Genomic DNA, 922,746 nt, shown 5'->3' with positions numbered 1-922,746 from the left:
CGCCTGGCCGCCGCACGTCACCATGTTCACGTTCATCTGCGCGCTGCCGAGGTGCGCGTCGAGATTCACCGGCGGCACGCAGTACGGCCCGATCGCGGCGGGCGTCAGGTCGATCATCTTCACGCCGAGCGCGGTGAGCTTGTCGGAGTTGTCGCGGTGCACGTAGGCCGACGTGGCGTCGAACGCGATGCGGATCTCGTCGTCGGCGACGTGCGGCAGCAGCCCGTCGACGCCGCGGTCGGTGGTCTTCAGCCCGAATTCGCGGGCCCGCGCGAGGCCGTCGGACGCCGGATCGACACCGACCATCCACACGGGTTCGAGCACCGGCGAGCGGCGCAGCTTGACCAGCAGGTCGGTGCCGATGTTGCCCGGCCCGATCAGTGCGCATTTGATTTTATTCATCAGGAGTCCTCGTTTAGATAAAGCGGACGTCGCAACCGCCGATGCCGGCAATGTGCATCGACAGCGCGTCGCCGGCCGTGACCGGAATCAGTTTCGCGAGCGAGCCGGACAGCACGATCTCGCCGGCGAGCAGCGGCACGTCGTATTCGGCGAGCGTGTTCGCGAGCCACGCGACCGCGTCGGCGGGATGGCCGAGCGCCGCATCGCCGCGGCCTTGCGCGACGGGCTCGCCGTTCTTCTCGATCGTCATCTCGCAGGCGGCGAGATCGAGCGTGCGCGGATCGACGCGTGCATCGCCGAGCACGTACACGCCGCACGACGCGTTGTCGGCGACGGTGTCCTCGATGCGGATCGCCCAGTCGCGGATGCGCGAATCGACGATCTCGAAGCAGGGGGCGACGGCGGCCGTCGCGGCGATCACGTCGGTGCGGTCGATGCCGGGGCCGCGCAGGTCGCGCGCCAGGATGAACGCGATCTCGCCTTCGGCGCGCGGCGCGATCAGCGATTCGGTGGCGATCGCCTCGCCGGCCGCGTAGTGCATGCCGGACAGCAGGATGCCGAAATCGGGCTGGCGCACGTTCAGCATGTCCTGCACGGCCTGGCTCGTCACGCCGATCTTCTTGCCGACCACCGATTCGCCGCGCTCGACGCGACGTTCGATGAAGCGTTGCTGGATGCGGTAGGCGTCGTCGAGGGACAGGCGGCGCGGGCGGCTCGACAGCGGTGCGACCGGCGCACGTGCGTGCCACGCGGCGTACAACTCGTCACCGAGCGTCGTATGCAGGCGGGAAGACATGAAAGGGCCCTCGAATCTCGAATGGAAAAGGCCGCCGTCGCGGGCGGCGTCGTGCGCCGGAGCGTGGCTCCGGCGCGTGGGTCGCGGGCGTGCCGCGCCAGTTGCTTAGTTACCCGAACTGCGGATCGCGTCCGGCGAGAAATACGCCTCGTTGAACTGCGGGCTGTTGTCGAGCTTCGGCATCGGGCCTTCGTTCGTCAGGCGGTCGGCCATGTACGCGCCGGAGATCAGGTCGTGGTAGAACACCACGCCCGGGTAGAACACCTTCGCGTCATACGCGTACAGCGTCGTCGCGACGTTGGTGCGCCACAGCTGGCCGCGCGCGTCGTAGTTGTCGGCGAGCAGCGTCATCCACGAATCCTCGTCGATGTACAGCACGCGCTTCGCATACTGGTGACGGTAGTTGCTCTTCAGCGTCGCCTGCAGCACCCACACGCGATGCAGCTCGTAGCGGATGTACGACGGATTCTCGTGGCCCTTGGTCAGCAGGTCCGCATACTTGACCGAGCTGTCCATCGCCTTGTAGTTGTCGTACGGCACGTAGATCTCGCGCTTGCCGACGATCTTCCAGTCGTAGCGGTCGCCGGGGCCGTTGTACAGGCGGTCGTCGTCGACGGTGCGGAAGCCGCCAGGGCCCTGCGGCTGGTCGTAGCCGTACTCGGGCGCCTGGCGCACGCGCCGCGTGCCGGGGTTGTACATCCACGTGCGCGACGAGTTGTCCGCGCCGGCCTTGTCCCAGTTCGTGAAGCCGACGATCAGCGAGCCGCGGTCGGACAGCGGCAGCTCCGTCGCGTTGCGGTAGTACGTGCGGTTGTTCAGGTCGCTCTTCACGTCGAACTTGCCGGCGTTGCGCGGCGAGTAGATGTCGTAGCGCACCTTGCCCCACGCGAGGTTGCCGTCGGAGTACACGACGGCCTGGTCGTAGGTCGCCTGCTCGGCGCCGATCGCCGACGAGAAGCGCTGGTTCCACAGCAGCTCGGCGGCCGTCTTCGGGATCGGGTAGGGCACGGTCGGCGGCGCGTTCGTGAGGCCGTTCGCGTCCGGCGTCATCGTCGAATCGGGCGCATACGCGCGGATGTCCTTGTAGACGGAATCCGCGTAGCGGAAGTCGCGATGGCTCGGATAGACGTTGATCTTGAAGGTGGCCGGGTAGCGCTTGAACATCGCCTTCTGGCCTTCGGTCAGGTGCTCGGCGTACTGCGCCATGTTTTCCGCGGTGATCGTCGCGACCGGTTTTTCGTTCGCGAACGGATCGGGGTAGCGGCTGCCGCGCTTGTACTGCACGTCGGGCGGCGTGCCGAGCCACTTGCCCGACCACTCGGGCACGCCGCTGTCCTTGCTCGCGGCGCGTACCGCGCCCATCGGCGTCAGCGGGCCGTCGAGCGCCTTCAGGTCGTCCGGCGTGACCTTCGCGAACGACGCCGTCGCGACGAGCGCGCACGCGGCCATCACCGACGCGCGCAGGAGGGGGAGACGAGTTCGTTTCATGACAAATCCTCTTCTTGCTGAGTGACGAGCGGGCCGGGCCGCTCAGAAGTGGTAGGTCGCCGTGGCCAGCACGTAGTCGCGATCCGACAGCGGGCGCGTGACCGGGTTGGGCGAACCGAGGAACTTGGCGTAGACGAGCGACAGCTGCAGGTTGCTCAGGCGCGTGAACGTCACGCCGGCCGTCACGCGGTGATCGCCCTGGCCCGTCAGCGAACCGAGCGCGCCGGCGAGCGGCGACGTGCCGGTCAGGTCGTGCGTGTAGGTCAGCGGCACGTCGAGGTCCCATCCGTTGAACACGTTCTTGTAGCTGAGCGTCCACGCGATCTCCATCGCGAGCGCGTTGCGCGAGTTGGTCAGCGTCGTCGAGCCGTCGAGCTCGGAGATGCTGCCCGCATGCACGTACGTGAGTTCGCCGATCAGCGACTGCGAGTTCGCGAGGAAGCTCGGCCCGATCGAGTAGATGCCCGACAGGTTGGTCTGCAGCACGTTCGCGCGCGTCGACTGCGGGCCGGTCGGCGTGTTGACGAGCACGGCCGCGCCCTGGCGGTACGACACTTCGCCGGCGACGTTGACCGGGCCGATCTGCGTCGAGAAGCTCGCGCCGGTCAGCTTGATGTTGCTGAAATACTTTTGCTGGTACTGGAGCGTCGGGAAGTAGGTCGTGACGACGCTCGGGTTCATGTCGTTGTAGTGCAGGTGGTACAGGCCGAGCTCGGTGTCGCCCAGCACGCGAAAGCGCGCGCCGATACCCCACTGGTTACGCGCGCTCGGCTTGTCGTCGGGGCCGCGCGGAATGATCATCCCGCCCGGGCCGATGATGTACTGCGCGCCGGGGCCCGTGACGTCGGAGTAGCTCCAGTAGGTGCCAGGCGCGGTCAGCCGGTTCTGCTGGTACGAGAACTGGTAGTAGCCGAGCAGGCTGAAGTTCGGCGTGATCTGCCATTGCGTCGAGATCTGCGGCACCGGCAGCAGGATGTCCTTCACCTCGGCGCCGGCCATGTACGACTTGGTCGCATCGGCTGGCCCCTGTGAGCCGGCGATGTTCGGGAAGAACAGGCTTTCGCCCCACGCGACGACCTGGTCGCCGACCTTCACGTTCAGGCTCGTCGAGCCGAGATGGAACGTGTTGTACGCATACGCGGCCAGCAGCGTCGTGTGACCGCCCGACCAGTAGCGCGCATCGCTCGTGAAGTTGTTGTACTGGCCCGACTGATTCACGGTGCCCGGCGCATCGTTGTAGTTCGGGCGGTGATAGGCCTGGTCGTAGAACGTGTTCGCGCGGACGAACACGCCCCAGTCGTCGTGCTTCAGGTTCACTTCGCCGAGCAGGCTGACCTGGTTCTCGATCAGCTTGTTCTTCGCGAAGTTGCGGTCGCCGTCGTCGCCGTTGATGTTCGCGGGCGTCAGCAGATTGCCGCTCGGTGCACGCGTGCGCATGCCGAGCCCGTAGCTGAGCGTGAACGTGTAGTCCAGCGTCGTGTCGGCGCCAAGCTCGATCGTGCTGCCGGCGTGCGCGTCGGGAACGGCGCACGACAGCAGCGCGACGGCCAGCGTCGACAGCGTGGCGGCGGCCCGCTTGTCGGTACGGCGCGAAATCCGTTGATGCATGGTGTCTCCTCTGGGGTATCGACGACGGTCGACTGTGGTTGTCGTGAGAGGCAGAGTAGGGAGATCGCGGTAGCAGGGAATCGTCGAAATGAACTAGATGACTTCCCTAGGACTGGAAACGATCGGGCGAGGCCGCTTGCACTGCGGGCGTTATCGCGGGTCGGCCCGTGCCGCCGACAGGAACGCGGGCCGTTCGCCGCCGCCGTCGAGTCGGAGGTTCGCGCCCGACGTGTACGACGCGTCGGGCGACGCGAGGAACAGGCACGCCGACGCGACATCGTCGGGCGTCGCGAGCCGTCCGGCCGGTATCGTCGCGCGGATCGCATCGAGCGCGGCGTCGTCGCCGTAGTGGCCTTCGGTCGCCGATTCGGTCTGCACGAGGCTCGGGCTGATCGCGCACACGCGCACGCGCGGCGCCCACTCGACCGCGAGCGACGTGACCGCATTGACGAGGCCCGCCTTCGCGGCGCCGTAAGCGGCCGTGCCGGGCGACGGCCGCGACGCGCTGACGCTCGCGATGAACAGCATCACGCCGCCGTGCGGCTGCGGTTGCATGATCGCGTTGGCGCGCTGCGCGAGCTGCAGCGGCGCGATCAGGTTCAGCCGCACGATCGATTCGGTGAAGCGCGGCGACGCGTCGGCCGCGAGCACGAACGGCGAACCGCCCGCGTTGTTGACGAGGATGTCGAGGCCGCCGGCCGCATCGCGGACCGTCGCGAGCAGCGCGTCGACCTGCTCGATGTCGCGCAGATCGGCCGTGATGAAACCGGCCGTGCGGCCGCCGGCAGAAGGCAGCGTGTCGGGCACGCTGCGCCCGCAGACGAACACGCGCGCACCCGCCGCGAGAAACCGCTCGGCGATGCGCCGCCCGATGCCCTTGGTGCCGCCTGTCACGAGCACCGTCTTGCCGCTGTAGTCGAATCCGTTCATCGTCTGCCTCCGTTTCGGTGGCCCGATGATAGGAACAAGCGCGCGCGGCTTCGTAGTCTGAAAGGATGATGCCGGCCGGCGCCGGCGGCGCAATCATCGTGGCAGGCATCCATCGACCGACGAAGGAGACAACCCGCGATGACGACCCCCATGACGCCGCCGGCCGGCATCTTCACCGACGTTCCGGGCGGCCTGCGCCTGCATCATTTCGAGGCGGGCGAGGGCCGCCCGGTGGTGTTCATCCACGGCAGCGGCCCGGGCGCCAGCGGTTTCAGCAATTTCAAGCACAACTACCCCGCGTTCGCGGCCGCCGGCCATCGCGCGATCGTCGTCGACCTGCCGGGCTACGGGCAGTCGTCGAAGCCGTCGGACGTCGCGTACACGCTCGATTTCTTCGTCGGCGCGCTGCACGCGCAGCTGTCCGCGCTCGGCCTCGGGCCGGCCGTGCTGCTCGGCAACTCGCTCGGCGGCGCGATCGCGCTGAAATACGCGCTCGATTACCCCGACGAAGTCGACGGGCTGATCATGATGGCGCCGGGCGGCGTCGAGGATCGCGACACCTATTTCCGGATGGAAGGCATCCAGCGGATGGTGAAGCTGTTCACCAATCGCCAGATGAATGACGACACCATGCGCGAGCTGCTGACGCTGCTGGTGCACGATTCGGCGATCGTCACCGACGCGCTTGTCGCCGAGCGGATGAAGGTATGCGTCGAGCAGCCGACCGAAGTGCTGTCGACGATGAGCGTGCCGAACCTGACGGGCGCGCTCGGCGACCTGCGCTGCCCGGTGCTCGGCTTCTGGGGCACGGACGATCGCTTCAATCCGGTCGGCGGCGCGCTGACGTTCCTCGAACGCTGCCGCGATGCGCGCTTCGTGCTGCTGAACCGCTGCGGCCACTGGGTCATGGTGGAACACGCGGCCTATTTCAATCGGGAATGCCTCGATTTCCTCGCCGCGCCGGATGCGCGATAACCCACGATGCCAATGACGGCCGGCCTGTTCGAAGTCGGTCCGCTTGATAACCCGGAGACGCAATGAAACTCATCGAAGACCTGTTCGACCTGCGCGGCAAGGTGGCCGCCATCACCGGCGGCGCGCGCGGCATCGGCGCGGAGACGGCCCGCACGCTGGCCGCGGCCGGCGCGAGCGTCGCGATCCTCGACGTGCTGTCGCAACCGGCGGAGGCGCTCGTCGAGGAGATTCGCGCGCAGGGCGGCCAGGCCGCGTTCTGGTCGCTGGACGTGACGCACGAGGCCGACGTGGCGCGCGTGTTCGACGAGATCGTCGCGCGCTTCGGGCGCCTCGACGTACTCGTGAACAACGCGGGCATCGAAGGGCACAACGTGCCGACGCACGAACTCACGCTCGCGCAGTGGCAGCGCGTGCAGGACGTGAACGTCAACGGCGTGTTCCTGTGCACGCGCGCCGCGATTCCACACATCGAAGCGGCCGGCGGCGGCTCGATCGTGAACCTGTCGTCGATGTACGGGATCGTCGGCGGCCCCGACGTGCCCGCGTATCACGCGTCGAAGGCGGCGGTGCGGATGATGGCGAAGGTCGACGCGATGCTGTACGCGACGAAGAACATCCGCGCGAACTCGGTGCATCCCGGCTATATCCGCACGCCGATGCTCGAGGACGCGTTCCGCCAGATGGGCCAGGATCCGGACCGCGCGTTCGAATACATGCAGACGAATGTGCCGATGGCGAAGATCGGCAGTCCGCGCGACATCGCGGCCGGCATCCTGTATCTCGTGTCGCCGGCCGGGCGCTACGTGACGGGGGCGGAGCTGGTGATCGACGGCGGGTACACCGCGCGCTGACGCGTTGCGGCGGTCGAAACGAAACAGGAGACAGGCAGTTGAAAGCGCTCGTGGCAGTGAAGCGCGTGGTCGACGCGAACGTGAAGGTCGGCGTGAAGTCCGACCGCACCGACGTCGACATCGCGAACGTGAAGATGTCGATGAACCCGTTCGACGAGATTGCAGTGGAAGAGGCCGTGCGGCTGAAGGAGTCCGGCGTGGTGACGGAGGTGGTGGCCGTGTCGGTCGGTGTCGCGCAAGCGCAGGAAACGCTGCGCACGGCGCTCGCGATCGGCGCGGATCGAGCAATCCTGGTCGAGTCGAACGACAGCGTCGAGCCGCTGGCCGTCGCGAAGATCCTGAAGGCGCTGGTCGACAAGGAGCAGCCGCAGCTGGTGATCCTCGGCAAGCAGGCGATCGACGACGATTCGAACCAGACGGGCCAGATGCTGGCCGCGCTGGCGGGTTTGCCGCAGGCGACGTTTGCGTCGAAGGTGACGATCGCCGATGGTCGTGTCACGGTTGCGCGGGAAGTCGACGGCGGCGCGGAAACGCTGTCGCTTCAACTGCCAGCGGTGGTGACGACCGACCTGCGCCTGAACGAGCCGCGCTACGTGACGTTGCCGAACATCATGAAGGCGAAGAAGAAGCCGCTGGAAACCGTCAAGCCCGATGCGCTCGGCGTGGACGTGACGCCGCGCCTGAAGGTGCTCAGGGTGAATGAGCCGCCGAAGCGCGCGGCCGGCGTGAAGGTGCCGGACGTGAAGACGCTGGTCGAGAAGCTGAAGACCGAAGCCAAGGTGCTGTAAGAGGGAGCGGAAAGAAATGACGATTCTGGTGATTGCAGAACACGACGCCCCGAAGGAAGCCCCCTTGGGGGGCAACGCGTCGATCAAGGCCGCGACGCTGAACACGGTGGCGGCGGCGGCCGAGGTTGGCAAATTCGTCGGCGGTGACATTCACGTGCTGGTCGCGGGCCACAACGTGGCAGGCGCAGCCGACGCGGCCGCGAAGATCGCCGGTGTGTCGAAGGTGCTGCTGGCCGACGCGCTGTCGCTCGCGGACGGTCTCGCCGAGAACATCGAAGCGACGGTACTGACCATTGCAGCGAACTACTCGCACATCCTCGCGCCGGCCACGGCCTACGGCAAGAACATCGCGCCGCGCATCGCCGCGAAGCTGGACGTTGCACAGATCTCGGACATCACGGCGGTCGATTCGGCCGACACGTTCGAGCGCCCGATCTACGCAGGCAACGCGATCGCGACGGTGCAGTCGGGCGATCCGGTCAAGGTCATCACTGTGCGTGCGACGGGTTTCGATCCGGTTGCGGCGGAAGGTGGCAGTGCATCGATCGACAGGATCGAAGCGGCGGCAGACGCAGGCGTATCTCGGCTCATCAGCCGCGAAGTGACGAAGCTGGACCGTCCGGAGCTCACCGGTGCGAACATCATCGTATCGGGCGGCCGCGGTCTGGGTAGCGGCGAGAACTACACGAAGGTGCTGGAGCCGCTGGCGGACAAGCTGAACGCGGCACTGGGCGCATCGCGCGCCGCAGTCGACGCCGGCTACGTGCCGAACGACTATCAGGTCGGCCAGACCGGCAAGATCGTCGCACCGCAGCTGTACATCGCGGTGGGCATCTCGGGTGCGATCCAGCATCTGGCCGGCATGAAGGATTCGAAGGTGATCGTCGCGATCAACAAGGATCCCGAAGCACCGATCTTCAGCGTGGCCGATTACGGCCTCGTCGGCGACCTGTTCACGCTCGTGCCCGAAGCGGCCGCGGTGCTCTGAGCGATGCCGCTGTTCGAATTCAACGGCGCGCGCCCGCGCGTGGATCCATCCGCGTACGTTCATCCGAGCGCGGTCGTGATCGGCGACGTGACGATCGGCGCGGGCTGCTACATCGGCCCGCATGCGAGCCTGCGCGGCGATTTCGGCGCGATCGTCGTCGACGACGGCAGCAACGTGCAGGACGGTTGCGTGCTGCACGTCGGCATCGGCGAGACGTGCCGGCTCGGCATGAACAGCCACATCGGCCACGGCGCGATCGTGCACGGCGCGACGCTGGAACCGGACACGATGATCGGGATGAACGCGGTCGTGATGGACGGCGCGATGATCGGCGCGACGACGATCGTCGCCGCGTGCGCGTTCGTGAAGGCCGGCTACGAGGTGCCGCGCGGCGTGCTGCTCGCGGGCGTGCCGGGGCGCGTGGTGCGGCGGCTGAGCGACGCGGAGATCGCGGCGAAGGCGAACGGCACGCGGGTCTATCAGCAGCTCGCGGTGGATTGCCTGAAGACGCTCAGGCAGATCGACGACGCGTAAGCGGCGCGCGTCATCGTTCAGGCGGCGGATGTTTGCCGGCGAGAAAACCGTCGTTCGTCGGCGTGAATACTGCAAACCCGCGTGCGACGAGCGCCGCCCGAAGTTGCGTCGAAAGCGCGACGCCATGCACGTCGAGCGCCGCGTATCCGTGATCGTGCGCATGGCTGCCGTGGTGATCGTCGATCGCGTCGAGTATCCGCTCACACCAGCTGCCCCGGTCGTCGCCATGGCGATCGAACTTCGTGACACGACCTTCGTCGCCGGACGTACGCGCGGTGCGCGATTCGCGCCAGATCTGCTCGACGGCCGCATCGTTCATGTCGCTCGTCACGACCCACGCGTGCCGAACGCCGGCGGCGACCGCACGGATCCGTTCCCCGTATTCGGGATCGACGATCAGCGCGATCGTGTGAGGTTCGGACATGGGTTTTCTCGGGGTTTATGCGGATGGCGATTCGCTGTCGCGCATGCCGCTCATGACGTCCGTGCGGGATCGATTGCCTGATGCGGCGTCGTTGTCTTAAGATCGGCGTCAGATCAGCCTACCGCCTCCGGCGCCGAATGAAAACGACTATACCCCTGCGCGTCGCCGTCATCGCTTCGGCCTTCGCCGTCTATCACGTATTCATGCACGTCCAGTGGGTCGTCAGCGGTTGCATCGAATTCCTCCACGGCCGGCATTGCAGCTTCGAGAACAGCGCGAATTTCGAGGCAATGATGGACTTCGACCTGCTGGTGACCTGCGCGTGGGTTGCGGGCGCGGCGATGGCGTGGTTCTCCATCGCACGTGCGCCGAAGAAATCTGGTTAGCCGCCCCGGCATCGCGCCGCCGCCGCTCAGCGCGTACGCGCCGGCGCCGGCCGGTCGTGCAGGAACGCGAGCGACAGCGCCGCGAGACCGCAGCTCGCGATGAGCATCAGCAACGCACCCTTGCCGGCGTGCACCATCACCCAGCCGCCCACCGACGGAAAGCCGAACGTGCCGATGAAATACGACGCGACGAACCACGTGAGCACGCCGTGCTGTTGTGTTGCAGGGCAATCGTTGAGTGCCTGCGCCTGGATGACCGGATACACGAGGCCGTAGCCGGCGCCGAGCAGCACCGCCGCGACCGACTGGAACGACGCGTGCGCGGATGCGCCGAACATCGCGAGCGCGCCGAGCAACATCGTCACGAGCAACCCCTTGGTCGCGATTTCGGGGCGCGCCATTCGCACCCATTTACCGAGCAGCCAGCGCGCGGTCACCACCGTCACCGTGTAAAGGCTGAAGAATGTGCCTGGGCGCGCTTGCGTGCCTTGCATGAACGACATCTGGAACGTCATCAGGCCCGAGAACACGCAGGTGCCGAGCGCGATCATCGCGATCGGCACGGCCGCGCGCGTGCGCGAGATGGCGCCAAGGTCGCGCACCCAGCGGCCGCCGGACGCGGCGGCGGGCGGGCGCGGACACAGGCGGCCGAACGCCTCCAGCATCAGCGACGCGAGCGCGCACAATGCGCCGACAGCGTAAAGCGTGTCGTCGATCGACCAGTGGAGCAGCCGCATCGCATACGCGGCACATGCCGGGGACGCGCCGATCCCCGTCATCTGGAAGGTCGCCGACCGGAAGAACCATACGTTTCGCGCGGCGCCGCTGGTCCGCTCGGCGAGCGACATCGGCGCGGCCAGGTGAAACGCGCCCCAGCCGAAGCCGACCAGGAAGCCGGACAGCAAGTCGGCGAACGGCGCGCGCCCGACGAGTGCGAAGCCGACGATGCCGGCGCCGATGCACAGCGATGACAACGCGGCGATCCGCGCGGCGCCGATCTGCCGCGAGAACCAGCCGACCACCGACAGGCCGGCGAAGGTGCCGACCGTCGCGGCAGCCAGGGCCGCGCCGGTATCGAGATCGCTGCCGCCGATCATGTGAAAACGCATCGACAGCAGGAACGTGGCGCCGTAGCCGCCTGCGGTAAGCAGGGTGCCGACGAGAAAGAGCAATGCACTATGCGCGCGCATGACAGCCAACCGGGGCGACGACGGTCGGGGAGTGGTCGATTGCGAGACAGTATGGACCAGGACCGATGCGGAATGCCCGCATTCGTTGCGATGCAACAGGGTCGTTGGCTTTTGTCCGACATGGCGCGAATGCGATCGATTGCACGTTGTTATTGCACGTGCCATTGCACGCCGCGCGGACGCTGTTTCAGCGACGATCGACGCGCCCCGTGCGTACTTTGCTTTCCCCCGTGGGGTGCACTAGATTCGAAACGTTACGTATCGCCGACCGCGCGAGGTGAAGCCATGACGCCGTGGGAGATTCAGGGAACCGAGCTGATTAACTGCAATTGCTCATACGGTTGCCCCTGCCAGTTCAATTCGCTGCCGACGCATGGCAATTGCGAAGCGATGGGTGCGATTTCGATCGACAGCGGTCACTACGGCGACGTGGTGCTCGATGGCGTGCGGATCGCGGTCGTGTTCCAGTGGCCGGGAGCGATTCACGAAGGCCACGGCCGCTGTCAGCCGATCGTCGACGCGCGCGCGAGCCCCGCGCAATGCGAGGCCGTGCTGAAGATCATGACCGGTCAGGATACCGATCCATTCGCGACGATGTTCTCCGTGTTCGCGTCGACGCTCGAGCAGGCGTTCGATCCGATCTTCGCGAAGATCGAGTTCGACGTCGATGTCGATGCGCGGCGTGGCCGGATCAGCGTCGAGGGCGTGTTCGACATCGTCGGCGAACCGATCCGCAATCCGGTGACGGGCGCCGAACATCGCGCACGGATCGACCTGCCGCACGGCTTCGAATACGAGCTGGCCGAGATCGGTTCGGGTACCGGCCGGTCGCGCGGCAACATCGAGCTGAATCTCGAGGGCAGCTACGCGCAGTTCGCACGGCTGCATCTGAACAATCACGGGCTGATCCGGCATCGCGTCACCGCATGATCCCCGTCGACGATGTTCTCGGGCGCGAGCGCGTCGTCACGCTGCTCGGCTTGACCGCGCTCGTCGGCGCGTGCTGGGCCTACCTGTGGACGGGAGCCGGCACCGGCATGTCGGCGCTGGACATGACGGCGGTCGCACTGTTCCCGCATCGGCTGGCCGACGACATGGGCGCGATGGACCCGTCGCTGGCGACCGTGATCCTGATGTGGTGGGTGATGATGATCGCGATGATGACGCCCGGCGCGGCACCGCTCGTGCTGCTGTACCGGCGCGTGCTGCGGCATCACGATCCGGCGGGCGCCGGATCGGCATTCACGTCGACGTTCCTGCTGGCCGGCTATCTGGCATCGTGGTTCGCGTTCTCGGTCGTCGCGGCCGTGCTGCAGATGCTGCTGCAGCCTGCCGGCCTGATCTCCGGGATGATGCTGTGGTCGAAGAGCGCCGGGCTCTCCGCGATCGTCCTCGCGCTGGCCGGCATCTACCAGTTTTCGCCGCTGAAGCAGGCTTGCTTGCGGCAATGCCGGTCGCCGGTCCGGTTCCTCACGACGTACTGGCGGCCGGGAATCACAGGCAGCTTCCTGCTTGGCGTGCGCCACGGTGCGTATTGCGTGGGCTGTTGCTGGCTGCTGATGGCGCTGCTGTTCGTCGGCGGCGTGATGAACGTCGTATGGATCGTCGCGTTGTCGCTGTTCGTGCTGGTCGAAAAGGTGCTGCCCGGCGGCGAGCGCATCGGTCGTGTGCTGGGTGTCGTGCTGATTGCGTGGGCGGTCGCGACGTTACTGGTGTAGCGGGGCGCATTCGTCATTCGCCGCAGCCGGGAGAATCCCGATGAAGATTCGATGCATCGCCATCGCCGTTCTTGGCGCGATGGCCGTCGTGGCCACGCCGGCGCGCGCGGCCGGAAGCATGTCAGGCATGAGCATGGGCGACATGAAGGTGGCCGCGCCGGATGCGGCGCTGACCGATGCCGAAGTGAGACGGATCGATGCCGCGCACGGCATGGTGACGCTGAAGCACGGCGCGCTCGAGAACGTCGGAATGGCGCCGATGACGATGGCGTTCAAGGCCGGCGACCCGGCGATGATCGATTCGCTGCACGTGGGCGACAAGGTCAAGGTCCGGATCGAGCGCGTGAACGGCACGCTCACGATCGTGACGCTCGTGAAACGGCCATGACGCACGTCGGGTGCGATCGGCGCCGAGGGCGACTGTGACGGATGGCTCGTCGTCGGCGCCTATACCCACTTTCACACTTCACCCAGGTGTTGGCCACCGGTTCGCTCATGGCCGATTCATCACCGGAATGACCGTCGGGCCCCGTGATATTCGCTTGGACGCCATTGCGGGTGTCGTCGCAGTTTCACGCCGATGCTACGTAACGTGCCCCTCGTGTTACGTGAACGTTCGGTGGCGATGCGAGGCGAATCGAACGGGCGGGTTTCAGCCCGCAAGCCGCACGTCCTGCGTGGGACGGCCTTCAGGAGGGCCCGATGCCCAGCGATCGTGGAATTGCGGCGAGGCCGATCATGGTGGCACGAGAGATGCTTGTCGAACGTATTGATCAGAAAAAACCGACGGGGGCATCCATGTATCGGCATTTCACCAGAACCGGCGTCGCGCTCGCCGCGATCGCCGCGACATGCACGCTGGCCGCGTGCGGCGGCGGCGACATCACCGCACCGACCGTGGCCGCTAATAACATCGGCACGAGTACGAGCGTGACCGGTGGGACTAGCGGGACTAACGGGACTAACGGGACTAACGGGACTAACGGGACTAACGGGACTAACGGGACTAACGGGACTAACGGGACCAGCGGGACCAGCGGGACCAGCGGGACCAGCGGCACTAACGGGACCAGCGGCACTAACGGGACCAGCGGGACTAGCGGAACTAGCGGAACTAGTGGAACTAGCGGAACTAGCGGAACCAGCGGAACCAGCGGAACTAGCGGAACTAGCGGAACCAGCGGAACCAGCGGAACCAGCGGAACCAGCGGAACCAGTGGCACAAGCGGAACCAGCAGCGGCACCAGCGGAACGACGAGCGGCGGTTGGGGCACCAGCGGCGCGCCCGGCACGAACGGCGTTGTCAGCACGGTCGGTCAGGTCGTGATCGACGCCGGCACCACGGTCGGCGACGTGACTCTGCCGGGCGTCGGCAAGAGCCTCACCGCGGGCCCGGGCGCGACGATCACCGGCGTGGGCTCGATCATCCGCGACACGGCGAACGCGGTGAGCGGTGGGATCAGCCAGATCGGCATCACGCCGGACCCGGTCGGCAGGACAGTCACCGGACTCGGCACCGTCGTCAGCTCGACGGGCAATCCCGTCCTGGGCCTGAGCGAGACGGTCAAGGCGCTCGGCGCGGGCCCGCTGTCGCCGCTCGCGCCGATCACGACGCCGGTCGGCGGCCTGCTCGACACGGTTGCCCACGGGCTGCAGTCGGCGGGCGCAACGGTCGGCTCGACCGTGTCGTCGGGGCCGGTTCAGCAGGCGACCCAGACGGCCGGGTCGGCGATCACGCCGCTCGTGACGACGGCCGGCAACCTCACCCAACAGGTCGGCACGGCGACCGGCCTCGGTCAGCCGGTCGCGGGCCTGCTCGGGCAGGTCGGCGGGGCGATCACGTCGGCCGGAACGAAGGTGTCGGCCGCCTCGTCACAGCCGGTCGTCGGCGATGTCGGGCAGCTCGTCCGGGCGGTCGGCAATACGGTGACCAACGCGGGCGGTCTCGTGAATCCGAACGGAGCAAACGGCGTCGCGCCGGTTGCAGGCCTGGTGACGAGTGTGGTCGGCGGGATACCGGCGACCGTGCACAACGGTCCCGGCACCGGTACGAGCGGCGGTGCGGCGTCGGGCGGCACGAGCAATCCGCTCGCGCCGGTCACGTCGCTCGTCGGCGGTTTGCTCGGCGGAGCCGTCGGCAGGTGACGGGGCCGTACTGATCGTCGGCGCACCCAACCGGCGTACTGAGCGCCCTCAACGCCATGGCGGCGCGAACGAATCGTCGGCCCGAACCGCGCGTGCTAATTCGGTCCGTCACCGGAATCGCGGTCGGGCTCGGCGAAGTTCAACTCGACGCCATTGCCTGCCGGGTCGGCGAAAAAGAGCTGGAGCTGGCTCGTGAGCGGCACGTACCTGCGCGAGTATCGAACCTGCGCCTCGGTGAGGCGCCGTTCCATGTCGGCGGCGTTTTCGCATGAAAACGCCATATGGTCGAACGTATTGACGACGTGCGATGGCCGCACCTCGCCAGGCCGCGCTTCCGACAGATGGAGGATTGCCTGTCCCCCTGCATAGAGCCAGTAGCCGGCGCTCTGGAACGCCGGACGATAGCCCGGCTCGAGGCCCACGACATTCACGTAGAAATCGCGCAGCGTATCGAGCGTCGCCCGATCCGCGCGCAGGTTGTAATGATTGAGTCCGATCACTGACATGGCAGGTTGTCCGGTTCGTGCAAGGTGCGCATGGCACAGGATCGCGCGGCGCGGGGCATCGTGTCACCCCCGACTGCCTTTGATCGCGGCAGCCGGACGCGCGAGCCCGCGCGCCGGCAGCGGCGTCGACATCACGATCGACGTGCGCGTTTCGCCGTACAGGTTGATGCGCTCGATCAGTTGCTCGAGGTGCGCCATGCTGACCGCGACGAACCGCATCACGTAGGAATCCGCGCCCGTCACGTGATGGCACTCGACCACTTCGGGAATCGTCTCCAGCAGCTTCAGGAATTTCGCCTTCGCCGGCTGCGGCACCGTGATGCCGATCAGCGCGCTCACCGGGTAGCCGGCCGCCGCGGGATTGACCCGCGCCGTGTAGCCGTCAATCACCCCGGCCGATTCGAGGCGCTTCACGCGCTCCGTCACCGCCGGCACCGACAGATGAACCTGGCGCGCCAGCTCCGTGTAGCTGATGCGGCCGTTGGCCTGCAGCAGCGCGAGTACCTTCCAGTCGAGTTCGTCCATCGCGGCGGAGTTTTTAAGGTGAAGTAGCCATTTTTCCTTAAAAACCGCCTTCAGCGGCGACCGGACTTTCCCTACGATGCGGTTGAAGCCACTGGATATCGCGAGGAGCAGGCCATGCTGTTCATCAAGTCCGTCGTGATGGGATTGTCGATCGCGGTGCCGGTCGGCCCGATAGGGATGCTGTGCATCCAGCGCAGCCTGAGCCGAGGCTTTCACGCGGGGTTCGCCACCGGCATCGGCGCCGCGTGCGCCGATGCGATCTACGGGCTGCTCGGCGCGCTGGGCGTCGCCGGCATCGTCACCGCGTTTCCGATGCTGACCGTCGCGCTGAAAATCGGCGGCGGCGCGTTCCTCGTGTGGCTGGCCTGGTCCATCGCGCGGCAGGCGCCGGCCGCATCCGCGGCGCAGCGCGACTTGCCGCGCACGACCGTGCTGCGCGATTTCCTGACGACGTTCGGCCTGACGCTGTCGAATCCGATGACGATCCTGTCGTTCGTCGGGATTTTCGCGGCGCTCGGCCCGCTGACAGGCGCGCATGACGACGCGCTGGGGCCGACCGTCGCGCTGATGGTCACCGGCGTGTTCGTCGGTTCCGCGACGTGGTGGCTATGCCTGAGCAGCGCGACCGCCGCGTTGCGCACGAAGATGCCACTGACGTTCATGCACGGGCTGTCGCGCGTGTCGGCCGTCGTGATCGCGGTGTTCGGCGCGATCCAGCTGATTGCGGGTGTACATGGCATCGTGTGGTCCTGACGCGAACCGCGGTGCGATCGAACGCGACGGCATTCGGCACCCGCGAACCTGTCCGCACCGGCGCCCGCGACCGCGCACGCCGATGCGCCGATGCACCGATGCGCCGAACGCCGCGATCAGAACGTATAGCTGACCTTGCCGAACGCGGTGCGGCCGAGCGTGTTGTAGCCGTACGCGGTCACGTACTGACGGTCGAACAGGTTCGACAGCGACGCCGACACCGTCAGGTGCGCATTGATCTTGTACGACGCGCGCAGGTTCACGGTCAGGTACGACGGCAGATACGTGGCGTTGGCCGGGTCGTCGAACGTCGTGCCGCCGTAGTTCAACGACGCGCCGGTGCTCAGTGCATGCAGGTGCAGTTCGTCCCACGTGTGGTCGATGTTCACGCTGACCGTCTGGCGCGGCCGGCGGTTGAGCCAGCTGTCGTTGGTTTCGTCCTGCGGATTCAGGATCCCCACCGCGATGCTCACCGGCGTCGTGCGGCCGATCGTGCCCTTGTACGACAGGTCGATGCCGCGGATATGCGCACGGCCGATGTTCATCGGCGAGAACGTCGCCGGGTTGTACGCGATCAGGTTGTTGACGCGCGTGTCGTAGATCGCGGCGCTGAACGTGCCGTACGCGGTGTTCGCGTCGAGCGCGGCTTCGACCGAATCGCTGCGCTCCGGATTCAGGTTCGGATTGCCGTAACCGGGGTAGTACAGGTCGTTGAACGTCGGCAGGCGGAACGCATTGCCATACGACACGCGCGCCGTATAGACCGGCGTGATGGCCCACGACAACGCGGCGTTGCCGGTGTTCACGGCTTTCCCCGCGATGATCTCGTGACGGCCCGCGACGAACATCGTCACGCTGCCGAGCGTCGCCGACTGATGCAGCGAGAACGCGGAATCGTTGCGCGTGGGCACGCCGTCCGGCACGTCGACCGGCAGGAACGCCTGCTCGCGCGTGAAGTCGTACGCGACCTTCGTCTCGCCCGACAGCGGCAGGTCGAACAGGTGGAAGCCGTGCGCCTGATGGGTCAGCGACGTCGACGAACTGATGCGCTGCGAGTCGATCCGGTCGGTCCGGATGGCCGGGTCGCTCGCATACAGGAACTGACGGTCGTTCGCATAACCGAACGACTGGTCGAACTGCGTGTCGGGCGTGATGTCGAGATGGAACGCGATGCCGGTCGTCAGCTGATGATCGAGCTCGCGGTTCGCAAAGCCGGCGTTGTCATAGGACAGGTCGGAGCGGTGATACAGCGCGAACGTCGAGATCGACCAGTTATCGCGCGCGTAGCCGAGGCGCGCATCGAGATCCTGCGCGTGATACGGATTGCGGCCGTCCTCGTGGTACGGCAACACGGGCCGCGTCGCGTCGATGCCGGCGGTATTGTACGAGTGCAGGCCGAGCGAGTAGGTGAGCCCGCCGAGCGCGGCCAGCGGCCCGGTCGACGGCACGGTGCCCGACGTGCGCAGCTGCGTGTCGAAGGTCTTGTTCGAGCCGCCGCCGAACGACACGGTCGTCCGGTTGGGCTGGCCGGCGGCGCGGCGCGTGAACAGCTGCACGACGCCGCCCATCGCGTTCGCGCCGAACGATGCGGCGGCCGGCCCCGAAATCACTTCGACGCGCTCGAACGCTTCGGTCGGCAGGTCGGCCCACGGCGCGATGCCGGTGGTTGGCGAGCCGATCCGGATCCCGTCGATGAACACCGCGACCTGGCTGGCCGACGAGCCGCGGATGCTGACCGACGCGGACGAGCCGGGGCCGCCGGTCTGCGAGACGGTCACGCCCGGCAGCATCGCGAGCGCCTGCGTGATGCTCGGCTCGCTCGGCGACAGCCGGTCGAGATCGGCGCGCGTGAGCACCTGCGTCGTCGCATAGCGCTGGTCGAACGATTCGGGTAGGTGCCGCGTGTCGGTCACGGCGATGGTCGGCAGTTCGGTGCCGTCCGCGGGCTGGCGCGGCTGCATGAGCGCCGTGTCGCCGGCAGCGTGGGCGATCGGGGAGAGCAGCGCAGTGGCGGCGGACGTGGCGAGAAGGTGGCGGAGGTTCATGAGGCGGCGAGCGTGAGCGTGTTGCAGGTACGGCGTGCGCGCGCAAAGACGCCGCGCATGACGGCGGCGCAGCGGCGCGACGCTTCCGGCGTGGAAGCGGATGCGGAAAGGTTGGACATCTGAAGGGTCCTGAGGTCGGGCCGTCCATGCAACGGGGCGACCGCCAAAGGCGGTGCTGGCGCATCGGGACACCCCGCCCGGTGCGGCTGCTTGGACCTCGGGTCGATGGCAGGTCTCCTGGCTCGCGGGTCGTCATTCGCGCCGGCCTTCCCGGTTTCCCAGTGGCGTGTGGTGGCGCGGATTCGCCGCTTACAGTTGCGGGGGCAGCCGCAGATTCGAGGCGTTGCCTCTCCTGCGTTCCCTTTTGATCCCGTTCCCGGGAACCATCAGCGCGCAAGCGTAATGGCGAGCGCTCCGGCGCGTCAATCGCCGGCGGCCGAGGGGATGCGAAAAAACGTCAGTGTTCGCCGAATGCTTTCGAAGTCCTTTCTTTTTTTGCGTATTCGAACCGCATTCACGTCTGATGAAACGAAACGTCGGCGGCGCTGCAATTGCGTCGGAACCGGCTCGGCGCGATGCCCGTCCATCGCACGAACGCCCGCCGGAACGCTTCCTCGCCGCTGAACCCGAGATGCGCGGCGATCCGCGCGACTGGCCAGTCGGACTCGCGCAGGCAGCGCCGCGCGACGTCGGCGAGACACTGCTCGCGCAACGCGTGGTAGCTGCTGCCTTCGGCGGCGAGCCGCCGCCGCAACGTCGCTTCGCTCACGCCGAGCCACGTCGCCAGCGCCGTAAGTGGTGGCAACGCCTGTTCGTGCGCGAGCGCCGCGTCGAGAAAGCCGCGCACCTGCTGCGCCCATGACACGACGGCCGGCGCCGCATCGATCAGACGAAACGGAAAATCCACGAGAAACGCGGCGAGTTCGCCCGGCTGCCGGATCACGCGGGCGTCGAGCCGCGCGGCGTCGAACGCGAAGCCGTAGGTTTTACGGCCGACGTCGACCGGCGCGTTGAACAGCCCGAGCAGCGGCATCGCATCGTCGCGGCGCGGATGGCCGAGCCACACTTCGTCCGGCCGCAGCGGCTGCCCGATCAGCCAGCCGAACAGCTGCAGATAGCAGAACAGCCCGGTCAGGTCGACGAGACACGCGGCCGAGCTGCGCGTGCGACGCAGCGAATCCATCCGGAACGTCGCGCGCGCGTCGCGCACCGCGAGCGACAGTGCGCCGGCGCGCGGCGTCAGCATCTCGCAGAATTCGGCTGCGCAGCGGATCGCGTCGGCGAGCGTCGCGCAACTGAGCAGGCAGCGGCACATCAGGTCGACTTCCTGCTTGCGCATCGGCGGATGGCCGTCGCCGCGCGCGACCTGCGCCTCGAGCCGCTCGATCGCGTCGCGGTACAGCGCGACGAAGCCGCCGGGCGTCGTCGTCAGCGCGGCCGCGGCAGGCGTGGGCCGTTGCGCCGGCGCTGCGCCGCTGCGCGTCAGTTCGTCGAGCAGGCGGGCGCCGAGGCCCGGCAGCACGCGGCTGCGTGCCGGCAATGCGCGCTGTTTCATGTGTCTCCCGATCTGAGCGTTGCGACAGGGGCCAGTGAGCGGGCCGGTAGGGGTTCGCCGCGCGTCGCCACGCAAGAATGCTATCCACGCCGGCCGCTTCCGGCCTCGCCGGAACGGCGTAGGCGGCCGTTGTCGCATTCCGCCACGAACCACCCGAGACGACCCGCGCATGATCCAGATCGTAGACGAAATCACCCTCGCGCCCGAGCGCATTCCCGACGTGCTGGCGCTAGTGCGCGACCGCTATTTGCCGGGCCACGCGGCGCGCGGACTGACGGCCGCCGGCCGCTGGGTGTCGCCGCCCGTCGCGGTGCCGGGGCAGCCGAGCACGCTGTGGCTGACGTGGCAAGTCGCCGATGCGCCGTCGTACTACCGGATGCGCGCGCTGACGGACGGCGACGTGGTCGCGTTCTGGACGGCTGTCGACGCGCTGTGCGACGCGCGCCGCCGCCATGTGATGACGGATGCCGATGCGCCGCTGCCCGTGCTGACGGAGGTCGACCATGCGGCATGACACGGCCCAGGTATGGATTGCGGCGACCGGCGATGCCGGTGCGATCGAACGTGCATTGCGCGACGCCGCGCATGCGCTGCCCGGCGCGACCCGCGTGGCGCTCGCACGCAATCTCGACGGCTGCTGGGGGGCGGGCGACTACACGCTCGACGTGCTGCGCGACGAACGGGCGACCGATCGAGCGATGGATTTGACCGCGCTGGCTCGCGTGCCGGGCGTCGTGCGGATCGACGGCGCCGCGTGCCGCGCGATCGGCGGCGGCCTGCGCGAGCCGGCGCTGCGCGATGGCGTATGGCGCACGCTGATGCTGCGGGTGCGGCCGCAGGCCGACGACGCGCGAGTGCGCGAGCTCGAGCGCGAGCTGCTGCGCATGCCCGCGTTCATGCCCGGCATTCGCAACTGGCGGCTGAGCCGGATCGTGACGCCGGGCGCGTGGACCCACGTCTGGCAACAGGAATTCGCGCAGGTCGGCGACCTGCTCGGCGAATACCTGCTGCATCCGTATCACTGGGGCTGGGTCGACCGCCGGTTCGACGCGGAAAGCCCCGACTGGACGGTCGATGCGATCTCGCACGCGTTCTGTCCGCTCGCGTCGAGCCTGCTGGCCGACACGGCGGCGTGACGCGCGGCGCGCACGCGACCCACCGCAATGCAAACGACAACACGGGAGACACCCCCATGCGAGCCTTGCTGATCGACCGCGTCGGCCATTCCGACGCGCTGCGACTGGCCGACGTTCCCGCACCGAAGCCGGGCCCCGGCGACGTGCTGATCCGCGTTGCGTACGCGGGCGTCAATCCCGCCGACTGGAAATGCCGCGAAGGCTATCTCGGCGCGTTCATGCAGATGACGTTTCCGTTCGTGATCGGTTTCGACGCGGCCGGTGTAGTCGAGTCGGTCGGCGACGGCGTCGAGGGTTTCGCGCCGGGGATGCGCGTGTTCGCGCAGACCGACGTCGGCGCGGGGCGCTGGGGCGCGTATGCGGAATACGTCGCCGTGCGTCACGATTCGGTCGTCCACCTGCCCGATGCGGTCGGCTTTGCGGCGGCGGCCGCCACGCCGACACCCGCGCTGGCTGCATGGGCCGGCCTGTTCGACGACGGCGGATTGCGTGCAGGGCAGAGCGTGCTCGTGCACGGCGGCGCGGGCGCGGTCGGCACCTTCGCGATCCAGTTGGCCGCCCAGGCGGGCGCACGGGTCGCCGCGACGTGCTCGGCGCGCAATCGCGCGAGCGTCGAATCGCTCGGTGCGGCTGTGAGCATCGACTATCGCGCGCAGGACATCGCGGCGGCCGTGCGGGCGTGGGCACCCGGCGGCGTCGATCTCGTGCTCGACGCGGTCGGCGGCGACACGCTGCCCGATGCGCTCGACCTGCTGGCGCCGGGCGGCACGCTCGTGACCATCATGACGCTCGCGGCCGGTGATGCCGAGCGGCTTGCCGTGACGGCGGCCGAAGCCGCGCGGCGCGGTCTGCGCACCGCGATGACATACAGCCGGATGCCGAGCGGCGCCACGCTCGCGTCGATCGCCGAACGGCTCGGCCGGCGCGCGTTGTGCGTGCCGCGCTTCGACAGTTTCCCGCTGGAACAGGCCGCACGCGCGCTCGACCTCGTTCAAACGGGCGACGCGAAAACCAAGTTCGTGCTGCATGTTGCGGATATCGCGGGCTGAACGGCACGCACCCACAATTCCATCGGAGACATCATGACCGACACCCGAACCGCGACGCTCGCGGGTAAATGCGCGCTCGTGACCGGCGCGAGCCGCGGCATCGGCCGCGCGATCGCGCAGCGCCTCGCGTCCGAAGGCGCGACCGTCGTCGTGACGGCGCGCAGCCTCACGCAATCGGCGACGACCGCCGGCACGCTCGCCGAAACGGTCGCGCTGATCGAACAGGCGGGCGGCCGCGCGATCGCACTCGCGGCCGACCTGTCGAACCCGACCGAGCGCGATGCGCTCGTCGGGCGCGCGGCACAGGCGGCCGGCGGCCTCGACATCCTCGTGAACAACGCGGGTGTGGCCGACTACGCGTGCGTCGACGCGATGCCGATGGCGATGTTCGACACGACGATCGAACACTATCTGCGCATCCCGTTCGCCCTGAGCCAGGCCGCGATCCCGCTGATGCGTGCACGCGGCGCCGGCTGGATCGTGAACGTCGGCTCGGTCACCGCGCTCGCGCCGCTGCGGCCGTTCGACGATTTCTCGCGCGCGGGCGGTGCGACCGTCTATGCGGCGGCCAAGGCCGCGCTGTCGCGCTTCACGCAGGGGCTCGCGGCCGAACTCGAAGCCGACGGCATCGCGGTGAACCTGGTCGCGCCGAGCACCGCGATCCGTACGCCGGGCGCGGCACGTTACATCCCGGAAGGCTATCCGACCGAGGACGTCGCCTATCTCGCGGAAACCGCGCTCGCGCTGTGCACGCTGCCGGCGCGCGAGCGCACGGGCCTCGTCACGCACAGCCTGCATTTCCCGCTGTCGCAGGGGCTCGCGGTGCGCTCGCTCGACGGTCGCACGCCGTTGCCGCCGCCCGTGATTCCCGCGTATGCGCATCCCTGCATCGACCCGACCGGACGCTGACATGACACATTCGATTCGCTTCGACGGCGGCACCGCCGTGATCACCGGCGCGGCCAGCGGCATCGGCAGCGGCCTCGCGCGCCACGCGGCCGCGCTCGGCATGCGCGTGGTGCTGGCCGACCTCGACCCGGCGAAGCTCGACGCATTCGCCGCCACGCTCGACACGGACGTGCTGTGCGTGCCGACCGACGTGAGCCGGCCGGAAGCCGTCGACGCGCTGGCCGATGCTGCATGGCAGCGCTTCGGCGGCGTCGACCTGCTGTTCAACAACGCGGGCGTGATGGCGACCGGCTTCAGCTGGGAAATCACGCCGGAACGGTTCGAGCGCAGTTTCGCGATCAACGTGCACGGCGTGATGAACGGGATTCGCAGCTTCGTGCCGCGCATGCTCGAACGCAACGTGCCGGCGCGCGTCGTCAACACCGCGTCGGTCGGCGGGTTCCTGCCGAGCCCGTTGATGTCGCCTTACTCGGCGACGAAATTCGCGGTGATCGCGCTGACCGAATCGCTGTACGGCGAGCTGAAGATGCTCGGCGCGCCGGTCGGCGTGTCGCTGCTCGCGCCTGGCCCGGTGCAGTCGGGCATCTTCAACGACCCGTTCGGCGCCACGCGCGACCGGCCCGAAGTGCAGGGCTTCGTCGATACGATGCGCGCGATGCTGAACGCGCACGGACTCACGCCCGACGCGTTCGCCGCGCGGGTGTTCGATGGCATTCGAGACGGGCGTTACTGGCTGATTCCGCAACCGGAGACGATCGACGGCGCGCTGCAGCGGCGCACCGCGGATATCCTCGCCGCACGCGATCCGTCGCTGCCGTCGTTGTGATGTCGTTGTGGTGTCGTGACAGGGGCCGGCCGTCCGACGCGGCCGGCTCACGTTTACATATGCGAGCCCGAGCGCGTGCGGCCGCTGGGATCGCCGCCGCGATCGGGCGGCGTATTGTTCTGATCGATCTTCGCGAGCACGAAGCCGGCGGGCGGCAGCGCGGCGGGCGAACGGTGGGTGGCCTGCGCGACGGGGCCTTGCGGCGACGTGGCGGGAGGACCGGATGACGTAACGCCCGGTTGAGCGAACGCCGAAAGGGATGCTGCCGCGAGGGCGGCGGCGACGATCGCGTGCATGTTCATGGTGACTCCTTCTTCACGACTGACTGCGGGATACCTGATCAGTCTAGGGCGCGAAACTTAACGCGCCGTGAAGGAGTGGCGGCACGCGGATGACAGGATGTTCATCCAGGTCATCCGCGCGCGCCGACGGTCATGCGGAGGCGGACACCAGCGCGCAGAAGTTCTCGAGATCGACGTTGCCGCCGCTGATCACGATGCCGACGCGCTTGCCCTTCAGTTCATCCTTCATCCGGCGCGCGGCCGCGAACGACAGGCAGCCGGTCGGCTCGACGACAATCTTCATACGGGTTGCGAAGAAGCGCATGCAGTCGACCAGCTCCGCGTCGGTCGCGGTCAGGATGTCGTCGACGTCGCGCCGCAGGATCGGAAACGTCAGGTTGCCGAGGTGCTGCGTCTGCGCGCCGTCGGCGATCGTGCGCGGCGTGTCGATATGGACGATCGAGCCGGACCGGAACGACTGCTGGCCGTCGTTGCCGGCTTCCGGCTCGACGCCGTACAGCTTCGCGTGCGGCGACAGCGCGCGCGTCGCGAGCGCCGTGCCCGACAGCAGGCCGCCGCCGCCGAGCGGCGTGAACACCGCGTCGAGCGGCCCGACCTCGTCGAACAGTTCCTTGGCCGCCGTGCCCTGGCCTGCGATCACGTCCGCATGGTCGTACGGCGGGACCAGCGTGAGCCCGTGTTTGTCCGCCAGCGCGCGGCCGATCTGCTCGCGGTCCTCGGTATAGCGGTCGTAGGTCACGACGTTGCCGCCGTAGCCGCGCGTCGCGGCCATCTTCGCGGCCGGCGCGTCCTGCGGCATCACGATCGTCGCCGGAATGCCGAGGATGCGTGCCGACAGCGCGATCGCCTGCGCATGATTGCCCGACGAGAACGCGACGACGCCGTTGCGGCGCTGCGTCGCGTCGAAGCGCGACAGCGCGTTGAACGCACCGCGGAACTTGAATGCGCCCATGCGCTGCAGGTTCTCGCACTTGAAGAACACCTGCGCGCCGAGCGCTTCGTCGATCGTGCGCGACGTCATCACGGGCGTGCGGTGCGCGTGGCCTTCGAGCCGTGCCGCGGCGGCCGCGACGTCGTCGTAGGTGGGGAGGGTCGGAGTGTTCATGAGTCGCTCGTCGGAAGATCGGTCAATTGGTCAGCAGAGCGCGCGCCGGACGCGCCTGCGCATCACGCATCATTTCGCATCGTTGTAGACGGTGGCGCGCGACACGCCGAGGTGCTGCGACACGATTTCCATCGCGCGGCGCACCTCGAGGAAGCCGTCCGCCTTCAGCGTCTGCATCAGCTCGCGGCGCTGGTCGGTCTTCAGCTCGCGCGGCGTGGTCGCCAGGCGCGTCGCGAACGCATCGATGCGCTGCCGGATCGCGTCCGCGCCGGCCGGGTCGAGCGTGTCGGCGACGGGTTCGCCTTCGGTGCTGCAGAACTGGTTCAGCATGCCCTGGAAGCCGCGGAACAGCGTAACGTCCGCGTTCAGGCACAGCGCGGCCACGTAGCGGCCGCTTGAATCCTTGATGCCGATCGACGTGCTTTTCGCGGTGCGGCCGTCGGCGAAGCGGTTCGCGTAGTTCGCAAGCACCTGCGGGTAGTCGTCGTCCTCGATGCGGGCGAGCCCGAGCTCGGTCGCCGGATCGCCGACCGCGCGGCCCGACAGGTTGTTGTGGATCGCGAGGATCGCGTGTTCCGGCGTGCGCAGGTCGTGCACGACGACCTCGGTGAACGGCGCGAACATCGCGCCGAGCCCTTCGGCGATACGCAGCACCTGCTCGATCAGCGATGCCTGCTCCAGTTGCGGTCGGGGGCGTGGCGTGGTCATGCGTTGGCCTGCAGCGCGGGCGCGTTGGCGGCTTCCGGCCGCGTGATGTCGGCGAGCAGCGGGCTGGCGATCCGCACGTAGTCGGACGCGTCGAGCACGACCGAGCGGTCGAGGCGGCCCGCGTTGAACGCGATTTCGTCGTTGAGTTCGATCAGCGCCGGGTCGACGACGAGCGTCACGTTCGCGTCGAACACGAACGGCGGCACGGCGCCCATCACGCAGCGCGTGACCGTGGCCGCGAGTTCGGGCGGCGCGAGCGTCGCCTTGCGGCGGCCGAGCGCATCGGCGACCTTGCGGAAATCGATCTTCAGGTGACCGGGGATCACCGCGAGGGCGGTGGCGTCGCCGCCGTCCTTGAACGTGCAGAGCATCGCCTTCGCGCCCTGTTCGGGACGCGTGCCGCGAATCGCGGCGATCACGTCGGATTTGCCTTCGGCCGGGTGATCCAGCACGCGGAACCGCGCGCCGGAGGTCGTCAGCAGCTCGCACAGCGCGTCGAAAACGGGGTAGTCGCTCATGTCGTTCCGGGCAGGAGGGGCGCGTTCGGCGCCGTCGATGAATTGTCCAAGTATAGACGTTTTGTCATGCGCGTGGCAAAAGCCCGGAGCATGGATCGCCATATCGGTCATCGCACCAACTGCCGAAAGATCGTTTCATATCGCGGAAAGCCCGTCGAATTTCCGGCGCGTGGCCGTCCCGCCGCTTGAAAACTTGTTTTGCATCGCAAAAACGCGCGCTTATCTCATTGAATAACAAGCGAAATTTATATCTTATGTCTTATATAAGACTTCGTTGAATGCGAACCGGTCGGCGTTACTATTAAGTCCATGCAGTTCGCTTCGTCACACGGAGCGGGCACGCTGAACCCTTTACTCAAATGCGCTTCGTTCCCAGGAGATAGACATGTCCCAATATCAAGACGACATCAAGGCAGTGGCTGGTTTGAAGGAAAAGCAAGGCAGCGCGTGGGATGCCATCAATCCGGAATCGGCTGCCCGCATGCGTGCCCAGAACAAGTTCAAGACGGGCCTGGACATCGCCCGCTACACCGCGAAGATCATGCGCGCCGACATGGCCGCGTACGATGCGGACCCGACCCAGTACACGCAGTCGCTGGGTTGCTGGCACGGCTTCATCGGCCAGCAGAAGATGATCTCCATCAAGAAGCACTTCAACAGCACCGAACGCCGTTACCTGTACCTGTCGGGCTGGATGGTCGCCGCGCTGCGTTCGGAGTTCGGCCCGCTGCCGGACCAGTCGATGCACGAAAAGACCTCGGTCAGCGCGCTGATCCGCGAGCTGTACACGTTCCTGCGCCAGGCCGACGCCCGTGAGCTGGGCGGCCTGTTCCGCGAGCTGGATGCGGCCAAGGACGCGGCTGCCAAGGCCGCGATCCAGGAAAAGATCGACAACCACGTGACGCACGTCGTGCCGATCATCGCCGACATCGACGCGGGTTTCGGCAATGCCGAAGCAACGTACCTGCTGGCCAAGCAGTTCATCGAAGCGGGCGCGTGCTGCATCCAGATCGAGAACCAGGTGTCCGACGAAAAGCAGTGCGGCCACCAGGACGGCAAGGTCACGGTGCCGCACGAGGACTTCCTCGCGAAGATCCGCGCGATCCGCTACGCGTTCCTGGAACTGGGCGTGGACGACGGCATCATCGTCGCCCGTACCGACTCGCTCGGCGCCGGCCTGACCAAGCAGATCGCCGTGACCAACACGCCGGGCGACCTGGGCGACCAGTACAACGCGTTCCTCGACTGCGAAGAGCTGTCGGCCGACCAGCTCGGCAACGGTGACGTCGTGATCAAGCGCGACGGCAAGCTGCTGCGTCCGAAGCGCCTGCCGAGCAACCTGTTCCAGTTCCGCTCGGGCACGGGCGAAGCGCGTTGCGTGCTGGATTGCATCACGTCGCTGCAGAACGGCGCCGACCTGCTGTGGATCGAAACCGAAAAGCCGCACATCGCGCAGATCGGCGGCATGGTCAGCGAAATCCGCAAGGTGATCCCGAATGCGAAGCTGGTGTACAACAACAGCCCGTCGTTCAACTGGACGCTGAACTTCCGTCAGCAGGTGTATGACGCGATGAAGGCAGCGGGCAAGGATGTGTCGGCATACGACCGCGCGCAGCTGATGAGCGTCGAGTACGACCAGACCGAACTGGCCGCGCTCGCCGACGAGAAGATCCGCACGTTCCAGGCCGATGCGTCGCGTGAAGCAGGCATCTTCCACCACCTGATCACGCTGCCGACGTACCACACGGCTGCGCTGTCGACCGACAACCTCGCGAAGGAATACTTCGGCGACCAGGGCATGCTCGGTTACGTGGCCGGCGTGCAGCGCAAGGAAATCCGCCAGGGCATCGCGTGCGTCAAGCACCAGAACATGTCCGGCTCGGATATCGGCGACGACCACAAGGAATACTTCAGCGGCGAAGCAGCGCTGAAGGCAGCGGGCAAGGACAACACGATGAACCAGTTCTCGTAATCGTCATACCCGCGGCACGACGCCAACCCGTTTAGCGCGGGTTGGCGTTTTTTTTATCCGCGTACCGCCTTCACGACGTACTGGCTCGTCGGCACCACGTCGATCTTGTCGAAATCGATGAAGCGTCCGCAGCTGTCCATCATCTGGGCGACGTTGCGCTGGAACTTCTCCTCGTCGCCGACCGCATCGAAGAACGCATACGGATCGGTCATCGCCGCGGCCGGGAAGCATTCCTCGACGATCGCGTCGTAGCCGGGCGCCGCATGCGTGAGCGCGCGCACGACCACGTTCTGCACGTACAGGAAGTTGTCCTGCGTATCGATCGCGACGCGCGTGTGATGGCCGTGCCACACGTCGAGCCACGCTTCGTGCGTGAGGCGCGGCGGGCGCTTCAGGAACGCGAGCTGCGAGAAGCCGCTCGTGCGCTCGCCGGGCCGCGCCGGAAAGCGCGTGTTCGGAATCGGTTGCGACTCGGTGACGAGATACGCGGCCATGTGCGGGACGACCGTGCGCACCGCGTCGTCGAACGGCTGGCGGAACATCGGGTTCGCGCTGTCGACCCATACCGCGACGATCCCGTCGATGCCCGGATGCGTGTTGGTCTGCTTCAAGCCGACGGCCGGCGCGACATCGGCGTCGGCGACGTTCACCTGCACGCCGTGCGCGCTGAGCGACAGCAGCTTGTCGGCGAGTTGCGTGCGCACGCTGCGGCTCCATGGCTCGGGCGCGGCCTGCGCATCGCGCCACAACACGTAAATGACTTTCTCCATTGCTTCGGCTCCAGGGGGGAATGACGGAATCGGCGGCGCTGCCGCCGCGTTTCAGGACGCGCTGACGGCCGCACCGGCCGCATCGTGTGCGCCCGGTGCGAAGCGGTTCGCGGTGAGCGTGAACGACGGCGGGATCGGTGACGTGACGGTTTCGAACAGCCGCTCGTGGCGCGTCGCGTGGATGCGCCACACGCCGTCGCGTTTCACGTACTGGTCGTCGTAGAACGCGGTGCCGTGCAGCAGGTAGTCATCCTCGAGATTGATCGCGTGATCCTCGAGAAACCACACGCCGCACGCGTGATCGGGCGACACCAGCGTGAGCTCGGGGTGATGGCCGTGATGCATCGTCAGGAAGGTCGGCTTGCCGATCAGCTCGCGCAGGCTCGACACGAACGCGTCGCGGCCGTCGTACGCATAGCGGCCACCGTACAGCCGCGCTTCGCAATCCTCGGTCAGGCATTGCGCGAGCAGCGACCAGTCGTGCGTGTCGACCGCGCGGAAATACCGGTACTTCAGCTGGCGGATCTGCTCGTATTCGTAGAGCGTGCGGGTCGTCTCGTCCATCGCCGTATCTCGTGGTGGTGTCGTCCGATGGTAGGAACGAAGCCGCCTGCGTCACATCGTCTGTTCGGACGAACGCCGCACCGGCCGCGTTCGCCGCCGCCGATACGGACTGCTGGTTTCATCCAAACAGGTGATGGCCGGCCTCTCGTGCGCCTGTAACGTGGCGTCGACGCGGCTTCGATCCGCGCACACGAGACCAAGGAGACGGCATGACCCCGATCGAACGAATGGAAGTGCGCGTGCGCAGGCTCGAGGACGCCGACGCGATCCGCCGCCTGAAGGCGCGCTACTTCACGTGCTGCGATCGCAAGGATCCCGAAGGGATGCGCGACTGCTTCGCGCCCGGCACAGTGCAAATCGACTATGGCCGGATCGGCACGTTCGACCATCGCGACGCGCTCGTCGACGTGTTCGAACGGCTCGGCTGCCATCCGCACATCGTCGAGATGCACCACGGCGTGAATCCCGACATCACCGTGCTCGACGACACGCACGCGCGCGGCACGTGGGGCCTGCATTACCAGATGCTCGACACCCACGCGCGCACGCTCACGCAGCTCGGCGCGACCTACGACGACGAATACCGGAAGATCGACGGCGAATGGAAGATCGCGGCCACGCGCTGCGTCGTCACGTCGACGCTGTCCGCCCGCTATGACGGCGAGGCGCCGGGCGTGCTGTTCGCCGGCGCGCAACCGCCGGACGCGTGACGCGTGACGCCGCATATCGCCCACGCCGGTTGAGAACATTCCCCAGGAGACATCGAACATGACACAGAACCACGAGGCGCCGGTCGCCGTCGTGACGGGCGCGTCGCGCGGCGCGGGCAAGGGCATCGCACGCGCACTCGGCGCGGCCGGCATGACCGTCTACGTGACGGGCCGCTCGCAGAACGAAGGCGATGCGCCGCTGCCCGGCACGATCCACGAGACCGCGCGCGAGATCGACGCGCTCGGCGGCCGCGGAATCGCGGTTGCGTGCGACCACGCGGACGACGCCCAGGTGAAGGCGCTGTTCGAGCGCGTCGAACGTGAAAGCGGGCGGCTCGACATCCTCGTCAACAACGCGACCTATCTGCACGATCAACTGATCCTGCCGGGCCCGTTCTGGGAGAAGTCGCTCGACCTCGTGAACATCCTCGACGTGGGGCTGCGCTCCGCGTACGTCGCGAGCTGGCATGCCGCGCCGTTGATGGCGAAGCGGCGCAGCGGGTTGATCGCGTTCACGTCGTCGTTCGGCGCGAGCTGCTACATGCACGGCGCCGCGTACGGCGCGCAGAAATCCGGCGTCGACAAGTTCGCGAAGGACATGGCCGTCGACCTGAAGCCGTTCGACGTCGCGGCCGTGTCGATCTGGATGGGGCCGCTGCGCACCGAGCGCACCACACGCGTATGGGAAGAACATCCGAACCTGTACAAGGAATTTTCGCTCGTCGCCGAAAGCCCGGAATTCACCGGCCGCGTGATTCACGCGATCCACGCCGATCCGGAGCGCATGGCGTTGTCCGGGCAGGTGCTGGTCGGCGCGGAAGCCGCGTTGCAGTACGGTATCGCGGATCTCGACGGCAAGCAGCCGCCGTCGTATCGCGCGTTGCTCGGCGGCCCCGTGCAGGCTCACCCCGCGATCGTCGCTTAAGGAGCACGCATGGGCATCCTCGAAGGCAAGGTCGCGCTCGTGACGGGCGCGGGGCAGGGCGTCGGGCAAGGCGTGGCGCACGCGCTCGCGGCCGAAGGCGCACAGGTGGCCGTGGTCGGCCGCACGCGCGACAAGCTGGTCGCGACCTGCGACGCCATCCGCGCACGCGGCGGTGTCGCAGAGCCGTTCGTGTGCGACGTGATGGACGCCGCGCAGATCGCGCGGTGCGTCGATGCGGTCGTCGAGCGGTTCCGCGGCGTGCAGATCCTGATCAACAACGCGCAGGTCGTGCCGCTCGGCCGCCTGCTCGACGTGACCGACGCGGATTTCCTCGCGGGCCTCGAGTCGGGGCCGATCGCGACGCTGCGGATGATGCGCGCATGCCATCCGCATCTGACGGGTGACGGCGTGATCGTCAATTTCGCGTCGTCGGCCGCGGTGCGCTGGGACACGTCGGGTTACGGCGCCTACGCGGCGACCAAGGAAGCGATTCGCGCGCTTACGCGTGCGGCGGCATGCGAATGGGGTGCCGACGGCATCCGCGTGAACGCGGTCGCGCCGCATGCGTTGTCGCCGGGGCTGAAGGGCTGGGTCGACGCGAATCCGGAAGAAGCCGCCGCGTTCTTCCGCACGATCCCGCTGGGACGCGTCGGCGACTGCGAGCAGGACATCGGGCGCGCGATCGTGTTTCTCGCGAGCCGCGATGCCGCGTACCTGACGGGCGCGACGCTGCCGCTCGACGGCGGGCAGGCGTACTGGGGCTGACTGCGGGCGCGGGTCCCCGCGTCGCTGCATGGCCAATCATGGGCCGGCATGCAGGTGCGCGGGTGCGCGTCGCGGCCAGCAAACCGGACAAATCGGAATTCATCGAAGAGAGAACGACATGGGTCGACTGGAAGGGAAGGTAGCGATCGTCACGGGCGGCGCGCGCGGGATGGGCGCGGCGACATGCAGGCTGTTCGTCGAAGAGGGCGCGCGCGTCGTGATCGGCGACGTGCTGGACGCGGAAGGCGAGGCGCTCGCGCGCGAACTCGGCGACGCCGCGCGCTTCATGCGGCTCGACGTGGCCGACGAAGCGAACTGGGCGCGCATCGCCGACGCGACCGTCGAGCAGTTCGGCCGCATCGACGTGCTCGTCAACAACGCGGCGGTGCTGATGTTCGGCGCGATCACCGAGTTGTCGAAACGCGATTTCGAGCGTGCGGTGTCGATCAATCTGGTCGGCACGTTCGTCGGGATTCGTACGATCGCGCCGCGCATGATCGCGCAGCAGCGCGGCTCGATCGTCAACATTTCGTCGGTGGACGGCCTGCGCGGCGTGAACGCGCTGGCCGCTTACGTGTCGAGCAAATGGGGCGTGCGCGGGCTGACGAAGGTCGCGGCGCTGGAACTCGGCCACCAGGGCGTGCGCGTGAATTCGATCCATCCGGGCGGCGTGAACACGGCGATGTCGAACCCGACCGGCGCACCGCTCGACGAGATCAACAAGCACTACACGCACGTGCCGCTGCAACGCGTCGGTTTGCCTGACGAAATCGCGCGTGCGACGCTGTTCCTCGCGAGCGACGAAGCGTCGTACTGCAACGGCGCCGAGCTGGCCGTCGACGGCGGGATGGCGGCAGGCGCGTATTACCCCGGATTGCCGGGCGCGCCGCTTTGAGCGGTGGCGCACACAACGCGTTCTCGATGGATGTTTGTGTGCGCAACCTAATTCAGGGTTTGCCTGAGTAGCGAAAACGCCAATTCGGCCTCCGCCTGTTCGGGGGCACCGCATGCGAACGCGTCGCGCCGATTTTCCCGCCGTCGCGAAACCCTTGCCGGACGGACGTTTCCAGCCGTTTCGTCCCCAAAGCGCATGGGCCGGCCCAATAAAAGGGACCGGCCGGCAAGCCGCATGCCGGCGTGTCGTCACAATTGTTTCTTGTTGCAACGCAACGCCCGCCCAATAACGGCGATGGTATGCTGGCCGGCATGGAGTTGTACGGCAGGTTGCTTGCATGGCGAAACTCGCGTTCGCACGCTCATACGAGACATCACATTCTCTCGCCCGCATCGCGGCATCGACACGCGCTCCGCTCGCGCGTCCCGCCTTGCGCGTCGCATCCACCTGCGCTCCGATCGCATTCCCCCATCTGGCGGGCTCGCCCCGCATCCCCGATCCCCTTCCAATAGTCTGGAGACATTTCCATGTCGCATAACACCTTGGCCGAAGCGACGCACAGCCCGCTGATCGCTCCCCCGGCCTTCGTCAAGCATCGCAAACTGATCGAATGGGTGTCGCGCATCGCGGCGCTCACGGAGCCCGACCGCGTCGTGTGGTGCGACGGCTCGCAGGAAGAGAACGACGCGCTGTGCCAGGCGATGGTCGACCAGGGCACGCTCACGCGCCTGAACCCGGCGAAGCGCCCGAACTCGTATCTCGCGCAATCCGATCCATCCGACGTCGCGCGCGTCGAGGATCGCACGTTCATCTGCACGCCATCGCCCGACGACGTCGGCCCGACCAACAACTGGATCGCGCCGGAAGAAATGCGCGAGACGCTGAACGGTCTGTTCCGCGGCTCGATGCGCGGCCGCACGCTGTACGTCGTGCCGTTCTCGATGGGCCCGCTCGGCTCGCCGATCGCGCATATCGGCGTCGAGCTGTCCGACAGCCCGTACGTGGTCGTGAACATGCGGATCATGACGCGCATGGGCCGCGAGGTCTATGACGTGCTCGGCGAGGACGGCGATTTCGTGCCGTGCGTGCACAGCGTCGGCCATCCGCTGGACGCGGGTCAGAAGGACGTGCCGTGGCCGTGCAACCCGGTCAAGTACATCGTGCATTTCCCCGAGACGCGCGAGATCTGGAGCTTCGGTTCCGGCTACGGCGGCAACGCCTTGCTCGGCAAGAAATGCTTCGCGCTGCGCATCGCGTCGACGATGGGCCGCGACCAGGGCTGGCTCGCCGAACACATGCTGATCCTCGGCGTGACGTCGCCGGCCGGCAAGAAGTATCACGTCGCGGCGGCGTTCCCGTCCGCGTGCGGCAAGACCAACTTCGCGATGCTGATTCCGCCGCAGGGCTTCGACGGCTGGAAGGTCACGACGATCGGCGACGACATCGCGTGGCTGAAGCCGGGCCGCGACGGCCGCCTGTACGCGATCAACCCGGAAGCCGGCTTCTTTGGCGTGGCGCCCGGCACCGGCGTGAAGACCAATCCGAACGCGATCTCGACGCTGAAGGAAAACGTGATCTTCACGAATGTCGCGCTGACGGAAGACGGAGACGTGTGGTGGGAAGGCCTGACCGACACGCCGCCCGCGAAGCTGACCGACTGGCAAGGCAACCCGTGGACGCCGGAAATCGGCAAGGAAACGGGCCGCAAGGCCGCGCATCCGAACTCGCGCTTCACGGCGCCGGCATCGCAATGCCCGTCGATCGACGCGGACTGGGAGAATCCGGCCGGCGTGCCAATCGACGCGTTCATCTTCGGTGGCCGTCGCTCGACCACCGTGCCGCTCGTGACCGAAGCGCGCGATTGGGTCGAAGGCGTGTACATGGCCGCGACGATGGGCTCGGAGACGACCGCCGCGGCAGTCGGCGAGCAAGGCATCGTGCGCCGCGACCCGTTCGCGATGCTGCCGTTCTGCGGTTACAACGTGAGCGATTATTTCGCGCACTGGCTGAAGATCGGCAAGCAGCTCGAAGGCACGGGCGCGAAGCTGCCGAAGATCTACTGCGTGAACTGGTTCCGCAAGGACGCGAACGGCAAGTTCGTGTGGCCGGGCTTCGGCGAGAACATGCGCGTGCTGAAGTGGATGCTCGATCGCCTCGAAGGCAACGGCGGTGGCGGCGAACATGCGTTCGGCGTGTCGCCGGCCTATGACGACCTGCACTGGGACGGGCTCGACTTCACGCGCGAGCAGTTCGAGGCGGTGACGTCGATGCACGCCGACGAATGGCGCGAGGAGCTGAAGCTGCATGCGGCGCTGTTCGACACGCTGAAGCTGCGCCTGCCGACCGAGCTGACCGACACGATGAAGAAGATCGAACAGCGCATCGGCGGCTGACGCGCCGCATCGACAACGACGTAGCGGCATCGACGTCCCGCCGCCGGCATCCGTCGCCGGCGGCGGGACGTCGTCGTTTGCGCCGCGTTTTCAGCTTGGCGTGTACGTTAAACGTGCGCTTACGCGCCGCACTGCGCGACCACTTCGTCGACCGCGCGCTGCACGTCACCGCGCCGGTAGCGCAGCAGCGCGATATCGGCCGGATCGGGCTCATACGATACGACGTTGCCGCGGCCCGTATAGATCGCGATGTCCGGCAACAGCGGATGCTCCTGGTCGAGCGACGGTACCGTCTGCGGATTGCCGGCCGCGCGGAAGAAGGCCGCGAAGTAGTCGGCGAAGCTCAGGTTCTCGTCGCCGACGAGATACGCCTTGCCGGATTCGCCGCGCTGCAGCGCGCCCCAGATCGCTTCCGACAGCGATTGCGTCGAGATGAAGTTGCTGCCGCCGGCCGGCCCGTACACCGGCAGCCCGGCGAGCTTGCCCTGCGCGTAGCCCGTGTACGCAGCGAACATCTCGTTGCGCAGCCCCGGCACCGCCCCGACGACGAACGGCGCATTGACGCTGCACACCGCGAACGACGGCGACGCGAGCGCGCGCACGCGTTCGTCGGCGAGATGGCGCGAGCGTACGTACGGCACGGTGTCGACGAGCGCCGGCGCGACCTGCGGATAGAAGCTGCCGACCAGCACCGCGCGCTTCACGCCCGCGTCGCGCGCGAGCGCGAAGAAGCGCGGCACCGCGTCGACGTTCGCGCGTTCCCAGTGCGCCGCTTCGTCTGTGCCGGGCGGCAGGTGGCGAATGTCGTTGCCGGCCGCGAACACGATCGCGTCGAACGGCGCGAGATCGTCGCGCGTGAAGTTGCCGGCAACGTAGTCGCGCAGCAGCACGTCGAACTGCGCGAGCGCGGTGCCGTGCGCCGGCGGCTTGCGCGCGGCGAGTGTCACGTCGTTGCCTTGTGCGCGCAGATGCAGCGCGGTGTGGCCGCCGATGAGGCCGGTACCGCCGATGATCAGGACTTTCATGATGTCTCCCGCAGCGGCACGGATGCGCCGCTTGAATTGAACGGATGATTGAACGGATGACGCCGCGCGCGGCGGCGGCCTGCTCAGAAATTGAAGCCGTTGCCGGTGACGACCGGCATGTTGGTCCAGAAGCCGTTCGGGTCGCGATACCAGCCGGCCGCCGCGAGTGCGCCGCCGTCCACGTGCAGCGTCGTGCCGGTGACCCACGCGGCGAGCGGGCTCGCGAGGAACAGCGCGGCGCCCGCGATGTCGCCGGCGGCACCGAATCGTCCGAGCGGAATCCAGCGCGGGATGTGGCTGTGGTGCTCGGCCGCCACCATCGCGCTGACGGGCACCTGCGGCGTCTCGGTGGTTTCCGGCGCGATCTGGTTCACACGGATGCCGGCCGGCCCGAGTTCGAGCGCGAGGCTTTTCGTGAAGCCGGTCAGCGCGGCCTTGAACGATGCATAGACGGTGCAGTTCGGAATCGCGCGAAAACCCTCGATCGACGACACGCCGACGATGCTGCTGCCCGCGCCGCGCTTGCGCAGCAACGGCAGCATCGCGCGCGTGACGATGAACACCTGACGCAGGTTCACGTCGAACAGCCGCGCGATGTCGTCGTCGCCGTAATCGTCGAACGGTTTCGCGATCCCCAGGAAATCGCCGACGTTGTTGACGAGCACGTCGAGGCCGCCGAAGCGCGCGTCGATCGTCCTCGCAAACGTGTCGACCTCGTCGCGGCGCGTGACGTCCACGGTGCCGACCAGCGCGTCGACGCCCGCGGCTTCGAGCGCCTGGCGCACGTCCTGCGCGCGTGCGGAATCGCGCTCGGCCACCGCGACGCGCGCGCCTGCCGCGCCGAACGCCTCCGCGCACGCGCGGCCGATGCCTGCACCGCCGCCGGTGACCAGCACCGTCTTGCCGTTGAATGAAATCATCGGAACACTCCTTGGAAAGGGAAAGCCGCGAGCCGCGTCACAGCGACGAAACGAGTTGCGCGTTGTCGATTCGCAGCTCCGCGCCGTTCACGAAGCGCGATTCGTCGGACGCAAGGAACAGCACGAAATTGGCGACGTCCTGCGGATCGCACATGCGCGCCATCGGATCGTTGCCGATCCCGAGTTCGGCCGGATCGAGGCCGGGCATCAGCGCCTGCGTCATCGGCGTCCAGATGCCGTCCGGATGGATCGAGTTGCAGCGGATCCGGTAGCCGCTGCGCTTGCAGTGCACGGCGACGCTGCGCGCGAGCGCCGTGACCGCGCCTTTCGAGCCGGTGTACGCGCACATCATCGGAAGGCCGCCGAGCGCGGCGACCGACGACATCATCACGATCGAGCCCGGCGTGTCGTTGTGCTTCATCGCGCCGATCGCGTACTTGCAGCCGAGAAAATAGCCGTCCGCATTGACGCGCAGCACGCGTTGCCAGGTGTCGAGGCTCGTGTCCTCGATCGAGCCGACCGGGCAGATCGCCGCGTTGTTGACCAGCACGTCGAGGCGGCCGAAGCGCTCGAGCGTCGACGCGATCGCATGCCGCCAGCCGTCCTCGTCGGCGATGTCCTGATGCACGAACAGCGCCGCGTCGCCGATCTCGCGCGCGAGCGCGCGGCCCGCGTCCTCGTCGATGTCGGTCAGCACGACACGTGCGCCCTCGGCGGCCAGCAGCAACGCATCCGCGCGGCCGACGCCGCTCGCCGCGCCGGTGATCAGCGCGACCTTGTTTGCGACTCGATTCATGATCGGTGGTTTTCCGTTGGGGTTGAAAGAAGGCGGCCGCTCATGCGGCGCCCGGCGCACGGCCGGCCTTGACCGCGTCGAGCGCGGCCGCGCCATAGATTTGCGCGATCGTGTCGTCGACGCGCGGGTTGGTGCGCAGCTCGTGGCCGCCGTCGACCGCGAAGCTCTGGCCGGTGACCCAGCCCGACTCGGGGCCGGCGAGATAGCGCACCGCATGCGCGATCGCTTCCGGTTCGCCAAGCGTGCCGAGCGGAATCTGTTCGAGGAAGCCGTCGACCAGCGCGCGGTTGTCGAACATCGGCGCGGTGGCTTCCGAGCGCGTGAGGCCCGGCCGCACCGCGTTCACGCGGATCTTCGCGCCGGCCAGTTCCTCGGCCGCGCCGCGCACCAGCGCCTCGAGCGCGGCCTTGGCCGTGCAGTACGCGCTCAGCCAGCGGAAGTTGATTTGCGCGGCCGTCGACGAGATGCAGACGATCGCGCCGCCGCCGCTGTCGGCGAGCCGCGGCGCGGCGTGACGGATCGCGGTGAACGCGCTGTGCAGGTTCAGGTCGATTTCCGCGCGGAAGCTGGCGGCGTCATGCATCAGCAGCGGCCGGAACCCGGCGCCGCCGACGGTCGGCACGACGATGTCGAGACGGCCATCGAGCGCCCACGCGGTGTCCAGCGCGGCCTGCAGGTCGCCGTCGTCGCACGCGTCGCCGGCGTGAATCGCGACGCGGCTGTCGGGCACCGCATCGGTCAGGCGCTGCTGCGCGCGTTCGAGCGCGTCGCGGCGGCGGCCCATCAGCACGACGGCCGCGCCATCGGCGGCGAGTGCCTGCGCGCATGCCGCGCCGATGCCGCCGGCGCCGCCGGTGACGAGCGCGGTGCGGCCGGCGAGGGGAAGGGACGTGCGCATCGTTCAGGCCTCCAGCGGCAGGTCTTGCGACCAGTCGACGTGCAGCGTGCGCGCGGCGAAGCGCCACGTGCCGCCGTCGAACACGCAGCGGTCGCGATAGCGCAGCCCCCAGTCGAGCTTGCGCGTCACGCCGTCGCGCACGTACACGTGGCATGCGACGCCGTAGGTCTCGACGTCGGCCTCGCCGCCGTCGAGCGTGACGAGCTGGTTGTGCACGTGATGCTGGGTGGTCTCGTAGCGTTCGATCACGCGCATGCCGGCGACGATCGCATCGCGGTCGTCGAAGCGGAAACCGGGGCCGTCGAGCTGCGCGTCGGCGGTGAAGAGGGTGGCGAGGCGCGGCCAGTCGCGCCGGTCGACGGCTTGCGCGTAACGGCAGGCAAGCTCGTACAGCGCGTGGCGGGGATTCGAATCGGTCATGCGTACTCCCGTGAGTGAACGGAAAGACCCGGCCGCGCCGCAAGCACGGACGCGGCGGCAGTGCGACGTCGACGCGCAGGTTCGCATCGGACCGATCGATCCTCATCGTCCATACGGAGCAGGGTAAGGATCGGGGAAAACACCGGGATCGCCGACGACGCATCGTCCGATGCTGCGATGCATCGGCGCGTGCGCGGCATTCGTCTGACGATGTACCGACCCGTCACGACGGGGGTTTCCGGGGCTGTCCCGCCGACGCGGCCACGCGGCGATGTTGCAACGCGGCACGCCGCGCGACACCGGCTTCGCGTTTGCCCCTAGTCGAAATGGACGATGGCCGCCGGCCCGGCGCTGGCTACCGTGCAGTCATCCGGTGCGGTTGCCTGTTTGCCTGAGGCCAGCGCGCCGGACACGAACCGCGACAGCGGTCAACCGGAGGGGACGACGATCATGAGACTGACGACTCGCAAGCTGTGCGTACTGGCGATGGGCACGTTCGCGGCCATGGCGATGGCGCGATACGGAGCCGAACAGGTGCCGTCGCCGCCGTATGCGGCCGGCATCCTGCAATGCCGCTCGGTCGACCAGAACGGCCTGCCGATCGGTTGCGTGCCGATCGATCCTTCGCACTTCGGTTTCGCCGCGTTGCGCGGCATGTAACGCCGGCGCGGCCGCGCGCCGCGCCAATCGATCCATTGCCCATGTCATCCGAATACTCCCTGACCCGCCCCCTGAACGTTCGCGACGTGCCTCGCTGGGACGCGGAACACGACGTCGTGATCGTCGGCTTCGGCGCGGCCGGCGCGTGCGCGGCGATCGAAGCCGCGAGCGCCGGCGCCGACACGCTGATCGTCGAGCGCGCGTCGAGTTACGGCGGCACGAGCGCGCTGTCCGGCGGCGAGATCTACCTCGGCGGCAGCGGCGGCACCCCCGCCCAGCGGCAGGCCGGCTTCAGCGACGACACCGAGGACCTGTACCGCTACCTGATGCTCGCGGGCGGCCGCGACGCGGACGAAGCGAAGGTGCGCCTCTATGCGAACGAGAGCCTCGCGCACCACGACTGGCTGGTCGCGCAGGGCCTCACGTACAAGAACACGTTCATCGCCGAGCGGATCGTCGAACCGGAAACCGACGACTGCCTGATCTGGTCGGGCAGCGAGGAGGCCTGGCCGTTCAGCGAGGCCGCGACGCCGTGCCCGCGCGGCCACACGCCGCAATGGCCGGGCTGGGGCGGCGGGCAGATGCTGATGCGCGTGCTGGCCGGGCGCGTGCAGGCGCTCGGCGTATCGACGCGCTACGACACGCGCGCGCTCGCCTTGATCGTCGACGATGCAGGCGCCGTGCGCGGCGTCGTGCTGCGCGCATACGGCGAGACGGCATGCGTGCGGGCGCGCCGTGCGGTGATCCTGTGTGCCGGCGGCTTCGCGATGAACCGCGACATGGTGCGTAAGCATGCGCCGCAGTTCCTGCGCTCGGGCGAACCGATCGGCAGCCCCGGCGACGACGGCTCGGGCATCCTGCTCGGCCAGAGCGCGGGCGGCGCCGCGATCCACATGGACCAGGGCTTCGTCAGCCTGCCGTTCTACGCGCCCGAATCGCTGATCTACGGGATCTTCGTCAACGCGCACGGCCAGCGCTTCATCAACGAGGACGGCTATCACGGCCGCACCGGCCATCACGCGTTCCACCAGGCCGACGACCGGATCTACCTGCTGGTCGACCAGGCGAGCTACCAGGCGCCACCCGAGATCGCGCGGATTGGCATCGCGGCCGCCGGCGAGACATGGGACGAAGTCGAGCGCGACCTGCGGATGCCGGCCGGCACGCTGACGGCAACGCTCGACGTCTACAACCGCCACGCGGCCGAAGGCGTCGATCCGCTGTTCCACAAGGCGAAGAAGTGGCTGAGGCCGTTGATCGAGCCGCCGTTCGTCGCGCTCGATTGCCGGATCGACTACGCGTTCTATCCGCATTTCACGCTGGGCGGGCTCGATACGCTGCCGACCGGGCAGGTGCTGGACGCGGCGCGCGCACCGGTGGCGGGCCTCTATGCGGCCGGCCGCACGACCTGCGGGCTGCCGCGCTGGGGTGCCGGGTACAGCTCGGGACTGTCGCTGGCCGACGCGACTTTCTTCGGCCGGCAGGCCGGCCGTCACGCCGCACGTTCGGCGAGCGAGGCGTTGCGCAGCGCCGCCTAGCATGGCGAGTAAAACGACGACGCCCCGGCAACCATGTTGCACCGGGGCGTCGTCGTATCAGGGACGTGAGTGAATCGTCAGCCGAGATCGAGCGCGTTCGTCAGGTCGCCCGGCGGCGTGGCGCCGCGCGACGCGAACGCCTTGTCGCGCGCGGCGACGCCGTCGAGCGGCGCGAGCCCGTGCACGCGGCTGATGAAGCGCAGGATCGAGTTCGTGTCGTACATCGTGTGATCGACGTAGCTCTTCTTCGCGAACGGCGAGATCACGAGCGCCGGAATCCGCGAGCCGGGGCCCCAGCGATCGCCGACCGGCGGCGCGACGTGATCCCACCAGCCGCCGTTCTCGTCGTGCGTCATCACGATCACGGTGTTCGCCCATTGCGGGCCGCGCCGGATATGCTCGATCACGTTCGCGATGTGGCGATCGCCCGATTCGACGTCCGCATAGCCCGCGTGCATGTTCAGGTTGCCCTGCGGCTTGTAGAACGTGACGGCCGGCAGGCGGCCCGCGTCGATGTCGGCGATGAAGCGGTTGGTCGACGGCTCGTCGCCGACGCCCGCGTCGCGTAGGTGCGTGCGGCGCGCGTCGGTGCCCGGCGCGTAGTTCGCGAAGTAGTTGAACGGCTGGTGGTGGTACTGGAAATCGGGAACCATGCCCGTGTCGCGGTGCTCGAGCGCGTACTGCCACGCGCCGCTGTACCACGCCCAGTCGACGTTCTTTTCCGACAGGCGGTCGCCGATCGTCGGATGGCCTTGCGGCGGGATCACGCGATGGTCAGCCGGATCCGCATACGCGGCGTTGCCCGGATCGGCCGGCGGCACGTAGCTCGGCTGATACGGCGGCGCCATCGTGTTGACGCCGTAGCCGTCGGGCGTCAGCGGGCCGTCGACCGCGAACTTCGGCGGGCCGTCGAGCGCGGACGCCGGCGAATCGGCGGCGAGCGTCAGCCGCGTGCCGGTTGGATCCTCGCCGTCGACCTTCGACAGCAGCTTGGCCGCGTGCGGATGCTTGTGCGCGTCCGGATAGATCGGCGGCTGCGCGGAAATCAGGAACATGTGATTCAGCCACGAGCCGCCGAAGGCCGCCATGAAGAAGTTGTCGCACAGCGTGTATTGCCGCGCGAGGTTCCACAGCCGCAGCGTGTCGGCGGAATTGCGGTAGTGGCCCATCACGAGGCCGCCCGAATCGGCCCACGCGGCGAACTGGTCGTTGCGGCCCGCGGCGATCTGCATCTGGTTCTGGTAGAAGCGGTGCCACAAGTCGCGCGTGATCACGCCATTCGGCAGCGGCTTGCCTTGCGCATCGGCGATCCGGAACGGCGCGTTCGGCAGCTTGTCGATGTCGCGCTCGGCGATCGCGTAGCGCTTGCCGTCCACTTCCTGCGCCCGCGGCACGAGCCCGCCCCAGATCTTCGGCAGCACCGGCAGCGGCGTCTTGCCGTCACGATCGAGCTGCCGCGCGTCCTCGGGCCGCACCTCGCTCAGCGGATGGCGCACGCCGGGGAAGTCGCCGTACAGGTTCGAGAAGCTGCGATTCTCCGCATAGATCACGACGATGTGGCGCACCTGCCGGCGCAGCGCGTCGTCGATCCGCAAGTCGGCAGCGGAGCGCGGCGCGCTGCCCGGCGTGGTCTCGCAGCCCCCAAGCGCGACGCCTGCGCCGAGTGCGGCGAGGCCGCCGAGCATGCGGCGGCGGTCGGGATCAACGGGAAGGTCGTCGGGGCGATCGGGGGTGTCGTTCACGTCGTGTGCTCCTCGATGGGTGGTTATCGTTCGATGTGCGGCCGCGTCGCACAGGCTGGCCGCGACGCGGGACGGGACGCAACAGCCGGCGTCGCGCCCGGCGGCGTGATGCGCAGGGCGAGGCCAACTGTCACACAAATGTCACGAACGCGACTATAACGCGGCGGGCGGCGTCGATGAAAGGCGTTTGTCGGACGATGCGAGACGCCTGCGCGCGAACTAGACTGAAATCACGGACGGCGCGTTGCGGCGCGATGTCCGTGCGAACGGCGCCAGGCGGCGCGTTCGCGGTGTCTTTCATGCGACGAAACGAGGCGACGATGGCGCGGATGCGGTCCGTGAGCGCGTGGCTGCCGATACCGCGCGCCGGCGGGGCGCGCGGGTACGCGTAAGCGCGCGCCGCACGGCGCGACCGGCCGGCCCGATGCCATGGACAAGAAATTCGACTATGCAGGATTACTGATCGCGGCGGGCTTCTTCGTGCTGTTCGCCGCGCAGTTGCTGATGCTGCGCCCGGAGGCGACGATGATCGCGTACAGCGATTTCCATCGGCTCGTCGCCGCGCGGCTCGTCGACGATCTCGAGATCGGTGCGACGTCGATCGTGGGCACGCTGAAGATGCCGCAGGCCGGCGCGATGCTGCCGGCATCCGAAGTCGCGGCCGTGAAGACGGGCGGCGCGCCGCCGCGCTTCGCCACCAACCGCGTGACCGATCCGCAGCTGATCGACGCGCTGAGCGCGGCCGGCATCCGCTTTCACGGCGCGTCCGACACGGGCTGGATCACGTCGCTCGCGTCGTGGCTGGTGCCGCTCGTGGCGTTCGTGTTCATCTGGAACCTGATGCTGCGCAAGCGCGGCGGGCTGCAGGACTTCACCGGGATGGGCAAGAGCCGCGCACGCGTGTACGTGCAGCAGGAAACCGGCATCACGTTCGACGACATCGCGGGCATCGACGAAGCGAAGGCCGAGTTGCAGCAGCTCGTCGCGTTCCTGCGCAACCCTGATCGCTACCAGCGGCTCGGCGGCAAGATCCCGAAGGGCGTGCTCGTCGTCGGCGCGCCCGGCACCGGCAAGACGCTGCTCGCGCGCGCGGTGGCCGGCGAGGCGGCCGTGCCGTTCTTCTCGATCAGCGGCTCGGCGTTCGTCGAGATGTTCGTCGGCGTGGGCGCCGCGCGCGTGCGTGACCTGTTCGAGCAGGCGCAGCAGAAGGCGCCGTGCATCGTGTTCGTCGACGAGCTCGATGCGCTCGGCAAGGTGCGCGGCGTCGGCCCGATGTCGGGCAACGACGAGCGCGAGCAGACGCTCAATCAGTTGCTCGTCGAGATGGACGGCTTCCAGGCCGGCTCGGGCGTGATCATCATGGCCGCGACCAACCGGCCGGAGATTCTCGATCCGGCGCTGCTGCGCCCAGGCCGCTTCGACCGTCACATCGCGATCGACCGGCCCGACGTGAACGGGCGTCGCCAGATCCTCGGCGTGCACGTGAAGCGCGTGAAGCTCGCGGCCGAAGTCGACCTCGGCGAACTTGCATCGCGCACGCCGGGTTTCGTCGGCGCCGATCTCGCGAACGTCGTCAACGAGGCCGCGCTGCATGCGGCCGACCTCGGCAAGCCGGCGATCGGGATGGACGACTTCGACGAAGCGATCGATCGCGCGATGACGGGCCTCGAGCGCAAGAGCCGCGTGATGAACGCGCAGGAAAAGCTGACGATCGCGTATCACGAGGCCGGCCATGCGCTCGTCGCGGAAAGTCGCGCGTATTGCGATCCAGTGAAGAAGGTGTCGATCATTCCGCGCGGCGTGGCCGCGCTCGGCTACACGCAGCAGGTGCCGACCGAGGATCGCTACGTTTTGCGGCGCAGCGAGCTGCTCGATCGCATCGATGCGCTGCTCGGCGGCCGCGTCGCGGAAGAACTCGTGTTCGGCGACGTGTCGACGGGCGCGCAGAACGATCTCGAACGCGCGACCGCGATGGCGCGCCACATGGTCATGCAGTACGGGATGAGCGAGAAGATCGGGCTGGTGAGTTTCGACGACGGCGAAACGCGCAGTGGCATACCGGGCGCATGGCATGCGAGCGACGGCCGCTGCAGCGAGCACACCGCGCGGGTGATCGACGACGAGGTGCATACGCTGCTGACCGATGCGCATGCGCGCGTCGCGGCGACGCTCGGCGAACGTCGCGAGGCGCTCGAGCGGATCGCGCAACGGCTGCTCGCGTGCGAGGTGCTGGAACGCGATGCGTTGCAGGCGCTGATCGACGGACGCGAGGTGCCTGCGTCCGAACCTTCCATGACCGATCGCGGGCCGTGCGCGGACGTGAATGCGCCGGAACAGGCGTCGGCGACCGAGCACGATTTCGTCGCATGCGGGCCGCCGCGCGAACCCGAGCGTTGAAGCATGGATCGCTCCCGCAGTTGGCGGGCGGGCGAACGCATTGCAATTTCGGTGGTGGTGCAGAAGGTGAGCGCTGCGGCGCTCGACCGCGACACGATCGATGTGTAAGCGTGTGTCAGGACTCCGTCGCGGCGGCGACTTCCGCGGCTTCGGTGAGCGCGTCGAGAAAGCGCGTGCGCCACCAGTGCACGTCGGTCTTGCGCACGATCGCCATCAGCGCGTCGTGACGCTGGCGACGTTCCTCGATCGGCATCGTGAGCGCGCGCTGGATCGCCTGCGCGGTGCCCTGCGTGTCGTACGGATTCACGAGCAGCGCGGGCTTCAGCTGCTCGGCCGCGCCCGCGAAACGCGACAGCACCAGCACGCCCGGGTCGGCCTCGTCCTGGGCGGCGAGAAACTCTTTCGCGACCAGGTTCATGCCGTCGCGCAGCGGCGTGACGAGTGCGACGCGGCTCGCGCGATAAAGGCCCGGCAGGCGCTTGCGCGCGACCGTGCGGTGGATGTAGCGCATCGGCATCCATTCGAGTTCGCCGTAGTCGCCGTTGATCGCACCGCACAGGCTGTCCATCTCGCGCCGCAGGTCGTCGTACGCGCCAAGATCCTCGCGGCTCGGCGCGGCGATCTGGATCAGCGTCGCGCGATCGCGGTTCTCCGGATACTGTTCGAGCAGCTGACGGAACGCATGCACGCGTTGCGGCAGCCCCTTCGTGTAGTCGAGCCGGTCGACGCCGACGAGCAGCTGGCGGCGCGAATACTCGTCACGCATCCGCTCGAACATGTCGATGCCGTCGCGATTCTCCGCGAGCGCCGCGAATTCGTCGACGTTGATGCCGATCGGGAACGCGCCGGCCGACAGCGTGCGGCCGAACGCGTGCAGGCGGCCGTCCGGCAGCCGTGCGGCACCGGCTTCCGCCTCGACGTAGTGCTCGAAGTGCAGCAGGTCCGATTCGGTCTGGAAACCGACGAGGTCGTACGCGAACAGCGAGCGCATCAGCCACTCGTGCTCCGGAATCGCGGCCATGATCGGCGGCGGCGGCATCGGAATGTGCAGGAAGAAGCCGATCGGATTCCTGCAGCCCATCGCGCGCAGCTCGGCGGCGAGCGGAATCAGCTGGTAGTCGTGGACCCAGATGGTGTCGTCGGGGCGCAGCAGCGTGCTCAGCTTGCGCGCGAACAGCTGGTTCACCCGCCGGTAGCCGTCCGCGAAGCGCCGGTCGAACTGCGCGAGATCGAGCCGGTAGTGGAACACCGGCCACAGCACGTTGTTCGAGTAGCCGAGATAGTACGCGTCGTAATCCTGTGGATCGAGATCGATCGTCGCGAGCTGGATGCCGCCGACGTTCTGGATCTGCACGTCGTCGCCCTGGGCGGTACGTTCGTCTTCACCGCGCAGCCTGCCGCTCCATCCGAACCAGACGCCGCCTGATTCCTGCAGGCTGTCTTTCACGGCCACGGCCAGCCCGCCGGCCGCGGCTTTACGGGGATCTGCGATGCGATTGGATACGACGACGAGTCGGCTCACCAGCTCTCCTGCGAATAGTTTGGGAAGGTTCGTGCGGCCAGGGCGTGAGGCGGACGCCGCCATCGACGCGAGGCGCGATGGGGCCGCGGTACGAACGGACGGGAATCAGGGGCACGCGATTCGCTGTCCGAACGTGGAGTGCTTTTTTAGGATACTCGTCATTCGGCTGATTTAAAAGTGCATGACCGAGATCAAGGGGGCCGCGTATCCGGCGCGATGCGCGTCGTTGCGTGCATTCGGAGGGCGGGACCGGAAATTGCGCAGCGCGGCGGAGGCCGTGTGCGCAACGGGAGGCGGAGGGCAGGGAACGGGGATTGCAGACGCGGGAATCGATGGTGTTCGGTCACGCACGCGGTGTCGATCTGGGTCGCTCGGATCGCTCGCGGCGCGCGATGTCGAAGCTCAACGCGAGGACGCGTGCCGCGAACCCGTGAAACGCATCGCGTATCACGTTACGTGCGCGTAACCCCCGCCGCACACACAGCGCGCGATGCGGAACCGAACCGGTGAAGCGCGCCGCGGGACGCGTCGCGTATCACGTTTGCATGCGTAACGACCGGCGCACACAGCGCGCGATGCGCAACTGCCCCCGTGGATCGCGTGGCCGCGCATCGTATCCTGCATGCGCCTGACGCGTGATCGCGTCAGGCGGTAGCCGCCTGCCACTGCGACGCGCCGCCGCCCGCATGCGTGCGCGCGTGCGTCGACGTCGCAGGTTCGCCGGCAGGCATGCGGAACGTGGACACCGTCTGCGACAGCTCGCGGCCCTGGGTCTCGAGCGATTTCGACGCGGCCGCCGCCTGTTCGACGAGCGCCGCGTTCTGCTGCGTCGTCGCGTCCATCTGCGTGATCGTCAGGTTCACCTGATCGATGCCGCGACTTTGTTCGGCCGATGCCGCCGCGATTTCACCCATGATGTCGGTGACGCGCGCGACGGCCTGCGTCACGTCCGACATCGTCTTGCCGGCTTCGCCCGCGAGCGCGGAACCGTCCTGGATCGTCTGCACCGATGCGCCGATCAGTTCCTTGATTTCCTTCGCGGCGGTCGACGAACGTTGCGCGAGACTGCGCACCTCGCTCGCGACGACCGCGAAGCCGCGTCCCTGTTCGCCCGCGCGCGCGGCTTCGACGGCCGCGTTCAGCGCAAGGATGTTGGTCTGGAATGCGATGCCTTCGATGATCCCGGTGATGTCCGCGATCTTCGACGAGCTGTTGCCGATTTCCGTCATCGTGTCGACCACGCGGCCGACCACCGAGCTGCCGCGCAGCGCGACGTCCGATGCATTCGCGGCGAGCGTGCTCGCCTGCTGCGCATTCTCCGCGTTCAGGCGCACCGTCGACGTGAACTCTTCCATCGTCGCGGCGGTCTCCTGCAGCGAGGCGGCCTGTTCCTCGGTACGCTGGCTCAGGTCGAGGTTGCCCGATGCGATTTCGCCCACCGCGTGCGCGATGCTGTTCGACGAATCGCGCACGCGGCCGACGATGTCGATCAGACGCGTATTCATCGTATGCAGCGCTTCGAGCAGGTCGCGCGTCTCGTCGTTGCCGCTCACGCTTATGCGGCTGCCGAGATCGCCGTTGGCCACCGTGCGCGCGACGTCCACCGCCGCGACGATCGGCACCGTGATCTTGCGCGTCAGCCAAAGGCCGCCGCCCACCGCGATCGCAACCGCGATCAGGCTGATGGCCAGCAGCAGGTTGCGCCCGGTCGTGTAGCGATCCGCGAATGCCTGGGCGATCGCGATTTCGCGCTCGTGCGTATAGCTTGCGTACGCATCGGTTGCGCGAACCAGTTGCGCGAGCAACGGACGGCAGCGATTGTCGATATCGGCGGTCGCCTCTTCCTTCTTGCCGGCCTGCGCGAGCCCGACGATATTCAGCGCGACGGGCCCGTAGCTCGCTTCGATGCGCGCGATCTCGGCGACCAGTTCGCGCGCGCGATCGGTCGTATCGGTCGCGTTCGCCATCAAGCCCTTCAGTTTCGCGAGATCGTCCTGCACGTCCTTGTGCGCCTGTTGCACTTCGGCGAGTTCCTGCTGAATGTCGGACGGCGTGGTCACGAGCACCAGGTTGCGCGCGGCGATCGCGCGCCGGTCGACCGCCGTCCGGATTTGCGCGGTGAGGTTCGCGCGCGCGTTGATGCCGCTCATGTACCGGGAGAACTCGTCGTTCGTGTCGGACAGCGCTTTCAGCGCCATGCCGGACACGATCACGACGACCGCGGCGAGCAATCCGAAGCCGCCAAGTAGTTTTGCCTTGATGGTTATTCTGGCGATTTTCACGATGTGCCTCTGTGCGAGTGGGTGACGAAGGGAATTTATTGTTCGACCGAAAATAGGCTCGTGCCGTCATTAACGGGTATTTCGGATATTTCTTTACCCTTCGAAAACCCTGATTGCGATTCTTTTTTCGCTGGAAACCCTGACGGGCTGGTGTTTTTGATCTGGAGCAAAAAGAGCGAATTCCCGGTGATTCTCGCGTTCATATACGGAATCTGATGCCGGTCATTCAGGGAAGTTAATAAATTAGGGGGCGACTGAGAAAATCGTCTCGTTAATTGTATTTTTGATTTACGGGTGAATTGCGTATTTACGTTTGGACGGCCGGTCACGCGATTCGGCCCCGTAAAACGGGCGCATGGATTGTCGCCCGGTCGAGCGGCCCGCAGCCGGTGCCGCAGGCCGTCCGGCGATCAGAACGTCGTACGCAGGCCAGCCATCACGCTGCGGCCGCCCTGTGGTGCGAAGCCGCGCACGACCGAGGTCGCGTAGCGGATCTCCTGGTTCGTCAGGTTGTCGCCGCGCAGGTACGCGAGCCAGTGCGTCGCAGCGACACGGAACTTGTACGTGAGCATCACGCCGAGCGACGTGTAGCCGTCCGTCGGGAAGTCGTTGTCGGGCACGCGGTGCTGCGACCATGCATGCGTGACCTGCGCGCGTGCGCCGAACGGGCCGTAACCGTAGTCGGCCGCGAGCGTCGCGCGCAATGGCGCGATGCGCGGCAGCGGCTGGCCGGTGTCGACGTTGCGCGCATGCGTGTAGTCGGCGGTCAGTTCCAGGTCGACCGTATGGCCGCGCCGCGAGAACGCGCGCCACTTGCCGTCGAGTTCGACGCCGTAGAACTCGGCGCGCACGCCGCGATAGATCGCTTCGTTGAGCGAGCCATCGGCGCCGGGTGTGACCGGTTCGCCGTCGTCGTCCACGACGCGGCCCGTGTTGTACTCGGTCAGGTAGTTCGAGAAGCGGTTGTAGAACACCCCGACGCTGCCGCGGTTCGGGCCGCTCGCATAGCGCAGCGACAGGTCGGTCGACACGGCCTTTTCCTTCGACGCGTTCGGGTTGCCGATCAGGAACTGGCCGGTCGCGTCGTGCGGGCCGTTCGAGTACAGCTCGTAGAAGGTCGGCGCGCGTTCCGTGTAGGCGACGTTCGCCGCGACCGACCACACCGGCGTCAGCGAGAAGAGGGCGCCGGCCGATACGCTGCCGGCATTGAAGTCGCGCGGCTGCGCGCCCGCGAATTTCTCGACGCCGGCCGGATCGGGATCGACCTTCACGTGCTCGAGGCGCCCGCCGAGGCTCAGCTTCAGCGCGGGGTCGACCTGCCATTCCTCGAGGCCGAACAGCGCGACGCTGTTCGTGCGCGTGGACGGCACCAGCATTTCGTCGCCGAGCGCCGAGAACGTGTTCCGGCCGAACTGCACGCCGATCGCGCCTTCGAACGGGCCGATCCTGCGATGCCGCGCCTCGATGCGCGCTTCGTAGCCGCGGTTGCGGAAGGTGGTCGCCGTCTCGCCGTTGTCGACTTCCTTGTGGCGATAGTCGGTGTACGCGAAGTCGAACTTCAGCTTCGTGAACGGGCCGCTCAGGTTGCGCACCTCGGACGCGAGCGCGAGCCGTTCCTGGCGCATCCGCAGGCGCACGTCGTCCTCGGCGACGGAGCCGTAGTTCGATTCGTAGCCGCTGTACGACAGGCCCGCGAAACCGTCGGCCCACGTGTACGACGCGCCGGCGGCGCCGCCGTGCACGCGGCCGTCGCTGTTCGGTACGCTGCCGTACGGCTGCGGCGTGTCGGGGCCGTCGATCGCGCGTTGCGCGCTGCTGCGCGCATAGCCGGGAATCCGCAGCTTGCTGGCCTCGCGGTCGAATGCGTCCACATGGAACGCGAAGCGGCCGTTGCCGCCTTCGACCTGCGCGGCGCCCGCGCGCACCGAGTTCGCGCCGCCGTAGCGCGCATCCAGCGCGCCTGTCACGCCTTCGATCGCCTCGCGCGGAATCCGGTTGTCGATCGTATTGACGACGCCGCCGACCGCGTTGCCGCCGTACAGCAGCGCGGCCGGTCCACGCACGATCTCGACGCGCTCGATCGACAGCGGGTCCTCCGGCACCGCGTGGTCGTATGACAGCGACGATGCGTCGTAGGCGGCCACGCCGTTCTGCAGCAGCCGGATCCGGTCGCCGTCCATCCCGCGGATGATCGGACGGCCGACCATCGGCCCGTAGGTGGTGGTCGACACGCCGGGCAGGCCGTTGAGCGTCTCGCCGAGCGAATCGGCCTGGCGGCGCGTCAGCGCGTCGCCGGACAGTTGCGCGGTCGGCGCGATCAACTGGGTGTCGCCCAGCGGGTTCGCGGTCACGAAGATCGGCGCGAGCGACGTGGCCTGCGTCGGCGTCGACGAGGCGGGCGTATCGGCGGCCTGGGCTTGTGCGACGGCGGCAAGCAGCATCAGCGAAACGGGCGAGAGCGGGCGAAGCGGTAGACGAGGGAGGTCGCGCATGGTCGGTGAATCGGTTGGGATTGGTTGGTTTGGTCGGTCGGAAAGCGAGCCATGCGGGTCACGACTAGATACGATATATTGTTGCGTCAGCGGCGCGTAGTGGCCCCGCTATGACCCGGCCGGACATGACTCGGCGTCACTCGGCCACCCGGATGGAACGGGTCCAAGTGTTTCAGGTGGACGAGATTGCGAAATGATATGTTATATCATTTCGAATTCCAAGCGAAACGACGGTATGCCGAAGGGTTTCCGACCAACGGCCGAAATGGCTGCCTAGGAAGAAGGGGCGTCGAACCGGCACGGGACCGGCCGTCCGCGCCGCATGTCCCGCGCGAATGCGCCACTATCGCGCGCGTTTCCCGCCCCGTTGATGCGTATCAAGGCGCTCCGGTTTCGAGTCCGGATACTGGCCGGATCATCGACCACACAGGAGCGACACGTGACACAAACAATGAAAGCGGCCGTGGTACACGCGTTCGGCGAACCGTTGCGCATCGAGGAAGTGCCGGTCCCGACGCCGGGCGCGGGCCAGATCCTCGTCAACATCAAGGCATCGGGCGTCTGCCATACCGACCTGCATGCCGCCGACGGCGACTGGCCCGTGAAGCCGACGCTGCCGTTCATTCCCGGACACGAAGGCGTGGGCGTCGTCGCGGCGGTCGGGGCGGGCGTCACGCACGTGCGCGAGGGCGACCGCGTCGGCGTGCCCTGGCTCTACACGGCATGCGGTCACTGCGAGTACTGCCACACCGGCTGGGAAACCCTTTGCCACGGGCAGCAGAACACCGGCTATTCGGTCAACGGCAGCTATGCCGAATACGTGCTCGCCGATCCCGACTACGTCGGCCATCTGCCGGCGCAGGTTGCGTTCGACGAGATCGCGCCGATCCTGTGCGCGGGCGTGACGGTCTACAAGGGCATCCGCGTCACCGACACGCGTCCGGGTCAGTGGCTCGCGATTTCGGGCATTGGCGGGCTCGGCCACGTGGCCGTGCAATACGCGCGCGCGATGGGCCTGCACGTCGCGGCGATCGACGTGTCACCGGCGAAGCTCGAACTCGCGCGCCAGCTTGGCGCACAACTGACGATCGATGCGTCGGCCGAGGATCCGGCGAAGGTCATCCAGAAGGAGATCGGTGGTGCGCACGGCGTGCTGGTCACGGCCGTGTCGCGCAGCGCGTTCGCGCAGGCGCTCGGGATGGTGCGGCGCGGCGGCACGGTGGCACTCAACGGCTTGCCGCCCGGCGATTTTCCGTTGCCGATCTTCTCGACCGTGCTGAACGGCATCACGGTGCGCGGCTCGATCGTCGGCACACGGCGCGACCTGCAGGAATCGCTCGATTTCGCGGCGGATGGCCTGGTGCGCGCGCATATCCATCGCGACCGGCTCGGCAACATCAACGACATATTCGCGCGGCTGCGCGAAGGCAAGATCGACGGTCGCGTCGTGCTGACCGACATGCATTGACGCGCACTCGGGCACGCTGCCGCGACGCGGGGGACGTCGCGGCAGCGCTGCGCTCACGCGCGCATCACGGCGCGAAGAACACGTCGGTGCGGTTCGTCAGGTTGCCCGTGGTCTGGACGAACAGCGGATGGAACGACGACGACGGCAGCACGTCGAGCCCCTGGTAATCGCCGATGAAGAAGCCCTCCGCGTTCGGCGCGAGCCTCATGTCGAACGGGCCGCCGACGCGCCGCTCGTCGGCGAACGTGGTGCCGCCGTCATGCGAGATCTTGCGCCAGAACCCGGTCGGCAGCGTGGTCGTGTTGCCGGCCTGCAGATCGCGGAAGTCGTAGTAGGTCACCATGACGGCGCCCGCATTGTCGACGCGCACCGACGGATTGAACGCGGGGCGCCCGGTCGGCGTGTTCAACTGCATCGGCGCACTCCAGCTCGCGCCACCGTCCTTCGACGTCGACACCGCGATCTCGTCGTACTTGCCGCCGTTGAAGCGGCTGTCCTGCCAGACGACGTAGAGTTGCCCCGATGCAGGATCGATCGCGGGCTCCGGAATGATGTCGCCGGTGCGCACCGGTTCGCCGGTGTTCGGATCGGTCACGCCGACCGTCTGCAGTCCGGCGATCACCTGCGGTTTCGTCCAGGTCGCGCCGTCGTCGGTCGACTTGATGAACGCGACCTTGCCGGCGGCCTTGCTGAACGGCGGCTGGATCAGGTCGAAGAAGTTGTAGAGCGTGCCCGTTTTCGGATCGACGACGATCTGGTTGCCGATCGTCTGCTGACGCGACGGCACGTGGACGATGACCTTCGCTTTGCTCCACGTCTTGCCGCCGTCGACCGTCTTCGAGAACAGCGTCGGCCCGCGGTATGCCGCCGTGTGCAGATTCGCGTACGGGTTGCCGTTCGGCAGCTCGAGGCGGTCCCACACGGCATAGGCGGTGCCGGCCTTCACCGGATTTGCCGTCACCGATTCCTTGTCGTTGAAGAACTGCGTCGTCGGCTCGTCGTTCGCGATCAGCACGGCCGGGCTGCTCCATGTCTGTCCGCCGTCGGTCGACACCGAAGCCCCGACCGCATTGCCGTTGTTCGACTGGTTGAACGAGATCGATACGGAGTATGCGGTGCCGTCCGGGCCGAACGACACCCATGGATCGGACGCGCGCTCGTACTTGAGCCCACCTGGCGCGCATGCGCTGAACGGCTGCGGCGTGCGCGCCCAGGTCGCGCCGCCGTCGAACGTGTAGCCTGCGACGAGCCCGTGGGCGCCGCCGTTCGACCAGCGGTCCTGCTGCCACACGGCGATCATGTTGGTCGGGTTCGCGGGATTGACCGAAAGCCACGGTTCGACCTCGGCGTTCACGTAGTTCGTGCCGGGGCCGCCGATGGTGCAGGCAGCGAATGGACTCGGGCCGGACACGACCACGGGTTCGGCGTGCGCCGCCGCGGCGGCGGCGGCCATCGCCATCACGGCGGACAGGCGGGTGACAAGCGAGTGGGACACGATCGTGCGTCGCATGGACTACTCCTCGTTGACATGCGGCGGCGATGGCCGGGCACGGCACGGCGACGCAACGCGCATCGGTGCGTGGCCAAAGGGTGCCGTGCAACGCGTCGGGTCGGGTCGTTCAGGAAGCCGTTTCGGTCATCGCAATCCGCGTGTGCTGGATGCCGCCAGCACGTCGGTTAAGACTCCTCTTCGTTTTCATTGCTTGTCGGGTAGAGCCTGCAATGCGGACCCGACGGGAAGGCCAGTCGGTGCATACGGCGAATGCAGCGAAGTGGATTGCAATGTAGGCGATCCCCATGCGGCGCGGGAGGCAATTTTTTGTAACAGAGCGTAGCCGGAAAGCGTTGCCGAAGCGGCACGTTGCGGCAACGCAAAATTTGCCGCCGAGCAGGCGCGGAAAACGAATCGAAAATGCGAATCGCAATCGCTTTCGATCGCGACGTTCGAGCCGCGTCGTATCGATGCGGTGCTGCGTGTCGCGACTATCGTGACTGACGTGACGCGTGGTCCGTGCCGTCAGCGCTCCGCCGGAAAACGGTCCTGCAATGCGTGCAGCCAGCGCGCGACGACGTCGAGTTCCGCGTCGGAAAATCCGTCGCACAGCTTGCCGTTCAGCTCGCGCAGCAACACGCGCGCACGCTTGAGCGCCGCGTGACCTTCGTCGGTCAGGAACAGGCGCGTGGCGCGCCCGTCGTCCGAATCGGCGTGACGCGCGAGCAGGCCGGCCTTCGCCATCCGGTCGGCGAGCCCCGTCATCGCGGACGGCGCCAGTTGCAGCGCCGCGCCGACTTCACCGATCAGCGCACCGTCCTGCTTCGCGAGGCAGAACAGCACGCCGGCCTGCGCGGCGCTGGCGCGCGCATCGGTCTCGGCCTGGCGATCGACCCAGCGCTGCACGCGCCGCTGGCCGATGTTCAACAGGAAAAACAGTCGTCGGTCTTCGCTCAAGCTCGGTTCCCGGCAGCAATGGAAAGGGACGGGCGGCCCGCCTCGCGCGGCGCGTCGAGCGCCTGCGCGAGCCAGTCGGCGACCGCGGGCCACAGCACGGCGCCGGGCCGGCTGCGGAAGAAGCCCATGTGCCCGACCGGCCCGCTGCCTGCAGCGTGCGGATCGATCTGGCGGCGTTCGACGGCCGCGCGGGTCAGGTAGCTTACCAGCAGGTCGATCGCGGGCGGGTTCGCCCACGGATCGTCGTCGAAGCCGAGCGCGAGAATCGGCAACTGCTGCTTCGAGAAGCGCTCGGCCGCACCGAGCGTCGGATCGTCGAAGAAGTAGCGCGGCAACGTGGTCCAGCGGCTCCATTCGCGGAACACGCCGGCGGGGAGGTCCTCGCCGAGCCCGAGCCGCTTGCCGGGCACGTAGCCGAGCAGCGCGGACGCGAGCGGGCCGAGCACGCGCAGGATCAACCGCACCTTCAGCCGCTCCGCCGCGCGGGAAATCAGCCGCGTGCTGCCCGCGTGCGCGGCGACGAGCACGGCTGCGCGCAGGTGCGCGGTGCCGGCCGACAACCCGATCGCATGCCCGCCGACGCTATGCCCGACCGCCAGCAGCGGCAGCCCGTCGTACGCGTCGCGCGCCCACGCGATCGCGGCGCCGACGTCGAGCTCGACCCAGTCGCGCATGCGGGCCTGCAGCGCGCTCAGCCGCGCGGGCCGCGACGCGCCAATGCCGCGATAGTTGTAGGTCAGCGCCGCAAAGCCGCGCTCGGTCAGGAAGCGCGCGAAGCCCGCATACAGCCGCTCCGGCACGGCGGTTGCCGGATGGATCAACACCAGCGCGCGCGGCGGAGCGTCCGGCGACCACAGCGTGCCGCGCAGCGGGTAGCCGTCGGCGGCGGAAAATGCGATGGGTTCTGACGTCATGGCCGTCCTCGTGTCGGGCAGTTATTTCGTATGCGAAATATAGTGCGAGAACTATTTCGCGCGCGAAATATCTATCGAGGAATCATTCGAACGACTTCCCGGCGAGCTGAATGCGGGACGAGTCGACACGGGACCTATTTTCGGCAAGATAACCCGTCGGTACGGGCCGGTAATGCCATTCGATGCCGGAACGAACCGGCCGCACGTTCCATAAACAATTTGCATCTTTGCAAAGCAGAATATTGCGTTTGTCTCATGAAGCGCATCGACGTATCTTCACCGGTTCCATCCTGTCCGCCGGCCGTCGGGCCACGCGGGCCAAAGGGCGCCGCCGTCGCGCGGCTGCCCGCCAACCTCCGGGGAGATCACGTTGTTGAGCCGAATCGTCACTGCGCTGCTGCTCGCGCTCGCCGCGCAGCCGGGCGTCGCGAAAGACACCGTCACGCTGCGCGTCGGTGAACAGAACTACTTCAACATTCAGGCGTCGATGGAGGCGTCCGGCGTGTTGAAGGACCTGCCTTACACGATCGAGTGGAAGCACTTCCAGGCGGCCGCGCCCGTCGCCGAGAGCCTGAACGGCAACGCGATCGATATCGGTTTCCTCGGCGATTCCGCGCTGCTCACGCTGGCCGCGCGCGGCGCGCCGGTGAAGGTCGTCGCGGTGTCGCGGCAGAGCCTCGACGGCGTCGCGATCCTCGTGCCGAAGCACTCGCCGGTGCGCACCGTCGCCGACCTGCAGGGCAAGACCATCGCGGTCTGGCGCGGCGCGTGGAGCCAGCAGCTCGTGCTGCGCGCGCTCGAACACGCGGGCCTGCGCGCGGATTCCGTCAAGTACGCGTACCTGATGCCGATCGATGCGACCAACGCGCTCGCGAACGGCTCGGTCGACGCCGTGTCGTTGTGGGAGCCGTTCGTCAGCACGCTCGCGCTGCGGCAGGGCGCACGGCCCGTGACGACCGCGCAGGGGCTGATGCCCGCACTCAGCTTCGTCGCCGCGAACGAGCAGGCCGCAACCGGCAAGCGGGTGGAGATCACCGATTTCCTGAAGCGCGTGGTCGCGGCGCGCCAGTGGGTCGACAGTCATCCGCGCGAGTACGCGGACCTGTGGGCAAAGCGCGCGAAGCTCGAGCCGGACGTCGCGTACCGCTGGCTCGACAACGCGCACCACCGGGTGGGCCCCGTCGACGACACGGCCGCGAAGGATGCGCAGAACACCGCCGATTTCCTGCACAAGGCCGGCGTGATTCCGGCCGCGTACGACACGGCGAAGCTGCTCGACCGCTCGTATGCGGGCGCGTTCGCGGCGCCCGCGCAAAAGACGGCCGCCGCGCAGTGACGGTGCCGCCGAGCCCGCCCATTCCGATTCCCCACCAGAAGGACAGCCCGACATGCCTGTCGACATCCTCGGCATGATCACCGCGACGCCCGGCGCGGAGGTCGACGTACCGGGCGGCGCCGCCGTCCAGCCCGACTATGTGCGGCGCTTCGCGCAGGCGCACGAAGCCGCCGGCTTCGACCAGATCCTGGTCGGCCATTTCAGCAACGCGGCGGACGGCTTCATCGTCGCGTCGTTCGCGGCCGCCGCGACCGAACGGATCCGCATCCTGCTCGCGCACCGGCCGGGTGTGATCGTGCCGTCGGCCGCCGCCCGGCAGATCGCGACGCTCGATGTATTCAGCGGCGGCCGGCTCGCGCTGAACGTCGTGTCGGGCGGCGACGATGCCGACCTGCAGCGCGACGGCGATTTCGTGCCGCACGACGCGCGCTACCGCCGCACCGGCGAATATCTCGACGTGCTGAAACGCATCTGGCTCGCCGACGCGCCGGTCGATCACGATGGCGCGTTCTACCGGCTGCGCGGGGCGTCGCCTCTCGTGAAAAGCGCGCAGCGGCCGCACGTGCCGATCTATTTCGGCGGCTCGTCGCCGGCCGCGCTGGCGGTGGCCGGGCAGCACGCGGACGTCTACATGACGTGGGGCGAACCGCTCGCCGCGGTGCGCGAGCAGATCGCGCGCGTGCGGGCCGCCGCGGCGCCGTTCGGACGCGCGCCGCGCATCAGCGTGTCGTTCCGGCCGATCGTCGCGGACACCGAAGCCGCCGCGTGGGAGAAGGCCGAGGCGATCCGCGCGCGCGTGCGCGCGGCGCGAGTCGCGCACGGCCAGCCGATCGACGGCCACGCGCCGCAGAATGCCGGTTCGCAGCGGCTGATGGCCGCGGCCGCGCAGGGCGACGTGCTCGACGAGCGGTTGTGGATGGGTGTCGCGAACCTGACCGGTGCACGCTGGAATTCGACTGCGCTCGTCGGCACGCCCGAACAGGTCGCGCGTGCGCTCGTTGCGTATTACCGGCTCGGCGTGTCGACGTTCCTGATACGCGGGTTCGATCCGCTCGACGATGCGCTGGCCTATGGGCGCGATCTGATTCCGGCGATTCATGCGCATATCGCGGAACTCGACCGGGAGGATGCGGCGGTGACGGCCTAGGCGACGACGGCCGATTCCTCGTTTCGCCCCGGCATGTCGATCGCGGACCGCCGGGGCGATTTCATTTCATGCACCAGTGCGTCGGTGTGTCGATGCATAGGCCCGTCGAATCAGAACGACGGCAACCCCGGCGGATTCGTCTGCGCCCGTGCGAGCGCCTCGCTCTGCAACCCCCAGCGCGCGAGCGCCTGCCCGTAGCGGCCGTTGTCGATCAATGTGTTCGTCGCGAGCGTCAGGGCCGGCGCGAGCCCGCTGCCGCGACGCGTCGCGATCGCGACATCGGCATTCGCCGGCCAGCCCGCGTTGACGACGCCGACCCGGCGGATCTTGCCGTCGCGCGCGGCCTCGTACGCGAGCGACGCGTTCGGGTTCAGCTCGGCATCCGCGCGGCCCGACAGCAGCGCGATGCGTGCCGCCGCATCGTCGTCGAAATAGAGCAGTTCGGTCGCCTTCGACCCTTGCGCGACATTGCGCCGGCTCCATTCGAGCAGGATGCGCTCCTGGCTCGTCCCGGCGCCCGTGATGATGCGCAAACCCGCGATGTCCTTCGGTTCGGCGATCCGCGCGATCGGGCTCGCGTTGCGCACGTAGAAGCCATGCAGCCCGAGCCGGTAGGTCGTGAAGTCGTACTTCTCCTTGCGTTGCTCGGTCACGCCGACGTTCGAGATCACCGCATCGTACTTGCCGGACGTGAGCCCGAGCGGCCAGTCGGCCCACGCGATCGGCACCAGCCGCAGCGTGCGGCCCAGCGCGTCCGCGACGAGCTGCGCATAGTCGGGATCGGCGCCCACCACGGTGCGCGCGTCGGTCGCATAGGTCGACACCGGCGGAGCGTGCGGCGAGATCGCCACCGTGAAGGCCCCGTCGCGCACCCAGCGGTAGTGGCTGGCCGCGCGAATCGCCGCGTCGTCGCGCGACGCACGGATCCGGCCGCTCTGGCGCGGATCGAGGTCTGCCGTCGCAGTGGCTGCATCGGCCGCATGCCAGCGCAGGCCGGATGCGGCCGCAAGCGCGGCTGTCATGAACTGGCGTCGGTCGATCATCGTCGGTCGCCTCGCAGGTGGGGCGCGGCGTGCATCACAGCACCCGCGACAGGAATGCGCGCGTGCGCGGATGGGCCGGCGCGTCGAGCACGATGGCGGGCGGCCCCGACTCGACGACGCGGCCGCGCTCCATGAACAGCACGTTGTCCGCGACTTCGCGCGCGAAGCCGATCTCGTGCGTGACGATCACGAGCGTGGTGCCTGAGCGCGCAAGTTCCTTGATCACGTCGAGCACTTCGTTGACCAGTTCGGGATCGAGCGCCGACGTCGGCTCGTCGAACAGCAGCACCTTCGGACGCAATGCGAGCGCCCGCGCGATCGCGACGCGCTGCTGCTGGCCGCCGGACAATTGGCGCGGGTAGGCATCGGCTTTGTCCGCGAGGCCGACACGCGCGAGCAGCGTGCGCGCGGTGCGCTCGGCGGCCTCGCGCGTGACGCCCGCGACGGCGACGGGCGCCTCGACCAGGTTCTCGAGCACGGTCAAGTGCGGAAACAGGTTGAAGTTCTGGAACACCATGCCGACCGCCGTGCGCCGCTTCAGCACGTCGCGTTCCTTCAGCTCGTGCAGCACGTCGCCGTCGCGCCGATAGCCGATCAGCTCGCCGTCGATGTCGATGAAGCCGTCGTCGACGCGTTCGAGATGGTTGATCGTGCGCAGCAGCGTCGACTTGCCCGAACCGGACGGCCCGATGATCGCCGTCACGCTGCCGCGCGGCGCGACGAACGACACGTTGTCGAGCACGCGCTGCATGCCGAACTGCTTCGATACGTTGTGCACGGCGACTTCGCCGCCGGCGCTCGGCAGCGGAGCGGTCGCGTCGTCGCCGCTGGCCGTTGCGGTGGCTGTCGCGTGGCGTGCCGCGGCACGCCGCCACAGCGCACTGACGCGCGCCAGCACGAACGTCAGTGCCGACGGCGGCGGGTTGCGCAGCGCGCCGCGCGCGTAGTGGTGCTCGACCTGAACCTGGATTGCCGACAGCACGGTCAGGATGATCAGGTACCAGACGGTCGCGACCATCAGCAGCGGAATCACTTCGAGATTGCGGCGATAGATCACCTGCACCGTATAGAACAGCTCGGGCATCGCGAGCACGTACACCATCGAGGTGCCTTTCGCGAGCGAGATGAGGTCGTTGAACGCAGTCGGCAGGATCGCGCGCATCGCCTGCGGCAGCACGATCCGCGTGGTCTGGCGGCCGCGCGGCAGGCCGAGCGCCGCGGCTGCTTCGAGCTGCCCCTGGTCGACCGCGAGAATGCCGCCGCGGATCACCTCCGCGGAAAACGCCGCGTGGTTCAGCGTGAGGCCGAGCACGGCCGCGAGGAACGGGCTGATCAGGTCGGTGGTCGGCGTGTCGAACCACACGATGTCGGTGAACGGCACGCCGAGCCGCACGTGTTCGTACAGGTAGCCGAGGTTGTTGAGGATCAGCAGCAGCACGATCAGCGGAATCGACCGGAACAGCCACACGAAGGTCCACGCGCTCGCGGCGAGCACGCGCGAACGCGACAGCCGGGCCAGCGCAACGAACGCGCCGAGCGCGAAGCCGAATACCGCGCCGAGCAGCGTCAGCGCCAGCGTGCGCGCGAGCCCGGACAGCACCGGCGGCGACAGAAACCATTCGGCGAATACCGGCCAGCCCCATTGCGGGTTGCCGAGGATCGAATGCAGCGCGAGCGCGATCAGCACGAGCGCGAGCACGGTGCCGGCCGTGCGCGAGCGGTGGCGGGCCGGCACGATGCGCAGGCGCGTGCCGGCGTCGCGGATGCGGGACGAAGGAAGCGGCGGCAGTGCGCCGCCGAGATGGGTCGTGTCGCTCATGTCGGTGAAGGTCCTCGATCGGGTCGGTCGGACGCGCCGCGCGTGGCGGCGCGTCGGCGTTACGCGTGCGCTTCTGCCGCGTCGTCCTGTTTCTGCACCGCGCCGGGCGCCGCATGGCGGCTCGCCTTGCGCGGCAGGCCGAGGTGGTCGCGCAGCGTGCTGCCCGGCAGGTCGCGGCTGTAGCGGCCGCGTGCCTCGAGTACCGGAATCACGAGGTCGACGAAGTCGTCGACGCCCTGCGCCTGCACCGCGAAGCCGAGGATGAAGCCGTCGCCGGCGCCGGCATCGTGCCAGCGGATCAGCTCGTCGGCGACATGCTCGGCCGTGCCGATGAAGTTCGGGCGCGGCGTCGCGACGGCGAGCGCCGTCTCGCGCAGCGTGAGGTGCTTGCGCTTCGCGTCGGCCTTGATCCGGTCGGTGGTCGAGCGGAAGCTGTTGCGGCCGATGTCGCCGAGTTCGGGGAACGGCGCGTCGAGCGCGTACTGCGTGAAATCGTGGTGATCGAAATAGCGGCCGAGATAGGCGAGCGCCTCGTCGATCGTCAGCAGGTCGCGGATCGCCTGGTATTTGTCTTCCGCCTCGGCGGCCGTGCGGCCGACGATCGGGCCGACGCCAGGGAAGATTTTCACGTCGCCGGCTTGCCGTCCGTGCTCGATCGCGCTCTGCTTCACGCGCCGCGTGAACGCGGCCGTTTCGTCGAGCGACGGCGAATGCGTGAACACGGCATCCGCGTATTTGCCCGCGAGCCCGATGCCCGTGTCGGACGAGCCGGCCTGGAAGATCACCGGCTGCCCCTGCGGCGAGCGCTGGATGTTCAGCGGGCCCGCGACCTGGAAGAAGCGGCCGTGATGGTCGAGCGTGTGGAGCTTGTCACGATCGAAGAAGCGCCCGGTCGCACGATCGCGCACGAACGCGTCGTCGTCCCAGCTGTCCCACAGCCCTTGCACGACCTCGAGGTATTCGTCGGCGATCTCGTAGCGCAATGCGTGCTCGGGATGCGCCTTGCCGAAATTCTTCGCGGTGCCTTCGAGCGGCGTCGTCACGACGTTCCAGCCCGCGCGCCCGCCGCTGATCGCGTCGAGCGACGCGAGCTGGCGCGCGACCGTGAACGGCTCGCTGTACGACGTCGAGATCGTGCCCGCGAGCCCGATCTTGCTCGTCGCGACCGCGAGCGCCGACAGCACGGTCAGCGGCTCGAAGCGGTTCAGGAAGTGCGGGATCGACTTCTCATTGATGTAGAGGCCGTCCGCGACGAACGCGAACGCGATGCCGGCGGCTTCCGCCTTGCGCGCGATGCCGATCGCGAAGTCAAGGTTGATGCTCGCGTCCGGCGGGTTGCTCGGGTGTCGCCACGCGTTCATGTGGCTGCCTGCGCCTTGCAGCATCAGGCCGAAGGGAATCGATCGTCGGGTCGTCATGGGGGCGTCACGCGTTCTGGTCGGGGTAAAGGGAACGTTCGGCCGAAAGGGCCGCCCGCACGGGCGTGATCGACTGCGCGCCGCCGAGCCATTCGGCCGACGCGAGCCGCGCCGCGTAATCGGTCACCGGCGAGTCGATCACGAATGCGTCAACGTCGAGCCGCCGGCTCAGCGCGTCGAGCGCGCGATGCACGCGCTCGGGCGTATCGGCCAGCACGGTCGGGCGCAGCTCGTCGATCCGGTAGTCGGACGCGCCGCTTTGCCGCGCGAATTCCGCCGCAGCCTGCGCGCTCGCCAGGTTGAAGCTCTGGCCGCCGGCGAACTTCAGCCGGAAGATCTTCATCGGCCCGATCAGCTGCTCGGCCGCGTCGCGGGTCGGCGCGGCGACCGCGTACAACGCGACGAGCGCGCGCGTGCCGCCCGCGTCGCGATACGCGGTGAGCGAGCGCTCGAGGTTCGCGTCGTCGCCGTTGAAGTGCCCCGCGTAGCAGAAGTGCCAGCCGTGGCGCGCGGCGAGCGCGCCGCTGTCGGGCGAGCCACCGAGCAGGATGCGTTCGGGCGCGTGCGGTGGCACCGGCATCGCGAGCGCGCCGGCGAGCGGATGATCTTCGGCGACGCCCCAGCCGAGGAACGCGTCGAGCGCCGCAAGCTGGCCCGCGAAGTCGGGCTTGTTCGCCTTGTCGTGATACCACTGCAGCGCGCGCGTGGTGAGCGGCAGCCCGCCGGGCGCCTTGCCGATGCCGAGATCGACGCGGCCCGGCCCGAGCGCGGCGAGCAGCCTGAACGACTCGGCGACCTTGAACGGGCTGTAGTGCTGCAGCATCACGCCGCCCGAGCCGACGCGAATGCGCGACGTGTGCGCGAGCAGATGCGCGACCACGATCTCGGGCGCGGAACTCGCGAAGCCCGGCGCGCCGTGATGCTCGGCCACCCAGAAGCGCTCGTAGCCGAGCTGTTCCGCGCGCTGCGCGAGGGTCGTCGTGAAGCGCAGCGCGTCGGCGGCGGTCGTGCCGTCGGCGATCGGGCTCTTGTCCAGCAATGAAAGCGAATAAGACATGGTGTTCGGCGTTCCTGCGCAACGCGTGGAAGGGGGCGCTCAGATCTTCGGCAAGCCCGGCGGATTGGTGCGCGACTGGTCGATCGCTTCCGATGCGAGGTTCCAGCGGTCCAGGATCTGCTGGTAGCGGCCGTTCTTGATCAGCCCGTTCAGCGCGACCGTCAGCGGATCGGCGAGCCCGCTGCCGCGGCGCGTCGCGATCGCGATGTCGGCCGTGCGTGGCCAGCCGCCGCTGATCGCGCCGACGAGCCGCGTCTTGCCTTGCTGCGCGCTCTGGTACGCGAGCACCGAGTTCACGCTGAACATGGCATCCGCGCGGCCCGACTGCACGGCGACGATCCGCATCGCCTGGTCGTCGTAGTACTGGACCTGCACGGGCTTCAGGCCGTGCGCGACGTTCTCGCGGTCCCACGCGAGCAGGATCTTTTCCTGGTTGGTGCCGGCGTCGGTCACGATGCGCAGCCCCGCGACGTCCTTCGGCTCGTGGATCGACTGGATCCTGCTGTCGTTGCGCACGTAGAAGCCGACCTGGTCCTTGCGGTAGGTCGAGAAATCGAACTTCTGCTTGCGCTCCTCGGTGACGGTGACGTTCGAGATCACCGCGTCGACCTTCCCCGATTCGAGCGCGAGCGGCCAGTCGGCCCACGCGAGCGGGACGATCTTCAGCTTGCGGCCGAGGCTGTCGGACACGAGCTGGCCGACGTCCGCGTCGAAGCCGATCACCGTGCGCGCGTCGGTCGCATACGAGCTGATCGGCGGCAGGCTCGGCGCGACGCCGATCGTCAGCGTGCCGGCTTCGGCGAACTTGAACGACGCGGGCACCGCGCGTTCGACGGCCGCATCGGCCGTGCCGCGCGGGCGGCCGCGCTGCTCGGGGCTCAGATCGAAGGTCGCGGCGGCCGCGGCGATCGCGGTCACGCCGATCAGCGCGGCGGCTAGTGCGGCGGCCAGCGTGCGCAGCACGCGCGGCGTGAAGGGTACGGCTCGTGGCATGGATGCGTCCTGTCGTTGTCGTGTCGTTGTGTGTCGTGGGAAACGGAGTCGGATGAAGCGAACGGTTCAGCGCGGCAGCACCGGTTCGGGGAGCGGCGCCCACAGATCGGCGAGCGTCGACGTGCGCGACGGATCGGCGAGATCCTTGCCGAAGCGCAGGTGGAAATACGCTTCGGGGTCGATCGACGAATCGAACAGACGCGTATAGCCGGTGCGGTCGTACAGCGCCCACGCTTCGGGCTGGCGAAAGCCGGTGGTGAGGTACACGCGTCGATAGCCCTGCTGCGCGGCGCGCTGCTCGAGGGCGTCGACGATCACGCGTGCGAGCCCCTGGCGGCGCAGGTCCGCGCGAGTCCAGATCCGCTTGAGTTCTGCCGTCTGCGCGTCGTAGCGCTTGAACGCGCCGCCGCCGATCGTTTCGCCGTCGCGCAGCAGCAGCACGAACGCGCCTTCGGGCGGCGCGAACTGCTCGGCCGGGTAGCGCGCGAGTTCGTCGCGGGCGGATGCGCGGCTGTCGGGGCGGTACGCGTCGTAGCGCGTCGCGTATTCGTCGATCAGCGCGTCGATCAGCGGCTGGGCGCGGACATCGAGCGGCGTCGTGTCGATGATGCGGTCGTTCGTGGCCATGGGCATCGCGAAGGGCGCGCGATGCGGACCTTCCTGGCGGGGGCGGGGCACACGGCCCGTCCGGTCGGTTCCGTTATCGCGACGCGGTTGTCGTGATGACGGCGGCCGCTCGGTATCCTGCGAGACATCCGGCGTGCCGCCGCCGTTTGGAACACGTTAGCGGCGCGGCTGGCAAAGGCGAACGAAGCAATTGCGATAAGGATTTCGCGGGCGGTGTAAGAAGGTGTGCAGGCGGAGTGGGGTGGGGCGAACGGGCGTGGTGCGGAGCCGCGCCCGTTCGATGAGTGTATGACGAGGATGACCGTTGTGGATCGGCGAGGTGTCGTTGTTTCGATGGCCTACCGGTCGCGCCGATTCGGGGTTGTTTCTACAGGGGCACGAGCCTCCGGCCGCGACTCGCCGCCATGGTGGCTACGGTCCTCCTCGAATTGTCGCGTCAGTGCGACGCCCCGCCGTCGCCGGGCGATGGTCCTCGACGACGACGGAGTCAGGCTGCCGCCTGATGAATCGAGTCGTGCTGATCGCCACCCAGGATATCGACAAGATTGGTCAGCATCCGCCCCAATTCCCCCGTCATCAGCGTGACATCCGAATCGAAGCGTTCATCGTCATTTTGCGCAGTGGGATCCGCCGCCTCCTTGATCACGTCGAGCGGCGTGACACGCTTGATCGTCAGCGACGGTGTCAGCACGAATGAGACGCGGTCATCCCAGGTCATCGCGAGGCGCGTGCATTGTTTGCCGGCTTCGATGTGCCGGCGCATGTCGTTCGCTTCCAGCGCGTGGCCGACGTATCGCACCGTGGCGCCACCTTGGTCGCTCGAGCGCAACTCGGCGTCCTGGTCCACGGTGAAGCCGCCCGGCGCGTCGCCGGACAGCAGCCAGTCCGTCATTGCTGCCACCGGCGAACGGGCCACATGAACACCGGCGAGCGGCAGCGAGTCGATCGATTTGACGAGCAGGCTGCGAACGTCGTCGGCAAGTGCCTGTGCAGCCGCATCGATGACGAGCCAGCCGTTCGCCGTATCGATCCACACGCGGGTATCGCGACGAATGCTGAACGCGCGCGGCATCAGTTCGTCGGTAACCTGCTCCTTGAGTTCGCGCAGTTGTTTCCGGCCGACCTTGAAACCCTGCTGCTCCTCGACGTCAAGCGCACGCGCTTTGGTTACTTGATTGACGACCGATGCCGGGAGCAGCTTCTTTTCGGCACGAAACAGCAGCAGCATCTGCCGGTTGATCGAATACACAAGCGCGCCGTCGTCACGCGGCGAAGCCCATCCGACGCTCTGCATTTCGACGCTGCTGCCCGGCTGAAACGCGTAAGGCGCCAGCCATTTTTCCATCTGGTCGGGGGTCACGGCCCAAGGTGCCGGAAGACGGTGAAGCTGAAGGTTCTTGAACCACATAGGGGGGCGGGCAAAGCGCGTCATTCTATATGACGCCGACGGTTCCCGGCCAATTTCAATCGTTCGACAACATCGCGAAGATCGCCGGCAATCTCGCGGATGTGCGCGACTTGCTTTGGCCTACCTCAAGAAAACCGTGAAGTAAGTTTCTCTTTCCGAGAAGGAATCCAGACGTGATAAAGGCTATTTTTTATTACCATGGGCCAGTGGTTTTTGAACATGCTTTACGATGTGTCGAAATAAGACTTGAAGAGAGCATCTTCATCGACAACCCTGTAGAAAATCTGATTTCACCAAGCGCGCTTGGCATGAGTGTGGTTTTCCACGACGATGAAAAAAACGATGGTGGGAAACGGATCGCAACCCTCAGGGACGAGTTCCACATCCAGAAACCGGGGCGTTTTTGCATTAATCGGGCGTACCTCGGCTGCCTGCGATTCAGTGCGTCGTGCCCACAGGCAGTTACGATGGTGCGCCGAATAAGTCAATCGGCGCACCATCGAAACATGGGTCAGGTCACTTCTTGATGAAAGAATCCTGGGGGATCGGAACCGGGCTCCAGATCTCCGCATCCGATGCGTTTGCCGAGTATGTCCAGATGGGCGTGCCCTTCGCGACCGATCTCCATTGGAGGTCGAAGACAAGTTGCGAATTGGTCACGTTTTCGATGTAGCCCGATTGCGGGTCGTCCGATTGCGGGTCGAATTGCCATTGCTGAGAGGCCGACGCGTGGTTTTTCACGTAGGTGTTCAGGACAAGGTATTGCTCGTCGGATACCGTTCCGCAGTCGATGGCGAGCGTGGGGTCGCTGTGCAGCGTGATTCCGCCATCCGCTTGGAAGTCCCACTCGGTATACAGGTGGTCCGTACTGGCGGGAACGAGCACCACCTTGTTGCCTTTGACGCGATCGGTGACGCCGATGACCCAGCTGGTATCGGCCGTGTAAGAAATTTTTGCCATTTTTTCCTCTGAGAGGTAATTGGATGAGTCGATAAACGAATGCTTCCTTCCCGACAGCAGCCTCACACGGAAATCATCCTTGCCACAAGACCCTTGATGTATCTGCATATAATCGACAAAAAATCGTCGGCGCTTTATTGGCAAGGTTTGAGGATGGGCTTCTGCCTGGGATAAACATTAGGCCCGTCACATCGCTGAATCAATTACATGCGATTACACGAAAGGATGGCGTTGCCGCATAAATCGGACGAGCAAGCGGCCGGCTGACGTTTACGCAAAATAGCCGGTCCAGCACCCTTTTTAACAATCCGGGTTTGCCATCCGCGTGGGCGTGCCGAACCGCATGGCGGACCTCGCACGCCCGCAATCCGTTCGCATTGCCTGAAATCAATGACCATCGGCCTCACCTCGTCACTACGCCCGATTAATGCAACAACGCCGAAACCGGAGTGGCACGCAGAGCCGTTGCGCGAATGGCCGCCGTTGGGCGAACGGGCGGGCCGTTCAAGGTCGACATGCGGCATCGGAGCGGCGCCGGGCTGAAATCGACGAGAAAGAGACAATTGATGGTTGTATCGAGATTGGCGACAATGAATGCCATTCCAACCGAGGGCAAAAAAATAATGATGAATTCCGGCGACGGCCTGACCAGTCCAGCGCGGCTCCTGCGACTCGCGTCATGGGTAATTGCGATCATCTTCGCGGTCTTTCTGAACATGCTCGGCAGTCTTGTGATCCGCGACATGGCGTTCGCGCCGAACGGCGGTCCGCCCGTCATCGAGCAATTCGCTGATACTCAGGCAAAGGCGCGGCTGGACGCGGCGCGGCGCCGTCTGCAGGCGCAGCACGACGCGCTTGTCGAGAAGGCCGACACAATGGAAGTGGCGCGCGGCCGCGCCGCGAAGGAGTACGCGGCCGAGAAGGAAAGTTTCCGCAACTGGCTGGCAACCCGCTCGGTGACAGGAGACAGCGCGAGGAACCCGGACATTCTGGCCAGAACGCACAAGCTTGATACGCTCCAGGCCGTGGTGGTCAACTGGCAGCATCAGATCGATGCGATCGGCGACCAGCAACGGGCACTGAGCTCGCAGCAGACTCAAGTGAACACGCAAATCGCCGAAGCGGACGCAGCAGCCGAACGGCGCTTCGACGAGGCAACACGGCACTACGAGATGCAAGTGTTCGGGCTTCGGCTGGCGCTGACGTTACCGATACTGCTGGTTGCGATCTGGCTGTTCATCCGCTACCGCAAGGTGCGCTACTGGCCTTTCGTGTATGGTTTTGGCCTGTTTGCACTGAGCGCGTTTTTCATTGAACTGGTTCCGTACCTGCCGAATTTCGGCGGCTATGTCCGGGTTCTGGTCGGCATTGCACTCACGGTATTCGCGGGCCTTTACATGATGAAGGCATTTCAGCGCTATGCCGAACGCAAACGGCTCGAATTGCAGCAGGATCAGGGCGCACGCGCGCGCACGATCGGATACGAAAAAGCCGTTCGGTCACTCGAAAAAAAGCGCTGCCCGTCATGCGACAAACAATGGAATCTCGGCGGCGACGATTCCACGTTCTGCGTACATTGCGGATTGCGGCTTTTCAATGTATGCGAATGCGGCGGCCGGAATTTCTTCTTCTTCCCGCATTGCCATCAATGCGGTGCCGCGCAGGGAAACGAGTCACCCGGCTGACGGTCCGCATATGCACTGGCGCCGGCGTACGACGGGTGTGACGCGTGGTCGATATCCTTCGCGGGGGCGGGTTGCGCCAGTCGCGATCACGCGATGACACGCGGCGGCGTCGACGCCTCCGCCAGCTGAAACAGGCAATCGCCACGCTGCACCTGCGCCGGCACGCGCTTGCACACCACTTCGCCGTCGCCCTTGAAGCGATGCAGCACCGGCTCGCGCAGCGGCGTGTCGGGGAAGTGCACCCACGCGGCCGGCTGTCCGGCCTTCACCTGATCGCCGAGTTCGACGAGCGGTTCATACAGCCCGCGCTCGTATGCATAGACGAAGTGGCGATCGCCGTCGACGCGCAGGAAGCGCGTGACGGTCGGTGGCGCGTCGGGCACGAGCGCGCCGCGCAGCAGCCCGATATGGCCGAGGTAGTGCAGCAGCCCGTGGCGGCCGAGCCGGATCAGCGACGGATCGGCCATGCCCGCACCGCCGAGTTCGGTGACGATCGAGATCGCGCCCTGCCGGCGCGCGGCCGATGCGGAATGCACCGGGTTCGGCGCGTGCAGCAGCGCGTTCGGCAACCCGAACGCGACGAGCAGCCCGTTGAGCTTCTTAGCCTCGTCGTCGTCGAGCGGGTCGATCGCGAGCATGTTGCCGCCCTGGTACAGCAACGAGCTGCCGCCCGAATGCAGGTCGACCAGATACTGCGCGCGCGACAGCAGCGCATGCTCGATGTAGTGGGCGATCATCTGCGTCGGCGTGCCGGTGGGGTCGCCGGGAAAGCTGCGGTTCAGGTTGCCCTCGTCGAGCGGCGACACGCGCAGGCCCGCGTCGGCCGCGGGGAAATTCGCCATCGGCAGCAGGATCAGCTGTCCGCTGACCATCTCCGGGTCGATCTCGCGCATCAGCTGCGACACGATGATCTGGCCTTCGTATTCGTCGCCGTGATTGCCGGCCATCACGAGCGCGACCGGGCCGTCGCCGTTGCGGATCGACGCGATCGGGATCGGCAGCCAGCCGTACGCGGAGCGATGCACGGAATGCGGCAGGCGCAGGTAGCCCGCATGCTTGCCTTGCGCATCGAGATCGATTTCGCAGTGGATGGGATTTCGGTGTGAGGAAGAGGAGGCGGTCATGGCGACATCGTTCGAAGAACGGGAGTCTGCCATCTTATCGGGAAACGACCGTCGCGCGGCGCGCGCGGTGCAGGCGATGCCGGACACCGTCAATCGGCCCGCGCGCGAAGGCGCGACATGCGCAACCGGAGCGGCCGCGCGCGATGTTGCAGCGCTGAAACGCATGCCGGCGTGCGAGCGGGTGGCCCGCGCACGCCGGGTTGCGCGTCAGCCCCTTGTCGCGACAGGGCCGGCGCGCGTGATCGCGTCAGCGACCCGACGTTTCAGCTTCGATACGGCCTTCTTCCCACAGCGCCCAGAAACGGCTGCCGGCACGATACGGATTCGCGCGCCGCGCCGCGTGATCGGTGATGCCCTGGCGAAATGCGCCATACAGCGTCAGCGGCGGGCTGTCGACGCACGCGGCTTCACGGGCGGCCGGCGGGCGGTGCTCGGAGACGAGCCGCCGGATCAGCGCGGCGCCGTCGATCACGTCCAGTTGATCGATCGTTTCCGTGCGGCTGATGACTTCGACGGTATTCATGTTGGGCTCCCCGACGTCGTGTTTCACAGTCAAGGAGCAATAAGAGTGCCAGCGATGAATTGCCGCGCGCCGCAGCGATCGTGCAGGCTTCTGCGGCGAACGTGGCGCGCGGCGCGGGCCGATGTTACGGAACACGTCACGTGACATGCCCGCGCGTGGCGAAACACATGCGCACCTGCGCCGGCCGATGCAACGCGTTTCGGAAATGAATCGCGGGGGAACGAATGCAGATGCGGGGCGCGCCGCGCGCTCGCTCAGTTCGCGGTCGCGGGCGCCATGCGACGGCTTCCCGCCGAATAGAAACGGTAGATCCCCTTGCCGCCCGACTTTGCGTCGTACAGCGCGCTGTCGGCCTGCCGGATCAGTTCGTCGGGCGAGCCGTGTCCGTCGTCGAGCGCGATGCCGATGCTGATCCCGAGGCTGACGGTCGCGCCGATCGACAGCGTGTACGGCGCGGAAATCTGCCGGATGATGCGCGCGGCGAGGATCGAGCACGCCTGCATCGTCGTGTCGTCAATCGCGACGACGAACTCGTCGCCGCCGATGCGAGCCGCCAGCTCGCCGGGCGGCAGCGTCTTGCCGAGCCGCTCGGCGACCTGCGTAAGCACTTCGTCGCCGGCCTGGTGGCCGAACCGGTCGTTGATCGCCTTGAAGCCGTCGAGATCGAGATACATGACTGCAAGCGCGGGGCTCGGCTGGCGCGGCCGATGCGCGAGCCTGCGCCTGAGTTCCGCATGCAGTTCGTGGCGATTCGGCAAGCCGGTCAGCGCGTCGTGCCGCGCAAGGTGCCGGATGTGCTGCTCGGCGCGGCGGCGCGTGGTGACGTCCTCGACGATGACCACCGCATTGCCGTCCGGTACGCGATGGCGCGTCAGTTCGAGCTGGCGCCCGTCGGCGAGCGCGATGTCGAGCGGCACGGGTTCGTCGCGGCTCAGCCAGACCGCGCACTGCGCGGCGAGGCCCGCATGGCCGGGCTCGGTCACCGCGTTCGCGCCGAGCGCCGCGATGACGTCGGGCAGCGGGGTGTCCAGCATGATTTCGCGCGGTGAGCCGAACAGCTGCGCGGTGCGCCGGTTCGCGACGATCACGCGGCTCTCGCCGTCGATCATGCACAGGCCGTGCGGCATGTAGGTGAGTGCGGCATCGAAGCGCGCGACGAGCTCGGCGTTGCGCTGGCGCGCGGCGATCAGCGCGACCAGCACGCGGTAATGGCGCTCGACGACCGTGCGCATCGCCGCGAGATAGATCACGAGCGGCGGCAGTAGCAGCCATGCGCCGGGCCGGTGGGCCAGCAGGGCGCCGACGCCGATCGGCAGCACGCCGAGCGTGACCTGGGTCATCGCGAGCCGCGGCAGCGCCGAATTGCGCGACGCGATCCCGCCGAACACGCCGCCCGCGACCATCACCGACAGCGTGCCGAGCTCGACGTCGGACGCGTCCACGCAGCCCATCACGCCGAGACCAAGCAAGAAACACGCGGCGAGCGACACGGGGGCATAGTGCCGCGCCCAGTATTCGGCGCGATCGTCGCCGGCGGCACGGCGTACCGCATACGCGCGTGCGATCGCGAGTCGCGCGGCGAGCAGGCCGACGTCGGCGACGAGCCACACGAAACACCAGAGTTGCTGCAGACGGAACAGCGCGATCGCCGCGACGAACGCGCTGGCGACGCCGGACAGCGCCATCGGGCGCAGGTCCTCGAACAGCGTGACGAGCATCGACGGACGCAGTGCGTCCGTCACGCGGTGATTACCGCAGGGGGGAGTGGCGAGAACGGCGTTCAGGAGGCGCGCCTTGACTGCCATGGCTCTTTTGACCTCGACACGGTGCGATTCATCGCCGGCAGCCCCGCGCGGCAGGCGGCGGGATGACCGGCGAGCCGGATGCGCACGACATTACCATGAAATATCGGCCGCGCGTGCCGTGCGGGGGGCGTCGGCGGGTAGTCGTAAACCACGCTTGCGAGCGCCTTGCGGATTCGCCGGTGCGGGGGCAGGATCGTTGCCAACGGGACGATGTCGGGCGGGCGCCGCAGCCCGTCCGAATCCCGTTATAAGAAATTCAATAAGTATTTCATGCGAGAAATACTATAGGCGATATATCCAAAACAATGCCAGAATGCGCGCCGCTCCGAACGCCGCGACACCCGATCGCCGTACGAGCCGCATCAGGAGGTTCCCCCACATGCAAAACCACGGCCTGTCACGGCGGGGTTTTCTGAAAGCCAGCGTGCTGGCGGGCGTCGCGGTCTACGTCGCGCCCATCGGCAGCCGCGCGTTCGCGGCGCTCTTCGAAGAAAAACTCCTCACCCCGGTCAAATGGGATAGCGTCACCGGCATCCCCCAATTCCGCATCGACGGCATCGCGAAGGTCACGGGCTCGAAAGTGTTCGCCCGCGACGTGCGCGCGGCCGACATGCCGCACTGGCCGCAGCAGCAGTCGCACGCGCTGATCCTGCGCGTCACGCAGGCTGATCGCCTCTACGAAGGCTTCGACCTGTCGCTGCTCGGCGACGAACTGAAGCCGGACCGCGTCGTCACGGCCGACGATCTCGCGCGCGACGGCGTCGCGTTCCCGACGTTCTACGGCGACGACATGCTGTTGCCCGCCGGCAAGACGCCCGCGTATCTCGGCCATGCGGTCGCGATCCTCATCTACCACGACTTCGCGCGCTTTCGCTTCGCGAAGAACGCGCTCAAGTTCCGCGACGACGTGATCCGCTACGGTGCGGTCACGGGCCCGCTCGAGCGCGATCCGTGGGGCACGTTCCGCTACGTGCGGGTGGGCGGCAAGACGGCCTACGACGACGATGTCTACTCGAGCCTGAAGGACGCGCCGATCTTCCCGAGCATGATGCGCAAGCACCTGCCGGTCTGGCCGGACGGCAAGGAACACGGCAGGCTCGACGAGCAGGGGATGTTCCTGGCCGGCCAGATCGCCGCCGAACTCGATCGCCCGTCGGCCGACTGGCTGGTGTTCGACCGCGAGTACAACACGCAGTCGGTCGATACCGCCGCGCTCGAACCCGACAACGCGAACTGCTGGTACGACGCCGCGACGCAGTCGATGCACCTCGTCGTGCCGACCCAGTCGCCGCTCGAAGTGGCGGAGAACGCGGCCGCGATGGTCGCGAAATGCCGCTTCCCGGTGAAGAAGCTGTTCGTGCATCCGTGCTACACGGTCGGCTACGGCTCGAAGGATCACTGCAACGTGCCGTTCTACGGCCTCGTCTGCGCGCTGTACGCGGACGGCCGCCCGGTGCGGTTCGCGAACGACCGCTACGAGCAGTTCCAGACGTCGCTGAAGCGTCACGCGTTCAAGATGCATTACCGGATCGCGGTCGATCGCAACACGGGCCTCCTGCAGTCGTTCAAGGGCGACTTCGAGGCGAACGGCGGCGGGCGTTCGAACTTCTCGCCGTCGGTCGCGATGGTCGGTGCGACGGCCGCGCAATCGATCTACTACTTCCCGAAGAGCGACCTCGCGGCGGTCGCGATCGCGTCGCGCGCGATCGACGCCGGCTCGGCCCGCGGCTACGGCACGCTGCAGAGCATGGCCGCGACCGAGATGGCCGTCGACGAAATCGCCGCGCAACTGAACCTCGACCCGATCGATTTCCGCCTGCGCAACGCATTGCGCTCGGGGATGAAGAACACGCAGGGCGCGATTCCCGCCGGCGCGCTGCGCGTCGAGGAAGTGCTGGAGCGCGCGAAGCAGCATCCGCTGTGGACGCGTCGTGCGACGCGCAAGGCCGAATTCGAGGCCGCGAACCCCGGCAAGCGCTACGGCGTGGGCTTCGCGTGTGTGCAGAAGGATTTCGGCACGGGCGCCGAGGCATCGTTCGCGAAGGTCGAATTCGACGAGAACGGCAAGGTGTCGCTGCATCACACGGCCGCCGAGATCGGCACCGGGATGTCGACGTCGCAGGCCGTCGCGGTCGCGAAGTGGCTCGGCCGCCCGGCGACCGACGTGCGCGTCGCGCTGACCGAATGGCCCGACCTGCCGGTCGAGACGAGCGGCGATCCGTACCTGATGTCGCAGGCCGACCAGGATCGCCTGAGCGCGAATCCGCGCTGGTCGCCGAGCTACGCGTCGCCGTCGAGCGCGACGAACTCCGCGTACTACTTCACGCACAGCACGCGCGAAGCCGCGCGCGCGGTGTTCCGCTACGGGCTGTGGCCGGCCGCGATGTCGATCTGGACGCGCGGCCTCGGCGGCGGCCAGGCCGCGCCGTACGCGATCCGCATCGAGGACGCGCGCTGGGTCGACGGCAAGCTGACCGCCGACGGCCTCGAGCCGCTGACGTTCGAGCAGCTCGCGAAGCAGGCGCATGCGCTCGGCTTGCCGACCGGCGCCGTCGTGCACGTGTTCAACCGCTGGCAGTGGACCGACGCCGAGTTCGAAGTGGGCGGCATGGTCGATCGTCTGCCGGTCGATGGACTGTCGTTGCGCGTCGGCGCGCCGAAAACGGGCGACGACGGCCCGCTGCCGGGCACTGCCGCGCCGGCGGGCGCGACCACGATGCGCGGCACGCTGGCGCCGACCGCGAACGGCTACCGCGTGCTGGACCGCAAGCGCGTGTTCATTCCGCCGACGAGCCGCAACAACGCGGCCGTCACGTACTACACGGCGGTCGGCACGCTGGTCGAGCTGGCCGTGCACGAAGCGACTGGCAAGGTCGAGTTGCTCACGCATCACTCGATCATGGAGTGCGGTAACCAGATCTCGCCGCAGCTCGTGTCGGGCCAGCTGCAAGGCGGCCTCGCGATGGGCATCGGCCATGCGCTGCACGAGGCGCTGCCGCTTTACGAAGACGGCCCCGGCAACGGCACGTGGAACTTCAACCGTTACCCGCTGCCGCGCGCGACCGACGTCGCCGTGTGGTCGCAGACGGACGACATCCTGCCGCCGCTGTCCGAGACCGATCCGCCGAAGGGCGTCGCCGAAGTGGTGATGATCCCCGTCGTCGGCGCGATCGTGAACGGCATCGCGCACGCGATCGGCCATCGTTTCACCGATTTGCCGGTGACCCCGCAAAAGATTCAGGAGGTGCTCGCATGACGACCGCCCAAACCGCGGCTTCGGCCGCGAGCGCCAGCGCGGCTGCGACCGCTGCGTCCGCGCCGAACGCGGCTTCGGCCGCCCCGGCATCCGCATCGGCCGCGCCGGCCGCCGTCGAGCGTCCGCTCGTCCGGTTCCAGCAGAAACCGCTGTCGGTGAACATCAACGGCAAGTCCGTCGGCCCGATGCAGGTGCCGGAAGGGCTGATGATGATCGAGTTCCTGCACGAGTACGCGGGCCTCACCGGTTCGCGGCTCGGCTGCGGGCAGGGCGTCTGCCACGCGTGCGTCGTGATCGTCGACAAGCCGGACGGCACGAGCGAGGAGATGCGCACCTGCATCACCGGCGCGCACTTCTTCCACGGCCGTTCGATCCGCACGATCGAGGGCCACGCGAAGCGCAACGACGCGGGCGAGGTAGTCGAGCTGTCGCCGATCCAGCAGAAGTTCCTCGAGCACTTCAGCTTCCAGTGCGGCTACTGCACGCCGGGCTTCGTCAATGCGGCGACGGTGCTGATCGAGCGCCTGAAGCGCGAGCCGATTGCGAAGGCCGACGTCGAGCGCACGATCACCGACGCGTTGAACGCGCATCTCTGCCGCTGCACGGGTTACGTGCGCTACTACGCAGCCGTGAAGGACGTGATTTTGACGACGCCGGGACTTGTGAAGGACGCCGCATGAAACGCACATTCGCCCATCGTGCCGTGCGGGCCGCAGGCTTGCCCGCACTCGCGGCCGTCTGCGCGCTGCTGCTCGCCGCCTGCGGCGGCCATGACGCGCCGGTCTCGAGCGCGGCATCCGGCGCGCCCGGCGCCGACCCGGTCGCGCGCGGCCGCTATCTCGTCAAGGCCGCGGACTGCGCGGCGTGCCACACCGCGAAGGACGGCGCGCCGTTCGCCGGCGGTGCGCCGCTCGAATCGCCGTTCGGCACGTTCTACGGCTCGAACATCACGCCCGACAAGGATCACGGGATCGGCAGCTGGAGCGCGGACGACTTCTACGCCGCGCTGCACGACGGCAAGGCGCCGGGCAAGCGGCTGTATCCGTCGATGCCGTACACGTCGTACCGGCAGCTCACGCGCGCCGATAGCGACGCGATGTACGCGTACCTGAAGACGGTCAGGCCGGTCGCGCAGGAAAACCGCGCGCACGCACTCAAGTTCCCGTACAACCTGCGCTTCGGCATGGTGTTCTGGGACATGGTGTTCCTGAAGGACAGCCTGCCCGACGCGTCGAGCGGCCGGTCCGCCGACTGGCAGCGTGGCCGCTACCTGGCGGGCGCGCTAGGCCACTGCGCGGAATGCCACACGCCGCGCGCGTTCACCGGTCAGCTCGACGACGCGAAGCCGTTCGCGGGCGCCGCGCTCGGCCGTGTGGCCGCGCCGGACATCACGCCGGCCGGCCTCGCCGCGCGCGGCTGGACGGGCGCCGACCTGCAGACGTTCTTCGGCGTCGGCATCGCGCCGCAAGGCTCGGCGTTCGGGGAAATGTATCCGGTCGTGCACCTGAGCACGCAAACCATGACGAAGGACGACCTGCGCGCGCTGTCCGTGTACCTGCTCGGCGATACGCCGCCGGCACCGCAGCCGGTGAAGCCGGTGTCGGCCGACGCCGCGCAGCTCGCGGCCGGCCGCTCGGTGTATCTCGCGGTGTGCGCGGGCTGTCACGGCCTGAACGGCGAAGGCAAGCCGCACGTGGCGGTGCCGATGAATGGCAATTCGACGCTGCGTCAGGGGGACTCGCGCAACCTGCTGGTCGCGATGCTCGACGGCATCGACGAGCAGAAGTTCGCCGGCTTCGAAAACCTGCAGCCGATGCCGGGTTTCGCGCATACGCTGAGCGACGACGAACTCGCGCAGCTCGCGAACTACCTGCGTGCGACGTGGGGCGGCCAGCCCGCGAACGTCACGCCGGCCGACGTGAAGGCCATGCGTCAGTAAGTCGTGCGGCGCAACGGGGCGCAGCGCGCGAGGCGGCCGGTTTCCGGCTGCGCTCGCGCACGGCGCTCCGCCCGTACCTTTCCGGCGGCGCTTCAGTAGCCGCCGCCCCCTCCGCCACCACCCCCCCCTCCGCCGCCTCCGCTGCCGCCCGCGCCGCCATACCGGCTCATGCCGGCTCCTTGCGATACGCCGCCGCCTGACGACGTACATCCCGCCGACAGCACCAGCATCAGCGCCGCGAGCAGTGCCGCGGCCAGTCTTGCCGATTTCATTTCACTCTCCTTGCACCGCGCAGGCCGCGCGGCCGCGTGGTTCGCATGAACCGGCGCCGCGCGAAGACGAAACGTTTCCGGCGCGCGGTTTATTCCATGCTTTTTGCGTATCGGCACGGCTCAGTGTGCGTCGCATGCCGGTGCCGGATCGGCTGCCCGGCACGGCGGCTTGGTACACTCCGGCTCGCCGCCATTCCGATTCCGACGACAAAAACCATGAGCGCCACTCGCGATCATCCGCCGCGCAAATCATCGAGCCCGTCCAATCCGGTCGTGCTCGGCTGTCTGTCATTTACCTTCGGCGCGCCGCTGGTCGCGGCGCTCGTGTGGCCGGCCGTGATGCTGGTTGCATGGTCGGTGATCAACGGCCCGCATTGGGACACGCTGAAACTCTGCGCAAGCATGGTGCTGATGATCCTTGGCGCGTCGTTCTTCCTGGGCTATTTCCTGCCGGCGACGCTCGCGGGCGGCATCATGGGCGCGATCGGCACGCGCATCCGGCGGCGCTGGTTCGTGCTGCTGGGCATGATCGTCGGCACCGGTCTGATGGTCGGCTATGTGCTGCTGCAGTCCCATCTGCTGAATGACGGCGAAATCGGCGGGATCAACGTGATCGCGATACTCGATTCGATCGTGACGTCGGCCGTGATGTCGCGCTGGCTGCATCGACGGCTCGAACGCGCGCATTCGAGTTGAAGCGGTGCGTCAGCGGGCGCTGTGCGATCGACGTGTGACGGCCGGGACGATGGCGCGCATGAACCGGACGAACCGAGGTCGTACGGCAACGCGCAGCCGGGGCGTGCGGTGCGCCCCGGCGACTCGCTGCATGACAGGCTACCGGTGATGCGTGGCCGGGAGGCCGCCGTCGCGGCGGCGTCCGATCAACGATAGACGAGATCGGTGCGGCGATTCTGCGCCCACGAATCTTCGTCGTGGCCGGGCGCGACCGGCTTTTCCTTGCCGAGGCTGACCGCTTCGAGTTGCGTCGCCTGAACGCCCAGCGTTTCGAGCGCGCTCATTACGGCTTGCGATCGGCGCTGGCCGAGCGCGAGGTTGTATTCGGACGTGCCGCGTTCGTCGGTGTTGCCCTGGATCAGCACGCGGCGCGACGGGTGGCTGCGCAGGTAGTCGGCGTGCGACTGCAGCAGCGACTGGAATTCCTGCTTCACCGAGTACTGGTCGAAATCGAAGTAGACGCTGCGCTTGGCAAGCGGGCTGTTCGGATTGTTCAAATCGTCGGTCGTCACCGTGGCGACCGCTTCGCTCGACGGCGCCGGCGCCATGCCGGCATTCTCGGGCGTTTTTGCCTCGTGGTGACAACCCGCCAGCAGGGCGAAAGCTGCCAGGACCGCAAACCGGTTCGTTTTGCTCATTGTGCGTCTCCTGCGGTTGACTGCGAGGAAAGCGTCGTGCCTGCAAACCGGCACGTCACGAATCCGGCCGAGACGACACGAAAGTGCCGGCTTCCGTGCGCAGTGCGATGCGCTTTCGTAAGCCGGCGATGTGTCAAATGAAAGATTGTCTCGGCCGGAACGCCGAATTCACGGCGCCGCTGCAACTAGATTAGGAAAAATGTCACAGCGTGACCAGTTTCTCCGTCTATTTCACGCAACAACGACGCGGGACGCATTCTTGCTTGCGCGGGCGCAACAGGATCCGCTAGCGCGATGCGCGATTTCGGTGCGGGCGCATCGAGCTTGGCCCGATCGTCAGAACTTGTGCCGCAACCCGAGCGCGACCACCAACTGGTTGCTGCTGGCGGACGGCGTCATCGTCCAGACGGTCGCGTTGAACGCGGGATTGCCGTTGCCGCCGCTCACGCTTTGATAGACGGCTTCGAGATACGCGTCCGTGCGGGTCGAGAGCGCATAGCCGGCCTGCGTGACCACGTGGTTCCATTTCGGGCGCGTCTGGCCGGTGCGCGTGTCGAATCGGCCCATCGTGTACGTGTACGCGGCGGACAGGCTGAACGCCGGCGAGACGAAGAAGCGGCCGTCGACCGTGAAATTGTCGAAGACCAGCGATTCACCCTTCAGCGGCGTGATGCCGCCGCCCTGGAGCACGCCGCTCACGCCGTCGGTGGCCGAGTGCGACCACGCGGCGCCGACCGAATGCTGGCCGAACGCATAGCGGCCGGCCATGGCCCAGATCTGCTGGTTGCCGCCCGTGATCGTCGCCGAGCCGTCGACCGTGCTCAGTGCGCCGTCCGGGTTTGGCGCGTTGCGGTCGCGGCTGATCTTCAGGTAACCGGCGCCGAGCTTCAGCGGTCCGTTCGCATAGCCGAGCCCCGCGCTCCACACGGCGTTGTTCGAGAACGCGCCGGCCGTGTTCGAGAACCCGTACAGCGCGCCGAACGTGAGCCCGCGATACGTCGCGCTCGTGTACTTCACCGCGTGATTGATGCGCAGGTTGCGGTTCGAGTCGTCGTTGTCGTACGGGTGCACCGCGAGGTTGCCGCCCCAGCCGGGGCCCGACGCGCCGAGCGGCGTCACGAAATCGAGGATCGGGTCGTACTGGCGGCCGAACGTCAGCGTGCCGGCCGTGCGCGAGCTCACGCCGACCCATGCCTGACGGCCGAACATGTCGATGCCTTTCTGCGACAGCTTGCCGGTCGTGCCCGAGAAGCCGTTTTCGAGCGCGAAGACCGCCGCCGTCCCGCCACCGAGATCCTCGCGGCCGCGCAGCCCCCAGCGCGATGCGTTCAACGCGCCGCTCGTCAGCGCGACGCTGCCGCTGCCCGGCGAACCGGTGCCTTGCGTACGCTGGTGGGTGGCATAGGTGATCGACGTGTCGATCAGGCCGTACAGCGTCACGCTGCTCTGCGCGTGCGCGACGCACGGAATCAAGCCGGCCACGCAGGCGGCAATCGCGGTCGCGGGGAGTGTTCTAGTGCGGTGGCCGCGGCGGACGGCATGCGTCGCGGCGGCGCGCGCGCGGGCACGCTGGCCGATTTTGTAGGAATGCATAGGATTTTTTATCGTTGGTCTCCGGCCCGATCGCCGGTGGGTCGCGTCGGCGCGCGGGCTGACGGATCGAGCGGCCATTATTGGAGATCGGGCGACCGTCGATTAAGGCGCTGCACAGGAAAGGTCCTCTGCGAAATCGCATGGAATCGCGACGTCGCGGCGCAGCCGGGGTGCGGCCAGCGCGCGGGGCACATGCACGGATGTATGTGCGAGTTAGCGGCGGGCAAGCGGTAGTGCGGCGTCGGCGCCGCCGCGCCGATACGCGGCACGAACCGCGATCGCCCGCGCTTCGAGCGCGTCCGCGGAGAGCGCCGGCCGCAACCGGACGGCCACGCGCGGCAGCGACGCAAGCTGGTTGCGCAGGCAAACGATCGCGTCGCGGCATCGCGCGAATCATGGGTTGCCGGTGAAACGCAGTATGTATTTATGACGCACACCGACACAACCGGCAAATTTTTCCGCTGACTAGCAATCATCGGCCAAGCGCCGGCGCGTTCGTAGCAAGAGTCTCCCCGCGCCGCCGCAACCGGGCCGGCGACTACGTAATGCGCGACTTTTTCACCCGCGAGCGTTCGGCACAATGGACCATTGCGCGTGGCTTGCCTGCCGCTGTGCCGGCCCGTCACGCATGCCGCGGGAGAACGGACATGGTGTTGATGGCAGTGGGCGGGGGCGGGTCGGTCAGCGTGCCGCAGCCGCAGAATGACGACGATCCGGCGCCGAAGAACGGGACCGGCGGCACCCCGCCGGCCCAGACGCCGGAACAGCAGGCCCTCGCGGCCGCGCAGGCCGAGACGCAGCGCCTGCTCCAGCTCGCCCAGGCCGAGATGGCGACGCTCAAGCGCCTGCACGACCAGGGCGCGTCGCAAGCCGATCTCGACAACCAGGTGAAGAAGGCCGAAACCGCATGGGGCGCGGTGCAGGCGGCCGTCGAGAACCAGATGCGCGTCGCGGCCGACGGCGGCGGCGACAAGGACAAGGCGATCGCCGGCGTGGCCTCGGATCTGCGCAATGCGTCGCCGAAGGATCCGGTGCTCGGCTCGGTGCTCGACGACGCGCAGAAGGCGGTATCGGCCGAATCGGCGCCCGAGCGGGCGACCAACGTGAAGGCGTTCCAGTTCGCGATGGCGTGGCAGAAGGACCAGGATGCGAACGCCGACGTGCAGCGGTACGACGCGTTGCCGGGCGGCGTCCGGCGCGCGGATCCCGACATAGGCGCGCAACTGCGCGAGGCCGCCAGCACCGCCGACACGAATGCGAACAACGCGTACACCGCACTCACCACCTCGTTGCGCCACGAATACAGCACGTCGGCCGCGACACTGCGACTGAACAACGCGAAGGCCGATTACGCGGCGTGGCAGAAGGAGCCGGGCGGCCTGCGCCGCGCCGACGAGGCCGACATCACGCAGGAGCTGTCGCAGGCGCAGAGCCAGTACGACAAGGTCGTGACGGGCGGTGACGACACCGCGCTGACCTACGTGACGGCCGACGAGCAGAAGCAAGTCGTCGCGTCGGTGAAGCAGAATCACGACGGCATGTGGTACACCGGCCTCGTCGACGCGCTGGGCGAGCAGAGCCAGCTCAAGCGCACGATCGCGACGATCAATCCCGACGATCCGTCGCTGTCGCCGCAGATGAAGCAGCTCGCGCAATCCGATCCGGTCACGTTCGCGCTGCTGCAGGACACCGGTGTGAGCGTCGACCCGAACGACCCGAAGCTGTCGACGCAGGAGAAGGCGCTCGCGCAGCAGAATCCGCTCGCGGAAGCGTTCGTGAAGATGACGGGTATCAAGGTCAACACGGACGGGCTGAGCGATGCGGACGCGAAGGCGCTGAACGCGAAGATCGACCAGGCGGGCGGCGTGTTCGCGTATGCGATGGCGCAGGCTCAGGCGCAGAAGAACAATCCCGGTTATCAGCAGGTCCAGACGTTGCTCGCGGCGGCGCCCGAGGTGCGGCTCCAGTACACGAAGCAGCAGGTCGCGCAACTGATGCAGGGCCCGGACAGCAATCCCGGCGCGGCGCTTCAGGTGCTGAAGACCAACATGAACGCGTCGTTCTCGCTGGACGAGCGCCAGACGCTGTGGACGCAGGCCGGCCAGCCGCATTTCAACGCGAGCTTCATCCATTCGCAGATCGATCCGCTGATGCAGAAGCCCGATTCGCAGGCGACGGATCAGGCCAGCATGCAAGCGCGTGCCGACGGCAGGATGAATGCCGACAAGGCCGGCAAGTGGATGCAGGACATTCTCGCCAATGCGCCGCCCGAATTCGCGGGCGTCGTGCTCGACACGGTCAAAAAGGATTTCGGCAACAAGTGGACGCAGTCGAACACGGGCACGCCGCAGCCGTACGGCGACGGCATCGAGTTCTACAAGGGGCTCAGCACGGCAGTCGGGCTCGCCGACCAGCAGCCGACCGCGAGCGGCGTGCCTGTGCAGCGCGAGGACGACGTCGCAAGCTGGCTGCTCGACGACAAGGGCAACGCGAAGACGCTGATCTACACGCTGCGCGGCAGCGACACCGGCTACGGGTTCGACGGCGTGCGCCAGGCGCTGTCGTCGGGTGTCGATCCGGCGTTGTCGAAGGCGCTGCTGTCGAAGATGCAGAACGACGACCGGTTCCGCTCGGGTTTCGCGAACGACTTCCAGCTGCGTTACGACCAGGGCACCAAGAATGCCCAGAACAAGCAGCAGAAGGAATCCGCCAACGCCAGCTACACGCTGTTCCAGGCCGATCCGGACAAGCAGCTGAAGGCGTATTTCGACGACTTCCAGAAGAATCTCGGCGACAAGTCGTATACGTTCACGACCGGCTCCGACCAGATGACGAACTTCGTCGGCACGGGGCTCGGGCTTCAGCCTGACGACCCCGGCGCCGTGCCGACCGACCGGAACGACGTGCCGTCGATGGCGCAGCTCGAGCAGCTGATCGTGAGCAATGGCCAGCTCCCGAACGGTACGGCCGTCAATAGCCGCTCGCTGTACGCGCAGAACTCGGCCGCGACGCAGATGATCCAGGCCGTCGTCGACCAGATCCGCAAGGTCGGCGGCGACCACGCGGTCGTGTCGCTGGTGCCGATCTACTACGTGTCGAAGGGAACGGGTACCGCGCCGAGCGCATTGTTCAAGGTGCAGGTCGAGGGCCATCCGGACCAGTACAAGCTGATCGACGATCGCGGCTGGAAATACGACACCGTCGACGATTACCAGCACAACAACGCGCTGTCCGACGACGGCAAGCTGTACGTGCCGAAGAGCTTGACGACCGATTCGGCGACCGGCGATTTCTCGCAATACGAGCCGATCGACGCGCACAAGACGGAATGGTATCAGCACGCCGAACACTACCTCGAGATGGGCACCGGCATTCTCGCGGCGGCCGGCGGCGCCGTGCTGGTCGCGAGCGGCATCGGCGCGCCGGTCGGCGGCCTGCTGCTCGGCGCCGCGTGGACGGCGGTCGGTGCGGGCATGGCGGTCGGCGTGCCGGCCGCGATCGGCGACCTGAAGAACCTGAGCGATCACGGCCAGTCGACCGGCTTCGGCAACGCCCAGGCGCGCGGCGACTGGATCAGCCTGATCGGCAGCGGCGCGGGAATCGCGGGCGGCGGGCTCGGCGTGGCGGCGAAGTCGCTCGCGGAGGCCTCGTCGCTGCTGCGTACCACGGGGCAGGTCTCCGACCTGCTCACGGTGGCATCGCGCGGCGACGGCGCCGCCGCCGACATGGCCGGTCTCGGCCGTTTCACGCAGGAAGCCGACGCGTTCCAGTCGCTCGCGCAGACGACGGGCCGCACGTCCGGCGTGCTCAATGTGTCGGGCGGCGTGGTCGGCGGCTACCAGATGCTCGACCAGGGTGCATCGCTGGTGAAGAACTGGGACGCATTGTCCGAATCCGACCGCGCGCAGCAGTTGCTGAACCTCGGCATTGGCGTCGCGCAAATGGGGCTCGGCTCGCACACGCTGATGGAGCGGCCGATCCGCGCGATCACGAAGACGCCCGCGCCGCCGACGATCCAGCGGCCGGTCGCGTTCGACGTCGCGAACGCGATGTTCGCCAACGGGCTGGCGAACCAGCGTCTCGCGGTCGGCGAGATCGGCAACCCGTGGCAGCACGCGGAGGACCAGGCGCACAGTTTCGGCGAACCGGCCGACGACGGCGGCACGGTCGCGCCGGCCGACAAGGGGCTGCGGGCGCGCTTCTCCGATTGGCTGCGCGCGCGCCGCACGCAGGGCACGCCGGACGACGGCGCGATCGCGTTGCGGCTCGCGCCCGACGGTGAACCGATCGACGGCGCGGCGACGCCGGCCGTCGCCGCCGCACTGGCGGGCGAGGGTGCGTCGTCGCAGGCCAAAGCCGGCGTGCCGGCCAACGGCGCGCGCCCCGCGTCGTGGGAGATTCCCGCGCGTATTGCGGCCGATCGGGCGATGCTGAGCGAAGTGGTCGGGCGGATCCTCCAGAGTGGCAATCGGCTCGAGGACGTCGAGTACTACGTGTATGCGCTGGAGGATGCCGAAGGCAACGTGCGCAACCCCGAGGAGGACGGGCTGCCCGCGACCGAAAAGGGCAACCTGCTCGACGACATGAACGCGGCGAAGGCGGACGAGCAGCGCGCGAAGACGGCCGACGATGCGGCGGCGCGCGCGGCCGCTGCGCCGGATGAGGACGGCACGATCGGCGTGACGCGCTACACGACGTACCACGACGCGCTGATGGTCGGCGCCGACGGCGTCGCGGGCGGCCGCTACCGGATCGCGCTGGTCGATCAGCGAGCGCTCGCCGCGGACGGCACGGTGCCGCCCGAAGCGGTCGTCGGCCATGTCGGGCTGACCGACGCCGGCGATGCGTTCATGCTGTCGATGAACGATGCGTACGACCGCACGCTGCGCGTGGTGTACCCGCGCGGCTTCGATCCGCAGAAGCCGCTGATCCGCAGCGAGGACGGGCGACGCGTCGACGTGATCAACGCGCCGTTCGGCATGAGCGAAACGCAGTGGGCCGCCTATCCGCGCCGCGAGGCCGACCTTGCGATCTATTCGAACAACGCGGGCCAGCCGGAGAACCGGCTGCCGCCGGGCGAGCGGCCGTTGATGCCGGTGCCGCCCGGTTACTTCGCCGTGTACGCGCACGCGTGGGCCGACGCATTCGCGAGCGCGACCGGCAAGGCGATGAGCGCGGAAGACATGGCCGAGATGGTGCGCCAGAGCGGCTGGGACGGCAAATCGCCGGTGATCCTCTATGCGTGCGGCGCCGGCTCGCGCGTGAGTCCGCTCGCGCAATTGCTCGCGAACGTGCTGGGCGTCGACGTGTACGGCGCAAGCGGCTTCGTCGCATGGCGTTCGCCGCGCTATCGCACCGACGGCAGTCCCGATTCCGGTTATACGAGCGGCATCCTGATCGAGCCCGGTGCGCCCGATCGGGACGGCGTACCGGACCATTCGGTCAGCAGCGGACCGCGTACCTACCGGTTCTCGCCGGCGCTGGCGGTCATCGACCAGGGCGCGCATCCGGTCAACTGGAGCGGCGTCGCGCCGCGCCCGGTGTCGAATCAGTGGGGTGGCAGCGCGACGGCGGGCGACGTGCGGGTGCCGCTCGGCGTGTACGTGTGGCGCATGTTGACGAAACGCGGGTCGATCATCAATCCGCGCAGCGGCCGTTCCGCCAGCGCGCTCGAGATGACGCACGCGCTGGAGGATCTGGCGTGGAAGGGCTATACGCCAGGCACGCCCGTCGCGCTGGACGGGCCGCGCAGCGGCGCCAATCCCGAGTTGCTGCAGGAGTTCGCGGACCTGATCCAGGCGCCGGTATTCGGCCGGCTGGGCGACGACGATACGGCCGGATGGTGGCGCGCGCTGCCCAATCCGAACCGCCGGCTCGCGCGCTTCCAGATCGAACCCGACGTGAACGGCAAGTTCTCGCCGGGCCGCGCGCAGCCGGTTCGCGTCAATCCGCTGGAACTGCGGCCCGTGCCGGGTTCGAGTGTCGTGAACCTGCTCGGCCACGCGACCGCGCGGCAGTTCCTGAAGGTGTCGGGTTTCGATATCGTCGAATCGCACGGCACGAAGCCGAGCGACGTCAGCTGGGACAGCTCGATCGCCATCATGAATGGCAAGACGATCGCGCCGAAGGAGTTCGCGCGCAGGCTGCTGGAGGATCCGGCCTATACGGAAGGCAACGGCGTGCTGCTGACCGGCTGCTATCTCGCTTCCGGCGGTTATTCGTTTGCGCAGGAGCTCGCGTATGAGCTGCAGGTGCCGGTGATCGCGTCGATCTCGTCCAACTCGGTGCGCGGCACCGGTGCGCTGGAACTCTATCCGCTCGACGACGATATCGGCGTGCCGGCTCACGATCCCGACGTCGCGACGCGGCTCTATCTGCATGTGCCCGAGGCGCCCGATGCCAGCGACCCGCCGATGGTGTTCGCGCAGCGCGGCGGACCGCCGTTGCGCACGCTCGCGCATGACGATGCGCCGGTCGAGCCGGTACATCCGATCGAAGCGCAGATCGATCCGGACGCGGACAGCGGGCGGCGCAGCGCCGGTGCTGCGCCGGGCGATGCCGGCCGGCGGGGCGTGACGCCCGGCGAGCCCGCGCATCCGCGGCTCGCGCCCGAGCCGGACGCGGGCGAACCGCCCGTGTACGAGCCGACCCCGCTCGTGGAGGTCGAGCCGGGGCAGATCTTCACGGCGGACGAATGGGCCGCGCGCACCGAGCAGCTCGCCGAAGCCGAGGCCGACGATGGCCTGTCGGGGAAAACGCAGAAAATCTATCCGCCGACCAGCCGCGTCTATACGGACCGCAAGATCGCCAACGGTGGCGTGGTCACGACGACGGTCCACGGCAAGTCGGTGCTGCAGCCCGGGTTCGACGACGTGACCGGCGTCGACGCGACGCAGCATCCCGAATTCCTGCGTCCGGCCGACACGCTGCTGATGCCGCCCGACGATCCGCTGCATCCGATCGGCGCGCGCGGGCTGATGTCGCCGCCCGGTCATCACGTGGTGTTCGGACACGGGATGTCGGCCGACGCGATGCTGGGCCCGGACGGCCGGCCGCTCACGCCGGACAAGGTGGCCGAGCGCGTCGCGCCGCATCTCGAGCCAGGGCAGGACGTCACGCTGTATTCGTGCTTCGGCGGATCGAATAAGCACGATCCGCTGCGCGTGGCGCCGGGCCAGGTGCGGGCCGCGAGCACGACGTTCGCGGCGGCGCTGGCCCAGCGTCTGTCCGAACTCACCGGACGCCCGACATCGGTCTGGGCCCCGCCGGACATCCTGCTCGTGGAACGCGACGGTTCGGCCACCGTGCGCGGAACGCGACTGACGGGGCAGGTCGACAGGGATCGTCTGCCGATGCAAAGCTTCCGCGGCGACCCGGCGCGCGCGGGCCGCCCGGCGCTTCCCGCAGGGCCGCACGCGGAACCGGCGCCGACGACCACCCGCACCGCGTCGCGCCCGATCGCCGACCCGCCGCCGCGTCCCACGGTGCCGCGCGTGGTCGATCCGACGTTTGCCGATCCCGACTACGACTTCACCGCGATTCCGGACGACACGTTCGAATCGGTCACGCTCGACCATCCGTTCCGTACCGCGCTGGCCGACCGGCCGGGCGTGATCGGCGACGCGGCGCGCGTCACGCAACCCGGCGGCACAGTGAGCCAGCACTGGCCGAGCTATTTCCTCGACGGCGCCGAACCGACCCGCGTGATCGACGACGTGATGCAGGCGTTCGATGCGGCCGGGCTGACCAACCTGCGCGTCGAATTCGTGACGCGCGACGGCAGCATCGAACTCGGCAGCGGCACCGATTTCGGCGCGCTCGATCCCGAGGCGGGCTGGTTCCGGTTCAGCGGGAAGGTGGCCGACGCACCGGCGGCGGCCGCCACGCACGCGCCGGGCCGCGCGGATGCCGATGCCCCGCTCGCGTTGCCGGAAGGCGCGCGGACGGTCGCGCACGACGATCTCGGGCAGGCACTCGACGCCGCGCAAACCGGGCCGCGCAATCACGCATACGTGCCGACCGAAGCGTTGCCGGATGGCACCGCGTTCGCACAGGGCGACCTGACGCCGCAGGAGCGCGTCGCGGCGAGCGCCACCGCGAACCTCGCCGCGGTCGAGGGCGCCGCACCGACCGACGTCGTGCTGCTGTCGGCGCTCGGCCACGATCCGGCGAGCGCGCTGCGCATCACCACGCCCGACGGCGGCGAGCTGTACAAGCCGGCCGGCGTCGACATGTATGTCGTGCGAACCCGCGATCCGGCGACCGGCGACGTGTCGTACCAACTTGCCGGCGTCGATCGTTCCGGTTTGCCGGAAGGCTATACGGCCGTGCATGCCGGCGGAACGCGTGCGGTCGGCGCGGTCGACGGTAGCCCGACCTGGCCGATGATCGGGCCGGCAGGGCCGGGCAGTCGGCTCGCGAGCGCCGCGGGCGACCCGTCCGGCTCGACGCCTGCCGCCGTGCCCGGCCGTTCGGCCGTGCCTGCCACACCGGAAAGTACCGCCGTGGCCGACGCGGAGCAGGCGCGCGCCGCGTCATGGCTCGACACGCTCGGCCGCCGCACGCTCACGCGGGTCGACGGCCGGCATGCGCCGACGCTGGACGGGCTCGCTCGCCAGCTCGGCCCCAACGCGCATGTGCTGATCACGTCGCATGCCACGCCGCCCACCGGGGCCGGCGAACACCCGGCACCGGCATTCGTCGCGGTGCTCGAGACCGACGCGAACGGTGCGCTCGGCCCGGTGCGGATGCTGAACGGCAAGCGCGTACCGCACGCGCTGAACAAGGCGCTGGAGCACGCCGGCAGCGGCGGTCGACGTGCACGCGGTAAGTACGATTTCTACGTATCGCCGGTCGCGCACGACGAACTCGTGCGGTTCGGCGGCCCGTCGAAGATCGAGACGCCGGACGGCAAGACGTCGTGGCAGGTGACGACGTCGGGCCACACGATCGAGCAGACGCTCGCCGCCGACGTGTCGAAGCTGCAGGACGCGCCGGTCTTCAAGCGGCCGCGCCAGGCCGTGCGCGCGGTGTCCGGCGAGCAACGCTGGATTCACGTGGTCGACGACGAGACGGGCAAGGTGCTCGGCCATGCGGAACTCAACACGAACCACGAGTGGAAGTACTTCGAGAAGGCGTCGGTCGGCGATACCGAGATTCCCCAGCAGGATCTGCGCACGGTGTTCCGCCGTCGCCGCCGGGGCGGCATTCCGGTCGGCCGGTCGCCGCGCCGCGGCATCCGCTTCGTCGTCAGCGACGTGACGCCCACGACCGTCGAGCGCATCGGCGGATTCCGGCCGGCGAAGGAGGCACCCGCCGTCGAGAAGAAGCCGTTCCGCTCGGCCGGCGACCTGTTCCAGTCGATCGTGCCGGTGCGCCGGCCGCTTTCGCGCGCGGAAGAGGGTGACGACGCGAACGCCGCGCCGCCGCCGCCGGTCGATCCGCATCTGTTGCCGTCGGACAAGTCCGCGCTCAACGCGGTCGACTTCAGCGGCAACAGCGTGTCGCACCTGCTGAGCGCGATCCGGAACGGCGCGCTCGACGGCGGCCGCCACGTGATCTACGTGTTCAGGACCGACGGCGCGGTGGCCGAGGCGCTCGGCGACCCGCTCGGGCTGATCGCCGAGCGCAACGGCGAGATGCGCTGGTTCGACAAGATCCCGCAGGCCAACAACCCGCACCATCCGGGCGTGCCGCTCGACGAAATGCCGATCGGCAACGATCGCTTCGGGACGGACGTGCATTTCCTGCTCACGCAACTGTCGCCGCGCGATTTCCTGAACAGCGCGCGGCCGACCCGCGTCGCCGCGCTCGAAGCGCGCGCGAAGGCGCTGCACGATCAATGGAAGGATGCGGAAGCGCGCAGCCTGAACTCGGCGCCGTTCCGCGCGCTCGCGGCCCGCACGCGGCATGGCTACAACGAGGTGCTCGGCGACCTGCGGCGCTTGCGGCGCAACGGTGCCGCGCCCGCGCCGCTGTCGATCGAACCGTATCAGCCGGGCCTGTCGGCTGCCACCGTCGTCCAGTTCGGCCTGCGCAACGGCGCAGCGAAGCCCGAGCAGTATTTCGCGACGCACGAGCAGATCGAGGCGTACAACAAGCAGGCGCAGCGGCCGGGCAACGTGAACCTCGTGCTGAAGGGCGAGCCGCAGGCCGTGATGGTCGACGTGGGCATGTGGCGCACGCTGCTCAACAAGCTGTTCGTCGCGCGCGACGTGTCGACGTCGGCGTCGCGATTCCTGCCGGTGCCGGGCAAGCTGCGCGCGCACACGCGCAACCTGGGCGCCGCGACCGTCGCCGACAAGCGGATCCAGCAGATCTTCACGCGCTCGGACGAGGCGTTGCAGGACCGCATGGTGCCGATGGCGCGCTCGTTCTCGCTGAGCGACGATCCGGCGCTGATGGGGGCGCTCGTCGAGCGGTACGGCGGCGTGATGCCGGTCGTCACGCTCGTGATCGATCCGCATTCGCTCGCCGCGGTGCTCGGCAAGGCGCACGATCCCGACTTCCTGCGCGCGGTGCGTGGGCTCGGCGACCAGAAGAACGCGGTGTTCGACGGCGAGAACGGGATGATCCATCCCGCGCCCGACTCCGACGGCGCCGCGCTCGCGCTCGACGATCTCGCGCATCTGCATCGCTGGCTCGACGAGGCTGCGCGGACCGGCTTCGCGATCCGGCTCGAGACCGCGCCGTCGCGCGCGCTCGTGTCCGGCGCCGACTACCGGTTCCAGTCGGGCACCAATGACACGTATCACGACTACGTGCGGGTCATGAGCGCGCTCGAGAGCTGGTCGAACGCGCATCCCGATACGGCGGCGCCGAACGTGATGCTCACGTTCCACGGCTGGGACGCGGTGCCGGAATCGGTGCCGGGCGGCGGCCACGAGAAACTGCTGCGCGCGGTGCTCGAGCGCAAGGGCCTCGAATGGGTGCACATGGGGCTGTCGTACGGCACGCACGGCGCGGACTTCGTCGGCAACCAGGATCTCACCGGCGCGCTCGCGAAGCTGATCGTCGAAAACCGCAACCGGCCCGAGATCATCAATCGCCTGCATGGCGCCGACGCGCTGACGCGCGTGTTCGAGCGCGTCGACCGGCAGACGCTCGCGAACCAGCATCAGCTGCTGTTCGCGGAGGTCGAGCGGCTCGGTGTCGCGGACGGGATGACGCCCGCCGAAGTGGCCGCGCTGCGCCAGAAGATCTATGAAGGCAACACGACCGTGTGGCTGAACCAGGCGCGCAAGGCGACGATCGAGCATGCGACGACGCTGTGGGAGGCCGACGGCAACGCGCCGCGCACCAAGACGGACAAGGGCGCCCGCAAGTTCGGCGGGCGCTGGCTGGACGCGTACGGCGGCAACGTGCCCGACCGCGTGACGACCGGCAAGCGGCCGTCCGCCGTCGACCCGCGCGAACACTGGAACGCGGTCGTGCACGATCCGGTGCTGATCAACGACGGCACCAAGCCGATCGGTGCGAGCCGCCGCGAAGCCGCCCAGCTCGGGAAGATCGACATTCCCGACGAGAAACGCGCGCAGGCCGAACTGCATGCGCTGCGGGTGCACGACGAACCGATCGGCGAGAACACGCCGCCGCCTTCGAAGCGACGGATCACCGGCGACATCGCCGCGGCCACGTTGACCGGCGGCGCCGGCGCGGGCGTGCTCGTCTGGGCCGGGCGAGAGTCGGTGCGCACCGCGACGAATTCGCTGTATGCGGGGCTGCGGGTCGGCCGGGTGTTCCAGGCGCTGCATCATGGCGCGGTGGCCAGCCTGAAGAACGGCGATCCGCGCGTGTTCGACCGCGTCGTCGACCGGCTGGTGCGCGGGCTGCAGGCACAACTGAAGGCGAACGGCTTCGACGTGACCGCGCGCGGCACGCAGCTGGAGCAGATCGCGCACGAAGGCAAGGCGATGGCCGCGCAGCTTCGCGCGCTGAACAACGACGGAATGCTGTCGTTCGACGACACCGTCGCGCATACGAAGGCGATCGCTGCCGACATGCTCGCGCAGATGCAGGGCGTGGTGGGCGGGACGTCGCTGAAGCTGCTGCACCACGGCAGCCCGCGGCATTCGATTGGCCGGATCGGCCGCGTGCTGGCGCTGGGCGGCTACGGTGGCTCGATCATGATGAATGCGAGCCGGGCGATCTGGCACGGCGACTTGCTCGCTGGCGGACAGGCGATCGGCGGCGCGTTCAGCGCCGTCTACACCGGCATCGTCTACAAGGGCAGCGTGCGCGGCGTGAACGCCGAGAACCGCAGTCAACTCGCGCGGATCGCGAGCGCGACCGGCGACTACCTGACGGCGGCGGTCGGCATCGCAACCGGCGTCCATACCGCGCTGACGGGGGATCCGGTGACCGGCTCGCTGATCGCGACGTCCGGCGGGCTGCTCGGCGCCGGGCGGCTGCATTCGCATTTCCCGAATGCGACGCCGTGGATGGAGCGCCTGCCGACCGGCATCGCGCTGGCGCCGGTGGCGATCTTCGGGATCATGCAGGGGATCAGCCTGTACACGGCGGCGACCAAGCCGGACGACCAGCACAAGCCGCCGGGTTCGGCGCCGAACCCGGCGGGTTCGAATGCCGGGACACCGGCGCCAGGCGCATCGTTCGCGCCGTCGCCCGGCGCGACGACCGCGCCTGCGCAGCCGACTGCGTCCGCGGCACCGTCGGCATCGGCATCGGCATCGGCAAGCGCGCAGCCGTCGAGTGCGCCATCGCAACCGGCGCAGGCCCCGACGAGCTCGCCGAGCCCGACGCCAACCCCGCTGACGGTGAACGTGGTGGCCGGCGATTCATTGTGGACGATCGCCGAACGTCACGAAGGATCGCTGCTTGCCGCGGCCCACGTGCCGGCCGACGAACAGCAGCGGATGTCCGACGGTCAGCGGATCAACGTCGCGCTCAACGAGATCCTGCAGCTCAACCGGAACCTGGCGGGCAATCCGGGCGAGATCGCGCCGGGGCAGCAGGTCATTGTCGGGTGAGCACCGGGCGGCGAAGGCCGACCCGCGACATCGGCGGGTCAGCCTTCGCGCTTGCGTTGCGGGAGCACCCAGAGCATGCGTCCAACGGCCTCGGCCTGGTTGCGCGAATGGGTCTTCTCGTAGATCGCGCGCAACTGGGTGCGAATGGTCGTGAGCGCGACGCCGGTATTCGCCGCGCATTCCTCCGGCGTCTTGCCGCAGAGCAGCGCCTCCGCAACGGCCGCTTCGGCGCTCGACAAGCCGAACGCCTGTCGCAACTGTTGCGCGACGACGAGTGGCGCTGCGCTGCGTTGCCTGACCGTGATCAGCATCGTCGCGTCGCCGAAGGTCGCCTGTAGCGCCTGCCCCGACAATGGCGCGATGCCGAGAAAGATTTCATGCGCATCGCTCAGGGTGCTGGACAGTGCAAGGCTCTCGCTCTTGCGCGTCTTTGCGACGCGGGCCAGCGCTGCCTTCAGCGCATCGTTCTGCGGCGCCCCCGCAGCGCTGAGGCACCCGTGTTCGAGCTTGAGGCAGGTGGTCGCGCGCAGCATCGATTCGGCCGCGCGGTTGACGAATACCACGTGCGAATGCCGGTCCAGCGCGAAGACGGACAAGCCCAGCTCCTCCATCAGTTCGGCACCGAGCATGGCGTCGCGATGCAGGATGCGCGCGTCCTGCCACAGGTTGATCGAGCGTTGCAGGTGTCCCGCCATGCTCGCCAGCGTGGCGCGTTCCTCAGACGAATAGGGCGGTCGGCCGTTGGCTCGCAGCAAGCCGAGCAGAATGTCGTCGCCGCCCGGACGCGCAAGGCGCACGCCCATCAGATAGCGAATGCCCGACGGAATCTGATAGTCCTGAAAGAACTCGCTGCGTTCGACGTCGCGCTCGCTCAGATGATCCTGGCAACACACGAATTCGCCGAGCGGCGCATTTTCGACAAAACCGCGGCGCGGGTCGAGCGCGCCATAGTACTGGTCGTAGAGGGCGACGATGCCGTCCAGCTCGGCGCGCGGCGAATAGATCGAGAACTTCGGCGCGTTGCGTGCGGTATCCCAGCTGAACATGTGAAAAACGTTTGCGCCGAGTGATTCGGATACCTGATGGAATATCTCGAGAAAACCGTCTGGATGCAGCGCGGCCTCGTAGAGGTCCCCGATAAGTTGGTCCCGTTGCATGCGTGCCCCCCGGCGAATCGCGATCTTGGTCTTCGTATATGGCGTTTTCGTATGACGATATCTCTTCGAATACCGAATTTTTTTCAGGCTAACACAGCTGAATTGCATTCAGGGTCGCCTTGTTTCGCGATTTTCATTCACTTGAATGATGAACACAAAAAACGCCTTTGCGAGAATCCCCGTCGACCAGCGTGCATGCGCGGTGCGTATCGCACCTGACAACCAGAAGACTCTCGGGGAAAAGCAATGAAACTCAAACCTGTCGTGTCCGGTATTGCAGCGCTCGTGCTGTCAGCTTGCGGAGGCGGAGGCAGTTCGTCCTCGTCGCCTCCCGAACCTGCCGCGCAGACGGTCAGCGGTGTCGCGGCGGCCGGCGCGGCGATGCAGGGCGCGACAGTGAAACTGATCGACGCGACGGGCAAATCGGTGGACTGTCCGGCCGATGCCGCGACCGGTGCGTTTCACTGCACCGTGACTGGCTTGACCGCGCCCTTCGCGTTGTCCGCCTATGGCAACGTCGCCGATTCGCAAGCGACCCTGATCGCGCTCAGTGCGACCGGCGGCACGCAGACGATCAACATCACGCCGATCACGAACGCGATCGCCGCGACGATCGTCGGCGACAACCCGACGAAGTTGCTGGGCGACACCGGGCTGCTGCAAAGCAAGGTCACCGCTCAGGCCGTTGCCGGCACGGTACAGGCCTATTCGGCGGTGCTGGCCGACCTGCTGGCCGCGACCGGCAACACGGGCGTCGACCTGATTTCCGGGCCGTTGACCGCTGGGGCACCGGGACTCGACCGGCTGCTCGACCAGGTGAAGATCAACGTATTGCCGAACGGCGGCGTGCAGATCAGTTCGGTCGCGGGTGCGTCCAGCGATACGCCCGTGCAGCTCGAGCTCGCTCCCGGCGTCGCGCCGCAGGCCAGCGACAAGGCGAGCCTGCCGGCCGCCGCGACGATCGGTGGCGTGACGGTGTCGAATCTGCCGAGTGCCAGCGATCTGGCTGGATTGCGGAGTGCCCTCAACCAGTGCTTCGCCGGCTCGACCGGCGCTGCGCGCGCGGACGGCAAGGTGCCGGCGTGCGGGCAGATCTTCGTCGATGACGTCGCGTCGGGCGCGTTGAACACCGGCGTGCCCGCGGCCTATCTCAACAACGGAATGTCGGTCGACCAGGAGTTCGGCGCACCGGCCGGCGGCGGCGCGCCGGGCATCGTCGCCGACGATGCGATGAACAACGCAAGCTTCAGCCTGCCGGAAGTGATCCGCGTCGTCGCCGGCGATACGATGTGGGTGAAGTTCGCGTGGACGCGCACCGACGGTATTCGCGACGGCATGCAACAGCATGTGCAGCTCGCCGTCCGGGCGGGCAGTCTCGCGAGCGGCGATACGGGCTGGCGCGTCGTCGGCAATCAGCGCGCGGTACTGAGCAAGGTGAACGCGAACGCGCAGAAGTGGGACTGGTTGAATGCGGCGATTCCGATGACGGGCACCAACGCGTTCATCGATTCTATGAACTTGCAGGTCGGAACCGTCGATGCGGCGGGCGCCCCGGTGGACTTCGCGATCGTCAACGGCCCCGGGTTGCGCAATGGCGTGTTCCTGCAGCCGTCGAGCGGCACCTGCGATACGCTGAACATCCGCGCACAGATTGCGAGCGGGCAGACACCGGCTCAGCTTGCCGCGCTGTCCAAGACGCCCCAGTGCCGCAATAATTACCGCCTGGCAGGCGTCGCACAGGATCCGGCCAACCAGGGCCTGTTTTCGTGGCCGGGCGATGCGCCGCGCAACAATACCGCATGGGCGAAGCCGCAATTGAGCGCCGCCGAGCTCGCCGACATCAAGCCGTTCAGCGCGTACACGATCGACGTTTATCAGAACGGCAACACTGCGACGCCGGCCAGGCACTATACGCTCCGGTTGCGCACGCCGTCGCCGTTGCCCGATGCGTTGCGCCAGTACGCATGGCACGACGTGGCGCAGTCGACCCGCGACCGCCTGACTCCGGGCACCGCCAGCACGTTTGCGGGCGGCGCGACGTTCCCGTTGAGCTGGACGTCGAAAGCGGGGCTGCCATTCGTCAAGCGGGGCAACGTGCAGATTCGCGCAACCGCGGCAGGGCAGCCGTCGCCGATGTTCGTGAACGGCTCCGCGCGCGCATTGCCGGCGCAACCGGGCGCCACGGTGACGCTCGACGTGCCGGGTGATCAGGGCGTGGCGTTTCCGTCGGTGGCCGGCTGGACAGGGAGCACCGACTTCTCGTTCGTGAACCTGAGCTGGTCGGATACGGTCGACATGCTCTTCTCCGAAGCGCTCGAATACGACCGGTGACGGGCATCTCGCCGGGTACGGCCGGTGAGTAATCGTCCGGCGGAACGGTTCGCCGTTCCGCCGGGTCGTTGTTGTTACGGTGTGGGCGGGGGCGGGGCGCGCGAATCACGATTTCCTCCGCGCCGATATCGTCGGAAAGCGACGGCAGGGGCAGGACGTCGCGCACCGCATGCGCGATCACTTCGGTCCTGCTCTTGGGACTGCGTCAGGCACTGGAAGATCGCGCTGTGGAAGAGATCCACACGAGCTCGCGCGGCTTGCGATACGACCCGCACCGCGTGCCATCCGCGCCAGCCTAGCGGCGCGCCGTCAGCGCTCCGCTCGGATAGCGCGCTTGCCGCGCGGGGCGTTCTGCCTCGTCGAGCAATTGGCGCTGCCGATACCTTCGTTCCCCTGGTTCTTCGTCCATCTCTCCCGACCGTAGCTGCGCGGATTCTGCCGCCTCCGTCGCGGCGCTCCATACACCGCGCTGCCTTGTTGACGCGTCGCCAGTTCTCGCCCGTTTCGTCGCAGGACGACGAATTCAAGGGAAGGGCGACAACTGCGAAGCGCAGCCCGACGACTCAGCAGATCCCGAATTGTTGAGCGGGTCGCCCGATCGGCGGTTGCGCGCACACGTCACCGTATCCCACCAAATTTATCCAACAACGCCATTCACGCGCGCGGTGCGCTCACGTCCAACTCAGGGCAGGCTCAATTCATCCAGGAGAAATCGATGACGACAATTTCCACCTCGGGCGGCGAATTCGAGTTCGCCGTGTATGCCCCTTACAACTCGAGCCCGGACGAACCTGTGGGCGGGCGCGTCAACGTGGGCGTCGATACGGCACTCTGGTTCCGCGCCGACCGGGACAGCGACAACGTGCGGCTGGTCCAGCTGATCCGGCCGCAGGGACAGTGGATCAACGATCGCGAACGGGAGCGCGCGGCGAACGGCTGGTCGCTCGATTCCAACAGTGTGTCGCCCTGGTACGGCACCAATGATCTCGGCGTGCCCCGGCCAATCCGCGATGTGACGCCGAACATCACGCCGCAGTTGCGTGACTGGATCAAGCAGAGCGGCGTCCAGACCTTGTCAGGCGCGGGCTCGCGACGCGGCAAGGGCTATCAGCGCGCGTGGATCGTCGATACGCCCCGGCACATGGCGGCGCGGGTTGGCGAACTGGTGCAGGTCCGGCTCGTGACGATCGCGGTGGATGTGCAGCACAGCGCTTATCTGTGCGGCGTGGAGTGGGGCTTCAATCTGTCGGAGGCTGGCGTGGTGACGGTGGCGTCCGCGAAGCTCGCGTTCAAGGTGAATCCGGCGGGCGATTATCTGCAGGCGCTCGACAACTGGAACCAGCAGGCTGGCAACACGTTGCTCGTGCTGCCGGCCTGAGCGGGACGCCTCGATTCGAGTGCAAAAGAATCGGGCGCTCGTCGAGCGTTATCGCGGCAAGCGCAACGTGCTGGTCGCGTATTCGCTTGGCACAGGCAGCACGCTGGTCGTGCTCGAATGGCTAGCCTCGCGCGGCTGGCTGCGCGAGATGGATGCGGCACTGATGCCCGGCACGCAGCTGGCGTTGCCGGGCCGGCGCTTGCATGTACTTGATGGACCGTGTTGCATCGCTTCGTTATCCTGACAAGGGCGAAGAGATTGGTCAATGTCAGCGGTATTCGCCCTGACCGGCCTCGGGATCAGACTAGTGAAATTCCGCCGTCAACTCGCAGGTTGACGCCGGTAATGAAGCTGCCTTGGTCTCCTGCGAGGAACAGCGCGGCATTGGCAATTTCTTCTGTGCGCCCAAGCCGGCCAAACGGAATAGCGCCCGCCATGACGGCTTCAAAAGCAGGGCGATCCTTTGCCGTAATGCCAAGCTTCCCGAGGATCGGGGTGTCTGTCGGACCTGGACTGATGACATTCACGCGGATGCGGCGTTCCTTGAACTCCAGAGCCCAGTTACGGGCGAAAGCTTCGAGCGCCGCCTTGCTTCCGGCATAGACGGTATGCCCGTCCAGCACCTTGCTGCTTGCGATGGAGCTTATCAGCATGATTGAACCGTTGTTGCCAAGTAGTGGTGCAATCTTCTGCACGCCAAAAAAGGCTGCCCTGGTATTGGTTGCGAACTGTCTGTCATATTCTTCAACCGAGACTTGATCAGATGGCGTGATCACGTTCATACCGGCATTCGCTACGTAGATATCGGCCTTGCCGAAGCGCTCGGCAACGACTGACGCAACACGTTCGTGTGTCGTGAGGTCGGAGAGGTCACCGGTAACACCAGTGGCATTCTCACCGAGTCGTGCAACCGCTTCGTCCACGGCGCTAGCTCGGCGTCCGACGATAACGACACTCGCCCCCTCTTCGGCAAAACGTGAGGCTATGGCAAATCCGATACCGCTATTTGCGCCGGTGACGACTGCAACCTTTCCTGCAAGCGTGTTCATGATGTCGTTGGTCAGAGTGGGTGGCATGCAATACCTTCGTTCTGGCAATGGGCGCGCCATCACGAAGGTGTTTGGAGGGGGGCAAACAGCAGCGTTGTTCACGTGACGTTTTCGAGCGGTTCCGCTGAAAATTGCGCATCGAACGGCGGGTAATCGACATAGCCCTTCAGGCCGCCACCGTAATACGTTGCTCGATCGGCGGTAGCGAGCGGCAATCCGGTTTTGAGTCGGTGCACGAGATCCGGATTTGCGATGAATGGCTGTCCAAATGCAGCGAGATCGATCAGACCATCATCAAGAAGTGCCTTCGCACGGTTGATCGTCATCCCTCCTGCGAGGATGACCGGCGTCTTGTCTGCCTCGCGCTTGATGCGGGACAGCAGTTCGATCGTGCGATCGTCCGAGGCGGTGTCGTCTTTGGGCGCCACCGAGACGTTCGACTGATCCATGACGTGAATGTACGCTATGCGCCGCAGGCCGAGTTCGAACGCAAGCGAGCCATAGGTATCGAGAATGCCCGGGTAGTGCGGCATATCGAATAGCTGCCCATACGGTGAAATCCGGATGCCTATCTTTCCGGCGCCGATACGTTCGGCAATGCCGTCAACGACTTCCAGCGCGAAGCGCAACTGATTTTCGCGCGTCGTCGCTGAATAGCGGTCAGTGCGATCGTTGACCAGCGGATTCAGAAACTGCTCGAACAGATATCCGTTTGCCGCGTGGATTTCCACGCCGTCGAATCCGGCCTCGATGGCGTTGGCCGCAGCGGAAACGAAGTCCTCGACCACGCGTTCGACCTCCATTGTCGACAATGCGGACGGCGTTGACGTCGGGACGAACCCCGGCTTCCCATTGCCGTCGTAAGCAAACACGATCGAGTCTTTTGCGAGCTGTGATGTGGCGCTGCGTGGCGCACCACCATCAGGCTGGAGGCTCGTGTGCGATACACGACCCACGTGCCACAGTTGAGCGAAAATCTTGCCGCCGACCGCATGAACCGAGTCCGTGGTTAACTTCCACCCGGCTACCTGTTCGTCTGAATAGATGCTCGGATTGAAAAGATAGCCCTGGCCCTCGCGGGAGATGGGGCTTCCTTCGGTCACGATGAGGCCGGCGGTCGCGCGTTGCGCGTAATAGAGGGCGGTGCGTTCATCGGCAATATTGTTTGCAGCGCGGGATCGAGTCATCGGCGCCATGACGATGCGATTCGCCAGCGGAATCTCGTTGAGATCGAACGGCTTGAAAAGTTGAGTCATGTTTGTTTCCTTGTGTGGCAACTTGGCCCCGCAGGTATGGTTCGAGTGCTTCAGCTCTGCCGATGTACCCGCTGTTGATGAACACTTGCGGTGCGGTCATGCTGCCCGATACGGCGCCCGGTACCGGTTGATCGTTGCTGGTGAACATTATCGAGTGCGACTGTTTCATGGTCGATGGAGTCACGGGGCAATACAGTCGTGCGCGAAATGCACCAACGGCCGATTTAACGATGTCAGGTGCTCGTGGCATCGTCTTGTCATCGAAGTATCACGCCATCCCGGAGCTCGAATGCGTCGCGGTGTTTTCTACCTGTCCTGTTCCATCAGGCGGAGTTGCGGTGCGACTTAGAGCGACGCTATCGGGATGAATCTGGTTGTCGTTGTATTCGTCTCGACGTGCACGGTGTGGTGTTTTTAGAGCAGCTCCACATTTCCGTACATTGCGGATTGTTGTCGCCCAAGCAATATGGTGAGAACGTCCGTGGTGCTACTGATGTTTGAAGCTCGAGCCTAGAATCCGCCTCGACGATCGTTACATACATCTTGAGTGTGTCAATCCGGTCGTACGGAACATCACACTGAACCTCTCTGAGGAGTGCGCCATGAGATTGGGTTTCTTTCTGCGATCCAGTATCTGCTCCACGATACTTTTCGCAGTCGTGCCTGCAGTTGCTTTTGCTGATCCGCTTACCGTCAAGGTTGACGGTCTCGACCACGATGGTCGGTTTGCGAATGCGCAGGTCTACAACGGATTTGGGTGTCGTGGCGATAACGTCTCGCCTCAAGTCTCGTGGGCGCACGTTCCGCCTGGAACAAGAAGCATCGTCGTCACCATGTACGATCCTGATGCCCCGACTGGAGGGCTCGGATGGACGCATTGGGAAGTCGTCAATATTCCGCCTTCGGAAACGTCGATTCAGAAGGGGGCATCAGGAGATGTGGGACGAATGCCGGCGGGCGCGCTCGAGACGCTGACGGATTTTGGCGAATCCAAGTACGGCGGGCCATGCCCGCCGCAAGGTGAGTCGCATCGATATGTCGTGACGGTATCTGCGCTGTCTATCCCGAGTGTCGACGTGAAATCGACATCGAGTGCGGCAGTCGTTGCATATCAGATGCATGGAAACATCCTTGGGCAGGCACGATATGTCGCGACCTACTACCGATCGCCGAATTGACTGTGAGGCGCCGGTTGAGAGCGTATCTGATCAACATTTCGAGTGCTAGTTCGCGACAGCTAGCTTTACGGGGCGATAGCCGGGATCTTGCGGTCGCCCGAGAATGATCGTGGATTTATCTGCGCGTACGCACGGTCGAATCAGTAGCAAGACTGAAATCGGCCCTTGACCGCACCCAATCAGGCAGGGCGCTCACGTTTGTTTCCCCAGTCTTTGCAGACCGCCGGCCCGACCGGACTAAAGGCGGGGAACAGGTCAAGCCCGCTGGAGCGCGCAGCGAGAGGATGACGGTATCCGGGTGACGTGAGCGTCTACAACTCCCGTCGAATCAGTTCAAGCCCCTCTCTGTAAGTTGTCACCTCAAACTCGGGAAACCGGCGCTTGGACTCCATGGAATCAAAGAGGTTACCCTGCTCGTAGCGGGGCAGGAGTTCCCTGATCTCGCGCACTTTCCAGTCGATCGACTATCTGACTCGCAACCTGCGTCGATTCATGAAGCCCGAGCGTCGGCACGTCGGAATTTTCTACCGTGCCGGCCGCGCCCATGTGGAACATCAGCCGGTCGGTGTAGTTGGCGTAATGGCGCCGTGGAACTACCCGTTCGTCGGTCGTCTTCATCAGGCGCACGCTGCGGCTGCTCCACGGGCTACATCCGACCATTCTCCATCTCGTACGTCTCGGCGTTAAAGTGTTCGGTTGGTTGCGGCGGGCAGTCGCATCATCGGCACGCAACGATATTTCTGCGCGATATACTGCGCACGCTCGCGCAACGGCGGGCGGAGCTGAAGGTATGTCACTTCCCGTCGGGGCGCCGCGCAAATCGCCTTCATTAGGGCTGCATCAGGGCCGTTCTCGCGTCGCGACCATCATCGCGACACCCACCAATCCTTGAAGCTCGTGACACGATGCCCCGTCGGCCTTCAAAGCAAATACTCTGTGCGTTTCGACAACCGCTGACCTACGCGGCCGTTGGCGCCGTGAATACGGCGATCGGTGTCGCAGTCATTTACGGGCTGATGGGCCTTGGCGTCGCGCCAATCCCGGCCAATGTCGGCGGCTACGTCGTGGGTCTGGTGATAAGTTTCGTTCTCAATAGCCGGATCACGTTTCAAGTTGGTACCTCTCGTAGAAATCTCGTTCGCTTTCTCGTCGTCGCCGCGATCGCATATGTGGGAAACCTGCTCGTCGTCATCGGCGTCCTAAAGCTAACCGACGCGGCGCATGTTGCCCAAGCGATGGGCATCCCGGTATATCTGGCAGTCGGCTACCTAGCGAACAAATATTGGGCACTTCACCAATAGGCGAGAGGATTGACCGTCTGGTAGTGTGGCTCACGTTGGAGACCCGCTTTAATGCGGGTGCAATGGTGCAAGTGTGAGCCTCGTCGGCAGGATGCGGCGCGCCTGCGGCGATGCGCAAAAAAGTGCGGAACCACGATATGGCGTCCGAACGTGCAAATCACCGGGGAACGCAATGGATAAGGCCGAATTCGACCGCTTCGCGGACGAATATCACGCGTTGCACGCGAGGAACATCGCCGCGTCAGGGGAAACTCCCGACTTCTTCGCGGAGTATAAGATCCGCGACATCGCGGCCGAAATTGAGCGACGCAGGTTCTCCTGTGAATCCGTCCTAGATTTCGGTGCCGGTGTTGGCAATTCGATTCCATGGGTGAGAAAGCACCTTCCTTCTGCGCAACTCACCTGCATCGATGTTTCCGAACGCTCGCTTGATTTGGCTAAGCAGCGTTTCGGGCAAGGTGAGTGCTTCGTACACTTCGACGGTCATACCCTTCCGTTTGATACGCCTCGCTTCGATCTCGCGTATGCAATGTGTGTGTTTCATCACATACCGCATGAGGAGCACGTACGACTGCTTGGTGAAATTCGCCGTGTGTTGCGCCCGGGCGGGATTATGGTCGTTTTTGAGCACAATCCGTACAACCCGCTGACGGTCAAGGCCGTGAATAGCTGCGAGTTTGACGTTAATGCCCGGCTCATCCCGGCGACCAAGATGTATCGCGCCAGCCGAGCGGCGGGATTCGACCAAATCAGCTTGCGCTACAGGATATTCTTTCCGCATGCGCTTAAGGCGCTCAGGCCGATGGAGCGGTACCTGACGGCGATACCGCTAGGCGCGCAATATTCCGTGTACGCCTCGCGTACCTAAGAGGCGTAACGTCATAGGCGTTCGGCACCTGCATACGCGTAGAACCGGGCGCGCGTGACGACAAGCCCGTCACCTGCCGCTTGTAGCTCCGCAGACACCCCATGGCACCGAGGTCGTCATGGACTACAGCGCGATGGGTTTGATGTTTGGCCGCTCGCGTTAGCTGTTATCGCTTTCGCGGATTTGAGGCTGCGGCCACCGCGGAGATCAGCTTCCTGACCGTCTCCTTGGCCAGCCGAATGCCGTGGCACTCCCAGAGCTTCTCGCAGACCAGCATCGGTCCGAAATCGGCGTAGCGATCGCGGATGATCGACAGTGCCCGGTCGGCGGCCCTTGGGTCCAGGCGACGGTTGCCGGGCTTCGCTCGGTGTCCCGACACCAAACCCGCCGGGCCACGCTCATGCAGCCGGGCGACCGGCCGGCGAATCTGTCGTTTCGTCAATCCCCAGTCGTTGCGCCGCACGCCATGGCTTGAGCTTGCCGTCCGCCACGTCCTGAATGACCTTGAATCTGCCCAGCTCGCGCATCGTCATCGTGATCCGTTCCGTTGCAGCCATCGAAGCCTCCGGCGCCGGACACCCGGCGGCCCGTCAGCTTACGCGGCACGAAAGTGGACATTCCTAACCAGAGCAGGTCGCTGACTAATAAATAAAGAATTCCCCCGCGGCAAACAAATTCACCGATTTGGCAAACATGCGGGCGAAAGGCGCTTCCCATAATTCCGCAGACCTTACACGGGATTTCCACCCATTACACGGGGTGCCGGTAAGGCAGGGGCTTTGATCGTAGCGATAAAAAATGCGGCGGACGCTGCATATCCGAGGGGCGTTGCGCGAGCTTGTCTCAGGCGCGGCTACGAAGAGAGCAAAAGGAAACTCCCTTTTGTCCACTAGGGAAGTCAGAACGGAAAGCGCAATGAACAAGAGTCAATACAGGGTGGCCTCGAATCGAGGATTAGGTGTGCTAGCAAAGGCAGCCGAGACGCGCGGCGTACACGGCGAGTCGGGGAAAGCGAACATGACGGCGGCTGGTATCCCGCTCAGATTGCGTGTTTCGCTGGCGGCGGTAACGGCGCTGATGCTGCTGCCAGTGGGGCGGGCATACGCAGATAACCTGGCGGTCGGCGGCCAGAACGGTGGTATCAACGAGACGATCGGCGGTGCTGCGGCAGCGCCGCCAGCAACCACGGGGGGAACGTTTCCCGCAGTCGCCGGTGCCGATGGTTCGAGCCAGAACACCGCAGTCGGCGTCTTTGTGTCAGCGCAGGGCGGGGCGGCAACGGCATTGGGCGATACGGTTTCGGCAAATGGCCGGAATGCGACGGCGGTCGGCTCTAATTCGGTCGCAAACGGCGCCAGAGCAGTAGCGTACGGTGGCGGGTCGAGCGCCGCGAATAGCGACTCGACCGCGATTGGTGCGCTGGCACATACCACCGCTACCTTTTCAACGGCGGTCGGCACCAATAGTTCAGCTGCTGGCGGCACAGCCGTGGGTTTTCAGGCGAACGCGAACGCGGCTGACGCGACGGCAATCGGTGTGGATTCTGTCGCGAGCGGGATCGGTAGCGTTTCAATTGCCCGCGCACAGGCAACTGCCCAGAACGCGATTGCGATTGGCGAAAATGCTTCGGCAGCCGATGCAAATTCCGTGGCGTTGGGCTCCGGCGCAGTGACGCGCGCGTTTACCACGGTCAGCAGCGCGACGCTGAATGGCGTCAACTACAGCGGCTTCGCGGGCACACCCGTCGGCGTGGTGAGCGTGGGCAGCGCAGGCGCCGAGCGCCAGATCGTGAACGTCGCCGCCGGTGAAATCAGCGCAACGAGTACGGACGCGGTCAACGGCTCACAGCTTTTCGCTGTGGCAAGTCAAGTTTCCGTTCTCTCGAATAACCTTACGTCTCTCACAGCGAAGGTCGACACAATTTCCACTTCCGGTTCGAATGGCACGGTTGCAGACCAAACCGGCACCGCGGTAGGGAACAATTCGGTCGTGTCGGTCCCCAACGGGACCGCTGTGGGCAACGGCGCAAACGTTTCGGGTCAAGATGGTACGGCAATCGGAACCAACTCGACTGTTACGGCTCCGCGCGCAACTGCCATTGGCTCGGGTTCCAAGGTGACAGGCACGAACGGAACCGCAATCGGTGACGGTTCGAACGTCACGGGCACGAACGGGACTGCAATTGGCGCGAACTCCCGAGTGACCGCGAACAATTCGGTTGCCCTGGGTGCGAATTCAATTGCAGACAGGGACAACACGGTTTCGGTCGGCGCGCCGGGAGCTGAGCGTCAGATTACCAACGTTGCAGACGGTACGGCGCCGACTGATGCCGTGAACGTACGCCAGTTCAACAGCGCAGTGAACAGCGTTCGGGACGACATCCAAAAGTATCGCAGGGATGCGAACGCCGGTTCGGCTTCGGCCGTCGCGCTGTCGATGCTCCCGCAAGCACCCGCGCCCGGCAAGTCGGTCGTCGGCGTGGCGGTCGGCAATTACGCCGGTCAGACGGGTTTCGCTGTCGGCGTGTCGACCTATCTGCCTGGCGGTAGCTGGATTTTCAAAGGCGGTGGCTCGACAAACACGCGCGGTACGGTGGCCGTTGGCGGTAGCGCCGGGTATGTCTGGTAAGGTTCGGCCTACTGACAACTTCTTAGGTTAGGTAGCTAGTCTAGGTCGTCAGTCGCACAGCCCGCTGTGGTGTACTTGCCGCAGCGGGCATCGACGAATGGAGGTGGGCAATTCCGACCGTGATACAGCGAGGCTGGTCTTCGGCAGACGTTGCCGGCGCGGGATCCAGAGCCCAGCGTCTGTCATCAGCTTCCTGATCGTTTTCTTGGCCAGCCGAATGCCGTGACATTCCCATAGCTTCTCGCAGGCCAGCGTCGGCCCGAAATCGGCGTAGCGGTCGCGGATGATCGAGAGCACCCGGTCGGCGGCTCCTGGGTCCAGGCGACGGTTGCCGGGCTTCGATCGGTGTCCCGACACCAAACCTGCCGGACCATGCTCACGCAGCCGGGCGACCAGCCGGCGAACTTGCCGCGTCGTCAATTCCAGCCGTTCTGCCGCACGCCATGGCTTGAGCTTGCCGTCCGCCACGTCCTGAATGACCTTGAATCGGTCCAGCTCGCGCATCGTCATCGTGATCCGCTCCGTTGCAGCCATCGCAGCCTCCGGCGCCGGACACCCGGCGGCCGTTCAGCTTACGCGGCACGAAAGCGGACATTTCTTATATGGTCGCCTCCCATTTGCAAGGTGATTTTTGATCGTGGCGAGGAGGGTGGTTGCGGACTTATATCCGGACTCGATCGCAGGACGTGCCTGCCGGCCCCGATGGATTTCGCCGCAAGGTTCCTAATCTAAATAGCGGACTCGAGGTCCGAGAAATGTCTCAGGCTTGCCCTTGCGCGGTCCAACCTGTCTTGCCATCTTTCAGCATCGCCTGTGCAACCGTGGATCGGTTAAAGGGATTGAAGCTTGACTACTGCGACGGTGCCGCCTCGTACGTTCGGCCATACGCCAGCAGCGCCCAGATTGTTCGCGCCATCTTGTTTGCGAGTGCAACAGCCACGACGTTCGTTGGTCGTCGGGACAGCATCTGACGCAAACGATCCGGCAAGTGCTTTGAGCTCGAGATGACCGATCGCGCGCCGTGGATCAGTAGCGTCCGCAGATAAACGTCACCGCGTTTGCTGATCCCACCGAGCTTGATCTTGCCTCCCGAGCCGTTCTGCCGCGGCACGAGACCGAGATAGGCGGCAAACTCCCGCCCCGAGCGAAACGTTCTTGCCTGTCCAATGACCGAAACCGCGGCAGTTGCCGTGAGCACGCCCACGCCCGGAATCTCCGAGATGCGCAGGCATGCATCGTCATTGCGCCGCCAATTGAGAATGCGTTGCTCGATCCGAGCAATCTGCTCATCGAGTGCACGGAGTCGCGAAAGCTGATCCTGCAGGCTGTCCAGCAGCATAGCCGGCAACTCGTCGGCCAGTGACGCCAGCGCGGCTTTGGCGGCGTCAATCGATGCACGACGGCCTTGAGGCAACACGACGCCGAACTCGTAGAGCAATCCGCGAAGTTGGTTGACCTGCATGACGCGAATCCGGACCAGTTGCTGGCGTATCCGGTGCATCGCCAGCATGGCCTGCTGGTCTTCGGTCTTAACGGCCACGAACCGCATGCCGGGACGCTGGGCAGCTTCCCAGATCGCCGCGGCGTCAGCTGCATCATTCTTGTTCGACTTCACGAACGGCCGCACGAACTGAGCCTGCGATGAGCCGCACGTCGTGGCCGAGCCGCGCCAGGACCCGGGCCCAATGATGAGCGCTGCCACAGGCCTCCATAACGACGCGGCTCGCCGGCCGGTTGGCGAAGAACGGCGCGAGCTGGGCACGTTTGAGTACCTTGCTGCGAATCGCGCCGGTTTCAGGCTCGACATAATGAATCTGGAAAACGCGCTTGGCCAGATCGATGGCAATGGTCGTGGGTTCCATCTGGTTCTCCTTGGCGGCTGGGTTGCCGAACCAGCAATGTCGCATGCTCTGGACGCGAGATTGCGGCGCCGGACGACCCGTTAAGGCGGGAGGCGACCATTCCATCTATGTAGCCAAAAGCGGACATTTCAATCTAGCCATTACAAGATTTTGTCATACCCGGATTCAGATGTCGTAGCGCCAGCTAAATACAGATGTCGCATGTTTCATCGGTCGTTCCGTCCTTCAGCGTTGAAGCGCCGAGCTTGAAGCAGCAGGGCGCTGACGCTCACCCCCGGGCCTTGGCAGACCGCCGATTCGATTCCGCTTGATGTGTCTGTGACGCGACCTGCAAGATGGCTGCTTCGATGTCGGCTTCCGTGAAGGCGCGCTGCTTCTTGGCACCTGGCAACGATCCCTTCGCCCGCACCGGTAGCCCTCGATTGGCGCGCGACGGCGAACCCGAGATCCGCCGGTTGTCACGCTGCGCCTGGATCGCTTCAGCCACCTGCAGCGCGTGACTCAGGCGCTTGTGTTCGATGATCGCGCCTTGATCGACCTCCGCCAGCTTGTCGTAAAGGCGGCATCGCAATATCTCGCCATCGGCCCGGATTTCAATCCGGCCATCCGGGTACTCCCAGACGTCGATATAGCGATGAATCAGCTTCCGATTCTCGAGCGTATCGTCCAGCAGATACAGCACACGGTCGTACAGCACCGTCAGCGACTTCGAGACCCGACGCGTTTCGCGCCAAGTCATCAACCGGTCCAGATTCTCGTCGTCCCGTAGCGGCCGATGCGCATTGAAGTCGCTGCGCGGCGGCTTCGCGAAGCGCGCGTTATACATGGCGATGAAGGAGGGCGCATAAGCGTTGGCGTCGGCCACCGTGTTGATCCCGCGCAATCGCATCTCCTTGACCAATCGATCCTGCAACGTCAGATGCGCACGCTCGACACGCCCCTTGGCCGAGCTGCTGTTTGCGCAGAACGTGTCGATGTTCAGCTCATACATGGCCCGGCCAAACTGCGTCACGCTGCGGCCGGTCTTGCCGGCCTTAGGACTGCGGAACACGCTGTACTTATCGCTGTAAAGCGCCACCGGCTTGCCATGGCGCTCCAGATACGCCCGCGTCGCCTCGAAGTAGCTGAAGGTCGATTCGGTCGCCGTAAAGTGCAGATGCTGCAGCCGGCTCGTCGCGTCGTCGACGTACACCAGCAGCGTGCAGGCCGGCGCCCGTTCCTCGAACCATCGATGATCGCTGCCGTCGATCTGGATCAGTTCGCCCAGGCAGGCACGGCGTGCTCGTGGCTGGTAGATCTTCGGCGGTCGTTGCCGGCGCGGAATCCAGAGCCCAGCGTCTGTCATCAGCCTTCTGACCGTTTCCTTCGACAACTGCAGCCCATGGCATTCCCAAAGCTTCTCGCAGGCCAGCGTCGGCCCAAAATCGGCGTAGCGCTCACGAATCAGGCTCAAGGCACGATGTGCCAAATCCTCGGGCAGTTGATGGTTGCTCGCGTGGCCACGGCGCTGCGAAAGCAACCCGCAGGGGCCAGCAGCCCGATACCGGGCGACCAGCCGTTCGATCTGCCGTCGACTGATCCCGAGCCGCTCCGCGGCTCGCCAAGGCATCAGACGCTGCTCGATCACGGCTTCCACGACCTTCAGACGATCCAGCTCCCGCATGCTCATGGTGATCAGTCCAGGTTGGCCCACGATGCGCTCCGGCAGTTCGACCCGCCGCCAGCATGCGCCGAAACCCTCGGGCTACGACATTTCAACTTTGCCCAGATGCGACATTACAACTTTGCTCTTACACCAGTCATATCGATAATTCACGTTATGTCAAATAGACGTCGCGCCCAGCGGGCGGCCAACGACGGCCTTTTCGTCGTTTCTGTCTGACCCGTATTTCCACCTATTACAACAATCGGCGCAACGCCGTCATCCCATGTATTGGGATCTAAGAACGCACCGCCATGCTCGACCTATTCGGGGAAGTCATCGTCACGTTGGACGACGTGAGGCTATGGGTCGCTGCGCTCGCGCCCGCGTACATGTCTAGTGAACGGGCCTTTGAGCGATACGTCCGTCTTTGGGACGTAGCCGGCAAGGTGCGTGCTGCTAAACTCGCCGGCACGTTCGATTCCATCATCGCGCGCCACATCGAACGCCGCGCGCACCTTTCCCGCCGCTTCGGGCTACACGCATGAAAACAACAATCGCCGCGCTCGCACTTGCCGCCACCTGCCTCACCGCCCATGCCTCGACGGTGGTCGAGTTCACGTCGACCGTGAATTGGCGCGGCTCCGATCACCGCGTTCTTTTCAGCGGGCAATGCACCGCGCATTTCAGCACATACCCGGACGCACACCACACAAGCACATGGCTTGCGTCTTTCACGCTGTCGTGCCCTGGCTATGACGATGCACGGATCACCATCTATCCGAACAGCCTAGCCACCCTTGGCACGCTTCCGGCCCGGGTGCTTCGAAGCCCGCCCAATACGATCAAGCTTGAAACCGGCGAGTCTGAAACGCTGCAATTTTCGGTCGACCGGAGCAAGATGTAAAAAACCCGGCTCAGGCCGGGTTTTCTTCACTGCGCGGGCGTTGCGGCCGCACCTTTGTGCAGCTTCCACCACACGAAGCCGTACATCAGCGCCGCGCCAATGGCGGCCGACTTCCATTCGATTTTCGGCATGTCCTCTCCGTTATCGCTTGATGAATCGGCCCGTGCGCTTGCTGCGCGCCGGGGTCTTATGGTGGCGCTTGTGCGCCGTCTTACGCTTACGAGTTGCCATGTGCGGCTCCCTTGGTCAAGTGGTCGAGCAGAAGCTTTTCGAGCGTCGCGAGACGTTCTTTCATGTTGCGCAGGTCTGCGCGCACCGCGCCGTAGGCGATCAGCGACGCCGCGACCTGCCCGCCGATCTGCACCAGCAGCGCGGCATCCATCACTGGCCCTGCGCCGGTGCGGCCTTGCCTTCCGACAGGAACACGCCGAGGATGCCGAACAGCGATGCGGCGGCCGTGCCGACCGTCGCGACGACATGCGGGTCAGCGCCGAACTGCACTGCGATTTGCGATGCGACGCCCGCGAGGCCGGCCAGCGCGGCATGGGTCGAGGGTTCCGTCAGACGTGCGAAAAATGCGTTCATGGTTGGTCTCTCCAATTGGTTCGTTGTACTACAGTCCGGCCGGGATCACGTCCCATGCCGAGGTTGGAAACGGCATGTTGATGCCCTGTTGCACTTGCGGTAACTGCGCCTGCTGCTGCTGCATGCGATCGTTCGCGAACGATGACATGTCGGTCAGCAGCGACGAGCCCGCGGACGCCGCCGCGCCCGCCGCGTTGTCCCAAATGACCGATGCGACGTTCGACGCAATGCCGGTCGCCCCGCCGGCCTGTGTGTACTTTCTATCGAGGTACACGCCCACGCCGACCAGCGCCAGCACGCCCGTGAGCATGAGTGCGGTTTTCGGACTCATCGCTTACACGTGCCCAAATGCGCCCGTGAACGACTGCTGACCCATGACGGAATCACCGCCCGGCGCGTCGATCGTCCCGAACATGTATGCGGGTTGTCCGCTCACCGGGTCCCACAGACTGTTGGTGAAATTGGTGCCTTCCATCGCTGCGAAGTTCGCTTCCTCGCGCTGAAACGCGGCCTGCGCCGCGCTCCACGCGCTAGGACCGGCCGCCGAGCGGTTATGTCGGTCCCACGCCCACAGCACGACAAACAGCGCGATCAAGTGGTCGGTTTTCATGCGTCAGAACCCATAAGTGTTGGGAGCGAGGATGTTGTACATGCCCGAGAACGGCGATTCCTGCACCTGCCCCGTTCCGCTGTTGTACGTCACCTGCCCCGGATCGACGTAGATGCCGCCCGCGTCGAACGTGCCGTTGCCGAACACCGTGACGCCGCCCGGCAACTGCATGCCGCCGGCCGTCGCGCCCGTTGTCGTGACCGGTGCGCCGCCGATGTTGCTGATCACGTTCGACCAGAACGGCGCAGCGCCGCTGCCGATGGCACTTTGGCCGCCGCTCGTCGGCGCTCCGGCCTTCGTTGACTTGCGCGCGACCGCGTACAGCACGGCCGCCGCGCCGACCACCAGAATCAAACCCGTCTTGTCGAGTTTCATACGCTCGTCCCCGCGTCGGTCTGCACCCCGCCGTATGCGGCGAAGTTGGATTCGTCCTGCGCGAGCGTCAGCGTCGGTTGCCCGTACGGGCTCCCGGCAAGACTCGCCCACTCCTTGTTGCATTTGCCGATGGCCGTCGCGACCGCGCCGTTTTGCACGTCCGCGAGCGCGCCGCGCCGCTTGATCAGCCAGCACGCGGCAAGGTCTTGCGATGCCGGCGAGAAGTCCGGCAAGCCCAGCGCGGCCTGCGCTTCCAGCCACGTCGAATAGAGAATCTGGTACGCGCCGGCCGCCGTCGAGGTGTATCCGTTGCGCGTCACCTTCACGTTCGGATGACGCGACATGTCCGAGAACTGGCCGCCCCCGAACAACGTGGTGTAGCCGTTCGGGCCCGACGTGCCCTCTCCCACGCGCACCATGCGCAAGAACGCCAGCACGTTCGTATTGCTCAGGGCGGACGCCGGGTCCGTGAATGCGTTCTGTACGCTCGAGTTCAAATTGCTCACCATGTCCGTTAAAAATCCGCCGCCGGCATCGGTTGCGCTGCCCCCGTCTGCCGCATTCGGGTCATACGTGACGCTCGCGCCATCGTTCGCCCACACAACGTAGGCCGCCGCCGCGAGCGCGCCCGCCGCGATGATGTACAGCGGCCCCGGCGCGTTCATACGTTCGGCTCCTCGAACCATTCGAACTGGCTGCCGAACTGACTGTTCACGACGTCATTCCATGCGATCAACCCGTAACCCGGCGGCAGAATGATGGGTTCGTTCATCTCATAAATGCCGTTACCGTTTGCTGCGATGTTCAGTGAAACCATGGTCGGCGCGGGATTGCCTGCGCCCTGGGTCGCATCCCATCGAAGATGACACGCCCCACCGGCACCGCCCGCCAGCTTTGAAGCGCCCGCGCCCGCGTCGTTCGCCAGCGCCGCGCTGTTCCATTGATAGGCGACCGCGATCGCCGTCGCACCTGCGAACGCCGACACCTCTTTCACTACGGCCCGAATGCCGCTTCCGACCGGGTTCCAAAGCTGCGCCCGTCCGCAAATGGCCGCCGTGGCGTTCACCACCACGCTTCCCATGAATGCGGCATTCGTCAGCGTGCGCGATTTGCCGCCGTCAACCACCTGCACCACGCCCTGTAGCGTGTTGTCATCGATCCGGCCGTTCCCGATCACCAGCGCTCCGGCAATCTGCGCCGCACCGACTGCATTGGCGATCGTCCAGCCGTTCGGCCCCGCCGTGCCGTCGTCCGGCAACGTGATCGCCTGCCCCGGATACAGCAGGATCTTGGTGCCCGGCTTGCTGCCCGGCGTGACGATCAGCCCTGCATCGTTGCCGCCCGCGTTGCCCGTGACGTATTTCAGGTATCGCCCCGGCGCATTGACCGCCTGCGGCGCGCCGCTCGCCGGCGCCGTGAAATCGTATTTCTGCATGTCAGCCCTTGCCCTTCGAGAACGCCATGACGCCGACAATCGCCACGACAGCCATGCCGGCCGCGATCAGATAGCGGTTGTCGTTCGCCGCGGCGACTTGCGTTTGCGCGAGCTGCGACGCGATGCCGGTAACAGCCTGCGTCGCCTGATTGAAGCCGCCCGTCAGATGGTCAGCGAGCGCCGTGCTCGTTTGCAGCATCGAGAGCCCCACGTCCGCCAGATGGTTCGACGCCGAGAGCGTGCTTTTCGCCACGTCCGCCATGCTCGACGTGGCCGCAGTGGACACCGCGCCGTTCGCGTTGAGCGCGCTCGTCGCGACCTGGCCCGCGACACCGGCACCGGCGAGCGCCGCACCAATGCCGGCCTGCACCGCGCCCTGATCCGTCGTCGTGATCGACGTGAACATCGTGTTGTTGTCGCCGCTGATCGCGGCCCCGCCCTGCACTGCGTTGCGGCGGTCGTTGTAGTTGTTCTGCGTACTGCTGGATGACGCGTTGCTGTCCGAGCGGTTCGCCGGCGTGTCCGGCAACCCCATCGCGAGCAACCGCACCTGTTCGGGTCGCTTGATCATTTCAATTCCTTCCGCAGCACCACCGAGGCGCGCGAGTATCCGCAGTTTTCGAGTTTCCGCACCAGCCCGCCCCGCCGCGTCTGCACGCGCACACTGGCGCAGCCGACCATCTCGCACTGACGCTCGATCAGCGGCAGGACGTGTGCGACCAGATCGAAGTCTGCACGCCCGTGCGCGAGCACAATCTCCGCTTCGCGACGCTCGCCGCGCACGCGCATCCGCAGCACGTAGAACGCGACCGGCACGCCGTTATCGAGCACGCGAAAGAACGTGCCGCCGTCGAGGCAATCCGCCGCATCGACCATGCCATCGCTCGTATCGGTACGCGCCCGGTCGCGCGGCGACACGTCGAACGCGGCCGCGACTTCCGCGCGGTGCGCGTCCGTGATCCGTTCGGCGTGCGCCGCGATTTTTTTCATTTTTTCCGCATCACCACGACGGCAAGGCCGATGACCGCGAGCAGCACCAGCGGATCCGAGAACGCGCCGGTAGTTGCCGCCGTCAGGCCGCCGATGCCGCCGGCCAGCCCTTGCGCCAGCGTCGAAACCGGGTTCGCCGTCGCGTTCGCGCTGCCGCTGCCGAAGTTGACCGACCATCCCGAGTCGTCCGCCGTGAACGGGTTGAACGGCGCATTGGACGACGTCTGCGGGCCGCCGCCACCGAGCAACGACGACAGCGCCTGCCCGGCCGCCATCGCCGCAGCGCTGTACGGGTTCGAGTAGGCAAGGCCCATCGCCGGATTGGTGCCGTTCATCGATCAGCCCTTGTGAATCGCGAGCGCGATCACCGCGAAGATGCCGAGAATCAGGATGGTCCGATTGCTCTGCGCGCCGTTGACTTGAGCGGCGGCGGCGGAACTGGCCGCCTGCCCTTGCGCGACAAGCCCCGCTTGCGTGGCTTCATAGCGGCGGTAATCGAGGTTCTGGCCATTGGTGAAGATGCCCGTGAATGCGCCTAGGCCCTGCGACAGCAGCCCGAACACCTGCGGCGCGTAGCTTGCGCCGTATCCGGCCTGATCCGCGCCCGTGATCGCTTGGCCGGTTGCCGGCACGATGTTCGTGCCGTCCGACTGCGGCCCGACTGACGAGCCATCGAGCGTGAAGCTGTAGGTATTTCCGCCCACGCCAAATTGCGAGGGGTCAAGCACGATGGGGTCTGCGATGGGGTCCATAGCGTTTCCTGTAGGTGTCGAAAAAATGGCGCGCGGGGCAGCGCAATCAAGCGGCCCGCGCGCCCCCGGCCCTTACATGTTGCTCAGGATGTCCAGCACTTCGACCACCGCCGTCACCGTGTCGGCCGCCGAGAACGTCGGGTTGAACTCCAACGCCGTCGCGTCCGCCGTCTTGACGGCGTTCGCGTAGTTGTTGTCCGCGCACGGGTCATAGCTGTAGAGGTTCGTCTGCGCGGTTTTCTGGTATTCACCCTGCCAGAAGCTGTTCACCGCCGTCGCCACGTTGTCCCAGATCACGATCCCGTTTTTCTTCACTTCGAGGTTCGTGAGGTTGCCGCCGTGCGCGAAATGCACGCGCTTGATGATCGCGCCGCGGTTCGTGATATCGATCAGCTTCATCGGGAACTTGCCCGACGCGGCGAACGAGCCCGTGAACGGGATATGCTTCGCCAGCACGCCGAGCGCGGCCGGCGGCCCGAGTTCCGCGTATGAGTCGAGCGTCGGCGCGGTCGCACCCGAGATATCGACTTCGACGGTCAGCGACGAGACGCCCTTGGCCGTGTTGAGGTTGCCGACGTACTGTTCCGTCATCGTCTTGGCACGGGGCTCCGTGAAATCGATGGTCAGGAAGCCGGCCGAGGCCGCGAGGCCGCGATACTGGTTGATCAGATCGAGGCGCGAGCCGATCGCGTTGACGATGATCTTGCCGTTCAGCTTCACGCGGATGCCGGTAATCATCGCCTTGGTGAACGTCGTTCCGCCCAGCGCGAGAATGATCTTGTTGTACGACATACCAACCGGAAGGTTGACGGTTGCCGTGCCGGTCGCGACGACGTTCGTGAAGGGGACGTTTTTGACGAGAAGCATGCCGGCCCCTTAGGAAACGATGGTCGTGAGCAACGGCACGTTCAGCGACGTTGCCACCGGGCGGATGACGATCTTCGTCACGGCGTTCATCGCGAGAAACATCGCGTAGGCCTTGAGCAGGTCTTTCATGGTTTCGACTCTCCGAAGTGAGCCGCCCCATGCGGCCCGTCTGTGAGCCTCAATGCTCAATGCGGGGGGCCGAAAACCACGAATCCGCGACCTATGGGGCGCGACCTATAGGGCGCGTCCGAAGTGCCAGAAATGGCACCAAAAATATTTGCGTGGTGTCGCGCCTAGACCACGGCCGAGCGGGCATAAAAAAAACCGCGCCGGGGCGCGGTCTATAGGTCGCGGTCTAATGGGTCAGCCGCGCTTCGTCTCGCCGGTCGCCATGTCGCGCCGAATCCATGCGAGGTCCGGCAGGTTGGACACGTCATCCTCCGGCACGCGCAGCACGCGCGCCACGGCCTTCACGTCGTTGTCATATGTCAGGCGGCCTGTTCGAACAAAGTTGCAGTTCCCGAGGAAATCTTTGTCGATCGACGCCGGCCGCTGCGACAGGCCATAGATGACTATCCCGCGCTTTCGGCCGCGCCCGGTCAGCATGCCCCACCCTACCGGCGAGCGCGAAGGCGTCGTGACCGACTTGAGCTCATCCACGATGAACGTCAGCCGCTCGGCCGCGAACGCGATCCGGCAGATTGCGTCGAACTGCCGCACGGCTACGGCCGGGTCAGGCGACGGGTGGAACACGACGCGGCACGCGCCGTCCGGGTGCGCCGCCTTGAACCCGGCCAGCACGTCGGATACCTGCGTCGTCACCGTGCCGAACGCGCCCCACTCCATATCCGGATCGAACACGATCAGCCGGCGCGGCTTCGCGCGCTCCATCAGCCGCTTGACGTAGCTCGACTTGCCGCTGCCTGTCGCGCCCAGCACCGCCTCTATGTGCGCCTTCGCCGCGACGCCATAGGCGGGCGCGGGCGCGGGCGTCGCCCGCTTCGCCACTCGAGTCATAGGTCAGGGAACGCCGGCGTGCTGGCGGTTGCTTGCCGCAGCGCGTCGGCCGCGCTCGCCGGCTGTTCGCCGCCGCGCACCGTGTGCGGATCGTCCAGCCCGCGCGCGGCGCGCGCCAGCGCGAGCCGGTCGGTCTGGATCTTCATCGCGACCACCTTGGCAGACTGGTAGAGCGCCGGCCCGCACACGGCCAGCGCCATCAGTTCGCACGGCATCGTGCCTTCGATATCCCAGCCGTACTTTTCCAGCACGGGCGCGATGCTGGCCGCCATCAGCGCGCGTTGCTTCTCCGACCAGCCCGCGCCCGGCGCGTATCCGTCCAGCATGGACGACACCAGATCGACCATGCCGGCCGCGCCGCGCGCGTAATCCGGGCCCGGCGCCGGTTGTCCAGGCGGAACCGCCGCGCCCGGATTCAGCGTCGCCGCGGCCTCCGCATCGATCCCGGCCGCCACGCCATCGAGCGCGGCGAAGCCGCCGCCCACGTCCAACTGTTCGCCGTCGATCATTGCCGCCCCGCCAGCACGTCAAACACCGAGCGCGTCGCGGCCTTCACGGGCCGCTCCTCCACGACCACATCGGGCGCACCGGGCACCGAATCCGCGACCGGTTGCGCGATCGGGCCCGCCTCGAACAGCGTCACTCGCCCCATCAGCCGCTTGTGCGCCTCCGTGCCCTTCTTCGCGTACATCGGCAGATCGCACCAGCCGCACGACATGTCGAGCGTACCCAGCTCGTTTTGCTTGACCGGGATATCGCGGCCGCAGCAGTGGCACGTCGCCGTGCCGATGACTTGTTTTTTCGGTTTCACTCGCATGGTTCCCCCGTGTTAATGCGTTACAGCGCCTCGACCGCCCTCACCAGCGCCGCGACTGCCTCGATCCACTTCTGCCCTGCCATTTTTTCGAACGGTGTCAGCCGTTCGAATGCGTTCCGCATGCCTTCTGCGTAGGTCCGTGCTGCGATCAGCGCGTTCGCGTTCACTTCGACCGTTTTCCCCCACTCAGCAGACGGCAAACCCGCCGTATCGCCCTGATTTTTCATAGTCTGAAATCCACTCCGCTATCCCAGCTTCGTCGGCAGCATCGCCGCGCGTACAGTTATTGACACAAGTCCAAGCGCGGGCGATGCCCGCGTGAACACCCTCGCTCACTCGACGCGAGACGATTTCCCATGCGTGGCGGACGCTTTCCACCAGCACCGTGACCAGCTTGCGTTTATCCCCGACGATGCCGTCGCGGTACGTGATCCAGCCCACGGCGCGCACGCCGCGCACTACCGCGCCGAGCGGCTCGCCATACCGGCCCTCGCGCGAGTCCCACTCTTTCGCGAGTTGTATTGGACGGGCATCACGCGGCGCATGGATACCGCCGTTCGCTTGAATGAACTCAGCCCACGATGCCGGCTTCGCCTCGCCCGATGCACTCTCCATCTTGTTGACGGCGCGGTGCGCGGCCTCCAGTTCCGCCGGAGCGTCCGCAGGAAGTTCGGCAACACGGCGCAGCTCGCGCCATACCGTGACCGGCGGGCCGCCGACCTGCTGAAACTGCCGGATGCGCCACGTCGACGCCCAAGCTTCGACGCGCGCCGACGATTCAAGCGCCGGATTTCCATACAGATCGTCCCCCACGGCATAGCCGTCTATGTTTTTCGATACGTATTTCGCGACGTAGCCCGCCGCGCTGCCCTTGTTCCAGTCGATCGGCTCAAAGTCCGCGCGGTGTTTCTTCGCGCCGCGCTCGTCCGGCGAGTCCTGCAACGCGTAGCGGCGCACGATCGCGCATACGCGCGGCAGCGCCGTACGGCGCATGTCGCCGCGCCAGCCCGGCGCGAAGAACACCAGCACGTGCCAGTGCGGGGTGCCGTCGTGATTCGGCTCGGCAATGCGGAAGCCGTACCACTGCACGCCAGCACGCGCGAGCGCCGCCCGCAGCCGCGCGAACATGCGCGCGAGATACGCCTGCGCCTCGTTCGGCTTCGTGCCGTCGTACAGCGGGTTCGCGCGCGCCTTGTCGCCGGCCTTCCGCCATTTGTGCATGCGCGACGGACAGGTGATCGTGAAGAACAGGCCGACGTGCCCCATGTCTCGCGCGATCTGCTCAAAGCCGGCAATGCGCGTCATCAGTTCGGCGCGGCGGATCGCCTTGTTCGCGACGCCGCGCGCGGCCAGTTCCGCGAGCGTGAATTCGTCGCCCTGCTCGTTGCGCGCGATGGTCTGCTCTAGCATCGCGGCATTGCGCTTGCGCTGCTGCGTCCGCCGCCCCAGCGATTCATCGCTCACGTACATGTCCCGCGCAGCGTTGACGTAGCCGAGCGAGATTGCCGCCGCTTCGACGTGGCGCGCGTGCATGCGGCGCAGCGCGCGACGCCACCAGAGCGCGTCCGTCATGCGCTTCACGGCCGGCACGTCGCGCACGCCCTTGATTTCGCCCGTGCGCGGGTCGATTCGCTCCGGTTCCGGCGCGTCGCACTGGTGCGCCTCAACGATGCGCGTCATCGCCTCGCGCGCCGCGCGCGGTTCGTGATACAGCTCCGCGAGCGCGGCGCATTCAGCCGCCAGCACGCCCGCGCGATCGCAGATCACGCCGTCGTTCGCGCCGAGCGGCAGGCGCACGGCGTCAAGTTGTTCGGTGAGGGAAAGCAGGAACAGGTTTGATTCGCGCCGGTCGCCGCCGGCACGCCGCTCGTCGTACTGGCCGAGGATGCGATCGCGCCAGCGCGGCGGGAGCCCCGCGACGCGCGACGCGCTCCATTCTTCGTCCGACGACAAGCGGCTGTATGGCATCACAGATCGAACGCTAGTTCGTTGTCCGGGACGATCAGGTGCAGCGGCGCATCACCGTTCACGACCTCGACCAGCGCATGGCCGCCCGGTATCGAGCAGTGGCACGCGTTCGCGTCTTTCGGGCCGACCTGCGCCACCTTGCCGCGCCAGCCGTCGCAATACGCGTAGAACTCGCCGCGCGCGTCGATCCGCACGCTATCGCCCGTGCGGAATCGCGAACCGATGAAAGCGCCGCTCATGATCAGTTCACGTTGTGGATGATGACGTCTTCCGGGGTCGCGTTCACGACCTTCACGGGCGAGCCGTCCGGCAGTTCGTCCAGACGGATCGTCAGCACCTTGTCGGTGCCGTCGAGCGGGTTGCGTTCCACGCTGATCACGACGCCCGCGCGGCCCTTGTCCGGGTGATTCGCGTCAGCCTTGATGACGGCCGTATCCCATGCCTTCGACATTTTTAAGACTCCTGAAAGAAAGCGGCACGCGCCGTAACGATGGATGCCGAACGAGCCGGCGCGCGCCGCGGTTGGTTCGTTCGGTGTTTGGAAAGAAGCGCCCGGATCCGGGCCAGTTCAGCGTCGCCGGCCGCCGTCGCGCGAATGTGCGCAACGCGCGGCAACCGGCGCGCGACGAACGAGGCGTGATATTCGCCCTCGTAGCCGATATCGCCGTCCTCGATCATGGTCAGGCCCCGAGCCAGTAAAAGAACCGATCGATCGCCCGCGCGATGCGCGCACGGCGGCGGTAATACGGGCCGTCCAGAGTGAAACCGCCCAGCGCTGACGGATGAATTTGTAACTGATTCTTGCGCATACCCTGCCCCTTTCGACGCCCCACCCGAGGGAAACAACACCGCCCCACGCCTTGCTGGGTGGCCTCCTAGCGCCGGATGGGTGGGTGATGGTCCGGTGGCGGTTCGGGGCGGCTGGTGTGGAGAATAGTCACAATCGGTTGACGCGTCAACTCGTTGTGACGTTGCGCCCGGTTGACGTTTCGCCTACCTTTCGATCTGGGTGATGTTGAAATTGGGGTACGGGTATGAAGACCACTCTGGAATATCTGGACGCAGTCCGGGAAAAACTGGACCTGCCGTCCGACTACGCAGCCGCGAAGCACCTGCATGTGACGCGCGCGGCCGTGAGCCGCTACCGCCAAGGCGACGCGACGTTTGATGACACGACCGCGTTGCGCGTGGCCGCAATCCTCGATATCGATCCGATGGAAGTTATTGCCGCCGTGAACGCAGAACGCGCTCGCGACGATGAAACGCGCAGCCTTTGGGAGACTGCTTGGGGAAAAGTGACAGGGGCCACCGTAGCAACCGCACTAATCGCTGGCGTGAGCCTGTCGGCGGCCCCTTCCGTTGCTAATTCCGCAACAATCCATCCGATAGTTTCCAGTCTTCACGTTATGTAAAATCAATAATCTGCTCGGAGAGGCGCTATCTGTGATGCATCCCGTGCAGTCAGCGACACTCTGGAAAAGGACGAAATTCGCCTCCCCATTCATCTTCATATCCGGCAATCCTGAGTCCGGACGTTGTCGTGCCTTCGAATCTCCGGGTCGCTGGGTCGAAATGCCATAGCGATGGGTCGTTCGGATCAATTGATTCCAACTGCCTTCGCAGTTCGGCTGCATTCCAGTGGTCAGGGAAGAAGCTCTTGTTCGAAGCGACAGTTTCCCAACGATTCCCAACTTCGATTTCGACCTGTCCTTGGTATGCGCCATGCGGACAGGGACCGCCGAGCGCGACCACCCGAACGGGATATAACTTGGGTTCGCCCGGACCGGCACCCCAGTCCCGAATTCGCTTTCGCTGTGGACGATTAAGGTGGAAACCACTCAGTGGCGGGTCGTTATTTCGATCGAGATCCCCGAGGATATGCGCAAGGTCCCACGGGAAATTATTTTTCGGTTGCGCGCCATTGGCTTGAAATCCTAGCGGATCGGTCCACGCTGTTGAGTTTGGCGCGTAACGATACAAATTGACTCCAGCGGCCAAACCCAAAGGATCCTTTGATACGAAGCTCCCGAGAAGCGGATCGTAGTATCGATGTCGGTTGTAATGTAGCCCCGTTTCCGCGTCGCAATACTGTCCTTGAAGACGAATCGGGTTGAGGTCGTTCGTGCTCATTGGAGCCGTCGATTGGCTACTGTTACTCGTCGACCAAACCTCACGTCCGCTGGAATCGATCATTTGCATTGGGCAACCATTCACATCACGTCGGTAGTAGGAGATCCGACGATTGCCCCCGTTTGAGGTCGCGGGGGCAGCATCGCTGACGCAAGCCAGGGGTACGAATGTGTCTGGATAGTAGATCCATTCCTGGTGTTCTCGAACTCGCCATCCAGGCTGTCTCGGGAACTGATCCGTACTGGACATCAAATCAGATGGCAATCGATATGCTGGATGCTCGTCATCATCTTCAGTGAGTTCGGCCGCGGGTGCATCGCCATCCCAAAAAAAGTGGCTAACGCTCCGCCGCGCGGTTGTAGCGAATCGGACCTTTGCTTGAGTTCCTTCATCACGCACTGCGAGAGTCGTCTTCCTGATGCGACGGCGAAACGCATCATAAAGATAGTGCGTTCGAACGTTGGGTATGCCGTCGCCGGATTCCGAGTCCAACGATCGAGGTCGAGTCGTCAACGACTCGATCAGTAACCCTTGTGCATTCCATTGGAGCGCCAAGTCCTGTTGTGACTCTCGTTTCAGGATCAAATTTCCCCGCTGATCGTACACCCAACAGGGATCATTGGATGCTTCATCAAGAATCCGACTACCGGCGTTTCCCCGTACGGCGACAATCTTTCTTTGCAACCCACTGCGGGTGCGAATGCTAACCAAGTTTCCAGCAGAATCGTATGAGAGTTCTTGCAATTTTCCGGCGGGATCGAGGTGTGCGGTCAGCCTTCCTACGGGATCGTATTGGTAACGCTCGGTTCCGAAGCGGGAGTCACCCTTCCCGATCATCTCGCCATTTGCGTTGTACGCATATTCGCTGGCGAACAAAACGCTCGTATCCGCAAGTAGCGTCTGTTTTGCCAGGAGCCCGTCTGACGTGTACGAGATCTCACGCTGCAGCCCTGCTCCAAGATGTTCGAGAATGATTTGCCCGAGTGGATCATGCTCGAATGTAATGGGCATCCCGTCGTCGATCTGGATCGAGTTGACTGTATCGAGGGCGTTGTAGCCATAGCGAACGGTATGTGTGATCACTGTGCCACGCACGTTAAGTTGCGTTTGACGCTCAATTCGGTTGCCGGCGGCATCGTATGCGTGCAGGATCACGAAATCGTTTCCCTGTCGTTCCTCTGTTATTCGGCCGACAGCGTCATAGGCTAGCTCGATTCGACTATCCGGATTTTCTGCGACTATCAGGTTTCCACGGCAATCGTAGGAAAAGGATTCGGTACGAATCCCGTCAGGTTGCCGCGGATCCGGCATCCGTTTCTGCACGAGGCGGTCGAGCGCATCCGTTTCATAGTCAATCGCCTGCCCTAACGGATCAATGCTGCGCGATAATCTACCCGTTGCGCCGTATTCGTATCGCTGCGGTTGGCCCCAGTAGTCAACTTCCTCGACAATCCGGCCCAAGGCGTCACGCTTTATCTGATGCAGTTCGCCGCGCTCATTGACTATGCCAACCAGACGAGCTTCCGTGTCGTAGCGGTATTCAACCGCGCCACCATCCGGAGCAAAACGTTTTCGAATGTGCCCAAGAGGCGAGTATTCCAATTGCGTGACCTCGCCATCCGGATTGCGAAAGCGTGTCAGGTTCCCGTTGGAGTCGTAGCTGTAAGAGGTTTCCCGCTCACCCTGTTCGATCGACCGTATGAGGTTGCCGTTGCGATCATATTCGTAGCGACTCACGTGGCCTAACGCATTGACTGTCTCGATGATATTAGCTCGGGCATCGCACGCATACCAGGTGCGATGCCCGAGCGCGTCAATTACCTCTGCGAGATTTCCATCACGATCGTAGTTGAAGTGCGTCACTGCACCTCGTGGTCCCGTATACTTGACAAGCTGACCAAGCCGATCGTACTCGTAGTGCATGCGTGACTGTGCCGGCGTGGTCTGTGCAAGCAGATTGCCGCGACTATCCCATTCATAGTGCCATTGCCTGTTGCCAGGTGCGGTTATACATATCGGCTTGTGAAATTCGTTATACTGAGCATATAGGGAAGTCAAATCCGGTAGCGTCTGCCTAACCAGATTTCCATATTCGTCATATTTCCATGTCGTAGCGCGTCCGGCTGAATCGGTTTTCCCGGCCGTACGGTTCCGGGCATCATATCGATAATTCGTAACGTTCCCCAGCGGATCGATTCTTGCGATGGGTAAGCCTCGCTCGTTCGCCTGCAGAATCGTCTGGTGCCCCATCGAATCCGTGATCCGCGTTTCTCGATGCGCGACGTCGTAGTCAAAGCGGTAGTCGACGAGACCGCTTTCACCCCACGCGCGATCGACCCTCCACACGCCGTCATCGTGGCGTCGATGGCTGTAGCAGAACGTTATTCCCCGCGCGCTCGTGTGGCTCGTCATTCGGTGATCGTCGTCATATGCGAACCGGTGTGGGTGATTCATCGCATCGAATACGGTAACCAGATTTCCGTTTCGGTCATGCTCGTAGCTAACGAGGGGGTGGGTATGGCCGTTTGCGTCAATTAGCGTCATGGTCGCGAGTAAACTTGCGTGGCCTCCGATCTGGGTGCTGGACCTTGCCTCACACCGGACGACGCGTCCGGTTTTGCCACCACTCCTCCATTCAACGAGGTGCACCAGGGTTGGATCAGCTCCGCGCTCGAATGTCCATGCGTTGCCGTTGAGATCGGCCATCCGTCCGATGGGAAGATTCAATCCGTCACCCTGCGCGACCAAGGCTAGCGCATGTTGCCAGCGTGTCGGCAATACGAATTCATGTTCGATCCCGGCATACGTCCGCAGGACCAGTCGATCATCTTGCCGATACAAGGCATGTCCATGCTGCCAGTCATATACGCAAGCCTGTATCCCAACCGCCTCCGGCACCGTATCGAAAGCCGTCGAGTGATCCGAGAAGTATGCGGCGACACCCACCGTTTCCGAGTTCCGCATCAGTTTCAAATGGACATCTGCAAGTGTCCTCCAGCCGATACCGACTGCTCCACTCCGCGTATCGTGACTTGCATAGTAGCGGCCCCACACCAACGGAAGGCGGCCTGCGATCGTGAAATCGTGTTGCTGTACAACCACTTCCCCGCTGATTGCATCCACCGGCTCCGCATGCAGCACCTTGCACTTGAGAAACCCCGACTTCAAATGCAACTTATCCGCCAGCGACCGCGCCCACTTCGACCCCCGAAACGCCCTGAACAACCCCTTCGCCGCCGCAGCCATGTTCAATACCGGTGGCCCGCCCACCATCACCGGCCTTCCCGCCGGAATCGGCAGCATCACCGAGCTCGGCATCGACGGATACGTGCGCTCCGTATGCGCGCTGTTGTGCCCCGGTGGTTCCATCCCGACCGACCAGCAGCTCAGCGCCGGGAGTGCCATGAACGACATCGGATCGTTGTTGGCGAGCACCGTCCTGCTCCCCATGAACGACTCGGCATCGTCCGACGGAACCGGATCCGGCGCGGGCGGCGGCGCAAACGACTCCCCGAGCGGAAAATGCAGCCCGGGCACGTGAAAGGAATGCGTGCCGACGGTCGCCCGCATCAACCCGTTCACAAAAATCGGCCTGCCTGCGGCACCGCCCATGCCAGCGCCCGCGCCGATCATGTTGCCGATGCTGCTCTGAAGCGCCACCGCTTGCTGCTCGAGTTTCAGCCCCTCCGCGACAATCGCGTTGCTCTGGATATCGGCGAGCTTTCCCGACGCGAACGTGGCCGCATCCTCGAGCGCTTTCTCGACGTCCGGATGATCCTCGAGATACGTGCTGACCTTCTCCTGAACCAGTGCCATCGCAATGCTGCCGACGACACCCTTCGCCGCCTCGACATACTCTCGCAGATCCAGCATGAACCCGACGTGCGGATGCGGCAGAAACACCGGCGTCGGGCTCGGCGCGACCAATACCGAATGAACGTCGATACCGACGACAGGATCAAGATGCTTGACGGCCAGCAGTCCCATGTCGCCCTCCCCGCTCAGTGTCCGCCGCGCAACGCCGCGACCTTCTCGCCGAGCGCAGCATGACGCCGACGGTCCATTGCACCCAGTTGCGAAGCCATCCACTCGACGACGAGCGGCAGGTTGCTATTCGCGCGCATCGGCTCGTCGATCACCCGTCCCGCATCGAGCGCATTGAACCCGGCGTCGAGCGCATGCTCGCGCTCCCCGGCCCGCTCCCAGCACACGGCGCTCATGCGCCATGCCTCGACCGTCATCAGCCCGTCTCGAGCAGCGCTGGTCGATGCCGCCGCCCGCTCGTAGCAATACGCGGCGTGCGCGAAATCCTTGTGCGTCAGATGCACGCTCGCCTCCCCGAACAGCCCGTTCGCGACGAGCTTGTGCCCCGCCGGATGACCTGCTTCGACCGCACGTTTGCCGCTCTCGGCGGCGCACCGGTACGCGTCGATCGCATGCTCGCGGTCACGCCATTTCAGATAAGCGGCCCCGGCAATCAGATGAACGACGACGCATTGATCGAACCACTGCTCACGCTCCGCGACGTTCAGCGCCGCTGCCCGCAATTGCTCGAGTCGGGTCGGATCACCGCAGTCGATCGTCTCGGTCAGCATCACGAAGTGCTGGCGGAATTCGCCGCCCGGCCCGCGCTCACCCGACTCCGCCAGCAATTCGCGCGGCACGCTCGCCATCGAGTATTTGCCGTGCACGACGCGCACCGCGGCACGATGTCGTTGCATCAGCATTGCGAACGGCTCGACCGCCGTGCGCGGCACGACGAAACGCACGCGCTCGCCTCGATTCGGCGCTGCGGCGACGATCGACAATAAGCGATCGATCCATCGCACCCATGCGGCTTCATCGCGCACTTTCCCTGGTTGCAGCACGAACACGAGCGACGGAAACACATCCGGATGGTGCTGGATCAGGCTGTCGGCGACCGTCAGCAGATGCGGCAACGGGTCCTTGCCCTCGTCTCGCGGCGCTCGCCAATCTGCACGCACACCATGCGCAGCAGAACCTTCTCTGCGGCTGTCGTAGAACGCGATCAGTTCGTCGATCAGCGCCTTCGCGTAGCCGGACTCGTCGACGAACGGCGCGCGCATGGTCCGCACCGCGCACGACGTTTCATCCTGAACCTGGAAATACAACCGCACGAGCTCCGCATCCGTCTCGTCGGTTTGCCAGATCATCAATCGCGCGTCCCGCTCCCGCGCGAAACTCATCCAGTCCGCATGCGCATCCATGAACCTGCGCTCCACCGGATTGGTCGGCTGCCAGTTCTGCATCGGGGCGAACCTCCGTCACGGATTCAGTTTCAAAACGGTGCCTTCCACCGTGTGCTCGCCGGTCGCCGACGACGTCACCGTCTTGCCGTTCACGGTGTGGCTTTCCTTGCCGGTCGAGGTCACGTTGATCCCCTGGATCGCGATCGTGCCGTCGCGCTTCATCACGATGCTCGATGCGCCGCACATCAGCACCAGCTGGTCGCCGGCCGTGACCAGCACCTGATGCTGCACGCTGGTCGTGTGGTTCGCGCCGACGTTGACGGTGTGGTCTGCACCCACCGTGAGCGTGTGCGCGTTCGCGATCGTCGACGTGCGTGCGCCGATCTCTTCCGTATGCGTCGACGCAACCTGCGTCTTCATGTCCTGCGACGTCGTGTGATATAGCTGCGTCACGTTCAGTGTCTTGCCTTCGCCGATCGTTTCCGTCTTGCCTTTCGCGACGGTCTCGCTGTGCGTGCCGCCGATGGTCGCATCGCGGTTCGCGGAAATCGTCACGGTTTCGTTCTGTCCGACGGTTCGCGTGCGGCTTCCCGTGACGCTATGCGTCTCGTTTGCGCCGATCTGTGCCGTCCTGTTCTGCCCGATATTCACCGACTCGTTCTGCCCGACACTCCGTTGCCGGTTGTTCTTCACCTGCATCGTCTCGTCGTTCCCGACCGTATGCGTATGGTTGTTCCCGACAGAAAGCGTGTGATCGGCCTCCGTCTCCGCATCGAAATTCCGTTCCGCGTGCATCCACAGCTGCTCGGCGCCCTTCTTGTCCTCGAACCGGAATGCGTTCGCATGGTCGGTCGTCCCACCCGGCGACGACCTCGACAGCAACCCGCTTTGCGTCGCACTGCCCGGCAGCCCCCACGGTGGCATCTTCTCGCCGTTGAAAACCCGCCCCGTTACGATCGGCTCGTCCGGATCGCCGTTGAGAAAATCGACCACGACCTCATCGCCCACACGCGGAATCTGCACCCCGCCGAACCCACCGCCGGCCCAAGGGCTCGACACCCGCACCCAACACGACGAATCCTGGTTGCTCTGCCCATACCGATCCCACCGGAACTGCAGCTTCACGCGCCCATACTGATCGGTCCAGATTTCTTCACCGGGCGGCCCGACGACGGTAGCCGTTTGCGGCCCATTGGTGTGTGGCCGCGGCGTGAGACGCGGCGACCGATACGGCAGACTCGACGGCTGCACGATCATCATCGTTTGATGCACGACAGCCTCCGCGCCCTGATCACTCGCATAAGCGTTCTCCTGAAAGCGGTACTGGCACCGCACGATCAAATGCTCGCGATTCTGGTCAGCACGCGGACAATGCTCGAGCATGAACAGATACCCAGGCGCCGCCCCCCGCACGTCCGTCCCGGCACTCGCGCGCTCGTGCTCGGCCTGCTGTTCCTCGAGCCGCACGCGGCTGTAATGCGCACCCGGCGTGTCGTCGCGATACCCGCCCGGCCATTCGAACGACGCGAAGCTGTCGTGATCGTGGCCGCGCGGAGCGACTTTCTGCGTCGATAGATCGGCCCGCGGCTTCGTGTAGTCGTAGTCGGTGGTCTGATGCTTGCCGATGCTCACTTCCTGCGCGGGCAGCCACACGTCGATGCGCTCCTCATCGGCGATTGCCGTGCGATCCTGCGCGATGTACGGAATCGTTTCGTAACCGGGCAACGCGACGTGCGACGACATCGCATCGCACAGCACGAGCGTGTGATTGTCGGCCGAGTGCCGGAAATGGAAATAGATGCCCTCGAATTCCATCAGCCTCGACACGAAAGCCGTATCGGTCTCGTTGTACTGCACACAGTACTCGCGAGGTACATAGGATTCACTCAGCTTGTTCTCGATCGGAAAGCCATAGGGCGCCAGCACTTCCTGCACGATGTCGGGGACGGTGCGGTTCTGGAAGATCCGGCAGTCCGAGCGGCGCGTCGCGAGCCACAGCCACGGCCGCACGATCAGCTCGTAACCGTAGTGCCGTTCGGCGCGCCGGCCAGCCAGCGTCGCGCGCGCGACGATCCCGTTCAGGTAGCGCGTCGAACGATCCTGCTGCTCGATTCGCACGGTCACGGGCTTGCCGAGCATGTCCTTCAGCGACAGGCTGTGGCTGTCCGCCAGCGCCTCGATCCGGAATTCGAACAGACGGCCGAGTTCGTCGCTGCCGTCGAGCGTATGGAATTTCAGGTCGTCGCCGTGCGGGCTGTCGAGTGTGAATACGCGATTCAAGTCGCCTCCTCCTCGTCGAACCGATATGCGAATTCGCCGCCGGCCGCACTTACCTCGATCGCCCCCAGCACGCGCCCTTCGAGCGTGGCCTCGAGAATCGCGCGACCGATGCGCGGCATCACGGTATGCGTGAGAATCGCGTCGACCATCCGGCCGCCGGATTCGATCGTCCGACAGCGCTCGACGATCAGCGCGGTCGCCGCGTCGGTACAGCGGAGCCGGATCCCGTGATGCAGGTCGATCCGCTTCTCGAAGCGCCGCAACTGCAGTTCGACGATGCGCGCGAGTGTCGCATCGGTCAGCGGGTAGTACGGCACGACGGTCAGCCGGCCGAGCAGCGCGGCCGGGAACACGTCGAGCAGCGGCGCGCGCAGCGCATCGGCAAGCGCCTGCATGTCGGGCAGACGCTCGGGATCGCGACACAGCTGCATCACGCGATCGGCGCCGACGTTCGAGGTCAGCAGGATCACCGTATGCCGGAAGTCGATGTCGCGCCCTTCGCCATCCTCCATCCAGCCCTTGTCGAACACCTGGAAGAAAATCTCGTGCACGTCGCGATGCGCCTTCTCGATCTCGTCGAGCAGCAGGACGCTGTACGGCCGCCGGCGCACGGCCTCGGTGAGCACGCCGCCCTGTCCGTAGCCGACGTACCCGGGCGGCGCGCCCTTCAGCGTCGATACCGTGTGCGCCTCCTGGAACTCGCTCATGTTGATCGTGATCGCGTTGCGCTCACCGCCGTACAGGGTGTCGGCCAGCGCGAGCGCGGTCTCGGTCTTGCCGACACCGGACGGCCCGCACAGCAGGAACACGCCGTGCGGCTTGGTCGGATCGTCGAGCTTCGCGCGCGCGGTCTGAATCCGTTCGGCGATCAGCTCGACCGCATGGCGCTGGCCGACGACGCGTTCGCCTAGCGTCTCGGCAAGCTTCAGCACGGCCTGCGTCTCGTCGCGCACCATCCGGCCGAGCGGGATGCCGGTCCAGTCGGCGACGACAGCGGCGACCGCATGCGTGTCGACGGCGGGCAGTACAAGCGGAGCGTCGCCCTGCATCTCGGCCAGCGCCTGCTGCGCGGCGGCCAGACGCGCCTGAATGTCGGCGCGTGCGGCGGCGGTGATCTCATGCGACGGCTCGTCGTCGAGGAGCGCGGCGCGCGACTCGACAATCGCCGTCAACGCATCGCGCTCGGCTTGCCAGCGCGTGTCGAGCCGGTCGAGTTCTGTCTGCACGGCGGCAAGCTCGGCATCGATCGCGTCACGCCGAGCGGTGTCGCCGCTGCCGAGCGCACACTCGCGCCCGATCCGTTCACGCTCGACGCGCAGGCCGTCGATACGCCGGCGCGCGTCCTCGATCGGCGCGGGCAGCGCGTGCTGGCTGACGGCGACGCGCGCGCAAGCCGTATCGAGCAGGCTGATCGCCTTGTCCGGCAGCTGCCGCGCGGGGATATACCGATGCGACAGCGTCACGGCAGCCTGCAGCGCGTCGTCGAGCACGAGCACGCGATGGTGCGCTTCGAGCTTCGCGCCGAGGCCGCGCAGCATCGTCACGGCGGCCGCTTCTCCGGGCTCGAGCACGTGCACGAGCTGGAAGCGCCGCGTCAGCGCGGGATCCTTTTCGATGTACTGCTTGTACTCGGACCAGGTGGTCGCGCCGATCGTGCGCAGCAGGCCGCGCGCGAGCGCGGGCTTCAACAGGTTCGCGGCGTCGCCAGTGCCGGCCGCCCCGCCCGCGCCGACGAGCGTATGGACTTCGTCGATGAACAGGATCGCCGGCCGCTCTGACGACATCGCTTCGTCAATCACACCGCGCAGCCGGCTCTCGAACTCACCCTTCACGCTCGCGCCGGCCTGCAGCAGCCCGATGTCGAGCAGGTACAGCGCGACGTCGCGCAGCGACGGCGGCACGTCGCCTGCGGCGATCCGCAGCGCGAAGCCTTCCGCGACGGCCGTCTTGCCGACACCCGCTTCACCGACCAGCAGCGGGTTGTTCTGCCGGCGCCGCAGCAGGATGTCGACAATCTGGCGGATCTCCGCCTCGCGCCCGACGACGGGGTCGATTTCGCCGGCCCGCGCGCGGGCGGTCAGGTCGACGGCAAAGCGTGCCAGGGCCGAACCTTCGGCGGCGGGCACACCGTGCATCGTGGCGCAGCCGGAACCCGAGCCAGAACCCGCATCGACACGCGCAGCCGGTTGTGCCTCGGGCGAGCCGTCGACGATCGATGCGAGGTCGGCCGCAAGCACGTCGGGCACGATGCGCTCGAACTCGCGTGTGATCGCATACAGCACGTTGCGCAACTGCGGCGTTTTCAGGATCGCGAGCAGCAGGACCGCGCCACGAATCCGCGTCGCATCGTATTTCAAGGTGGCATAGACCCACGCACGCTCGACCGCGTCGTCGATGTGCACGGACAGGTCCGACACCGATCCCGCGCCCCGCGGCAGCTTGTCGAGGGCACTCACCAACCCGCGCTCGATGGCGGCCTCGTCGATCTCGAACCGACGCAGCACGCGCTGGAGGTCGCCGTCGGGCCGCTGCAGGAGCTGCTTGAGCCAGTGCGCGAGTTCGACGTAAGGATTGCCGCGCAGCCGGCAGAATCCGGTTGCCTGCTCGAGCGTCTCGTAGAGGAGCGGATCGAGTTTTCCGAACAGGTTGACGCGGCCGATATCGGACATGACGGTCCCCGTTTAGGCGGTTTCGCGATGAAGGGCGGCGCCGGTGCGCGGCGGGCCGCCACGGCGCGCGTCGTAACGGACGACGAGATCACGCGCGGGCCCCGCTTCGAGCCGCTGCCCGAGCCACGCCGCACGACCGAGGCCGTGCGGCGCGCCGAGCGCGATCGGCGGCACCGCGTCGGCCGCCAGTTCGAGCTGCACGTCCCAGTCGAACTCGATGCCGACGTATTCGCGCACCCAGTGCGCGAGCTGCCGCGCGTGCGGGCCGCCCGGCAGGAAGCGCCGGTACGCGTCGAGGGACAGCGGCCCGAGCACGATCCGGAAATGCGATTGCGCATCGCGCACCGCGATGCCGAGCGCAACGCCGCCGACGCGCAGGGTTGGCCGCGTCGCGCGGATTACGCAGCGCTGCGAGCGCTCGATGGCGACCCAGCGCGGCACATGCTCGACGATGCGCGCGTCGACACCGAAATGGCGCCGCAGGATCTGCACGAGCCCCTCCGGGTTGCGCGTGTGCCGGACGAGATGACTCGCATGGAAATAGAGCGCATGCGGCGCGAGCGTGTCGGCATCCGTGGGTCCGGCATCGGCCCGCGCCGGTCCGTCGCCATGCGCGGCGCGCCCGACCAGGCTCGCGACATACGCGTCGAATCGCGCCCGCCCCGGGCGATCGAGGCTCACCGTCGGCTGCGCGTCGGCCCATGCCCGGTAGAACAGCAGGATCAGCCGGTGATGGAACAGGTCCGCGAATGCGGTGAAGGTCGGGTCGTCGTGCTGGGCCGCGCGCTCGTGTGCGTATTCGGTCAGGTGGGTCGGCAGCGGTCCGTTGGGCCCGAACAACCCGAAACCGTGGATCGCGATGCGCGGCCGCGCGGTGCCGCCGCCATCACCGCCATCGTCGGGTACGCCTGCCAGCATCGACGCCGCGAACGCGAGCGACGGCTGCTGCCCGAGCCGCACCGGTTCGTCGCGCGGCCGCGCGGCATGGCCGAGCGGTGCGCGGCCGGCGGACAGCGCGTCGAGCCAGCGCAATGCCTGGAACAGGTCGTAGCCATGCGGCGCGGCGCGCAGCCGCGCCCACCACGCATCGCGGCGTGCGGCTTCGGTGGCCGGCCGAGCGCCGGGCGGCGTGCCGTGTTTCATATCGCGGGCCGCCTGCCGATGCGCGCCGGCCAGTGCGCGAGCATGCCGCGCTGCGCGCTGGTCAGCACGCATTCGGCGAACGCGTTGATCGAGACGTGCCGCGCGAAGAACTGTTCGAGCACGGCGCCGAGCAGGAACGGGCTGTCGCCGGAGAACGCATGGTCGTCGACGGTCACGTCGACCTGCACACCGCGCCCGAACATCAGCGGCCCGAGCGCCGGCAGCCGCCGGAACACGGGGGAGAACGCGACGCGCCGCACGCCGTCGATCTGCCGGCGCATCGCGGCGTTGGCCGGGTCCGCGTGCAGGCCGAGCAGCTCACGCAGCGCATGCGCGCCCTCCTCGTCGTCGAGATCGGTCAGTGTCTGCCGGGCCAGCCCGAGATGGCGGATCAGTCGCCAGGCCGTCTGCGAGTCAGCGATCGGCGGGCGCGGCCGCGACGGGCCGCGAATCGCGACGACGCGCTCGACGGGCGCCGAGATGCGCAGCGTGAACGCGTTCGCATCGCCCGGCGGCAGCAGCAGCGCGAGATCGCGGTTCGTGCACAGCGTGTCGACCGACAGGTAGCGCATCGTCTCGTCGTACGGCGCGCACTGGCTGTCGACGAGCGACACGTAGGTTTCGCTGCCGACGTAACCCGTGCGCGTGCCGTTCGCGCGTGCCTGCGCGGATACCAGCCGAGGCTCGCGCCGCACCGTGTAGTACGCGCCGTAGTTGCCGTCGTCGCTCGAGAACGACGCGTGAAACGGCCGGAATTCGCGCGACTGGCCGTCGTCGCGCTGCTCGCTCGCGAGCCGCTGCACCGCATAGATCTCGTGATCGAGCGGCCGGCTGCGGTCGACGACGACATGATGCTCGCGCGCGCCGGGCTGCACCGGGATGCGATCGCCGCGACGCGCGAACAGGTTCACGGCCGGCGTGCAGTTCAGCGCCAGATGCTGCGCATCGACGGCCGCCTCGAGCGCCGCATCGTGCCGGTCGAACAACACGGTCAGCTCGCAATCGTCGCCGGTGGCGCGCGCAAGCGCGGCGCGCAGCCCGCCGATGCTGAAGAACAGGAAGCGCGCCGGAAACGCGAAATACTCGCGTAACAGCCGATAGCCGTGGAAGCTGCGTCCGTCGTCGGGCAAGATTGCCTGCGCCGGATCGAAACCCTCGTGGACGATCGTATCGGCGTCGAGCGCGTGCAGCCAGCGCGGCGGTTGCCCGGGATCGTGGCAGACGACGCCGAGCGCATGCGCGGCGATCAGTTCGAGCAGGTGCAGCGCGTCGCGCTCGGGGCCCGCGAGATGAAAGGTCAGCCGCTCGAGCGGCAGTTGCGAGAGTTTGGCGCCCCCGCGCGCCTTCAGCCGGATGCGCAACGCACCGCGCGCGTCCTGGCGCGCCGGCACGGCGCCGCGCGGCAGCCACGACGGCGCGCCGGTGACGGCCGCATCGGTCAGTTCGAGCGGCCACAGCGTCAGGTCGTGCGCGGTGCGCAATTCGCACGCGGTCTGCTCGGACGCGGCCGGCCGCGCGCGCAGCGCGGTGCCGGCCGGCAGCCGCCAGCCCTGCGCGAGGCTGCCTTCGTTCAGCATCGGCGCGAACCGCACGATCGCCATCGACGGCAACGGCGCGAGGTAACCCGGATACACGGCATCGAGCAGCGCCTGGGTGAAGCGCGGAAACTCGGCGTCCATCTTCAGTTGCACACGCGCGGTAAGGAAGCTGAAGCCTTCGAGCAATCGTTCGACGTACGGATCGGGCGGCCCCGATTCGTGCAGTCGCAACCGCGCGGCGACCTTCGGGAACTGCTGCGCGAATTCGTCGCCGAGTTCGCGCAGGTAAGCGAGTTCGCGGTTGTAGTAGTCGAGCAGGCGCGTATCCATTGTGTCAGTTTCCCGCTGACGACTGCAGCGACATCGCACCCGTCTCGAGATCGAGGTCGGAGCGCAGCACGAATTCGACCGGATGCGGGATCGACCACAGCGTGCCGCGGATCTCGAACAGCAGCACGTTGTGACGCCGTTCGCCGGCGCGTCCGTCCGATGCATCGGCGATGCTGCGGACCTCGACGCTGTCGGGGGCGATGCGCGGCTCGAAGCGGACAATCGCGTCGCGGATCGACGCCTCGACCGACATCCGCTCGACGCCCGACATCGGCTTGCCGACGAACGGCCGCATCCCGTAGTTGAGCACCGATGCCTGCGCGTGCGCGAACGCGGCCCAGTCGACGAAGCCGTCCTCGGCGTTGCGCGTATTGAGCAGCCACGCGAGATCGCGCAGCACGGCCGCGCGCAGGCGCTCGGCACCGATCCATTGCGTGCCGGGCAGATCGGTCGTGCGCTGCGGCGCGTCGTCGGTCAGCCGGTCGAGCAGTGCGGGTTGCAGCCGGTCGCGCATGCCGCCGTGCCGGCCGTCGCGGGCATTCGGGTCGTCCATCGTCATCGCTCCGCGGTCACATCTCGGTGTTTTCCTTGATGTTCCAGCCGACCGACACCTCGGCGCCCTTGCCGCCATTGTCGTTCTGCTGCCAGTACTGCTTCTTCACCTTCGCGGCCTGGAAGCCGTAGTGCATCATCAGCCGGTCAGCCGCGTCGCCGGGGTCGATGCCCGCGACCTGCGCGGACGTGACGAGCACCTCCTGCAGCGTCACGCGCATGAACTCGATCTGCGAGCCGCCGGTCTTGCACGCGGAGATCTCGACCTTCGGCAAGTGCTTGCCGCTCGCGCAGTTCTTGATGATCGCGGGCGCGCCCTTGTCCATGTATGCGGCCACGACGAGATCGTTGAAGCTCGCCTTGCCCGCATTGCCGCCGCTGCCGCTCGCCATCGCGCCCGGCTGGCTCGCGCCCCACGTGAACGATTCGATGTCGGTCCAGCCCTTGTGCTGCGCGTCCGCCGATTCGCCGGTCACGCCGTCCACCTTCATAAACATTGCCACGCCCATTGCCGTCTCCGTTTCGGTGCGAAATCAGGTTGAATGCCGGGTTGAATGCCCGTTGCCGCTCATTCGTTCGCCGCCTTCGCGGTCGGGAGTCGCGAAATCAGCCGCAGCGACACGGTGAGCCCTTCGAGCTGGTAGTGCGGCCTCAGGAAAAACTTCGACGTGTAGTAGCCGGGGTTGTCCTCGACCTCGTCGACGACCACCTGCGCGGCCGCCAGCGGCTTGCGCGCCTTGGTTTCCTGCGATGAATTCACGGGGTCGCCGTCGACGTAGTTCATGATCCAGTCGTTGAGCCAGCGCTCCATGTCGTCGCGTTCGCGGAACGAGCCGATCTTGTCGCGCACGATGCACTTCAGGTAGTGCGCGAACCGGCAGCACGCGAACAGGTAAGGCAGGCGGCCGGACAGCCGCGCGTTCGCGGTCGCGTCGGGGTCGTGATACTCGGCCGGCTGGTACAGCGACTGCGCGCCGATGAACGCCGCGAAATCCGAGTTCTTCCGGTGCACGAACGGCATGAAGCCGTTCTTCGCCAGCTCGGCCTCGCGGCGGTCGCTGATCGCGATCTCGGTCGGGCATTTCTGGTCGACGCCGCCGTCGTCGGTCGGGAACGTATGGCTTGGCAGCCCTTCCACCGCCCCGCCCGACTCGACGCCGCGGATCGACGAGCACCAGCCGAACTGCTTGAACGAACGGTTGATGTTGGCGGCCATCGCGTAAGCCGAATTCGCCCACGTGTAGCGGTCGTGATTCGCGGCGTCGGTGTCTTCCTCGAAGTCGAATTCGTCGACCGGATTGGTGCGCGCGCCATACGGCAGCCGCGCGAGAAAACGCGGCATCGCGAGGCCGACGTAGCGGGAATCCTCCGACTGCCGCAGGCTGCGCCACGCCGCGTATTCGGTGTTCTGGAAGATCTTGGTCAGGTCGCGCGGGTTCGACAGCTCCTGCCACGAATCCATCTGCATCAGCTCCGGCGACGCGCCCGCGATGAACGGCGCGTGCGCGGCCGCCGCGATCTTCGACAGCTCGCCGAGCATCTCGACATCCGGCGGGCTGTGATTGAAGTAGAAGTCGCCGACGAGGCAGCCGAACGGCTCGCCGCCGAACTGCCCGTATTCCTCCTCGTAGATCTTGCGGAACAGCGGGCTCTGGTCCCACGCGACGCCCTTGTAGCGCTTGAGCATCCGCCCGACCTCGTTGCGCGACGCCGGCAAGGCCTTGATCTTCAGCAACTCGTCGGTCTCGGTGTGCGTGACGAGGTAATGCAGGCCGCGCCACGCGCCTTCGAGCGCCTGGAATTCGTCGTGATGCAGGATCTGGTTGATCTGCTCGGACAGCTTCCGGTCGATCTCCGCGATGATCTGCTTCACGCTGCCGTAGGCGTCGGTCGTCATGCCGACCGTATGTTCGAGCGCCTGCTGCGCGAGCGTGCGCACCGCGCGCTCGACCGACTCGCGCGCCTCGGCGGTCTTCGGCTTGAACTCCTTCTGCAGCAGCGCGGCGAACTCGCCGGGCGCGGCGGACGGTTGCGGGGCGTTGCGTGCGTCGCGGGTATCGGCGCGGGACTGGACAGGGTCATTCATCGCGGGCCTCCGGTTGGGTCGCGGCGCCGCGCGGCGCGTCGGCACCCGGGTCGCGCACGAGCGTCTTCAGCAGGTCGGGATCGTTGATCGCACGCTCGATCAGCTGTTCGGCGCCGTGCTTGCCGTCCATGTACGACAGCAGGTTCGACAGCTCGGTGCGCGCATCCAGCAGCCGGCGCAGCGCGTCGACGTTGCGCGCGATCGCCGCCGGCGAGAAATCGTCGATCTGCTCGAACGTCATGTCGACGCTGAGCATCCCTTCGCCGGTCAGCGTGTTCGGCACCTGGAACGCGACGCGCGGTGCGACCGACTTCATCCGCTCGTCGAAATTGTCGACGTCGATCTCCAGGAACTTGCGCTCCGGCAGGTCCGGCAGCGGTTCGGCGCGCTTGCCGGCCAGGTCCGCGATGACGCCCATCACGAACGGCAACTGCACCTTGCGCTCGGCGCCATAGGTCTCGACGTCGTACTCGATCTGCACGCGCGGCGCCCGATTGCGCGCGATGAACTTCTGTCCGCTGCCTGCCGCCTTGGTTCTGTCCGTCATCGCCCACTCCTTCACATCGATCAGGTTGCGTGTACGTTGCCGCCGCGTGGACGGCGGCCTGCTTCATTCGCTCCGCTCGCCGCTCAGCAGGTCCAGCTTCGGCAGACTCTCGGGAGCGAGATCCCGGATGATTTCGTAGAAGTCGAGCGCGAGCAGCCGCTGCGCGCGCCGCAGCAGCAGCGGCGCCGGGTGGCTCGGCTCATGCAATTCGAAATAGCGGCACATCTTGTCGAGGCCGAGCCGCACGTCGTCGCGGCTCGTCACCTCGGCATCGCGCCAGGCCTGTCCGTTGGATAAAACGGCCGGCGCGGATGCGGCTTGCGCGGCGCCGGATGCGGTCGGCGTGGCCGGAATCGAGGCGTCCGGTGCGGACTGCTGTGCCGCTGGCGCCGGCATTGCGTGCGCGATGCGTTGCAACGCCTTCTCCGTATCGCTCGCGTCCGGCGACCATTCGCTGCCGAGCCGGTCCGTCACATGCGCACGGATCGTGTCCAGTGCGCGCAGCGCGGCATGCACCGCATCGATCGGCACGCGGCCGTCGTCGCGTGCGGTCGACAGCGCGGTGATCAGGCCGTCGCGGCTACCTGCCGCCGGGCCGCCCGCTTCGTCGCGACCGTCGAGCACGCGTTCGGCGTCGCGCACGCTCGGACCGCCGTCGAACAGCGGCTGGCGCCGTGCCGTGCGTGCACACTCGTGCGCGCCGACGACATCGGCGAGCGCGTTCATCCGCGGTGTCGGGTCCGGTTCGCCGTCGGCGTCGAGACGCGGATGCAGGTCGTCCCACCAGCGCTGGATCAGGCCCTCCACGACCGCGAGCCCGTCCGCGTAGCCGGGAATGCCGTGCTGCTCGGTCCAGCTGCGCGCGAGATACGCGGCGACGCGCAGGTCCTTCGTCCGCTCGCCCAGCGCCAGTGCAAGGCGTTCGACCGTGCGCCAGTCCGGCGTCTCGGCCGGAATCACCGTGTCGCCGTACTGCTGCTCGGCGCGCGGCGTCGCGCGCTCCTGAAGCTGCAGGAAATCGGCGTCGTATTCGAGGTTCGGGCCGCACGGCGCATCGGGCGCGGCTTCCGCGAGCAGCCGGACGATCAGATCGGCGCGCGGCGTCGCCGCCGGCAGGCCGGGCGACGGCGAGGACAACGCGGCGGCGGCGAGCGCCGCCTGGCTGACGTCATTCGAATGCATAGTCGATGTTGACCGGTTTGCTGCCGAAGTCGATCGCCACGGTGCGGCGCAACGGCGGCAGCGAGCCGTTGCGGATCTCGATCTGATAGACGCCCGGTGTCAGCGACACCGAGCGCAGCGGCGGGCTCGCGCCGCGCCGTGCGCCGTTCACGTACACGTCGCCCCACGGGCGGACGTTGAAGCGCACCTGGACGGTTTCCTGCTTCGGCTGACGCTGCTCGACGGTGGCCGGCGCGCTGACCGCGGCGACGGCCATGTCGGCTTCCGACGGCGACGCCCGCGCCGGAACGGACGCGTGGGCGGACGGCGATGCGGCGGCCTCCGACGGCGGCACGTTGACGACGCGCTCCGATGCGTCGAGGCTGCCGGCCGGCGCGATCGTCAAACCCGAACCGGAGCGCGGCGGCGTGGCGCCGGCGACGTCCGTGGCGGCCGTCGCGACCGGCGGCGCGGGAACCGTGGCCGCGTCGGCGGGTGCGCTGGCCGGCGCGGCGGCCAGCGCCGGCAGCGGCACCTGTGCGGACGAGCCGGCCGGCAGGCTCGACGGCGGCACGACGATCGGCGTAGGACCGCGCTGCGTGACCATCGCATCCGGCGCGCTGGCCGAGGAAGCCGTGTTGGCCAGCGGCGCGCTCGCACCGGCTTCGGCTTCGCCGGCGATCCGCGCCGGGCGCGACAGATACGTTGCGGCAATGCCGACTGCGATCAGCGCGACCAGCGCGGCACCCACGTAGGCCGGCACGCGCCGGTTGCCCGCCGTGATGAACGCCAGGCGACGCGGGGCGCGGGGGGGTGGCGATGCGCGTGACGAGGACGCGGATGTCGCAGCACCAGCAGCACCAGCAGCACCAGCAGCACCAGCAGCACCAGCAGCACCAGCAGCACCAGCAGCACCAGCAGCACCAGCAGCACCAGCAGCACCAGCAATCGGCTCTGCCGTTCCGTTCAGGTTCCCGGTAGCCGTCGCACCGTGCTGCCCGATGTCCGCCGCGGCGCTTGCCGATCGCGTGCCGGCGTCGTCACGCGCTTCAGTCGTCGGCGCCGCGGGGGCGGCCTGCTGGATGTCCTCCGCGCGCTGGCCATCGCCTTCACGCCCTTCGGGGCGCTCCGTTTTCCCGGACGGCGACGATGCTTGCAATCCGGATGGCGAGACCACCGGTGGCGCAACGGCCGCGCCATACGAACGGTCGCCATCCCACAACCCGAGTTCGGCCGCGAACGCCGCGACCGACTCCGGCCGGTCCGGAATCCGCAGCTGCAGCGCATGATCGACCGCCGCGAGGAATGCCGGGCTGTACACCTCGCCGGCCGGCAACTCGCGCGATGCGAGCGGCCGGTACGTGTCCTTGATGCTGCGCACGACGGCCGCTGGCGGCAATTCGCCGGTGATCATCGCGTGCATCACTGCGCCGAGCGCATAGAGATCGGTCCACGGCCCCTGGCTGAACGCGGGATCGTCGGTGTACTGCTCGATCGGCGCGTAGCCGGGCTTGATCATCATCGCGCCGTCGTCGACGAGATCGCCGATCCGTTTGCGCGCCGCGCCGAAGTCGAGCAGGATCGCGCTGCCGTTCGGGCGGATCAGCACGTTGTCGAGCGCGACGTCGCGATGGAAGCACTGCGCGCGATGCAGCGTGTCGAGTGCGCCGAGCAGCGCGCCGACGATGTTGCGCAATTGCGTCTCGCTCATGCGCATGCCGCCGTCGAGCAGCTGCTTGAGCGTGCGCCCTTCGTAGAAGGGCATCACCATGTACGCGGTGCCGTGGCTCTCCCAGAAGTGGAGCACCTTGACGAGCCCAGGGTGGTCGAATTGCGCGAGCAGGCGCGCCTCGTTGAGGAACGCGCCGCGTCCCGCGTCGAACGCCTGGGCGAACCGCTCGGAGCGCAGCGACACCGTGTAGTCGCCGCCGCGCGTCGCGAGCATCGACGGCATGTATTCCTTGATCGCGACTGCGCGCCGCAACGTGCGGTCGAACGCGCGATAGACGATGCCGAAACCGCCGATGCCCAGCACCTCGTCGAGCTGCAGCTCGCCCAGGCGATGACCGAGCGGCAGCGGCCGCACCGTGAATTCGGGCGCGTCGCCGCGGGTTGCCGTGTCGTGCTCGTTGTCTCTCGTCGATGGGTCCTTCATGTCTACCTCGCGATACCGCATCCGTGTTGCCTGCGTTGCCCGCCGCCGGCCGTCGTTCGCTAGCCGCCGAACAGCGTCAGGAACAGCGCGTTGTCGGGTGCGCCCGTATGCGCATGCGTGCGCAGCGGCGAGCCGTCGGCACGATTGGTCCACCAGAAGCTCGTCCCGCCGTGCGGATCGAAATAGCCGGACAGCCCGGGCCATGCCGCGAGGGCCGGCCGGTCCGGCAGCGTCGCCGGGATCCCGTCGACGCCTTCGGCAGGCAGCTCGCCGCCCGGCGCGAGCCGCACGCGGTCGAGCGTCTGCTCGAGATCGTCCGGCGCGCGGGCATGCCGGATCGCGTCGAGCAGTGCATGGCCGATCTGCCAGTAGAACGCGTCGGCCGCGTCCGGCAGCCCGTTCCAGTCATCGGCCGCCGGCATCGGCAGCGTGACGATCACCGGGTAGTAACGCCCGACGCGATCGCAGCTCGGCGCGAGACAGCCTGCCTGCACGCACGACGCGCCGGCGCCCGCCGGCACCAGGAAATTCCAGACCGGCGCGACCGTGTAGTGGCGCGCGAACTCCTCCGGGCCGCGCTGGCGCATCGCGGCCATCCCCTGCTGAAGCCAGCGTTCCCACCACAGCGCGAGCGCATGCGGCAGCCGGCTGTTCACGAAGTCGCCGGCGCCGGGAATCTTTCCGTACCAGGCCGGTGCGTCGCCATCGGCGCGCGTGAGCGGCGGGATGCGACTCATTGCTTCGGAGGGCATGTAAAGGACTCCATCTGGGGCAGCCTGAACGGGTTGCGGACGCTGCCCGCGTTCACTTGCAGCACGAGCGGTTTGCCGTCGACGGTGAAGCGCGCGACCATCTGGTCCGAGCCGCGTCCAGCCGACACGGCCGCGCGGTCGAACAGCCGGTGCAGTGCCCACGGGCCGCCGGTCGTGAAGCCGTCGGTCGCGCCGGCCTGCCCCGACACCTGCAGCCGCACCTGACTGCTGCCGCGCGGGCCCGGCCAGTCCACCGCGCTCTGCACGAGCGGGCCGTGCGCATAGCGGACGATCTGACCGTCGACGTCGAGCACCATCTCCGTGATCGACGGATCCATTTCGAGCGGCTGGACCTGCACCTTCAGTTGCGCGGTGCGCGCGCCGCCGCCGAAATAGACGTCGCGGATCACCGCGGCCTTCTCGAACGACGAAAGCATCGCGGCCGCCGCCGGATCGGCGTCCGCGTTGCGGTTCGCGAAACGCCACGGGTGCGACGTCGTATCGACGATCGACTGCAGGTTCTTCTGGAAGAAATCGTCCATCAGGCCGCCCGGCGCGAACATCTGCGCGAAGTCCGCCGGCGCGACGTCGCGCGACGATCCGCGCGCGAACGGATAGCGGCCCGCGATCGCCTGCCGGCAGAAATCGCCAACGTTCGCGCCGGCCCGGGTCGTGACGCTGCGCTGCTCGACGGTCGCGACGCTGCCGTTCGCGACGTTCGACAGATCGTCGAGCACCTCGCGGAACGGCGTCGGCAGCCGGCCGGCCTGCGCGCGCAGCCGCGCGGGTGCGTCGGACGGCGGCGGCTGCGCGCCGCTCCTCAGCGCATCGTCGGTGGCCGTCAGGTACGTATAAAGCGCGTCGATCGACTTCAGTACCGCATCGAATGCCTGCGCCTGGTCGCCGCTGCCCGGCGCGAACGCACGCAACCCGGCGAAATGACTGTCGACCACCTGCTCTGGGCTCGCGGGCGTCGCCGCGGACGGATTCGCGTCGCTTGCGCCCTGCCCCGCGAAGATCTGCGACAGCGAGCTGCGCGCCTCGTCGACCTTGTCCTGTGCGCGCGACGCGAGATTGCGCGCGCCGCCCGGCGTATCGCCGAGCGCCGTGTCACGCGCCAGCGCGATCATCAGCCGGGTGAGCGGCGAATCCGCCGACGACAGCGCACGCGCGACCTGGATGCTCTGCGCGAGCGTCGCGGTGCGCTGCAGCTTGATGTCGGCGAGATGGTCGTCCCAGATCTTCAGGTAGTCGTTCAGGTACAGCTGGCGGATGTCGCGCGCCCATGCGGCGGCATCGTTCGGTCCGGGAATCTCGGACAGCCCGAGGTTCAGCACCCACACCTCCTCGCGCCCGTACGCGTCGACCTCGCCGGCAACGCGCGGCGAGAACACGTTGCGATAGCCGTTGCGCGTATACAGGCCCGGCACGCCTTCCGACAGCGGCTTGCCGCTCTGGCGGCGGAACACCAGCGATGCGTCGGGCCCGACCGCGCGCGCGACGCTGAAATCGAACGCGGAAGTCGCCGGCCGCAGCGTGCGCGTGAGCTGGCGGTACAGCCGCTGCGAGAACGGCACCTGGCGCAGCCGGTCGCGCACGTCGGCCACGAGCCGCTCGTTCATCGGATACGGCGACACGGCCACCCGGTTGCCGAACAACGCCGCGAGATGCGCGCGCAGCGCCGAGCGTTCGGCCGGCGAGAAATCGGGCGGCAACGCGCGCTCCATTTCCAGGTCGACGACGGCCTGCACGAACGCGGGATCATAGTGCGCGCTGTCGTACAGCATCAGATAGGCCTTCAGCGCCGCATACGCGTAGTCGGTTTCGTCGGGCCGTGCATCGCTCAGCGCGGCCTCCATCCGGCGCGCGGCGATCGGCAGCAGCACGTCGTCGAGTGCGCGACGGTACACGGCGTCGACGGCCTCGTCGATTTTCTCGCCCTGAAAGAGCCCCCAGCGGTACGCGAGCGGCGGATGCGACCGGTCGACGCCGCCGGCATTCGCGAGCCCGCCGAGCGCATCGAGCACCGGCAGCAGCCGCGCGATGTCGGCCGCATCCGAGAACTTCGCCCCGACGATCTGCGCATCGACGGCGGGCACGCGCTGCGCGATCCGATCGAGATACGCGCGATTGTTCGAGTAGCTGCGCAGCCACGCGGCCAGCACGACCACGCTCACGATCGCGAGCAGCGCGTAGCCGGCGATCTGCAGCACGCGGCGCTTCTGATGCCAGCGCAGGTCGCTGCCGGCGAGCGCGGCTTCGCGGAAGATATGCTCCTGCAGCAGCGACTTCAAAAAGAAGCTGCGACCGGTCGAGCCGACCTGGGCAACGGGCGGCACGCCGTCGATCTTCAGGAAGCGCTTGATGCCGCTCATCACGCGGTCGAACGCGGTGCCCTCCTGTGTGCCGCTCGTCAGGTACACGCCGCGCAGCATCGGCATCGGCTCGAAGCTCGACACGGAAAACACCTCGGCGACGAACTGGCCGAGCATGTCCTGCAGGTCGGCGACCTGCTGCGGCAGCAGGTACGCCATCTCTCGCTGACGCGCATCCGTCTGCGTCGCGAGCAGCTCGGGCAGCCCGTCGTTCAGCCGCTGGTGCAGCAGCCGGTATTCGCGGTCGAATGCGGCGCGCAGGTCGAAGCCCGGCGCCTCGCTCTGCGCGAGCGGAAACGTGAAGCCCCACACCTGCGCGCATTCCGCGCGGCCGAAGGTGCCGAAATACTCGGCGAAGCCGGCCAGCAGGTCGGCCTTCGTCACGAGCAGGTAGACGGGAAACCGGATGCCGAGCTGGGCGCGCAGCTCGAGCAACCGCTTGCGCAGCACCATCGCGTGCTGCGTGCGCTCGGCCTCCGACGCACCGACCAGGTCGGCGACGCTGATCGTCAGCATCGCGCCGTTCAGCGGCTGGCGCGTGCGGTACTTCTTCAGCAGCTCGACGAAGCCCTTCCACTCGGCTTCGTCGAGTGCGCGGTTGCCCTCGTGCGTCGTATAGCGGCCGGCCGTATCGATCAGCACGGCGTCGTTCGTGAACCACCAGTCGCAGTGCCGGGTGCCGCCCACGCCGCGAATCGCCGCGCGGCCGAACTGCTCGGCGAGCGGAAAACTGAGCCCGGAATTGACCAGCGCGGTCGTCTTGCCCGAGCCCGGTGCGCCGATGAACACGTACCACGGCAGCTGGTACAGATACTGGCGCGACATCCGGTCGAACCAGCGCGCCAGCCCCTTGCGCGCGGTGTCCGCCTGGCCGAAGCGGACTTTCTTCAGCAGCGTCGCGGCCTCGTCGAAGCGGCTGCGTAGCTCGTCGAGCTGGGCCTTGGCCGGATCGTCGGCGGTGGCCGGCCCGGGCGCGGCTTCGCGCAGCTGGTTCAGCAACTGCGCGTTAAGGCGGCTTGCGTGCCAGCTGCGCCAAGCCACGCGTGCGCCCCACGCGACGAACAGCACCACGATCGTCACCGCGCGCGCCCCGCCACTCTCGAGCGGCCGGACCTCGGCGAACGCGAACAGCGGCCCGGCAAGCCACACGAAGCACGCGAGCACGACCAGACCGGCAAAGGTCCAGATCTCCCGCGACGGCAACGGCCGGACGAAACGCGCGACAGCCTGGTTCATGTCAGTTGGCCCCCTTCGTCGCGCTCGCGCCGACGGCGGCGCTGCCGGGCGCCGGCAGCAGCGTGATCTCGACGCGCCGATTCAGCGCGCGGCTCTCGGGCGTATCGTTCGGCGCGACCGGGTCGAGCGTGCCGCGCCCTTCGGCCGCGAGCCGCTCCGGATGATCGAGGCGCCCGGCGATCATGCTGCGCACGGCCTCGGCACGTTCGCGCGACAGGTCCCAGTTCGACGCGAAACGTGCCGTGTGCACCGGCGTGTCGTCGGTATAGCCGGTCACGCGCACGTTGCCGGGAACCTGGTTCAGCGCATCCGCGACCCGCGCCAGCACCGGCGCGTAACGGTCGATCACCAACGTCGAACCTGACTTGAACAACCCATCGCCGCGTAGCACGATCACGCTGCGATCGGCGTCGTCGCGCACCGACACGAGGCCGGCCGCGATCTCGGGGGCCAGGAACTTCGCGACCCGTGGCACCGGCGCCGGGCGCGGCGGCGCCTGCGCGGGCTGCAGCCTCGGCACGTGCAGCGCGTCGATCGACGCGAACAGCCGGTCCGAATTCCCGGCCAGCGCGAGGCGCAGCCCGACGAACACGCCGAAGCCGACCAGCAGCGCGAGCGCCACGCAGACCCACAGCGGCACGGCGAAGCGGCGCGACACGTCGCGGGTGACGACGTCGCGCCAGTGCGGTGACAGCGCGGGATCGAATTCGCCGCGCACCGAACGGATCGTGTGGGCCAGTTGCCAGCGCAGCGCGTCGAGCTCCGCATGGCCGTTGTCGAGCACGCGATAGCGGCCCTCGAAACCGAGCGCGAGACAGAAATACAGCAGCTCCAGCAGATCGAGGTGCTGACGCGGTTGCTGCGACAGCCGTTCGAGCAGGTGGAAGAACTTCTCGCCACCCCAGGTTTCGTTGTGGAACGACACGAGCAGGCTGTGCGACGACCACACGCTGCCGCCCCACGGCGTCAGCGCGGCCGCTTCGTCGAGCGCCGTGCACAGGCAGTAGCGCGCGCCGATGATCGCCTCCGACGGCACACCGGCTTCCTGCGCGCGCGCCTCGAACTGGCGGATCTCGACGACGAGATGCTCGCGCAGCCACGCCGGATTCGGATGATGGACGGTCGAACGGATCTGCGGCACGAGATTGAGCAGCGGATTCGCGGCCGCGACAAGCGGGTTCGTGCCGCTCGCGGCCCAGCGGCCGGGGCGCGGTTGCGTGGCCGTCGGGCCGGCCGCAGCGGACGCCGCGGCCGGATGCATGCCGCCCGGATTCGGCGGCACGAATCCGCCTGCGCCGGCGGAGATCGAATCGGAGGAAGAATTCATCGCGCTGTTCCGCCCTCACCCGCGTATCGCCCAGAACTCCATCGAGAGCCCGGGGAATTCGCCTGCGAAATGAAATGCCAGACCGCCGGAGCGCGCCAGTTGCTTCCACAGGTCGCTGCCCTTGTCGATCTCGAAGTACGTATGGCCCGCGTGATACGGGATCTGCCGCGGCGCAACCGGCAACTGGCGCATCGTGATGCCCGGCAGCTGCAACTGCACGAGATCGCGGATCCGCTCGACGGGCCCGAGCTTCGCCTGCGCGGGAAACCGCGCGCGCAGGCTGTCGGCCGGTATGTCGGCGCGCACCGCGAGCACGAAACCGGCCGTGTCGCGCAGCGCGGGATCGGCGAGCGTCGCGACCCGGATGCCGTTGCCCGCGTCGCGCAGCTCGATCTGGATCGCGTTCTGCTCCAGCACCGTCGACAACGACCGGCGCAGCTCCGTCATCAGTTCGGCGAAGCTCGTGCGCAGGTCGTCGTGCACGTAGACCGCGAGCGATTGCGGGCGCCGGCCGGCCGCCGTGAAGGTGCTGAGGTCGCACGCAAGCTTCAGCCAGTCGCGGAACAGCGCCTCCGGATGCGTCGCGATGTCCTGCTGCGCGTGCCAGGTCAGCGCCAGATAGCGGTTCACGAGTTGCAGCAGCAGGAAATCCGCGACCTCCGATACGCCGCCGCGCCCCGGTTCCGACAGGCGCTCGGCCAGCGCGTCGCTGCGCTGCGTCAGCAGTCCGTGCAATTCTCGCGTGTACGCGAGCAATGCCGAGTCGCGCTGCGCGACCAGGCGCGGCGGAATGTAGCCGTCGTCGACGAGCAGCCGCGCGTCGGTGCGCCGCTCGACGATCCGCACGACGCCGAGCGCATGCCAGTCGCCGGTCAGCTCGGTATCGAGCATCAGCCGGACGTTCAGGCGCCCCGTTTGCAGCAGCGCGGGGCCGAGCGCGACCGCGTTCGCATCGGCCACTTCGTATTCGCGCACGACGTAGCGGGCGACGTCCGCGTTGCCGCTGCCGCCCGCGTCCACGCCGAACGACACCTCCTCGCCGCCGCCGCGCCACAGCGGCAACGCGAGCACGACGAGCCGGTCCTTCGCATCGGCCGGTACGTCGAGCGGTTCGGGCAGATCGTCCGGATGCGACAGGTCGAACGGCGTACCGTCGCGCATCACGCCCGCCGCCGCACGTAGCGCGACCTTGCCGAGCGCCAGCTGCTCACGGTCGATCTCGAGGGTATCGAAACCCCAGTAGAACCCCTGCAGCGGCAGGCAGCGCAGCGCGACATAGCGTTCCCAGTGCCGTTCGAGTTGCTGGAAATGCTGCGGCCGCAGGAACATCCCTTCGGTCCACACCACCCGCTGGCGCAATGCGGCGACCGGCGTCGCGGACATCGTCGGTTCCGTCATGGGCGCCCCCGCGTCTCATTCAATGCGAGACCGCCGTTCCTGACCGTGATCGACAGCTTCAGCTCGCCGGGCGACGTCTGCCAGAACTTGTATACGTTGAGCTGCCTGGCGCGCGGCAGCGGCACCGTCAGGCGCCAGCGGTTCCTGTCGAGCATGCGGTACTCGGCGATCACGCCGATCGCACCGGCCTCGACATTGCCGCGGTAGTGCAGCGTGCGCGACTCGCCCGGCCGCAGGATCACGCGGTCGGTGCCGAGCAGGTCTGCGCCGAGGATGTTCTCGGGCTTGTCCTGGAGCGAGAAAAAGTCGGCGCCATCGAACGCAGACGCCGCGCGCAGTTGGAACACCTTCAACACGATCGGCGACGGCTTGCGATTGAGATCGGGGTTGACGTCGGGCGCCACGTCGACCGTGATCGCATACGGCACCGCGGCGGCACGCTCGGTGGCGCCGCATCCGGGCAACAGCAATGCACATCCCAATACGATGAACCCGCTGGACCGCCGACGCATATTTCACCCTCGCAGCGCAATAATTCCCCCGCCGATTTACATAAGCGAAATCGGAGCTCCGGATTAAAAAGGGACAATTAATTGACCGGTAACTATGTGGCTTGCATATCCTTCAATTTAAATTTCATGCGGCAATTTATTCTGGCAAGAAGCCGGGTCAAATCGCCAATTACGAGCCTGGATCGAAGTTGGGGAGATGACGATGAATTGAATTGATTTCGGTCATTTCGAGAAGACGTGTTAATCCGACCGGTTCGCCGCGGCGGCCCGGTTCTATTGCATGGACACTTGCTGATGGACGCTGAACCCAAGCCTGCCGGCCGTCGGCGGTGGGCGGTCCCGCCCCGTGGGTTGTGCCAGGCTGTTTGCATTGCCCGAACGGACGGCCCGTTTTTCCGGCCATTGACGGGTGGCGGGCAAACAACTGACGAATCCAAAAAGCATAGCGAACTATAGAATCGATTTTATGGATTAACAAGTCAAAAACCGGGAATGGATTTGAGTGGTAACTCGAACGCAATTTTCCAATTGAAACAAAACGTAACGGCGGTATCGGTCGGCATGATTGGCACTAGAATCCAACAGCGCTTGTGCGACACCTTCCAATTACGCAAGTATTTCATTCCAAAATGAAAGGCCGTTCATCGATCGTGATTTTTCTCGGCGGCGCCTTGTTGCTGGGAATCGGCGCGTGCAGCACGTCCCCCACGCAGTCTGCGGCGCGCGCCGCGGTCGACAGCGCGCGTGTGGCCTATGGTGCGGGCGACTACGGGCGGACGATCGCGATCCTGAGCCGGGCGAAGGAGATCGACGGCGCCGACACCGACACGCAGGTCGCCGCGCACAAGCTGCTCGCGTTCAGCTATTGCGTGACGAACCGCATCGCGCAGTGCCGCGCCGAGTTCTCGAAGAGTCTCGACCTCAACCCGCGCTTCGACTTGTCCCCCGCCGAGAAGGGGCATCCGATCTGGGGGCCCGCGTTCGAATCCGCGCGCCGCAGACATGCGGCGTCATCCTGACCGAACCGGTTTCCCCGCGAGCGCTTCACCACCGAGCGACGTATGACATGCAACTGATCGTGATCGAACATGCCGGCGAGCCGGTCGAAAGCGACTCCTACGACGCTGTCGTGTTCCACCCGCCCGGCGGCACCATTGGCCGGGCCACCGACAATCATCTCGTGCTGCGCGACGACAGCCGGCAGATTTCCCGGCTGCAGGCCCTGCTGCAGGTGGGTGACGACGCGTGCCTGCTGAAGAACCTGAGCAGCGTGTCGACCATCGAGGTGAATCGCGAGCCGGTCGGCTATGCACAGGAGCGGCCGCTCAATAGCGGCGACATCATCCGCATCGGGCCGTACGTGCTGCGCGCCGAACGTGACGACGGACATGACGCGCCGGTCGTCGACATGCGCTCCGCTGCCAACGCGAGCGCCGACCCGCGACGTGCGCCGGAGCCTACTGCGCGTGCAACCGGCGAGACGAAAGGCGCCGGCAACCGCTTATGGAGCCTGCTGCAGGATCGCCTCGCCCCGCGCGGCAAGGCGGCGGACGCCGGCAACCGGTCCGGCACGGCGCGCAGGGACGCTGCGCAGCCGGCAAGCCGCACCGCGCCGGCCGCGCCATCGGTGCCGTCGCAGCGCGACCTGAATCAGCTGTCGATCGATCCGCTCGACCTGTTCGCGCAGTCGTCGCCCGATATCGGTCGGCCGGGTTCGGCATCACCGGCCGAACGCGGCCATGCGGATCGCGGCGCGTCGTTCGAGACGCAGGCCGACCACGCGCCCGAGTGGACGCAGCACGTGCGCGTGCAACCGGCGGCAACGCACACCGAGCCACGGCCGGCGGACGAGCCTGCGACGCGGGCGAACCGCGTGCCGACGTCCGATGAATTGCTGAACGCGTTCTTCGAGGGGGCAGGACTCGATACGGCCGCCGAATCGCATCAGTGGTCGGCCGAACAGCTTTACATCGCGGGACAGTTGCTGGCGCTGTTCGCGCACGGCACGGTCGAGCTGCTGTCGTCGCGCAGCATCCTGAAGCGGGAGGTGAAGGCGCACATGACGATGCTGCTCGATCGCGAGAACAATCCGCTGAAGCTGCTGCCGGACGGCGGCGCCGTGCTGCGCCAGATGTTCGGGCTGCCGCTGCCGGGCTTTATGTCGCCGCAGAGCGCGGTCAGCGACGCGTTCCAGGATCTGCACGCGCACCAGATCGGCATGGTCGCCGGCATGCGCGCCGCGCTGATGGACCTGTTGACGCGTTTTTCGCCGCAACGGCTGCGCGAACGTGACGATGCGATGCGCTGGTACGAGAAGCGCGTGCCGGCGCTGTACAAGGCGAGGATGTGGGATCGCTACGCGGCGACCCATCGCGACACGGTGTTCGCGATCGAAGACGATTTCGCGTCGGTGTTCGGCAAGGCGTTTCTGGCGGCATACGACGCGGAAGTGGAAAGCTATCGCGGCAGCAGCCGGCATTGAGCGGCGGGCGCCGTATGTCCCGTGCTCGACGGGACCGACCGCCATTGCCGGGCAAAACCGACCGCGAACGAAGCAGAAAGGATCAGAAACGACAAGGCCGAGCAAAACGCCCGGCCTCCGGCACCTCAGCATGCGCGCCGCACGACCAGCGGCACGCACGCGCTCGAACGGTCGTCAGACCGCCATCACCGTCACCGACTTCGTGACGAGATACGGCTCCAGCGCTTCCGGTCCGCCTTCCGACCCATAGCCCGAATCCTTCACGCCGCCGAACGGCATTTCCGGCCACGGCGTCGCGGGCTGGTTGATCCACAGCATCCCGACTTCGAGGCGCTGCGTCAGCAGGTGCACGTTCGCGAACGAGCGCGTGAACGCATAGCCGGCCAGCCCGAACGGCAGACGGTTCGCTTCGGCGATCGCGTCCTCGAGCTTGTCGAAGCCGCGGATCGCCGCGACCGGACCGAACGGCTCGTTGTTGAACACGTCCGCTTCGAGCGGCACGTTCGCGATCACCGTCGGTGCGAAGAAGTTGCCTTCCGAGCCGATCCGTTCGCCGCCGGTCTCGATGCTCGCGCCGACCTTGCGCGCGTTCTCGACGACCGACGCCATCGCGGTCAGCCGGCGCGGGTTCGCCAGCGCGCCGAGCGTCGTGCCTTCCTCGAGGCCGTTGCCGATCTTCAGCCCTTCGGCGTGCTGCACCAGCGCGCGCGTGAATTCGTCGCGGATGCTGTTGTGCACGAGAAAACGCGTCGGCGAAATGCACACCTGGCCCGCGTTGCGGAACTTCGCGCCACCGGCGGCCTTCACCGCCAGCGCGACGTCCGCATCCTCGGCGACGATCACCGGCGCGTGGCCGCCCAGCTCCATCGTCGCACGCTTCATGTGCTGGCCTGCGAGCGCGGCGAGCTGCTTGCCGACGGGCGTCGAGCCCGTGAACGTCACCTTGCGGATGACCGGGTGCGCGATCAGGTACGACGAGATTTCCGCCGGATCGCCGTACACGAGGCCGATCACGCCGGCCGGCACGCCCGCGTCGACGAACGCGCGCAGCAGCGCGGCCGGCGATGCCGGGGTTTCTTCCGGCGCCTTCACGAGGAACGAGCAGCCGGTCGCGAGCGCGGCGCTCAGCTTGCGCACGACCTGGTTGACCGGGAAATTCCACGGCGTGAACGCCGCGACCGGGCCAACGGGCTCCTTCACGACCATTTGCTGCGCGCCGAGATTGCGCGGCGGCACGATCCGGCCGTACACGCGGCGGCCTTCGTCCGCGAACCATTCGATGATGTCGGCTGCCGACAGCACTTCGACACGCGCTTCCGTCAGCGGCTTGCCCTGCTCCTGCGTCATCAACTGCGCGATCGCGTCGGCGCGCTCGCGCACCAGCGCCGCGGCCTTGCGCATCGTCGCCGCGCGCTCGTGCGCGGGCACCTTGCGCCATGCTTCGAAACCGCGCTGCGCCGCAGCCAGCGCGCGATCGAGATCGGCGATGCCCGCGTGGGCCACCTTGCCGATCGCCTTGCCCGTCGCCGGGTTCACGACGTCGATCGTCTTGCCGCTCGCGGCGTCGACCCACTCGCCGTCGATCAGCAGTTGCGTATCCGTATAAGTCACGTTAGCCATCCAGACACCCCTACTTTGCGTCGATAAAACGCGCGCTGCCGCGAATGGCCGCGCGCCGGTTGACAGAAAGAGCTGCGTTGCCGGGCGCGATGCACCCGGCAATGTTCGACGACGGGCACGCGGCACGCATGCCCGCCGTCATCCGCCACGGTCGGCCGCGCTCAGCGCGTGGCCGCCGTCGCCTTGCGGAGTTTCGCGACGTCCGCCGGCTGCACGGCCGGCGCGCCGTTGTTCCAGCCGGCGCGCATGAACGTCAGCACGTCGGCGATCTGCCGGTCGTTCAACTGGTTCGAGAACGCCGGCATCGGATACGCGGACGGCACGCCGCCGATCACGAGCGACTCGCTGCCGTTCAGCGTCACGTTGATCAGCGACGATGCATCGGCCTCGAGCACGTTCGGGTTGCCGGCGAGCGGCGCGAGCAGCGGCGCGTAGCCGCGGCCGTCCACACCATGGCAATGCAGGCAGTAAGCGTTATACACCTTTGCGCCTGGATCGTTCGCCGGCCGGCCAAGCGAGACCTGCGTCGCCTTCGGATCATAACGGTAAGGCGGCGCGCCCGTGCCGCCTGCCGCCGGCAGCGACTTCAGGTAACGGGACATCGCCGTCAGATCGTCGTCGGTCAGTTCCTGCGTGCTGTGGTTGATCACGCTGACCATCGAGCCGAACGCGGTCGCATGCTGGTTCGCGCCGGTCTTCAGGAACTGCGCGACTTCTGCATCGCTCCAGCGGCCGAGCCCCGTATTGTGCTCGCCGGTCAGGTTCGACGCGAACCAGTTGTCGATCGGCGCGCCCGACAGGAACGCCGCGCCGCCTTCGTCCAGCGCCTTCTCCTGGAAGCCGACGCCGCGCGGCGTATGGCACGACCCGCAATGCCCGAGCCCCTGCACGAGATACGCGCCGCGGTTCCACGTCGCGTCCTTGGCCGGCTTGTCGGCGTACGGCTTCGTGTCGAGGAACACCGCGTTCCACAGTGCCAGCGGCCAGCGCATGCCGAGCGGCCACGGAATCTCGGACGCACGGTTCGCCTGCTTCACCGGCTCGACGCCGTGCATGAAGTACGCGTACAGCGCCTTCACGTCGTCGTCGCGCAGCTTCGCATACGACGGATAAGGCATCGCCGGATACAGGTGATGGCCGTCCTTCGCGACACCCGAGCGCAGCGCGCCCGCGAACTCGGCTTCGGTATAGCCGCCGATGCCCGTGTCCGGGTCGGGCGTGATGTTGGTCGTGTAGATCGCGCCCATCGGCGTGACCATCTTCAGGCCGCCGGCGAACGGCGCGCCGCGCGGCGCGGTGTGGCACGCCACGCAGTCGCCCGCCTTCGCGAGATACGCGCCGCGTGCGACCAGCGCGCTGTCGGCCGGCGCCGTTTGCGCGGCATGCGCCGCGGTGCCGGCCATCAGCGCGGACAGCGCGATCAACGATGCGCCGAATGTATGAGCGACGCGATTCGAGCGGTTCAGGGTGAGGTTTCGCATGGTTCGTCCCTCCTCTCAAGCCGTCTTCAGCTGGCTGCCGACCGGCAGCTTGCGCAGCCGCTTGCCGGTCGCCGCGAAGATCGCGTTCGACAGGGCCGCCGCGGTGGCAGCGGTGCCCGGTTCGCCGATTCCGCCCGGCGCCTCGCCGCTCTTCACGAGATGAACCTCGATCGGCGGCGTCTCGTTGATGCGCATCATCCGGTAGTCGGTGAAGTTGCTCTGCACGACGCGGCCGTCCTCGATCGTGATCTCGCCATACAGCGCACCCGTGATCCCGAAGATGATGCCGCCCTGTACCTGCGCCTCGATCGTGCTCGGATTCACGGCCATCCCGCAGTCGACCGCGCACACGACGCGCTTGACCTGCACTTCGCCCTCCTCCACCGCGACGTCGATGACGATCGAGAAGAAGCTGCCGAACGCGTGCATCACCGATACGCCGCGCCCTTGCCCCTTCGGCAGCGACGTGCCCCATCCGGCCGCCTTCGTCGCGACGTCGAGCACGTTGCGCGCACGCGGCGTCTTGTCGAGCAGCGCGCGGCGATACTGGACGGGGTCGGTCTTGGTTTGCGCCGCCAGTTCGTCGATGAAGCTCTCGACGACGAACGTGCCGCGCGTCGGGCCGACGCCGCGCCAGAACGCGGTCGGGATGTGGCGCGGCTCCTGCCGCACGTAGTCGACGAGCTGGTTCGGCAGGTCGTACGGCAATTCGGCCGAAACCTCGACCGCGTCGGGGTCGACGCCGTCCTTGAACGCAGGCGGCGCGAAACGCGCGATGATCGACGAGCCGACGATCCGGTGCTGCCATGCGACCGGCTTGCCGTTCGCATCGAGGCCGGCCGAGATCCGGTCGTAGTAGTACGGCCGGTACATGTCGTGCTGGATGTCTTCCTCGCGCGTCCACACGACCTTCACGGGCGCGTTGACCTGTTTGGCGACCTTCACGGCCTGTCCGATCATGTCCGTCTCGAGCCGCCGGCCAAAGCCGCCGCCGAGCAAATGGTTGTGCACGACGATCTTCTCGGGTGCGAGCCCCGTGAGTTGCTGCACCGTATCGCGCGCCCGCGTCGGCACCTGCGTGCCGACCCAGATCTCGCAGCCGTCGGCGCGCACCTGCACCGTGCAGTTCACGGGTTCCATCGTGGCGTGCGCGAGGAACGGTTGCTCATAGACGGCATCGACGCGCGTCTTCGCGTTCGCGAACGCGCGGCCGACGTCGCCTTCCTTGCGCGCGACGGCGCCCTTGCCGTTCGCCGCGGCCTGCGCGAGATCGGCGACGATGTCCTTCATCGACACCTTCGCGTCCGCGCCTTCGTTCCATTTGACGACGAGCGCCGACGCGCCGCGCTTCGCGGCCCACGTGTGATCGCCGACCACCGCGACCGCGTTGTCGACGCGCACCACCTGACGCACGCCGGGAATCTTCCGCGCGGCCGTCTCGTCGACGCTCGCAACCGTGCCGCCGAACACCGGGCTGTTCACGATCACCGCGTACAGCATGCCGGGCAGGCGCACGTCGAGCCCGAACTGCGCGGTGCCGTCGACCTTCTCCGGCGAATCGAGCCGCTTCACCGGCTTGCCGATCAGCTTGAAATCGGCCGGCTGCTTCAACGCGACGTCCTTCGGCACCGGCAGCTTCGACGCGGCATCGGCGAGCTGGCCGTACGATGCGCGCCGGCCGCTCGGCGGGTGCTGCACTTCGCCGTTTTCCGCCCGGCAGCTGGCCGGATCGACGTTCCATTGTTTGGCGGCCGCGGCAACCAGCAGCGTGCGTGCGGTCGCGCCGGCGCGGCGCAGCGGTTCCCACGCGTAGCGCACCGACGTCGAGCCGCCCGTCAGCTGGCCGCCGAGCAGCGGATCGAGGAACAGCTTCTCGTTCGGTGGTGCATGATCGAGCGTGACGTTCGACAGCGGCACCTCGAGTTCCTCGGCGATCAGCATCGGCAGCGCCGTGTAGACGCCCTGGCCCATTTCCACTTTCGGCATCACCAGCGTGACCTTGCCGCCGCGGTCGATCTGCACGAACGCGTTCGGCGCGAATACGCCGGCACGCGCGTTTTCGTCCGCATCGCCGCCGATCACCGAGCGCCGCGCGTCATCGCCGGCCGCCGGCAGGCTGAAGCCGAGCAGCAGGCCGCCGCCCGCCGCCGCGCCGAGCGACATGCCCACCTTGAGAAACGAACGGCGCGACACGCCCGCGCCGGCCCGACCTGCTTCGATCAGTCCTCTCGACATGTCAGCTCCCCTTCGCGGCGTGCTTCACGGCCGCGCGAATCCGGTTGTAGGTGCCGCAGCGACAGATGTTGCCGGCCATCGCCGCGTCGATGTCGGCATCGCTCGGGCTCGGGTTGGCGGCGATCAGCGCCGTGGCCGCCATCACCTGCCCGGACTGGCAGTAGCCGCACTGGACGACGTCGAGCTCGCGCCACGCATCCTGAACCTTCTGGCCGGCCGGCGTCGCGCCGACGGCTTCGATCGTCGTGATCTTGCGGCCCGCGACGGCCGCGACCGGCAGCACGCACGAGCGCGCGGCGACGCCGTCGAGATGCACGGTGCACGCGCCGCATTGCGCGATCCCGCAGCCGAATTTCGTGCCGGTCAGGCCGACGACGTCGCGCAGGACCCATAGCAGGGGCATGTCGTCGGGGGCGTCGACCGTGCGGCTCTCGCCGTTGATATTGAGGGTGACCATTCAGCCTCCGGGGCCGGTGTATTGGGGAAGCGGCGCGGCCGGCGCGCCGGGTTGTTCATCGCCGCCGCGCAGTGCACGGCGGCTGCCGCGCGGCCCGGGTGGGGCGAGCCGCGGCGGTGGTTCGGCGCGGGTTATTCGGCCGCGTCGATGCCCGACAGCACCTTGATGACGGGCGGCGCCGAGAACCATTCGGCCGACTTGATGCGAAACGCGGTGAAGTGCGGGCTCGCGAGGTGGGCGTCGAACGCGGCCTGGTCGTCGTAGATCTCGAACAGGTGCAGCGCCGGCGAGCCGTCCTGTTCGCGGAACAGGTCGTAGCGGCGATTGCCGGGTTCGGCCCGGGTCGCCGTGACCATGCTGCGCAATTCGGCCTCGACGGCCTGCGCGTGTTCGGGTGTCGGAAATACCGATGCCATCACATAAAGCGCCATGTTTTTCACTCCTTGGGAAACGGAATCGAGCATGCCATAAGCCGGCGTCGCGTGACGCCAGCGTGCAGATGGACGCGTCGCCTCAGGCCAGTTCGTCCGGGCCGACGCGCACGACGACCTTGCCGAAGTTCTTGCCGGCGAGCAAGCCGATCAGCGCATTCGGCGCATCGGCGAGATCGGGGATCACGTCCTCGAGCGTCTTCACCTTGCCCTGCGCGACCCACTCGCTCATCTCCTTCAGGAACGGCGCATAGCCCGTCGCATAATGATCGAGAATGATGAAACCCTGCATCCGGATGCGCTTGCGCAGGATGGTCCCCATCAGCGCCGGCACGCGGTCACGGCCGCTCGACACCGCGGTGTCGTCGTACGCCGCGTCGTTGTAATGCGCGATGATTCCGCACACCGGCACGCGCGCGTGATCGTTGAGCAGCGGCCACACCGCGTCGAACACGGCGCCGCCGACGTTCTCGAAATAGACGTCGATGCCGTTCGGGCAGGCTTCCTTCAGCTTGGCCGCGAACTGCGGATCGCGATGATCGATGCAGGCGTCGAAGCCGAGCGTGTCCTTCACGTACGCGACCTTGTCGGCGCCGCCCGCGATGCCGACCACGCGGCAGCCCTTCAGCTTCGCGATCTGGCCGACCACCGACCCGACCGCCCCGCTCGCGGCGGCGACGACCACGGTTTCGCCGGCCTTCGGCTCGCCGATCTTCAGCAATCCGGTGTACGCGGTGAACCCTGGCATGCCGAGCACGCCGAGTGCATGCGACGGATGCGCGAAGTCGCGGCCGAGCGCAATGAGATCGCTGCCGTCGGACAACGCGTAGTCCTGCCAGCCACCGCCCGCGACGACCAGGTCGCCTTCGCGATACGCGGGCAGGTTCGATGCGACGACGCGGCTGACCGTGCCGCCGACCATCACGTCGCCGAGTTCGACCGGCGGCGCATACGACGGCGCGTCGCTCATCCGGCCGCGCATGTACGGATCGAGCGACAGCCAGACCGTGCGCAACAGCACCTGTCCGGCGCCGGGCACCGGCACGTCGGCGGTCTCGGTGCGAAAGTCGTTCGGGGTGGGTGCGCCGACCGGGCGCGCGTTCAGGACGATTCTGCGGTTTGCTGTCTTGTTTTGCGGCATGGGAACCTCCGTCAACAGGATTGGACGTGCCACGGGCACGATCGGATCAACGTTCGACAACCGTGATGCGCGAGGCCGCGGCCGTGCCGGCGCATCAGCCGGCGCAGCCGCAGCCTCGCGGGTAAAGCAATCGGACTTCGGCGCGAGTAGACCAGTCGTCTAGTGCTCAAGTAAAAACAAGGCGCGCCTATGCGCGCCCGGGTTATGACTGCGCTCCGTCTGGCTCGACGGGCGGCAGGTTCAGCATCCGCCGTGTTTCGAGCATCGCGCGCTCGAGCGGCTGGCGGTTGCGGTGAATCTTCTCCAGCAACGTGGCGCCAAGCCATAGCTCGTACAGGATCGCGGCCGCATGGGCGGGATCGTCGACACCGCTCAGCGAACCGTCGGCCAGCCCGGCCTCGATGCCGCCCGCGAGCCGCTCGATGATCTGGGCGGTGCCGCGCCGCAGGACCGCGCGCATCGCCTCCGACAAGTCGGACACCTCCGCGCCCAGCTTCACCGCGAGGCACTTGCCTTCCGGATCGTCCGCGCACTGCGTGTGCAGCCAGTTGCCCCAGTACGTCATCAGGCGCTGCGCGCCCGTGCCGGCCTGATGCTTGAGCAGGTTGTCGAGATGCGCGAGATAGCCTTCGAAATACGACTCGAGCAGCGCCTCGCCGAATGCTTCCTTCGAGCCGAAGTAATGGTAGAAGGAGCCCTTCGGGATGCCCGCCGCGGCGAGTATCTCGTTCAGACCGACCGCCGAGAACCCCTTGTGGAGCATGATCGGCTTCGCGATATTCAGGATGTGGTGGCGGACTTCCGCGCCTGAAGATGCATTCATGATGGCGTATCTTAGCAACGATTAGACCGGTCGTCTAGTAACGTCGAGCCGGCAAGTTCAGCGGCACTTTACCCGAATCGCACCGCGTCGCGGGTGCGTTGTCGCCGCACCGTGGCGCCCGTGTCACGCGGGCTTCGGAATGTGCTTCCGGGCGGCCGGCTTCCCCGCGCGCAGACTGCCGCCGGCGGCGGCGACCCGGCGCACGGCGCATCGGGGGCGCGATCAGGATTTGTCCGTTGATACAGATCAAGCGGGCAGGAGCCCGGCAGGCGATCATGACGCCACGTCCTGCGCAAGCAGCGGCCTCTTCGCTTGCGGCAAGCCGGGTGACCGGCGGCCGCCTTCCCGGGAGAACGTCATGATCCGAACGCCATACCGAAGCGCGCTTGCGACGGCCTGCGTGTTCATCGCACTCGCGTCGCTGCTGGGTGTCGTACACGCGATGCTGGTCGACGAGCGTATCGTCCCGTACGCGATCGTCACGCTGGTTTCGGGCATCGTCGCGTTCGTCGCGCAGCTGAATCCGGCGCCGCAGGCGCGATAGAGACCCCGTCGCGTCAGACGGCGATGCCGGCCGCGCGTGACGCGAAAGCACCCGCCCGCCCGGTTCCTGTCCTGCGCCGCCCGCCAATCAGCCGACTTCGATGATCACCTTCAACGCATGGGTTTGCGCGGCGCGCCCGAACGTGTCGTACGCACGCTCGACGTCGTCCAGCGAAAACCGGTGCGTGATCAGGCGCTTCGGATCGAGCCGCCCCGCACGCACGGTCTTCAGCAGCATCGGCGTGCTGACGGTGTCGACGAGCCGCGTCGTGATCGCGATGTTGCGATCCCACAGCTTCTCGAGGTGCAGGTCCGCCTTGACGCCATGTACGCCGACGTTCGCGACCACGCCGCCCGGCGCCACGAGCGACGTACACATCTCGAACGTCGCCGGAATGCCGACCGCTTCGATCGCGCAATCCACGCCGACGCCGTCGGTCAGCTTCATCACCTCCGCCACCGGGTCGTCGCCGCGGCCATCGAAGCAGTCGGTCGCGCCGAACTGCCGTGCGACCTCCAGCCGGTTGCTGTCCGGATCGATCATGATGATCCGCGCGGGTGAGTAGAACTGCGCGGTCAGCAATGCCGCCAGCCCGATCGGGCCCGCGCCGACGATCGCGACCGAGCAACCCGGCTGCACCTTGCCGTTCAGCACGCCGCATTCGAATCCGGTCGGCAGGATGTCGGACAGCATCACAAGTGCGTCCTCGTCCACACCTGGCGGAATCCGGTACAGGCTGGTCGACGCATGCGGGATGCGCACGTACTCGGCCTGCGTGCCGTCGATCCGGTGGCCGAGAATCCAGCCGCCGGTCGTGCAATGCGAATACAGCCCGCGCCGGCAATACTCGCACCGGCCGCACGACGAGATGCATGAAATCAGCACGTGATCGCCCGGCTTCAGCGAGTCGACCGCGGCGCCGACCTGCTCGACGATGCCGACACCTTCGTGGCCGAGAATGCGGCCCGGTTCGCACGTCGGCACGTCGCCCTTCAGGATGTGCAGGTCGGTGCCGCAGATCGTCGTGCGCGTCACGCGCACGATTGCGTCGGTGGGCGACTGCAGTTCCGGCTTGGGTCGCTGTTCGAGCGCCTTGCGCCCCGGCCCGTGGTAAACGAGTGCTTTCATCGCTGTTCCTCCATCGAAAAGGTGGCCTGTTCGGTCATCTGCACCGGCGCATGCCTATGCTGCGCCAGCAGCGCCGCGAGGGCGCAGGACGCGACCCGGACGGCCACACTGTCGGCGCGGCTCGTCAGCACGATCGGTACGCGCGCGCCCACGACGATGCCCGCGTTCGCGGCACCGCCCAGGTATTCGAGCTGTTTCGCGAGCATGTTGCCCGCTTCGATATCCGGCACGACCAGGATGTCGGCGCGGCCGGCAACCGGCGAATCGATCCCCTTGTCGCGCGCGGCCCGCAGCGATATCGCGTTGTCGAACGCGAGCGGGCCGTCGACGATCGCCCCCGTGATCTGCCCGCGCTCGGCCATCTTCGCCAGCGCTGCCGCGTCGAGCGTCGAACGCATCGCCGGATTGACGGTCTCGACCGCGCACAGCACGGCCACGCGCGGGCAGGCAACGCCCAGCGCATGCGCGACGTCGACGGCGTTCTGCGTGATGGCCGCCTTCTGCGCGAGATCCGGCGCGATGTTCACAGCCGCGTCGGTCAGGATGAACGGCCTCGGATACGCCGGCGTCTCGATCAGGAAACAGTGCGACATGCGCTTGTCGGTGCGCAGCCCCGAACCCGCTGCGACAACCGCGCCCATCAGCTCGTCCGTATGCAGGCTGCCTTTCATCAGCGAGCCGGCGCGGCCGGCCGCCGCGAGTTCCACCGCGCGGGCGGCTGCCGCATGACTGTGCGGCACGTCTTCGATCGTCCATTTCGAAAGATCGACACCCGCGTCGTCCGCGACGCGCAGCACCTTTGCGCGCGGCGCGACGATCAGCGGCTCGATCGATGCGCCCAACGGCGAAGCGGCGAGCGCGGCAAGCGCCGCGAGACTGGTCGCGTCGCAGGGATGCACGACGGCAACGACGAGCGGCGGCACGTTGCATGCACGCGCGATCAACGACGGCAGTGCGCCGTCCTCACGCGGTAACAGGCCGGGCAGGCGCGCGCCGTCCGGTGCATCGGCATCCGGATTCCCGTTCATGTTTCGAGCACGTAGGTGCCGGGCGCCGCGCCGAGCCCGGCGGCCGGCGCGCGGGCCGGCACGTCGCCCGACGAACGCTCGTGCAGCCAGTAGCGCCAGCATGTCCACCACGATCCGTCGATCGCCGTCGTTTCCCGCACGAAGTCGTGCCGGCTGCGGTACGGCGCGCCGGGCTTGCGGGTCGCGCGGCGGTAGTGGCGTCCCGGATGACCGGGTTCCGACACGATGCCCGCGTTGTGGCCGCCCGACGTCAGCACGAAGGTCAGCGCGTGGTGCGTGAGCAGATGGAGCTTGTAGACGGAGCCCCACGGCGACACGTGATCGCGCTCGGTGCCGACCACGAACGTCGGCACATCGATGTCCGACAACGCGACCGGCCGCCCGTCGACGCAGTAGCGGCCGACCGCGAGATCGTTGTCGAGAAAGAGCCGCGTCAGGTATTCCGAATGCATGCGATACGGCATGCGCGTGGTGTCCGCATTCCACGACATCAGGTCGTTCGGCTTCGTGCGCGTGCCGAGCAGGTATTCGCTCATCATCCGCGACCAGATCAGGTCTCGCGCATTCAGCAGTTGGAATGCGGCGGACATCTGCGCGCCGTCCAGGTACCCCTGCCGCCACATCAGCGCATCGAGCGCGGACAATTCGCTCGCGTCGATGAACAGGCCGAGTTCGCCCGGTTCGCTGAAATCGGTCTGCGCCGCCAGCAACGTGATGGACCGCAGTGCTTCGTGCTGCCGCCCGTCGCGCGCAAGCGCCGCCGCAACGATCGCCAGCAGCGTGCCGCCGAGACAATAGCCGACCGCATGAACGGCTTCGCCGCAGACCGACCGGGCGGCATCGAGCGCGGCCATGCACCCATCGCGCAGATAGTCGTCGAGCCCGAAGTCGCGCGCCTCCGCGCCGGGGTTGCGCCATGACACGGCAAACACGGTGTAGCCCGAATCGACCAGGAAACGGATCAGCGAATTGTGCGGCTGCAGATCGAGGATGTAGTACTTCATGATCCACGACGGCACGATCAGGATCGGCTCGTGCGCGACGCGCGCCGTCGTCGGCTCGTACTGCAACAGTTCGCACAACGCGTTGCGCCAGACGACGCGGCCCGGCGTGATGGCCACGTCGCGCCCCGGCAGATACGTCCGCGCGTCATGGGCATGCGTGCCGCCGGCACGCTCGAGCGACGCCTTCGCATCCTCCAGCCAGTTCAGGACGCCTGCCGCGAGATTCGCCCCGCCGCTGCACATCGTCGCGTCGAGCACGACCGGATTGGTCGCCAGGAAATTGCCTGGCGAGCACGCGTCGAGCCACTGTCGCGCAGCGAATCCGACCAGCTCCTCATGGTGCCGCTCGACGCCCGGCACGCCGTGCGTCGCGTCGCGCCACCAGCGCTGGATCGACAGGAAGCTGTCACGGTACACGTGAAACGGCCATCCGGCCCACGCGGGCGCGGCGAAGCGCGGATCGGCGTGGCCCGCGTGCACGGCCAGGCCGGTCGTCCCTGGATCGTCCGCATCGCCTTGCTTCGACGACGGTGCAAGGGCTGACAGCCACGCCTGCGTCGCGAGCTCGAAGCATTTCCCGGGCGCCACCGCCAGATGCGCGCTCCAGTCGAGCATGGCCAGCCCGAGCGACACGGGCGACAGCCCGAAGGTCATCGCGGCCACGTTCGCATGCGCGGCGCGGTTCCACTGTTCGGCAGGCGTCGTACGGACCGGCACGCATTCGTTCGCGCTCGACGCGGGTTCGTCCGTGCCGGATGGTCGCATCGATTCGTGCCCGAACGGCGTGCGGATGACGGACGCTTTCATCGCATGTGCATCCCGCCATTGACGTCGAATTCCGCGCCGGTCGCGAACGCCCCCGCGTCGGAACACAGGAAGGCGACGAGCGCCGCGATTTCGTCGGGATCGCCAAGGCGGCCGATCGGAATCTGCGGCAGGATCTTCGTGTCGAGCACCTCTTTCGGCACCGACTCGAGCATCGCGGTCGCCAGGTAACCAGGTGCGACCGTGTTGACCGTCACGCCGTGGCGCGCGAGCTCGAGCGCCAGCGCCTTCGTGAAGCCATGGATGCCGGCCTTCGCGGCCGCGTAGTTCGCCTGTCCGTATGCGCCGCGCGAACCGTTCACCGAGCCGATATTCACGATGCGCCCGAAACCGGCTTCGATCATGCCCGGCACGAACGGCTTCGTCATGTTGAAGATGCCGTCCAGGTTGGTACGCAGCACCGCATCCCACATGCTCTTGGTCATCTTCACGAAGGTGGCGTCGTGCGTGACGCCGGCGTTGTTGACCAGCACGTCGACGTGCCCGAATTCGGCCAGCACGCGTGCCGCGCAGTGTTGGCACGAATCGTAGTCGGCGATGTCGACCGCGAACGCGTGGAAGGTCCGCCCCGCTTCGCGTTCGTGCGTGAGCCACGTCGCGACGTGGTCGTTGCCTTCCGTGTGCGACACCGCCACCGTCATGCCGGCCTCGTGCAGGCGACGGCTGATCGCAGCACCGAGGCCACCCATGCCGCCCGTGACGAATGCGACCCGCTCAGCGCACATGGTCGTTCTCCCGTGCGCCGGTCATGCCGTTCAGGCGCCGGGGGCCAACCCGCTCCCCGTCACTCGCGCCGGCCGCGTCCTCGATCCCGTGCTCCAATGACGTCATCCAGTCTGCCCACGGCATGCTGGCCTCGTTCACCATCGCCAGTCGTCCCAGATCGGGCAGCCAGTCGGTCTGAAAACGCGACAGCGCACCCGCGCCGTGTTCGCGCAACCAGGTACGCCATACGCCCGCGCTCTCGTATTGCGCTCGCATGCACAGCTCGGTGGCATCCTGCCAGATCGCGACGCTCGCGATCGCATAGTCGCGCATCACCTGCCGGGTTGCCTCGCCGAAGGCCGTCCACTCGTTCGTGCCCGCCAGCGTCTGCTGCAGCTGGTGCACCGCCGAGCGGTCCCGCTCGATGCGCCGCCCTGCCAGCGCATGCCATTCGTGTTGCCAGTCGCTGTTCAGCTCGACCATCCGCAGCGCGAGATCGCAGCCCGCGCGGCAAACGTCGTTCGGTGTCGTCAAAGCGTACGTGCTCATCGGCTCCTCTCTTTCGATCCAATCAATGGGTCGGCATCACGCCGCATGCCGCCTGCCCGGGATCGGCATCGCGACCGCTTCACTGTGCGGCCACGGCGCACGTGTGCCGTTGATCTGAGTCAAGCCCGCGAAAACCCTGCTTCGTAGACTGGATTGCACTGGCGGATCACCCGTCGATGGAGCGATTCCGATGAGCTACAAGAGCATGGTCGTGCACCTCGATACAAGCACCCGCGCGCATTCGCGCCTCGAGTTCGCATTGCGCCTCGCCCGGCGCTTCGGCGCGCATCTGACCGGCCTGTTCGCGGTCTACACGCCGGAACCGCATTCGTTCTACGTGATGGCCGGGTCCGCCGATTACTTCCGCGAACATCGCGAACAGCGCGACGAACGGCGCGCCGCGCTGGAGCGGCTGTTCCATGCCGAGACGGCGCGCGCGAAGGTGCCGGCAGCCTGGGTGCGTGCCGACGAGCGCGCGAACCTGGCCGTGCCGCGCGCCGCACGTCTTGCCGACCTCGTGATTGCCGGCCAGAGCGACCCCAACGACCCCGAGACCTATATCGACGACCAGTTTGCGGAAAACCTCGTGTTGTCGGCGGGGCGTCCGGTGCTGTTCTGGCCGTACACCGGAGAATTCCCGTCGATTGGCGAACGGGTGATCGTCGCGTGGGACGGTGGCCGGGAAGCGACCCGCGCCGTGCACGACGCGATTCCCTTTCTCGAACATGCGAAGCGCACGACTGTCGTCGCCGTGGTCGACGGCGCTTCCGAAGCTGCGACCACGCGTATTCCGGCCGCCGATGCCGCGCTGATGCTGGCGCGTCATGCACGCGACGTGAACGTGCTCGATATCGATAGCGGTGACGGCTCGTCGGTCGGCGACACGTTGCTGTCGCGCGCTTATGAAACGGGTTCCGACCTGCTCGTGATGGGCGCCTACGGCCACTCGCACTGGCGCGAGCTGGTGATGGGCGGCGCCACGCGCACGGTGCTGGCGTCGATGACGCTGCCGGTGCTGATGTCGCACTGAGCCGTCCGATGCGTACGCTCGCGCTGCTCGTCGTCAATGCCGGTTCGTCGAGCGTGAAGTTCGCGGTCTTTGCTTATCCACCGCACGGCGAACCCGCGCGGCAGCCGCTGCACGAGGGTGAAGCGGTCACAACCGGCAACGGCGCGTCGATCCGCTTCGATGCGGAGCCGCACGGTTCGCTGCCGCTCGTCGCGGGCGATCCGTACCGCGCCGTGCTCGCGCGGATCGCGACGTGGATCCGCGTGCAGTTGCCGCACGTCACGCTCGGCGCGATCGCGCATCGCGTCGTGCACGGCGGCGCGCGGTACGTGGATCCGGTGGTCGTCGACGACGACGTGCTGGACGCGCTTCGCACGCTGACGCCGCTCGCGCCCCTGCATCAGCCACACAGCCTGGACGCGATCGACGCGCTGCGCGACGCGTTTCCGGACGTCGCACAAATCGCGGTGTTCGACACGGCGTTTCATTGCACGCTGCCACGTGTCGAGCAACTGCTGCCATTGCCGCATGCGTGGTTCGACCAGGGCGTGCGTCGCTACGGGTTCCATGGACTGTCGTACGAATACCTGGCCGTCGCGCTTGACGAGTCGTTCGGCGCGCGCGCGCACGGTCGCGTGATCGCTGCCCATCTCGGCAGCGGTGCCAGCCTGTGCGCGCTGCGCGACTGCCGCAGCGTCGCGACGACCATGGGCTTCTCAGCGCTCGATGGCTTGATGATGGGCACCCGCTGCGGGACGCTCGATCCGGGTGTCGTCCTCCACCTGCTCGAGGCCGGGAAGCTGTCGGGCGACGACTTGGGGCACCTGCTGTATCACGAGTCGGGGCTCAAGGGCGTGTCGGGCGCCTCGGGCGATCCGCGTGTGCTGCTGGCGTGCGAAGCGGCCGGCGACACGCTGGCCCGCGATGCACTGGCACTCTATGTCCATCGCATCGTGCGTGAAACAGGTGCGCTGACCGCGCTGCTCGGCGGCCTCGACATGCTGGTCTTCACCGCCGGCATCGGCGAACACTCGGCGGTGTTGCGCGAGCGGATCTGCACGTCGCTCGGCTGGCTCGGCGTCGAGCTCGACGCACGCGCGAATGCCGCGCATGCCCATGTCGTGTCGTCTGCGTCGAGCGCGGTCACGGTGGTCGTCGAGCCGACCAACGAAGCATGGATCGCGGCGCGCGCCGCGGTGCGCATACTGCGCGGCAACCGCGACGGTTGATCCAGATCGGCGCGGTCGCCACACGCGCGCCGATGATGATTCCATTGGCATCCGCTCAAGGGAAACGTCATGTACTCGAACATTGTGGTTGCGCTCGACGGCAGCGATACGTCATCCCGCGCACTCGACGCCGCGCTGACTCTCGCGTCGGAGGCGCGTGCCCGGCTGACGCCCGTCTACGTCGTCGATTTCCTGGTGCCGGCGTACGACGCGTCCGGATACGATCCGTCGATCCTGATCGATGCATTCCGCGACGAAGGACTGCGCGTCACGGCGGACGCGGCAACACGCATGAAGACGCGCGACGTGGCCGGCACGCCGCAGATCTGCAATGTCGCGCCGGCGGGCGAAGACGTCGCGCAACGGATCGTCGGCTTCGCCGGCGAGATCGATGCCGACCTGATTGTGCTCGGCACGCACGGCCGGCGCGGCTTTCGCCGCCTCGTGCTGGGCAGCGTGGCCGAACGCGTGCTGCGGCATGCCACGTGCCCGGTCCTGATGATTCCGGCGCGTTGCGCCGCCGGGGCATCCGCCGGGACTGCCGCCGCATCAACCGAAAAGGAGCCGTCATGAGCTACAAGACCCTGCTCGTCCATCTCGACGACAGCGAGCGCTGCAAGGCGCGCGTCGACCTCGCGCTCGAACTCGCGGGACGCTGGAATGCCCACCTGATCGGCCTCTACGCGGTCTGCCAGGATCTCTTCGAGCCGTTGCGGCGGCCTGACGAGCCGCTCAAGCTGGCCGTCTACGAACGCCTGTGCGAGCAGCGGCGCAAGGATGCGGAAGAACGATTCCTGATGGCCGCCGAGCGCGCCGGACGCAGCGTCGAATGGCAGGCGCCGGCCGGCGACGTGACCGCTGCCGCGATCCTGCATGCACGCCACGCCGATCTGCTGGTGCTGGGCCAGGAAGATCCCGCCGACCGCATGACTTACGTGGCGCGCCATTTCGTCGACGACGTCGTGATGGGCAGCGGCCGGCCGGCGATCGTCGTCCCGTACGCGGGCGACGTGCGAACGCTCGGCGAGAACGTGCTGATCGGCTGGGACGGCGGACGTGAGGCCGCCCGCGCGACGGCCGACGCGCTGCCGCTGCTCGCCCGCGCGCGCTTCGTCCACGTCGAGACGGTCACCCGCGGGCATCCCGATCCGGACGAGACGCCGGCGGGCGTCGATGTCGCCGCGTATCTCGAACGGCACGGCATTCGCGCGTCGTTCTCCACCACGCCGCGCGAACGGTCGGTGAGCGTGGGCGCGACGCTGCTGAACCGGGTGACCGACCTGCATGCGGATCTGCTGGTGATGGGCCTGTACAGCCATGCCCGCATGCACGAACGCGTGCTGGGCGGGGCAACGCGCACGATCCTCGAAACGATGACGGTGCCGGTCCTGCTGTCCCACTGAGCGCGTGAAAGCGGGCCGCCGCTTGCGGCTGCCCGCTTCCTGTCACGACCGTCACAACACGCCGGCGCACGCGTCCGGCCCCGCCCGCACGACCAGCACCGGCCGGTCCGCGATGCGCACCAGCGATTCGGCGACGCCGCCGAGCAACGCACGGCGCGCGCCGCGGCGACCATGCGCGCCCATGACGATCAGGTCCGCATCGCATTCGGCAGCGGCGCGCGCCAGCACGTCAGAAATGTCCGCTCCGCCCGCATCGATCGTTCGCGCGATGCCGCGTACGCCGGACAGCCGAAACGCGGCTTCCGCGTCCGATACCGCGATCTCAAGCCCGCACGGTGGTGCCCTTACGCATCGGTCCCGATTGGCGAGCGTTGCTAAAACGCGCACAATTCGGGCGACATCGCAGTTCCGGCCCGCCCCGCTTTTCGTGCCTCGCGTCCGGCCCGCCGCCAGCCAACCGCCGGCGTGAAATCCGTCAGGATGAACGGCAATGACAGTGAATGCGCCCTCCTTTGAGGCCGGGCCGCCTCCCCACCGGTTCCGGCCCGCCCGATACGCAGCCATGGCCGCGCTGCTGACGCTGGCGCTGGGTCTGACTGCATCGTTCGCGGCATCCCGGTTACTGCAGGAGGAGGCCCGACAAGCCGCCCAGGCAAGGTTCCAGCAAACCGCGACACTCGCGACGGCCGACCTCCGGCGCAGCCTCCTTGGCGCCGCTGCCGTATTGCGCGGCGCGCGCGGCTTCGCGTCGACGCTGGCACCGCCGCAATCCGGACCTGCGTGGCGCGGCTATCTCGACAGTCTCAATCTCGACGGATTGCAATCCCCCGTCCGCAGCCTCGGAAGAATCGAACCGAGCGCCGCCGTCGACGATCAGGCGACCCGGCAGGCGCTGCAGCGGGCGGCGGAAACCGGCAAGGTCGCGATGGCCGCGAACGCGATCCAGGACAGCACCGATGCGTCGATCGCCCGGACGGAACTGACACTGTACTTGCCGATTTATGCGGATGCTGAACACGAGGCGCTGTCCGGGCTACGACACGCGAGCGCGACCGGGTACGTTTACGCGTCGCTGAACCCGGATCGTCTCGTCGATTCGTCCGTACTCGACCGGCTGCGCATGGAAATCATGGCCGACAATCCGGCGGCACCCGTCTATTCGGGCGGCTTCGGCGGCGGTGACGCCTCCTCCAGCGTACGCGATACGTTCAGGCGAATTGATTCGCTGACGTTCGGCGGCACGCCGCTGTCGCTACACTACACTGCGTCGCGCCCCGCCATGTCCGGCGCGGCGATGGCCGTCCTGCTGGCGGGCCTCGCGCTGTCGCTGACGCTAGCCGCGCTCGTGCAGCAATTCATCGCGAAGCGGGCGCTCGCCGGTATGCACACCGGCGACAGCCCACCCACCGAGGCTCGAATGATGGCCATCATCCGGTCATCGATGGAGGCCATCATTACCGTCGACGAAAACCAGACGATCGTGATCTTCAACCCGGCAGCCGAACGCGTGTTCGGTGTCTCCGCGATGGACGCGATCGGTGCGCCACTCTCCCGTTTCATCCCTGAGCGCTTCCGCGCCGCACATGCGCGACATGTCGAGCAATTCGGCGTGACCGGCGTGTCGGAGCGACAGATGGGGCGGCAACGCGTGCTGTTCGGCTTGCGCGGCGACGGCACCGAGTTTCCGATCGAGGCGTCGATCTCGCAGATTCGCGACGGCACGAGCAAGCTGTACACGGTCATGTTGCGCGACGTCACCGAGCGGGTGCGAGCGGAAACCGCCCTCAAGCAGTCGCGCGAGGAGCTGCGCGACCTGTCGGCCAACCTGCAGAACGTGCGAGAGGCGGAGAAGACGCGGATTGCGCGCGAACTGCACGATGACCTCGGTCAGCAACTGACCGCGCTCAAGATGGATCTCACTGCCGTCGAACTGGGGCTCGCGGGCGTTGTCGCCCCCAACATCGGCGTGCGCGAACAGTTGGGCGGCATGCATAGCCTGATCGATTCGACCGTTGCGTCGGTTCGGCGCATCGCGGCCGATCTGCGGCCGGTCATGCTCGACGATCTGGGCCTCATCCCGGCGATCGAATGGCTGGCGAACGATTTCACGCGCCGCTACAGGATCACGGTCGACCGGGACATCGCTCCCGTCGATACCGCGTTCACCGGTGTCGGAGCCACGACGCTGTTCCGTATCGTGCAGGAGGCGCTGACCAACGTCGCGCGGCACTCTGACGCGACGAACGTCAAGCTCTCATTGAAACTGGAAGAGGGTTATTGCGTGCTGCGCATCGCGGACAACGGTCACGGCGCACCGGAGAACACCCGCAACGTACAGGATCGTCCGTCGTTTGGCCTGATCGGCATCCGCGAGCGCGCGCACATGTTTGAGGGTACGGTGACGATCGACAACCGGCCTGGAGCGGGATTCACGATCACCGTGGCACTGCCGCTTCACGCCATCCAGCAAGGAGACGTGCTGTCATGATCAGGGTACTCATCGCCGACGACCATGCACTCGTCAGGGACGGCCTGCGGCACATCCTGCAGAACGCAAGCGGTTTCGAGGTCGCGGGCGAAGCGCGCGACAGTGCGTCCACGATCGCGCTCGTGCGCGACACGGACGCGAACGTGCTCGTGCTCGACCTGTCGATGCCCGGCCGAAACGGCGTCGAGCTGATCAAGCAGATCAAGGACGAGAAGCCGGCATTGCATATCCTCGTGCTGACGATGCATGCGGAACAGCAATATGCGGTGCGTGCGTTCCGCGCGGGCGCGTCCGGCTACATGACCAAGGAAAGCGCCAGCGCCGAACTGGTCGCGGCGCTGACCAAGATCGCGGCCGGCGGCGTCTATGTCAGCCTGACCATGGCCGAACAGTTCGCGCAGAGTCTGAACGAGCCGACCGATCTCCTGCCGCACCAGCGCCTGTCCGATCGTGAGTTCGACGTCTTCCGACGCGTTACCACCGGCGAGTCGATTTCCGAAATCGCCCAGGCGCTCTGCGTCAGCGTCAAGACCATCAGCACGTACAAGACGCGGATCCTCGAGAAGATGCAGATGCCGAACGACACGGCGCTCGTACGCTACGCGATGCGTCACAAGCTGTTCGACGATCCGGACGAACTCTGAGCGCGACAAACCGCCACACCGCTGTAGGAATCGTCCTACAAACCTTCCCTATCACCTACCACATCTTCAATTTCCGCTGATTTCAATCAAGCGTCCGGCTGTCCATACTCCACATCAAGAAAAACAAACCCGTGGGCCTCCCGGGGCTGCCCTACGTTGCCGTCCTGCCACGACTGCATCGTCGTCCCGCCGATCCGGGGCGACGCCCGCTTGACGAACGTGGCGACACCCCAGCCCGCCTGTACGGCGACCAGCGCAACCGTGCCAACGCGACGCGCTGCCGCCCCCACCAACCGGAGCAGATCATGCAGAGCCATGCCGAAGTCTCGACGACCGTGCCGTTACGCCCCTTCATTCCGCTGCGCACCGTCGAGCGGACGGACCAGCCGAAGCGCACGTCGTCCCGCTGTTCGTCGTGCACACTGCGCACCGTCTGTCTGCCGCAGGAAATGACACCTGACGATTTCGCGCGGGTCGACGCGATGATCTGTACGACGCGCCACGTCAAACGCGGTGAGACGCTGTTTCGCGCTGGCGATCTGTTCAACAGCATCTACGCGGTGAGGACCGGATCGTTCAAAACCATCGTGATGCATCGCGACGGCGACGAACAGATCACCGGCTTCCAGATCGTCGGCGAATCGCTCGGGCTCGACGGCGTGCACACCGGGCACCACAACGGTGATGCGGTCGCACTCGAGGACAGCACGGTCTGCATCATTCCGTTCGGCCAGCTCGAGCAGATGTGCCGCGAAGTGCGGACGATGCAGCATCATCTGTATCAGATGATGAGCGGCGAAATCGTCCGCGAATCCGCGCAGATGCTGCTGCTCGGCACGATGACCGCCGAGCAACGCGTGGCCGCGTTCCTGCTGAATCTCTCCGCACGCTTCAAAGCACGCGGCTACTCAGCCGCCGAGTTCGTGCTGCGGATGACGCGCGACGAGATCGGCGAGTATCTCGGGATGAAGCTCGAAACGGTCAGCCGCATGCTGTCGAAGTTCCAGCACAAGGGGCTCGTCGCGGCGCAGGGCAAGCAGATCCGGATCGTCGATTCGGAAGGCCTCCGGCAAATCTGAACGCGCCGCGCGAATCCATCGAGTCGATCAACCGCGCATGCCCAGCACGGCGGCGCCCGACACGCGTCCGCAGCGCAAGTCGTCGAGTGCGCGGTTAGCATCCGTCAGCGCATAGCGCACTGCCTCGACCTGCAGCGGCATCGCGTCGGCGATCCGCATGAATTCGACTGCATCCGCACGCGTCAGGTTGGCTACCGACGCGATGCGGCGCTCACCCCACAGCCACGCGTACGGAAAACCCGGGATGTCGCTCATGTGAATGCCGCCGCACACGACGATCCCGCCTTTGTCGACGGCGCGCAGCGCGGCCGGCACCAGTGCGCCCACCGGCGCGAAAATCAGTGCGGCATCGAGTGGCTCCGGCGGTGTTTCATCGCTGCCGCCGGCCCACGTGGCACCCAGTGACAGCGCAAGCTGCTGCGCCACGGTATCGCCGGGCTTCGTCAGCGCAAACACCTTGCGTCCTTCGAAATGCGCGACCTGCGCGACGAGATGGGCCGCGGCGCCGAAGCCGTAGATTCCGATGCGGCGAGCGTCGCCCGCCATGCGCAAGGTTCGATAGCCGATCAGGCCGGCGCACAACAACGGCGCGGCTTCCAGATCGGAATAACGCTGGGGCAGGTGCACGCAATACCGATGGTCGGCGACAGCGCATTCGGCATAGCCGCCGTCAATTGTATAGCCCGTGAATCGCGGGTTGTCGCACAGGTTTTCGCGGCCGGATGTGCAATACGCACAATGTCCGCACGTCGATCCGAGCCAGGGTACGCCCACCCGGTCGCCGACGGAGAAACCCGTCACACCTTCGCCGAGCACGCGCACCGTTCCGACGATTTCGTGCCCCGGAATCAGCGGCAGCTTTGGATGCGCGAGTTCGCCGTCCACGACGTGCAGATCGGTTCGGCAGACGCCGCATGCGTGCACGTCGATCAGTAACTGACCCGCTGCAGGCGACAAGTTCGGCACGCGCGCTTCGCGCAAATGCGGTGTCGTGCCGTCAAAAATCATCGCAAGCATCCTTGCCTCCCCGCGCGGTCGTGTTCGCGCGCTTCGCATTCCAAGGCTACTCGTCGCGCATCGCGTCCGCACGGCCCGGTGACAGGCGCTTGATGTGAGTCAACGGTGACCGGACGGTTGCTGACACGATGAAGTAGCGTTTCGCCGCCAGAGCGGCGACCTGGAGATGATCGAATGATATCCGTTCCCCCGCTTGCCGCCAGCGCCCATCCCGGCCATCACCTGAAGTCACTGCTGGGCTACGCGGTGCTGGCTCCGTCCAGCCATAATTCCCAGCCGTGGCGTTTCCTGGTCAACGGCACCACGATCTCGGTCTGTGCGGACCGCGTTCGCGCATTGCCCGTGGTCGATCCGTTTGATCGCGAACTGATCATCAGTTGCGGGGCGGCGTTGCTCAATCTGCGTGTTGCGCTCAATCATGCCGGGCTCGCCCACACGATCAGCACGTTTCCTTCCGAAGTCGACCCCGATCTGCTTGCGGTCGTGCGCGTCTGCGACGACGGCTATTCCGATGCGTCCCTCGGCGCACTGTTCGATGCGATTCCGGAGCGCGTCACGACACGCGCACCGTTCGAATCGACCGCTGTTCCGGACGAGATCCAGCAAGAGCTGATCGCGGCCGGTGTCGCGGAAGGGGCCGACGTCGCGTGCGTCGATTCGATCGCGCATCGCGCACGCGTCGCGGAGCTGGTCGCGGAAGCCGACCGTCAGCAGTTCGCCGACCCGCGCTTCCGGCGCGAACTGGCGAGCTGGATCGATCCGCGCCGGCACGTCGACGGCATGCCGGCATTTGCGGCCGGCGTGCCCGCTCTGCTGGATTTCGCCGCGCCGGTCGTGACGACGGCGGTACGGACCTTCGATCTCGGCAACGGGTTGGCCGCGCTGCATCACCAGCTCGTCGGCGCATCGCCGCTGATCGTGTGCATCGCGACCGTGCGGGACGATCGCGAAGCGTGGCTCGCCGCGGGCCAGGCGCTCGAGCGGATCCTGCTCGTCGCGACGCGCGCCGGTTATACCGCGTCGTACCTGAACCAACCGATCGAGACGGCCGGGCTGCGCGCCCATCTGTGCCACATGCTCGGGCTGCACAGCGAGCCGCAGTTGCTGCTGCGTGTCGGGCGCGGTCCGCATACGCGGCATTCACCGCGCCGCCCACTCGACGAAGTGATCTCCTTCTCCTGATCTCGACAAGGAAAACGAACATGAGCATCATGCGTTGCGCCGCCGTCTGCGCGATGGCCGCGGCGGCCGGCATGGCGGCCGCGCAGACGGCCGTGCCCGAGCCGACCGAACTCGTCGACGCGCAGCACTGCATGTTCTGCCATACGCCGGACATGACGTTCCTCGGTCCGTCATTCCATGAGATCGCGGACCGGTACCGCGGCGATCCGAAGGCCGGCGCGGCACTGGAACGCAAGCTGCGCGTCGGCGGCCGCGCGCACTGGGGCGACACGCCGATGCCATCTGCGATCGATCGCGGCGGGCCGCTGTCCCCCGACGACGCACATCGGCTCGTGCAATGGGTGTTGAGCCAGTGACCGTTGCGTGGTCATTCCGATCGAGTCGACCATGGCCAAACGCGTTCCCGACGGCATTGCGCAAGACAGCGCGCGCCAGCGTCCTGCATCCGGCGCGACAATCGCGAAGGCACACGGCAAACGTCTAGCCACGCGGTCGGAAGTGATCGTCGCCAACGACGGCATCCGCGCGATTCCTACCGCAGCTTCTGGCGAGGCCAATTGAGTCGCACCGGGTCCCCAACGATACTGAAAGCATCAGGAACGGTTGCACGAGATACCGATCGCAGGCACGAGGAGAGCCGTCATGTCACACGCCGACTACCGCACCGACCCGGACAATGTGTCCGAGGCCGCTGCACTCGACACGCAGGCACGCGTCGCTCTCGCTCGCGATGCCGGCATGCTTGTGATACTCGACGGACAGATCGGGCGCGAGCGGTACGAAAGCGTGACGGGATCGATCGCCACGCTCGCCTGCTTCGCCAAGGCGCTGCAGCTTTCGATGCCCAAGGCCGCATGAAGTTGCGCGTGGCCGCGTCCTGACTCCGCGCCGAAATTCCGTGCGACGGCAACGCCGCCGGCATTTGACGCCATGGTCGCGCTCGTAGCACCGTCTTGTCCGTCTGCCCACACCGACTGCGCCCCTAGGAACGCGCGCCTGCCGGGACGAGCCGCGCGTTCCGCCCGGATCGATCGCGGATGATGCCGCAATGGCCTGCCGGCGCATCTCTCGCAAGACGAGGTAGACGACCGGAGCACGCATCGATGCGGCATTCGCCGCATCGCGCGACCGACCGACTCCATCGTCAGGGCGCCGGGCCCCGCGACGCCCGCCGGTTCAGACCGTGAAGGTTTTCGATTTCTTCATCTCGATCCACGTTATCCCGGCTCGCAGCGCGTCGATCGCGGCTTCGCGCTCGGTTGCGTGAATCCTGCTATGTGCGAACGTCCGCTCGCATACGCCATCCGGCGATTTGAGCGTGACGTGGATCCGACAGCGGAAGCCGCCTGTTTCGGCCGCGACCGTCTCGATCGCGACCGACCAGTCCGCTTCGTGAAGCTCGCCCGACAGTGTCATCTGACTTCTCCTGGATCCGCGCGGACCGCACATCCGCCGGCCGCCCCCCTGATTTACTCGACCACTAGGTCGTCGACGACCGCACGCACGCCTCGTGCGGACCACGCGGCACCGCGCACGGCCTTGCGCTCGGAAAACGAGCCGACCTTGCCGGACAGCCGCACGGTACCGTCGTGCACGTCGATCACGATGTGCTTCGCCTCGCGCTCCGCGTGACGCACCATCGCGCGCTTGATGTTGCCGCTGACATCGTCCGAACCGACCGTACCCTGCACCGCGATGTGGTCGGTCACGCCGGTCACGCTGCGCATCTGCGAGATCGAGCGCACGGCCAGATGGCTCTGGTATGCCCAGTCGACCTTGCCGGACAATGTGATCCAGCCGCGTTCCACCTGCACCTTGACCGCATCGTCAGGCAGACCGACCGTCCAGTGCAGCACCGAACGCACCGCTTTCGCGATGTCCTCGTCGGTGCGCACGTCGTCGTCCGGCAGATGCACCGTCATGTCGACGACGAGCGCCTTGACGCCAGCCACCCGATTCGCCGCGCGCTCGATCGTCAGCTTCTCCGCGTAGCTCGGCGGATGTCCCGAAAGCGTCACGATCCGATCGGTCACCTCGACACCGATCCGTGTCGCATCGATCGACGGGTCGGACTCCAGTTCATCCTGAACGTCCTGCTTCAACTGCTTGTCGGTTTTCATCATCTGCACTCCTGTGAGCCGCGGCGCGCCTGTTCGCCGCACGCAGCCAGATTTGCACACGCGCGGCCCCGGATCGCTGATGCAGGTCAACGGACACGTCGCACCGCGTATCGTGGCCGGCCGATAGGTCGCTTGACGTACCCGCACACCCCGGCACGTGCTTGATACGCGTCAAAGGCGGCGTGCTGTTACGTGCAGAACCGGAAAAAGCCGCTGTGAAGCAGAATCGGCCGCCCGCCAACTTCCTCGAGCAGACGGCGCGCCGCCCGTTCGATGGCGGGACGATGACGCGCAAAGGCGTCGACGAGATCCTGCTCGCGAGGAGATGCCGCGCGGAAGTGATCTTCCAGCGCCTCTGCGGTGATCGCGCATCGCACGCGACGGCCCTCGACAAGCGCGGGAAAGCTCAGCGCAGGATCGAGCCCGCAATAGGCCGGTTGTTCGAAAGGAAACGATATCTGCATGATGGCTGCCTGATCAGATAGAGCATTGACCGGGGACGAATCAGCGCTCGGCACGTCGCCCGTATGGTCCGGTATCCAGCACATTTATTTCAATCGCCAATCCTCGCGCTGTGGCGGTAGCTAGCCGCCACAGCTGCGGGTGTGGGGCCTTCGTCGCGCACGAGAAGAACCGGGCAACTTGATTCGCGCAGGAAGCGTTCGGCGACGCTGCCGAGGAGCATCCGCCGGACACCGCGACGTCCGTGTGTTCCGATCACGGCCAAATCGATCGAACGATCGTCGACATAGCACCGCAGCCGCTCCACGACATCCTGACCGATATCGGTCTCGACAATTTCCGTCTCGCCGTTCACCCCAGCGTGCGAGATCGTCCGGTCAGCGCTTCGCAGAAGCGTCTTGCCATAGTCCCGGATCTCTTCGAGTAGCGCTTCCGGCTCCATGCGTCCGCCGTACGCGAACAGAATGGATTTATCAACGACGAAAACCGCGAATAGTCGTGCGCCGCACGATCTGGCCATTTTCAGACCTTCGTCGAGCGCCTTTTTCGATGAAGGACTGCCATCTACTGCGACCATGATGTTCGTATACATAGCGACCTCACTGGATGACCCGACGCGTTGGCGACGTTCGAATGTGTTTCCATCATTAGCGCTGGCCAGATGCGATCGTTGACTAAGGTCAACGGTTTGAAATCGCAAGAAAGCCAGCATGCGTCGAGATTGGAGTCCGTAGCGGCGTGCGATCGACGTGTTGAGTCGTATGTAGGACTGGGGCGAGCCGTGATGCGAGACGCCGTATATTCAAGGTGTGACCGATGACGAGGGTATATGCGAAGAAGACGGCTGATTCTCGTACGACCGGAAGCCTTTCAATGTCACAAGAATTTTCATCGAGCACGCATAGTATTGCCAACCCGGTCCGCCATCGCTGTCATACATGCCTTTGCACATTGCCTTGAGTCGGATCACCTCTCCGCCGTCGTCCGAAGCTGCGCGATATGCCCACAGATAGACTTCCCCAGTGAGATACGGTTGCGCGGTTTCGATCCGGTCCGCACTGAATCGCGTGATTCGAGTCGACGAATTTGCCTCGATGTAGCGCCGTGCGAGACTCCACGCACGGTCGCATTCGGATGGCGTCGAACACTGCAGCGACGCCGCTTCGCGTGTCACAAGCAATTGCGTTTCGGTAGCCGCTCCCATCGTTCGGGCCCTGTTCGTCGCGGAACATCTCCACGCATCAGGCTCGAATCGAGCGGAGCTGGAGCAAGCCGATGATGGACGAGAATCGGCACGCGGCGATCATGTCGGCACGGAGCGCCGACGAAGCGCAAGACAGCACGAACAGGCTGGCGATCGTTTGATCGGCCTCATCTCGGCGAACGGCGCGCGACAGGTGGCGACTTGGCGCGATATCAACGGGTAGACGGCGGGCGTGACGAGAGTCGGATTCTCAAGGTTCGAAATATTGCAGACGACGTCTGCAATTCCACCTTCCCCGCAGTCTGGGCAGGGAGCCGTCGAGTTGCTGCGGTTATCTACGCAATCCACTCCGATCAGCCGTCAGCAAGTGCATGATTCCAAATGAACATTATATTGGGCCGCAGCGGAACCCGCTACAAGCCGAGGTGCTCATAACCGGAGAAATGCATGAAAATCAAAGACGGGTTCGGGATGCGAAGCGAAGAGTTCGCAGAGCAGATCTGGGTAATCCGACCATGAAATCTGACGTCGCTCGATGGCCCCCTCGAACCGACGCATTAGCTCCGTGACAACTGAACGCGCATCAGCCGTCGCGAGCGTCATTTTTACGACGTGCGCGAATTGCACATCACCGCTCACCGCATCCTTGCCGAATTCAGCCAGCCCCAGTAATTTCCTTCCTGTGTCGATGAGTATTGGGTCAATTGCTGCAGCCCGGTCGCTTCCCCAGATATGCATGGAAAACACACACAATGCTGTGTCAAACCCGCCTGGCTGTGCCGCGATCGCAAGGACCAGATCGCGGAGGCTGACGGCAGGCAACGCCTCGGTGGCCCGACCCATGCTCAACCCAGCATATGAACCGATTGCCGCTATTCCGTCGTCCAAAGCCCGTTTGAGACGGTTCGCTGCACGCACGTCAATCTTAATCGCAGCCTGTAGATCGGGAAAAAACGGACGTACGATAGGATTCTCAAGCGCGGCGTCAAAAAATTCGTCTGCAAGCGGTCGATCACCGTTCCAGAGCCAGGCTAGGTATCCCTCGAGCACGTCAATTCTGCGGTGTTGTGGTGGAATGCTCTCGAGTACGTCAAGAAGCCTTGACCACGTTTGGCGCCGATTGCTGGCACCGGCCGCGAGCCCGCGCCCAAACGCAAAACTCCACTTTCCATTCGTCATGGCTTCGGGAACGATCTCAGCGAACGTCGCCATGTCGTTTGCCACATCCGCGCCCAGCTGCGATGCGACTTCCGTGAAGCGCTCCATCGATGCCCCGGATTGCTCACCGGTCTCGATGTGGGTGTCGAGACCCACCGTGTTTCGGCACAGAACAAAGGCGCGCACTTTGTCGGAAAGAGTTTTCGGACGCAGCGTCAGCTCGAGCTTTGCCAAGCGGGACAGAGATGCCGCGTCCAATCCCGCAGCGCAGAGACGAAGAGTTTGTCGACAAGCCACCCAGCCTTGATGGTCACGTGGCCGTCGGCGCCCAGCGATTGGGCAGCGATTGCGCTATCTTGTCAGCTCGGTGGGTTGGAAATAGGGGTAATACGCCTTTCCGGTAAACATGCAGATCGTAAATCTTCAGTTATACAGATTATTTCACTTGAACTAGTGCCGAAAACTCGCCCACAGTGTGCCCAGGGACACACCTCCGTACCTGGCCGTGAGTTTCAACCCTTGCTCCCGCAGGCGACCAGTCAATGCGTATTTCGGCAAGGGAGATCGATCGGTTCGCCCGCGAACGAGAATCCTCCGGGGGCGGATTCGCCTACCTTGATGGCAACTTCAGACCTACCCGCACGCTTCACTGCATTTTTATGCCGCCAGCGCAGTATTCCAGTCACGAAAAGCAGCGGCAAGGCGAGCCCGGACACAAGCACCGCGATGCGACCGGATAGTCCGAGCGCTTCCCCACTGTGCAGTGGATGCAGCCATGCGAGGAATGTATCGCCAGTTGACTGAGCGGCAACGTCGCGTGCGCCGACTATAGCGCCGGTGTAAGCGTCGACCCATACGGTCGTAGCCGGAAACCGGAAACCGGGCTCGCCTTCGGTGCAGCCGGAAGCGGTAACAGCCGTTCGGACCGTCCGGCGTTTCGAGCCAGCGTGGCGTCGCATCGGGAAAGCGCAGTCGGGCAGCGCTCAGCGCTGCGTCGAGCGAGATCCGTCGAGGACCAGGAACGCTTTTGCACACCGGAGGGGCGAAGAGCGGCGATGCACGCCCGATCATCGGGTTGAACGTCTCCGGCATGTCCAGCAGCACCCCGGTCACGATCAGGATAGCGACGACGGGCAGCAGATAAACACCGCCGATCTTGTGCAGATCGTAGGTCGTACGCTGCCGCTCGCGTTGAATCTCACCGTCAACGCGGCGCGGACATTTCGCCGTCTCGGCCACCAAAGGTACAGCCCGGAGCCGACAGAAATCAGCGCGATAAGCCCGAGACAGCCGACGACTTGCCGCCCTGCGCCATCCATCAACAGCATGTAATGCAGATCGTAGAGCCACGTCATCGGCGTATCGCCCCAGAACGCGCGATGGACGACGTGCACGGAGCGTGGGTCGACCCAGACGAGCAGCGGCGCGAATGCCTTGCCGGCTTTCTCCGCAGGCCGGTAGTAGCGCGCCCGGATCAACTGCGACGCCCCCGAGGGAAGCTCCAGGCGCCAGCCGTGGGTGCGATCCGGCCATGTCCGCTTCAGCAACTGCACGACGGACTCGTAGGTCGGTGCGGGCGGGTCGACGCACGCACAACGAAAGTTCGAGCACCCTTGCGCGACGCCGGATTATCCGCCAACGCTGTCGCCGGCGGTCAGGTGCCCGAAGAACGACCCGACAAACGGCTGATCCTCCTTGCTACACCAACCGATGTCGCTCGTCAGATACTGCGGCTCAACGAGCTTCGCGCAGACACATCGCGCAGACATGCGCCGGCGAGCGGCGGAAGGCGGTACGACGGCAGTTCGCCGCGCAGCGCCGGAGGATGGCGATCCGAGCGGCGGCTCCGAGCCCCGGCGTTGCGTGACTCCTGGCTGAGGCTCGTGTGACGGGCCGCATCAGTCCATCGCGGAATCAGGTTTCCAACGCACGACGCAGATCGGTCTGGCCGCATGCATCTCCGTGCCTATACTGGATTCACCTGACGAAACAGGAGGCAGACCATGACCATCCATGTTGCCGCCAATGAGCCATCCGGCGCGATCCGACTGGTCACCCGGGGCTATGCGAAGCTTCTGCTGGCCGGCTTCGCACTGGTGCCGCTGTATCTGATCGCCTACCTGTACTTCCTCCAGGATCCGTCCCTGAAGTTCGAGAATCACGCCTTTCACGAGCTGGCGATCGCCGTCGCCACGGCCGAGGGGGCGTTCGTCACCTATGTCTGCTGGCGTTGCTATCGCCTGTCGGGCGAACCGCTGCTGCGTTGGCTTACACTCGGCTTTCTGGGGTTTTCGCTGGTCTATGCGTTGCATGGCGCCTTCACCGGTATGGCGCATCACAATATCTGGCTGTTCCTGCTGTACGGGCCGGCTTCCCGCCTGACCATGTCGATCCTCATTTTTGTCGGGCAACTCGCCTACAGCCGCGCGGCCGACAGCGACGCAACCCGCGCCGATCGCCGCGTCTGGACCAGGTGGATCGCGCTGTTCGTGCTGATCGACGTTGCCGTCGCCGCCATTGCCTACTCGCCGGTGGCCGGCGCACCGTGGGTGCGCCTGTCGATGGAGGGGGGCGCGTTGCTGTTCTCCACCGTGAACGTCGTCGCGCTCGTCCTGCGCCGCATCCACTCGCCGCTGATGACGATCTACGGCATTTCGGTGGCGTCATTCGCGCTTTCGTCCCTTGCCTTCATTCTCGGCCGGCCGTGGAATCACATGTGGTGGCTGGCGCACGCGATTTTTGCCGCCGGCTTCGTCCTGCTCAGCTTCGGGGTGGTGCAGGCCTTTCACACGACCCGTTCATTTTCGAAGATCTATAGCCAGGAGGAACTGTTTGCGCGCTTGAGAGACGCCATGGCGAGGACGGAACGAGCCCTGCAGGAACTGCAGCGGACCAACGAGAAGCTCGAGCATATGGCGGCAACGGATCCGCTCACGGGCGCGGCCAACCGGCGGCGATTCATCGAGAGCGTGGAAGCGGAAATTGCCCGGGCGAAGCGCAATGGCGCACCGTTCTCATTGCTGTCGCTCGATCTCGACCACTTCAAGGCGATCAACGACAGCTACGGGCATCAGGCGGGCGACCAGGTGTTGCAGCGCTTCGTCGCGAAATGCCTCGACGCGATCCGGCCATACGACGGCGTCGCGCGGGTCGGTGGCGAAGAATTCATGGTGCTGCTGCCGCAAGTCGCGCTGGATACGGCCCAGTCGATCGCTGAACGCATCCGCGCGGCGATCGCGGGCGCGCCGTTTGAAGCTGGCATTGGTCAGCCGATCGAGGTCACCGTGAGCGTAGGCGCTTCCGAATTCGGCCGGGATGGGAAGACGATCGACGCAATCCTGCGCACGGCGGACGAACGCCTGTACCGCGCGAAGCATCAGGGACGCAACCAGGTGGTTGCCGCGTAGCCGGCCGCCGCGTCCGTGCCGTCCGTCCGCATCCGCGACGGGCGGTCTGCCCCCGTCCCGCGCGGTCGCGGTGATCGCGCCGGGCATGGCGGGTACAACTTTAGTCGAAACCTGGCCACAACTTCAGTTGTGCGAGCGGCAAATTTCGATCAGGGAGTCTCTTGAGGTCAGTGAAGGACAGGCAAATAACAAATAGCTACCCAGCTTGCAATGTGTCAGGCTCGCTCCGCCGCCTTTGGTGTTATGCGTAAGGAATGCAGCTTCATTTCGCGACCTCGCACAAGTCTGGTTACGGTTTCACATTCTGCGGAGGGTTTCGGGGGCTAGCGATCTGTACACGGGCCCCGCCCTCCATCGACAGGCGCAACCACATGGCGCCGGCCACCGCCGAATAGGCGACCGCCGCGACCGCCACGTCGATCAGCCCGAACAGCGCGATCCACGTCAGCCAGACGCGGCCATCGGCGCGGCGGGTTGCGCTGTCGGTCGCCCGGCTGTATGAGAGTTGGCCGACGAACAGCAGGATCGACATGGTCAGGCGCGAGGCCGGTCCGTACAGCAGGAACAGCCAGATATTGTGATGGGCCATGCCAGTGAAGGCCCCGTGCAGTGCATATACGAGGGAAAAGCCGAGAAAGCCGAGCGTGAGCCAGCGTAACAGCGGCTCGCCCGACAGGTGATAGCACCGCCAGCATACGTAGGTGACGAACACACCCTCGAGCTGGCGGCCGCGATCGCCAGCTCGTGAAAAGCGTGACTCTCGAATTTCAGCGACCAGCGTGCCGACCCCGCAGATCGTAGAGCTTCCGTACAACCGCTCACTCGTGACCGCAGTCGATGTGTCTCCGCGCGGCAAGAAGGGCACGTACCGTCTGGCGCCGCTCGATCTCGAGCATCCGGAAGCGCCCTACACCCACCTGCGCGCCCTGCCCGACTGCGTCGCAATCCCGTCACCGGACTTCCCTGCCAACGCAGCTCACGGCCCAAGTCGCATGGATTGACCGCGCGTTCGGCGATCGCACATGGGTTGCGCTCGCGCTAACGCACGCGCGACGAATGACATCAGCAACAGCGGACACGTTGCATGCCTGAAACGTTTTATCGAGACAATTTCGGATCGCCGTGACGCGCCGACTTTGGGGCATTGGTCCCATGCCCACTTGCGACGGCTGGTACGGTTCTAGCTTTACGGAAAAACCATAAGATCCCGGATTTTTGTCCGGCATCGCGTGCTCAAGAAAAGATAGCGAAATAACAGCCCGATTATGACTGGCACATCATCACGCTCGCTTCTCCAACGAGAGCAAATTATTTAGCATGTCAAAGGATAGAAATCATGACTTGTCGTCACGATCGATATTTTCGGAACAGGCGGAGCACCGTCGGATCACTCATCACGTTAGTCTCCGCGCTCGCCTTCGTCGTCACTGTTCTGGACGCGAATGCGCAGGAGAAGGGCAATTCATCTACGGTAAAGATCAAACCCCCTCCGTTACCGAGCGGTTCGACGCACGTCAACGTGAAGCCAGGCATGTCCGATGAGGATTGGGAGAACGCATACAAGGAGACAGGGCGCCCCAAGTTCAGCAGGAAGTCTGTCAAGAATGCCAATGGCAACGTACAACGCGACTAGGGGAAAACGGTCATGAAAAGGATCTTGCTTGTCATCGCCCTGCTTGCCGGACTCGCGCAAATGACGTTGCCAAGCACGGCGTGCGCGCAGGCCACCACGGCACATACGCTCGTGCTGTACGACAACCCGGCCAACGATCCGTATTCGAAGCTTGGCCTGATGTACAGCATCATGTTGAGGAACCTGCTTGGCCACTTCAACGCGACTGTCGATCTGGTTCCGATACAGAACTACACGTCCGGAATGGTCGCGAGCCACGACGCCACGTTCTACATCGGCGACTACTACAACAATCCGATTCCGGCGGCGTTCATGAGCGACGTGATGACCGCGACGAAAACCGTGGTCTGGTTCAAGTACAACTTGTGGCAGCTCGCATGGAACACGGCCTACACGTTCAACCAGACCTACGGGTTCAGCTTCACGGGCCTTGCCGGGATGAACGCGTCGCCTTCGTCGAGCAATCCGAATCCCGGCTTCTACGATACGGTCACGTACAAGAACCTGCCGATGGTCAAGTATTACGCGTATGACGCGTCGACGGGTGCCATCAGTGCGGATCCCGATGTCGGATTGACCCAGGTCCTCGACGCCACCAAGGCGCAAGTGCTCGTCACCATCAAGAACAGCAAGAGCGGCGCCACCACGCCTTACGTCGTTCGCTCGGGCAAGCTCTGGTATTTCGCGGACATGCCGTTCTCGTACATCGGCCCGACGGATCGCTATCTCGTGATCTGCGACATCCTGCACGACATCCTGCAGACCAATGCACCGGTGAACCACCGTGCGCTCGTCCGTCTGGAGGACCTCGACGCGTATACCACGACGAGCTCGATGACAACGCTGACGGATTACCTGTACTCGAAGAAGATTCCGTTCACGATGGCCACGATTCCTCTGTATACGGATCCGAACGGCTATTACAACGGCGGCGTCCCGGAGACAATCCATCTGGCGCAGGCAACGGGCCTGAAGAGTGCGCTGAACTACGCGATCGCGCGCGGCGGCTCGATCGTGATGCACGGCTATACGCACCAGTACGATTCGACGCCGAATCTTCTCACCGCGGTCAGCGGCAGCGACTATGAGTTCTGGTATGCGGTTCAGAACCGTCCCGTCGATGAGGACTCCGTTCAATGGGCGCAAGGCAGAATGACCGATGGCCTCAGCGAGTTCACGACCAACGGCTACAAGGTCGTCGGCTGGGCCGCGCCGCAGTACCAGATGTCGCCGAACGCGTCGGCGGCCACGGCGCAGACGTTCCCGACCACGTTCCAGCGGGCCGTCTACTACACGTCGACCAATCCGCAAATCGGTTCAGGCGGAGCCAACCAGGACTTTTCGGCCGGGCAGTTCTTCCCGTACATCATCAACGCCGATTACTACGGGCAGCGGATCATCCCGGAGAACTTGGGCAGTATCCAGTACAACATCTGCAATACCGACCAGTTCTCGTGTATCTCGTATCCATGGCAGCAGCTCGTCACCAATGCTCAATACGGTTTGGCAGTGCGGGACGGTTTCGCGTCCCTCTTCTTCCATCCGTACTGGCTTGAACCCGACCTCGGATTACCGGCCTACCAGGACTTCCAGAGCCTGATCACCGGTATTACGAATCTCGGCTATACGTGGGTAGACGGCACGACTGCCAAGTGATGCTGAAATGGCGGCAGCTCCGTGCAACCTTCATCGGCGCGCTCGTGGCTTAGAGCTGACTATTGACGTCAGATCTGCCCGAGCGCGCATGCTCGGCGAGCCAAGATCCTCCCGATATCGCGCTTTGGCGTTTTTCAGCCAGAAGAATGAATACACATACAGTGTTCATGAGCGATCGATCGTGACTACCGCTCCGGCAAGACAGGAAAGCCGCCCTCGCGGGGCGGCCCAAGATTGAGTAACCTGCAGCGTGACCGTCTCGGAGACCGGCACGGTGCGCCACAGGGACACGGGTCGCCATCCAGCGCGACTCGTACATTGTCACGTACCTGCCATCGTCGACCGGTAGCGTTCGAGGCTGCCCACGCTTTCGACAGACGAATCAGCCATGCAGCGCACCTCGCGCGCCACGCCCCACGTTTATGCGGCCACGTCCCGCGCCCTCGCCGCCAGTCTCGCGATCAACCTGCTGTTGCTCGCCGCCGAAGCGGTCGCGGCGTGGTCCGCGCATTCGTCCGGCCTGCTCGCGGACGTCGCGCACGCGGCGATCGATCTCGCGGCCGACGCACTGATCCTCGTCGCATGCCGGCTCGACGCGCGGCTGCCGCCCGAGCGGCGCCCGACCTACGAGCCGCTCGCGCTGGCAGCCCTCGGCGCGCTGCTCGTCGCCACGGGCGTGCAGATGATCTGGCACGCAGCAAACCGGTTCGATGCGCCGCCGGTCGTGCAGCCCGGCGCGATGACGCTCGCGCTGGTCGTCTTCACGCTGACCGGCAAGGCCGCGCTGTCGCGCTGGATGCTGCGCAAGGCGCGTGAAACCGGCTCGGCGCTGCTCGAGGCAAGCGGCTGGCATGTGCGCACCGACGCGCTGTCCGCGTTGCTGGCGGCACTGGCGATGTGTGCGGCGTGGGTCGGCCTCGGCCGTCTGGACGATCTCGCCGCACTTGCGATCGGCGCGATCGTGATCCGTACGGGCGCCGGCTTCATCCGGCGCGGTTGCGCACAATGGCCGGCATTCGCGGCGTGGGCGACCCGTTCGACGCGCGGGTCGTGACGATGCCTGGCGCCTCGTCACGGGCGACGAGCTGAAGCATCCGACACCCCCCATCGGCTGCGCACGAAACGAAAGAGGCTCGCAACGCGCGAGCCTCTTGTCCATGATGCCGTGATCGCCATAACGGACACGCCAAACGCAGCCGAGGAATCGGCAGACGAATACGCGCGACATCGATGCGGCGGCGCCCGACGCGCCGCCCCCGATCAACCCAACGGCACCACGCTCCCGAGCAGGATCCGCACGAGCGTCGCCTGGCGCGTCACGCCCGTCTTCGAGAAGATCGCGCGCAGATGCGTGCGTGCCGTGTTCTTGCTGATCCCCGATTCCTCTGCCGCCTCCTCGAGCGTCAGCCCGTTCGTCAGCAGCAGCGCGAGCGATGTCTCGGCTGGCGTCAGGTCGAACAGCTTGCGGATGATTTCCTGCGCGCCCTGCGGCTTGCGGTCGGGGTCGCGCAGGAACAGCGTGACGGCCGGGCGGCGCTTGTTGTCCTCCGACCAGTCGGACAGCAGCACGGTGCGCACCAGCAGCCCGAGGCGCGGCTTGTCGAAGCTGCGCGTGATCGGCATCGCCTCGACCGTCGCCGCGGCCGTGCCGTGGTGCCCCATCACCGCGTGGCGAATGAGCCGCTTGAGCGTGCGGTTCTCCTGCGCATCGGTCGCCTCGATCGTGCCGCGCGCAATCGTCAGACCGTTGTTCTGCTTCAGGATGTCGTCGGCGACGCTGTTCAGGTCGATGATCGTGCCGTTCTCGTCGAGCGTGATCGTGCCGATCTGCATCCGGTTGATCGCGTTCGCGTAGATCGAGCGCTCCACCTCGGCCGTGTCGAGCCGCGAATGCAGTTCGACCGCGCGCTTCAGGTGCGGCAGCAGTAGCGCGCAGACCGCCTTGTCGCGCGCGGAGAACTGCTTCGATGCATGGTTGCGGCACACGCGGAACCGGCACTCGACGCCCGACGGCGCGCGCAGATCGGCGCCGAGGATGTAGCGCACGTCCTGCGGCTTCAGGAACTGCTTGTAGAGTTCGCTCGACAGCCAGCCCGTATCGCCGAACACGTCGTCGACCGTCACCACGCGATCGGCCGGCAGGCCGACGAACGGGTCGAGCGAATAGTAGTAGTTGTTGTACGACGCCTCGCCGTCACCCGGCACGACCGGGCCGAACTCCGATGCGTGCACCGACAGCGGCGCGCGACGGTCGCTCGCCGCCGCGCGCAGGATCAGCGTCACGTAGTTGGCCTGCAGCAACCGGCGCACCAGCTCGAGCGCGCCCGCCCACGGCGGCGTTTCCAGCGGCCCCTGGTAGATACGCGCCATCAGCTCGCTGAAATCCGCGACGCCGATGTCGGCCTCCTCGCTTGTTGACTGGCTCTCTTGAGGAGCCCATCTCGTCTCCATCAGCACGCTCCATCCTCCATGCAACTCGTTGTCGGTGCGATTCATCCGCGCCGCCATGATTAAGACGCGTCTTAATTCCGGCGTCATCGGGACATTCACTGAATGGTGAGCTTTGGCCATCCGGGCGCGCGGACCATCGTCCGATCGGATGATGTGGCGCCCTGCCCGCTGCGCTGGAATGCCCGTCAGGCCGTGCCGGCAAGCGTCCGGCGCGGGCTCAGGGAAAACCGCGACGCGGGTTTACCTGATTCAGACCGCATCCGATTCAGACAGGAGTTCCAATGCCGCTCGACCCTCAGGCGCAGGCGCTGCTCGCCGCGCTCGCCCAAGCGCCCGCGATCGATTTCGATCAGCTGACCGTTCCCGCCTACCGCGCGAGCCTTGCCGGAGGCGGCGCCTTCGCATCCGGCGATGCGATTGCCGCCGAAGACGACTGGCAGATTCCCGCCCCCGGTCGTCAGTTATCCGCACGACTGTATCGGCCCGACGCCGACGGGCCGTTACCGCTGACGGTGTTTTTCCACGGCGGCGGTTTCGTCGCGTGCGGCATCGATTCGCACGCGAACCTGTGCCGCAGCCTCGCTCGACGCGCGCGCACGCTCGTGCTGTCGGTCGACTACCGGCTCGCGCCCGAAGCGCGCTTTCCGGCGGCCGCGCAGGACGCGTGCGATGCCGTGCGCTGGGCCGCCGCCAGTGCGCGCGATCTCGGTGCGCGCGCCGGCGCGATCGCCGTGGCCGGCGACAGCGCGGGCGGCAACCTGGCCGCGGTCGCCGCGCTGCAACTGCGCGGCTCGGGCATCGCGATCGCGCACCAGCTGCTGCTGTATCCGGTCGTCGATTGCGCGACCGAGCATCCGTCCTACGAATCGCTCGGCGAAGGCTATTTCCTGACGGCGGACGCGATGCGCTGGTTCAAGCGCCAGTATTTCGACGACGGCGCCGATCGCGCATCGCCGCTCGCGAGCCCGCTCGCCGTGGCGGACCTGTCGGGTGCGGCGTCGGCCACCATCGTCAGCGCGGAATTCGATCCGCTGCGCGACGAGGCCGAAGCGTATGCACTGCGGCTCGCGCAGGCGGGTACGCCGGTGTCGCTCGTACGCTGGCCGGGCCAGCTGCACGGTTTCGCGAGCATGCTCGGCGCGCTCGACGCGGCCGATCGCGTACTGACGTTCAGCGCCGACGCGCTGCGCCGTGCATTCGACGCGACGGAGGCGCAATGACGCTCGCCAGTACGCTGGAAATCGTCGACGAGCTGCGTGCGGGGCGGATGGTCCTGCTCGTCGACGAAGAGGATCGCGAAAACGAAGGCGATCTCGTGATCGCGGCCGATCACGTGACGCCCGAAGCCATCAACTTCATGGCGCGCTTCGGGCGCGGGCTGATCTGCCTGACGCTGACCGCCGAGCGCTGCGAGCAGCTGAGGCTGTCGCCGATGGCCGATCACAACGGCACGCCGTTCGGTACCGCGTTCACCGTCAGCATCGAGGCGGCCGAAGGCGTGACGACCGGCATTTCCGCGGCCGATCGCGCGCACACGATCCGCACGGCGGTCCGCTCGGGCGCGCGCCCTGACGATCTCGTCCAGCCCGGCCACGTGTTTCCGATCGCCGCGCGCCCGGGCGGCGTGCTGGTGCGCGCGGGACACACCGAGGCCGGCTGCGATCTCGCGGCGCTCGCCGGGCTCACGCCCGCGTCGGTGATCTGCGAGGTGATGAACGACGACGGCACGATGGCGCGGCTGCCCGAGCTGAAGGCGTTTGCCGCTCGGCACGGGCTGAAGATCGGCACGATCGCCGACCTGATCCACTATCGCCGCGAGCACGAATCGCTCGTCGAGCGCGTCGGCGAACGGCCGCTGCATACGCCATGGGGCCGGTTCCGCGCGATCGAGTATCGCGACACGGTGCATGGCGCACCGCATCTCGCGCTGGTGCGCGGCGAGCCCGATCCGTCGATGCCCGTGCTGACGCGCGTGCACGAATGCCATTCACTGCTCGACCTGCTCGACGCGGAGCCGTCCGCGCACTCGTGGCCGCTGCACGCGGCGCTGCAGCGGATCGATGCGGCCGGCTGCGGCGTCGCGGTGCTGCTCGACTGCGACATGCGCGGCGACGCGATGCGCCCGGGAGCCGGCCATGCGCGCCGCGACGGCCGCGTGACGGGGATCGGGTCGCAGATCCTGCGCGAACTCGGCCTGCGACGGCTGAACGTGCTGTCGAGCCCGTTCCGGCTGCCGGCGCTGTCGGGGCACGACCTGGAGATCATGGCGTTCATCCCGCTCGGCGACGACGATCCGGAAAGCGCGCGCGCCGCGCAGGCGAGCCCGCTGCGGGCGGCGTGACGCAGCGCCGGCGGGCGCGCGTCGCCCGTCGTTGCATCGATCCGTGGGTTTCCGCCTGACAGGCTATCGTTTGTTTTTTTGAAATACAGTCTCCGGTTTGTATTTTGACGATACATACCATAGACTGTATTTTTCGATTACAAGCGATCGCCTGTCATTTCGCGGAGAGCCCATGGCATTCCCTGTCCAGACCTTGAGCCAGTTGCGCCCGATCCTCGTCGGCTTCCGGAAGTCGGCGGGGTTCACGCAGGCGCAGCTCGCCGCCCGCCTCGGCGTCACGCAGCAGTCGTACGCGCAGCTCGAAGCCAATCCGTCCGCGGTCAGCATCGAACGGTTTTTCAAGGTGCTGAACGTGCTCGGGGTGCGCCTGACGCTGGATCCGGGCACGCCGGACGACGCAGCGATGCCCGAGGTCGCCGCGCCCGCGCCCAAGCGCGCAACGTCCGCGCGCGGTCGCTCGTCAGGTTCGTCCGGCTCGGCCGCCTTATCCGATACGCCGGTCCGCCCGCCGGCCGCCGCGAAGGCCCCCTCCGCCGACGCGCGGAAACGGCCTGCCGCGGCGACACCCGGCAAGCCCCGGAACCCCAAGCGGGAGGACTGGTGACGATGGCCCGCCGCCCCCGCCACGACCGCCTCGACCTGTGGATGAACGGCATCCCGGTCGGATACTGGGAAGTCCGGCGCGGCGCCGAGCGCCTCGTCTACCTGCCGGCGTGGATCGACGATCCGCAAGGGCGTCCGCTGTCGCTATCCCTGCCGTTCACGCCCGGCAACCAGCCGCACCAGGGCGCGGTCGTCGCCGATTACTTCGACAATCTGCTGCCGGACAGCCAGCCGATCCGCCGCCGCATCGCGCAGCGCTACCGGCTGGGATCGACGGCGCCGTTCGAACTGCTCGCGTCGATCGGCCGCGATTGCGTCGGTGCACTGCAGCTGCTGCCGCCCGATGAGACGCCGGTCGACCTGCAGGCGATCGACGGCACCGCGCTCGACGACGCAGCCGTCGCCGACGTGCTGCGCCACGCGACCGCCGCGCCGCTGCCCGGCCACGCGGAGCCGGACGGCGAATTGCGTCTGTCGATCGCCGGCGCGCAGGAAAAGACCGCGCTGCTGCACCACGGCAACCGCTGGCTGCTGCCGGCGGGCAGCACGCCGACCACGCATATCTTCAAGCTGCCGCTGGGGCGCGTCGGGAACATGCAGGCCGACATGCGCACGTCGGTCGAGAACGAATGGCTGTGCTCGAAGATCGTCGCCGCATACGGCCTGCCGGTGGCCGCGTGCGACATCGGCCGGTTCGACGACCAGAAGGCGCTGATCGTCGAGCGCTTCGACCGCCGCCCGTCCCGCGACGGCACGTGGATCCTGCGGCTGCCGCAGGAGGACATGTGCCAGGCGACCGGCACGCCGTCGGGCGCGAAATACGAATCCGACGGCGGCCCGGGCATCGCGACGATCATGGGCATCCTCGCGAATTCCGCCGAAGCCGCGCAGGACCGGGGTGGTCTTGATTTCCGTGCGCTTTTCCGGTTAGACGCCTTTAGGCCTGGCAAGGCCTTGCCTTGCGGCCCTAAATATTAATTCCGATAAAACAATGGCTTAGTGTCTACCCTCCGCTATTGAAGCAGAGGGTGTCTCCGGACGAGGTGAATCGAAGATGAGAGGTCCCTTCACCGGCGGCGCCAGTTCACCCCGTCGTTAGGCGCTCCGACTGGTTGACGGAATGGGGTTGTCGGCCGCGATGCTCGGCAAGATCCGCTTTGCGTACAGTGACACGGGAAAATTGAAGGTGCCGCGCAAGTTGATGCCTTCGATATGAGTTGGGGCGATTCGCCGGAGTTGCTCGGTCGCGATCGGCTGCCCCCGACTAGCTTCGATGTTCTCCAGGGCTCGTTGCATGTGGGTGGTGTTCCAAGCCATCAAGATGTTCGAGAGCAGGGACAACGCCGATGACACTGCCGCGAGCGATTCTTGGCGCCGAGCTAGCTCCACCGGAATGCGACCGATGTGAATTGCGCGTTGCACGGTATGCACCGCTTCTCCCCGATTCAGGGCATGTTGCAACTCCGACCGGAAAGAGGCATTTGTGAAGTAGTCGATCAAAAAAATACTTCGGAATAAGCGGCCGATGTGAACGCCGCCATCGTACACAGCCTGCCCTCGAGCAGCTGATCCGAATCTGGCAATCGCTTCGACAGCCGTGCATTGGCCAGAGCGAATCGATGCGGCGATCCTCACGAACTCGTCCCACACGTCAACGATGAGACCGAGTCGGACGTCCCGATCCGTGACCCCTGCGAGCCGCGCCGGCACCACCTGACTGCGAGGCACGTGCAGACGTCGGTCACGAAGGTGTGACAGGCGAGGGCATAAATCAAAGCCAAGTGCCCGGGACACGCCCATCGCGAAATCGGTGTAACCGTGCGTATCGACGGCGAGTTGAGCGATGTCCTTGGTTGCGCTTTGCCGGACGACGCCCTCGATTGCTGCGCCTGCTTGTCGCTCATTCAGGATGATGGGCTGGTCGTAGAAAATGCCCCAACGATCCAGCACATGCGTGTACATCCCGATGGATGCAGTCCGGCGACGTGGATCCGCACGCGCTCGCCAAATCGTCCGGGTTGTCTCCAGCGACATCATGTCCGACGACGCTAGATCGGCTCGACCCCAGTGGGCGGCGATCGGGTGTTCGTGCATGAATTCAAGGACGGCGTCGGCCGCTGTACGCAGCATTCGTTCGTCCGCGAGACGCTTCATCATTTGGCGAATCGCCTCAGTTGACACTTCCGGGACCATCCGAGAAATATCAGCTGCCGTCAGCGAGGTGCCGTGAGCCAGTATCGCCGAATACACCATCAGTAACTCGGTGCGTGACCGCGGCTCGCGTCCAAGCAGGATCCAACTGAAGCGTGTCGCACTATCGATCTCGAGGATGATCTCGGGAAATTGGCCTGGCGGATGAGCTTCGAAGATCTGACGGCGAAGTTGATCGGCTTCTGCGTCTGGATCCTGCGCAGCAATCGGGTCGAGGTGGACAGCAGTATCAACCCGGATCGAACCATTGACCACGGCATCATCGAGTAATGCGAGGCGCTGTTCGAGCTGTTCAAGGATTGGTCCGAGAAATTCGTTCGGGTCTTGGGGCAGGCCGAGGTGTCCATAGTGATTGTTACGCTTTGCCTTCCACTGCTCGGCCGAGATCAGCATATGCGACTGACTTCTGAACGAGAAGCTGTGGTTGATGAAAACCGAGCCGTTGCGCAGGGCGACACGGAGCGCAAAGAGGGTGGCCCACTCGAAAGCAACCATGGCCCGCAGCCGATCGTAACCATCGATCGCCTCGCGCCACGCGCGCCCAAGCCTGATATTGACCCCGTCGGGCAGGAGATAAGCGCGACGTCGATATAGCACACGTAGTAACGAGAGAGCATCGACTACAGGATGAGCACCCTCGGCCTCGAACGGCAACTGCACGATCCGATTCAAAAGGTTACGGGCGTAGTACCGCTTTCGGACCAGGCACTGCCGGATCTGGCTCCGACGGCTGGTGGGATGCGGTTGCAAAACATCGTCTGCAAGCAGACAAAGCTTCTCCCCGAGCTGTTCGCGCGAGAGGGTTTCATCATTGGCAAGTGCTTTGACGGCAAGCGCGAACTCGCGGAGTTGATCCGCGGCCTTCATCCGCATCGCATCCACTTCGCGTGACGTGTCGTTGACAACCTTCAGTACCCATCGCCGGAGCATCTCGAGTACCTGATCAGTCGCAATACAGAGGGAATATCGCATGAAGCAGGCGGCTTCGATTCGTCGGCTTTGGGGTTCGATTCGCTTACTGATCGATGGCGGGCGGCTTGCACAACGGCGGGCGTAGTGGCGCACCATGGCATCGTTGCATTCAACCGGCCAACGCGTTGCCACCTCGTGCATCGTGAGCAAGTTGACTTTGTCGAGGATCTCGCTCATCTGATGGGTCGAGTTGCGCAGCGGGACGGCCCACAGCCATCGCTGGAGACTTGAATGTTCTCCATGGGGCTGAGCCAGAACTCGCGCCCAACTCTCGAGTTTTTCCATACCAACAGCCTGCTCGAGCGCGCCGTGCAATTGCCCCTCAATGTCGCGTACAGCCTGGACGACAAACTGCCTGAGCATGCGCTCCGGTGGTATCACGATGCGATGGTCGTAGAACCAACGTTTGAGATCGTTCGTCAACTGGCCGCGTTCCGGGCGACCGGTGAGTTGTTCTTTGAGCCAACGGATGACATACCGACGTTGATGTTCCGCGACGGCGCGAAAATTGATGGCGTCCCGAGCAAAGCGCTGGTGGTCGGATAAGGTCTTGAGGTTGCCATCGTAAAGTGAACGTAACGTGCCTAGGTCTGGCGGCTTTACATTCAGCTGTCGGCCAAGATGTCGCCAGAGAACTGTGGGGATCTGCTTGTACGAGCCGAGCGGCCGGCCGGTCATGCGCAGAAAGCCGATGTGCAACGCCACCGCGAGCCGAAAGAGATCGGTGCGTCTCGAATCAATGGCAACACGCTCGCGCTTGGAGAACGTGAAGAATGTCGCGAGCTCGAATTCGCTCAGCTCGCGCGGCACCTGTCGGATCCCGAGATAAGCCAATCGCCAGTGGTCCATCAGCGACTCCGCATCGATGACGAGAGCGGCCCAGCGTAGCGAGGCAAAAAATGAGGTGCTACGGGGAAAGTCGGGATGGCAGCTGCAGCTGTCGATCGCCTAAGAATGGTGCCGGAACGAAAACGAGCCGAGGCGCTCAAGCTGCGCGAGCTGTCGTCGTTGAGACCAGGTGGCGTGCGTCAACAAGGAGCTTGCTCGATGCAGAATTTTCTTGCGACCCTAAAACGTCGTTAGTTTAGCTTATGTAAAATCGAAGAGGAATGCGAACCATGTGGCTCCATGACGCGCCGTATGGGACTCGAGCATTGACACCGGCAACCAGATCTCGGTGAACCATCTCTCGTGGACAGATCGCACGTCGTTGACGCTGTCGATCGTACCGTCCCACGACCCACCGGCGTGTTCTGGTGCGCGTTTCGCTCGACGACGATGTCCGAGTTTGCGATCTAAAGGTACGGCGCGGTTGCGGCGACCCCGCGCGTGACGAACGGGTGCTCCATGCAATCGCCGTCAAGCGTTTCCCCACGTGACATCAAGCACCGTTAGCGCGGCTTGTGCGGCGCTAGTCTCAGGGCCTTGCGCAGACGATGGCGGTGAGAATGAACGGAATGACCTGATGCGCGACGGCCTTGCTGCCCGCAAGCCGAGAATGCTCCTCGACCGACTCGATCGGCGCCTTGACGACGACGCCGTAAATCGAGCCCGGCAGAGGGTGGCCGCTTCCTTGCCTGAACAGCGCGTCATACTGCTCATAGGCGAAAACGGCATAGACGTTGAAGCCGAACACCGTGAGCGCGGCGTCACTGGTAGGCCGGAATGCATTGATCGAATTCTGTTCGACCCGCATCGGATCGCGATCGATATAGCCGTGATTGAACAGGCGCACGATGAACGCGTGCGCGTTGGTTTTACAGTCGAACTGAGCGTCTAGCGCATACGCGTGGCTCGGCGCGGGGGCAAGCCAGAATCCGGCCGAAAAGAATGCGGCCAGTGCATTGAGGAGGATTTTTCTCATGGCAGTTTGCGCGAACCTGATAGGTCCGCCGTGCTCGTCACCCGTACCACGTGCCCCGGTTGGACAGGCATGCTCCAATCCGCGATCTTTCTGCCGATCTTGTCGCGCAGGTGCATGCCGACCGTCTTGCGATCCGACAACAGCGAGGCTGATGCCGCGGCGACAAGCGCGGCGGATAGAACCCGTGTGATTGCATTCATGGTGGCGCTCCGTTTCGGTGACGACGGCCCGACCGTAAGCGACGTAACGCGTCGCATCCCGAGTCGTCCTGCGCGCTCTGGCCACATGGACCCCGGCGCTTGATCCGAACGTGCGCCCGATCACTCGAAGCCGAACCGCACCGCCAACCTCCGATTTGCGAAACGACTTCCATGACGAATCGCAGTGCACCGGCGCTGGCGCGCGAGTATCTCGCAGGCTCGTCCCCAGCGCTACTGCTTGGTCTGCTGCCGCAAGTATTCGTCATATTTCATCTGCATGTACTGTTGCCGATCCATTTCATGCAGTTGTCGCGGATATCGCTCGCTGGCGTCGAACCAGTCGGTCAGGCGTTGCTCGAGTCGCTTGTCAGGCGGGCTGGACAGCGCGCCGAGATACGCATCGATGGCCAGGTAGTAGCGCATCGTGTTGCGCTCCATAAGGCCGCGCATCCCGCCGATGTATTCCGCCTGAGCCGCGGACGGATCGGCGATGTTGGTGAAGCCAACCTTGCCGCGACCGAAGGCGGCCAGATAGGTTTTCATCGCAAGACGCCCGATCACGCCGTAACTATAGGCATAGGTCAGATGCAGGAACGTGCGGTTGTCGCCAAGCGCCACCGCTTCCAGCGCAATCCGATAATCGCGGGTGTTCAATGGTCCCCGGTCCGCATGGAGCTTGACCTGCAGGTATCCCGGGCCGGTGGTTGCCGCGTCGTATTCGAATTGCACCCGGTAAGTCGTGCTGAGCTCCTCGGCAACTTCCTTCTTGCTGACGTTCACGATCAGCATATTGCCGCCGCCGGCGTCGGTAGTACGGCAATACTTGATATTGGGGTGCAGGATTAATGCGTCGCACCAGTTCAACGGGCCTCGCGAAGGGTCATTGAACGCGCCGTTGACGGTCGCGAACGGGTAGGCCATCACCGCGTAGACCTCACCCTTGAGCGTGGAAGACGATTCCTCCGAGTCGAGATACAACGGGCGCTCGAACTGGTTGTGATCGAGCCGGGGAATCAGTTGCCGGTAAGCCTCTCGCAAGTTGGCCGCGTCGTCCGCACCGTCCGCAGGCGTCCCTCCCAGGCATGGCAGGCTGCACGCCATCAGCATCGACGCCATCAGCGCCACCTTGCGTAGCGCGTGGCTGGTTGGGCTTCCGGCAGATGCACTCATCGATTTGCTCCGGCTCGCGACGGCATGCACGTTAGGCTGATCGAACGCGAGACATTTCTTTCGTCGACGCGGCTGGCGGATGTCGCCGCGCGTCGCGGCGCGCACGGGCATGCCCGGCGCCAATACATTGGGTGAAAAACCTGCGCAGAATCCACGCCTCTACGTTCTGTCCTGCAATCTGCGATACGAGGTAACGCCCGACTGCGGCGATTGTGCGGCGATGGCTGCCGCAGTATCGCGGCATCCATCTGTCGCGGCCGACACAGCGATCAATGCGTCTTCTTCGCTTGCTTCGCCTGCTGCCTGATCGCTTCCTTGGCGTCGCCGTACTTCTTCTGCACTTCTCCGACTGCTTGCTGGGCATCGCCTTTGACTTCCTGCTTCGTGTCGCCAGTGGCTCGGCCAATTTCCTCGTTGACCTTGCCCTTTGCCTTCTCCGCGACGCCCTTGACTTGATCCTTGTTCATTGCGAATGCTCCGGTCACAGCTGCTGGATGGATGACCTGCCGCCCGTCGCGATGAGCGCATCGAGCGATGCACGCGATACGGCAGAATCTGAAAAGCAGCAATCGCTCACCGCATTCCGCAGTCACGCTGGCGCGTGCATGGCGGAATGCCGGCAGAGCCTCCTGCTGACGTGCCGCTACATCGGCGGCGTATTACCCGAATGAAGCGCCCCGCCCCATAGCGAATCCGCCACCGCAGGCCAATGGTCCTTGTCGAATCCGGATGCGCTCTTCATCCGTTCTTCTGTTACGTCGAGCCGGAAGCATTTCTTGCCGGTATCGAGGGTGAACGCGCTCCACGGCACTGCGAAAAGTTTGTCGCCTATCCCGAGGAAACCGCCACACGACAGCACGGCGTACGCGATCCGGCCGCTGCCAACGTCTAGCATGATGTCTACGACCTTCCCGATCTCCTTGCCATCGGATGACAAGACGTTATCCCCAGTCAGCGTGGTAGCCGCCATGACATCAGGACCAGGCCCGCCTGTGGTGGTTGCGCGACCGATGATGCGGGCGCCGCTGCCGTTGCTCGGAAGTGGATTGCTGGGAGAAACAGGTGTCATGATCAGCTCCGGTATTCGTTGCACGAAATGCCGGCGAGCGTCGCCGGCCAGCGTGACGGTGCGAAGCGCGCGCCGATCGGGCTCTGTTCCGAACCGGGACGATGCGCGCTTCGCCTGCAATCGCCCGCCGTCATTCGGGCCGAAACATTCTCGATTCGAGCAGCGTTTCGGGCTGAAATGCGCGCTGGTTTCCGCGCTATGCCCAGCCTGGATCATTGCCGTATCACACTACGCATCGCCTCGAGCAGCACCGGCTTTCGGCCCCGGTATCTATTGCTGTCGACGAGATGACATTGAAAGCGCGACGCATGTACGATGCGCGTCGACGTGCCGTGCCGAGGCTCCCCCTGTGTCGATGTGTGCTCGGTGCGCGTACCGGGCATGCGGCTGGAGAACACATCCGAACTGCCGTGGCATGCGTACCAGTCAACTCAACCTACCCTATGCGCGAGCAGCCCGGGAGTCGGTACGCTGCCGTACCCATGCGGGAACGGCAGTGATGCGGTCGCATCGTGGGAGCGGTCACAGATCGCCTGTTGACACGCTGCCTTGGTCTCAAGCGTCGATTGAAAATGGCATGCCGATTTTCAATCCATGCGGACATCGACAATCGCGTATGCGCCTCCACCCTCCGCATGACGGGGTCACTCAAAACAAGTCGGGAACGGTCAGCAGGTGGCGGGCGATTTAACCGAAGTGATTCGGCGATTCGGGGATGGAAAGCGTGTTGCCGGTCAGTCCCGGTCGCTGCGCATCGTGAGAAATCATGCCGTCCTCCAGGATCGCGCACATTGCGACGAGCAGCATGATCGCGACGGCCACGAGTCCCGCATAGCCGATGATCTTGAGCGTCTTCATTTTGCTTCCTGCGATAAACGATGGCTGTCGCGACCTGGATCGTTTTGATCGCGGTCGTTGACCAGCCATCGCGTGACGAGCACGTAAGCGAGATGCCCTATCTCAATCCCAAATAGCCGAGGACGAACAGAACGATGACCACGGCTCCAACGAGCCAGACAATGTTGTACATGGCAACTCCCCTCAAGTTAGACGCCGACCTGATCTGCTGCGCGGCTTTTGGGCCACGGAGCCACGCGGGCGAAGCTTCCAGCGATACCCGGCGTTCTGCCGCAGCAAAGACTTGCGCGATTGAGCCGGTTATCGGTTCGAAGGCGCGCCTCGCGACGGGGGCCGGGAACTCGATGCGCGAAGGGCATAACTCGACGTTCTCGCATCCAATAGCGGATGTCTGTACGGTAGTAGCCGCAGTGAGGTCGGCACGATGCGTGAAGCACCGTGCGAGAGGGGAATATCCCCCCTCGTGAAGCCTCCGTGTCCAATCACGCCTTTTTGACAGCTTCCTTGGCGTCGCCAAGATTCTTGCGCGCCTGGCCGGCTGCTTGCTGGAGATCGCCTTTGACTTCCTGTTTCGTGTTGTGCGTGGCACGGCCAATGACCTCATTCACCTTGCCTTTGACCTTCTCCGCAGTTCCCTTGACTTGATCCTTGTTCATGGTAGAGCTCCAATACGTAACTGATCTGTGGATGCTGCTGCTATCTGTTGCCGTCAGGTGATGACACCGTCCGATCGGTGAATCGGTATTCGATAAAAATCATCAGATATCCATATTTTTACCGGCTGACGAGGGTGTTTCAATGTGCGGGCGGACGATTCGTGGCGACGTCTCGGGTCGCTGCCCAGTACGGCTGCCGATTGTAGAACTGGTGAAGCGACGAACCCCACTGCTCGTCCGCCATCGATGGCCAATGGTCCTTGTCGAACGCGGGGGCATTTTTCACGTGGTCTGCGGTAACGTCGAGCCGGAAGCATTTTTCGTCCGTGTCCAGGGTCAGCGCACTCCACGGAATGGCGTAAAGTTTGCCGCCGATGCCGAGAAAGCCCCCGCTTGACAGCACGGCATAGGCAACCCGGCCGCTGCGTACGTCCAGCATGATGTCTGAAATCTTCCCGATCTCCAGCCGGTCGGACGTGAAGAGCTTGTTTCCCTTGAGCGTATCGGCTTCCATCACGTTGGGGCCGGGCCCGTCGCCGGCCCCGCTGCCGACAATCGCCGCACCCGTATCGCTGGTCGATGGCCGATGGGTCGGGTCTAGTATCGTCATGATTCCCTCCTGGTTTCATTTCGCGGGACGCCGGAGCGGATCGCCGGCTCGCCGTGATGGACGGCACACACCGGTCACGCGATATGAGCGGTTACGTGCCGGACAGGTGTCGCCTCTGGCCGCCCTACCCGTTGCGCACCTGCCGCTCACGCTGAGCGCCTGGTGCATTGAAGAGGGAGAGCGAGTTGCAACGATGCGCGGTGCCGGGATACGAAGTCGGTACGGCGCCGTACCGGGCCGCGAGAATGAACGATCGGAGCCGGTGCTCAGATGAAAACGAACATCGCGATCACGGCGGCGCCCATCACACCGGTTGAAAGCCATCCCACCCACCGCAGCAGCACGGGTGTGACGAAGGCGCCCATGACCTTTGGGTTCGACGCCATCAGCATCATCAGCACCATGATCGGTACCGACGTGACGCCGTTGATGACCGCGCTCCAGAACAGCGCCTTGATCGGGTCGATCGCCGTGAAATCGAGCGCGAGGCCCACGACGGTCGCGAGCACGATGATCGCGTAGAACCGTTTCGCCAGTTGCGGCTCGAGGGCAAGGCTGTTTTTCCACTTGAACGTGCCAGCCATCGCGTAGGCCGCCGAGCCGGCCAGCACTGGCAGCGCGAGCAGCCCCGTGCCGATGATGCCGAGACTGAAGAGCAGGAACGCAAACTGCCCTGCGATCGGTTTCAATGAGGAGGCGGCCTGCGCCGACGTCTGGATATCGGTGATATGGTGCGCATGCAGCGTGACCGCAGTCGTGAGAATGATGAAAAACGCAACGAGATTGGAAAATGCCATTCCGATCGACGTATCGAGGCGGATGCGGCTCAGGTTTGCCGGCCCTTGCGACGGCATTTTCGTCAGCGCCTGCTGTCCCTCCTTCGCCTGCAGTTCCTCGACCTCCTGTGACGCCTGCCAGAAGAACAGATACGGGCTGATGGTGGTGCCGAACACGGCGACCACCGTCGTGATGTAGCCGGTGCTCCACGAGCCGTGCGGAAGTACCGTGCGCAGCGCCACGGTCGCCCACGGGATCTGGACCGCAAAGATCACGCCGACGTAGGCGAACAGCGCCAGGGTGAGCCACTTTAGGATACGGACATACCTGCGGTACGGCACGAACATCTGTAACACCAGCGAAAACACGCCTAACACGACCGTGTAAGCCCGCGTGGGCCCGCCGACCAGCAGGTTGACGGCTGCGCCCATGGCCGTCAGGTCGGCCGCGATATTGATCGTATTCGCCACCAGCAGGAGGATGACGGTGCCATACAGCAGCCACCGCGGGTAATGACGTCGCAGATTCGTCGCGAGACCATGGCCGCTCACCCGGCCGATCCTCGCGCTCACGACCTGAATGGCAACCATCAGCGGATAGGTCAGCAGGACGGTCCACAGCATGTCGAAGCCGAATTGCGCACCCGCCTGCGAATAGGTGGCGATGCCGCTCGGATCGTCGTCCGCCGCACCGGTGATCAGTCCAGGTCCGAGCTTCGTCAGCCACGAGTCGGCCTGGCTATCGACATCGCTGCTGAGTGTTGCGGACGGAACCTTGTCGTATTCCATAAACGTCCCGAGCGGCGCGCCACCTGTTGATTGCATGAGCGAATCTGCTATTCATGCCGCGCACCAGTCTTGGTTTGGCACCCGCAGTGATTGACCAGGGCGCCACCGCGAACGCGTGCGGCGTGCCGCCGATTGAACTGTGCCGGAACGGCTGTCCATTGCGAAGCCGCAACATCGGACATGATGAAACGGGCCTCAAGGAACCTGACCGGCCGGGTTCACGTGATGACCGCAGCCGACCTACCATCCTTCCCGTTGCCCGGACCCATGCGCCCCCTGGTCATCGGCACGCCCCGAGTGATTCATGTGGTCACGGGAAGGGCCGCGTTGATTCCACCCGCTTTCGTGACCACCACCGTACGAGCCGCCATACCCCCCGCCTCGATCACCACGATAGCCGTCGCCGGGTACCCAGAGGCATCCGGCAAGCATGGTTGCAATGGCGGCAAGACCGACATAGATAGATGAACGCATGTTGCTCTCCTTACCAGTCGCATTCGAGTGTGGCGCTTCGTTTGATCGACCGGAGACGAATGACGGAATCATTCTCCACAGATGTGAACCACGTCGATGTTCGTGAAGAGATCGCGCACGAATGCATGGTCGCGGGAGACATCCTCCTGTAGACGAGGTTGCGTGTCTGTACGATGAAGGACGCTTGCGGTGGCGGACCGGTGGAAGCACGTTGTCGCCATCGCGATTCTCCGCAATGCGGTTTGACATACGTTGCCGGACCGGTTGCGCGACATTGACCGACACGGGCCAACCTTGTTGTCGGCTTGCCAAAAGCGACATGCCGGACGTGACGCGCGCCGACGATCGACATTCCGCCCACACGGCGGGCGTGCTGCAAAGCTGAACGAGACGCGGGCCAAGGCGGATGTTGCGTCTTTGTACGCTGTCGTACCGCGTCCGCGGCCGCCCTGGCGTAGCGTCGAAAACGCCATCAACGACCAGGAGACGATGATGCTGAGACGAACATTCATATTGGGTACGCCGGGATCCATCCTTGCCATTTCCCTTGCGGTTTCGGGTTGCACGACAACCGGCACATCCGACGCCAGCGGCCACCAGGCCGACAAACGCCACTCAATTGATACAGGTGTCGACGCGACCCTTGCACGTCTTTACACCAGCGCGAACGGCTCGCATGAGCTCGTCGGCAAGGCGCGTGGCGTGCTGGTGTTCCCGTCCGTCATCGCGGCCGGCTTCGTCCTCGGCGGCCAGTACGGCGAAGGATCGCTGCGCGTTGCCGGCGGCACGGTTGGGTACTACAGCACCACGACCGGCTCGATCGGGCTGCAGATCGGCGCGCAATCAAAAGCCATCATTTTCCTGTTCATGACCGCGGATGCGCTTGATCGCTTCCGTAACAGCGAAGGCTGGTCGGTGGGCGGCGATGCATCGGTGGCGGTACTGAAAGTCGGCGCGAACGGCAATGTCGACACCAGCACCGCGACCGCGCCGATCGAAGCGTTCGTCCTGACGAACAGCGGGTTGATGGCCGGTGTGACGCTCGAAGGAACGAAGATCACGAAGCTGACGGCGCTGTAGCGCTCACGCTCAAGGCCTGCTGGACGAACGAACCGGCCAACACGTCGATCCGATGGCGCGGCGGCAGATCAGGGTTCAACACACCTGATACGCACATAGGCGTGCTCGTGCGCGGCGCTTGTCCGGCAACGTACCGGACGCACGCGAGTCATCGCGGCATACCGTTCCGCGGTCGACACCGGGTAGGGCTGGCGACCGCGATTTCCCGTCAAACGCTCCGTGAAATATCAGTTCCGTATCGAGCGCGCGAGATTGCGCGCACCTTGATGAGACATGTGTCGGCACTATAATTTTCGAAGGTAGGCTCGTATTCGAACGGCCATCCCGCACTCATCGAGAAAAGGGACACATTGCCGTCTTCCGCCGATTCCCGCAGCGCCCACGTCTGCCGGATGCTCGATCGTCAGCCGGACGCAAGCGCAGGAGCCACACATGCAGGACAACCCGCCCCTTACCGAAAATCACCTGCTTGCCGCGCTGCCCGAAAACGAGCGCGCCCACTTCGCCGAACACCTGACGCTCGTCGAGATGCCGTTGGGAAAAGTGCTGTACGAGTCGGGCGGCCAGCTTCATCACGTCTTTTTTCCGACCACGTCGATCGTTTCGTTGCTGTATGTGATGGAGGACGGCTCGTCCGCTGAAATCGCGATCGTCGGTCATGAAGGCATGATTGGCGTGTCGTTGTTCATGGGCGGCGAAACGACCCCGAGTCGCGCCGTCGTGCAAAGCGCGGGGCAAGCTTACCGCCTCGACGCGCGTATCCTGAAAGAAGAATTCCGGCGCGGTAATTCGATGCAACGCCTGTTGTTGCGCTATACGCAGGCGCTCATCACGCAGATGGCCCAGACCGCGGTGTGCAACCGGCATCACTCGATCGATCAGCAACTGTGCCGCTGGCTGCTGCTCAGCCTCGACCGCCTGCCTTCGAATCAGCTGCGCATGACGCAGGAGCTGATCGCCAACATGCTGGGCGTGCGCCGGTCGGGCGTGACGGAAGCTGCATTGAAGCTGCAGGACGCGGGTCTCATCCGCTACAACTACGGCCATATCGAGGTGCTGGACCGGCCCGGGCTCGAAGAGCGCGTGTGCGAATGCTACGGCGTGGTCAAGCGCGAATTCGATCGCCTGCTGCCCGATCTGAAGCGACTCTAGCCGCCTCTGCACCGCAGCGCGGCGCGAACGACTCCGAATGCTCGATTCCGTGACCATGCGACTGCCGGTGCGACGGAATCCCTACCCGACCTCATCTCATCCGACCACCCAGTACGGCGTCCGGTTGTAGTACTGGTGAAGCGACAATCCCCACTGTGATTGCGTCATCACCGGCCAATGCTCGTCGTCGAAGCCCGGGGTGCCCTTGACGTGGGCGGCGGTCACGTCCAGATGGAAACATTTGTCGTCGGTATCGTATTCCATCGCACTCCACGGAATGGCGCAAAGCATCTCGCCCGTTCCTCCGCTGCAAACAACCGCGTAGGCAATTTTGCCATGGTGCAAGTCGAGCACGATGTCGAAAACATTCCCGATATCCTCGCCGTCCGACGCGATGATCCTGCTGCCCTTCAACGCATCCGCGGTCGTCACCATATGACCGGATTCATCGCCGGTATCGCGTTCGACAAGCTTGGCCCCGTTGCTATCATCCTCAGATCGATTCGGGGTGTGGAGCATCCTCATGATGTCCTCCTTGGACAAGATCCGGGAATATCCATGGCGTGCACAGTCTCGACATTGACACCCAACGCACGAGAAAACGCTGCGCGCACCGGCATCGGAAGTCGGTACGGTTCCGCACCTGGACACGCCAGGAATATCGGCTCGCCGTCGCTCTGACAGATACCCCTGCGTTCGTCGATATCGCTGAATACCGGTGACAACTCGATGGGTCCTGGTCACGCGAGGCGCCGATGAGCGCCGCGCAACCTGCGCTAACTGTGCTTGATGTTCGACGACTTCCGGTAATGCTTTCGATGGGCCGGGGTGGCAATCATCCTGGTGACACCGCCCATCGACGGCGGATCGCTGGCGGGGAACGTCCCCTCGGCGACTTCGTCGACATTGCGTTCGCTCTAGCCGCCGTTCGTATGCTGCTCTCGATACCTGCTGCGCATAACCGCCTCCAGGGAGCTGAGTGCCGGACGAGGCTGGCCCGGATTCGACGGGCTGCGTGCGGGCGACACGCCAGCGTGGAATGCCGTCGGTCACGACGCCAGCATAGGCCCGATTTGAAAACTCCACCGGGCACGCGCGCGGCTCGCGTCGCAGCCGGATCGGCCGTGATCTCGACTCATCTGGACTGCGCCGATAAGCGCGCATGCCGGTCCGCGCAAGCGCAAGGCCATTCCGATTCCACTCGCCAGGTGGACCGGCAAACCGTTCGGCACCGGACAGACTGAGCCCGCGCATCCCGCGTAGAGCTGAGCTATCGGGCCGAATTCGCCGCCGACCGGATGCGTCGCGGTACATCGACTCCTTCCCGATTTTTACCAGAATCCGCCATGACACTCGCTCTTCTCCCCCTCCCCCGACAGATTGCCAGCGCGTTCGCCGTGGCGGCGACAGTCGCCCTCGGCACAGCCGTCTTCCCCGCGCTCTCGATTGCCGCCGGACCCGCACCGGGTCAATCACAGCCCCACGTCATGACCGTCGCGGCCCAAAAGTCGGTCGACGGGCGCATCAACAGCCTGCACCAGCGACTTGGAATCACACCTGGCCAGGAATCCCTGTGGCAGCCGGTCGCGCAGGTCATGCGCGATAACGCGAACGCGATGGAATCGCTCAGGAAGATCCGTAGCGATCACGCGAGCACCATGAGCGCGATGGACGATCTCCATTCCTATGGCGATGTTGCCAACGTGCACGCCGACGGCGTCAAAAAGCTGACCACGGCATTTCAACCGCTATATGACAGCATGTCCGATACGCAAAAGCGGAGCGCGGATGCGATTTTCCGTGGCAATGGTCGTCACCTGATCAAGAAACAATAGTTCCGGACCTTCCGCTGATACTGGCTATCCATGTCAGTCACGGACCAGCGGATCGCTGATCGATCGTACACGGGAGAACATGATGGACGTTTCTATCGGACATGCACGTCGAAACATAATGGCGCCCAGATCGGGCATGCGACTCGTCGGCTTGATCGTCGCGATCAGCTGCCTTTTCGCCGCACCCCAGTTGCATGCGGAGAGAATGAATCACGGTTGGGACCAGAGCAATCACGCGCGCATGAGACATCAGGGTGGTCGCCACTACGACCATTACCGGAACGGCGGCCACGACGGTTATAACGGCGACGAGGAGTATGCGTATGGCGCGCCTCCGATGGTTTACGCGCCGGCACCGGCACCGGGCATCTCGCTGTTCATACCGCTGCGGCTGCGTTGAGACACGAACCGAATCCGGCAGCCTCGGTCGCCCCGCAGCCCGTCGACGTGGCGATCCTCACTGCTTCGCGATCCTGACGACGAAGACCGAGAGGATGTTCCGCGACGTGCCGGGAAGGACGGCTCGCCGCCGGATGGCCCCCCGTGCTCGAACCGGTGCACGCTTTGTACGGTTTCGTACCGCATCGGCGATTCGTCGCGTGTAGCGTTTCAACCATGCCGGCCATCCGAGGAGACGCGATCGGCAGGAATCGCTCCGCACCGACGGATGAACGACTGGATGCCACGGTGTGGCAGGCAGTTCAGCCGGATCACCGACGTGCCGGGCATCGCTCTGGCGAGGACATCATGTTGCGAAGCATTCGAAGGTTGCACGGAGACACGGTTCGAGCGAAGGACGGCGATATCGGGCACATCCACCAGGCCTACTTCGACGATGACAACTGGTGCATCCGTTACCTCGTCGTCGAGACGGGCGACTGGCTGCACGACAGGCAGGTGCTGGTTTCGCCGTATTCCGTCACGCATGCCGACCCTGAAACCCGCACGCTATACGTCAGCCTGACGCAACAGCAGGTGAGAGACAGCCCGAACGTGGACACGCACAAGCCGGTATCCCGCCAGCACGAAATCGAGATCCTGCGTTACTACAACTACCCGACTTACTGGGGCGGCCCGAACCTTTGGGGAATGGGCGCGTACCCGGCTTTCGATCCTGCCGGGCCGTCGCAGGACCCTGACGCGGGCGATCCGCTTTTCTCGCATACCGCGCCGGCCAGCGCAGCGGCAGATACGCATCTGCACAGCACCGGCGAGGTCGACGGATATCGGCTCGACGCCACGGACGGACATATCGGCCACGTGTCGGACTTCATTTACGATGACGAAGCGTGGGTGATCCGCTACCTGGCGATCGACACGTCGAGCTGGTGGTCGACCGGCAAGGAAGTGCTGGTCGCGACCCACTGGCTCGACCAGGTGGACTGGTCAACGGAAACGATATCGACCACGCTCACGCGCGATGCAATCCGCCGGAGCCCTCTATACGACGATTCGCAGCTCGTTCATCGCAGCTACGAAATCGAGTTGCACGACTTCTACGGCAAGCACGGCTATTGGCACGGAGACCGATGACGCAGACCGGTAACGCAGACCCGCGCAACGGGTAGCCAACGCAACCACCATGCCGTACGGGATTTCCCGTGACCGGACGCCAGGGAGCAACTGCATGACCTCAGCCGTTTTCCCGCCAACCGAAGATTCGGCACTCGATACGCTTTGCATCAATACGCTGCGCTTCCTGTCGATCGATGCCGTGCAGAAAGCGGCGAGCGGTCATCCGGGCTTGCCGCTGGGCGCAGCACCGATGGCCTATTCATTATGGATGCGCCATCTCAAGCATCATCCCGCCAATCCGGCGTGGCTTGATCGGGATCGCTTCGTCCTGTCGGCCGGACATGGCTCGATGCTGTTGTACAGTCTGCTTCACCTGACCGGCTACGACCTGCCACTCGACCAGATCGGTCGCTTCCGGCAATCGGGCAGCCTCACGCCCGGCCATCCGGAGCGCGGCCTGACGCCCGGCGTCGAAACGACAACCGGCCCGCTCGGCCAGGGCTTCGCCAACGCCGTCGGTATGGCGATTGCGGAGACACAGCTTGCTGCGTGCTACAACCGCCCCGGCTTCGAGATCGTCGATCACCACACCTACGCGCTCGTCAGCGACGGCGACCTGATGGAAGGCGTCGCAGCGGAAGCCGCATCGCTGGCCGGCCATCTCCGGCTCGGCAAGCTGATCTGCCTGTACGACGACAATCGGGTCACGCTGTCCGCCGGCACCGCGATCACCTTCACCGAAGATCGCGCGCAACGGTTCGACGCCTATGGCTGGCATACCGAAACGGTCGACGACGGCAACGATCTGGCCGCCATCGACGCGGCGTTGGTCAACGCGCGTGCCGAGCAACTGCGTCCGTCGTTGATCCTCGTGCGCACGCATCTCGGCTACGGCTCGCCCAACCGGCAAGATACCTACCAGGCTCACGGATCGCCGCTCGGCGACGCCGAGGTGCGCCTGACCAAGCACAACGTCGGCTGGCCGCCCGACCCCGCGTTTCATATCCCTGCACCAGCGCTCGCGCATTTTCGTCGTGCACTGACGGAGGGGCGAGCCCGGGAAGAGCACTGGAACGCAATGTTCGCAGCCTATGCGCGCGCGTTTCCCGAGCTGTCCGAGGCGCTGCTGAACACGATGCGCGGCACGCTGCCCGACAGGTGGGATCGCGATATCCCGGTCTTTCCGGCCGATCCGAAAGGCATTGCGACGCGGGTTGCATCCGGAAAGGTGCTGAATGCCCTCGCCTCCCGCGTCCCTTCGCTCGTCGGCGGCTCCGCCGATCTGAATCCTTCCACCTTCACCGGGCTGACCGGGTTCGGCGATTTCGAGGCCACCGGCGTGAACGCGCTCGACCGGCAAGGCTCCGATGGCGGCGGCTGGAGCCGCAGCGGCCGCAATCTGCATTTCGGCGTGCGAGAGCACGCGATGGGCGCGATCCTGAACGGCCTGGCAACCCACGGCGGCATCCTGCCGTTCGGCGCGACTTTCCTGATCTTTTCCGACTACATGCGTCCGCCGATCCGGCTCGCCGCGTTGATGCGCCTGCAGGTGATCTATGTGTTCACGCACGACAGCCTCGCCGTCGGCGAGGACGGAGCGACGCATCAGCCGATGGAACAGCTTGCCAGCCTGCGCGCGGTCCCGGGCCTGCTGGTGATTCGACCGGCCGATGCCAACGAGACGGCCGTCGCGTGGCGGGTGGCGCTCGAAGCACGGGAGCGGCCGACCGCGCTGGTCCTGACCCGCCAGGACGTGCCGACGATCGATCGCCTTCGGTTCGCGCCGGCCGAGGGCTTGCGGCGCGGCGGCTACGTGCTGGCCGACGCCCCCGACGGCCACCCCACGCTGATCCTGATCGCGACAGGCTCGGAAGTCGCGCTCGCGCTGGCCGCGCACGCCGCACTGCTCGCGCGCGGCGTCGCGGTTCGGGTTGTGTCGCTACCTTGCTGGAGATTATTCGACGCGCAGCCCAAATCGTATCAGGACGCCGTGCTGCCGAAATCGGTCGGCGCGCGGCTGGCGATCGAAGCGGGGGTATCGCAGGGCTGGCACCGCTATGTGGGCGATCGTGGCGACGTGCTCAGCATTGCGAGCTTCGGCGCGTCGGCGCCGGGCGCCGAGCTGATGCGCGATTTCGGCTTCACGGTCGAGAACGTCTGCGATCGCGCGCTGAAACTGCTGGCGTGATCATTGGGCGGCCATTGCGCGTATCAGGCGTTCGAGCCGCCACCCGCATCGCACGTGCCGGCTTCGAGCACCGCGTCGACCATCGACTGCGCATCGGACACGATGCGCGCCACGTGATCCTCTCCGTTGAAGCTTTCCGCGTAGATCCGGTAGAGATCTTCGGTACCCGACGGCCGCGCAACGAACCAGCCGTGTTTCGTCATCACCTTGATGCCGCCGATCGCGGCCCGATTGCCTGGCGCCCGATCGAGTATCTGGACGATCGCTTCTCCCGCCAGTTCGGTGTGCGTGAACTGGTGCGGCGTCAGCCGCGCCAGCAATGCGCGCTGCTCACGTGTGGCTGCGGCCTGTACCCTCCGTTCGGCGGGCGCGCCGAATTGGTGCGCCAGACCTCGGTAAAGCTCCGCCGGATCGCGGCCGGTTCGGGTCGTCATTTCGGCGGACAGCAACGCGGGAACGATGCCGTCCTTGTCGGTCGTCCAGGGTTGCCCGTCGAGTTGTAGGCACGTGGCCCCCGCACTCTCCTCGCCGGCAAAGCCCAGCGTGCCGTCGAGTATTCCGCCGACGAACCACTTGAAGCCGACGGGCACTTCGTAGACTTCGCGATCGCATGCGCGGGCGACACGATCGATCATCCCGCTGCAGACGACCGACTTGCCGACCGCCGCGCGCGCGGGCCACCTCGACCGATGCGCAAACAGGTAATCGACGAGCACCGCGAGATAGTGATTGGGCGGCAGCAGGCCGTCGCTGCGCGTGACGATCCCGTGCCGGTCGTGGTCTGTATCGCACGCGAACGCGACGTCGAACCGGTCTTTCCGCGCGATCAGGGTCTGCATCGCATACGGCGACGACGGATCCATGCGGATCCGTCCGTCCCAGTCGACGCTCATGAAGCGAAAAGTCGGGTCGACTTCCTCGCTGACGATCGCGAGATTCAGGTGGTAACGCTCGGCAATCGCGCGCCAGTAGTGCACCCCGGCTCCGCCGAGCGGATCGACGCCGAGTCGGATCGGCGCGCCGCGCAGGATGTCCATGTCGATGACGCTAGCCAGGTCATCGACATACGTCGCGAGGAAGTCGTACCGGTGCGTCGTGGCGGCATCCGATGCCTTCGACAACGAGACGCGGCGCACGCCCGCGAGCCCCGCTTCGAGCAGATCGTTCGCCGCTGTTTCGATCCATCGGGTGACAGCCTCTTCGGCCGAGCCGCCGGTAGCCGGGTTGTACTTGATGCCGCCGTTGTCCGGGGGATTGTGCGACGGCGTCACCACGATGCCGTCGGCAAATCCGGCACTGCGTCCGCGGTTGTACTTCAGGATCGCGCGCGACACGGCCGGCGTAGGCGTGTATTCGCCCGGCGACGCCAGCATGACCTCGACGCCATTGGCAGCCAGCACCTCAAGCACGCTCGCCTGCGCCGGTTCGGAAAGTGCGTGCGTATCGATGCCGAGAAACAACGGACCATCGATGCCGTGCGAACGTCGATACCGGCAGACCGCCTGCGCGATCGCAAGGGCATGCCACTCGTTGAAGCTGCGGGTCAACGCCGAGCCCCGGTGTCCAGACGTGCCGAACGTCACACGTTGCGCCGGGACGGACGGGTCGGGCATATCGGTGTAGTACGCGGTCACGAGGCGGGGGACGTCGATCCACAGCGCGTATGGCGCAAGTAGGCCCGCCAGCGGACTGACGGGCATCGCGCCCGGCGCGCCCGGCGGATCGAATGGCGTGGGTTTCAACTTGCCGCCTGTATGGGTCACATTCACATTCTCGTCTGCTCAATGCGCGTTCGGTTTGCCCGCTCGACGCTCGAGCATGAGGATCAGGGCGATGATGCTGACGAAATGCTTGCGTTCCGCGGGCGTCAGGTCACCGAATTCCAGAATCGATTCCAGCCGAATTCGCCAGAGTGCCAATGGCGCAGGCTCACCGAGCGTGACGCGTGCAATGAGCCGTTCAAGTGCCCGCAGGTCTCCCTCGATTGCTGTGTGGGCCATGGCAATGCTCCGGTTGTCGTGATGGTCGGCGAACAGTCTATGACGACGCACGGCGCCGCTCTGCCCGCTACCGTACATCGCGTGCGCGCCGCTTCGGGTGCGCTTTCCCGGCCGCGTTAGCCGTAGGCACGCGCCGCTGCGACCGCAATGGTCGTGCCCGGTCTTTTGTCCGCCATCGCACAGACGCCGGACCGGCTCGCAGCGAACGTGGTACGACCGGCGCGATATTGTGCGACGAATGCGGGGCATCGACGCCCCGTCCCGTGTGCGCCGTCCCGCGCTTGCCGCGTGCCGCCTCCACGACGCCACATGGCGCGGCCCGCGCTCGTAGCGCGGCGAGCGTGACGTTATCCATGCAGGACATTCAAAGTGACCGAAACAATCGGATACCTCATCTTCGGATGAGCAGATCGTCGGAAAGACACAGGCTTCATCCGTTGACGCGAAAGCGCAGTTCAAGAGGCGGCCGTAGGGTGTTCGCGCGAACGGTTCCGTAGCGCCGCGCGATCAGGCAACGTGACGCGGATTCACCGGGTGTTGACAGCGCGTGCATGCAACATCCGGCGATACCCGTTTCCCGACTGACCGTCACGATGCCGCAACGCGTCGGGTGTGATCGCTGTGCGCGGCGGCACGTGGTTTGTGCCGCTTGTCTCCCACGCCGGGAAAGAACGCGTCCCACGCATCTCGGACGCCTTTCGCTGCGGTCGCATCCGCGGTAATCGTCTCCTGGTCGCTAGACCTGCCCGGATCGGAGCACAAGCCTCGCCAGCGCGTAAAGGTGAGCATCGGCTTTTCGGTCCATTCGCCGTCGCCGAACTTCGCAAATGCCGTGTCGCCGCTCACCAGTCGCACTTCATACCATCCGTTGCGAACAGGCGCATATTGGTCCAGCGTAAACCATCGTGTAGATGAGATTTTCATCATTGCCTCATGGATTCATGGATCGTTGTACAGGACAAAACTCCGGTCCCGTCTGATCAACCCGTGCGCGCTAATACGCGCACCGATTCAGCCACAGCCGGCCTGCTGACGTCATATGGATGGAGCCGCCGGTGCGCGACTCGTATGCAAGCCCGTGAGTCAATAGTTCATTGGCTATGGAGCGCGGAATATTGGCTTGGGAATCCGGAATTCGATCAAGCGATTTGAGGGTCTCGACGACCTCGGGTGAAAGTGGGATGCACATGGCAGCCTCCTCGATGTTTATTTCATCGTGAACCGAACGACACGCGTTGATCTGTACGGTATCGACTATTTGCAGCCGGGTTCTTCCGACACCGAAGTTGACTGCAGCATTGCAGCGCAATGATTTATCCGAATCTAAAATATGATTCGGCATCCGATATTTTTCTTGCGAAACCATTGTCAAGCGCGCACACTGAACATACCTGCCGGTTTTTTGTCAAGGCATCGGCGCCCTTGAATCCTTCGGCGCCAACGGTTGCTCTGTCAGGAGCAAATCATGACCATCCCCACTCTCGAATATCGCGGACGTGAACTCCGCGTCTATTCACAAATGCTTTTCCCGCCGTTCGGCGATCCCCACGCCCCCGGCCCGAAGCGTTTTGCTTCAATCGTGCGCATCGACACGATTCCGGCGACCTCGGCAACGGCACCGCGTTACTCGACCATTTTCGAGCACGGCGCTCCGCAAACGGCGGCGCTCGCACTCGAACTGGCGATGCAATTCGGCAAGGACATCGTGGATGGCAAGATCGCCCCCACAGCGATCTGATCCGTCCGCCGCATGCGACTCGACTCGACGCGGCGTCTCGCGACGTGTCGACACGTCACTCAGGAGCGATCCATGAAATATTGCGCAGGCCGCGCAACTGATCGGCGCGATGACGCGACCTGGCAAAAGCAGCGGGGTGATCTGGCCCGTGCCGACGTCGTACGCGCCGAAAGGCGCATCCGTCAGGATGCCGGCATCAATTCCAATGCGAGCAAGCGGCGTTATTCGCGTCCAGACAATCGGGCGAGATGAGCGGCGCTTGCGCCGCGAACCGTTTTCCGGTATCCGCTGAAGTGGCCGCAACCGTTGATCACGCCGCCGGCCCAGAACGGAAGCCACATCATCTGGATCCGCACTTCCTCCCGGTACAGTTCCGCGCCGCGAAGCAGCACAGTCGCGAGGCCACGGGTTCGCGGGCTATGCGGATCCTCCGGGGTCTCGCTCCTCGCGTGATGCTTGCGATGCACCGCGACCCACTGCATGGTCATCATGCCGGTCGTCAACCACAGCCAGAACCGGAAGAAGTGGCTGACGCACGGGCGCAGATCCAGTGCCCGATGCGCCTGACAGCGGTGCAGGTACACGGTCACGCTGATGATGGTGACATGCGTGAGCGCGAACACGACCCACGCAAGCTGCCACCAGGACAGCCTCAGCTCGCCGTTCAGGAGAAATGCCGACATACCGGTCGCACTCCGGGTCGCGCACGTATCCGCGCGCGCTTCGCCGTGATGGCGAGTGCGCGTGCCGATTCCCTACCGTTCGGCCGGCCTATTTCCCGACCTGGTTGCCGACGACGCCACCGACGGCCGCGCCGCCCACCGTGCCCAACGCACTGCCGCCCGTCAGGACCGCGCCGGCGACGCCACCGACACCCGCCCCGATCACGGTATCCGTTCCGCGGCGAGACATACCGCCGCAACCCGCCAGCACGACAATCGTCAACGTGACTATCGCCATCTCGACTGCCACGGAATGTAGCTTTCTCATGATCATCCCCTCGGGTTGCCGCCGCGCCGTCCGATCCGGCTCGAAGCACGGAAGCCCATGCGCTGACATCCCGATGAAATTCGGGACGTCGGTTCATGATGGGCGGCGAATCGCGCGCAGTCCGTCCGCTAACGTACCGGCCCGGATGCCGAACAAGCGCTGACCAAGGATACCGTTCCCGTCAATGTCGACGCCGTGATTTTCTGGTGCGTTCATGACGCGCAGAAAACCGCGCTCGCCATCACCGACTACCGGCAAGCAATCGACCGCGTTGCGCAAACTTCGCTGAGGGAAATGATCGGGGGCATAGATGCTGGCTGCATTGTTGTCGGATCGCAAGGCGGCTGACATGCACCTGCGCGACGAGATCGGCAGAAAGACCGTGGATTGGGGCGTGACCGTCCGCTCGGTCGAGACCCGCGATGTCGCGATCCCAGTCGCGCTGCAGGATTCGATGCCTCGCCAGGCGCAAGCGGAGCGCGAAAAGCAGGCACGGGTGATACGCGGCTCGGCGGAGGCCGAGATCGCGACCGAGGCGCAGGTCTACGAAAATCATCCGGATGCGCTTCAGTTGCGGGCGATGAGCATCATCTACGAAACGACGAAGGAACGCGGCGCGAGGATCCTGATCCCCAGTGCGATGGTGGACAGCCTGAATCCGGTACTCGGCCTCGCGCTTGCGGTTGCCGGGTATGTCGCGGCGGGCCCGGCGCAGGTGCCTGCGCTCAAGACGACGGCGTAATCGCTAGCTGGTATTCACTCCCCCGAGACGCCTTGCGCAGATCGCCCGGACATTGCCAGAACGGGGGTACACCCACGATTTGATGACGAGACTGTTGCAAATACTCCATCATGGGCAGGAGGCGGAAATCGCGTCACCACGTTACAACCCGGGGATGGTCGCGGCGAAGGTCAGTCCGACTCTCATTCCAGATCGGCCGTCGATCCTGATATAGCATCGATTGATGAACCTGCGTGAACGTGTCATTGCAAGAAGATAGTGGCCGCGTTCATATCGCAAAGGCTGATCCTCGAATTGCACCTGGTTCGTCACCGAGACGATGCCGCAGACGCGCCACGCGACCGCGACTGCCGCTACGAAGTTCGGCAGGTTCGCGTGGGCAACCGAGCCGACATGCGCCGCGACGACGGTGCATCACCTTGCGGGCGACCCGCGCGCCCTTTTCCCGGCTTTCATTTCTTATTCACGGTTGGTTTGAAGGTATGTCTCGAGCCCGCCGGCATGGCACCCAGACAACAACCATTTGATTTGAAAACAATATTCAGCGGGGGCGGGTCGCAAACCCACATGCAGTCTAGAGCGCTATAACCAGAAAGTCGAGTAGCGCAAGGGAGTCGCACCCTCACGCCCTCACAGAACCGGACGTGAATCTCTCGATTCATCCGGCTCCTATCGTCCAACCGTGGTCGCCATGGCCCAGTGCGCGAACAAGCGCGGCTGCCGGGACTTAATGTCCTTCAACCATGCTGCGGCGCGCACCTTCCGGCCGCGGAGGTGTTTGTATTTCCGTTGAGCCCAACGGACCAGCGCGGCATCAACCGCAAGGAGTACCTGGCCCAGTGCGGACCGATAAAATCGACCGTAGTACTGAATCCAGCCAAGCAAGGTCGGACGCGTTCGGTCCGCCAACTCAGACAGACTCAGGTCATGACGGTGCAATGCACTGCGGCGACGCAATTGCTGCCGAATCGCCTTCGCAGCCTTGTTGCTGACCGCAGGCAGGAAGCCTACCGTCAACTTACCCCTCCGATTCCTGACACTTCGCGGTCTGAACGTATAGCCCAGGAAGTCGAACTGACAGAGCGGATAGCTGGCTGGCCGGTTGGCCTGCTTGCAGTACACGATTTTGGTCTTTTCCGGATGCAGTTCCAGCTTGCATTCGATCAGCCGCTTCTCCAGTCCCTGCCTGAGCTCGCGCGCCTGCGCTTCGCTCTTGCAATGACAGATGGCGTCATCAGCGTAACGTTCGAATGGCACGCCCGGGTGATGCTTCTGCATCCATCGGTCAAACGCGTAGTGGAGAAACAGGTTGGCCAGCAATGGACTGACGACACCGCCTTGCGGCGTGCCCCTGTCCGGATGCACCACAGACCCGTCGGACATTTGCACGGGCGCCTTGAGCCAGCGCTCGATATAAAGCAGCGCCCACGCGCAATCCGTATGGCGACGCACCGCCCTCATCATCAAGTCCCATTCGATACTGCCGAAGAAGTTCTTGATGTCGAGATCCAGCACCCACTCGTACTCCCAGCATCGCTGCCGGGTCGCGTCGAGCGCCTGATGCGCCGAACGTCCGGGACGATACCCATATGAGTCGCGGTGGAACACAGGCTCCACGAGCGGCTCCAGATATCGCTTAACCACCGTCTGCGCGATGCGATCAGAGATCGTCGGTATCCCCAACGGCCTCGTACCCGCACCTCCCGCTTTGGGTATGTCAACCCGCAGAACCGGCGGCGGCATGTAGCTGCCGGAAGACATGCGATTCCAGATCCGATACAGATTGTTTTTCAGATCCGCCTCGAAATCCGCCATCGACTGCCCGTCCACGCCCGCCGCCCCACGGTTGGCCTTCACCTGCTGATACGCTTCCCACACCTCACGTTTGGAAATACAAAACGGTTTTGCCTTATCCATGTAGGTCCTCGCCTCGCGGGTTGCCCACAGGATAAAGCCAGACGATGACGCCCCTTCGGTCCAGTCCCATTACAGGCCCTTCAACCCTACTACGGACGTCTCCGCCCCTGTGTCCCGCATCGGTACTCTCATCCTTGCGGAGGCCTTCCGCTTGGATTTCTCCCTTCGCATCGGGACGACAGGTTCCCAAGTTCCTCACCGAAGCCTGAGTCAAAGTCACGCCGCCTTTATGCCGGATGCCGAATGGGCCGTCAGCAGGCATCGCCCAAACTTGTCCCGGAGCGTGCAATCCCCCCGGTTTTGACATCGATCATGATTTTTACGACACGTCATCAGCGGTTTACTCACGTTCGTCTCTTTGACTCTCACCTGCCGGGATTGCCCCCGACTTTTCCAACAACGCTCACCACGAGGGTTCTTTACCCACGCAGCTTGTGGCGGTTTGAAGCCTGCTCCTGCAAGCCGACTTCGAGGGGCCGCCCCTCATCTTCGGTAAAGCATCGCAAGCATCGGTCAGTTGATGCCCGCGTTCTTGGCACACATTACACGGAAATCAAGGTTACCCCTATGTGATGGAGGACGGCTCGTCCGCTGAAATCGCGATCGTCGGCCATGAAGGCATGATCGGCGTATCGCTGTTCATGGGTGGCGAAACGACACCGAGTCGCGCCGTCGTGCAAAGCGCGGGGCAAGCTTACCGGCTCGACGCGAGCTTCCTGAAAGAAGAATTCCGGCGCGGCAACGCGATGCAGCGCCTGTTGCTGCGCTATACCCAGGCGCTGATCACGCAGATGGCGCAGACCGCGGTGTGCAACCGGCATCACTCGATCGATCAGCAACTGTGTCGCTGGCTGCTGCTCAGCCTCGACCGCCTGCCTTCGAACCAGCTGCGCATGACGCAGGAGCTAATCGCCAACATGCTGGGCGTGCGCCGGTCGGGCGTGACGGAAACGGCATTGAAGCTGCAGGACGCGGGCCTCATCCGCTACAACTACGGCCATATCGAAGTGCTGGACCGGCCGGGGCTCGAAAAGCGCGTGTGCGAATGCTACAGCGTGGTCAAGCGCGAATTCGATCGCCTGCTGCCCGATCTGAAGCGACTCTAGCCGCCACTGCGCCGCATCGTTGCGCGAACGACTCGAATACGCAATTCCGCGACAATACGATTGTTGGCGCGACGGAATGTCTGTCTGATATCGTCTGATCCGGCGACCCAGTACCGCGTCCGGTTTAGTACCGGTGACGCCACAATCCCACGGTGATTGCGTCATCCCCGGCCAATGCTCGTCCTTGAAGCCCGGGGTGCCTTTGACATGCTGCACCAGTCGCACCTCGCCGAAGATCTCCTCACGAATCGGCCGGGCATCGCTCCATGGCGATGTCTGGCGTCGAGAAACACGAGCGATGTGAATCTTCAAGACACCTCTTTCCAAATATCCGCACAATCCGCGCAGGCTTCACGCTCGCGACACGCGCGCGTCGTCAGGCATGCGGAACCCGGCATCATCCAGATCCGGGAGTCCCGGATCACGGTGGACTTCTCGGTCCAGCGTGCGCGGGCCGTCAAACCACTTCCAATAGCGATTTCGCAACAGGTTCGCCAGCCTCCCGCCGTGCTGTGCGGATCGGTCGGTGGCGTGCAGCGCTCGCCATCCGATCGATGTCAGCGGGGCGTTGGTCCGAAATGCGTCGAGCGGTTCACGCTGCTTGCGACCACGCAAAATCCGAGCGCGGCGTTCGTGACCTGCTCCAAGCATCGCGCGTTTCCGCAGCGGGTGGTGTAGCGCGGGTCAACCGAATTGTTCGTGATCCATAATGCCCCTCTATATCGGGCCAACATACCGACCTAAGCTGCAGGCGGATCAGGCACCGCGTACGATATGTTGCCGTGCAACGTGTGCGCAATGTCGTCCATCTGTGGGCACTCGGGTTGCGGACGATCGGGCCGACAACACGCGTTGGATACGCGCCGGGGGCAAGCGCAATGGTCTCGTGCGTGAAGCCGTGATCGCGCGACTCGCGACCCTGCGCGCCTCCCTCGGTCGCCCCCGCGCTTGAACAAGGACGCATGAATCTCGATCGCTGGGACTACGACAGCTGGGAATACGGCATCGCGGCAGATGACATCCACGCACTCGATGCGTGCGGCCGCGTTGTCCCATGGGCAACGTCGTCGCCCCGGTCGCCGTCGCATCGCGCGATCCCAGTTGGAGTTGATGCCAACGAATGGCGCGGTATCCTCGCGATCGATGCGGAACGAGCGGCCCGCATCTTCATGTGCGGCGTCAGGCGACGGGACCGACGGTGGCGATTTTGTTTCGTCCTGTTGCTTTCGCGTAATACAACGCTTCATCGGCCGCCTTGATGATCGCACCCGCCTCACCATCGTCTTCCGGTGTCCAGCTCGCCAGGCCAATGCTTGCGGTCACGCGTCCAAACTCGCTGCCCGCGTGTTCGAGGCCCAACGCGTTGATGGCGACACGAATCTTCTCGGCAATTTGTGCGGCACCCGTCTCCGTTGTATCGGGCAGCAACACCACGAATTCTTCGCCGCCATACCGGGCGGCCACATCCGTCGGCCGGCGAATGTTCTCGCCGATGCATCGCGCGACCGCGGCGAGCGCATCGTCTCCGGCCTGGTGACCATAGGTGTCGTTATAGGCCTTGAATCGGTCGACATCGACGAACAACAAGGAAACGACCGAGCGGGCTCGGCAGGCCCTGCGCCATTCCTGATCGAGCACCTCCCCAAAGCTGCGGCGGTTGTTCAGCCCAGTCAGACCATCGGTGCGGGCGAGTAGGATCAGTTCGGATTCCGCCCGCATCCGGCGTCGCAGCTGGCTCCCAAGCAGCAGGGAAAGGATGATGAAGGCCACACCGAACGTCACGACCAGAGCGCCGATGGACAAAGCTCGACGACGCCACGCGGCATAAATGTCTTGCTCAGCCTCAGCGACCATAATGACCATCGGCAGGTTCGGTAGTGTTTTGAAGTAGTAGAGGCGCCGCACGCCGTCGATGGTCGAGGTTTCCAGGAAAGACCCTTCCGGGGCAGTCTTGAACCTCCGGAACGTGGCGGCCTGACTGATATTGCGCCCGATGGTGCGCGTGTTGAACGGCTGACGCATGACCATCACGCCATCCGTACCAATCAACGAGATCGATCCATGCGGCCCCAACGCCAGGCCGGCAAACAGCTTATGGAAATACTCCAGGTTGATCGCGATTAGCGCGATCCCGCCGAACGAGCCATCCGGGTTGGAGATCCGACGCGTCAGCGCGATGCTGGGCGTGCCGCCGCGCAGGCGCGATTCGAAGGGATCGCTGATATACAGCCCGACATCACTGCTGTCACGATGGATCGTGAAATACTTTCGATCCGCGAAATTACCTTGCCGCGGCACATCGTTCTGGGAATCCAGAACGATATTGCCGTGCGCATCGAGGACGAGCATGGAGCCGAGAAATTGGGCGGTCATCGCATGATCGAACAGCACGCCGCGTCGTAACGCCGGGGAGGCGGCCATCACGTCTGGCCGTTGAAGCCCCTCGATCACCGCTTCCAACGACAAGTTGTAAAGCTCGAAATTGCGGGCAATGTCGCGTTCAGCGATGAGCGTCAAGTTCCGCGACGTCTCGCGCGCGCGGTCGAGAGCATCGTGCCGACTCTGGAACAACTGCAGTACACAAAGCCCCATCAACGCACAGGCGATCAAAATGCCGATGAGCACGACAATGTGGGGCGCGGACGAGCGCGGTTGCATCCGGTTCCTCGTTGGCAGACTGGCGCAAGGACGCCGATAGTGTGTGTTGGGCTTTCAGCATACTAAAAACCCGCGGGCTGCGGCACAAGCACGGTAGACCCGTAGTCGGGGGGCTTGCCGTTTGATCTATGTCAACCCCGACGGATATTGACGAGCTTGGATGGGACGAGCATCGGCCTGACCCTCATCCCGCCGACGCAGGCGGCCGCCTGGCGCCCCGCGATCACTGACGGGTTGTTTCTCGCGAATGATGCCCGATGCGGTCCCGCCGCCCTCGACCGAGGCTCAGCCCTCGACCGTTTCACGATTGAATCAACCTCGCTGCGTTATCGAGGCAGAACCGTGCCCCATTCGCGTCACCGAGCGAGCGCCGGGCTTGTCGGACTCAGATCGCACGCCGTTCGATTCCGTCCCGGCAGGATCGGGAGGCCGGAACGGCCGCGGCGGGTTGCTCGGGCGCCAGGCGGCGGGCGTCGCGCGGCCTGTGCGACGGCCCGCATGGGAAGTCTGAGTTACGCGCTCGCACGCTCGCTCGGCAACGATCTGCCAGCCGACTGCGTCGGTCGCTGCGCAATATTGGCGCCGCGACCTTCACCGATCGTGGCCCGCGTTGGATCGAAATCTCGATACATTCCTGAAACAAAAGATGCGATTCCCGGCGACAGATCCTGGCGCAGCGGACGGCATGCGACGCGCAACCATCGGTGGAATCACGCATGGCATGCCGCTTGCGATATGGGTTACACCGGCGAGCGGTCGACCAGATGCATCGAAGATGGGGGGCGGTCAACTCGTCAATAAGCAGTCGGGGAAACAGTGATGAAGACCACAAGCAGCAGCTTGATTCGCGCATTCCTTGCGCACCCTTGGGGTAGTCGGACAGGGTGTAGTACGACTCGCGATGCAGTGCCAGCCTCGCGGGTTCGTCGCTGCCCGTTTCCCGGCTTCCGCGCGTTGCACGCGCTGGCGAACCTGTCGTTGCGCATGACGACCGGCCCACAACGGCGCCCCTCTTCATCTTCGTTCCGTTCCCCCGGATGGACCAGGCTGTTCGTGCCGGACAGCTTGACGCCGATTCATCTTCGACCGTGCAGGGCCATCTCGATCGCGCCGGAAAAACACCGGCGCCGGCTGGACTAATTCAAACGACCGTCGGCTGGATTGCCGGGAAGATATTCGATCGGTAGCTCAGGGAGAAACGATGCCACCTGACTGTCATGCAGGCCCGTAATCGCCGCGATGACGCGCACGGTTTCAATGGCACTGCATTTTCGGTGGATAACACTATTCGCGCATTTTCGATTGCTGAAGCGGACGCCGTGTGCCGGCATGCCGCGTGAGCGAGTTTCGAAAGCGACTAATCCGGAACGGTGAATTCCTGTTTTCGGGTGCGTGACGCAATTTTTTTCTGGTAGTTGAAAATCGATAAGCCTTATCGAAAACGTTTATAAAAAAGTTCGGAAAACTAAAAAATACGAACCTAAACTTCGACTGGCCAAAAATTACCGGGTGTCGGATTCGCGAGAATCGATTCTTTGTAATTAGATAGTGATCCTTATTTATGAGGATTGCTCAAGGCAGGGAAGTTGAAGGCGTGCAGCTTTCCTTGCTTGTTCCGTCCACGCCGTTATGGAGTCGACCATGAAGAAGCTTCTGATTGCAGCAGCAGTGATGGTGGTTTCGAGTGCAGCGTTTGCAGCGAGCGGCACGGTTTCGTCCAGCATGTCGTCGAGCGGCGGCCAGACGATGGCCGGTGTTGCCGGGAACGGGTCATTCACGGCCATGGACTCTGGCGCGGCACTCGGCGCAGCCGGTGCAACGGCGGGTGGCGGTGCGAGCAGCTCGATCTCGTACACGAACCACGTCAACACGTCGACGGTGAGCGGTTTCGGCTTTGGCGGCGCACAAGCCGGCGGCTCGAGCGGCGCGACTGCCGGCTCGACCGGCTGGACGATGTATCACTACTAAGCCGCGGCGCATAGCGGTCGTCATGGAGTGGTGGCACGGATGCCGGGTTTCGTCCCGCGAGGGCGGGCCCGGCGCCCTCGCCACCGAACTTCCTCACAGCAAGGAATTGCTATGAAAGCCAACGTCTTTTTAGCGACAGCGCTCACCGTTCTGTCGTCGGCCGTCCTGGCGTCCGGACCGTCGACCTTCAACCAGACGCAATCCGTTGCAACAGGTGTCTCGGGTTCGGTGTTGGTCGGCACCGGCAGCTATACGAGCAACTCGACTTCGGTAGCGGGCGCAAACGCGGGAAGTACCGTGACACCCGCTGGATCCACCGGCACGGCAACCGCCTATCACGACTCGACTTCGACGGCCAGCGGCTTGGGCTCGAACGGGGGCGCGTTCGCGGCAGGCGGCGGTATCGGTGCCGCAGGCTCGTTCGGTGGAACCGGCAATACGAGCGAGAACGCCAATGCGCTGTCGGGAGGGGTGACCGCCACGATCGTACTGGGCGCGAACCACTACACGGCAACCGGGGCGAACGACGGCGGCGTTGCCAACGCGGGTGCCGCAGGGATGACGGGCAGTGGCTGGTCGGGAACGGTTGCGGGCTCGAACCACTACAACACGTCGACTGTATGGGGTACCGGTCCGGCCGGATCGCCGTCCGCATCGGGCGGCAGTCAGGGCAGCTCCGGTGCGACCGCCGGCAGTCCTTGATTCGGGTGCTGGGGGGACCAGTTTCCCAGCGACGCTGGTCTCTTTCATCGCCTTGTTGTCACCGTAAGGAGTTGGCATGAAGCAGAAACTGATTGCCGCCGCTCTGATGCTCGCGTCTCTGACGGCATATGGCGCTGACCGTGCTGCCGACGACGTGCAATCGAATTTGCAGACGTCAAACAACCCTGACCAGGCAACCAAACCGTCACAACAACAAGCGCTTTCGTCGGGCAGTGCCATCGGTGCGCCAGGGGGGCCGCAATGGCCGGGTATGTCGGGCGGCTCGTGGTCCCAGCTGGGTAGCGGCTGGAAGCAGTTCGGGGAAGCAGGCAAATCTGAAGGAATTCAGGGGAAGTAGCACGGTTGCCTGGGTGGGAGGTCAAACCTCGTCCGGAGAATGAAATGAACAGCAACAAGATCAAGGTGGCATGCGCGGCGATGTTCGCGATGGCCACGATGGGTGCCCAAGCGCAGACAGCCGACTCGACTTCAAGTGCGCAGTCGTCCACATCGTCGACGGCAGTCAGCCTCGGGGGCGGGGCGAGCATGAACACCAACACCACGACTGGCGGCAATGCCACGAGCAGCAGCGGGATTCGGGGCAGCGGCAATTCGAGCGTCCAGGTCAACCTGACGATGCCGTCTTCCACGAGTGGCGGCTCGAGCGTGACGCCGCAGAGCACGAGCTCGCTCGCGGCCGGCACGCCCGGCACCAGCCCGTACAACACCCAGGCGGCGGAAAACGTCAACTATTCGGGTACCCAGACGATCAAGACGAATCCGGCCATCCAGGCGCCCGGTCTGACGACCACGCTGTCCGACACCTGCATGGGGTCGGTGAGCATCGGCATGTCGTTCCCGGGGTTCGGCATGACGGGCGGCACGACGCTGGTCGACCAGGCGTGCGTGCGCCGTCTCGATGCGCGCGAATTCCGCGCGATGGGGCTGACCGACGTGGCGCTCGCGCTGCTCTGCCAGAGCGATGCGAACCGGCGCGCGGTGGAAGCGACCGGCCACCTGTGCCCGGGCACGACCGCGCCGCTCGCGCGCTCGAACGTGGCGCCTTCCGTCGAAGCGACCGTGGCCGACGACGTGAAGTATCGCGACCCGATCGTGCGCAACCGCATGGGCCTGCCGCCGCTCGACGCAGCCGCGCCGGCGCCGGCGCAGGCCCACCCGGTGACGACGACTGCGGTGCAGGCTGCGCCCATCTCGGTGCCCGTGCCGGCGATCGCGCCGGTTGCCGCCGCACCGGCAGCTGCTGCACCGGCCGCCGCCGTACCTGCGGTTACCGCTGCACCGGCTGTCGCAGCCCCATCCGCAGCCTCGGTCGTACCGGCCGCCGCGATGGCAGCCGTCATCGCCGCACCGGCTGTCGCCGACAAGGCCCCCGAGGCCGCACCGGTGGTGGCTAACAAGGCACCGGAGCCCGTGCAGCCCGTCGCCGACAAGGCGCCCGAGCCGATGCCGGCCGCGACCGACAACGCAGCGCAGGCGGCTGCCGCGCCGGCGGCCGACCCGACGCCGGCCGCTGCCGTCGTCGCGATGCCCGCGGCCGATGCAAAGGCGGCGGACAGCGCGCAAGCCGCGCCGGCCGCAACCGACGCCGCGCCGCAGGCAGTGGACGCTGCGATGCCCGCGCCGGCAACCGATGCGAAGGCCGTCGAACCGGCTCTGCAGGCCGCCGTCGAAGCACCCGCACCGGAAGCCGCGCAGCCTGCTGCAGCCGACATGCCGGCCGCCGACGTAACGGTGCCGGACGCGGCCGAATCCGCAGCTGCCCCTGCCCCCTCCGCCGACATGCCGGCCTTGTCCGATCCGGCAAAGGATCTGCCGCCGGCCCCGGCGGACCAGCAGGCCGCGCCGGCTTTACCGGTCACACCGGCACCGGTCGCTATCTCGACGAGCACGTCGTCGTGACGGATTGGGTCCGGTTCCCACGCGATTGGTACGCAGATTGCGCGGAGCTACTCGGACCCAACGTGCAACGAACGTTCCATGTTTGACGGGTGTTGGTCCCATCCCCGAGGCCAACACCTCTTTTTGCCTGACGAGGATACAAGGAGGCCTCAATCATGAGGATCTTTTTGGTCGCTTTGCTGCTGGTCAGCGTGCAAGCCGCTGCGCAGTCGGTTTTCCAGAATCCCACGGTCTTTGTCATTCTGAACGAGCAAACTGCCGCGAACGCCGTGAGCGTCCAGCAGGCGCTGACGACCCTCGGTCGCGCCGACAACACGGCCTGCACGCCGATGATGATGGTCAGCGACCCGCAGATGATTTTCATGATGCCCGAGCAAGGCCACGCGCCATCGTGGCAATCGCCGGTGTACGGCCGCGGCGCGCCGTTCGAGGCGCAGAACGGGCCGGCGCCGGCCGGCAAGACGAAAGGCGCAACGCAGCACGCCGAGGACATGCAGACGAAGCCGTGGCGCGACGGCAGCGCGATCACGCAGAAGATCGCCGGCGAGTCGAGCATGTCGGCGGCGGACCGGGTGAACGAGTGGCAACGCAACGGGCTCGACAAGGTCGAGACGGCCCGCGCGACGGACGTGACGGTGAACGGCAAGACCTACCACGCCTATCGCGACGATCTCAACCGGTCAGTGAAGCCGGTCATCGAGCCGCAGATCTACACACAGCGCGTCGTTTTCTGCAGATAACGAAACGTTCCTACGCGGTGAGGTCATCGTGAACTATTGCTGCCCGATCAGACTTTTAGACTCGCAAGATGCCGAACGGGACTCGGGCGCACCGCCGTTCGTGACCGTCCCGCACCACCATGTCGTGCCATCGCGGCCGCTAGTTTACCTGTCGCAGCGGCACGATGCCGCGCTCGCCGACTGTCTCGCGTCGAGGGGCTGGGACGTGCGGTGCGCGAAAACCGTTGCGGACGCACTGAATCTCGTCAAGGCGAATCGCCCGCATGCGGGCATCGTCGATTTCGGCAGCTTCGCGTCGGACGAGGCCGCGTCGCTCGAGGCGCTGCTGCGCGACCCATGCGTCGGCTGGGTTGCGCTCGCCGCCGACGAGCGGCTGCGCGACATTTCCATCGCGCACCTGATCCGCGATTGTTGCTTCGATTACGTGCGCAATGCGACCGCCTACACGACGATCGGCTATCTCGTCGGCCATGCGTACGGGATGCAGAGGCTCGCGGAAGGTGCCTTGGGCGCGGATGCGGCGCTGCCCGGCGGCACGATGATTGGTTCGTGCGACGCAATGCGGCGGCTGTTCGCGACGATCCGCAAGGTCGCGAACACGGATACCACGGTGTTCATCGCCGGCGAATCGGGCACCGGCAAGGAACTGACAGCGGCGGCGCTCCACCAGCAGTCGGCGCGCGCCGATGCGCCGTTCGTCGCGGTGAATTGCGCGGCCCTCCCGTCGACGTTGCTGCAGGCCGAACTGTTCGGTCACGAGCGCGGTGCGTTCACGGGCGCGCACCAACGCAAGATCGGCCGCATCGAGGCCGCGCACGGCGGCACGCTATTTCTCGATGAAATCGGCGACATGCCGTTCGAGAGCCAGGCGAGTCTGTTGCGGTTCCTGCAGGAAGGCAAGATCGAGCGGCTCGGCGGGCACGAGTCGATTCCGGTCGACGTGCGGATCGTGTCGGCGACCCACGTCGATCTCGAGGCCGCGATGCAGGCGGGGCGGTTCCGCGCCGACCTGTACTACCGCCTGTGTGTGCTGCGCATCGACGAGCCGCCGCTGCGCGTGCGCGGCCGCGACATCATGCTGCTCGCCGACCACGTGCTGCGGCGCTATCGCGGCGACAGTTCGCAGCGGATCCGCGGCTTCACGCCGTGCGCGGTCGAGGCGATCCACAACTATGCGTGGCCTGGCAATGTACGCGAGCTGATCAACCGGATCCGGTTCGCGATCGTAATGACGAACGGTCCAATGATCTCGGCCGCCGATCTCGAACTGCACCCATACACGGTGCAACGGCCGTCGACGCTGGTCGAAGCGCGCCGGCAGGCCGAGCGGCGCACCATTGAGGAAGCGCTGCTGCGGCATCGACACCGACATACGGACGCCGCAGCGGAGCTGGGCATTTCGCGTGCGACGCTGTACCGCCTGATGATTGCGCACGGGCTGCACAAATGACACGAGGAGTGGAACTCCCCGCTGGCGCCCGACGGGCCGCACCAACTGTCAACGCAGAGACTTCATGCTTGCGTAGGGCCACCGGTATTTTTACCCCGGGGAAAGTAGCAAGCTCGAAATTCATGCGTTTCTCGTTGCAATGGGTAATCTCGAATGCGGTCGGGCACTGTCAAAAATTTATGATCACAAGGCGAGCTTCGGCGAGCTATAAACGCCGTAATACGGTCCGACCCCGCTGACTGTCGCGCGCACTTTGTAGCCGGTGACAAAGTGTCCCATGATGTATTTGTCGCTGCCTCCGACGGATGCGTCTATCGCAAATGCCGCAAATGCGACAATCGACACGTAGGATTTGCTGGAACTCTGCGTCACCACGGGCAATACTACTGTCGCGCCTACAGGCACCGAACTGTAGAGCGCCGCCTTCGAACCCGAATCGAGGTAGATCTCGTCGCCGACGCTAAGTTGCGTCGGATTGCCCGTCTGCATCAGACCGCTGATCGTCGGCACGTCGTTCGCGTTGGTGAGGAATGATGTCCAGGTGCCAGCCGAGCATGATGATCCATATGTCTGCCCGTTGGTAATGAAGATTTCGTACGGGAGATTCGTCAACGGATTAATAAGCGGCTGGTTAATCGCCGAATTCCAGTACTGGTTATAGATGCACTGGTCCAACGCCACTAGAAACACTCCGCCGGCGCCAATCGACCCAGGCGACGTTAAGACGGCGACCGCGGTAGCGCTGCCGGAAGTGGACGGAATTCCCAAGAGGTTGCCCAGCAACAACGGAATATTTCCGCCGTTCACATTCGTCGTGCGCGAAACGGTGACTTGCACGCCTGGTGCGTCGTAGGTTCCAGGTGCGATTGTCGTCGCCTGCATCCCATACGGGCTGCGTGTTAGGTTCCAGTAACCTGCCGTGACTGTGCCGGTTGATAACCTTGTGCCCGCCGCTGAATTCAGCGCGACCGCGTTATGCGCCGCGGTTGACGCCTGCGACCAATTCAGCGTCGTTGCGCCGGACGACGTCAACGCGGATGCTCCGGCGAGCGCAGCCGCGTCGGCGGCGTTCTGCAATTGATTGCGAACCGTCGCCACCCATGCGACGTCGATCGCGAGCGCGCCGAACATCAGTAGCGGAATCAAGAACAGCAGGAAAAACAATACGATGGAACCACGTTCCCGCTCGCATGTCCCTCGGCTCTTGTCTTGGACAAGTGCACGCCGAGCGAGATCTTCAGTACGTTCCATCAATCGTTGCCCTCATCGTCCATGCTTGCGTTGGCAGAGCAATACCGACTCATCCAGCCTCCGCCGGATGTGGGTTGAAGAAATTCCAATTGTCTAGTGTATAGGTGATATCGCAGTCGGTTTCAATCGGCCCGGCGCAGCATTGAACCGATTCGTTTGGCAACTTGCTGGTTTGGCGAAACGACTTTAAGCGGGAGCTCAACGGCACGCGCAGGCTGTATGCATTCCACGGTCGTGTCGAGAGCGAGGGCCTCAGGCTGGTGAACTTGCCATTATCCCGTCGTAATCCCGGTCCAATCTCCCTGTAGACATCGCAGGTGGCTGCGCCGTTTAGCCGTCCGTTCGCGGCCTTCGAGAGACAAGGTGAAAAGTGGAGCAGCGGGCGGCAGCTGCTCAGCATCGGTAAGAAGCAATCGCCCTATCGCGGACGGCATGACGTAAGCCGTCAATAAGCGACGCCCTACCAATGGTAGGCAGAAGGTCAGATGCTAAGTGTCCGCGTGGACACATGCACTCAGACCGAGATGACAGAGAAACAAGACCTTCGAAGCAGACTGGTGGTTGGCCGCAGACGGGATGGCCGGCGGGAATTTGATAAATGCCGTGCGGGAGCTGGTCGAGTTTTGCTTGAAGCCCGGTATCGATCGCCCGGGCGGCGATGGACCATGACGTCAATCCGAACCAGTTGCGCCGCTGGATCTCGCGCCATCAGCAGCAGACACTGCAAACACCAACGAGACCGGACCCGCTGGTGATAGACGGCGTATCGATCGACATCCCAGGACCAACGCGTCGTGCTCCGGTGAGTGAAGCGCAGGCATTTGTCCCTGTCGTCACCGTGCCATCGACAGTGCCGGCCGTTTCCCCCGTACCGCCGCCGGGCACGTCGTTGATGGCGCTCTCGTTACATGTGTGTTGATGTCCGCGCAGAACTGACCCACTAGAGCTGGAAATTTTCATCGAATTTTGACCCACGTGATTGAATGCCCTGCTCAATCTTTGAGCAGGGGATACAAAGGTGATCACGGTGGGTATATTGGCCAAGATCAGGCGGATGTATTTCCGCGAGAAGGTCCCGTTGCGCGAGATTGCGCGGCGTACGGGCCTGTCCCGAAACACGGTGCGCCGCTGGCTGCGGCAGACTGATGCCGTCGAGCCGAAGTATCCGAAGCGCGTCAGCCCGAGCGTCATCGACGACTGGGCCGCACAGCTGACAGGTTGGCTGCGTGCCGACAGTCATCGCCCGAAGCGTGACCGGCGCACCGCCCGGTTCATGTTCGAGGCGATCCGCGCCGAGGGTTACGCCGGCAGCTACGGCCGGGTGAGCGCGTTCGTGAGGCGTTGGCACGAGGAGCAGGCTGAGGCGCCTCGCAGGCAGGCCTTCGTGCCGCTCACCTTCGAACCCGGCGAAGCCTTCCAGTTTGACTGGAGCTGCGAATACGCTTTTATTGGCGGGCTGCGGCGACGCCTGGAGGTCGCCCACGTCAAACTTAACTCCAGCCGCGCGTTCTGGCTCGTCGCCTATCCCACACAGAGTCACGAGATGCTGTTCGATGCGCACGCCCGCGCGTTCGCCGCGTTCGGCGGCGTGCCGCGGCGCGGCATCTACGACAACATGAAGACCGCCGTGGACAAGGTTGGCCGCGGCAAGGAGCGTGCGGTCAACGCGCGCTTCGAAGCGATGTGCAGTCACTACCTGTTCGAGCCGGAGTTCTGCAACCGGGCTGCAGGCTGGGAGAAAGGCATCGTCGAGAAGAACGTTCAGGACCGGCGACGTCAGATCTGGCACGAAGCAGCGCTACGGCGCTGGGAAACGCTGGAGATCCTGAACGAATGGGTCGCTGGTCAGTGTCGTGAGGCGTGGCACATGCGGCACTCGCAGTGGCCTGAGCTGACGGTCGAGGATGTGCTGCAGGACGAGCGTACCCGGCTGATGCCCAATCCACGGCCGTTTGACGGCTACATCGAGCAGACCCTGCGAGTCTCGTCGACCAGCCTGATTCACTTCCAGCGCAACCGCTACAGCGTGCCCACCGAGTACACGAACCAGCTGGTGAGCGTGCGCTGCTATCCGGCATATCTCAGCGTCGTCGCCAACGCCCAGGAGATCGCACGCCACGAACGCAGCTTCGAGCGGCACATGACCTTCTACGATTGGCGCCACTACGTCACGTTGGTCGAGCGCAAACCCGGCGCACTGCGCAACGGCGCGCCGTTCATCACGATGCCGCAGCCGCTGCAACTGCTGCAGCGGCATCTGCTGAAACACCCGGGCGGCGATCGCGTCATGACGCAGGTGCTCGCTGCGGTGCGCGAACACGGGCTCGATGCGGTGCTGCTCGCCGTACAGGCTGCGCTGGATTCAGGACGCCCCAGCGCAGAGCACGTCCTGAACGTGCTGAGCCGGCTGAAGGCGCCCGTCACGAATGGCAGCCTCGCCACGACGAAACTCCAGCTCAAGGAAGAGCCCGCGGCCGACGTGAGCCGTTACGAGACGCTGCGCGCCAACCCACCGAAGGATCGTCATGTCTAACGATATCGCGGCCCAGCTCAAGGGTCTTAAACTGCACGGCATGGCGAGCACGTGGCCGGAGCTGCTCGCGCAGTCGCGCCACACTGACTTCGAGCCGGAGCGCTTCATGAAGCAGCTGTTGATGGCTGAAACCGCCGAACGGCAGGTGCGCTCGATCGCCTATCAAATGACCGCTGCGCGCTTCCCGGCCCACCGCGACCTGAAGGGCTTCGACTTCGCGCAGGCACACGTCGACGAAGCGCTGGTGCGCGAACTGAGCGAGCTGTCGTTCCTCGAAAGCGCGCACAACGTCGTGTTCATCGGTGGTCCGGGCACTGGCAAGACGCACCTCGCCTCAGCGATCGGAATCGAAGCCGTACAGCGCCACGGCAAGCGTGTGCGCTACTTCTCGACCGTCGAGCTGACCAACGCCCTGGAGCAGGAGAAGTCCATCGGCAAACAAGGCCAGATCGCCCACAAGCTGATGTACGTCGATCTGGTGATTCTCGATGAGCTGGGCTATCTGCCGTTCAGCCAGACCGGCGGTGCATTGCTGTTCCATCTGCTCTCAAAGCTTTACGAGCACACGAGCGTCGCGATCACGACCAATCTCAGCTTCGGCGAGTGGGCGAGCGTGTTCGGGGATGCAAAGATGACGACAGCGCTGCTGGACCGCGTCACCCATCACTGCCACATCGTTGAAACGGGCAATGAATCGTGGCGCTTCAGGACCAGTTCTGCCAAGGCGAAGACGACAAGAAAGAGAGCAGCAAAACCAGCGGGTAACGAAGAGTTATCCACACCGGAATAGATGTACTACGCTGTCTCGGGGTGGGTCAGATTTAGATGAAATCGGTGGGTTAAGACTCGGTGGAAATCAACACTTACGGCGAAGACGTTTCAGAATGTCGTGGCATTTGCTTGCCTGCATATCGATCTCGCGGTGGGGGACAGTGGAAAGTACATACAGGCAGAGATGAGCAACAACCCGGACAAGTGCGAAGGGGTAGGTTCGAGTGGTATTGGGACCGGATATGGGGCGATCACGCCCGCACGCTTGGTCTATTAAACGTAGACACTGGATCGGAGTTCGATGCGCCGGAAAGCAAAAACAGGGCGAGGTACGAAGCGGAGTAGTGGCACTGGTATCGGAAGATCGAAGATTTTCTTCGGGGTCGTGAGCGGCGCATCTCGAAGAAGCGAGTCGCAAGTTTTTATACCGGGTCGCGTCAGATGTTGGTTTTTTCCGGGCGTATTCACGCCGACGGTCCTATTGGGCGTATGCCGACGCCGCAATGTAGCGATCGTGCCCACGTCAATCCGCAGCGGCATACCGCACTTGATTTCGCCCTGATGCTTTCGCTCGATACATTGCCGCGTCGGCAGCAGCGATGAGTTGATTGGGGGAAAGCAAACCGCTTCGCCCGATAGCGGCGCACCCCGCGCTGATCGTGATGTATCCCGGCGGAGTCGGGCTATCGAGGCTCAGTTGCATGACCGCCTCTCGCGCGTGCTCCGCGATTTCGGTGGCGTCGTGCAAATCAGCGTCAGGCAACACCACCGCGAATTCCTCTCCACCGTAGCGCGCAACGAAGTCCGGTGGGCGTCGTGCAACGCCGCCAAGCGCACTCGCGACAGCCGTCAGGCATGCATCGCCCTGGAGATGTCCGAACGCATCGTTGTATTGCTTGAAATGGTCGATATCGATGACGATGAGTGAAAGCGGCGTATGCGTGCGCCTCGCATGATCAATTGCCTTCGGATACTGCTCGTTGAAATACGCCCGGTTGTAGACTCCCGTCAGCCCATCCCGGACCGACGTTTGCAACAAGGATGCGTGGGCATGGAGGAGCCTTTGATAGAGCAAGCTGACCTCCCATACCAGCAAGCACACCAGGACTCCCGCCGCGAACATGCTGAATATTCGGGCGGTATACCAACCCACGCTGAACCGGGATGTGCTCAGAAAATTCAGGGTGGTATCGACGAAGCAAGCCAGCACGGCAATCAGGAGCCATTGATCGAGCACCGTGCGCAGGCGGCCGGTCAGCAGGACGACGACAATTGCGGCAACATTGAGCGACCACGTCACCAAGACCGTCGCGCCGCTCGGGAACAGCCTGGCAGTGTTTGCCGAATTGATGGCTGCAGGCAAGTTGCCATAAATCGCTAGTGCGCACAGCGCAGCGCCGAGCAAGAAGGGGCCGCCAATGAACAACCACACCCAGCGGCCGACATGGGATGTGTTGATCAACGCTCGCCCGAGCTGATAGCGCGTCGATGCCGCCAGTATCACGAAGAACGGAAACCCGGCGTGCCAGAAGATCCACATCCACGCTGCACTATGCGGACCTGCGCCCAATAGGCCCGTTGGCGTGAATACGCCCGGAAAAGTCAATAACTGCAGGGCCACCGCTAGTGCGGTGAATGCGTATGCGCCACCGAGCGCGCCAAGGACCGGCTGCCGAGTGGCGGCGAACTGGGCAGCGAGCAGGAAGGTCGCAATGCCGGCCGTCGTAAACACGGTCAATGCGCACATTGGCATGAACGGGCCGACGGCAGGAAGCGCCAGCGTCGCCTGCGGGCAGCAACGGCGAAGACGAGCACGATGAGCGCCGCGATGACACCGACAAATGTCGTTTGCTTGCGGGTGGGACGTTGCGTCAGGAAACTTTCCATGAAATCCCCCGGCATTGTTTCGATTTTCGGAGTTCGCAGGCATCGACACGGTGGGTGCGCCGCCGCGTTTCGATGCTGCTGCCGCAACAATGACCGGATCGCCGCCGGCACTGGACTATCGCGCCGACGATTCTGCGCCTAGTCGCTTGCTGGATACAAGGGGCCGTTACAGTTTCGGCATGACGGCGGAGCTTCGCCATTGGACCTGGATACCAGGCGCTTTCGTTTCTTCGATGCACCTCATTGTTTGCAAATATAGCGATATTGACGCGTATTGTTCACGATTCAAGCGACCCTAACATTTGTGAGGTTACGGTCATAACGGGTAACCGGCTGAAAGGGACTTCCGGGCCTGCGGATAACGGCGCGGGAGTTGGGATAATTGTACTTTTCGAGCATCGACGGCCCCGACCCCTTTTGCAAAATTCTTGTTCGCGATCTCGAAACGGTCTGCATGCATGTATCCGGCTTGCCTGGTGGGACATTGCCGAAGCATGCCGGCAGCCTCGACGAGGTCCGCGCACCCTGTCCGGGGATCGCAATCGCCGCTCGCTCGCGATGAAGCGTAACGGTCATGGCAACCTCTGCGAATTGGTCTTGCTCGGCGCGGATGCGCAGCATGCAAGGCACATACCGCCTGGCGCTACTCGATTTGGAGCATCCGAAAGCCCCCTGTACGCGCCTGCGCGGCTTGCCCGATTGCATCGGGATCCTGTCGCCTGACTTCCCGGCCGACGAGCAGCGGCTCGAGGCCCAGGTCGAATGGATCGCGCGTGTGTTCGGCGATCGCGCATGGGTCGCGCTCACGCTACACGCACGCGCGATGGATGACATCAGCGACAGCGGGTACGTTGCATGCCTGAAACGTTTTATCGAGACAATTTTGGATTGCCATGACGCGCCAACTTCGGTGCCTTGGTCCGATGCCGATTGGCGACGGTTGGTACGGTTCTCGCTTGAAGGCTAGACCATAAGATCCCGGATTGTTGTCTGGTATCAAGTGCGCAGGAAAAGATAACGACATAACCCCCGAATTGACCGGCACATTATCGTGCTCGTTTCGCTAACGAGTGGAAATTATTTCGCATATCGAAGGATGAAAATCATGCTTTCTTACGGCAAGCGATATTTTCGGAACGGGCTGAGCACCGTCGGATCAGTCATCACATTGATCTCCGCGCTCGCCTTCGCCGTCGCTGTTCAGGTCGCGAATGCGCAGGAGAAGGACAATTCACCTGCCGTAAAGATCAAACCCCCCGCGTTGCCGAACGGTTCCGCGCACGTCAACGTGAAGCCGGGTATGTCCGACGAGGAATGGGAGAAGGCATACAAGGAGACCGGGCGCCCCAAGTTCAACTTGAAATCCGTCAAGAAAGCCAGCGGCAACGTGCAACGCGACTAGGGAGAATCGGCCATGAAAAAGATCTTGCTTGTCATCGCCCTGCTTGCCGGACTCGCGCAAATGACGTTGCCGGGCACAGCGCACGCGCAGGCCACCACGGCGCATACCCTCGTGCTATACGATAACCCGGCCAACGACCCGTATTCGAAGCTTGGCCTGATATACAGCATCATGTTGAGGAACCTGCTTGGCCATTTCAACGCGACAGTCGACCTGGTTCCGATACAGAACTACACGGCCGGCATGGTGGCGAACCACGACGTCACGTTCTACATCGGCGACTACTACAACAACCCGATTCCGACGGCGTTCATGAGTGACGTGATGACCGCCACGAAGGCCGTGGTCTGGTTCAAATACAACTTGTGGCAGCTGGCATGGAACACGGCCTACACCTTCAACCAGACCTTCGGGTTCAGCTTTCAAGGCATTGCCGGGTTGAACGCGACACCATCGTCAAGCAATCCGAATCCCGGCTTCTACGACACGGTCACGTACAAGAATCTGCCGATGGTCAAGTACTACGCCTATGACGCATCATCCGGCGCCATCAATGCGGACCCGGATGTCGGGCTGACCCAGGTCGTCGATACCACCAAGGCGCAGGCACTCGTCACCATCAAGAACAGCAAGAGCGGGGCGACCACGCCATACATCATGCGTTCGGGCAAGCTCTGGTATTTCGCGGATGTGCCATTTTCCTTCATCGGGCCGACGGATCGATACCTGGTGGTGTGCGACATCCTGCACGACATCCTGCAGACCAACGCACCGGTGAACCACCGTGCGCTCGTCCGTCTGGAGGACCTCGATGCGTATACGACGACGAGTTCGATGACAACGCTGACGAATTACCTGTATTCGAAGAAGATTCCGTTCACGATGGCCACCATCCCCGTGTATACGGATCCGAACGGCTATTACACCGGCGGCGTCCCGGAGACCATCCATCTTGCGCAGGCAACGGGTCTCAAGAGTTCGCTGAACTACGCGATAGCGCACGGCGGCTCGATCGTGGTGCACGGCCTTACGCACCAGTACGATTCGACGCCGAATCTTCTCACCGCGGTCAGCGGCAGCGATTATGAGTTCTGGTATGCGGTCCAGAATCGTCCAGTCGATGAGGACTCCGTTCAATGGGCGGAGGGCAGAATGACCGATGGCATCGCCGAGTTCACGAACAACGGCTACAAGGTCGTCGGGTGGGCCGCGCCGCAGTACCAGATGTCGCCGAATGCGGCGGCGGCCACCGCCGTCACGTTCCCGACGACGTTCCAGCGGGCCGTCTACTACACCGCGACCAATCCGAAACTCGGAACGGGGGCAGCCAACCAGGATTTTTCGGCCGGGCAGTTCTTCCCGTACATCATCAACGCCGATTACTACGGGCAGAGGATCGTTCCGGAGAACCTGGGCAGTATTCAGTACAACATCTGCAACATCGACAAATTCTCGTGTATCGCGTACACATGGCAGCAGCTCGTCACCAATGCTCAATACGGTTTGGCAGTGCGGGACGGTTTCGCGTCCTTCTTCTTCCATCCGTACTGGCTTGAACCTGATCTCGGAGTGCCGGCTTACCAGGACTTCCAGAGTCTGGTCACCGGCATTACGAATCTCGGCTATACGTGGGTAGACGGCACGACAGCCAAGTGATGCTGGCATGGCGCCAGTTCCGTCGGAGACCATGCATGGACGCGGTTTGCGAAGCTTTCATTTGCAACGGTTTGAAGGTTAGGGTTGCGACCATGCAGACTCTACGGCCGTCGGCGCTGGCTTTGCCTATCAGGCGGGCCGGCTGATTTGGTTCTTGTGGTACCCGCCATACTGATGGACAGCCCGCCCGGAAACGGGCTGGCTGATTTGACGGCCCCGCGCGCATACGGATCCAGAAAAGCTCGCCGTGAAACGGCGACGCAGCCGCACGTCCCGGCAGGGCGACAAACTGCGCAAAGAAGGCGGCAACGGCTTTGCTCAGTGCAGGTCAGAGGTAAGTAGTCTCATCGCTTCACTGCCCTTGAATCGGCTCGATGAGCATGTGTCCATCGACACCAGTCGTGGTGATCCAAGTTCCTGAGCAATTCAGCACGACGATGCTCACGTCGATAGTGGCTCGCGACAGCCATTGCCGCGAGGGCCAGCACGAACGTCCCGACCACAATTCCAACCCATGATCCGTCAATCGTTACCTCCGTCATTGTGTCCAGTCCTGGCGACGGGCGACTCCTAACGAGCCGGAGAGTTATGGTCGATTATCGCGCTGCGCCGCCTCCTTGAATAGACCGGGCGAGCTCGGCCGAATTGCCCGCTTCGCTTAACGAATGCGCGAGACCGCTTTCAGGACGGCATGGCCTTCGGCCGTCACCTGAATATGCCGATCGTCTGACGCCAACGGATCAAAGGCGATCAGTTGCCGCTCCAGTAATGTGAAAATCTCCTCGCGGTCGGATCCAATCTGATCCGGGGCGTCCCACACCATCATCAACGTGGTGATTTCGTGCGGACTTAGCATCGTGAGCATAGGGTCCTCGCATCGAAACATTCGGGTTTTTGATAACTGCGCCGACACATGGCGACACCACATCGCTGCGGTGCCGACAACAATGCGACGCAGGGCCAATGACCACGGCCAAAACGGCGCCGTCAGCGTGTCCGTCGGAGCGTTCGTGCGGACGGCTTGTGCGCCGCGCAAGACTTTTAGAAGCGCGGAAGGTTGCCGGAATGAAATTCGACTTGCGATCCGACGATCTTCAACCATTCCGCGTGGGTGTTCGAGGCAATGGCGGCAAGTTGACCGCCATACGACAACGCGTTCTTCGTGCTCGACTGCAAGAGCTTCGTATGGTGCGCGATGGCATGCTCCGGAGCCTTGTGCGACAGCGCTTCAGACCAATACGACCGGCTTTCGGAAAGCGCCTGTCGAGCAGCCTGCAGGTTGAGTTGAATCATTTGCTCGCAACCAAGGAACGCCTGGTTCGCGAGCGCAAACGTGGTGGTCGCAGTGGCTTTGCTCGACGCAACAAGTTGATCCGACGTGAAACCCGTCATTTGTACGCTCCCTTGTATGGTTCGACACAGACCGTGCATTTGCCCGCGTGAAAAAGGTGCGCAGGCGGCCAGGGCAAGCCGGGCAACTTCGACTCTTTCCCATCCGAATACAATGTCAATATAGCTTGATGATTTTAGCTTGATCGTATTGAATCAGGTGAACCGCGCCGTAGGTGGATGCCCCAACTCGGAAACGTTACCAATCACACCGATTGAGCAAACATGCGGAAACGAAATGAAGGTCGGGTCGTTCGCAGTCCGTTACCCGACAGTCTGCTCGGCGCCGGTAGGTCACTGCACACAAGGCGCCTCAATCGCGCTGAGAGTCGAATCGAGCTGTGCCCCGATGGTGTTGGAGGCGTGAATATTGGGCGCGATAGACTATGACGCATTCTTCCGACCACAATGCGGCGACCACGTTTCTGGACCGCCCGCCCACGGCACGGATGCACGGGCAGTCGCCTTCCGCGGGCAGTCACCGAACTAAAAGCGACGATGACATTGCAGGTCGATTCGTCGATGGGAGTTCTCTATGCCATACAAACACATTTCAAGTCACTTCGACGCCGAACTGCAGCACCTGTCGTCCAAATTTCTCGAGATGGGGGGAATCGTTGAGTCGCAATTGAATGATGCGATCGCGGCGCTGAACCACTTTGACTTGGACTTGGTCGAGAAGGTCATTGCCACGGAGCATCGTCTCAACGAGATGGAAATCGAGATTGATGCCGAGTGCTGCAACATTATCGCGCGACGCCAACCCGCCGCGTCCGACCTGCGACTACTGGTGGCGATCTCAAAGGCCATCACCAATCTCGAGCGCGCCGGCGACGAAGCGCGTAAGGTCGCGAAGCGGACCCGGCGTATTGCCCAAGAGGGCGCCGACACGAAGATCAACATTGCAGAAATACTGATGTCCGGCCAGTTGGCCGCGGCCATCCTGCGCCATGCCCTCGACGCATTCGCACGACTCGATACCAGTGCCGCCGCGCAAATCTTGCGCGACGACGAGGCGATCGATGCTCAATACCGCGGATTCATGCGCAAGTTGGTCACATACATGGCTGAGGACCCTCGTGTCATCTCCGCCGCGCTTGACTACCTGGCCATCGAATCGGCCATCGAGCGCATTGGTGACCATGCGACAAATCTGGCGGAACTCGTCATCTATATCGTCAAGGGAACGGACGTCCGGCACATGCCCCGCGAGCAAATCGAGCAAGAAGCCCTGCGCAAATGAAGGTTTGACAACCCGGCGCCGAGTTGAACATGCGGTTCGAACGCAGGATCTGTGGAGCTAACGACGAAGCCGAATGCAGTCTCACGAATCCGCACGACCTGAGCGTATCAAAGAGATATGCACGTGTTCCTCCTCGGCGGCCCCCTATTTGGGGAGGATTGGAATCTACTCCAATCAAGTCCATTCCCGTGCGCCCATATCGGTCTCGTTACCGCTTGCGATGACCGAGGGTAACGACGGGCATTGACTGGCATCGCGAGCGTCAACGGCGGAATTGCTCAACGCTCGGACCCGACAGCGAGCGACGCAATCATGATCTCCGTATCGATCTGCAACCCGATAGCCCGCCAAAGAAGGATTTCACGCGCCACAACGGGGGGAGACAGCAACCCTTTGATTTATTGCGATAATATTTTGGGGGCGGAGCGATAAGCCTTGTCGGGTCGAGATCGACCTACCCCTGTGAAATGCAACGAAATCAAGAGTACCCCAGGACCGGAAGAACTTCTTCGTCACGCAGCTCGTGTTCTGGGTACTCGCGGCCATCGACGGCCACGCGAAGAATTTCAGCATCGCGCACCTGCCGGGCAATACGTATCGGAGCACGCCGCTGTACGACGTGCTGTCCGCGCATCCGATCATCGGCACGCGACGCAACCAGCTGCCGCCGCGACGCGCGCGGCTGGCAATGGCCGTGTGCGGGAAGAATCGCCATTACGTGATCGCCGACATCCAGCCGCGTCACTGGATCGCGCAAGGCGCGCGTGTCGGTCTGACCGAACACGAGGTCCGCGCGGCGATGGCGGGCGTGGCCGCCCGCACCGAACCGGCGATCGCCGACGTCGCGTCGCGCATTCCCGCGGACTTCCCGGCAGACGTGTCCGATGCGATCTTCGACGGGATGCGCCGCCAGGCACGCAAGCTCGGCGCGGCCGACTAGCCGGTGCGGGCGCGGCCGCTCTCCGGCGGCGGGTCGTCCACCTGGACGATGCGGCGCCGCGCCGGCTCCGCACAATGGTCGCCATGCCTATTCCCGACGCCTGCCCGACATGGAACCCGCCGCCCTCGATACCGCGTTCAGCCCGCTGCAGATCGGCCCGCTGACGCTGCGCAACCGCCTGATCAAGTCGGCGACCAACGAAGGAATGACGCCGAACGGCGTGCCGTCGCGTGCGCTCGTCGGGTTTCATGAGCGCATCGCCGAAGGCGGCGCCGCGCTGACAACCATCGCGTACTGCGCGATCAGCGACGACGGCCGCACGTTTGTCGACCAGGCGCAGCTCGATGCGCCGACGGTCCGGCAATTCCGTGCGCTGACCGACGCGGTGCATCGCCACGGCGCGGCGGCGTCCGCGCAGATCACGCACGGCGGCTGCTTCACGTTCCTGCCGTCACTGTCGACGAAACGACCGTTGAGCGCATCGGGAGGGTTCAACAAGGTCGGCGTGATGAGCGGCCGCTTCCTGAAGCAGGCGATGACGCGCGACCAGATGACCGTGATCGCCGACCAATTCGCGCGTGCGGCGCGGCATGCGCGCGACGCGGGCTTCGACGCGGTCGAGATCCACATGGGGCACGGTTATCTGCTGAGCCAGTTCCTGTCGCCGCTGTACAACCGTCGCCGCGACGCGTACGGCGGCGATGCGGCACGGCGCGCGGCGTTCCCCGTCGAGGTGCTGCGCCGCGTGCTCGATGCGGTCGGCCGCGATCTCGCCGTGGTCTGCAAGATCGGCGTGACCGAAGGCGTGCGCGGCGGCGGGACGGCCGACGACGCATGCGAGATCGCGCGGCGGCTCGAGGCCGAAGGCGCGCATCTGCTGGTATTGAGCGGCGGGATGAACGTCGAGTCGGTATGGCAGCTGTTCGGCAGCCCGCTGCCCGGCGATGCCCGCGCGAACGCCGACAACGCGATCGTGCGCGCCGCGATGGCGCTGCAAAAGCTCACCGAACCGAAGCTGGGCGCGTTTCGCGAAATGTATTTCCTCGAGCATTCGAAGAAAGTGCGCGCGACCGTCCGGATGCCGCTTGCCTATCTCGGCGGCGTGCGCTCGCGCGAGAACGTCGCGCTGGCGATGCGCGAAAGGTTCGACGCAGTGGCGCTTGCCCGCGCGCTGGTATTCGAGCCGGGCTTCGTGAACGGACTGCGCGACGGCCGAATCGCGCGGTCGGGCTGCACGTCATGCAACCGCTGCGTCGTGTCGATGTACACGCCCGGGGGCACCGCGTGCGTGCTGAAGGAGCCGAACGACCCGGCGCCGAACCGCGTGCCGGCGGTGGGTGCTTGAGGTCGGGCCGCGACTGATGCCGCGCTCGCGGCTACCGATGCGCCCCTCTGCCGTTCAGCCGGCGTCGCGGGCGCGGGCCAGCGCCGCGAGGTTCCCTTCCCCGAATCCGTGGTGCCCTTGCCGCTGCACGATCTCGAAGAAGATCTCGCCGGGCCGGCGCTTGACGAAGGTCTGGAAGAACAGCCGCGGCACGCCATCGCTGCCGATTTCGCCGTCGACCAGCACCGCGCGGCGGCGCAGCGCATCGAGATCGACGCCGTGCCCGGGCAGCCGCGCATCGACGTCGTCGTAATAACGCGCCGGCGGCTCGATGAATTCGACGCCATTCGCGCGCAGCGCATCGATGCTCGCCAGGATGTCGTCGGTCGACAGCGCAACGTGCTGAACGCCTTCGCCGGGATGGTCCGGCAGATACGCGTGCATCAGCTCGGTGCGCCGCGTGCCTTCCTCGTACACAGGAATCCGCACCGCGCCGCACGGCGACACCATCACGCGCGACTCTTCCGATACATGCCAGTGCGCATCGATTTCATGGATTTCGCGGAAGTGCAGCAGGTCATGGTAGAAGTCGAGCCATTCGCGCATGCGCCCCGCGCCGACGGTCTGCGTGAAGTGGTCGACCTGTTGCAGGCCCGTGCCCACGCAATCGTGATCGGTATGGGCGGTCGCGATGTCGATCGGCCGGAAATCGATATCGAAGATCGAGATGTCGCCGACGCCGCCGCGCTGGCCGTCCCGCCCACGCCAGCGGTCGACGAAATAGAGGTGCGAATCGCCAATGCCCTGGATCGCGGGAATCTTCAGCTCGCCGACCCCGATCCGCTCGCCCTCGAACGCCCACGCGCCCAGCTCGATCGCCCGCTCGAACGCGCGGCGCGCGCTCGCCACGCGCAGCCCGATCGCGCAGACGCCCATCCCGTATTCCTCCGCATAGCGCGCCGCGAACGATTCGGGCTCGGCATTGATCAGGAACTGCATCTGCCCTTGCCGGTACAGCGTGACGTTCTTGCTCACATGGCGCGCGATCGCCTTGAACCCGAGCTGCTCGAAGCGTTGCGCGAGGGCGTCCGGCACCGGCGCCGCGAACTCGACGAATTCGAGTCCGGCCATCCCGAGCGGATTGGCGGCCGGATCGGCGACGGGCGGCGTATCGCTGGACAGGGGGTGGGAATTGCCGGGCATTCCAGTCTCCGGGGCATGATGGGGATGACGCCCGGCGCGTGCGGCACACCCGGCCGATGCGACGGCCGGACATCCGCCCGATCCGGGCGAGGTTTTGATGGTCCAGATTTTAACCAGATCGTTCACGGCGGCACACCCTGGCCGAACGGGATATGGGTACCTCGCTTAGTGCAAACCCGAAAATCGTTCGATAATCGCACAGAATAGAACGATAATCGCGCACTTTGACCGATCGGCCAATTGCCGTGACGGCGCGCGCACCCTATTCTCCGCTCACCCTATCGACTTAGTGCAGCATCGGACGCGGCGCCGCCACGATTCCACGATGCGCCGTGCCAGGAGACTTCGCCATGACCCCAACCTTCGACACCCTCGACGCCGCCGCCGGCGCCCGCGCGCGCAGCCAGGCCCGCAAGGCCGCGATCGGCAGCTTTGTCGGCGCCGTCGTCGACTGGTACGACTTCCTGCTGTACGGGATCGTCGCCGCACTCGTATTCAATTCCGAATTCTTCCCGAAGATCAGCCCGACCATGGGCACGCTCGCGGCGTTCGCGACCTTCGGCGTCGGCTTCCTGTTCCGTCCGCTCGGCGGGGTCGTGTTCGGCCATTTCGGCGACCGGCTCGGCCGCAAGCGGATGCTCGTGCTGACCGTGATGCTGATGGGGCTGTCGACCGTCGCGATCGGCCTGCTGCCGGGTTTCGCGACGATCGGCTGGTGGGCGCCCGTGCTGCTGGTGCTGATGCGTGCGATCCAGGGCTTCGCGGTGGGCGGCGAATGGGGCGGCGCGGCGCTGATGGCCGTCGAGAGCGCGCCGAAGCAGAAGAAGGCGTTCTACAGCAGCGGCGTGCAGGTCGGCTACGGCGTCGGGCTCGTGCTGGCGACGGGGATCGTGTCGATCCTGAGCCATACGCTCGGCGAGGCCGCGTTCAAGTCGTGGGGCTGGCGCCTGCCGTTCGTGTTCAGCATCGTGCTGGTGCTGATCGGGCTGTGGGTCCGCAAGAGCATGGACGAGTCGCAGGAGTTCGTCGAGAAGGTCGAGCACGGCAACCGCAAGCTGCGCCTGCCGGTGCTCGAAGCGCTGACGCGCCATCCGAAGGCGTTCCTGCTGATCGTCGCGCTGCGGCTCGCCGAGCTGTTCACGATGTATATCGTCACGGCATTCGCGCTCAGCTATTCGACGTCGAACCTGGGCCTGTCGCGCGACCTGTTCCTGAACATCGGCCTGCTGGTCGGCGCGGTGAGCTGCGTGACGATCCCGTGCTTCGCCTGGCTCGCCGACCGCTTCGGCCTGCGCCGCATCTACCTGATCGGCGCGGTGATCGGCCTCGTGTCGGCGGTGCCGTTCTTCGTCGCGCTGGAGTCGCGTTCGATCGCGTGGATCGTCGTGTTCTCGATCCTGTTGGCCAATGCCGCGCACGACATGGTCGTGAGCGTCCAGCAGCCGCTCTTCACCGAGTTGTTCGGCGCGGAATACCGCTACAGCGGCGCAGGCGTCGGTTATCAGTTCGCGAGTGTGGTCGGCGGCGGGTTCACGCCGTTCATCGCCGTGGCGCTGGTCAGCATGGCCGGCGGTTCGTGGCACTTCGTCGCCGCTTATCTCGCGGTGGGCTGCCTGATCTCGCTGGTGGTCGCCGCACGGATGCGCGCGGCGCAGTGACGCAATGATTGCATGGCCGGCCCGCTGCGCGGCCGGCCATTTCCGCACCGGCTTCCCGCTGCCGGCAGTCGGGCGCAACCCGCGCCCGCCCAACGTCAAACACGGTCAATCCTGCACGCAGAAGCCCCTTTTCCCCGCTGAACATTCCACGCCGCGCGCCGACCAATGGCATCATATGGGCCTACGTCAGTCACCGATACGCCCCCATATCATGTCGAATCTCATCGTCCACGGCGGCACTCCGCTGCGCGGGGACATCAAGCCGTCCGCGAACAAGAACGCCGTCCTGCCGATTCTGTGCGCCACCCTGTTGACCGATCAGCCGCTGCGCCTCGTCGGCGTGCCGGACATCACCGACGTGCGCAAGATCCTCGACATCTTCCGCACGCTCGGCAGCGACGTGTCGGTCGACTTCGCCACGGGCATCCTCGAGCTCCACCATCGCAACACGACGTTCGATCCGGCCGTTCACCGCCTGCCCGAGGCGATGCGCTCGTCGATCATGCTGATTCCGCCGCTGCTCGCGCGCTTCGGCGTCGCGCGCCTCGAGAACGACGTGAAAGGCTGCACGCTCGGCGTGCGCGAGATCGATCCGCACGTCGAGGTGTTCGAGCGCTTCGGCGCGCATATCGAGCGCACGCCCGATTCGCTGATCGTTCGTGCCGATGGCCCGCTGACGGCCAACGATCACTGGTTCGACTACGCCTCGGTCACCACCACCGAAAACTTCGCGCTGTGCGCGACGGCGGCAAGCGGCACGTCCACGCTGATGAATGCGGCGTCCGAGCCGCACGTACAGGAGTTCTGCCAGTTCCTCGCGATGATCGGCGTCGCGATCGAGGGCATCGGCACGTCGCGTCTGTGCGTGACGGGCGGCGGCAAGCTCGGCGGCGGCGAATTCCGCTTCGCCGAGGATTTCCACGAAATCGCGACGTTCCTCGCGCTCGGCGCGATCACGGGCGGCGACATCGCCGTGCGCAACTCGTCGCCGGAGCATTTCCCGCTGATCGACCGCACGTTCGCGAAGTTCGGCGTGACCGTCACGCACCGCGACGGCTGGTCCCGCGCGGAACGCGACGGCCCGCTGCGCGTGCGCCGACCGTTCACGCAGAACATCCTGACCAAGGTCGAAGCCGCGCCGTGGCCGTACGTGCCGGTCGACCTGCTGCCGATCTTCATCGCGCTCGGCGTGCGCGCGGAAGGCAGCGCGATGTTCTGGAACAAGGTCTACGACGGCGCGCTCGGCTGGTCCGGCGAACTGTCGAAGTTCGGCGCGCACGTGCTGCTGTCGGATCCGCACCGGCTCATCACGTTCGGCGGGCTGCAACTGACGCCGGCGCGCGTCGAGAGCCCGTACATCATCCGCGTCGCGATCGCGCTGCTGATGGTGGCCGCGAGCATCGAAGGCCGCTCGGAAATCATGAACGCGCTGCCGATCCGCCGCGCGCACCCGCATTTCGTCGAAAACCTGCGTTCGGTCGGCGCGAACGTCGAGTGGACGAGCAGCGAGTAACACCCTGACGGTACGGCGCGCGTCATGCGAGCGCCGTATCGCACCCCGCATTCGGTCGCAGGCACCGCCGGCCGCCCCTCCCGCGTTACTCGCCTCCCCCGCAGGCGCCGTCGCCGGCGCCCATGTGGTCGAACCCGTAGAGCATCACGGCCGTCGTGCCGCGCGCGGGGTTGCTCGGGCGCTTCGCCAGGCTTTCATCGAGCGGGCTCGACGGATACTGGACGCTCGTGTCCATCAGGTTGTCCGGCTGCGTCCGCAACTCTGCTTCGGTCAGCTTGCGCCCCTCTGCACGCGGCAGCCCGAACGCGTTGCGCACGTCCGCTTCGTTCCACGTCCCCTTCAGCGTGACGGTGACCATTTGCAGGTCGCCATGCTCCCAGTCCAGGTCGACCTTCGTCGCGAGCGGATGCACGCTGGTCGCGAGCCGGTCGGGGAACGCAGGGCCTTCGTAGTACGCCTTCGTGTTCCTGCACGCGTCACCGGTGTTCCGGTACTTCTTCAGCGTGCAATTGAAGCGCCTGTCACGGTAGCCGAACACCGTTTCGACGTAGCAGCCGAATTTCGGCGACGTCATGCGCGGCCATGCACGCACGTCGACGGTTGGCTTCGGGAGCGTCGCGCCGGTCGAGGGATTCGCCGCGGCAAGCAGCGGCACGGCCGCGACGAGCACGGCCAAAGCGGATTCGCGAATTTTCATTGTTCTGTTCCAGTCGGGCTGGCGATTCTAGCGCGGCTTTGCAAGCATGCACGCGCGACCCATACGGCGCAGCGTACGAGATGGCGCGCGAATCGGTTGTTGTCGACGCTCATTTCCCCACGCTCGGGCCGAGCGTCCAGCGTCCAATCATGCAAGCTCGAACCCGTGCGCCCGGCGGCGCGCCCGCAGCCGGTTCGATTTGCGCGATAATCGCCCACTCCCGCGCGATCACCGCGCACTCACACGTCGCTGCCCACGATGAAAAAAACCGACCTCGACCGACGCGACTGGATCGCCGGCCTCGAAAAAGGCCTGGCGATCCTGGAAGCGTTCGACAGCCAGCACGCGCGGATGACACCCACCCAGGCCGCCGCCCGCACCGGCCTCACGCGCACGGCCGCGCGGCGCTACCTGCTGACGCTCGAATCGCTCGGCTACGTGTACACCGACGGCAAGCTGTACGGCCTCACGCCGCGCGTGCTGCGGGTCGGCTGGTCGTACTTCGATTCGGCGCGGCTGCCGCGCACGGTCCAGCCCTATCTGCAGCAACTGAGCGCGTCGCTGAACGAATCGGCGTACGTGAGCGTGCTCGATGGCTGGGAACTCGTATTCATCGCGCGCAACGGCGTGTCGCGCGTGATGACGACCGGCTTCGTGCTCGGTGCACGCGTGCCGGCGCCGCTGACGTCACCCGGTGTCGTGCTGCTCGCGCATCATCCGGATCGGGAGGCCGTCCGCGCGTGGCTCGCCGACGCCGAACTCGCGCCGTTCACGCCGCACACGATCACCAACAAGGCACGACTGCTCGAACAGGTCGACCACGCGCGCGACGCGGGCTTCGCGGTCATCGAGCAGCAACTGCAGGTCGGCGTGCGCGGCATCGCGGTGCCGTTGAAGAACCGTCATGGCGAAGTCGTCGCCGCGCTGAGTACCAACATGCCGATCGGCACGGAATCGACGGACGCGGCCGTGCGGCGCGTGCTGCCGCATCTGCAGGAAGCCGCGCTGGCGATGCTCAACGTGCTGTAGGGATTCGGGGCAAGCGAGCCCGCCGTCCGTCCCCCTGACGGTCACCCGATCCGCCACCAGCGCGGCAGCAGATCGCGCACCTCCCGACGCCGGTAACGATCGTCGATCAGATGCACGACGCCCTCGTCGTGCTCGGTGCGGATCACGCGCCCGGCCGCCTGCACGACCTTCTGCAAGCCCGGGTACAGATACATGTAGTCGTAGCCGTTGCCGAAACGCGCATCCATCGCGCGCCGCATCTGTTCGTTGACGTCGTTGACCTGCGGGAGCCCGAGCGTCGCGATGAACGCGCCGATCAGCCGCTCGCCGACGAGATCGACGCCTTCCGAGAACGCACCGCCCAGCACCGCGAAGCCGACACCGCGCCCGCCCGCGTCGAAGCGCGCGAGAAACGCGTCGCGCTCGCTTTCTGCCATGCCGGGCGCCTGGGCCCACACGGGCACGTCCGGATGGCGCGTCTGCATCAGCGCGACGACGCGACCGAGATAGTCGAAGCTGCTGAGAAAACCGAGGTAGTTGCCGGGCCGCGTCGCATACTGCGCGGCGATCAGGTCCGCGATCGGTTCGAGCGAACGGTCGCGGTCGCGCCAGCGGGTCGACACATGGCTGGCGACGCGCACGGTCAGTTGCTCGGCGCGAAACGGCCCGTCGACGTCGAGCCAGCCCGTGTCGGCCGGCAACCCGAGCGTGTCGCGATAGAAATGAAACGGACTCAGCGTGCCGGAAAACAGCACGGTGGCGCGCGCGGCTTCGTAGCGCGGCGCGAGAAAGGCGGCCGGAATCACGTTGCGCACGCACAGCGTCGACTGGATGCGGCGCCGGCGCCCGGCCGGCGCGACGCCGTCGAGCCCCGACTGGCGCGGCAGCGGCTCGCCGTGCAGCGTCGCGTCGAAGATCGACGCGCTGTCGAACGCATCGGCGAGCACGCCGAACTGGATCGCCTCGAAATGAAAGCGCAGCAGCGCGTCGCCGTTCGCGCGCGGCGCATCGGTCAGGTGTTCGCCGATCGCCGCGACGAGGTTCTGCACCGCCGACACGATGGGGCCCGGAATGTCCGGATAGGCCGCATAGCGCTCGGCCTGTGCGCGATTGACCGTGCCCCATGCGCGCGCGAGCCGGTCGAACGCCTTGCGCAGCGCCGCCGGCGCCGCCTCGCGCGCGGCCTCGAACGCGAACGGGTCGAGCGACGCGCTGTACATCCTGCGGGCGCGATCGAGCAGGTTGTGCGCTTCGTCGACGAGCACGCCGACACGCCACTGGTTCTGCTGCGCGAGCGTGTGCAGCATCGCGCTGCCGTCGTAGTAGTAGTTGTAGTCGCCGATCACCATGTCCGACCAGCGCGCAAGCTCCTGCGCGAGGTAGTACGGACAGACGTCGTGCGCGAGGGCAGCCTCGCGCACGGTGCCGCGATCGAGCAGCCCGGCGCCGATCGCCGCGTCGCGCGCGGCCGGCAGCCGATCGTAGAAGCCTTGCGCGAGCGGACACGATTCGCCGTGACACGCGCGGTCCGGATGCTCGCACGCCTTGTCGCGCGCGACGAGCTCCAGCACGCGCAGCGGCAGCGCCGGCGTACCGGCGCCGAGCGTCGTCGCCGCCTCGAGCGCGAGCGCGCGGCCGGGCGTCTTCGCGGTCAGGAAAAACACGTGATCGAGCTCGCCCTCGCCGCACGCCTTCAGCAGCGGGAATACCGTGCCGAGCGTCTTGCCGATGCCGGTCGGCGCCTGCGCCATCAGGCAGCGTTCGTCGCGCGCCGCCCGATAGACGGACACCGCCAGCTCGCGCTGACCGCTGCGGAATTGCCCATGCGGAAACGCCAGCGCACGCAGCGCCGCATCGCGGGCCGCGCGATGCGCGGTCTCGCGCTCGGCCCAGCCGACGAAGCACGCGCATTGCTCGGCAAAGAACGCGGCGAGCACGCCCGCGCTGAGTGTTTCCGTCAGCACGGTCTCGCGCTCGGACACGATGTCGAAATACACGAGCGCGACGTCGATTTCCGCGAGGCCGCGTGCCTCGCACATCAGGTGCGCATAGACCTTCGCCTGCGCCCAGTGCAGCGCGCGGTGATTGGCCGGCATCGCATCGAGGCTGCCGCGGTAGGTCTTGATCTCCTCGAGCCGGTTCGCGACCGGGTCGTAACCGTCCGCGCGTCCGCGCACGGTCAGCGTGCCCCACGTGCCGGTCAGCGCGATCTCGGTTTCGTAGCGCGCGCCGCGCTTCGACGTGACCGCGCCGTGACCGGCGATGCCTTCGAGCGCGGTCGGCGCGGGCGTGAAGCGCAGGTCGAGATCGCCGCGTCGCGCGGTGAACTCGCACATCGCCCGCACGGCGACGACATAGCTCATGCGGACAGCCCCGCTGCCTCGGCCTGCGCGACGTCGGTGCCCGCCCATTCGACATCGACGACACGCACCGGAATCCCGTGGGCAAGGCAGTACGCGAGCCAGCGCGTCTGGTTGTCCTGCAGACGGTCGCCGGGGCCCTTCACCTCGATCAGCTCATAGCGCCGCTCGCCGGGCCAGAAACGCACGAGGTCGGGCAGCCCCGAACGGTTGCTGCGGATGTCCGCGAGCAGGCGCGTGAACCACAGCCGCAGGTGCTCGGGCGGCAGGCAGGCCAGCGCCTCGTCGAGCAGTTCGTCGGTCAGCACGCCCCAGAACACGAACGGCGATTGCAGCCCCGACTTCGTCGCATGGTGCCGGCGGATCGTGTCGCGGTACGCGCCGGAGTCGAGCTGGGCGAAACAGGCGGCGAACGCGTCCGTGCGGCGCACCGCGAAATCGGGCGCGTGCAGGTCGGCCGGGCCGCGCTGGAACGGGTGAAAGAACGCGCCGGGCACGGCCGCGAACACGGGCTCCCAGCACAGCAGCCCGAACAGTGAATTGATCAGCGTGTTCTCGACGTAATGAACCGGCGTGTGGGGCTGCGCAAGATGGTCGCGCACCGCGAATTCGACGCTGACGAACGCTTCGGGACGCGCCAGCACGAGCGTTTCCCGCGGCACGTCCGGCGCGCTGCCCGCGCGTTCGACCCGCTGCCCGAGACGCCGCTGCAGGCGCGGCAGCATCCGCTCGACGCGCTGGCGTTCTTCGTCGCTTTCGAAACCGCCGCGCGCCTCGAGCGCCAGCGTGAGTGCGTCGTCATCGCGTCCGCAGCGTTCGAGCACGCGAATACGCCGATGCCGGCTGCCCGGCCACGCGCTGCGCGCATACGCGTCGAGCGCGGCGTCCCAGTCGGCGCGCCGCTCGCAGGCTTGTCCGAGCGTGAACAGCAGCTTCGAGCGGCGGGTCGCGAGCCACGGCTGCGCGCAGCCGACCGCGTCGATCGCCCGCAGCAGGTCGTCGAACGGCAGGTCGTCGGGCCAGGCGTCGAGGGCTTCGCGGCAGGTCTGCAGCGCGAGATACGCATCGACGTCGGTGCGCTGCTGGAACGCACGCGAGGACGGCGCGAACGGCACGCTTTCGTACTGGAACACGCCGAGATCGGCGAGCACGAATTCGCTCCAGTCCTGATGGAGATTGCCGAAGAACATCAGCCGCAGCCGGTCGCATAGCGCGCCGACCGTCACGCGCAGCACGCAATCGTCGGCCTGCGCGCACCACGCGTCGAGCGGCTGCGCGACGTCGTGCGCGAGCCGCAGCCGTTCGAGCCAGTCGGGCTTGCGCTCGCCCGCGTGCGCGGCGAGTGACGGGAACGCCTTCAGCAGATCGGCCTTGGTGGACAGCGCGAACAGCTCGTCGAGCGTGAGCGCGGGCGCCGGATCGATCCAGCCGAGTGCGACGAGCGGCGCGGCTGCGTCGAGCGTGCTGCCGATTTCGTCGTACACGAGCTTGCTCGCCCGGAAGTCGGAGCCGCTGCGCATCAGCATCCGCACGAGCAACGCGCGCGACGCTTTCGGCAACTGCGCGAACTGCCGCAGAAACGCGTGTTCGTGCGCGTCGAGCAGGTCGTCGTAACGCTCGCCGAGCCAAGCCAGCGCGCGTTCGAAATTGGTCAGGTAGTAAAACGCCGGAGGCGTCGGCGATGCAGGCGTCACGGGGGATCGATCACTGTACGTTTGTACAGGTAGCAATCATATCAAATGTGACGAAAAATGCCGCACGCCGCAGCGCCCGCCCGCCCGACCCGCCGGCGCCAATCCGGTCAGAACTGGTAATTCACCGACATGTCGAACACGCCGTTCGTCGACTGCTGCGTGATCGGGCTGCGCCTTGCGCGGCCGACGAGCTGCTCGATCGCGCCGTCCACCGTCACGAACCAGTGCTTGTTGACGAACCAGACCATCGTCACGCCGGCGCCGAACGACTTCATCCCGGCTCCCGGCGAATAGGTCGACAGGCCCGAACGCGCGGACGCCCCCTGATTCACGCCGAACCAGCCGTTCATGTAGCGTGAATCGGCAAACGACACGGTCGGGCCGGCGAACCAGAAGAAGTGCTCGTTGCTGCCCGGCATCGGCATGTACGCGGAAAAATCGCCGACCCAGCCATTCGAGCCGCCGATGCTGCGCCGGACATCCGCGCGCAGCACGAGCGGAAACTCCTTCGAGATCACGTAATCGGCCGCGAGCTTCATCACCGGCGCCGCGTTGATGTTGTCGAGCCCGTTCAGGTGGTCGAGATCGTCGGCCGAGCGGCGCCCGAGGTCATAGCCGACCGACAGGCTCACGCGCCAGTTCGGCCCGCGCAGCACGTTCGCGCCGAGCCCGTCGCCCGTCGACAGGAAGAACAGGTCGCGATAGCGCACGTCGAAATTCGGGCCGCCCATCACGCGGTAGCGGTCGGAACCCGCGTAACGCGGCTGCAGCGTCATCGCGGCGCCCACGCTCACCTGCCACGTGGGGACGGTCGGATTGAACAGCTTCTGCAGCGGCACCCCCGCCGAGTATTGCCATTCGCCGAGCGGCGAAGGCGTCTGGGCCGACGCGTCGCGGGCGCCGGCGGCCGCGAGCGCGGCGAAGGCCGACAGGCCGGACACGAACCGGCGGGTGGCGGGTGACAGCAACGGGCGAGCAACGGTCATCAAGGCGGTCTCCGTCGGTTGTGCGAAACGAACCTGCAGGAAAGCGCGTCGCGCTGGTCCAGCTGCAAAGGCAGGCAGCTGACGGCGCGAACGTAGCGTGCGCTGAATTAACGAACATCCTACGCGAGGCGTAGCGAACCCGCAAAGCGCCCGTTGAGCACGGGCACTTTGCCGGTTTCCGGCACGAGCGGGCGGATGGTTGCGGAATCAGAAACGCTCGACGTGGTAGTCGCCGGCGAGCGCGGCCGGGCTGCGCTTGGACATCATGCGCGAGAACCCATCCGCGAGCCGCCCGAGCGCGAGCTGCTTCTGGCTCGCATCCCAGTGCGTGTAGGTGTCGTAGGCGGAATCGTCGAACGACACGGTGACGGCGACCGGGCGGCCGCTGGCGCGAAAACCGATATGCAGCACGCCGCCCGGCAACTCCTCGATGTGATAGCGCAATGAGCGCGACTCGAAATAGCGGCCCAGCACCTGGGCGATCGCGCGCTTGTCCGGTGATTGCACGTGAATGTCCATGATGGTCCTCCTTTCAGTGATCGCGCGGCCGGCCGCGTTACGCTGCGCCCGCCCGGCATCCGCATCGGCGGCGGCTGCGACGGCGGATCGCCATGCGGCGGGCCCAGGGGCACGGGCGGATCCACCGGATCGTCGTGCTCGGGCAGCGTCGGGTGGGGATCGACGTCGGGTGTCGGTTCGGGACGGTGCAGCATGGATGGCGTGTTCATGTCGCTCCTGCGCGGCGGCTCGCGCGTGTCGATTGGCGCGGCGACCGTTCGCAAGCAGCGTGCCTGCGCATCATTGCCGACACGCGGCGCGTCATCCGTCCTAAGCTCCAATCAGCAGCGACACGATGCACCCTTCGGCGGCGCGCTTCACCGCGAGCGCGAACTGAATCGGACGGCGCGCATCGTGCGACCAGCGCCCCGCGTAGACGGTGTGTGGTTCAGCCGGCGGCGGGTGCGAGGTGTCCACCGGTCCGGCCGGCTCAACAGGCTGCGAGCGTCCCGCCGCCTCACCCCGCACGGGCACGGCGCTTGCGCTTTTCGTTACGTGTAAGGAGGTTCGATCATGACCGCTCATGCCCCCGGCCGCCGCGATGCCGTGTCTCCGGCTGCTGGTAGAGTCCTGCGCGCCGCGTCGCGCAAGCCGTCCGATGACAAGACGGAGGAGCGCATCGACGAAGGGCTCGATGAGAGTTTCCCGGCCAGCGATCCGCCCGCCGTTGGCGGTGCGACCCGTATCGACCCCGCGAAGCCGTCCGGCCACCGCGAACGTCGCGCGCCCGACACCCCACCACCGCCCCGCGATCACGGCTGACGGCGGCACCCCGGCCCACCTTGCGCGGCAGCGTAGCGCGGGACCGGCACAACCGGAGTGAAGTGATGAACCGCATCGAACGTGCATGGAACGAAGTCAGCGGCGCCGCGGGCGTCGCGGCACTGGCCGCGATCGAGAGCGCGCTGGTGCTCGCCATCGTTGCGATGACGGGCGTCGGCCACTGATCGTCGCTGGCCGTCGCTTGCGGCCCGGCCACGGCTACCGCCGTGGAAGATGTACAAGCCGACTGGCAAATTTCTCCGTGGCCCGGCCGCGCGGGCCGCACGCGTGTCGATTGAAGGAGGCACGCGTTCTGCTCCCGGTTCGTCTCGCTCACGAAGGAGGCGTTCATGTATCGCGTCAATGAAATCATGTCGCGCGACGTGGTATGCGTCGCGCCGACCGACACGATTCGCCATGCGGCCCAGTTGATGCAGCGCTTCGACATCGGCGTGCTGCCGGTCTGCGACGGCAACGAGCTCGTCGCGATCGTGACGGACCGCGACCTCGCGGTGCGCGCACTGTCGCACGGGCATTCGCCCGACACCCCGGTGAAGGCCGTCGCCTCCGCGCCCGTGCAGTGGTGTGTCGAGGACGACGGCGTCGGCGATGTCCAGCAACGAATGGCCGACTTGCAACTGCACCGGATGCCGGTGCTCGATGCCAAGCACCAGATCGTCGGCATCGTGTCGCTGGGCGACATCGCGACGCGCGCGGGCGGGCCGGCACGCGACGAACTGGCCAATACGCTCGAGGACGTGTCCCTGCCGCGCCGCCGCTGAAGCAGCCGGCCCTTACCTGCGCGGCCGCGAGCCACTGCGCCGCGCCGCTTCGACCAGGAGAAAAGCGATGACAACGGACAGACCGTCGCCCAGGCAGGCGCGCATCGTCGGCGACAGCGGCCGTTCGGCCGGCGGGCCGGGGCCGGACGTGATGGCCGCCGGCACGCTGGAGGGCGATCACGTCCTGACGATCGACGGCGACGACATCGGCAAGGTCACGAACATCATGCTCGACGTCCGCTCCGGCCGGATCGCCTACGCGGTCGTGTCGTCGGGCGGCTTTCTCGGGATCGGCGACAAGCTGCTCGCGGTGCCATGGAACGTGCTGACGCTCGATGCCGAGCGCCACTGCTTCGTGCTGCCCGTGTCGACCGAGCGCGTGCGCGAAGCCCCTGGCTTCGAGAAGGACCGCTGGCCGACGATGGCCGATCCGGCCTGGGCCGAGGCGCTGCACACGTACTACGGTGCGTCGCCGTACTGGCTGATCGAGGAAGGCGAAACGCCGCTCGACGCGCCGCCTTACGAGGCGTCGCCGGGCGGCCCTGAAAGCGACACGCGGCACTGACCGACGCGCGGCGGGACGGCCGTGCGGATCAGTGTGCGGCCGCGATCGAATTCTCGAGCGCGCGCGCGGCGCTCAGATGCGCCTTCAGCGTCGGCAGCGCGCTTGCCGCGAACGCGCGAAGCTGCGGATCGCGCCCGTTGCGCGCTTCGGCTTCGTAGAGCCTGATCGCGGCCTCGTGCGCGTTCGGCCCCACCAGCGCGATATAACTCTTGTCGAATGCGCTGCCGTTCTTGGTTCGCAGCGCCGTCAACTCCGGATCGACGACCATGCGCGCCTGCACGGGCACACCCTTTTGCGCGCCAAGGCGGCGCAATCGCGTGGCCAGGCGGTCGTGATCATCGATCATCCGCCGCGCAAAGGCCTTCACGTGCGGATTCGATGACCGATCGAGCGCGAGCTCGCTCGCCTGCGACTCCGTCTTGCCGATGATGCCGGCCTTGTCGACGAATTCGGCGTCGATGCCGCTCGGCCGCCGCGTCATGTCCGCCTCGTCGGCGGTCTCGCCGGGACGAATGACGCCCGGCGCGACATGAATCGACGATGCTGCCGGCGCCTGCGCATGCGCCGGCAGGAATGCCGGCGCGCCGAGCACCGCGAGCATGGCCGATACCAGCATGCATGCGGTGCCGGCAAGCACGGCAAATTGGTGCGGGTTACTGTCGTTCGCTTTCATCCGGACCTCCGGATCCGTCGACGGATCGATCTGGCCGAACGCTGCGGTCCGTCCGTCATGCGCGACGATGTGCGGACGCGAGGAAATCGGTCCACGCACCTTCGCTCCATGCACCCTCGATGCGCTCAGTGGCGCCGCCCGGCTCCCCCCGCCGCGTCGGCCGGCGATACGTCGACGATCACGCTGGCCAGCGTCGGCACGTCGACGGGCTTGCATAGATACGCATCGAAGCCGGCGGCCATCACGCGGCTCCGGTCCGCCGTGCCCGCATGCGCGGTCACCGCGACGACGGGCAGGCGCCCGCCGCCGTCCGGCAAATGGCGAATGTGGTCGAGCAGCCAGAAACCGTCGCCGTCCGGCATCGCGAGATCGGACAGCACGACGCTCGGGTGCTGCCGCGCCACCACGTCGAGCGCGTCGTGTCCCGATTGCGCGGTCGACACCTGGGCGCCCAGCGTTTCGAGCGCTGCCGCGAGGCTGGCGCGCGACGTCGCGTCGTCGTCGACCACCAGCACGCGCCGGCCGTCGAGCGCGACCGCCGTCGACGCCCCGCTCGGCCGTACCGGGTGGCCGGTCGGATCGTCGGCACCGAGGTCCGCCGGCAGCATGACGGTCACGGTCGTGCCGCGCCCGGCGCCTTCGCTCGCCGCCGAGACCTCGCCGCCGTGCAGCCGCACGATGTTGCGCACGATCGACAGGCCGAGCCCGAGGCCGCGTTTCGGCAACGCGGGCGCGCCTTCCGGCCGGCTGAACGTATCGAACAGGTGCGGCAGCCGTTCCGCGGAAATGCCCTGCCCCGTATCGGCCACCGACAGCCGCACGCGCGCGCCGGCCGGGTTCAACGACACCTTGATGCGGCCGCCCGGCGGCGTGAACTTGATCGCATTCGACAGCAGGTTCGCCAGCAACTGGCGCAGGCGCTCGCCGTCCGCGGCGATCACGCAGCTGGGCATCGCGCACTCCGTCGACAGCTCGAGGCCGTTCGCCTCCGCGGTCTCGCCGAGTTCGCGCACCGCCTCCTGCACGATGCGCACGAGGTCGACCGGCGTGCGTTCGAGCCGCACGCGGCCCGTCGCGAGCGATGATGCGTCGAGCAGGTCGCCGACCATCCGCGACAGCGATCGCGCGCTGCGATCGATCGCGTCGATCGCCTGATGCGCGAAGCCCTGCCCCTCGCCGCTGCGCAGCACCTCGACCCATCCGTAGATCACGTTCAACGGCGTGCGCAGTTCATGCGACACGGTGGCCAGCAGTTCGTCCTTCAGCCGGTTCGACTCGTCGGCCTGCATGCGCGCGTCGCGCGCGCCGCGCAACGAGCGCAGGTCGCGCTGCTCGCAGCGACGACGTTCGCGCGCCTCGCGCAGCGTCATCGACAGGCCGGTGCAATTGCCTTGCGCGTCGACGATCGGCGACGCCGTGAAGGTCGCGCGGAAGCGGCCGCCGTCGCGGCGCAGGCACAGGACGTCGAGCGGGCCGGCTGGCGCGCCCGCATTCGCGAACGACGCGGGAACGGGATGCAATCGCAGCCAGCGCGGCGCGATCAGCATCGTGACGTCGTGCCCGATCGCCGCCGCCGCGTCGATGCCGAAGAGGCGCCGCGCGGCCGGGTTCCAGCTCGTGATCCGCCGTGCGACATCGACGCCGACGATCGCGTCGGGCGATGCATCGACCACGCGGCGCAGCAGGCTGTCGTCGGGGGAGCGCGCGGGGGATACCGGTTCAGGTTCGCGGCGCGGCGTGCGCGCGTCGTCTTCCGCATCCTCGGCACCGCGCAGCCGGTCGTTGGCGAGCAGCGGCTTGACGGCCGTCACGAGCACGCACTCGACGAAGCTGATCGCGACGAAAGCACCCGCTTGGGAGAGCAGGTCGGGCAGCGGCGCATCGCGCCACCACAAGCCGCCAATTACGGCGACACTCACGGCGCACGCGGCCACGCCGCCGGCGAACGACGTCAGCCAGGCTGCAGCCGCGACACCGGCGTAGAAAGGCAGCGGCGCGAACGGTTCGTGCATGCCGACGACGTGTATCGCCCACGCCTGCAGCACGGCCGCCACCCCGACGGCCAGCACGACCCATATGCCCTGCCGAAACAGCTCACGGCTAAAGGTCCTCATCGTTTCCCTGCATCGCCCCGGCAACCGTCGCTCGACGGCATGCCGCCTCGGCGGTCGACATCCGTCACGCGTGCCGGGCGAGCTACGTGGCGCAGCAACACGCGTGCCCAGTTGCGACGTGCCGCGCCATCGCCGCGTCACCGCCTTGATGCGTGGCGGCCCTGTCGCGCGGCCCCAGCCGCGTTGGCTTACACCGAACGCGCGCTTGCAAGTGCCTTTCGATTTTTCATTCGGCGGGTGTAAAAAGGCATCGCTGGCGGGCACGACTGCCACATACCGGCATCGCGATGCGGCGATCGCACATTTCTTCGGGTATCGCACCGGACATTGGAAATTTCTATGTCGCGGCACCTTTTGGGCCGTTCCGCTGTCGATGATAAATATTGCAACGAGGGAAACGCGCGGTGCCGATTTTCAAAACGGCCCGCTCACGCCTATGGCTGAAACCGCAAACCGTCCGAAGCAACGCGCCGACGCACGCCAGTTGTCCGGCCGCTCCACGGCGATGCGCACGCTGCTCGGCCGTATCGAGAAAATCGCGCCGACCCGCGCCAGCGTGATGATTGCCGGTGAAAGCGGGGTCGGCAAGGATATTGTCGCGCGACGACTGCACGACCTGAGCGCGCGCCGCGACGGGCCGTTCGTGCCCGTCAACTGCGGCGCGATTCCGGCCGACATCGCCGAAGCGCAATTGTTCGGCCACGAGAAAGGCAGTTTCACCGGCGCGATCGCGCAGCGCGAGGGGTTCTTCGAAGCCGCGTGCGGCGGCACGCTGCTCCTCGACGAGATCGCGGAAATGCCCGCGGCGCTGCAGGTGAAGCTGCTGCGGGCGCTCGAATCGAACACGATCGTGCGCGTCGGCGGCACCGAGGCGATTCCGCTCGACGTGCGCATCGTGTCGGCGACCCGCCATAATCCGGCCGAAGCCGTGCGAGACGGCCGGCTGCGCGAGGATCTGTTCTACCGGCTCGCCGCGTTCGCGCTGTATGTGCCGCCGCTGCGCCAGCGCAACGGCGACGTCGAGACGATCGCGCAGGAGTTCGTCGAGGCGCTCAACGAGCGGCACCGCTCGCACAAGCGGCTGACCGATGCCGCGATCGCCGCGCTGCGCGCGTATTCATGGCCCGGCAACGTGCGCGAGCTGCACAACACGATCGAGCGCGCGTACATCCTCGCGGACGACGGCATCGACGTCGCGCTGCCGAAGCCGACGATCCTGCCCGACCAAACGTCGGACGACGCAATGGCGCTGCCGCTCGGCGCCACGCTTCACCACACGCAGCAGCGCTTCATCGCGGCGACGCTGGACCACTTCGACGGCAACAAGCCGCAAGCGGCGAAAGCGCTCGGCATCAGCCTGAAGACGCTCTACAACCGGCTCGCGCTGATGCGCGACGGCGGCCCCGCCTGAGCATCGCCGCGCGCGTGGCGCGCGGGCAACTCGACCTGCGTCACCCGGCGCGGGTCATGCGACCTTGAACTGCCCGACCGTCGTCGCGAGCGCGTTCGCCTGCGTCTGCAGCGCGGTCGCGGGGGCGGTCGACTGTTCGACGAGCGCCGCGTTCTGCTGCACCATTTCGTCGAGCTGCGTGACCGCGCGGTTCACTTCCTGGATGCCGCGCGTCTGCTCGTTCGCCGCGTGCGTGATCTCGGAGATGATCGTCGTCACGTTGGTGACGTTCGACACGATCTCGCGCATCGTGTCGCCGGCCTGGCGCACCTGCCCCGACCCGGCCGACACGCTCGCCACCGTCGACTCGACCAGCACCTTCACCTCGCGCGCGGCTTGCGCGCTGCGTTGCGCGAGGCTGCGCACTTCCTGCGCGACGACCGCGAAACCGCGGCCCTGCTCGCCGGCTCGCGCCGCTTCCACGGCCGCGTTCAGCGCGAGGATGTTGGTCTGGAACGCGATGCCGTCGATCACGCCGATGATGTCGCCGATCCGGCCCGACGCTTCCTCGATCTTCCCCATCGTCGCCACCACGTCCGACACGACCACGCCGCCGTGCGACGCGATCCGCGATGCCGCGGCCGCGCGTTCGTCGGCCTGGCCGGCAGCCGCCGCCGACTGACCGACCGTCGCGGTGATCTCCTCCATCGACGCGGCCGTTTCCTCGAGGCTCGCCGCCGCCGATTCGGTGCGCGACGACAGGTCCTGGTTGCCCGCGGCGATTTCGTTCGCGGCCGTGCGCACCGATTCGCTCGCGTCGCGGATCTGCCGCATCACGTCGTTCAGCTTGTCGACGAAGCTGTTGAACGAGCGCGCGATATCGGCCACCTCGTCGCTGCCTTCGGCCGGCAGGCGCTGCGTCAGGTCGCCCGTGCCCGAGCCGATCGACGCCATCGCCTGACGCACCTGCGACAGGCGGCGGAACGCGGTCGTGGTGATCGCGCCGATGATCAGCGACGCGACGCCGACGATCACGACCAGCGTGATCAGCGACGCGGTCAGCAGCGAGCGCATCCCGGCCGTCGCTTCCGACTTGTCGAGCAGCACCAGCGCATACCAGTCGGTGCCCGGCACGGCCTGCGCGCGCACCAGCTTCGCGTCGCCGCCGACGTGCACTTCGACCGGCGCGGTGGCCGCAGCCAGCGACGCGGCGCTCATGCCGCCGAGGTCGGCCGACAGGTCGGCGACCGGCTTCAGCGTGAGCTTCGCGTCGGGATGCGCGACGACGTGGCCGCTGCTGTCGATCAGCATGCCGAAGCTCGCGGGCGTCGGGTGGATCGACTTCACGTTCGCGATCACGCTGTCCATCGCGACGTCGGCTGCGACGACGCCCTTCAGCGCGCCGTCGCGCAGAATCGGCACCGCGAACGTGACGACCAGGTTGCCGGTGCCCGCGTCGACGTAAGGCGGCGTGACGACCGGCTTGCCGGCCTGTGCGGCCTGCTTGTACCACGGGCGGCCGGTCGGATCGTAGTCGGGCGGGATGCCGGTCGGGTCGGAGAAATGAAACACCTTGTCCGCGTAGCCCGCGTACACGTTCGTGAAGCCGCCGGCCGCGGCCATCTGCTTGAACACCGGCAGCGGATCCGGCGACAGCGCGGCGTCCTGCAGCGACGCGATCATCCGGCTCTTGGTCGCGACCCAGTCGCCGATGCCGACCACATGGCCGCTCGCGACGGAGGTCAGGTTGCGGTCGATCGCGTCTTCGTTGTACGAGTGCGCGATGAAATAGTTGATCAGCGTGGTGGCGACGAGCGCGAAGACGACGATGGCGACGCACGCGGCAAGAATGCGGGTCCGGATGGACGAGAACATGGCAACGACTCGGTAAGAGAGCGGGAACGCCCGGTGGACGAATTCACCGGGTAAACGGCATCCGCGCCGCTTACTTGAGGCCGTTGTGGCAATTCAATGAACCATATGAAGAAAGGCGCCGCCGGCGCGCAAGCGTGTTGTGGGCACGCGGGCGGCGGTTTCCGCTGCGGGAGGCGCGTGCGCCGGTCGAAGGCTGGCCGCGGCTCGGGAGCGCCAGTGGCGTGGATTGCGGCCAGCGTCCGTCACAGACGGCGATCGGCACTCGTGTCCGGCTCCTTGTGCTGCGTACCGGGCGAGGTGTCGCGCTCGAGTTCGTCCTGTCTGCGCATCCGTTCGCGCAGGTGACGAATCGCGAACACGTGAATGTAGTCGTGCACGCGGGCATCGGACGACAACGCACGCACTTCGTCGTCGAGCATCGTGCGCAACTGGTCGTCGCCGATCTCGCGCTGTTCGGCGACGGCTTTCAAGGCTTCAAGCATGTTGTCCTGTTGTGACATCGACGGGCTCCTGACGGTCGAGGAACGAAAGGAAAAAAGACACTACCGGAAGATTAAAGACTGGACGGCCGCCCGGCGTACGATGCGCCGAAGCGTGTTTGCGCACGATCAACGGCACGTTGCGTGCCGCCGCGCCGATCCGTGGCTGGATCGGCCCGCGCGCGGGATTCGCGGTGCGCATGGCCCGCGAACGACTGGAAGGGTTGCCACGCCACCCCGAGGCGCGACACCGCCGCTCGCGCAGACATAAACCGTCGCGCGACGCCGATGCACTGAGCAACTTAGACCGGTCGAAATCCTGCGTCAAGCGACGTGTTCCGGCCGCGATTCCTCCGTTTTTATGCACCGCATCGCCGCGCCGCACATGGCGGGCCCGGCCCGCGGATCGCGCCGCGGCGGCCGAACGCCGGTCCGGCTTGTCAGCGGATTCCGATACGCCGCACGTAATGTCTGACAGCGACTTCAGCGCGCGCCGATTGGCAGCGCAGTATCGGTGACGGATACTGATGTCATGAACGATACGTTCATATCCGGTCATCGCTCAGCCGGCCATTGAGCCGGCACGCGGGGCCCGGCGCAGGAGACCAACCATGAGACATCGCAACTTCAAGGCCCGGGACGGACGGCGTCGCACGCTGTCCGCGCCCGCCACGCCGGCCGGTATCCGGCCGCCCGAGGATCTCGACGCGTTGCTCGCGCTCGCGCGCGAAGCGGGCTTGCTCGTGACGCTCGACGGGCAGATCGGCCGCGAGAAATACCAGAGCGTCGCGGGGTCGGTGCTCGCGCTGCAGCGGTTCGCCGCTGCCCTGCACGCGCGGGCCGGCGCCGACGCACCGGTCGTTGCGGAGCCGCGCCGCAAGGCGCGACCCGGCTGGCCGCGGTTGCGCAATCGCGCACCGGGCGGACGAGGACGTCTGCATGGCGTGCGTCGCGGCGGCTGCGTATGCCGCATGAGCAGCCGCGGGCACGACCAGCGAACGCCGCGCTACGTATGAGCGCCTGAACGCAGCAGGCGCGGCACGGGGCCGCGCGCTGGCTGCGGCGCCAGCAACACCCATCCGGCAGCGAGCGCTGCGCCCCGAGCGCGCGCGACAGCGCATCGCATGCCGACATTCACACCGATCCGCCGTCGCGCGATCGCGTGCCACCACGCGCCGTTCCACCCGGCGACATCGACGAAGACAATACCTGCGAGGAAAGTAGTCTGCACGGGGCCAGGAAGCGGACGGGGTGAGTACACCCCGTCCGTCGTTCCAAGGCAACCGTCGGCTGCCTACCCTCGTGCCGGAGAGTTCTGGATCGGCTCACGCGCCACGCGATGCGCGGCACGGCTCCGGAAATCGGTTGATCGCAACGGTCGCGGACATACGTGCGTTCGCGCGGTTCAGCCTCCACGCGTCGAATCGCAACATCACGTACGGACGACAGCCGGTCCGCCACGCCGGACGTCGTGTCACTGTCTCACGCGACGCGCACGACGTTTCTGATGCAGGTCAACGAAAGCCCGCTTCGCCTCCATCGCATCGCGATCGTCACGCGTCGCCACGCACGAGCAGCACCGGCACCTGCGCGAGATGCGCGACCCGGCGCGCGACGCTGCCGATCAGCCAGGCGGCGATGCCGCGCCGGCCGTGCGTGCCGACCACCAGCAATTCCGCACGCCAGTGCACCGCGTCGCGCATCAGCGCATGGGCGACGTCGTCGCTGGTCGGACGGGTTTCGACGACGCCGCGCTTGGTCGGATTCCCCGTGGCGTGGAACAGCGGGCCGATCCGCGCCAGCGCATCCTCGCCTTCCGCGCGATACGCGTCCTCGAGCGCGCGCACCGGCACGAGATCCGTCAGACGAACCGCGCGATCGACGACATAGGCCGCGTACAGCAGCGTCGTCGGCACCGCGAAGCCGAGCCCGACGCGCACCGCGTGCAGCGACGGCTCGCTGCCGTCGACCGCGAACATCAGGCGCTGCAGCGGCCCGTCCGCCGGCCGCGCATAGTCGGCCGGCACGATCAGCAGCGCGCAGCGTGCGCGCGCGGCCAGCGTGTCGGACATCGCGCCTTCGACGAGCCGCAGCAGCCCGTGGTGCGGATTCGCGCCGACCACGAGCACGTCGGCCTGCCATCCCGACGTGTCGTTCGCGAGTGCATCGGCCACCGTACCGCCCATGACCGACGTATCGAGGATCACCTGCTCGATGACCACGCCGCTGCCGGCGAACAGCGCGCCGATCCGTTCGAGCGTCGCCTGCGCTTCGTGCATCATCTCCTCGCGCGCCGATGTCAGCAGCGCGTCGACGCGCGGGATGTCGGGCAGCACGAGACGCGGATTGTCGATCGCGCAGACGATGCGCACCTGCATGCCGGGACGCAGCAGCGTTCGCGTATAGCGCGCGGCGGACAGCGACTCGGGCGTCAGATCGACAGCCAGCGCGATCCGCGCGAGCGGCGGGATGGTCGGGGTGGTTTGCATGGCGAAGGCCTCCTGCGGACGCGTCGTCGCGGACGACGACCGGAGCTTCGCGCGGCAGCGGCACGCGGCGGGCGGACGGCCGGCGCGGTCGCGGGGATCGGCGGATGGCCACGCGAAGCGCGGACAAACGATTCAGACAGCATATGTCGTCCGGCCGGCGCGTGCATGATCGTGATCAATACGCGTGCGGGCCGAGATGCGGTGCGTGCGCGTGTACGGCGCGCGGCGCGGCGGATTTTCGCTGGTTCGCTTACGGGATCAGAGGTTTCGCGCCAGCCGATTTTCGCGCGAACGAGAAGCGCGAAACCGGTGGCGGAATCGGAACGTGCGCGGCATGGCGCGCACGATTCATTTCGACAACGTCGCCCGCACCGTATATTCGCCCTCGAGCGGGGCGCCGTGGGTCGGCCGCACGAAATACCGCGACGCATCGGCATCGGCCGGCATCGGCTCGACCGGATAACCGTGCTTCTCCCATGCATCGAGGCCGCCCTTCAGCGCCCTGATGTTGTGGAGCATCTTCTTGCGCTGCATCTTCGCGATCAGACGCTTCGCGGTCGCCTCGTTCGGGCACACGCAATACACGACGATCGGCCGCTTCAGCAGCTCCGGATCGAGCAGGTCCGGCGAATCGAGATCGACCGGCACCGCACCGGCGATCCGGTACGGCTCCCGCTCGCGAATCGCGCGCGGCCGCGCATCGAAGATCAGCGGCGGTTCGCTCGACGTCATCATCTCGACGAGCTGCGGCGGCGAGATGCGCACCTGCGCGAGGTAGCGGCGGAATTGCACGCGGCGCACCCAGCGGTACAGCAGGAACGTGATGAAGATCGCGAGGAACGCGTCGAGGATCGTGCCGCCGCTCGCGCGCACCCACAGCACGAACTGGACGATCTGGTCATGCACGGCCGCACCGCCGATGAGCCAGAACGCGGCCCACAACGACGCGCCGGCCAGATCCCAGAACAGGAACACGCCGACGCCGATCGCGGTCGTGCCGAGCAGCGGCGCCGACACGAGGCCGAGGCCCGGCAGGAATTTGGAGAGAACGAGCAGCGGCGCGCCGTATCTTTCGAATACATTACGCGCGAAGCGCAGCGTCGTGTCGAGCGACAGCGAGAAGCGCACGAGCCCGTTCAGCAAGCGCCGCCCGCGCGTGCGGCCCATGAAGAACCACAGTGAATCGGCGAGCATCGTCGCGCCGATCGCCGCCACGAACATGCTCGTCCAGGACGCCTGCCCCATCGCCGCCATCGTACCGCCGAGAATCAGCATCGGCACGGCCGGCACCGGCACGCCGAGTTGCGTGATCAATACGCTCGCGAACACGGCCCACGGGCCGAGCGACGAGGGAATTGCAATGGGAAAGTGCCACACGGCGGCGCTCCTGGAAGACATGCGGACCGTGCGACGGAGGCGGCCGTCGATACGGCTGGCAGCGATCGCCGCGGCAGGTCCGCGGCCGATCCTGCACCACGTTGCATTCTAAACGGGTTTGGCCGGGACCGCGCGGAACGGCTGCCGTCGGCGGCAGCCGGCACGCTCATGCGTCAGGGCGCTGCGCGAGCCCCGCGACGTATTCCGCGTATTCGGGAAACGCGGCGGCCAGCGCCGTCGCGTCCGCGAGCTCGAATTCCGCGAACTCGAACCCCGGCGCGACCGTGCAGCCGACGAGCGCCACGTGCTCCGGCGATGCGCAGCGCGCGCCGAACCAGCGTCCGGCCGGCACGACGGCCTGGAACACGGTGCCCGGATGCGTGAGCGGGTTGCCGAGCCGATGGATCGTCAGGCCGTCGTGCTCGTCGAGCACCCACACTTCGAGCGGATCGCCCGCGTAGAAATGCCAGACCTCGTCGGAACGGATCCGGTGCCACGACGAATACGCGCCGTCGCACAACAGGTAGTAGATCGCGGTCGACGCCGCGCGCGGCGCGCCGTCGGCAGGACGCACGACGGTATCGGCCGCGCGGTAGGTTTCCCGGAAATAGCCGCCCTCGGGATGCGGCTGAAGATCGAACTGGTGAATCAGGTCAGCGGCGGAAATCGGCATGGCGGATGACGTCGGTAAGGTAGGAAACCGGGCACGCGACGCACCGCGCGGCCGATCGCACATGCAATCTCCCGCACCGTCGCGTGCCGCTGCGTCGGTCGCCGCGGCCATGCACGCGACGACTGGATCGCGCGCGGAACCCGCGCGACGATGAAGCGGACACCGGTCGATGCTGCCAGAAGTGCCGGTCACGATGCAACCGGGGCGATGCGATCTCGCCCCTGCGTGGCCGCGCATGCACGGCCCGTTGATCGATGTGCCGGACACGCGACCGACCACGACGTCACGCCCTCACGCCGTCATCCGCGCGGCAGCCCCCTGCCCGCCGCCGCTCGCGCGTCAGCACCTCAGCGCCGCACCACCGTCATCGCGCGGTGGCCACCACGGCCGGCTCGTCGTGCCGCACCAGCAGCACCGGCCGGTCGGCCGAGCGCAGCAGCGATTCCGCGACACTCCCGAGCAGCAGCCGGCGCAAGCCGTGCCGCCCGCTCGTCCCCATCACGATCAGATCGGCACCGGTCTCGGCCGCCGTGCGCATCAGCACCGTGGCGATGTCCTCGCCGTACGCGTCGAGCGCGCGCACGGTGCCCGGCACATGCTGCTGCGCGAGCGCCGCTCTCGCGTCGTCGAGCACGGGCGTCGCCGCAGCGGTCGCCGCCGCGTCGCGGTCACGTTCGGCCGCAAAACCCGCATCGACGTCGACGAGCTGCGGCCGATGCTCGACGACATACGCGCACGTCACCTCGCCGCCGGATGCCACCGCGATCCGGATCGCCTCGTTCAGCGCGAGACGCGCACTCGGGCCGCCGTCGAGCCCGACGAAAATCCGCTTGTACATGGTCCGCCCTCCGACCGGGCACGCGCCGCGCATCGCGCAACGACGCGCCCGTCACCGCGAGCCGACCCGATGCCGGCTCGTCTGCCGAACAGTCTGCCCCCACATGCCGACGCGCCCGTTGACGCGCGTCAAACGCCGCCGGAACGCCCGCTGCACCGCCCGGCTATCGCGTTTTTAGCTGACCCTATTACAAAAAACGTATAAAACGCGCACAATTTCAGCTTGAAAACAAACGTCGCACGTGGCCGGTGCGAGTTTTTCCCGCTTTTGCCGCACCGCTCGAGCGCCACGGGCGGCCCCGACACCAGAATGGCCAATCGAATGACCCCCAGTGGCATCCCGTCGCGTGACGCCCGAGGGCCCACGCGCCTTCCGACCATGTTACGCCAGCCGCTCGTGGCTGGCGTCGCTGCGCTGTTCGCCGGTGCGGCGCTGTCGCTCGGCATCGCGCTGCTGGTGCGCGAGCAGTGGCAAGGCGCCGTGCATACGCGTTTCGAACGCCGCACGACGCACGTGACGGCGATGCTGCGCCACGAGCTGCAAGCCGGCGCCGCCGTGCTCGAAAGCGCGCGCGGCGCGTTCCTGCTCGCGCCGCAGATGACACCCGAGCAATGGCGCCGGTATGCCGACACGCTCGATCTCGACAGCGGGCGTTCGCCGGTCCGGCAGCTCGGCTATGCGCCGCTGTCGCCCGCGACACGCAGCGCGCTCGCCGGCGACGCGCCGATGCCGGCCGGCCCGTTCGCGGTCGCGACGCTCAGCGCGCCGCTGTCGAGCGTGGCCGGCGCGCGCTTCGGCGCACCGGATCAGGCGCCGCTGGCACGCGCGCTGCGGACCGGCAATGTCGCACTCGGCATCCATCCGGCCGACGACGATACGTCTCGCGATACCCGCATCCTCATGCTGTTCGTGCCGGCGACGGCTTCATCGCGCACGCCCGTCCCGCCAGCCGGCGCCCATGACACGGGTGCCGGCGGCGTGCTGTTCGCGGAGCTCAGCCCGAATCGCGTGGTCGAGCGCGCGCTCGACGCGGAACGCGGGCTCGACCTGCGGATGAGCGCCGGCGACGATCCGCATCCGATCGCGAGTGCGGAGACGACGACCGACGAGGCCTCCGCGTCGCCCGACCTGATGCGCCGCACCGACCAGCTGAATTTCGGCGGCACCGTGCTGACACTCGCCTATTCCGCAGACGGCCGCCCGAGCGCGACCGGCGCGCAGCGCGCGGCGGGCACGGTACTCGCCGCCGGGCTGATCGCGTCGTTCGCGTTCGCGGCACTGATCCATGCACTGCTGCGCGGCCGCGCCGGTACGGCCGACACCGGCGCCAGCAGCCGCGGCATCCTCAACGAGGCGCGGATGATGGGCATCATCCGGTCGTCGATGGAAGCGATCATCACGATCGACGAGAAGCAGACGGTCGTGATCTTCAACCCGATGGCCGAACAGGTATTCGGCGTGTCGGCGATGGAGGCGATCGGCGCGCCGCTGTCGCGCTTCATCCCCGAGCGGTTTCGCGCCGCGCATGCGAAGCACGTCGACCAGTTCGGCGTGACCGGTGTGTCCGAGCGGCAAATGGGCCGCCAGCGCGTGCTGTTCGGGCTGCGCGGCAACGGCGAGGAATTCCCGATCGAGGCGTCGATCTCGCAGATCCGCGATGCATCGGGCAAGCTCTATACGGTGATGCTGCGCGACATCACCGAGCGGCAGCGCGCCGAGAATGCGCTGAAGCAGTCGCGCGAGGAACTGCGCGAGCTGTCGGCGAACCTGCAGAACGTACGCGAAGAGGAAAAGACCCGCATCGCGCGCGAACTGCACGACGATCTCGGCCAGCAACTGACCGCGCTGAAGATGGACCTGTCGGTGATCGAGCAGCAACTGCGCGCGCCGGGCCGTGCGCAACCCGACGACGACGTGCTGTCGCACCTGCAGGGCATGCGCCGTCTGATCGACGCGACCGTCGCGTCGGTGCGGCGCATCGCAGCCGACCTGCGCCCGGTGATGCTCGACGATCTCGGCCTCGTGCCCGCGATCGAGTGGCTGGCGAACGACTTCACGAACCGCTACGGCATCGACGTCGAACGCCACATCGAAACGGGCGGGCTCACGTTCACCAGCGCGGGAGCGACCACGCTGTTCCGGATCGTCCAGGAAGCGCTGACGAACGTCGCGCGCCACGCGGATGCGACACGCGTCGCGCTGCGGCTCGACATCGAGGAAGGCTTCTGCGTACTGCGTGTCGCGGACAACGGCCGCGGCGCGGCACCGGGCGGCAGCGCCCACGAGGACAAATCGTTCGGGCTGATCGGCATTCGCGAACGCGCACACATGCTGGGCGGCAACGTGACGATCGACACCGCGCTCGCGCGCGGCTTCTCGATCACCGTCGCCTTCCCGCTCGGCACAGTTCAACAGGAAACCACCCTCACATGATCAAGGTGCTCATCGCCGACGACCATACGCTCGTGCGCGACGGTCTGCGGCACATCCTCCAGAACGCCACCGGATTCGAGGTGGCCGGCGAAGCGTGCGACGGCCCGTCGACGATCGCGCTGGTTCGTTCGACGCCCGCGCAGGTGCTGGTGCTCGACCTGTCGATGCCGGGCCGCAACGGCGTCGAGCTGATCAAGCAGATCAAGGACGAGAAGCCCGTGCTGCGCGTGCTCGTGCTGACCATGCACGCGGAACAGCAATACGCGGTGCGCGCGTTCCGTGCCGGGGCATCGGGCTATCTGACCAAGGAAAGCGCGAGCGCCGAACTGGTCGGCGCGGTGACCAAGGTTGCGTCGGGCGGCGTCTACGTGAGCCTAGCGATGGCCGAGCAGTTCGCGCAGAGCCTGAACGAGCCGGCCGAGACGCTGCCGCACCAGCGGTTGTCCGATCGCGAGTTCGACGTGTTCCGCCGCATTGCTGCTGGACAGACGCTGACCGAGATCGCGCAGGCGCTGTGCGTGAGCGCGAAGACGGTCAGCACCTACAAGACCCGGATCCTCGAAAAGATGCAGATGCCGCACGAAGCGGCGCTGGTCCGCTATGCGATGCGGCACAAGCTGCTCGACGAAACGGACGACGTCTAGCGCCTGTTCACGCTAACCACGGGCTTGCGCCGGCCGCGCGATGTGCGGGCCGGCCGGACGCCGCGCGGCTTTTACTTCGCCGGCACCGGGCAAGCGAGATCGCCTTCCTCGCAGGACAGATATCCCTTCAGCGTCTCGTTGCGGATCTTGGTCAGATCGTCGAGGCAGGTCGACACGACCATCGAATACGCGCTGCCGCCTTCGGCGTTCGCGCTGGAGAAGTTGCATTCGGCATCGCGGTAGGCGAGCCACGCGCGCTGCCCATTCACGAGTTTCTCGGCGAGTGGCTTCGCATCGCGCAGGCGCGCGGTGACGGCCTGATAAGTGCGATTCAGCTCCGCGTCGGATTTCTTGTACGCGCGATCGGCACACGCCGTCATCGCCGCCTGATCCGTCACGTCCGCGCAATTCGACTGCGCATGGGCAAGGTTAGCCGTCAGCGCCAGCGCGCACAGCAGACCGGTCAAGACACGCATGGATGCTCCTGTTTGTTTTCGTTGATTGGTGGAACCTCGTGCCGGGCTTGTCGCCGCGCCTCGGCGCGCGGCATCACGGACAAGCCGGCGCCACGCCATCCGCCACGGCTGCCGTGGCGTGGCGATGCCGACCGCGATGCTAGCGCACGCGCGGCGGATTGTCAGCCGGCGCCACGCGTGCCGCGGACGCAAAAAAGCCCGCACTCGACATGAGTGCGGGCTTTTCGATACCGTCTCGCCGGCGGCCCGGAGGCCGCACCGCGAATGGCTTAGTGACCGAAGTACACCGACGAACGGTCGGCGACGGCCGGCACCGTCACGCGCTGGCCCGACTGCGACGTCGCGACCGGGTTCGAGCCGTAGCCCGTTGCGTCAGCCTGCGCACCGGTGTTCTGGGCTGCTGCGATCTTTGCCTGTGCGGCCTGGATGTTTTCCGGATAGTTCATCCAGTCGTTCGGGTTGTAGCCGGCCTTCTCGAGCTGGACCAGCTCGGCACGCACTTGCGCGCGCGTCAGCGGCTGCTGGTTCGATTGGGCGAACGACACGATCGGTGCGGCCACCAGTGCGGCCAGTGCAACTGCCTTGATCAGCGATTTCATGATGCGTTACCTCCAGATTGTTTTGTCAGGCGCTTCGGACTCGGTAGTCGTTGCGCATGAATGAAAGTCTAGGCGGCTCGGCTATCAGGGTAAATACTTAAATCGCAAATTCACTGTTGACCGAATTCCGTACAATTGCCGCGCATTCGGTCTAATCGTCAGAGGATTAACGTCACATCCGCGCCCAATAAACTGCGGCGCGCTGTGGCATGCCCGGCCCGGGCCGGCCGATCCCCCGGGCCATGAACGACGGCGGCCCGAGGTGAAACGGCGAGCGCACGTCAGCGGACCTGATCGGCCTCCGCGCTTTCCACCGACAGGTCGAACAGCAACGCCTTGAGGCGAATCCGGTCGGCCGCGGCGATTTCGCTGAACGCAGCGTGATGAAGCGTCCAGCCCGGCGTCGCGGGATCGACGTGCACCGCGCGCACCGTGCCGTCGAGCGTCAGCAATGCGATACGGTCTCCGTCCATGTACGGCAGCTGCACGTGCAATGGCTCGCCGGCGGCCGCGAGCGGCCGGTCGACCGTGATCGACAATCCGTTCAGGCTCAGATCGTGAACGATGCCGATGCCGTCGGCCTGCGCCGGCCCGCCGGTGCAGCAGGCCGCGATCCGTACCGGCACGCGCGGCTCGGCGCGGGTGCGCAACCGGTCGACGAAGCCCGGCGGCGACAGCACCATGAACGGCGCGCCGCCCGCGGCCTGCACCGCCTCGACCGTCGCACCGAAGCGCGACACCGCCGACCGGCCGATCGCGACCGCCTCGACGTCGTCGCCGCGGACAAAGTCGAACACGGCCGACGGCCGCGGTTCGACGAACAGCACGCCCGATGCGCCGACCCCGATCAACCGGCAGCGTTGCAGCACGCGGGCCGCACCGACCCGCCGGCGGATGCCGATCGCGGCGCCGGCCGACAGTCCCATGTGCGCCGCTGCCGGCACGGTGTCGTGCTCGGACGCACCGGGTCCGGCGTCATCGCGCCGGCGAACTGGCCGGAAGTGATCGAACAGGAAGTCATACTGCGCGGGATTGCGCAGCGTGGCGCCGGCGGGCAACAGCGCGGCGCCGCCCGCATCGTAGAGATCGAAGCGGAGCGGGACGCCGGCGGCGACGTCATCGCGCGCGAGCGCGACGTGATCGGTGATAGACCGCATCGGAAAGGCGCGGCGCAACCGCGCGAGCTGTCGTGACAACGTGATTACGGCAGCATCGCGCGAATTCTGAACGGCTCGTTACTCCGAACCGCTGGCCGCGTCGGGTGAAACCGGCGCCGGGGCCGGGGCCGGTGCCGGTGACGGCGCCGGGACGGCAGAAGGCGCGGTGGCCGGTGCGGAGCCGAGGCCGCCACCACCGGTGTTGCCGGAACTCGCCGCGCTGCCTCCCGTCGCCGGCGGCTGCACGGCCTGCGGTTGCGACGCCCCCGCCGACAACGCAGCGGCCGACGCCGCCACCTCGGACGCCGGAATCCATTCCTCGACGATGCCGCCGGATGCCGCCTCGGGCGCCGACGCGGCGGACGCGGCGGACGCGGCGGACGCGGCGGACGCGGCGGACGCCTCGTCTGCGTCCGCCTCGGGCTGACGCTCGATACGCTGCGTCCTCACGGGCGCCGCCGCCTGCTTCGACTCCGGCCCGAACCACCCGGCGAACAGGTCCGTCACCCGCTCGCGCGCCGACGCGAACCAGCCGGGCGACGGCTCGGTATCGAATTTCAGCTTCGTGTCGACGATCCGGGCGCGTTGCGCGCGCTGGAAGAAGTCGCCGACGATCGGCAGCGCGCTGTGCGCGCCTTGCCCCCAGTAGTCGCTGCGCAGCGTCACGCGGCCGTCGTCGAAGCCGACCCACGCGCCGGCGACCAGCCCCGGCTGCATCAGGATGAACCAGCCGTCCGCGTTGTCCTGCGTGGTGCCGGTCTTGCCGGCCACGTCGCCGCGAATCCCGAAGCGCGTGCGGACGCTGCCGCCGGTGCCGCGCGTCACCACGTCGCGCATCACGTCGAGCAGCGTCTTGTCGGTTTCCGCATCGAGCGCGCGCTCGGGCGGCGCCGGCGCGTATTCGGCGAGCACATCGCCCTGGCGGGTCTCGATGCGCGTGACCATTTGCGGCTCGACGTACAGCCCGCCGTTCGCGATCGTCGCGTACGACGCGACCATCTCCTTCAGCGTCACGGGGCTCGTGCCGAGCGCAAGCGACGGCACGCGCTCGAGCGGGCTCTCGCGCACGCCCATGTCGCGCGCGAGCCGCGCCACGGCCGCCGGGCCGACCTTCTCCATCACCTGCGCGGTGATCCGGTTACGCGACAGCGCGACCGCGTCGCGCAGCGTCATCGGCTTGCCGGACGGCGGCACGTCGTCGTTCGGCCGCCAGATCTCGCCGCCCTTCAGCGGAATCTCGACCGCCTGGTCGACGAACGTGTCGTCCGGCTTCATCCCGTTCGCGAACGCGACGCCATAGACGAACGGCTTGAAGGTCGAACCCGGCTGGCGCCGTGCCTGCGACACGTGATCGAACGGCTCGCTCGTGAAGTCGCGGCTGCCGACCCACGCGCGGATCTGCCCGTCGCGCGGATCGATCGCGACGAAGCCGGCCTGCACGTCGGTCTTCGCCTTGCACAGCGCGCGCATGAAGCCTCGATCGGCGGCGAGTTGCTTCATCGCGGCCGCATCGTCCTTGCCGGCGTCCTGTGCGGCCTTGTACTCGGGCGACTCGCGCATGAAGGTGCGGAACACCTCGTTGTCGGTACCGCAGCCGTCGCGGCCGCTCCACGCGTTGTTCGCGATCCCCTGCAGCTGGTTCGCCTGTTGCGCCAGCGCCTGGGTCGCCATCTGCTGCAGCCGCGCATCGATCGTGGTGCGCACGATCAGCCCGTCCGAGTAGATGTTGTAGTCGTTGCGGTCGGCCCAGCCGATCAGCCATTTGCGCAACTGCTGCGCGAAATGCGGCGCGGGCCCCGGCGGCTCCTTCTGGCGCTCGAAGTCGATGCGCAGCGGCCGGCGCTGCAACTGCGCGAACTGCGCCGGCGACAGCTTGCCGTACTTCACCATCTGGCCGAGCACCGTATTGCGCCGCTGCAGCGCGCGCTCGGGGTTCAGCACCGGGTTGTAGTAGCTGTTGCCCTTCAGCATCCCGACGAGCGTCGCGCTGTCGAGCACATCGAGCTGGTCGGCCGACTTGTCGAAATAGGTACGCGCGGCCATCTCGACGCCGTATGCGTTGTACAGGAACGGCACCGTGTTCAGGTAGGTCTCGAGGATCTGGGGCTTGCTGTAGATGGCCTCGATCTTCAGCGCGGTGATCGCCTCCTTCACCTTGCGCGTGAGCGTCGGCGCGCGGCCGATCTCGTCCGGATACAGGTTGCGCGCGAGCTGCTGGGTGATCGTCGAGCCGCCCTGGCGGTCGCCGGAGAACGTATGGAGCGCGGCCGACGCCGTGCGCTTCCAGTCGAGGCCGTGGTGCTCGTAGAAGCGGTGGTCCTCGGTCGCGATCAGCGCATCGACCATGTGCGGCGAAATCTGCTTGAGCGGCACCCATTCGCGGTTCGACGGCTTGAATTCCGCCAGCAGCTTGCCGTCGGCGGACAGCACCTGCGCGGGCTGGTCGACGCGCGCCTTGCGGATGTCGCCGATGCCGGGCGTGAACGGAATCAGCACCAGCACGTACAGCAGGAACAGCACCGGCACGGCGGCGGCGGCGAGCAGCACGCCGCGGCGCGTCGGATGACGGAGATGGCGCCAGGCGGTGGCCAGGACACGCTTGACGGGCACGGCGGCAGCGGCCGCGACGGGTTGGGCGCGCGCGACCCATTTGACACAGAGGTCACGCACTGACGACACGTTTCGGCGATTCACGCGGGTGGGGGATCGGCTGGAAAGGCAGCATCGTACCAAAACTCGCGCGGCACACCGGCCGGCGGCCGTGCCGGGCCCGTGCGAATGGCATCCGATCGCGCAGTTTCACAATAAAAAAGGCGCGCGCCCGGCAACGGGACTGCGCGCCAACCTGGTACAACCCGATGCCGTGCGCCGGCGTTCAGCGCACGAGGAAACCGTAGGTCAGCGGATCGCGCTCGTCGACGATCCAGTTTGCGAACCCGCAGATATGCGCGCTGCCCTCCACTTCCGGGATCACGGCCGGGATGTCGCCGACCGTCGTCTCGCGCAGCACGCGCCCCTTGAACACCGTGCCGACGATCGACTCGTTGACGAGCGTGTCGCCGGCCGCGAGCAGGCCGCGCTGGTACAGCTGCGCGACACGTCCGCCGGTGCCGGAGCCGGTCGGCGAGCGGTCGACCTCGCGATCCGCGAACACGCAGCAGTTCGCCTGCGTCGAGCCCGGGTGGCGCGGCGCATTCGCGATGATCGTGCCGTAGATATGATTGATTTCCGGAATCTCCGGATGCACGACCGGATACTTCGCGTTCGCGGCGGCCTTCACTTCGGCGCCGAAGCGAATCAGCTTCTCCACCGCCGCTTCGCGCACCGGCAGGTCGAACGGCGCACCGTCGACGTAGAAGTAGAACGCGCCGCCGTACGCGATGTCGCCGGTCACGGTGCCAAACGACGGCGTGTCGACCGACACGTCGCGCTGCCAGATGAACGACGGCACGTTGACGAAGCGCACGGGCCCCGCGTGCTCGCCATCCCATTTCACGAACGCCTCGATGAAGCCGCACGGCGCATCGATGCCGACGCGCGTCTCCGGCACCGTGCGCTGCACCCAGCCGAGCTCGACCGCGGCGGTCGACAGCGCGATCACGCCGTGCCCGCAATGGTCGCTGTAGCCCTCGTTGTGCAGGAAGATCACGCCGAAATCCGCGTTCGGCGACACCGGCTCGGTCAGGTAGCCGCCGTACATGTCGGCGTGGCCGCGCGGTTCGAACATCAGCGCACGGCGGATTTCGTCGGCGTTCTCCTTGAGCCACGCGCGGCGCTGGACGATCGTGTCGCCCGGCAGGCGCGGCAGCCCGCTCGTGACGATGCGGAAGGCTTCGCCGCCGGTATGGACTTCGACGGTGGAAAGGGATCGGGAAATTTTCATGAGGATCGAAAGCGTGAAGACGAAGGACGGCGCCGCGGCGCCGTCCGGTGGCGGTTACTTCGCGTACGGCTCGGGCAGCCCGTTGCGGATCACGTAGACGGTGGTCGGCGCGCCCTTCAGGTCGCCGTGTTCGTCGAACGAATAGGTGCCCGCGACACCCGCGTAGTTCGATTTCGCCAGTTGCGCGATCAGCTTCGCCTTGTCGGTGGTCGTGCCGGCCTTGACCATCGCATCGGCGAGCAGCTTCATGCCGTCGTAGTAGTTGACGCCGTAGACCTGCGTCTCCGTGTGATAGGTGTCGTGGTACTTCTTCAGGAATGCGCGGCCGGCCGAGGTTTTCTCGAGCGCGACGCCGCCCTGCGCGCAGTAGACGATCGACGCGGCCTCGCCCGCGACCTTGCCCATGTCGGCCGAGCAGATGCCGTCGCCGCCGAGCAGCTTCGCGCGCAAGCCGCGCTGCTTCATCTGCTTCGCCATCGGCGCGCCCTGCGCCGCGTAGCCGCCGAAGAAGATCACGTCGGGATTGCTGGCCTTGATCTTGGTGAGAATGCCGAGGAAATCGGTCGCCGACGAGCTCGTGTACTCCTGGTCGACGATCTTGATCCCGTTGGCCTTCGCGACGTTCGCGAACTGCTCGGCGACCCCCTGCCCGTACGCGGTGCGATCGTCGATGACCACGGCGGTCTTCGCGTTCAGCGTCTTCGCGGCGAAAGTCGCCATCGTGCCGCCGAGCTGCTCGTCACTCGCGCCGATCCGGAAGATGTTCTTGAAGCCCTGGCGCGTGAGCGCCGGGTTCGACGCGACCGGCAGCATCGGCACGCCGGCATTCGAGTACACGCGCGACGCGGGAATCGCGACGCCCGAGTTGTATGGGCCGAGCACCGCGACGACGCCCTTGTCGACCAAGCTCTGCGCGACCTGCACGCCCGCCTTCGGGTCGGCCTGGTCGTCGTCGGACACCAGCTTGAACGTGACCGTCTTGCCGGCCACTTTCACGCCTGCCTTGTTGAGCTCCTCGACGGCGAGGCGCGCGCCGTTTTCATTGTCCTTGCCGTTCGCGGCCTGCGGGCCGGTCAGCGGCGCCGAGTGGCCGATCGTCACGACTTCCTGCGCGTGCGCGGAAGACAGCGCGCCGGCGGCAACGGCCACCGACAGCGCGGTAATGAGGTATCGCATGATGTCTCCTGATTGGTTTTGTGTGAAACCAATGTAGGACACGCATGGTCACGACGCAAGCAATTTCAAAATACTATTTACGATTCTGGTCATATTTCAGACCAAAATGACGCGGCGTGCGTTACTTCGGCGTGATGTCGCGCCGCACGCGGAGAATATGCTGCTCCACGTAGAACGCGGCCGCATCGGCGTCGCCGGACACGATCGCCTCGTAGATCAGCCGGTGCTCGGACACGTAGAGCCGGATCCGGCCCGCGTCGTAGATGCCGTCGTCCTTCAGCCGTTTCCACAGCGGCTGGTCCATCGTCTTCGCGACTTCGTCCGCGATCTTCACGATCAGCGCGTCGCCGGTCATCAGCGCGAGCTGCCGGTGGAACAGCCGGTCGCTCTCGTTCCACAGCGCGCGCTGCCGCGGGTCGTCGACATCGGTGATGGTTTCCATCTGCGCGAGATAGCCTTCGGCGACGGGATCGGCACGGCCGTGCGCGGCCGCGAGGCGCGCGATCGCGGGCTCGAGGATGAGCCGCACGTCGAGCGTCGACGTCGGGCTGAAGTCCGCATCCGGCGCGCTTCGCGCGTCGCCGCGCTGCGCGAGCACGTCGAGCGGCGCCGGCACGACGTAGGTGCCCGAATTGCGCTTCGTGAACACCAGCCCTTCGTTCTGCAACGCACCGAGCGCCTCGCGCACCGCCGGCCGGCCGACCTGGAACAGCGCCGCGAGTTCGCGCTCGGACGGCAGCCTCGCATCGGCCGCATAGCGCCCCGCGCGGATCTCGTCACGGATCTTCTCGGCGACCTGCTCGTAGATCTGCAGCGGCCGGAAACCGGCTTCAAGGGACTCGGGACGCGCGGACATCATCTGGGGCTCCTGCCAGGTCGGGGGCGTGGTCGGGAATGGGTGCGCACGAGACCGAAGCGCACCGGGGCCGGTCCGTACGACGGCCCATCTGGACGGATATTAGAACCAAAATCGGTCATCTGCCTGATTTTCCGGCTTGCCGGACGGCCGTCAACTGGTATAGATTTGATCCAGACCGTCTGCCGTGGCTATTTCCGGCAGCTTTCGTGGCGAGCGCGCGATGCGCCCGTCGTCCACGCTCACCGATCCAACCGACCGACACGATGACCGCTCCCTCCCGGATTCCCGCTTTCGATGCCGCCGAAACGGCCGCGCTGCTCGACTACCCGGCGCTGCTCGCCACGCTCACGCACACCGTCGCGGAATACGCGGCGGGCGAGATCGTCAGCCCCGAACGGCTCGTCGTGCCGCTGCAGGCGGGCGGCGTGATGCTGTCGATGCCGTCGAGCGCGCGCGACCTCGCGAGCCACAAGCTCGTGAACGTGTGCCCCGGCAACGCCGCGCGCGGGCTGCCGACGATCCTCGGCCAGGTAAGCGCATACGACGCGACGACGGGCGAGATGCGCTTCGTGCTCGACGGCCCGACCGTCACCGGGCGCCGCACGGCGGCCATCACCGCGCTCGGCATCCAGGCGCTGCACGGCGCCGCGCCGCGCGACATCCTGCTGATCGGCACCGGCAAGCAAGCGGCCAATCACGCGGAAGCGCTGGCGGCGATCTTTCCGGACGCGCGCCTGCATGTGCGCGGCTCGCGCGCCGACAGCGCGGCCGCGTTCTGCGCCGCGCACCGCGCGCAGGCGCCGCAGCTCGCGCCGCTCGACGGCGACGCGATTCCCGATGCGATCGATGTCGTGGTCACGCTGACGACGAGCCGCACGCCCGTCTATCGCGAAGCGGCGCGCGAAGGCCGCCTCGTGGTCGGCGTCGGCGCGTTCACCGCGGACGCCGCCGAGATCGACGCTGACACCGTGCGCCACAGCCGGCTCGTCGTCGACGACCCGGCCGGCGCGCGCCACGAGGCCGGCGACCTGATCGTCGCGCAGGTCGACTGGCAACAGGTCGCGTCGCTCGCCGACGTCCTGCGCGGCGCATTCGAGCGTAGCGGACCGCTGCTGTTCAAGACCGTCGGCTGTGCCGCCTGGGATCTGGCCGCGTGCCGCACGGCTCGCGATGCACTGGACGCGCGCCGGGGCGGCTGATTCGACGGCGGCGGCAACGACGGCAGCGGCCGACAGCCGCCTGCGCGCCGCGCGCCCGGCGGCCCGACACGGGCGTCGCCGCCGCTTTCGCACACGCTTGTAGGAAACGCCCTACAACGCGTCGAAGCGGCCTACACAAACTTCCAATTCGGCCGATTTCATTTTCGGCGGCGCAACACGATACTGCCGGCATGAATGCCAGCCTGTCACCCGCCGTCGCGCTCAGGGTGTTCCTCGTCGATCACGCCGTCGCCGTGCGGCAACGGATCGCGCTGCTCGTCGGCGCGATCGGCGGCGTCGTGGTCGTCGGCGAAGCGGAAGACGGCCAGGACGCGTGGACGCACATCCGCAGCAGCCGCGCGGACGTCGTGATCGTCGACCTGCGGCTCGCGGACGGCAGCGGTCTCGACCTGATCGGGATGCTGTCGAAGGCCGCGCCGCCCGTCGTCACGATCGTGCTGACGAACCACTCGGCGCTTGCATTCAGAGAGGCATGCGCGGCGGCCGGAGCCGATTATTTCTTCGACAAGACCGCCGAATTCGACGCCGCATGCCGCGTCATCGAATCCCTGGTGCACGCTCGCGCGCACCAACCCTGATCGAGCCGGAGTGATTCATGTCTACCGTCACCGCCTTCGCCACAGCCCCACCCGTCGCGGTTCGGCCCCCGATTCCGCTTCACGCGGTCGCACGCGCCGACACCGCCAAACATCCGGCCGCGCGCTGCTCCGTCTGCGCGATGCGCTCGATGTGCCTGCCGCCCGACCTGACCGCGGACGAATACGGCCGCCTCGACGCGATCATCTGCTCGACCCGGCACGTTCGCCAGGGCGACGCGCTGTTCCGCACCGACGACCCGTTCCAGAGCATCTATGCGGTGCGCGCGGGCTCGTTCAAGACGGTGATGATGCATCGCGACGGCCGCGAGCACGTGAACGGCTTCCAGATCGCCGGTGAAACGCTCGGCATGGACGGCATCGGCAACGGCCGGCACTGTTGCGACGCGATCGCGCTCGAAGACAGCGTCGTGTGCATCATCCCGTTCGTCGCGCTCGAAGCGGCGTGCCGCGAAATGAAATCGATGCAGCATTTTCTCTATCAGATGCTGAGCAGCGAGATCGTCCGCGAATCGAGCCAGATGCTGCTGCTTGGCACGATGTCGGCCGAGCAGCGGGTCGCGCATTTCCTGCTGAACCTGTCGTCGCGCTTCGAGGCGCGCGGTTATTCGGCATCGGAATTCAACCTGCGGATGACGCGCGAGGAAATCGGCTGCTATCTCGGCATGAAGCTCGAGACCGTCAGCCGGATGTTCTCGCGGTTCCATCGGGAGTCGCTCGTCGAAACGCGCGGCAAGCGCGTGCGGATCATTGACGCACAGGCGCTCGCCCAGGTCTGACGGACCGCGCGCGCGGCAAGCATCATTGCGCGGCGGCGCCCGTCGCGACCGCACGCGACGCGACCGCTTCAGGTTCGTCCGCCTGCCAGGCGGACAGCGCCTGTTCGGCTTGCGCGAACGCGCGGCGTAGCGTCTCGTTCATGTCGTCGCCGGTGCTGCACGGCAGCGAGGCCGGCGCGCGATCGTGCATGACCAGCTCGAGCCGCACGTCGTAGGTCCGATCGCCTTCGCCGATCGCGCGCGACTCGATCGTCAGCCGGCAATCGTCGAGCCGTGCGCGGAATCGTTCGAGCCGCACCAGCTGCGCCCCTGCTTCGGCTTCGAGCGCGGCGGACCCCGTGAATCCGACGCAGACGATCTGCATGCCCACGCCCATGGCGCGCCTCCTGACGAGATCGGCGCTCGTCGACCGCGTAGCTGTCACTGTGTATCCCTTGTCCCGCACGCGGCGCGATGACTGACGCGGCGATCACTGCCCTTGGCAGCACCACCTGCGCGCATCCATCGGCGCGAGAGGGTTTATACGCTGAATGTCTGCGACGCCTTCATTTCGATCCACGTCATCCCGGCCCGCAGCCCTTCGATCGCCGCCTCGTGCTCGGTGGGATACGCGTGACTGTGCTCGAACGTGTGATGAAAACGCGCCGCCCCCGTGCCATGCTCGACCGACACACGACAGCGGAACTCACCGGATTCGCATGGTCGCGTCTCGATTTCGACCGACCAGTCGCGTTCATGAATCGTACCTTGCAGTGTCATGCGCCCTCCTGCGGGATCAGTCTTCGTCGAGCCGGAAATGACCACTGTGCAGCAACACCGGCCGTCCGCCGATTTCTTCGAGCATCCGTCGTGCCATCGCATCGATCGCCGACCGATGCGCTTCGAACGCAGCCAGCAAATCGCGCTCGAGCAGTGACGGCGCGCCGAAATGGTCTTCCAGCGCTTCGGCCGTGATCGCGCACTGCACGCAGCGGCCATCGACCAGCGCCGAAAACGCGACGACCAGATCGCGTGCGCAATATTCGGGCGGTTCCGGTGGAAAGGCAATCTGCATCTGTCCGCCTGTCATCGTCGTGACGATCCCATGACGTGAGCATAGCCGCCTGCACGGCCGCACGCTTGACCCACGTCAACGGCTTCGCTGCGCCGCACGATGCGGCGCCCCTCGCATGGCCGGACCAGCGTTCAGCCCGCGTCCGCGTCGATTGCCGCACCGCGCTCGGCCAGCAATTCGCGCAGCACGCCGCGATGGCAGCGGCGTTCGTCCTCGCAGTAGCAGCCGATCGAGAACGCGCTCGTTGCCGACAGCGCGGCGAGCAGGTCCAGCACCTTCGGCGCGTCGCCATGCGCCATTTCCGCGCGAAAGCGCCGCGTGAACGCGCGCCATTCGGCGTCGGTTTCGGCAGCCAGCGCCTGCGCGACGAGCTCGGGGCTCGGCGACAGCGTCGGCAACCATACATCATAGTAGTTGCGCGACGCGAATTCCGCCTTGGGTACGCCGCGCGGCGGTCGCCGCACCGTGCCGATCCTCAGGCCCTCGCCGGCCGCGCGCGGCGTGCCGAGCCGTACGATTCGAATTGCCATGCCGCTCCTTCGTCATGCGTTCGAGCTTCCATCGTAGCGCCGCGCCGCTGCCGCGCAACAAAAAACCGGCTGCCTCCACGGAGGAGACAGCCGGTTTCGGCGAAACGATCGGGCGCCCGGAGGCGTGCGGTCAGACGCCGCTCTTCAGCACCTTGCCGATCGCCTCCGCGACGATGCCGACGTTCGAATCGTTCAGGCCCGCGACGCACATGCGGCCCGAACGCAGGATGTACACGCCGTGCACTTCGCGCAGCGCGTCGACCTGCGATTCGGTCAGGCCCGTGTACGTGAACATCCCGCGCTGCTTCACGTAGCGCGTGAGCGCTTCGCCGCTGACGTGGTCGCGCAGGCCGTCGTGGATCGACTGGCGCATCCGCGCGATGCGGCGGCACATCGCGGCGAGCTCTTCTTCCCACTGCTTGCGCAGCGCCGGCGTGTCGAGCACCGTCGCCACGACCTTCGCGCCGTAGGTTTGCGGGTTGCTGTAGTTCGAGCGCACCGCGCCGGCCAGCTGGCCCAGCACGCGCTCGGCCGCGGCCGCATCCTCGCAGACGACGCTCAGGCCGCCGACCCGCTCGCCGTACAGCGAGAAATTCTTCGAGAACGAGTTCGCGACCAGCGCCGGCACGCCGCGGCGGGCCAGTTCGCGCACCGCGAACGCATCCGCGTCGAGGCCCGCGCCGAAGCCCTGGTACGCCATGTCGACGAACGGCAGCAGCCCGCGCGCCTCGATCACGTCGATCAGCTTCTCCCACTGGCCTTCGTCGAGATCGACGCCGGTCGGGTTATGGCAGCACGCGTGCAGCAGCACGATGCTGCGCGCCGGCAGCGCGTCGATCGCCGCGAGCATCGCGTCGAACTTCAGGCCGCCCGTCGCCTCGTCGTAGTACGGGTACGTGTTCACCGTGAAGCCGGCACGCTCGAAGATGAAGCGGTGGTTTTCCCAGCTCGGATCGCTGAGCCACACCTGCGCGTCCGGGAAATAGCGCTTCAGGAAATCGGCGCCCACCTTCAGCGCGCCCGAGCCGCCGAGCGTCTGCACGGTCGCGATGCGGCCGGCCGCGCGCGCCGGGTGATCGGCGCCGAACACGAGCGCCTGCACGGCGTCGCGATACGCGGCGAGGCCGACCATCGGCAAGTAGGGTTTCGGGCCGAGGTCGCGCTGCAACGCGGTTTCGGCTTCGCGCACGGCACCCATCACGGGAATCCGGCCTTCGGCATCGAAATAGATGCCGATGCTCAGGTTGACCTTCTGATCGCGCGGATCTTTCTGGAAGTTCTCGTTGAGCGTCAGGATCGGATCGCCCGGGTACGCGTCGATGTGTTCGAACATGGCTATATCGGTCTCGTCTGGAAGGATGGTCGTGGTGCCCGTGTCAGCGCGCGGACGCGCCGTCGCGCATCGCGTAGCCCGCATTCTTCTGACGGAAGCGATACCCGATCGCGAGCACCGCGAGCCATACGGGGATCAGATACACCGACAGGCGGAGATCCGGCGTCAGGTACATCACGACGAGAATGCCGGCCATGAACACCAGGCACAGGTAATTCGTGAAAGGATAGCCCAGACTGCGGAACGAAGTCTGCTCTCCGGCGATGCGCTTGGCCTGGCGGAACTTCAGGTGGATCAGCGTGATCATCGCCCAGTTGATGATCAGCGCCGACACGACGAGGCCCATCAGCACCTCGAACGCCTTGCCCGGCATGAAGTAGTTGACCAGCACGCATGCGCCCGTCGCGAGCGCCGACGCGCCGAGCGCGGCGAGCGGAATGCCGCGCTTGTTCACCGAGCACAGCACCTTCGGCGCGTTGCCCTGCTTCGCGAGGCCGAACAGCATCCGGCTGTTGCTGTACACGCCGCTGTTGTAGACCGACAGCGCGGCCGTCAGCACGACCACGTTCAGCACGTTCGCGACCAGGTTGCTGCTCAGTGCATGGAAGATCAGCACGAACGGGCTGCCGCCGGTGACGACCTTTTCCCACGGATACAGCGACAGCAGCACCGCCAGCGCGCCGATGTAGAAAATCAGGATGCGGTAGATCACCTGGTTGGTCGCGCGCGGAATGCTGTGCTTCGGATCGTCGGCCTCGGCCGCGGTGATGCCGATCAGCTCCAGCCCGCCGAACGAGAACATGATCGCCGCCATCGACATCACGAGCCCCGACACGCCGTTCGGGAAGAAGCCGCCGTGCTGCCAGAGGTTCGCGATGCTCGCCTCCGGCCCCGCATGGCCGCTCGCGAGCAGCCAGCCGCCGAAGCCGATCATCCCGACGATCGCGGCGACCTTGATGATCGAGAACCAGAATTCCGTCTCGCCGTACGACTTCACGCTCGCCAGGTTCAGCAGGTTGATCGCGACGAAGAACACCAGCGCGGACACCCAGGTCGGCACGCCGGGCCACCAGTACTGCACGTAGATCCCGACGGCCGACAGCTCGGCCATGCTGACGAGGATATACAGCACCCAGTAGTTCCAGCCGGACAGGAAGCCGGTGAAGTGACCGACGTACTTGTCGGCGAAGTAGCTGAACGAGCCGGCCACCGGCTCGTCGACGACCATCTCGCCGAGCTGGCGCATGATGAAGAACGCGACGACGCCGGCCACCGCGTAGCCGAGCAGCACGGACGGGCCGGCCATCTTGATCGTCTGCGCGATGCCGAGGAACAGCCCCGTGCCGAGCGCGCCGCCGAGCGCGATCAGCTGGATGTGCCGGTTCTTCAGCCCCCGCTTCAGGCCGTCCTTCTCGTTTCCAGAAACCATGTCTTCTCCATGTTGCCCGCCGCCGCCGGGAGCGGTGCGGCACGCCTCGGTGTGCCGGGCGTTGTTTTGCTGTGCCGGCGGCCGTTCGTGGAGCCGCCGGGTTGGGGACTGCGATCTTCGCGCGGTGACGCCCGATTCCTGTCGGCAGGCCCGCCAGCCCGGCCGCCGACCGTCGTCCTCGCCCGCGTCGCTGCGGCCGCACACGAAAATCCGGCGTCAGTTTAGCGTCGCGACGGCGAAATCGGGTTGCGTAACCCGCTCATGCAAACCCTACATTATGAGATAAAATTGCACCCCGGAGACAGACGAGGAAACAAAAATGCCTGAACCGGTTCTCGATCGCATCGATCGCCACTTGTTGTCGGTATTGCAGGAGAACGGCCGCGCGTCGAACCTCGATCTGGCGAAGGCCGTCGGCCTGTCGCCCGCGCAGACGCTGCGGCGCCACCGCCGGCTGGAGGAGATCGGCGCGATCCGCCGCTACGAAACCCGTCTGTGCCCCGATACGCTCGGGTTCGGCGTCACCGCGTTCGTGCACGTGACGATGGAGCGCGGGCATATCCGCGACCTGTCGAAGTTCCAGAAACTCGTGTCGGATCTCGCGCAGATCCAGGAATGTTTCTCGGTGACGGGCGATATCGACTACGTGCTGAAGGTCGTCGCGCATGACCTGAAGGGACTGTCCACGTTCCTGCTCGAAACGCTGATGCGCATTCCCGGCGTGAGCGGCGTGCATTCGAGCGTGTGTCTCGATGAAATCAAGTGCACGAGTGCGATGCCGTTGGAAAGTTGATGGACGGCCACGCACTACCGCGGGAAGCGGCTTCGCCAGTCGCGCTCACCGCACCGCCTCGAACGCGCTGATCAGCAGCGCCCCGCAAGCAATCACCAGACACCCGCCCGCGCGACGCGGCGTCAGCCGCTCGCCGAGATACACGCGCGCGATCAGCGCCGCGAACACCACGCTCGTTTCGCGCAGCGCCGACACCGGTCCCATCGGCGCGCGATCCATCGCCCAGATCACGATCCCGTACGCGAGGGCCGCGAACACGCCGCCGCACGCGGCCTTCGCCGTTTCGCCGATATCGTGCGTGAGCCGCAGCGGCCCCGCGCGCAGCCGGTAATACGCGGCCATCAGCAGCCCGGTCAGCACGAACATCCACCCGGTATAGCCGACCGTGCTGCCGCTTTCCCGCACGCCGATCCCGTCGACCACGCTGTACGCGGCGATCGATACGCCGGTCGCGAACGCGGTCAGCAACACGGGCGCCATCCGGTGTGGCGCGCCCCGCCCGCGCTCGAGCCCGATCGCCATGATGCCGGCGCAGATCAGCACGAGTCCGCATTGCGCGCCCGCGTTCAGGCGCTCGCCCGCGAACGCCGCCGCGCCCAGCGTGACGAGCAGCGGCGCGGTGCCGCGCGCGACCGGATACGAGACGCTCAGGTCGCCGTGCTCGTACGCGCGCACCAGCAGCAACGTATAGACGACGTGGATCACCGCCGACGCGACGACGCAGGCCCAGCTCACCGGCGTGATCGGCGCGGCGCCCGGCAGGAACAGCAGCGCGAACAGCCCGATCGCGATCTGCAGCACCGTGGCCGAGCGCAGCCGGTCGCCGCTGCTGCGCACGAGCGCGTTCCATGACGCATGCAGGAAGGCGGCACACAGGACGGCAAGCAGAACGGGGATCGGCACGTTGAATACTCGCTGACGGCTGGCAACGCGAAATCGTCGCCGCGGGCCGATCATCGTATGAATGTGTCACCGGATTGTCAAAAAAGCCCGCTGCCGACCTCGCGGACGGACCGGCCCGCCGCGCGCGGCGGCCCGCCCGGCGCGGCATGCACGGCGACGACCGCGTCCGCGGCCGAATGTGTCGCGCCGGTTGCATCCGCCCGCGCCTTTCCGCTTTCTTTCGCGCCGCGTCGCGCCGTAATGGAATCGATACCGCGGCGCAACCGTCGCGAAACCGATTCGCCCCCATATCTTCATACCGGACTGTTTCAATGCCGGTGCTCCATCACGAGCCCCGCGCCGAACCAAGACGGCGACGGGGCCGCTCGCCACCATCGAACACCTTACCTGGAGTTTCCCGATGTTCCGTCAAGCCTTGCTCGTCACCGCCTGTGCAGCCGCAGCGCTTGCGCTGTTCGCCTGCGGCGGCAGCGACGATCCGACGTCGACGCCCGCGGTGTCGTCGCAGGATGCGCTGCAGACCGCCACGCCGATCAAGCACGTCGTCGTGATCTACGGCGAAAACGTGTCGTTCGACCACTACTTCGGCACCTACCCGAACGCGTCGAACCCGTCCGGCGAACCGGCCTTCACCGCCAAGCCCGGCACGCCGACGATCAACGGGCTGACGGGCACGCTGCTCACCGCGAACCCGAACTTCACGAACACGGCCAACGGCACCGACGCCGCGAACCCGTTCCGCCTCGACCGCACGCAGGCCGCGACCGCCGACCAGAACCACGCGTACACGGCCGAGCAGCAGGCCGAGGACAACGGCCTCGCCGACCTGTTCCCGAAATACACCGGCAAGGGCTCGTCCGGCGGCGCCGGCGCGTTCGGCACGAAGGGCCAGGTGATGGGCTACTTCGACGGCAACACCGTCACCGCGCTGTGGAACTACGCGCAGCGCTTCGCGATGAGCGACAACGCGTATACGACGGTCTACGGCCCGTCGACGCCGGGCGCGCTGAACGTCGTGTCGGGCCAGACCAACGGGATGCAGATCGTCAAGACGTCGAAGCAGCCGTCGACGCTCGCGGCCACCTCGTACTACATCAACGACGGCCAGGGCGGCTTCACGATGATCAACGACGTCGACCCCGGCTTCGACGTGTGCTCGAGCACGACCGATCAGGCGATGATGAGCGGCAAGAACATCGGCGACCTGCTGAACGCCGCGAAGATCACGTGGGGCGGCTTCATGGGCGGCTTCAACCTGTCGACGACCAACGGCAACGGCACGACCGGCTGTAACCGCAGCACGATCGCCACCGCCGTGAACGCCGCGACGACCGACTACATCCCGCACCACAACTGGTTCCAGTACTACGCGTCGACCGCGAACCCGCAGCACACGCGTCCGAGTAGCGTCGCGGCGATCGGTTCGAGCGTCGAAGCCGACGGCAAGACGGCCGAACCGGCGAACCACCAGTACGACAGCGACGACTTCTTCGCGGCCGTGAAGGCCGGCAATTTCCCGTCGGTCAGCTTCCTCAAGGCGCCGGCCGCGCAGGATGCGCACGCGGGCTACTCGGATCCGCTCGACGAGCAGGCGTTCGTGACGAAGGTCGTCAACTTCCTGCAGCAGCAGCCCGACTGGCAGAACACGGCCGTGATCGTCACCTATGACGACTCCGACGGCTGGTACGACCACGCGTACACGGCGCCGACCCGCGCGTCGTCCGATGCGGTCGACCAGGTGAACGGCAACGGCGCCTGCGGCTCGGGCGGCACCACCGGCGTGAACGGCGGTACCGTGAACGGCCGCTGCGGTCCGGGTGTGCGCATTCCGCTGGTCGTGATCTCGCCGTACGCGAAGCAGAACTATGTCGACCACACGATGATCGACCAGGCGTCCGTCGTGCGCTTCATCGAGGACAACTGGCTCGGCGGCCAGCGCATCGGCGGCGGTTCGTTCGATGCGACGGCGGGCGACCTGCGCGGGCTGTTCGACTTCTCGTCGAAGCCGAATACGGCGCCGCTGTATCTCGATCCGACGCAAGGCACCGTGCTGAGCGCGGCGCCGTCGATCTGACCGGTATTGCCTGACCGGTAGCAGCAAGCAGCAGCAGGCCGGCGCATCGTGCGCCGGCCGTTTCCGTTTAACGCGCCGCCTTTACGCCGCGCCCGACTTTCGACCGCCAGCATGACAGCTCGTCCCGCGTTCCCGTCTCCCGACGCATCCGGCGCCGCCGCGCCGCGTTCCCCTGCCCGCGTGCTGCGCCGCGCGGCGTTCGTGCTCGGCGCGGCCGTGCTCGGCTACGGCGCGTTCGTGATCGCATTTCCGGCCCGTACGCCGGCGGCAATCGGCGACGTCGTCGCCGACTGGACGGGCGCAAATCCGCATCCGGTCGTGCTGCAGCGCCCGGCCGCGCAGCCGCTGTCCGCGGTCGCGCAGCTCGGTCGTGCGCTGTTCGCCGATCCGTCGCTGTCGGCATCCGGCAAACAGTCGTGCGCGTCGTGCCACAGCCCCGACCATGCATACGGGCCGCCGAACGGGCTCGACGTGCAGCCGGGCGGCCTCGCGATGACGCAGCAGGGTTATCGTCCGCCGCCGTCGCTGATGTACCTGTACCGCCAGCCGAATTTCAGCATCGGCCCCGATGCGGGCGAAAATGACGCCGCGCCGAGCGTCGCGCAGCAGGCCGCATCCGCGGCCGGCGTCGTCAAGGCGCAGAAGGTGGCCGGCACGTCGGCCGCGCCGCAGCTCGTGCCGCAGGGCGGGATGTTCTGGGATGGCCGCGCCGATACGCTGCAGCAGCAGGCGTTCGGACCGCTGCTGAATCCGGTCGAGATGGCGAATGCGAGCATCGACGATGTCGCGCGCAAGCTCGCGCAGTCGTCGCATCGCGCGCAGTTCGAGCAGTTGTTCGGCGCGCGCGTGTTCTCCAGCCCGCAGCTTCTGGTGTCGGAGGCGATGTTCGCGATCGCGCGCTATCAGGTCGAGGATCCGTCGTTCCATCCGTACAACAGCAAGTACGATCGCTGGCTCGAGGGCCGCGCGCGCCTGACGCAGGCCGAGTTGCGCGGGCTGAGGCTCTTCAACGATCCGGACAAGGCGAATTGCGCGGGCTGCCATCTGTCCAAACCCGGCAAGGACGGCCTGCCGCCGATGTTGACCGACTACCAGTACGAGGCGCTGGGCGCGCCGCGCAACCAGGCGCTCGCGCAGAACCGCAACCCGGCGTTCCACGATCTCGGCGTGTGCGGGCCGTTCCGCGAGGACCTGAAGGACCAGACGCAGTATTGCGGGATGTTCCTCACGCCGACGCTGCGCAACGCGGCGACGCGCCAGGTGTTCTTCCACAACGGCGTGTTCCATACGCTCGACCAGGTCATGGCGTTCTACAACGAGCGCAGCATCTCGCCGCAGAAGTTCTATTCGCGCGGCACGGACGGCAAGATCGACGAGTACGACGATATTCCGCCGAAGTACCGCGCGAACGTCGACGTGACCGATGCGCCGTTCGACCGCAAGCCCGGCGACAAGCCCGCGATGACCGAGCAGGACATCAAGGATATCGTGGCGTTTCTCGGCACGCTGACCGACGAGCCGGCACGCTGAGCAGTCGCCGTTGCACTAACGGAGCAGCGCAACGTTCTCGTCGATCCGGCGCTGAATGTGCGCCAGGGTATCGTCGGTAATGGTCCCCTGATAGTCGCGCCTCGCAATGGCCGGCAACCGGCTGGCCACTGAGCACATGCGGTCGATCATGTCCCCGGCCGCCGCGGGGGCAATCTCCGCCTCCTTTGCCAGCCCGAGCAATGCCGCTCGGTCGATCTGCAGGGCCTCGCCCATGACGTCCATCTGGTGATAACCACCCGGTCCCTCGCAGAATGTCACGTCGTAGGCCGGCGCGAGCTTCCACTCGCCGGATCGCGCCATGATGTACGCGAAGTTCTTGGGATGATCGTCGCGGTTGTTGAATGCGACGTTGAAGACCGCCCGCTCGAACGCCCGCGCCTTCTCCCGGACATCATTGGTGCACATGTGAGTCGCACGCAGGAAATTCACGTAATCCAGCGCACCCGGCGTTTTGTAATCGGCACCGGTAAACGCAGCAACGCTTTGCATGGGCACGCGCAGACCGTCCCGTCGATCGAAACGCCTGGACGCAAATGCCGCCATCCCGCCAGGCAAATCGAAATGCAACGTGTCCGGGGTCTCGATGCCGCACATGCGCAAGCACTCGGCGTAGACCATCTCGATAGCGCACACCTCGGGATGCTCTTGCCGCGCCGGGAACTTGACCAGCCACGCTTCAAAACCCGCCTCGGCGGCCGTGGTAAAGCTGCCGGTGCGCGGATCGCGATAGACCAGCGCCTTCGGCCTGGCGCCTTGCGGAGAACCGCCGACCTGCAGCAACTGATGAAGGAACGCTCCGCCTTCACCATCGAGGACTTCCTGTACCTCGGCCGCGAGCCGATCCAGAGGAATATTCGGCTGCGGCGCCTGGATCTCGGGCGCGACGGGCTCGAACGACATGGCCCCCATCGCATGGTTGCCAATGTAAGCCAGCCGCTCCAGCGGCCCGATGCGTGCCGCATTGAGGCCGCGGCGTTTGAACAACCGATCCATCAGCAACATGCCCCATCCGTCGGGCAGCGCGTCGTAGACCGGCCCGGGCAGCCCTAGCTGATGGGACGGAAAATCCTTCCGCAGCCTGCTCCCATGCACCGGCAATGCATAAGACGACAGCTCGAGCCCCCTCTTGCGGGCGTCATCGCTATATTCGAATACGATCAACGGGCGCCCCGTGATGGCCGTCGTCGAGACCATCGATCCCCACAGCCAGTGCTCCCCCCAGCCGTCGTAGTAGACATCGACCCGCTCAATCATTTCTCGTCGTCCTCTTGACGCGCTGACGTTTGGCGCTCTTTTCATACCGGTGAACATCTTCCAGGCTATCCAGCTTCGGCAGGAACAGCGCCTCGAGTTCCTTGCTTCGTCCAAGAACCATGGCTACACGAATGACCGTTTCGAGGCTCACATTGCGTCCGGCTTCCAGGTTGGACACGGTATTGGCGCCGACGCCGGCACGCGCGGCCACGTCGGCCTGGGTGAGTTGCAACGCCAAACGCTCCGTGCGAAGCCGGTCGCAAAGCAGCGTGACGATTTCTTCGGGCTTGCGAAAGCTTAATTCCAGCATAGTGGGTCTTATGTCGCCATATGTCATATAACTCACAATACTATAGAGCTAACGCGTTAGCACGCTCAAGAACTATAATTCCCTGAAATTGTGGCTTATTGGCCAATACTCCATCACTATCAACAGTAAAACGGAATTAACTCGTGATTGCGTGGGCCCGTCACATCGCGCCGCGTTCTTGATGCCACGGGCGACACGCCGCTTCGCGCCCCGCGTTTTCCCCTACCTCGAACACCTTGACGCCACCTGCCCCCATCGACAACACTTGCCTATCGCAAGTGTGATCACAGATCGCAGATAAAACCCAGGAGAGCCCGGCCTTGGCACCCCGTATCGCCCCGCCCGCACTGAAAGTCATCGAATCGGAAACGATGGCCGACAAGGTCTACCAGCAACTGCGCGAAGCGCTGATGAGTGGCCGTTTCGCGCCCGGTCAGGCGCTGAGCCTGCGCAGCGTCGCCGAGGCGGTCGGCTCGTCGACGATGCCCGTGCGCGCGGCGCTCACGCGGCTGCGCGCCGAACGCGCGCTGGTCGACGGCCCGAACCGCGCGCTCGTCGTGCCGCCGATGACGCTCGACATGCTCGACGAACTGCGCGACGTGCGGATCGCGCTCGAAGGATGCATCGCCGAACGCGCGTGCGCCCGGATGACCGACGCGCAGATTGCCGCCGTGCGCAAGACCTGCGAAACGATGCAGGCGCAGGTCGAGGCCGGCCGTTCGCGCGCCTACCTGCAGAGCAATTTCGCGTTCCACAGCGCGATCTACGCGCACGGCGCGAGCGAAAGCACGCTCGCGATCGTCGAGAACCTGTGGATGCGCGTCGGGCCGTTCCTCAACATGGTCGCGCTCGATATCCCGCACATGCGGCGCTCGATGGATGCGCACCGCGCGATCGTCGACGCGCTCGAACGGCGCGACGGCACCGGCGTACGTGCCGGCATCGCGCTCGACATCGGCGGCGCCGCGCACGATCTCGCCGAAACGCTGCGGGCCGAGCAGACGCCGCGGCGCGCGAATGCGAAGCCGTAGCGGCCACCTTCCGCGGCAAGCAGCCCCGAAGGCGCGCCGCATCCGATAACTTCAACGATGGAGACAACCCGGCATGACAGCTTCCGACCTGCTGAAACCCTATGACGGCCTGCGCGTCCTCGTGACGGGCGGCGCGTCGGGCATCGGTCTCGAGATCGCCGACGCGTTCGCCGAATGCGGCGCGCGCGTCCACGTGTGCGATGCGTCGCAAGCCGCGATCGCGGCGCTGGCGGACCGGCCGTCGCGCGCCGCGATCAGTGCGACGCTGGCCGACGTATCCGATCCGGCCGCGGTCGAGCGCGTGTTCGCGGACATATCGACGACGCTCGGCGGCCTCGACGTGCTCGTCAATAACGCAGGCATCGCCGGCCCCACGGGCGGCATCGACGAAATCGACCCGGTGCAGTGGGAGCAGACGGTCGCGATCAACCTGAACGCGCAATTCCAGTTCGCGCGGCACGCGGTGCCGCTGTTGCGTGACGCGAAGCACGGCGGCGCGATCATCGCGCTGTCGTCGGTCGCGGGGCGGCTCGGCTACGCGTTCCGCACACCCTATGCGGCGACCAAGTGGGCCGTCGTCGGTCTCGTGAAAAGCCTCGCGATCGAGCTCGGGCCGCTCGGCATCCGCGTGAACGCGATCCAGCCCGGCATCGTACGCGGCCCGCGGATGCGCCGCGTGATCGAAGCGCGCGCGCAGCAGCTCGGCATCGGCTACGACGAGATGGAGAAGCGCTATCTCGACAAGATCTCGCTGCGACGCATGACGGATCCGGCCGAAATCGCCGCGACCGCGCTGTTCCTGTGCTCGCCGGGCGGGCACGGCATCACCGGGCAGGCGATTTCCGTCTGCGGCAACGTCGAAGTGCTCTGACGCCTCCTGCATCGCTCATCGTAAGGAATCCATTCGTGGCAAACGCTCGCAAAGTCATCATCACCTGCGCGCCGACCGGCGCGATCCACACGCCGTCGATGTCGCCGTACCTGCCCGTCACGCCGCATCAGATCGAGACGGCCGCCGTCGCGGCCGCGCAGGCCGGCGCCGCGATCCTGCATCTGCACGCGCGCAACCCGTCGGACGGCAAGCCGACGCAGGACCCGGCCGTGTTCGCCGAATTTCTGCCGCGCATCAAGGCGCAGACCGACGCGGTGATCAATCTCACGTCGGGCGGCAGCCCGCACATGACCGTCGACGAACGGCTGCAGCCCGCGCTGCATTTCCAGCCCGAAATCGCGTCGCTGAACATGGGTTCGATGAACTTCGGACTCTATCCGATGCTCGAGCGCTTTCGCGAACTGAAGCATCCGTGGGAACGCGAACATCTCGAGAAGAGCCGCGACCTGGTGTTCAAGAACACGTTCGCCGACATCGAGACGATCCTCACGCGCTGCGGCGCGAACGGCACGCGGTTCGAGTTCGAGTGCTACGACATCTCGCACCTGTACAACCTTGCGCACTTCGTCGACCGCGGGCTCGCGAAGCCGCCGTTCTTCGTGCAGAGCGTGTTCGGCCTGCTCGGCGGCATCGGCGCACACCCGGAAGACCTGATGCACATGCGCCGCACGGCAGACCGCCTGTTCGGCCAGGACTACGTGTGGTCGATTCTCGGCGCAGGCCGCAACCAGATTCCGCTCGCGACGATCGGCGCCGCACAGGGCGCGAACGTGCGGGTCGGGCTCGAGGATTCGCTGTGGATCGCGCCCGGCCAGCTCGCCGAATCGAGCGCCGCGCAGGTACTGAAGATGCGGCAGGTGCTCGAGGGGCTGTCGCTCGAGATCGCGACGCCGGCCGAGGCGCGCGCGATGCTCGATCTCAAGGGTGGCGACGCGGTCCGGTTCTGACCGCCGGGTCGCGCCCGATACCCGCCCAACACCAGGACCCGCAAGCGCAGAGACAAGGCGCCGGCCCGAGCCGGCCGGCGCCAGGACGCCCTTGATCGCCCCGCTCCCGCCCGAGCGCCGCCGGCGCGGCTCCGTCGTCTGCTCCTCCGCTGCGCGCGACGCAGCGGCCTCTGCCGAACGCGGCGCGCCGTGCTTGCCGTGTGCGCCCGTTCGCCTTTACCGGAGTCGTCCGCATGTCCACTCAACACGTCCAGATCCTGCCTTCCGCGACCGGCGACGCAAGCGCGTCGCTGAACCGGCTGCTGTTCCGCAAGCTCATGCCGCTGCTGATCGCCGCCTACGTGATCAGCTTCCTCGACCGCACCAACATCGCCTTCGCGAAGCATTCGATGGGCGTCGATCTCGGCATTTCATCCGCGGCCTACGGGCTCGGCGCCGGCCTGTTCTTCCTGACCTACGCGCTGTTCGAGATCCCGAGCAACCTGATCATGCATCGCGTCGGCGCGCGCTTCTGGATCACGCGGATCATGATCACGTGGGGCGCGTTGTCCGTCGCGATGGCGTTCGTCGGCGGCCCGACGTCGTTCTATGTGATGCGCCTGCTGCTCGGCGCCGCCGAAGCCGGACTGTTTCCGGGTGTGATGCTGTACCTCACGTACTGGTTCGGTCGCGAGGAGCGTGCGCGGGCGACCGGCTATTTCCTGCTCGGCGTGTGCATCGCGAACATCGTCGGCGGGCCGCTGGCCGGCGCGTTGATCGAACTCGACGGCACGCTCGGCTTCCACGGCTGGCAATGGCTGTTCGTCGTCGAAGGGATTCCGGCGATCCTGCTCGCCTTCGTCGTCTGGACGCGCCTGCCGGACCGCCCGAGCAGCGCGCCGTGGCTCGCCCCCGAAACGGGCCGCGCACTCGAACGCGCGCTGGCAGCCGAACAGGATGCCGGGGTCGCCGCCCACGGCGGCCACGGGTTCGGCGCCGCGCTGCGCGATCCGCAGATCTGGCTCGCGATCTTCGTGTACTTCTGCCACCAGCTGACGATCTACACGGTGATCTTCTTCCTGCCGGGCATCATTGGCGCATCGGGGCACTTTTCGCCGTTCGCGGTCGGGTTGCTGACCGCGTTGCCCTGGCTCGCCGCCGCACTCGGCGCCGCAACACTGCCGCGCTTCGCGCGCGAGTCGCATCATTCGCGCCGGATCCTGTGCGTCGGGCTCATCGTGATGGCGGCCGGACTGGTGGGCGCCGCCAACGCGTCGCCGGTGGCCGGCCTCGCCTGCGTATGCATCGCCGCGTCGATGTTCTTCGTCGTGCAGTCGATCGTGTTCACGTTTCCGGCGTCGCGACTCGCCGGCAGCGCACTGGCCGGCGGTCTGGGTCTGGTGAACACGTGCGGCCTGCTCGGCGGCTTCGTCGGCCCGACCGTCGTCGGCGCGATCGAACAGGCGACCGGGAATGCGAAGAACGGACTGACGCTGCTCACCGCGGCGCTCGTCGTCGCCGCGTTCGCGAGTCTCGCGCTGCGCCACGGGCACGAGCGGCCCGCTGCGCGATCGGAAGGCTGAGCGTACGCGCGATTCACGCCGGCGCGACGCGGCGGGCCACCCCCGCCTGCCTCGCGCCGCGTTCGGTCAAAACAGATACATCCCCGCCACGAACACCACGCCCGAGAACAGCAGCGTCGTCACGCAGTACCCCATGATGTCGCGCACGCCGAGCCCGGCGATCGCGAGTGCGGGCAGCGCCCAGAACGGCTGCGCCATGTTGGTCCACGCCTCGCCGTAGGCGATCGCCATCGCGGCCTTGCCGAGATCGGCGCCGAGCGCCTGCGCGGCCGGCATCACGAACGGGCCCTGCACCACCCAGTGGCCGCCGCCCGACGGCACCGCGAAATTGATCACGGCCGAGCTGAGGAACGCGAGCAGCGGGAACGTGTGCACGTTCGCGATATCGACGAACCACTTCGTGATCACGCCCGCGAGCCCCGAGTGATCCATCAGCGCCTGGATGCCCGCGTAAAAGGGAAACTGGATCATGATCCCCGATGCACCGCGCGCCGCGCCGGCCACCGCGCGCGCATAGGCCATCGGCGTACGGTGCAGCAGGATGCCGGCCGCGAGGAACGCGAGGTTCACGGTGTCGATGTCGAGCGCGAAGCCCTTCTGCATGAAACGCAGCACGAGGAACGCCGCGCACAGCGCCGCAACGACGACCGACAGCGCGCGGCTCTCTTCCAGCCGTTCCGCGAACGTCGCGTCGGGCCCGAGCTGGCGCTCGACGCTCGGCGGTTCCGCGAGCAGCGCCGGATCGACGCTGACGACGTCGCCGGGTTTCGGCATCATCATCCGCGCGAGAAACGGCAGCATCACGATCAGCCCGATCGTGATGAACGCGTTGTAGCCGGTGAAGATCGTGTCCGACACAGGAATCAGCCCGATGGTCTTTTCCATCGGATTGCCCTTCGTCGCGGCGACGAGCGGGACCGAACCCGACAGCCCGCCGTGCCAGCTGAGGAAACCCATGTACGCGGACGCGACGAGCAGCCGGTAGTCGCTGCCGGCCACGCGGCGCGCGACTTCGCGCGCAAGCATCGCGCCGAGCACGAGGCCGAAGCCCCAGTTGATCGCGCAGGCGAGCGCGCCGACGAACGCGACGAGCATCACGCCCTGCCCTGGCGTGCGCGCGGTGCTTGCGAGCGCAACGAGCAGGCGGCGCACGGGCGGCGAACTCGCGAGCGCGTGGCCGGTGACGAGGATCATCACCATCTGCATCGAAAACGCGAGCAGGTTCCAGAAGCCTGAACCCCACATCGTCGTGAGTTGCACCGGCGTGGTCGGCGTGAGGCCGAATGCGAGCGCGAACGTGACGATCGTCAGCAGGATCGCGAAGATCAACGGGTCGGGCAGCACGCGGTGGACCACCTGCGTGAAAAAGCGGGAAATGCGTTGGACCAACTTGAGCTCCTCGTTTCCTGATAGGGACATCCGCGCGCGTATGGTTCGTTGTTCGGCGGCGCGGAAACGCGCGGATTCTTGCACAGAACCGAAAGACGCGCTTTGGTGGGCGCGCCATCGTGATCAGGCAGCGATAAGCACGAGAACAGGCGAGGAAACGGGAAGGAAAACGACGTCGGGCAGCCGGGGGGCCGCCCGTGCGGATGACTTCGGTTGACGGATGACGGCGCGGGTCAGCGGGTCAGTGCGTCGCCGTCGCCGTCTCCGGCGTGCTGACCGTCGCGATCGCATTCGCGCGCCGCTCGGCCAGTTGCTGCGCGAAGCGATACGCCACGAGCGACCCGGCCACGGCCAGCAGCATCGGCACGAGACTGTCGTGATTCGCGCGCGTGAATTCGAGCAGCAGCACGACGGCCGTGATCGGCATCTGCATCGACGCGGCAAGAAACGCGGTCGCGCCGATCAGCGCGCACCCGCCGATCGACGCGCCCGGCCACACGAGGCCCCACAGCCCGCCGAGCACGACGCCCAGCAGCGCACCGTTCGCGAGGCCCGGCGTCAGCAGCCCGCCCTCCGCGCCCGCCCGCAGGCTGCCCGCCTCGATCAGTACCTTCAGCACGAGCAGCGTCGCCGCGACGCCGATCGTCAGCGTGCCGTCGAAACCCAGTGAAGCCGGCCCCTTGCCATTGCCGAGCAGTTGCGGAAACCACATCGCGAGCACACCGATCACCGCGAAGTTGACCAGCGCGAGCACGGGCAGCAGCCGGCCCTTCGGCGCATCCGCCCGCGCACGGGTCGTGAGCCGCACGAAGCCGTATGCGGCGAAACCGAACAGCGGCCCGCAGACGATCGACCACGCGACCAGCGGCGTGCTCAGCACGAACGCAGGCACCGTGTACTGATGTTCGTTGCCGAGGCCGATCCATGCGACGGCCGCCGCGATCGCCGAGGTGACGACGGCCACCACCAGCGCGCGCAATTCGAACGTGCCGAGCAGCACTTCGAGCACGAACACGGCGCCGCCGAGCGGAACGTTGTAGACGGCCGCCAGGCCAGCGCCCGCGCCGCACGCGACCATCAGTCGGCAGTCGGCAGACGTGAGCCCCGCACGGTGCGCGAGCTGCCCGGCGAGCAGCGAGCCGATCTCGCGCGGTGCGACTTCGCGACCGAGCGGCGAACCGAGCGCGACGGTGACGATCTGCAGCAGCGCGTGAACCGTCGTGCTGACGAACGGCATCCGCGGATCGGCCGCACGCACCGCCCGGCGGATGCTGACGAGCGGCCGGCCGTACCGGTAGAGCGCCCACCAGCCGCCGCCCGCGACGAGCCCGCAGACGACCAGCACCGCGAGCCGGCGCAACGGGTCGGCCAGGGTCACGCCCGTGAGGAAGCTCTGGGTGCCGACCACGTGCGACAGGCTGTAGCCGTAGGCGACATGCTGGATCGCGTGCAGCAGCAGCGCGAGCAGCATCCCGCCGAAGCCCGCGCCGATGCCGGTCAGGACGGTGACGACAGCCATCCGCGCGAACGGGCTGGCGGACGGCGCAGAAGACGCGGGAGCGGATGGAAGGTCGAGGCGCATGAGGTCGGCGAACGAGGATCGACAAGACGGCGCGCACCATGCACGCCGCCGTCAGGACCGCATCGTAGGCGTCGGCCGATCATGAGACACACGTATTTTTCTGATCAACTCATGCATTTCACGAATGAACGAGTGAAGACGCCCCGTGGCGGCGCGTGCCGCCTCCCACGCGCCCCCGTCACTCGGGATACGTGACGCGCTCCGGTTCCCGCCGCATGATCACCTTCCCGTGGCGAACCGACAGCGTGGCCTTCGCCTGCCTGCGCACCGCTTCGTAGTCGCTGTCCGCATCGAGCACGACCAGGTTTGCCGGCCGCCCGACTGCGATCCCGTAACCGTCGCCGAGATGCATCGTCGTCGCGCTGTGATCGGTCACGAAGTCGAGGCAGCGCTGCAGGTCCTCGTAGCCCATCATGTGGCAGATATGGAGGCCCGCGTCGAGCACGCGCAGGATATTGCCGTTGCCCAGCGGATACCACGGATCCTTGATCGAATCCTGCCCGAAGCACACGTTCAGGCCCGCGCGATCGAGCTCCGCGACGCGGGTGACGCCGCGCCGCTTCGGAAACGTGTCGAAACGCCCCTGCAGGTGGATGCTCTCGGTCGGGCACGACACGAAGTTCAGCCCGGCACGCTTGAGCAGCCGGAACAGCTTCGAGCAGTACGCGTTGTCATACGAGCCCATCGCGGTGGTGTGGCTCGCCGTCACGCGCGCGCCCATCCCGCGCACGCGCGCTTCTTCCGCGAGCACTTCCAGAAAGCGCGAATGCGGATCGTCGGTCTCGTCGCAGTGCACGTCGACGAGGCAGCCGGTGCGCTCGGCCAGCTCCATCAGGAAGCGGATCGAGCTGACGCCCTGCTCGCGCGTGTTCTCGAAATGCGGAATCCCGCCGACGACGTCCGCGCCGAGATCGATCGCCTGCTCCATCAGCGCGCGGCCGCCGTCGAACGACTCGATGCCTTCCTGCGGAAACGCGACGATCTGCAGGTCGATCAGCCCGCGCGCCTCGTCCTTCACTTCGAGCATCGCCTTCAGCGCGGCGAGCGTCGGATCGGTGACGTCGACGTGGGTGCGCACGTGCTGGATGCCGTGATCGCGCAGCATGCCGATCGCCGCATGCGCGCGCGTCTTGGTGTCCTCGTGCGTGATCGTCGCCTTGCGCTCGGACCAGCGCTCGATCCCCTCGAACAGCGTGCCGCTCATGTTCCAGGCCGGCTCGCCGGCCGTGAGCACCGCATCCAGATGGATATGCGGCTCGACGAGCGGCGGTATCGCGACACGGCCGCCGGCGTCGATATCGTCGGCGCCGGCGGGCGCGACGGGCGCGGTTTGCGCGTCGATCCGCGCGATCCTGTCGCCGTCGATGCCGATCGTGAAGAGCCCGTCGCGACCGCGCAGGCGTGCATTGAAGAGATTCATGTGGGTCCTGGCGTCATGCGGCGTCAGCGCGCCGCGTGGTGGGGAAATCCGGCTCGTTCAGCGGGTCCGGCATTCAGCGGAAATCCTCGATCTTCAGGCCGGTGGCCGCGCTCATCTCGTCGTTGGTCACGTCGCGCACGTGCTTGCCGAACGTCCACACGTGGCGGCCGGGGTCACGCGCGCGATACATGCGATCGCCGTAGAACGCATCGGCCGGCGCCTGCAGGATCTCCGCGCCGGCCGCGCGTGCGCGTTCGCAGTGCGCGTCGATGTCCGCGTCGTCGGGCAAATGCACATGGACGTGCTGGGTATTGCGGTCGCCCGTGTCTTCCGGTGACGCGATGAAGTCGGCCCACGTGCCGCCGATCATCACGACACCATCACCGAATTTCATTTCGGCGTGGGCGATGTTGCCATCCGGTGTGGTGACGACGAGCGCGCGTTCAAAACCGAATGCACGTTCGAGCCATGCGAGCGCGGCTTTCGGGTCGCGGTAGCAGAGCGCGGCACTGAAGGACGGACGGTGATGCGTAGTCATCGATGTCTCCTTGTCCCGGCATGGGATGGCTCATTCTCCACGCGCGCGGTGCGGCGAGCAACTCCCACGCCGGTGACGCGCGTGTTGTCAATGCGCGACACGGCACGCGCGGCAATCGCACATCACGCACCGCGCCTTCCTCGAAAACGCCCGGCTCGCCGCGGCCGCGCCGGTTTGTGAACGCCGTATGACGCACTCTTGCGCGGCTCGCAACGGTGCGCTCGCGCGCCGCCCGCCGGAATCGAACGGACGCGCCCCTACACTTGCGCCGAACTTTGATCACCGTCCCACACGCAGGAGCAGTTACTTGACGTCCTCACCCGCCTAAAGGCAGGTGATTCCCACACCTGGCGATGCACGTCCGCATCGGAGAATGTTCAGCGCAGCGTTGGTATCTCGATCATGCTCGACACCACAGTCACTACAGGCCCACTCTCTTATTCGCAGTCCCGCGATACCTTTCGGCCGCGTCGTGCTGTCTTTCGACCCGCACGACGAACAGGACTGGGTAGAACCGCTTTCGTCGACTTCCTCGAACGTGGCCCCGTGCGCCATCGCCTTGTAACGGAGCTTGTTTCGGAAGGACGACCAGGATGCGTCGTAGACGCTCTTCGCCATCCTGGTTCTGGCGAGCTTCGCGGCCGACACGTTGCCGACCGCGAGGTAATCGAAACGCCGCACCAGATCGAGCGCGAGCTTGTGCTGGAAATCGGCACGGGCATTCGCCACTTTGGCGTGCAGCTTCGCGATATGTCGCTTGTGCTTGCGCGCCCGTTGAGCTTTCGCCAGTTTCTCCGCCGCGCGTCGGCCGAATCGGTCATTGGGCAGCTTCTCGCCCGTCGAAAGTGTGGCGAAGTCTTTCAGGCCGAGATCGATGCCAACACCGGAACGGACCGGGCGGGCCTGAACATCGGGCATCTCGATCACGATGTTCAGAAACCAGTTGCCACGTGCATCCTGCGCAAAGGTGGCCCCATCCTTGATCTTGCCTTCGGGAAGCGCCCGGCTGTGGAATACCCGAAACGTGTTGCCGGCGAAACGGAATGCGTCACCCTCGCGCTTCAGGTCACGCCCCTTCAGCGGCACCCAGCCCAGCGATTTCCTGCCGCGATAGCGCCGGTAGGGCCGACGGTGCTGACTGCGCGACTTCGCATATTGCTCGCACGTCGCGTTGATCGTGCCGGAGTGGATGCCGAGCGCCTTGCTGCTCCCCGTCGTCAGCACGTTCAGATCGAATCCCGTCGGCCACTTCTTGCTCCACTTGAGCGCGTGCTTCTGCGTGTCGTTGCAGAAGTTCCAGACGTAGTTCACCGCACGGCTCTGCTTGTTGAGCAGTCCGTTGAGCGACTTCACCCGGTAGCGGTAGACAAGAATCATGCCGGGGATCCTAACCCGTGGAAGAAGCTGCCTGTCAACAGCACTCCTTTCCTTCCCGCCATCCGCCCCGAAGGAAGTCCCCTTGGGGGAAATGGCGGGGTTTCTCGGAGCAAATTCTGATGAACAAAACCCTGATTGCCGCCGCCTCCGCCACCGCACTCTTCGCCCCGCTCGCGCACGCGCAGAGCTCGGTCACGCTGTACGGCCTGATCGACGCCGGCATCGCGTACACCAACAACGTGAACGGCGGGTCCCAGTGGCGGATGACCACCGGCACCATCAACGGCAGCCGTTTCGGCCTGCGCGGCACCGAGGACCTCGGCGGCGGCCTGAAGGCGCTGTTCGTGCTGGAGAACGGCTTCAACGCGAACAATGGCGCGCTCGGCCAGGACGGCAAGCTGTTCGGCCGCCATGCATACGTCGGCCTGAGCCGCAGCGGCTACGGCACGCTGACGCTCGGCCGCCAGTACGACACGATGGTCGATTTCGTCGCGCCGCTGTCCGCGACGGCCGGCGACTTCGGCGATACGGGCTTCGCGCACCCGTTCGACAACGACAACCTGAACCATTCGGTGCGCATCAACAACGCGGTCAAGTACACGAGCGACACGATCGCGGGCTTCAAGGTCAGCGCGCTGTACGGCTTCTCGAACTCGACGAACTTCGCCGGCAACCGCGCGTACAGCGTCGCGGCGAGCTACACGAACGGCCCGCTGAAGCTGGCCGGCGCGTACCTGCAGATGAACGGCACGAAGGGCTCGACGAGCGCGAGCCCCGGCGCGACCGACGTGGCCGAAGCGAAGAGCGTGAGCCAGGGCGGCTGGTCGGTGGGCGCGGACCGCATGCGCACCTATGGCGGCGGCGTCAGCTACGGGTTCGGTCCGGCGACGGTCGGCTTCGTCTATACGCGTTCGCAGTACGACAACTCGGGCTCGTTCGGCTCCACCGGCCAGGTCGCGTTCAACAACTACGACGTGAACGTGCGCTATGCGGTGACGCCGGCCGTCAGCCTCGGCGCGGCCTACGTGTATACGGACGCCAGCGTGTCGAACCCGGACAGCAAGCACGGCACGGATCCGAAGTGGCACCAGGTCGACCTGCAGGCTGTGTACAAGCTGTCGCGCCGCACCGACCTGTACGCGGAAGCGATGTACCAGCACGCATCGGGCCGCGGCTACCAGGCGTTCATCAACACGTCGGGCGGCGCATCGAGCACCGCGAACCAGGTCGTCGGCACGATCGGCATGCGCACGCGCTTCTGACCGCCGATCCGCACGACGGAATGACGCGTCGCCCGCCGGCCACGTCCGTGTCGCCGCGCACGGGCCGGGTCGGCACGGGCGACGTGCGTCAATGTTGTGCCATCTGGAAAGCAGCCTGCCTGGAATCGGGGTTTTTGTGGCCGCATGCGCTGCATAGACTGGCGTCGATGGTTCGGATCGCGCATCGATCGCTGAACCGGCCTCACCCCCGTCTACAGGAGAACATCGTGAAATCGCTCGTCGTTACCGCCGCCGCTGCCGTCCTGCTTGCCGCACCGGCCCTGTCGTTCGCGCAGTCCGCCAAGTCGCCCGTCACGCGCGCACAGGTGCTGCAGGAGCTTTATGACCTCGAATCGGTCGGCTACAACCCGTCGCTCGGCGACGCGGGCAACTATCCGGACGACATCATGGCGGCGCAGGAGCGCCTCGCGGCAAAGCGGCTCGCCGAGCACAAGGCCGCGCAAACCGCATATGGCCCGGCCGGTGCGGGCGCAACCGAATCGGGCGTGGCAGCGAAGCCCGCGCAGTGAATGCATGCGGTAACGCCGCGCCCGCATGACTTGTGACCTGCGGGCGCGGCGGATACCGCGCGAACCGGCCCGTGATGACGCGGCCGGACAGACAGCGGGCCGTCCGGCACGCTGCCATCCTGTTGCTTTCTGTATTCGCCGTCAGGCGGCCTGTGATTCGCGGTCGATCGCGTTCAGCATCTCGACGTCGCGCGCGATCATCCCCGGCACCTGCGCCCGCAGCATCTCGACCCAGGTACGCACCTTCGCGTCGACGAAGCGGCGCGACGGATACAGCGCATACACGTTCATCTTCTGCAGGATGTGCTCGGGCAGCACGCGCACGAGCGTGCCGTCGCGCAGCGCGTCGATCGCCGAATACAGCGGCAGCATGCCGATCCCGATGCCGTCGCGGATCGCGAGCGCGAGCGACTCGGCCGTATTGGTCTGCACCGGCCCGGCGACATGGATCTGCTCGACGCCCCCGGCGCCTTCGAGCACCCATTCGTGGGTCGGGAAGGCCGGCGTGCAGAGCGTCAGGCACGCGTGCGCACCGAGATCCTGCGGGCGTGCCGGCGCGCCGTGGCGCTTCACGTACTCGGGCGACGCGCACAGGATGCTGAAGGTCGAGCCGAGCAGGTGCGACACGAGTTCAGAATCGGGCAGCGACGACGCGGTCACGACAGCCATGTCGCTCGTGCCGTCGAACAGGTCGGGCATGCGCTGCGACAACGAAAGCTCGATCGACACGTCCGGATACTGCGTGTGATAGCGCGTCAGCGCGGGCATCACGTAGTGATGGCCGACGCTCGCGAAGCTGTGCATGCGCAGCACGCCGGCCGGCCGCTCATGCGCGCAGCTTGCCTCTTCCTCGGCGCGATCGACGTCGGCGAGGATCTGCCGGCAGCGCCGCAGATAGCTTTCGCCGGCCGACGTCAGCGCGAGACGGCGCGTCGAGCGATTCATCAGACGGGTGCGCAGGCGCGCCTCGAGCTCCGACACCGCGCGCGACATCGCGCCCGTCGTCGAATTCAGCGATTGCGCGGCCGCGGTGAAACTGCCCGTCTCGACGACGCGCGAAAACACCCGCATGTTTTGTAGGGTATCCATTCGTGTGAGCAAACCTGTAGCGGAGCCGACATTTTCCTCCAGTGGACGCGACAGATTGTTACGCGGCCTGCAACTATCGTTTCCCCGTAGCTGCGTTAATGCCCGCGCGCCGCGCTCCTACAATCGGCGCCTCACCAGTCGAACGGACCCGTCCGGACGCGCCGCGACACCGCACGCCCTTTCCTTTTCATGAAGCCACAACCTGCCGAGCGACCTTCCATCGAACCCGCACGATGGAGCGCCTGGCTCGATCCGCTCGGCGGCGCCGCGCGCGATTGGGCCGTGAGCGACGGGCTGATCTGGCTGCACCTCGCCAAGACCGTGTTCGCCGCGCTGCTCGCGATGGGCATCGCGATGCGGCTCGAGATGTCGCAGCCGCGCACCGCGATGACGACCGTGTTCGTGCTGATGCAGCCGCTGTCGGGGATGGTGTTCGCGAAGAGCTTCTATCGCGTGCTCGGCACGGCGGCCGGCCTCGTCGCCGCGCTCGCGCTCGGCGGGCTGTTCGCGCAGCAGCCGGAGCTGTACATGGCCGGCATCACGCTGTGGATCGGCGCCTGCATCGCGCTCGCGGTGCGCAACCGCCACTTCCGCTGGTACGGGTTCGTGCTTGCCGGTTACACCGCCGCGCTGATCGGCCTGCCGGCGGTAATGACGCCGCAGACGCTGTTCCAGTCGGCGCTCACGCGCGCGGCGGAAGTCGCGCTGGGCATCGCGTGCTCCGGTGCGGTCAGCGCGCTGATCCTGCCGCTCAGTTCCGCGAAGGCGCTGATGCGCTCGCTGACCGCCCGCCACGTGAAGTTCCCGGCCTTCGCGGCCGGCGCGCTGTCGGGCGAGCTCGCGCGCGGCGATTTCGAGCGGCGCTTCGCCGATTTCGTCGACGAGATCGTCGGCTTCGAGGCCAATCGCGCGTTTGCGTCGTTCGAGGATCCGCACATCCGCGCGCGCAGCCGTCGGCTCGCGCGGCTGAACAGCGAGTTCATGAACGCGTGCACGCGCCTGCATGCGCTGCACCAGCTCGTCAAGCGCTTGCGCGCGAACCGCTCGGACGCCGTGCTCGACGCGCTCGCGCCGCATGTCGACGGGCTCGCGCGGCGGATCACCGCGTTGCGCGACGAGCGGCAGCGCGGGATCGCGTCGACGACCGGCGCGCTGCTCGAACTGCGCCGCTTTCACGGCGCGTTGCCGAAGGCTGCCCGCGCATCGCGCCGCGAGATCGAGGATCACGCGGCCGGCGGCCTGCTCGACTTCGATACCGCAATCGAGCTGATGTATCGCTTCATCGGCGAGTATGTCGGCTATGCCGACACGTACGCGTCGCTCGACCGCGACGATCATGCGTTCGAACGCTCGGTCACGCACTACGCGGTGAAGACCAATTCATTCTTCGTCGGCTTCGCGTTCCTGCGCACGCTCGTCGCCGTCGGCGCGATGAGCGCGTTCTGGATCGCGTCCGAATGGCCGAGCGGCTCGCTCGCCGTGATCGCCACGGCAATCGCGTGCGCACTGAGCTCGACTTCGCCGCGCGCGTCGAAGTTCGTCGCGCAGATGGCCGTGGGCGCGGCGTTCGCGACCGCAGTCGGCTATGTGTTCCTGTGCTACGTGTATCCGAACATCGACGGCTTTCCGCTGCTGTGCGCGGCTCTCGCGCCGGTGCTCGGCCTCGGCGCGTTTCTCGCGATGCGTCCGGGGCTATCCGGCTACGGGATCGGCTTCGCGGTGTTCTTCTGCCTGCTCGCAGGGCCCGACAACGCGATCGCGTACACCCCCGAGGTGCTCGTCAACAATGGCTTCGCCGTCGTCATCGCGATGCTTGCATGCTCGATCGTGTTCGCGGTGGTGTTTCCGACCCACATGCCGTGGCTCACGTCGCGCATCGCGCACGATTTGCGCCGCCAGGTCACGCTCGCCTGCGAAGGCACGCGCGAGGGCCTCGCGGCGCGCTTCCAGTCGAGCACGCACGACCTGATGGCGCAGCTGCGCACGCTGCTCGTCAGGCGCACGCGACAGCATCGCGACGCGCTGCGCTGGATGCTGTCGACCCTCGAAGTCGGCCATGCGGTGATCGACCTGCGCGACGAGCTGCACGGGTTCTGCGAATCGAAACCGCCGCAGACGACGCGCTGGACCGCGTCGGTCGATGCGGTGCTGCGCGAGCTGCCGCGCTTCTTCGACGATCCGACGCCGGTCCACCACGCGCGCACGCTCAAATCCGTGAACCTGGCGATCCGCGCCGCGCAGCACACGCTGCATGCGTGGTACGCGGTGCCCGCCGAGCGCCACCGCATGCAGCGCATCGTCGGCTGCCTGCACTTCATCCGCAGCGCGCTGCTGGACAAGGACGCGCCGTTCAACCGCCACCGTCATTGATCGACGACGGTGATCGACCGCGATCGATGCGCACGCAACGTTATCCTTGTTCCGATTGGAAATAAGCTCTGCGCCCGCGGCGATTAATCTTCAAGCAGTGCGAGCCTATAGTTTCCTCACTGCCAGCGAGACTGGTACTGACCCAGGAGAAACTCAAATGAAGCCGCTGCACCTCGCCCTCGTTGCCCTGTCGCTCACCGCCGCTGTCGCGCACGCCCAGCCTGCGCCGGCCGACCACGCGCAGCAACCGGCGAACCGCGCCGAAGCCGTCCAGGCCGCAGGTCGCGTCGATCGTGCGCAATCAAAGCAGGAAGACCCGAACGCATGCGTCGGCCCCGTCAGCTTCTGCAACGTCTACTTCGGTAGCTGAGCATGACGCCGCGTCGTCACGGCCGAGCCCGCCGCGCACGCATCGCATGCGCGCGCGCGACGCGCCGATCGATCGCCGCAACGACCCCGCCCGCCGCGCCGCTTCGATTGAAGCGGCGCACCGCGTTTCACGCGCCGCGTCCCGGCCGCCACCCCACTTCGCGCAACGCATCCAGCAAGCGCGCCTGCCCCAGCCCTTCGACCCGTGCGCCGCGCGACTCGACGTCGCTCCCCACGACCAGCGCATTCACGATCGCTTCCTCCGCCGCTTCCGCCGCGGCGGCGAACAGCGCCGAGATATGGTCGTTGTTCACCATCGTCACGGCCGTCGTGGGCGTGCCCTTGCTGCCGTAGTTCGCGGCCGGCAGCCCGTCGTTGCCCGTCGCAAACGCGAGGAAGATGTCGCCGCTCGAATCCTCCGTGCCGCCGCCGACACGGGCCAGCCCGACGCTCGCGCGCTGCGCGAGGCGCGTGCACTGGTGCGGCAGCAGCGGCGCGTCGGTCGCGATCGTGACGACGATCGAGCCCATCCCGGCTTCGCCTCGCGCATCGGGCGCACGAAACGGCGAATGCACGTGCCGCAGCACCTCACCGACCGGATAGCCGGCCACGCGCAGCATCTCGCGCACGCCGTAGTTCGCCTGCACGAGCGCGCCGACGGTCCAGCCGCCCGCGTCGGCCGCGACCACCCGCGACGCGGTGCCGATGCCGCCCTTGAACTCGTGGCAGATCATCCCCGTGCCGCCGCCGACGCCGCCTTCGGCGACCGGCCCCGACTGCGCCGCGGCCAGCGCACGCTGGACGTGCGCGGCATTCACGTGCTGCCCCCAGATATCGTTGAGCAGTCCGTCGTAGGTTTCCATCACGACCGGCATGCACCAGTACACGCGGCCGGCCGCCGCTTCGCGTTCGTTCGCGACCAGCGCATCGCGCACCGCGCCGACGCTGTGCGTGTTCGTATAGGCGATCGGCGTCGTCAGCAGGCCGGCCTCGCGGATCCATTCGAGCCCGGTCGCATCGCCGTTGCCGTTCAGCACGTGGACGCCCGCGAAGCACGGCGAATCGTGCGCGGCGCCCGCGCGCGGCTCGATGACGGTCACGCCGGTGCGGATCGATGCGTCGCCGTTCTCGACGTTCAGCGTGCAATGTCCGACCCGCACGCCCGGTACGTCCGTGATCGCGTTGAAACGGCCCGGCGTGCCGAGTCCGATGCGGATGCCGAGATCCCTCGTGCGCATGATGCATTTCCTCCCGTGTTTCAATGGTTCGATGTTTCGGTATGGCAAGGTTTCGACGCGGCATTCAGAGCGCGCGGAACGCGTCGCTGTGGCGCGCCCAGACCGCATACATCACGAGTGCGGCCGCCAGCAGCGCGCCGATGATGATCAGGTCGGTCGGCTTGGTCGCCGTCGCCAGCGTCGTGTAGAGCGTGTACGCGGCGCCCGCGACCGCGACGAGCGGCGTCACGGGCCACAGCGGCATCCGGTAGTGATGTTCGACGTCGCGGCGCACGAACCGGCTCGCCAGCGCGGCCAGCCCGACGACCAGATAGATCAGCAGCAGCAGGTCGACCGTGAACGCGGTCAGCTCGTCGAGGCTCGACACGAATACCAGCCCCGACGACGGCACCGCCAGTGCGAGCGTCGCGAGCCACGGCGATTCGAAGCGCGGATGGATCGTCGAGAATGCGCGGTTGCAGGTGCGCGACCAGAGCGCATGCCGGCCGCTGCTGTACAGCAGGCGTCCCATCGTGATCACGATCGCGATGATCGCATTGAACACCGACAGGAAGATCCCGCCGCTGACCACGCGCGATACCACCGGGTTGCTCAGCGAACGCACGACATAGCCGATCGGGTCGGCGCTCTTCGTCAGCTCCGTCAGCGACGGCGCGCCGAGCACGATCGCGGTGAGCGGGATCAGTTCGACGACGAGGATCACCAGCAGCGAATAGATCACCGCCTTCGCGACGTTGCGGTTGCCGCCGCGCAGGTCTTCCGCGAGATACGCGGCGGAGCCGAAGCCGTTGTAGCAGAAGATCGCCGTGCCGATCGCGGGCACGATCGCCGCGAACGTGGCGGGCACCAGTGCAGTGCCGCTCGCGACGACCGGCGCGACCAGCACCTCGGCGCCGCGATGCGGCGAGCCGAAGCCGAGCCCCGCGATCAGCATCAGCACGCCGATCTCGACGACGAGAAACGCGCCCGTGATCCACGCATTGGTCTTGATGTTCAGCATGCCCAGCACGTAGCTGAGCAGCACGATCGTCAGCGCGACCGACTGGTTGCCGAAGTGCGTGCCGAGCGCGTTGTTCAGGTATGGCGCGGCGCCGCTCGCGAGCACGGCCGGGATGAACACGCTGACGGACAGCACCGTGATGAAAGTCAGGTAGCCGGGCAGCGTGCCGAACACGCGCTTGGCCATCACGTACTCGCCGCCCGCGCTGCGGTGTGCGGCGCTGAGCTCCGCGTAGCAGAGCGCGAACGCGAGCGCGAGCACGCCACCGAGCAGGAACGACAGCACCGCGCCGCTGCCGGCCTGCTGGATCGCGAACGGCGCGATCACGAAGATCGAGCTTGCAGGCGTCACGCCCGACACGGTGATCATCACCGCATCACGCACGCTGAGCGTCTGCGACAACGCGCGCGGCGCGTCTTCCGTGGCAGGCGTCGCTTGCAGCGTGCCCGTCGATTCCGACATCATCGCCATTTCGTTCTCCTGTGCTTGCGGTCTGTCTGCCTATGCACTACGCCTGCGCGATTCATGTGCGGACAGATCCTTTGCGCCGTTTTTTTGAACACCCATACTCGGGCCCGATTGATTGCGTGGCAGTCTAGGAAGCCAAATTCAGGACCGCTATTCCCCCTTCGTGTTACGCCCTCCGGTGGTGGTATGGATCGACTCTTCTCCGAAATCGCGATGCACCAGGCGCTCGGCCGCGCAATCGATCATCTCGGCCAGCCGCGTTTCTGGCGGTTCCTGGTGCTGCTGCTCAATGAAATGGTGCCGTTCGACAACGCGCTCGCGACCGCGATCGGCCGCGACGGCGTGCCGCTCGTGCTCGACGAATACGACACGGGCGGCACCGACAGCGCGTCGCCGGTGCCGCTTTACCTCAATGGGTTATATCTGCTCGATCCGTTCCTGCAGGCCGCGCACGACGGGCTCGCCGACGGCTGCTACCGGCTCGAGGAAGTTGCGCCGGACCTGTTCCGGCAGAGCGAGTATTTCCTGAGCTATTTCCGCGATGCGGTCGGCGACGACGAAATCCAGATCCTGCTGCGACCAAACCCCGACCTGCTGCTGTCGTTGTCGCTCGGTGCGTCCACGCGCTTCGACGTCGAGCCGCTCGGCAAGCTGACGGCCGCGATGCCGTGGGTGCTCGCGGCGATCCGGCAGCACTGGCGGCTGGTGGGCGATGCCGCGCGCGCGACGCCCGACGACGATCTCGGCGCGCGCGTCGAGCAGGCGCTCGCGCGCTTCGGCGCGGGCGTGCTGACGGATCGCGAGATGTCGATCGCGCGAATGGTGCTGCGCGGCAATTCGTCGAAGGCGATCGCGGAGCGGCTGGCGATTTCACCGGAGACGGTGAAGGTGCATCGGCGGCATCTCTACGCGAAGCTCGGCATCTCGTCTCAGCCGGAGCTGTTTTCGCGGTTCATTCAGGCGCTCGGAGAGCATGCGGCGGGGTAAGCATGTCGATGCGGCGCCCTCAACCACCCGATTCGACGAACCCGCCATCGGGCGCCTGGTGCGGCACATACCAGCCGAAATACACCTCGGCCTCGACGAGCCGCCCGTCGCGCACGCGCAATCGCTCCGCGTTCCGGAAGCGCCGGCCGGCGCTCGTTTCCGCTTCGTACACGACGAACACGTATTCACCGTGCACGGCGATGTCGACGAAGTCGAAGGCGGCGAGCATCGCGCTGTTCGGCCAGCAGCGCGCCAGATACGTGTCGCGGTCGAGCCGGTTGTCGAGCGGGCTCGTGAAATGGAAGTCCGGCGCGATCAGCGCTTCGATCGCGTCGCGGTCCTTGTCGACATACGCGCGATAGCTCGCGCGTGCCACATCACCGGGGTCGTCAGGCATTGCTCCCTCCGCGAAGGACCGGGACGAACGCGACGGCCCGCGCCGCCCCGAGGCATCGATGAAACACATCCGGGCGGCACGCGCCGCACCGCACCACGCTTTCCGCGTCGGCCTGCCGATGCCGCGGTTGCCCGTTTTCGCACGCACGGGCATGATGTCCGCCAGCGTGCGGGCTGCGTCCGCCCGCTTCCGCGGCCATCGGTGCGCGATCGGCGTGCCGTCCCTGCGCCGCCGCCGGCATCATCGAGCAATCCGCGTGCCGGCCCCGGCCACCCACCTCACCGAGTCCATGTCACTACGCGCATTCAGAACGCTGGTCGCGATCGCCCGATACCGGACCTTCGCACGCGCCGGCGAAGCGATCGGGCTCACGCAGTCCGCCGTGAGCCTGCAGATCAAGACGCTCGAAAACGAATACAACGTCCAGCTGTTCGACCGTTCGCGCCGCCAGCCGGTACTCACCGAAGCCGGCAACATTCTCGTCGCGCAGGCCGAGCAGGTGCTCGCGATGGTCGACCGGATTCCCGATGCGCTCAGCGACGAGAAGAAGCTGGTCGGGCGCCTGCGGGTCGGCGCGATCCAGACCGCGCTGTCCGGCCCGCTGCCCGATGCGCTGCTCGCGCTGCGCGACGCGCATCCGTCGTTGCGCGTGCACGTATCGGCCGGCATGTCGGCCGAACTGGCGAACCGCGTCGCGGCCGGCGAACTCGACGCGGCGATCACGACACGCCCGGTGCGCCCGCATCCGGCGGAACTCACCTGGACCACGCTGTACGAAGACCGCTTCTGGCTGCTCGCGCCGCCGCACTATGCGGAGCGCGACGCGGGCATGCTGCTCGAGGCGCTGCCGTTCATCCGCTTCGACGCGCAGGCGTGGGCCGGCCGGATGATCGCCGCCGAGCTGCGCCGCATCGGCGTGCGCGTGCGCGAGGAGATGGTGCTCGACAGCGCGGAGACGATCGCGCGCATGGTCGCGCGCGGGCTCGGCGCGGCGATCGTCGCGCTCCCCGACTCGACGCTCGCGCGTCTGCCGCCCGTCACGCGCTTGCCGTTCGGCCAGCCGCAGATGGGCCGCGCGGTCGTGCTGCTCGAACACCGGTCGCGCCCGGCCGAGCGTTTCGCGCGTGCGCTGGGCGCCGAAATCACCGCGTCATCGATGAGAATTTCTCATTGAACACCCGATAATTAACCATTATTCCTGCTTCATCCGCGTGTTAACTTGGCGGCACCCTCACTCTTTCGATTGCGTGCCGCCATGTTGCCCGCCGGATGGATTCCCGCTTCGCTCCGCTGCTGCGCCTGCCGCCCGTCCCGCCCGGCCCATCTGAAGGCGCGCCGATGATCGGCCCGATCCTGCTCGCGCTCGCGCCGGTCGCGCTGCTGGTCGCGTTCGGCCACGGCCTGCGGCGCACGGGCTTCATCGCCGATGCGTTCTGGCCGCACGCCGAGCGGCTTTGCTACTACGTGCTGCTGCCCGCGCTGTTCGCGGACAGTCTCGCGAATGCGCGGCTGCAATCGTTGCCCGTGTTGCCGCTCGCGGCGGCGCTGGTCGGTTCGACCGTGCTCGTCGCGGCGCTTCTGCTGCTGGTCCGCCGATTCGTGCAGGTGGACGGCGCCGGGTTCACGTCGGTGTTCCAGGGCGCGGTGCGTTTCAACAACTATGTCGGCACGGCACTCGCCGCCGGACTGTTCGGCGCGCACGGGATCGCGCTCGCGGCCGTGTGCGTCGCGGCGATCGTCCCGACCGTGAACCTGATGTGCGTGCTGGTGTTCGCGCGCTACGGCGAAACTCGGCTCGGCGCAGGGGCGCTCATGCGCCAGATCCTGTCGAATCCGCTCGTCGTCGGCTGCGCGCTCGGGATCGCGATGCAGGCCGTCGGCGTCGGGTTTCCGGCCGCCGTCGAACCGGCCATGCGCGCGCTCGGCGCCGCGTCGATGCCGCTCGGCCTGCTGTGCGTGGGTGCGGCACTGAAATTCGATGCGGCACGCGGATGGCTGCAGCCGATGTGCGTCGCATCGGCATTCAAGTTCCTCGCGATGCCGCTCGTCACGCTCGCGGCCGGCCGCCTGTTCGGGCTCGGCGATGCCGCGCTGACCATCGCGCTGCTGTTCCAGGCGCTGCCGACATCGTCCTCGTCGTACATCATGGCGCGCCAGCTCGGCGGCGATGCGCCGCTGATGGCCGGCATCACCGCGTTCCAGACGATCGCCGCCGCGCTCGCGATGCCGGCCGTGCTGACGGCGCTCGCGTCGGCGCCGGTGTTTCGCTGACCGCCTGGCAGCGGCGCGCGCAACGCAACCGCAGGCGCCGTTGAACGGGCCCGAATCCGTCCGGCGCGCGCAACCGCCGGCCCGTTGCGCGGGGCCTACGCGCCGCCGATGCGCCCCCGGTTCTTCTCGCAGCCCTGCCAAAAACCGCCTATGTTGAATGAAGAGCGTCCGTTCAGCCGCCATTCGACTACGCGTCGCTCGCACCGGCTGACACGGCGCCGTGTTCCGGCACCATTCCCCGCGATCGTGCGCACGCCCGGCCGTGCACGCGCTCGCGCCGCCCACCGGACTACAAGGAGGTACCCATGAAAGCCGTGCTGCTCGTCAGTTCCGTCGTGCTCGCCATGGCGTCCGTTTCAGCCTCGGCTCAAGGCTCGATCACCAAAGTCGAAAACGGCACGCTCGTCGCCGCGAACGGAATGACCGTCTACGCATTCGACAAGGACAAGCCCAACGGCGGCACCAGTGCCTGCTCGGGCCCATGCGAGACACTCTGGCCGCCGTACAAGGCCAGCGCGACCGACGTACCGGTCGGCCCCTACACGATCGTCAAGCGTGACGACGGCAGCCCGCAATGGGCGTACAAGGGCAAGCCGCTGTACTTCTTCTCGAAGGACATGAAACAGGGCGATCGCAACGGCGACAATTTCAAGAACGTGTGGCACGTGGTCGCCCCGTAAGCGTTCGTTCCACGCGTTGCGTGTCGGCACGGCCGCGGCACGCGTAAAAAAGCCTGCCCCGATCGCCGATCGGGGCAGGCTTTGGGCGTGCTTGCGCCGGCTGCATGGCGTCACCCGCCGAGCGGCAGGCGCCGCGCGCAGCCGGAACGCGCGTCAGCGGTTCGACGGGAAGCTGAACACCGTCCCTTCGCGCACGCCGGCCGACGGCCAGCGCTGCGTGATCGTCTTGCGCTTCGTGTAGAACCGCACCGCATCCGGGCCGTACGCGTGCAGGTCGCCGAACAGCGAGCGCTTCCAGCCGCCGAACGAGTGGTACGCGACCGGCACCGGCAGCGGCACGTTGATGCCGACCATGCCGATCTGGATGTTGTCGCCGAAGTAGCGCGCCGCTTCGCCGTCGCGCGTGAACAGGCACGTGCCGTTGCCGTATTCGTGCGCGTCGATCAGCGCCATCGCCTCGTCGAGCGACTTCAGGCGGATCACGCCGAGCACCGGCCCGAAGATCTCGTGCTGGTAGATCGGCATGCCGGGCTTCACGTTATCGAACAGGCACGGGCCGAGGTAGTAGCCGCCGTCGTGGCCGTCGACCTTCACGCCGCGGCCGTCGACGACGAGCGTCGCGCCCGCTTCCACGCCCGCTTCGACGAAGCCCGTCACCTTCTCGAAATGCTGCTTCGTGACGAGCGGCCCCATGTCGACGCCGGCACCGTTGCCCGGGCCGACCTTCATCTTCTCGATCTCGGCCTTCAGCCCTTCGACCACCTTGTCGCCCGTTTCATCGCCGATCGCGACGACGAGCGGGATCGCCATGCAGCGCTCGCCGCACGAACCGTACGCGGCGCCCATCAGTGCGTTCACCGCATTGCCGATGTCGGCATCGGGCATCACCACCGCGAAGTTCTTCGCGCCGCCGAGCGCCTGCACGCGCTTGCCGTGCGCGCAGCCGGTCGAATAGATGTATTCGGCGATCGGCGTCGAGCCGACGAAGCTCACCGCCTTCACGCGCGCGTCGGTCAGGATCGTGTCGACCGCCTCCTTGTCGCCGTTCACGACGTTCAGCACGCCCGGCGGCAGGCCGGCCTCCAGCGCGAGCTCGGCCATGCGCAGCGTCGACGACGGCGTGCGCTCGGACGGCTTCAGCACGAACGTGTTGCCGCACGCGACGGCCATCGGCCACATCCACAGCGGCACCATCACCGGGAAGTTGAACGGCGTGATGCCGGCGGCGACGCCGAGCGCCTGGAACTCGCTCCACGAATCGATCGCGGGGCCGACGTTCTTGCTGTGCTCGCCCTTCAGCAGCTCGGGCACGTAGGTCGCGTATTCGACGTTCTCGATCCCGCGCTGCAGTTCGCCCATCGCATCGGCGAGCACCTTGCCGTGCTCGGCGGTGATCAGCGCGCACAGTTCGTCCGCGTGCTCCTCGAGCAGCGTCTTGAAGCGGCTCATCACGCGGGCGCGCTTCAGCGGCGGCGTGTTGCGCCACGCCGGGAACGCGGCCTGCGCGGACGCGATCGCGGCTTCGACGGTCAGCTTGTCGGCGAGCGCGACGCTCTTGTGCGATTCGCCGGTCGCCGGGTCGAACACCGGCTGCACGCGGCTGCCGCCGTCGACGCGCTTGCCGTCGATCAGGTGGCCGACGGTGGAGGTCACATTGCTGTCGTGTTTCATTGTCTGACTCTTTCGTGAATTCGGTTGTCGCAATGGGCGAGCCGCGGCTCAGTCCACTTCGTTCAGTGCGTCGGACAGCGCGTTGACCAGGTTGTCGATCTCGCGCTTCTCCGAGATGAACGGCGGCGCGAGCTGGATCGTGTCGCCGCCGTAGCGCACGTAGAAGCCCTTCGCCCAGCAGCGCATCGCGATCTCGTACGGGCGCCGTGCCGGCTCGCCCGGCAGCGCCGCGATCGTCAGGCCGGCCGCCAGCCCGTAGTTGCGGATGTCCGTGATATGGCGCTGGCCCTTCAGCCCGTGCACGGCCGCCTCGAAATGCGGCGCGAGATCGCGCACGCGGGCCACCGCGTCTTCCTTCACCAGCAGGTCGAGCGCCGCGACGCCGGCCGCGCAGGCAACCGGGTGCGCCGAGTACGTGTAGCCGTGCGGGAACTCGAGCATGTACTCGGGGCCGCCCACGGCCATGAACGTGTCGTAGATTTCCTTCGTCGCGATCACCCCGCCGAGCGGCTGCACGCCGTTCGTCACCTGTTTCGCGAAGTTCATGATGTCCGGCGTCACGCCGAACGCGTCGGCGCCCGTCATCGCGCCGGCACGGCCGAAGCCCGTGATGACTTCGTCGAAGATCAGCAGGATGTCGTGCGCGGTACAGAGGTCGCGCAGGCGCTTCAGATAGCCCTTCGGCGGCACCACGACACCCGCCGAACCCGAGAACGGCTCGACGATCACGGCCGCGATGTTCGATGCGTCGTGCAGCGCGATCAGGTCGAGCAGGCGGTCGGCGAGGTCGGCGCCGTTCTCCGGCATCCCGCGCGAGAACTTGTTTTCGGCGAGTTGCGTGTGCGGCAGGAAATCGGCGTCGATCCCCTGGCCGAACAGCTTGCGGTTCGGCCCGATCCCGCCGACCGAGATGCCGCCGTAGTTCACACCGTGATAGCCCTTCTCGCGGCCGATCAGGCGCGTCTTCGTGCCCTTGCCCTTCGCGCGCCAGTACGCGCGGGCCATCTTCAGCGACGTGTCGGCCGCTTCCGAGCCCGAGCCGGTGAAGAACACGTAGTCGAGGCCGGCCGGCGTCAGGTCCTTGATCTTGTTCGCGAGCTCGAACGACTTCGGATGGCCGAACTGGAACGCCGGCGCGTAGTCGAGCTGCGCGACCTGGCGGCTCACGGCTTCCGTGATTTCCGCGCGGCCGTGGCCCAGGCCCGTGCACCACAGACCCGACAGGCCGTCGAAGATCTTGCGGCCCTCGCCATCCGTGTAATACGCGTCCTTGGCCGACACGATCATGCGCGGGTCCGACTTGAACTGGCGGTTCGCCGTGAACGGCATCCAGTGGGCGTCGAGCCACGCGGCGTCGGTGCGGAGGTCGGTCTCGTCCTGCTGGCGGGTGGTGATCGTATTGGTCATGTCGGTCGGCGCGACGCGCCCCTCGTGCGTGTGTTGATGTTGCGCATTGTCGGGAGGCCAATTAGTCTTTTGAATATCGCAATATCAATGTTCACTTGCGCATCTATGCAAGCAAAGAAACCGAAGAGCCGCGCGCTGCTCGGGCAGCTCAGCGACATGGATCTGCGGCTGCTGCGGGTTTTCAAGGGCGTCGTGCAGTGCGGCGGGATGGCGGCGGCCGAACTGGAACTGAATATCGGCATCTCGACGATCAGCCGGCACGTGAAGGATCTCGAAACGCGCCTCGGCCTCGTGCTGTGCCGGCGCGGCCGCGCGGGCTTCACACTGACGACCGAGGGACAGACGGTGTACGAGGAAACCCTGCGGCTGCTCGCGTCGATGGAGGCATTTCGCAGCAGGATCGACGGCATTCACGACAAGATGGGCGGCGAACTGCACATCGCCGTATTCGACAAGACGGCCACCAACGCGAAGGCGCGGCTCGGCGACGCGATCCGCCAGTTCGCGGACGAGGCGCCCGACGTCGCGCTGAACCTGCATGTCGCGTCGATCAACGAGGTCGAGCGCGGGATCATCGACGGCAGCTATCAGGTCGGGATCATCCCGGCGCACCGCAATTCGGGGAGCCTCGTGTATTCGGAGCTGTTCGACGAACGGATGCTGCTGTACTGCGGCCGCCAGCACCCGCTTTTCGACGCGCCGCACGGCAAGCTCACGTGGACGACGATCCGCAACCACGCGTTCGCGGGGCTCGGCTTCCATTCTCCGAACATGGAACTGAGCCATCGCGCGAAGCTCACGCGCAGCGCGACGGCATCGGATCAGGAATCGATCGCGACATTGATCCTGTCGGGCCGCTACCTCGGCTTCCTGCCCGACCATTACGCGGAGAGCTTCGAGAACAAGGGATTGATGCAGGCGATCGCGCCGCACCGCTTCAACTACCGGTGCCGGTTCGTGAGCCTGCTGCGACGCTCACCGCGGCCGTCACGCGCGGCGCTCTTGTTCCAGTCGTGCCTCGAAGCCGCGCATGCGGCGGCGCGGCTAGGCGGTGACGGCGGTGATGGCGGTGACGCGTAGCCGGGCTCAGGCTTCGCCGGCGCCGCCGTCAGGCAGCGACTGTCGCGTCATCTGGATCAGGAAAACCACGGCGACCAGCGCGGCCGCGAACCCGGACGCCGCGCCGACGCCAAGCGCCCAGCGCGGGCCGAGATGGTTCGCGACCCAGCCTGCCACCGGCGCGCCGATCGGCGTGCCGCCGAACGCGACCGCGAGGCGCAGCGCCATCACGCGCCCGCGCATCGCCGGCTCGGTCGACAGCTGCATCAATGCATTGGTCGACGTGGTGAACGTCATCGCGGCGATCCCGGTCAGCACGAGCGCCGCCGCGAACAGCCAGTAGCTCGGCGCGATCGCGCCGAGCGTGCAGCCGATCCCGAACACGGCCGCGCCGATCCACAAGTGCCGGAACAGCGGCCGTTCGCGGCGCGCCGCGAGCAGCGCACCCGAGATCGTGCCGACCGCCATCATCGACGACAGGATGCCGAAGCCGCGCGCATCGACGTGAAACACGCCGGCCGCCATCGTCGAGATGAACAGCGGGAAATTCAGCCCGAACGTGCCGATCAGGAACAGCATCGCAAGCGTCGCCTTCAGGTCCGGGCGCCGCCACACGTAACGAAAACCGTCGAGCAGGCTGCCCCGCGTATGGCCGGCGCGCGTGTTCTCGCGCAGCTCGTCGGCGCGCAGCAGCGACAGCGACGCGAGCACCGCGACGAAGCTGACGCCGTTCAGCAGGAACGCCCAGCCCGTGCCGACCGACGCGATGATGAAGCCAGCCACCGCCGGCCCGATCATTCGCGCCGCGTTGAACGACGTCGAATTGAGCGCGACCGCGTTCGCGAGCTCGCGGTCGCCGACCAGCTCCGCGACGAAGGTTTGCCGCACCGGCGCATCGAATGCGGACGCGCAGCCGAACAGGAACGCGAACAGATAGACGTGCCACAGCTGCACGACGCCCGCGACCGTCAGCAGCCCCAGCGCGAGCGCGAGGCCGCCCATCAGCGCCTGGGTCGCCATCAGCAGCCGGCGCTGGTTGAAACGGTCGGCCGCATAGCCTGTCCACGGCAGCAACAGAAGCTGCGGGCCGAACTGCAACGACATCACGATGCCGACCGCCGACGCGTCATGATGCGTGAGCTGCGTGAGCACCAGCCAGTCCTGCGCGGTGCGCTGGATCCATGTGCCGACGTTGGACACCAGCGCGCCGGCCGCCCACACGCGGTAGTTGAAGCTGCGCAGCGAGCGGAACACGCCCGCGGCCGGCACGCTCATGGCCGCTCCGGTGCGTTACCGCCGTGCAGCGCGCCGAAGTGCCGCGCGAGAAACAGGCCGATCGCCAGCACGCCGAGGCCGAGCGCGGCCACGTCGGCCGCACGCGCCAGGTCGAATTCACCGACCCCGCGCAGCAGCGCATAGCCGGTCGCGAGATTGACGACGCCCCACACGACGTTCACCGTCGACGACGACAGCCCGCGACCGGGCGGATTCGCGAACGGCGTCTGGAACGGCTCGCCGCGCAGCCCGCTGACGAGATGCGGAACGGCATTCGTCAGAAAGGCGCCGCCGAAAAAGTACGACACGAGATGCAGGATGTTCATGTTCGGGCGTTCCTCCCGCCGGGCGGGTCGATCGGGTTCACGGGCGCGCCGCGTCCTGGAATTCGGCGAGCCGCTGCAGCAGCTGCACGGCCGACGCGAGTTCGGCCTGCTCGTGCGCCGACAGTTGCGCGTGCAGCGCGCGAAACAGCCAGTCGTCCTTGGCCGCGCGGTTGGCCTGCAGCCGCTTGCGGAAATCCGGCGTGAGCGCGATCAGCGTCTGCCGGCCGTCGGTCGGATCGGGCGCGCCGCTGACGGCGCCCATCGCTTCCAGCGTCGCCACCGTCACGCGCATCGACTGCGGCCGCACGCTTTCCGCCCGCGCGAGCGCGGAGACGGTCGCGGGGCCGTCGCGATCGAGCCGCAGCAGCACCGACTTCTGCGAGGACGTAAGGTCGTTCGGGTGGGTTTGCTCGCGCAGCCGCCGCATCAGCTTGCTGACCGAGATGCGGAGTTCGCCGGCGAGACCGGCCAGGGGCGGCGCTTCGGGGGACGAAGATGGGGTGTTCATGAATCCACGATAGCATATCTACAGAAAAACTGTACAGTTAAACTGTATATGTCGATTCAGGAAGAACGCGTGTCCGCTTGCCCGACGCAACGGCGATCCGTGTCAGGCCTGCGGCCCGATCCGGCTCTGCGATAATGCGCACTTCCCGTTTCCGCTCCGCCTCCCGCCATGACGCAGCCGTCCGCCCCGCTTCCCACCGACCTGCCGCCGATTTCGTGCCTGCCCGGCGACGCGCTGCCGTGGCTGCCGATGAGTGCCGACCTGCCGGGGCTCGCGATCAAGTATCTGCATATCAATGCGGCGGAAGACACGCTGACCGCGCTGCTGAAGATGCCGGCCGGCGGCACGCTGCCGCGCCATCGTCACGACGGCGAGGTGTTCGTCCATACGTTGCAGGGGGCGTGGCGCTACCGCGAGTACGACTGGATCGCGCAGGCCGGCTCGACGGTGCTCGAACCGGCCGGTTCCGTGCATACGCCGGAAACGCTCGGCGCACCGGGCGACGACGTGATCACGCTCAACGTGATGCGTGGCGACCTGGTGCTGCTCGACGACGACGGCCGCGAGACCGCGCGCGAGAATTGCCGCGTCGCGCTGCTGCGCCAGCGCAAGCATGCACGCGCGGCGCCGCACGACGCCACGGCGTTCGTCACGCGCTGAGCGGCGCCGTTCAGGCCGTTTCGCGCTCGTCCGCCCGCGCGTCGCGCCGCACCGCCTGCGGCGGCACGCCGAAGCCGCGCACGAACGCATCGCGCAGGTGCCGCCGGTCGCGGAAACCGTTCTCCTTCGCGATCACGTCGAGCGAATGCCGGCTCTGCTCGATCATCAGCCGCGCGGCCTCGAGCCGCAGCCGCTCGATCGCCTTCGCCGGCGACTGCCCGGTTTCGAGCGTGAACACGCGGCTGAACTGGCGCGGACTCAGGTGGGCGGCGTCGGCCAGTTCCTCGACGGTCAGCGCGCGGCCGAGGTGCTGGCGCGCATAGTTGAGCGCGTTCTGGATCCGGTCGGATTTCGGCGCGAGATCGAGCATTTCCGAATGCTGTGACTGCCCGCCCGCGCGGCGCTGATGCATCACGAGCTTGTGCGCGACCGAGCGCGCGGCGTCCGCGCCGAGATCCTTTTCCACCATCGCGAGCGCCAGGTCGAGGCCGGCCGTCATCCCGGCCGACGTCCAGATCGGCCCGTCGACGATGTAGATCCGGTCTTCCTCGACGCGAACCTCCGGAAAGTGCTTCTGCATGTCGCGGCCGTACGCCCAATGCGTCGTCGCGCGACGCTGCGCGAGCAGCCCGGCTTCGGCGAGCACGAACGCGCCCGTACAGATGCCGGCGATTCGCCGCGCGCGCGCGTTCGGGTGGCGGAGGAACGCGACGACGCCGGCCGGCGCCGGCGATGCGACCGGATCGTTGACGCCCGCGACGATCCACGTATCGACGTCGATCCGCCCGTTCAGCGCGCGCGTCGCGACCGGCAACCCAAGCGACGAGCGCACGTCGCCGCCGTCGACGGAATAGTTGTCCAGCATGTAGAACGGTTCGCCGGCGCCCATGTTCGCGTACTCGAACACCGACTGCGCGGCGAGCGCCATGATCTGGAAGCCGTCGCTGATCAGAAAGCCGATTCGGTGCATGTGTGTCTCCGGTGCCGGGGGTAATGGCCGTCATGACCGCCCCGATGTCCGAAATCATACCCATCTACGTCATTTGCGTCGCCGTGATTCGAAGCCAGAATGCTTTCACGCACTCACCCTTTCTTCGCAACGGAGCGACATCATGACTGAAGCACATCGCGGTACCGCCGTCATTACCGGCGCATCGTCGGGCATTGGCGCAATCTACGCCGACCGGCTCGCGCGCCGCGGCTACGACCTGATCCTGGTCGCGCGCAACCGCGACCGGCTGACCGCCCTCGCCGAGCGCATCACGAACGACACGCAGCGCAGCGTGGAAATCGTCGGCGCGGATCTCAACGACCGCGCCGAGCTCGCCGCCGTCGAGGCGAAGCTGAAGCAGGACGCGAGCATCACGCTGCTCGTGAACAACGCGGGCGTCGGCACCCACGCGCCGTTGCTCGACAGCGACGTCGACGCGATGACGCGGCTGATCGACCTGAACGTGACCGCGCTCACCCGCCTGACCTATGCGGCCGTGCCCGGCTTCGTCGCACGCGGCCGCGGCGCCGTGATCAACATTTCGTCGATCGTCGCGCTGTCGCCGGAAACGCTCAATGGTGTCTATGGCGGCAGCAAGGCGTTCGTGCTCGCGTTCAGCCAGTCGCTGCATCACGAACTCGCGGACCACGGCGTGCAGGTGCAGGCCGTGCTGCCCGGTGCGACGGCCACCGACTTCTGGCAGACCGGCGGCCTGCCGCTCGAACACCTGCCGAAGGAGATCGTGATGTCGGCGTCCGACCTCGTCGACGCGGCGCTGGTGGGCTTCGAGCGCGGCGAACTCGTGACGATTCCGTCGCTGCATGCGGCTGACGAATGGGATGCGTACGAGGCCGCGCGCCGCACGATGGCGCCGCACCTGTCGACGGATTCGCCGGCACCGCGCTACGCGGCGGTGCGCTGATCTCGCCGGGCCGCCGGCGAGCCGGACGCGGCTGAGCGGGGCGAAACGGTGCGAGCGTGCCGATCGCCGGGACGTGCTGCGGAACGCGGCGATGCGCGGCCGATCTGCCGGCAGCCATCCGTGTTCGGCGGCACGTTTCCGGAATGCGTCGATCGCTTCATTCGTCTGCGGGGAGGCGCTCCGGATTCGTTCACGGCCGGCACCGATGAGCCATGTCGGCCGCCGATTCCGACGCGCTTGACACGCATTTCGCACAACAGCGAGCTCCGCGATTGCAGTCCCCAGGCAGCCTCGCCCGACCGGCATTCGGCCGATCGGAGGGCAATCGTCCGTTGCGGAATTCGACCATGCGGTTCCGTATGTGCACAACCGAGACCGGCGACGCGCCGGCCTCCGCGCGCGACTCCGCCGACAGCGAGCCGGCACATTCGTTACGCGTGCCGAAGCCGGCATGCGGCTAGAGAATGCCTCACGTCACGAGCACATCGAACAGTAAACCTGATGACGGTATCGCAAATCATTTCCCGTCAAATGTGCAATATACGCACGCATAGAAAGGCCAAGAGCCAATGGGCTGCGACCGCTCCGACGAGAAATCCGGCAGTGACGAGCGGCGAGCGGCGTCGCGCAAACAGATGGAAGCCGAGCAGCGCAAATAGAATCAGCGGGCCGAAGACGTACGAGAACAGTTTGACCGTGCTTTGCATGGTCACGGCGCAGGCATCCACGCCGCCACCACACGTCCCTGCGTGCGGGGCGCAGAGTCCCGAAAAGATTGAGCATAAACGGCTGTCAATCAATGTCCATATGACGACACTGGCGACGCCGGCAAGCCCAAATCCCGCACCCCCTAGGAAACGGCGCATTATCTGATTTCCCAAAAGAGTATCTGTTTGGAGTTGCGCAGATCTGACCACCCGAAGTCAGTGTCGGGAAGAAGCGCATGCATACCGAAAGCTCTGCCAAACGTTGATACAACACCAGGCACACTGCTGACAGTCATACGCGAGCCGTTCCATAAATCTATGTGGCCGCCACTCGCATTCGCGGCGGATTCGCCACCGCGCGTCCAGTACCTGGAGAACTGAATGATACCGGTGCGCCCCTTTACCTTTAACTCCCACTCCGGCCCGGTGATGTCCTCGGCTTTCGGAAGACCGGCAAACGGTTGTAACTGCAACCATTTCGCCATCTCGTCAGCGCGCGTTGCCGTCGGCTTGCCGTCGAGCAAGATACGGCCAATCGTCGTTGCCCCTGACATGGGTTTGACGTTCTTTGCATTAAACGACTTCATACCGACGCCGACGCGATGAAGTGTAACGCTCAGACGGATAGCGCATTGATTTGTGTAGGCGGGATTGTCATACGGCTTGCCCCACGGGAAGTTGTCCCAAAGCTCTTTGAAGGTGATGCCCTCTAATGACACCTCTTTCTCCGAGTCTTTGGTATTGTTAGAGCGGACCGTCGTAGGTTGCGTGTGGGCCATTGTTACTCCCCGTATTGTCTCGCGAGAGCGTCATCGCCCCAATAAACCGTGTAGTCACCCGGATTGTCGCCAGTATGGATGCGTGGCAGGTGACCGCTCTCATCAAGATGACCGTAATGCACGCGACCATCCGAGGTTTCGATGTAGTAGGGCAATCCTTCGGTCGCTTGTTTGGTCGCCTTCACGCGCTCGTCAAATGCACCTTTCTTCATCGACGCGACGCCACCCGTTATCGTGCGGTTCGAAGCGACCTCTCCGAGCCCCTTTAGCCCGTCACTGCACCACGCTTCACCGGCAAGCAATGCAACAATGTGTGGTGGTGTCGAACAACCGCACAGGACAATATCTTTGTCCAGTGCAACCTCCCCCTGAAACTTGAGCCGATATGGACCGCCGGCCTTTGCAATGGTGCCGGTGCTCTTGCACGCGGCGCAGAATGCGCTACCGCCGATCAGGGCCGCTTGATGTCCACGCACCAGAAATCGCGGTCCGCTGTATGGTTCAACTGCCCCGCCACTTGAAAGACTATCGCCAACAACTGCAATGCGTCGATTCATCGTCTGACCTCTCGAAAAGGTCAATCCTAAGGGCATCGCAAATTGACGCATCTCAATATATTTCGGACTACGTGAAGGAAAAGCATCCGTGCCGACGCACGCTATTCGAGCTGCGTCATTGCTGTATTGACCGCCCCTACTCCAATCCGGCTACCGTTGCTGACAGTCACGCATGTCCCGCCCGTCGTCGCCCGCACGCGCCATCCTGCAGCTGCATGCCTTCGCCGCATTGTTACCGCCGGTCGTCGTCGCCCGCAGGCAGCGACCGGCCATAGCCCGCTCGCTCAGTCGCGCTGCGCGGGTTCGCCCTTCACGCCGAGCATCAGCGCGGCGCCGCTCAACGCGAGCAGCGCGGCCAGCAGGTACACGGCGAGATCCATGCTGCCGGTGCGCGTGCGGATCAGGCCGATCACCCACGGGCTGACGATGCCGCTCGTGATCCCGATGCTGCTGATCAGCGCGATCCCGGCCGCGGCCGCGTTGCCCGACAGGTAGCGGGTCGGCACGGCCCAGAAGATCGGCAGCGCGGCGAAGATCAGCGTCGCCGCGATCGACAGGCACGCGAGCATCGCCGCGAAGCTGTGCAGGTGCAGCGTCAGCGCCGCGAGGGCGAGCCCGCCGCCGATCGTGCAGCACGCGAAGTGCTTGCGCCGCTCTCCGGTGCGGTCCGAGCGGCGCGCGATCAGGATCAGCCCGACTGCGCCCACCGCGTTCGGCACGACCGTGTAGAGGCTCACGGCCACGACGTCGGTCACGCCGAAGTCGCGGATCATCAGCGGCATCCAGAAATTGAGCGTCAGCGATGCGCAGGTCAGCGAGAAGTAGATGAACGCGAACAGGTAGACGCGCGGGTTCGCGAGCGCGGCGAGCAGGCTGCGTGTGTCGTGCGCGCCATGACCGGCGCCGTGCGCACGGCTGTCGCCGCACAGCGCGGCGACGCGCGCCTTTTCGTCGGACGTGAGCCACGCGGCGTCCTGCGGACGGTCGACCAGGTACGTGAATGCGAAGCCCGCGAGCACGATGGCCGGCGCGCCTTCGATCGCGAACATCCACTGCCAGCCGTGCAGGCCGAGCACGCCGCTCATGTCGCGCATGATCCAGCCCGACATCAGGCCGCCGAGCACGCCCGCGACCGCGACGCCCGCGAAGAATACCGAGATCGCCGCCGCGCGCCGGTTCGCCGGGAACCAGTAGGTCAGGTACAGCACGATGCCGGGAAAGAAGCCGGCCTCGAACACGCCGAGCAGGAAGCGCAGCACGTAGAAATGCGACGGCTGCGATACGAACATCATCCCGGTCGACGCGATGCCCCACAGCAGCATGATCCGCGTGAACGTGCGGCGCGCGCCGAAGCGCGCGAGCAGCAGGTTGCTCGGCACCTCGCAGAACACGTAGCCGACATAGAACACCGCGGCACCGAGGCCGTACATCGCATCGCTGAAGCCGAGGTCGTGCTTCATCTGCAGCTGCGCGAAGCCGATGTTGATGCGGTCGAGAAACGACACGACGTAGCAGAGGAACAGGAACGGCACGATCCGCCACGCGATCTTGCGGAACAGCAGCGCATCGCCGGCATCGGATGCGGGCGCGGATTCGTATGCGGAAGCCGACGCCGCGGCACTCGCGTGCGCGATCGTCGCTTTGGCGGGAAGCGATTGGGGCATGTCTCTCTCCAAACGGGCCACGCGATTCGAGCGCGCAGCAGTCTCCGAGGGCGTGCATGCGCCCTGCTTTCTTGTGAGATGGGAAGTCGGCTCCGGAAACCGCAGCGCAATGCCGCCGCCGTTCACGGGCCGTCAGGAAAACGGCGGGACGTCCGCCCGGACGCCCCGCCGTCGTGACCCGCTCAGTCCTGCAGCGCGTCCCACATTTCCTTGTCGCGCTGCGCGGTCCAGATGCGCGGATGCGTGATGCCGCTCGCTTCGTCGAATGCGCGCGACACGTCGAACGGCAGACAGTGCTCGTAGATGAACACGTTGCCGAACTTCGGATCCATCGCTTCGCGCGTGAGCGCCATCGACGCCTTCAGGTCGAGCTTGCGCTCGACGGCCTTGCGGCCCTGCGCGAGCAGCGTCGTCACGAAGTCCTTCGTATAGTCGAGGCCCTTGTTCACGTCGGCCGGATTCAGCAGCGCGGGGCCGCGGCCCGGCACGAGCTTTTCTGCGCCGAACGCGCGCAGCGCCTCGAGCGTGGCCGGCCACTGTTCGAGCTGCGCGTCGCCGCAATAGCAGGCCGCGTCGTATTCGACCAGGTCGCCGGAGAACAGCACCTTCTGCGACGGCAGCCAGACGATCGTGTCGCCCTTCGTATGGCCCGAGCCGACGTGCATGATCTTCACTTCGAGCTTGCCGAGGAACAGCGTGATCTCGCGCTCGAACACGAGCGTCGGCCAGGTCAGGCCCGGCACCGTCTCGACGCCCGCGAACAGGCGCGGGAAGCGCTCGATCTCCGACTTCATGTCGGCCTCGCCGCGCTCGACGATCATTTCATAGGTGCCGCGGCTCGCGATCACGTGCTGCGCGCCTTCGGCGAAATACGCGGACGCGCCGAGCACGCGCACCGCGTGGTAATGCGACAGCACGACGTGCTTGATCGGCTTGTCGGTCACGCTGCGGATCTTCGCGATCAGGTCCTGCGCCATCGCGGGCGTCGCGGTCGTATCGACGATCAGCACGCTGTCGTCGCCGATGATCACGCCCGAGTTCGGGTCGCCTTCGGCGGTATAGGCGTACGCGTTCTCGGACAACTGCGTCCAGGTGATCTTCTTCACTTCCAGATCGGCTTGGGAGGCGAATGCTTTGGCCATATTGCGTTCCGTGGCTGCGAGCCATGTGTTGAGGGGAGTGAGTGGATCTTCGACCTGCATCGATTATTTGTCAATGACAAAGTCGCTTGCTATTGTCCAATACGGGTAAACCTGCGGGCTGGCGCGTCAAATGGCGTCGGATACCATGCGGGGTTTCGTCAACGGAAGAATCATCGCGTGCAGAACCACGAAGTCAGCGCAGACGACGCGCCGCCCAAGGCGCAGCGCGGGATCCAGAGCGTCGAGGTCGGCGGCCGGCTGCTCGACGCGCTCGCGCGCCGGCGCAAGCCGCTCGGGCTGTCGGAGCTGGCAGCCGCGGCCGGGTTGTCGACCGCGCAGGCGCATACCTATCTCGTCAGCCTGACGCGGCTCGCGCTCGTGAAACGCGACGCGCTCACCGGCAACTACGAGCCGGGGCCGCTGTCGCTGCGGCTCGGCCTGATGTCAATCGAACGCCAGCCGGCCTATCGCGCGGCGCTGCCGCACGCGGCGCGGCTCGCGGAAGCGGTCGGACTGAGCGTCGCGCTGTCGGTGCCGGGCGTGCTCGGGCCGACGATCGTGCGCATCGAGCACGGCGGCTATCCGTTGCATGTGAACCTGCACGTCGGGTCGGTGATGTCGCTCGATACGACGGCGACCGGCCGCGTGTTCCGCGCGTTCGGCGACCCCGCACTGCTGGACGCGATGGCGGCCAGCCAGGCCGGCGCCGGCGACACGCTCGCGGGCGCGGAAGGCGAGCAGCCCACGTCCGATGTCGGCGCGTGGCACGCCGAGCTCGATGCGATCCGCGCGCGCGGGATCGAGCGCGGCGTGGACCGGCCGAGCCCCGGCGTCAGCGCGATGTGCGTGCCGGTGCTGGACGCGAACGGCCGCCTGCAACTCGCGTTGACGGTGATCGGGTCGACCGGATCGATCGATGTCGGCTGGGACGGCCCGATCGCGACCGCGTTGCGCGATGCGGCGCGGCAGGCCACCGCGTCACTCGATGCGGGGCGCGACGCGCAGCCGAGCGCGTCGGCCGCGGCTCCGTCCGTCCAGCGCCTGCCGCCCGCGCTCGCCGACGACACGAAAGCCCAGCGCGGCATCAATGCGCTCGACAGCACGGGCGACCTGCTGCTCGCGCTCGTCTCGGCGGGCCGTGCGTTGCCGCTGCGCGATCTCGCGGCGGCGGCCGGCATGCCAGCCGCGAAGGCGTTTCCGCATCTGGTGAGCCTGCAGAAGATCGGCCTGCTGAGCCGCGACGATGCCGGCTGCTTCGGCGGCGGCCCGCTCGGCCAGGCGCTCGGCCTGATCGCGATGCAACGCGTGTCGCCGACGCGCGATGCCGAAGCCGAGATCGTCGCGCTGGCGGCCGCGACTGACATGAGCGTCGCCGCGGCGACCCTCGGGCCGCTCGGGCCGACCGTGATCCGCCTCGAGGAATCGGCGCGGCCGCAGCATGTGAGCCTGCAGGTCGGCACGGTGATGTCGCTCGTGAATACCGCGATCGGGCGGATCTTCGCGGCCGGCATGTCAGACGACGTGCTGGCCGGCCTCTTGGCCGACGAGCCGGTGCGCCTCGCAGGCCGCGCGATGGAGGTCGACGACGCGTTCCGCGCGCGGCTCGCGGCAATCCGCACGGACGAACTCGATTTCGCGTTCGACGCGCCGGTGCCGGGGATCGGGACGATCGCCGCACCCGTGTTCGATCACACCGGCAGCATCCGGCTCGTGGTCGCGATCATCGGCTCGTCGCGCGGCTTCCCGCGTGGGCCGGACAGCGCGCTTGCACATACGCTGCTCGCCGCGACGCGCCGCCTGTCGTGGCGATTCGGGTGGATCGGCGAGTCATCGTCGCCCTGACGTCCCTTCCTGTTCCTCATTGCGAGGCCTTGCTCGCCGCGGCCTCGTCACGTCTGTCCACTGTGTAACGACGATGACGGACGCGGCTCATGTTGCAAAGCAGCAACACAAATTGTCAGTAATTCTCATATAACGAAATCGCATTTCACAAAGCGGCGACGCTCCTCTATGATTAGGGTTATCCCTAACTCGCCACCTACACGGGGCTTCGTCATGCAAACGTCTAACATCTCCGATCGTTCCACCCAATCCGCTGGCTGGCTCGCACGTATTGGCGAACTGCTTGCAGAAGCATGGGCACTGCACCTCGAGAACTGCGAAGTCATCGCTCAAGCGCACGCACGCCTGCCGCGCTAACGCAGCGACTGGCCGCCGGCCGGCGGCATGATGTCCGACTGATCCGCTTGCCGGGACGCGCGCCGAAAGGCCGCCGCGTCCGGCATCGGTGTCCCGACGGATATCGTAAAAAGGGCCGAATGGCCCCATATGAGTGATGCGCTCACGCGATGTGGGCGCTGTGATGCGGGTGCCAGTGGCAGTGCCAGTACCGAGTGTCTCGGCACGGAAGATTCATCCGTTTTCCAGCCCTGCTCGAATTTCCCGCCCGCATCCGACTCCGGGCCGCGCGCATTGGCCGCGACAGCCCGATTACCGCCCTTCCTCAACGCAACCGCGACCTCATCGTCACGATGACGCGCGGCCACGTCTTCGCCGTCTTCACACCTGAATCGACGGCACGTCCTTCATGCACCGCAGCGCGAACATCGAGCGGCTGTGGCGAATGCTCGAAATCCGGTACAGCTTCTCGCGCAGGAAGCGCTCGTAGCCGGCCGTCCCGTCCACCGCGACCTTGATCCAGTAGTCGTATTCGCCCGACACCAGGTAGGCCTCGAGCACTTCGGGCAACGCCGCGAGTTCGGCGCCGAAACGCGCGAGCGCGTCGTCTTCGTGGCGATCGAGCGTGACTTCGAGGATCACGATGTCCGCATAGCCGAGCATGCGCTGGTTGACCAGCGCGACGTAGCCGTCGATGTAGCCGTCGAGTTCGAGCTGCCGCGTGCGGTTCCAGCACGCGGTGGTCGACATGCCGATTTGTTCGGCCAGTTCGGCGTTCGACAGACGCGCGTTTTTTTGCAGTGCACCGAGGATCTTGCGGTCCTGGTTGTCGAGGGTTTTCGGCGTGCGTTCGCGGGTAGCCATGGCGAGAAGAATCTTCTACTTGAAATCCGCATTCTATCTGAACAGGATTCCGGTTTCGGCTCGGTTTTGCTGGAAAACAGGAAGCCTTTTAACCGGCCGGCTTGATACATTTTCTCCATGCCTGTTGTCCGGCACGCTCCCCGCGACAACCCCTTCGCAGCGGGACGCCTGGCCGCAATCACGAGTTGCGGCGCCGGACACGCAGGCATGCGATTGCCCGCCACCCGCGCGCCTATCCGGCGGCCGGGCCGGCGCCCGACTCCCCGTTCCCGTCCTTCCCGTCATGTCGTTCAGGCTTTATCTGTCGTTCCTCGCTGCGTCCGCCGTCCTCATCTATGCCCCCGGCCCCGTCAACCTCCTCACGATGAACCAGGCGCTGCGCGCCGGCTGGCGCCGTGCGCTGCCGTGCGTGTGGGGCGGCACGCTCGCCGTGCTGCTGCAACTCGCGCTTACCGCGCTATGCCTGAATTCGCTCGTCCATCTCGACGAGCACGCGCTGACCGTGCTGCGCTGGGCCGGCGCCGCGTACCTCGTGTGGCTCGGCTGCAAGCAATGGCTCAGCCGTGCGCCGGCAACCGCGTCCGCCGCACCCGCCGCATCGGCGCAAACCGGCATCGCCGTACCCGACGCCGACACCGGCCGCGCACTGTTCTGGCGCGGCGTCGCCACCTCCGGCCTGAACCCGAAGACGCTGCTGTTCTTCCCGTCGTTCTTTCCGCAGTTCATCGTCCCGAACGCCGACTGGAGCCTGAACGCGCAATTCCTGCTGCTCGCGACGACCTTCGCGCTGCTGTTCGCCGGCGGGGTCGCGTCGATGGCGCTGTTCTCGCACCGGCTGAGCCGGGCGCTGCGGCGGCCGGCACGGATGCGCGCGATGAACCGCGTGACGGGCGGGCTGCTGGTCGGAATGGGCGCGATCATGGTCGGCTGGAACTGAGCGGCCACGCGTGGGTGCCGTGTCACCCGCCGCGCCCCTCGAAAAGGCAGCCGATCGCCGAATGCTTTAGGGTAGCGGCTTGTTCGTCGGACCTGCCCGGCTCGCCCGGGCGATTGCATGAAGCACGTCACTACCCGCCTGCGGCGCCTGTTCGCGCCGATTGGCCTGCACTGGTATCTCGCTCTCCTCCTCACGCTCGATGCACTGATGGTGCTGCGCCCCGTCGTCGCGCATGCGCAGCTCGGCGCGCATCATGCGTGGCTCACCGATGCGCTGAACCTCGTCGACAACGCCGGCCTCGTCGTGCTGCCGCAGGTCGTCGTCGCGGCCGGCCTCGCGACGATGGCCATCGGCATCGTGCTGCGCGCCCGCGTCGCGTGGGTGCTGTCGATCCTGCTGCTGGTCGCGGCCGCCGCGATCAGCATCCTCGGCGGCTATCGCAGCAACGCCGTCATCGTGTATACGGCCGTGCTCGTCGTCGCGCTGATCTACTACTGGCGCCACTTCGACCGTGCGAGCGTCGCCGCGAGCAGCCTGTTCGCGCTGCTCAGCATCGTGTCGCTGCTGATCTACGCGACCTTCGGCGTGCTGTATCTCGGCGACGAATTCACGCCGCCGGTCCACGACCTCGCCACCGCCGTCTACTTCTCGATCGTCTCGATGTCGACGGTCGGCTACGGCGACATCGTGCCGCACGCGCCCACCGCGCGCCTTTTTACCGCGTCGGTGATCGTGCTCGGCATCACGGTGTTCGCGACGTCGATCAGCGCGGTCGTCGGGCCCGTGATCGGCGGCAATCTGAAACGAATCGTCAAGGGAGGCATTTCGAACGTGATCCGCAAGCATCATTTCCTGATCGTCGGCGCGACGCCCGTCGCGCATGCGGTGCACGACGGGCTGCGCAAGCGCGGCTACGCGGTGACCGTCATCGTGCCCGCCGGGGTCGAGCACAACTATGCGGGCACGACCGACCTGATCGTCGGCGACGCCACGGACCACGCGGTGCTGGAAAGCGCCGGCGCGGCGACGGCCCGCGCGGTGCTCGCGCTGCGCTCCGACGATGCCGAGAACGCGTTCATCATCCTCGCGATCCGCGAGATCGCGCCGAAGGTGCGCACCGTCGCGCTCGTGAACCAGCAGCGCAACCTCGAGCGGCTGCGCCTGCTGAAGCCGGACATGGTGTTCTCGCCGCAGCAGCTCGCGGGCGAACTGCTCGCCAGCACGCTCAACGACGAACCGGTCGACAAGTCGATGATCTCGCACCTGCTGTTCGGCACTGCCGACGCCGCATGACCGGTGCCGGCCGATCGCTCCACAACCCTCGGCCGGTACAATCGCGCGATGTCCGAACTGCTCACCTACGGCGGCCTGTTCGCCGTGTCGATGGTCGCCGCGACCCTGTTGCCGCTCCAGTCCGAAGCCGTGCTTGCCGGCCTGCTGCTCGCCGGGCGCGAGCCCGTGTGGGCGCTGCTGCTCGTCGCGAGCGTCGGCAACGTCGCGGGCTCGGTGATCAACTGGGCCCTCGGCCGCGGCATCGAGCACTTCCGCGACCGCCGCTGGTTTCCGGTCAAGCCGGCCGCGCTCGCGCGTGCCGAACGCTGGTATGCGCGCTATGGCCGCTGGTCATTGCTGCTGAGCTGGGCGCCGGTGATCGGCGATCCGCTGACGATGATCGCCGGCGTGCTGCGCGAGCCGCTGCCGGGCTTCCTCGCGATCGTGACGATCGCGAAGGTCGGCCGCTATCTGGCCGTCGCATGGCTCGTGACGCACTGACATTCGCCGCTCCTTTGCGCGCCGGCCGGGCCGCCATCGATGACACCGCGCTAAAGATTTCGCGAAAGTTGCCGTATTAAGCAGACGACTAGCGGTGACGCGTGCGTTCCGCCCCTTCTCACTCCCCCCTCAGGATGCTTCATGAGATTGACCCAATTGGGCCGGGTGAGCGTCGGCGCGCGTCTGGCCGCGCTGGCGTGCGCGCTCGTCGCCCTGCTGTTTACCGTGTTCGCGTGGACGCTCGCCCATTTCGCCGGCCAGCAGCTTGCTGAAGAAGCGCACCTGCGGATCGTCGACAAGGAACAGTCGATCCGCGCAATGGTCGACCTGTTCGACAAGGCGCTGACCGCCGAGGCCAACCGCTCGATGTCGTTGTTCGCGAGCTTCCTGCCGGCCGATTTCTCGCTCGACCCGGCGCGCACGGTCGACATCGGCGGCGTTCCCGCGCCGACCCTCTTCGCGGGCGGCCAGCCGCTCGACCTCGATTACGCGATTCCCGACCAGTTCCTGAAGAAAAGCGGCGCGATCGCGACGATCTTCGCGCGCGACGGCGACGATTTCGTGCGCATCACGACATCGCTGAAGAAGCAGGACGGCGCACGCGCCGTCGGCACGAAGCTCGACCGCGCCGGCCCCGCGTATGCGCCGCTCGTCGCCGGCCGCAGCTACACGGGCCTCGCGAAGCTGTTCGGCCGGCCGTACATCACTCAGTACAAGCCGGTGACCGACGCAACCGGCCGCGTGATCGGCGCGCTGTTCGTCGGTCTCGACATCGGCACCGAGCTCAAGCTCGTCGAAGACGGCATCCGCTCGCTGAAAATCGGCGACAACGGCTACTACTTCGTGCTCGATGCGTCGCAGGGCCCGTCGCGCGGCACCTTCGTCGTGCACCCCGATGCAGCCGGCCAACCCGCCGACGACAAGCGCGCCCCCTATGCACAGATGCTCGCGGCCGGCGAGGGCCGGCTCGCGTACACGTCGACCGACCCGGCCGCGCACGATGGCGGGCCCACCGCGAAATTCGTGTCGTTCACGACGATTCCGCAGTGGCAATGGCTCGTCGGCGGCATCGCGCTCGACGACGAGTTGCTCGCCACCATGCGCGCCACCCGCAACCGCTTCCTGATGATCGGCGCCGTGCTCGTCGCGGCGTTCGCGACGCTGTTCGTCATCGTCGTGCGCCGCGTCGTGAGCCGGCCGCTGGAAGCCGCCGCACGGGCCTCCGAGCGCTATGCGGCGGGCGACCTCAGCGTGCGCATCCGCGACGGCGCGGCCGCGCACGGCAGCGCGGGCAACGACGAGATCGGCCGGCTCGTGCAGGCGGTCGACGGGATCGGCGACGGCCTCGCGCGAATCGTCGCGCAGGTGCGCAACAGCTCGGCCGACATCGCGCACGGCACGGTCGGCATCGCGGCCGGCAGCGGCGACATCGCCGCGCGGATCGCGACGCAGGCGAGCAGCGTCGAACAGACGGCCGCCAGCATGGAGCAGATCACCGCCGCCGTGCAGCAGAGCGCCGAGCATGCGGCGCAAGCCAACGCGCTGGTCGCGGACGCATCGACCGCCGCGACGAACGGCGACGCCGCGGTACAGCGCGTGGTCGCGACGATGGACGACATCGGCCGCGCGACGCGCCGGATCGCCGAGATCACCGGCGCGATCGAAGGCATCGCGTTCCAGACCAACATCCTCGCGCTGAACGCGGCCGTCGAGGCCGCGCGCGCGGGCGAGCACGGCAAGGGCTTCGCGGTGGTCGCGGCCGAGGTGCGCGCGCTCGCGCAGCGCAGCGCGGCCGCGGTCAAGGAGATCGATACGCTGAGCACCGAATCGTCGACGACCGTCGAACAGGGTTACCGGATCGCGGACGCCGCGCGCGGCACGATGCGCGACATCGTCGCGCGGGTCGACCAGGTCCGCACGCTGATCGGCGAGATCAGTGCCGCGTCGCGCGAGCAATCGACCGGCATCGAGCAGGTGAACCTGGCCGTCACGCAGATCGGCGAGGCGACCCAGCAGAACGCGACGCTGATTGCGGATGCCGAACGCGCGGCCGTCGCGCTGCGCGACCAGGCCGCGCAACTGTCGGACGCGGTCAGCGTGTTCCGGCTCGAACGCGACGCTTGATGGACAACGGGCGGTGGACGATCGGCCACCGCCCGTGCCCCGACTACTTCTTGTCCCCCGCCAGATCGATCGCCTTGTCCGATCCGACTGCGTTGCGCAGCTGGAATTTCTGGATCTTGCCGGTCGACGTCTTCGGCAGTTCGCCGAAGCGCACGGCCTTCGGCACCTTGAACCCCGCGAGCAGCTGCTTGCAGTGCGCGATGATCTCCTCCTCGGTCGCGCTCGCGCCGTCGCGCAGCTCGACGAACGCGCACGGCACCTCGCCCCACTTCGGGTCGGGCATCGCAACCACCGCCGCGACCGCGACGGCCGGATGCCGGTACAGCGCATCCTCGACCTCGATGCTCGAGATGTTCTCGCCGCCGGAAATGATGATGTCCTTGCGGCGATCCTTGATGCGGATATAGCCGTCCGGCGTCAGCACGCCGAGATCGCCCGTATGGAACCAGCCGCCGTGGAACGCCTCGTCGGTGGCCTTCGGATTCTTCAGGTAGCCCTTCATGCAGATGTTGCCGCGGAACATGATCTCGCCGAGCGTCTCGCCGTCGGCCGGCACCGGCGCCATCGTGTCCGGGTCGAGCACCGTCGCGCCCGCTTCCAGGTGATAGCGCACGCCCTGCCGCGCGTTCAGGCGCGCGCGTTCGTCGTCAGGCAGTGCGTCCCAGTGCGCCTGCTTCGCGCACACGGTCGCCGGGCCGTAGACCTCGGTCAGCCCGTACACGTGCAACAGGTCGAAGCCGATCTCCTTCATCTTCGCGATCACGGCCGGCGCGGGCGCCGCGCCGGCGACCATCGCGTGCACCGTGTGATCGATGCCCGCGCGGAACTCGGCCGGCGCGTTCGCGATCGCGCTCTGCACGATCGGCGCACCGCAGTAATGCGTGATGCGTTCGCTGCGGATCAGGTCGAACACCCTCTTCGCGTCGAACTTGCGCAGGCAGACGTTGACGCCCGCACGCGCCGCGACGGCCCACGGAAAGCACCAGCCGTTGCAGTGGAACATCGGCAGCGTCCACAGATACACCGCGTGCTTCGGCATGTCCCATTCGAGGATGTTGCTGATCGCCGCGAGATACGCGCCGCGATGGTGATAGACGACGCCCTTCGGGTCGCCCGTCGTGCCGGACGTGTAGTTCAGCGCGATCGCATCCCATTCGTCGGCGGGCGGCGTCCACGCGTAGTCGGGGTCGCCGCCCGCGACGAACGCTTCGTAGTCGGTCGCGCCCGCGAAGCGCGCGGGGTCGGCCGGCATCGCATCGGCGACGCTGACGATCTTCAGGCCCGGCACTTCGCGCGCCGCCCGGTGCGCGAGATCCGCGTATTCGGTGTCGACGATCAGCACCTTCGCTTCGCCGTGACGCAGCATGAACAGCACCGACGAGATGTCGAGCCGCGTGTTGATCGTATTGAGCACGGCGCCGGCCATCGGCACGCCGAAGTGCGCCTCCACCATCGCCGGGATGTTCGGCAGCACCGCCGCGACCGTGTCGCCGCGCGCGACGCCGGCCTGTGCAAGCGCGCTTGCGAGCTGCTTGGCCCGCGTATGGGTCTCGCCCCACGTGCGCCGCACGTCGCCGTGCACGATCGCGAGGCGCTCGCCGTAGACTTCGGCCGCGCGGACCAGAAAATCGATCGGCGTGAGCGGCACGTAGTTGGCGTCGCGGCGGCCGAGTCCGGCCTCGAACATCTGCGTCATGATCCTGTCTCCCGTTTTCCGTCGATCGGCGCATGCGTCGACGCCGCGGCGCACGCTTCGATCTCGTATCCAGCCGGAGTGCATGCACCCCGATTCGTTTTGATGTGGTTCAATTGCCGACAGCCTAACGGGCGCTATTGTGAGCCGTCTGTCATCGAAACGACAGAGTGCGCCTCGAGCGCTGCGCGTTATCCCTATCCTCGCAAACCCGCATCCATGCACGACCCTCTCGTTGCGCCGCCCGACGCGACCGCTATCTCGGCCCACCCGTCGGCCAATCCGCCGGCCGACACGCCGCTCGAACCCGGCCCATTGCCCGCGCTTCCCGCGCTGTCCGCGCTGTTCGGCCAGTGCGCGTGGTTCCGCGCCTTGGCGCCGGAACACCAGGCGCTCGTGCTCGCGCAGTCGCGCGCCGAGCAGCGCGAGGCCGGCGACGTGATCGCGCAGCGGCTCGCGCCGTCCGAGTACTGGATCGGCGTGCATCGCGGGTTGCTGAAGCTCGCGATCTTCAACGCGTCGGGCCGTGGCTGCACGTTTTCGGGCGTGCCGTCGGGCGGCTGGTTCGGCGAAGGCAGCGTGATCAAGCGCGAGCTGCGCAAGTACGAAGTCGTCGCGGTCCAGCGCTCGACCGTGCTGTTCGTGCCGGTCGACACGTTCCATGCGCTGCTCGACACGAGCCTGCCGTTCACGCGCTTCGTGATCCATCAGCTCAACAACCGGATGGGCGAATTCATCGCGTCGATCCAGAATAGCCGGCTGCTCGACGTCGACGCGCGCGTCGCACAAGCGCTCGCGCAGCTGTTCAACCGCGACCTGTACCCGGACACCGGCCCGTCGCTCGCGATCTCGCAGGAGGAACTGGGGATGCTCGTCGGCGTGTCGCGGCAGCGGATCAACCAGGCGCTGCAGCAACTCGAGAAGCGCGGCGTGCTGCGGCTCGCGTACAACCAGATCGAGGTCGTCGATCTGGCCGCACTCGCGCGGGTCGGGATGGAACAGATCTGAGCGAGCCCGATGAACGGAATCGTCGCCGCTGCGGCATGCGCATCCGGTTCGGCAGCCGTTTCCGGGCACTGGCGTCCACGCGCATTTCATCCGATGAATCGGCTCGTCAGCGCCGCGCCGCAACCTGACACCTTCGCCAGTTTCGCGTCAGTAACCCGTTCAGCCCCGACGCCTATCATTCGGATTCCCTCCACCGACGCCTGATCACCGCCTGTCCCGCCGCCTCCATGTGGATCGTCAATCTCGCGCTCAGGCGCCCCTACACGTTCATCGTGATGGCCGTCATGATCGTGCTGGCCACCCCGCTTGCGCTGATGCGCACGCCTGTCGACGTGTTGCCGGCGGTCAACATCCCCGTCATCAGCGTGATCTGGAATTACAACGGCTTCTCGGCGTCGGAGATGACCAATCGCATCACGGCCGTGCATGAGCGGATCCTGACGACGACCGTCAACAACATCGAGCACATCGAGTCGACGTCGCTGCCCGGCATCGCGGTCGTGAAGGTGTTCCTGCAACCCGGCGCGAACGTGCAGACGGCCATCGCGCAGACAGTCTCGTCCGCGCAGGCGATCGTCCGCCAGATGCCGCAGGGCGCGACGCCGCCGCTCGTGATCACGTATTCCGCATCGAGCATCCCGGTGATCCAGCTCGGGCTGTCGAGCAAGACGCTCAGCGAGCAGTCGCTCGCCGACATCGCGCTCAACTTCCTGCGCCCGCAACTGATCACGGTGCGCGGCGCGCAGATTCCGTTCCCGTACGGCGGCCGCACACGCGTGGTCGCCATCGACCTCGATCCGCAGGCGCTGCTCGCGAAGGGCCTCACGCCGGCCGACATCGTCAACGCGGTCAACACGCAGAACCTCGTGCTGCCGACCGGCACCGCGAAGATGGGCCAGAGCGAATACCGGATCGACACGAACGCGTCGGCCGACACGATCGCCGACATCAACGACCTGCCGATCCAGACCGTCAACGGCGCGACGACCTACCTGCGCGAAGTCGCATCGGTGCGCGACGGCTTCGCGCCGCAGACCAACGTCGTGCGCCAGAACGGCCAGCGCGGCGTGCTGATGTCGATCCTGAAGACGGGCGATGCGTCGACGCTGAAGGTCGTGTCGGATCTGAAGGCACTGCTGCCGAAGGTGATCCCGACGCTGCCCGAAGGGCTCACGATCACGCCGCTGTTCGACCAGTCGGTGTTCGTCAACGCCGCGGTGCAGGGCGTGATCCACGAAGCACTGATCGCCGCCGTGCTGACCGCGATGATGATCCTGCTGTTCCTCGGCAACTGGCGCAGCACGCTGATCATCGCGATCTCGATCCCGCTGTCGATCTTCACGTCGCTGATCGCGCTGTCGGCGCTCGGCGAGACCATCAACATCATGACGCTCGGCGGCCTCGCGCTCGCGGTGGGGATCCTGGTCGACGACGCGACCGTCACGATCGAGAACATCGAGCGGCACTTGCATCTCGGTACGCGCCGGGCCGCCCCAAGCGTGCCGAGCGGCCCCCTCGGGGGGCAGCGACCGCAGGAAGCGTGGGGGTCGTCGTTCAGTACCAGCCTGCACGACGCGATTCTCGAAGGCGCGGGCGAGATCGCCGTGCCGGCGTTCGTGTCGACGCTGTGCATCTGCATCGTGTTCGTGCCGATGTTCTTCCTGACGGGCGTCGCGCGCTTCCTGTTCGTGCCGCTCGCCGAGGCGGTGGTGTTCGCGATGCTCGCGTCCTACGTGCTGTCGCGCACGCTCGTGCCGACGCTCGCGATGCTGCTGTTCCGCCCGCAGCAGGCCGGCACCGGCCCCGATCAATCGACGTCGCGCTTCGCGCGCATCCATCACGCGTTCAACGGTGCGTTCGAGCGGCTGCGCGCGTGGTACATCGTGCTGCTCAGCATGCTGCTGGTGCGCCGCCGCTTCTACGCGATGTGCTTCCTCGGTTTCTGCGTGCTGTCGACCGGCCTCGTGTTCGTGCTCGGCCGCGACTTCTTTCCGAACGCCGATTCCGGCAACATCCGGCTGCACCTGCGCGCGCCGACCGGCTACCGGATCGAGGAAACCGCACGCCTCACCGACCAGGTCGAGCGCGTGATCCGCGAAGCCGTGCCGCCCGACGAGCTGGGCGCGATCGTCGACAATCTCGGGCTGCCGGTGAGCGGCATCAACCTGTCGTACAGCAACAGCGGCACGATCGGCTCGCTCGACGGCGAACTGCTGATCGCGCTGAAGCCCGGCCATCGCGCGACCGCGCACTACGTGCAGACGCTGCGCACGCTGCTGCCGCGGCGCTTCCCCGGCGTCGAATTCTTCTTCCAGCCGTCGGACATCATCACGCAGATCCTGAACTTCGGTCAGCCGGCCGCGATCGACGTGCAGGTGCTCGGCAACGATCTCGCGAGTAACATGACTATCGCGAGCAGCCTGATGAAGAAGATCAGGCACATCCCCGGCGCCGTCGACGTGCACGTGCTGCAGCGCAACGACGAACCGACCCTGGTGGCCGACATGGACCGTACGCGCATGCTGCAGCTCAGCCTCTCCGCGCAGAACGTCGCGCAAAACATGCTGATCTCGCTGTCCGGCAGTTCCCAGACGACGCCGTCGTTCTGGATCAATCCGCGAACGGGCGTCCAGTACCCGCTGCAGATCCAGACCCCGCAATACAACATCTCGTCGATCGACGACCTGCTCGGCACGCCGATTTCCGCGAGCGGTCGCACCGGCATGCCGCCGCAATTGCTCGGCAACCTCGTGCGGATCCGTCCCGTCGCGAGTCCGGCCGTGGTCACGCACTACAACATCCGCCCGGCGATCGACCTGTACGTGAGCGTCGAGGGCCGCGATCTCGGCTCGGTCGCGGGCGAGATCGACCGGATCGTGTCCGACGCGCGCGCGACGCTGCCACGCGGCACCGAGCTGTCGGTGCGCGGCCAGGTCGAGACGATGCGCACGTCGTATCTCGGCCTCGGCGCCGGCGTTGCGATGGCGATCGTGCTCGTCTACCTGCTGATCGTCGTGAATTTCCAGTCGTGGCTCGACCCGCTGATCATCATCAGCGCGATGCCGGCCGCGCTTGCCGGCATCGCGTGGATGCTGTTCATCACCGGCACGCACCTGAGCGTGCCGGCGCTGACCGGCGCGATCATGACGGTGGGCGTCGCGACCGCGAACAGCATCCTGGTCGTGTCGTTCGCGCGCCAGCGTCTCGCGGCCGGTGCGCCGCCGCTCACGGCCGCGCTGGAGGCCGGCGCGACGCGGATCCGCCCGGTGCTGATGACGGCGCTCGCGATGATCATCGGGATGGTGCCGATGGCGCTCGGGCTCGGCGAAGGCGCCGAGCAGAACGCGCCGCTCGGCCGCGCGGTGATCGGCGGGCTGCTGTTCGCCACCGTTTCGACGCTGCTGTTCGTGCCGCTCGTGTTCGGCGGCGTGCATGCGCGGCTGGCCCGCCGGCGCGCGCGCCAGGCCGGACACTGACTTTCGCCCACCCTCTACCCGGTTGGATTGGTTGAATTCATGGAAGAGAAACATCACAGCTCCGTCGGCATCCAGGTGGACGAACACGGCATGCACCTGCCGACGCGCACGTCGGTGTCGCGGCGCGCGCGGGTCGTGCTGATCGTGATCGGCGTGCTGCTGGCCGCGGGCGCCGCGCGCACGATCGTCGTCAACGTGTTGAACCGCGGCCGGCTCGACGCGGTGGCCGAGCAGAACACGCGCCAGTACGTGAGCATCGTGCATCCGGTCGATGCGGCCAGCGGCGGCAAGCTGACGCTGCCGGGCACGCTGCGCGGCTTCGCCGAGGCGCCGATCTATGCGCGTGCGAGCGGCTACGTGCTGCGCTGGCAGGCCGACATCGGCGCGCACGTGAAGCAGGGCCAGCTGCTCGCCGAGCTCGACACGCCCGAGCTGAACCAGGAGCTCGCGCAGGCCACCGCGCAGCGCCAGCAGGCGCAGGCCGCGCTCGCGCTCGCGAAGACGTCGTTCGATCGCGCGCAGCAGCTGCGTCAGCGCGATGCGGTGTCGCAGCAGGAACTCGACGACCGCCAGGGCGCGTTCAACCAGGGCACCGCGAACCTCGCGGCGGCCGATGCGAACATGCGCCGGCTCACCGAACTGAAGGGCTTCCAGCGCATCGTCGCGCCGATCGACGGTGTCGTCACGCAGCGCAACGTCGACGTCGGCGATCTCGTCAATTCCGGCAACGCGGGCCGCTCGCTGTTCACGGTCGTGCAGGCCGACCGGCTGCGCCTGTACGTGCAGGTGCCGCAGGCCTACGCGCAGCAGGTAAAGGTCGGCCAGCACGTGGGCGTCGCGCAGGCCGAACTGCCCGGCAAGACCTTCGACGGCACGGTCACGCGCACGTCCCAGGCGATCGATGTCGCGACGCGTTCGCTGCAGATCGAGATCACGCTGCCGAACCCGGACGGCCGGCTGCTGCCCGGCGCGTACGTGCAGGCGACGCTGCCGATGACGCCGGTCGGCCGCCTGCAGATTCCGGCCAATACGCTGCTGTTCCGTGCCGAAGGGCCGACGGTCGCGACCGTCGACGCGAACGGCCAGGTGCGCCTGAAGGCGGTGACGGTCGTGCGCACGATCGGGCAGACGCTCGAAGTCGACGGCCCGCTCACGCCGAACGACCGCCTCGTCGCGAACCCGAGCGACGCGCTCGCGAACGGCGACCCCGTAGTCGTGCAGGCGCCGCCGGTCGCGAAGCCGGCCTCCGCGGCCGCGGGAGCGAAGTCGTGAGCGCGATGCGCGCCCGCCTGCGCCCGACGGCCGCTGTGACCGCCGTGACCGCTGTCGCGCTCGCGGCGCTCGCCGGTTGCACGGTCGGCCCCGACTACCGACGCCCTGCCGTCGAGACGCCGGCCGCGTGGCGGCTCGACCCGGCCGACGCGTACTGGCACCCGGCCGCGCCAGCCCGGGCGCCGCTCGATCCGGCGTGGTGGACCGCGTTCGGCGACGCGCAGCTCGACGCGCTGGAAGCCGACGCGCTGCGCAACAACCAGAGCCTGAAGGCCGTCGCCGCGCGCTACGACCAGGCGAAGGCGACGCTCGCGTCGGTCGCGTCCGCGCAGTATCCGGCCGTCGGGCTGAACGCGAGCGGCCAGCGCTTCAAGATCTCCGCCGATCGGCCGCAGACCAATTACGCGACCAAAAGCATGTCGACGGTGCAGAACGAGATCCAGGTCGGCGCGAGCGTCAGCTATGAACTCGACCTGTTCGGCCGCGTGCGGCGCAGCGTCGAATCCGCGCAGGCCGGCTCCGAGCAGGCGCGCGACGATTTCGCGAACGCGCGCCTCGTGCTGAGCGCCGATCTCGCGTCGAGCTACTTCGCACTGCGCGAGCTCGACACCGAGATCGACGTCGTCAAGCGTTCGATCGACCTGCAGCAGAAGGCGCTCGACTACGTGAGCGCGCGCCACGAGCTCGGCGCGGTGTCCGGGCTCGACCTGCTGCAGCAACGCTCGCAGCTCGATGCGACGCGCACGCAGGCGCAGTTGCTGATCCAGCAGCGCGCGCAGGTCGAGACGGCGATCGCCACGCTGGTCGGCACGCCGGCCCCGGCGTTCTCGCTGCCGCCGCGCGTGGTGCCGATCAACGCGCCCGCGCTGCCGACCGGGATGCCGAGCGACCTGCTGCAGCGGCGGCCCGACGTCGCGTCGGCCGAGCGCGCGATGGCCGCCGCGAACGCGCAGATCGGCGTCGCGCGCGCCGCGTACTTCCCGCGCATCGCGCTGTCGCCGGACATCGGCTGGGACGCGACGCGCTTCTCCGGCCTGTTTACCGTGCCGGCGCTGCTGTGGTCGCTCGGCGCATCGGTCAGCCAGCCGCTGTTCCAAGGCGGCAAGCTGAAGGCCGGCGTCGATTTCGCGCAGGCCGGCTACGTGGCCGCGCAGGCCAGTTACCGGCAGACCGTGCTTACCGCGTTCCAGGAGGTGCAGAATGCGGTGACGGGCCTGTCGGTGCTGGCGCAGGCCGCGCAGCAGGCGTCGGCGGCCGTCGACGACGCGCGCAAGCTCGTGTCGCTCGCGCAGGACCGCTATACGGGCGGCCTGACGCCGTTCATCGACGTGCTGACGGCCCAGCAGCAGCTACTGACGAGCGAGCGCCAGGCCGTGCAGATCCAGGGCCAGCGCGCGGCACTCGTCGTGTTTCTCGCGAAGGCGCTCGGCGGCGGCTGGGACGCCGGCGCGACGCCCACCGATGTCGCGACAGCCAGCCCGCAGCCCGCCGCGGGCGTCGGCCCCTAACCTCCGGATAGGCGAATGAATCCATGAAAGTCCTGATCGTCGAAGACGAACCGAAAGTCGTCGAATACCTGAAGAGCGGCCTGACCGAGGAAGGCTGGGTCGTCGACACCGCGCTCGACGGCGAGGACGGCGCGTGGAAGGCCATCGAATTCGACTACGACGTGGTCGTGCTCGACGTGATGCTGCCGAAACTCGACGGCTTCGGCGTGCTGCGTGCGTTGCGCGCGCAGAAGCAGACGCCCGTGATCATGCTGACCGCGCGCGACCGCGTCGACGACCGCGTGCGCGGGCTGCGCGGCGGCGCCGACGACTACCTGACCAAGCCCTTCTCGTTCCTCGAGTTGATCGAGCGGCTGCGTGCGCTCACGCGCCGCGCGCGCGTGCAGGAATCGACGCTGATCTCGATCGGCGACCTGCGCGTCGACCTGATCGGCCGCCGTGCGACCCGCGACGGCACGCGCCTCGACCTCACCGCGCAGGAATTCCAGTTGCTCGGCGTGCTCGCGCGGCGCAGCGGCGAGGTGCTGTCGAAAACGACGATCGCCGAGCTCGTATGGGACGTGAACTTCGACAGCAACGCGAACGTCGTCGAGACGGCGATCAAGCGCCTGCGCGCGAAGCTCGACGGCCCGTTCGCGGAGAAACTGCTGCACACGATCCGCGGCATGGGCTACGTGCTCGAGGCGCGCGAGGAAGGCGACGCGGAGCGGCACGCATGAAACGCTCGATCACCCTGCGGTTGTCGGCGATGTTCGGCATTGTGTCGCTGCTCGTGTTCACGCTGGTCGGCTGCGGGCTGTTCGTGATGATGGAGCGCCAGCTGTTCGCCGAACTGCGCGCGACGATCGATACGCGCGCGAAGGTCGCGCAGATGATCGTGTCGCACGCGACCACGGCCGCGCGCGGCCGCCTGATGCAGGAAAAGCTCGCCGATCTCGAACCGCCCGACGGATCGACGCGCTACCAGATCGAGAGCCCCGACGCCGATTTTCGCTTCGGCCATCCGGTCAACGGCGTGCCCGTCGGCGAGCCGTTCGGTGCGTTCCAGCAGTACGCGCTCAACGACAGCAGCTACGACGTGATGACGAAGACCGTCGCGCTCGCCGGCAGCGGCGAGCGGCCGGACCTGAAGCTGATCGTCGCGACGTCGTGCGAGCGCACGCAGCGAATGCTGCGCCGGTTTGCGTGGACGCTCGCCGCGCTGATCGCGACGGCCACCGTCATCACGCTGCTGCTGAGCCGCGCGGTCGCGCGCTTCGGGCTCGCACCGCTCGAACGGCTATCGCAGGACGCCGCGGCCATCAGTGCCACCAATCGCCGCCAGCGGCTGCACACCGACGCACTGCCGACCGAGCTGCGCGATCTCGCCGCGTCGTTCAACGGCGCGCTCGAACGCATCCAGCAAACCTATGCGCGGCTCGAGGCGTTCAATGCGGACGTCGCGCACGAGCTGCGCACGCCGATCAGTATCCTGATCGGCCAGACCCAGGTCGCGCTGACGAGCCGCGACCGTTCGGTCGACCGGATGCGCCAGACGCTGCAGTCGAACCTCGAAGAGTTCGAACGGTTGCGCGTGATCATCAACGACATGCTGTTCCTGTCGCGCAGCGATCGCGGCGAACGCGCGACCGACCTGAAGCACGTGTCGCTCGCCGACGAAGTGCGGCGCATGCTCGACTTTCTGGAAATTCCGCTCGATGAAGCGCAATTGCGCGCCGAACTGCACGGCGATGCGCGCGCGGCGGTCGACCCTTCGCTGTTCCGCCGCGCGATGACGAACCTGCTGATCAACGCGATCCAGCATTCGGCGCCCGGCGCGACGCTGAACGTGACGATCACGCGCCGCGACACGCTCGTCGACGTATCGGTCGCGAACCCCGGCGAGCCGATCGATCCCGCTCAGCGCTCGCACGTGTTCGAGCGCTTCTACCGGCTCGAGGAAGCGCGCGCGAACAGCAAGGAGAACCACGGGCTCGGGCTGTCGATCGTCAAGGCGGTCGCGGAGATGCACGGCGGCAGCGTGTTCGTCGCGTGTTCGGACGGCATCAATACGTTCGGCTTCTCGGTGTCGACGCAACCGTGCAGCGGCGACCCGCTGCCCGCGCCCGATGCCGGCGACCCGCACGCGCTGCGGCCGGCGCCCGCCCCTCGCGCCTTGCATTGACGGCGGCTGCGCCGCCGAGGGCAGTTTTCTTCAATACGGACCCGCATGGCTTCGTTAGTCTCGATGCGACTTTGACATTCGCATGGAGGCAACTGATGAGCATGCTGGTTTCGATGGCCGCGTTCGCGCTGGCGTCGTCGATCACACCCGGTCCCGTCAATATCGTCGCGCTCAGCGCGGGCGCGCGCCACGGTCTCGGCGCAAGCCTGCGCTATGCGGCCGGCGCGACGCTGGGCTTCGTCGCGCTGTTCCTGCTGATCGGCCTCGGGCTGCACGCGGCGCTCGCGCGCTGGCCGATGCTGACCACCGCCACCCAGTGGGCGGGGATCGCGTTCCTGCTTTACCTCGCGCTGCGGCTCGCGCTCGACGACGGCCGGTTATCGGCCGACCCGGCCGACCCGGACGCACCGAACGTCGCCGGCCCGTCGGCCGCGGCCGGTGCGGCGATGCAGTGGCTCAATCCGAAGGCGTGGCTCGCGTGCGTGGCCGCGATGGGCGCGTATGCGGCCGACGGCGACCGCGCGCAGGTCTGGCAATTCGCGGCGCTGTATCTGGTGATCTGCTTTGGGTCGATCGCGTGCTGGGCGTATGCGGGCGCGTCGCTACGGCATCGGCTCGCGAATGCGCGGCGGATGCGGCTGTTCAACCGCGCGATGGCACTGCTGCTCGCGGGCAGCGCGCTTTATCTGCTCGATATCTAGCGCGGGCGCTTCGACGTGTTTTTTGCGGCGGATGGGGTGCGGATGACCGATGTTGCAGGCCGTCGCCGGCAGCGGGCCGCCCTTCCCGCGCTCAGCTCGCGGCGCTTCGATATTGCCCTGGCGTGGCGGCCGCGATGCGCCGGAACGCGCGCTGGAAGTGCGCCTGGTCCGCGAAGCCCGCATCGAGCGCGACGTCGGCGATCGGCCGGCCGCGGCGCAACTCCGCGCGGCCGTACTGCACGCGGCGGTCGATCAGGAACGCATGCGGCGTCATGCCGTAACGCGCGTTGAACGCGCGGATCAGGTAGGACGGCGACAGGTCGGCGGCCGCGCAGATCGCATCGAGCGTGACGGCCTGACGGCAATGCGCGGCGATGTAGTCGGCCGCCCGCGCGAGCTTCGCATTGTCGGCCCCGCGCCGCGCGTCGTCGGGCAGCTCGCGATCGAGCGCGCCGTGCAGCCCGGTGAAGAATTCGACCGCCGCGCTTTCCTTGCCGAGCGGATCGACGCCGGGCGCCACGAGCGTGCGATAAAAGCGGCCGAACTGCGCGAACAGGTCGCGCCGTTCGGTCAATTTCGGCGAAAACCCGTGAAAATCGCCGTTCGGATCGCGCCCGAGCGAATGCTGCAGACGCGCGAGCCACGGCACGTCCACGTAGACCATCCGGTACGCCCATGCATCGGGACCGTACGGATTGCACGCATGCACCTGCTCCGGATCGATGATCACGAGCACGCCGCGCCCGACGTGTTCCTTCGTCGCGCCGTTCAGATAGGTGCTCGTGCCGCCAACGATCGCGCCGAGCGAAAACGTGTCGTGCGTGTGCTTCGCGTAGCAGATCGTCCGCCCGTCGTCGACGGTGCGCGCTTCAATGAACGGCAGCGCGGCGTCGCGCCAGAACGGCGACGGCACGGCGAGGGTGTTGGCGGAACGGCTCACGCGACGGGCTCCCGGATCGGACGGCGAACGCACACCGTACAAGACTGCGCGGCGCGATGCAACCGCGCCCTGACGCATCGCGGCCGGATCGCCTAAGCTTTGAGTTCCGACCGCCGCGGCGGACGCGGCGGGTTCCGTTCCCTCTTCCAACCACTTCCAACCGGTACGCTCATGCACATCGATCTGACAGGCAAGACCGCGGTCGTCACCGCTTCCACAGCCGGCATCGGGCTGGCGATCGCCGAAGGGCTCGCGCACGCGGGCGCACGTGTCGTCGTCAACGGACGCAGCGACGGGTCGGTCGAGTCCGCGCTCGCGCTGTTGCGCAGCGCGGTGCCCGACGCGGACATCGACGGCGTCGCCGCCGACCTGTCCGACGCGGCCGGCGTCGCGCGCATCACGCAGCACACGCCGGAGGCCGACATCCTCGTCAACAACGCGGGCATCTACGGGCTCAAGGGTTTCTTCGACATCGACGACGACGAATGGACCCACTACTTCCAGATGAACGTGATGTCCGGCGTGCGTCTCGCACGGCACTATCTGAAGGGCATGCTCGAGCGCAACGCGGGCCGCATCGTGTTCATTTCGTCGGAATCGGGCCTGAACATCCCGGTCGACATGATTCACTACGGGTTCACGAAGACCGCGCAGCTGGCGATCGCGCGCGGCCTCGCGAAGGTCGCGGCCGGTACCAGCGTGACCGTCAATTCGGTGTTGCCGGGGCCGACGATGTCGGAAGGCGTGCGCGCCATGCTGAAAGCGACGGCCGACGAAACGGGCCGCAGCATCGACGAAGTCGCGGTGGATTTCGTGCGCAGCCAGCGCGCGAGCTCGATCATTCAGCGGCCGGCGACGACGGCGGAAGTCGCGAACCTCGTCGTGTACGTATGCTCGCCGCAGGCGTCGGCGACGACGGGCGCGGCGTTGCGCGTCGATGGCGGCGTGGTCGACACGATTGCTTGATGGCCGCCGCTAGCCTGATGACGGTCGCGGCGCGCACAGCAGGCGCCCCGCCGCGCTATCTGGAAACGGTCTTGCCCGGCTGGAGCGTGCCCTTGCGGTCGGCGTCCATGCAGGTATCGAAGCCGTATTGCGTGACGACACCGGCCTTGTCGAACACGACGAAGTAAGGCCGGTGATCGTTGCCGTGCTCGATGAAGTAGTTGTAGCAGACGCCGCTGCCGTTGCGGACCATCCACACGCTGCGCGGGTTGCCGCCCGCGCGGACGACGTCGGCGCGCGTCGCGCCGTGTCGCGACGCGGCCCTCGCCAGCGGCGTGCGCGAATACGAGAACGGCAGCCACGGGTCGAACCACGCGCAGCCGTGCAGCATCAGGCAACTGGCGGCCAGCGACAGCGTCGCGGCGGGACGGTACATCGGAATCAATCGCATGCTTGGAGAAATCTGCTGCGCCATGCCGGCGTGATCGAAAGCCCCATGCTACTCGACCTTTGGGTCCGGATCGAAAAGAAATGTAGAGACCTGTGTCCGGCGCCCCGCTCGACGCCGGCCGGCCCGCGCCCGATCGTTGCGAACGGTTGCGGCACCGCGCCGCCTCGCACGCGCGGCGATGCCGTTGCGCCCATGGTGCGAATCGGCGCAACGATCGGCATCGTCATGCGACCCATTCGGCCCACAGCATCGTCAGCACCGTCATCAGCGCGGGGCCGACGAACAGCCCGATCAGCCCGAACGTCTCGGCGCCGCCGAGGATGCCGAACAGCACGAGCAGGAACGGCAAGCGGGTCGAGCTGCCGATCAACACCGGCCGCACGAAATGCTCGGCGACGAACACGACCACGAAGCCGACCACCAGCACCACGACGGCCCACACGGTCGCACCCTGCACGAACAGCCAGAGCGCCGCGCCGCAGAACACGATCGGCGCGCAGAACGGCAGCATCGCGGCGACGGCCGTGACCAGACCGAGCAGCGCCGCGTGCGGCACGCCCGCCAGCGCATAGGCGACGCCGAGAATCGCGCCCTCGCCGAGCCCGACGACGACGAGCCCCGTCACCGTCCCGTACACCGCCGCGACCATCCGCTCGATCAGTTCGCCGCCGCCGGGGCCGAACGCGCGCCGCGCGCCGTGCAGCAATGCGCCCGACAATTTGTGGCCGGCCCTCAGGATCACAAACAGCGTGACCAGCATGAAGCCGAACTCGAACAGCGCATGCGCGAGCTTGGTGCCGAACTGCCGCCCGAACGCGAGGAACTTCTCGCCGCTCGCGCCGTGCATCGCGGTGCCCGCATGCAGCGGATGACCGAGATTGGCCTGCCACCAGTCGGTGACCTGCGCGGCCCCGTACGGCAGCCGGCCGATGACGTCGGGCAGCGGAATGCCGTTGTCCTGGATCGACTGCAGCCACATGCGCAGGTCGTGCTCCTGCGAGATCGCCTGCCCGAGCGCAAGCGCGACCGGCAGGACCACCAGCAGCGACACGCCCACGGTGATCACGGTCGCGATCAGGGTCGGCCGGTTGCGAAACCAGCGTTCGGATTCGAGGCGTTTCAGCAACGGCCACAACGCGATCGCAATCACGCACGCCCACGCGATGGCGGGAAGGAAGTCGCGGATCACCCACAGCGCGAGCAGCAGCAGCGCCGCATACAGCACGGCGCGGGCGATCTGCTGAGCGCGCGGCCGCGCGGCAGAATCCTGGGACGGCGACACTTGTACGCGCATGGCACCTCTGTCGAAATGAAAAATGGCGGTTCGCTCAGGCCGGAAGCCTGTACGAACCGCCATTCTATCCATCGGCACCGCAACGGCATGCGGTCGCGATGTCATGCATCGTCAAATGCTTGCCGCAAACGCGGCGCCGCCGCACGCTGCAACGCGTGCTCAGGCCACCTTGTCGGCGACCCGGTAGCGTTCGAGCCAGTGCGCGTACGGCGCGGGCAGCGTCCACGACGGACGCTCGACGCCGAGCTGCTTGGCCGCGTAGTACGGCCAGTGCGGATCGGCAAGATGCGCGCGGCCGACCATCACGAGGTCGAGCTGCTGCTCGGCGACGACGCGATTGGCCAGTTGCGGCGTGTCGATGCCCCATGCGGACGACACCGGCAGGCCGGCCTCGCGGCGCACGCGTTCCGCGATCGGTGCGAGGAACGCCGGGCCCCACGGAATCTGCGCGTCGGGCGTCGAAAAGCCGACCGACACGCTCAGCATGTCGAGCCCCTCCTGCTTCATCCGCTGCGTGAGCGCGATCGATTCGGCGAGCGTCTCTTCGTCGCGGCCGTCGTATTCGATCACGCCGAGACGCGCGGTCAGCGGCAGGTGCTCCGGCCAGACCTGGCGGACCGCCTTCAGCGTGTCGACGATGAAGCGGCCGCGGTTTTCGGCAGAACCGCCGTACTCGTCATCGCGCTGGTTCGCATGCACCGAGAAGAAGCTCTGGCCGAGATAGCCGTGCGCGAAGTGCAGTTCGAGCCATTCGAAGCCGAGGTCGCGGGCACGCTTCGCCGACGCGACGAAGTCGGCCTGCACGCGGGCGATGTCGTCGTGCGTCATCGCCCGCGGCATCTTCGGCAGGTGCGCGCCGAACGGCACGGCCGACGGTGCGATGGTCTGCCAGCCGCGCGGATCGCCTTCTGCGATATGGTCGTCGCCTTCCCACGGACGGTTCGCGCTCGCCTTGCGGCCCGCGTGCGCGATCTGGATGCCCGGCACCGCACCGGCCGCCTTGATCGCCGCGACCGACGGCGCGAACGCCTCGGCCTGCGCGTCGGTCCACAGCCCGGCGCAGCCCGGCGTGATACGGCCTTCCGGCGACACGGCCGTCGCCTCGGCGATCACGAGGCCCGCGCCGCCGCGCGCGATGCTGGCCAGATGCACGTGATGCCAGTCGTTGACGACGCCGTCTTCGGCGACGTACTGGCACATCGGCGGCACCGCGATGCGGTTGCGCAGCGTGACATCCTTCAGTTTGAACGGTTCGAACAGGGCAGACATCAACACTCCTTTGCTTGGTTCTACGAAACGACTCGATGACCCGCCGTGCGGTGTGCACGGCGGAGCGATTGGAGCCATCGCGGGGCGCGGCGCGCCCGACGACGGAAGCGGCGTGGCGCCGGTCGTGCCGGCGCCGGCCGGCTTACTGGCGGCCGAGCTTGGCGAGCAGCGCCTCGGCAGCGGGTTCCGACGACGCGGGGTTCTGTCCGGTGATCAGCAGCCCGTCGGTGACGACATGCGGCGCCCAGTCGGCGCTGCGCTCGAACTGCGCGCCGTTGGTCTTCAGCATGTCCTCGACGAGGAACGGCACCACTTCGGTCAGCTCGACGGCCGCTTCCTCGCTGTTGGTGAAGCCCGTCACGCGCTTGCCGCGCACGACCGACTCGCCGGTTTTCGGGTCCTTCACGTGGCGCAGCACGCCCGGCGCATGGCACACGGCCGCGACCGGCTTGCCGGCCGACAGCGCGCGCTCGATCAGGCCGATCGAATGCAGATCCTCGGCGAGATCCCATAGCGGACCATGCCCACCCGGATAGAACACCGCGTCGTAATCGTCGACCGACACGTCGGCCACCTTGCGGGTGGCGGCGAGTTCGGCCTTCGCCGCCGGATCCGCGTCGAAGCGGCGCGTCGCGTCGGTTTGTGCGGTCGGATCGCTGCTTTTCGGGTCGAGCGGCGGCTGGCCGCCCTTCGGCGACGCGAGCGTCAGCTCGACGCCCGCATCCTTGAACGCGTAGTACGGTGCGGCCAGTTCCTCGAGCCAGAAGCCCGTTTTCTTGCCGGTGTCGCCGAGCGTGTCGTGCGAGGTCAGGACAACCAGAATCTTCATGATCGGACACTCCTTCGAAATGGGGGAACGGGGCCGCGTCACGGCCGCGGCCAGCGTGACGCACGCCGCGTGCCGGCGACGACGGCGCGCCTGCCGGTTAGTCAGCTGGCGCGCGTCAACGTGCCGGCCACCTACCGAAAATGTTGCCCGAGGCTATTAGACCAGTCGTCTAGTTTGGCCTCGAAAAAAAGACGGCATCTCCTGCACCACCAGCATCGCCGCGCGATATGGCATTTTCGCGTTCGGCCGAGTGCGGCAGGAATGACGTCGCATTCATGAGACCGGATGATAGCCTCGGATTAGACCGGTCGTCTAGTAACGTCGCGTTCGGCCCTGTCGGTGACATGGCTTTTCGACCTTTCCGCTCACTACCAGCCGGTCGCCGTCGACAACGACCGGCTGATGACGGAATCACATGTCAACCGACATGACCTGCTGCGATGCGACGAGCTTCGGCGGCGTCGGGCACTTGCAAATACACAGATCGTCGCTGAGCGCGACGCGCCTTCCATCTGGCCCTGTCATCGGAAGTCGCGGGCCGTCGCATTGAATCTTGCCAATCGACTTGCAAGCCGGACAAATCACGTCGTCGTCTTCGTGGGCGATGTGTTTATTGTCCAATACAAACGGTGTCCCCTTTGCTCGGACCGTTCCGGCCACGGTCGTGTGATCACCGTCGAGGATCAGGTATCGAGTCATGATTTCCGTGGCCTATTCAAAATCAAGCTTGGTCGAGGTAAGCGACGAGTTCCCACGCGACAGATGCAATGTGCTGCCGCGTACCCATCATGCTGTCGAGGACTGCCAGCCGTCGCGGTTCATGCACGATAATGGATGGCAACGCATCACCTTTGAGAAACCGGCGCTCCGTATCGCCGACCTGACCGGCATTCAGTTTCGCGCACCACACGCCGTCTTGCGGGCACAGCTGGCCCGTGTGCGCGACGGTTCCCAACGGCAGACGTTCAGCCATGGTCTGCGGCTGATCTTGTTGTGAAGCCTTCTCCGTTGCAGTTGCCAGAGGCAAACCGGTTGCCGGGTCGAGATTTTTCTCCTTCGCCATCTGGTCGATGACCTCGTATGCCGGCTTTTGCGGCGGCACAGCGGCGTCCTGTTCTTTCTGCCACTGGAACGTGCCATCCCACGGCGGAAGCTTTGCGGGCGGAAGAGGCACGATCTTGTCGATGTCCGGAACCTTGGGATTCCGGCCATCGTTACGATCAATGAATTCACCGATTAGCTCATAGCGCCGCGAACGTTCCGGGTCGTTTTCAAGTCCGAGATAATACAATTTATTGGATTCCGGCGGCCCTCTGAATCCTTTTTCCAGAAAGGACGCAGATTGTGAATCTCCAGCCGCGGCGCCTTTCTGAAAGGTTTTGATCGCCTCTGCGTAGATTGCGTCCTCCATCCGATCGACGCCCAATAAACTTGCCGCTTGACCAAAGCCTTGATCAGCAGCGCAGGCCAACATCTGCCGCGCAATATCGGGGGCATTGTCATTTGGCAATAGTTTGTCGCCAACATAATATTGAGCCTCCGGATTTCCGAGGTCAGCCGCCTTTCGGAAATAACGCAGCGCCGATTCGGAATCCTGTTTCAAGCCATACCCAATTTCAAGATAGTGCCCGACGGAGTAATAGCCGCTTGGAATATCCTGCTTAACAAGCAGCATAGCGAGATCGACGACCTCAGACCGTGGGTCAGGCGAGTCTGCTAGCCCTTCAGAAAGGAGCGACTGTAAATTCTGATTCGCCTTGTAGTGTCCATGTGCTGCTGCGATCCGATAATATCGAGCAATATCATTGAAATCCTTTGACCCCTCTTTTTTCTCTAGATAGCGCGCATACCGAAACAGGCCGTCGGCCTCTGGATCAAGTGGTGGCAGATGATCTGCTTGATGCACACATGTAAACGCGAGATTTACGCGCACAGCGCTCATGTCGGGAGAAGATGTCACCGGATTATCCTTTTTGGTACAAGCACACAATCCCAGCACAGCAACAATGATTAACAGGTTTCTCTTCATATATCAGTCGCTACGATTGATCGATGTGGACGTGCGCAGAAACCCAACAAGAGAGGCGATTGGAGTTGCGTTGTGATTCTTTCTAACCTTATTCCGGGAAATAATTTCACCCCAAGTTTTGAATGCTTTCACTGGATCCGCCTGATCGCCCGCGTCGTTGCCCGCATGCAGATTCCACAACTGTAGCCTTAGCGACTTCGCCAAATCTTGTTGCTCCGTACAGACATTCAGTTCGCCATCACCTTCCATACTACGGGAATTGATGTTCGCGGAGCCAATAGTCGTGAACGCGTCGTCAACGGTCATCAGCTTGGCATGAACGTACACTGGAACCCAACCACCAGCAGGTGAGTCGGGTGCGACTAACGTACACACATGAACCTTCAAGCCGGTTATGTCCTTTGTCGGAATGTCGACCTTGTTTGTATCGTCCTTTTCCAGCTTTTCTTGGTCGCTTGTCTTATCCGCAATAGCCTGACTTTGACGTTTCAAATCATTGATTTGCTGTTGTAGATCCTGTTGGCGTAACCTGCTTTGCTGAATAAACGTCATCACACCTTGGACTGCTGACGACGTATAGTCCACCCCCTGTGTCGCAATTTTCTGCTCCGCAGCTTGCTCGGCGGCGAGTTTCGCTTCGAGTGCCTTTTGCTGCACTTCAAGCGATTGCTTATTTAGCTCGCGTACGACACCCGGAATCGAATTGCTCTGACCAAGCGCGTCAAGCATACGATAGGTGTTGAACGAGCCTGGCCCCACGCCCTCGTCGCTAGAATTTGTAATGACAAAAAGATGAATCGGACCGTGATAGCCGGGGTCGCGTCCACCTTTGATTTGCTGTTGTACCGCCTCCTTGATCTGATCAGCAAGCGGTACCCATCGGAAGTATTGGTTCTGGATGAAAACGTACTTCGTCGCGTTATTCGCGGCCTGAAGGTACATGGCTCCAATATCTGTTACCACACCTGTCGATGTCGATTGCTTCGATTTCGTGCGCACTATCTGCGCCATAACCGTAGCTCCAGCGTCCGGCCCGACGCGCATCGTCAAGCGCTTTTCCATACCAGCACGCGCTTTTCCAAGACTTTGCCCCGTGGCGGCATCCCATGCCTGACAAAAGTTCGCGTTCAAATATTGAAGAATGGGGCCGGTCACACGACTTGAAATATCCTGCCAAGGAAAGGGCCCGCAACGTCCTTGATCAGGTTCGTTGCGCGTGGCACTGTGATCGTCTTTGTCCCAATACTGATCAAGCATGTTGTGACCCATCACGAACCCCGTCGCCAGACTCGGGTCTTCGTAATCGATCAGGACCATTTTTTGGTGATGGGTCGGCGTAACGATAGCCGTTAAGCCGGCGTTCATTACCTTGGTGCGCATATCTCTCGTAGAGTCTTTGCCACGCATGTAGAGTCGCCACGCGTTTTCGACCCGCGCCTTTAAGTCAAAGTCACGCGTCGCAAATTCAACATTCGAGAAGGTAAGCGGATAGTGGGTCAGCCAGTTGACCTTCCGCTGAAGAGACTCGTGCCACGAACCGGTCATGCTCACGTTGTTCAGGTTGGCACAGTAATACCAAAACGTATCGTAGATCCGCTGATTGGTGGTCTGATAGTCTCGCGACATCAGCGAGGCCTTTTTGTAAACCCAGTCGGGTGTGAGCGCCTTGATCCAGGTTTGCATACTGTATCCCGGCATGTTGTTCTCACCCCACTGAGACACATACCAGTCGTCATGCCAGCACAGCAGGCGGACCTTAACATTTTCTTTGCCCTTCTGTACTAGCAGGCTCCCGATGGTTCTCGCACCAGCCTCGCCACGTCTGAAGTACATCGACGGCTGGAATCCCCAGCAGATGATGTCGACTGAGTGTTTCGCATCGTGGATCGCGTCGTACACTGCACCGAATGCCTCTTTACCGTTCACAAGCGGCTTGAACGTGGCCCACGTCGGATTGTATTCCGTGTGTTGCACGAACCAAGGCAAAGTGATGTTGCCTGTACTCGTGTGGTTCTGCGCAATCGGTGTCGTGATCGTCTTGGTCGGCGTTGCCATGGTTTATGCTTCCGAAGAAGGATTGAGCAGATCGAAATAATTCTGTCGGTGCACGGCTCGATCCGGTGCGCCTCCGTCGCTGCCAGATAGTCCTTCGTGAAACGGGAACCCCTGATTCGCCAGCTTGCCGTTCACGGCATCGTGATACTCACCTGGAACGGGAATTTCATGCTTGACACCGTTCGCCAGTTCAAGCGTGTATTTCTGCGTCGCCACGTGGTGATCGATGGGCAACTGCCCGGACTTATCGAATACACCTTGCTTAACCAGCGCGCCATCGGCATACAGCTTATAGGGCATTCCAACCGGGGCAACACCGGTTGAGGAAGGTGACGCGAACGTGTTCAACGACAGTTTCTGAACCGGCGAATCCTTGAACGCCGGGTTCGTGATGTCGACTCGTGCAGGGCCGGCGAACGAATAGCTGGCTGCCTTGAAGTCGATCTTGCCCGGTGAGTGGATATTAATGCTGCCGTCTTGGTTGATCTGGATGATCGCGCCGCCGCATAAGATCCTGACTTCCTTGCCGGAAGCGACTTCGATGACATCCGTCACGGACCGAATGTGCAACGCCAACTGAGCCGCCAGATCGATCACGCCCGCATGCGCCTGAATATCGATGTCGCCCTTGCCGGCGATGGCCTTCATCCCGCCGTTCTGCGCAAAGATGCTGATCAAATTGAGCGCCGCGACGATCAACGACTGTCCCGACGCGACGGTCGTGGTCTGACCGCTCACGAGGTTGATGAGCTGGTCCGCCGCGAGATGCACCGACTGCTGCGTCGACGCGGCAATTCCGGCCGGGCTGTCCAGCAGCATCACGGGTTCCTTGAAGGCGTTCGCTGTGCCCGTCCCGCCACCCGACGTGCGCCCCCCTTTGGCCTCAGGTGTCTGCGGTAATTCCAGTGCGTCCGCGAAGTGCCTCAACGCGTCGTGGCCTGACTTGAGGTCCGCTGCCTGATGCCCCTTACTGGCTTCCGACAACGAATCGACCAAATTGCCCGCACGGGACAATTGCTGGCTTGCCTCTCGCACGTCCAATTGTTCGGCGTCCGGCGACTTGTGCTGCGTGCTGATCGCCATCCCCTGATTTGCCCGCATCGCACCGAACGCATCAGTATGGAGTTTGTAACCAATTCCGCGATAACCACCACGCGTATTGCCCGTCTGGTCAATCAGGTACCCTTGATGGAACAGGTGATAGGTGCCTCCGGTATAACTCGTCAGCCGCTGGCCGCCCTGATGCGTGGAATCGTCGTGGATCAGTGCGTTGTACGCACCGGTATTGCCGAAACCGCGCGACTGCTGGCCCGACTTCAGTACATCCGAATGCCACGGCTGCTGAGTGGTCCCACCAGGCAACCGCCCCATCACGAACGGGCGATCACAGTCGCCTTGCCAGTAACCGATAGCGACCCATTCGCCCTTACGCGGCACATGAACCGCACCGTAGCCGTCACCGGTGTCGCCCTGCATGACGCGCATCCACGGCGACGTGTTGTACTCGTCCGGCTTACTCTGCCGGTCCCATGCGAATCGGCCACGAATCTCGTTGTTCTTGTTCGTCCACGCTTCCTCGCCGTTCGGTGCGCCGACCAGCAGATGCTCAACCTGCATCATCGGCTTCTTGTGTTCGAGCGGACTACGGTACACGACATCGGCGCGCTGGGCTTCGGTCTTCATCAACAAGAAGCCGACGGAACCGTCATCCGCATGAGGCCGAGACACGGACGCCTGCTCGTATTCCGCCTGAACGCGGTCGAACTCCGGTTGCAGGCTGAACGGAAATGCCTCCGACTGACGGGCGAACGGCACGTTGTTCAGGATGAACCAGTGCATCTCGACCGCCAGAAACGCCCGGTCCTTCGAATCAGGTGCATCGTGGCGCGGATGGTCGTTCAGCACGAACCGCGACCCTGCATCGAGCCAACGCACCCCGCCGACGCCGACAAAGCGACTAGCCATCGCCTCCCATGCCTGCGTCCGAATCTGCGCACGGCGGGCACCGCTGTCGGAGTCCGGATAGCCCAAGGTCGTCGGTTCATACACCGTCGCCGGAACGCCCGGAACACTGAGGGTTTCCTTGTCACGGTAATGCTGGACCGTGTATGTGGTCGCCTCCATCAAACTACCCGCTGCGAAGCTGGAACCCGGTCGATCCTGATCGAACGAAGTGGACTTGAATTCCGTTGGCTGCGCCGTCTGCTGCATCACCCACTGCGTCAAGCCATCGATTTCATCGCCCGCATTGCTCCGGGAATACGTGACATCGTGTGCTTCCGGCAACGCCGAAACGCTATCCACGATAACCAGCATGGTCTTCGGCGGTTCGTTATCCTTGACGGGCGCATGCTCCCAATAGAAGTACCACCCCTCGTCTTCCAGTAAGCGTTGAACGAAATTCAAGTCCGATTCGCTCTGCCGCGTGTAAGTGCGCGTACTTGGCTGGGTGCTCAGATTGAACCGGTAGTGCCCGCGCAACTGGGGGTATTTGTCGAAGACGGTGCTGATACTTTGGACGGCGTTCGAGTCCAGCCAGTAATAATCGTCACGACCTTCACCCAAGAAGAACAGGGCCGACGCAAACTCGATCTGGTAAAGCGAAAGTGCGCCGTCGGCTCCCAAGCGCCTGATCTGATGCACGAAGCCGTGAACCGGTCGGTATTCAACGTTGGAGAAGGAAGCCGCCGGTTGCTGAATCAGTAACGACACCTGCTGATGCATCAGTGCGAGCAATTCGATGTCGTCGCGCGTGGATACCGCATCAACAGTCCAACGATAGTCGCGGCCAATCTTCGACCAGCCTTTCGCGCGAACGGGGGTGAGTACGTTATCGCCCAACGGGGTGTGCAGCGTCAGCAAACGACCCTGCTGCATGAGGCCACGATTAATCGCGTCGAAGATGTCGCTGTATCTCAAACTCCCCGAATCTGTCGGTCTGAGTGCCATCTGTTCTTGTCCTTGTCTCTCAGGTTCGACCGTCACAAGGATGCAACGCAAAAAGGACGGTCCGCGGTCGCGAATACTGCCGCTCGCGCGAGTTTATCCGGAATAAGGCAGATACGTGACATAGGCTGGATTCGTCGGCCGTTTGTTTGACGATTTTTTACGCGCCCTCCGGAAGTAATTCACCAAGCGACAATGGATTGCGTTATTTCTTTCGTTTTGCTTTCATCTCTTTGCAAGGCTTGGTAACTCCCTCTGCGGGAGGCAAGCGGCCCGGAGACAAGATGCGGGCGCTCGCGTTTTCGGCACGATTGGCAACAGCAAGTCGTTAGCGAGAAATTCACTGAGCCACGTCTGGGCGTCTGCAATGACGCAGTACGCCGAATTCAGCAATTGTTCATCTCGGAAAACTAGCCGCGTACCGGCCCGTCCGTATCGCCAGCCTCGATCACCGGCATCTCGAGCCGCTGGCCGCGCACGCCGTCCGCCAGCAACCCCAGCATCAGATCCGCCAGCGCACGTCCGGACGCCTGTCCGGTCGGCTGCAAAACCGCCGTCACACGATGCGGATGCGCGACCTCCGGCGGCACGCCGTCATAGACGATCAACGACATGTCCCGCCCCAGGCGCACGCCGCTGTCGACCAGCGCGCGGAACGCGCCGCCGCCCGCGATATTGTTGTCGACGAGCAGCGCCGTCGGCGGTTCGGCCCGCGCGAGCAACGTCTGCATGCCCTGCTGCCCGCCGCCGCGCGTAAACGCACACTCGACGAGCAGCGCCGGATCGGGCTCGATGCCGGCCTCGCGCAGCGCCGCGAGATAGCCGGCGCGACGCTGCATCGCGAAATTGAGCGACAGCGGCGCACTGATCATCGCGATGCGGCGATGGCCGAAGCCGATCAGGCGCCGCACCGCATCCCGGGCGCCCGCTTCATTGTCGAAATCGAACCACGCGTAAGGCTCGACGGCCTGGGTGCGGCCATACGCGACGTACGGAAACGCATTCGACCTCAGATACGCGAGGCGCGGATCGTCGACCAGCGTGCGCGCGACGATCAGCCCGTCGACGAGTTTGCCGTCCACGAGCCGTCGATAGGTGTCCAGCTCGGCGTTCGGCCGCGCGGACGCGATGATGAAGTCGAGATTGCGCTCTGCCAGCCGCTCGGTGATGCCCGCGACGACTTCGCCGAAGCGCGGATCGCCAAGATCGCCCGCGCCGAACGGATAGACGATGCCGATCGCGTCGGAGCGCCCCGTCGCCAGCCGGCGCGCGGTCGGATCCGCGACGTAACCGAGTTCACGCGCGGCCTTCATCACGCGCTCGCGGGTCGCCTCGCTCACGTCGTCATAGCCGTTCAGCGCGCGACTGACCGTCGTGCGCGACAGCCCGAGCGCGTCCGACAACGCCTTCAGATTCACCTTCACGTCGCTCCTCGCGTTGTGCATGCCAGTCGGCCATTCCCGCTTGCGCGGCAATTATTGCCGATTGGTAGTTATTACCGTCAAATATTTATCTTTTGACGTCCAAACCGGTTTGAAATAGCATCCAAACCGGTTTGGACATCGATGCCGCCGTCAGCCGTTCCCTTTCACCGTCAACGGAAACAAAAGCCAACATGACTTATTTTCCTTTTTGCCGCGCGACTGCGGCCAAACGTTTGCTGTTCACCGGCGCCGCACTGGCCGCTTTCGCGTCCGCCGCGCATGCGCAAACCGCCGGGGCGCCCGCACCGACGCCGCACACGCAGCAGGCCTACGACCCCGAGGGCAACTTCACGATGCGCTGGACCCGTGCGGACATCCGCCAGATCGTCGCGCAGTCGCATACGGCCGGCGCCGACAAGAATTCGCTGCCGCAAGCGCTGTCGATGCCGGACATTCCGCAGGACTTCCCGCTGATCAACTCCAACGTGTGGGTGTGGGACACCTGGCCGCTGGCCGACCTGCGCGCGAACCAGCTCAGCTACAAGGGCTGGGAGGTGATCTTCTCGCTGACCGCCGATCCGCACGCCGGCTACACGTTCGATGATCGTCATGTCCATGCGCGCATCGGCTTCTTCTATCGCCGGGCCGGCATTCCCGCGTCGCAGCGGCCGGCGAACGGCGGCTGGACCTGGGGCGGCCATCTGTTCCCGGACGGCGCGAGCGCCAAGGTGTTCGGCACGTCGCCGATGACCAACAATGCCGAATGGTCGGGCTCGGCACGCCTCACGCACGGCGACAACGTCAGCCTTTACTACACCGCGACGTCGTTCAACCGCTCCGCGCCCGGCGGCGCCGACATCACGCCGCCGCAGGCGATCATCACGCGCACCGACGGCCACATCCAGGCCGACGACAAGCACGTGTGGTTCACCGGCTTCGACGATCACAAGGCGCTGCTGCAGCCGGACGGCAACTACTACCAGTCGGGCCAGCAAAACACCTACTTCTCGTTCCGCGATCCGTTCGTGTTCACCGATCCCGCGCATCCGGGCAAGACCTACATGGTGTTCGAAGGCAATACGGGCGGCCAGCGCGGCGCCCGGACCTGCACCGAGGCCGACCTCGGCTACGCGCCGAACGATCCGTACAAGGAAGACCTGAACGCCGTGATGAACTCGGGCGCAGTGTATCAAAAGGCCAATGTCGGCCTGGCGGTCGCAACGAACCCGCAGCTCACCGAATGGAAGTTCCTGCCGCCGATCCTGTCCGCGAACTGCGTCGACGACCAGACCGAGCGTCCGCAGATCTACCTGAAGGACGGCAAGTACTACCTGTTCACGATCAGCCACCGCACGACGATGGCCGCCGGCGTCGACGGGCCTGACGGCGTCTATGGCTTCGTCGGCAACGGCATCCGCAGCGACTACCTGCCGCTGAACGGCGGCAGCGGACTCGTCCTCGGCAACCCGACCGACTTCTCCGCGCCGGCCGGTGCGCCGTATTCGCAAGACCCGAACCAGAACCCGCGCGAGTTCCAGTCGTATTCGCACTACGTGATGCCGGGCGGGCTCGTCGAGTCGTTCATCGATGCGATCGGTCCGCGTCGCGGCGGCACGCTCGCGCCGACCGTGAAGGTCAACATCAACGGCACGTCGACGGCGGTCGACCGCGGCTACGGACGCGGCGGCCTCGGCGGGTACGGCGAAATCCCGTCGAACCTGCCCGCGACGGGCGCCGGTCACAACGACGGCGGCGCCGGCACCCGGCCGTAACGGCCGCGGCCGCCTGGCCGCCAGTTCGGCGGGTGCGCATCGCGCGTGCCGCGTGTGCGCCCGCCCTTTTTTGTTCCGCAGATCGCGCATGTCGCCGCTGTACGCGGCATGCGCCCTTCCTTCCCGCTTCGCGCAGCGGAGCACGGGCCCCCGCATGAAATCGACGTTTTCCCGCTTTTCCTTCCGGTTCGCCTGCCTGCTCGCCTGTGCGGGCAGCATGCACGCAACCTGCGCCGCGCCGCTCGCGAGCGCGACGCCACAATGGCGACCCGCCATCCATTACACGCCGCAACGCAACTGGATGAACGATCCAAACGGCCTCGTCTACGAAAACGGCCGCTATCACCTGTTCTACCAGTACAACCCGCTCGGCCACGACTGGGGCAACATGTCGTGGGGCCACGCGACCAGCACCGACCTCGTCCACTGGCACGAGCAGCCGGTCGCGATGCACGCGAATGCCACGGAGGAAATCTTCTCCGGCTCGATCGTCGCCGACACGCACAATACGTCCGGCCTCGGCGCGCCGGGCGAGACGCCGCTCGTCGCGCTCTATACGAGCGTCTACAAGGCCGGTTCCGGTCACGCACCCGGCACGCAGGCGCAGTCGCTCGCATACAGCCTCGACCACGGCGCGACGTGGCAGCCCTATGCGCGCAATCCGGTACTCACGCTCGACCCGGAATCGAAGCAGTTCCGCGACCCGAAGGTGTCGTGGTACGCGCCCGGGCGCTACTGGGTGATGACGACGGTCGTCGCCGACGCACACGTCGTGAAGCTTTACCGTTCCGACGACCTGATCCACTGGTCGTTCCTGAGCGACTTCACGCTGCCGGACGTGCCGCATGCGGGCGCGCTGTGGGAAATGCCCGACCTCGTGCCGCTGCCCGTCGACGACGATCCGCGCCACATCAAGTGGGTCATGATCGTCAACGTCAACCCGTGGTCGATCGCCGGCGGCTCCGGCGCGATGTATTTCGTCGGCAATTTCGATGGCCGCACGTTCGTCCCCGATCGCGTCGCGCCAGCCGGTTCGGACCCCGCGCAATTTCGCTGGGTCGATCATGGCGCCGATTTCTATGCGGCCGGCACGTTCTCGGGGGCGCCGGGCGCACGCCCTGTCGGGATTGCATGGATGAGCAACTGGGACTACGCGGCGAAAGCGCCGACGGCACCCTGGCGCGGCGCAATGACGTTGCCGCGCGAGTTCGCGCTGAAGACGATCGGCGGCGAACCCACGCTCGTCGTGACGCCGGCCGCCGCGTTCGATGCGTGGGCCGACGGGCGGCCCGCCGTGCATGAAGGCGATCTGAGCGTCGAATCGGCCACGCGCGCGCTGTCGGCCGCCACGCGCGGCGTCGTTCAGCGCATCACGGTGACGATCACGCCGCAGCGCGCGGCCCGCGCCGGGTTGATCGTCCGTGGATCGGCGGACGGCGCGATCGGCACCCGGATCGTGTACGACACCGCGAAGCGCACGCTGACGCTCGACCGCTCCCGCTCCGGTGCGACGGATTTCGCCGGGAACTTCAGCCGCGAGCACATCGTCGATCTGCCGCTCGAGAACGGGCGATTGCAGCTTGAAATCGTCGTCGATCGCGGTTCGGTCGAAGTGTTCGCGAACGGCGGTCGCGTGGCGCTTACGGACCTGATCTTTCCGCCCCGCGACGCGGACCGCGTCGCCGTATTCGCCGAGCATGGCAGCGCGACGTTCTCGGGGCTGACGGTGACGCAGCTCGATGCGGGTCACGCCCGTGACGACTGCGCAGCGCACTAGCGATACGCGTTGACGGCGGGGCTGCGCCGCCCGATGAGGCGAGGCAGCCCTGCCGGTTTCACGCTCAGAGCAAGCCCATCCCGCCCGACGCGATGATTTCCGCGCCGACGATGAAGGCGGACTCGGGCGCGCTCAGGTGCAGCACCGTCGACGCGATTTCGTCCGGCGTGCCGAACCGGCCGATCGTGACGAGGCCCCTGATCTTGTCGGCCGTCTCGTCGAGCGTCGCCGCATCGAGGCCGAGCTTGCCGTACAGCGGCGTCTGCACCGGGCCGGGGCTCACCACGTTCACCCGCACGCCGTGCGGCAGCAATTCCGTCGACAGCGTCTTCGCGAACGAATTGACGGCCGCCTTGCTCGCCGCATACACGGACGAACCCGGCATCCCGATGTGCGCGTTGATCGACCCGTTGATCACGATCGACGCGCCGCGGTTCAGCAGCGGGACAAGCGACTGGATCTGGAAATACGCGCCCTTCACGTTGGTGTTGAACACGAGGTCCCACATCGCCTCGTCGCTATCCGCGAACGGCGCGAGTTTCGCGACACCCGCATTGATGAACACCGCGTCGAGCCGCACGCCGGACGCCGCGAGCGTGTCCGCCAGCGCCCGCGCCGACGCGACGCTGCCGGCCTCGTTGCGGATCGCGAGCGCGCCGTCGCCGAGCGCCTCGCGGGCGGCGGCGAGCGTCTGCTCGTCGCGGCCGGTGATGACGACCCGCGCGCCTTCGGCCGCGAATGCCCGTGCGGCCGCCAGGCCGATGCCGCTGTTGCCGCCCGTGACCAGAACCGTCTTTCCTTCGAAGCGTTGCATGATGTTCTCCTGTGAACCGGTGAGTTGACCGTGAACACAGGATGCGCGCAGCCGGCGGCCGTGCCGTGCGATGGGCACGGCGAACATGTTCGAATTTTTCGAACATGTTCGCGGAAGGCGCCTCCGTCGCATTCCCGCCTCGCGCATTCAGCCCGACACGTCGATCCCGTCGAGCAGCCGCTGCGCGAGCCGCCGTTCGCGCAGTTGCTCGAGCCACCATTGCAGCGCGCGGCCGTCGCGGTCGCTGCGCCATGCGACATACAGCACGTTCGGTTCACGCGGATCGGCCGTTTCCTTCTCCACGAGCTCGCCGCGCGCAAGCAGCGACGCGACGCGCCGGCGCGGCACCCAGCCGACGCCGAGCCCGTCGCGCTGCGCGAGGATCTTCGCGCGCATCGACGGCACCGCGAGCACCGCCTGGCCGCCGAGCAGCCCGTACACACGGCCGACCGACCGCCGCGACGAATCCGCGACGACCACCGCGCGATGCGCGCCGATCGCGTCCCGGGTGAGCCGCTCGCTTGCCGCCGCCAGCGGATGGCGCGGCGATACCGCGAACACCCATTCCATCGCGCCGAGCTCGAACCACTTGAAGCCCGGAATCGCCGGCGGCTCGTTGGTCGCGCCGACGACCAGGTCCGCGCGGCCGTCGCGCAGGGCTTCCCAGGTGCCGCCGAGCACTTCGTGCGTGAAACGCAGCGACACGCCCGAATCGAGCGCATCGAACGCGCGAATGACCGGCAGCAGCGTATCGAACTCCAGCACCTCGTCGCTGACGATCGTCAATCGGTCCTCCCAGCCGCTCGCGACCTGCCGCACGCGCTGCGTGAGCCGTGCGACGTCCAGCGCGAGGCGCGACGCCTCGTCGGTCAGTAGCTGGCCGGCCGGCGTGAGCTGCAGCCGGTAGCCGCGCCGGTCGAACAGCAGCGCGTCGAAGCGCGTTTCGAGCTGCCGCGCGGTATGCGACACCGTCGACGGCGCCTTGCCGAGCCGCGCGGCCGCGCGCGACAGGCTGCCGGTGGCGCGGATCGCATCGAGCAGCGCAAGTTCGTCTTCGGACAGCATGGGGCACTCCGGTCGGGGACTGTGGTGGATCGTAAGGCAGCGGCGGGCGGCGGTCCAATCGAATGGCGCCGTGCCGCGCGTGTGGCGGAGGCGGGGTCGGTCGGCATGGCCTTCCCGAGCCGCGTGCAGCCGCTCGCGTATTGTTCCCGGAAGCCAATCGGACAACGCACTTCCGGTATGCTGATCGGCGTCAATTCCCCGCATTCGAGGTAACCACTGCGATGGACATCGCGATCCGCATCGAAGGCCGTCACGACCTGACCGGGCAAATCTTCCGGCAGCTGCGCACCGCGATCGTCGACGGGCGGCTCGAGGGCGGCGCCCGGCTGCCGTCGACGCGCGATCTCGCGAAGCAGCTCGGCGTGTCGCGCAAGACGACGCTCGATGCGTTCGAGCGTCTCGTCGCCGAGGGCTACCTGAACACGCGCGCGGGCGACGGCACGTTCGTCGCCGGCGGCCTCGCGCGGGTTCCGCATGCGGCGGTCGCGTCGGCACCCTCGCTCGTCGAGGACACGCCGCGCGTCCACGCGGTCGACGCACGTGCGCTGTGGGACGACCTGCCCAACGCGCTCGCGATGCCGACACCGCAGGCCTCGCCCGCCTTCGACTTCCGCGGCGGCGTGACCGACAAGACGCTGTTCCCGTTCGACGCATGGCGCCGCTGCCTGCATCACGCATTGCGCCAGCAGGCGCGCGGCCCCGGCCAGTACCACGACCCGGCGGGCGATCCGCAGTTGCGCGGCGCGATCGCGCGCTACGTCGGGTTCAGCCGCGCGGTGGCCTGCGGCTGGGACGACGTGCTCGTCACGCAAGGCGCACAACAGGCGCTCGATCTGATCGCGCGTGTGGTCGTGCGGCCGGGCGACGTCGTCGCGGTCGAGAATCCCGGCTATCCGCCGGCACGTGCGGCGTTCGCATCGCTCGGCGCGACGGTGATCGGCGTGCCGGTCGACGCACACGGCCTCGTCACCGAGCAGCTGCCCGACGACGCGCGTCTCGTCTACGTGACGCCGTCGCACCAGTTTCCGCTCGGGATGCCGATGACGCTGGACCGTCGTGTCGCGCTGCTCGAATGGGCGCAGCGCCGCCGCGCGGTGATCATCGAGGACGACTATGACGGCGAGTTCCGCTTCGAAGGCCGGCCGGTGGAGTCGCTGAAAAGCCTCGACCGCACGGGCCTCGTCGCGTACGTCGGCACGTTCTCGAAGACGATCTTTCCCGAACTGCGGATCGGCTACGCGATTCCGCCGCGCTCACTGCGCGGGGCGCTTGCCAAGGCGAAGCAGATCGTCGACTGGCATAGCTGCACGCTGACGCAGGCGGCGCTCGCCCGCTTCATGCTCGAAGGCGATTTCGCGCGGCACCTGCGGCGCGTGCAGAAGCACTACGACGCGCGCCGCAAGATGCTGCTCGCGCACCTGCGCGGCGACCTCGCGCCGTGGTTCGACACGATCGTGCCGACCGCCGGCATCCACCTCGCCGCGCGCTTGAAACCGGGGCTCGACGAAGCCGCGCTGGTCCGCGCGGCCCGCGAGCACGACATCGGCCTGTACGGGATCTCGCCGTTCCACGTCGGCTCGGCCGCGCGCGCGGGGCTGCTATTCGGCTATGGCGGAATCGACGCGCCGCGCATCGATATCGCGCTTGCGAAACTGGCCGTGCTGCTGAATTCGGGCGACTTTGGCGGGCGGCAACTGGTTACCTGAATTTCCATGGAATTGGTCATTCAAGCAGGCCAATGACATGCTTAAAGTGGGTCCTGTCGCGCCCCCGGGCGCACCCACCGAAAAAGGACCTGCCATGCAACCGCGCCTGAACTTCTATACCGCCAGCCCGAACGCGATCAAGGTGATGCGCAATGCCGAGGAATTCATCGCGAAGAGCTCGATCGAGAAACCGCTCGCCGAACTCGTCCGGCTGCGCGCGTCGCAGATCAACGGCTGCGCCTTCTGCGTCGACATGCACACCACCGACGCGCGCAAGGGCGGCGAGACCGACCGACGCCTGGCGACGGTGGTCGCCTGGCGCGAAACGCCGTTCTTCACCGAGCGCGAACGCGCGGCGCTGGAATGGACCGAAGCGCTGACGCTGGTCGCCGACAACCACGTGCCCGATTCCGTCTGGGAAGCCGTGAAGCCGCACTTCAGCGACACGGAACTGTTCGAGCTGTCGATGCTGATTGCGACGATCAACACATGGAACCGCTTCGCCATCGCGTTCCGCAAGATGCCCGAATAAGGGGACGACGATGACGCATTCCCGCTCCCTGCTCCGCTGCGTGGTTCTGGGCACGTCACTCGCGCTCGGCGCCGCGCTGCCGACGGCCGCCCACGCGCACGATGCCGACGACAACGTGCATGCGATCATGCGCCAGGCCGTGCCCGAAGCACCCGGCAAGCTCGCCGTCGTCGCGACCGTCGACTATGCGCCCGGCCAGGCGTCCGACGCGCACAAGCATCTCGGCTCGGTGTTCGCGGTCGTGTCGAAAGGCGCAGTGCTGTCGCAGGTGAACGGCGGCCCGGTGCGCCGCTACCGCGCCGGCGAAGGCTGGTACGAGGCGCCCGGTTCGCGCCACCCGATGTCGCGCAATGCGAGCGCGACCGAGCCCGCGCAGCTCGTCGTGTTCGGGCTGACGGGCGAGCACGATCCGCTGAAGTCGCCGATGGATCAGTGACGACGTTTCGGGCGCGCGTGCCGGGGTGGGCGCGCGCCGGCTTCTCGAGCGGTTTCCCCGCCGGTTCCTGCTTTCCGCTTTCCGCTTTCCGCTTTCCGCCTCCATACCGCTGCGTCACCGGCTTCGGCCGGTTCCCCTCCACAGCTTCCTCATTAGCTGCTCCCTACACGCCGCCACCCGCGCACGGCCCTGCGCCGCGCGGCCTCCCCGCTCATGCGCACCGCCATTCGGCGCATACCTGATCGCGATCAACGCGCGCGAAAACCCTTCCTTGAAATTAACTAACTCATCAATTAGCGTCGTCTGCATGAACGCGAAATCCACCGTCGCCAGGCCGCGCGGGCGCCGCCCGTCGGTGGAGGACTTCGACCTGCGCGATCACATGCTCGACGTGGCGATCCAGCTGTTCGCCGAGCACGGCATCGCCGCGACGACGGTCGCGCAGATCGCCGCGGCCGCCGGCGTCACGTCGGCGATGGTCCACTACTACTTCACGAATCGCGAGCAACTGCTCGACGCGATCGTCGAGGAGCGGCTCGCGCAGGTCATCGCGTTCGTGTGGCGGCCGACCGCGCCGCAGATCGAAAACGATCCGTTCGCGCTCGTGGCCGAACTCGTCGACCGGTTCTTCGACGTCACGCATCGCATGCCCTGGCTGCCGTCGATCTGGCTGCGCGAAATCGTCCACGAAGGCGGCCTGCTGCGCGAGCGGATGGTCCGCCGCATTCCGCTCGAGCATGTCGGGCGTTTTGCCGAACGCATCCGCGCCGCGCAGCAGGCCGGCACGCTCAACCCGTCGCTCGAACCCGCCTTCCTGTTCCATTCGATCATCGCGCTCGTCATGCTGCCGCTCGCGACCGCGAAGCTGTGGCAAAGCGCGCGCGGCCTGCCGCCGATCGATCGCGACGTGCTGCATCGCCACGTCCGCGCGCTGCTCGGCTCCGGCATGCAGCCGCCCGTCACCGCGCCGGATGCGCGCGCTCGCGCGCCCCGGAGGCCGTCGTGAGCACGGCCCGCGCGCTGCCGCTCGCGCTGGCCGCCGCCGCGCTGCTCACCGGTTGCGGACGGCCGGCCGACACCGGCACGACCTACCAGGGCTATGTCGAAGGCGAATTCGTGTACCTGTCGTCGTCGCAAGCGGGCACGCTGACCCAACTGTCGGTCGAACGCGGCCAGGCCGTCGCGGCCGGCACGCCGGTGTTCGCGCTCGAAGCCGTCAGCGAAACGGCCGCGCTGCAGCAGGCGCAGCATCAGCTCGCGGCCGCACGCGCGCAGCTTGCCGACCTGCAGACCGGCAAGCGCCCGCCGGAAGTTGCGGTCACGCGTGCCCAGCTCGCGCAGGCCACCGCACAAGCCGCGCGGGCCGCCGCGCAACTCGCGCGCGACGAACGCCAGTACGCAGCCGGCGGCCTGTCGAAGCAGCAGCTCGACGATACGCGCACGTCCGCGCAGACCACCGCCGCGCAGATGCGCGAGCTGCAGAACCAGGTCGATGTCGCGCGTTTGCCGGGCCGCGCGCAGCAGGTCGCCGCCCAGGCCGCGCAGGTCGACGCCGCGCAGGCCGCCGTGGCCGAAGCGCAATGGAAGCTCGACCAGAAGCGCATCGCCGCGCCCGCCGCCGGGCGCGTGTACGACACGCTGTACCGCGTCGGCGAATGGGTGCAGGCCGGCAATCCGGTCGTGCAGATGCTGCCGCCACAGAACCTGAAGGTGCGCTTCTTCGTACCGGAGGCGGCCATCGCGTCGCTCGCACCCGGGCGCACGATCGCGATCCACTGCGACGGCTGCGCGGCCGACGTGCCCGCACGCATCACCTACGTGTCGAGCGGGGCCGAGTACACGCCGCCGGTGATCTACAGCAACGAGAGCCGGAGCAAGCTCGTGTTCATGGTCGAGGCGCGCCCGGCGCCCGCCGACGCGCCGAAGCTGCATCCGGGCCAGCCCGTCGCCGTGAGGGTGCGTTGAACGCGCCGGCCGCTCCGTATGCGATCGACGTCAACCGCCTGAACAAGCGGTTCGGCGACAAGCACGTCGTGAAGGACGTATCGCTGCGCGTGGCGCGCGGCGAAATCTTCGGCTTTCTCGGGCCGAACGGCAGCGGCAAGACCACGTCGATCCGGATGATGTGCGGGCTGCTCACGCCCGACTCGGGCAGCGGCACCTGCCTCGGCTACGACATCGTGCGCGACAGCGCGCAGATCAAGCGGCGCGTCGGCTACATGACGCAGCGCTTCTCGTACTGGGAAGACCTGTCGATCCGCGAGAACCTCGATTTCGTCGCGCGCGTGTACGGGATGCCCGATCGCCACGCAACCGTCGCGCGCGCGCTCGACGGGCTCGGTCTCGCGAGCCGTGCGGATCAGCTCACGGGCGCGCTGTCCGGCGGCTGGAAACAGCGCCTCGCGCTCGCCGCGTGCATGCTGCACGAGCCGGAGCTGCTGCTGCTCGACGAACCGACCGCCGGCGTCGACCCGGCCGCGCGCCGCGACTTCTGGGAAGAGCTGCACCAGCTGGCCGCGCAAGGGATCTCGGTGCTCGTCAGCACGCACTACATGGACGAGGCCGAGCGCTGCCACAAGCTCGCGTATATCGCCTCCGGCGAACTGCTCGCACAGGGCACGTCGGCGGAGATCGTCGCGTCGCAGCACCTGTCGACCCGCACGATCACGGGCGGGCACCTGGCCGAACTGTCCGCGCAACTGCGCACGATGCCGGGCGTCGACCAGACCGTCGTGTTCGGCTCCGCGCTGCACGTGAGCGGCCGCGATCGCGCGCTGCTCGACGCAACGCTCGCGCAGGTGGCGGCCCAGGCCGGCGCGCGCACGGACGGTCGCGCAGCGCTGCAGATCGCGCCGATCGACACCGGGCTCGAAGACGTCTTCATCTACATGATGGGCCGTGCCTCCGGGCCGCCCGGCGGAGCGTCGTCATGAACGCGTGGGCGGGCCTGCGCGAATCGTTCTCGATCGCGCGCTGGTGGAGCATCGTGCTGAAGGAATTCCTGCAGCTGCGCCGCGATCGCGTCACGTTCGCGATGATCGTCGGCGTGCCGATCATCCAGCTCGCGCTGTTCGGCTTCGCGATCAACACCGATCCGAAGCACCTGCCGACCGCGGTGATCGTCGCCGATTCGAGCCCCTTCGCACGCAGCTTCATCGCCGCGATGCGCAACTCCGCGTACTTCGACATCGTCGCGACGCTGCCCGACGAAACGGCCGGCCGGCAGGCGCTCGCGCGCGGCGACGTGCAGTTCGTGCTGAGCGTGCCGGCCGATTTCTCGAAGCGGCTGCTGCGCGGCGAGCATCCATCGCTGCTCGTCGAGGCGGACGCGACCGATCCCGTCGCGACCGCGTCGGCGATCGGCGCGCTGACGGGTCTCGTGCAGCCCGTCGCGGACAAGGATCTGACGGGCCCGCTCGCGCGCCTGAACGGCCGCCCGGCCGCGTTCGACGTCGTGCTGCATCGCCTGTACAACCCCGAAGGCATCACGCAGTACAACGTCGTGCCGGGCCTGATGGGCGTAATCCTGACGATGACGATGGTGATGATGACCGGCCTCGCGATCACCCGCGAACGCGAGCGCGGCACGATGGAAAACCTGCTCGCGACACCCGTGCGGCCGCTCGAGGTGATGACGGGCAAGATCGTCCCGTACGTGTTCATCGGGCTGATCCAGGTGTCGATCATTCTCGCCGCCGCGCGGTACGTGTTCGAGGTGCCGTTCGTCGGCGGCGTGTTCGCGATCTACCTGTCCGCGCTGCTCTTCATCGCCGCGAACCTGACAGTCGGCATCACGCTGTCGTCGCTCGCGCAGAACCAGTTGCAGGCGATGCAGCTCGCGGTGTTCTACTTCCTGCCGAACATCCTGCTGTCGGGCTTCATGTTCCCGTTCGCCGGGATGCCGAAGTGGGCGCAGTTCATCGGCAACCTGCTGCCGCTCACCTACTTCAACCGCCTCGTGCGCGGCATCCTCCTGAAAGGTAACGCCTGGGCCGACCTGTGGCCGTCCGTGTGGCCCGTCGCGCTGTTCACCCTCGTCGTGATGAGCGTCGCGCTGCGCTTCTACCGGCGCACGCTCGATTAGGGGCCGCGCGATGAAACCGGCTTCGCGTCGCCCATCCCACGCTGTCCGCGCTGTCCGCGGCGGCACGCTCGCCGCCGTTGCGCTGCTCGCCGGATGTGCGGTCGGGCCGGATTTCCGCGCGCCGGAGCCGCCGGCCACGCAGCAGTACACGCGCGATGCAGCGCCCGCGACCACGGCGGCCGCCGGCGGCCCGGCCGGCGACGCGCAGACGTTCGCGTCGTCCGCGCATACGCTGCAACGCTGGTGGACGCAGTTCGGCTCCGAACCGCTCGACCGCCTCGTCGACACCGCATGGCGCAACAGCCCGACGCTCGCCGAGGCCCGCGCGCGGCTCGACGAAGCGCGGCAGAACCATGCGGCCCAGGCCGGCGCGACGATGCTGCCGCGCGTCGACGCGAACCTGTCCGCCACGCGCCAGAAGGTCGACGTCGCCGCGTTCGGGCTGCCCGCCAACATGCCGAATCCCGGGCCGTTCACGCTGTATGACGCGTCGGTGAGCGTGTCGTACGCACTCGACGTGTTCGGCGGCAACCGGCGCGCGCTCGAAGCGCTGCGTGCCCAGGTCGACTATCAGGGCTATACGCTCGACGCCGCGCGCCTGACGCTCGCGGGCAACGTCGTCGCGACCGCGATCCTGCGCGCGTCGCTCGCGCAGCAAGTCGCGCTCACGCGGCAGCTCGTCGACGCGCAAGCGCGGCAGTTGCGCATCGTCGAAGCGCGCTTCGCGGCGGGGGGCGTGTCGCGGGCCGACGTGCATGCCCAGCGCGCGCTGCTCGCGCAAACGCAGGCCTCCCTGCCGCCGCTCGCCGCACGCCACGCGCAGGCCGGCCACCGGCTCGCGATCCTGCTGGGTGCGCCGCCGTCGAGCGAAGCATTGCCCGACCTCGCGCTCGACGCACTTGCGCTGCCTCGCACGCTGCCGGTCGCGCTGCCGTCGACGCTCGCGCGCGAACGGCCCGACATCCGCGCGGCGGAGGCCGTGCTGCACCAGGCGAGCGCGAACGTCGGCGTGGCCACGGCGAACCTGTATCCGCGTTTTTCGATTTCGGCGGGGATCGGGTCGGAGCGCACGCGCATCGCGGATATCGTCAGCGGGCTCAACGTGTGGAACGTCGGGCTCGGCCTCACGCAGCCGCTCTTTCACGGCGGCGAACTGCGCGCGCGGAAACGCGCGGCCGAAGCGGCGTACGACGCCGCGTTCGCGAGCTATCGGGAAACCGTGCTGCTGGCGCTTCAGCAGGTGGCCGATGCGATGCGCGCGGTCGAACACGATGCGGCCGAATTGCAGGCGAGAGACACCGCCGCGCAACAGGCGGCGGCCAGCCGCGCGATCGCCGGCGACCGCTACGCGGCGGGCGGAATCAGCGTGATCGACCTGCTCGATGCACAGCGACAGGTACTGCAGACCGCGCTCGAGCGGACCCGCGCGCAAGCCGACCGGCTTGCCGATACGGCGGCGCTGTTCCAGGCGCTGGCGGGAAACTGGACGGATGATTCGCACCGCTGACCGGCACGATGACTCGACGATGCATCGCCGGACGCAGCCTGACCGACACCGCACCCGCGCCACGCACTCGGCGCGTACCGACGAAAAAAAACCGGCCCGAAGGCCGGTTTCTTCATACCGCATGCCGTGAGCGGCGCTCGCGCGCCGCGCGACATTTAGAAGCGGTGGATCAGGCCGACGCCGGCAGCGATCTGGTTCTGCTTCGAACCTGCGCCCACGCCGTCGCCCGTCGACGTCGTCGCGAGGATCACGCCGCCCGTCGGGGTGAGCGTGTTGCCGCTCGCGTGCTGGTAAGCCTCAACTGCGTACAGGCCCGTGCGCTTCGACAGGCTGTAGTACTGCGACAGCGTGACCTGATGGTACTTGGCCGAGCTCGAGATGCCGTTCGACTCGGTCGCACGCGTGTACGAGTAGCCTGCCGCGAAGTCCCACTGCGGCGCTGCCTTCCAGTGCAGCACGGCGCCTGCCGTGTTGAAGATTGCCGTGTTCCGGAAGCCCGACAGCGTACCCGGGATGTATTGCACGTTCGAGTACGAAACCGAAACGTCCCACGCCGGCGTGAACTGATAGCCTGCCGTCACCGCGAGGCGCTGTTGCGCCTGTGCCGTCCGGTAGCCGTTGTTGATCGACGACACAGCCTGTTCCGCGCCGTTGCCGCTCGTGTCCAGACCGTTCTGCGCGGTCGAGTTCGCGCCCCACACACCGCCGCCGAGCGTCGCGTTGTTGATACGCTGGAAGCCGACCGCGATGCCTGCCGGGCCGTTCAGGTACTGGACCGCCGCGCTCCACGTCGAGCCGCGGTTCACGCTGCCTGCGACGCCGCCGAACGAGTACGAACCGCCGACCGTGAAGCCGTAGAACTTCGGCGACATGTAGACGAGCGAGTTGTTCGCGCGGTAGCTGGTATCCAGCGAATCGATATCACCCGGGTGCGCGCCGTAGTAACCGGTCAGCCAGGTCGTCGGGCTGTACGGCGACAGCAGCGTGTAGTACGCGGTGTACTGGCGGCCTGCCGTCAGCGTACCGTACGTCTGGTTGCTCAGGCCGACCCATGCCTGACGCGTGAAGATGCCGTTCGTCCATTGCGACGAACCGTTGTTCGCGTTGAAGCCGGCTTCCAACTGGAAGATCGCCTTCGTGCCGCCGCCGAGGTCTTCGCTGCCCTTCAGGCCGAAGCGGCTGCCGGCCCAAATGCCGGTGGCCATCTGCACCTTCGAGTGACCACCCGTGGTCGCGCCGGTTGCCGACGAGTTGTTCTGGTAGGCGATAGCGTTATCGACGATACCGTACAGGGTGACGCTGCTCTGGGCGTGGGCTGCGGTAGCGGCTGCGAGACCCACTGCCGTCATGGCGAAAGCGACGCGCTTTTTCATTGATTCTCCGTCCTCAAAGAATGATTTCTTTTCTGGTGTGGTTTTATGCACATGTGCGAGTACATGCCGGTGCAATTCTGACGGATTACCAATCGTTTCCCAATACGCCCAGTCGGTCATCGTATGATCGACGCAACGCGCGGGTTCACCAAACGGTTACATAACACCTGAAAACGCTTACGCGGCGGGGATTTCCGGCATTTCCCGGTGAAAACCCTAGCTTTACATTTTTACGGGTGCAGCGCGACCGAGCGATGTTGTCAGACGCCTTCGGCACGTTTGTTCTGACCAATGCGCAACCGCGATCGACACCGCGATTCACATCGCCGCGCAGGATCGCTTACGTTCATGACACCCACGTTTCGGGACGCGAAATTTGAAAACGTTTCAGCCCGTGCGGATGAGATCGGACGGAGCGGCCCGGCGAACGCGGGCCGAAAGAGGATGCCGGCGCCTCGCGCCGGCGACATTCAATGCGACGCGGGTGGCGCGATCCGCGCGTTCACCGCGTCGACCAGCGCGTTCATGCGTGCACGGATCGCCGCGTTCGAACCGACGAGCGCGAGCGACGACGCCATGATCCGGTAGACCCGCTTGCGCGGCACCTTCGCCGGCCGCGCCGGATCGAGCCACGCGTCGTGGCCGGCCAGCAGTTCGAGCGTTTCGAGGCCGATCATGATCGGCCACAGGCACGCGAGCCGCAGACGCACGAAGCGGCGCGGAATCGCCAGCGTATAGAGGCACGCGTCGCGATACTGCGCGAGCGTCGCACGCAACAGCTCGACCAGCACGCCGCGCGCGCGCGCCGACGCGTCGGGCGACATCAGGTCGGCGACGCCGACGCGATGCGCGGCCAGCACGTCGTCCGGCAGGTAGCAGCGGCCGATCCGCAGGTCCTTCGCGCAGTCGCGCAGGATGTTGGTCATCTGCAGCGCCTTGCCGAAACGGATGCCCTTCTCGCGCATGTCCGCGAAGTCCCAGCCGCGCGCGGCCCGCGTGTGCGCACCGGTCATGTCGGTCCAGAATTCGCCGACGCAACCGGCGACCAGATACGTGTAGCGATCGAGTTCGTCACGGTTCGGCAGCGACGCGACCTGGCCCGACTGCTCGTCGGGGAACGTGCGCAGGTCGAACTCCATCCCCGACGTCAGCGTCGCGACGACCTTGCGGATCGACGCGCGGTCCGCGTCTGGCTGCGCGCGCAGCAACGCAAGCATCGGCTTCATCGACGCGAGCAGCGTGTGTTCGTGCGAATCCGTCTGCATCCGCGTCACGTCCTCGAGCGCGCGCGACAGCGCCGCGCCGTCGCCGAGCCGCTCGATCTCGTCGCGCAGGTCGGTCAGCAGCGCCGCGCGGCGCTCGGGCGCGACGAGCGCCGTGTCGGCGATCGTGTCGGCCGCGCGCGCGAGCAGGTAGGCCAGGCCGACCGGCTCGCGCATGCCGTCGGGCAGCACGCGCAGCGTCAGGTAAAAGGAGCGGGAAACGTTCTTCAGCAGGTCGCCGAGCAGGTAGGCGGGATCGGTATGAGTCGTCATGGGTCGGTAAAAATCGGCCGGCGCGGGCCCCGGACGCACACGGGCGCCGGGGTGCCCGCGCCGGCCGCGAGTCGCCGCATCGTCGTGCGCGGGCAGGCGTCGGCCCGGCGCGGCGATGCAAAAGTCCCGCAAGTTTAGTGCATCCGGCGCGGCGGCTCTCCAACACGGGTCGGATCGCGTCGCGCACGCCGTCGCGTGTTCCGCCGTCCCGCTCGCTTACCGTCACAACAAAACAGAAAGGCGAAAGTAATACATATGTAATGATCCGGTGCGACGATCGCGTCCCGTTCGATCCCGTTCAGGCCGCGCCGCCGGATCGAGCGCCCTTTCACCGACTTCCGTTCCGAAGGTTCACCGCCATGCTCTTCACGCGCCCGACCGCCTTGCGCTGCATCCCGTTCGCCTGTGCCGCCGCCCTTCTGCTTGCCGCCTGCGGCGGCGACGATGTGTCGGCGTCCGATCCCACGCATCCGATCTCCGCGAAGGTCCAGGTGGTCGGCCATCGCGGCGCGAGCGCGCTGCGGCCCGAGCACACGCTCGCGTCGTACCGCAAGGCGATCGAGGACGGTGCGGACGTGATCGAGCCCGACCTCGTCGCGACCCGCGACGGCGTGCTCGTCGCGCGCCACGAAAACGAAATCTCGGGCACGACGAACGTGTCGACGCTGCCGCAGTTCGCGAGCCGCAAGGCGACCAAGACGATCGACGGCACGCAGCTGACCGGCTGGTTCACCGAGGACTTCACGCTCGCCGAGCTGAAGACGCTGCGCGCCCGCGAGCGCATTCCGCAGGTCCGCCCGGCGAACACCGCGTACAACGACCAGTTCGAGATCCCGACCTTCGACGAGATCGTCGCGCTCGCGAAGCAGATGTCCGCCCAGACTGGCCGCACGATCCATCTGTATCCGGAAACCAAGCACCCGACCTACTTCCAGTCGATCGACCTGCCGCTCGAGGACCGCCTCGTCGACGCGCTGCTGAAGGATCCGTACACGGCGCGCACGGCGACCGTCTACATCCAGTCGTTCGAGGTCGCGAACCTGAAGACGATCCGCAACCGGATCAAGTCGAGCCAGCCGAACTGGAAGCTCGTGCAGTTGATGGACGAAGCCGGCCAGCGTCCGTACGACTTCGTGAAGGCGAACGACAAGCGCACCTACGGCGACCTGTCGACGCGCGACGGGATGCGCGAGATCGCGTCCTATGCGAACGGCGTCGGGCCGTACAAGACGTCGATCATCGCGGTGGCCGCGGACGGCACGCTGCAGCAGCCGACGCCGTACGTGCGCTATGCGCACGAAGCCGGCCTCGTCGTGCATCCCTACACGTTCCGCCCGGAGAACAACTTCCTGCCCGCGTCGCTGAAGGACGGCGGCACGCCGGCCACGCGCAACACCGCGGGCTCGGTGCGCGAGATCCAGGCGTACCTGCGCGCGGGCATCGACGGCTTCTTCACCGACGATCCGGCCGTCGGCCGCACGGCTGTTGATACGTTCAAGCGCTGAACCGGCTGAACGCTGAACCTGCTGAGCGCACGGCTACCGGACGCGGCGCACGCCGGGCCGGTTGGCGGTTGGCGGTTGGCGGTTGGCGGTCGCCGCTTGCCGCTTGCCGCTTGCCGCTTGCCGCTTGCCGGTTGCCGGTTGCCGGTCGCCGATTACCGCGCCGCTCCGAGATCAGATCACGCGGAAGTGATGCGTGCCGTCCCGCTTCAACTGATCGACCAACCCGTATTCCCAGTCGAGGTACGCCTGCATCGCGGCGGCCGCGTTGTCGGTGCCTTCGTACGGGCGCCGGTAACGGTCGACACGCGGCGACGCTAGATGCGTGTCGCCGTGCTCGAGCGGCAGCCCCGCGTCGATCCACGCTGCCGTGCCGCCCGTCAGCACCGAGATGGCCGCGGAAGCCGGCAGCAACGCACGCGCGTCGTCCGCCGCGAACCGCGCGAGCAGGCTCGATCCGCACGTGAACACGTAGCGCTTCGCCGGCGGGATCGCGGCGAGCGCGTCGCGCAACTGCGCGCGCACGACGAACCACGCGCCGGGAATATGGCGCTTCACGTAGTTCGCGCTGGTCGTCACGTCGACGATCGCGATCTCGCCCGCAGCCGCCTCCTTCAGCCAGCCCGCGAGCGTCGCGGGCGCCACCTCGCTCACCTGCGGCGTCGCCGGCACGTCGCGCGGCGGCTGGCCGCGCTCCACGAAGGCCGCCGTGCCGGCCGGCTCGACCACGCGCACGTCCCAGCCCATCTGCGCAAGCCACGACGCGGTCATATCCGCGCGCACGCCGTCATCGTCGGCCAGCACAATGCGCGCGCCGCGCACGGCCGCGTGATGGTCGGTCTCCTGCACGAGCTGGCCGCCGGGCGTGCTCAGGAAGCCCGGCAGGTGGCCGGCCTCGTATTCGTCCGGCGTGCGCACGTCGAAGCGGTACAGCGTGCGGCCCGGTTCGTCGAGCGCGGCGAGCTCCGCGAGCGCGATGCGCGGCACGCCCGCGCGCTCGGCCACCGCGCGTGCGGCGCGGCGTGCTTCGTCGCGCTGTGCGGGATCGACGTCGTCGGGAAAGCGTCGCGACGCGCCGCGCTCGAGCGTCTGGCCGGCGAGCGTCCAGCCGATCGTGCCGTTGCGCAGCGCGGCGACCGGGTTCGGCAGCCCGGCGTTGATCAGCGACTGCGTGCCGATGATGCTGCGCGTGCGGCCCGCGCAGTTCACCACGACCCGAGTCCGCGGGTTCGGCGCGAGCGCGCGCACGCGCAGCACGAGTTCGGCACCCGGCACGCTCGTCGACGTCGGGATGTTCATCGTCTGATATTCGTCGAAGCGGCGCGCGTCGACGATCACGACGTCGGCCTGCGCGTCGATCAGCGCCTGCACTTCCTGCGCGGACAGCGACGGCGTATGCCGCTCGGCCTCGACCCATTCGCCGAACGACTTGCTCGGCACGTTCACGTCGATGAACAGCTCGCCGCCCGCGGCGAGCCAGCCCGCGAGGCCGCCGTCGAGCAGGCGCACGTCGGTATAGCCGAGCCGCGCGAGCGTCGCGGCCGCACGCGGCGCGAGATCCTCGCCGCCGGCTTCGCCGAACACGACGATCGGCGTGTCGCGGCGCGGAATGCGCGTCCACGCGTCGAGTTCGAGTTTCGACAGCGGAAAGTTGGCGGCCCACAGCGGATGGCCCTGCGCGTAGGGATCCTCTTCGCGCACGTCGATCAGTGCGAGCTCGTCGCGGGCCAGCAGGCGCGCGCGTACGTCCTGGTACGACGCGACGGGGAAACGGGAAGTGGAATCAGCGGTTTGCGTCATGATGTCTCGGTCGGATTCTGTTGAAGTCGTTGATGTCCTCACCCGCCTAAAGGCAGGTGATTCCCACACCTGGCGATGCACGTCCGCATCGGAGAATGTTCAGCGCAGCGTTGGTATCTCGATCATGCACGACACCACAGCCATCGCAGGCCCACTCTCTTATTCGCAGTCCCGCGATACCTTTCGGCCGCGTCGTGCTGTCTTTCGACCCGCACGACGAACAGGACTGGGTAGAACCGCTTTCGTCGACTTCCTCGAACGTGGCCCCGTGCGCCATCGCCTTGTAACGGAGCTTGTTTCGGAAGGACGACCAGGATGCGTCGTAGACGCTCTTCGCCATCCTGGTTCTGGCGAGCTTCGCGGCCGACACGTTGCCGACCGCGAGGTAATCGAAACGCCGCACCAGATCGAGCGCGAGCTTGTGCTGGAAATCGGCACGGGCATTCGCCACTTTGGCGTGCAGCTTCGCGATATGTCGCTTGTGCTTGCGCGCCCGTTGAGCTTTCGCCAGTTTCTCCGCCGCGCGTCGGCCGAATCGGTCATTGGGCAGCTTCTCGCCCGTCGAAAGTGTGGCGAAGTCTTTCAGGCCGAGATCGATGCCAACACCGGAACGGACCGGGCGGGCCTGAACATCGGGCATCTCGATCACGATGTTCAGAAACCAGTTGCCACGTGCATCCTGCGCAAAGGTGGCCCCATCCTTGATCTTGCCTTCGGGAAGCGCCCGGCTGTGGAATACCCGAAACGTGTTGCCGGCGAAACGGAATGCGTCACCCTCGCGCTTCAGGTCACGCCCCTTCAGCGGCACCCAGCCCAGCGATTTCCTGCCGCGATAGCGCCGGTAGGGCCGACGGTGCTGACTGCGCGACTTCGCATATTGCTCGCACGTCGCGTTGATCGTGCCGGAGTGGATGCCGAGCGCCTTGCTGCTCCCCGTCGTCAGCACGTTCAGATCGAATCCCGTCGGCCATTTCTTGCTCCACTTGAGCGCGTGCTTCTGCGTGTCATTGCAGAAGTTCCAGACGTAGTTCACCGCACGGCTCTGCTTGTTGAGCAGTCCGTTGAGCGACTTCACCCGGTAGCGGTAGACAAGAATCATGCCGGTGATCCTAACCCGTGGAAGAAGCTGCCTGTCAACAGCACTCCTTTCCTTCCCGCCATCCGCCCCGAAGGAAGTCCCCTTGGGGGAAATGGCGGGGTTTCTCGGAGCAAATTCTGATGAATCTCGCGCCCGCGGGCGGGCGCTCGCAACCGCGCGCGGGCGGCATGCGCGGTCACGCGTTCGAATAGCCGGACACGAACGGCTTCACGGTGCCGTCGTCGAGGAACACCGCGCGTTCGACCTTGCCGATATTCGCGCCGTACACGTGGATGCTGATCGATACCTGGTCCGCGAACGCGTTGGTCACGCGATGGACGTCGCCGATGCGCGGCGACACGGCCTCGACCTCGCCCGGCTGCAGCCGCACCGCATCGCCCGCCGGCACCGGCCTGCCGGTTGCGTCGAACCGGTACGGCTGCGAAAACTCGCCGCCGCGCAGCATCCCGATCAGCCCCCACACCGTGTGGTTGTGGATCGGCGTCGTCTGGCCGGGGCCCCATACGAAGCTGACGACGGAAAACCGCTCGTCGGGATCGAGATGCAGCAGGTACTGGCGGTAGCGCTCGGGATCGGGCTGCGCGAACGCATCGGGCAGCCAGTCGTCGTGCGCGACGAGCGCGGCGAGCAACGCGCCGCCCTCGTCGAGAATGCGCGCCTCGTTCGCACCGGACGCAAGCAGCGCGCCCAGCCCGTCGACGAACGGATGCAGCGGCGTGTGCCGCAACGAAAGCGTACTCATCGGCCAGCTCCTCGAATATGATGCCGAACATGATGGATCGTCATGATGCACCTGAAAGACCATGCAGAACAAACATGAAAATTAGCGATATCGACGCTTTTGCAGCGGTCGTCCGCTGCCAGACGCTGAGCCAGGCCGCGACCGAACTCGGGATGACGCAGCCCGCGATCACGCGGCGCGTCCAGAACCTCGAGGAAGCGCTCGGCGTGACGCTGCTCGACCGCAACACGAAGCCGCCGCGCCCGACCGACATCGGCCGGCAGGTGTTCGAGCAGTGTCGCGCGATCCTGCGCGAAGTCGATGCCCTGCGTGAACTGACGGCCGGCCAGCGGCCGCCCGCCGGCGAATTCCGCGTCGGCCTCACGCAGGGGCTCGGCGAACTGATGCTGCCCGGCCTGATCGCGCGGCTTGCCGGGCAATGGCCGGCGCTCACCACACAGGTCACGACCGCCTGGGGCGGCGCGCTCGTCGAACGCATCGCGCGCCGCGAGCTCGATGCGGCGCTGGTGTTTCTGGCCCGCGAGATGGTGCTGCCGCCGCAGGTCGAGGGCGAACGGCTGCTGGCCACGCGGCTCGTCGCGGTCGGCCGCAAGGGCGACTGGCCGCGCCGCGGCTACCGGCTTGCCGACTGCCATGCGCGCGGCTGGGTGCTCAATCCCGACGGCTGCGGGTTTCGCGCGGGCCTGCGCCGGGCGCTCGACGCGCAGGGGCTGCCGATGCCGGTCACGCTCGACACTTACGGCCGCGACCTGCAGTTGCAGAGCGTCGCGAACGGCTTCGGCATCGGATTGATGCCGCTGCCGCTGCTCGACGGCAGCCCGCTGCGCGACGCGCTCGACATCGTGCCGCTCGCCGATTTCAAGCCGCAGATCGATCTGTGGCTGCTGCACCGGCAGGACGCCGCGCGCTTCACGGCGCCGCTCGCCGCCGTGGCCGCGCATGCACGCACGGCGTTCGCGCTGCCCGCGGATGCCGCCGCGCACGACAAGGCCGCTTGAACAGGACGGACGACGGCTGCACAACGTCGTCCCGTTTGCGCTGACCGTCACGCCACCGCGCTCACGCATCGTGTCGAGCGGATGCCGGCGCGTTGCGTGATGTCCCGCCCGCGTCCGGGTTCGGCGTCGCGCTTCGCGCCGCCGCCTCGAGCGCCGCACGTCCGGCGGCGACCGCGATCGCGTCGTCCTGCGGCGTATGCACGCGGCTGCACAGCACGTCGCGATAGTGACGTTCGAGCGGATTGCTGCGGCTCAGCCCGTGATTGCCCGACAGCTTCAACGCGTGCTCGACGGTGCGGATCGCCTGCTCCGTCACGGTTCGCTTGACGAGGCCGCTCGTCGTCACCGGCGGTGCATCGCCGGCATCGGTGCGTGCGATGTGCGCGTCCAGCAGCACGCGGTTCGTGTGCAGCCACCCTTCGATCTCGCCGATGGCCTCCTGCACGCGCGGCAGCGTCGCGAGCGGCGCACCGAGTCCGCTCGGCGCGCGCGTCGTCGCGAACTCCAGCAGCCAGTCGCGCGACGCACGCGCCACCGCATCGTAGAGACTGCCGAGCAGCGCGACCATCCAGGCCTGCTGGTCGGCCTGCGCGTCGACATCCGCATGACTCGCGGCCGACACGGCCCACGCATCGGGCGCGCGCACGTCCACCGCATGATCGGCGGGCAGCCGCACGTCGTCGAACACGACCTCGTGGCTGCCCGATGCGCGCAGGCCCAGGTGATTCCAGCTTCCGATCACACGGATGCGCGGATCGTCCCCAGCGTGGCGCTCGCGCGGCACGAGGAACACCCCGACGCGCGGCTCGGGCTCGTCGGTGCGGGCCCACACGGCCAGCCAGCGCAGCGCCGGAATGCCGGTGCAGTACAGCTTGTGGCCGGACAGCCGCCAGCCGTCGCCGTCGCGACGCGCAACCGTTTCGGGCAGGCCGCCGCGCGACGGCGACCCGAGCGCCGGCTCGACACGCAGCGCGTTGATCAGCGCGCCTTCGTCGACCGCACTGTCGAACACCGCACGCCGCAGGCGCGCGGGCCAACGGTGGTCCGCGCGGCCGAGCGCGCGATGCTGCAGATACGTCATCGTCAGCACCAGCGCGGTCGCGGGATCGGCGCGTGCGACCGCGGCCACGATGCGGCTCGCCTGTGCGAGCGTCGCGCCCGCGCCGCCATGCTCGCGCGGCACGACCTGCGCGATCAGCCCGGCGCGATGCAGCCGCGCGAAGTTCTCGTGCGGGAAGCGGCCATCGACATCGTTGCGGGCGGCGTCGGCCGCGAGTTCGGGCGCGAGACGCTCGAGCAGCGCGGCGACGCGCGCATCGTCGGCAGGCAGGTGGCGCAGCGACGACTGCGGTGCGAGCGGCGCTGGCGGCGAGGAAGCGGCAAGGCTGGCGGACATCGGTACGGATTCCCTCGGTGACTGGGTGGCGGGTAGCCAATAACGTAACGGCGGTGACGGCGGAGATCGATCGGCACGCGGCGCGGCGGCTCGCGAAGCCGGCGGCGACCGGCGGCGATCAGGCGGCGACCGAAGCCCCGCACGACAGGCGGCCGGCGCCCTTTCGATTCGATCGCGAGCCCACAGCGTATGCGCAGCGCACACGCGCCCAAACCATGCAAATCTGATATTCAAATCCGGATTGATTATTTCCATTTCGCATGATCCCGGCGGTAATCTGCGCTCCATTCCCCGCCGCGCCCGGCCGTCGCTGGCCGCGCCGGGCCGTCCTTGCATCGGAGACCCAGATGAGCGTCGAATTCATCGGCATGATCCAGAGCCAGAAGCAGTCGGAAATCCATCCGGCCGCCGGCCCCGTCGTCGACCCCGACTACGTGCGCGACTTCGCGCGGGCACACGAAACGGCCGGCTTCGACCGGATCCTCGTCCCGCATCACTCGACCGGCCCGTCGGCGACCCTGACGATCGCGTTCGCCGCCGCGGCGACCGAGCGCATCCATTTCATGCTCGCGCATCGTCCGGGCTTCACCGCGCCGACGCTCGCCGCTCGGCAGATCGCGACGCTCGACCAGTTCAGCCGCGGCCGGCTCGCGGTGCACTTCATCTCCGGCGGCTCGGACAGCGAACAGCAGCGCGACGGCGATTTCCTCGATCACGACGCGCGCTATGCGCGCACCGACGAATACCTCGGCATCCTGCGACGCATCTGGACCGAAACGCAGCCGTTCGATCACGACGGCGCGCACTACCGCTTCACACAGGGCTTTTCGGAAGTGAAGCCGTTCCAGCAGCCGCACGTGCCGATCTACTTCGGCGGCGCATCGGAGGCGGCGCTGGAAGTCGCCGGCAAGCACGCGGACGTCTATGCGCTGTGGGGCGAATCGCTCGACCAGGTGCGCGACCTGACGACCCGCGTGCGCGCCGAAGCCGCGAAGCACGGCCGGCAGGTGCGCTTTTCCGTGTCGTTCCGGCCGATCCTCGCGGCGACCGAAGACGAGGCGTGGGCGCGCGCGCACCGGATCCTCGACGAGACGCGCCGGCTGCGCGAAGCGGCCGGCCTCGGCACCGGCGGCCCGCAACAGAGCGAAGGCGCGCGGCGCCTGCTCGCCGCGGCCGAACGCGGCTCGCGGGTCGACAAGCGGCTGTGGACCGAGATCGCGAAGCTCACCGGCGCGCGCTCGAATTCGACCGCGCTGGTCGGCACGCCCGAACAGGTCGCCGACGCGCTGCTCGACTACTACGACCTCGGCGTGACGACGTTCCTGATCCGCGGCTTCGACCCGCTCGACGACGCGATCGACTACGGCCGCGAACTGATTCCGCGCGTACGCAGCGCCGTCGCGGCGCGCGACGCGGCGCAGCGCGCCGCCTGACGCAAACGGAGCCGCCCGCCATGTCCGCCGTCCTCTCTTCTTCGTCGCCCGCGCGCACCGCGTCGGGCCTCGTCCTCGCCGACACCCCGCGCCAGCATTTCTGGTTCGATCCGCCCGCGCCGCGCGTCGACGTCGCCGCCGAGCGCCGCCACCGGCAGGAGCGGCTCGCGGCCGCGTTCCGCCTGTTCGCGCGCTTCGGCTTCGCGTCGGGCCTCGCCGGCCACATCACCGCGCGCGATCCGGAACTGCCCGACCACTTCTGGGTAAATCCGCTCGGCGTGCATTTCTCGCAAATCAAGGTATCGGACCTGCTGCTCGTCAACGCCCGCGGCGAAACCGCGATCGGCAACCGGCCGCTGAACAAGGCCGCGTTCGCGATCCATGCGGCGATTCACGACGCGCATCCGCATCTCGTCGCGGCCGCGCATACGCATTCGACCTACGGCAAGGCGTGGTCGACGCTCGGCCGCGCGCTCGACCCGCTGACGCAGGACGCGTGCGTGTTCTACGAGGATCACGCGCTGTTCGACGACTTCACGGGCATGGTCGTCGACACGAGCGAAGGCGCGCGGATCGCGGACGCGCTCGTGAAACCCGACGGCGGCACGCACAAGGGCGTGATCCTGAAGAACCACGGAATCCTGACGGCCGGCCCGACGGTCGAGGCCACCGCGTGGTGGTACATCGCGCTCGACAATGCCGCGCACACGCAGCTGCTGGCCGAAGCGGCCGGCACGCCGCAACCGATCGATCATGCGACCGCGCGGCACACGCACAGCCAGATCGGCGGCCCCGACGGCGCATTGCATGCGTTCGACAGCCTGTTCGCGCGCGTCGTCGCCGACGAACCCGACCTGCTCGACTGAGCGCCTGCCGCACGACCGGAACCCAAAACCACACCATGACCGATACCACCGCACCCGCGCCGACCGGCGCCCATGACGACAAGCGCCGCCGGCTGCTGCGCGCGGCCGGCGCCGCCGCGCTCGCCGCACCGGCGATCACGCTCGGCCGCAAGGCCTGGTCCGCGCCGCCGCTGAAGAAGCTCACGTTCGCGTGGAACCAGAACGCGTTCTGCCTGACGCCGATCGTCGTCGCGCAGGAGCACGGCTTCTTCGAGAAAAACGGGCTGAAGGTCGAGCTGATCAACTACAGCGGGTCGACCGACCAGTTGCTCGAATCGATCGCGACCGGCAAGGCCGACGCGGCGGTCGGGATGATCCACCGCTGGCTGAAGCCGCTCGAAGCCGGCTTCGACGTGAAGATCATCGGCAGCTCGCACGGCGGCTGCGTGCGGCTGCTCGGATCGAAGACGGCCGGGGTGACGACACTGCAGGCGCTGAAGGGCAAGACGGTCGGCGTCAGCGATCTCGCCGCGCCCGGCAAGCACTTCTTCTCGATCCTGCTCGCGAAGAACGGCATCGATCCCGAGCGCGACATCACGTGGCGGCAGTATCCGGCCGACCTGCTCGGCGTCGCGGTCGACAAGGGCGAGATCCAGGCGATCGCCGACGGCGATCCGAATCTCTACCTGCTCGAGAAACGCAGCAACGGCGCGTATGCCGAACTCGCGACGAACCTGTCCGGCGAATACGCGCGCAAGGTGTGCTGCGTGATCGGCGCGCGCGGCGATCTCGTACGCAACGACCGGCCGGCGGCCGCCGCGCTCGCGCGCTCGATCGTGCAGGCCACCGAGTACACGCACGACAACCCGAACGAAGCCGCGAAGGCGTTCGCCAAGTATTCGCCGAAGATCAACCCCGACGACCTGCGCAAGCTGTACGCGACGCTGACCTACACGCACCACCCGACCAACGTCGACCTGCAGCAGGAAATCGCGTTCTATGCGGACGATTTCCGCCGGATCAACGTGCTGAAGAAGAGCACCGACCCGCAGCGCTTCGCGCAGCGGGTCTATGCGAACGTGCTGGGGTGACGCGATGTCGACGATCGAACATACGTCCCCCGCCCGCACCGCGTCGGCCCCCGCCGCTGCCACGGCTGCTGCTACGTCCCGTGCCGCGTGCACGACCTGCGACGCGACGCTCGCGGCCGAAGCCCGTCGTGCGCGCAGCTGGCCGGCCGGCGTCGTCGCGGCGGTCGCATGGGCCGTGCTCGGCGCGATCACGCACCTGTGGCCGAACCGCGTCGTCGGCTTCACCGACTGGGCGTACACCGATACGTTCGGCACCGCCGCATGGACGATCGCCGCGCTGCTGCTGATCTCGGCGACGCTCGGCCATCGCGTGCCGGCCACGCGCGCACGGCTCGCCCGCGTGCGCCCGGCCGGGCCGTGGCTCGTCGCGCTGCCGCTCGTGCTCGCCGCGTGGGAAATCGTCACCGCGAAGACCGGCTGGCTGCCCACGCCGTTCTTCGCGCCGCCGCAGGCGCTGATCGAGGTCTACGTCGACGACTGGCCGCGCCTCGCCGGCAGCGCCGGCAATACGCTGAAGCTGCTCGCGCTCGGGTTTGCCTACGGCGTCACGGTCGGGTTCGCCGTCGGCGTGTCGATCGGCTGGTCGCGCCGCATCGGCTACTGGGTGCATCCGGTGCTGCGCGTGCTCGGCCCGGTGCCGGCCACCGCGCTGCTGCCGCTCACGTTCTACTTCTTTCCGACGAGCTATTCGGCCGCCGCGTTCCTGATCGCGCTGTCGACCGGCTTCCCGGTCGCGGTGCTGACGTGGTCGGGCGTCGCGAGCGTGAACCGGCAGTACTACGACGTTGCGCGCACGCTCGGCGCGAACGCGCGCTTCCTGGTGCTGCGCGTCGCGATTCCGGCCGCGCTGCCGCACGTGTTCGTCGGCATCTTCATGGGGCTGAGCGCGTCGTTCACGGTGCTCGTCGTCGCCGAGATGATGGGCGTCAAGTCGGGGCTCGGCTGGTATCTGAGCTGGGCGCAGGGCTGGGCATCATACGTGAACATGTATGCGGCGCTGATCGTGATGGCGCTGCTGTTTTCCGGGCTGATCGCGCTGCTGTTCGCGGTGCGCGACCGTGTGCTCGCGTGGCAGAAAGGAACCGTCAAATGGTAAGCGCCGCTGTTCTCGAACCCTCCGTTCTCACGGCGCCGCGCGGCGCGCGCATCGACATCCGCCGCGTGAGCCATGCGTTCGACGGCCCCGGCGGCCCGCTGCCGGTGCTCGACGACGTCACGCTGTCGGTCGCGGCCGGCGAGTTCGTCGCGCTGCTCGGCCCGAGCGGCTGCGGGAAATCGACGCTGCTGCGGCTCGTCGCGGGTCTCGACGCCGCGCGGCAAGGCACGATCGCGCAGGACGGCGCCCCGATCGAACGGCCCGATCCGTCGCGCATCGTCGTGTTCCAGGATCCGACGCTCTACCCGTGGCGCAGGGTGCGCGCGAACGTCGCGCTCGGTCTCGAAGCGCGCGGCGTGGCGCGCACCGCGCAGCATCGCGTCGACGATGCGCTCGCGCGCGTCGGGCTGCAGGAGTTCGCGAACGTGTTTCCGCATCAGCTGTCGGGCGGGATGGCGCAGCGCGTCGCGCTCGCCCGCGCGCTCGTCAACGATCCGCGCCTCCTGATCCTCGACGAGCCGCTCGGCAAGCTCGACTCGCTGACGCGCTTGACGATGCAGGCCGAGCTGACCGCGCTGTGGCAACGCGACGGGTTCTCCGCGCTGCTCGTCACGCACGATGTCGAGGAAGCGCTGTTTCTCGCGCAGCGCGTGATCGTGTTCGGGCCGCGTCCCGCACGCATCGTCGCGGAACTGCGCGTCGACCTGCCCTATCCGCGCCATCGCGGTGACCCGCGTCTCGCCGAGCTGCGCCATGAGGCGCTGCGGCATCTCGGCCTCGATGCGAGCTGGTAGATGGGCGGTGCCGTTCGCAGGATTGCCGGTGCGCGGCAAAGGCCGCGCCGATGAGTGCACCGCCGTTTTCCGACTGGGCGCTCCTGTTCCTGCAACTGCTGTATCGCGCGCAGGTCGCGTTCGCGCGCGTGCTGCATGCGGCCGGCCTGACCGGCGATGCCGATGGACAGGCCGCATGGCCCTGGGCGCACCGGATCGCGCTCGAAACGCTGCGCATCGACGCGGCGCTCACGCGCCAGCTCGCGTTCGCGGGGGCGGCGAGCGCGCTCGCCGTAGCGCTGGGCTGCGTCGCGATCGCGTCGCGCAAAGGGCGTGCGGCATCGGCAATCGCCGCGCTGGCCGTTGCATGGTTCGCACCGTGGCCGCCGGCATCGCTGTGGCTCGCGCCAGCGGCACCGACCAGTTTCCAGCGCAATCCCGCGCCGTTTTCCGTCGCGAACGTGATGCGCGGCGAGCACCTGTATGCGCAGCATTGCGCGGCTTGCCACGGCGCGGACGGCCGCGGCGAAGGGCCGCTCGCGGCGACGCTCGCGCATTGGCCGCCGACCTTCGCGGGCGCGCTGCTCGCGCGCCGGCTCGACGGCGAACTGTACTGGCGCGTGCGGCACGGTACGCACGACGCACGCGGCGCGGCGTCGATGCCGGGCTTTGCCGCGACGCTCGGCCCGGCCGACACGTGGGCCGTGCTCGATTACCTGAAAGCGCTGTCGGCCGGCAGCGGCGCGCAGGCCGAAGGTGCGTGGCCCGTGCCCGTCCCGCTGCCGGCGCTCGACGTTCGCTGCGGCGGCGCCGCGCCGCAACCGCTCGCGCGCTGGCGCGAAGGCCAGCGCGTGCGCATCGTCGCGCTCGCGCCGGCCGGCACGCCGCCGCGGGAAGACCCGCGCTGGCAGACGCTGCTCGTCACCGCCGGCGACACGCCCGCACCGCCGCCCACCGGCGTGCGCGCGAACTGTGTCGCATCGACGCCCGATGCCTGGCAGGCGTTCGCGACGATCGCGGGCGTGCCGCCCGATGCATTCGGCGGCACGCAACTGCTCGCCGACCGGCGCGGCTGGCTGCGTGCGCGCGCGTTGCCGGGCAGCACCGGCTGGTCGGCATCCGACCTGCTGTGCCGCTCGGATGCCCCCGCACGCGCGCCGGCAGCCGCCGCGAACGTCGATCCGCTGACCGCGCTGCTGTTGCGCGTCGATGCCGAACCCGTGCGCGACGTGCAAGCCGGGCTCCCGCACTGAATCCCCGAACCGTTTCCCCGCTCGACAGAACTTCACGATGAACCCGACCCGACGTCACTTCCTCGCGCAAGCAAGCGCCCTCGCCACCACCCTCACCGTCGCCCCGGCCGCGCTCCATGCGCAATCGGGCGCGCGCCCGCTGCTGCGGGCCGGCGATCAGAAAGGCGGGCTGCGCGCGCTGCTCGAAGCGGCCGGCGAACTGAACGGCCTCGCGTACGACATCGCGTGGACCGAATTCCCGGCCGCCGCGCCGCTGGCCGAAGCGCTGAACGCGGGGGCCGTCGACTGCGGGCCGATCGGCGACGCGCCGGTGATCTTCGCGCTCGCGTCGGGCGCCCGCATCAAGGTGATCGCCGCGAACCGCTCCGACCCGTACGGCACCGCCGTGCTCGTGCGGCCCGACGCCACGCTGAAAGACGCCGCCGACCTGAAAGGCAAGCGCATCGGCACCACACGCGGCTCGATCGGCCATTTCGTCACGCTGAAGGCGCTCGACGCGGCCGGCTTGCCGCCGGACGCCGTATCGTTCCGCTTCCTGCCGCCGGCCGACACGATGCTTGCGCTCGCAACCGGATCGATCGATGCGTGGGCAACCTGGGAGCCCTATACGGCGCTTGCCGAAACGAGCGGCCGCGCGCGCGTGCTCGTCGACGGCCGAGGCCTGTGGTCGGGCCTCAGCTACGTCGCGGCAACCGACGCGGCGATTGCGTCGAAGCGCGACGTACTGCGCGACTTCCTGCAACGGGTCGTGCGCGCGCAGGTCTGGTCGTACCGGCACGTCGATGCGTATTCCGCGGCCCTCGCGCGCATCATCGGCATCCCGCCGGCGGCCGCGAAGCTGCAGTTCGAGCGCCGCAACACGCGCTGGCAGCCGATCGACGCGACGGTGATCACCTCACAGCAGCGCACGGCCGACTTCTACCTGAAGGCCGGGCTGCTGCGCCAGCCGCTCGACGTGCGCACGACCTTCGACCTCGGCTTTGCGCTCGCATAACCGGCCGCGCGGCGGCGCACAACCGCCCGAACGGTTTTCGCACGATCTGGCACAATCGCGATTCGATCATCCCGCCTTCGTCAGCCAGCGTCATGCCAGCCATCTCCGAACTCTTCGTCTACCCGATCAAGTCCTGCGCCGGCATCGCGCTGTCGCGCGCGCAACTGCTCGAAACGGGCCTCGCCTACGATCGCCACTGGCTGATCACCACCCCCGACGGGATGATGATCACACAGCGCACGCACCCGCGCCTCGCGCTGATCCGCACCGCGCTCGACAGCGATGCGCTCGTGCTGAACGCGCCGGGCATGCCGGAGATCCGCACGCCGCTCGACGGCGACGCCACGCCCGCCACGCCGAAGATGGCCGCGACCGTGTGGCGCGACACCGTCGACGCGATCGACACGGGCGCCGAAACGGCTGCGTGGCTCACCGAATTCCTCGGCGTGCCGTTGAAGCTCGCGCGCTTCGGCGCCGACGCGCGCCGCGGTTGCAACCGCAAATGGACCGGCGACGTCGATACGCACACGCAGTTCGCGGACGGCTATCCGCTGCTCGTGATCGGCCAGTCGTCGCTCGACGACCTGAACGCGAAGCTCGTCGCGAAAGGCGTGCCGGCGATCCCGATGAACCGCTTCCGCCCGAACATCGTCGTGTCGGATCTCGACGCGTATGAAGAGGATTTCCTCGAGCATCTCGACGCCAACGGCGAGACGCCCGTGCGGCTGCGCCTCGTGAAGCTGTGCACGCGCTGCCCGATGCCGACGATCGACCAGGTGACCGGTGCGCCGAACCCCGACTGGCCGCACGAGCCGACCGACACGATGCAGACCTATCGCGCGCACCCGAACTACGACGACGCGCTGACGTTCGGCATCAACGCGATCGTCGTCGAAGGCGCGGGCGCGTGGCTCGAGGTCGGGCAATCGGTCGAAGCGGAAATCGGGTTCGGCGACTGATCGACCCGCCACGACGACTGCCGGACATGCGTGCACACGCGCCGGCAGATCAAGCCTTTGGCTCCCCATCAACAATGTTATTGAACGATCGTTCCTGATCTGATATAGTCCGCACATGGCAAGACCAAGGGAATTCGACACGGACGCAGCGCTTGACGGCGCGATCGCCGTTTTCAGCGAGCATGGGTTCGAGGGCAGCTCGGCCCAGATGCTCGTCAGCGCGATGGGCATCGGGCGGCAGAGCCTCTACGCGGCCTTCGGCGACAAATGGCAGCTTTACCTGTCGGCCGTGCGCCGCTACGGGATGGGCGAATGCGCTGCGCACTTCGACGCGCTGCGCAGCGGCGCACGCGCGATCGACGGGATCGACGCGTTGCTTCGCCGCGTGGTCGAGACGGCCGCCCAGCCCTGTCTTGGCACGATTTCGATCTACGAATTCGGCGCGTCCCGCCCCGAGCTCGCGGAGATCCATGCGGTGCTGGGCCACAGCTTGATCGCCGCGATCGCTGCGCGGGTCCGCGATGCGCAGCGCGAAGGCGACGTGGCCGCCGGCCTCGTCCCTGAAGCGACCGCCCAGTTCCTGATCGCGAACATCACCGGCATCCGCGTGGCCGGTCGCGGCGGCGCCGACCACGCGAGCCTGACCGCGTTGGCCGATATGACGCTGCGGGCGCTGAGGTAGATTTTTTTTGGCAAATTAATGAATGATCATTCAATAATGAGGTGAGTCATGAAAGCTATTGTGATGAACGGCATCGGCGGCCGCGACATGCTTGAGCAGGTCGAGCGGCCCGCCCCGGTGGCGCGTACGGGCGAGGTGCTGGTCGAGATCGCCTTCGCAGGCGTCAACTTCATGGACATCGGCGTGCGACAGGGCATGGCCTGGACCGGGTGGCCCAACCCGAAGATTCTTGGCGTCGAAGGCGCGGGCCGGGTCCTGGCGGTCGGCGACGACGTCGAGGGCATCGAACCCGGCCAGCGCGTCGCGTGGGTCTACGCGCCCGGCAGCTATGCGGAGCAGATCGCGATCCCCGCCACGTCGCTGGTGCCGGTTCCGGACACGATCGACGATCGCACGGCCGCCGCCGTGATGATGCAGGGTCTCACCGCCAGCCATTTCGCGACCGATTTCTATCCCGTGCAGCCGGGCGACGTCGCTTTCGTCCACGCGGCTGCCGGCGGCCTGGGCCTGCTGTTGACGCAGATCATCAAGCTGCGAGGCGGCCATGTGATCGGTCGCGTCTCGTCCGAAGACAAGGTCGCCGCGGCCACGGAAGCGGGCGCGGATCATGTGATCGTCGATACCGGGGGCCGGTTCGCCGCGAAGGCACTGCGCCTGACCAAGGGCGAAGGCGTGCACGTCGTCTACGACGGCTCCGGGCCGAAAACCTTTCAGGGATCGCTCGACGTGCTGCGCCGCTCGGGAACCTTCTGCTGGTACGGTCCGGTGCTCGGCGGGCCGGGGCCGATCGACCTCATGAGCCTGCCGAGGAGCATCAAGATCGGCTATGCGACCTTCTTCGATCATATCCACACGCCCGAACTGCTTCGCGCGCACTCGGCACAGCTGTTCGACTGGATCGCGGAAGGCCGGCTCAAGATGCGGATCGGCGGCGAATACCCGCTGGCGGACGCGGCGCAAGCGCATGCCGACATGGAAAACCGCAAGTCCGTCGGCAAGCTGCTGCTGAAGCCGTGAGTGCCGGGGCGCCCGGTCGGCAGGCCGCGCGCCCCGCCACTCGGCTGGAACGGCCACGAGGCGTCTTGAAACCGTCTCTAACGATGGCTCGCCGCCGGCAGCCGCACCGTGACCACCAACCCGCCGCCGTGCGCATCGGCCAGCGTCACGCTGCCCTGATGCACGCGCGCGATCTCCCGCACGATCGACAACCCGAGCCCCGTGCCTTCGACCGTCTGCGTCTTGCTGCCGCGATGGAAGCGTTCGAACACGGCGTCGCGCTCGCTGGCCGGAATGCCCGGCCCGTTGTCGATCACGTCGAGCCGCGCATGCTCGCCTTCGCGCGACACGCGCACCGTGATCACCGCACGGTCGCCCGAATAGCGGATCGCGTTGTCGATCAGGTTGCCGATCATTTCGCCGAGCAGGTCCGCTTGGCCGAGCACGTCGACATCGGCCTCGTGCTCGAAACCGAGGTCGATGTCGCGCGCGCGCGCGACGGGCGACCAGTCGAGCGTCACGCTGCGCGCGAGCCGGTGCAGCGCGACCGGCTGGTGCGCGACCGCCTGGCCGCTGTCCGAATCGAGCCGCGACAGCGCCAGCAGCTGCTGGACGATCTTCGCGGCCTGCCGCACCGCGCCGTTCACGCGCCGCAGATGCACGTTCACGCGCGGCTGCTCGGCCGGTCGCAACGCCAGCTCGACGCCTGCCTGCACGGCCGCGAGCGGCGTCTTCAGCTGATGGGCCGCATCCGCGAAGAAGCGCCGCCGCGCGACCTGCATCCGCTGCGTGCGGCCGATGTACTGGTTGATCGACTCGACGAGCGGCGCGAGTTCGCTCGGCATGCCGCCGGTGTCGAGCGGCGTCGGATCGCCGTCGCTGCGCGCGGCGACCGTCGCCGACAGCCGGTTCAGCGGCCGCAGCCCGCGCCCGACGCCGAGCCACACGATCCCGAGCGCGAGCACGACGAGCAGCCCCTCCTGCAGCAGCGAGCCCACCAGGATCTCGCGCGCGAGCGCCTGGCGCGCCTCGATCGTCTCGCCGACCATCACCCAGACGATGCGCGTCTGCGCGGTCGGCACGTCGTGCACCGGTACGCGCAGCGCGGCCATGCGCAACTGGTCGCCGCGATACATGACGTCGTAGTAGCGCGTGACGAACAGCGCGCCGTCGCCCTGCGGCAGCGGCAGGTCCGGATAGCCGGTGATCGTGTGGCCGTTGTCCGCGCGGATCAGGTAGTAGATCTTGCCGCCGTCGCCCGACTCGAACATCTCGAGCGCGAGATACGGCAGGTCGACCTCGATCTCGCCTTCGTGGAGGCGCACGCCTTCGCGGATCAACTTCAGCGACGACGACAGCGTGCGATCGAACGCGACGTGCGCGGCGCTCATCGCGCGCTGGTACGTGAGCCACGAGTCGAGCGCGAGCAGCCCGAGCAGCGGCAGCAGCAGCCACAGCGCGACCTGCGTGCGCAGGTTCGGGCGGGTCATTCCACGGCCTTCGCTTCGAGCAAATAACCCAGCCCGCGCAGCGTGACGATCGCGACGCCGGTGTTCTCCAGTTTCTTGCGCAGCCGGTACACGTAGATCTCGATCGCATCCGCGTTGACCGACTCGTCGAGCCCGAAGATCTTCTCCGACAGCGTCTCCTTGTTGATCGCGCGGCCGTTGCGCAGGATCAGCACCTCCAGCACCGAGCGCTCGCGCGGCGTGAGCGACAGCGGTTCGCCGGCGAGATGGAAGCCGCGGTCGATACTGTCATACGAAAGTGGCCCGCATTCGACCCGCGAATGCTCGTGGCCGTGGCTGCGCCGGATCAGCGCGCGGGCGCGGGCCTCCAGCTCGGTCAGCTCGAACGGTTTCGCCAGATAATCGTCGGCCCCGAGATCGAGCCCCTTCACGCGGTCCTCGACCGAGCCGTGCGCGGTGAGGATCAGCACCGGCACCGGATTGCGGCGCGCGCGCAGCCGCCGCAGCACCTCGAGCCCGTCGAGCTTCGGCAGCCCGAGATCGAGGATCACCAGCGCGTAGTCCTGCGTGCGCAGCACGTGATCCGCCGCCTCGCCATCCGCCATGTGATCGACCGCGAAGCGCGCGGCGCTCAGCGCGTCGTTCAGCGACTGGGCGAGGTTCGGGTTGTCTTCGACGAGCAGCACACGCATGGGGACCTCGGGAAATCCATGACACAAAGGACGCTATTGTGAACCGAAATGAAAGCGGGCTGAAAGTGCGTCGCAATTAACATCCGCGTCACTCGAACAACACACACGCATAACTGGAGGAAGACAATGCCGTTTGCACCGAAACAGCTCGCCGCCGCGCTGGCGATCGTCCTGGGCACCGCCGCCGGCGCTGCCGTCGCGCAGGTTCCGGCCGGATATCCGGGTAACTACCAGGGTGTCATCGATGCCGCGAAGAAGGAAGGCAAGCTGATCGTCTACTCGACGACCGACACGGGCCTCGTGCGCCCGCTGATCAAGGACTTCGAAAGCCTGTACGGCGTGAAGGTCGAGTACAACGACATGAACAGCACCGAGCTGTACAACCGCTACATCAGCGAGAACGCGGCCAGCAGCACCAGCGCCGACGTGCTGTGGAGCTCCGCGATGGACCTGCAGGTCAAGCTCGTCAACGACGGCCTGATGGCGTCGTACGATTCGCCCGAAAGCCCGAACGTGCCGCAATGGGCGCAATACCAGAAGCAGGCGTACGGCACGACGTTCGAGCCGCTCGCGATCGTCTACAACAAGCGCCTGATCCCCGAGAACGAGGTGCCGAAGACGCGCGCCGACCTGATCAAGCTGCTCACCACGCAAGCCGACAAGTTCAAGGGCAAGGTCACGACCTACGACATCGAGAAGTCGGGGGTCGGCTTCAACTACCTGACGCAGGATGCGCACGTGAACGAGAAGGTCACGTGGGAGCTCGTGAAGGCGATCGGCGCGACCGGCCCGAAGCTGCAGTCGAGCACCGGCGCGATGATGGAGCGGATTTCGTCGGGCGAGAACCTGATCGGCTACAACATCATCGGTTCGTATGCCTACGCGAAGGCGAAGAAGGACAAGTCGATCGGCTACGTGTTTCCGAAGGACTACACACAGGTCGTGAGCCGCCTGGCCACGATCTCGAAGAAGGCGAAAAACCCGAACGCCGCGAAGCTGTGGGTCGACTACCTGCTGTCGCAGCGCGGCCAGACGCTGATCGCGAACCAGGCGAACCTGTACGCGATCCGCACGGACGTGACCGGCGAAACGTCGGCCGCGAGCCTCACGAAGGAACTCGGCGATTCGCTGAAGCCGATCCAGATCGGCACCGGCCTGCTCGTTTATCTCGATCAGTCGAAGCGCCTCGCGTTCCTGAAGCAATGGCAGCAGGCGATCAAGCGCTGATCCGCTGACCTCGGGCCGCCCGCCGCACCGCGCGCGGGCGGCCCCCTTCCCCTTACCGACTTCCTAGAGGCGGCCATCCGGATGGCCGCAGGGGTAAACTCATGCTTTCAACCAGCACACGCGGAACGGCGCCGGCCGTTCCGCCCTTCACCGGCCAGGACGGCACGATTCCCGCGCTGCCGGCCAACGGCCTGCAGCCGCTCGCCGGCATGCTGCGCTGGATCGTCGTCGCGGTGCTGACCGTCGCGGTCGCGCTGCCGCTCGGCTTCATCCTGTTCCAGAGCCTGCTTTCCGCGCCGTTCTTCGACGCGAACAAGACGCTCGGCATCGAAGGCTTCCGCTTCATCTTCACCGACCCGGACTTCTGGTTGGCCGTGAAGAACTCGTTCATCATCGCCGGCGGGATGCTGTTCATCTCGATCCCGCTCGGCGGCATCCTCGCGTTCCTGATGGTCCGCACCGACCTGCCCGGCCGCCGCTGGCTCGAACCGCTGCTGCTCACGCCCGTGTTCGTGTCGCCGATGGTGCTCGCGTTCGGCTACGTGGTCGCCGCCGGCCCGGTCGGTTTCTACTCGGTGTGGTTCAAGGAAATGTTCGGGGTGCAGAACGTGCCCTGGAACGTGTACTCGATCTTCGCGATCACGGTGATCGTCGGCCTCACGCACGTGCCGCACGTGTACCTGTACTCGTCGGCCGCGCTGCGCAACCTCGGCTCGGACGTCGAGGAAGCGGCGCGCGTGACGGGTGCCCGCCCGTTCCGCGTCGCGCTCGACGTGAGCCTGCCGATGACGATGCCCGCGCTGCTGTTCGCCGGCGTGCTCGTGTTCTTCCTCGGCTTCGAGGTGTTCGGGCTGCCGCTCGTGCTCGGCGATCCGGAAGGCCACCTCGTGCTCGCGACCTACCTGTACAAGCTGACCAACAAGCTCGGCGTGCCGTCGTATCACCTGATGGCCGCGGTCGCGGTGTGCATCGTCGCGATCACGTTCCCGCTCGTGCTGCTGCAGCGCCGCCTGCTGAAGACGGCGAACCGCTTCGTCACCGTGAAGGGCAAGGCCGGCCGCTCGACGGTGCTGCCGCTCGGCGTGTGGCGCTGGGTCGCGCTCGCGATCGTCGCGCTGTGGCTGATGCTGACCGTGATCGTGCCGATCTCGGGCATCGTGCTGCGCGCGTTCGTGACCAACTGGGGCGAAGGCGTCGCGCTCGCCGAAGTGCTGACCCTGGCGAACTTCATCGAGCTGTTCGAACAGGACAACCTCGTGCGCGCCATCGTCAACACGCTCGGCATTGGCGTGATCGGCGGCGCGGTCGCGATCGGCTTCTACTCGCTCGTCGCGTTCGCCGGCCATCGTCGCAACGACTGGGCGACGAAACTGCTCGACTACCTCGTGCTGCTGCCGCGCGCGGTGCCGGGCCTGCTCGCCGGTCTCGCGTTCCTGTGGATCTTCCTGTTCGTCCCGGGCCTGCGCGAGCTGAAGAACTCGATGTGGAGCATCTGGATCGCGTACACGGTCGTGTGGCTCGCGTACGGGATGCGGCTCATCCAGAGCGCGCTGCTGCAGGTCGGCCCGGAACTCGAGGAAGCCGGCCGCAGCGTCGGCGCGACGCGCAGCCGCGTGTCGCTCGACGTGACGCTGCCGCTCGTGCGCTTCGGCCTGCTCGCCGCGTGGCTGCTGATCTTCATGATCTTCGAGCGCGAATACTCGACCGCCGTCTATCTGTTGTCGCCCGGCACCGAAGTGATCGGCGCGCTGCTCGTGTCGCTGTGGGCGACCGGCGCCGTCGACCAGGTCGCCGCGCTCTCTGTCATCAACATCGCGATGGTCGGCGCCGGTCTCGGCGTGGCCCTGCGCTTCGGAGTGAAACTTCATGGATAAGCTCATCGTCGACGACCTGCATCTCAGCTACGGCGCCAACCCGATCCTCAAGGGCGTGTCGTTCGAACTGAAGGCCGGCGAAGTCGTGTGCCTGCTCGGCGCGTCGGGCAGCGGCAAGACCACGCTGCTGCGTGCGGTGGCCGGCCTCGAACAGCCGTCCGACGGGCGCATCCAGCTCGACGACCGCGTGTTCTTCGACGGCGCGCGGCACGTCGACCTGCCCGTCGAACAGCGTTCGCTCGGCCTCGTGTTCCAGTCGTACGCGCTGTGGCCGCATCGCACCGTCGCCGACAACGTCGGCTACGGGCTCAAGCTGCGCCGCGTGGCGCCGGCCGAACAGAAGCGCCGCGTGCAGGCCGCGCTCGACCAGCTCGGCCTCGGCCATCTCGCCGAACGGTTTCCGCACCAGTTGTCGGGCGGCCAGCAGCAGCGTGTCGCGATTGCGCGCGCGCTCGTCTACAACCCGCCGGTGATCCTGCTCGACGAGCCGCTGTCGAACCTCGACGCGAAGCTGCGCGAGGAAGCACGGGCATGGCTGCGCGAGCTGATCGTGTCGCTCGGGCTGTCCGCGCTCTGTGTGACGCACGACCAGACCGAAGCGATGGCGATGTCCGACCGCATCCTGCTGCTGCGCAACGGGCGCATCGAGCAGGAAGGCACGCCGGCCGAGCTGTACGGCGCGCCGCGCTCGCTGTACACGGCCGAATTCATGGGCAGCAACAACCGTATCGACGCACGCGTCGCCGCCGTCGACGGCGAACGCGTGACGCTCGCCGGCGACGGCTGGGAGCTGCAGGCGCTCGCCCGCGACACGTTCGCGCCGGGCCAGGACGCGCAGGCCGTGATCCGCCTCGAACGCGTGCAGGTCGCCGACGGCCCGGGTGCGAACCGGCTGCAGGCCGATCTCGTCACGTCGATGTATCTCGGCGACCGCTGGGAATACCTGTTCCATTGCGGCGAGATGCGCCTGCGCGCGTTCGGCCACGTGCCGCGCGCGGCCGGCACGCACTGGATCGAATTCCCGGCCAACGACTGCTGGGCGTTCGCGAAAGCGGGCTGACCAGGGCTCGACGGCCTGCGCGCCGCCGCGCCAGCATTCCAGCGCGCATCCCGTTTCGATCCAGGATCGGCGGACGCTTCGCGGCGTCCGCCGTGGCGTGCCGCGCGCCGCGTATCCCTGCGAATTCGTTTTACCCCAATCCGTTTCACCCAGCCCACAATAAACAAGGAGACATCGTCAATGAAGTCACGCGCAGAACGTTCGATTCGCACTGCTATCGTTACCGGCTCGGCTGCCGTCGCCGGCCTCGCGGCAGGCGCCGCGCACGCGCAGTCGTCGGTCACGATGTACGGGATCATGGATGCCGGCATCGAATACACGAACCATGCGGCGCCGGACGGCGGCAATTCGTTCAAGCTGAAATCCGGCAACAAGAACACGTCGCGCTGGGGCTTGCGCGGCATCGAGGATCTCGGCGGCGGCCTGAAGGCCGTGTTCCGCCTCGAAAGCGGGATCGATCTGGCGAACGGCGCGTCCGACGACGGCCCCGACTCGATCTTCGCGCGCCGCGCGACGGTCGGCCTGAAAGGCAAATGGGGCGAAGTCTCGCTCGGCCGCAACTTCACCGTCACCTACGACTACATGCTGCCGTTCGACCCGATGGGTTACGCGCAGAACTACTCGTGGGCGACGTCGTCGATGGCGACCGGCGGGCGCAAGGACGGCCTCTTCACGCGTTCGTCGAACGCCGTGCGCTACGACGGCGAATTCGGCGGCTTCAAGTTCGGCGCGCTGTACGGCTTCGGCAACGTGCCGGGCAGCGTGAAGACCAGCTCGAAGTACGACTTCGCGCTCGGCTACGAGACCGGCCCGTTCGCGGCGGTGGTCACGTTCGACCGGCAGAACGGCGCGGCCGACAGCGTCACGCCGGCCGATACCGTCAACTATATCCAGGGCATCCACGCGGGCCTGAGCTACGACTTCGGCAACCTGAAGACGATGGCCGGCTATCGCAACTATCGGCGCACGTATCACACGAGCGCCGCGAACCAGCTGAGCGACATGTATTGGGTCGGCGGGTCGTACCAGTTCACGCCGACGTTCTCGCTGGTCGCGGCCGTCTATCACCAGAACATCAAGGGCGGCAGCGATGCCGATCCGACGCTGGTGTCGCTGCGCGCGCAATACGCGTTGTCGAAGCGCACGGTGCTGTATGCGGCCGGCGCGTTCGCGATCGCGCAGCATGGGCAGAAGGTCGGCGTGTCGCGCGATTTCGCCGGGTATGGCACCACGCAGGTGGGTGTGACGGCGGGGATTCAGCAGCGGTTCTGACGGCGCGGGCGGAGGCAGGCATCGCCGCCCGCCTCCGCCCTGCGATGCGAGACGATGCGAGACGATGCCGATCACGCACCGTCGCGCATCGTGAACACCGGGCGCACGAGACTGTTCGCATCGGTCCAGTGTTCGCCGACCGCCGACAGCGGCACCGCACGCGTCTCGATCGTCAGCCGTGCCGGCCCGGCCGCGGCGAACACGCCACGCACGGCGGCGAGCAGCCCAGCAGGCGACACGCTGCCGATGCCGCTGCCCATCAGTTCGATCGCCGTCGCCCGCAGCACGGCCCCCGGCAACAGCACGTCCGCGCCGCCCATCGAGCCGATCTGCACGAAGCGCAGCCGCCGGCCATCGGGCGCCGCCCTCGCCGCCGCGATCAGCAACGCCTGCGCGGTGGCGCCCCACAGATAGTCGAGCACGACGTCCACCCCGGCGCGGAAATGCGGTCCGAGCGCACGCGCCAGATCCGCGTCGTCCTGCTGCAGCGACACGACGGCGTCCGCGCCGGCACTCAGCAATGCCTGCAGCGCAACCGCGTTGCGGCCCGTCGCAATCACTTTCGCGGCGCCAAGATGCCTGGCGATCCGCACCGCGAGCCGCCCCGACGTTCCCGTCGCACCGTTGACGAGCACCGTCTCGCCCGCGACGAAGCGCGCGCGTTCGATCAGCGCCGCCCACGACGACATCCCGGGAATCGCGATCGCCGCAGCCGTGACGTCGTCAAGCCCGTCGGGCAGCGGCACGCACTGGGCGTCGGGCACGATCGTGCGTTCGGCCATCGTGCCGAACGGCGCGGGGGCGCCGAAAATATAGACGCGCTGCCCGTCGTCGAGCCGGCCCACGCCGTCGACGCCGACGACGAACGGATAGCCGCTTCCCGACGAATAATGCGTGCCCGACGCGCGCCCCTGCGCGAGCCGGCTCAACGCGGATGCCGTCACGTCGACCACACGGTGGCCCGGCATCGCGTGCGGCGCTTTGAATTCCATATAGACGGGGCTTTCGCCCGCGCCCTTCACGACTGCGGCTTTCATGCGGTCTCCTTGAAACAGCGCGCTCGATCAACTGTTCGAGCGGGCATCATTGCGCGGCGAGCCACGCACGCAGCGCGGGATCGCGCACTTCCAGCACGTCGAACAGGCCGAGCGCGCGCAGCGCGGGCAATGCGTCGATCGTGTCGGCTTCCGCGCGGGAGCGGTCGGCGGGCGCCGTGTGCGGATCGGTCAGCACACGCGCGTTGGCCAGGAACGCGCCGACGGTGCCCTTGCGGATCGTCGTTCCGCCGGCCTCGATTCGGTCGGCGTGGTCGGGGAGAAGGTGTTCGGCTCGCATCGTGCAGTCCTCCAGTGGTGGTCGATGAGGCAGTGTAGGCGTGCAACAGGGGCCGATCTCCGGTATAAAAGCCATTCGATACGGAAATCCCGCCATGTCCGATCCGTTGCTGCCCGCCCACCTCATCACGTCCGACGACGGCCCGTTCGTGGTCGCCGCCGTGCTGACGCAGCGCGACCCGCGCGTGACCCCGTCGCACACGCATGCGCGCGGCCAGCTAGTCGGCGCGCAGAGCGGGCTGGTGACGATCGGCCTCGACGATCAGGAATGGGTCGTGCCGGCGATCCACGCAATCTGGATTCCGCCGCACTACCGGCATTCGCTGCACTCGTTCGGGCCCATTTCCGGCTGGTCGGCGTTCGTCGCCGAAGCGCGCTGCGCGGCATTGCCCGGCACGCCGCGCGCGATCCGCACGACGCCGTTGCTGCGCGAGGCCGTGCAGCGCGCGGCCAGCTGGGGCGATGCGGAACTGGATGCCGCGCAGACGCGAATCGCCGACGTGATCCTCGATGAAATCGTGTCGTCGAAGGCCGAAGCGCTGGGACTGGTTCGCCCGCAGGACCCGCGGCTGATGAAGATCACGGATGCGCTTGCCATGGATCTCGCGGACAACCGGCGGCTGGAGGAATGGGCCGACTGGGCCGGCATCAGCGCGCGGACGATGAGCCGACGCTTCGTCGCCGAGACAGGGCTCACGTTCGCGCAATGGCGTCAGCAGGCAAGGCTGCTGCGGGCGCTGGAGAAAATCGCCGACGGCGTGCCGGTCACGACGATCGCGCTCGATCTCGGCTACGACAACGTGAGCGCGTTCATCGACATGTTCCGGCGGGCGATGGGGACGACGCCGGGAAAGTATAGGGAAGCGGGACGGCGAGCGGGTTAAGGGACGCCATGCTTGAATGAAGCGCACCGTGTGCGACAGGCAGGCAGGTATTCGACATGCGACGACCTGCCGTTCTCGTGCGAGGCGGCGCGCGCCGCGCTCATTGCAAGTGACGCGCGGCGTCGAGCATCGCGTCGGTCAGCTCGTCGCTGCTTCGTCAATACGTCCCATCACCCATCTTCACGGCCTCGCCCTTCCCCTTGAACCGCGCCGCCAGCGCCTGCGCACTCCTCGCCAGCAGCGTCGTATCCACACCGACCGCGACGAACAGCGCGCCCGCTTCCAGATACCGCCGCGCCGCCGCCTCATCCGCGCTCAGAATGCCCGGCGCGTTGCCGGCCGCCTTGATCGTGCGGATCGCACCGTCGATCGCGGCCTGCACGTCCGGGTGCCCCGGATTGCCGAGATGGCCGAGATCGGCCGCCAGGTCGGCCGGCCCGATGAACACGCCGTCCACGCCTTCGACCCGCGCAATCGCCTCGATCGCATCGAGCCCCGCGCGCGTCTCGACCTGCACGAGCACGGCCATCTCGTCGTTCGCGCGGTGCAGGTAATCGCCGACGCGATTCCACCGCGACGCGCGCGCGAGCGCACTGCCCACCCCGCGAATCCCGTGTGGCGGATAACGCGTCGCGGCCACCGCCGCGCGCGCTTCGTCCGCGCTCTGCACCATCGGCACGAGCAGCGTCTGCGCGCCGAGATCGAGCACCTGCTTGACGATCACCGGATCATTCCACGGCACGCGCACGACCGGATGCGACGGATACGGCGCAATCGCCTGCAACTGCGCGAGGATCGTCGGCACCGTGTTCGGCGCATGCTCGCCGTCGATCAGCAACCAGTCGAAACCGGCGCCCGCGACGACTTCGGCGCTGTACGGATTCGCGAGGCCGAGCCACAGCCCGAGCTGCGCGTCGCCGCGCGCGAGCGCGGCCTTGAAGACATTGGACGGAATCTGCATCGCTCGCTCACCTCACTCGAAGTAGCACTGAATCGTTCCGAGCGGGCCGTAGTCGACGCTGAACGTGTCGCCCTGGCGCGCTGCGCACGGCCGCGTGAACGAGCCGCCGAGCACGATCTGTCCCGGTTCGAGCGCGACGCCGAATCGCGACAGCCGATTGGCCAGCCACGCGACGCCATTGGCCGGATGGTTCAGCACGCCGGCCGCGACGCCCGTTTCCTCGACCACGCCGTTGCGCGACATGATCGCCGCGACCCAGCGCAGGTCGACGTCCTGGGGCCGCACGGGCCGCCCGCCGATCACGACGCCCGCGTTCGCCGCGTTGTCGGCAATCGTGTCGAACACCTTGCGCGGCCGCTTCGTATCGGGATCGATCGACTGACTGCGCGCATCGATGATCTCGAGCGCGGGCACCACGTAGTCGACCGCGTCATACACGTCGAAGATCGTGCAATTCGGGCCCGTGAGCCGCTTGCCGAGCACGAACGCGAGCTCGACCTCGACGCGCGGCACGATGAAGCGCCCGGTCGGGATCGTGCCGCCGTCGTCGAAGAACATGTCGTCGAGCAGCGCGCCGTAATCGGGCTCGTCGATCTGCGACGTGTTCTGCATCGCCTTCGACGTGAGGCCGATCTTGTGCCCCTTGAGCGTGCGGCCTTCCGCGAGCTTCAGGGCCACCCACGCGCGCTGGATCGCATACGCGTCGTCGATCGTGATGTCGGGATGGTCGAGCGAGATCTGGCGGATCTGCGTGCGCTCGCGCTCCGCGTCGTTCAGACGCCGTGCGAGCTGGTCGATGAGGGCGGGTTCGAGCATGGTCGGATCGGGAATGGGTTCAGTCGGCCCGCTTGTAGCGGGCGTGAATGTTGTTGTGCTTGTACGAGCCGCTTTCGCTGAACTCGGTCAGCTCCATCGACAGCGCCAGATAGCGCTTCGCGTACAGCTCCGCGAAATGCGCCTTGATCGCGTCGAACAACGCGTCGCACGCGGCCTTCTTGGTCTCGTCGCTGCGGCCCGAGCCGATTTTCAGCGTCACGTGGACGAACGCGTCGTCCCCGGTGCCGTCGGCGACGCAGTAATCCTGCAGCTCGATCGCGCGCGAGCGGATGCCGCCTGTCGGGAACACGCCGCCCTGCGCGATCAGCGTTGCGTTGATCGTGCGCAGCAGCGTGGGGATGCGCGCGTCGTCGCGGATGTTCGCGGTGTATTCGACGACGATGTGTGGCATGGGAACGCTCCAGTTAGGTGACGCGGCGCTCAGGCGAGCGGGAAGATCGCGTTGATCTGCCCGGTGCCCGAGCTCGCGAAATAGTCTGTGACGATCTCGACGGGCTTGTCGTAGCGATCCCAGCCGAGCAGGCCGAGCAGCATCGCCGTGTCGTGCATGCCGCCTTCGCCGTGGCAATGCACGTTGTACTCGGGCAGCATCGCGCAGAAGGTCTTGAAATCGCCCTGCTTCCACAGCTCGACCACCCGCAGGTCGACCTGCCGGAAGAATTCGCGGCTGATCTGGTGGATCGATTCCTCGGGGCTGCCGTTGTCGTTGAAGCGATGCGACAACGAGCCGCTCGCGAGGAACGCGACGTTCGAATCGCTCTTCTCGATCGCTTCGAGCAGCGCCTCGCCGAAGCGGCGGCTCTCGTCGAGCTGATGCCACATGCACCAGCCGGCGATCGACACGACCTTGAAGTGCTGGTCGCCGTTCATGTAGCGCATCGGCACGAGCGTGCCGTATTCGAGTTCGAGGCTGTCGATCTCGTGCGCGCGCGTCGCGATCCCGCGCACGCTGGCCGTCTCGGCGATCAGGCGGCCGAGCGCCGGATTACCCGGATACGCATACTGCATGTCGCGGATGAAATGCGGCAGCTCGTTGCTGGTATAGGTGCCGGCAAACCTCGCATTGCAGTTCACGTGGTAGCCGGCGTTGACGAGCCAGTGCACGTCCGACACGACGATCGTGTCGACGCCGAGCGCGCGGCAGCGCTCGCCGATCAGCCGATGACCGCGGATCGCCGCGTCGCGGCAGCCGTGATGTTTGCCGGGCAGTTCCGACAGGTACATCGACGGCACGTGCGTGATCTTCGCGGCGAGGGACAGTTTGCCCATCGTTGAGTCTCCGTATCGTTCGTTCTAGCGGCGCAACGACCCGCGCCGTTACACGCCCCAGCGGGGAATGTGATGCGAACCCATCGAGATGCACACGTTCTTGATTTCCGCGAACACCTCGAAGCTGTACTCGCCGCCCTCGCGTCCGGTGCCCGACTCCTTCACGCCGCCGAACGGCTGGCGCAGGTCGCGCACGTTCTGGCTGTTCACGAACACCATCCCGGCCTCGATGCCGCGCGCGAGACGATGCACCTTGCCGACGTCCTGGGTCCAGATGTACGACGCGAGCCCGTAGGCGGTATCGTTCGCGAGTCGCAGCCCTTCTTCCTCGTCGTCGAACGGGATCAGGCACGCGACCGGCCCGAAGATCTCTTCCTGCGCGATGCGCATCCGGTTGTCGACGTCCGCGAACACGGTCGGCCGCACGAAGTTGCCGTTGCGCAGATGGCCCGCGAGGCCCGCCGGCTTGTCCGCGCCGCCCGCGACCACGCGTGCGCCCTCCTGCTCGCCGATCCGGATGTAGCCGGTCACCTTCTCCCAGTGCTGGCGCGTGATCATCGCGCCGAGCTGCGTAGCCGGATCGGACGGGTCGCCGACCACCAGGTTGTTCGCGCGCCGCGCGAATTCCTGCACGAAACGATCGTAGATCGTTCGCTGTACGAAGATCCGCGAGCCCGCGGTACAACGCTCGCCGTTGATCGAGAAGATCGTGAACAGCGACGCGTCGAGCGCGCGGTCGAAATCGGCATCGTCGAAGATCAGCACCGGCGACTTGCCGCCGAGCTCCATCGAATACTTCTTCAGGCCCGCGCGTTCCATGATCCGCTTGCCCGTGACCGTGCCGCCCGTGAATGACACCGCACGCACGTCCGGATGGCGCACCAGCGCATCGCCGGCGGTCGCGCCGTAACCCTGCACGACGTTCAGCACACCTGGCGGAATGCCGGCTTCGAGCGCGAGCCGGCCGAGCTGGTCGGCCGTCAATGGCGACAGCTCCGACATCTTCAGCACGGCCGTGTTGCCGAGCGCGAGACACGGCGCCGTCTTCCACGTCGCGGTCATGAACGGCACGTTCCACGGCGACACCAGCGCGCACACACCGACCGGCTGGTACAGCGTGTAGTTCAGCATCTGGTCGTCGACCGGATAGGTACGGCCGTTCATCTGCACGCACACTTCCGCGAAGAAATTGAAGTTCTCGGACGCGCGCGGAATCAGCTGCTTGCTCGTCTGCGCGATCGGCAGGCCGGTGTCCTGCGTCTCGAGCGCGGCGAGCATCGGCACGTTCTTCTCGATCAGCTCGCCGAGCTTGCGCATCAGCTTCGCGCGCTCCTTCGCGGGCGTGTTCGCCCACTTGGGGAACGCTGCCTTCGCCGCGCGCACGGCCGCATCGACTTCGGCCTCGCCGGCCGACGCGACGTCGGTGATCACATCGCCCGTCGCGGGGTTCAGCGTCGTGAAAGTCTCGCGGCTCTCGACTTCGCGGCCGTCGATCCAGTGCTTGATGGTCATGTGCTCTCCTTGGGCGACGGGCTCAGCCGGCGCGATAGTAGTCTGCTTCGCCGACGATCGTGTTCACGAGCCGGCCGATCCCTTCGATTTCCGTCACGACCTCGTCGCCCGGCTTCGTGTCCGCGAGCCCTTCCGGCGTGCCTGTCAGGATCAGGTCGCCCGGCGAGAGCGTCATGAAGCCGCTGATGTGCTCGATCAGCGCGGGCACGTCGAAGATCATGTCGCGCGTGCTGCCGCGCTGCGTCTCCTGGCCGTTGACCGTCGTGCGCAACATCAGGTCGCCCGCATCGCCGATCTCGTCGCGGCTGACGAACCACGGCCCGAGCGGCGTGCAGGTGTCGCGGTTCTTCACGCGCAGGTTCGGGCGGTAGTAGTTCTCGAGATAGTCGCGGATCGCGTAGTCGTTCGCGACCGTGTAGCCGGCGACGTGGTCGATCGCCTGCGCGCGGCTTACGTTGCGCGCCGGACGGCCGATCACGACGGCCAGTTCGCACTCGTAGTGCATGTGCGTCGCGTCCGTCGGGCGCACGGTGCGCGACCGGTGGCCGATGAACGTGTTCGGCCCCTTCAGGAAGATCAGTGGCTCGCTCGGCGCCTTGAACGCGAGTTCCTTCGCGTGGTCCGCGTAGTTCAGACCGAGCGCGAACGTCGTGCGCGGCGCGACGGGCGGCAGCCACGTCACCTCGTCCTCGGCCAGCACGCGCCCCGTGTCGAGCCGGATCGCGCCGTCGCCGGCCGGCTCGGCCACATGCAGTGCGCCGTTGTAGATCACGCGTGCCGTCTTCATCGTGCGTCCTCCGCAATCAGCGTATGCCGCAACGTGCCGATGCCGGCGGCCGTAATCTCGATCGTGCTGCCCGCGCGGGCGCGCGGTGCGCCGCCCGCGACGCCGAGCAGCAGCACGTCGCCCGCGTCGAACGACATGAAGGCCGTCACGTCGGCGATCAGTTCGCGCACCGGGCGAATCAGCGTGGCCGTCGAGGCGGACACCGCCGTGTCGCCGTCGATCCGCACGGTCAGGCCGATCGCGTCGACGTCGGCAAGCGCGGCCGCCGGCACGATCGCGGGACCCAGCGGGCAAAAGCCGTCGCGGCACTTGAAGCGCACGGCGGGACGGTAGTAATCGGGATGCGGCACCGACACGTCGCTCGCGAGCGTGAAACCGTGCACGTAGTCGAGCGCCTGCCCGGCCGGGACGCGCGTCGCGCGCCGCGAGAACACGACGGCCACCGACGCGCCGATCTCCAGCGCATCGACGCCGGCCGGCACCACGACGGCCGCGCCGTCCGCTGCGTGCGTGTTGGCCGGCTTGATATACAGGATCGGCGCCTGGGGCGGACGACCGTAAGGCGGCGCGTGCACGGCGTCGCCGAGCGCGTCGAGTGCCGCGCGTTCGTTGAGCAGCGCGCCGTAGACGGTACCGATGGCGACCGGCAGCGGCGGTGCCGCGGCGGTCCTGCAAGACAGCTCCATGCGTCATTCCCCTGCCGCGCGTCGCGGCGCATCGTCAATATTTAACATCTTAAGTAAACAATCGTGCGCTGACAACCTCGATTACCCTGATTCACGAAATTCGTCACCATCGGCTGTTAAGATTGATGCGTCCCCGTCCATTCCCCACCCCGATGAACCGTACGCTCGACCATCGCAACCTGGCCATGCTGCTGCTCGAGGCCCGCGAAACGCTGATGGGCCTGTTCCGCCCCATTCTCAAGGAATTCGCGCTGACCGAACAGCAATGGCGGATCATCCGCGTGCTCGACGGCGAGCCGGCGCATGCGCTCGAAGCGGGACAGATCGCGCGCCGCTGCTGCATCCTGAGCCCGAGTCTGACGGGCGTGCTGGAACGGATGGAACGTGACGGCCTGATTACGCGCACACGCGCGCAGGAGGATCAGCGCCGGCTGCTGGTGAGCCTGACGCCGCAAAGCAGGAAACTGGTGACCGAAATCGGTCCGCGCATCGACGAGCAGTACCGTCAGCTCGAAGCGCGTTTCGGCCAGGACGGCCTCGACGACGTCTACCGTGCGCTCGATCGGCTGATCGAGCTCGGCAACGCGTCTTAGGACCTGCCGTCACCGGACCGCGGCGAGCGGCGGCGAACCTGAACCGGCAGGCCCGGGATCGCGCGGGCGGTCAGTGCAGCGTGCCGCGCATCAGCTCGGTCACCGCGACGCCGCGTGACGTGCGCATGCATTCCTCGACGTAATCGATGAACGGCAGCGGCTCGAAATCGATTTCGTCGCGCACGCGGCGGTTGTCGAATACGCGATCGACCGTCGCGAATTCCGCGCACCGCTGCAACGCCCGGCCGATCACGCGCTCGAGCGCCGGCTCGGGCCGCCCGAGCACGTCACGCACCACGAGCGGCAGTTCGGCCGGCGCGCAAGCGGCGTAGCGCGGCGCGCCCGTCATGCCCGCCGCTTCGTCCATCGCGCGCACGATCTGCGCGACCTGCGGCGCCTCGTCGCCGGCCGACACGTGGTACACGTCGTGCATCAGCGTCGGTTTCACGGCCAGCAGCATCGTCGCGCGCGCGACGTCGTCGACCGACACGATGTCGATGCGCGTCATCGGCCGCGCGGTGAAGCGGCGCGCCGCGTGCGCGACGCGGAACATCCAGAACGAATTCGGCGCGGGACGCGTGCCGAGCACCGTGTGACCGACGACGTGCGACGGACGCACGACGACGAGCGGCAGCCCGAGTTCGCGCAGGCGCTGTTCCGTTTCCGCCTTCGCGTGCAGGTAGTCCGCCGCGAGCACCGCGCCGGGCAGCCCGTCGCCGCCCTGCACCGCACCACTCGCCGCCAAGCCCGCCGCGTCCTCATGCACGATCCCGCCGCGGCCCGCGTGGGCATACGCCGTGCCGACATACACGAAACGCTGCAGCCGCGGCGTGTGCGCGAAGCGAGCGGCGAAGCCCAGCGAGTCGGCGATGTCCGCCTGCAGGTGCGCGCCGTCGGCCGGCGATGCATGGCCCGCGCAGTGGATCACGTGCGTCGCGCCGGCGAGACGCGGCGCGTCGGCGCCCTGCCAGACGTCGCCGAGCGTGCCGACGACCACGTTCGCGTCGCCCAGACGCGACGCCCAGTACGGCGCGAGCCCCGCGCGCAGCGCCGCTTCACGCAGACGCGCGACCGCATGGCCGCGATTCTCGGCGCGCACGACACACACGATCCGCTCGAGCAACCCTGCGTTGACGAGCGCCGTCAGCACGGTGCTGCCGATGAAGCCGGTGGCGCCGGTGAGCACCAGGTGTCCGACGTTGGCCGCCGCGACCGGTGCGCTGGCCGGCGACACGAGGCTCGTGCGCCAGTTGAGCGACAACGCGGTTTTCCAGATCAGCACGATAGTCTCCTTCGAAGAGTCGGCCGGACAGCGCGGCTGCCCCGGATGGCGAGGTCGCACGCGGCGCTCGGCCGGGCCGGGGCCGACGCTCGCCCCGGCAGTCCCGATCTCGCTGCGGCCCGCGATCGCGTCGATCGCGTCTCGGCCGCGCGCCACGGACGGGCGTCCGCGGCGCAGGATCGGGAAACTCCAAGTGTGGGGCCCGATCGCCCGCAAGTCTGTCCCGAAAGTTTCGTGAAAGTGTGTGGATTTGTACGCGAATGTCGGAGTGTGTCGTGCCGGCTGGCTGGCAAATCGTTCAAACGTCCGGTCGTTCGGCGTTCGGTGGGCGTGCGGACGGACGGCCGGGGGGCCCATCGGGTCATCGCTTCGGTGCGACCTTTCGACTCGGACTTCCCCCGAGTCATCGCATGTCCCGGGGCGCGATCGGGCGGTCACGGCGTGCGCATCGCGCTGCCGCCTCCGTTTGCACGCGGCGTCGGATCGCGATGAATCGTCAGACGTCGTTCGATCTGAAACGCCAATACAATTAATTGGAATTTATTGCGGATTATCACTTGCGTTTCACTGCAGTCTATCTAGACTGTCCAAACCGAAACAGTCAAATGTGTCCTTTTTTCAGGAGACGATCCAATGCGCCTCACTATTCGCATTAATGGCAGCGAATCGGCAACCCGACACGCGTTCGCAGTACTGTGGGTCGATACCGACGAGGGCCTGTGGTCACGCGAGGCACACCAGGGTATCGATCTTCCGACGTGGGGCAAGATTCGGGACGTAGAGGGTGCAATGGCCCTCTGCGCGGCCGATGGCGGCAAGGCCGTGTGCCAGTTGAAGGGCCTGTCGTCCAGTGCGACGCAGCGCGAGCAGGGGCCCGCGGTGCTCGCCGGCGAGCACCCCGATGGCGCATGGCGCCTGCAGGCGGTCGATCGCTCCACGGCGGAGTCGGAAAACCACGAATTTACTTCCGTCGCGCGCTAGGTATTGCTGACGGCATTCCTCTGCGGTTTTGGGGTTTATTCCAGTTTCCGCGATATTCATTTCGATATTCATAAATAAAGTCGCCTCGCTTCGAGGCGATTTTTATTTTCCGGACTCGAAATTAATCGGGGCCGGGTTAATCAAATGGTCCGCCCCGATTTCGTCGGGCGCCGCACCGCCCTTCCAGCCTCCCTCCCGCTTTTTCTCCGCTCGTCCCGGCGTACCGCCACGCCGCTTTTACGGGGCCGAAACATACTTTCCCCACACAATGTTTACTCATTTATTACAATCACATTATTCAGACTGACTTGCCGCCGTCCGGCGGCCCGACCCGGCCCTTGCATGAGCGTGAAAAAGAAGACCCACCCCGCCGATCCGTACGCCGCCGCGACCAAGCATCCGATGCTCGCGTCGCGCCTGCCGATGTGGCGCTCGAAACTGGTCGTGATCATGGTGTCCCTCGGATTCGCCGCGCTGATCGGACGCGCGTTCTGGGTGCAGGTCGCGAACCAGGATTTCTATGTCGGGCAAGGCCAGAAGCGCTACCAGCGCACGATCGAGCTCGACGCGATGCGCGGACGCATCGTCGATCGCAACGGCGCGATGCTCGCGGTCAGCCTGTCGACCTATGAAATCTGGGCGAACCCGAAACAGGTCGCCGAAATCGACTATCCGCAGATCGCCAAGCTGCTCGACATGCCGCTCGCGGAAGTCAGACGCCGCCTGCGCAACGACCGTACGTTCGTGCTGCTGAAGCGGCAGATCGACGCCGATACCGCGAGCCGGCTCGACAAGCTCGCGATCGACGGCATCACGCAGATCGCCGATTCGAAGCGCTTCTATCCGGAAGGCGAGTCGGCCGCGCACGTGGTCGGCTTCACCAACGTCGAGGACAAGGGCCAGGAAGGCGTCGAACTCGCGGCGAATGCGCGGCTGTCGGGTACGTCCGGGCAGCGCGAGGTGATCCGCGACCGGCTCGGGCGCATCGTGTCCGACACGCGCCCGCTCGTCCCCGCGCAGCACGGCGCGACGATCGAACTGACGATCGACCGGCGCATCCAGCAACTCGCGTACAGCCAGCTCAAGGCCGCGGTGCTCGAGAACAACGCGGTGGCCGGCAGCGTCGTCGTGCTCGACGCGCAGAATGGCGAAATCCTCGCACTCTCGAACTACCCGACCTTCGATCCGAACGATCGCTTCCGGCTCACCGGCCAGCAGCTGCGCAACCGCGCGGTGATCGACACGTTCGAGCCCGGCTCGACGATCAAGCCGCTCGTCGTCGCGCTGTCGATCGACGAGCGCAAGGTCACGCCGAACACGATCATCAACACGTCGCCGGGCACCTACAAGATCGGCCCGGCCGTGATCCACGACACGTCGAACCACGGCTCGCTGACCGTCTCGCAGGCGCTGCAGAAGTCGAGCAACGTCGCGCTCGCCAAGCTGGCGCTGAACCTGCCCGCCGAAACGATCTGGAACAAGTACCAGGAATACGGGATCGGCCGCGCGCCGGAGCTGACGTTCCCGGGCGTCGCATCGGGCCGCCTGCGCGGCTACAAGCGCTGGCGGCCGATCGAGCAGGCGACGATGGCGTACGGCTACGGGCTGTCGATGTCGCTGCTGCAGATCGCGCAGACCTACACCGCCTATGCGGGCGACGGCACGCTGCACCCGGTGTCGCTGCTGAAGAGCGGCACCGATCCGCTGACGATGGACGCCCGTCGCGGGCACCGCGTGACGTCGCCGCAAACCGCGGCGGCGATCCGCTCGATGCTCGAGTCGGCGGTCGGCGAAGGCGGCACGGGGCGCCGCGCGCGCGTCGACGGCTACCGGATCGGCGGCAAGACGGGCACGGCGCGCAAGCAGGTCGGCGCGACCTATGCGAAGGGCAAGTACCGCGCACTGTTCGCGGGGATGGCGCCGATGAGCAACCCGCGTCTGATCGTCGCGGTGATGATCGACGAGCCGCGCGGCAAGGGCTACTACGGCGGCACGGTGGCCGGCCCGGTGTTCTCGTCGGTCACGAGCGGCGCGCTGCAGTTGCTCGGCGTGCCGCCCGATGCGCCGGTCGAGCCGACGCCGAATGCGCCGGCCAGGGGCGCGGCACCGCAGAAGCCGGTCGCGGCGCCGAAGGCCGTGGTGCAACCGAAGACGGCGGCCGCGCAGACGGCGGCGACGCCGGTGAAGACGGCCGCGCAATCCGGCGCGACCGTACAGGCGAAGGCGGCAGGCTGAAACCCATCGCGTGATACCGGGCGCGGCTGCCGGCGAATGCGTCCGCTATTCGCCGCGTCGAATGCCGCTCATGCGCCCTTTCGCCGTCCCGACGGCCGGCGCAGTCCCGACAGCCGACGCAATCCCACTGGCCGCGCGAACGCGGCCGGGCGTGTGGCGGGGTCGTCGAATACGAGTAGGCGCCACCGTCAATGCGCAGCCGCCACCGGCTTGACCATCCGGCCGAGCACATGCTCGGTCATCCCGCGCGCGAGTTCGCTCTCGCCCATGAACACGGTGCCGACGCCCTCGCTCGACAGCAAGTCGGCCTCGTCGCCGCTGTTCGTGCACAGCACGACCTCCAGCGTCGGGTTCAGCGTGCGCGAGATCTCGACAATCTGCCGCACGTCGAACACGTCCGGCAGCGTGACGACCAGCATCCCGGCACGCGCGATATGCGCCTGCACGAGCACGACCGGCTCGATCGCGTCGCCCGACACGGCCGCGACGCCGTCCGCGCGCAGCTTCTCGACGAGTTCGCGGTTCTGCTCGACGACGACATAGGCGATCCCGCGCTCGTCCAGCGCATGCGCGATGCGCGTGCCGACCTTGCCGTAGCCGACGATCACGACCTGACCGGTCAGGTGCGTCTGCGGCGTCGACATTGGCAGCGCGGCGAGCGGATCGTCGCGCGCCTCGAGCTTGCGCGCGAACGCCGAATGCTTGCGAATCCAGGCGAGCGCCGGATCGATCATCGCGAACAGCAGCGTGTTCATCGCGATCGAGATCAGCGCGACCGCGAGAATCAGGCTCTGCCCCTCGGCCGACAGCAAACCGAGCGCCCGGCCGAGACCCGCGAGGATGAACGAGAACTCGCCGATCTGCGCGAGGCCCGCGCCGACCGTCAGCGCGGTGTTGAGCGGATAACGGAACGCAATCACGAGCGCGACCGCCGCGAGCGTCTTGCCGATCAGCACGATCGCCGCGACCTCGATCACGTGCAGCGGCTCGGTGAGCAGCACCTTCGGGTCGAACAGCATTCCGACCGAAATGAAGAACAGCACCGAGAACGCGTCGCGCAGCGGCAACGTCTCGTCGGCCGCGCGCCGGCTGAACTCCGACTCGCGCATCATCATCCCGGCGAAAAACGCGCCGAGCGCGAACGACACGTCGAACAGCTTCGCCGCGCCGAACGCGATGCCGACCGCTGCCGCGATCATGCACAACGTGAACAGCTCACGCGAACCGGTGCGCGCGACGAGCCACAGGATGCGCGGGAACACGCGCTTGCCGACCACGAGCATCAGCACGATGAACGCGGCGACCTTCAGCATCGTGACGCCGAGCGTGCCCCACACGCTGCCGCCGGCCGCGTGCGCGTCGCCGGGCGGCGTGCCGCCGAGCAACCCCGCGACGGGCGGCAGCAGCACGAGCACGAGCACCATCACGAGATCCTCGACGACGAGCCAGCCGACCGCGATGCGTCCGTTGACCGTCTCGACGAGCCCGCGCCCTTCCAGCGCGCGCAACAGCACGACCGTGCTCGCGACCGACAGCGCGAGCCCGAACACGAGCGCCGCGCCGAGGCTCCAGCCCCAGGTGAGCGCAAGCCCGCCGCCGAGCAGCGTCGCGACGGTAATCTGGACGACTGCCCCCGGCAGCGCGATCTTGCGCACCGCGAGCAGATCGCCAAGCGAGAAATGAAGGCCGACGCCGAACATCAGCAGCATCACGCCGACTTCGGCAAGCTGCTGCGCGAGCGACAGGTCGCCGACGAAACCGGGCGTGCCGGGGCCGATCACGATACCGGCAAGCAGATAGCCGACGAGCGGCGGCATTTTCAGCAGCGACGCGAGGTAACCGAAGATCATCGCGAGACCGAAACCGGCCGCGAGCAACGCAATCAGGCTGACGTCATGAGGCATCCCCCCTCCCAGGCTCTTGTAACGATTTAGTAAGGTTCAAGAGTGAAAGGATAAGGGATGGGGCGGAAGAATGGCGCGCCACCGCGAAATTTTCACGCGGCGGCGCGTCATTGCGGGGTACAACCCCGGTCGGAAGGAACGTGTCCCGCGCGCCGACCGGCGCCGCGAGACGGAGCGAGCGGGCGGGGCCGGCTGCCCCGCCGCCCGCGTCAGCGGGAGGCCTGCGGGAACCGCGCGCCCGGCGGCGGCTCCGGTCGCGTCGACGGCACGCTCTTGCGCACCTTCGCGACCTGCGCGGCCGTGATCGCCGCACCCGTATTGCCCAAGCTCGTGCGCACGAAATTCGACACGTCCGCGACTTCCTGGTCCGACAGGCGCCAGCCGAACGGCGGCATCGTGAAGGTCGACGGCGCGGTGCGCGTCCCCGCGAGTGCGCTGCCTTCCAGCACGACGTGGATCAGCGACGTCGGATCCTCGCCCTGCACGACCGGGTTGCCGGCGAGCGCCGGGAACACGCGCGTGTAGCCGTGACCGTCGCTGCGGTGGCAGGCCATGCAGTTGTCGCGATAGACGGCCGCGCCCGGCTTGCTCGCGTCGCCGCCCTGCAGCGCCTTCGCAGCGGCCGCGTCGTACACGTGCGGCTGCTCGCCCTGCACGCGCGGCGGCAGCGTCTTCAGGTAGCGTGCGATCGCGGTCAGGTCGTCGTCGGTCATGTGCTGCATGCTGTGGCCGACCACGTCCGTCATCCCGCCGAACGCGGCCGTGCGCAGCGTGCGGCCGGTCTTCAGGAACTGCACGATCTCGGTTTCGGTCCACGCGCCGAGCCCGGTGCGCGGCTCGCCGCGCAGGCTCGTCGGCACCCAGCCGTCGATCGCCGCGCCGCCGGCCAGGAAGTCGAGGCCGCCCGCATCGGTCAGCGCGCGCTCCTGCATCGTCACCGCGCGCGGCGTGTGGCACGCGCCGCAATGGCCGAGCCCCTCCACGAGATACGCGCCGCGCGCGATCACCGGATTGGTATACGGCGTCGCATCGAACGGCTTCGGCGTCGGCGCGAACAGCTTGCGCCAGAACGTCAGCGGCCAGCGCATCGACAGCGGCCACACGATGTCGACCGCGCGGTTCTCGTGCTCGACCGGCGCCACGCCGTGCATGAAGTACGCGTAGAGCGCCTTCACGTCGTCGTCGTTCAGACGCGCGTAGGACGGGAACGGCATCGCCGGGTACATCGTGTCGCCGTTCTTGCGGACGCCCTCGCGCACCGCGCGGGTGAAGTCCTCGAGCGTCCAGCCGCCGAGGCCCGTCTTCGGATCCGGCGTGATGTTGGTCGAATAGATCGCGCCGATCGGCGTGTCGAACTTCAGGCCGCCCGCGAACGGCTTGCCGCCGCTCGCCGTGTGGCACGCGATACAGTCGCCGGCGCGGGCCAGGTATTCGCCACGCTTGACGAGGGCCGCGTCGGCCGACTGTGCGGCCGGTGCGGCTGCCGGGCCCGAAGCCGGCGCCGCCGGTTGCGCGAAGGCCGACCCGCCGGCGAGACCGAGCGCCGCCCATGCCGTGCCGATCGCCAGTGCGCGCCGCAGCGGGGACATGCCGCGCGCGGCGTTGGGGTGGTTCACTGTCCTCTTCATACGGTCACCAGCTGGGCGGGATTTTTCAGGTATTGCTCGCGGATCGCGCGTGCCGACCAGTAGGCCAGCGCGGCGATGATCCCGGTCGGGTTGTAGCCGATGCCCTGCGGCAGCGCCGACGCGCCCATCACGAACACGTTGTGCACGTCCCAGCACTGCAGGTAGCGGTTCAGCACGCTCGTCTTCGGATCGGTGCCCATGATCGCGCCGCCGACCAGGTGGGTCGTCTGGTACGCGCGCGAATCGAAATGCTTGCCGAACTCGCGCGTCGACACGCCGATCGCCTTCGGCCCCATCGCCTCCGCGATCTTCTTCATCTGCCCGGTCACGTACTGCGCCATCCGGATGTCGTTGTCCTTCCAGTCGAAGGTCATCCGCAACAGCGGCTGGCCGTACGAATCGCGATAGGTCGGATCGAGGTCGAGGTACACGTCGCGGTACGACATGTTCGTGCCGTGCGCATCCATCGAGATCGTGTGCGCGTAGTTGTCCTTGACCGCCTTCTTCCACGCCGAGCCCCACTGCGGCGTGCCGGGCGGCGTCGCGATGCCGCTGATCGGCTTCACGCCGGCCTGGTTCACCCACAGCGGCGAGCCGCCGACGAAGCCGAGCGGGCCGTGGTCGAAGTTGTCCGCGTTGAAGTCGTCCACCGCGACGCCGTTGCCGCCCGCGCCGATGAACGGGTTCGTGTAGGTGTCCTTGTCGAAGAACGCCTTGATCGTCGACAGGTTCTGGTACGCGAAATTGCGGCCGACCACGCCTTCGCCCGAGATCGGGTCGTACGGCTTGCCGATGCCCGACAGCAGCAGCAGGTGCACGTTGTGATACTGGAACGCGGCGACGATCACGAGATCGGCCGGCTGATGCACTTCACGGCCGGCCGGGTCGACGTAGGTGACGCCCGTGGCGCGCTTTTTCGTGTCGTCCAGGTCCACGCGCAGCACGTGGCACTTCGAGCGCAATTCGAAGTTCGGCACCTGCTTCAGCGCGGGCAGGATGTTCAGGTTCGGCGACGCCTTCGAGTACATGTAGCACGCGTAGCCGCTGCAGTAGCCGCAGAAGTTGCACGGCCCCATCTGCACGCCGTACGGGTTCGTGTACGGCCCCGACGTGTTCGCCGACGGCAGTCGGTACGGATGCAGCCCGAGCGATTTCGCCGCGTCGGAGAAACGCTGCGCCGAATAGGTGTTGAGCTGCGCGGGCAGCGGGAAGTTGTCGCTGCGGTTCGCCTCGAACACGTTGCCGTCGCCGACCACCTTGCCGCCGACCTTGTACGCCTGCCCCGACGTGCCGAACACCTTCTCCGCGAAGTCGAAATACGGCTCGAGCTCATCGTAGCTGACGCCCGTGTCCTGGATCGTCATGCCTTCCGGGATGAACTTCTTGCCGTAGCGCTCTTCGTAGTGGCTGCGCAGGCGCAGCTCCTCCGGCGTGATCCGGAAGTGCACGCCCGACCAGTGCAGCCCCGCGCCGCCGACGCCTTCGCCCGGCAGGAACGCGGCGAGCTGCCGGTACGGCAGTGCGGTGTCCTGCACGCCGTGGCGGATCGAGACGGTCGTCTTCGACAGATCGAGGAACAGCTTCTTGCGAACGTTGTAGGTCAGCTCGTCGATCGTGTTCGGATACGCGCCGTCCGGATAGGTGTCGCGATACTCGCCGCGCTCGAGCGCGACGACGTTCAGGCCCGCTTCGGTCAGTTCCTTCGCGAGAATCGCGCCGGTCCAGCCGAAGCCGACAATCACCGCATCGACGTGCGGCTTCTTTTCCGCGGCCATCAGCTGCGCTCCCCGTTGATCGAAACCGGGCCGTACGGATACGGCTTGCCGTTCTGGTTGACGAAATCCATGAAGTCGGCGCGCGCGCCCGGAAAACCGATCATCTTCCACGCGGCCATGTCGTGATTGCCGCCATGCACCGGATCGCAGAAGTAGCCTTCGCGCGTGTTCTGCAGCAACTGGCCGAAGAACACGGTGGACGGCACGTCGTCGATCTGCGCGCCACCCTTCTCCAGTGCGCCGAGCACGGTGTCGCGGGTCGGTGCATCGAGGTCGGCGAACGTCTTGCCGTGCGCCTTTTCGCAATAGCGGTTGACCGCCGCGATGCCGAGCCGGTAGATGTCGCGCGGCACGAGCTTGAGCTGATAGCCGAGCTCGGGCACGCCCTGCTGGAACGGCCCCTGCATGTACCACGTCGCGCCGTGCGCATACGGGGTTTCCATCTGGCGGTCGATGAATTCGGGCACGCCGGTGTCGAGGGCGCCGGGGCCCTCGGCATCGGCCGGGATCAGCCGGTCGACGGCGGCCTGGACGAACGCCCACTCCTTCGCATCGAAGAAAGTCGGCTTGTACGGCGCGCGTTCGGCGCCGGCCGACGCGGTGGACGCATTGCCGGCCGTGGTCGCGGACGACGACGAGCGCAGGTCGCAACCGGCGACCGACGCGATCGGCACGAGCGCGACCGACGTGCGCAGGAAACGGCGACGCGAATTGGGTTTGTCGGGTGGCGTGGACATGGTCGGATGTTGATCGTTGGGGAGCTTGGTTCGGGGACGCGCATTCCGGATGCGCCATGCCCGACCGGTAGCCATGCCGCATGCGGCCGGCATCCTGTTCCTGCTGTGTTGCGAACACTCTCGATGCGGGCGCCGGCCGCGCATTGCGTGACGGCGCCATCATGCAGCCGCGGGCGCGCCGGTTCGGGCGCGCCACGCGGGTCGACCTCTTCGCGGGCCTTATCGTCGGACAAATGCCGGGCTTCTCACGTCATTTACCCGCCATCGCCATGGCCCTGGTTCAACTTAGACGCCGCGCTGGCCGACGGCAAGCGCAACGTGCACGACCCTCATTTCGGGCCTGGCGACGAGTGCCGCGAATTATAGATGGAACCGGTTCCATTTCCAAAGGGTTAGATGCAATTCATTGCATCGAAAATCGCAACAATTGAAAAATGCGGGAGCCGGAATATGCAAGAGCCGCAGCCCGATCACGTCGTTGCTTGCGGAGGGGTGCCGGGCGCAGGCGCGGGTTTCGCCCGGTCGGCGCAGGTCGTTTTCAGGAATAGCGCGCGCCCCGGTCGTGCTTTCGTGGAGGCGCCGCGACGCGCGTTACGGCTTCGCTCGCTGCAAGATGACCGCCCCGATCGGCCCGGCGCTCACCACGGCCACAGCATCGATGCGATCGACAACGCGAGCGCCGCGCAAAGCGGCGAGTAACAGAGGCTGTCCATCCGCGCGAAACGCGACCCGCGGATCCGCTTGAAGAAGCCGACGTAGCGGAAATCGCCGACCGCGCGCACCGCGAAGATCAATGCGAGTGCAACGACCGCGAACGCGATCGCGCCGGGATGCAGGTTCGGCCACAGCCAGCCCGCGCGCGACGCCACCGCGCCTGCGCCGGCCAGCAACGCCGCCGCGACGGCGAGCGTGCCGGGCGCGCTTGGCCGCAGCAGCGGCACGCCGTCCTGTTCCGGAATGGCCGCCCGCTTGCCGAGCCTTCCGCCGAACGCCCAGTAGACGTGAACCAGTGCGATCGCGCAAAGCGTCGGCACGCTGAAATACGCGCCCGTCATGTCGGTAAGGTTCCTTGCTTCATCGTGTCGTTGTGTCGCGTGATCCAGCCGGAACGATTCCGGCACGCGGCCCCGCTCCGCGGCACACAAGACGATACCCAAACCGCGTGCCGCGCGCATTGCGACGTCCGGTCGCAATGCGCCACGCCGCGTGTTGCGGTGCAGTGCGCGCACCGTCCCGGCGGACCGCCGCTTGACTTCCCTCCGGGCACCACTACCCTTTTATTCCAATACGGCAATCGGACCGTGCATGCGCACCCGTCGCACACGTGCCGTTCGCCGGCACGCACGGTCGGACGATCGCAGCGCGCTCGGGCACGACAACAATGACGCATACCCAAGGAGACGACTCATGCTGATCGGCGTGCCGAAAGAGATCAAAAACCATGAATACCGCGTCGGCCTCACGCCGGCCGGTGCACTCGAACTCACGCGGCATGGCCACCGCGTGCTCGTGCAGCGCGGCGCGGGCACCGCGATCGGCCTGCTCGACGACGACTACACGGCCGCCGGTGCGGCGCTGTGCGACGACGCGCGCGACCTCTTCGCGCGCGCCGACATGATCATCAAGGTCAAGGAACCGCAGGCCGCCGAGTGCGCGATGCTGCGGCGCGGGCAGATTCTTTATACGTACCTGCATCTCGCGCCCGATCCCGAGCAGGCTGCCGCGCTCGTGAAGTCCGGCGCGGTCTGCATCGCGTACGAAACCGTGACGGGCCCCGGCGGCGGGCTGCCGCTACTCGCGCCGATGAGCGAGGTCGCGGGACGCATGTCGATCCAGGTCGCGGCGACGCACCTCGAAAGCCCGCGCGGCGGCCGCGGCGTGCTGATGGCCGGCGTGCCCGGCGTGCCGGCCGCGCACGTCGTGGTGCTCGGCGCGGGCGTGGTGGGCACCGGTGCGCTGCAGATGGCGGTCGGCCTCGGCGCACGCGTCACCGTGCTCGACACCAACGTGGGCCGGCTGCGCCAGCTCGACCTGATCTTCGCGAACCGGATCGCGACCGTCTGCTCGAACGCACATACGATCGACGAAGCCGTGCGCGACGCCGACGTCGTGATCGGCGCGGTGCTCGTGCCGGGCGCGTCGGCGCCGCGGCTCGTCACGCGCGACATGATCGCGACGATGCGCACGGGCGCCGTCGTCGTCGACGTCGCGATCGACCAGGGCGGCTGCTTCGAGACATCGCACGCCACGACGCATGCGCAGCCGACCTTCGTCGTCGACGGCGTGGTGCACTACTGCGTCGCGAACATGCCGGGTGCGGTCGCGCGCACGTCGACGTTCGCGCTGAACAATGCGACGCTCGGCCATGCGCTCGCGCTCGCCGACAAAGGCTGGAAACGCGCGATGACCGACGACCCATATCTGCGCGCGGGCCTGAACGTGTGCGACGGCCACGTCACGTACGAGGCCGTCGCGCTCGCGCTCGGCCTGCCGTACGTCCCGGCGGAAGACGTGCTGGCCTGAGCCTGGCGCGCCGTCACGCGCCCTTCGGGCGGTCGCGCTTCGACGCGCCGCCCGCGCTGCCCGCACCGCCCATCGTGCGCGCCAGCAGCGGCCGCAGTTGCGCGAGCGTGCGCGTGTTGAGCACGTCGTGCCGCGTGAGCCAGCCGCGCCGCGCCTGGCCGACACCGTATCCGAGGTTGTCGAGATCGTCCGCGCAGCAGGCGTCCGAGCCGATCGCAACCGCGACGCCGGCCTTCGCGGCCTCGCGGCACCACAGGTCCGGCAGATCGAGCCGCCGCGGGTCGCCGTCGAGTTCGACGAAGCAGTGGCGCGCGGCGGCCGCGGCGATCACGCGCGGCACGTCGAGTTCGCATGCGTCGCGTTCGCCGAGCAGCCGGCCGGTCGGATGCGCGAGAATCGTGAAATACGGATGATCGATCGCGCGCAGGATCCGCTCGATCTGCCTGTCGCCCGGCAGGTCGAAGCCGTCGCGCACCGCGCCGACGACGAGGTCGAGTCGGCCGAGCACGTCGTCGGGCACATCGAGGCCGCCGTCCTCGCGAATGCCGGCCTCGACGCCCTTCAACAGCACGAAATCATCGAACGACGCGTTGAGATGGTCGATCTCGTCGATCTGCCGCACGAGCCAGTCGCAATCGGTACGGCCGCCGCCGGCATCCGGCATGCGATCGGTGACGGCCAGATACGCGAGCCCGCGCGCGCGGGCCGCGTCCGCCATCGCACGCAGGCTGTCGCGCCCGGCCGACGCGTCGGTATGCGCGTGCAGATCGCCGTGAACGTGCTTGCGCTCGACCAGCGCCGGCAGCGTGCCGGCGCGCGACGCGTCGATCTCGCCACGGCCCTCGCGCAATTCGGGCGGCACCCAGTGAAGGCCGATCGCCTCGTAGACGGAGGCCTCCGTCGCGCCCGCGATCCGTTCGTCGCCGCGGAACACGCCGTATTCGTTGATCTTCAGGCCGCCGGCCTGCGCGATCCGGCGCAGCGCGATGTTGTGCGCCTTCGATCCGGTGAAATAGACGAGCGCCGCGCCGAACGCGTCGGCGTCGACGACGCGCAGGTCGACCTGCAGCCCGTTGCCGAGCATGACGCTCGAACGCGTCTTGCCGTTCGCGAGCACGCGCGCGACGTCGCCGCAGCCGACGAACGCGTCGGCCACCGCGGCCGGATCGCGTGCGCTCACGAGGATGTCGAGATCGCCGACCGTCTCGCGGCAACGCCGAAAACTGCCGGCCGGCACCACGTCGCCGACGCCGGCCACCTGGCGCAGCCGCTCCAGCATCGGCCTCAGCGATTGCGCGGCATCGGGCAGCAGGAAGCGCTGCGGCTCGCGCTGCAGGCGATCGTCGATCGCGTCGAGCAGATGCGCCTCGGTCTTCGCGCCGAAGCCCGGCAGCGCGCGCACGTGCCCGCTCTTCGCTTCGGCGCGCAACTGTTCGAGCGAATCGACGTGCAATGCGTCATGCAGCACCTTCACGCGTTTCGCGCCGAGCCCCGGCACGTCGAGCAGTTCGACGATCGCGCCCGGCAACGCATGGCGCAGCGTTTGCTGCAGTTCGCAGGTGCCGGTCGCGGCGATCTCGCGCAGCTTCGCCGCGAGATCGGCGCCGATCGAGGGAATCTGGCCGAGATCGCCGCCGTTCGCGATCATCGCCGGAATGTCGCGCCCGTAGTCGGCAATCGTACGGGCCGCGTTGCGATAGGCGCGCACCCGGAACGGATTTGCGCCCTGGATCTCGAGCATGTCGGCGATTTCGGCGAATACGGCCGCGCACTCGGCATTGTGGATCGGCATGATCGGCGTGGCTCCCTTCCACGTGGATGGCGCCGTGCGCTGACGCGCCGGCGTCTGCCCGCCCGGCGCCGCATGTCGACGGCGGCGGGCGCCCGTTGGTCATCCTGCTCCGGTTGCCGGTGTCGCGCTGCGCGGGGCCCGCTGCCGGCGCGGCCCCGGCGCCGACGTCAGAGCGATGCGCGTGGCGTCGTCGCGTAGCGACGCTCGTACACCGACTGGCAATGCGTGCAGCGCTCGGCGCTCGGCCGCGCGAGCAAACGCTCGTAGTCGACCGGCGCATCGCAGTCGATGCACTCGCCGTAGCTGCCGTCGCGCATGCGCTGCTGTGCGCGCCCGATCGCGCGCAACTCGGCCAGCTTCATGCCGATCAATGCATGATCCATGTCGACGAACAGATCGGCATTCGCCTCGTCGCCCTCGTCCGGCGCCGCGCCGGCGAGTTCGGCATAGGACTCCGACGCGCGCTGGTCCTCGGTCGTCCGGATATCCGCCCGCAACGTCTGCTCGCTCTCGGTCAGCCGCCGCTGCAGCGTCTGCCGTTGTTGTTGGTCGAGCGCCATCGCCGTCTCTCCTTTTCCGGGTTCCCGCGCAATGAGGCATGCGGCGCGTGGTTGTCGCGCCGTGCCCGGATACGCGCCCGGCCGCACGAGGCGCCGGACGCATTCGACGCAGCATAAACCCAATGCACACGCATGTGTTGACCGGCGTCAGCGCCCGCATCGCGCGCACGGAAACCGGGGACGGACGCGAAAACCCGCTCGAGCGCATTCGTCCGACATAGCGGCCGTTGAGATCGATCAATCCCCTGTACAAAGTTGCGTCATAGATTGAAAACATGCGCGGCGAATCCGCGGCTTTCCGGGAGAACGTCATGGTATTCGGCGTCGTCATCTGGGTGGCCCTTGCGGCCCTGTTCCCGACGATGGTCGTGCCGACGATTCAGCACGCCATCCAGCCGTCCAGCGCGCAAGCCGCGCCCGACGCTCACCCCGCCGCTTCGCCGGCCGTCTCGCCCGCTGCATTGCCGGCGGGTGGGCAGCCGCCGTCGGACAGTTGAGCGCGGGGCCGGTTTCGGGTTCGCGGTTGCGGTTGCGGTTGCGGTGCATGTCGGATCGAGGCCGACTTCCTCACCCGCAATACTTCGCATTCCTCTTCATCAGAATGCATTGCGTCCGACGAAGCCGCGCACGACCGTCATCAGGATGATCTTCATGTCGAACCAGAAGCTCCAGTTCTGCATGTAGAACAGGTCGAGCTTCACGCGGGCGGCCATTGCCTCGACCTTGCGCGTCTCGCCCCGATAGCCGTTCACCTGCGCCCATCCCGTGATCCCCGGCCGCACGCGATAGCGATACATGTAGCAGTCGATCAGTTGCCGGTAGAAGTCGTCGTGTTCGATCGCATGCGGACGCGGGCCGACCACCGACATCTGGCCGGACAGCACGTTGAAGAACTGCGGCAGCTCGTCGAGCGACGTGCGTCGCAGGAACGCGCCGACCGGCGTGATGCGCGCGTCGTTGCGCGAGGCCTGCCGCACGACGCCCGGCTGCGCGCGATGCGCGCGCATCGTCCTGAACTTGAGGATATGGAACTCCCGCCCGTCGGCGCCCTTGCGACGCTGCCTGAACAATACGGGCCCTGGCGACGACAGCTTCACCGCGATCGCCAGCACCGCGAGCAGCGGCAGCAGCGGAATCAGCACGGCGACCGCGAACAACCGGTCGAACGCGAACTTCGCCCACAGTTCCGGTGCGGAACGCGGCGTGGTCGCGAGGTTGATTGCCGGCATGCCGAGCACATCGGTCGCGGAACGCTCGACGACCGCCATCTGCCGCACATCCGGCAACAACCGCAGCTCGACGAACTCGTCGCGCAGTTCGCGCACGATGCGCCGGATGCGCGACTCGTGCGACATCGGCAGCGTGAGCCACACTTCGTCGATCTCGCCGGCGCGGATCATGCGCCGCAGCGCGACCCAGTCGTCGATCACCGGCACACCGCCGATCCCGTCCGCCGCGGCGGCCGGCGCATCGTCGTCGAACACGCAGGCCGCCGCGAACGGTCCGGCCGGCTCGAGTTGCATGCGCTCGATCGCCACGCGTCCGTAAGCGGTCGCGCCGACGATCGCGACGCGCCGCTGCCGCGCGCGCGGATCGCCGCGCTGCATCGCCAGCGCGCATAGCGCCAGCCTGCCGAGCAGTAGCGCCGCGTCGCCGGACAGCACCGTCCGCGCGATCCAGCGCGTCGTGACCGTACCGCCACGGTTCATGATCCACATCGTGCCGGCCACCGTCAGCGCGCCCGCGCACACGACGGCAACCACCGTGCGCGTCAGCACGACCCCGCCGCCCTGCGGCGACACCCCACCGCGCGACACGCGCACGGTGCGCGGCAACAGCGCGACGGTCAGCACGCACAGCAATGCAATCGCGCCGCGCTGCGCATCCGACAGATCACGCCACGCCAGCCCCATCGCGGCCTGCGCGGCGAGGGTTCCCGCCAGCACCAGCGCCACGTCGGCCGCGGCGACCGCGGCACGCCGCATCGCATTCGTTCCACCCGCCAGCGCATGCATCGTCACGCACCGTGCGCGGGGAATCCGCCGTGCATGTCCTGCATGCGCTGCCGCACCGGCATCGCTCGCGCGCCGGCTCGCGAGCCGAGCAGCCGGCGATAGTCCGCACGAATCAGCTCGTAGCACTCACATGCCTGACGCTCCAGACCGTCGCGATCGAGCACGGTGATGCGGCCGCGACGCTGCCGGATCAGCCCGGCTTCCTGCAGATTGCCGGCCGCTTCCGTCACGCCTTCGCGACGCACGCCGAGCATGTTCGCGATCGTCTGCTGCGTGACGGCCAGTTCGTCGCCATCGATCCGGTCGTGCGCGAGCAGCAGCCAGCGACTCAATTGCTCGCTGACCGAGTGGTGGCGGTTGCACAGCGCGCTGCGCGAAACCTGCGCCATCATCGCCTGACAGTAGTTCAGCAGCAGGCGGTACGTCGCCGGAGAACGTTCGAATTCCGAGCGCATGATGCAGCTCGGGACGCGATAGGCCATCCCGCCGATGCGGACTTCGACGCGGTTCGACACCGCGGTGCCGCCGACCAGCGTCGCCAGGCCGACCGCGCCTTCGCGGCCGACCATCGCGACCTCGACCATCGCCCCGTCCTCCATCAGGTGCTGCACGGACATCATGGCGGTGGTCGGGAAATGCAGGTGGCGCATCGGCTCCCCGACCCGGTCGAGCATGCCGGCCTTGATCCTGACCAGTTCGAGATGCGGTGCAATGGCACGGATGCTGTCCTCGGGGAGGGCACCGAGAATGGCATTCGCCGAGTAGCTCGAGTGAAGATGAAGCATGGCTGTATCCCTTTTATTGTCCGCGCCGCATGCAGCCGCGTCAGCGGAACTCGTTATCGCGATGCGCGCCCGGACGACGACGCGGGTTGCGGCCACAACCCTCGACCGAATCGACCTTCGGCTTCACGCCGCCGGATCGAATCGGCAGTCCCGTTTCGACACGCCTGCCCGAATAAGCGATTTACGTGCCAATACCCGCTCCATCCTTAATATATAAATGACACGCGATTCAGAGCACCCGAATAGCCGCCGGAAAACTGCAAAAAGCGTCTCATTTCCGGACACCCTCCCGCCGCCGCGGACACAGCAGCCGATTCGACTGATCAATGATCACGTCGCGCGCGGTGGCGCCAGCAGCCGCGCGCGACGCTTATCGTTCAAATACTTACGGCCCGTTTTCAATTGTTTCCGTGATGTCTCGCACGACGCCTGAGCAGCGTACCGCGCCTCAAATGACCGTTTGAAACTGTCTCAAATTTGAATCGATCCAATAATTCTCGACTTTGTAGGATAACGCACATATCAACACTAAACCCATGATTCAATTGAACAAAATGAGCCACCAATATTGATTGTCAAATAATGTTCAATACATTCCAAATAATTTCCCGGTACGATTTGCATCGTCGTCCGATTGATTCACGATCAGCACTGAATTCACCACTGATCCGCCAATCCACTTCGAGACGATTAATTCACGAAAACATGAACTTCAAATCCACATAACATTTTTATTTTCATCGAATCGTCAAACTTTGTGAAATGACGTAATGCGAAAATTATCGAATTCAATTGCGTGCTAGCCTTTCCCCACTATCGGCATTCGAATTCCGACGAACACAAATCCGCACGCGCGTGCTAAATCCCTCGTGGTGCCGCCGCGCGATGCGCGATCGCCCTTTACGAGGATGCGCCGTGACTCACCAGGCCAATGACGCCGTCGCCCACGCGAGCGGCATGATCGAGCTTTCCCACAGCTTCGACGCCAACCGGTTCCTCGCCGCCGTCGACCGCGACGAACGCGCCACGCTGATTGCCAACCTCCAGCTCGTGCACCTGAAATCGGGCCAGGTGCTGTGCGAACCCGGCGAAATGCTCACCGCGGTCTACCTGCCCGTCACGACGGCGATTTCACTGCAGTACGTGTCGACCGGCGGCATGACGCTGGAAGTTGCGCAGATCGGTAGCGAGAGCGTCGTGTGCGACGACGTGATCGGCGGCAGCGGCCGGATGCCGTGCCGCGCCGTCGCATGCCGCGACGGCTTCGTCTACCGGCTCGACCGGCGCATCTTCGCCGCCGCGTTCGACGCGTCGCCGGTGATTCGCCATCTCGTGTTCGTCTGCGTGCGGCTGCTGATGGCGCAGGTCGCGCAGATCACGTTCTGCAGCCGCCATCACGTCCTCAAACATCAGTTATGCAGATGGTTCCTGCTCGCGTACGACCGGTCGCGCAGCATCGAGATCCAGGTCACCCACAGCATGCTGGCGCAGATGCTCGGCGTGCGCCGCGAGACGATCACGGACGCAGCCGGGGAGATCCAGCGGCTCGGCCTGATCCGCCAGTACCGGAGCTCGATCGTGCTCGCCGATCTGGCCGGCCTCGAGAAACTGTCGTGCGGCTGCCGCGCGATCGTACGCGACGAGATGAAGCGCATCCTGTCGGCCGACTCGGGCGTGAGCGCCGCGGCACGCGCGTGACGCGCACGGCAGGTCGGCGCTCGCGGGCGCGCCGGGTCAGCCGATTGTAGGGTGGCGAACAGAACGCCGTGCGTGCGAATGGTCTACTGATGCCGGGCTGCCGGGGGGATGTCAGCGCGCGATGCGCGTCCGCCCGAGCGGACGACACCACGCACGCCGGAGCAGCACGTGAAAAAAGACATCAGAACCATCCTCAAGCACGTCGCCCATCTCGAAGCCGCGATCGATTCGATCGGTGACGGGGACGACCTCTACGAAGCGGGCCTCTCCTCGCTCGACACGATCCAGCTGATGCTCGCGATCGAAAAGCAGTTCAACATCGAGATTCCCGACGAGATGCTCAACCGCAACCTGTTCCGCAGCATCGACGCGCTCGCGGACACGATCGCGACCCTGCAACGCTCCGAGCATTCCGCATGAGCGCGCTGCTTCCCGAGCTCGCGGCCGACGACGAAGCCCGCCGGCTCGACGAGGCCGCGCATGCGGTCGCGCAAATCGCCGCCCAGCACGCGGATACCGTCGATCGCGACGCGCGCTGCCCCGTCGAGGCGATCGAGGCCATGCGCGCGCGCCGCCTGTTGAGCGCGATGGTCCCGACCCAGCTTGGCGGCATGGGCGCGTCGCTGGCCGACATCGCCTCGGCATGCTCGATCCTCGGCCAGGCCTGCGCATCGTCGGCGATGGTGTTCGCGATGCACCAGATCCAGGTCGCATGCATCGTCAACCACGCGGCCGACCAGGGCTGGCACAAGCTGTTCCTGCAGCAGCTCGTGCGCCATCAATGGCTGCTCGCGTCGGCGACGTCGGAGGACGGCGTCGGCGGCAACCTGCGCGCGAGCCAGTGCGCACTCGAAACCAACGGCGGCGAATTCCGGCTGCACAAATCCGCGCCAACAATCTCGTATGGCGACTACGCGGACGGCATCCTCGCGACCGCACGGCGCGATGCCGACGCGCCGGCGTCCGAACAGGTGCTCGTCACGCTGCTGCGCGACGGCTATACGCTCACGCGCCGCGGCGAATGGGACACGCTCGGCATGCGCGGCACCTGCAGCAACGGCTTCGTGCTCGACGCCCACGGGGCGACCGTGCAATGCCTGCCCGTGCCGTTCGCGCAGATCGCCGAACAGACGATGGTGCCGGTTTCGCACATCCTGTGGGCGGCGGTGTGGATCGGCGTGGCCGGCGACGCGTTCCACCGCGCGCACCAGTTCTTCCGCGCGCAGGCGCGCCAGACCGACGGCGCGCCGTCGCCCGCGTCGCGGCGCATCGCCGAATCACTGGCGCTGATGCAGGCGATGCAGGCGCGCGTCGACAACGTGCTGCGCCTCCATTCAAGCGCGTCTACCCGCTCGTGGTCGGCCGGCATGGCCTGGGCCGCGGAGATCAACACGCTGAAGACTTATGTGTCGTCGACGGCGCTCGAGGTCGCGCAGCAGGCCATGATGATCTGCGGAATGGCCGGCTACAAGCACGGCACGCCGTTCAGCATCGGCCGCCACCTTCGCGACCTGCAAGCGGCGCCGCTGATGATCAGCAACGACCGCATTGCCGCCAATACCTCGAGCCTGCTGCTCGCACTGCGTCCCGCGACGCTGGAGAAACATTCGTGAACGATCGCCTCGCCGTACCCTCCGCCGCCGCCCCCATCGCGTCCGACGCGCCGCTCGATCGCGCAGGCGTCAATCCGCTGCGCGACGCGTTGATCGATGCGGGCCTGCTCGTGTCGACCGGGATCCAGGGCCTGTTCGGGCGCAGCGAGCGGTTCGAGCGCGTCGTCGAAGCGCTCGACGCGTTCGTCACGCGCCTCGGCGCCGACCAGCAGGCCGAAGTGCTGCGCTTCCCGCCGGCGATGAGCCGCACCGAATTCGAGCGCAGCGAATACATGAAGAGCTTCCCGCAACTCGCGGGCAGCGTGCATGCGTTCTGCGGCGACGAACAGCGGCACCAGCGCGTACTGCAGTGCCTCGATCGCGGCGAGGACTGGACCGAAAGCCAGAAGCCGACCTACGTCGTGATGACGCCGGCCGCCTGCTACCCGGTCTATCCGGTCGTCGCGCGCGCGGGCGCGCTGCCCGGCGACGGCCGCATCGTCGACGTGTTCTCGTACTGCTTCCGCCACGAGCCGTCGCTCGACCCGACCCGCATGCAGCTGTTCCGGATGCGCGAATACGTGCGGATCGGCACGCCCGAGCAGATCGTCGCGTTCCGCGAGACGTGGATGGAGCGCGGCACGCGGATGATCGAGGCGCTGCGCCTGCCGAACGCGATCGATCTCGCGAACGATCCGTTCTTCGGACGCGGCGGCAAGATCGTCGCGAACAGCCAGCGCGAGCAGAACCTGAAGTTCGAGCTGTTGATTCCGATCGAACACGACGACCGCCAGACCGCGTGCCTGAGCTTCAACTACCACATGGATCACTTCGGGCTGCTGTGGGACATCCGCACCGCGACGGGCGACGTCGCACACACGGGCTGCGTCGGCTTCGGTCTCGAGCGGCTGACGCTCGCGCTGTTCCGTCATCACGGCTTCGATCTCGACGCATGGCCGCCTGAAGTTCGCGACGTGCTGTGGGGCACGCGATGAAATTCGTGTCCCGCGACGGCGAGGACGCGTCGTTCGAGGACGTGCGCCATCGCGCACGCCACTACCGGCCGCACCCGCTGCACAGTCAGGAGATGGTCTGGAAACAGACCAACTGCTACGTCGACATGTGGCTCGAGGTGCTCCGGTGGTGGGGCCTGAATCCGTACGCGGCACTGCCGTTCACGATCGCGCTCGATTTCGAGGGCGACCAGTTCACGTTCTTCAAGTTTCCGCACGACGAACTGGAGCGGCTCTACGGGATCGTCGTGCAGGAGCACTCGATCTACGAACCGCTCGACCAGCACATCGAGACGCAGGTCGCGCGCGGCCACCTGATGATCGTCGAGGTCGACGCGTGGTTCCTGCCCGACACCCGCGGCAGCAGCTACCGCGCGCAGCATACGAAGACGACGATCGGCATCGACGCGATCGATCGCACGCGCCGCCAGATCGGCTACTTCCACAACAGCGGCTATTACGTGGCCGAGGATTTCGACTACAACGGCCTCGTCGGCGGCAACTCGCCGATGCCGCTGCCGCCTTACGTCGAATGCGCGAAGCGGCGCTTCGCGCCGCTCGACGAGCGCGTGCTGTGCGAAGTCTCGCTCGCGTCGCTGCAGCGGCACTTACGCCGCCTGCCGGTCGTCAATCCAATCACGGCGTTCCGGCGCCAGTTGCGGATCGATACGAAGTCGCTCGCCGATTCGCCGCTCGAACGCTTCCACGCGTACTCGTTCAATTCGGTACGGCAACTCGGCGCGAACTTCGAACTGTTCGGCCATTACACGCGCTGGCTGCAGGCAAGCGGCTGCGTCGGGCCGTTCGCGGAGCTTCGCACCGCCTGCGACCGCATCGCATCCGAGGCGATGGTGCTGGAATTCCGGCTCGCACGAGCCTGCGCGCGCGGCAAGGAAGAACGCGGCGACGCGACGCTCGACGCGATCGAAGCGGCTTACACCGACCTGATCGACTGTGCGCGGCAGATCGCCCCGCCGCTGCGGCATGCGGTGCCCGTTCGCGTCGACGCGGCTCCCGTGCCGGTGATGCGGTGACGCGCACGCGTGCCGCGCACGCCGCGCCTGCGTGGTCGATGCTCGCAACGGCCGCGGGCGCCGTGCGCGGGCCGCTCGACCTCCTCGCCGACGGCTGGATCGCCGCACCCGTCCCCGGCACGGTCGCGCAAGCGCTCGCGCTGGCCGGCCGGCCTGACGATACGGCGTCGCTCGACGAGCGCGACCACTGGTATCGCGTCGAACTGCGCGGACACGGGCCGCGCGTGCTGCGCTTTCACGGGCTCGCGACGCTCGCCGAGGCATGGCTCGACGATGCGCCGATCCTGCGCTCGGACAACATGTTCGTCGCGCACGACGTGCCCGTGTCGCTCGACGGCACACACCGGCTCACCCTCTGCTTCCGCGCCCTCGCGCCGCACCTGCGCGACGCGCGCGCATCGCGCCGTGCACGCTGGCGCACGCGGCTGGCCGAACCGGCGACGCTGCGCACCGTTCGCACGTCGCTGCTCGGGCACATGCCCGGCTGGTTTCCGCGCTGCGTGCCGACCGGACCGTGGCGGCCCGTCGACGTGCTCGACCCGGCCGACGGCCCGGTTCTCGTCCATTGCGACCTGCATGCGCGCATCGACGGCGACACCGGCTGGCTCGATGCGGAACTCGCGTTCGCTGCTCCGCTGCCCGATGCGTTCGCGGCCCGGCTGTCGTGCGGCGAGCACCACGCGACGCTCGAACGCATTGGCGTCGACCGGCTGCATGCGAGCGTCGCGGTGCCGAACGTGCGCCGCTGGTGGCCGCACACGCACGGCGAACCGGTGCTCTACGACGTCGCGCTGCACATCGGCGCCGAACGGCGGCCGCTCGGTGCGACGGGTTTCCGCACGATCGAACCGGACGCCGGCGACGACGGCAAGGGGTTCGGGCTGCGCGTGAACGGCGTGCGCGTGTTCGCGCGCGGCGCTTGCTGGAGCAGCGCCGACCCGCTCGCGCTGCACGCGGACGACGCGACCTATGGCCGTTTGCTCGGGCACGCGCGCGACGCCGGCTTCAACATGATTCGCGTCGGCGGCACGATGACCTACGAGGCCGACGCATTCCATGCGTGGTGCGACCGGCTCGGGCTGCTGGTGTGGCAGGACTTCATGTTCGCGAACTTCGACTACGCGCTCGACGATCGCGCGTTCGCCGACGCCGTCGATCGCGAAGCCGAACAGTTCCTCACGCGCCACCGCGCGTCGCCGTCGCTCGCGGTGCTGTGCGGCGGCAGCGAGATCGCCCAGCAGGCCGCGATGTCGGGGCTCGGGCCGAAGCAGCGCTTCCTCGAACTGACCGCCGAGCGCCTCGCCGGCCATGCGGCGGCACGGCGGCCCGACGCGCTTTACGTCCCCGACTCGCCGGACGGCGGCGCACTGCCGTTCCTGCCGCGCGAGCGCGTGTCGCACTACTACGGCGTCGGCGCGTACCTGCGCCCGCTCGACGACGCGCGCCGCGCCGACGTGCGCTTCGCGAGCGAATGCCTCGCGTTCGCGAACGTGCCGTGCGACGCGATGCTCGCGAGCCTCGGCTGGCCCGGCGTTCATGAGCCGCGCTGGAAGGCGGCCGTGCCGCGCGACCCCGGCACGTCGTGGGATTTCGACGATATTCGCGATCACTATCTGCAAACGCTGTATGACGTGGCGCCCGACCGCCTGCGACGCGAGGATCCGTCGCGCTACTTCGAGCTGTCGCGCGCGGCGATCGCGGACTTGATGCGCGACACCTTCGCCGAATGGCGACGCACCGGCTCGCGCTGCGCGGGAGCGCTCGTCTGGCAGTTCCAGGACGTGATGCCGGGCGCCGGATGGGGCTTGATCGATGCGACGCATCGGCCGAAATCGGCGTGGTATGCGCTGCGCCAGGTGCTTCAGCCGGTGCAGGTCCTGCTCGTCGACGAAGGGCTGAACGGCCTCGACGTGCATGTGATCAACGAGCGGCCGGCGCCGCTGTCGGCGGCCGTCGAGCTGGTCGCGCTGCGCGACGGCCGCACGCCGGTCGCGCGGGCCGGCGGGCCGGTCCGGATCGCGGCGCACGACACGGTGCGGCTCGGCTCGGCCGAATTGCTCGGCCGCTTCTTCGACTGGACCTACGCGTATCGCTTCGGCCCCTGCGAGCACGACACCGTCGTCGCGACACTGCGCGCCGACGATGGCACGCTGCTGTCGCAGGCGTTCTACTTCCCGTCCCGCACGCATCCGGCCGTGTTCGCACGCCGCGAGCCCGGCATCGAGGCATGCGTGTCGCGCATCGGCGACACGTGGCACGTCGACATCGACACGCGCCACGTCGCCCGTCACGTGCAGATCGACGCGCCGGGCTTCGTGCCGCGCGACGACTGGTTCGATCTCGCCCCCGGTACGCCGGCACGCGTCGCGCTCATGCCGCTCGCCGACACGGGCGACCGAGCGGCCGCCGGCGCGCCGCCGACCGTCGATATCCGCGCGGTCAACGCCGCACGAACCGTGCGCGCCGCGCCGGCCGGCTGACGCGGCCGGCGTCGCCCGTGCGGTTGCGCGGCCGCGCCGCGCGCGTCAGTCCGACGACCCCGTACCGCGCGGCCGCTCGATGCCGTACGCTTCCATCCAGCGATAGAGCGTCGCGCGCGATACGCCGAGTTCGCGCGCGGAAGCAGCGACGCGGCCGCGCGTGCGCAGCAGCGCCGTTTCGATCGCTTCGCGCTCGATCGACTTGCGGATGTCGGCAACGGACGGCGAAGCCGCGTCGAGACAATATTCGAGTTCGAGATCCTGCGCGGTGATCAGGCGACCTTCCGTCATCACCACCGCGCGCCGCACACGGTTGATCAGCTCGCGGACATTGCCCGGCCAGTCGTGCTTGTAGAGCGCCGTGATCGCATCCGTCGAGAAGCCGCGCACGCGATGGCGCGCGTCACCGCGAAAGCGTTCGAGCATGTGATGCGCGAGCAGTTCGATGTCCTTGCCGCGCGCACGCAGCGGCGGCTGGTCGATGCGCATCACGCACAGGCGGTGGAACAGATCCGCGCGAAACCGCCCTTCTTCCATCGCCTCGCGCAAGTCGACGTGCGTGGCGGAAACGATCCGCACGTCGACCGGCACCGGATCGCTGCCGCCGAGGCGATGAATCGCGCGCTCCTGCAGGAAACGCAGCAGGCTCGCCTGGCTCTCGTGCGGCAGGTCGCCGATTTCATCGAGCAGCAGCGTGCCGCCGTTCGCGGCTTCGACGTAGCCGGCCTTGCGCGCGTTCGCGCCGGTAAACGCGCCGCGCTCGTAGCCGAACAGTTCCGATTGCAGCAGGTGCGGCGGGATCGCGCCGCAGTTGACCGCGACGAACGGGCCGTTGCGCCGCTCCGAATGACGATGGATCGCGACGGCCGTCAGCTCCTTGCCGGTACCCGTCTCGCCGAACACGAACACCGGTGCGTCCGTGCGCGCGAAACGCCGCACCGTATCGAACAGCCGCAGCATCGCGCTGCAGGTGCCGACGATGCCGTTCTCCTGCGATTCGAGGCGTTCGCGATCGCGTGCGAACAGGCATTCCATCCCGTACGCATGGCCGACCGTGTCGGCGATCCGCTGATGCGACGCGGGCAACGTGATGTAGTCGAAGCAATAGTCGCGCAACAGCGCGCGCACGTTCGGGGACGCGGTCTGACCGGTCTCGACCAGTGCGACCCACACGACATCGCGCATCGACGCGCAGGTGGACGCGATGCTGCCGATCGCGTCGGCGTGGCCGCCGCTCAGGTCGAGGATGCCGCAGGTGATTTCGCCGGAGGTGTCGCGCAACTCGCTCGCGTGCGCGACGATCGTCACCTTCCAGTCGCGTCGCGCGAGTTCCTTGCGAAGCATGACGGACGGTGACTGCGTCCAGTAAATCAAAGGACGCTGCCCGGTAGTCCTCCCCGCGCCAGCGCTCTTATCGCGCGTTATTGGCATATTCATAGCGAACCATCACTTTCTCCACTCTGCGAACCGTTCGCGTGCGCTGCGGGCGGCGGCGCATGGCCGCCGGTCCGTGCTGCGTTTCCGCAGCTTTGGCGAAGATCGAAACTGCACACGGCGAGAGCCCCCGGAGGTCGAGCCAGATTTCATCCGGCCTCGTTGTCATCGAACTCGAAGGGAACGCGCGGCCGCGGGAGCCACGGCGTTCCGGCTTTGATGCGACGCGCCGTCAGGCGGAGCACGTCGGCAAACGGGAATTCCGTCCGCATTTGCGTCGCGTCGTACACGACAGTCGCGCTCGATGCTGAACTGGACGGCCGCCAACCCGCTTTCGGAATGGCTGACTCATTTCATCCACTCCTGAATTTACACCCCGTATCGAGAGGGCTTGTTACCAAACGATAAACATCGATTCAGCCGGTTACGCTACCGCCCCGCCGGCGCGGCCGCATTTAGCGACTCAGATTTGATTATCTACGACCATTCGCATCAATCGGTGGCAAATACTACTTTTCTGCAAGATCGGCACCGCCTATTGCCTGCGATTCTTGACGAAATCGCGTGTAAGAACCGCGCAGTGTTTTTCAGGCGTCGGTAATCGCATTCCTTGCGCGACACCGGAATGTCACATCGAATGCCGGCGAACCGCGCGCGGTCGTTACATCGTCGTAACGAAGCGCCTGGCCGTCGCGCACCGGGCCGGGCGTCGCAGCAGCGTGCCGGGTCGGCCGATCGCGGATTTCGCGCCACGGCGGTGCATCGGCGATCGCCGGCAAACCTGTTGTGTCGTCCACTTCATTGCGCGACGCAGCATGACCGCCACGCATGACGCGCACCCGCTGTCGCTGCCGTCGCGCCAACGCGACAGGCAACGCGCAGTAGCAAGTATGCACGTGCCGGCCGGTGCGCCGAAACAACGGTGTCCGAATGACGGACCTGCCCCGCGCGAGGAAATCGATGAAGCAGCAGACGTGAGCCTGCATGCGGCAGTCGACCGTATGCGCCCAGCGCCGCGATGTACGAGCCGTCGGTCGTGAGCAGTCGCAATCTTCAAGTACAACCCCCGGTTCTTCAATCGCGTTCGATGCCGGCGACCCGTGCTGCGTGCTTCGCAGCGGACCGTCGCGACAGGCTAATTATGGAAAAGCCTCCACGCGGCCATTGTGTGCTACCGCACATTGCTCCGCTCGCGCCACGCGGATGCGCCGCGCAGCCCGCGCCGGCCCGCGCCGGCCCGCGTAAAACGGGTGGGTGAGTAGGCTTTCGAACAGACCGGCGCACGCCGCATCCGCATCATGGGCATCGCCGCGCCGTACCGTACGAACGCGTTCGTGTGGTGCTGCGTGCTGAAGGATTCCCACGAGGACCGCATCATGGAATGGCATTGTTGTGAATTCGAACATCTGAGCGCCGTCGATCTCTATGCAATCCTGCGCTCGCGCAACGCAGTGCTGGTGGTCGAGGACGCGCACACGCATCTCGACATCGACGGCAAGGATGCGCATGCGCTGCACGTGTTCGCGCGCATGCACACGGGCGACATGATCGAAGTCGTCGCGTACGCACGCGTGCTGCCCGGCGACGACGTCGATCCGGACGTCGTGATCGACAAGGTGCTCACGAGCGAGGCATGTCGGGACGACGCCACCCTCGAGCAGCTGATGCAGCGCGCGCTCACGGCCGCGCAGGCCGCATGGCCCGACGTGGCGGTACGCACGCACGTTCCCGCTCAGCGCCAGGCATTCTACAAACGCTTCGGATTCCGCAAGGCCTACGGCCCCTATCTCGAACAGGGCGCGCCGTTCGTCGGTCTCGTCCGGCCGGCCGATCGCGCCGCCGGTGCGCTGCGCAAGCTGCTGTCGCGGACCGTCCCGGCGCCGCGCTCGCGAAACGAGGACGCGCGCGCCGACGGTCGCACGCACAACCGGCTGCCCGCCGATACCGGAGCCAATCGATGACCCCTACCCTTCGCCCGGTTCCCGAACCCGAGCTGCCCCGCATCCTGCCCGTCATTCTCGCCGGCGGTTCGGGCACGCGGCTCTGGCCGCTGTCGCGCGAGCAGTATCCGAAGCAACTGATCGAGCTGACCTCGAACGAATCGCCGCTGTCGGCGACCGCGCGCCGCCTGAACGGCATCGCGAACGCGTCGCTCGGCGACACGCTGCTGCTGGTATGCGGCGAACAGCATCGCATCATGAGCGCCGCTCAGGTACTCGGGCGCGCCGCGCCCGCACGCATCCTGCTCGAGCCGGCCGCGCGCAATACGGCGCCCGCGCTGACGCTCGCGGCGCTCGACGCCAATGTGCTCGCGGACGATCCCATTCTCGCGGTCATGCCGGCCGATCACGTGATCGGCGACGTCGGTGCGTTCCACGAAGCGATCGGGCGCGCGGCGCGCTACGCGCAGGAAGGCGCGATCGTCACGCTCGGCGTGCTGCCGCGCCGCGCGGAAACCGGCTACGGCTACATCCAGGTCGGCGAACCGCGCGCCGGCCGACTCGGCGGACAGGGCGGCTATACGATCGGGCGCTTCGTCGAGAAGCCGAACGCCGCGCTCGCCGAGCGCTACCTGCATTCGGGCGACTACTGGTGGAACAGTGGCATCTTCGTCACGCGCGCATCGATCTGGCTGAAGGCGATCCGCGCGCTCGCGCCCGACATTCATGCGGCCTGCGACGCGGCATGGCGTGCGGGCATCGCCGAGGATCCGTTCTTCCGGATCGACGCGGCGGCCTTCGACGCCTGCCCGGCCGACTCGATCGACTACGCGGTCATGGAGCGCCTCGCGGAGAACCCCGACCTTGGCATCGAAGGCATCGTGGTGCCGCTTTCGGCCGGCTGGTCGGACGTCGGCACCTGGGATGCGATCTGGGAAATCATGCCGAAGGACGATCAGGGCAACGTCGCACGCGGCCCGATCGTGTTCGAGGACACGCAGGACAGTTTCGTGCGCTCGGAAGGCCGGCTGATTGCATGCGTCGGGATGAAGGACGTCGTCGTGATCGAGACACCGGATGCGGTGCTGGTCGCGAACAAGCACGACGTGCAGCGCGTGAAGAACATCGTCGCGCGCCTGAAGACCGAGCAGCGCCCGCAGGCGAGCGAGCACCGCAAGGTGCAGCGGCCGTGGGGGCACTACGATTCGATCGATCTCGGCGAGCGGTTCCAGGTGAAGCGGATCGTCGTCGAACCCGGCAAGCAACTGTCGCTGCAAATGCACTATCACCGCGCCGAGCACTGGATCGTCGTACGCGGCACCGCGAAGGTCACGCGCGGCGACGAGACGTTCCTGCTCAGCGAGAACGAATCGACCTACATTGCCGTCGGCGAGGTCCACCGTCTCGAGAATCCCGGCCGGATCCCGCTCGAGATCATCGAGGTACAGTCGGGCGACTATCTCGGCGAAGACGATATCGTGCGGTTCGACGATCGGTATGGACGACCGGTCGTCGGTACCGCGCCGCCGGCGCCATGTTCACCGTGCGAACCCGACGAGCCGCATGAGGAAGCGGCGGAACGCGACGCCGTTCGCTAAGCGCGTTCGACAGGCGCGTGCGAATCGCGCCGGCGCGCGGTCAATCTATGCTTCGCTGCGACCAGCGCGCCTGCCTGACGGCCTCGCGCACGCGCGGCAGCGACGACGGATCCGCGCCGAGCGCGTCGGCAGCGGTCGCCGTCGACTGATGCGCCGCGGCACACGTCGCCCCTTTCACCGGGTTTGCCGAGGACTTCGACGGCCCATCGCTCGCGCAATCCTTGCCGGGGCCGACCCGCACCGCCATCCCGCCGATTCCCGACAGCTGGTTGTCCGCGAGCCGCACGCCGGACACGTTTCCCCACAGGCGAATGCCGTCGAAGCGCGCATTCGACACGCGGTTGCCGATCACGGTCACACGCGACACCGAACCCGACCACGTGCTGACCTCGATCGCCGCCTGCTGCGTGATCGGGCGCGGATCGGTGCGGCCCGTCGCCGTCTGGATGTCCGCGATCACGTTGTTCTCGATGCGGACGTCTGACGCGCCGTAGGTGCGGTTGCTGTCCTCCTGCGCGACGAGAATCCCCGCGCTCACCTGCACGTTGCGCACGATGTTGTTCGAGATGGTGACATTCGCGCCGCCCACCACCGTGATGCCCCGGCCCCACGGGTTGCCTTCCAGCGAATTGCCGGTAATCAGCACGTTGCGCGTCAGCACGCCTTCCGCCTGGTAACTCACCACGGCGATCATGTCGTCGCCGGTGCCGCGCACGACATTGCCCCGCACGAGCACGTCGTGCGAACCATGCGTCATGTGAATGCCGTCAGCCAGTGTCGACAGCACCTCGTTGCCGACGATCGCGACATTCGCGCCGCCGAACACGAAGATGCCGGCGCCGGCGCCGCCGTCGATCACGTTGTCGAGCACCTGCACGCCGCGTCCCGTGACCTCGACCTTCGTCGATTCCGGTGTCGTCAGGCGCGTCGTGCCGGTGCCCGCCAGGCGGAAGCCGACGAGCGCCGTACCGTCGCCGCGCAACTCGACCGTCTGATCGTCCGCGGTGGTCGCGATCAGCGTCGCGCCGTAGCCCGACACCACCACATTCGGCTGTCGCACGACCAGCGAACGGCCGACCACGTATCGCCCCGGTGCGAATATCAATCGCTGGCCCGGCTGCAACGCGTCCAGCGCATGTTGCAGCATGTCGGCCTGATCGGCCGCGTCCGCGGCGGGACGCACGTATGCGTCCGGCACATTCGCATGAAGCGCGCCAGGCGCACGCGCGCCGGACGCTGCCGCAGCACCATCCGGCCAGGACAGTGCGCCTGCCATGCACATGCCGGCGATCAACGCGCAGGCGCGGAACGAGCATTGCGAGCTACGCATATCGAATCGTTTCCTCCGGAATGACATCCCGCGCGTCGGCCTGCGCATGCGAATCGCCGCGTGCCGGCCGAGTTGTCCGCCCGCGACACCCTCGTCGCAGCGGACGACGCGATACATTCGATTGAATCATTCGATCCGGCCGGGTGTCGGTGCGTCAACAGACCGATGCGTCCCGCCTGCGCGGCGCGCTGCCGCGTGCCGGTCGACGATTCGTCGCGCTTTCACGCGGCGCATCGCCGAACGGTAGGCTCGCGAACCGAGCGCCGATCCGCGATGCGTATCATGGCCACCATACGACGTGGCCGCGCTCCGGCGTCGCCGCAAGGCACCGGACGTGCGGACCGTCCGCTCTTCGCTCGTCCAGAACCCGTTCATGACCGACCTGACCATCGCCATCTGCAACTACAACCACGGCGCATACCTGCGCGACGCGATCGATTCGGCGCTCGCGCAGACGCCGCACGGTGTACGCGTACTGGTCGTCGACGACGGGTCCACCGACGATTCGCGCGACATCATCCGCTCATATGGCGAGCGCGTGACGGCGGTGTTCCAGGAAAATCGCGGTCAGGTCGCCGCATACAACCGCGCGCTCGAGCATGTCGCGACGCGCTACGTGATCCTGCTCGACGCGGACGACCTCCTCTATGCGGACGCCGCGGCCCGCGTGCTGGCCGCGTTCGCGTCCGGCGACTTCGTGAAGGTCCACTTCCGGCTCGACGTGATCGCGCGGGACGGTGCGATGACCGGCGCGAGCGTGCCGCAGTCGGCCGTCGACACCGATTGCGGCCGCCTGTTGCGCGCAGGCTGGCTGTATCCGTCGCCGCCCGCGTCCGGCAACGCGTACCGGGTCGACGCGCTCAAGCGCATCTTTCCGGTGCCCGTCACGGCCGACAACCTCCATGGCGCGGATTTCTATGCGATCTACGGCATCGCACTGCTCGGCGCCGTGCACATGATCGACGCAACGCTCGGCGGCTATCGCGTGCATCAGCATCCGGATCTACGCCCGGCCGGCGGCGCAGCCGCCGACGCGCCGGCCCTTGCACTCACCAATTCGGAAGACGCCGCGACGGGCGCGCTGAAGGCCGAACGCCGCTGGTCGACACTGCGCATGCTTGCCGGCACGCGGCTGCACGAAGCGTTGCCGATCGCGCCGCTCGACTTCGCGATCGAGAAGGCCCGCTTCGCCAGCACGCTGTATCACGCGCCGCTCGTGCGGCGCTGGCGCTGGTTCCTGTGCGAATCCGGACGCTACTGGCATACCGTGCTGCGCAATCCATTCTGGCGTCCGGCGAAAAAGGTGGCCGTCGCCGGGCTGTCGCTCGCCTGCCTGCTGCCGTCGTCGACGCTCAGCAACCGTGCGATTCGCTATATCTCCAATCCCCTCGCCCGCGTGCGCAAGTCGTCCGGGCAGCGCGTCGGCACACGATAGCGTCGTCGGGCCGTGACGTCCGGCGTCGAATCGCCTCTTCGGTAAGCCATCGCACCCAGTGGATCGCGCATGCGCTGCACAATGATCCGGACCAGTGGATTCACGCGCACTGACCGGACTTCGCCGTTACCTCGTCCCCAGTCGCCGTAGTCGAACGCGGTATTGATTCGTCGCGCTGCATCGTGTCCGGTGCAATTCGACCGACCGCGTCATCCGCTTCGCACACGCGAGCTAGACAGCGGGATTCAATGGCCACGACTCGCAAGCATTTATCAATTAGGAATGCATAGTTCAAGGAACCGGACGACGCGACCGCACGATTCACCGGCTGCCCATCGTCGCGATGGGCGATGACAGGGGCGATCGGATCGCTGGACCCAAAGATGACCACAGAAAAGATCGTTCATATTGCCGAAGCGTTTGGTGGCGGCGTGCTTTCGATGCTGACGCATCTCGCCAATCATGCCGCGGCAACCGGCGCCGATGTCACGGTGCTGCACTCGATCCGACCGGAAACCCCGGCCGATTTTTCAACGCTGTTCCGGCCCGACGTGAAGCTCGTCCAAGTGGACATGGTGCGCGAGGTCAGCGTCACACAGGACCTGCGGAGTTTGCGCGCGCTGATCCGGAACCTGCGCGAGCACAAGCCGACCGCGATTCATCTGCATTCGTCGAAGGCCGGGGTGCTGGGACGGGTCGCCGCCCGCATCGCCGCCCCGAATGCGACGGTCCTCTACTCGCCGCACGGACTCTCGTTCCTGCGCGCCGACGTGTCGCGCATGAAGCAGTTCGCGTATTTGAGCTTCGAGCGCATCGCCGCGCGCATCGGCGGCACCGTCGTCGCCTGCTCGGGCAGCGAGCTCGGCGAGATCAGAAGAAAGGTCAGGCCGAAATCGGCGGTCCTGGTGGAAAACGGCGTCCATGTGGCCGAGATTCCGCCGCGTCGAACACGCGACGATCGCAAGGTCGTCATCGGGATGAGCGGCCGGGCATCGTTCCAGAAGAATCATGAAGCATTCGTGCGACTCGCCGACACGCTGCACGGCGCCGACGTCGAGTTTCTGTGGATCGGCGGCAACGCGGCCGAGATCGCGGATCCCAGCCAGCGCCGGGCCGTCGTCTGCAGCGGCTGGGTGACCCGCGCCCGGGCGCTGGCGCTCACGGCCGAACTGGACATCTACGTGCAGAGCTCCCGCTGGGAAGGCATGCCGGTCGCGCTGATCGAAGCGCAGGTTGCCGGCATACCGGCCGTGGTGACGGACGTCGTCGGCAATCGCGACGTGGTGATCCACGGCGTGACCGGCTACGTCGCGTCGAACGCCGACGAGATGTCCGCCTACGTGGCCGCGCTCCGCGACGATCGGCAGCTGCGCGAGCAAATGGGCGCCGCGGCCCGGCAGCGCGCGATCCAGCGGTTTTCGATCAACGCGATCTTCCGCCAGTGGAATGCCCTCTATGGACTCGGCGCCGACGAGCCGCGTGCCGACTCGCGCGACTTCGAGCCGGTTGCGCCGGATCACGTCGAAGCCTGATCCCGATTTCGACATCTCCTTATTGACATGATCGCCAGCAAACCGAAGCAACTCGTCTACAACGGCCGATTCACGACGCAGAAGACGACCGGCGTGCAACGCGTCGCGCGCGAGCTGATCGCCGCACTGATCAAGTTTCATCCACAGGATCCGGTGACCGTGCTGGTGCCGCCTCGGCCCGGCGTCGCGGTGAGTGGAGCGAAGACGGTCGAGGTCGGTTTTTACAAGGGCGTGGTGTGGGAGCAGTTGATCCTCCCGCTGTTCGCGCGCCGCGGCCGCATCGTCAATCTCGGCAATTCGGCATCCATCTTCCTCGGCAACCAGATCATCTACATGCACGATGCGGCGGTGTTCGACACGCCCGCGCATTTCTCCCGGCCGTTTCGAATGTGGTATCGGATCATGTTCTGGATCCTGGCGCGAACCTCGGTGTGCGTGCTGACCAACTCCCGGTTCTCGCGGGATCGCCTCGCCCATCACTGCGGCGTTTCCGCGGAGAAGATCCGCGTCGTGCCGCTCGGTGCCGATCATCTCGACGCGCTGGAACCGGACACGAGCGTGCTCGACAAACATGCGCTGACGCCGGATCGGTTCGTGCTCGCGGTCAGCAGCATGAATCCCACCAAGAACTTCGGCCGGCTGATCGCCGCATTCCGGCAGATCGGCGATCCGTCGGTCGATCTCGTCATCGTCGGGATGCAGAACACCACCGTGTTCGGCAAGCACGACCCGGTTGGCGCGCCGGAGCCGAACATCAAGTACGTCGGCTATATCAGCGACGAACAACTGAAGGCGCTGTATCAGAACGCGGCGTGCTTCCTCTATCCGTCGATTTACGAAGGCTTCGGCATTCCGCCGCTCGAGGCGATGCGCTACGGCTGCCCGGCCGTGGTCGGAAAATCGGCCGCCCTGCCGGAAGTCTGTGCCGATGCGGCGCTGTACTGCGATCCGTATTCGCAGGACGACATCGCGCGGAAATTACGTAGCCTGCTCGATTCCCCCGAGCTCAGGGCCGAGCTCAAACGCAAGGGGATCGCGCATGCGGAGCAATATCGCTGGAGCCGCAGTGCCGAGATGATGAAGGCGATCTTCGAGACGCTGTAGCGCGATCGGCAGGCGACCGGATCGACACGCGCCGGCCTTCCCGGCGACTCAGCGCGGTTACGCGACGTTGACGGGGCTGCCGGTCGCGGCCGGTTGATTGCCGAACAGGCGCTTGCCGAGATACGACCTGATCGGCTCCTCGACGAATTTCGCGAGGAACGCGGCCGACACGATCGACAGGCACGCCGCAAGCATTGCCGTTCTGACGACGTGGATGTCGCCCTGCGGCGCATACGCGAACACGAGCCTTCCGATCGGGTAATGCACACAATAGAGCGGGTACGATATCCAGCCGAGGAACGTGCTGATCCGTGCCACCACGTTGCCGCTCGGAGCGAGCATGGCGCCGCGATAAACCAGCGCGGGGGCGACGAACAACAGCACGGCCAACGCGTAAATTCCCTTGATCGACGTTGGAAACAGGACGACCAGCAGGAACACGACAAACAGCATCCAGTCGTTCCTGACGAGCCCGGCAACGAACCAGTGCGGCCTCGCCGGGAGACCGGCGTCGTGCATTTTCGCGATTGCCACGCCCAGCAGGAACCCGTAGCCGACCCTGAAGAATCCGCCGAAGAAATTATCGGCCGCCCAGCCCTGATTCAGGATGACAGTCACTTTGTCGTGGTCGAGGCCCACGAGCCATCCATACGCGACGAACGCACCGAGACATGCATAGGCCAGTCTCAGCAGGTTCTGCTCTTTCATCTTGACGGCCGCGATCAGCACAACGCTCGCGAACAACTCGAAGAACAGCGACCAGGCGGGCGGATTCAGAGGAAACACACCCGGATCGTCGACTGCCGGCAAGCCGTGATTCGTGGCGCCGACAAAGCCCGACACCGAAAAACGACCCAGATACGGAATGAGAAAATAATTCTGGCCGGTGGCTGCCGCCAGGTTGCCGAACGAAAACGCCGCTGACGCATTGACGCGCATGACGACGAGGCTCACGAACCCGATCGTCAGCCCGATGCATATCATCGGATAAAGACGGATCACCCGTCGCTTCACATACTCGCCCCGCCACGACGCCTGACGCAATTTTTCCCCGTAGGAGTACGTGAGGATGAAGCCACTCAGCATGAAGAACACATCGACCGAAAGATAAGCACTCTGCAGTATCGGAATCGGCAGATCCTGAAGGAAATGCATGAGCATCACGCTGATTGCCGCAATGCCGCGCAACCCGTCCAGAATTTCAAACTTCTGCTTGTGAGTCGCCATGAAAAGGAGTGGCTCCGGGAAATATTGGTGTTGGGACCCGGCAATCTGCAAAGTGGTCGCATGCCCCGCACGACTCGGCCATGGCCTTATCGCGACAACACCGGATCGACGTCCGTGGCCCGACTGCCACGCGCAACGACGCGCCGGCTTCCCTCTCCATCGGCTCCGCCGCCGGCGGCAGGCGCTGGACGTGCCGGCGCCTTGGCGAACCAATGGAAGATGGCGATCAGCAGTACGACCGGCACGAAATTGCGTCCGCTGAACAGGTTCGGCGTTCGCATGACTTCCATGACCGACACGTAAAGCACCGCATGGATGCAGCACCAGAACCCGTTGCCGCTCCGCCAGCCCGCATAGCTGCGGCCGACCGCCCAGCCGAGCGCGAGCGCATCGAGCAAGCCGAACCAGCCCCACTCGTAGAAGTGGACGAAGATGCCCGACGGGTTGTTGAACTCCGGGTCGGCGTAGCCGTTCAGGAACAGGTTGATGCTGTCGCCCGAGTCCAGCCACGGCTGCAACGTCGAGCCGATGACCGGGAAGCGCAGCAGCCAGTCGAACGTAAACATCGGGTGGCCCAGGTCCCAGCCCAGCACACTCAGTATTCCGGCGCCGTTGTTCAACGACGTCGAGTAGTACAGGCCGAGACGTTCGAGCGCGAAATCGAACAGGTTGTCGTAGATATTGACGTAATAGGCTTCCCACGACCGGTTGTACTCGTTCGCGATGAACAGGCCGAACAGCAACGGGATCGCCGCATACGGACCGAGCGTCAACAGCCGCGAATACCGGCCTCCGAGCCGGAACCGCACGACCATCAGCGCAAACGGCATCACCATCTCGATCAGCGCAAGCCGTTCGGCGAAGATGAAGCTGCGCATCAGCGTCAGCACGGCAAGCACCGCGAAGTAGATCTTGTAGCGATTCAGTCCCTTGACGGGTGTCCTGAACACATAGAAATACAGCACGACGAACGGCGCGGTCGCCTGCGTGAAGGTGCTGAGGCCCGTGATGCGCCCCTTCAGTTCCAGCATGTCGTAGGCATTCGCTTCGCCGCGCACGAACGCAACCAGCAGCGCCGGATGCGTGAGGATGCCGCTCAGCAGCAGCGCATAGCCGAACAGCGCGAGCGCGAACACGAAATCGAGCACGCGAGGCGACAGCTCGACCGCGGCGGGCGGCGGCCCGCGTCGCGTGCGCGCTTCGGTCGTCGCGAGCCATGCGGCCGCCATCACCACCATCAGGAACAGCGCGCCGACGAACGCGTAGTAGCCGTCGAAATAGACGCGCGCGATCGCCTTCGGGTCACCCAGCAAGCTGAGCGACAGCATGCCGTACAACGGCAGGATGAACATCAGCACCAGGCGTGCCGGATCTTCCCACCAGTAGCCCGTATAACCGCCCGCGTAACCGCCCGTGGCACCGCGCACGCGCGCCGCCGTGCGCATCGTCACAGGGCGCCGTCGCGGCCCGTGCCCGGCCCCGCCCGCTCGCCGGTTCATGACGCCCGTTCCACCCGTTGCCGCGACGCCATCCCTTCCGTATATCCGGACGCGGCCTGATGCGTGTTCGTCTCCTTATAGCCGTAGTCGTACCGTCCCGGCGCGCCCTTGTAATCGTTCAGGACCACGCCGCCCACGTCGATATGCGCGTGTTCGAGCCGTCGCGCGCTTTCTTCGAGTTCGGTCAGCGTCGTCACGCCGCTGCGCGCGACGAGGAACACGGTTCCCGCGAGGCGGCCGAGCACCAGCGCATCGGCCACCGGCAACAGCGGCGGGCCGTCGATCACGACCATGTCGTAGCGCGCTGAGACTTGCTCGATCAGTTCGGCGAGTGCGGGCTGCAGCAGCAGTTCGCCCGGGTCCGGCACGATGCTGCCCATCGGGATGAAATCGAGGCCCGGTGCGACCCCGCGCCGGATCGTCTCGGCGAGCCCGTGCGTGCCTGCCACCACGTCCGACAGGCCCGGCGCGCGACTATGGCGGAACCGCTCGTGCTGCGAACCCTTGCGCAGGTCGGCATCGATCAGCAGGACCCGCCGTTTCGCCGCGCCGACGAGCGACGCGATATTCGCGGCGACGAACGACTTGCCGACGCCCGTCGTCGGCCCGGAAATCAGCACGACGGGATTCGACGCGTCCGGCATCGACAGTTGCAGCGCCGCACGGAAATTGCGCAGGCCTTCGAGCGCCGCGTCCTGCGCGTCGATCGGCGGCATTGGCGCGCGCATGCCGCGCCGTCCGGCCTTCGGTCGCGACTCCGCTTGCGCGGCGACCGGGCTGTGCGGCACGGTCGCGAACACGGGCAGCCCCGTCGTCCATTCGATTTCCTCGGCGTCGCCGATCGTGCCGACGACACGCTGCCGGACGATCACGATCGCCGCGCCCGCCAGCAGCCCCAGCATCAGCAGCGCGATCACCGCGACCCCGCGATGCGGGCCGATCGGCTGCTCGGCGACCTTCGCCGTATCGACGATCCGCACGGTGCCGGTCTTGCTGGCCCGCGCGAGGATCATCTGCTGGCGCGTGTTGAGCAGGTTCGTGTACAGCGCGGTATCGACGGCCACATCGCGCTGCAACTGCAGCACGCCCTGCTCGACGGTCGGCAACTGCTGGATCTGCTTGCGTGTCGTGTCGAGCGAACGCTGCGCGTCGGCCAGTTGCGCATCGACGGCCACCAAGGCCGGATGCTTCGGCATGAAGCGCGTCAGCAATTCCTCGCGCCGCTGCTGCAGCGTCTGCACGCGCGTCTCGATGTCGACCGACTGCTGGCGCAATGCCAGCGCCTCGTCACTCGTATTGACGGTGCCATGCGACGCACGGAATGCGTTGAAGCGGCTTTCCGCCTTTTCCAGTTGCGCCTTCAGCTGCGGCAGCTGGGTATCCATGAAGCGGATCAGCTTGTCGGCCGCCTCGGACTTGCGCTGCGTGTTCTGCGCGAGGTACGCGTCGCCGATCGCGTTCAGCACGCGGCTGTCATGCACGGGATCGATGCCGTCGAGCGTCACGCCGATCATGTTCGACTGCTTGCCGCGCTCCGAGATCAGCGCGTTCTTCTGCAGCCAGACCGTCGCTTCCTCGTCGCTGTAGCGCGTCAGGTCGAAGCGCGCGCCGGGCTTGCCGGCCACGTTGCGCACGAAGATGTCGAGCGGCCCCTGCGGTGTGTCGACATGCAGCGGCTGTCCGATACGGCCCTGCCATGCCGGCCCCTTCCGGCCGAACCAGCCCGTCCGCTGCAGCGTGTAGACGCCGTCGTCGCCGAGCGTCAGTGCGAACCCCTTGCCGAGCAGGCGCTTCGGCACGTCGAAGGTCGGCACGTCGATGCGCTCGGTGCCGTACACGTAGCCGCCCGGCAGCGGCGAGGACAACCCGTCGGCCGCGTTCACGAACCGCCAGCCGATCAGCGGCAGGTAATGCGGCCGCGCGTCGACGGCCAGGTTGGTGCTGTCGATCGCGCGGTCGAGCACGGCGCGGGATTTCAGCACCTCGATCTCGGTCGACGCGTCGGTCTTCAGGTCGAACACCGCCGACGGATCGCCGGGCGGCGACGTCGGTTTCGAGTCGGTCGGGCTTTGCTCGACCTGGAACAGGATGTCGGTCCGGTAGACGGGCGCCGCGCACAGCGCATACACGGTGCCGACGAGCGCGCCCGCGAGCGCCGTGCAAAGGATCAGGCGGCGGCCGCCGGACAGCATGCCCCAATAGCGGCGCACCGGATAGGACGGCCGCAGGGCGGGCCCGCTGTGCGGGTCAGGCAGGGTCGAAGAAGTCATGCAGAATCAGTCCCGTATGGCGCGACGCGCGGTCGCGGTCACGAAATCCGCCACGCGCGTCACGGCGAGATGGCTCTGGCCGTCAGCGCACCCTGCGCGGACGACGGAATCAGCAGGTTGACGACGCGGCTCCAGCGCACCAGCGACGACGCATCGACGAACACGACGTCGCGGCGCTGGAGCGGAAACTGGTCGGCCAGTGCGAACGACGCGGGCGAACTGCCGTCGAGGTGGTACACCCGCGGGCGATTGTCCGGGCCGCGGCGCACGACGAACACCTGGCGCGCGTCCGACGTGTACTGGCTCACGCCGCCCGTGTCGCCGAGTGCTTCGCCGAGGCTCATCCGGCCGTCGGTCAGCGTCAGCGTTGCGGGCCGCGACACCTCGCCGAGCACGAACACCTTCGCGTCGCTCGCCGCGCGCACGCGCACGAGGTCGCCGTCGCGCAGCAGGATGTTCGACGGGTTCACGCCCGCGGCGATCAGCGCGGGCAGGCTCACGTTCACGGTCCTGTCGCCGCGCGTCACCGATACCTGCGAGCGGTCGGCCGTCGGGGTGAAGCCGCCCGCGCGGTCGATCGCCTCGGGCAGCGTCATCGGCATGTCGTTGACGATCTGCAGACCCGGCGTGCGCACTTCGCCATCCAGATAGACGCGCTTGCTGCGGTAGGTCTGCACGCGCAGCGCGATCTGCGGCTTGCGCACGTATTCGCCGAGCCGCTTCGTCAGCAGCGCGCGCGCCTGCGCCTCGGTCAGCCCCGCGACATGCACGAGGCCCGCATACGCGAACTGCACGTTGCCGTTCGCGTCGACCGTGTAGCCCGTCGCGACCGAGCTGGCGCCGACGCCGTCGCCGCCGCCCGTCGTCTGCGTCGTCGGCAGGTTCAATTCCGGGTGATCCCAGACGACGATGCCGAGCACGTCGCCCGGGCCGATCGCGTACGGCTTCGGCTTGCCGAACAACTGGCGGATCTCCGCATCGGCGTCGGCGCGCTGGCCAGAATGCTGCTGTGCGACGAACGCCGGCGTGATTTCGATCAGATCCTCGCTCGACACGTTCTGCACGCCGTCGAGGCCGCCCGAGCCCGATGCGTCGGCGCTCACGCGCGCATTCGCGTCGCCCGCGGCAGGCGCCCGGTAGCTCATGCCCGGCGACAACGCACATGCGCTCAGCGCGCACGCGGCCGCCACGATCGCCATGCGCGACAGCCACGGCGCGCGCCGGATGCCTGCCGTGCGTAGCCGCGGCGTCCCGAGCGTCGATTCCGGTTGCGTGGTGATTGACATCGTGTCCTTCCAAAACTGTGCGGTAACCCGCCGAACGCGGCGAATTCCGGCATTACGCTTGGCGGCGCGGCTCGCATGGCGGTGCCGCGCCTCCCTCTTCACCGCACGTACTCCGTACGATTCGTCATGAACTGCTCTGCATCGCTTTCGTCACTCGTCTGCATCGTCTCGGCCTGTGTTGCCTGTGCCTCCGGCGCGCAGACTGTGCCCGCCACGCCGGCCGACGCGCCGGTCTTCGCATCGTCGACGCCGCTCGCGCCGGTGCCGCTCCAGCGTTCCGCCCAAACCGCGATAACCGGCGCGGCCACGGAGCCGGCCGCGGCTGCCTCCGACGTCGCGGCACCTGCCGCCGCGCTTCCTGCTGCGCTTCCCGCCGCGAGCACCGCCGCAGCACCCGAATCGCGCGCTCGCGGCGCACTGCGCCGGCCGCTCGTGCCGAGGCGGCCGCATCGCCCGCAAGTGGCCGACGCCCCCACGGAAGACCTCTGGCACACCGGCACGCTGTACACGTCGCCCTACGCGAAGTCGCCCTATGCGCAGCCGGGCGATCCGGACTGACGCATCCCGGCCGGTCACGCCACGGCGTGACCCTGCACGTCGTGCACGTGCCGATACGGGATTGGACACCACGGCGAACGGCGCGTCTGTGAGCGACCCCACCGAACGCCGATCTTCATGCCCAACGGGATCGCGCCCCCAAGCGTCGACGCAAGGGGCGCGGCCCGCATCACGATTGGCCGACCGACACGTTCGCGTACGATCGCGCGGCCGCATCCTGCGTGGCCGGATCGGCGACGCGCGCGACCGGCCAGGCCGAGTCGCGGCCCAGCGCCTGCATGCACAGGTCGATCACGATGTCCGTGCCCGCCGCGCCGTACACCGCGTGGTCGACCCGCGGCTCGAGATGCAGACGCACGTGACGCGAGCGCCGGAACGCGTGCTCGATCGCGCCGAAGTGACGCCGGACATCGTCGATGCCGGGATCGAGCGCGCCGTACACCAGCGTCGTCCAGACGTTGCGCTGCGCAAGGTCATGCATCACGCCGCGTGGCGTGCCGCAGCGCGGCTTCCACCCGACGCGCGCGGCGAGCGCCTTCGCCGGCACGCTGACCCGCGCGATCGCATTCGCGGCCACGGCCCGCACGATCGGACGCAGGTCGCGCCGCTCCCGCACGAGGCGCTTCCACTTCTGCCAGTCGCGCACCGACAGCCAGTAGCCGCGCACCGAGTTGTTCCGCTGCTTCTGCACCGCTTCGAGCGTGAGCCCGGCCGGCCACACGAAGCGCGCGAGATTGATCGCGATCACGCCGCCGAGCGACGGCGTCTTCAATGCCGCATGCAATGCCGCATAGGCACCCGAACAAATGCCGGCCGCGACCACCTCGGGATGGCCGAGCGCGCGCAGCCAGTCCGCAGCAGCGGCCACGTCTTCGCTCGACTGCGTCGAATACACGACATCCGACTGATCGTCGGGCGCGGCGGACCCGCTATCGCCGACGCCATGCACGTCGATTCGTAGCGTCGTCACGCCGGCACGTGCCAGCGTGCGTGCGAGCCGGACGCTGAAGCGCCCTTCGCCGCTGCGCGGATTCGTCGACGTGTTCGCGATCACGACCGCCGGGCCGACCGGCTTCGCCGGCCGCGTATCGGCGGGCCGGCACAGCACGCCGACCAGCCGGTCCGGACCGACTGCGACGACCTGCTCGGTCATGTCGTTCATGTCGAGCGCGACGGCCGACTCGCCATTCCATGCCGGGTCCGCTCGGGACGTGGTGTCGGTGCCGGCCGGCTTATGCGGCGCGCGTTCGGCGATCCAGTTCGCGAGCGTGTCGATCGCGGCAAGCGGCAAGCGCGAGCGCGTACCGTCCAGCATCGTCGTCGGCCATTCGCGGAACGGATCGCTCGTCACGTCCACGCCGCGCGCGAGCAACGCGTCGCGCAATGCCGGCCCGTCGCCCTGATCGGGCTGGATCAGCAGCATCGCGCCGGGCAACGTCGGCGCATCGCGCACGACGTCGCACAGGTCGAGCGCCTTCAGCGCATCGACGAAATCGGCGGGAAAGCGGTGCCCGAGCACGTTCATGCACGGTTCGTCGCGATGCGCGACGCGGATTGCGGGCGATGTGGTGTCGAGCCACTGGCGATGCACGAACGACAGCTCGCGCAGGTAGGCGCGGCCACGCACGACCGGCGCGAGCGCCACCAGCGCATCGACGCGCGGCGACGGGCGCGGACCCATCCCCGCGGCGGCCAGCATTGCGAACAGCGCACCCGCGCGAATCCCGACGAGCGTCAGCGCGGTGATGCCGGCCTGGTCGCGCAACAGGTCGATCGCGTCGTGAATGCTGGCAATGCACGCGGCATGCCGACCGGCGTCGCGATCGTCGCCGGCCGAGTCACCGGTGCACGGATAGTTGAATCGCAATACCGTGACGCCGTCGCGGGCCAGCCGCTCCGCGATCGCCCGCATGAGCTTGTGCGTCCACGAAGCCTCGTGCCCCAGCGATTCGCACAGGATCACGCCTTGTGTCGTCTGTCCTTCGTGCAGCCACCCCACGCAGCTGCCGAACGTTATCGGCTTCAATCGGTACTCCTCGGATCGGTATTTGTTATCGGGTGCGGACACGCGCCCCGGCGGCCCCACCGGGATCGGCCATTCCGCGATCGTGCGACTAGTCGGCGAACGCAAGGCCTTCGGGTAACGGACTGCCGCCGCGCCCCTGCGCGCCCCGCTCGCCCTTCGCCATGCGTCGTCGTGCTCCCGTCGCCCAGGGACGGCGGTGGTCGGCCCGAGTCGTCATCAAGCCCTTTGCGCGCTGAACCAGAACAGTGCGCTCGATTAGAGCACCGGGCCCGAGCGTCCTTCGGTGCGCCAGCTTACAAATGCATTCGTCACTGCGGCGATACAACGATGCGCGCCGACGCGCGATTCGCGTCGCACGCGCGCACGGAATCCGCGAACGGTAGGCTCGCGAACACAGGCGTCTCGCGCGGCCCGTATCATGACCGCCATACGATGTGGCCGTGTCCGGCATCGCCGGGCGAAACCGGCGCCCGCCGGAACGGGCCGCGAACCCACGCAGCCGGGCCAGCGCCGGCCGGCCGCGCGAGCGCACGGCGGCCCGCACTCTGCCGCCATGCGACACTCACGGCGCCGACCGAGCGAATGTCAAACATCAAGAAGAACTTCCTGCTGCTGCTGACGTTGCAGATTTCGATGTACGCGGTGCCGCTGCTGATCGCACCGCTGCTGACGCACGCGCTGGGGCCTGAGGGTTACGGACAGCTCGCGTTCTCGCTCGCGGTCATCGCCTACCTCACCAACTGCACGAGCTACAGCTTCGACCTGACCGCGACGCCGCGCATCGCGCTCGCCCGCGACGACCGCGCCGAACGCTCTCGCATCTTCTGGGCGACGTTGTACGCGCAGATCGGCATCGCCGTGATCTGCTTCATCGTGCTGATCGTGCTGACCTTCCTGGTCGAGCGCTTCGGCAAAGACCGCGACCTGCTGCTGATCGGTTTCGGGATGGTAGCCGGCGTGGCGTTTACGCCGGGCTGGTATTTCCAGGGCATGGAGAAGCTGCGCGCGCTGAGCGTGATCCTGTTCATCGGCCGCATCCTGAGCCTGCCCGCGATGTTCGCGCTCGTGCACAGCCCGGCGGATATCGACCGCGCGATGATCGTCAACGCCGCCGTGCCGACGCTGTCCGCGATCGCGCTCGCCGCCTATCTGTATTTCCAGCGGGAAATCGACTTCGTGCGCGTCGGCGTCGCCGACATCGCCGAATCGCTGAAAGGCGGCTGGCAGGTGTTCCTCGCGTCGACGTCGATCGCGTTCTACGCGTCGACCAACACCGTGCTGCTCGGCTTCGTGTCGGGCAACGTCGCGGCCGGCTATTTCACCGCCGGCGACAAGCTGATCCGCGCGGCGCTCAGCATGCTCCAGCCGCTGAAGGCCGCGACCTATCCACGCATCAGCTACCTGATGCGGCACGCACGCAACGACGCGTTCTCGTTCCTGCGCAAGCTGTTCGTCGTGCAGGTCGTGATGGTGCTCGGCATCTCGCTCGCGATCTTCTTCGGCGCGCCGCTTGCCGTGCGCATCCTGTATGGCCCTTCGTACGAACCGACGGTCCAGGTGCTGCGCTGGATGGCATTCGTTCCATTCATGGCCGGGATGACCGACTTGTTCGGCGTGCAGACGATGCTGCCGCTCGGCATGAAATCGGCGTTCACGCGGATCCTGATGTCGTCGGGCATTCTGAACATCGTGCTGGTGCCCGTGCTCGCGAAGTACTTTGCGGAACTGGGCGCGGCCGCCGCCGTGCTGACGGCCGAGGCCGCGGTCGCCGCGGCGCTCGCGACCGTCGTCTATCGCGCCGGGATTCCGCTGCCCGGCAGCCCTGTCGCTCGACGCGGCTAGCGCGTCGGCCGTGCTGCCCGGCTTTCTCGTGGCGGCCAGAATCCGATGGTGTTCCCTTCGATGCGCGCACAACGAACCGCATCGCGCTGCGCGCCTTCCTCCCTTCCCGAACGCCCGCGCGCAGGTACTTCTTACTCCGCCGCGAACACTCGATCGGGAACGATGACCGTCTTTTTCCGGCGCCGAGCGATCGCATCGAAAAAAGATCATACGTATCGGTAGAAACACCGATGCTGTAGTCAAACTACATTCGTACGATTGGTCCCTGCAGAGAATCGCTACATCCGATTCGGCAGTGTCGGGCGGTCCGCGTCGCCGTCCGCGTTGTCCGATCGGGCCCAACCGGCCGTAACGATTCCCCGCCTGGCCTGGCATGCCGACGCGCAATCACCCTGCATCGCCAGCCGAATGCGTTCGATGCGAATCCATCGGACGTACGCAGCTCCAGACATCATCCGAACAACAACCGGCAATACGATCATGGAGAGCAACATGCGGGACACACTCTGGCCGGCCGCCGTCCTGGCGGCGACCCTCTGCACCAGCGTCTATGCGGGCAACGCCGATTTCAACTCACCGGGCGATGCCGCCGACGCATTCGCGTCGTCCGCCGCGCAGCGGCGCGCCGACCTCCTCGTGCGCAAGATGACGCTCGACGAAAAACTGCAGTTCATTCATTCGCAATACGAAATGTCCAAGGTGCCGGGCGGTGGCGCCGGCTACATCCAGGGCGTGCCGCGGCTCGGCATTCCCGATCTCAACATGGTCGACTCGGCGACCGGCTCCGGCAGCACGTCGCTCGCGAGCACCACCTTTCCCGCGACGATCGCCGTCGCCGCGAGCTGGGATCGCCGCCTGTCGTACGACTACGGCAAGCAGGTCGCGATCCAGTTGCGTGCGCAAGGATTCGGCATGGGTCTCGCCGGCGGCACCAACCTCGCGCGCGAGCCGCGCGGCGGCCGGCTGTTCGAGTATCTCGGCGAGGATCCGCTGCTCGCCGGCGACCTGCTCGCGGAGCGCACGCTCGCCACGCAGCGGCAGAAAGTCATCGCGACCATCAAGCACTATGCCGGCAACGAACAGGAGCACGGCCGGATGGGCGGCAACACGCAGATCGACGAACGCACGCTGCGCGAGCTCTACCTGCTGCCGTTCGAGATCGCCGCGAAGCGCGGGCAGCCCGGCAGCGTGATGTGCAGCTACAACCGCCTGAACGGCACGTACGCGTGCGAGAACAATCACCTGCTGAACGACGTGCTGAAGAACGAATGGGGCTTCCAGGGCCAGGTGCAATCCGACTGGGGCGCCGCGCACAGCACGGCCGCCTCGATCAACGCCGGGCTCGACGAGGAAGAGGACGTCGGGCCGAGCGTCTACCTGACGCCCGCCGCCGTCAAGCAGGCGATCTCGAACGGCTCGGTGTCGACCGCGCGTCTCGACGACATGGTGCGCCGCAAGCTGGCCGTGATGATCCGCGTCGGCGTGATGGACAATCCGGCCAAGGGCGGCGGCACCATCGATTTCGCGGCCGCGAACCGGTTCGCGCAGGGCGTCGCCGAGCAGTCGATCGTTCTACTGAAGAACGATGGCAACCAGTTGCCGCTGGCCGCGTCCGCCCTGTCGCGGATCGCCGTGATCGGCGGCCACGCCGATGCGGCCGTGCTGTCGGGCGGCGGCTCGGGCAACACGCGCGATCCGGTCACCGGTTCGTTCGCGGGCTGCGGCGGCCTGACGTTCGGTTCGTCGACGGGCTGCAGCTGGTGGCGCAATCCGTGGCTGAAGGTCGACGTGCCGATCGTCGCGGCGATCCGCGCGCTCGCGCCGGCGGCGCAGGTCACGTTCGCGGGCAACAGCGACCAGCAGTCGCCGTTCCGCGCGTACACGCAGCAGGAAATCGACCAGGCCGCGGCGCTCGCCGGGCGCTCGGACGTCGCGATCGTCGTGGTCGCGCAGCCGGCCGGCGAGGATTTCGGCGACCTGCAGAGCCTGAGCCTCGCGAACCCGTCGAACCAGGATGCGCTCGTCGAAGCGGTCGCGCGTGCCAACCCGCACACGATCGTCGTCGTGCAGAGCGGCAATCCGGTGCTGATGCCGTGGAAGGACAGCGTGTCGGCGATCGTCGAGGCATGGTATCCGGGCGAAGGCGGCGGCAAGGCGATCGCGAACGTGCTGTTCGGCGCGGTCAATCCGTCCGGCAAGCTGCCCGTCACGTTCCCGGCGCGCGACGAGGATTCGCCGGCGTGGAGGCAAGGCGGCGCGTTCGAGAACGATCCCGTCTACGCGGAGAAGCTGAACATGGGGTATCGCTGGTACGACGCGCGCAACATCAAGCCGATGTACGAATTCGGCTACGGGCTGTCGTACACGCACTTCGCGTATTCGGGGCTGTCGGTGTCGCGGCAACGGGACGGCTCGCTGAGCGTCGCGTTTACCGTGCGCAATGACGGCCGCGTCGCAGGCGCGGAAACGCCACAGGTCTATCTCGGCGTGCCGTACAAGGACGAACCGCCGAAGCGGCTGGTCGGCTGGGAGAAGATCCGGCTGAACCCGGGCGAGGCACGGCATGTGCGCGTGACCATTTCACCGCGGATGCAGAGCGTGTGGGATACGTCGCGAAACGGCTGGAAGGTCGTGCCGGGCGGGACCGTGTATGTCGGCGCGTCGTCGCGCGACATCCGGCTGCAGGGGAGCTGAGCAACGGTGATGCAATGGCGGGCGCCGGACGAAACATCGCTCGGCGCCCGCCTCGATTCACCGAATCACCCGAGGCCACCGGCACGGCAGAATTCGGCGAGCACGTCGAGGCCGCGCGCCGGTTCCCGTACGAACGGATTCGACTCGTCCCACGCATAGCCGGCCAGAATCGAGCAGACCATGCGCTTCACGTCGGACGCCTTGTCTTCATGAAACACGATGTCCTGAAGCGCCCCTGAGTACCAGCGCTCGACGAATGCGCGGAACGTGTCGATGCCCTTGCGCAGCGCGATGTCGTAATCGCGCGTCCAATCGACCGTCTCGCCGCGCAACTGACGTTCGAGCACGGCGACTGCCAGTTGCGCGGAGCGCATCGCGATCGTCACGCCGGACGAGAAGATCGGATCGAGGAATTCGCCCGCGTTGCCAAGCAACGCATAGCCGCGCCCGTGCAGGTGCTCGACATTCGACGCATAGCCCGCGATGCGACGCACCGGCATCACGAACGGCTTGCCGCCGACGAGCCGCGACAACGTCGGCTCGCTCTGCAGCAATTCCCGCAGCAACGATTCCTGTTGCGCTTGCGGCACGTCGAGAAAACCGGCGTCGGCCACGCAGCCGACCGACGAGCGCCCGTTCGTCAGCGGGATCATCCAGAACCACACGTCGCGACGCTCCGGATGGACGGCAATGCAGATCTTGTCGCGATCGGTCGACCCGGCCGGCAGACTGTCTTCGACGTGCGAAAAGATTGCCGCGCGCGTCGGCATGCCGGTCGGCGCCTCGAGATCGAGCAGGCGCGGCAGCACGCGGCCGAATCCGCTGGCGTCGAGTACGAACGACGCTTGAACGGCGTATTCGCTCCCCGCTTCGTCGACGACATCGAGCCGTTGCGTCTCACCCGGATGGAAAGCATGCACGGTATGGCCGAATCGCACGTCCGCGCCCTGTTCCGCCGCACAACGGATCAGCAGATCGTCGAATGCGGCGCGTTCGACCTGATAGGCTGTCCCCCAACCGTCGGAAAACTTTTCCCGGAAATCGAACGACGACATCCTGTCGCGATAAACAAAATAGGCGCCGTTCTTGAACTGGAAGCCGGCTTCGACGACGGCCTGCAACATACCCGCCTCTTCGAGATACTGCATGCTTTGAGGCAACAGACTCTCGCCGATCGAAAAGCGCGGAAAATGCTGGCGCTCGAGCACCAGCACGGAACGGCCCGCCCTGCGCAACAACGCGGCCGCGACCGCGCCGGACGGCCCCGCCCCGATGATCGCGACGTCGACGGAATTCGATTTCATTTCACTCATGCTTGCCGTTCCATTTCGATGGATTGGATATCTTACGTTTCTCACGCCACGATCTGGCGTTGCAAATTACAATAGGCGATCAACAAATCCAACATTCCGACGAGAGGCCCATGACGTCCTGCCGCACGCACGCCCCCGCCTATGTTCCCGAAACCCGCTTCGGCATCTGGTTTCTTCGCACGCATACCTGGGAGCATCACGTGCTTAGGGTGGCCATCGACGACCTCAAGCAGCTCATCGGCGCGCCCCTGCCGAAAGCCCCCGTCATCCTCGATGCGGGATGCGGTCAGGGCAAGTCGTTCCGCCTGCTCAACGAAGCGTTCGCGCCCGGCAAAATCATCGGCATCGATTGTCACGACGACTCACTCACGCATGCGTCGGAAGCGGCGCGTCGCTGCGCCACGCCCGTCGAACTGCATCATGCGGACTGCACGCAGATCCCGCTCGCCGATTCGAGCGTCGACATCGTGTTCTGCCATCAGACCTTTCACCATCTCGTCGACCAGGAGCATGCGCTGGCCGACTTTCGCCGCGTGCTGAAACCCGGCGGGCTGCTGCTGTTCGCGGAATCGACCGACGCGTACATCAAGTCGTGGGTGATCCGGCTGCTGTTCCGTCATCCGATGGAGGTTCAGAAAAGTGCCGACGGCTATCTTGCCATGCTGCGCGATGGCGGGTTCACGTTCGACGCCCGCAATGTGTCGTTCCCGTACCTGTGGTGGAGCCGCGCGAAAGACTTCGGACTCCTCGAGCGCATCGGCCTGTACGCACCGAAGCCGGGCAAGCGCCGCGAGACGCTCGTAAACGTCGCCGCGCGCAAGCCCGCCTGAGTGACGGAGGCCCCCGTTCGGCGGCCCCGTCCGACACGCGCCGGCTAAGGCTTCAGCGTCACGACCTCGCCGGTGAGCGCCGCGCCCGCCACGATCGCGCCGGCCCCGCACGTGAACTCGGTCGTACTCGAACGCAACACGTTGCGGTAATTGCTCTTGATGCCGACGACGGCATTGCCGCCTTCCTTTCGCGCGCGCGCCTGCAGTTCGATTACTGCGGACAGGAACACATGCTGGCACGCCGCCTCGTCGCGCTTGCCGAACGAGTTGGTCTTCTTGTTCGTCGCGAACGTGCCGTACGACTTGAGCACGCGAGGATGCGACTGATCACCGAAATAGAGCGCGACGCCGTCGTCGAGCTTTCCTTGCTCGCTCTTCAACGCGTTCTCGATCGGATAGTCGTTGATCGTGTCTCGTGCGTGCGCGGCCGACGCGACGAACGTCGCGCCGAGCAGCGTCAGTGCGATGCGGTATCTCACGTGTGCTCCCGTTATTGCGCGTTCAGCTGCACGACGTCGCCCGACACGGCAATCGCGCCGGCGCTGCCGCTCACGCCGCACGTATATTCGGTCGTCGAATCCGAACGCTTTTCATGAAAGCGCGTCGTCACATTGACGACCGCATTCCCGCCATGATTCTTCGCGTAGATGCGAAGACGGTTCAACGCTTCGGCCAGCGCCTGGTCGCACGTCGGCTGCTCCCCTTCGATGCGACGCACGCGCACCGATTCCGAACGCGGACCGATGCTGGTCTTCACGTCCGGATGCGGCTGCGTGCCGAAATAGATCGCGACGCCGTTCGTGTCCGGCGCCGTTGCTGCCGCCGGCAGCGGCAGCGAACGCACCACGGTACCGCACCCCGTCAGCAACGACGCGGCCACCAACATGCCGGCCAGATGTCCTTTGTGCTTCATTGTTATCGTCCTCTCAGCTCAGTAAGTTCACTTCAATCGCCCTTCCAGGCGTCCAACAACACACTGGCGCAACTGCCGCCGAATCCGAACGACACTGACAGCGCGCGCTCGATCGAGCATTCGCGCGCGGTACGCACGAGCGGCATGCCGGCGATCGCCGGATCGGGCGCGAGACCGACCGCGGTACCCGCGACAAAACCGTCGCGCATCATCAGCATCGTGTAGATCGCTTCATGCGCACCGCTCGCGCCGAGCGGATGCCCCGTCATTCCTTTCGTTGACGAGAATGCCGGCACGTCGCCACCGAATACGTCGCGGAGCGCCTCAAGTTCCTCGACGTCGCCGAGCAGCGTCGACGGCGCATGCGTGTTGACGTAGTCCGGACGCCGCCCGCTGCCGTCGAGCGCGCCACGCATCGCGCGCGCGATCCCCGGCGCATGAGGTGCCGCCATGCCGGCGTTGTCCGTGGCCTGGCCGAACCCGCTGATTTCCGCGTAAATTCGCGCGCCGCGCGCACGCGCATGCTCGAGCGATTCGAGCACGAGAATGCCCGCGCCCGACGCGATCACGAAGCCGTCGCGGCCGAGCACATACGGGCGCGATGCGCACTCCGGCGTATCGTTGAAACTGCTCGACAACGCGCCCATCGCGTCGAACATCAGCGTCATGTTGTCGTGCAGTGCCTCGCTCCCGCCGGCCAGCACGATGTCCTGGTACCCGGAGCGAATCCAGTGCGCCGCCTGCCCGATCGCCAGCGCCGCGCTCGTGCAGGCGGACGACGGTGAGTACGACACGCCTTCGATGCCGAACAATTGCGCAACGCATGCCGACGCCGTGCTGCTCATCGCTTTCGGCACGACATAAGGCGGCGTCTTCTCGATACCGCGATGCCGCGCGATCTCCATCGCGTCGTCGTAGTCGGCTATCGATCCGATGCCCGACCCCACGATCGTGCCCGCGCGCGGCGAACGCAGCATCCCGGCGTCGAGCCCTGCATCGTCGAGTGCCGACGCGGCCGCATGCGCGGCGAACCGCGCGGTATCGCCCATGAAGCGCTCGTGCTTGCGCGCGAATCGCGCCGCCGACGCCACGCTCGCCACCCCGGCGACCTGACTGCGAAAACCGCGCTCGCGCCACGCGTCGACGCGGCTCACCCCCGAGCGGCCGGTGCGCAGCGCGTCCGATACTTCGGCCAGCGAATTGCCGAGGCACGACACGATGCCGAGCCCCGTGACCACGACGCGCGTCGCCGCGCTGCCGACCGCCGTCATGCGCCGATCCGGCGGAAGATCAACGACGTGTTGATCCCGCCGAACGCGAAGTTGTTGCTCATCACGAATTCCGCATCGATCCGGCGTGCGTCACCGATGATGTAGTCGAGCGGCGCGCAAGCCGGATCGACCGTGGTGAGATTGAGCGTCGGTGCATACCAGTTGCGCTTCATCATTTCAATCGTCCACCATGCCTCGAGTGCGCCGCACGCGCCGAGCGTGTGACCGACATAGCTTTTCAGCGAACTGATCGGCATGCGTTCGCCGAACACGGACGCCGTCGCATGACTCTCCGCCACGTCGCCCCGATCGGTCGACGTACCGTGCGCGTTCACGTAGCCGATCGCGTCGGCGTCGAGCGTCGCATCGCTCAGCGCGAGACGCATGGCGACCGCCATCGTCTCGGCGGTCGGCTGGGTAATGTGCGCACCGTCGGAATTGCAGCCGAAGCCGACGATCTCCGCATGGATCGTCGCGCCGCGCGCGACCGCGTGCTCGTACTCCTCGAGCACCAGCGTCGCCGCGCCCTCGCCAACCACCAGACCGTCGCGATCGGCATCGAACGGCCGTGGCGTCAGGTGCGCGGCATCATTGCGCGTACTGGTCGCATACAGGGTATCGAACACGGCCACCGCCGGGCCGGACAATTCTTCCGCGCCGCCCGCCAGCATCAGCGCTTGTTTGCCCGCCGCAATCGCTTCGTACGCATAGCCGATCGCCTGGCTGCCCGACGCGCATGCGGACGATGTCGGCACGATCCGGCCTTTCAGATCCCAGAACAGGCTGACGTTGACGGCCGTGGTATGGGGCATCATCTGCACGTAGCTGTTCGACGTGACGTCCCGCATCGAGCCCGTTTCGAGCATCGTGCCGAATGCCCGGATCGGTTCGACCGATCCCGACGACGATCCGTACGCGACGCCCATCCGGCCGTCACGGATCGATGCATCGTCGGACAACCCCGCATCCTCCAGCGCCAGTTCGCTCGCTCGCACCGCGTACATCGACACCGGCCCCATCGAACGCGTCTTCTTGCGCGGATACGTGGGCGGTAGTTCGAACGCCGGCAACGGACACGCAAGCCGCGTATGCAGCGCCTCGAAGCAATCCCATTCCGGCATGCACCGCACCGCGTTGCGCCCGTCGCGCAAGCGCGCTTCGATTTCCGGCCAGCGTTGACCAAACGCGGTCACACCGCCCATTCCCGTCACGACCACTCGCTTCATCACACCATCCCGCCGTTGACGCCGATCACTTGCCGGGTGACGTAGCTCGCCGCATCCGACATCAGGAAACCGACCACCGCGGCGACTTCGTCGGGCTGGCCGACGCGGCCCATCGGCACGGTCTTCAATGCGTGTTCCAGCGGCACATCGTCGAGCATGCCGGTGTCGACCAGCCCGGGCGCCACGCAATTGACCGTGATCTTGCGCGACGCCAGCTCGACCGCCAGCGCCTTGGTCGCGCCGATCAGGCCGGCCTTCGCGGCGCTGTAATTGACTTGGCCGCGATTGCCCATCACGCCGGACACGGACGCGATCGTCACGATGCGGCCGCCGCCGCGCAGGCGCACCATCGGCATGGTCAGCGGATGAACGACGTTGTAGAAGGCGTCCAGCCCGGTTTCGATCACGATGTCCCAGTCCTCTTCGGACAGCGCCGGAAACGCGCCATCCCGCGTCACGCCCGCGCAACAGACGATCCCGTAGTACGCGCCGTTCGTTTCGACATCGGCCTCCAGTTCCCGCCGGCACGCCGCACGGTCGCGCACGTCGAACTGCAGCACGCTTGCCGTGCCGCCCTGCGCGCGAATCGTCGCGGCCACGGCTTCCGCGTCGTCGCGGCCGGTGCGGCAATGCACGGTCACGGCGAAACCGTCGGACGCCGCGCGCAGCGCCACGGCGCGGCCGATGCCGCGACTCGCCCCTGTCACGAGAACTCGCCGAGTCATGAATTGAAGCTCCTCTCGATAAAAGATTGAAAATCGTTTGGTTGGTACACCTTGACGACGGCTTCCGCGCAACACTGGCCGTCGGCATGAATCGCGCATTCGTATGCGCCATGCCCCTCATCGCCGCGCAGCAGTTCCCGCGCGACGATGCGCAGCGTCGTGTCGGCGCCGAACGCCGTGCGATGCGCGAGATAGCGGTTGGCCCCGAGCAACACGCCCGGTTTCGCGCGGCCGCCCGCGTGCGCGGCGAGCAGGCCGACATGCGCGGCGATCGCCTGCGCCATCAGCTCGATGCCGATCCACGCCGGCATGGCGCCATTGCCGTCGACATACCACGCATCGCGGCGCGCGAGCGCGCTGACCTCGATGCCGGTTTCCGAGCAGCGGTCGATCGCGTCGAGCAGCAGCATCGTGCCGCGATGCGGCAACACGTCCCGCACGTCGCCGACGGGAATATCCGCGCCGCCATGCAGCGCGTCGATCAATGGTGCGGCATCCATGTCAGCCTCCCAGAATCAGGCTGGCATTGCTGCCGCCGAATGCGAACGAATTGCTCATCACGTAGCGTCCTGTTGCCTCGCCTGCCAGACGCTGCTCGCGGTCGACCAGGTCGAGTCCCGGCAGCGCCGGGTCGCGCTCGCCGTCCCAGACGTGCGTCGGCAGCGCGATCCCGCGCGCCAGCGTCAGCCAGCCGAATCCAAGCTCGGTCGCGCCCGCCGCGCCGAGCATGTGTCCTGTCAGCGGCTTGGTGCCGCTCGCCGGTACGCCGTGCGGAAACACCCGTGCCATCATGTTCGCTTCCATCTCGTCGTTCAGACGCGTCGCCGTCGCGTGCAGGTTCACGTAGCCGATCGCGGACGATGCCACGCCGGCGTCCGCGAGCGCGGCGCGCAGCGCGTCCTCCGCGCCGCAGCCCGCCGGATCCGGCGCCGAGATGTGGTGCGCATCGCTCGACTCGCCGACGCCGGCCAGCCGGACCGCCGCTTCATCGCGACTCATCACGAACAGCGCGGCGCCTTCGCCGATATTGATGCCGTTCCGGTTTCGGCTCATCGGATTGGTCCGACCCGGGCTGACCGATTCGAGCGACGCGAAGCCCTGCAGCGTCAGCTCGCACAGCGAATCCGCGCCGCCGACGACGACCGCGTCGCACAGCTTCAGCCGCAGCAGGCGGCGCGCGGCCGCGAATGCCTTGGCACTCGATGTGCACGCGGTCGACAGCGTATAGGCTGGCCCGGCCACACCCAGCACCGCGCGCACGAACGGCGCCGCCGTGCCGATTTCCATCTGTCGATAATCGAATCCGGCAGGCATCGTGCCCGTCGCGGCACGCTGCGCAAGCGCCTGCTCCGCCGCCTGGATGCCGGACGTACTCGTGCCGATCACGACGCCGATCCGGCGCGGACCGTAACGTGCGATCGCCGCGTCGACGAAGGATCCGATCTGCGCCAGCGCGGCAAGCAACAGCCGATTGTTCCTGCAATCGAAATGCGCGAGCGAGGTTGGCGGCTCGACGTCGAGCGCGGCACGCACGCTCCCGATCCAGCCGCCGGCAACGCCATCGGTACCCGGCGCCATGCCCGGCGCGACGCCGGCGCGCAATGCGTCGACGATTTCGTTGGTGGTTGCGCCGAGCGCGTTGATCATGCCGGGCGCGGACAGGTAGACCGGCGTCAGTCTGGAATTCATGCGCGCCCCTCCTTCGCGGACGGCGTGGCAAGCGGCGCGAACAGCACCGAAAAAACGATGCCCATCGCGAGGGTCGTGCCAAAGCTGCGCAACGCGGGCATCGCGCTCGCGCCGAGCATCCCGAACGACAGCAACGTCGTGGCCGCCGACAGCAGCACGCCGGTCCATACGGCGCCGAGACCAGCCGCGTCCCGCATGCAGCCTTCCCGGAGGAACACCGCGTAGTTGGCGCCCACGCCGAGCACCAGCATCAGCGCGAGCCAATTGAAAAGCGTGAGCGGCACGCCCGCATAACCGAACGCCGCGAGCGTCAACGCGATGGCGAACACGACCGGCAACGTCGTCGCGATACCGCCGCGCACGCCGTATCGCCACATCAGCAGCGCGGCGACCACGACCAGCGCCCCGACCAGCCACAGGCCGCTGTCGACCCGATAGGCGCCGAACAGGCTCGACACGCTCGCGGCCTTGTCGACCCACGACACGCCCGGCAGCGTGCGCGCAAGCGCCGCGAAAGTCGCCACGTTCGCCGCGTCGACCCGTTCCGGAATCGCCAGTGCCGCATCGACGGGGCCGGTGCCGCCGTCGACTCGCCCGAGCCACAGGTGCCGGAACGGGGCCGACCAGCGTGCCGCCAGCCACGTATCGACGGACAGCGTCGCCGGGGCATCGACGGAATACGCGCGAATCCACGCGTCGGCGACCTCGTCGCGGAAGCCTGCGTGCGCCAGGGTCGCACGCAGTGCAGCGGCATCGGCAAACACGTGCGTGCCCAGCACGGCGCGATTGTGTGCCTGCTGCTTCGCCGACGGCACGAACGTCGCGATCGACTGGACGCGGCCGACGCGCTGCTGATCGAGTGCCCCGAGCAGCACCTCGGAACGCTCGAGCACCTCTTCCGGAGACGCGCCCTGGACGACGAAGAACTGCGCGGTGTTTGCCAGCCCGACCGCCGCGCGGATATTGCTTTCCTGTCGGGCGAGGCCCGCATCGCGCTGGATCAGCAGATGAATGTCGTCGTCGCTCTTCAGGACGACCCACCCCGGAATCGCAACCAGCGCCACCAGCACGGCGGCGGCCACGGCGCGCCGCCCTGCCAGCAGCGACTGCCAGCCGTTCAGCAGGCGAGCCGCGCACGAGAACACGCGGGACGGCGCGCTTCGGGGCGGCTGAGTAAGCATGAGCGGCAAAAAGCCGGTGACCGCCGCGAACGCGCTGAGGATCCCGACGATCGCAAAGCATGCGATCTGCTTGAGTGCCGGGAACGGCACCCACATCAGAATCGCGTAACCCAGCAGGCTGGTCGCCAGCGCCACCGCGAGTGCCGGCCTGACCGCCGCCGCGCCGCGCCGCGCATCCCATTGCCGCCCGGCTGAAAGGTAGGCGACGAAATACTGGATCGAATAGTCGACCGCCTCGCCGATCAGGCTCACGCCGAATACCAGCGTCAGCAGGTGCAGCTTGCCGAATATCAACAGCGTCGCGGCCAGCGCACACACGATGCCGAATGCCGTCGACGCAAACGCGAGCACCAGCAGGCGCGGCGACCGGAATACGCTCATCAGCAGCAGCGCGATGCCGGCCAGCGACACCGCGCCGATCACGTGCACGTCGCGCTCGGCACTGGCGCGCGCCGCTTCCGCATAGAACACCGCGCCGGCCCGTTCGACGCGAACGCCGCGGAAGTCGGCCGCGAGTGCGCGTTCCGCGTCGGCAGTCGCGACACGTACCGCGTGCTGGACCTGGGATTCATAGGCCGACCCCGCCAGCGACGTCATCACGAGCACGCCCGTTGCGCCAGCGCGATGCGACACCAGCATGCCGTCTTCGAGCGACAGGTTCGATGCCGCGAGCGGCAGCTCGCCGAGCCAGTGCTGCAGCCAGCCAAACGGATCGTCCGCCACGGCAGTCTGCAGACCGTCGACGGGCGGCGCGTAGAGCCGCCGGACGAGCCGTTCGCCGAGCGCGGCGTCGCCTTGTTCGAGCGACCGGCGATCCGCGTCCGTCAGCAGACCGAAACGGGCGGGCATGTAAGTCGCCGCGATCTGCGACAGGTCGAACGGCGGCACTTCGACGGTCACCGAACGAAATGCCCCGCTCGCACCGAGCCGCGCGCCAAACTGCTTCGCGGCAGCCTTGGCACGGTCGGCATCCCGATCGGTCACCAGATAGACGGTGCGATTGCCGAGCACATCGCCGAGCACGTCGACGGCTCGTTCGGCAACCGGATTCGCTTCGGTGGCCGGCAGCAACGCAAGCAGGTTCGTCTGCAACGGTGCGGGCCCGCTGAAGCGCCACACGATGAACGCGATCGCAACCAGCGCGACGAGCAGCCATGCGGTGCACAGCACGCGCCGCCGGCCGCGCTCGCCCGATGCGTCGATCGCGTCCCGCGCCGTATTCATCATCGTGCCTCCAGCCAACCGCGCTCGACCGGCGCGGGCGCGTCGACCGGCGTCGGCCGCACGAACTCGAGCACGGTCACATTGCCGTTCGCAAACGTCATGTCGAGCTTGCCGAGATAGGCACCGCCGCTCATTTCGAGCACGCGGATCGCCTGTGCCAGCTGCGGCTGGTTCGGCCGCAACACCATCCGCCACCGTTCCGGCGTGCCGCTCGCTTCGACGTCGAATTGCGCATACAGTGCCGACAGGTCACCGCCGAGCATGTCGCGCATCATGCGCGACACTTGCGCGACGCCGCGGCCACCGCCGCCCGGCGCGACGAGGCGTCCGTCCGCCCCGACCTCACGCATGCCGCCGTCGGTGATCACATAAGTGGCCTTGTAGGGTGTCTCGATGCGCCAGACGACGCCCGACCTGCGATCGAACAACATCGATCCTGTGCTGACGAGCGGCTGCTTCATCGCCGACAGCGTCTGTGTCTGCCGAAAATCCGCGCGAATCGCGCCGACTCGTGCCAGCCGCGTCGCGACATCGGCAACGAGCGCGGCGTTCGCCGGCCGGGCCACCGCTGTGGCCGCTGTGGCCGCGGTCGGCGCCGGAGCGGCCGCCAGCTCGCCGCCGGCGAGCATCATGCATGCGCCGAGCATCGTCGCCGCAAACCGTCTGGAGCGCAGCGTCAGGCCCATTGCGCACGCACCCTTTCGATCAAGGCCGGCGGCGACACGAACTGCAGTTCGCGCGTCGTCGCATCGATCGCCAGTTGCACCGTATAACCCTTCGTCAAACGCTCGCCGGAGGCTGCGTCGAGGATGTCGTAACCGATCTTCAGCCGGTTCTCGAATTCGAGGAGCGTCGCGCGCACGTCGAGCTGCTGGCTGTAATGGGCGGGACGGACGTATTTCAGATGCGCCTCCACCACCGGCCACACGTAGCCCGACGCCAGCATCGCCGGATAGTCGTAGTCGATCATGCGCAGCAGTGCGGCGCGGCTGCTTTCGAAGTACTTCAGGTAATGCCCGTGCCAGCAGACATTCATTGCGTCGACATCGTGGAACAGCACCTCGACGCGTGCGGTCGCGGTGAGCGGCGCGCGGTTCTCGTTCATGCCGCCTCCCCGCGCCGGCATGCGTCGGACGATCCGCCAATCGGCTCGCAGGCGGCCAGGCGCGCGGTCAACGCGCGCAGCTCCGCTTCGAGCGGCCGGTCCTCGACCACCAGCGGCGATTGGCGACCCACATCGTCGATGAACGCGCGCAGCGCGGGCGAAAGCTGCGTGCACGGGTCGTCGCGCAGCCGCAGACGGACGGCCTGCACGGTCGCAAGCACGTGCGCCGCGGCGACCTGTTCAGTCAGGGCCAGCACGCGCAGGCAATCGCGCGCGGCGATCGTTCCCATGCTGACCTTGTCCTGATTGTGCGACTCCGTCGAGCGCGAGAACACGCTCGCCGGCATCGTGTGCTTCAGCGCCTCCGCGGTCCATGCGGAAGACGAGATCTGCACCGCCTTGAACCCGTGGTTGATCGCGGCACGTTCCGCGGTCGCCCCCGTCAGGTTGCGCGGCAGTCCGTTGCTGAACTTGTCGTCGACCAGCAGCGCGAGCTGGCGATCCATCAGGTCCGCGAGGTTGGCCACCGCGGTCTTCAGCGCATCCATCGCGAACGCGATATGGCCGCCGTAGAAATTGCCGCCGTGCAGCACGCACCCTTCGTCCGGATCGATCAGCGGATTGTCGTTCGCACTGTTCAGTTCGTTCTCGATATCGCGACGCATCCACGACAACGCGTCGCGCACCACGCCGATCACGTGCGGCGCGCACCGGACCGAATAGCGATCCTGCAGGCGCCGGCCCGGCAATTCGTCGCGCCCGGCCAGGTCGGCGCGTATCCATGCGGCCGCCTCGGCCTGCCCCGCATGCGGCTTCGCGTCGAACAATCGCGCATCGAAGTGCCCCGCCCGCCCGTCGAGCGCGACCGTCGTCAATGCCGTCAGGCGGGCAGCTATCGACGTCAGGTGCTCGGCACGCGCAAACGCGAGGCAGGCCAGCCCCGTCATGACCGCCGTGCCGTTCATCAGCGCGAGCCCTTCCTTCGGCGCAAGCGTGAGCGGCGCGCGATCGATCGCGCGCCATACGTCCCGCGCGTCGCGCTCGTCGCCGCCGAACGATACGGTGCGCTCGCCGACCAGCGCCGCGGCGACGTAGGACAGCGGTGTCAGGTCGCCGCTTGCCCCGACCGAGCCTTCCGACGGAATGCGCGGCAGGATGCGGTGATTCACCAGATCGGCCAGCCGCTCCAGCAATGTGAACCGCACGCCCGAGTAACCGAACGCGAGCGAATTGAGCCGTGCGACGATGACGGACAACGTCTGCGTCGCGTCGAACCAGTCGCCCATTCCGCATCCGTGATAACGGGTCAGCTGCAGCGGCAACGCTTCGACGAGCGACGGCGGTACCTCGACCACGCAGGCGTCGCCATATCCGGTCGTTACACCGTACAGGGTGCCGCCGTTCGCGAGATAGTCGCGCAGCCAGGTTGCGCCGCGCTCGATCCGCGAGCGCCACGCGGGCGCCGCATTCAGCGCGACCGGCGCACCATCGCGGGCGATCGCGACGACGTCCTCGATCGTCAGATGCCGGTCGCCGATCACGACGGCCGGCCGGCTCGCGTCCGCCGCGGCGGTTGCCGGGACGTCCTTCATGTCATGCTCGGCCACGCGGACCTCCATCGGGCCGCGCCCAGAAATCGAAGAAGTTGAACCATTGATAGGGAGCCTTGCGGCAATAGTGTTCGAGCCGCGCGGCATAGCGCTGTGCCCATTCGGCGACGTGACTCGCGCGCTCGCGGCGCGGCAGCTCGATTCGGTCTGCGAACGGTTCGAAATAGAGCCGGTAGCCGCGCTGCTCCTTCAGGCAGAAGAACAGGTAGACCGGACAGCCGAGCGCATGCGCGAGGATGTAGGGGCCCTGCGCGAACGGGGCCTTCGCGTCGAGAAAACGAGCGTCGACCGTTTTCCCCGAATCATGCGGCGGCACGCGGTCGCCGACGATCACGAGCAGCTCGCCCGCATCGATCCGCGACTGCATCATCATCGCCGTATCCGGCCCGAAGTCCGATACCTCGACCAGTTGCTTGCCGAATGCCTGGTTCGCACCGGCCAGCACACCGGTAAAGCGCTTCGCGTGCTCGGTATAGACGATCGCCGTCACCTTCGTGTGCGCATCGCGCAGCGCAAGCGCCCGTGTCATCTCGAGGTTGCCCAGATGCGCGCCGATCACGAGCGCACCGCGCCCGCTTGCGGCAAGCGCATCGAACGCAGACGAATCGTCGAAGCGCACGTCGAGTTCGTCGAGACGGCCAGACCATGCGACGAACTTGTCGAATCCCGCCTGCGCAAAGGCAAGCATGTGCCGATACGCACTGCGCCATCCCGGCTTCGGCACGGCCGCCGCTTGCGCGTCGCGCAGGCGCGTGATGTACGCATGCGAAGCGGTGCGCGCCGTGCGGTTCGTCAGCACGAAATAGCCGACGATCGGATGCAGCCAGAGCGACGTGAAATCCTTGCCGAACCAGCGGCAGCTCAGGGCCAGCAACGCCATGCCGATCCGGCTGCCGCGTTCCGGCATGCGCCACCATGCGCGCGTGCGCTCCGTCGGCGGCGCGCTGTGCCACCGGATGAGCCGGCGCGTCAGCAGCATCGGCGCGCGCACGAGCATCCCGGCGACGAGCCGTGTGTGGCTCGCGCTGATGCGCACGTTGTCGCGCCAGACGTCGAAATGCGACACGCCGTCGGCCGGGTAGACGACGCGCGTCTCGATCGTCCTGAATGCCAGGCCTCGCCAGTGCAGCCGGACCAGGATTTCGCTGTCGAAAGCCATCCGCGTCGGCATCGATACCGTGTCGATCAGTTCGCAGACGGCGTCGACTGGATAAAGACGAAACCCGCACATCGCATCGGGAATGTCCAGCGACAGCGTTTCGATCCACACCCACGCGTGCGTGAGATAGCGGCCGTACAGGCGCGCCTTCGGCACGCTGTCGTCGAAACGTGGCCGCCCGAGAATCACGGCATCCGGCTCGGCCTCGGCGGCCGCGACGAACTTCGGCACGTCGTCGGCATCGTGCTGGCCATCGGCATCGATCTGGATCGCGTGCCGGTATCCCTGGGTGCGCGCGGCACGCATGCCGGCCATGACGGCCGCACCCTTCCCCCCGTTGACGGGCAACCGCAGCAGCGTCACGGAGCCGGCATACTGCGCGGCCAGCGCGGCCAGCACCCGCTGGGTGGGCTCGTCGCTGCCATCGTCGACCACCAGAATCGGCAGGCCGTGCACGACCAGCCGCGCGAGCGTGCCGCCGATCGCATCGCGATGGTTGTAGATCGGAATGACGATGCAGGTGCCGCTCATGCCGCCGCCGCGCCGTATACCAGTACGCCCGACGTGCATTCCCGGCCGCCGCACCGAAACGCGAAGCGCGCGCAGCCGCGTACCGGATCATGCGCGATACGCAGCGCCAGCACAGCGCCGGGCGGCACGGGTGCCTTGAACTTCAGGTGTTCGATCGAACGGATTTCCCGTACGGCCGGCATCTCGCGGCCGGCAAGGCGCGCGGCCCAGTCGATCTGCACGACCCCGGGCAGGATGGGCAGCCCCGGAAAATGCCCGTCGAAATGCGCGAGCGTGGGCGGCACGCGCAGTTCGTAATGCAACGCGTCGTCGCTGCGCCACGACGCGAGCAGCTCGAACCCTTCCGGCGTGGCCGTAAAGGCCGCCGCCAGCGCGGCGGCCGGCAGCTTCCCGCGTACATCGAACGGCATCGCGTGCCGGAAACGCCAGTAGCGCGGCAATGCGGCCGCATCGAAATAGGCACCGAGCGCATGCCGCAACGTCGTGGCAACGGCAATCCGCCCGTGCTCCGCCAGCGCGTCGCGCCCCGCCGCGCTCAACACCGCGACGACGCCAACGTGTGGCCGCGTCGTGCCGTCGACGACCACCGCGGCCGCCTGCTCGACGTACTCATGCGCGAGTATCCGCGTCTCGAGCTCCGGCAACGAAACGCGCTTGCCGTCGAGCTTGATCACGCGATCGCGCCGTCCCGCGAGCGCGAAGCGGCCCTGCGGGTCGAATCGCGCGGTGTCGTCGGTGTGGTGCCAGCGATCGTGACCGAGATGTGCGGAGCGTACGCACAGTACGCCGTCGTCGTCGCAGCGCACGTCAACGCCCTGCAACGGCTGCCATGCGTGCGAGACGTCCTGACGCCGCCATGCGATGCCGCCGGTTTCGGTGCTGCCGAAGATCTCGAGCGGCGCCGCGCCGAAGGCGTTCGAATAGGCCGCTGCCGCATCGGCCGGCAGCGGGCCGCCCGACGAGAAGAACGCGCACGGCGCGGGTGCCTGCATCGGAAAACCGGACAACGCCGGCCAGCGCATCAGTTGCGACGGCGTCGAGACCACGACACCGCCGCCGTATTCGGCAAGCCGCTGCTGCAGTTGCAACGGCTCGAGCACCGGTGTCCGGTCGAACGCGCGGCCCGCCGCCAGCGGCCACAGGATCCTGAACAGCAGTCCGTAGATGTGGTGATGCGGCACGCTCGACAGCGTCACTGCCGCACCGATCCGGTCGGCCCATTCGCGCTGCAGCGTGCGCACTTCGGCATCGAGCTGCGCGAGCGACTTCCGCACCGGCTTCGCGACGCCGCTGCTGCCGGACGTATAAAGCGTCACCGCGGCCGTCGCGTCGATCCGGCGGACGACGATGGCAGGTTCGCACTCCGTATCGTGCACGCACGCGGCCAATGCCGGCGCATCCAGCACCAGGTCGTATGCATGGGCCAGATCGCCGAGATAGCCGGGCGCGTTGCTGGCCGGAATCACGACTTCGCCCTGCACCGCCGCTACCGCGAAGAATGCGCACGCGAAGTCGTACGGATCGTCCGTGCAGATCGCGACCCGTCGCGCGCCGCTCGCGTCGAGCGTCCGGGCGATGACGTCCACGCGCGCACGCCAATCGCCCAGCGTCAGCACCTCGGCGCCGTCGCGGCAGACCGTCGTGTCGCTATCCGCCGCGGCACACAGCATCTCGTGCAGCGCGATCATGCGACACCCGTGCGCTTTCGTCTAGCGGCAATGACAACGCTGCGCCACAGCCACTCGCCCGCAAGCAACGCACCGATCAGCAGGTACGCGACGAAGCCGTTGTAAAGGGCCCATGATGCACGGCTCCAGTACAACGCCGTGTAGACCGAAAAGCCGCCGTTCACGATGAAGAATGCGCACCACACCTGTGTGACGCGCCGCGTGTAGCGGACGATTTCCGGACTCGGCTCGGGATAGGTCGATCGTGCGAATTTTTCGATCATGGTCGGACCGCGCCGCAGCGTCGCGCCGAACGCGACCAGCAAGCCGGCACTCACACATGCAGGATAGAGATGAAGAAGACGTTCGCTGTCCGTCACGGCAATCGCGACGGACAATGCGGTCAATGCACCCGCCACGCACCAGTCGAGCGTCGTGAGCCGTCGCAGCGCCTTCGCGAGGGTGCCCTTGCCGACCGTGCGTTGCAGCCACAGCAATGCGACGAGCAGGCAACCGACGTAGCGCGGCGACATGCTTTGCCAGGCAAACAGGATGACGAGCGGATAGGCGACAAACAGCACCGCCCTGGCCGCCACACCTGCCCAACGTGGCAAGCCGGTGCCGGTAGTCGTCCGCGTGCCCGTCATCGCCATCGTCATGCGCGCATAAGCAACGCGTGAACCGCGGCGATGACATCGCCGACGGTGCGCACCGACTTGAATTCTTCGGGCTTGATGCGCTTGCCCGTCATCTCCTGAAGCTTGATGGCCAGATCGACCGCGTCGATGCTGTCCAGGTCGAGCTCTTCGAACAGGTGCGTGTCGGGTGTCACGCGCTCCGGCTCGATCGCGAAATTCTCGTGAAAAATGGCGCGGATGCGCTCCAGGATTTCTGCATCGGTCACGAGTGACTCCCCTTTTCCAGCACGGCTTCTTGCGATGCCTGATGCGACTGCTGTTCGGCAATGAACGCCGCCAGTGTGTTGATCGACCGAAAATGCGCTTTCGTGCGCTCGTCGTTCGCGGCGATCGTCAATTGAAACTTCTTACGCAGCATGATGCCGACTTCGAGCGCATCGACGGAATCGAGGCCGATTCCGTCGGTCGAGAACAGCGGCGCATCGTCATCGATATCGTCCACCGTCATGTCGCTGAGATCGAGCATCTCGATCAGAAGCTGCTTAATTTGCAGTTTTAAAGTATCCATACTGAAACAGGCTTTGAGTAATATGCACTTCCACCTCGCGGGCAATACTGCGAGCGGCAATCGACGGCGACGTCACATCCGACGCCAGCCGGTTCAGATCCATGGGCTCAAGCACGTCTATGCGCATGCGAAACGCACGAGACGGCACGTGATACCACTGCAGGGTCTTGGTGAATACCGGCGGATCGCAATCGATCAGCACCGGCTGGATTCGGCTGCGTGACTGCAGCGCCATATGCGCGAAGCCGCGTGAGAACGCATGCAGACGATTGCCACCCGGGCTGCGCGTCCCTTCCGGGAAGACGATCATCGTGTAGCCGGCCGCCAGTTGCCGTGCGCCAGCCTCGACGAGACTGACGGCATCGGCATTGCTCACGTACTCGGCTGCACGGACGATGCCCCAGAAACACGGGTTGCCCCAGTGGCCGCGCTTGACGACGCAGCAGGCCTTCGGCGTCAGCGACAGCAGCACCATGACGTCGAGCCAGGTCGGATGATTGGCGACAACGATTGCGGGACCATCCTTGGCAAGGCGCTCGACGCCGCTCAGTTCGAGCTTCATCACGCCAATGCGCTGCAGCAGCGCGACCAGTACGCGGAAGAAATAATGGATGACGAGCGTCACGCAACGCTGGCGCGAGCGCCGATGCGGCCATAGCGCGCCGACGACGATCGCCAGCACCGAGAACACCGATCCGCAACACGCAAAAAAGGCCAGGCTCATGCCGGTCGCGAACAGGCGCCAGCCGTAGTCAAGCCGCGCGATCATGCCAGCTCCATCGCCAGAATGCGTGTTGGCCACGCCACGACACCGTCGTGCGCGCCGACAGGCAGCGCAGCACTGCCGCGCTTTGCGTACTGGCCGTATCGTCGGCAACGTGTGTGTCGCTCGCGCCGTCAACTTCCATTTCGCAGGTCAGATAGCCGACCGGATCATCGGTGCCAAGCAGCACGGCAAGCCCGACGCTCTCCGGGTCGTCATCGACATCGCCGTATACAGGGTCAGCCGGTTCGTGCGCATAGACGAGCAACACCGGCGATGCCGGCGACGTGTCGTATTGGGAAAATGCTTCGAGCAGCGCGTAGCCGAGGGTTTCATGGCCGGCCGCGATCGCGGTCGCGGGCGATCGGTCGCGCCGTGCGATCCCGAATATGCCCGTGACCGCATTGAGAACGGAGAGACTGAAGGCCGTCGGTGAGACGGGTTCCGCGGCGCCGATGTCGGAGAGAATGCCGGTGGTACGCGTCAGTTCGCCATGACGCGACGCGAATACCATCCGTAACGTATTTTCCGCTCCGGCGCAGTCATAGGCAGCCTGAAGCGCGAGACGCGACAGCCGGCTCAAGCGGCGACGCACCATCGGATCGAGGGCTTCGACGCCCGGCACCCCCGCGGTCGAAATCGACGTCCATCTGGCGATTGGCATGGTCCAATGCAAATCGGCCATTGTTGTTCTCGTTGAGGTGACTTCTCTTGAGTGTTTTTATATAGCGCCGCCGCGTATTCGGCTGTTGCGCTCCGCTTCCCATGCCGAGTGACCGGCATCTCGGTGCGGCGGAACTGTAACAGGACCGTTACAAAAGATCAACGTTACGGCGTGAGACTTCTTCGATATTTAACCATTTATCAATTTCCCGGAAATTCGTCCATCGTCGGTTATCCCGACAATCCGCCGTCCGACGTACTTTGTACCGATCCTGCACCCGAATGGCTCATAATGTGCTCGATTCCGAATCTCCTTTTCCCTCCCGTTCAATGAGTTATTCGCTCGCCACCGAATACACCCGCGAGCTCGAAATCCGCAAGAGCCGCTTCATCGCACACGCGATCCCCGTCGACGACCGCGACGCCGCGATGCAGGCGCTGCAGCGCCTGCGTGATGCGCACCCGGCGGCCACCCACGTCTGCTGGGCGCTGCTCGCGGGCGGCCAGTCCGGCATGTCGGACGACGGCGAGCCCTCGGGCACCGCCGGCCGGCCGATCCTCGAAGTGCTGCGTCATCACGATCTCGACGGCGTGCTCGGCGCGGTCGTTCGTTATTACGGCGGTGTAAAGCTCGGCGCGGGCGGCCTGGTGCGCGCCTATACGGATGCGATCGCCTCCGCGCTGCTCGACGCCGAGCGCGTCGAACGCATTCGCCACACGCGGTTCGCGATCGAAATCGGCTATCCGGACGAAGCGCGCGTGCGCCGCTGGATCGAGCAGGCGGGTTATGAACTGGCGGACAGTGCGTACGGGATGACGGTGAAGCTCGTGATCAAGCTGCCGGAAAAGGCCGAAGCGGCGGCGAAAATCGAGCTGTTCGACCTGACGCAGGGGCGCTCGGGCTTCCCTGACCTGTGACGCGTTGCCGGCCGCGCGGCCTCGGTTCCCGGAATCACCACGATCCCGGCGAAAATTCAGATAAGTCCCATAGAAAAACCGCGCACCGAAATTTAATCTCCCTGCATTCCCGGTACGGCGTTTCGCAAACGGCTGGCCGGGCATGGGGCACGCCGCACATCGCGCGTCGCCGACAATCAGAATTCAGCCAGGGGATATCGGACGCATGCAACTGCAAGAACTGCAAGCCCAGCTCGCGGAACTCGATCGACGCATCCAGATGGCACGTCGCCGCGAACGCGATGCGGCACTGACGCAGGCGCGCCAGCTCGTGAAGGACTACGCGCTGACCGCGCGGGAAATCTTCGGGCAGGGCTACAGCGATCGCGCGAAGCTGTTCACGATCGGCGCGAAATATCGTGATCCGGCGACGGGCGCCACGTGGAGCGGACGCGGTCGCGCGCCCGCCTGGATCGCCGGCCGCGACCGTGCCGCGTTCCTGATCCGGGAATAACGCGCGCCGGGTTGCACGGCGCGACCCGGCGCTCGATCCAGCCGAGCTGAACCGCTCAATAAACGTCCGGGACGATCATGCTGTCCGGCACCGGACGCCGAATGTAGTCCTCGTGATGCTCGCGCTGCGGCAGATCGATCGTCGGGCGCGGCACCTCGTGATACGGCACCTGGGTCAGCAGATGGCTGATGCAGTTCAGGCGCGCGCGCTTCTTGTCGACCGCCTGCACGACCCACCACGGCGCGTCGGGGATATGCGTGCGCTGCAGCATTTCTTCCTTGGCGGCCGTATAGGCTTCCCAGCGGCGGCGGCTTTCCAGATCCATCGGGCTCAGCTTCCACTGCTTCAGCGGATCCGCGATCCGGCTCTGGAAGCGCACTTCCTGCTCGTGATCGGTGATCGAGAACCAGTACTTGACGATCTGGATCCCGCTACGCACCAGCATCTTCTCGAATTCGGGTACGGAACGGAAAAACTCCTCGTACTCATCATCGGTACAGAAATTCATCACGCGCTCGACGCCCGCGCGGTTGTACCAGCTGCGATCGAACAGCACGATTTCGCCGCCGGCCGGCAGATGCGCGACATAGCGCTGGAAATACCATTGCGTGCGCTCGCGGTTGTTCGGCGCGGGCAGCGCCGCCACGCGGCACACGCGCGGGTTCAGGCGCTGCGTGATGCGCTTGATCGCGCCGCCCTTGCCTGCCGCGTCGCGCCCCTCGAAAATCACGACGAGGCGGTGCCCCGTGCTCACGACCCAGTCCTGCAGCTTCACGAGCTCGCCCTGCAGCCGGAACAGCTCGCGGAAATACTGCTTGCGCGCTTCGCGGCGCTCCGGCGAGAACAGCAGATCCTCGCCGTTATCGAAACGGCGGTCGTCAAGCTCCATTTCGAGTTCTTCGTCGTACGCATCGACGAGGTCTTCCTCGAAATGGTGCCGGCGCGACTCGCCCGATGCCATATCGGTGAGGTCGTCGGTCTCGGTGCGGGTATCGTTATCGTCCATGGGGCCTCCTTCCTTCAATTGACGCAGCCATACTCCACCATTATCTCAGCGTCGCGCGTCAAATTGATGAAAAAGGGGGCGACCCGCTGGGGGCGACCCGCTGGGGGCGACCCGCTGGGGGCGACCCGCAGGGAGCGACCCGCAGGGGCGACCGGCAGGGGCGACCGGCTGGCGTCGCGCGTCAGACGACACGCGCCGCCCCCCACGCGATCCGTATCCTCGAACGAGCGTCGTGCGCCCGCGAAACCGCCGCACCATGAAAAATGCCGGGCACCGGCCCGGCATCGATTGCCGCGGGCACGACCGTCACGACGGTCGCGCCCACGGCCTGCGCCGTCAGTGAATGATCCGCGTGACGCCGCGCCCGCGCGGATCGGCCATCGCCTCCGGCGTCTTGCCGTCGATCTTGATCACCTGGATGTCGCCGCTGAAGTCCTGCCCCTTCAGCGTGTAGCCGCGCGCCTCGATCTGCTTCGCGAGCTCGCCTTCGATCGGATGGTACGGCTCCCAGAAGATCGTGTTCGGCGGCAGCAGCTGGTGGTGGAAACGCATCGCCCCGACCGCCTCCTTCAACGGCATCTTGAAGTCGTAGATGTTGTTGATCACCTGGAAGATCGACGTGAAGATCCGCGAGCCGCCCGGCGTGCCGATCACGAGCGATACCTTGCCGTCCTTCGTCATGATCGTCGGCGACATCGACGACAGCGGACGCTTCTTCGGCTCGATCGCGTTCGCATCGCTGCCGACCACGCCGAACATGTTCGCGACGCCCGGCTTCGCGGAGAAGTCGTCCATCTCGTCGTTCAGCACGATGCCGGTGCCGTCGGCGATCACGCCCGAACCGAAATAGCCGTTGATCGTGTAAGTGTTCGATACCGCGTTGCCCCACTTGTCGACGACCGAGAAGTGCGTCGTTTCGGCCTTCTCCGGCATCGACGTGCCGAGCCCCGGCTGCACGCTCTTCGTGTCCGACGGCTCCTTCGGATTGACCTCGGCCGCACGCTTCGCGATGTACGAGTCGGCGGTGAGCTGCGCGATCGGCACCTTGTAGAAATCGGGATCGCCGAGGTATTGCGCGCGGTCGGCGAACACGCGTTTCTCGATTTCCGCGACCAGGTGGATGTACTGCGGCGAGTTGAGCGTTACGCCGTCGAAGTCCTTCTTGAGATCGGCCTTCATCTTCAGCAACTGCACGAGGCCGATGCCGCCCGAACTCGGAGGCGGCGCGGTGATCACGTCATAGCCGTTCCACTTCGCCTGCACCGGCTGGCGCCACACCGCGCGGTATTGCGCGAGATCCTCGGTCGTGATCAGCCCGTTGCCGTCGCCGGTCTTCATCGAAGCCGCGATCAGCTCGGCCGTCTTGCCCTTGTAGAAACCTTCCGCGCCGCCGTTCGCGATCCGCGTGAGCACGTCGGCGAGATCGGGCTGTTTGAAGTTCGTGCCCGCCTTCAACCCGGAGAAGTACTTGTCGAAGTTGGTCTTGCCGCCGAACTCCTTCGACGCGTCGACGCCGCGCTGCGCCAGTTGCTCGTCGACCAAGAAGCCGTCGCGCGCATAGTGGATCGCCGGCGCGAGCACCTGCTTCCACTTCAGCTTGCCGAAGCGCTTCTGCGCTTCCCACATGCCCGCGACCGTGCCCGGCACGCCGGCCGCGCGCGGGCCGTACAGGCTCATGCCCTTGACGACGTTGCCCTCCTTGTCGAGGTACATGTCCTTCGTCGCGGCGAGCGGCGCGCGCTCGCGGTAGTCGATGAAGTACGGCTTGCCGTCCTTGTAGATCGTCATGAAGCCGCCGCCGCCGATGTTGCCGGCCTCCGGATACGTGACGGCAAGCGTGAACGCGATCGCGACAGCCGCGTCGATCGCGTTGCCGCCTTCCTTGAAGATCCGCTCCGCGGCATCCGCGCTGTACTTGTCGGCCACCGCGACCGCCGAACTCGTCAGGACCGCCGGCTGCGGACCCTTCGCATAGGCAGGCGCGTTCGGCAGGAAACCGACGCCGGCCACCGTCGCGAGCACGACGGCGGATGTTTTGAAGCGATTCAGCGTAGTCATTGCATGTCCCCCATGTGGATCTTCTTTCAGGCGGGAAAGGCGCCCGATCCGCGCGTATCCGCTGGCTCGCCGGCGGACACCTGCGGCTTCGTAGTATAGGGGGACAAAAAGGGTCGAACACGCGACGCGCGACCAACGCGTGCAAATTGTGGGCGGCCGGTCGCTCACCCGGTAGAAACGGGCACGCGCATCGGTCGAAATTGCCTGCGCCGCCGGTCCTCGTGCAATGCACAAAACCGAAAGTTGCAAACCACCTCGCCGTCACGCCGTACATGCAAAAAAACGGCGCCCGAACCACCCGCTGTGCGGGCCGATCTGAGAAGATAGCGCCCCGCTTTCGCGCTGCGTCATCGCTTTCGCTCGCACGCCGCTTCACGTTTCTTCGTCTCGTTCCCTATGGCATCACACAATGCGCATCACGCGTCCGGCTTCGCGGCCGGCGTCGCCGCCGCCGTCCTCGTCGCGCAAACCGGCGCGACCGGCCCCTGGCACACTGGCCTGCTCGCCGCGTTCGCGGCCGGCGTCGCGGGCGGCACCGCGCCCGACTGGCTCGAAGTCGCATGGTGGACCCGCAAACGCCGCCTGTGGATCACGCACCGCACCGTCACCCACTGGGGCATCGGCTGGATCGCGCTGCTCGCGCTCGGCTGGCACGGGCTCACGCATCATCCGCATCCGCTGTGGGCCGCGCCGCTGTTCGGCTTCGCATGCGGCGGCGTGATGCACCTGCTCGCGGACTGGCCGAATCCGCTCGGCGTGCCGTGGATCTGGCGGCGCCACTCGCTGAATCTGTGGAACAGCGGGCACTGCGACCTGATCATCGTGGCCGCCGCATGGGGCGGCACGCTGTGGCTCGCGCAGTCGCTGTGGACGCGCGCACCGTTCCTCGAACACTGGCTCGGCTGGCTGCATCGCGTGTAATCACGGACTGGGCCGCGCACCCACCCCGCGCACGCCGAACGCAAGCGCTCCCGCTCGCTGATCCGGCACCCGTGACCGAACGGGTGGCGTTGCGCACGCACGCCTATTGAAACGCCGGCACCGCGCCTCATCTGCCTCTTCGAGGCGCGCGCATTCTCCCTGCCCGCGTTGCCCGGCGCGCATAGGCGACGTCTGGCACACTGACGATTCGCGCGCGGCCGCCCGTGCGCTCGCACCCTATTTCACCGCTCCGATGGACGTCACCGCCACCCGCCCCGCCCACGCGCTCGACGTGTTCCACCCGGCCGTCGCCGCATGGTTCCGCCGCACGTTCGCCGCCCCGACCGGCGTGCAGGCGCTCGCGTGGCCGCACATCAAGGCCGGCCGCTCGACGCTCGTGGCCGCGCCGACCGGCTCCGGCAAGACGCTCACCGCGTTCCTGTGCGCGCTCGACGATCTCGTGCGCGATGCGCTCGCGCACGACGGCGCACTGCCCGACGCGACGCTCGTCGTCTACGTGTCGCCGCTGAAGGCGCTGTCGAACGACATCCACGTGAACCTCGACGCGCCGCTCGCCGGTATCGCCGAATCGCTCGCGCAGCTCGGTCTGCCGGTGCCCGCGATCCGCACCGCCGTGCGCACCGGCGACACCCCGCAGGCCGAACGCGCGGCGCTGCGCAAACGCGCGCCGCACATCCTCGTGACGACGCCCGAGTCGCTGTACGTGCTGCTGTCGTCGACGTCGGGACGGCAGATGCTGTCGAGCGTGCGTTCGGTGATCGTCGACGAGATCCACGCGCTCGCGTCGTCCAAGCGCGGCAGCCATCTCGCGCTGTCGCTCGAACGCCTCGATGCGTTGACGGGCCGCGCGTTGCCGCGCATCGGATTATCGGCCACGCAGAAACCGATCGACGCGGTCGCGCGCTTCCTGGTCGGCGGCCCGGCCGATGCGCCGCGCGACTGCACGATCGTCGACACCGGTCATACGCGTGAACGCGACCTCGCGCTCGAACTGCCGAACGTGCCGCTCGAACCGGTGATGGCGACCGACGTGTGGGAACAGGTGTACGACCGCATCGCCGCGCTCGCGGCCGCGCATCGCACGACGCTCGTGTTCGTGAACACGCGGCGCACCGCGGAGCGCATGGCGCGCCATCTCGCCGAGCGCCTCGGCAAGGAAGCGATCGCCGCGCACCACGGCAGTCTCGCGAAGGAACATCGCTTCGACGCGGAACAGCGGCTCAAGCGCGGCGAGCTGAAGCTGCTCGTCGCGACCGCGTCGCTCGAACTCGGCATCGACATCGGCGACGTCGATCTCGTGTGCCAGATCGGTTCGCCGCGCGGGATCGCACCGTTCCTGCAGCGCGTCGGCCGCTCCGGGCACCATGTCGGCGGCGTGCCGAAGGGCCGCCTGTTCCCGTTGTCGCGCGACGAACTGGTCGAATGCGCGGCGCTGCTCGACTGCGTGCAACGCGGCGAGCTCGACGCATTGCGGATTCCCGAGGCGCCGCTCGACGTGCTCGCGCAGCAGATCGTCGCCGAAGTCGCCTGCGCGGAATGGCAGGAGGATGCGCTGTACGCGAGCTTTACGCGCGCGGCGCCGTACGCGCGCCTGTCACGCGAGCGCTTCGACGAGGTCATGAAGATGCTCGCCGAAGGCTTCACGAGCCGCCGCGGCGTGCGCGGCGCGTATCTGCATCGCGACGTGGTCGGCGGCACGGTGCGCGGACGCCGCAACGCGATGATGACCGCGACGACGTCGGGCGGCACGATTCCCGACATGGCCGACTACGCGGTATTGCTCGAACCGCAGGGCATCCAGGTCGGCACCGTCAACGAGGATTTCGCGGTCGAGAGCCTGGCCGGCGACGTGTTCCAGCTCGGCAACCAGTCGTACCGGATCATTCGCGTGGAAACGGGCCGCGTGCGCGTCGAGGATGCACAAGGCCAGTCGCCGAGCATTCCGTTCTGGCTCGGCGAGGCGCCCGGGCGCAGCGACGAACTGTCGGCCGCGGTCGGCCGGCTGCGCGCGCGACTCGACGGGCTGTTCGCCGAAGGCGATCGAAACACGGATGCCGGTGGGCGAAAGCGCGGTGCGAGCGGCGCGAACGGCGATGCAGCCGGCAAGACGGCCACGCGCGGCAAAGCCAAACGAGCCGCCGAAGCCCCAGTCGTAACCGATTCGCGAAGCGATGCCGACGGCACCGCGATCGTCCCGGCCGAAAGCCGCCTCGCGCCGGCGCTGCGCTGGCTCGCCGACGATCTGCATCTGTCTCCCGACGCGGCCCGCCAGATCGTCGACTACCTCGCACGCACGCGCGCGGCGCTCGGCGCGCTGCCGACACAGGACACGCTCGTGATGGAGCGCTTCTTCGACGAGTCGGGCGGCACGCAGCTGGTGATCCATTCGCCGTTCGGCAGCCGCATCAACCGCGCCTGGGGACTCGCGCTGCGCAAGCGCTTTTGCCGCACGTTCGACTTCGAGCTGCAGGCTGCCGCGACCGACGACGCGATCGTGCTTTCGCTGTCGCTCGCGCACAGCTTCGCGCTCGACGAAGTGTGGCGCTACCTGCGCTCGGCCAGCGCCGAACACGTGCTGGTCCAGGCGCTGCTCGACGCGCCGATGTTCGGCGTGCGCTGGCGCTGGAACGCGACGACCTCGCTCGCGCTGCCGCGCTTCACCGGCGGCCGGCGCACTGCGCCGCAACTGCAGCGGATGAAGAGCGACGACCTGCTCGCGACCGTGTTTCCCGAACAGGTCGCGTGCCTCGAGAATATCGTCGGCGAACGCGAGATCCCGCACCACCCGCTCGTCGACCAGACGCTCGACGATTGCCTGCACGACGCGATGGATACCGACGGCTGGCTCGCGCTGCTGCGCCGGATCGAGAGCGGCGCGATCGAACTGATCGCGCGCGACCTGCCCGCGCCGTCGCCGCTCGCGGCCGAGATCCTGAACGCGAAGCCCTATGCATTCCTCGACGATGCGCCGCTCGAAGAGCGCCGCACGCAGGCCGTGCAGTCGCGCCGCTGGAGCGACCCCGAGTCGGCCGACGATCTCGGCGCGCTCGACGCCGACGCGATCGATGCGGTGCGCGACGAAGCGTGGCCGCTCGTGCGCGATGCCGACGAAATGCACGACGCGCTGCTCACGCTCGCATGCGTCGCCGACAGCGAAGCGCAGGCGCACGACGGCTGGCCCGAGCGGCTCGCGGAATTGGCCGAACGCCGTCGCGCGACGAAACTCGTCACACCGGATGGCGTCGCGCTGTGGGTGCCGGTCGAACGGCTGGTCTGCATCCGCGCGCTGCATCCCGCCGCACGTGTTGCACCCGCGCTGAAGGTGCCCGCCACGTGCGCGCAGCCATGGGACGCCGACGCCGCGCTCGTCGACGTGATTCGCGCGCGGCTCACCGGATTCGGGCCGCTGACGCTCGACGCCATCGCACAGCCGCTCGGCCTGCCGCCCGCGACGATCGCGACGGCGCTCGCCGCACTGGAGCGCGAAGGCTACGTGATGCGCGGCCGCTTCACGCCCGGGGCAACGACCGACGAATGGTGCGAACGCCACCTGCTCGCGCGCATTCATCGCTATACGGTGAAACGGCTGCGCCGCGAGATCGAGCCCGTCGAGCGCGCCGATTTCATGCGCTTCCTGTTCCACTGGCAGCGCCTGACGCCCGATACGCGCGGAACGGGCCGCGACGCGCTCGCGGCCGTCGTCGAGCAGCTCGAAGGCTACGAAGCCGCGGCGAGCGCATGGGAAGACGCACTCCTGCCCGCACGGCTGACCGACTATACGGCCGGCGGCCTCGACGAGCTGTGCCGCGCGGGCAAGCTCGTGTGGACCCGAATCGGCGCACCGGCCCGCGCGGCCGGCACGCCCGTGAAGACAACGCCGGTCGTGCTGCTGCCCCGCCGCCACCTCGGCGCATGGCAGGCGCTGCGCGACCCGGACGCGCAACCGGCGCTGTCCGCGCGCGCGACGCAGGTGCGAGACGCGCTCGCCGCACATGGCGCGATGTTCTTCGATGCACTGCTCGACGAACTGCACATGCTGCCCGTCGAACTCGAACAGGCACTCGGCGAACTCGTGTCGGCCGGCCTCGTGAATGCGGACAGCTTCGCCGGACTGCGTGCATTGCTGAAGCCGGCGGTCAAGCGCAGCGCGACGTATGCGCCGCGCACGCGGCGCGGCGGCGCACTGATCGGCGGGATGGACGATGCGGGCCGCTGGGCGCTCGTGCAACGCGTTTCACCACCGAACGACGCGCCAACCCCGGCACCGAAGCGCGGTGCGCCCGCGACCGATCCCGACGCGCTCGAACACATCGTCTGGACGCTGCTGCGCCGCTACGGTGTCGTGTTCTGGCGGCTGCTCGAACGCGAAGCCGACTGGCTGCCGAGCTGGCGCGAACTCGTGCGCGTGCTGCAGCGGCTCGAAGCGCGCGGCGAGATTCGCGGCGGACGCTTCGTTGCCGGGCTCGCGGGCGAGCAGTTCGCGCTGCCGGAGGCGATTCCGATCCTGCGCGAACTGCGTCGCCAACCGGGCGACGGCCAGTATGTGTGCGTGACGGGCGCCGACCCGCTGAACCTTGCCGGCACGCTGCTGCCCGGCGACAAGGTGCCCGCGCTGGCCGGCAATCGCGTGCTGTTCCGCGACGGCGTGCCCGTCGCGTCGCTCGTGTCGGGCGCGTTCCACTATGCGCCCGAGCTGCCGCCTGCCGCGCGCGGGGACGCGCGCCTGCGTCTCGCCCGCCGCTACTGACATCGGCTGACATGCGGCACGTCGCGGACTACTGAACGCCGCGCCGCATCGCCGCGCCCGTTCGGGTAGCATCCCACGATTCACCGCGCGAACGACCGCACCCAGAACAAGCCTCCCGGAGACTGCCTTTCATGCCTTCGCATGCCGATTCGCCCGCCGTTCATCACGCGGGCTCGCTGACGATTTTCCAGGGTGCCGCGCTGTATATCGGCGCGGTGCTCGGCACTGGCGTCATTGCGTTGCCCGCGCTCGCCGCCGAGGTCGCGGGCCCGGCATCGCTGCTCGCCTGGGCCGCGCTCGTCGTGCTGTCGGGGCCGCTCGCGGCCACCTTCGCCGCGCTCGGTGCGCGCTATCCGGACGCGGGCGGCGTATCGACCTACGCGCGACGCGCATTCGGGCCGAAGGCCGCGGCGATCGTCGGCTGGTGTTTCTATTTCGCGGTGCCGGCCGGCGCGCCGGCCGCCGCGATGTTCGGCGGCGCGTATGTCGCGGCCGTCACCGGCGGCGGGCATGCCACGGTCATCGTCACGGCCGCCGCATTGATCGCCACGGTGTCGGCCGCGAATGCGTTCGGCGTGACGGTGTCGGGCCGCATGCAGCTCGTGTTGTCGGCGCTGCTCGTCACGCTGCTGCTGGCTGCCGTGCTCGCGTCCGCGCCGCATGCGCGCACCGCGAACCTGCATCCGTTCGCGCCGCACGGCTGGCTGGCGGTCGGCCAGGCTGCGGCGCTGCTCGTGTGGAGCTTCGCGGGCTGGGAAGCCATCACGCACCTCGCCGCCGAATTCCGCCGGCCCGCGCACGACATGCCGCGCTCGGCCGCCATCGCGGTCGTGGTCGTCGGGTTCCTGTATCTGTCGGTCGCGGCCGCGAGCGTGACGGTGCTCGGGCCGTCGGCCGGCGCATCGGGTGCGCCGCTCGCGGAACTGATCGCGGGCGGCATCGGCGGTCATGCGCAGGTGCTGGCGGCCGCGGCCGCGGTGCTGCTCACGCTCGGCACGATGAACGCCTATTTCGCGGGTGCGGCCAAACTCGGCGCGGCGCTCGGGCGCGACGGCGCGCTGCCCGCGTGGCTCGCGCAAGGCAGCCAGGTCGGCGGCGTGCCGCGCCGCAGTCTCGGCGTGATCGCCGGGCTGGCGGCCGTTGCGCTCGCGGCAACGACGATCTCGGACGTCGGGCCTAAACCACTCGTGCTCGTCACGTCCGGTTGCTTCGTGATGGTGTACGGGCTCGGCGCGGCCGCGGCGCTGAAATTGCTGCCGCGTGGCGGCATCGCGTACCGCTGCGCGTGGATTTCGCTGGTCGCCGTCGCCGGGCTGTTTCTGACGACGGGATGGTATATCTTGTGCCCGCTGCTGCTCGCGGGCGGTGCGTTGCTGTATCTGTGGATGGCTGGGCCGCGCACATGATCGTGTGCCGATGCCCGCGAGCGGACGAACCTGCGCTCGTTCGCCGCGATGCGCCGGCCCACCGCGAACCGGCCGCGCACCGTTTCGTCATGCCCGTCAGGCCGGCACCAGCTCGAAGCTGAGCCGCTTGCCGAGCGCGGTGGCCGCGCTCGCGAGCGTCGCCAGCGTGAGGCTCGTGTCGGTTTCGTCGAGCAGCCGGTTCAGCGCGGCGCGGCTGGTCTTCATCCGTGCGGCCATCGCGGTTTTCGTGATGTGCTGCGCCTTCATCTCCTGCCCGATCTGCCACGCGATCACGCGCTTGATCGCGGTGGCGGTGGCCGCTTCGAGATGGCCGTCCTCCTCGAGGAAGGTATCGAAATCGCTGCCGATATGCGGATTGTTCGTGGTTGTCATGGATACTCCAATGCATGGCGTTGCCGGGCGGCACAGCGGCGATCGCACGTGCCGGCGCAACCGGGAAATTCAGATGGCGTGCGTGAGCGCTTTCAGCCGCGCGACGGTCACGTCGAGGTCGTCGGACGGCGTAGCCTGCGACTGCTTGAAGAACGCGTGCAGCAGCACCATCGTGTCGCCGACGACCGTGAACAGCACGCGCGCGCTTCGCCTCGGCAACATCACGCGGATTTCCCACAGATCCTTCGACATCTTCCGGCCAGCGGCATGCCGAGCGGCCAGCCTAGTCGAACGGTCTTGATCTCTTCGCCGATCATCCGGCGCTCGATCTGCCCAAGCGCCTTGAGCCATTCGCGCACCGGCTCGTTGCCACGCGCCGTGCGGAAGAACCGCACGCCGAGCGTGATCTGAATCTGCTGTCTCGCCATCGTCGTGCCATCAAGCGTATCAAAAACGATACGATATGCCAAGCACGACGAGATCCGCTACTGACCGAACGGCTAACGAATGAGGGTGAAGGAACGGCAGCCGAGCGCCACGTGGCCCGGCCCTGCGCGGCGTCTCAACGTTCGCGGCGAGCCGGCTTGCGTACGCCGCGCGGCGCGCGATGCGCTCGCGCATCGCCGAACCGCGCCCGTGCGATTTCGCGCACGGCGTCGATCAGCGTCCGCGCGACGGGCGTCGGTTGCGCATCGGTGCGCAGCACGAGCCCGACCGGCTCGTCGGTGCCCGCGGACGGCAGCGGCAGGCGCGCGAGCGCACCGGCCGACAGGTCGTATTCGGCCGCATAGAGCGGCACGAACCAGACCGCGTCGTTCTCGAGCGTGAGTGCGCGTGCGACCGACACCGACAGCACCTCGATGAACGAATCCAGCGGCGGCGCGCCGCAGGCGCCGAGCAGTTGCTCGGCCGACTGGCGGATCAGCGTGCCGAACGGCGGCAACACGACCGGATAGCGCGCGAGTTCGGCGGCCGGTGCGGCGCTGGCCAGCAACGGATGGCCCGCGCGCACGACCGCGACGAGCGGCTCGTTGTACAACTGCTCGAACGCGAGCCCGATCATTCGCTCCGGCTCCGACAGGCGCCCGATCGCGCATTCGATCGCGCCCGCCTTCAGCCGCTCCAGCAACTCGGCGTTCGCGGCCGTCGCGATCCGCACGACGATGCGCGGCCAGCGTGCGGCCAGCGCCTTCATCAGCGCCGGTGCGAGCGAGGCCGCAACGGTCGGCAGCATGCCGATCTCGAGCGTCGCCGCGGCCGCTCCGCCCTCGCGCGCGAGCAGCCCGACACCCTGCCGCAGCGCCAACACGCACGCGTTCGCATGCGGGAGGAACAGCTGCGCCTCGCGGGTCGGCTGCGCGCCGTGCCGCCCGCGCTCGAACAGCTTCACGCCGAGGATCGACTCCAGTTCGGCGATCGTCTTCGATACGGCCGGCTGCGTGATCGACAGGCTTTCGGCCGCCTTCTGCACGCCGCCCAGCTGCGCGACCGCGAGAAAACACTGCAGGTGCCGGAATTTGACGCGGCCGTCGGCGATACGGTTATTCATAACGGGCGGTTATGCAAGTGATGACGTTGTGCCATTTTGCATAACTTTCCGGAAAGGCCCAAGCATTCGGCGCGGCGTCACGCATGGCGCCGCAGCGCGTGGAATCCGGTCGGCTCCCAGATCCGCTTGGCGATCAGCAGGCCCGTGCCGCGCTTCTGCCCGAGCGGCGCGGACGACGACTCCGCATGCAGCGCCGCCGCCTTGCTGCTGAGCCGCCGCAGTTCCTGCTCGAGTTCCGCGGCGGCCGCGTCGGTCAGCATCCCTTGCGAGAACGTCATCGTCTCGCCCGGGCCGTCGAAACGGCTACCGAGAAAGTCGTCGAGCACGTGCGCATGGAAATAACGGCGGATCGGGCCGCCCGGCAGCCAGTCGAAATCGCGGGCGACGCGCACGCGAATCCGGTCGCCCGGCAGCAGCGCGATCACGTTCATCCGGTCGAGCATCAGCAGGTATTTCACGCACTCGGCCTGGGTCAGGCAATAGGCCGACACGATGTCCTGCACGGTCCAGTAGTTGACCGCGCAAACGGCGACGAGCAGCAGTTTCTCGTCCGACACGAGCAGCGCCTCCTGCTGCTCGGTCAGCACGCGCAACCGCGGCGCGGATGCCGACGCCTCCTGCACGAGTTCGGCGAGCGTATAGCCAAGCAGTTGCGCGATCTCCGCGACGCGCTCCAGCGTGAAGCGGCCGCTCGCGAACAGCCGCTTCACGCTCGTCTCGGACACGTCGAGCGCGCGCGCGACGTCGCGATAGGTCATTCCCTGCGCCTTCAGCTGGCGCTTCAGCGTTTCGATGAGTTGGGCGGTCTCGGTCATGTTGGTATCGAAAAATGGCGCTCACGGTCGGATATTAGGCTACTCGAGCATCCATACAAGCATTTTTGGATACTTGTCTGCATAATCCGCTCCGTCCTGTCACTCCCCGACGGAGCCGCGATGAGCACCCGAACCGACACCACCGCCTTCGAACCGCATCCCACCGCGCCGCGCGACGCCCGCGACACGGACCGCACGCTGCCGCTCGCCACGGTGCGCACGCTGGCCGCCGGCGCGCACGTCGGGGATCTCGTGTTCATCCGCATCCCGGGCGGCGCGTTGCGCGACGCGGCGGGCAACGCAGGCGCGTGGGCCGATCGCTTCTGCATCGTCGTCGATACGTCGGGCGACGAACCGTTGGTCGCCGAGCCCGCGTTTGCGCGGACGAAGCTCACGCCGCTGTCGCGCTTCATCGCCCGCGCCGACGGCGGACGCGTCGCGCTGGCGCGCCGCGTCGCGGCACCGACCGCCGACGCGCAACGCAACGTGCACGCGCTCGCCGAACAGCGGATCGACGCGCTGCTCGGCAGCCGTTTCAGCCTGCTCGCGCACCGCGGGTTCTGCGCGAACTACGTGGGCGACGTGCTCGGCGCCGAGCGCACCGCGACCCCGGCCGCGCTGCTGCGCAGCGGCACGCTGTCGCTCGAATTCGACGGGATCGTCTTCGATCCCGCCCGACCGTAACGAACGAAAGACGAAGGACGAAAAACGAACGACGGGCACGCTCGGGGAGACCGGATAACAACAACAACGAAACACAAAAAATGTAGCGACGGGCTGGCTGGAGGGCCGTGCACGGAGTCGTCACCGACGACGCGAAGCCCGATCGCTTTTTCCGCCGGACAGGCCGCCTGTCCGGCGGATTTTCATTGGTATCGCCGAACATAACGAACAGTTATGCGATTCGCTAAAAAAGGTCATTTTGCATAACTTTCCGGATTGGTTAAAGTCTTGCCATCCCCTTCGCGAAAAACCTATCAGGAGACACCCGATGGATTCCCCCACGATCCTCACGCCGCGCGACTGGCCGTCGCATCCCGCGTATGTCCACCCCGAGTACCGTTCGTCGGTGAAGCGCGGCCCGACGCGCCCGATGATCCCGTTGAAGGAAAAGCTGCGCGACCAGTACGCGCCCGTCTACGGCGCCGAGGATCTCGGCGCGCTCGACCACGATTTGACGAAGAACTCGGTAAGGAACGGCGAGCCGCTCGGCGAGCGCATCGTCGTCACCGGCCGCGTGCTCGACGAAGGCGGCAAGCCCGTGCGCAACACGCTCGTCGAGGTATGGCAGGCGAACGCTGCCGGCCGCTATGTGCACAAGGTCGACCAGCACGACGCGCCGCTCGATCCGAACTTCCTCGGCGCGGGCCGCTGCCTGACCGACAACGAAGGCCGCTACCGCTTCCTGACGATCAAGCCCGGCGCCTATCCGTGGGGCAACCATCCGAACGCGTGGCGCCCGAATCACATCCACTTCTCGCTGTTCGGCGACTACTTCGGCTCGCGCCTCGTCACGCAAATGTACTTCCCCGGCGATCCGCTGCTCGCGTACGACCCGATCTTCCAGGGCACGCCGGAAGCCGCGCGCGATCGCCTGATCTCGCGCTTCTCGATGGACATCACCGAAGAAGGCTATGCGCTCGGCTACGAATTCGACATCGTGCTGCGCGGCCGCGACGCTACCCCGATGGAGCGCTGAACCATGACGACGCTGAAGCAAACCCCTTCGCAGACGGTCGGCCCGTACTTCGCCTACGGCCTGTGCCCGCAGCAATACGATTACGACCTCAAGAGCCTGTTCACGCCGACGATCGCCACGCCGGACGCCGAAGGCGAGCACGTGCTGCTGGTCGGTCAGGTGTTCGACGGCGACGGCAACGTCGTCGGCGACGCGGTGCTCGAATTCACGCAGGTGGATGGCGCGGGCCGTTATCCCGCGTCGCGTGACGACATCGCGAAGTCCGGCTTCACGGGCTTCGCACGCGTCGGCACGGGCACCGATGCGCAGTACCGCTTCGTGGTCCCCACGGTGAAGCCGGGCCGCATCGCCGCCGACGAAGCACCGCACATCAACGTGACCGTGATGATGCGCGGGATCCTGACCCACGCGTTCACCCGCGTGTATTTCGACGACGAAGTCGCGGCGAACGCGGCCGATCCGGTGCTGAACCTGGTGCCGGCCGAGCGCCGTGCGACGCTCGTCGCGAAGCGCGATGCGCAGCCGGGCCGCCCCGTCGTGTACCGCTTCGACATCCGCATGCAGGGGCCGGACGAAACCGTGTTCTTCGACGTGTGACGCGCGAGCCGGCGCAGGCCGGCTGCTCGCACCGAACCGCCGTGTGGCGCGATACCGACAGGCATCGCGTCGCGCGGCGGTTTTTCGTTTTCGGGCGCCAACATTCGATGTTGTGTCGCAGCACGCGCGCTGGCCATGGCCGATGTCCTCGGTTGGCGGCTTCCGACGTCGGCGTCGAACGCGCGATTGAAACGCATGCTGCGGCGGCACATGAATCGTTGGAGGCACGCGATATCGTTCGCGCGTTATGCAGCGTATGCTTTGCTATCCGCGATACACCGATGGAATTGAATCGGGATAGGCAACAATTTTCATGAATCAATGCGCGAACGCCGCCCCGCCGGCGGGACGCGCATTTTTTCTGACCGAGTGCCTTTAAGCGCGCCTGACCGAATCCTGGCAGGCGCGTTTTTTTCGTGCGCGGCCGTCGCGTCCGCCGCGACTAGCGGCGAACCTCCAGATACCGGCTCGGCGTATCGCCGAGGATGCGGCGAAACGCCGACGTAAAGGCGCTCGCGCTCGCATAGCCGAGCTCGAACGCGACCCGCGTCACCGGCTGCCCGTCGCTCAGGCGGGTAATCGCCGCGAGCATGCAGACCTGCTGACGCCACGCGGCAAAACTCACGCCGGTCTGCGCGCGGAACAACCGCGTAAACGTGCGCCGGCTCACGCCCGCATGGGTCGCCACCTGGTCGAGATCGGCCGCGATCGACGGCGACGCGAACAGATGCCGGCAGATACTCGCGAGGCGCGCGTCGGCGGGCAGCGGCGCGTGCAGCGACAGCCGCGGCATCGTCGCGATTTCCGCGACCAGCAGCGCCATCAGCTTGCCCGCCCGGCCGTCGACGTCGTACATCGCCGGCAGGTCGATCGCATCGTCGATCAGTTGCCGCAACAGCGGCGACACGCCGTACACGCCGCACTGGTCCGGCAGCCCCGCGGCCCGGGCCGCGTCATCGGACACGAACGTGTTGAGCATCGTGACCGCCCCGGTCATCGTCATCTCGTGCCGCACGCCGGGCGGCACCCAGCATGCGCGCTGTGGCGGCACCAGCCAGCGGCCGTGCGGCGTCGACACGCTGATCGTGCCGCGCGACGCGAACGCAAACTGCCCGCGCCCGTGCGCGTGCTCCGGAAACGTCGTGCCCGCCGCATAGTCGTTGGCGGTCACGACCACGCTACGGGGAATATGGTCGTAGGGATCTGGCAGCGTATTGCTCAAGGCCGGAATTCCATCATGAATGATTTGGTATCGAAGGCGGGTCACCTTCGATCGGTCTGAGATCCGCTCCACGCTTGTGCGACCGGACGGCCACACGACCCGACGGCCCAATCGGCCGGATTGCGACTTCATCGGAGCGGAGATGCCCACTACGTTTCATCGTGTGGAGGACAGCCCCCACCCGGTTGCCCTGGTCGCCGCGACGGAAGCGCTCCTGCTCGAAACGCCCACCGGGCCTGCGCGACGCGCCGCGCGTGGGCGGCATCCGGTCGGCGCGCATCACCGCAGCATGAACGACATGGCCGACAGGCTGTTCAGCGTGCGCACCACGTGCTCGACCGACGGCCCGTCGAAGCGCAACGTCACCGCATCGACCCGCTCGAGCGTCGGCAGCATGCCGAACAGATCGGCGAGCGCGGCCGTCTGCACGCGCAGCGTGCAAGCGGCCGGCGCGGGCCGATGCGCGGTTGCGCGCCAGCCGGACGACAGCGCATGCGCGACCGTTTCGCGTGCGGCGGTCGCGATGCGTGCGCAGGACGCGGCCGGCGTGAGCGTGTCGCCGCTCGATGCGCCGCGGGCCGTCTTGACCGTCTCGAAACGCGCGTCCGGAAACAGCGGCCGGGTTTCCTCGGCGAACACGTCGTCGCCCGACGCCAGCGCGACGTGCGCGCCGTATTCGTGCGCCAGCGCGCCGTACAGCCCGGCCTCGCCGAGTTCGACACCGTTCAGCCACACCTGCGTGAATGCAAAATTGTTGATCGTGTGCGCGAGCACGCCGTGCGTCTGCGATTTCGCGTGAAAGCCGATCATGAACACGAGATCGGGTTGCTGTTCGAGGCCCGCCATCATCCCGAGCGTGCGCGGCTTGCCGAGCACGACGCGCGCACGCGCATCGAGCCCGTCGGGCAGCAGATTGCGAAAGCCGCCATGCGAGTCGTTGACCCAGACGGCCTGCGCGCCGCCCGCGAATGCGCCTTCGATCGCCGCGTTCGCCTCGGCGGTCATCCAGCGGCGCGCACGTTCGTACTCCGGATTACCGGCCCGCGTCTGCTCGACGGCGAACACACCGGCGACGCCTTCGATGTCGGTCGAGATCAGGATTTTCATGACGGAATATGACGTCCTTCGTAGTCGTCGTTGAACAGGCGCTCGAGATCGGGCACCGCGTCGCGCAGCGATTCCCGCACGTGACCGTCGCGCCCGACCACGGTCACGGCCTGCAGCAGCGCGTCGGCGATCGCATGCTCGACGCTTTCGGCCGCGGCCATGAACAGCGGATCGAGCGCCGCATCGGCCACGAGAGCCGGCAGCGCGACACTCGACGCGTCGTGCGCGATCGTGTACGCGGTGGAAAATGCGAGCGCGATGTCGCCGCTGCCGTGCCCGTAGACCGAACCGGTGCGGGCCAGGCCCGCACCCGCGCGGCGTGCGAGCCGCGACAGTTGCCGTGCGTCGAGCGGCGCATCGGTCGCGAGCAGCAGGATGATCGAGCCTTGCTCGGGCGCCGCCGCCTGCGCGGCCGCGGCGGCGCGCCGCTGCGCGACGATGCGCCCGAGCGGCACGCCGCCGAGCGTCAGCATCGGCAGCCGACCGAAATTCGCGAGCACGAGCGCGCCGACCGTATACGGCCGGCCGGCCGCGACCGCCACGCGCGACGCGGAGCCGATGCCGCCCTTCAGGTCGAAACACGACATCCCGCGCCCGGCGCCCACCGCGCCGCGCGCGAAGTCGCGCGCCGCCGTGCGGCACGCGTCGTCGTAATGCGCGGCCGTCACCGCGAACGCCTGGATATCGTTCAGATAGCCGTCGTTGCACTCGAACACGAGCGGATTGACGGTCGACCAGTCGCGGCCGATTTGCGGATTGTTCGCGATCGCCGCGCGGATCTGCGCCTGCGCGATCGCGCCGACGCCGAACGTGTTGGTCAGCGCGATCGGCGTATCGAGCGTGCCGAGCTCATCGACCTGCACGAGCCCGACGCTCTTGCCGAAGCCGTTGATCACGGCCGCGCCGGCCGGCACCTTGCTGCGGTACAGGTCGCCCGGGTGCGGCTTCACGACGGTGACGCCCGTTTGCACGTCGCCGGCATCGAGCGTCGCATGGCCGACCGTCACGCCCGGCACGTCGGCGATCGTGCCGCGCGGCCCGGCCGGCAGTGTCGCGGCCCACATCGGCACTGCGCGCATCAGCGGCGCTCCAGCTTCGGATCGAGTGCGTCGCGCAGCCCGTCGCCGAGCAGGTTGAACGCGAGCACGGTCAGGAAGATCGCCAGGCTCGGGAAGATCGCGACGTGCGGTGCGCTCACCATGTCCGCGCGCGCCTCGTTGAGCATCGCGCCCCACTCCGGCGTCGGCGGCTGCGCGCCGAGCCCGAGGAACGACAGGCTGGCGGCCGTGATGATCGACGTGCCGATCCGCATCGTGAAGTAGACGACGACGGACGACACGGTGCCCGGCAGGATGTGCCGCATGATGATCGTCCAGTCGGACGCGCCGATGCTGCGCGCGGCTTCCACGTAGGTCATGTGCTTGAGCATCAGCGTGTTGCCGCGCACGAGCCGCGCGAAAGCCGGAATGCTGAAGATCGCGACCGCGCAGATCACGTTGATCATCCCGTTGCCGAGGATCGCGACCACGCCGATCGCGAGCAGGATCCCCGGGAACGCGAACAGCACGTCGGCCACGCGCATCGTGATGCGGTCCCACCAGCCTTCGTAGTAGCCGGCGAGCAGGCCGAAGAACGTGCCGATGAGCGCGCCGAGCGCGACCGAGAAGAAGCCGGCCGCGAGCGAGATGCGCGTGCCGGTGATGATCCGGCTGAAGATGTCGCGGCCGAGCGAGTCGACGCCGAACCAGTGCACGGCCGACGGCCCCGCGTTCAGCGCGTCGTAGTCGAAATAGTTTTCCGGATCGAACGGCGCGATGTGCGGGCCGACGAACGCCAGCACGACGAGCGCGAGCACGAAACCGCCCGCGACGAGCGCGACGGTCTGCTTGCGGAATTTGCGCCAGAATTCGTGCCACGGCGTGCGGACCGCGTTCGATGCGGCCGGCGCCGCGGGCTGGACAGTCGCGTTCATGCGCGCCTCACTTGAACCGGATGGTCGGGTTGATGACCGCGTACAGCACGTCGACGGTCAGGTTGATCAGGATGAATTCCAGCGAGAACAGCAGCACGATTGCCTGGATCACCGGGTAGTCGCGCATCGTCACCGCGTCGACCAGCAGGCGCCCGAGCCCCGGCCAGTTGAACACGGCCTCGACGACGATCGAGCCGCCGAGCAGGAAGCCGAACTGCAGCCCCATCATCGTGACGACCGGGATCATCGCGTTGCGCAGGCAGTGCTTGAGCACGACCATCGGCTCGTGCACGCCCTTCGCGCGCGCGGTGCGCACGAAGTCCTCGTTGAGCACCTCGACGAACGACGCGCGCGTGAAGCGCGCCATCACGGCCGCCACCGCCGCGCCGAGCGTCAGCGACGGCAGCACGTAGCTTTTCCACGTGCCGTCCGGCACGACCGGCAGCCAGCCGAGCTTCACCGAGAAGATTTCCATCAGCAGCATGCCGAGCGCGAACGCCGGAAACGAGATACCCGACACCGCGATCGTCATCCCGAGGCGGTCGGGCCAGCGGTTGCGCCACACCGCCGACGCGATCCCGATCGCCATTCCGAACGCCGTCGCCCACACCATGCTGACGAGCGTCAGCAGCAGCGTCGGCATGAAGCGCTCGCCGATCTCGGTCGACACCGGCCGCTTGCTGCGCGTCGATGTGCCGAAATCGCCGTGCGCGATCTTCACGAAGAAGTTCGCGAACTGCGCGGGCAGCGGCCGGTCGAGGCCGAGATCGGTGCGCACCAGCGCGACCGTCGCGTCGTCGGCTTCGGGGCCCGCCGCGAGCCGCGCCGGGTCGCCCGGCAGCAGGTGCACGAACAGGAACACCAGCACCGCGACGATCGCGAGCGTGGGCAGCAGGCCGAACAGGCGTTTGACGAGAAAATTCAGCATGGGGCACCGATCGAATCAGCGCGCCGGCAGCTTGCGCCGCCGGCACTGCGCAGCGGACGAACCGCCGTCATTTCACCGAGATTTCGTCGAAGTTGAACGAACCGTCCGGCATCACGTACATGCCGTGCAGGCGCTTGTTACGCGCATAAACGATCTTCTCCTGCACCAGGAAAATCCACGGCGCGTCGGCCCACACCTGCTTCTGCGCGTCGGCGTACAGGGCGGCCTTCTTCGCACGGTCGGTGGTCTCGAGCGCCTTCGCGAGATCGTCGTCGACCGCACCGTTCTTGTAGTACGCGGTGTTGTAGAGCTTCGGCGGCGCCGACGTGGACCCGAGCAGCGGCGACAGCGCCCAGTTCGCCTCGCCCGTCGAGGCCGACCAGCCGCTGTAGTACATCCGCACCGGCGCCGTCGCCGGATCCTGCGCGCTCTCGACCTTCGCGACCCGCTCGCCGGCTTCCAGCGCCTGTACCTGCACCTTCACGCCGACCTGTGCGAGCTGCTGCTGCACGAACTGGATCAGCTTCTGCGCCGTCGAATGGTTGTACGCGGACCAGAGCGTCGATTCGAAGCCGTTCGGATAGCCGGCCTCCTTCAGCAGCGCGCGCGCCTTCGCCGGATCGTACGGCCACGGCCCGAGCTTGGTCGCGTATTCGACGCCGACCGGTGCGACGCCCGTCTGCGGGGTCGCATAGCCGGCGAACACGACCTTCGCGAGCGCTTCCTTGTTGACCGCGTAGTTCAGCGCCTCACGCACCTTCGGATTGTCGAACGGCTTCTTCTGCGTGTTCAGCGAGATGTAGCGCTGGATGATCGACGGCCGCTCGATCAGCTCGACCTTCGGGTTGCTCTTCAGGTCGGCGGCCTGCTCGAACGGAATCGTGAACGCGAAATCCGCCTCGCCGGTCTTGAGCAGCGCGGCGCGCGTGTTGTTGTCGACCACCGGCTTCCAGTCGATCGAATCGACCTTCGGATAACCCTTCTTCCAGTAACCGGCAAACTTCTTCACCTTCATGTCGTCGGTCTGCTTCCATTCGACGAACTCGAACGGGCCCGTGCCGACCGGATGCAGCGACACGTCGCGCCCCCACTTCTTCAGCGCGGCCGGCGAAATCATCACCGCCGACGGGTGCGCGAGCGTGTTGATGAACGCGGAGAACGGCTCGCGCAGCGTGAACTTCACCGTCATCGGATCGACGACCTCGGTCTTCTCGATCACGCGGAACAGCCCGTAACGCTTCAGCTTGTTCGCCGGATCGGTCACGCGGTCGAAGTTCGCCTTCACCGCGGCGGCGTTGAAGTCGGTGCCGTCCTGGAACTTCACGCCGTCGCGCAGCTTGACCGTATAGGTCTTCGCATCGGGCGACGCCTGGTAGCCCGTCGCGAGCACGTTGACGAGCTTCATGTCCTTGTCGAAGCCGAACAGCCCTTCGTAGAACGACTTGACGACCGCTTGCGACACCGTGTCGTTCGCGTCGTACGGGTCCATCGTCGTGAACGTCGAGTACACGGCGACCACGACGTTCTGTTGCGCGAACGCGGGTGCCGCGACCGACAGCGCGAGCGCGCCTGCCCCCGCAGCGAAGAGCGCGCGCGGACGGAACACCGGGAACGAATGCGGCTTGTTCATTTTGTCTGGCTCCTGTGGATGATTCGGTAACGCGTGGTGGAAATCGCGGCGTGACTGCATCCGCTCGGGAAAATGACGCCGTTGCCTGGCGCGTGCGCAGCTGCGGTCCATATGCGCCTCGCCGTGCAATCAGTACGCGCCGCCGACGCGATGCGTCGCGACGAAATGGTCGGGGCCGACCGCGACGAGCGGCGCGACCGTCGGCTCGTCGCCGATCGCGCGGATCGGGCTCGGAATCTCGTCCGCCGCAAGCTGGCGCGGCGCATGCCGGCGCGCGGGGTCGGCCACCGGCACCGCGCTCATCAACTTCCTCGTATAGGGATGCTGCGGCGCCTCGAACACCGCGCGGCGCGGGCCGATCTCGACGATCTGGCCGAGATACATCACCGCGACGCGATGGCTGATGCGCTCGACCACCGCCATGTCGTGCGAAATGAACAGATACGCGACGCCGAGTTCACGCTGAAGGTCGAGCATCAGGTTGACGATCTGCGCCTGCACCGACACGTCGAGCGCGGACACCGATTCATCGGCGATCACGACCTTCGGGTTCAGCGCGAGCGCGCGCGCGATGGCGATCCGCTGGCGCTGGCCGCCCGAGAATTCGTGCGGATAGCGGCGCGCGGCCTCCGGCGGCAGGCCGACCTTGTCGAGCAGCCAGTCGACGCGCGCCTGCGCTTCGCGGCCGCTCGCGACACCGTGCACGAGCAGCGGCTCCATGATCGAGAAGCCGACCGTCAGGCGCGGGTTCAGCGACGCGAACGGATCCTGGAAGATGAACTGGATGTTCCGGCGCAGCGCCTGCAGGTCCGCGCCCTTCATCGCGCTGATGTCGCGGCCGTCGAATTCGATCGAACCGCTCTGCGATTCGACGAGGCGCAGCAGCGAGCGGCCGGTGGTCGACTTGCCGCAGCCCGATTCGCCGACGAGCGCGAGCGTCTCGCCCGCGCGCAGCTCGAAGCTCACGCGCTCGACCGCATGCACGTACTGCGACACGCGGCTGAACACGCCGCTCTTCACCGGAAACCGCGTGACGAGATCGCGCACGCGCAGAATCGGCGGCGCGGCCGGATCGACCGCCGGCTGCGCGTCGGCGGCGTCGTGCGCGGCGGACGCCGGCGCGGCCGCGCCCGTCGCGTCCACCTTCAGCAGCGGGAATTTCTCGGGGATATCGGTGCCCTGCATCGAGCCGAGCCGCGGCACGGCCGCGAGCAGCGCACGCGTGTAGCGATGCGCGGGCGTCGCGAAAATGCGCTCGGACTCGCCCTCCTCGACCTTCTCGCCCCGATACATCACGAGCACGCGGTCGGCCACTTCGGCGACCACGCCCATGTCGTGCGTGATGAAGATCACGCCCATGTTCATTTCGTCCTGCAAGCCGCGAATCAGCTGCAGGATCTGCGCCTGGATCGTCACGTCGAGCGCGGTCGTCGGCTCATCGGCGATCAAAAGCGCGGGCCGGCACGACAGCGCCATCGCGATCATCACGCGCTGCCGCATCCCGCCGGACAACTGGTGCGGATACCGCGCGAACACGCGGCGCGCCTCCGGGATGCGCACGAGATCGAGCAACCGCAACGCTTCCGCGCGCGCTTCGGTCGCGCTTTTCGACTGGTGCAGCGCGATCGCCTCGCTGATCTGGTCGCCGACCGTAAACACCGGGTTCAGCGACGTCATCGGTTCCTGGAAGATCATCGCGATGTCCGCGCCGCGGATCCCGCGCATCGTCGCCGCGCTCGCCTGAGCGAGGTCGACGAGCGCGCCGCCGCGACGCCGCAACGCGATCCGGCCGCTCGTGATCTCGCCGCCGCCGTGCTCGACGAGCCGCATCAGCGCGAGCGACGTGACCGACTTGCCGGAGCCCGATTCGCCAACGATCGCGAGCGTCTCGCCGCGGTCGACGTGAAACGATACGTTGCGCACCGCATCGAACGTCGCGGCGCCGCGACGGAACATGACCGACAGGTCGTCGACGGCGACGACGCGCTGATCCGGCAGCACCAGCGCGGACGGGGTTCGGCTCGAAGTCATGCGAAAGTCTCCTGGTGCGATCCGGAATCAGGCCGCATCGTCGCGATAGATGCCGACCACGGGCGTCTCGCCGACGCGCGCATAGCCGCGATACATCCCTTCCGTATTGAACGGCATCGCGACGTTGCCCTGCGCATCGACCGCGATGATCCCGCCGCGCCCGGCCAGGCGCGGCAGCTTGTTCATCACGGCGTCGTGCGCGGCGTCGGCAAGCGATGCGCCGCGATACGCCATCTGCGCGGCCACGTCGTGCGCGGTCGCAAGCCGGATGAACATCTCGCCGGTGCCCGTCGCGGATACCGCGCAGGTCGCGTCGTCCGCGTAGCAGCCGGCGCCGATGATCGGCGAATCGCCGACGCGTCCGGGCTGCTTGTTCGTGATGCCGCCAGTCGACGTCGCCGCCGCGACATGCCCGTTGAGGTCGCACGCGACCGCGCCGACCGTGCCGTGCTTGCGATCGGGATCGAGCGGCTCGGCCTGTTGCCCCGCGCCGAACGCGAAGCTCGCAGCGTCGTGATCGAGCATCATGCCGGCCGCCGCCGCGCGTGCCTTGACCCACTGCGCATGGCGCGCTTCGGTGTCGAAGTAGCCGGGCTCGGCGAGTTCGAGACCCTGCTCGATCGCGAACGCATCGGCGCCCGCGCCGGCGAACAGCACGTGCTCGCTCGCCTCCATCACGCGCCGCGCGGCGAGCACCGGATTGCGCACGCGCGTCGCGCTGCAGACCGCGCCGGCCGCGAGCGTCGCGCCGTCCATTACCGCCGCGTCGAGTTCGTGCTTGCCTTCGGCCGTATAGACGGCGCCGCGCCCGGCGTTGAAAAGCGGACAGTCCTCGAGCATCCGGACGGCGACGGTGACGGCGTCGAGCGCGCTGCCGCCGTCGGCGAGCACCTGTTGCGCGGCCTGCAGGATCGCGGTGAGCTCGGCGCGGTACCGGTGTTCGGTGTCGGTATCCATCGCATCGCGCAGGATCGTGCCTGCTCCGCCATGAATCGCGATGATCGCGGGTGAAGTCATGATTTTTTCGGACCGGAGGAAGAAGGGTTGGCGGCCGGCAGCGCCGCTTGCGGCTGGCTCAGCCACGGCAACAGGAATTCGGTCATTTCGGCGGCGGACTTCGCGGAGCGGTGCGTGCGCAGCGCGACCGCATCGATCAGCGCCTCGATCATCGTCAGCACGGCCGCTTCCGACGTGGCCGCGAAACGCCGTTCGGCCTTCACGTACAGGTTCAGCGACGCGACCGGCGCGAGCGGCGAACCGGGCCCGTCGGAAATACCGAGCACGCGTGCGCCACGCGCGGCCGCGCGGCGGGCAAGCTCGATCGTGTCCTTCACGTAGCGCGGAAACGCGAGCGCGATCACGAGATCGCGCGAGTCGGCCGTATACAAGCGCCGCGCCGCATGCGAAGGGCCGCCGAGCAGCGCGAGCGACTGCACGTTGTCGTGACACACCGACAATCCGTGCTCCATCAAGCCCGTCAGAAACGCGCTCGAACCGGCGCCGAGGATCAGCACGCGCCGCGCGCCGACGATCGCCTCGACGGCCGCCTCGACGTCGGTCGCATCCAGCTGCGCACGCGTGTTCTCGATATTCTCGATGGCCTGGTCGAATACCGCATCGATCCATGCGGCGCCGCGAACGCCCTGCTCCTGTTCCTGCTCCTGCGCGGACCGCAGCCGCTCGACGGGGCCGAGCGTCGCCTCGAAGCCGCGCACGAGCGCCGCACGCATCGCCGGATAGCCGTCGAAGCCGAGCGCCTTCGCGAAGCGGTTCGCGGTCGCGATCGATGCATTGACTGCCTGCGCGAGCTCGTCGATCCGCATCGTCGCCGCGCGAAAGGGATTCGCGAGCACGAACTCGCCCATCCGGCGGTGGATCGGCGTCATCCGCGGCATGGCCGACGCGATGCGCTCCGCGATCGCGGATTCATCCTGGCTGGCATCGTGCGGAGCGAGAGGCGTCATGCGAATGGTTTTGCAAGGTAGATGAAAATCAATTTACACAATCTGTTGTCCGGGAAAAAATAAATTTTCATCAGGGTTGTCATGCCCTCGTCGCGCCTGTCTGGTTGGTGAGTCGTGCGATCGGCGCTCGGTCCCGTCGCGCGGGCGTTCGGCACGCGGTCGTGCGCATCGCGACGGACGGCGTATCCACATGCCTCTCGGGAAAACCCCGAGCACGTTCGTTCGAATGCAGATTCACGTTGACCGGATTCGAATTCGAACATAGGATGTTCGAAAATGATCAGTCGTCAGATAACGTAACTTTCGATTCCCGCTGAATGTTCGAGCGAACACGGCATTTCGCCAAGGAATCAGGCGATTCGACGTCCGCCAAGATCGGACATCGTATGAATAAGACTGAGCAAGGCGCCCCAGCCGGGCGGGCTTGCATGGATCAGGAGACAGCAGTGAAGACAGTCAAGGCGTTGCGCTGGTGGATCATCGTGCTGGTTTGTCTGGGCACGATCCTCAACTATCTCGCACGAAATTCCCTCGCGGTGCTCGCACCGGAACTGAAGCACGTGTTCGCGATCTCGACGCAGCAGTACTCGTACATCGTCGGCGCGTTCCAGATCGGCTACACGATCATGCAGCCGGTGTGCGGATTCATCGTCGACCTGATCGGGCTGCGGCTCGGGTTCGCGCTGTTCGCGATGCTGTGGTCGGTGGTCGGCGTCGCGCACGGCTTCGCGTCGGGCTGGCTGTCGCTCGGCATCCTGCGCGGCCTGCTCGGGCTGTTCGAGGCCGCGGCGATTCCGTCGGGGATGAAGGCCGTCGCCGAATGGTTTCCCGATCGCGAGAAATCCGTCGCGGTCGGCTACTTCAACGCGGGCACGTCGCTCGGCGCCGCGATCGCGCCGCCACTCGTCGTGTTCCTGTCGATGCGGTTCGGCTGGCAATCCGCGTTCATGGTCACCGGCGCGCTCGGCTTCGCGTGGGCCGTGCTCTGGTACACGCAGTACCGGTCGCCGGCCGATCATCCGCGCCTCACGTCGCAGGAGCGCACGCTGATCCGCGACGGCCAGGCCACGATGCCGGCCGTGTCGAAGCGCCGGATTCGCGACGTCGTCACCGCGCGCCGCTTCTGGGCGATCGCGCTGCCGCGCTTCTTCGCGGAACCCGCGTGGCAGACCTTCAGCTTCTGGATTCCGCTGTATCTCGCGACCGAACGCCACATGGCGCTCACGGAGATCGCCATCTTCGCGTGGATGCCGTTCCTCGCCGCAGACCTCGGCGGCATCGCCGGCGGCTACCTGTCGCCGTACCTCGCGAAACGGTTCAGTCTGCCGCTCGTGTGGTCGCGGGTCGCGGGCGTCGCGCTCGGCGCGGTGCTGATGCTCGGGCCGGCGACGATCGGACTCGTGTCGTCGCCGTACACGGCCATTGCGCTGTTCTGCGTCGGCGGCTTCGCGCACCAGATGATCTCCGCGCTCGTCAACACGCTGTCGGCCGATGTGTTCGATTCCGAGGAAGTCGGCACCGCCAGCGGCTTCGCGGGAATGGCCGCGTGGATCGGCGGGCTCGGCTTCTCGCTGCTGGTCGGCGCGCTCGCCGACAAGATCGGCTACGCACCGCTGTTCGCGTGCCTCGGCCTGTTCGACATCATCGGCGTCACGCTGCTCGCGGTGCTGATCCGCGGGCAGTCGAAGCAGGAACGCCTGCTCGCGCAGCATGCCTGACATCCGTTCTCACCAGGAATCGCCTTCATGACTTCGCTTCTTCATCCGCCCGTGTTCCGCGTCGCCGACCGCCAGGCGAACCGCGTGCTGCTCGCGTCCGACGCGGGCGCGACCCTCGAGATCTTCGTGCTCGAGGACGACATCGTGCGCGTGCGCGTCCTGCCCGACGCGACGGCACGCAATCCGCGCACGTGGACGATCGCTCCGGGCCTCGACGACGTGCCGCTCGACGGGCGCGACCGTCTCGACCTGAGCGGCTTCGCGCTGCCGGCCTACGACTTCGTCGAAGACGACAGCGACGTGCGCATCGAGACCGCGCAGGTTCGACTCGCCGTGCGCCGGCAAGGCGGCCATTGCACGTGGTCGATGCGCGGCGCGGACGGCGCGTGGCGCGTCGTGCTCGCCGACCGCGCGACGCAGGCGTACAACTTCGGCTGGTGGGACGACCTCGCCTATCACTACGTCGCACGCGAGCGCGGCGACAAGGTGTTCGGTCTCGGCGAACGCGCGGGCGAGCTCGACCGCACCGGTGCACGCTTCGAGATGCGCAACATCGACGCGATGGGCTACAGCGCGAAGCACACGGATCCGCTGTACAAGCACATCCCGTTCTACGTCACGTGGTCGCCCGACGCATGCCAGGGCTTCGGGCTGTTCTACGACACGCTGTCGGATTGCACGTTCGACATGGGTCGCGAGCTCGACAACTACCACGGGCTGTACCGCTACTTCGTCGCCGAGCACGGCGATCTCGACTACTACTTCATCGCGTCGCCCGACACGCCGCTCACGGCCGCGCGGCGCTTCACGTGGCTCACCGGGCGCCCGGCGCGCACGCCGAAATGGGGGCTCGGCTATTCGGGCTCGACGATGAGCTACACCGATGCGCCGGACGCGCAGCGGCAGATGAACCAGTTCGTCGAGCAGTGCGACGCGCACGACATCCTGTGCGACTCGTTCCACCTGTCGTCGGGCTATACGTCGATCGGCGCGAAGCGCTACGTGTTCAACTGGAACCGCGAGAAGTTTCCCGACGCGAAGGGTTTCGTGAAGCACTACCGCGACCACGGCATCCGGCTGTGCGCGAACATCAAGCCGTGCCTGCTGCGCGATCATCCCGCGTTCGACGACGCCGCGCGGCGCGGGCTGCTGATCCGCTCGGCGTCCGGCGAACCGGCGTGGGTGCAGTTCTGGGACGAAGTCGGTGCGTATATCGACTTCACACAGCCGGACGCCTACCGCTGGTGGCGCGAGCAGGTCACGTCGGCGCTGCTCGACTACGGGATCGAGTCGACGTGGAACGACAACAACGAATACGAGATCTGGTCGCCCGACGCGATCGCGCACGGCTTCGGCCAACCATTCCCCGCGCGCGAGGCGAAGGTGCTCCAGACGATGCTGATGATGCGTGCGTCGCGCGACGCGCAGCGCGCGCATGCGCCGGCGCAGCGGCCGTTCCTCGTGTCGCGCTCGGGCGGCGCAGGCATGCAGCGCTATGTGCAGACCTGGTCCGGCGACAACTACACGTCGTGGGAAACGCTGCGCTACAACCTGAAGATGGGCCTCGGGCTCGCGTTGTCCGGCGTGTCGAACATCGGTCACGACATCGGCGGCTTCTCCGGTCCCGCGCCGTCGCCCGAGCTGCTGTTGCGCTGGGTGCAGTTCGGCATCTTCATGCCGCGCTTCAGCATCCATTCGTGGAATGACGACGGCACCGTCAACGAACCGTGGATGTATCCCGAGATCACCGCGCAGATCGCGTCGCTGATCAAGCAGCGCTACCGGCTGCTGCCCTATCTCTACCACCTGCTGTGGCTGTCGACCACGCGCTACGAGCCCGTGCTGCGGCCGACTTTCGGCGATTTCCCCGGCGACCCGCGCTGCTACGACGAATGCGACGACATGATGCTCGGCGACGCGCTACTGGTGGCGCCGGTCGTCGACGCGGGCCGCACGGAGCGCACGGTCTACCTGCCGTCCGGCGCACGCTGGATGTGCTGTGCGAGCGCGCAGTCGTTCGACGGCGGCGCGAGCGTGACGCTGCCCGCGCCGCTCGACACGCCGGTGATGCTGTTGCGCGAAGGCCGCGTGCTGCCGCTGAACGTCGCCGCGCAGCGGTTCGGCGCACGCGCCGACACGCGTGGCTTCATCGTCGCGCCGCGCATCGAGGACGGTGTGGCGTACGGCGAGTGCGTCGAGGACGACGGCGAAACGGAAGCGTGGCGCGACGGCGAATACGGGTTGTGGCGCATCGAGACCGGACGCGAGGCATCGGGCGAACTCGGCGTGTCGGTCCGCTGGGAAGGCCGCATGCGCCGCCCCGCCGAGCGCGTCGAGATCCTGCTGCCGGCGTCACTGCAAGGCGCGCTTGCGGTGCGCGGTGCGCGCGTCGAGCACGATGCGCGCGACGGCGCGTGGCGTCGCATCGTCGTGGCGCTCGTCGACTGATCGCGCAAGGCTGCGCGAACTCGAAACCCTGATCGGGCGGGCCGTACCCGCGGCCCGCCACCCACCAAAGAGGAGGCCACCCAGCCTCCCGCCCCGTTGAAGAGACTTGGAGATCGACGATGAATGCACCGCATCACCGTTTTGCAATCCTTATTTTATCGGCTGCGTCGTTCGGCGCTGGCGCGGCCCATGCGCAGAGCAGCGTGACGCTGTACGGCGTGGTCGACGATTCGATCGCGTATGTGAACAACCAGCAAGGCCACTCGAACGTGTACATGCGCGACGGCAACCTGTATGCGTCGAAGTTCGGGCTGCGCGGCGACGAGGATCTCGGCGGCGGCACGCATGCGATCTTCGATCTGCAATCCGGCTTCAACCTGAACACCGGCGCGCAAGCGGCCGCCGGCACGATCTTCAACCGCCAGGCCTACGTCGGGCTGCGCAACGACCACTACGGCACGGTGACGGCCGGCCGCCAGTACACGCCGTACTTCCTGCTGGTCGGACCGTACGCGTCGAGCAGCTGGCTGACCGGCGCGACCGGCGCGCATCCGGGCGATATCGACGGCCTCGACACGACGATCCGCGTGAACAACTCGGTTACCTATACGTCGCCGACCCTTTCCGGGCTGACCGCGAGCGCGATGTACGCGTTTGGCGGCATCGCCGGCGCGACCGGCAAGGGCAACACGTTCAGCGCGGCGCTCCGCTATGCGAACGGGCCGGTCGGAATCGCGGCCGGCTATCTGCGCATCAACAGCTCGGGTTCGTCGGCCGGCTTCCTGAATCCGGCAACCGCGGCGTCGGGCAGCTTCGCGGTATCCGTGCTGAACCAGGGCTACCTGAGCGCGAAGGCCGTCGAGCAGGTCGCGGCGGCCGGCAACTACACGCTCGGCAACCTGACGATGGGCCTCAACTACTCGAACGTCAAGTACCTGCCCGGCAACGGCTCCGCGTTCACGGATACCGCCGTGTTCAATACCTACGGCGCGCTCGCCGCGTACCGCTTCACGCCGACCTTCTCGGTGGCCGGCGCGTTCGCGTACACGCTCGCGTCGAAGGCGAACGGCGTATCTGGCGCGGCCCGCTACCAGCAGTATTCGCTGAAGGAGTCGTACAGCCTGTCGAAGCGCACGACGCTCTATGCGCTGCAGGCGTATACGCATGCGAGCGGACAGACGCTCGGCGCGCAAGGCGCCGGCCATATCGTCGACGCGGCGCCGATCGTCGGCGATTCGCAACAGCTCACGCCGTCGACGACACACGGCCAGTTCGTCGGCATGGCCGGGATCGCCGTGACGTTCTGAACCCTCGCGGCGGTGCATCGCCGCTTGTGGCCCGGACAATGCGCATGCCGGTGCGTCGTCCGGGTGTTCGCCTGCCGCGCAGCCCGTGCGGTTTTCGCATTCGCCCCGATCACTTACAATCCGTCAGATTGATCCCTGCACGACCCTTCGTGCAGCCCTGACACCGCGCTACACTCGACGCACGCCGTATCAGGGTCCGGCGCGCGACACGCGCGGCCGGACGGCGTCGCGCTTCGTTGCGCCCACAACTGGATGCCAGCCATGCCGGAATCGCGCCTCCCGACACCTGCCCCGCTCAAGCCAAAGGTCGGCCACGCCGCGCTCGCCCCGTCACGCCCGTGCGCGACGATCGACGGAGCCGCGCGATGAGCGGCCTCGCGCACGATCGCACCGGCGACCTCGTCGCACTCGCGACGCTCGCGCTGCTTTACTTTGGCGGCGTCGGTCTCGCGTTGTGGCGGATTCGCACCGCCGCGCCGCGCGGCAAGCTCTACTGGATCGCCTGCATCGCACTGCTGGCCGGCGGCGCCATCGCGATGACCGCGAACCTGTCACCGATACCGAACAGCGGCGAGATGCCGCCGGGTTTCGCGCTCGGCGTCGAGGCGGTGCTGCTCGGGCTCGCGCTCGTTGCGGCCGGCTGCGCATGGCTGATGTTGCGTGCGAGGCGCGGCTGACACCTGCCGTTGCATGGCCCGGCTTTGTCACGGGTGAACGGCAACGCGCGTGCCCAACGTCGGCCCGCCGCCGTTCTGCTGAAGCGTCATGCGGACGCCGCCCGCGCCGCGACGAGCCAGCACGCCGCGTCGAAGCGTACGTCCGCGCCCTGCACGTATTGCTCAAATGCGGCGCGAACCGTATCGATCACCCGTCGACGCGTCGCGTCATCCACCTGCCGAAGCGCGAGCCCGACCGGCCCCAGTCGCGCGACGTAGTCGTCCAGCGCGGGCGCCGGCAACGCACACGCGACGTCGATCGGCTCGATCGCGATATCGGCCCAGCCGCTGTCCGACAACACCGACGCGATCCGCTGCCGGTCGCCGAACGCGAATTGTCCCGGCGCACCCGGCTGCCGCGCCGGCAGATTCGGCAGCAATGGCGCCGCGACCCGCTCGGCCGTCGTCATGAACGGATTGTCGGCGGCGCCGCGCCATGCGACGAATCGCAGTTGCGCGTTCGCGCGCGCCGCATGGCGCAGGTTCGCGAAGGCGTGCACCGGATCGTCGAAGAACATCACGCCGAAGCGCGACACGATCAGGTCGAACTGATCCGGCGCGAACGCATGCGTCTGCGCATCCGCAGGCACGAAGCTGGCGCCCAGGCCATCGCGCTCGGCGCGTGCCTGTGCGGCGGCGATCATCCGCGCCGAGATGTCGACACCCGTACAGTGCGCATGCGCGCCCAGCCGCCGTGCCATCGCGAGCGTCACCGCGCCGGTGCCGCAGCCGACGTCGAGCACGCGGCGTGCGGACGCCGCCACCGCCGCATCCGCGAGCAGTGTCTCGAACGGCTCGAACATCCGGTCGAGCGAGCGCTGCGCGTCGACCCACGCAAGCCCCGACGGGCCGTTCCACAGCGCAGACTGCGCTTCGTTTGCCCGGTTGTCTTCCATCGCCGATTCTCCTTTTGTCCGCGTCGTTGACCGTGATGCACACTATGCTGCTTCAAGCCGGCTTGAGGTCAAGCCCGCGACCGCGGCACCACTCGCGCGCCGGGCGCTTGTGGCACCCCGCGTTTCATATTTCTTACATTCGCGTTGCGTATCGTTGACGGCTTTCCTACGGTGCCTCCCATGCGACGACTCCTCTCTCGCGCACTGTTCGTGCGTTGCGCTCCGCTTGTTGCCCTCGCGGCGCTGTCCGCGTGTTCGAATCACATCGATACGCCCGCCGACCCGGCCAGTGCCGCGATCAACGTGCAGGCCGCCTGGGTCGAGATCGGCGATGCGAACCAGGTGATCGCGCGCGTGATCACGAACTACAGCCCGGCTTCCGCGAGCGATCCGCTGTGTCCGCAACTGTCCGTCGACGGCAAGCTGTCGCGCATGACACTGCGCGCCGGTGCCGCGACCGTCGCGCAGCGGCCGACCGCCAGCGACCCGGCCGACTCGAAACCGTCGAGCTTCCCGGTGTCGGTCTGCGAAACGACGCTGCCGGCCGATGCGCAGACGGCCAGCGTCGCGGGCCGCGCGCTGCCGCTGCCGAAAGCGCAGCCGCAGCGCATCGCGATCATCGCCGACACCGGCTGCCGGATGAAGAAGGCCGACAACGCATGGCAGGCGTGCAACGACGCGACGGTCTGGCCGTTCGACACGATCGCGGCGAGCGTCGCGAAGCTGTCGCCGGATCTCGTGCTGCATGTTGGCGACTATCACTATCGCGAGAACGCGTGCCCGCCCGACATCGCCGGCTGCAAGGACAGCCCGTGGGGCTATGGCTGGGATACGTGGCAGGCCGACCTGTTCCGTCCGGCCGCGCCGCTGTTCGCGAAGGCGCCGTGGGTGGTCGTGCGCGGCAACCACGAGGAATGCGCGCGGGCCGGCCAGGGCTGGTACCGCTTCCTCGATCCGCGCCCGTATTCGGCGGCCCGTTCGTGCGACGATCCGGCCAACGACAACGACGCGAACTACTCGGATCCCTATGCGGTGTCGCTCGGCGGCGGGACGCAGGTGATCGTGTTCGACACCGCAAAGGTCGGCCGCAATCCGCTGAAGACGACCGACGCGCAATTCCGGATCTACCAGAAGCAGTTCCAGACGGTCGCGTCGCTCGCGTCGAAGGCCGGCATCACGACGACGATCTTCACGAACCACCATCCGATCCTCGCGTTCGCGCCGATCGCCGGCAGCACGCCCGCGCCGGGCAACCTCGCGCTGCAGTCGGTGATGTCGAGCCTGAACGCGCAGGCGTACTACCCGCCCGGCGTCCACGTCGCGCTGCACGGGCACGTGCACGACTTCCAGGCGATCAACTTCTCGTCCGGACATCCGGCGACGATCGTGTCCGGCAACGGCGGCGACAACCTCGACGTCGCGCTGCCCGACCCGTTCCCGGCCGGCCTGACGCCCGCACCGGGCGCCGTGATCGAGCGGCTGTCGCACAACAACACTTTCGGCTTCCTGATCATGGAGCGGCGTGCGGCGCCTGCGACGGGCTGGGTGTTCCGTGCGTATTCGGCGGCGGGCAAGCTGCTCGCATCGTGCGACCAGTCGGGCACGACGCTCGCCTGCGACAAGACGGGGTTCATCGCGCCGTGACCGACGAAGTTCGATTGCATGACGGTTTGACGGGTTTGACAGATTCGGGCGGCCGCCGGCGACGGATGGCCGGATCGCCGAAGCGGCCGGTTTCGTCGGCCGCCTGTGCCGAGCGTTCGGTTTGCGCTTCGGTGTCGGTGACCGGCAGCGCCGGGCGTTCGGCTTCCGCTTCGGTTTCGTCGGCCGCCTGCGCCGTGCGTTCGGTTTGCGCTTCGGTGTCGGTGACCGGCAGCGGCCGCACGGTACGCGTGCTTGCCGCCGCCGTGCTCGCCGGCGCGGCGCTCGCGGCCCATGCCGCGCCGTCCGAAACGGTCCTGCTCCCCGGCGCCCCACCGTCGCGCGTCGTCGACACGATCGGCAACGGCACGCCGCAGGTGACCGGCAAGGTCGACGCGGCGACCGCCCGCTTCGCGCCCGACCCGACGCTCGTCGCGCTCGGCCGCCGGATCTTCTTCGATCCGCGGCTGTCCGAGCCGCGCGGCATGTCGTGCGCGGGCTGCCACGATCCGGGGCGTGCATTCGCGCCGACGCTGTCGGCCGCTTCGCTCGCGGGGCCCGGCGTGCCGGAAGGCAGCCGCCACGGACGCTTCAGCCAGCGCAATGCGCCATCGCTGCTCTACGTGCGCTACGTGCCGCGCCGCCACTTCTACCAGGACGACGATGCGCCCGCACCGTCGCCATTCGGCGGGCTTTTCAGCGACGGCCGCGCCGACACGCTCGCCGAACAGATCCGTGGGCCGCTGTTCGATCCGAACGAGATGAACAACCGGTCGCCGGCCGCGCTGCTGCGCAAGGTCGACGGCATCGAACTGGCGGGCGATCTGGCCGCGCGCTTCGGCGCGTCGGTGCGGCGCGATCCCGAGCAATTGGTGCGCGCGCTGGGGTCGGCCGTCGAGGCCTATCTGCAGAGCGACGACATGGCGCCGTTCACGTCGCGCTTCGACGCATTCCTGCGCACCCGCAAGCCGCTCGCGCCGGCCGAGATGCGCGGGCTGGCGCTGTTCCGCAATCCCGACAAGGGCAACTGCATGAGCTGCCACACGCTGTCGGAGACGTCGAGCCGGCCGGAGCGCTCGCTCTTCACCGATTTCGGCTACGACGCGATCGCCGTGCCGCGCAATCGCGCGCTGCCCGCGAACCGCGATCCGCGCCATTTCGACAACGGCCTGTGCGACACGGCCACGCGGCTGCGCTGGCCCGAGCCGACGCAATGGTGCGGCTACCTGCGCACGCCGGGGCTGCGCAACGTCGCGATCAAGCAGACGTTCATGCACAACGGCGTGTTCACGACGCTGCGCGATGCGGTCGCGTTCTACAACACGCGCTCGACCGACCCCGGCTACTGGTATCACGGCGCCAGAACGTTCGACGACGTGCCGGCCGCCTATCGCGGCAACATCAACGTCAATTCGACGCCGATGAACCGCCGTCCGGGCACGCCGCCCGCGCTGACCGACGCGGAAATCGACGACATCGTCGCGTTCCTCGGCACGCTGACCGACGCGCGCTACGCGAATCTCGCCCCGGCCGTCCCGCCCGCGGCGCCTGCCGCCCGGACCACCGGATCCCCGGCCGCCCGCCTCGCCGCGCCGGCGCGCTGACCCTGGCCGAACGGCCAGGTGTTGAGGTAACCATAAAACTTCCGAGGGATTCCCCACTTAACTTCCGCTGCGCGCCTCGATATCTGCAATAGAACCAGTTCCATCCGGCGAACGATTCCCCAAATAGCTTCCGTGTATCGCTTCCTTGAACCATAAAACTTCCACGGGAAATATTGAGCCTGCGCTGCCCGTGATTTCCTGTTCGAACCGCGGCCCCTTGACGGTACGGCCAGCCAACGCGTCTTGACGAGCGAGTTTAGGCGGCGGTCGAGAGAGGCTGCCAGCGATGCGGCGGCAGCGCGTCGATGTCGCTGGCCTTGTGGGTCGGCAATCGTGTGAGGACGTCCTTCAGATAGGCGAGCGGATCGAGCCGACCCCATCCGATAAAATCGTCCCCCTTTCCCTGGTCTGCCCCTTGACGCGAATACGTCAGCCCTAGGGGTTCGGATAACCGATTGATCAGCCGACAAGCTGCACAACCATCTCCCGCTCCCATTGAAACGCCGTCATGAACCCACCGAGGTCGCCCACGATTCCATCTCAGATCGCGAGTCGAATCGGGTCTGTAATCAACTCACGAGTTGAGTCGAAGAAGGCCCGCAATCGCTTAGCATCACGTTCCCCGGGGCCGCGCACAAACGTCTGCGGAATTCCGCGACGAACCCAAAGTTGGCCAGGAGATGCTGTCGTGGCCAAAAGTTCTATGATGAATTTCGTATGCAATATCATGGACTTGCAATCAGGGGCGTATCGTAAGTCAATGTAAACTGACGTCGAAAATCAATGTAAAAGCCTTGCCCCGCCAAGATAAATTTGGCGGTGCACTACAAGATCAATCTCTTGGTCACCATTGATGATGGCACCGGCGTGGACGAAAGATGCGAGGAACCGCAACCCCTGATCCAGGAATAAGGCTTTCCTTAGCGCAAACCGGCACTTTAGCTGCACAGCTAAAGTGCCGGTTTGCGGATCGTGATCAGCGGATATTGAGGCAGATCTAGCCGCGCGCACGCAACTCGCGCAGCAGCGCCGGCGCGGCGATGATCTCGGGTGCTGCGGCGCTCATGCGCTCGAGGATGCCCGCCTGAATCAACTTCAGTGTGACGCCGTTCGCATACGCCCACTGGTCAAGCGCGCGGCTCGTAAATTCGGGTCCCTGGTCTGTTCGCACCGCCTTGGGATAGCCACGGAAGCGAGCTGCACGGTCCAATGCCCGAGCGACATACAAACCTGAGATGCCATGGTCGACGACGATGTCGACAGCCTCTTTCGTGAAGTCGTCGACGACGGTCAGGCACTTCACGCGCCGGCCGTTGGAAAGCGCATCCCCACCAATGAGCGGCCGCCATCGGCTCGCGGGACAGTCACCAGCAACGCTATTTGTTTCGGGCCGCCCTTCGACGGTCCAAACAACTGGGCCCACAGTTGCAGTTGTGTCACGGAAAGCTTGGCCCGAACCGCTTCGATAAAGTCGGCGTCAACTTTCCCAGGATTCTCCGGCGGTAGCGGAAAGTCATCCAAGTGAAGGTACAACGCTCGCTTTGTCGCAAGGTTCTCGCCGTAGAATTCGGGCGGAAGTGGTTGATTTTGGTCGGCAAAATACCACTTGGGCTGCTTCCCCCGCGCATTCAGGTACGCCGAAATAAGCCGCTCCTTGCCATCCGGTTCGAAGGCCGCGCGACCGCGCAGTGTCTCGGGCATGCTGGCCCAGTATCCCTCGAGCTCGTTGAAGAACTCGTCTCTACCTGCGACAGCATCAGTGGCTGATTTTTCAAGCAGGTCGTATGCAGCCAAGAGCGTGTACGCGACGATGTCAGCACGTCGGTCAGGATCAATGGACAGTCCCTGTCCATCGTTCACGCAGATGATGCAGGAATACGAGACGTGCGCCAGAAGTCCAGCCGGCGAAACCAGGGAGACACGCGGCAATCTCAACAAGGTTTCTGTGCAGTCGATGCTGATGTCCCAAGTACGTGTTGCGCCATATAACCGGACAGCAAGGTGTCCGTCTGAGGCACAGGCGAGGCGAATGGGCGGCACCAACCTGCGCTCGACGCATTGCGTCTCGACGACTAGAAAGCACGCGTCCACCTTCTCTTGTGCAGCGGACACAGTCGCAGTCACGCAGAATTTCCCGTGCTAATGACCGGGGCAGCGACGGCCTTTGCGGTCTCCGCCTTCTCTGGAATTTTGAAATCTTCACCAAACTGCTTCGTCAGCAGCTTGCAAGCGTCCTCCGGTAGATCCTCGTCATATGCGTCACTCAGCGCGTCGCGCAATCCTTCGAGTTTCTCCTTGAATGTGCTCATTTGCCCTTTGGTCATCCACGCCATCAGGTCGTTGTACGGGGTCACCGGTAACGAGACCTTCAACCGCTCGTGCCAACCGTCATCGTTGGTGTAGACATTTCCAAAGCGTGACAGCATGGCCTTGATCCAATCGAGGAGTGCCAGCAGGTCAGTAGGTTTGCCCGACGTTTCAAACCGTGGTCTAAACCACTCCTTCGCCGCCACGGTGAGTGCGATGCTGAGCGGCGCGCCTCCATTGCGAAAATGGACGTTGCGCCAGCGCTTGATATAGCGAATGCACCGACGATACTGTGCTAGCTCGCTCGAGTCCTTGAACGCGGTGCAGATGATCTCAGTTAGCCTCTTCGGATCCGACGCATCCCAAACTCGGAAGCTATCGCCCGAGTTCTCTTTGCCCTTGGCCAAGTCGAGCAATCCGTCATCACGCTTGGTATAAATGGCCAAGTCGACGTGGTACTCCGGCTTGTCGCCGCGCATGTAGTTGACGGTCACGCACGGGCGCCGGATAGCGACCGTGCGTCCGTTCGAGTCGAGCGCATCACGGACCTTCTTCTTAAGTTCCACTGGGTCGGGGTACTTGTCCCGCTTGCAATCGAAAACGAGCCCAACGTCGATGTCGTAGTTCTGATCGAGCGGCACGATCCCGGTGTGCATCGAGTAGCTACCCTGATTGAAGTTCTCGAAGGACGGGACGTCATCCCCGAGGCTGGCCCGCAACGTCCTAAGCAGCGTCTCGCGTTTTTCGCGAAGCTTCGCCTTCTCATCATCATCGTCGAGCTTGATGTTCGCGTGGAAATCTTCGAATTGCTTTTGTATCGCGGGCATCTTGGATTCCTTGTTGTCAGAACAGAGCCAGGCCACAGCAGCCGCGAACAGTCCCAAGCCAATTAGGGGGTGCATTAATTTCCAGCGATTTCGCGGTCGTCACAACTATTTTTGAGGAAGGACGCCCGTCCCCCACTCAAATGGGATTTCGGGCCGGGAGATCGATAGCCATTCAAACGTGCCGTTCGAAGCACGTCCACTGGTTGCTATGCACTCAAAATGGACGTGATCATAGACAACCGCCCTTATGACCACTATATATCGCGTCACAACCAACATCAAACACAATATATAGCGCTTGCCCGCAAACGTTTGCCGTAATTTCGGAGTCGCCGACTGAAATTCCCCCGTTGCTTGCATTACCGACTCCCAGCTTGCAAGTAGCGTGCGGCGGCCGAATGCATTTAGGGTTGCGCTTCGGCCGAGGCTGGGAAAACGCCATTCCAGGACTGAACCCGACTGAGCGACGCTGCCCGCAGTGGATGCTCAATCGATTGGTTTGCGATAAATAGTCTTATCGTGAGTGCTCTCCCAGCGACCTAAACTGGGTTCATGAGCACCACCCCTGCCTCCTCCGCAGGATCGGACGACGGAAATTTCGCCGCGACAGCCCTGCCCGACCTCGCTTCGTTGGCCGCCCTGCGCGCCTGGCATGAAGGGCTCACCGCGCGCGCCGCCGTCACGCGCTACCTCGACCATGTCCGCGACGACGGCCAGTCCTCACGCGGCCTGCTGGGCCGCATCCGCCGCCAGCTCGTCGCATGCGCGATCGCCCGCCAGCGCGATGACCTGATCCCGCTGTTCACCCATCCGGCTGCAGACCGCACCCGTCATGTGGCGCAACTCGTCTCCGCGCTCGACGCCCTGTGCTCCACCCCCATCCCCGCGCCACAGCCGGCCGACCCGGTACACCGCTGGGTGCCGCCACGCATCGCGCGCGCACTTGCCGCAGCCGACATCGACTCCTTCGCCGACCTGCTGGTGCGGATCGCCCACCGCCGGGGCTGGTGGCATCCGATACCGGGACTGGGGCGCCAGGGTGCGAACCGCGTCGAAACCTTTGTCGCGGCGCACCCGGACCTGAGCCGGCGGGCCGCCTCGCTGGCTCCTTACGAGGCCGTGACCGCTCAGTCGGTCCCGCGATGGTCCCTGGATGCGCTGCCCACCGACCTCGACGGTTCGCGGGGACGCTTCCGCGCCCCGCGCGATGGCTGCGGGCTCGCCGCGACCAACGATTACCAGGCGATCGAGGCGTGGCTCGCGCTGCACGAGTCCCTCCACACCGCCCGCGCGTACCGGCGCGAGGCCGAACGGCTGTTGCTGTGGGCCATTGTCGAGCGCCGCCAGCCCCTCTCGTCACTGACCACCGACGATGCGATCGCCTATCGCGCCTTTCTGCGGCATCCAACGCCCCACGCCCGCTGGACCGGGCCGCCGCGCCCACGTACCACATCCGCCTGGCGTCCGTTCGCAGGACCTCTGACGGCGCGGTCAACCGCCTATGCGCTGGCAGTCCTGCGCGCGCTGTTCGGGTGGCTCATAAGCCAGCACTATGTCGTGCTCAATCCCTTCGCGGGGGTAACGGTGCGCGGCGGCGCCACCCGCGCGCCGTTCGATGTCGGCCGGGCGCTGACCGATCGTGAGTGGAACATCGTGAGGGCCGCAGCCGACCGTCTCGAGCGGACCGGCTGGACCGCCCCGGCCGCGGAACGGCTGCGTTTTGTACTGGACTTCGGCGTCGCGACCGGATTGCGTGCACAGGAGCTGGTGGTCACGACGCTGGGCGACATCGCGGCCGATGCTCGGGGCATGTTGTGGCTCGAGGTGACCGGCAAAGGCGCGAGGTCCGGACGCGTAGCCCTGCCGCCGCTCGCGCGCGATGCATTGGGGCGCACGCTGAAGGCGCGGGGCCTGCCCGTCATGCGTGCTCGCTGGCAGCCGACCACCCCGTTGGTGGCCGCTCTCACTGCGGAACATCGTGCGGAACGCCACACCGGTATCAGCGCGGCGCGGTTGCGGCAAGTGTTAGGTGAGTTTTTTCGGGAGGCGGCCGAGCGCGTGAACGCCCGTCATCCGGCGCTCGCCGAGAAGCTACGGCACGCCAGCCCCCACTGGCTACGTCACACCCATGCCACCCACGCGCTGGACGCCGGCGTCGAACTGGTCGTCGTGCGTGACAACTTGCGCCACGCGTCAGTGGCCACCACCTCGACCTATCTCCATGGGGAAGAGGCGAAACGCGCGCGACAAGTCGGCGCAGCCTTCCGGCGTCCACAGCGTGGATCGTGTCGCCAGTACCTTTCCCGCCCGGCCCGGTAGTCGTATGAGCCCTCTAGCATGCCAGCCGTCAAAAACACGACACCTGTAAATAGCCAGAACACGACATCAGGATATGGCTGCACATATTAAAAAGCGTCAGTGTTAATTATGTAAAATCGATGAATAATGCAAACCATGTGGCTCCATGACGCGCCGTATGGGACTCGGGCATTGACACCGGCAACCAGATCTCGGTGAACAATCTCTCGTGGACAGATCGCACGTCGTTGACGCTGTCGATTGTACCGTCCCACGACCCACCGGCGTGTTCTGGTGCGCGTTTCGCTCGACGACGATGGCCGAGTTTGCGATCTAAAGTTTCAGCGCAGTTGCGGCGACCCCGCGCGTGACGGACGGTGCTCCATGCAATCGCCGTCAAGCGTTTCCCCACGTGACATCAAGCACCGTTAGCGCGGCTTGTGCGGCGCTAGTCTCAGGGCCTTGCGCAGACGATGGCGGTGAGAATGAACGGAATGACCTGATGCGCGACGGCCTTGCTGCCCGCAAGCCGAGAATGCTCCTCGACCGACTCGATCGGCGCCTTGACGACGACGCCGTAAATCGAGCCCGGCAGAGGGTGGCCGCTTCCTTGCCTGAACAGCGCGTCATACTGCTCATAGGCGAAAACGGCATAGACGTTGAAGCCGAACACCGTTAGCGCGGCGTCCCTTGTAGGCCGGAATGCGTTGATCGAATTCTCTTCGACCCGCATCGGATCGCGATCGATATAGCCGTGATTCAACAGGCGCACGATGAACGCGTGCGCGTTGGTTTTACAGTCGAACTGAGCGTCTAGCGCATACGCGTGGCTCGGCGCGGGGGCAAGCCAGACTCCGCCCGCAAAGAATGCGGCCAGTGCATTGAGGAGGATTTTTCTCATGGCAGTTTGCGCGAACCTGATAGGTCCGCCGTGCTAGTCATCCGTACCACATGCCCCGGTTGGACAGGCACGCTCCAATCCGCGATCATTCTACCGATCTTGTCGCGCAGGTGCATGCCGACCGTCTTGCGATCCGACAACAGCGAGGCTGACATCGACGCCCCGATCATCTTTCGCACCGAGGCTTGCGCAACGCGCTCGATGGCTTGCCGGTAGTCGGTAATGGCGAGCGTGGCCTTCTGCGCGTCATGGACGTGCCAGAAGATGGCGGCGTCGACATTGACGGGCACGTGTCCTTGGTCGGCGCTTGTTCGGTGTTGAAGGAGGTGGTTTGAATGCGTTCTTCGGTGGCCGCGTCTACATTGTCGGGGATCGTGATGCGCATGAAAAAACCGGCACCCTCGACGCTCTGCCGCTTTCCGATCCGCAGGATCACGAATTTTTCCCACACGTTGGCGCCCCGCACGGACAGCGCGATGACGACGGCGATGATGAAGAGGAGGACCGCGGGGGTACAGGTTGTCCCACGCGCCGACAGCGAATGCCGCGGCGACAAGCGCGGCGCATAGAACCCGTGTGGTGGCATTCACGGTGGCGTTCCGTTTCGGTGACGACGGCCCGGCCGTAAGCGATGTAACGCGTCGCATCCCGAGTCGTCCTGCGCGCTCTGGCCACTGGGACCCCGGCGCTTGATCCGAACGTGCGCCCGATCGCCGGGCAAATCGGTACGCTGCCGTACCCGGATCGTGCGTGTGAACGACGGGGCGTCACGAAACGCGTTCCGAAGACTGTTTCCTCCCGTACCCACTCACCGGGCTCCGCGATGCACGAAGCATCGCTGCACCGTTCAGTATCTTCACCGGGCACGCGAATGCCGCACGGCAACTAAACCCGACCCAGCCCGGCCACAGATTGCGGGGCTCCGCAACCGGCCAGCCGTCGAGCACGGCTCCCGGGTGCCCCATCGTGCCGCGGGGCTAACGAGAAGTGGCACTGCCCGAAGCGGGTACGGCACCGTACCGACTTCAAGCCAGGCTGCGAGCAACGTATGCCGTACGCTTCGATTTTCGGCCTGCATGGGGTGCATTCGCACCGGTCCGAAAGCACCCACCGGAATGGACTATATCGCGGGCATTAGCCGTCATGTTCGATTTCAAGGAGTCGCGCCCCGCGAGACCATCGGCGCGCATCAAGCCTCCTGAGACACCAGGCGTGGAGGGCTTGATTACGCTCGCCGTTGGCGTCACGGTCGTCGCTGCGCTCTATTTCGCGCGCGAGATCCTGATCCCGGTCACGCTAGCGATTCTGCTCAGCTTCCTGGTCGCTCCGCTGGCCAATCTTCTTGGCCGCATCAGGCTTGGCCATGTGGTCTCGGTTCTCCTTGCGGTGACGATGTCGCTCTCGGTGATCGTCGTGATCGGGGCGGTGATCGCCGCCCAGATCACGGATCTCGCTGTTGATATCCCCCGTTATCAGGCGAGTATCGACAAAAAGATCGATGCCGTGCATGGACTCACGGTTGAAAAATTGAACCGGCTGGCAAGTGCTGCTGGCCAGGCGCTTCAACGGGCAACCGTTGACCCGCCGAAAGCGATACGCGAATCTGCTTCATCATCCGCCGGCTCCCAACCGCCTATGGCGCTTCCCGTCGAGGTGCGCGAGCCAGCCCAGACACCATTCCAGCTTGCACGGCGCATACTGTCTCCCGTCGTCAGTCCACTTGAGACGGCCTTCATCGTATTTATCGTCACCATCGTCATTCTGTTGCAACGTGATGATCTTCGGGATCGCACTATCCGGTTGTTTGGCTCGAGAGATCTGCATCGGACCACCACCGCAATGGACGAGGCCGCACGGCGCCTCAGCCGATATTTCGTTTCGCAACTCGGCGTAAACGCAGGCGTGGGCATCGTAATCGGGATCGGGCTGTCCATTATTGGCGTACCGGGCCCAGTGCTGTGGGGGATTCTGGCCGCGCTGTTGCGTCTTGTTCCCTACGTCGGAATCTGGATCTCCGCCATTCTGGCTACCGCGCTCGCCGCGGCCGTCAGTCCGGAGTGGTCGATGGCGATCTGGGTCGCTGGTGCTTTTCCTGATCGTCGAGTTGCTGGTCGGTCAGGTCGTCGAGCCGCTGCTGTACGGCCATAGCACTGGCCTTTCCCCATTTTCGGTCGTCGTAGCTGCGATTTTCTGGAGCTGGATATGGGGGCCAATTGGGCTCATTCTGTCCACTCCGCTGACACTTTGCCTGCTGGTCCTCGGTCGCCACGTTACGCGGCTCGAATTTCTCGACGTGCTGCTTGGCGACCAGCCCGCGCTGACTCCGGTCGAAAACTTTTACCAGCGAGCGCTCGCCGGCGACCCGGATGACGCAATAGAGCAAGCCAGGATACTGCTTCGCGACCGGCCGCTCTCTTCCTATTACGATGAAATCGTCCTCAAGGGTTTGCAGCTTGCGGCCGACGACGTCTCGCGTGGCGGCGTATCGCCGGCACAACTGGCGCGAATCGAGACCACCGTCAACGACATCATCGAGGGTCTGGAAGGCTTCGCGGACACCGATCCGGGTACCAACGCAGCGGCGGGCAACCGGGGCGCGCTGGCGCCAGCCGCTGGCGGACAAAAGGTATCGTGCGAACCCGCGCCACATGCTGTTTCGCCCAGCATCGAAGGTCCCCCGGTTCCGCGCGCCGGCAAACAGATTCTTTGCATAGCCGGCCGGGGACCGCTCGACGAGTTGGCATCGGCCATGCTCGTCCAGCTTCTCGGCAAGCACGATCTCGATTGCCGGGTGGTCAGCCATGACGCAGCCTCGCGCGTCCGGATCGGCGGTTTGGACGTCACCGAGGTGACCGTGGTGTGTATTTTTTATCTAGGTATCGATGGAATCCCGTCCCACCTCCGTTACCTGTTGCGACGTGTACGACAACGCCTGCCGGACGCGTTGATCGTCGTTGGTCTCTGGCCGGCAGGCGATACCGATCAGTGGAGCAAGGATCTCCAGAGTGCGATCGGTGCCGATCACTATGCTACTTCGATCCGGGATATGGTCAAGGCATGCCTTGTCTCGACCGGCACGGCAAGCGCGCTCGGCCCTGAGCCACAACTTGACGGCCGTTGCAGCGTAAGGGGAATGCAGTGACAAGGGCACATGGCTGCTTGCCTTTGCAGCACAGGCACCACGATCGAATCGATACGCGCATCAATGACCTTCACGACAGGCTCAGATCACCGCGGCGCAAGAAGAACTTTGGCACAAGGTCGCGCGGGTCATGCGCGACAATGCGGGCACGATGGACGCGCTCAGACGGGCGAGAACGAGTCATGCCAACACCATGAGCGCGGTCGACGACCTCAAGTCCTATGGCCAGGTTGCCGACGTTCATGCGGACGGCATCAGAAGGCTCACCCCTGCGTTTCAGATGTTATACGACAGCATGTCCGATGCCCAGAAGAGGAATGCCGATCTGATTTTCCGGACTCACCATCGACACTCCGCGAGGAAGGGGTGATCGCGAGACACCCGCAGCGGGAAGCGGACCGGTGCCCACGTTCGGCGCTCCAGATCTCAGACAGGAGAACATCATGAAAACTCCAGAAGTACGCGTCGCGTCGGTCGGCTCGATGATGACCAGAAGCATGACGGCGGTTGGCCTGGCCTTGGCGATTGGCGGCATGTCCATGGCGTCGGCGCTCGGCGCGGACTACGGCGACTACGACGGTCAGCAGCATGGCCCGTATGACGGCTATCAGCATGATCAAAGCCAGCTACAGCAGCACCGCATGGACAACGGGTACCGGCCGCACCATGGACACCGATGGGATCACCGCGATCGGCATGCCTATCAACATCCGGACAATGTCTACCGTCGCGGCGACTACTAGGACTCCCAGGACTATGTGTACGCGCCGCCCCCAGTCGTTTATGCCCCTCAGCCCGCGCCGGGCGTCAGCCTGTTCATACCGCTCCGATTCCGGTAGCGTGCGGAATCGCACGGGACGTTGTCCGCTGAGCCGAATGGCAACGGAACCGGGACAGAACGCCGTTCGGTCTCGTTCGGTTTCCGTGCTTTCCGATTGCTGCGCCGGCAACATTTTTCCATGACGTTATTGCGGTTCCATTCCGTCCGGATTGTGCGACCGCGCGGAGGGCGACATGCACAAACCTGCCGAGCTTGCCGAAAAATTCTTCGGCATACCCTATGAATCGTTGGACGAGCGCACGAAAAATGTTGCACGCCTCATCGCGGAACGAAAGCACATAGCGAGAGACTCCACGCAAACGCTCGATGCAACGGCAACGCGCGGCCAGCGCGCAGCGGATGCCGTTGCGGCCTTCGGTGGGTCGTGGATATTCATCACGTGCTTTATTGTGGTCATGGTCGTCTGGGTCAGCCTGAATTCGCTGATTCTGGCAACGTACAGCAAGGCCTTCGACCCTTACCCGTATATCCTGCTCAACCTGTTTCTGTCGATGCTGGCAGCAATCCAGGCGCCCATTATCCTGATGGCCCAGAACCGGCAGTCATACAAGGATCGGGTGTCGGCCGAACACGATTATGAAATCAATCTGAAGGCCGAACTCGAGATCATGTTGCTCCATGAAAAATTGGACGGGTTGCGCGAGGAGCAATGGACTGAATTGCTGAACATGCAGAAGGAACAGCTGGCTGCGCTGAAGAACCTGCTCGAACCTGGCAGGACGTGAGCGATCGCACATCAGGATCGGCGGCTTCGCGACGCCCCTTCTTCTTTTCCGGCAATCGGGACGTCGATGCAAGCAATTCTTCGCGGATTGCCGCGGGTGTCGCTTGACGACCCGAACCGGCCGAACCAGCCAGTCGGCTCCAGCACCATCGATTCGCTATGCGTATCGGTTTTCGATTCTTGTCAACGGGTACCCGTGCGAAACGTGCAGCCGCGACCATCGAATGCCTACCCTTCCGGACAAGGCGCCGCGCATGGCGCGATGTGGCCTTGGCGCAGGAGTTCGCTGGCGCGAGCGGCCCCCACCGCTTCGCTGAAACGGAAGCCTTGCGCACTTGTCGCCCGATTCGTCGCAGCCAGCAGCGCACGCTGTTGCTCCGTCTCCACGCCTTGGGCAATGACTCCGATCCCGATACTGTGCGCAAAGGTGACGATGGCATGTATCGTCGCCGCACTCTCTGGATCGCTGGTTGACCGGTGGATAAGGGATCGCGCGATCTTGAGATGGTTCACGCGATAAGCCTTGACATACTCAAATGACGCGTAATTGCTACCGAAATCATCGATGGCAAGCTTCGCGCCGAGCGCATGCAGCTGCGGGAGTATGTCGCTTTGTGCCCACGACAGCCTGGCCAGTGTCGCCTCGGTCACGTCGAATTCCAGATCGGAGAGGGCAAGCTGCCACTTCGCGGCAGCTTCAGCGACATCGCGCACGAACGTTTGAGCACTCCAGAGCTCGAAGAGAGACAGATTGATCGCGATCATCAGCGGGGCCACCCCCTCGTCGCGCCACGCTCTCATTTGCCGGCACGCCTGATCCAGCACCCAGCGACCAAGCGCTGCCATGGAGCCTTCCCTCTCGGCGATCGGAATGAACACACCGGGAGCAATGAGGCCTCGCGTCGGGTGATGCCAGCGAACCAGCCCTTCCATTCCGAGAATGTTTCCGGAGGACAACTCAACCTCGGGTTGGTACTGGAGTTCCAGCTCGCCGCGATCCATCGCTCCTTTCAAGTCGTCGGCGAGTGCGACACGTTCGCGTACTTCGTGGTCCAGTTCGTCGGAATGAAAGCGGTACCGGTTGCCGCCGTGATGCTTCGCGCGGTGGAGCGCCAAATCGGTCTGCATCAGCATGGCGTCTGCTCCACTGTCGCCCTGGACGTACGCCCGGATGCCGATGCTCACCGAAATCCGCACATCGTTACCACCAAGCAGATAGGGAGCCGCCAGCGCCGCCTGGAGCTTCGCAGCCAGTGCCCCGGCGTCCGCCGGCTCGATGATCTCGCCCTGCACCACGGCAAACGCCTCGCCGCCCAACCGTGCAACCAGGTCGCTTTCCTGAACGCAATTCCCGAGGCGCTCCGCCACCTCCCGAAGCAACGGGTCGCCGATCGGATAACCCAGCCTGTCGTTGACCGGCCTGAAGCGGTCGAGAGCGACAAACAAGATCGCAAACGGCATGGTGCCATGTCGGGCCGCGGCGAAAGCGTGGCGCACCCGCGCGAGGAAGCCGGCACGATTCGCCGTTCCCGTGAGCGCGTCGGTATGAGCGAGCCGCGCGATCTTTTCCTCCGCCGCCTTGCGCTCGGCAATGTCGATGATGATCCCTTCGACTTCGATTAGCCGTCCATCCTTGTCGCGAACCGGAACATAGCGATTCTCGACACAACGGTAAGCGCCGTCGCCAGTGCGCAAGCGGAACTCGATCGAGACGCCTTCGGTGTCCTTGTCCAGTATTCGCGCCAGCGCCGCATCGACTCTGGCCTGGTCGTCCTGCGCGACAAGCTCGTTGGCCCAGACTGGCGAAGCGAGCAAGGTAGCGCGGTCGTGGCCGAACCTGGCGATGTCATGCGATATGTAGATGAGCGGAAACGACGGCACGCCGCGCAGACGGTAAAGAATGACCGGACTGTTCTGGACGATGACGTTGGCTTCGGCAAGCGCATTGATTCTTTCCTCGACGAGCTCTTCCAGGTCGCCCGTCTTGAAGGCCGCCTCTTTCGTCATCTGCCACTTCGTGGTCAGCACGCTGGCCGTCTGACGGACCTCGATGTTGTTCAATGGCTTCTTGAGAATGAGCAGCCGGTCGTCTGCGCCCAGGCGCCTGGCCAGGGTGCCCCAAGGGGTATCGGAATGCGGGCTGCATAGGGCAAACTGCAGCTTCGGATCCACTTGCCAGAGTCGCTCGATGGTCTGAAGGCAGTCCCAACCGTGCAGCATGTGCGTGTCGACAAAGGCCATCGCATAGGGTTTGTCCTCCTCCAGCGCACGCACGACCCGCTCCAGCGCGTCCCGGCCCTGATAGGCGCAATCGATCTGAAACGCCGCTCGACCGGCTGGAACCTCGCCGAACAACGGCGCCCGGGTTGCGGCCAGCGCAGTTTCGCCGTCCAGTGGGCGAGCGAGGATCTTGCGGAAATTCTGGTGCGCCGCAACGTTGTCGTTGATCACGAGGACGCGACGATTGACCGAATCGCTCTGCGCGCTCACGCAGGACCCTTGACGGTGCCAGTGGTGGGTCGAGGGCAACGGTTTCGCCTTTGCAGGCGTCATCGCACCGTGTCTGCCGGAGCGCACGCGCCTGGGCAGCCAGTGCGGTTCCATGTAAGCCCCGGCGTGAGGCCCAGACCGTGCCTCCCCCTGTCCGTGGTGAAGCCTAGATTGAAAACGCATGCCAGGTTCTCCCCGCAATCCCGGTAACGGTTGCCGCTGAATCGAACGGATCTCAAGTGTTGCGCCGACAAAAAGTGCGCCGAACACGGATAGGGACGCATCGATCCCGCCCAGCGCGATCGCATTCGTATCGAGCCGATTGGCGGCGTGGGGTCGGTCGAAGCCTCACGGTGACGGGCCGGGCCGCAGATACACGATTGCTTAGGACAGTTGGACGATTCCGGCCGCTCCACGCTTGCAGCGATGTTGGTTCAATACGTCAACGTCGACTCACCGCGGCACCGCTGTACGTCTGGCCCCGCATGTGTTGGGTCGAACTCAGCCCCAAAGATTGGCCCAATTTCGTCAGACGATCGAAGTATAGTCGCGCGCATCGATCTGACAAACTTTCGTGACCGCGAATCTCATTCGCGCTTGACGGCGAATCGACGCTCGGACGCGGTATGGTCAGGTTGGGGGCAGGTAGCCGCGCACCTGATAGACGCCGGGCACATCGCAGCAGCCGACGAAACGATGGCCACCGCTTTCCGCTGGGACGCACATGCAATCAATCAGCGGGGCCGAGCAGAACGTCAATCGCTGCCTGCCCAGCGATCTCGGCAACAAGGTATGCCCAGCGTCGGGTAAATGGGCCGTTTCGAAGCGGTATCCGATGCCCATGCGCGCCAAGTATGCCGAGATTGTCGCGCCCCTTTATCTGGAACGTGACATCGAACATATCTGGAGCGGATGCGATCAGTTGGATATCAATTTCAAATCCGCGGTACTTGATCGTGCGCTGCATGACAACCTCCGCTACTTGGAAGGAGCCTAGCATGAATGAAATACGCTTGAGATCGCCGGCGTGTGGTCAAGCACCTGCAGGACATCAGCGAGGATGATGTGGAGGACTAAGGCACGTTCGCTGGAGCGTACCAGTACGATAACGGCGAAGGCACTCAGACGGCGCGCGAGTCGTATCAGTGACTGTGGGACAGGCTGACCGCCGCGCGGGGCAATAGCAGGGACGCAAATCCGTGGGTCTGGGTCGCCGAATTCAGGAGGGTGTCTTGAGACTACTCATCCCCGAAACTTCCCTCGTCGATGAGCAAGTGGCAGTAGGCGTTAGAGGCGTCGAGGGCCAGGCTCTCAGAAATGAACATGCCAGGCACATTCATCTGCGAAATCACGGTTTCGGTTGTACCGTTCCAATGACGCCGAAGAACATCAATCGTGCTGCACCACTGGCCATTGTCGCCAAACTTTGCAGAGACTCGATAGAAATAGCCGCGATATGGCTTGAATCCGTCCAGATTCATTGCAGCCCCCTGCTCGGCCAGTGGTCATCGTAGCACGCGCCGGATACTGAGATTGCAGGAAGCGGCGCACCGAATGTTTAAATTTGACGGGGAGCTTTGGCGGGCATGGCGTCAAATTTACAACAGCCACCATTGTATCCGGATCACGCTTGATCGCCCCAATCTCGACGTCGTAGCCACGATAGGCCGCGTGCTTGCCGTCTTCGGTCACGCGCGGCTCGCAGTTCATCTCCTAACCCGTCACAAATTTTTCTGCATTGCATCAACGTACTTTTTGAGACAGGAGGGTTCGTAGCATGGACCTATCCAAAGGCAAGCGCGCAACTGCGAAGGAGGCCGCCGCTTTCCCCGGCGGTGCCTACCAAACATCAGTTGCATCGATCGCGGCTGCACTGTGATTCAGCGATTCAGGCTGGGACATAAAACGCTTGTCTACGACCTCGACTCGCTATACAGGTCTCTCGCGTCATGCACATCGAAACCATCACAAAAAATGGCCGCAGGCGGGTTCGCTGGACGTTCGAGCGCGTCATCGAAGGCGCGCGTATCCGTAAAACCAAAGGCATTCCCTGCGGGACTTTCTGTGCGCGAAGTTGGCGAGTTAGGCCGCCAGTGGGATGCAGAGGTGTATGCACTCGCAACTGGGTGCGCGAATACCGACCGTAACAATTGGCGAATGCGTACAGATCCACGTATGGACAAAGGGTCCGAGTAGAAGGATCGCAAGACCCGGCTTCAAATTCTCACGAAGTATTCGCCCGAATTTGAGGATCAAGCGGCGCTGATTCTGTACGACTGTTCGATTCGATTTGCGGGTTCATGCGCTCGAACGTTGACCGCCAGCGCGGCTGGATGCAACGGTCGAACGCGGTGCCATGCCCCCCGAACGGAGACCGAGTGGACACGCAGCAAGACGGTTCGACCGGCATGTCGCCGTCCAGGTACGCCCGCCGTCGAGTGCGCCCATGGCCGATCTTAGGAGCTGCTTTCAATCGATTGTCAGTAGGAGCGAAAAACACATAGCGTAACGGGGCCCCTCTTCGCCCGACGGTGAAGGGAACCGTCCGCAGAGCATGCGAACGGGTCCTTCGACAACAAGCGGCACGCAATCGAATGAAGAGCAAGCGTCCGGCACGAACGGACATGCGACACGAATAACCGCATTTGTGAGCGCCGGGCCTGCTCTGTCAGTCAGACCGTGCCCCCACACCTCGACTCCCCCGCCTGATCCTCTAGGAGATCCCTCATGAAAACCCCTGAGCCCTCAATGCTCGCGCTTCTTCTCAGCGCCATGTTCGTCGGAATCGCCCCAGCCGCAGCCCCCGGCAACCTGCCTCCGATACAGCGCGCCAATCAGGTCCTACTTGTCAGGCGGCATTGGACTGGATCAATCGATCGCCATCAAGGGGGCCATGCGCGGCTACGTTCTCGTGCTCACCTTCATCCGCCGCACCCGAGGCGGGAACGAATATTTGTCCGACGTACTGGTGACGATCACGGGTATGAAAGGAAATACGGTTCCGGAGACGCCGTCCGATGGCCGCCCGTTCATGCTGGCCAATCTGAGAATCGGACGTTGTGCGATCAATGCCAGCTATAAGGGCCGATCCGAACGATACATCGTGGATGCATACGTTCATCTGGTTCATGTAAGCATGAGAACCCATTTTTTCTTCACACACGCGGCTGTCGGTCCAACGACCTGTTGAGCCTACACGGCCGCGTCTATCCGCTGAGGCACGGCGTCCCGTTGTAATCGACGATGAAGCAACAATCCGCACTGCGAGTTCGCGTCGGCAGCCAATTCGCATTGTCGAATGCCTGCATCCTCGGCTTCACGTCCCATCCGCGTAACTCGCCAACGCTTGAAACGCATCGGCCTTTCCATTCGAGTCGATTCGACACCCTGATCTGCATCGATTGGCACGCACTCTGTACGCTTTCGTACCGCGTTGATTGCGCATTGCCGGTACCGTGTAAAGCATGCCGGTTATCCGTTACGACGTCGCGCCAGACTGCGAACCGCGTGAATGAAAGGGATCGGCACGAATCGCCCTTCATCCGCGGGCGAGTGACTGGACGCCACCGCACGGCTCGCGATTCAGCCGGATCATCGGCATGCCGCGCATCGATCTGAAGAGAACATCATGTTACGAAGCACCAAGGCATTACACGGAAGTGCGGTGCGTGCAAAGGACGGAGACATCGGACACGTCAATCAAGCCTACTTCGACAACGACTGGTGCATCCGTTACCTCGTCGTCAAGACGGAGGACTGGCTGCACGAGAGGCAGGTGCTCATCTCGCCCTACTGCATCAAGCACACCGACTCCCGGTCCAGCACGCTGCATGTCGACCTCACGCGCCAGCAAGTGGGAGACAGCCCGGATCTGGACACACACCAACCCGTATCCCGCCAACACGAGATCGAATACCTGAGCTACTACCATTATCCGCGCTACTGGGATGGCCCGAACCGGTGGGGCATGGCCGGATACCCTACGTCCGGTTCTGCCACCCTGTCGCGAGAACTCGAGGCCGGAAATCCGCTCCCCTCCCTCACAATGCCCCGCGATGTGCCGGCCGATGTGCCGACGGATACGCATCTGCACGGCACCAGCAGAGTAAAGGGCTATCGGCTCGAAGCCACGGCCGGACGCATCGGCCACGTGTCTGACTTCGTCTACGACGATGAAGCCTGGGTGATCCGCTATCTCGCAATCAGTACGCGGAACTGGTGGTTGACCAACAAGGAAATTCTGATCGCAACGCACTGGCTCGACCGGGTGAACTGGGCCACGGAAACGGTATCAACCGCGCTCAACCGCGACTCGATTCGCCACAGTCCCGAATACGACGATTCACAGCCCGTCTACCGAAGCGACGAGATTGCGTTGTATCAGTTTTACGGCAAGCATGGCTACTGGCTGAATGCCGAATCATCCTCGGCCCGCGGGACGCTTTGATGCCACCAGCATGACCGCTGCGGCCCTCAGGGTCGTCCATCGCGCTCTTTATCGGTTCGTATCGAAAAAGCTACGTGTTCGCGTTCATGCCCGTCATCTCGGCCGCAGAATTCATCGAACTGGTCAATCCGCGCCTGCCGTCGCATCACGTATTCAAGGCCGGGAAGCGCGTGTTTCTCGTGACGCCTGCATCTGCCGATACCGGTGCGACCAAGATCGACTTTTCGCCAAGACGCGCCGGGCGAGCGGCGTAGTCATCTATCTACGTTCGTCTCGTCCGTCGGTCAATCGCCGTCGCGCACTTCGATTAGATCCACCACCTCGACCTACCTCCCCACCTGGACGCCGAGTACCGACGCACCCGAGTCATCGCGGCACACCGTTCCGCGGTCGACGCCGGGCAGGCCTGGCGACCACGATTTCCCTTCAAACGCTCCGTGAAATATCGGTTCCGTATCGAGCGCACGTGATTGTGCGCACCTTGATGAGACATGTGCCAACACTATAATTTTTTTGAAGGTAAGTTCGCATTCGAACGACATTCCGAACTCATAGAAAAAAGGACGCATTGCCGCCATCCTGTCCGGTCGTCGGATCGGTAAAGTATGATGGGTGTCTCGTCCCGCCGATTTCTGCTGCGCCCATATCGGCCGGATTCACCATCGTCAGCCGCGCGCAGGAGCCTCGCATGCAGGACAACCCGCCCATTACCGAAAATCACCTGCTTGCCGCGCTGCCCGAAAACGAACGCGCTCACCTCGCCGCTCACCTGGCCCTTGTCGACATGCCGTTGGGAAAAGTGCTGTACGAGTCGGGGGGCCAGCTTCATTACGTCTTTTTTCCGACCACGTCGATCGTTTCGTTGCTGTATGTGATGGAGGACGGCTCGTCCGCTGAAATCGCGATCGTCGGCCATGAGGGCATGATCGGCGTGTCGCTGTTCATGGGCGGCGAAACGACGCCGAGTCGCGCCGTCGTGCAAAGCGCGGGGCAGGCCTACCGGCTCGACGCGCGCATTCTGAAAGAAGAATTCCGGCGCGGCAATGCCATGCAACGCCTGTTGTTGCGCTATACCCAGGCGCTCATCACGCAGATGGCTCAGACCGCAGTATGCAACCGGCATCACTCGATCGACCAGCAACTTTGCCGCTGGCTGCTGCTCAGCCTCGACCGCCTGCCTTCGAACCAGTTGCGCATGACGCAGGAACTGATCGCCAACATGCTGGGCGTGCGCAGGTCGGGCGTGACAGAAGCTGCATTGAAGCTGCAAGACGCAGGCCTCATCCGCTACAACTACGGCCATATCGAAGTGCTGGACCGCCCGGGGCTCGAAAAACGCGTGTGCGAATGCTATGGGGTGGTCAAACGCGAATTCGATCGCCTGCTTCCCGATCTGAAGCGACTCTAGCCGCTACTGCACCGCGAATGTCCGTGACGCTCCCGAAGGCGTGAAACCGGAGCATCGACACGTTCGCGCTCTCGACGAGACGGATTAGCTACCTTCCGACTACCCAGTACGGAGTCCGGTTGTAGTACTGGTGAAGCGACAATCCCCACTGTGATTGCATCATCACCGGCCAATGCTCGTCGTCGAAGTTCGGGCTGCCTTTGACATGCGCGCCGCGCAACCTGCACTAACGGTGCTTGATGTGCGGCGACTTCCGGTGATGCTTTCGATGGGCCGGGCGCGAAATCATCCTGGTGACACCGCCGATCGATGGCGGATCGCTGGCGGGGAATGTCCCCTCGACCGCCTCGTCGACATTGCGTTCGCTCTTGCCACCGTTCGTATGCTGCTCTCGATACCTGCTGCGCATATCCACCTCCATGGAACTGAGTGCCGGACGAGGCCGGCCCGGATTCGACGCGCTGCGTGTCGGCGACACGCCAGCGTGGAATGCCGCCGGTCACAACGCCAGCATAGGCCCGATCCGAATATTCCGCCGGGAACGCGCGTGTTTCGCCGCAACGCGCCGGACATGCCGGTCCGCACACGCTCGGGGGCCGCTCCGGTTCCGCTCGTCACCCGCACCGACAAACCGTCCGGCATCGGACATACTGAGCCCGCGCGTCGAGCGTATAGCGCGTATGACCTGAGCCGTTTCTTGTAGCATTTGGCAAGTGAGTTCTCTTTTATCCTGGTGGCAAGGAGAACTCGATGAAGAAGCGATTTACCGACGAGCAGATCATCCGCAACTTGCGGGAGGCCGAGAACCGGGACGAGCCGGTGAAGGATCGGTGCAAGCGCCACAACATCTCGGAACAGACGTTCTATCGTTGGCGCAACAAGTTGACTCGGCGGGGTCTCTCGCAACGCAAGGCATGTGGTTATCTGGGGTTGAGCTGCCGGGTGGCCACTTGTACGCTCAAGCAACCGGAGAAAGATCGGATCTACAACGAGCGCCGGCCTCATAGCGCGCATCGCTATCAACCTCCTGCCACGGTCCGTCGAGCCTGGCTGGATTCCGATAATATCGACGCGAGACTCACTACTTGATCAGTCACGAAATTCCGCCTCAGGTTAGGTACGACCAGCGCGATATCGTGCGACGAATGCGAGGCATCGACGCCCATCCCGGTGTGTGCCGTCCCGCGCGTGCCGCGTGCAGTCTCGACGACACCGCATGGCGACCTGCGCTCGACGCGCGGCGAGCGCGACGTTATCCATGCAGGACATTCAAAGTGACCGAAACGATTGGATGCCTCATCTTCGGGGCCCTACTGATTTTCATGGGACTCATCGGATCGTCGCTTAAGCGCTTGCCGCTGAGCGCGGCCATGGTGTATCTCGGCATCGGCTTTCTGATCGGGCCGTCCGGTATCGGTTTCCTGGCGATGACATTGCCTGATGACGTCACGCGCTTGCGCATCGCTGCCGAAATCGGCTTGCTGATCTCGCTGTTCGCGATCGGCCTGAGGTTGCGTGTCCCGCCCGCCGATCGCCGCTGGATGCTGCCGCTGCGGCTTGGCGTCGTCGCGATGATCTTCACCGTCGCGTCGATCGCCGCGCTTGGCATGCTGGTGCTGCATTTGAGTCTCGGCGTCGCGGTGCTGCTGGGTGCGATGATCGCGCCGACGGATCCCGTGCTCGCTCATGACGTCGGCGTGCGCGACGCGGGTGATGTCGAACTGGTGCGCTTTTCGTTGTCTGGCGAAGGCGGGATCAACGACGGCACGGCCTATCCGTGCGCGGTGCTCGGCCTGCTATTGTGCGATTCCAGCACGACGTCGGCGCTTCACTGGAACATGGTCGGCGGCGTTGCTGGGGTATCGCCTCCGGTGTGGGCGTCGGCTGGTTGCTTGGCTTGGCCACCGCCCGGCTCGTCGCATTTCTGCGCAGCCGTCACGGACAGGCGCTCGGCCTCGAAGGGTTTTTCGCGCTGGGCCTGATCATGCTGTCATATGGCGCGGCGCTCGCCGTTCACGGCTACGGGTTCCTGGCCGTATTCGCTGCGGGCGTCGCGATGCGACGCGTCGAGCATCGCACGAGCGGCCGGAAGACGTCGAAGGAGACGGTCGGCGTCGTGGACAGCGAGGATGTCGAAGCCACCTCCACCAACCCCGACAAAGCTCATGCCTTCGTCGCTGAATCGGTCATGGGATTCACGATCGAGCTGGAACACATCGCCGAAGCCGTGCTGATCCTGCTGATTGGCGCGCTCGTCTCCCGCTATTGGGCCGATATGCTCACCTGGACAGGCGCGGCCGTGGTTGCGTCACTGCTGCTCGTCATCCGGCCGACCGCTACCTGGCTTGCGCTGATCGGTTCCCGGGCGTCGCGCCACCAGCGCCGGCTGATCGGCTGGTTCGGCATCCGTGGCGTGGGTTCCCTGTATTACCTGATGCTGTCCCTCGAGCAAGGGCCGCGCGCGGAACTGTTGCCGCTGGTTCCGCAAGTACTGGCCATCATCGCCGTGTCGATCGTGCTGCACGGCATTTCGGCCACGCCGCTTATGCGCCGCTATGCGTAAGACTCAGGCGGACGCCGTGGCGCGCTGCGCGCCAGCGTCGAGCGGTCCAGTGCGATGCCGCCGGCACGCAAGTGCCGGGTGGCCGGACGCAAGTCGCCCTTCTCCTTCATGCAGGACACGTGCTCGATGCACCCGGTTCGGAACGTGCATCGAATCTTTCGATATCAAAGTAGCCGAACGCTGGCGCGGAGCCTGGCCGGCAAAGTACCGGGCGCACGCGGGTCATGGCGGACATCGCCGGAAAGCATCTGCATGACGATTTGAAGCGACTCCAACCACCACTGCACGGCATCGTACCGACTCCCCCCTTTTTCTCGCCCATTCTGTGTCTGCACACATTTGCGGCAGTGGTCGATATTGATACACGGTACGCTCCAATCAGGAGGATCCATGAAACATCATTTAGGCACACCACTTGATCAACGCGATCAGGCGACCCGACAGAAGCAGCGGGAAGATTTCGACCGCGCCGACATCGAGCGGTCCGAAAAGCGCATCCGGCAGGATGCCGGCATCAATTCCAATGCGACCAAGTGGCGTTATTCGCGTCCCGACAATCGGGCGAGATGAGCTATGCAAGGCGCCTTATGGCTTCCACGAGGCCGACCGGTGTTCAGCCGTCATATCGCGATGGAGCGTGGCCAGCGAGTTCGCGGCTAGACTGGCGGGCCTCTGGGCCGACGCATTTGACTGGGTACAGGCACGCTCCAATCTGCGCTTGCCGCGGTGTGCAGGGTCAACGGTGTCGAGTCCCGTCGCTACCTCGTCATGTAGGGCAGCACATCGCCGTTCGCCACAATCGCCGAGCCGACGATCACGAGGCACGGATGCCATGACGGTGCGATCTCATGTGAAAAGCGCTTGCCGACCCACGACAGCCAGCGGGCTGGCAGGCCGCACTCATTGTGCTTCGGAGCGTGAAGATGATGCTGTCGGCACAGGCCTGTGTCCGGCCAGTATCTCTCATAAGCCGGCGATCGATCCGATCGCCACCCGCATGCATACGCTGGCTTGCCGCCTCCGATTCGCGTACGGCAGTACGGCATCGTACCGACTTCCATCACGACGGCGCACAGCATGTGTCGGGGTGCCTTGGTTGTCGCGCGCCAAAACGCCCGATACGAGGCTTCGATCGGTTCGTGGTTTCGTATCGGTGAGACAGGCGACCCATGCCAAGGAGCAATGTGATGAACAGGGATCAAGTGAAAGGCCGCATCGATGAAGCAAAAGGCAAACTGAAGGAAATGATCGGCAGGATCCTGGGGAATCGAACGACCAGAATGCAGGGTACGGTCGAGCAGGTCGTCGGAAAGACACAAGCCTCATTCGGTGACGCGAAAGCGCAATTCAAGAAGCGACCGTAGGGTGTGCGCGCGGCTCGTTCCGACGCGCCGCGCGATCGTGCAAATTGCGGTTGACTCGCCGGGTGCCGATAACACACGTCTGCACCCGGCGAATTCCGTTTCCAGCCGGCCGTCACGATGCCGCAGTGTGTCGGGTGTGATCGCTGTGCGCGGCGGCAAGTGGTGTGTGCTGCTCGTCTCCCACGCCGGGAAAGAATGCGTTCCACACGTCTCGGACACCTTTCGCTACGGTCGCATCCGCGGCAATCGTCTCCTGGTCGCCCGACTTGTCCGGATCGGAGCGCAAGCCTCGCCAACGCGTAAAGGCGAGCATCGGCTTTTCCGTCCATTCGCCATCACCAAACTTCGCAAACGCCGTGTCGCCGCTCACCAGTCGCACTTCATACCATCCGTCGCGAACAGGCGCATACCGGTTCAGCGTAAACCATCGTGTAGATTGGATTTTCATCATTGCCTCACTTGTCCATGGAGTGTTGTACGCGACAAAACTCCCATCTCGTCCGGTCGACGCGTGCGCGCTTCCTAATAATCGGCGCACCGATTCAGCCACATCCGGCCTGCTGACGTCATATTGATGGAGCCGCCGGTGCGCGACTCGTATGCGAGCCCGTGAGTCAATAGTTCATTGGCTATGGAGCGTGGAATATCGGCTTGGGAATCCGGAATTCGATCAAGCGATTTGAGGGTCTCGACGACCTCGGGTGAAAGTGGGATGCACATGGCAGCCTCCTCGGTGTTGATTTTATCGTGAACCGGACGACACGCGTTGGTCTGTACGGTATCGACTATTTTGAAGCGAATTCTTCCGCAACCGCACCGCAACCCGGTGATTTATCCGTATCGAAAATATGATTCGGCATCCGATATTTTTATTGCGAAACCATTGTCAAGCGCGCACACTGAAGATACCTGCCGGTTTTTTGTCAAGGCATCGGCGCCCTTGAATCCTTCGGCGCCAACGGTTGCTCTGTCAGGAGCAAATCATGACCATCCCCACTCTCGAATATCGCGGACGTGAACTCCGCGTCTATTCACAAATGCTTTTCCCGCCGTTCGGCGATCCCCACGCCCCCGGCCCGAAGCGTTTCACTTCAATCGTGCGCATCGATACGATTCCGGCGACCTCGGCAACGGCACCGCGTTACTCGACCATTTTCGAACATGGCGCTCCGCAAACGGCGGCGCTCGCACTCGACCTGGCGATGCAATTCGGCAAGGACATCGTGGACGGCAAGATCGCCCCCACAGCGATCTGATCCGTCCGCCGCATCCCGCTCGACGCGGCGTCTCGCGAGGCGGGCACACCTCACTCAGGAGCGATTCATGAAATATTACTCAGGCCCCGCAATTGATCGGCGCGATGACGCGACCCGGCAAAAGCAGCGGGACGATCTGGTCCGCGCCGACATCGAGCGGTCCGAAAAGCGCATCCGTCAAGATGCCGGCATCAATTCCAATGCGAGCAAGTGGCGTTATTTGCGTCCCGACAGTCGGGCGAGATGAGCGGGGCTTGCTCCGCGAACCGTTGCAGGCCGGTCCCGCATGGCAGGGCACCGGCGTGTCGCGATCACGCATACAGGCGCAGACGCATCGAGAAATCGGCGACCGCCTTGATGCCGCTCTGCTCCGCGCAACGGCACCAATCCTGCAACTGAACCAGCAATTGCTCGTGCGATGCGTGTGACCGCGTCCATAGCTCCAGCAACGCCTCGTACATATCCACGTACACGCGTATTCGCCGGTTCGCATTGGGGCTCGTCAACGCACGCAGATCGGGCTTGTCCCGATGGCCCCAGGCCTGGCGCAGCCAGCGTTTCATGCCGAGCGCGAACGCGCGCTTGTCGTCGCGGCTCATGTCCTTGATGCGGCGCAGTTCCCGTCGGCAGGCGAGTTCGAGCATGCGCGCATAGGCGGCCATCACCGCATGCCGATTGCGGATGATCGCTTGCAGCGTTGCGTCGTCGACCACTGCCTTGTTCGGCAGCGGGCGCGGCTTCGTTGCGACTCGCCGAACGGTCGCCAGTCTCAATGCTGCCAGCAGGCGGATGTACAGCCAGCCGATGTCGAACTCGAACCAGCGGTTCGACAGCCTGGCGGACGTCACGTATGCGTGGTGATTGTTATGCAGTTCTTCCCCGCCGATCAGGATGCCCAGCGGGAAAAGGTTGGTACTCGCATCAAGCGTCGCGAAATTCCGATAACCGCTGAAGTGGCCGCAACCGTTGACCACGCCGCCAGCCCAGAACGGAATCCACATCATCTGGATCGCCCACGCCGCCACGCCGGGCAGCCCGAACAGCCCGACGTCGATCACGGCCAGCAGCCCGACGCCGAGGTTCGGATAGCGGGCATAGACGTGGCGTTCGAGCCAGTCGTCCGGCGTACCCAATCCATACCGGCGCAGCGTTTCCTCGTTCCGCACCTCCTCCCGGTACAGTTCCGCGCCGCGAAGCAGCACGGTCGCGAGGCCGCGGGTTCGCGGGCTATGCGGGTCTTCCTGCGTCTCGCTCTTCGCGTGATGCTTGCGATGCACCGCGACCCACTGCGGCGTCAACATACCGGTCGTCAACCACAGCCAGAACCGGAAGAAGTGGCTGACGCACGGGTGCAGATCCAACGCGCGGTGCGCCTGACAGCGGTGCAGGTACACCGGCACGCCGATGATGGTGACATGCGTGAGCGCGAGCACGACCCACGCAAGCTGCCACCAGGACAGCCTCAGCTCACCGTTCAGAAGAAATGCCGACATATCGGTCACACTCCGAGCCATTCTCGTATAGTGCACGCTTCGCCGTGACGGCGAGTGCGCCTGCCGATTCCCTTCCCTTCATCCGGCCGGCCTGTTTCCCGATCTATTTCCCGACCTGATTGCCGACCACCCCGCCGACGGCCGCGCCGCCAACCGTACCCAACGCGCTGCCGCCCGTCAGGACCGCACCGGCGACGCCGCCGACACCGGCCCCGATCACGGTATCCGTTCCACGGCGAGACATACCGCCGCAACCGGTCAGCACGACCATCGTCATGGTGACTATCGCCATCTCGACCGCCACGGAATGTAGCTTTCTCATGATTATCTCCTCGGGTTGCCGCTGCGTCGTCCGATCCGGCTCGAAGCACGGAAGCCCATGCGCTGACGTCTCGATGGAATTCGAAACATCGGTTCATGATGGGAGGTAAATCGCGCACAGTCCGTCCGCTAACGTACCGGCCCGAATGCCAACCTGCCGACTTCCACGTCCGCCTGCCGCTTCACAGGAGCACCGCCTGCGCGGCCCCCAGCGTCACGACCACGCTATGACGCCGACCGTCGTCCACGAGCCGTACCGCTGCTTCGCCGGCGGCAAGCCGCACGCCATCCACGACGACGCGGGACACGCCGCCGCAGACGTCGTCCGGATTCTCGACGACGATGTCGTAGTGCGACGCCCCGTGACGCAGCGTTGCCCTGAAGCCCGGCCAGGATCGCGGTATGCACGGTTGAATCGACAGCAGGTCGCCCTGCCTGCGCAGGCCGAGCAGGCCTTCGACGCCCGCGCGATACAGCCAGCCCGCCGAGCCGGTGTACCAGGTCCATCCGCCGCGACCGACATGCGGCGCGACCGAATAGACGTCGGCCGCGACCACGTACGGCTCCACCCGATAGCGATTCGCGCCGCTGCGCGTGCGACTGCGATTGACCGGATTGAGCAGCGCGAACAGCTTCGCCGCGCGATCGCCGTCGCCCATTTGCGCGAACGCGAGCACCGACCACGTGGCCGCATGCGTGTACTGGCCGCCGTTTTCCCGGATGCCCGGCGGGTAGCCCTTGATATAACCGGGATCGACCGACGAACGATCGAACGGCGGCGCGAACAGCAGCGCCAGGCCATCGTCGCGGCGGATCAGCCGCGCGTCCAGCGCGTCCATCGCCTGCGCGGCGCGCGCCGGGTCCGCCGCGCCCGACAGCACGCTCCACGACTGCGCGATCGCGTCGATCGAACATTCGGCGTTGCCGGCCGAGCCGAGCGGCGTACCGTCGTCGAAGTAGCCGCGCCGATACCACTCGCCATCCCATCCCGCATCGGCAAGCGCGTCGCGCAACGCGCCGGCGCGCGTCAGCCAGCGCGCCGCCAGCTCGCCCGAGCCGCGCGCCGTGGCGAGCGGCGCGAACGCCGTGAGCGTCGCATGCAGGAACCACCCGAGCCACACGCTTTCGCCCCGCCCGGCCTCGCCGACCCGGTTCATCCCGTCGTTCCAGTCGCCGGTGCCGATCAGCGGCAGGCCATGCTCGCCGAAATGCGCCAGACTGGACTCCAACCCGAGCGCGCAATGCTCGAACAGCGACGCGCTCGTTTCCGAGATGCGCGGAATGAAGAACGCGTCCTGCTCGTCGGCGGCCAGCGCCCGCCCGTCGATGAACGGGATCGACGCATCGAGAATCGCCCGGTCGCCGCTGACGTCGACGTAGTGCGCAACCGCATGGGCGAGCCAGACGCGGTCGTCGGAGATTCGCGTGCGTACGCCGCTGCCGCTTTCGGGCAGCCACCAGTGCTGCGTGTCGCCCTCGGGAAACTGGCGCGCCGCCGCCCGCAGCAGATGCTCGCGCGTCAGGGCCGGGCGGGCGACCGCGAGCGCCATGCCGTCCTGCAACTGGTCGCGAAAACCGTACGCGCCGCTCGCCTGATAAAAGCCCGCACGCCCCCAGATCCGGCACGACAGCGTCTGGTACAGCAGCCAGCGGTTCAACATCAGATCCATCGCACGATCAGGCGTTTCGACCTGAACGGCGCCGAGCGTCTCGTCCCAGAACGCCGTCACGGCGGCGAATATCGCGTCGAGATCGGCCTGACGGTAATGCACGATCAACTGCCGTGCCGCCGGCGCATCGGCGCCTTCGCCGAGCAGCAAGACGATTTCGACGCTGCCGCCGGGTTCGAGATCGACCGTGGTCTGCAACGCGGCACACGGGTCGAGCCCGGCGCCGACGCGGCCCGACAACGGCGACGCGCCCGTCTTGCCCGGAAAACCGGCGGGATCGCTCAGGACTCCATTGCGGCCGATGAACTCGCGCCGGTCCGCGCTCCACGAGGTTTGCAGGCCGCATAGATCGGCGAACGCCACTCTGCCGCGATACACCTGACTCCAGTCGTTGCGGGCAAACAGCGCGCCGGTGGGCGGATCGATCTCGCTCGCGGTGTGCGGCGCCGAGGCGCTGCGCGGCGCACCCAGCGCCCACTCCGCATAGATTGCGACGGACAGCCGGCGGGGCCGGTCCGACAGGTTGCGCAGACTCAGGCGGGAAATCTTGACAGGATCGGCCAGCGGCACGAACTGCAGCAACTCGACGGCGACATCGGCCGCGGAATGCGCAAACCGGCTGTAGCCCTGGCCATGACTCGCCACGAAAGCGGTCGCGCTCGGCGCGTCGTCGCCGATCGAACCCGCCTGCGGCCCCCAGCGCACGCCAGTCTCGTCGTCGCGGATGTAGAACACTTCGCTCGGCGGATCGGTAACCGGGTCGTTTGACCACGGCGTCAGCGGATGCTCGCGGCTGTTCGTCACCCAGGTATAGCCGCCCCCCTCCGCCGAGCTCAGGAAGCCGCACGACGGATTCGCGACGACGTTGACCCACGGCATCGGCGTGCATTGGCCGGGCTGCAGGATCACGACGTATTCGCGGCCGCCGTGCGCGAAACCGCCGATGCCGTTGAAGTATTCGAGACGCTCGCCGGCCTGTGCGCCTTTCGGCGGCGGGATCACGGGGGGCGGCAGCGGCGCGCGCGCGGCATCCGGGCGCGCGGGCAGCGGCGAACCCGCGAGGCGCCGCAACTGGTCCACCAGCCGGCCGTTGCGCGCGGCGAGCACGGCCCGCGCAACGGCCGGAAACAATGCGCGCGCCGCCACCGCCATCAGGTCCTCGCGCAGGACGAAAATACTGCCGCGTCCGGCTTCGCCAGGGGGCTGTCGGGGCCGCACCAGCCCCTCGAGCGCCACCTGCAAATCCTGCACATACGACGCCGCGCGCTCGTTGATAATGACCAGATCGACCTCGAGCCGCTTCATCCGCCAGTACTCGTGCGCGCGAATCAACTGCCGCACCATGGCGATGTGCTCGATGTCGTCGATCCGGACAAGCAGTATCGGCAGATCCCCCGATACGCCATGCGTCCATAACGGCGACGCGCCCATTCCGCCCGCCGCTGATACCGCCGCCGCATGGCGCAGCAGTGCGGCGGAGCCCGGCCGCATCGACGCATCGCTGTAGAGCATGTATCCGGCCAGCTGCTGGAACAACGCGGCCTCGTCGAGGCTCACCGCGCTGTGCCGCAGTTGCACCTGCGCCTGCGTCCACGCGAGCATCGCCGCACGCGCGAACGATTCGCCGTCGCGATGCTTGTCGACCAGATCGAGCAGCTGCGCGCGCGAATCCGCGACGATGGTCCAGTAAACGATGCTCGCCTTCGCGCCCGGCTCGATGCGCAGCCGATGCCGCAACGTGAACACCGCGTCCAGCACCGCGCCTTCGGAAGTACTCAGCGCACGCCGTTCGGTCAGCGCAAGCGGCAGGCGAACGCTGCGTCCGCGTCCGATGACACGCAGGCGATCGGTATCGAATTCTTCCGCGCCGACGATTTCGCCGGCAGTCACCGCCAGATGAGCGGCCCAAACTTCCGCCTCGCTCGGCGCGCGCTTGCGGCGCGTCGCCAGAATTGCGCCGGACGCCGGCATGTACTCGGTCTCGATGAACAGCTTCGAGAATGCGGGATGCGCGTGATCGGCGGTTGCGGGCGCGAGCACGATTTCCGCGTACGACGTGAATTCGATCATGCGCGGCCGGGTGCCCGTATTGGCCACCGACACCCGACGCACCTCTGCGTCGTCCTCGGCTGACACCACCACCTCGACCGACGTCGTCAAGGTGCCGTCGCGACGCACGAACTCGGCGCGATCCTCGGTGAACGTCACCTCGTAGCTGTCCGGTACCACGCCGGTGGGCTGCCACGTGGCCGACCAGACGTCGCCGTTCTCCGCGTCTCGCAGATACAGATAGCTGCCCCAATCGTCGCGCGTCGCGTCCTCCCGCCAGCGCGTAACGGCCAGATCGTCGCGACGGCTGTAGCCGGACCCCGCGGCCGTGAGCATCACCGCATAGCGGCCGTTGGACAGCAGATGCGTGACGGGAGCGGGATCGTTCGCGGACAGCAGGCGCCGCGCGACGCCGGCATCGATCCCATGCATCCTGCCGGCGGGGCGTGCGTCGACCCGCGGCCGCCCTGCCGCGACCCGGCCCGGCACCCGCTCCTGCAACAGCAGCTCGGTGGCGCGAACGGCCGGTTCCGCATGGAAGAAGGTGCGAATGCGCCCGCCCAGCAACGCATTGGCGATCGACACGATCGACATGCCCTGGTGATGCGCCATGAATGCCCGCACGATGGCAACCGGCATGCCTTCCGGCACGCGCGCAGGCGTGTAGTCGAGCGCTTCGTAGAAGCCGAAGCGTCCGCACGCGCCGGCCGCGCGCAACCGCTCGAAGTTGCGCGCGGCGGCGTCCGGCGCGACCATCGCCGCGAGCGCGGTCGCATAGGGCGCGACCACCAGGTTCTGGTCGAGATCGCGCTTGAGCCCCAACTCCGGCACGCCGAAGCTCGAATACTGATAGGTCAGCTCGATGTCGCGCGTGTTGTACGCCGACTCGGACATGCCCCACGGCAGCCGCAGCCCGTCGCCATAGGCGATCTGCCGTCGCACCACCAGGTGATTGGTACGCGCGAGCAGGCTGCTGTCCGGCGCGCGCATCACCAGCGACGGCATCAGGTATTCGAACATCGATCCCGACCACGATATCAGCGCCGCGCCATGCCCGATCGGCGTCGCCAGGCGGCCTAGCCGGAACCAGTGGCGCGCCGGGACATCCCCTTTCGCGATCGCGACGAAACTCGCCAGGCGAGCCTCCGACGCCAGCAGGTCGTAGTTGCCCGGATCGAGCTGCCCGTCGGCCACGGCGTAGCCGATCGAAAGCAGGTTCCGCACCGGGTCGAGCAGAAAGCCGAACTCCATCGCATAGGCCATCTGCAACGCGGAATCGGCCAACACCTGAAGACGCTTGTTCAGCACGTCCGCTTCGTCCGGCGTGCGCGTCGCGTCACTGCAATGCCCTTGCACCACGTGCTCCAGCGCCTGCGCCCAGAACAGCACGTCGTCGACGTCGTCGCCCCGCACCCGGCCGATCTCGTCCATCAGCGCACGCGCGACATCGGCGACCGTCGCGGCGAGGATCGTGATCGCGGGCCATTCCGGTGCCGCGCCCTCCCCGGCCGGCGCGGCGAGCGTCTCCTCCAGCTCGGTCGCGGCCCGCTCGAACTCGCCGTGCAAGGCCGTCCGGGCGTCGCCATCTCGGCACACGGCCTTGCACAACAGCGCCAGCGTATCGCCGATCCCTTCATGCGCGGCCTGTCGTCCCACGCCAGCGGGCTGCTTCGCCCACGCTCGGCAACAATTGCCGAGCGCGATCAGGTGCCCGGCGAGATTGCCGCTGTCGACCGACGACACATACCGCGGCTCGAGAGGCCGCAGGTCGCGCGTGTCGTACCAGTTGTAGAAATGGCCACGATAGCGCGACATCAGCCGCATCGTCGCGAGAGTCGCCTCCAGCCGCGACACCGCGTCCAGCGTGCCAAGCCAGCCGAACTCGCGGGCGCTGACGGCGGACAACAGGTACAGCCCGATATTGGTGGGCGAAGTCCGGTGCGCCTCGACGGGCTTCGGGTCCTCCTGGAAATTGTCCAGCGGCAGCATCTGATCGTCGGCCGTCACGAAAGTCTCGAAATAGCGCCAGGTCCGGCGCGCGTCGCGCCGTAGCTGGCGCGCACCGTGCGGAGCCACCGCCAGCTCGCCCGCCGGCCGCGGCGCGCAACTCAGCCAGTAGGCGATCGCGGGCGCCGCGAGCCAGACCAGCGCGAACGGAGCGGCCAGCCAGCCCGCATGACGATCGAAGCGCCAGCCCACCAGCATGCTGGTGACCGCGGCAAGCAGTGCGAGCGTCACGCCGCCGCGCATTTGCAGATAGGTGAGCGTCAGGGTCCGCCGGTCGCGCGCGCCGGCTTCGGCCGCCGTGGTCCATTCGAGCAGGTGGCGACGGCTGATCCCCACGCGAAACAGCGTGCGCGCGATCGCGTCGCCCATCGACCATGCCTGCTGCGGCAGCATGACGACCGACAGGCCGAACCGCGTCAACGCGAACTGCAGCTCCTCCGACCACGCATGGAGCACGCTGCGCGTGGTCATCTTGACGTGCGTGCGCCGCCAGCGCGGCACCAGCCCGCTCAAGACGGGCAACAGGAACGGCAGCGCGATCGTCACCAGCACGAACGCGCTCCAGGCAAACGACACGGGCAGCGGCAGCATCCATCCGGCCAGCAGCGCGACCAGCATGGCGGGCGCAGTGAGTGTACGGCGCAGGTTGTCCAGCATCTTCCAGCGGCCGACCGCCGTCAGCGGTTCGTGGCCAAAAATCAACCACGGCAGAAGCTGCCAGTCCCCGCGTGCCCATCGGTGCAGGCGTCCCGCCGCGACGTCGTAGCGGGACGGCGACGCCTCGACGACCTCGACATCCGACGCCAGCCCGGCCCGCGCGAAAATACCTTCGAACAGATCGTGACTGAGCACCGTGTTCTCCGGCACGCGGCCGGCGAGCACCGCCTCGAACGCATCGACGTCGTAGATGCCCTTACCCGCATAGGAGCCTTCGTCGAACAGATCCTGATAGACATCCGATACGGCCGATACGTAAGGATCGATGCCGTGCGCGCTCGACGACACACGCTGGAACAGCGACCCCTCGTCGCCGCTCGCGAGGGACGACGTGACACGCGGCTGAAGGACGCCGTAGCCTTCGACAATGCGCCGGCTCGCCGAATCGAATATCGGCCGGTTGAGCGGGTGCGCCATCTTGCCGATCAGGCGGCGCACGGTATCGCGCAGCAGCCGCGTATCGGCATCGAGCGTGATCACGTAGCGCACGTCAGACGGCACGCGCGGCGGCCCGCCTGCATGCGAGATGAACGTCGTGTCCGATGCACCGCGCAACAATCGGTTCAGCTCGTGCAGTTTGCCGCGCTTGCGCTCCCAGCCCATCCAGCATCGTTCGCCGTCGTTCCACACGCGCTTGCGGTGCAGCAGCAGGAAGCGCTCGCCTTCGCCCAGCGCCGCCGGATAACGGCGATTCAAGCGGTCGATACCCGCCGCCGCGGATGCCAGCAGCTCGTCGTCGCTGTCGGCGTGCGACGTGGGCGCGTCCATCCAGTCGGAGAGCAATGCGAAGTAAAGCGCACCATCGGGGCTCGCCAGGTGATGAATTTCCAGTTGCTCGATCTGCTCGCCGAGCGCCGCTTCCGTCGTCAGCAGCACCGGCACGGCGACCATCGTGCGCAGGCCCGGCGGAATACCGTCGAGCAAGGCGAGCCCGGGCAGGATCTTCGCGCCGACATCGCGCATCACGCTGCGATTGACGAGCGCGACGGCAGCATCGAGCACGGGCAGCAGGCCGGCGAGGCCGAGCCAGATCAGCCAGTGGCCGGGCGGTTCGACGCGCGCGAGCCACACCAACATGCCCGCCAGCAGCAGCGCGACAATCAGCCCGATACGGCCGAGATAACCGCCGAGACCTGCGTGACGTGTCAGGCGCCGCAACCATAGCGCAACGGGCGGCCGATAGCCGATCTCCGCTTCAAGTGCGGCGCGCCCTTCCGCCAGCAGGTAGTAACCGGGGTCCGTCTCGCGACCCGGCGCCGCGCCGGCGGCCGACGCGCGGTTCGCGCCCTGCGCCGCCGCAGCGGCGACGACGCGGCGCGCGATCTCCCGTTCGCTGACGGGCGCGCCGCGCGCAAGCGTTTCAACCGCATCGCGATACAGGTTGCGCGTGGGGAAATCCATTTCCGCGAAGCCCGGGTGGCTGCGCAGCACCTGATCGACGAGGCTGATGCGCTCGAACAGATCGGTCCAGTCCACCTCCGAAATCAGCCGCATGCTGGTGATCACGTTGCGTACCGTCAGGCTGGCTGCGCCCTGCTGGTGGTTGACGGACGCGACGATCTGATCCGGCGTCGCGCCGCGCGCCGCGAGGTGCCGATGTAGCCATGCCAATACCGGTGCCATGGCCGGATCGTGATCGTGCAGCCGCTGAATCAACTGTACGGCGAATGCATCGTGCAATACGGCCTGCTCATAACGGGCGATGAGCGGCTCCGTCTCCTCCCGTGCCTGCCCGCGTTCGCCGAGCAGGCGATCCGCGAGCGCGTCGGCGTCGAGCCGCGCGCGCCGGTCGTCGATGATCTGATCCGCGAGCCGCCGCAGGTTTTCGATCAGCACGATCCGCAACGTGATCGCCACCGCCCACAGTTCGCCGATCGTCAGCGGTTCCACGGCCTGATACGCAAGCATGAAACGGCATAGCGCGTCGGGATCGAAACGGCTGTCGGTATGGGCGACGAATGACCAGTTGATCCCGAACACGCGCGGATATCCCGCAAACGGGCCGTTGCCGAGCTTGGGCAGTTGCCGGTAATAGCGCGGGGAAAGATCGTCACGGATCTGCCGCACCTGCTCCCCGACGAGATAGTAGTTGTCGAGCAGCCACTCTGCCGCGGGGGTGATTTCCTCGCCGCGGGCGTCCGCCGCTACCGTGTTCCGGTACGCCTTCAGCAGATGATCGGCGTTGTCCTTCAGCCGTGTGGCGAGCGACGGGCCAGAGGCCCCGGCGGGCAGCACCTTCTGCCCGCGAGCCAGGCTGCCCGCAAGCTGCGCCAGCCGCTCCTCGCCGAAGAACTCCTCGCGAATCGGGCGTGCATTGCTCCATGGCGATGTCCGGCGTCGCGAAACACGCGCAACGTGAATCTTCAACGCACCTTCTCCCGAATGACCACTCCATCCGCCCAGGCTTCACGTCCAAAGCGTCTCACCGTCAAGCCGCTTCCGACAGCGATTTCACGGTGGGTTCGGAACGCACCGCGACGTGCTGCGCTGATTGGTCGGCGTTCGCACACGCCATCGACACGAATGCATCGCGAGTCGTGTGCAGCGCGCTCGCCTTCAGGTCGATGTCACGCACAATGCATTTCGGTAGGCACAGCTCGATCCTCACGGAACTCGAGGTCATCCCGGTCAGGTCGATATCGAAGAACCGCCAGATTCCGTTACCCACGTCGACATCCGACGCCTGCAATATCGACATATCCGTGGTCGGCGGCGGTACAAGACGCGCGGAGCGGTCGTAGCAGGCCATGACCTGTTGCGCCGCAGCCACCAGCAACTCGTCATACGAGTCACCCGCCACATCGATTTCCGGAAAATCCGGAAGCGCGCCGCGATAGCGGGGATTCCCGTGCCGCGTGATATAGACCGGATATTTCATGACTCGCTCCTGACGGAAAATGCAACGAAAGTCATCATGCATTGCGGGGCTCGACGAATCTGTACGCTGAAGAACAGTCTGCGCGGCATGCTCAATCGCGCTTGAAGCGCAGGGAGCCTGTATTCCCCATCGGTCATGTACGGCAGCGTACCGACTGCCGAAGCCTGCAGACGCATGGTGGTACTTCACGCGCAGATTGGCGATGGATCGTAGACTTCATGACGAGGGGTACGTCGTGACGAACGTAGGCCGTTGCGCCCCCTATCGCCTGCGCGGTTTGATTCGATTCAAGCAGTACAAGCCTGAACCGTGACGCAACGCGATTTCCTGACGGAGCCGTTTGATGAACGATCACCCGAAGCGAGAAAAAAATTTCCAGGACAACCAACAAGAACAGGCGGAGGCGCGTGCGACCGACGACGGCATGCCGGTCGTGGGTCCGCAGCGAAAAAACCGGCATCCCCTTTCGTGGAAAGCCGTTACGCGCAGACGATATATTTCCGATGCAAGGAAACGTCTCGGCATGAGTTTTCTATTGACCCGGTAACGTACCCCGTAGTCCACCTCCTCGCGCTCAAGCAGAACGAGGAGCCGCCCCAGCAAGGCGGATTGCGAAGCCGGCCAAACGCCGGCTTTTTACTTTGGCACGTCGCCCGTCAGGATAAACGGCGCGCGTGATGCCGCCCTATCAGCTGGCGGGCCGACAGCATGGACGATACCGTGCGCAGCGCTTGCCGGTCTTGCGCATTGCTCGCGACGAGTCGCGGCTCCGTCGCCGCGTCCCGGTACGTCATCGTACAGATTCGCATCGCGATCGGGCGCATCTTTCGAATGAGCGCCCAAATCTCCGGTGCCCGGGCGCAAGGACAATCGCGCGGACAGTTATCGTGCTTCGTGGCGCTTGCCGCAGGTCGGCATCATCGAATGGAGCGCCACCATGAACCCCGTCACGCTATTTCTGTCCGCCGTCGTAATGCTTGCGGCGTTTGCCGTCGGTGCCCTGGTCAATCCGTATCTCGCATTACCCATCTTCATCGTCGCCATCCTGATCGCACTCTCCGTGAAAGTGGCGAACGTGTGGGAAAAGTTCGTGATCCTGCGCGTCGGGAAACTGCAGAGCGTCAAGGGCGCCGGATTCTTTTTGATTGTTCCGATACTGGACAACGTCGTCGCAGTGATCGATGAGCGCATTCAAACGACGGCATTCAATGCTCAAGAGGCGCTTACCAGGGATACCGTGCCGGTCAACGTCGACGCCATCATTTTCTGGCACGTACACGACGCCCAAAAAGCGGCACTGGCCATCACTGACTACCGGCAGGCCATCGATCGTGTCGCGCAAACCTCGCTGCGGGAGATGATTGGTTCATCGATGCTGGCCACGCTGCTCTCCGATCGAAAGGCGGCCGATGAACACCTGGCAGAGGAAATCGGCAGAAAAACCGCGGATTGGGGTATCACGGTGAGGTCCGTGGAAACGCGAGACGTCGCAATCCCCGTCGCGCTGCAGGATTCGATGTCGCGGCAGGCACAAGCCGAACGCGAGAAGCAGGCGCGTGTGATACTCGGTTCCGCGGAGGCAGAAGTGGCGGCGAAATTCGTCGAGGCATCGAAAGTCTATGAGAATCATCCGTCCGCACTTCAATTGCGAGCGATGAACATCATCTATGAAACGACGAAGGAGCGCGGTGCCACGATTCTGATTCCGAGTTCGATGGTGGACAGCCTGAACCCCGTTCTGGCATTGGCAATTGCCGGGCACGGCGTGACCGATTCGGCTTCGGTGCCGACGCTCAAGACAGCGGCATAGAGGTGCGACAGCATGTCGATGACGGCAGTAATTGCAGACCGCAGTTCCTCGAACGAGTCGATGCATTCGGCGGTCTGCTTTCGGATAAACGTCTAATCAGGATCTGTGCGGATTCTGGAGTGACAGAATTATTTCGCTTTACGGGAAATCCATTCGTGGAACTCGGTCGGATGGCGACGCAATGCTGCCACTCAATGCATCGCCTGAACGTCAGTGCGCGAAATAATGCATGCCCCCATCCACCGGAATGACTGCCCCCGTGATATATCGCGCAAGCGGTGGAGCAGGAGTGCGACCAGATGCCCGATATCCTGGGGCTCACCGAAATAGCCCGCGGGAATGTTGTTCGCGACGAACGCCTGGCGTGCGTCCTCGCTCGGATGCAGTTTCGTCAGCGTCTGCTCGCTGTTGATGCGGCCCGGCGGAATCGTGTTGACGGTCACGCCGTCGGCGGCGACGTCGCAGGAGAGCCCTCTCGTCCACAGATGAAGGGCGGCCTTCGCCGCACTGGCCGCGTTGAGCGTGCGCGGCTCCATCAACCCGCTGATGTTGATGACGCGGCCCCAGCAGCGCGCGCGCATTCTCGGGAGTACTGCTTCGGCGAGCCGGCGCGCAACAGAGAAATTCAGCGCGAATGCCTCTTCCCATGTCGTTTCCGGCGCGATCACCGGCACCTGCCGCGAGCCGCCGGCATTGCTGACGAGGATGTCAATGCTTGGAGTGTCGAACGCGAATGCCATCGTTTCGCAAAATCGGGGGCGGGGACAGATTTTGAATTCGGGCAGCCCGTTTAGCATCACGATTCGTCGATGTCCAAGGTTCAATAGAAGCGAAGCCGACTTGAAGAAGACGGCTTCGTTGTCGATATCGACGAATGCATAGTCCTCACACGTGTGCGTGCGACCGTGAACAACGAAAGGGATGCCCAGCGATTTGAGTAGCGGAACCCGCGGGACATCAACCCGCGCGCGGGTGATGATGATCCCGTCAATTGAACGCGCTGCGGCAAGACGGCGAATGACTGCCTCCTCGCCTTCTTCGTCAAATGGAGCAAACACCAAAGCCAACGCCGCTACCCATACTTCGCGCGGAAATTGTGTGGGACGCGAGGGGAAGCCGCACGCATGCCGTTACCCACAAATCGCGTTGAAATCAGCGACCTGCGACGCGTTCACGGAAGCCGCCGGAATGTCCGGGAACCCTTGACTGGCGGAAGGCAGCCGACTCCACCAACCGCTCGCATAGGTCCGCCAGGTAAGACTCTCTCAGTCACGGATGGCTTCCTACCCACGATCCTACCCATAAATGCTCCATCGGCAATCAAATACCGACCGCAAGGCATTGTCGGTAAAGAGCCTCCGAGCAAATTCCTGCGCCCCAAAGTTTTCGGCGTCGACACAGCGACGTTGGGGATGTCCACCTATAGGCCACCAGGATTCTGCGAACAATGCAAATACATGCGAGCGCTCTGCCGCCGATACCGCAGGTAGCGCCCAAAGGCCGCTACAGCCTGTCCGGCGAGAGATACAATTATGTCAAGTGAACCCTCATCATGGCGGACTCACGCGATTTCCCCGCGCGATGTTCGGCCCAATAAAGACCAGTTTGCGTAGCGACCCTCGTGGACCGTGCGGCCGCATCTTGAAGTGGGCTCGTTGCCAGTGACGCTGGACTTCCAAGTGCGCGTTATCGTATGTCGCCGATGGCGCGGTTGACGCATCGAGCACGGCCGGCCCAATGATGTGACGGTCAAGCGACCGACCGCGGAGCGGCCAGTCTCAGCAATTATCTCGTTGACCCTAGCGAGGCGCCGCTCTCGGCGCCAAGCATGCGTGTAGTCTTCCCCGTTCCGGCACCGGTATGCCTTGGAAATCCCGTAACCTGCACCAAGCGCGCAACATGAGAACATCGATGTTTCTAAGCGTTCCGTGCCTGCGAGCGAATCGACTACTTTACGGTGTCTGCAACGTCCCATCCTTCAGCCGCGTCTGCGTCCAGGTGGTCACCGCGTTCTCGCACGGATATTTCGCCGCCTCGGCTTCATCGATGTCCACGCCCAGCCCCGGTCTGTCATTGGCATACACGTGCCCGTTCCGGAATTCAGGAAGGCCGGGAAATACATCCAGCAACGCCGCCCTTGGCCCCTTGAGTTCCTGAATCACGAAGTTGGGCGGCTCGGTACCGGACCATTCCTGGACGCCGAAATTGCGCGAGGCGAGATCGATATGGATATTCGCCGCGTGCGCCAGCGGCGACATGTCGCCCGGACCGTGCCATGCGGTCCTGACGCCGAATTGCTCAGCGAATATCTGCAGCTTGCGCCCTGCGGTGATGCCTCCGATCTGGCTCAGGTGAACGCGAATGAAGTCGATCAACCGCTCCGTGATCAGAAAGCGCCATTCATACGGATTGTTGAAGAGTTCGCCCTGAGCCAGCGGCATAGTCGTTTTCTCCCGCAACTGACGGATCCATTCGCCTTCTTCGAGCGCGATCGCATCTTCGAGAAAGAACAGGTCGTACTGCTCGAGCTCGCACGCGAAACGAATGGCTTCGACCGGCTTCAGGCGTTCATGCACGTCGTGACACAGCTCGACGTCGAAGCCGACCTTGCTGCGAATGCCATCGAACAGCTCGAGCGTTTCGCGCATGTACTTTTTGCTGTTGAGGTACACGCCATCCGCAGCACCGTACGGCGCGCTCGTCGGCGCCCTGCCGTAACCGTCGCCGCCATAGCCGCCGCTCTGACAGCGGATGTGCGTGATGCCTTGCTCGCGATACTTCTCGATGTTCTCACACAGCTCGCCTAGGTCGCGGCCATCAGCATGCCGATAGACCGGCACGCCTTCGCGGCACTTGCCCCCGAAAAGCTGATAGAGCGGCATGTTCGCCATTTTTCCCTTGATGTCCCACAAGGCCATGTCGACACCCGAAATCGCGTTGTTTTCGATCGGACCATTGCGCCAGTAGGCGTTCTGGTGCATCAGTTGCCAGAGTTCCTCGATCGCATCGGCGTCACGCCCGATCAGCAGCGGCCGTAGATACTCCTCGACGAGACATTTGACTGCGATGTGCCGGTAGGCAAACGTTGCGCATCCCAGCCCGTACAGGCCGGGCTGGTTGGTCTCGACCTTGACGACGATCAGATTGATGCCTTCCGGCGCGGTCAGGATGACCTTTACATCGGTAATCAGGGTTGCCATTTTTTGTCTGCCAAAATCAAATCGATGAATCGAAGCCACATCATGCGGTACTTCAGGTGCGCCGCAGCGAGACCGGTTGGTCGCCTGACGAGCGCTGCTCGGAACGCACGGGCATCGTGATCATCAGGATGACCGACAGCAGCAATGCGGCCGCCATGAAGATGTACGATGCGGCGGGGCTGCCGGTCGCACCGTTCAGATATCCGACTACCCACGAACCAAGAAACGCGCCCAGCGCGCCACTAGCGTTGATGACGCCGATCGCGCCACCCAGCACGTTGCTCGGAATGAGCTCCGGCACGAGCGCGAAGAATGGGCCGTACGGCGCGTACATCGTTGCGCCGGCGACGACAAGCAGCGCGAACGAGATCCAGAAGTGCGATCCGCCGATCAGGTAGGACGCGACAAACGCGATCGTCCCGACGAGCAGTAGCGGCCAGACGAACAGCTTCCGATTGCCTGTCTTGTCCGACAGCCAGGACGCGAACAGCATCAGAATGATCGCAGCGAGATACGGAACCGCGGCGAGCCAGCCGACCGACACGATGTCGATCGTCGAGGCGGCCTTGAGAATCGACGGCAGCCACATAATGAAGCCGTATACGCCGACGCTCCAGAGCGCGTGAACGCGCAGCACTTCAGCACGATCGACGAACGGAATGCAATCTTGTAGTCACGCACCGGTGCGATGTGAGCCTGCTCGGCCTTCAGGCGCGCGTCGAGTTCGGCCTTTTCAGCATCGGTCATCCATGGCGCGTCGGCCGGGAGATCCTTGACCGTGAACCACCAGACCACCGCCCATGCGAGCGCCGGCAGTCCTTCGATGACGAACATCTCGCGCCATCCGAAGCTGTGGACCAGATAGCCCGACACCACCGACATCCACAACACGGTCACCGGATTGCCGAGAATCAGGAACGTATTCGCGCGCGAGCGCTCGGAACGCGTGAACCAGCGGCTGATGTACATCAGCATCGACGGCATGACCGCGGCCTCCACCACGCCGAGCACGAAACGCAGCACCATCAGCATCGGAATATTGCTGACCATCCCGGTTGCCGCGGCGCACAGGCCCCACAGAACCAGGCTGAAGAAGATCAGCTTCTTCACGCTGTTGCGTTGTGCATAGATCGCGCCGGGCACCTGGAACAGGCAGTAGCCGAGAAAGAACAGCGAGCCGATCAGCGACGACGTGCCGTGGGAGATGCCGAGATCCCGGTCGATCCCGGCTGCCGCGGCGAAGCCGTAGTTTGCGCGGTCGAGATAGGCAAGGCTGTAGGTGATGAAGATGATGGGCATCAGATGCCACCATCTTTGGGGTGCAACGGGTTTGACGCTTTCCATGATGTCTCCAGATGGGTAAGGCGCAAGGACGGTTACTTCGCGCGGGCCGCCTTTGGTTTTGATGTACTCCGCGCGCACCTGCATTCAGAGGACGGCCAGCCAGCCGCCATCGACGTAGATGATCTGGCCATTGACATAGCTTGATGCCGCCGAGGCCAGATATATCGCCGTGCCGATCAGTTCCTCCGGTTTGCCCCAACGTTGCGCAGGATTGCTGCTCTTGACCCACGCGTCGAACGTCGCGTTCTCGACGAGCGGCGTGTTCATGTCGGTCAGGATGTAGCCCGGCCCGATCGCGTTCGCCTGAACGTTCGCCGAGGCCCATTCGGCGCTCATCGCGCGAGTCAGCATCTTGATGCCGCCCTTGGCCGCCGTATACGCGCCGACCGTCGCGCGAGCGGCTTCGCTCGTGAGCGAGCCGATGTTGATGATCTTGCCGCCGGTGCCGCGCGCGATCATGCGGCGCGCCGCCTGCTTCGAGACGATAAATGCGCTCGTCAGGTTTGTGTCGATCACGCGCTGCCAGCCTCGGCGAGGTCGAGCGGATTCGGCTCTGAGTCCCGCTGCTGTCCCGCCAAGGAAGCCGGTTATGGGGTATCGCTTCACGCGAGCCGCTCGACGAGCGGCGGCCGGTCACGATGGCGCCCGGTGCCGCACCTAGTCGGCGTGGTGGGCGTCGTTGGTCACCTCATCACTCTGAGCAGTACCGCGCCGATACGCAGGCATTTTTCTACCGTTTCCAGCCAGCGGTTAAGTTTCTTATGCGTTTCTTCCGTCATGAGGCGTGCTCCCAAAATGGCCGTTGCGACCGCGCTGTCACGCCACGATGGCGTGTGCGCCAGCCGATATGTTCCATGCGCCCAAGAAAGGAAGCCCGGCGGCTTTTCCTAAATCACGCGGGGGGTTTAGGAAAAGCCATCGCGGCATCACTTGGGCGTCGTGGTAGGGAGAGTGTCACGTCACGATTTCGGACGGTCTACGCGGAAGGGTTGTACACCGCCGCCACACAACCCATTGTTCCGACCGTGAACGGTCATGCCAGCGGGCGCAATTTTTCTTGCGGTCGGACGATTCGAGGTGGGTGTGTGGCATGCCGACCGAGCGGCATGTATAGGGAGAAGTTGAACTCCTAAGCGGCATGCCGAAGCTTGGCAACCAGTCCGACATGCGCGTCGTGCGGCAAGCTGCCGGGCTTCAGGTGCGGCAAATACGCGGCGTCGATGTCGGCCGCGCGCCGCTATCGTTCGAGTATCGCGCAGCGTCGCGAGCGTGCGATGCGTCACGCGCACTACGGCCTCCCGGCACGCCTTAGTGCCCGGGCAGTGTCGACTCGTTGAGGCCATCGGGATACGCGCGATACAACGTGAAGTTGCCGGGCGTCAGGCGCAGCTGCGTCATGCTAGGTCCCCGCCGGTCGCAGCCAGGAGACTCGCCGCACGGCAGCGCCGACTGCGATGCTACAGGTGATCAGCGTCGCGCCGCTGGCCAGCAAATGTGCGAGCACTACAGCGAACGTGTCGTGCGTGGTCGGCCACTCCGACACTTTCCATGCGAGATCGAAGTTGAGCCAGACGAGCCCGCCGATCAGCGCGATGAACGCTCCTGGTACGCGCAGCGCGAGATGGCTCCAGTGATCCGGGCGCCCGAGCCACCAGCCGTAGGCCAAAATAAAGTCGTCACCGTTTGCGAAGGAAAGTTGTCACTTCGCGGGTCGATGTTGACTGGAAGATTCGGAACTCTCGGAAATTCATGGGGTTGTACGTTGCGAAATAAAGTTGTCACTGGCCGCGTCGTGCGAAGGCCTGTGTCAACTCCCCTACGGCGCCGGACCTCCTGGTCAGGCGTTGTGCGACTCCCGAGTTTGAGCGTGCAATCACGCCATCGTGATAAAGAAGGATTTCGTCACGATCGATGCAAGCGGCGTTCAACGACAAGGTGCTGCCTAAGCGGCTGGTGCACGCGCGTCAGAGGTTGCGCCAGCGCGAATCCCGGCGGAAATGAAAGTCACCAGATGCTCGGCCTTGCGCTTCAGGGCGCCGGCCTTGACCTTGCCGCCCGAGATACGCTCGATGCGACTGTCGAACGCACTCATCACCAACGCGCCTACCGCGAACAAGTAGGCCCAGTGCGCATAGTTGGCGCCATGGCCTGGCAGCGCTCTCCTGATTTCCTTGATGAATTCCGCCGCAAACGGATCGAAATATTGAGCAACGATGCCGCGCTCGGCCTCGCGTGGATCGGAAGCTTCGCGCGCGACGAGTTTGGCATACGCAAGTCCGGACTCGGTATTCTGGATTTGCATCACCGGGAGCACGAAGGCTCGCACGATATGCTCAAGCGGGTCTTCACCTTCGGCGACTGGTTCACGAAGCAAAGCCAACCGGGTGTCGAGCACCGTCTTGCGGCGCTCGAACAGGGCGCGGTACAAGCCCATCTTCGTCTCGAAGTGATACACGATCAACGGCAGCCCAACCTCTGCCGCCGACGCAATATCCCGCATCGAAACGCCATCGAAACCGCCTTCGGCAAACAGCCGCTCTGCCACGTCGAGCACCCGCTCGCGCTTGCTCGTCTCGACCGCCTGTTGCGCTCCCTTCCCGCGCCGGACGCCGGTCGCCCGTCCCGTGACTTCCTTCGATTGCATGGTGTCTCCGCTGTCCTGTGACTCGATTACCGCGAATGCCATTCCGTTCATTACGCGCCGCCAGTTTACACCAACACAATACTGACTGTACGATCGTACAGTCTGCATAACATGAACGGTGCTATGCGGCGTCGGTGGTAAGTCCCCCAAACCAGGAGCAACCGCACATGACACGACGCTTCGTCGATCTTTCGATCTATCTGGAAAACGACGTCATTTCCGATCCACCGGGTTACGGCCCCAAGATTCAGTATCTGACGCACCGGAATACGGCCAAAGCCGTTACGGCCTTCTTTCCCGGCCTACAGGAAACCGACCTGCCTGACAACGAAGGCTGGGCCATCGAACACATTCAGTTGAGCACACACAACGGTACCCATCTGGATGCGCCGTACCACTTCCACAGCACGATGAACGATTCGAAGGGCGAGCGGCAGCGTTCGACAACCATCGACGAAGTCCCGCTCGATTGGTGCTTCCAATCCGGCGTGAAGCTTGATTTCACTGGCTTCGACGATGGCTACGTCGTGACCGCTAGTGACGTCGAATTCGAGCTTGCGCGCATCGGCCACGATCTAAAGCCGCTTGATATCGTCGTCATCAACACGCGTGCAGGCAACCGCTATGGACAACCCGACTATGTCTCCTCGGGTTGCGGCATGGGCTTCGACGCAACCATGTACCTGCTCGAGCGAGGGGTTCGCCTGACTGGCACCGACGCGTGGAGTTGGGACGCACCATTCGTACATACCGCAAAAAAATATGCCGAAACGCGTGATGCATCGCTGATCTGGGAAGGACACAAGGCCGGCCGCAAGATCGGCTATTGCCATCTGGAAAAACTCCACAATCTCGAGGTGCTGCCACCTCACGGCTTCTTCATCTCGTGCTTCCCGCACAAAATCCGGGGTGCCTCCGCAGGCTGGACTCGCGCAGTCGCGATCTTCGACGACGCCCTCAATGCAACAGCTTGCGACCTGCATCGAACCGTATAGGCGAGGAGCCTCAATGGAACTGAATCACACACATGACGTCACGCAACGCAGCTGGCTGGAAGCGGCCAACGTGGCGGGGACCGACTTTCCGTTGCAGAATTTGCCAATCGGCGTGTTTCGCCGTCGGGGCGGAGGCGAGACCTGGCGTGGCGGGATCGCGATCGGCGACCAGATCGTTGACCTCGCTGCGTTACAGCAAGCGGGCTGCATGGACGGTCTGGCACTCGAGGCCGTGCGAGCGGCAACGGCAATCACGCTGAATGCACTGCTCGATATGGGGCCGGCCGCCTGGCAGGCACTGCGCCACTCACTCTTCGAACTGCTTCGGGCCGGTAGTCCGCATGAGCCGGGCGTACGGAAGACGCTGGTATCACAAGCGGAAGCCGAGTATGCCGTACCCGTGCGTATCGGCGACTACACCGATTTCTACACCTCTCTCGATCATGCGGTGAACTGCAGCCGCCCGCTCGGCATGGCGATCAGCCCGAATTTCGACTGGTTACCCATCGCTTATCATGGCCGCGTGTCGTCGATTGGCATCAGCGGTCAGCAGGTCTACCGGCCAAAGGGACAATATCGCCCGAATCCGTCCGCCTCTCCCGTTCACGATGCATGTCGCCGGCTCGACTACGAGCTGGAACTGGGCGCAGTGATCGGGGTCGGCAATCCACGCGGTACTTCAATCCCGCTGCGTGAGGCTCAACGGCACATTTTCGGGCTCTGCCTGCTGAACGATTGGTCCGCGCGCGACATCCAGTCGTGGGAAATGCAGCCGCTCGGGCCATTCCTCGCGAAAAATTTCGCGACGACGATATCGCCCTGGCTGGTAACCCTCGAAGCATTGTTGCCTTACCGCACCACGTGGTCACGCGTCGCCGAACGCCCGCAGCCACTCGATTACCTGTCTTCAGGCGACAACAGCACGGCCGGGGCGTTCGACATCCAGCTCGAGGTGTCGATCCTCAGCGCGCGTCAGCTCGCGCAAGGGCTGCAACCGCGTACGTTGACGCGCACCAGTTTCCGGCACCAGTACTGGACGCTCGGGCAGATGATCGCGCACCACACGATGGGGGGCTGCAACCTCCAGCCGGGTGACCTGCTGGGAAGCGGCACCATCTCCGGCCCGTCATCGGGCGAAGCCGGTGCGTTGATCGAACTCACGGCAGGCGGCGCGCAACCCGTGGATATCGGCAATGGTGAAAGCCGCACGTTCCTCGACGACGGCGATACCGTCATTTTCCGGGGCTGGTGTGAACGCGATGGTTTTGCACGAATCGGTTTCGGCACCAACTACGGAACCGTTTTGCAGGTGCCGGCCGCGGAACGCGCTCATTGACCGCACGTTATTTCGCAACCGGCCACTAATTCAATGCGAGGGCCACGTTCGTGGTCCTCGCGCTTTGAAACGCCCCGCCAGCGGACTCGTGGTATCCGCTCACCGTGCTTGAACACGGTACCGCGATGCCGGCACGCATGCGTGAAATCGCCGCCAGCGTGATCGGCTGGCGGCGATGTCAGCGCTTGTGTCTTTCGGTGTGCTAGAAGAGGTGACGAACACCAACGACGATACCCACACTGCTGCCGGTTGGCTCATACAGCGCGCCATTCACCGTGAATCCCGTATGCATCAACCCGTGGTTGTTCACGTATGCCGCGGAGCCATACAAGGTCGTTCGCTTCGACAGAAAGTAGTCCAGCCCGGCAGACGCCAGTAAAGAATGGTTCGCCGAGTCGTTGCTGTCCCGCATGTACCAAACGCCTACGTCGGTGGACAGTGCCGGCGTGATCAGATATTCGCCGCCCGCAGCGTACACTTTCTCGTTGAAGGAGCCGGCGATCTTGTAGCTTGTGTACGATCCCTTGAGTGTTGCGCCTCCCCACTTGTAGCTCGCGCCGACCGTTCGACCGCTGAATTCGATCGTTGACGGGAATGGCGTCGAAACGCTGGCTGAACCGCCGGGATTTCCACTGAAAAACGCAGCGTTCACGACCAGGTCGTTCCATTCGTATCTCACGCGAGCCGCATACTGGCGCCCCGCCTGAAATCCCTTTGGATTGCCGCCCAGCGCAAGCAATGCACTTGCCTGTAAGCCAGCGATCGTCGGACTCGTATAGGACACGGCATTCGCGACGAAAATGCCGGTTGCGAAGAAATTGCCCATGTAAATTCCGGCCTGACTTCCGAAAAACGACACATGCCGCGCGTCCGTGTCGACGATCGCAAGTCCGAATGGAGAGTACTGCAGGCCGGCCTTGACGGTACCGAAGTGTCCGGAGAGCCCAACGAAGGCTTGCCGCCCGAAGAGATTCCCGTTCGAGTTGCCCAGCGCCCCGTTGTTCGTCGTAAAACCGCTTTCGAGCGTAAAGATCGCCTTCGTACCTGCGCCCAGATCCTCGGCACCGGTGATACCAAAGTGAGAACCTGAGATCCCGCCATCCGTTGCCGATACCTGATGTGGGCCGCTCGCACCCGTTCCGGCGTCGAAGGTACGGCTCGTGTACATCACGCCGGAGTCCACCACACCATACAGCGTGACGTTACCTTGCGCATGCGCGTTTGACGGCAAGCCCAATACCGCGATCGAGACAGGGATCAGCAGCATCGGACGGATTTTTTGCGTCTTTCTCACGTTTTAATGTCTCCTCCAGTCATGAAGGACTGCAAAATAATTGAATAGGAATCTGCCTCCGTGCGGCGCCCGACGGATGGCGATCAAAGGAAGCCGGACAGATGGCCGCTTCGGCTTCGGTCCTCGGTGTGCTGCCGGGCACGCACGCCGGAGCGTTGGTTTTTCCTGAACCGCCGCCGGCCACGGATTGATGCCCCTTGCGACGTTGCCGAGGGAGCGGATTGAAAATTTGATCGCACATCGGCTGCAATCGGTTCGCGGTATCGATGACGCGGCAAAGCGGTAGCGCGTTTCCGCTGCTGCTTTGCCGCTCCATCCAAGCGGCCCGTGCCGCACTTGCCCGCTCGAAGTACGCGAACCGATGGCGCGGTCATGTATTCACGGAAAGCGCCAACGGCATCAAGTCACTTGCTTGCGTCCGCGAGAGGACGTACAGCTCGAACCAGTTGCACCATTCGACCATCAGGTGGTCTGAATGGCCGTGAATGAGTGCTTCTGGCGCGGTCGATGGCCAGAAGATCTCCAGCCGCGCATCGAACCCCGGAAACGTGTCCTTGAATTGGTGCAGCAAGTAACCAACGGTCTTGCCATCGGGCGTCTCGACGCGCCCCATCATCCGATGCGGCATATCGGGCGCCAGTTCGATCGGGATTCCACTCCAGTCATCCAGATGGCGGAGCTTCAGGAGGGCCGGCGACTTTGTATGGCCCGGTACTTCCAGAATGCCGACACGCCCGTCCGAGAGTGGTAGCGCACCGAGATGCTCAGGGTGGGCCCGGAGCATTGCCGGGCTGTTCGGCCCGCCATACCCCGCCCAGAACCAACTCACGAATTCTGCGCTGGTGCCCACCGCGACGTGCGCTTCGGCAACCGACGAACTGAAGCAACCACTCGCACGCAGCGACCAATCCTTCTCGTTCGATTCGTGCTCCGCGATCTCCTTCGCGAACAGGCTGACCATGCCGTCCGCCCCCAGTTTCTCCATGAGCAAGGCCATCATGTAGCGCGCCCTTTTAACTTCCATTCTGAGGATGTCCTCGCAAGCCACCTCTGTACCTGACTTGAAAAACGTCACTGCTTTCACTTGAACCTCCGTAGCGCGGGTGAACGAGTTGCCATGTTTCCCGACTCGCGCCACTAACGCAAGTAAACTTGCGTTAGTGTTTACCGCATGCCTGTCGACCGTCGCGTGGTCGTAGTCGCGGCCGGACTGCCGTGACGAGGCAGGCAGTCGATGAAACGATGTGTAAAATCTGCTCATGCCAAAGTCAGCCGAACAAGAATCGCCGTCGCCACGTCGCCGCCTTGGCGGCCGCAGCGCACGTGTCCGCGAAGCCGTGATCTCCGCAACGATTGCCCAATTGCAGGCGGCGGGTTTCGAGGGGCTCAACATCGGCGCCATCGCAGCGCTCGCGGGCGTGCATGAGAGTTCGATCTATCGCCGCTGGAAGAGCAAGGAAGGGCTGATGATGGAGGCCGTCTTCGAGCTTTTTGCCGAGCACATCGCGATACCGGATCGGGGCTCGCTTCACGCGGATCTCGTCGCGCTGCTGTCGGCAACCGCGCGCTACTTGCGAACGGGTGTGGGCAGGTCTGCCATTCAGTTCGTGCTGGCCACGTACAACGACGCGGCCGTGACGGGCGAACTGCGCAGGTTGTGGACGAACCGCTTTTCGGCGGTTCAGCAGATTTTCGACCGCGCCGCAAAAATGGGCGAGTGGTCGCAGGGGGCGGATCCAATGCCCCTACTTCATTGCCTGATCGGCGCCGTTTACCTACGCACGCTGATCCTGCACGAGCGCGTCACGACCGATCAGATTCGAGACCTGACGCTGTGGATGCTTCGCGAGCGAGGCTCCTAAGCATCGGGCAACATCAAAGATGAGACCATCGAGGCAAGGCAGCGCTCTATGAGATTCCGCCCAGTTTGATCGAGCGGGAGTTTGCTGTCGCGCGACCAACGGCACACCGTCGTTGGTGTAGCGTATGCGGTCTTTTAACGACGCCCGTCAGAGGTTGATGGCGGCAGGCATTCTCCAAGGCATGAGGTCGGCGTAGTCGTCGGCGGTTGCAGCGAGCGGCAACCTGGTGAACAGCCAGACCAGATAGCGATACGGCTCAATGCCGTTCGCCTTGCACGTCTCGACGAGGGAGTACAGGTTGGCACTGGCCTGCGCGCCGGCGACCGTATCGGAGAACAGCCAACCCTTGCGGCCGACGACGAACGGCCGGATCGCGTTCTCACACGGGTTGTTCGAGATCGGCCAGTTGCCGCTGCCGACGTATCGGACCAGCTTGGGCCACTGTCCGCTCATGTACTGCAATGCCTTGCCGAGCAGACTCGACGGCACGACGCCCGGCAGATGCTCGATCAGCATGCGCTCGATGATAGCGAGCACGCGGGCGCTGTATCGGATACGCAATCGCTGCCGCCGCTCTGGTTTCCATCGCGCACTGCGTGCTTCGGCCGCGAACAGCTTGCCGATCAGCATCACGAAGCGCGTCGCCAGCAGATCCGGCGAGCGTGCTGCTTTCGGCACGGACTCCTCGGCTTTGATGAAGCCGCGGCGCACGTGGGCCCAACATCCGAGGTGCACGAGCTGGTGATCGTGGGCGATGCCGTTGTAGAGCTCGTACCCGTCCGTCATCAGCGCAGTGCCGGGCTGCACACCAGCATAGAGCTTCTGCGCATGTTGGGCACCGCGCCCCGGCGAGTAAGAGAACATCCGCATGGGCGGCCCTGAGCCGTTGACCTGAGCCCACAGGTAACTCTTTGCCTGCGGCCTTCGCCCTGGTTCCTTCAGCACCTGGAACGTTGTCTCGTCGCCGTAGATCAGGTCTGATTCGAGCAGCGCGTCGCGCATCAGGTTGATCACCGGCTGCGTGGCCAGTCCCACCCGCACCACGCTGGCGGCCAGCGTGTTCGACGAGATGTCGCCGCCGAAGCGACGCAGCAGCGTGGCCTGGCGATACAGGGGCATGCCGTACTGGTATTTGCCAGTGATGATCCACGCCAGCGCGGATTCCGTGAGCAGCCCGCGAGGAATGATGCGCGCCGGTGCTGGCGTAACCTTTATACCGAGATCGCAGCACGGGCAGGCGTACTTGACCCGCTGGTGTTGAACGACGCGCACTTGCTCGGGAATCACGTCGAGCTGTTCGCTCGTTTCCACGCCGATCTCGACGAGGGCCTGGCCGTCATGCGCGCAGAACCGTTCGGACTCGGGCAGCTCGTGCCGCACGATCTCGCGTGGCAGGTTCGGATCGAGTGGTTTGCGCCCGCGCTTGCCTCGCGTGTGAGCGGCGACCGAGGTGCCGGGCAAGTCCTCGCGAGCAGGCGCGTCGGTAGCCGCTGCAAGTGCCTCTGCTTCGTTGAACAGGCCGAGCTGGTCGGCATGGCGCGCCTCGCTCGATGCACCGAACAGTTCGTGCTTGTAGGCCCGCAGCTTCTCTTCGGCCAGATCGCGCTGGGCCGTCACGAGTCGAAGCTCACCGCGCAGCGCATCGCGTTCGGCGAGTAGTGCCTGGTATTCCTCAACACTCGGCATGACGGGGCTGTTCGGCATGGCCGGTTAGACCACGTCGCCCTCGTGGTGTTCAGCTCATCCGCGCGTAATGTCGCTGGGGATACTTCTGGATCACGGCCAGGTCGATTCCGTCTAGCAGCCAGTGCAACTGCTCGGCGCTGAGCGTGATCGTATCGCTTCCGTTCGGCCAGATGAAGCGATCGGCTTCGAGTCGCTTGAGCAGCAACCAGAATCCGTTGCCGCCCCAGCCGAGAATCTTGATGCGATCGCGACGGCGGTTGCCGAAGACGAACAGCGTCGAGGTCATTGGGTTCAGGCGCATCGCCTGTTCGACCAGGATCGACAGCCCGTTGATGCCCATGCGGAAGTCGACCGGATCGCGATGCAGGTAGACCTTCAGCCCTTCGTCGAACCGGAACACGGCAGCCTCCCGAGCATTTGGATCACCGTGGCCAACTCATCGACGCTCGCCTCGCCAAGATCGAATTCGACACCATTCGACAGGCGCACATGTAACGAGAGCGCCATCAACGACGTGCCCGGCGGCAGTACGGGGGAAACGGTCGGCACTGTCGATGGCACGGTGACGACAGGGACAAATGCCTGCGCTTCACTCACCGGAGCACGACGCGTTGGTCCTGGGATGTCGATCGATACACCGTCTATCACCAGCGGGTCCGGTCTCGTTGGTGTTTGCAGTGTCTGCTGCTGATGGCGCGAGATCCAGCGGCGCAACTGGTTCGGATTGACGTCATGGTCCATCGCCTCCCGGGCGATCGATACCCCGGGCTTCAAGCAAAACTCGACCAGCTCCCGCACGGCATCTTCATCAAATTCCCGCCGGCCATCCCGTCTGCGGCCAACCACCAGTCTGCTTCGAAGGTCTTGTTTCTCTGTCATCTCGGTCTGAGTGCATGTGTCCACGCGGACACTTAGCATCTGACCTTCTGCCTAACATTGGTAGGGCGTCGTTTATTGACGGCTTACGATGTAGCGATCCGTAACGAGCTTTGGAACGCACATAATGCCGTCGGGAACCAGTGCGAGCGCGAGATTCGGATGCGCACTAAGTGGCCTCCCGCGGGTAAATCCCTTCCGACGCAAGTGTCGCGCAACTCATCGGGCCTCACATGCGTGCGCGCCGCCAGCGGATAATTGCGCAGCATCGCCAGCATGACAGCCATAGGCCATTGCAAAGTTGTCTCAGTTTGCGAAGTGAGAATGTCAGCTCCCCGCGATGCTGCTGCAGCGCCCCGCGGCCGCAGTCACGCGTTGTGCGACAGCCGAGTTTGAGCGGGCAATCGCGCCGTAGAGATAAGGTTCCCTATCCTGCTTGCGCATTCAGCCCAACGTCAGGAGCTGTACGAGACAGCGAATGGCCATTCTGGCGCGCCGCGAACGACTCTGAACGACCCGAAGCGGTTCTTCGGACAGTAGCGAGTCAGGCGTTCGCTTTAGAACGTCTTTCGGCCGTTGAATGCGTCACGCCCTACTCATTGAACCCGAGATGTCAGCCAGCATCCATCTGCGTCGCCAGCGCGCTCGATCAGAGCGCACGCCTCATTGTAAACGTGGCGGAAGTCCGTGACGGCCGCGAAGGAGGTGAGTGCGATTGCGATCGCTACGTCAACGCCGAGCCGCCCGCAGTTTGACGGTGATCTGTGCGTGACGCTCCAGATGCTCGGGATGCGGTCGCAATGCGGGATCTGTCGGCAGACGCAGCCCCTTCCCATGAAGTTCTCCGTACTCCGTACGTTGCAAGGCATTTGCGATTTCAACCTTCATTTCTCGATTGACCCACAAGAGGCCCAGATCGAAGAGCGTGTGAATGTCTGCGCGCAGCAATAGCCCGTTGTCGCACCGGTTCGTGTCGTCGCCGTTATAGGGGATGATGTGGGCCGCCTCGAGTACATCCTCCATGGTGCAGCCCGTGACGGCACACCGCTTCTCATAGGCATTGAGCAGAGCTTTTCTGAACTTCCCTTGTCCGCGGCGCAGAAACACCGCACGCAGTTCGCGCTCGCGCGCGTCGTCCTCGGATGCAATCGGCTCGGCGAGCTCCGAGGCAGCTGCTTGTTCAGCGCGATCGATCGCATCTCGAGTTGCTCGCTTGCCTGGGCTCGTACGTGCTTCGTGCGATCTGCGTCCGGCTGGGCCGCGTGACGTGGGCATCGTCCGGTCTCGCGAAAAGGTCGCCGTCGTGCGCAAGTATGCGTCCAATTCATCGAGGCTCGTGTCTGCCGCCACCGGGAATTCCAGCGCGAAATAGTCGTTACCCTGCGCGTCCTTCAGCGTTTTGCTGATCCCGGGGCCCTTTCCCCTACGCTTCGCGAACACAGTGAAGCGGACAACGACGTGTTTTTGCCGCGCGAAGAGCTGGACGTGGCGGAAGTGATGTTCTCCCTCGAGCGGGTCATACCGGTACTCCACGAAGTTCGTGGCTCGATTGATATAGCCTTGGTTGCCTCCCTCATAGCGGTCGTCCATGTGCTTGATAATTCGCTTGAGGTTGTCGGCCGCATCCGAGTGCTCTCGCATCCATCGGTCGGCATTTGGGCAGGCTTTTACGTTCTTGTTTCGTTTTGGCTTCGCCATTTTTCCCGATACACAGGGGGCTGTCCGTTGGCTTGATGCCGTGACCGTCGATCCAGCCTTTGTTGTGGCCTATATTAACGTACGACCGAGTCCTCTAATATTGATCATAGATTGATTGTGCAACGTCGACTCTCGGCGATCAAGTGACCGCTTGCGGATGTAGAGCCGCCGTTTCAATGACCTGGCGCCCTATCGAATGAAGATCTCTTCATGGCCGAACGCGGCCGGCCGCCGCCCTGTGACGCACGACCGGCGCAGATCGACCCACAAGCGACCTTCGGACTTCTCCAAAGCAGCCTTTCGACGTCGCTATATGCATGCGTCCGACAAGACGCTGTGTCTCGGCCACGAAGCTTCCTTTGATAAATTCAGTCTGGCTGATCTCCGAGGATCTCAGGAACAAGCGAGTTGCTGGCAACGAATGCCGCTCACGGGTTCTGCCTGCCCGGACCGTAGCGATGCGGTCAGGGCGCGGTCAGAGAGCGCGCATACCCTAAACCTCGCGTCATAGAAGGCGGGGCCAGCGTTAAGCGTGCGCAGCATCTCCGATAGAACAAAAGCAGATGACACAGCGCCGACGAACGGAACCGCGACTGACTTGCCTGCGACCAGAACGCGACCGCATTCGTCCGGCGCAAGCGCGCCGTAGCCCTGGTTCGCCTCCGCCCGGCGACGCGCCCGTTCTTCCCTTTCCCGGCGCGCCTGCGCGCTCTCAAGTGGCCACAAGTCAGCCGCAGGCCGCCGGTTCGGCCACGTATGCACAGCTACGGAATCGAAAGTTCCGACTTCGCCGCCCAAGCCCGAATCGAAGATCAACGGAAAGCCCGCTTGGGTTAACCACTGACGCGCCTCGTTGTCGTCGAATCCCGACAGCGCAATCACGGGCTCACGATCACTTCGACGATAATTCCCATCTACGAACCGCTCAATCAGCCGGGTATCGAATCCGCGCTTCATAAGCCATTCCGAAACCACACGAGTCTTGGGGTGTCCGAGCGTGTCGCTATTCAATAGAGCGCCCGTTTCCAGATTCGGCGATTCGACCAGGTCGTCGTCGCATAGATAGATTCTTGAGCCTTTGGTGGTAGAAAACGGCAGACATGCGAGTGCCCAAAGGTAGGCTTGTCCAAGGTGGCCCAACCCGAAGCAGGAAAGCTCCACCGGGGCTTCGTCAATGGCGCCCCCAATCGAGTCGGACGAATCATCCGGCAAGTCCGGTCGCCACAACGAAAATCCGATGGCGCGGCGTGCAGCCGCTACGCTAATACGCGCGAACGAAGCAAACACCTCGCCCACCGCCACGGCTGCAGCGGCAAGCGGTGCCAGCGCACACCATGGACGCTCAGGAAGCCGCGCGACCTGCGCCGCAGGCCCGACACTCACTTTCCAGCCATCAAAGGTAATGCGTAGGGAAAGCCTTCGCGGGTCCGCATCACCCAGCACGATGTGAACCCGGTCGGGATCGACGCCTTCAAGGTGACGCTGCCCACCGAGTTCCTCCAGCGCGTTCCCCAGCGTCGACTGCAAGCTGACGCGCACGAGTGTCCGTGCCGCCCATACGCTGTCCGGCGCGATCACCTGCACCGGAGCAGCAAAGCACTTTACGGCGAGATTTACCACCGTAAGGAGCGCCACCTGCTTTGCATGGGAATTTGCAACGTCGGCGCCGACTACGATTTGCAATCGGCGAGCCGCACGTGCGATCCGGGATTCTTTCGGTGCGGTCCCGTCACGGTCAAGCCAGATTTTGTCGATACGGGACAAATTGCCTGGAAGCTCCGATATTTCGATCATTGCATCACCACAAGGAGAGACGCACGGGGGCATTCGCATTCCCTGCGTCGAAAGACCGCCACTGGCGCTTCCCGAGAAAGCGGTGAATGCCCACCCTCGAAAGCGACCACAACGACGTGTCGCCGAAGCTCGGCAGGATCAAGGCGACGTGCCCGGCGATCGGGATCATCGGGTTGGCTTTGTCTACCGAGCTCTGCCGGACATCCGGCGTCGGGTGCGTATGCACGTCAGCTAGCACATGCAGCCCGCGCCTGTTGCAGACTTCCCACAAAGAGGAGAAGCCCGTCCGATGGAACTCGACGATCCCGTGACTCAGCGCCTTGGGGTCCAGATCGTCATAGCAAATGAAATCGACGACCTGGCGCTTGGGGGCATTCTGCCGACCGAGGAGAAACGCTCCGGATTCCCGTCGGCCGCGGCTACGTGAAGCGAGCTGGCGCACCAGCCGACGCCACAGCATGAGCGGGATTTCGATCTGGTCGCTATTGGCCAAGATAGTCCCCGCAGTTGAGCCAACGATAGATGAGCGTGATGAAATCAGTCAGCTTCACGGTCGGATTCCATGCATCCTTCGTCCAGGGGTGTCCCGGAATCGCGAGCCGGTCGTAATGGTGATAGAAACCACGACCAGGCGCGGCCCATCCGGCGACCTTGAACACTGACGCAACGGTAGAACCGGATCGGCCTTTGGGCCATTTTTCAGGAGCGAGGAAGGTGCCCGTGCCCGGATCCCAAAAACCGCCCGTGCTGGCTTGGCTGCCGTATTGGTCAACATTCCATCGCACCATCCACTGATCCGGGCTGTTGGGTCGAATCCCTGCCGTGATCCATGTATCGACGTAAGGCCAGACAAGTCCTGACACCGGCGTTGCGAGCGCCCAGCGGCCCCCCGCAACACCAGCGCGAAAACGCCCCCCCGTCAGTTCCGCCTCAAGCAGCCGCTGCGCGTTCGTCGACATGGTCAGCCCTGCGGATTGACTTCTTTGACCAGGTTGAACTCGAGCGCATGCTGCCCGGGACGCAGAAGCTCGCCAAGGTGCTGGTCGATTCGCGGAATTTCCTTGGACGGCTCCAGTTCCAGCACCAGTTCTGCACCATCGGCGTCGTCGATATGAAAGCGCTTCTTGGCCCACACCGTGACGGTTTCAATCGTCGCGGCGGGAGAAAAGTGGCGCTTGGGCTTCTGGCCGTTGTAATTCACCATCACCGTGACGCTACGTGCCGCCTTCGTGTGAATGTGCCGCTTCTCAGGCAGCAGGAGTGCCAGCACGGTCAAACTCACGTCGGCCGGCCCGTGAGTGTCGCACTCGCCATCTACGTCGGTACGCGCCTCCTCGGCCTCTCCTACGAAAACGAACTCGCCATCTCCGGGCAGCGCGTTGTGGCGCGCGAGCACGTCCTTCAGCAGCTCGTCGCCTGCCGCCTCGATTACCTGCGGGTCCCCGCAGCCGTGCAAAAACAGTTCAAATAATTGGGGTTCCATCGAACACCTCACGCAAAAACATGATTGCGATCGTGCGAGGGGCATGGCAGACTTGTTGTCCAGACAAACAACCTCGCCTCGTTTTATGCGCAGACGCGGCATATTGGAGCAAGTGCATCCGTTGTCTGGCTAGACAACAGCCTGGCAGAACTTTTTGCTGCTGTCAAGCAGAGGACGCGGTGCGTCCGTATTTGCCTGCTCATGGGCCACTGGGCGTGGCTCGGCCGAGATGACGACTGCGAGCTACCGTCTGTCGCTTGTGAATATTGATTTCGGAGAAACCTGATGCCCCAGACCGGCCTAGGCGCAGCGCTGCGAGCGCTGCGTGAACGCCGAACGCTCTCACAGCGCGAATTAAGCGAACTCAGCGATGTGGATAACGCCTACATCAATCGCCTTGAGAGCGGCGAGAAAACCAACCCGACGCCCGACACTTTGGCCAAGCTGATACGCGCGCTGAAAGCGCCAGAACGCGATGCTGCGATGGTCAAGTGGCTCGCGGATCATGCGGACGCGTCGGTGGAATTGGTCAAATATGTGCTTGACCACGCGGAGATTCCGGTGGACTACTTCATCTCCGCCGCGGGAATGCGATTTCGAGGCGACGCTCGCCCCACTCCTGAAAAACTCATCGAACGGGTCAAGCGTCTTTACGAAGCCGAAGACGACGAGGAGTAGGCCGTGGATGATCAGGATGTTCAGCGCATCGCACGCGACTGGATTTCAGACCTGGATCTATCGAACATCCGAAACGATCTCACGCCATACATCAAGAAGGCCAACGCCCGATTGCATGTGGAGGACTTGGGCTCGGGACAATCGGGCACTACCGTCACCATCAGGGGCAAGACACACATCACCGTCAACTCAGACGAACCCGATGAGCGGCAACGGTTTACGATTTGCCATGAGATTGCACACATCGTACTTGGCCTTCCTTCCCGGCACGAACTTGTTCCGCAATGGGGATATGTCAAGCGTGACCAGAATGAAGTCTTTTGCGACACCTTCGCCGCAGAACTGCTCATGCCCTGGCAGCAGTTCCAGGCGATCATTCGGGACATCGACGAACCGAGCCTCGCCGCCATACAACAATTAGCTCAGGAGTTCAAAACATCGTATCCCGCGGCCTGCTCGCGCTTCGCCCAGTTTGCATCATTCCCCTGTGCATTCGTGACAATGGAGTCTGGGCGCATACGCTACGCCGCACGCTCGACGACATTGCGTCAGATGGGTGCGAAGATTCCATCGAAGTCACCTATCCCCGATGCCTCCGTTGCAGCGCGGCTGCGCGCCTTGGAAAAAAGCGGTACGGAACAAGGCACCGTGGAGCAGGACATATGGTTCGACGATTGGGAAGTCGGGCTCGATCTCACTGAACTCGCCAGGCACTATGCGAAAACGGATACCACCGTGTCATTGATTTGGTTTTCTGAGGAAGACGCGCCTAGAGTCGAAGTCGACAGATTCGGCAGTCGCATCATCGAGGACGAAGGCCTGTCCGAACTGACGGGTGAGCTTTCGTTTTCCAAGCGGAGCAGACGCAGATGATCGTGGATTTCTGACAGCGATCGGTCCTCCAGTTTTCACGTCCTCTCGTAGCCTGGGCGATGCGCACCGCAAAGCCGTGCTGGGCACGAATGCGAAGCCCGAATTCTGGTCCGAGTTTCCCGTCGTTGGGATACTCGTAGGAAATTGTCATCATTATTCGCGACCGTGTCGACCGTCTGCTCCTGGCCGAACGCGGCCGGCCGCCGCCCTGTGACGCACGACCGGCGCAGATCGACCCATTGCTGTCACACGCGCTCCATCAATCAAGGTCCGCTGTGCAGCGGGAGCAGAAGCTCGGTGTCCTGTAGTGCACGTCCGATTTGGGCGCGGAGCGGTCGTCGAGGGCCCGCACGTCACCATTGAGAAGGTGAGCTCAGTTGCTGAATGAGCGTTCGCTAGCGGCCCGTGGCGGGCGTTAGCAAAGGCGTGGACGAGCAAACCACGACTCGCCTTGCGCCTCGCGTAAGAGCCACGTAGAGGTGTTGCGCAGTCATGCGCTCGGGCTCAAGAATGACCGCGACGTCAGCCTCCAGTCCTTTCAGAAGAAGCGTGCTTCCCACTGCGCGCCGACCCAGCGGCCGACCCAGATGGCGGTTTCGCTCGCGGACCTGAATCGCCGCGCCAATGAACCCACCTTCGCCCCCGGCTGCTCTAAGCGCTGAGATACAGCAGTGCAGCACTTCGGGTCGGTAGACACGCGCACCCCGTTGGTCCGCGAGGGACTGGAGCAGGTCAATAGAGGTCGTGTGACTGGGAGCCGCCACGAAAGCCGCTGCTGCGGCTTCTGCAGGTGTCGCGGGCGTGCGGGCTCGGCCGCCTCGTATCGTTTGGACTCGCGTGAGCAGGTTTGTAGCACCCACCCCGGTCATCAGTGAGGTCGCGAACTCGGCAATTTGTCGCAGCGCGTTGGGACTTGCCAAATCGAACTGGCGGGCGAAGTTCACCAGGTCTCTCAGATCGACCGCCTCGACGGCAGTAGCGCCCGGCGTCTGCATGGTGAGTTGATGGCGACCATTGACATTGACGGAGTCGCCAATGACGAGAACGCGGCCATCTCGGTTTGGAGCTTCTGTCCGGGCGGCCACTAGTCGCTGCTGCAACTCCGTGCCTTTGGTTAGTTGAACCCACTGGACTCCCTCTGGCGCTCCACTTAGGTCCACGGGTTGACCAGCCTGCAATGACGCGCGGGCTTGTAGTAGCCAGGCACCCAGCGCGTCCATGCCGGCGAGTCGCCATCGCCAAGGGATCTGCAGTGCGCCGATGGGAGGGAACGCAGCTTGAGCCTCACGTTCCCAGTGGACCAGGGGGTCGCGAAAGCCGAATATCGCCTGCATCGGGTCACCAAGGATGCAAGTGGGCAGTATCTGCGCGATGGAACAAACGATGGCGTGCTGCGCGGTGTTGCAGTCCTGATACTCGTCGACCAGCAAGCGCGAATATGTCGAGGTTATGGGGTCACTGATGTGACCGGCCTGTAAGAGCCCTTGTACGGCACCTCGGATAGCGGAGTAGTCGGTATTCGGGTTGGCCAGTTCGAGAACGCGCGCGTCGAGGCCCGCGCGGAGCGGAAACTTGCCCGCTAGCCGCATAGCGAAACCGTCGATGGTCGACACCCGGTGCGCTGAGCTCGGGATGCCGCCATGCAGGAGCCTAGCGCGTAGAGCGGCGACTCCAGCGTTGGTGTGCGTCAGCACCAAGACTGGCTTATTGTCGGTGTGCTGACTCAGCGCGTCCGCGATGAGTTGGGTCTTGCCGCATCCGGCTGGGGCGGTAACCGAGCCTAGGCGCGCCTGAAAGATGTCGATTTCAGGCGGCGGCACTCGTCCACTCCCAGAGCAGGTTCGTAATTTCGACGAAGCCCGGCTCTGCATTCGCTATATGAGGGCCGACGACGTCCTTGGCGATTTCCTGGAAGCCGCTCACCGACTTGAACCAACCGTTCTTGTTATTGCGAGCGGCAAGTCCGAGCAATGCTCGGCTCGCAGGTGTGTAGCCGCCATTCAACCGTTCGGCCTCTATGGCATCCAAGGTGACCTGCCCGTTCGACTTCGACTTGATGTGCTCGGCCATGAGTTCGCGGCCGACCATCTCATCCGCCTTATTCAGCAGCGCGTGCACCGCGTCATTGCTTGAATGGAGGAATAGCTCGTCCTCGAGTGCCAAGCCTGGCCGCCAGGTGAGGTACTGGCCGCCAGCCGCAACGAATCTTTCGACGAGTCCGACGGTTGAAACTGGCTTGTCCGCGTCGACAAAGACGAGGACGCGATAGCCCAACTTGAGGAACACCTCCCCTCGTGTGAAGCATTGGTCGGGGCTTCCTCCGCCCGCGTCCACGTATGAGCCTCCGTCGGCCAGGAATGACGTCGCGCCACAGTGGACCCACCACTGGTCCATCCCGCGGGCGAATCCGACCTCGCTGGCGCCTTCGCAGACGATGACGGACTTGGACAGGAAGGCCTCGGCCGCCTTGCGCAATGTGCCCTGGATGCCGTCGTCCGTACCGGCGCATGTGGCCGTGTGGATGCCTGAACGCTGGCGCACGACGAAAAGCTGATTGCCAGCGAGCTCCCTGAGCGTCACCGGTGAATGGGTTGTCATAAAGACCTGCAGCGGCTGCGTCGCGTCCTTCGCTCCGAGTGAGTCGAGCAGTCGCATGAGCCGGTGTGGCTCAAGTCCGTACTCAACTTCGTCTACCAGCGCGACTGTGGCGGCCGCCGCTGCGGCTCTTTGCAACCCCGCGACAAGGAGCCGCCCCGAACCGGTACCCAGCGACCGCAGAGGAATGCCGATCTCGCTGTGGAGTGCGATAGCACCGTCGCCAATCGACACCGAGTGAGCATCGAGTAGCGCCTGAGCGCTCGCACCGACGGCTACGCCTAGGCCGGTCGCTGTCTGGGTGACCACTTGCAAGGTCTGGGCAAGTTGAGGGCCAGCTTGAGCGCCGAAGGTGGCCCGGGCGGCACGTGCCGCGCCGGCGAGTTCCGAGCCAAGGTTCGCGCGCTCTTCCGTGAGCCGGTTCAAGACGGAGCCCCTAGCCCAAGAAAGGTTCGTGTTTGCGTAGGTGCCGATTCGGGCTGGTGCTAGGAGGCTGCGGTCCTTCCAGGCCAGAGACCGTTCCAGTTGCTGGTGGGCGGCTCGGTCGGAGTAGAGCGTCCAATTCGGCTCGAGGTCGCCGTTGACCTCGAGCCTCAGCGTCAGAACCGTTTCTAGACCTGCGCGCGGCTCGTCTTCAAGCAGCCCGGTGCCGAGGTCAAATCCGCGAAGGAACTCTCCGTAGGTGTCGATGTTCTTCAGCGCGTCGGGTAGTGCGCCGAGCGTGATCGCAATCGTGATGGTCCGGGTGACGCCCAGGCCGAAGAAGTCCGTGTCGCCGAAAGGTGCGCTCCTCCGCGCTCCAAGGCACAGGTCGATGGCATCAAGGATGGTCGATTTGCCGCTGTCACCCGGGCCAATAAGGCAGTTCACGCCGTTGGACGGTGTCCAATCGAGCGTCTGTATCGAGCGGAAATTGCGAATTTCAAGGCGACGGACGCGCGTCATGATTCCTCTCAGTTGGTCCGGCAAATATCCCAACGCGACGGGAAGCTGCCCAAGGGATGCACGGGTAGGCTCAAGTCGAAGGTTGGTGCCTCACGATGAGGGATAGAGGCGTTCATATCATTTCTCTCAAGAATTGAAGTCTCGACAAAGCCCACGGCCGGCTCAACCACATGAGCGATATCTCGCTTCGGGTATTCCTAGTTTCGACGTAGAAACTTGAGAATTTCGCTCGTCCGACTCTCCGCCGGTCGTTTTGGTCACGTCAGTGAACTGGCGCCCGTACTATACCGAGGTTCGTCTCCGCATTGCAGTACCACGACCGCGGTGCGGTCGTACTCGCTACGCCACTGGTGTCCCATCATCGCCATCCCCTCCCGCACCAGGATTGCCCAGGCCGTGGCGTTCCAGCTGTAGTTGCAATTCATCGTCGAGCTTGGCGGACGGCTCGCACATGACCACGGCCATCAGGCCGGCCACGATCAAGCCTGCGGGACCGTGAGGGCTGCACAGTCCGGGTCGGGTGGGCTGCGAAAGTTCAGCAGGCCACCGAGCGCAGGGCCGCCCCAGCGGCAGAACTCGTCAGCATAGTCGACGCCGGCTGGCTCGTAGCGCGAGGCGCGCTGGATTACGTAGGTCAGGAAGGCCAGCAAAAGCAGGCCATCCTTCGCCTCGGTGGTGAAGTAATCGTTGCAGTACGAGGGGTCCAGTTGGAGGTCGCGCTGGATAGACTCGTTCTGGAGGTCGTACGTGGAATTCCAGATCTCCCGGGGTGTCTGGCCGCGATGCAGCCCGAAAGCATGGGCGATGCCGTGACCGTTCACCCGCACTGAGAAGTGACTGTCGAGCACAAAGATCCCGTCCGGCTGGGTATGGGCTCCCGCGTACCGCGTGAGTGCATAGGCGGGCCTGCCCCAGCCGTCAAAGTCATCGTCGGGATCAAGCCGGTACGCGAAGACATGCCGAAACGGTGCGTACTCGGCGGGACCGTTCTGGGCAGCTTCTGCGGCGAGCGCGGCATCCAGCTGCGCAAGCTTGTCGACGGCCGCCGCAAGTGTGCGGTAATCAAGCGTAGACTTGACCTCGATAACACCGATCACCGCGTCCAGCGGGACAAGACGCCGCGGATCGTCGCCCGCGTCGAGCGTCCAGCCCGGACAGTTGAGTGCGTCGTACACGAGGACATCGAATTCGGGCGACGTGACATCGCCACGGAACACGTGCCCGTGCGTGACACCCCACTTCGCCGGCAGGCGCTCGCGCAGAAACTGCCGCACGCGCGCCTCGCGCGGCCCGCCCCTGTGGTCTGGCCGAGCATGTGCGGCACTGTCGAGGAACGTCGCCCACAGGCTCGCGGCCGTGGCGGTCAGCAGCTGTCGAACATCAACCGGAGTTTGTGCCATGACGGCTCCGAAGGTAAGTGCTAGGTGGTGAAGGCCCGTGCGATCGGGGCTTAAAGTAGATTCTTAGGGATTTCTGGTAATAAACGCAAAGCCGCTAAGCAGAGTTATTAGAGACGCGACATTTATGATGGGACCGCGCGCCCGAATAGTGTGTGCGTCCGCGCGCGTGCCGACGATCGTTGCGTCTGTCGGAGCCAACTCCCGCACCCTCGGACGAATCCGATAACGGCCCACGCGCGGTGTCTTAAGCGGCTGAGGATGCCCTGCTGGTGACGGATTGCCGACGCCAGCGTGAGCGAGCATCGCGATCGCTTATGGGCAGCAGAGCGTGGCGGTAGAGTCACGCACCGGCCCAGAACAATGCGAATCCACCCCGCTATGCCGCCCTCCCTGCTGCCTCGACGCCGACGACCGCACCGACGCTCCCACTCCCACCGCACGACGGCTGGTGTCTCGTCAACACCAGGACGCGACACTTCGATCGACACGCCTCGCATGCGAAGTCTGCTTGACGTCGTCGACGAACTGCTGCCGCGCGGCATGCGTCCGAATGACCCTAGCCCACAAAACCATCCCATTTGGAGGTGGAAAATTCTGGCATGACGTTGTCATCAGACCAGGAGGTCATGCCGTGAAGAAGAGCAAGTTCACCGAAGAGCAGATCGCATACTCGTCCGATTGCAGCAATTGGCCGCTTCGGTCGAACATTGATCGGAACTGCGCGAACTACCGCTTTTGGCCGGCGAGCGCCCGGCGACCAGCTCACCGAATTCGCGCCGATTATGCGGACCAATATAGGTAGCCGAGTATCCGGCACGACTAGCAAAAACCCCAATGTATTTTGTTGGGAAAGCTCTACAAATTATTAGTAAATAATCCTATTTCCTCGGATCTTCGTCCGAGCTATCTTGCTGACTCAAAAAACAGCAATGCCAGCGGCTACAGCCTCGGGGGGCGGTGCGATGGAAAAACTGCTTTTGTTGAGCGGCGCCTCGGGCGCCGGGAAATCGGCTATCGCCAAAGAATTGGAAGACAGCTTTCAATTTCGCCGCATTAGCAGCAGCGGCTACCTCCGGTCTTACGGGCAATCGCTCTCAGCCGACGGAGAAAAACATCAGCTGCAGGAGTTAGGCGACCGGCTGGACGACGAAACCGACTTCACCTGGATCGTCGACGAAGTCGCCGCTCCAACGGTCGATCGTGCTCCCGAACACTCGAACTGGCTTCTCGACGCTGTTCGAAAACCTCGACAGGTGCTGCATTTCCGGCACCGCTTCGGCCCACATATCCGACATATCCACCTCACCGCGCCCGAAGCAGTGCTTGAGCAGCGCTACAACGAACGCGCCAAGCCGGGGGACACACCGTACGCAGAGGTGATCGCTCACTCAAACGAGATCACTGCGAGATCCCTCGGCAGCGTTGCCGACCACACCTTTGATACCTCTGCACTATCACCAGCAGACATCGCCCAGCGCATTATGAAAGCCTGGAGAGTCGAAGCATGAGTGACCGCCAGATCGTCATTATCAGTGGCAAAACCTGCAGCGGCAAAACTGGTCTCGCGACCTTGCTGGAGAAGGAGTTCGGTTTCTTTGTGGTTCGCACCCGGGACCTCTTAGCGGCCCAGCTAGAACTCGCTCCCTCGTCCGCCGACCGACAGCACCTCATTGAGCAAGGTTTGAAGCAAAATGTCGACACCCACTCCCGGTGGGTCGTCTTGGGCGTCCTTGCTGGCCTTAAGGGGATTCCCTCCGAGCAGCCAGTCGTCGTCGACCATGTCACCGATCCGAACCAGGTTGCGGAGTTTCGCAAGCACTTCGGGCCAAGTCTCGTTCATGTGCACCTATATGCGAGCCAGGAGACGCTGCTCTCCCGCTACGCATCGACCGACGGACAACAGTTAGGCGCGCCTCCCTATGAGGCAATTGACCATCTCAAAGAGCAATCGGACATCCTTGCGCTGAGGGATGACGCGGACGTGCGAATCTCAACGACCCGCACCGACGCTCAAGATACGCTGGTGCGCGTTGCGGCCCGTCTACACCTCTACACCCCGCCCGACGTGCGCTGTGTCGACGTCATCGTGGGTGGTCAATATGGCAGCGAAGGCAAAGGCAACGTCGTTTCCTATCTGGCTCGTGAGTACGATGTCATGGTGCGGGTCGGTGGCCCCAATGCTGGCCATACCGTCGCCAGTGCTGATGGCGCCTATACCTACCACCACATCCCGTCCGGCGCCCGTGACGTCAAAGCGAAGCTCCTACTCGGACCGGGGATGACTATCTGGCTGCCTGGATTGCTCAAGGAGATCGCCGATTGTGGGCTCACGGCAGATCGTTTATTTATCGACCCTCGCGCCACCATCATCGAACCGGCCGACCGAGAAGCTGAAGGCAAACATCTGGTAGGTACAATCGCTTCGACGGGTAGCGGCAGCGGAGCGGCAACCGCGAGGCGGATTCTGGAGCGCGGCAAACCCAGCGTTCGTCTGGCACGCGACATCCCTGAGCTTCGACCCTATGTGGGAACAGAGGGTCATTACCATGGCTGCACAGCCGATCGCCTCGAAGATGCCTACCGCAACGGACAATCTATCTTGCTTGAGGGAACACAAGGCAGCGGCCTCAGTTTGTTCCACGGCACCTACCCGTTCGTAACCTCGCGCGACACCAATGTAGCGGGCTGCTTGGCCGAGGCAGGCATCTCACCGAGTCGGGTGCGGAAGATCCTGGTGGTCATTCGCCCCATGCCTATCCGCGTGGGTGATCCCGATGGGGACCAGGGGCACACATCGGGGCCGCTCAAGCACGGCACAACCTTTGATGCTATTGCTGAAAAAGCAGGCTTGGACCGTGAAGCTCTGAATAAGGCGGAGAAGACCTCCACCACCAAACGCAAACGGCGTGTGGGCTGGTTCGAATGGGATCAGTTCCGCAAGGCTTGTGCACTCAATGCGCCCACCGACATCGTCCTCACTTTCGCAGACTATATCGACGCGCGTAACAGCAAGGCCCGCCGCTTCGAGCAGCTCACTGAAGACACCATCAAGTTCGTCGAAGAACTGGAGCGCGTCGCACAAGCACCGGTTTCACTCATCAACACCCGGTTCCCGCGAGAGCCTGACGGAACGAACGATCTTCGCTCCGTCATCGACCGTCGGAATTGGACCGCCCGCTCAACACGTCGGATACCTCGTGGAAATCGAAAAACTGATTGACGCTTATCCAAGAATCTTTCATATGGCCGAAGCCGATACGTGGCCCAGTATCCGAGACCGCGGCCTGATGTCGGCCTCAGCTGTACTGGACCACTTCGGCGTCACCGGCCAGGCTCGCGGCCAATATGAGACCGTTCAACGGACCAGCAAGATGGCTGTGCTTCCTCAAGCGCCAGGCGAAATTGTGCTGCGGGATCAAAAGCCGATGCCTCCCGAACGCTTGGCACGGGCCCTGATAGACGGAACCACGCCGGAAGCCTGGTACAGGCTCATCAATGGCAAGGTCTTCTTCTGGGCGGAAGAACACCGCTTGCATGGCCTGCTCGGGGCGCGGGATTACCGACATCTCGAACATGATGTGTTGACCATTAACAGCGGCCCATTCATCCGTGCGTACGCTCCAAGCCTCTGGTTGTGCCACATGAATTCGGGGAACACCTTTCCGATGCCTCATGCGAGGGGGATCGATGTGTTCAAGCGAATCCAGGATTATCCGGTCAATGCCCGCGGAGGTCCCGCCAAGCCAGTGGTCGAGATCGTGGTGGATGGTCAAATACCGGACATCGCACGCTATGTCATCGAGGTGCGGCGCATGAAGGGCGACCAAACGCTCCAACAACTGGCCTGAACGCGCGCGCCCCCGGGTAATAAGGCACCACTGGCGCACGACGGTCCATCAACTCACCAAAGGAGTATGGTACTGGACAAGTCCACGCGTAGTAGTCGCCGATGCAGTTAACGCAGATGCGATTCGTCGGCATCGCAGAGAGAAGTGTTGGTCATTGTATTCTCTTCTCGCTAGCGTTCAGTTACCCTACCTCGACTCGCCGATTGTCAGCCGCCGCGGGGCATAGACAAACAGCCCTTCGCTGCACCTTCATCAGTGTCCGTCGGCGCAAGGTATAGTGTTTTCGCATAGCTTGATTGCCAGTGCCAGCAACATCAAAATTTACCGGACGCCCGCTTCATCGTATTCGCCCATCCGCGCGTATTTAAGCACCTCGGAACCTCGGACGGGAAGTCACGCCTTGCGGCCCCGGCGCTCCAGTTCGACCCTGGTACGTTCCAATTCTCGCGCGAACGTGGCCTCATCCGGGAGGACCGTCTGATACTCCGCTGCGAGTATCTTGTTCGGTAAGTTGTCGAGTGCATAATGCGCCTCGGCCGCGCCTTTTTCAGCACACAGAATCAAGCCAACCGGGGGGTTTTCGCCGGGCTTCATCCAATGTTCACGCGCGTAGTTGAGGTAGAGATGCATCTGCCCCGCGTCCGCATAGCTGAAGCGCCCAACCTTCAAATCGATAATGAGCAGGCATCGCAAGCGCCGGTGAAAAAACACGAGATCGACTCGAAACCAGGTGTCATCGATCCGTAGACGCCGTTGCCGACCTATGAACGCAAAGTCATCGCCGAGCTCGAGGAGGAAATCCGCCAAGTGCTGGATCAAGGCCGCTTCGAGATCCGACTCCGAATATTCGTCCTTCATGTCAAGAAATTCGAGGACGAACGGATCGCGGATCGCTTCCTCAGGCGATAGAAGATCGCCGGGTTGCGCTACAGCCACCTTTCCGAGCAAGGACGCCTTGTTGCGTGACAGCACCAGCCGCTCATAGAGCTGACTGCTGATCTGACGGTCAAGCTGTCGCACAGACCAGCCCTCACGCAACGCTTCAGCCTCGTAAAAGTCGCGAGCAGCCTGCGCTTTCACCGCGAGGAGGCGAACGTAGGCGGACCAGGGCAACGGAAAAGCCTGAGCGATAGCATTCAGCTCAAACGCCACGCCCGTCGACGCCTTCACAGCTGCCTTGGTTGATTTTGCAGACGCTGTCGGGACAATCCGGGCGGGCGTGGATTGTGCAGACAGTGTCTGCACAATCCGATCCGCAGGCCACGTCAAGTAAAAGGCGCGCATCTGTGCGAGATTGCGCCATCCGAAGCCGCGACCGAATCGCTCTGACAGATCGGCGCCCAAACGGCGAATCACCGCCTCGCCATAAGCGGCCCGTTCCTCCCCGCCCTGCTCGAACTCAACGATTCGTCGCCCGATCTCCCAATATGTCGCCGTCATTAGGGCGTTCACCGTGCGAGCCGTCGCCTCGCGCGCCGACGCGACTACATCGGCAATTTCACGGTGCAGTCCCGCATAAGCGGCCTGCCCGACATGACGCTGCGTCACAGTGCGTTCACCACGTCCTTGAACGCCTTGCCGGCGGTGAACTTCACAGTATTCGCGGCCGGGATGGCAATCTCCGCGCCCGTCGTCGGATTACGTCCCGTGCGGGCAGCGCGCTGCCCCTGCGAAAACGCGCCGAAACCGATCAGCTGTACCGATTCGCCGCGACTCACCGCGTCCGTGATCGCGTCCAGGACCGCCTGGACGGTTTTGCTCGCGTCGGTTTTGCTGACGCCCGCGCCCGCTGCGACCGCGTCAATGAGTTCCTGCTTGTTCATGAACAGCCTCGGCAACAAAGTCAAAGCTGCACCCTACCTCATCCCGCTGCACACACGCAAATCGCTGGCCTCCGCCCCACCACTGCCTGCGGCGGGCAGCCCACCAATGAACTCCGGCTTACACCTGTCGCAGCCACGCTCGCCAAGAGCAATCGCGAACGTTTTCCGCCCGGCAAGCGCTCACACAACCAGCGGGCCGGTGCGGGTGTCATCACTCGCGCTGACTACGTGGTCCGGCTTCCCGTGTCACACAACCTGACTGTTTCTCCAGCCGAATCTGCCCGGCCGACCTGCGCGGACTACGGCATCGGTTCGTGCCGCGTCTCCTTCCTCCCCTCTGCCCGCCACCGGCAGCCGGGCCTAGACTCAACTTTAGTCGTGTGAGCCCCACGAGCCTCGGGCGTTCGCCCGATGTCCCGAAATGAAGGGTAACATAGTCCTTACTATCGCCCCCTTCAGTTCATCTGAGTCCCCCCCGCACTTTGAATTCCGTCGATTTTTCGACCCGCCAAATTGCACGCACGTTGGTCGGTCTGAGCGCGAGCGTCCCCTATCGGCCGGTTCGCCACACGCTCCGCCACCAGACCATCTGTGCCCCGTGTAAACGAAACAAATGCTTACGCGCTCCGCCCACTGGGCAATGGAGAATGCATATGTCTCGCACTGCCTGCCACTGCCTTCGGAGACTCGCTCTGAACGACCGCGCTCGCTGTGCTCGCCGAAGCATGCTGGCCCAACCAGCAGTACACGATTTCGCCAAATCGTATCGGTCCGCAAGGTGCGGTGCGCGGCTACGATCGCGAGTTCGCTAAGTGGCGCTCCTCCCGCAGATCAAGGGCTTCGGCGACTGCGAGTTCGCATACGCACATCGCAGCCGTTTCAGGGTATATGCCGTACCCTTTAACCCTGAGAGGTCCGCCTTCGGGCCTGTCTCGAGGACTGGACTTCCTCATCAACATCGACTGGTCGCCCCAGCAGGGGTTAACCGGCTTCGAGCTTCCCTGACGATCTATGCGAGCACATATGGTAAGTGACGGCACCGAGCTGCACGGGTTGATCCGCCAACAGCGACGCTTCCGAACGACAGTGACATCAACGATATCGCGGCCCGTGGATCGGGAGAGCGGTCGTTATGATCCGGAGGGGCAGGAACTTGTCCAGGTACACGGCACCGGGCGGGTTGAGCGGCACATCGCGGAACAGCGATTCGATGATCGCGCACTCGAACGGCTTCTCGCCATTCCGCGTTTGGGCGGCACTCCGTCCGGCAGGGCAAGGGGTGCAAACCGCGCATTCCCCCAGCTCTGCACGAAATCAGCTGTCGTCGTGCCATCCTGATGCGTACAGCGGTGACGTTCTCTCGGGTAATCGACACCTCCATGAAAGCTTCTGCCACGCCCCGAGGCGGACAGACCAGCCATCAGGCAACGTACTCACCATGTAGGCGCCGCGCGGCATCGACAATGTCGTCACGCCGATCAAGGGCATCCAAAGGCGCAACAGGCTGTCCCTCACGCTCGCCGGTGCCCGCGATCCATCCATTCGGGAAGTGGAACCAGGCCGCAATCTGCCAAGTATCGCTCACCGGCCTAAGTGCCTCCAGAATTGCCTTGATGACCGGCAGCGGCTGGCACATCGCGTCGAACTGATAGCCTGGAAAGTATTCCTTTCCGCCGAAGGTCACACCAAAGATCCGACCACGCCGTTTCCAATCGCTCGCAGGCTGAGCCTTGTTGGCGGGCGGCGCGACTTGCAGTGCATTGATCTGCTCGGCCGCGAGCCAGTCTCCTCGCTCGAACACCAGGCGCATGGTTTCCCGGCGCCGGATCCGCTCCTCGATCAAGGAGGTGTCCGGTGCCACCAAGCGGATGAACGCGGCGGCGAGATCGTCCGCACGGTCGAGAATGCTTTGATTGAACGACGGACGGGTCAGGACGAGCGCCACCAAATCCTCAATCCCCCGCTGCAAGGACGCCACGATGGCCGGATTGAGCCCGGCAGGCAAAGACACGCGCAGTTCGAAATCCGAGGTTTGCTTATCCGTGGTCGGCTTGTCACGAACGCTGATCATGGCGACCTCACCTTGTTGCGACATTGCCGTCATTCTATTCCTTGTCGTCAATTTCGCAATCTAACCGACGAAACTTGCCGATTTCCTGCCCGAGTACGTTGGTCGCACACCCTTCCATGATTGCCATAACTACCAATCGAGCAATTTGGTTATTTTTCCAATCAGACTAGTGTAGTAATCATTTAGCTCATATTGTGACCATTAATGACGACGCCCACCACTCACGGCGCCGACATCCAGCGGACTCGCGAAGCAAGTGGCATGAGCGCAAGCGATCTCACAAAGCAGTCAGCCGCTCCGCCGCGTGACCTTCACCAGTCACCGGCGAATCGCGCCGCGCCCGATTCGCTAAAAATCCGCGCCAGCGGCCCGCAACACTAGATGATGCTCGTAGCACGCAAGAGATTTAGTAAATCATCATACTATTGGCCGACTGCCGCTGGGCGTCACCACGGACGGCAGCGTCGTCGAAGTGGCAGGAGCACGGGTTGCCAGAATGCAGCGCAATCGGCGACGCACCGTCCTCTCTCACGCAAAATTTGGTGAATGTCCGCGCGGAGGCCGACGCATGACTTCGCTTCCTGTGAGGAAATGGCCATCCACCTTTTCGCACGAATTCTTACTGGCATGCATTCGATCCTCCGGAATCTATAAACTTACGGGCGAATAGGCAATAAGCACGTCCACATTCAAAATATTTCAACTCACTTAAATGGCGTCACCCGGATGCACTCACTTCAAAGACGTCCCCATAAAGCCACACCGCGCAGTCCGATTCCTTCGCTTGCAAACATTCTGTCCCACTTCGCCCCTCCTCCACCAGCGAAAATCGCAAAAAATCACCCCCAATCCAAACCACAAGTTTTCAAAAAAAGATATCAATTAATCGCACCCACCATTAAAATTCAATACTCTCACATTATTCATTTCGCAACTTCGCTTCAAGAAGTGTGCCAGCCGAATTCATAACGAAATTTGACTAACTCAATTTCATTCAGTACGTTGATACGCAGATACCTAATCCCATTGCGCGCCAGCGACGTAGGCACGCCCTTCCTCCGAACGTCGTGCCCCATGAAGACCGGGTTCTTGTACCCGGAGCGCATCGACAGGTTTGCGCGGGACCCGTTGTAGTTCACCGCCGATCGTCGTTCGCAGCGGTACACCAGCGGTATCCGGAATCGCGGCCTGCCGATCTGGTCTCGGCGGTCAGTGTGCAGAACGGAATTGGCCGCATAGCCCGCTCGTTCAGTGAGTGGCAACGATCGCATGTCGCCTGTGTCGGCGACAATCGGCGTCCAGGTCGCGCGCATCGACAGACCCCACGACATCAAATAGGAATCCCCAATGACGACATAGCCTCTTGTTCACCCCGGAAAAGAAAAAGCCCGGATGTTGACGCATCCAGGCTTTTGGGGAACATACAATTTGTTCCGGTGTTACGTGTGAGTAACTCCATTCTAGCGGTTGCGGTCACGCTGTCAACCCTAGCCTCGTTTTGTTCCCTTGCTCCGCTCCGGCACCAATGCGGGGTATCGGAGGGTGTCTGACGGCCGTTGGCCGAGTGGACGCCGATACCTCGCTGTTTCCAAGATTTCAGTGCTATTTCCGCACGCGCTTTTTGGCGAACGGTACGCCGCTGAAGCAGGAGTACGAAATGATTCCCTTTGACAGAGACGAACTCCCTCGTCTCTTCGCCCGCCATAACATTCCACAGCTCACGCAATCGATGATCGAGCGAGCCTTTATAGAACCCACGCGACGTGTGGAACCGACCTTGAAGAGTTCGCCTGAAATCGGCGCGTGTCCCAAGATGGGGCTCGTCATTCAAGCGGCCAATCGAACGGTTGAGCGTCCGGCGGTCCTTCACTACATGTTCGACGATTCCGTGTCCGGATACTTGGATCGACCATTCGAATTGAATTTGGCGTACCGGTCGCGCTCGAACCGGACGATTCGCCGAAACCACTACCCGCAGTTTTTATGGTTTGGCCCGCAAGGATTTTTCGTGGACGACTGGGTATCCCCGCAGCTACGTCAAAATCTCTTGAAACATGCCCCTGGCCTCTACACCCAGGTCGATCGTCAGATCCGATGCGCGCCTGCCGAACACGCCGCTGCCGAGCTGGGTTTGCAATATCGGCTGCGCTGTTCCGACGAGCTTGCCGGAACAGGTCATCGAAATCGGGAATTCCTCAAAAGTTATCTCTGGTCGCAACCCCATCGGAGCGACACGGATCTCAAGTTCGTTCTGGAATATGTGTCGCGCAATGGGGTCTGCACGCTACAGGAACTCCTCGGCGCGAAGCGCGACGTCAATCGAGACCAGATTTATTTGGCATTGGCGCACAGCCTTGTGGTCGCCGACTTCGACCGATCATTTGTTCAAGATGTGAGCGAATTTCTACTCTTTCGTGACGCCGCGGCCCGCGATCTCTACTACCGCGATCACTTCTCGAATCGACCCCGGTCGTTCGGACAAGGGTGGAGTCCAGAATTGTTCCGCCCGGGACACCAGCTCTACTACGCAGGGGCCAGCTTCACGATCATCGCAAGCAGTAATTTGCACCTGATCATCAAGCCCGAGAACGGTGATCCGTTCGAAATGACGCATGAGCTGGTGGCACAGAAATATCGCTCCGGGCTGCTGGTTCCCGACGGCGCGTGTGAATCCGTCGTCGATCCGCTTGTGCTGGACAGCCCATTGCGGTATGCGACCCCCAAAGCGGTTCAGCATGCATCGGATATGCTCAACCTGTATGAAAAATGGAAAGATGGCGAGCGATCTGCTGACGTTCAGAAATATTCGGATCGTACGTGGCGCAGTTACGCGCGCAGGGAATCCGATGCGGTAAGCCGCGGGCAGGATCCCCTGATAGCGTTCCTCCCCCGATGGCATCTGCGCGGCAATCACACGTCAAAAGTTGACAGCGGGACTGATGACATCATTCAAAAAGCGATCCAAGAGCACTACGAAACGCTCATCGGCCCAAGTAAATGGAATACCTACGGATCGATACGAGCGGCACTAGAATTAGCCGGTCTTCGCGTGGTATCCAAGAACACATTTCTAAAAAGGATTAAAAAGATTCTGACCTGCCACTCGATTGGGAAGCGCCGTGGCCACAAGGCAGCTTATCAGGAGGCACCATTTTATTGGGTGTTGGAACGCAACACGCCAACCCATGGCGATTACCCGATGCAAATAACCCACATAGACCATACAGAGCTTGAAATTATTGTCATTTCGAAGTTGACAGGTGAAGAACTCGGTCGACCATGGTTAACACTCATAATATGCGCCTTCAGTCGTCGGATTCTCGGATTCCATATCTCACTCCGAAATCCAAGATATCGAAGTTGCATGTGCGCTTTGTTTGATATGACTCGACGATATGGAAGAGTGCCTGACCAGATCGTCATCGATGGCGGTTCGGATCTTGGCTCAATCGACTTCGAACAACTTTGCGCTTTTCTCCGCATCGATATTCTGATGCGACCAAAATCGGCACCACGAGCAGGGAGCGTACTTGAGCGGATGTTCGGCACCACCCAATCCGAATTTATCTACAATCTCTGGGGTAACACCAAGCTCCTCCGAAATGTGCGGGAAATTACACCGCAGAGTGATCCAGAAAATCTCGCAAGGCTCACCCTCGAGGACATATACGAAGGATTGTCCAAATTCTTTTTCTCGATCTATGACACCACTCGGCATCCGGCCCTGCTGGTTAGCCCAGCATCGCGATTCGAAATTGGCCTCGCTGCAAGCGGTCGCCGGCTCCATCGCCTCAGACGTGAGGCCGACATGATTCCCGTCGCCTTCCCATCGGTTCGAGGACGCACACGAAAAATAGATTGTCAACGCGGGATCTGGGTGAATTATCAATATTACCGCAACCCACGCCTTGAAAAACGCGAATTCGATGGCCTGGAGGTTGTTGTCAAACCGCATCTCCTCTATCCGGATATCGCGTATGCGCTCGTCAATCACGAATGGTTCCCACTTTACTCTACCAAATTTGGCTCACTTGACAAGTTATCCGATTATAAACGGCGCAGCTTAAATGACGAATATTTAACCCTTCAGCGTTACGTAGAAGAATCTCAACAAGATAGTGCCGAGCAACTTGCCTCATTGACAAATCGAATCAACAGTCGGGACGCACGAATTCCAGATGAACCCATCGTTTCAATACCATTTGAGACGGACAAGACTGTCGATCCACTCACCGACGAAGATGTCAACACCGAGGAGGAGCTCAAACAAAAATTCTCTCACATTTTTGAAGAGTTGAAAAAGGAGAATTTCCGTGGACACGAACTCTAGCACGACAACTGGTATCAGCAAGGACATGCTCGCCAACGCCTCGCCTGAATTCAGGTCGGCTTATTTTTGCGACCTCAGAATTAGGCACCCAAAGCTTACGGAGACAATCGACGAACTGATGCGACGCATCAATAACGGTAACGACAGAAGGATGATCATCCTCACCGGCCCCGCGGGGGTTGGCAAGTCGGTCGCCTGTGAATATATCATTCAAAGTCTCATTAAAACCTATTTCCAAAATTTTCCGGATGATACTCAAACCATTCCCGCGACTATGGTGGAAGCCGAAGGATCGCGCTCTGATCGCTTCGACTGGTACGAACTTGATGAAGCGATACTCGATGCACTCCACGTACCGCTGATCGACGCAACGTTGCCAATGGTCACGCGTACGCTTGATGGCCGGTTGATCGACGTGCCAATGGTTGAGTCTCGCAGTCACCCGACCTCCCGATCGCTACGGGCCCGATTTCGTGTCGCGCTCGATCAGCGCAAACCGTCAGTGGTTGCGATCGATGAAGCATCCAACATCTTGGCGGGCCCGAAAGCGTCAGATTCAAAACGTCAAGCCAACGTTTTGAAAACAATTATCAATAAAAACAAAACAAGATTGATTCTGACTGGGGCTTATGACCTCTACAAACTTGCGACCAAGAGTGGCCAACTTGCGCGCAGAAGTCAAATCGTCCACTTCGAACCTTATCGCGACCACAGCCTCAAGGGGTTCGCCGAGGCGCTTTCCACCTTTCAGGACCATCTTCCCTTTAGCGAACCTTTTCCGCTTACGTCGTACAGCGCTGAGCTATTTGAGCAATCACTCGGGTGCATTGGTCTTCTGAAGGATATCCTCGACGCCACGGTGAACGTCGCCATCAGCGAAGCGAAAAAGACTATTACGATCGGCATGCTTCGACGCAATTACTTCCGTCGCCTGCAGCTTAAGATCCTCATCGATGAAATTTTAGAGGGATATCGACTCATCGAAGGGCGCGAGTACTCCAACCTGCCTGCGTTTCTCGACAGCAATCCATCAATGAAAGCCCGAGGCAAAAAAAATCGCCCGGGCGTGCGCTCCCCAGGCCGAGACGTCGCATGAAGGTACCGCTATGTCACCACATCACACCCTGATGCCAACACGGACGCCGTTTCCGAACTTGGAGCCGATGGGGCTGCGAACCCCATACGTTGAGAAACTGACGAGTTACCTCATCCGGGTGGCAACGCACTCCCACATAAGGTTGAGCGCGCTCGTCAAGAATTATATTCATTCTCCCAATAGAATCGAATACGATTGCACAATATTCGTAGTTCCACAGAAGCGGTTGATTAATGCGCATGGCGCAATGGCAGGCGCGTGGGTAACCAGCGCGAACCGAATGGTGGGTCGTGACGACCTTTACCTTCTCACGCTATTGCCATGGTCCAGCATATTTTCCCCCTATTGTCAGTTGATCAGTCCGGCACGCCGATGGTGCCCAGACTGTCTTGACGAGGATCGCCAAGGACGTATCCCGGTCTACGAACGCCTCATCTGGTCGATACAGCATGTTCATATATGTCCGCGTCACCATCGTCACTTCGTGGCCCGTTGCCCAAGCTGTGCACGCGAACAGGTGTCGGATTTCACCGCTCGGCAATTAAATGGGTTCTGTTCGGTATGCGGTGCGTGGCTCGGCACCCCGCGCCACGCACCGCCCCAACCACTGGCCAAGGCGATACCAGACTGTCAAATGTGGGTCACGGAAGTCCTTGCTGACCTGCTGCATCATCCATCATCGGCAAAATTTGACACCCATCGTGACCGCGTTGTGGCGGTCATGGACGCGTTGTGCGAACAGATCTTCGGTGGAGATATGGCCGCACTTTGTCGGCATTTGGGGATTCGCCAGTCGGATATATCCGACTGGCGCCACGCGCGCACCTACCCCAGCGCGAAATTCCTTCTCGCGCTCTCGTATTGCTTTCGGATAACTCTGAGAAATCTGTTGGACGGACAATGCCATCTTCGCGTTGATCGTGAAATCCGCCCCCTGCCGCACAAGGCGCCCGCGAAAAGGAACCAGCGACGCACCACGAGGGAATGGGAGAAGATCAGGTTATTGCTCCAACAGATCATCGCCGGCCAATGTCAAGTTCCCAGTCTGGCGTCTGCAGCCACATTATTAGGAGTGCGCCCTCAACAGTTGCGCAACCACTTCCCCAGCGCCTGCAGCGAGGTGTCAAGGATTGCCGAGACAGTTCGCACGACATCCCGAGAAGAAGCCCGTGCAATGCGAGACACGTTGCTATCCACATATATCTCCGCCCAGGTACGCGATATGGTCGATGCCGGACAGCCGCCAACCATTTGCCATCTCCTGGCCCTCGCCAAAGCACGCCGACTCGCAACGGGGTCGAACGAGGACATACGTCGCATCAATCAGATTCGACGCAGTGTTCTACGTGACGACCCGCTGCCATGCCTTGAACCTCGAAAATATCGAAGGAAGCACCATTGAACGCAGAACTGGGAGATATTGATTTACGGACCGGCCTCATCACGGCGACTGGATCAGCGGTGAAGTGCGCCAGCCGACCATGCGACAGGCGAATGTGAGAATGCTCTAAGAACAGAAGCACTCCGCGCGAACAATCTGGGACGGTCAAATTGAAAAGTGTCGCCGAGTCTCCGTGATTGAAGGGGTTTATCGTCCAGATGAACCCCGCTCTTTGAAAATGATGCATCGACAGAAATGTGAAGAACCATGCAACAAGCTCGGATCCACTCTGCAACCAGCGATCGCGCAGAAAGGAATTACTGTGTCGCCGCATGAAAGCATGATCCCGCCGCGCACGCTGTTTCCCAATCTCGAACCGATGGGCCTTCGGACCGCCGATGTCGAGAAATTGACCAGCTATCTGACCCGTTTGGCGGCGCAATCGCACATTACGTTGGGCTCACTGGTCGAGAAATATTTTGAATCCGGTCGAGAACTCAAATATCCACAGATAGGAAGCGGCTATCATCCCGCCAAGCAACGGATTAACGCGCAAGGCGCGACAGCATATGCGTGGGTGATCCGTGCAAACCAGTTGGTCGACCGAGGAGACTTGAGCCTTCTCACGCTACTCCCGTGGTCGAACGCGTTTTCCGAAAGAAGTCAATTGACGAGTGCTGCGCGTCGTTGGTGTCCCCTTTGTCTTGCCCAGGATCATACGGCCGGCACTCCCGTCTACGAGCGCCTGATTTGGTCACTACAGTATGTCGAATTGTGCCCGCGGCACCACTGCTACCTGGAAGACCAATGCCCGACATGTCGTCGCAGATGCATGCCCGAATTCAACCGCCGACAGTTATGTGGCTTTTGCTCGAGTTGCGGCGCGTGGCTCGGTTCCACCACGCCGACATGCCTCCAACCATTTGACGAAGCAGTTCTATCCTATCAGGCGTGGGCAGCAGAATGCTTTGCCGATCTGCTCGCCAATCCCCCACGGTCGACATCGGCGGAACACCGCGAACGGATTGTGCGTGTAATCGATACCTGCACGGAGCGACTCTTTCTGGGAGACCGTACCGCCAGCAGTCAGCACCACGGAGCCCTCCGATCCGATACCACCGAATGGCTTCGTGGCCGGCGTTACCCCAATCCGAGGATGCTGCTCAATATTTCTTACGACCTGCAGATCAGTTTGCGTGACCTATTTGCCGGCAACATCGCGCGTTGCAGTAACGCGTCTTTGCCTCCGCTTCCGTTCACCACGCCGCCTCCCCCGCGCCTTCCCCCGCCGCCCACGACGGACTGGGCGAAAGTCGAGCACGTCCTCCGGGAGGTCGCTTCTGGCACGCGGCCCTTTACTAGTCTCGCATGTGCCGCCAAATCTTTCGGAATGCGGCCGGCCTTGGTGAGTGCACGCTTTCCATCCCTCTGCACCGAGGTAGGCGACGCCGCTCGAGCTTTGCGCGCGAAAATCGATGACGAACGGCGTCGACAGCGGGACACGCTGCTCGCGGAGTACATTTCCACCAAAACGCGCCAAATGCTCGATGCGGGCGAGTATCCGAGTGTGCGGAAACTGTCCCTCCTCGCGAGGGCGCAAGGGCTCGCCTCCAGCAAAGACGCATATCGCATCCGGGAGATACAACTGGCTGCCCTACAAAGCGCCCCGCGTCCGAATCATCATTTCAAACAAGCGCGTGGATAGGACGTGCGCAAGTCGTCAGACTGGCGTGCTCCGGCCGACGTGGTCGCGGACTCGATAGCCAACACCCCGGCCAGTCAACCTACACAAATAAGTGCCATAACCCTCGCGGGGCACCCGCACCATTAGTGCTTGCGCCAGAACGTGAGCACAGGTGCGCATTGGTCTTGTTACATCTTGCGGCTAAAAAATTCACCATATCGCTTCCAAACGGAAGTTTTATGGTTACCTCCACACCAGGCGCATGCGCGCCGCTTGCGGCCGCCTCATATACTGGTTATATTTACAGTACTGTATTTATGAACAGTGAGGTGCGCGATGGAACATCTGGTCCGTATCGTCAACGACACCGATCGCCAAGTGCTGGCATGGCTGCGTGCGCAGGTCGGCGACGCCCGCGTCGAGCGCGCGGCGCGCCAGCTTGGGGCGACGCGCAAGCCCTTTCCGTCCGCGGTCTGCCGATACCTCGGCATGAGCGCGCCGGCCACGCTGCGCCAGGCGGAACGGCCGCGTGCCGCGCGCGACTTCTCGGTCGGTGATCGCTACCTGTCGCTGATCCGTCAGCACCTCGCCGCGCATACGGTCGGCCGATGAAATCGCCGAAATCGTATCGTCGGCGCGTGATGGCGCGGCGGCCGGCCGCGGTGAGCGCGGCGTGCCGGATCGGCCGGCCCGTGCCGCCGTCACGCCAGCCGAGCCCGGTAGCGGGCATCCCGGCCCGGCCGACAGCCGGCCCGCTTACGCCGCGGCCGCCGCGTCGTGTATCAGTTGGCCGAGCGTTTCGATGGCCGCTTCGTGAGCCGAGTCGAATACCCGCGTGCACGCAAGCCGGATATAGGCATCGAAGCGGTCGGAATTCGAGAAGATCGAGCCGGGCGCGATCCTTACTCCCCGTGCCAGCGCCGCATCGAACAATGCTTCGGAACGCACGCCGTCCGGCAGCGCGATCCACAGCAGCATGCCGCCCGGCGGCCGGTTCATCCGCGTGCCGGCCGGAAAATGACGCGCGATCGCATCGATCGTCACGTCGCGCTGCACGCGAAGCTGTTCGCGAAACCGGTGCAGGTGGCGATCGAACGCGCCCGAGCCGACGAATTCGGCCGCGACGGCCTGCAGCAACGCGGCGTTGTGCCGGCTGTGCGCGAACTTGAGCATCTTCACGCGCGCGTGCCAGCGGCCCGCACTCATCCAGCCGAGCCGCATCCCGGGCGCCAGCACCTTGTTGAGCGACGGGCAGTAGATCACCGTGCCGTCGCGGTCCCATGCCTTCACGGGCTTCACCGCGTGCGGCGCTTCGACGAGTTCGCGATACGGCTCGTCCTCGATCACGGCCACGCCGCGGCGCGAGCACAGCGCGACCAGCGCGGCCTTGCGCTCGTCGGGCATCACGCTGCCGAGCGGGTTCTGCAGGTTCGGCACGACGACCACGGCCCGAATGTCCGGGTACGCGGTCAGCGCCACGTCGAGCGCTTCGATCGATAGCCCGGTCGTCGGGCTGGCCGGAATCTCGAGCGCACGCAGGCCGAGGCTTTCGAGCAGCTGGATCAAGCCGAAAAAGGCCGGTGATTCGATCGCGATCGTGTCGCCGGGTCGCGCCACCGCGCGCAGCGCGAGATTGACCGCATCGACGCCACCGCTCGTCGACATCACGTCGTCCGGCGACACGGTCACGCCGTACGACAGCGCACGCTTGGCCATCGTCTGGCGGAATTCGGGCGAACCACCCACCGGCCCCGCGTCGGTCAACAGCGTCGGCTTGCGCCGCAGCAGCCGGATCGCCAGCGCCTGCAAGCGCTCGGCCGGATACAGCGTCGCCATCGCGGACGCGCCGCCAAGATTCAACGCATCGGGCGTCGCGTTCGCGCGATCGATCACGCGCGACACGCGTTCGTGCAGCCCCGCGAACGGCGGCTCGACGCTCAGCGGCGGCCCATCGCATTCCGGCAGCGTGTCGAGCGCGGCCGCCGCGCGCCGCCGCACGAAGTAGCCCGAGCGCGGCCTTGCTTCGCACCAGCCCGTATCCTCGAGCCGCCGGAACGCCTGGATCGCGGTCGACAGGCTCACGCCGTGCTGCGCCATGAATCCGCGCACCGACGGCATCCGGTCGCCGGGCGACAGCGTGCCGGCCGCGATGATGCGGCGGTAATGCTCGGCGAGCCGTTCGTACAGCGGCTCGCCGGCCATCGGCAAAGGCGTGCGGGGCGACTCGGTGGTGGATGTCATGCGGGTCATCGTGCCCGCGCACCCTGGCGCACGCCAGATACAGATTCGGGGAAAACCCACCGATACAGCGGGCCAAATTCGCCGCCTGCACCGTAACAGATTCCCGTCCCCTGAATCTGTCCGGCCCGCGCGCGTTTCCCTAACCTGATTGCACGCTGTCGCCCCGCCGTCGCGGGGCTGCGCAACCGGGAAAGGGACTCGCCATGCGAACACAAGACATCCGGCTCGACGCCGGGCAAAGCCACTTTGCGTGGTTCGACAAGGGCAGCCAGGTCAACGTGCTCGACGGCGCGCTCGCGGTCACGTTGCGCCACGGCGGGCTCGACTGGCTGCCTGATGCGCCGCAATACGTCCGCCGGGTGCTCGACGAAGGCGAATGCCTGACGATTGAAGCGGCCGGTCACGCGACGTTGACGGCCAGCGGTGCCGCGCCGGTCGACGCGACCCTTGCGGAACCCGCGGCCCGGGCCGGGGCGTTCGCCGCGTGGCGCGCGTGGCTGCACCGGGTGGCCGCGTGGCCATTCGGCGGGCAGCATGTGCGCGAACAGCCCTGACGCGATGGCTCGCGCTGCCGCCGGTATCGTCATGCAACCACCGTATCGCCTCATCCGGCGCGAGCGTGATCACGTCCAGCGTCCTCGCCGCGCCGGAGCGATTCAGCCGGGCCGAGATCGCCGGCTACCGCACCTTCCGCGCACGCTCGATCCATTCGAACAATGCCATCCCGACCAGCATCGCGACGACGAACGCAATGCCCTTGACCGAGCCCAGACCGATCGACACGAGCGCCGGCCCCGGGCAGAACCCCGCAAGCCCCCAGCCGATGCCGAACACGGCACTCCCGGCGACGAGCCGCACGGTGATCGTCCGGGCAGCCGGCCACTGGATCGGCAGCCCGAGCCACGACCGCGTGCGGCGCTTCGCCCAGGCGAACGCGAACACGGCGACGCCGATCGCGCCGGCCATCACGAACGCGAGCGACGGATCCCAACGGCCGGCCAGGTCGAGAAAACCGAGCACCTTCCGCGGGTTGGCCATCCCCGACACGATGAGGCCGACGCTGAACAACAGCCCCGCCAGAAACGCGAATCCTGCCTGCATGTCAGCCTCCGAGCACGTGCCGGCGCACGAATACGGTCGCGAAGCCGGCGACCATGAACACCGCCGTCGCGACGATCGAGCGCGTCGCGCCGCGCGACACCCCGCAGACCCCGTGACCGCTCGTGCATCCGCCCGCATAGCGCGTGCCGATCCCGACCAGCAGGCCGGCCGCCAGCAACTCGCCCCAGCCTGCATCGACCTGCGGCGTCACGGCGGCACCGGCGATGCGCATCATCAGCGGCGCGGCGATCAGCCCGGCGACGAATGCCGCACGCCAGTCGCGCTCCGCGGCACCGGCCGTGAACAGGCCGCCGACGATGCCGCTGATCCCGGCGATCCGTCCGTTGAACGCGACGAGCCATGCGGCCGCCAGCCCGATCAGCACGCCGCCGGCAAGCGACAGCCAGGGCGTGAAATGAAGCGCATCAAGCTGCATCGCGCTTCCCCTTCGCGGCCGGGCCGCAGAACTGTTCGTACAACACGCCCATCACCGCGATCGCGGCCGGGCTGTCGAGCGAATAGTGGATGTTCTTGCCTTCGCGGCGCGTGCGGACGAGCGCGTTGTCCCGCAACACGCCGAGCTGCTGCGACAGCGTCGGCTGGCGAATATCCAGCCGCGCCTCGAGATCGCTCACGCAGCGTTCGCCCTGCGACAGTTCGCACAGCAGCAGCAACCGGTCTGGATTGGACAGCACCTTGAGCAGCGCGCACGCCGATTCGGCGGCTGCGCGCATCTGGTCGGGCTCGGGCAGCCCGGCGGAAGGATCGGTGTTCATGGGAGCGGTGCACACGATTAACGAATCAATATTATATCAAATTATATATTTTTGATTCGCACCATCGCCCGACGCCTTCCCTCAGAAGGCGCCGACGGCCCGGCTCGAACCGGGTCGCCTCACCAAGGCAAGTCAGGCGCCGTCGCAGGACACCGTGTCGTCCAGCATCAGCGTACCGACCCGTGCGGGCACGAGCGGCGTGCGCGGCACCGGCGGCGTCCAGCCGAACAATGCCTGCGCGGCCGCGCCGCACACGCGGCCCTGGCATGCACCCATCCCGCAGCGCGTCTGCAGCTTCGCGGCCGTCCAGCCCGGCGCCGGCGCGACCGCGTCGAAGCGCACGTCCTCGCAACGGCACAGCAGCGTATCGGGCCGCGCGAGCCGGCGGATCGGCTCGCGGATCGCGAAGCGCTCGCGCACCGCGTCCGCGAACGCCTGCCAGTGTGCGCGCCGCGCCACCAGCGCGGCCAGCGGCGCCACCTGCCCGGTGGCCGCGAAGCCGGCGATCTCGCCTTCGACCATCGCCAGTTCGCTGCCGCCGACACCCGTGCACTCGCCCGCGGCGAAATACCCGTCGCGGCTCGTGCGCTGATGCGCGTCGACCACGACCGCGCCGTTCTCGATCCGGCAACCGAGATGGCTCGGCAGCACGGTGTTCGGCACGAGGCCGAAGCCGCACGCGAGCCGGTCGCAGTCGACGTCGAACTCGCGCGCGCCCTGCCGGATCCGCACGCGTTCCAGCCGCTTGTCGCCGAATGCTTCGACGACGTAGGCATTGGGCCGGTAGGCGGCCGTGACGAGCTTCGCGGCCTGCGCGAGTTTCGACGGCCAGCGCCACAGCCCTGCGCCGAAACCGGCCACGTCGCCCCATGCCGCCTGTTCGAGCACGTGCGACACCTGCGCGCCTGCCTGTCGCGCCGTCGCCGCGCTCGCGAGCAGCAGCGGGCCGCTGCCGGCGATCACCGTGCGCTGCCCGCGCACGTCGAGGCCGTACTTGATCAGCGCCTGCAGGCCGCCCGCGCCGGTGACACCCGGCAGCGTCCAGCCCGGGAACGGCAGCAGCAACTCACGCGCGCCGCAGCACACGATCAGCGTGCGGAATTCGAGCAGAAAGCCGCGCTCGTCATCCTCGAGCAGCAGCGTGCCCGGCTGCGTTTCGGCGACGATGCGCGTGGCCGCGAGATGCGTGACGTTCGGCTGCCGCAGCACGGCGAGGCGTTCCGCCGCGGCCGCCACCGGCGTCGCGGCGGCGGCCTGGCGCCAGATCTGTCCGCCCGCGCGCGGGTTGTCGTCGACGATCGCGACCGTTGCGCCGCTTCGTGCGGCGGCCCGCGCGGCCGACAACCCGGCCGGGCCCGCGCCGACGATCGCGACGTCGACGCTCAGTCGTTCCTGTTTCATCGCGTGCGCTCCACCCGCATCCCGTCGCGGCACAGCGTCTGGCAGGCCAGACGACGGCGGCCGTCGATCGTCATCCTGCACTCCTGGCAGATGCCCATACCGCAAAACGGCGCGCGCGCCGCACCCGTGCACGACACACGCGTCGTGTCGTCGCCGCTCGCCGCGACGGCAGCCGCGACGGTCGCACCGTCGGCCACCGTCAGCGCGCGGCCGTCCAGATGAATGATCATGTCAGCCTCCGCCGGGCCGCCCTGCACGTACGGGAGTCGGCCTTCGAGGGATGGGGGGACTGCGTCCCCCCAAGCGAACGAAGTGAGCGTGGGGGTCGTTTCATGTCAGCGCTCCGGCTACGGGGGACGTCGTCAGGAAACGTCCCGGCAAATACGGTTCGATATCGATCGGCGGCCGCTCGCCGGTAATCAACGCGGCGACGATCCGCGCGCTGCCCGGCGCGGTCGTCACGCCGAGCCCTTCGTGCCCGACCGCGAGCCACACGCCCGGGCGCGCAGGATGTTCGCCGAGCAGCGGCAGGCCGTCGGGACTCGCGGAACGAAAGCCCGTCCATGCGCGAATCCCGTTCAGGTCGGCCAGATCCGGCAGGTAGCCGGCCGCACGGCGCAGCATGCGCGCGAGCACCGGCGGCTCGATGCGCGCGTCTTCCGTGTCGAACTGGCGCGACGAGCCGATCAGCAGCTGGCCGGTCGGCCGCGGTTGCACGTTGAACGCGACGGACGTGCCGTCGCTCGCGTGCGCGCTCGCCGCATAGCCGAGCTCGACGAGCTGGTGCGACACCTGGCCCGGGTAGCGGTCGGTGATCAGCAGATGGCCCTTCTTCGGGCGCAGCGGCAATTCGGGCAACAGCGTGCGCGCGGCGACGCCGTTCGCGACGACGACACGTTCCGCGCGCAGCGTGTCGCCGCTCGCGAGCGTGACGCTCGGGCCGTCGACCGCCACCGCGCGGTCGCGCCGCAACGTGATGCCCGGCGCGCGCTGCAACAGCCAGCTCGCGGCGACCGGCGCATAGAGAATCGCATCGCCCGGGATCTTCAGCGCGCCGCCGAGCCCCGCGCGCAGCATCGGCTCCAGCCGCGCGAGCGTCGCCGCGTCGATCAGCTCGCCCGCGACGCCATGCGCGGCGAGCGTCGCCTGCTTGGTGCGCGCGAGGTCCATCTCGTTGGAATCGGCCGCGAGCCACAGCGTGCCGCAGTTGCGGTACGCGCAGCCTTCCGGCATTTCTCCGCTCAGCGCGCGCCACAGCGCGATCGAGTAATGGCTCAGCGCGAGCTCGGCCGCGTTGTCGTCCATCGCGACGAGGTGCCCCATGCCGGCGCCGGTCGCGCCACCGCTCGCGTCGTCGACGACGAGCACGCGCAGCCCGCGCTGCGCGAGTTCATGTGCACATGCGGCACCGACGATGCCAGCGCCGATCACGACGACGTCGGTCCTGGCCTCGCTCACGACACGATGCCCCAGCCGAACGGATCGTCTTCCTCGATCAGCAGCGTCGCTTCCGCGCTGAGGTGCGCACTGCCGCGGATCGTCGGCACGATGCCGCCGTCGGCCTGCGCATAGCTCGCCTGGAACACGCTGCCGATCACGCTCGCCTGCCGCCACACGACGCCCGGTTCGAGCTTGCCGTCGGCCGCGAGGCAGGCGAGCTTCGCGCTCGTGCCGGTGCCGCACGGCGAACGGTCGTACGCATGGCCCGGGCACAGCACGAAGCTGCGGCTGTCGTGCTCGGAATCGTCGGCGAACAGTTCGATATGGTCGATCTCGCCGCCGTTCGCGCCGGTGATGCCCGCGCGCTCGAGCCCTTCGCGCACGGCGGACGAATAGGCGGTCAGCGCCGCGACGTTGTCGCCTGCCACGCGCTGGCCGTGATCGCTGATCAGGAAGAACCAGTTGCCGCCCCACGCGATGTCGCCCTTCACGGCGCCGTAGCCCGGCACGTCGACGGCGACGGCCTTCGCATGGCGATACGCGAGCACGTTGCGCACGCTGACCGAAAGGTCGTCGTGCAGCGTCGCCTCGACGGTGCCGACCGGCGTTTCGATCCGGTGCACGCCCGGCTCGATGCGGCCCATGTGATGCAGCGTGCGCACGACGCCGATCGTGCCGTGCCCGCACATCCCGAGGTAGCCGCTGTTGTTGAAGAAGATCACGCCGGCCGCAGCCTCCGGCGACACGGGTTCGCACAACAGCGCGCCGACCATCACATCGCTGCCGCGCGGCTCGAGAATGCACGCGGTGCGGTAGCGATCGTGCTCGCGCGCGAGCACGTCGAGGCGCTCGGCCATCGTGCCGTTGCCGAGCGAGGGGAAGCCGGACACGACGAGCCGCGTGGGTTCGCCGCCCGTGTGCGAATCGATGATCTGAATGCGCTTCATCATGAGCCGTCCGAAGTGGGGAAAGGAGCATAGCTTCCTCCGTCGCGCGTCCGTCCGCTTGTGGCTTTTCGATGAGGACGGCGACGAAATCGGCACAGTGTGGAACGCCTTCCGCAGCCCGTCCGGTCACTGTGCCGATTTCGTCATTCTGCTCCGCGATACGACTCAAGCGTGATGGGTGTTTGCACGGCGATACTGGTTGCACGTCGACGCGCCTGTCGCCGGCCGAGATGAAGCGATACGCAGCAACAGGAAGCAATACGAAGCAGGAGATTGCAGTGAGCCGAAACGCCATCCAGCGGACCGAAGTTTTCCCCGTCCTCAGCAACCGGTTCGCACCGGACGCTTCCATCGCATTCGACGCCGCGCACCGCGCCGAACAGAACCGGGCGAACCGCTGAGCGACTTCCCCCCGGCGGTGCAACGGCTTCCCGCCATCGCATTGCCACTTCCGGTCCGGCATGGCCCGCACAGGTCCGTTCGCCGCGGCGCCAGCCCGCGCCGCGCATGAACGGCCGTCGGCCCGCCCGGTCGTTCGAACCGGTCGCACGCCGGCCGGCAGGTGTGTGCCGCTGCTCCGTCGGAGCGCGGCACAAGCCCACCTGCCCCGATATTTCCCAGGAGACAAACCCATGCCAGGCCAAGGCAACACACACCCTTCCGTCCCGCTTTCCCGTTCCGTGCCCGCCGACGGCGGTCACGGCAAGTTCAAGAAACAGCTGTCGCTGACCGACCTGACGTTCATCGGTCTCGGCGCGATCTTCGGTTCGGGGTGGCTGTTCGCCGCGAGTCACGTCTCGACGATCGCCGGCCCGGCCGGCATCTTCTCGTGGCTGCTCGGCGGCTTCTCGGTGCTGCTGCTGGGCATCGTCTATTGCGAGCTCGGCGCCGCGCTGCCGCGCGCGGGCGGCGTGGTCCGCTACCCGGTGTTCTCGCACGGCCCGCTGCTCGGCTACCTGATGGGCTTCATCACGCTGATCGCGTTCTCGAGCCTGATCGCGATCGAAGTGGTCGCCGCGCGCCAGTACGCGGCCGCGTGGTTCCCCGGCCTCACCAAGGCCGGCACGAGCGACCCGACGACGCTCGGCTGGCTCGTGCAGGCCGGGCTGCTGTGCTTCTTCTTTTACCTGAACTATTCGAGCGTGAAGACGTTCGCGAAGGCGAACAACGTCATCAGCATCTTCAAGTTCATCGTGCCGCTGTCGGTGATCGCGGTGCTGTTCACGTTCTTCAAGCCCGCCAACCTGACCCTGCACGGCTTCGCGCCGTTCGGCATGCCGGGCATCGAGATGGCCGTGTCGGCCGGCGGGATCATTTTCGCGTACCTCGGCCTCACGCCGATCGTGTCGGTCGCGAGCGAGGTGCGCAATCCGCAGCGCACGATTCCGATCGCGCTGATCCTGTCGATCCTGCTGTCGACGCTGATCTACGTGCTGCTGCAACTCGCGTTCATCGGCAGCATCCCGACCGACATGCTCGCCGCCGGCTGGCACGACGTGAGCAAGGCGTTCTCGCTGCCGTACCGCGACATCGCGCTTGCGCTCGGCGTGGGCTGGCTCGCGGTGATGGTCGTCGCCGACGCGATGATCTCGCCGAGCGGCTGCGGCAACATCTACATGAACGCGACGCCGCGCGTCGTCTACGGCTGGGCGAAGACGGGCACGTTCTTCAAGGTGTTCACGCGCGTCGACGAAGCGTCGGGCATCCCGCGCGCGGGCCTGTGGCTCACGTTCGGCCTCTCGATCTTCTGGACGATGCCGTTCCCGTCGTGGGAAGCGCTGATCAACATCGTGTCGGCCGCGCTCGTGCTGAGCTACGCGGTCGCGCCCGTATCGGTCGCCGCGCTGCGCCGCACCGCGCCCGACCTGCCGCGACCGTTCCGCGCGGTGGCGTTCGGCATCACCGGCCCCGCGTCGTTCGTGATCGCCGCGCTGATCGTCTACTGGTCGGGCTGGGGCACGGTGTCCTGGCTGCTCGGCCTGCAGATCGTGATGTTCGTGATCTATCTCGCATGCCGCCGCTGGGTGCCGACCGCGCACCTGAGCATCGCCGAGCAGGTGCGTTCGTCCGCGTGGCTGATCGCGTTCTACGCGGCCATGATCGTGCTGTCGTACTTCGGCGACTTCGGCGGCACGGGCCAGCTCGCGCATCCGTACGACACGGTCGTCGTCGCGGCCGTCGCGCTCGTCATCTTCTACTGGGGCGCCAACACCGGCATCCGTTCCGACAAGCTGCAGCTCGAAGACGACGAAGACTGACGCCCCCCGCTTTCCCCTTTCCACTCCGGCCGGGCGCATCACGCCCGGCCCCGCATTTTCCGAGGAAAAACCATGCAACTTACAGGTCAGCTCCTGATCGGCCAGTCGGCCATCGCCGGACAGAACGGCCCCCTCCACGCGATCGCCGCCGCCACCGGCGAACCGCTTGACCCCGCGTTCGGCGGCGCGAGCCTGCACGACCTGGAGACAGCCTGCGCGCTCGCCGACGACGCGTTCGATACGTACCGCGAAACGCCTCCCGAGCAACGCGCCGCGTTTCTCGACGCGATCGGCCGCACCATCATGGCGCTCGGCGACGACCTGATCGAGCGCTGCGTCACCGAAACGGGCCTGCCGCGCGCACGCATCGAAGGCGAACGCGGCCGCACGGTCGGCCAGCTCGCGCTGTTCGCGTCGCTCGTGCGCGACGGCGGTTACGTCGACGCACGCATCGACCCGGCCAGGCCGGACCGCAAGCCGCTGCCGCGGGTCGACCTGCGCCTGCGCAACGTCGCGATCGGGCCGGTCGCCGTGTTCGGCGCGTCGAACTTCCCGCTCGCGTTCTCGGTCGCGGGCGGCGATACCGCCTCGGCACTCGCGGCCGGCTGCCCGGTGATCGTCAAGGCGCACTCCGCGCATCCGGGCACGTCCGAGCTCGTCGGCCGCGCGATCCAGCAGGCCGTGCGCGAATGCGGGCTGCCGGCCGGCGTGTTCTCGCTGCTGTTCGACGCGTCGCGCGAAATCGGCCAGGCGCTCGTCGCCGATCCGCGCATCAAGGCCGTCGGCTTCACCGGCTCGCGCCGCGGCGGCGTCGCGCTGATGAACATCGCGGCCGCGCGCCACGAGCCGATTCCGGTCTATGCGGAAATGAGCTCGATCAATCCGGTGCTGCTGTTCCCGGCCGCGCTCGACGCACGCCACGACACGATCGCGCCGCAGTTCGCCGCGTCGCTCGCGCTCGGCGCCGGCCAGTTCTGCACGAACCCGGGCCTCGTGCTCGCGGTCGACGGCCCCGCGCTGCGCGGGTTCGAAGCCGCGGCGGCCTCCGCCGTGCAAGCGAGCGCCGCGCAAACAATGCTCACGCCGCACATCCACGCGAGCTATGCGCAAGGCGTGGCCGCCCTGCGCGCGCACGACGCGGTCGAGCTGCTGGCGGAAGGTGCGGAAGGCGGCCGCTACCAGGCACGCGCGGCGCTGTTCGCGACGTCGGCGGACGCGTTCATCGCGCACCCCGAACTGCGTGACGAAGTGTTCGGCCCCGCATCGCTGATCGTGCGCTGCCCGGATGCCGACTCGCTGCATCGCGTGCTGAAGTCGCTCGAAGGCCAGCTGACGATCGCCGCGCATCTCGCCGACGGCGACGCAGCGCTGTTTGCCGCGCTGCGCCCGACGCTGGAGCGCAAGGCCGGCCGCATTCTCGTCAACGGCTTCGGCACGGGTGTCGAGGTCGGTCACGCGATGGTGCATGGCGGCCCGTTCCCGGCCACGTCCGACACGCGCACCACGTCGGTCGGTGCACGCGCGATCGAGCGTTTCCTGCGCCCCGTGTCGTACCAGGACGTGCCGGACGCGCTGCTGCCCGACGCCATCCGCAACGGCAACCCGCTGAACGTGCCGCAACGCATCGACGGCGTGCCCGCGCCGCGGGACGCGCGCGATGTCTGAGCCGCTCGCCGAAGTCGTCCTGTCGCTCGATGAGGTCCACGCACTCGCGCTGCGGGTGCTGACGCACAACGGGATGTCCGCTGCGCACGCGCAGGCGATCGCGAACGTGATCACGCAGGGCCAGCGCGACGAGTGCCACTCGCACGGCGTGTACCGGCTGCTCGTCTGCGTGCGCTCGCTGAAGAAGGGCAAGGTGGATCCGCAGGCCGTGCCGACGCTGCGCCGGCTGTCGTCGTCGATCGTCGCGGTCGACGCGCATCGCGGCTTCTCGTTGCTCAGCTTCGAAACCGGCCTGCCGGTGCTCGTCGAGATGGCGAAGCAGCACGGGATCGCAGCGATGGCGATCAACCACTGCTACCACTTCTCGGCGCTGTGGCCCGAGGTCGAAGCGATCGCCACCGAGGGCCTGGTCGGCATCGCGATGAACCCGAGCCACAGCTGGGTCGCGCCGGAGGGCGGCCGCGAACCGGTGTTCGGCACGAACCCGATCGCGTTCGCGTGGCCGCGCCCGGACGGCGTGCCGTTCGTGTTCGACTTCGCGACCAGCGCGATCGCGCGCGGCGACATCGAGCTGCACGCGAAACAGGGCAAGGCGATCCCGCCGCACTGGGCGATCGATGCCGACGGCCAGCCGACCACCGATCCGAAGGCCGCGCTGCAGGGCGCGATGCGCACCTTCGGCGGCCACAAGGGCTCGGCGCTGGCGGCCATGGTCGAGCTGCTCGGCGGCGCGCTGATCGGCGACATGACGAGCCGGGAGTCGATGGACTTCGACGAAGGCGTCGGCGCGACGCCGTGCCATGGCGAGCTCGTGATCGCGTTCGACCCGAAGGTGTTCCTCGGCGACGAACTCGACGCGGGCCTCGCGCGCGGCGAGCGGATGTTCGCGTCGATCACCGGGCAAGGCGCGCGGCTGCCGTCGCAGCGGCGCTTCGACGCCCGCGCGCGCAGCATCGCGCACGGCGTGCGGATTCCGAAGGCGCTGTACGACGAAATCCTGACGCTGCTCGACTGACGCTGCTCGACTGACGCGATCGCGTCGCTCGGCGGCAGCTTCATCGCCGGCAGAACGGGTGATGAAGCCGCCGCCGATTCGTCCGCCTGGTTCCGCCGCCTGGTTCCGCTGCCCGATTCCGCTGCCTGGTTCCGCTGCCCGATTCCGCTGCCTGGTTCCGCCGCCTGGTTCCACCGCACGGTTCGCCGCCCGATTCCGTCGCCCGATTCCGTCGCCCGGTTCCGTCGCCCGGTTCCGTCGCCCGGTTCCGTCGCCCGGTTCCGCCGACGGTTCCGTCGGCAAAGCCCCGCGCCCCTGGTGCGCGCCCTGCCCGGCGCACCGCCCACGCCCTTCGCCCGCTCCCGCCCGCGCCGCACGCCCGGCGGCTGTGGGATAATCGCCCAGTTTGCCCAGGGCGCAGCTCAAGAGGTTGTTCGCACGGGCGCGCGAGAGGCCTTCATTCCCGTGCCTCCACCCTTTTCCGCGATATTTCTTCAGCCATCACAATGCCCACATACCGTTCCAAAACCTCCACCGCCGGCCGCAACATGGCAGGTGCGCGCTCGCTGTGGCGCGCCACCGGCATGAAAGACGACGATTTCTCGAAGCCGATCATCGCGGTCGTCAACTCGTTCACGCAGTTCGTGCCCGGGCACGTGCACCTGAAGGATCTCGGCCAGCTCGTCGCGCGCGAGATCGAAGCTGCCGGCGGCGTCGCGAAGGAATTCAACACGATCGCGGTCGACGACGGCATCGCGATGGGCCATGACGGCATGCTCTATTCGCTGCCGAGCCGCGACATCATCGCCGACTCCGTCGAATACATGGTGAACGCGCACTGCGCGGACGCGATGGTGTGCATCTCGAACTGCGACAAGATCACGCCGGGGATGCTGATGGCCGCGATGCGCCTCAACATTCCGGTGATCTTCGTGTCGGGCGGCCCGATGGAAGCCGGCAAGACGCGTCTCGCGAACCCGGTCACCAAGACCGTCGAACTGAAGAAGCTCGACCTCGTCGACGCGATGGTGATCGCGGCCGACCCGGCGTATTCGGATGCCGACGTCGCCGAAGTCGAACGCTCGGCCTGCCCGACCTGCGGTTCGTGCTCGGGCATGTTCACCGCGAACTCGATGAACTGCCTGACCGAAGCGCTCGGCCTGTCGCTGCCCGGCAACGGCACGGTCGTCGCGACGCACGCCGATCGCGAGCAGCTGTTCAAGCGCGCCGGCCGCCGCATCGTCGAGCTGACCCGCCAGCACTACGAGCAGGACGACATGCGCGCGCTGCCGCGCTCGGTCGGCTTCAAGGCGTTCGAGAACGCCATGACGCTCGACATCGCGATGGGCGGTTCGACCAACACGATCCTGCACCTGCTGGCGATCGCGCAGGAAGCCGGCATCGACTTCACGATGAAGGACATCGATCGCCTGTCGCGCATCGTGCCGCAGCTGTGCAAGGTCGCGCCGAACACGAACAAGTACCACATCGAGGACGTGCACCGCGCGGGCGGCATCATGGCGATCCTCGGCGAGCTCGACCGCGCCGGCAAGCTGCACACCGACGTGCCGACGGTGCACGCGCCGACGCTGAAGGATGCGCTCGACCAGTGGGATATCGTCCGCACCGACGACGCGGCAGTCCGCACGTTCTACCAGGCCGGCCCGGCCGGGATCCCGACGCAGGTCGCGTTCAGCCAGGACACGCGCTGGCCGAGCCTCGACCTCGACCGCGCCGAAGGCTGCATCCGCTCGTACGAGCATGCGTTCTCGAAGGAAGGCGGCCTGGCCGTGCTGACCGGCAACATCGCGCTCGACGGCTGCGTGGTGAAGACGGCCGGCGTCGACGAAAGCATCCTCGTGTTCGAGGGCTCGGCCCACGTCACCGAATCGCAGGACGAAGCGGTCGAGAACATCCTGAACGACAAGGTCAAGGCCGGCGACGTGGTGATCGTGCGCTACGAAGGCCCGAAGGGCGGCCCCGGCATGCAGGAAATGCTGTACCCGACGAGCTACATCAAGTCGAAGGGCCTCGGCAAGGCATGCGCGCTGCTGACGGACGGCCGCTTCTCGGGCGGCACGTCGGGCCTGTCGATCGGTCACTGTTCGCCGGAAGCGGCAGCGGGCGGCGCGATCGGCCTCGTGCGCGACGGCGACAAGATCCGCATCGACATCCCGAACCGCACGATCGACGTGCTGGTGTCGGACGAGGAACTCGCGCGTCGCCGCGAAGAGCAGAACGCGAAGGGCTGGAAGCCGGTGCAACCGCGTCCGCGCAAGGTGTCCGCGGCGCTGAAGGCCTATGCGAAGCTGGTGATGTCGGCCGACAAGGGTGCCGTGCGCGACCTGTCGCTGCTGGAAGACTGACGCCGGGTAGCGGGCCGCACGAACGGCCCGCCCGCCTGATCCAGAAGCCGCTCTCCGGAGCGGCTTTTTTTATCCGGCGCCGGCTGGGGGCCGCGGCACCGGAGCCTTCAGTCGATCAACGCCGGAACTCGTCTCTGCTGCCCCCGCCGCCGCCGCCACCGCCGTGGTCCCCGCCCCCGTTTCCGCCACCTTGCGGCCGAGCGCCGTAACCACCGCCGCCCTGATGCGTCGGAGGCACCATCCGGCCCGCGCCACCGCTCGGTGCGGGCTGCGCGGGCGGCGGCGGCGGAGCCGGCTGACGGGCACCGGCCGCGCCGGGCATCGGCGCGGGTGCGGGCGCGGCCTGCTGCGCCGGCGCGCGGTTCGGGCCGTTCCAGCCGCCGCGCGTGGCCGACGGCCGTGCATCATGCTGCACCGGCGGCGCGCCGCGCGGCTCGTGCTGGACCGGCCAGCCCGGCTGCGGGCGCCCGTAGGCGGGCGGCATCCCGCCGGGGCCGACGCGCGGCTCGGCACGATGCTCCCAGCGATCGCGGTCGTGGAACCACGGCCGGTGGCGGTAATAGCGGTCCCAGTACGCGCCGATCGCGAACCCGGTCACCGGCACGCCGATGATCGCGCCGTATTCGAGCAGCGGCACGTAATTGCCCTGGTACGGGTAGTCGAGTTGCTGCGCGTCGATCCAGCCGCGCACGCCCGGCAGCGCGACGTCGCACCACGAGTAGTCGCTCAGGCAGCCGAACACGTCCACCGCGGTGCCGGGCGGAAGTTGCGCGACGACCGGATAATCGGGCGCCGGCCCCGCAAAGAGTTCGGCCCCCGAGTTCGTGTAAGCGCTGCTTTGCGCGTCGGCGATCCCCGGCACGGCAGCGATGCCGAACAGGATGACGCACAGACTTCGGATGATGGTGTTGCTCATGTTGCTCTCCCGCGCGGTGCCGCCGCGCGTCGGTCAGTGTCGATGTCCGCCGCCCCAGTGTCCCCCGCCCCAATGGCCGCCGCCCCACGGACGGCGCCAGTACCCGCCCCGGTAGCCGCCGCCCCAATACCCGCGGAAGCCGAAGCCGATCGTGACGGGCGGCCCGTACCAGCCCGGGTAGTACGCGGGGTAGTAGCCCGGGTAAGGCACATAGGCCGGCGCCGCATAGACTGGAGCCGGCGCGTAGCCATAGGCATAATCGTCCGTCGGCGGCGGCACGGCCAGCACCGGGGATGGGGACGAGGCGGCCGGTCCGGCGTTTGCCGGCGCCACCGGGATCTCGCGCTGCGACACCACAGCGGGCACGGGTGCGTAATACGGTGCATAGCCGTAAGGGCCCGTGTAATAGCAGCCACTCAGCGCGATCATGGCCAGGCCGATGATGGCTGGCCTCGCGGCGGGAATCGGGGTCATGTGAAGCTCCGCAGGAATTCGTGCGTCGCCGCGTGGCGCGCGCCTGACTCTAGCTTACGTCCCCTGCATATTTCTGCGGGTTTGATCGGTTACTTTTTGTTTCGCCGTCACAATTGAAGGGGTCGCACCGCGCGGGTACGCCGCGTGCTCGCGCGTCTGGCGCGCCGGCGTTGAAGTTGGCGCAAATGCCCTCACTTGGATATTCAGTCAGGCCGGCCGGCGCGGACGGGTGTTCGCGGCCCCCGGCGGCCTGAAACCAGCGGACCTCGGCCCGCCCAACAGGAACGCGGTTCACGCCGCCATCGACATGACTACGCCACGCCCCACGCTTCGGGCGGACACGCCCCTCGATCCGATCATCCAGCTGCTGGCGCTTGCCGGCGAACAGGGTTATCTGACGCACGCCGACCTCGTCGACGCGCTGCCGCCGGAAAGCGACAGCCCTGACGCGCTGGACGTCGTGCGCGCCGCGCTCGCGGACATCGGCATCGCCGTGCTCGACGAGCCGGCCGCGCCGGCGCCGTTCGCGGGCGCGGCGCCGGTCGACGTCGATCGCGATGCGCTCGACGAGGGCCGCGCGCTGCTCGGCGATCTCGCCCGCGGCACGAGCGCGTCGACCGATCCGCTCGCGCTCTATATGCGACGCATTCATGCGGTGCCGCTGCTCAAGCGCGAGGACGAAATCGTGCTCGCCCGCGAGATCGAAACGGGCCGCCATCAGATCCTGCACGCGCTCGCCGGCTATCCGGCGGCGGTCGATACGCTGCTCGCGCGCCACGGTGCAACGGGTGTAAGCGGCGCGGCCGGAGACGAAGGCGATGACATCGGCGACGGCGAAGGCGACACGCCGGCACCCGCGCACTACGACACGCTGCAGGCCGCCGTCGCGGCCCTGCGCGGCGCATTGCACGCGCAAGGCTGCCGCTCGGCCGAATACCGCGACGCGCGCAACCGCCTCGCCGCACTGCTCGGTTCGCTCGCGTGGGTTGCACCGGCCGTCGACGATGCGAGCCGCGTCCTGCGCGCGCTCGCCGCCGCGCCGGCCAACACCGCCGCCGCCGGCTCCGACGCCGCGTGCTTCGACGCGGTCGCGCGGCGTGCGCTCGGCGCCGCGCTGAGCGACGGTCAGCAAAAGGTACGCGACGGTACGCGCGCGATGCTGGAGGCGAACCTGCGGCTCGTGCTGTCGATCGCACGCAAGTACATGAACCGCGGCGTCGACCTGCCCGACCTCGTGCAGGACGGCTGCCTCGGCCTGATGCGCGCGATCGAGAAGTTCGAATACCGGCGCGGCTTCAAGTTCTCGACCTATGCGACCTGGTGGATCCGGCAGGCGGTCGCGCGCGCGGTGGCCGACCGCTCACGCACGATCCGCGTGCCCGTGCACGTCGGCGATCAGTACCAGCGCGTGCAGCGGCATGCGCTGCGGTTCCGCCAACGCACGGGCCGCCGCGCGACGCCGGCTGAACTGGTTGCCGAAACCGGGCTCCCCGAGGGCAAGCTGCGCGCGGTGCTCGCGCTGCCTGCCGAGCCGCTGTCGCTCGACACGCCGCTGCCCGACGCGGAGACCGGCCTCGTCGACCTGATCGAGGACCAGGCGTCGGCGAGCCCGTTCGAGCGCCTGGCGGACACGCGCATGCGCGAATGCGTGACGTCGCTGCTGCGCTCGGTCACGCCGGCCGAAGCCGACGTGCTGCGCCGGCGGTTCGGCCTCGGCGGCGCCGAGCCCGACACCTACGACGCGATCGCGCAGGACGCGGGCATGTCGCGCGAACGCGTGCGGCAGATCGAGAAGCGCGCGCTCGCCACGCTGCGCACGGCCGCGGAGGCCGAGGGCGCGCAGTCGTTCCTCGACGCGTAACCGGTCGCGCGTTCGTGCCCCATCCCGACACGAACGCGCGCGCGGCGCGGTTCCCGCCTGTGCAACGTTTGCCATTGACACGCATCAAGTTTTGTTCGTCGCTTGCCGTGACAATGTGCTGAAATGAGCGGTGGCCCGCGCGTTGCGCGTCCCGTTCATTCCGTTTGCGCTTCCCCAGGTCCCGCACCATGCAGACGACCGTCAGCCAGACGCACGAGGAAAACCGGCAAATCGCGGCCTGCCTGCGCGAAGCCGCGCAGCTGCTTGCCGAACAGGGGGCGAATCCTTACCGGGTTGCCGCCTACCGCGCGTCAGCCGATACGATCGAGTCGCTCGACGACGGCATCCGCACGCGCTTCAACGCGGGCGGTGTCGATGCGCTCGGCGCGCTCCCGGAGGTCGGCACGGGCGTCGCGCAGGCGATCGCCGAATGGCTGGTGACCGGGCGCTGGCGCCTGCTCGATCGGCTGCGCGGCGATGCGGAACGCGTGTCCGCATTCGAAGCCGTGCCGGGCATCGGCCACGGGCTCGCGCTGCGGATTCACGACCAGTTGCACATCGATACGCTCGAGGATCTCGAACGCGCGGCCCGCAGCGGCCAGCTCGACGCGATTTCGGGCGTCGGCCCGCGTCGCGCGGCCGGCATCCGCGCGGCGCTCGACGACGTACTGAGCCGCCGCCGGCGCTGGCAAGGCCACGCGCGCGACGCCGACCTCGGCACCGAACCGCCGGTCGAACTGCTGCTTTACATCGACCGCCTGTACCGCAACAAGGCCGCCGCCGGCATCCTGCCCATGCTCGTGACGCGTCGCGTGAACGCGGACGTCAGCGTGTCGCCGCCCGTGATGCACATGACGAAAGGCGGCTGGCACTTCACCGCACTGTGCCCGTATCCCGCACGCCCGCACGAGGCCGGCCGCACCGCGGACTGGGTCGCGCTCTATTTCTACGATGCGTTGCAATGCGAGCACCAGCGCACGGTCGTCACCGAAACGTTCGGTTCGCTCGTCGGCAAGCGCATCGTGCGCGGACGCGAGATGGAATGCCGCGTCTATTACGCGGGATGACGCGCTCGGGGCATTAGCCGTCGCGGCATGCCCGCCCCATCGCACACTCGAGCACCCTACTCAGGCAAGCCGAACCCTCTACGCGCCTTCCGTCTTCGTGCGACGCGCCGGATGACGGTGCGCGGCGATGCGCAGCAGCTTGCGGAACGACGGACACTCGAGATGACTCGGCGCCGGACACGCGGCCGCATGCCGCAGCGCATCGCGCACCGCGCCGAGACGGCGGATCGTGCGGTCGAGCTCGCCGGCCTTGTCGTCGAGCTTCGCGCGATCGATCGCCGGCTGGCCGTCCGCGCCGAACATCGCGAGGATGTCGTCGAGCGCAAAACCGGCCTCCCGGCCGAGCGCGATCAGCGCAAGGCGCTCCAGCACCGACTCGTCGTACTGGCGCCGCAGCCCGAGACGGCCGTTCGACACGATCAATCCCTTTTCCTCGTAGTAACGCAGCGTCGACGCGGGCAATCCCGAGCGACGCGCGACATCGGCGATATCCAGACGGCTCATGCTTGACCTCAAGTTAACTTGAAGTTGCAAGATAGCCGCTCGACTCCTTCGACACAAGGCTGGACCGCCATGAACCCGCCGAAACCGACTCGTGTCCCGTCGCGCCCCGCCGCAACCTTTCGTCCCGCAGGCGCGCGATGACCTCACCCGACTTCCTGGTGCGCATCCTGCTGATCGGCGCGGGCGCGACGCTCGTGACGGACCTGTGGGCGCTGCTGCGTCGCAATGCATTCGGGATTCCGTCGCTCGACTACGCGCTGGTCGGCCGCTGGCTCGGCCACATGATGCGCGGCCGGTTCCGGCATGCGTCGATCGTCGCCGCGCCGCCCGTGCCGGGCGAACGCGTGTTCGGCTGGATCGCGCATTACGCCATCGGCATCGCGTTCGCGGGGCTGCCCGTTGCGATCGCGGGCGAGGAATGGGTCGGTGCGCCGACGCTCATGCCCGCACTCGTCGCGGGCCTCATCAGCGTCGCCGCGCCGTTCTTCGTGATACAGCCGGCGTTCGGGTTCGGCGTCGCCGCATCGCGCACGCCGCAGCCGGGCGTCGCGCGCCGGCGCAGCATCGTCACGCACCTGGTGTTCGGGGCGGGGCTTTATCTGGCGGCGTTCGGGCTGGCGGCGCTGGGCCGTTGAGCGCCGCGCACCGGCCCAGCGGATCGGGCCGGCGCGGAGGGGTTGAAACGGAATCGGCCCAGGCCGAGCCACCTCGTCATCGCGAACGACGCTCCGCCGTGTCCGGTCGATTCAGCGGCCGAGCACGCGCCTGCGTCATTCGCCGCCGCTGTCGATCAGGTTGTGGCGCACGCGCCCGAGCAGGCGCACGAGCGTGTCGCGCTCGTCGCGCGTGAAGCCGCGCAGCCCGTCGTCGGTGACGGTGTCGCCCACTTCCAGCATCTGCGGAAAGATGTCGCGCGACTTGTCGGTCAGCCGGATCACGAACGCGCGCCGGTCGTCGTCGTTGGCGAGCCGTTCGATCCATCCGCAGCTTTCCATCCGGTCGAGCAGCCGCGTCAGCGAGATCGGCGTGATCTCGAGCCATTCCGCGAGCCGCGCCTGATTCATCTCGCCCTTCCACGTCAGGTACGCGAGCACGCGGCTTTGCGCGCGCGTCAGTCCGATGCGCTTCGCGCGCCGGTCGAACAGGCGTCCTTGCAGGCGGGCCACGTCGCTGATCAGGTAGCCGATCCGGTTCTCGTAAGTCTTGTCCATGCGGCGATTATAGGGGCAGGCCGCGACTGACCCGCGGCTCGATCCAGGGCGATAAGCACGGATATAATGAGCATGCTTATAATTCGAGTCGCACCGGATCGCCGCCCACGGCGACCGCCCCACGGAGACACCCGCTTGAATCCAGCCGCCGCCGACACCCCTGCCTCGCCGCCTGCCCTCAATCGGCCGATGCTGACCCTGTCGATCATGCTCGCCACGCTGATCCAGACGCTCGACAGCACGATCGCGAACGTCGCGCTGCCGCACATGCAGGGCACGCTGTCCGCGTCGCAGGACGAGATCACCTGGGTGCTGACCTCCTACATCGTCGCCGCGGCGATCGCGACGCCGCTGACCGGCTGGCTGTCCGACCGCCTCAGCATGAAGCGGCTGCTGACGCTCTCGATCGCCGGCTTCACGATTGCGTCCGCGCTGTGCGGGCTGTCCGAGTCGCTCGTGCAGATCGTCGGCGCACGATTGCTGCAGGGGGTGTTCGGCGCCGCGCTGGTACCGCTGTCGCAGTCGATCCTGCTCGACATCAACCCGCGCGAGAAGCAGGGCCAGGCGATGGCGATCTGGGGGATGGGCGTGATGGTCGGCCCGATCCTCGGCCCGACGCTCGGCGGCTGGCTCACCGACAGCTACAACTGGCGCTGGGTGTTCTTCATCAACGTGCCGATCGGCGCGTTCGCGCTGGCCGGCGTGCTGACCTTCCTGCCCACCCGGGCACCGCGCCCGCACGTGAAATTCGACGCGTTCGGCTTCGCGACGCTCGCGCTCGCGATCGGCGCGTTCCAGGCGATGCTCGACCGCGGCGAACAGCTCGACTGGTTCGGCTCGTACGAAATCCGCATCGAGGCGCTGGTCGCCGCCCTCGCCTTCGCGTTCTTCCTCGTGCATACGGCAACCGTCGGCAAGGCGTCGTTCTTCAAGTCGGAGCTGCTGCGCGACCCGAACTTCGCGACCGGCACGCTGTTCATCTTCGTCGTCGGCGCGGTGCTGTATGCGACGCGCGCGCTGTTGCCGCCGATGCTGCAGAACCTGATGGGCTATCCGGTCGCGACGACGGGCCTCGTCACCGCGCCGAGCGGCGCGGGCACGATGATCGCGATGCTGTTCGTCGGGCGCTTGTTGAAATACGTGGACGCGCGGGCGCTGCTGTTCGCCGGGCTGGCGATTTCCGCACTCGCGCTATGGCAGATGATGCAGTACACGATCGTGCTGTCCGAGGCGGACATCGTGTGGCCCGGGGTGGTCCAGGGCTTCGGGCTGGGGCTCGTGTTCGTGCCGCTGAGCGCGCTGTCGTTCTCGACGCTCACGCCCGAGCTGCGCGCGGACGGCACGGCCACCTACAGCCTGATGCGCAACATCGGCAGCAGTATCGGAATCTCGATCGTGCAGACGCTGATGACGCGCAACACGCAGGTCGCGCATGCCGACCTCGCGACCCACATCACGCCGTTCGACCCGGCCGTGCAGGCGATGGCCGGCAGCCACCTCGACATCGCGCTGCTCGACCGCACCATCAACCAGCAGGCCACGATGATCGCGTACCTGAACGACTTCAAGCTGATGTTCGTCGCGACGCTGCTGATGATCCCGCTGTTGCTGCTGATCCGCCCGCCGCAGAAAACGGCGAGCGTCGACGTCGCGCACGCGGCGATGGACTGACGAGGCGACGGCCGCGCGCGGTGCGCGCCGGCGCCCCGTCGGGCCGGTTCACGCCTTCATCGTCCCGGTACGCACGTAGCGTTCGTGCCACGACAGCGCCTCGGCGAGCAGGTGCGGCGTGTGCTTGCCGAAGCTCTCGCGCGACGCGCGCTCGAAGTAGTCCTCGAGCATCGGACGGTAGTCGGGATGCGCGCAGGTCGCGATGATCTTGCGCGCCCGCTGCTTCGGCGACAGGCCGCGCAGGTCGGCGAGCCCCTGCTCGGTGACGACCACCGCGACGTCGTGCTCGGTATGGTCGACGTGGCTCGCCATCGGCACGATCCGCGAGATCGCGCCGCCCTTCGCGGTGCTGGCCGACATGAAGCACGACAGGTAGCCGTTGCGCGCGAAGTCGCCCGAGCCGCCGATGCCGTTCTGGATCTTCGTGCCCATCACGTGGGTCGAGTTCACGTTGCCGTAGATGTCGGCTTCGATCATCCCGTTCATCGCGATGCAGCCGAGGCGGCGCACGAGTTCCGGATGGTTGCTGATCTCCTGCGGGCGCAGCAGGATTTTTTCGCGGAACGTCGCGATCTCGTCGGCGAAGCGCTGCACGGCGGCCGGACTCAGCGACAGCGCCGTGGCCGACGCGAAGCTCAGCGTGCCGTCGTCGAGCAGGTCGAGCATGCCGTCCTGGATCACCTCGGTGTACGCGGTCAGGTTCGAGAAGCCGGCCGAGCTTAGTTCCGCGAGCACCGCGTTCGTGATGTTGCCGACCCCCGACTGCAGCGGCAGCAGGTTTTCCGGCAGACGGCCGCGCTTCACTTCGTGGCGCAGGAAGTCGATCAGTTGCTGCGCGATCTGCCTGGACGTGGCGTCCGGCGCGGAGAACGCGTTGCTGCGGTCCGGCGCGTCGGTCTCGACGATCGCGACGATCTTGTCGGCCGGACAGCGCAGGTACGGCTCGCCGATCCGGTCGTCGCTTTTCGTCAGCGGAATCGGCTTGCGGTGCGGCGGCAGCGCGGTGCCGTAATAGACGTCGTGCATCCCGTCGAGGCCGAGCGGCTGGCGCGAGTTGACTTCGAGGATCACATGCTTCGCCTGCTCGAGCCACGTCTTGTTGTTGCCGATCGATGCGGACGGAATCAGCAGCCCGTCCTCGCGGATGCCCGCGACTTCGACGATCGCGACGTCGAGATCGCCGTACAGCCCGAACCACGCGTATTGCGCGACGTGGCTCAGGTGGACGTCCTGGTAGTCGACTTCGCCGCTGTTGATCTTGTCGCGCAGCGTCGGGTCGGACTGGTACGGCAGGCGCATCGAGATGCCGTTGGTGCGGGCGAGCGCGCCGTCGAGTTCCGGCGCGGTCGATGCGCCCGTCAGCACGTTGATCCGGAAGTCCTCGCCGCGCGCGTGGGCGGCGTCGATGTGGGTGGCGAGCGCGGCCGGCACGGCCTTCGGATAACCCGAGCCGGTGAAGCCGCTCATCGCGACGGTCATGCCGGGACGGATCAGCGCGGCGGCTTCGTCGGCGGTGCGGACGAGCGAACGCAGGGCGGGAGCGAGGATGCGTGATGAAGACATGGCTATATATCTGACGCTTCTGGTCTGTCGTTGACGTCGCGGGGGGTGTCTCCTGAGCGACGCGAAGCCCTTGGGGCCGCGAAGGGCGGCCCGGCACCACAGGCACGGTCGGAGTATCGCAGAGGCCATCGCCGCGAAATGTCCGCTGAATGCAAAAGATACTTACTGAATGCACCGGGTATCGAACGGCCTTTCTGTGACAGGCGGAACAATCTGCCGAATGCACTCGAAAGGTGCGCGAAAGCGAATCGCCAATTTGCCGGCCGCGGATTACGAACGACTGAACGTCAATCGACTGCGACCTTTCGGGATTGACCGTGTGAACGCAGGGAATCCGCATGCCACGGCCGACCGTCGATCGCCGCGGCCAATTGTCGCCCGGCACCGCTTTTTCGGGCCTGATGTATATCAACCCGGTGACGCGTGCGACGCGCCGCCGGGCCCGCGAGCGAGGCCCGCTGGCCCTTGACAGTCGCGCCATGCGAACCACACTGGATCACGTATGGGCCGGATGCGCGAACGCCGTTTCGCGCATCCGATTCGCAACCGGCCGATGCCCGGAATCGCGGTAACACTCCCGCATGTCAGGACATTGATTGAATAAAAAGCAACAAATTACAATTCCGTATATATTTCGCCGATGGACCAAAGAAAAACCACCAAACTCTCGGAACCGCCGCTGCCACGCACCTGGGATGCGCGGCTCGCGCGCGCGCTCGTCCGACCGCTGATCGACACGCCAGTCACCCCGAATCACCTCACTACCCTTCGTCTGCTGATCGGTCTCGCCGGCGCCTGGTGCCTTGCGCAAGGCGGCTTCGGCTGGAGCAACGCAGGCGCATTTCTGATCGTGCTGTCGAACTTCGTCGACCACACCGACGGCGAACTCGCGCGTATCAGCGGCAAGTCCAGCAAGATCGGTCACTTTTACGACCTCGCGGCCGACGCGCTCGTGACGGTCGCGCTGTTCGTCAGCATGGGCCTCGGCATCGTCGCCCAGGGCGGCCAGATGGCCGCGTCGCCGGTGCTGCTCGGTGCGCTGGCCGGCGGGGCCGTCGCGCTGATCTTCTTTCTGCGCATGCGGATCGAATCGGTCGCCGGCAAGGCCGGCACCAAGCAGGCATTCGCCGGCGGATTCGAGACGGAAGACGTGCTCTACCTGCTGCCGCTCGTGACGCTCACCGACAGCGTCCAGCCGTTCCTGCTCGCGGCGTCGATCGGCGCCCCGCTGTTCGCCGCGTGGGTCGTGATCGACTGGTGGCGCATCGTGCGCCGCGGCAACGCCCCGCACAGTTCAACCGAAATCCAGGCTTCCAAATGACTTCTAGCACGCGCGACGACTCCGTGCTGAGCCCGGCACGCCCCGCGCCTGCGCGCGCGGCAGCAGCCGATCCCGATCGCACTGTGGCCGGCTGTGTCGGCCGCCTCGACCTCGACCGCCTGCGCAGCGACTACACGCGCCAGGGGTCGTTCCTGTATCTGGACGCATTCCTGCCGCCCGACGCGCACGCGAAACTCGCGGCCGCCGCCCGCACGCTGCAGCCTGGCCTGAACCGCAATTACCTGCCCGGCCACAAGCAGGGCGGCAGCGTGAGCCGGCACACGATCGACGAGCAGGCCCCGTACATCGCGGAGCTGTACCGCTCGAAGGCGCTGATCGGCTTCCTCGAGAAGATCACGGGCGACAAGCTGATGGTGTCGCCGGAGAACGATCCGCACGCGTACGCGCTGTACTACTACACGAAGCCGGGCGACCACATCGGCTGGCACTACGACACGTCGTACTACGACGGCCGCCGCTATACGCTGCTGATCGGCGTGATCGACGAATCGTCGTGCCGGCTTGACTATGAACTGCATACGCGCAATCCGGACGTGCCCGACGAACCGGGCTCCGTGCAGATCGCCGACGGCGGCATCGTACTGTTCGACGGCGACAAGCTGCGCCACCGGATTACGCCGCTCGGCCAGAACGAGACGCGCGTATCGCTGACTTTCGAATACGTGACCAACCCCGGCATGCGGCCGTGGAAGCGCTTCATCTCGAACATGAAGGATGCGATCGCGTATTTCGGTTTCCGCCAGGTGTTCAAGCAGCTGGCCACGCGACGGTCGAGCGGGTCATGACACGCGCCGGCCTGATCCTGCTGTCCCTCGGAACGGCACTCTTCATCGCCCTGCTCGCGTGGCAGGGCGTCGGCGCGGTCGCGTCGACGCTCCTCGCGGCCGGCTGGGGCCTCGCGCTCGTCGCGGCGTTCCACGTCGTGCCGCTCGTGATCGACGCGTTTGCGGTATCCGTGATGTTCCGCCGCGGTCAACCGGCCGCCGAGCTCGGCAACGCGCTGCGCGCGCGCTGGGTCGGCGAATCGGTGAACAGCCTGCTGCCCGCCGGGCAGATCGGCGGCCCGGTGCTGATGGTGCGCTACCTCGCGCAGCGCGGCACGCGGATGGCCGATGCGGCCGCCGCGATCACCGTCGGCACGACGATGCAGGCGCTCGCGCAGATGGCGTTCGCGCTGATCGGCATCGCCGCGTTCAGTCTGTATGCGACGCACGATTCGGTCGCTCACCTGCGCACGCCGGCGCTGATCGCCACCGGCGTGCTCGGCGCCCTCGCCGTCGCGTTCTACGCGGCGCAGCGGCGCGGGTTGTTCGGCCGCGGGATGCGTCTCGCGTCGAAGCTGCTCGGCCCGCGCGACTGGTCGTCGCTGGCGACCCGCGCGGATGCGATCGACAACGCGGTCGCCGCGCTGTACCGCGATCGCGCGAAGGTCGCGAAGACCTTCGCGTTGAGCCTCGTCGGCTGGATCGCCGGCACCGCGGAAGTGTGGCTCGCGCTGCACTTCCTCGGGCACCCGGTCAGCTGGCTCGACGCGCTGCTGCTCGAGAGCGTCGGCCAGGCGATTCGCGGTGCGGCGTTCGCGATCCCGGGCTCGCTCGGGGCGCAGGAAGGCGGGTACCTGCTGCTCGCCCCGCTGGTCGGCCTGCCGCCCGACGCGGCGCTCGCGCTGTCGCTCGCGAAGCGCGCGCGCGAACTCGCGCTCGGCCTGCCCGGCCTGCTCTATCTGCATTTCAGTGAAAGAAACTGGCAGCGGCGCCATGCGCCGCAGCCGCTCGCCGACTGATCGTTCAGATCCGCCGGCTTTTTGGTTGGAGAACCCATGCGAGCCATCATTCTTGCGGCAGGCCTCGGCTTGCGCCTGCAACAACCGCCCGAGGCGCAATACCCGAAGTGCCTGCTGCGCTTCGACGACGTGTCGCTGCTCGAGCGCCATCTGCGCGTACTCGACGCCGCGGGCGTCGATGAAATCGTGCTCGGGCTCGGCTTCCAGTCCGAGAAGGTCGAGCAGGAATTGAAGCGCCTCGGCCGCACCGCCGAGATCGTGATCAACGAGCGCTACGACCTCGGCAGCGTGCTGACCGTGCACACCGTCGCCGATGCGATGACGCGCGGCGGCGACGTGCTGCTGATGGACGCCGACGTGCTCTACGACGAGAACATCCTGCACGCGCTGGTGGCCGACTCGGACAAGGCAGTCGACCGCCTGCTGATCGATCGCGACTTCGAAGCCGGCGACGAGCCCGTCAAGCTGTGCCTGAAAAACGGCGTGCCGGTCGAGTTGCGCAAGCAGCTCGCGGTCGACCTCGACTACGACACGATCGGCGAATCGGTCGGCTTCTTCCGCTTCACCGAAGGCACCGCGCGCCGCCTCGCGAAGATCGTCGCGGGCTACGTCGACAGCGGCCGCGCGAACATGCCGCACGAGGAAGCCGTGCGTGACCTGCTGCTCGAAGGCGGCCATTCGTTCGACGTCGCCGACGTCACGGGTTTGCCGTGGATCGAGATCGACTTCCCGAACGACGTCGCACGCGCGACACAAGACATTCTTCCCCTGATTCAACGCACCACGGCAGGAGCCGCACGATGAACGCTCGCGAACCCAACTTCTCCGAATCGCGCAGCGCACGCCTGCGCCGCATGCTCGTCAGCAACGAACTCGAATTCCTGATGGAAGCGCACAACGGCCTGTCCGCGCGGATCGTCCGCGAAGCAGGCTTCAAGGGGATCTGGGCATCGGGCCTCGCGATCTCCGCGCAGTTCGGCGTACGTGACAACAACGAAGCGAGCTGGACCCAGGTCGTCGACGTGCTCGAGTTCATGGCCGACGCGAGCGACCTGCCGATCCTGCTCGACGGCGACACCGGCTACGGCAACTTCAACAACGTGCGCCGCCTCGTGAAGAAGCTCGAGCAGCGCGGCATCGCCGGCGTCTGTATCGAGGACAAGCAGTTCCCGAAGACCAACAGCTTCATCGGCGGCGAGCGCCAGCCGCTCGCGGAAATCGACGAGTTCTGCGGCAAGATCAAGGCCGGCAAGGATTCGCAGACCGACCCCGACTTCTCGATCGTCGCGCGCGTCGAAGCGCTGATCGCCGGCTGGGGGATGGACGAGGCGCTGCGCCGCGCGAACGCGTATGCGGAAGCCGGCGCCGACGCGATCCTGATCCACAGCAAGCTGTCGCGCCCGGACGAGATCCTGCAGTTCGCACGCGAATGGAGCGGCAAGGCGCCGCTCGTGATCGTGCCGACCAAGTACTACAGCACGCCGACCGACGTGTTCCGCCAGGCCGGCATCAGCACCGTGATCTGGGCGAACCACCTGATCCGCGCATCGGCATCTGCGATGCAGGCGACCGCCCGCGAGATCCACGAGAACGAAACGCTGATCAACGTCGAGGACCGCGTCGCATCGGTCAACGAGATCTTCCGCCTGCAGGACGCCGACGAATACTCGGCGGCCGAGCGTATCTACCTGTCGTCGTCGTCGCGCGCGTCGAACGCGGCGATCGTGCTCGCCGCGAGCCGCGGCAAGGGCCTCGAAGCCGTGACCGAAGACAAGCCGAAGGTCATGCTGCCGGTCGCCGGCAAGCCGCTGCTGCGCTGGCTCGTCGACGGCTTCAAGACGCACGGCGTGAACGACATCACCGTGGTCGGCGGCTATCGCGCCGACGCGATCGACACGTCGGGCATCAAGCTCGTCGTCAACGAACGCCATGCGCAGACGGGCGAGCTCGCATCGCTCGCATGCGCGGCCGAACGCCTGACCGGCGATACCGTGATCTCCTACGGCGACCTGCTGTTCCGCAGCTACATCGTGCGCGACCTCGCGGAGAGCGAGGCCGAGTTCAGCGTCGTCGTCGACTCGTCGTTGACGGAGCCGACCAACCAGAGCGTGCGCGATTTCGCGCTCTGCTCGGCCGCCGACGACCGCGGCCTGTTCGGTCAGAAAACCTACCTGCAACGCGTATCGAGCGACGTCGCCGCAGGCACGCCGCACGGCCGCTGGATCGGTCTGCTGAACGTGCGCGGCGCAGGCGTCGACCGTCTGAAGGCGATGCTCGCGACGCTGCAGGCACGTCCTGATTTCGACACGCTCGATATCCCGTCCCTGCTCAACGAACTGATCGCCGCCGGCGAGAAGATCGAGGTGCAGTACGTGCACGGCCACTGGCGCGGCGTCAACGATCTCGAAGACTTCCGCCGCGCGGGCGACTTCGCGCACGGCCAGACGCCGCTGTCCGAGCCGGGCGCCGGCAACGGGGGCGCGCAATGATCGAAGCGGCCCAGTTCGTCGAGGCCGCGCGCGAGCGCGGTTTCGACTGGTACGCGGGCGTGCCCTGCTCGTACCTGACGCCGTTCATCAATTACGTGCTGCAGGACCCGACGCTGCACTACCTGTCGGCCGCGAACGAAGGCGACGCGGTCGCGCTGATCGCGGGCGCCACGCTCGGCGGCAAGCGCGGGATCGCGATGATGCAGAACTCCGGGCTCGGCAATGCGGTGAGCCCGCTCACGTCGCTGACCTGGACGTTCCGGCTGCCGCAACTGCTAATCGTCACGTGGCGCGGCCAGCCGGGCGTATCCGACGAGCCGCAGCACGCGCTGATGGGGCCGATTACGCCGGCGATGCTCGACACGATGGAGATCCCGTGGGAGACGTTCCCGACCGACCCCGAACAGGTCGGCCCGGCGCTCGACCGCGCGATCGCGCACATGGACGCAACCGGCCGCCCGTACGCGCTCGTGATGCAGAAAGGCAGCGTCGCGCCGTATGAACTGAAGGCGAACCCGGCGGCGACGCCGCGCGCGCATGTTGCCGCACAGTCCGCGGCACGTGCTGAATCACCCGCCGCGTGGCCGACCCGCCACGACGCGCTGCAACGCGTGATCGCGCACACGCCGGTCGATTCGACCGTCGTGCTCGCGTCGACCGGCTTCTGCGGCCGCGAACTCTATGCGATCGACGACCGTCCGAACCAGCTGTACATGGTCGGCTCGATGGGTTGCGTGACGCCGCTCGCGCTGGGTCTCGCGCTCGCGCGCCCCGACCTGCGCGTGGTGGCCGTCGACGGCGACGGCGCCGCGCTGATGCGCATGGGCGTGTTCGCGACGCTCGGCACCTATGGCCCGTCCAACCTCACGCACGTGCTGCTCGACAACGGCGCGCACGAATCGACCGGCGGCCAGGCGACCGTATCGCGGCATGTGTCGTTCGCGGGCGTCGCCGCCGCGTGCGGCTATGCGTCCGCCGTCGAAGGCGACACGCTCGACGTGCTCGATGCGACGCTCGCTGCGCAGAGCAACGGTACGCAGTTCGTGCGCGTTGCGATCCGCACGGGCGTGCCCGACGGCCTGCCCCGCCCGACCGTCACGCCGGTCGAGGTCAAGACCCGCTTGATGCGGCATATCGGCGCCGCACAGGCCGAAGCCCACGCCGAAGGAGCTCATTGATGCTGCTGCTGAACCCCGGCCCGGTCACGCTCACCGAACGCGTGCGCCGCAGCCTGCTGCAACCCGACCTGTGCCATCGCGAAAGCGAATTCTTCGATCTGCAGGATGAAGCGCGTGCGCGCCTCGTCGCCGCGTACGAGCTCGATCCGGCCGAATGGGCCGCCGTGCTGATGACGGGCTCGGGCACCGCCGCCGTCGAAAGCATGATCGCGGCGCTCGTACCGCAGGACGGCAAGCTGCTCGTGATCGAGAACGGCGTGTACGGCGAGCGCATCACGCAGATCGCGACGCAGTACGGGATCGCGCATGATGTGCTGAAGCATGAGTGGATGCAGGCGCCTGATCTCGCGCAGATTGGTGCGAAGCTCGACGCGGGTGGGTATTCGCACGTTGCGGTGATTCATCACGAAACGACGACCGGCCGCTTGAACGACCTCGGCGCGATCGCCGACGTATGCCGTGCGCGTGGTGTGAAGATGCTCGTCGATGGCGTCAGCAGCTTCGGGGCTGAGGCGATCGACTTCGCCGGCGGCGTGATTGATGCTGTTGCCGCTACCGCGAACAAGTGCCTGCACGGCGTGCCGGGTGCCGCGTTCGTGATCGTGCGCCGCAGCGCGCTTGCCAAGGCCGCGAGCCGTACTTATTACCTCGATCTCGGTCGTCTCGCGAAGCTGCAGGATCAGCGGAATACGCCGTTTACGCCTTCCGTGCATGCTTACTATGCGCTCGTCGAGGCGTTGCGCGAGTTTGATGAGGCCGGTGGCTGGCGTGCGCGGCATGCTCACTACAAGGCGCTCGCTGATCAGGCGCAGGCTGGGCTGGCGGCGCGCGGGATGTCGCTCGTGCTGCCCGAAGGCGCTTCGTCGGTCGTGCTGCGTGCGTATAGGCTGCCGCAGGGCGTCACGTATGAGACGCTGCATGACGGGTTGAAGGCGCGCGGCTTCGTGATTTACGCGGGGCAAGGCGGGTTGTCGAAGGAACTGTTCCGCATTTCGACGATGGGGGCGATTCAGGCGGCCGATGTCGATCGGTTGCTGGAAGGGTTTACGGAGTTGACGCGGTAAGCGTTGCCCTGCTCGTACGTTCGTCCATGAAAGGCCCGCAAGGGCCTTTTTTGTTGGTCATCGTGGATCAAAGGAAAATGCGGGGAAGAGTGCCGGCATTCGGCTGCGGTCAGTCGACGTAGTCGCCCGAATCGTTGACAATGAAGTCTGCTTCAATCTATGCGACGTTTCTTATTGACCACGTCCATGCTACTTTCAAACGATTCCATCAACAGGTTACGTAATCTGGAGCTGCAATTGCCCAGCGAACCGCTCTTCTCGCCGGATCACCGTAAGTATCCTTCGGGTTTTCCTGATTCGTTGACACCGATCAGCGCGGCAACATCGCCGGCGTCAATATCACCGCTGTCCTTCACGGAACGGAAATTCGTTACCCGGTACTTGATCAACTTCATCCTACCCCCGTTGAGATTGCTGATTTGTACGCGCAATCGAGTCCTGCGCCCTAGTTGAACATGATAATAGGGCGTATCGACAGAGTACTTGCGGTGGCGTCCGCCTGCACCATTTTCTTGCGGTGGCGAAACTTTGCGGAATAGCGGTGCATTGTAATCGGTTTCAGATTCATCACGGCATTCGCCGAAGCGGTCGATGCGAGCGACCGCTTCAGGTCGATCCGCGCCGGTCGCGTGCGCTGGGCGGCGGCCGGCCGAGTTCGGCCATGAGCAGACACTTAGACGCCGATGTACTCCAAGTGAATGAGTGGATATGGTCTTCCCTGTCCATCCAGTGGAGAGCGGCCCGTCCGTTTGAAACCCATTTTTTCGTAAAAACCAACGGCTTGACCGTTCTGCTCATTGACATCGGTTGTCATTTTGGGATGAAGCTTCAGGCCATGACGGACTAGGGCTGCACCAATGCCAATCCCTCTGCAGGCTGGATCAACGAACAGTGCCTCCATGTGGCCGTTGTCGATAAGCATGAATGCCTGGGCGTAATCATTGGCATCCACTGCCAACCAGAGCGGAGCTTTCGGGAGGAAGTCACAGACCAAATCATCAATGGCTTTGCGGTCCACGGGGGACAGGAAATCATGTGTAGCGTCAACTGCACGGCGCCAAATTTCAAAGGCACGAGCGCCTTCCTCGGGACGGGAATTTCGAATAGTAACCATTGTTTGATTATAAGCACTGCGAGGTTTGGAGGCTGAATCTGGTTCAGAGAGGCCCGCCTAGGAAGGGCCTCGACCTGTCGTCAGAATGACCGCAACAGGTCGTTTTGAGCCAGCAATGGACCACCGGGAGGTATCCGTCGGAGTTCGGTTAGGCATTACGAGCCATTCACGACCGACGCACGCACTGGCGCTTAAGTGCCGGAGTAACGCTTGCGATGATACGCTCGACACTTGTTCCGCGATCTGCCACGCCCGGTTGTTTTCATCGCGATCGCTGAGCTTGCAGTGCGGCAAAATGAGTGCCCGGGCGCCCCCGATGAGTGGCGCACTCGAAGGCGTAAGCCTCCCGATCATGGTGCCTTTGCTCGGGCCAAACGTCAGTGCAAGGCGGAGTATTATGCCGTCCGGATTCGCGGCACCAAGCCGGGCACGGCCCGTGCGATGTTGTGCCATGACAGACATGAGAAATGGAATGACGACTACATTTGACGAGGCGACAACGGCGGCGATCGCCGCGTTTGCCCAACTGGATTTCTACACGGCTGTGCAAGCGATGCGCGCCGAGGCAGATTACGACCACGAACGAGACCAGTGGATCTCGCGCTATATCGACGAGCACGGCGGCGACGCGGACGATGCAGCATACGACGCCTTGCACGCTCAGGCCCAGGCAACCCCGGAATACGCGCAGTTCGTTGATGCGGTTCGCCGGGAAATCCTGGACTACTTCGGCGTGACTGACGATCAACTGGACTGCATGATCGTGCTGCGCAATGACGACAGCGATGAGCTTTGGGCGGAAGTCAATCGGCAGCGGAGTGCGCTGGGAACCGGTGAAGTGCGCGGAGATCTCTGATCGAAAGATGCGAAGTACCTTTTCCATTGTCGCCATGAGAGGCTCCCACTTCGTCCCGCTGTTGGCACTCGTCCTCGCTCCCGCCGCTCACGCAACCGATAACCAACCCTGCGACGATGCAGCCATCACGGCCGTCGCCCGCTGGTCCGGCATCGCGAGTGCACGCATCGCCACGCGCGACGCGGACAGGCTCGTCATCGCATCGGCGTGCAAGGCGATGCCAAACGCGCCACAGACAACGATCGCAGCCGTCGCGTTCGATTCGCTGCCGAAGAGCGAGAACCCGGGCGGCAACAACAAGCTGCAGGTCGTCGCGCTCGTCGAGGGCGGCAAGATCGTCGCGGCCGCGCGCTCGATCGTCGAGGAAGATGCCGCCACGGAAGTCGGTCCGGACAGCTATCGCATCGACACCGCGCCTTATCGGCTGTCGCCCGACGTACGCGCGTTCGGCGTCGTGTTCCTGAGCAGCGCGCGCGGGCCGAGCTGTCCCGATGCGAATGCGAGCGAAGAGCTGACGCTGTGGGTTCGCGAAGGCAATCGTATCCACCCGGTGTTCGGCACGAACCTGTACGGCTGGGTCAGTGTCGAGGGCGAGGCTTGCGGCGCGGGTGCCGGCGACGCGCGCAGCGAGGACGCAAGGATGACGATCGCGGTCGACAAGACGTCGAGCCACGGCTTCGCCGACCTGTCGATCACGGCACACGTCACGAAGACGCAACGCAAGGACGGCGACTATTCGGAAACGGGCAAGCGAACCACGCGCACGGTCGTCAAATACGACGGCCAATCGTACGGTATCGATATGTTCCGGGACTTCTGGTATTCGCCCGCCGCGCGCAAGCGCTTCAAGTAAGACGGCGGCAGACCGCCACCTTGTCCGCCTACTCCACCACCTTCGGCCCGATAGCATCGGTCGGCGTCGGCATCCGCAGCGCGTCGTCGCGCACGCGTCGCGCCTCGCGCGCGGTGTAGCGATCCTTCAGCCGCAGGAACGGTTTTTCAATAAGGAAGTAGCTCGCCGTCGCCGCCAGCAGCGCCCACACGATGCCGAGCGGAAACGCATGCGCGACCGGCAGACCCGGGTTCGCGAACGGTTGCTGCCACAAATACAGGCTGAACGAAATCGTGCCGACGAACACGACCGGCGCAGCCCGCAGCCACCGCGCGCACCAGAACTCGCTGCGGAAATTCAGCACGACGATCACGATCGCGATCAGCGCGGCCTCGATCGTCACGCCGTAGGTTGCATTCCAGAAGCCGCCGAGCCGACGTTCGGCAAGCGGCATCCCGAACAGCACGATGAAGACGATCGCCGTCACGATGCGCGTCTCGCCACGCCACGAGCCGATCCACGCTTCGAGCCGTTCGCGGTTGAGCGCCGCGTAGCAGCCGATCAGGATCGGATCGACGCCCGTATGCAGCATCATCGCGAGCTGCCCGCGCAGCGCCGGCGCGACGAAATACGTCAGCGTGCGCACCAGCGGCACGGCCAGGATCAGCACAGCCAGCCAGCGCGTGCCACGGTGGCGGATGCCGTACACGAACAGCAGCGGCCAGAACCAGTAAAACTGTTCCTCGAGCGCGAGCGACCAGAAGTGGCCGAGATACCACGCGCCGTCCGGATGCAGCGCGTTGTCGCCGGCCAGGCCGAACCACGCCGAGTAGTTCCACAGATGCAGCGCCGCATACAGCCACTGGCGGCGATCGACGTCGAGCCAGCCGGCGACGGCGAGGATGCCGACGATCGCGAGATACACGTAGCAGGCCGGCCAGATTCGCAGCGCGCGGCGCACGTAGAACGACGTCAGCGCAATCCCGCCGGTGCGCGCGAACTCCGCGCGCAGCACGTTGGTGATCAGGAACCCGCTGAGGACGAAGAAGATCAGCACGCCGAGCCGGCCGTCGGCGATCAGCCGCAACGGCGCGAGCCAGCCGGTGTAGCCGCCCGGCAGCACGTGCTCCGCGTGGCCGACGACGACCATCGTGACCGCGACGGCGCGCAACCCTGTCAGCTGCTTGACGCGATGGTTCATCGGATGGTTTCCGTTGGCACGGTGGAGGGATGGCAGGCCGGCGCCCGATTCCGATTCCCGGCGCCGACATGCCGTCGCGATTTTGTCTGAAAAATATCGGAATGAAATTATTTCAAAAATTCAGGGGCGCAGACCGCCGCGCAGCGGCCGGAATGAATGGGCATAATGACCGGCATTGTCCGGCGGCAGTGGCGGCCAGATGCAGACGCAACGAATCTTGCGGCGCCGCAATCCCCGCGATACCGGCGCCCCCGCATCCCGGCTCGCGCCTCGTCCGCCGTCCTGTCGACCCTCACCCGGAGCCTGCCTGTGTACCCACCGATCGAACCCTACGCCCACGGCCACCTCGACACCGGCGACGGCCACCACATCTACTGGGAGCGCTGCGGCAACCCGTCCGGCAAGCCGGCGGTGTTCCTGCACGGCGGCCCGGGCGCCGGCTGCAGCCCCGACCATCGCCGCCTGTTCGATCCCGAGCGTTACGACATCCTGCTGTTCGACCAGCGCGGCTGCGGGCGCTCGACGCCGCATGCCAGCCTCGACAACAACACGACCTGGGACCTGGTGGCCGACATCGAGCGGCTGCGCGAGATGACGGGCGCGGAGCAATGGCTCGTGTTCGGCGGTTCGTGGGGCAGCGCGCTCGCCCTCGCCTACGCGCAGACACACCCGCAACGCGTGAGCGCGCTCGTCGTGCGCGGCATCTTCACGATGCGTCGCGCGGAGTTGCTGTGGTACTACCAGGAAGGCGCGTCGTGGCTGTTCCCGGACCTGTGGGAAGAATTCCTCGCGCCGATTCCGGAAGCCGAGCGCGGCGACCTGATGGCCGCGTACCATCGCCGGCTGACGGGCGACGACGAAGCCGCGAAGCTCGAAGCCGCGCGTGCGTGGAGCCTCTGGGAAGGCCGCACGATCACGCTGCTGCCCGATCCGGCGCTGGCCGCGCACTTCGCGGACGGCCGCTACGCGCTCGCGTTCGCGCGGATCGAAAACCACTACTTCGTGAATCGCGGGTTCGTCGACGAAGGCCAGTTGCTGCGCGACGCGCATCGCCTCGCCGGCATTCCGGGCGTGATCGTCCAGGGCCGCTACGACATCGCAACGCCCGCACGCACCGCGTGGGATCTCGCGAAAGCGTGGCCGGACGCGACGTTCGAAATCGTGCCGGACGCCGGGCACGCGTACAACGAACCGGGCATCCTGAAGGCGTTGCTCGCCGCAACGGACCGGTTCGCCGCGTAAGCGACTCCACGCAAAGCGGCGCGGCGCGCTGCATCAGGCACGGCCTGCACGCGCCGCCCCGCTCACAACGCGGCTTCGACGATCGCTTTGCCGCTGATCGCGCGCTCGACGAGCTGTTCGTCCCCGACCTTGCGGATCGCATCGTCGAGCAACCCTTCCGGCTCCTCGGTCGCCACCTTCAACAGGCCGGACAGGCCGCGCGCGTCGAGCACCACCAGCGTCTCCATCGAATCCGCGCGGCTCACGAGCACACGGCGGAACGCAGGGCCCGCGCCGAAGCTCGCGCAGAGCGCGATCGTCTCGTTGCCGAGCGGGTAGTCGAAGTTCTTGATCATCTCAGCCGCCGTTGCAAGGGAATGGCTGCGCGCGACGGCGCGGCGCCGTGACGTCGTCGCACCCGCGCGTGCCGCCGGCGCCAGACCGGGTTCGATCCGTTCGCCGGCACCATCATGCTAGGCGGGCAGTATTAACGAAGACTTAAACGGCCGGCGAGCGGTGCGTCAGGCCGATCACAGCGTCTCACGACGCTTCGTCGAGCGGCTCGACCGTCACGCCGACCTTCAGCTCCTGATCCGCGCCGCCGCCACGTATCACGCCGCGCAACGGCGTCACGTCCGCATAGTCGCGGCCGATGGACAGCATCACGTAGTCGTCACCCGGCGCACGGTCGTTGGTAGGGTCGAGTTGCAGCCAGCCGCCATCTTCGGGCCATGCCGGGTCGTACACGTCAACCCATGCATGCGACGCATCCGCGCCGATCAGCCGCGGCTGCCCGGGCGGCGGCTGGGTCAGCAGATATCCGCTCACGTAGCGCGCGGCGAGCCCGAGCGAGCGCAGCGCGCCGATCATCACGTGCGCGAAATCCTGGCAGACGCCCTTGCGCAATCGCAACGCATCGAGCGCGGTCGTCGTGATGTCGGTGCTGTTCGGCGTGTACGCGAAATCCGCGTGAACTCGCCGCATCAGGTCCCATGCGGCCTGCACGAGCGGCCGCCCCGGCGTGAAGCTCGCGGCCGCATACGCGGCCAGTTCGGGATCGCACGCCACGTGCGGCGACGCGAACACGAACTCGCTCGCCGCGTCGTACGGCTGCCCCGCGCGAAACCGCAAGCGCTCGCGCACGGCTTCCCACGCCATCGCATGTTCGGCGTCGGGGTTCGCGATCGCGGGCGGCGGTGCGCCGCGTGCCCCTAGCGACCATACGGGCGGGCTCACGCGCACCGTGCTGCGGCTGCGCACGAGCAGCGCATCGTGAGGCTGGTTCAGCGCGAACGACGCGCGCGCGTTGCCGAACGCATCGATCTCGGTGCAAACCGACTCCGGTGCGGGCTCGATGTCGAGCGCGAACGACAGCACCTGCTGGCGCGGCGTCGCGAGCGGCTGCAGCCGCGCCTGGTGCTGCGCGGATTCGACGCGCGCCGCGTAGCGGTATTCGGTGTCGTGCGTCACCCTAAGCACGCGACCGGGCGCGACGGTGGTCGGCGTGGCGGCGGGTGCAGGCGTCGCCGCCGGCGCCTCCTTCGCGCTGCCGGAACCGGGCGCGGGCGACATCTTCGTCGCGTGTTTCGTCGTCACCATAGCGTCCTGCCCGCCTCGCGCACATGACTGAAATAGCGCTCGCCGATCCGGTTCGACAATTCCCACACCGCCTTCACGGTCGCGTCGAGCGCATCGAGCAGCTTGTCGTGCCGGCCGTCGTCGCCGGTTTCGCACAATTCGTGCAGCGACCACGCGGGCACGTCCGGAATCGTCTCGGCGAGTTCGGACAGCGCATAGCCTTCGCTGTGCTCGACCTTCGTCAGCCGGCCGCGCAGCGCCTGCACGACCCAGCCGAGCGAGCGCGGGTTGTCGGTGTCGAGCACCACGAGCGACAGCAGCGGCGCGACGTCGAAGCCGCGCTGGAACCGCGAGCGGAACGTGATCGTGCTGTCGAACAGTTCGAGCACGAGCTCGAAGCCGTCCTGCCGGTGCACGGCGCCCTCGTCGAACGCGAACTTCAGCACGCTGCACAGGAAGTCCAGCCGCTCGATCTGCCGGCCGATCGACAGCAGCCGCCAGCCGTCGTCGCGCGTCATGTTGTCGGTCTGCGCGCCGGTGATCGCACCGAGCAGCAGCCCCAGCCGCTCCAGCAGTTGCAGCGCCTCGTTGCCGATCTGTTCTTCGGCTTCCGGATGGTCGGCGCTGTCGGCAAACAATTGCGTCGCGTCGTCGATCAACCGCCACTGATCGCTCGACAGCCGCTCGCGGATCGCGGCGGCGGCGCCGCGCATCCCGAACAGGCAGGATGCAATGCCGGACGTGCGGTCCGCGCCGCGCGTCAGCGACGTCGCGAGCGCGTGCTGGAACGCACGCGGCGCATCGACGGCGTTCGGCGCATCGGACGCGATCAGCCCCGTGTCGCGGCACAGCGTGTCGATCAGCTCCAGATGCGCGGGACTGTCGACGTCGTCCTCGCCGCGCAGCCGCTCCAGCGCGGCGCGCGCGAGACGCATCAGGCTGGTCGCGCGCTCGGTGTAGCGGCCGAGCCAGAACAGGTTCTCGGCCGCGCGGCTCGCGATCGCGCGCGGGTGCTCGACGAGATCGTCGGGGCCGAGACGGGTCTGCAGCAGCGTCGTCGAATCGACGATGCCTTCGGTCATCACCCACGTATCGACGGTGCTGCCGCCGCGCGGCATCGGCGCGTTGAACAGCGTATCGCGCGTGCCGACCCGCGACAGGCCGCCCGGCAGCAGCCGCCAGCGCTGCGCGCCGTCGGCGAGCGCGAACACGCGCAGCAGCAGCGGTTTCGGCACGATGCGCGCGCCGCCGTTACCGTCGGGCGCGTCGCGCCCCGGCCAGGTCGGCGCCTGCGACAACGGCAGGTCGGCCTGCACCGTGTAATGCTCGGGCCGCGCGAGGATCCGCGCACGCCACTCGGCCAGCTGCGCCGGCGTGAACCGCGCGCCGATCACCGGATCGAACCCGCCGCCGGCCTGGGCGTCGGGTGGATACGACGGTTTCACGATGCTGCGCGCGAGCTGCGGCAGCGCGTCGTTGCACGCGGCGGCCTCGCCGCACCACCACGAATGCACGGCGGGCAGCGTCAGCGTTTCGCCGAGCAACCCTTCCGCGAGGCGCGGCATGAAGCCGAGCATGCCCGGCGATTCGAGGAAGCCCGAACCCGGCGCATTCGCGAGCAGCACGTTGCCCGCGCGCACGGCCTGCAGCAGCCCCGGCACGCCGAGCATCGAATCGGGCCGCAGTTCGAGCGGATCGAGCCACGCGTCGTCGACGCGCCGCAGGATCCCGTGCACGGGCTCGAGCCCGCGCAGCGTCTTCAGGAATACGTGGTTGTCGCGCGCGGTCAGGTCGCCGCCCTCGACGAGCGTGAGACCGAGATAGCGCGCGAGATACGCATGTTCGAAGTAGGTCGCGCTGTGCGGCCCCGGCGTCAGCAGCACGATCCGCGAATTCTTGCGGGCCGGGCTGAGCGCCTGCATGCTCTGCAGCAGCGACCGGTACGCGGACGCGAGCCGCTGCACGCGCAGCCCGCGGAAGCCGCGCGGAAAGAGCCGTGACACGATCAGCCGGTTTTCGAGCAGATAACCGAGCCCGGACGGGCCCTGCGTGTGCTGCGAGACGATCCGCCATTGCCCGTCGGGGCCGCGCGCGAGATCGAACGCAACGATGTGCAGCCACGTGTCGCCCGGCACGCGCGCGCCGCGCATCGCGCGCAGGTAGCCCGGGTGGCCGGTGACGAGCGCGGGCGGCAGCAGCCCGCGCTCCAGGATCGTCTGCGGGCCGTACAGGTCGGCCATGGTCGCGTTCAGCAGCCGCACGCGCTGCAGCACGCCGCGCTCGATCGCGACCCAGTCCTCGGGCGTGACGATCAGCGGCAGCAGGTCAAGCGACCACGGGCCGGCCGCGCCGTCGCCCGCGCGTTGCTCGTGGAGCTGGTAGAACAGGCCGTTCTCGCGCATGCGTCGCTGCAGCGCGTCGGCGCGGCGGTCGAGGTCGGCCACGCCGTCGCTGCCGATCGACGTGAAGAAGTTGCGCCATGCGGGAGCGAGCAGCGGCGCGGTGAGGCCGGCGGCACTGCCGCGCAGTTCGTCGTAGCGGCCGGCCGCGGCCGGCGCCGCGAGCGCGGCGGCCAGTTCCGCGGCGTCCGGCTGCGCGCCGGTATCGAAGAGCGTGGGCATCGCGTCGGCGTCGGCGAGATTGTCGGGGTGAAGGGGCGGCACGGTCTGTATCGTTCCGTCGTCAGGGTGCGGCCGTGCCCGCGCGCCGCCGCAGCGGCGGCCGGGCACGGCGGACGCGGCGGGCAGCCGCGGCCTGCCCGCATCCTAGCACTCCGGCCGGCGCGCCGGGGGGTTGCGAACCACGCATCGTCGTCCGTCCGTTCATCCGGCGCTCAGGGCCGCCGCAGGTCGAGCGTGAACGGGAATTCGCGGCTCGGCGCGGCGGCCGATGCCGTCATCCGTCCCGGTGTGTGTCCCATCTCGACGAAACGCGTGAGCCGGCGGCTTTCGGCCTCGTACGCATTGACCGGGAACGTCGCATAGCTGCGGCCGCCCGGATGCGTGACGTGATACCGGCAGCCGCCGAGCGAGCGCTGCAGCCACGTGTCGACGATGTCGAACGTGAGCGGCGCGTGCACGCCGATGGTCGGATGCAGCGCCGACGGCGGCGCCCACGCCTTGTAGCGTACGCCCGCGACATATTCGCCGACGGTGCCGGTCGGTTGCAGCGGCAGCGGGCGGCCGTTGACGGTCACGACGTGCCGGTTGTCGTTCAGCCCCGTCACGCGCACCTCGAGCCGTTCGACCGACGAATCGACGTAGCGCACCGTGCCGCCGGGCGCACCCTCCTCGCCCATCACGTGCCACGGCTCCAGCGCACCGCGCAGCGACAGTTCCATCCCGTTCACCGCGATCTGGCCGAACAGCGGGAAGCGGAACTCGAAGTGCGGCGCGAACCACGCCGGATCGAACCCGAAGCCGGCATCGCGCAGTTCGGCCAGCACGTCGTCGAAATCCATTTTCAGGAACGCGGGCAGCATGAAGCGATCGTGCAGCGCGGTGCCCCAGCGCGTGAGCGGCGTCGTGTACGGCGCGGCCCAGAAACGCGCGACCAGCGCGCGCAGCAGCAGTTGCTGCACGATGCTCATCCGCGCATGCGGCGGCATCTCGAACGCGCGCAGTTCGAGCAGGCCGAGCCGGCCGGTCGACGAATCGGGCGAATACAGCTTGTCGATGCAGAACTCGCTGCGGTGCGTGTTGCCGGTCACGTCGATCAGCAGGTTGCGCAGCACGCGGTCGACGAGCCACGGCGGCATGTCCTGCCCGTACAGCAGCTTGTTGCGCTGGATTTCCGCGAACGCGATGTCGAGCTCGTAGAGCTGGTCGTTGCGCGCCTCGTCGACACGCGGCGCCTGGCTGGTCGGACCGATGAACAACCCGGAGAACAGGTACGACAGCGACGGATGGTTGTGCCAGTAAGCGATCAGGCTCGCGAGCAGGTCCGGGCGGCGCAGGAACGGGCTGTCGGCCGGCGTCGCGCCGCCGAGCACGAAGTGGTTGCCGCCGCCCGTGCCGACGTGCCGGCCGTCGACCATGAACTTCTCGCTGGACAGGCGCGACTGCCACGCGGCGTCGTACAGGAATTCGGTCTGCTCGACGAGTTCGTCGAAGCTCCGGGCCGGATGGATGTTCACCTCGATCACGCCCGGATCGGGCGTGACCTGCAGCACCTTGAGCCGCGCATCACGCGGCGGCGGATAGCCTTCGAGCACGAGCTTCACGCCGATTGCGTGCGCGGTCAGCTCGATCGCCGCGAGCAGGTCGAGATAATCCTCGAGCGCGGCGAGCGGCGGCATGAACACGTACAGAATGCCTTTGCGCACTTCGGCGCACAGTGCGCTACGCGTGATCCACCCGGCGGATTCGAAGCGCTCGGGGCGGCGCTGCGGGTCCTGCAAGCCAGGCGCGTGCCTCCCGGCTGCGCCGGTGCCGTCGCCGCGCAACTGCATGAACGTTTGCGTGGGGGCTTCGCGATGCGCGCCGACGAGATACCGCGGCGCGTCGGCCGTGCCCACATGACGCGCACGGAACGCGGTCGCGTCCGGCAGCGCGGCGCGCGGCGCGAACGGATCGCGTTCGACCAGATACGGATAGTCGGCGCCGGTGACCCACGGCAGCGAATCGAGCGGCAGCCGATAGCCCATCGGCGAATCGCCGGGCACGAGATACATCCGCTCGTCGCGGAAGAACCACGGGCCCGTCTGCCAGCGCGGACCGTCGAGGCCCGACCGATCGCCACCCGACTCATCGTCCGCGCACTTGAGCGGCAGCACGTAGCCGACCACGCTGTCGAGCTGCTGGTCGAACACCTTGCGCAGCCGCGCGCGTTCGAGCTCGTCGTCGAGGCGCGAATCGAACGGATCGACGTTGACGGGCAGCCGACGCTCGCGCCACAGGTAGTACCAGACATCCTCGTAGCCGGGCTGCACGAATTCGTGGGTCAGGCCGAGGCGCGCGGCCAGCGCGTCGATGAAGCGCTTCGCGTCGTCGGTCGTCAGCGCGGACGGCTCGCGCTCGTCGGCGAACAGCGACGGATCCTGCCACACGGGCTGACCGTCGGCACGCCAGAAGATCGACAGTGCCCAGCGCGGCAACTGCTCGCCCGGATACCACTTGCCCTGCCCGAAATGCAGGAAGCCGCCTTCGCCGTATTCGGCGCGCAGCCGCTGCACGAGTTCGGTTGCGTAGCCGCGCTTGGTCGGGCCGAGCGCATCGGTGTTCCACTCGGCGCCGTCGCGATCGTCGATCGACACGAAGGTCGGCTCGCCGCCTTGCGTCAGCCGCACGTCGCCGGCCGTCAGCGCGCCGTCGACCTGCGTGCCGAGCGTGCGCACGGCATCCCATTGCGACTCGGTATACGGCTTCGTCACGCGCGGCGATTCGTACACGCGCGTCACCGCCATCTCGTGCTCGAATGAAACCTCGCATTCGTCGATCAGCCCTTCGACCGGTGCGGCGCTGGTCGGCTGCGGCGTGCATGCGAGCGGAATATGCCCTTCGCCGGCGAGCAGGCCCGACGTCGGATCGAAGCCGATCCAGCCGGCGCCCGGCAGATAGACCTCGCACCATGCGTGCAGGTCGGTGAAGTCGACCGACGTGCCGCTCGGGCCATCGAGCGCCTTCACGTCGGGCGTGAGCTGGATCAGGTAGCCGGACGCGAAGCGCGCGGCGATGCCGAGATGCCGGCACAGCTGCACGAGCAGCCATGCGCTGTCGCGGCACGACCCGGAGCCGAGCTCGAGCGTCTGCTCGGGCGTCTGCACGCCCGGCTCCATGCGCACGAGATAGCCGATGTCGCGCTGCAGTTGCTGGTTCAGCGCGACGAGGAAGTTCGTGGTGCCGGCCGGCGTGCGGTCGACGCTGTCGAGATACGCGCGGAACCGCGGTGCCGCGCTCGTGGACGGATCGCACGCGAGGTACGGCGCGAGTTCGGTCTTCAGCGCATCGTCATAGCTGAACGGGTATTGCTCCGCGCTCGCTTCGAGAAAGAAGTCGAACGGGTTGTACACCGACATTTCGGCGACGAGATCGATGGTGATCTCGAAGACTTCGGCGCGTTCCGGAAACACGAGCCGCGCGAGATAGTTCGAAAACGGGTCCTGCTGCCAGTTGATGAAATGCTCGGCGGGCTCGACCGTCATCGAATACGCGATGATCGGCGTCCGGCAGTGCGGCGCGGGCCGCAGCCGCACGATCTGCGGCCCGAGATTGACGGGCCGGTCGTAACGGTAGCGGGTGGTGTGATGCAGCGCGACGTGGATGGGCATGGGGGAGCCGCTCGGTTCGGGTTGGGCCGGCCGCCCGCGCCGCGTCGCCGTCACTGCGGCGGCACGGCACGGCGGATTCGGCGAAGGGGCGCGTCAGACCAGTTCCGGCGACTGCACGACGCTGATTTCGACGCCGACGGCGCGCGCGCCGACTCCTGTCACCGGCTGCGCGTCGCGATGGTCGAGGCCGACCGCGATGCGCACGTAGCGCTCGTCCGGGCAGCGGTTCATGAACGGATCGAAGCCGACCCAGCCGAGCCCTTCGACGTACGCCTCGGCCCACGCGTGCCCTGCCGGCTGCTGCATCAGCGCGGCGGCCCGCGGCTGCGCGCCGAGCGCCGGCTGCTGCAGCCCCTGCGACTGCGACTGTGACTGCCCTTGCGACTGTGATTGCGACTGTGATTGCGACTGTGACTGCGCGGCATGCGACGCGCCGAGCGCCTGCTCCATGCCCTCGCTGCTCTGCAGCGCAAGCGATTCCTCCTCGTCTTCGTCGGTGACGCTCTGCTTCGCGTCGGCGATGCGCTGCATCGCGCTGTCGGCGAGCACGTAGCCCGAGATATAGCGCGCGGGAATCTTCAGCACGCGCGCGGCCGCGATGAACGCATGCGCATGGTCGCGACTCGTGCCCTCGCCGTTTTGCAGCGCGGTTTCGGCGTCGACCGGCGCATCGGCCAGGTTCGGCGCGTACGCGATGCGATCGTGTACTTCCGTCATCAGCCAGTGCAGCGCATCGAGGCTGTGCGGCTCGATCGGCAGCGCCTGCGCGAGCTCGCGCACGGTGTCGCCGGCCTTCGTGAGCGCGGTCTCGCGCTCGAAGACCCACGGCGGCGCATAGCCCTCGGAGTTGCCGAGAATGCCCGCACGGTCCTGCGTCTCGACGACGCCGGCCGCGACCACGACGATCTCGTTCCGCGCGCCGGGGTCGTGGCGCACGAGGTCGATCCGGTTGCCGAAGCCGTCCGCATAGGACAGCGTCGGCTCGACGCCGTCGATCGTGACCTGCCACGCGCGCACCGTCTGCCCGGGCCCCGATTGCGGGCGCAGCCGCAGCCGTTGCAGCGCGTGGGTGGCTTGATCGTCGAACTTATAACGCGAGATGTGTCGGATGGCGAGGCGCATGGCAAGTCTCAGTCGAAGTTGTAGGCCTGGGCGATATCGGCCCCGAGGCTGTTGTTGCGGCCGATGAAGTCGGTCAGGAACTCGTGCAGGCCGCTCTTGAAGATCCGCTCGACCGAGGTGTCGGACAGCATCTGCAGGATCTTCGCGGCCGTGTCGTGACACGGATGTGTCACGCCGTAATCCTTCGCGAGCAGGTTCAGGCTCGACACGACGCGCCCGTAGCAATAGCGCAGCGAACGCGGCATGCGGCCGTTCAGGATCAGGTAGTCGGCGATGTTCATCGGCTTGTACTGCACGTCGTACACCCAGCGATACGAGCGGTGCGCGGCCACGCAGCGCAGGATCGTCTCCCACTGGTAGTTGTCGAGGATCGTGCCGACGTGCGACACCGACGGCAGCAGCAGGTGATATTTCACGTCGATGATCCGCGCGGTGTTGTCCGCGCGCTCGACGAACGCGCCGATCTGCGCGAAATCGAAGATCTCGTTGCGCAGCATCGTGCTGTAGAAGCTGCCGAGGATCAGCGCGGTTTCCCGCTTCACTTCGTCGAGCACCGCCGGCAGCCCGCTCTCCGGTACCGGCTGCGCGAGCGCGCGGCGCAGCGCCAGCCACGCGCCGTTCACGCTTTCCCACGCCTCGCGCGTAAGTGCCGTGCGCACCATGCGCGCGTTCGAGCGCGCGGCCTCGATGCACGACAGCACGCTCGACGGGTTGTCGCGATCGCGCAGCAGGTAGTCGGTCACGGTATCGGCGGCATACGCGTCGTACTTCTGACGATAGCCGTCGTCCGCGCCCGAGCTGACCAGCACCGACGACCATTCGGCCGGCGCGTCGGCCGTGCGCGTAAGCGCCATCCGCAGCCCGGCATCGACGATGCGCGCGATGTTCTCCGCGCGCTCGATATAGCGGTACATCCAGTAGAGCCCGCTCGCAGTTCGTCCCAGAAGCATCTCGTGTCCACTCCGTCTTCGTTCGGTTCGCGCGCCGGCTGCGGCGCGCGTGGTCGTGCCCGGCTCAGTCGGCCAGCACCCAGGTGTCCTTGGTGCCGCCGCCCTGGCTCGAGTTGACGACGAGCGATCCTTCCTGCAGCGCGACGCGCGTGAGCCCGCCCGGCGTGATGCGGATCCGGTCCGACACCAGCACGAATGGCCGCAGGTCGACGTGGCGCGGCGCGAGGCCGGCTTCGGTCAGGATCGGTGTCGTGGACAACGCCAGCGTGGGTTGCGCGATGTAGTTCGCGGGCCGCGCGCGCAGCTTCGCGGAGAACGCCTCGAGTTCGGCCTTCGACGCGCACGGCCCGACCAGCATCCCATAGCCGCCCGAGCCGTGCACTTCCTTCACGACCAGTTCGTCGAGATGGTCGAGCACGTATTTCAGGCTGTCGGCCTCGCCGCAGCGCCAGGTCGGCACGTTCTCCAGCAACGCCTTGCGGCCCGTGTAGAACTCGACGATCTCCGGCATGTACGAGTAGATCGCCTTGTCGTCGGCGATGCCGGTGCCCGGCGCGTTCGCGATCGTGATGTTGCCGGCGCGGTAGACATCCATGATCCCGGCCACGCCGAGCACCGAGTCGGGGCGGAACGTGAGCGGATCGAGGAACGCGTCGTCGACGCGGCGGTACAGCACGTCGATCTGCCGGAAGCCTTCGGTCGTGCGCATCGCGACGCGGCCGTCCACCACCTGCAGGTCGCTGCCCTCGACGAGGTGCACGCCCATCTGGTCGGCGAGGAACGAATGTTCGTAGTACGCGGAATTGTGGATGCCGGGCGTGAGCACGGCGATGGTCGGGTTGTCGGCGTTGCCGCCCGGCGGGCACACGGCCGCGAGCGACTGCCGCAGCATCTGCGGATAGGTCTCGACCGGGCGCACCTTGACCTGCTGGAACAGCTCCGGGAAGAGCTGCATCATGGTTTCGCGGTTTTCCAGCATGTACGACACGCCCGACGGCGTGCGCGCGTTGTCCTCCAGCACGTAGAACGCGTTTTCGCTGGTGCGCACGATGTCGACGCCGATGATGTGCGTGTAAACGTTCCCGGGCGGCCGGAAATCGATCATCTCCGGGATGAACGCCTCATTGTGCGCGATCAGGTGCTTCGGCACGATGCCCGCGCGGACGATTTCCTGGCGGTGGTAGATGTCGTCGAGGAACGCGTTGAGCGCCATCACGCGCTGCTCGATGCCGAGCGACAGCCGGCTCCATTCCGCGCCCGAGATGATGCGCGGCACGATATCGAACGGAATCAGCCGCTCGGCGGCCTGCGCGTCGCCGTACACGGCGAACGTGATGCCCGTCCTGCGGAACACCCCTTCGGCGTCGTGGGCCTTCTGGGCGAGGCTTGCTGGGTTCTGCGTGTCGAGCCACTGCTTGAGGCGCGCGTAAGGCGCTCTCACCATGTCGCCGGATTGCAGCATTTCATCGAACGGTTTCATCGAATTGTTCTCCATCGTTCTCCCCGGCATTGCGCATGCCGGACCGGCGTACTCATTGCTTTGCAAGGAACGTGCCTTGCGCTATCCGCTCGATTCCCCCCTTTTGGCGCCGCACCGCGCACGCTCGTGCGCCATGACGCACCACGACGGTGCAGCGACGGCTCTCTCCGCCGCATCGACGCGCCGCGATCGCGCGCGCCTGTCGAACATAGTTCCCCCGCGTGTCACGAATACGCAATCTGCACTGCACCAAATGTGCGCCCGCACCCATCGTGCCCGTCGTGGCAAATGGTGCCCCGCACCACCCGCCCTGGCCCTGGGCGCCCCGATCCCCGCCCCCCGTTCGCCGATCAGGATGGCACGGCGCCGGGTCGTCGCAATCGGCCGCGGGAAAGCGGGCCGGCCACGCAACCTGCGCGGCCGGCCCTGGGGAAGTACCGTCTGCGGCCGCACCAGCGTTCGACGCGGTGAACTAACTGGTTAGCCGGGTCCGGCGCCTCAAACTTATGCAGCCGTAATGCCGCCGACAATGCTCATGCATATTTCGACTGACACCGATCGAAAAAAAACATCGGCTGCCGGCGCGCGAGGCGCGGTAGGCTAGAAAGTTCGTGCAGCGAAACGGCGCCGCCGCCCCTGTGGGCGCCCGACCATAACAAGCGAAGATCGAAATGGAAGCGAAGTGGCTGGAAGATTTCCTGAGCCTTGCGGATACCAAGAGCTTTTCCCGGGCCGCGCGTCATCGGCACCTCACGCAGTCGGCGTTCAGCAGACGAATCGCCGCGCTCGAAACATGGATGGACGCGAAGCTGGTCGACCGCAGCATCAACCCCATCACGCTGACGCCGGCCGGCCAGATGTTCCGCGGGCTGGCCGCGGACATCCTGCGCAGCATGTACGCGGCACGCAACCTCGTGAACGGCTACGACCAGTTCGCGGCAAGCGATCAGGTCGTGCGCTTCGCGGTCGCGCATACGCTCGTGTTCACGCTGTTCCCCGAATGGCTCAAGCAGTTGAACGGCGAAGTCGGCCATGTAACCGCGCGCGTCAATGCGGTGAACGTGCCCGAAGGCGTGCAGCAACTGGTCGAAGGTGAGTGCGACCTGCTGCTCGGCTATCACCATCCGCAACTGCCGATCGTGCTCGATCCGAACCACTTCCCGTTCGTCACGCTCGGCGTCGAACGCATCCTGCCGGTGTCGACACCCGACGCGCGCGGCGGGCCGGTATTCGAACTGCCGGGCACGCCGGACGCGCCGCTGCCGCTGCTCGCGTATTCGTCGGGCGCGTTCCTCGGGAACGTCGTCGAGATGCTGCTGCTGAACGCGTCCGAATCGTATGCGCTGCACCGGTGCTTCGAGACGCACATGTCCGAGGCCCTCAAGGGGATGGTCGTGGCCGGGCACGGGATCGGCTGGCTGCCGGAAAGCTGCGTGGCGAAGGAACTCGCGGAAGGTTCGCTCGTGCGTGCGGGCTCGGCAGACTGGATCACCGAGCTCGAGATCCGCCTGTACCGGTCCGCGCGCAAGCGCGGGCTCGCGGCCGAACAGCTGTGGACCTACATCATGAACCGGCCGCGCGCCGCGGCCGACGGCCCGATCGCGGCCGAGCCGGCCGCACCGGCCGTGCGCATGGCGCGCCGCAGCGTCGGCGGCAGCCGATAGCACCCTTCCCCGTCCCTCATCGCCTGACTCGCCGGCGCACGATGCGCAGATAACCGCGCGTCGCGCCGTCATTCAAACGGCGCGCGGGGAGCATTTTCCGGTCCTGCCCCGGGTATTGATGCGAATATCGCGCGCTGGATCAAGCGCGTAAAACAGGCCAAACGTTTGCGAGTTCAGGCCGTATTTCTTTCTATCAGAAATATCTGATCCTGAATAACTTGCCGATTTCAACAGCGGAAATAACCTGTTACAGAACAAAATAAAAGTTTCGATTTGCATGGGACGACGATTCGCACCAAAGCCGTCACACCCTATTTTTCGATTTCTCCAATCTGTGCGCCGATGTCATCGCAATGCCTCGCATACAGAGGCAACACTTCCTTTTATCAGTCGTTATTTTTCGGTACGAATTCCGGTACCTCTTACGTCGTAAGTTTCCCGACGGGTCATCGCTACCGGTGAGCAAATTTCATGTCCGGCAATATCGCCTTTATTCTGTTGATAGGCATTCGTCGAATAAATCTGAATCCTATTTAAATAAGACATTTTAAACGGTGTGCCGTTCGGGCTACACACAATTGTTTGTTCCAAACCCATCGTGTATCAATATCATGTCGCAAAAGCACGCACATAATTTCGACTCGGAATAAATGCGTTGTCATCGATTCCGGCTGGAGGTTGCAATGTCTTCCTCGTCGTTTAAACAGCATGCTCGCCCGCTCCTCGCCATCGTCGTATTCGCGCTCTGCATCGATGCCGTGGCCCAGGGCCAGACCCAAACCGAGATGCCTGCGTCCGGCGCGGTCCCGGAGCGATACGTGATTTCGTACATCTGCGGTGATGCACGAATCGACGGTACGGCGCCGCTCCCCCCCGACGGCCGTCCATACAACCTCGGTGTGTCATTCGTGGCGGGCAGCACCGGGCAACCGCTGTCCAACGTGCAGGTACGGCTGCGGAGACACGGCCGCGTGCTGCTCGAGTTCAAGGCCACGGGGCCACGCTGTCTGTTCAGCGTGCCCGAGGCCAGTTACCGGGTCGAAGGCACCTATCAGGGGGCGACGCAGTTCGCGATCGTCGAAACGGGTGCGCTCACCACGCAGTTGAAATGGTGAGCCCCGCCTGAATCCGCGTGCCGAGAGCGCGCAATCGCGCCATTCCCCCCCATCCACCCCTATCCACCGAAACGAGGAGCATGGAATGACTCGCGCAGAACGACCGGACGACTCGCCGGTCCGTCAGGCGAAACCCTCCTGGGGCCCGGGCAAGAGTGCGGCACTCAGCATCGTTGCGTTTGCCACGATCTTCGGTGCGTTCGCGTATGTCGAGCGCGACGCGGGTGTGGGCAATGCATCCCACACAACCGTGGCGCACGACATCGCTGGCGTGATCGGCACCGCCGTCGACAAATATCGCCACGCCGTCGTGACCGCGACGGACGCCGCTTCCGGCGCCTCCGCGCCCGCCGGCGTGGCAACGGCTGTCGCACAGGCCGCGCCGGTTACGTCGTCCGCACCGGCCGCGCCGGCTATGTCGCCTGCACCGGCCGCGCCCGTGATGTCGGCGGCGGCCGAACCGACCGTGCCACCGCAAACGACGGCCCACTCCCCCGCGAAACACACGCGTCGTGCGCATGGACACTCCACGACGCTCGCGGGCAACGGGTACGCCGCATCGGCCAGCACGCGCGCCGCGCGCTCGACCGACGCGCACCGGACGTCACGTTCGCAGACGCTGGCGCGCACGAAAAAACCCACCGACCCCGAGCCGAGAATTCAGCCGCATTCATATATAGCGGACTCGGCACACATGGAGGCTGCCAGCGTGACACGCGAGGAGGTGGAAGGCGCCCGCGCGCTGGCGAAGGCGCGCTCATGCGCACAGATGGACGAATGGAACTGCGTGGAGCACAACGCGAGCCGGGCACTCGCGATCGACCCGAAGAACAGCGAATCGCGCGCGCTGCTTGGACAAGCGATCCGCAACCGCCTGTGAACCGGCCGGATGCTGCCGGGCCTCGCCACCCGGCAGCGTGATGGCCGGCGACGAGCATCGTCGGGCATGCAACCGATGTGATCGATTCGAAGAGAGGACATACCGTGGCTAACAATCGTAAACAACAATGCACCACCGTCGCTCCGTCCAACCGGCGGATCCTCCTGCATGCGCCATTGCTGTTGCTGCTCCTCGCGTCCGGCCCCTGCTTCGCCGCCGAAGGCGACGCGGAACCGGGCAGCGCGCGCGAAATCGCCGGGACCCACGGCACGCAGGACGCGCTGCCGCCCGACATGCAGCCAACGGGGGCGCCGATGCAGGTCGCCCAGGGTTCGGGCACGCTGCCCCCTCATGCGCCGACGCCGATCGCGCAGGCGTCGGACGCGTCGATGCAGATCGCTCAGGCATCGAATACGCCGACCACGGTCGTGGTGGAGCCGGAAGCGCCGCAATCGAGCGACCCGGCGCCTGACGCGCAGTCACCGGTCGCGCAAACGCGGGACGCACCGATGCAGCTGGCGCAGGCGTCCGACACCGCACCGCCGGATACGCCGGCGCCGATCGCGCTGACGCCGGACGCGCCGATGCCGCCTGCACATGCCGCCGACACCGCACCGCCGACTACGCCGGCACCGGTCGCGCAGACGCCGGACGCGCCGATGCCGCCTGCCCAGGCGTCCGACACCGCACCGCCGAATACGCCGGCACCGATCGCGCTGACGCCGGACGCGCCGATGCCGCCTGCCCAGGCCGCCAGCACCCAACCGCCCGACACACCAGCGCCGACCGCCTCGACGCCATCCGAACCGTCTGCATCCGCACAAGCCGCGACCACCGCGCCGCCGAATGCGTCGACGCAAACGGCTCAGGCATCCGGCACGCCGATGCCGAACTCGCCCGCGCCCGTGACGCAGATGCCGGGCGCGCAATCGCCGTCGTCCCAGGGGCCGAGTTCACAGACGCCCGGCGCCCAGCTACCCGGCGAATCCCTACAACGATCGCAGGGGCCTGACGTCGAAACGCCGAACGCGCAGGCGCCGGATCTCCGTACCGCCGACGTCGAGACCGTGCGCAAAGACGTGTTCGGCCTCGCGGCGAGCGGCGGCGCGGTCAAGGCGCTCGACGAAGCGAAAATGCGGCCCGATGCGTTCTCCGCCGTCGACATCGCGCAACTGGAAGAACTGTCGATTCGCCAGCAGGTGCGCGGCGGACGCGACAAGTCGCGCTCGATGACGAGTTCGGACCGCTTCGACGGACTCGACAACGCGCTGCGCGCGGCCGACGACCTCGACCAGCGGATGCCGGCCACACCCGAGTACACGCCCGTCAGGACGGCGCTCGCGGGCGACCGCACGGTCGCCCTTGCGGCACGCGGCGACATGACGAAGGCCGTCGCGACGTTCGAGACCATCCCGCCCGACGCGGAGATCTCGATCGACGCGCTGGCGGCCGTCGGCGACGCCTACCTGTACCTGAGCGAACCGGGCAAGGCGAATGCCGTGTACCAGCGTGCGCTGAATCAGGCGACCGCGTCGCCGACGGACCGCGCGACCCGCGGCTTCCAGTACGGTGCGCGCACGCGCGCGATCGAACTGCGCGAAGGGCTGTTCTGGTCGTACGTCGACCAGGCCCGCGCGGCGGACGCGAAGCAGGTGCTCGACGACATGGGCAAGTCGTTGCCGCCGGCCACGGAAGTGCGCAACTACGGCCCGGGGGAAAGCGACTATCTGCGCTACTACCGGCTGCGCGCGCAATACCTGATCTTCACGGGTCACCCCGACGAAGGGATCACCGCGCTCGAACAACTCGAGAAGGAGGTGCCGTTCAACGCGGAGGTTCGCGCCGCGCACGCCGACGCGGTGTCGGGCCAGTCGCATCCGCGCCAGGCGATCTCGATGTATCGCGCGTCGCTGGCCGACCACCCGGACAGCGTCGAGATGCTGGCGGGCCTGGGCCGCGCGTCGCTCACGGCGGACGACTACGCAACTGCGAAGACCGTCGACCAGACCCTGGACAACACGTTCCCTGACAGCGGCGCCGTGCGCAGCTTCAAGCGCGACTACAAGGCCTACCGCAGCCCCATCTTCACGACCGATCTGAGCTTCGAGCACGGCAACAGCGCGCTGGCCGACAACAGCTTCACGTCTGACAGCTACATCTATTCGCAACCGTTCGGCGACAACTGGCGGGTCTTCTCGCACACGTTCTTCGGCCACGCGCAAACCGACAGCGGCAGCGTCAGCCGCACCCGCACGGGCATCGGCGGCGACTACCGGCACGGGCCGCTCACGGTCCTCGGCGAAGTCACGCGCTCGTTCGGCGGGGACGGCCGAACCGGCGGCCGCGGGTCGATCGCCTACGCGCTAAACGACTACTGGACCGTCTCCGGCGGGCTCGACAGCAACGACAACTCGCTGCCGTGGAAGGCGTATGCCGCGCACATCTGGGGCCGCTCCGCGAACGCGTCGGTCGTGTATCGCCAGAACGACCGTCGCGAGGTCAAGCTGAGCTACGGCGTGAGCCGCTACAGCGATTCGAACCTGCACCAGGAGATCACGGCGACCGCCACGCAGCGCGTGTACACGGCCGCCAACCAGCTCGTCAACGTATCGCTGGATCTCGGCACCGACAGCAACACGCGCCGGGACGCACCCTACTTCAGCCCGGGCCGCGACTATGCGGCCGCAGCGACCGTGATGCACCAGCTGACGCTGTGGAAGAAAGGCGACATGGGGCTGCAGCAGCGCATCTCGGTGTCGGGCGGCGCTTACAACGAGCGCGGATTCGGCACCAGTGCGCTGTGGAGCGCGCGGCTCGAGCACGCGTGGACGTTCAAGCATGACATCACGCTGAGCTACGGCGTCGAGGTCAGCAGCCACGCGTACGACGGCGAGCGCGAGCGCTCCGAAACCGGCTTCCTGTCGCTCAACCTGCCGTTCTAACAAGGAGATCGTACGATGCAATCCAGACGGACCTTCATGTGCGGATGCATGGGCGCATTTGCCGCCTGCTCGCTGTTCCCGGGCGTGAGCAATGCCAAGATGATCGACCTGCTGCCGCCGTCCGATCCGGCCGACGGCAAGACGTTTCGCGTGATCTGCCTGCATGACGTGCGTGACAACCTGATGGCGTCGTTCAACTCCCCGTCGGCGGTGGTCGACCCGTTCGCGGTCGATACCGGCACGCTGACCGCGATCTTCTCGTGGCTGCAGACCAACAACTACCACACCATCACGGTCAAGCAGATCGAGGAGTCGCGGCACGGCGGCAAGCCGCTGCCGCCGCGCTCGGTGCTGCTCACGTTCGACGACGGCTTTCGCAGCCACTACACGAAGGTGCTGCCGCTGCTCGAGCGCTTCAAGTATCCGGCCGTGATGGGCATCGTCACCGCGTGGATCGATACACCGCCGGATACGCCGATCCGCATCAGCGACAAGGTGCAGGTGCCGCGCGACTACTTCCTGTCGTGGGACGAAGTGAAGAAGCTAGGCCAGTCGCACCTCGTCGAGCTCGGCTGCCACACTCACAACCTCCATCACGGCGCGATCGCGAATCCGCAAGGCAACGAGTTGCCGGCGACCACCTCGCACCTCTATCTGCAGGACCAGAAGCGCTATGAAACCGACGCCGAATTTGAAGCGCGCGTGCACAACGACCTCCAGACATGCGTGCGGCAGATCCGCGAACACACCGGCATCGTCGCACGCTCGATGGTGTGGCCATACGGCGCGGAAAACCAGCCCGTGCGCAAGATATCGACGTCGCTCGGCATGGACATCCAGTTCAGCCTCGACGCCGGTCCGAATACGCCGGACGTGCCGCTGGACCGGTTGAGACGGATCCTGATGATGTATGACGTCGACATCGGCGGATTCGAACGCTCGATGCGCGAACCGGCATCCAACCGCGGTGACGTCGACGTGCCCGAGCGCACCGTGCAGGTCGATCTCGACCAGGTCTACGATCCGGATCCCGCGCGGCAGGAAGCGAACCTCGGCAAGCTGATCGAACGCATCTACCGGATGCAGCCGAAATCCGTGTACCTGCAGGCGTATGCGGATCCGAAAGGCACGGGCGTGGCCGAAGCGGTGTATTTCCCGAACCGGCACCTGCCGATGCGCGCCGACCTGTTCTCGCGCGCCGCGTGGCAGCTCAACACGCGCGCCAACGTGCAGGTGTACGCGTGGATGCCGGTGCTCGCGTTCCGGCCGCCGGCGGACAAGCAGCGCGGGATCGAGGCCGTGAGCGCCTACGGCGGCGCGCCGGCCCGCGAGAACGGCACGCGCGTGTTCCGGCTGAGCCCGTTCGATCCGGATGCGCGGCTGATGATCCAGCAGATCTACGAGGATCTCTCCAAGCACGCGTCGTTCAGCGGCATCTTGTTCAGCGACGACGCCGTGCTCGACGACTACGAGGATGCGGGCAAGCATGCGCTGCGCATCTATTCGCAGTGGGGGTTGCCGGCGGACATCGGCAAGATCCGCGAGAACCCCGACCTGATGAAGCGCTGGACGCGCCAGAAGTCGCGCTACCTGATCGACCTGACCCGCCAGCTCTCGCAGATCGTGCTGGCCCACCAGAATGCGGGCGACGTGCTGACCGCACGCAACATCTTCGCGATGCCGGTGCTCAAGCCCGAATCGGAAGCGTGGTACGCGCAGAACTACGACGATTTCCTCGCGACCTACGACTACGTCGCGCTGATGGCGATGCCGTACATGGAACAGGCGAAGGATCCCGAAGGCTGGCTCGACCAGCTCGTGCAGGCCGTCCATGCGAAGCAGCGCGGGCTGGAGCGCACCGTGTTCGAACTGCAGTCGTATGACTGGCACGCGCACAAGGACGTGCCGGCGGGCACGCTGCTTGCGCAGATGCGGCGGCTGCGCAGCAAGGGCGCGGTGAATTTCGGCTACTACCCCGACAACTTCCTGAACGGCCAGCCGCAACTCGAAGCGATGCGCGACGTGATGTCGCTGAAGTCCCGCCTCGACCCGAACTCGATCAACGCGCTGATGCAGATGCAGCATCCGCAGGGAAGCAAGACGCCATGAACACCCACAGCATCATCCAGCGCCTGCAGGACTTCGTCTTCTACTATCCGTTCTTCATGTCGTATCTGTGGATGATCGGCGGCGTCGTTCACTACTTCCTGCTCGAGGAGGGCCGCGAGCTGTCGACGCGCACGATCGCGTCGAGCGGCATCCCGAAGATCTCGATCGTCGTGCCGTGCTTCAACGAAGCGGCGAACGCGCGCAGCGTGATCCGGCACCTGAACGCGATGGACTACCCGAACTACGACATCATCGCGGTCAACGACGGCAGCCAGGACCGCACCGGCGAGATCCTCAACGAGCTGGCCGTCGAGATCCCGCGGCTGCTCGTGATCCATCATGCGCGCAACGAGGGCAAGGCAGTCGGGCTCACGACCGCGGCCGCGGTGTCGAACGCCGAATACCTGCTTTGCATCGACGGCGACGCCCTGCTCGCGCACGACGCGATCGGCTGGATGCTCGAGCATTTCCTGACCGATCCGGGCGTCGGCGCGGTCACCGGCAACCCGCGCATCCGCACGCGCACGTCGCTGCTCGGGCGCATGCAGGTCGGCGAATTCTCGTCGATCGTGGGGCTGATCAAGCGCACGCAGCAGGTGTACGGCCGCATCTTCACGGTGTCGGGCGTGATCACGATGTTCCGCAAGACCGCGCTCGCCGATGTCGGCTACTGGAGCTCGGACATGCTGACCGAGGACATCGACATCAGCTGGAAGCTGCAGTGCCGCGACTGGCGCGTCGTGTACGAGCCGCACGCACTCAGCTGGATCCTGATGCCAGAGACGGTCAGAGGGCTCTACCGGCAGCGGCTGCGCTGGTCGAAGGGCGGCATCCAGGTGCTGATCAAGTACGCGGGCACGCTCGCGCGGCCGACGCAGATGATGATGTGGCCGCTGTTCATCGAGTACCTGATCGGCATCGCGTGGGCGTACTCGATGTCGTTCATCCTGCTGCTCGCGCTGATCAACGTCGTCTACCCGCTTCCGCCGAGCTGGCATGTGTCCGTGGTGCCGCACTGGCACGGGATGCTGCTGGTGGCGACCTGCATCCTGCAGCTGATTATCGGCAGCATGATCGATCGTCGTTATGACGAAAAACTCCTGATGTACTTCCTTGACACTATCTGGTACCCCGTCGCGTTCTGGTTGATCAGCATGGTCACCACCGTCGTCGCCCTGCCCGCCGTCGTATTGCGGGGCCGCGGCAAACGCGCCGTTTGGGTCAGTCCCGACCGAGGCATTCAACATGAAGAACGCGCCGATTATTGACCTTTCCCTGCGCGCCCCGCGCGAACTGATCGCCGAGCGCGGCGGCATCGTCGGACCTGTGCTTGTCGCGTGGTTCCGCCTCATGCGGCCCGCGCTGGTGGGTGGGGTCTGGGCATCGATCTGCATCTATACCTACCGCTACCTGCTGCCGTTCAACGAGGCCGAGATGCCGATCGAACAGATCGTCTTCTACGTGACGAGCATCGCGCTGATCGCCGGCACCATCGTCATGTGGCTGATCGCGGGGCGCGTCGTGCATCCGCTCGCATACCGGTGGCGCGTGTCGAAGATGCTGCGGCGCTCGGCCAGCGTGAAGGTACGCTCGGTCCCGACCGCGCTCGCGGGCGCCCGCCGGCGCGGCGCACGACGCACGACGCGCATTCTCGTCGCGTCGCACGACGCGAACGGCTCGATCTCGGGCATCGAATGGGTCGCGCACGCAGGGCCACAACACCGCGAATAGGTCGGGGCAGACGTGCCGCGCCGCGCGCGACCATGCCGCGCGGCGCGACACCGCTCCTGATAGCGTGCTGCCGCGCGTCGCGCGCGCCAGCCGGCAACTCCCCTGTAGACGAGGTGAATCATGTGCGGAATCGTCGGAGCAAGCGGTCTGAAGAATCAAGTGCCGCAACTGGTCAATGCACTGAGCCGGCTCGAGTATCGCGGCTACGATTCATGCGGCATCGCCGTGCTGCGTGACGGCCACCTGCGCAGCGAACGCACGCTGCGGCGCGTGGCGGACCTGCAGCACCGCGTGCTGACGCTCGGTCTCGAAGCGCAGACCTGCATCGCGCACACGCGCTGGGCGACACACGGCGCGCCGTCGGAAGTCAACGCGCACCCGATCATGTCGGGCGACACGATCGCGGTCGTGCACAACGGGATCATCGAAAACCATGACGCGCTGCGCGCCGAACTGCGACAGCGTGGCTATACGTTTCGCGGAGAAACCGACACCGAGGTGATCGCGCACCTGATCCACAGCGTCTATCGCGACGACCTGTTCGATGCCGTCATCCGCGCGGTCAAGCGGCTGCACGGCGCGTATGCGATCGCCGTGCTGAGCGCGCTCGAACCGCAGCGGCTCGTCGCCGCGCGCGCCGGCTCGCCGCTCGTGATCGGCATCGGCGCGGACCAGAACTATCTGGCATCCGACTGCGCGGCGCTCGGCGACCTGACCGACCGCTTCGTCTACCTGGAAGACGGCGACGTCGCGCTGATCACGCCGGATCGCATCGACGTCGTCGATTCGGTCGGGTGCGAAGCCAAGCGTCCGTTGTGCGAGGTCAAGGCGCGCGACGACGACGCCGCGCTTGGGCCCTACCAGCACTTCATGCAGAAGGAGATCTTCGAGCAGCCGAAGGCGATCGCCAGCACGATCGACGGCATCGACGCGATCTCGCCCGCGCTGTTCGGCGGCGACGAAACCGCGCGAGCGATGTTGTCGAAGACCCGCAGCGTGCTGCTGCTCGGCTGCGGCACCAGCTACTACGCGGGCCTGACGGCGAAATACTGGCTCGAGGGCATCGCGGGCATCCCGGCCCAGGTCGAGATCGCGAGCGAATACCGCTATCGCGATACCGTGCCCGATCCGCGCACGCTGGTCGTCGGCATCTCGCAGTCCGGCGAGACCGCCGACACGATCGGCGCGCTCGAGCGCGCGCGCGGGATGGGCCAGGACATGTCGATGGCGATCTGCAATGTGGCGACCAGCTCGATCGCGCGCAGCGCGCCGCTCTGCTTCCTGACGCGTGCCGGCATCGAGCTCGGCGTCGCGTCGACCAAGGCGTTCACGACGCAGCTCGTCGCGCTCTTCCTGCTGACGCTGACGCTCGCGCAGCAGCGCGGCCGGCTCGACGCCGCGCAGGTCGCGATGCACCTGAAGAAGCTGCACGAACTGCCGGAGCGCATCGCCCACGCACTCGCGCTGGAAACGCAGATCATGGGCTGGGCCGCGAAGTTCGCGCGCACCGAGAACGCGCTGTTCCTCGGGCGCGGCATTCACTATCCGATCGCACTGGAAGGCGCGCTCAAGCTCAAGGAAGTGTCGTATATCCATGCGGAAGGCTATCCGGCCGGCGAACTAAAGCATGGCCCGCTCGCGCTCGTCACGAGCGCGATGCCGGTCGTCACGATCGCGCCGGACGACCGCCTGTTCCAGAAGCTGAAGTCCAACATGGCCGAAGTGCGCGCCCGCGGCGGACGGCTGTACGTGCTCGCGGGTCATCAGCTCGAGATCGATGCCGACCGCGACACGCACCTGATCCGCGTGCGCGAATCGGGCGATGCGCTGTCGCCGATCGTCAACGTGATTCCGTTGCAACTGCTCGCGTATCACGTCGGCTGCGCGCGCGGCGCCGACGTCGACAAGCCGCGCAACCTCGCGAAATCGGTCACCGTCGAATGAGGGAGCGGCCGGACGTGGCGCACGCGTTCCCCCTGCGCGCACGCGCGGCCCGGCGTGCCGCCGCATGGCGCGTCGCGGCCGCTCTGTGCGGCGCATGCGTTGCCGCCGCGCCGTCATACACGTGCGCCGGTGCGCCAGTCGTGCATACGGTCACCGTGCAGGAAGCTTCGGCGCCGCAGGAACGCGGCGACGCGCGGCGCTTCATGCACGGGATCGGCGTGGCCGACGCCGGCGACGGTCGGCGCTGGGTGTTCTTCAGCAGCTCGGGCATCGCGCCGCGCGGCGCGCTGCGCAACGGCAACTGGCCGCATGACGTGTATGTCGGCGAATGGCTGCCGGGCAAGCCGGGCCTGCTGCGCGTCCATACGTTCATCAGCCGCCCGGAGGCGCAGGAACCGGTATCGATCGCGCAGAACCCGCGCGGCGACATCTTCGTCACGTTCGAGGACGGCTGGGACACGCCGGAGACGGTCAGCCAGCGATACGGCATCTACCGGCGCGACCTGAAGCCGATCAAGCCCTACCCGAACGACGTCGAAGCGGGCGGCCACTCGGGGCACGTCGCCGCGGTGGGCGAACGCTTCGTCGTGTTCTATTCCGCCGACTGGATCGACGGCGGCGGCGTCGACAATCTCGGCACCGGCAACGGCGTCTACGTGAAAACCTACGATGCCGAAGGACACGTGCTGAACCATGTGGCGGTCGCGCCGCACCGCCGCGAGTGGTGGCCTATGGTCGCGGGCTCGCCGCGCCGCGCGCTGCTGGTCTGGCAGAAATACATCGAAGGCAGCACGGACGCGACGCTCGAATACGCGATGTTCGATCCGGTCACGGCCAAGCTCGACAAGCTCGGGGTGCTGAACGACGCGATCCAGTACTACGTGTATTCGTCGGCCTACGCGCCGGCGGTCGACCGCTTCGTCGTCGTCACGACGACCGCGGACAATCGCGGCGTCGCGATGCTGATCGACCCGGACGGCCGTCGCGTCGCCACGCTCGACTGCCTGCCGGCGTCGGTGCGGGAGGCCGGGATCGGCGTCGACGGCACGCATGCGTACGTGCCGACCCGCGACGGGCGGCTGCTGACGCTGGCGCTTTCGGCAACGGGCATATCGGTGAGCGGCGTACAGCGTTCGCCGATTCCGTGGGGCTCGACCGGCATCGCCGGGTTCCCGGCACGCGGCGGGGCGATGCATTTCGTGTCGCTGACACCGTCCGGCACGCGCGAAGCCGATTTCGACACGGCGCGGGACACGCCGTTGCCGAAGGCCGACGCGCAATGTCCGACGCATTGACGACGACGCGCATCGGGCCGGAGCGACGCAATTCACCGATGCCTTTGCGCCGCAGGCCTAATCGCGCGGCGCGATCCCTGCGCACGCATCCGGCGGCCGGGTAGCCGGACAAGCTACCGTCGCCGGTTCGATCCCGACCCCCGTGCGCCCGCGCCGCAGTCGCCAGCGCCGCCCTTAACCGCTAGACTGTCGCCCGATTCCTTCCATCGGCCGCGGCACTCGCCCCTTCTGCCGCCGCCGCAACGCCCCTCCACGGAGTACGAATGCTGAAGCGCCGGTGGTTTTCGCTGTTGCTGTTGATGGTGTGCCTGATCGCCACGCGCGCGTCCGCCCAGGGCTCGCTCGAACTCGACACCGACGGCACGCCGCGCGTCCTGACGCGCCAGGCGCTGCTCGCGCGCACCGACGCGACGGACATCCACGTGCCGCGCGACATTGCATATGGCCGGCCGATGACGTTCCGCGCAGTGCCGTTCGCCGCGCTGCTCGGCGACACGCCGCCAGCCGCCGATGGCGTGCTCGAAACGCGCGCGGCCGATGGTTTCGCCGCGCAACTGCCGCTGGATCTCGCGCGCCGCCGTGCGCCGGCCGGCGCCGTCGCGTGGCTCGCGATCGAGGATCCCGCGCACCCGTGGCCGAAGCTGCCGGGCAAGCAGGTCAGCGCGGGGCCGTTCTATCTCGTATGGCTCGGGCCGGACGCGTCGTCGGTGCGCGGCGAGCAGTGGCCGTATCAGATCGTGCGCATCACGGTCGAATCGTCGCCGCTCGCGCGCTGGCCGTCGCTCGCCGTCGCTCCCGCGCTGCCGGCGAACGATCCGGCCCGCGTGGGCCAGCGGCTGTTCGTCACGCAATGCCTCGCGTGCCACCGCCTCGACGGCGCGGGCAGCAGCCAGGCCGGCCCCGACCTGAACGCGCCGATGAATCCGGTCGACTACTTCCAGCCGGCCGCGCTGCGCCGCTACATCCGCAATCCGGCATCGGTGCGCGACTGGCCGGGCCGCGTAATGCCGGCGTTCCCGCCCGAGCAACTGAGCGACCGGGAACTCGACCAGATCGTCGCCTACCTCGCGTACATGGCGCGGCGCAAGGCCGGCAAGTAAGCCGCGCCGGTCAAGCGCCCGCTTCCTGCGCGCTGTGCAGCACCGCGCGCAGCAGCACGTCCGCCCCCGCCGTCGACCATTCCGGCGTGATCGCCTCGGCCTCGTTGTGGCTCAGCCCGTCGACGCACGGCACGAAGATCATGCCGGTCGGCGCGACGCGCGCGACATAGCACGCGTCGTGGCCCGCGCCGGACACAATGTCCATGTGCGACAGCCCGAGCGCCTGCGCCGCGTCGCGCACCGCGTCGATGCAGCGCGGCGCGAACGGCACCGGCGGATACGTGAAGATCTGCTCGATCCGCGCGCCGAGCCCGGCGTCGGCCGCCACGCGCGCCAGTTCCGCACGCAGCGCCGCATCGAGTTCGTCGAGCACCGCATCGTCGGGATGGCGGAATTCGACCGTGAAGAAGCAATTGCCCGGCACCGTGTTGCGCGAATTCGGCCGCGCCTCGATCATCCCGACCGTCGCGCGCGCGTGCGGCGCATGGCGCCGGCCGAGCGCATCGACGAATTCGATCATCCGCGCGGCGCCCACCAGCGTGTCGCGCCGGAATTCCATCGGCGTCGTGCCCGCGTGCGCGTCGACGCCCGTCAGCGTCACCTCGTACCAGCGCTGCCCCTGCCCGGCCGTCACGACGCCGATCGTCTTGCCCGCGCGCTCGAGAATCGCGCCCTGCTCGATATGCAGTTCGTAGGCGGCATGCACCGGATAGCCGCCGACGGGCTCGGCGCCCGCATAGCCGATCCGCGCGAGTTCCTCGCCGATCGTCTTGCCGGCGCCGTCCGCGCGCGACAGCCCGTATTCGAGCGGATAGACGCCCGAGAACACACCGGCCGAGATCATCGCCGGCGCGAAGCGCGAGCCTTCCTCGTTGGTCCAGATCACGACGTCGATCGGGCGCTCGGTCTCGATGTCCGCATCGTTCAGCGCGCGCACGACCTCGAGGCCGCCGAGCACGCCGTAGATGCCGTCGTAGCGGCCGCCGGTCGGCTGCGAATCGGCGTGCGAGCCCGTCATCACCGGCGCGGCGCCGGGATCGCGGCCCGCGCGGCGCGCGAACACGTTGCCCATCCGATCCACCCGCACCGTGCAGCCGGCGTCGCGTGCCCACTGCACGAACAGGTCGCGCGACTCGCGGTCGAGATCGGTCAGCGCGAGACGGCAGACACCGCCCTTCGGCGTCGCGCCGATCTGCGCCATCCGTTCGAGCGATGCCCACAGCCGCGCGCCGTCGACACGCGGTGCGTGTGTGAGGTCGTCATGCATTGCCGGCCTCCGCTGCGTCGTCGCGCGGCGCGGCCTGCAGCGCATAGCGGAAATCGCAGCGCTTGCCGCCCTGCATGATCGTGCTCGTGCGCGTGAGCGCGATGCGCGGGTCGTAACCCTCGATGAAGTAGCTGTCGCGCGCGCAGCTCAGCAGGTGGCCGATCTCGCCGAGCCCCATCGCGTGATACATCTCCGCATAGCTGCAGCGATGCACGTCGTAGTCGTAGTGCGCGTCGTCCGCGCGGCGCACCTCGACGTCGAGCGCGTTGTCCTTCTCCCACAGCACCTGCAGCGCGATGAACGACTGCACGCTCGTGCCGTCGGGCTCCTGCGCGGCGAACGTGCGGCCCGCGTCGACGGCCGCGCCGCGCACGGCTTCCGCGATCACGGCCTGCGCGCGCTCGGTGCCGAATTCGCGCTTCATGATCTCGTAGATCGGCTTGATGATTTCCGCTTCGATGCGGCGCCGCGCGAGGATGCCGAGGCGCGTGTCCTCGGGTGCCGGCGCGAAGGTATGGGTCGTATCGGTCATGGGAAACGTCTCCGTCGTTATTTCGTTGCGGGGCGCGCGCCGCCGAGCACGTCGACGACGGTCCACTTGCCGCCGCGTACCTGGTAGATCGTGAACGCCGGGTCCTTCAGGTTGCCTTGCTGATCGAACGCGACCTGGCCGGTCACGCCGGACCGGTCGATCGCGCGCACGGCCGCGACCACCTTCGCAGGCTGCGTCGTGCCGGCCTTCTGGACGGCCGCGATCAGCGTGGCGGCCGCGTCGTACGCGAACGGCGCGTGCAGCTCGATCGGTGCATGCCAGCGTGCGCGATATTGCGCGTCGAACGCCTTGCCGCCCGGCATCCGGTCGAGCGGCAGGCCCGGCTCCAGCGCCGTCACGCCTTCACCGTCCTTGCCCGCGAGCGACAGGAAGGTCTGGCTCACGAAACCGCCGGCGCCGAGCAGCGGCGCGTTCACGCCGAGCTGGCGCATCCGGCGCGCGATCGGCGCGGCCTGCGCGTCGAGCCCGCCGAAGAACACGAGATCCGCGCGCTTGCCCTTGATCGCGGTCAGCACGCCGCTGAAGTCGGTCGTCTTGTCGTTCACGTACTGGCGATCGACGATCGTGCCGCCGTTCGCCTGCACGCCCTTGATGAACTGGTCGGCGAGCCCCGCGCCGAACGACGTGCGATCGTCGATCACCGCGATTCGCTTCGCCTTCAGTGTCTTCACCGCATAGGCGCCGGTGAAGTTGCCGCCGGCATCGTCGTGACCCATGATGCGGAAGGCGGTTGCGTAGCCCTGCTGCGTGTACTGGTGGCCGGTGGATGCCGGCGCGATCTGCGCAATGCCCGCATCGCGATAGACGCGCGACGCCGGCACGCTGCAGCCCGTATTCCAGTGACCGACGACGCCGATCACGTGCTGGTCGACCAGCTGCTGCGCGACCGCGACGGCCGTGCGCGGGTCGGATTGGTCGTCGGCCGCGACGAGCTTGTAGACGACCGGCTTGCCGCCGATGCTCGGATGCTTCGCGTTCGCGTCGTCGATCGCGAGTTGCGCGCCGTTCTGGAGGTCCTTGCCGATTCGCGCGGACGGGCCGGTGAGCGGCGCGGCGAGACCAATCAGGATCGTCTGCGGCGCGGATTGCGCGAAGGCGGGAACGGCCGCGATCAGCGCGGCCGCGGAGAAGGCGAGACGGGCGGGAAGAAAGGCGATTTTCATGTGCGGGGATCAGTGATTCGGCTCAAAACATGAAAAATATTAAAGATTCGACACCCGCACCCCAAATACTCAATTGTTGGATGCTTATGCCATTCCCGACACAATAGCGTAAACACCTGTAAATACAGCGTATTTTCAGATTGTCGCTTACCCTTATTTTTCGATAAAATTCGATACATGAAAAATATCGAACAATTGCCGCACGATCCGCCGCTGCGCGCCGTCCGCGCGTTCGAGGCATTCGCGCGTCTCGGGTCGGTCACCGCGGCCGCGCACGAGCTCGACATCACGCCGTCCGCGGTCAGCCACCAGCTGCAACTGCTCGAAGCGTTCATCCAGACGCCGCTGACCGTGCGCGAAGGCAGGCTGCTCGCGCTCACTGATGAAGGGCGCGACTATTACCGCTCGATCAGCGCCGCGTTCTCGGTGCTGCGCAGCGCGACGCGCTTCGTGCGCGACCGCTCGTCGCTGCGGCAGATCACGATCAGCCTGATTCCGCTGCTCGGCATCGGCTGGTTCATTCCGCGGCTGCACGCGTTCCTCGCCGACAACACCGACGTCGACGTGACCGTGCTGTATGCCCATCACCGCAACTATCGAAGCGACGCGTCGGATCTGTCGATCCGCTTCGGCACCGGCGACTGGCCCGGCTACCGCTGCGAACGGCTGCTGCCGGGCGCGATGGTGCCGATGTGCAGCCCGTCGTTCCTGAAGCGTCACGGGCCGTTCCGCACGCCGGCCGATCTCGCGCGGGCGCCGCTCGTGCACGACGAGGATCGCAGCACCTGGGTCAACTGGCTGCAGGGTGCCGGCGTGCGGCACGTGTCGCATGCGGTCGGGCCGATGTTCGAGGACGGGCAACTGACGCTGAGCGCGGCGCGCGCGGATCTCGGCGCGGCGCTGCTGCGTGCGCCGCTGGTCGAGCGCGAACTGGCGAGCGGCGAACTCGTGCAGTTGTTCGACCACGCGCTCGACGACGGGCGCGACTACTACCTGTGCACGCGCGAGGATGCGGACATGCCGGACGGCGCGAGACGGCTTGCCGACTGGCTGAGGAAGATCGCCGCCTGAGCGGCCGGTCCGCCGCCGGCCGGCCGAGCATCGCCGCACGCGTGGCCCGCGCGAGCGGCGTCCGTCAAGCATGCCTGAGAGCCGCGCGTCACACTGCCCGCCCCCAGCCGCGCTCCGCCGCATAAGTGACCGTCGCCCGCGCCAGCTCCTGCGTGCTGTCGATCAACGCGAACGGCGCATCGCGCAACGCACGCGCGGCGATCGGAATTTCCGTGCAGCCCATCACCGCGACGCCCACGTCCCGCCGCGCCAGCGTCGCGAGCGCGCGCGACAGGCATCGCACCGACGCATCGAGCTTCCCCGCCTTGACGGCCGCGATGCACGCGGCGATATCGCGCTGCGCGGCCACGGCCGGCATCACCGGCTCGAAGCCGCGCGCACGCAGCGCCGCCTGGTAGAAGCCCGATACCAGCGTGCCGCCCGTGGCGAGCACCGCGACACGCCGCACGCCGGCCGGCACAGCGGCCACCGAGGCATCGACGATATGCAGGACCGGCGCCTCGCTGCGCTCGCGCAGCGGCGCATACCAGTGATGCGCCGAATTGCACGGGATCGCGATCACGTCGACACCGCAGCGGTTCAGCAGCGCGACGCCGTCGAGCAGCGCCGGCAGCGGATCGGTCCCGCCGTCGATGATCGCGCGCGAGCGATCGGGCGTCTGCGTCAGGTTCGCGACGATCATCGGCAGGTGCTCCTGGTCGCAGCGCGCGCGCGTCAAGCGAATCACGCGATGCATGAAGTCGACCGTGGCCAGCGGCCCCATTCCGCCCAATACCCCGACAAGCGCCATGATGTCTCCTTCACGCGCGCGGCGGCCGCGCACAGATCGCGGATACGACGGCCGAGTTGCCGATCACCAGCAACAGCGTGCGCAATATCTCGCAGAACGGATCGACCGCCACGAACAGCACGAACGCGGCCTCGAACGGCAGGTGCAGCGCCGCGCAGACCATGCCGGCGAGCGACACCGTCACGACCCCCGACGTGCCCGTCGACGCGAATCCGGCCAGCACCGACGCGACCAGCACGACGCACAGCTCGCCGGGGCCGAGCGAGCGTTCGTAGAGTTGCGCGACGAACAGCGTCGCGCTCGCGTAATAGACCATCGGCCCGACGCGCAGCAGTGACACGGCGAGCGGCACGACCAGTTCGACGCGCGCGCGGGCAAAGCCGAAGCCGTCGGCCAGGCACTCGATCATGCTCGGCATGCAGGCCACGCTGCTGCGCGTGGCGAGCGCCATCGCGAACGGCGTGCGCAAGCCGGCCAGCGTCTCGGCCAGCGTCGCGCCCGAGCGCTTCCAGATCACGGCGATCGCCGCCGCCATCAGCACGAGGGAGACGACCACGAACGCCATGACGAAGCGGAACATCGCCTCGAGCGGCCCGAACCCGGACGTGCCGATCTGCGCGGCGCCGCCGCAGAACAGCACGATCGGCGTCGGATACGCGAGCCAGTGCATGATCCTCTGGCACGTGAAATACACGGTCTCCAGCGTCTGGCTCAGCGCCGCCGAGATGCTCGCCGGCACGCGCCCCGACGCGAAGCCGAAGAACAGCGAGAACACCAGCGCCTTCAGCGTGTCGCCGCTCGCGAGCGCCGCGAAGAAGTTGCCCGGCACCAGCGCGATCAGCATGTCGGCGAGACCCGACGACTGCTCCGCGGGATCGGTGCCGTACAGCGTCATCACGGTGTCGCTCGCCGCGCCGTCGCTGCCGACCAGCGCGCCGAACGCCTTCAGCGTCGCATTCGACAGATGCTCGCCCGGGCGCATCGCGACCAGCACGACCGCGCCGACCACCACCACGAACACCGACACGCAGCCGAAGATCGCGATCACGCGCATCACGAGATCCGATGCGCTGCCCTCGCGCAGCAGCCGCTGCAGGCTGAAGATCACGGCGGCCGTCATGAACGGCAGCGCCGTCATCTTGAGCAGGCCGACGTACACCTCGCCCACGTAGTCGAACTGCGGCGCGGCGGCCGGCCACAGCATCCCCGCCACGATCCCGAGCGCGAGGCTGCCGAATACCGTCAACGGATGGATCGCGAACGCATGCAGCCGCTCGATGCGTGGCTTGATCCTGCGGGTCTCGTTCATGTTCATTTCAGTGGCCCATCGCATCGAGCAGGGATTTCACGTCGAGCCGCTTGTTGCGCTCGGCCAGGAACTGGTTGACGAACGCGAGCAGCGTCGGCGCGGACACCGGCACGCCGACGGCGAGCGCGTCGGTCAGGTCGTCGAAGGTCGCGACGCGCAGCCGGATCGGCGCGCTCGGGTCGTCCTGCATCACGAGCTTGATCGCGAGCTCGTCGCGATACACGGCCGTTACCGCCCCGGCGTTCAGCGCGTCGAGCGTCGCCGGCCAGCTCGGATAGGTGCGCACCTGCGCGGCCGGGAAGTCGTTGCGCACGTATTCGGCGTACGCCGACCGCGCGACGACGCCGATCGTGCCGCGGTAGTCGCGCACGACTTCCGGCAGCGGCCGCCCTTTCGCGAGTTCCGCGAAGCTGACGCGGTTGATCAGCAGCGCGCGCCGCAGGCTGATGTACGGCGTGCTGAAGCTGACCACCTGCGCCCGCGGCAACGTACGCGACAGCTTGCTGATCGCGACGTCGGCCTGCCCGATCGCGAGCAGATGAACGACGTCGTCGAAGGTGCGCGCCTCGCGGTCGAACTGCACGGACACGCCGAGCTTTTTCGCCAGCTCGTCGGCGAGGTCGATGTCGACGCCCGCCAACGCGCCGTTGCGCGACCAGAAGAACGGCGGCTGATCGACGCCGAGCACCGCGACCACAAGCGTGCCGCGCGTGACGATGCGGGCGAACTCGGGCGCAAGCAGCCGGCCGTCGGGCATCGGCACGAGGCCGGTGGCCGTGGTGGCGGGCGTGGCCGTCGGGGCCGGCGCGGCCGGCGCGGATGCGTCGAGGGCCAGCGCCGATGCGGCGCACGACACGGCGATGAATGCGCAGGCCGCACCGCGCAAGTGCCGACGCAGGCATCGGCGCACGAGGAAGATGTCGCGGCACCACGCAAGCAGCGCGCGCACGGCGCGTCCGGAAAAGAGGTTCATGGCGCAGGTTGACGAAGAGTGTCGAACGACCGCGCAGCCGTTCGTGCCGAACGGGTGCCGGGCCCTGGCGCGAAGCGCGTGGCCGTGGTTCGGCGCCGCACGCTCCCGCCCGCCCAATGTGTCAGAAGCGCCGCCCGGCCGAAATCCGCCGGAAGGCCCGGCCCGGATGTCACGGGCCGTCCGGACGGCCCGCCGCAACGGGGGCCGGAAGCAGATAGGAATTCCCGATGCCGTGGATTGAAACAAGCAATTTCACAAACTCGGGGTCAACCCGGATACTGGGAACACTTCATCAACACCACCCCAAAGGAACTCGCAAGATGCCGATCATCAACACCCAAATCAAGCCGTTCAAGGCAACCGCATACCACAACGGCGAATTCGTGCCCGTGACCGAAGAGAACTTCAAGGGCAAGTGGTCCGTCGTCGTGTTCTACCCGGCCGACTTCACGTTCGTCTGCCCGACCGAGCTGGGCGACCTCGCCGACCGCTACGCGGAATTCCAGAAGCTGGGTGTCGAAATCTACGGCGTGTCGACCGATACGCACTTCACGCACAAGGCATGGCACGACACGTCGGACACGATCGGCAAGATCAAGTACCCGATGATCGGCGACCCGACGCTCACGCTGTCGCGCAACTTCGACGTGCTGATCGAGGAAGAAGGGATGGCGCTGCGCGGCACGTTCGTGATCAACCCGGAAGGCGAGATCAAGCTGTGCGAAATCCACGACAACGGTATCGGCCGCGACGCAGGCGAACTGCTGCGCAAGGTGCAGGCTGCGCAATACATCGCAGCGCACCCGGGTGAAGTGTGCCCGGCCAAGTGGACGCCGGGTGCGGAAACGCTGACCCCGTCGCTCGACCTGATCGGCAAGATCTGACGCTCGCTGCGCGCGCCTCGCCCGAGGCGCGCGAGCGACGCGCCGCAGGCCGCCTCGTGCGGCCCGCACCCTCCTCCGGCACGACGTGCCCGACCAGAAATATCAATACGGAATCCGAAACGCCATGCTCGACGCCAATCTCAAGAATCAACTGAAAGCGTACCTCGAAAAGATCACGCGCCCGATCGAACTCGTCGCGTCGCTCGACGACAGCGCGAAGTCGCAGGAACTGCTTGCGCTGCTCAACGAGATTGGTTCGCTGACGTCGCGCGTGACCGTGACCGAACGCCGCGACGACGCCGAGCGCAAGCCGTCGTTCTCGATCGGCGAACCCGGCAAGCCGGCGGGCATCCGCTTCGCCGGCATCCCGATGGGCCATGAATTCACGTCGCTCGTGCTCGCGCTGCTGCAGACGGGCGGCCATCCGATCAAGCTCGACGACGACGTGATCGAACAGATCCGCGCGCTCGACGGCGACTACGCGTTCGAAACGTATTTCTCGCTGTCGTGCCAGAACTGCCCGGAAGTCGTGCAGGCGCTGAACGTGATGTCGCTGATCAACCCGCGCATTCGCCACGTCGCGATCGACGGCGCGCTGTTCCAGAACGAAGTCGAAGCGCGCCAGATCATGGCCGTGCCGACGATGTTCCTGAACGGCGAATCGTTCGGCCAGGGCCGCAGCAGCGTGAAGGAGATCCTCGCGAAGCTCGACACGGGCGCCAGCGCCCGCGCCGCGAAGTCGCTCGAGAACAAGCCGGTATTCGACACGCTGATCGTGGGCGGCGGCCCGGCCGGTGCGGCCGCCGCGATCTACTCGGCGCGCAAGGGCATCGCGACGGGTGTCGTCGCCGAGCGTTTCGGCGGCCAGGTGCTCGACACGATGGCGATCGAGAACTTCGTGTCGGTGCAGGAAACCGAAGGGCCGAAGTTCGCCACCGCGCTCGAGCAGCACGTGAAGCAGTACGACGTCGACATCATGGACGTGCAACGCGCCGACGCGCTGATTCCGGGCGACGTGCACCAGATCCGCCTCGCGAACGGCGCGGTGCTGAAGGCGAAGACGATCATCCTGGCCACCGGCGCGCGCTGGCGCGAAATCAACGTGCCGGGCGAGCACGAATACCGCAACCGCGGTGTCGCGTACTGCCCGCACTGCGACGGCCCGCTGTTCAAGGGCAAGCGCGTCGCGGTGGTCGGCGGCGGCAACTCGGGCGTCGAGGCCGCGATCGACCTGGCCGGCATCGTGAAGGAAGTCACGCTGATTGAATACGGCGCGCAACTGCGCGCGGACGAGGTGCTGCAGCGCAAGCTGCGCAGCTTGCCGAACGTGACGATCGTCACGCAGGCGCAGACGACCGAGCTGACCGGCGACGGCAGCAAGCTGAACGGGCTCGTCTACAAGGATTTGCGTTCGGGTGAAGCGAAGCGCGTCGATCTCGAAGGCGTGTTCGTGCAGATCGGCCTCGTGCCGAACACCGAATGGCTGAAGGGCACGATCGAGCTGTCGAAGCACGGCGAGATCGTCGTCGATGCACGCGGCGCGACGTCGGTGCCCGGCGTGTTCGCGGCCGGCGACGTGACGACGGTGCCGTTCAAGCAGATCGTGATCGCGGTCGGTGAAGGCGCGAAGGCATCGCTCGGCGCGTTCGACCACCTGATCCGGCAGGACGTGACGCCGGCTACGGCCGACGCGCCGCAGGCCGAAGAAGCGATCGCCGCGTAACGCGCGACGCACCGCACCGATTCGTCTCTCTTGGCCCCGCATGCCCTGGTCGGCGTGCGGGGTCCTTTTTCATCCGGCGTCGTACGGCGCGGTGCGAGCGCGCCGGCACCGTTCTCACTGGGCAGCGGCGGGACCGGCACTGGCCGATGCGGGCGCCTTGAAGCTGCTCGACTGCCTGACCAGCTGCTCGGTCATCGCGGCGGCAACCGCATTCCCACCCGCCGACGGATGCGCTCGATCGGCGCTCGGGGTCGCCACATATTGCGGCGGCGGCAACGACGGATCGAGCTTCGCCGATTCATGCACGAGCGCAGCGGTTTCAGGCGTTTCGGATTTCGTGACGGACGGTGCTGCCGCGTGCCGTTCGAGCCCGTCGCGCTTGCGCTCCGCGCGTTGCGCCGGCTGATAGGCCGGCTGACTCGGGCGGCTCGCCTGCACCGCCTGGACCGGCGGTGTCGATTGCACGGGTTGCGCCGCTTGCGCGGGCTGCGCCGATCGTGCCGCTTGTACCGGCGCTTGAATCGCTGGCGCGGGCTTCGCCTTCGCCGGGGTCGAATCCTCCGGCTCGACCGTCACGACGTGAACGGTCGGCGGCGGCGCACTCGGTTTCGCGGGGGGTGCCTGCGCGGCAATCACCGGCGCGACGGGGGCAGATGGCGGCGCCGCGTTCGCATGCGCGGGAGCCGCGGCCGGCGGCGGCACGGCCGCTCGTTGCGGCACGGCCTCGTCGACGTGCGTGGACGGGATCGCGACCGCCGCCGGCGGCGCGATCGTGCCTTGTGCGGTATGTTCGTCGTTCGCCGCGGTCACGGCGGCGGCAGGCGCTGCGGAATCGCCGATGCCGGCCTCCGCGATCGCGCGGTGGTCGTCGCGCAGGAGCATCACGTAGCCGCTGCCTGCCGCGGCAACCAGCAGTCCGCCGACAATCATCAAAGTCTTTTGGGTCCTTCTCATGCTTGCTCACCGATCTTATCGACGTGAACGAGCCATCATACGCGCGGGTTTGCGCCAAATCTCGCACGAATACATTTGGTTGCATTGATGCCGGCGCAACGCCGGCGGGGCCCGACCGACGCTGCGCCGCCCTATCGTCAGACGGTTCGACACCCGCCCGCTCGCGCCCCATCAGAGGCAGAAGATCGCGACCGCGATCCCGCCGAACAGCGCCCACTTGACGACGTAGTACACGGTGCGATTCCACGCCTTCAGCCGCTTGCCGGCGCGACGAATCGCATACAGGTACTTGAATGCATGATTGAGGCCGCCGGTGCGGTCGCCCGTTTCGTTCGGCGACGCGGCCGCGCGCATCAGCAGTTGCCCGAACGCATCGTTGACGCGCTGCGCCCAGCGATATTTCATCGGCCGGTCGATGTCGCAGAACAGGATCACGCGATCGTGCGCGGTGCGATTCTCGGCCCAGTGCAGATAGGTTTCGTCGAACATCACGGCCTCGCCGTCGCGCCATGCATACGACTCGCCATCGACGACGATCCGGCACGCGTCGTCATTCGGCGTGTCGAGCCCGAGGTGGTAGCGTAGCGAGCCCGCATACGGATCGCGATGCAGCCCGAGCTTGCCGCCCGGCGGCAGCTGCGCGAACATCGCGGCCTTGATCGACGGAACCCGCGACAGGATCTCGACCGTCCGCGGACACAACGCCTGTGCGGACGGATGCGGCGCGTCGTACCACTTCAGGTAGAAGCGCTTCCAGCCGTTGCGAAAGAACGAATTGAAGCCGATGTCGTTGTACTCGCCCGACGCCTTGATCCGGCTGGCATCGCGCAACGCGAGTGCTTCCTCGCGAAAGGTCCGCCATTCGCGCTGCAGCACCGTGAGTTCCGGAAAGTGCCGCGGGTCGAGAAACGGTGTGGTCGGCACCGAAGAGAACGCGTATGAAAAGCAGTTCAGCGGCGCGGTGAAGGTCGAGTGATCGGATAGTTGCCTGAACAACCTGTGCCGAACCTTGCCGCGCCGGTGCGTATGAACCACACACGCAATGAACACGATCAACAGGACCCACCGCATCGATCATCTCCCCGTAAGCTCTTTGCAGAAATTCTAGGTACGGGAAAAATTTCGTGCGCTGACGCGCAGGCGCTGCGATGTGCGTCGGCAAGACGCGGCGAGGATGTCGATCGCGTCACGCCAAAACGCCGAAAAGCCCGTGCTGACGGGCTTTTCGGCGCAATCGAAAGGCGCGCGCGGCATCTGCCGACGCACGCGCATGCAGCGATTATTCCGGAAACGGCAAATCAGTTTGTCCGTCTGCGCGCATACCGAACGTGTTGAGCGTCATCGCGACGAGCGCGTAATAGCCGAGCAGCGCGACGAGGTTGACGACGGTCTCGTGACCGAAACGCGCCTGCGCGCGCGCGAACGTCGCATCGCTCACGCGTTGCGTGTCGTACAGCTCGGTCGCGAATGCATGGATCAGCGCATCGTCGTCCGATTCGAACGCCGGCGTGACACCGCGCCGGATCGCGTCGGCCGTCGCGGCCGGCACGCCGGCGTCGAGCGCGATCGGATGGTGGATGTGCCACTCGGCCTGCGAGCGCCAGCGCGCGGCGGTCACGAGAATCGCGAGCTCCGAGAGGCGCAGCGACAGGCCCGTGCGATAGCGGCAGAACGCGCCGAGCCGCTGCGCGTGCTGGGCGAGCTCGGGGCTCGCGATCCAGCCGAGGAACGGCCCGTTCAGGTTGCCGCGCGGGCCGCTGAGGATGTCGGCCAGCACGGCGTTCTGTTCGTCGGTGGCCGATGCGGGATCGAAGGGAGGCAGTCTGTCTGTCATGGTCGGGACTCGGTGAGGTCGTGGTTCACGCGCCGGCCGATGCGAGCGCCGCATCGATCGCGCCGGACAGCCGCTCGACGATCGTGTCGATCTGCTGCGCAGTGCAGACGAACGGCGGAGCGACGAGGATGTGATCGCCGTTCACGCCGTCGACCGTGCCGCCCATCGGATACACCATCAGGCCGCGCTGCATCGCCTCGCGCTTGACCGCCGCATGCAGCTTCAACGCGGGATCGAACGTCGCCTTGCTGTCGCGATCGCGGACGAGCTCGACGCCGACGAACAGCCCGCGGCCGCGCACGTCGCCGACATGCGGATGCGCACCGTAGTGCGCGCGCAGCGACGCACGCAGTTGCTCGCCGCGCGCCTTCACGTTATCGAGCAGCTTCTCTTCGGCGATCACGCGCTGCACCTCGAGCGCGGCCGCGCAGGCGGTCGCGTGGCCGAGATACGTATGGCCGTGCTGGAAGAAGCCCGAGCCGTCGACGATCGTCCGGTAGATGCGGTCGCTCACCAGCGTCGCGCCGATCGGCTGGTAACCCGCGCCGAGCCCTTTCGCGATCGTCAGCAGATCGGGCGCGACTTCGTCCTCGTCGCATGCGAACAGATAACCGGTGCGCCCCATTCCCGACATGATTTCATCGAGGATCAGCAGCACACCGTACTTGTCGCACACCGTGCGAATCTTCTTCAGGTAAGTACGCACCGGCGGCACCGCGCCGGCCGTCGCGCCGACCACCGTTTCCGCGACGAACGCCGCGACGTTTTCCGCGCCGAGTTCGACGATCTTCTGCTCGAGCTCGTCGGCCAGGCGCTGCGCATACGCTTCGTCGGTTTCTCCCGCATGCTGGTCGCGATACGCATAGCAGGGGCTCACGTGGTGCGCTTCGATCAGCATCGGCAGGAACGGCTCGCGCCGCCATGCGTTGCCGCCGATCGCGAGCGCGCCGAGCGTGTTGCCGTGATAGCTCTGGCGGCGTGCGATGAAGTGACGGCGCTGCAGCTCGCCCTTCTCGACGAAATACTGGCGCGCGAGCTTCAACGCGGCTTCGATCGCCTCGGACCCGCCCGACACGAAATACACGTGTTCGAGGCCGGCCGGCGCTGCCTCGACGAGCCGGTCAGCCAGTTCCTCGGCCACGTCGGTCGTGAAGAACGACGTATGCGCGTACGGCAGCTGCTGCACCTGCCGCTTGATCGCGTCGATCACGCGCTGGTTGCTGTGGCCGAGACACGAAACGGCCGCGCCGCCGCACGCGTCGATGTAGCGTTTGCCGGTCGAATCGATGATCTCGATGCCGTCGCCTGCGACGGCGACGGGCAAGGTGGCGCGTGGAGCGCGATGAAAAACGGTCGTCATGCGTTGCCTCATGGATCAGGACGCGCTACGCGCGTGCGCGGACGGCACGATGCGCGTCGCGAAGCGCTGCGTGCCGTGTTGATGGATGGTGACGTCGATCGCTGCGTCGCGAATGGCGAACACCGCGGTCGCCAGCGTGTTCTCGTCGTCGGGATCGGCCGGATCGTCGCGATAGATCGGCAGCCCTTCCGGTGCGCGATCGCCGAGCACGCGCAGCAGCGCGGCTTCGTCGATCGTGTCGATGCCCTGTGTCAGCGCATCGACGCGGTGCTGGCGATCGCCGGACGATTGCGTGACGATCTGCGCCTCAGCTTCGCAGCCGGGATGTACGAGATGGTTGGCATGGCCAGCAAGCCGCGCGACGTCGACCACCGAGCACCGCGCGACGCTCGCCTCGATGCTCAGGAGCCGCACATCGCCGGTCGCGCCGAGCGTGTGGTGAAAGCCGCTCGCGCGCGCATGCGTGCGCAGCACGTCGGCGGCCGCATCGAGCGACGTCGCGTCGAGCACCGCGCGCGCGAGGATCATCCGCGGCACGCCGGCCGCCGGCGTAAGGATCCGCAGGTTGTTGATCGCCTGCGCGATGCCCGCGCGATTCGCGGCGAACGTATGCCCGGGCAGCGAGCCCGGGTAATAGAAGCTGATGAAGCCCGGCTTGCCTTGCGGCTGCACGTCGACGAGCAAGCAGCGCTCGCGCAGGTACGGATCGCCGTCCTCGTTGTGCGCGATCCAGCGCGTGCCGTGCGCATCGCGCGCGGCGAGCGTCGTGCAGCCGTCGGGCGCGTTGTGGATCAGCTCGCCGCGGCAATTCCACAAGAAGATGTCCTCGGCCGGCCAGCCGACGCCCGCCGCGATCCCGTCCAGTTCCGCGACGAGATCGGGGTACGCGGCCAGCGCGGCCTGCCGCAGCGCGGCGACGAACGGATGGCCGCGCCAGCGGCGCACGGCCTGCCATGCGCTGCTCTGCTGCATGTACGTATCGAACACGGGGCGAGCAAGCTCGCCGAGGCGCACGCCGATCTCGAACGGCGTGCCCGCGATGACGGGGGAAAGGGAAAGCGGCATGTCGCGTGGTTCGGTTTCGTTCAGGACACGTGTTTCAGGAATGCCTTGTTCTCTGCATGATCGAGCGATGTAAGCGGCCGGCTGGCCGGAGAACGACGACCTCGAGCCTCATCGCAACATGCGATGTTGAATTAGACATTAACGCAACATGTGTTGTCAATGCGGATACTACGACAACAAAAACATGCTCACCGGATAAATGCATGGAGAGAAACCCGCGCCGAACGGACGGGATAAATCGGAGGAAAAGGAGGCGCGGAGCGCGCGGCGCGCGAAGCCCCGCCAGCCTCCCCCTTCACGCCGTCGTCACGGCGCCGCGAAGAACAACGCGACGACGCACACCATCCCGCCGAACCACACGAGCGAGCGCAGCGACGCCCAGTTCAGCAGGTACATCAGCGTGTAGACGACGCGGATCGCGACGAACCCCATCGCGATCTGGTCGACATGGTGCGCATTCGCGCCGTTGTGCCACGCGACCACCAGCGCGGCGGTGAACAGTGCGAGCGCTTCCCACGCATTCTGGTGCGCGGCCTGCGCCCGCGCGCGCCACCCTTCGAGCTTCGCCAGGTACTCGCGCGGCGTGTGGTTGTCGTAACCCTTGCGGGCCTTGGCCAGGAACGTCAGCGGGAACGGCAACAGCGCGACGATGAACAGGCACAGCTGGGACGTGGTCATCCAGGTCTCCTCCTTTATGATTACATTGATCAATGACAGGGTCGCGCAGAGCTTAGCATTGGCCTGCGCTGTTCGGGCACCGGTTTTCTAGACGAGAGACTCGGCCGTGCGAGCTGCTGACGGCCATCGCGCCACGGATCCGGCACCCAAAATTCCACCAAATCACCGATAAATACGTTAATTAAAACTGGTCGAACACCAATAAGATAGCGCTCAACACTGGCTCGGCGCGTTGCTGCGCCAGTCTGCCGACCCGCGCCGCGCCGCCGCGCGCGCCGAACGACTTTTCGACCCGAGCCTGCCCATGCCCCGTCCCATCGTCGCCCATGTCCGTCCGGACGCCGTCCGCCACAACCTCGACTTCATCCGCCGCACCGCCGCGCAATCGCGCGTGTGGGCCGTGATCAAGGCCAACGCATACGGTCACGGAATCGAACGGATCTACCCGGGCCTCGCGGCCGCCGACGGCATCGCGCTGCTCGATCTCGACGAAGCCGTGCGCGTGCGCGAGCTTGGCTGGGACAAGCCCGTACTGCTGCTCGAAGGGATCTTCGAGTCGGCGGACGTCGAACTGGCCGATCGCCACCGGCTGACGGTGGCCGTGCACTGCGACGAACAGCTCGACCTGCTGATCGCCGCGAAGCCGCAGCAGCCGCTCGACATCCAGCTGAAGATGAACTCGGGGATGAACCGGCTCGGCTACCGGCCGCACGCATTCCGCGCCGCGTGGGAACGCGCGGCGGCCGCGCCGTCGATCGGCAAGATCACGCTGATGATGCATTTCGCGAACGCCGACGAAGGCGAAGTCGACTGGCAGCTCGAACAGTTCGATGCGGCCACGGCCGGGATTCCGGGCGAGCGCTCGGCATCGAATTCGGCGGCCGTGCTGTGGCATCCGCGCGCGCACCGCGACTGGGTGCGGCCCGGCACGATCCTGTACGGCGCGTCGCCGACCGGCGCGGCGCGGCACATCGCCGACACGCCGCTGATGGCCGCGATGACGCTGACCAGCAAGATCATCGGCGTGCAGACGCTCGCGCCGGAAGAGACGGTCGGTTACGGTCGCCGCTTCACCGCGGACCGGCCGATGCGGATCGGTGTGGTCGCGTGCGGCTACGCGGACGGCTATCCGCGCCACGCACCGACCGGCACGCCGATCGCGGTGGACGGCGTGATGACGCGTGTCGTCGGCCGCGTGTCGATGGACATGCTGACCGTCGACCTGACGCCGTGCCCGAACGCGGGCATCGGTTCGAGCGTCGAGTTGTGGGGCGATCAGGTGAAGGTGGACGATGTCGCGGAAGCCAGCGGCACGATCGGTTACGAGCTGATGTGCGCGCTCGCGCAGCGCGTGCCGGTCGTGATCGTGCCGCCGGGGGCGTCGACGATGGAGCCGCTGCTGCGCACGGGCAGCCACGGGCGATGATGGAGGTCACGGATGCGGCGGCACGCTGTCGTGTCGTGGCGTATCCGGATCCATTTGCGGGCCGCGTTGCAAGCGGCCCGTTTGCTTTTACGGGGTGCTCGGAACGCAGGCGAACGAGTACGCGCTATCGCCCCGCCGCGACGCTGCGCTACGAACGCCACGTCGGCTTGCGCTTCTCCAGGAACGCATCGATCCCTTCGCCGGCGTCCTCTTCCATCATGTTGCGCGCCATCACGTCGCCCGCATACGCATAGGCTTCGTCGAGCGGCAACTCGCGCTGCCGGTAGAACATCTGCTTGCCGTAACGCACCGCGGCCGGGCTCTTCGCGACGATCTCCGCGACCTTGCGCGCGACAGCCGCATCGAGTGCATCCTCGGGCACGGACTCGTTGACGAGCCCCCACGCGGCGGCCGTCGCCGCATCGACGAAGCGCCCGGTCACGAGCATGTCGAACGCGCGCTTCGTGGTGACGTTGCGGCTCAACGCGACGGCCGGCGTCGAACAGAACAGCCCGACGTTGATGCCCGATACCGCGAAGCGCGCGGTGTCGGCCGCAATCGCAAGGTCGCACGCGGCGACGAGCTGGCAGCCGGCCGCCGTCGCGATCCCCTGCACGCGCGCGATCACCGGCACCGGCAATGCGCGCATCGCGAGCATCACGCGGCTGCATTGCGCGAACAGCGTGCGGTAGTAGTCGAGTTCGGGCTTGCCGCGCATCTGCCGCAGGTCGTGGCCCGCGCAGAACGCCTTGCCCTGCGCGGCGAGCACGACGCAGCGCACGTGCGGATCGGCGGCCAGCGATTCGAACGCGTCGTGCAGGCTCGCGAGCATCGCCTCCGACAACGCGTTGAACTGTTGCGGCCGGTTCAGCCGCAGCGTGACGACGCCGTCGTGCGCGTCGCGCAACAGGATCGGCTCGGCAGTCTCTTGATCGGGTTCCATGATGTTCCGCTCGACAGGGTTCGGCAGGATTCGGTGCGGCGCGAACAGCGCAGCGATCGTGCACGCGCGTTCGCGGCGTATCGATGAAATGGTCCTCCACATTCGGCGCGGCGTCCAGTCACGTGCCTTTCGCCGTGCCCGCCGTCCGCGCGGCAACGGCGGCCGTCGCATAGGCGACACAGCCGACCGCCGCGATCGCCCACAGCGCGTCGGTCAGATTCGGCAACAGTATCGTCGCGGCGCCTGCGATGGCCACGCCGAGCAGGCTCCCTGCCTGTCTCGCCGCATTGAGGAATCCCGACGCCACGCCCGCCGCATCCGCAGGCACCTGTTCGAGCACGGTCGCGATCATCGGCGCCACGGACAACGCGGTCCCGGTGCCGAAGGCGGCCATCGCCGCCCAGACCACCGGCCACGGCGCGCGCAGCGTGAGCGCGACCGCGAGCGCCGGAATGGCCAGCGCCGCCATCCCGAGGCCGTTTGCCATCAGCCGGACCGGGTGGACGCGGCCCTGCCATTTCCCCGACAACAGATTGCCAAGCGACAAACTCAGCGCAAACGGCAACAGCGTCAGCCCCGTCTGCCGCGCACTCATGCCGAAGCGCCCATGCAGGTACAGGCTCAGGACGAACAGCAGACCGAAGTAGCCGACATAGACCAGACTGCCCATCAGGTTCATCGCGACGAATATGCGATTGCGAAACCAGGCCAGCGGAACCATCGGATTGCGGGCACGCCGCTCGACGACGATCAGCACGGCTGCAGCGAGCCCGGCGACCAGAAGTGCACACCGGACTTCCGCGGCGCCAGGGCCGCGCGTCGGCAATTCGATCACTGCAAAACACAGCGCGCCGAGTGCCGTCGCACCGAGGCACTGGCCGGCCCAATCGAAGTGGCGTGCATGCCGCGCGACCGACGCCCGAACGAGCACGGCCGCCCCGGCGAAGGCGAGCGCGCCGGTCGGTACATTGATCAGGAAAGCGCTGCGCCAGCCGAAATCATCCACCAGGATGCCGCCCAGCACCGGCCCCACGGCCACCGCGACCGACGCGATGCCCGCCCAGACCGCAATCGCGCGCGCCCGCTCGGCAGGTACGTCGAAAGTGCTGCGCACGACCGCGAGCGACGCGGGCAAAAAGAGTGCGGCGCCGATGCCCTGCACGAAACGCGCGGCCACGAGGATGGCCACGGACGACGCGACGCCGCACGCCGCCGATGCGCCGACGAACAACGCCAGCCCCGCGAGATACACGTGCTTCGCGCCGTACCGGTCGGACAGCGCGCCGCCCGCGAGGATCAGCGCCGCGAAGCTGAGCGTATACGCGTCGACGATCCACGCGAGTTCCGCGACCGTCGCGCCGAGACTCGTGCGCATCGCGGGCAGTGCAACGTTGACGATCGTCGTATCGAGTACCGCCATGAACATTCCGATCGCGACAAGCGCCAGCGTGAAGCGCTGCTCGCGCGCCGTCGGGCGGCTCGCTGCCGCCATGGATACGGGAACGGAAACAGGATTGCAATCGGTCATGAGATCTCCAGGCAGATGCCGGGAGTCTAGAAACCGCATGCGATGCAGAAAAGTGATAATTTTGCATTTCCCTGATGCAGATATGCATCCTCACTTCCCGCCGCCGCGCTGCCCGATGACACTGTCGACCCGCATGAACTGGGACAATGCCCGCTTCTTCCTGGCCCTGGCGCGCACCGGCACGCTGCGCGGCGCCGCGGCGCAACTGAACGTCGATCAGGCGACGGTGGGGCGCCGGATCGCCGCGCTCGAAGACGAGCTCTCGGCGCGCCTGTTTCTCCGAACGCCGGCCCTCTACGTGCTGACCACCGCGGGCGAAGCGCTGCTCGAACCCGCCGAAACGATGGAACGGGCGTCGCTCACGATCGAACGACGCGTGATGGGGCTCGACGAGCAGTTGGCCGGATCCGTGCGCATTGCCACGACCGACTCGCTCGGCAAGCGTTTCGTGATTCCCGCCATCGCCCGCTTGCGGCGCAGGCATGCCGGCATCGACGTCGTGTGCGTGACGTCGGCCGAAATCGCCAATCTCACGCGCCGCGAAGCGGATCTCGCGATTCGCACGTTGCGGCCGGAATCGCCGGACCTGATCGTCAGGCGGCTGGGACATCTCGAAACGGGCATCTATGCATCGCGCCACTACCTGGCCGAGCGCGGCGAACCGGTCGCGGGCAGCGCGTTCGACGGACACGATCTGGTGATGTACCAGCAGCCGGTGATGCCGACGATGTGGGACGCACTATGCGGCGAACCGACTTCGCGCGGCCGCGTGATGTTCCAGACATCGTCGACGATGATGCTGGTCGAGGCCGCGCTTGCAGGGCTCGGCATTGCCGAGCTGCCGTGCTTCCGCGCCGAAGCCGAGCCGGAACTGGTGCGTCTCATGGCCCGGCGATGCAATCATTTCGACGTGTGGCTCGTCGCCCATGCTGATCTCTACAAGACCGCACGCGTGCAGGCCGTGATCGAAGCCGTCGTCGACGAATTCGCAACCGCCACGCCATCCACCCGGTAACGGGCTTGCGCGCTCAGCCCGCGAGCTTCTTCAGCGCGTCGAGCACCGCATCGCCCTTGAACGGCTTCACGATCCAGCCCTTCACGCCAGCGGCCTTGCCGCGCTCCTTCATTGCCGGGCTGCTTTCGGTCGTCAGCATCACGACGTTGACCGACGCGTTCGCCAGTTCGCCGCGGATCTTCTCGACCATCGTCAGGCCGTCCATGTTCGGCATGTTCACGTCGCTGATCACGAGGCGCACGCCGGGCGTTGCCTTGAGCTTCGCGAGCCCGTCCTTGCCGTCCACCGCCGTCGCGACGTCGAGCCCGTGATTGCGCAGGAAACCCGCGACTTCATCGCGCACCGTGCCCGAATCGTCGACCACCAGAATCTTTGCCATGCCGTGTTCCTCTTTCGTTGTGACTACTTCAACATTCAAAACAGTTCGAGTTCGCCCGATTCGACCATCGGCCCCACGTCCTGCACCGATTCGCGGAAATCCTCCGGCGACCAGCTCAGGCTGAAAACGAAACGCTGATCGAGCTGCACCGACCGCCCCGATGCGGGGTCGGTCATCCGGTACTTGAAACAGAGCTGCGGACAGTCGCCGCCGAACGAAATGAACTTCTGCTTGTGATTGACGACGAGCGGCACCTGCACCGGATGGCGCGCGAGCGCCTCCGCGTCGCCGAGATAGCGGTTCTTGAACGCTCCCCACACGAGGTTGGTCAGCTCGCCGAGCATGCTGTTCACGTCGCGGAAATCGGGCGCGCGGCCGTCGTCGCGCGTGCCGCCGATCATGTCGAGCAGCGGCTGCTCGCTCGTCTGCAGCAGCATGTAGCCGCGGCACCACGCGCTTTCGAGCGCGATCAGGCTGAACACTTCGCCGAAGATGATCTGGTCGCGCACGATGCACGGCGTGTCGCGCTCGATCGTCATGCCCGGGAACAGACTGTCGAGCCGCGCCTCGGTGATCTCCGAGATGCCGCGCACGAGCGCGTTCGGATAGTCGCGGCCGAACAGGTATTCGCCGATCGCACGCGCGAGCGGCGTCATGTCGTCCGCGACGTAGGCCGCGCACGCGACGCGCGCGAGCGCTTCGGGCAGCCCGTCGCGCGACGCGTCCGACGCACGGCGCAGGATGATCGGCAGCTCGGGGCGCAACGCGTCGATCTGCGTCGCGATGATCGCGCTCTCGGCCGGCGAACCGCCGTAGTCCTCGGCGAGCAGGATCGCGCCGAGATCGATGTTCGAGCGCAGCACCTTCAGCAGCCGGTTGCGCCGCACGGTCAGGCCGACGAGGTTGTGCTCGTCGCAGAAGCGCTTGATCGTCGCCGCATGCGCCGGGCTGTCATCGAGCACGAGCACCTTGCTGACGGGTTGGTCTACGGTCATCTCGTGAAGTCCTCGGAATCTGTCAAAACAGTTCGAGTTCGCCGCCCGTGTCCACGCTCGCCCCTTCCGGCACGTGGAAATCGACCGGCGCGTTCGCGCACACGCACAGCGTCGCGCCGATCCGCACGTCGCCGTCGAGCGTCACGTCGTACGCGGCCACATGATCGGGATTCAGCGCCGGCAGGTAGTCGATGCTCGCGCCGCTCAGCAGGTAAGGCGTCGACATCCCGAGATCGGGGAACGGCGCGGTCAGCGCCTGGTTGATCGCGCCGCAGCACAGGTTCGCGACTTCCATGAACGCTTCGGGCAACGGCCGCTGCGCGCTCACGCCTGACGCGGCCGCGGCGAAATGACGGCGTGTCGGCGTGTCGTCGCGAAAGCGCAGCGCGAGCAGCAGCCGGAAATGCAGGGCCGAGATCGTCAGCACCGCGACGTGCTCGGACACCTTCGGCGTCGTGCGCGACTTCTGGCGTGACGGATCGTGCGATGCGTCGTGCGCATCGCCCGCGGCCGGCCGGATCTCGCAGGCGCCGCCGGACGCGAGCCGCGTGCGCGCCGCATCGAAGAAGATCCGCTCGAAACCGGCCCGGGCCTGCACGCTGATCACGCCGCCGCTCCTTCGAGCCGCGCATGCAGTTGCCCGGCGAGTGTCTCGACCGTCGCCAGCGCGGCCGTGATCATCTTGCCGCCGGCCTGGATGTCCTGGAACGTCGCGGCCGTCACGAGATCGTTGCGGTTCAGGCTGTCGCGATAGCTGTTCGACAGTTGCTGCGAGCGCGCGGCGAGCCCGCGCACCTCGCTCGCGACGATCGAGAAGCCGCGTCCGGCCGCACCCGCGCGCGCAGCCTCGATCGATGCGTTCAGCGACACGATCGACACGTGCGCGACGATCGCCGACAGTTCCTGGTTCTTCGCGCGCATGTCCTGGTTCTGCGTGGTCAGCGAGATCATCTGCTCGTGCCAGCGTTCGAACGTGCCGGCCAGCCCGCGCAGCCGCGCCGCTTCGTCGGCAAGCTTCGTCGCTTGCTGCGCCAGTGCCGCGCGCTCGGCCGCGAGCGCCTGCAGCGCGTCGCGCTGCTCGCCGGCGCCGGCCGCGTCGCGGGCCAGTGTTTCCTCGAGCTCCGCCTCGCGGCGCGCCCATGCCTGCGCCGCTTGCGTCTGCGCGGCGACGGCTTCGTCGGCACGCGCATCGGCCGCGCCGAGCGCATCGCGCAACGCATCCGCTTCACGCGTCAGCGCCGCAACGAGCCGCGCTCGCATGACGCGACACACGATCGCGGCGATTGCCGCGACCACCAGGCCGCCCGCCAGCGCGGCGCCGATCGGGATCATCCATGCTTGCACGATCACTCCGCCACGTCGACGTTCACGATGCCGGCGCGTGCGTGCGGCTCGGCGTGGTGCGCGGCGCCGTCCGCGGCGAAGCGCGCCGGCAGCGACACGATCGTCTCGAACGCGCGATACGGCGAGCCGACACGATCGTCGGTGAAGCGCAGCGTGATGTCGCCGCCGTCGCGCTTCAGGAAGTTGCGCACCGCGTCCATCCCGACGCCGCGCCCGGACACTTCGGTCACGGCACGCGCGGTCGAGAAACCCGGACGGAAGATCAGTTCGGCCACCGCTTCGTCGGTCAGCGCGGCTTCGTTGCCGGCGTCGATCCACCCGCGCTCGCGCGCGATCCCGCGAATCCGGTCGAGCGCGAGGCCGCGGCCGTCGTCGCCTAGCACGAAACGCAGCGCATCATCCTCGACGTCGACCGCGATGTCGATCTTGCCGGCCGGCGCCTTGCCGGCCGCGCGTCGCTCGTCGGACGTTTCGATCCCGTGATCGATCGCGTTGCGCAGCAGGTGCATGAACACGTTCTTCAGCGTCGCGCCGATCTCGCTGCGCACGCGATGGCCGTTGCTGTCGATATGCACGACGGGCGCCGGCTTGCCGAGTTCGGCCGCGAGCGACGGCAGCGATTCGATCACGCCGCCCAGCGCGTCGCCGATGCCCTGCGTGCCGAACTGGCTCAGCAGGCGGCGCACCGAATCGCGCGCCGCGAGCCAGTCGCCCGCGTTCGCCGGATCGGCGCCGTCGAGCATGCGCAGGCTCTCGCTGATATGCGCGCGCTCGACCATCAGGTAGTCACCGCCGCCGGGCTGCGCCGGCTCGCCCTGGCGGCCGAGCGTGACCGCGTTGATCGTCGCGTAGTGATCGACCGCCTCGCGCACGCGAACCAGGTCGTCCATCAGCGCATCGCGGTTCCACTCCGGGCCGCCGTCCGCACGGCGCAGCGATTCGTACGCCTGCTCCGCTTCATGCACGATGTTGGTCAGGTGCTGAAGGCTGTACGTGCGCGCATTGCCCTTGATCGTGTGCATGTTGCGAAACAGCGCCGCGACGATCGAGTGATCCGCCCGTTCGTGCTGGCGGATCATCCGCTCGTTCTCGCTGAGGAAGCCCTTCGCGCTGTGCACGAAGTCATGGAACTTGTCCTGGCTGATCGACAGAATCTCGCCGATCATCTCGAGGCGGCGCTGCTGCTCGCCGGCCTGCGCGGTCAGCTCACGGATCTCGGTCACGTCGCGCACGCACAGCATCAGCCGCACGACCGTGTCGGTCTCGTCGGTGATCGCCGACCAGCTCAGGTCGAGCCACTTCTCGCGGCCGTCCGGCATCCGCTTCGCGACTTCGTTGACGAGCAGGTGCTCGTTGAACGCGAAGTTCATGCTGTCCTCGCCGAGGCACGCATGCACGGCCGCATCGACCTGCGAGCGCGCGTCGGCGCCGATGCTCAAATCGTCGAACACGAGCGTCATCAGGTCGCGCCCGGCGATGTCGCTCGTCTCGAAGATGGTCTCGAGGTACGCCGAATACTCCGCATGCACGACGCCGCCTTCGACGACCGTCATGATCCCCTGCTGCATGTTCTGCAGCATCGCCTGGATGTCGGCCGTCTTCTGCTTCAGTTGCGCGGCGTTCTCCTGGATCTTCTCGATCATCCCGTTGAACGCGACGATCGAATGACCGATCTCGTCCATCCGGCCCACCGGCACGCGGCGCGTGAAGTCCTGGCTCGTCGCGATCTCGCTCATCGCCGTCTGCATCCCGATCAGCGGGCGCGTGATCTGGCGGTACAGCACGAAGCCGAGCGCGGTCAGCAGCACGACGACCGTGCCCGCGACAGCCGCGATCGCGGTCGCCGTGGTCGACAGCATGCCGTTCAGCGCGCGGATCGCGTCGTCCTTCTGGCGGTTCTTCTCGACGCGCAGCGTGTCGACGATGCTTTCGAGTTCGTCGCGATACTGCGCGACGTTCGCGAACAGGTAGGCCTGCGCCATCTCCGGCTTGCCGTCGGCCTTCATCTTCACGGTGTCGTCGATCGCCGCGAAGTAGTTCGCGGCGCTGTCCTTCGCCTGCTCGACGAGGCCCTGCTGCGCCTGCCCGACCGCCGACCTGGCCTGCGCGTCGAGCGCCGCGCGCAGTGCGGCCTGTTTCGCCTTCAGCTCGTCGCGCGCCTGCGCGGCGGTGTTCGCGTCGGGCGCGTACACCAGCGTCATCGTCGCGATCTGGATGTTCTTCACATCGGCGACGAGATCCGCCGACGCGAGCGCGCTCGGCACGATTCCCTGGGTAACCTGACGCACCTCGGACGCGCTCTTGCGCGTCTGGTACACGGCGTACACGCCGATCGCGGACAGCGCGAAAAACGTCAGGACGACTAGCAGCGTAATGCGATGACGAATGGTCATGAGTACAGCTCCCCGCAGCGATCCGGCTTCGATCGCCCTTTGGTCTATTGAAAGAATGTGAGCGCCGAATTATCGGGGATGGTGTATGACTGTCCGATGACTGCAAATCAATCGGTCATTGAGGAAATCGCAATGGTCAATTGCGGCGAGAAAATCCTAAAGTTATTCTCGAATCGGCCGTTAACCTCTGGGCTGCAGGCGCTGTCGGGGCGACCAGGCGGCCTGCCGTAAATGAATCCGGGTATTTATTCTTTTATTTGTGATCCGGCAATTCAATCCGGTCGAATACCGGTAAAACGTTTGCGTATTATCTGCGAATCGAGTCGCTTGTTCGGTCTCTTTCGCCGGTATTGATGCAGCCTTTTACTGCCGGCGAATCCGTCCCTCCGCAGTCGCTGCCCCTATATTGGGGACCCTGGCCCCCTTACATTCATTCCCGTCAGGAAACAATCAATCGCCATCCGGCGATTCACGTCGCCGTCCCCGCGTTCTAGACTGTCGGCTCATCCCCCTACCGGACCCACGCAATGACCGACGTCCTGCCGCTGACCACCGACTCCGAATCCAGCCTCCAGTACCGGCTGCGCCCGGCCGCCGGCCGCCCCGCGGGCCGCCTGTTGCTGCTGCACGGCGTCGGCGGCAACGAAACCAACCTGCTGAACCTGGCCGGCACGATCGATCCGCGCATCGAAATCGCCTTCGTGCGCGGCCCGCTGACGTTCGGCCCCAACCAGCACGCGTGGTTTCCGGTGCGCTTCGGGCCGAACGGCCCGGAAATCGATGCGGCCCGCGCGGAGGCGAGCCGCGTGCAACTGATCGCGCTGCTGCGTGCGTTGCGCGCCCCGGACGCCGACACCGGCGCTCCCGACTTGCCCGCCGTGATCGCCGGTTTCAGCCAGGGCGGCATCATGAGCGCGAGCGTCGCGCTCACGTCGCCGGCCGACGTCGCCGCATTCGCGGTGCTGTGCGGGCGCATCCTGCCCGAGATCGATCCGCTGATCGCGTCGCGCGACGCATTGAGCCGGCTGCACGCGCTGGTGATGCACGGCCGCTTCGACGACAAGCTGCCGCTCGCGTGGGCCAATACGGCCGACGCGAAGCTGACGGCGCTCGGCGTCGCGCACGACACGCGGCTCTACGACGCCGGCCACGAACTCACGGCGCCGATGGCCGACGACTTCAGCCGCTGGGTCGGCGCGCGCGTCGGATTGAACTGAGCGCACGGGCGGTCGACCTGCCCGTGCGCATCATTAGACATCGTCAGACGTTGCTGGCCGGATCGGCGATGGCCGGTGCGGCACTTGCCTGCTCTCGCGCGGCACCGCGCTTCGCGAGCTTCCAGCCGATCACCAGCGCGAGCACGACCAACGGAATCATCCCGACGGTCCACGTGCCGCCCGGGTAATCGAACGCCATCAGCACCAGCACGCTGACGAGAAACCCGAGCGTGAGCCACGACGTGAACGGTGCGCCGGGCATCCGGAACGACACGGGGCTCAGCTCGCCGCGATTGACCGCGCGGCGGAACAGGATCTGGCACATCACGATGAAGCCCCAGGTCGTGATGATCCCCAGCGACGCCATGTTCAGCACGATCTCGAACGCCTGCGCCGGCACGATGTAGTTCAGCGGCACGCCGATCGCGTTGACCGCGACCGTGACGAGGATCCCGCCGTACGGCACGCCGCGCGCGTTCATCCGCGACACGAAGCGCGGCGCCGAGCCACCCATCGCGAGCGAACGCAGCACGCGCCCGGTGGAATAGAGGCCGGAGTTCAGGCTCGACAGCGCGGCGGTCAGCACCACGACGTTCATCACCGTGCCGACGTACGGCACGCCGAGCTTGCTGAAGAACGTCACGAACGGGCTTTCGTGCGCGCTGTACGCGGTCCACGGCAGCAGCATCGTCAGCAGCACGACCGAGCCCACGTAGAACAGCGCGATGCGCCACATCACGCTGTTGATCGCCTTCGGCAGCACCTTGCGCGCATCGGCGGTCTCGCCCGCCGCGACGCCGACCAGCTCGATGCTCGCATATGCGAACACGACGCCCTGCACGATCAGCACCGCCGGCAGGATGCCGTGCGGAAAGATCCCGCCGTGATCCGCGATCAGGTGCAGCCCCGGCATCTGGCCGGCAACCGGATGGCCGCTCGCGAGAAACACGGCGCCGACCCCGAGGAACAGCGCGAGCGTGCCCACCTTCACGATCGAGAACCAGAACTCCATCTCGCCGAACACCTTCACGCCGATCATGTTCATCACCGACACGATGCCGAGCGCGCCGAGCGCGAACACCCACTGCGGCACGTCCGAGAACGCGGCCCAGTACTTCATGTAGATCGCGACCGCGGTGATGTCGACGATGCCGGTGGTCGCCCAGTTCAGGTAGTACATCCAGCCCGCGACGAACGACGCGCGCTCGCCCATGAACTCCCGTGCGTACGACACGAACGCGCCGCTGGTCGGCCGGTGCATCACCAGCTCGCCGAGCGCGCGCATGATCAGGAATGCGAATACGCCGCACACGAGATACACGACCGCCAGCGCGGGCCCCGCGCTCTGCAGGCGGCCGCCCGCGCCGAGAAAGAGGCCGGTGCCGATCGCACCGCCCATCGCGATCATCTGCACGTGTCGCGGCTTCAACTGTTTCGCATAGCCGGCTTCGTGCGACGCGAACATCGCTTCGCGATCGGCATGACGGGGATCCGCGCCGCCGGCCGTGTCGGCCGGGCGCTCGCTGACGTGCTTCATGGTGTGTCTCCGTTTCTTGATGTATCGCGCCCGTCGACGGGGCGCTGCGGTAACGGGCGCGCGCGGGCCGCCGGCGGCATGCGCCGGCGCCGCGCGGCCGGAATCAGTACGCGCGCGGACGGATCAGCGCTTCGGGCTGCAGCGCTTCGTCCAGTTGCGCGGCGGTCATCAGCTCGCGATCGAGCACGACTTCGCGGATCGACTTGCCGCTCGCGTGCGCCTCGGCGGCCACGGCGGTCGCGCGCTTGTAGCCGATGTACGGGTTCAGCGCGGTCGCGAGCGCGACCGACCGCTCCATCGTGTCGCGCAGGCGCTCGGGGTTCGCGGTGATCCCGCTCACGCAGCGGCCCGCGAGCGTCGTGCAGGCGGCCGTCAGGTGGCTGAAGCTGCGGAACAGCGCGCTCGCGATCACCGGCTCGAACGCGTTGAGCTGAAGCTGGCCAGCCTCGGCGGCGAACGTCACCGTCAGGTCGTTGCCGAACACCTCGAACGCGACCTGGTTCACGACCTCCGGAATAACCGGGTTCACCTTGCCCGGCATGATCGACGAGCCGGCCTGCACCGGCGGCAGGTTGATCTCGCCGAACCCGGCGCGCGGGCCGCTCGACAGCAGCCGCAGGTCGTTACAGATTTTCGACAGCTTGACCGCGATGCGCTTGAGCACGCCGGAAATCTGCACGAACGCGCCGCAGTCCTGCGTCGCTTCGATCAGGTTCGGCGCGGTGCTCAGGTCCAGGCCGGTGATGCGTCGCAGCGCGGCCAGCGCCTTCTCCGCGTACTGCGGATGCGCGGTGATGCCGGTGCCGATCGCGGTCGCGCCGAGATTGATCTCGCGCATCAGCCAGCCGGCTTCCTGCAGGCGCGCGATGTCTTCCGTCACCATCACCGCGTAGGTCGAGAACTCCTGGCCGAGCGTCATCGGCACGGCGTCCTGCAACTGCGTGCGGCCGAGCTTAAGGAGGCCCGAGAACGCGTCGGCCTTCTCCGCGAACGCATCGCGCAGGCGCGCCATCGCCTCGAGCAGATGCTCGACCGCGAAGCAGGTCGCGATCCGGATCGCGGTCGGATAGACGTCGTTGGTGCTCTGCGCGAGATTGACGTGCTCGTTGGGATGCAGGTATTCGTACTGGCCGCGGGCATGCCCCATGATTTCGAGCGCGCGGTTGCAGATCACCTCGTTCGCGTTCATGTTGGTCGACGTGCCGGCGCCGCCCTGGATGATGTCGACCACGAACTGGTCGTGCAGCCGGCCTTCGCGGATCTCGACGCACGCCGCGGTGATCGCGTCGCGATACGCGGCCGGCAGGAGCCCGAGCTCGCAGTTCGCATCGGCGGCGGCTTCCTTCACGGCCGCGAGCGCCATGACGAGGTACGGCAGCGACGCGATCGTGCGCCCCGAAATGTCGAAGTTCTCTTTGGCGCGCAGCGTGTGGACGCCGTAGTACACCTCATTCGGAATGCTTCGTTTACCTAAAAGATCCGCTTCGACGCGGAAGCCGTTTGCCGTCATGGTGTCCCCTCCAGAATTGCCCCGTGCCGCCACGGAAACCGGCTGCGCTCGCCGCTTCCCGGGACGACGGGATCGCATTCTATGCCTTTGCATAAAGAAGCTCGATTCTGTATTATCGAAAGCGGTTTTGCGTGGGACGCAACAACGAGAGACGAATGAAAACCATGGCGAGAGACACCGGCCTCGATCACCTGGGCGCGATGCGCGCGTTCGTGCGTGTCGTCGAAATGGGGAGCTTTTCCGCGGTCGCGAAGGAGATGCACGTGTCGACGTCCACCGTCGCGCGCAAGATCACGGCGATCGAGGACGCGTTGGGCGTCGCGCTGCTGCATCGCTCGACGCACAACGTGACACTGACGGAAGCCGGCCACATCTACCTGGAACGCGCGGTCACGCTGATCGCCGATCTCGACGACACGCTGCGCGTCGTCGCCGAGCTCAATGCACAGCCGAGCGGCCCGCTGAAGCTCACCGCCCCGGTCGCGTTCGGCCGCCGCCATCTCGCGCCGCTGATCGCGCCGTTTCTCGCGCGTTACCCGACGATCCAGCTCGACGTGCGGCTCACCGACAACCACAACGACCTCGTCGCCGGCGGTTACGATCTCGACATCCACGAAGGCGAGAACTATCTGGACAACCTGGTCGTCCACCGTCTGTCGCGCAACGACAGCATCCTGTGCGCGACGCCCGGCTATCTCGACCGCTGCGGGCGGCCCGCGACGCCCGACGACCTGCTGCATCACAACTGCCTGCGCTACGTGCATCCCGAAGGCGATCCGCGCTGGGAACTCGTGCGCGGCGACGCGCGGCACAGCGTGCTGCCGGCCGGCAATCTTGTCACCGATCATTCGGAGCTGCTGCTGGAGGCGACCTGCGCGGGGCTCGGCATCGCCGAGTTCGAGATCTGGCTGGTGCGCGACCTGCTCGCGAGCGGCCGGCTCGAAGCCGTGCTGCCGCGCTATCGGCTGCACAACAAGCTGACGGGCGAGCACATCTACATCGCGTATCTGGCGAACCGGCGCAGCTCGGCGAAGCTGCGCGTGCTGAAGGACTTTCTCGCGGACCATCTCGCGCACATCGGCGAGCTGTCGGAAGTCGAACTGATGAAGATTCGCGACGCGGGCGCGTAGCGGCCGCGCGGGCGGCCGCAGGCGCGCCGGTCAGCAGGCAGGCATCGATGCCGCACACATCGTACGCACCGCCCGCATACGGCCTCGACGTGTCGAAGCGTTACCTACCTTCAGGCAGGCTGCAATTCGAACGGGAACGTCGCGTGCCCGATCTCGACGCCCTGCGTGTTCAGCATCCGCGGCCGGTGGAACGCCGCGAGCCGCGCGCGCTGCGCGTCCGTGCCGATCCGCAGCCGTTCGAGCAGTTCGCTGACCATCATGTACAGCACGTCGATGTTGCCGTCCCCGATCTTCACCGAGATGCCGAGCGCGCCGTCGGCGCCCAGTTCCCGCGTGCGCGCCGACGCGCGTACGCCGATCCCGTAGCACGCATCCGCGCCGAGCTTGCCGACGACCTGCCCTTCGAACGCGTCCATCAGCACCGTGCAGTAGCGCCCTTCTCCGGCGACCAGCTCCGGATGGGCCGTCATCGCATGATGAATGCGCGCCAGCGCACGCACGCGATCGGTCGTTGCAGCACCGCGGGCTTCCACCGTATCCGCGCCGTCGGCCACCGACGCGTAAAGGCGCGCGAGGCGGTCGAGCGGGAACGCCGGCGTCGGCAGGTTGCAGCCGTCGATCGCCCAGTCGACCTCGTCGTCGCGCAGGCCGCACGCATTGGCGACCACCTGCTTCACGCGCACCTGCATCGGATGCTCCGGCAGATGGTAGTCGGCGATCGCGGCGCCGATCGCCCGCGCGCCGGCCAGCATCCCGACGTGCTTGCCCGAACAGTTGCTGCAGACGCCGGTCGGCGTGTAGTCGCGCTTGATCCACGAGCGGTACACCGCGTCCGACAGCGGCGCATGGCCGCCGCAGCGCAAATCCGACTCGTTCGCGTCGACCTTCGCCAGCATCGCCCGCGTGCGCGCGATGTGCCGCTCCTCGCTGCTGTGCGACGCGCACATCAACGCGATGTCCGCATCGTCGAAACCGAACCGCTCCGGCGCGCCCGTCTCGATCACGGACAGCGCCTGGGCCGGCTTCGCCGCCGAGCGCGCGAGCGTCGTCCGGAACGGATCGCCGAGCCTGAACAGCAGCTTGCCGCCGGCATCCACCACCGCCACATCGGCGACGTGCGTGTTCTCGATCGCATTGCCGCGGTACGTGACGACCGCTGCGCGTTGGGTGTCCATCTTGTGCTGTCTCCTTCGTCGGGCCTGATTGCCGGGGCCCGTGCAACCGGTACGGCAGTGTATCGATTTGCCGCCGGGTCGCGCCGCTCGGCCGATGGAAAGTGGTGTTGCGCCGGATGCAAAGCCGTCGCAACAATCCCCAGCGAAGCGACTACGCGTCGAGCGCCAGCAGCGCGAACGTCGCGAGCCAGTGCTCGCCCATGTAGTCGCCGGCCACGTGCGCGAGCGCGCTCGCGAGATGCCGGTCGGCCGCATCGAGCAGCTTCGCGCGCCGCGCATCGCCTTCCGGCAGCGCGCCGGCAAGCGTGCGCTGGCACCACGCACGACTCAGGTTCAACCCGTCCAGATGCGCGATCTTGCCGTCGCTGCGGTCGCTGACCGTTGCCGGCACAAACAGCGTCGCCGGCTCGCCGCGTGCGAGATCGGGCAGGAAACGCGCGAACCAGCCGTCGAATTCGGCGGCCGGCAGCACACGCCGCATCAGCTCCGCCTCCATCAGCGCGGGCGACAGGAACTCGTCGCCCGACGGCTCCCACGCCTGGCACGCGACATCGCCCAGGTGCCAGCGTTTCGCCGTATCGACGATCAGCGCCGCGAGCCCGTCGCGCTGCGTCGCGCGCGCGAAGTCGAGCGTGAGCGCGAGCGCGAACGCGGTGTTGAAGTGCGTGCCGACGCGCAGCGGATAGGTCGCCTTCGGCAGGAAGGTCTCGAAGCGCGCGACGAACAGGTCCGTGAGCGGCGCCATCGTCTTCGCCCAGCGTGCGGCCTGCGGCACCACGCCCTTCAGCGCGAGCCGCTCCAGCTGCGCGGACAGCGCAAGCAGCCACGCCCACCCGTAAGGCCGCTCGAAGCCGCTGTTGTGCGGCAGCGCGAGGTACGCGCGTTCGCCGGCGACGTGCGCGTCGGTGAAATGCGCGTCGACGACGGCGATGATCCGCTCGGCCTCCGGCAGCGCCGGATAGCGTTCGAGCACGCGCAGCAAAAGCCAGTAACCGTGCACGCACGAATGCCAGTCGTAGCTGCCGTAGAAGATCGGGTGGAGCGCGCGCGGCCCCTGCACGTCGTGCGGGCCTTCGAGCGAATGCGTGAGCTTGTTCGGATATTCGCGGGTCAGGTGCGCGAGCGCGAGCGACGCGAATTTCGATGCGAGCTCGGGAGTCAGTCGGTCGGTCAAGGGCATCTCCTCAGAAGCGGAATACGAACGCGTACATCAGCAGCGTATTCACGGCCAGCAGCAGCACGGCGGTCGGCCACTGCGCCTTGATCACGCCGTTCTTGTCCTTCAGTTCGAGCAGCGCCGCGGGCACGATGTTGAAGTTCGCGGCCATCGGCGTCATCAGCGTACCGCAGAAGCCGCTCAGCATCCCGATCGCGCCGAGGATCGCCGGGTTGCCGTGAAAACTGATGGACGATCAGCGGCAGGCCGATGCCGGCCGTCATCACGGGGAACGCGGCGAACCCGTTGCCCATGATCATCGTGAACAGCGCCATGCCGACCGTGTAGGCGGCGACGACGGCGAACGGCGAGTCGATCGGCACCCAGTCCTTCACGAGCCCGGACACCACGCCGCCGACACCCGCGACCGCGAATAGCGCGCCGAGCGCCGCGAGCATCTGCGGCAGGATCGCGGCCCAGCCGACCGCGTCCATCGTGTGGCGCGCCTCCTTCAGCGCGTGCACCGGTGAATCGCGCAGCATCACGAGTGCGACGGCGAACGCGACGAGCGTGCCGAGCACGAGCGAGATCAGCGTCACGCTCTTCGGATCGACGAACGGCACGAGCTTCAGCGCGAACGTGCCGATCAGCGTGACGACGGGAATCAGCAGCGCCGGCAGGAACAGCTTGTTGCCGAAGCGCAGCGCCTTCGCGTCGCGCCGCGCGGCCGCCGCGTCGCCGGCTTCGTCCGACTTGCCGCGTCCGAGCTTGCCCGAGCCCGCGATCAGCGCGAGCGCGATCGCGAGGCAGCCCATCACGAAGTGCGGCAGCAGCGCGCCGAACAGGAAACGTGAGCGCGTAGATCGCCCAGAACGCGAAATTGAAGACGCGACGCGGGTTCGTGCGGTCCATCAGGTTGAAGCATGCGAACGCGGCGAACATCAGCCCAGCGAGCGTATAGAGCGGTTCGAGGCCGATCATCGCGCGCCCTCCCGCCCGAAGGCGCCGGAGCCGCGCGACAGCCGGCGGTCGAGCAGCGCGAGCCGCGTGCAGTGGATCAGCAGCGCGGCGATCGCGGTCGGGATCGCCCAGACCGACAGGTGCAGCGGCTCGATCGCGATCCCGTTCTGTTCGAGAAAGCCCTTGATCAACAGGATCGACTGGATCGCGATGAAGATGTCCTCGCCGAAGAACACGGCGACGTTGTCGGCGGCCGACGCGTGCGCGCGGATCTGCTGGCGCACCGACTCGGGCAGCTCGCCGTGCTGGCTGACGGCGGCGGCCTCGGCCATCGGCGCGATCAGCGGCCGCACCATCTGCGCGTGCCCGCCGAGCGACGTGAGGCCGAGCGCGGCGGTCACCTGGCGCAGCACGAAATACAGCATCAGCACGCGGCCGGTGGTCGCCGCTTGCACGCGCGAGATCATCCGCTTCGCCTGCTCCTTCAGGCCATTGCGCTCGAGCAGCGCGATCACCGGCAGCGTCAGCCAGATCAGCCCCATGTAGCGGTTGTCGGTGAACGCCTTGCCGAATGCACTGACGATGTCGACAAGATTCATCCCGCCCGCCAGCCCCGTCGCGAGGCCCGCGATCGTGACCACCAGCAGCGCGTTGAAGCGCAGCGCGAAACCGATCACGACGATCGGTACCCCAATCAGCACCAGCATTGCCCCTCCTTGTGATGGATGCGCGACGCTGAAGACGCGCCGCCCGCCCGGTTTCGACCGGCTTCAGGTCGCAAAATCTAGCACGAGACTTTATCGATAAAAAGTCGACAATTTGACGCTTCGGGTAAACGTTGAAACCGGTACGACGGTGCGCCGGACGTGTGTCCGCGGTGTTGCGGCGGTGTTTCGGCGGTGTCGACCGGAGCGGCCCGCGGCGCGCGCCCCGCTCCCGCCGCGCATGGCGGAGCGCCGGTACGCCGACTACACTGGAAGGCATCGGCAACGTTCGGGAGAGCCGCCATGATTGACGTATTCCAGACCATCGGCAGCCGCGCGTTCTCCGCTCATCTGGCGAAGGACGGGATGGTGACGCTGATGGAACAACGCCAGGAAGTCGACCGCGTGACGCTCGCGACCGCCTATGCCGCGCTCGTGGAGGAATCCGAGCAGGAAGCCGACCTGCTCGACGCGACCGTCGAAGGGATGATGCGCGCGCTGATCCAGGGGTACGCGCGCAGCCATTGACGACGCGGCCGCGTCTTCGGCGCGCGGACGGTCGCCGCCGGGCGGCCGGCGTGCCGGGGTCCATGCCGAAGAGCTACCGGCCCGCGTGAAGATCCTGGGCAGGTTCGCCAGCGCGCCGCTGCTGGCGCGATCGCGCTCCGCCAGGAAAGTCTCGAGCTCGTCGCGGCCGGCAAACCGGATCGCGCGGAAGTAGCGTTCGCGCACCGCGTCGGCATCGACCGCAAGCTCGCGGTTGAAGGACTGCCTGCCCGCTCCCGATGTCGATCCGCCACCGCACCCGGCTGCGCTCGTCGTCTTTCCGCCGCGCGGACGGCAAAAAATGCCGGCCGTCCATAGAGGAAAGGGTCTGAACGACGCAATGCGCAATTTTTTCGATTGCCGCCGCTCGCGGCGCATGACAGCATTCGGGGCGTTGCCAATCGAAAAGAATTCCGTGCCGTCCGCCCGCCGATGCCGTTCGGCGGCGCCGACCCGGCACTGCCTTCCATGAACCCGGCCCACCTCCAACACTACGAACCGACCGGAGTATCCCGCTTGTGAACATCGGCATCGTCAACGACCTCCCGCTTGCCGTCGAGGCGATGCGCCGTGCGATCGCGCGCCGGCCCGAGCATCGCGTGCTGTGGGTTGCGACCGACGGCGCGCAGGCCGTCGAACTGTGCGCCGCGCAACCGCCCGACGTCGTGCTGATGGACCTGATCATGCCGAAGTTCGACGGGATCGAGGCGACGCGCCGGATCATGCGCTCCGACCGCCCGTGCGCGATCCTGATCGTGACGAGCTGCATCGGCGCGAACGCATGGCGCGTGTTCGAAGCGATGGGCGCCGGCGCGCTAGACGCGGTCGACACGCCACGCCTCGGCGAAGGCGCGGCCGGCGACACCGCACGGCTCTTGCTCGCGAAAATCGACCAGATCGGCCGGCTGCTCGACGCGCCCGGCGGCGCCCGCGCGACCGGCACGACCCCACGCGCGGCCGGCGGCCCGCTGATCGCGATCGGCGCGTCCGCCGGCGGCCCCGGCGCGCTCGCGTCGATTCTCGGCAGCCTGCCGGCCGACTTCAGTGCGCCGATCGTGATCGTCCAGCACGTCGATCGCGCGTTCGCCGAAGGGATGGCGCAATGGCTCGACGGCCAGACATCGCTGACCGTGCGCGTCGCGCGCGAAGGCGACCGCCCGCAGCCGGGCGTCGCGCTGCTCGCGGCGACCGACGATCACCTGCGCATCACGCGCGCCGGCACGCTGGAATACACGCGCGAACCGGCCGCCACGCCGTACCGGCCGTCGGTCGACGTGTTCTTCAACAGCCTGACCGAGCACTGGCCGGGCCGCGTGATCGGCGTGCTGCTGACCGGCATGGGACGCGACGGCGCGATCGGCCTGAAGGCACTGCGCATGAAGGGCTACCACACGATCGCGCAGGACGAGGCGACCAGCGCCGTCTACGGCATGCCGAAAGCGGCCGCGACGCTCGGCGCGGCACGCGCGATCCTGCCGCTCGAACGCATCGCGGGCGAGCTGGCGGCACTCGCGCGGATCTGAGCCCGATGAAACCCCGTCACACCCCTCGCGGCCATGGCGCAACCCGGCATCCCTCATGACTAGCGACCTCACCCGCCCGCTTGGCGGCCTGCATGCGGCGTTCGACGCCGGGCCCACGCCGCACGCCGACGCCCCCGCGATGGTCCTGCTGGTCGACGACCAGACGATCGTCGCGGAAGCCGTCCGGCGCGCGCTCGTCGACGAGGACGGCATCGACTTCCACTACTGCCCGCGCTCGGACGACGCGCTGGCGACCGCGATCGAGACGCGGCCGACGGTGATCCTGCAGGATCTCGTGATGCCCGGCACCGACGGGCTGAGCCTCGTGAAGGCGTACCGCGCGAATCCGGCGATGCGCGACGTGCCGATCATCGTGCTGTCGACGCAGGAAGAGCCGGTGATCAAGAGCGCCGCGTTCGCGGCCGGCGCGAACGACTACCTCGTGAAACTGCCCGACCGCATCGAGCTAGTCGCGCGGATCCGCTATCACTCGCGCTCGTACATGAGCCTGCTGCAGCGCGACGAGGCCTATCGCGCGCTGCGGCAATCGCAGCAGCAACTGCTCGAGGCCAATCTCGAACTGCGGCGCCTCACGCATTCGGACGGCCTGACCGGGCTGTCGAACCGGCGCTATCTCGACGAATATCTGGCGGCCGAATGGCGGCGCGGCACGCGCGAGCGCAGCGAGCTGTCGCTGCTGATGATCGACGTCGACAACTTCAAGCTGTACAACGACACGTACGGCCACGTATCGGGCGACAGCGTGCTCAAGCAGGTCGCGGCGACCATCGAGCGCTGTCTCGGGCAGTCCGGCGATCTCGCCGCGCGGTTCGGCGGCGAGGAGTTCGCGGTCGTGATGCCGGCCACGTCGCCGGGCGCCGCGCGGCTGCTCGGCGAGAAGATCCGCCTCGCGATCGAGGCGCTGCGGCTCGAGCACGCACACTCGTCGACGGGCCGCTACGTGACGATCAGCATCGGCGGCGCGAGCATCGTGCCGGCCCCCGGCGTGCCGACGACGTCGCTGATCGAGGCGGCCGATCGCGCGCTGTATCGCGCGAAGCACGACGGCAAGAATCGCGTCGAGATCGATACGCCGCCTGCCCGCCCACCCGGCGGCGGTTTCGCTTGAGCGCCTACACGGTGACGAGCCGGCGCGCGTAGTCGGTCGGATCGAGCGGCCGGCCGAACAGGTAGCCCTGCTGCATGTCGCAGCCGATCTGCTGCAGGAACCACGACTGCGCCTGGGTCTCGACGCCTTCCGCGGTCACCTTCATCCCGAGCGAATGCGCCATCGCGACGACGGCCTGCGTGATCGCGACCGAGTCGCGATGATCGGGCACGCCCGACACGAACGAACGGTCGACCTTCAGGTTATGCAGCGGAAACCGCTTCAGGTACGCAAGCGACGAATAGCCGGTGCCGAAATCGTCGACCGAGATTCGCACGTTCATGTCCGTGAGCGCCTCGAGCATCGGCAGCACGGTGTCCGTGTCGTTCATCAGCAGTCCTTCGGTAATCTCCAGCTCCAGCGCGCCCGGATCGAGCTGCGTCTGCGCGAGGCACCGGTCGACCGACTCGACGAGGCCCTCGTGGAATTGCCGCGGCGACAGGTTGACCGCCAGCATCAGGTCGGGTGCGATCGTGCGGCGCCATTCGGCGGCCTGCCGGCAGGCCGTTTCGAGCACCCACTGGCCGATCGCCACGATGAGCCCCGTATCTTCCGCGACCGGGATGAATTCCGTCGGCGACATCGGCCCGAGCTCGGGGCTCGTCCAGCGCAGCAGCGCTTCGGCGCCGACGGTGCGGCCGCTGCGCGCGTCGACGACAGGCTGGTAGGCGAGCCGCAGCGCGTCCGACGAGATCGCGCGGCGCAGCGACTGCTCGATCGCGAAGCGGCGCTGCAGGCGCAGATTCAGTTGCGCGGTGAAGAACGTGAAGTGGTTGCGGCCGCGTTGCTTCGCGTCGTACATCGCGGAGTCGGCGTTACGCATCAGCGTGACCGCATCGTCGCCGTCGCGCGGCGCGACGCTGATTCCGATCGACACGCCGAGCCAGTACTCGTTGTTCGCGATCGCGAACGGCTTCGCGATCGTGTCGATCACCTCGCGCGCGAGCGCGGACAGTTCGTCGGGATCGTCGCATTGGTCGACGAGGATTACGAACTCGTCGCCGCCGACGCGCGTGAGCGCGTGGCGCCCGCCCGCGCAGGCCGCGAGGCGCGCCGCGACGCTGCGCAACAGCGCGTCGCCGGCGTCGTGGCCGGCCGTGTCGTTGACCTTCTTGAAACCGACGAGATCGATGAACAGGATCGCGACGCGCGCGGGCCCGGCCGCCGCCTCGCGCGTGCCGAACAGCTCGCGCATCCGCTCGGAGAGCCAGCGCCGGTTGTAGAGACCCGTGAGCGCGTCGCGCGTCGCCAGGTAGCGCAGTTGCTGCTGCGCTTCGCGCACCGGGCCGATGTCGTGAAACGACACGAGCACCGACTCGGGCCGCGTCTCGCCCGGCTTCACGATCGGCACCGCGTTGCCGCGCACCCAGATGATGTCGCCGTCCGCGAGCCCGAAGCCGACCGAGTAGTCGAGCAGCGGCATGGCCGTGGTGAACGCGAGCCGGCTCGGCCAATCGTCGGGCGCGATCGGCGTGCCGTCCTCGCGCAGCTTGTACAGGATCACGCTCGACAGCCGGCGTCCGACGAGGTCGCCCTTCACGCGCATCATCCGGTTCGCGCTCGGATTGCTCGCGACCACCACGCCGTCGGGCGACAAGACGAGAATCCCTTCGTTCAGGCTGTTGACGACCAGACGGTGATGCTCCTCGCTGCGCGCGAGCTGCCGCGCAATCGAGTCCTGGTGCACCGCGAGGCCGACACTGTTGCCGATATCGCGCAGCAGGTCGGTTTCCGTGTCGCTGGGCCGCCGCGGCGCGCGGTGATAGACGGCGAACGCGCCGAGCACGGTGCCCGTGTCGTCCAGGAACGGCACCGACCAGCACGCGCGCAGGCCGAGCGGCAGCGCGAACGCACGATAGTCGGCCCACAATGGATCGGTTTCGATGTCTTCGACGGCGATCATCCGGCGCTCGTACATCGCGGTGCCGCACGAGCCCGCGGCGGGCCCGATCGACGCGCCTTCGATCGCGGCGCTGTACTGCGCGGGCAGCGACGGCGCGGCGCCTACGTGCACATGCACGCCGTCCGCGTCGAGCAGCAGGATCGTGCACGACGCGCCTTCGCCGAGCAGCGCCTCGGCGCGCCGGCAGACCTCGACGAGCAGTTCCGGCAGCGGTGTGTTGCGCGTGATCAGCCTCAGCACGCTCTGCTCGGACGCGAGGACTTCCGCTGCGAGGCCCAGACTGTATCGAGAACTTTGCGGTTCGGTATTCAAGTGAATCCTGCCGTCAGTTCGATCGGGTCTGATGCGCCCGATTCGTGAGCGATTCTTCGTGCCGTTTATCGCACCGGGTTTACGCGAACCCGGTGCGTCCCCATGGGCACGCGCCGCAACGCGCACCAAAATACATTTAACACCAATCCACGACGCCCCGCGCATCCATGCGCATCAGGGCTTACGCGCGGTCGCGGCCGGCATGCATTGCCGGAGCGCCATTCATCAGATGATTGCACCACGACGAAGCGGCCAGCCGCGTTTGCGGATACGTGATCCAATGTCGTTGAAACCGGCGCCGCGCCGCCGCCACGCAGCGCAGCGCAGCGCGCGTCCCTTCACCGATCTTCACGGAACCCCATGACGAACCCTGCCGACATCAAGGCGCTCGTTTTCGACGTATTTGGAACGATCGTCGACTGGAGAAACGGCGTCGCGCGCGAAGCCGCCGCGTTCCTGGCGCGCCATGCGCCGGATCTCGATCCGCTCGAATTCGCCGACGCGTGGCGCCGCGAATATTCGCCGTCGATGGAGGAAATCCGCAGCGGGCGCAGGCGCTACGTGCGGCTCGATGTCTTGCATCGCGAGAACCTCGTGCGCACCCTCGACCGCTACGGCATCGACGGCGCGCCCGATGACGAGATCGACGCGCTCAACCTCGCGTGGCACCGGCTCGATCCGTGGCCCGATTCGGTCGCGGCGCTACAGCGGCTGAAGCAGCGCTACGTGATCGCGCCGTTGTCGAACGGCAACATCCGGCTGATGATCGACGTCGCGAAGCACGGCGGCCTGCCGTGGGACGCGATTCTCGGCGCGGAAGTCGCGCACGCGTACAAACCATCGCCGAAGGTCTATACCGATGCGGTCGAGATTCTCGGCGTCGCGCCGGCCGAGCTGTGCCTGGTCGCCGCGCACAACGGCGACCTCGCCGCCGCGCGGCAACTCGGGCTGGCGACCGCATTCGTGCTGCGGCCGACCGAACACGGGCCCGGCCAGACGACGGACCTGCAAGCGGACGACGCGTGGGACTTCGACGTCAGGGACCTGAACGAACTCGCGGACCGGCTCGGTTGTCCGGGTTGAATCCCGGCTTTGGTGCGTGATCGCAGCGCGCTGCCGACCGCGCGGCAGCGCCAGCGGAACGACTGGTAGACTCCGCAAACTTTGTCCCCTTGCGACCACCTGCCCCCATGTCATCCCCCTTGCGTCTTGTCGAAGACAAACTGACCGCGTTGCGCTTTCTCGAGCGTCCCGACCAAGGCAGTGCCGGGAACAGCCAGGTGTCGCCCGTCAACCCCGAAGCCCGCAAAAAATCGCTCGGCTACTGGTTCACGCACACCGTGGTGCCGATCCTTGCGGCGCTCACTGGCAACGGGGCCGCGGCCAATGCGCTGGTGTTTCAGCAAACCAACGAAGACCTCATCCTGGCCCGGTTGAACGCCGCGGCCGACAAGGTCGAACATCCAGCGACCTGGTCGTACGCGAACATGCGCGAGACCCGGACCTTCGTGTCGGCAAACGCGTTCGTGACTGTCGGGAAGAACGACAAGATCCTGTTCGCGAAACTTCCGGTGGAAATTGAAACAGGCGGCAAAACGTACCGCGGCTTCCTTGGCGGCCAGTGCTTCGACGTTGGCGACGACGTGGTTGCCGTGGTCGATCGTCGCGGTCGCCTGTTCGCGCTGTCATCCCCCGATCGGCGCCGCATGGTCATGGATCACGCGTGCAGTGAGACGGGGCTGGCCGGCCTGACGCGCAGCCTCTGGCTGGCGTGGAAATGGATGTTCATCGGCATGAACTGCTTTCTCATACCGATCATGGCCCTCGTGCTTTGGACCGGCGACCGCGGGTTTTCCAACCTGGATGTCGACCTGGCCATGCTGCTGGGGGTGCCGCTCACGATCGGCATCCTGCTCGCGCTGGTGCTGGGCGTGCGGCTGTCATGGTCCGACTGGCTGCCGGCGTGGCGCACGTCGAGCATCCTGAAGGCGCTTGGGCGTCCGGATCTGTGCACGGTCGATTTCCTGGATACGCGCACCGAGGCCGAACGCAATGGCCAGGCGCGCGACACGGATATCGGACAAATCTACTACGCGCCCGCGCCCAAGACCTAACACGCTGCCTCCGGCGCGACCGTCTGTCCCCTCGCCGCCGGACCCGCGCGTGCCGCCAGCCGTGTTGTCATCCCGATCGATCGTCGCGTCGCCGATGCGACATGCCCGTCGGCCGCTATTGCAGCTCGCCGACGAAACACAACGCCCCCGACTCCCCCATCAGCAACGCCCGGTTCGCGTCCGCTGCCGCGCGCAGGTAATCCCACAGCGCCGTCACCCGCCGCAGCTTGCGCAGATCCTCCCGACAGGTCAGCCAGAAGCACCGCGTGACCACCACGTCGTCCGGCAGCACCGGCACCAGCGCCGGCTGCGTGGCCGCCATGAAGCACGGCAGGATCGCGAGCGCGCCGCCCTGCAGCGCCGCGAACACCTGCGCGATCACGCTCGTCGTGCGCAACCCGGCCGTCGCGCCGGGCACCGCACGCTCCATGTACAGCAGCTCGCTGCTGAACGCGAGATCGTCGACGTAGCTGATGAACGCATGGCCCGCGAGATCGTCGGTACAGGTGATCGGCGCATGGTTCGCCAGATAGTCGCGCGTCGCGTAGAGCCGCAACTGGTAGTCGCACAGCTTCGTGACCACGTAAGGCCCGCGTTCGGGCCGCTCGAGCGTGATCGCCAGGTCGGCCTCGCGCTTGGGCAGGTTGACGAAATGCGGGACCGGCAGCAGGTCGACCGTCACATGCGGATGCGCGACGCGAAACCGCGCGAGTTGCGGCGCGAGGAAAAAGCAGCCGAACCCTTCGGTCGACCCGATCCGCACGTGGCCCGACAGCGCGCCGCCGGTGTTCGCGACCAGGTCGCACGCGGATTGCACGGTCGTCTCCATCGCGTCCGCATACGCGACGAGCCGCTGCCCCTCGGCCGTCAGCGTGAAGCCTCCGGAGCGCGACTTGTCGAACAGCAGCGTGCCCATCGCGGCCTCCAGCGCGCGAATGCGCCGCGCGACGGTCGTGTAGTCGACGCCGAGCCGCTTCGCCGCGCCGCTCGCGCGCTGCGTGCGCGCGACTTCGAGGAAGAAGCGCAGGTCGTCCCAGTTCAGGTTGCCGGAAACCGGCTCGGGGGTGTGTCGCATCGGCAGGCGTCTCCGGGTCGGCCGTCGATATGCAGAAATGCATATCCAACCGGTTTTCTTGTCGGTACATCATGGATCAGCGCATAACTATACTCGACCGTGACCTGCGGACCATGAGCCGCGGGCACCCAATACGGAGACACCATGCAGACCCGATCCACCCTCGATGAGCATGCAACCGTCGCGACGCCGGCGCCTGCCCGCACCGCGCGGCACTACCTGCTGGCCGGCTGGGCCAGCATGGCCGGCACGACGATCGAGTGGTACGACTTCTTCCTCTACGGCACCGCCGCCGCGCTCGTATTCAACCGCATCTTCTTTCCGTCGCTGGACCCCGTCGTCGGCACGCTCGCCGCGTTCGGCACGTTCGCGGTCGGCTTCATCGGCCGGCCGATGGGCGGCATCGTGTTCGGCCACTTCGGCGACCGCATCGGGCGCAAAGCGATGCTGATGATCACGCTGCTGCTGATGGGCGTGCCGAGCATGATCATCGGGCTGATCCCGTCGTACGACAGCATCGGCTACTGGGCCGCCGCCCTGCTGATCGCGATGCGCTTCCTGCAGGGGATGGCGGTCGGCGGCGAATGGGGCGGCGCGGTGCTGATGGCCGTCGAGCATGCGCCGAAGGGCCGCAAGGGGCTGTTCGGCAGCCTGCCGCAAACGGGCGTCGGGCTCGGGCTGATCCTGTCGTCGGTCGCGATGGCCGCGGTGGCCGCGCTGCCGGACGCCGACATGCTGTCGTGGGGCTGGCGCGTGCCGTTCCTCGCGAGCATCGCGCTGGTCGGCCTCGGCTGGTTCATCCGCGCGAAGGTGCCGGAGTCGCCGGACTTCGAGAAGATGCAGCGCCAGGGCAAGGCCGAGAAGTCGCCGGTGACGGCCGCGCTGCGCCGCCATCCGCGCGAAGTGCTGACGATCGTCGGCGCGCGCGCCGCCGAGAACACCTGGTTCTACATGGTCGTCACGTTCGCCCTCGCGTATGCGACGCAGCAGCTGCATCTGCCGAAGGCCGAGATGCTGCACGCGATCACGGCCGGCGCGGCGCTGTCGCTCGTCACGATGCCGCTGTGCGGGCATCTCAGCGACCGCATCGGCCAGCGCCGGATGTTCGCGATCGGCCTCGTGCTGATGTGCGCGTTCGCCGCGCCGTTCTTCATGATGCTCGGCACGCAGCAGACGTCGTATGCATGGTGGGCGATCGTGCTCGGCCTCGGCGTCGTGTTCCCGATTCTTTATGCACCGGAGGCGCTGCTGTTCGCGCAGCAGTTCCCGGCAGAAATCCGCTACAGCGGCATCTCGCTGTCGGTGCAGCTCGCCGGCGTGATCGGCGGCGGCTTCGCGCCGATGATCGCGACGTCGCTGCTCAAGGCCGGCGGCGGCCAGCCGCACTACGTGATCGCATACCTCGTGGGCTTCGGCGTGTTCGCCCTCGCGTGTACCGCGCTGATGCGTCCGGCGCGCGCGTGAGCACATCGAAGCACCGCCCGTATTGACCCGATTCCTGCTTGACCTGCCGTCCGCCGCGGCTGCACGCGCGACGGACGCGGGCCACCCTTTTTCCTCGCACCACCGATTCCCGGAGAATTCCATGAACGCCGCAGTTCCCCAGACCACCCTCGCCCTGCCCACCGCCAAGCTGCTGATCGACGGCGCGTTCGTCGATTCGCAAAGCGCCGAATGGGGCGACATCGTCAACCCCGCGACGCAGGAAGTGATCGGCCGCGTGCCGTACGCGACGCTTGACGAGGTCGATGCCGCGATCGCGTCCGCGCAGCGCGCGTTCCAGACCTGGAAGACGACGCCGATCGGCGCGCGGCTGCGCATCATGCTGAAATTCCAGGACCTGGTGCGCCGCAATCTCGAACGGATCGCGCACACGCTGACGGCCGAGCAAGGCAAGACGCTGCCCGACGCGCAGGGCGACATCTTCCGCGGCCTCGAAGTGGTCGAGCATGCATGCTCGATCGGCACGCTGCAGCAAGGCGAATTCGCGGAGAACGTCGCGGGCGGCGTCGACACCTACACGCTGCGCCAGCCGATCGGCGTGTGCGCGGGCATCACGCCGTTCAACTTCCCCGGGATGATCCCGCTGTGGATGTTCCCGATGGCGATCGTGTGCGGCAACACGTTCGTGCTGAAGCCGTCCGAACAGGACCCGCTGTCGACGATGCAGCTCGTCGAACTCGCGATCGAGGCCGGCGTGCCGCAGGGCGTGCTGAACGTCGTGCATGGCGGCAAGACCGTGGTCGACCGTCTCTGCACGCACCCGGACATCAAGGCGATCTCGTTCGTCGGCTCGACGCGCGTCGGCACGCACGTGTACAACCTCGGCAGTCAGCACGGCAAGCGCGTGCAGTCGATGATGGGCGCGAAGAACCACGCGGTCGTGCTGCCCGATGCGCACCGCGAGCAGGCGATCAACGCGCTGGTCGGCGCGGGGTTCGGCGCGGCGGGCCAGCGCTGCATGGCGACCTCGGTCGTCGTGCTGGTCGGCCGCGCGCGCGACTGGCTGCCCGATCTGGTCGAAAAGGCGAAGGCGCTGAAGGTCAACGCGGGCGCCGAAGCCGGCACGGACGTCGGGCCGGTCGTGTCGAAGGCGGCGAAGGCGCGCATCCTGTCGCTGATCGACGCCGGCGTGAAGGAAGGCGCGACGCTGTTGCTCGACGGCCGCGACGTGAAGGTGCCGGGCTACGAGCAGGGCAACTTCGTCGGCCCGACGATCTTCTCGGGCGTGACGACCGACATGTCGATCTATCAGGAAGAAATCTTCGGGCCGGTGGTGGTCGTGCTCGAAGCCGACACGCTCGACGACGCGATCGCGCTCGTCAACGCGAACCCGATGGGCAATGGCGTCGGCCTGTTCACGCAGAGCGGCGCGGCCGCGCGCAAGTTCCAGAGCGAGATCGACGTCGGCCAGGTCGGCATCAACATTCCGATCCCGGTGCCGGTCCCCTACTTCAGCTTCACCGGCTCGCGCGGTTCGAAGCTCGGCGATCTCGGCCCGTACGGCAAGCAGGTCGTGCAGTTCTACACGCAGACGAAGACGGTCACCGCGCGCTGGTTCGACGACGACACGACGGCCGGCGGCGTGAACACGACCATCGCGCTGCGCTGAACTGGAGCCCGCACATGGAAATCGCATTCATCGGACTCGGCAACATGGGCGGCCCCATGGCCGCCAACCTGCTCAAGGCCGGCCACGCGCTGACGGTGTTCGACCTCGACGCGAACGCGGTCGACGCCGCGGTGCGCGCGGGCGCGACGGCGGCCGCGTCGCCGCGTGACGCGGCCGCACGCGGCTCGCTGGTCATCACGATGCTGCCGGCCGCGCAGCACGTGCGCGCGGTCTATCTCGGCGACGACGGCGTGCTGGCCGGCGCGCGCGCCGGCGCCACGTTCGTCGACTGCAGCACGATCGATCCGGACACCGTGCGCGCGGTGGCCGACGCCGCCGCGCAGCGCGACTTTCCGCTGGCCGACGCACCGGTGTCGGGCGGCACCGGCGGCGCGCAGGCCGGCACGCTGACGTTCATGGTCGGCGCGCCGGCCGCGCTGTTCGAGCGCATCCGCCCGGTGCTGCTCGACATGGGGAAGAACGTCGTGCACTGCGGCGGCACGGGCACCGGGCAGGTCGCGAAGATCTGCAACAACCTGCTGCTCGGGATCTCGATGATGGGCGTGTCCGAAGCGATGGCGCTCGGCGCAGCGCTCGGCATCGATCCGGCCGTGCTGGCCGGCATCATCAACACGTCGACCGGTCGTTGCTGGAGCTCGGATACGTACAACCCGTACCCGGGCGTGAACGACGCGGCGCCCGCCGCGCGCGGCTATGCCGGCGGTTTCGCCGCGAACCTGATGCTGAAGGATCTCGGGCTCGCGACCGAAGCCGCGCGCAGCGCACGGCAGCCGGTGTGGATGGGCGCGCTCGCACAGCAGCTCTATCAGTCGATGAGCCAGCAGGGGCTCGGCGCGCTCGACTTCTCCGCGTGCGTGAAGCTGTACGAGGCGCAACCCGCGTAACGCGATCGACGGACGTGCGCCGACCCGCGATGCCCGCCAACGGCATCGCGGGTCGTTTCATATCCGGAGCAGCACGGGCGGTGTGGCGCTTACCCGCGCGGGTTCGATGCGGTCTCGAAGGTCGGGTGGCACTCGAACGCGAGTTCGGAGCGCGCGTCGACGCGGCGGCCGGCGCTCACCTGCTCCTGCCTCAGGCTCGCGCGCATGCCGCGCTGCGTGCAGTAGCTGGTCGCTTCGCTGATGGCTTTTTCATGGGCGTCGGCCCACGTCGTCGACACGCCGAGCGTGCGCGTCGTCACGGTGAAGACGTTCGGGTTCGACGTCGCGGTCACGTCGGAAGCAGTCGAACACGCGGCGAGCAAGCATACAGCGGCCGCGACGGTCAACCATCGCAAGGATCGAAAAGGTACGGGAATGGGCATGGGGGGCAAGCGCACGTCGGTTCGACGGCATTGAGCAACATAGGCGACAGTATGCCTGCCCGATCGCCGGAGATCATGCCCTTTTGAGTGAACACATTGTTTCGAATGGTTAAACTATGCGCCGATGCCGGCAAGATTTACGGCGCGCGGCGCGCCCGGCGTTGCCAGGCGGGTCGCTTTTGCCGGTCGCCGCGCGATTTCGGGCCATGCCACGCGCAGTGCTTTTCCGGCAAACGCGCCCCCGCCGCCAGTGTCGCCACGCCGCGCCGCCGAGCTGCCGTTTTTTACAAGCACGGCGCCGCCCCACTCGCGTAATCACTCCCGGCATGCCCTCGCATCCGCACGCCCCACACGCCGCCGGATCGACTCACGGCCGCGTTCGAAGCCGTCCAGGCACGTCCCTTGCGACATCAACGCGCCCGCCGCCCCGGCGGAAGGCAATCCTTCCTCAACCGGCGCTGCACACCGCACGACGCTCTTCGTGCGGCGGCGCTGCATCGCAAGCAGATTCCCTGAACGAGAGGACGACAATGAAATCCATTCGAACGATAGTGGCCCTGTGCTCGGTCATTTCCGTACTCACGGCATGTGGCGGCGGCGACGACGTCGGCACCGAACTCGGCATCTCGAAACCGCAGGCACGCTTCATCAACGCGGTGCCGGCCGGTCCGAATCTCGACTACTACCTGAATGCGAAGGTGGATGCGTCGGGCATCGCCTACAAGGGCGTGACGCGCTATCACGACGTCGACTCGGGCGCGCAGACCGCCAGCTACGACGTATCGGGAACGACCACGACCGTCGCGTCGCAGTCGTTCAGCGCGGCGAACGGTCACCACTACACGACCATTGCGTTGCCGAGCACGTCGTCGGCGATCTCGGTGATCGACGATCCGTTCGACAAGAAGCTGCTCTCCGACAAGGCGCGCGTGCGTAGTTTCAATGCGTCGCCGAATGCACAGAACGTCGACGTCTACGTGGTCCCTCCGGGCACCGACATCACGGCACAAAGCCCGACGCTGGCCGGTGCGGCCTACCAGAACGCGGTGCCGGCATCCGGTCAGGATTCCGTGTATCTGAACGGCGGCACCTACCAGGTGATCGTCACGACGGCCGGCAGCAAGACGCCGATCCTCAAGACCGCGCCGGTCGCCCTCAACAACAACGCCGACTGGCTGCTGTTGACGATTCCAGCCGGCGGCATTAGCGACGTGGTACCCAACGACGTTCACGTGCTCGTCGCGCAAGGCAACGATGCGGACACGTCCGCGCAGGAACTCGGCCCGCAGTAAGGGCGCGCAGTAAGGCTCGCGGCGGACCACCTCTTGGCGGTCCGCCGAAGCAACGATCGCGACGTCAGCCGATCCGCTCGAAGCGGATCACGTGTTCGGCCCGCGCGCTGCCGCCATGCTCGACCTCGACGTCGACATCACCGACATACCGGACGCGCCAGCCCGGCCGCGTCGCGATCAGCGGCACATTGCCGCCCGGCCGGCTCTCGATGCCGCCGAGCCCTTCGTCGGGCGTCGCCACCGCGTCGTCGAGCGACGCATTCGAGTAAATCACGTTGTCGTGCCACTCGGTCGCGCCGGTGCGGGCCTCCATGCCCTTGCCGTCCACGTCGACCGTGTTGTCGGTCATCGCCATGTTCGCGTTGTCGAGCGTGACGATTCGGCCGGCGGCGCGACGTACGGGGTCGCCGCTGTCGACCGCGTGCGCGTCGACGTCGATCGGCGGCAGGCCGGTCGGCATTTTCGCCGCGATCGTCTCCGGCGTCAGCGGCCGCTTCGCGACCTCGGCAGCCTGGGTCGCCGCATCGGGCATGTCGCCGGCCGCCGGCGTCTTCACCGGGCTTTTCTCGATCTGTTCGCGCTGCTGTTTCGGGGTTGAGTTCGATTCCGCGTTCTGCATTGCACCTCCTGTTCCGGACGGCGTGCGACGGTGAAATACGGCCGGCGCCGGTCCGGGAATCGCTACAACGGTCCTTGCAAATCTTTCACGCGCAGGGCATCGCACGCGTGCGCCCTGCGACGCACGTGCCGTGTCGGCACGTCACCGCGGCAGTACCGGGCGACGCCCGCTGCCGCGTGTCAGCCGCCGCTCGCGCCTGCCGGCGCGGATGCCGCACCCGGCATGCTCGCCGCGCCGCTGCCGGCCGCGGGGCTGCTCGCCATGCCCGACGGCGCGGTGGACGGCGCCGGCGCCATGCCGCCCGTGGCGCTCGAACTCGCACCGGTGCCGGTGTCGGTCTCACTCTTCTTCTGACAGCCTGCACCTGCCGCCAGGCCGGCGATCAGGATGCCGGCGAAGACGGCTCGCGATACGTAACGAATGGAATATCGCTGCATGACACCTCCGCTGATGTCGATGAATGGAAGCCCGGGGCGCGCAATTCACGTGCCGCGCGCCGACGCCGACATTCGTCGCGCCCCATTCATTTTCCAAATGACGCCCAGCCGAATATTTAATTTCCCATCGCCGCGGCGCAAACCCATACTCGCGAACACATCCGAGACATAACGTCCACGGTGGCCGGGCCCGCGCTGCGCGCACACGCTGCCGGTTCGCGCCCCGCACATGGAAGGAGACAAGGCGTGCAACTGGAAGCCATCCACCGGCCCGGCATCGTGCTCGGCGCGGACGACGCCGCGTCCGAAGCGGATCGTCGGCTGGCCGGGCACCTTCGTCAAATGACGGGCCGCGGGAACGCGTAGCGACATGCGGGACGCACCGGAGCCGAACGGCCTGCCCCTCGACGCGTCCGACGCCACGGGCGCGCTCGACCTACTGGACGCGCGGCTGATGCGCATTCTGCTCGTGCTGCTCACCGAGCGCACCGTGTCGCGCGCGGCCGTGCGGCTGAACATGTCGCAGCCGGCGACGAGCGCCGCGCTCAAGCGCCTGCGCACGCTGCTCGGCGATCCGCTGCTGGTGCGCAGCCGCTACGGCATGGTGCCGACCGAGTTCGGCTCGCGGCTGATCGACCCGCTGCGCAATGCGCTGCGCGTGATCGACTTCATCCGCATCCAGCAGCCGACCTTCGACGCGCGCACCTCCGTGCGCACCTACCGGATCGGCTGCCCCGATTATCTGAACGTGCTGTTCGTGCCGAAGCTCGTCGCGCTGTTCCGCGAACGCGCGCCGAACGCGCAGCTCGTGTTCCATCCGCTCGGCGACGGCTACGACGACGAACGTGCGCTCGCCGACGGCGAGCTCGACGTCGTGATCGACAATCGCCCTGCCCGTTCGTCGCGGTTCCGGCAGGACGACCTGTTCGACGACCGCGTCGTGTGCCTGATGCGCGCGACGCATCCGCTCGCGCGGCGCGGCGCGATGACGGCCGCTGAATTCGCGCAGGCGGCGCAGCTGTGCCCGACGCCGTCGTGGCTCGAAGCGTCCGGCGCGATCGACCTGCAGCTCGAACGCGTCGGCCTGCAGCGGCGGATCGTCGTCACGCTCCCTCATTTCGAACTCGCCGCGCATGCGCTCGTGCGCTCCGACCTGATCCTGACCACCACGTATCGGCTCGCGCGCCACTACGCGAAGCTGCTGCCGCTCGGCGCGGTCGCGCTGCCGGCCGAGCCGCCCGACATCGTGTACCGGATGACGTGGAACGAGTCGGGGCCGTGCATCGACGGCGTGCGCTGGCTGCGCACGCTGATCGCCGAAGCGACGCGCAGCTGGCTCGACGCGGAGGCGGCACGGCCGGCCGTCACGGCGGTTGCCGCGAACGCTAACGCGGACGCGCGAACGGCTGCGCCGGTGGCCGACGAGCCGCCCGAGCCCGCGCGACGCATCCGCCGGCTGCAGGCGGCGCATTGCGGCACCTCGCAGCGGCCACGCTCCGCGCGTGCGGCACGTATCCATCGCATCGCGACGAAGTCGCACTGAGTCCCGCTGAATCGTGCGCGCCACGCCAGCGACACCGGAACCCCGCCGCGATCAGCCCGAACACTGGCAATAGAATCTCGATCGTCGATGACATCTTGCGCACGCCGCGCGGAACCGGAACGCGCTTAACGGCTCCGTGCAGTCGCACGCAATGGGCGCCGCACGCACCGCCACACGCATCACGCGTCGCGCATCGGTTGCGTCAGCAACTTGTATGCAACGACCGCGGCGGCCAGCGCGAGCACGCCGCTCACCGTCAGCGCGGTGGCGAATCCGCTCGCGAAGGCCGCAGGCGCCGCTTCCGCGAGCGTGCGCGCGGCCGACGGCGGCACGTGCGCGAGCGCCTGCGCGAGATCGCCGGCCAGCAGGCTCGACATGAACGGCGCATCGACGAATGCCCGCACGCCGGGCGCGGCGGACAGCAGCCGGTCGAGTTGCGCGTGCGTACTGGCGGCCAGCACCGCGCCGAGCACGCCGACGGCCGTCACGATCGCCGAGAAGCGGGTGGTCGTGCTGATGCCCGACGCCATCCCGGTGCGGTTCGGCGGCACGCACGCCATGATCGCCTTCTGCGTGTCGCCGTTCATGATGCCGGCGCCGCAGCCCGTCACGAACATGCCGAGCGCGACGAGCCGATAGTCGCCGCCGGCCGTCAGCGCCGCGGTCGCGAGATTGCCCGCGCCGATCAGTGCGAGCCCGCCCGCCAGCACGCCGCCAGGCGACACGCGCGCGGCGAGCATGCCGCCGAGCGATGGCCCGCCGATCATCGCGACCGCGAACGGCAGCATCCCGAGCCCCGCGTCGATCGCCGACATCCCGAACGCGTTCTGCAGGTACAGCGGCAGAAACGTCATCATCACCTGCGCACACGCCGCATAGCCGAACATCGCAAGCACGGCGCCGACGAAGCGCGGCTGGCGGAACAGCGCGAGATCGATCATCGGCCGCGCCTGCCAGCGCTCCGCGCCGATGAACGAGGCCAGCAGCGCGGCGGCGAGCGCGAACTGGCCGAGTGTCGCGCCCGACAGCCAGCCGTGTGACGGCGCAGCGATCAGCGCCGCGATCGCGCATGCGAGCGCCGCGCCGAACAGCAGGCTGCCGGCGGCGTCCACCCGTTTCGCGTGCGGATCGCGCGACTCGTCGATCGCGACGCGTGCGCCGGCCGCGAGCAGCGCACACACCGGCAGGTTCAGCAGGAATACCCAGCGCCAGCCGATCCACTGCGTGATCGCGCCGCCGACGAGCGGCGCGATGGCCGTGGCGATCCCCATGCACATCCCCCAGATCGCCCACGCGCGGGCCCGTTCGCGCCCGTCCGGAAAGCGGTTCGCGATCACCGCGAGCGCGGCCGTCAGCAGCAGCGCGGCCCCGCCGCCCTTCACCGCGCGCGCGGCGATCAGCCAGCCGGCCGACGGCGCGAGTCCGCAACCGAGCGACGCGAGCGAAAAGAGCGCGAGCCCCGCGCCGAGCATGCGCTTGCGCCCGAAGCGGTCCGCGAGCCCGCCGGCCGGCAGCAGGCAGGCGGCGAACGCGGTCATGTAGGCGCTCACGACCCATTCGATGTCGGCGAAGCTCGCATGGAAGCCGCGCGCGATGCTCGGCAGCGACACGGCGACGACGTTCGTGTCGAGCACGATCAGCGAGCACGTCGCCGACGCGACCGCGAGCGTCGCGGTGGCCGGCAGGCGGGGGATCGCGGGCGCGGCGGCGCGCGGGACGGGGGAAGGCTGGGACATCGACAGCTCCGGAGCAAGAGGAACGAGCCGTATGCTAGGCTGGGCCCGTATTGCCTGTCATTGATATGTCCGTGCAGTTTTATTGACGAAAATTGCAATCATGAATCCGCTCGAATTCCGTCATGTGCGCGCGTTCCTGAGCGTCGCGCAGCATCTGCATTTCGCTCGCGCGGCCGACGCGCTCGACATGGCGCCGCCCGCGCTCACGCGGCAGATCCAGGAGGCCGAGCGGCTGCTCGGCGTGCGGCTGTTCCAGCGGTCGCGCCGCGCAGTCACGCTGACTGCGGCAGGCGTTGCGTTTCTCGCCGAGGCGCGCGCCGCGTTCGAGCATCTGCAGCGCGGCCGCGAACTCGCGATGCTGGCCGAGCGCGGCGAACTCGGCCGTATCGAAATCGGCTATGTGTCATCGGCCGTCTATTCGGGCGCGCTGCAGCGCACGGTCGGCGCGTTTCGCGCGGCGCATCCGCGCATCGAACTGAACCTGCGGGAAGTGCCGATGGACGAAGTCGCGAAGCAGCTCGACGCGGGCCGGCTCGACCTCGCATACGTGCGCCCGCCGTTGCCGCTACCGGGCGGGCTGCGGATCGTCACGCTGCAGCGCGACGTGTTCGTCGCGGCCGTACCGGCCGATTCGCGCTACGCGTCGATGACCGCCGTGCGCGCCGCCGATCTCGCCGACGCACGCTTCGCGGTGCCCGAGCAGGAGCGCGGCACGCTCGAAGTCGCACGCCGCGGCCGCTTCGCGCCCGTGATCGCCGCGCGGCCGGGCGGCTTGCTCGCGGTGCTCGCGTGCGTGTCGGTCAACGGCTGGGTCGCCGTGATTCCGGACGCGCTCGCCGGCTGCGTGTCGTTGCCGGGCGTCGTGTACCGGCCAATCGCGGGCAAGCCGATCACGTCCGAACTCGCGCTCGCGCACCGGCGCTTCGAGAAGGCGCCCGCGGTACGCGCGTTCCTGCGCACCATCCCGGCGGCGGGCTAGCCTGATCTTCCCCCGCCGCGATTCCCCCCTCGCACGAATAAGCATTGCGCGATTCGATGTTTGCCGGCGCGAAACCGATTCCGTAATCTGCCCAGCAGCCGCGCGGCCCGCGCGCGGATCACCGAGGACCCGCCGCCGATGACTTCGCCCCCCGCCCCTGCCCGCCGCCGCGCGTTGCTGCGTGTGGCCGCCCTGGCCGCCGCACCGCTTGCGGGCGCCACCGCACTGCCCGCCCGCGCGGCCGGCCCCGACCTGTCGAACGTCACACTGGTGCTCGGCGATCAGGCCGGCGGCCTGCGTGCGCTGGCCGAGGCCGCGCGCGTGCTCGACGGCGTGCCGTACCGGTTTCGCTGGGCGAATTTCCAGGGCGCCGCGCCGCTGTTCGAAGCGCAGCGCGCGGGCGCGATCGATCTCGCGCCGGCCGGCGACCTGCCCGTGCTGACGGCCGCGCTCGGCGATCCGGCGCTGCGGATCGTCGCGACGCGCGTGGGCTCGCCGGCGTCGCTCGGCATCGTCGTGCAGTCCGATTCGCCGGTGCGCACGGTCGCCGACCTGAAGGGGCGCACCGTCGTCGTGTCGTCGGCGCGCGGCAGCATCTCGCAATACCAGCTGTACGGCGCGCTGCGCGAACACGGCCTCGCACCGGGCGACGTCGACGTGCGCTTCGTGCTGCCGGTCGACGCATTCGCCGCGTTCGAGGCGAAGCAGATCGGCATCTGGGCGACCTTCGATCCTTATTACGGCAACGTGGTGCGGCGCGGCGCGCGCATCGTGCGCGACGGCAGCGGGATCAATTCGGGGCTTGCGTTCCTCACGTCGCCGGTCGACACGCTCGACGATCGATCGAAGCGCGCGGCGCTGTCGGACGTGCTCGCGCGGCTCACCCGTGCCGGCCAGTGGGCGCTCGCGCATCCGGCCGACTACGCGACCGTCTATGCGTCGCTCACGCGCCTGCCGCGCGATGCGGCCACCGATATCGCCCGCCGGGCGGCGCTCGCGCAACGCGGCGTCACCGGCGCGGACATCGACGTGCTGCAACGCGTCGCCGATCGCGCGGCCGCGGACGCGATCCTGCCGAAGCACGTCGACGTCGCCTCGATCGCGGTGCGCAACCTGTCGGCCGCGTAACCGGTTGCGCGCACACTCAGCGCGGCTTCGACATGTCGAGATCGGGCACGTCGTCGCCGAACGTCGACGCGACCAGCGTGCGCATCGCGGCGACCAGCAGCGTCGGCCCCGACTGATTGAACGTGCAGCGCTCGCCCGCCGCCGGCACCGCCCGATGCAGCACCGCGCGCCACGCGCCGTGCCCGCCGTCGCGTTCGAATGCGCCGAACGGCAAACGCTCGACGAGCGGGCCGCCGTCCGCCCATGAAGCCGACGGCGCGTACGGCACCGGCGCGCCGCCCGGCTCGCGAATGACCGTGCAGCCCCCGGCGTCGACGCGCGGTGCGCCGAGGTCTTCCGCCATCGCCACCCAGAAATCGAGCGGCGCACCTGTCAGATCGTGAACTTGCACCGCGCGCTCCTTCGGCATTGAAAACGCCATCCTAGCGCCGTCGCGCACGGTCCGCCGCCAGGCGCCGACCGGTGTTTTCCCGACAGGCCGTTCGCAACCACCTGCAAATCCGCCGATACGTGTTACGAATCGGCGATTACCTGCATACAATGGACACAACGCCTACGTCCGGTCCGCGGTGGACAAGCAGGCCGGAACCGACTTCGCGCCGAACCGGGCCACGCCCGCTCGGCACACAACAACCGGAACTACACGGTGCAGCGCAGGCCGGACCTCTCGGGAGCCCGCAGCATGTCCACGCAAGCCAGGAAGCCGCTGATATCGCTCGTCGTGCCGTTTCATGACGAAGAGGAAACGATCGACGCGTTCTTTGCCGAAACGCTGCCCATTCTCGAGTCGGTCGCCGCGATCCGCTTCGAGGTCATCTGCATCAACGACGGCAGCCGCGATCGCACGCTCGACCGGCTGCTCGCGGTCGCCGCCGGCGACGCGCGCGTGCACGTCGTGGATCTCACGCGCCGCTTCGGCAAGGAAGCGGCGCTCACCGCGGGCCTCGACGAGGCGGCCGGCGCCGCGGTGATCCTGATCGACGCCGACCTGCAGGACCCTCCCGCGTTGATTCCCGCGATGATCGAACACTGGCGCGGCGGCGCCGAGGTCGTCGCCGCGAAACGCACCGACCGGATGTGCGATCCCTACATGCAGCGCGCGGCGGCGGCGCTCTACTATCGCGTGCACAACGCGCTATCCGAGGTGGAAATGCCGGAAAACGTCGGCGATTTCCGCCTGATGGATCGCGAGGTCGTCGATGCACTGCGCGCGTTGCCGGAGCGGCGACGGTTCATGAAGGGGCTGTTCGCGTGGGTCGGCTTTCGCACCACGATCGTCGAATACACGCGGGCGCCGCGCAGCGGTGGCCGCTCGAAGTTCTCCGGATGGCGGCGCTGGAATTTCGCGCTGGAGGGCATCACGAGCTTCAGCACGGTGCCGCTGCGCGTGTGGACCTACGTCGGCCTCACGTTCGCGATGCTGTCGCTCGTGTACGGCGCGTTCATCGTCGTACGCACGCTGTTGTTCGGCAATCCGGTGCACGGCTACCCGTCGCTGATTTCAGTCGTGCTGTTCGTCGGCGGCATCCAGCTGATCGGCATCGGCGTGATCGGCGAATACCTCGGCCGGATCTATCACGAGTCCAAGCAGCGTCCCGTCTATCTCGTCAGGCGGCGCTACCGGGCCGAGCGGGATGCCGCCGCGCAGCCCGCATCGAAGCTGCTGCAGTTCCCGCTCAAGCGCACGCACGCGGCCCGCCGCCGGACGACGATACCGGCAGCCGCCGGCCTGGCCGCCCGCAAGGCGTCGTTCAAGTAAGCCGGGCCGCGGCAATTGGACATTTCCAGCCAATCGATGCGCTCGGCGCAGCGCCCGGTCGGCGCGTGGCTCACCCCGCGGCGCCTCGTCCTGTACAGCGCGCTGATGCTGGTGTTCTACGCGCTGTTCATCGCGATCTGGACGACCGTCATTCGCCACACGCACGGCGACGCCGGGTCGCGCCCCGGCGCCGACTTCTCGGTGTTCTGGGCCGCCTCGTACGTGATGCTGCACGGTTCGCCAGCGCAGGCGTACGATTTCTCGTCATTCTCGCGGCTGACGGCCGAGCTGTTCACACACTTTCGTCGCGACAGCTTCGCGCCGTGGCTGTACCCGCCCACCTATCTGCTGCTCGTGACGCCGCTGGCGCTGCTGCCCTTTGCGCTCGGGTACCCGTTGTTCGTCGCGCTCGGCGTGCTCGTGCTCGGCCTCGCGGCGGCGCGCGTATCCGGCCTCGGCGCGATGGCCGGCGCATGGCGCGGCGGTACGCTCGCACTGGCCGCTGCACCCTGCGTGTTCGTCACCGCGACGCTCGGGCAGAACGCGTTCCTGACCGCATCCTGCGCGGCGCTGGCCGTCCATTGGGCCGCTCGGCGGCCGATGTGGGCCGGCCTCTGCATCGGCCTGCTGTCGGTCAAGCCGCAGATGGCGTTGCTGTTCCCGTTCGTGCTGGTCGCGGCGCGCGCGTGGCGCACGATCGCATGGGCCGCGCTCGCCACGGCAACGTTCGTCGCGCTGAGCGTCCTGGTCTGCGGGGTCGAGTCGCTGCGCCTGTTCGTCGCCAGCACCGGGCTCGCGCGCTCGATCGTCCTCGAACACGGTGTCGTGTTCTGGCTCGCGTCGCCGACGCCGTTCGCGACGTTCCGCCTGGCGGGCGTGCCGCTCGGCGCCGCCTATGCCGCCCATGCGTGTATCGCCGCGATCGCGATCGCGGCCGCCTGCATCGCGTGGGCGCAGTCACGCGATACCCGCGTGCGCGCGGCCGTGCTGACGGTCGCGACGCTCGCGGCCAACCCGTACGTGTGGCACTACGAACTCGCGTGGCTCGCCGTCGCGATCGCGTGCATGCTGGCGATCGGCTGGCGCGACAGCTGGCTGCGTGGCGAACAGACCGCGATCGCGCTGATGTGGGCGCTGCCGATCGTCGAATACCTGAACCCGTGGCTGCAGTGGCCGCAGATCGGCCCGGCCGTGACCCTCTTCGCGCTGCTCGTGCTGCTGCGGCGCGCGCGGCACGACGCTCACAACGCGAGCCGCGGCGGCACGTATACGCCGTAGTACGGCCCGACGCCCGTCGCGACGCCCGTCAGCTTCACGCCGGCGACGAAGTGGCCCTGGATGTACTTGTACGTGCCGCCGAGCGACACGTCGATGTGGAACGCGGCGAACGCGACGATCGGCACGGTGGTGCTGCTCGAGGTCTGCGTGACGACCGGCAGCACGACCGTCGCACCGACAGGCACCGACGTGTAGAGCGTCGCCTTCACGCCGGTGGCGAGATTGATGCTGTCGCCGATATTGAGCGTCGTCGGGTTGCCGGTCACCATCAGGCCGCTCATTGTCGTGGTGTCGGTCGCGGTCGACTGGAACGATGTCCACTGACCGCCCATGCACAGCGCGCCATAGGTCTGGCCGTTGGTGATCGAGAACTCGAACGGCTGGCCCGTCAGCGGATTGATCAGCGGCTGGTTGGTCACCGCGTTCCAGTACTGGTTGTACACGCACTGGTCGATCGCGATCGGAAAGAGGCCGCCCGCCGCCACCTCGCCGGGCGCGGCGAGCACCGCGATCGCGGTTGCGCTGCCGGATGTGCCGGGAATGCCCAGCAGCCCGCCGAGCAGCAATGGAATCGAGCCGCCATTGACACCCGGCGCGCGCGATACCGTGACCTGCACCGCCGGCACGTCGTACGCGCCAGGCGTGATGGTGGTCGGCTGCATCGACGCCGGGTTGCGCGTCACGTTCCAGTACCCGGTCGTCACCGAGCCCGTCGACAGTGCCGCGCCCGCCGCCGAATTCTGCGCGATCACGCCGTTCGCCGCCGGCGCGGCCTGCGACCAGTTCAGCGGGCCGCCGGTCGGCGACATCATCGCATCGGCCGCCGCGAGCGCGGCCGCGTCGGCGGCGTTCTGAAGCTGGTTGCGCACGGTGGCGACCCATGCGATGTCGATCGCCAGCGCGCCGAACGACAGCAGCGGAATCAGGAACATCACGAAGAACAGCGCGACGGAGCCTCGCTCGGACGCGGGGCCGGTGCATCGCGTGCCGGCGGCGTCATTCATAAAGCATCACCGAGCTGGCCGAGATCGTCAACGGGCCGGTCAGCACGCTCAATGCCGTACCCAGCACCAGCCCGGAATACGTGTAGGTCACCGTCACCGTCAGCGCGGTGCCCGCGGTCGTGCCGTTCGCCTGCGTCACGGCCACGGTCGGGGTGGTCGCGGTGCCGCCGGTGATCAGGCTGTTCTGCGTGTAGCTCAACGCGACGTTGGCGATCTGCGTCGTGGTCAGCATCGGCACGCGCAGCACGACGCCGGCCCGCGCGGCTTCCCGGCTCGCGTTCGTGATGACGGCCTTGTCGCACAGCAGCAGGCTCACGTCGATGATGCCGATCAGCACCATCAACAGGAACGGCAGCATCAACGCGAACTCGAGGGATACGACGCCGCGCGCGTGGCGGGCGCCCCTCGCCCCGCGTGTCATTTTGCGGCCCCCGCGGCGCTCGGCGCGACGCGCGGCTCGAGCGCGGCGCCCGTCAACGGCCGCGCGGCGGCGGCAGCCGGGCGCGCTGCGAGCTGCGCGCGCACCGCCTGGTAGAAGCGCAGGTTGTCGGCCACCGCCGACGCAGGCAGGTCGGCGGACAGCAGCTTCTTCGCCGAATCCGTGTTGCCGAGCACCCCGTACGCGAACGCGAGGTTCTGGCGCGCCTGCCACGGCGCGTCGGGCAAGCCGGCCACGTCGAGCAGCACGTTCACGCCTTCGCGCGGCCGGTTGCTCAGCACGAGCGACAGCCCGAGGTCGACGCGCAGCCCCTGCGCATCCGGATGCGCGTTGAGCGCGTCGCGATACACGGCTTGCGCGTCGGCATGGCGTCCCTGCAGGTCGAGCACCGTGCCGAGCCCTTGCGCCGCGAGCGGCAGGTTCGGCTGCGCGGCCAGCAGTTCACGGTAGCGCTGTGCGGCCTCGTCGAGCCGGCGCTGCCGCAACGCGACGCGCGCCAGCCCGAGCTGCGGCCCGAGATCCGCCGGCGCCTGTTGCCGTGCCTGCTCATAGAGAATCCGCGCGCGCTCCAGATCGCCGGCCCGGTAGTTGACGTCACCGAGCCCCAGCTGCGCCGCGAGCGAATCGGGATGCCGCGCGAGCACCTTCCCGTACAGCGTCGACGCGAGCTCGATGTTGCCGCCGGCCAGCGCGCTGTCGGCAATGCGCAATTCGGCCTGCGGGTCGTCGCTCTTGTGCGACAGCGCCGGTCTCGTCTGGATGCCCGGCGCGCAGCCGCCGGCCAGCACCGGCAGCACGATCGCGAACGCAAGCGCGCGGATGACAGTTCGTGTCATTTGAATACCTCGATCAGGCGGATCGCCGCCGGGCCCGCCGCGATCAGGCCGACCGTCGGCAGGATGAACAGCATCATCGGCACCGTGATCTTCGGCGCGAGCTTCGCGGCCTTTTCCTCGAGCGCGACGACCTGCTCGGTGCGCTCGCTGCGCGACAGCGTGCGCAGCGCCTGCGTGATCGGCGTGCCGAATCGCTGCGATTGCGTGAGCGTCGTGGCAAGCGAGCGTGCCGACGAAAAATTGACGCGCAGCGCGAAATGCGCGAGCGCCTCGGAGACATTGCCGCTCAGCGTCAGCTCGTCCGCGCACACCGTCAGCTCGTCGGCGAGCGGCGGGCAAATGCGTTCGAGTTCGCGGGCGACGCGCCGCACGCCCGAGCCGAGACTGTTGCCGGCCATCGTGCAGATCACGAGCAGGTCGAGCGCATCCGGAAAGCACGCGGCGATGATGCGCCGGCGCCGCCGGATCATCGCGCCGAGCACGTACTCCGGCACGATCACGCCGATCACGAACGCGCCGACCATCGCCACCGCACGGATCACGAAGAATTCGCCGAGACGCGGAATGTACGGGCTGAACACGATCGCGAAGCCCGCGAACAGCACGCCGCAGCTCAGCTTGATGCCGATCATCGACGACACCGCGCGGCGCTCGCGAAAGCCGGCGCGCGTGAGCTGCAGCCCGAGCTTCACGCGCTGCATCGGGTCGAGCACGGGCAGCCGCTCACCGAGCTGCGCGAGCCGCCGCGTCAGGTCCTGACGCACCTCGCCCGGCTGCAGCCGCCCCGCCGCCAGCGACAGCGAGCGCTGTCCGGCCGCCTGCTGCACGCGCGCGGCGATGCGCCGGCGCGTGCCGCCGCCGGGCGTCGCGAGCGCTGCGGCGACGCACGCGATCAACAGCAGCAGTTCAAGGCCGCGGGCGGCCAGCATCGACATCGTCATCGCGCGGTATCCAGTTTCGAGATCTTGTTGATCGTCAGCAGCCCGATCGTCAGCAGCACGGCGGCGATCGTCAGCATCACGTGTCCGGCGTGCGTGTCGAATAGCAGCATCACGTACGAGCGGTTCACGAGGAACAGCGCGCCGATCATCACGAACGGCACGGCCGAAATGATCTTCGTCGTGATCCGCCCTTCGGCGGTCAACGCGCGCGTCTTCAGGCGGATGTCGCGGCGCGTGCGGATGATGCTCGACAACTCGTCGAGCGTTTCGCCGAGGCTGCCGCCGGTCTCGCGCTGCAGCAGCAGATAGACGGTGAAGAACGAGAAGTCCGCGATCATCAGCCGGTCCGACGCCTGCGTCAGCACGTCCTTCAGATCCGCGCCCACGCGCAGGCTGTCGCCCATCGTGCGGAAGGTCGAGCGCACCGGCTCCGCCGCGCTGTCGCCGACCGTGCTGATCGCCTGCGTGACCGGGATGCCCGCGCGCACCGCACGCACGATCAGGTCGATCGCGTCCGGGAACGCTTCGAGAAAGCGCAGCCGGAAGCGCTCGACCAGCGCGCGATAGCTGGTGCGCATCGCAAGCAGCGGCAACCCGACGTAGATCAGCGGATGCAGGACGCTCGGCAGCGTGACGAGCTTCATCGCGACGATCGCCGCGATCGCGCCGACGATCGTGCTGGCGATGACGATCCGCATCCCGCGCTCGCCGCCGACCGCACGTACGCGCGTCACGTAGCGCTGCAGCCACGCACGCACGCGGCCCTGCCGGCGCGGCAGGTTGAACAGCGCGACGCCGGGCACGGCGGCCGCACCGGCCTTGCTGCCCGCCAGCGACGGCGCGAGGCGCCGCATCCGCTCGCGAATGCGTTGCTCCGGCGCCTGTCGCGCGCGGTCGAGCAGCGCGGACAGCACGAGGCCGATCACGAGGATCACGACGAATGCACCGAGCGCGACCAGGTCTGCGGGCCTCATTGCCGGAATACCTCGGAGAGCGCGTCCTCCATGCCGTAGTACGCGGCGCGCGGGGCGAACGCGGGGCGCAGCGACGACGCCTCGAACACCCCCTTCACCACATCGCGGGTCGTGTCGCTTTCCTGCCGGAACGCGAACAGGTCCTGCGTGATCACGACCTCGCCTTCCATCCCGACGATCTCGGTGATCCGGGTCACGCGGCGCACGCCGTCGCGCATCCGCTCGATCTGCACGAACAGGTGCACGGCGCTCGCGATCTGGCGCCGGATCGACAGCAGCTGCAGGTTCGCGTTCGCCATCATGACCATGCTTTCGAGCCGGCTGATCGCGTCGCGCGGCGTGTTCGCATGGATCGTCGTCATCGAGCCGTCGTGGCCGGTATTCATCGCCTGCAGCACGTCGAATGCCTCCGCGCCGCGGATTTCGCCGAGGATGATGCGATCGGGCCGCATCCGCAGCGCGTTGCGCACGAGGTCGCGCTGCGAGATCCCGCCAAGCCCTTCGGTATTCTCCGGCCGCGTCTCGAGACTGACGACATGCGGCTGCAGCAGTTGCAGCTCGGCCGCATCCTCGATCGTCACGATCCGCTCGTGCTCCTCGATGTGTTGCGACAGCGCGTTCAGCAGCGTCGTCTTGCCCGAGCCGGTACCGCCCGAGATCACGATGTTCAACCGGCACGCGCAGGCAATCTTCAGCACCTGCAGCATCCCGTGCGAGATATTGCCCTGGTGCGCCATGCGCGCGAGCGTGATGTCGCGCTTCGCGAACTTGCGGATCGAGATCGACGCGCCGCGCATCGCGATCGGCGGCAGGACCACGTTCACGCGGCTGCCGTCGGCAAGCCGCGCGTCGACCATCGGGCTGCTCTCGTCGACACGGCGCCCGACCGCCGCCGCGATCCGCTGCGCGACGCTCGTCACGTGCGCGTTGTCGCGAAACTTCAGCGACGTGAGTTCGAGCCGCCCCGCGCGCTCGACGTACACCTGGTCGGGGCCATTCACGAGGATGTCGGACACGGTGTCGTCGGCGAGCAGCGGTTCGATCGGCCCGACGCCGAACATGTCGTTCAGGATCGCGTCGACGATCAGCACCTGCTCGCCCGCCGTGATCTTCAGGCGCTCGCGCTCGACGGTGTGCGCGGCTACCTGCTCGATGCCCGTCCGCACTTCGTCGCGCGTCTTCATCAATGCCGCCGACATGTTCATCGACGAGAACACCGCGGTGCGAATCGCATCGAACTTGCCGGAGCGGATCAGCGCCTCCTGCGTGTCGGCCGCCGCCGCACCGCGCACGGGCGGCGGCGCGTGGCTCGCGATCGGCCCCGGCGCGGGCGCGTCGTCGCGCGGCGCGGCCGGGGACACTGCCGGCGCGGGCGCCGGCGTCGACCGTTTGCGAGTACCGAACGTCACGATCCTTTCCTCCACTTGACGAAGCGCGCATACCACGGCTCGGCGACGGCCATCGATTCGCCGGTGATGCCGTTCGCGAGCCGCCGGATCTCGTCCAGGAAGCCATGACGCTTCCCGCCTTCGATCGGCTCGCCGAGGTTCTCGGCGACCGCGAGCGGCTGCGGCTCGTGCGGCAGCTCGCGCAGCTTCACGCCGCCGAAGGCGTCCTCGAAATCGGTCTGCGCGACGCGCCCCTTGACCGGCTCGAGCGGATTGTTCAACACCATCGACAGCAACCGCTCGCCGGGCAGCTCCTTCACGAAGCGCGCAAGCCGCGCGGCTTCGTACGCGGCGTGCACCGAGCGGTCGGCGACGATATAGACGAGATCGGACGCCGCCAGTGCGTCCTCGAACAGTTTGCCGGCGCGGTTGCCCACGTCGAACAGCACGTAATGGAAGCGGTCCTTCAGCATGTCGACGAGCTGCGCGATCGCATCGTCGCGCAGCGGCGCGTCGTCGCCGTACGCCAGTTCGGCCGACAGCACGTGCAGGCGGTCGCCCTTCGTCACGAACATGCGGTCGAACAACGCGTCGTCGGGGCGCTGCTCCATGTTCAGCAATTCGATCAGCCCGTTGTTGCTCGACAGCCCGAGCATCGAGTTCGCGCCCCCGCCATGAAGGTTCAGGTCGGCGTACGCGACACGGCGGCGCTTCTCGCCCGCCAGGCAGCGCGCGAGACTCACCGCGACCGTCGTCGCGCCCACGCCGCCGCGCGCGCCGACGAAGCTGACGATCTTGCCGGTACGCGCGTGCACGATCGATTCCGTCGCGGTCAGCGCGCGCCGCATCAACTCGACGGTCAGCGGCTTCACGATGTAGTCCTGCACGCCGATGCCGAGCAGGTTGCGGAACAGCCCGACGTCGTTCTGCGTGCCGATCGCGATGACCCGCACCGACGGATCGCACATCTCGGCGAGCCGCATCAGGTCGGACACCGGCAGCACCGAATCCGACACGTCGACGATCAGCTGGCGCGGCGAGCGCTCGTGCTGCTGCAGCAGGTGGATCGCGTCGTCGCAGTTGCCGGGCTGCACGTGGGCGCGCGTGATCGACAGATCCTGCACGACGCGGCGAATCACGTCTTCGCTGCCCGCGTCCGACACGACCGCGATGAGATCCGCCGCCCCGGCGGAGGCGGCACGCTTGGCGTTCTGGCGATCGAGGACGTTCATGGGCGGCATCGCGATGGCCTCGTGAGCGGGTCAATGGCCGGGCGAGCCGGTCGTCAGCGTCTTGCCGGGTGCCGGCTGCTTCACGCGATCCTCGACGTAGCGGCGCACCGCGTCGGCCGCGACTTGCGCGTCCGCGCCGCCGTACGGCACGGGCGCGACGAGATCTTCCGGCCGCGCGAGCATCGTCGCGAGGTTCGTATAGGTCGCGCAGCCGAACGGCACGCCGGGCCGCCCGAACCCCGCGTCGACGAGATGCGACGGCTGCATCAGCGCCGCGCAGTCGGGCGGCACCGCGCGCACGCCGTCGAAGCCGATCGCGCGTGCATCCGGCAGGTTGATCGGCGGCGGCGCCGACAGGCAGCCTGCAAGCGCCGGCGCCAGCAGAGCGAAGATGATGGTTCGAACCCGCATGCGCGCTCCTCCGGTCAATACACGAAGCCCGCGGCGCCGACGAGGCGCGGCGTTTCGCCCGACAACAGGTCGAGCCCGAGGTTGCGCTGCACCGCGAACTCGAGATCGCTGCTCGGCCGGGCGACGGTGTCGAGCGCCTGTTCGAGCTGGCCGGGGCCGGTCGGCTGCACGATGTACGGCGTCACGATCACGACGACCTCGGTCTTGTTGTCCTGGAAGTTCTTCGATGAAAACAGCCGGCCGATGATCGGCAGCCGGCCGAGCCCCGGAATCTGCGACACGGTGTCGGCCGTCTGGCTCTGCAACAGCCCGCCGATCGCGAAGCTCTGCCCGCTCGACAGCTCGACCGTCGTCTCGACGCGCCGCACGCTGAGCCCCGGCACCGTGACGCCGCCCGTCTTCACGCTGTTGTTCGCGTCGACCTCGCTCACTTCCGGGCGCACCTTCAGGCTGATCCGGTTGTCGGCGAGCACGGTCGGCGTGAAATCGAGCGACACGCCGAACGGCTTGAACTCCACTGTGATCGCGCCGGTGTTGCCGGCCTGCGCGACCGGAATCGGAATCTCGCCGCCCGCGAGGAAGCTCGCGGTCTGGCCGGACATCGCGGTGAGGTTCGGCTCCGCGAGCATCGTGATCAGGCCTTCCTGGTCGAGCGCGTCGAGCACGACGTCGATCGACCAGCGCCCCGCGTGGAAGCCGCCGAGCACCGAGTACGCGCCGGTCGGCGACAGGTTGAACACCTTGGTCGTCGGATCCACCAACGTGCGCCCGTTGAACAGCCCGCCGATGAAATTGCCGGCTGCGCCGAGCGAGCTCCAGTTGATGCCGAGCTGCTGCGTGACGTTGCGGCTCACCTCGGTCACGCGCACGCGCAGGTTGACCTGGATCGGGCGCGACAGGGTGAGCCGGTTGACGATCTTTTCCTTGTCGTTCAGATAGGGGGTGAGCGACTGCATCACGGCGTCCGCGTCGGCCGCGCTCGGCACCTTGCCCGACACCATCAGCGAGCCCGGCGCGCCGGACACCGACAGCTTCAATTGCGGAAAGCGGCTGTCGAGCACCGCCTGCAGCGATACGGTGTCGACCTGCACGATCACCGTCCGGCGCAGGATCGGCCGATGGTTCGCGCCGAGCGCGATCAGCGTGGTGGTGCCGGCCTTCTTGCCGAACACGAACACGGTGCGCGGCGACGGCACCTGGATGTCGGCGATGCTCGGATCCGCGACGAACATCGCGGTCGCGGGTTCGGACAGCGACAGCATCTCGCCCTTGCCGGTCGCGATCGACAACGCCGCGCCGGCGTCCGCCGCGTGCGCGCGCTGCGCGAGCGCGACGCCCGGCGCGACGATGCAGGCCAGACACCAGAAAGCGATCCAACGAACCATGCGCACCATGCGTTTTCCCGTCAGTTTCTTCACTGCGTCACTGCAACATCGTGGCGCGCGGCGCTTGCGCCGTCGCGTCCGCGGCGGCATTGCCGCCCGCCGGCGCGGCCGGCGCAACCGGCGCAACCGGTGCAACAGGCGTGCCCGGCCACCCGGACGGCAGCGGCGGCACGCCCGGCGTGCCGGTGCCGCCGGCGCGCGATCCATCGTCGACCGACGAGCCGCGATAGATCACGACCGTGTTGCCCTGCGCCGGCCGCGTGCCGGCGTCCGTCCTCGCGGACGGCGCACGCGCCGCTTCGCGGGCCGCGCGCGATACGTCGCCGGCCCACACCGGTGGCGTATCGGCCTCCTGTTCGTCGCCGCCCGCCGCCTGGCGGCGGTCCCTCGTCGCGAAGCTGCGCAGCGCCAGCGACAGCGAACCGAGGCGCGTCGCGACCAGCACGACCTGCGCGGTGCGCGGCGCGACCTCGAGCGTGACCGTGCGCGCGCGGACCGGTGCGTCCGCGGCGCTCGCGGGCGCCTTCGCGCGCTGGAATTCCGAGCCGACCGCGAGCACGCGCGCACGCCGCACGACCGTCTCCGCTTCGAACGTGCCGGGCGTGGTCGCGGAACCGCCGATCTGCTGCGTGAGCACCACGTCGACGAAGTCGCCCGGCTGGATCAACCCCGCGTTGCCCGACACGTCGTCGACCGGCACCGAGATCGCGCGCATGCCGGGCTGAAGCGCGGCCGCGAGAAAATCCGGCGCGCCCGCCGGAATCACGTTGTCCGCGCGGATCGGCGCGCCCGCGTCGACGCGGTTGCGCAGCAGCGCGCCCTTCAGGTCCGCGCCCGGTTGCGATTCGACGAACGCGCCGACCGGCACCTGCGCGCGCGCCATGGGCTTCCACGCGAGATCGTTGTCGCGCAGCAGCAGCCCTTCGGGAAGGTCCGCCGCTGCGACCCGCACGCGTACCTCGGCCGGGTCGCCGGGCGGCGCAGGTGTCGACGCGGAAACATAAAGTTGGCGCAGGATGAACGCACCGATGCCGGCAGCGATGATCAGCACGGCCATTCTCAGGGGTTTGGGCATGGCGGCGCGCGTCCCCCGGGCTAGGTAAGCGAAAGTGCGTGAGGAAACGGCGCCCAGACGGCCAGCACGCCGCCGAGCGCAAGCGCGATGCCGTACGGCACGCCGCGCGTCGCCATCGTGTGCGCAGGCGCGATGCGACGCTGCCGTGCGACGGCTGCGAGCATGGTGAGGCCGCACGCGGCGCCGCTCGCGCCGACGATCGTCAGAACCGGCAACGCAAGCGTCGGACCGGCCCACAGGAATACCGCCGCCGCGAGCTTCACGTCGCCGCCGCCGAGCCAGCCCGCGTGACGCAGCCCGCCGAACACCACCAGCATCGCCGCGGCGGTCGCGACGTGCCCGGCGAGTGGCGCGAACCCTTCGCGCACGAGCGCCGCCGCGATCAGGTACAGCATCGCGAACGCCAGCACGGCGCGATTGGACACGCGCCGCTCGCGCAGGTCCTGCGCCGCGATCGACACCAGCACGAGCGTTGCCGCCAGCTGTACGAGATAGAGCATCGGAGAGCCGTCCGTCGGCGCGCCCCGGCTGGATACGTCGTACCGCTGCGGATCCGTGTGTTCGTCGGCGGCGCGCGGGTTCAGGAGATCAGATCAGCGAGGTGACCTTGTTGACCAGCTGCGTGAATATGGCCTGCAGGCCTTGCGCGCCGCTGAGGTACGTGCCAACCGCCGCGAGTGCGACCACGATGATGCCGGCCAGCACTGCGTATTCGAGCGAACTGACGCCCCGTTCATCGCGCAACAAGGACTTGACGTATTGCAGCATGACTCCCTCCGTGTGACGGGGTCGGTGATCGACCGTTGAATGTAAAGACGCTGCGTTGCTTCTGTGGCGGCGCATGGCGTTCGCCCATTCACGACTCATGCGGCGGCCCGGGCATCGGGCCGTTCGCATCCCCCGGAATCCTTTCGATCGCTGCGACGCGCGGAGTACGGCAACGCATCTGCCGGTACTTCGCCCGTTTTGTTGCGCGGCCGCATTTGACACGATGCGGATCACGCCGTTTCGTCTAGTGTATAGATAATTTTTGGGGGGATTTCAAATTATTTAGCGTCGGAGTGTATTTATGGACGGCACCCTTCAGCAATGAAATACAGGCACACCGGTTACCACTTTCTGGCCGCGACACGCAAGGTCTGTCGCGGCTCGGCGTAAGAATGTCAACGACGACACGCATCATTGCTGCTGGCGGATGATTCAATATTTTTTACTCGGCTTTTCCAAATTCACTTGATTCGCATCTGCAAATATGTAAACGGCATTCACGCCCGCTTGCCGGCAATCCTTTCGCGCCCGCCGATTTGACCGGGAAAATATTCCGCATCCCGATCGGTTTGCCTGATGCCGCGTACAAGTCGCTCAGCACGACGACACATATCGATCGTCACGACGCGCGCTAAGGTTGTGACGATTCATCGGTTCCGGTTTCGCGCGGCCCCTGCTTGAATGGAGACCCGACCGACCCGACCCAGGAGACTCCCGATGTCCGACGTCCAGCATGCCGCTCACCCGTCATCGCATGCTTCGCACGCCGCTGCGCCGCACACGGCTGGCGTACCGCTTCAGCTGCGCCAGGTCGCCGGCCGGATCGGCGCCGAGATCGCCGGCGTTCGGCTGTCGAGCACGCTCGACGACGCGACGTTCGACGCCATCCAGGCCGCGCTGCTGCGCCACAAGGTGCTGTTCTTCCGCAACCAGGACCATCTCGACGACACCGCGCAGGAAGCATTCGCGCGTCGCTTCGGCGAGACCGTCGCGCACCCCACTGTGCCGCCCGTCGACGGCAGCGCGCACCTGCTCGAACTCGATTCCGCGCACGGCGCGCGCGCCAACTCGTGGCACACCGACGTGACGTTCGTCGACGCGTACCCGAAGGTGTCGATCCTGCGCGCGGTCGTGATTCCACCGTTCGGCGGCGACACGGTGTGGGCCAACACGGCGGCCGCGTATGCGCATCTGCCGGAGCCGCTGCGTGCGCTCGCCGACACGCTGTGGGCGCTGCACACGAACGCCTACGACTACGCGTCGACGCACGTTCACGCCGACGACACGCAACTGAAACGCTACCGCGAAGTGTTCACGTCGACCGTCTACGAAACCGAACACCCGGTCGTGCGCGTGCATCCGGAGACCGGCGAGCGCACGCTCGTGCTCGGGCATTTCGTGCAGAAGATCAAGGGGCTGTCGTCGCAGGATTCCGCGCATCTGCTGCAGGTGCTGCACGAACACGTGACGCGCCTCGAGAACACCGTGCGCTGGCGCTGGCAGCAAGGCGACGTCGCGATCTGGGACAACCGCGCGACGCAGCACTATGCGATCAACGATTACGGCGATGCGCGCCGCGTCGTGCGCCGCGCGACCGTTCACGGCGATGTGCCGGTCGGCATCGACGGCCGCCGCAGCGTCGTGCTGAAGGGGCCGGGCGCGACACTGCAATGACGTGCGCCGCGCACGGTGCGCGGCGTCAGCCGCGGCCGTGCGGGTGCGATTCCGGCGCGCGTGCATTCCTGCATTCCTGCATTCCTGCGTTCCTGCGTTCCTGCGTTCCTGCATTTCCGACGGGATGATCCGGCCACGACCGTCCCGCCACCGAGCCGGCACGTGCATGCGCAACGATGTCGCCATCCGTCCACCCCGTTCACTTGCGCCAGGCGCGGCGCATGAGTCGCATCCGTCGCGCTCGAAGGCTCGCCGGTCGAGACAGCCGCCGCACTCGCGCTGAACTGAACATCGCATCGACCGCCGGCGCGCCCCGCACGCGCCGGCTTCCCTGCTTCAATCCAGCCACACGCCGTCGAACCGGTGCCCGCCGAGCGGCGAGAACGTCACCCCGTGCACGCGCTTCGAAATCGGCAGCGACACGATCGACGTCGCGATCGGCGTGAACGGCACCTGATCCTTGAACACGACCTGCGCCTGCTCGTAAAGCGACGTGCGTTTCGCGACGTCCGCGTTCGTGCGCGCCGCACTGACAAGCCGCTCGAAATCCGCGTTGCACCACTTCGCGAGATTGCTGCCGTGCACCGCATCGCAACCGAGCAGCGTGCCGAGCCAGTTGTCGGGATCGCCGTTGTCGCCCGACCAGCCGTACAGGATCGCGTCGTGCTGCCCGTCGCGTTTCGCACGACGGTTGTATTCGCCCCATTCGTAGCTGACGATCTTCGCGCGCACGCCGATCTTCGCCCAGTCCTGCTGAATCAGTTGCGCCATCAGCTGCGCGTTCGGGTTGTACGGGCGCTGCACCGGCATCGCCCACAGCGTCAGGTCGAAGCCGTTCGGGAATCCCGCCTGCGCGAGGAGCGCCTTCGCGGCGGCCGGATCGCGCGGCGCGTCCTTCAGGCGCGGGTTGTACGACCATTGCGCGGGCGGCATCGGGTTCGTCGCGATCGACGCGTCGCCGTTGAACACCGTCTTGATGATCGCCGTCTTGTCGATCGCGATGTCGAGCGCGCGCCGCACGTCGACGCGATCGAGCGGCGGATGCTGCGTGTTGTACGCGACGAAGCCGACGTTGAAACCGGTCCCCGAAAACAGCGTCAACTTCGGATCGCGCCGCACCGTCTCGAGATCGGCCGGGCGCGGGAACACCGACACCTGGCACTCGCCGGCCGTGAGTTTCTGCAGGCGTGCGGCCGGATCGGGCGTGATCGCGAACACGAGATGCGCGAGCTTCACGTCGTCCGGTTTCCAGTAGTCGGGGTTCGCGTCGTAGCGGATCACCGCGTCCTTCTGGTACGCACGCAGCTGGAACGGCCCGGTGCCGACGGGGAGCTGGTTGATGTCGGCCTCGCGGTGGCGTGCCGCCAGCTGCGACGCATATTCGGCCGACAGGATCGACGCGAACGCCATCGCGAGATTGCGCACGAACACGACGTCGGGCGACTTCAGCACGAAGCGCACCGTGTCGTCGTCGACCTTTTCGATGCGCTCGATGTTGCGGTCGAAACCGAGATCGCTGAAGTACGGGAAGCTGACCGGGTAGGCCTTGCGGAACGGACTGTCGGCGTCGAGCATCCGGCGGAACGTGAACACGACGTCGTCGGCCTGGAACGGACGCGTCGGCTTGAACCACGCGGTCGTCTGGAACTTCACGCCGCGCCGCAGATGGAACGTGTAGACGCGCTGGTCGGACGACACATCCCAGCTCGTCGCGAGCGACGGGACGAGATCGAGCGTGCCGCGCTTGAACTGCACGAGCCCGTTGCAGATCGTGTACGTGCTCGCGTCGAAATCGGTGCTGGTCGTGTGCTGGCCCGGATCAAAGCCGGCCGGGCTGCCTTCGCTGCAGTACACGAGCGTCTTGCCGGCCGGCGCGGCGAACGCGTGCGTGAACCCACCGGCGAGCAGCAGCGACGCGGCCATGGCGCGCAACGCCACGACGGCAACGGACGTGCGCCGCGCACGATGCGCGGCGGATGAGACGAATGAAAGCTTCATGGTGGCGCTCGGACAGGACTGTCATGCGAATGACGACCGCCGATCTTCGCGCGCCGCCCGCCGATCGCTTACCAATTAATTCCGCGTTGCTTATCGCGGCGGATGCATCCCGCTGCCGCTGCATCGAATTGTCCATGCGAGCGCCGCGGACATGCCGACGAGCATCGCCGCGCGCCGCCTTCCGGCCCCCTGCAGGTTCTCCGGAATTGGCGCATCGTATCGGTTGGCCGACGCCGGCACCGGCGCGCGGGGATCCGCCCGGCGCGCACGTTCCGGCACGGCGCGCTGCCGGCGCGCCGACCCTTCCTGGAGGACCCACGATGTCGATCAGCCCCGATACGCCCTCTCGTCCCGTGAAGTCGCCGGGCCCCGATCATCCGATCACGATCGAGCCGCATCCGTCGCGCGTCGTGGTCAAGGTGGCCGGCAAGACCGTCGCCGACACGCGCCGTGCGCTGGCGCTGCGCGAGGCCAGCTATCCGGTCGTGTTCTACATTCCGCGCGAGGATGCCGACATGTCGCTGCTGCAACGGACTGACCATGCGACGTACTGCCCGTACAAGGGCGATTGCGCGTACTACTCGATCCCCGCCGGCGGCGAACGCGCGACCAACGCGGTGTGGACGTACGAGCATCCGAATCCGGCCGTCGAATCGATTCGCGCGCACCTCGCGTTCTATCCGGACCGCGTCGACTCGATCGAGGAAAGCACGCTCGGCACCGATTGAGCGCGGCGGCCCGCTGCCGCCTCGTCGTTCACGTATCGCCCGGCCGCTGATTTGCATATGCGGATTCGTTGGTTGGCCGCCGGCCCACGCGGCCGTTATCGTGCTGAATCCGGCGCGGGCCGGCCGTGCGCATCGCCCGCAAACGGCTGCGTCCCGTGCCCCCGTGCCGATTGCGCCGCCAGCCCGCGCGCCCCGTGAACCCGCCAGCAGGACGCTTCGATGAACGACACCCCGCACGCCGACCTTGAAACGACCCCGGCCAACCCGCGCCGCCGCCACTGGCTGCACGGCGCGGCCGCCGGGCTGGCCGGACTCGCGCTCGGCCCGCTCGCGGGCCTGCCCGCACGGGCCCAGGGCAGCGACAAGCGGCTGCGCATCGGCTTCCAGAAATACGGCAACTTCGTCGTGCTCAAGGCGCGCGGCACGCTCGAGAAACGGCTCGCGAGCCAGGGCGTGGCGGTGCAGTGGCTCGAGTTCCCGGCCGGTCCGCAATTGCTCGAGGGGCTGAACGCCGGCGCGATCGACGTCGGCACGGTCGGCGAGACGCCGCCGATCTTCGCGCAGGCCGCCGGTGTCGATTTCGTCTATATCGGCAACGAACCGCCCGCGCCGCACGGCGAGGCGATCGTCGTGCTGCCCGATTCACCGATCCGCACCGTCGCGCAGCTGCGCGGCAAGAAGATCGCGTTCAACAAGGGTTCGAATGTCCACTACCTGCTCGTGAAGGCGCTCGAACACGCGGGCCTCACGTATGCCGACATCCAGCCGATCTACCTGACGCCCGCCGATGCGCGCGCCGCGTTCGTGCAGCGCAGCGTCGACGCGTGGGTGATCTGGGATCCGTATCTGGCGGCCGCCGAACGGCAGCTCGGCGCGCGCGTGGTCGCGAACGGCGACGGGCTCGTGCGCAACACGCAGTACTACCTTGCCGCACGCAAGTATGCGGCCGCGCAACCGCAGGTGCTGCGCACGCTGCTCGACGAAGTCGACGCGGTCGACCGCTGGGGACGCGACAATATTCCGGAAGTCGCCGCGCAATTGTCGCCGCTCGTCGGCCTCGACGCGCCGACGCTCGAAATCGCGCTCAAGCGGGCCGGCTACGGCGTGCAGCCCATCACCGATGCGACGCTCGCGTATCAGCAGAAGATCGCCGACGCGTTCAGCACGCTGAAGCTGATTCCGGCCAAGGTGACGGTCGCCAACGCGCGCTGACGCCCCGCCGCCGCGACGCGTTACGGCGAATGCGTCGCGCCGATCCGCCGCCATTCGTCGTAATCGGTGACGAGGCCCGCCTCGTCCACCGCGATGTCGGCCGCGTACGTGCCGCTCTCGTACCGGTACACGCGTTCCGCCGTGCGCGCATAGCGCTGCTCGCCGCGCACGATCTCGAACGCCGGGAAACGCAGCCACGCGGTGTGGATGACGGCCGACGCGCCGACCGCCAGCCCGAGACGCCGGATCGGCAGCGTATTGGTCGATGGACTGAAACCGAGATCGATGTCGGTCGCGCCCGCGAGTGCCGCCGCGTCGGCGCCGTCGACGGTCCAGCGCCCCGCGTCGCATTCGATCTCGCGCTGCGTTGGCGGCGCCGCGCCGAACCAGTGCGTCACGCGCACGGCACGCGTCAGCCAGTCGGCGCCGCACACGATCGCATAGTCGACGCGAAACGGCGTGCCGTCGACCGCGCCCGCGACCGCCCCCGACAGATCGACGCCCTCACGCGTCTCGACGAGCCGGCACCATTCGGCCGCCTGCCAGGTCTGCGCGATCTGCCATGCGACGCATCGCGTGCGCGCCGCTTCGTCCCGTTGCGTCATGTCGTCTCCTGTCGATCGAGCGAAGGCGATTGTCACTCACGGCGCCGATGCTCGCACGCGCCAACTCGCAAGCCCGACGGCGAACGCGAATCGACCTGCAAGAATCGCGGTCAGAAATAGCAGCGGCCGGTGACGTTACGCCGCCCGCCGTCACGCAGTCACGCGCACCGCATCACCACGCGTGCCGATAGATCGCCAGCGCGTCCGCTTCCGTCACTTCGCGCGGATTGTTCACGAGCAGGCGCGTCTGCAGCATCGCATCCGACGCCATGCGCGGCAGGTCGCCCTCGCCGATGCCGACCTCGCGCAGCGTGCGCGGGATGCCCGTCGCGACGATCAGCCGATCGATCTCGTCGATCAGCGCCTGCGTCCTCGCTTCGTCGCTGCCCGTCGCCGACGGCGCGACGATCGCCGCGAGCTCCGCATACAGCGGCGTGGCGGCCTGGGCGTTGAAGCGCAGCACATGCGGCAGCACGAGCGCGTTCGACAACCCGTGCGGCACATGGAAAATGCCGCCGACCGGATAAGCCAGCGCATGCACGGCCGCGACCGGCGCATTCGCGAATGCCTGGCCGGCGAACATCGCGCCAACCAGCATCGCTTCGCGCGCGTGGCGATCGCGGCCGTCGTCGCACGCCTTCAGCAGGTTGCGCGACAGCAGCGTCAAGGCCTGCACGGCCAGCATGTCGGACACCGGATTCTTCAGCCGCGACGACGTATAGGCCTCGATCGCATGCACCATCGCATCGATGCCCGTCGCAGCCGTTGCCGCGCGCGGCAGCCCGAGCGTCAGTTCGGCGTCGAGGATCGCGACGTCCGCGAACAGGTGCGGCGACACGACGCCCATCTTGCGCGCCTCGCCGACCGTGACGATCGACACGGCCGTCACTTCGGAGCCGGTGCCGGCCGTGGTCGGCATCTGCACGAGCGGCAGCCGCGACGTTGCCACCTTGTCGACGCCGTACATGTCGGCCAGCGCCTGCTGCCCCGGCGCGAGCGCGGCGATCAGCTTCGCGACGTCCATCGATGAACCGCCGCCGAGGCCGAGCACGATCTCCGCGTCGGCCGCCACCGCCCGCGCGGTCGCGTCGAGCACCACGTGTTCGGGCGGATCGGCGATCACGTCGTCGATCACGGTCACCTGCCAGCCGTGCGCGGCGAGGCTCGCCAGCGCGGGCGCGAGCACGCCGCTGCGATGCAGGAACGCGTCGGTGACCACGCACAGTCGCGCGAGCGCCGGAAAGCGTTCGCGCAACACCGCGCCGAGCCGGCGCGCGGCGCCGAATTCGACGATCTGCGTCGGAACGGTACGGAATTGAAACGGGTTCATCGGGTGCCTCCCGGTGGCGTCGCCGTGCCGCGGTCCGGCTGCACCATGTAGCTCGTCACGTCGCGGCGATCGAGCAACGGAATGATCGCGCCGACACCGATCCGCTGGAAATGCGGCGTTTCCCGATGCACGTCGAGGCCGTCGGCCTCGCGGTAACGCTCGAGGATCACGATGTGGTCAGGCTCGACCGGCGAGCGGAAGTACGCGTAGTCGAGGTTTTTCGGCTCGGCGCGCGTGAGCGGCGCGAGTTCCGCGAGCAGTTCGATCACGCGGTCGCCGTTGCCGGGTTTCGCGAAGAAATGGGCGATGACCTGCAGGTAGGGTTCGTTCATGCTGCGCTCCGTATTCGCCAGCAGCCCGTCGGGACGGGGCGTGATTCCACAATGCGCGGTCGCCGGTCGATACCGCTCATCGAACGGGGCGCTCGGCTGCCCGACACGGCGCCGACACCTCGACGTCGCATTGTATTGAATCGGCGCGGCGTGCGCAGCGCGTCGTCACGCGCCCCGCTGCAGCGGCCACTACCACGGCACCGTGCGCCCCTGGTAATCGAGGTATTCGAGCCCCGCGCGCCGCTGCTTCCCGATCAGCACGTTCACGAGGCTCGGCACGCTTTCGTCGATCGTCAGTCGCGCATCGGGGCCGCCGAGTTCCGTGCGGACCCAGCCCGGCGCCATCAGCACCATCGCGCGCGGCGTAGCGGCCTGGCGCGCCGCGAAGCTGCGCATGAACTGGTTCAGCGCGGCCTTGCTGCCGCGGTAGACCTCGCGCATGCCGCTCACGTTGTTCGCGACACTGCCCTGCCCCGACGACATCGCGCCGATCAGGCCGTCCTCGGTCACGAGATCGTGCAACGCCTCGATCACGCGCATCGGCGCCAACGCGTTCGTAATCATCACGCGCACGAACTCGTCGGTCGTGACCTCGCCGATCGTTTCGTTCGGATCGTTGGTCGTGCCGGCATTCACGAACAGCATGTCGAAGCGCCGGCCCGACAGGCGCGCGCGCAACGCAGCCAGTTGTTCCGGCTCGCAGATGTCGAGCGTGTCGATCTCGAGCCGTCCGTCGAAGCGCTCGGCGAGCTCATGCAGCTGGGTGCGCCCCGATCCGGCGCGGACGGTGCCGGTGACATGCCAGCCTTTGTTCAGGAATTGCTCCGCCATCGCGAGCCCGAGGCCGCGCGAGGCCGCGACGATCAGGATCGATGGTGTGCTGGCGTTCGATACAGTCGATTGCATGGGTTCCCCCTTTGCCGAAGTCCATCATCCGGCCACTATAGGCGCGCGCCACCGCATGCACCAGACGCACCGAATTCAATCAATAGTTGCGCCAAACGCCGCGTCACTTCGCGCGATGTCGTATGCTGTCCGGATGGAAGATATCGACCTGAACCTCGTCACCGCGCTCGACGTGCTGCTGACCGAAGGGAGCGTGACCGGGGCCGCGCGCCGCCTCGGACTGAGCACCTCCGCGATGAGCCGCACGCTCACGCGGCTGCGCACCGCGACCGGCGATCCACTGCTCGTGCGCGCTGGACGCAAGCTGGTGCCGACGCCGCACGCGGCGGCACTGCGCGATCGCGTGCGTGCCATCGCGGTCGATGCGCGTGCCGTGCTTCGGCCGGCCACGGCCGACATCGACATGACGACACTCTCGTCCACGTTCACCGTCCGCGCGGCCGCATCGTTCATGGACATGCTCGCCGGCCCGGTGGTCGCCTCGATCGGCGACATCGCCCCCGGCGTGCGCGTGCGTTTCGTCCCCAAGCCCGACCGAGACCCGGGGCCGCTGCGCGACGGCACGGTCGACCTGGAAATCGGCAAGCGCGGCGACGACGCCCCCGAACTGCACACGCGCGAGCTCTTTCACGACTCGCACGTCGCGGTGGCGCGCGTCGGGCATCCGCTGTTCGCGGCGGCCAGAATCACGCCCGCGCGCTACGCGGCCTGCCGTCATGTGATCGCATCGCAGCTCGGCGACTTCGGCGGCCCGACGCACGAGGCGGCCGACGCGCCCGCACCCGCCCCTAGCGTGCAGGTCGTGGTGCCCGGCTATCCCGATGCGATGCGCGTCGCGGCCGGCACCGACCTGATTGCGCTCGTGCCGCGCTCGAGCCTCGGCAACGCATTCACGCCGGGGCTCGTGGATGCACTCGGGCTGCGCAGCTTCGCGATACCGGTCCGGCTGCCCGAGATCCTGATCTCCGCGCTATGGCATCCGCGCATGCAGGGCGACCCCGTCCATCGCCGTCTGCGCGATGTCGTCATCGACGTATGCAGGCGCGCGTATCCGGCGGCCCGCGCACCGCGCGCACCGGCGCGCAGCACGAAACCGCGCAGCGTCGGCTGAAGCGCCGCGAGCCACGCGAAACGCTCGCGGGGAAGGCACCGGCCAGCCGACGATCGGCAAGGTCGTCGTCGCGTGCTCGGCGGCACGCATCCGGCGCCGCTTTCCCGCCTGCAGCCCACTGCATCGCGCCCGGGCCGCCGCAGGGCCCATCGGCTAAAATGCCGCACTTTCCACCTTGTCCGGCCCGCTCGCCATGCAACCCGCTTCCCCCGCCCGATCCGCCTCCCACGGCGCCGCCGACGCAGATTCGTCGCACGACCTCGTCTATGGCCCCAATGACCGGCCCGCGCCGATGGTCGCCTTCGTCGCCGCGCTGCAGCACCTGCTGGCGATCATCGTGCCGATCGTCACGCCCGGCCTGCTGATCTGCCAGGCGCTCGGCGTATCGAGCCGGGATACCACGCTTATCGTGTCGATGTCCCTCGTGATTTCCGGCATCGCCACCTTCGTGCAGTGCAAGCGCTTCGGCCCGCTGGGCGCCGGCCTGCTGATCGTGCAGGGCACCAGCTTCAACTTCGTCGGCCCGCTGATCGCCGGCGGCAGCGTGATGATCAAGCAGGGCACGCCGGTCGAGACCGTGATGGCCGCGATCTTCGGCGTCGTGATCGCCGGTTCGTTCGTCGAGATGAGCGTGTCGCGCATCCTGCCGTTCGTGAAGCGCCTGATCACGCCGCTCGTCACCGGCATCGTCGTGCTGCTGATCGGCCTCACGCTGATCAAGGTCGGCCTCATCAGCATGGGCGGCGGCTACGGCGCGATGGCCAACGGCACGTTCGCGAGCGCGCAGAACCTGACGCTGTCGTGCCTCGTGCTCGGCACGATCATCCTGCTGAACCGCGTGCCGATCGTGTGGGTGCGCAGCACCGCGCTCGTGATCGCCCTCGTGATCGGCTATGCCGCGGCCGCCGTGCTCGGCCGCCTCGACTTCACCGGCGTGCATCAGGCCGCGCTGTTCCAGGTCCCGACGCCGCTGCACTTCGGCATCGGCTTCTCGTGGTCGCTGTTCGTGCCGATGCTGATCATCTACCTCGTCACGTCGCTCGAAGCGATCGGCGACGTCACCGCCACCAGCAAGATCTCGAAGGAGCCGGTCGAAGGACCGGTGTGGATGCAGCGGATCAAGGGCGGCGTGCTCGTGAACGGCGCGAACTCGCTGCTGGCCGGCGTGTTCAACACGTTCCCGAGCTCCGTGTTCGCGCAGAACAACGGCGTGATCCAGATCACCGGCGTCGCGAGCCGCCACGTCGGCATCTGGATCGCCGGCATGCTCGTGGTGCTCGGCCTGTTCCCGGTCGTCGCGGGCGCGCTGCAGGCCGTGCCGGAGCCCGTGCTCGGCGGTGCGGCGATGGTGATGTTCGGCGCGGTGGCCGCTTCGGGCATCAACATCCTGTCCGGCATCCAGCTCGATCGCCGCGCGCTGCTGATCATCGCTGTGTCGCTCGCGCTCGGCCTCGGCGTGTCGCAAGTGCCGGACATTCTGAACAGCCTGCCGCATGCCCTGAAGAACGTGCTGGAATCGGGCGTCGCCACCGGCGGTATCTGTGCGCTCGTGATGAACTGGTTCTTGCCGGAACAGAAGTAACGCTGGCGGCTCCATGACGACGCGACCCGGCGGGCGGGCCGCGTCGCGCTCGACGCCCCGGCTTGGCCGGGCGCCCGACACTCGCTAGAATCGGCCCATGCCTCAAGCCCCTCTCTCCACGAACACGCCGGAAGCCATTGCCGTTCCCGTCAAGGAACGGGCGACCATCGTCTGCTACCGCGAAGAACAGGTCCTGCTCGTTGCGCGCGCGACGTCGCGCTGGGCGCTGCCAGGCGGCACGATCAAGCGCGGAGAAACGCCGCTCGAAGCCGCGCATCGGGAACTGCAGGAAGAGACCGGCCTGACCGGCCAGCATCTCGTCTACTCGATGCAGTTCACCGGGCTCGCGAAAGTGCATCACGTATTCTTCGCCGAAGTCGGCCCGGACCAGACGCCGCAAGCGAGCAACGAGATCCAGAAGTGCAAGTGGTTTCGCATCGACAGCGTCGACGCAGTGCGCACGAGCATCCCGACCAAGCGCATCGTCGAGCTCGTCTACCGGCACGAACTCCTCAAGTAGGTAGACACCCCACCCCCAACGGCTCGCACGAGCCGATATGATGCGCCCACGGTCCGTCGTCGCGTTCCCTTCCGAGCGAGCTGCAGATGAACAGTGCGTACACCTACCGCGGATACACCATCGATGTCCGCTGCGAATTCCGGCTCGACGAACCGCGCGACCACGCGCCACCGCCCGACACGCTCCGGTTCGGGTTCGTCGCGGTCGTGCAGGTGCGCACGGCCGGCAGCGCGCCGCGGCTGCTCGCGCCGATCCGCCTCGCGGACGACGGCGGTCGGCTGTTCGACAACACGCTCAATGCGTTGCGCGCAGGCCAGACGGCCGGCGAAATCATCGTCGACGATCTATTGGTCGATTGCGGCTCAGCCGACGGGCGAGCGCATTCCTGAGCCGGTGGCCGGCCTCGAACGTGCTGCGCGGATCGGCGGCGTGCCGATGCTCAGTGCAGTCGCTTTCTTCGCAGTTCGTGCGTGGAATAGACGACGAGGAAGATACCCAGCATCGCGACGCCGGATGCAATGAAGTCGTTTGCGGTTCCCGCGCTGTTCAGCGATTTCGGGAAGATGCCGAGACTCAGTCCTGCAGCAGCCAGGAGCACGCCTGCCGCCACACCCCACACCGGTCCGGTGGTCTTTTCGATTGTGTTTTTCATACAGCACCCGTCTACAGTTATTGCCTGAGCGGTATCGGCGCATCGCACACGCATCTACCGTCCGTGCCTCGACTATAGCGAGGAAAAAATTAATACGGGTTCGGTGCTTTTACCCATCAAGTTTTTTGCGGCCGTAATCGCGCGGGGTCGCGGGCCGCTGGCATTCATCAGACGAATCGCGGATATTCGGCCGCCACCCGCGGCTTTCCCGCCATTGCATCGCCACGCGCAATCGATCGCCAGCAGTCCTTACGCTCCGACGCACAATTTACCGTTCGTTTCAAAGCCGTCCACGTTCCGGGCATTCCCGACCGCTATGCTTCGTTGCATCCACAATCACAACGAAGGGGACAAGCCATGAACAACCACTTCTGGAAGGCCGCGCTGTGTGCGGCCATGGTGCCGTTTGCGCTGGCGGGTTGCGGCGGCGGCGACGATGGCGGCGGCGTGCAGACCGGCACGCTGCATGTCGCGATGACCGATTCGCCTTCATGCGGATTCGACCACGTCTATGTGACCGTCTCGCAGGTTCGCGTCAATGCGAATACGAATGCTTCCGATAACGATGCCGGCTGGTCGACGATCACGCTGGCGACCCCGCGGAAGATCGACCTGCTGTCGCTGACCAACGGCGTGCTCGCCGATATCGGTCAGACCGCGCTGCCGGCCGGCCAGTATCAGCAGGTCCGCCTCGTTCTCGCGCAGAACCAGGGCAACAATCTCGCGAACTCGGTCGTTCCGACGGGCGGCACCGAGCAGGCGCTTGCAACGCCGAGCGCGACGCAAAGCGGTTACAAGATCATCCAGCCCTTCACGGTGGAACCGAACACGCTCGTCGACCTCGTGCTCGACTTCAACGCATGCAAGTCGATCGTTCAGCGCGGCAACGGCACGTATGCGCTGAAGCCGGTCGTCACCGCGATCCCGACCGTCGTGAGCGGCGCGATCTCCGGCTATGTCGCATCGGCCGAAGCCGGCGCGACCGTGTACGCGGAACAGGGTGGCAAGGTAGTCAGGGGCACCGTTGCCGACAGCACCGGGAAGTTCGTGCTGTCGCCGCTGATCCAGAGTTCGACGCAGGGCAACTACGACGTCGTGATCGTGCAGAGCAACTTCGCGTCGGGCATCGTGCGCACGGTTCCGGTCGTTGTGAACACGACCACGGCAGTGTCGGTATCGAACGCCCCGATCACGCTGCCGGCCTCGACGATGAGCACGGTCAGCGGCACGGTGACGGCAAGCGCCGACGCGTTCGTGCGGGCATTGCAGACGGTTGATGCCAACGCGTACGAGATCACGTCGATCAACGCGAACATGGACAACGGCGCCTATGCGCTCAACGTGCCCACGGCCGCACCGATCGTCGGTACGTACTCGGGCTCGCTGCCGGTCGCGCTGGCTGCGTCGCCGGCTGCCGCGGCACAATATACGATCGAGGCGGACGCGGCGTCGGGCGCAACGCAATCGACGAACGTCAACGCAACGACCAGCCAGTCGAACGTCAATTTCAGCTTCTGACGGACGCGTCGGCAGCAGCAACGAAAGGGCCTCGCGGCCCTTTCCTCGATAACGGGAGAACGAAGTGAAGAAAACGGTTATCGCACTGCTCGCCGCGGCGAGCGTGGTTGGCGCACTCGGCGGGTGCGTCGCATACGTTCCGGGTCCGCCGGTCGTGGTCGCACCGCAGGGCGGCCCGGGCAATGGATTCTGCCCGCCCGGACAGGCGAAGAAAGGCAATTGCTGATTGCATCAGGCCCGCGGAAAGCGGGCCTTTTTCATGGTGCGTGCGTTGGCGCCGACTATAGGATGCGCATGGTCGGCTCCGTCGCGTTCGTGGGGCGATGCTGCACGTCGCGCGCATGGCGAATCGGCGCTCAACCAACGGTGGAGTCGATTTCCCGCGCCGCCGCAGCTAATTTGAATCCGCCTGCGCGAACCCTTGAGTCAGATCGAAAGCGTCGAGGATCGTCGCCGATGTCCTGGCCATGCGCTTGGCCATTGCGTCCGGATGCTCGCGCGAGGGGCCCTGGCGAAGCCAATGAACCGCCGTCCAGACCAGGCCACCGCCCAATACGGTCAGGCAATCCCCTTCCGCTTCCGTTCGGGTTCCTTCATAGGGTGGGAGGATGCGGCCCGCGACGAAAGTAACGAGGTCATCGAAAAACGCCGATGTCGCCGCGTCGTTGAATACGGTCAGATAGAAAGACTGATGGGCCTGCAAGTGCTGAAGGATCAGCGCAGTTTCCATTTCCATCGACTTGACGAACGCGACGTTCGTCGGGTTCAGCTGCTTGCCCTGCTCCTCGACGAACGTGAATGCGTTCTCGAGCCTCACCAACGCCGCCCGCTGAGCGGCGACCTGAAGGTCCGGGAAGTGCTGATAGAAGGTGGGGCGGGCGACACCTGCACGCTGCACCAGTTGAGCGATGCTGAGCGTGTTCAGCGGCGCCACGTCGAGCAGTTCCGTCACGGCCCGGACGAGGGCATCGTAACTGCGCTGGAAGCGAGGATCGGCGGGATTAGGGCTTACATCAGGTGGCATAAAAAAGCTCTGGACACGTCGTTTTGTCTATTTTACATTCGTTCAATAGATTGAGCTACGACGCTTCGACATGTCCTTGTGAAAGGTGATTGAAATGAAATCCTCCGCCCTCGTCCCGCAACCGCCGCTGAAGCCCATCATCGGTCACCTGATGGAAGTCCTCGGGCCATCGCCGCTCGCCAAGATGATGGATCTCGCGCGAACGTACGGGCCGGTCTACTGGTTCGAGGTGTTCGGACAAGGTTACTACGTCGTCAGCGGGCAAGCACTCGTCGATGAGGTGTGCGACGAAAGCAGGTTTCAGAAGTCCGTGCACCAGTCCCTGCTCGAACTGAGACCGGCGATCGGCGATGGGCTGTTCACGGCATTCAGCGATGAACCGAACTGGGCAAAGGCGCATCGTGTGCTGATGCAGTCATTCGGGCCTCTCAGCATCTGGTCGATGTTCGACAAGATGGTCGACATCGCCGATCAAATGTTTCTCTACTGGGAACGATTCGGTCCCGAGACGGCTGTCGACGTGTCCGATCACATGACGCGCCTGACACTCGATACGATCGCGCTGTGTGCGTTCGACTGCCGTTTCAACAGCTTCTACCGCGAAGACCAGCATCCGTTCGTGGACGCGATGGTCGACACGCTCAGCGAGGCCGGCAAGCGCGAGTTGCGGCCGAAACTGGTGTCGAAGTTGATGCTCAACCGGAGTCGGAAGTTCGACGCGGATATCGAGGTCATGCGATCGCTCGCGACTAGGATGATCGAAGACCGGCGGAAGCATCCGCACGACAACGAAGAAGCGATGGACCTGCTGGACCGGATGCTGAACGGCGTCGATCCCGTGACCGGAGAAAAGCTCGATGACGAGAATATCGTCTACCAGATGATCACGTTCCTGATCGCGGGGCATGAGACGACGAGCGGGCTCCTGTCCTTTGCCACCTATTTCCTCCTCAAGAACCCGGACGTACTGCAGCGAGCTCGGGACATGGTCGACGAGGTCGTCGGTAACGACACCCCGCGGATCGAGCATCTGGCGCGACTGCGCTACATCGAGCAGATCCTGATGGAAACGTTGCGGATCTGGCCGACGGCCCCGGCCTTCGCCGTCACGCCGCTCGCCGACACCACGTTCGGCGGGAAATATGCCGTTTCTCCGGACGACATCATCATGATCCTGACGCCGATGCTGCATCGCGATACCAGCGTCTGGGGCGACGACGTCGAGGCGTTTCGTCCGGAGCGATTTGCACCGGAGCATGCGGAAAGGCTTCCGCCGAACGCATGGAAACCGTTCGGCAATGGTGCGCGCGCCTGTATCGGCCGGCCGTTTGCGATGCAGGAAGCCCACCTCGTTCTGATCATGCTGCTTCAGCGATTCGACTTCTCCTTTGCCGATCCGGACTATGAGCTGAAAGTCGCCGAAACCCTCACGCTCAAGCCCACCGACCTGCGTATCAACGTGCGGCCGCGGGCGCGAAGTGCGCGCAAGGTGTCGAACGACACGCTTCGCGTCCACGCGAGCGCCCAACGCCCGAGCGTCGACCACGCTACGTCGATCGCCGACAACGACGCGTCGAAGATGCTTGTCCTGTTTGGCGGGAACACGGGTTCGTCGGAGTCGTTTGCTCGGCGCATCGCGGGCGACGCAGGCCGCCACGGCTTTCATGCCACCTGCGCCCCGCTCGATGCGTTCGCGGGAAAAATCGACGGGTTCCCCGCGATCGTGATCGTCACGGCTTCCTACGAAGGCCAGCCGCCAGACAACGCGAGAGCGTTTCTGCCGTATATCGAGGCGATGAGCAACGGAACGCTGGACGGAGTCAAGTTCGCCGTGCTTGGATGCGGCAACAAGCAGTGGGCAAGAACGTATCAGGCGATCCCGAAGCGCGTCGACGAAGCCTTCGAGAAAGCGGGCGCCACGCGCGTTCACGCCCGGGGCGAGCTCGATTCGGGCGGGGACTTCTTTGGCGAGTTCGACCGATGGTATGCCGAGCTCTGGAACCACTTTGCGATCAGCTTCGGGAAGGAAGCGCCGGTTGCGCAAAATGGCCATCCCGCACTCAGCATCAACTTCCTCGATAACGTTCGCGAGAAATTGCTCAGCGTTGACGCCATGACGCTCGCAATCGTGACCGACAATCGAGAGCTGGTCGATATTAGCGCGCCGGGAAGCCGCTCGAAGAAGCACATCGAACTGAAGCTGCCGGAAACGATGACCTATCGCGCCGGCGATTACCTGGCCGTCCTGCCTCGCAACTCGAAACGTAACGTCGATCGGGTATTGCGCCGATTCCGGTTGAGCTGGGACACGCAGGTGGTCATCGAAGGGGCATCGAGCAATCCCCGCCTGCCGCTCGGCCAGGCCATCGGTTGCGGCGAGCTGTTTTCGAGCTACGTCGAACTTGCCGTGCCGGCCACCCGCTCGCAAGTATCGACGCTGGCCGCCGCCACGCACTGCCCACCAGAGAAAGTCGAGCTCGAGCGCCTGGGCGCCGGCGCGTTCGAATGCGAGATTCTGGAAAAGCGAACCACCGTCATCGATCTGCTCGAACGCTTCGGGTCCGTCGATTTGCCGTTCGACCAGTTCCTCGACATGCTGCCCGCGCTGAAAGCACGCCAGTACTCGATTTCATCGTCGCCGCTCTGGAAAGCGGATCACGTTACGCTGACGGTCGCCGTGGTCGATGCGCCCGCGCTTTCGGGCAACGGCCGTCACGAGGGGGTCGCGTCGTCGTATCTCGCACGGGCCGACGCGGGGGACGGTGTGTCCGTGGCGGTCAGGCCGTCGAATGCGCGCTTTCGGCCACCGGCCGAACCGGGTCTTCCGATGATCATGATTTGCGCGGGTTCCGGTATCGCGCCGTTCCGCGGCTTTCTGCAAGAGCGTGCGCTACAGAAAGAGCGGGGAGAGAACGTCGGCCCGTCGTTGCTGTTCTTCGGGATCGACGACCCGGACGTCGACTTTCTCTATCGCGACGAGCTCGACGAGTGGGCGAACCGCGGTGTGGTCGACGTGATGCCGGCCTATTCGAACCGCCCGGAGGATGGCGCTCGCTTCGTTCAAGACAAGGTATGGCTCGAGCGCGAGAAAATCGCCGCGCTGTTTGCGCAAGGCGCCGTCGTCTATGTCTGCGGGGACGGCAAGAACATGGCTCCCGCCGTGCGGGCCACGCTGGGTCGGATCTACCAGGATGCAACAGGCGAGAACGACGAGAACGCTCGTGCATGGATCGACACGATGGAACGCGAGCATGGCCGCTATGTTGCCGATGTGTTCGCCTGATGCGCACGACGGCCATTCGAAATGCGGTTGTTTGGCGGGAGCCGACGCGCGCCTGATCGACTCCGCCGCGGTTTTCCCGCATTCTCTCGACTAGCCTCCGGATTCCCCCCGGCTGGCACCCCTCGCCTTCGCCTCCTCCCCTCCGGCTCCGGTCGATCACTGACCGAACCGGACGGGCAATCTTTCCTTTCCATTCGACACGGCGCCGCCGTCACGCATGTGCGCCGGCCGCCGAGGCCGGCCGGCCTGCGCGCCGCGTTCAGCGGATGGTCCTGTCCCTCTTGCCCATGCCGCCACGGTCTCGTGTCGTTCACCGGCCAAATCATTCGGAAAGCGAAGGGGTTAACCATGATCGACCCTGGGGGAGCATGATGATAATTTTTCATCGTCGCTTGACTTGATCATACGACCACATTTGACGCGAACACCCCGGCTCATCGATAACCCGACGGCCCTGTCGTATCCGGCACCGAGCGCTGACCGTCGGACCGTCGGGCTGTCGAGACGGGGGTGTGGCGAGCATGCGCTCCGTCGACCATCGGGAACGGAATCAGCCGCCCAAAGCCGGAGCATATACGGTCAAATGATCAAGTCAAATACTCAACTTCATTTACGAATACCGGATCCAGAAAGCGACGCTGCTTTGATTGACCCGTCCCCACCACGTCGAGAAAACCATGAGCGCAAATAGCCGGACCATTCAAGACTCTCTCCCCATCGTCCCCAAGACGACGAGCGCGCAGGAAATCGTGTCGCTGATGAATCGATACGGCGGCGTCCGGATCAAGGGCTACCTGTCGGAAGAACAAGTCGCGAACATCAATCGCGAAGTCGACGGCCCGCTCGAAGGGCTTCGCGAAGGGTCGTCGCACGACAATGAATTGATCAAGGCATTCCACGGCGCGCATACGAAGCGCCTGACGAACATGATCACGCACAGCAAGACCTTTGGCGGCGTGCTCGACGACGACCTTTTTCATGAACTCGGTGAGGTGCTATACCGTGAAGAGTCCGGCGACTGGTGGCTGTCGACTGCACAGGTGATCGACATCGGCCCGGGCAACACCACGCAAATGCTGCATCGAGATGTCGGCAACTTCCCGCCGCTATGCGCGCTCGGCGTCAACGGGCCGACGGTATTTACGAACCTGATGATTGCCCTCACGCGCTTCACCGAGGAAAACGGCGCCACCCGAATCATTCCCGGAAGCCAGAACTGGGACGAGGACTACTTCGACAGCAAGGGCACGTCCGACATGACCATTGCCGCCGAGATGGATGCCGGCGACGCGTTGCTGTTCAGCGGAAAAGTGATCCACGGCGGCGGCGCCAACGTGACGAAGAACGAGCGCCGGCGCGGGCTCACGCTGCCGATGCAACCGTCCTACCTGACGCCGGAGGAAGCGTATCCGTTCATCGTCGACATGGACATCGTGAGAAGCCTGTCCAAACGCGTGCAGCGAATCATCGGCTTCCGCTCCCAATATCCGGCTGGCACGCCGGGCCTGTGGCAAGTCGACTACGACGATATTGCAACGCACCTCGGCCTTTGAGCCGCACACACAAGCGTGCAACGGACGGGTTCGGACCATGCAGCGCCGACTTCCTTCACGCGGATGCGCGAAGTACCACACCCTCACCATCGACGAGACAACCCATGACCATTGACCTGACCAATCGTGTTGCAATCGTGACCGGCGCCGGTGCCGGCCTCGGGCGCGAGCACGCGCTGCTGCTTGCCCGATTGGGGGCAAAGGTCATGATCAACGATCTCGGCAGCGACGTGAATGGCAACGGCGGCTCCGTCACGGCCGCCCAGCGGGTCGTCAATGAAATCGTCGCGGCCGGCGGCAAGGCGATCGCGAACGGCGCATCGGTGACCCATTTCGAGCAGGTTCGGTGCATGGTCGATCAGGCGCTTTCGCAATGGGGTCGTGTCGACATCCTGGTGAACAATGCCGGCATCCTGCGCGACAAGAGCTTCAGCAAGATGACGCTCGACGACTTTCGTGCGGTGATCGAGGTGCACCTGATGGGCGCGGTGAATTGTTCGAAGGCCGTGTGGGAAACCATGCGGGAACAACGGTACGGCCGCATCGTGATGACGACGTCGTCGTCGGGTCTGTACGGCAATTTCGGGCAATCGAACTACGGCGCCGCGAAGATGGCGCTGGTGGGGCTGATGCAGACGCTGGCCATCGAAGGCGAGCGATACGACATTCGTGTGAACTGTCTGGCTCCGACGGCTGGCACGCGCATGCTCGAAGGCCTGATGTCGGCGGACACCCTCGACACGCTGTCGCCTGCGTCGGTCAGCCCCGCGGTAGCAGTGCTTGCCGGCGAAGACGCGCCCAACCGCACGATCTTGTGCGCAGGCGCGGGCAGCTTCGAGAGCGCACACATCACGCTGACGCCGGGCATCCATCTCGGGGCGGGCGACTACGTCGTGCACCAGCTCGCGCAGCGCCTTGGCGAGGTCACGAACCGGAACGGCGAGACCGTTCCTTCGTCCGGTGTGGCCCAGGGCGATCTCGAGCTCAAGAAGGCCGGCATCGCCGCCGCGAATGCACAGGCGCGGCCCCGTGCACGACAACACGTGGGCAGCGCGGCGCAAACCTGAACGTGCTGTACCGTCCGGCAGCGCGGTCGTGGCAATGAACACCATCACGCGCAGCCATGCCTGGGGGACCGATTTCCGGTGACAGTTATTCGGATTCCTCAGTTTTTTGTCCTGCAGATTACGAAGCCAACCGAAGCCCACCCGCTCTATTTCATGACCCGCGAACTCACCCTCTCCCGTCGCGACGTGGAGTTCATTCTTTTCGACTGGCTGCAGGTCGAGTCTCTTGCCGGCAGGCCACGATATGCGGGGCAAGACCGCTTCGACTATACATCCGTGCTTGATGTCTACGAATCGCTCGCCACGGATCTCTTCAAGCCGCATAACAAGAAGAACGACAGCAACGAACCCGCATTCGACGGGGAGCGCGTCACCATCAATCCGGAAGTCGGCATCGCCTTGCGCGCATTTTCGGACGCCGGCCTGATCAGCGCGTCGTTCCCCGGCGAGTGGAACGGCATGTGCCTGCCGAGCACCGTGGAGCGGGCCGGTATGGCGTATTTGCTCGCAGCCAATCCGGGTACCGCGGGCTACGCGTTTCTGACGATCGCCAACGCCAATCTGCTCATGGCCCACGGCGAACGGGAGCGGGTGGAGCACTACGTGAAGGCCATGTCGGAAGGTCGGTGCTTCGGCACGATGTGCCTGTCGGAACCGCAAGCCGGGTCGAGCCTTGCCGACATCCGCACGCGTGCGGTCCCGAGCAAGGACGGCCGCTACCGCCTGTTCGGCAACAAGATGTGGATTTCAGGCGGCGATCACGAGCTTGCCGAAAATATCGTCCACCTGGTGCTGGCAAAAATTCCCGACGAGCGCGGCCAGCTTCCGCAGGGCACCCAGGGCATCTCGCTCTTCACGGTTCCGCGCAAGTTGATCGGCCCGGACGGCCTGCCGGGCCCGCGAAACGATGTCGCGCTGGCAGGCATCAATCACAAGATGGGATATCGCGGCACCGTGAACTGCCTGCTCAATTTCGGCGAGGGCCGCTACCTGCCGGACGGTAAGGCCGGGGCGATCGGCGAGATCGTCGGCGAGCCCGGCAAGGGGCTGGCGTATATGTTCCACATGATGAACGAGGCGCGTATTTCGGTCGGCCTCAGCGCCGCCTCGATCGGTTATACGGGCTATCTGCACGCGCTCGATTATGCAAAGACGCGCGTACAGGGGCGGCCACGCACCGACCGGTCGCCCGCCTCCGCGCAGATCCCCATCATCCGTCATGCCGACGTCCGGCGCATGCTGCTGGCCCAGAAAGCGTATGTGTCGGGCGCGCTGGCGTTGTGCCTTTACGCGGCGCGTCTGAGCGACGATATCCAGTCGCTGGAAGACGCCGACGGCCGCGAAGAAGCCCATTGCCTGCTTGACCTGCTCACCCCCGTCGTCAAGAGCTGGCCATCGCAATGGGGCCTCGTCGCCAACGATCTCGCCATTCAGGTTCACGGCGGGTATGGATACACACGCGAGTACAACGTCGAGCAGTTCTATCGCGACAACCGCCTCAATCCGATCCACGAAGGCACGTTCGGCATTCAGGCGCTCGACCTGCTGGGCCGCAAAACACGCGCAAACGGCGGTGTCGCCATGGCGGCGCTCGACAGAAAGATCGCCGCGACGGTATCGCGCGCGCAGTCGGCCCGTTCGCTCCAGCGCCAAGCCGGCACGCTCAATGCCGCGTGGGTGCGCATCCGTACCGTCACCGGTGCGTTGCACCGACTCGACGATCCCGATGTCCAGTTGGCGAACGCCGCTGCCTATCTCGAAGCATTCGGGCATGTCGTGGTCGGCTGGCTTTGGCTCGATCAGGCAATTGTGGCCAGTACGCTCGAGAACGGCCCCACGGGAACCGACTTCCATCGCGGCAAGCTCGCCGCATGCGACTACTTCTTCGGATGGGAAATGCCCAAGGTGGCCGCGTGGCTCGCCGTGGTCGATCCAGTCGAGACGACGCCACTCACCATGCCGGAGCACTGGTTCTGATCCGTACGCAACGTCTCCATTTCATTTCGTCGCTTGCTTTATAAGGATGCCCCATGATTGACGCAGTCATCGTTTCCACCGCGCGCACGCCGATCGGCAAGGCCTATCGCGGTGCGTTCAACCTCACGCACTCGCCCACGCTGCTCGGGCACGCGATCAGGCATGCGGTGCTGCGTGCCGGCATCGAGCCCGATCGCATCGAGGACGCCGTGATCGGTTCGGTCCTCAACGCCGGCACCGCCGGCGGCAATATCGCCCGACATGGAGTGCTGGCAGCCGGATTGCCTGCCAGCGTCGCGGCGCAAACGCTTGACCGGCAATGTGCGTCGGGCCTGATGGCGATCGCGACGGCTGCCAAGCAGATCATGTGCGACGGGATGGAGGTCGTCGTCGCGGGCGGCCAGGAGAATATCTCGGCAGTTCAAACGCGCTACTTCGAGTGGACGCGCGCCGACCAGGATCCCAACGTGCTGGCCGTGCAACCGGCGGCCTACATGCCGATGCTCGAGACCGCCGAGTTCGTTTCCCGCAAGTACGGGATCTCCCGGGACGTCCAGGATCAGTACGCCCTCGACTCCCAGCTGCGCACGGCCGCCGCACAAGCCGCGGCTCGCTTCTCGAGCGAAATCGTCCCGATCACGACACGAAAGCTGGTCGTCGACAAAGCGACCGGCAAGACGTCGCAGCATGAGGTCACGCTTACGCAGGACGAAGGCAATCGTCCCGGCACGACGCTCGAATCGCTTGCGTCTCTCGCACCGGTAGTCGACGGCGGCGTCGTGACGGCAGGCAACGCGAGCCAGCTTTCGGACGGTGCAAGCGCGTGCGTCCTGATGAACGGAAAAACCGCCCAGCAGATCGGCGCCATGCCGCTCGGCATCTATCGCGGGATGACCGTCGTCGGCAATGCGCCGGAGGAGATGGGCATCGGTCCGATCTACGCGATCCCCAAGCTGCTTAAGCTTCATGGCCTGAAGACCGACGACATCGGCTTGTGGGAGCTCAACGAGGCGTTTGCATGCCAGGCGCTGTACTGCCGCGAGAAGCTCGGCATCGATCCCGAGCGATACAACGTCAACGGCGGCAGCATTTCCATCGGCCATCCGTACGGGATGACCGGCGCGCGCATGGTCGGTCACGCACTGATCGAAGGCAAACGGCGCGGCGCACGCTACGTCGTCGTATCGATGTGCGTGGGAGGCGGAATGGGTGCCGCCGGCCTGTTCGAAGTGGTCTGACGCAATGCTCGTTTCCCGCGAATACGGGCATCGCCTCACGCTCCCGGCATGTTCGCGAACAATCGACTTTCTAACTCAGCTCATCAACCGCGGAGGCTGATCATGGCGAAGCGCTTACTCATCTTACTCTCGCTTGTCGCCGGGATACTGTTCGTATTCAGCCCGGGACTCATGGTTCTTTACCATATCGAGCATTACGACTCGACCCGGTAGTTCGCGTTATGAAAGTCAATCGACCAATTCAACTGATCGAATGTCAATCTGGTATCGCCTGAAACGAATCTTTCACAAGGAGTCGAGCATGGACAGGCTGGCGAAGAAGAACGAGTGGTTTGCAAGAGCCGAAAAAGTCATCCCGGGCGGGATGTATGGTCACCAGAGCGTCAAGTATTTGACGGAAGACTTCCCGTTGTACTTTGCAAAAGCGAAGGGAACCTATCTTTGGGACGTCGACGGCAACCAGTACATCGATTACGTGTGTGGTTACGGCACGAATCTGTTCGGCTACGGCAACGAGCAGATCGAGCGCGCGGCGGCCCTTCAGTTGCAGAACATCGACACGGCCACGGGCCCGAGCGCGGTGATGGTCGAGCTTGCCGAGGCGCTCACTCGACAGGTCAGCCACGCCGACTGGGCGATGTTCTGCAAGAACGGCTCGGATGCCACTTCGATGGCCATGGTGATCTCGCGAGCCTATCGCGGCAAGCGGAAGATTCTCGTCGCGCGCGGCACGTACCATGGCGCGTCGCCGTGGAACGTGCCGTATACGACGGGCATTACCAAGGAAGATCGCGCACACGTCGTCTACTTCGAGTACAACGATATCGAGAGTCTCGACGCCGCCGTCAAGAGCGTGGACGGTGACGTGGCGGCCATCTACGCAACGCCGTTCCGCCACGAAGTGCTGTTCGACCAGTTCTTTCCGTCGGTCGAGTACGCCCACGCATGCCGCCGCCTCGCTGATGAACAGGAAGCGCTTCTGGTCGTGGACGAGGTCCGTACCGGGCTGCGCCTCTCGCGCGATTGTTCATGGTCGGATTGGGGCGTGCACCCGGACCTCAGCTGCTGGGGCAAAGCCATTGGCGGCGGCTATGCGATCGCCGCGGTCCTGGGTTCCGACAAGGCACGGGAGGCCGCGACGAACATTTTCGTCACGGGCTCCTACTGGCTGTCCGCCGTCCCGATGGCCGCCGCAATCGAAACGCTGCGCCTGGTCAGAGAGACCGACTACCTCGAACACACGAAGCGCCTGGCGGACACGTTACGCGCCGGCCTCGCCGAACAAGCGGAGCGGCATGGCTTCGAGCTCAAGCAGACCGGACCGAGCGTGATGCCCCAGATGCTTTTCGCAGGTGACGACGAGCTCGTGTCCCGCGGCCGGGCATGGGCTTCGGAAGTCGTCAAGAACGGCGCTTATCTTCACCCGTGGCACAACATGTTCTTCACGGCGAGCCACACTGACGAAGACATCGCGCGTACGCTCGAGGCGACCGAAGCGGCGTTCGGCGCACTCAAACAGAAGTCGGTCGCATTGAATCGTCTCGATATTCTGGACACCGTGCAGCGTTGACCTTGATGTTTCGCGGGCCTTCGACCGATGGTTGAAGGCCGCATTGCCGGGCGGATTCGCCCGGCGCGCACGGCCTCTCTCGATCGACCGCCCGCCCCTACCGTCGGTAGTCGCCCCTTCGTCTCGCACGCAGGACGACCGGCACTTCGGCGGGGTCTCTCCGACTACAGCGGATTTCGTCTCAGGCTGCCAAGGCTATGGCGTCGATCGAGGTTCATTTGCTGTTCCTGCGCACACTCCAGCGCACCATACGCGTAGTACAAGGCAACGGACAGGTAAGACCACGAGAGCAGCGCAAAGATGTAGAAAATCATGTGATCGCTGTCGCCTGGTATCCGGTAGAAGTCGTAGATGCTCGCAATGATCTGCGTGGACACCAGCGCGACGATCATGCTCACGGCGGTGCGTTTCTCCCCGGCGCCCAGCAACCTATTGACGACGTATACGAGGTACACGGAGAACAACGACCACATCACCAGGTAGAAATACGGCTTGGGTTGAACCATGAAATCCTTTGTCCACACGACAACGGTTCCCGCCAGCGCACCCACTACGTACACGACATCGATGAAGATCGACGGCTTATATCGATGCGTAACCGCCATCATGCCTGCGATGGTGATGATCGGTATGCCAAACCCTCTGGAAAACGCATCGCAGAACAGCGAAACACTGAAGAACGCGGGTTCGCCGGTCAGCGCATTGAGCATCAGATTCGTTGCCGAAAACGTCGTAACCAGCCACTCGAATCCGAGGAGAGCGTTGCGTTTCCTGAGCAGTTTCACGCCATAGATGAGCGAAGTCGCGATCAACGCGAGGTCGGCAAGACAATAAAGAAGAAATTTGGGTTCCATGAGATATTCCGACGATCGTCAAGACCTGGATCTCGTTTGTGCTTGCCCGCATCAATACGAGTCGATACATCGCGTCCCGATGCGACATCGCGCGACAGGGATCCGTCGGGTTCCGCCCGACATGCCGGGCGGCCGGTACCGCACCAATGCGCGCAGCGGCCGGCGCGAGCTCGGCCGGCAACGCGGTTGTCTGGCCTGTCGCGTCAAGCGATCGCGGGCCGGGCATGTCGCGACTTGAGCTGCCGGATCGCAACACTGGTCAGGAAAATCGGCACGACCAGCAGCCCGACGGAAAGCCAGCCGACCGCGCGCAAACCTGCCACGCCGAACACCGTGCCGGCAATCGCGGGGCCGACCGCCAAGCCAAGATTGATTGCCGACGCGCAGGTCGCGGTGCTTCTTCCGCTGGCATCCATTTTCGAGAGCGCGGCCACCATATAAGGGGCGATCAGCGTCGCACCGGCGCTGATGAGCGCCGTCGACACGAGAAACGCCCATCGGCCGCCCACGCAATACATGCCCAGGCTGCATACGATCAACAGCGCGAGTCCGAAGGCGATCGGCTTGAACAAGCCGAAGCGGTCGCCCAACCAGTTGACCGCTACCCCCACCGGCAATTGCGCAGCGGCATTGACCATGAACAGGATGCCGAGCTGCTCCGCTGCAACGCCCCGGGTTGCGGCCACTTCCGCGGCGAATCCCATGAGCGCCGTCTGCGACACGTAAATAAAGAACGCACTTACCAGCATCGCGCGGACGTCGTTGGATTTGATCGCATCCTTCGCGACGTTTTCCTCGGCTGCGTTCACGGCAGGATGCATGAACGCGGCAAAAAACAGCCCCGCCACGACGATGGTGAACTGGACGGCATCGACACCGATATTGCCGATCTTCGCAGTGGCGATCGGTACCACGTACATCGCTCCGGAAAATATGACGGCCATCGCCACGGCCACTTGCGCGGCGACCTTCTCCGGGTGCCTGACGTGTGAAATGACGCCGTATGCACAAACGCAACTGACGCCCAGCGCGACGCCGAGCACCAGCTTTGCCGCGACGAATATGTGGAAATCATTCGAAAACATCGCGCAGGTCGACAGCACGGCGAGCGCCGCCGCAACGAGCGCGCCCGTTCGCTTGTTCAACGTCGCCATCTGTCGTCCAAAGATCACGATGGACAGTGAAAGGCAGAGCAGTACCGCGGACGCGAGCCACCCGGCGCTGCTTTCGGACAGCCCGAACCGGGCCATCGACTCTTCGATGTTGAACGGAAGCAGGTAGGTTGGTGTCCAGACCACGGCTCCGGTATAGAGCAGCGCGATTTTCCGGATTCCGTTGATTTGGTAATTCACGATCTACTCCCAATCGTTTGCACGAGTGCGGAATCGCGTCGACGCGTCGAATCGCTCTCCAGCTCGCATTCATGAATGCATTTTTCAGATGACTGGTTCGCATCACGAAACAATCGCATGACGCTCGCGTGATGGAATCGCCCGGTTGCCATCCGGTTACCGGGCCGGAACCCCCACCCCGCCACGTCCTCGTTAGTCGAAATGCCCGACCTCGAGGAAATCCTTCATTTTCAGCAGGTCATTCGGGTCCGACATCTGTCCGTTACGCTCGACAAAGCCGGCAAACGTCGTGCCGTACGTCCAGCCGAGCAGCCGCTGCAGTTCTTCCGGGTAGCGCTTCACGCGTTCAATCGGCAGCGTGAGATACTGGTTTTCTTCCTGCCGGAGGATCGCCAGGTCATACGACATCGTCAGGCCGGTTCTCGGCGCATTGCTGGCGTTCTTTCCGCCACCGTGATAAGTCGAGCCGATGAAGAAAAGCGCATCGCCGGCGGACATCGCTGCGGGAATCGCTTCCTCCTGCCTGGGCATGCGCTCGTCATCCCACTTGTGGCTGCCCGGAATGACCAGGGTCGCGCCGTTTGCCTCCGTAAAGTCGGATACCGCGACCATCACCTGGAAGCGTGCTTCACGCCCATAGTTCGGGTGTCGCCACAGCCATACGGAATCGTCGCGGTGCAACGGCTGCAGGCCTTGGCCCGGCAGGATCTGAATGGCCTGCGTCACGCCCACCTGGATATCGGGTGCGACATCGACCTGGTTTTCGCCGCTCCAGATCTTGATCGGCGTTTGCAGAATGCTGCGCGCGGCGCCCAGGTAGAGCGGATGCAACGCGACCTCGGCCATCCAGTCGGTACGCGCGAACAGACGCGACACGCGCCGCGTCTGCGTCCCGGCAAAGTATTCGTCTACGCCGTTCGGAGCCGACTCGAGCGTATCGAAGAGCGTACGCTGGATACGCGCGAGCAAGTCGGAACCGATGAAATTCTTGACGATCGCACCGCCGTCCTGACGAACCGCGTTCGCCAGATCGTCAGGAGTGCTATCGCTCGAAAGGCGTTGCAACGACATGATGATTTCCTCCAACAAGTATCAATGATTGAAAAGTGCCGCGTATCCGCGTTCACCATCGCCTTGCGCGACGGATGACCGGATGCGCTCGCGTAATGCTTTCAGGATGCGTGGCGGCGACCCTGCATCTTCCTGTGCCTGCCGGAACAGGTCGACCGCCCGCGCGTAGACGTCCAGGCTCGCGCCCCTTGGCTGATAATCGGAAGCCGCCACTGATTCGAACAGGCCTTCGATGAAGTGCGCCTGACCGGCGATGTAGGTGGGAATCAGGCCGCGAATCTCGTCGATCGACATGCCTGAATCCACGACGAACCGGAGACCTTCCAGGAAGGCTGCGCCGGCGCCAAAAACGAACGTGCCCGTCAACCCGGCGTCGAGCACATTCGGTACATCGGGGCGTGTGCCGACGTAGACGGATTGCGGCGCGATCTTTCGAACGACGGACTCGGCTTCGTTCCAGACAGCCTCGTCGCCACCCAGGAGGATGGATGCGCGCTCGCCGCCGATATCGGGCGGGAAGCACTGGATGGTTCCGCTGATGAATTTCGCGCCGGCGCGGCTCACGATTCGATCCAGCGTCAGGACCTCGGACGGACGCCCCGTTGCCAGATTGACGATCGTTTTTCCCTGCAGGCGCTCGCCGAGTTCGTCGAAATCCGCCGCGAGGTCGACCGGCGTTGAAGTCACGATGACGATCACGTCCGCCTGCGCACAGGCAGCCATCGCACTGTCGGCCACCCGTGCGCCCAGCTCGGCCATGAGTTGCGCCTTTCCGGATTTCCTGTTCCAGACGACGACGTCCTCGCCCTGTCCAATCAGCGAGACAGCGATCGCGGATCCCATCGCGCCCAGGCCGAGGACGGCAATCAAATTGCTCATTCGCATACCCTTTCGATGTCGTTTATCACGTTTCCGGGAGGCAGCCCTCACTCAGCCCGGACAACAAGATCATTAGACTTGATCAAATGACCATATCAGCAGGTACGAGTCTTATGCTTCGAAATGACATTGGGAATACGGGGTTTCCATTAGCCGCCCGATGAACGCGTCGAGCGGGCCACCGCAGCGGCGCCGCGCACCGCCGCGCCAGCATCGTCACGCCGTGCGCTGCTTCCCTGCGTGGAGCGCCGCAGTCATGCCCGCCACGAACCGGCGCACCATGTTTTCCACGCCGCGTCCGATACAACATCCGTGCTCGACGATGCGTTGCGTGGCTTTCCAAAGCCTGCCCATCGTCATGCTAATATCGGGCGATTCGACTACCCGGCGCGGGTAGCATCCTTGAACGAAAACATAAAACGGAGCGCTGGCCTATGCAGCGAGTACGGGCTGAAGTCCGCCGCCAGGACCTCGTGGCGGCGACTGTCGCGGTGATTGCAGAGCACGGTGTGAAGGGCGCCACGACCCGTCGCATCGCCGAAGCGGCGGGGTGCCCGCTTGCTTCGTTGCACTACGTTTTCCACTCGAAGGACGAGCTGTTACTGGCCGTCTACGAATCCTTGATCGACCTGATCCGCTCGGACAGCCCGGACGCGCCCGAGCATGGCAGCCTGGCCGATCTCGCGGAATTCAATCTGCGCTCGGTGATGGCCTGGTTCGAAGCCAACCCGGCCTACGCGAAGACCCAGTCGGAACTGTATACCTGGGCGCTGCGGCATCAGCCCGACGTGGCCGTCGGCGCCCTGCGTATCTCGCTGGAAGGCGCGCGCGCCTACCTTTCCTCCGCCGAGCCACGCCCCGATGCCAAGGCGCTGGATGCCGTCGCGCGACTGACCATTGCCCTGGCCGACGGGCTGCTTTTTTCCTGGTTCGCTCAGGAAGACTCGAAACGCCTGGCGACCGATGTCGATCACGCGAGCAAGATGCTGGCCGCCTATGCGGCAACCCTTTCGGATGCTCGGCCCACTGCGAAGGCCACTCGCAAGACGGCGCGCAAGCAGTAAGCTTCTGCCGCGTCGCCCACGCATTCGCTTCCCGACAACCTCGCTGCCGCGACGTTCGCATCATCTGGTCGGCACCTCCACGCGGCACGGCGCATGATGCCGACAGTTTCATCCCATGCGCCGCCGCGCCCGCACGCGAGTCCTGTTCAAGGGCGCCTTGAAGAACCATCGCTCGCGCCCCCGGCGTGGTCAGCGCGACGCGCGTCATCGGCACCGCAGGCATTCCAGACAAATCGCTCCCCCTCTCGCTTCGATCCTCACGGAAACGTGACATGACAGGCGAGCGTCGAGCCTCGCGCACGGGTTTACCTCCATCGACAGCAAATGGCCGCCTGCGTAACGTCTTGTTGGTCACATGACCAAGTCAACGGAACACGCTTCTCGTCAGCAATTCAATGCGAGCGGGATATTCGCGGAACGAAAACCGGAAGCTGGCCGCCCCATGGACAAACTTTCAAGAAGCCGACATAATTCATCCACGTCATGGTCACTTGACCACGTATCACGAATGAGCGCTACACGCCCACAAGACGTCACTGACGAGGATTTTCGGGTACCGGAGCTTACCAATGGCAAGAATTCGCGCTGCGTTGCGGCGACAAGATTTTGTTGACGCTGCTGTAGAGGTCATCGCCGCGCACGGTGTCGCTGGAGCCACCACGCGGCGCATTGCCCAAGCCGCAGGCTGCCCGCTCGCATCCCTCCATTATGTCTTTCATACCAAGGACGATCTGTTCAACGCGGTGTACGAATCGCTGTTCGATCTTCTCGCGACGAACACTCTCGCTCATGGTGAATTTCAGTCGTTCGGCGAACTCGCCGGATGGCAGTTGCGCAAGACCGTCGAATGGCTCGTTCAGCATCCATCGTACGCGCGAGCGCAATCCGAACTGATCCAGTGGGCAGAACGCCATCGTCCGGATTTCGCGTTGAAGACCTATATCCAGACTGTCGAACGCATGGTCGCCTATATCGGCAAGCAAGCCCCGCACGTCAGCCCTGACGTGATCGAACCCGTCGCCCGAATGAGCATCATCCTGGTCGACGGATTGCTGAATAGCTGGCAGGCCGAACCGAATATCGGCAGGCTGCGGGCGAACCTGGATAGCGCAAGTTCGGCCCTGGAAGCGTTGGCCGCCTCCCTCTCGAACTCGACGGCACGCGCCTGAAAATCGGCGCGGTGCGTCGTTGCACCGAAAGCCGACACCGTGACCGGGCCGCTACGATGACCGCCCGCGCAACACCGCGCCGGAAGGCAGCCGGCGACATCGTCGCGGCTTCGTAGATAGGCGGCGGCTTGACGCGGGGCGCCCACCCGACATGGGCGCCCGTCGTCGATTCCCTTCAGTTGACCGCATCCGGCACCGCACCGAACATGGACTTCGTCTCGAGAAACTCCTCGATGCCGGCGTAGCCCCATTCGCGCCCGTTGCCGGACTGCTTGTAACCGCCGAACGGCGCCGCGATGTCGACGGCCGCACCGTTCAAATGCACCATCCCGGTCCGCAATTGTCTGGCGACCCGCTCCGCCTGCTCGATCGATTCACCATAGACGTAGCCGGACAAACCGTACGGCGAGTCGTTGGCGATGGCGACGGCGTCCGATTCGTCCCGATAGGGAATGATGACAAGGACCGGACCGAAAATCTCCTCCGTCGCAATCCTCATGCGATTGTTCACGCGGCTGAAGATGGTCGGCTTCACGTAGTAGCCTCTTTCGAGTCCCGAAGGACTGCCGAGCCCGCCCGACAATAGCAGCGCGCCCTCGTCGATGCCCGCCTGGATCATCTCCTGCACCTTGCGATGCTGGCGCCGGTTCGCCACCGGGCCCATCGTCGTGCGCGGGTCGCGCGGATCGCCGACCACGACCTGCGCGCACGCGGCCGCCGCGATCCTTTCCGCCTCGTCGAGGCGATGCGCCGGCACCAGCATGCGCGACGGCGCGGTACAGGTCTGGCCGGAATTGGCCATCATCTGCAGCACGCCATGCGTGACGCCTTGCTCGAAGTTTTGGCTGTCCAGAATAATGTTCGCCGATTTTCCGCCGAGCTCCAGCGTCACCCGCTTGATCGTCGTCGCCGCAGCCTGGGCCACCTCCACGCCCGCGCTCGTCGACCCCGTCAGCGACACCATGTCGAAGAGCGGACTGGAAGCGATCGCCCGCCCGAGGCGCTGCCCCGAGCCCTGCACGAGATTGAAGACGCCGGGCGGCACCCCTGCCTGCTCGAGGATCTCGGCGAGCACGATGGCCGAATACGGTGCATTCTGGCTCGGCTTCAGCACGATCGTGCAACCCGACACCAGCGCCGGTGCGACCTTGCACATGACCTGGTTCATCGGCCAGTTCCACGGCGTGATCAACCCGCACACCCCTACCGGCTCCTTCACGATCCGAGATGTGCGCTGGATGCGATCGAACGGGTATTGCCTGGCGACTTCCAGCGTCGTATGAAGATGCCAGAGCCCCAGCGCCGCCTGAAGCGGACGGGAAATCGCATCCATCGGCGCGCCCATCTCGAGCGTGATTGCATCCGCCATATCCTGCATCCGCTCGGTGTACACACCGATCACGGCCTCGAGCAACTCGAGCCGCTCGACCAGCGGCGTGTTCGAGAATGTGGCGAAGGCATCGCTCGCCGCCTTCGCGGCCCGGTCCACGTCCGCTTCGTCGGAGAACAGCAAAACGCCCGAGACTTCGCCCGTCGCCGGATCGATGATTTCCTGTTCGATCCCCCCGTTCACCGGCTCCACCCATCGCCCGCCGATGAACGCCCGGCGGAGATGATCTGCTTCAAAAATCGCCATCAGCTCGCTCCATGTCAGTTGGTCTCGGGGCACGTCGTCAGTCTTCGGAATCGCCCGGGACGACCGATACTATCGCCTTTTTTGATCACCTGTCCAAGTCATAAGACTACGTAATAATCAGCATTGCCAAAAGCGACGCAGAGTACGACGCTCGTTGCCCGTTTGCAGAACGGGCGCGTTGAAGTCTGCCCCGCTGATCGCGGGTCGGTCGCACATCACAGAGGGTTAACCTTCATCGACAACGCATTTTTCGAGCAATACTTTTCTACTACACGGTCACTTGATCAAGTCATGTGGCAGACTTTCAGCCGGATAGCCAGGCAGCAAGCCATCCGCAAAGTAGCGCACCGCGATCCGGTCGCTTTCTGACATCAACGCCGAACGGCAACTCTCCCACGGGAGCGAAAGGTAATTACCATGGCAATCATCCAAGTCCAGCAGATCATGCATGAGCACCCGTTGCATGCTCGTGCGCCGCATGAACCCCGCTACGCGGACGGCAGCGCCTTCTGCGACGGCAACTATGTCCCCATCACCGAAGCGACCGTCCCGCTCGTCGACGCCGGCTTCCTGCATGCCGACGCCGCCTACGATGTGGTCACCGTGTCGCGAGGCAATTTCTTCCGGCTCGACGATCACCTCACCCGCATGGAAGAGTCGGCCGCGAAGTTCTTCCTCGAGAATCCGTTCAATCGCGACCAGGTCCGTGAAATCCTGCACAACCTCGTGCGCAACGCCGGCCTGAAAGACGCATACGTGTGGTGGTGCGTCACCCGCGGCCCGCTGAGTGTCGACCGCCGCGACCGCAGCGCGATGAAGAACGCGATGTTCGCGTTCGCGGTGCCGTTCTTCTTCCAGGCGGACGACGAGATCCGCACGCGCGGCTCGAACCTGCTGGTCAGCAAGCGGTACAACCGCATCTCCGCGAAAGCGGTCGACCCGACGGCCAAGAACTTCCACTGGATGGACATGAAGCTTGCGCTGTTCGAAGCGATGACGCAGGAAAAGGACTGGGCCGTGCTCGTCGACGAACACGACAACCTCACCGAAGCGGCCGGTGCGAACATCTTCTTCATCAAGAACGGGGAGCTCCATACGCCTGCCGAAGGCTGCCTGCTGGGTATTACGCGCCAGAGCGTGTTCGACATCGCCGCCGAGCTCGGCCTGAAGGTGAACATCGGCACATACACCGCGACCCAGTTGCGCGAAGCCGATGAAGCGTTCACGTCGTCGTCCGCGGGCGGGATCATGCCCGTCAGCGCGATCGACGATCAGCCGCTCGGCAATCGCAGCGGCCCCGGCCCGATCTCCGAGAAGATTCACAACCTGTATTGGGAGAAGCGTTGGGCAGGCTGGCACGCGCAGCCGGCCGAATACTTGTCGTCGGTCGCGGCATAAGCCGACGCCACCCGAAGGTGGCACGCGTACGGAGCCGCGCCGGTCGAGCAGACCGTACCCGGCTTCGGCAAACGAAAGTCAGCTGCATGCAGAACACACCGTCCGGCACGCCATCAGGTGTGCCGGACAACCCGGGCACCGATGCAACACGGATGAACGGGCCGGTTGATTCATGCAAAAGACGGTAAAACGCACGTTTTTATAATTCGCATTACGAATCAATTGCAACGGAAATCGCTACGTTCGCATGCATTCGCCTATGCCCAACCCTTTTGACGGGCGCACGTTACCCGGTCAAGGTCAAGGAGATTGATGTGGTCAAGACGCATTCTTTCAAACAATCCGCTTCGCTCGTTCGATCGGCAGCGAAATCGTCGCTTCTCGCTTCCGCAGTCGCGATGACTTTGACCAGCGCGTTTGCGGAAGGGTTGGACTCGTCTCATACGCCGTCCGGCGCCGAGATCGCCGGCACCGCCAGCGGCATTCCCGCTTGGGCGCAGGTCGGCAACGTCGGGCCCGGCTGGACGTTCGGCAAACGCCGCGCGGATTTCTTCAAATACAAGTCCGACAAGCCGCTGTACACGATCGACGCCAGCAATGTCGACAAATACGCGGACAAGCTCAATCCGGGCCAGATTGCATTGTTGAAGAACCTGAAGGGCTTCACGATGCCGGTCTATGCATCGCGGCGCACCTGCGGCGTCCCGGATTTCGTCGCGGAGAACACGAAGAACAACGTGGGCTTCGCCAAGATGTCCGCGGACGGCTCGGAACTCGCCGATGCCCGCCTGCCCGGCTACCCGTTCCCCGCGCCCAAGACCGGCGCGGAAGTGATGTGGAACGCGAAGCTGCATTACCGCGGCGCCGGTGTCGAGATGCGCGACATCATCACCGTCGTCTCGCCGCGCAAGGGAGCATCCGACTGGATCAAGAACGTGTCGGACGCGTGGATCTACCAGCCGTGGGGCGACAAATCCGGCACGGCGTTCGCGAAGGTCAACCAGGTCGAAGGCAACGCGTACTACGCGTACAAGTCGCCGGCCGCCATTGCCGGCCAGGCCGCGATCTTCACGACCTACGCCGGCAAGCCGACCGAAGTCTTCTACTACTTCCCCGGCCAGCGCCGTACCCGCCGCATGCCGTCGTACGCCTACGACGCACCGCAGATCGGCTTCGACAACCAGTACAACATGGACGAAGCGCTGGTCTTCTCCGGGCAGACCGACCGATTCTCGTGGAAGCTGCTCGGCAAGAAGGAAATGATCGTGACTTACAACGACCTGGGCATGTACGACTTCTCCGACAAATTCGAAGACGCGTATGGCCCGGACTTCGTGAATCCGTCGAAGCGCCGCTACGAACTTCACCGCGTGTGGGTCGTGGAAGCCACGGTCAAGCAGGGCATGCGCCATACCGCGCCGAAGCGCCTGTTCTACGTCGACGAAGACAGCTGGAGCTACCTCGGCGCGGTGGACTACGACGCGCAGGGCAACATCTCGAAAGTCCGCGAGGGCTACATCATTCCGGTGTACGAGACGGGAAGCTGCGACACGCTCGCGTTCGCTCAATACAACCTCGTCGACGGCCGGTACCTCGTGGACGGTTCGATGCTCGCGGCCGGGCGGGACGCAAAGTGGTCGGTCGACTCGTCGGCGGACCAACACTACAAGCCGAGCTTCTACAACGCCGACAATCTTCGCGCGTTGAGCGAGCGTTGACAGGGGCCGACACAAAATGGCTACCCCCTCCTCATTTCAGCCCCGCTGCAGTGTGGCGTTCGTGCGCGCGGCGGTCTCGGCGCTCGTCGCCCTCGGGTGCGGCAGCGCGCACGCCTTCACGTTCACGATCGGCAATGTCGAAGGCAGTTTCGATTCGACGGTGTCGGCGGGCGTCGGGATTCGAACCGCGTCGCCCAGCAGCAATCTCGTATCGCCGACCTACAACGTGGCCACCGGTGCGCAGACCGGTGGCGGCCGACTCGGTCAGTTGAGCGGCCTCTCCGATCAGGGCGACATCAACTACGGCAAGGGAGATCCTTTCACGAGCTATCTCAAGGGCAACCACGAGCTGGTCCTGAAGATGCCGTCGCAAGGGCTCACGTTCATGGCGCGCGGCACCTGGCAATACGACTACTCCGGTACCCGCACGACAGGCGCAACCAGCGGACAGGACCTGTTCTACAACCCATCGCCCAACCTTAGCGGCGGGCTCCCGTCCGATGCCGAGAAAAACATCCGCTTCAAGCCGCGCTTGCTCGACCTGTGGGTCAGCAAGCAGTTCAACGTAGGCGACCAGATTGCACGCGTCCGTGTGGGTAATCAGGTCGTCAGCTGGGGCGAAAGCATCTGGGAAACCGGCGGCGTCAATGCGACGAATGCGATCGACGTGAATCGCGCGTCCCAACCCGGGGCGCAGGTCAAGGAGATCATCCTGCCGGCCCCGATACTGAGCGTCGCGTCCGGCCTCGGTCACGGCGTGAACGTCGAAGGGTACGTCCAGAGCAACTGGAACCAGAACTATCTACCCCCCGTCGGCAGCTATTGGTCCAATCAGATCGTCGGGCCAGGCAACAACGCGTATGGCGTGGCCACCGTGCATCCGAAGAACGGCGGGCAGTACGGTTTCTCCGTCCGCTATCAGCCCGCGGGAACGGACCTGAACCTCGGTTTCTATACGATCGCGTACCACGACAAGTTTCCGCAGGTGTCGCTGAGCTCGACGGGCGGGACCGTCTTCAGGTTTCCTGAAGACCGCCACATGATCGGTGTCAGCGCGAACTTCCCGGTTGGCGACTGGGCGATCGGCACCGAACTGTCGTACCGTCCGCGCGACGCCGTTCCGCTGAATCCGGCCAGTGGATGCGTCGCGCAAGGCGGCAACTGCTGGGTCGACGAGAAGCGTTTCCAGTGGCACCTGACTACCCTCTACTCGCTCCAGCCGGGCAATTCCGGCGCATTCCTCAAGCTGCTCGGCGCGCAGACCGCCACGCTGACGACCGAGACGGTGATCATTGCCTATCCGGGGCTTCACAAGAGCTATGGCGGCTCGCCGATTTCTCCCGGTGCGCTGCTGTGGGGGAACGAATTCAACGATCTGTTCGCGACCGGCGCACTCAACTCGCCGGGTAGTGCACAGGGCACGAAATACTCCGGCGGGATCGACGTCGATTTCAACTGGGTCTACGACGGCACCGTCATTCCCGGGTGGCAGGTCAATCCGGGGATATACGTCCGGTACGGCCTGTTCGGCAATACGCCGAACGTGAACGCCCAGTTCATGCGCGGCGTGACGGCGATGAACCTGTATGTGAATTTCATACAGAACCCGGCGAACTGGCAGGTCGCGTTGAACTACACGCGCTTCATGGGCCCGACCAACCCGCTGGCCAACCCGCTACGTGACAGGGACTTCGTGGCTGTCGTCGCTTCTCGCAATTTCTGAGGTCAATATGAACCAAACGCCTGTTTCCGACGCAGCCCGACCCGGCAAGCTGCTGAGAATGCTTCATTCGCTGGAAAATGCGCTGTTCGGTCACAGGCGGCTCGTTCTGGGACTCCTGGTTCTGTTCACGGTCGTCATGGCCTCCTTCGCCGTGAAGCTTCGCATGGATGCGGGGTTCGAGAAGCAGCTTCCTCTCGGCCACGAATACACGGAAACCTTCAACCAGTATCGCGGCGACCTGCTCGGTGCCAATCGCCTGATCGTCGTCGTCAAAGCGCGCCACGGCAGCATCTGGACACCCACCGCGTTGAAGCGGCTCTACGACGTCACGCAGGCGGTCACGTTTTTGCCGAACGTCTCGCGCAGCAGCGTTCAATCGCTCTGGACGCCCAATTCATTCGTCAACGAGATCACCGAAGACGGCTTCCGGGCCGACCCGCTCATTCCCGGCACCGTGACGCCGGATCAACTCGACGGCAACACGGTCAGCGCCATTTCGCGCTCGACTGCGCAGGGCGGTTTCGTCGGCAATCTCGTGTCTCGCGACCAGACCAGTGCGATGGTCACCGCGGACCTCAACGAGCTGGACGCGAAAGGCGAGCGGATCGACTACGTCGCATTCGACCGCGCGCTCGAATCGCAATTGCGATCGAAGTTCGAAGATGCGAACTACGAGGTCCAGATCATCGGTTTCGCGAAACAGATCGGCGATATCGCGAACGGTGCGTCGTCCGTCCTGAAGTTCTGCGCAATCGCGCTGCTGCTGACCGCATTGGCCGTCTACTGGTACTGCCGCTCCGTGCGCCTGACGATTCTGCCGCTCACCTGCTCGCTCGTCTCGCTCGTCTGGCAGTTCGGCACGCTGCATCTGCTCGGCTATGGGCTCGACCCGCTGGGCGTGCTGGTGCCGTTCCTCGTGTTCGCGATCGGCGTGTCACACGGCGTCCAGCAGATCAACTTCATCGTTCGTGAGATCTCGCACGGGAAGTCCGTCGAGCAGGCCGCCCGATCCAGCTTCAGCGGGCTGCTGATTCCCGGAACGCTCGCGCTGGTGACCGCATTCGTGTCCTTCGTCACGCTGATCCTGATCCCGATTCCGATGGTTCGCGAGCTCGCGATCACCGCTTCGCTCGGCGTCGCGTACAAGATCGTCACGAATCTGGTGATGCTCCCGTTGGCCGCGTCCCTGCTCAAGGTCGACCCCGGCTATGCGAAGAACGCCGAGCTGCATGCCGCCCGCCGCGGCCGCGTGCTGCGCGTGCTCGCGAAAGTCGCGGTTCCCCGCAACGCGGCGATCATCCTGCTGGCCGCCGTCGTGGTCTTCTGCGTGGCCGCGTGGGAAAGCCGCGACCGCGTAGTCGGCACGCTGCAGGCAGGCGCGCCGGAGCTGCGCGCGGATGCCCGCTTCAACCAGGACTCGGTGTCGATCGCATCGAGTTATGACGTCGGACTGGACTGGATGTCCATCGTCTTCGAGGCGCCGCCGCAGTCGTGCAACAACGTAGAGATCGGTGCGTATCAGGATCGCTTCGTCTGGTCGATGCGCGCCGTTCCCGGCGTATTGTCGGTCGTGTCGTTTTCTTCGCTGCTGCGTCAATACAACGAGGGGTACAACGAAGGCAACCCGAAGATGTCGGCGATCCCGATCGATCCGGACAACTATTCGTCACTGGCCGGCGAGGTGGCCCGCACGCCGGGCGTCATGCGCAAGGACTGCAGCATGACCGCGGTGAACATCTATCTGGCCGACCACAAGGCAACGACGATCAATCAGGTGATCACCGCCGCGAAGCATTTTCGCGACACGAACAAGCTGCCGGGCGTGAAGATCCGGCTCGCGTCCGGAAACGCCGGCGTTCTCGCCGCGGTCAACGACGAAATCGAGCGCAGCGAGCTGCCGATGATGCTTTACGTGTACGCGACCATCGTGTTGCTCGTGCTCGTCACGTACCGCGACCTGCGCGCCGTGCTCGCCTGCTGCCTGCCGCTGACGATCGGCACGTTCATCGGGTACTGGTTCATGAAGGAGCTGCAGATCGGCCTGACCGTCGCCACGCTGCCGGTGATGGTGCTCGCGGTCGGCATCGGTGTCGATTACGCGTTCTATATCTACAACCGGCTGCAACTGCATCTCGCCAACGGCGTGGGAATCGTCAAGGCGCTCGAACAATCGATCCTCGAGATCGGCACGGCGACCATCTTCACGGCCATCACGCTCGCGATCGGCGTGGCCACCTGGTCGTTCTCGGAGCTCAAGTTTCAGGCGGACATGGGCAAGCTGCTGGCATTCATGTTCATCGTCAATATGGTCATGGCCATGACCGTGCTGCCCGCCTTCGCCGTGTGGCTCGAGCGCCTGTTCCCGAGACGCCGGCCCGCGCGCGCACCCGGCCTGCTCGCTCATTGAAGAAGAGGATTCCATGCTCATGAATCACAAGATGCACGCCATTTCGGCTGCTATCGTCGTCGGCGCAACACTGCTGGGCGGCATGCAATGCGCGGTATCCGCACCGGAACTCAAACCCGTGCCGGCCGTCCAGTCGAGCATTGCGACGCAGTCGGCCGTGCTGGATGCAACGTGGGCAGGGCCGCGGGTCGTGAGCGTCGGTGCGAACGGCATCATCCTGCTGTCCGACAACCGCGGCGCGACGTACCGCCAGGCCAAGGCCGTACCCGTGAGCTCGACGCTGACGTCGGTCAGCTTCATCGACGCCAACACGGGCTGGGCCGTCGGCCACTGGGGCGCGATCCTGAAGACCACCGACGGCGGCGAGACCTGGCAGATACAGCGGTTCGCGACGACCGAGGATCGTCCCCTCTTCGGCGTTCACTTCGTCGATGCGAACCACGGCGTGGCCGTCGGGCTCTGGTCGCTGATCCTCGTCACCGACGACGGCGGCAAGACCTGGACGAAAAAGGAACCCGTTCTTCCGAACGGCAAGAAGTCGGACCTGAACCTGTTCGGTATTTTTTCGAACGGCAACGGCGATATTTTCGCGACCGCCGAGAAAGGGCATCTCCTCGTGTCGAAGGACAAGGGCAATACGTGGGAGACGATCGAGACCGGTTACAAGGGCTCGTTCTGGTGCGGCGTCGCGCTGCCCGACGGTGTGCTGCTGGTCGGCGGACTGCGCGGCACGTTGATGCGAAGCGACGACAACGGCCACACCTGGTCACGCGCAACGCTCGATACCCGGAATTCGATCACCGCACTCGCGTCCAGCGGCTCCACCGTGCTGGCCGTGGGTGTCGACGGGTTGCAGGCGCAAAGCGTCGATGACGGAAAGTCGTTCAGCCGCGTGCATACCGAGACCGGGACGACCTACACGTCCGCGCTTGCGGCGCCTGGCGACAAATGGCTGGTTTTCTCTCGCGACGGGGCGATCTCGCGGTAACCACTCGATGTCCGATCGGCGCAGCGGGCCGCGATGGAAACGCGCGGCTCGCTGCGTCGACGTCGTCCCACCCCGGGACGGATGGTGTGATCATCGCGTAACGGGGCGCGTGTCGCGGATACGGGAAGAACCCGACGGGGAAGCGGCATGTGGACAAAGTGCAGTCTGCATGCCGCGCGAAGCTTACCGCTGATGGGATCGAACGACGACCCATCCTCCTGTCAGCCGCGTTTTCGAAGTCGATCTCAGGCGTGGTGCACACGCATCCGGTACCCCACGACTCTCCGCTTTCTCCGCAGCCGGCGTTCCTTGGCGAACGCACTTGAACGACGACGAGTCGCGCGAAATCGCGTGGCGGCCACTTCCGCGTAGGCGGGCCGCGCAAGGGTCACGCGCCGATCGCGGTTGATCGGCTGAGCGATGAGTTGATGGGCCTGACGACAGCGAACGTTGCAGCGCATCCGATGCTGCCGCAACGTCCGTGTTCGATCACGGCTTTCGTGCCGACGCATGCCGGCGCGAAAAGGGACCGGTCAAACCCCGATTCCGGCTTTCACTGCGGCATGGCCGCCGGGAAATCGCGAGATCCCCCGAATCAGATCCGACGCTTTCTCTCCGATCATGATCGTCGGCGCGTTCGTGTTTGCCCCCACCAGCGTCGGCATGATCGACGCATCCACGACACGCAGGCCCTCCGTGCCCCGTACGCGCAATTGAGCGTCGACGACGGCGAGCGCGTCGTTCCCCATGCGACACGTTCCCACCGGGTGGTAAACGGTGTCGGTCCGCTCGCGCAGCAGCGCGCGTATGTCTTCGTCCGAGCGCGACCGGGACGCATACAGATCTTCCGTCACGAACGCCGACATGGCCGGCGCCGCCATCAACTGCCGCGTCAGCTTGTATCCCTCGACGAGAACGTCGAGATCGTCCCTGTGCTCGAGGAATGCCGGGTCGATCAGCGGCGCATCCAGCGGATCCGCGCTGCGCAGCTTCACCGATCCGCGGCTCTTCGGCCTCAACACGCATACGTGACAGGAAATGCCGTGTCCCAGATGCAGCTTCCGTCCGTGATCGCTGACGGGGCCGACGACGAAGTGCATCTGCACGTCCGGCCGCTCGAGATCGGGACGCGTCTTCAGGAACGCGCCGCCTTCGGCAAAATTGGTAGTGAGCGTACCGCTGCGCGATTTCCGGTATTGCCTGATGTCGGCCAGTGTCTTGATCCCGCCGCGTACCGATACGCCGAGCGCATCCAGGCTGTTCGTCTTGTAGCTGACGACGAAGTCCGGGTGGTCCTGCAGGTTCTGCCCCACACCCGGGAGATCGGCCACGACGTCGATCCCGTGACGCTGAAGTTCATCCTTCGGACCGATACCGGACAGCATCAGCAACTGCGGCGACTGAAATGCACCCGCGGAAAGGATCACCTCCTTTTTCGCCCAGACCGTCTCGACATTCCCCGCACGGGTGACTTCGACGCCCACGGCCCTGTTGCCGTCGAACACGATGCGCCGGACCTGCGCATTGGTTTCCACCGTCAGATTACCGCGCGCGTTCATGTGCGGAAACAGATAGGCACGCGCGGCACTCCAGCGTTCGCCATTCTTTTGGGTCACCTGATAGATGCCGACGCCTTCCTGCTCCGCACCGTTGAAGTCGTCCGTGATGGGCAGGCCGCACTGCCGTCCGGCCTCCAGCCAACGCGCCTGAAACGGATTGTCCGTCCTCAGGTCGCTCACCCAGAGCGGGCCGCCGCGCCCATGCCAGTCATTGCCGAGGCGCTCGTTATGCTCGCTTCGCTTGAAATACGGAAAGACGTCGTTCCAGCCCCAGCCTTCGTTGCCGAGCACGGCCCAGTCGTCGTAGTCGGCATGATGGCCGCGCGTGTACACCATCGCATTGATCGCGGACGATCCGCCCAATGCCTTGCCGCGCGGCTGATAGCCGCGCCGCCCCTGCAGCCCTTTCTGCGGCACGGTTTCGAACGCCCAGTTGTTCAGCCGGGACGGGATCATCAGCACCAGGGCGGCCGGCACGTTGATGGGCCATCCGTTGCCGGTGCCGCCGGCTTCGAAGAGGCAGAGCGTCGCATCGGGGTCTTCGGTCAGGCGCGAGGCCAGCACACTGCCTGCCGAGCCGCCGCCTACAACAAGATAATCGAATGAGTTCTTCACGGGTCTGTGTCCTGGATAGATGCCTGAGCGCTTCACAAGCAACTACCTGATGCATCGATTCCACCGCTCGCGTCGCAGCTCCCTCGAGCCGTTGTGCGGTCGGCCTCATTCCGTCACGCATCAGAACTGTGTGGCCGCATCGGCAACGACGGAGATCCCCCATCGAACCGCATGCGGCCACGGAATGGCGATAAGCGCGATTCAGATCGCGACCGCCGGCGTATCAACGGTGCTGCGCGCCGTCGAGCAACTTCCGGAAACTTGCGATGCCCTTCTCGATCCACGTCTGCGCGCCGGGGGAGATCGCGCCCATGTCGAAGAAGCCGTGCAGCATGCCATCGCACCGGATTGTCTCGACCTTGACCCCGCTTGCGTGAAGCAGGCGGCCGTATGCTTCGCCCTCGTCGCGCAGCGGGTCGTATTCCGCGGTCAGGATGACTGCCGGCGCCAGCCCTGCGAAGTCCTTCGCGTGGATCGGCGCCAGCCGCGCATCCTGCGGGCTCGCCCCGTCGGCAACGTAATGCCGTTCGAACCACGCGATCGTCTCGAGGTCGAGCAGATAGCCTTCACCGTTTTCCTTGAAGGACGGAAAGCCTGAACGGTCCCCCGCCACCGCCGGATAGATCAGGAGCTGCGCGGCCAACGAAACGCCGTCGGCATGCAGTTGCTGGGTCACGACGGCCGCCAGATTGCCGCCGGCGCTATCGCCGGCCACCGCCACGACGTCGTTTCCGCCCAGCTCGCCCGCGTTCGCGATCACCCATCTGGTCGCGGCAATCGCGTCGTCCGCCGCGGCCGGATACCGGTGCTCGGGCGCCAGGCGGTAGTCGACCGAGACCACGACCGCGTTCGCGGCGCGCGCCACCTCCCGGCAAATGTTGTCGTGGGTATCCAGATCGCCAATGACGAACCCGCCGCCGTGGAGATAGACGACCGTCGCCAGATGACGCTCCTGGCTCGGCCGATAGAGCCGTGCCCGCAGCGAACCGACCGCGCCGGGAATGGTCAGGTCTTCCACGCCATGAAGGTCGACAACGGTTTCCGGTGCGCGAACGGCGCGCGCCAGATGCAGCATCAGTCCGCGCGCTTCTTCCGGCGTGGACTGCGGCAAGGGTTTCGCGCCGGACCCGGCAAAGGATTCGAGAAAACCCGCGAGATGCAAATCGAGTGCCATGACATCACCTTGTAATCGAACGTTGGGCGGGGATCAGCGATACACGAGGACTTCGGCGTCCGGGCTCAGCTCCGGAATGGTCTTGCGCTCTTCCTCGAACTCGAAGTGGTGCTGCCAAGGCATGCGATCGCCGCGCATGTGCATCTGGTGTTGCGAGCGCATCACGTACCCGGCATTGAAGTTGTTCGGGTCCGTCCAGGGCAGCCGCTGCATGTCGGCGTCTTCGTCACGCAGGCGCGGCTCCACCGTCTTCGCGCCGACCTTGTCCATATGCGCGAGTACGCGGCACGTAAATTCGCAGACGAGATCCGCACGCAGCGTCCAGCTCGAACGGTAGTAGCCGTAGACGAACGCCATGTTCGGGATACCTTCGATCATCATGCCGCGGTACGACACGCGCTTGCTCATGTCGACCGGGGCGCCATCGAGCTGGAATGCGATCTGGCCGAAAGCGCTCATGTCGAAGCCGGTGGCCGTCACGACGATGTCCGCGTCCAGGTGTTCGCCCGATGCCAGCGTGATGCCGCTTTCGTCGAACGCTTCGATGGTGTCGGTCACGACCGATGCTTTCCCGTCCCGGATGGCCGCGAAGAGGTCGCCGTCGGGGACGGCAGCCACGCGCTGTTGCCACGGGCGATAGCTCGGATTGAAATGCTTGTCGACGTCGAACCCTTCCGGCAGCTGTTGCCGCGTCTCGTTGATCAGCCAGTCGCGCACCGCGTCCGGGTTCGCCGTGGACAGGTTGATCAGGTCGAAGGTCTGCTTCAGGTGCGCGCGTCGCAGAATCTCCGAGCGCCATTCCTCGGGAAGGCTGAGTTCTCGGAGCGTTGCGTCCAGCTGGTGGGTCCACGGCACCGCCGTGAAGAACGTCGGCGACCGTTGCAGCATCGTCACGTGCGCCGCGGTGCCGGCCAGAGCCGGAACCAGCGTCGCGGCGGTTGCGCCCGAGCCGATGACGATCACGCGCTTTCCGGCATAGTCGAGGTCTTCGGGCCAGTGCTGCGGATGAACGACCGTTCCCTTGAAACGATCTAACCCGTTCCACTTGGGGGTAAAGCCCTGACGATGGTCGTAGTACCCTGCGCCCAGCCACAGGAAGCCGGTGGTCATCGTGAAACGTTCGCCGGTATCGTTGCGCGACACTTCCACTATCCAGCGCTTTTGTTCGCTCGACCAGTTCACCGTTTGAACGCGATGCCCATAGTGGATCTTCGAACCGAGGTCATACTCGTCGATGACTTCGCCGAGATAGCTGTGGATCTCCTCCGCCGTCGCGATCGAGCGGCCCTGCCACGGGCGGAATCCGAATGCGTACGTGTACAGGTCGCTGTCGGACCGTGCGCCGGGGTAACGGTGCGTCCACCACGTCCCGCCGAATCCGTCCATGGCTTCCAGAATGGCGAACGAGCGCCCCGGCAGGTTCATGCGGAGATGGCATGCCGCGTCGATCCCCGAGATTCCCGCTCCGATGATTAGTACATCTACGTGCTCAGGCGAACACGCAGCTGTTTGTTTCTCAGTCATGAGATCCCTCCGATGACCAGTTATTGAAGATATCCGTCACGCCGCACGGCAAGATCACACGACTTGGTCATTTGACCATAAAGCACGAAGACGCTCACCCGTGCATGCCAGCGATCACGCGCCAAACCCGGGAAGATCGCCGCATCATCCGCCCCAATAGGCAAGCGGGCCATGGCGATACGTATCCCGGTTTGGTTTGTCATCCCTAACATGGTCAATTGACCAAGTTCAATGGTTCCCAGTCTATGCAGTCGAACAACAATTTGAATCAGGACTTTCCATTACACGATCGTTTGACCACGCGGCAGCTCGATCTCCGGAAATCGGCCCGCCCGCGACGTCAGGTGTTCGTCACCCGCAACTCGCGCCGAAGGATTTTCCCGACGTTGCTCTTCGGCAGGCTGTCGCGAAACTCGATGCTTTTCGGACGCTTGTAGCCGGTCAGCTGACCCTTGCAGAACGTCATCAAGTCATCGGCCGTCAGTTCGGGCGCTTTCCTGACCACGAACAGCTTGACGGCCTCTCCCGAGTGCTCGTCGGGTACGCCGATCGCCGCGACTTCGTAGACGCCCGGGTGTTTGGCGACGACCTCTTCGATCTCGTTCGGATAGACATTGAAGCCGGACACGAGAATCATGTCCTTCTTGCGATCGACGATTCGCACGAAGCCGTCCGCCGAGATCGACGCAATGTCGCCCGACCGGAAGAAGCCGTCCGCGGTCATCACTTTCGCGGTCTCGTCCGGTCGCCGCCAGTAACCCGCCATCACCTGGGGGCCGCGGATGCACAGCTCGCCGGCTTGTCCGGGCGGCAGTTCGTTGCCGTCGTCGTCCCGGATCGATATGTCGGTGGACGGCAACGGCAGGCCGATCGTGCCGTTGAACTCGCCGCGTGCAACGGGGTTGACCGTCACGCACGGCGATGTCTCGGACAGCCCGTATCCTTCGATGATCGGCGCGCCGGTCATTTCCCTCCAGCGCTTTGCGACGACTTCCTGCGTGGCCATTCCGCCGCCGTTGGCCAGCAGCAGATTGGAGCAATCGAGACGCGAGAAGTCGGGATGATGGAGCATCGCGTTATACAGCGTGTTCACGCCCGGGAAGGTGGTGATCTTGTATCCGGCGAGCGACGCGATCATCCCGCCGATGTCGCGCGGGTTCGGGACGAGCACGCACATCCCGCCCGTGTACATCGTCGACAGGCAGCAGATGTTGAGCGCAAAGATGTGATAGATCGGAAGGGCCGCCACCGTGATGAACTGCTTCACGTCGGGGCGCCAACTGCGCGCGGGCTCGAGCCAGACGTCCGCCTGCAATACATTCGCGACGATGTTCCGATGCAACAGCGTCGCCCCTTTCGACACGCCGGTCGTCCCGCCCGTATATTGGAGAAACGCGATGTCGTCCGGTGACAGGCGAGCCGGCACGAACCGGCGCCCGCGGCCCTCCGCGATCGCGTCGTCGAATGTCGTATGCGCGCCCGGGGCCTGTGTCGTCGCGGTGGGGCCGCCCTGCGTGGCGACCAGCACATGCTTCACCTGCGTGTGCGCGATGATGGCGTCCAGCGTCGCAGCACAACTGTCGAGCAGGACGATCGCCTCGGCACCGCTATCGTTCAGCTGGTGTTCCAGCTCGCGGGGCGTATAAAGCGGATTGACGTTGACGACGACGTAGCCGGCGCGCAGGACTGCACAGATCGACACCGGGTAAGGCAGCACGTTCGGCATCATGATCGCGACGCGCGCACCGCGCTCGAGCCCCCTCGATTGTAGCCAAGCGGCCAGCGAGCGCGACATCGCGTCGAGTTCACCATACGTGATCAGCGTGCCGTTACACGCGAACGCGGGGCTTTCGCGAAACTTGTCGAAGCTTGCGTCGATCAATTCGCTGACGGATCGATACGCGCTGCAGTCGATCTCTGCCGGCACTTCTGGCGGATAGGAAGCAAGCCAGATCTTTTCCATACCGAATCTCCTCTGTCCTGTTTTGAATGATCGCGCGATGCTTCGCGCTTGGATGCACGTCGGGCACGCCGGCGCGCGTCGAACGACACGAGAGCGATATCCTGCCGGTCCGTCGCAAGCCGCATTGCTCACACGGCAATGCGCGGACCCAAGCGTCAGGCGCAGACACTGCCCCGTTCGGCCAGCCGCCCAACGAAGGCGGCGGCGCGTTCCAGCAAATAGCGCGCTGTCGCGACATGACGGGCCGCGGTCACGATGCCGTGATGATGCGCGGGCAAATGGTGATGCTCGACTTCGCTGCCGGCACGCGCCGCGCACGATGCATAGGCCACGCCCTCGTCGCACAGCGGGTCGAGCCCCACGGTTGCAATGAACATCGGCGGCTGCCGCCGGCCCTCCGCATGCAGCAGCGGAGACAGGCGCGCAAGATCGAGCGGCGTACCGGCCGGCACGTAGTGGTCGCGGAACCAGCGCATCGATTCGGCCACCAGCGGAAATCCGCCTTGAATCCGTCGATATGACGGCAGCGACGCGGTCAGGTCCGTCACCGGATAAAAAAGGAGCTGTCCGACGATCGCGGAGCGCGCCGCCGATCCCGCATTCGCGATGATGGTCGCCATGTTGCCGCCGGCGCTGTCGCCGGCCAGCACCACCCGGGACGCGTCGATGGCGAGCGCCGGGGCATGGCCAACGAGATAATCCAACGCCCGTTCGCAGTCCTCGAGCGGGACCGGCCACCGGTGCTCCGGCGATCGCCGGTACTCCACCGACGCGACCGGGCACCCGCCATGCCGTGCGAGATGACGGCAAATGCCGTCATGCGTGTCCACGCTTCCGATCACCCACCCGCCGCCGTGAATGAACACGACGAGCGGATCGCGGCCGATACCCGCCGCATTGTGCGGGCGATAGAGCCGTACCCGAATGCTGCCGCCCATGACGGGAACCGCGATGTCGTCATGAGTCACCGCGTCGTCACCCGCGAGGCCGTTCAGTTCGCACGCACGCTCGAAGTTCGCGCGCGATTGATCCACGGGCAAGCTGCCGTAGTGCCGTCCGCCCAGTTCGCGGAACGTCCGCACGGCGTCCCGGGCATCGTCGGCCACTTCCGTCAGCGGCAACCACGGCATCGATGTCATGCGCATCCCCCGCTCAGAGCGTACCGAACACGCTTTGATCCCATTGCGTCGCGGCACGGTATTCGTCCACCGTGCCGGGCCAGTTGTTGATCACCTTGCCCCGCGCGTTCTTGTACCAGCTCGAGCAGCCCGCGGAAAACGCCGAGCCGGCCATCGACGCTTGCAGCTTGCCGTTGTATTCGTCGAACACGGCCCTGTCGACGTCGACCGCGTCGATACCCGCCGCGGCCATGCCGCCTATCGCATCGATGATGTAGTTCTGCTGGATCTCGAGCATCGACACGATGGAGTTGTGGTTCAGGTTCGTGTTCGGCCCGTACAGCATGAACATGTTGGGAAAGCCCGGCACCGTAATGCCCAGATAGGCCTCCGGCCCGTGTTCCCACGCCTGCGCCAGCGTGCCGCTCGTGCCGCGCACCTGCAGGCTGCCCTGGAATGCCTGGCTCTCGAAGCCCGTGCCGAATATGACCACGTCGAACGGCAGAACACGGCCGTCCCGCGTCACGATACCGTCTTCGACGAACGCCTCCACACCTGCCGTTTCGAGCGCGACGTTCTCACGCATGAGCGCCGGGTAGTAGTCGTCCGACCGCAGGATCCGCTTGCATGCGTATTCGTAGTCCGGCGTCAGCTTCTCGCGCAGTACCGGGTCGGACACCTGCCGATGAAGATGCGCCAACGCGAGGCTCTTGCCTTCCGTCTGCGCATTGGAACCCATCCGCGTGCGCTCGAATCCCGACTCGCGGAACGCGTGCAGCGATTTCCGGCTCTCCTCGAAGAGACGAGGCTCCTGCTCGTACGAATCGAGCTGCTCCTTCGAGAAGATGATCTGGTTGCGCGGCATGATCCAGTTTGCGCTGCGCTGGAACACCGTAAGCTGCGCGACCTTCGGCGCAATCGCCGGCACGTATTGCACCGCGCTCGCGGCGTTGCCGATGCTCGCCACGCGCTTGCCGCTCAGGTCCACATCGTGCCGCCATTGCGCGGAGTGGAAGGTGTCGCCCTTGAAACTCGCCAGGCCGCGCACCGCCGGCGTCATCGGCCGGTTCAGTTGTCCCCACGCCGGCACGAAGAAGCGAGCGGTCAACCGCGATCCGTCGTCCAGCTCGAACCGCCAGAGGTGCGCAGCCGCATCCCATTGCGCGCGGCAAATCTCGCGATTGAACCGCAGATGGTCTGCCAGGTCGAACCGCGCTGCAAGCGATTTCAGGTAATTGAGCAGTTCGTTTCTGCCGGCATACATCGCGCTGACGCGCAAGTGCGGATGGAAGCTGTAGCAATACAGGTGCGACTCGGTATCGCATGCCGCGCCGGGATACGAATTGTCGAGCCAGACGCCGCCGAGCTCCGGACGTTTCTCGAGCACGACGAAGTCGTCGATACCCGCGATTTTCATGCGGGCCGCAATTCCAAGGCCGCCGAAGCCGGCACCCAGAATGACGACCTCGTGATGCTCAACCTTTTCTACAGTGTTCACGGTGCACTCTCTCCATTAACGTTACGGCGACGACGGATCGGCCTGCGTCGGTTCAATAGGCCTGCTCATACAGGCGCAACGCATCGGCATCCGTGACAACGACCGGATTGTTCTGCAGCAGGCGCTGCTGCTTCATCGCATCCGCCGCGAGTGTCGGCAGGCTCGAACGCGTGACGCCCACGTCGCGCAGGCGTCGCGGCGCGCCGGATCGTTCGATCAGGTCATTCAGGAATCCGACGAATGCGGCCGTGCGCGCGTGGACATCGCCGTTTCCATCCGCCCCTACGACGTCTGCCAGTTCCGAATATTGCGGAGCGGCCGCTTCCGCGTTGAAACGCAGGACGGGGGCCAGCATCAATGCGTTCGACAAACCATGCGGGATGTGGAAATGGCCGCCCAACGGATACGCCAGTGCATGAACCGCGGCCACCGGCGCGTTGGCGAACGCTTGCCCCGCCAGGGTGGCGCCGAGCAGCATGGCCTCCCTCGCACGCTGATCTGCGCCGTTCTCGCAAGCCGGGATCAGGTTGTTTGCCAGCAAACGCAGTGCTTCCCGCGCCAGCGCATCGGAAATCGCATTCTTCTTGTGCTTGCTGGTATACGCCTCGATGGCGTGGACCATCGCATCGATGCCGGTCGCAGCCGTATGACTGCGCGGCAGGCCAACAGTCAGTTCGGCGTCCAGGATCACCCTGTCGGCATACAGCTGACGGGCGACGATGCCCATCTTGTTCGTTTCGCCTACCGAAACGATGGAAATATTGGTGACTTCCGACCCGGTGCCGGCCGTCGTCGGGATCTGTACCAATGGCAAGCGGTCGCCGTGAACGTTGGCAATTCCATACATTTCTGCGAGAGATTGCTGCGAGACGGCAAGTACCGCGGCCAGCTTCGCAATGTCCATCGATGAGCCGCCGCCCAGGCCGATGACCACATCCACCTCTGCACTGCGAGCGACCTCGACGCACCGCGATACCACGGCCTCCGGCGGGTCGGCCACGACCTCGTCAAAAACCGTCGCATGGAATCCGGCCGCCGCCAACGACGCTTTCGCCGGCTCCAGCACGCCGGCCTCGTGCAACCCCGCGTCCGTGACGATCAGCACATTGCGGCGGTCCGTCCAGGCCGCCATGACTTGACCCAGGCGGCGCACACAGCCCCATTCCTGGAGAATCGACGGGACGGTTTCGAACAACATCGACTGCGGGGACATTTCCATTGACGTTTCCTTGATACCGACGTTGCCGTCAGACCTGCAACCACACGTTTTTCATTTCCTGATATTCGTCGATTCCGCAACGGGAACCCGCTCGGCCAAGGCCGGATTGCTGCAACTCGCCGAACGGCGCCAACGAAATACTGTTCCGGCGCCAAATGCAAAACGACTTCCGTCATTGAAGACACCGCGTGCGACGCACCGGCAGACGCCGCGCCGTTTCGCCGCCGCGCCGCGGCTTCCGCTGAACATTTCGCGGCACGAAAGCGCCCGCCTCTGAACGCGAGACGTCCGAGTTTGAGATAGACTACGCGCCTTTGGTCAATTGACATGGTCATTTGACCACAACCAGAAACCCGCGGCAACTTGGTAGTTGCACGGGGCTGCGGTGCCGAAACCGTCGCCGCGACACTCGAACCGACAATGCGGGCCATAGTCGCCTGCGTCCCAAGGAGTCCACATGAAAAATCACAAACGACGCTGCTACGGCGCCGTATGCGCGCTGGCGGCGGCGATGCTGGCGGGCTGCGGGCCCGCCGAACAGCAGGCCGCCGCGCCGGCCACCCCGGTTGCGGCGATGACGCTGGCCGCCTCGCGCCTCGATCTGACCGAAGACCTGCCCGGCCGCGTCGCGGCGGTCCGGATTGCCGAGATCCGCCCCCAGGTCAGCGGCATCGTGCAGCGACGGCTGTTCGAACAGGGCACGGAGGTGCGGGCGGGCCAGCCGCTGTTCCAGATCAACCCGGCGCCGTTCAAGGCCGACATGGATACGGCCGCGGCGGCCCTGCAACGCGCGCAAGCCGCGCTCGAACGGGCCAAGGTGCAGACGACGCGGCTCAAACCGCTGGTCGAGGCCGACGCGATCAGCCGGCAGGTCTATGACGACTCGGTGTCCCAACGCGACCAGGCCGCCGCCGACGTCGCACGGGCTCGCGCGACGCTCGCACGACGCCAGCTCGACCTGAAGTTCGCGACCGTCGAGGCGCCGATCACGGGCCGCATCGACCAGGCGCTCGTGACCGAGGGCGCGCTGGTCGCGAGCAGCGACAGCCAGCCGATGGCACGCATCCAGCAGATCGACCAGGTCTACGTGGACGTGCGCCAGCCGGCCGCCTCGCTCGAATCGCTGCGCGGCGCACTCGCGGCCCAGCCGGACGCGACGGGCAATGGCCTGCCGGTCGACGTGCTGCGCGGCGACGACTCGCGCTACGACGTGAGGGGCCGCATGCTGTTCTCGGGCGTCAACGTCGACCCGGGCACCGGCGACGTGCTGCTGCGCGTGCTGGTCGACAACCAGAAGCGCGAGCTGCTGCCCGGCATGTACGTGCGCGCCCGCATCCCGCGTGGGCACTACGACAACGCGCTGACCGTGCCGCAACAGGCGATCGTCCGCGCAGGCGGCAAGCCGCAGGTCTGGGTGCTCGACGCGAAGAGCCAGGCGCATCTGAAGGCCGTCGAGGTGGGCGAGCTGACGAACCGCAGCTACCGCATCAAGTCGGGCCTGCAGGCAGGCCAGAAGGTCGTCGTCGAAGGCATGGAACGCCTGAGCGACGGCGCGACCGTCACGGCGACCGCATGGAAGGCGCCCGAGGCGGTCAAGACCGCTTCCGCGCACTGAGTCACGGGGAGCCTCCAGTCATGTCCCAATTCTTCATCCGGCGCCCGGTCTTCGCATGGGTGATCGCCCTCTTCATCATCCTGCTGGGCCTGATCGCCATTCCCGAACTGCCGGTTGCGCGCTACCCGTCGGTCGCGCCGCCGACCGTCACCATTACCGCCACCTACCCGGGCGCCACGCCGCAGACGATGAGCGACAGCGTGCTGAGCCTCATCGAGCGCGAGCTGTCCGGCGTGCGAAACCTGCTGTATTTCGAATCGTCGGCGGATACCTCCGGTCAGGCGCAGATCACCGCGACCTTCAAGCCCGGCACCGATTCGGCGATGGCGCAGGTCGAGGTACAGAACAAGCTCAAGTCGGTCGAACCACGCCTGCCCCCCGTCGTGCGGCAAAACGGCGTGATCGTGCAGTCGGCCGCCACGGGCTTCCTGTTGTTCGTCGGCCTCAAGTCGGAGAGCGGCCGCTACGACGAGAACGCGCTTGCCGACTACATGGCGCGCAACGTCGTCGAGGACCTGCGACGTGTCGAAGGCGTCGGCAAGGTGCAGCTGTTCAGCTCCGAACAGGCGATGCGCATCTGGGTCGATCCGCAGAAGCTGATCACCTACGGCCTGTCGATGAACGACCTGACGACGGCCGTCAGCCAGCAGAACGTGCAGATCGCGCCGGGCAGCCTCGGCGCGGCGCCCGCGTTGTCCGGGCAGCGCGTCACGGTGCCGCTCACCGCGCAAGGCCAGCTCACGACGCCGGAGCAGTTCGCGAAGATCGTGCTGCGCGCGAATGCGAACGGCTCGAAGGTCGTGCTCGGCGACGTCGCACGGGTCGAACTCGGCCCGCAGGCGTTCACCTTCGTCAACAGCGAGAACGGCAAACCCGCCACCTTCGCGGGCGTGCAGCTGGCGCCGGGCGCCAACGCGGTGAAGACCGCGGAGGCCGTGCGCGAGCAACTGGACATGATCGCCAGGACGATGCCGGCCGGCATGGCCTACTCGATCCCGTTCGATACCGCGCCGTTCGTGAAGATCTCGATCGAGAAGGTCGTTCACACGCTGCTCGAGGCAATGGTGCTCGTGTTCCTGGTGATGTACCTGTTCCTGCAGAACGTGCGCTACACGCTGATCCCGGCGATCGTCGCGCCGGTGGCGATGCTCGGCACCTTCACGGTCATGCTGATGACGGGTTTCTCGATCAACGTGCTGACGATGTTCGGCATGGTGCTCGCGATCGGCATCATCGTCGACGATGCGATCGTCGTCGTCGAGAACGTCGAACGCCTGATGGTGGAAGAAGGCCTGTCGCCGAAAGACGCGACGATCAAGGCGATGAAGGAAATCACCGGCGCGATCATCGGCATCACGTTGGTGCTGACGGCCGTGTTCCTGCCGATGGCGATGTCGAGCGGTTCGGTCGGCGTGATCTATCAGCAGTTCACGCTGTCGATGGCCGTGTCGATCATGTTCTCGGCCCTGCTCGCGCTGACGCTGACGCCGGCCCTGTGCGCGACGATGCTCAAGCCGGTCGAACACGGGCACCACGAGAAGCGCGGCTTCTTCGGCTGGTTCAACCGCCGTTTCGACCGCCTCACGCAATGGTACGAGACGCGCGTCGGCCGGCTGGTCGGCCGCACCGGGCGCGTGATGCTGCTGTTCGTCGCGATTTCCGCCGCGCTGGTGTTCGGCTTCCGGATGCTGCCGTCGTCGTTCCTGCCCGAGGAAGACCAGGGCTACTTCATGACCGGCTTCCTGCTCCCGGCGGATTCGACCGTCGAGCGCACCGGCGACGTGGTCAAGGCGCTCGAGAAACATCTCGCATCGCGTCCGGCCATCGAGTCGAGCATCTCCATCATCGGCTACGGCTTCTCCGGCCTCGGCTCGAATGCGGCACTGAATTACGCGGTGCTGAAGGACTGGAACAAGCGCGGCGGTGCCTCCACGCTGGACGAAGCGATGCGCGCGCAGGCAGCAATGGGCGCCGTGACCGAAGGCACGGTCATGAGCCTGTTGCCGCCGGCGATCGACGGGCTGGGCACCAGCTCGGGCTTCACGATGCGCCTGCAGGATCGCGCCAACCAGGGCTACGCGGCGCTCAAGGCGGCTGAAACCCGGCTGCTCGAACTGGCCGCGCAAAGCAAGGTGGTGACCGGCGTCTATCCGGACAGCCTGCCGACCGGTACGAGCGTGAAGCTGGACATCGACCGCGAGAAGGCCGAAGCGCTCGGCGTGTCGTTCACGACCATCAGCGACACGCTGTCGGCCGCGATGGGTTCGACCTACGTGAACGACTTCCCCAACGCGGGCCGCATGCAGCAGGTGATCATCCAGGCCGATGCGCCGGCACGCATGCAGATCGAAAACGTGATGAAGCTCTACGTGCGCAACGCGACCGGCGGCATGGTGCCGCTGTCCGAAGTGGTGCGGCCGGTCTGGTCGGAAGCCCCGCTCCAGATGGTGCGCTTCCAGGGTTACCCGTCCGCGCGCATCTCCGGCGGCTCGGCGCCCGGCTACTCCAGCGGCGCGGCGATGGCCGAGATGGAGCGTCTGGCCGCGCAGTTGCCGCCGGGCTTCTCGGTCGCCTGGACCGGCCAGTCGCTGCAGGAGCGCGAGTCGGCATCGCAGGCGCCGATGCTGATGGCGCTGTCGATGGTCGTCGTGTTCCTCGTGCTCGCGGCGCTCTACGAGAGTTGGGCGATTCCGCTGTCGGTGATGCTGGTGGTGCCGCTCGGCCTGATCGGCGCACTCGGCGCCGTGATGCTCCGCGGGCTGCCGAACGACGTGTTCTTCAAGGTCGGGATGATCACCGTGATCGGCCTGTCGGCGAAGAACGCGATCCTGATCGTGGAATTCGCGAAGCAGTTGCGCGAGGAAGGCAAGGGGCTGATCGAGGCTGCCGTGCAGTCGTCGAAGCTGCGCCTGCGCCCGATCCTGATGACGTCGCTCGCGTTCGGGCTCGGCGTGGTGCCGCTCGTCATCGCCTCCGGCGCCAGCTCCGAGACGCAACACGCGATCGGCACCGGCGTGCTGGGCGGCATGATCACCGCCACCGTGCTGGCCATTTTCTTCGTCCCGGTTTTCTTTGTGTTCGTGATGAGCATCCAGGAACGCATCTCGGCATGGCTGGCACCCCGCAAGAAGCCCGCCGCCGTGACCCACGAACATGAAGGTTGATGCCATGCGATTGCTTATTCTTTCCGCCGCGGTTTCCGCCGCCCTCGCGCTGTCGGCGTGCTCGATGGCGCCGAAGCTGGTCAAGCCCGGGATGCCGGTGCCGACCGCCTATACGACCGCTGCCGCGGCCGACCAGCACGCGAACGCGGCCGATCTCGGCTGGCGCACGATGTTCGGCGACCGTCGCCTGCAGCGCCTGATCGAGCTCGCGCTCGACAACAACCGCGACCTGCGCCTGGCCGCGCTGAACGTCCAGGCTGCCGAAGCGCAGTACGGCATCCAGCGTTCCGCGCGCCTGCCGTCGATCGGCGCCGGCGCGAGCTTCACGCGCCAGCGCACGGCGGCCGACTCGCAATCGAACCCGCCGCTGCTCGAAAACACGCAGAACCAGTACGGCGTGAACGTCGGCGTCAGCGCGTTCGAGATCGACCTGTTCGGCCGCGTGAAGTCGCTGTCCGATGCGGCGTTCGCGCGCTACCTCGCGACCGATCACGGCCGCCGCGCGGTGCAGATCGCGCTCGTCGGCTCCGTGGCCAACGCGTATTTCGCCGAGCGCCTCGCGCAGGAACAGCGCGCGTTGTCCGAACGCACGCTGAACGACTGGCGCCAGTCGCTCGATCTCGCGCGCCGGCTCAAGCTCGCGGACCAGGCGAGCGGCGTCGACATCGCGCAGGCCGAAGGCCAGGTCGCGAGCGCCAGCGCCGATCTCGAAGCGCGTTCGCGCGCCGTCGAGCAGGCGGGCAACGCGCTGCGGTTGCTGGTCGGCACCGACCTGCCGAAGACCCTGCCCGACCCGCTGTCGCTGGAACGCCAGCCGGTGATGACGCAACTGCCGGCCGGACTGCCGTCGGAATTGCTGTACCGCCGGCCGGACATCCAGCAGGCCGAGCAGAATCTCGTCGCCGCCAACGCCGACATCGGCGCGGCGCGCGCGGCGTTCTTCCCGCGCCTGTCGCTGACCTCGTCGATCGGCTTCCTCAGCCCGGGGCTGGGCAGCCTGTTCGACGGCGGCCAGCGCGTGTGGAGCTTCGCGCCGCAGGTCACGTTGCCGATCTTCCAGGGCGGCCGGCTACGTTCCGAACTGAATCTCGCGGAAGTGCGCAAGTCCAGCGCGGTCGTCGAGTACGAACGCGCGATCCAGACCGCGTTCCGCGAAGTGGCCGACGGCCTCGCCGGGCGCGAGACCTTCAGCCGCCAGATCGACGCGCAAAGCCGGGTCGTCAAGAGCGCCGAGCGCCGCACCGATCTCGTGAACCTGCGCTATCGCGCCGGCATCGAGGATCGGCTGGAACTGCTCGACTCGCAGCGGCAGCTGTATGCCGCGCGTCAGGCCTTGCTGGATCTGCGCAACGCCGAACTGGGCAACGCGGTCGCGCTCTACAAGGCGCTCGGGGGCGGCCTGACGGACGTCGACGTGCGTTCCGGCAACAGCGTTCCGAACAGCTGAGCCTTGCGTCATCGCTCGTTCATTCACGACGATCAAAAACACGATCGAGTCCGGCGGCACGGGCACCGCGCCGCCGGGCCGCCTGTCGATCACGCTCGCTTCGTATTGCTGACGGTCACCATCGCCCTGGCGATGCTGAACGGATGGTTCATCGTCTATGGCCTGAACGTTGTAACCGCGTCCGCGGTCGCCGACCACGCAATCGCGGTCGTGATCCGGGATGCGCCGAGCTATTTGGTCCTTGCTTTCGTGCTGCTGATCGTACTCGTCTCGACGGTGATCAGGCTCGTCAAACGGGCCCACCAAGAGGAGGGGTAGCCCGCTTGTCCGGCATTCGCCGCCGCCCGTGCGTCGGAGACAGGGCATCTGCCGACATCAATCATGGAGGTCGCAATACCCGACGATCGGAAAGCGGTGGAAGTGCGAAATGGCGGAAGGCAGCAGACTCTGATCATCGCTCGCACGGATCCGCCAGGTAAGACTCCCGCAATCGCAGATAGCCTCCTACCCACAATCCTACCCATATTGAGCTCAGCGGCAATCCAATATCAGCCGCAACGCCCTGATGAGAAACGGCGGCCGAGCAGTTTCCCGCAAAAATTCAACAAAAAACTCTACCCTCACGGACTCGCCTGCGTTCGGGACGCTCCCCACAAGCCGGTACGATGCGGGAATGCGATCCGGCGAGAGATACATTTATGTCAAGTCAAAAATTCATGTCGAGCGTAGCCAAAGCTATGCCGGACCGCCAAACGTAGTGCTGTCACGGACGCAGTTCCGCAATCCGATCGGCTCGCCAACTGCCACGCCGGGCGAGAACCTCAATGATGCCGATCGCGCGCAGATCGAAGGCGTGCCCGAGAATCAGCGGCGCGTAAGCGCGGCATTTGCACTACAGCAGGACACGTCCGAACGAAGCGCATCCCCCGACCCTCTTGGGCAACCCGCACGCTCGCCCCGATTGAAACGCCGTCCGTGCAGCTGTGCCACCGCCCCGTGGCCCGTCCCGGTGCCGCCTGCACGGTCGGCTCACGCCACTCGGTATATCTCGAATGCCAACACCAGAAGCGCGCTCTCCGCTGTGGACGGAGATGAAGCGCGCGCCGCCCAAAATACCGTGACGGGATAATAGACTGGCGTAGGCGCAGCGTCCCACGGCATGCGGTCGACCTCAATAGCGCTACCGCACCTCACGATATGCCTCGCCGACGAAATCACGGACCAGTTCGCTCTACGTCACACATTATTCGCGAGCGCACGCAGATCTTGTGCACAATCGCTGAGGACGTCCGCCGAGAGCCTGGCGCGTCGCTCGATTAGGGTACGTACGAAGCGCATGTCGCGCCCGCGATTGAGCGTCACACCAGCCGTCACCACCCCGTCGCGCAATCCGAACAGCACGCACGCGGATCCGGAGAGATCACCACGCTCGATCCACTCGGAGGCTGTCATGTCGCCTGCGAACTGCAGGTTCACGCCACATTGATCGGTCCAGAACCACGGCATCTGCGGTAAGTCATCCGGCTCACCGAGCATCGCCGAGGCCGCACGCACGGCCTGTCGATTTGCGTTATCCCAACTTTCCCGACGCAGAGGCGGGCCACCGCGTGGGTCTACTTCGGCCGTATTGTCGCCTGCGGCGACGATGTCCGGATGCGACGTCCGGCAGGCAGAGTCGACGAGAATCCCGCCGTCCGTGCGCAGGCCGGCATCCCTCGCGAGCGCATCGTCCGGTTCGACGCCGATCCCGTAAACAACGGCATCGCCACGTACGGCGGTGCCATCTTCGAGCGTCAACACGAACCCATCGATGTTGCGCGCCGCGTCGAGCAGCTTCACTCCGGTCCGCACATCCACGCCCCGCGCACGATGCAGCGCGAGCAAATGTGAACGCACCGGCAACGGCGCGCAGCGCGCCATCACGTCTGGTGCCTGCTCGATCACCGTCACCCGGGCCCCAAGCTCGATCGCGCTCGATGCGACTTCCATCCCGATCACGCCACCGCCAACGATCAACAGCCGCGTGCCGCCTTGAAGCGCTCGACGCAACGCATGCGCGTCGTCGAGTGTACGCAAGGTATGCACACCCGGGCCCAGACGGTCGAGCATCGGCAGCCTCCTGACCCGCGCCCCTGTCGCCAGCAGCAACTTGCCGAATTCGAGCAGCGTCCCATCGGCAAACGTCAGCGTGCGCTGCGCCGGATCGATCGCCGTGACGCGGGTGCCGAGCCTGCGCTCGATCCGCTGGTCGGCGTAGAACGTCTCCGGACGAAGCGCAATGCACGCGCCATCCGGTTTCAGCAACACCTCTTTCGACAGCGGCGGTCGCTCGTAAGGCACATGCGGTTCATCGCCGATCAGCACGACAGGTCCGTCGAAGCCGCGCCGCCGGAGCTCGGCTGCCGCGGTCGTGCCCGCCTGCCCCGCGCCCACGATCACGCAGGCGGCCTCGCCGGCCGCACCACCCGCTTCACGGTCGAGCGACATCGAGGCCTCCAGCGACATGACGGATCCCGCGAACGCCGAGGCCTGCGTCGGCCTGGATCATCACGCCGGATAGCGTGCGATTGTTCGCACGCGATGCAAGCAGCACGAACGGTCCGGTGAAATCCGCCGGCGCTGGAAAAAACTGCAGCGGGAGAATACTGGCGATCGCCTCCGGGGTCCGCGTATCCATGATGCGGTGCTGCGACTGCCCAAGTGCGTCGGGGCCACGCAGGTCGCTCGCCATTCCGCACGGCCCGACGCCGTTCACGCGCACGTGCGGCGCAAGCTCGTACGCCAGCTCGCGAATCAGACCGACCGCGGCATGCTTGCTCGCCGTATACAACGGACCGCCGCCGCCCGGATAGAACGCCGCGTTCGACAGCGTGAAAATCATACTGCCTTGCGATGCCACCAGCGCGTCTGCAGCCGCCTTCGCACCCAGCAGGTACCCTTTCACGTTGACCGCGAACAATTCGTCGAACCCGGCGTCGAGCCTTTCCGGTGACAGGCCCAGCAGGCCCGCGCCGTGATCCCACAGCGCGGCGTTGCCGACGAACGTATCGAGCTTGCCGAAACGCTCGACGGTCGCGTCCACCGCGCGCCGGTTGTCGTCGTACACGCGCACGTCGCCGCACACCACTTCGATATCCGCACCAAAGCACGCACGCAATGCGGCGACTTTTTCCGCTGAACGTTCGAGCACGCCGACCCGCGCGCCTTCGGCGAGAAAGCGCTCGACGAGCGCGAGCCCGAGGCCCGACCCGCCGCCCGTGATCAGCGCGACGTCTCCATCGAGCCAGCTCATGCGAGCTCCGGCTCGTCGACGTACAGCGCACCGGCGTCGACGACGACCGGGAACGTACGCAATGCGTCCGTCGCAGGCTGGCACAGCGCCGCACCGGTCTTCAGGCAAAAGCGCGCGGCATGCAATGGACATTCGACAGTCGCATCGTCTTCGACATAGCCGTCGGACATGGACGCGTTGCCGTGCGTGCAGCGATCGGACAGTGCGTAATACGTGCCCTGCACGCGAAACACCGCGATCGCGCCGTGTGCACCGTTGACGCGCGTCGCGTCGCCGTCGGCGAGCGCGTCGATGGGTCCTACGAGGATTCGAGCCATGATCAGAAAAGCACACTGAGGTTATGGGAAGACAGCACTGCCTGGTCGAGCACGATCTCTCGGCGGCATATGTGCCAATCGCCGACGTCGTCCGCACGACGCACGCGGTCGCGGCGCGCCCCGACATAGAACGTCTCGTCGCGCTCCTTCTGCGAGCGGTACAGCAGATAGTTGACGTACACGTCGTATTCTCCGTGCGCGTCGGTCGGTTCGACCCGGACGTTCGCGAGCAGATGCCGCGTGCGCGAAGGCGGCTCCTCGGCCCACGCCATGCCCGTCTCGAGCCGTGCGATGCGGCGCTCCAGCTGCGCCTTCGTGTCGTTGAAGATCCACGTGGTGGGCGGCTGAACGCCCTTGCGGCGGTCGCGCGTCTGGGCGTTGACGGTCGTGCGCATCGTGTACTGCACGTCGTTGCTCAGCAGCGCGAGCCAGTCGCGAAAGCGCCATGTATCGAGGCAGTCGGCCTCGCGATACAAGAACTGCGTGATGTCGTGATGCAGCCCCGCTGTCACGGGCACCCGTTCGATCGTGGCGGCGTCGTTCATTTCAGCAGCTCCTGTTCATATTCGCGCGTCCGGCGCTCGACTTCGCCCCAGTTGTCAGACAGCAACAGGTCGGCCCAGCGGCGGTACATCCCGCGCGCCGCCGTTTCCGAGAAGATGTAGTTGGTAATGCCCGGAATGCCGTCCGTGCGCACACGCTCGCCGCCCAGGCCCATTTCGACGCAGAGCCGCGTCTTGCGCGCGCGGTTGCCGCGCAGCACTTTCTGCACCTCGACCCAGTTCTCCGAATCGTCCTGCTCGAGGAAGCCGGCGGGGCCGAACGCGCGTGTCGCGCTGCGCTCGAATGCGGCCTTCACTTCGTCCGACGCCTGCTTGTCCGCGATGCAGAACGCCCACACCTCGACCTGGTTCGGGCCGCGCGGATGCCACACGCGCAAGGTCGCGGTGCCGTTCAGCCAGGACATCGTCGGGAACAGGTTGTTGTGGCCCGCGAGACGGCGCGCGCGCACCGTCCCCAGGCGCGCCTCCGCTTCTTCATATGTATCGCGGAAATACTGGGACACTTCACCGTCGACCCATACGTTCGCGTCCGGCTCCTCGGTGAAAAAGAAGCCGCTGCCGTGGCCGGCCTGACCATACTGCAGGGCGTCCTTTGCGGTCTCCCACACGGGGCGCGCGGTCTGCCCCGCACCGAGGGCCTTGTCGCCGGCACCGGCCTTCACGCCGAGCACCTCGATCGCCGACGCGTGTGAGTACAGCGCGTGATACTGGTCGCTCGCAAACTGCTCGGCCGGGAATTTCCAGTTGCAGTCGATCACCCATTTGTGCACGCCGCCCACGATCTCGGTGCCGCCTTCCCGGCGATCCAGCACGCCATCGAGATACCATGCCATGTCGCCCATATAGGCGTCGAGATCCGGCGCATCGGCGTCCCAGTTACCAAACACCAACCCCTTGTAGATCGCAACCCGTGTGACTTCCTGCAGCCCGAGATGCTGCTTGCAGAGGCCATGCGGAAACGCGCGAGCCTCAAGTGGCACGTCGATCAGCGCGCCGTCCGTGCCGTACGACCAGCCGTGATACGGACACGTAAACGAGCGCGCATTGCCGGAGTCGGCGAAACTCACGCGCATCGAGCGGTGCCGGCACTGGTTCAGGAATGCCTTCACCGAGCCGTCCTTTTGCCGCACGACGACGATGGGGTCCTCGCCCATGTACGTGTTGAAGAAATCACCGGCCTTCGGAATCTGGCTCACATGCGCGAGGAACAGCCAGCATCGTCCGAAGATGCGTTCGAGCTCCAGCGAGTAGATCGCCGGATCGGTATAGATCGACGACGCCACGCGGCCGTTGCGTGCGTCGACCAGTGCGTCGATGTCAAGCTTCTCTGTCATTTGCGTCTCCTCCGTGGCACCATCCGTTCCATACGGACAGGCACGCGAGGATGATCGTCGGTCGTGCGTTCGTTGTGAAATAGTTTGTTTGTTTGCCGTTAGACGTTTTGGCGATGACAGCCGAATGGAACTCCGACACTTACGATATTTTGTTGCCGTCGCCGACGAGCTGAACTTCACGCGCGCCGCGCAACGGCTGCACACCGCACAGCCGTCGCTGAGCCAACAGATTCGCGATCTCGAGGACGAGGTCGGCACGCGGCTGCTCGAGCGCTCGAAGCGTAAGGTCGAGCTGACCGAAGCGGGCCACGTGTTCCTTGCGGAAGCGCGGCTGGTGCTCTCGCAGGCGGACCGCGCTGTCGAACGGGCTCGTCAAACGGGCCGGCGGCAAGCACTGACCGTGAGAATCGGATTTGTGCCAGCAGCGGAAGTGGCCATCTTTCCGGCGATCCTGCCAAAGCTGCGGATGCAGTGTCCGGGTGTGCACGTCGAACTGCGGAGCATGCCGACGATGGAACAGGAGGACGCGCTGCTGCGTGGCGACATCGACATCGCGTTCATGCGTCGGCCCGTGCAGGCGCCGAATCTGCATGCAGAAGTAGTGCTAACCGAACCGCTCATCGTGCTGATGCAGGCCGATCACCCGCTCGCCGCGCATGCGCGCATCGCACCCGCGATGCTCGACGGCCAGCCGTTCATCCAGACCAATCCGGCCTACGCGGGGCAGCTGTACGACATCGTCGACCGGTACTTCATCGACCACGGGATCCACCCGGATGTCGTGCAGGTCGCGACGAACATCCTGCTGAACCTGAACCTCGTCGGGATGGGGCTCGGCGTTGCCCTGCTGCCGGCGTACGTCGCGGCGCTGGTTGGTGAATCGATGTGCTGCCGCGCGCTTGCCAGTCCAGCGCCCCGCATCGATCTGCTGATGGTCACGCGCGCGGAGCCGCATTCCCGGGAGCTGGGCGCCCTCGTGGACCTGATGCGCCGCGCAACCTTCAGCCACCACGACTGAACACGATGCGCTGTCGGACGAAGATCGCGCCCAGCGCATTCGAAGTGGCGGGATCGTGCGCAACTACGCAGGATCATGGGCGGCCGCGCGAAAGACGAGCCGGCATCATCCCGTCGAACCGGACCACAACGCCCCCGAGGGGGGGCCGCCGCGGAATCGGCCGGAAGCGATCGTTGTGATCCGAATCGAGGCCAACGCGACGATCCGGCCGACGCGCAAGCCCCGGATCGGTGAAATGCCGTTCGAAAGCAGTGCTCGCATCGCTGCACTCAATGCTGCAGAAAGTCGACCACCATCCGGTTGAACGCGTCCGCATGCTCCCACTGCGCCCAGTGCCCGCACCGGTTGAACACATGCAGTTGAGCGTTCTGCATTCCGGCGATGAGCCGCAGGCCGGTATCCATTGGCACGAACCGATCGTCGCGCCCCCAGATCACGAGCGTCGGCGCCGCGATCTCGCCCAACCGCGGGCCGTAGTCGGTGAACTGTTTCGGATTGGCCGCGAGGCTCTTCACGAAGTTCTCGAGGTGATCGCGCCGCGCGAGCATGTTGTCGAGGCGTGCTTTCATCAACTCGTCCGTCAGCGCGCTCGAGTCATAGACGAACACGTTCATCATCCGTTTCAGGTTCTCGATCGTCGGCTCGCGATACAGCCCCTGCAATAGCTTGATGCCTTCGGTCGGCATCGGCGCGAAGTTGCTCGGGCCGCCGGTGCCGCCACCCATCAGCACGAGTTTGCCCACGCGCCCGGGATTGCCGAGCGCGAACGCAACCGCGCTATGCCCGCCCATCGAATTGCCGAGAATATGCACGCGCTCGATATCGAGCACGTCGAGCAGCCCCTTCAGCACGCGGCCGTTGAGTTCCGAGCGCGACGACGCACAGACGATCGGATCGCTCTTGCTCCAGCCCGGGCAGTCCATCAGGATCACGCGATAGCCGGCCGCGACCAGCGGCTCGACGTTGCGGTTGAAGTTCGCCCAGCCGCTCGCGCCAGGACCCGAACCATGCAGCATCACGACCGTCTCACCGGTCGGTCCGGCGCCCGTGTCGTTATAGTGGATCCGCAGTTCGAGGTCGCCGTCCTTCACGCGGGCAAACTGGCTCGTCGACGCTTCCGTGATCGGTGATGTCGTCGCAGTCATGATGATGTCCTTTCCGAAAAAATGAATGATCTCGATCGCGGGCCACGCGCGCGGCCCGCCCGAATCGCTACACGCGCTGCGGCTCGCCCGTGCGCTGCCGCGCGAACGCGCCCACCACCGTCAACGCCGCCACCGCGGCGATCACGATCAGCGGGATGCTCGCCGACACCAGCATCGACGGGCTCTGACCGAGCGCGAACAACTGCCCTGCCACCAGCGGCCCGAGAATCGAACCGAGCCGCCCCACCGCGACGGCCGCACCCACGCCCGTGCCGCGCACTTCGGTCGGATACGCATGGCCGGCCAGCGCATACAGCACCGACTGGCCGCCGACGAGGAACAACCCGCACAGCAAGCCGCCGATCGCCATCGACGTCGCGCCACCCGCGCTCGCCAGCGTGGTCAGCGCGACAGCGACGCCGACATACATGCCGATCACCGTGCCGCGCCGCCCAAAGCGGTCCATCAGCGTCGCGATCGCGACGGCTCCGATACCACCGCCGATGTTGAACATCATCAGCACGACGTTGGCCTGCACGCGTGTCAGTCCGCGCGACAGCACCATCGACGGCAGCCAGTTCATCAGGAAATACAACACGACCAGCGTGCCGAGATAGCTGATCCACAGCGCGACGGTCGTACGCGCGCGGCCGTGTCGCCACAGCGCGTCGCTCACGCCGGGCAGGCCAGCGACATGGCCCGCCACGGTCGACCGGGTCGCCACGAACTGCCGCGACTCGTGCAGGAACATCCCGAGCAGCGGCACCATGACGAGCGGCCCGAATCCGCCGACGTAAAACACGTGACGCCAATTCGCATCGCCTGCGCTCGCGATGCCGATCACCGCGGCGATCGCCGCGCCGAACGGCATCCCGCAGTACATCGCGCCGACCGCCGTGCCGCGCTGCCGCGGGCCCGCCGCTTCAGAGCACAGCGCGATCAGGTTCGGCATCGCAGCGCCGAGCCCGCAGCCCGTCATCAGTCGCGCAACGAGCAGGCTCTCGAAGCTCCAGACCTGCGTCGTCGCGAGCGAGAACAGGCCGAACATCGCGACCGACCACATCAGCACGCGCTTTCGGCCGAACCGGTCGGCCAGCCGGCCGCCGAGCGCGGCGCCCGGAAGCAGGCCGAGCGCGCCCGCGCTGAACGCCCAGCCCATCTGCGCGACGGCGAGCGAAAACTCCTTCGCCATGCGCGGGCCAGCCACCCCCGCCGATTGCAGGTCCAGCCCTTCGAGCAACGCAATCGCGAGGCACAACATGATCGTCGCGTGTCCCGTGCGTCCATTTCGCGCGGTATCGCCTTCCTTTCGTGACTTATTCATCCAAAGTCTCCAATGATTGATATGCAGGCCGCTCTTGCCGGCGGCTGTCATGTATCGGACCGCGACGTGCGCGGTCCTGCCGTCCGTTGCTATGCGGCCTCGCCACGCTTCTTCAGATCGAGCGCGACGTCGACGATCATGTCTTCCTGGCCGCCCACCATGCGGCGCTTGCCCAGTTCGACGAGGATGTCCACGGTGCTGATGTCGTACTTCTTCGCGGCGGCTTCCGAGTGACGCAGGAAGCTCGAATACACCCCCGCATAGCCGAGCGCGAGCGTTTCGCGGTCGACGCGCACCGGACGGTCCTGCAACGGTCGCACGATGTCGTCGGCGGCATCCATGAGCGTGTAGAGATCGGTGCCGTGGTTCCAGCCCATCCGCTCGGCCGCCGCGATGAACACTTCGAGCGGCGCATTGCCGGCGCCCGCCCCCATTCCTGCGAGCGACGCATCGATCCGGTCGCAGCCTTCCTCCACGGCGACGATCGAGTTCGCGACGCCGAGCGACAGGTTGTGGTGCGCGTGCATGCCGGTTTCCGTTTCGGGCTTCAGCACCGCCTTCACCGCACGGAACCGGTCGCGCACGTCCGACATCGTCAGCGCGCCGCCGGAATCGACGACGTAGATGCAGGTCGCGCCGTAGCTTTCCATCTTCTTCGCCTCGACGGCCAGATTCTCCGGCGTCGTCATGTGGCTCATCATCAGGAAACCGACCGTGTCCATGCCGAGTTCGCGCGCATATTCGATGTGCTGCTTCGAGATATCCGCCTCGGTGCAGTGCGTCGCGACACGCACGATGCGCGCGCCGGCGTCGTAGGCAGCCTTCAGGTCGTGAATCGTGCCGATGCCCGGCAAGAGCAGCGTCGCGATCCTCGCGTGTTCGACGACGTCCGCTACCGCCTCGATCCATTCGAGATCGGTATGCGCGCCGAAGCCGTAGTTGAAGCTCGATCCTTGCAGGCCGTCGCCGTGCGCGACCTCGATGCTGTCCACCCTGGCGCGATCCAGCGCACGCGCGATGTCCTGCACGTTCGCGATCGAATACTGGTGCCGAATGGCGTGACTGCCGTCGCGCAGCGTCACGTCGGAGATATACAGTTTCTTGCTCATCGCCGTTTGCTCCTTACGCGCTCACGCGCGCCTGCGCCATGCGTTCGGCGGTCGCGAGCGCGGCGGAAGTCATGATGTCGAGATTGCCCGCGTAGGCAGGCAGGTAATGCGCGGCGCCCTCCACTTCGACGAACACCGACGTTTTCAGGCCGCTGAATGTTCCCAGGCCCGGAATACGGATCGGTGCGCTCGCCGGAATCTCGTCGAACTGCACCTTCTGCTTGAGTCGATAGCCAGGCACGTACGCGTGCACCTTCGCGACGGTGTCCTCGATCGACGCCTCGATCTCCGCGCGAGACGCGAGGTCGGACAGCGTATAGACCGTGTCGCGCATCATCAGCGGCGGCTCGGCCGGGTTCAGCACGATGATCGCCTTGCCCTTCGCGGCGCCACCGACCACCTCGATCGCCTTCGACGTCGTTTCGGTGAATTCGTCGATGTTCGCGCGCGTACCGGGGCCCGCCGACTTGCTGCTGATCGACGCGACAATCTCCGCGTAGTGCACCTTCGCGACGCGCGACACAGCCGCGACGATCGGAATCGTCGCCTGGCCGCCGCACGTGACCATGTTCACATTCGGCGCGTCGATGTGCGTGTCGAGATTGACGACCGGCACGCAGTACGGACCGATCGCGGCGGGCGTCAGATCGATCATGCGAATCGACGGCTTGAGCGTGCGCAGCAGCGCTGCGTTGCGAACGTGCGCGCCTGCGGACGTCGCGTCGAACACAAAATCGATCTGGTCGAATACCGGCAGACGCGTGAGCCCTTCGACACCTTCGTGCGTGGTCGCGACACCCAGTCGCGCGGCGCGCGCGAGACCGTCCGAGTTCGCGTCGATACCGACCATCGCCGCCATTTCCAGATGCCTGCCATGACGGAGGATCTTGATCATCAGGTCCGTGCCGATGTTGCCGGAGCCGATGATCGCAGCCTTGAGTTTTTCGGAAGCCATGCGAGTTCCTGAGTTAAGCCGTGAAAGTTGCCCGGACGCTGCCGAGCCCGTCGATCTGCGCGACATAGGTGCCGGCCTCGCGGACGGCGACCATCGGACCGAGCGCGCCGGTCAGCACCACGTCGCCGGCGCGCAGCGGCGTGCCGAGCTGCACCATCCGGTCGGCCAGCCACACGGCAGCGTTGAGTGGATTGCCGAGGCAGGCGGCGCCACTGCCCTTCGACAGCACTTCGCCATCGCGGGCCAGTGTCATCGCGCAGCCCGTCAGATCAAGCCGGGAAAGCGGTACCGGACGGCTGCCGACCACGAAGCGCGCGCTCGATGCGTTGTCGGCGACCGTGTCGACGAAGCGGATGTCCCAGTCGCGGATGCGGCTGTCCACCACCTCGATCGCGGCGAGCGCATAAGCGCTCGCGCGCAGGATGTCGACGAACGTGTGCCGGTCTTGCGTGAGGTCGTGATCGAGCACGAGCGCGATCTCCGCTTCGACCTTGGGCTGGATCAGTTGCGCGAGCGAAATCGGCGCCCCGTCGCCGCAAGCCATGCTCGCGAACAACGCGCCGAAATCGGGCTGGTCGACGCCCAGCTGTGCCTGCACCGCGAGCGACGTCAGGCCGATCTTGCGGCCGACGATGCGCTCGCCGTTCGCGACGCGCCGGTCGACGTTGGCCTGCTGCACCGCGTAGGCCATCGTCATCGCGTCGAGCGGGATGCCGCCCGCGGCGGCCTCGCCGCGCAGCGGCGCGATCGTGCTGAGCGACGCCTCGGCTTCGCGCAGTCGCGCGGCCAGTGTCGTCACAAGGTTCGAATCGGACATCGAGGTCTCCTGGAGTTCTGTCACGCCAGCGCCGCGACGGCGGTCGACGGCGTGGCGTGCATGGTGGCGAAACCCGCGATCCATTCGGGAATCGCGCGGTAGTAGTCGAGTGACGCGTGGTACGGGCCATACGCGGCGAGCACGGCGAATGCGGCGACCCATGTGCGGATCTCGTGCGCGGACTTGCCGCCGTCGCGCGTGATCGCGTCGTTGGCCACGCCGTCCAGCGCTGTCAATTCGCCGGATGCGAGTCTGGCAAGGAACGCGCGATCCCATTCGGGATTGAGCGGATGCAGCGGACTGTCGCCAGCGGCAAACGAACGGGCGGCGGCCACGGTACGCGCCTGGCGCGCCGCGCGCGACTCGGCCGACGGATTGCGACCGGCGATCAGCCGCTCCGCCACTTCGGCCGTCGCGCCGATCAGTTCCGGTACAGGTGGCTCGTGCGAGATGCCGCCCGAGCCGACCACCAGCACGCGGCGGTTGGTGCGCTCGAGCTGGCGACCGATCGCATCGCCCAGCAAACGCGCGCGGCGCAGCGTCGCCATCGGCGGCGCGACGGAGTTGATGAATACCGGGATCACCGGATAGCGATCGAGTCCGCCGGTGAGTACTTCGAGTGCCTGCGCGCAGCCGTGGTCGACCTGCATCCGGTACGACAGCGCAACATCGACGTCGGCGGCCAGCACGCTTTCCGCCAGCCCGTGCGCGAGATCGCCCGGCACCGGCAACGTGCCGGCCAGGCTCTTGAAATCACCGATCGCGTCGGCGCGTGCGCCGATGCAGAACGGCGGCATCATGTCGTAGAAGAATCCGTTGAAATGATCGGGGGCGAATACGACGATCAGGTCAGGCTGGAAGCGCTCGACACGTTCACGCGCGGCTCGGCCGATGCGCTCGACTTCGGCAACCACGTCGGGCGCCGGATCGAAATAACCGTGCAGCGGCGTATGGGACAGACATTCGAGATGAATCGGCATGCTCATGCTCCTGCCGTGTATGTGAGGACATCGCGATCGCACACCGGGCCCTGCGACGATGGCGCGACGTCGCCGTGCTCGTGCCGCGCGCCCCCCGTCACGCCGAGCTTTTCCGCTAACGCGACAATCGCCGAGGACACCTGCTGTGGCGCACATACGCCCGCAACGAAACGATCGGGACGCAGCAGCACGACCGACTCCGGCAGACGGCTGAACCAGTCCTTCAAGCGGCCCGTCTCGTCCCCGATCGCGAGCACGTCCGAGGGCACGTCGTCGGCGTACGCGAGCTGGGCGTCCGGCTTCGCGATCACGAAGCGGCCACCGATCCGCGCCCACAACGCACGCGCCTGCGGCGTCATGCCGAAGGTCGGATCCGCGCCCCAGCCCAGCAGGACGAAACCGGTGCCGATCGCGTCGTCGAGCAGCACGGTGCGGCCCTCGGGCAGCCGCACGCGGGGCTGGATGAACATGCGCCCGACCGGCGACGCGGCAAACGGATCGCGACCGTACGCGAGCCGGCCGATCAAGGAATCGCGCTTTTCGCTCATCAGGCCGAGCAGCCGGCCCGGTGCGGAATTGCCCGATCGTTCGAGCACGCGGGCAAGCCAGCCGCGCCTGGGCGCATGCGCGGGCAGCAGTACCGCGCCCGCCTCGTAACGCGGCATCGGCTTGAAGCGCATTTCGACGAAGTAGCGCTTCACCGCCGGGAACAGGGTCAGCGCACGCACGAAAGTGTCGCGAAAGCGCGCGCCGAAACGTGTCGTCGGCGCGAATATATCGCCCGCCACTTCGGAAAGATGGATCATCGAACGCGCATGCGCGCGGCGCTCGACGGTATAGGTTTCGAGCAGCCGGCTGTCTGCCAGCCCCCGCGCGACCATCGCGAGCTTCCAGCCGAGATTGTTCGCGTCGCGGATTCCGCTGTTGTAACCCTGCCCCTGCCACACCGGCATGATGTGCGCGGCGTCACCCGCGAGCAGGATGCGGCCCACATGAAACGTCGACGCGAGACGCGCATTGTGCGTATAGACGCGCTTGCGGATGTAGTCGACTGCATCCGGATCCGCAACCACCTTGCGAATCAGTGCAGCCATGTTCTCGGGTTTCGACAGTTCTTCCTCGGTCTCGCCCGGCATCACCATGAACTCGAAGCGGCGAATGCCGTGCGGCAGCGCCGCCGACACGTACGGCCGTTCGTGATCGCAATGCAGATAGATGTGCGGCGAGCCGATCGGGTCGTTGCGCACGTCCACGACGATCCACTGGTTCGGCTTCGTGCGCCCTTCGAACGGCACGTTCAGCACGCGGCGCACGAAGCTGTTGCCGCCGTCCGCGCCGACCATGTACGCTGCGCGCACGGTCCGGCGTTCACCGTCAGCATCGTCCACGTCGATGCTGACGCCGTCGGCGTCCTGCGTGAACGATGCAACGCTGTGAGCGAACAGCACCTGGACGTGCGGGAAACGCGCGAGGCCTTCGTGGAGCACGCGATCCGCGAGCGGCTGGATGAACGCGTTGCGGCGCGGCCAGCCGAATTCGTCGGTGCGCGGCTCGATCGATGCGAAGCAGTGACCGTCCTTCGTCACGAATCGCATCCAGTGATCGGGCGTCGTGTGCGGCACGAGTTCGTCGGCCAGGCCGATCGACTGGAATACGCGCAATGCTTCGTCATCCAGACCAATGGCGCGCGGGTAATCGATGATCCGTTCGAGCTTCTCGATCAGCGTGACACGCACGCCCTGAAGGCCCAGAATGTTGGCGATCATCAAGCCGACCGGGCCGGCGCCGATGATTGCGACGTCGGTGGAAAGCGGGTCGCGCCGGTCGCGATGCGTGGTGGGACTGGGTGAGGGATTCATGTGTCTCCTTCCTCGCGCGACTCGGTGGTCGCTGCGTATGCCGATGGATTCCGGCCGGGGCACGTCGCGGGTTCCGTGTCGCGTCGTGTGGCGGCGGGATGGAGACAAGTCTAGGGAGCGAGAGACACCCGCTCAACAATTTCAACCAAATGTGCAAGGGTTGCACATCGTTGATTTTTAATACATTTTTCGATGAGCAAGTACGCAAATGTCCGAGGATTGTCGCGCGGCCTGCAGGTGCTGCAGGCCCTCAATGCGCTGGAGAACGGTCGCGCGACGAGCCAGCAGTTGAGCGAAGTCACGGGGCTGCACCGCACGACCGTGCGGCGGTTGCTGGAAACGCTGGTGGAAGGCGGATTCGTGCGGCGCAGCGAGTCGGACGACACGTTTCGTCTGACGTTGCGCGTGCGCGAGCTGAGCGAAGGATTCACCGACGACGAGCACATCGCCACCGTCGCGCCACCGATCATGGCGCGGCTGCTGCAACGCATCGTGTGGCCGTCCGACCTGACGACACCCGACGGCGATTCGATGGTCATTCGCGAGACGACGCATCGCTTCAGCCCGCTGTCGTTTCATCGTTCGATGGTCGGGCGCCGGCTGCCGATGCTGCTGACGGCATCGGGGCGCATCTACTTCGCGTCGTGCCAGGATGCGGAGCGCGAGGATATTCTCGACCTGCTACGCGCCGGTGCCGGCGGTGAGCAACAGCAGCAACTCGCGTCGGACGACGCATTCATCCGCAATCTTGTGCGGCGGACGCGCGCCGATGGTTTCGGATCGAACCATGGAGATTGGACCGAACAACGCAAAATCGGCTCGCTCGCCGTCGCGGTCAGCGCGCATGATCGGGTGATGGCGGCGCTGAACGTGATCTACCTCGAGCACGCGATCAATCCGGCCGAGGCCGTGAAACGCTTTCTGCCTTCGCTGCAGCACGCCGTACAGGAAATGACGAGCGCGCTCGATGCACCGGGGAATTAGCAGGTGGTGGTAGCTAGCCGATACGCCGCTGTGATCCTGGCCAGCAAGAATGTCGCAGATCACATCGGCGGAATTCGCTCGCCAGTGTGGCGGCCGGAGAGATTCGGCCCGCCGTAACGCGTCGGAATTCTCGGACCATTCCGTTATTTCGTGGGCGGGGCATATCACGAGGTGTAAGAGTCATGGATATGCCGATGAAGAAGAAAAGGCAAACGGTAGCAGTTCAGGCAGCGGCCCGCGGGCGGCTGCCTGAACTTGAGGCTCGCTGCGAGCTCATACGAACGTTCCGTAGCTATCAGTCGCTCGATGGATTTCACACGACGGCCCTGGGCATGCTTGAGACAAGTAACATCGCAGCATCGACCTCGGATGCGCGACTCACCTCCCGCTTGCTCAGAGTGCTGCAACCAGTTCCGGCACCGCCGCAAACAAGTCTGCCTCCAGGCCGTAGTCTGCCACGCTGAATATTGGCGCCTCGGGGTCCTTGTTGATCGCGACGATCACCTTCGAATCCTTCATGCCGGCCAGATGCTGGATCGCACCCGAGATGCCCACCGCGATGTACAGCGGCGGCGCGACGATCTTGCCGGTCTGGCCGACCTGGTAGTCGTTCGGCACGTAGCCGGCATCCACTGCCGCCCGTGACGCGCCGAGTGCTGCCTGAAGCTTGTCGGCCAGCGGCTCGAGCACCAACGCGAAGTTCTCGCCGCTGCCCAATCCGCGGCCGCCCGACACGATGATCTTCGCGCCGGTGAGTTCGGGACGGTCCAGCTTCGTCACCTCACGGCTTACGAACTGCGACTTGCCGGCGTCGGCGGCCGCTTCGATTTTGTGGACCGACGCGCTGCCGCCTTCCGCTGCAACCGGATCGAACCCCGTTGCACGCACCGTGATGATCTTGATCGGGTCGCTCGACTGCACCGTCGCGATCGCATTACCTGCGTAGATCGGGCGCTCGAACGTATCGGCCGAATCGACCGCCGTGATGTCCGAGATCTGCGCGACGTCCAGCTTCGCGGCGATACGCGGTGCGATGTTCTTCCCGTAGGCGGTGGCCGGCGCGAGGATGTGCGAGTAGTCGTTCGCGATGCTCAGCGCGGTCGCCTCGACGTTTTCCGCCAGACCCGCTTCGAGCTGCAGCGCGTCGGCCAGCAGCACCTTCGACACACCCGAGATCTTCGCTGCCGCATCGGCTGCTGGTTGTGCGTTGCTGGCTATGGACATGGAGCGGCGTGTGCTTTGGCTATCGTGATGAAGACCAACTCCGTACGTACGACGGGCGTCATGTTGGCCTATTCATTGACGAAGAAATTTATGGTCCGGATGGCGTGTATCTCGGTGAGCTTGGTTCCGAAGACCGGCTCATCACGCGGCAACGAAAACTCGGCCGTCGAAAGCCGCAATTCCGGCCGCGCATGATCGTGAACCGCCGGCCGCAAGTGCCCCCTCCTTGGTTTTGGCCCAAACGCGTCTGGGCTGCGGATCGAATCCAGAAAGTCATGTCCGGCCCAGCTCAGGCGTCGGAACCAGTAGCCCATCATCGAGCCAGCGCCTGCGGAGTCAATCAGGCCGGCTTCCTCGATTAGCGAGATCGAACTCTTGGGCGACCTCGCCAAAGGCTTTATCAAGAAGCAGATCGAAGATCGTACGGGCGTCAAACTCTGACCTTGTACCTATCGTCACCTTGGACACGCCGGCGCCAGTAGGGGTTGTCGGCTGGGCACCCCATAGTTCAGGGGATGGAATGAGAGGCGCGAAGCTTTACCAGCAACGCTTCTCGTCCTCGATGTAGCAGATTTGTAGCGCAAAAAAAGCCCGCTCGCAGCGGGCTTTGGTGCTTCTGGGCGTCGACCCCGCCCCCTGTTGCAAAGCAACTGGCCTCTAGCAGTGACTGGCGTGCATAGCCTAGATTCGCGTCGCAATTCGACTGTACCTAGCTATACTTCCGCGTGCATGATGTGCAACGGTTGCCCAACCTGCAGGGAGGCGGATATGAATAGCGCGTACACCTACCGCGGATACGCGATTGAGGTTCGCTGTGAACACAAGGTCTACGCATCCGACACCGACGTGCCGACCGATGATGTCTCGTACGGCTTCGTTGCAATCGTCCATATCCGCGCAGCAAACATGCCGTCGCTCTTCCTCGGGCCTGTTCGATTAGCCGACGACCACGGCAAGCTGTTTGCCGAGAGCCTTGATGCACTGAGAGCCGGTCGCTCTGCTGGCGAAACTCTCGTCGATGACCTTCTCACAGGCGCCAGCGTCAACATTCAGCGGTGACGGTCGCGCCGCAGTTCGTGAATCACGTAAAGAGGAAAATTCCCACCGTAGCTACACTGGATACCTCACCACGTTCGCTGCCGCGTTCTTGTAACTCCCCTCTTCGGTCATCCCGCCTGTCGCCTGAAGGTACGCGGATCGGTCGTCATCTTGAAGCCTTCGTGGATCGACACCAAGGCCACCTCGAACATCTGCATCGCGATCACCGCGCCCCCGATCGCCGCGTAAGCCTGCTCCATGCGATTTTCCCGTTAGTGAGGCTGCGCGGAAATTGTCCGGACTTGTGATGCCGCAACCGCCTGCTCCTGCACGTGCAGCTAGTGGTTCCGTTCGTATCAAAACTGAAACGTTCCCTCGACGTTCCCTCGCACGCTCGGTTGGCCGCGAGCACACAGCACCTTCGACACTGGCGATTGCCGCACGCGGTCGTGTGATCGGTCTAATCCGTAACACGGCTGAAAACAGTTTCATCGTTTCAAAGTAGCTCTTGGTGTAGCCGAGCCGCCGAGCCCCTACGAGTATCCAAAGCATGATGCTGGCATGTCACTTGCGAGACGACATACGCGAACGCGCATGAGTGGTTCGACCGTTGATTGGCAGTACAGCACTCTCAGCAGCAGCGGTCGGAACGCGCTCGTTGGAGGGATAGTTTTTAAGCCTTTATTCCATGCGCTCAGCGAGAAACGCTACGGGGTGACATAAAAGCGGTAGAACGCCTATTCAAACGTTGTGACGTAGCTATCGCCGGCAAACCCTGGCCAGTCGTTGCGGGGAAAATACGCGGGCTGGCGCCGGATCATCGACATCAATCTGAACGGCACGTTCTTCTGCTCGCGTGCGGCCGTGCGGCTGATGATCGCCGCCGGCGTGCGCGGTGCGATCGTCAACATCGCGAGCGTGTCGGCGTTGTCCGGCGAAGGGCCGCCGGCTTATTGCGCGTCGAAGGCCGCGATCCTGGGGTTGACGCGTTGTCTTGCGCGCGACCTCGGCCCGCGCGGCATTCGCGTGAACGCGATCTGTCCGGGCCCGACTCGCACGCCGATGATGCAGTCGATTCCCGACGAATGGGCGCGCGAACTCGAACGCGCGATTCCGCTCGGCAGCATGGCCGAACCGGACGACATCGCGCGCTCGATCCTTTACCTCGCGTCCGACGACGCCCGGCAGATGACCGGGCAGACGCTGTCGGTCAGCGGCGGCATGTACATGATCTAGGAGACCAGCATGACAGGACGTTTGCAGCACAAGACCGCGCTGATCAGCGGCGCGGGCACGGGAATCGGCGCGGCGACCGCGCAGCGCTTGGCGGCGGAAGGCGCGCGCGTGATGCTGTGCGGCCGGCGCCGGGAGCCGCTGGAGCAGGTGGCGCGCGAGATCGTCGCGGCGGGCGGCGACGCGCAGTGGATCCAGGCCGACGTGACCGACGAAGCGTCGGTCGGCCGCGCGGTGGACGCGACGCTCGAGCGCTTCGGCCGGCTCGACGTGATGGTCAACAACGCGGTGAACTACACGTGGGGGCTGATCGACCAGGTCAGCACGGAAGACTGGCACCGTTGCCTGCGCGGCACGCTCGATGTCGCGTTCTTCGGCACGCGCGCGGCGATGCGCGCGATGAAGCGGCAGGGCGGCGGCGCGATCGTCAACCTCGGCTCGGTCGTCGGGCTGCTCGGCAGCCCCGGGTTGGCCGCGTACGGCGCGGCGAAGGCCGGCGTGCTCAATTTCAGTCGCGCGGTCGCGCTCGAGGGCGCGGCCGACGGGATCCGCGTGAACGTCGTCATCCCGGGCGTGGTGTGGAGCGAAGGGACGCGCGAAGCGCTGCAGGACGATGCGATGCGTAAGGGCACCGCGCGCGCGGTGCCGCTGCGGCGCATCGGCGAGCCGCGCGAGGTCGCCGACGCGATCCTGTTCCTCGCGTCCGACGAGGCGTCGTACATCACCGGGCAAAGCCTCGTCGTCGACGGCGGCAAGACCTGCCGCCTCGATGTCGGCGCGACCGACTACGTGTCGGACACGTCGACCGACCGGCGCGCGCAATCCGGCGTGCAAACCGATGCAGCCGGAGCCGCCACGCGATGAACGACACGACCTTGCTCGCACGGATCGACCGGCTCGAATCGACCGAGGCGATCCGGATGCTGCCCGCGCAATACGCGCTCGCGCTCGACATGCGCGACCTCGACGCGTGGACGAACCTGTTTCCCGAGGACGTCGTGGTCAGCAAGGACCAGGTCGGGCGCGCACACCTTAAACGCTGGATCGACGACACCTTGCGTCACCAGTTCACCGTCACGTCGCATCACATCGGCGGTCACATCATCGAGTTCTCGGATGCCGACCATGCGAGCGGCGTCGTCTATTCGAAGAACGAGCACGAGACCGGCCCCGAGTGGGTCATCATGCAAATGCTCTACTGGGACGACTACGAGCGGATCGACGGGCGCTGGTATTTCCGTCGGCGCTATCCGTGCTACCTGTACGCGTCGGACCTGAACCGGCCGCCGATCGGCGAACGCAAGATGCGCTGGCCGGGCCGCGAGCCGTACGACGGTTCGTGGCATGCGCTGTGGCCGTCGTGGCAGGCGTTCTGGAACGACAAGCCCGACGGGCTGCCCGACGTCGCGGCACCGGCGCCGCTCGATGCGTTCCTCGCGACGATGCGGCGCGTTTCGGCATTCCCGAAGATTCGCACGCGCTGACGTGCGCACGGAGGCCTGTTTTCATGACCCAGCCGCTCTTTGAACCCGCGCGCATCGGCGCGTTCGCGATGCCGAACCGCATCGTGATGGCGCCGATGACGCGCAGCCGGGCGGACGAACACGACGCGCCCGGCGATCTGCACATCGCGTATTACGCGCAGCGGGCGGGTGCCGGATTGATCGTCGCGGAAGGCACGTATCCGCACGCCGACGGCAAAGGCTATTGCCGCACGCCCGGCATCGCGACGCAACACCAGATCGACGCGTGGCGGCGTGTGACCGACGCCGTGCATCGCGAGAACGGCCGCATCGTGCTGCAACTGATGCACGTCGGGCGCGTCGCGGTTGAACAAGGCGCCGGACGCCGATACCGTCGCGCCGTCCGCGCTGCGTGCGAACGGCACGATTCGCGCGGACGGGCACGGCCCGGTGCCGCTGGACGCGCCGCGCGCGCTCACGCGCGCGGAGATTCCGGACGCGATCGACGCTTTCCGGCAGGCGGCCGTCAACGCGCGCGCTGCCGGCTTCGACGGCGTCGAGCTGCGCGCGAGCAGCGGCTATCTGCCGATGCAGTTCGTGCTGGCCTGCTCGAACCGCCGTACCGACGACTACGGCGGCACGCGTGAGCGACGCGCGCGTTTCGCGATCGAGGCGCTCGAAGCAATGGCCGGCGCAATCGGCGCGCAGCGGGTCGGGCTGCGGATCTGCCCTGGCAATCCATACAACGACATGCACGACGACGATCCCGCATCGACGTACGGCACGCTGCTCGATGCCGTGTCGCCGTTCGGACTCGCGTATCTGCACGTGAGCCGGTCGCCCGACCGGCAACTCGATGCATTCGCGCTGGCTCGCCGTCATTTTCGCGGCCCGTTGATCGCGAACGACGGATTCGACGCGCGCAGCGCGGCCGACGTACTGGCCGCCGGCCATGCAGACGCCGTGTCGTTCGCGCGGCATTTCATCGCGAACCCGGACCTCGTCGCCCGCTTGCGCGATGACGCGCCGCTTGCCGCTTTCGATCGCACGACGCTGTATACGCCCGGTGCGCGCGGCTTCACCGACTATCCGCCGCTCGGCGTGGCCGACGCGGGCGGTCCTTCCATCGAACGGAGTGTCTCATGACCTCAACGCGTCCCGTGTCATCGACGATCCCCGCGATGCTGGCCGAATCCGCACGCCGTTACACGACGCAGGCGGCAATCGTCGACGACGGTTGTTCCATCGGCTACGCGGCGCTGTACGACGCGGCCCGGCGCACCGCACGCGCGCTGATCGCGCTCGACGTGCAGTCGGGCGAGCGCGTCGCGATCTGGGCGCCGAACCTGCACGAGTGGATCGTCGCCGCGCTGGGCGTCCATTTCGCCGGCGCTGCGCTGGTGCCGCTGAACACCCGGCTCAAGGGCGACGAAGCCGCGGACATCCTGAACCGCAGCCGCGCGCGCGTGCTGTTCTCGATCGGCGAGTTTCTCGGCGTCCGTTATCCGGATATGCTCGTCGGGCATGCGCTGCCGTCGCTGCGGCACACAGTCGTGCTGCGCGATCCGCAGCCCGGCGCGGCAGGCTGGGACGCATTCGTCGCGCTCGCCGACGCGACACCCGACGCAGTGCTCGACGAGCGGACCGCCGCGATCGCGCCGCGCACGCCGTCGGACGTGCTGTTCACGTCCGGCACGACCGGCCGGCCGAAGGGCGTCGTGACTGCGCACGGGCAGAACCTGGCCTCGTTCGACCAGTGGTCGACGCTGGTCGACCTGCAGGCCGGCGACCGCTACCTGATCGTGAACCCGTTCTTTCACGCGTTCGGCTACAAGGCCGGCTGGCTTGCCGCGCTGATTCGCGGTGCGACGATCCTGCCGCAGGCCACCTTCGATGCCGATGTGGTGCTGCGCCGCATCGCAGACGAACGCGTGACCTTCCTGCCCGGATCGCCGACGCTCTATCTGAGCCTGCTCGTGCATCCGGATCTCGAGCGCTTCGATCGGTCGTCGTTGCGCGTGGCGGTGACCGGCGCGGCGAACGTCGCGCCGGACCTGATCTCGCGCATGCGCGACCGGCTCGGCTTCGCGTCGGTGCTGACCGCGTACGGGCTGACCGAATGCTGCGGGCTCGCAACGGTCTGCCGCGCCGGCGACGACGAGCGCATTGTCGCGACGACCTGCGGCCATCCGCTGCCTGGGATCGAATTGCGTTGCATCGACGCAGCGGGGGCCGACGTACCGGTCGGGATGCCCGGCGAGATCCTTATCCGCGGCTTCAACGTAATGCAGGGCTATCTCGACGACGACGACGCAACGCACGACACGATCGACCCGAACGGCTGGCTGCATACGGGCGACGTCGGCGTGCTCGACGAGCGCGGCTACCTGCGCATCACCGATCGCCTGAAGGACATGTACATCGTCGGCGGCTTCAATTGCTATCCGGCGGAAATCGAGAATATGATCGCCGGGCATCCGGACGTTGCACAAGTCGCGGTGATCGGCGTGCCGGATGCACGGCTCGGCGAAGCCGGGCACGCGTTCGTCGTGCCGTGCGTGGGTGCCACCCTCGACGAAGCGACGCTTACCGCGTGGTGTCGCACGCGAATGGCGAACTACAAGGTGCCGCGCGGCATCGCGTTCGTCGACGCCCTGCCGCTGAATGCATCGGGCAAGGTGCTGAAGCAGACGTTGCGCGAATGGTCCGTACGCAATTCGACGCGACGTTGGTGCCCAACGCCGAAATGGAGCCCGCCTTGAACGCGCACTGCATATCGCGAGGCTTGGCGGTTGCCGGCGCACGAGTCTTGCTCATGTCCGCGAGGGTCAAGTTCCAGCAGGCCACGATCCGAACGCCATGTCGGCAGGTCGCGCTGCTGGAATGACGACTTCACGTCCTCAGGCACGCCTAGCACGTAGCGCTGGCAACGCTGCGTACGTTCCACTGGAGTCTCCGCAAGGATGATTGCCTTACCAATTTCGCTAAAGCCCAGCCGGTCGGCACGACCAGCCATATTTCTGTACTCGACGACGGAAAATCGCGACCGTCTTCGCCGACGAGCTCGTTCTCCGCGAGCACGACCCACGATGCAGGGGTGTTGATGCCCCTGCAGAGTTGTTGTGGCAATCGGCGCGTGAACTCAAGCCTTCGATGTATCGTTCAACAACGCGCACAACGCTGTCGCGTCACGGCGCGCTCCGCTCAACTCGGGTATGGAGCTATCGAGATGCCTGTGCACCTACGGAGATTGCCTCGATCGTCATGCATGCCCCCGTTATCCGATTGGCGCAAGAAGTTGTTGGCCGCCGGTTTCGCCAGGGGGACAAACCGTGTGTCGACGCCGGCGACCGCTTCGGTCAATGCAGGTCGGGCGGTATGTACTGAACCCCGAATTGGTCCGCCACTTGCGCGAGCCGCCGATCGCGCGTCCAGAGCCAAGTGCGCGGAGTCAATAGCACCGACGCCAGCAGCGTGCAATCTACGGCACCGCATCCGCGCCCATACAGCCGTTCCCGCTCGATCCAGTCCGCGACTTCACCTGACGTCGCAAGGCGCGTTTGGCGCAACAGCGCGAGATCTCCCAGTGTTCGGGCTCGCGGTTCGGGCGGCGTCCCGCACGTGAGTTCGAGCATCACAAGCGGATGCGTCAAGACGTCGTCCGCCAGCAGTAGCTGGATAAGTGCAGGAAGCGGCCGTCGGAAATGCTCGACCCAGACCGACGTGTCGACCAGAACGCTCATCGGTCAGCAGCAGTCGGGTTCCGGCGCGGCACATCAGGCATGTCGGGGGCGCGACCGCCAAGGGCGGCAAGGCGTTGGCCGGCCTGGACACGTACGAACGTTTCCAGTGCGGCCCGGAACAGGTCCGCCGGCGGAATACCCGGCTCGGCGAGTTCGAGTGCGCGCGCATAGAGAGTGTCGTCGACGGTGACGGTAGTACGCATGATGGCTCCTTTGATGCTTAATCGCATCAATTTTAGCATCAATTTGGTAACGGTCCAGTCGCTAGTAGCCCGATCGTGACTCGGCCTGACTTGGAGCCCGCGACGCGTTCAGTAGCAAGATCCCACTACGGCGTCGGTAGCGGACGGCGAAATTCGTAACGGTTGCCGGCGCGAGCATGAGCAGCCGCTCGCCCCTTGGTCAGCACGCCGCGCGGCGATCCGCGCTCGAGCGACTTTCTGCAGACAACGGTGGCTGCGGGATGTTGTCATGTAGTCGGTCCCCCTACTCAACAGTGCAGACACGCGTGAACCAAGGAATCTGGGATTGGCAAAACGCGAGGTACGCACGCACGATGGCCGATGGATGGCGATGCGATGGATAGAGCAGGTTCACTTGTTGTTCAGGCAAGGGACAGGATGGCAGCACGAGGACTAGCCGGCCGTCCCGAACTGGTTCTGCAGCGAGGAACGGTGGAAGCTCAGTGATGACTTCGCCGGCGATGGCACGACTGCGCAAGTACATGTAATCGTTGGTGGACAAGATCGGGTCGGATTCGAACGTCTGTTCGCCCAGGCGCCAGCCCCGGCTGATGCCGGCTACGGGGCTCCAGACAGCGCACGGGAACCTGTGCAGGTCGTCAGGGGCCTTCGGTACGCCAAGCGTGTCGAGCAATGCCGCACTTGCCACCAGCACGTGGCGGTAGGTCAGCAATTGACGTGCGACCATCGACTCGTGCGCAATCGCGCCAACTCGCAGCGCGACGTCGATCCCGTCTTCGATCAAGTCCACGCGCCGCTCGGTGGCATAGGCGTGCAACTGTATGTCCGGATATTGCTTCCGAAACGAGGACAATAACGTCCACCACACGTCGAACCCGGGCGGCAGCGAAAGCCGCAACCGTCCTTTCAGCCGCGCCTGGTCGCTGACGACGGCCTCCTCCCCCTCCGCCAGCAGCTCGACGCCCCGACTCGCATGTTCGTATAGCCGGGCCCCGGCTTCCGTGGGTTTGGTGCCGCGTCTGGTCCGCTCGAGCAACTGGACACGGAGCTGCTGTTCCAAGGCGCGAATGCGGCGACTGACCGTCGGCAACGGGATCGCCAATCGCGCCGCGGCGCCGGAAAGGCTGCCCGTCTGCACAACGCTCACGAAAATCCGGACATCGTTGAGATCCACGCTTGCCTACCAAAAATGAAAGCATGCGTCTCATTTTAGCCAGTTACGTTGCGAATATCGATAGTCGAGAATGAGGCCCATCAAATCGATGAGGGCTGCCCGACACGGGCGCCATTCTGGAGAAAGCATGAAAGCCTACGTGATCGAACGCTTCGGTGGCCCGGACGTGCTGCAATTGTTTGACATTCCGCAGCGCAGCCCCGAATCCGGCGAAGTCCGGATTCGCGTGCGCGCGTTCGGGCTCAATCGTGTGGAAACGTACCTCCGCGCGGGGAAGCTGAGTCCGAACGATCAGGCATACCGTGTGCCGGGTATCGAAGCCGTCGGGGAAGTCCTTTACGATCCGTCGGGCCTGTTTCATACGGGGCAACCTGTCGCGACCGCGATGGGCGGGTTGCAGTTCACCCGCCCGGGCAGCTACGCGGAAGAAGTCACCGTGCAGCGGAGCAACGTGATCGCCTTGGACGGCGGCATGCTTTCGTGGGCCGAACTGGCAGCACTGCCGGCAGCCTATATCACGGCGACTGGCGCACTCGACAAGATGTTGGGAAGCGCCCGCGGTCAAACACTGCTGATTCGCGGCGGCACTTCCTCCGTCGGCCTCGCGGCCATTGCATATGCGAAATACCGTGGAGTCACGGTGATTGGGACCAGCCGGGAAGCGGCCAACTTGCAACGCATGCGCGACGTCGGTGCCGACCTCGCACTCCTGGACGACGGACAGATCGCACACGCGGTCAAGGCGGTGGTTCCGTCCGGCGTCGACGCGGTATTCGAGGCAATCGGCGCCAGCACGTTGCGAGATTCCGTCGGTGCGTTGCGCCCGTTCGGGTCGGTAAGCATCGTCGGATTGCACGGCGGTGCTGAGCTCGAGGCATTTCACCTGATGCGGGATCTGCCTAACGGCGTGCGACTTGGTTTCTTCTCGTCCGCGCTGTTCGGCACGAGCGCGATGCCTGCCGCCGACGTTCCGCTGCTCGCCATCGCTCGTGCGACGGCGGATGGCGACATTCCATCGCTGCGAACGCATACGCTGGATTTCGACGAACTTCGTCGCGCTCACTGTCTGATGGAAAGCAATCGCGCGCTGGGAAAGATCGTTGTAACTATTTGACCAGGAAGCGGTACGTTCACTGCCAAAGCACCTTCAACATTTCGATAAACATAGGACTACGATATGAAATACAACACCACGGCCGATCATCTTCGATCGGCGACCGATGTCGAAAGATTCCAGCCGGCCACCATGCTGGCTGCGCGAATTCTTCTAGTGCTGATCTTTCTGCTTTCCGGCCTGTCGAAACTCGCCGCGCCGGATGCGATTCGCGCTTACATGGAAGCCAATCACGTGCCGCCCGCGCTGTTCGTGCCGACGGTGCTGTTCGAGATCGGCACGAGTCTACTGATCGTCGCCGGTTATCGCGTACGCATCGTGGCGGCGCTGCTTGCCGGCTTCTGCGTCGTCACCGCCGCGCTCTTCCACAACCAATTCGCGGATCAGACGCAGACGGTGATGCTCCTGAAGAACTTGTCCATGGCCGGCGGCTTCCTGCTGCTGGCGAGTGTCGGCGCCGGCCGTTTCAGCCTGGACGCGAAACTCGCGAACCCCGAGGATCGCGGCGAAGCTCGCGATCGCGGTCATCCCGTTACCCCCCCGCAAGACGAAAGGAGCCTGCAAGTGTCAAACATCTCTGAAGTGATCAAGTCGCGTATCTCGGCGAACCGGTACGACACCGGTCGAAAATTGTCGGACCCGCAGATCAGCGAGCTGATCGAACTCGCCACCCGTGCGCCGTCCGCGTTCAACCTGCAAAACTGGAAGTTCGTCGCCGTGCGCAGCGATGATGCGAAAGCGCGCCTGCTTCCGCTCGCGTTCGGGCAGCAGAAGGTAGCGGATGCAGCGGTCACCTTCATCGTGTGCGGCACGCTCGATCCGCACCTGACGCTTGCCGACGCGCTGAAGCCGACGCTGAATGCCGGAATCATCGACGAAGGCCTGTACAACGGATGGGTTGGCGCGGCGCGCAACATGTATCAGGACAATCTGACGTTCCAGCGCGACGAAGCAATTCGCTCGGGGTCGCTGGCGGCGATGACGCTGATGCTGGCTTCTCAGGGCATGGGTCTCGCGTCCGGCCCAATGATCGGGTTCAACCCGCAGGGCGTCGCCGATGCTTTCGGTCTCGCACCGACGGACGTTCCGGTCATGCTTGTCACGGTCGGCTATCCGTCCTCCGGAAACTGGCCGCAGAAGCCGCGCAAGCCAGTATCCGACGTGCTGTCGTTCGCCTGAACGACGGATCAGCGCGATGCATCGTTGATGCGAAGTCGGGAAAGACTGTCCGTTACGATGCTCGCGCGCCATCGAATCCGCACTACCAGGAGTGAATGCATGTTCCCGTGGAACCTGTTCAAAAAATTGCGCCTCGCTTCGTTCGCTGCTCATCACGTCATCGAGCCGAGCGCGGGCGCGCCGGTACGCGTCGCCGATAACCTTGCCGCGTTCGCGAACGAGATGCGCACGTCGTATCGCGCGATGATTCCGTCGGCCGGTAAGCCCGACGAGGTCGATCGTGTGCTCGCGGTCGACGTGCCCGCCCCGGATTCCGCACGGAAGATTCCCGTGCGCATCTACCATCCAGGCGGCCCGCAAGCCGAGGCGATGCTTCCGACCGTCCTGTTCGTACACGGCGGCGGATTCGTGTCCGGCGACCTCGACACGCACGACGTGCTTGTGCGGGCGATCGCCGTCCGCACGCCTGCGCTGGTCATTTCCGTCGACTATCGGCTGGCCCCCGAATACCCGTTTCCGGCTGGCCTCGAGGACGTATACGCCGTGCTGCAATGGGCCGCAGGCAACGTGACCGAGTTCGGCGGCGATCCGCGGCGGATCGCCATTTGCGGCGACAGCGCCGGCGCGACCCTGTCCGCGGCGGCCGCGATGCTTGCGCGCGATCGCCGCGGACCGATACTGATCGGGCAGTGGTTGATGTATCCGTCGGTGAGCCTGAGGACGGATACGCCGTCGTGGGCCGAGCTGGGGCCTGCGAATTTTCCGACCCGGGAACTGATGCGCAACGTGATCGCGAGCTACGTGCCGACAGGAACCAGCCCGTATGTGCCGCTGCTTTCGCCGCTCGAGGGAAATCACGCGGGTCTGCCGCACGCGCTGGTCCAGGTCGGCGAACGCGATCCGCTGCGCGACGAAAACGTTGCGTATTCCGATCGCCTGAACAGCGCGGGCACGCCTGCATCCGTCACGGTCTACGAAGGGCAGGCGCACGGTTTCATCCAGTTCTTCAAGGACAAGGCGAACCATTCGCTGGGCGAGCGCGCGTTGGACGAAGGCATCCGGTTTCTGCGCGAGCGCTTTGCCTGACGTCGGTGACCGGCCTGTTCGAGCAATGGCCGACATGAGTTCGTCCATGCTCGGTGCGCGATTGGCCGTGCGGAACAAGCACCGGCCGATCGCATGCTTTTGGTCTGGAACATGAATAAATTCTCCGACATGAGCACGTTCGTGGCCGTGGTCGAATCAGGCAGCTTCTCCGAAGCCGCGCGCCGCATCGGCACGACCAAGTCGATCATCAGCCAGCGCATCCAGCAGCTCGAGAAGCGGCTCGGCTGTACGTTGCTCAGACGCGGCCGCCAGCTACAGCTGACCGAACCCGGACGCGGATTCTTCGAGCAATCGAAGGAGCTCCTTCAGGAACTCGAACGAATCGAAGAAGCCGTGCGCGACGCCGACGCGAGCCTCCACGGCACGTTGAAGCTCGCGGTGCCGTCCACGTTCGTTACGCATCGTCTTGCGCCGCTGATGGCGCGGTTTTCGGAAAATTATCCGGCGCTTTGCGTGGACATCGAGGCGGAAGATCGTCTGTCCAATTTGCAGAACGGCCATTTCGACGTTGCGATACGCATCGGCAAGCTGGCCGATTCCAATCTTGTCGCACGTACGCTTACCACCAATCACCATGTGATCTGCGCTAGTCCGGCGTATCTCGCGCGGCGCGGCGTGCCCGCGCATCCCGGCGACCTGTTGCAGCATGACGGGCTGATCTATCTGAACCGCGAGCCCAACGGGATGTGGAGCCTGCCGCTCGACGGCGCGCAGCAGTCGTTCAGGATCCGCATCCGCATGCGGACCGACTCAGGATATCAATTGCTCGCGGGCACGCTGGCCGGCCTCGGCCTCGCGATCCTCCCCACCTTCCTCGCAGCCGATGCGCTACTCGCGGGCGAACTCGTACCGGTGCTGTCCGGATACATGCCGTCGGGCGGGCAGATCTCCGCGCTCTACAGGAAAGCGATTCGAACGCCGCCCAGGATTCAGGCGCTGATCGAGTTTCTGACCGACAAGATCGGGCAGCCGGCGAGTTGGGACGCCGCGCTCATCGAACGCGGCATCCTGCCGCGCGACGGCCACCTGTAGCGACGATTCGCGTGTGCCGCACGCACGGCACGGGGGCGCAGCCGCACGCGGCGTTCTGAAAAACCGAACGCTGGGTTCGCCGGCCGCCGCCTATGCGCGCGTGGCCGCGATTCGTAATCTGCTCGAATGCTCACCACGTAACCTACGATCATGAACGACGATACCCTGCAACACCCGGCGCGCCGCACGATGCTCGCGCAGACCCTCGCGCATTCGGCGGTGCTCGCCGTCGGCTCTCTGCTCGGCGGAGAAGCGAGCGCGGAGCCAGATGCGCCCGCCGAGTCGCCCCGACGGCAAGCCGGCATCGGCAGGCGCACGATCGACGTGCTGATCGTCGGCGGCGGCTCGGCGGGCGCCGTGATGGCCGCGCGCCTGAGCGAAAAGACCGGCCGCAACGTATTGCTGCTCGAGGCCGGCCACAATTACGCCGCATGGGATTACCCGCACGTCATCGCGAGCAGCGACATCGTCGGCGGCGACGCCGGCCATGAATGGGGCTACCGCACGCAGACAGGCTACATCGATCATCCGATCCGGGCGTTGCGCGGCAAGGTGCTCGGGGGCAGTTCCGCGATCAACGGCGCGGTGGCGATCCGAGCGCGCGAGCAGGATCTAAAGAACTGGAATCTGCCCGGCTGGTCGTATGCGGACATGCTGCCGTCGTTCAAGCGACTGGAGAGCCGCGACAGCGGCAGTGCGGCGTTGCACGGCCACGCCGGCCCGCTGCCGGTGCGACAGCTGACTCGCGAGGACATTACGCCGATGCAGCGTGCGTTCGTCGATGCGACGGTTGCAAACGGCTACCGTGTGATCGAGGATTTCGACGGGCCCGACGCAAACGGCGTCGGCCCGTATTCGATGAACATCGTCAATGGCGTGCGGGTCAACACGGGGATTGCCTATCTGACCAACGACGTGCGATCCCGAAAGAACCTGCAGATCCGCGGCGGCGCGCTGGTCGATTGTGTGTTGTTCGATCGGGACCGCGCCATTGGCGTACGGCTCGCGAATGGCGAGGAAATCCACGCGAACGAAGTGATCCTGTGCGCGGGCAGCTACGGCAGCGCCGCGATCCTGTTGCGCTCGGGCATCGGGCCGGGAGCGGATCTGCATGCGTTGTCGATCCCGGAGGTGGCGAATCTACCGGTCGGGCAACGCCTGAAAGACCACCCGTTCTACTACAACGCGTATGCCGCGCGTCCCGACGAGATTGGCGATCAGTCACCCGTGATCGGTGCGTTCCTGTGGACGCACAGCTCGTCCGCGCAACCCGGCGACCTCGATTTGCATATCACGGCGACCCACCTGTTTCCGCACGATCAAAGCCCGACCAAAGTGGGGTTCGTGCTCGCGGTCGCGCTGACCCGCCCGTTGTCGGTCGGCAGCGTGAAGCTCGCGAGCCGCAAGCCCGACGAGGCACCCATCATCGATCTGAACTTCCTCGCTCACGAGCAGGATCGTGCGCGGCTGCTCGAGGGTATCAAGCTGGCGCGGCGCATCGGCAGTACCGCGCCGCTGTCGGGTCTGGTGCACACGGAACTGAATCCGGGCCCTGGCGCGGCGACGGATGAGCAGATTCTCGCCTCGGTCAAGTCGACTGTTGACACGTACCATCACCCGACTTCGACCGCGCCGATGGGCCTCGCGGACGATCCGCACGCCGTGGTCGATCTCGACGCTCGCGTGCATGGCGTGCGAAACCTGCGCGTCGTCGATGCATCGATCTTTCCAGACGCAATTTCGGTAGCCACCAACATCACGACGATCGCGACGGCCGAGCATATCGCACGTCGATACGTTTGATTCGAATCGGAGAACACATGGTTTCCACCACTCATGCATTGCACTGGATCGATGGCGAATGGGTCGATTCACCCGCTCATCGCGATTCGTTCGACCCGGCTACGGGTGCCGTAATCGGCCGCTACGCCGACGGCGGCGAAGCTGAAGCGCGTGCTGCCGTCGCTGCGGCGTTACGCGAGTTCGATCGCACGTCCTGGAAGCGCGATGCGGGATTGCGCGCGAAAGTGCTGGAGGAACTTGCCCTTGCATTCGAACGGCACACCGATGCGTTGGTCGACCTGCTTTCACTCGAAAACGGCAAGATCAAACCAGAAGCTCGTTTCGAAGTCGAGATGGTGCCGTCGAAGCTGCGCTACTACGCGGCACTCGCACGCGCGGAGCGCGCGCACGGCGGCACGCCGCGTCCGGATGTCGTATCGCTCGTGCTGCGCGAGCCGATGGGCGTCGCCGGCATCATCGTGCCGTGGAACTCGCCCGTCGTGCTGATGGTGCGTTCTCTCGCGCCCGCACTTGCGGCCGGTGCGACCGCTGTCGTGAAGATGCCGGGACAGACGGCACAAATCAACGCGCTCGTCGCGAAGGTGATATCGGAGGCGCCGTCGCTGCCGCGTGGCGTCATCAACATGTTCAGCGAATCGGGCTCGGACGGCGCGAAATATCTCGTCGCGTCTCCCGACGTGCCCGTCATCAGTTTCACGGGATCGACCGCAACGGGCCGCGCGATCTCGGCCGCCGGCGCGCGGCGCCTGAAGCGCTTCGGCCTGGAACTCGGCGGCAAGACGCCGCACGTCGTGTTCGACGACGTCGACCTGGACGGTGCGTTGCCTGTCTTCGAGAAGTCGCTCACGGTGTTCGCAGGGCAATTCTGTATGACGGGGTCGCGCCTGCTCGTGCAGCGTAACGTGGCGGACGCGGTACGCACGCGTCTCGCCGCGCGCCTTGCCGCGGTGCGTGTCGGGCCTGCGGCGGATCCGCGCAGCGACATGGGGCCGTTGATCGATCGAGCCAATGTTGCGCGTGTCGACCAGGCTGTCGAACAAGCGATCGCGGCGGGCGCGAAAGTGCTGCTTCGCGGCGGCCCTGCGACCGACGAAGAGCTTGCCGGCGGTGCGTTCTATCGTCCGACGCTGCTCGAGGTTGCCGATTCGAAGCTCGACATCGTACAGAAGGAGACGTTCGGCCCGGTGATGACGCTGCAGATGTTCGATACGGAAGAAGAGGCGATCGCACTGGCCAATGACAGCGAATACGGCCTCGCCGCCGCGGTATGGACGCGCGACGTGCAGCGTTCGATGCGCGTCGCTCGCGCATTGCAGGCCGGCACGGTCTGGATCAACGATTGGGCGAAGGTCTACGACGAATTCGAGGAAGGCGGTTATCGGCAGTCGGGTCTCGGCCGACTCAACGGTGCTGCGGCCATCGATGATTTCATGGAATTCAAGCACATCACACTGAGCACGGGAGCATCGCAATGAAAGGCAAGATCGTTCTTGAGGAACACCTGACGACAGAACGCAACAACGCGCTGTGGGACGCCTCGGGCGAAGCCGATCGCAACGGCAAGGCGTATATGGAAGACGTCGATGCCCGGCTGCTTGATGCTGATCGGCGCATCGCCGAGATGGACCGTTGCGGCATCGACGCGGCCGTCCTGTCTCTCACGTCGCCGGGAGCGCAATCCATTCTCGATCGCGCGCAGGCGATCGATTTCGCCCGGCGCACGAATGACGAGATCGCCGAGCATTTCATGTCGCGCCATCCCGGTCGTCTGCACGCATTCGCGACGGTCGCGCTGCAATCGCCGCGCGACGCAGCGGACGAACTCGAGCGCGCGGTGAAGACACTCGGAATGAAAGGCGCACTGGTGAACGGCTATACGAATATCGGCAACGCCGACACTGCGCAGTATCTGGACGAAGCGCCAGTCTGGGAGTTCTGGGAGCGCGTCGCGAAACTCGACGTGCCGGTCTATCTGCATCCGCGCGAACCGCTGCCGCATCAGCGGCGCATCTATGAGGGGTACGCGTCGCTCGTTGGCTCGGCGTGGGGGTTCGCGCACGAAACGGCGACGCATGCGATTCGGCTGATGTTGAGCGGGCTGTTCGATCGCTATCCGAACTTGACCGTGATCCTGGGCCACCTTGGCGAAGGTCTGCCGCTGATGCTGCCGCGACTCGAGCATCGTCTGTACATGCAGCGTGACGGAGTGGGTCTTGGCCATGCGCAGCGTCCGGTGAGCGAGTACTTCGGCAAGAACTTCTACGTTACCACGAGCGGCCACTTTCATACGAAAGGCTTGCTGAACACGATCAGCGAGATCGGCGTCGATCGGGTGCTGTTCTCGGCGGATTATCCCTATGAGAGCATGGCGACCGCCAGCGAATGGTTCGATCGTGCGCTGATCAGCGAGAACGATCGAACCAAGATCGGCCGCACCAATGCGGAGCGATTGCTCATGTTGTAGTACGCTGGTTTCACTGCCATTCGGCAGATGCTGACGGCAGCCGTGCAACGGGTTGGCCCTCACAGAGCACTATCGGTCTCCGACCGCGGTTCCCCGGGCTTGGCTGGATTCTGGTAATGGCGATTCGAAATCCATAGGTCGATTGGCCATGATATTCCGTGATCGGTGCCAGTCGGTTGCAAACGGCCGACGCCGGCGAGACGATCTTTCACGTACTCGCCGACCTCGGGCCCATCCCCGGAGACGGGGCGCTCGGCATACTGCCGCTCGTACTGCTCATTTCGAGAACCGTCACGCGCTCGGCCATATCGCCGAATTGCTGCTGCTGCGCGTAGAGCCGGCCACCGTTTACCGCCCCCTTGCTGCCGGCCGCGATTGTGCCTTCCGCGAGGTTCGCGATCACCGTGGCGCTGATCCCGCCGAGCGTTGTTTGAGGATGTTGCGTCATCGTACTGAAGGGCCGACAGCAAACGCTGCTCCAGATCGATAGCCAGCGTCGCCTTCACAATTGCAAGCCGCCGTTACCGACCACCTGTGCAAATGCCGTCGGCACGCCAATCGTCATCGGCAAACTCGCACTCGCGGCTAGCGCGAAGATCGCCCCGACTCTACGTGACTTCTTTCCCGTAGCCGTTGCCATTTCCGCTGCTGCGCTCAAGATTCTGGTCACCAGATTCCACTCATTTCGATACGTCTTGTTCATTTCACTTCCCTGATCAATCGTTGACTTCGGATATGTGCGAATGTATCAATCACGGTTTTCGATGTATTTGAGAACAGGTTGATTTTGATGGAGTTGGGACCGGTCCTTGCAGCGTAATTTAGAATTTTAATGACGTGCCATCAGGGTCGCGGAGCAAATCCGTCCGAGCACGACGACGTCGAGCACTTCAGTTTCATGCGTGGTAATGCCACGGCCTATCAGCGCATGCGACGTCTATTCACATTTCTGAAAATACCAACTCTGCCGCCGCCTGAGCGGGAGCAAAAAAACCTGGGGAATTATGTGGCGCACCTTGGCAAGCCTGACTTCTAACGTGATCGATCACAAGCGCGCGTGGGCCGCATTGACGATTGCGTGGCTGCTCGGCGCCGCGCTGGCAGGGTGCGGCGGGAGCACATCGAGAGTGACGCCAGCGCAGTCGCGCCGGCGGGCCTCATCTACAGTTTCAGCTCCGTGGTATATCCCGTGGGTCAGTCGATCGAGCCCAATACGCCGCGCAACAGCGAAGGCACGATTTCGCACTACAGCGTAGCGCCCGCGTTGCCTGCCGGTTTGAGTCTCGACCGGACTACAGGCATGATCTCCGGCACGCCCGTTGCGACTGCCGGTGCAGCGCTCTATTCGATCACCGGCGAAAATAAGGCCGGTCGCACCGCGGCCCGCGTGCAAATCGAGGTCCGGCGTAACGCGATTGCACCGGAAACGCTCCGCTATCACGACACCGCGCCCGTCTATTCGACAGGCGTCGCAATCGTTCCGAACCGGCCGCTTACCACCGGCGGCGAAGTCACGAACTGCAGCGTGGACAAACCATTGCCGGCCGGCTTGAGCCTCGATCCGGCGAGTGGCGTAATCACCGGCACGCCGTCCGCGATCACAGCCGCGACGGTGTACACCGTGACTGGCGCCAATAGCGCGGGCAGCGTGACGACCAGTTTGATCGTGGAGGTGCGTTCTACCCCGGCTCCGCCAGCGAGTCTAAGCTACAGCGATCCGGATCCGGCGTATCTGCTCGCTCAACCGATCGCGGCCAACGTGCCCGGCAGTACGGGTGGCGAGATCACGCAATACAGCGTGACGCCCCCGCTTCCGCAAGGACTGAGCCTGAATTCGGCGACCGGCGAAATTGCAGGCGCGGCGACAGAGCTGTCCGCGAAAGCGCCCTACACTGTGACGGGAACAAACCGCTTCGGATCGGTCTCGACCATCGTGAGCATCACTGTCATACCCGTCGGGGAATTTTCGCCCACCGACAGCATGGATGTGGCGCGGGCGGAGCAAACCGAGACGTTGCTGCAGGACGGCAAGCTGCTCGTCACAGGGGGCGTCGACAGCATCAACGGCAAAGCTTCAGCGGAACTGTACGATCCGAACACCGGTGCATGGTCGGTTACCAGTAGCATGACGACGCAGCGATACCGCCACACCGCAACACTGCTGCCGAATGGAAAAGTACTGGTCGCGGGCGGCGGAAACGGCCGCGCCCAATCTTCGGCAGAACTGTACGACCCGGCGACCGGCACGTGGTCGGTCACGGGCAGCATGCTCACGCAGCGCGTCGGCTTCACGTCGACGACGCTACCCGACGGTAACGTATTGGCGGCCGGAGGGACGCTTGTGGGCGACGGGCGTTCAGCAGAATTGTACAACCCGGGTACCGGCACATGGTCGGCTACGGGCGGCATGACCGCCGCACGGCTTGGACACACAGCTACGAGACTGACCAGCGGCATGGTGCTGGTGGCGGGAGGCCGTACGAGCCTGTTGGTGTTTGAAGCATCGACGGAACTGTACGACCCTGCTACGGGCACATGGTCACCCGTGGAAAACATGAATACTGCGAGATCAGGGCACACCGCGACGCTGCTGCCTAATGGCAACGTGCTGATTGCCGAGCGTCACACCAGGGCCGTAGAGCAGCACCGACGTCTCGAAGCCCTTGCGTTGCAGGCGCGTCGCCTGCAGCAGGTTCACGAAGCCGATCGATCCTTCGAACGCAACCGTGTGGAATGTCACGAGCGCCTTCTCGCCCGGTTCCGCCTTGACGTCTTCGAATACTTTTTCCTCGTAATCGACGAGGAAATCTCCTTTCTTGTGCAGAGGCTGATTGACTGCGGGCATAGCACGCTCCGTTTGAAAATGAGTTGAGTGATGTTCCCGAACGCTTTCGGATCCGGGCGAGCTCATTAACGCAACGCATATGCCAACCGGGCCCGATCCGATGCAATCACTCTCCAATCATTCAATCGATAAACGCCGATGCTGTCGGCCCAATCCTTGCGTGACCGGATCGGGACCGGACGGAAAACGACCGTCCAGCGCCGCGCACCGGACTGATGCAGCAGGAAGGGGTTCGTGCGCATCGAACGTGCATCGATGCATCAATCCGATACACAATGCGATCAATGCAATCAACCGGCTGCAAAACGGCGATATCTATATTTTTCTATTAATTCGTGATGCTAACGTTTTGATGAATCATCAAATGGAAACAGGTATGGATTACGCAGTCCATCATTGGTCGAAGCGGCTATTGGACAGCAGGAAACCAGCGTACCTGCTGATCCCCGACCTCATCGAGGAAGATCTCGCCGCGGGCCGTCTGAAACCACGCGAGCGCCTGCCCGGGCTGCGCGATCTCGCCAGTGCGCTGAACCTCAACTACACGACGGTGGCCCGCGCCTATGCGGAAGCTCGCCGGCGCGGCCTGCTCGATACGCGCGCGGGAAGCGGCACATTCGTGCGCGGCCCGACGCGAACGATTCCGCTGTCGGGCGGCAGCAGCATCGAAATGTCGATGAACATGCCGCCCGAGCCGCCCGTGATGGCCAGGCGGCTGCAACAATCGGCAGCGGCATTGTTCGATGGCGCCGATCCGTACCAGCTCATGCGATATCAGGATTTCGGCGGCACCCCGGCGGATCGCGCCGCCGGCCGCACGTGGCTGGCCAATCGCCTGCCCGGCTGCAGTAGCGATACCGTGCTCGGCCCGGGCATCCACAGCGCACTCGTCGCGCTCGTCTCGACGCTTGCGCGCCGCGGCGATGCGATCTGCCTCGATTCGCTCGCTTACCCCGGCATCAAGGCAATCGCCTCGCAACTGGGCGTGCAGTTGCAGCCCCTGCCACGGGACGACGACGGTCCGTTGCCGCACGCATTCGAATCGCTCTGCAAAAGCGGACGGCCTGCCGCGCTGTACTGCAACCCCACCCTGCAGAACCCGACCACGCTCACGATACCGTTCAGGCGCCGCGAAGCCCTGGCCGATGTCGCGCTGCGCTACAACGTGCCCATCATCGAGGACGACGCCTACGCGATGCTGCCGCAAAGCGCGCCGCCGCCACTGGCGTTGCTGGCGCCCGAGCTGACCTACTACGTGACCGGCATGTCGAAGAACCTCGGCGCCGGGCTGCGAATCGCGTACCTGCTGGCGCCGACGGTGCGGGAAGCACAGCGCATCGCCGGCGCGTTGCGCGCCACGACCGTGATGCCGAGCCCGTTCACGATGCTGCTGTCGACCCAATGGATCAACGACGGCACCGCGAGCGAAATGCTGGCCGCGATTCGATCGGAGGCGCATGTACGGCAGGCGATCGCGGGCCGGATTCTCGGCGCATGGCCGTTGGATGCCCACCCCGACGGGTTCCATCTCTGGTTGCCGATTCCGCGCGAATGCCAATGGACCGCACCGGATCTGGCGCAGCATCTGCGGAGTCGAAGCGTCGCCGCCGTGGCAAGCGCGGCGTTTTCGACGGACGGCGACCCGCCGGCGGCGATCCGCATTTGCCTAGGTGGGCCGCAGGATCGGGAGCAGTGCCGGGACGGCCTGGAACTCGTCGCGGATGCACTCACCGACGCACATCATCTTTACAGTGCGGCGATGTAGCCGCGCCCCGCGTGGCGGACTGAACGCACGGACCCGACGCCGTACTACGTGTCCGCCCGCTTATGCCGCCGGTGTGGCGCGGAACAGCAGCATTGGATTCCTTAGACCAGAATGAAGTCGTCACCATTTGCAACGTGAAGTTGTCACTTCGCCGGTCGTCATTGAGTGGTAGATGCGCGCCCCGCGCAACCTCATGAGGTTACGCTCGAGTGCTATGTTCTTTGGAGTACATCGGCTCTACGCGAACATACCCCCTCTGCAGATCGCCGCTCTCTTCTCGAATTCGTTACAGCACGGGTTCAGAGAATTCTCCGTCGGATAGCCCAACGGGCGAACCCGGGTCGGTTAAGGCTCCGTGAAAATCAACACTCTAGCCACTGCGGTAGGCGGGCGTCACAGCAGATCACGACGCAGCCTTTTCGGCAGCCTACGCTTATAGAGTGGTTGGAGCAGCGCCTCACAGTCCCGCAATAGCCCCCTCGTCGCCGATTCCCTTCCGTGTGATCTCCGCCGGCATCATCGACCGAAACATCCGCGGACGACGGCAGGCCGAACAGGTAGGACACCCCTTCTCCGAGACACTGGAAGGTCAGCAAGACCGCGAACGCCTGCAGCATGAACCGCTTCTCCCGAACGTGGCCGCGTTACCGCGCAGCCGATGGGCCGGCGGCATGCGACGCCGGTGTGGACGATACGCGGGATCGTGCCAACAATGGGCGCGGCAGGCACCGCCGGCCATCACGCGATCGGAATCGGGATCGGGCCGCTGCGATCCGGCCGCCGGTGTCGCATTTCGACGCACCTGTCGCCCCGCTCCCCATGCGGAAGCGGCGGACCCAAGCCCGCCGCTTCGCCGTTCGCATTCGAACCCGTTCGAATGCCGCCCGCAGCCCTACTTCAGCCGCGTCGCGATTTCGTTGGCCATCGCCTTCATCGCCGCCTTGGTCGGCGCATCCTCGGCCAGTGCGTTCAGCAAACCGAAATCGTGAATCGTGCCGTCATATCGCGTGGTCGTCGCATCGACGCCGGCTGCGTCGAGCTTGCGGCCGTACGCTTCGCCTTCGCCGCGCAGCACGTCGAACTGCGCGACCTGGATCAGCGCGGGCGGCAATCCCTTCAACTGCGTGGTGCTCGCACGCAGCGGTGACGCGTAGATCTCGTTGCGTTGCGCTTCGTTCTTCGTATAGGCGTCCCAGAACCACTTCATCATCGGCCGGGTCAGGAAGTGCCCCTGCTGATACGCGTTGTACGAACCGGTATTGAAGTCGTGGTCCGTCACGGGCCACAACAGGCCCTGGAAGCGGATCGCCGGGCCGCCCTTGTCCTTCGCCATCAGCGCCACGACAGCCGCCATGTTCCCGCCGACGCTATTGCCGACCACCGCGAGGCGGCTGCCGTCGACACCGATTTCCGCGCCGTGCGCGGCGACCCACTTCGTCGCCGCATACGCCTGGTTGATCGCGACCGGGTAATGCGCTTCCGGCGACGGCGTGTAGTTCACGAACACCGCGACGGCGCCCGATTGCACCACCAGATCGCGCACCAGGCGCTCATGCGTCTGGAAGTCGCCGAGAATCCAGCCGCCCCCGTGGAAAAACATGAACACCGGCGGCGTGCCCGCCGCGCCCTGGGGGCGCACGATCGTGATCGGCACCGACAGGCCGTCCTGCTCGATCGTGCGGTTCGATACGTCGATGCCGGACAGGTCGACCTTTGCGCCGCGCTGGGCATCGACCAGCACCTGACGCGCCTTCGCGGGACTCAGCGTTTCGAGGCCCGGCCCCTTCTGGTCGTTCAGCACGGCGAGGAACCCGCTGGTCGCGGTATCGGGGCGGACGCCGTCGGTGCCGGCGGCAAAGGCGGCGGGGGCGGTGAATACCGCGGCCCCAACGGCAGCGGCGATCAGCAGCGGCTTGACGATCTTCATGATGAGACTCCTTGGTTCAACCGGTGAATGCAATGAATGGCGACGGATTAGTTCGCAGTACGTGCGATCAGACGAGCGTCAGCGTGACGTCGATGTTGCCGCGCGTCGCGTTCGAGTACGGGCAGACGATGTGCGCGCGATCGATCAGCGTTTGCGCGGTTTCACGGTCGAGGCCCGGCAGCGAGATCTTCAGCTCGACTTCGATGCCGAAGCCGTTCGGGATCGCGCCAATGCCGACGCTGCCTTCGATCGCGGCATCCGCGGGGATCGCGATCTTGTCGCGGGCCGCGACGAACTTCATCGCACCGATGAAGCACGCGCTGTAGCCGGCCGCGAAAAGTTGTTCGGGGTTCGCGCCGGCGCCGCCCGCGCCGCCGAGTTCGCGCGGCGTAGTCAACTTCAGGTCGAGACCGCTTTCGGGCACCGTGGCACGGCCGTCACGGCCGCCGGTGGCTTTTGCATGAGCGCGGTACAGAACTTTTTCGATCGACATGACAGACTCCTTTTTAATGATGAGTGAGTGAAACAGCCTTCCAACCCAGGATCGCGCGTCGACGGCTTGGCCGCCGGCATCGCGCTTGCTTATCTACTCATAGATAGACAGATATCCCCAAAAAAATGCGAATGATCGAATTCATCCGCCCGCCTATCTATCTACTACAAGATAGATAACAAACCCCGACAAAAGGCGGCGAACCGCCTGGCTACCCGCCCCGTCCGTCAGGACCGGGCTTTCCAGACGGCCTCGACATCCTCGAGACGCGCCCGCGTATGAAACAGCCGGCTGGCCAGCACGCTGCCCTGAAACGCCGCGTACAACGTGCGCGCCGCCGTTTCCGGCTTGCCGCTGAACTGCAGCGTGCGTTCCTTCGCGCCCTGCGCCAGCAACTCGGCGAGCCAGTTCTCGTTGGCCTTGAAGAAGGCCTGAACCGCCTGCCGCACGCTCTCCGGCAACGATTCGATGTCCGCCGCGAGCATGCCGCACAGACAGATCTGGTTGCCATCGCCGAGCGTTCTGCCGAACAGCTTCGTGTAGAGGCTGAGCTTGACGTCGGCCGGCAACGTCGGATCGATCGCGCGCATCGCCGCAAGCACTTCGTCGCTATACGCCGCCACCGCTTCCAGCACGAGATCGTCTTTCGACGGGAAGTAGTAGTGGATGCTCGACGTCTTCACGCCTACCAGATCGGACAGGTCTCGATAGCTGAAGCCGTTGTAGCCGCGCAGCATCATCAGCGTGACCGCGTGGTCGAGAATCTGTTCGCGGACGGTCGATTGCGTTTCCATGGATCGAACTTTATCTACTCGTAGATAGATGGTCAAGACCTTTTTTATGGGGTCCGATGAAAGGAGTGACGGATTGACTTGTCATCGTTTGCGAAGTAAAGATGTCACCTTCGCCGGTCATCGTTGACCGAACGATGCAAAACCCTCGGAAATTCATGAGGTTGCACGTCGCGAATAAAAATTGTCACTGGCCGCGGCGCCGCGAAGACCAGTGTCAATTCCCTCGAGCGCCGGCATTCCCGGTTGCGCCTCGTGCGACACCCGAGTTTGAGCGGGCAATCGGAGCACAGTGATAAGGTTCCTCTATCTCGCTGGCGCGTTCATCCCGGCGTCAGGATTGCCACGCGTCCGCGAATGGCGGTTCTGGGGCGACGCGAACGACTCTGAACGACGCTGGATTCAACCGGTCGCCGTTCTGCACCGCACGACCACCGCAGATCGAACCGTTGCCTATGCACAAGCCGATTACAGCGTAACGGCAGGTGTGAGACAACAACGGCCCCCTGTCACTCTTGGCACCCGGCATGTCATAGGCCGACACTGTCATTCGTTCTACTTTGCATCGGCCCCGGCAACGGTGTTTGCCTTTCTTCGGGTGCTAGCCTATCTGCGTGCTCGGAAGCGTCAGTTGGCAGTATCAACTGCCACCCTATACAAGGATGAGCGGGAAGCTCCGATTGCGGTCGTCCAGTGCAAAGTGAAGGGGGAACCAGTGAGAGCTCTGGGCGGCGTCACGCATTCGAAAAAGGTGAAGCACGGCGTCTTTTGGTCACTAAGATGGGGCTGCTGCCGCTTGAGCTTTCCGGACCCATTCTAGAGCTGCTCAAATCCAGCTGGAATCATCGATCTGACTGTCCGGATATGCGCGGGCATCTCCGCATGCGGATGCCTGGCATCATCGATATCGTTCAAGCGTTCCACGAATCTCGATGGAGCCAGGCTGATTGAATCTGGTCCTCACACGTTCACGAGCATAGACTCGGCATTCATGTCATCCGGCCGCGTTAATGACCTTCGTTTCCAGGTAATCCTCGAAACCGAACGCTCCCCACTCGCGCCCGTTCCCCGACTGCTTGTAGCCGCCAAACGGTGCATCGAAAGACTGATCGGCGCCGTTGAGGCTCACCATACCGGCACGCAGCTCGCTTGCGACGGACCGTGCCAATTCCGCATCGCCCTGCAGATATGCCGCAAGTCCGTACGGCGTGTCATTCGCGATGGAGACCGCTTCGTCGAGACTCCGGTACGGGATCATCGTCAAAACGGGGCCGAAGATCTCCTCGCGCGCGATACGCATATCGCTATGCACATCCGCGAACACCGTCGGTTTGACATAGTAGCCGCGCTCGAGACCCGCCGGCGCATCCGGACCGCCGGCGACGAGCGTGGCGCCCTCATCGATCCCCGCCCGGATGAGCGCACGGACCTTTTCGAACTGAACGTGCGACGCAACAGGGCCGATATGGCTGCCGTGCTGCTCGGGACGTCCGACCTGAATGCCGTTGGTCACCTCACGAGCGATTTCGACAGCCGCCGCGTATTCGTTCTCGGGCACGAGCATGCGTGTCGGTGCGTTGCAGGACTGTCCGCTATTCGCCATGCAATGACGCACGCCTCTCTCCACGGCCGGGCGCAGATCAGCGCCTTCGAGAATGATGTTCGGCGATTTGCCGCCCAGTTCCTGGGTTACCCGTTTGATCATTTGCGCACCCACCGCGCCGATCGCGCTGCCCGCGCGGGTCGAACCCGTAAACGAAATCATGTCGATGTCAGGGTGTGCCACAAGCGCCGCGCCCGCAGTCGCACCGTCGCCGTTGATCATGTTGAACGCGCCAGGCGGCAAATCGAGTTCATCGATCATTTCGGCCCACAGCAGCGCGCTCAGCGGGGTGACCTCGCTCGGCTTGAGCACCATCGTGCACCCGGTTGCGAGGGCGGGCACCACCTTGCACGCGATCTGGTTGATGGGCCAGTTCCACGGCGTAATCAATGCGCACACGCCAATGGGTTCGCGAACCACCGTCCCGCCGGAGACTGCGTGCTGGAAGCGAAACGTACGCAGCGCATGGATCCCGGCCTCAATGTGCCCTTGCCCGGTGCGGGCCTGTGCCGCTATAGCGAAATCGATCGGCGCACCCATCTCGCGCGAGATCACGCGCGCCATCTCGTCGTAGCGCCGATTGTAGATCGCCAGCAGTTTGACGAGCCATCGCTCCCGCTGTTCGACGGTGGTCCGTGAAAATTCGCCGAACGCAGCTTTTGCAGCCGCTACCGCGCGACCGACGTCCGACGCGGAAGCAGCGGCAATCGTCTCGATAATCGACTCGTCAGCCGGGTTTTCCACTTCGATCTGCGCGCTCGACTCAGGCGCTTGCCATTTGCCCGCAATGTAAAACCGCTTCGCATTGGTCATTCGAGTCTCCAATTGTTGAATTTAAAAAGGGGATTCAGCCTTGCCGTCATCGTCACCGCATCTGCTGCATCTGCTGCATCGCATCGAGAAATGCCCGTAGCTTTCCTCCTCCACTGCCACGATCGACCCGGACGCTTGTGCCCATCCGCATACCAGCATATGATGCATCATATATTTTATTTCCACAGGAGGAAAGTCCATGACGAAAGTTGCTGTAGTAACGGGGGGCGGCACCGGCATCGGTCGCGCGATCGCCGAAGAATTCTTGCGTGCGGGCCTGCGCCCCGTGTCCGTCGGAAAGGACGCCGACGAGGATCTCGATCCGGCGATCGCGTTCCGGCGAGTCGACGTGACGTCAGCCGCTGAAGTTCGCGACGCATTCGGCGATCTTGCGCAGATTCACGTGCTCGTCAACGCCGCCGGAATCATCCTCCACGACCGCGCGGAATTCGATTCAGCGGGCTTTCGAAAAGTGGTCGACGTCAATCTGAACGCCTGCCAGCTCACGACCGAAGTCGCGCTCGACAAGCTGTCCGCGGTGCGCGGCTGCGTCGTCAATATCGCATCGATGTGGAGTTTTTTCGGCTCGGCCCGCAATCCTGCCTATACGGCAAGCAAGGCCGGCCTCGTTGGCTTGACGCGCGCGCACGCCGCTGCGTTCGCGGATCGCGGGGTGCGCGTCAATGCAGTGGCGCCCGGCTGGATCGAAACGCGACTGTCTGCCGGAGCGCTGAACAACCCCGAGCGCAGCGGTTCGATTCGCGCACGTCTGCCGCTCGGGCGCTGGGGGCAGCCTTCGGATGTCGCCAGGGGCGTGAAATTCCTTTGCTCGGCCGATGCGGACTACATCACGGGAGTCGTCCTTCCGATCGACGGCGGATTCAGCATCGCGTGACGAAGCAGTAAGGATAGGCGGCGGCGATGCGCCGCCGCATGCATGTGCTACCCGCGTGGGTAGCATCGCAATCGGATCGGGTGATCGGCTACTTACGTAGCGGCGACTTCGCCATGCTCCCGCTCGGCCATCCATTCGAGCAGCACGCGCTGGCCCCATTCGATATCTTCCTGGATCGCTCGCGATGCCCCTTCTGGATCACCCTTGCGCAGCGCGGCCAGCACGCGATAGTGAGGGTGCGAACGATTCGATATCTCGCGCCGTGGCAGATGCGAATGAAACGTGTGCAGCAGCGGCCCCATCCGGACCCACATGGTTTCCACGGTGGCGCTGAGCGTGGGCATCCTGGCTGCCGCCATCAATTCGAAATGGAAGTCGCGATTGCGCTCCGCAGCCTCTGAAGGGCTCGCGGCAACGGCCTCAATGAACTCGTCGTGCGTCAGGCTCAGATGACGGATTTCCTTTGGGGTAATGCGCTGCGCCGCCTGTTCGGCCGCCGCACCCTCGAGAAGGCGCCGCATGAGCTGAATCTCCGCAACGGTATCGGCGTCGAGCACCGGCACCACGATCGAGGTTGCCGCAGTCATTTCCAGGGCCTGTTCACTGACCAGGCGGAAAATCGCTTCGCGCACCGGCGTGATGCTCGTGCCGAGCTTTTCGGCAAGGTCGTTGATACGCAGTCGGTCGCCAGGCGCGTACTGACCGTTCATTAATCGGGAGCGGATCTCTTCGTAGATGCGTGACGAGAGATTGCTCTTTTCGACACGGGCGAGTGGCTTCATTCTGATAACGGGACGAAAAATGTTTTCATGCATGATACATCACGCTCCATCGCCGCAACAGACGGTGCCGATGCCGATAACCCGGCGGCGGGCTCAGTCGACTACGGCGACGGGCCGGCCGTGCCCGGTATGGGCTTTCAACGATTCCAATGCTTCTGGCAAGCGCGACAGCGGCATCGGCTCGATCGGCAGCGGCGCCAGTGCGCGATACAGCACGTCAGTGAGCAGACGCTCTCCCGCATCGACCAGCGTGCGCCAATGCGCGGCCGAGCCGTGTGCGTGCAGCGCATTCAGGGCCACTTCATGCAACGAGATGGCCGTCGTAAACGGCGCGACCGGGGATGTCTCCAGACGGTCCTGGATGCAGACGAGATGGCCGTTCACGGCGACGAAACGCGCAAGTCGGGCGGCATGCTGGCCGCTCACCGTGTCAAACACGACGTCGAACGGCCGATGTGATGAAAAGGCGCTGCTTCCGATGTCCGGCAACAGACACGTCGAAGCGCCAAGACGCGCCATGCGCTCGAAATGACGTGAGTTGCACATCACCGACACTCGCCAGCGTGCCCGTACTGCGAGCTGGACCAACAGCGTGCCGACCGCTCCGCCGGCACCCGTTACCAGTGTCTCGAGGCCGGCCCGGTGCGGCACTTTCTGCATGGCTTGCCACGCCGTCAGCATGGGGCACGGCAACGCCGCCGCCTCGGCAAAACCGAGGCCCGGCGGCAAACGCAACAGTGCGCGCGCCGGCACTGCGGTGTACTCCGCGAAACTGCCGTCGCGCGTGAGCGACTGATGGTAAGCCACGCGCACGCCGAGCCATTCCTGTTGGATGCCCGCGCCTACCGAGACCACCTCTCCCGCCCCGTCAACCCCTGGTATGTGGTCCGGCCGCCATGCCGGCGAGCCCCATTCGATGAATTTCCAGTCAACGGGATTCAGACCCGCGGCGCGGTTGCGCACGAGCACTTCTCCGGGGCCCGGCACCGGTCTCGCCGCACGCCGCCATGCGAGCGCGGAAGGCGCGCCGGCAATCTGCCAGGTCCAGGCGCCCATCGTGTCCGTCGTGTTGTTCGTGCCGATCGTCACGCTATCTTCCAGCATCGCTACACCACCGCGTCAAGTGCTGCGCCGCTCAGGGCCGCCTTGCCGAGCACGTAGTCCGCGCCCTTCTCGCCGATCATGATGGAAGCGGCGTTCGTATTGCCCGACACGAGATTCGGCATGATCGATGCATCGATCACGCGCAATCCATCGATGCCGCGCACGCGCAATTCGGGATCCACCACTGCGTGCCCGTCCACGCCCATCCTGCACGTGCCGACCGGGTGATAGACGGTTTTCGCGCGCTTGCGAATGTAGTCCATCAGCGCGGCGTCGGTTGCGACGCCCGCGCCCGGCAGCGCCTCCTCGCTCGTATAGGTGCGCAGAGCCGGTTGCGCGAGAATCTCGCGCGCCTTTTTCAGGCCGGCTACAGCGACGCGTCGATCCTCGGCATGCTGGAAGTATTTCGGGTCGATCCACAGCGCGGCGCCCGGATCCGCGCTGCGCAGACGAATCTCGCCACGGCTTTGCGGACGAAGCACGCAAGGATTGATTGTCGCGCCTGCCGACTTCACGTGATCCTGATCAAGGTCGAGAAACACGATCGGCACGAAGTGCATCTGGATATTGGGACGCTCTTGCGGCGCGTCGACGTTGACGAACGCGCAGGCTTCGGTCACGTTCGATGTGACGGGTCCGCTCTTGAACAGCAAATATTGCAGCCCGTTCTTCAGCGTGTTGGTGAAGCTGTCCTGGCCGTAGTAACCGTAGTTACCCGTACAGTAGGACACCGCCGGAAACTCGATATGGTCCTGGAGGTTCGCACCGACACCCGGCAGATCCTGCACGGCCTCGATGCCATGCCGAGCGAGTTCCTCCGTCGCGCCGATTCCGGAAAGCAACAGCAGGCGCGGCGACTGCACGGCTCCTGCCGACAGGATCACCTCCTTACAGCCCTTCTCGCGTACGACCTGGCCGTTGCTGACGTATTCCACACCGATCGCGCGACCCGCCTCGATCAAGATGCGGTCCACGCGCACACCGGTACGGATCGTCAAACGCCCGCTCGCCTCGGCGTTGCGCAGATAAGCTACGGCTGCGCTGCAACGCCTCTTGTCGCGTGTCGTGATCTGATTGAAGCCGACGCCATTCTGCCGCGCGCCGTTGAAATCGTGCGTGAAAGGAATGCCGGCTTGCTGCGCGGCGCGCACGAACGCCGTCGACAATTCGCAGCGTTGCGAGAGATCCGACACGCCAAGCGGCCCGCCGACGCCGTGATAGCGATCGTCGAGTCGCTCGTTGTCCTCCGCGCGCTTGAAATACGGCAACACCTCGTCGTAAGACCATCCAGAGTTGCCCAGGCGAGCCCATTCGTCGTAGTCCTCCTGTTGCCCCCGGATATAGATGAGCGCGTTCACGGAACTGCCACCGCCCAGCACACGGCCTTGCGGCACGATGCGCGGCCGGGAGTCGAGCCCGGTCTGCGGCTCGGTTTCGTAGTGATACAGCAGATCCGTCGAGAGCAGTCGCGTGAAACCGGCGGGGATATGCACGAGCGGATTCCTGTCGCGCGGCCCCGCCTCCAGCAACAGGACGCTTGCGCCCGCTTCGATCAGTCGGCCGGTGACGGCGCTGCCTGCCGAACCGCCTCCGATCACGATGTAGTCGTATGTCAAGGGTGTCTCCAGTGTCTGCTTCTGGTCGATTGAACGGGCGCGACTTCTTTTGCACTACACATCGCTGCATTGCACATCGCTACAGCCCGCCGATCAATGATATATGATGCATCTCAATTGAACAACAGCGACCGTGTCCGTATGGCTTCGCAGCGCCTAGGGGAAATACCCATCTAAGTCAGGCCATCTTGAATATATGATGCATCATCCATCTTAAATCGTCGCGAGATGACACGCGTTCACTTAGGGGCAGTGATGAGCACCGCCCAAGGCAAACAGGATTAAAGAGGAGACGATGAGCAACCATTTGATCATGCGCAACATCAGCAAGCACTTCGGCGGCGTCCAGGCACTACGCAACGTCAGCCTGGAAGCGCACGGCGGTCAGGTGCACGCGCTGATGGGCGAAAACGGTGCGGGCAAATCGACGCTCATGAAAATACTGGCGGGTGCGCACACGCCTGACGAAGGCGAGATCCTGCTGGACGGTCGCCACCTTCCGATCGACAGCCCGCACGCCGCGCAGGCGCACGGAATCTCCGTCATTCATCAGGAGTTCTCGCTCGCAAAGCATTTGTCCGTCGCGGAGAACATTTTTCTGCACGACCTCGGCGCGGGAACGTCGATCATCCGCTGGTCGAAACTGAAGGCGCGCGCCCGCGAACAACTGGATGCGCTCGGCTTCGGTGAGTTGGACGTGTCGCGGCCCGTATCAACGCTGTCGGTCGCCGAGCAGCAGATCGTCGAGATCTGCAAGGCGCTCTCGCGCACGTCGCGTGTCCTCGTATTCGACGAACCGACGGCCGTGCTCACCGCGCGCGAAACGACGCGTCTGTTCGCCCTGCTCGAGCGGCTCAAGCGCGATGGCGTATGCGTCATTTACATCTCGCACCGGCTGGAAGAAATCTTCCGGCTGTGCGACAGCGCCACCGTGCTCAAGGACGGCGCCTTCGTCAGCACGGTGCGCATTGCCGACATCGACGAAAGCCGCCTCGTTCAGTTGATGGTCGGCCGCGAGCTGCAGGATCTCTTTCCGAAGCGCGACGCGTGCATCGGCGATACGCGGCTGGAAATACGCGACCTTTGCGCAGGCGAACGCGTGCGCGACGTCTCGTTTCACGTGCGCGCGGGCGAGGTGCTGGGCTTCAGCGGCCTCGTCGGCGCAGGCCGAACGGAGACGATGCGCGCGATCTTCGGTGCGGATCGCAGGAGCAGCGGCGAAATACGGGTCGACGGCCGTCCGGTCGCAAAGCTGAAGCGGCCCCGCCACGGCATCGCGAGCGGCATCGGGATGCTGCCCGAGGACCGCAAACAGCAAGGCGTGCTCCTGAACATGCCGATCCGCGCAAACGCGATGATGACACCGCGCAACACGCTCGCGCGCCTGCGCTGCGTTCTCGATCATCGTGCCGAGCGCGTGCGCACGCGCGAACTGATCAAACAGCTGCGGGTGAAGGCGCGCGATACCGAGGTCGACGTATCGACGCTCTCGGGCGGCAATCAGCAGAAAGTCGCGCTGATGAAGTGGCTCTCGAACGGCTGCCGGGTACTGATCCTTGACGAGCCGACGCGGGGCGTCGATATCGGCGCCAAGATCGAGATCTATCACGTCATCAACGATCTCGCACGCACCGGCGTCGCCGTCATCGTGGTCTCCTCCGACATGCCGGAGATCATCGGCCTGTGCGACCGCGTGCTCGTCATGCGTGCAGGCCGTATTGCGGGCGAACTCAGCGGCCCCGCCATCAACGAAAAGTCGCTGATATCGCTGGCCATGGGAGTCAAGTAATGGAAGGAATCATGCAAACGCAGCGCACCGATGTTCCGCTGCTCCGCGGTCTGTTGCGCCATAACGCGTTGATCATGCTGATCGTGCTGTTCGTCGTATCGAGCGTCATGTCACCCGCGTTTCTGAGCCAGGAAAACCTCTATAACCTGCTACGGCAATTGACACCCCTGCTGTTCGTCAGCCTCGGCATGTTACTCGTGATCAATACGGGCGGCATCGACCTGTCGGTAGGGTCGATTGCAGCAGCGGGCGGCCTGCTGGTAGCCATGCTGGTTCCGGTGATGCCGTTCGGCGGCACGTCCGGGCTCCTTATCGCGGTCGTGCTGGCCGTGATGCTCGGTGCGCTTTTCGGGGCGTTCAACGGTGTACTGGTGACCGCCTTCGGGCTCGCGCCATTCATCGTCACGCTTGCCATGATGACCATCGCACGCGGAATCACATACATGATGTCGAATGGTCAGCCGACGATGCTGCCGCTCGATCTGCCGGCGGCGGAATTGCTCAATGAATTCGGCAGCGGCAGCGTTCCCTGGATCAACGTGCCATGGCCGGTCGTGCTCGGCGTGGTCGTCGCGTTGCTGTTCTACTTCCTGATGACCTATACCACGTTTGGACGCATGGTCGTCGCCACGGGCAGCAATGAGACTGCCGTGCGGCTGGCAGGTATTTCCGAGCGCGGTTACAAGTTCTGCGTCTACGTGATTTCCGGTGCGCTGAGCGCCGTCGCCGGCATCGTTTTCACGGCACGCACGGGTGTTGGCACGCCGATCACCGGCATCGGCCTGGAACTCGACGGCATCGCGACGTGCGTGATCGGTGGCGCGTTGCTCTCGGGTGGGAAAGGCTCGCTTCTCAACACGGTGATCGGCGTGCTCGTGCTGGGCCTGATCGGCAATGTGATGAATCTCCTGAGCGTGCCCGTCTATCCGCAACAGATCATCAAAGGCGCCATCATCGTTCTTGCCGTGCTGGTTCAACGCATCGGCCAACGCTAAACCACTCCTCCATCCACCCGGGCCGTCACGCGGCCCTTCCGCTTCCCTTTTTTCATCCAACAATATTATTCAGGAGACTGAAATGAAGGTTGCTCGCAGAGCACTCGCCGTTGCCGCCGTGCTGGCGTTCGGCATCACCGCCCCTGTCCACAGCCAGGCCAAGGCAAAGATCTACACGCTGCTGCCGAACACGGCACTGTCCGGTGTGGTGGATCCAGCCCTGCCCGATCGAACGGCGGTCCGCAAGGCATGGCCGAAGCAGCCTGCCAATCCGAACCAGCTAAAAATAGGCTGGACCGACATCACGCTGGGCAATCCGTGGTTCGTCGAGCTCATCAAGGGGGCACGGCAGAGTGCGGCGAAATACGGTTACTCGATCGACGTGCAGGTGGCCGACGGCGACCTGCAGCGCCAATGCGCGCAGATCGACAACTTCGTCACGCGCAAAATGGACGTCATTGTGGTCGATCCGACCGATACGCTGGGCGTGTCCGCATGCATCAATCGCGCCGTCGATGCCGGCATTCCGGTCGTCACCGTCGGCACCACGCCGGACGCGAGCGCCCGAGTGCTCACCACACTGCTTGGCAACCCCTATGCAAGCGGTTTCGAGGTAGGCCGGTACGTGGCGAAGGAGGCAGGCAAAGACACGCCGATCGACGCAGCCGTCGTCATCGGCGTGCTCGGAAACTCGACGTCGGAAAGCCGCATCAACGGACTGATCGCGGGCATCGTCGATCAGCGCATGCGCGAGCGCAACACAAGCGCAAGCCGAGAGGACGCCATGTTGCGCGGCTTCGAACTGTTCCAGACCTTGAAGAAAACCGGCAAGCTGAGCGCCCCGGACATCAAGTTCAACGTACTCGCGCTGGGCGTAGGCAAGTGGACCGAGGAAGGCAGCCTCGCAGCAACGGAAGATATTCTCTCCGCGCACGGCAGCAAGCTGAATTTCATCCTCTCCGAGAACGACTTCATGGGGCTCGGCGCATTGCGCGCCGTACGAAACATGGGCAAGCAGGGGAAGATACGCATCGCCGATGCAGCCGGCGGTTACCGTGGAGAGCTCGATCAGATCAAGAAGGGCAACATCCTCGTGTCCGGCGAAAACTCCGGCGAGCAGACCGGTGTGGCTGCCATCGAATTCATCCACAACGCGTTCACGCGGCGCATCGATGCGAACAATCTGCCCATGGGCTCCGGTTTCCCGCCGGCAATCATTACGCAAGGCAACGTCGACCAGAAGATCGATCCGAATCCGGCGAACCTCTTCTACAAGTACACGATTCCGCCCGTCCGGTCGATTTCGGAGATTCGGGCGCAAGGCGCAAGCAACTGATTCGTTTCGCTTTGTTCCGCATGCAATGCAAGGGCGTGCACTGCCTTGGTCCGCACGCCGCGTGCTTTCACTGGAGATTCACTTCATGAGCTTTGACACCGACAGTTTTCGCGACAACCTTTTTGCAGGACGGCACGTGCTCGTTTCCGGCGCGACGAGCGGCATCGGGCTTGCCATCGCGCGTGCGTTCCACCGACTCGGCGCGCATACCATCGCCACGGGCTCGTCCGCAACGAAGCTCGACGCGCTACGCAACGAGGCGTCGCTGACCGGCCTGCGTTTTGCCGCGCTGGACGTGCGCAATCATGGCGAAATCGACGCATTCTTCGGCAGCCTCGGACGCCTTGACGTGCTCGTCAATGCGGCGGGCGTCGCTCGCCCGCGCGACGAATACGCGGACGATGTGTTCGGCGATGTACTCGACGTCAACCTGCGTAGCGTCATGCGCGTGTCGCAGGCCGCACGCCCGCTCCTCGAACAGTCGCGCGGCTCGATCGTCAATATCGCGTCGATGCTCAGCTACCTCGCCGACGCCGATGTACCGGCCTACTGCGCCAGCAAGACCGGCGTGGTCGGTCTGACTCGCTCGCTGGCCCATGAATACGGGCCGCGCGGCGTGCGCGTGAATGCGATCGCTCCCGGTTATCACCGAACCGACATGACGCGGATATTCTGGGAATCGGAAGAGTTGTCGCGCAAGATCGTGTCGCGTTCCGCTCTCGGTCGCTGGGGCGAAGCAGGGGATCTCGCGGGCGCGGCGGTGTTTCTCGCGTCGCCCGCCGCGGCCTTCGTGACCGGCGTGACGCTGCCCGTCGACGGAGGATATGTGTCCGGCTTCTAGGCCGATTCGATACGGCGTTCGAAGCCGATCAGCCAAAGATGGCCGCCCTTGGCGGCCATTTCCTTTTCCGCACGTCCGGCGATCAGGCGATGCCGCCGAAGCACAGGTACTTGATCTCGAGATAGTCGTCGAGACCGTAACGCGATCCTTCTCTGCCGAGGCCGCTTTCCTTGACGCCGCCGAACGGCGCGACTTCGGTCGACACGATACCGTCGTTGATGCCGACCATTCCGTATTCAAGCGCCTCCGCGACACGCCACACCCGCGCGATATCGCGCCCGTAAAAATACGAAGCAAGCCCGAACGGCGTATCGTTTGCGAGCGTGATGGCTTCCGATTCCGTCGTGAACCGGAAGATCGGCGCAACCGGGCCGAACGTCTCTTCGTCAAAGATGCGCATGTCGCGCGTGGCGTCGGCCAGGATAGTCGGCTCGAAGAAATTCGTACCCTGCACGGCGCGCTTGCCGCCGGCCACGACGCGTGCGCCCTTCGCGAGCGCATCCTGCACATGCTCTTCGACCTTCGAAACGGCAGCGGCATCGATCAGCGGCCCGATCGTGACGCGTTCGTCCAGGCCGTTGCCGACCACCAGCTTGCCGACGGCCTCCGCGAGTCGCGCGACGAAGCGGTCGTAAATGCCATCCTGCACGAGCAGGCGGTTGGCGCACACGCAGGTCTGGCCGGCATTGCGATATTTCGACGCGATCGCACCGCGCACTGCCGCATCGAGGTCGGCATCGTCGAACACGATGAACGGTGCGTTACCGCCCAGTTCCATCGACGTCTTCTTGACCGTTGCGGCGCACTGGGCCAGCAGTTGCTTGCCGATTTCCGTTGAGCCGGTAAACGACAATTTGCGCACGAGTGGATTCGACGTGAGTTCCGCACCGATCTGATTCGCTTTGCCCGTCACGCACGAAATCACGCCGTGCGGAATACCGGCGCGTGCGGCGAGCACGCACAGCGCCAACGCGCTGAACGGGGTTTGACTCGCGGGCTTGAGCACCATCGTACAGCCGGCGGCCAGCGCCGGTGCGAGTTTTCGCGTGAGCATCGCGGCCGGGAAGTTCCATGGCGTGATGGCCGCGCAGACACCGATGGGTTGCTTCAGTACGACGATTCGCTTGTCGCCGGCCGGCGACGGAATCGTGTCGCCATAAACCCGTTTGCCCTCTTCGGCGAACCACTCGACAAACGACGCCGCGTAGTCGATTTCGCCGCGGCTCTCGTTCAGCGGCTTGCCCTGTTCGAGCGTCATGATTTTCGCCAGGTCGTCGCGATGTTCGAGCATCAGCTCATACCATCGGCGCAGCAACGCGGCGCGCTCCTTTGCCGTTTTCGCACGCCAATGCGGCAGCGCCTGCGCAGCCGCATCGATCGCCCGGCGTGTCTCGACCGTGCCCATCCGCGGGACCGTGCCAAGCAACGCGCCGGTTGCCGGATTGAACACGTCAATGGTCGTGCCGTCATCGGCTGCGACCCACTCGCTGCCGATCAGGCACGCGTCTCTCAACAGATCCATATCGCGCAGCTCCGCGCCGCGCCAGCCATCGTCATTCAACATCGTTACTCCCGTTTATCAGAACTAGCGCGAAGTGGTGGCGCCCGAGATCCGATGTCGGGAGATGGCTTCGCGAGCCAGCGCGTCGCTGCCACCCTTCGCGTACCGTAAACACCTCGATTACCGTGTGCCGCCCGCGAGACGCTGAGCTGTTTCGCGGGCGGCTGGCATGTCAGCTCGCCTTCGCGAGCGCGGCTCGCGCAACGCGGGTGATCCCGGGGCCGTCGAGTTCGTAGTGCGCATACAGATGCGTCGGCGGTGCGATCAGGCTGTACTCGTCGTAGATTCCGTGCCGCACGAGCCGCACGCCGAGCCCCTCGTCGGCCAGGACCTCGGCCACCGCCGCGCCCAGCCCGCCTATCACGTTGTGCTCCTCGACCGTGACGAGCACCTTCGACTGTCGCGCCGCCGCGATAATGGCGTCGCGGTCGAGCGGCTTGATGGTCGGCATGTCGATCACGCCCGCCGAAATTCCTTCCGCCCTCAGATTGTCAGCCGCTTCGAGTGCACCGGCGACCGGCAATCCGCAGCCGATGATGGTGACATCGCGTCCGACCGAATGAACGATGGCTTTGCCGATCGTGAACTCGACACCATCCTCGTAGACTTTCGGGTCCCGCCCGCGTCCGATGCGGAAGTAGATCGGGTCGGGCCACGTGACCGACGCGCGGATCGCGGCGGCGAGCTGCGCGCCGTCGGCGGCCGAAATGACGGTCAGGTTCGCAATCGCGCGCATCGTCGAGATGTCTTCCGTTGCATGGTGCGAGGTACCGTAGAAGCCGAGCGAGATGCCGGTATGGTGACCCACGAGCCGCACCGGCAGCTTGCAGTACGCGACATCCATGCGGATCTGCTCGCAGCACAGCAGGCCGAGAAACGATGCGAAGGTCGCGACGAACGGCATGAGGCCCGTGGTCGCCATGCCGGCGGCGGCGGAAACCATGTTCTGCTCCGAGATGCCGAATTGCACGTAGCGCTCCGGGAATTCGCCGGCGAACTTGTTCAAGCCGTTCGAATACTGGAGATCGGCGGAGCCGGCGACGACGGGATGACCTTCGCGCGCGAGATCGATGAGCGCATCGGACAGATAGTCGAGGCCGGGATTGCGCGCGTTGAGCGCGCGGTACTGCCACGAATCGGGATTTTGCGGAGTAGACATGCTTAGATCACCTTGCTCTTGATTTCTTCGATCGCCCGTTGCGCGTCGTCGGGTGCCAGATAGCCGAGATGCCAGCCGGGTTCGGTTTCCATGTACGACACGCCCTTGCCCTTGACCGTCTTCGCGATGATGCAGACCGGCTTGCTGCGCACCGGGTCGGCCTTCACACGACGCAGCAGCGGCACGAGGGCAGTCAGATCGTGGCCGTCTACTTCATGCGTCTCCCAGCCGAAGGCGCGCCACTTCTCCGCAAGCGATTCGATGCCGATGACGTCGTCGACCTTGCCGTCGAGTTGATAGCCGTTGCGATCGACAATCGCGATGAGGTTCGAGAGGCGGTGATGCGCGGCGAACAGCGCGGCTTCCCATACCTGCCCTTCCTGCATTTCGCCGTCACCCAGCAACGTGAAAACCTTGAAGGGGCTGCCTGCCATCTGCGCCGCCTTGGCCATGCCGGCACCGTTCGACAGCGCGTGGCCGATCGACCCCGAGCTGAAATCGATGCCCGGAACCTTGGTCATGTCCGGATGATCGCCGAGCGGATTGCCGAGACGGGTGTAGCCATCGAGCGTCTCCCGGTCGATGAAACCGTAGTCCGCAAGAATGGGAAAAAGTCCGACGGCCGCGTGCCCCTTGCCCATCGTGAACCGGTCGCGATCCTTCCATTGCGGATTGCCGGCACGCAGCGCCATGACGTCGTAGTAAAGCGCGGCAAAGATTTCGGCTGCGGAAAACACCGACGTGTAGTGTCCCGTCTTCGCGATTTCTATCAGACGAATCGTCTCGAGGCGGACGAATTGCGCCTTCTCGCGCAACTGCGCGAGCGTCTCCCTGGAAAGCGCCTGATCGCTCTCCTGCAATGCTGTCGACATAGAGTCTCCTGTTGGAACCTGAAAGGAACGAGGCGAGCGCGGCAAGATCCGGCATCTCGCCTTCGTTTCACGCATGATGCATCATATATTTTGTCGGCGCAATGATCGACGCGCCCCGGCGTCTGCCGTCGCTGTGTACGCGTGGCATTCCGGCCGTCATGAATCGCGGTCCGCAAATTGACCTTGTCGTATCGGCATCACATGATGCATCATATATCTTCAAACAACGCGGAGACACGCATGCTGACCACTCCACCCTCCTCGCCCACGGTCAATGGCGAAACACAGGTAATTGTCTTGATGGCGTGGCCGGCCGCTCACGTCCGGACGCCCACCCTGTTCAATGCTCTTTGCGCCAGGAAGAACATCAACGCGATCATGGTTCCATGGGCCGTGCGTCCCGAGCATCTGACGCAGGCGTGGGACGGATTGCGGCACATCGCCAATCTGGCCGGTGTCGTGCTCACCATTCCGCACAAACAGGCGGCGGCAGAACTGTGCGACGAGCTCGAAGGCGACGCATCGTTGCTCGGCGTCGTGAACGCGGTCCGCCGCAACGCGAGCGGCAGTTATACGGGGCGAATGTATGACGGTTCCGGTTTTGTCGCCGGCATGCTGCGCGAGGGCATCGCGCTCGCGGGCAAGCACGTGCTTCTGCTAGGCGCCGGCGGAGCTGCGACTGCCCTTTCGTTGGCACTGGCGCGCGCGGGCATTGCACGGCTGACGATCGCCAACCGCAGTCCGGAAAAAGCACACAACCTGGCGGCACTCGTCGGAAAGGCGGTGCCGAGCTGTGAGGTAAAAGCCGGCAGCGACGAGCCGGGCAATCACGACATCGTGATCAACGCAACGTCGCTCGGGCTAAAACCTGACGACGCGCTGCCGTGCGACACGTCGAAGCTGACGCCTGCAATGGTCGTCGCCGAGGTGGTCATGCAGCCCGCGGTCACGCGGCTTCTGACAGAAGCCGAAGCGCGTGGCGCTCGCACTCACCGTGGCGAACACATGGTTACGTCGCAACTCGATCACTTTGTCGAATTCCTGCTCCCCAACGTGAATCCGCAGGCCTGAGGCCGGCGTCTTTGTCGCCCAACGTCTCAGCGAGCTCGCTGCCCGAACACGCGGCCCGTGCCAGCAGATCGACCGGTGACGCGGGCGCGCGTATTTCATCCCGATCACTGACGCATCGGACGTGATGTATCTGTTCAAGACCCCGTACCGAACGTTCTCCACCTGTCACCGAAATCATGACTGCACTTATTTTTGGCTCTCCGGGCCGATACATCCAGGGCGATGGACTCCTTGACGATATCGGTCAATACATTCGCGACTGCTCGGAGCGCGCACTTGTCCTTTGCGACAGCTTCGTGAAAGAGCAGTTCGGCTCGCGCATCGCGGCCTCGTGCGCCGCGCACGAAATCGACGTACGCTGGCTGGCGTTCAGCGGTGAACTCACGGATCGCAAAGTCCGCGAGCTCGAGCATGCCGCGCAATCGTTCGACTATGGCGTTGTTGTTGCGATCGGCGGCGGCAAGACGCTCGACGCCGGCAAGGCGCTCGTCGATGCTGCTCATTGCGCGTTGATCACCGTGCCCACCGTTGCATCGAACGACTCCCCCACGTCCAAAAACTATGTGGTGTACGACGACGATCATCAACTCGCGGCGGTCAGGCACTTGCCGCGCAGCGCCACGTATGTGCTGGTCGACACCACGTTGATCGCCCAGGCGCCGACGCATTTCCTGCTTGCCGGGATCGGTGACGCGATCAGCAAATACTTCGAAGCAGAGCAGTGCCTGCACAGCGGCGGCAAAAACATGTTCGGCGCCAGGCCGTCCTATTCGGCGTACGTGCTCGCGCGCGAGTGCTTTTCGATCATCCAGGCCCACGCGGAGACGGCGCTGGCCGAGCTCCAGCACGGCCGCACTGCTCCGGCATTCGACCGGCTCGTCGAAGCCGTCATTCTGATGAGCGGCCTGGGCTTCGAAAGCGCGGGGCTCTCGATCGCTCATTCGATGACGCGTGGCCTGTCCCGGCTCGAAACGTCGGCGCGGGCACCACACGGCTTGCAGGTCGCGTACGCGCTGCTCGTTCAACTCCTTCTCGAACGTCGAGCCCCCGATTTCATGCGCGACATGATCGGCCTCTATGCGCGCATTGGCCTGCCGGTCCGCTTGAGCGACCTGGGCGCTGGCGTCGTCACTCGGGAGCACTACGAGACTGTCGCCCGCTTCACGTTACAAGCCCCCTATTCGGCACATTTCGAGCGCACGCTCGGCATCGAGGACATCGTCGCGGCGATGGAAGCCATCGACCACGCTATTGCCTGATCCCTCAGGCTGCGCGAACCGGGCGCGAAAACATGTCCCGCGACAATAAATCGGAGACTTCATGACTTACCTTTCTCATCTTTCCTCGCCGTCGCGACGTGCCGCGTCGCAACCTCCATCTCATCGGCGATCCCTGATCGCGTCCAGTCTCGGCAATTTGCTCGAATGGTTCGACTGGACGGTCTACACGGTCGCATCGGTCTATATTGCCGGCGCGCTGTTCGACAATACGAACAAGACATCGTCGCTGCTCGGTACGCTGGCCGTATTCGCTGCAGGCTTCTTCGCCCGCCCGTTGGGTGGCATCGTATTCGGCGCGATCGCCAACCGCATCGGACGCCGCTCGGTACTCCTGAGTACGATGCTCCTCATGGCGTTTGCGAGCCTTCTGATCGCGATCATCCCGCCATATGACGCAATCGGCAGCTGGGCCTCGGCCGCATTGCTGGTGGCGCGCCTCGTGCAGGGTGCGGCGCACGGCGGCGAAACAACGGCGTCCTATGCCTACGTTGCCGAAATCGCTCCACCCGCGCAGCGTGGTTTGTGGTCGAGTGCCGTGTTCATTTCGGTCGGCGCCGGCTCGCTGATTGCCACTTTTTTTCTTGCGTCGCTCACGGCGTTCCTTTCACCGGACGCCATGCAGGACTGGGGATGGCGGGTGCCGTTCGCGTCGGGCGGGTTTCTCGCGATATTCGCGCTATGGCTGCGCCGCAATATGGTGGAAAGCATCAGCGTTGACGCCTCGACACAGGCCCGTCACAAGCCGTGGCCGCGGGCCAAGGTCGTGCGCGAAGGCTTGAAGCTGTTCGTGTACGAGGCCGGTTCGACGCTTACCTACTATACGTGGGTAACGTCCGCGGCCATCTACGCAATCAGTGTCAAGCACATGGATGCGCACCGCGCGTTCACAATGAGTTGCATTGCCCAGGTGATCTATCTGATCGCGCTTCCGCTCATTGGGCGCCTTTCCGATTTCACCGGACGCAAGGTTACGACGCTCATCTCGCTGCTCGGCATCTCGATCACCATCTTGCCGCTCTGGAGCCTGATTTCCAGCGAGCCGTGGACGTTGCTCGTCACGCAGTCGGTCGGGCTCGTGCTCGTTGCATTTATCACCGGGAGCAAGCCTGCGGCCATTTCGGAACAAGTGCCGACACGCTACCGCACCCGTCTCTTCGGCTTTTTCATTTCACTGGCGGTCGCATTCTTCGGCGGCACCGCCTCATATCTGAATGCATGGCTGTATTCCGTCGACAAGGGGCAGCTATTCAATGTCTATCTCATCGTCGTGGCGGTAGTCGCGAGTTGCGCCGTGCTGACATGGAAGAACAACACCGGAGTAAAGCTGGACGATATTGAATGAGCCTGGATGCGGTTCCAAACGGCCAGTCGATTAGACAAGGCACAGCCCGCAAATCCAGCAGGGCACATGTGAAACCTGATGCCCGACTCATGACATAAGATCAAAAGTCAATTTGTCGATCTGCCGTTTTTCATCGACGGCACCCACCCTATATTGGCATCACCGCAGCGACACCAAGGTCGCTGCGGCACTCTCAACCAATACAGGTTCCTGTCATGAAATCGTTCCGCTCTCGTACCATTTCCTCGCTGATTCTTTTCGTCCCGGCCCTCGCTTTCGCGCAACAGGCCGACCGTCAACCAACCCGTGCGGAAGTAAAGGCCGAACTCGCGCAACTCGTCGCCGCCGGCTATCGTCCGGCGATGGATCACAACCAGTATCCGGCGGCGATCCTCGCCGCGGAAAAGCGTGTCCGCGAAAACACCGTCGCGCAGGATGCGCCGCACACCACACCGGCCGCCGCGACGACCGGCTACGGCAGCGAAGGCCGCTCCACCAGCGAATCCGGCCGCGCGATGATGGTCAACGGCCGCGACTCGATCTATCGCGGCCATTGATTCGCATCGACGCGCAAGAGAGCCTGCATCTCGACACGCGCATACGCTTGCCCCGTCCCTCCGCATTGCCGGCCCGAACCGCCTGAACAGGCATTCGGGCCGCGCGTCGTCACCGAACTTCCCGCCTGTCCCGCCATCCTGCACGACCGGCTCGCGCGTCGTCGCCCCGCGCGGCGATTCGTGACTGCGCAGTACAAGTTCTTATGCCGCTTCATCTGTTTATCCGCCGTGCGCCGCGCACGATACTGCGCACCATCCGGCGCGATGCGCCTCACTCGATATTTCGCACGCACATGAACCGCTATCCAGGATTGAAGCGCATCGCGCTACCGGCCGTACTGGCCGCCGTTCCGCTGGCCGCGCTGCTCGCGTTGTCCGGCTGCAAGTCGGACGACACCGCACCGGCCGCGACGCCGAGCGTGATCGTCAGCCCGCCCGTCGCCCGCGACGTCAACGATGTCGACGTCTATACGGGCCGCTTCGAAGCCGTCGACACGGTCGACGTGCGCCCGCGCGTGAGCGGCTATCTCGACAAGGTCGCATTCCAGGACGGCGCGACCGTCCGCAAAGGCGACTTGCTGTTCGTCATCGATCCGCGCCTGTACCAGGCGGCCGTCACCGCTGCACAGGGCGCGCTCGAACGCGCGCAGTCGCAACTGAAGCTGAGCCGGCAGGATTTCGAGCGCGCGAGCATCCTGATCAAGACCGACACCATCGCGCAGAGCCTCTACGACCAGCGCAGACAGGCCGTGCAAAGCGCACAGGCCGAGGTGACGAGCGCGCAAGGCGCGCTCGAACGCGCGCGGCTCGACCTGTCGTTCACGCGCATCGTCGCACCGATGTCCGGCCGCATCAGCCGCAAGCTCGTGAGCGAGGGCAATCTCGTGAAAGGCGGCGACAGCGATGCGACCGTGCTGACGACGATCGTGTCGCAGGATCCGATCGACATCTACTTCGACGTCGACGAGGAAAGCTACCTGCGCTATACGCGCGAAGCGCAAAAAAGCGGCGGCAACGCGTCGTCGCGGCAGGTTGCGATCGCGCTGCCTGGCGATACGCGGCCATCGCTGACGGGCACGATGGATTTCGTCGACAACCACCTCGACAACTCGACAGGCACGTTGCGGCAGCGCGCGCGCGTCGCGAATCCCGACCGGCGCCTGAGCCCCGGTCAGTTCGGCCGCGTGTCTCTGTCGAGCCGCGTCGCGCATCACGCGCTGCTCGTTCCCGATTCGGCCGTCGCAACCGACGCGACACGCCGCGTGCTGTATTTCGTCGACGCGAACGGCGTCGTCGCGATCCGCCCGGTGACGCCCGGCCGCCTGTACGGCAACCTGCGCGAGATCGACGCGGGGCTGAATGCGGGCGACCGCGTGATCGTCGACGGCTTCCAGCGCGTGCAGGCCGGCGACAAGGTCAAGGTCGTTCCGCGCGCGATCGCGACGGCCGATGCCGCCGGTCCTGCAACCGTTACGACAGGGAGCGCGCAATGAACCTCGGCCGCCTGTCCGTGCAGCAGCCGGTGCTCGCGATCGTCCTGTCGATCGTGCTGACGATCGCCGGCGCGTTGGCCTATTTCTCGCTCGCGGTGTCCGAGTATCCGGACATCGCGCCGCCCACTGTCGTGATTCAGGCGACCTATCCGGGCGCCTCCGCGGAAACGGTATCCCAGACGGTGTCGACGCCGATCGAACTGGAAGTCAACGGCGTGGAAGACATGCTGTACATGTACAGCCAGGCGACGTCGGACGGCAGCCTGAACATCACCGTGACGTTCAAGCCGGGCACCGATGTCGACAAAGCCCAGGTGCTGGTGCAGAACCGCGTCGCGCTCGCGACGCCGCGCCTGCCCGAGCCCGTGCAGCGCAGCGGCGTGTCGGTGCGCAAATCGTCGCCGACGCAGCTCGGCACGATCTTCCTGTATTCGCCCGACCAGCGTTACGACCCGCTGTACGTATCGAACTACGCGATCCGCAACGTCGCGGACGTGCTCAAGCGGATCGAAGGCGTCGGCGACATCAACCCGCTCGGCGCGCGCGAATACTCGATGCGCATCTGGCTCGATCCCGAGCGCGTCGCGTCGTTCGGCCTGAGCCCGAGCGACCTGATCGCCGCGGTGCGCGCGCAAAACACGCAGCTCGCGGGCGGCGTGGTCGCGCAGGCGCCTATCACGAACCAGGCCTTCCAGCCGAACCTGATCTTCGAAGGGCGGCTCAAGCGCCCCGAGGATTTCAGCGACATCGTCGTCAAGCAGGGCAAGGACGGGCGGCTCGTGCGGCTGAAGGACGTCGCGCGCATCGAAGTGGGCGCACTCGCCTATGCGACCGACAGCTACATGCTGCGCCACCCGACGATCGCGCTGCAGGTGCTGCAGCAGCCCGGCGCCAATGCGGTCGCGACGATGGCTGCGGTCGAGAAGAAGATGGCCGAGCTGAGCCAGGATTTCCCGAAGGGCATCGTCTACAACATCGGCTACAACCCGACCGCGTTCATCGGCGACAGCATCCACGAACTCGTCAAGACCATCTACGAGGCGGTCGTGCTCGTCGTGTTCGTCGTGCTGCTGTTCCTGCAGGGCTGGCGGCCGTCGATCATCCCGATCCTGTCGATTCCGGTGTCGCTCGTCGGCACGTTCGCGGCGATGGCCGTGCTCGGATACTCGATCAACAACCTGACGCTGTTCGGCCTCGTGCTCGCGGTGGGGATCGTCGTCGACAATGCGATCGTCGTGGTCGAGAACGTCGAGCGGCACTTGTCGACCGGTGCAGGGCCGCGCGACGCGACATTGTTGACGATGAAGGAAGTCGGCGGCGCGCTGTTCGCGATTACGCTCGTGCTTTGCGCGGTGTTCGTGCCGACTTCGTTCATTCCGGGCATCTCGGGCCAGTTCTTCCGCCAGTTCGGCGTGACGATCGCCGTGTCGACCGCGATCTCGTTCTTCACGTCGGTGACGCTCGCGCCCGCGCTGTCGGCGATGATCCTGAAAGCGCGTGCCGACGAACCCGATGCCGCCGCGCCCGTGTCGCGGGTTGCCGCGTTGTTCGCGCCTGCGATGCGTGTCGTGCAGCGCTTCGCGAACGCATTCAACCGCGTGTTCCAGCGCCTGTCCGACGCGTATGGCAGGCTGGTCCGGAAAGTTGTGCGGATTATCCCCGCGATGGCCGCAATGTACGTCGTGCTGATCGCCGCGACCGGCTATCTGCTCGTATCGAGCCCAAAGGGCTTCATTCCGGCGCAGGATCGCGGCTACCTCGTCGTACTCGTGCGGATGCCTGACGGCGCGACGCTCGAACGCACGAGCGCGGTCGCGCGCAAGATCGAGGACATCGCGCTGTCGGTGCCCGGTGTCGCCCGCGTGCCGGTGTTTTCCGGCGTCAATGCGGCGACCGGTACGAATTCGGCGAACAGCGCCGGCCTGTTCCCTGTGTTCAAGCCGTGGCCGGAGCGCAAGAAGCACGGCCTGACGATCGAGAAGATTGCAGCCGAGATGCGTCAACGGCTGGCGAGCGTCACGGAAGCGTCGATCGTCGTCGCGATGCCGCCGCCGGTGCAAGGCCTCGGCAGCACGGGCGGCTTCGCGATGCGGCTGGAAGACCGCAACGGCCTCGGCACCGCCGCGCTCGCGAAGGCGACGCAGGATCTGGTGGCCGCCGCAAACCGCACGCCCGGCATGGTCGGCGTCTATACGCCCTACTCCGCGACGAGCCCGCAGGTGCATGTCGAACTCGACCGCGAGAAGGCCGAGATGCTCGGCGTGCCCAGCCAGGAAATCAACGATGCGGTCGAAACGTACTTCGGCTCGACCTACATCAACGACTTCAACATCGTCGGGCGCACCTACCGCGTGACCGCGCAGGCCGACCTGCCGTTCCGCGTCGAAGCGTCCGATCTCGCGCGGCTGAAGGTGCGCAACCGCGACGGCGAGATGGTGCCGATCGGCAGCGTCACGCGCATCGACGACACGCTCGGCGTCGATCGCGCGCCGCGCTACAACCTGTATCCGGCCACCGAAATCAACGGCGACACCGCGCCGGGCCTGGGCTCCGGCTTCGCGATCAAGACGATGGAAACGCTCGCGAAGCAGGTGCTGCCGCCCGGCATCTCGTTCGAATGGACCGATCTCTCGTACCAGCAGACCACCGCCGGCAACACGGGGCTGCTCGTATTCCCGCTGTGCGTGCTGCTCGTATATCTGGTGCTCGCCGCACAGTACGGCAGCTGGAGCCTGCCCGTCTCGATCCTGCTGATCGTGCCGATGTGCCTGCTCGCCGCATCGCTCGGCGTGCGCGCACTCGGCCAGGACGTGAACATCCTCACGCAGATCGGCTTCATCGTGCTGGTCGGGCTCGCCGCGAAGAACGCGATCCTGATCGTCGAGGTCGCGCGACAGTTGGAGGCCGACGGCATCGAACTGGTCGAGGCCGTCGTCGAAGCGTGCGTGCAGCGGCTGCGCCCGATCGTGATGACGTCGCTCGCGTTCATTCTCGGCGTGCTGCCGCTCGTGATTTCCGAGGGCGCCGGCGCGGAAATGCGCCAGGCGGTCGGTGCGGCCGTGTTCTTCGGGATGATCGGCGTGACTTTCTTCGGGCTGCTGTTTACGCCCGTCTTCTATGTGATGGTTCGCCGGCTCGCGATGCGCAAGACCGCTGTCGCGGCCGTCGCGACGGAGGTGGTGCAATGAAATTCGTTCGACTCGTGGCCGCGCTGTCCGCGGCGGCCGTCCTGACTGCGTGCACGAGCGCCCCGGTCGCCACCGTTTCGCCGCCGCCGCTGGCCGCGACCTATGCGAATGCCGACCTCGCGGCCAGCGGCCCGGCCGCCGACACCGTTGCGTGGTGGCACGGCTTTCACGATCCGATTCTCGACCGGCTGGTCGACACCGCACTCGCGAACAACCTTGACCTGAAGGCCGCAGTCGCGCGCATCGACGCGGCACGCGCGGTGCGGATCGGCGCGGCGTCGCAGTGGTTCCCGTCCCTCGACCTGAATGCGAGCGCTGGCCGCCAGCGGCTGTCCGCGTCGCAGGCGTTCCCGACCGATACGCCGACGACGGGCAACGCGTTCGATCTGAACGCGAGCCTCGCATGGGAAATCGACATCTTCGGCCGCATCCGCCAGGGCGTCTCGGCTGCCGACGCGGACATGGCGTCCGCGCAAAGCGATGCGGCGGCCGTGCGGATCGCAACGATCGACGAAGCCGTGCGCACCTATGTGACGGTACGCGGACTCGAACAGCGGCTCGCACTGGTCGAGGCTAACGCTTTGAGCCAGCGCGGCACCGAGGAATCGACGCGGCGTCTGTTCGATGCGGGTGTCGTGCCGGTCGCCGACGTTGACCGCGCCGCCGCGCAGACGGAGACGACGCTGGCCGAACTGCCCGCGCTGCAACTGCAGCGGCAGACCGCGATTCATCGGCTGTCGATCATCACCGCGTCGACGCCGCAGGACATCTACGCGCAGCTCGACCCGCCCGCGCCAGGGCCGATGTGGACGGCCTCCACGCCGGGCATCGGCACGCCGGCCGACCTGCTGCGCCGACGGCCGGACGTCCGCGCCGCCGAGGCACACGTCGTCGCGGCCTATGCGCGAATCGGCGTGGCCGAGGCCGACCTGAAGCCGCACCTGCAACTGATCGGCGTGATCGGCGCGGCGATCGACGGCTTCTCCGGCGCCACACTCGCGCGGTCGCTGGCGTGGATGGCAGGCGTCGGCGCGAGCGCACCGCTGTTCGACGGCGGGCGGCGGCGCAGCGTCGTCGCGTTACGCCGTGCGCAGGCGGATCAGGCGCTCGCCGCATATCGCGCGACGGTGCTGACGGCGGTCAGCGATGTCGAGACGTCGGTAGCGGCGACTGCCCGCGATCACAGTCGCACCGAGCGCCTCGAACGCGCGGTGGCGAATGCGCGCGGCGCCTATACGCAGATCAACCAGTCGTGGCACAGCGGCGAATCGGCGTTCATCGATACGCTGGAAGTGCAGCGTTCGCTGCTCGCGGCCGAAGACTCGCTCGCGCAGGCACGGACCGACGAAGTGCTCAGCCACGTCAGGCTGATGAGTGCGCTGGGGCAGTAGACACTGCTCCCGGAATTCGATCGAGGCGGCGGATCGGTCGATAGAAGAAAGGGCGGCCTGTCCGATACCGATCGAACAGGCCGCCCTTACGCTGCGGCATGACCCGCCATTCGCCGACTTCGCTCAGTCGATGTCGCCGCTTTCCTTCAACTGTGCACCGACGTAGTCAAGAAAGCTGACGATGCGTGACGACAGCGTCGCGTTGCGATAGTAGACCGCATGAATCGGCTGGCGAAATTCAGTGGTGTCGTCAACGAGCAGTTCGACCAGACTGCCGTCGCGGCGATGCGTACCCGTCATGAAATCCGCCAGGCACACGATGCCGGCGCCATTGAGCGCGAGCGTCAGCAGCGTCTCGCCGCTCGATGCCTGCAGCGCAGGCTGTACCCGGTACCCATCGCCGGCCGCAGTACGCAACGGCCAGTGGTTCAGCGTCTCCGGCTGGACGAAGCCGAGCAGCGTATGGGTCGCAAGATCGTCCACGCTCTCGGGTATCCCGGCCCTCTCCAGATAGGCCGGGCTGGCAAGAATACGTAGCCTGCTGCTGCCGAGCTTGCGCGCGTGCAGTGTCGAGTCGCGCAACTCACCGATCCGGATCGCGACATCGGTGCGTTGTTCGAGCAAGTCGATGATCTCGTCGCTCGTATGAAGCTCGGCCTCGATCGCCGGATAGGCTTCGCGAAACCCCGGCATCATCGGCGCGATCACGTGCTGCATGAACGGCATCGCAGCATTGATCCGCAGACGGCCCGCCGGCGTTTCGCGCTGCCGGGCGATCTGGTCTTCGGCAAACTCGACCGACGCAATAATGTCTCGCGCATAGTCGAGGAAGACGTTGCCCTCTTCCGTGAGTTCCAGCCGGCGTGTCGTGCGCCTGATCAGCGTTGTGTCGAGTTTATCTTCCAGCCGCCGCAGGATTCGGCTCATCACGGAGGTCGGCTGATGCAACCGGTCCGCCGCACCCGTCAGCGAACCCGTGTCTGCGATCGTTACGAACGCGAGCATTTCGTCTAGTGTGGTCTTCATGAGAAGAGAGTCGAGCACCAATCGTAAGCCGCTACGATAGTGTGACTTCGTTCCGTTGATAACCATAAGTCGGAACGAATCATTTTTGATTTCCGATCAATAATCGGACTAATCTCAACACGTGCGGATGTCGACCCGGTCGAACCGGTGTGGACGGCCGATCCGCCACAAGTTGTAACGCTCGCCGCCACGCTCCACAATGCCCGCAACGTGTTCGCTTAGAGATGTTGTAGGCGTTCACAATTGGCGCTAACCGTGTTCACAGGCTGAGCTTGAGGCAGAGAGCGCCCCATCTGCACACAGCGTCTCGACCGGCCGTGCGCTGCCTCGGAAATCGGTCTAGAAATCAGGACGTTACCGCCGCAACACAAGGATTCTGGAGTGACGCAACTATTTTGCTCTAAGCCCGAAAAAGGCCACATGCGGCTATGCCGTCGGCTTGAGCCACGTGGTCGTGAAGCCAAGCTCTCTCAACATTGTGAATGTGTTGCAGACAGAAACACCATTGTCCCGGCACACGTCCGGCACGCGGCGATTTGACCGTTTTTTGGCTGGCGCAGATACCTCGATCGACACGACGACACGGTGACCCGGGTCGGTTACCGCGACTTCGCCTTCGGCAGCGCATTGCGTACAATCTCGACGGCCCGCTTGCAAAGTGGCACGCGCAGCGGCCGACCGCTCTTCGTGCGATCTCCCGGGATACTCCAGACACGGTTGTCGAGATCAAACTCCTCAACCCGCGCAAATCGCGCCTCGTTCGTGCGAGTCGCCGTCAGGACAAGCAAGTGCAACACTCTTGCCGCCCGTCGCGGGCGTTGTTCCAATTCCCGGACGAATGTGGGGAGGTCTTCCCAAGGCAACGCAGCGTGATGCCGGACCTGCGAGCGCTTCTTCGAGCGCGGCAATACTAATTGCAGATGGTCAAGGTATCGTGCCGGGTTATTACCGGTTCGGTGCCCCATCACGGTCTCCGCGTCCAAGATCGCCTTGATGCGCCCCCGCACACGGCGCGCCGTCTCTGCCTTTTTGGTCCAAATCGGCTGCAGAATGCGGACAATCATCGCAGTGTCGATGTCGCGCACACGCACATCGCCGATGATGGGATAGGCGTAGGTCTTGAGCGTATTACCCCATTGCTGACTGTGCTTCCGGTTTCGCCACTCCGGTTCGTGCGCTCGAATGAACGCTTCAGCTGCCTCACGGAACGTCACGTCGGCATCGATGGAGATGTCGAGCAATCGGCGACGCTGCTCTTCGCGCCGTGCCAGGATGGGGTCAATCTGGTCGCGAACCATCTCGCGGTACTGAGTGGCCAGCTTTCGCGCTTCACCAAGCGAGACTCGCGAAAGCGGTCCGAGGCCCATTTCGCGCACACGCCTGTCGAGCGTGAAGCGAAACACCCGCGATCGTGCGCCACTGCCGGCAATCTGCATGAAAAGGCCACCGCCGTCGGCATAGTGTCCCGGAGCCACCGCCTTCGCGACACGCAGCGCGCTAAGCCGATGCAATTGTCGTCCTGCCATGCCGCTCTCCTTTCCTACCCACAAAACCCATGCCACTACCCATGTTTCGTGAGGAAATTGTGGGGGACGCGGCCGGACGTCGCAAGCATGCCGTTACCCACAAAACCCCGCAAAATCATGGGCTTGCGGACTTTCAAAGGAAGCTCAAGGAACGCCGCGGAAGCCCGCCATGGCGGAAGGCAGCCGGAGTCGAACCGACCCGGGAGTGTCTGACACCCCCAACTGGATTTGAAGTCCAGCCGTACCACCGGATACGAATGCCTTCCGACGAGAGAAGAACCAAAAGAACGAGAAGAACGCCGAGCGCCTACGCCTGAATACTCGCCCAACCGCTGTCAGGCCGCAGGAAGTGGAGATCGCGGTGGAAGCGAGTATACCCAACCCGATCGAAGAACTCGAGAATCTGGATCGCACGCTTGCGGCCGAGCCCGGTCGCGTCGCGAAACGTCGCCGCATCGAGCCCGCCGCCGCGCGTCGGCGCGAGATCCGCAACCAGCCCGGCCAGCTCGCGCACGACATCCGCGTGATAGAACAGGTCACGCACGACCTGATGCACGTCGCCGCGCCGCGCGAGCTTGCGCAGCAGCGACCGCACGGCCTCCTCCGCCGCCCCCGTATCGCGCGCCAGATCGCGGACCCAGGGCGGATCGAAGCGCCCGGCGTGGATCAGCGGCAGCAGTTGCCGCGCCAGCGCTTCCTCGCGCGCATCGAAACTCACCGAATGCGACGGCAGATGCAGCCAGGGCCCGCTACGCGCGACCTCCCCGCCGTCTACCAGCGCATCGACCAGCGCGCGCCACAGCGCATCGCCGACGAGCGGCGCCACCATCCGCCGCAGGCGTGCCGCGTCGAGCCCCTGCTCGTCCGGCACGCGCTCGTGATACGCGCGCAGCGTGTCGATCGTGCGCGACTGCAGCGCCAGCCAGTGCGCCCGCGCCATCACCGTGCCTTCGTTCGACGCGGCGTCGCGCTGGCCAATCGCCAGCGCATCGTCCGGCAACGCGAGCACGTCGGGCGCAAACCCGCTCAAGTGCGTGAGCATCGTTCGGGCGATACCGAGCGGCGCCTGCGCGAGCAGCGCATCGAGCCGTCCTTCGTCGAGCCACGACGCCAGTGCGTCGAGCCATGCGCGACGCTCGGGCGTGCGGCGCTTGCGCGCGGGACCGAATGGGTCGAGCACACGGCCGCCGCCGACGGTGCGCGTCGCTTGCGGATTGCGAACGATGAAGCGATCACCCGGCAGCGCGAACACGGGTTCGTCGAACACCAGTTGCACACGCATCCTCTCGCCGGCCGCGAGCGTATCGCCGTCGAGCAGCGCGACGTGCGCGACGCGATGCAGCGTGCCGAGATGCACGTGCAGCGGCGCCCAGTGCGTCAGCGTGAGCCCCGCGTCGGCCAGCAGCGTCAGTTCAACGTCAAGCCGCGGCGACGTCGCGACGAGCCGCGCATCCGCGACGGTATCGCCGCGTTCGACGTCCGCCTTGTCGACGCCGGCCAGGTTCAACGCGCAGCGCTCGCCCGCGCGGCCCGCGTCGACCGGCCGGTTCTGCGCATGAATGCTGCGCACGCGCGCCGCCGCGCCGGTGCGCACGACCGCGAGCGTGTCGCCGGTCGCCACGCGCCCCGCGAACGCGGTGCCCGTCACGACGGTGCCCTGCCCGGCGAGCGTAAACACGCGATCGACCGCGAGCCGGAACAGGCCGTCGTCGCGGCGCGCGCGCCACGCGAGCGCCGCATCGGCGAGGAAACGCTTCAATGCGGCGACGCCCGGATCGTCGTCGCGCGTCGCGCAGGTTTCGAAGATCGGCGCGCCATCGAGCGTCGAGCCGTGCAGCCACGCGGCGATCTCGTCGCGCACCGCCGACAGGCGTGCGGCGTCGACCCGATCGCACTTCGTCAGCGCGACCGCGCCATGCGTCACGCCGAGCAGTTGCAGGATCGCGAGATGCTCGCGGGTCTGCGGCATCACGCCGTCGTCGGCGGCGATCACGAGCAGCGCGAAGTCGATTCCGCACGCACCGGCCGCCATCGTATGAACCAGCTTCTCGTGGCCGGGCACGTCGATCAGGCCGAGCACGTCGCCGTTCTCGAGCGGCGTATACGCATAGCCGAGTTCGATCGAGATGCCGCGCGCCTTCTCTTCCTTCAAGCGGTCGGTATCGACGCCCGTCAGCGCCCGTACGAGCGTCGTCTTGCCGTGATCGATATGTCCTGCAGTCCCGACGATCATGCAGCGGGCCCTGCGATCCGCACGCATTGCGCGACAAATGTTGCTTCGTCGGCCGCTTCGAGGCAGCGCAGGTCGAGCCGCAGCGCATTGTCGGCCACGCGGCCAATCACCGGACGCGGCCATTCGCGCAACCGCTGCTCGAGCTGCGCGAGCGCACGGCCGCCGCGCTTGCCGTCCGGCGTGCGCACGACGAGCCCGGCGCTCGGCAACTGGTCGAGCGGCAGCGCACCGCTGCCGATCTGGCTGAACATCGGCTCGACGCGTACGTCGAAGCCGCTGCCGAGCGCGGCCTGCAACGCCGGACGCACGCGTTCGGCGGCCTCGGTGATGTCACGTTGCGGCCGCGTCAGCAGCCGCAGCGTCGTGAGCCGCTCGCACAGGAATTCCGGCGCCTGGTAGAGCCGCAGCACGGGTTCGAGCGCGGCGAGCGTCAGCTTGCCGACGCGCAGCGCGCGCTTGAGCGGATGTTTCTTGATCTTCGCGACGAGCGCGCGATCGCCGACGATCAGGCCGGCCTGCGGCCCGCCGAGCAGCTTGTCGCCGCTGAACGTGACGAGGTCCGCGCCGGCCGCGATGGTTTCCTGCACGGTCGTCTCGTGCGGCAGGCCCCATTGCGACAGATCGGCGAGCGTGCCGCTGCCGAGATCGACCGCCACCGGCAGCCCGCGCTCGCGCGCAAGCGGCACGAGTTCGGCCAGCGTCACTTCCTTCGTGAAGCCGCTGATCGCGTAATTGCTGCAGTGCACCTTCATCAGCATCGCCGTGCGCGGGCCGATTGCATCCGCATAGTCGCGCAGATGGGTGCGGTTGGTCGTGCCGACCTCATGCAGCTTCGCCCCCGCTCGGCTCATGATGTCCGGAATGCGGAATGCGCCGCCGATCTCGACCAGCTCGCCGCGCGACACGACGACTTCCTTCTTCGTTGCCAGCGCCGACAGCGTGAGCAGCACGGCCGCGGCATTGTTGTTGACGACGGTCGCGGCTTGCGCGCCGGTCAGTTCGCACAACAGATCGTCGATCAGGTCGTCGCGGTCGCCGCGGCGGCCGGTGGCGAGATCGAATTCGAGGTTCACGGGCTGGGTGAGCGCGTCGACCACCGCGCGCACCGCGTCGTCGGGCAACAGGGCGCGCCCGAGATTGGTGTGCAGCACGGTGCCCGTCAGGTTGAACACCGCGCGCACGGTGCCCGCGCTCTGCGCGGCCAGCGCGCGGGCGACGGCTGCCGCGATGCGCGGCTCGTCGAGCGGTTCGGCAGCCGGCGGATCCTGCTGCGCGGCGGTACGCCAGCGTTCGAGTTCGGCGCGCACCGCGTTCAGCACGCGCGTGCGGCCATAGTCGGCGAGCAGCGGCTGCAGCGGCGCCGACGACAGCACGCGCTCGACCGACGGTACGCGCGCGAGGACGGCATTCAGTTCATTCAAACCCGGTTCGCTCACGTAGGTGTGGCTCCATTTCCATGCGGGGCTGGCGGCCGGCGCCGGTGCACGCGCGCCCGCCCCGGCTGCCTGCCGTCAATCCGCTTCGCGCGACATGTCCGGCCACAGCAGCGGGTTCGGCGAACTGCGCTGGTAGCCGGCTTCGTTCATCAGAAGGTCGAGCGTGAGGCTCGCGAGATCGTCCGCGAGCGGCTCGAACTCGTAGTCCTTGTCCTGGTAGCCGATCTTGCGGTAAGTCTTGCATTCGTCGCACGACTCGGCCTTGACGGCTTCACTGCCGCCCTCGATTCCGTGGTAAGCGATGCCCTTGGTCGAGTCGCAGTGCGAACATTTCGTGCGCACCATGTGCCACTCGGTCGTGCACAGCCCGCACTGCAGGAAACGGTAGCCCTGGAACTGGCCGCCGACGCGCACGACGCTCGCGACCGGATGCGTGCCGCACACGGGGCACAGCCCCGGCTGGTCGAGATACGGGATGTCGGCCGGCGCGATGCGGCTCGCGAGATCGGTCCAGACGACCTGCAGCGCGGCCATCAGGAACGGCGCGGTGGCCGGATCGACCTCGGCGAAGCGCAGCGCGAGGATCGCCTCGGCCTGCGCATCGAGTTCGGCGGGCGCCATCAGACGCAGCCGATCGAGCAGCTTCGCGAGCTGCGGGTTGACGAGCCCGGCGCCTTCGACGCGGTCGAGCAGTTCATACAGCACCGCGCGCCAGCGCGGATCGCGCTCGCCGCCGAGCGCCGGCACGAGCGGCATAGAATGCTGCTGCGCACGAGCGATCGCTTCCGTCGACGGCAGCGGCAACTCCAGCGTCTGGAGCGTCGCATGCTGCGCATCGGCGACCGTGGCCATCAGCCGCAGGTAGCCGCTGATCGGATTCAGGTCGGCGAGCTTGCGCAGCCGCGCGGCGCGCGCCGAAAACACGGTGGCGCGCTCCGGCAGGCGAAAGCGCGGAATGGCCGAATGATCGAGCGCCGAGATCTCGGTCGGTTCGAGAATGCGTTGTGTCACAAATATGTCTTCCAAATAAACAAGCGCCGACGAATCGGCGCTTCTGGCGATTCCGGCGGTTGGCGAAACGGTACGCCGCAATCGGCGAACCGTTCCGCTCCGGTGCGTTATTTCACGCTTTCACGGAACCACTTCGGGTGATGCTTGCGGGCCCAGCCCAGCGTGACGGTGCCGCGCACCATCGCGCCGATCGAACCCTTCACCCACAACGCCGCGTAAATGTGCACGATGATGCTCACGATCAGCACGAAGGCCGCCACGGCATGCACGACAGCGGCCGCGCGGATCACCCCGATCGGAAAGTAGAACGAGAAGTAGCGCCGCCAGATCACGATCCCCGACAGCAGGAGCAGCAGCAGGCACGCCACCAACGTGAAGAATAGCAGCTTCTGTCCGGCGTTATAGCGCCCGACGGGCGGCAGCCTGTCTTCCCGGTTGGTCACCACGTCGTCGATCTGCCTCAGCCATTGCCGATCGTCCGCGTCGAGCACGTTGTGGTGCCAGAAGCGCACCACGAGAATCGCGAACGACACGAACATCACGAGGCCGACGAACGGATGCAGGATCCGCGTCCACTGGCCGCCGCCGAACAGCGCGGTGAGCCAGAACATCGACGGATGGAACAGCGCGAGCCCGGACAGCGCGAGCAGCACGAAGGTGATCGCGGTGATCCAGTGATTCGTGCGCTCGTTCGCCGTGTAGCGGACGATCAGGTTGGGGTCGTCGTGCTTCATTTTGCGTCCTCCTTGATGCGTCGCGCCTCGTCGCGGGCGGCGGCCTCGTCCTCGTCGCTGACCTCGTTCGGCCCGACCCGGATGTAGTGGAAGAACCCGGCGAGCGCGGTCAGCGCGATGCCGGCGACCGCGAGCGGCTTCGCGATCCCCTTCCACAGCTTCACCATCGGGCTGATCGACGGATTGTCGGGCAGCCCGTGGTACAGCGAGGGTTTATCCGCGTGGTGCAGCACGTACATCACGTGCGTGCCGCCGACGCCCTGCGGGTCGTACAGCCCCGCATGCTCGAAGCCGCGCTCCTTCAGGTCCTCGATCCGCTCGGCCGCATGCTGCTTCATGTCCTCCTTGGTGCCGAACACGATCGCGCCGGTCGGGCAGGTCTTCACGCAGGCCGGTTCCTGGCCGACCGCGACGCGGTCGGAACAGAGCGTGCACTTGTACGCGCGATGATCCTTCTTCGAAATCCTCGGAACATTGAACGGGCAGCCGGTCACGCAATAGCCGCAACCGATGCAGTTCTCCTCGTGGAAATCGACGATCCCGTTGTTGTACTGCACAATCGCACCCGGCGACGGGCATGCCTTCAGGCAGCCCGGATCCTCGCAGTGCATGCAGCCGTCCTTGCGGATCAGCCATTCGAGGTCGCCGGCCGGGTTCTCGTATTCGGAGAACCGCATCACCGTCCACGAGTGCTCGGTCAGGTCGGCCGGGTTGTCGTACACGCCGACGTTGGTGCCGACTTCATCGCGCAGGTCGTTCCACTCCATGCATGCCGTCTGGCACGCCTTGCAGCCGATGCACTTCGATACGTCGATCAGCTTCGCGACGCTCCCGGTCACCGGTTCGCGCGCCGTGGCCGGCGGCGTCGTGGTGGCCGAGACGCGCTTGATATCCAGCGATTGCAGTGCCATCTCTTTCCCCTTACGCCTTTTCGACCTTCACCAGGAACGACTTGAATTCCGGTGTGTACGAGTTGCCGTCGCCTACGGACGGAGTCAGGGTATTGGCGAGATAGCCGGGCTTCGTCAGACCCTTGAAGCCCCAGTGCAGCGGGACGCCGACCGTCTGGACCTTCTTGCCCTCGATCATCAGCGGCTTGATCCGCTTCGTGACGAGCGCGACCGCGATGATGTAGCCGCGCTTGGACGACACCTTCACGCGATCGCCGTGCGCGACGCCGACTTCCTTCGCGAGGTCTTCGCCGATCTCGACGAATTGCTCGGGCTGGATGATCGAGTTCAGCCGCGCGTGCTTGGTCCAGTAGTGGAAATGCTCGGTCAGCCGGTACGTCGTCGCGACGTGCGGGAACTCGGACACCTTGCCGAACGACGCGCGGTCGTCCGGGAACACGCGGGCGGCCGGATTGTTCAGCGCCTGCGGGTTGTTCGGGTGCAGCGGGTTCGCGGCGAGCGGCGTCTCGAACGGCTCGTAGTGCTCGGGGAACGGACCTTCGTTCATCCCCGCGCGGGCGAAGAAGCGCGCGACGCCTTCCGGGTTCATGATGAACGGACCCATCCCGTCTTCAGGTGGTTCATCCGCCTTGAAGTCCGGCACGTCGGTGCCCTTCCACGCGCTGCCGTTCCAGCCGATCAGCTTGCGGGTCGGGTCGAACGGCTTGCCGCTCACGTCGCACGATGCGCGGTTGTACAGGATCCGCCGGTTCGCGGGCCACGCCCACGCCCAGTTCAGCGTCTGGCCGATGCCAGTCGGATCCGAGTTGTCGCGCCGCCCCATCTGGTTGCCGGCCTGCGTCCAGGCACCGCAGAAGATCCAGCAGCCGCTCGCGGTCGTGCCGTCGTCCTTCAGTTGCGCGAACGCGGCGAGTTGCTCGCCCTTCTTCACGAGCGTCTTGGTCGGATCCTTCGGATCCGGCAGATCGGCGAGCGCACGCCCGTTGAACTCCATCGCGAGCTCTTCGGGCGTCGGGCTTTCCGGGTTCGCGTACGGCCAGGTCAGGTTGACGATCGGGTCCGGATACTTGCCGCCGTCCGTCTGGTACATCTTGCGCATGCGCAGGAACAGCCCCGACATGATCTCGAGATCGCTCTTCGCCTCGCCCGGCGGCTCCGCGCCCTTCCAGTGCCATTGCAGCACGCGGCTCGAACTCACGAGCGAGCCGTTTTCCTCCGCGAAGCACGTGGTGGGCAGACGGAACACCTCGGTCTGGATCTTCGACGCATCGACGTCGTTGTAGTCGCCGTGATGCTTCCAGAACTCGGACGTCTCGGTCGCGAGCGGATCCATGATCACGAGCCACTTCAGCTTCGCGAGCCCGGCGGCCGTCTTCACCTTCGACGGCGCCGCCGCGAGCGGGTTGAAGCCCTGGCAGATGTAGCCGTTCATCTTGCCGGCACTCATCAACTCGAGCACCTGCAGCAGGTCGTACTGCTTGTCCAGCTTCGGCAGGTAGTCGTAGCCCCAGTTGTTCTCGGCGGTCGCCGCGTCGCCCCACCACGACTTCATGAAGCTGACGTGGAACGCCTTGTAGTTCTTCCAGTAGCTCAACTGGTTCGGCCGCAGCGGCAACTGCACGCGCTTCTTGATGTAGCCGTCGAAATCCTGCTCGGACTGCATCGGCAGCGTCATGTAGCCCGGCAGCAGGTTCGACATCAGCCCGAGGTCGGTCAGCCCCTGGATGTTCGAGTGGCCGCGCAGCGCGTTCATCCCGCCACCCGCGATGCCGATGTTGCCGAGCAGCAGCTGCACCATCGCGCCGGTGCGGATCATCTGCGCACCGATCGAGTGGTGGGTCCAGCCGAGCGCGTACAGCACCGTGCCGGCGCGGCCGGGAACGGCCGTCGTCGCGAGCATCTCGCACACCTTCAGGAACTTCTCCTTCGGCGTGCCGCACGTTTGCTGGACCATGTCCGGCGTATAGCGCGCGTAGTGCTGCTTCATCAGGTTGTACACACAGCGCGGATGCTGCAGCGTCGGGTCGACCTTCACGAAGCCGTCGTCGCCGCGCTCGTAGTCCCAGCTCGATTTGTCGGGGTACGCGTGCTTCTCGGCGTCATAGCCGGAATAGATGCCGTCGTTGAACGCGAAATCCTCGCGCACGATGAACGAGAAGTCCGTGTAGTTCTTCACGTACTCATGCTGGATCTTGTCGTTCGTCAGCAGATAGTTGATGACGCCGCCCAGGAAGACGATGTCGGTGCCGGTGCGGATCGGCGCGTAGTAGTCGGCCACCGAGGCCGTACGCGTAAAGCGCGGGTCGACGACGATCAGCCGCGCCTTGCGGTGCGCCTTCGCCTCCGTCACCCACTTGAAACCGCACGGATGGGCTTCGGCTGCATTGCCGCCCATCACGAGAATCACGTCCGCGTTCTTGATGTCGACCCAATGGTTCGTCATCGCTCCACGGCCAAACGTCGGGGCAAGACCTGCCACCGTCGGGCCATGTCAGACACGCGCCTGATTGTCGAATGCGAGCATCCCCAGACTGCGGGCAGTCTTGTGCGTCAGGTAGCCGACCTCGTTGCTGCTCGCCGACGCGGCCAGCATGCCGGTGGTCAGCCAGCGGTTGACCTTCGAGCCGTCTTCCGCCGTCTCGACGAAGTTCGCGTCGCGGTCGGCCTTCATCAGCTTCGCGATCCGGTCGAGCGCATCGTTCCACGAGATGGGTTCCCACTTGTCCGAGCCGGGCGCCCGATACTCGGGGTGCGTCAGGCGGCTCGGGCTGTGGATAAAATCGATCAGGCTCGCGCCCTTCGGGCATAGCGTGCCGCGGTTGACGGGATGGTCGGGATCGCCTTCGATATGGATGATGCTCGGCTGCGCGTTCTTCGCGCCGTCACCGAGGCTGTACATCAGGATGCCGCAACCCACTGAACAGTAAGGACAGGTGTTGCGGGTTTCGACGGTGCGCGCCAGCTTGTACTGTCGGACTTCGGCAAGCGCTTCCGTCGGAGAAAAGCCCAGCAGGGCAAGACTCGATCCGGCAAGCGACGTGGCCGTCACCTTCAGGAACTGGCGCCGTGACATTTGTAGCATGATGGTCTCGGCGTCTTTGTGGGGTAAGGAGAAACTGAAAGGATTATAGACATTGAGCGCAACTATGATGCAATCCTCGGATCAATACCGATTTGTCTGATCCACCGATGTCCGGCGATCAGCGCGCAACCGAACCGTCATGAAACGACAGATCACATCCGAAGCCACCCGCCTCGCGCAACAGCAGGCCAACTGGGCGCTCAACGCATTCCAGCGTTTCTCCTCCCACCGCTGCTCGGCGATGGCCGCGAGCATCGCGTTCTTTTCGGCATTCTCGCTCGCGCCGACGCTCGTGATGGTGATCGCCGTGGCCGGCTGGTTCTACGGCGACGAGGCCGCGCGCGGCCAGGTGTTCGAGCAGGCCCACCAGCTGATCGGCGACGATGCGGCGGCCAGCATCCAGACGATCGTGCAGAACGCGCATCGCGCGGGCGAGCGCGGCGGCATCGCGACGCTGATCTCGTTCGCCGCGCTCGCGATCGGCGCATCGGCGACCTTCGCGTCGCTGAACACGGCGCTGAGCGTGATCTGGCCGAGCACGGAAAACCGCTGGTCGAGCATGCTCGGGCTCGTGCGGGTGCGGCTCATCTCGTTCGGGCTCGTGCTCGGCGTCGCCTTCCTGCTGATCGTGTCGCTCGTGCTCGATACCGCGATCACGTTCATCGGCACGTGGCTGCTTGGCGATTCTCCGTACGTCGCGATCACCAACGTGCTGCAGTTCGTCGTCGGCATCGCGGTGCTCGCGGCCGCGTTCGCCGTGCTGATGAAGTTCCTGCCCGACGCGCGCGTCGCATGGCACGACGCGGTGATCGGCGGGATCGTCTCCGCGATCCTGTTCTCCGGCGGCAAGAAGCTGTTCGCGCTGTATCTCGCGCGTGCCGGTACGGCCAGTGCGTTCGGTGCGGCCGGATCGTTCGCGGTCCTGCTGATGTGGCTGTACTTCTCGGCGGCCGTGCTGCTGCTCGGTGCGGAATTCGCGGCCGCGCGCGGCGATGCGCATCGCCGCGCCCGCAATGCTGCTGCCGTGTCCGCGCCAATGGATCCCACCGCCGATCGCGCACGCGACGACTGATTCCCGCCCATTGCCTCGCATGCGGCCGCGCATCGCGCGCGCCGCCGCGCGCTGCATCCACGCTCCCTACGCGACCGCGTTCCTTCTCGCAACCACCCGGCCCCGCCGCGCGTTCGTGGCCGTTGATGCGCTCTTTGCATCGGCCCGGATTGCACGCTGCAACGGCAAACGTTTGCTCACGTCGATTTCCGTGTGCCGACCCGCGAAATCCGCCCTTCCGTTGCGGAGTGCATCGACCACTGCAACAATCGAGCTGCACCAATTGTCAACTATTTCAAAAAGAGGAACAGTCCTTGATGTGCTTGATATATATAGACTTTTCCTCGCTGTTACCTTTTCGAGACACTTTATTTTTTAAGCTTTCTTGCCTGGATAGCACTGAGCTATTCTCCAATCCGCAACAAATAACGAATGACGAATCATTTGCGTGGAGATACTCAACGATGAAGAAACTCGCTCTCTCGACCCTCTCGCTCGCCCTGCTGGGCGCCGCTGGCGCTGCTCATGCTCAATCGAGCGTGACGCTGTATGGCGTGATCGACACGTCGATCGCATGGGTTCACGGCAACGACGGTCAAGCCAATAACTCGTGGCAAATGCTGTCGGGCAACCTGCAAGGCAGCCGTTGGGGCCTGAAAGGTGCTGAAGACCTCGGCGGCGGCCTGAAGGCGATCTTCCAGTTGGAAAACGGCTTTGATCCGGGCACGGGCCACCTGAACCAGGGCGGTCGCATGTTCGGTCGTCAGGCATTCGTCGGCCTCCAGAGCGACCAGTACGGTACGCTGACGCTCGGCCGCCAGTACGACCCGCTGGTCGACCTGGTCCAGGCAGTGACGGCTGACAACTACTTCGGTAGCGTGATGGCAACGCCGGGCGACGTCGACAACAACGACAACTCGCTGCGCGTCAGCAACGCAATCAAGTACACGTCGCCGGTCTGGGCAGGCTTCCAGGTCGAAGGCATGTACGCCCTCGGCGGCGTTGCAGGCAAGACGGGTTCGGGCCAGACGTGGTCGGTCGCGGCTGCCTACAACAACGGCCCGGTCGGCGTTGCAGCTGGCTACTTCTACGCAGCCAACCCGTCGCCGACGACGGCTGTCGGCCGCGCAGGCTGGGGTTCGACGACGTCCGACGCGATCTTCGACGGCCCGATCAACTCGGGTTACGCAACGGCGAAGTCGATCGCCATCGCGCAAGTCGCAGGTCAGTACGCACTGGGCCCGGTGACGTTCGGCCTCGGCTACAGCAACGCACAGTACAAGCCGGACGCGTTCTCGGGCTTCGGTTCGACCGAAAAGTACAACACGGGCCGCGCGTTCGTGACGTACCAGGTCACGCCGCCGCTGCTGCTGGGCCTCGGCTACTCGTACACGAAGGCGAGCGGCGACACGACCGCGAAGTACCACCAAGTCGGTGTCGGCGCGGACTACTCGCTGTCGAAGCGCACGGACATCTACCTGGTTGGCGCATACCAGCACGCGAGCGGTACGCAGCTCGTCGACGGCGTGCAGCAAAGCGCGCAAGCGTCGATCGCTTCGTACGGCTTCGCCGGCAAGAGCTCGGCCGAACTCGTCGCACTCGGCATTCGTCACAAGTTCTAAGAAGTACGTTTCCGGTGTGCATGGCGTCTTCGACGCCATGCCGCCGAACTGCAAAACCAGTCATCGGCTTCGGCCCTGGCTGGTTTTTTTTCGTCCGTTGCCAGCGGCGCCGTGGCGGGCTACGGCCGCGGCCGGGCCTTGGGTACGGCAACCCGCCGCGAGCGGCGCCTGGGGCCCTGTCGCGCGCGGGAAGCCCCTTTGAGCACCTGCCGGACGCCTCGCGCTGTCGACTCGGATGCGCCGGTTCCCCGATCCTCCAATCCCCCGGATTCCCCGATACGAAGCACGTATGCTTCGACATGTCGATTTCGACGAGCTTGATTCGTCGTATCGATGGCGGCATACAGATTGGCCGCCCCTCACCGAAAGCAGACAGGAGACGCTCCATGACGATTCAGAAGATCACGCCGTTCCTCTGGTACGCGACGGAAGCCGAAGAAGCCGCGGCCTTCTACACGGACATTTTCCCGAACTCGCGCGTCGTGCGCGTCACGGCGGTGCCGGGCACCAGCGGCACCCGGATGGTCGAGTTCGAACTGTTCGGGCAGCCGTTCACCGCGATGAGCCACCCGCGCACCGAGACGTTCAACCACGCGATCTCGCTGATGGTCAGTTGCGCCGACCAGGCCGAACTCGACCGTTACTGGAGCGCGCTGCTCGAGAACGGCGGCACGGCCGACGGCTGCGGCTGGCTGCGGGACCGCTTCGGCGTGTCGTGGCAGATCGTGCCCGATGCACTGATCCCGATGATGACCGACCGCGACGAGGTCAAGGCGGCGCGTGTGGCCGCGGCCATGATGCAGATGACGAAGTTCGACGTCGCCGCGCTGAAGGCCGCGTACGCAGGCACGGCGGGCTGACGAAGCCAACGGGCGCCGCGCCGTCGTTCGCGGGCGCGCTGGCAGGTTCGTGGCGTGCGTGCGGCCCGCGCAATGACCGCATCCTTCGACGGATTGCATCGCGCCACGACGCAATCGCAGGCAGCGGCCGTTCACACACCGCTGCGTCGACAGCATCGCTTCGACGATCCGTCGCGCGTAGCGCACGAATGCGGCGACCGGTTCGCATGACGGCGGCGCATCGGCGCCGTCACCGTGCAGATAGACGGTGCACGCGGCCGACAGGACGGGGCGGTACGCGTCAGGCAAGCGCGCCAGTACCTACGCAGCGGCGACGAAGTCGTGCGCGGCACCGGCTCGAACCACGCGGCCCGAGCAGCGCAACGTCGTACTGGCGCATCTTCGTCAACAGGATCGCCAGATCGTGATCGATGCATGGCGGCTCGACGATACCCGCGCGTAGATCGCGGCGCAGCCACTCGCCGAACTGGAGCGCGCATCGGGCCGGATGACGCCACGGCACCACGTCGCCGCGCACGACGATCGTCACTTCCAGCGCGCGCATCTGCGCCGTGCTCCGCGGCAACGCCGACACATCGAGCAACTCGAGCAACTCGAGCATCGACCCGCACCGCGCCCCTTCGCCCGGCGGGGCGGCAATCGTCATCAGCAGTTCAATGTCGCTGCGCGGTTTCGGGCCGCCGTCGAGCGCCTGGCCGAACAGATGCATCGCCTGCAGCGTCGCACCCAGATGCCGTTCGATCGAGGCGCGCGCGGCAGCCATCTGGCCGGCGACTCGACGGGAATGATCGCCGCGTTCATGACGCGAGACCCGCGCGACGCGCAGCGTTGCAAGGCTGCGCGACCAGCACGCACGCAGCGATCTGGCCATCCGCACGCGCGGCCGGCAGCCCCGGATGCGCACCACGTCATGCCGCATCCGCGCGGCACGACATCACCGCCGCGCGATTTGCGCAGCGCAATAAAAATCCCCGCACGCTTTCGCGTACGGGGACCGTCGGACATCGCAACGGTCGCCGACTTGCATTCGGCGGCCGTTACGCGGCATTACGCAGCCGCGTCCTTCAGCTTCTTCAGCGCACGTGCCTTCACGCGCACGCTGGCCGGCTTTGCCGGGAACCAGCGCTCTTCGCCCGTGAACGGATCCTTGCCGAAGCGCTTCTTCTTCGCCGGCACGACTTGCGCCGTGATCTTCAGCAGACCCGGCAGCGTGAACTCGCCTGCGCCCTTCTTGTGAACCGAGCCCAGCACGACGTTCTCGAGTGCGGTGAGCACTGCCTTGACCGCCTTCACTTCGACAGCTGCACGCTCAGCGATGTGCGTTGCGAGCGATGCCTTCGTGAACTTGTCCTTCAGCGGCGTCGGAGCGGCCGGTGCTGCCTTCGCGACAGCCTTCTTGGCCACTACTTTCTTCGCGGGCGCAGCCTTTTTTGCAGCCACTTTCTTGGTGGCCGGTGCGGCAGCCTTCTTGGCCACCTTTTTTGCGGAAGTCGCCATGTTTCTCCTACCAGGTGTGGTCGTTGGATACACGAAGCGTGCAACGCGCGCGCTTCAACGCCGGATTCTACAAGCGCCTCGACGCTTCGTGCAGTACTTTTATGCGTTTTCGCGGGGTTTCCCGCAGGTTTTGTTGCGCGCGACCGACTTCATCGACGCTCGAACGTCAAAAAACACCTTCACGTATACGTCCGAACGCGAATTACGTTCGATATTTGCACACCTATACTGACCTCGCTCAGTGCCCCGGATGTCTTCATGCGCGAAGTCAGATACGTCAAAGGACTCGACGGCCTGCGAGCCATCGCCGTCATCCTCGTTTTCCTGTCCCACAAAGGCCACGTCCTCGCTGTCGACGTGGGCAAGCTCGGTGTGTGGACGTTTTTCTTCATCAGCGGATTCCTGATCGTCGGCGAACTGCATCGCAACCGCCAGGCGATCGAGTGCGGCACGATGACCCGCCGCCACGCGCTCGCGCTGTTCCTCGCGAAGCGCGCGCTGCGGATCTTTCCCGTCTACTACCTGCTGCTCGCCGCGCTCGCGATCGCGCACGCGCTGTTCTACCAGCGCGGCGTCAATCTCGGGCTCGCGTGGCACGCCGCGTTCCTGTCGAACTACTGGATCGGCATCGTCAAGGACGGCTGGCCGGGCTCCACGTCGCACTTCTGGAGCCTCGCGGTCGAGCAGCAGTTCTATCTGATCGCGCCGCTCACGCTGCTCGCGGTACCGGCCGCGCGCCACGTCGCGCTCGGCGTCGCGGCCGTCGCGCTGTGCGCGCTCGCGCATCTCGCGCTGTACGCGCTCGACGCATCGCCGGTGCTGATCTACGCGTTTTCCCCGTGGAATTTCGCGCTGATCGCGCTGGGCGGCGTCGGCGGGATGGCGCTCGCCGATCGCGGCCCGACCGTCGTCCGCCGCATTCCGCCCGGCTGGCTCGGGGCCGTCGGCGTCGTGTTCTTCCTCACGCTGCCCGCGTTCACGGCGCTGCCGGACATCGTCTCGGGGCTCGTGGATCTCGGGCTGTCCGTGTCGCTCGGCGCGCTGATGCTGTGGATCGTCACCGAGCCCGACCATCCGGCCGTGGCGCTGCTCGACTGGACGCCGCTCGTCTATCTCGGCACGATCAGCTACGGCTTCTACCTGTTCCACAACCTGATTCCGGCACGTTTCGGCGAAATGCCCGCGCTGTTCGCCCACGTGCCGATGCCCGGAATCGTCCGGGAAGCGCTGCCCGAACTGCTGCAGTTCGCGCTCGCGGTGCTGCTTGCCCATCTGTCGTGGCGCTATCTCGAAAGGCGCCTGCTCGACTTCAAGAAGCCGATCGCCGCGATGCTGGCCCGGCACTTCGTCGCGCGGCCGAGCACGTCGCCGCGCTGAACGGAACAGCCGTACGGGCGCGACGCAAGCGGAAAACATACGTCGGGGCCGGCGACGCCGAGCACCGAAACGGTGCGCCGCCGACGCCGTTCGTCCCTCACGAACACGCATCACGTCGGCGGATGAAAGTGCCGCTGCGGCAACGTGGTGCTTCGTCGACATCCACCGCGAAGCGACACCCCGACCCAGCGTCAACGACGGCTATCGCCCCGCGCAACCTTCGTCCCCGAAGCCGCACGCAACCGGCACGTCGGCGCCGGTTTCATCGCCACGGCGTCCGGCACCCCACGCACTGCGCACCGCGCACGCGAAAACCGAATCGCGCGTTAGGACAAACCGGAATCGCCACGCACGCCCCGGTTCGATCCCGCCGAATTCGACTGCGCTGACTACCCCGCACCGCGCGTCCGTCGCGCTTCGCCCGCACGCAAAAAAGCCCCGGCGCACAAGGCAGCCGGGGCCAACGGAACAACCACCACCTGAAACAGCGGAGCAGCGCGGCTGCTTATGCGACAGCAGCCAGCGCGGGCAGGCAGGTACGCAGGTACGCCTCGAATTCGCGGCTCACTTCCGGATGCTGGAGCGCGAGCTCGACGGTCGCCTTGAGATAACCGATCTTGCTGCCGCAATCGAAACGCGTGCCGAAGTAGCGATACGCGAGCACCTGTTCGTTCGCGAGCAGCGACTGGACGGCGTCGGTCAGCTGCAGTTCGCCACCGGCGCCCGGCTTGAGCTTGCGCAGATGATCGAAGATCGTCGGCATGAATACGTAGCGGCCGACCACGCCGAGGTTCGACGGCGCGTCTTCCGGCGCCGGCTTCTCGATGATGCCCGACAGCTTGATGATGTCCTCTTCCCACTCACGACCTTCGACGACGCCGTACGAGCGGCTGTCCTCGCGCGGGATCGTCTCGACCCCGATCACCGAGCTGTGATAGTGGTCGAACACATCGACGAGCTGCTTGAGCACCGGCTGTTCGCCGTGCAGCAGGTCGTCGGCGAGGATCACCGCGAACGGCTCGCCGTGCACGAGCTTTTCCGCGCACAGCACCGCATGGCCGAGACCGAGCGCTTCCGGCTGGCGCACGTAGAAGCAGTTCACGTGGCTCGGCTTGATACCGCGCACGAGCTCGAGCAGCTTTTCCTTGCCGCGCGCCTCGAGTTCGGCCTCGATCTCGTAGGACTTGTCGAAGTGATCCTCGATCGCGCGCTTGCTGCGCCCCGTCACGAAGATCATCTCGGTGATACCGGCGTTGATCGCTTCCTCGACCGCGTACTGGATCAGCGGCTTGTCGACGACGGGCAGCATTTCCTTCGGGCTCGCCTTCGTTGCCGGGAGGAACCGGGTGCCGAGACCGGCAACGGGGAACACGGCCCTGGTGACTTTCAACATGTTCGCATCCTGATTGCGTTGACTGCGCCGCGTCGCCCTGCGACCCGGCGCGATTGTTTTCCGAACGGCATATCGAGAATCGACGGTACGGCCAATTCCACTCCGCTCATTTTCGATATGGAACGATTGCCCCATGATTCCGGAAAATAGATAATCCGCGGATCCGGTCGATATTGCCGAACGGATTGCCGAAGCAGAAACAAATTACCGATTTTCCGGATACAAATTCTTACGAATCGAATTCCTCGATAAACGGGACGCCGCCCCGCTCGAGACCGGGGCGAATCGGCTCGTTCTGCAGCGCCTCGCGGTACGCCGACAGCACGGCCATGACCAGCAGTACAGCTGCGCTAGCGATCCAATGCATGTCCATCTTGCCGCTCCTTGCTTCAATCAACTGGAGCTTCAAACTATCAGAAAAAAATCCGCAAATAATTGTAGCGGTTGCCAAACCGCTTTCAGAGCCGGATGAAACCACTATCTGAAATATCATTATTTCACGGCGGGATTTTTTTATTCATTCGATCGAATTCTTGCGCATTACGATTGGACCATCCCCTTCATCCGTCGCAAGGAATCGAATCGCATGCAAGCTTTCAGCGGATCGCCTTTGACCGCGCCGCCCGTCGCCGACCACAAGGAACACGTGATCGACGCGATGCGCGGGTTCGCGGCGCTGCTCGTCGCCTATTTCCATTGCCGCCAGGTCGTCTGGGTCGGCATGCAGAGCTTCCATCGTGCTTACGGTCATGCGCTCGACCCGAGCGTGATCGTCGGCTACCTGACCTTCCCGTTCGGGTGGGGATCCGCCGGCGTGCCGATCTTCTTCGTGATCAGCGGCTATTGCATCCACCGCAACGCGGCGCTCAAGCTCGCGGCCAATCCCGCGTACCGGCTCGACGCCACGAACTTCTGGGCGCGCCGCTTCGCCCGGATCTACCCGGTGCTGCTCGCCGCGCTGCTGTTCACGCTCGCGATGGACGCGGTCAGCCTGCAGATCGCGCCGGTCAGCCACAAGATCCGCGACGTCGGCCTCACCGCGTTCCTCGTGAACCTGTTCTCGCTGCAGGGCGTCGCCGGCTACACGTACGGGTCGAACGGCGCGCTGTGGACGCTGTCGCTCGAAGTCCAGTTCTATGCGATCTACCCGCTGCTGTTCGCGCTGCGCCGGCGCATCGGGATGCCGGCCATCGTGGCGGCCGTCGCGCTCGTCAACGTCGCGTCGGCATGGCTGCTCGAACGGCACGACCTGCAGTTCTTCACGTCGTACTGGCTGTCCTGGACGATCGGCGCGTGGATCGCCGACGTGCGCGCGCAGCCGGCGCACGGCACGGCCGCCGTGCCGTCGCGCGCGTGGTACCTCGCGGCCGCCGTGCTGCTGGCCGCGGGCTGCGGCGCGTTCCATATCGGCCAGTACGGCGCGTTCCAGCTGTGGGCGGCCGGCTTCGCGTGCTTCCTGTACCGCGCGCTCGCCTGCCCGCCGCGCCCGACGCCGCTGCTGCGCGTGTTCAGTTGGTTCGGCGACTTCAGCTATTCGCTGTATCTCGTCCACCTCCCGCTGTTCGTCTGCCTCGGCTCGGTGCTGTTCCATTCCGAACTGCAATTGTCGATCTGGCCGTCGTTCGCGTTCATGGCCGCCGCGATTCCGGTCGCCTATGTGTTCTACCGGCTGTTCGAACGCCCGGCGATGATGTGGTCGGCGAGCCTGAAGCCGACGCGCACCGCTCGCGTCGTCGCGCCGGCCCCCGAACGGGCCGTCTGAGCGGCGCCGTTCCCGCGCTCCCTGCCCCCGCCCGGCCTCAGGCTGCGCGGGGGCTTTTTCATGGGCGGGACGGACCGCCGGCATCCATTCGCGCGCCGGGTCGCGACAGGCACCCGGTACGCAAGCATCCCAATCGAGCCAGACGGCCGTCAGGCGGCTGCGCTACCGTCGCGTCGCCCAACCCCTCGCCAGCTCCGCACCATGACCGCACGGCGCCGCTCAGGGCGTTCCGTCAAGCGATCACGGCGCGGGCGACAGTCGCGGTCGGTAATCCCTGCGCCAACGTCGCAGCGGCCCATCCCGACACCCGACACCCATCGCCCGACCGCGCGACAGGCGTTCGCCCGCCCAAAAGCAAAGCCCTCATGCAGCACGACACCGCATGAGGGCTCGTTTCCCGACGCATCGCGCGTCGGGGCGCACCGCGCCTACCGTTTCTTCGCCTTCGCGGCCTTCGCCGTATCCGCGAGAATCTTCTCGACCCGCTCCACATAGGTTTCGGTGCCGAACCGGCGCACCGCGGTCGCCCGCCCGCTCGCGACGAGCCGCTCGCGCAGCGCGGCGTCATGCTTCAGCCTGCCCAGCGCATCGGCCAGCGCGGCCGCGTCGCCCGGCTCGCAGAGCAGCCCGTTTTCCTCGTCCTCGATGATCTCGACGACCCCGCCCGCGCGGGCCGCGACCACCGGCCGCCGCGCGAGCATCCCCTCGACGATCACCCGCCCGAACGGCTCGGGCGTGATCGACGTATGCGCGACCACGTCGACCGCCTTCATGCACGCGGCCACGTCGCGCTGGAACCCGAGGAAGTGGACGCGGTCGCCCATCCCGTGCCGCGCGACGATCTCATGCAGCTGCGCCGCGTATTCGTCCTCGCCGAACAGCGGCGCGCCGACCAGCACCACATGCATGTCGGGATGGCGTGCCGCGGCCTCCAGCAGCAGATGCTGCCCCTTCCAGTGCGCGAGGCGGCTGAACGAGCCGACCAGCCATGCATGCTCGGGCAGCCCGAAGCGCGCGCGCAGCGCGGCCTGGCTGGCATTGTCCAGCGCGTCGAACGGTTCAGCCGAAATGCCGTTGAACACGACGTCGACGTGCTGCGGCGTGAAGCCCGTCAGCGCGCGGAACGCCTGCGCGGACGCGTCCGAGTTCGCGATCACGCGCGTGACGCCGAACCGCGCGCAGTACTTGATCGCCATCAGCTGCTTGCTGCCGAAATGGTCGCCGCTGACGATGTCGCGCAGGTGCCACACCACCGGCTTGCGCGCGAGCCGCCCGGCCAGCGCCGCAACCACCATCGCGCGCTGCGTGTTCGCGTAGATCACCTCGGCGCGGCGTGCGCGCCGTGCGACGTCGCGCACCAGGCCGGCGAGCCGCTTCAACGCGCCGACCGACACGCCACCCTGCTTGCGCACCCCGGCGAGCTCGCCCTGGTCGAGCACGTCGACGCGCGCGCCGATCTCGTCGAGCGCGGCGCGGAACGGGCCGTCGTCGAACAGCAGCACGTCGGCGTTCGCGCGCATGTGCTTCATGATCTCCAGCAGCGACAGCTCCGCGCCGCCGAGCACGCCGCTCTGGTCGAGCACCAGCGTCGCCGGGCCGTGCGCGGCCGGCATCGGCGCGGCGCTGCCGCGCTGCGCGGTCGCGCCGGGCAGCGCGGCCTCCACATAGTCGAGAAAACGCCGGCGGAACGTGTCGGCGGAGAAGCGCTCCGCATTCGCGCGGCACGCGTGCGGCGTGAAACGCTGCGGCGCGCGCTCGAAATCGTCGACCGCCGCAACGATCGCGTGCGGCGTCTGCTCGTCGAAGAACAGGCCGGTCGGGTTCGCGTGCGAGCGCGGCTCGAGTACGGTTTCGAGCGCACCGCCCTTGCCGTACGCGATCACGGGCGTGCCGCACGCCTGCGCCTCGACCACCGAAATCCCGAAATCCTCCTCGGCCGCGAACACGAACGCCTTCGCGCGGCGCATCCGGTCGTGCAGCACCGCGAACGGCTGGTAGCCCATGATCTCGACGTTCGGGCCGGCCTTCGCGCGGATCTTCTGCATCTCCGGGCCGTCGCCGATCACGACGAGCTTGCGCTCCGGCGTGCGCGAGAAGGCCTCGACGATCAGGTCGATCTTCTTGTACGGCACCATCCGCGACGCGGTCAGGTAGAAATCGTCCTTCACCTCGTTCAGCGAGAAACCGTCGACGTCGACCGGCGGGAAGATCACCGCCGCGTCGCGGTGATACACCTTGCGGATGCGTCGCGCGATGAACGCGGAGTTCGCGACGAACCCGTCCACCGCGTTCGCGGTGCGCGTATCCCAGTTGCGGATGTAGTGCAGGATCATCCGCGCGAGCAGCGATTTCGGCCCGTGCGTGAGGTTCGACTGTTCCAGATACTGGTGCTGCAGGTCCCACGCATAGCGGATCGGCGAATGCACGTAGCTGATGTGCATCTGGTCCGGCCCCGTCAGCACGCCCTTCGCGACCGCATGGCTGCTGGAGATCACGAGGTCGTAGTCCGACACGTCGAGCTGCTCGATCGCGAGCGGCATCAGCGGCAGGTAGCTGCGGTACTTGGTGCGCGCGAACGGCAGTTTCTGGATGAACGAGGTCGTCACCGGCTTGCCGCGCACGAACGCGCGATCGTCGAGAAAATCGACGAGGCTGAACAGGTCTGCGTCGGGAAAGCACGCGACGATCTGTTCGAGCACGCGCTCGGCGCCCGCGTACGTGACGAGCCAGTCGTGGACGATCGCCACGCGCAGCGGACGCGACGCATCGCGTGCGCCCGCCGGCGCGGCCGCTTCGGTCCGGCGCAGCGCGGTGGCGCCGCCGGCTTCGGCCACGGCGGCGTCCGCCGTGGCCACGTTCAGGATGGCGTGTTCCGCCAGATCGCGATTCATATCGTTTTCCTCGCATTGAGACGGACGAACAGGTCGCGCACGAGCGCGCGCAGTCCCGGCGTCATCGTGAGCGACCACGCAAGGTTCAGCAGCAGCACGACCGCGCACAGGCCGATCGACTCGCCGAGCCCCGACCACGCTTGCGCGAGAAACAGGCTCGCGAGCAGGAAGGCGAGATGCGCGAGCATGTCGAGCACGATCGCGCGCATCCGGATTGCCGACAGGTAAAGCAGCACGCCGTAGTCGACCAGCGCGCGCGTCGCGACGACCACCGCCGCGCCGATCAGCCCGAAGTGATGAATGCCGAACCACAGGCCGCCGACGAAAAACGGCATCTCGACGAGCCCGGCGAACGCCGCGCGGGCCGGGTTGACCTGCGACTGGATCAGGATGCGCGTGACGCTCGCCTGGCCGACGAGCCATACGCTGATCACCAGCACGCGGCCGACCGGCGCGGAATGCGCGGCGAGATCGGCGCCGACCCACAGCGAGAGGAACGGCGCGAGCGCGAAGATCGCGACGATGCCGACCGGCGTGAACACGCCGTTCAGGAATTCGAGCGACTGGCGCGCGAGCGTGTCGGCGTGATCGCGGCCGACCGCCGACAGGCGCGGAAACAGCGTGCGCACCAGCGCGTTCGGCAGCATGTTCAGGCGCGTGACGAGGTTCTGCGGCACCGTGTAGTAGGTGACGAACTTCGCGCCCAGGCCGGCGCCGAGCATCACGCGATCGAGCGTGTCGGCGATCATGCTCGTCGTGCTCGCGATCAGCATCCAGCCACCGAAGTTGAACAGCCCTTTCGCGGTGCCCCATTGCGGCGGGTCGATGCGCCGGATCCCGAGCACCTTGATGCTCGCGTGACCGAGCATCACCGCCGCGACGAGCCGCGCGACGACCGCGGCCGCCAGCACCGTCTGCAGGTTCGGCGCGATCCACCACGCGGCGCCGAGCGGCAGCAGCTGGAACAGGAACGTGCCGATCGTCTGGTTCGTGTTGAACACGCCGAACCGTTCTGCGCCGTTGATCGCGCCGGCGAACACCCACGACACGTTCGCGAGCGGAATCGCGAGCGCGAGCCACGGCAGCGCGAGATACACCTCGTGCTGCATCGCCGCCGACGCCTTCGTGAAATACGCGGTGTAGACGAACGCCCCGAAATAGATCAGCAAGCCGCCCACGATGCCGGTGCCGAGGTTCAGCCAGAACGCGCTCCAGAAGACCCGCGCGCTTTCGTCCGCGTTGCCGCTCGCGAGCGCCTTCGAGATGTGGTTCTGCGCGGCCATGCTCATCCCGAGATCGAGGATCCCGAAATAGCCGATCAGCGTCCACACGAGGCTGACGACGCCGTAGCGTTCGACACCCAGCGCGTGGATATAGGCGGGCACCGTCACCAGCGACACGAAGGTCGGCAGGATCAGCCCGATGAAGTTGATCGAAACGTTCTTGAGTATGCCTTTGTCCATTCTTGTGCCTTGTGTGGCGACGACGCCGGTGCGCCCCGTCACGGTTTCCAGCGATACATCAGCACCTTGCCGCGCGCGTCTTCCTCGACGAACACCAGGTATTCGCCGTTCTCGCGCCGAAACGCGCTGATGCCGAACGGCACGTCGACCCAGCCCGACGCCTTGCCGACCTCGGCGCCCGGGCTCATCACGCCGACTTCCTTGCCGGTTTCCTTGTCATACACGTGGATCTTGCCGACCGGCTCCACCGTGAAGATGTAGCGGCCCTCGACGGTGATCCCGATCAGGTCGAGGATCGGCTTCGCATCGAGCTGCCAAGGCAGCGCGACCGTGTAGCGCACGACTGGCGAGCCGGTCGACCACTTGTCGAAGCGCACCAGCACGCGGCCGACTTCCTTGTTGATGCCCGGCTGCGGCGGCGCGTCGGCCGTGTAGCCGGTCACGTACAGCGTGTCCGTCTGCGCGTCGTAGATCGAACGGCGCAGCTGCGTGAACGGCTGCGGCATCGGATAGGTCGTGACCTTGTCGTACGAGTAGATCGGGTTGCCGGCCTTGTCGACGCCGCCGTAGCTGAAGCGATGGATCCCGCGGACGTCGCTCGTGCGCCAGATGTCGCCCTTCGTGTCGATCCACCAGCCCCAGCCGCCCGCCTTTGCCTTGCCGGTCGTGTTGATCGTGAATTCGTCCGCGTCGAGCCGGCCGTTGCCGTTCGCGTCGCGCCAGATCCAGTCGCCGCCCGGCGGCTTGTTCGGCACTTTGTCGACCGGCCGCGCGCGGCCCGCGATCAGGCCCGACGGAATCGCGACCTCGCCGTCGCGCTTCGCGTCGAAGCGGTAGATCTTCAGGTGGTCGGCGTACATGTCGGTCAGGTACAGGAACGTGCGGCCGTCGACGCGCCGCGCGAACGGCATGCCGGGATACTGGTCCGTGTGGAACACGGGATCGTCCGGATACTTGAAGCGGTTCGACAGGAATCCGGCGTATTTCCAGTCCTGGCCCGGCGGCTTCGACAGGTCGAGCTCGAAGCGCTTGTTGCCCGTATACACACTGTTCGGCCGTGCGGGATCGAGCCACGCGCCGTCGACGAACAGCAGCCCCTGCACCTGCCAGCGCAGCTTGCCGTCCGGCGTGTAGCTCTCCAGCACCGCGCCGAGCCCCGCGCCGATCGTGTCGTGACGCGGCCCGATGCCGTTCATCGACACATACACGTTGCCCGCGCGATCGACGCCCACGCCCGTCAGCCCGTTGAAGCGCTGCGGCCCGGGGCGTCCCGGCACCGGGCCCGCGAAGATCCCGCCGCGCTCGCCGAGCGTGCCGGACGGCGCATAGCCCTTGCCGCCTTTCGAGAAGATCAGCACCTGCTGGCGCGGACCGTTGTCCGCCACCAGCACGCGTCCTTTCGCATCGACCGCCACGTCCACCGCTTCGGTGCCGTCGGGCAGCGCGGGCGCGTCGTCGAGCTTGCGGCCGTCCGCGCGCACGTGCACGAGGTGCGCGGGCCCGCTGATCGTGTCGGTGAGCAGCCACAGCGTGCCGTCGCCGGCAAGCGCGATGCGGCCCGGCTCGTGCGCACTCCACGTGCCCTTCTTCTGCATCGTCTCGGCGTCGAACACGTCGACTTCGTCATGCGACGGGTTCGTCGCGAACAGCGTCTTGTCGTCCGCCGCGAGGCCGCCCACTTCGGCCTTCGCCTCGCCCACTTCCGAGCGTGCGGGGGCCGCCACCTCGTTCATCACCATGAAGCTCGCGGCCATCCGCGTGCGGCCGGCATCGGCGCGCCCGCCCGGCGCGACCTGCGGCGCCGCGCGAAACGGCGCCGGCTGCTTCATGTCGCCGATCGTGCGCCGCGAAATGCCGAACCACTGCTTGCCCTTGTCCGGCCAGATGCCGGGCGACTGCAGATGGCCGCGCTCGTTGCCGACGCCGATCGCGACGTACGCATACTTGTCGTTCACCGCGACCGCGTTGCCGCCGAGGTTGCCCCAGCCGTGCGTGCCGCCGGCGAAGCCGAGCATCTTGCCGTCCTGGTAGACGCTCGCCTCGGCGCCGCTCTCGTCCCACGGCGCGTTCGTATACACCTTGCCGTCGGGCGTCACCGCGATCGCGCGAATGTCGATCTGCGTCCAGCTGCCGTCGCCATAGCCGAACGTGTTGCCGATCCACGACGTGGTCGCGGGCAACACGGTTTCAGCCGGGGCGGCGCTCACGGACAGCGCCGCGCATACCGTCATGCCAACCAGAATCAGACGTCGCAATGCGCTCTCCAGACTCGATGCAAAAGCAACGGGGCACCGCGGCGGACTGCCTGCCCGGATGCCCTGTCACTAAATGGGTTTCAAACGTCGCGATGCAGATTACAAGCAAAAATAATCACAAGAAATTTGGAAATATTTGGGGATGTTTCCGCGTGAAATATCGCGCCGGAACAACGGGAAATAGCCGCCGCAAAGCGGAAATAACGACCGCCTTTCGCGCACCGATCCGTAGAAAATGCCGCCCCGGCCCGCCCGACGGCGCGCCCGGCCTGCAAACCTTTCATGTCGCGATTGAAACGACCGGCATTTGAATGTTTTCGGCCGGATAAATGACATGCGTTTTTTTGCCGATTTCTTTTCCCTAGAATCGATTTCGATTCAATATTTCATTCAAAAGGCATGCATTACGTTCACGCATCGGATGCACGACGCGCCACGGCACCGGCCGCGCGTCGCGAAGGAGCGGCGCGATGACGGGCATCTCGCGCACCGCCGACCTCGCCCCGCCGCAACACGGCCGCATCGTGCAGCTCGACGGGCTGCGCGCGATCGCCGTCGGCGCCGTGTTCCTGCAACACGCGCTGAAGGCGCCGCTCTGGATGGGCGTCGACCTGTTCTTCGTGCTGAGCGGCCTGCTGATCACGGGCATCCTGCTCGATCGCAAGGCGCGCGGGCAGTCGTACTTCAGCCACTTCTACGCGCGCCGCGTGCGCCGGATCCTGCCGCCGTACGTGCTGCTGCTCGTCGTGTCGACGCTGCTGTTCGGCGCGAGCTGGCTGCCGCACTGGCCGTGGTTCGCGTTCTTCTCGACCAACATCGGGCTGTCGCTCGGCAGCATCGGGCACGACAGCCTGAACGTGCTGTGGTCGCTCGCCGTCGAGGAGCAGTTCTACATCTTCTGGCCGTTCGTCGTGCTGTGGTGTTCGGAGCGCGCGCTGCTGTGGATCGCCGCCGCGCTGATCGTCGCGGCGCCCGTGCTGCGCGCGATCGCGACGCCGTGGTTCGATTCGTTCTGGCCGATCTACTACCTGACGCCGTTCCGGATGGACCTGCTCGCCGCGGGCGCGCTGCTCGCGATCGTGCTGCGCCGCGACCGGCGCGCGCTGGACCCGTTCTATCCGCTCGCGATCGTCGGCGCGCTCGTGTCGCTCGCGATCCTCGGCTGGCTGCACCTGTCGTTCCCGCGTTTCCGCGCGGCGAACACGCCGATCTCGAATGCCGCGCTCTACAGCATCTCGCTGCTGCTGTGCACGTCGATCGTCGTGATCGCGCTGCGCGGACGCGGCCTCGTGCAGCGCGTGCTGACGAACCCGCTGCTCGTGTACGTCGGCACCGTCAGCTACACCGTCTACCTGATTCACCTGAGCGTGCTGTATGCGCTCTGGCCGCTGCACCTGAACCGCTTCGTCACGGCCGCGCTCGCCCTCGCGATCACGCTCGCCTACGCCACGCTCAGCTGGTACGGCTTCGAACGGCGCCTGACACGCGGCCCGGCGCGCAACACGCTGCCGGCCGCCGCGCGCACGACCGCCTGACTTTCTCAATCCATCGTTTCGACCAGGACATTGCCATGAGCCAAAACCGCAAGAAGGCCATCATCACGGGGATCACGGGGCAGGACGGCGCCTATCTGACCAAGCTGCTGCTCGACAAGGGCTACGAGGTCACGGGCACCTACCGCCGCACCAGCTCGGTGAACTTCTGGCGCATCGCCGAACTCGGCGTCGACACGCACCCGAACCTGTCGCTCGTCGAGCACGATCTGACGGATGCCGGCTCCAGCCTGCGGCTGCTCGAACGCACGCAACCCGACGAGCTGTACAACCTGGCCGCGCAGAGTTTCGTCGGCGTGTCGTTCGACCAGCCGGCGACGACCGCCGAAGTCACGGGCATCGGCCCGCTGAACCTGCTCGAGGCGATTCGCGTGGTGAGCCCGAAGACGCGCTTCTACCAGGCGTCGACGTCCGAGATGTTCGGCAAGGTGCAGTCGATCCCGCAGACGGAAACGACCGCGTTCTACCCGCGCAGCCCGTACGGCGTCGCGAAGCTGTACGCGCACTGGATGACCGTGAACTACCGCGAGTCCTACGATCTGTTCGGCTGCAGCGGCATCCTGTTCAACCACGAATCGCCGCTGCGCGGCCGCGAGTTCGTCACGCGCAAGATCACCGACACCGTCGCGAAGATCCAGCTCGGCAAGGCGACCAAGCTCGAGCTCGGCAACCTCGACGCGAAGCGCGACTGGGGCTTCGCGCTCGAGTACGTCGAAGGGATGTGGCGGATGCTGCAGGTCGACGAACCCGACACCTACGTTCTCGCGACCAACCGCACCGAGACCGTGCGCGACTTCGTGCGGATGGCGTTCGCGGCCGCCGGTTACCAGCTCGAATGGACCGGCAAGGGCGAGCAGGAACGCGGCATCGACGCGTCGAACGGCAACGTGCTCGTCGAAGTGAACCCGAAGTTCTACCGCCCCGCCGAAGTCGACCTGCTGATCGGCTGCGCCGACAAGGCCAAAAGCAAGCTGGGCTGGGCGCCGGAGACGACGCTCGAACAGCTCTGCCAGATGATGGTCGAAGCCGACCTGACGCGAAATCGTCACCATGACACGTACTGAAGCCGGCCACCCGTCGCGCCGCGCATTCGTTACGGGCCTGACGGGCTTCACCGGCCGCTACATGGCGCAGCGCCTCGAAGCCGCCGGCTACGACGTGTGGGGCACCGTGGCGCCCGGCGCGGCGCGGCCGGACGATCCGGCGTTCGCGAACTGCACGCTGCTGCCGGTCGACCTGCTCGATGCGAACGCGATGCGGGCGGCGGCGGCCGACGCGCGGCCCGATGCGGTCGTGCATCTCGCCGCGCGTGCGCATGTCGCGCAGGACGAGCCGTCGCAAACCTACGCGGTCAACATCGTCGGCACGCGCAACCTGCTGGCCGCGCTCGCAGGCCTCGACCACCGTCCGTCGGCGGTACTGCTCGCCAGCAGCGCGAACATCTACGGCAATTCGACGGCCGGCGTGCTCGACGAAGCGGTCTCGCCCGCGCCCGCGAACGACTACGCCGTCAGCAAGCTCGCGATGGAATATGCGGCGAAGCTGTGGGCCGACCGGCTGCCGATCGTGATCGCGCGGCCGTTCAACTACACCGGCGTCGGCCAGGACGATGCCTATCTGCTGCCAAAGCTCGTGTCGCACTATGCGCGCAACGCCCCGCGCATCTCGCTCGGCAATCTCGACGTGAGCCGCGATTTCTCCGACGTGCGCGACGTGACGGCCGCCTACCTGAAGCTGCTCGAGGTGGCACCGGCCGGCGAGACGTTCAACGTCTGCTCGGAGCGCGCGTATTCGCTGAAGGAAGTGCTGGCGATGCTGGCGCGGATCGCCGGCTACGTGATCGACGTGACGATCGATCCGCGCTTCGTGCGGCACAACGAAGTCAAGAGCCTGAGCGGGTCGCGCGACAAGCTGCGGCGCGCGGTGGGTGAACTGCCGGTGACGCCGCTCGACGACACGCTGCGCTGGATGATGGAAGCGATGCGCGACTTGCCGCAGCCCGCCGGGCAGGCCGGCTGATTCCGCCAACGCACGCGTCGCCGCCCAAAAGACAACGGGCCGCTCTATCGAGCGGCCCGTTGTCATGTCGGCCGTGAAAAAACCTGCCGCCGCGCTCAGCCCTCGAGGCCGCGCGTGAGATCGCGGCGCAGGTCGCCCGCATTCTCCAGGCCGACCGCGAGGCGGATCAGTCCTTCGGTGATGCCCGCGGCCGCACGCGCTTCCGGCGTGATGCGCGCGTGCGTCGTCGTCGCCGGATGCGTGATCGTCGTGCGCGTGTCGCCGAGGTTGCCGGTGATCGAGATCAGCTTCGTGCTGTCGATCACGCGCCACGCGTTCGCGCGCTGCTGCTCCGGCGTGCCGCCCTTCAGCTCGAACGAGACGATCGCGCCACCCGCCTTCTGCTGGCGCTTCGCGAGCTCATGCTGCGGGTGCGATTCGAGCCCCGGATAGAACACGCGCGCGACGGCCGGATGCGAATCGAGCCAGCGCGCGATTTCCAGCGCGTTCTCCGACTGCTTCTCGACGCGCAGCGACAGCGTCTCCATCCCCTTCAGCAGCACCCACGCGTTGAACGCCGACAACGTCGGGCCCGCGCTGCGCACGAACGGGAATACCTTGCCCATGATGAAGGCCTTCGAGCCGACCAGCGCGCCGCCGAGCACGCGGCCCTGCCCGTCGAGGAACTTCGTTGCCGAGTGCATCACGACGTCCGCGCCGAGCTTCAGCGGCTGCTGCAGCACCGGGCTGCAGAAACAATTGTCGACGACGAACAGCGCGTTCGCCGCCTTCGCGATCTTGCCGATCGCCTCGATGTCGGCGAGTTCGGTCAGCGGGTTCGACGGCGTTTCGAGGAAGAACATCTTCGTTTCGGGCCGCACCGCTTCCTGCCATGCGTTCAGGTCGGTCGGGTCGACGAAGGTCGTCGTGATGCCGAACTTGCTGAAGATCTGCGAGAACATCCCGAGCGTCGAGCCGAACAGGCTGCGCGAGCTGACGAGGTGATCGCCCGCCTCCAGCGCGGACATCACGACCGACATGATCGCGGCCATGCCCGACGCCGTTGCGATGCAGGCCTCGCCGCCTTCGAGCGCGGCGAGACGATCCTGGAACATGGTGACGGTCGGGTTCGTGAAGCGCGAATAGGTGAAATAGTCTTCCGAATTCGCGAAGCGCTCGGCGGCCTCGGCAGCGCTCGTGAAGCAGAAGCTCGACGTGAGGAACAGCGCTTCCGAGTGCTCGTTGAAGTCGCTGCTGCGCAGCGTGCCCGCGCGCACGGCAAGCGTGTCGAAATTGAGGGAGTCGTCCATGTTCCGTTTTCCGTATTCGAGGGTCGCGCCGCGGGTCATGCATCGGGCGCGAACCCAGCCAAAAACCAGGCCAAAACAAAAAGCCCGCTATGCGTCGGCATCAGCGGGCTTCGGTGCGGGTACGACAGCGATCGACTCGGGCCGGCTCTCGCCGGCCTTCGCTTTAGCTGTTTTGGGAAGTCGCCCCGCGTCCGCAAGCTGAATCAAATCGACGCATGGCCACATCCTAGCACGCTTCGTCGGAAGCGTGCGCCGGCATCACTCGACCGACAGTTGCAGGTTCATCTGCGAACGCGCGGTGTCGCCCGCCGTGTCGCGATCGGCCTGCGACGCCGGTGCGAGACGTGCGCGCTCGATTGCATCGAGGTACTCGGGCGTCACGGCGCCGGTGATGTAGTTGCCGTCGAAGCACGACGCCTCGAAGCGTTCGAGCTTCGGGTTGATGTCGCGCACCGCGCGGCGCAGGTCGTCGACGTCCTGGTAGATCAGGTAGTCGGCGCCGATGATCTTCGCGACTTCGTCGTCGGTGCGGCCGTGTGCGACCAGCTCGCCGCGCGTCGGCATGTCGATGCCGTACACGTTCGGAAACTTCACCGGCGGCGCCGCCGACGCGAAGATCACCGACTTCGCGCCCGCATCGCGCGCCATCTGCACGATCTCGTGCGAGGTCGTGCCGCGCACGATCGAATCGTCGACGATCAGCACGTTCTTGTCCTTGAACTCGATGCTCATCGCATTGAGCTTCTGGCGCACCGACTTCTTGCGCACGGCCTGACCCGGCATGATGAAGGTGCGGCCGACGTAGCGGTTCTTGAAGAAGCCTTCGCGATACTCGACGCCGAGCTTCGCGGCGACCTGCATCGCAGCCGGACGCGACGAATCGGGAATCGGCATCACGACGTCGATCGGCACGTTCGGCAGCTCGCGCTTGATCTTCTCGGCGAGGTAGTCGCCCATGCGCAGGCGCACGTTGTAGACGGGCACGCCGTCGAGGCACGAATCCGGACGGGCGAGATACACGTACTCGAACATGCACGGATTCAGCGTCGGCTGCTCCGCGCATTGCTGGCTGTGGAAGTTGCCGGCCTTGTCGATGAAGATCGCTTCGCCCGGCTGCACGTCGCGCACGAATTCGAAACCGATGCCTTCGACCGCCACCGACTCCGACGCGACCATCCATTCGGTGCCGTGTTCGGTTTCGAGCTTGCCGAGGCACAGCGGGCGGATGCCGAACGGATCGCGGAACGCGAGCAGGCCGTAGCCGGCGATCAGCGACACGATCGCGTACGAACCCTCCAGGCGGCGATGCACGCCCGCGACCGCCTTGAATACGGCGGCCGGATCGAGCTCGAGGCCCGTCGTCGACAGTTGCAGCTCGTGCGCGAACACGTTGAGCAGCACTTCGCTGTCGGAATTGGTGTTGATGTGCCGGCGATCGATCCGGAACATCTCGTCCTTCAGCTGTTCCCAGTTCGTCAGGTTGCCGTTGTGCGCGAGGATGATCCCGAACGGCGCGTTCACGTAGAACGGCTGCGCCTCGGCTTCGCTCGACGCCGAGCCGGCCGTCGGATAGCGGACCTGGCCGATGCCGAAGGTGCCGGGCAGGCTGCGCATGTTGCGCGTGCGGAACACGTCGCGCACCATGCCGTTCGCCTTGTACATGTGGAAATTGCTGCCGTCCGCCGTCGCGATGCCCGCTGCGTCCTGACCGCGATGCTGCAGCAGCAGCAGGCTGTCATAGATCAGCTGATTGACCGGGGATTGGGAGATAACACCTACGATGCCGCACATGGCATGTCCTTCAAGATGACAAAATCGGTTCCGTCCTGCCCGGCCGCGTCGTCACACGCGTACGTACTGGGCCATGCCGTCGGGCAGGAGCTGCTTCAGCTCGTGCACGCCCTGTTCGGCGAAAGGACGCAAGAGCGCATTGCGCCAGAAATCCTGTTTGGGCAATTCGGTCAGCCCGGCCGCCGCGACCAGCAGCACCACCAGCACGCAGCCGCGGACGAGCCCGAACATCATGCCCAGCGAGCGATCGACTCCACCGAGGCCCGTCGCCTGCGCGATCCGCGACAACAGCGCGTTCGCGACACCCGCAACGAACACGACGCCGATCACGATCAGCGCGAACGCGAGCACCCACTGGGTGAGCGCGCCGCCCGGCCAGTTCGCCGGAATATACGGCACCACCAGCCCGACATAGCGTGCCGCGATCACGACCGCCACGATCCAGCCGATCAACCCGAAAATCTCCGAGACGAAACCGCGCCATGCGCCACGCAGCGCAGACAACGCGATTACCGCCAATACAGCGTAGTCGAAAGCCGTCAGCATCGCACGTTACTGCGTCAGTCCGGCTTCGCGCACCTTCGCGATCGCGGCGGACGCCGCCGCGCGATCCGCAAACGGGCCGGCACGCAGCAGTGTAGCCGTGCTGCCGTCCGCCTGCTTGCGATGCTCGACATATGCGGGCACACCCGCCGATTTCAACTTGGTAGCCCACGAACGGGCCGTCGTGTCGTCCTTGAACGAACCGAGCTGCACCGCGAAGCGCGCACCGGCCGGCGATGCGGGCGACGACGCGTCGCCGCTGTCGGTCGTGGCGTCGGCGTTCGCGACCGTCGCGGGTGCCGGCGCCGGCTTCGGCGCGACCGGCTTCGCCGCGGGGGCGGCCGGCTTGGCAGCGGGCTTCGGCGGCGTCACGCTCGCCGTGGTCGTCGAGGTCGTCGAGGTCGTGGCAGCGGGTTTCGCGGCCGGCTTGGCCGTATCCTTCGCCGCGGGGGCGGGCGCGGCCGCCACCGCGACATCGGAGGCCGGCGGCTCGTCGTGCGCGACGCCCGCCTGCACGTCGGACGCATCGTCGTCACGCGGCGCGACCGCCTGATGCGCAGGCCGGTTCGGAATATCGATCGCGATGTCGTCCGTCACCGGCTTCGGGTGCGAATCGAGCACCATCGGCAGCACGATCACCGCGCCGACGACGAGCGCGATCGCGCCGACGAGACGCCGGCGGGCGCGTTGCTTTTCAGGAAGGGTCGGATCGAGAAGCAGTGCGTCCGATTCCGGACGCTCGGTGCGGCGCGTGCGTCGCTCGACGCGTTCAGTGCGCTCCGTGCGCATGTTCCGGGAGGCCCCGGTACGACCGCCGCGCCGGGTGGGCGCGTCGTCGTCTTTCTTGCCGAACGAGAAAATTCCCATGAATGGCTGAGTCCGAAACTGCCCGACAGTCAGTGTTGCTGCGATTTCCGGTAGGCCATCACACCGGCCACCGTATGGAAACTGCCGAAAACCACGATTCTATCATTCTCGGAGGCTCTTTTTAGCGCATCTCGAAATGCTTCCGCGGGCGACGCGAACCGCGTGACGCTCGAATCCGCCCCGTCCTCCACACCGGCCTTGCGCAGCGCGGCTTCGAGCTGCTCCGCGCTCGCCGCGCGCGGCAGCGGCAGGTCGGTCACGCACCAGTGGTCGATCTCGCCCGCCAGGTGCCGCAACACGCCGTCGATGTCCTTGTCGTGCATCGCGCCGAACACCGCGTACGTGTACGGGAAGAAGCCCATGTTGCCGAGGTTCTGCTCGAGCACGGCCGCCGCATGCGGGTTGTGCGCGACGTCGAGCACGATCGCCGGCTTGCCGGGCAGCACCTGGAAACGCCCCGGCAGCTCGACGTTCGCGAGCCCGAGCCGGATGTCCTGCGCGGACACCGGCAGCACCGGGCGCAGCGCCTCGAGCGCGGCCAGCGCGGCCGACGCATTGATCAGCTGATTCGCGCCGCGCAGCGCCGGGTACGCGAGCGCCGGATAGCGCTTGTCGCGGCCGAGGTAGCTCCATTGCTGGCGCTCCGCGCCCGGCTGCGCTTCATAGCGAAAATCGCGACCGACCAGCCACAGGTCCGCACCGATCGCGGCGGCATGGTCGACCAGCGTGCCCGGCACGGCAGGGTCGCCGCAGATCGCCGGCTTGCCCGCGCGGAAGATTCCCGCCTTCTCGAACGCGATCTTCTCGCGCGTGTCGCCGAGGTATTCGGTGTGGTCGATGTCGATGCTCGTGACGATCGCGCAATCGGTATCGATGATGTTGACCGCGTCGAGCCGGCCGCCGAGGCCGACTTCGAGGATCACGACGTCGAGCCCGCGCGACGCGAACAGGTGCAGGATCGCGAGCGTCGTGAATTCGAAGTACGTGAGCGACACCGGCTCGGGCAGCGACGTGCGCGCCGCTTCGACGGCTTCGAAGTGCGGCAGCAGGTCGGCATCGCTGACCTGCTGACCGTTCACACGCGCGCGCTCGGCGAATTCGAGCAGGTGCGGCGACGTGTGGCAACCGACCTTGTAGCCCGCGTGGACGAGGATCGCCTCGAGGAACGCGCAGGTCGAGCCCTTGCCGTTCGTGCCGCCGACCGTGATCACGGGGCACGCGAATTCGAGCTGCAGCGCCGCCTTGACCTGCCCGATGCGGGTGAGGCCCATGTCGATGCCGACCGGGTGCGCGCGTTCGAGATGCGAAAGCCACGCGTCGAGAGTGGGAAAAGTGCTCATCGGATCAAATCTGAATCGGTACCGTCACTACGCCAAAAAACGAAACGCGCCGCCCGGCGGTTCAGCCGGGCGACGCGCGCAGTTCACAACGCCGCGCCGATCAGGCCAGCGCGTCGGCCGGCTGTCGCTGCAGCAGCGCGAGCAGCTGCGCGATCTCGTCGCGCATCTTGCGGCGGTCGACGATCATGTCGATCGCGCCCGTCGTCAGCAGGAATTCCGCGCGCTGGAAGCCTTCCGGCAGCTTCTCGCGAACCGTCTGCTCGATCACGCGCGGGCCGGCGAAGCCGATCAGCGCCTTCGGCTCCGCGATCACGACGTCGCCGAGGAACGCGAAGCTCGCCGACACGCCGCCCATCGTCGGGTCGGTCAGCACCGAGATGAACGGCAGCTTGGCTTCGGCCAGCTTGGTCAGCATCGCGGTGGTCTTCGCCATCTGCATCAGCGACAGCAGGCTTTCCTGCATCCGTGCGCCGCCCGACGCCGTGAAGCAGATGAACGGCACGTGCTGTTCCAGCGCGTTCTGCGCGCCGCGCGCGAAACGCTCGCCGACGACCGAACCCATCGAGCCGCCCATGAACGAGAACTCGAAACAGGCCGCGACGACGGGCAGCGTGTGAATCGCCCCGCCCATCACGACCATCGCGTCGGTCTCGCCCGTCTCGTCCATCGCTTCCTTCAGACGATCGGGGTACTTGCGGCTGTCCTTGAACTTCAGCGAGTCGACCGGCACGATTTCCTGGCCGATTTCATAGCGGCCTTCCGGATCGAGCAGCCCGTCGAGGCGCTCGCGCGCGCCGATGCGCATGTGGTGATCGCACTTCGGGCACACGTGCAGGTTCGCGTCCACGTCGTTGCGGTACAGCACGGCCTCGCAGGACGGGCATTTGACCCACAGGCCTTCCGGAATGCCCTTGCGGCTTTTCGGGTCGGTCTGCTTGATCTTCGGCGGCAACAGTTTGTCGAGCCAGCTCATCGTGTATGGTTTCCTGTTCCGTGGCGGGGCGGGCCGACCGGCCCGTTCCCGCCTCCTGTGTTGTGTTTATCGCGCCGTCTTGCCGGCGCCGTCCAGGGCGGCGCGCAGCTCGGCGATGAATGTCTTCAGCGCGGCGGCGGCGCCTTCCGGCGCGGCGCTCTCGAGCAGTTGCACCAGGCGGCTGCCGATCACGACGGCGTCCGACACTTCGGCCACCGCGCGCGCCGTTTCGGCGTCGCGGATGCCGAAGCCGACGCCCACCGGAACCGGCACGCGCGACTTGATGGCCGGGATTTTACCCGCAATGCTCGAAACATCCAGATTTCCGGCGCCGGTCACGCCCTTGAGCGACACGTAGTACACGTAGCCGCTCGCGATCTTGCCCACGTCGGCGATGCGCTCGTCGGTCGACGTCGGGGCGAGCAGGAAGATCGGATCGATCTGCGCGGCACGCATTTTCTCGGCGAACACGCCGGCTTCCTCGGGCGGATAGTCGACGACGAGCACGCCGTCGACGCCGGCTGCCTGCGCTTGGGCCGCGAACGCGTCGACGCCCATCCGCTCGATCGGGTTCGCATAGCCCATCAGCACGACGGGGGTCTTCTGGTCGGTCTCGCGGAAGCGCTTCACGTCGGCGAGCACGCTCTTGAGCGTGACGCCGCGCGCGAGCGCGCGCTCCGACGAGCGCTGGATCACCGGGCCGTCGGCCATCGGGTCCGAGAACGGCACGCCGAGCTCGATCACGTCGGCGCCGCCTTCGGCGAGCGCGTGCATGAACTCGACGGTTTTCGCGGGATCGGGGTCGCCGGCCGTGATGAACGGGATCAGGCCCTTGCGGCCTTGTTCGGCGAGTGCGGCGAAGGTCTGCTGGATACGATTCATGGCAATTTTCCTTTGTCGACCGGAGTTAGCGCTTTAGCGCTTACTCCGGTCCATGCAAAGCAGCGATCGGCACTGCGGCGGCGCGACTCACGCGCACGCCTGCGCGGCGAGCGCGTTCACGCGCTCGTGCGCGATCGCGCAATAACTTTCGTTGATCTCGTAGCCGACGAAGTCGCGCCCCTGCCGTGCGCAGGCCACCGCGGTCGTGCCGCTGCCCATGAACGGATCGAGCACGCGGCCGCCCGGCGGGCAGCTTGCGAGCACCATCCGCTCGATGATTTCCAGCGGCTTCTGGGTCGGATGATCGACGCGCTCCGCGTGCTGCCGATGCAGGCGCGAGACCGACCAGACGTCCTTCGGGTTGTAGCCCATCTCCAGCCACTTGCTGCCTTCGAACAGCTTGCGCGAGCGGGCCTTCTTCGTGTCGGCGTCGTACGGGATGCGGACCGGATCGAGATCGAAGTAATACGCCCTGGAAACCGCGAAAAAGCCGATGTTGTCGTGCACCGACGTGAAACGGCGCGTCGTGCCGCCCATGCTCGGCACGCGTCGGTCCCAGATGATCTCGTTGACCATCGTGAGCTTCGTCTTCAGGAAGCTGAAGATTTCCGGCGCGTACTGCCACGTGCAGAAGATGTACATCGACCCGCTCGGCTTGAGCTTCGGAATCGCGAGCTCGAGCCACTCGCGCGTCCACGCGAGAAACTCGTCGCCCGAACGCTTGTCCGAGTCGTTGCCGTAGTCCTTGCCGAGCCCGTACGGCGGATCGGCGACGATCAGGTCGATCGACGCATCCGGCAGGCGCGCGGCTTCGGTCATGAAATCGCGGTTGTGCAGTTCGATCCCGGACGGCCGTGCGCGCGGCACGGCGACGGCGGGCTGCCCCGCCTCCGCTTCGCTCGCGGCGCCGCCGCCCGGCTGTTCGATCAGGTCACGCATCGGTCGGGTCAGAGCGCGATGCCCGATCGCTCGGCGACCGTGTGCATGTCCTTGTCGCCGCGGCCCGACAGGTTGACGAGCAGGATCTTGTCCTTCGGCAACGTCGGCGCGAGCTTCACGCCATACGCGATCGCGTGGCTCGACTCGAGCGCGGGGATGATCCCCTCGATCCGGCAGCAATCGTGGAACGCCTTCAGCGCCTCCTCGTCGGTGATCGGCACGTATTGCGCGCGGCCGCTGTCCTTCAGCCATGCGTGCTCGGGGCCGACACCCGGATAGTCGAGGCCGGCCGACACCGAATGCGTCTCGATGATCTGGCCGTCGTCGTCCTGCAGCAGGTACGTGCGGTTGCCGTGCAGCACGCCGGGGCTGCCGGCGATCAGCGACGCCGCGTGACGGCCGGTGTCGAGGCCGTCGCCGGCCGCTTCGACGCCAATCAGCTGCACCGAGGTGTCGTCGATATACGGATAGAAGATACCCATCGCGTTCGAGCCGCCGCCGACGCACGCAATCACCGCGTCCGGCTGCCGGCCGGCGAGTTCCGGCATCTGCACCTTGCACTCGTCGCCGATCACGCGCTGGAAGTCGCGCACCATCGCCGGATACGGGTGCGGGCCCGCGACCGTGCCGATGATGTAGAACGTGCTTTCGATGTTGGTGACCCAGTCGCGCATCGCTTCGTTCAGCGCGTCCTTCAGCGTGCGCGAACCCGATTCGACCGGCACGACCGTCGCGCCGAGCAGCTTCATCCGGTAGACGTTCGCGGCTTGGCGGCGCACGTCCTCGGCGCCCATGTAGACGATGCACTCCATCCCGAAGCGCGCGCAGATCGTCGCCGTCGCGACGCCGTGCTGGCCGGCGCCCGTCTCGGCGATCACGCGCTTCTTGCCCATGCGCTTCGCGAGCAGCGCCTGGCCGATCACGTTGTTGATCTTGTGCGCGCCGGTGTGGTTCAGGTCCTCGCGCTTCAGGTAGATCTGCGCGCCGCCGAGCGTCTCGCTCCAGCGCTGCGCGTGATAGATCGGCGACGGACGGCCGACGAAGTGCTTCAGTTCGCGCTCGTATTCGGCGACGAAATCGGGGTCGTTCCGGAATTTTTCATACGCGGCGCGCAGTTCGTCCAGCGCGTGAATCAGCGTCTCGGCGACGAACACGCCGCCATACGGGCCGAAATGGCCGCGATCATCAGGAAGGTTGTACATGGTGTCACTCTCGATTGGTCGGCGCGCCCCGCGTTCGGGGGTCGCACCTTCTTGAATCACCGGGCGTCCGCTTCGCGCACCGCGCGTACGAACGCCGCCATCCGGGCGTGATCCTTCACGCCCTTCGCGCCCTCCACTTCGATGCCACTCGAGACATCGACAGCAAATGGGCGCAACTGGCGGATCGCATCACCGACGTTTTGCGCGCTCAAGCCACCACTCAAAACGGCCCGATGCGCGAGCTCTGCGGGAATAAGAGACCAATCGAAGACCTTGCCGCTACCGCCGTAGTCCGGCACCAGGGTGTCGAACAGGAGGCCGCGCGCTTTCGAATAATGAAGTGCCGATTCTACCAAATCGGACGGCTGCGTCGAGGGGCCGACGCGCACCGCGCGCAACCACGGCAGGCGTGCCGCGCGGCCAAGCGCGTCGCACTGCTCCGGCGTCTCGTCGCCGTGGAATTGCAGCACCGTGAGCGGCACGTCGCGCACGACCGCCTCGATCTCGGCTTCGGTCGCGTTCACGAACAGCCCGACCACCGATACGAACGGCGGCGCGAGGCGCGCCAGTTCGGCCGCCTGCGCGATCGACACCGCGCGCGGGCTCTTCGGGTAGAACACCAGGCCGATCGCGTCGGCGCCGAGTGCCGCGGCGTGCAGCACGTCCTCGGGGCGCGACAGGCCGCACAGCTTGATGCGCGTGCGCGGCGCGAGGCCGGTCGCGGCAGAGATCGGAGAAGACACGGCGTGATCCGTCATGATGGTAGGTCCAGATCGGCCCAGACGCTGCTCCACGGCACGCTGCCGAGTTGCGCGGGCGGGACGGCGAATTCCGCCGGGTAGCCGACATGGGCAAGATACAGCCCGTCGGCCATGAACGTGGGCGCGGCCAGCTTGCGGTCGCGCCCGGCCAGCACGTCGGCGAGCCAGTCCGCCGGATAGCGGCCGCGCCCGACCGCGACGAGGCAACCCATCAGGTTGCGCACCATGTGGTGCAGGAACGCGTTCGCGCGGAAGCGAAAATGAATGAAGTGGCCCGAGCGCCGCACGTCGATCTGATACAGGTGTTTGACCGGCGTCTTCGACTGGCATTCCGACGACCGGAACGACGAGAAGTCATGCTCGCCGATCAGGTGCCCGGCGGCGGCGCGCATCGCGTCGTCGTCGAGCGGCGTGTGGATCCATCCCGCACGGCCGGCCAGCATCGGCGAGCGCACGGGATGCACGTACAGCACGTAGTAATAGGTGCGTTCGAACGCCGAGAATCGCGCATGGAACGTGTCCGGCATCGGCTTCGCCCACTGCACGGAAACGGTCGACGGGAGGAACGCGTTGGTGCCGCGCACCCACGAGAAATCCGTGCGATCGAGGTCCGTGTCGAAGTGCACGACCTGCCCGAGCCCGTGCACGCCCGTATCGGTCCGCCCCGCGACCGTCGTGTGCAACGGCACGCACGCGAATTCGCCGAGCGCGCGCTCGAGCGCGTCCTGCACGGTCTTGCCGTGCGGCTGCGCCTGCCAGCCACAGAACGCGGCACCGTCGTACTGAATTCCCAGCGCGATCCGCATTACGCCTCGTCCGCCAGTTTCGCGAGCAGCGCACGCGCATCGTCGCGTGTGGCGGCGTCGTTCGCGTCGATCACCTCCTGCAGCAGCATGCGTGCGCCCGACAGGTCACCCAGTTCGACGTACTCCGACGCGAGATCCAGCTTGTTGCGCGCGATGCGCGCGAGCTCTTCCGGCGTCAGCGCGGGCAACGCGGCGCCCGGCGCGGACGGCAGGTCGAGATCGAAATCCAGTTTCAACGCGCCGAACTGCGCGCCGCCGAGCGGCGGCAGCGACGACGGCGCGGATGCACCGCCTGCGTGCGGTGCGGGCGTTGCCGCATCCGGATCCCAGCCGAACTCGTCGTCCTGGTCGGCCGGGTGCTCCGGGGACAGATCGCCCGCGCCAATCGGCGGACGCGACGCGAATTGACCGTTAGTTGCGATTTGGTCGCTTTCGGCTTGCCCTTCCCGTGCGGCCGGCTCGTCCGCCTGGCGCGGCGGCAACGGCATGTCGAGGCTGTTGAGCGCGCTGATCGCGTTCTGCATCAGCGCCGCGTGCTGGGCGTCGTTCGTCGAAGGCGCCGCTGGCGTTTGCAGTGGCTCGTCCGCGGCCGTTTCCGCGACGGGCTTCACGTCGTGCGAGGCCGGCGCTGCGCCGCGTTCGAGCGCGACGTGCGCGGACGGTGCTTCCGGTTGATCGTCGTGCGGCGTCGCGGTTTCCGGCGGCGACGCGACCTCGGCTTCATGCGTGTCGACGGCCCCCGCCGCTGCCGCGGTAGCCGCGATCAGATTCACATCGGCCGCTGCGTCGCGTGCAAGCAGCGTCTCGGGAAGGATCGACGGCAAGGGTTCGACGGGCGACGACGATGCGCCAGCATCGACGGCAGCCGCTCCGCCGGATTCCGAGGTGATCGCATCGGCAGGCCGCGCTTTCCGGCGCTTGCGCCACGCGAACCAGGCCGCGAGAACGAGCACGGCCGCGCCGGCCATTGCTGTCGGACGCCAGTCGATCTGTGCCGCACCGCGCGCGGGCGCGGCGGTCGTGACGGGCACGGCCGGCTGCACGGGCGCCGATGCCGGCTGCACCGCGCTGGCGACCACACCGGCCGCCGCTTCGCTCGCGGCCGACGCGGACGCGGCAGCCGATGCACCTGCGTCATTCGCGGCGGGGCGCGGCGCAGCGGGTGCCGGAGCCGGCGCACGCGCCGGTGCAACGTTGTTCGTGTCGGCCGGCTTGCCGATCCCGTGCTTCTGCAGCTCCATCAGCACGCGGTTCTTCAGCGCGAGCAGTTGCTGAAGGCTCGACGGCCGTGGCTGCGACGCGCCCGCGACGGGTGCCGCCGCGGACGGTTCGTGCATGCCTTGAGCCGCGCCGCCCGGTGTGACCTGGGCAGCGGCGTCGCTCGCGGACGACGGCGCGGACTGGATCGCGCCGCTCCACACGTGCGGCCCGCTTGCGCCAGCCGCAGGCGCTGCCGGCTGAACGGGTTCGGCCGTCGACGCGCCATGCGCGGCGGATGCGCCGATCGGCGCCGACGCCCCTGCCGCCACCGCGACGCTTGCACCGCTGACCGGCGCCGCATGCGCAGCCGATGCGGCCGGTGCGCCTTGCACGGCCGACCCCGGGTGCGGCGCGGACGCGCCATGCTGCGCGACTGCGGCCGTGCCTGACGCGGCTACCACCGCCGACGCTGGCGCCGACACCGCCGCTGCACCGGACGCACTCGACGCACCGGCCGCCACGAGCGTCGCGCCCGTCGCATCGAGCGCCGGCACCGTCAGCGTCGCACCGACTTTCAGGCGGCTCGGGTCGCGCTTCATGAACGCCTGCGGATTGGCGTCGAACAGCGCACGGCCGGCGCGCGCGAGCACGGCCGGGTCGTGCGACTGCGTGGCCGCTTTCGCGAGGTCGTTCAACGACTGGCCCGGCTGGACCGTCACGTTCAGCGGCGCGGGGCCGCCGGCGGCGGACGCCGCCAGCTCGCCGGTGTCGGCCGCCCCGGCCGACACGGCCGTGCCGAGCGCCAGGATCGCCAGCGCGCCACGCACGGCGCGCGACAGACGGGACTGACGCGGAAACAAGGAAATTCGGGACATCGTAGGCTCAATCGCCGCGCGCGGGCGCGGCTCGGATTCGCGTAGGGAAGCGTCAATAAAGTCGCCGCAGAAATGCAAAAGCGTCGCGCAGAACGCGACGCTTTCGGCGACTCTGCGCGTCGTAACCGCATAGTTTACTTCACACGATCGGGTTCCGGCCGAATTCGTCGCCGACGGATGCGGCCGTCCATGCCCGGCGCCGACCAATGAAAAACGCCTGCCGCCCCGCAAAGGGCTGGCAGGCGTCTCGCTTCGCGCGTCGGTCCTTACTTGTCGAGCAGGATACGCAGCATGCGGCGCAGCGGCTCGGCCGCGCCCCACAGCAGCTGGTCGCCGACCGTGAACGCCGACAGGTATTCGCCGCCCATCGCGAGCTTGCGCAGGCGGCCGACCGGCACCGTCAGCGTGCCGGTGATCTTCGCCGGCGACAGGTCGCGCATCGACGCTTCACGCTCGTTCGGCACGACCTTCACCCAGTCGTTCGCCGATGCGAGGATGCCGTTGATTTCGTCGAGCGGGACATCCTTCTTCAGCTTGATCGTCAGCGCCTGCGAGTGGCAGCGCATCGCGCCGATCCGCACGCACAGCCCGTCGACCGGAATCGAACCCGGCTCGCCCATGGCCGGCTTGCCGAGGATCTTGTTGGTTTCCGCGCCGCCCTTCCACTCTTCCTTCGACATCCCGTTGCCGAGATCCTTGTCGATCCACGGAATCAGCGAACCGGCGAGCGGCACGCCGAAGTGGCTCGTCGGCATCGCATCGCTGTTCATCGTCGCGAGCACGCGGCGATCGATGTCGAGAATCGCGGAAGCCGGATCGGCGAGCTGTTCCTGCACCGCGCCGTGCAGCGCGCCCATCTGCGACAGCAGTTCGCGCATGTTCTGCGCGCCCGCGCCCGATGCGGCCTGGTAGGTCATTGCCGTCATCCAGTCGACCAGGTTCTCGCGGAACAGGCCGCCCAACGCCATCAGCATAAGGCTGACCGTGCAGTTGCCGCCGACGAAGTTCTTCGTGCCCTTGACGAGCGCGTCCTTGATCACGTCGAGGTTGACCGGATCGAGGATGATGACCGCGTCGTCCTTCATCCGCAGCGACGAAGCCGCGTCGATCCAGTAGCCGTTCCAGCCGGCCGCGCGCAGCTTCGGGAACACGTCGTTCGTGTAATCGCCGCCCTGGCACGTGATGATCACGTCGCACTTCTTCAGCTCGTCGACGTTGGTCGCGTCCTTGAGCGTAGTCTCGTTTTTCGCGAACGACGGCGCCTTGCCGCCCGTGTTGCTGGTGCTGAAAAACACCGGTTCGATCAGGTCGAAATCACCTTCTTCCTGCATGCGTTGCATCAGCACGCTGCCGACCATGCCGCGCCAACCTACGAGACCTACGTTCATGACTAACCCTTTGAATGGAGCTTCCCCGCCATTTCCGCCCCCGGCGTGACCGCGCGGGGAAACAGGCGGGCACGACGGACGATCAGCGTTTAATGATCGTTTTCGTGGTAATGGTTTTCGTGATGACGATGGCGCGCGCACCCACACGGGCAGTGTTGCCGTGGAGTTTCAGGACCGGGGAGATCAGGGAAATCAGCGCCATCGTTCGAGTCTACACAAAGCCGGTTGGCCGCACAACGGCCAACCCTGCGCGAACCGGCCGATTTCATGGCCCGTTCGCGCCCTTTCTACATTAAATACCGTACGTCATCGCCATGCGCGTTACAGCGCGGCGAGCACCGCATCGCCCATCGCCGCCGTGCCGACCTGCTTGCAGCCCGGCGTCGCGATGTCGCCGGTGCGATAGCCTTGTTCGAGCACCGTTTTCACAGCGCGCTCGATGCGATCGGCCTGCTCGGCGCGATTCAGCGAGTAGCGCAGCATCATCGCGGCCGACAGGATCGTCGCCAGCGGGTTCGCGATGCCCTTGCCCGCGATGTCCGGCGCCGAACCGTGCGACGGCTCGTACAGACCCTTGTTGTTCTTGTCGAGCGACGCCGACGGCAGCATGCCGATCGAGCCCGTCAGCATCGACGCTTCATCCGACAGGATGTCGCCGAACATGTTGCCGGTCACGATCACGTCGAACTGCTTCGGCGCCTTCGCGAGCTGCATCGCCGCGTTGTCGACGTACATGTGCGACAGCTCGACGTCCGCGTATTCCTTCGACACGTCGATCATGATGTCGCGCCAGAACTGCGACGTTTCGAGCACGTTCGACTTGTCGACCGACAGCAGCTTCTTCGCGCGCTTTTGCGCGGCCTGGAACGCGACGTGCGCAATGCGGCGCACTTCTGGTTCCGAGTAGCGCATCGTGTCGAAGCCTTCGCGCGCGCCGGCGAACGGGCCGTCCGGCGCTGCACGCACGCCGCGCGGCTGGCCGAAGTAGATGTCGCCGTTCAGCTCGCGCACGATCAGGATGTCGAGGCCCGCAACCAGTTCCGGCTTCAGCGGCGACGCATCGACGAGTTGCGGATAGCAGATTGCCGGGCGGAAGTTCGCGAACAGCTCGAGGTGCTTGCGCAGCCCGAGGATCGCCTGCTCGGGGCGCAGCGCGCGCTCGAGCGAGTCGTACTTCCAGTCGCCGACCGCGCCGAACAGGATTGCGTCCGCTTCCTTCGCGAGTTTCAGCGTCGCGTCCGGCAGCGGATGACCGCTCGCCTCGTAGCCCGCGCCGCCGACCGGCGCCTGCTCGAGTTCGAACTGTTCGTCGAGGGCGTTCAGCACCTTGACGGCTTCGTTGACGATTTCCGGACCGATGCCGTCGCCGGGCAGCACTGCAATCTTCATGCGTTATTCCTGACTGGGTAGGTGTGGGTGGCAGGTCGGCGAGCGCGCGTCATGCGCGCCCGCCCGGAGGCAATCTCAGCCGACCAGCTTGTTGTTGAGCCACGGCTGCTTCGCGAGCCGCTCGGCTTCGAACTGGCGGATCTTGTCCGCGTGACGCAGCGTCAGGCCGATGTCGTCAAAGCCGTTCAGCAGGCAATACTTGCGGAACGCGGCGATGTCGAACGGATACTCGCGGCCGTCGCCCGTGCGCACGACCTGGGCGTCGAGGTCGACCGTGAGCTGATAGCCGTTGAACGCATACGTGTCGTTGAACAGGTGATCGACCTGCTGCTCGGTCAGCACGATCGGCAGCAGCCCGTTCTTGTAGCAGTTGTTGAAGAAGATGTCGGCGAAGCTCGGCGCGATGATCGCGCGGAAGCCGTACTGCTGCAGCGCCCACGGCGCGTGCTCGCGCGAGCTGCCGCAGCCGAAGTTCTTGCGTGCGAGCAGCACCGATGCGCCCTGGTAGCGCGGCTGGTTCAGCACGAAGTCCGGGTTCAGCGGGCGCTTCGAGTTGTCCTGGCCCGGCTCGCCGTGGTCGAGGTAACGCCACTCGTCGAACGCGTTCGGACCGAAGCCCGTGCGCTTGATCGACTTCAGGAACTGCTTCGGGATGATCGCGTCGGTGTCGACGTTCTCGCGATCGAGCGGCGCCACGACGCCGGTATGCACTGTGAATTTTTCCATGATCCGTCTATCCGGTTGAAGGGCCGGCATTCAGCCGGCGCACATCGACAAATTCCTGGCGGGCGTCAGTCCGCGGCGCGCTGCAGCGCGTTGCCGGCGGCATTGACGTCCTGGCCGAAGCCTCGGACGGTATTGCAGCCCGCAAGGCCGAAGCCCAGCCCCGCGAGCGCCAGCGCGGCAACCAGCCGCGCGATGAGCTTCGATGCCGTCACGCGTTACCCCAGCTGGCGAATGTCGACGAAGTGGCCTTCGATCGCCGCCGCCGCCGCCATCGCGGGGCTCACGAGGTGCGTGCGACCGCCCGCGCCCTGCCGGCCTTCGAAGTTGCGGTTCGACGTCGATGCGCAGCGCTCGCCCGGTTCGAGCCGGTCGGCGTTCATCGCGAGGCACATCGAGCAGCCCGGCTCGCGCCATTCGAAACCCGCATCGGTGAACACCTTGTCGAGCCCTTCGCGCTCGGCTTGCGCCTTCACGAGGCCCGAGCCCGGCACGACCATCGCGAGCCGCACGTTCGATGCGATGCGGCGGTTCAGCTTCTTCACGACATACGCGGCCGCGCGGATGTCCTCGATGCGCGCGTTCGTGCACGAACCGATGAAGATCTTGTCGACCTTGATCGACTCGATCGGCGTGTTCGGCTCGAGCGCCATGTAGGCCAGCGCGCGTTCGATCGCGCCGCGCTTGACCGGATCCTTCTCGCGCTCGGGATCGGGCACGCGACCGTCGATCGACGTGACCATCTCCGGCGACGTGCCCCACGTGACCTGCGGGACGATCTCGGCCGCGTTCAGCTCGACCACGCGGTCGAACTGCGCGCCTTCGTCGGACTTGAATTCGCGCCAGTACTCGACGGCCTGGTCCCATTCCGCGCCGGTCGGCACGAACGGACGGCCCTTCAGGTAGTCGATCGTCGTGTCGTCGACGGCGACCATGCCCGCGCGCGCGCCGGCTTCGATCGCCATGTTGCAGACGGTCATCCGGCCTTCCATCGTCAGCGCGCGGATCGTCGAGCCGCCGAATTCGATCGCGTAGCCCGTGCCGCCGGCCGTGCCGATCTTGCCGATGATCGCGAGCACGATGTCCTTCGCGGTACAGCCGCGCGGCAGTGCGCCCTCGACCTTCACGAGCATGTTCTTGCTCTTTTTCTGCAGCAACGTTTGCGTCGCCAGCACGTGCTCGACTTCCGACGTGCCGATGCCGTGCGCGAGCGCGCCGAACGCGCCGTGCGTCGACGTGTGCGAATCGCCGCAGACGATCGTCATGCCCGGCAGCGTCGCGCCCTGCTCCGGCCCGATGATGTGCACGATGCCCTGGCGTACGTCGTTCATCTTGAATTGCGTGATGCCGAACGCGTCGCAGTTCGCGTCGAGCGTGTCGACCTGCAGCTTCGAGACCGGATCGGCGATGCCGTGGCTGCGATCCGTGGTCGGGACGTTGTGGTCCGACACGGCCAGGTTTGCGCTGATGCGCCACACCGGGCGGTGCGCGACGTTCAGCCCTTCGAATGCCTGCGGGCTCGTGACTTCGTGCAGCAGCTGACGGTCGATATAGAGCAATGCCGTGCCGTCGTCCTCGGTGTGGACGACGTGGGTATTCCACAGTTTGTCGTAGAGAGTCTGTGCCATGGGTATGCGGGGTCGTTGTGACTACAAGCCTTGCGGATGCGATCGATTATGCCACGCAGAATGCGCCGCGGCGCAGGCGCCGCGCGAAAAAACCCATTAAAAACAGTGGTTTGGCTGGTAGTGCCAATACCTGTATCGGCATTACCCGGCAAACGGCGTTCACCCCGAGCCGGATTCCGGCATACGATGGGACGACGCACGTCTGAACGTCCCCACGATCCGGACCCGGAGCCCACGACGATGAAGCTCGGCATCCATGATTCGCTCGCCCGCCTCGACGCTGAAGGCACGCTGTTCACGACACTGTTTCGCCACGGCTCACTCGACATCGAGTTGTACCGGCCGCGCGGCGAGGACCTGCAAACGCCGCATACGCGCGACGAGGTCTACGTGATTGCCGCGGGCACGTCGCGGTTCGTCCTCGACGGACGCGAATGCGGCGTCGCGGCCGGCGACGTGCTGTTCGTGCCCGCGTTCGCGGCGCACCGCTTCGCCGGCTTCTCCGACGACTTCTCGACCTGGGTGTTCTTCCATGGCCAGGAAGGCGGCGAACGCGGCGAGCGCAGCACCGGACGCGACGCGCGCGGCACTTCCCGCTCGATCTCCTAGACTGTCTATTCGCAACGGGCGGCGCATGGCCGCCCTCCCCGCCACCACGATGCGGGCAACCCCGACGCATCGACCGGACAGGAGCAATGCATGCGATATGAACTCTATTACTGGCCCGAAATCCAGGGTCGCGGCGAATACGTGCGGCTCGCGCTCGAGGCGGCCGAGGCCGACTATGTCGACGTCGCGCGCGAATCGGGGCGCGGCATGGGCGTGTCGGCGATGATGCGCATGATGGACAGCACGAAGGACGAATGCGTGCCATTCGCGCCGCCGTTCCTGAAGGCCGGCGACGTGGTCGTCGGGCAGGTCGCGAACATCCTGCTGTTTCTTGGCGCGCGGCTCGGGCTCGCGCCCGACGACGAAGCCGGGCGGCTGTGGGTGCATCAGCTCCAGCTGACCATCGCCGATTTCGTCACCGAGATCCATGACACGCATCACCCGATCGGCAGCGGCCTGTACTACGACGACCAGAAGGCCGAGGCCGCCGAGCGCGCGGCCGATTTCCTCGCGCACCGGCTGCCGAAATACCTCGGCTACTTCGATCGCGTGCTCGAGCAGAACCCGCACAAGGGCGGCTATCTCGCCGGCAGCGCGCTCAGTTACGCGGACCTGTCGATATTCCAGCTGATCGAAGGCCTGCGCTACGCGTTTCCGAAGGCGATGAAGCGCGCGGAGCGCAAGGTTGAGGGACTCGTCGGCCTGCACGATCGCGTCGCGCAGCATCCGCCGGTCGTGCGTTATCTCGAGTCCAAGCGCCGCATCCCGTTCAACGACATGGGGATCTTCCGGCACTATCCGGAGTTGGACAAGTAGCGTCGATTCAGGCGCGGACCGGCGTCTCGTGACGCTGTCGCCACGCGGTCAGGCCATTCGCTTCACGCCGGAACACGGCCAGCGAGCGTCGCACCGCGCGCCGCCCTTCACCGTCGGTCGGTGTCTCGCGCCATTCGTCGATCGCGATCGCGAGTCCAGGGCGTGCGCCATGCCCGCGCAACTGCGGCGCACGCTCGCCATTCAGCGCGACTGCCCGTGCTGCCCGTGCTGCATCAGCGCCGCGTCGACGGCCTCGACCGAGCGCGTGAGCCACGGCCCGATATCCATCTCCTCGTACCGCACGAGCCGGCTCTTGCGCACGCGGCGATACGCCCACCAGATCGCGACGAACAGCGGGATCCACACATAGATCGACAGCACTTCCATCCAGTTGATGCGGGTCGCGAAGAACGCCTGGTAGTCCTGCCCGAGCGAGATCACGATGCAGATCGCGATCGCGAACAGCGGCCCGAACGGAAACCACTTCGCGCGGTACGGCAATTGATCGAGCCGGTAGCCCTGCTTCAGGAAGCCCTTGCGGAACCGGTAATGACAGACCGCGATGCCGAGCCACGCGATGAAGCCGGTGATGCCGACCGTATTGAGCAGCCACAGATAGATGCTCTGGTTGTTGGTCAGCGACGTGAGAAAGCACAGCCCGCCCACCGCCATCGTCGCGTACAGCGCGTTGCGCGGCACGCCGCCCGGTGACAGCGTCGCGAACATCGCGGGCGCACGGCCCTCCGCCGCGAGGTTGTACAGCATCCGCGTGGCCGCATAGGTGCCGGAATTGCCGGCCGACAGCACGGCCGTCAGGATCACCAGGTTCATCGCGCCGGCCGCGAGCGGAAAACCCGCGTGGCTGAACACGAGCGTGAACGGGCTCACGCCGATATCGGTCACGTCGCTCTTCAGCAGGTTCGGATCGGTGTACGGCACCAGCAGGCCGATCACGAAGATCGCGAACACGTAGAACAGCATGATCCGCCAGAAGATCTGCTTCACCGCGCGCGGGATCGTCTTGCGCGGGTTTTCCGATTCGCCGGCCGTGATCCCGACCAGCTCGGTGCCGAGAAACGAGAAACCCGCGATCAGCGCGACGCTCATCATCGCGTGCACGCCGCCGACGAACGGCGCGTCGCCGGTCCTGAAGTTGCGCCAGCCCACCGGCTGCCCGTTGCCGAGCAGCCCGGCCGCGATCAGCAACCCGGCCGCGATGAACGCGATCACGGTGACGACCTTGATCAGCGAGAACCAGTATTCCGATTCGCCAAAGCCGCGCACGGACAGCGTGTTCAGCAGGAAGATCAGCACCAGGAATCCCGCGCCCCACCATACGCCCGGTATCGCGGGAAACCAGTAGCGCATCACGATCTGCGCGGCGACCAGCTCGATCGCGATCGTCACGGCCCAGCTGTACCAGTAGGTCCAGCCGAGCGCGACGCCGAAGCCTTCGTCGACGTATTTCTCGCCGTAGATCGCGAACGAGCCCGACACCGGCATCAGCGCGGCCATCTCGCCGAGCCCGGTGACGACGAAATAGACCATCAGCCCGATCGCGATATACGCGGCGATCGCGCCGCCCGGCCCCGCCTGCGCGACCGACGCGCCCGACGCGACGAACAGCCCCGTGCCGATCGAGCCGCCGATCGCGATCATCGCGATGTGGCGGCCCTGCAGCCGGCGCTTGAGCGCCGTCCCGGACGGCGCGGCCGTCTGCGCTGCCGCTTGCAAAGCATCCATAGTATTCACCCTGATTGGATTCGGGCCGCTCGAATTGATTCGGAATACCAATCGATCGACCCGGTTATTCGCTTCGAAAACCCGTTCTGCCCGCCGGGCCGCGCGTTCGATGCCGGCGGCCCCGACGCGCGCTGCCGCGTCAGACGATGCTGCGCTTGATCGCCTGCAGCTCGGCGGTCGTCACGATCTTCTCGATCCGGAACCGCGGGCTTTCCAGCCACACGTTCGCGATCCGCCGGTATTCGTCGAGATCCTCGCACGCGAGCCGCACGAGAAAATCGAACGTGCCGCTGACGAGCCAGCAATCGAGCACGGCCGGATTGGTCCGCATTTCGTCCTCGAACGGCGCCTGCGAACGCCCGTGATCGGCCAGCACGATCTGCGCGATCACGACGATCGGCTTGGTCGCGCGCGGCGCCTTGATCATCGCGCGGTAGCCTTCGATCACGCCGAGCGCCTCGAGCCGCTCCACGCGCGCCTGGCACGGACGCGGCGTGAGGTTCACGAGCTCCGACAGCTTGCGGTACGAAATCCGTCCGTCGGTACGCAGGATGTCGAGGATCCGGAGATCGATCTTGTCGAGCTGCATCTTCTTGTCGGTCATCCGCGTTCGCTCCGGTCGGGTCGTGGCTGGTGCGCGGAGCGTCTCCTCCGTTTCCGCGCGGGGGCCACATTATCCGGCCGAAGCAACCGCGCGCCAATCGGCTAGAACCGCAGCGACAGGCAGGTCAGGCCGCCGTCCATCTTGCGGAACTCGCTCGTGTCGATCACGTGCAGCGGCAGCCCGAGCGAGCCGATCGCATCGTGCACGCGCGGATAGCCGGCCGGCGTGATCAGCGTGCCGTTCACGCGCAGCGTGTTGCCCGCGTATTCGTCGGCGGCCGAGATCGCGATCCGGCGATAGTCGGCGAACGCCGGATGCGCGGCCAGCGCCTCGGTCACGAGCAGCGTGTCGTCGCCGAGCGCGTTGACGACCGACTTCAGGTGCAGGCCCGCGCCGACCGGCACCGCGACGACCGAATAGCCGTAGCGCGACACCAGCGATTCGAACGCGGCGATGGCTTCGGCGTCGGTGCGGCCCGTGAGGCCGATGTAGAAGCGCTTGCCGACCAGCATCACGTCGCCGCCGTCGAGACGGCCTTGCTGCATCGGCAGCAGGTCGCGATGCGCGCCGAGCGCGGCTTCGATGTGCACCGTCTCACCGCGCCGCGCAGGCGCGCCGGGGCGCGTGATCACCGCGAATTCGGGCGTCACGACGGCGACGTCCTCGACGAAATGCGAATCGGGGAACGCGTCGAGCGGCGGCAGCTCGGTCAGCTCGACGCCGAGCCCGCGCAGCGCGTCGCAGTAGGCATGGAACTGCGTGAGCGTCTTGTCGTAGTCGGGCGCGCCGAGCGTGGCGGTGGTAAGACCCGCGCCACAGGACGGCGCGGGACGGCGAACGATCGCTTGCGTGAATTGCATCGACTCCTCCATGGTCACGCTGCCCCGTGCGGCGCACGGGGCAGCTGCGTTGTGTCCGGACCATTATCGGAAGCCAAATTGCGCAATTCGCGTCGATTTCGGGCACGCCTGCAGCCGATCGCGTCGAATTGAACGCGGGATGCAGCCGATTCGGCAGACGGCCGGCGGAAGCGGCGCGATCGACCGATTCCGGGAGCCGGAGCGTCCGATCCGGCCGCTGCGGCCGCTGCATCCGTCATGTAGCGAGCGGCTCGAACCCCATTTGCGCACGGCCAAGCGCCGTGAGGTCGCCCTCGCCGCCCCGTCCGTCGAATTCGACCTCGAAATGATCGGCCGGGAAATCCGGCGGGCTGTCGCCGCGCAGGAACGCGAGCCGCTGGCGCTGCAGGTAGGCGTCGTTCTTCGCGCAGCCGGGCGCGGCCGCGATGTACATCACGTTGCTGTCGCCGCTACCGCGATGCGCATCCTCGACCGCGTGCACGACGTCGC

At 66.0% G+C, this 922,746-nt stretch carries 785 protein-coding genes, 1 tRNA gene, 29 pseudogenes and 1 riboswitch (2 of these 816 running past the window's edge); of the genes and pseudogenes, 348 read left to right on the top strand and 467 right to left on the bottom strand.

Going from position 1 to position 922,746, the window contains the following annotated elements:
- From LMA02_RS23795 to LMA02_RS23775, 5 genes are all read right to left on the bottom strand, one after another.
- A protein-coding gene (locus tag LMA02_RS23795; protein WP_228907731.1) for an acetaldehyde dehydrogenase (acetylating) crosses the window boundary here: on the bottom strand, positions 1-402 show its start. Its footprint begins 498 nt before the window's first position; only the first 402 of its 900 coding nucleotides appear in the window; its start codon is at positions 400-402; its stop codon lies beyond the left edge, outside the window.
- Between the two features lie 13 nt (positions 403-415).
- Positions 416-1,198, bottom strand: coding sequence for a 2-oxopent-4-enoate hydratase (gene dmpE / locus LMA02_RS23790; RefSeq protein WP_228907730.1), 783 nt, complete (start codon positions 1,196-1,198; stop codon positions 416-418).
- A 105-nt stretch (positions 1,199-1,303) separates the two neighbouring features.
- Entirely contained in the window at positions 1,304-2,686 is a 1,383-nt protein-coding gene (locus tag LMA02_RS23785; protein WP_228907729.1) for a DUF1329 domain-containing protein, read from the bottom strand.
- A gap of 42 nt (positions 2,687-2,728) precedes the next feature.
- A complete protein-coding gene (locus LMA02_RS23780; protein ID WP_228907728.1) occupies positions 2,729-4,294 on the bottom strand; it encodes a DUF1302 domain-containing protein in 1,566 nt (521 codons plus the stop codon).
- Between the two features lie 150 nt (positions 4,295-4,444).
- Complete coding sequence (locus LMA02_RS23775; RefSeq protein WP_228907727.1) at positions 4,445-5,224, bottom strand: SDR family oxidoreductase; 780 nt, start codon at positions 5,222-5,224, stop codon at positions 4,445-4,447.
- A gap of 138 nt (positions 5,225-5,362) precedes the next feature.
- Here LMA02_RS23775 and LMA02_RS23770 point away from each other — a divergent pair, with 138 nt between their 5' ends.
- The 5 genes from LMA02_RS23770 to LMA02_RS23750 all read left to right on the top strand — a co-directional run bounded on the left by LMA02_RS23770 (position 5,363) and on the right by LMA02_RS23750 (position 9,360).
- Positions 5,363-6,199: an alpha/beta fold hydrolase gene (locus LMA02_RS23770; protein ID WP_228907726.1), complete on the top strand. Its 837-nt coding sequence runs from the start codon at positions 5,363-5,365 to the stop codon at positions 6,197-6,199.
- Positions 6,200-6,261: 62 nt separating this feature from the next.
- The gene (locus LMA02_RS23765; RefSeq protein ID WP_228907725.1) at positions 6,262-7,050 is read left to right on the top strand and encodes an SDR family NAD(P)-dependent oxidoreductase; all 789 of its coding nucleotides are present in this window, start codon (positions 6,262-6,264) and stop codon (positions 7,048-7,050) included.
- Positions 7,051-7,088: 38 nt separating this feature from the next.
- On the top strand, positions 7,089-7,838 hold the full coding sequence (locus tag LMA02_RS23760) for an electron transfer flavoprotein subunit beta/FixA family protein (RefSeq protein WP_228907724.1): 750 nt from the start codon (positions 7,089-7,091) through the stop codon (positions 7,836-7,838).
- 16 nt (positions 7,839-7,854) lie between these two features.
- Positions 7,855-8,826, top strand: a complete 972-nt coding sequence (locus LMA02_RS23755; RefSeq protein ID WP_228907723.1) for an electron transfer flavoprotein subunit alpha/FixB family protein — start codon at positions 7,855-7,857, stop codon at positions 8,824-8,826.
- Between the two features lie 3 nt (positions 8,827-8,829).
- The gene (locus LMA02_RS23750; protein ID WP_228907722.1) at positions 8,830-9,360 is read left to right on the top strand and encodes a transferase hexapeptide repeat family protein; all 531 of its coding nucleotides are present in this window, start codon (positions 8,830-8,832) and stop codon (positions 9,358-9,360) included.
- 10 nt (positions 9,361-9,370) lie between these two features.
- Here LMA02_RS23750 and LMA02_RS23745 read toward each other — a convergent pair whose 3' ends face one another.
- Positions 9,371-9,784, bottom strand: a complete 414-nt coding sequence (locus LMA02_RS23745; RefSeq protein WP_228907721.1) for a hypothetical protein — start codon at positions 9,782-9,784, stop codon at positions 9,371-9,373.
- A gap of 137 nt (positions 9,785-9,921) precedes the next feature.
- Between LMA02_RS23745 and LMA02_RS23740 the strand changes: the two genes are divergently transcribed.
- A complete protein-coding gene (locus tag LMA02_RS23740; protein ID WP_228907720.1) occupies positions 9,922-10,170 on the top strand; it encodes a hypothetical protein in 249 nt (82 codons plus the stop codon).
- Positions 10,171-10,196: 26 nt separating this feature from the next.
- On the opposite strand, the gene LMA02_RS23735 is transcribed toward LMA02_RS23740, so the two are convergent.
- Positions 10,197-11,360: an MFS transporter gene (locus tag LMA02_RS23735; RefSeq protein WP_228907719.1), complete on the bottom strand. Its 1,164-nt coding sequence runs from the start codon at positions 11,358-11,360 to the stop codon at positions 10,197-10,199.
- A 285-nt stretch (positions 11,361-11,645) separates the two neighbouring features.
- Between LMA02_RS23735 and LMA02_RS23730 the strand changes: the two genes are divergently transcribed.
- From LMA02_RS23730 to LMA02_RS23715, 4 genes are all read left to right on the top strand, one after another.
- Entirely contained in the window at positions 11,646-12,290 is a 645-nt protein-coding gene (locus tag LMA02_RS23730) for a DUF1326 domain-containing protein (RefSeq protein WP_228907718.1), read from the top strand.
- Positions 12,287-13,078, top strand: a complete 792-nt coding sequence (locus LMA02_RS23725; RefSeq protein WP_228907717.1) for a DUF2182 domain-containing protein — start codon at positions 12,287-12,289, stop codon at positions 13,076-13,078. The genes LMA02_RS23730 and LMA02_RS23725 overlap by 4 nt, the downstream gene beginning before the upstream one ends.
- Positions 13,079-13,118: 40 nt before the next feature.
- The gene (locus tag LMA02_RS23720; RefSeq protein ID WP_228907716.1) at positions 13,119-13,466 is read left to right on the top strand and encodes a copper-binding protein; all 348 of its coding nucleotides are present in this window, start codon (positions 13,119-13,121) and stop codon (positions 13,464-13,466) included.
- 410 nt (positions 13,467-13,876) lie between these two features.
- On the top strand, positions 13,877-15,223 hold the full coding sequence (locus tag LMA02_RS23715) for a collagen-like triple helix repeat-containing protein (RefSeq protein WP_228909997.1): 1,347 nt from the start codon (positions 13,877-13,879) through the stop codon (positions 15,221-15,223).
- A 95-nt stretch (positions 15,224-15,318) separates the two neighbouring features.
- On the opposite strand, the gene LMA02_RS23710 is transcribed toward LMA02_RS23715, so the two are convergent.
- Both LMA02_RS23710 and LMA02_RS23705 read right to left on the bottom strand, forming a co-directional pair.
- Positions 15,319-15,729 carry a VOC family protein gene (locus tag LMA02_RS23710; RefSeq protein WP_228907715.1) on the bottom strand — a complete coding sequence of 137 codons (411 nt, stop codon included), beginning with the start codon at positions 15,727-15,729 and terminating at the stop codon, positions 15,319-15,321.
- A gap of 63 nt (positions 15,730-15,792) precedes the next feature.
- The gene (locus LMA02_RS23705; protein WP_228907714.1) at positions 15,793-16,254 is read right to left on the bottom strand and encodes an Lrp/AsnC family transcriptional regulator; all 462 of its coding nucleotides are present in this window, start codon (positions 16,252-16,254) and stop codon (positions 15,793-15,795) included.
- Positions 16,255-16,368: 114 nt separating this feature from the next.
- On the opposite strand from LMA02_RS23705, the gene LMA02_RS23700 reads away from it, so the two are divergent.
- A complete protein-coding gene (locus tag LMA02_RS23700) occupies positions 16,369-17,007 on the top strand; it encodes a LysE family translocator (protein WP_228907713.1) in 639 nt (212 codons plus the stop codon).
- A 116-nt stretch (positions 17,008-17,123) separates the two neighbouring features.
- Here LMA02_RS23700 and LMA02_RS23695 read toward each other — a convergent pair whose 3' ends face one another.
- From LMA02_RS23695 to LMA02_RS23690, 3 genes are all read right to left on the bottom strand, one after another.
- Positions 17,124-19,052, bottom strand: coding sequence for a TonB-dependent receptor domain-containing protein (locus LMA02_RS23695; RefSeq protein ID WP_228907712.1), 1,929 nt, complete (start codon positions 19,050-19,052; stop codon positions 17,124-17,126).
- Positions 19,049-19,171 carry a hypothetical protein gene (locus LMA02_RS35315; RefSeq protein ID WP_267478978.1) on the bottom strand — a complete coding sequence of 41 codons (123 nt, stop codon included), beginning with the start codon at positions 19,169-19,171 and terminating at the stop codon, positions 19,049-19,051. The genes LMA02_RS23695 and LMA02_RS35315 overlap by 4 nt, the downstream gene beginning before the upstream one ends.
- A 90-nt stretch (positions 19,172-19,261) precedes the next feature.
- Positions 19,262-19,455: riboswitch (cobalamin riboswitch) on the bottom strand.
- Positions 19,456-19,566: 111 nt separating this feature from the next.
- The gene (locus LMA02_RS23690; RefSeq protein ID WP_228907711.1) at positions 19,567-20,607 is read right to left on the bottom strand and encodes a helix-turn-helix domain-containing protein; all 1,041 of its coding nucleotides are present in this window, start codon (positions 20,605-20,607) and stop codon (positions 19,567-19,569) included.
- A gap of 169 nt (positions 20,608-20,776) precedes the next feature.
- On the opposite strand from LMA02_RS23690, the gene LMA02_RS23685 reads away from it, so the two are divergent.
- The 5 genes from LMA02_RS23685 to LMA02_RS23665 are packed head-to-tail and all read left to right on the top strand — an operon-like array spanning position 20,777 to position 24,527.
- Positions 20,777-21,121 (top strand): hypothetical protein, encoded by a 345-nt coding sequence (locus LMA02_RS23685; protein ID WP_228907710.1) that lies wholly within the window; start codon positions 20,777-20,779, stop codon positions 21,119-21,121.
- A complete protein-coding gene (locus LMA02_RS23680) occupies positions 21,111-21,743 on the top strand; it encodes a Dabb family protein (protein WP_228907709.1) in 633 nt (210 codons plus the stop codon). Before LMA02_RS23685 ends, LMA02_RS23680 begins: the two co-directional genes overlap by 11 nt.
- Positions 21,744-21,799: 56 nt before the next feature.
- The gene (locus LMA02_RS23675; protein WP_228907708.1) at positions 21,800-22,792 is read left to right on the top strand and encodes an NADP-dependent oxidoreductase; all 993 of its coding nucleotides are present in this window, start codon (positions 21,800-21,802) and stop codon (positions 22,790-22,792) included.
- 33 nt (positions 22,793-22,825) lie between these two features.
- Positions 22,826-23,701, top strand: coding sequence for an SDR family NAD(P)-dependent oxidoreductase (locus LMA02_RS23670; RefSeq protein ID WP_228907707.1), 876 nt, complete (start codon positions 22,826-22,828; stop codon positions 23,699-23,701).
- A gap of 1 nt (position 23,702) precedes the next feature.
- A complete protein-coding gene (locus tag LMA02_RS23665; protein ID WP_228907706.1) occupies positions 23,703-24,527 on the top strand; it encodes an SDR family NAD(P)-dependent oxidoreductase in 825 nt (274 codons plus the stop codon).
- Between the two features lie 53 nt (positions 24,528-24,580).
- Here LMA02_RS23665 and LMA02_RS23660 read toward each other — a convergent pair whose 3' ends face one another.
- From LMA02_RS23660 to LMA02_RS23645, 4 genes are all read right to left on the bottom strand, one after another.
- Positions 24,581-24,829 (bottom strand): hypothetical protein, encoded by a 249-nt coding sequence (locus tag LMA02_RS23660; RefSeq protein ID WP_228907705.1) that lies wholly within the window; start codon positions 24,827-24,829, stop codon positions 24,581-24,583.
- Positions 24,830-24,959: 130 nt separating this feature from the next.
- Positions 24,960-25,934, bottom strand: a complete 975-nt coding sequence (locus tag LMA02_RS23655) for a threo-3-hydroxy-L-aspartate ammonia-lyase (protein ID WP_228907704.1) — start codon at positions 25,932-25,934, stop codon at positions 24,960-24,962.
- 69 nt (positions 25,935-26,003) lie between these two features.
- Positions 26,004-26,642, bottom strand: a complete 639-nt coding sequence (locus LMA02_RS23650) for a helix-turn-helix transcriptional regulator (RefSeq protein ID WP_105831096.1) — start codon at positions 26,640-26,642, stop codon at positions 26,004-26,006.
- Positions 26,639-27,160 carry a YbaK/prolyl-tRNA synthetase associated domain-containing protein gene (locus tag LMA02_RS23645; RefSeq protein ID WP_228907703.1) on the bottom strand — a complete coding sequence of 174 codons (522 nt, stop codon included), beginning with the start codon at positions 27,158-27,160 and terminating at the stop codon, positions 26,639-26,641. The genes LMA02_RS23650 and LMA02_RS23645 overlap by 4 nt, the downstream gene beginning before the upstream one ends.
- Before the next feature lie 385 nt (positions 27,161-27,545).
- On the opposite strand from LMA02_RS23645, the gene LMA02_RS23640 reads away from it, so the two are divergent.
- A complete protein-coding gene (locus LMA02_RS23640) occupies positions 27,546-29,132 on the top strand; it encodes an isocitrate lyase (protein ID WP_228907702.1) in 1,587 nt (528 codons plus the stop codon).
- 53 nt (positions 29,133-29,185) lie between these two features.
- Here the strand turns inward: LMA02_RS23640 and LMA02_RS23635 are convergent, their stop codons facing one another.
- Positions 29,186-29,902 carry an EthD domain-containing protein gene (locus tag LMA02_RS23635; protein WP_228907701.1) on the bottom strand — a complete coding sequence of 239 codons (717 nt, stop codon included), beginning with the start codon at positions 29,900-29,902 and terminating at the stop codon, positions 29,186-29,188.
- Between the two features lie 51 nt (positions 29,903-29,953).
- Positions 29,954-30,466 carry a nuclear transport factor 2 family protein gene (locus LMA02_RS23630; RefSeq protein ID WP_228907700.1) on the bottom strand — a complete coding sequence of 171 codons (513 nt, stop codon included), beginning with the start codon at positions 30,464-30,466 and terminating at the stop codon, positions 29,954-29,956.
- Positions 30,467-30,675: 209 nt separating this feature from the next.
- On the opposite strand from LMA02_RS23630, the gene LMA02_RS23625 reads away from it, so the two are divergent.
- From LMA02_RS23625 to LMA02_RS23605, 5 genes are all read left to right on the top strand, one after another.
- Positions 30,676-31,176, top strand: a complete 501-nt coding sequence (locus LMA02_RS23625; RefSeq protein ID WP_228907699.1) for a nuclear transport factor 2 family protein — start codon at positions 30,676-30,678, stop codon at positions 31,174-31,176.
- 58 nt (positions 31,177-31,234) lie between these two features.
- On the top strand, positions 31,235-32,101 hold the full coding sequence (locus LMA02_RS23620) for an SDR family NAD(P)-dependent oxidoreductase (protein ID WP_228907698.1): 867 nt from the start codon (positions 31,235-31,237) through the stop codon (positions 32,099-32,101).
- A 9-nt stretch (positions 32,102-32,110) separates the two neighbouring features.
- A complete protein-coding gene (locus tag LMA02_RS23615) occupies positions 32,111-32,866 on the top strand; it encodes an SDR family NAD(P)-dependent oxidoreductase (RefSeq protein WP_228907697.1) in 756 nt (251 codons plus the stop codon).
- A gap of 118 nt (positions 32,867-32,984) precedes the next feature.
- Positions 32,985-33,761, top strand: coding sequence for a glucose 1-dehydrogenase (locus LMA02_RS23610; protein ID WP_228907696.1), 777 nt, complete (start codon positions 32,985-32,987; stop codon positions 33,759-33,761).
- Positions 33,762-34,288: 527 nt separating this feature from the next.
- Positions 34,289-36,154 (top strand): phosphoenolpyruvate carboxykinase (GTP), encoded by a 1,866-nt coding sequence (locus LMA02_RS23605; protein ID WP_228907695.1) that lies wholly within the window; start codon positions 34,289-34,291, stop codon positions 36,152-36,154.
- A 119-nt stretch (positions 36,155-36,273) separates the two neighbouring features.
- Here the strand turns inward: LMA02_RS23605 and LMA02_RS23600 are convergent, their stop codons facing one another.
- From LMA02_RS23600 to LMA02_RS23580, 5 genes are all read right to left on the bottom strand, one after another.
- Positions 36,274-37,179, bottom strand: coding sequence for an NAD-dependent epimerase/dehydratase family protein (locus tag LMA02_RS23600; RefSeq protein ID WP_228907694.1), 906 nt, complete (start codon positions 37,177-37,179; stop codon positions 36,274-36,276).
- Between the two features lie 83 nt (positions 37,180-37,262).
- Positions 37,263-38,099 carry an SDR family NAD(P)-dependent oxidoreductase gene (locus LMA02_RS23595; RefSeq protein WP_228907693.1) on the bottom strand — a complete coding sequence of 279 codons (837 nt, stop codon included), beginning with the start codon at positions 38,097-38,099 and terminating at the stop codon, positions 37,263-37,265.
- Between the two features lie 37 nt (positions 38,100-38,136).
- Positions 38,137-38,895: an SDR family oxidoreductase gene (locus LMA02_RS23590; RefSeq protein ID WP_228907692.1), complete on the bottom strand. Its 759-nt coding sequence runs from the start codon at positions 38,893-38,895 to the stop codon at positions 38,137-38,139.
- Positions 38,896-38,935: 40 nt separating this feature from the next.
- On the bottom strand, positions 38,936-39,793 hold the full coding sequence (locus tag LMA02_RS23585) for an SDR family NAD(P)-dependent oxidoreductase (protein WP_228907691.1): 858 nt from the start codon (positions 39,791-39,793) through the stop codon (positions 38,936-38,938).
- 3 nt (positions 39,794-39,796) lie between these two features.
- Complete coding sequence (locus LMA02_RS23580; protein ID WP_228907690.1) at positions 39,797-40,213, bottom strand: nuclear transport factor 2 family protein; 417 nt, start codon at positions 40,211-40,213, stop codon at positions 39,797-39,799.
- Between the two features lie 450 nt (positions 40,214-40,663).
- On the opposite strand from LMA02_RS23580, the gene LMA02_RS23575 reads away from it, so the two are divergent.
- Complete coding sequence (locus LMA02_RS23575) at positions 40,664-40,873, top strand: hypothetical protein (protein ID WP_006753588.1); 210 nt, start codon at positions 40,664-40,666, stop codon at positions 40,871-40,873.
- Between the two features lie 41 nt (positions 40,874-40,914).
- Positions 40,915-42,411: an FAD-dependent oxidoreductase gene (locus LMA02_RS23570; protein WP_228907689.1), complete on the top strand. Its 1,497-nt coding sequence runs from the start codon at positions 40,915-40,917 to the stop codon at positions 42,409-42,411.
- Between the two features lie 77 nt (positions 42,412-42,488).
- Here LMA02_RS23570 and LMA02_RS23565 read toward each other — a convergent pair whose 3' ends face one another.
- On the bottom strand, positions 42,489-44,153 hold the full coding sequence (locus tag LMA02_RS23565; protein ID WP_228907688.1) for an acid phosphatase: 1,665 nt from the start codon (positions 44,151-44,153) through the stop codon (positions 42,489-42,491).
- A gap of 429 nt (positions 44,154-44,582) precedes the next feature.
- Here LMA02_RS23565 and ftsH point away from each other — a divergent pair, with 429 nt between their 5' ends.
- Positions 44,583-46,550, top strand: a complete 1,968-nt coding sequence (gene ftsH / locus LMA02_RS23560; protein WP_228907687.1) for an ATP-dependent zinc metalloprotease FtsH — start codon at positions 44,583-44,585, stop codon at positions 46,548-46,550.
- A 115-nt stretch (positions 46,551-46,665) separates the two neighbouring features.
- Here the strand turns inward: ftsH and otsA are convergent, their stop codons facing one another.
- The 3 genes from otsA to LMA02_RS23545 form a co-directional block, all read right to left on the bottom strand.
- Positions 46,666-48,072, bottom strand: coding sequence for an alpha,alpha-trehalose-phosphate synthase (UDP-forming) (gene otsA, locus LMA02_RS23555; RefSeq protein WP_228907686.1), 1,407 nt, complete (start codon positions 48,070-48,072; stop codon positions 46,666-46,668).
- A gap of 644 nt (positions 48,073-48,716) precedes the next feature.
- Complete coding sequence (locus tag LMA02_RS23550) at positions 48,717-50,354, bottom strand: methyl-accepting chemotaxis protein (protein WP_228907685.1); 1,638 nt, start codon at positions 50,352-50,354, stop codon at positions 48,717-48,719.
- Between the two features lie 410 nt (positions 50,355-50,764).
- Positions 50,765-52,795 (bottom strand): TonB-dependent receptor, encoded by a 2,031-nt coding sequence (locus LMA02_RS23545; protein ID WP_228907684.1) that lies wholly within the window; start codon positions 52,793-52,795, stop codon positions 50,765-50,767.
- Positions 52,796-53,285: 490 nt separating this feature from the next.
- On the opposite strand from LMA02_RS23545, the gene adhP reads away from it, so the two are divergent.
- Positions 53,286-54,314, top strand: a complete 1,029-nt coding sequence (adhP, locus tag LMA02_RS23540; RefSeq protein WP_228907683.1) for an alcohol dehydrogenase AdhP — start codon at positions 53,286-53,288, stop codon at positions 54,312-54,314.
- Between the two features lie 64 nt (positions 54,315-54,378).
- Here adhP and LMA02_RS23535 read toward each other — a convergent pair whose 3' ends face one another.
- From LMA02_RS23535 to LMA02_RS23525, 3 genes are all read right to left on the bottom strand, one after another.
- A complete protein-coding gene (locus LMA02_RS23535; RefSeq protein ID WP_228907682.1) occupies positions 54,379-55,824 on the bottom strand; it encodes a sialidase family protein in 1,446 nt (481 codons plus the stop codon).
- 507 nt (positions 55,825-56,331) lie between these two features.
- Positions 56,332-56,763 carry a MarR family winged helix-turn-helix transcriptional regulator gene (locus tag LMA02_RS23530; protein ID WP_228907681.1) on the bottom strand — a complete coding sequence of 144 codons (432 nt, stop codon included), beginning with the start codon at positions 56,761-56,763 and terminating at the stop codon, positions 56,332-56,334.
- Positions 56,760-57,677, bottom strand: coding sequence for a serine aminopeptidase domain-containing protein (locus LMA02_RS23525; protein ID WP_228907680.1), 918 nt, complete (start codon positions 57,675-57,677; stop codon positions 56,760-56,762). Before LMA02_RS23525 ends, LMA02_RS23530 begins: the two co-directional genes overlap by 4 nt.
- 370 nt (positions 57,678-58,047) lie before the next feature.
- Between LMA02_RS23525 and LMA02_RS23520 the strand changes: the two genes are divergently transcribed.
- Positions 58,048-59,013, top strand: coding sequence for an ABC transporter substrate-binding protein (locus LMA02_RS23520; protein WP_324251297.1), 966 nt, complete (start codon positions 58,048-58,050; stop codon positions 59,011-59,013).
- 52 nt (positions 59,014-59,065) lie between these two features.
- Positions 59,066-60,160 carry an LLM class flavin-dependent oxidoreductase gene (locus tag LMA02_RS23515; protein WP_228907678.1) on the top strand — a complete coding sequence of 365 codons (1,095 nt, stop codon included), beginning with the start codon at positions 59,066-59,068 and terminating at the stop codon, positions 60,158-60,160.
- Positions 60,161-60,270: 110 nt separating this feature from the next.
- On the opposite strand, the gene LMA02_RS23510 is transcribed toward LMA02_RS23515, so the two are convergent.
- From LMA02_RS23510 to LMA02_RS23475, 7 genes are all read right to left on the bottom strand, one after another.
- Positions 60,271-61,203, bottom strand: coding sequence for an ABC transporter substrate-binding protein (locus LMA02_RS23510; RefSeq protein WP_228907677.1), 933 nt, complete (start codon positions 61,201-61,203; stop codon positions 60,271-60,273).
- Between the two features lie 34 nt (positions 61,204-61,237).
- Positions 61,238-63,022 carry an amino acid ABC transporter permease/ATP-binding protein gene (locus LMA02_RS35445; RefSeq protein ID WP_324251296.1) on the bottom strand — a complete coding sequence of 595 codons (1,785 nt, stop codon included), beginning with the start codon at positions 63,020-63,022 and terminating at the stop codon, positions 61,238-61,240.
- A 59-nt stretch (positions 63,023-63,081) separates the two neighbouring features.
- Positions 63,082-64,440, bottom strand: coding sequence for an LLM class flavin-dependent oxidoreductase (locus LMA02_RS23495; protein ID WP_228907676.1), 1,359 nt, complete (start codon positions 64,438-64,440; stop codon positions 63,082-63,084).
- A 7-nt stretch (positions 64,441-64,447) separates the two neighbouring features.
- A complete protein-coding gene (locus LMA02_RS23490; RefSeq protein WP_228907675.1) occupies positions 64,448-65,497 on the bottom strand; it encodes an LLM class flavin-dependent oxidoreductase in 1,050 nt (349 codons plus the stop codon).
- Positions 65,498-65,536: 39 nt separating this feature from the next.
- Positions 65,537-66,490: an ABC transporter substrate-binding protein gene (locus LMA02_RS23485; RefSeq protein ID WP_228907674.1), complete on the bottom strand. Its 954-nt coding sequence runs from the start codon at positions 66,488-66,490 to the stop codon at positions 65,537-65,539.
- A 66-nt stretch (positions 66,491-66,556) separates the two neighbouring features.
- The gene (locus LMA02_RS23480; RefSeq protein ID WP_006754410.1) at positions 66,557-67,117 is read right to left on the bottom strand and encodes a GNAT family N-acetyltransferase; all 561 of its coding nucleotides are present in this window, start codon (positions 67,115-67,117) and stop codon (positions 66,557-66,559) included.
- Positions 67,118-67,604: 487 nt separating this feature from the next.
- On the bottom strand, positions 67,605-68,525 hold the full coding sequence (locus tag LMA02_RS23475; RefSeq protein ID WP_228910093.1) for a recombination-associated protein RdgC: 921 nt from the start codon (positions 68,523-68,525) through the stop codon (positions 67,605-67,607).
- A 173-nt stretch (positions 68,526-68,698) separates the two neighbouring features.
- On the opposite strand from LMA02_RS23475, the gene LMA02_RS23470 reads away from it, so the two are divergent.
- Positions 68,699-69,052: a hypothetical protein gene (locus LMA02_RS23470; RefSeq protein WP_228907673.1), complete on the top strand. Its 354-nt coding sequence runs from the start codon at positions 68,699-68,701 to the stop codon at positions 69,050-69,052.
- Here LMA02_RS23470 and LMA02_RS23465 read toward each other — a convergent pair.
- The gene (locus LMA02_RS23465; RefSeq protein ID WP_228907672.1) at positions 69,042-69,551 is read right to left on the bottom strand and encodes an RICIN domain-containing protein; all 510 of its coding nucleotides are present in this window, start codon (positions 69,549-69,551) and stop codon (positions 69,042-69,044) included. The two genes, LMA02_RS23470 and LMA02_RS23465, sit on opposite strands and share 11 nt — an antisense overlap.
- Positions 69,552-70,111: 560 nt before the next feature.
- Here LMA02_RS23465 and LMA02_RS23460 point away from each other — a divergent pair.
- On the top strand, positions 70,112-71,170 hold the full coding sequence (locus LMA02_RS23460; protein ID WP_416378687.1) for a hypothetical protein: 1,059 nt from the start codon (positions 70,112-70,114) through the stop codon (positions 71,168-71,170).
- Positions 71,171-71,256: 86 nt separating this feature from the next.
- Here LMA02_RS23460 and LMA02_RS23455 read toward each other — a convergent pair whose 3' ends face one another.
- From LMA02_RS23455 to LMA02_RS23445, 3 genes are all read right to left on the bottom strand, one after another.
- Complete coding sequence (locus LMA02_RS23455; RefSeq protein ID WP_228907671.1) at positions 71,257-72,294, bottom strand: succinylglutamate desuccinylase/aspartoacylase domain-containing protein; 1,038 nt, start codon at positions 72,292-72,294, stop codon at positions 71,257-71,259.
- Between the two features lie 247 nt (positions 72,295-72,541).
- The gene (locus LMA02_RS23450) at positions 72,542-72,817 is read right to left on the bottom strand and encodes a hypothetical protein (RefSeq protein WP_228907670.1); all 276 of its coding nucleotides are present in this window, start codon (positions 72,815-72,817) and stop codon (positions 72,542-72,544) included.
- 254 nt (positions 72,818-73,071) lie between these two features.
- Complete coding sequence (locus LMA02_RS23445; RefSeq protein WP_228907669.1) at positions 73,072-74,622, bottom strand: sensor domain-containing diguanylate cyclase; 1,551 nt, start codon at positions 74,620-74,622, stop codon at positions 73,072-73,074.
- A gap of 379 nt (positions 74,623-75,001) precedes the next feature.
- Between LMA02_RS23445 and LMA02_RS23440 the strand changes: the two genes are divergently transcribed.
- From LMA02_RS23440 to LMA02_RS23425, 4 genes are all read left to right on the top strand, one after another.
- Complete coding sequence (locus tag LMA02_RS23440; RefSeq protein ID WP_228907668.1) at positions 75,002-77,878, top strand: xanthine dehydrogenase family protein molybdopterin-binding subunit; 2,877 nt, start codon at positions 75,002-75,004, stop codon at positions 77,876-77,878.
- Complete coding sequence (locus LMA02_RS23435; RefSeq protein WP_228907667.1) at positions 77,875-78,558, top strand: (2Fe-2S)-binding protein; 684 nt, start codon at positions 77,875-77,877, stop codon at positions 78,556-78,558. The genes LMA02_RS23440 and LMA02_RS23435 overlap by 4 nt, the downstream gene beginning before the upstream one ends.
- Positions 78,555-79,817, top strand: a complete 1,263-nt coding sequence (locus LMA02_RS23430) for a cytochrome c (protein WP_228907666.1) — start codon at positions 78,555-78,557, stop codon at positions 79,815-79,817. Before LMA02_RS23435 ends, LMA02_RS23430 begins: the two co-directional genes overlap by 4 nt.
- Before the next feature lie 488 nt (positions 79,818-80,305).
- Positions 80,306-80,785, top strand: coding sequence for a hypothetical protein (locus LMA02_RS23425; protein ID WP_228907665.1), 480 nt, complete (start codon positions 80,306-80,308; stop codon positions 80,783-80,785).
- Positions 80,786-80,970: 185 nt separating this feature from the next.
- On the opposite strand, the gene pal is transcribed toward LMA02_RS23425, so the two are convergent.
- Both pal and LMA02_RS23415 read right to left on the bottom strand, forming a co-directional pair.
- Positions 80,971-81,462, bottom strand: coding sequence for a peptidoglycan-associated lipoprotein Pal (gene pal / locus LMA02_RS23420; RefSeq protein ID WP_228907664.1), 492 nt, complete (start codon positions 81,460-81,462; stop codon positions 80,971-80,973).
- A gap of 336 nt (positions 81,463-81,798) precedes the next feature.
- A complete protein-coding gene (locus tag LMA02_RS23415; protein ID WP_228907663.1) occupies positions 81,799-83,055 on the bottom strand; it encodes a porin in 1,257 nt (418 codons plus the stop codon).
- A gap of 647 nt (positions 83,056-83,702) precedes the next feature.
- On the opposite strand from LMA02_RS23415, the gene LMA02_RS23410 reads away from it, so the two are divergent.
- Complete coding sequence (locus LMA02_RS23410; RefSeq protein WP_228907662.1) at positions 83,703-96,044, top strand: LWXIA domain-containing protein; 12,342 nt, start codon at positions 83,703-83,705, stop codon at positions 96,042-96,044.
- A 38-nt stretch (positions 96,045-96,082) separates the two neighbouring features.
- Here the strand turns inward: LMA02_RS23410 and LMA02_RS23405 are convergent, their stop codons facing one another.
- Positions 96,083-97,201: a helix-turn-helix transcriptional regulator gene (locus LMA02_RS23405; protein ID WP_228910091.1), complete on the bottom strand. Its 1,119-nt coding sequence runs from the start codon at positions 97,199-97,201 to the stop codon at positions 96,083-96,085.
- 246 nt (positions 97,202-97,447) lie between these two features.
- On the opposite strand from LMA02_RS23405, the gene LMA02_RS23400 reads away from it, so the two are divergent.
- The 3 genes from LMA02_RS23400 to LMA02_RS23390 all read left to right on the top strand — a co-directional run bounded on the left by LMA02_RS23400 (position 97,448) and on the right by LMA02_RS23390 (position 101,154).
- Entirely contained in the window at positions 97,448-99,532 is a 2,085-nt protein-coding gene (locus LMA02_RS23400) for a hypothetical protein (protein WP_228907661.1), read from the top strand.
- Positions 99,533-100,247: 715 nt separating this feature from the next.
- Positions 100,248-100,910 carry a hypothetical protein gene (locus LMA02_RS23395; protein WP_228907660.1) on the top strand — a complete coding sequence of 221 codons (663 nt, stop codon included), beginning with the start codon at positions 100,248-100,250 and terminating at the stop codon, positions 100,908-100,910.
- 19 nt (positions 100,911-100,929) lie between these two features.
- Entirely contained in the window at positions 100,930-101,154 is a 225-nt protein-coding gene (locus tag LMA02_RS23390; RefSeq protein ID WP_228907659.1) for a hypothetical protein, read from the top strand.
- 55 nt (positions 101,155-101,209) lie between these two features.
- On the opposite strand, the gene LMA02_RS23385 is transcribed toward LMA02_RS23390, so the two are convergent.
- The 3 genes and pseudogenes from LMA02_RS23385 to LMA02_RS35440 form a co-directional block, all read right to left on the bottom strand.
- Positions 101,210-101,959, bottom strand: coding sequence for an SDR family NAD(P)-dependent oxidoreductase (locus tag LMA02_RS23385; RefSeq protein WP_228910090.1), 750 nt, complete (start codon positions 101,957-101,959; stop codon positions 101,210-101,212).
- A gap of 98 nt (positions 101,960-102,057) precedes the next feature.
- Positions 102,058-103,215, bottom strand: a complete 1,158-nt coding sequence (locus LMA02_RS23380) for an alkene reductase (protein ID WP_228907658.1) — start codon at positions 103,213-103,215, stop codon at positions 102,058-102,060.
- Positions 103,216-103,246: 31 nt separating this feature from the next.
- Positions 103,247-103,339 (bottom strand): annotated as a pseudogene (locus tag LMA02_RS35440) (glutathione peroxidase); the annotation flags it as partial.
- A 478-nt stretch (positions 103,340-103,817) separates the two neighbouring features.
- Here LMA02_RS35440 and LMA02_RS23375 point away from each other — a divergent pair.
- Positions 103,818-104,393 carry a YbhB/YbcL family Raf kinase inhibitor-like protein gene (locus LMA02_RS23375; RefSeq protein ID WP_228909996.1) on the top strand — a complete coding sequence of 192 codons (576 nt, stop codon included), beginning with the start codon at positions 103,818-103,820 and terminating at the stop codon, positions 104,391-104,393.
- A 311-nt stretch (positions 104,394-104,704) separates the two neighbouring features.
- Here the strand turns inward: LMA02_RS23375 and LMA02_RS23370 are convergent.
- Positions 104,705-104,845, bottom strand: a pseudogene (locus LMA02_RS23370) (NAD-dependent dehydratase); the annotation flags it as partial.
- Positions 104,846-104,885: 40 nt separating this feature from the next.
- On the opposite strand from LMA02_RS23370, the gene LMA02_RS23365 reads away from it, so the two are divergent.
- The 3 genes from LMA02_RS23365 to LMA02_RS23355 all read left to right on the top strand — a co-directional run bounded on the left by LMA02_RS23365 (position 104,886) and on the right by LMA02_RS23355 (position 106,562).
- Positions 104,886-105,080 (top strand): aldehyde dehydrogenase family protein, encoded by a 195-nt coding sequence (locus LMA02_RS23365; protein ID WP_228909995.1) that lies wholly within the window; start codon positions 104,886-104,888, stop codon positions 105,078-105,080.
- A 218-nt stretch (positions 105,081-105,298) separates the two neighbouring features.
- Positions 105,299-105,694 (top strand): GtrA family protein, encoded by a 396-nt coding sequence (locus tag LMA02_RS23360; RefSeq protein ID WP_267478995.1) that lies wholly within the window; start codon positions 105,299-105,301, stop codon positions 105,692-105,694.
- A gap of 172 nt (positions 105,695-105,866) precedes the next feature.
- A complete protein-coding gene (locus tag LMA02_RS23355; protein WP_228909993.1) occupies positions 105,867-106,562 on the top strand; it encodes a class I SAM-dependent methyltransferase in 696 nt (231 codons plus the stop codon).
- 202 nt (positions 106,563-106,764) lie between these two features.
- Here LMA02_RS23355 and LMA02_RS23350 read toward each other — a convergent pair.
- Positions 106,765-107,119 (bottom strand): annotated as a pseudogene (locus tag LMA02_RS23350) (helix-turn-helix domain-containing protein); the annotation flags it as partial.
- A gap of 358 nt (positions 107,120-107,477) precedes the next feature.
- Between LMA02_RS23350 and LMA02_RS23345 the strand changes: the two are divergent.
- Positions 107,478-109,190 carry a YadA family autotransporter adhesin gene (locus LMA02_RS23345; protein WP_228909992.1) on the top strand — a complete coding sequence of 571 codons (1,713 nt, stop codon included), beginning with the start codon at positions 107,478-107,480 and terminating at the stop codon, positions 109,188-109,190.
- 138 nt (positions 109,191-109,328) lie between these two features.
- Here the strand turns inward: LMA02_RS23345 and LMA02_RS23340 are convergent.
- From LMA02_RS23340 to LMA02_RS23330, 3 genes and pseudogenes are all read right to left on the bottom strand, one after another.
- Positions 109,329-109,724 (bottom strand): annotated as a pseudogene (locus LMA02_RS23340) (helix-turn-helix domain-containing protein); the annotation flags it as partial.
- A gap of 316 nt (positions 109,725-110,040) precedes the next feature.
- A pseudogene (locus tag LMA02_RS23335) lies at positions 110,041-111,052 on the bottom strand (IS110 family transposase).
- A gap of 268 nt (positions 111,053-111,320) precedes the next feature.
- Positions 111,321-112,721, bottom strand: coding sequence for an ISNCY family transposase (locus tag LMA02_RS23330; RefSeq protein ID WP_416378663.1), 1,401 nt, complete (start codon positions 112,719-112,721; stop codon positions 111,321-111,323).
- A 287-nt stretch (positions 112,722-113,008) separates the two neighbouring features.
- On the opposite strand from LMA02_RS23330, the gene LMA02_RS23325 reads away from it, so the two are divergent.
- Positions 113,009-113,242, top strand: a complete 234-nt coding sequence (locus tag LMA02_RS23325) for a hypothetical protein (protein WP_212097741.1) — start codon at positions 113,009-113,011, stop codon at positions 113,240-113,242.
- On the top strand, positions 113,239-113,601 hold the full coding sequence (locus LMA02_RS23320) for a hypothetical protein (RefSeq protein ID WP_228909991.1): 363 nt from the start codon (positions 113,239-113,241) through the stop codon (positions 113,599-113,601). Before LMA02_RS23325 ends, LMA02_RS23320 begins: the two co-directional genes overlap by 4 nt.
- A gap of 217 nt (positions 113,602-113,818) precedes the next feature.
- Here the strand turns inward: LMA02_RS23320 and LMA02_RS23315 are convergent, their stop codons facing one another.
- The 21 genes from LMA02_RS23315 to LMA02_RS35310 form a co-directional block, all read right to left on the bottom strand.
- On the bottom strand, positions 113,819-113,983 hold the full coding sequence (locus tag LMA02_RS23315) for a hypothetical protein (RefSeq protein WP_212097745.1): 165 nt from the start codon (positions 113,981-113,983) through the stop codon (positions 113,819-113,821).
- Complete coding sequence (locus LMA02_RS23310; protein ID WP_228909990.1) at positions 113,983-114,186, bottom strand: hypothetical protein; 204 nt, start codon at positions 114,184-114,186, stop codon at positions 113,983-113,985. The genes LMA02_RS23315 and LMA02_RS23310 overlap by 1 nt, the downstream gene beginning before the upstream one ends.
- A gap of 28 nt (positions 114,187-114,214) precedes the next feature.
- Complete coding sequence (locus LMA02_RS23305) at positions 114,215-114,517, bottom strand: hypothetical protein (protein WP_228909989.1); 303 nt, start codon at positions 114,515-114,517, stop codon at positions 114,215-114,217.
- A gap of 3 nt (positions 114,518-114,520) precedes the next feature.
- Positions 114,521-114,796 (bottom strand): hypothetical protein, encoded by a 276-nt coding sequence (locus LMA02_RS23300; RefSeq protein WP_228909988.1) that lies wholly within the window; start codon positions 114,794-114,796, stop codon positions 114,521-114,523.
- A gap of 3 nt (positions 114,797-114,799) precedes the next feature.
- A complete protein-coding gene (locus LMA02_RS23295; RefSeq protein ID WP_228909987.1) occupies positions 114,800-115,171 on the bottom strand; it encodes a hypothetical protein in 372 nt (123 codons plus the stop codon).
- Positions 115,168-115,836 carry a glycoside hydrolase family 104 protein gene (locus tag LMA02_RS23290; protein WP_228909986.1) on the bottom strand — a complete coding sequence of 223 codons (669 nt, stop codon included), beginning with the start codon at positions 115,834-115,836 and terminating at the stop codon, positions 115,168-115,170. Before LMA02_RS23290 ends, LMA02_RS23295 begins: the two co-directional genes overlap by 4 nt.
- On the bottom strand, positions 115,833-116,606 hold the full coding sequence (locus LMA02_RS23285) for a hypothetical protein (RefSeq protein WP_228909985.1): 774 nt from the start codon (positions 116,604-116,606) through the stop codon (positions 115,833-115,835). Before LMA02_RS23285 ends, LMA02_RS23290 begins: the two co-directional genes overlap by 4 nt.
- A 1-nt stretch (position 116,607) precedes the next feature.
- Positions 116,608-117,177, bottom strand: coding sequence for a hypothetical protein (locus LMA02_RS23280; protein WP_228909984.1), 570 nt, complete (start codon positions 117,175-117,177; stop codon positions 116,608-116,610).
- Positions 117,174-117,596 (bottom strand): hypothetical protein, encoded by a 423-nt coding sequence (locus tag LMA02_RS23275; RefSeq protein ID WP_228909983.1) that lies wholly within the window; start codon positions 117,594-117,596, stop codon positions 117,174-117,176. The genes LMA02_RS23280 and LMA02_RS23275 overlap by 4 nt, the downstream gene beginning before the upstream one ends.
- Positions 117,593-117,931, bottom strand: coding sequence for a hypothetical protein (locus LMA02_RS23270; RefSeq protein WP_228909982.1), 339 nt, complete (start codon positions 117,929-117,931; stop codon positions 117,593-117,595). The genes LMA02_RS23275 and LMA02_RS23270 overlap by 4 nt, the downstream gene beginning before the upstream one ends.
- Positions 117,932-117,934: 3 nt before the next feature.
- A complete protein-coding gene (locus tag LMA02_RS23265) occupies positions 117,935-118,348 on the bottom strand; it encodes a hypothetical protein (protein ID WP_228909981.1) in 414 nt (137 codons plus the stop codon).
- Positions 118,349-118,420: 72 nt separating this feature from the next.
- Complete coding sequence (locus tag LMA02_RS23260; RefSeq protein ID WP_228909980.1) at positions 118,421-119,215, bottom strand: major capsid protein P2; 795 nt, start codon at positions 119,213-119,215, stop codon at positions 118,421-118,423.
- 363 nt (positions 119,216-119,578) lie between these two features.
- A complete protein-coding gene (locus tag LMA02_RS23255; protein WP_228909979.1) occupies positions 119,579-120,232 on the bottom strand; it encodes a helicase HerA domain-containing protein in 654 nt (217 codons plus the stop codon).
- Positions 120,229-120,741, bottom strand: coding sequence for a hypothetical protein (locus LMA02_RS23250; protein WP_228909978.1), 513 nt, complete (start codon positions 120,739-120,741; stop codon positions 120,229-120,231). Before LMA02_RS23250 ends, LMA02_RS23255 begins: the two co-directional genes overlap by 4 nt.
- Positions 120,738-121,049 carry a hypothetical protein gene (locus tag LMA02_RS23245; RefSeq protein ID WP_212097765.1) on the bottom strand — a complete coding sequence of 104 codons (312 nt, stop codon included), beginning with the start codon at positions 121,047-121,049 and terminating at the stop codon, positions 120,738-120,740. The genes LMA02_RS23250 and LMA02_RS23245 overlap by 4 nt, the downstream gene beginning before the upstream one ends.
- A gap of 20 nt (positions 121,050-121,069) precedes the next feature.
- The gene (locus LMA02_RS23240) at positions 121,070-121,276 is read right to left on the bottom strand and encodes a hypothetical protein (RefSeq protein ID WP_228909977.1); all 207 of its coding nucleotides are present in this window, start codon (positions 121,274-121,276) and stop codon (positions 121,070-121,072) included.
- Complete coding sequence (locus LMA02_RS23235) at positions 121,236-122,816, bottom strand: replication endonuclease (RefSeq protein WP_228909976.1); 1,581 nt, start codon at positions 122,814-122,816, stop codon at positions 121,236-121,238. Before LMA02_RS23235 ends, LMA02_RS23240 begins: the two co-directional genes overlap by 41 nt.
- A 200-nt stretch (positions 122,817-123,016) precedes the next feature.
- Positions 123,017-123,256 carry a hypothetical protein gene (locus tag LMA02_RS23230; protein ID WP_212097770.1) on the bottom strand — a complete coding sequence of 80 codons (240 nt, stop codon included), beginning with the start codon at positions 123,254-123,256 and terminating at the stop codon, positions 123,017-123,019.
- A gap of 2 nt (positions 123,257-123,258) precedes the next feature.
- Positions 123,259-123,468: a hypothetical protein gene (locus tag LMA02_RS23225; RefSeq protein ID WP_228909975.1), complete on the bottom strand. Its 210-nt coding sequence runs from the start codon at positions 123,466-123,468 to the stop codon at positions 123,259-123,261.
- Between the two features lie 2 nt (positions 123,469-123,470).
- Positions 123,471-123,695, bottom strand: coding sequence for a hypothetical protein (locus LMA02_RS23220; RefSeq protein WP_228909974.1), 225 nt, complete (start codon positions 123,693-123,695; stop codon positions 123,471-123,473).
- A gap of 2 nt (positions 123,696-123,697) precedes the next feature.
- A complete protein-coding gene (locus LMA02_RS35310) occupies positions 123,698-123,826 on the bottom strand; it encodes a hypothetical protein (RefSeq protein WP_267478994.1) in 129 nt (42 codons plus the stop codon).
- A 225-nt stretch (positions 123,827-124,051) separates the two neighbouring features.
- On the opposite strand from LMA02_RS35310, the gene LMA02_RS23215 reads away from it, so the two are divergent.
- Positions 124,052-124,429: a DUF3693 domain-containing protein gene (locus LMA02_RS23215; protein ID WP_228909973.1), complete on the top strand. Its 378-nt coding sequence runs from the start codon at positions 124,052-124,054 to the stop codon at positions 124,427-124,429.
- A 49-nt stretch (positions 124,430-124,478) separates the two neighbouring features.
- Here the strand turns inward: LMA02_RS23215 and LMA02_RS23210 are convergent, their stop codons facing one another.
- From LMA02_RS23210 to tssJ, 17 genes are all read right to left on the bottom strand, one after another.
- A complete protein-coding gene (locus tag LMA02_RS23210) occupies positions 124,479-129,134 on the bottom strand; it encodes an RHS repeat-associated core domain-containing protein (protein WP_228909972.1) in 4,656 nt (1,551 codons plus the stop codon).
- A gap of 14 nt (positions 129,135-129,148) precedes the next feature.
- Positions 129,149-130,417, bottom strand: a complete 1,269-nt coding sequence (locus LMA02_RS23205) for a hypothetical protein (protein ID WP_228909971.1) — start codon at positions 130,415-130,417, stop codon at positions 129,149-129,151.
- Positions 130,418-130,432: 15 nt separating this feature from the next.
- Positions 130,433-132,637, bottom strand: a complete 2,205-nt coding sequence (gene tssI, locus LMA02_RS23200) for a type VI secretion system tip protein TssI/VgrG (RefSeq protein WP_228909970.1) — start codon at positions 132,635-132,637, stop codon at positions 130,433-130,435.
- Complete coding sequence (gene tssH / locus LMA02_RS23195) at positions 132,634-135,306, bottom strand: type VI secretion system ATPase TssH (protein ID WP_228909969.1); 2,673 nt, start codon at positions 135,304-135,306, stop codon at positions 132,634-132,636. Before tssH ends, tssI begins: the two co-directional genes overlap by 4 nt.
- A gap of 12 nt (positions 135,307-135,318) precedes the next feature.
- Positions 135,319-136,449: a type VI secretion system baseplate subunit TssG gene (tssG, locus tag LMA02_RS23190; protein WP_228909968.1), complete on the bottom strand. Its 1,131-nt coding sequence runs from the start codon at positions 136,447-136,449 to the stop codon at positions 135,319-135,321.
- Positions 136,446-138,317 carry a type VI secretion system baseplate subunit TssF gene (gene tssF / locus LMA02_RS23185; protein WP_228909967.1) on the bottom strand — a complete coding sequence of 624 codons (1,872 nt, stop codon included), beginning with the start codon at positions 138,315-138,317 and terminating at the stop codon, positions 136,446-136,448. The genes tssG and tssF overlap by 4 nt, the downstream gene beginning before the upstream one ends.
- Positions 138,318-138,321: 4 nt before the next feature.
- Positions 138,322-138,870, bottom strand: coding sequence for a type VI secretion system baseplate subunit TssE (tssE, locus tag LMA02_RS23180; RefSeq protein WP_228909966.1), 549 nt, complete (start codon positions 138,868-138,870; stop codon positions 138,322-138,324).
- A 16-nt stretch (positions 138,871-138,886) separates the two neighbouring features.
- Complete coding sequence (locus LMA02_RS23175; protein WP_057927224.1) at positions 138,887-139,378, bottom strand: Hcp family type VI secretion system effector; 492 nt, start codon at positions 139,376-139,378, stop codon at positions 138,887-138,889.
- 59 nt (positions 139,379-139,437) lie between these two features.
- Positions 139,438-140,955 carry a type VI secretion system contractile sheath large subunit gene (gene tssC / locus LMA02_RS23170; RefSeq protein ID WP_228909965.1) on the bottom strand — a complete coding sequence of 506 codons (1,518 nt, stop codon included), beginning with the start codon at positions 140,953-140,955 and terminating at the stop codon, positions 139,438-139,440.
- On the bottom strand, positions 140,948-141,502 hold the full coding sequence (gene tssB, locus LMA02_RS23165) for a type VI secretion system contractile sheath small subunit (protein WP_175659221.1): 555 nt from the start codon (positions 141,500-141,502) through the stop codon (positions 140,948-140,950). Before tssB ends, tssC begins: the two co-directional genes overlap by 8 nt.
- A gap of 63 nt (positions 141,503-141,565) precedes the next feature.
- Positions 141,566-142,684 carry a type VI secretion system protein TssA gene (gene tssA, locus LMA02_RS23160; RefSeq protein WP_228909964.1) on the bottom strand — a complete coding sequence of 373 codons (1,119 nt, stop codon included), beginning with the start codon at positions 142,682-142,684 and terminating at the stop codon, positions 141,566-141,568.
- Positions 142,671-144,818, bottom strand: coding sequence for a serine/threonine protein kinase (locus tag LMA02_RS23155; protein ID WP_228909963.1), 2,148 nt, complete (start codon positions 144,816-144,818; stop codon positions 142,671-142,673). Before LMA02_RS23155 ends, tssA begins: the two co-directional genes overlap by 14 nt.
- A gap of 59 nt (positions 144,819-144,877) precedes the next feature.
- Positions 144,878-145,570 (bottom strand): type VI secretion system-associated protein TagF, encoded by a 693-nt coding sequence (gene tagF, locus LMA02_RS23150; protein ID WP_228909962.1) that lies wholly within the window; start codon positions 145,568-145,570, stop codon positions 144,878-144,880.
- Positions 145,552-149,181 (bottom strand): type VI secretion system membrane subunit TssM, encoded by a 3,630-nt coding sequence (tssM, locus tag LMA02_RS23145; protein ID WP_228909961.1) that lies wholly within the window; start codon positions 149,179-149,181, stop codon positions 145,552-145,554. Before tssM ends, tagF begins: the two co-directional genes overlap by 19 nt.
- Position 149,182: 1 nt before the next feature.
- Entirely contained in the window at positions 149,183-150,508 is a 1,326-nt protein-coding gene (locus LMA02_RS23140; protein WP_228909960.1) for a DotU family type VI secretion system protein, read from the bottom strand.
- Positions 150,509-150,523: 15 nt separating this feature from the next.
- Positions 150,524-151,906, bottom strand: coding sequence for a type VI secretion system baseplate subunit TssK (tssK, locus tag LMA02_RS23135; RefSeq protein ID WP_228909959.1), 1,383 nt, complete (start codon positions 151,904-151,906; stop codon positions 150,524-150,526).
- Complete coding sequence (tssJ, locus tag LMA02_RS23130; protein WP_228909958.1) at positions 151,903-152,418, bottom strand: type VI secretion system lipoprotein TssJ; 516 nt, start codon at positions 152,416-152,418, stop codon at positions 151,903-151,905. Before tssJ ends, tssK begins: the two co-directional genes overlap by 4 nt.
- Before the next feature lie 629 nt (positions 152,419-153,047).
- On the opposite strand from tssJ, the gene LMA02_RS23125 reads away from it, so the two are divergent.
- Together LMA02_RS23125 and tagH are read left to right on the top strand one after the other, a co-directional pair.
- On the top strand, positions 153,048-153,437 hold the full coding sequence (locus LMA02_RS23125) for a TssQ family T6SS-associated lipoprotein (RefSeq protein ID WP_228909957.1): 390 nt from the start codon (positions 153,048-153,050) through the stop codon (positions 153,435-153,437).
- A gap of 47 nt (positions 153,438-153,484) precedes the next feature.
- Positions 153,485-154,900 (top strand): type VI secretion system-associated FHA domain protein TagH, encoded by a 1,416-nt coding sequence (gene tagH, locus LMA02_RS23120; protein ID WP_228909956.1) that lies wholly within the window; start codon positions 153,485-153,487, stop codon positions 154,898-154,900.
- Positions 154,901-155,074: 174 nt separating this feature from the next.
- Here tagH and LMA02_RS23115 read toward each other — a convergent pair whose 3' ends face one another.
- The 7 genes from LMA02_RS23115 to LMA02_RS23085 all read right to left on the bottom strand — a co-directional run bounded on the left by LMA02_RS23115 (position 155,075) and on the right by LMA02_RS23085 (position 163,088).
- Positions 155,075-156,520: an NAD-dependent succinate-semialdehyde dehydrogenase gene (locus LMA02_RS23115; RefSeq protein ID WP_165753113.1), complete on the bottom strand. Its 1,446-nt coding sequence runs from the start codon at positions 156,518-156,520 to the stop codon at positions 155,075-155,077.
- A 161-nt stretch (positions 156,521-156,681) separates the two neighbouring features.
- The gene (locus LMA02_RS23110; RefSeq protein ID WP_228909955.1) at positions 156,682-158,001 is read right to left on the bottom strand and encodes a c-type cytochrome; all 1,320 of its coding nucleotides are present in this window, start codon (positions 157,999-158,001) and stop codon (positions 156,682-156,684) included.
- Positions 158,002-158,016: 15 nt separating this feature from the next.
- Complete coding sequence (locus tag LMA02_RS23105; RefSeq protein WP_228909954.1) at positions 158,017-160,236, bottom strand: xanthine dehydrogenase family protein molybdopterin-binding subunit; 2,220 nt, start codon at positions 160,234-160,236, stop codon at positions 158,017-158,019.
- A gap of 1 nt (position 160,237) precedes the next feature.
- A complete protein-coding gene (locus tag LMA02_RS23100) occupies positions 160,238-160,693 on the bottom strand; it encodes a (2Fe-2S)-binding protein (protein WP_228909953.1) in 456 nt (151 codons plus the stop codon).
- A gap of 131 nt (positions 160,694-160,824) precedes the next feature.
- Positions 160,825-161,124, bottom strand: a complete 300-nt coding sequence (locus LMA02_RS23095; protein WP_166724726.1) for a putative quinol monooxygenase — start codon at positions 161,122-161,124, stop codon at positions 160,825-160,827.
- An 82-nt stretch (positions 161,125-161,206) separates the two neighbouring features.
- Entirely contained in the window at positions 161,207-162,265 is a 1,059-nt protein-coding gene (locus LMA02_RS23090) for an NADP-dependent oxidoreductase (RefSeq protein ID WP_228909952.1), read from the bottom strand.
- 202 nt (positions 162,266-162,467) lie between these two features.
- Positions 162,468-163,088 carry a TetR/AcrR family transcriptional regulator gene (locus LMA02_RS23085; RefSeq protein ID WP_228909951.1) on the bottom strand — a complete coding sequence of 207 codons (621 nt, stop codon included), beginning with the start codon at positions 163,086-163,088 and terminating at the stop codon, positions 162,468-162,470.
- Positions 163,089-163,446: 358 nt separating this feature from the next.
- Between LMA02_RS23085 and LMA02_RS23080 the strand changes: the two genes are divergently transcribed.
- The gene (locus LMA02_RS23080; protein ID WP_228909950.1) at positions 163,447-163,632 is read left to right on the top strand and encodes a DUF2964 family protein; all 186 of its coding nucleotides are present in this window, start codon (positions 163,447-163,449) and stop codon (positions 163,630-163,632) included.
- A gap of 87 nt (positions 163,633-163,719) precedes the next feature.
- Here LMA02_RS23080 and LMA02_RS23075 read toward each other — a convergent pair whose 3' ends face one another.
- From LMA02_RS23075 to LMA02_RS23055, 5 genes are read right to left on the bottom strand one after another with little or no spacing between them, the layout of a single operon-like run.
- Positions 163,720-164,760: a zinc-dependent alcohol dehydrogenase family protein gene (locus tag LMA02_RS23075; RefSeq protein ID WP_228909949.1), complete on the bottom strand. Its 1,041-nt coding sequence runs from the start codon at positions 164,758-164,760 to the stop codon at positions 163,720-163,722.
- Entirely contained in the window at positions 164,757-165,788 is a 1,032-nt protein-coding gene (locus LMA02_RS23070) for a bifunctional enoyl-CoA hydratase/phosphate acetyltransferase (RefSeq protein ID WP_228909948.1), read from the bottom strand. The genes LMA02_RS23075 and LMA02_RS23070 overlap by 4 nt, the downstream gene beginning before the upstream one ends.
- Positions 165,785-167,599: a PHA/PHB synthase family protein gene (locus LMA02_RS23065; RefSeq protein ID WP_228909947.1), complete on the bottom strand. Its 1,815-nt coding sequence runs from the start codon at positions 167,597-167,599 to the stop codon at positions 165,785-165,787. Before LMA02_RS23065 ends, LMA02_RS23070 begins: the two co-directional genes overlap by 4 nt.
- Positions 167,596-168,342, bottom strand: a complete 747-nt coding sequence (locus LMA02_RS23060; protein ID WP_228909946.1) for a beta-ketoacyl-ACP reductase — start codon at positions 168,340-168,342, stop codon at positions 167,596-167,598. Before LMA02_RS23060 ends, LMA02_RS23065 begins: the two co-directional genes overlap by 4 nt.
- Positions 168,332-168,871, bottom strand: coding sequence for a hypothetical protein (locus tag LMA02_RS23055; RefSeq protein ID WP_228909945.1), 540 nt, complete (start codon positions 168,869-168,871; stop codon positions 168,332-168,334). The genes LMA02_RS23060 and LMA02_RS23055 overlap by 11 nt, the downstream gene beginning before the upstream one ends.
- A gap of 190 nt (positions 168,872-169,061) precedes the next feature.
- Between LMA02_RS23055 and LMA02_RS23050 the strand changes: the two genes are divergently transcribed.
- The 4 genes from LMA02_RS23050 to LMA02_RS23035 all read left to right on the top strand — a co-directional run bounded on the left by LMA02_RS23050 (position 169,062) and on the right by LMA02_RS23035 (position 172,512).
- On the top strand, positions 169,062-169,901 hold the full coding sequence (locus LMA02_RS23050; protein WP_228909944.1) for a universal stress protein: 840 nt from the start codon (positions 169,062-169,064) through the stop codon (positions 169,899-169,901).
- Positions 169,902-169,909: 8 nt separating this feature from the next.
- A complete protein-coding gene (locus LMA02_RS23045; protein ID WP_228909943.1) occupies positions 169,910-171,109 on the top strand; it encodes an acetate/propionate family kinase in 1,200 nt (399 codons plus the stop codon).
- A 69-nt stretch (positions 171,110-171,178) separates the two neighbouring features.
- The gene (locus LMA02_RS23040) at positions 171,179-171,682 is read left to right on the top strand and encodes a universal stress protein (protein WP_228909942.1); all 504 of its coding nucleotides are present in this window, start codon (positions 171,179-171,181) and stop codon (positions 171,680-171,682) included.
- Positions 171,679-172,512 carry a universal stress protein gene (locus LMA02_RS23035; protein WP_228909941.1) on the top strand — a complete coding sequence of 278 codons (834 nt, stop codon included), beginning with the start codon at positions 171,679-171,681 and terminating at the stop codon, positions 172,510-172,512. Before LMA02_RS23040 ends, LMA02_RS23035 begins: the two co-directional genes overlap by 4 nt.
- Before the next feature lie 51 nt (positions 172,513-172,563).
- Here the strand turns inward: LMA02_RS23035 and LMA02_RS23030 are convergent, their stop codons facing one another.
- Positions 172,564-173,076: a universal stress protein gene (locus LMA02_RS23030; protein WP_228909940.1), complete on the bottom strand. Its 513-nt coding sequence runs from the start codon at positions 173,074-173,076 to the stop codon at positions 172,564-172,566.
- On the opposite strand from LMA02_RS23030, the gene LMA02_RS23025 reads away from it, so the two are divergent.
- Together LMA02_RS23025 and LMA02_RS23020 are read left to right on the top strand one after the other, a co-directional pair.
- On the top strand, positions 173,003-175,000 hold the full coding sequence (locus LMA02_RS23025) for a PAS domain S-box protein (RefSeq protein WP_228909939.1): 1,998 nt from the start codon (positions 173,003-173,005) through the stop codon (positions 174,998-175,000). The two genes, LMA02_RS23030 and LMA02_RS23025, sit on opposite strands and share 74 nt — an antisense overlap.
- Entirely contained in the window at positions 174,997-175,644 is a 648-nt protein-coding gene (locus tag LMA02_RS23020; RefSeq protein ID WP_228909938.1) for a response regulator transcription factor, read from the top strand. Before LMA02_RS23025 ends, LMA02_RS23020 begins: the two co-directional genes overlap by 4 nt.
- 86 nt (positions 175,645-175,730) lie before the next feature.
- On the opposite strand, the gene LMA02_RS23015 is transcribed toward LMA02_RS23020, so the two are convergent.
- The gene (locus LMA02_RS23015; protein ID WP_228909937.1) at positions 175,731-175,961 is read right to left on the bottom strand and encodes a hypothetical protein; all 231 of its coding nucleotides are present in this window, start codon (positions 175,959-175,961) and stop codon (positions 175,731-175,733) included.
- Here LMA02_RS23015 and fnr point away from each other — a divergent pair.
- Positions 175,950-176,723, top strand: a complete 774-nt coding sequence (fnr, locus tag LMA02_RS23010; protein ID WP_228909936.1) for a fumarate/nitrate reduction transcriptional regulator Fnr — start codon at positions 175,950-175,952, stop codon at positions 176,721-176,723. The genes LMA02_RS23015 and fnr overlap by 12 nt on opposite strands.
- Positions 176,724-176,750: 27 nt before the next feature.
- On the opposite strand, the gene LMA02_RS23005 is transcribed toward fnr, so the two are convergent.
- Complete coding sequence (locus LMA02_RS23005) at positions 176,751-177,740, bottom strand: zinc-dependent alcohol dehydrogenase family protein (protein ID WP_228909935.1); 990 nt, start codon at positions 177,738-177,740, stop codon at positions 176,751-176,753.
- Between the two features lie 174 nt (positions 177,741-177,914).
- On the opposite strand from LMA02_RS23005, the gene LMA02_RS23000 reads away from it, so the two are divergent.
- The 4 genes from LMA02_RS23000 to LMA02_RS22985 all read left to right on the top strand — a co-directional run bounded on the left by LMA02_RS23000 (position 177,915) and on the right by LMA02_RS22985 (position 179,780).
- A complete protein-coding gene (locus LMA02_RS23000) occupies positions 177,915-178,922 on the top strand; it encodes an Acg family FMN-binding oxidoreductase (protein WP_228909934.1) in 1,008 nt (335 codons plus the stop codon).
- A 20-nt stretch (positions 178,923-178,942) separates the two neighbouring features.
- Positions 178,943-179,278, top strand: a complete 336-nt coding sequence (locus LMA02_RS22995; RefSeq protein ID WP_228909933.1) for a c-type cytochrome — start codon at positions 178,943-178,945, stop codon at positions 179,276-179,278.
- Between the two features lie 31 nt (positions 179,279-179,309).
- The gene (locus LMA02_RS22990; protein ID WP_228909932.1) at positions 179,310-179,483 is read left to right on the top strand and encodes a hypothetical protein; all 174 of its coding nucleotides are present in this window, start codon (positions 179,310-179,312) and stop codon (positions 179,481-179,483) included.
- 81 nt (positions 179,484-179,564) lie between these two features.
- A complete protein-coding gene (locus LMA02_RS22985; RefSeq protein ID WP_228909931.1) occupies positions 179,565-179,780 on the top strand; it encodes a hypothetical protein in 216 nt (71 codons plus the stop codon).
- A gap of 318 nt (positions 179,781-180,098) precedes the next feature.
- Here the strand turns inward: LMA02_RS22985 and LMA02_RS22980 are convergent, their stop codons facing one another.
- The 7 genes from LMA02_RS22980 to LMA02_RS22955 form a co-directional block, all read right to left on the bottom strand.
- Positions 180,099-180,338 (bottom strand): hypothetical protein, encoded by a 240-nt coding sequence (locus tag LMA02_RS22980; protein ID WP_228909930.1) that lies wholly within the window; start codon positions 180,336-180,338, stop codon positions 180,099-180,101.
- 53 nt (positions 180,339-180,391) lie between these two features.
- Positions 180,392-181,042 (bottom strand): BON domain-containing protein, encoded by a 651-nt coding sequence (locus LMA02_RS22975; protein WP_228910089.1) that lies wholly within the window; start codon positions 181,040-181,042, stop codon positions 180,392-180,394.
- 188 nt (positions 181,043-181,230) lie between these two features.
- Entirely contained in the window at positions 181,231-181,506 is a 276-nt protein-coding gene (locus tag LMA02_RS22970; RefSeq protein WP_228910088.1) for a DUF1488 domain-containing protein, read from the bottom strand.
- Between the two features lie 89 nt (positions 181,507-181,595).
- Positions 181,596-182,096: a universal stress protein gene (locus LMA02_RS22965; RefSeq protein ID WP_228909929.1), complete on the bottom strand. Its 501-nt coding sequence runs from the start codon at positions 182,094-182,096 to the stop codon at positions 181,596-181,598.
- A 1,041-nt stretch (positions 182,097-183,137) separates the two neighbouring features.
- Positions 183,138-184,100, bottom strand: a complete 963-nt coding sequence (locus LMA02_RS22960; protein ID WP_228909928.1) for a hypothetical protein — start codon at positions 184,098-184,100, stop codon at positions 183,138-183,140.
- A 305-nt stretch (positions 184,101-184,405) separates the two neighbouring features.
- Positions 184,406-184,825, bottom strand: a complete 420-nt coding sequence (locus tag LMA02_RS35605; RefSeq protein WP_416378682.1) for a PepSY domain-containing protein — start codon at positions 184,823-184,825, stop codon at positions 184,406-184,408.
- 156 nt (positions 184,826-184,981) lie between these two features.
- Complete coding sequence (locus tag LMA02_RS22955; protein ID WP_228909927.1) at positions 184,982-185,419, bottom strand: PepSY domain-containing protein; 438 nt, start codon at positions 185,417-185,419, stop codon at positions 184,982-184,984.
- A gap of 450 nt (positions 185,420-185,869) precedes the next feature.
- Here LMA02_RS22955 and LMA02_RS22950 point away from each other — a divergent pair, with 450 nt between their 5' ends.
- Complete coding sequence (locus tag LMA02_RS22950; protein WP_228909926.1) at positions 185,870-187,273, top strand: GGDEF domain-containing protein; 1,404 nt, start codon at positions 185,870-185,872, stop codon at positions 187,271-187,273.
- A 340-nt stretch (positions 187,274-187,613) separates the two neighbouring features.
- Here LMA02_RS22950 and LMA02_RS22945 read toward each other — a convergent pair.
- Positions 187,614-188,044, bottom strand: a pseudogene (locus tag LMA02_RS22945) (GGDEF domain-containing protein); the annotation flags it as partial.
- Between the two features lie 77 nt (positions 188,045-188,121).
- Here LMA02_RS22945 and LMA02_RS22940 point away from each other — a divergent pair.
- The 3 genes and pseudogenes from LMA02_RS22940 to LMA02_RS22930 all read left to right on the top strand — a co-directional run.
- A pseudogene (locus LMA02_RS22940) lies at positions 188,122-188,332 on the top strand (hypothetical protein); the annotation flags it as partial.
- Between the two features lie 586 nt (positions 188,333-188,918).
- Positions 188,919-190,562: a DUF2334 domain-containing protein gene (locus LMA02_RS22935; protein ID WP_228909925.1), complete on the top strand. Its 1,644-nt coding sequence runs from the start codon at positions 188,919-188,921 to the stop codon at positions 190,560-190,562.
- A 388-nt stretch (positions 190,563-190,950) separates the two neighbouring features.
- On the top strand, positions 190,951-191,616 hold the full coding sequence (locus LMA02_RS22930; RefSeq protein ID WP_228909924.1) for a cation diffusion facilitator family transporter: 666 nt from the start codon (positions 190,951-190,953) through the stop codon (positions 191,614-191,616).
- 206 nt (positions 191,617-191,822) lie between these two features.
- Here LMA02_RS22930 and LMA02_RS22925 read toward each other — a convergent pair whose 3' ends face one another.
- A complete protein-coding gene (locus tag LMA02_RS22925) occupies positions 191,823-193,013 on the bottom strand; it encodes a helix-turn-helix transcriptional regulator (protein WP_228909923.1) in 1,191 nt (396 codons plus the stop codon).
- 281 nt (positions 193,014-193,294) lie between these two features.
- Here LMA02_RS22925 and LMA02_RS22920 point away from each other — a divergent pair, with 281 nt between their 5' ends.
- From LMA02_RS22920 to LMA02_RS22905, 4 genes are all read left to right on the top strand, one after another.
- On the top strand, positions 193,295-194,233 hold the full coding sequence (locus LMA02_RS22920; RefSeq protein WP_228909922.1) for an alpha/beta hydrolase: 939 nt from the start codon (positions 193,295-193,297) through the stop codon (positions 194,231-194,233).
- Positions 194,230-195,354: a bifunctional 3,4-dihydroxy-2-butanone-4-phosphate synthase/GTP cyclohydrolase II gene (gene ribBA, locus LMA02_RS22915; RefSeq protein WP_228909921.1), complete on the top strand. Its 1,125-nt coding sequence runs from the start codon at positions 194,230-194,232 to the stop codon at positions 195,352-195,354. Before LMA02_RS22920 ends, ribBA begins: the two co-directional genes overlap by 4 nt.
- A gap of 172 nt (positions 195,355-195,526) precedes the next feature.
- Positions 195,527-195,958: a helix-turn-helix domain-containing protein gene (locus LMA02_RS22910; protein ID WP_228909920.1), complete on the top strand. Its 432-nt coding sequence runs from the start codon at positions 195,527-195,529 to the stop codon at positions 195,956-195,958.
- A gap of 2 nt (positions 195,959-195,960) precedes the next feature.
- On the top strand, positions 195,961-196,935 hold the full coding sequence (locus LMA02_RS22905) for a HipA domain-containing protein (protein ID WP_267478993.1): 975 nt from the start codon (positions 195,961-195,963) through the stop codon (positions 196,933-196,935).
- Positions 196,936-197,052: 117 nt separating this feature from the next.
- Here the strand turns inward: LMA02_RS22905 and LMA02_RS22900 are convergent, their stop codons facing one another.
- From LMA02_RS22900 to LMA02_RS22860, 9 genes and pseudogenes are all read right to left on the bottom strand, one after another.
- Entirely contained in the window at positions 197,053-199,989 is a 2,937-nt protein-coding gene (locus LMA02_RS22900; RefSeq protein WP_228909919.1) for a Tn3-like element ISBusp1 family transposase, read from the bottom strand.
- Positions 199,990-200,557: 568 nt separating this feature from the next.
- Positions 200,558-201,004, bottom strand: a complete 447-nt coding sequence (locus LMA02_RS22895) for a hypothetical protein (protein ID WP_228910087.1) — start codon at positions 201,002-201,004, stop codon at positions 200,558-200,560.
- Positions 201,005-201,435: 431 nt separating this feature from the next.
- Complete coding sequence (locus LMA02_RS22890) at positions 201,436-202,374, bottom strand: hypothetical protein (RefSeq protein ID WP_416378688.1); 939 nt, start codon at positions 202,372-202,374, stop codon at positions 201,436-201,438.
- Positions 202,375-202,643: 269 nt separating this feature from the next.
- Positions 202,644-202,841 (bottom strand): CsbD family protein, encoded by a 198-nt coding sequence (locus LMA02_RS22885; RefSeq protein WP_124906022.1) that lies wholly within the window; start codon positions 202,839-202,841, stop codon positions 202,644-202,646.
- Between the two features lie 200 nt (positions 202,842-203,041).
- Positions 203,042-203,443, bottom strand: a pseudogene (locus LMA02_RS22880) (PRC-barrel domain-containing protein); the annotation flags it as partial.
- Between the two features lie 687 nt (positions 203,444-204,130).
- The gene (locus LMA02_RS22875) at positions 204,131-204,301 is read right to left on the bottom strand and encodes a hypothetical protein (protein ID WP_170296387.1); all 171 of its coding nucleotides are present in this window, start codon (positions 204,299-204,301) and stop codon (positions 204,131-204,133) included.
- 482 nt (positions 204,302-204,783) lie between these two features.
- Positions 204,784-204,957: a CsbD family protein gene (locus LMA02_RS22870; RefSeq protein WP_012328521.1), complete on the bottom strand. Its 174-nt coding sequence runs from the start codon at positions 204,955-204,957 to the stop codon at positions 204,784-204,786.
- A gap of 139 nt (positions 204,958-205,096) precedes the next feature.
- Positions 205,097-205,567 (bottom strand): PRC-barrel domain-containing protein, encoded by a 471-nt coding sequence (locus LMA02_RS22865; RefSeq protein WP_228909918.1) that lies wholly within the window; start codon positions 205,565-205,567, stop codon positions 205,097-205,099.
- A 266-nt stretch (positions 205,568-205,833) separates the two neighbouring features.
- Positions 205,834-207,132: an NRAMP family divalent metal transporter gene (locus LMA02_RS22860; RefSeq protein WP_228910085.1), complete on the bottom strand. Its 1,299-nt coding sequence runs from the start codon at positions 207,130-207,132 to the stop codon at positions 205,834-205,836.
- A gap of 966 nt (positions 207,133-208,098) precedes the next feature.
- Here LMA02_RS22860 and LMA02_RS22855 point away from each other — a divergent pair.
- Positions 208,099-208,686, top strand: coding sequence for a YSC84-related protein (locus LMA02_RS22855; protein ID WP_228910084.1), 588 nt, complete (start codon positions 208,099-208,101; stop codon positions 208,684-208,686).
- Between the two features lie 432 nt (positions 208,687-209,118).
- The gene (locus LMA02_RS22850; RefSeq protein ID WP_098552474.1) at positions 209,119-209,838 is read left to right on the top strand and encodes a Crp/Fnr family transcriptional regulator; all 720 of its coding nucleotides are present in this window, start codon (positions 209,119-209,121) and stop codon (positions 209,836-209,838) included.
- A 96-nt stretch (positions 209,839-209,934) separates the two neighbouring features.
- On the opposite strand, the gene LMA02_RS22845 is transcribed toward LMA02_RS22850, so the two are convergent.
- Positions 209,935-210,363 (bottom strand): PRC-barrel domain-containing protein, encoded by a 429-nt coding sequence (locus tag LMA02_RS22845; RefSeq protein WP_098552998.1) that lies wholly within the window; start codon positions 210,361-210,363, stop codon positions 209,935-209,937.
- Positions 210,364-211,184: 821 nt separating this feature from the next.
- On the opposite strand from LMA02_RS22845, the gene LMA02_RS22840 reads away from it, so the two are divergent.
- From LMA02_RS22840 to tkt, 4 genes are all read left to right on the top strand, one after another.
- Positions 211,185-211,673 (top strand): Spy/CpxP family protein refolding chaperone, encoded by a 489-nt coding sequence (locus LMA02_RS22840; protein WP_228909917.1) that lies wholly within the window; start codon positions 211,185-211,187, stop codon positions 211,671-211,673.
- A 136-nt stretch (positions 211,674-211,809) separates the two neighbouring features.
- A complete protein-coding gene (locus LMA02_RS22835) occupies positions 211,810-212,073 on the top strand; it encodes a hypothetical protein (RefSeq protein WP_228909916.1) in 264 nt (87 codons plus the stop codon).
- Positions 212,074-212,420: 347 nt separating this feature from the next.
- A complete protein-coding gene (locus LMA02_RS22830) occupies positions 212,421-213,206 on the top strand; it encodes a PRC-barrel domain-containing protein (RefSeq protein WP_228909915.1) in 786 nt (261 codons plus the stop codon).
- 94 nt (positions 213,207-213,300) lie between these two features.
- On the top strand, positions 213,301-215,376 hold the full coding sequence (gene tkt, locus LMA02_RS22825) for a transketolase (RefSeq protein ID WP_228909914.1): 2,076 nt from the start codon (positions 213,301-213,303) through the stop codon (positions 215,374-215,376).
- A gap of 23 nt (positions 215,377-215,399) precedes the next feature.
- On the opposite strand, the gene pgm is transcribed toward tkt, so the two are convergent.
- The 4 genes from pgm to LMA02_RS22805 all read right to left on the bottom strand — a co-directional run bounded on the left by pgm (position 215,400) and on the right by LMA02_RS22805 (position 218,718).
- Positions 215,400-217,076 carry a phosphoglucomutase (alpha-D-glucose-1,6-bisphosphate-dependent) gene (pgm, locus tag LMA02_RS22820; RefSeq protein WP_228910083.1) on the bottom strand — a complete coding sequence of 559 codons (1,677 nt, stop codon included), beginning with the start codon at positions 217,074-217,076 and terminating at the stop codon, positions 215,400-215,402.
- An 81-nt stretch (positions 217,077-217,157) separates the two neighbouring features.
- A complete protein-coding gene (locus tag LMA02_RS22815; protein ID WP_228909913.1) occupies positions 217,158-217,376 on the bottom strand; it encodes a hypothetical protein in 219 nt (72 codons plus the stop codon).
- 588 nt (positions 217,377-217,964) lie between these two features.
- A complete protein-coding gene (locus LMA02_RS22810) occupies positions 217,965-218,300 on the bottom strand; it encodes a hypothetical protein (RefSeq protein ID WP_228909912.1) in 336 nt (111 codons plus the stop codon).
- Between the two features lie 70 nt (positions 218,301-218,370).
- Positions 218,371-218,718, bottom strand: coding sequence for a hypothetical protein (locus tag LMA02_RS22805; protein ID WP_228909911.1), 348 nt, complete (start codon positions 218,716-218,718; stop codon positions 218,371-218,373).
- 123 nt (positions 218,719-218,841) lie between these two features.
- Here LMA02_RS22805 and LMA02_RS22800 point away from each other — a divergent pair, with 123 nt between their 5' ends.
- Positions 218,842-219,114: a hypothetical protein gene (locus LMA02_RS22800; RefSeq protein ID WP_174911998.1), complete on the top strand. Its 273-nt coding sequence runs from the start codon at positions 218,842-218,844 to the stop codon at positions 219,112-219,114.
- 278 nt (positions 219,115-219,392) lie between these two features.
- Here the strand turns inward: LMA02_RS22800 and LMA02_RS22795 are convergent.
- Together LMA02_RS22795 and LMA02_RS22790 are read right to left on the bottom strand one after the other, a co-directional pair.
- Positions 219,393-219,797, bottom strand: a pseudogene (locus tag LMA02_RS22795) (fatty acid desaturase); the annotation flags it as partial.
- Positions 219,798-219,885: 88 nt separating this feature from the next.
- Positions 219,886-220,026 (bottom strand): glycine zipper 2TM domain-containing protein, encoded by a 141-nt coding sequence (locus LMA02_RS22790; protein ID WP_226117038.1) that lies wholly within the window; start codon positions 220,024-220,026, stop codon positions 219,886-219,888.
- Between the two features lie 213 nt (positions 220,027-220,239).
- Between LMA02_RS22790 and LMA02_RS22785 the strand changes: the two are divergent.
- Positions 220,240-220,846, top strand: a pseudogene (locus LMA02_RS22785) (SPFH domain-containing protein); the annotation flags it as partial.
- A gap of 669 nt (positions 220,847-221,515) precedes the next feature.
- Here LMA02_RS22785 and ltrA read toward each other — a convergent pair.
- The gene (gene ltrA, locus LMA02_RS22780; protein ID WP_228909910.1) at positions 221,516-222,763 is read right to left on the bottom strand and encodes a group II intron reverse transcriptase/maturase; all 1,248 of its coding nucleotides are present in this window, start codon (positions 222,761-222,763) and stop codon (positions 221,516-221,518) included.
- 566 nt (positions 222,764-223,329) lie between these two features.
- On the opposite strand from ltrA, the pseudogene LMA02_RS22775 reads away from it, so the two are divergent.
- Together LMA02_RS22775 and LMA02_RS22770 are read left to right on the top strand one after the other, a co-directional pair.
- Positions 223,330-223,869, top strand: a pseudogene (locus LMA02_RS22775) (Crp/Fnr family transcriptional regulator); the annotation flags it as partial.
- Between the two features lie 207 nt (positions 223,870-224,076).
- Entirely contained in the window at positions 224,077-224,547 is a 471-nt protein-coding gene (locus LMA02_RS22770) for a hypothetical protein (RefSeq protein WP_228909909.1), read from the top strand.
- Between the two features lie 501 nt (positions 224,548-225,048).
- Here LMA02_RS22770 and LMA02_RS22765 read toward each other — a convergent pair.
- The gene (locus tag LMA02_RS22765) at positions 225,049-226,527 is read right to left on the bottom strand and encodes a sensor domain-containing diguanylate cyclase (RefSeq protein ID WP_228909908.1); all 1,479 of its coding nucleotides are present in this window, start codon (positions 226,525-226,527) and stop codon (positions 225,049-225,051) included.
- Positions 226,528-228,168: 1,641 nt separating this feature from the next.
- Between LMA02_RS22765 and LMA02_RS22760 the strand changes: the two genes are divergently transcribed.
- The 6 genes from LMA02_RS22760 to LMA02_RS22735 all read left to right on the top strand — a co-directional run bounded on the left by LMA02_RS22760 (position 228,169) and on the right by LMA02_RS22735 (position 233,307).
- Positions 228,169-228,495, top strand: coding sequence for a hypothetical protein (locus LMA02_RS22760; RefSeq protein WP_228908138.1), 327 nt, complete (start codon positions 228,169-228,171; stop codon positions 228,493-228,495).
- Between the two features lie 111 nt (positions 228,496-228,606).
- Entirely contained in the window at positions 228,607-229,197 is a 591-nt protein-coding gene (locus LMA02_RS22755; RefSeq protein ID WP_228908137.1) for a hypothetical protein, read from the top strand.
- A gap of 76 nt (positions 229,198-229,273) precedes the next feature.
- Positions 229,274-229,555 (top strand): hypothetical protein, encoded by a 282-nt coding sequence (locus tag LMA02_RS22750; RefSeq protein WP_228908136.1) that lies wholly within the window; start codon positions 229,274-229,276, stop codon positions 229,553-229,555.
- A 44-nt stretch (positions 229,556-229,599) separates the two neighbouring features.
- Complete coding sequence (locus tag LMA02_RS22745; RefSeq protein WP_228909907.1) at positions 229,600-231,117, top strand: chemotaxis protein CheA; 1,518 nt, start codon at positions 229,600-229,602, stop codon at positions 231,115-231,117.
- Positions 231,118-231,272: 155 nt separating this feature from the next.
- The gene (locus LMA02_RS22740; RefSeq protein ID WP_228909906.1) at positions 231,273-231,857 is read left to right on the top strand and encodes a hypothetical protein; all 585 of its coding nucleotides are present in this window, start codon (positions 231,273-231,275) and stop codon (positions 231,855-231,857) included.
- Positions 231,858-231,885: 28 nt separating this feature from the next.
- Positions 231,886-233,307 carry a sigma-54 dependent transcriptional regulator gene (locus LMA02_RS22735; RefSeq protein ID WP_228909905.1) on the top strand — a complete coding sequence of 474 codons (1,422 nt, stop codon included), beginning with the start codon at positions 231,886-231,888 and terminating at the stop codon, positions 233,305-233,307.
- 183 nt (positions 233,308-233,490) lie between these two features.
- Here the strand turns inward: LMA02_RS22735 and LMA02_RS22730 are convergent, their stop codons facing one another.
- Positions 233,491-234,558, bottom strand: coding sequence for a pilus assembly protein TadG-related protein (locus LMA02_RS22730; RefSeq protein ID WP_267478991.1), 1,068 nt, complete (start codon positions 234,556-234,558; stop codon positions 233,491-233,493).
- Positions 234,559-235,216: 658 nt separating this feature from the next.
- Here LMA02_RS22730 and LMA02_RS22725 point away from each other — a divergent pair.
- The 3 genes from LMA02_RS22725 (at position 235,217) to istB (ending at position 237,881) form a co-directional block, all read left to right on the top strand.
- On the top strand, positions 235,217-235,477 hold the full coding sequence (locus tag LMA02_RS22725) for a hypothetical protein (protein WP_228909904.1): 261 nt from the start codon (positions 235,217-235,219) through the stop codon (positions 235,475-235,477).
- Between the two features lie 135 nt (positions 235,478-235,612).
- Complete coding sequence (istA, locus tag LMA02_RS22720; RefSeq protein WP_416378690.1) at positions 235,613-237,091, top strand: IS21 family transposase; 1,479 nt, start codon at positions 235,613-235,615, stop codon at positions 237,089-237,091.
- Positions 237,084-237,881: an IS21-like element helper ATPase IstB gene (istB, locus tag LMA02_RS22715; protein ID WP_060091270.1), complete on the top strand. Its 798-nt coding sequence runs from the start codon at positions 237,084-237,086 to the stop codon at positions 237,879-237,881. Before istA ends, istB begins: the two co-directional genes overlap by 8 nt.
- Positions 237,882-238,385: 504 nt before the next feature.
- On the opposite strand, the pseudogene LMA02_RS22710 reads toward istB, so the two are convergent.
- Positions 238,386-239,749, bottom strand: a pseudogene (locus tag LMA02_RS22710) (GGDEF domain-containing protein).
- A 549-nt stretch (positions 239,750-240,298) separates the two neighbouring features.
- On the opposite strand from LMA02_RS22710, the pseudogene LMA02_RS35600 reads away from it, so the two are divergent.
- The 3 genes and pseudogenes from LMA02_RS35600 to LMA02_RS22695 form a co-directional block, all read left to right on the top strand.
- A pseudogene (locus tag LMA02_RS35600) lies at positions 240,299-240,584 on the top strand (hypothetical protein); the annotation flags it as partial.
- A 261-nt stretch (positions 240,585-240,845) separates the two neighbouring features.
- Positions 240,846-241,151, top strand: a complete 306-nt coding sequence (locus LMA02_RS22700) for a hypothetical protein (protein WP_228909902.1) — start codon at positions 240,846-240,848, stop codon at positions 241,149-241,151.
- Positions 241,152-241,163: 12 nt separating this feature from the next.
- On the top strand, positions 241,164-242,807 hold the full coding sequence (locus LMA02_RS22695; protein WP_228909901.1) for a DUF2334 domain-containing protein: 1,644 nt from the start codon (positions 241,164-241,166) through the stop codon (positions 242,805-242,807).
- A gap of 658 nt (positions 242,808-243,465) precedes the next feature.
- Here LMA02_RS22695 and LMA02_RS35435 read toward each other — a convergent pair.
- The gene (locus LMA02_RS35435) at positions 243,466-243,909 is read right to left on the bottom strand and encodes a hypothetical protein (RefSeq protein ID WP_324251313.1); all 444 of its coding nucleotides are present in this window, start codon (positions 243,907-243,909) and stop codon (positions 243,466-243,468) included.
- Positions 243,849-244,199 (bottom strand): TIGR01841 family phasin, encoded by a 351-nt coding sequence (phaP, locus tag LMA02_RS22680; RefSeq protein WP_228909900.1) that lies wholly within the window; start codon positions 244,197-244,199, stop codon positions 243,849-243,851. The genes LMA02_RS35435 and phaP overlap by 61 nt, the downstream gene beginning before the upstream one ends.
- Positions 244,200-244,731: 532 nt before the next feature.
- On the opposite strand from phaP, the gene phoU reads away from it, so the two are divergent.
- The 3 genes and pseudogenes from phoU to LMA02_RS22665 all read left to right on the top strand — a co-directional run bounded on the left by phoU (position 244,732) and on the right by LMA02_RS22665 (position 247,724).
- Complete coding sequence (phoU, locus tag LMA02_RS22675) at positions 244,732-245,439, top strand: phosphate signaling complex protein PhoU (RefSeq protein WP_228909899.1); 708 nt, start codon at positions 244,732-244,734, stop codon at positions 245,437-245,439.
- 487 nt (positions 245,440-245,926) lie between these two features.
- A pseudogene (locus LMA02_RS22670) lies at positions 245,927-246,379 on the top strand (HipA domain-containing protein); the annotation flags it as partial.
- A gap of 109 nt (positions 246,380-246,488) precedes the next feature.
- Positions 246,489-247,724 carry an NADH:flavin oxidoreductase gene (locus LMA02_RS22665; RefSeq protein WP_228909898.1) on the top strand — a complete coding sequence of 412 codons (1,236 nt, stop codon included), beginning with the start codon at positions 246,489-246,491 and terminating at the stop codon, positions 247,722-247,724.
- Positions 247,725-247,778: 54 nt separating this feature from the next.
- On the opposite strand, the gene LMA02_RS22660 is transcribed toward LMA02_RS22665, so the two are convergent.
- Entirely contained in the window at positions 247,779-248,906 is a 1,128-nt protein-coding gene (locus LMA02_RS22660; RefSeq protein ID WP_228909897.1) for a 4-hydroxyphenylpyruvate dioxygenase family protein, read from the bottom strand.
- 350 nt (positions 248,907-249,256) lie between these two features.
- On the opposite strand from LMA02_RS22660, the gene shiA reads away from it, so the two are divergent.
- Entirely contained in the window at positions 249,257-250,564 is a 1,308-nt protein-coding gene (shiA, locus tag LMA02_RS22655; RefSeq protein ID WP_011658812.1) for a shikimate transporter, read from the top strand.
- 211 nt (positions 250,565-250,775) lie between these two features.
- Positions 250,776-252,077: a UDP-N-acetylglucosamine 1-carboxyvinyltransferase gene (locus LMA02_RS22650; protein ID WP_228909896.1), complete on the top strand. Its 1,302-nt coding sequence runs from the start codon at positions 250,776-250,778 to the stop codon at positions 252,075-252,077.
- 85 nt (positions 252,078-252,162) lie between these two features.
- Here LMA02_RS22650 and LMA02_RS22645 read toward each other — a convergent pair whose 3' ends face one another.
- Positions 252,163-252,774 carry a hypothetical protein gene (locus tag LMA02_RS22645; RefSeq protein ID WP_228909895.1) on the bottom strand — a complete coding sequence of 204 codons (612 nt, stop codon included), beginning with the start codon at positions 252,772-252,774 and terminating at the stop codon, positions 252,163-252,165.
- 258 nt (positions 252,775-253,032) lie between these two features.
- Here LMA02_RS22645 and LMA02_RS22640 point away from each other — a divergent pair, with 258 nt between their 5' ends.
- Positions 253,033-253,803, top strand: a complete 771-nt coding sequence (locus LMA02_RS22640) for an IclR family transcriptional regulator domain-containing protein (RefSeq protein ID WP_006759962.1) — start codon at positions 253,033-253,035, stop codon at positions 253,801-253,803.
- Positions 253,804-253,844: 41 nt separating this feature from the next.
- On the opposite strand, the gene LMA02_RS22635 is transcribed toward LMA02_RS22640, so the two are convergent.
- The 4 genes from LMA02_RS22635 to LMA02_RS22620 all read right to left on the bottom strand — a co-directional run bounded on the left by LMA02_RS22635 (position 253,845) and on the right by LMA02_RS22620 (position 259,341).
- Positions 253,845-256,145 carry an ATP-dependent DNA helicase gene (locus LMA02_RS22635; protein ID WP_228909894.1) on the bottom strand — a complete coding sequence of 767 codons (2,301 nt, stop codon included), beginning with the start codon at positions 256,143-256,145 and terminating at the stop codon, positions 253,845-253,847.
- Entirely contained in the window at positions 256,142-257,836 is a 1,695-nt protein-coding gene (locus LMA02_RS22630; protein WP_228909893.1) for a VRR-NUC domain-containing protein, read from the bottom strand. Before LMA02_RS22630 ends, LMA02_RS22635 begins: the two co-directional genes overlap by 4 nt.
- Before the next feature lie 107 nt (positions 257,837-257,943).
- Positions 257,944-258,822, bottom strand: coding sequence for a MipA/OmpV family protein (locus tag LMA02_RS22625; RefSeq protein ID WP_166723888.1), 879 nt, complete (start codon positions 258,820-258,822; stop codon positions 257,944-257,946).
- A gap of 207 nt (positions 258,823-259,029) precedes the next feature.
- Complete coding sequence (locus LMA02_RS22620; protein ID WP_006750981.1) at positions 259,030-259,341, bottom strand: hypothetical protein; 312 nt, start codon at positions 259,339-259,341, stop codon at positions 259,030-259,032.
- A 552-nt stretch (positions 259,342-259,893) separates the two neighbouring features.
- On the opposite strand from LMA02_RS22620, the gene LMA02_RS22615 reads away from it, so the two are divergent.
- The 3 genes from LMA02_RS22615 (at position 259,894) to LMA02_RS22605 (ending at position 261,489) form a co-directional block, all read left to right on the top strand.
- Positions 259,894-260,142, top strand: coding sequence for a hypothetical protein (locus LMA02_RS22615; protein WP_228909892.1), 249 nt, complete (start codon positions 259,894-259,896; stop codon positions 260,140-260,142).
- Positions 260,143-260,492: 350 nt separating this feature from the next.
- Positions 260,493-260,924 (top strand): CBS domain-containing protein, encoded by a 432-nt coding sequence (locus LMA02_RS22610; RefSeq protein WP_228909891.1) that lies wholly within the window; start codon positions 260,493-260,495, stop codon positions 260,922-260,924.
- A gap of 67 nt (positions 260,925-260,991) precedes the next feature.
- The gene (locus LMA02_RS22605) at positions 260,992-261,489 is read left to right on the top strand and encodes a PRC-barrel domain-containing protein (RefSeq protein ID WP_228909890.1); all 498 of its coding nucleotides are present in this window, start codon (positions 260,992-260,994) and stop codon (positions 261,487-261,489) included.
- A gap of 28 nt (positions 261,490-261,517) precedes the next feature.
- Here the strand turns inward: LMA02_RS22605 and LMA02_RS22600 are convergent, their stop codons facing one another.
- Together LMA02_RS22600 and LMA02_RS22595 are read right to left on the bottom strand one after the other, a co-directional pair.
- Entirely contained in the window at positions 261,518-262,162 is a 645-nt protein-coding gene (locus LMA02_RS22600) for a DUF4142 domain-containing protein (RefSeq protein ID WP_228909889.1), read from the bottom strand.
- A gap of 125 nt (positions 262,163-262,287) precedes the next feature.
- Complete coding sequence (locus tag LMA02_RS22595) at positions 262,288-264,276, bottom strand: ATP-binding protein (protein WP_228909888.1); 1,989 nt, start codon at positions 264,274-264,276, stop codon at positions 262,288-262,290.
- Positions 264,277-264,649: 373 nt separating this feature from the next.
- Between LMA02_RS22595 and LMA02_RS22590 the strand changes: the two genes are divergently transcribed.
- Entirely contained in the window at positions 264,650-265,687 is a 1,038-nt protein-coding gene (locus tag LMA02_RS22590; RefSeq protein ID WP_228909887.1) for a sigma-54 interaction domain-containing protein, read from the top strand.
- Between the two features lie 54 nt (positions 265,688-265,741).
- On the opposite strand, the gene LMA02_RS22585 is transcribed toward LMA02_RS22590, so the two are convergent.
- Positions 265,742-267,541 carry a methyl-accepting chemotaxis protein gene (locus LMA02_RS22585; RefSeq protein ID WP_228909886.1) on the bottom strand — a complete coding sequence of 600 codons (1,800 nt, stop codon included), beginning with the start codon at positions 267,539-267,541 and terminating at the stop codon, positions 265,742-265,744.
- 242 nt (positions 267,542-267,783) lie between these two features.
- Complete coding sequence (locus LMA02_RS22580; protein WP_166723881.1) at positions 267,784-268,041, bottom strand: DUF3562 domain-containing protein; 258 nt, start codon at positions 268,039-268,041, stop codon at positions 267,784-267,786.
- A gap of 98 nt (positions 268,042-268,139) precedes the next feature.
- Here LMA02_RS22580 and LMA02_RS22575 point away from each other — a divergent pair, with 98 nt between their 5' ends.
- Positions 268,140-268,538 carry a hypothetical protein gene (locus LMA02_RS22575; protein WP_228909885.1) on the top strand — a complete coding sequence of 133 codons (399 nt, stop codon included), beginning with the start codon at positions 268,140-268,142 and terminating at the stop codon, positions 268,536-268,538.
- Positions 268,539-268,631: 93 nt separating this feature from the next.
- On the top strand, positions 268,632-269,036 hold the full coding sequence (locus tag LMA02_RS22570; protein ID WP_228909884.1) for a hypothetical protein: 405 nt from the start codon (positions 268,632-268,634) through the stop codon (positions 269,034-269,036).
- A gap of 537 nt (positions 269,037-269,573) precedes the next feature.
- On the opposite strand, the gene LMA02_RS22565 is transcribed toward LMA02_RS22570, so the two are convergent.
- The 4 genes from LMA02_RS22565 to LMA02_RS22550 all read right to left on the bottom strand — a co-directional run bounded on the left by LMA02_RS22565 (position 269,574) and on the right by LMA02_RS22550 (position 273,397).
- The gene (locus LMA02_RS22565) at positions 269,574-270,509 is read right to left on the bottom strand and encodes a universal stress protein (RefSeq protein WP_228909883.1); all 936 of its coding nucleotides are present in this window, start codon (positions 270,507-270,509) and stop codon (positions 269,574-269,576) included.
- Between the two features lie 348 nt (positions 270,510-270,857).
- Positions 270,858-271,886 carry a DedA family protein/thiosulfate sulfurtransferase GlpE gene (locus LMA02_RS22560; protein ID WP_228909882.1) on the bottom strand — a complete coding sequence of 343 codons (1,029 nt, stop codon included), beginning with the start codon at positions 271,884-271,886 and terminating at the stop codon, positions 270,858-270,860.
- Positions 271,887-272,052: 166 nt separating this feature from the next.
- Entirely contained in the window at positions 272,053-272,559 is a 507-nt protein-coding gene (locus LMA02_RS22555) for a cupin domain-containing protein (protein ID WP_011658785.1), read from the bottom strand.
- A 364-nt stretch (positions 272,560-272,923) separates the two neighbouring features.
- Positions 272,924-273,397 carry a universal stress protein gene (locus tag LMA02_RS22550; protein ID WP_228909881.1) on the bottom strand — a complete coding sequence of 158 codons (474 nt, stop codon included), beginning with the start codon at positions 273,395-273,397 and terminating at the stop codon, positions 272,924-272,926.
- Positions 273,398-273,718: 321 nt separating this feature from the next.
- Between LMA02_RS22550 and LMA02_RS22545 the strand changes: the two genes are divergently transcribed.
- Positions 273,719-275,830: a PAS domain S-box protein gene (locus LMA02_RS22545; RefSeq protein ID WP_228909880.1), complete on the top strand. Its 2,112-nt coding sequence runs from the start codon at positions 273,719-273,721 to the stop codon at positions 275,828-275,830.
- Positions 275,827-276,474, top strand: coding sequence for a response regulator transcription factor (locus tag LMA02_RS22540; RefSeq protein ID WP_166723874.1), 648 nt, complete (start codon positions 275,827-275,829; stop codon positions 276,472-276,474). Before LMA02_RS22545 ends, LMA02_RS22540 begins: the two co-directional genes overlap by 4 nt.
- A 71-nt stretch (positions 276,475-276,545) precedes the next feature.
- On the opposite strand, the gene LMA02_RS22535 is transcribed toward LMA02_RS22540, so the two are convergent.
- The 7 genes from LMA02_RS22535 to LMA02_RS22505 form a co-directional block, all read right to left on the bottom strand.
- Complete coding sequence (locus LMA02_RS22535) at positions 276,546-276,950, bottom strand: lysozyme inhibitor LprI family protein (protein ID WP_228909879.1); 405 nt, start codon at positions 276,948-276,950, stop codon at positions 276,546-276,548.
- Positions 276,951-277,219: 269 nt separating this feature from the next.
- On the bottom strand, positions 277,220-277,549 hold the full coding sequence (locus LMA02_RS22530) for a DUF4148 domain-containing protein (protein ID WP_006755661.1): 330 nt from the start codon (positions 277,547-277,549) through the stop codon (positions 277,220-277,222).
- Between the two features lie 281 nt (positions 277,550-277,830).
- Positions 277,831-278,706, bottom strand: a complete 876-nt coding sequence (locus LMA02_RS22525; protein WP_228909878.1) for a PilZ domain-containing protein — start codon at positions 278,704-278,706, stop codon at positions 277,831-277,833.
- Between the two features lie 78 nt (positions 278,707-278,784).
- Positions 278,785-281,385: a penicillin-binding protein 1A gene (locus LMA02_RS22520; protein WP_228909877.1), complete on the bottom strand. Its 2,601-nt coding sequence runs from the start codon at positions 281,383-281,385 to the stop codon at positions 278,785-278,787.
- A 196-nt stretch (positions 281,386-281,581) separates the two neighbouring features.
- A complete protein-coding gene (gene lhpH / locus LMA02_RS22515; RefSeq protein ID WP_228909876.1) occupies positions 281,582-282,589 on the bottom strand; it encodes a trans-3-hydroxy-L-proline dehydratase in 1,008 nt (335 codons plus the stop codon).
- Positions 282,590-282,643: 54 nt separating this feature from the next.
- Positions 282,644-283,765, bottom strand: a complete 1,122-nt coding sequence (locus LMA02_RS22510) for a branched-chain amino acid ABC transporter substrate-binding protein (RefSeq protein ID WP_228909875.1) — start codon at positions 283,763-283,765, stop codon at positions 282,644-282,646.
- 121 nt (positions 283,766-283,886) lie between these two features.
- On the bottom strand, positions 283,887-284,624 hold the full coding sequence (locus LMA02_RS22505; protein ID WP_228909874.1) for a FadR/GntR family transcriptional regulator: 738 nt from the start codon (positions 284,622-284,624) through the stop codon (positions 283,887-283,889).
- Positions 284,625-284,887: 263 nt separating this feature from the next.
- Here LMA02_RS22505 and lhpI point away from each other — a divergent pair, with 263 nt between their 5' ends.
- The 3 genes from lhpI to LMA02_RS22490 all read left to right on the top strand — a co-directional run bounded on the left by lhpI (position 284,888) and on the right by LMA02_RS22490 (position 287,219).
- Positions 284,888-285,823: a bifunctional Delta(1)-pyrroline-2-carboxylate/Delta(1)-piperideine-2-carboxylate reductase gene (gene lhpI / locus LMA02_RS22500; protein ID WP_228909873.1), complete on the top strand. Its 936-nt coding sequence runs from the start codon at positions 284,888-284,890 to the stop codon at positions 285,821-285,823.
- 191 nt (positions 285,824-286,014) lie between these two features.
- Positions 286,015-286,422 carry a response regulator gene (locus LMA02_RS22495; protein WP_228909872.1) on the top strand — a complete coding sequence of 136 codons (408 nt, stop codon included), beginning with the start codon at positions 286,015-286,017 and terminating at the stop codon, positions 286,420-286,422.
- 17 nt (positions 286,423-286,439) lie between these two features.
- Positions 286,440-287,219, top strand: a complete 780-nt coding sequence (locus tag LMA02_RS22490) for a helix-turn-helix domain-containing protein (protein WP_228909871.1) — start codon at positions 286,440-286,442, stop codon at positions 287,217-287,219.
- Between the two features lie 22 nt (positions 287,220-287,241).
- Here LMA02_RS22490 and LMA02_RS22485 read toward each other — a convergent pair whose 3' ends face one another.
- The 6 genes from LMA02_RS22485 to LMA02_RS22460 form a co-directional block, all read right to left on the bottom strand.
- Positions 287,242-287,595, bottom strand: a complete 354-nt coding sequence (locus LMA02_RS22485) for a metal ABC transporter ATPase (RefSeq protein ID WP_228909870.1) — start codon at positions 287,593-287,595, stop codon at positions 287,242-287,244.
- Between the two features lie 143 nt (positions 287,596-287,738).
- Complete coding sequence (locus LMA02_RS22480; RefSeq protein WP_006752669.1) at positions 287,739-287,978, bottom strand: hypothetical protein; 240 nt, start codon at positions 287,976-287,978, stop codon at positions 287,739-287,741.
- A 16-nt stretch (positions 287,979-287,994) separates the two neighbouring features.
- Positions 287,995-288,288, bottom strand: coding sequence for a DUF1488 domain-containing protein (locus tag LMA02_RS22475; RefSeq protein ID WP_166723715.1), 294 nt, complete (start codon positions 288,286-288,288; stop codon positions 287,995-287,997).
- Positions 288,289-288,404: 116 nt separating this feature from the next.
- On the bottom strand, positions 288,405-288,803 hold the full coding sequence (locus tag LMA02_RS22470) for a DUF488 domain-containing protein (protein ID WP_011658771.1): 399 nt from the start codon (positions 288,801-288,803) through the stop codon (positions 288,405-288,407).
- Positions 288,804-288,933: 130 nt separating this feature from the next.
- A complete protein-coding gene (locus LMA02_RS22465) occupies positions 288,934-290,136 on the bottom strand; it encodes an amino acid aminotransferase (RefSeq protein WP_228909869.1) in 1,203 nt (400 codons plus the stop codon).
- 43 nt (positions 290,137-290,179) lie between these two features.
- A complete protein-coding gene (locus LMA02_RS22460; protein WP_105831010.1) occupies positions 290,180-291,565 on the bottom strand; it encodes an amino acid permease in 1,386 nt (461 codons plus the stop codon).
- A 319-nt stretch (positions 291,566-291,884) separates the two neighbouring features.
- Here LMA02_RS22460 and LMA02_RS22455 point away from each other — a divergent pair, with 319 nt between their 5' ends.
- Positions 291,885-292,358, top strand: a complete 474-nt coding sequence (locus LMA02_RS22455) for an Lrp/AsnC family transcriptional regulator (RefSeq protein WP_006759289.1) — start codon at positions 291,885-291,887, stop codon at positions 292,356-292,358.
- Between the two features lie 45 nt (positions 292,359-292,403).
- Here the strand turns inward: LMA02_RS22455 and LMA02_RS22450 are convergent, their stop codons facing one another.
- The gene (locus LMA02_RS22450; protein ID WP_228909868.1) at positions 292,404-293,315 is read right to left on the bottom strand and encodes a DMT family transporter; all 912 of its coding nucleotides are present in this window, start codon (positions 293,313-293,315) and stop codon (positions 292,404-292,406) included.
- A gap of 346 nt (positions 293,316-293,661) precedes the next feature.
- Here LMA02_RS22450 and LMA02_RS22445 point away from each other — a divergent pair, with 346 nt between their 5' ends.
- Entirely contained in the window at positions 293,662-295,335 is a 1,674-nt protein-coding gene (locus LMA02_RS22445; protein WP_228909867.1) for a phospholipase C, read from the top strand.
- 111 nt (positions 295,336-295,446) lie between these two features.
- Positions 295,447-296,865, top strand: coding sequence for a cytochrome-c peroxidase (locus LMA02_RS22440; RefSeq protein ID WP_228909866.1), 1,419 nt, complete (start codon positions 295,447-295,449; stop codon positions 296,863-296,865).
- A 15-nt stretch (positions 296,866-296,880) separates the two neighbouring features.
- Here LMA02_RS22440 and LMA02_RS22435 read toward each other — a convergent pair whose 3' ends face one another.
- Positions 296,881-298,140, bottom strand: a complete 1,260-nt coding sequence (locus LMA02_RS22435; protein WP_228909865.1) for a type II toxin-antitoxin system HipA family toxin — start codon at positions 298,138-298,140, stop codon at positions 296,881-296,883.
- Entirely contained in the window at positions 298,133-298,447 is a 315-nt protein-coding gene (locus LMA02_RS22430; protein WP_324251315.1) for a helix-turn-helix transcriptional regulator, read from the bottom strand. Before LMA02_RS22430 ends, LMA02_RS22435 begins: the two co-directional genes overlap by 8 nt.
- 323 nt (positions 298,448-298,770) lie before the next feature.
- Between LMA02_RS22430 and LMA02_RS22425 the strand changes: the two genes are divergently transcribed.
- The 4 genes from LMA02_RS22425 to LMA02_RS22410 all read left to right on the top strand — a co-directional run bounded on the left by LMA02_RS22425 (position 298,771) and on the right by LMA02_RS22410 (position 302,882).
- Positions 298,771-299,481, top strand: coding sequence for a GntR family transcriptional regulator (locus LMA02_RS22425; protein WP_228909863.1), 711 nt, complete (start codon positions 298,771-298,773; stop codon positions 299,479-299,481).
- Positions 299,482-299,554: 73 nt separating this feature from the next.
- A complete protein-coding gene (locus LMA02_RS22420; RefSeq protein WP_228909862.1) occupies positions 299,555-300,352 on the top strand; it encodes an SDR family oxidoreductase in 798 nt (265 codons plus the stop codon).
- A 35-nt stretch (positions 300,353-300,387) separates the two neighbouring features.
- The gene (locus LMA02_RS22415; RefSeq protein ID WP_011658761.1) at positions 300,388-301,320 is read left to right on the top strand and encodes a 3-keto-5-aminohexanoate cleavage protein; all 933 of its coding nucleotides are present in this window, start codon (positions 300,388-300,390) and stop codon (positions 301,318-301,320) included.
- Between the two features lie 233 nt (positions 301,321-301,553).
- On the top strand, positions 301,554-302,882 hold the full coding sequence (locus LMA02_RS22410; protein ID WP_228909861.1) for an MFS transporter: 1,329 nt from the start codon (positions 301,554-301,556) through the stop codon (positions 302,880-302,882).
- A gap of 66 nt (positions 302,883-302,948) precedes the next feature.
- On the opposite strand, the gene LMA02_RS22405 is transcribed toward LMA02_RS22410, so the two are convergent.
- The 5 genes from LMA02_RS22405 to LMA02_RS22385 all read right to left on the bottom strand — a co-directional run bounded on the left by LMA02_RS22405 (position 302,949) and on the right by LMA02_RS22385 (position 309,188).
- The gene (locus LMA02_RS22405) at positions 302,949-304,271 is read right to left on the bottom strand and encodes a TIGR00366 family protein (protein WP_175676929.1); all 1,323 of its coding nucleotides are present in this window, start codon (positions 304,269-304,271) and stop codon (positions 302,949-302,951) included.
- Positions 304,272-304,512: 241 nt separating this feature from the next.
- The gene (locus tag LMA02_RS22400) at positions 304,513-305,853 is read right to left on the bottom strand and encodes a chloride channel protein (protein WP_228909860.1); all 1,341 of its coding nucleotides are present in this window, start codon (positions 305,851-305,853) and stop codon (positions 304,513-304,515) included.
- A gap of 178 nt (positions 305,854-306,031) precedes the next feature.
- Positions 306,032-307,273 (bottom strand): cytosine deaminase, encoded by a 1,242-nt coding sequence (gene codA, locus LMA02_RS22395; protein WP_175659284.1) that lies wholly within the window; start codon positions 307,271-307,273, stop codon positions 306,032-306,034.
- Positions 307,274-307,346: 73 nt separating this feature from the next.
- Positions 307,347-307,811, bottom strand: a complete 465-nt coding sequence (locus LMA02_RS22390) for a VOC family protein (protein WP_228909859.1) — start codon at positions 307,809-307,811, stop codon at positions 307,347-307,349.
- Between the two features lie 324 nt (positions 307,812-308,135).
- Positions 308,136-309,188 (bottom strand): RNA-guided endonuclease InsQ/TnpB family protein, encoded by a 1,053-nt coding sequence (locus LMA02_RS22385; protein ID WP_228909858.1) that lies wholly within the window; start codon positions 309,186-309,188, stop codon positions 308,136-308,138.
- A 119-nt stretch (positions 309,189-309,307) separates the two neighbouring features.
- Here LMA02_RS22385 and LMA02_RS22380 point away from each other — a divergent pair, with 119 nt between their 5' ends.
- Both LMA02_RS22380 and LMA02_RS22375 read left to right on the top strand, forming a co-directional pair.
- The gene (locus LMA02_RS22380) at positions 309,308-310,450 is read left to right on the top strand and encodes a porin (RefSeq protein ID WP_228909857.1); all 1,143 of its coding nucleotides are present in this window, start codon (positions 309,308-309,310) and stop codon (positions 310,448-310,450) included.
- A 227-nt stretch (positions 310,451-310,677) separates the two neighbouring features.
- Positions 310,678-310,980, top strand: coding sequence for a DUF4148 domain-containing protein (locus LMA02_RS22375; protein ID WP_228909856.1), 303 nt, complete (start codon positions 310,678-310,680; stop codon positions 310,978-310,980).
- Between the two features lie 141 nt (positions 310,981-311,121).
- Here the strand turns inward: LMA02_RS22375 and LMA02_RS22370 are convergent, their stop codons facing one another.
- Entirely contained in the window at positions 311,122-312,069 is a 948-nt protein-coding gene (locus tag LMA02_RS22370) for a LysR family transcriptional regulator (RefSeq protein ID WP_166723734.1), read from the bottom strand.
- Between the two features lie 189 nt (positions 312,070-312,258).
- On the opposite strand from LMA02_RS22370, the gene LMA02_RS22365 reads away from it, so the two are divergent.
- Complete coding sequence (locus tag LMA02_RS22365; RefSeq protein ID WP_228909855.1) at positions 312,259-314,439, top strand: FUSC family protein; 2,181 nt, start codon at positions 312,259-312,261, stop codon at positions 314,437-314,439.
- Between the two features lie 157 nt (positions 314,440-314,596).
- The gene (locus tag LMA02_RS22360; protein WP_011658750.1) at positions 314,597-314,809 is read left to right on the top strand and encodes a hypothetical protein; all 213 of its coding nucleotides are present in this window, start codon (positions 314,597-314,599) and stop codon (positions 314,807-314,809) included.
- A 127-nt stretch (positions 314,810-314,936) separates the two neighbouring features.
- On the opposite strand, the gene LMA02_RS22355 is transcribed toward LMA02_RS22360, so the two are convergent.
- Positions 314,937-316,046: a P1 family peptidase gene (locus tag LMA02_RS22355; protein WP_228909854.1), complete on the bottom strand. Its 1,110-nt coding sequence runs from the start codon at positions 316,044-316,046 to the stop codon at positions 314,937-314,939.
- 64 nt (positions 316,047-316,110) lie between these two features.
- Positions 316,111-317,517 carry an APC family permease gene (locus LMA02_RS22350; RefSeq protein ID WP_228909853.1) on the bottom strand — a complete coding sequence of 469 codons (1,407 nt, stop codon included), beginning with the start codon at positions 317,515-317,517 and terminating at the stop codon, positions 316,111-316,113.
- Positions 317,518-317,700: 183 nt separating this feature from the next.
- On the opposite strand from LMA02_RS22350, the gene LMA02_RS22345 reads away from it, so the two are divergent.
- The gene (locus tag LMA02_RS22345) at positions 317,701-318,501 is read left to right on the top strand and encodes a helix-turn-helix transcriptional regulator (protein WP_212069596.1); all 801 of its coding nucleotides are present in this window, start codon (positions 317,701-317,703) and stop codon (positions 318,499-318,501) included.
- Positions 318,502-318,520: 19 nt separating this feature from the next.
- Here the strand turns inward: LMA02_RS22345 and LMA02_RS22340 are convergent, their stop codons facing one another.
- Positions 318,521-318,898, bottom strand: coding sequence for a nuclear transport factor 2 family protein (locus LMA02_RS22340; RefSeq protein ID WP_228909852.1), 378 nt, complete (start codon positions 318,896-318,898; stop codon positions 318,521-318,523).
- A 289-nt stretch (positions 318,899-319,187) separates the two neighbouring features.
- Between LMA02_RS22340 and LMA02_RS22335 the strand changes: the two genes are divergently transcribed.
- The 3 genes from LMA02_RS22335 to LMA02_RS22325 all read left to right on the top strand — a co-directional run bounded on the left by LMA02_RS22335 (position 319,188) and on the right by LMA02_RS22325 (position 321,849).
- Positions 319,188-320,072: a LysR substrate-binding domain-containing protein gene (locus LMA02_RS22335; RefSeq protein WP_228909851.1), complete on the top strand. Its 885-nt coding sequence runs from the start codon at positions 319,188-319,190 to the stop codon at positions 320,070-320,072.
- 164 nt (positions 320,073-320,236) lie between these two features.
- Complete coding sequence (locus tag LMA02_RS22330; RefSeq protein ID WP_228909850.1) at positions 320,237-321,169, top strand: AEC family transporter; 933 nt, start codon at positions 320,237-320,239, stop codon at positions 321,167-321,169.
- A gap of 305 nt (positions 321,170-321,474) precedes the next feature.
- Positions 321,475-321,849 carry a hypothetical protein gene (locus LMA02_RS22325; RefSeq protein WP_166723743.1) on the top strand — a complete coding sequence of 125 codons (375 nt, stop codon included), beginning with the start codon at positions 321,475-321,477 and terminating at the stop codon, positions 321,847-321,849.
- A gap of 153 nt (positions 321,850-322,002) precedes the next feature.
- On the opposite strand, the gene LMA02_RS22320 is transcribed toward LMA02_RS22325, so the two are convergent.
- Together LMA02_RS22320 and LMA02_RS22315 are read right to left on the bottom strand one after the other, a co-directional pair.
- Entirely contained in the window at positions 322,003-323,520 is a 1,518-nt protein-coding gene (locus LMA02_RS22320; RefSeq protein WP_228909849.1) for a CoA-acylating methylmalonate-semialdehyde dehydrogenase, read from the bottom strand.
- 48 nt (positions 323,521-323,568) lie between these two features.
- A complete protein-coding gene (locus LMA02_RS22315) occupies positions 323,569-324,927 on the bottom strand; it encodes an aspartate aminotransferase family protein (RefSeq protein ID WP_228909848.1) in 1,359 nt (452 codons plus the stop codon).
- Between the two features lie 105 nt (positions 324,928-325,032).
- Here LMA02_RS22315 and LMA02_RS22310 point away from each other — a divergent pair, with 105 nt between their 5' ends.
- Positions 325,033-326,007 carry a LysR family transcriptional regulator gene (locus tag LMA02_RS22310; protein ID WP_228909847.1) on the top strand — a complete coding sequence of 325 codons (975 nt, stop codon included), beginning with the start codon at positions 325,033-325,035 and terminating at the stop codon, positions 326,005-326,007.
- Positions 326,008-326,013: 6 nt separating this feature from the next.
- Here LMA02_RS22310 and LMA02_RS22305 read toward each other — a convergent pair whose 3' ends face one another.
- From LMA02_RS22305 to LMA02_RS22295, 3 genes are read right to left on the bottom strand one after another with little or no spacing between them, the layout of a single operon-like run.
- Positions 326,014-327,261 carry an MFS transporter gene (locus tag LMA02_RS22305; RefSeq protein WP_228909846.1) on the bottom strand — a complete coding sequence of 416 codons (1,248 nt, stop codon included), beginning with the start codon at positions 327,259-327,261 and terminating at the stop codon, positions 326,014-326,016.
- On the bottom strand, positions 327,258-327,587 hold the full coding sequence (locus LMA02_RS22300; protein ID WP_228909845.1) for a hypothetical protein: 330 nt from the start codon (positions 327,585-327,587) through the stop codon (positions 327,258-327,260). Before LMA02_RS22300 ends, LMA02_RS22305 begins: the two co-directional genes overlap by 4 nt.
- Before the next feature lie 37 nt (positions 327,588-327,624).
- Positions 327,625-328,095, bottom strand: coding sequence for a MarR family winged helix-turn-helix transcriptional regulator (locus LMA02_RS22295; RefSeq protein ID WP_228909844.1), 471 nt, complete (start codon positions 328,093-328,095; stop codon positions 327,625-327,627).
- A 168-nt stretch (positions 328,096-328,263) separates the two neighbouring features.
- Between LMA02_RS22295 and LMA02_RS22290 the strand changes: the two genes are divergently transcribed.
- Positions 328,264-328,755 carry a 2,4'-dihydroxyacetophenone dioxygenase family protein gene (locus tag LMA02_RS22290; RefSeq protein ID WP_011658738.1) on the top strand — a complete coding sequence of 164 codons (492 nt, stop codon included), beginning with the start codon at positions 328,264-328,266 and terminating at the stop codon, positions 328,753-328,755.
- A gap of 10 nt (positions 328,756-328,765) precedes the next feature.
- Here the strand turns inward: LMA02_RS22290 and LMA02_RS22285 are convergent, their stop codons facing one another.
- Entirely contained in the window at positions 328,766-329,725 is a 960-nt protein-coding gene (locus LMA02_RS22285; protein ID WP_228909843.1) for a GlxA family transcriptional regulator, read from the bottom strand.
- 142 nt (positions 329,726-329,867) lie between these two features.
- On the opposite strand from LMA02_RS22285, the gene LMA02_RS22280 reads away from it, so the two are divergent.
- Entirely contained in the window at positions 329,868-330,668 is an 801-nt protein-coding gene (locus LMA02_RS22280; RefSeq protein ID WP_105832811.1) for an SDR family NAD(P)-dependent oxidoreductase, read from the top strand.
- Positions 330,669-331,195: 527 nt separating this feature from the next.
- Here the strand turns inward: LMA02_RS22280 and LMA02_RS22275 are convergent.
- From LMA02_RS22275 to LMA02_RS22255, 5 genes are all read right to left on the bottom strand, one after another.
- Positions 331,196-331,381: a hypothetical protein gene (locus LMA02_RS22275; RefSeq protein WP_228909842.1), complete on the bottom strand. Its 186-nt coding sequence runs from the start codon at positions 331,379-331,381 to the stop codon at positions 331,196-331,198.
- A gap of 152 nt (positions 331,382-331,533) precedes the next feature.
- Positions 331,534-332,154, bottom strand: a complete 621-nt coding sequence (locus LMA02_RS22270; protein WP_228909841.1) for a type VI secretion system amidase effector protein Tae4 — start codon at positions 332,152-332,154, stop codon at positions 331,534-331,536.
- Between the two features lie 2 nt (positions 332,155-332,156).
- Positions 332,157-332,711, bottom strand: coding sequence for a PAAR domain-containing protein (locus LMA02_RS22265; protein WP_228909840.1), 555 nt, complete (start codon positions 332,709-332,711; stop codon positions 332,157-332,159).
- Positions 332,712-332,995: 284 nt separating this feature from the next.
- Positions 332,996-334,375 carry an MFS transporter gene (locus tag LMA02_RS22260; RefSeq protein ID WP_228909839.1) on the bottom strand — a complete coding sequence of 460 codons (1,380 nt, stop codon included), beginning with the start codon at positions 334,373-334,375 and terminating at the stop codon, positions 332,996-332,998.
- A gap of 182 nt (positions 334,376-334,557) precedes the next feature.
- On the bottom strand, positions 334,558-335,517 hold the full coding sequence (locus LMA02_RS22255; protein WP_166723750.1) for an MBL fold metallo-hydrolase: 960 nt from the start codon (positions 335,515-335,517) through the stop codon (positions 334,558-334,560).
- A gap of 177 nt (positions 335,518-335,694) precedes the next feature.
- Between LMA02_RS22255 and LMA02_RS22250 the strand changes: the two genes are divergently transcribed.
- On the top strand, positions 335,695-337,359 hold the full coding sequence (locus tag LMA02_RS22250; RefSeq protein WP_228909838.1) for an IclR family transcriptional regulator: 1,665 nt from the start codon (positions 335,695-335,697) through the stop codon (positions 337,357-337,359).
- A 717-nt stretch (positions 337,360-338,076) separates the two neighbouring features.
- On the opposite strand, the gene LMA02_RS22245 is transcribed toward LMA02_RS22250, so the two are convergent.
- Positions 338,077-338,559 carry an Lrp/AsnC family transcriptional regulator gene (locus LMA02_RS22245; RefSeq protein ID WP_006755380.1) on the bottom strand — a complete coding sequence of 161 codons (483 nt, stop codon included), beginning with the start codon at positions 338,557-338,559 and terminating at the stop codon, positions 338,077-338,079.
- 283 nt (positions 338,560-338,842) lie between these two features.
- Here LMA02_RS22245 and LMA02_RS22240 point away from each other — a divergent pair, with 283 nt between their 5' ends.
- From LMA02_RS22240 to LMA02_RS22225, 4 genes are all read left to right on the top strand, one after another.
- The gene (locus LMA02_RS22240; protein WP_228909837.1) at positions 338,843-339,496 is read left to right on the top strand and encodes a LysE family translocator; all 654 of its coding nucleotides are present in this window, start codon (positions 338,843-338,845) and stop codon (positions 339,494-339,496) included.
- A gap of 117 nt (positions 339,497-339,613) precedes the next feature.
- Positions 339,614-340,789 (top strand): voltage-gated potassium channel protein, encoded by a 1,176-nt coding sequence (gene kch, locus LMA02_RS22235; RefSeq protein ID WP_228909836.1) that lies wholly within the window; start codon positions 339,614-339,616, stop codon positions 340,787-340,789.
- Positions 340,790-340,837: 48 nt separating this feature from the next.
- On the top strand, positions 340,838-341,269 hold the full coding sequence (locus tag LMA02_RS22230) for a YqaA family protein (RefSeq protein WP_228909835.1): 432 nt from the start codon (positions 340,838-340,840) through the stop codon (positions 341,267-341,269).
- Between the two features lie 141 nt (positions 341,270-341,410).
- A complete protein-coding gene (locus tag LMA02_RS22225; protein WP_228909834.1) occupies positions 341,411-343,393 on the top strand; it encodes a methyl-accepting chemotaxis protein in 1,983 nt (660 codons plus the stop codon).
- Positions 343,394-343,436: 43 nt separating this feature from the next.
- Here the strand turns inward: LMA02_RS22225 and LMA02_RS22220 are convergent, their stop codons facing one another.
- Entirely contained in the window at positions 343,437-345,089 is a 1,653-nt protein-coding gene (locus tag LMA02_RS22220; protein ID WP_228909833.1) for an acyl-CoA synthetase, read from the bottom strand.
- 216 nt (positions 345,090-345,305) lie between these two features.
- On the opposite strand from LMA02_RS22220, the gene LMA02_RS22215 reads away from it, so the two are divergent.
- The 7 genes from LMA02_RS22215 to LMA02_RS22185 all read left to right on the top strand — a co-directional run bounded on the left by LMA02_RS22215 (position 345,306) and on the right by LMA02_RS22185 (position 355,215).
- Complete coding sequence (locus LMA02_RS22215) at positions 345,306-346,094, top strand: Crp/Fnr family transcriptional regulator (RefSeq protein WP_228909832.1); 789 nt, start codon at positions 345,306-345,308, stop codon at positions 346,092-346,094.
- A gap of 227 nt (positions 346,095-346,321) precedes the next feature.
- Positions 346,322-349,570, top strand: a complete 3,249-nt coding sequence (locus LMA02_RS22210) for an efflux RND transporter permease subunit (protein WP_228909831.1) — start codon at positions 346,322-346,324, stop codon at positions 349,568-349,570.
- Positions 349,571-349,609: 39 nt separating this feature from the next.
- Complete coding sequence (locus tag LMA02_RS22205) at positions 349,610-350,842, top strand: efflux RND transporter periplasmic adaptor subunit (RefSeq protein WP_228909830.1); 1,233 nt, start codon at positions 349,610-349,612, stop codon at positions 350,840-350,842.
- A 5-nt stretch (positions 350,843-350,847) separates the two neighbouring features.
- Entirely contained in the window at positions 350,848-352,350 is a 1,503-nt protein-coding gene (locus LMA02_RS22200; protein ID WP_228910079.1) for an efflux transporter outer membrane subunit, read from the top strand.
- Positions 352,351-352,373: 23 nt separating this feature from the next.
- On the top strand, positions 352,374-353,069 hold the full coding sequence (locus LMA02_RS22195; protein WP_006755759.1) for a heavy metal response regulator transcription factor: 696 nt from the start codon (positions 352,374-352,376) through the stop codon (positions 353,067-353,069).
- On the top strand, positions 353,066-354,514 hold the full coding sequence (locus tag LMA02_RS22190) for a heavy metal sensor histidine kinase (protein ID WP_228909829.1): 1,449 nt from the start codon (positions 353,066-353,068) through the stop codon (positions 354,512-354,514). The genes LMA02_RS22195 and LMA02_RS22190 overlap by 4 nt, the downstream gene beginning before the upstream one ends.
- Positions 354,515-354,609: 95 nt before the next feature.
- Positions 354,610-355,215 (top strand): LysE family translocator, encoded by a 606-nt coding sequence (locus LMA02_RS22185; RefSeq protein ID WP_228909828.1) that lies wholly within the window; start codon positions 354,610-354,612, stop codon positions 355,213-355,215.
- 91 nt (positions 355,216-355,306) lie between these two features.
- Here the strand turns inward: LMA02_RS22185 and LMA02_RS22180 are convergent, their stop codons facing one another.
- Positions 355,307-356,155 carry an AraC family transcriptional regulator gene (locus tag LMA02_RS22180; RefSeq protein ID WP_228909827.1) on the bottom strand — a complete coding sequence of 283 codons (849 nt, stop codon included), beginning with the start codon at positions 356,153-356,155 and terminating at the stop codon, positions 355,307-355,309.
- Positions 356,156-356,326: 171 nt separating this feature from the next.
- Here LMA02_RS22180 and LMA02_RS22175 point away from each other — a divergent pair, with 171 nt between their 5' ends.
- Positions 356,327-357,121 carry an SDR family NAD(P)-dependent oxidoreductase gene (locus tag LMA02_RS22175; RefSeq protein ID WP_228909826.1) on the top strand — a complete coding sequence of 265 codons (795 nt, stop codon included), beginning with the start codon at positions 356,327-356,329 and terminating at the stop codon, positions 357,119-357,121.
- A gap of 55 nt (positions 357,122-357,176) precedes the next feature.
- Here the strand turns inward: LMA02_RS22175 and LMA02_RS22170 are convergent, their stop codons facing one another.
- The 9 genes from LMA02_RS22170 to LMA02_RS22130 form a co-directional block, all read right to left on the bottom strand.
- On the bottom strand, positions 357,177-357,551 hold the full coding sequence (locus tag LMA02_RS22170) for a hypothetical protein (protein ID WP_228909825.1): 375 nt from the start codon (positions 357,549-357,551) through the stop codon (positions 357,177-357,179).
- A 223-nt stretch (positions 357,552-357,774) separates the two neighbouring features.
- The gene (locus LMA02_RS22165; RefSeq protein WP_228909824.1) at positions 357,775-358,845 is read right to left on the bottom strand and encodes an AI-2E family transporter; all 1,071 of its coding nucleotides are present in this window, start codon (positions 358,843-358,845) and stop codon (positions 357,775-357,777) included.
- Positions 358,846-359,004: 159 nt separating this feature from the next.
- On the bottom strand, positions 359,005-360,114 hold the full coding sequence (locus tag LMA02_RS22160; protein WP_228909823.1) for an NADH:flavin oxidoreductase/NADH oxidase: 1,110 nt from the start codon (positions 360,112-360,114) through the stop codon (positions 359,005-359,007).
- Between the two features lie 142 nt (positions 360,115-360,256).
- Positions 360,257-360,943 (bottom strand): type 1 glutamine amidotransferase domain-containing protein, encoded by a 687-nt coding sequence (locus tag LMA02_RS22155; RefSeq protein ID WP_228909822.1) that lies wholly within the window; start codon positions 360,941-360,943, stop codon positions 360,257-360,259.
- Between the two features lie 411 nt (positions 360,944-361,354).
- A complete protein-coding gene (locus LMA02_RS22150) occupies positions 361,355-361,642 on the bottom strand; it encodes a PAAR domain-containing protein (protein ID WP_228909821.1) in 288 nt (95 codons plus the stop codon).
- A gap of 22 nt (positions 361,643-361,664) precedes the next feature.
- A complete protein-coding gene (locus LMA02_RS22145) occupies positions 361,665-362,972 on the bottom strand; it encodes a sel1 repeat family protein (RefSeq protein ID WP_228909820.1) in 1,308 nt (435 codons plus the stop codon).
- Positions 362,973-362,975: 3 nt separating this feature from the next.
- Positions 362,976-365,027 (bottom strand): phospholipase D-like domain-containing protein, encoded by a 2,052-nt coding sequence (locus LMA02_RS22140; RefSeq protein WP_228909819.1) that lies wholly within the window; start codon positions 365,025-365,027, stop codon positions 362,976-362,978.
- Positions 365,028-365,030: 3 nt separating this feature from the next.
- Positions 365,031-367,976, bottom strand: coding sequence for a type VI secretion system Vgr family protein (locus LMA02_RS22135; RefSeq protein ID WP_228909818.1), 2,946 nt, complete (start codon positions 367,974-367,976; stop codon positions 365,031-365,033).
- A 407-nt stretch (positions 367,977-368,383) separates the two neighbouring features.
- On the bottom strand, positions 368,384-369,418 hold the full coding sequence (locus LMA02_RS22130) for a substrate-binding domain-containing protein (protein ID WP_228909817.1): 1,035 nt from the start codon (positions 369,416-369,418) through the stop codon (positions 368,384-368,386).
- Positions 369,419-369,588: 170 nt separating this feature from the next.
- Between LMA02_RS22130 and LMA02_RS22125 the strand changes: the two genes are divergently transcribed.
- Positions 369,589-371,169 carry a glycoside hydrolase family 68 protein gene (locus LMA02_RS22125; protein ID WP_228909816.1) on the top strand — a complete coding sequence of 527 codons (1,581 nt, stop codon included), beginning with the start codon at positions 369,589-369,591 and terminating at the stop codon, positions 371,167-371,169.
- 154 nt (positions 371,170-371,323) lie between these two features.
- Positions 371,324-372,946 carry a glycoside hydrolase family 32 protein gene (locus tag LMA02_RS22120; RefSeq protein WP_228909815.1) on the top strand — a complete coding sequence of 541 codons (1,623 nt, stop codon included), beginning with the start codon at positions 371,324-371,326 and terminating at the stop codon, positions 372,944-372,946.
- Positions 372,947-373,010: 64 nt separating this feature from the next.
- Here the strand turns inward: LMA02_RS22120 and LMA02_RS22115 are convergent, their stop codons facing one another.
- A complete protein-coding gene (locus LMA02_RS22115) occupies positions 373,011-373,760 on the bottom strand; it encodes an SDR family oxidoreductase (RefSeq protein WP_228909814.1) in 750 nt (249 codons plus the stop codon).
- 147 nt (positions 373,761-373,907) lie between these two features.
- The gene (locus tag LMA02_RS22110) at positions 373,908-374,825 is read right to left on the bottom strand and encodes a LysR family transcriptional regulator (RefSeq protein WP_228909813.1); all 918 of its coding nucleotides are present in this window, start codon (positions 374,823-374,825) and stop codon (positions 373,908-373,910) included.
- A gap of 221 nt (positions 374,826-375,046) precedes the next feature.
- Here LMA02_RS22110 and LMA02_RS22105 point away from each other — a divergent pair, with 221 nt between their 5' ends.
- The 8 genes from LMA02_RS22105 (at position 375,047) to LMA02_RS22070 (ending at position 383,090) form a co-directional block, all read left to right on the top strand.
- On the top strand, positions 375,047-376,531 hold the full coding sequence (locus LMA02_RS22105; protein ID WP_228909812.1) for a PLP-dependent aminotransferase family protein: 1,485 nt from the start codon (positions 375,047-375,049) through the stop codon (positions 376,529-376,531).
- Positions 376,532-376,625: 94 nt separating this feature from the next.
- Complete coding sequence (locus LMA02_RS22100; RefSeq protein WP_006755641.1) at positions 376,626-377,063, top strand: carboxymuconolactone decarboxylase family protein; 438 nt, start codon at positions 376,626-376,628, stop codon at positions 377,061-377,063.
- 10 nt (positions 377,064-377,073) lie between these two features.
- Positions 377,074-377,499, top strand: coding sequence for a cupin domain-containing protein (locus tag LMA02_RS22095; RefSeq protein WP_228909811.1), 426 nt, complete (start codon positions 377,074-377,076; stop codon positions 377,497-377,499).
- A gap of 307 nt (positions 377,500-377,806) precedes the next feature.
- The gene (locus tag LMA02_RS22090; protein ID WP_126225328.1) at positions 377,807-378,505 is read left to right on the top strand and encodes a TetR/AcrR family transcriptional regulator; all 699 of its coding nucleotides are present in this window, start codon (positions 377,807-377,809) and stop codon (positions 378,503-378,505) included.
- Positions 378,502-379,464, top strand: a complete 963-nt coding sequence (locus LMA02_RS22085) for an HlyD family secretion protein (protein WP_228909810.1) — start codon at positions 378,502-378,504, stop codon at positions 379,462-379,464. Before LMA02_RS22090 ends, LMA02_RS22085 begins: the two co-directional genes overlap by 4 nt.
- Positions 379,461-380,432, top strand: coding sequence for an ABC transporter ATP-binding protein (locus LMA02_RS22080; protein ID WP_228909809.1), 972 nt, complete (start codon positions 379,461-379,463; stop codon positions 380,430-380,432). Before LMA02_RS22085 ends, LMA02_RS22080 begins: the two co-directional genes overlap by 4 nt.
- A complete protein-coding gene (locus LMA02_RS22075; RefSeq protein ID WP_228909808.1) occupies positions 380,429-381,583 on the top strand; it encodes an ABC transporter permease in 1,155 nt (384 codons plus the stop codon). Before LMA02_RS22080 ends, LMA02_RS22075 begins: the two co-directional genes overlap by 4 nt.
- A 10-nt stretch (positions 381,584-381,593) precedes the next feature.
- A complete protein-coding gene (locus LMA02_RS22070) occupies positions 381,594-383,090 on the top strand; it encodes an efflux transporter outer membrane subunit (RefSeq protein ID WP_228909807.1) in 1,497 nt (498 codons plus the stop codon).
- Positions 383,091-383,245: 155 nt separating this feature from the next.
- Here the strand turns inward: LMA02_RS22070 and LMA02_RS22065 are convergent, their stop codons facing one another.
- Both LMA02_RS22065 and LMA02_RS22060 read right to left on the bottom strand, forming a co-directional pair.
- Entirely contained in the window at positions 383,246-384,463 is a 1,218-nt protein-coding gene (locus tag LMA02_RS22065) for a porin (protein ID WP_228909806.1), read from the bottom strand.
- Positions 384,464-384,933: 470 nt separating this feature from the next.
- On the bottom strand, positions 384,934-385,998 hold the full coding sequence (locus tag LMA02_RS22060) for a phytoene/squalene synthase family protein (RefSeq protein ID WP_228909805.1): 1,065 nt from the start codon (positions 385,996-385,998) through the stop codon (positions 384,934-384,936).
- 359 nt (positions 385,999-386,357) lie between these two features.
- Here LMA02_RS22060 and LMA02_RS22055 point away from each other — a divergent pair, with 359 nt between their 5' ends.
- On the top strand, positions 386,358-387,503 hold the full coding sequence (locus LMA02_RS22055) for a glycerophosphodiester phosphodiesterase (protein WP_228909804.1): 1,146 nt from the start codon (positions 386,358-386,360) through the stop codon (positions 387,501-387,503).
- A gap of 171 nt (positions 387,504-387,674) precedes the next feature.
- Here the strand turns inward: LMA02_RS22055 and LMA02_RS22050 are convergent, their stop codons facing one another.
- The 3 genes from LMA02_RS22050 to LMA02_RS22040 form a co-directional block, all read right to left on the bottom strand.
- On the bottom strand, positions 387,675-389,300 hold the full coding sequence (locus LMA02_RS22050; protein ID WP_228909803.1) for a rhodanese-related sulfurtransferase: 1,626 nt from the start codon (positions 389,298-389,300) through the stop codon (positions 387,675-387,677).
- 46 nt (positions 389,301-389,346) lie between these two features.
- Entirely contained in the window at positions 389,347-390,399 is a 1,053-nt protein-coding gene (locus LMA02_RS22045; protein ID WP_228909802.1) for an RNA-guided endonuclease InsQ/TnpB family protein, read from the bottom strand.
- 175 nt (positions 390,400-390,574) lie between these two features.
- Positions 390,575-391,141, bottom strand: coding sequence for a cysteine dioxygenase (locus LMA02_RS22040; RefSeq protein ID WP_228909801.1), 567 nt, complete (start codon positions 391,139-391,141; stop codon positions 390,575-390,577).
- A gap of 74 nt (positions 391,142-391,215) precedes the next feature.
- Here LMA02_RS22040 and LMA02_RS22035 point away from each other — a divergent pair, with 74 nt between their 5' ends.
- On the top strand, positions 391,216-392,139 hold the full coding sequence (locus LMA02_RS22035; RefSeq protein WP_228909800.1) for a LysR family transcriptional regulator: 924 nt from the start codon (positions 391,216-391,218) through the stop codon (positions 392,137-392,139).
- A 61-nt stretch (positions 392,140-392,200) separates the two neighbouring features.
- Here LMA02_RS22035 and LMA02_RS22030 read toward each other — a convergent pair whose 3' ends face one another.
- Entirely contained in the window at positions 392,201-393,535 is a 1,335-nt protein-coding gene (locus LMA02_RS22030; RefSeq protein ID WP_228909799.1) for an acyl-CoA dehydrogenase family protein, read from the bottom strand.
- Positions 393,536-393,882: 347 nt separating this feature from the next.
- On the opposite strand from LMA02_RS22030, the gene LMA02_RS22025 reads away from it, so the two are divergent.
- The 10 genes from LMA02_RS22025 (at position 393,883) to LMA02_RS21980 (ending at position 403,678) form a co-directional block, all read left to right on the top strand.
- On the top strand, positions 393,883-394,968 hold the full coding sequence (locus LMA02_RS22025) for an LLM class flavin-dependent oxidoreductase (protein ID WP_228909798.1): 1,086 nt from the start codon (positions 393,883-393,885) through the stop codon (positions 394,966-394,968).
- Between the two features lie 20 nt (positions 394,969-394,988).
- Positions 394,989-395,834, top strand: coding sequence for a class II aldolase/adducin family protein (locus LMA02_RS22020; protein ID WP_228909797.1), 846 nt, complete (start codon positions 394,989-394,991; stop codon positions 395,832-395,834).
- Between the two features lie 35 nt (positions 395,835-395,869).
- Positions 395,870-396,904, top strand: a complete 1,035-nt coding sequence (locus LMA02_RS22015; protein ID WP_228909796.1) for an ABC transporter substrate-binding protein — start codon at positions 395,870-395,872, stop codon at positions 396,902-396,904.
- Between the two features lie 4 nt (positions 396,905-396,908).
- On the top strand, positions 396,909-398,000 hold the full coding sequence (locus LMA02_RS22010; protein ID WP_228909795.1) for an ABC transporter permease: 1,092 nt from the start codon (positions 396,909-396,911) through the stop codon (positions 397,998-398,000).
- A complete protein-coding gene (locus tag LMA02_RS22005; protein WP_228909794.1) occupies positions 397,994-398,794 on the top strand; it encodes an ABC transporter ATP-binding protein in 801 nt (266 codons plus the stop codon). Before LMA02_RS22010 ends, LMA02_RS22005 begins: the two co-directional genes overlap by 7 nt.
- 50 nt (positions 398,795-398,844) lie before the next feature.
- A complete protein-coding gene (locus LMA02_RS22000) occupies positions 398,845-400,026 on the top strand; it encodes a c-type cytochrome (protein WP_228909793.1) in 1,182 nt (393 codons plus the stop codon).
- A 37-nt stretch (positions 400,027-400,063) separates the two neighbouring features.
- On the top strand, positions 400,064-401,020 hold the full coding sequence (locus tag LMA02_RS21995; protein ID WP_228909792.1) for an ABC transporter substrate-binding protein: 957 nt from the start codon (positions 400,064-400,066) through the stop codon (positions 401,018-401,020).
- A 92-nt stretch (positions 401,021-401,112) separates the two neighbouring features.
- Positions 401,113-401,979 carry an MOSC domain-containing protein gene (locus tag LMA02_RS21990; RefSeq protein WP_228909791.1) on the top strand — a complete coding sequence of 289 codons (867 nt, stop codon included), beginning with the start codon at positions 401,113-401,115 and terminating at the stop codon, positions 401,977-401,979.
- A 115-nt stretch (positions 401,980-402,094) separates the two neighbouring features.
- A complete protein-coding gene (locus LMA02_RS21985; protein WP_228909790.1) occupies positions 402,095-402,661 on the top strand; it encodes a TetR/AcrR family transcriptional regulator in 567 nt (188 codons plus the stop codon).
- Between the two features lie 63 nt (positions 402,662-402,724).
- On the top strand, positions 402,725-403,678 hold the full coding sequence (locus tag LMA02_RS21980; RefSeq protein ID WP_228909789.1) for a quinone oxidoreductase family protein: 954 nt from the start codon (positions 402,725-402,727) through the stop codon (positions 403,676-403,678).
- 77 nt (positions 403,679-403,755) lie between these two features.
- On the opposite strand, the gene LMA02_RS21975 is transcribed toward LMA02_RS21980, so the two are convergent.
- Both LMA02_RS21975 and LMA02_RS21970 read right to left on the bottom strand, forming a co-directional pair.
- Positions 403,756-405,147, bottom strand: coding sequence for a sensor histidine kinase (locus LMA02_RS21975; RefSeq protein WP_228909788.1), 1,392 nt, complete (start codon positions 405,145-405,147; stop codon positions 403,756-403,758).
- A complete protein-coding gene (locus LMA02_RS21970; RefSeq protein ID WP_175705729.1) occupies positions 405,144-405,818 on the bottom strand; it encodes a response regulator in 675 nt (224 codons plus the stop codon). Before LMA02_RS21970 ends, LMA02_RS21975 begins: the two co-directional genes overlap by 4 nt.
- A gap of 126 nt (positions 405,819-405,944) precedes the next feature.
- On the opposite strand from LMA02_RS21970, the gene LMA02_RS21965 reads away from it, so the two are divergent.
- The 4 genes from LMA02_RS21965 (at position 405,945) to LMA02_RS21950 (ending at position 411,251) form a co-directional block, all read left to right on the top strand.
- A complete protein-coding gene (locus LMA02_RS21965; RefSeq protein WP_228909787.1) occupies positions 405,945-407,045 on the top strand; it encodes an ABC transporter substrate-binding protein in 1,101 nt (366 codons plus the stop codon).
- A gap of 101 nt (positions 407,046-407,146) precedes the next feature.
- Complete coding sequence (locus LMA02_RS21960) at positions 407,147-408,919, top strand: ABC transporter permease (RefSeq protein ID WP_228909786.1); 1,773 nt, start codon at positions 407,147-407,149, stop codon at positions 408,917-408,919.
- Positions 408,912-409,979 (top strand): ABC transporter ATP-binding protein, encoded by a 1,068-nt coding sequence (locus LMA02_RS21955; RefSeq protein WP_105785132.1) that lies wholly within the window; start codon positions 408,912-408,914, stop codon positions 409,977-409,979. Before LMA02_RS21960 ends, LMA02_RS21955 begins: the two co-directional genes overlap by 8 nt.
- A gap of 180 nt (positions 409,980-410,159) precedes the next feature.
- Complete coding sequence (locus tag LMA02_RS21950; protein WP_228909785.1) at positions 410,160-411,251, top strand: porin; 1,092 nt, start codon at positions 410,160-410,162, stop codon at positions 411,249-411,251.
- 71 nt (positions 411,252-411,322) lie between these two features.
- On the opposite strand, the gene LMA02_RS21945 is transcribed toward LMA02_RS21950, so the two are convergent.
- Positions 411,323-412,288 carry a quinone oxidoreductase family protein gene (locus LMA02_RS21945; RefSeq protein ID WP_228909784.1) on the bottom strand — a complete coding sequence of 322 codons (966 nt, stop codon included), beginning with the start codon at positions 412,286-412,288 and terminating at the stop codon, positions 411,323-411,325.
- A 46-nt stretch (positions 412,289-412,334) separates the two neighbouring features.
- The gene (locus LMA02_RS21940; RefSeq protein ID WP_166724413.1) at positions 412,335-412,586 is read right to left on the bottom strand and encodes a hypothetical protein; all 252 of its coding nucleotides are present in this window, start codon (positions 412,584-412,586) and stop codon (positions 412,335-412,337) included.
- A 94-nt stretch (positions 412,587-412,680) separates the two neighbouring features.
- Between LMA02_RS21940 and LMA02_RS21935 the strand changes: the two genes are divergently transcribed.
- Positions 412,681-413,469: an AraC family transcriptional regulator gene (locus tag LMA02_RS21935; protein WP_228909783.1), complete on the top strand. Its 789-nt coding sequence runs from the start codon at positions 412,681-412,683 to the stop codon at positions 413,467-413,469.
- A 157-nt stretch (positions 413,470-413,626) separates the two neighbouring features.
- Here the strand turns inward: LMA02_RS21935 and hpaI are convergent, their stop codons facing one another.
- Genes hpaI through LMA02_RS21900 form a run of 7 tightly spaced genes read right to left on the bottom strand, consistent with a single transcriptional unit; the run spans position 413,627 to position 419,521 of the window.
- On the bottom strand, positions 413,627-414,430 hold the full coding sequence (gene hpaI / locus LMA02_RS21930) for a 4-hydroxy-2-oxoheptanedioate aldolase (RefSeq protein ID WP_228909782.1): 804 nt from the start codon (positions 414,428-414,430) through the stop codon (positions 413,627-413,629).
- A 12-nt stretch (positions 414,431-414,442) separates the two neighbouring features.
- The gene (gene hpaH / locus LMA02_RS21925; RefSeq protein ID WP_228909781.1) at positions 414,443-415,246 is read right to left on the bottom strand and encodes a 2-oxo-hept-4-ene-1,7-dioate hydratase; all 804 of its coding nucleotides are present in this window, start codon (positions 415,244-415,246) and stop codon (positions 414,443-414,445) included.
- Positions 415,247-415,265: 19 nt separating this feature from the next.
- On the bottom strand, positions 415,266-415,658 hold the full coding sequence (locus LMA02_RS21920) for a 5-carboxymethyl-2-hydroxymuconate Delta-isomerase (protein ID WP_228909780.1): 393 nt from the start codon (positions 415,656-415,658) through the stop codon (positions 415,266-415,268).
- A gap of 29 nt (positions 415,659-415,687) precedes the next feature.
- A complete protein-coding gene (hpaD, locus tag LMA02_RS21915) occupies positions 415,688-416,536 on the bottom strand; it encodes a 3,4-dihydroxyphenylacetate 2,3-dioxygenase (protein WP_228909779.1) in 849 nt (282 codons plus the stop codon).
- A 48-nt stretch (positions 416,537-416,584) separates the two neighbouring features.
- Positions 416,585-418,048 carry a 5-carboxymethyl-2-hydroxymuconate semialdehyde dehydrogenase gene (hpaE, locus tag LMA02_RS21910; protein ID WP_166724407.1) on the bottom strand — a complete coding sequence of 488 codons (1,464 nt, stop codon included), beginning with the start codon at positions 418,046-418,048 and terminating at the stop codon, positions 416,585-416,587.
- A 22-nt stretch (positions 418,049-418,070) separates the two neighbouring features.
- On the bottom strand, positions 418,071-418,835 hold the full coding sequence (locus LMA02_RS21905; RefSeq protein ID WP_228909778.1) for a fumarylacetoacetate hydrolase family protein: 765 nt from the start codon (positions 418,833-418,835) through the stop codon (positions 418,071-418,073).
- Positions 418,832-419,521, bottom strand: a complete 690-nt coding sequence (locus tag LMA02_RS21900; RefSeq protein ID WP_175722134.1) for a fumarylacetoacetate hydrolase family protein — start codon at positions 419,519-419,521, stop codon at positions 418,832-418,834. The genes LMA02_RS21905 and LMA02_RS21900 overlap by 4 nt, the downstream gene beginning before the upstream one ends.
- Before the next feature lie 152 nt (positions 419,522-419,673).
- Between LMA02_RS21900 and hpaR the strand changes: the two genes are divergently transcribed.
- The gene (hpaR, locus tag LMA02_RS21895) at positions 419,674-420,114 is read left to right on the top strand and encodes a homoprotocatechuate degradation operon regulator HpaR (protein WP_006754041.1); all 441 of its coding nucleotides are present in this window, start codon (positions 419,674-419,676) and stop codon (positions 420,112-420,114) included.
- Between the two features lie 70 nt (positions 420,115-420,184).
- On the opposite strand, the gene LMA02_RS21890 is transcribed toward hpaR, so the two are convergent.
- Positions 420,185-421,396 (bottom strand): SDR family oxidoreductase, encoded by a 1,212-nt coding sequence (locus tag LMA02_RS21890; protein WP_228909777.1) that lies wholly within the window; start codon positions 421,394-421,396, stop codon positions 420,185-420,187.
- A 633-nt stretch (positions 421,397-422,029) separates the two neighbouring features.
- On the opposite strand from LMA02_RS21890, the gene LMA02_RS21885 reads away from it, so the two are divergent.
- Together LMA02_RS21885 and LMA02_RS21880 are read left to right on the top strand one after the other, a co-directional pair.
- A complete protein-coding gene (locus LMA02_RS21885; RefSeq protein WP_228909776.1) occupies positions 422,030-422,377 on the top strand; it encodes a DUF3564 family protein in 348 nt (115 codons plus the stop codon).
- A gap of 342 nt (positions 422,378-422,719) precedes the next feature.
- Positions 422,720-424,612: a peptidoglycan D,D-transpeptidase FtsI family protein gene (locus LMA02_RS21880; RefSeq protein ID WP_228909775.1), complete on the top strand. Its 1,893-nt coding sequence runs from the start codon at positions 422,720-422,722 to the stop codon at positions 424,610-424,612.
- A gap of 188 nt (positions 424,613-424,800) precedes the next feature.
- Here LMA02_RS21880 and LMA02_RS21875 read toward each other — a convergent pair whose 3' ends face one another.
- From LMA02_RS21875 to LMA02_RS21855, 5 genes are all read right to left on the bottom strand, one after another.
- Positions 424,801-426,516, bottom strand: coding sequence for a cation:proton antiporter (locus LMA02_RS21875; protein WP_228909774.1), 1,716 nt, complete (start codon positions 426,514-426,516; stop codon positions 424,801-424,803).
- A gap of 209 nt (positions 426,517-426,725) precedes the next feature.
- Positions 426,726-428,144, bottom strand: a complete 1,419-nt coding sequence (locus LMA02_RS21870; RefSeq protein WP_228909773.1) for a cytochrome c — start codon at positions 428,142-428,144, stop codon at positions 426,726-426,728.
- The gene (locus LMA02_RS21865; RefSeq protein ID WP_228909772.1) at positions 428,141-429,919 is read right to left on the bottom strand and encodes a GMC family oxidoreductase; all 1,779 of its coding nucleotides are present in this window, start codon (positions 429,917-429,919) and stop codon (positions 428,141-428,143) included. Before LMA02_RS21865 ends, LMA02_RS21870 begins: the two co-directional genes overlap by 4 nt.
- Positions 429,919-430,656 (bottom strand): gluconate 2-dehydrogenase subunit 3 family protein, encoded by a 738-nt coding sequence (locus LMA02_RS21860; RefSeq protein WP_228909771.1) that lies wholly within the window; start codon positions 430,654-430,656, stop codon positions 429,919-429,921. The genes LMA02_RS21865 and LMA02_RS21860 overlap by 1 nt, the downstream gene beginning before the upstream one ends.
- Positions 430,657-431,294: 638 nt before the next feature.
- Positions 431,295-431,711 (bottom strand): DUF3995 domain-containing protein, encoded by a 417-nt coding sequence (locus tag LMA02_RS21855; protein WP_228909770.1) that lies wholly within the window; start codon positions 431,709-431,711, stop codon positions 431,295-431,297.
- Positions 431,712-432,063: 352 nt separating this feature from the next.
- On the opposite strand from LMA02_RS21855, the gene ald reads away from it, so the two are divergent.
- Positions 432,064-433,179, top strand: a complete 1,116-nt coding sequence (gene ald / locus LMA02_RS21850) for an alanine dehydrogenase (protein ID WP_228909769.1) — start codon at positions 432,064-432,066, stop codon at positions 433,177-433,179.
- Positions 433,180-433,192: 13 nt separating this feature from the next.
- Here the strand turns inward: ald and polX are convergent, their stop codons facing one another.
- Positions 433,193-434,971 carry a DNA polymerase/3'-5' exonuclease PolX gene (gene polX / locus LMA02_RS21845; RefSeq protein ID WP_228909768.1) on the bottom strand — a complete coding sequence of 593 codons (1,779 nt, stop codon included), beginning with the start codon at positions 434,969-434,971 and terminating at the stop codon, positions 433,193-433,195.
- A 167-nt stretch (positions 434,972-435,138) separates the two neighbouring features.
- Positions 435,139-435,531: a TraR/DksA family transcriptional regulator gene (locus LMA02_RS21840; protein WP_228909767.1), complete on the bottom strand. Its 393-nt coding sequence runs from the start codon at positions 435,529-435,531 to the stop codon at positions 435,139-435,141.
- 311 nt (positions 435,532-435,842) lie between these two features.
- On the opposite strand from LMA02_RS21840, the gene LMA02_RS21835 reads away from it, so the two are divergent.
- Complete coding sequence (locus tag LMA02_RS21835) at positions 435,843-436,028, top strand: hypothetical protein (protein ID WP_228910078.1); 186 nt, start codon at positions 435,843-435,845, stop codon at positions 436,026-436,028.
- A 99-nt stretch (positions 436,029-436,127) separates the two neighbouring features.
- Here LMA02_RS21835 and LMA02_RS21830 read toward each other — a convergent pair whose 3' ends face one another.
- Together LMA02_RS21830 and LMA02_RS21825 are read right to left on the bottom strand one after the other, a co-directional pair.
- On the bottom strand, positions 436,128-437,516 hold the full coding sequence (locus tag LMA02_RS21830; RefSeq protein WP_228910077.1) for an undecaprenyl-phosphate glucose phosphotransferase: 1,389 nt from the start codon (positions 437,514-437,516) through the stop codon (positions 436,128-436,130).
- A gap of 32 nt (positions 437,517-437,548) precedes the next feature.
- A complete protein-coding gene (locus tag LMA02_RS21825) occupies positions 437,549-438,331 on the bottom strand; it encodes a Crp/Fnr family transcriptional regulator (RefSeq protein ID WP_228909766.1) in 783 nt (260 codons plus the stop codon).
- A 915-nt stretch (positions 438,332-439,246) separates the two neighbouring features.
- Here LMA02_RS21825 and LMA02_RS21820 point away from each other — a divergent pair.
- The 6 genes from LMA02_RS21820 (at position 439,247) to LMA02_RS21795 (ending at position 446,148) form a co-directional block, all read left to right on the top strand.
- On the top strand, positions 439,247-440,029 hold the full coding sequence (locus LMA02_RS21820; protein ID WP_228909765.1) for a Crp/Fnr family transcriptional regulator: 783 nt from the start codon (positions 439,247-439,249) through the stop codon (positions 440,027-440,029).
- 168 nt (positions 440,030-440,197) lie between these two features.
- The gene (locus LMA02_RS21815) at positions 440,198-440,449 is read left to right on the top strand and encodes an acyl carrier protein (protein ID WP_006753529.1); all 252 of its coding nucleotides are present in this window, start codon (positions 440,198-440,200) and stop codon (positions 440,447-440,449) included.
- Positions 440,446-441,642 (top strand): acyl-CoA dehydrogenase family protein, encoded by a 1,197-nt coding sequence (locus LMA02_RS21810; RefSeq protein ID WP_228909764.1) that lies wholly within the window; start codon positions 440,446-440,448, stop codon positions 441,640-441,642. The genes LMA02_RS21815 and LMA02_RS21810 overlap by 4 nt, the downstream gene beginning before the upstream one ends.
- A complete protein-coding gene (locus tag LMA02_RS21805) occupies positions 441,639-442,616 on the top strand; it encodes an amino acid--[acyl-carrier-protein] ligase (protein WP_228909763.1) in 978 nt (325 codons plus the stop codon). Before LMA02_RS21810 ends, LMA02_RS21805 begins: the two co-directional genes overlap by 4 nt.
- The gene (locus tag LMA02_RS21800) at positions 442,613-443,668 is read left to right on the top strand and encodes a DUF1839 family protein (RefSeq protein ID WP_228909762.1); all 1,056 of its coding nucleotides are present in this window, start codon (positions 442,613-442,615) and stop codon (positions 443,666-443,668) included. The genes LMA02_RS21805 and LMA02_RS21800 overlap by 4 nt, the downstream gene beginning before the upstream one ends.
- A gap of 38 nt (positions 443,669-443,706) precedes the next feature.
- Positions 443,707-446,148 carry a glycoside hydrolase family 2 protein gene (locus LMA02_RS21795; protein ID WP_228910076.1) on the top strand — a complete coding sequence of 814 codons (2,442 nt, stop codon included), beginning with the start codon at positions 443,707-443,709 and terminating at the stop codon, positions 446,146-446,148.
- A 45-nt stretch (positions 446,149-446,193) separates the two neighbouring features.
- Here LMA02_RS21795 and LMA02_RS21790 read toward each other — a convergent pair whose 3' ends face one another.
- Together LMA02_RS21790 and LMA02_RS21785 are read right to left on the bottom strand one after the other, a co-directional pair.
- On the bottom strand, positions 446,194-447,585 hold the full coding sequence (locus LMA02_RS21790) for a sigma-54 dependent transcriptional regulator (RefSeq protein WP_166722732.1): 1,392 nt from the start codon (positions 447,583-447,585) through the stop codon (positions 446,194-446,196).
- A 584-nt stretch (positions 447,586-448,169) separates the two neighbouring features.
- On the bottom strand, positions 448,170-448,568 hold the full coding sequence (locus LMA02_RS21785) for a hypothetical protein (RefSeq protein ID WP_228909761.1): 399 nt from the start codon (positions 448,566-448,568) through the stop codon (positions 448,170-448,172).
- A 390-nt stretch (positions 448,569-448,958) separates the two neighbouring features.
- On the opposite strand from LMA02_RS21785, the gene LMA02_RS21780 reads away from it, so the two are divergent.
- Together LMA02_RS21780 and LMA02_RS21775 are read left to right on the top strand one after the other, a co-directional pair.
- Positions 448,959-449,543, top strand: a complete 585-nt coding sequence (locus LMA02_RS21780) for a drug:proton antiporter (protein WP_228910075.1) — start codon at positions 448,959-448,961, stop codon at positions 449,541-449,543.
- The gene (locus LMA02_RS21775; protein WP_228909760.1) at positions 449,540-451,120 is read left to right on the top strand and encodes a mannose-1-phosphate guanylyltransferase/mannose-6-phosphate isomerase; all 1,581 of its coding nucleotides are present in this window, start codon (positions 449,540-449,542) and stop codon (positions 451,118-451,120) included. Before LMA02_RS21780 ends, LMA02_RS21775 begins: the two co-directional genes overlap by 4 nt.
- A 40-nt stretch (positions 451,121-451,160) precedes the next feature.
- On the opposite strand, the gene LMA02_RS21770 is transcribed toward LMA02_RS21775, so the two are convergent.
- Positions 451,161-452,450, bottom strand: a complete 1,290-nt coding sequence (locus LMA02_RS21770; RefSeq protein ID WP_228909759.1) for a right-handed parallel beta-helix repeat-containing protein — start codon at positions 452,448-452,450, stop codon at positions 451,161-451,163.
- Between the two features lie 373 nt (positions 452,451-452,823).
- On the opposite strand from LMA02_RS21770, the gene LMA02_RS21765 reads away from it, so the two are divergent.
- The 3 genes from LMA02_RS21765 to LMA02_RS21755 all read left to right on the top strand — a co-directional run bounded on the left by LMA02_RS21765 (position 452,824) and on the right by LMA02_RS21755 (position 456,521).
- Complete coding sequence (locus LMA02_RS21765) at positions 452,824-453,885, top strand: glycosyltransferase family 2 protein (protein WP_228909758.1); 1,062 nt, start codon at positions 452,824-452,826, stop codon at positions 453,883-453,885.
- A gap of 383 nt (positions 453,886-454,268) precedes the next feature.
- Complete coding sequence (locus LMA02_RS21760; RefSeq protein WP_228910074.1) at positions 454,269-455,417, top strand: glycosyltransferase; 1,149 nt, start codon at positions 454,269-454,271, stop codon at positions 455,415-455,417.
- Between the two features lie 27 nt (positions 455,418-455,444).
- A complete protein-coding gene (locus LMA02_RS21755) occupies positions 455,445-456,521 on the top strand; it encodes a glycosyltransferase family 4 protein (protein WP_228909757.1) in 1,077 nt (358 codons plus the stop codon).
- Positions 456,522-456,578: 57 nt separating this feature from the next.
- Here the strand turns inward: LMA02_RS21755 and LMA02_RS21750 are convergent, their stop codons facing one another.
- From LMA02_RS21750 to LMA02_RS21735, 4 genes are all read right to left on the bottom strand, one after another.
- Positions 456,579-457,748, bottom strand: a complete 1,170-nt coding sequence (locus tag LMA02_RS21750; RefSeq protein ID WP_228909756.1) for an acyltransferase family protein — start codon at positions 457,746-457,748, stop codon at positions 456,579-456,581.
- Between the two features lie 86 nt (positions 457,749-457,834).
- Positions 457,835-459,247: an oligosaccharide repeat unit polymerase gene (locus tag LMA02_RS21745; protein ID WP_416378683.1), complete on the bottom strand. Its 1,413-nt coding sequence runs from the start codon at positions 459,245-459,247 to the stop codon at positions 457,835-457,837.
- Positions 459,244-461,517, bottom strand: coding sequence for a polysaccharide biosynthesis tyrosine autokinase (locus LMA02_RS21740; RefSeq protein ID WP_228909755.1), 2,274 nt, complete (start codon positions 461,515-461,517; stop codon positions 459,244-459,246). Before LMA02_RS21740 ends, LMA02_RS21745 begins: the two co-directional genes overlap by 4 nt.
- Positions 461,518-461,576: 59 nt before the next feature.
- Positions 461,577-462,803, bottom strand: coding sequence for a polysaccharide biosynthesis/export family protein (locus LMA02_RS21735; protein WP_228909754.1), 1,227 nt, complete (start codon positions 462,801-462,803; stop codon positions 461,577-461,579).
- Positions 462,804-462,929: 126 nt separating this feature from the next.
- On the opposite strand from LMA02_RS21735, the gene LMA02_RS21730 reads away from it, so the two are divergent.
- Entirely contained in the window at positions 462,930-463,361 is a 432-nt protein-coding gene (locus LMA02_RS21730; protein WP_228909753.1) for a hypothetical protein, read from the top strand.
- 169 nt (positions 463,362-463,530) lie between these two features.
- Here LMA02_RS21730 and LMA02_RS21725 read toward each other — a convergent pair whose 3' ends face one another.
- Complete coding sequence (locus LMA02_RS21725) at positions 463,531-465,387, bottom strand: serine aminopeptidase domain-containing protein (RefSeq protein WP_228909752.1); 1,857 nt, start codon at positions 465,385-465,387, stop codon at positions 463,531-463,533.
- Positions 465,388-465,969: 582 nt separating this feature from the next.
- Here LMA02_RS21725 and LMA02_RS21720 point away from each other — a divergent pair.
- Positions 465,970-467,229, top strand: a complete 1,260-nt coding sequence (locus tag LMA02_RS21720) for a flippase (protein ID WP_228909751.1) — start codon at positions 465,970-465,972, stop codon at positions 467,227-467,229.
- 492 nt (positions 467,230-467,721) lie between these two features.
- Positions 467,722-469,923: a glycoside hydrolase family 3 C-terminal domain-containing protein gene (locus tag LMA02_RS21715; RefSeq protein WP_228909750.1), complete on the top strand. Its 2,202-nt coding sequence runs from the start codon at positions 467,722-467,724 to the stop codon at positions 469,921-469,923.
- Positions 469,924-469,988: 65 nt separating this feature from the next.
- Here the strand turns inward: LMA02_RS21715 and LMA02_RS21710 are convergent, their stop codons facing one another.
- Complete coding sequence (locus tag LMA02_RS21710; protein ID WP_228909749.1) at positions 469,989-471,236, bottom strand: NAD(P)/FAD-dependent oxidoreductase; 1,248 nt, start codon at positions 471,234-471,236, stop codon at positions 469,989-469,991.
- A gap of 110 nt (positions 471,237-471,346) precedes the next feature.
- Between LMA02_RS21710 and LMA02_RS21705 the strand changes: the two genes are divergently transcribed.
- Positions 471,347-472,066, top strand: a complete 720-nt coding sequence (locus tag LMA02_RS21705; RefSeq protein WP_228910072.1) for a class I SAM-dependent methyltransferase — start codon at positions 471,347-471,349, stop codon at positions 472,064-472,066.
- 44 nt (positions 472,067-472,110) lie between these two features.
- Here LMA02_RS21705 and LMA02_RS21700 read toward each other — a convergent pair whose 3' ends face one another.
- The 18 genes from LMA02_RS21700 to LMA02_RS21615 are packed head-to-tail and all read right to left on the bottom strand — an operon-like array spanning position 472,111 to position 489,021.
- On the bottom strand, positions 472,111-472,545 hold the full coding sequence (locus LMA02_RS21700; RefSeq protein ID WP_228909748.1) for an excinuclease ABC subunit A: 435 nt from the start codon (positions 472,543-472,545) through the stop codon (positions 472,111-472,113).
- An 11-nt stretch (positions 472,546-472,556) separates the two neighbouring features.
- A complete protein-coding gene (locus tag LMA02_RS21695) occupies positions 472,557-472,979 on the bottom strand; it encodes a signal peptidase (RefSeq protein WP_228909747.1) in 423 nt (140 codons plus the stop codon).
- A 32-nt stretch (positions 472,980-473,011) separates the two neighbouring features.
- Positions 473,012-474,250, bottom strand: coding sequence for a beta-ketoacyl synthase N-terminal-like domain-containing protein (locus LMA02_RS21690; protein ID WP_228909746.1), 1,239 nt, complete (start codon positions 474,248-474,250; stop codon positions 473,012-473,014).
- Complete coding sequence (locus tag LMA02_RS21685) at positions 474,247-475,476, bottom strand: beta-ketoacyl-ACP synthase (protein ID WP_228909745.1); 1,230 nt, start codon at positions 475,474-475,476, stop codon at positions 474,247-474,249. Before LMA02_RS21685 ends, LMA02_RS21690 begins: the two co-directional genes overlap by 4 nt.
- Positions 475,476-476,201: a 3-ketoacyl-ACP reductase FabG2 gene (locus LMA02_RS21680; RefSeq protein ID WP_228909744.1), complete on the bottom strand. Its 726-nt coding sequence runs from the start codon at positions 476,199-476,201 to the stop codon at positions 475,476-475,478. Before LMA02_RS21680 ends, LMA02_RS21685 begins: the two co-directional genes overlap by 1 nt.
- A complete protein-coding gene (locus LMA02_RS21675) occupies positions 476,198-476,701 on the bottom strand; it encodes a hotdog family protein (protein WP_228909743.1) in 504 nt (167 codons plus the stop codon). The genes LMA02_RS21680 and LMA02_RS21675 overlap by 4 nt, the downstream gene beginning before the upstream one ends.
- A gap of 1 nt (position 476,702) precedes the next feature.
- Positions 476,703-477,890, bottom strand: a complete 1,188-nt coding sequence (locus tag LMA02_RS21670; RefSeq protein WP_228909742.1) for a beta-ketoacyl-[acyl-carrier-protein] synthase family protein — start codon at positions 477,888-477,890, stop codon at positions 476,703-476,705.
- Positions 477,887-480,298: an MMPL family transporter gene (locus tag LMA02_RS21665; protein WP_228909741.1), complete on the bottom strand. Its 2,412-nt coding sequence runs from the start codon at positions 480,296-480,298 to the stop codon at positions 477,887-477,889. Before LMA02_RS21665 ends, LMA02_RS21670 begins: the two co-directional genes overlap by 4 nt.
- Entirely contained in the window at positions 480,295-480,981 is a 687-nt protein-coding gene (locus LMA02_RS21660) for a LolA family protein (RefSeq protein ID WP_228909740.1), read from the bottom strand. The genes LMA02_RS21665 and LMA02_RS21660 overlap by 4 nt, the downstream gene beginning before the upstream one ends.
- Positions 480,972-481,400: an acyl-CoA thioesterase gene (locus LMA02_RS21655; protein WP_228909739.1), complete on the bottom strand. Its 429-nt coding sequence runs from the start codon at positions 481,398-481,400 to the stop codon at positions 480,972-480,974. Before LMA02_RS21655 ends, LMA02_RS21660 begins: the two co-directional genes overlap by 10 nt.
- Positions 481,397-483,007, bottom strand: coding sequence for an HAL/PAL/TAL family ammonia-lyase (locus LMA02_RS21650; protein WP_228909738.1), 1,611 nt, complete (start codon positions 483,005-483,007; stop codon positions 481,397-481,399). The genes LMA02_RS21655 and LMA02_RS21650 overlap by 4 nt, the downstream gene beginning before the upstream one ends.
- The gene (locus LMA02_RS21645) at positions 482,994-484,700 is read right to left on the bottom strand and encodes a glycosyltransferase family 2 protein (protein WP_228909737.1); all 1,707 of its coding nucleotides are present in this window, start codon (positions 484,698-484,700) and stop codon (positions 482,994-482,996) included. The genes LMA02_RS21650 and LMA02_RS21645 overlap by 14 nt, the downstream gene beginning before the upstream one ends.
- Positions 484,697-486,388 (bottom strand): AMP-binding protein, encoded by a 1,692-nt coding sequence (locus LMA02_RS21640; RefSeq protein WP_228909736.1) that lies wholly within the window; start codon positions 486,386-486,388, stop codon positions 484,697-484,699. Before LMA02_RS21640 ends, LMA02_RS21645 begins: the two co-directional genes overlap by 4 nt.
- Positions 486,385-487,026 carry a hypothetical protein gene (locus LMA02_RS21635; protein WP_228909735.1) on the bottom strand — a complete coding sequence of 214 codons (642 nt, stop codon included), beginning with the start codon at positions 487,024-487,026 and terminating at the stop codon, positions 486,385-486,387. Before LMA02_RS21635 ends, LMA02_RS21640 begins: the two co-directional genes overlap by 4 nt.
- The gene (locus LMA02_RS21630) at positions 487,023-487,271 is read right to left on the bottom strand and encodes an acyl carrier protein (protein ID WP_228909734.1); all 249 of its coding nucleotides are present in this window, start codon (positions 487,269-487,271) and stop codon (positions 487,023-487,025) included. Before LMA02_RS21630 ends, LMA02_RS21635 begins: the two co-directional genes overlap by 4 nt.
- Complete coding sequence (locus tag LMA02_RS21625; protein ID WP_011658619.1) at positions 487,268-487,573, bottom strand: phosphopantetheine-binding protein; 306 nt, start codon at positions 487,571-487,573, stop codon at positions 487,268-487,270. Before LMA02_RS21625 ends, LMA02_RS21630 begins: the two co-directional genes overlap by 4 nt.
- Entirely contained in the window at positions 487,548-488,342 is a 795-nt protein-coding gene (locus LMA02_RS21620; RefSeq protein WP_228909733.1) for a lysophospholipid acyltransferase family protein, read from the bottom strand. The genes LMA02_RS21625 and LMA02_RS21620 overlap by 26 nt, the downstream gene beginning before the upstream one ends.
- Positions 488,326-489,021: a beta-ketoacyl synthase chain length factor gene (locus LMA02_RS21615; RefSeq protein ID WP_228909732.1), complete on the bottom strand. Its 696-nt coding sequence runs from the start codon at positions 489,019-489,021 to the stop codon at positions 488,326-488,328. Before LMA02_RS21615 ends, LMA02_RS21620 begins: the two co-directional genes overlap by 17 nt.
- Positions 489,022-489,329: 308 nt before the next feature.
- On the opposite strand from LMA02_RS21615, the gene LMA02_RS21610 reads away from it, so the two are divergent.
- Together LMA02_RS21610 and LMA02_RS21605 are read left to right on the top strand one after the other, a co-directional pair.
- Positions 489,330-489,917 carry an IMPACT family protein gene (locus tag LMA02_RS21610; RefSeq protein ID WP_228909731.1) on the top strand — a complete coding sequence of 196 codons (588 nt, stop codon included), beginning with the start codon at positions 489,330-489,332 and terminating at the stop codon, positions 489,915-489,917.
- Between the two features lie 205 nt (positions 489,918-490,122).
- Positions 490,123-490,410 (top strand): H-NS family nucleoid-associated regulatory protein, encoded by a 288-nt coding sequence (locus tag LMA02_RS21605; RefSeq protein ID WP_228909730.1) that lies wholly within the window; start codon positions 490,123-490,125, stop codon positions 490,408-490,410.
- 55 nt (positions 490,411-490,465) lie between these two features.
- Here LMA02_RS21605 and ppk2 read toward each other — a convergent pair whose 3' ends face one another.
- Together ppk2 and ggt are read right to left on the bottom strand one after the other, a co-directional pair.
- Positions 490,466-491,416 (bottom strand): polyphosphate kinase 2, encoded by a 951-nt coding sequence (gene ppk2 / locus LMA02_RS21600; protein ID WP_228909729.1) that lies wholly within the window; start codon positions 491,414-491,416, stop codon positions 490,466-490,468.
- Between the two features lie 336 nt (positions 491,417-491,752).
- Positions 491,753-493,474 (bottom strand): gamma-glutamyltransferase, encoded by a 1,722-nt coding sequence (gene ggt, locus LMA02_RS21595; protein ID WP_228909728.1) that lies wholly within the window; start codon positions 493,472-493,474, stop codon positions 491,753-491,755.
- Between the two features lie 396 nt (positions 493,475-493,870).
- Between ggt and LMA02_RS21590 the strand changes: the two genes are divergently transcribed.
- From LMA02_RS21590 to LMA02_RS21580, 3 genes are all read left to right on the top strand, one after another.
- Complete coding sequence (locus LMA02_RS21590; RefSeq protein ID WP_006758580.1) at positions 493,871-494,395, top strand: metal-dependent hydrolase; 525 nt, start codon at positions 493,871-493,873, stop codon at positions 494,393-494,395.
- Positions 494,396-494,648: 253 nt separating this feature from the next.
- Positions 494,649-499,163 (top strand): DEAD/DEAH box helicase, encoded by a 4,515-nt coding sequence (locus LMA02_RS21585; RefSeq protein WP_228909727.1) that lies wholly within the window; start codon positions 494,649-494,651, stop codon positions 499,161-499,163.
- A 131-nt stretch (positions 499,164-499,294) separates the two neighbouring features.
- On the top strand, positions 499,295-500,569 hold the full coding sequence (locus LMA02_RS21580; RefSeq protein WP_228909726.1) for an APC family permease: 1,275 nt from the start codon (positions 499,295-499,297) through the stop codon (positions 500,567-500,569).
- A 96-nt stretch (positions 500,570-500,665) separates the two neighbouring features.
- Here LMA02_RS21580 and LMA02_RS21575 read toward each other — a convergent pair whose 3' ends face one another.
- From LMA02_RS21575 to LMA02_RS21560, 4 genes and pseudogenes are all read right to left on the bottom strand, one after another.
- A complete protein-coding gene (locus tag LMA02_RS21575; protein WP_006758577.1) occupies positions 500,666-500,962 on the bottom strand; it encodes an XRE family transcriptional regulator in 297 nt (98 codons plus the stop codon).
- Between the two features lie 69 nt (positions 500,963-501,031).
- Positions 501,032-501,390 (bottom strand): annotated as a pseudogene (locus LMA02_RS21570) (type II toxin-antitoxin system RelE/ParE family toxin).
- A 134-nt stretch (positions 501,391-501,524) separates the two neighbouring features.
- On the bottom strand, positions 501,525-502,511 hold the full coding sequence (gene pcaQ / locus LMA02_RS21565; protein ID WP_228909725.1) for a pca operon transcription factor PcaQ: 987 nt from the start codon (positions 502,509-502,511) through the stop codon (positions 501,525-501,527).
- A gap of 77 nt (positions 502,512-502,588) precedes the next feature.
- A complete protein-coding gene (locus tag LMA02_RS21560) occupies positions 502,589-503,326 on the bottom strand; it encodes a helix-turn-helix domain-containing protein (protein WP_124497961.1) in 738 nt (245 codons plus the stop codon).
- A gap of 120 nt (positions 503,327-503,446) precedes the next feature.
- On the opposite strand from LMA02_RS21560, the gene LMA02_RS21555 reads away from it, so the two are divergent.
- From LMA02_RS21555 to pcaG, 3 genes are all read left to right on the top strand, one after another.
- Complete coding sequence (locus LMA02_RS21555) at positions 503,447-504,010, top strand: YiiX/YebB-like N1pC/P60 family cysteine hydrolase (protein ID WP_228909724.1); 564 nt, start codon at positions 503,447-503,449, stop codon at positions 504,008-504,010.
- A 307-nt stretch (positions 504,011-504,317) separates the two neighbouring features.
- The gene (gene pcaH / locus LMA02_RS21550) at positions 504,318-505,025 is read left to right on the top strand and encodes a protocatechuate 3,4-dioxygenase subunit beta (RefSeq protein ID WP_228909723.1); all 708 of its coding nucleotides are present in this window, start codon (positions 504,318-504,320) and stop codon (positions 505,023-505,025) included.
- A gap of 3 nt (positions 505,026-505,028) precedes the next feature.
- A complete protein-coding gene (pcaG, locus tag LMA02_RS21545; protein WP_228909722.1) occupies positions 505,029-505,622 on the top strand; it encodes a protocatechuate 3,4-dioxygenase subunit alpha in 594 nt (197 codons plus the stop codon).
- 442 nt (positions 505,623-506,064) lie between these two features.
- Here the strand turns inward: pcaG and LMA02_RS21540 are convergent, their stop codons facing one another.
- The 10 genes from LMA02_RS21540 to LMA02_RS21495 form a co-directional block, all read right to left on the bottom strand.
- Positions 506,065-506,844 (bottom strand): AraC family transcriptional regulator, encoded by a 780-nt coding sequence (locus LMA02_RS21540; RefSeq protein WP_166726058.1) that lies wholly within the window; start codon positions 506,842-506,844, stop codon positions 506,065-506,067.
- A 279-nt stretch (positions 506,845-507,123) separates the two neighbouring features.
- On the bottom strand, positions 507,124-507,951 hold the full coding sequence (locus LMA02_RS21535) for a M55 family metallopeptidase (protein WP_228909721.1): 828 nt from the start codon (positions 507,949-507,951) through the stop codon (positions 507,124-507,126).
- Positions 507,948-509,030 carry a P1 family peptidase gene (locus tag LMA02_RS21530; RefSeq protein ID WP_228909720.1) on the bottom strand — a complete coding sequence of 361 codons (1,083 nt, stop codon included), beginning with the start codon at positions 509,028-509,030 and terminating at the stop codon, positions 507,948-507,950. The genes LMA02_RS21535 and LMA02_RS21530 overlap by 4 nt, the downstream gene beginning before the upstream one ends.
- Positions 509,030-509,923, bottom strand: coding sequence for a glutathione ABC transporter permease GsiD (gene gsiD / locus LMA02_RS21525; RefSeq protein ID WP_011658594.1), 894 nt, complete (start codon positions 509,921-509,923; stop codon positions 509,030-509,032). The genes LMA02_RS21530 and gsiD overlap by 1 nt, the downstream gene beginning before the upstream one ends.
- A 7-nt stretch (positions 509,924-509,930) precedes the next feature.
- Positions 509,931-510,851, bottom strand: coding sequence for a glutathione ABC transporter permease GsiC (gene gsiC, locus LMA02_RS21520; RefSeq protein ID WP_006751203.1), 921 nt, complete (start codon positions 510,849-510,851; stop codon positions 509,931-509,933).
- A gap of 67 nt (positions 510,852-510,918) precedes the next feature.
- The gene (gene gsiB / locus LMA02_RS21515) at positions 510,919-512,481 is read right to left on the bottom strand and encodes a glutathione ABC transporter substrate-binding protein GsiB (protein ID WP_228909719.1); all 1,563 of its coding nucleotides are present in this window, start codon (positions 512,479-512,481) and stop codon (positions 510,919-510,921) included.
- Between the two features lie 129 nt (positions 512,482-512,610).
- On the bottom strand, positions 512,611-514,512 hold the full coding sequence (locus LMA02_RS21510; RefSeq protein ID WP_228909718.1) for a dipeptide ABC transporter ATP-binding protein: 1,902 nt from the start codon (positions 514,510-514,512) through the stop codon (positions 512,611-512,613).
- Between the two features lie 27 nt (positions 514,513-514,539).
- Complete coding sequence (locus LMA02_RS21505) at positions 514,540-515,529, bottom strand: isoaspartyl peptidase/L-asparaginase family protein (protein WP_228909717.1); 990 nt, start codon at positions 515,527-515,529, stop codon at positions 514,540-514,542.
- Positions 515,526-516,476 (bottom strand): MurR/RpiR family transcriptional regulator, encoded by a 951-nt coding sequence (locus tag LMA02_RS21500; RefSeq protein ID WP_228909716.1) that lies wholly within the window; start codon positions 516,474-516,476, stop codon positions 515,526-515,528. Before LMA02_RS21500 ends, LMA02_RS21505 begins: the two co-directional genes overlap by 4 nt.
- Entirely contained in the window at positions 516,473-516,739 is a 267-nt protein-coding gene (locus tag LMA02_RS21495; RefSeq protein WP_228909715.1) for a hypothetical protein, read from the bottom strand. Before LMA02_RS21495 ends, LMA02_RS21500 begins: the two co-directional genes overlap by 4 nt.
- A gap of 183 nt (positions 516,740-516,922) precedes the next feature.
- Between LMA02_RS21495 and LMA02_RS21490 the strand changes: the two genes are divergently transcribed.
- From LMA02_RS21490 to LMA02_RS21475, 4 genes are all read left to right on the top strand, one after another.
- Positions 516,923-518,194, top strand: a complete 1,272-nt coding sequence (locus tag LMA02_RS21490) for an MFS transporter (protein WP_165752936.1) — start codon at positions 516,923-516,925, stop codon at positions 518,192-518,194.
- 27 nt (positions 518,195-518,221) lie between these two features.
- Positions 518,222-520,642, top strand: coding sequence for a glycoside hydrolase family 31 protein (locus LMA02_RS21485; RefSeq protein ID WP_228909714.1), 2,421 nt, complete (start codon positions 518,222-518,224; stop codon positions 520,640-520,642).
- A 119-nt stretch (positions 520,643-520,761) separates the two neighbouring features.
- Complete coding sequence (locus LMA02_RS21480; protein WP_228909713.1) at positions 520,762-521,949, top strand: porin; 1,188 nt, start codon at positions 520,762-520,764, stop codon at positions 521,947-521,949.
- 365 nt (positions 521,950-522,314) lie between these two features.
- Complete coding sequence (locus LMA02_RS21475; RefSeq protein WP_228909712.1) at positions 522,315-522,626, top strand: hypothetical protein; 312 nt, start codon at positions 522,315-522,317, stop codon at positions 522,624-522,626.
- 86 nt (positions 522,627-522,712) lie between these two features.
- On the opposite strand, the gene LMA02_RS21470 is transcribed toward LMA02_RS21475, so the two are convergent.
- Positions 522,713-523,561 carry a class I SAM-dependent methyltransferase gene (locus tag LMA02_RS21470; protein WP_228909711.1) on the bottom strand — a complete coding sequence of 283 codons (849 nt, stop codon included), beginning with the start codon at positions 523,559-523,561 and terminating at the stop codon, positions 522,713-522,715.
- Between the two features lie 180 nt (positions 523,562-523,741).
- Between LMA02_RS21470 and LMA02_RS21465 the strand changes: the two genes are divergently transcribed.
- Together LMA02_RS21465 and LMA02_RS21460 are read left to right on the top strand one after the other, a co-directional pair.
- The gene (locus LMA02_RS21465) at positions 523,742-525,205 is read left to right on the top strand and encodes a metallophosphoesterase family protein (RefSeq protein WP_228909710.1); all 1,464 of its coding nucleotides are present in this window, start codon (positions 523,742-523,744) and stop codon (positions 525,203-525,205) included.
- A gap of 26 nt (positions 525,206-525,231) precedes the next feature.
- Complete coding sequence (locus LMA02_RS21460) at positions 525,232-526,806, top strand: cytochrome-c peroxidase (RefSeq protein WP_416378684.1); 1,575 nt, start codon at positions 525,232-525,234, stop codon at positions 526,804-526,806.
- Positions 526,807-527,062: 256 nt separating this feature from the next.
- Here LMA02_RS21460 and LMA02_RS21455 read toward each other — a convergent pair.
- The 4 genes and pseudogenes from LMA02_RS21455 to LMA02_RS21440 form a co-directional block, all read right to left on the bottom strand.
- A pseudogene (locus tag LMA02_RS21455) lies at positions 527,063-527,173 on the bottom strand (transposase domain-containing protein); the annotation flags it as partial.
- Between the two features lie 711 nt (positions 527,174-527,884).
- Positions 527,885-528,133, bottom strand: a pseudogene (locus LMA02_RS21450) (DDE-type integrase/transposase/recombinase); the annotation flags it as partial.
- A complete protein-coding gene (locus tag LMA02_RS21445) occupies positions 528,106-528,930 on the bottom strand; it encodes a hypothetical protein (protein WP_228910098.1) in 825 nt (274 codons plus the stop codon). The pseudogene LMA02_RS21450 and the gene LMA02_RS21445, both read right to left, overlap by 28 nt.
- Positions 528,927-529,940, bottom strand: coding sequence for a nucleotidyltransferase (locus LMA02_RS21440; RefSeq protein ID WP_148094368.1), 1,014 nt, complete (start codon positions 529,938-529,940; stop codon positions 528,927-528,929). Before LMA02_RS21440 ends, LMA02_RS21445 begins: the two co-directional genes overlap by 4 nt.
- A gap of 552 nt (positions 529,941-530,492) precedes the next feature.
- On the opposite strand from LMA02_RS21440, the gene LMA02_RS21435 reads away from it, so the two are divergent.
- Entirely contained in the window at positions 530,493-532,259 is a 1,767-nt protein-coding gene (locus tag LMA02_RS21435; RefSeq protein ID WP_228909708.1) for a phage integrase family protein, read from the top strand.
- Positions 532,260-532,692: 433 nt separating this feature from the next.
- Here the strand turns inward: LMA02_RS21435 and LMA02_RS21430 are convergent, their stop codons facing one another.
- Both LMA02_RS21430 and LMA02_RS35595 read right to left on the bottom strand, forming a co-directional pair.
- Complete coding sequence (locus LMA02_RS21430) at positions 532,693-533,139, bottom strand: hypothetical protein (RefSeq protein WP_175663608.1); 447 nt, start codon at positions 533,137-533,139, stop codon at positions 532,693-532,695.
- Positions 533,136-533,429: an SPFH domain-containing protein gene (locus LMA02_RS35595; protein ID WP_407045216.1), complete on the bottom strand. Its 294-nt coding sequence runs from the start codon at positions 533,427-533,429 to the stop codon at positions 533,136-533,138. The genes LMA02_RS21430 and LMA02_RS35595 overlap by 4 nt, the downstream gene beginning before the upstream one ends.
- 853 nt (positions 533,430-534,282) lie before the next feature.
- On the opposite strand from LMA02_RS35595, the pseudogene LMA02_RS21420 reads away from it, so the two are divergent.
- The 4 genes and pseudogenes from LMA02_RS21420 (at position 534,283) to LMA02_RS21405 (ending at position 537,847) form a co-directional block, all read left to right on the top strand.
- Positions 534,283-536,281: pseudogene (locus LMA02_RS21420) on the top strand (AI-2E family transporter).
- Between the two features lie 130 nt (positions 536,282-536,411).
- Complete coding sequence (locus tag LMA02_RS21415) at positions 536,412-536,651, top strand: hypothetical protein (RefSeq protein WP_228909707.1); 240 nt, start codon at positions 536,412-536,414, stop codon at positions 536,649-536,651.
- Between the two features lie 73 nt (positions 536,652-536,724).
- Positions 536,725-537,024, top strand: coding sequence for a hypothetical protein (locus LMA02_RS21410; protein ID WP_228909706.1), 300 nt, complete (start codon positions 536,725-536,727; stop codon positions 537,022-537,024).
- A gap of 271 nt (positions 537,025-537,295) precedes the next feature.
- The gene (locus LMA02_RS21405) at positions 537,296-537,847 is read left to right on the top strand and encodes a DUF1003 domain-containing protein (protein WP_012365732.1); all 552 of its coding nucleotides are present in this window, start codon (positions 537,296-537,298) and stop codon (positions 537,845-537,847) included.
- A 227-nt stretch (positions 537,848-538,074) separates the two neighbouring features.
- Here the strand turns inward: LMA02_RS21405 and LMA02_RS21400 are convergent, their stop codons facing one another.
- The 3 genes from LMA02_RS21400 to LMA02_RS21390 form a co-directional block, all read right to left on the bottom strand.
- Positions 538,075-540,450, bottom strand: a complete 2,376-nt coding sequence (locus tag LMA02_RS21400; RefSeq protein WP_228909705.1) for a GGDEF domain-containing protein — start codon at positions 540,448-540,450, stop codon at positions 538,075-538,077.
- A 616-nt stretch (positions 540,451-541,066) separates the two neighbouring features.
- The gene (locus LMA02_RS21395; RefSeq protein WP_175663605.1) at positions 541,067-541,303 is read right to left on the bottom strand and encodes a hypothetical protein; all 237 of its coding nucleotides are present in this window, start codon (positions 541,301-541,303) and stop codon (positions 541,067-541,069) included.
- A 271-nt stretch (positions 541,304-541,574) separates the two neighbouring features.
- The gene (locus LMA02_RS21390) at positions 541,575-541,817 is read right to left on the bottom strand and encodes a hypothetical protein (protein ID WP_175663604.1); all 243 of its coding nucleotides are present in this window, start codon (positions 541,815-541,817) and stop codon (positions 541,575-541,577) included.
- Between the two features lie 1,364 nt (positions 541,818-543,181).
- Between LMA02_RS21390 and LMA02_RS21385 the strand changes: the two genes are divergently transcribed.
- The 8 genes and pseudogenes from LMA02_RS21385 to LMA02_RS21350 all read left to right on the top strand — a co-directional run bounded on the left by LMA02_RS21385 (position 543,182) and on the right by LMA02_RS21350 (position 550,118).
- A complete protein-coding gene (locus LMA02_RS21385; RefSeq protein ID WP_228909704.1) occupies positions 543,182-543,526 on the top strand; it encodes a carboxypeptidase regulatory-like domain-containing protein in 345 nt (114 codons plus the stop codon).
- Between the two features lie 438 nt (positions 543,527-543,964).
- Entirely contained in the window at positions 543,965-544,783 is an 819-nt protein-coding gene (locus LMA02_RS21380; protein WP_175789880.1) for a PRC-barrel domain-containing protein, read from the top strand.
- A gap of 74 nt (positions 544,784-544,857) precedes the next feature.
- Positions 544,858-545,037, top strand: a complete 180-nt coding sequence (locus tag LMA02_RS21375; protein ID WP_175789881.1) for a hypothetical protein — start codon at positions 544,858-544,860, stop codon at positions 545,035-545,037.
- A gap of 434 nt (positions 545,038-545,471) precedes the next feature.
- A complete protein-coding gene (locus LMA02_RS21370) occupies positions 545,472-546,191 on the top strand; it encodes a Crp/Fnr family transcriptional regulator (protein WP_228909703.1) in 720 nt (239 codons plus the stop codon).
- Between the two features lie 750 nt (positions 546,192-546,941).
- Positions 546,942-547,187 (top strand): annotated as a pseudogene (locus LMA02_RS21365) (transposase); the annotation flags it as partial.
- A 278-nt stretch (positions 547,188-547,465) separates the two neighbouring features.
- A pseudogene (locus LMA02_RS21360) lies at positions 547,466-548,754 on the top strand (cation:proton antiporter).
- A gap of 390 nt (positions 548,755-549,144) precedes the next feature.
- Positions 549,145-549,324, top strand: a complete 180-nt coding sequence (locus tag LMA02_RS21355; protein ID WP_006755260.1) for a hypothetical protein — start codon at positions 549,145-549,147, stop codon at positions 549,322-549,324.
- A gap of 617 nt (positions 549,325-549,941) precedes the next feature.
- A complete protein-coding gene (locus LMA02_RS21350; RefSeq protein ID WP_006755261.1) occupies positions 549,942-550,118 on the top strand; it encodes a CsbD family protein in 177 nt (58 codons plus the stop codon).
- A 112-nt stretch (positions 550,119-550,230) separates the two neighbouring features.
- Here the strand turns inward: LMA02_RS21350 and LMA02_RS21345 are convergent, their stop codons facing one another.
- Positions 550,231-550,566, bottom strand: coding sequence for a hypothetical protein (locus tag LMA02_RS21345; RefSeq protein ID WP_175663816.1), 336 nt, complete (start codon positions 550,564-550,566; stop codon positions 550,231-550,233).
- 535 nt (positions 550,567-551,101) lie between these two features.
- Between LMA02_RS21345 and LMA02_RS21340 the strand changes: the two genes are divergently transcribed.
- A complete protein-coding gene (locus LMA02_RS21340) occupies positions 551,102-551,374 on the top strand; it encodes a hypothetical protein (RefSeq protein ID WP_175663598.1) in 273 nt (90 codons plus the stop codon).
- A 67-nt stretch (positions 551,375-551,441) separates the two neighbouring features.
- The gene (locus LMA02_RS21335; protein ID WP_006755265.1) at positions 551,442-551,621 is read left to right on the top strand and encodes a hypothetical protein; all 180 of its coding nucleotides are present in this window, start codon (positions 551,442-551,444) and stop codon (positions 551,619-551,621) included.
- Positions 551,622-551,685: 64 nt separating this feature from the next.
- Here the strand turns inward: LMA02_RS21335 and LMA02_RS21330 are convergent, their stop codons facing one another.
- The 4 genes from LMA02_RS21330 to LMA02_RS21315 form a co-directional block, all read right to left on the bottom strand.
- Positions 551,686-552,867 (bottom strand): acyl-CoA desaturase, encoded by a 1,182-nt coding sequence (locus tag LMA02_RS21330; RefSeq protein ID WP_416378685.1) that lies wholly within the window; start codon positions 552,865-552,867, stop codon positions 551,686-551,688.
- 103 nt (positions 552,868-552,970) lie between these two features.
- Positions 552,971-553,189, bottom strand: coding sequence for a glycine zipper 2TM domain-containing protein (locus LMA02_RS21325; protein WP_012365720.1), 219 nt, complete (start codon positions 553,187-553,189; stop codon positions 552,971-552,973).
- A gap of 181 nt (positions 553,190-553,370) precedes the next feature.
- Positions 553,371-561,998: a GH36-type glycosyl hydrolase domain-containing protein gene (locus tag LMA02_RS21320; RefSeq protein WP_228909701.1), complete on the bottom strand. Its 8,628-nt coding sequence runs from the start codon at positions 561,996-561,998 to the stop codon at positions 553,371-553,373.
- A 61-nt stretch (positions 561,999-562,059) separates the two neighbouring features.
- Positions 562,060-562,509 carry a type II toxin-antitoxin system HicB family antitoxin gene (locus LMA02_RS21315; protein ID WP_175663595.1) on the bottom strand — a complete coding sequence of 150 codons (450 nt, stop codon included), beginning with the start codon at positions 562,507-562,509 and terminating at the stop codon, positions 562,060-562,062.
- 343 nt (positions 562,510-562,852) lie between these two features.
- On the opposite strand from LMA02_RS21315, the gene LMA02_RS21310 reads away from it, so the two are divergent.
- Both LMA02_RS21310 and LMA02_RS21305 read left to right on the top strand, forming a co-directional pair.
- A complete protein-coding gene (locus LMA02_RS21310; RefSeq protein WP_175663594.1) occupies positions 562,853-563,056 on the top strand; it encodes a hypothetical protein in 204 nt (67 codons plus the stop codon).
- A gap of 390 nt (positions 563,057-563,446) precedes the next feature.
- Complete coding sequence (locus tag LMA02_RS21305; RefSeq protein WP_175667469.1) at positions 563,447-564,319, top strand: slipin family protein; 873 nt, start codon at positions 563,447-563,449, stop codon at positions 564,317-564,319.
- A gap of 191 nt (positions 564,320-564,510) precedes the next feature.
- On the opposite strand, the gene LMA02_RS21300 is transcribed toward LMA02_RS21305, so the two are convergent.
- The 6 genes and pseudogenes from LMA02_RS21300 to LMA02_RS21275 all read right to left on the bottom strand — a co-directional run bounded on the left by LMA02_RS21300 (position 564,511) and on the right by LMA02_RS21275 (position 571,507).
- Positions 564,511-565,377, bottom strand: a complete 867-nt coding sequence (locus tag LMA02_RS21300) for an SDR family oxidoreductase (protein ID WP_228910071.1) — start codon at positions 565,375-565,377, stop codon at positions 564,511-564,513.
- Positions 565,378-566,271: 894 nt separating this feature from the next.
- Complete coding sequence (locus tag LMA02_RS21295) at positions 566,272-567,519, bottom strand: enolase C-terminal domain-like protein (protein WP_228909700.1); 1,248 nt, start codon at positions 567,517-567,519, stop codon at positions 566,272-566,274.
- Positions 567,520-567,571: 52 nt separating this feature from the next.
- Positions 567,572-568,863, bottom strand: a pseudogene (locus LMA02_RS21290) (MFS transporter).
- Between the two features lie 84 nt (positions 568,864-568,947).
- Positions 568,948-569,469: an SDR family oxidoreductase gene (locus tag LMA02_RS21285; RefSeq protein ID WP_267478990.1), complete on the bottom strand. Its 522-nt coding sequence runs from the start codon at positions 569,467-569,469 to the stop codon at positions 568,948-568,950.
- A gap of 793 nt (positions 569,470-570,262) precedes the next feature.
- The gene (locus LMA02_RS21280; protein WP_228909699.1) at positions 570,263-570,529 is read right to left on the bottom strand and encodes a hypothetical protein; all 267 of its coding nucleotides are present in this window, start codon (positions 570,527-570,529) and stop codon (positions 570,263-570,265) included.
- A gap of 276 nt (positions 570,530-570,805) precedes the next feature.
- Positions 570,806-571,507, bottom strand: a complete 702-nt coding sequence (locus tag LMA02_RS21275; protein ID WP_228909698.1) for a TetR/AcrR family transcriptional regulator — start codon at positions 571,505-571,507, stop codon at positions 570,806-570,808.
- Between the two features lie 167 nt (positions 571,508-571,674).
- Here LMA02_RS21275 and LMA02_RS21270 point away from each other — a divergent pair, with 167 nt between their 5' ends.
- Both LMA02_RS21270 and fahA read left to right on the top strand, forming a co-directional pair.
- The gene (locus LMA02_RS21270; protein WP_228909697.1) at positions 571,675-572,502 is read left to right on the top strand and encodes a cyclase family protein; all 828 of its coding nucleotides are present in this window, start codon (positions 571,675-571,677) and stop codon (positions 572,500-572,502) included.
- A 13-nt stretch (positions 572,503-572,515) separates the two neighbouring features.
- Positions 572,516-573,838 (top strand): fumarylacetoacetase, encoded by a 1,323-nt coding sequence (gene fahA / locus LMA02_RS21265; RefSeq protein WP_228909696.1) that lies wholly within the window; start codon positions 572,516-572,518, stop codon positions 573,836-573,838.
- A 202-nt stretch (positions 573,839-574,040) separates the two neighbouring features.
- On the opposite strand, the gene LMA02_RS21260 is transcribed toward fahA, so the two are convergent.
- Both LMA02_RS21260 and LMA02_RS21255 read right to left on the bottom strand, forming a co-directional pair.
- A complete protein-coding gene (locus LMA02_RS21260; protein WP_228910070.1) occupies positions 574,041-575,105 on the bottom strand; it encodes a porin in 1,065 nt (354 codons plus the stop codon).
- Between the two features lie 397 nt (positions 575,106-575,502).
- The gene (locus LMA02_RS21255) at positions 575,503-576,216 is read right to left on the bottom strand and encodes a hypothetical protein (RefSeq protein ID WP_228909695.1); all 714 of its coding nucleotides are present in this window, start codon (positions 576,214-576,216) and stop codon (positions 575,503-575,505) included.
- Between the two features lie 175 nt (positions 576,217-576,391).
- Between LMA02_RS21255 and LMA02_RS21250 the strand changes: the two genes are divergently transcribed.
- Positions 576,392-576,994 (top strand): TetR/AcrR family transcriptional regulator, encoded by a 603-nt coding sequence (locus LMA02_RS21250; RefSeq protein ID WP_228909694.1) that lies wholly within the window; start codon positions 576,392-576,394, stop codon positions 576,992-576,994.
- 147 nt (positions 576,995-577,141) lie between these two features.
- On the opposite strand, the gene tnpC is transcribed toward LMA02_RS21250, so the two are convergent.
- The 8 genes from tnpC to LMA02_RS21210 all read right to left on the bottom strand — a co-directional run bounded on the left by tnpC (position 577,142) and on the right by LMA02_RS21210 (position 584,531).
- The gene (gene tnpC / locus LMA02_RS21245) at positions 577,142-578,698 is read right to left on the bottom strand and encodes an IS66 family transposase (protein WP_228909693.1); all 1,557 of its coding nucleotides are present in this window, start codon (positions 578,696-578,698) and stop codon (positions 577,142-577,144) included.
- Between the two features lie 31 nt (positions 578,699-578,729).
- Entirely contained in the window at positions 578,730-579,080 is a 351-nt protein-coding gene (gene tnpB, locus LMA02_RS21240) for an IS66 family insertion sequence element accessory protein TnpB (protein ID WP_228909692.1), read from the bottom strand.
- Positions 579,056-579,598, bottom strand: coding sequence for a transposase (locus LMA02_RS21235; RefSeq protein ID WP_228909691.1), 543 nt, complete (start codon positions 579,596-579,598; stop codon positions 579,056-579,058). The genes tnpB and LMA02_RS21235 overlap by 25 nt, the downstream gene beginning before the upstream one ends.
- Positions 579,599-580,285: 687 nt before the next feature.
- Positions 580,286-581,254: an HNH endonuclease gene (locus LMA02_RS21230; protein WP_228909690.1), complete on the bottom strand. Its 969-nt coding sequence runs from the start codon at positions 581,252-581,254 to the stop codon at positions 580,286-580,288.
- Positions 581,255-581,647: 393 nt separating this feature from the next.
- Positions 581,648-583,048 (bottom strand): ThiF family adenylyltransferase, encoded by a 1,401-nt coding sequence (locus LMA02_RS21225; protein WP_228909689.1) that lies wholly within the window; start codon positions 583,046-583,048, stop codon positions 581,648-581,650.
- Positions 583,049-583,052: 4 nt separating this feature from the next.
- Positions 583,053-583,541, bottom strand: a complete 489-nt coding sequence (locus tag LMA02_RS21220) for a Mov34/MPN/PAD-1 family protein (RefSeq protein WP_006752914.1) — start codon at positions 583,539-583,541, stop codon at positions 583,053-583,055.
- On the bottom strand, positions 583,531-584,007 hold the full coding sequence (locus LMA02_RS21215) for a DUF7665 family protein (RefSeq protein ID WP_144030380.1): 477 nt from the start codon (positions 584,005-584,007) through the stop codon (positions 583,531-583,533). Before LMA02_RS21215 ends, LMA02_RS21220 begins: the two co-directional genes overlap by 11 nt.
- Positions 584,008-584,009: 2 nt before the next feature.
- Positions 584,010-584,531 (bottom strand): hypothetical protein, encoded by a 522-nt coding sequence (locus LMA02_RS21210; protein ID WP_228909688.1) that lies wholly within the window; start codon positions 584,529-584,531, stop codon positions 584,010-584,012.
- Positions 584,532-584,816: 285 nt separating this feature from the next.
- Here LMA02_RS21210 and LMA02_RS21205 point away from each other — a divergent pair, with 285 nt between their 5' ends.
- Together LMA02_RS21205 and LMA02_RS21200 are read left to right on the top strand one after the other, a co-directional pair.
- On the top strand, positions 584,817-585,209 hold the full coding sequence (locus LMA02_RS21205) for a helix-turn-helix domain-containing protein (RefSeq protein WP_006752917.1): 393 nt from the start codon (positions 584,817-584,819) through the stop codon (positions 585,207-585,209).
- Between the two features lie 3 nt (positions 585,210-585,212).
- On the top strand, positions 585,213-586,082 hold the full coding sequence (locus LMA02_RS21200) for an ImmA/IrrE family metallo-endopeptidase (protein WP_006752918.1): 870 nt from the start codon (positions 585,213-585,215) through the stop codon (positions 586,080-586,082).
- A 395-nt stretch (positions 586,083-586,477) separates the two neighbouring features.
- On the opposite strand, the gene LMA02_RS21195 is transcribed toward LMA02_RS21200, so the two are convergent.
- The 3 genes from LMA02_RS21195 to LMA02_RS21185 form a co-directional block, all read right to left on the bottom strand.
- Positions 586,478-587,902 (bottom strand): UvrD-helicase domain-containing protein, encoded by a 1,425-nt coding sequence (locus tag LMA02_RS21195; protein WP_228909687.1) that lies wholly within the window; start codon positions 587,900-587,902, stop codon positions 586,478-586,480.
- Complete coding sequence (locus LMA02_RS21190; protein WP_228909686.1) at positions 587,889-589,622, bottom strand: ATP-dependent nuclease; 1,734 nt, start codon at positions 589,620-589,622, stop codon at positions 587,889-587,891. Before LMA02_RS21190 ends, LMA02_RS21195 begins: the two co-directional genes overlap by 14 nt.
- 479 nt (positions 589,623-590,101) lie before the next feature.
- Entirely contained in the window at positions 590,102-591,022 is a 921-nt protein-coding gene (locus LMA02_RS21185; protein ID WP_228909685.1) for a DUF6602 domain-containing protein, read from the bottom strand.
- A gap of 962 nt (positions 591,023-591,984) precedes the next feature.
- On the opposite strand from LMA02_RS21185, the gene LMA02_RS21180 reads away from it, so the two are divergent.
- The 3 genes from LMA02_RS21180 to LMA02_RS21170 are packed head-to-tail and all read left to right on the top strand — an operon-like array spanning position 591,985 to position 594,870.
- Entirely contained in the window at positions 591,985-592,530 is a 546-nt protein-coding gene (locus LMA02_RS21180; protein ID WP_175850827.1) for an AAA family ATPase, read from the top strand.
- Positions 592,527-594,242, top strand: coding sequence for an adenylosuccinate synthetase (locus LMA02_RS21175; RefSeq protein WP_175035804.1), 1,716 nt, complete (start codon positions 592,527-592,529; stop codon positions 594,240-594,242). Before LMA02_RS21180 ends, LMA02_RS21175 begins: the two co-directional genes overlap by 4 nt.
- The gene (locus LMA02_RS21170) at positions 594,220-594,870 is read left to right on the top strand and encodes a DUF7002 family protein (protein ID WP_228909684.1); all 651 of its coding nucleotides are present in this window, start codon (positions 594,220-594,222) and stop codon (positions 594,868-594,870) included. Before LMA02_RS21175 ends, LMA02_RS21170 begins: the two co-directional genes overlap by 23 nt.
- A 393-nt stretch (positions 594,871-595,263) precedes the next feature.
- Here the strand turns inward: LMA02_RS21170 and LMA02_RS21165 are convergent, their stop codons facing one another.
- The 4 genes from LMA02_RS21165 to LMA02_RS21150 all read right to left on the bottom strand — a co-directional run bounded on the left by LMA02_RS21165 (position 595,264) and on the right by LMA02_RS21150 (position 600,095).
- Positions 595,264-596,418, bottom strand: a complete 1,155-nt coding sequence (locus LMA02_RS21165) for a PDDEXK nuclease domain-containing protein (protein WP_228909683.1) — start codon at positions 596,416-596,418, stop codon at positions 595,264-595,266.
- Positions 596,415-596,693, bottom strand: a complete 279-nt coding sequence (locus LMA02_RS21160; protein WP_059571965.1) for an HU family DNA-binding protein — start codon at positions 596,691-596,693, stop codon at positions 596,415-596,417. Before LMA02_RS21160 ends, LMA02_RS21165 begins: the two co-directional genes overlap by 4 nt.
- Before the next feature lie 1,420 nt (positions 596,694-598,113).
- The gene (locus tag LMA02_RS21155; protein ID WP_228909682.1) at positions 598,114-598,797 is read right to left on the bottom strand and encodes a hypothetical protein; all 684 of its coding nucleotides are present in this window, start codon (positions 598,795-598,797) and stop codon (positions 598,114-598,116) included.
- A gap of 908 nt (positions 598,798-599,705) precedes the next feature.
- A complete protein-coding gene (locus tag LMA02_RS21150) occupies positions 599,706-600,095 on the bottom strand; it encodes a hypothetical protein (protein ID WP_175760006.1) in 390 nt (129 codons plus the stop codon).
- 233 nt (positions 600,096-600,328) lie between these two features.
- Here LMA02_RS21150 and LMA02_RS21145 point away from each other — a divergent pair, with 233 nt between their 5' ends.
- The 5 genes from LMA02_RS21145 to LMA02_RS21130 all read left to right on the top strand — a co-directional run bounded on the left by LMA02_RS21145 (position 600,329) and on the right by LMA02_RS21130 (position 607,867).
- Complete coding sequence (locus LMA02_RS21145; RefSeq protein WP_228909681.1) at positions 600,329-603,094, top strand: integrase catalytic domain-containing protein; 2,766 nt, start codon at positions 600,329-600,331, stop codon at positions 603,092-603,094.
- Positions 603,078-604,190: an ATP-binding protein gene (locus LMA02_RS21140; RefSeq protein ID WP_228909680.1), complete on the top strand. Its 1,113-nt coding sequence runs from the start codon at positions 603,078-603,080 to the stop codon at positions 604,188-604,190. Before LMA02_RS21145 ends, LMA02_RS21140 begins: the two co-directional genes overlap by 17 nt.
- Before the next feature lie 10 nt (positions 604,191-604,200).
- On the top strand, positions 604,201-605,592 hold the full coding sequence (locus tag LMA02_RS35590; protein ID WP_175760000.1) for a TniQ family protein: 1,392 nt from the start codon (positions 604,201-604,203) through the stop codon (positions 605,590-605,592).
- A gap of 172 nt (positions 605,593-605,764) precedes the next feature.
- Complete coding sequence (locus LMA02_RS21135; protein ID WP_228909679.1) at positions 605,765-607,276, top strand: TniQ family protein; 1,512 nt, start codon at positions 605,765-605,767, stop codon at positions 607,274-607,276.
- A 315-nt stretch (positions 607,277-607,591) separates the two neighbouring features.
- Positions 607,592-607,867: a hypothetical protein gene (locus LMA02_RS21130; protein ID WP_105788335.1), complete on the top strand. Its 276-nt coding sequence runs from the start codon at positions 607,592-607,594 to the stop codon at positions 607,865-607,867.
- A 144-nt stretch (positions 607,868-608,011) separates the two neighbouring features.
- On the opposite strand, the gene LMA02_RS21125 is transcribed toward LMA02_RS21130, so the two are convergent.
- Complete coding sequence (locus LMA02_RS21125) at positions 608,012-609,505, bottom strand: PLP-dependent aminotransferase family protein (RefSeq protein WP_416378686.1); 1,494 nt, start codon at positions 609,503-609,505, stop codon at positions 608,012-608,014.
- A gap of 194 nt (positions 609,506-609,699) precedes the next feature.
- Between LMA02_RS21125 and LMA02_RS21120 the strand changes: the two genes are divergently transcribed.
- Positions 609,700-610,050, top strand: coding sequence for a hypothetical protein (locus LMA02_RS21120; RefSeq protein ID WP_228909677.1), 351 nt, complete (start codon positions 609,700-609,702; stop codon positions 610,048-610,050).
- A gap of 124 nt (positions 610,051-610,174) precedes the next feature.
- On the opposite strand, the gene LMA02_RS21115 is transcribed toward LMA02_RS21120, so the two are convergent.
- From LMA02_RS21115 to LMA02_RS21085, 7 genes are all read right to left on the bottom strand, one after another.
- The gene (locus LMA02_RS21115) at positions 610,175-610,597 is read right to left on the bottom strand and encodes a DUF6691 family protein (RefSeq protein WP_228909676.1); all 423 of its coding nucleotides are present in this window, start codon (positions 610,595-610,597) and stop codon (positions 610,175-610,177) included.
- Between the two features lies 1 nt (position 610,598).
- Entirely contained in the window at positions 610,599-611,033 is a 435-nt protein-coding gene (locus LMA02_RS21110) for a YeeE/YedE family protein (RefSeq protein WP_228909675.1), read from the bottom strand.
- Complete coding sequence (locus LMA02_RS21105; protein ID WP_228909674.1) at positions 611,023-611,373, bottom strand: ArsR/SmtB family transcription factor; 351 nt, start codon at positions 611,371-611,373, stop codon at positions 611,023-611,025. The genes LMA02_RS21110 and LMA02_RS21105 overlap by 11 nt, the downstream gene beginning before the upstream one ends.
- Positions 611,374-611,505: 132 nt before the next feature.
- Positions 611,506-612,774 (bottom strand): NAD(P)/FAD-dependent oxidoreductase, encoded by a 1,269-nt coding sequence (locus tag LMA02_RS21100; protein WP_228909673.1) that lies wholly within the window; start codon positions 612,772-612,774, stop codon positions 611,506-611,508.
- Entirely contained in the window at positions 612,771-613,004 is a 234-nt protein-coding gene (locus tag LMA02_RS21095; protein ID WP_011658575.1) for a 2Fe-2S iron-sulfur cluster-binding protein, read from the bottom strand. The genes LMA02_RS21100 and LMA02_RS21095 overlap by 4 nt, the downstream gene beginning before the upstream one ends.
- 100 nt (positions 613,005-613,104) lie before the next feature.
- On the bottom strand, positions 613,105-614,232 hold the full coding sequence (locus LMA02_RS21090) for an NAD(P)/FAD-dependent oxidoreductase (protein ID WP_228909672.1): 1,128 nt from the start codon (positions 614,230-614,232) through the stop codon (positions 613,105-613,107).
- Entirely contained in the window at positions 614,229-615,161 is a 933-nt protein-coding gene (locus tag LMA02_RS21085; protein ID WP_228910069.1) for a 4-hydroxyproline epimerase, read from the bottom strand. The genes LMA02_RS21090 and LMA02_RS21085 overlap by 4 nt, the downstream gene beginning before the upstream one ends.
- Positions 615,162-615,793: 632 nt before the next feature.
- Here LMA02_RS21085 and LMA02_RS21080 point away from each other — a divergent pair.
- The 4 genes from LMA02_RS21080 (at position 615,794) to ilvD (ending at position 622,444) form a co-directional block, all read left to right on the top strand.
- Positions 615,794-617,419 (top strand): APC family permease, encoded by a 1,626-nt coding sequence (locus LMA02_RS21080; RefSeq protein ID WP_228909671.1) that lies wholly within the window; start codon positions 615,794-615,796, stop codon positions 617,417-617,419.
- A 72-nt stretch (positions 617,420-617,491) separates the two neighbouring features.
- Positions 617,492-619,084 carry an aldehyde dehydrogenase (NADP(+)) gene (locus LMA02_RS21075; RefSeq protein ID WP_228909670.1) on the top strand — a complete coding sequence of 531 codons (1,593 nt, stop codon included), beginning with the start codon at positions 617,492-617,494 and terminating at the stop codon, positions 619,082-619,084.
- A complete protein-coding gene (locus tag LMA02_RS21070) occupies positions 619,077-620,099 on the top strand; it encodes an Ldh family oxidoreductase (RefSeq protein WP_228909669.1) in 1,023 nt (340 codons plus the stop codon). The genes LMA02_RS21075 and LMA02_RS21070 overlap by 8 nt, the downstream gene beginning before the upstream one ends.
- 485 nt (positions 620,100-620,584) lie before the next feature.
- Entirely contained in the window at positions 620,585-622,444 is a 1,860-nt protein-coding gene (ilvD, locus tag LMA02_RS21065) for a dihydroxy-acid dehydratase (protein ID WP_166724499.1), read from the top strand.
- Positions 622,445-622,559: 115 nt separating this feature from the next.
- On the opposite strand, the gene LMA02_RS21060 is transcribed toward ilvD, so the two are convergent.
- Complete coding sequence (locus LMA02_RS21060) at positions 622,560-623,360, bottom strand: SH3 domain-containing protein (RefSeq protein ID WP_228909668.1); 801 nt, start codon at positions 623,358-623,360, stop codon at positions 622,560-622,562.
- 33 nt (positions 623,361-623,393) lie between these two features.
- Positions 623,394-623,834: a hypothetical protein gene (locus tag LMA02_RS21055; RefSeq protein WP_228909667.1), complete on the bottom strand. Its 441-nt coding sequence runs from the start codon at positions 623,832-623,834 to the stop codon at positions 623,394-623,396.
- A gap of 307 nt (positions 623,835-624,141) precedes the next feature.
- On the opposite strand from LMA02_RS21055, the gene LMA02_RS21050 reads away from it, so the two are divergent.
- Together LMA02_RS21050 and LMA02_RS21045 are read left to right on the top strand one after the other, a co-directional pair.
- The gene (locus LMA02_RS21050) at positions 624,142-625,695 is read left to right on the top strand and encodes a sigma-70 family RNA polymerase sigma factor (RefSeq protein WP_228909666.1); all 1,554 of its coding nucleotides are present in this window, start codon (positions 624,142-624,144) and stop codon (positions 625,693-625,695) included.
- 188 nt (positions 625,696-625,883) lie between these two features.
- The gene (locus LMA02_RS21045) at positions 625,884-626,762 is read left to right on the top strand and encodes a helix-hairpin-helix domain-containing protein (RefSeq protein WP_228909665.1); all 879 of its coding nucleotides are present in this window, start codon (positions 625,884-625,886) and stop codon (positions 626,760-626,762) included.
- A 78-nt stretch (positions 626,763-626,840) separates the two neighbouring features.
- Here the strand turns inward: LMA02_RS21045 and LMA02_RS21040 are convergent, their stop codons facing one another.
- Entirely contained in the window at positions 626,841-627,266 is a 426-nt protein-coding gene (locus tag LMA02_RS21040; RefSeq protein ID WP_228909664.1) for a helix-turn-helix domain-containing protein, read from the bottom strand.
- Between the two features lie 137 nt (positions 627,267-627,403).
- On the opposite strand from LMA02_RS21040, the gene LMA02_RS21035 reads away from it, so the two are divergent.
- A complete protein-coding gene (locus tag LMA02_RS21035; RefSeq protein ID WP_228909663.1) occupies positions 627,404-627,901 on the top strand; it encodes a DUF2938 domain-containing protein in 498 nt (165 codons plus the stop codon).
- Between the two features lie 135 nt (positions 627,902-628,036).
- On the opposite strand, the gene LMA02_RS21030 is transcribed toward LMA02_RS21035, so the two are convergent.
- Complete coding sequence (locus LMA02_RS21030) at positions 628,037-628,477, bottom strand: MarR family winged helix-turn-helix transcriptional regulator (protein WP_228909662.1); 441 nt, start codon at positions 628,475-628,477, stop codon at positions 628,037-628,039.
- A gap of 135 nt (positions 628,478-628,612) precedes the next feature.
- Here LMA02_RS21030 and LMA02_RS21025 point away from each other — a divergent pair, with 135 nt between their 5' ends.
- On the top strand, positions 628,613-630,148 hold the full coding sequence (locus LMA02_RS21025; RefSeq protein ID WP_228909661.1) for an MDR family MFS transporter: 1,536 nt from the start codon (positions 628,613-628,615) through the stop codon (positions 630,146-630,148).
- Positions 630,149-630,196: 48 nt separating this feature from the next.
- Here LMA02_RS21025 and LMA02_RS21020 read toward each other — a convergent pair whose 3' ends face one another.
- Positions 630,197-631,711: an acetyl-CoA hydrolase/transferase family protein gene (locus LMA02_RS21020; protein ID WP_228909660.1), complete on the bottom strand. Its 1,515-nt coding sequence runs from the start codon at positions 631,709-631,711 to the stop codon at positions 630,197-630,199.
- 640 nt (positions 631,712-632,351) lie between these two features.
- On the opposite strand from LMA02_RS21020, the gene LMA02_RS21015 reads away from it, so the two are divergent.
- Genes LMA02_RS21015 through LMA02_RS20985 form a run of 7 tightly spaced genes read left to right on the top strand, consistent with a single transcriptional unit; the run spans position 632,352 to position 639,567 of the window.
- Positions 632,352-633,032, top strand: coding sequence for a CDP-alcohol phosphatidyltransferase family protein (locus LMA02_RS21015; protein WP_166724962.1), 681 nt, complete (start codon positions 632,352-632,354; stop codon positions 633,030-633,032).
- Complete coding sequence (locus LMA02_RS21010) at positions 633,029-633,838, top strand: 2OG-Fe(II) oxygenase (RefSeq protein ID WP_166724961.1); 810 nt, start codon at positions 633,029-633,031, stop codon at positions 633,836-633,838. Before LMA02_RS21015 ends, LMA02_RS21010 begins: the two co-directional genes overlap by 4 nt.
- Entirely contained in the window at positions 633,835-634,836 is a 1,002-nt protein-coding gene (locus LMA02_RS21005) for an HpnL family protein (RefSeq protein WP_165752911.1), read from the top strand. The genes LMA02_RS21010 and LMA02_RS21005 overlap by 4 nt, the downstream gene beginning before the upstream one ends.
- A 36-nt stretch (positions 634,837-634,872) precedes the next feature.
- Entirely contained in the window at positions 634,873-635,640 is a 768-nt protein-coding gene (locus tag LMA02_RS21000) for an NTP transferase domain-containing protein (RefSeq protein ID WP_228909659.1), read from the top strand.
- Positions 635,637-637,325, top strand: a complete 1,689-nt coding sequence (aepX, locus tag LMA02_RS20995; protein WP_228909658.1) for a phosphoenolpyruvate mutase — start codon at positions 635,637-635,639, stop codon at positions 637,323-637,325. Before LMA02_RS21000 ends, aepX begins: the two co-directional genes overlap by 4 nt.
- A complete protein-coding gene (gene aepY / locus LMA02_RS20990) occupies positions 637,322-638,503 on the top strand; it encodes a phosphonopyruvate decarboxylase (protein WP_165752909.1) in 1,182 nt (393 codons plus the stop codon). The genes aepX and aepY overlap by 4 nt, the downstream gene beginning before the upstream one ends.
- Complete coding sequence (locus LMA02_RS20985; RefSeq protein ID WP_228909657.1) at positions 638,503-639,567, top strand: 2-aminoethylphosphonate aminotransferase; 1,065 nt, start codon at positions 638,503-638,505, stop codon at positions 639,565-639,567. Before aepY ends, LMA02_RS20985 begins: the two co-directional genes overlap by 1 nt.
- Before the next feature lie 266 nt (positions 639,568-639,833).
- Here LMA02_RS20985 and LMA02_RS20980 read toward each other — a convergent pair whose 3' ends face one another.
- Entirely contained in the window at positions 639,834-639,962 is a 129-nt protein-coding gene (locus LMA02_RS20980) for an ATP-binding protein (RefSeq protein ID WP_228909656.1), read from the bottom strand.
- Positions 639,963-640,240: 278 nt separating this feature from the next.
- Complete coding sequence (locus tag LMA02_RS20975) at positions 640,241-640,681, bottom strand: acetyltransferase (protein WP_228909655.1); 441 nt, start codon at positions 640,679-640,681, stop codon at positions 640,241-640,243.
- A 472-nt stretch (positions 640,682-641,153) separates the two neighbouring features.
- Here LMA02_RS20975 and LMA02_RS20970 point away from each other — a divergent pair, with 472 nt between their 5' ends.
- Both LMA02_RS20970 and LMA02_RS20965 read left to right on the top strand, forming a co-directional pair.
- The gene (locus LMA02_RS20970) at positions 641,154-641,537 is read left to right on the top strand and encodes an ATP-dependent protease (RefSeq protein ID WP_166724953.1); all 384 of its coding nucleotides are present in this window, start codon (positions 641,154-641,156) and stop codon (positions 641,535-641,537) included.
- A 34-nt stretch (positions 641,538-641,571) separates the two neighbouring features.
- Entirely contained in the window at positions 641,572-642,390 is an 819-nt protein-coding gene (locus tag LMA02_RS20965) for a multidrug ABC transporter ATPase (RefSeq protein WP_228909654.1), read from the top strand.
- A gap of 28 nt (positions 642,391-642,418) precedes the next feature.
- Here LMA02_RS20965 and LMA02_RS20960 read toward each other — a convergent pair whose 3' ends face one another.
- Positions 642,419-643,570 carry an acyltransferase family protein gene (locus tag LMA02_RS20960; protein WP_228909653.1) on the bottom strand — a complete coding sequence of 384 codons (1,152 nt, stop codon included), beginning with the start codon at positions 643,568-643,570 and terminating at the stop codon, positions 642,419-642,421.
- A gap of 309 nt (positions 643,571-643,879) precedes the next feature.
- Here LMA02_RS20960 and pip point away from each other — a divergent pair, with 309 nt between their 5' ends.
- On the top strand, positions 643,880-644,812 hold the full coding sequence (gene pip, locus LMA02_RS20955; RefSeq protein WP_175671947.1) for a prolyl aminopeptidase: 933 nt from the start codon (positions 643,880-643,882) through the stop codon (positions 644,810-644,812).
- 62 nt (positions 644,813-644,874) lie between these two features.
- Here pip and LMA02_RS20950 read toward each other — a convergent pair whose 3' ends face one another.
- From LMA02_RS20950 to LMA02_RS20920, 7 genes are all read right to left on the bottom strand, one after another.
- Complete coding sequence (locus tag LMA02_RS20950) at positions 644,875-645,147, bottom strand: hypothetical protein (RefSeq protein WP_011658549.1); 273 nt, start codon at positions 645,145-645,147, stop codon at positions 644,875-644,877.
- 184 nt (positions 645,148-645,331) lie between these two features.
- Entirely contained in the window at positions 645,332-646,390 is a 1,059-nt protein-coding gene (locus LMA02_RS20945) for a transglutaminase family protein (RefSeq protein ID WP_228909652.1), read from the bottom strand.
- The gene (locus tag LMA02_RS20940; protein ID WP_228910068.1) at positions 646,384-648,990 is read right to left on the bottom strand and encodes a circularly permuted type 2 ATP-grasp protein; all 2,607 of its coding nucleotides are present in this window, start codon (positions 648,988-648,990) and stop codon (positions 646,384-646,386) included. The genes LMA02_RS20945 and LMA02_RS20940 overlap by 7 nt, the downstream gene beginning before the upstream one ends.
- A gap of 212 nt (positions 648,991-649,202) precedes the next feature.
- Positions 649,203-652,637, bottom strand: coding sequence for a DUF2126 domain-containing protein (locus LMA02_RS20935; RefSeq protein ID WP_228909651.1), 3,435 nt, complete (start codon positions 652,635-652,637; stop codon positions 649,203-649,205).
- 93 nt (positions 652,638-652,730) lie between these two features.
- Complete coding sequence (locus LMA02_RS20930; protein WP_228909650.1) at positions 652,731-653,759, bottom strand: transglutaminase family protein; 1,029 nt, start codon at positions 653,757-653,759, stop codon at positions 652,731-652,733.
- 8 nt (positions 653,760-653,767) lie between these two features.
- A complete protein-coding gene (locus tag LMA02_RS20925; protein ID WP_006753601.1) occupies positions 653,768-654,709 on the bottom strand; it encodes an alpha-E domain-containing protein in 942 nt (313 codons plus the stop codon).
- Between the two features lie 64 nt (positions 654,710-654,773).
- On the bottom strand, positions 654,774-656,189 hold the full coding sequence (locus LMA02_RS20920) for a circularly permuted type 2 ATP-grasp protein (protein ID WP_166723634.1): 1,416 nt from the start codon (positions 656,187-656,189) through the stop codon (positions 654,774-654,776).
- Between the two features lie 671 nt (positions 656,190-656,860).
- On the opposite strand from LMA02_RS20920, the gene LMA02_RS20915 reads away from it, so the two are divergent.
- Positions 656,861-657,853, top strand: coding sequence for a LysR substrate-binding domain-containing protein (locus tag LMA02_RS20915; RefSeq protein ID WP_228909649.1), 993 nt, complete (start codon positions 656,861-656,863; stop codon positions 657,851-657,853).
- 72 nt (positions 657,854-657,925) lie between these two features.
- Here LMA02_RS20915 and LMA02_RS20910 read toward each other — a convergent pair whose 3' ends face one another.
- Positions 657,926-658,132, bottom strand: coding sequence for a hypothetical protein (locus LMA02_RS20910; protein ID WP_228909648.1), 207 nt, complete (start codon positions 658,130-658,132; stop codon positions 657,926-657,928).
- A 404-nt stretch (positions 658,133-658,536) separates the two neighbouring features.
- Between LMA02_RS20910 and LMA02_RS20905 the strand changes: the two genes are divergently transcribed.
- The 9 genes from LMA02_RS20905 to LMA02_RS20865 all read left to right on the top strand — a co-directional run bounded on the left by LMA02_RS20905 (position 658,537) and on the right by LMA02_RS20865 (position 670,969).
- Positions 658,537-658,968, top strand: coding sequence for a hypothetical protein (locus tag LMA02_RS20905; protein ID WP_228909647.1), 432 nt, complete (start codon positions 658,537-658,539; stop codon positions 658,966-658,968).
- Positions 658,969-659,053: 85 nt separating this feature from the next.
- A complete protein-coding gene (locus LMA02_RS20900; protein ID WP_228909646.1) occupies positions 659,054-659,848 on the top strand; it encodes a hypothetical protein in 795 nt (264 codons plus the stop codon).
- A 104-nt stretch (positions 659,849-659,952) separates the two neighbouring features.
- On the top strand, positions 659,953-662,790 hold the full coding sequence (gene pgaA, locus LMA02_RS20895) for a poly-beta-1,6 N-acetyl-D-glucosamine export porin PgaA (protein ID WP_228909645.1): 2,838 nt from the start codon (positions 659,953-659,955) through the stop codon (positions 662,788-662,790).
- A 15-nt stretch (positions 662,791-662,805) separates the two neighbouring features.
- Positions 662,806-664,899: a poly-beta-1,6-N-acetyl-D-glucosamine N-deacetylase PgaB gene (gene pgaB / locus LMA02_RS20890; RefSeq protein ID WP_228909644.1), complete on the top strand. Its 2,094-nt coding sequence runs from the start codon at positions 662,806-662,808 to the stop codon at positions 664,897-664,899.
- Positions 664,896-666,167 carry a poly-beta-1,6-N-acetyl-D-glucosamine synthase gene (pgaC, locus tag LMA02_RS20885; protein WP_228909643.1) on the top strand — a complete coding sequence of 424 codons (1,272 nt, stop codon included), beginning with the start codon at positions 664,896-664,898 and terminating at the stop codon, positions 666,165-666,167. The genes pgaB and pgaC overlap by 4 nt, the downstream gene beginning before the upstream one ends.
- A complete protein-coding gene (locus LMA02_RS20880) occupies positions 666,145-666,630 on the top strand; it encodes a Biofilm PGA synthesis auxiliary protein PgaD (protein ID WP_166723628.1) in 486 nt (161 codons plus the stop codon). The genes pgaC and LMA02_RS20880 overlap by 23 nt, the downstream gene beginning before the upstream one ends.
- A gap of 120 nt (positions 666,631-666,750) precedes the next feature.
- Entirely contained in the window at positions 666,751-668,574 is a 1,824-nt protein-coding gene (gene glmS, locus LMA02_RS20875) for a glutamine--fructose-6-phosphate transaminase (isomerizing) (RefSeq protein ID WP_166723627.1), read from the top strand.
- Positions 668,571-669,869 (top strand): hypothetical protein, encoded by a 1,299-nt coding sequence (locus LMA02_RS20870; protein ID WP_228909642.1) that lies wholly within the window; start codon positions 668,571-668,573, stop codon positions 669,867-669,869. Before glmS ends, LMA02_RS20870 begins: the two co-directional genes overlap by 4 nt.
- 263 nt (positions 669,870-670,132) lie before the next feature.
- Positions 670,133-670,969 carry a cytochrome c gene (locus tag LMA02_RS20865; protein ID WP_228909641.1) on the top strand — a complete coding sequence of 279 codons (837 nt, stop codon included), beginning with the start codon at positions 670,133-670,135 and terminating at the stop codon, positions 670,967-670,969.
- Between the two features lie 10 nt (positions 670,970-670,979).
- Here LMA02_RS20865 and LMA02_RS20860 read toward each other — a convergent pair whose 3' ends face one another.
- From LMA02_RS20860 to LMA02_RS20850, 3 genes are read right to left on the bottom strand one after another with little or no spacing between them, the layout of a single operon-like run.
- Complete coding sequence (locus LMA02_RS20860; RefSeq protein ID WP_228909640.1) at positions 670,980-672,236, bottom strand: Zn-dependent hydrolase; 1,257 nt, start codon at positions 672,234-672,236, stop codon at positions 670,980-670,982.
- The gene (locus tag LMA02_RS20855) at positions 672,229-672,768 is read right to left on the bottom strand and encodes an L-2-amino-thiazoline-4-carboxylic acid hydrolase (RefSeq protein WP_228909639.1); all 540 of its coding nucleotides are present in this window, start codon (positions 672,766-672,768) and stop codon (positions 672,229-672,231) included. The genes LMA02_RS20860 and LMA02_RS20855 overlap by 8 nt, the downstream gene beginning before the upstream one ends.
- Before the next feature lie 17 nt (positions 672,769-672,785).
- On the bottom strand, positions 672,786-673,952 hold the full coding sequence (locus LMA02_RS20850) for a branched-chain amino acid ABC transporter substrate-binding protein (RefSeq protein WP_228909638.1): 1,167 nt from the start codon (positions 673,950-673,952) through the stop codon (positions 672,786-672,788).
- Positions 673,953-674,129: 177 nt separating this feature from the next.
- On the opposite strand from LMA02_RS20850, the gene LMA02_RS20845 reads away from it, so the two are divergent.
- On the top strand, positions 674,130-675,023 hold the full coding sequence (locus LMA02_RS20845) for a LysR substrate-binding domain-containing protein (RefSeq protein WP_011658529.1): 894 nt from the start codon (positions 674,130-674,132) through the stop codon (positions 675,021-675,023).
- Positions 675,024-675,111: 88 nt separating this feature from the next.
- Here the strand turns inward: LMA02_RS20845 and LMA02_RS20840 are convergent, their stop codons facing one another.
- The 3 genes from LMA02_RS20840 to LMA02_RS20830 are packed head-to-tail and all read right to left on the bottom strand — an operon-like array spanning position 675,112 to position 678,095.
- On the bottom strand, positions 675,112-675,813 hold the full coding sequence (locus LMA02_RS20840) for an aspartate/glutamate racemase family protein (RefSeq protein ID WP_228909637.1): 702 nt from the start codon (positions 675,811-675,813) through the stop codon (positions 675,112-675,114).
- 10 nt (positions 675,814-675,823) lie between these two features.
- Entirely contained in the window at positions 675,824-677,128 is a 1,305-nt protein-coding gene (locus LMA02_RS20835; RefSeq protein WP_228909636.1) for a dicarboxylate/amino acid:cation symporter, read from the bottom strand.
- A 1-nt stretch (position 677,129) separates the two neighbouring features.
- Positions 677,130-678,095: an ABC transporter substrate-binding protein gene (locus tag LMA02_RS20830; RefSeq protein WP_228909635.1), complete on the bottom strand. Its 966-nt coding sequence runs from the start codon at positions 678,093-678,095 to the stop codon at positions 677,130-677,132.
- A gap of 320 nt (positions 678,096-678,415) precedes the next feature.
- Between LMA02_RS20830 and ahpC the strand changes: the two genes are divergently transcribed.
- Positions 678,416-678,979, top strand: a complete 564-nt coding sequence (gene ahpC, locus LMA02_RS20825; RefSeq protein ID WP_011658525.1) for an alkyl hydroperoxide reductase subunit C — start codon at positions 678,416-678,418, stop codon at positions 678,977-678,979.
- 124 nt (positions 678,980-679,103) lie between these two features.
- The gene (gene ahpF, locus LMA02_RS20820) at positions 679,104-680,702 is read left to right on the top strand and encodes an alkyl hydroperoxide reductase subunit F (protein WP_228909634.1); all 1,599 of its coding nucleotides are present in this window, start codon (positions 679,104-679,106) and stop codon (positions 680,700-680,702) included.
- Between the two features lie 114 nt (positions 680,703-680,816).
- Here ahpF and LMA02_RS20815 read toward each other — a convergent pair whose 3' ends face one another.
- The 6 genes from LMA02_RS20815 to LMA02_RS20790 all read right to left on the bottom strand — a co-directional run bounded on the left by LMA02_RS20815 (position 680,817) and on the right by LMA02_RS20790 (position 686,593).
- Positions 680,817-681,656 carry an extensin gene (locus tag LMA02_RS20815; protein WP_228909633.1) on the bottom strand — a complete coding sequence of 280 codons (840 nt, stop codon included), beginning with the start codon at positions 681,654-681,656 and terminating at the stop codon, positions 680,817-680,819.
- Between the two features lie 171 nt (positions 681,657-681,827).
- Positions 681,828-682,727: a lipid A hydroxylase LpxO gene (gene lpxO / locus LMA02_RS20810; protein ID WP_228909632.1), complete on the bottom strand. Its 900-nt coding sequence runs from the start codon at positions 682,725-682,727 to the stop codon at positions 681,828-681,830.
- Positions 682,728-682,935: 208 nt separating this feature from the next.
- Positions 682,936-683,490 carry a carboxymuconolactone decarboxylase family protein gene (locus LMA02_RS20805; protein WP_228909631.1) on the bottom strand — a complete coding sequence of 185 codons (555 nt, stop codon included), beginning with the start codon at positions 683,488-683,490 and terminating at the stop codon, positions 682,936-682,938.
- Positions 683,491-683,515: 25 nt separating this feature from the next.
- Entirely contained in the window at positions 683,516-684,850 is a 1,335-nt protein-coding gene (locus LMA02_RS20800) for an aspartate aminotransferase family protein (protein ID WP_228909630.1), read from the bottom strand.
- Positions 684,851-684,865: 15 nt separating this feature from the next.
- Positions 684,866-685,915 carry a C45 family autoproteolytic acyltransferase/hydolase gene (locus LMA02_RS20795; RefSeq protein ID WP_228909629.1) on the bottom strand — a complete coding sequence of 350 codons (1,050 nt, stop codon included), beginning with the start codon at positions 685,913-685,915 and terminating at the stop codon, positions 684,866-684,868.
- Between the two features lie 306 nt (positions 685,916-686,221).
- Entirely contained in the window at positions 686,222-686,593 is a 372-nt protein-coding gene (locus tag LMA02_RS20790) for an MAPEG family protein (protein ID WP_228909628.1), read from the bottom strand.
- A 304-nt stretch (positions 686,594-686,897) separates the two neighbouring features.
- Between LMA02_RS20790 and alr the strand changes: the two genes are divergently transcribed.
- A complete protein-coding gene (alr, locus tag LMA02_RS20785) occupies positions 686,898-688,019 on the top strand; it encodes an alanine racemase (RefSeq protein ID WP_228909627.1) in 1,122 nt (373 codons plus the stop codon).
- 148 nt (positions 688,020-688,167) lie between these two features.
- On the opposite strand, the gene LMA02_RS20780 is transcribed toward alr, so the two are convergent.
- Together LMA02_RS20780 and LMA02_RS20775 are read right to left on the bottom strand one after the other, a co-directional pair.
- The gene (locus tag LMA02_RS20780) at positions 688,168-688,962 is read right to left on the bottom strand and encodes an enoyl-CoA hydratase (RefSeq protein ID WP_105831715.1); all 795 of its coding nucleotides are present in this window, start codon (positions 688,960-688,962) and stop codon (positions 688,168-688,170) included.
- Between the two features lie 118 nt (positions 688,963-689,080).
- Positions 689,081-690,490: an MFS transporter gene (locus LMA02_RS20775; RefSeq protein WP_228909626.1), complete on the bottom strand. Its 1,410-nt coding sequence runs from the start codon at positions 690,488-690,490 to the stop codon at positions 689,081-689,083.
- Positions 690,491-690,623: 133 nt separating this feature from the next.
- On the opposite strand from LMA02_RS20775, the gene LMA02_RS20770 reads away from it, so the two are divergent.
- Complete coding sequence (locus LMA02_RS20770; protein ID WP_228910067.1) at positions 690,624-691,505, top strand: LysR family transcriptional regulator; 882 nt, start codon at positions 690,624-690,626, stop codon at positions 691,503-691,505.
- 13 nt (positions 691,506-691,518) lie between these two features.
- Here LMA02_RS20770 and LMA02_RS20765 read toward each other — a convergent pair whose 3' ends face one another.
- Genes LMA02_RS20765 through LMA02_RS20745 form a run of 5 tightly spaced genes read right to left on the bottom strand, consistent with a single transcriptional unit; the run spans position 691,519 to position 696,616 of the window.
- Positions 691,519-691,884 (bottom strand): response regulator, encoded by a 366-nt coding sequence (locus tag LMA02_RS20765; RefSeq protein WP_060238818.1) that lies wholly within the window; start codon positions 691,882-691,884, stop codon positions 691,519-691,521.
- Positions 691,885-691,919: 35 nt separating this feature from the next.
- Positions 691,920-692,879, bottom strand: a complete 960-nt coding sequence (locus LMA02_RS20760; RefSeq protein ID WP_166723605.1) for a chemotaxis protein CheX — start codon at positions 692,877-692,879, stop codon at positions 691,920-691,922.
- A gap of 22 nt (positions 692,880-692,901) precedes the next feature.
- Positions 692,902-693,486, bottom strand: a complete 585-nt coding sequence (locus LMA02_RS20755; protein ID WP_228909625.1) for a hypothetical protein — start codon at positions 693,484-693,486, stop codon at positions 692,902-692,904.
- Complete coding sequence (locus LMA02_RS20750; RefSeq protein WP_228909624.1) at positions 693,483-694,223, bottom strand: methyl-accepting chemotaxis protein; 741 nt, start codon at positions 694,221-694,223, stop codon at positions 693,483-693,485. Before LMA02_RS20750 ends, LMA02_RS20755 begins: the two co-directional genes overlap by 4 nt.
- A gap of 2 nt (positions 694,224-694,225) precedes the next feature.
- Complete coding sequence (locus LMA02_RS20745) at positions 694,226-696,616, bottom strand: ATP-binding protein (protein ID WP_228909623.1); 2,391 nt, start codon at positions 696,614-696,616, stop codon at positions 694,226-694,228.
- A 527-nt stretch (positions 696,617-697,143) separates the two neighbouring features.
- Here LMA02_RS20745 and LMA02_RS20740 point away from each other — a divergent pair.
- Entirely contained in the window at positions 697,144-697,833 is a 690-nt protein-coding gene (locus LMA02_RS20740) for an alpha/beta hydrolase (RefSeq protein WP_228909622.1), read from the top strand.
- Between the two features lie 43 nt (positions 697,834-697,876).
- Here LMA02_RS20740 and LMA02_RS20735 read toward each other — a convergent pair whose 3' ends face one another.
- Both LMA02_RS20735 and aspA read right to left on the bottom strand, forming a co-directional pair.
- A complete protein-coding gene (locus LMA02_RS20735; protein ID WP_228909621.1) occupies positions 697,877-699,370 on the bottom strand; it encodes an amino acid permease in 1,494 nt (497 codons plus the stop codon).
- A gap of 103 nt (positions 699,371-699,473) precedes the next feature.
- Positions 699,474-700,880 (bottom strand): aspartate ammonia-lyase, encoded by a 1,407-nt coding sequence (gene aspA / locus LMA02_RS20730; RefSeq protein ID WP_166725979.1) that lies wholly within the window; start codon positions 700,878-700,880, stop codon positions 699,474-699,476.
- 155 nt (positions 700,881-701,035) lie between these two features.
- Between aspA and LMA02_RS20725 the strand changes: the two genes are divergently transcribed.
- On the top strand, positions 701,036-702,010 hold the full coding sequence (locus tag LMA02_RS20725; protein WP_228909620.1) for a LysR family transcriptional regulator: 975 nt from the start codon (positions 701,036-701,038) through the stop codon (positions 702,008-702,010).
- 110 nt (positions 702,011-702,120) lie between these two features.
- On the opposite strand, the gene LMA02_RS20720 is transcribed toward LMA02_RS20725, so the two are convergent.
- The 4 genes and pseudogenes from LMA02_RS20720 to LMA02_RS20705 form a co-directional block, all read right to left on the bottom strand.
- On the bottom strand, positions 702,121-703,185 hold the full coding sequence (locus LMA02_RS20720) for an asparaginase (protein WP_228909619.1): 1,065 nt from the start codon (positions 703,183-703,185) through the stop codon (positions 702,121-702,123).
- A gap of 151 nt (positions 703,186-703,336) precedes the next feature.
- Positions 703,337-704,359 carry a DUF2891 domain-containing protein gene (locus LMA02_RS20715; RefSeq protein ID WP_228909618.1) on the bottom strand — a complete coding sequence of 341 codons (1,023 nt, stop codon included), beginning with the start codon at positions 704,357-704,359 and terminating at the stop codon, positions 703,337-703,339.
- Positions 704,360-704,369: 10 nt separating this feature from the next.
- Positions 704,370-705,322: pseudogene (locus LMA02_RS20710) on the bottom strand (DUF979 domain-containing protein).
- Positions 705,319-706,008, bottom strand: a complete 690-nt coding sequence (locus tag LMA02_RS20705; RefSeq protein WP_228909617.1) for a DUF969 domain-containing protein — start codon at positions 706,006-706,008, stop codon at positions 705,319-705,321. The pseudogene LMA02_RS20710 and the gene LMA02_RS20705 overlap by 4 nt, the downstream one beginning before the upstream one ends.
- Before the next feature lie 300 nt (positions 706,009-706,308).
- Between LMA02_RS20705 and LMA02_RS20700 the strand changes: the two genes are divergently transcribed.
- From LMA02_RS20700 to LMA02_RS20690, 3 genes are all read left to right on the top strand, one after another.
- Positions 706,309-706,533, top strand: a complete 225-nt coding sequence (locus LMA02_RS20700) for a hypothetical protein (RefSeq protein WP_006750126.1) — start codon at positions 706,309-706,311, stop codon at positions 706,531-706,533.
- A gap of 536 nt (positions 706,534-707,069) precedes the next feature.
- Positions 707,070-708,074 (top strand): chemotaxis response regulator protein-glutamate methylesterase, encoded by a 1,005-nt coding sequence (locus LMA02_RS20695; protein WP_228909616.1) that lies wholly within the window; start codon positions 707,070-707,072, stop codon positions 708,072-708,074.
- Between the two features lie 55 nt (positions 708,075-708,129).
- Positions 708,130-709,203 (top strand): diguanylate cyclase domain-containing protein, encoded by a 1,074-nt coding sequence (locus LMA02_RS20690; RefSeq protein ID WP_324251311.1) that lies wholly within the window; start codon positions 708,130-708,132, stop codon positions 709,201-709,203.
- Between the two features lie 4 nt (positions 709,204-709,207).
- Here LMA02_RS20690 and LMA02_RS20685 read toward each other — a convergent pair whose 3' ends face one another.
- A complete protein-coding gene (locus LMA02_RS20685; protein WP_228909615.1) occupies positions 709,208-711,457 on the bottom strand; it encodes a putative bifunctional diguanylate cyclase/phosphodiesterase in 2,250 nt (749 codons plus the stop codon).
- A gap of 360 nt (positions 711,458-711,817) precedes the next feature.
- On the opposite strand from LMA02_RS20685, the gene LMA02_RS20680 reads away from it, so the two are divergent.
- Entirely contained in the window at positions 711,818-712,540 is a 723-nt protein-coding gene (locus tag LMA02_RS20680) for a haloacid dehalogenase type II (RefSeq protein ID WP_228909614.1), read from the top strand.
- Positions 712,541-712,647: 107 nt separating this feature from the next.
- Positions 712,648-713,571, top strand: a complete 924-nt coding sequence (locus LMA02_RS20675) for a hypothetical protein (protein WP_228909613.1) — start codon at positions 712,648-712,650, stop codon at positions 713,569-713,571.
- A 115-nt stretch (positions 713,572-713,686) separates the two neighbouring features.
- Here the strand turns inward: LMA02_RS20675 and LMA02_RS20670 are convergent, their stop codons facing one another.
- Positions 713,687-714,646: a LysR family transcriptional regulator gene (locus LMA02_RS20670; RefSeq protein ID WP_228909612.1), complete on the bottom strand. Its 960-nt coding sequence runs from the start codon at positions 714,644-714,646 to the stop codon at positions 713,687-713,689.
- 144 nt (positions 714,647-714,790) lie between these two features.
- Here LMA02_RS20670 and LMA02_RS20665 point away from each other — a divergent pair, with 144 nt between their 5' ends.
- The 3 genes from LMA02_RS20665 (at position 714,791) to mmsB (ending at position 718,663) form a co-directional block, all read left to right on the top strand.
- Positions 714,791-716,110 (top strand): MFS transporter, encoded by a 1,320-nt coding sequence (locus tag LMA02_RS20665; RefSeq protein WP_228909611.1) that lies wholly within the window; start codon positions 714,791-714,793, stop codon positions 716,108-716,110.
- 121 nt (positions 716,111-716,231) lie between these two features.
- Positions 716,232-717,758, top strand: a complete 1,527-nt coding sequence (locus LMA02_RS20660) for a CoA-acylating methylmalonate-semialdehyde dehydrogenase (protein WP_228909610.1) — start codon at positions 716,232-716,234, stop codon at positions 717,756-717,758.
- Positions 717,759-717,772: 14 nt separating this feature from the next.
- Positions 717,773-718,663, top strand: coding sequence for a 3-hydroxyisobutyrate dehydrogenase (mmsB, locus tag LMA02_RS20655; protein ID WP_228909609.1), 891 nt, complete (start codon positions 717,773-717,775; stop codon positions 718,661-718,663).
- 89 nt (positions 718,664-718,752) lie between these two features.
- Here the strand turns inward: mmsB and LMA02_RS20650 are convergent, their stop codons facing one another.
- Complete coding sequence (locus tag LMA02_RS20650; protein ID WP_228909608.1) at positions 718,753-719,085, bottom strand: hypothetical protein; 333 nt, start codon at positions 719,083-719,085, stop codon at positions 718,753-718,755.
- 530 nt (positions 719,086-719,615) lie between these two features.
- Between LMA02_RS20650 and LMA02_RS20645 the strand changes: the two genes are divergently transcribed.
- Complete coding sequence (locus LMA02_RS20645; protein ID WP_228909607.1) at positions 719,616-720,377, top strand: DUF4397 domain-containing protein; 762 nt, start codon at positions 719,616-719,618, stop codon at positions 720,375-720,377.
- Positions 720,378-720,441: 64 nt separating this feature from the next.
- Here the strand turns inward: LMA02_RS20645 and LMA02_RS20640 are convergent, their stop codons facing one another.
- The 3 genes from LMA02_RS20640 to LMA02_RS20630 form a co-directional block, all read right to left on the bottom strand.
- Entirely contained in the window at positions 720,442-720,996 is a 555-nt protein-coding gene (locus LMA02_RS20640; protein ID WP_228909606.1) for a DUF3005 domain-containing protein, read from the bottom strand.
- A 179-nt stretch (positions 720,997-721,175) separates the two neighbouring features.
- Positions 721,176-721,433, bottom strand: coding sequence for a hypothetical protein (locus tag LMA02_RS20635; RefSeq protein WP_228909605.1), 258 nt, complete (start codon positions 721,431-721,433; stop codon positions 721,176-721,178).
- Between the two features lie 45 nt (positions 721,434-721,478).
- A complete protein-coding gene (locus LMA02_RS20630; RefSeq protein ID WP_228909604.1) occupies positions 721,479-721,805 on the bottom strand; it encodes a hypothetical protein in 327 nt (108 codons plus the stop codon).
- Here LMA02_RS20630 and LMA02_RS20625 point away from each other — a divergent pair.
- Positions 721,804-722,976 carry a LysR family transcriptional regulator gene (locus tag LMA02_RS20625; RefSeq protein ID WP_228909603.1) on the top strand — a complete coding sequence of 391 codons (1,173 nt, stop codon included), beginning with the start codon at positions 721,804-721,806 and terminating at the stop codon, positions 722,974-722,976. The genes LMA02_RS20630 and LMA02_RS20625 overlap by 2 nt on opposite strands.
- A gap of 179 nt (positions 722,977-723,155) precedes the next feature.
- Here the strand turns inward: LMA02_RS20625 and LMA02_RS20620 are convergent, their stop codons facing one another.
- Positions 723,156-724,712 (bottom strand): MFS transporter, encoded by a 1,557-nt coding sequence (locus LMA02_RS20620; RefSeq protein ID WP_228909602.1) that lies wholly within the window; start codon positions 724,710-724,712, stop codon positions 723,156-723,158.
- A gap of 100 nt (positions 724,713-724,812) precedes the next feature.
- Between LMA02_RS20620 and LMA02_RS20615 the strand changes: the two genes are divergently transcribed.
- Together LMA02_RS20615 and LMA02_RS20610 are read left to right on the top strand one after the other, a co-directional pair.
- Positions 724,813-725,691, top strand: coding sequence for a LysR family transcriptional regulator (locus LMA02_RS20615; RefSeq protein ID WP_228909601.1), 879 nt, complete (start codon positions 724,813-724,815; stop codon positions 725,689-725,691).
- Between the two features lie 138 nt (positions 725,692-725,829).
- Positions 725,830-726,819: an ABC transporter substrate-binding protein gene (locus LMA02_RS20610; protein ID WP_228909600.1), complete on the top strand. Its 990-nt coding sequence runs from the start codon at positions 725,830-725,832 to the stop codon at positions 726,817-726,819.
- 16 nt (positions 726,820-726,835) lie between these two features.
- Here the strand turns inward: LMA02_RS20610 and LMA02_RS20605 are convergent, their stop codons facing one another.
- Entirely contained in the window at positions 726,836-727,210 is a 375-nt protein-coding gene (locus LMA02_RS20605; RefSeq protein ID WP_228909599.1) for a phage protein NinX family protein, read from the bottom strand.
- 291 nt (positions 727,211-727,501) lie between these two features.
- Here LMA02_RS20605 and LMA02_RS20600 point away from each other — a divergent pair, with 291 nt between their 5' ends.
- Positions 727,502-728,578 carry a glycosyltransferase family 2 protein gene (locus tag LMA02_RS20600; protein WP_228909598.1) on the top strand — a complete coding sequence of 359 codons (1,077 nt, stop codon included), beginning with the start codon at positions 727,502-727,504 and terminating at the stop codon, positions 728,576-728,578.
- Positions 728,579-728,593: 15 nt separating this feature from the next.
- Positions 728,594-729,856: a glycosyltransferase family 87 protein gene (locus tag LMA02_RS20595; protein ID WP_228909597.1), complete on the top strand. Its 1,263-nt coding sequence runs from the start codon at positions 728,594-728,596 to the stop codon at positions 729,854-729,856.
- Here the strand turns inward: LMA02_RS20595 and LMA02_RS20590 are convergent.
- The 12 genes from LMA02_RS20590 to LMA02_RS20535 all read right to left on the bottom strand — a co-directional run bounded on the left by LMA02_RS20590 (position 729,820) and on the right by LMA02_RS20535 (position 740,309).
- Positions 729,820-730,860, bottom strand: a complete 1,041-nt coding sequence (locus tag LMA02_RS20590) for a TadG family pilus assembly protein (RefSeq protein WP_228909596.1) — start codon at positions 730,858-730,860, stop codon at positions 729,820-729,822. The genes LMA02_RS20595 and LMA02_RS20590 overlap by 37 nt on opposite strands.
- Entirely contained in the window at positions 730,853-731,281 is a 429-nt protein-coding gene (locus LMA02_RS20585; RefSeq protein ID WP_228909595.1) for a TadE/TadG family type IV pilus assembly protein, read from the bottom strand. Before LMA02_RS20585 ends, LMA02_RS20590 begins: the two co-directional genes overlap by 8 nt.
- Positions 731,278-732,135: a tetratricopeptide repeat protein gene (locus LMA02_RS20580; RefSeq protein ID WP_228909594.1), complete on the bottom strand. Its 858-nt coding sequence runs from the start codon at positions 732,133-732,135 to the stop codon at positions 731,278-731,280. Before LMA02_RS20580 ends, LMA02_RS20585 begins: the two co-directional genes overlap by 4 nt.
- On the bottom strand, positions 732,132-733,076 hold the full coding sequence (locus tag LMA02_RS20575; protein ID WP_228909593.1) for a type II secretion system F family protein: 945 nt from the start codon (positions 733,074-733,076) through the stop codon (positions 732,132-732,134). Before LMA02_RS20575 ends, LMA02_RS20580 begins: the two co-directional genes overlap by 4 nt.
- The gene (locus LMA02_RS20570; RefSeq protein ID WP_228909592.1) at positions 733,073-734,050 is read right to left on the bottom strand and encodes a type II secretion system F family protein; all 978 of its coding nucleotides are present in this window, start codon (positions 734,048-734,050) and stop codon (positions 733,073-733,075) included. The genes LMA02_RS20575 and LMA02_RS20570 overlap by 4 nt, the downstream gene beginning before the upstream one ends.
- Complete coding sequence (locus LMA02_RS20565; protein ID WP_228909591.1) at positions 734,047-735,459, bottom strand: CpaF family protein; 1,413 nt, start codon at positions 735,457-735,459, stop codon at positions 734,047-734,049. Before LMA02_RS20565 ends, LMA02_RS20570 begins: the two co-directional genes overlap by 4 nt.
- Entirely contained in the window at positions 735,456-736,679 is a 1,224-nt protein-coding gene (locus LMA02_RS20560; protein WP_228909590.1) for an AAA family ATPase, read from the bottom strand. Before LMA02_RS20560 ends, LMA02_RS20565 begins: the two co-directional genes overlap by 4 nt.
- Positions 736,680-736,700: 21 nt before the next feature.
- Complete coding sequence (locus LMA02_RS20555) at positions 736,701-737,081, bottom strand: CpaD family pilus assembly lipoprotein (protein ID WP_228909589.1); 381 nt, start codon at positions 737,079-737,081, stop codon at positions 736,701-736,703.
- A gap of 14 nt (positions 737,082-737,095) precedes the next feature.
- Complete coding sequence (locus LMA02_RS20550) at positions 737,096-738,475, bottom strand: type II and III secretion system protein family protein (RefSeq protein WP_228910065.1); 1,380 nt, start codon at positions 738,473-738,475, stop codon at positions 737,096-737,098.
- 28 nt (positions 738,476-738,503) lie between these two features.
- Positions 738,504-739,541, bottom strand: a complete 1,038-nt coding sequence (gene cpaB, locus LMA02_RS20545; RefSeq protein WP_228909588.1) for a Flp pilus assembly protein CpaB — start codon at positions 739,539-739,541, stop codon at positions 738,504-738,506.
- Between the two features lie 20 nt (positions 739,542-739,561).
- On the bottom strand, positions 739,562-740,041 hold the full coding sequence (locus LMA02_RS20540) for an A24 family peptidase (RefSeq protein WP_228909587.1): 480 nt from the start codon (positions 740,039-740,041) through the stop codon (positions 739,562-739,564).
- A gap of 88 nt (positions 740,042-740,129) precedes the next feature.
- On the bottom strand, positions 740,130-740,309 hold the full coding sequence (locus LMA02_RS20535; protein WP_105831465.1) for a Flp family type IVb pilin: 180 nt from the start codon (positions 740,307-740,309) through the stop codon (positions 740,130-740,132).
- A gap of 717 nt (positions 740,310-741,026) precedes the next feature.
- Between LMA02_RS20535 and LMA02_RS20530 the strand changes: the two genes are divergently transcribed.
- A complete protein-coding gene (locus LMA02_RS20530; RefSeq protein ID WP_228909586.1) occupies positions 741,027-741,983 on the top strand; it encodes a TauD/TfdA dioxygenase family protein in 957 nt (318 codons plus the stop codon).
- Between the two features lie 336 nt (positions 741,984-742,319).
- Here LMA02_RS20530 and LMA02_RS20525 read toward each other — a convergent pair whose 3' ends face one another.
- Positions 742,320-743,981 carry an ABC transporter substrate-binding protein gene (locus tag LMA02_RS20525; RefSeq protein ID WP_228909585.1) on the bottom strand — a complete coding sequence of 554 codons (1,662 nt, stop codon included), beginning with the start codon at positions 743,979-743,981 and terminating at the stop codon, positions 742,320-742,322.
- A gap of 320 nt (positions 743,982-744,301) precedes the next feature.
- On the opposite strand from LMA02_RS20525, the gene LMA02_RS20520 reads away from it, so the two are divergent.
- Both LMA02_RS20520 and LMA02_RS20515 read left to right on the top strand, forming a co-directional pair.
- On the top strand, positions 744,302-744,709 hold the full coding sequence (locus tag LMA02_RS20520) for a DUF427 domain-containing protein (RefSeq protein WP_166722264.1): 408 nt from the start codon (positions 744,302-744,304) through the stop codon (positions 744,707-744,709).
- 219 nt (positions 744,710-744,928) lie between these two features.
- On the top strand, positions 744,929-745,921 hold the full coding sequence (locus LMA02_RS20515) for a sulfonate ABC transporter substrate-binding protein (RefSeq protein WP_228909584.1): 993 nt from the start codon (positions 744,929-744,931) through the stop codon (positions 745,919-745,921).
- A 20-nt stretch (positions 745,922-745,941) separates the two neighbouring features.
- Here LMA02_RS20515 and LMA02_RS20510 read toward each other — a convergent pair whose 3' ends face one another.
- The 4 genes from LMA02_RS20510 to LMA02_RS20495 form a co-directional block, all read right to left on the bottom strand.
- On the bottom strand, positions 745,942-746,526 hold the full coding sequence (locus LMA02_RS20510) for a putative glycolipid-binding domain-containing protein (protein ID WP_228909583.1): 585 nt from the start codon (positions 746,524-746,526) through the stop codon (positions 745,942-745,944).
- Between the two features lie 172 nt (positions 746,527-746,698).
- Positions 746,699-747,856 carry an iron-containing alcohol dehydrogenase gene (locus LMA02_RS20505; protein WP_228909582.1) on the bottom strand — a complete coding sequence of 386 codons (1,158 nt, stop codon included), beginning with the start codon at positions 747,854-747,856 and terminating at the stop codon, positions 746,699-746,701.
- Positions 747,853-748,188, bottom strand: coding sequence for a putative quinol monooxygenase (locus LMA02_RS20500; RefSeq protein ID WP_228909581.1), 336 nt, complete (start codon positions 748,186-748,188; stop codon positions 747,853-747,855). Before LMA02_RS20500 ends, LMA02_RS20505 begins: the two co-directional genes overlap by 4 nt.
- Positions 748,189-748,377: 189 nt before the next feature.
- Entirely contained in the window at positions 748,378-749,094 is a 717-nt protein-coding gene (locus LMA02_RS20495; RefSeq protein ID WP_228909580.1) for an SDR family oxidoreductase, read from the bottom strand.
- A gap of 133 nt (positions 749,095-749,227) precedes the next feature.
- Here LMA02_RS20495 and LMA02_RS20490 point away from each other — a divergent pair, with 133 nt between their 5' ends.
- The 4 genes from LMA02_RS20490 (at position 749,228) to LMA02_RS20475 (ending at position 752,696) form a co-directional block, all read left to right on the top strand.
- Positions 749,228-750,205, top strand: a complete 978-nt coding sequence (locus LMA02_RS20490) for a LysR family transcriptional regulator (RefSeq protein WP_228910064.1) — start codon at positions 749,228-749,230, stop codon at positions 750,203-750,205.
- A gap of 193 nt (positions 750,206-750,398) precedes the next feature.
- Positions 750,399-751,787 carry a nucleobase:cation symporter-2 family protein gene (locus tag LMA02_RS20485; protein ID WP_228909579.1) on the top strand — a complete coding sequence of 463 codons (1,389 nt, stop codon included), beginning with the start codon at positions 750,399-750,401 and terminating at the stop codon, positions 751,785-751,787.
- 97 nt (positions 751,788-751,884) lie between these two features.
- Positions 751,885-752,307, top strand: coding sequence for an NUDIX hydrolase (locus LMA02_RS20480; protein ID WP_228909578.1), 423 nt, complete (start codon positions 751,885-751,887; stop codon positions 752,305-752,307).
- Positions 752,308-752,393: 86 nt separating this feature from the next.
- Positions 752,394-752,696 (top strand): hydrogenase maturation factor, encoded by a 303-nt coding sequence (locus tag LMA02_RS20475; RefSeq protein ID WP_228909577.1) that lies wholly within the window; start codon positions 752,394-752,396, stop codon positions 752,694-752,696.
- Positions 752,697-752,746: 50 nt separating this feature from the next.
- Here LMA02_RS20475 and LMA02_RS20470 read toward each other — a convergent pair whose 3' ends face one another.
- Positions 752,747-752,959, bottom strand: coding sequence for a hypothetical protein (locus LMA02_RS20470; protein WP_166722255.1), 213 nt, complete (start codon positions 752,957-752,959; stop codon positions 752,747-752,749).
- A 357-nt stretch (positions 752,960-753,316) separates the two neighbouring features.
- Between LMA02_RS20470 and LMA02_RS20465 the strand changes: the two genes are divergently transcribed.
- A complete protein-coding gene (locus LMA02_RS20465; protein ID WP_228909576.1) occupies positions 753,317-754,477 on the top strand; it encodes a DUF4382 domain-containing protein in 1,161 nt (386 codons plus the stop codon).
- Between the two features lie 394 nt (positions 754,478-754,871).
- On the opposite strand, the gene LMA02_RS20460 is transcribed toward LMA02_RS20465, so the two are convergent.
- Positions 754,872-755,429, bottom strand: a complete 558-nt coding sequence (locus LMA02_RS20460; protein ID WP_228909575.1) for a TetR family transcriptional regulator — start codon at positions 755,427-755,429, stop codon at positions 754,872-754,874.
- Between the two features lie 166 nt (positions 755,430-755,595).
- On the opposite strand from LMA02_RS20460, the gene LMA02_RS20455 reads away from it, so the two are divergent.
- The 6 genes from LMA02_RS20455 to LMA02_RS20430 all read left to right on the top strand — a co-directional run bounded on the left by LMA02_RS20455 (position 755,596) and on the right by LMA02_RS20430 (position 766,189).
- Positions 755,596-758,784: a cytochrome P450 gene (locus tag LMA02_RS20455; protein WP_228909574.1), complete on the top strand. Its 3,189-nt coding sequence runs from the start codon at positions 755,596-755,598 to the stop codon at positions 758,782-758,784.
- A gap of 647 nt (positions 758,785-759,431) precedes the next feature.
- Positions 759,432-760,337, top strand: a complete 906-nt coding sequence (locus LMA02_RS20450) for a phytanoyl-CoA dioxygenase family protein (protein ID WP_228909573.1) — start codon at positions 759,432-759,434, stop codon at positions 760,335-760,337.
- A 104-nt stretch (positions 760,338-760,441) separates the two neighbouring features.
- Complete coding sequence (locus LMA02_RS20445) at positions 760,442-761,404, top strand: SDR family NAD(P)-dependent oxidoreductase (RefSeq protein ID WP_228909572.1); 963 nt, start codon at positions 760,442-760,444, stop codon at positions 761,402-761,404.
- Positions 761,405-761,557: 153 nt separating this feature from the next.
- Complete coding sequence (locus LMA02_RS20440; RefSeq protein ID WP_228909571.1) at positions 761,558-763,381, top strand: acyl-CoA dehydrogenase; 1,824 nt, start codon at positions 761,558-761,560, stop codon at positions 763,379-763,381.
- 53 nt (positions 763,382-763,434) lie between these two features.
- A complete protein-coding gene (locus LMA02_RS20435; RefSeq protein ID WP_228909570.1) occupies positions 763,435-764,619 on the top strand; it encodes an acetyl-CoA C-acyltransferase in 1,185 nt (394 codons plus the stop codon).
- 301 nt (positions 764,620-764,920) lie between these two features.
- Positions 764,921-766,189 carry an aminotransferase class III-fold pyridoxal phosphate-dependent enzyme gene (locus LMA02_RS20430; protein WP_228909569.1) on the top strand — a complete coding sequence of 423 codons (1,269 nt, stop codon included), beginning with the start codon at positions 764,921-764,923 and terminating at the stop codon, positions 766,187-766,189.
- Between the two features lie 164 nt (positions 766,190-766,353).
- Here LMA02_RS20430 and LMA02_RS20425 read toward each other — a convergent pair whose 3' ends face one another.
- From LMA02_RS20425 to LMA02_RS20405, 5 genes are all read right to left on the bottom strand, one after another.
- Positions 766,354-767,043 (bottom strand): hypothetical protein, encoded by a 690-nt coding sequence (locus tag LMA02_RS20425; protein WP_228909568.1) that lies wholly within the window; start codon positions 767,041-767,043, stop codon positions 766,354-766,356.
- A gap of 203 nt (positions 767,044-767,246) precedes the next feature.
- Complete coding sequence (locus LMA02_RS20420; protein WP_228909567.1) at positions 767,247-768,395, bottom strand: MFS transporter; 1,149 nt, start codon at positions 768,393-768,395, stop codon at positions 767,247-767,249.
- 192 nt (positions 768,396-768,587) lie between these two features.
- Positions 768,588-769,466: a phytanoyl-CoA dioxygenase family protein gene (locus LMA02_RS20415; RefSeq protein WP_228909566.1), complete on the bottom strand. Its 879-nt coding sequence runs from the start codon at positions 769,464-769,466 to the stop codon at positions 768,588-768,590.
- A gap of 21 nt (positions 769,467-769,487) precedes the next feature.
- Positions 769,488-770,345: an NAD(P)-dependent oxidoreductase gene (locus LMA02_RS20410; protein ID WP_228909565.1), complete on the bottom strand. Its 858-nt coding sequence runs from the start codon at positions 770,343-770,345 to the stop codon at positions 769,488-769,490.
- Between the two features lie 216 nt (positions 770,346-770,561).
- Positions 770,562-770,705, bottom strand: a complete 144-nt coding sequence (locus tag LMA02_RS20405; protein WP_228909564.1) for a hypothetical protein — start codon at positions 770,703-770,705, stop codon at positions 770,562-770,564.
- A gap of 74 nt (positions 770,706-770,779) precedes the next feature.
- Here LMA02_RS20405 and LMA02_RS20400 point away from each other — a divergent pair, with 74 nt between their 5' ends.
- A complete protein-coding gene (locus LMA02_RS20400) occupies positions 770,780-771,409 on the top strand; it encodes a TetR/AcrR family transcriptional regulator (protein ID WP_228909563.1) in 630 nt (209 codons plus the stop codon).
- A gap of 569 nt (positions 771,410-771,978) precedes the next feature.
- A complete protein-coding gene (locus tag LMA02_RS20395) occupies positions 771,979-772,578 on the top strand; it encodes a TetR/AcrR family transcriptional regulator (protein ID WP_228909562.1) in 600 nt (199 codons plus the stop codon).
- Positions 772,579-772,753: 175 nt separating this feature from the next.
- Here LMA02_RS20395 and LMA02_RS20390 read toward each other — a convergent pair whose 3' ends face one another.
- The gene (locus LMA02_RS20390) at positions 772,754-774,214 is read right to left on the bottom strand and encodes an aldehyde dehydrogenase family protein (protein ID WP_228909561.1); all 1,461 of its coding nucleotides are present in this window, start codon (positions 774,212-774,214) and stop codon (positions 772,754-772,756) included.
- Between the two features lie 417 nt (positions 774,215-774,631).
- On the opposite strand from LMA02_RS20390, the gene LMA02_RS20385 reads away from it, so the two are divergent.
- From LMA02_RS20385 to LMA02_RS20365, 5 genes are all read left to right on the top strand, one after another.
- Entirely contained in the window at positions 774,632-775,612 is a 981-nt protein-coding gene (locus LMA02_RS20385; protein ID WP_228909560.1) for an aminotransferase class IV, read from the top strand.
- A gap of 398 nt (positions 775,613-776,010) precedes the next feature.
- Complete coding sequence (locus LMA02_RS20380) at positions 776,011-777,330, top strand: DUF1329 domain-containing protein (protein WP_228909559.1); 1,320 nt, start codon at positions 776,011-776,013, stop codon at positions 777,328-777,330.
- Positions 777,331-777,346: 16 nt separating this feature from the next.
- A complete protein-coding gene (locus LMA02_RS20375; protein ID WP_228909558.1) occupies positions 777,347-779,053 on the top strand; it encodes a DUF1302 domain-containing protein in 1,707 nt (568 codons plus the stop codon).
- A gap of 7 nt (positions 779,054-779,060) precedes the next feature.
- Positions 779,061-781,460, top strand: coding sequence for an efflux RND transporter permease subunit (locus tag LMA02_RS20370; protein WP_228909557.1), 2,400 nt, complete (start codon positions 779,061-779,063; stop codon positions 781,458-781,460).
- Positions 781,461-781,479: 19 nt separating this feature from the next.
- Positions 781,480-782,448: a WD40/YVTN/BNR-like repeat-containing protein gene (locus LMA02_RS20365; protein WP_228909556.1), complete on the top strand. Its 969-nt coding sequence runs from the start codon at positions 781,480-781,482 to the stop codon at positions 782,446-782,448.
- Between the two features lie 533 nt (positions 782,449-782,981).
- Here LMA02_RS20365 and LMA02_RS20360 read toward each other — a convergent pair.
- From LMA02_RS20360 to LMA02_RS20330, 7 genes are all read right to left on the bottom strand, one after another.
- Entirely contained in the window at positions 782,982-784,622 is a 1,641-nt protein-coding gene (locus LMA02_RS20360; RefSeq protein WP_228909555.1) for a GMC family oxidoreductase, read from the bottom strand.
- 223 nt (positions 784,623-784,845) lie between these two features.
- The gene (locus LMA02_RS20355) at positions 784,846-785,796 is read right to left on the bottom strand and encodes an alpha/beta hydrolase (protein WP_228909554.1); all 951 of its coding nucleotides are present in this window, start codon (positions 785,794-785,796) and stop codon (positions 784,846-784,848) included.
- Between the two features lie 33 nt (positions 785,797-785,829).
- Positions 785,830-787,320 (bottom strand): flavin-containing monooxygenase, encoded by a 1,491-nt coding sequence (locus LMA02_RS20350; protein ID WP_228909553.1) that lies wholly within the window; start codon positions 787,318-787,320, stop codon positions 785,830-785,832.
- Between the two features lie 340 nt (positions 787,321-787,660).
- Complete coding sequence (locus tag LMA02_RS20345; RefSeq protein ID WP_228909552.1) at positions 787,661-789,283, bottom strand: AMP-binding protein; 1,623 nt, start codon at positions 789,281-789,283, stop codon at positions 787,661-787,663.
- Between the two features lie 155 nt (positions 789,284-789,438).
- On the bottom strand, positions 789,439-790,422 hold the full coding sequence (locus LMA02_RS20340) for an alpha/beta hydrolase (protein ID WP_228909551.1): 984 nt from the start codon (positions 790,420-790,422) through the stop codon (positions 789,439-789,441).
- A 13-nt stretch (positions 790,423-790,435) separates the two neighbouring features.
- Positions 790,436-791,899, bottom strand: coding sequence for a flavin-containing monooxygenase (locus tag LMA02_RS20335; RefSeq protein WP_267478989.1), 1,464 nt, complete (start codon positions 791,897-791,899; stop codon positions 790,436-790,438).
- A 52-nt stretch (positions 791,900-791,951) separates the two neighbouring features.
- The gene (locus tag LMA02_RS20330) at positions 791,952-793,118 is read right to left on the bottom strand and encodes an iron-containing alcohol dehydrogenase (RefSeq protein WP_416378670.1); all 1,167 of its coding nucleotides are present in this window, start codon (positions 793,116-793,118) and stop codon (positions 791,952-791,954) included.
- A 22-nt stretch (positions 793,119-793,140) separates the two neighbouring features.
- Here LMA02_RS20330 and LMA02_RS20325 point away from each other — a divergent pair, with 22 nt between their 5' ends.
- The 5 genes from LMA02_RS20325 (at position 793,141) to LMA02_RS20305 (ending at position 799,662) form a co-directional block, all read left to right on the top strand.
- Entirely contained in the window at positions 793,141-793,395 is a 255-nt protein-coding gene (locus LMA02_RS20325) for a hypothetical protein (RefSeq protein ID WP_228910097.1), read from the top strand.
- Between the two features lie 180 nt (positions 793,396-793,575).
- The gene (locus tag LMA02_RS20320; RefSeq protein ID WP_228909549.1) at positions 793,576-794,733 is read left to right on the top strand and encodes an efflux RND transporter periplasmic adaptor subunit; all 1,158 of its coding nucleotides are present in this window, start codon (positions 793,576-793,578) and stop codon (positions 794,731-794,733) included.
- Positions 794,734-794,753: 20 nt separating this feature from the next.
- Positions 794,754-797,897 carry an efflux RND transporter permease subunit gene (locus LMA02_RS20315; protein ID WP_228909548.1) on the top strand — a complete coding sequence of 1,048 codons (3,144 nt, stop codon included), beginning with the start codon at positions 794,754-794,756 and terminating at the stop codon, positions 797,895-797,897.
- Positions 797,898-797,901: 4 nt separating this feature from the next.
- Positions 797,902-799,344, top strand: a complete 1,443-nt coding sequence (locus tag LMA02_RS20310; RefSeq protein WP_228909547.1) for an efflux transporter outer membrane subunit — start codon at positions 797,902-797,904, stop codon at positions 799,342-799,344.
- A 3-nt stretch (positions 799,345-799,347) separates the two neighbouring features.
- Complete coding sequence (locus LMA02_RS20305; protein ID WP_228909546.1) at positions 799,348-799,662, top strand: hypothetical protein; 315 nt, start codon at positions 799,348-799,350, stop codon at positions 799,660-799,662.
- 918 nt (positions 799,663-800,580) lie between these two features.
- Here LMA02_RS20305 and hcaD read toward each other — a convergent pair.
- From hcaD to hcaE, 5 genes are read right to left on the bottom strand one after another with little or no spacing between them, the layout of a single operon-like run.
- The gene (gene hcaD / locus LMA02_RS20300) at positions 800,581-801,849 is read right to left on the bottom strand and encodes a 3-phenylpropionate/cinnamic acid dioxygenase ferredoxin--NAD(+) reductase subunit (RefSeq protein WP_228909545.1); all 1,269 of its coding nucleotides are present in this window, start codon (positions 801,847-801,849) and stop codon (positions 800,581-800,583) included.
- Positions 801,815-802,636 carry a 3-phenylpropionate-dihydrodiol/cinnamic acid-dihydrodiol dehydrogenase gene (gene hcaB, locus LMA02_RS20295; protein WP_228909544.1) on the bottom strand — a complete coding sequence of 274 codons (822 nt, stop codon included), beginning with the start codon at positions 802,634-802,636 and terminating at the stop codon, positions 801,815-801,817. Before hcaB ends, hcaD begins: the two co-directional genes overlap by 35 nt.
- Entirely contained in the window at positions 802,633-802,953 is a 321-nt protein-coding gene (gene hcaC / locus LMA02_RS20290; RefSeq protein ID WP_059599508.1) for a 3-phenylpropionate/cinnamic acid dioxygenase ferredoxin subunit, read from the bottom strand. The genes hcaB and hcaC overlap by 4 nt, the downstream gene beginning before the upstream one ends.
- A 2-nt stretch (positions 802,954-802,955) precedes the next feature.
- Positions 802,956-803,498 carry a 3-phenylpropionate/cinnamic acid dioxygenase subunit beta gene (gene hcaF, locus LMA02_RS20285; RefSeq protein ID WP_228909543.1) on the bottom strand — a complete coding sequence of 181 codons (543 nt, stop codon included), beginning with the start codon at positions 803,496-803,498 and terminating at the stop codon, positions 802,956-802,958.
- A complete protein-coding gene (hcaE, locus tag LMA02_RS20280) occupies positions 803,495-804,850 on the bottom strand; it encodes a 3-phenylpropionate/cinnamic acid dioxygenase subunit alpha (protein WP_228909542.1) in 1,356 nt (451 codons plus the stop codon). The genes hcaF and hcaE overlap by 4 nt, the downstream gene beginning before the upstream one ends.
- Between hcaE and hcaR the strand changes: the two genes are divergently transcribed.
- Positions 804,831-805,868 carry a DNA-binding transcriptional regulator HcaR gene (gene hcaR, locus LMA02_RS20275; RefSeq protein ID WP_228909541.1) on the top strand — a complete coding sequence of 346 codons (1,038 nt, stop codon included), beginning with the start codon at positions 804,831-804,833 and terminating at the stop codon, positions 805,866-805,868. The genes hcaE and hcaR overlap by 20 nt on opposite strands.
- Positions 805,869-806,137: 269 nt before the next feature.
- On the opposite strand, the gene LMA02_RS20270 is transcribed toward hcaR, so the two are convergent.
- From LMA02_RS20270 to LMA02_RS20240, 7 genes are all read right to left on the bottom strand, one after another.
- Positions 806,138-807,013 (bottom strand): alpha/beta fold hydrolase, encoded by an 876-nt coding sequence (locus LMA02_RS20270; RefSeq protein WP_124551207.1) that lies wholly within the window; start codon positions 807,011-807,013, stop codon positions 806,138-806,140.
- 67 nt (positions 807,014-807,080) lie between these two features.
- Positions 807,081-808,337, bottom strand: coding sequence for a 3-(3-hydroxy-phenyl)propionate transporter MhpT (gene mhpT, locus LMA02_RS20265; protein WP_228909540.1), 1,257 nt, complete (start codon positions 808,335-808,337; stop codon positions 807,081-807,083).
- A gap of 89 nt (positions 808,338-808,426) precedes the next feature.
- Positions 808,427-809,446 carry a 4-hydroxy-2-oxovalerate aldolase gene (dmpG, locus tag LMA02_RS20260; RefSeq protein ID WP_039355196.1) on the bottom strand — a complete coding sequence of 340 codons (1,020 nt, stop codon included), beginning with the start codon at positions 809,444-809,446 and terminating at the stop codon, positions 808,427-808,429.
- A gap of 13 nt (positions 809,447-809,459) precedes the next feature.
- Positions 809,460-810,401 (bottom strand): acetaldehyde dehydrogenase (acetylating), encoded by a 942-nt coding sequence (locus LMA02_RS20255; RefSeq protein ID WP_059599515.1) that lies wholly within the window; start codon positions 810,399-810,401, stop codon positions 809,460-809,462.
- A gap of 13 nt (positions 810,402-810,414) precedes the next feature.
- The gene (locus LMA02_RS20250) at positions 810,415-811,218 is read right to left on the bottom strand and encodes a fumarylacetoacetate hydrolase family protein (RefSeq protein ID WP_228909539.1); all 804 of its coding nucleotides are present in this window, start codon (positions 811,216-811,218) and stop codon (positions 810,415-810,417) included.
- Positions 811,219-811,238: 20 nt separating this feature from the next.
- Positions 811,239-812,198, bottom strand: a complete 960-nt coding sequence (locus LMA02_RS20245) for a 3-carboxyethylcatechol 2,3-dioxygenase (protein WP_228909538.1) — start codon at positions 812,196-812,198, stop codon at positions 811,239-811,241.
- Between the two features lie 2 nt (positions 812,199-812,200).
- A complete protein-coding gene (locus LMA02_RS20240) occupies positions 812,201-814,057 on the bottom strand; it encodes a bifunctional 3-(3-hydroxy-phenyl)propionate/3-hydroxycinnamic acid hydroxylase (RefSeq protein ID WP_228909537.1) in 1,857 nt (618 codons plus the stop codon).
- Between the two features lie 192 nt (positions 814,058-814,249).
- On the opposite strand from LMA02_RS20240, the gene LMA02_RS20235 reads away from it, so the two are divergent.
- Positions 814,250-815,041 (top strand): DNA-binding transcriptional regulator, encoded by a 792-nt coding sequence (locus tag LMA02_RS20235; protein ID WP_228909536.1) that lies wholly within the window; start codon positions 814,250-814,252, stop codon positions 815,039-815,041.
- 393 nt (positions 815,042-815,434) lie between these two features.
- On the opposite strand, the pseudogene LMA02_RS20230 reads toward LMA02_RS20235, so the two are convergent.
- Positions 815,435-816,250: pseudogene (locus LMA02_RS20230) on the bottom strand (electron transfer flavoprotein subunit alpha/FixB family protein); the annotation flags it as partial.
- A gap of 42 nt (positions 816,251-816,292) precedes the next feature.
- Here LMA02_RS20230 and LMA02_RS20225 point away from each other — a divergent pair.
- Together LMA02_RS20225 and LMA02_RS20215 are read left to right on the top strand one after the other, a co-directional pair.
- Positions 816,293-816,460, top strand: coding sequence for a hypothetical protein (locus tag LMA02_RS20225; RefSeq protein ID WP_228910096.1), 168 nt, complete (start codon positions 816,293-816,295; stop codon positions 816,458-816,460).
- Positions 816,461-817,033: 573 nt separating this feature from the next.
- Entirely contained in the window at positions 817,034-817,324 is a 291-nt protein-coding gene (locus LMA02_RS20215; RefSeq protein WP_228909535.1) for a hydrogenase maturation factor, read from the top strand.
- 107 nt (positions 817,325-817,431) lie between these two features.
- Here the strand turns inward: LMA02_RS20215 and LMA02_RS35305 are convergent, their stop codons facing one another.
- Positions 817,432-817,563 (bottom strand): hypothetical protein, encoded by a 132-nt coding sequence (locus LMA02_RS35305; protein WP_267478988.1) that lies wholly within the window; start codon positions 817,561-817,563, stop codon positions 817,432-817,434.
- 526 nt (positions 817,564-818,089) lie between these two features.
- Here LMA02_RS35305 and LMA02_RS20210 point away from each other — a divergent pair.
- The 6 genes and pseudogenes from LMA02_RS20210 to LMA02_RS20190 all read left to right on the top strand — a co-directional run bounded on the left by LMA02_RS20210 (position 818,090) and on the right by LMA02_RS20190 (position 822,761).
- A complete protein-coding gene (locus LMA02_RS20210; RefSeq protein ID WP_228909534.1) occupies positions 818,090-818,539 on the top strand; it encodes an SDR family NAD(P)-dependent oxidoreductase in 450 nt (149 codons plus the stop codon).
- Positions 818,540-818,548: 9 nt separating this feature from the next.
- On the top strand, positions 818,549-819,400 hold the full coding sequence (locus LMA02_RS20205; protein ID WP_228909533.1) for an SDR family NAD(P)-dependent oxidoreductase: 852 nt from the start codon (positions 818,549-818,551) through the stop codon (positions 819,398-819,400).
- Positions 819,397-820,020: a nuclear transport factor 2 family protein gene (locus tag LMA02_RS20200; protein WP_228909532.1), complete on the top strand. Its 624-nt coding sequence runs from the start codon at positions 819,397-819,399 to the stop codon at positions 820,018-820,020. The genes LMA02_RS20205 and LMA02_RS20200 overlap by 4 nt, the downstream gene beginning before the upstream one ends.
- 23 nt (positions 820,021-820,043) lie before the next feature.
- Positions 820,044-820,313 (top strand): annotated as a pseudogene (locus LMA02_RS35430) (alkene reductase); the annotation flags it as partial.
- Between the two features lie 52 nt (positions 820,314-820,365).
- A complete protein-coding gene (locus LMA02_RS20195) occupies positions 820,366-821,145 on the top strand; it encodes a hypothetical protein (protein ID WP_324251310.1) in 780 nt (259 codons plus the stop codon).
- Entirely contained in the window at positions 821,142-822,761 is a 1,620-nt protein-coding gene (locus LMA02_RS20190) for a FadD3 family acyl-CoA ligase (RefSeq protein ID WP_228909531.1), read from the top strand. Before LMA02_RS20195 ends, LMA02_RS20190 begins: the two co-directional genes overlap by 4 nt.
- 597 nt (positions 822,762-823,358) lie before the next feature.
- Here LMA02_RS20190 and LMA02_RS20185 read toward each other — a convergent pair.
- The 3 genes from LMA02_RS20185 to LMA02_RS20175 all read right to left on the bottom strand — a co-directional run bounded on the left by LMA02_RS20185 (position 823,359) and on the right by LMA02_RS20175 (position 825,119).
- A complete protein-coding gene (locus tag LMA02_RS20185; protein ID WP_228909530.1) occupies positions 823,359-823,742 on the bottom strand; it encodes a type II toxin-antitoxin system VapC family toxin in 384 nt (127 codons plus the stop codon).
- Positions 823,739-823,945, bottom strand: a complete 207-nt coding sequence (locus LMA02_RS20180) for a type II toxin-antitoxin system VapB family antitoxin (RefSeq protein ID WP_228909529.1) — start codon at positions 823,943-823,945, stop codon at positions 823,739-823,741. The genes LMA02_RS20185 and LMA02_RS20180 overlap by 4 nt, the downstream gene beginning before the upstream one ends.
- 283 nt (positions 823,946-824,228) lie before the next feature.
- On the bottom strand, positions 824,229-825,119 hold the full coding sequence (locus LMA02_RS20175; RefSeq protein WP_228909528.1) for a LysR family transcriptional regulator: 891 nt from the start codon (positions 825,117-825,119) through the stop codon (positions 824,229-824,231).
- Positions 825,120-825,246: 127 nt separating this feature from the next.
- Between LMA02_RS20175 and LMA02_RS20170 the strand changes: the two genes are divergently transcribed.
- The 8 genes and pseudogenes from LMA02_RS20170 (at position 825,247) to LMA02_RS20135 (ending at position 833,818) form a co-directional block, all read left to right on the top strand.
- Positions 825,247-826,233, top strand: a complete 987-nt coding sequence (locus LMA02_RS20170) for a zinc-binding dehydrogenase (protein WP_228909527.1) — start codon at positions 825,247-825,249, stop codon at positions 826,231-826,233.
- Between the two features lie 63 nt (positions 826,234-826,296).
- Positions 826,297-826,590 (top strand): annotated as a pseudogene (locus LMA02_RS20165) (DoxX family protein); the annotation flags it as partial.
- A 207-nt stretch (positions 826,591-826,797) separates the two neighbouring features.
- Entirely contained in the window at positions 826,798-827,412 is a 615-nt protein-coding gene (locus LMA02_RS20160) for a nitroreductase family protein (RefSeq protein WP_228910062.1), read from the top strand.
- 99 nt (positions 827,413-827,511) lie between these two features.
- The gene (locus LMA02_RS20155; RefSeq protein WP_228909526.1) at positions 827,512-828,498 is read left to right on the top strand and encodes an alpha/beta hydrolase; all 987 of its coding nucleotides are present in this window, start codon (positions 827,512-827,514) and stop codon (positions 828,496-828,498) included.
- Between the two features lie 111 nt (positions 828,499-828,609).
- Positions 828,610-829,551, top strand: a complete 942-nt coding sequence (locus LMA02_RS20150; RefSeq protein ID WP_228909525.1) for a LysR family transcriptional regulator — start codon at positions 828,610-828,612, stop codon at positions 829,549-829,551.
- Positions 829,552-829,701: 150 nt separating this feature from the next.
- Entirely contained in the window at positions 829,702-831,354 is a 1,653-nt protein-coding gene (locus LMA02_RS20145; RefSeq protein ID WP_228909524.1) for a GMC family oxidoreductase, read from the top strand.
- A 17-nt stretch (positions 831,355-831,371) separates the two neighbouring features.
- Positions 831,372-832,829, top strand: coding sequence for an aldehyde dehydrogenase family protein (locus tag LMA02_RS20140; RefSeq protein WP_228909523.1), 1,458 nt, complete (start codon positions 831,372-831,374; stop codon positions 832,827-832,829).
- Complete coding sequence (locus tag LMA02_RS20135) at positions 832,826-833,818, top strand: amidohydrolase family protein (RefSeq protein WP_228909522.1); 993 nt, start codon at positions 832,826-832,828, stop codon at positions 833,816-833,818. Before LMA02_RS20140 ends, LMA02_RS20135 begins: the two co-directional genes overlap by 4 nt.
- Positions 833,819-834,026: 208 nt before the next feature.
- Here the strand turns inward: LMA02_RS20135 and LMA02_RS20130 are convergent, their stop codons facing one another.
- Positions 834,027-834,266 (bottom strand): hypothetical protein, encoded by a 240-nt coding sequence (locus tag LMA02_RS20130; protein ID WP_228909521.1) that lies wholly within the window; start codon positions 834,264-834,266, stop codon positions 834,027-834,029.
- A 54-nt stretch (positions 834,267-834,320) separates the two neighbouring features.
- Complete coding sequence (locus tag LMA02_RS20125) at positions 834,321-834,521, bottom strand: ESPR-type extended signal peptide-containing protein (protein ID WP_228909520.1); 201 nt, start codon at positions 834,519-834,521, stop codon at positions 834,321-834,323.
- A gap of 354 nt (positions 834,522-834,875) precedes the next feature.
- Here LMA02_RS20125 and LMA02_RS20120 point away from each other — a divergent pair.
- Positions 834,876-836,396 (top strand): annotated as a pseudogene (locus LMA02_RS20120) (Kelch repeat-containing protein); the annotation flags it as partial.
- A 30-nt stretch (positions 836,397-836,426) separates the two neighbouring features.
- Here LMA02_RS20120 and LMA02_RS20115 read toward each other — a convergent pair.
- Positions 836,427-836,663: pseudogene (locus tag LMA02_RS20115) on the bottom strand (MSMEG_0572/Sll0783 family nitrogen starvation response protein); the annotation flags it as partial.
- A 376-nt stretch (positions 836,664-837,039) separates the two neighbouring features.
- Between LMA02_RS20115 and LMA02_RS20110 the strand changes: the two are divergent.
- Complete coding sequence (locus tag LMA02_RS20110; protein ID WP_228910061.1) at positions 837,040-838,428, top strand: PLP-dependent aminotransferase family protein; 1,389 nt, start codon at positions 837,040-837,042, stop codon at positions 838,426-838,428.
- Positions 838,429-838,970: 542 nt separating this feature from the next.
- On the opposite strand, the pseudogene LMA02_RS20105 reads toward LMA02_RS20110, so the two are convergent.
- From LMA02_RS20105 to LMA02_RS20085, 5 genes and pseudogenes are all read right to left on the bottom strand, one after another.
- Positions 838,971-839,045 (bottom strand): annotated as a pseudogene (locus LMA02_RS20105) (CidA/LrgA family protein); the annotation flags it as partial.
- Between the two features lie 275 nt (positions 839,046-839,320).
- Positions 839,321-840,355 (bottom strand): alpha/beta hydrolase, encoded by a 1,035-nt coding sequence (locus LMA02_RS20100; RefSeq protein WP_228909519.1) that lies wholly within the window; start codon positions 840,353-840,355, stop codon positions 839,321-839,323.
- A gap of 67 nt (positions 840,356-840,422) precedes the next feature.
- Positions 840,423-840,848, bottom strand: coding sequence for an organic hydroperoxide resistance protein (locus LMA02_RS20095; protein WP_011880657.1), 426 nt, complete (start codon positions 840,846-840,848; stop codon positions 840,423-840,425).
- A gap of 227 nt (positions 840,849-841,075) precedes the next feature.
- Complete coding sequence (locus tag LMA02_RS20090; RefSeq protein WP_228909518.1) at positions 841,076-841,642, bottom strand: TetR/AcrR family transcriptional regulator; 567 nt, start codon at positions 841,640-841,642, stop codon at positions 841,076-841,078.
- 991 nt (positions 841,643-842,633) lie between these two features.
- Positions 842,634-844,055 carry an aldehyde dehydrogenase family protein gene (locus tag LMA02_RS20085; RefSeq protein WP_228909517.1) on the bottom strand — a complete coding sequence of 474 codons (1,422 nt, stop codon included), beginning with the start codon at positions 844,053-844,055 and terminating at the stop codon, positions 842,634-842,636.
- Between the two features lie 199 nt (positions 844,056-844,254).
- Between LMA02_RS20085 and LMA02_RS20080 the strand changes: the two genes are divergently transcribed.
- The gene (locus LMA02_RS20080) at positions 844,255-844,950 is read left to right on the top strand and encodes an SDR family NAD(P)-dependent oxidoreductase (RefSeq protein WP_012366403.1); all 696 of its coding nucleotides are present in this window, start codon (positions 844,255-844,257) and stop codon (positions 844,948-844,950) included.
- Between the two features lie 92 nt (positions 844,951-845,042).
- Here the strand turns inward: LMA02_RS20080 and LMA02_RS20075 are convergent, their stop codons facing one another.
- The 3 genes from LMA02_RS20075 to LMA02_RS20065 are packed head-to-tail and all read right to left on the bottom strand — an operon-like array spanning position 845,043 to position 848,452.
- Positions 845,043-845,765 (bottom strand): GntR family transcriptional regulator, encoded by a 723-nt coding sequence (locus tag LMA02_RS20075; RefSeq protein ID WP_012366404.1) that lies wholly within the window; start codon positions 845,763-845,765, stop codon positions 845,043-845,045.
- Positions 845,766-845,825: 60 nt separating this feature from the next.
- Positions 845,826-846,836 (bottom strand): zinc-binding dehydrogenase, encoded by a 1,011-nt coding sequence (locus LMA02_RS20070; RefSeq protein ID WP_228909516.1) that lies wholly within the window; start codon positions 846,834-846,836, stop codon positions 845,826-845,828.
- Between the two features lie 2 nt (positions 846,837-846,838).
- On the bottom strand, positions 846,839-848,452 hold the full coding sequence (locus LMA02_RS20065; protein ID WP_228909515.1) for a GMC family oxidoreductase: 1,614 nt from the start codon (positions 848,450-848,452) through the stop codon (positions 846,839-846,841).
- 295 nt (positions 848,453-848,747) lie between these two features.
- Here LMA02_RS20065 and LMA02_RS20060 point away from each other — a divergent pair, with 295 nt between their 5' ends.
- The 4 genes from LMA02_RS20060 (at position 848,748) to LMA02_RS20045 (ending at position 853,413) form a co-directional block, all read left to right on the top strand.
- Positions 848,748-850,241, top strand: a complete 1,494-nt coding sequence (locus tag LMA02_RS20060; RefSeq protein WP_228909514.1) for a sugar ABC transporter ATP-binding protein — start codon at positions 848,748-848,750, stop codon at positions 850,239-850,241.
- Positions 850,241-851,236, top strand: coding sequence for an ABC transporter permease (locus LMA02_RS20055; protein ID WP_228909513.1), 996 nt, complete (start codon positions 850,241-850,243; stop codon positions 851,234-851,236). The genes LMA02_RS20060 and LMA02_RS20055 overlap by 1 nt, the downstream gene beginning before the upstream one ends.
- An 82-nt stretch (positions 851,237-851,318) precedes the next feature.
- Complete coding sequence (locus LMA02_RS20050) at positions 851,319-852,572, top strand: sugar ABC transporter substrate-binding protein (protein WP_228909512.1); 1,254 nt, start codon at positions 851,319-851,321, stop codon at positions 852,570-852,572.
- 85 nt (positions 852,573-852,657) lie between these two features.
- Positions 852,658-853,413, top strand: a complete 756-nt coding sequence (locus LMA02_RS20045; RefSeq protein WP_059474815.1) for an SDR family NAD(P)-dependent oxidoreductase — start codon at positions 852,658-852,660, stop codon at positions 853,411-853,413.
- Positions 853,414-853,495: 82 nt separating this feature from the next.
- On the opposite strand, the gene gabD is transcribed toward LMA02_RS20045, so the two are convergent.
- The 3 genes from gabD to LMA02_RS20030 all read right to left on the bottom strand — a co-directional run bounded on the left by gabD (position 853,496) and on the right by LMA02_RS20030 (position 857,005).
- A complete protein-coding gene (gabD, locus tag LMA02_RS20040; RefSeq protein WP_228909511.1) occupies positions 853,496-854,977 on the bottom strand; it encodes an NADP-dependent succinate-semialdehyde dehydrogenase in 1,482 nt (493 codons plus the stop codon).
- Between the two features lie 169 nt (positions 854,978-855,146).
- Positions 855,147-856,133: a transketolase family protein gene (locus LMA02_RS20035; protein WP_228909510.1), complete on the bottom strand. Its 987-nt coding sequence runs from the start codon at positions 856,131-856,133 to the stop codon at positions 855,147-855,149.
- A 2-nt stretch (positions 856,134-856,135) separates the two neighbouring features.
- On the bottom strand, positions 856,136-857,005 hold the full coding sequence (locus LMA02_RS20030) for a transketolase (protein ID WP_124494243.1): 870 nt from the start codon (positions 857,003-857,005) through the stop codon (positions 856,136-856,138).
- Between the two features lie 240 nt (positions 857,006-857,245).
- On the opposite strand from LMA02_RS20030, the gene LMA02_RS20025 reads away from it, so the two are divergent.
- From LMA02_RS20025 to LMA02_RS19995, 7 genes are all read left to right on the top strand, one after another.
- Entirely contained in the window at positions 857,246-858,076 is an 831-nt protein-coding gene (locus LMA02_RS20025) for a shikimate dehydrogenase family protein (protein ID WP_228909509.1), read from the top strand.
- Positions 858,077-858,252: 176 nt separating this feature from the next.
- Entirely contained in the window at positions 858,253-859,335 is a 1,083-nt protein-coding gene (locus LMA02_RS20020) for a glycerol dehydrogenase (protein WP_228909508.1), read from the top strand.
- Positions 859,336-859,396: 61 nt separating this feature from the next.
- Complete coding sequence (locus LMA02_RS20015; RefSeq protein ID WP_228909507.1) at positions 859,397-860,698, top strand: MFS transporter; 1,302 nt, start codon at positions 859,397-859,399, stop codon at positions 860,696-860,698.
- A gap of 215 nt (positions 860,699-860,913) precedes the next feature.
- Positions 860,914-861,255, top strand: coding sequence for a DUF4148 domain-containing protein (locus LMA02_RS20010; protein ID WP_228909506.1), 342 nt, complete (start codon positions 860,914-860,916; stop codon positions 861,253-861,255).
- 293 nt (positions 861,256-861,548) lie between these two features.
- A complete protein-coding gene (locus LMA02_RS20005) occupies positions 861,549-862,748 on the top strand; it encodes an efflux RND transporter periplasmic adaptor subunit (RefSeq protein WP_228909505.1) in 1,200 nt (399 codons plus the stop codon).
- Entirely contained in the window at positions 862,745-865,936 is a 3,192-nt protein-coding gene (locus LMA02_RS20000; protein ID WP_228909504.1) for an efflux RND transporter permease subunit, read from the top strand. The genes LMA02_RS20005 and LMA02_RS20000 overlap by 4 nt, the downstream gene beginning before the upstream one ends.
- The gene (locus LMA02_RS19995) at positions 865,933-867,327 is read left to right on the top strand and encodes an efflux transporter outer membrane subunit (RefSeq protein WP_228909503.1); all 1,395 of its coding nucleotides are present in this window, start codon (positions 865,933-865,935) and stop codon (positions 867,325-867,327) included. The genes LMA02_RS20000 and LMA02_RS19995 overlap by 4 nt, the downstream gene beginning before the upstream one ends.
- A gap of 123 nt (positions 867,328-867,450) precedes the next feature.
- Here the strand turns inward: LMA02_RS19995 and LMA02_RS19990 are convergent, their stop codons facing one another.
- The 10 genes from LMA02_RS19990 to fdnG form a co-directional block, all read right to left on the bottom strand.
- Entirely contained in the window at positions 867,451-868,353 is a 903-nt protein-coding gene (locus LMA02_RS19990; RefSeq protein WP_012366421.1) for a LysR substrate-binding domain-containing protein, read from the bottom strand.
- Positions 868,354-868,779: 426 nt separating this feature from the next.
- Positions 868,780-868,929 (bottom strand): DUF4411 family protein, encoded by a 150-nt coding sequence (locus LMA02_RS35425; protein ID WP_228909502.1) that lies wholly within the window; start codon positions 868,927-868,929, stop codon positions 868,780-868,782.
- Positions 868,930-868,952: 23 nt separating this feature from the next.
- A complete protein-coding gene (locus LMA02_RS19980; protein ID WP_228909501.1) occupies positions 868,953-869,879 on the bottom strand; it encodes a tyrosine-type recombinase/integrase in 927 nt (308 codons plus the stop codon).
- Positions 869,880-870,049: 170 nt separating this feature from the next.
- Positions 870,050-870,145, bottom strand: a tRNA-Sec gene (locus tag LMA02_RS19975).
- A gap of 41 nt (positions 870,146-870,186) precedes the next feature.
- Positions 870,187-872,112, bottom strand: coding sequence for a selenocysteine-specific translation elongation factor (gene selB / locus LMA02_RS19970; RefSeq protein WP_228909500.1), 1,926 nt, complete (start codon positions 872,110-872,112; stop codon positions 870,187-870,189).
- Positions 872,109-873,548 carry an L-seryl-tRNA(Sec) selenium transferase gene (selA, locus tag LMA02_RS19965; protein ID WP_228909499.1) on the bottom strand — a complete coding sequence of 480 codons (1,440 nt, stop codon included), beginning with the start codon at positions 873,546-873,548 and terminating at the stop codon, positions 872,109-872,111. The genes selB and selA overlap by 4 nt, the downstream gene beginning before the upstream one ends.
- Before the next feature lie 75 nt (positions 873,549-873,623).
- Complete coding sequence (fdhE, locus tag LMA02_RS19960; protein WP_228909498.1) at positions 873,624-874,559, bottom strand: formate dehydrogenase accessory protein FdhE; 936 nt, start codon at positions 874,557-874,559, stop codon at positions 873,624-873,626.
- A gap of 107 nt (positions 874,560-874,666) precedes the next feature.
- A complete protein-coding gene (locus tag LMA02_RS19955) occupies positions 874,667-875,293 on the bottom strand; it encodes a formate dehydrogenase subunit gamma (RefSeq protein WP_105788812.1) in 627 nt (208 codons plus the stop codon).
- On the bottom strand, positions 875,290-876,204 hold the full coding sequence (gene fdxH / locus LMA02_RS19950; RefSeq protein ID WP_166722219.1) for a formate dehydrogenase subunit beta: 915 nt from the start codon (positions 876,202-876,204) through the stop codon (positions 875,290-875,292). Before fdxH ends, LMA02_RS19955 begins: the two co-directional genes overlap by 4 nt.
- Positions 876,205-876,214: 10 nt before the next feature.
- Entirely contained in the window at positions 876,215-879,286 is a 3,072-nt protein-coding gene (fdnG, locus tag LMA02_RS19945; protein ID WP_228909497.1) for a formate dehydrogenase-N subunit alpha, read from the bottom strand.
- Between the two features lie 139 nt (positions 879,287-879,425).
- Between fdnG and LMA02_RS19940 the strand changes: the two genes are divergently transcribed.
- From LMA02_RS19940 to LMA02_RS19930, 3 genes are all read left to right on the top strand, one after another.
- Entirely contained in the window at positions 879,426-880,358 is a 933-nt protein-coding gene (locus tag LMA02_RS19940; RefSeq protein ID WP_228909496.1) for a YihY/virulence factor BrkB family protein, read from the top strand.
- Positions 880,359-880,801: 443 nt separating this feature from the next.
- Positions 880,802-881,959, top strand: coding sequence for a porin (locus LMA02_RS19935; RefSeq protein ID WP_228909495.1), 1,158 nt, complete (start codon positions 880,802-880,804; stop codon positions 881,957-881,959).
- A 386-nt stretch (positions 881,960-882,345) separates the two neighbouring features.
- Positions 882,346-882,819 (top strand): VOC family protein, encoded by a 474-nt coding sequence (locus LMA02_RS19930; RefSeq protein WP_006754865.1) that lies wholly within the window; start codon positions 882,346-882,348, stop codon positions 882,817-882,819.
- A gap of 150 nt (positions 882,820-882,969) precedes the next feature.
- Here LMA02_RS19930 and LMA02_RS19925 read toward each other — a convergent pair.
- Positions 882,970-883,582 (bottom strand): annotated as a pseudogene (locus LMA02_RS19925) (aminoglycoside resistance protein); the annotation flags it as partial.
- A 284-nt stretch (positions 883,583-883,866) separates the two neighbouring features.
- The gene (locus tag LMA02_RS19920) at positions 883,867-884,316 is read right to left on the bottom strand and encodes an HU family DNA-binding protein (RefSeq protein ID WP_006754477.1); all 450 of its coding nucleotides are present in this window, start codon (positions 884,314-884,316) and stop codon (positions 883,867-883,869) included.
- Between the two features lie 258 nt (positions 884,317-884,574).
- Here LMA02_RS19920 and LMA02_RS19915 point away from each other — a divergent pair, with 258 nt between their 5' ends.
- Complete coding sequence (locus LMA02_RS19915; protein ID WP_228909494.1) at positions 884,575-885,693, top strand: acyltransferase family protein; 1,119 nt, start codon at positions 884,575-884,577, stop codon at positions 885,691-885,693.
- Positions 885,694-886,198: 505 nt separating this feature from the next.
- On the opposite strand, the gene galU is transcribed toward LMA02_RS19915, so the two are convergent.
- Positions 886,199-887,086 carry a UTP--glucose-1-phosphate uridylyltransferase GalU gene (gene galU, locus LMA02_RS19910; protein WP_006754479.1) on the bottom strand — a complete coding sequence of 296 codons (888 nt, stop codon included), beginning with the start codon at positions 887,084-887,086 and terminating at the stop codon, positions 886,199-886,201.
- 229 nt (positions 887,087-887,315) lie between these two features.
- The gene (locus LMA02_RS19905) at positions 887,316-887,459 is read right to left on the bottom strand and encodes a hypothetical protein (protein ID WP_006754480.1); all 144 of its coding nucleotides are present in this window, start codon (positions 887,457-887,459) and stop codon (positions 887,316-887,318) included.
- A 213-nt stretch (positions 887,460-887,672) separates the two neighbouring features.
- On the opposite strand from LMA02_RS19905, the gene LMA02_RS19900 reads away from it, so the two are divergent.
- On the top strand, positions 887,673-888,848 hold the full coding sequence (locus LMA02_RS19900; protein ID WP_105788818.1) for an acyltransferase family protein: 1,176 nt from the start codon (positions 887,673-887,675) through the stop codon (positions 888,846-888,848).
- 428 nt (positions 888,849-889,276) lie between these two features.
- On the opposite strand, the gene LMA02_RS19895 is transcribed toward LMA02_RS19900, so the two are convergent.
- Genes LMA02_RS19895 through LMA02_RS19885 form a run of 3 tightly spaced genes read right to left on the bottom strand, consistent with a single transcriptional unit; the run spans position 889,277 to position 895,433 of the window.
- On the bottom strand, positions 889,277-891,739 hold the full coding sequence (locus LMA02_RS19895; RefSeq protein WP_228909493.1) for a glycosyltransferase family 4 protein: 2,463 nt from the start codon (positions 891,737-891,739) through the stop codon (positions 889,277-889,279).
- Entirely contained in the window at positions 891,736-893,202 is a 1,467-nt protein-coding gene (locus LMA02_RS19890; RefSeq protein WP_228909492.1) for an oligosaccharide flippase family protein, read from the bottom strand. Before LMA02_RS19890 ends, LMA02_RS19895 begins: the two co-directional genes overlap by 4 nt.
- Before the next feature lie 38 nt (positions 893,203-893,240).
- Entirely contained in the window at positions 893,241-895,433 is a 2,193-nt protein-coding gene (locus LMA02_RS19885) for a hypothetical protein (protein ID WP_228910060.1), read from the bottom strand.
- A gap of 41 nt (positions 895,434-895,474) precedes the next feature.
- Between LMA02_RS19885 and LMA02_RS19880 the strand changes: the two genes are divergently transcribed.
- The 4 genes from LMA02_RS19880 (at position 895,475) to LMA02_RS19865 (ending at position 899,029) form a co-directional block, all read left to right on the top strand.
- Entirely contained in the window at positions 895,475-895,768 is a 294-nt protein-coding gene (locus LMA02_RS19880) for a hypothetical protein (protein WP_228909491.1), read from the top strand.
- 159 nt (positions 895,769-895,927) lie between these two features.
- A complete protein-coding gene (locus LMA02_RS19875; RefSeq protein ID WP_165752801.1) occupies positions 895,928-896,992 on the top strand; it encodes an acyltransferase family protein in 1,065 nt (354 codons plus the stop codon).
- A gap of 35 nt (positions 896,993-897,027) precedes the next feature.
- Positions 897,028-898,074 (top strand): GDP-mannose 4,6-dehydratase, encoded by a 1,047-nt coding sequence (gene gmd, locus LMA02_RS19870; RefSeq protein ID WP_166725235.1) that lies wholly within the window; start codon positions 897,028-897,030, stop codon positions 898,072-898,074.
- Entirely contained in the window at positions 898,061-899,029 is a 969-nt protein-coding gene (locus tag LMA02_RS19865; RefSeq protein WP_228909490.1) for an NAD-dependent epimerase/dehydratase family protein, read from the top strand. The genes gmd and LMA02_RS19865 overlap by 14 nt, the downstream gene beginning before the upstream one ends.
- Positions 899,030-899,124: 95 nt before the next feature.
- On the opposite strand, the gene LMA02_RS19860 is transcribed toward LMA02_RS19865, so the two are convergent.
- The 18 genes from LMA02_RS19860 to leuC all read right to left on the bottom strand — a co-directional run bounded on the left by LMA02_RS19860 (position 899,125) and on the right by leuC (position 917,625).
- Entirely contained in the window at positions 899,125-900,318 is a 1,194-nt protein-coding gene (locus LMA02_RS19860; protein WP_228909489.1) for an O-succinylhomoserine sulfhydrylase, read from the bottom strand.
- Positions 900,319-900,576: 258 nt separating this feature from the next.
- The gene (gene purF, locus LMA02_RS19855) at positions 900,577-902,109 is read right to left on the bottom strand and encodes an amidophosphoribosyltransferase (protein ID WP_166725238.1); all 1,533 of its coding nucleotides are present in this window, start codon (positions 902,107-902,109) and stop codon (positions 900,577-900,579) included.
- 51 nt (positions 902,110-902,160) lie between these two features.
- Positions 902,161-902,655, bottom strand: a complete 495-nt coding sequence (locus LMA02_RS19850) for a CvpA family protein (protein ID WP_006755189.1) — start codon at positions 902,653-902,655, stop codon at positions 902,161-902,163.
- A 6-nt stretch (positions 902,656-902,661) separates the two neighbouring features.
- Positions 902,662-903,519, bottom strand: a complete 858-nt coding sequence (locus LMA02_RS19845) for an SPOR domain-containing protein (protein WP_228909488.1) — start codon at positions 903,517-903,519, stop codon at positions 902,662-902,664.
- A 29-nt stretch (positions 903,520-903,548) separates the two neighbouring features.
- Positions 903,549-904,859 carry a bifunctional tetrahydrofolate synthase/dihydrofolate synthase gene (folC, locus tag LMA02_RS19840; RefSeq protein ID WP_228909487.1) on the bottom strand — a complete coding sequence of 437 codons (1,311 nt, stop codon included), beginning with the start codon at positions 904,857-904,859 and terminating at the stop codon, positions 903,549-903,551.
- Positions 904,860-904,959: 100 nt separating this feature from the next.
- Entirely contained in the window at positions 904,960-905,832 is an 873-nt protein-coding gene (gene accD / locus LMA02_RS19835; RefSeq protein WP_006755101.1) for an acetyl-CoA carboxylase, carboxyltransferase subunit beta, read from the bottom strand.
- 66 nt (positions 905,833-905,898) lie between these two features.
- Complete coding sequence (trpA, locus tag LMA02_RS19830; protein WP_006755100.1) at positions 905,899-906,714, bottom strand: tryptophan synthase subunit alpha; 816 nt, start codon at positions 906,712-906,714, stop codon at positions 905,899-905,901.
- Between the two features lie 87 nt (positions 906,715-906,801).
- The gene (locus LMA02_RS19825; protein WP_166725241.1) at positions 906,802-907,653 is read right to left on the bottom strand and encodes a DNA-methyltransferase; all 852 of its coding nucleotides are present in this window, start codon (positions 907,651-907,653) and stop codon (positions 906,802-906,804) included.
- 8 nt (positions 907,654-907,661) lie between these two features.
- Entirely contained in the window at positions 907,662-908,855 is a 1,194-nt protein-coding gene (trpB, locus tag LMA02_RS19820; protein WP_175725112.1) for a tryptophan synthase subunit beta, read from the bottom strand.
- Between the two features lie 56 nt (positions 908,856-908,911).
- Positions 908,912-909,613, bottom strand: a complete 702-nt coding sequence (locus LMA02_RS19815) for a phosphoribosylanthranilate isomerase (protein WP_228909486.1) — start codon at positions 909,611-909,613, stop codon at positions 908,912-908,914.
- A complete protein-coding gene (gene truA / locus LMA02_RS19810) occupies positions 909,610-910,422 on the bottom strand; it encodes a tRNA pseudouridine(38-40) synthase TruA (RefSeq protein ID WP_228909485.1) in 813 nt (270 codons plus the stop codon). The genes LMA02_RS19815 and truA overlap by 4 nt, the downstream gene beginning before the upstream one ends.
- On the bottom strand, positions 910,422-912,497 hold the full coding sequence (locus LMA02_RS19805) for a FimV/HubP family polar landmark protein (protein WP_228909484.1): 2,076 nt from the start codon (positions 912,495-912,497) through the stop codon (positions 910,422-910,424). The genes truA and LMA02_RS19805 overlap by 1 nt, the downstream gene beginning before the upstream one ends.
- Positions 912,498-912,763: 266 nt before the next feature.
- Positions 912,764-913,885, bottom strand: coding sequence for an aspartate-semialdehyde dehydrogenase (gene asd, locus LMA02_RS19800; protein ID WP_006756674.1), 1,122 nt, complete (start codon positions 913,883-913,885; stop codon positions 912,764-912,766).
- 82 nt (positions 913,886-913,967) lie between these two features.
- On the bottom strand, positions 913,968-914,087 hold the full coding sequence (locus LMA02_RS19795) for a hypothetical protein (RefSeq protein WP_006487736.1): 120 nt from the start codon (positions 914,085-914,087) through the stop codon (positions 913,968-913,970).
- A 119-nt stretch (positions 914,088-914,206) separates the two neighbouring features.
- Positions 914,207-915,274, bottom strand: a complete 1,068-nt coding sequence (gene leuB / locus LMA02_RS19790) for a 3-isopropylmalate dehydrogenase (protein ID WP_228909483.1) — start codon at positions 915,272-915,274, stop codon at positions 914,207-914,209.
- A 75-nt stretch (positions 915,275-915,349) separates the two neighbouring features.
- On the bottom strand, positions 915,350-916,000 hold the full coding sequence (leuD, locus tag LMA02_RS19785; protein ID WP_006756677.1) for a 3-isopropylmalate dehydratase small subunit: 651 nt from the start codon (positions 915,998-916,000) through the stop codon (positions 915,350-915,352).
- A 65-nt stretch (positions 916,001-916,065) separates the two neighbouring features.
- Entirely contained in the window at positions 916,066-916,212 is a 147-nt protein-coding gene (locus LMA02_RS19780) for an entericidin A/B family lipoprotein (protein ID WP_011658379.1), read from the bottom strand.
- Between the two features lie 3 nt (positions 916,213-916,215).
- A complete protein-coding gene (gene leuC / locus LMA02_RS19775; RefSeq protein ID WP_228909482.1) occupies positions 916,216-917,625 on the bottom strand; it encodes a 3-isopropylmalate dehydratase large subunit in 1,410 nt (469 codons plus the stop codon).
- A 240-nt stretch (positions 917,626-917,865) separates the two neighbouring features.
- On the opposite strand from leuC, the gene LMA02_RS19770 reads away from it, so the two are divergent.
- Together LMA02_RS19770 and LMA02_RS19765 are read left to right on the top strand one after the other, a co-directional pair.
- Entirely contained in the window at positions 917,866-918,234 is a 369-nt protein-coding gene (locus LMA02_RS19770) for a cupin domain-containing protein (protein ID WP_228909481.1), read from the top strand.
- A gap of 90 nt (positions 918,235-918,324) precedes the next feature.
- A complete protein-coding gene (locus LMA02_RS19765; RefSeq protein ID WP_228909480.1) occupies positions 918,325-919,050 on the top strand; it encodes a glutathione S-transferase in 726 nt (241 codons plus the stop codon).
- A gap of 201 nt (positions 919,051-919,251) precedes the next feature.
- Here the strand turns inward: LMA02_RS19765 and LMA02_RS19755 are convergent, their stop codons facing one another.
- The 4 genes from LMA02_RS19755 to LMA02_RS19740 all read right to left on the bottom strand — a co-directional run.
- Positions 919,252-920,793, bottom strand: a complete 1,542-nt coding sequence (locus tag LMA02_RS19755; RefSeq protein ID WP_228909479.1) for an amino acid permease — start codon at positions 920,791-920,793, stop codon at positions 919,252-919,254.
- Positions 920,794-920,932: 139 nt separating this feature from the next.
- A complete protein-coding gene (locus LMA02_RS19750; protein WP_228909478.1) occupies positions 920,933-921,397 on the bottom strand; it encodes an Lrp/AsnC family transcriptional regulator in 465 nt (154 codons plus the stop codon).
- 101 nt (positions 921,398-921,498) lie between these two features.
- On the bottom strand, positions 921,499-922,257 hold the full coding sequence (locus tag LMA02_RS19745) for a dimethylarginine dimethylaminohydrolase family protein (RefSeq protein WP_228909477.1): 759 nt from the start codon (positions 922,255-922,257) through the stop codon (positions 921,499-921,501).
- A gap of 235 nt (positions 922,258-922,492) precedes the next feature.
- Positions 922,493-922,746 carry the end of a DUF1479 domain-containing protein gene (locus tag LMA02_RS19740; protein ID WP_228909476.1) on the bottom strand. 1,000 nt of this gene lie beyond the right edge of the window, so 254 of the gene's 1,254 nt are visible here — the last part of the coding sequence; its start codon lies off the right edge, out of view — the gene reads right to left on this strand; its stop codon occupies positions 922,493-922,495.

Origin of the sequence: Burkholderia sp. B21-005 (assembly GCF_020843965.1) — a bacterium.
Lineage (GTDB): Bacteria > Pseudomonadota > Gammaproteobacteria > Burkholderiales > Burkholderiaceae > Burkholderia > Burkholderia ambifaria.
Note: the sequence above shows the minus strand (reverse complement) of the source record. Positions and strands in the feature narration are given on the sequence as shown.

Excerpts from the sequence above, each read along its gene's own strand:
- LMA02_RS21000 (WP_228909659.1), top strand. The coding sequence starts at position 634,873 with ATGCGAGCCATCATTCTTGCGGCAGGCCTCGGCTTGCGCCTGCAACAA.
- LMA02_RS22885 (WP_124906022.1), bottom strand. The coding sequence starts at position 202,841 with ATGAACAAGGATCAAGTCAAGGGCGTCGCGGAGAAGGCAAAGGGCAAG.
- LMA02_RS23240 (WP_228909977.1), bottom strand. The coding sequence starts at position 121,276 with ATGAAAAATCAGGGCGATACGGCGGGTTTGCCGTCTGCTGAGTGGGGG.
- LMA02_RS20310 (WP_228909547.1), top strand. The coding sequence starts at position 797,902 with ATGCGATTGCTTATTCTTTCCGCCGCGGTTTCCGCCGCCCTCGCGCTG.
- LMA02_RS21695 (WP_228909747.1), bottom strand. The coding sequence starts at position 472,979 with ATGAAGCACAAAGGACATCTGGCCGGCATGTTGGTGGCCGCGTCGTTG.
- LMA02_RS20030 (WP_124494243.1), bottom strand. The coding sequence starts at position 857,005 with ATGTCGACAGCATTGCAGGAGAGCGATCAGGCGCTTTCCAGGGAGACG.
- LMA02_RS20200 (WP_228909532.1), top strand. The coding sequence starts at position 819,397 with ATGAACGACACGACCTTGCTCGCACGGATCGACCGGCTCGAATCGACC.
- LMA02_RS21510 (WP_228909718.1), bottom strand. The coding sequence starts at position 514,512 with ATGACTTCGAGCCGAACCCCGTCCGCGCTGGTGCTGCCGGATCAGCGC.
- trpB (WP_175725112.1), bottom strand. The coding sequence starts at position 908,855 with ATGTACAACCTTCCTGATGATCGCGGCCATTTCGGCCCGTATGGCGGC.
- LMA02_RS22055 (WP_228909804.1), top strand. The coding sequence starts at position 386,358 with ATGCTCTTCACGCGCCCGACCGCCTTGCGCTGCATCCCGTTCGCCTGT.
- LMA02_RS35590 (WP_175760000.1), top strand. The coding sequence starts at position 604,201 with ATGTCACCACATCACACCCTGATGCCAACACGGACGCCGTTTCCGAAC.
- LMA02_RS22315 (WP_228909848.1), bottom strand. The coding sequence starts at position 324,927 with ATGACCAATACGATCACCACCCGCCAGCAGGACGAGACCGACCTCCGC.
- LMA02_RS20435 (WP_228909570.1), top strand. The coding sequence starts at position 763,435 with ATGATTGACGCAGTCATCGTTTCCACCGCGCGCACGCCGATCGGCAAG.
- LMA02_RS21680 (WP_228909744.1), bottom strand. The coding sequence starts at position 476,201 with ATGACTCGGCGAGTTCTCGTGACAGGGGCGAGTCGCGGCATCGGCCGC.
- LMA02_RS22745 (WP_228909907.1), top strand. The coding sequence starts at position 229,600 with ATGAACAGCAACAAGATCAAGGTGGCATGCGCGGCGATGTTCGCGATG.
- LMA02_RS23080 (WP_228909950.1), top strand. The coding sequence starts at position 163,447 with ATGATCCGAACGCCATACCGAAGCGCGCTTGCGACGGCCTGCGTGTTC.
- LMA02_RS20770 (WP_228910067.1), top strand. The coding sequence starts at position 690,624 with ATGAACTGGGACAATGCCCGCTTCTTCCTGGCCCTGGCGCGCACCGGC.
- LMA02_RS23315 (WP_212097745.1), bottom strand. The coding sequence starts at position 113,983 with ATGGATGCCGCGCTGCTGGTGCAGATCGGCGGGCAGGTCGCGGCGTCG.
- LMA02_RS22895 (WP_228910087.1), bottom strand. The coding sequence starts at position 201,004 with ATGAGAAAAATCCTCCTCAATGCACTGGCCGCATTCTTTTCGGCCGGA.
- LMA02_RS20045 (WP_059474815.1), top strand. The coding sequence starts at position 852,658 with ATGAGCTTTGACACCGACAGTTTTCGCGACAACCTTTTTGCAGGACGG.
- LMA02_RS22635 (WP_228909894.1), bottom strand. The coding sequence starts at position 256,145 with ATGAGCTATGTCGTCGCCGTGCGGGCGATGTGCGAGTTCACCGCGCGA.
- LMA02_RS21760 (WP_228910074.1), top strand. The coding sequence starts at position 454,269 with ATGACCACAGAAAAGATCGTTCATATTGCCGAAGCGTTTGGTGGCGGC.
- LMA02_RS21735 (WP_228909754.1), bottom strand. The coding sequence starts at position 462,803 with ATGTCAATCACCACGCAACCGGAATCGACGCTCGGGACGCCGCGGCTA.
- LMA02_RS22930 (WP_228909924.1), top strand. The coding sequence starts at position 190,951 with ATGCAGCGCACCTCGCGCGCCACGCCCCACGTTTATGCGGCCACGTCC.
- LMA02_RS21250 (WP_228909694.1), top strand. The coding sequence starts at position 576,392 with ATGCCAAAGTCAGCCGAACAAGAATCGCCGTCGCCACGTCGCCGCCTT.
- LMA02_RS19955 (WP_105788812.1), bottom strand. The coding sequence starts at position 875,293 with ATGAAGCACGACGACCCCAACCTGATCGTCCGCTACACGGCGAACGAG.
- LMA02_RS23425 (WP_228907665.1), top strand. The coding sequence starts at position 80,306 with ATGAGCGCCACTCGCGATCATCCGCCGCGCAAATCATCGAGCCCGTCC.
- LMA02_RS21555 (WP_228909724.1), top strand. The coding sequence starts at position 503,447 with ATGAGCACCCGAACCGACACCACCGCCTTCGAACCGCATCCCACCGCG.
- LMA02_RS21325 (WP_012365720.1), bottom strand. The coding sequence starts at position 553,189 with ATGAGAAAGCTACATTCCGTGGCGGTCGAGATGGCGATAGTCACCATG.
- LMA02_RS20935 (WP_228909651.1), bottom strand. The coding sequence starts at position 652,637 with ATGCCCATCCACGTCGCGCTGCATCACACCACCCGCTACCGTTACGAC.
- LMA02_RS21380 (WP_175789880.1), top strand. The coding sequence starts at position 543,965 with ATGTTACGAAGCACCAAGGCATTACACGGAAGTGCGGTGCGTGCAAAG.
- LMA02_RS20350 (WP_228909553.1), bottom strand. The coding sequence starts at position 787,320 with ATGACTGAGAAACAAACAGCTGCGTGTTCGCCTGAGCACGTAGATGTA.
- LMA02_RS21400 (WP_228909705.1), bottom strand. The coding sequence starts at position 540,450 with ATGGAACCGCACTGGCTGCCCAGGCGCGTGCGCTCCGGCAGACACGGT.
- LMA02_RS21160 (WP_059571965.1), bottom strand. The coding sequence starts at position 596,693 with ATGAACAAGCAGGAACTCATTGACGCGGTCGCAGCGGGCGCGGGCGTC.
- LMA02_RS23720 (WP_228907716.1), top strand. The coding sequence starts at position 13,119 with ATGAAGATTCGATGCATCGCCATCGCCGTTCTTGGCGCGATGGCCGTC.
- LMA02_RS22345 (WP_212069596.1), top strand. The coding sequence starts at position 317,701 with ATGGATCGACTCTTCTCCGAAATCGCGATGCACCAGGCGCTCGGCCGC.
- LMA02_RS22100 (WP_006755641.1), top strand. The coding sequence starts at position 376,626 with ATGCAACCGCGCCTGAACTTCTATACCGCCAGCCCGAACGCGATCAAG.
- LMA02_RS20630 (WP_228909604.1), bottom strand. The coding sequence starts at position 721,805 with ATGTCGCTACGCGTTCCCGCGGCCCGTCATTTGACGAAGGTGCCCGGC.
- LMA02_RS22030 (WP_228909799.1), bottom strand. The coding sequence starts at position 393,535 with ATGTCCGCCAGCCTTGCCGCTTCCTCGCCGCCAGCGCCGCTCGCACCG.
- LMA02_RS20015 (WP_228909507.1), top strand. The coding sequence starts at position 859,397 with ATGACTTACCTTTCTCATCTTTCCTCGCCGTCGCGACGTGCCGCGTCG.
- aepX (WP_228909658.1), top strand. The coding sequence starts at position 635,637 with ATGAACGCTCGCGAACCCAACTTCTCCGAATCGCGCAGCGCACGCCTG.
- LMA02_RS21190 (WP_228909686.1), bottom strand. The coding sequence starts at position 589,622 with ATGACGCGCGTCCGTCGCCTTGAAATTCGCAATTTCCGCTCGATACAG.
- LMA02_RS22730 (WP_267478991.1), bottom strand. The coding sequence starts at position 234,558 with ATGGAACGTACTGAAGATCTCGCTCGGCGTGCACTTGTCCAAGACAAG.
- LMA02_RS20725 (WP_228909620.1), top strand. The coding sequence starts at position 701,036 with ATGAAAACCATGGCGAGAGACACCGGCCTCGATCACCTGGGCGCGATG.
- LMA02_RS22050 (WP_228909803.1), bottom strand. The coding sequence starts at position 389,300 with ATGACGCAAACCGCTGATTCCACTTCCCGTTTCCCCGTCGCGTCGTAC.
- LMA02_RS22160 (WP_228909823.1), bottom strand. The coding sequence starts at position 360,114 with ATGTCTGCCCTGTTCGAACCGTTCAAACTGAAGGATGTCACGCTGCGC.
- LMA02_RS22850 (WP_098552474.1), top strand. The coding sequence starts at position 209,119 with ATGCAGGACAACCCGCCCCTTACCGAAAATCACCTGCTTGCCGCGCTG.
- hpaD (WP_228909779.1), bottom strand. The coding sequence starts at position 416,536 with ATGGGCAAACTGTCCCTCGCCGCGAAGATCACGCACGTGCCGTCGATG.
- LMA02_RS19770 (WP_228909481.1), top strand. The coding sequence starts at position 917,866 with ATGAAGCTCGGCATCCATGATTCGCTCGCCCGCCTCGACGCTGAAGGC.
- LMA02_RS21870 (WP_228909773.1), bottom strand. The coding sequence starts at position 428,144 with ATGAAGAGGACAGTGAACCACCCCAACGCCGCGCGCGGCATGTCCCCG.
- LMA02_RS19890 (WP_228909492.1), bottom strand. The coding sequence starts at position 893,202 with ATGGACAAAGGCATACTCAAGAACGTTTCGATCAACTTCATCGGGCTG.
- LMA02_RS22875 (WP_170296387.1), bottom strand. The coding sequence starts at position 204,301 with ATGAAGACGCTCAAGATCATCGGCTATGCGGGACTCGTGGCCGTCGCG.
- accD (WP_006755101.1), bottom strand. The coding sequence starts at position 905,832 with ATGAGCTGGCTCGACAAACTGTTGCCGCCGAAGATCAAGCAGACCGAC.
- LMA02_RS22120 (WP_228909815.1), top strand. The coding sequence starts at position 371,324 with ATGAAATCGACGTTTTCCCGCTTTTCCTTCCGGTTCGCCTGCCTGCTC.
- LMA02_RS20625 (WP_228909603.1), top strand. The coding sequence starts at position 721,804 with ATGCGGGACGCACCGGAGCCGAACGGCCTGCCCCTCGACGCGTCCGAC.
- LMA02_RS22550 (WP_228909881.1), bottom strand. The coding sequence starts at position 273,397 with ATGTACAAGCGGATTTTCGTCGGGCTCGACGGCGGCCCGAGTGCGCGT.
- LMA02_RS20395 (WP_228909562.1), top strand. The coding sequence starts at position 771,979 with ATGGCAAGAATTCGCGCTGCGTTGCGGCGACAAGATTTTGTTGACGCT.
- LMA02_RS20215 (WP_228909535.1), top strand. The coding sequence starts at position 817,034 with ATGAATAGCGCGTACACCTACCGCGGATACGCGATTGAGGTTCGCTGT.
- LMA02_RS22025 (WP_228909798.1), top strand. The coding sequence starts at position 393,883 with ATGAGCGTCGAATTCATCGGCATGATCCAGAGCCAGAAGCAGTCGGAA.
- LMA02_RS23585 (WP_228907691.1), bottom strand. The coding sequence starts at position 39,793 with ATGCGCACGTCCCTTCCCCTCGCCGGCCGCACCGCGCTCGTCACCGGC.
- LMA02_RS21935 (WP_228909783.1), top strand. The coding sequence starts at position 412,681 with ATGTCCGATCCGTTGCTGCCCGCCCACCTCATCACGTCCGACGACGGC.
- LMA02_RS22965 (WP_228909929.1), bottom strand. The coding sequence starts at position 182,096 with ATGTATACGAACATCATGGTCGCAGTAGATGGCAGTCCTTCATCGAAA.
- LMA02_RS22465 (WP_228909869.1), bottom strand. The coding sequence starts at position 290,136 with ATGTTCGAACACATCGACGCGTACCCGGGCGATCCGATCCTGACGCTC.
- LMA02_RS23040 (WP_228909942.1), top strand. The coding sequence starts at position 171,179 with ATGTACTCGAACATTGTGGTTGCGCTCGACGGCAGCGATACGTCATCC.
- LMA02_RS20670 (WP_228909612.1), bottom strand. The coding sequence starts at position 714,646 with ATGCGACACACCCCCGAGCCGGTTTCCGGCAACCTGAACTGGGACGAC.
- LMA02_RS20925 (WP_006753601.1), bottom strand. The coding sequence starts at position 654,709 with ATGCTTCTGGGACGAACTGCGAGCGGGCTCTACTGGATGTACCGCTAT.
- dmpE (WP_228907730.1), bottom strand. The coding sequence starts at position 1,198 with ATGTCTTCCCGCCTGCATACGACGCTCGGTGACGAGTTGTACGCCGCG.
- LMA02_RS21185 (WP_228909685.1), bottom strand. The coding sequence starts at position 591,022 with ATGGCACAAACTCCGGTTGATGTTCGACAGCTGCTGACCGCCACGGCC.
- LMA02_RS23415 (WP_228907663.1), bottom strand. The coding sequence starts at position 83,055 with ATGCATTCCTACAAAATCGGCCAGCGTGCCCGCGCGCGCGCCGCCGCG.
- LMA02_RS23155 (WP_228909963.1), bottom strand. The coding sequence starts at position 144,818 with ATGAAGGACCCATCGACGAGAGACAACGAGCACGACACGGCAACCCGC.
- LMA02_RS22255 (WP_166723750.1), bottom strand. The coding sequence starts at position 335,517 with ATGGCCAAAGCATTCGCCTCCCAAGCCGATCTGGAAGTGAAGAAGATC.
- LMA02_RS21675 (WP_228909743.1), bottom strand. The coding sequence starts at position 476,701 with ATGGATGCCGCACCATTGATCGACGCGCTGCATGGCGGCGCGGATATT.
- LMA02_RS22280 (WP_105832811.1), top strand. The coding sequence starts at position 329,868 with ATGACTGAAGCACATCGCGGTACCGCCGTCATTACCGGCGCATCGTCG.
- LMA02_RS21415 (WP_228909707.1), top strand. The coding sequence starts at position 536,412 with ATGCGCGACAATGCGGGCACGATGGACGCGCTCAGACGGGCGAGAACG.
- LMA02_RS22460 (WP_105831010.1), bottom strand. The coding sequence starts at position 291,565 with ATGGTTTCTGGAAACGAGAAGGACGGCCTGAAGCGGGGGCTGAAGAAC.
- LMA02_RS22695 (WP_228909901.1), top strand. The coding sequence starts at position 241,164 with ATGAAAAAGATCTTGCTTGTCATCGCCCTGCTTGCCGGACTCGCGCAA.
- LMA02_RS22000 (WP_228909793.1), top strand. The coding sequence starts at position 398,845 with ATGAGTGCACCGCCGTTTTCCGACTGGGCGCTCCTGTTCCTGCAACTG.
- LMA02_RS21865 (WP_228909772.1), bottom strand. The coding sequence starts at position 429,919 with ATGGCCGCGGAAAAGAAGCCGCACGTCGATGCGGTGATTGTCGGCTTC.
- LMA02_RS22435 (WP_228909865.1), bottom strand. The coding sequence starts at position 298,140 with ATGATTGAGCGGGTCGATGTCTACTACGACGGCTGGGGGGAGCACTGG.
- LMA02_RS23285 (WP_228909985.1), bottom strand. The coding sequence starts at position 116,606 with ATGCAGAAATACGATTTCACGGCGCCGGCGAGCGGCGCGCCGCAGGCG.
- LMA02_RS23275 (WP_228909983.1), bottom strand. The coding sequence starts at position 117,596 with ATGAAAAAAATCGCGGCGCACGCCGAACGGATCACGGACGCGCACCGC.
- LMA02_RS21765 (WP_228909758.1), top strand. The coding sequence starts at position 452,824 with ATGACCGACCTGACCATCGCCATCTGCAACTACAACCACGGCGCATAC.
- pgaB (WP_228909644.1), top strand. The coding sequence starts at position 662,806 with ATGCAATCCAGACGGACCTTCATGTGCGGATGCATGGGCGCATTTGCC.
- LMA02_RS20150 (WP_228909525.1), top strand. The coding sequence starts at position 828,610 with ATGAATAAATTCTCCGACATGAGCACGTTCGTGGCCGTGGTCGAATCA.
- LMA02_RS22035 (WP_228909800.1), top strand. The coding sequence starts at position 391,216 with ATGAAAATTAGCGATATCGACGCTTTTGCAGCGGTCGTCCGCTGCCAG.
- LMA02_RS23730 (WP_228907718.1), top strand. The coding sequence starts at position 11,646 with ATGACGCCGTGGGAGATTCAGGGAACCGAGCTGATTAACTGCAATTGC.
- lhpH (WP_228909876.1), bottom strand. The coding sequence starts at position 282,589 with ATGAAAATTTCCCGATCCCTTTCCACCGTCGAAGTCCATACCGGCGGC.
- LMA02_RS21620 (WP_228909733.1), bottom strand. The coding sequence starts at position 488,342 with ATGATCGCGCGGCTTGACTACGGCTGGCGCCTGTTCGCGACCGGCATG.
- LMA02_RS22260 (WP_228909839.1), bottom strand. The coding sequence starts at position 334,375 with ATGCCCCAATCGCTTCCCGCCAAAGCGACGATCGCGCACGCGAGTGCC.
- LMA02_RS23215 (WP_228909973.1), top strand. The coding sequence starts at position 124,052 with ATGAAGACCACTCTGGAATATCTGGACGCAGTCCGGGAAAAACTGGAC.
- LMA02_RS21010 (WP_166724961.1), top strand. The coding sequence starts at position 633,029 with ATGACTTCTAGCACGCGCGACGACTCCGTGCTGAGCCCGGCACGCCCC.
- LMA02_RS20665 (WP_228909611.1), top strand. The coding sequence starts at position 714,791 with ATGCAGACCCGATCCACCCTCGATGAGCATGCAACCGTCGCGACGCCG.
- LMA02_RS21880 (WP_228909775.1), top strand. The coding sequence starts at position 422,720 with ATGAGCGTGAAAAAGAAGACCCACCCCGCCGATCCGTACGCCGCCGCG.
- LMA02_RS21395 (WP_175663605.1), bottom strand. The coding sequence starts at position 541,303 with ATGCAGCGCACGATCAAGTACCGCGGATTTGAAATTGATATCCAACTG.
- LMA02_RS23260 (WP_228909980.1), bottom strand. The coding sequence starts at position 119,215 with ATGCTTCTCGTCAAAAACGTCCCCTTCACGAACGTCGTCGCGACCGGC.
- LMA02_RS23085 (WP_228909951.1), bottom strand. The coding sequence starts at position 163,088 with ATGAATGCATCTTCAGGCGCGGAAGTCCGCCACCACATCCTGAATATC.
- LMA02_RS23710 (WP_228907715.1), bottom strand. The coding sequence starts at position 15,729 with ATGTCAGTGATCGGACTCAATCATTACAACCTGCGCGCGGATCGGGCG.
- LMA02_RS20520 (WP_166722264.1), top strand. The coding sequence starts at position 744,302 with ATGTCGATCAGCCCCGATACGCCCTCTCGTCCCGTGAAGTCGCCGGGC.
- istB (WP_060091270.1), top strand. The coding sequence starts at position 237,084 with ATGTCTAACGATATCGCGGCCCAGCTCAAGGGTCTTAAACTGCACGGC.
- LMA02_RS22480 (WP_006752669.1), bottom strand. The coding sequence starts at position 287,978 with ATGACACTGCAAGGTACGATTCATGAACGCGACTGGTCGGTCGAAATC.
- LMA02_RS20540 (WP_228909587.1), bottom strand. The coding sequence starts at position 740,041 with ATGCTCTATCTCGTACAGCTGGCGGCAACGCTCGTGCTGGTGTCGATC.
- LMA02_RS20505 (WP_228909582.1), bottom strand. The coding sequence starts at position 747,856 with ATGAACCCGTTTCAATTCCGTACCGTTCCGACGCAGATCGTCGAATTC.
- LMA02_RS23330 (WP_416378663.1), bottom strand. The coding sequence starts at position 112,721 with ATGAGCATGCGGGAGCTGGATCGTCTGAAGGTCGTGGAAGCCGTGATC.
- LMA02_RS23405 (WP_228910091.1), bottom strand. The coding sequence starts at position 97,201 with ATGCAACGGGACCAACTTATCGGGGACCTCTACGAGGCCGCGCTGCAT.
- LMA02_RS21960 (WP_228909786.1), top strand. The coding sequence starts at position 407,147 with ATGCTTTCAACCAGCACACGCGGAACGGCGCCGGCCGTTCCGCCCTTC.
- LMA02_RS35605 (WP_416378682.1), bottom strand. The coding sequence starts at position 184,825 with ATGCGACGCCACGCTGGCTCGAAACGCCGGACGGTCCGAACGGCTGTT.
- LMA02_RS22615 (WP_228909892.1), top strand. The coding sequence starts at position 259,894 with ATGACCGCTCATGCCCCCGGCCGCCGCGATGCCGTGTCTCCGGCTGCT.
- LMA02_RS23775 (WP_228907727.1), bottom strand. The coding sequence starts at position 5,224 with ATGAACGGATTCGACTACAGCGGCAAGACGGTGCTCGTGACAGGCGGC.
- LMA02_RS23280 (WP_228909984.1), bottom strand. The coding sequence starts at position 117,177 with ATGATCAAGCGACCCGAACAGGTGCGGTTGCTCGCGATGGGGTTGCCG.
- LMA02_RS22565 (WP_228909883.1), bottom strand. The coding sequence starts at position 270,509 with ATGCAAACCACCCCGACCATCCCGCCGCTCGCGCGGATCGCGCTGGCT.
- LMA02_RS20560 (WP_228909590.1), bottom strand. The coding sequence starts at position 736,679 with ATGCCGCCCATGAACGTCCTCGATCGCCAGAACGCCAAGCGTGCCGCC.
- LMA02_RS21705 (WP_228910072.1), top strand. The coding sequence starts at position 471,347 with ATGACGTCCTGCCGCACGCACGCCCCCGCCTATGTTCCCGAAACCCGC.
- LMA02_RS19980 (WP_228909501.1), bottom strand. The coding sequence starts at position 869,879 with ATGGCAGGACGACAATTGCATCGGCTTAGCGCGCTGCGTGTCGCGAAG.
- LMA02_RS20585 (WP_228909595.1), bottom strand. The coding sequence starts at position 731,281 with ATGACACGCGGGGCGAGGGGCGCCCGCCACGCGCGCGGCGTCGTATCC.
- LMA02_RS20455 (WP_228909574.1), top strand. The coding sequence starts at position 755,596 with ATGAAATCCTCCGCCCTCGTCCCGCAACCGCCGCTGAAGCCCATCATC.
- LMA02_RS22060 (WP_228909805.1), bottom strand. The coding sequence starts at position 385,998 with ATGACGACTCATACCGATCCCGCCTACCTGCTCGGCGACCTGCTGAAG.
- LMA02_RS21965 (WP_228909787.1), top strand. The coding sequence starts at position 405,945 with ATGCCGTTTGCACCGAAACAGCTCGCCGCCGCGCTGGCGATCGTCCTG.
- LMA02_RS21800 (WP_228909762.1), top strand. The coding sequence starts at position 442,613 with ATGAAATTCGTGTCCCGCGACGGCGAGGACGCGTCGTTCGAGGACGTG.
- tssG (WP_228909968.1), bottom strand. The coding sequence starts at position 136,449 with ATGAAACACGGCACGCCGCCCGGCGCTCGGCCGGCCACCGAAGCCGCA.
- tssH (WP_228909969.1), bottom strand. The coding sequence starts at position 135,306 with ATGTCCGATATCGGCCGCGTCAACCTGTTCGGAAAACTCGATCCGCTC.
- LMA02_RS20080 (WP_012366403.1), top strand. The coding sequence starts at position 844,255 with ATGACGAAAGTTGCTGTAGTAACGGGGGGCGGCACCGGCATCGGTCGC.
- pcaG (WP_228909722.1), top strand. The coding sequence starts at position 505,029 with ATGACGACGCTGAAGCAAACCCCTTCGCAGACGGTCGGCCCGTACTTC.
- LMA02_RS21920 (WP_228909780.1), bottom strand. The coding sequence starts at position 415,658 with ATGCCACACATCGTCGTCGAATACACCGCGAACATCCGCGACGACGCG.
- LMA02_RS20515 (WP_228909584.1), top strand. The coding sequence starts at position 744,929 with ATGAACGACACCCCGCACGCCGACCTTGAAACGACCCCGGCCAACCCG.
- LMA02_RS20965 (WP_228909654.1), top strand. The coding sequence starts at position 641,572 with ATGAGAGGCTCCCACTTCGTCCCGCTGTTGGCACTCGTCCTCGCTCCC.
- folC (WP_228909487.1), bottom strand. The coding sequence starts at position 904,859 with ATGAGCACTTTTCCCACTCTCGACGCGTGGCTTTCGCATCTCGAACGC.
- LMA02_RS22510 (WP_228909875.1), bottom strand. The coding sequence starts at position 283,765 with ATGCGATACCTCATTACCGCGCTGTCGGTGGCCGTTGCCGCCGGCGCG.
- LMA02_RS22350 (WP_228909853.1), bottom strand. The coding sequence starts at position 317,517 with ATGGCGATGATGTCGGAATCGACGGGCACGCTGCAAGCGACGCCTGCC.
- LMA02_RS21780 (WP_228910075.1), top strand. The coding sequence starts at position 448,959 with ATGGAATGGCATTGTTGTGAATTCGAACATCTGAGCGCCGTCGATCTC.
- LMA02_RS21840 (WP_228909767.1), bottom strand. The coding sequence starts at position 435,531 with ATGGCGCTCGACCAACAACAACGGCAGACGCTGCAGCGGCGGCTGACC.
- LMA02_RS22130 (WP_228909817.1), bottom strand. The coding sequence starts at position 369,418 with ATGCACAACGCGAGGAGCGACGTGAAGGTGAATCTGAAGGCGTTGTCG.
- LMA02_RS22505 (WP_228909874.1), bottom strand. The coding sequence starts at position 284,624 with ATGATGTCCGCGCGTCCCGAGTCCCTTGAAGCCGGTTTCCGGCCGCTG.
- LMA02_RS21825 (WP_228909766.1), bottom strand. The coding sequence starts at position 438,331 with ATGCTTCATCTTCACTCGAGCTACTCGGCGAATGCCATTCTCGGTGCC.
- LMA02_RS23360 (WP_267478995.1), top strand. The coding sequence starts at position 105,299 with ATGCCCCGTCGGCCTTCAAAGCAAATACTCTGTGCGTTTCGACAACCG.
- LMA02_RS22845 (WP_098552998.1), bottom strand. The coding sequence starts at position 210,363 with ATGAGGATGCTCCACACCCCGAATCGATCTGAGGATGATAGCAACGGG.
- LMA02_RS22445 (WP_228909867.1), top strand. The coding sequence starts at position 293,662 with ATGTTCCGTCAAGCCTTGCTCGTCACCGCCTGTGCAGCCGCAGCGCTT.
- LMA02_RS22830 (WP_228909915.1), top strand. The coding sequence starts at position 212,421 with ATGTTGCGAAGCATTCGAAGGTTGCACGGAGACACGGTTCGAGCGAAG.
- LMA02_RS22310 (WP_228909847.1), top strand. The coding sequence starts at position 325,033 with ATGCAAGCAAAGAAACCGAAGAGCCGCGCGCTGCTCGGGCAGCTCAGC.
- LMA02_RS19990 (WP_012366421.1), bottom strand. The coding sequence starts at position 868,353 with ATGAAGACCACACTAGACGAAATGCTCGCGTTCGTAACGATCGCAGAC.
- LMA02_RS23575 (WP_006753588.1), top strand. The coding sequence starts at position 40,664 with ATGAGACTGACGACTCGCAAGCTGTGCGTACTGGCGATGGGCACGTTC.
- LMA02_RS23630 (WP_228907700.1), bottom strand. The coding sequence starts at position 30,466 with ATGGACGAGACGACCCGCACGCTCTACGAATACGAGCAGATCCGCCAG.
- LMA02_RS22985 (WP_228909931.1), top strand. The coding sequence starts at position 179,565 with ATGTCACACGCCGACTACCGCACCGACCCGGACAATGTGTCCGAGGCC.
- LMA02_RS22925 (WP_228909923.1), bottom strand. The coding sequence starts at position 193,013 with ATGGAGACGAGATGGGCTCCTCAAGAGAGCCAGTCAACAAGCGAGGAG.
- LMA02_RS22585 (WP_228909886.1), bottom strand. The coding sequence starts at position 267,541 with ATGTTCTCGTCCATCCGGACCCGCATTCTTGCCGCGTGCGTCGCCATC.
- aepY (WP_165752909.1), top strand. The coding sequence starts at position 637,322 with ATGATCGAAGCGGCCCAGTTCGTCGAGGCCGCGCGCGAGCGCGGTTTC.
- LMA02_RS23445 (WP_228907669.1), bottom strand. The coding sequence starts at position 74,622 with ATGGCAGTCAAGGCGCGCCTCCTGAACGCCGTTCTCGCCACTCCCCCC.
- LMA02_RS20500 (WP_228909581.1), bottom strand. The coding sequence starts at position 748,188 with ATGAACGAACCCTACCTGCAGGTCATCGCCCATTTCTTCGCGAAACCC.
- LMA02_RS20525 (WP_228909585.1), bottom strand. The coding sequence starts at position 743,981 with ATGAAGCTTTCATTCGTCTCATCCGCCGCGCATCGTGCGCGGCGCACG.
- tssC (WP_228909965.1), bottom strand. The coding sequence starts at position 140,955 with ATGAATGACCCTGTCCAGTCCCGCGCCGATACCCGCGACGCACGCAAC.
- LMA02_RS20510 (WP_228909583.1), bottom strand. The coding sequence starts at position 746,526 with ATGACGCAACGGGACGAAGCGGCGCGCACGCGATGCGTCGCATGGCAG.
- tssM (WP_228909961.1), bottom strand. The coding sequence starts at position 149,181 with ATGAACCAGGCTGTCGCGCGTTTCGTCCGGCCGTTGCCGTCGCGGGAG.
- LMA02_RS21275 (WP_228909698.1), bottom strand. The coding sequence starts at position 571,507 with ATGCAATCGAAGGAAGTCACGGGACGGGCGACCGGCGTCCGGCGCGGG.
- LMA02_RS22625 (WP_166723888.1), bottom strand. The coding sequence starts at position 258,822 with ATGACCGTTGCTCGCCCGTTGCTGTCACCCGCCACCCGCCGGTTCGTG.
- LMA02_RS23640 (WP_228907702.1), top strand. The coding sequence starts at position 27,546 with ATGTCCCAATATCAAGACGACATCAAGGCAGTGGCTGGTTTGAAGGAA.
- pgm (WP_228910083.1), bottom strand. The coding sequence starts at position 217,076 with ATGCCCGTCAGTCCGCTGGCGGGCCTACTTGCGCCATACGCGCTGTGG.
- pcaQ (WP_228909725.1), bottom strand. The coding sequence starts at position 502,511 with ATGAATAACCGTATCGCCGACGGCCGCGTCAAATTCCGGCACCTGCAG.
- trpA (WP_006755100.1), bottom strand. The coding sequence starts at position 906,714 with ATGAATCGTATCCAGCAGACCTTCGCCGCACTCGCCGAACAAGGCCGC.
- LMA02_RS22075 (WP_228909808.1), top strand. The coding sequence starts at position 380,429 with ATGAACGCGTGGGCGGGCCTGCGCGAATCGTTCTCGATCGCGCGCTGG.
- LMA02_RS21115 (WP_228909676.1), bottom strand. The coding sequence starts at position 610,597 with ATGCAGGCAGGATTCGCGTTTCTGGCGGGGCTGTTGTTCAGCGTCGGC.
- LMA02_RS20950 (WP_011658549.1), bottom strand. The coding sequence starts at position 645,147 with ATGATCAAGAACTTCGACTACCCGCTCGGCAACGAGACGATCGCGCTC.
- LMA02_RS20180 (WP_228909529.1), bottom strand. The coding sequence starts at position 823,945 with ATGCGTACTACCGTCACCGTCGACGACACTCTCTATGCGCGCGCACTC.
- LMA02_RS22045 (WP_228909802.1), bottom strand. The coding sequence starts at position 390,399 with ATGATTCTTGTCTACCGCTACCGGGTGAAGTCGCTCAACGGACTGCTC.
- LMA02_RS23535 (WP_228907682.1), bottom strand. The coding sequence starts at position 55,824 with ATGCGACGCACGATCGTGTCCCACTCGCTTGTCACCCGCCTGTCCGCC.
- LMA02_RS22020 (WP_228909797.1), top strand. The coding sequence starts at position 394,989 with ATGTCCGCCGTCCTCTCTTCTTCGTCGCCCGCGCGCACCGCGTCGGGC.
- LMA02_RS21535 (WP_228909721.1), bottom strand. The coding sequence starts at position 507,951 with ATGAAAATCCTGATCTCGACCGACATCGAAGGCGTCGCCGGTGTGTTC.
- LMA02_RS21205 (WP_006752917.1), top strand. The coding sequence starts at position 584,817 with ATGCCCCAGACCGGCCTAGGCGCAGCGCTGCGAGCGCTGCGTGAACGC.
- LMA02_RS22360 (WP_011658750.1), top strand. The coding sequence starts at position 314,597 with ATGAAGCCGCTGCACCTCGCCCTCGTTGCCCTGTCGCTCACCGCCGCT.
- LMA02_RS23110 (WP_228909955.1), bottom strand. The coding sequence starts at position 158,001 with ATGCGAAACCTCACCCTGAACCGCTCGAATCGCGTCGCTCATACATTC.
- LMA02_RS19905 (WP_006754480.1), bottom strand. The coding sequence starts at position 887,459 with ATGGACATGCATTGGATCGCTAGCGCAGCTGTACTGCTGGTCATGGCC.
- LMA02_RS23100 (WP_228909953.1), bottom strand. The coding sequence starts at position 160,693 with ATGGTCACCCTCAATATCAACGGCGAGAGCCGCACGGTCGACGCCCCC.
- LMA02_RS23675 (WP_228907708.1), top strand. The coding sequence starts at position 21,800 with ATGCGAGCCTTGCTGATCGACCGCGTCGGCCATTCCGACGCGCTGCGA.
- LMA02_RS22285 (WP_228909843.1), bottom strand. The coding sequence starts at position 329,725 with ATGCACCGAATCGGCTTTCTGATCAGCGACGGCTTCCAGATCATGGCG.
- LMA02_RS22755 (WP_228908137.1), top strand. The coding sequence starts at position 228,607 with ATGAAAGCCAACGTCTTTTTAGCGACAGCGCTCACCGTTCTGTCGTCG.
- LMA02_RS20970 (WP_166724953.1), top strand. The coding sequence starts at position 641,154 with ATGACGACTACATTTGACGAGGCGACAACGGCGGCGATCGCCGCGTTT.
- LMA02_RS22300 (WP_228909845.1), bottom strand. The coding sequence starts at position 327,587 with ATGAACATCCTGCATCTCGTGTCGTACTTTTTCGGCGGCGCCTTTCTG.
- LMA02_RS21435 (WP_228909708.1), top strand. The coding sequence starts at position 530,493 with ATGAGCACCACCCCTGCCTCCTCCGCAGGATCGGACGACGGAAATTTC.
- LMA02_RS22110 (WP_228909813.1), bottom strand. The coding sequence starts at position 374,825 with ATGCTGTCCGAAGACGAACTTGCGCTGCTCGATGCGATCCGCGCCACC.
- LMA02_RS22620 (WP_006750981.1), bottom strand. The coding sequence starts at position 259,341 with ATGGACATTCACGTGCAATCACCGGACAAGCGCGCGATCGCCCAGGTG.
- hpaI (WP_228909782.1), bottom strand. The coding sequence starts at position 414,430 with ATGCAGATTCCGTCCAATGTCTTCAAGGCCGCGCTCGCGCGCGGCGAC.
- LMA02_RS20735 (WP_228909621.1), bottom strand. The coding sequence starts at position 699,370 with ATGAAGCACGTCAGCGAGCGCCCGGCCGACACGGCCGGCGGCGCGGAT.
- LMA02_RS21785 (WP_228909761.1), bottom strand. The coding sequence starts at position 448,568 with ATGCAGGCTCACGTCTGCTGCTTCATCGATTTCCTCGCGCGGGGCAGG.
- LMA02_RS21470 (WP_228909711.1), bottom strand. The coding sequence starts at position 523,561 with ATGGAAGACAACCGGGCAAACGAAGCGCAGTCTGCGCTGTGGAACGGC.
- LMA02_RS22115 (WP_228909814.1), bottom strand. The coding sequence starts at position 373,760 with ATGCAACGCTTCGAAGGAAAGACGGTTCTGGTCACGGGCGGCAACAGC.
- LMA02_RS20865 (WP_228909641.1), top strand. The coding sequence starts at position 670,133 with ATGCTGAAGCGCCGGTGGTTTTCGCTGTTGCTGTTGATGGTGTGCCTG.
- LMA02_RS20485 (WP_228909579.1), top strand. The coding sequence starts at position 750,399 with ATGCAACCCGCTTCCCCCGCCCGATCCGCCTCCCACGGCGCCGCCGAC.
- LMA02_RS23510 (WP_228907677.1), bottom strand. The coding sequence starts at position 61,203 with ATGATCGACCGACGCCAGTTCATGACAGCCGCGCTTGCGGCCGCATCC.
- LMA02_RS19755 (WP_228909479.1), bottom strand. The coding sequence starts at position 920,793 with ATGGATGCTTTGCAAGCGGCAGCGCAGACGGCCGCGCCGTCCGGGACG.
- LMA02_RS23665 (WP_228907706.1), top strand. The coding sequence starts at position 23,703 with ATGACACATTCGATTCGCTTCGACGGCGGCACCGCCGTGATCACCGGC.
- hcaB (WP_228909544.1), bottom strand. The coding sequence starts at position 802,636 with ATGAGCTGGCTCGATGGAGACGTCGCGCTGATCACGGGCGGCGGGTCG.
- LMA02_RS21740 (WP_228909755.1), bottom strand. The coding sequence starts at position 461,517 with ATGACTTCTTCGACCCTGCCTGACCCGCACAGCGGGCCCGCCCTGCGG.
- LMA02_RS23325 (WP_212097741.1), top strand. The coding sequence starts at position 113,009 with ATGCTCGACCTATTCGGGGAAGTCATCGTCACGTTGGACGACGTGAGG.
- tssK (WP_228909959.1), bottom strand. The coding sequence starts at position 151,906 with ATGACGGAACCGACGATGTCCGCGACGCCGGTCGCCGCATTGCGCCAG.
- LMA02_RS21035 (WP_228909663.1), top strand. The coding sequence starts at position 627,404 with ATGACCTCACCCGACTTCCTGGTGCGCATCCTGCTGATCGGCGCGGGC.
- LMA02_RS21975 (WP_228909788.1), bottom strand. The coding sequence starts at position 405,147 with ATGACCCGCCCGAACCTGCGCACGCAGGTCGCGCTGTGGCTGCTGCTG.
- LMA02_RS23475 (WP_228910093.1), bottom strand. The coding sequence starts at position 68,525 with ATGTGGTTCAAGAACCTTCAGCTTCACCGTCTTCCGGCACCTTGGGCC.
- LMA02_RS20355 (WP_228909554.1), bottom strand. The coding sequence starts at position 785,796 with ATGGCACTCGATTTGCATCTCGCGGGTTTTCTCGAATCCTTTGCCGGG.
- LMA02_RS22040 (WP_228909801.1), bottom strand. The coding sequence starts at position 391,141 with ATGAGTACGCTTTCGTTGCGGCACACGCCGCTGCATCCGTTCGTCGAC.
- LMA02_RS22725 (WP_228909904.1), top strand. The coding sequence starts at position 235,217 with ATGGACCATGACGTCAATCCGAACCAGTTGCGCCGCTGGATCTCGCGC.
- LMA02_RS21875 (WP_228909774.1), bottom strand. The coding sequence starts at position 426,516 with ATGCCTCATGACGTCAGCCTGATTGCGTTGCTCGCGGCCGGTTTCGGT.
- LMA02_RS20815 (WP_228909633.1), bottom strand. The coding sequence starts at position 681,656 with ATGAGAAGGACCCAAAAGACTTTGATGATTGTCGGCGGACTGCTGGTT.
- LMA02_RS20705 (WP_228909617.1), bottom strand. The coding sequence starts at position 706,008 with ATGCTGGTGCTGATTGGGGTACCGATCGTCGTGATCGGTTTCGCGCTG.
- LMA02_RS23770 (WP_228907726.1), top strand. The coding sequence starts at position 5,363 with ATGACGACCCCCATGACGCCGCCGGCCGGCATCTTCACCGACGTTCCG.
- LMA02_RS22140 (WP_228909819.1), bottom strand. The coding sequence starts at position 365,027 with ATGGCAACGCCGACCAAGACGATCACGACACCGATTGCGCAGAACCAC.
- LMA02_RS23545 (WP_228907684.1), bottom strand. The coding sequence starts at position 52,795 with ATGCTGCTTGCCGCCGTCGCACAAGCCCAGGCCGCCGATACGCCCGCC.
- LMA02_RS20775 (WP_228909626.1), bottom strand. The coding sequence starts at position 690,490 with ATGACCGATTGCAATCCTGTTTCCGTTCCCGTATCCATGGCGGCAGCG.
- LMA02_RS21615 (WP_228909732.1), bottom strand. The coding sequence starts at position 489,021 with ATGGCCGATTTGCATTGGACCATGCCAATCGCCAGATGGACGTCGATT.
- LMA02_RS23220 (WP_228909974.1), bottom strand. The coding sequence starts at position 123,695 with ATGATCGAGGACGGCGATATCGGCTACGAGGGCGAATATCACGCCTCG.
- LMA02_RS23435 (WP_228907667.1), top strand. The coding sequence starts at position 77,875 with ATGACGACCGCCCAAACCGCGGCTTCGGCCGCGAGCGCCAGCGCGGCT.
- LMA02_RS22325 (WP_166723743.1), top strand. The coding sequence starts at position 321,475 with ATGAAAGCCGTGCTGCTCGTCAGTTCCGTCGTGCTCGCCATGGCGTCC.
- LMA02_RS23115 (WP_165753113.1), bottom strand. The coding sequence starts at position 156,520 with ATGGCTAACGTGACTTATACGGATACGCAACTGCTGATCGACGGCGAG.
- LMA02_RS19930 (WP_006754865.1), top strand. The coding sequence starts at position 882,346 with ATGACGATTCAGAAGATCACGCCGTTCCTCTGGTACGCGACGGAAGCC.
- LMA02_RS21480 (WP_228909713.1), top strand. The coding sequence starts at position 520,762 with ATGAATGCACCGCATCACCGTTTTGCAATCCTTATTTTATCGGCTGCG.
- LMA02_RS22370 (WP_166723734.1), bottom strand. The coding sequence starts at position 312,069 with ATGGATACCCTACAAAACATGCGGGTGTTTTCGCGCGTCGTCGAGACG.
- LMA02_RS23725 (WP_228907717.1), top strand. The coding sequence starts at position 12,287 with ATGATCCCCGTCGACGATGTTCTCGGGCGCGAGCGCGTCGTCACGCTG.
- hcaD (WP_228909545.1), bottom strand. The coding sequence starts at position 801,849 with ATGTCGCTGGAGGCCTCGATGTCGCTCGACCGTGAAGCGGGTGGTGCG.
- LMA02_RS23590 (WP_228907692.1), bottom strand. The coding sequence starts at position 38,895 with ATGAATCGAGTCGCAAACAAGGTCGCGCTGATCACCGGCGCGGCGAGC.
- LMA02_RS23020 (WP_228909938.1), top strand. The coding sequence starts at position 174,997 with ATGATCAGGGTACTCATCGCCGACGACCATGCACTCGTCAGGGACGGC.
- LMA02_RS23410 (WP_228907662.1), top strand. The coding sequence starts at position 83,703 with ATGGTGTTGATGGCAGTGGGCGGGGGCGGGTCGGTCAGCGTGCCGCAG.
- LMA02_RS23430 (WP_228907666.1), top strand. The coding sequence starts at position 78,555 with ATGAAACGCACATTCGCCCATCGTGCCGTGCGGGCCGCAGGCTTGCCC.
- LMA02_RS21835 (WP_228910078.1), top strand. The coding sequence starts at position 435,843 with ATGGTATTCGGCGTCGTCATCTGGGTGGCCCTTGCGGCCCTGTTCCCG.
- LMA02_RS35305 (WP_267478988.1), bottom strand. The coding sequence starts at position 817,563 with ATGGAGCAGGCTTACGCGGCGATCGGGGGCGCGGTGATCGCGATGCAG.
- LMA02_RS20945 (WP_228909652.1), bottom strand. The coding sequence starts at position 646,390 with ATGGTGACGACGAAACACGCGACGAAGATGTCGCCCGCGCCCGGTTCC.
- LMA02_RS20530 (WP_228909586.1), top strand. The coding sequence starts at position 741,027 with ATGTCCGACGTCCAGCATGCCGCTCACCCGTCATCGCATGCTTCGCAC.
- LMA02_RS21690 (WP_228909746.1), bottom strand. The coding sequence starts at position 474,250 with ATGACGGCGGTCGGCAGCGCGGCGACGCGCGTCGTGGTCACGGGGCTC.
- LMA02_RS21370 (WP_228909703.1), top strand. The coding sequence starts at position 545,472 with ATGCAGGACAACCCGCCCATTACCGAAAATCACCTGCTTGCCGCGCTG.
- LMA02_RS22910 (WP_228909920.1), top strand. The coding sequence starts at position 195,527 with ATGGCATTCCCTGTCCAGACCTTGAGCCAGTTGCGCCCGATCCTCGTC.
- LMA02_RS23400 (WP_228907661.1), top strand. The coding sequence starts at position 97,448 with ATGAAACTCAAACCTGTCGTGTCCGGTATTGCAGCGCTCGTGCTGTCA.
- LMA02_RS22190 (WP_228909829.1), top strand. The coding sequence starts at position 353,066 with ATGAAACGCTCGATCACCCTGCGGTTGTCGGCGATGTTCGGCATTGTG.
- LMA02_RS35445 (WP_324251296.1), bottom strand. The coding sequence starts at position 63,022 with ATGAGCGACACGACCCATCTCGGCGGCGCACTGCCGCCGCTTCCTTCG.
- LMA02_RS23735 (WP_228907719.1), bottom strand. The coding sequence starts at position 11,360 with ATGCGCGCGCATAGTGCATTGCTCTTTCTCGTCGGCACCCTGCTTACC.
- LMA02_RS21230 (WP_228909690.1), bottom strand. The coding sequence starts at position 581,254 with ATGGCGAAGCCAAAACGAAACAAGAACGTAAAAGCCTGCCCAAATGCC.
- LMA02_RS20400 (WP_228909563.1), top strand. The coding sequence starts at position 770,780 with ATGCAGCGAGTACGGGCTGAAGTCCGCCGCCAGGACCTCGTGGCGGCG.
- LMA02_RS19880 (WP_228909491.1), top strand. The coding sequence starts at position 895,475 with ATGCAAAAGCAACGGGGCACCGCGGCGGACTGCCTGCCCGGATGCCCT.
- LMA02_RS20375 (WP_228909558.1), top strand. The coding sequence starts at position 777,347 with ATGGCTACCCCCTCCTCATTTCAGCCCCGCTGCAGTGTGGCGTTCGTG.
- istA (WP_416378690.1), top strand. The coding sequence starts at position 235,613 with ATGTATTTCCGCGAGAAGGTCCCGTTGCGCGAGATTGCGCGGCGTACG.
- LMA02_RS22210 (WP_228909831.1), top strand. The coding sequence starts at position 346,322 with ATGTGGATCGTCAATCTCGCGCTCAGGCGCCCCTACACGTTCATCGTG.
- LMA02_RS22385 (WP_228909858.1), bottom strand. The coding sequence starts at position 309,188 with ATGATTCTTGTCTACCGCTACCGGGTGAAGTCGCTCAACGGACTGCTC.
- LMA02_RS20765 (WP_060238818.1), bottom strand. The coding sequence starts at position 691,884 with ATGGCAAAGATTCTGGTGGTCGACGATTCGGGCACGGTGCGCGATGAA.
- lpxO (WP_228909632.1), bottom strand. The coding sequence starts at position 682,727 with ATGCGGTGGGTCCTGTTGATCGTGTTCATTGCGTGTGTGGTTCATACG.
- mhpT (WP_228909540.1), bottom strand. The coding sequence starts at position 808,337 with ATGAATAAGTCACGAAAGGAAGGCGATACCGCGCGAAATGGACGCACG.
- LMA02_RS22855 (WP_228910084.1), top strand. The coding sequence starts at position 208,099 with ATGCTGAGACGAACATTCATATTGGGTACGCCGGGATCCATCCTTGCC.
- LMA02_RS21730 (WP_228909753.1), top strand. The coding sequence starts at position 462,930 with ATGAACTGCTCTGCATCGCTTTCGTCACTCGTCTGCATCGTCTCGGCC.
- LMA02_RS21995 (WP_228909792.1), top strand. The coding sequence starts at position 400,064 with ATGAACCCGACCCGACGTCACTTCCTCGCGCAAGCAAGCGCCCTCGCC.
- LMA02_RS22145 (WP_228909820.1), bottom strand. The coding sequence starts at position 362,972 with ATGAAGAGAAACCTGTTAATCATTGTTGCTGTGCTGGGATTGTGTGCT.
- phoU (WP_228909899.1), top strand. The coding sequence starts at position 244,732 with ATGCCATACAAACACATTTCAAGTCACTTCGACGCCGAACTGCAGCAC.
- fahA (WP_228909696.1), top strand. The coding sequence starts at position 572,516 with ATGGAACTGAATCACACACATGACGTCACGCAACGCAGCTGGCTGGAA.
- LMA02_RS23030 (WP_228909940.1), bottom strand. The coding sequence starts at position 173,076 with ATGGCTGCGTATCGGGCGGGCCGGAACCGGTGGGGAGGCGGCCCGGCC.
- gsiD (WP_011658594.1), bottom strand. The coding sequence starts at position 509,923 with ATGAACGCGACTGTCCAGCCCGCGGCGCCGGCCGCATCGAACGCGGTC.
- LMA02_RS23250 (WP_228909978.1), bottom strand. The coding sequence starts at position 120,741 with ATGATCGACGGCGAACAGTTGGACGTGGGCGGCGGCTTCGCCGCGCTC.
- ggt (WP_228909728.1), bottom strand. The coding sequence starts at position 493,474 with ATGACTACGCTGAATCGCTTCAAAACATCCGCCGTCGTGCTCGCGACG.
- LMA02_RS23610 (WP_228907696.1), top strand. The coding sequence starts at position 32,985 with ATGGGTCGACTGGAAGGGAAGGTAGCGATCGTCACGGGCGGCGCGCGC.
- LMA02_RS21070 (WP_228909669.1), top strand. The coding sequence starts at position 619,077 with ATGTCTGAGCCGCTCGCCGAAGTCGTCCTGTCGCTCGATGAGGTCCAC.
- hcaE (WP_228909542.1), bottom strand. The coding sequence starts at position 804,850 with ATGACAGAGAAGCTTGACATCGACGCACTGGTCGACGCACGCAACGGC.
- LMA02_RS21885 (WP_228909776.1), top strand. The coding sequence starts at position 422,030 with ATGCGCCTCACTATTCGCATTAATGGCAGCGAATCGGCAACCCGACAC.
- LMA02_RS23070 (WP_228909948.1), bottom strand. The coding sequence starts at position 165,788 with ATGAACGGGAATCCGGATGCCGATGCACCGGACGGCGCGCGCCTGCCC.
- LMA02_RS23615 (WP_228907697.1), top strand. The coding sequence starts at position 32,111 with ATGGGCATCCTCGAAGGCAAGGTCGCGCTCGTGACGGGCGCGGGGCAG.
- fdxH (WP_166722219.1), bottom strand. The coding sequence starts at position 876,204 with ATGGCACTGCAATCGCTGGATATCAAGCGCGTCTCGGCCACCACGACG.
- LMA02_RS22860 (WP_228910085.1), bottom strand. The coding sequence starts at position 207,132 with ATGGAATACGACAAGGTTCCGTCCGCAACACTCAGCAGCGATGTCGAT.
- LMA02_RS23715 (WP_228909997.1), top strand. The coding sequence starts at position 13,877 with ATGTATCGGCATTTCACCAGAACCGGCGTCGCGCTCGCCGCGATCGCC.
- LMA02_RS21660 (WP_228909740.1), bottom strand. The coding sequence starts at position 480,981 with ATGGGCCTGACGCTGCGCTCCAGACGGTTTGCGGCGACGATGCTCGGC.
- LMA02_RS23765 (WP_228907725.1), top strand. The coding sequence starts at position 6,262 with ATGAAACTCATCGAAGACCTGTTCGACCTGCGCGGCAAGGTGGCCGCC.
- LMA02_RS23230 (WP_212097770.1), bottom strand. The coding sequence starts at position 123,256 with ATGAGCGGCGCTTTCATCGGTTCGCGATTCCGCACGGGCGATAGCGTG.
- LMA02_RS21645 (WP_228909737.1), bottom strand. The coding sequence starts at position 484,700 with ATGAGCGGCACCTGCATCGTCATTCCGATCTACAACCATCGCGATGCG.
- LMA02_RS19765 (WP_228909480.1), top strand. The coding sequence starts at position 918,325 with ATGCGATATGAACTCTATTACTGGCCCGAAATCCAGGGTCGCGGCGAA.
- LMA02_RS21530 (WP_228909720.1), bottom strand. The coding sequence starts at position 509,030 with ATGCGCGCAGTGCCGATGTGGGCCGCGACACTGCCGGCCGGGCCGCGC.
- LMA02_RS20405 (WP_228909564.1), bottom strand. The coding sequence starts at position 770,705 with ATGACGATGGGCAGGCTTTGGAAAGCCACGCAACGCATCGTCGAGCAC.
- lhpI (WP_228909873.1), top strand. The coding sequence starts at position 284,888 with ATGACCGCTCCCTCCCGGATTCCCGCTTTCGATGCCGCCGAAACGGCC.
- LMA02_RS22890 (WP_416378688.1), bottom strand. The coding sequence starts at position 202,374 with ATGAGTGCATCTGCCGGAAGCCCAACCAGCCACGCGCTACGCAAGGTG.
- LMA02_RS23140 (WP_228909960.1), bottom strand. The coding sequence starts at position 150,508 with ATGAATTCTTCCTCCGATTCGATCTCCGCCGGCGCAGGCGGATTCGTG.
- LMA02_RS20425 (WP_228909568.1), bottom strand. The coding sequence starts at position 767,043 with ATGGAACCCAAATTTCTTCTTTATTGTCTTGCCGACCTCGCGTTGATC.
- LMA02_RS21715 (WP_228909750.1), top strand. The coding sequence starts at position 467,722 with ATGCGGGACACACTCTGGCCGGCCGCCGTCCTGGCGGCGACCCTCTGC.
- LMA02_RS22665 (WP_228909898.1), top strand. The coding sequence starts at position 246,489 with ATGGAACCCGCCGCCCTCGATACCGCGTTCAGCCCGCTGCAGATCGGC.
- LMA02_RS20475 (WP_228909577.1), top strand. The coding sequence starts at position 752,394 with ATGAACAGTGCGTACACCTACCGCGGATACACCATCGATGTCCGCTGC.
- LMA02_RS23090 (WP_228909952.1), bottom strand. The coding sequence starts at position 162,265 with ATGCCGCAAAACAAGACAGCAAACCGCAGAATCGTCCTGAACGCGCGC.
- LMA02_RS23515 (WP_228907678.1), top strand. The coding sequence starts at position 59,066 with ATGCCTGTCGACATCCTCGGCATGATCACCGCGACGCCCGGCGCGGAG.
- LMA02_RS20140 (WP_228909523.1), top strand. The coding sequence starts at position 831,372 with ATGGTTTCCACCACTCATGCATTGCACTGGATCGATGGCGAATGGGTC.
- LMA02_RS23525 (WP_228907680.1), bottom strand. The coding sequence starts at position 57,677 with ATGACGTCAGAACCCATCGCATTTTCCGCCGCCGACGGCTACCCGCTG.
- LMA02_RS22660 (WP_228909897.1), bottom strand. The coding sequence starts at position 248,906 with ATGCCCGGCAATTCCCACCCCCTGTCCAGCGATACGCCGCCCGTCGCC.
- aspA (WP_166725979.1), bottom strand. The coding sequence starts at position 700,880 with ATGACGGCAAACGGCTTCCGCGTCGAAGCGGATCTTTTAGGTAAACGA.
- LMA02_RS23290 (WP_228909986.1), bottom strand. The coding sequence starts at position 115,836 with ATGAACGCGCCGGGGCCGCTGTACATCATCGCGGCGGGCGCGCTCGCG.
- LMA02_RS19900 (WP_105788818.1), top strand. The coding sequence starts at position 887,673 with ATGCAAGCTTTCAGCGGATCGCCTTTGACCGCGCCGCCCGTCGCCGAC.
- ahpC (WP_011658525.1), top strand. The coding sequence starts at position 678,416 with ATGCCGATCATCAACACCCAAATCAAGCCGTTCAAGGCAACCGCATAC.
- LMA02_RS21405 (WP_012365732.1), top strand. The coding sequence starts at position 537,296 with ATGCACAAACCTGCCGAGCTTGCCGAAAAATTCTTCGGCATACCCTAT.
- gabD (WP_228909511.1), bottom strand. The coding sequence starts at position 854,977 with ATGTTGAATGACGATGGCTGGCGCGGCGCGGAGCTGCGCGATATGGAT.
- LMA02_RS20130 (WP_228909521.1), bottom strand. The coding sequence starts at position 834,266 with ATGACGCAACATCCTCAAACAACGCTCGGCGGGATCAGCGCCACGGTG.
- LMA02_RS23015 (WP_228909937.1), bottom strand. The coding sequence starts at position 175,961 with ATGGCTCTGCATGATCTGCTCCGGTTGGTGGGGGCGGCAGCGCGTCGC.
- LMA02_RS20700 (WP_006750126.1), top strand. The coding sequence starts at position 706,309 with ATGATTGACGTATTCCAGACCATCGGCAGCCGCGCGTTCTCCGCTCAT.
- LMA02_RS20050 (WP_228909512.1), top strand. The coding sequence starts at position 851,319 with ATGAAGGTTGCTCGCAGAGCACTCGCCGTTGCCGCCGTGCTGGCGTTC.
- LMA02_RS20445 (WP_228909572.1), top strand. The coding sequence starts at position 760,442 with ATGACCATTGACCTGACCAATCGTGTTGCAATCGTGACCGGCGCCGGT.
- leuB (WP_228909483.1), bottom strand. The coding sequence starts at position 915,274 with ATGAAGATTGCAGTGCTGCCCGGCGACGGCATCGGTCCGGAAATCGTC.
- LMA02_RS20345 (WP_228909552.1), bottom strand. The coding sequence starts at position 789,283 with ATGGAAAAGATCTGGCTTGCTTCCTATCCGCCAGAAGTGCCGGCAGAG.
- LMA02_RS22545 (WP_228909880.1), top strand. The coding sequence starts at position 273,719 with ATGACCCCCAGTGGCATCCCGTCGCGTGACGCCCGAGGGCCCACGCGC.
- LMA02_RS21585 (WP_228909727.1), top strand. The coding sequence starts at position 494,649 with ATGGACGTCACCGCCACCCGCCCCGCCCACGCGCTCGACGTGTTCCAC.
- LMA02_RS20010 (WP_228909506.1), top strand. The coding sequence starts at position 860,914 with ATGAAATCGTTCCGCTCTCGTACCATTTCCTCGCTGATTCTTTTCGTC.
- LMA02_RS21655 (WP_228909739.1), bottom strand. The coding sequence starts at position 481,400 with ATGAACGAGAACCGCGCGCCGCTCACCGCGACCGCACGCGTCGAGGTG.
- LMA02_RS21235 (WP_228909691.1), bottom strand. The coding sequence starts at position 579,598 with ATGCTAAGTGTCCGCGTGGACACATGCACTCAGACCGAGATGACAGAG.
- LMA02_RS20870 (WP_228909642.1), top strand. The coding sequence starts at position 668,571 with ATGAGGGAGCGGCCGGACGTGGCGCACGCGTTCCCCCTGCGCGCACGC.
- ahpF (WP_228909634.1), top strand. The coding sequence starts at position 679,104 with ATGCTCGACGCCAATCTCAAGAATCAACTGAAAGCGTACCTCGAAAAG.
- LMA02_RS21060 (WP_228909668.1), bottom strand. The coding sequence starts at position 623,360 with ATGAGCAACACCATCATCCGAAGTCTGTGCGTCATCCTGTTCGGCATC.
- LMA02_RS20145 (WP_228909524.1), top strand. The coding sequence starts at position 829,702 with ATGAACGACGATACCCTGCAACACCCGGCGCGCCGCACGATGCTCGCG.
- LMA02_RS22525 (WP_228909878.1), bottom strand. The coding sequence starts at position 278,706 with ATGCGGTCTATCACCGATCACGTCGCGCTCGCGCGCGATGACGTCGCC.
- LMA02_RS20370 (WP_228909557.1), top strand. The coding sequence starts at position 779,061 with ATGAACCAAACGCCTGTTTCCGACGCAGCCCGACCCGGCAAGCTGCTG.
- LMA02_RS22995 (WP_228909933.1), top strand. The coding sequence starts at position 178,943 with ATGAGCATCATGCGTTGCGCCGCCGTCTGCGCGATGGCCGCGGCGGCC.
- LMA02_RS23495 (WP_228907676.1), bottom strand. The coding sequence starts at position 64,440 with ATGACGACCCGACGATCGATTCCCTTCGGCCTGATGCTGCAAGGCGCA.
- leuD (WP_006756677.1), bottom strand. The coding sequence starts at position 916,000 with ATGGAAAAATTCACAGTGCATACCGGCGTCGTGGCGCCGCTCGATCGC.
- purF (WP_166725238.1), bottom strand. The coding sequence starts at position 902,109 with ATGTGCGGCATCGTAGGTGTTATCTCCCAATCCCCGGTCAATCAGCTG.
- polX (WP_228909768.1), bottom strand. The coding sequence starts at position 434,971 with ATGCCGATCCACAATGCCGAGTGCGCGGCCGTATTCGCCGAAATCGCC.
- LMA02_RS20320 (WP_228909549.1), top strand. The coding sequence starts at position 793,576 with ATGAAAAATCACAAACGACGCTGCTACGGCGCCGTATGCGCGCTGGCG.
- LMA02_RS20980 (WP_228909656.1), bottom strand. The coding sequence starts at position 639,962 with ATGAAGTTGATCAAGTACCGGGTAACGAATTTCCGTTCCGTGAAGGAC.
- tagH (WP_228909956.1), top strand. The coding sequence starts at position 153,485 with ATGCAACTGATCGTGATCGAACATGCCGGCGAGCCGGTCGAAAGCGAC.
- LMA02_RS20095 (WP_011880657.1), bottom strand. The coding sequence starts at position 840,848 with ATGTCGATCGAAAAAGTTCTGTACCGCGCTCATGCAAAAGCCACCGGC.
- LMA02_RS20910 (WP_228909648.1), bottom strand. The coding sequence starts at position 658,132 with ATGCAAATCGAAACTTTTATTTTGTTCTGTAACAGGTTATTTCCGCTG.
- LMA02_RS22980 (WP_228909930.1), bottom strand. The coding sequence starts at position 180,338 with ATGACACTGTCGGGCGAGCTTCACGAAGCGGACTGGTCGGTCGCGATC.
- LMA02_RS22330 (WP_228909850.1), top strand. The coding sequence starts at position 320,237 with ATGATCGGCCCGATCCTGCTCGCGCTCGCGCCGGTCGCGCTGCTGGTC.
- LMA02_RS20675 (WP_228909613.1), top strand. The coding sequence starts at position 712,648 with ATGTCATCCCCCTTGCGTCTTGTCGAAGACAAACTGACCGCGTTGCGC.
- LMA02_RS21830 (WP_228910077.1), bottom strand. The coding sequence starts at position 437,516 with ATGCGGCGTGCCGCGGTCGCCGCGGCCGACGTGGCGCTGGTGCTGGCG.
- LMA02_RS21390 (WP_175663604.1), bottom strand. The coding sequence starts at position 541,817 with ATGAATCTGGACGGATTCAAGCCATATCGCGGCTATTTCTATCGAGTC.
- LMA02_RS20250 (WP_228909539.1), bottom strand. The coding sequence starts at position 811,218 with ATGTCCGATTCGAACCTTGTGACGACACTGGCCGCGCGACTGCGCGAA.
- LMA02_RS23785 (WP_228907729.1), bottom strand. The coding sequence starts at position 2,686 with ATGAAACGAACTCGTCTCCCCCTCCTGCGCGCGTCGGTGATGGCCGCG.
- LMA02_RS23485 (WP_228907674.1), bottom strand. The coding sequence starts at position 66,490 with ATGCCACGAGCCGTACCCTTCACGCCGCGCGTGCTGCGCACGCTGGCC.
- LMA02_RS21950 (WP_228909785.1), top strand. The coding sequence starts at position 410,160 with ATGAAGTCACGCGCAGAACGTTCGATTCGCACTGCTATCGTTACCGGC.
- LMA02_RS22200 (WP_228910079.1), top strand. The coding sequence starts at position 350,848 with ATGCGCGCCCGCCTGCGCCCGACGGCCGCTGTGACCGCCGTGACCGCT.
- LMA02_RS20535 (WP_105831465.1), bottom strand. The coding sequence starts at position 740,309 with ATGCTGCAATACGTCAAGTCCTTGTTGCGCGATGAACGGGGCGTCAGT.
- LMA02_RS20255 (WP_059599515.1), bottom strand. The coding sequence starts at position 810,401 with ATGGCTTCCGAAAAACTCAAGGCTGCGATCATCGGCTCCGGCAACATC.
- LMA02_RS22105 (WP_228909812.1), top strand. The coding sequence starts at position 375,047 with ATGGACATCGCGATCCGCATCGAAGGCCGTCACGACCTGACCGGGCAA.
- LMA02_RS19885 (WP_228910060.1), bottom strand. The coding sequence starts at position 895,433 with ATGACGGTATGCGCGGCGCTGTCCGTGAGCGCCGCCCCGGCTGAAACC.
- LMA02_RS21410 (WP_228909706.1), top strand. The coding sequence starts at position 536,725 with ATGAAAACTCCAGAAGTACGCGTCGCGTCGGTCGGCTCGATGATGACC.
- LMA02_RS21610 (WP_228909731.1), top strand. The coding sequence starts at position 489,330 with ATGAGTTATTCGCTCGCCACCGAATACACCCGCGAGCTCGAAATCCGC.
- LMA02_RS20240 (WP_228909537.1), bottom strand. The coding sequence starts at position 814,057 with ATGAATCCCTCACCCAGTCCCACCACGCATCGCGACCGGCGCGACCCG.
- LMA02_RS20975 (WP_228909655.1), bottom strand. The coding sequence starts at position 640,681 with ATGGTTACTATTCGAAATTCCCGTCCCGAGGAAGGCGCTCGTGCCTTT.
- LMA02_RS19920 (WP_006754477.1), bottom strand. The coding sequence starts at position 884,316 with ATGGCGACTTCCGCAAAAAAGGTGGCCAAGAAGGCTGCCGCACCGGCC.
- LMA02_RS21745 (WP_416378683.1), bottom strand. The coding sequence starts at position 459,247 with ATGAACCGGCGAGCGGGCGGGGCCGGGCACGGGCCGCGACGGCGCCCT.
- ilvD (WP_166724499.1), top strand. The coding sequence starts at position 620,585 with ATGCCCACATACCGTTCCAAAACCTCCACCGCCGGCCGCAACATGGCA.
- LMA02_RS20110 (WP_228910061.1), top strand. The coding sequence starts at position 837,040 with ATGGATTACGCAGTCCATCATTGGTCGAAGCGGCTATTGGACAGCAGG.
- LMA02_RS21315 (WP_175663595.1), bottom strand. The coding sequence starts at position 562,509 with ATGAAATATCCGGTCTATATCACGCGGCACGGGAATCCCCGCTATCGC.
- LMA02_RS21940 (WP_166724413.1), bottom strand. The coding sequence starts at position 412,586 with ATGCGAGCCGAACACCTTCTCCCCGACCACGCCGACCGAATCGAGGCC.
- LMA02_RS23395 (WP_228907660.1), top strand. The coding sequence starts at position 100,248 with ATGACGACAATTTCCACCTCGGGCGGCGAATTCGAGTTCGCCGTGTAT.
- LMA02_RS22155 (WP_228909822.1), bottom strand. The coding sequence starts at position 360,943 with ATGAAGATTCTGGTTGTCCTGACCTCGCACGACACGCTCGGCGACACC.
- cpaB (WP_228909588.1), bottom strand. The coding sequence starts at position 739,541 with ATGCCCAAACCCCTGAGAATGGCCGTGCTGATCATCGCTGCCGGCATC.
- LMA02_RS21045 (WP_228909665.1), top strand. The coding sequence starts at position 625,884 with ATGCAGACGACCGTCAGCCAGACGCACGAGGAAAACCGGCAAATCGCG.
- LMA02_RS23740 (WP_228907720.1), top strand. The coding sequence starts at position 9,922 with ATGAAAACGACTATACCCCTGCGCGTCGCCGTCATCGCTTCGGCCTTC.
- LMA02_RS19850 (WP_006755189.1), bottom strand. The coding sequence starts at position 902,655 with ATGCTGACGGCTTTCGACTACGCTGTATTGGCGGTAATCGCGTTGTCT.
- hpaR (WP_006754041.1), top strand. The coding sequence starts at position 419,674 with ATGAACCGTACGCTCGACCATCGCAACCTGGCCATGCTGCTGCTCGAG.
- LMA02_RS19815 (WP_228909486.1), bottom strand. The coding sequence starts at position 909,613 with ATGACGGATCACGCCGTGTCTTCTCCGATCTCTGCCGCGACCGGCCTC.
- LMA02_RS20650 (WP_228909608.1), bottom strand. The coding sequence starts at position 719,085 with ATGCCCATTCCCGTACCTTTTCGATCCTTGCGATGGTTGACCGTCGCG.
- LMA02_RS20930 (WP_228909650.1), bottom strand. The coding sequence starts at position 653,759 with ATGCGCCTCGCCATCCGACACATCTCGCGTTATAAGTTCGACGATCAA.
- LMA02_RS20760 (WP_166723605.1), bottom strand. The coding sequence starts at position 692,879 with ATGACCGTAGACCAACCCGTCAGCAAGGTGCTCGTGCTCGATGACAGC.
- LMA02_RS20635 (WP_228909605.1), bottom strand. The coding sequence starts at position 721,433 with ATGCAGCGATATTCCATTCGTTACGTATCGCGAGCCGTCTTCGCCGGC.
- hcaR (WP_228909541.1), top strand. The coding sequence starts at position 804,831 with ATGTCAAGCTTCTCTGTCATTTGCGTCTCCTCCGTGGCACCATCCGTT.
- LMA02_RS22485 (WP_228909870.1), bottom strand. The coding sequence starts at position 287,595 with ATGGGCGTGGGCATGCAGATCGTCTGCGTCGGATTCACGGGGTCCGCC.
- LMA02_RS22270 (WP_228909841.1), bottom strand. The coding sequence starts at position 332,154 with ATGGCCCACACGCAACCTACGACGGTCCGCTCTAACAATACCAAAGAC.
- LMA02_RS21775 (WP_228909760.1), top strand. The coding sequence starts at position 449,540 with ATGACCCCTACCCTTCGCCCGGTTCCCGAACCCGAGCTGCCCCGCATC.
- LMA02_RS20600 (WP_228909598.1), top strand. The coding sequence starts at position 727,502 with ATGTCCACGCAAGCCAGGAAGCCGCTGATATCGCTCGTCGTGCCGTTT.
- LMA02_RS22205 (WP_228909830.1), top strand. The coding sequence starts at position 349,610 with ATGGAAGAGAAACATCACAGCTCCGTCGGCATCCAGGTGGACGAACAC.
- LMA02_RS22240 (WP_228909837.1), top strand. The coding sequence starts at position 338,843 with ATGTCGTTCAGGCTTTATCTGTCGTTCCTCGCTGCGTCCGCCGTCCTC.
- LMA02_RS20385 (WP_228909560.1), top strand. The coding sequence starts at position 774,632 with ATGGCAATCATCCAAGTCCAGCAGATCATGCATGAGCACCCGTTGCAT.
- LMA02_RS21750 (WP_228909756.1), bottom strand. The coding sequence starts at position 457,748 with ATGGCGACTCACAAGCAGAAGTTTGAAATTCTGGACGGGTTGCGCGGC.
- LMA02_RS20035 (WP_228909510.1), bottom strand. The coding sequence starts at position 856,133 with ATGTCTACTCCGCAAAATCCCGATTCGTGGCAGTACCGCGCGCTCAAC.
- LMA02_RS35310 (WP_267478994.1), bottom strand. The coding sequence starts at position 123,826 with ATGCGCAAGAATCAGTTACAAATTCATCCGTCAGCGCTGGGCGGTTTC.
- LMA02_RS23450 (WP_228907670.1), bottom strand. The coding sequence starts at position 72,817 with ATGAATACCGTCGAAGTCATCAGCCGCACGGAAACGATCGATCAACTG.
- tkt (WP_228909914.1), top strand. The coding sequence starts at position 213,301 with ATGACCTCAGCCGTTTTCCCGCCAACCGAAGATTCGGCACTCGATACG.
- LMA02_RS23265 (WP_228909981.1), bottom strand. The coding sequence starts at position 118,348 with ATGGACCCCATCGCAGACCCCATCGTGCTTGACCCCTCGCAATTTGGC.
- LMA02_RS20570 (WP_228909592.1), bottom strand. The coding sequence starts at position 734,050 with ATGAGGCCCGCAGACCTGGTCGCGCTCGGTGCATTCGTCGTGATCCTC.
- LMA02_RS22970 (WP_228910088.1), bottom strand. The coding sequence starts at position 181,506 with ATGCAGATATCGTTTCCTTTCGAACAACCGGCCTATTGCGGGCTCGAT.
- LMA02_RS22595 (WP_228909888.1), bottom strand. The coding sequence starts at position 264,276 with ATGAGGACCTTTAGCCGTGAGCTGTTTCGGCAGGGCATATGGGTCGTG.
- LMA02_RS23595 (WP_228907693.1), bottom strand. The coding sequence starts at position 38,099 with ATGATTTCATTCAACGGCAAGACGGTGCTGGTCACCGGCGGCGGTGCA.
- LMA02_RS21125 (WP_416378686.1), bottom strand. The coding sequence starts at position 609,505 with ATGACCCGCATGACATCCACCACCGAGTCGCCCCGCACGCCTTTGCCG.
- LMA02_RS22765 (WP_228909908.1), bottom strand. The coding sequence starts at position 226,527 with ATGCAACCGCGCTCGTCCGCGCCCCACATTGTCGTGCTCATCGGCATT.
- LMA02_RS23685 (WP_228907710.1), top strand. The coding sequence starts at position 20,777 with ATGATCCAGATCGTAGACGAAATCACCCTCGCGCCCGAGCGCATTCCC.
- LMA02_RS21305 (WP_175667469.1), top strand. The coding sequence starts at position 563,447 with ATGAACCCCGTCACGCTATTTCTGTCCGCCGTCGTAATGCTTGCGGCG.
- LMA02_RS21485 (WP_228909714.1), top strand. The coding sequence starts at position 518,222 with ATGACTTCGCTTCTTCATCCGCCCGTGTTCCGCGTCGCCGACCGCCAG.
- LMA02_RS22290 (WP_011658738.1), top strand. The coding sequence starts at position 328,264 with ATGACGCAGCCGTCCGCCCCGCTTCCCACCGACCTGCCGCCGATTTCG.
- LMA02_RS19915 (WP_228909494.1), top strand. The coding sequence starts at position 884,575 with ATGCGCGAAGTCAGATACGTCAAAGGACTCGACGGCCTGCGAGCCATC.
- LMA02_RS23365 (WP_228909995.1), top strand. The coding sequence starts at position 104,886 with ATGAAGCCCGAGCGTCGGCACGTCGGAATTTTCTACCGTGCCGGCCGC.
- tssA (WP_228909964.1), bottom strand. The coding sequence starts at position 142,684 with ATGCATTCGAATGACGTCAGCCAGGCGGCGCTCGCCGCCGCCGCGTTG.
- LMA02_RS22215 (WP_228909832.1), top strand. The coding sequence starts at position 345,306 with ATGCACGACCCTCTCGTTGCGCCGCCCGACGCGACCGCTATCTCGGCC.
- LMA02_RS20780 (WP_105831715.1), bottom strand. The coding sequence starts at position 688,962 with ATGGAACCCGATCAAGAGACTGCCGAGCCGATCCTGTTGCGCGACGCG.
- LMA02_RS21770 (WP_228909759.1), bottom strand. The coding sequence starts at position 452,450 with ATGCGTAGCTCGCAATGCTCGTTCCGCGCCTGCGCGTTGATCGCCGGC.
- LMA02_RS20800 (WP_228909630.1), bottom strand. The coding sequence starts at position 684,850 with ATGACGACCGTTTTTCATCGCGCTCCACGCGCCACCTTGCCCGTCGCC.
- LMA02_RS20850 (WP_228909638.1), bottom strand. The coding sequence starts at position 673,952 with ATGAAAATCGCCTTTCTTCCCGCCCGTCTCGCCTTCTCCGCGGCCGCG.
- LMA02_RS21015 (WP_166724962.1), top strand. The coding sequence starts at position 632,352 with ATGGACCAAAGAAAAACCACCAAACTCTCGGAACCGCCGCTGCCACGC.
- LMA02_RS22440 (WP_228909866.1), top strand. The coding sequence starts at position 295,447 with ATGACAGCTCGTCCCGCGTTCCCGTCTCCCGACGCATCCGGCGCCGCC.
- LMA02_RS22295 (WP_228909844.1), bottom strand. The coding sequence starts at position 328,095 with ATGAACACCCCATCTTCGTCCCCCGAAGCGCCGCCCCTGGCCGGTCTC.
- LMA02_RS22185 (WP_228909828.1), top strand. The coding sequence starts at position 354,610 with ATGAGCATGCTGGTTTCGATGGCCGCGTTCGCGCTGGCGTCGTCGATC.
- LMA02_RS20000 (WP_228909504.1), top strand. The coding sequence starts at position 862,745 with ATGAACCTCGGCCGCCTGTCCGTGCAGCAGCCGGTGCTCGCGATCGTC.
- LMA02_RS22805 (WP_228909911.1), bottom strand. The coding sequence starts at position 218,718 with ATGCCGAATCATATTTTAGATTCGGATAAATCATTGCGCTGCAATGCT.
- LMA02_RS22770 (WP_228909909.1), top strand. The coding sequence starts at position 224,077 with ATGCTGCACCAGTCGCACCTCGCCGAAGATCTCCTCACGAATCGGCCG.
- LMA02_RS21440 (WP_148094368.1), bottom strand. The coding sequence starts at position 529,940 with ATGCCCGCGATACAAAAGCAATTCGAAGATTTCCACGCGAACATCAAG.
- LMA02_RS20640 (WP_228909606.1), bottom strand. The coding sequence starts at position 720,996 with ATGCAGAACGCGGAATCGAACTCAACCCCGAAACAGCAGCGCGAACAG.
- LMA02_RS21505 (WP_228909717.1), bottom strand. The coding sequence starts at position 515,529 with ATGACTTCACCCGCGATCATCGCGATTCATGGCGGAGCAGGCACGATC.
- LMA02_RS20415 (WP_228909566.1), bottom strand. The coding sequence starts at position 769,466 with ATGTCGTTGCAACGCCTTTCGAGCGATAGCACTCCTGACGATCTGGCG.
- LMA02_RS21310 (WP_175663594.1), top strand. The coding sequence starts at position 562,853 with ATGAACGATCACCCGAAGCGAGAAAAAAATTTCCAGGACAACCAACAA.
- LMA02_RS21210 (WP_228909688.1), bottom strand. The coding sequence starts at position 584,531 with ATGGAACCCCAATTATTTGAACTGTTTTTGCACGGCTGCGGGGACCCG.
- LMA02_RS20660 (WP_228909610.1), top strand. The coding sequence starts at position 716,232 with ATGAACGCCGCAGTTCCCCAGACCACCCTCGCCCTGCCCACCGCCAAG.
- LMA02_RS21860 (WP_228909771.1), bottom strand. The coding sequence starts at position 430,656 with ATGTCCACGCCACCCGACAAACCCAATTCGCGTCGCCGTTTCCTGCGC.
- LMA02_RS23705 (WP_228907714.1), bottom strand. The coding sequence starts at position 16,254 with ATGGACGAACTCGACTGGAAGGTACTCGCGCTGCTGCAGGCCAACGGC.
- LMA02_RS20830 (WP_228909635.1), bottom strand. The coding sequence starts at position 678,095 with ATGAACCTCTTTTCCGGACGCGCCGTGCGCGCGCTGCTTGCGTGGTGC.
- LMA02_RS21355 (WP_006755260.1), top strand. The coding sequence starts at position 549,145 with ATGAAACATCATTTAGGCACACCACTTGATCAACGCGATCAGGCGACC.
- LMA02_RS22950 (WP_228909926.1), top strand. The coding sequence starts at position 185,870 with ATGACCATCCATGTTGCCGCCAATGAGCCATCCGGCGCGATCCGACTG.
- LMA02_RS20690 (WP_324251311.1), top strand. The coding sequence starts at position 708,130 with ATGACTAGCGACCTCACCCGCCCGCTTGGCGGCCTGCATGCGGCGTTC.
- LMA02_RS20330 (WP_416378670.1), bottom strand. The coding sequence starts at position 793,118 with ATGGAAATGTCCCCGCAGTCGATGTTGTTCGAAACCGTCCCGTCGATT.
- LMA02_RS23295 (WP_228909987.1), bottom strand. The coding sequence starts at position 115,171 with ATGAAACTCGACAAGACGGGTTTGATTCTGGTGGTCGGCGCGGCGGCC.
- LMA02_RS21575 (WP_006758577.1), bottom strand. The coding sequence starts at position 500,962 with ATGACAACCACGAACAATCCGCATATCGGCAGCGATTTCGATACCTTC.
- LMA02_RS35315 (WP_267478978.1), bottom strand. The coding sequence starts at position 19,171 with ATGTCCAACCTTTCCGCATCCGCTTCCACGCCGGAAGCGTCGCGCCGC.
- LMA02_RS22790 (WP_226117038.1), bottom strand. The coding sequence starts at position 220,026 with ATGTCTCGCCGCGGAACGGATACCGTGATCGGGGCGGGTGTCGGTGGC.
- LMA02_RS20490 (WP_228910064.1), top strand. The coding sequence starts at position 749,228 with ATGGAAGATATCGACCTGAACCTCGTCACCGCGCTCGACGTGCTGCTG.
- hpaE (WP_166724407.1), bottom strand. The coding sequence starts at position 418,048 with ATGACCATCAAGCACTGGATCGACGGCCGCGAAGTCGAGAGCCGCGAG.
- LMA02_RS22535 (WP_228909879.1), bottom strand. The coding sequence starts at position 276,950 with ATGCGTGTCTTGACCGGTCTGCTGTGCGCGCTGGCGCTGACGGCTAAC.
- LMA02_RS22800 (WP_174911998.1), top strand. The coding sequence starts at position 218,842 with ATGACCATCCCCACTCTCGAATATCGCGGACGTGAACTCCGCGTCTAT.
- LMA02_RS21215 (WP_144030380.1), bottom strand. The coding sequence starts at position 584,007 with ATGTCGACGAACGCGCAGCGGCTGCTTGAGGCGGAACTGACGGGGGGG.
- LMA02_RS22355 (WP_228909854.1), bottom strand. The coding sequence starts at position 316,046 with ATGCGCACGAGGGATCTCGGCATCCGCATCGGACTCGGCACGCCGGGC.
- LMA02_RS22600 (WP_228909889.1), bottom strand. The coding sequence starts at position 262,162 with ATGAAAGCGAACGACAGTAACCCGCACCAATTTGCCGTGCTTGCCGGC.
- LMA02_RS21150 (WP_175760006.1), bottom strand. The coding sequence starts at position 600,095 with ATGTCGTGGGGTCTGTCGATGCGCGCGACCTGGACGCCGATTGTCGCC.
- LMA02_RS23310 (WP_228909990.1), bottom strand. The coding sequence starts at position 114,186 with ATGAACGCATTTTTCGCACGTCTGACGGAACCCTCGACCCATGCCGCG.
- LMA02_RS22905 (WP_267478993.1), top strand. The coding sequence starts at position 195,961 with ATGGCCCGCCGCCCCCGCCACGACCGCCTCGACCTGTGGATGAACGGC.
- LMA02_RS20155 (WP_228909526.1), top strand. The coding sequence starts at position 827,512 with ATGTTCCCGTGGAACCTGTTCAAAAAATTGCGCCTCGCTTCGTTCGCT.
- LMA02_RS22165 (WP_228909824.1), bottom strand. The coding sequence starts at position 358,845 with ATGCGCGTACAAGTGTCGCCGTCCCAGGATTCTGCCGCGCGGCCGCGC.
- LMA02_RS22150 (WP_228909821.1), bottom strand. The coding sequence starts at position 361,642 with ATGACTCGATACCTGATCCTCGACGGTGATCACACGACCGTGGCCGGA.
- LMA02_RS21075 (WP_228909670.1), top strand. The coding sequence starts at position 617,492 with ATGCAACTTACAGGTCAGCTCCTGATCGGCCAGTCGGCCATCGCCGGA.
- LMA02_RS20855 (WP_228909639.1), bottom strand. The coding sequence starts at position 672,768 with ATGACCGATACGACCCATACCTTCGCGCCGGCACCCGAGGACACGCGC.
- LMA02_RS21105 (WP_228909674.1), bottom strand. The coding sequence starts at position 611,373 with ATGAACACCGATCCTTCCGCCGGGCTGCCCGAGCCCGACCAGATGCGC.
- gmd (WP_166725235.1), top strand. The coding sequence starts at position 897,028 with ATGAGCCAAAACCGCAAGAAGGCCATCATCACGGGGATCACGGGGCAG.
- LMA02_RS22740 (WP_228909906.1), top strand. The coding sequence starts at position 231,273 with ATGAGGATCTTTTTGGTCGCTTTGCTGCTGGTCAGCGTGCAAGCCGCT.
- LMA02_RS23655 (WP_228907704.1), bottom strand. The coding sequence starts at position 25,934 with ATGAACACTCCGACCCTCCCCACCTACGACGACGTCGCGGCCGCCGCG.
- LMA02_RS23045 (WP_228909943.1), top strand. The coding sequence starts at position 169,910 with ATGCGTACGCTCGCGCTGCTCGTCGTCAATGCCGGTTCGTCGAGCGTG.
- LMA02_RS23345 (WP_228909992.1), top strand. The coding sequence starts at position 107,478 with ATGAACAAGAGTCAATACAGGGTGGCCTCGAATCGAGGATTAGGTGTG.
- LMA02_RS20940 (WP_228910068.1), bottom strand. The coding sequence starts at position 648,990 with ATGCCCACGCTCTTCGATACCGGCGCGCAGCCGGACGCCGCGGAACTG.
- LMA02_RS23255 (WP_228909979.1), bottom strand. The coding sequence starts at position 120,232 with ATGACTCGAGTGGCGAAGCGGGCGACGCCCGCGCCCGCGCCCGCCTAT.
- LMA02_RS20245 (WP_228909538.1), bottom strand. The coding sequence starts at position 812,198 with ATGCCGATTCATCTCGAATGTCTGTCCCATACGCCGCTGCACGGTTAT.
- ftsH (WP_228907687.1), top strand. The coding sequence starts at position 44,583 with ATGGACAAGAAATTCGACTATGCAGGATTACTGATCGCGGCGGGCTTC.
- LMA02_RS22640 (WP_006759962.1), top strand. The coding sequence starts at position 253,033 with ATGAAAAAAACCGACCTCGACCGACGCGACTGGATCGCCGGCCTCGAA.
- LMA02_RS21855 (WP_228909770.1), bottom strand. The coding sequence starts at position 431,711 with ATGACGGGCGCGTATTTCAGCGTGCCGACGCTTTGCGCGATCGCACTG.
- gsiB (WP_228909719.1), bottom strand. The coding sequence starts at position 512,481 with ATGAACAAGCCGCATTCGTTCCCGGTGTTCCGTCCGCGCGCGCTCTTC.
- LMA02_RS22195 (WP_006755759.1), top strand. The coding sequence starts at position 352,374 with ATGAAAGTCCTGATCGTCGAAGACGAACCGAAAGTCGTCGAATACCTG.
- LMA02_RS20960 (WP_228909653.1), bottom strand. The coding sequence starts at position 643,570 with ATGAACCATCGCGTCAAGCAGCTGACAGGGTTGCGCGCCGTCGCGGTC.
- LMA02_RS21635 (WP_228909735.1), bottom strand. The coding sequence starts at position 487,026 with ATGACGATGGCGATGACGGGCACGCGGACGACTACCGGCACCGGCTTG.
- LMA02_RS22265 (WP_228909840.1), bottom strand. The coding sequence starts at position 332,711 with ATGAATCGACGCATTGCAGTTGTTGGCGATAGTCTTTCAAGTGGCGGG.
- LMA02_RS20740 (WP_228909622.1), top strand. The coding sequence starts at position 697,144 with ATGACCGACGTCCTGCCGCTGACCACCGACTCCGAATCCAGCCTCCAG.
- LMA02_RS21260 (WP_228910070.1), bottom strand. The coding sequence starts at position 575,105 with ATGCTGCTGATCCCTGTCTCGATCGCGGTATTGGGCTTGCCGTCAAAC.
- pcaH (WP_228909723.1), top strand. The coding sequence starts at position 504,318 with ATGGATTCCCCCACGATCCTCACGCCGCGCGACTGGCCGTCGCATCCC.
- LMA02_RS22125 (WP_228909816.1), top strand. The coding sequence starts at position 369,589 with ATGACTTATTTTCCTTTTTGCCGCGCGACTGCGGCCAAACGTTTGCTG.
- ltrA (WP_228909910.1), bottom strand. The coding sequence starts at position 222,763 with ATGGATAAGGCAAAACCGTTTTGTATTTCCAAACGTGAGGTGTGGGAA.
- LMA02_RS22455 (WP_006759289.1), top strand. The coding sequence starts at position 291,885 with ATGCCTGAACCGGTTCTCGATCGCATCGATCGCCACTTGTTGTCGGTA.
- LMA02_RS22225 (WP_228909834.1), top strand. The coding sequence starts at position 341,411 with ATGAGATTGACCCAATTGGGCCGGGTGAGCGTCGGCGCGCGTCTGGCC.
- hpaH (WP_228909781.1), bottom strand. The coding sequence starts at position 415,246 with ATGCTCGAACCCGCCCTCATCGACCAGCTCGCACGGCGTCTGAACGAC.
- LMA02_RS22090 (WP_126225328.1), top strand. The coding sequence starts at position 377,807 with ATGAACGCGAAATCCACCGTCGCCAGGCCGCGCGGGCGCCGCCCGTCG.
- LMA02_RS20745 (WP_228909623.1), bottom strand. The coding sequence starts at position 696,616 with ATGACCATTCGTCATCGCATTACGCTGCTAGTCGTCCTGACGTTTTTC.
- LMA02_RS23025 (WP_228909939.1), top strand. The coding sequence starts at position 173,003 with ATGACAGTGAATGCGCCCTCCTTTGAGGCCGGGCCGCCTCCCCACCGG.
- hcaC (WP_059599508.1), bottom strand. The coding sequence starts at position 802,953 with ATGGCTCGAATCCTCGTAGGACCCATCGACGCGCTCGCCGACGGCGAC.
- LMA02_RS22870 (WP_012328521.1), bottom strand. The coding sequence starts at position 204,957 with ATGAACAAGGATCAAGTCAAGGGAACTGCGGAGAAGGTCAAAGGCAAG.
- LMA02_RS20190 (WP_228909531.1), top strand. The coding sequence starts at position 821,142 with ATGACCTCAACGCGTCCCGTGTCATCGACGATCCCCGCGATGCTGGCC.
- tssE (WP_228909966.1), bottom strand. The coding sequence starts at position 138,870 with ATGGACGACCCGAATGCCCGCGACGGCCGGCACGGCGGCATGCGCGAC.
- LMA02_RS20845 (WP_011658529.1), top strand. The coding sequence starts at position 674,130 with ATGAAAAATATCGAACAATTGCCGCACGATCCGCCGCTGCGCGCCGTC.
- LMA02_RS20795 (WP_228909629.1), bottom strand. The coding sequence starts at position 685,915 with ATGCCGCTTTCCCTTTCCCCCGTCATCGCGGGCACGCCGTTCGAGATC.
- LMA02_RS22900 (WP_228909919.1), bottom strand. The coding sequence starts at position 199,989 with ATGGACCACTGGCGATTGGCTTATCTCGGGATCCGACAGGTGCCGCGC.
- LMA02_RS20125 (WP_228909520.1), bottom strand. The coding sequence starts at position 834,521 with ATGAACAAGACGTATCGAAATGAGTGGAATCTGGTGACCAGAATCTTG.
- LMA02_RS19860 (WP_228909489.1), bottom strand. The coding sequence starts at position 900,318 with ATGGACGACTCCCTCAATTTCGACACGCTTGCCGTGCGCGCGGGCACG.
- LMA02_RS23755 (WP_228907723.1), top strand. The coding sequence starts at position 7,855 with ATGACGATTCTGGTGATTGCAGAACACGACGCCCCGAAGGAAGCCCCC.
- LMA02_RS20575 (WP_228909593.1), bottom strand. The coding sequence starts at position 733,076 with ATGACGATGTCGATGCTGGCCGCCCGCGGCCTTGAACTGCTGCTGTTG.
- LMA02_RS19745 (WP_228909477.1), bottom strand. The coding sequence starts at position 922,257 with ATGCAATTCACGCAAGCGATCGTTCGCCGTCCCGCGCCGTCCTGTGGC.
- LMA02_RS22650 (WP_228909896.1), top strand. The coding sequence starts at position 250,776 with ATGTCGAATCTCATCGTCCACGGCGGCACTCCGCTGCGCGGGGACATC.
- LMA02_RS23075 (WP_228909949.1), bottom strand. The coding sequence starts at position 164,760 with ATGAAAGCACTCGTTTACCACGGGCCGGGGCGCAAGGCGCTCGAACAG.
- LMA02_RS20380 (WP_228909559.1), top strand. The coding sequence starts at position 776,011 with ATGACTTTGACCAGCGCGTTTGCGGAAGGGTTGGACTCGTCTCATACG.
- LMA02_RS21335 (WP_006755265.1), top strand. The coding sequence starts at position 551,442 with ATGAAATATTACTCAGGCCCCGCAATTGATCGGCGCGATGACGCGACC.
- LMA02_RS19845 (WP_228909488.1), bottom strand. The coding sequence starts at position 903,519 with ATGGGAATTTTCTCGTTCGGCAAGAAAGACGACGACGCGCCCACCCGG.
- LMA02_RS23745 (WP_228907721.1), bottom strand. The coding sequence starts at position 9,784 with ATGTCCGAACCTCACACGATCGCGCTGATCGTCGATCCCGAATACGGG.
- LMA02_RS23060 (WP_228909946.1), bottom strand. The coding sequence starts at position 168,342 with ATGTGCGCTGAGCGGGTCGCATTCGTCACGGGCGGCATGGGTGGCCTC.
- LMA02_RS22580 (WP_166723881.1), bottom strand. The coding sequence starts at position 268,041 with ATGTCACAACAGGACAACATGCTTGAAGCCTTGAAAGCCGTCGCCGAA.
- LMA02_RS21130 (WP_105788335.1), top strand. The coding sequence starts at position 607,592 with ATGGAACATCTGGTCCGTATCGTCAACGACACCGATCGCCAAGTGCTG.
- LMA02_RS19875 (WP_165752801.1), top strand. The coding sequence starts at position 895,928 with ATGACGGGCATCTCGCGCACCGCCGACCTCGCCCCGCCGCAACACGGC.
- LMA02_RS19805 (WP_228909484.1), bottom strand. The coding sequence starts at position 912,497 with ATGTCCCGAATTTCCTTGTTTCCGCGTCAGTCCCGTCTGTCGCGCGCC.
- tssJ (WP_228909958.1), bottom strand. The coding sequence starts at position 152,418 with ATGCGTCGGCGGTCCAGCGGGTTCATCGTATTGGGATGTGCATTGCTG.
- LMA02_RS22410 (WP_228909861.1), top strand. The coding sequence starts at position 301,554 with ATGTCCACTCAACACGTCCAGATCCTGCCTTCCGCGACCGGCGACGCA.
- LMA02_RS21100 (WP_228909673.1), bottom strand. The coding sequence starts at position 612,774 with ATGAAACAGGAACGACTGAGCGTCGACGTCGCGATCGTCGGCGCGGGC.
- LMA02_RS20495 (WP_228909580.1), bottom strand. The coding sequence starts at position 749,094 with ATGCAATCGACTGTATCGAACGCCAGCACACCATCGATCCTGATCGTC.
- LMA02_RS21990 (WP_228909791.1), top strand. The coding sequence starts at position 401,113 with ATGCCAGCCATCTCCGAACTCTTCGTCTACCCGATCAAGTCCTGCGCC.
- LMA02_RS23305 (WP_228909989.1), bottom strand. The coding sequence starts at position 114,517 with ATGAGTCCGAAAACCGCACTCATGCTCACGGGCGTGCTGGCGCTGGTC.
- mmsB (WP_228909609.1), top strand. The coding sequence starts at position 717,773 with ATGGAAATCGCATTCATCGGACTCGGCAACATGGGCGGCCCCATGGCC.
- LMA02_RS20060 (WP_228909514.1), top strand. The coding sequence starts at position 848,748 with ATGAGCAACCATTTGATCATGCGCAACATCAGCAAGCACTTCGGCGGC.
- LMA02_RS20085 (WP_228909517.1), bottom strand. The coding sequence starts at position 844,055 with ATGACCAATGCGAAGCGGTTTTACATTGCGGGCAAATGGCAAGCGCCT.
- LMA02_RS21500 (WP_228909716.1), bottom strand. The coding sequence starts at position 516,476 with ATGACGCCTCTCGCTCCGCACGATGCCAGCCAGGATGAATCCGCGATC.
- LMA02_RS20645 (WP_228909607.1), top strand. The coding sequence starts at position 719,616 with ATGAAATCCATTCGAACGATAGTGGCCCTGTGCTCGGTCATTTCCGTA.
- LMA02_RS20620 (WP_228909602.1), bottom strand. The coding sequence starts at position 724,712 with ATGTCCCAGCCTTCCCCCGTCCCGCGCGCCGCCGCGCCCGCGATCCCC.
- LMA02_RS23000 (WP_228909934.1), top strand. The coding sequence starts at position 177,915 with ATGATATCCGTTCCCCCGCTTGCCGCCAGCGCCCATCCCGGCCATCAC.
- LMA02_RS21350 (WP_006755261.1), top strand. The coding sequence starts at position 549,942 with ATGAACAGGGATCAAGTGAAAGGCCGCATCGATGAAGCAAAAGGCAAA.
- ald (WP_228909769.1), top strand. The coding sequence starts at position 432,064 with ATGCTGATCGGCGTGCCGAAAGAGATCAAAAACCATGAATACCGCGTC.
- pgaC (WP_228909643.1), top strand. The coding sequence starts at position 664,896 with ATGAACACCCACAGCATCATCCAGCGCCTGCAGGACTTCGTCTTCTAC.
- LMA02_RS23380 (WP_228907658.1), bottom strand. The coding sequence starts at position 103,215 with ATGACTCAACTTTTCAAGCCGTTCGATCTCAACGAGATTCCGCTGGCG.
- dmpG (WP_039355196.1), bottom strand. The coding sequence starts at position 809,446 with ATGAGCAAGAAACTGTATATCTCCGACGTGACGCTGCGCGACGGCAGT.
- LMA02_RS23050 (WP_228909944.1), top strand. The coding sequence starts at position 169,062 with ATGAGCTACAAGAGCATGGTCGTGCACCTCGATACAAGCACCCGCGCG.
- tagF (WP_228909962.1), bottom strand. The coding sequence starts at position 145,570 with ATGCCCTCCGAAGCAATGAGTCGCATCCCGCCGCTCACGCGCGCCGAT.
- LMA02_RS22470 (WP_011658771.1), bottom strand. The coding sequence starts at position 288,803 with ATGGCAATTCGAATCGTACGGCTCGGCACGCCGCGCGCGGCCGGCGAG.
- LMA02_RS22495 (WP_228909872.1), top strand. The coding sequence starts at position 286,015 with ATGAATGCCAGCCTGTCACCCGCCGTCGCGCTCAGGGTGTTCCTCGTC.
- LMA02_RS23620 (WP_228907698.1), top strand. The coding sequence starts at position 31,235 with ATGACACAGAACCACGAGGCGCCGGTCGCCGTCGTGACGGGCGCGTCG.
- LMA02_RS21605 (WP_228909730.1), top strand. The coding sequence starts at position 490,123 with ATGCAACTGCAAGAACTGCAAGCCCAGCTCGCGGAACTCGATCGACGC.
- LMA02_RS19825 (WP_166725241.1), bottom strand. The coding sequence starts at position 907,653 with ATGCGTGACCTGATCGAACAGCCGGGCGGCGGCGCCGCGAGCGAAGCG.
- LMA02_RS22305 (WP_228909846.1), bottom strand. The coding sequence starts at position 327,261 with ATGAGCGTGCCGGCCGCGGGCGTGTTCCGCTCGCTGCGCAGCTTCAAC.
- tssB (WP_175659221.1), bottom strand. The coding sequence starts at position 141,502 with ATGACGGACAGAACCAAGGCGGCAGGCAGCGGACAGAAGTTCATCGCG.
- LMA02_RS21790 (WP_166722732.1), bottom strand. The coding sequence starts at position 447,585 with ATGAATATGCCAATAACGCGCGATAAGAGCGCTGGCGCGGGGAGGACT.
- LMA02_RS20340 (WP_228909551.1), bottom strand. The coding sequence starts at position 790,422 with ATGACATCGATGCCGTGGTTGCCGCTGACGGAAGTGGCCGACGATGCC.
- LMA02_RS21560 (WP_124497961.1), bottom strand. The coding sequence starts at position 503,326 with ATGACCGAGACCGCCCAACTCATCGAAACGCTGAAGCGCCAGCTGAAG.
- LMA02_RS22760 (WP_228908138.1), top strand. The coding sequence starts at position 228,169 with ATGAAGAAGCTTCTGATTGCAGCAGCAGTGATGGTGGTTTCGAGTGCA.
- LMA02_RS23780 (WP_228907728.1), bottom strand. The coding sequence starts at position 4,294 with ATGCATCAACGGATTTCGCGCCGTACCGACAAGCGGGCCGCCGCCACG.
- LMA02_RS21980 (WP_228909789.1), top strand. The coding sequence starts at position 402,725 with ATGAACGGCATCGGCGGCCGCGACATGCTTGAGCAGGTCGAGCGGCCC.
- LMA02_RS20025 (WP_228909509.1), top strand. The coding sequence starts at position 857,246 with ATGCTGACCACTCCACCCTCCTCGCCCACGGTCAATGGCGAAACACAG.
- LMA02_RS20390 (WP_228909561.1), bottom strand. The coding sequence starts at position 774,214 with ATGGCGATTTTTGAAGCAGATCATCTCCGCCGGGCGTTCATCGGCGGG.
- LMA02_RS20055 (WP_228909513.1), top strand. The coding sequence starts at position 850,241 with ATGGAAGGAATCATGCAAACGCAGCGCACCGATGTTCCGCTGCTCCGC.
- LMA02_RS23005 (WP_228909935.1), bottom strand. The coding sequence starts at position 177,740 with ATGCTTGCGATGATTTTTGACGGCACGACACCGCATTTGCGCGAAGCG.
- LMA02_RS19935 (WP_228909495.1), top strand. The coding sequence starts at position 880,802 with ATGAAGAAACTCGCTCTCTCGACCCTCTCGCTCGCCCTGCTGGGCGCC.
- LMA02_RS20100 (WP_228909519.1), bottom strand. The coding sequence starts at position 840,355 with ATGAAGATCGTCAAGCCGCTGCTGATCGCCGCTGCCGTTGGGGCCGCG.
- LMA02_RS21590 (WP_006758580.1), top strand. The coding sequence starts at position 493,871 with ATGGCATCACACAATGCGCATCACGCGTCCGGCTTCGCGGCCGGCGTC.
- LMA02_RS22865 (WP_228909918.1), bottom strand. The coding sequence starts at position 205,567 with ATGACGATACTAGACCCGACCCATCGGCCATCGACCAGCGATACGGGT.
- LMA02_RS22555 (WP_011658785.1), bottom strand. The coding sequence starts at position 272,559 with ATGCCGATTTCCGCCGCTGACCTGATTCACCAGTTCGATCTTCAGCCG.
- shiA (WP_011658812.1), top strand. The coding sequence starts at position 249,257 with ATGACCCCAACCTTCGACACCCTCGACGCCGCCGCCGGCGCCCGCGCG.
- LMA02_RS22070 (WP_228909807.1), top strand. The coding sequence starts at position 381,594 with ATGAAACCGGCTTCGCGTCGCCCATCCCACGCTGTCCGCGCTGTCCGC.
- LMA02_RS23225 (WP_228909975.1), bottom strand. The coding sequence starts at position 123,468 with ATGTCGAAGGCATGGGATACGGCCGTCATCAAGGCTGACGCGAATCAC.
- LMA02_RS19750 (WP_228909478.1), bottom strand. The coding sequence starts at position 921,397 with ATGACCGACAAGAAGATGCAGCTCGACAAGATCGATCTCCGGATCCTC.
- truA (WP_228909485.1), bottom strand. The coding sequence starts at position 910,422 with ATGCGGATCGCGCTGGGAATTCAGTACGACGGTGCCGCGTTCTGTGGC.
- LMA02_RS21330 (WP_416378685.1), bottom strand. The coding sequence starts at position 552,867 with ATGTCGGCATTTCTTCTGAACGGTGAGCTGAGGCTGTCCTGGTGGCAG.
- LMA02_RS23490 (WP_228907675.1), bottom strand. The coding sequence starts at position 65,497 with ATGTCTTATTCGCTTTCATTGCTGGACAAGAGCCCGATCGCCGACGGC.
- LMA02_RS22645 (WP_228909895.1), bottom strand. The coding sequence starts at position 252,774 with ATGAAAATTCGCGAATCCGCTTTGGCCGTGCTCGTCGCGGCCGTGCCG.
- LMA02_RS23440 (WP_228907668.1), top strand. The coding sequence starts at position 75,002 with ATGCAAAACCACGGCCTGTCACGGCGGGGTTTTCTGAAAGCCAGCGTG.
- LMA02_RS21685 (WP_228909745.1), bottom strand. The coding sequence starts at position 475,476 with ATGAAGCGAGTGGTCGTGACGGGAATGGGCGGTGTGACCGCGTTTGGT.
- LMA02_RS21625 (WP_011658619.1), bottom strand. The coding sequence starts at position 487,573 with ATGGATACTTTAAAACTGCAAATTAAGCAGCTTCTGATCGAGATGCTC.
- LMA02_RS23625 (WP_228907699.1), top strand. The coding sequence starts at position 30,676 with ATGACCCCGATCGAACGAATGGAAGTGCGCGTGCGCAGGCTCGAGGAC.
- LMA02_RS19895 (WP_228909493.1), bottom strand. The coding sequence starts at position 891,739 with ATGAATCGCGATCTGGCGGAACACGCCATCCTGAACGTGGCCACGGCG.
- asd (WP_006756674.1), bottom strand. The coding sequence starts at position 913,885 with ATGAACGTAGGTCTCGTAGGTTGGCGCGGCATGGTCGGCAGCGTGCTG.
- LMA02_RS22220 (WP_228909833.1), bottom strand. The coding sequence starts at position 345,089 with ATGACGCAGATGTTCGAGGCCGGACTCGGCCGCCGCGACGCCAACTAC.
- LMA02_RS22015 (WP_228909796.1), top strand. The coding sequence starts at position 395,870 with ATGACCGATACCACCGCACCCGCGCCGACCGGCGCCCATGACGACAAG.
- LMA02_RS23210 (WP_228909972.1), bottom strand. The coding sequence starts at position 129,134 with ATGGGACTGCTGGCCGTCAAGCATCTTGATCCTGTCGTCGGTATCGAC.
- LMA02_RS22540 (WP_166723874.1), top strand. The coding sequence starts at position 275,827 with ATGATCAAGGTGCTCATCGCCGACGACCATACGCTCGTGCGCGACGGT.
- LMA02_RS22570 (WP_228909884.1), top strand. The coding sequence starts at position 268,632 with ATGAGACATCGCAACTTCAAGGCCCGGGACGGACGGCGTCGCACGCTG.
- LMA02_RS19940 (WP_228909496.1), top strand. The coding sequence starts at position 879,426 with ATGAAACGACAGATCACATCCGAAGCCACCCGCCTCGCGCAACAGCAG.
- LMA02_RS20270 (WP_124551207.1), bottom strand. The coding sequence starts at position 807,013 with ATGACTGCGACGACATCACCGATCACGGAAGCGTCGACGAGCCAGTTT.
- LMA02_RS21340 (WP_175663598.1), top strand. The coding sequence starts at position 551,102 with ATGACCATCCCCACTCTCGAATATCGCGGACGTGAACTCCGCGTCTAT.
- LMA02_RS20610 (WP_228909600.1), top strand. The coding sequence starts at position 725,830 with ATGACTTCGCCCCCCGCCCCTGCCCGCCGCCGCGCGTTGCTGCGTGTG.
- LMA02_RS22840 (WP_228909917.1), top strand. The coding sequence starts at position 211,185 with ATGACACTCGCTCTTCTCCCCCTCCCCCGACAGATTGCCAGCGCGTTC.
- LMA02_RS21345 (WP_175663816.1), bottom strand. The coding sequence starts at position 550,566 with ATGAAAATCCAATCTACACGATGGTTTACGCTGAACCGGTATGCGCCT.
- LMA02_RS20225 (WP_228910096.1), top strand. The coding sequence starts at position 816,293 with ATGAAGACCAACTCCGTACGTACGACGGGCGTCATGTTGGCCTATTCA.
- LMA02_RS21225 (WP_228909689.1), bottom strand. The coding sequence starts at position 583,048 with ATGATCGAAATATCGGAGCTTCCAGGCAATTTGTCCCGTATCGACAAA.
- LMA02_RS23680 (WP_228907709.1), top strand. The coding sequence starts at position 21,111 with ATGCGGCATGACACGGCCCAGGTATGGATTGCGGCGACCGGCGATGCC.
- LMA02_RS20790 (WP_228909628.1), bottom strand. The coding sequence starts at position 686,593 with ATGACCACGTCCCAGCTGTGCCTGTTCATCGTCGCGCTGTTGCCGTTC.
- LMA02_RS22490 (WP_228909871.1), top strand. The coding sequence starts at position 286,440 with ATGTCTACCGTCACCGCCTTCGCCACAGCCCCACCCGTCGCGGTTCGG.
- LMA02_RS23580 (WP_228907690.1), bottom strand. The coding sequence starts at position 40,213 with ATGACCGATTCGAATCCCCGCCACGCGCTGTACGAGCTTGCCTGCCGT.
- LMA02_RS21475 (WP_228909712.1), top strand. The coding sequence starts at position 522,315 with ATGAGCGGCCTCGCGCACGATCGCACCGGCGACCTCGTCGCACTCGCG.
- LMA02_RS21175 (WP_175035804.1), top strand. The coding sequence starts at position 592,527 with ATGAGTGACCGCCAGATCGTCATTATCAGTGGCAAAACCTGCAGCGGC.
- LMA02_RS21810 (WP_228909764.1), top strand. The coding sequence starts at position 440,446 with ATGAGCGCGCTGCTTCCCGAGCTCGCGGCCGACGACGAAGCCCGCCGG.
- LMA02_RS20365 (WP_228909556.1), top strand. The coding sequence starts at position 781,480 with ATGAATCACAAGATGCACGCCATTTCGGCTGCTATCGTCGTCGGCGCA.
- LMA02_RS20580 (WP_228909594.1), bottom strand. The coding sequence starts at position 732,135 with ATGACACGAACTGTCATCCGCGCGCTTGCGTTCGCGATCGTGCTGCCG.
- LMA02_RS21900 (WP_175722134.1), bottom strand. The coding sequence starts at position 419,521 with ATGGAGCTGTCTTGCAGGACCGCCGCGGCACCGCCGCTGCCGGTCGCC.
- LMA02_RS22815 (WP_228909913.1), bottom strand. The coding sequence starts at position 217,376 with ATGGCCCACACAGCAATCGAGGGAGACCTGCGGGCACTTGAACGGCTC.
- LMA02_RS20880 (WP_166723628.1), top strand. The coding sequence starts at position 666,145 with ATGAAGAACGCGCCGATTATTGACCTTTCCCTGCGCGCCCCGCGCGAA.
- LMA02_RS23355 (WP_228909993.1), top strand. The coding sequence starts at position 105,867 with ATGGATAAGGCCGAATTCGACCGCTTCGCGGACGAATATCACGCGTTG.
- gsiC (WP_006751203.1), bottom strand. The coding sequence starts at position 510,851 with ATGCTGAATTTTCTCGTCAAACGCCTGTTCGGCCTGCTGCCCACGCTC.
- LMA02_RS20170 (WP_228909527.1), top strand. The coding sequence starts at position 825,247 with ATGAAAGCCTACGTGATCGAACGCTTCGGTGGCCCGGACGTGCTGCAA.
- LMA02_RS21005 (WP_165752911.1), top strand. The coding sequence starts at position 633,835 with ATGACACGCGCCGGCCTGATCCTGCTGTCCCTCGGAACGGCACTCTTC.
- LMA02_RS23270 (WP_228909982.1), bottom strand. The coding sequence starts at position 117,931 with ATGAACGGCACCAATCCGGCGATGGGCCTTGCCTACTCGAACCCGTAC.
- LMA02_RS23460 (WP_416378687.1), top strand. The coding sequence starts at position 70,112 with ATGAATTCCGGCGACGGCCTGACCAGTCCAGCGCGGCTCCTGCGACTC.
- LMA02_RS20090 (WP_228909518.1), bottom strand. The coding sequence starts at position 841,642 with ATGGAAACGCAATCGACCGTCCGCGAACAGATTCTCGACCACGCGGTC.
- LMA02_RS21985 (WP_228909790.1), top strand. The coding sequence starts at position 402,095 with ATGGCAAGACCAAGGGAATTCGACACGGACGCAGCGCTTGACGGCGCG.
- LMA02_RS21720 (WP_228909751.1), top strand. The coding sequence starts at position 465,970 with ATGTCAAACATCAAGAAGAACTTCCTGCTGCTGCTGACGTTGCAGATT.
- LMA02_RS22380 (WP_228909857.1), top strand. The coding sequence starts at position 309,308 with ATGAACAAAACCCTGATTGCCGCCGCCTCCGCCACCGCACTCTTCGCC.
- LMA02_RS22170 (WP_228909825.1), bottom strand. The coding sequence starts at position 357,551 with ATGCGATTGATTCCGATGTACCGTCCCGCCGCGACGCTGTCGCTGGCC.
- LMA02_RS22605 (WP_228909890.1), top strand. The coding sequence starts at position 260,992 with ATGACAACGGACAGACCGTCGCCCAGGCAGGCGCGCATCGTCGGCGAC.
- LMA02_RS20470 (WP_166722255.1), bottom strand. The coding sequence starts at position 752,959 with ATGAAAAACACAATCGAAAAGACCACCGGACCGGTGTGGGGTGTGGCG.
- LMA02_RS21030 (WP_228909662.1), bottom strand. The coding sequence starts at position 628,477 with ATGGACAAGACTTACGAGAACCGGATCGGCTACCTGATCAGCGACGTG.
- LMA02_RS22530 (WP_006755661.1), bottom strand. The coding sequence starts at position 277,549 with ATGAAATCGCTGATCAAGGCAGTTGCACTGGCCGCACTGGTGGCCGCA.
- LMA02_RS23320 (WP_228909991.1), top strand. The coding sequence starts at position 113,239 with ATGAAAACAACAATCGCCGCGCTCGCACTTGCCGCCACCTGCCTCACC.
- LMA02_RS20550 (WP_228910065.1), bottom strand. The coding sequence starts at position 738,475 with ATGGTGCGCATGGTTCGTTGGATCGCTTTCTGGTGTCTGGCCTGCATC.
- LMA02_RS21180 (WP_175850827.1), top strand. The coding sequence starts at position 591,985 with ATGGAAAAACTGCTTTTGTTGAGCGGCGCCTCGGGCGCCGGGAAATCG.
- LMA02_RS23695 (WP_228907712.1), bottom strand. The coding sequence starts at position 19,052 with ATGAACCTCCGCCACCTTCTCGCCACGTCCGCCGCCACTGCGCTGCTC.
- LMA02_RS20005 (WP_228909505.1), top strand. The coding sequence starts at position 861,549 with ATGAACCGCTATCCAGGATTGAAGCGCATCGCGCTACCGGCCGTACTG.
- LMA02_RS23105 (WP_228909954.1), bottom strand. The coding sequence starts at position 160,236 with ATGTCGAGAGGACTGATCGAAGCAGGTCGGGCCGGCGCGGGCGTGTCG.
- LMA02_RS20680 (WP_228909614.1), top strand. The coding sequence starts at position 711,818 with ATGACGAACCCTGCCGACATCAAGGCGCTCGTTTTCGACGTATTTGGA.
- LMA02_RS21755 (WP_228909757.1), top strand. The coding sequence starts at position 455,445 with ATGATCGCCAGCAAACCGAAGCAACTCGTCTACAACGGCCGATTCACG.
- LMA02_RS35435 (WP_324251313.1), bottom strand. The coding sequence starts at position 243,909 with ATGGTTGAAGATCGTCGGATCGCAAGTCGAATTTCATTCCGGCAACCT.
- LMA02_RS22335 (WP_228909851.1), top strand. The coding sequence starts at position 319,188 with ATGTCACTACGCGCATTCAGAACGCTGGTCGCGATCGCCCGATACCGG.
- LMA02_RS21495 (WP_228909715.1), bottom strand. The coding sequence starts at position 516,739 with ATGTTCGAATTCGAATCCGGTCAACGTGAATCTGCATTCGAACGAACG.
- LMA02_RS21120 (WP_228909677.1), top strand. The coding sequence starts at position 609,700 with ATGCGAACACAAGACATCCGGCTCGACGCCGGGCAAAGCCACTTTGCG.
- LMA02_RS23635 (WP_228907701.1), bottom strand. The coding sequence starts at position 29,902 with ATGGAGAAAGTCATTTACGTGTTGTGGCGCGATGCGCAGGCCGCGCCC.
- alr (WP_228909627.1), top strand. The coding sequence starts at position 686,898 with ATGCCCCGTCCCATCGTCGCCCATGTCCGTCCGGACGCCGTCCGCCAC.
- LMA02_RS23455 (WP_228907671.1), bottom strand. The coding sequence starts at position 72,294 with ATGACCGCCTCCTCTTCCTCACACCGAAATCCCATCCACTGCGAAATC.
- LMA02_RS23375 (WP_228909996.1), top strand. The coding sequence starts at position 103,818 with ATGAGATTGGGTTTCTTTCTGCGATCCAGTATCTGCTCCACGATACTT.
- LMA02_RS22700 (WP_228909902.1), top strand. The coding sequence starts at position 240,846 with ATGAAAATCATGCTTTCTTACGGCAAGCGATATTTTCGGAACGGGCTG.
- LMA02_RS21970 (WP_175705729.1), bottom strand. The coding sequence starts at position 405,818 with ATGCGTGTGCTGCTCGTCGAAGACAACCCGAACCTCGCCCAGTCGCTG.
- LMA02_RS21945 (WP_228909784.1), bottom strand. The coding sequence starts at position 412,288 with ATGAAAGCCGCAGTCGTGAAGGGCGCGGGCGAAAGCCCCGTCTATATG.
- LMA02_RS20430 (WP_228909569.1), top strand. The coding sequence starts at position 764,921 with ATGGACAGGCTGGCGAAGAAGAACGAGTGGTTTGCAAGAGCCGAAAAA.
- LMA02_RS20590 (WP_228909596.1), bottom strand. The coding sequence starts at position 730,860 with ATGAATGACGCCGCCGGCACGCGATGCACCGGCCCCGCGTCCGAGCGA.
- LMA02_RS20860 (WP_228909640.1), bottom strand. The coding sequence starts at position 672,236 with ATGCATGACGACCTCACACACGCACCGCGTGTCGACGGCGCGCGGCTG.
- LMA02_RS23670 (WP_228907707.1), top strand. The coding sequence starts at position 22,826 with ATGACCGACACCCGAACCGCGACGCTCGCGGGTAAATGCGCGCTCGTG.
- LMA02_RS22400 (WP_228909860.1), bottom strand. The coding sequence starts at position 305,853 with ATGCGCCTCGACCTTCCATCCGCTCCCGCGTCTTCTGCGCCGTCCGCC.
- LMA02_RS23125 (WP_228909957.1), top strand. The coding sequence starts at position 153,048 with ATGAAAGGCCGTTCATCGATCGTGATTTTTCTCGGCGGCGCCTTGTTG.
- LMA02_RS21795 (WP_228910076.1), top strand. The coding sequence starts at position 443,707 with ATGCTCGCAACGGCCGCGGGCGCCGTGCGCGGGCCGCTCGACCTCCTC.
- LMA02_RS22920 (WP_228909922.1), top strand. The coding sequence starts at position 193,295 with ATGCCGCTCGACCCTCAGGCGCAGGCGCTGCTCGCCGCGCTCGCCCAA.
- LMA02_RS22365 (WP_228909855.1), top strand. The coding sequence starts at position 312,259 with ATGAAGCCACAACCTGCCGAGCGACCTTCCATCGAACCCGCACGATGG.
- pal (WP_228907664.1), bottom strand. The coding sequence starts at position 81,462 with ATGAGCAAAACGAACCGGTTTGCGGTCCTGGCAGCTTTCGCCCTGCTG.
- LMA02_RS23065 (WP_228909947.1), bottom strand. The coding sequence starts at position 167,599 with ATGAAAGCGTCCGTCATCCGCACGCCGTTCGGGCACGAATCGATGCGA.
- LMA02_RS22390 (WP_228909859.1), bottom strand. The coding sequence starts at position 307,811 with ATGACTACGCATCACCGTCCGTCCTTCAGTGCCGCGCTCTGCTACCGC.
- LMA02_RS23300 (WP_228909988.1), bottom strand. The coding sequence starts at position 114,796 with ATGAAAACCGACCACTTGATCGCGCTGTTTGTCGTGCTGTGGGCGTGG.
- LMA02_RS20315 (WP_228909548.1), top strand. The coding sequence starts at position 794,754 with ATGTCCCAATTCTTCATCCGGCGCCCGGTCTTCGCATGGGTGATCGCC.
- LMA02_RS23175 (WP_057927224.1), bottom strand. The coding sequence starts at position 139,378 with ATGGGCGTGGCAATGTTTATGAAGGTGGACGGCGTGACCGGCGAATCG.
- LMA02_RS22975 (WP_228910089.1), bottom strand. The coding sequence starts at position 181,042 with ATGAAAACCGACAAGCAGTTGAAGCAGGACGTTCAGGATGAACTGGAG.
- LMA02_RS22065 (WP_228909806.1), bottom strand. The coding sequence starts at position 384,463 with ATGAAAAAGCGCGTCGCTTTCGCCATGACGGCAGTGGGTCTCGCAGCC.
- LMA02_RS21080 (WP_228909671.1), top strand. The coding sequence starts at position 615,794 with ATGCCAGGCCAAGGCAACACACACCCTTCCGTCCCGCTTTCCCGTTCC.
- LMA02_RS21640 (WP_228909736.1), bottom strand. The coding sequence starts at position 486,388 with ATGATCGCGCTGCACGAGATGCTGTGTGCCGCGGCGGATAGCGACACG.
- LMA02_RS20835 (WP_228909636.1), bottom strand. The coding sequence starts at position 677,128 with ATGAACATGAACGAGACCCGCAGGATCAAGCCACGCATCGAGCGGCTG.
- galU (WP_006754479.1), bottom strand. The coding sequence starts at position 887,086 with ATGTTGAAAGTCACCAGGGCCGTGTTCCCCGTTGCCGGTCTCGGCACC.
- LMA02_RS22010 (WP_228909795.1), top strand. The coding sequence starts at position 396,909 with ATGTCGACGATCGAACATACGTCCCCCGCCCGCACCGCGTCGGCCCCC.
- LMA02_RS21155 (WP_228909682.1), bottom strand. The coding sequence starts at position 598,797 with ATGACGGCAATGTCGCAACAAGGTGAGGTCGCCATGATCAGCGTTCGT.
- tssF (WP_228909967.1), bottom strand. The coding sequence starts at position 138,317 with ATGGATACGCGCCTGCTCGACTACTACAACCGCGAACTCGCTTACCTG.
- LMA02_RS20235 (WP_228909536.1), top strand. The coding sequence starts at position 814,250 with ATGAGCAAGTACGCAAATGTCCGAGGATTGTCGCGCGGCCTGCAGGTG.
- LMA02_RS23245 (WP_212097765.1), bottom strand. The coding sequence starts at position 121,049 with ATGCGAGTGAAACCGAAAAAACAAGTCATCGGCACGGCGACGTGCCAC.
- LMA02_RS20920 (WP_166723634.1), bottom strand. The coding sequence starts at position 656,189 with ATGAAACCGTTCGATGAAATGCTGCAATCCGGCGACATGGTGAGAGCG.
- LMA02_RS20615 (WP_228909601.1), top strand. The coding sequence starts at position 724,813 with ATGAATCCGCTCGAATTCCGTCATGTGCGCGCGTTCCTGAGCGTCGCG.
- fnr (WP_228909936.1), top strand. The coding sequence starts at position 175,950 with ATGCAGAGCCATGCCGAAGTCTCGACGACCGTGCCGTTACGCCCCTTC.
- codA (WP_175659284.1), bottom strand. The coding sequence starts at position 307,273 with ATGAATCTCTTCAATGCACGCCTGCGCGGTCGCGACGGGCTCTTCACG.
- LMA02_RS20720 (WP_228909619.1), bottom strand. The coding sequence starts at position 703,185 with ATGGACACCCAACGCGCAGCGGTCGTCACGTACCGCGGCAATGCGATC.
- ppk2 (WP_228909729.1), bottom strand. The coding sequence starts at position 491,416 with ATGGACGATAACGATACCCGCACCGAGACCGACGACCTCACCGATATG.
- LMA02_RS20205 (WP_228909533.1), top strand. The coding sequence starts at position 818,549 with ATGACAGGACGTTTGCAGCACAAGACCGCGCTGATCAGCGGCGCGGGC.
- LMA02_RS23570 (WP_228907689.1), top strand. The coding sequence starts at position 40,915 with ATGTCATCCGAATACTCCCTGACCCGCCCCCTGAACGTTCGCGACGTG.
- LMA02_RS22230 (WP_228909835.1), top strand. The coding sequence starts at position 340,838 with ATGTCCGAACTGCTCACCTACGGCGGCCTGTTCGCCGTGTCGATGGTC.
- LMA02_RS22835 (WP_228909916.1), top strand. The coding sequence starts at position 211,810 with ATGCGACTCGTCGGCTTGATCGTCGCGATCAGCTGCCTTTTCGCCGCA.
- LMA02_RS20805 (WP_228909631.1), bottom strand. The coding sequence starts at position 683,490 with ATGACAGACAGACTGCCTCCCTTCGATCCCGCATCGGCCACCGACGAA.
- LMA02_RS22590 (WP_228909887.1), top strand. The coding sequence starts at position 264,650 with ATGATAAATATTGCAACGAGGGAAACGCGCGGTGCCGATTTTCAAAAC.
- LMA02_RS22610 (WP_228909891.1), top strand. The coding sequence starts at position 260,493 with ATGTATCGCGTCAATGAAATCATGTCGCGCGACGTGGTATGCGTCGCG.
- LMA02_RS22320 (WP_228909849.1), bottom strand. The coding sequence starts at position 323,520 with ATGAAACACGACAGCAATGTGACCTCCACCGTCGGCCACCTGATCGAC.
- LMA02_RS22750 (WP_228908136.1), top strand. The coding sequence starts at position 229,274 with ATGAAGCAGAAACTGATTGCCGCCGCTCTGATGCTCGCGTCTCTGACG.
- LMA02_RS23055 (WP_228909945.1), bottom strand. The coding sequence starts at position 168,871 with ATGAGCACGTACGCTTTGACGACACCGAACGACGTTTGCCGCGCGGGC.
- tnpC (WP_228909693.1), bottom strand. The coding sequence starts at position 578,698 with ATGCCGAACAGCCCCGTCATGCCGAGTGTTGAGGAATACCAGGCACTA.
- LMA02_RS21670 (WP_228909742.1), bottom strand. The coding sequence starts at position 477,890 with ATGAATTCCAGACTGACGCCGGTCTACCTGTCCGCGCCCGGCATGATC.
- LMA02_RS21295 (WP_228909700.1), bottom strand. The coding sequence starts at position 567,519 with ATGGCAACCCTGATTACCGATGTAAAGGTCATCCTGACCGCGCCGGAA.
- LMA02_RS22935 (WP_228909925.1), top strand. The coding sequence starts at position 188,919 with ATGAAAAGGATCTTGCTTGTCATCGCCCTGCTTGCCGGACTCGCGCAA.
- LMA02_RS19865 (WP_228909490.1), top strand. The coding sequence starts at position 898,061 with ATGACACGTACTGAAGCCGGCCACCCGTCGCGCCGCGCATTCGTTACG.
- glmS (WP_166723627.1), top strand. The coding sequence starts at position 666,751 with ATGTGCGGAATCGTCGGAGCAAGCGGTCTGAAGAATCAAGTGCCGCAA.
- LMA02_RS20915 (WP_228909649.1), top strand. The coding sequence starts at position 656,861 with ATGGAAGCGAAGTGGCTGGAAGATTTCCTGAGCCTTGCGGATACCAAG.
- LMA02_RS23645 (WP_228907703.1), bottom strand. The coding sequence starts at position 27,160 with ATGAGCGACTACCCCGTTTTCGACGCGCTGTGCGAGCTGCTGACGACC.
- LMA02_RS20900 (WP_228909646.1), top strand. The coding sequence starts at position 659,054 with ATGACTCGCGCAGAACGACCGGACGACTCGCCGGTCCGTCAGGCGAAA.
- LMA02_RS19995 (WP_228909503.1), top strand. The coding sequence starts at position 865,933 with ATGAAATTCGTTCGACTCGTGGCCGCGCTGTCCGCGGCGGCCGTCCTG.
- LMA02_RS20465 (WP_228909576.1), top strand. The coding sequence starts at position 753,317 with ATGAACAACCACTTCTGGAAGGCCGCGCTGTGTGCGGCCATGGTGCCG.
- LMA02_RS21095 (WP_011658575.1), bottom strand. The coding sequence starts at position 613,004 with ATGATCATTCATCTGGACGGCCGCGCGCTGACGGTGGCCGACGGTGCG.
- LMA02_RS20440 (WP_228909571.1), top strand. The coding sequence starts at position 761,558 with ATGACCCGCGAACTCACCCTCTCCCGTCGCGACGTGGAGTTCATTCTT.
- LMA02_RS22475 (WP_166723715.1), bottom strand. The coding sequence starts at position 288,288 with ATGACAGGCGGACAGATGCAGATTGCCTTTCCACCGGAACCGCCCGAA.
- LMA02_RS20480 (WP_228909578.1), top strand. The coding sequence starts at position 751,885 with ATGCCTCAAGCCCCTCTCTCCACGAACACGCCGGAAGCCATTGCCGTT.
- LMA02_RS23650 (WP_105831096.1), bottom strand. The coding sequence starts at position 26,642 with ATGACCACGCCACGCCCCCGACCGCAACTGGAGCAGGCATCGCTGATC.
- LMA02_RS20555 (WP_228909589.1), bottom strand. The coding sequence starts at position 737,081 with ATGCGGGTTCGAACCATCATCTTCGCTCTGCTGGCGCCGGCGCTTGCA.
- LMA02_RS23750 (WP_228907722.1), top strand. The coding sequence starts at position 8,830 with ATGCCGCTGTTCGAATTCAACGGCGCGCGCCCGCGCGTGGATCCATCC.
- LMA02_RS21430 (WP_175663608.1), bottom strand. The coding sequence starts at position 533,139 with ATGAGAAAAATCCTCCTCAATGCACTGGCCGCATTCTTTGCGGGCGGA.
- LMA02_RS23600 (WP_228907694.1), bottom strand. The coding sequence starts at position 37,179 with ATGAAAGTCCTGATCATCGGCGGTACCGGCCTCATCGGCGGCCACACC.
- LMA02_RS23660 (WP_228907705.1), bottom strand. The coding sequence starts at position 24,829 with ATGAACATGCACGCGATCGTCGCCGCCGCCCTCGCGGCAGCATCCCTT.
- LMA02_RS21955 (WP_105785132.1), top strand. The coding sequence starts at position 408,912 with ATGGATAAGCTCATCGTCGACGACCTGCATCTCAGCTACGGCGCCAAC.
- LMA02_RS22135 (WP_228909818.1), bottom strand. The coding sequence starts at position 367,976 with ATGGCACTCAGACCGACAGATTCGGGGAGTTTGAGATACAGCGACATC.
- LMA02_RS21465 (WP_228909710.1), top strand. The coding sequence starts at position 523,742 with ATGCGACGACTCCTCTCTCGCGCACTGTTCGTGCGTTGCGCTCCGCTT.
- hcaF (WP_228909543.1), bottom strand. The coding sequence starts at position 803,498 with ATGAACGACGCCGCCACGATCGAACGGGTGCCCGTGACAGCGGGGCTG.
- LMA02_RS22245 (WP_006755380.1), bottom strand. The coding sequence starts at position 338,559 with ATGGCTACCCGCGAACGCACGCCGAAAACCCTCGACAACCAGGACCGC.
- LMA02_RS22005 (WP_228909794.1), top strand. The coding sequence starts at position 397,994 with ATGGTAAGCGCCGCTGTTCTCGAACCCTCCGTTCTCACGGCGCCGCGC.
- phaP (WP_228909900.1), bottom strand. The coding sequence starts at position 244,199 with ATGACGGGTTTCACGTCGGATCAACTTGTTGCGTCGAGCAAAGCCACT.
- LMA02_RS21710 (WP_228909749.1), bottom strand. The coding sequence starts at position 471,236 with ATGAGTGAAATGAAATCGAATTCCGTCGACGTCGCGATCATCGGGGCG.
- LMA02_RS23480 (WP_006754410.1), bottom strand. The coding sequence starts at position 67,117 with ATGGCCACGAACGACCGCATCATCGACACGACGCCGCTCGATGTCCGC.
- LMA02_RS20410 (WP_228909565.1), bottom strand. The coding sequence starts at position 770,345 with ATGAGCAATTTGATTGCCGTCCTCGGCCTGGGCGCGATGGGATCCGCG.
- LMA02_RS23035 (WP_228909941.1), top strand. The coding sequence starts at position 171,679 with ATGAGCTACAAGACCCTGCTCGTCCATCTCGACGACAGCGAGCGCTGC.
- LMA02_RS20020 (WP_228909508.1), top strand. The coding sequence starts at position 858,253 with ATGACTGCACTTATTTTTGGCTCTCCGGGCCGATACATCCAGGGCGAT.
- LMA02_RS22175 (WP_228909826.1), top strand. The coding sequence starts at position 356,327 with ATGCACATCGATCTGACAGGCAAGACCGCGGTCGTCACCGCTTCCACA.
- LMA02_RS20905 (WP_228909647.1), top strand. The coding sequence starts at position 658,537 with ATGTCTTCCTCGTCGTTTAAACAGCATGCTCGCCCGCTCCTCGCCATC.
- leuC (WP_228909482.1), bottom strand. The coding sequence starts at position 917,625 with ATGGCACAGACTCTCTACGACAAACTGTGGAATACCCACGTCGTCCAC.
- LMA02_RS20185 (WP_228909530.1), bottom strand. The coding sequence starts at position 823,742 with ATGAGCGTTCTGGTCGACACGTCGGTCTGGGTCGAGCATTTCCGACGG.
- LMA02_RS23385 (WP_228910090.1), bottom strand. The coding sequence starts at position 101,959 with ATGAACACGCTTGCAGGAAAGGTTGCAGTCGTCACCGGCGCAAATAGC.
- LMA02_RS23700 (WP_228907713.1), top strand. The coding sequence starts at position 16,369 with ATGCTGTTCATCAAGTCCGTCGTGATGGGATTGTCGATCGCGGTGCCG.
- LMA02_RS21055 (WP_228909667.1), bottom strand. The coding sequence starts at position 623,834 with ATGACCCCGATTCCCGCCGCGAGGCCAGCCATCATCGGCCTGGCCATG.
- ribBA (WP_228909921.1), top strand. The coding sequence starts at position 194,230 with ATGACGCTCGCCAGTACGCTGGAAATCGTCGACGAGCTGCGTGCGGGG.
- LMA02_RS20840 (WP_228909637.1), bottom strand. The coding sequence starts at position 675,813 with ATGGCGCTTGTCGGGGTATTGGGCGGAATGGGGCCGCTGGCCACGGTC.
- kch (WP_228909836.1), top strand. The coding sequence starts at position 339,614 with ATGAAGCACGTCACTACCCGCCTGCGGCGCCTGTTCGCGCCGATTGGC.
- LMA02_RS23690 (WP_228907711.1), bottom strand. The coding sequence starts at position 20,607 with ATGAAACAGCGCGCATTGCCGGCACGCAGCCGCGTGCTGCCGGGCCTC.
- LMA02_RS21270 (WP_228909697.1), top strand. The coding sequence starts at position 571,675 with ATGACACGACGCTTCGTCGATCTTTCGATCTATCTGGAAAACGACGTC.
- LMA02_RS22450 (WP_228909868.1), bottom strand. The coding sequence starts at position 293,315 with ATGATCGGCCCGCGGCGACGATTTCGCGTTGCCAGCCGTCAGCGAGTA.
- LMA02_RS22420 (WP_228909862.1), top strand. The coding sequence starts at position 299,555 with ATGACAGCTTCCGACCTGCTGAAACCCTATGACGGCCTGCGCGTCCTC.
- LMA02_RS20075 (WP_012366404.1), bottom strand. The coding sequence starts at position 845,765 with ATGCATGAAAACATTTTTCGTCCCGTTATCAGAATGAAGCCACTCGCC.
- LMA02_RS22095 (WP_228909811.1), top strand. The coding sequence starts at position 377,074 with ATGACGCATTCCCGCTCCCTGCTCCGCTGCGTGGTTCTGGGCACGTCA.
- LMA02_RS21020 (WP_228909660.1), bottom strand. The coding sequence starts at position 631,711 with ATGTCTTCATCACGCATCCTCGCTCCCGCCCTGCGTTCGCTCGTCCGC.
- LMA02_RS21110 (WP_228909675.1), bottom strand. The coding sequence starts at position 611,033 with ATGCAGCTTGATGCGCTTCATTTCACGCCCTGGCTGTCGCTTGCCGGC.
- LMA02_RS20985 (WP_228909657.1), top strand. The coding sequence starts at position 638,503 with ATGCTGCTGCTGAACCCCGGCCCGGTCACGCTCACCGAACGCGTGCGC.
- LMA02_RS22810 (WP_228909912.1), bottom strand. The coding sequence starts at position 218,300 with ATGAAAATCTCATCTACACGATGGTTTACGCTGGACCAATATGCGCCT.
- LMA02_RS20135 (WP_228909522.1), top strand. The coding sequence starts at position 832,826 with ATGAAAGGCAAGATCGTTCTTGAGGAACACCTGACGACAGAACGCAAC.
- LMA02_RS22990 (WP_228909932.1), top strand. The coding sequence starts at position 179,310 with ATGGCCAAACGCGTTCCCGACGGCATTGCGCAAGACAGCGCGCGCCAG.
- LMA02_RS23205 (WP_228909971.1), bottom strand. The coding sequence starts at position 130,417 with ATGCAGAACTGGCAGCCGACCAATCCGGTGGAGCGCAGGTTCATGGAT.
- LMA02_RS21905 (WP_228909778.1), bottom strand. The coding sequence starts at position 418,835 with ATGAAGACGGCACGCGTGATCTACAACGGCGCACTGCATGTGGCCGAG.
- LMA02_RS22340 (WP_228909852.1), bottom strand. The coding sequence starts at position 318,898 with ATGCCTGACGACCCCGGTGATGTGGCACGCGCGAGCTATCGCGCGTAT.
- LMA02_RS23095 (WP_166724726.1), bottom strand. The coding sequence starts at position 161,124 with ATGGCGCTTTATGTGATGGCATCGGTATTTCCGACACCCGAACACGCG.
- selB (WP_228909500.1), bottom strand. The coding sequence starts at position 872,112 with ATGATCGTCGGGACTGCAGGACATATCGATCACGGCAAGACGACGCTC.
- LMA02_RS23605 (WP_228907695.1), top strand. The coding sequence starts at position 34,289 with ATGTCGCATAACACCTTGGCCGAAGCGACGCACAGCCCGCTGATCGCT.
- LMA02_RS21050 (WP_228909666.1), top strand. The coding sequence starts at position 624,142 with ATGACTACGCCACGCCCCACGCTTCGGGCGGACACGCCCCTCGATCCG.
- LMA02_RS20070 (WP_228909516.1), bottom strand. The coding sequence starts at position 846,836 with ATGCTGGAAGATAGCGTGACGATCGGCACGAACAACACGACGGACACG.
- LMA02_RS21085 (WP_228910069.1), bottom strand. The coding sequence starts at position 615,161 with ATGAAGCGCATTCAGATCATCGATTCGCACACGGGCGGCGAACCCACG.
- LMA02_RS19795 (WP_006487736.1), bottom strand. The coding sequence starts at position 914,087 with ATGGCGCTGATTTCCCTGATCTCCCCGGTCCTGAAACTCCACGGCAAC.
- LMA02_RS21580 (WP_228909726.1), top strand. The coding sequence starts at position 499,295 with ATGCCTTCGCATGCCGATTCGCCCGCCGTTCATCACGCGGGCTCGCTG.
- LMA02_RS21665 (WP_228909741.1), bottom strand. The coding sequence starts at position 480,298 with ATGATGAATACGGCGCGGGACGCGATCGACGCATCGGGCGAGCGCGGC.
- LMA02_RS21040 (WP_228909664.1), bottom strand. The coding sequence starts at position 627,266 with ATGAGCCGTCTGGATATCGCCGATGTCGCGCGTCGCTCGGGATTGCCC.